At 60.2% G+C, this 922,746-nt stretch carries 790 protein-coding genes, 23 tRNA genes, 3 rRNA genes, 3 pseudogenes and 1 riboswitch (2 of these 820 running past the window's edge); of the genes and pseudogenes, 464 read left to right on the top strand and 355 right to left on the bottom strand.

The window, feature by feature from the left end; all coding sequences use genetic code 11:
• A protein-coding gene (locus ACUN8C_RS14065; RefSeq protein ID WP_445619788.1) for a C40 family peptidase crosses the window boundary here: on the bottom strand, positions 1 to 323 show its 5' end (the start). Its footprint begins 436 nt before the window's first position; 323 of the gene's 759 nt are visible here — the first part of the coding sequence; the start codon lies at positions 321 to 323; its stop codon lies beyond the left edge, outside the window.
• Between the two features lie 287 nt (positions 324 to 610).
• On the opposite strand from ACUN8C_RS14065, the gene ACUN8C_RS14060 reads away from it, so the two are divergent.
• From ACUN8C_RS14060 to ilvD, 3 genes are all read left to right on the top strand, one after another.
• A complete protein-coding gene (locus ACUN8C_RS14060; protein ID WP_445619787.1) occupies positions 611 to 844 on the top strand; it encodes a hypothetical protein in 234 nt (77 codons plus the stop codon).
• Positions 845 to 887: 43 nt separating this feature from the next.
• Positions 888 to 1,550, top strand: a complete 663-nt coding sequence (locus tag ACUN8C_RS14055) for a fumarylacetoacetate hydrolase family protein (RefSeq protein ID WP_445619786.1) — start codon at positions 888 to 890, stop codon at positions 1,548 to 1,550.
• A 273-nt stretch (positions 1,551 to 1,823) separates the two neighbouring features.
• The gene (ilvD, locus tag ACUN8C_RS14050) at positions 1,824 to 3,569 is read left to right on the top strand and encodes a dihydroxy-acid dehydratase (RefSeq protein WP_445619785.1); all 1,746 of its coding nucleotides are present in this window, start codon (positions 1,824 to 1,826) and stop codon (positions 3,567 to 3,569) included.
• A gap of 71 nt (positions 3,570 to 3,640) precedes the next feature.
• Here the strand turns inward: ilvD and ACUN8C_RS14045 are convergent, their stop codons facing one another.
• Both ACUN8C_RS14045 and ACUN8C_RS14040 read right to left on the bottom strand, forming a co-directional pair.
• Positions 3,641 to 5,461, bottom strand: coding sequence for an aminopeptidase P family protein (locus ACUN8C_RS14045; RefSeq protein ID WP_445619784.1), 1,821 nt, complete (start codon positions 5,459 to 5,461; stop codon positions 3,641 to 3,643).
• A complete protein-coding gene (locus ACUN8C_RS14040; RefSeq protein ID WP_445619783.1) occupies positions 5,458 to 6,996 on the bottom strand; it encodes a peptide MFS transporter in 1,539 nt (512 codons plus the stop codon). The genes ACUN8C_RS14045 and ACUN8C_RS14040 overlap by 4 nt, the downstream gene beginning before the upstream one ends.
• Positions 6,997 to 7,219: 223 nt before the next feature.
• On the opposite strand from ACUN8C_RS14040, the gene ACUN8C_RS14035 reads away from it, so the two are divergent.
• On the top strand, positions 7,220 to 7,588 hold the full coding sequence (locus ACUN8C_RS14035) for a hypothetical protein (protein ID WP_133240989.1): 369 nt from the start codon (positions 7,220 to 7,222) through the stop codon (positions 7,586 to 7,588).
• Positions 7,589 to 7,667: 79 nt separating this feature from the next.
• Positions 7,668 to 8,180, top strand: a complete 513-nt coding sequence (locus tag ACUN8C_RS14030) for a metallophosphoesterase family protein (protein WP_445619782.1) — start codon at positions 7,668 to 7,670, stop codon at positions 8,178 to 8,180.
• Between the two features lie 48 nt (positions 8,181 to 8,228).
• On the opposite strand, the gene ACUN8C_RS14025 is transcribed toward ACUN8C_RS14030, so the two are convergent.
• The 4 genes from ACUN8C_RS14025 to ACUN8C_RS14010 all read right to left on the bottom strand — a co-directional run bounded on the left by ACUN8C_RS14025 (position 8,229) and on the right by ACUN8C_RS14010 (position 11,414).
• Positions 8,229 to 9,065: a hypothetical protein gene (locus ACUN8C_RS14025; RefSeq protein WP_445619781.1), complete on the bottom strand. Its 837-nt coding sequence runs from the start codon at positions 9,063 to 9,065 to the stop codon at positions 8,229 to 8,231.
• 169 nt (positions 9,066 to 9,234) lie between these two features.
• Positions 9,235 to 10,017, bottom strand: coding sequence for a molybdopterin-binding protein (locus ACUN8C_RS14020; RefSeq protein ID WP_445619780.1), 783 nt, complete (start codon positions 10,015 to 10,017; stop codon positions 9,235 to 9,237).
• A complete protein-coding gene (locus ACUN8C_RS14015; RefSeq protein WP_445619779.1) occupies positions 10,014 to 10,841 on the bottom strand; it encodes a cytochrome b/b6 domain-containing protein in 828 nt (275 codons plus the stop codon). Before ACUN8C_RS14015 ends, ACUN8C_RS14020 begins: the two co-directional genes overlap by 4 nt.
• Positions 10,842 to 11,129: 288 nt before the next feature.
• The gene (locus ACUN8C_RS14010; protein ID WP_445619778.1) at positions 11,130 to 11,414 is read right to left on the bottom strand and encodes a hypothetical protein; all 285 of its coding nucleotides are present in this window, start codon (positions 11,412 to 11,414) and stop codon (positions 11,130 to 11,132) included.
• Between the two features lie 241 nt (positions 11,415 to 11,655).
• On the opposite strand from ACUN8C_RS14010, the gene ACUN8C_RS14005 reads away from it, so the two are divergent.
• The 3 genes from ACUN8C_RS14005 (at position 11,656) to ACUN8C_RS13995 (ending at position 13,904) form a co-directional block, all read left to right on the top strand.
• A complete protein-coding gene (locus tag ACUN8C_RS14005) occupies positions 11,656 to 11,886 on the top strand; it encodes a DUF3072 domain-containing protein (protein WP_108841754.1) in 231 nt (76 codons plus the stop codon).
• A 185-nt stretch (positions 11,887 to 12,071) separates the two neighbouring features.
• On the top strand, positions 12,072 to 13,085 hold the full coding sequence (locus ACUN8C_RS14000; protein WP_445619777.1) for a bile acid:sodium symporter family protein: 1,014 nt from the start codon (positions 12,072 to 12,074) through the stop codon (positions 13,083 to 13,085).
• Between the two features lie 57 nt (positions 13,086 to 13,142).
• Positions 13,143 to 13,904: an SDR family NAD(P)-dependent oxidoreductase gene (locus tag ACUN8C_RS13995; RefSeq protein ID WP_445619776.1), complete on the top strand. Its 762-nt coding sequence runs from the start codon at positions 13,143 to 13,145 to the stop codon at positions 13,902 to 13,904.
• Positions 13,905 to 14,017: 113 nt separating this feature from the next.
• Here ACUN8C_RS13995 and nhaC read toward each other — a convergent pair whose 3' ends face one another.
• From nhaC to ACUN8C_RS13940, 11 genes are all read right to left on the bottom strand, one after another.
• A complete protein-coding gene (nhaC, locus tag ACUN8C_RS13990) occupies positions 14,018 to 15,580 on the bottom strand; it encodes a Na+/H+ antiporter NhaC (protein WP_445619775.1) in 1,563 nt (520 codons plus the stop codon).
• Between the two features lie 273 nt (positions 15,581 to 15,853).
• Positions 15,854 to 17,296 carry an NAD(P)(+) transhydrogenase (Re/Si-specific) subunit beta gene (locus ACUN8C_RS13985; RefSeq protein ID WP_445619774.1) on the bottom strand — a complete coding sequence of 481 codons (1,443 nt, stop codon included), beginning with the start codon at positions 17,294 to 17,296 and terminating at the stop codon, positions 15,854 to 15,856.
• A 16-nt stretch (positions 17,297 to 17,312) separates the two neighbouring features.
• Positions 17,313 to 18,884 (bottom strand): Re/Si-specific NAD(P)(+) transhydrogenase subunit alpha, encoded by a 1,572-nt coding sequence (locus tag ACUN8C_RS13980; protein WP_445619773.1) that lies wholly within the window; start codon positions 18,882 to 18,884, stop codon positions 17,313 to 17,315.
• 474 nt (positions 18,885 to 19,358) lie between these two features.
• Positions 19,359 to 21,296, bottom strand: coding sequence for a biosynthetic arginine decarboxylase (gene speA / locus ACUN8C_RS13975; protein ID WP_445619772.1), 1,938 nt, complete (start codon positions 21,294 to 21,296; stop codon positions 19,359 to 19,361).
• A 134-nt stretch (positions 21,297 to 21,430) separates the two neighbouring features.
• The gene (locus ACUN8C_RS13970; protein WP_445619771.1) at positions 21,431 to 22,432 is read right to left on the bottom strand and encodes an NAD-dependent epimerase/dehydratase family protein; all 1,002 of its coding nucleotides are present in this window, start codon (positions 22,430 to 22,432) and stop codon (positions 21,431 to 21,433) included.
• A 2-nt stretch (positions 22,433 to 22,434) separates the two neighbouring features.
• Complete coding sequence (locus ACUN8C_RS13965) at positions 22,435 to 23,844, bottom strand: ArnT family glycosyltransferase (RefSeq protein ID WP_445619770.1); 1,410 nt, start codon at positions 23,842 to 23,844, stop codon at positions 22,435 to 22,437.
• Positions 23,845 to 23,880: 36 nt separating this feature from the next.
• Positions 23,881 to 25,617: an ArnT family glycosyltransferase gene (locus tag ACUN8C_RS13960; protein ID WP_445619769.1), complete on the bottom strand. Its 1,737-nt coding sequence runs from the start codon at positions 25,615 to 25,617 to the stop codon at positions 23,881 to 23,883.
• A complete protein-coding gene (locus tag ACUN8C_RS13955) occupies positions 25,614 to 25,931 on the bottom strand; it encodes a lipid-A-disaccharide synthase N-terminal domain-containing protein (RefSeq protein WP_445619768.1) in 318 nt (105 codons plus the stop codon). Before ACUN8C_RS13955 ends, ACUN8C_RS13960 begins: the two co-directional genes overlap by 4 nt.
• 5 nt (positions 25,932 to 25,936) lie before the next feature.
• Positions 25,937 to 26,704, bottom strand: coding sequence for a glycosyltransferase family 2 protein (locus tag ACUN8C_RS13950; protein WP_445619767.1), 768 nt, complete (start codon positions 26,702 to 26,704; stop codon positions 25,937 to 25,939).
• A 314-nt stretch (positions 26,705 to 27,018) separates the two neighbouring features.
• Positions 27,019 to 27,963, bottom strand: coding sequence for a homoserine kinase (locus tag ACUN8C_RS13945; protein ID WP_445619766.1), 945 nt, complete (start codon positions 27,961 to 27,963; stop codon positions 27,019 to 27,021).
• Positions 27,964 to 28,165: 202 nt separating this feature from the next.
• Positions 28,166 to 28,453 carry a DUF2782 domain-containing protein gene (locus tag ACUN8C_RS13940; RefSeq protein ID WP_445619765.1) on the bottom strand — a complete coding sequence of 96 codons (288 nt, stop codon included), beginning with the start codon at positions 28,451 to 28,453 and terminating at the stop codon, positions 28,166 to 28,168.
• A gap of 172 nt (positions 28,454 to 28,625) precedes the next feature.
• Here ACUN8C_RS13940 and polA point away from each other — a divergent pair, with 172 nt between their 5' ends.
• On the top strand, positions 28,626 to 31,406 hold the full coding sequence (gene polA, locus ACUN8C_RS13935; RefSeq protein WP_445619764.1) for a DNA polymerase I: 2,781 nt from the start codon (positions 28,626 to 28,628) through the stop codon (positions 31,404 to 31,406).
• An 11-nt stretch (positions 31,407 to 31,417) separates the two neighbouring features.
• Positions 31,418 to 31,801 carry an META domain-containing protein gene (locus tag ACUN8C_RS13930; protein ID WP_445619763.1) on the top strand — a complete coding sequence of 128 codons (384 nt, stop codon included), beginning with the start codon at positions 31,418 to 31,420 and terminating at the stop codon, positions 31,799 to 31,801.
• Positions 31,802 to 31,819: 18 nt separating this feature from the next.
• Here the strand turns inward: ACUN8C_RS13930 and ACUN8C_RS13925 are convergent, their stop codons facing one another.
• Entirely contained in the window at positions 31,820 to 32,581 is a 762-nt protein-coding gene (locus ACUN8C_RS13925; RefSeq protein ID WP_445619762.1) for a Crp/Fnr family transcriptional regulator, read from the bottom strand.
• 405 nt (positions 32,582 to 32,986) lie between these two features.
• Here ACUN8C_RS13925 and gndA point away from each other — a divergent pair, with 405 nt between their 5' ends.
• From gndA to ACUN8C_RS13860, 13 genes are all read left to right on the top strand, one after another.
• Positions 32,987 to 34,399: an NADP-dependent phosphogluconate dehydrogenase gene (gene gndA / locus ACUN8C_RS13920; RefSeq protein WP_445619761.1), complete on the top strand. Its 1,413-nt coding sequence runs from the start codon at positions 32,987 to 32,989 to the stop codon at positions 34,397 to 34,399.
• Between the two features lie 142 nt (positions 34,400 to 34,541).
• The gene (locus ACUN8C_RS13915; protein WP_445619760.1) at positions 34,542 to 35,666 is read left to right on the top strand and encodes a hypothetical protein; all 1,125 of its coding nucleotides are present in this window, start codon (positions 34,542 to 34,544) and stop codon (positions 35,664 to 35,666) included.
• A 95-nt stretch (positions 35,667 to 35,761) separates the two neighbouring features.
• Positions 35,762 to 36,775, top strand: a complete 1,014-nt coding sequence (locus ACUN8C_RS13910; RefSeq protein WP_445619759.1) for a TRAP transporter substrate-binding protein — start codon at positions 35,762 to 35,764, stop codon at positions 36,773 to 36,775.
• 27 nt (positions 36,776 to 36,802) lie between these two features.
• The gene (locus tag ACUN8C_RS13905) at positions 36,803 to 37,453 is read left to right on the top strand and encodes a TRAP transporter small permease (RefSeq protein WP_445619758.1); all 651 of its coding nucleotides are present in this window, start codon (positions 36,803 to 36,805) and stop codon (positions 37,451 to 37,453) included.
• Complete coding sequence (locus ACUN8C_RS13900; RefSeq protein ID WP_445619757.1) at positions 37,450 to 38,730, top strand: TRAP transporter large permease; 1,281 nt, start codon at positions 37,450 to 37,452, stop codon at positions 38,728 to 38,730. Before ACUN8C_RS13905 ends, ACUN8C_RS13900 begins: the two co-directional genes overlap by 4 nt.
• A 165-nt stretch (positions 38,731 to 38,895) precedes the next feature.
• On the top strand, positions 38,896 to 40,398 hold the full coding sequence (locus ACUN8C_RS13895) for a fumarate hydratase (protein ID WP_445619756.1): 1,503 nt from the start codon (positions 38,896 to 38,898) through the stop codon (positions 40,396 to 40,398).
• Positions 40,399 to 40,564: 166 nt separating this feature from the next.
• On the top strand, positions 40,565 to 40,981 hold the full coding sequence (locus ACUN8C_RS13890) for a hypothetical protein (RefSeq protein ID WP_445619755.1): 417 nt from the start codon (positions 40,565 to 40,567) through the stop codon (positions 40,979 to 40,981).
• Positions 40,982 to 41,143: 162 nt separating this feature from the next.
• Positions 41,144 to 42,502: a GntP family permease gene (locus tag ACUN8C_RS13885; protein WP_445619754.1), complete on the top strand. Its 1,359-nt coding sequence runs from the start codon at positions 41,144 to 41,146 to the stop codon at positions 42,500 to 42,502.
• An 11-nt stretch (positions 42,503 to 42,513) separates the two neighbouring features.
• Entirely contained in the window at positions 42,514 to 43,284 is a 771-nt protein-coding gene (locus ACUN8C_RS13880; protein WP_445619753.1) for a glucose 1-dehydrogenase, read from the top strand.
• 76 nt (positions 43,285 to 43,360) lie between these two features.
• Entirely contained in the window at positions 43,361 to 44,377 is a 1,017-nt protein-coding gene (locus tag ACUN8C_RS13875; protein WP_445619752.1) for an L-idonate 5-dehydrogenase, read from the top strand.
• A 37-nt stretch (positions 44,378 to 44,414) separates the two neighbouring features.
• Complete coding sequence (locus ACUN8C_RS13870) at positions 44,415 to 45,383, top strand: C-terminal binding protein (protein WP_445619751.1); 969 nt, start codon at positions 44,415 to 44,417, stop codon at positions 45,381 to 45,383.
• Positions 45,384 to 45,605: 222 nt separating this feature from the next.
• Positions 45,606 to 46,592: an aldo/keto reductase gene (locus tag ACUN8C_RS13865; RefSeq protein WP_445619750.1), complete on the top strand. Its 987-nt coding sequence runs from the start codon at positions 45,606 to 45,608 to the stop codon at positions 46,590 to 46,592.
• A gap of 227 nt (positions 46,593 to 46,819) precedes the next feature.
• A complete protein-coding gene (locus ACUN8C_RS13860; protein ID WP_445619749.1) occupies positions 46,820 to 48,202 on the top strand; it encodes a GntP family permease in 1,383 nt (460 codons plus the stop codon).
• Between the two features lie 69 nt (positions 48,203 to 48,271).
• Here the strand turns inward: ACUN8C_RS13860 and ACUN8C_RS13855 are convergent, their stop codons facing one another.
• From ACUN8C_RS13855 to ACUN8C_RS13840, 4 genes are all read right to left on the bottom strand, one after another.
• Positions 48,272 to 49,360, bottom strand: a complete 1,089-nt coding sequence (locus tag ACUN8C_RS13855) for a DUF3618 domain-containing protein (RefSeq protein WP_445619748.1) — start codon at positions 49,358 to 49,360, stop codon at positions 48,272 to 48,274.
• Positions 49,357 to 49,830, bottom strand: coding sequence for a phage holin family protein (locus ACUN8C_RS13850; RefSeq protein ID WP_243409113.1), 474 nt, complete (start codon positions 49,828 to 49,830; stop codon positions 49,357 to 49,359). Before ACUN8C_RS13850 ends, ACUN8C_RS13855 begins: the two co-directional genes overlap by 4 nt.
• A 72-nt stretch (positions 49,831 to 49,902) precedes the next feature.
• Positions 49,903 to 50,355 carry a hypothetical protein gene (locus ACUN8C_RS13845; protein WP_445619747.1) on the bottom strand — a complete coding sequence of 151 codons (453 nt, stop codon included), beginning with the start codon at positions 50,353 to 50,355 and terminating at the stop codon, positions 49,903 to 49,905.
• Positions 50,356 to 50,702: 347 nt separating this feature from the next.
• Complete coding sequence (locus ACUN8C_RS13840) at positions 50,703 to 51,350, bottom strand: TetR family transcriptional regulator (RefSeq protein ID WP_445619746.1); 648 nt, start codon at positions 51,348 to 51,350, stop codon at positions 50,703 to 50,705.
• Between the two features lie 436 nt (positions 51,351 to 51,786).
• On the opposite strand from ACUN8C_RS13840, the gene ACUN8C_RS13835 reads away from it, so the two are divergent.
• The 10 genes from ACUN8C_RS13835 (at position 51,787) to copD (ending at position 62,966) form a co-directional block, all read left to right on the top strand.
• Positions 51,787 to 52,380 carry a (2Fe-2S)-binding protein gene (locus tag ACUN8C_RS13835; protein WP_445619745.1) on the top strand — a complete coding sequence of 198 codons (594 nt, stop codon included), beginning with the start codon at positions 51,787 to 51,789 and terminating at the stop codon, positions 52,378 to 52,380.
• A gap of 1 nt (position 52,381) precedes the next feature.
• Positions 52,382 to 53,371 (top strand): FAD binding domain-containing protein, encoded by a 990-nt coding sequence (locus ACUN8C_RS13830; RefSeq protein ID WP_445619744.1) that lies wholly within the window; start codon positions 52,382 to 52,384, stop codon positions 53,369 to 53,371.
• Positions 53,372 to 53,386: 15 nt separating this feature from the next.
• Positions 53,387 to 55,633: a xanthine dehydrogenase family protein molybdopterin-binding subunit gene (locus ACUN8C_RS13825; RefSeq protein WP_445619743.1), complete on the top strand. Its 2,247-nt coding sequence runs from the start codon at positions 53,387 to 53,389 to the stop codon at positions 55,631 to 55,633.
• A 307-nt stretch (positions 55,634 to 55,940) separates the two neighbouring features.
• Positions 55,941 to 56,621 (top strand): 2Fe-2S iron-sulfur cluster-binding protein, encoded by a 681-nt coding sequence (locus tag ACUN8C_RS13820; protein ID WP_445619742.1) that lies wholly within the window; start codon positions 55,941 to 55,943, stop codon positions 56,619 to 56,621.
• Positions 56,621 to 57,625 carry an FAD binding domain-containing protein gene (locus ACUN8C_RS13815; protein WP_445619741.1) on the top strand — a complete coding sequence of 335 codons (1,005 nt, stop codon included), beginning with the start codon at positions 56,621 to 56,623 and terminating at the stop codon, positions 57,623 to 57,625. Before ACUN8C_RS13820 ends, ACUN8C_RS13815 begins: the two co-directional genes overlap by 1 nt.
• Entirely contained in the window at positions 57,622 to 59,856 is a 2,235-nt protein-coding gene (locus ACUN8C_RS13810) for a xanthine dehydrogenase family protein molybdopterin-binding subunit (protein ID WP_445619740.1), read from the top strand. The genes ACUN8C_RS13815 and ACUN8C_RS13810 overlap by 4 nt, the downstream gene beginning before the upstream one ends.
• 102 nt (positions 59,857 to 59,958) lie before the next feature.
• On the top strand, positions 59,959 to 60,855 hold the full coding sequence (locus ACUN8C_RS13805) for a polysaccharide deacetylase family protein (protein WP_445619739.1): 897 nt from the start codon (positions 59,959 to 59,961) through the stop codon (positions 60,853 to 60,855).
• Positions 60,856 to 60,871: 16 nt separating this feature from the next.
• Positions 60,872 to 61,588, top strand: coding sequence for an SDR family NAD(P)-dependent oxidoreductase (locus ACUN8C_RS13800; protein ID WP_445619738.1), 717 nt, complete (start codon positions 60,872 to 60,874; stop codon positions 61,586 to 61,588).
• Positions 61,589 to 61,713: 125 nt separating this feature from the next.
• On the top strand, positions 61,714 to 62,079 hold the full coding sequence (copC, locus tag ACUN8C_RS13795) for a copper homeostasis periplasmic binding protein CopC (RefSeq protein WP_445619737.1): 366 nt from the start codon (positions 61,714 to 61,716) through the stop codon (positions 62,077 to 62,079).
• Positions 62,076 to 62,966 (top strand): copper homeostasis membrane protein CopD, encoded by an 891-nt coding sequence (copD, locus tag ACUN8C_RS13790; protein ID WP_445619736.1) that lies wholly within the window; start codon positions 62,076 to 62,078, stop codon positions 62,964 to 62,966. Before copC ends, copD begins: the two co-directional genes overlap by 4 nt.
• 50 nt (positions 62,967 to 63,016) lie before the next feature.
• Here copD and ACUN8C_RS13785 read toward each other — a convergent pair whose 3' ends face one another.
• From ACUN8C_RS13785 to ACUN8C_RS13775, 3 genes are all read right to left on the bottom strand, one after another.
• Positions 63,017 to 64,234 carry a GTP-binding protein gene (locus ACUN8C_RS13785; protein WP_445619735.1) on the bottom strand — a complete coding sequence of 406 codons (1,218 nt, stop codon included), beginning with the start codon at positions 64,232 to 64,234 and terminating at the stop codon, positions 63,017 to 63,019.
• Between the two features lie 129 nt (positions 64,235 to 64,363).
• Positions 64,364 to 65,485, bottom strand: a complete 1,122-nt coding sequence (locus ACUN8C_RS13780) for a CobW family GTP-binding protein (RefSeq protein WP_445619734.1) — start codon at positions 65,483 to 65,485, stop codon at positions 64,364 to 64,366.
• A 91-nt stretch (positions 65,486 to 65,576) separates the two neighbouring features.
• The gene (locus ACUN8C_RS13775; protein ID WP_445619733.1) at positions 65,577 to 66,020 is read right to left on the bottom strand and encodes a PACE efflux transporter; all 444 of its coding nucleotides are present in this window, start codon (positions 66,018 to 66,020) and stop codon (positions 65,577 to 65,579) included.
• Between the two features lie 120 nt (positions 66,021 to 66,140).
• On the opposite strand from ACUN8C_RS13775, the gene ACUN8C_RS13770 reads away from it, so the two are divergent.
• Positions 66,141 to 67,043, top strand: a complete 903-nt coding sequence (locus ACUN8C_RS13770) for a LysR family transcriptional regulator (RefSeq protein ID WP_445619732.1) — start codon at positions 66,141 to 66,143, stop codon at positions 67,041 to 67,043.
• A gap of 5 nt (positions 67,044 to 67,048) precedes the next feature.
• Here ACUN8C_RS13770 and ACUN8C_RS13765 read toward each other — a convergent pair whose 3' ends face one another.
• Positions 67,049 to 68,773, bottom strand: coding sequence for an HD domain-containing phosphohydrolase (locus ACUN8C_RS13765; protein ID WP_445619731.1), 1,725 nt, complete (start codon positions 68,771 to 68,773; stop codon positions 67,049 to 67,051).
• Between the two features lie 430 nt (positions 68,774 to 69,203).
• Here ACUN8C_RS13765 and katG point away from each other — a divergent pair, with 430 nt between their 5' ends.
• Together katG and ACUN8C_RS13755 are read left to right on the top strand one after the other, a co-directional pair.
• Positions 69,204 to 71,492, top strand: a complete 2,289-nt coding sequence (gene katG, locus ACUN8C_RS13760) for a catalase/peroxidase HPI (RefSeq protein ID WP_445619730.1) — start codon at positions 69,204 to 69,206, stop codon at positions 71,490 to 71,492.
• Between the two features lie 187 nt (positions 71,493 to 71,679).
• Entirely contained in the window at positions 71,680 to 72,384 is a 705-nt protein-coding gene (locus tag ACUN8C_RS13755; RefSeq protein WP_445619729.1) for an SIMPL domain-containing protein, read from the top strand.
• Positions 72,385 to 72,824: 440 nt separating this feature from the next.
• Here the strand turns inward: ACUN8C_RS13755 and sstT are convergent, their stop codons facing one another.
• The 3 genes from sstT to ACUN8C_RS13740 form a co-directional block, all read right to left on the bottom strand.
• Positions 72,825 to 74,075: a serine/threonine transporter SstT gene (gene sstT / locus ACUN8C_RS13750; RefSeq protein ID WP_445619728.1), complete on the bottom strand. Its 1,251-nt coding sequence runs from the start codon at positions 74,073 to 74,075 to the stop codon at positions 72,825 to 72,827.
• Between the two features lie 228 nt (positions 74,076 to 74,303).
• Positions 74,304 to 74,741, bottom strand: a complete 438-nt coding sequence (locus ACUN8C_RS13745; RefSeq protein ID WP_445619727.1) for a hypothetical protein — start codon at positions 74,739 to 74,741, stop codon at positions 74,304 to 74,306.
• Positions 74,742 to 74,839: 98 nt separating this feature from the next.
• The gene (locus ACUN8C_RS13740) at positions 74,840 to 75,451 is read right to left on the bottom strand and encodes a VTT domain-containing protein (RefSeq protein WP_445619726.1); all 612 of its coding nucleotides are present in this window, start codon (positions 75,449 to 75,451) and stop codon (positions 74,840 to 74,842) included.
• Between the two features lie 153 nt (positions 75,452 to 75,604).
• Between ACUN8C_RS13740 and ACUN8C_RS13735 the strand changes: the two genes are divergently transcribed.
• The 16 genes from ACUN8C_RS13735 (at position 75,605) to ACUN8C_RS13660 (ending at position 97,941) form a co-directional block, all read left to right on the top strand.
• Positions 75,605 to 77,776 (top strand): tRNA(Met) cytidine acetyltransferase TmcA, encoded by a 2,172-nt coding sequence (locus tag ACUN8C_RS13735; RefSeq protein ID WP_445619725.1) that lies wholly within the window; start codon positions 75,605 to 75,607, stop codon positions 77,774 to 77,776.
• 118 nt (positions 77,777 to 77,894) lie between these two features.
• The gene (gene pepD / locus ACUN8C_RS13730; RefSeq protein WP_445619724.1) at positions 77,895 to 79,349 is read left to right on the top strand and encodes a beta-Ala-His dipeptidase; all 1,455 of its coding nucleotides are present in this window, start codon (positions 77,895 to 77,897) and stop codon (positions 79,347 to 79,349) included.
• 340 nt (positions 79,350 to 79,689) lie between these two features.
• On the top strand, positions 79,690 to 81,858 hold the full coding sequence (locus ACUN8C_RS13725; protein WP_445619723.1) for a TonB-dependent receptor: 2,169 nt from the start codon (positions 79,690 to 79,692) through the stop codon (positions 81,856 to 81,858).
• Between the two features lie 94 nt (positions 81,859 to 81,952).
• Positions 81,953 to 83,689 (top strand): IucA/IucC family protein, encoded by a 1,737-nt coding sequence (locus ACUN8C_RS13720; RefSeq protein ID WP_445619722.1) that lies wholly within the window; start codon positions 81,953 to 81,955, stop codon positions 83,687 to 83,689.
• A gap of 85 nt (positions 83,690 to 83,774) precedes the next feature.
• A complete protein-coding gene (locus ACUN8C_RS13715; RefSeq protein ID WP_445619721.1) occupies positions 83,775 to 84,956 on the top strand; it encodes a type III PLP-dependent enzyme in 1,182 nt (393 codons plus the stop codon).
• Positions 84,953 to 86,344: an MFS transporter gene (locus ACUN8C_RS13710; RefSeq protein WP_445619720.1), complete on the top strand. Its 1,392-nt coding sequence runs from the start codon at positions 84,953 to 84,955 to the stop codon at positions 86,342 to 86,344. Before ACUN8C_RS13715 ends, ACUN8C_RS13710 begins: the two co-directional genes overlap by 4 nt.
• A gap of 49 nt (positions 86,345 to 86,393) precedes the next feature.
• The gene (locus tag ACUN8C_RS13705; RefSeq protein ID WP_445619719.1) at positions 86,394 to 88,331 is read left to right on the top strand and encodes an IucA/IucC family protein; all 1,938 of its coding nucleotides are present in this window, start codon (positions 86,394 to 86,396) and stop codon (positions 88,329 to 88,331) included.
• The gene (locus ACUN8C_RS13700; RefSeq protein ID WP_445619718.1) at positions 88,321 to 89,136 is read left to right on the top strand and encodes an HpcH/HpaI aldolase family protein; all 816 of its coding nucleotides are present in this window, start codon (positions 88,321 to 88,323) and stop codon (positions 89,134 to 89,136) included. The genes ACUN8C_RS13705 and ACUN8C_RS13700 overlap by 11 nt, the downstream gene beginning before the upstream one ends.
• The gene (locus ACUN8C_RS13695) at positions 89,133 to 91,037 is read left to right on the top strand and encodes an IucA/IucC family protein (protein ID WP_445619717.1); all 1,905 of its coding nucleotides are present in this window, start codon (positions 89,133 to 89,135) and stop codon (positions 91,035 to 91,037) included. The genes ACUN8C_RS13700 and ACUN8C_RS13695 overlap by 4 nt, the downstream gene beginning before the upstream one ends.
• A gap of 11 nt (positions 91,038 to 91,048) precedes the next feature.
• Positions 91,049 to 91,987, top strand: coding sequence for an ABC transporter substrate-binding protein (locus tag ACUN8C_RS13690; RefSeq protein WP_445619716.1), 939 nt, complete (start codon positions 91,049 to 91,051; stop codon positions 91,985 to 91,987).
• Entirely contained in the window at positions 91,984 to 93,006 is a 1,023-nt protein-coding gene (locus ACUN8C_RS13685; RefSeq protein WP_445619715.1) for a FecCD family ABC transporter permease, read from the top strand. The genes ACUN8C_RS13690 and ACUN8C_RS13685 overlap by 4 nt, the downstream gene beginning before the upstream one ends.
• On the top strand, positions 92,999 to 94,024 hold the full coding sequence (locus tag ACUN8C_RS13680; RefSeq protein ID WP_445619714.1) for a FecCD family ABC transporter permease: 1,026 nt from the start codon (positions 92,999 to 93,001) through the stop codon (positions 94,022 to 94,024). The genes ACUN8C_RS13685 and ACUN8C_RS13680 overlap by 8 nt, the downstream gene beginning before the upstream one ends.
• A 6-nt stretch (positions 94,025 to 94,030) precedes the next feature.
• Positions 94,031 to 94,822: an ABC transporter ATP-binding protein gene (locus ACUN8C_RS13675; RefSeq protein ID WP_445619713.1), complete on the top strand. Its 792-nt coding sequence runs from the start codon at positions 94,031 to 94,033 to the stop codon at positions 94,820 to 94,822.
• Complete coding sequence (locus tag ACUN8C_RS13670) at positions 94,819 to 95,604, top strand: IucA/IucC family C-terminal-domain containing protein (RefSeq protein ID WP_445619712.1); 786 nt, start codon at positions 94,819 to 94,821, stop codon at positions 95,602 to 95,604. The genes ACUN8C_RS13675 and ACUN8C_RS13670 overlap by 4 nt, the downstream gene beginning before the upstream one ends.
• Positions 95,604 to 96,224, top strand: a complete 621-nt coding sequence (locus ACUN8C_RS13665; RefSeq protein WP_445619711.1) for an RraA family protein — start codon at positions 95,604 to 95,606, stop codon at positions 96,222 to 96,224. Before ACUN8C_RS13670 ends, ACUN8C_RS13665 begins: the two co-directional genes overlap by 1 nt.
• Before the next feature lie 127 nt (positions 96,225 to 96,351).
• A complete protein-coding gene (locus ACUN8C_RS13660; protein ID WP_445619710.1) occupies positions 96,352 to 97,941 on the top strand; it encodes an adenosine deaminase family protein in 1,590 nt (529 codons plus the stop codon).
• Positions 97,942 to 97,957: 16 nt separating this feature from the next.
• On the opposite strand, the gene ACUN8C_RS13655 is transcribed toward ACUN8C_RS13660, so the two are convergent.
• Positions 97,958 to 99,154 carry an MFS transporter gene (locus ACUN8C_RS13655; protein WP_445619709.1) on the bottom strand — a complete coding sequence of 399 codons (1,197 nt, stop codon included), beginning with the start codon at positions 99,152 to 99,154 and terminating at the stop codon, positions 97,958 to 97,960.
• 92 nt (positions 99,155 to 99,246) lie between these two features.
• Here ACUN8C_RS13655 and ACUN8C_RS13650 point away from each other — a divergent pair, with 92 nt between their 5' ends.
• The 6 genes from ACUN8C_RS13650 to ACUN8C_RS13625 all read left to right on the top strand — a co-directional run bounded on the left by ACUN8C_RS13650 (position 99,247) and on the right by ACUN8C_RS13625 (position 106,165).
• On the top strand, positions 99,247 to 99,834 hold the full coding sequence (locus ACUN8C_RS13650; protein ID WP_445619708.1) for a TetR/AcrR family transcriptional regulator: 588 nt from the start codon (positions 99,247 to 99,249) through the stop codon (positions 99,832 to 99,834).
• A gap of 133 nt (positions 99,835 to 99,967) precedes the next feature.
• The gene (gene flhF / locus ACUN8C_RS13645) at positions 99,968 to 102,283 is read left to right on the top strand and encodes a flagellar biosynthesis protein FlhF (RefSeq protein ID WP_445619707.1); all 2,316 of its coding nucleotides are present in this window, start codon (positions 99,968 to 99,970) and stop codon (positions 102,281 to 102,283) included.
• Between the two features lie 27 nt (positions 102,284 to 102,310).
• A complete protein-coding gene (locus tag ACUN8C_RS13640) occupies positions 102,311 to 102,784 on the top strand; it encodes a hypothetical protein (RefSeq protein ID WP_445619706.1) in 474 nt (157 codons plus the stop codon).
• Positions 102,785 to 102,916: 132 nt separating this feature from the next.
• Positions 102,917 to 104,992 carry an FUSC family protein gene (locus tag ACUN8C_RS13635; protein WP_445619705.1) on the top strand — a complete coding sequence of 692 codons (2,076 nt, stop codon included), beginning with the start codon at positions 102,917 to 102,919 and terminating at the stop codon, positions 104,990 to 104,992.
• On the top strand, positions 104,982 to 105,203 hold the full coding sequence (locus ACUN8C_RS13630) for a DUF1656 domain-containing protein (protein ID WP_108841823.1): 222 nt from the start codon (positions 104,982 to 104,984) through the stop codon (positions 105,201 to 105,203). Before ACUN8C_RS13635 ends, ACUN8C_RS13630 begins: the two co-directional genes overlap by 11 nt.
• Positions 105,200 to 106,165, top strand: coding sequence for an efflux RND transporter periplasmic adaptor subunit (locus ACUN8C_RS13625; RefSeq protein ID WP_445619704.1), 966 nt, complete (start codon positions 105,200 to 105,202; stop codon positions 106,163 to 106,165). Before ACUN8C_RS13630 ends, ACUN8C_RS13625 begins: the two co-directional genes overlap by 4 nt.
• Before the next feature lie 32 nt (positions 106,166 to 106,197).
• On the opposite strand, the gene ACUN8C_RS13620 is transcribed toward ACUN8C_RS13625, so the two are convergent.
• Together ACUN8C_RS13620 and ACUN8C_RS13615 are read right to left on the bottom strand one after the other, a co-directional pair.
• On the bottom strand, positions 106,198 to 106,902 hold the full coding sequence (locus ACUN8C_RS13620; protein WP_445619703.1) for a hypothetical protein: 705 nt from the start codon (positions 106,900 to 106,902) through the stop codon (positions 106,198 to 106,200).
• A 75-nt stretch (positions 106,903 to 106,977) separates the two neighbouring features.
• Positions 106,978 to 107,628 carry a DNA-3-methyladenine glycosylase gene (locus ACUN8C_RS13615; protein ID WP_445619702.1) on the bottom strand — a complete coding sequence of 217 codons (651 nt, stop codon included), beginning with the start codon at positions 107,626 to 107,628 and terminating at the stop codon, positions 106,978 to 106,980.
• 151 nt (positions 107,629 to 107,779) lie between these two features.
• Between ACUN8C_RS13615 and ACUN8C_RS13610 the strand changes: the two genes are divergently transcribed.
• The 4 genes from ACUN8C_RS13610 (at position 107,780) to cobJ (ending at position 111,515) form a co-directional block, all read left to right on the top strand.
• Complete coding sequence (locus ACUN8C_RS13610) at positions 107,780 to 109,174, top strand: hypothetical protein (protein WP_445619701.1); 1,395 nt, start codon at positions 107,780 to 107,782, stop codon at positions 109,172 to 109,174.
• 78 nt (positions 109,175 to 109,252) lie between these two features.
• Positions 109,253 to 109,924: a precorrin-8X methylmutase gene (locus ACUN8C_RS13605; protein ID WP_445619700.1), complete on the top strand. Its 672-nt coding sequence runs from the start codon at positions 109,253 to 109,255 to the stop codon at positions 109,922 to 109,924.
• Entirely contained in the window at positions 109,924 to 110,733 is an 810-nt protein-coding gene (locus ACUN8C_RS13600) for a precorrin-2 C(20)-methyltransferase (RefSeq protein ID WP_445619699.1), read from the top strand. The genes ACUN8C_RS13605 and ACUN8C_RS13600 overlap by 1 nt, the downstream gene beginning before the upstream one ends.
• Complete coding sequence (cobJ, locus tag ACUN8C_RS13595; RefSeq protein WP_445619698.1) at positions 110,730 to 111,515, top strand: precorrin-3B C(17)-methyltransferase; 786 nt, start codon at positions 110,730 to 110,732, stop codon at positions 111,513 to 111,515. Before ACUN8C_RS13600 ends, cobJ begins: the two co-directional genes overlap by 4 nt.
• Here cobJ and ACUN8C_RS13590 read toward each other — a convergent pair.
• Positions 111,504 to 112,277, bottom strand: coding sequence for a cobalt-precorrin-6A reductase (locus ACUN8C_RS13590; protein WP_445619697.1), 774 nt, complete (start codon positions 112,275 to 112,277; stop codon positions 111,504 to 111,506). The two genes, cobJ and ACUN8C_RS13590, sit on opposite strands and share 12 nt — an antisense overlap.
• A 112-nt stretch (positions 112,278 to 112,389) precedes the next feature.
• Between ACUN8C_RS13590 and cbiE the strand changes: the two genes are divergently transcribed.
• The 3 genes from cbiE to ACUN8C_RS13575 are packed head-to-tail and all read left to right on the top strand — an operon-like array spanning position 112,390 to position 115,017.
• Positions 112,390 to 113,679 carry a precorrin-6y C5,15-methyltransferase (decarboxylating) subunit CbiE gene (gene cbiE, locus ACUN8C_RS13585; RefSeq protein ID WP_445619696.1) on the top strand — a complete coding sequence of 430 codons (1,290 nt, stop codon included), beginning with the start codon at positions 112,390 to 112,392 and terminating at the stop codon, positions 113,677 to 113,679.
• Positions 113,676 to 114,488, top strand: a complete 813-nt coding sequence (gene cobM, locus ACUN8C_RS13580) for a precorrin-4 C(11)-methyltransferase (protein WP_445619695.1) — start codon at positions 113,676 to 113,678, stop codon at positions 114,486 to 114,488. The genes cbiE and cobM overlap by 4 nt, the downstream gene beginning before the upstream one ends.
• Positions 114,478 to 115,017, top strand: coding sequence for a hypothetical protein (locus ACUN8C_RS13575; protein ID WP_445619694.1), 540 nt, complete (start codon positions 114,478 to 114,480; stop codon positions 115,015 to 115,017). Before cobM ends, ACUN8C_RS13575 begins: the two co-directional genes overlap by 11 nt.
• A gap of 2 nt (positions 115,018 to 115,019) precedes the next feature.
• On the opposite strand, the gene ACUN8C_RS13570 is transcribed toward ACUN8C_RS13575, so the two are convergent.
• The 6 genes from ACUN8C_RS13570 to ACUN8C_RS13545 form a co-directional block, all read right to left on the bottom strand.
• The gene (locus ACUN8C_RS13570) at positions 115,020 to 115,715 is read right to left on the bottom strand and encodes a glutathione S-transferase family protein (protein WP_445619693.1); all 696 of its coding nucleotides are present in this window, start codon (positions 115,713 to 115,715) and stop codon (positions 115,020 to 115,022) included.
• Positions 115,716 to 115,737: 22 nt separating this feature from the next.
• Positions 115,738 to 117,012 (bottom strand): Nramp family divalent metal transporter, encoded by a 1,275-nt coding sequence (locus ACUN8C_RS13565; RefSeq protein WP_445619692.1) that lies wholly within the window; start codon positions 117,010 to 117,012, stop codon positions 115,738 to 115,740.
• 96 nt (positions 117,013 to 117,108) lie between these two features.
• Entirely contained in the window at positions 117,109 to 118,290 is a 1,182-nt protein-coding gene (locus ACUN8C_RS13560; RefSeq protein ID WP_445619691.1) for a GGDEF domain-containing protein, read from the bottom strand.
• A gap of 46 nt (positions 118,291 to 118,336) precedes the next feature.
• Positions 118,337 to 118,993, bottom strand: a complete 657-nt coding sequence (locus ACUN8C_RS13555; protein ID WP_445619690.1) for an OmpW/AlkL family protein — start codon at positions 118,991 to 118,993, stop codon at positions 118,337 to 118,339.
• Between the two features lie 169 nt (positions 118,994 to 119,162).
• Complete coding sequence (locus ACUN8C_RS13550; protein WP_445619689.1) at positions 119,163 to 120,830, bottom strand: cation acetate symporter; 1,668 nt, start codon at positions 120,828 to 120,830, stop codon at positions 119,163 to 119,165.
• Positions 120,827 to 121,153 carry a DUF485 domain-containing protein gene (locus tag ACUN8C_RS13545; protein WP_108841839.1) on the bottom strand — a complete coding sequence of 109 codons (327 nt, stop codon included), beginning with the start codon at positions 121,151 to 121,153 and terminating at the stop codon, positions 120,827 to 120,829. Before ACUN8C_RS13545 ends, ACUN8C_RS13550 begins: the two co-directional genes overlap by 4 nt.
• Positions 121,154 to 121,384: 231 nt before the next feature.
• Here ACUN8C_RS13545 and ACUN8C_RS13540 point away from each other — a divergent pair, with 231 nt between their 5' ends.
• Both ACUN8C_RS13540 and ACUN8C_RS13535 read left to right on the top strand, forming a co-directional pair.
• On the top strand, positions 121,385 to 123,310 hold the full coding sequence (locus ACUN8C_RS13540) for a putative nucleotidyltransferase substrate binding domain-containing protein (protein WP_445619688.1): 1,926 nt from the start codon (positions 121,385 to 121,387) through the stop codon (positions 123,308 to 123,310).
• Positions 123,310 to 124,065, top strand: a complete 756-nt coding sequence (locus tag ACUN8C_RS13535; RefSeq protein ID WP_445619687.1) for a 3'-5' exonuclease — start codon at positions 123,310 to 123,312, stop codon at positions 124,063 to 124,065. The genes ACUN8C_RS13540 and ACUN8C_RS13535 overlap by 1 nt, the downstream gene beginning before the upstream one ends.
• A 131-nt stretch (positions 124,066 to 124,196) precedes the next feature.
• Here the strand turns inward: ACUN8C_RS13535 and ACUN8C_RS13530 are convergent, their stop codons facing one another.
• The 3 genes from ACUN8C_RS13530 to ACUN8C_RS13520 form a co-directional block, all read right to left on the bottom strand.
• The gene (locus ACUN8C_RS13530) at positions 124,197 to 125,834 is read right to left on the bottom strand and encodes a BCCT family transporter (RefSeq protein WP_445619686.1); all 1,638 of its coding nucleotides are present in this window, start codon (positions 125,832 to 125,834) and stop codon (positions 124,197 to 124,199) included.
• A 438-nt stretch (positions 125,835 to 126,272) separates the two neighbouring features.
• A complete protein-coding gene (locus ACUN8C_RS13525) occupies positions 126,273 to 127,946 on the bottom strand; it encodes a BCCT family transporter (protein WP_445619685.1) in 1,674 nt (557 codons plus the stop codon).
• Positions 127,947 to 128,163: 217 nt separating this feature from the next.
• Positions 128,164 to 129,267: a cobalt-precorrin-5B (C(1))-methyltransferase gene (locus tag ACUN8C_RS13520; protein ID WP_445619684.1), complete on the bottom strand. Its 1,104-nt coding sequence runs from the start codon at positions 129,265 to 129,267 to the stop codon at positions 128,164 to 128,166.
• Positions 129,268 to 129,526: 259 nt separating this feature from the next.
• On the opposite strand from ACUN8C_RS13520, the gene ACUN8C_RS13515 reads away from it, so the two are divergent.
• Complete coding sequence (locus ACUN8C_RS13515) at positions 129,527 to 130,576, top strand: DUF535 family protein (RefSeq protein ID WP_445619683.1); 1,050 nt, start codon at positions 129,527 to 129,529, stop codon at positions 130,574 to 130,576.
• Here the strand turns inward: ACUN8C_RS13515 and ACUN8C_RS13510 are convergent.
• Positions 130,562 to 131,581 carry an SMP-30/gluconolactonase/LRE family protein gene (locus ACUN8C_RS13510; RefSeq protein ID WP_445619682.1) on the bottom strand — a complete coding sequence of 340 codons (1,020 nt, stop codon included), beginning with the start codon at positions 131,579 to 131,581 and terminating at the stop codon, positions 130,562 to 130,564. The two genes, ACUN8C_RS13515 and ACUN8C_RS13510, sit on opposite strands and share 15 nt — an antisense overlap.
• Before the next feature lie 147 nt (positions 131,582 to 131,728).
• Positions 131,729 to 131,880, top strand: a riboswitch (FMN riboswitch).
• A gap of 109 nt (positions 131,881 to 131,989) precedes the next feature.
• Here ACUN8C_RS13510 and ribB point away from each other — a divergent pair.
• From ribB to ACUN8C_RS13480, 6 genes are all read left to right on the top strand, one after another.
• A complete protein-coding gene (ribB, locus tag ACUN8C_RS13505; protein WP_445619681.1) occupies positions 131,990 to 132,679 on the top strand; it encodes a 3,4-dihydroxy-2-butanone-4-phosphate synthase in 690 nt (229 codons plus the stop codon).
• A gap of 149 nt (positions 132,680 to 132,828) precedes the next feature.
• Entirely contained in the window at positions 132,829 to 133,305 is a 477-nt protein-coding gene (locus ACUN8C_RS13500) for a bifunctional diaminohydroxyphosphoribosylaminopyrimidine deaminase/5-amino-6-(5-phosphoribosylamino)uracil reductase RibD (RefSeq protein WP_445619680.1), read from the top strand.
• Positions 133,302 to 134,243, top strand: coding sequence for a glutathione S-transferase family protein (locus ACUN8C_RS13495; RefSeq protein ID WP_445619679.1), 942 nt, complete (start codon positions 133,302 to 133,304; stop codon positions 134,241 to 134,243). Before ACUN8C_RS13500 ends, ACUN8C_RS13495 begins: the two co-directional genes overlap by 4 nt.
• Before the next feature lie 24 nt (positions 134,244 to 134,267).
• Entirely contained in the window at positions 134,268 to 135,761 is a 1,494-nt protein-coding gene (locus ACUN8C_RS13490; RefSeq protein WP_445619678.1) for a carboxypeptidase M32, read from the top strand.
• Positions 135,762 to 135,931: 170 nt separating this feature from the next.
• Positions 135,932 to 136,693, top strand: a complete 762-nt coding sequence (locus ACUN8C_RS13485; protein WP_445619677.1) for a Mut7-C RNAse domain-containing protein — start codon at positions 135,932 to 135,934, stop codon at positions 136,691 to 136,693.
• Positions 136,694 to 136,800: 107 nt separating this feature from the next.
• Positions 136,801 to 138,123, top strand: coding sequence for an Nramp family divalent metal transporter (locus tag ACUN8C_RS13480; RefSeq protein ID WP_445619676.1), 1,323 nt, complete (start codon positions 136,801 to 136,803; stop codon positions 138,121 to 138,123).
• A gap of 57 nt (positions 138,124 to 138,180) precedes the next feature.
• Here ACUN8C_RS13480 and ACUN8C_RS13475 read toward each other — a convergent pair whose 3' ends face one another.
• The 3 genes from ACUN8C_RS13475 to ACUN8C_RS13465 form a co-directional block, all read right to left on the bottom strand.
• Positions 138,181 to 138,984, bottom strand: coding sequence for a DUF1206 domain-containing protein (locus tag ACUN8C_RS13475; RefSeq protein WP_445619675.1), 804 nt, complete (start codon positions 138,982 to 138,984; stop codon positions 138,181 to 138,183).
• A 74-nt stretch (positions 138,985 to 139,058) separates the two neighbouring features.
• Positions 139,059 to 139,538 carry a YchJ family protein gene (locus ACUN8C_RS13470; protein WP_445619674.1) on the bottom strand — a complete coding sequence of 160 codons (480 nt, stop codon included), beginning with the start codon at positions 139,536 to 139,538 and terminating at the stop codon, positions 139,059 to 139,061.
• A 124-nt stretch (positions 139,539 to 139,662) separates the two neighbouring features.
• The gene (locus ACUN8C_RS13465) at positions 139,663 to 141,402 is read right to left on the bottom strand and encodes an META domain-containing protein (protein ID WP_445619673.1); all 1,740 of its coding nucleotides are present in this window, start codon (positions 141,400 to 141,402) and stop codon (positions 139,663 to 139,665) included.
• 223 nt (positions 141,403 to 141,625) lie between these two features.
• On the opposite strand from ACUN8C_RS13465, the gene ACUN8C_RS13460 reads away from it, so the two are divergent.
• The 3 genes from ACUN8C_RS13460 to ACUN8C_RS13450 are packed head-to-tail and all read left to right on the top strand — an operon-like array spanning position 141,626 to position 144,293.
• Positions 141,626 to 141,934, top strand: coding sequence for a hypothetical protein (locus tag ACUN8C_RS13460; RefSeq protein ID WP_445619672.1), 309 nt, complete (start codon positions 141,626 to 141,628; stop codon positions 141,932 to 141,934).
• Entirely contained in the window at positions 141,931 to 143,388 is a 1,458-nt protein-coding gene (locus ACUN8C_RS13455; RefSeq protein WP_445619671.1) for a sodium:solute symporter family protein, read from the top strand. The genes ACUN8C_RS13460 and ACUN8C_RS13455 overlap by 4 nt, the downstream gene beginning before the upstream one ends.
• Positions 143,388 to 144,293: an alpha/beta hydrolase gene (locus tag ACUN8C_RS13450; protein WP_445619670.1), complete on the top strand. Its 906-nt coding sequence runs from the start codon at positions 143,388 to 143,390 to the stop codon at positions 144,291 to 144,293. Before ACUN8C_RS13455 ends, ACUN8C_RS13450 begins: the two co-directional genes overlap by 1 nt.
• Here the strand turns inward: ACUN8C_RS13450 and ACUN8C_RS13445 are convergent.
• The 5 genes from ACUN8C_RS13445 to ACUN8C_RS13425 all read right to left on the bottom strand — a co-directional run bounded on the left by ACUN8C_RS13445 (position 144,287) and on the right by ACUN8C_RS13425 (position 150,376).
• A complete protein-coding gene (locus ACUN8C_RS13445; RefSeq protein WP_445619669.1) occupies positions 144,287 to 145,963 on the bottom strand; it encodes a Na+/H+ antiporter in 1,677 nt (558 codons plus the stop codon). The genes ACUN8C_RS13450 and ACUN8C_RS13445 overlap by 7 nt on opposite strands.
• A gap of 121 nt (positions 145,964 to 146,084) precedes the next feature.
• Positions 146,085 to 147,746, bottom strand: a complete 1,662-nt coding sequence (locus ACUN8C_RS13440) for a Na+/H+ antiporter (protein WP_445619668.1) — start codon at positions 147,744 to 147,746, stop codon at positions 146,085 to 146,087.
• A 242-nt stretch (positions 147,747 to 147,988) separates the two neighbouring features.
• A complete protein-coding gene (locus ACUN8C_RS13435; RefSeq protein WP_445619667.1) occupies positions 147,989 to 148,549 on the bottom strand; it encodes a type 1 glutamine amidotransferase domain-containing protein in 561 nt (186 codons plus the stop codon).
• A 50-nt stretch (positions 148,550 to 148,599) separates the two neighbouring features.
• Positions 148,600 to 149,163 (bottom strand): type 1 glutamine amidotransferase domain-containing protein, encoded by a 564-nt coding sequence (locus ACUN8C_RS13430; RefSeq protein WP_445619666.1) that lies wholly within the window; start codon positions 149,161 to 149,163, stop codon positions 148,600 to 148,602.
• A gap of 217 nt (positions 149,164 to 149,380) precedes the next feature.
• Positions 149,381 to 150,376, bottom strand: a complete 996-nt coding sequence (locus ACUN8C_RS13425; protein WP_445619665.1) for an aldo/keto reductase — start codon at positions 150,374 to 150,376, stop codon at positions 149,381 to 149,383.
• Between the two features lie 264 nt (positions 150,377 to 150,640).
• On the opposite strand from ACUN8C_RS13425, the gene rmuC reads away from it, so the two are divergent.
• A complete protein-coding gene (gene rmuC / locus ACUN8C_RS13420; protein ID WP_445619664.1) occupies positions 150,641 to 152,107 on the top strand; it encodes a DNA recombination protein RmuC in 1,467 nt (488 codons plus the stop codon).
• A 23-nt stretch (positions 152,108 to 152,130) separates the two neighbouring features.
• Here rmuC and ACUN8C_RS13415 read toward each other — a convergent pair whose 3' ends face one another.
• Positions 152,131 to 153,264, bottom strand: a complete 1,134-nt coding sequence (locus ACUN8C_RS13415; RefSeq protein WP_445619663.1) for a glycerate kinase — start codon at positions 153,262 to 153,264, stop codon at positions 152,131 to 152,133.
• Positions 153,265 to 153,551: 287 nt separating this feature from the next.
• Between ACUN8C_RS13415 and ACUN8C_RS13410 the strand changes: the two genes are divergently transcribed.
• On the top strand, positions 153,552 to 154,109 hold the full coding sequence (locus tag ACUN8C_RS13410) for a hypothetical protein (protein ID WP_445619662.1): 558 nt from the start codon (positions 153,552 to 153,554) through the stop codon (positions 154,107 to 154,109).
• Positions 154,106 to 154,537 (top strand): hypothetical protein, encoded by a 432-nt coding sequence (locus ACUN8C_RS13405; protein ID WP_445619661.1) that lies wholly within the window; start codon positions 154,106 to 154,108, stop codon positions 154,535 to 154,537. The genes ACUN8C_RS13410 and ACUN8C_RS13405 overlap by 4 nt, the downstream gene beginning before the upstream one ends.
• On the opposite strand, the gene ACUN8C_RS13400 is transcribed toward ACUN8C_RS13405, so the two are convergent.
• A complete protein-coding gene (locus tag ACUN8C_RS13400) occupies positions 154,534 to 154,968 on the bottom strand; it encodes an HIT domain-containing protein (protein WP_445619660.1) in 435 nt (144 codons plus the stop codon). The two genes, ACUN8C_RS13405 and ACUN8C_RS13400, sit on opposite strands and share 4 nt — an antisense overlap.
• Positions 154,969 to 155,145: 177 nt before the next feature.
• On the opposite strand from ACUN8C_RS13400, the gene ACUN8C_RS13395 reads away from it, so the two are divergent.
• Positions 155,146 to 155,277 (top strand): entericidin A/B family lipoprotein, encoded by a 132-nt coding sequence (locus ACUN8C_RS13395; protein WP_445619659.1) that lies wholly within the window; start codon positions 155,146 to 155,148, stop codon positions 155,275 to 155,277.
• Between the two features lie 431 nt (positions 155,278 to 155,708).
• Entirely contained in the window at positions 155,709 to 157,982 is a 2,274-nt protein-coding gene (locus ACUN8C_RS13390) for a TonB-dependent siderophore receptor (RefSeq protein ID WP_445619658.1), read from the top strand.
• Positions 157,983 to 158,085: 103 nt separating this feature from the next.
• Here the strand turns inward: ACUN8C_RS13390 and ACUN8C_RS13385 are convergent, their stop codons facing one another.
• From ACUN8C_RS13385 to ACUN8C_RS13365, 5 genes are read right to left on the bottom strand one after another with little or no spacing between them, the layout of a single operon-like run.
• On the bottom strand, positions 158,086 to 158,874 hold the full coding sequence (locus ACUN8C_RS13385; RefSeq protein ID WP_445619657.1) for a 2,3-dihydro-2,3-dihydroxybenzoate dehydrogenase: 789 nt from the start codon (positions 158,872 to 158,874) through the stop codon (positions 158,086 to 158,088).
• Positions 158,871 to 159,737 carry a siderophore-interacting protein gene (locus ACUN8C_RS13380; protein ID WP_445619656.1) on the bottom strand — a complete coding sequence of 289 codons (867 nt, stop codon included), beginning with the start codon at positions 159,735 to 159,737 and terminating at the stop codon, positions 158,871 to 158,873. Before ACUN8C_RS13380 ends, ACUN8C_RS13385 begins: the two co-directional genes overlap by 4 nt.
• On the bottom strand, positions 159,734 to 160,630 hold the full coding sequence (locus ACUN8C_RS13375; RefSeq protein ID WP_445619655.1) for an isochorismatase family protein: 897 nt from the start codon (positions 160,628 to 160,630) through the stop codon (positions 159,734 to 159,736). The genes ACUN8C_RS13380 and ACUN8C_RS13375 overlap by 4 nt, the downstream gene beginning before the upstream one ends.
• Positions 160,631 to 160,669: 39 nt before the next feature.
• Entirely contained in the window at positions 160,670 to 162,388 is a 1,719-nt protein-coding gene (locus ACUN8C_RS13370; RefSeq protein WP_445619654.1) for a (2,3-dihydroxybenzoyl)adenylate synthase, read from the bottom strand.
• 2 nt (positions 162,389 to 162,390) lie between these two features.
• Positions 162,391 to 163,599, bottom strand: a complete 1,209-nt coding sequence (locus ACUN8C_RS13365) for an isochorismate synthase (RefSeq protein WP_445619653.1) — start codon at positions 163,597 to 163,599, stop codon at positions 162,391 to 162,393.
• Positions 163,600 to 163,830: 231 nt separating this feature from the next.
• Between ACUN8C_RS13365 and ACUN8C_RS13360 the strand changes: the two genes are divergently transcribed.
• From ACUN8C_RS13360 to ACUN8C_RS13335, 6 genes are all read left to right on the top strand, one after another.
• Entirely contained in the window at positions 163,831 to 164,442 is a 612-nt protein-coding gene (locus ACUN8C_RS13360) for a hypothetical protein (RefSeq protein ID WP_445619652.1), read from the top strand.
• Entirely contained in the window at positions 164,406 to 165,608 is a 1,203-nt protein-coding gene (locus ACUN8C_RS13355) for an IucA/IucC family protein (protein WP_445621870.1), read from the top strand. Before ACUN8C_RS13360 ends, ACUN8C_RS13355 begins: the two co-directional genes overlap by 37 nt.
• A 46-nt stretch (positions 165,609 to 165,654) precedes the next feature.
• Positions 165,655 to 166,509, top strand: coding sequence for a GNAT family N-acetyltransferase (locus tag ACUN8C_RS13350; protein ID WP_445619651.1), 855 nt, complete (start codon positions 165,655 to 165,657; stop codon positions 166,507 to 166,509).
• Positions 166,509 to 168,431: an IucA/IucC family protein gene (locus tag ACUN8C_RS13345; protein ID WP_445619650.1), complete on the top strand. Its 1,923-nt coding sequence runs from the start codon at positions 166,509 to 166,511 to the stop codon at positions 168,429 to 168,431. The genes ACUN8C_RS13350 and ACUN8C_RS13345 overlap by 1 nt, the downstream gene beginning before the upstream one ends.
• Positions 168,432 to 168,452: 21 nt before the next feature.
• Positions 168,453 to 169,748: a lysine N(6)-hydroxylase/L-ornithine N(5)-oxygenase family protein gene (locus tag ACUN8C_RS13340; RefSeq protein WP_445619649.1), complete on the top strand. Its 1,296-nt coding sequence runs from the start codon at positions 168,453 to 168,455 to the stop codon at positions 169,746 to 169,748.
• A 183-nt stretch (positions 169,749 to 169,931) separates the two neighbouring features.
• Positions 169,932 to 170,414, top strand: coding sequence for a hypothetical protein (locus tag ACUN8C_RS13335; RefSeq protein WP_108841881.1), 483 nt, complete (start codon positions 169,932 to 169,934; stop codon positions 170,412 to 170,414).
• Here ACUN8C_RS13335 and fhuF read toward each other — a convergent pair.
• Positions 170,405 to 171,154, bottom strand: a complete 750-nt coding sequence (fhuF, locus tag ACUN8C_RS13330) for a siderophore-iron reductase FhuF (RefSeq protein WP_445619648.1) — start codon at positions 171,152 to 171,154, stop codon at positions 170,405 to 170,407. The two genes, ACUN8C_RS13335 and fhuF, sit on opposite strands and share 10 nt — an antisense overlap.
• A 148-nt stretch (positions 171,155 to 171,302) precedes the next feature.
• Here fhuF and ACUN8C_RS13325 point away from each other — a divergent pair, with 148 nt between their 5' ends.
• From ACUN8C_RS13325 to uraH, 8 genes are all read left to right on the top strand, one after another.
• Positions 171,303 to 171,980 carry an HAD family hydrolase gene (locus ACUN8C_RS13325; protein ID WP_445619647.1) on the top strand — a complete coding sequence of 226 codons (678 nt, stop codon included), beginning with the start codon at positions 171,303 to 171,305 and terminating at the stop codon, positions 171,978 to 171,980.
• A 6-nt stretch (positions 171,981 to 171,986) separates the two neighbouring features.
• Complete coding sequence (locus ACUN8C_RS13320; protein WP_445619646.1) at positions 171,987 to 172,868, top strand: LysR family transcriptional regulator; 882 nt, start codon at positions 171,987 to 171,989, stop codon at positions 172,866 to 172,868.
• Positions 172,869 to 173,167: 299 nt separating this feature from the next.
• Positions 173,168 to 173,911, top strand: a complete 744-nt coding sequence (locus ACUN8C_RS13315) for a formate dehydrogenase accessory sulfurtransferase FdhD (protein ID WP_445619645.1) — start codon at positions 173,168 to 173,170, stop codon at positions 173,909 to 173,911.
• Positions 173,912 to 173,990: 79 nt separating this feature from the next.
• Positions 173,991 to 176,279 (top strand): FdhF/YdeP family oxidoreductase, encoded by a 2,289-nt coding sequence (locus tag ACUN8C_RS13310; protein WP_445619644.1) that lies wholly within the window; start codon positions 173,991 to 173,993, stop codon positions 176,277 to 176,279.
• Complete coding sequence (locus ACUN8C_RS13305) at positions 176,279 to 176,581, top strand: hypothetical protein (protein WP_445619643.1); 303 nt, start codon at positions 176,279 to 176,281, stop codon at positions 176,579 to 176,581. Before ACUN8C_RS13310 ends, ACUN8C_RS13305 begins: the two co-directional genes overlap by 1 nt.
• A 131-nt stretch (positions 176,582 to 176,712) precedes the next feature.
• Positions 176,713 to 178,413 (top strand): amidase, encoded by a 1,701-nt coding sequence (locus tag ACUN8C_RS13300; RefSeq protein ID WP_445619642.1) that lies wholly within the window; start codon positions 176,713 to 176,715, stop codon positions 178,411 to 178,413.
• Positions 178,410 to 178,763: an I78 family peptidase inhibitor gene (locus ACUN8C_RS13295; RefSeq protein WP_445619641.1), complete on the top strand. Its 354-nt coding sequence runs from the start codon at positions 178,410 to 178,412 to the stop codon at positions 178,761 to 178,763. Before ACUN8C_RS13300 ends, ACUN8C_RS13295 begins: the two co-directional genes overlap by 4 nt.
• Before the next feature lie 192 nt (positions 178,764 to 178,955).
• Entirely contained in the window at positions 178,956 to 179,285 is a 330-nt protein-coding gene (gene uraH / locus ACUN8C_RS13290) for a hydroxyisourate hydrolase (RefSeq protein WP_445619640.1), read from the top strand.
• A gap of 208 nt (positions 179,286 to 179,493) precedes the next feature.
• Here uraH and ACUN8C_RS13285 read toward each other — a convergent pair whose 3' ends face one another.
• The 6 genes from ACUN8C_RS13285 to ACUN8C_RS13260 form a co-directional block, all read right to left on the bottom strand.
• Complete coding sequence (locus tag ACUN8C_RS13285) at positions 179,494 to 180,726, bottom strand: EAL and HDOD domain-containing protein (protein ID WP_445619639.1); 1,233 nt, start codon at positions 180,724 to 180,726, stop codon at positions 179,494 to 179,496.
• Between the two features lie 190 nt (positions 180,727 to 180,916).
• Complete coding sequence (locus ACUN8C_RS13280) at positions 180,917 to 181,552, bottom strand: glutathione S-transferase family protein (protein ID WP_445619638.1); 636 nt, start codon at positions 181,550 to 181,552, stop codon at positions 180,917 to 180,919.
• Positions 181,553 to 181,702: 150 nt separating this feature from the next.
• Complete coding sequence (locus ACUN8C_RS13275; protein WP_445619637.1) at positions 181,703 to 184,069, bottom strand: FdhF/YdeP family oxidoreductase; 2,367 nt, start codon at positions 184,067 to 184,069, stop codon at positions 181,703 to 181,705.
• Between the two features lie 213 nt (positions 184,070 to 184,282).
• Positions 184,283 to 185,839, bottom strand: coding sequence for a DHA2 family efflux MFS transporter permease subunit (locus tag ACUN8C_RS13270; RefSeq protein ID WP_445619636.1), 1,557 nt, complete (start codon positions 185,837 to 185,839; stop codon positions 184,283 to 184,285).
• On the bottom strand, positions 185,836 to 187,113 hold the full coding sequence (locus tag ACUN8C_RS13265) for an HlyD family efflux transporter periplasmic adaptor subunit (RefSeq protein WP_445619635.1): 1,278 nt from the start codon (positions 187,111 to 187,113) through the stop codon (positions 185,836 to 185,838). The genes ACUN8C_RS13270 and ACUN8C_RS13265 overlap by 4 nt, the downstream gene beginning before the upstream one ends.
• On the bottom strand, positions 187,103 to 188,572 hold the full coding sequence (locus ACUN8C_RS13260; RefSeq protein ID WP_445619634.1) for an efflux transporter outer membrane subunit: 1,470 nt from the start codon (positions 188,570 to 188,572) through the stop codon (positions 187,103 to 187,105). Before ACUN8C_RS13260 ends, ACUN8C_RS13265 begins: the two co-directional genes overlap by 11 nt.
• Before the next feature lie 223 nt (positions 188,573 to 188,795).
• Here ACUN8C_RS13260 and ACUN8C_RS13255 point away from each other — a divergent pair, with 223 nt between their 5' ends.
• Positions 188,796 to 189,350 (top strand): cytochrome b, encoded by a 555-nt coding sequence (locus ACUN8C_RS13255; protein WP_445619633.1) that lies wholly within the window; start codon positions 188,796 to 188,798, stop codon positions 189,348 to 189,350.
• A gap of 68 nt (positions 189,351 to 189,418) precedes the next feature.
• Here ACUN8C_RS13255 and ACUN8C_RS13250 read toward each other — a convergent pair whose 3' ends face one another.
• From ACUN8C_RS13250 to ACUN8C_RS13240, 3 genes are all read right to left on the bottom strand, one after another.
• Positions 189,419 to 190,519 (bottom strand): ion transporter, encoded by a 1,101-nt coding sequence (locus tag ACUN8C_RS13250; protein WP_445619632.1) that lies wholly within the window; start codon positions 190,517 to 190,519, stop codon positions 189,419 to 189,421.
• Positions 190,520 to 190,624: 105 nt separating this feature from the next.
• Positions 190,625 to 191,437, bottom strand: coding sequence for an ammonia-dependent NAD(+) synthetase (gene nadE, locus ACUN8C_RS13245; protein ID WP_445619631.1), 813 nt, complete (start codon positions 191,435 to 191,437; stop codon positions 190,625 to 190,627).
• A gap of 78 nt (positions 191,438 to 191,515) precedes the next feature.
• Positions 191,516 to 192,037, bottom strand: coding sequence for a CinA family protein (locus ACUN8C_RS13240; RefSeq protein WP_445619630.1), 522 nt, complete (start codon positions 192,035 to 192,037; stop codon positions 191,516 to 191,518).
• Positions 192,038 to 192,317: 280 nt separating this feature from the next.
• Here ACUN8C_RS13240 and ACUN8C_RS13235 point away from each other — a divergent pair, with 280 nt between their 5' ends.
• Positions 192,318 to 192,599: a hypothetical protein gene (locus tag ACUN8C_RS13235; protein WP_445619629.1), complete on the top strand. Its 282-nt coding sequence runs from the start codon at positions 192,318 to 192,320 to the stop codon at positions 192,597 to 192,599.
• A gap of 129 nt (positions 192,600 to 192,728) precedes the next feature.
• Here ACUN8C_RS13235 and ACUN8C_RS13230 read toward each other — a convergent pair whose 3' ends face one another.
• Together ACUN8C_RS13230 and ACUN8C_RS13225 are read right to left on the bottom strand one after the other, a co-directional pair.
• Positions 192,729 to 195,638 carry an MASE3 domain-containing protein gene (locus tag ACUN8C_RS13230; protein WP_445619628.1) on the bottom strand — a complete coding sequence of 970 codons (2,910 nt, stop codon included), beginning with the start codon at positions 195,636 to 195,638 and terminating at the stop codon, positions 192,729 to 192,731.
• Between the two features lie 89 nt (positions 195,639 to 195,727).
• Entirely contained in the window at positions 195,728 to 197,080 is a 1,353-nt protein-coding gene (locus tag ACUN8C_RS13225) for an MATE family efflux transporter (protein WP_445619627.1), read from the bottom strand.
• 291 nt (positions 197,081 to 197,371) lie between these two features.
• Here ACUN8C_RS13225 and ACUN8C_RS13220 point away from each other — a divergent pair, with 291 nt between their 5' ends.
• On the top strand, positions 197,372 to 198,784 hold the full coding sequence (locus tag ACUN8C_RS13220; protein WP_445619626.1) for a hypothetical protein: 1,413 nt from the start codon (positions 197,372 to 197,374) through the stop codon (positions 198,782 to 198,784).
• A 66-nt stretch (positions 198,785 to 198,850) separates the two neighbouring features.
• Here ACUN8C_RS13220 and ACUN8C_RS13215 read toward each other — a convergent pair whose 3' ends face one another.
• The 4 genes from ACUN8C_RS13215 to ACUN8C_RS13200 all read right to left on the bottom strand — a co-directional run bounded on the left by ACUN8C_RS13215 (position 198,851) and on the right by ACUN8C_RS13200 (position 202,576).
• Complete coding sequence (locus ACUN8C_RS13215; protein ID WP_086621909.1) at positions 198,851 to 199,105, bottom strand: YfhL family 4Fe-4S dicluster ferredoxin; 255 nt, start codon at positions 199,103 to 199,105, stop codon at positions 198,851 to 198,853.
• Positions 199,106 to 199,182: 77 nt separating this feature from the next.
• Positions 199,183 to 199,665 carry a pantetheine-phosphate adenylyltransferase gene (gene coaD, locus ACUN8C_RS13210; protein WP_445619625.1) on the bottom strand — a complete coding sequence of 161 codons (483 nt, stop codon included), beginning with the start codon at positions 199,663 to 199,665 and terminating at the stop codon, positions 199,183 to 199,185.
• Between the two features lie 175 nt (positions 199,666 to 199,840).
• On the bottom strand, positions 199,841 to 201,709 hold the full coding sequence (locus ACUN8C_RS13205; protein WP_445621869.1) for a beta-ketoacyl synthase: 1,869 nt from the start codon (positions 201,707 to 201,709) through the stop codon (positions 199,841 to 199,843).
• A 267-nt stretch (positions 201,710 to 201,976) separates the two neighbouring features.
• Positions 201,977 to 202,576, bottom strand: coding sequence for a DedA family protein (locus ACUN8C_RS13200; protein WP_445619624.1), 600 nt, complete (start codon positions 202,574 to 202,576; stop codon positions 201,977 to 201,979).
• Between the two features lie 78 nt (positions 202,577 to 202,654).
• On the opposite strand from ACUN8C_RS13200, the gene trmB reads away from it, so the two are divergent.
• The 3 genes from trmB (at position 202,655) to dacB (ending at position 205,319) form a co-directional block, all read left to right on the top strand.
• A complete protein-coding gene (gene trmB, locus ACUN8C_RS13195) occupies positions 202,655 to 203,374 on the top strand; it encodes a tRNA (guanine(46)-N(7))-methyltransferase TrmB (RefSeq protein WP_445619623.1) in 720 nt (239 codons plus the stop codon).
• Positions 203,375 to 203,386: 12 nt separating this feature from the next.
• Entirely contained in the window at positions 203,387 to 203,725 is a 339-nt protein-coding gene (locus tag ACUN8C_RS13190; RefSeq protein ID WP_445619622.1) for a DMT family transporter, read from the top strand.
• 106 nt (positions 203,726 to 203,831) lie between these two features.
• Positions 203,832 to 205,319, top strand: a complete 1,488-nt coding sequence (gene dacB, locus ACUN8C_RS13185; RefSeq protein WP_445619621.1) for a D-alanyl-D-alanine carboxypeptidase/D-alanyl-D-alanine endopeptidase — start codon at positions 203,832 to 203,834, stop codon at positions 205,317 to 205,319.
• A 17-nt stretch (positions 205,320 to 205,336) separates the two neighbouring features.
• Here dacB and ACUN8C_RS13180 read toward each other — a convergent pair whose 3' ends face one another.
• Complete coding sequence (locus tag ACUN8C_RS13180; RefSeq protein ID WP_445619620.1) at positions 205,337 to 206,158, bottom strand: MBL fold metallo-hydrolase; 822 nt, start codon at positions 206,156 to 206,158, stop codon at positions 205,337 to 205,339.
• 213 nt (positions 206,159 to 206,371) lie between these two features.
• On the opposite strand from ACUN8C_RS13180, the gene ACUN8C_RS13175 reads away from it, so the two are divergent.
• From ACUN8C_RS13175 to ACUN8C_RS13160, 4 genes are all read left to right on the top strand, one after another.
• Positions 206,372 to 206,740: a diacylglycerol kinase gene (locus tag ACUN8C_RS13175; protein WP_445619619.1), complete on the top strand. Its 369-nt coding sequence runs from the start codon at positions 206,372 to 206,374 to the stop codon at positions 206,738 to 206,740.
• Between the two features lie 291 nt (positions 206,741 to 207,031).
• Entirely contained in the window at positions 207,032 to 208,660 is a 1,629-nt protein-coding gene (locus tag ACUN8C_RS13170; RefSeq protein WP_445619618.1) for a BCCT family transporter, read from the top strand.
• Positions 208,660 to 210,684 (top strand): CocE/NonD family hydrolase, encoded by a 2,025-nt coding sequence (locus ACUN8C_RS13165; RefSeq protein WP_445619617.1) that lies wholly within the window; start codon positions 208,660 to 208,662, stop codon positions 210,682 to 210,684. Before ACUN8C_RS13170 ends, ACUN8C_RS13165 begins: the two co-directional genes overlap by 1 nt.
• A gap of 68 nt (positions 210,685 to 210,752) precedes the next feature.
• Complete coding sequence (locus ACUN8C_RS13160; protein ID WP_445619616.1) at positions 210,753 to 211,676, top strand: LysR substrate-binding domain-containing protein; 924 nt, start codon at positions 210,753 to 210,755, stop codon at positions 211,674 to 211,676.
• Positions 211,677 to 211,731: 55 nt separating this feature from the next.
• Here ACUN8C_RS13160 and cynS read toward each other — a convergent pair whose 3' ends face one another.
• The 5 genes from cynS to ACUN8C_RS13135 form a co-directional block, all read right to left on the bottom strand.
• On the bottom strand, positions 211,732 to 212,175 hold the full coding sequence (gene cynS, locus ACUN8C_RS13155) for a cyanase (protein ID WP_445619615.1): 444 nt from the start codon (positions 212,173 to 212,175) through the stop codon (positions 211,732 to 211,734).
• Between the two features lie 95 nt (positions 212,176 to 212,270).
• On the bottom strand, positions 212,271 to 212,717 hold the full coding sequence (locus ACUN8C_RS13150; RefSeq protein ID WP_445619614.1) for a hypothetical protein: 447 nt from the start codon (positions 212,715 to 212,717) through the stop codon (positions 212,271 to 212,273).
• A 1-nt stretch (position 212,718) separates the two neighbouring features.
• Positions 212,719 to 213,120 (bottom strand): NUDIX hydrolase, encoded by a 402-nt coding sequence (locus ACUN8C_RS13145; RefSeq protein WP_445619613.1) that lies wholly within the window; start codon positions 213,118 to 213,120, stop codon positions 212,719 to 212,721.
• A gap of 64 nt (positions 213,121 to 213,184) precedes the next feature.
• Complete coding sequence (locus ACUN8C_RS13140) at positions 213,185 to 214,264, bottom strand: AbrB family transcriptional regulator (protein ID WP_445619612.1); 1,080 nt, start codon at positions 214,262 to 214,264, stop codon at positions 213,185 to 213,187.
• Positions 214,265 to 214,314: 50 nt separating this feature from the next.
• Positions 214,315 to 215,133, bottom strand: coding sequence for an amidohydrolase family protein (locus ACUN8C_RS13135; RefSeq protein WP_445619611.1), 819 nt, complete (start codon positions 215,131 to 215,133; stop codon positions 214,315 to 214,317).
• 137 nt (positions 215,134 to 215,270) lie between these two features.
• On the opposite strand from ACUN8C_RS13135, the gene glnE reads away from it, so the two are divergent.
• Positions 215,271 to 218,216, top strand: a complete 2,946-nt coding sequence (gene glnE, locus ACUN8C_RS13130) for a bifunctional [glutamate--ammonia ligase]-adenylyl-L-tyrosine phosphorylase/[glutamate--ammonia-ligase] adenylyltransferase (RefSeq protein ID WP_445619610.1) — start codon at positions 215,271 to 215,273, stop codon at positions 218,214 to 218,216.
• 66 nt (positions 218,217 to 218,282) lie between these two features.
• On the opposite strand, the gene trhO is transcribed toward glnE, so the two are convergent.
• Entirely contained in the window at positions 218,283 to 219,242 is a 960-nt protein-coding gene (gene trhO, locus ACUN8C_RS13125) for an oxygen-dependent tRNA uridine(34) hydroxylase TrhO (protein WP_445619609.1), read from the bottom strand.
• A gap of 271 nt (positions 219,243 to 219,513) precedes the next feature.
• On the opposite strand from trhO, the gene ACUN8C_RS13120 reads away from it, so the two are divergent.
• Positions 219,514 to 220,386 carry a D-amino-acid transaminase gene (locus tag ACUN8C_RS13120; RefSeq protein ID WP_445619608.1) on the top strand — a complete coding sequence of 291 codons (873 nt, stop codon included), beginning with the start codon at positions 219,514 to 219,516 and terminating at the stop codon, positions 220,384 to 220,386.
• 137 nt (positions 220,387 to 220,523) lie between these two features.
• On the top strand, positions 220,524 to 221,048 hold the full coding sequence (locus tag ACUN8C_RS13115) for a GAF domain-containing protein (RefSeq protein ID WP_445619607.1): 525 nt from the start codon (positions 220,524 to 220,526) through the stop codon (positions 221,046 to 221,048).
• A 46-nt stretch (positions 221,049 to 221,094) separates the two neighbouring features.
• Here ACUN8C_RS13115 and ACUN8C_RS13110 read toward each other — a convergent pair whose 3' ends face one another.
• The 3 genes from ACUN8C_RS13110 to ACUN8C_RS13100 all read right to left on the bottom strand — a co-directional run bounded on the left by ACUN8C_RS13110 (position 221,095) and on the right by ACUN8C_RS13100 (position 223,201).
• Positions 221,095 to 221,973, bottom strand: coding sequence for an MBL fold metallo-hydrolase (locus tag ACUN8C_RS13110; protein WP_445619606.1), 879 nt, complete (start codon positions 221,971 to 221,973; stop codon positions 221,095 to 221,097).
• 147 nt (positions 221,974 to 222,120) lie between these two features.
• Positions 222,121 to 222,197: transfer RNA gene (locus ACUN8C_RS13105), tRNA-Pro, on the bottom strand.
• A gap of 65 nt (positions 222,198 to 222,262) precedes the next feature.
• Complete coding sequence (locus tag ACUN8C_RS13100) at positions 222,263 to 223,201, bottom strand: polyprenyl synthetase family protein (protein ID WP_243409122.1); 939 nt, start codon at positions 223,199 to 223,201, stop codon at positions 222,263 to 222,265.
• 376 nt (positions 223,202 to 223,577) lie between these two features.
• Between ACUN8C_RS13100 and rplU the strand changes: the two genes are divergently transcribed.
• From rplU to ACUN8C_RS13015, 17 genes are all read left to right on the top strand, one after another.
• Positions 223,578 to 223,886 (top strand): 50S ribosomal protein L21, encoded by a 309-nt coding sequence (gene rplU / locus ACUN8C_RS13095; RefSeq protein WP_445619605.1) that lies wholly within the window; start codon positions 223,578 to 223,580, stop codon positions 223,884 to 223,886.
• Between the two features lie 31 nt (positions 223,887 to 223,917).
• The gene (gene rpmA / locus ACUN8C_RS13090; RefSeq protein ID WP_108841926.1) at positions 223,918 to 224,175 is read left to right on the top strand and encodes a 50S ribosomal protein L27; all 258 of its coding nucleotides are present in this window, start codon (positions 223,918 to 223,920) and stop codon (positions 224,173 to 224,175) included.
• 195 nt (positions 224,176 to 224,370) lie between these two features.
• Complete coding sequence (cgtA, locus tag ACUN8C_RS13085; protein ID WP_108841927.1) at positions 224,371 to 225,579, top strand: Obg family GTPase CgtA; 1,209 nt, start codon at positions 224,371 to 224,373, stop codon at positions 225,577 to 225,579.
• A 36-nt stretch (positions 225,580 to 225,615) separates the two neighbouring features.
• Positions 225,616 to 226,764, top strand: a complete 1,149-nt coding sequence (gene proB, locus ACUN8C_RS13080) for a glutamate 5-kinase (RefSeq protein ID WP_445619604.1) — start codon at positions 225,616 to 225,618, stop codon at positions 226,762 to 226,764.
• A gap of 118 nt (positions 226,765 to 226,882) precedes the next feature.
• Positions 226,883 to 227,149 (top strand): 30S ribosomal protein S20, encoded by a 267-nt coding sequence (gene rpsT, locus ACUN8C_RS13075; protein ID WP_108841928.1) that lies wholly within the window; start codon positions 226,883 to 226,885, stop codon positions 227,147 to 227,149.
• A 189-nt stretch (positions 227,150 to 227,338) separates the two neighbouring features.
• Complete coding sequence (gene murJ / locus ACUN8C_RS13070; RefSeq protein ID WP_445621868.1) at positions 227,339 to 228,853, top strand: murein biosynthesis integral membrane protein MurJ; 1,515 nt, start codon at positions 227,339 to 227,341, stop codon at positions 228,851 to 228,853.
• A 64-nt stretch (positions 228,854 to 228,917) separates the two neighbouring features.
• Positions 228,918 to 229,979 (top strand): bifunctional riboflavin kinase/FAD synthetase, encoded by a 1,062-nt coding sequence (gene ribF, locus ACUN8C_RS13065; RefSeq protein ID WP_445619603.1) that lies wholly within the window; start codon positions 228,918 to 228,920, stop codon positions 229,977 to 229,979.
• 17 nt (positions 229,980 to 229,996) lie between these two features.
• Positions 229,997 to 232,831 carry an isoleucine--tRNA ligase gene (ileS, locus tag ACUN8C_RS13060; RefSeq protein WP_445619602.1) on the top strand — a complete coding sequence of 945 codons (2,835 nt, stop codon included), beginning with the start codon at positions 229,997 to 229,999 and terminating at the stop codon, positions 232,829 to 232,831.
• Positions 232,824 to 233,351 carry a signal peptidase II gene (lspA, locus tag ACUN8C_RS13055; RefSeq protein WP_445619601.1) on the top strand — a complete coding sequence of 176 codons (528 nt, stop codon included), beginning with the start codon at positions 232,824 to 232,826 and terminating at the stop codon, positions 233,349 to 233,351. Before ileS ends, lspA begins: the two co-directional genes overlap by 8 nt.
• Complete coding sequence (gene fkpB, locus ACUN8C_RS13050) at positions 233,341 to 233,826, top strand: FKBP-type peptidyl-prolyl cis-trans isomerase (RefSeq protein ID WP_445619600.1); 486 nt, start codon at positions 233,341 to 233,343, stop codon at positions 233,824 to 233,826. The genes lspA and fkpB overlap by 11 nt, the downstream gene beginning before the upstream one ends.
• A gap of 96 nt (positions 233,827 to 233,922) precedes the next feature.
• Positions 233,923 to 234,876, top strand: a complete 954-nt coding sequence (ispH, locus tag ACUN8C_RS13045) for a 4-hydroxy-3-methylbut-2-enyl diphosphate reductase (RefSeq protein WP_445619599.1) — start codon at positions 233,923 to 233,925, stop codon at positions 234,874 to 234,876.
• A gap of 19 nt (positions 234,877 to 234,895) precedes the next feature.
• Complete coding sequence (locus tag ACUN8C_RS13040; protein ID WP_445619598.1) at positions 234,896 to 235,369, top strand: sterol desaturase family protein; 474 nt, start codon at positions 234,896 to 234,898, stop codon at positions 235,367 to 235,369.
• A gap of 106 nt (positions 235,370 to 235,475) precedes the next feature.
• Positions 235,476 to 236,051, top strand: a complete 576-nt coding sequence (gene pilV / locus ACUN8C_RS13035; protein ID WP_445619597.1) for a type IV pilus modification protein PilV — start codon at positions 235,476 to 235,478, stop codon at positions 236,049 to 236,051.
• Entirely contained in the window at positions 236,051 to 236,965 is a 915-nt protein-coding gene (locus ACUN8C_RS13030) for a PilW family protein (protein ID WP_445619596.1), read from the top strand. The genes pilV and ACUN8C_RS13030 overlap by 1 nt, the downstream gene beginning before the upstream one ends.
• On the top strand, positions 236,955 to 237,452 hold the full coding sequence (locus ACUN8C_RS13025) for a pilus assembly PilX family protein (RefSeq protein ID WP_445619595.1): 498 nt from the start codon (positions 236,955 to 236,957) through the stop codon (positions 237,450 to 237,452). Before ACUN8C_RS13030 ends, ACUN8C_RS13025 begins: the two co-directional genes overlap by 11 nt.
• Positions 237,452 to 240,487, top strand: a complete 3,036-nt coding sequence (locus ACUN8C_RS13020; RefSeq protein ID WP_445619594.1) for a PilC/PilY family type IV pilus protein — start codon at positions 237,452 to 237,454, stop codon at positions 240,485 to 240,487. The genes ACUN8C_RS13025 and ACUN8C_RS13020 overlap by 1 nt, the downstream gene beginning before the upstream one ends.
• 83 nt (positions 240,488 to 240,570) lie before the next feature.
• Positions 240,571 to 243,543 (top strand): EAL domain-containing protein, encoded by a 2,973-nt coding sequence (locus ACUN8C_RS13015; RefSeq protein ID WP_445619593.1) that lies wholly within the window; start codon positions 240,571 to 240,573, stop codon positions 243,541 to 243,543.
• Positions 243,544 to 243,554: 11 nt separating this feature from the next.
• On the opposite strand, the gene ACUN8C_RS13010 is transcribed toward ACUN8C_RS13015, so the two are convergent.
• Positions 243,555 to 243,995: a GspH/FimT family pseudopilin gene (locus ACUN8C_RS13010; protein WP_445619592.1), complete on the bottom strand. Its 441-nt coding sequence runs from the start codon at positions 243,993 to 243,995 to the stop codon at positions 243,555 to 243,557.
• A 168-nt stretch (positions 243,996 to 244,163) separates the two neighbouring features.
• Here ACUN8C_RS13010 and thiO point away from each other — a divergent pair, with 168 nt between their 5' ends.
• Positions 244,164 to 245,261: a glycine oxidase ThiO gene (thiO, locus tag ACUN8C_RS13005; RefSeq protein WP_445619591.1), complete on the top strand. Its 1,098-nt coding sequence runs from the start codon at positions 244,164 to 244,166 to the stop codon at positions 245,259 to 245,261.
• Here the strand turns inward: thiO and ACUN8C_RS13000 are convergent.
• Both ACUN8C_RS13000 and ACUN8C_RS12995 read right to left on the bottom strand, forming a co-directional pair.
• The gene (locus ACUN8C_RS13000) at positions 245,253 to 245,537 is read right to left on the bottom strand and encodes a PP0621 family protein (RefSeq protein WP_445619590.1); all 285 of its coding nucleotides are present in this window, start codon (positions 245,535 to 245,537) and stop codon (positions 245,253 to 245,255) included. The genes thiO and ACUN8C_RS13000 overlap by 9 nt on opposite strands.
• 214 nt (positions 245,538 to 245,751) lie before the next feature.
• The gene (locus ACUN8C_RS12995) at positions 245,752 to 246,558 is read right to left on the bottom strand and encodes an outer membrane protein assembly factor BamD (RefSeq protein ID WP_445619589.1); all 807 of its coding nucleotides are present in this window, start codon (positions 246,556 to 246,558) and stop codon (positions 245,752 to 245,754) included.
• A gap of 204 nt (positions 246,559 to 246,762) precedes the next feature.
• On the opposite strand from ACUN8C_RS12995, the gene rluD reads away from it, so the two are divergent.
• From rluD to clpB, 3 genes are all read left to right on the top strand, one after another.
• The gene (gene rluD, locus ACUN8C_RS12990; protein ID WP_445619588.1) at positions 246,763 to 247,722 is read left to right on the top strand and encodes a 23S rRNA pseudouridine(1911/1915/1917) synthase RluD; all 960 of its coding nucleotides are present in this window, start codon (positions 246,763 to 246,765) and stop codon (positions 247,720 to 247,722) included.
• On the top strand, positions 247,719 to 248,474 hold the full coding sequence (pgeF, locus tag ACUN8C_RS12985; protein ID WP_445619587.1) for a peptidoglycan editing factor PgeF: 756 nt from the start codon (positions 247,719 to 247,721) through the stop codon (positions 248,472 to 248,474). Before rluD ends, pgeF begins: the two co-directional genes overlap by 4 nt.
• A gap of 182 nt (positions 248,475 to 248,656) precedes the next feature.
• Positions 248,657 to 251,251, top strand: a complete 2,595-nt coding sequence (gene clpB / locus ACUN8C_RS12980) for an ATP-dependent chaperone ClpB (RefSeq protein ID WP_445619586.1) — start codon at positions 248,657 to 248,659, stop codon at positions 251,249 to 251,251.
• Between the two features lie 116 nt (positions 251,252 to 251,367).
• Here the strand turns inward: clpB and treF are convergent, their stop codons facing one another.
• Entirely contained in the window at positions 251,368 to 252,984 is a 1,617-nt protein-coding gene (treF, locus tag ACUN8C_RS12975) for an alpha,alpha-trehalase TreF (RefSeq protein WP_445619585.1), read from the bottom strand.
• Between the two features lie 600 nt (positions 252,985 to 253,584).
• Between treF and ACUN8C_RS12970 the strand changes: the two genes are divergently transcribed.
• The 3 genes from ACUN8C_RS12970 to ilvC all read left to right on the top strand — a co-directional run bounded on the left by ACUN8C_RS12970 (position 253,585) and on the right by ilvC (position 256,899).
• Complete coding sequence (locus tag ACUN8C_RS12970) at positions 253,585 to 255,306, top strand: acetolactate synthase 3 large subunit (protein WP_445619584.1); 1,722 nt, start codon at positions 253,585 to 253,587, stop codon at positions 255,304 to 255,306.
• The gene (gene ilvN, locus ACUN8C_RS12965) at positions 255,306 to 255,797 is read left to right on the top strand and encodes an acetolactate synthase small subunit (RefSeq protein ID WP_445619583.1); all 492 of its coding nucleotides are present in this window, start codon (positions 255,306 to 255,308) and stop codon (positions 255,795 to 255,797) included. The genes ACUN8C_RS12970 and ilvN overlap by 1 nt, the downstream gene beginning before the upstream one ends.
• A gap of 85 nt (positions 255,798 to 255,882) precedes the next feature.
• Positions 255,883 to 256,899, top strand: a complete 1,017-nt coding sequence (gene ilvC / locus ACUN8C_RS12960) for a ketol-acid reductoisomerase (RefSeq protein WP_108841950.1) — start codon at positions 255,883 to 255,885, stop codon at positions 256,897 to 256,899.
• Positions 256,900 to 257,013: 114 nt separating this feature from the next.
• Here the strand turns inward: ilvC and ACUN8C_RS12955 are convergent, their stop codons facing one another.
• Complete coding sequence (locus ACUN8C_RS12955) at positions 257,014 to 257,538, bottom strand: MOSC domain-containing protein (protein ID WP_445619582.1); 525 nt, start codon at positions 257,536 to 257,538, stop codon at positions 257,014 to 257,016.
• 72 nt (positions 257,539 to 257,610) lie between these two features.
• On the opposite strand from ACUN8C_RS12955, the gene pssA reads away from it, so the two are divergent.
• From pssA to ACUN8C_RS12920, 7 genes are all read left to right on the top strand, one after another.
• The gene (gene pssA / locus ACUN8C_RS12950; protein WP_445619581.1) at positions 257,611 to 258,561 is read left to right on the top strand and encodes a CDP-diacylglycerol--serine O-phosphatidyltransferase; all 951 of its coding nucleotides are present in this window, start codon (positions 257,611 to 257,613) and stop codon (positions 258,559 to 258,561) included.
• A 445-nt stretch (positions 258,562 to 259,006) separates the two neighbouring features.
• Positions 259,007 to 260,547 (top strand): 16S ribosomal RNA (locus tag ACUN8C_RS12945).
• A 69-nt stretch (positions 260,548 to 260,616) separates the two neighbouring features.
• Positions 260,617 to 260,693: transfer RNA gene (locus tag ACUN8C_RS12940), tRNA-Ile, on the top strand.
• A gap of 7 nt (positions 260,694 to 260,700) precedes the next feature.
• Positions 260,701 to 260,776 (top strand) — tRNA-Ala (locus ACUN8C_RS12935).
• A 272-nt stretch (positions 260,777 to 261,048) separates the two neighbouring features.
• Positions 261,049 to 263,940 (top strand): 23S ribosomal RNA (locus ACUN8C_RS12930).
• 101 nt (positions 263,941 to 264,041) lie between these two features.
• Positions 264,042 to 264,157 (top strand): 5S ribosomal RNA (gene rrf / locus ACUN8C_RS12925).
• The 16S, 23S and 5S rRNA genes sit together here with 2 tRNA genes alongside, the layout of an rRNA operon.
• Before the next feature lie 353 nt (positions 264,158 to 264,510).
• Positions 264,511 to 264,762, top strand: coding sequence for a hypothetical protein (locus ACUN8C_RS12920; protein WP_445619580.1), 252 nt, complete (start codon positions 264,511 to 264,513; stop codon positions 264,760 to 264,762).
• Positions 264,763 to 264,846: 84 nt separating this feature from the next.
• Here ACUN8C_RS12920 and ACUN8C_RS12915 read toward each other — a convergent pair whose 3' ends face one another.
• From ACUN8C_RS12915 to ACUN8C_RS12905, 3 genes are all read right to left on the bottom strand, one after another.
• Positions 264,847 to 265,059, bottom strand: coding sequence for a YMGG-like glycine zipper-containing protein (locus ACUN8C_RS12915; protein WP_445619579.1), 213 nt, complete (start codon positions 265,057 to 265,059; stop codon positions 264,847 to 264,849).
• 188 nt (positions 265,060 to 265,247) lie between these two features.
• Positions 265,248 to 266,354, bottom strand: a complete 1,107-nt coding sequence (locus ACUN8C_RS12910) for a ribonucleotide-diphosphate reductase subunit beta (RefSeq protein ID WP_445619578.1) — start codon at positions 266,352 to 266,354, stop codon at positions 265,248 to 265,250.
• Between the two features lie 99 nt (positions 266,355 to 266,453).
• Complete coding sequence (locus ACUN8C_RS12905; RefSeq protein WP_445619577.1) at positions 266,454 to 269,354, bottom strand: ribonucleoside-diphosphate reductase subunit alpha; 2,901 nt, start codon at positions 269,352 to 269,354, stop codon at positions 266,454 to 266,456.
• 583 nt (positions 269,355 to 269,937) lie between these two features.
• On the opposite strand from ACUN8C_RS12905, the gene ACUN8C_RS12900 reads away from it, so the two are divergent.
• Positions 269,938 to 270,651, top strand: a complete 714-nt coding sequence (locus ACUN8C_RS12900) for a winged helix-turn-helix domain-containing protein (RefSeq protein ID WP_108844128.1) — start codon at positions 269,938 to 269,940, stop codon at positions 270,649 to 270,651.
• A gap of 74 nt (positions 270,652 to 270,725) precedes the next feature.
• Positions 270,726 to 272,432: an ATP-binding protein gene (locus tag ACUN8C_RS12895; RefSeq protein ID WP_445619576.1), complete on the top strand. Its 1,707-nt coding sequence runs from the start codon at positions 270,726 to 270,728 to the stop codon at positions 272,430 to 272,432.
• A gap of 6 nt (positions 272,433 to 272,438) precedes the next feature.
• Here ACUN8C_RS12895 and ACUN8C_RS12890 read toward each other — a convergent pair whose 3' ends face one another.
• Positions 272,439 to 273,356: a LysR family transcriptional regulator gene (locus ACUN8C_RS12890; protein ID WP_108844130.1), complete on the bottom strand. Its 918-nt coding sequence runs from the start codon at positions 273,354 to 273,356 to the stop codon at positions 272,439 to 272,441.
• 68 nt (positions 273,357 to 273,424) lie between these two features.
• Positions 273,425 to 274,483: a metal-dependent hydrolase gene (locus ACUN8C_RS12885; protein WP_445619575.1), complete on the bottom strand. Its 1,059-nt coding sequence runs from the start codon at positions 274,481 to 274,483 to the stop codon at positions 273,425 to 273,427.
• Positions 274,484 to 274,616: 133 nt separating this feature from the next.
• On the opposite strand from ACUN8C_RS12885, the gene ACUN8C_RS12880 reads away from it, so the two are divergent.
• Positions 274,617 to 275,309 carry a uracil-DNA glycosylase family protein gene (locus ACUN8C_RS12880; protein WP_445619574.1) on the top strand — a complete coding sequence of 231 codons (693 nt, stop codon included), beginning with the start codon at positions 274,617 to 274,619 and terminating at the stop codon, positions 275,307 to 275,309.
• A gap of 18 nt (positions 275,310 to 275,327) precedes the next feature.
• On the opposite strand, the gene ACUN8C_RS12875 is transcribed toward ACUN8C_RS12880, so the two are convergent.
• Positions 275,328 to 275,729, bottom strand: coding sequence for a DoxX family protein (locus ACUN8C_RS12875; protein ID WP_445619573.1), 402 nt, complete (start codon positions 275,727 to 275,729; stop codon positions 275,328 to 275,330).
• 164 nt (positions 275,730 to 275,893) lie between these two features.
• Here ACUN8C_RS12875 and gloA point away from each other — a divergent pair, with 164 nt between their 5' ends.
• Positions 275,894 to 276,337, top strand: a complete 444-nt coding sequence (gloA, locus tag ACUN8C_RS12870; protein WP_445619572.1) for a lactoylglutathione lyase — start codon at positions 275,894 to 275,896, stop codon at positions 276,335 to 276,337.
• A 57-nt stretch (positions 276,338 to 276,394) separates the two neighbouring features.
• On the opposite strand, the gene ACUN8C_RS12865 is transcribed toward gloA, so the two are convergent.
• The 3 genes from ACUN8C_RS12865 to ACUN8C_RS12855 all read right to left on the bottom strand — a co-directional run bounded on the left by ACUN8C_RS12865 (position 276,395) and on the right by ACUN8C_RS12855 (position 280,955).
• Positions 276,395 to 277,123, bottom strand: a complete 729-nt coding sequence (locus tag ACUN8C_RS12865) for a phosphatase PAP2 family protein (RefSeq protein ID WP_445619571.1) — start codon at positions 277,121 to 277,123, stop codon at positions 276,395 to 276,397.
• Between the two features lie 34 nt (positions 277,124 to 277,157).
• A complete protein-coding gene (locus ACUN8C_RS12860; protein WP_445619570.1) occupies positions 277,158 to 277,886 on the bottom strand; it encodes a phosphatase PAP2 family protein in 729 nt (242 codons plus the stop codon).
• Positions 277,887 to 278,111: 225 nt separating this feature from the next.
• On the bottom strand, positions 278,112 to 280,955 hold the full coding sequence (locus ACUN8C_RS12855) for a valine--tRNA ligase (RefSeq protein ID WP_445619569.1): 2,844 nt from the start codon (positions 280,953 to 280,955) through the stop codon (positions 278,112 to 278,114).
• 248 nt (positions 280,956 to 281,203) lie between these two features.
• Here ACUN8C_RS12855 and ACUN8C_RS12850 point away from each other — a divergent pair, with 248 nt between their 5' ends.
• Positions 281,204 to 282,862, top strand: a complete 1,659-nt coding sequence (locus ACUN8C_RS12850; RefSeq protein ID WP_445619568.1) for a methyl-accepting chemotaxis protein — start codon at positions 281,204 to 281,206, stop codon at positions 282,860 to 282,862.
• 184 nt (positions 282,863 to 283,046) lie between these two features.
• Here the strand turns inward: ACUN8C_RS12850 and ACUN8C_RS12845 are convergent, their stop codons facing one another.
• The 4 genes from ACUN8C_RS12845 to ACUN8C_RS12830 all read right to left on the bottom strand — a co-directional run bounded on the left by ACUN8C_RS12845 (position 283,047) and on the right by ACUN8C_RS12830 (position 287,097).
• Positions 283,047 to 283,478, bottom strand: a complete 432-nt coding sequence (locus ACUN8C_RS12845; protein ID WP_445619567.1) for a DNA polymerase III subunit chi — start codon at positions 283,476 to 283,478, stop codon at positions 283,047 to 283,049.
• A gap of 2 nt (positions 283,479 to 283,480) precedes the next feature.
• Positions 283,481 to 284,227: a glucose 1-dehydrogenase gene (locus ACUN8C_RS12840; protein WP_445619566.1), complete on the bottom strand. Its 747-nt coding sequence runs from the start codon at positions 284,225 to 284,227 to the stop codon at positions 283,481 to 283,483.
• A 70-nt stretch (positions 284,228 to 284,297) separates the two neighbouring features.
• On the bottom strand, positions 284,298 to 285,401 hold the full coding sequence (locus tag ACUN8C_RS12835; protein WP_445619565.1) for a branched-chain amino acid aminotransferase: 1,104 nt from the start codon (positions 285,399 to 285,401) through the stop codon (positions 284,298 to 284,300).
• A 211-nt stretch (positions 285,402 to 285,612) separates the two neighbouring features.
• Positions 285,613 to 287,097, bottom strand: coding sequence for a leucyl aminopeptidase (locus ACUN8C_RS12830; RefSeq protein WP_445619564.1), 1,485 nt, complete (start codon positions 287,095 to 287,097; stop codon positions 285,613 to 285,615).
• 220 nt (positions 287,098 to 287,317) lie between these two features.
• Between ACUN8C_RS12830 and lptF the strand changes: the two genes are divergently transcribed.
• The 5 genes from lptF (at position 287,318) to bfr (ending at position 292,254) form a co-directional block, all read left to right on the top strand.
• Positions 287,318 to 288,397, top strand: coding sequence for an LPS export ABC transporter permease LptF (gene lptF, locus ACUN8C_RS12825; protein WP_445619563.1), 1,080 nt, complete (start codon positions 287,318 to 287,320; stop codon positions 288,395 to 288,397).
• Positions 288,394 to 289,452, top strand: coding sequence for an LPS export ABC transporter permease LptG (gene lptG, locus ACUN8C_RS12820; protein WP_445621867.1), 1,059 nt, complete (start codon positions 288,394 to 288,396; stop codon positions 289,450 to 289,452). The genes lptF and lptG overlap by 4 nt, the downstream gene beginning before the upstream one ends.
• A gap of 209 nt (positions 289,453 to 289,661) precedes the next feature.
• Positions 289,662 to 291,182, top strand: a complete 1,521-nt coding sequence (gene exaC, locus ACUN8C_RS12815) for an acetaldehyde dehydrogenase ExaC (protein ID WP_445619562.1) — start codon at positions 289,662 to 289,664, stop codon at positions 291,180 to 291,182.
• Between the two features lie 152 nt (positions 291,183 to 291,334).
• On the top strand, positions 291,335 to 291,562 hold the full coding sequence (locus ACUN8C_RS12810; RefSeq protein ID WP_445619561.1) for a (2Fe-2S)-binding protein: 228 nt from the start codon (positions 291,335 to 291,337) through the stop codon (positions 291,560 to 291,562).
• A 188-nt stretch (positions 291,563 to 291,750) separates the two neighbouring features.
• Complete coding sequence (bfr, locus tag ACUN8C_RS12805) at positions 291,751 to 292,254, top strand: bacterioferritin (protein WP_108844194.1); 504 nt, start codon at positions 291,751 to 291,753, stop codon at positions 292,252 to 292,254.
• Positions 292,255 to 292,338: 84 nt separating this feature from the next.
• Here bfr and ACUN8C_RS12800 read toward each other — a convergent pair whose 3' ends face one another.
• From ACUN8C_RS12800 to ACUN8C_RS12790, 3 genes are read right to left on the bottom strand one after another with little or no spacing between them, the layout of a single operon-like run.
• Entirely contained in the window at positions 292,339 to 292,572 is a 234-nt protein-coding gene (locus tag ACUN8C_RS12800; RefSeq protein WP_299261077.1) for a DUF1653 domain-containing protein, read from the bottom strand.
• On the bottom strand, positions 292,569 to 293,447 hold the full coding sequence (tcdA, locus tag ACUN8C_RS12795) for a tRNA cyclic N6-threonylcarbamoyladenosine(37) synthase TcdA (RefSeq protein WP_445619560.1): 879 nt from the start codon (positions 293,445 to 293,447) through the stop codon (positions 292,569 to 292,571). Before tcdA ends, ACUN8C_RS12800 begins: the two co-directional genes overlap by 4 nt.
• Positions 293,444 to 294,241, bottom strand: a complete 798-nt coding sequence (locus ACUN8C_RS12790; protein ID WP_445619559.1) for a pseudouridine synthase — start codon at positions 294,239 to 294,241, stop codon at positions 293,444 to 293,446. Before ACUN8C_RS12790 ends, tcdA begins: the two co-directional genes overlap by 4 nt.
• A gap of 174 nt (positions 294,242 to 294,415) precedes the next feature.
• On the opposite strand from ACUN8C_RS12790, the gene ACUN8C_RS12785 reads away from it, so the two are divergent.
• The 4 genes from ACUN8C_RS12785 (at position 294,416) to ACUN8C_RS12770 (ending at position 297,219) form a co-directional block, all read left to right on the top strand.
• Positions 294,416 to 295,144 (top strand): SIR2 family NAD-dependent protein deacylase, encoded by a 729-nt coding sequence (locus tag ACUN8C_RS12785; protein WP_445619558.1) that lies wholly within the window; start codon positions 294,416 to 294,418, stop codon positions 295,142 to 295,144.
• Between the two features lie 95 nt (positions 295,145 to 295,239).
• Positions 295,240 to 296,178 (top strand): bile acid:sodium symporter family protein, encoded by a 939-nt coding sequence (locus ACUN8C_RS12780; protein WP_445619557.1) that lies wholly within the window; start codon positions 295,240 to 295,242, stop codon positions 296,176 to 296,178.
• Entirely contained in the window at positions 296,175 to 296,888 is a 714-nt protein-coding gene (locus ACUN8C_RS12775; protein WP_445619556.1) for a tRNA-uridine aminocarboxypropyltransferase, read from the top strand. The genes ACUN8C_RS12780 and ACUN8C_RS12775 overlap by 4 nt, the downstream gene beginning before the upstream one ends.
• A gap of 43 nt (positions 296,889 to 296,931) precedes the next feature.
• Positions 296,932 to 297,219, top strand: a complete 288-nt coding sequence (locus ACUN8C_RS12770) for a putative quinol monooxygenase (protein ID WP_445619555.1) — start codon at positions 296,932 to 296,934, stop codon at positions 297,217 to 297,219.
• Between the two features lie 107 nt (positions 297,220 to 297,326).
• On the opposite strand, the gene ACUN8C_RS12765 is transcribed toward ACUN8C_RS12770, so the two are convergent.
• Positions 297,327 to 298,541, bottom strand: a complete 1,215-nt coding sequence (locus ACUN8C_RS12765; RefSeq protein WP_445619554.1) for a TraB/GumN family protein — start codon at positions 298,539 to 298,541, stop codon at positions 297,327 to 297,329.
• A 163-nt stretch (positions 298,542 to 298,704) separates the two neighbouring features.
• On the opposite strand from ACUN8C_RS12765, the gene ACUN8C_RS12760 reads away from it, so the two are divergent.
• On the top strand, positions 298,705 to 299,088 hold the full coding sequence (locus tag ACUN8C_RS12760; protein WP_445619553.1) for a DUF2784 domain-containing protein: 384 nt from the start codon (positions 298,705 to 298,707) through the stop codon (positions 299,086 to 299,088).
• A gap of 17 nt (positions 299,089 to 299,105) precedes the next feature.
• On the opposite strand, the gene trkA is transcribed toward ACUN8C_RS12760, so the two are convergent.
• The 6 genes from trkA to def form a co-directional block, all read right to left on the bottom strand.
• Entirely contained in the window at positions 299,106 to 300,488 is a 1,383-nt protein-coding gene (gene trkA / locus ACUN8C_RS12755; protein ID WP_445621866.1) for a Trk system potassium transporter TrkA, read from the bottom strand.
• Positions 300,489 to 300,622: 134 nt separating this feature from the next.
• Positions 300,623 to 300,829 (bottom strand): dodecin, encoded by a 207-nt coding sequence (locus tag ACUN8C_RS12750; protein ID WP_108844154.1) that lies wholly within the window; start codon positions 300,827 to 300,829, stop codon positions 300,623 to 300,625.
• 33 nt (positions 300,830 to 300,862) lie between these two features.
• A complete protein-coding gene (locus ACUN8C_RS12745) occupies positions 300,863 to 301,555 on the bottom strand; it encodes a nicotinamidase (RefSeq protein ID WP_445619552.1) in 693 nt (230 codons plus the stop codon).
• Between the two features lie 111 nt (positions 301,556 to 301,666).
• A complete protein-coding gene (gene rsmB / locus ACUN8C_RS12740; protein ID WP_445619551.1) occupies positions 301,667 to 303,004 on the bottom strand; it encodes a 16S rRNA (cytosine(967)-C(5))-methyltransferase RsmB in 1,338 nt (445 codons plus the stop codon).
• A complete protein-coding gene (fmt, locus tag ACUN8C_RS12735) occupies positions 303,001 to 303,966 on the bottom strand; it encodes a methionyl-tRNA formyltransferase (protein ID WP_445619550.1) in 966 nt (321 codons plus the stop codon). The genes rsmB and fmt overlap by 4 nt, the downstream gene beginning before the upstream one ends.
• Before the next feature lie 83 nt (positions 303,967 to 304,049).
• Entirely contained in the window at positions 304,050 to 304,556 is a 507-nt protein-coding gene (def, locus tag ACUN8C_RS12730; protein ID WP_445619549.1) for a peptide deformylase, read from the bottom strand.
• A gap of 216 nt (positions 304,557 to 304,772) precedes the next feature.
• Here def and ACUN8C_RS12725 point away from each other — a divergent pair, with 216 nt between their 5' ends.
• The 5 genes from ACUN8C_RS12725 to aroE all read left to right on the top strand — a co-directional run bounded on the left by ACUN8C_RS12725 (position 304,773) and on the right by aroE (position 309,169).
• Positions 304,773 to 305,597 (top strand): hypothetical protein, encoded by an 825-nt coding sequence (locus ACUN8C_RS12725; protein WP_445619548.1) that lies wholly within the window; start codon positions 304,773 to 304,775, stop codon positions 305,595 to 305,597.
• On the top strand, positions 305,590 to 306,741 hold the full coding sequence (gene dprA, locus ACUN8C_RS12720; RefSeq protein ID WP_445619547.1) for a DNA-processing protein DprA: 1,152 nt from the start codon (positions 305,590 to 305,592) through the stop codon (positions 306,739 to 306,741). Before ACUN8C_RS12725 ends, dprA begins: the two co-directional genes overlap by 8 nt.
• A 41-nt stretch (positions 306,742 to 306,782) precedes the next feature.
• Positions 306,783 to 307,358, top strand: a complete 576-nt coding sequence (locus ACUN8C_RS12715) for an L-threonylcarbamoyladenylate synthase (protein WP_445619546.1) — start codon at positions 306,783 to 306,785, stop codon at positions 307,356 to 307,358.
• Positions 307,359 to 307,424: 66 nt separating this feature from the next.
• Positions 307,425 to 308,351, top strand: a complete 927-nt coding sequence (gene hemF, locus ACUN8C_RS12710) for an oxygen-dependent coproporphyrinogen oxidase (protein WP_445619545.1) — start codon at positions 307,425 to 307,427, stop codon at positions 308,349 to 308,351.
• Positions 308,348 to 309,169, top strand: a complete 822-nt coding sequence (aroE, locus tag ACUN8C_RS12705; protein WP_445619544.1) for a shikimate dehydrogenase — start codon at positions 308,348 to 308,350, stop codon at positions 309,167 to 309,169. Before hemF ends, aroE begins: the two co-directional genes overlap by 4 nt.
• Before the next feature lie 15 nt (positions 309,170 to 309,184).
• Here aroE and ACUN8C_RS12700 read toward each other — a convergent pair whose 3' ends face one another.
• Positions 309,185 to 309,979: a M48 family metallopeptidase gene (locus ACUN8C_RS12700; RefSeq protein WP_445619543.1), complete on the bottom strand. Its 795-nt coding sequence runs from the start codon at positions 309,977 to 309,979 to the stop codon at positions 309,185 to 309,187.
• 115 nt (positions 309,980 to 310,094) lie between these two features.
• On the opposite strand from ACUN8C_RS12700, the gene ACUN8C_RS12695 reads away from it, so the two are divergent.
• Together ACUN8C_RS12695 and ACUN8C_RS12690 are read left to right on the top strand one after the other, a co-directional pair.
• Positions 310,095 to 310,967 carry an ATP-binding protein gene (locus ACUN8C_RS12695; protein ID WP_445619542.1) on the top strand — a complete coding sequence of 291 codons (873 nt, stop codon included), beginning with the start codon at positions 310,095 to 310,097 and terminating at the stop codon, positions 310,965 to 310,967.
• Between the two features lie 86 nt (positions 310,968 to 311,053).
• Entirely contained in the window at positions 311,054 to 311,473 is a 420-nt protein-coding gene (locus tag ACUN8C_RS12690) for a hypothetical protein (RefSeq protein WP_445619541.1), read from the top strand.
• A gap of 50 nt (positions 311,474 to 311,523) precedes the next feature.
• On the opposite strand, the gene ACUN8C_RS12685 is transcribed toward ACUN8C_RS12690, so the two are convergent.
• The 14 genes from ACUN8C_RS12685 to ACUN8C_RS12620 all read right to left on the bottom strand — a co-directional run bounded on the left by ACUN8C_RS12685 (position 311,524) and on the right by ACUN8C_RS12620 (position 324,981).
• Positions 311,524 to 312,231 (bottom strand): hypothetical protein, encoded by a 708-nt coding sequence (locus ACUN8C_RS12685; protein ID WP_445619540.1) that lies wholly within the window; start codon positions 312,229 to 312,231, stop codon positions 311,524 to 311,526.
• A 107-nt stretch (positions 312,232 to 312,338) separates the two neighbouring features.
• Positions 312,339 to 313,742, bottom strand: coding sequence for a ribosome biogenesis GTPase Der (gene der, locus ACUN8C_RS12680; protein WP_108844165.1), 1,404 nt, complete (start codon positions 313,740 to 313,742; stop codon positions 312,339 to 312,341).
• A gap of 203 nt (positions 313,743 to 313,945) precedes the next feature.
• A complete protein-coding gene (gene bamB / locus ACUN8C_RS12675) occupies positions 313,946 to 315,166 on the bottom strand; it encodes an outer membrane protein assembly factor BamB (RefSeq protein WP_445619539.1) in 1,221 nt (406 codons plus the stop codon).
• Complete coding sequence (locus ACUN8C_RS12670) at positions 315,163 to 315,831, bottom strand: YfgM family protein (RefSeq protein ID WP_445619538.1); 669 nt, start codon at positions 315,829 to 315,831, stop codon at positions 315,163 to 315,165. Before ACUN8C_RS12670 ends, bamB begins: the two co-directional genes overlap by 4 nt.
• Positions 315,832 to 315,890: 59 nt before the next feature.
• The gene (gene hisS, locus ACUN8C_RS12665; RefSeq protein ID WP_445619537.1) at positions 315,891 to 317,207 is read right to left on the bottom strand and encodes a histidine--tRNA ligase; all 1,317 of its coding nucleotides are present in this window, start codon (positions 317,205 to 317,207) and stop codon (positions 315,891 to 315,893) included.
• A 39-nt stretch (positions 317,208 to 317,246) separates the two neighbouring features.
• Positions 317,247 to 318,359, bottom strand: coding sequence for a flavodoxin-dependent (E)-4-hydroxy-3-methylbut-2-enyl-diphosphate synthase (gene ispG, locus ACUN8C_RS12660; protein ID WP_108844168.1), 1,113 nt, complete (start codon positions 318,357 to 318,359; stop codon positions 317,247 to 317,249).
• Between the two features lie 6 nt (positions 318,360 to 318,365).
• Positions 318,366 to 319,334 (bottom strand): RodZ domain-containing protein, encoded by a 969-nt coding sequence (locus ACUN8C_RS12655; RefSeq protein ID WP_445619536.1) that lies wholly within the window; start codon positions 319,332 to 319,334, stop codon positions 318,366 to 318,368.
• A 66-nt stretch (positions 319,335 to 319,400) separates the two neighbouring features.
• Entirely contained in the window at positions 319,401 to 320,099 is a 699-nt protein-coding gene (gene pilW / locus ACUN8C_RS12650; RefSeq protein WP_445619535.1) for a type IV pilus biogenesis/stability protein PilW, read from the bottom strand.
• A gap of 118 nt (positions 320,100 to 320,217) precedes the next feature.
• Complete coding sequence (rlmN, locus tag ACUN8C_RS12645) at positions 320,218 to 321,351, bottom strand: 23S rRNA (adenine(2503)-C(2))-methyltransferase RlmN (protein ID WP_108844171.1); 1,134 nt, start codon at positions 321,349 to 321,351, stop codon at positions 320,218 to 320,220.
• Between the two features lie 84 nt (positions 321,352 to 321,435).
• The gene (gene ndk / locus ACUN8C_RS12640) at positions 321,436 to 321,864 is read right to left on the bottom strand and encodes a nucleoside-diphosphate kinase (RefSeq protein ID WP_108844199.1); all 429 of its coding nucleotides are present in this window, start codon (positions 321,862 to 321,864) and stop codon (positions 321,436 to 321,438) included.
• A 156-nt stretch (positions 321,865 to 322,020) separates the two neighbouring features.
• On the bottom strand, positions 322,021 to 322,347 hold the full coding sequence (locus ACUN8C_RS12635; protein ID WP_108844172.1) for a HesB/IscA family protein: 327 nt from the start codon (positions 322,345 to 322,347) through the stop codon (positions 322,021 to 322,023).
• Positions 322,348 to 322,399: 52 nt separating this feature from the next.
• Positions 322,400 to 323,557, bottom strand: coding sequence for an aminotransferase class V-fold PLP-dependent enzyme (locus tag ACUN8C_RS12630; RefSeq protein ID WP_445619534.1), 1,158 nt, complete (start codon positions 323,555 to 323,557; stop codon positions 322,400 to 322,402).
• A gap of 51 nt (positions 323,558 to 323,608) precedes the next feature.
• The gene (iscR, locus tag ACUN8C_RS12625; RefSeq protein WP_445619533.1) at positions 323,609 to 324,085 is read right to left on the bottom strand and encodes a Fe-S cluster assembly transcriptional regulator IscR; all 477 of its coding nucleotides are present in this window, start codon (positions 324,083 to 324,085) and stop codon (positions 323,609 to 323,611) included.
• Positions 324,086 to 324,180: 95 nt separating this feature from the next.
• Positions 324,181 to 324,981 (bottom strand): RNA methyltransferase, encoded by an 801-nt coding sequence (locus ACUN8C_RS12620; protein ID WP_445619532.1) that lies wholly within the window; start codon positions 324,979 to 324,981, stop codon positions 324,181 to 324,183.
• Positions 324,982 to 325,259: 278 nt separating this feature from the next.
• On the opposite strand from ACUN8C_RS12620, the gene ACUN8C_RS12615 reads away from it, so the two are divergent.
• Positions 325,260 to 326,066, top strand: coding sequence for an inositol monophosphatase family protein (locus ACUN8C_RS12615; RefSeq protein ID WP_108844176.1), 807 nt, complete (start codon positions 325,260 to 325,262; stop codon positions 326,064 to 326,066).
• Between the two features lie 123 nt (positions 326,067 to 326,189).
• Here ACUN8C_RS12615 and secF read toward each other — a convergent pair whose 3' ends face one another.
• The 5 genes from secF to queA all read right to left on the bottom strand — a co-directional run bounded on the left by secF (position 326,190) and on the right by queA (position 331,773).
• Positions 326,190 to 327,098, bottom strand: a complete 909-nt coding sequence (gene secF, locus ACUN8C_RS12610) for a protein translocase subunit SecF (protein WP_445619531.1) — start codon at positions 327,096 to 327,098, stop codon at positions 326,190 to 326,192.
• A gap of 12 nt (positions 327,099 to 327,110) precedes the next feature.
• A complete protein-coding gene (gene secD, locus ACUN8C_RS12605; protein WP_445619530.1) occupies positions 327,111 to 328,955 on the bottom strand; it encodes a protein translocase subunit SecD in 1,845 nt (614 codons plus the stop codon).
• A gap of 193 nt (positions 328,956 to 329,148) precedes the next feature.
• Entirely contained in the window at positions 329,149 to 329,487 is a 339-nt protein-coding gene (gene yajC, locus ACUN8C_RS12600) for a preprotein translocase subunit YajC (protein ID WP_108844179.1), read from the bottom strand.
• Positions 329,488 to 329,538: 51 nt separating this feature from the next.
• Positions 329,539 to 330,657, bottom strand: coding sequence for a tRNA guanosine(34) transglycosylase Tgt (gene tgt, locus ACUN8C_RS12595; protein ID WP_445621865.1), 1,119 nt, complete (start codon positions 330,655 to 330,657; stop codon positions 329,539 to 329,541).
• Positions 330,658 to 330,732: 75 nt separating this feature from the next.
• Positions 330,733 to 331,773, bottom strand: a complete 1,041-nt coding sequence (gene queA / locus ACUN8C_RS12590; RefSeq protein WP_445619529.1) for a tRNA preQ1(34) S-adenosylmethionine ribosyltransferase-isomerase QueA — start codon at positions 331,771 to 331,773, stop codon at positions 330,733 to 330,735.
• A gap of 109 nt (positions 331,774 to 331,882) precedes the next feature.
• Between queA and ACUN8C_RS12585 the strand changes: the two genes are divergently transcribed.
• The 4 genes from ACUN8C_RS12585 to ACUN8C_RS12570 all read left to right on the top strand — a co-directional run bounded on the left by ACUN8C_RS12585 (position 331,883) and on the right by ACUN8C_RS12570 (position 334,523).
• Positions 331,883 to 331,970, top strand: a tRNA-Leu gene (locus ACUN8C_RS12585).
• A gap of 130 nt (positions 331,971 to 332,100) precedes the next feature.
• Entirely contained in the window at positions 332,101 to 332,832 is a 732-nt protein-coding gene (locus ACUN8C_RS12580; RefSeq protein ID WP_445619528.1) for a Crp/Fnr family transcriptional regulator, read from the top strand.
• Positions 332,833 to 333,197: 365 nt separating this feature from the next.
• Positions 333,198 to 334,205 (top strand): acyltransferase family protein, encoded by a 1,008-nt coding sequence (locus ACUN8C_RS12575; protein WP_445619527.1) that lies wholly within the window; start codon positions 333,198 to 333,200, stop codon positions 334,203 to 334,205.
• 183 nt (positions 334,206 to 334,388) lie between these two features.
• Positions 334,389 to 334,523 carry a hypothetical protein gene (locus ACUN8C_RS12570; RefSeq protein WP_257789417.1) on the top strand — a complete coding sequence of 45 codons (135 nt, stop codon included), beginning with the start codon at positions 334,389 to 334,391 and terminating at the stop codon, positions 334,521 to 334,523.
• Between the two features lie 61 nt (positions 334,524 to 334,584).
• Here the strand turns inward: ACUN8C_RS12570 and ACUN8C_RS12565 are convergent, their stop codons facing one another.
• Both ACUN8C_RS12565 and ACUN8C_RS12560 read right to left on the bottom strand, forming a co-directional pair.
• Positions 334,585 to 334,995, bottom strand: coding sequence for a universal stress protein (locus tag ACUN8C_RS12565; protein ID WP_445619526.1), 411 nt, complete (start codon positions 334,993 to 334,995; stop codon positions 334,585 to 334,587).
• A 190-nt stretch (positions 334,996 to 335,185) separates the two neighbouring features.
• Positions 335,186 to 335,530: a DUF883 family protein gene (locus ACUN8C_RS12560; RefSeq protein WP_445619525.1), complete on the bottom strand. Its 345-nt coding sequence runs from the start codon at positions 335,528 to 335,530 to the stop codon at positions 335,186 to 335,188.
• Between the two features lie 681 nt (positions 335,531 to 336,211).
• Between ACUN8C_RS12560 and ACUN8C_RS12555 the strand changes: the two genes are divergently transcribed.
• A complete protein-coding gene (locus ACUN8C_RS12555; RefSeq protein ID WP_445619524.1) occupies positions 336,212 to 336,709 on the top strand; it encodes an NUDIX domain-containing protein in 498 nt (165 codons plus the stop codon).
• Between the two features lie 31 nt (positions 336,710 to 336,740).
• On the opposite strand, the gene dgcA is transcribed toward ACUN8C_RS12555, so the two are convergent.
• The 3 genes from dgcA to ACUN8C_RS12540 all read right to left on the bottom strand — a co-directional run bounded on the left by dgcA (position 336,741) and on the right by ACUN8C_RS12540 (position 339,752).
• Complete coding sequence (dgcA, locus tag ACUN8C_RS12550; RefSeq protein ID WP_445619523.1) at positions 336,741 to 337,718, bottom strand: N-acetyl-D-Glu racemase DgcA; 978 nt, start codon at positions 337,716 to 337,718, stop codon at positions 336,741 to 336,743.
• Entirely contained in the window at positions 337,718 to 338,752 is a 1,035-nt protein-coding gene (dgcN, locus tag ACUN8C_RS12545; RefSeq protein WP_445619522.1) for an N-acetyltransferase DgcN, read from the bottom strand. The genes dgcA and dgcN overlap by 1 nt, the downstream gene beginning before the upstream one ends.
• A gap of 103 nt (positions 338,753 to 338,855) precedes the next feature.
• On the bottom strand, positions 338,856 to 339,752 hold the full coding sequence (locus ACUN8C_RS12540; protein WP_445619521.1) for a LysR family transcriptional regulator: 897 nt from the start codon (positions 339,750 to 339,752) through the stop codon (positions 338,856 to 338,858).
• Positions 339,753 to 340,113: 361 nt separating this feature from the next.
• On the opposite strand from ACUN8C_RS12540, the gene ACUN8C_RS12535 reads away from it, so the two are divergent.
• Entirely contained in the window at positions 340,114 to 342,504 is a 2,391-nt protein-coding gene (locus tag ACUN8C_RS12535) for a mechanosensitive ion channel domain-containing protein (RefSeq protein WP_445619520.1), read from the top strand.
• A gap of 74 nt (positions 342,505 to 342,578) precedes the next feature.
• Here ACUN8C_RS12535 and ACUN8C_RS12530 read toward each other — a convergent pair whose 3' ends face one another.
• The gene (locus ACUN8C_RS12530; protein ID WP_445621864.1) at positions 342,579 to 342,983 is read right to left on the bottom strand and encodes a DUF7079 family protein; all 405 of its coding nucleotides are present in this window, start codon (positions 342,981 to 342,983) and stop codon (positions 342,579 to 342,581) included.
• Between the two features lie 239 nt (positions 342,984 to 343,222).
• Here ACUN8C_RS12530 and fabV point away from each other — a divergent pair, with 239 nt between their 5' ends.
• The 21 genes from fabV (at position 343,223) to ACUN8C_RS12425 (ending at position 388,050) form a co-directional block, all read left to right on the top strand.
• A complete protein-coding gene (fabV, locus tag ACUN8C_RS12525; protein WP_445621863.1) occupies positions 343,223 to 344,422 on the top strand; it encodes an enoyl-ACP reductase FabV in 1,200 nt (399 codons plus the stop codon).
• An 8-nt stretch (positions 344,423 to 344,430) separates the two neighbouring features.
• Complete coding sequence (locus ACUN8C_RS12520; RefSeq protein WP_445619519.1) at positions 344,431 to 345,105, top strand: DUF2959 domain-containing protein; 675 nt, start codon at positions 344,431 to 344,433, stop codon at positions 345,103 to 345,105.
• Between the two features lie 275 nt (positions 345,106 to 345,380).
• Entirely contained in the window at positions 345,381 to 348,461 is a 3,081-nt protein-coding gene (locus tag ACUN8C_RS12515; RefSeq protein ID WP_445619518.1) for a retention module-containing protein, read from the top strand.
• Entirely contained in the window at positions 348,458 to 348,910 is a 453-nt protein-coding gene (locus ACUN8C_RS12510) for an Ig-like domain-containing protein (RefSeq protein ID WP_445619517.1), read from the top strand. Before ACUN8C_RS12515 ends, ACUN8C_RS12510 begins: the two co-directional genes overlap by 4 nt.
• Before the next feature lie 138 nt (positions 348,911 to 349,048).
• A complete protein-coding gene (locus ACUN8C_RS12505; RefSeq protein WP_445619516.1) occupies positions 349,049 to 349,246 on the top strand; it encodes a hypothetical protein in 198 nt (65 codons plus the stop codon).
• 161 nt (positions 349,247 to 349,407) lie between these two features.
• The gene (locus tag ACUN8C_RS12500; RefSeq protein ID WP_445619515.1) at positions 349,408 to 368,796 is read left to right on the top strand and encodes an Ig-like domain-containing protein; all 19,389 of its coding nucleotides are present in this window, start codon (positions 349,408 to 349,410) and stop codon (positions 368,794 to 368,796) included.
• A gap of 187 nt (positions 368,797 to 368,983) precedes the next feature.
• Entirely contained in the window at positions 368,984 to 371,206 is a 2,223-nt protein-coding gene (locus ACUN8C_RS12495) for a type I secretion system permease/ATPase (protein WP_445619514.1), read from the top strand.
• Entirely contained in the window at positions 371,190 to 372,593 is a 1,404-nt protein-coding gene (locus tag ACUN8C_RS12490; RefSeq protein WP_445619513.1) for an HlyD family type I secretion periplasmic adaptor subunit, read from the top strand. The genes ACUN8C_RS12495 and ACUN8C_RS12490 overlap by 17 nt, the downstream gene beginning before the upstream one ends.
• 44 nt (positions 372,594 to 372,637) lie before the next feature.
• Positions 372,638 to 373,987, top strand: a complete 1,350-nt coding sequence (locus ACUN8C_RS12485) for a TolC family outer membrane protein (protein ID WP_445619512.1) — start codon at positions 372,638 to 372,640, stop codon at positions 373,985 to 373,987.
• A complete protein-coding gene (locus ACUN8C_RS12480) occupies positions 373,984 to 375,909 on the top strand; it encodes an EAL domain-containing protein (RefSeq protein ID WP_445619511.1) in 1,926 nt (641 codons plus the stop codon). The genes ACUN8C_RS12485 and ACUN8C_RS12480 overlap by 4 nt, the downstream gene beginning before the upstream one ends.
• An 80-nt stretch (positions 375,910 to 375,989) precedes the next feature.
• On the top strand, positions 375,990 to 376,619 hold the full coding sequence (locus ACUN8C_RS12475; RefSeq protein ID WP_445619510.1) for a transglutaminase-like cysteine peptidase: 630 nt from the start codon (positions 375,990 to 375,992) through the stop codon (positions 376,617 to 376,619).
• A gap of 137 nt (positions 376,620 to 376,756) precedes the next feature.
• On the top strand, positions 376,757 to 377,971 hold the full coding sequence (locus ACUN8C_RS12470; protein ID WP_445619509.1) for an aspartate aminotransferase family protein: 1,215 nt from the start codon (positions 376,757 to 376,759) through the stop codon (positions 377,969 to 377,971).
• Between the two features lie 11 nt (positions 377,972 to 377,982).
• Positions 377,983 to 379,029 carry an arginine N-succinyltransferase gene (locus ACUN8C_RS12465; RefSeq protein ID WP_445619508.1) on the top strand — a complete coding sequence of 349 codons (1,047 nt, stop codon included), beginning with the start codon at positions 377,983 to 377,985 and terminating at the stop codon, positions 379,027 to 379,029.
• The gene (gene astA / locus ACUN8C_RS12460; RefSeq protein ID WP_445619507.1) at positions 379,023 to 380,084 is read left to right on the top strand and encodes an arginine N-succinyltransferase; all 1,062 of its coding nucleotides are present in this window, start codon (positions 379,023 to 379,025) and stop codon (positions 380,082 to 380,084) included. Before ACUN8C_RS12465 ends, astA begins: the two co-directional genes overlap by 7 nt.
• A 31-nt stretch (positions 380,085 to 380,115) precedes the next feature.
• Entirely contained in the window at positions 380,116 to 381,633 is a 1,518-nt protein-coding gene (astD, locus tag ACUN8C_RS12455; protein ID WP_445621862.1) for a succinylglutamate-semialdehyde dehydrogenase, read from the top strand.
• Positions 381,630 to 383,012 (top strand): N-succinylarginine dihydrolase, encoded by a 1,383-nt coding sequence (gene astB, locus ACUN8C_RS12450; RefSeq protein WP_445619506.1) that lies wholly within the window; start codon positions 381,630 to 381,632, stop codon positions 383,010 to 383,012. Before astD ends, astB begins: the two co-directional genes overlap by 4 nt.
• A gap of 115 nt (positions 383,013 to 383,127) precedes the next feature.
• Positions 383,128 to 384,186, top strand: coding sequence for an NAD(P)-dependent alcohol dehydrogenase (locus ACUN8C_RS12445; protein ID WP_445619505.1), 1,059 nt, complete (start codon positions 383,128 to 383,130; stop codon positions 384,184 to 384,186).
• A 95-nt stretch (positions 384,187 to 384,281) separates the two neighbouring features.
• Complete coding sequence (locus ACUN8C_RS12440) at positions 384,282 to 385,226, top strand: carbohydrate kinase family protein (RefSeq protein WP_445619504.1); 945 nt, start codon at positions 384,282 to 384,284, stop codon at positions 385,224 to 385,226.
• A 34-nt stretch (positions 385,227 to 385,260) separates the two neighbouring features.
• Positions 385,261 to 385,656 (top strand): CopM family metallochaperone, encoded by a 396-nt coding sequence (gene copM, locus ACUN8C_RS12435; RefSeq protein WP_445619503.1) that lies wholly within the window; start codon positions 385,261 to 385,263, stop codon positions 385,654 to 385,656.
• Positions 385,657 to 385,812: 156 nt separating this feature from the next.
• Entirely contained in the window at positions 385,813 to 387,246 is a 1,434-nt protein-coding gene (gene eat, locus ACUN8C_RS12430; RefSeq protein WP_445621861.1) for an ethanolamine permease, read from the top strand.
• Positions 387,247 to 387,333: 87 nt separating this feature from the next.
• Positions 387,334 to 388,050, top strand: coding sequence for a type 1 glutamine amidotransferase (locus tag ACUN8C_RS12425; protein WP_445619502.1), 717 nt, complete (start codon positions 387,334 to 387,336; stop codon positions 388,048 to 388,050).
• A gap of 66 nt (positions 388,051 to 388,116) precedes the next feature.
• On the opposite strand, the gene ACUN8C_RS12420 is transcribed toward ACUN8C_RS12425, so the two are convergent.
• Entirely contained in the window at positions 388,117 to 389,151 is a 1,035-nt protein-coding gene (locus ACUN8C_RS12420; protein ID WP_445619501.1) for an FAD:protein FMN transferase, read from the bottom strand.
• A gap of 136 nt (positions 389,152 to 389,287) precedes the next feature.
• Between ACUN8C_RS12420 and ACUN8C_RS12415 the strand changes: the two genes are divergently transcribed.
• Entirely contained in the window at positions 389,288 to 390,247 is a 960-nt protein-coding gene (locus ACUN8C_RS12415) for an alpha/beta hydrolase (RefSeq protein WP_445619500.1), read from the top strand.
• A 198-nt stretch (positions 390,248 to 390,445) separates the two neighbouring features.
• Positions 390,446 to 391,912 carry a carbon starvation CstA family protein gene (locus ACUN8C_RS12410; protein ID WP_445619499.1) on the top strand — a complete coding sequence of 489 codons (1,467 nt, stop codon included), beginning with the start codon at positions 390,446 to 390,448 and terminating at the stop codon, positions 391,910 to 391,912.
• Positions 391,913 to 391,996: 84 nt separating this feature from the next.
• Here the strand turns inward: ACUN8C_RS12410 and ACUN8C_RS12405 are convergent, their stop codons facing one another.
• From ACUN8C_RS12405 to ACUN8C_RS12385, 5 genes are all read right to left on the bottom strand, one after another.
• On the bottom strand, positions 391,997 to 392,788 hold the full coding sequence (locus tag ACUN8C_RS12405; RefSeq protein WP_445621860.1) for a transporter substrate-binding domain-containing protein: 792 nt from the start codon (positions 392,786 to 392,788) through the stop codon (positions 391,997 to 391,999).
• A 128-nt stretch (positions 392,789 to 392,916) separates the two neighbouring features.
• A complete protein-coding gene (locus tag ACUN8C_RS12400) occupies positions 392,917 to 393,642 on the bottom strand; it encodes an ABC transporter permease (protein ID WP_108842750.1) in 726 nt (241 codons plus the stop codon).
• On the bottom strand, positions 393,642 to 394,346 hold the full coding sequence (locus ACUN8C_RS12395) for an ABC transporter permease (protein WP_445619498.1): 705 nt from the start codon (positions 394,344 to 394,346) through the stop codon (positions 393,642 to 393,644). Before ACUN8C_RS12395 ends, ACUN8C_RS12400 begins: the two co-directional genes overlap by 1 nt.
• Before the next feature lie 16 nt (positions 394,347 to 394,362).
• The gene (locus tag ACUN8C_RS12390) at positions 394,363 to 395,136 is read right to left on the bottom strand and encodes an ABC transporter ATP-binding protein (protein WP_445619497.1); all 774 of its coding nucleotides are present in this window, start codon (positions 395,134 to 395,136) and stop codon (positions 394,363 to 394,365) included.
• Positions 395,137 to 395,262: 126 nt separating this feature from the next.
• Positions 395,263 to 396,276 carry a succinylglutamate desuccinylase gene (locus ACUN8C_RS12385; protein WP_445619496.1) on the bottom strand — a complete coding sequence of 338 codons (1,014 nt, stop codon included), beginning with the start codon at positions 396,274 to 396,276 and terminating at the stop codon, positions 395,263 to 395,265.
• A gap of 117 nt (positions 396,277 to 396,393) precedes the next feature.
• Here ACUN8C_RS12385 and ACUN8C_RS12380 point away from each other — a divergent pair, with 117 nt between their 5' ends.
• Both ACUN8C_RS12380 and ACUN8C_RS12375 read left to right on the top strand, forming a co-directional pair.
• Positions 396,394 to 397,299: a cation diffusion facilitator family transporter gene (locus tag ACUN8C_RS12380; RefSeq protein ID WP_445619495.1), complete on the top strand. Its 906-nt coding sequence runs from the start codon at positions 396,394 to 396,396 to the stop codon at positions 397,297 to 397,299.
• A 60-nt stretch (positions 397,300 to 397,359) separates the two neighbouring features.
• Positions 397,360 to 398,610: an ABC1 kinase family protein gene (locus ACUN8C_RS12375; RefSeq protein ID WP_445619494.1), complete on the top strand. Its 1,251-nt coding sequence runs from the start codon at positions 397,360 to 397,362 to the stop codon at positions 398,608 to 398,610.
• A 2-nt stretch (positions 398,611 to 398,612) separates the two neighbouring features.
• On the opposite strand, the gene ACUN8C_RS12370 is transcribed toward ACUN8C_RS12375, so the two are convergent.
• The 3 genes from ACUN8C_RS12370 to ACUN8C_RS12360 all read right to left on the bottom strand — a co-directional run bounded on the left by ACUN8C_RS12370 (position 398,613) and on the right by ACUN8C_RS12360 (position 399,877).
• Positions 398,613 to 398,936, bottom strand: coding sequence for a DMT family transporter (locus ACUN8C_RS12370; RefSeq protein WP_445619493.1), 324 nt, complete (start codon positions 398,934 to 398,936; stop codon positions 398,613 to 398,615).
• Positions 398,918 to 399,265 carry a DMT family transporter gene (locus ACUN8C_RS12365; RefSeq protein WP_445619492.1) on the bottom strand — a complete coding sequence of 116 codons (348 nt, stop codon included), beginning with the start codon at positions 399,263 to 399,265 and terminating at the stop codon, positions 398,918 to 398,920. Before ACUN8C_RS12365 ends, ACUN8C_RS12370 begins: the two co-directional genes overlap by 19 nt.
• Before the next feature lie 78 nt (positions 399,266 to 399,343).
• Positions 399,344 to 399,877 (bottom strand): lipocalin family protein, encoded by a 534-nt coding sequence (locus ACUN8C_RS12360; protein ID WP_445619491.1) that lies wholly within the window; start codon positions 399,875 to 399,877, stop codon positions 399,344 to 399,346.
• A gap of 136 nt (positions 399,878 to 400,013) precedes the next feature.
• On the opposite strand from ACUN8C_RS12360, the gene ACUN8C_RS12355 reads away from it, so the two are divergent.
• Positions 400,014 to 401,657: a methyl-accepting chemotaxis protein gene (locus ACUN8C_RS12355; protein WP_445619490.1), complete on the top strand. Its 1,644-nt coding sequence runs from the start codon at positions 400,014 to 400,016 to the stop codon at positions 401,655 to 401,657.
• 89 nt (positions 401,658 to 401,746) lie between these two features.
• Here the strand turns inward: ACUN8C_RS12355 and ACUN8C_RS12350 are convergent, their stop codons facing one another.
• Both ACUN8C_RS12350 and ACUN8C_RS12345 read right to left on the bottom strand, forming a co-directional pair.
• Positions 401,747 to 402,826, bottom strand: coding sequence for a tartrate dehydrogenase (locus ACUN8C_RS12350; RefSeq protein ID WP_445619489.1), 1,080 nt, complete (start codon positions 402,824 to 402,826; stop codon positions 401,747 to 401,749).
• 45 nt (positions 402,827 to 402,871) lie between these two features.
• Entirely contained in the window at positions 402,872 to 403,780 is a 909-nt protein-coding gene (locus ACUN8C_RS12345; RefSeq protein WP_445619488.1) for an alpha/beta fold hydrolase, read from the bottom strand.
• A 92-nt stretch (positions 403,781 to 403,872) separates the two neighbouring features.
• Here ACUN8C_RS12345 and ACUN8C_RS12340 point away from each other — a divergent pair, with 92 nt between their 5' ends.
• Positions 403,873 to 404,778 carry a LysR family transcriptional regulator gene (locus ACUN8C_RS12340; RefSeq protein ID WP_445619487.1) on the top strand — a complete coding sequence of 302 codons (906 nt, stop codon included), beginning with the start codon at positions 403,873 to 403,875 and terminating at the stop codon, positions 404,776 to 404,778.
• Between the two features lie 56 nt (positions 404,779 to 404,834).
• Here the strand turns inward: ACUN8C_RS12340 and ACUN8C_RS12335 are convergent, their stop codons facing one another.
• Positions 404,835 to 405,275: a hemerythrin domain-containing protein gene (locus tag ACUN8C_RS12335; RefSeq protein ID WP_445619486.1), complete on the bottom strand. Its 441-nt coding sequence runs from the start codon at positions 405,273 to 405,275 to the stop codon at positions 404,835 to 404,837.
• 309 nt (positions 405,276 to 405,584) lie between these two features.
• On the opposite strand from ACUN8C_RS12335, the gene ACUN8C_RS12330 reads away from it, so the two are divergent.
• A complete protein-coding gene (locus ACUN8C_RS12330; protein ID WP_445619485.1) occupies positions 405,585 to 407,054 on the top strand; it encodes a glycosyltransferase in 1,470 nt (489 codons plus the stop codon).
• Positions 407,055 to 407,073: 19 nt separating this feature from the next.
• Here ACUN8C_RS12330 and ACUN8C_RS12325 read toward each other — a convergent pair whose 3' ends face one another.
• The 3 genes from ACUN8C_RS12325 to ACUN8C_RS12315 form a co-directional block, all read right to left on the bottom strand.
• On the bottom strand, positions 407,074 to 407,751 hold the full coding sequence (locus tag ACUN8C_RS12325; RefSeq protein ID WP_445619484.1) for a TVP38/TMEM64 family protein: 678 nt from the start codon (positions 407,749 to 407,751) through the stop codon (positions 407,074 to 407,076).
• Between the two features lie 235 nt (positions 407,752 to 407,986).
• The gene (locus ACUN8C_RS12320) at positions 407,987 to 408,820 is read right to left on the bottom strand and encodes a dioxygenase family protein (RefSeq protein WP_445619483.1); all 834 of its coding nucleotides are present in this window, start codon (positions 408,818 to 408,820) and stop codon (positions 407,987 to 407,989) included.
• A 25-nt stretch (positions 408,821 to 408,845) separates the two neighbouring features.
• Positions 408,846 to 409,283, bottom strand: a complete 438-nt coding sequence (locus tag ACUN8C_RS12315) for a DoxX family protein (RefSeq protein ID WP_445619482.1) — start codon at positions 409,281 to 409,283, stop codon at positions 408,846 to 408,848.
• Between the two features lie 103 nt (positions 409,284 to 409,386).
• Here ACUN8C_RS12315 and ACUN8C_RS12310 point away from each other — a divergent pair, with 103 nt between their 5' ends.
• A complete protein-coding gene (locus tag ACUN8C_RS12310; protein WP_445619481.1) occupies positions 409,387 to 410,283 on the top strand; it encodes a LysR substrate-binding domain-containing protein in 897 nt (298 codons plus the stop codon).
• A gap of 49 nt (positions 410,284 to 410,332) precedes the next feature.
• On the opposite strand, the gene ACUN8C_RS12305 is transcribed toward ACUN8C_RS12310, so the two are convergent.
• From ACUN8C_RS12305 to ACUN8C_RS12295, 3 genes are all read right to left on the bottom strand, one after another.
• The gene (locus tag ACUN8C_RS12305; protein ID WP_445619480.1) at positions 410,333 to 411,130 is read right to left on the bottom strand and encodes a M90 family metallopeptidase; all 798 of its coding nucleotides are present in this window, start codon (positions 411,128 to 411,130) and stop codon (positions 410,333 to 410,335) included.
• 157 nt (positions 411,131 to 411,287) lie between these two features.
• Positions 411,288 to 411,497 carry a hypothetical protein gene (locus tag ACUN8C_RS12300; protein ID WP_108842732.1) on the bottom strand — a complete coding sequence of 70 codons (210 nt, stop codon included), beginning with the start codon at positions 411,495 to 411,497 and terminating at the stop codon, positions 411,288 to 411,290.
• A 105-nt stretch (positions 411,498 to 411,602) separates the two neighbouring features.
• Positions 411,603 to 413,165, bottom strand: a complete 1,563-nt coding sequence (locus ACUN8C_RS12295) for a bifunctional GNAT family N-acetyltransferase/carbon-nitrogen hydrolase family protein (protein ID WP_108842731.1) — start codon at positions 413,163 to 413,165, stop codon at positions 411,603 to 411,605.
• A gap of 282 nt (positions 413,166 to 413,447) precedes the next feature.
• Here ACUN8C_RS12295 and ACUN8C_RS12290 point away from each other — a divergent pair, with 282 nt between their 5' ends.
• A complete protein-coding gene (locus ACUN8C_RS12290) occupies positions 413,448 to 414,809 on the top strand; it encodes a Na+/H+ antiporter family protein (RefSeq protein ID WP_445619479.1) in 1,362 nt (453 codons plus the stop codon).
• Between the two features lie 100 nt (positions 414,810 to 414,909).
• Positions 414,910 to 415,605, top strand: a complete 696-nt coding sequence (locus tag ACUN8C_RS12285) for a glutathione S-transferase N-terminal domain-containing protein (protein WP_445619478.1) — start codon at positions 414,910 to 414,912, stop codon at positions 415,603 to 415,605.
• A gap of 137 nt (positions 415,606 to 415,742) precedes the next feature.
• Here the strand turns inward: ACUN8C_RS12285 and ACUN8C_RS12280 are convergent, their stop codons facing one another.
• The 6 genes from ACUN8C_RS12280 to ACUN8C_RS12255 form a co-directional block, all read right to left on the bottom strand.
• Positions 415,743 to 416,510 (bottom strand): RNA methyltransferase, encoded by a 768-nt coding sequence (locus ACUN8C_RS12280; RefSeq protein ID WP_445619477.1) that lies wholly within the window; start codon positions 416,508 to 416,510, stop codon positions 415,743 to 415,745.
• The gene (locus ACUN8C_RS12275; protein ID WP_445619476.1) at positions 416,503 to 417,000 is read right to left on the bottom strand and encodes a GNAT family N-acetyltransferase; all 498 of its coding nucleotides are present in this window, start codon (positions 416,998 to 417,000) and stop codon (positions 416,503 to 416,505) included. Before ACUN8C_RS12275 ends, ACUN8C_RS12280 begins: the two co-directional genes overlap by 8 nt.
• Positions 417,001 to 417,135: 135 nt before the next feature.
• Positions 417,136 to 418,776: a chaperonin GroEL gene (gene groL, locus ACUN8C_RS12270; protein ID WP_086899634.1), complete on the bottom strand. Its 1,641-nt coding sequence runs from the start codon at positions 418,774 to 418,776 to the stop codon at positions 417,136 to 417,138.
• Positions 418,777 to 418,834: 58 nt separating this feature from the next.
• Positions 418,835 to 419,128 carry a co-chaperone GroES gene (locus ACUN8C_RS12265; RefSeq protein ID WP_086899633.1) on the bottom strand — a complete coding sequence of 98 codons (294 nt, stop codon included), beginning with the start codon at positions 419,126 to 419,128 and terminating at the stop codon, positions 418,835 to 418,837.
• Between the two features lie 163 nt (positions 419,129 to 419,291).
• Positions 419,292 to 419,777, bottom strand: coding sequence for an FxsA family protein (locus ACUN8C_RS12260; protein ID WP_445619475.1), 486 nt, complete (start codon positions 419,775 to 419,777; stop codon positions 419,292 to 419,294).
• Positions 419,778 to 420,042: 265 nt separating this feature from the next.
• Positions 420,043 to 420,309, bottom strand: a complete 267-nt coding sequence (locus tag ACUN8C_RS12255) for a ComEA family DNA-binding protein (protein ID WP_445619474.1) — start codon at positions 420,307 to 420,309, stop codon at positions 420,043 to 420,045.
• Positions 420,310 to 420,488: 179 nt separating this feature from the next.
• Here ACUN8C_RS12255 and pyrF point away from each other — a divergent pair, with 179 nt between their 5' ends.
• Positions 420,489 to 421,190 carry an orotidine-5'-phosphate decarboxylase gene (pyrF, locus tag ACUN8C_RS12250; RefSeq protein ID WP_445619473.1) on the top strand — a complete coding sequence of 234 codons (702 nt, stop codon included), beginning with the start codon at positions 420,489 to 420,491 and terminating at the stop codon, positions 421,188 to 421,190.
• Positions 421,191 to 421,249: 59 nt separating this feature from the next.
• Here pyrF and lapB read toward each other — a convergent pair whose 3' ends face one another.
• The 3 genes from lapB to ACUN8C_RS12235 all read right to left on the bottom strand — a co-directional run bounded on the left by lapB (position 421,250) and on the right by ACUN8C_RS12235 (position 423,178).
• Positions 421,250 to 422,440 (bottom strand): lipopolysaccharide assembly protein LapB, encoded by a 1,191-nt coding sequence (gene lapB / locus ACUN8C_RS12245; protein ID WP_445619472.1) that lies wholly within the window; start codon positions 422,438 to 422,440, stop codon positions 421,250 to 421,252.
• Positions 422,441 to 422,746: a lipopolysaccharide assembly protein LapA domain-containing protein gene (locus ACUN8C_RS12240; protein WP_108842722.1), complete on the bottom strand. Its 306-nt coding sequence runs from the start codon at positions 422,744 to 422,746 to the stop codon at positions 422,441 to 422,443.
• Positions 422,747 to 422,881: 135 nt separating this feature from the next.
• Positions 422,882 to 423,178 carry an integration host factor subunit beta gene (locus ACUN8C_RS12235; RefSeq protein WP_108842721.1) on the bottom strand — a complete coding sequence of 99 codons (297 nt, stop codon included), beginning with the start codon at positions 423,176 to 423,178 and terminating at the stop codon, positions 422,882 to 422,884.
• Positions 423,179 to 423,386: 208 nt separating this feature from the next.
• On the opposite strand from ACUN8C_RS12235, the gene ACUN8C_RS12230 reads away from it, so the two are divergent.
• Both ACUN8C_RS12230 and ACUN8C_RS12225 read left to right on the top strand, forming a co-directional pair.
• Positions 423,387 to 423,680 carry an FAD assembly factor SdhE gene (locus tag ACUN8C_RS12230; protein ID WP_445619471.1) on the top strand — a complete coding sequence of 98 codons (294 nt, stop codon included), beginning with the start codon at positions 423,387 to 423,389 and terminating at the stop codon, positions 423,678 to 423,680.
• A gap of 130 nt (positions 423,681 to 423,810) precedes the next feature.
• Positions 423,811 to 424,056, top strand: coding sequence for a hypothetical protein (locus ACUN8C_RS12225; protein WP_445619470.1), 246 nt, complete (start codon positions 423,811 to 423,813; stop codon positions 424,054 to 424,056).
• On the opposite strand, the gene ACUN8C_RS12220 is transcribed toward ACUN8C_RS12225, so the two are convergent.
• From ACUN8C_RS12220 to uvrC, 12 genes are all read right to left on the bottom strand, one after another.
• The gene (locus ACUN8C_RS12220; RefSeq protein WP_445619469.1) at positions 424,047 to 425,189 is read right to left on the bottom strand and encodes an FUSC family protein; all 1,143 of its coding nucleotides are present in this window, start codon (positions 425,187 to 425,189) and stop codon (positions 424,047 to 424,049) included. The two genes, ACUN8C_RS12225 and ACUN8C_RS12220, sit on opposite strands and share 10 nt — an antisense overlap.
• 116 nt (positions 425,190 to 425,305) lie before the next feature.
• A complete protein-coding gene (locus tag ACUN8C_RS12215; protein WP_445619468.1) occupies positions 425,306 to 426,331 on the bottom strand; it encodes a dipeptide ABC transporter ATP-binding protein in 1,026 nt (341 codons plus the stop codon).
• A complete protein-coding gene (locus tag ACUN8C_RS12210; RefSeq protein ID WP_445619467.1) occupies positions 426,328 to 427,329 on the bottom strand; it encodes an ABC transporter ATP-binding protein in 1,002 nt (333 codons plus the stop codon). Before ACUN8C_RS12210 ends, ACUN8C_RS12215 begins: the two co-directional genes overlap by 4 nt.
• Positions 427,330 to 427,400: 71 nt before the next feature.
• Positions 427,401 to 428,339: an ABC transporter permease subunit gene (locus ACUN8C_RS12205; RefSeq protein ID WP_445619466.1), complete on the bottom strand. Its 939-nt coding sequence runs from the start codon at positions 428,337 to 428,339 to the stop codon at positions 427,401 to 427,403.
• A 15-nt stretch (positions 428,340 to 428,354) separates the two neighbouring features.
• Positions 428,355 to 429,365, bottom strand: a complete 1,011-nt coding sequence (locus tag ACUN8C_RS12200; RefSeq protein ID WP_445619465.1) for an ABC transporter permease subunit — start codon at positions 429,363 to 429,365, stop codon at positions 428,355 to 428,357.
• Between the two features lie 394 nt (positions 429,366 to 429,759).
• Positions 429,760 to 430,686, bottom strand: a complete 927-nt coding sequence (locus tag ACUN8C_RS12195; RefSeq protein WP_445619464.1) for a S66 peptidase family protein — start codon at positions 430,684 to 430,686, stop codon at positions 429,760 to 429,762.
• Between the two features lie 68 nt (positions 430,687 to 430,754).
• Positions 430,755 to 432,350, bottom strand: coding sequence for an ABC transporter substrate-binding protein (locus ACUN8C_RS12190; RefSeq protein ID WP_445619463.1), 1,596 nt, complete (start codon positions 432,348 to 432,350; stop codon positions 430,755 to 430,757).
• A gap of 497 nt (positions 432,351 to 432,847) precedes the next feature.
• A tRNA-Leu gene (locus ACUN8C_RS12185) sits at positions 432,848 to 432,934 on the bottom strand.
• Between the two features lie 65 nt (positions 432,935 to 432,999).
• Positions 433,000 to 433,073 (bottom strand) — tRNA-Cys (locus tag ACUN8C_RS12180).
• Positions 433,074 to 433,135: 62 nt separating this feature from the next.
• A tRNA-Gly gene (locus ACUN8C_RS12175) sits at positions 433,136 to 433,210 on the bottom strand.
• Positions 433,211 to 433,293: 83 nt separating this feature from the next.
• Positions 433,294 to 433,842 (bottom strand): CDP-diacylglycerol--glycerol-3-phosphate 3-phosphatidyltransferase, encoded by a 549-nt coding sequence (gene pgsA, locus ACUN8C_RS12170; protein ID WP_108842711.1) that lies wholly within the window; start codon positions 433,840 to 433,842, stop codon positions 433,294 to 433,296.
• Between the two features lie 71 nt (positions 433,843 to 433,913).
• On the bottom strand, positions 433,914 to 435,749 hold the full coding sequence (uvrC, locus tag ACUN8C_RS12165) for an excinuclease ABC subunit UvrC (protein WP_445619462.1): 1,836 nt from the start codon (positions 435,747 to 435,749) through the stop codon (positions 433,914 to 433,916).
• Positions 435,750 to 435,921: 172 nt separating this feature from the next.
• Here uvrC and ACUN8C_RS12160 point away from each other — a divergent pair.
• Together ACUN8C_RS12160 and ACUN8C_RS12155 are read left to right on the top strand one after the other, a co-directional pair.
• A tRNA-Ala gene (locus tag ACUN8C_RS12160) sits at positions 435,922 to 435,997 on the top strand.
• A 468-nt stretch (positions 435,998 to 436,465) separates the two neighbouring features.
• The gene (locus ACUN8C_RS12155) at positions 436,466 to 436,909 is read left to right on the top strand and encodes a CBS domain-containing protein (RefSeq protein ID WP_445619461.1); all 444 of its coding nucleotides are present in this window, start codon (positions 436,466 to 436,468) and stop codon (positions 436,907 to 436,909) included.
• A gap of 114 nt (positions 436,910 to 437,023) precedes the next feature.
• On the opposite strand, the gene ACUN8C_RS12150 is transcribed toward ACUN8C_RS12155, so the two are convergent.
• The 3 genes from ACUN8C_RS12150 to ACUN8C_RS12140 all read right to left on the bottom strand — a co-directional run bounded on the left by ACUN8C_RS12150 (position 437,024) and on the right by ACUN8C_RS12140 (position 437,816).
• Positions 437,024 to 437,221 carry a putative motility protein gene (locus ACUN8C_RS12150; protein WP_243409175.1) on the bottom strand — a complete coding sequence of 66 codons (198 nt, stop codon included), beginning with the start codon at positions 437,219 to 437,221 and terminating at the stop codon, positions 437,024 to 437,026.
• Between the two features lie 59 nt (positions 437,222 to 437,280).
• Complete coding sequence (locus ACUN8C_RS12145) at positions 437,281 to 437,511, bottom strand: hypothetical protein (RefSeq protein WP_445619460.1); 231 nt, start codon at positions 437,509 to 437,511, stop codon at positions 437,281 to 437,283.
• 107 nt (positions 437,512 to 437,618) lie between these two features.
• Entirely contained in the window at positions 437,619 to 437,816 is a 198-nt protein-coding gene (locus ACUN8C_RS12140; RefSeq protein WP_445619459.1) for a hypothetical protein, read from the bottom strand.
• 176 nt (positions 437,817 to 437,992) lie between these two features.
• Between ACUN8C_RS12140 and ACUN8C_RS12135 the strand changes: the two genes are divergently transcribed.
• The gene (locus ACUN8C_RS12135; RefSeq protein ID WP_445619458.1) at positions 437,993 to 438,541 is read left to right on the top strand and encodes a hypothetical protein; all 549 of its coding nucleotides are present in this window, start codon (positions 437,993 to 437,995) and stop codon (positions 438,539 to 438,541) included.
• A 195-nt stretch (positions 438,542 to 438,736) separates the two neighbouring features.
• On the opposite strand, the gene argF is transcribed toward ACUN8C_RS12135, so the two are convergent.
• On the bottom strand, positions 438,737 to 439,654 hold the full coding sequence (gene argF / locus ACUN8C_RS12130) for an ornithine carbamoyltransferase (RefSeq protein ID WP_445619457.1): 918 nt from the start codon (positions 439,652 to 439,654) through the stop codon (positions 438,737 to 438,739).
• 396 nt (positions 439,655 to 440,050) lie between these two features.
• Between argF and grxD the strand changes: the two genes are divergently transcribed.
• The gene (gene grxD, locus ACUN8C_RS12125; protein WP_445619456.1) at positions 440,051 to 440,395 is read left to right on the top strand and encodes a Grx4 family monothiol glutaredoxin; all 345 of its coding nucleotides are present in this window, start codon (positions 440,051 to 440,053) and stop codon (positions 440,393 to 440,395) included.
• A gap of 124 nt (positions 440,396 to 440,519) precedes the next feature.
• Here grxD and rnt read toward each other — a convergent pair whose 3' ends face one another.
• Complete coding sequence (gene rnt / locus ACUN8C_RS12120) at positions 440,520 to 441,182, bottom strand: ribonuclease T (protein ID WP_445619455.1); 663 nt, start codon at positions 441,180 to 441,182, stop codon at positions 440,520 to 440,522.
• 255 nt (positions 441,183 to 441,437) lie between these two features.
• Between rnt and ACUN8C_RS12115 the strand changes: the two genes are divergently transcribed.
• From ACUN8C_RS12115 to ACUN8C_RS12100, 4 genes are all read left to right on the top strand, one after another.
• Positions 441,438 to 442,658: an argininosuccinate synthase gene (locus ACUN8C_RS12115; protein ID WP_445619454.1), complete on the top strand. Its 1,221-nt coding sequence runs from the start codon at positions 441,438 to 441,440 to the stop codon at positions 442,656 to 442,658.
• A gap of 111 nt (positions 442,659 to 442,769) precedes the next feature.
• Positions 442,770 to 443,090, top strand: a complete 321-nt coding sequence (locus ACUN8C_RS12110) for an HlyU family transcriptional regulator (RefSeq protein WP_445619453.1) — start codon at positions 442,770 to 442,772, stop codon at positions 443,088 to 443,090.
• A 41-nt stretch (positions 443,091 to 443,131) separates the two neighbouring features.
• Complete coding sequence (locus ACUN8C_RS12105; RefSeq protein ID WP_445619452.1) at positions 443,132 to 444,859, top strand: SulP family inorganic anion transporter; 1,728 nt, start codon at positions 443,132 to 443,134, stop codon at positions 444,857 to 444,859.
• A 121-nt stretch (positions 444,860 to 444,980) separates the two neighbouring features.
• Complete coding sequence (locus ACUN8C_RS12100; protein WP_445619451.1) at positions 444,981 to 446,042, top strand: tRNA-queuosine alpha-mannosyltransferase domain-containing protein; 1,062 nt, start codon at positions 444,981 to 444,983, stop codon at positions 446,040 to 446,042.
• Positions 446,043 to 446,050: 8 nt separating this feature from the next.
• On the opposite strand, the gene nth is transcribed toward ACUN8C_RS12100, so the two are convergent.
• From nth to metG, 4 genes are all read right to left on the bottom strand, one after another.
• Complete coding sequence (gene nth / locus ACUN8C_RS12095; protein WP_445619450.1) at positions 446,051 to 446,689, bottom strand: endonuclease III; 639 nt, start codon at positions 446,687 to 446,689, stop codon at positions 446,051 to 446,053.
• A 53-nt stretch (positions 446,690 to 446,742) separates the two neighbouring features.
• Positions 446,743 to 447,774, bottom strand: a complete 1,032-nt coding sequence (locus ACUN8C_RS12090) for an RnfABCDGE type electron transport complex subunit B (protein ID WP_445619449.1) — start codon at positions 447,772 to 447,774, stop codon at positions 446,743 to 446,745.
• Between the two features lie 108 nt (positions 447,775 to 447,882).
• Complete coding sequence (locus ACUN8C_RS12085) at positions 447,883 to 449,472, bottom strand: sensor domain-containing diguanylate cyclase (protein ID WP_445619448.1); 1,590 nt, start codon at positions 449,470 to 449,472, stop codon at positions 447,883 to 447,885.
• Between the two features lie 171 nt (positions 449,473 to 449,643).
• Positions 449,644 to 451,728, bottom strand: a complete 2,085-nt coding sequence (metG, locus tag ACUN8C_RS12080; RefSeq protein ID WP_445619447.1) for a methionine--tRNA ligase — start codon at positions 451,726 to 451,728, stop codon at positions 449,644 to 449,646.
• A gap of 116 nt (positions 451,729 to 451,844) precedes the next feature.
• On the opposite strand from metG, the gene ACUN8C_RS12075 reads away from it, so the two are divergent.
• From ACUN8C_RS12075 to ACUN8C_RS12060, 4 genes are all read left to right on the top strand, one after another.
• On the top strand, positions 451,845 to 452,309 hold the full coding sequence (locus tag ACUN8C_RS12075) for an ASCH domain-containing protein (RefSeq protein WP_445619446.1): 465 nt from the start codon (positions 451,845 to 451,847) through the stop codon (positions 452,307 to 452,309).
• Positions 452,306 to 452,722 (top strand): DoxX family protein, encoded by a 417-nt coding sequence (locus ACUN8C_RS12070; protein ID WP_445619445.1) that lies wholly within the window; start codon positions 452,306 to 452,308, stop codon positions 452,720 to 452,722. Before ACUN8C_RS12075 ends, ACUN8C_RS12070 begins: the two co-directional genes overlap by 4 nt.
• A gap of 66 nt (positions 452,723 to 452,788) precedes the next feature.
• A complete protein-coding gene (locus ACUN8C_RS12065; protein WP_445619444.1) occupies positions 452,789 to 453,136 on the top strand; it encodes a YkgJ family cysteine cluster protein in 348 nt (115 codons plus the stop codon).
• Positions 453,137 to 453,182: 46 nt separating this feature from the next.
• The gene (locus ACUN8C_RS12060) at positions 453,183 to 453,857 is read left to right on the top strand and encodes a spermine/spermidine synthase domain-containing protein (RefSeq protein WP_445619443.1); all 675 of its coding nucleotides are present in this window, start codon (positions 453,183 to 453,185) and stop codon (positions 453,855 to 453,857) included.
• Between the two features lie 387 nt (positions 453,858 to 454,244).
• Here ACUN8C_RS12060 and ACUN8C_RS12055 read toward each other — a convergent pair whose 3' ends face one another.
• A complete protein-coding gene (locus ACUN8C_RS12055; RefSeq protein ID WP_445619442.1) occupies positions 454,245 to 455,621 on the bottom strand; it encodes an NAD-dependent succinate-semialdehyde dehydrogenase in 1,377 nt (458 codons plus the stop codon).
• 185 nt (positions 455,622 to 455,806) lie between these two features.
• On the opposite strand from ACUN8C_RS12055, the gene ACUN8C_RS12050 reads away from it, so the two are divergent.
• The 5 genes from ACUN8C_RS12050 to dcd all read left to right on the top strand — a co-directional run bounded on the left by ACUN8C_RS12050 (position 455,807) and on the right by dcd (position 459,545).
• On the top strand, positions 455,807 to 456,268 hold the full coding sequence (locus ACUN8C_RS12050) for a tellurite resistance TerB family protein (protein ID WP_445619441.1): 462 nt from the start codon (positions 455,807 to 455,809) through the stop codon (positions 456,266 to 456,268).
• A gap of 54 nt (positions 456,269 to 456,322) precedes the next feature.
• Positions 456,323 to 457,291: an alpha/beta hydrolase gene (locus ACUN8C_RS12045; protein ID WP_445619440.1), complete on the top strand. Its 969-nt coding sequence runs from the start codon at positions 456,323 to 456,325 to the stop codon at positions 457,289 to 457,291.
• Positions 457,292 to 457,440: 149 nt separating this feature from the next.
• Positions 457,441 to 457,851, top strand: a complete 411-nt coding sequence (gene arfB, locus ACUN8C_RS12040; protein WP_445619439.1) for an alternative ribosome rescue aminoacyl-tRNA hydrolase ArfB — start codon at positions 457,441 to 457,443, stop codon at positions 457,849 to 457,851.
• 151 nt (positions 457,852 to 458,002) lie between these two features.
• Positions 458,003 to 458,809: an iron-sulfur cluster carrier protein ApbC gene (gene apbC, locus ACUN8C_RS12035; protein ID WP_445619438.1), complete on the top strand. Its 807-nt coding sequence runs from the start codon at positions 458,003 to 458,005 to the stop codon at positions 458,807 to 458,809.
• 169 nt (positions 458,810 to 458,978) lie between these two features.
• A complete protein-coding gene (dcd, locus tag ACUN8C_RS12030) occupies positions 458,979 to 459,545 on the top strand; it encodes a dCTP deaminase (protein ID WP_445619437.1) in 567 nt (188 codons plus the stop codon).
• A gap of 26 nt (positions 459,546 to 459,571) precedes the next feature.
• Here dcd and cadR read toward each other — a convergent pair whose 3' ends face one another.
• On the bottom strand, positions 459,572 to 460,003 hold the full coding sequence (cadR, locus tag ACUN8C_RS12025; RefSeq protein ID WP_445619436.1) for a Cd(II)/Pb(II)-responsive transcriptional regulator: 432 nt from the start codon (positions 460,001 to 460,003) through the stop codon (positions 459,572 to 459,574).
• A gap of 258 nt (positions 460,004 to 460,261) precedes the next feature.
• Between cadR and glpT the strand changes: the two genes are divergently transcribed.
• Positions 460,262 to 461,608, top strand: coding sequence for a glycerol-3-phosphate transporter (gene glpT / locus ACUN8C_RS12020; protein WP_445619435.1), 1,347 nt, complete (start codon positions 460,262 to 460,264; stop codon positions 461,606 to 461,608).
• A gap of 88 nt (positions 461,609 to 461,696) precedes the next feature.
• On the opposite strand, the gene ACUN8C_RS12015 is transcribed toward glpT, so the two are convergent.
• Positions 461,697 to 462,668 (bottom strand): alpha/beta hydrolase, encoded by a 972-nt coding sequence (locus ACUN8C_RS12015; RefSeq protein WP_445619434.1) that lies wholly within the window; start codon positions 462,666 to 462,668, stop codon positions 461,697 to 461,699.
• A 94-nt stretch (positions 462,669 to 462,762) separates the two neighbouring features.
• Positions 462,763 to 465,054 (bottom strand): FepA family TonB-dependent siderophore receptor, encoded by a 2,292-nt coding sequence (locus ACUN8C_RS12010; protein ID WP_445619433.1) that lies wholly within the window; start codon positions 465,052 to 465,054, stop codon positions 462,763 to 462,765.
• A gap of 245 nt (positions 465,055 to 465,299) precedes the next feature.
• Here ACUN8C_RS12010 and ACUN8C_RS12005 point away from each other — a divergent pair, with 245 nt between their 5' ends.
• Positions 465,300 to 466,403 carry a YncE family protein gene (locus ACUN8C_RS12005; protein ID WP_445619432.1) on the top strand — a complete coding sequence of 368 codons (1,104 nt, stop codon included), beginning with the start codon at positions 465,300 to 465,302 and terminating at the stop codon, positions 466,401 to 466,403.
• 164 nt (positions 466,404 to 466,567) lie between these two features.
• Positions 466,568 to 467,704: a YncE family protein gene (locus ACUN8C_RS12000; protein ID WP_445619431.1), complete on the top strand. Its 1,137-nt coding sequence runs from the start codon at positions 466,568 to 466,570 to the stop codon at positions 467,702 to 467,704.
• A gap of 134 nt (positions 467,705 to 467,838) precedes the next feature.
• Here the strand turns inward: ACUN8C_RS12000 and ACUN8C_RS11995 are convergent, their stop codons facing one another.
• On the bottom strand, positions 467,839 to 468,183 hold the full coding sequence (locus ACUN8C_RS11995) for a hypothetical protein (protein ID WP_445619430.1): 345 nt from the start codon (positions 468,181 to 468,183) through the stop codon (positions 467,839 to 467,841).
• 257 nt (positions 468,184 to 468,440) lie between these two features.
• Positions 468,441 to 468,737 carry a hypothetical protein gene (locus tag ACUN8C_RS11990; protein ID WP_445619429.1) on the bottom strand — a complete coding sequence of 99 codons (297 nt, stop codon included), beginning with the start codon at positions 468,735 to 468,737 and terminating at the stop codon, positions 468,441 to 468,443.
• A gap of 278 nt (positions 468,738 to 469,015) precedes the next feature.
• On the opposite strand from ACUN8C_RS11990, the gene ACUN8C_RS11985 reads away from it, so the two are divergent.
• From ACUN8C_RS11985 to speB, 5 genes are all read left to right on the top strand, one after another.
• Positions 469,016 to 469,390, top strand: coding sequence for a winged helix-turn-helix domain-containing protein (locus ACUN8C_RS11985; RefSeq protein ID WP_445619428.1), 375 nt, complete (start codon positions 469,016 to 469,018; stop codon positions 469,388 to 469,390).
• Between the two features lie 131 nt (positions 469,391 to 469,521).
• Positions 469,522 to 470,301, top strand: a complete 780-nt coding sequence (modA, locus tag ACUN8C_RS11980) for a molybdate ABC transporter substrate-binding protein (protein WP_445619427.1) — start codon at positions 469,522 to 469,524, stop codon at positions 470,299 to 470,301.
• A 36-nt stretch (positions 470,302 to 470,337) separates the two neighbouring features.
• Positions 470,338 to 471,042 (top strand): molybdate ABC transporter permease subunit, encoded by a 705-nt coding sequence (gene modB / locus ACUN8C_RS11975; RefSeq protein WP_445619426.1) that lies wholly within the window; start codon positions 470,338 to 470,340, stop codon positions 471,040 to 471,042.
• Positions 471,043 to 471,066: 24 nt separating this feature from the next.
• Positions 471,067 to 472,131, top strand: coding sequence for a molybdenum ABC transporter ATP-binding protein (gene modC, locus ACUN8C_RS11970; RefSeq protein ID WP_445619425.1), 1,065 nt, complete (start codon positions 471,067 to 471,069; stop codon positions 472,129 to 472,131).
• A gap of 147 nt (positions 472,132 to 472,278) precedes the next feature.
• A complete protein-coding gene (gene speB, locus ACUN8C_RS11965) occupies positions 472,279 to 473,175 on the top strand; it encodes an agmatinase (RefSeq protein ID WP_445619424.1) in 897 nt (298 codons plus the stop codon).
• A 1-nt stretch (position 473,176) separates the two neighbouring features.
• Here speB and ACUN8C_RS11960 read toward each other — a convergent pair whose 3' ends face one another.
• The gene (locus tag ACUN8C_RS11960; RefSeq protein WP_445619423.1) at positions 473,177 to 474,751 is read right to left on the bottom strand and encodes a diguanylate cyclase domain-containing protein; all 1,575 of its coding nucleotides are present in this window, start codon (positions 474,749 to 474,751) and stop codon (positions 473,177 to 473,179) included.
• A gap of 324 nt (positions 474,752 to 475,075) precedes the next feature.
• Between ACUN8C_RS11960 and ACUN8C_RS11955 the strand changes: the two genes are divergently transcribed.
• Complete coding sequence (locus ACUN8C_RS11955) at positions 475,076 to 476,389, top strand: purine-nucleoside phosphorylase (protein ID WP_445619422.1); 1,314 nt, start codon at positions 475,076 to 475,078, stop codon at positions 476,387 to 476,389.
• Positions 476,390 to 476,465: 76 nt separating this feature from the next.
• Here ACUN8C_RS11955 and ACUN8C_RS11950 read toward each other — a convergent pair whose 3' ends face one another.
• The gene (locus tag ACUN8C_RS11950; protein ID WP_445619421.1) at positions 476,466 to 478,400 is read right to left on the bottom strand and encodes an alkaline phosphatase family protein; all 1,935 of its coding nucleotides are present in this window, start codon (positions 478,398 to 478,400) and stop codon (positions 476,466 to 476,468) included.
• A gap of 173 nt (positions 478,401 to 478,573) precedes the next feature.
• On the opposite strand from ACUN8C_RS11950, the gene ACUN8C_RS11945 reads away from it, so the two are divergent.
• Complete coding sequence (locus tag ACUN8C_RS11945; RefSeq protein ID WP_445619420.1) at positions 478,574 to 479,152, top strand: histidine phosphatase family protein; 579 nt, start codon at positions 478,574 to 478,576, stop codon at positions 479,150 to 479,152.
• A 52-nt stretch (positions 479,153 to 479,204) separates the two neighbouring features.
• Here the strand turns inward: ACUN8C_RS11945 and cra are convergent, their stop codons facing one another.
• The gene (cra, locus tag ACUN8C_RS11940) at positions 479,205 to 480,230 is read right to left on the bottom strand and encodes a catabolite repressor/activator (protein WP_445619419.1); all 1,026 of its coding nucleotides are present in this window, start codon (positions 480,228 to 480,230) and stop codon (positions 479,205 to 479,207) included.
• Positions 480,231 to 480,453: 223 nt separating this feature from the next.
• On the opposite strand from cra, the gene ptsP reads away from it, so the two are divergent.
• The 4 genes from ptsP (at position 480,454) to ACUN8C_RS11920 (ending at position 487,735) form a co-directional block, all read left to right on the top strand.
• A complete protein-coding gene (gene ptsP / locus ACUN8C_RS11935) occupies positions 480,454 to 483,306 on the top strand; it encodes a phosphoenolpyruvate--protein phosphotransferase (RefSeq protein ID WP_445619418.1) in 2,853 nt (950 codons plus the stop codon).
• Positions 483,303 to 484,241 (top strand): 1-phosphofructokinase, encoded by a 939-nt coding sequence (gene pfkB / locus ACUN8C_RS11930; protein ID WP_445619417.1) that lies wholly within the window; start codon positions 483,303 to 483,305, stop codon positions 484,239 to 484,241. The genes ptsP and pfkB overlap by 4 nt, the downstream gene beginning before the upstream one ends.
• Positions 484,242 to 484,332: 91 nt before the next feature.
• Entirely contained in the window at positions 484,333 to 486,096 is a 1,764-nt protein-coding gene (locus ACUN8C_RS11925; protein ID WP_445619416.1) for a PTS fructose-like transporter subunit IIB, read from the top strand.
• 175 nt (positions 486,097 to 486,271) lie between these two features.
• Entirely contained in the window at positions 486,272 to 487,735 is a 1,464-nt protein-coding gene (locus ACUN8C_RS11920; RefSeq protein ID WP_445619415.1) for a sodium-dependent transporter, read from the top strand.
• A 123-nt stretch (positions 487,736 to 487,858) separates the two neighbouring features.
• Here ACUN8C_RS11920 and ACUN8C_RS11915 read toward each other — a convergent pair whose 3' ends face one another.
• Positions 487,859 to 488,110, bottom strand: a complete 252-nt coding sequence (locus ACUN8C_RS11915) for a hypothetical protein (protein WP_445619414.1) — start codon at positions 488,108 to 488,110, stop codon at positions 487,859 to 487,861.
• Positions 488,111 to 488,485: 375 nt separating this feature from the next.
• On the bottom strand, positions 488,486 to 490,555 hold the full coding sequence (locus ACUN8C_RS11910; protein ID WP_445619413.1) for a choline transporter: 2,070 nt from the start codon (positions 490,553 to 490,555) through the stop codon (positions 488,486 to 488,488).
• A 270-nt stretch (positions 490,556 to 490,825) separates the two neighbouring features.
• On the opposite strand from ACUN8C_RS11910, the gene ACUN8C_RS11905 reads away from it, so the two are divergent.
• Positions 490,826 to 491,389, top strand: coding sequence for an O-acetyl-ADP-ribose deacetylase (locus ACUN8C_RS11905; protein ID WP_445619412.1), 564 nt, complete (start codon positions 490,826 to 490,828; stop codon positions 491,387 to 491,389).
• A 51-nt stretch (positions 491,390 to 491,440) separates the two neighbouring features.
• Here ACUN8C_RS11905 and ACUN8C_RS11900 read toward each other — a convergent pair whose 3' ends face one another.
• From ACUN8C_RS11900 to ACUN8C_RS11890, 3 genes are all read right to left on the bottom strand, one after another.
• On the bottom strand, positions 491,441 to 492,373 hold the full coding sequence (locus ACUN8C_RS11900; protein ID WP_445619411.1) for a hypothetical protein: 933 nt from the start codon (positions 492,371 to 492,373) through the stop codon (positions 491,441 to 491,443).
• A 120-nt stretch (positions 492,374 to 492,493) separates the two neighbouring features.
• On the bottom strand, positions 492,494 to 493,201 hold the full coding sequence (locus tag ACUN8C_RS11895) for a response regulator (protein ID WP_445619410.1): 708 nt from the start codon (positions 493,199 to 493,201) through the stop codon (positions 492,494 to 492,496).
• Complete coding sequence (locus ACUN8C_RS11890) at positions 493,198 to 494,694, bottom strand: histidine kinase dimerization/phospho-acceptor domain-containing protein (RefSeq protein ID WP_445619409.1); 1,497 nt, start codon at positions 494,692 to 494,694, stop codon at positions 493,198 to 493,200. The genes ACUN8C_RS11895 and ACUN8C_RS11890 overlap by 4 nt, the downstream gene beginning before the upstream one ends.
• Before the next feature lie 229 nt (positions 494,695 to 494,923).
• Here ACUN8C_RS11890 and ACUN8C_RS11885 point away from each other — a divergent pair, with 229 nt between their 5' ends.
• On the top strand, positions 494,924 to 495,454 hold the full coding sequence (locus ACUN8C_RS11885) for a gluconokinase (protein WP_445619408.1): 531 nt from the start codon (positions 494,924 to 494,926) through the stop codon (positions 495,452 to 495,454).
• An 81-nt stretch (positions 495,455 to 495,535) separates the two neighbouring features.
• On the opposite strand, the gene ACUN8C_RS11880 is transcribed toward ACUN8C_RS11885, so the two are convergent.
• The 11 genes from ACUN8C_RS11880 to ACUN8C_RS11830 all read right to left on the bottom strand — a co-directional run bounded on the left by ACUN8C_RS11880 (position 495,536) and on the right by ACUN8C_RS11830 (position 507,900).
• Entirely contained in the window at positions 495,536 to 496,456 is a 921-nt protein-coding gene (locus ACUN8C_RS11880) for a Gfo/Idh/MocA family protein (RefSeq protein ID WP_445619407.1), read from the bottom strand.
• A gap of 56 nt (positions 496,457 to 496,512) precedes the next feature.
• Positions 496,513 to 497,568 carry an aldose epimerase family protein gene (locus tag ACUN8C_RS11875; RefSeq protein WP_445619406.1) on the bottom strand — a complete coding sequence of 352 codons (1,056 nt, stop codon included), beginning with the start codon at positions 497,566 to 497,568 and terminating at the stop codon, positions 496,513 to 496,515.
• A gap of 117 nt (positions 497,569 to 497,685) precedes the next feature.
• Positions 497,686 to 499,116, bottom strand: a complete 1,431-nt coding sequence (locus ACUN8C_RS11870; RefSeq protein WP_445619405.1) for a sugar porter family MFS transporter — start codon at positions 499,114 to 499,116, stop codon at positions 497,686 to 497,688.
• A 231-nt stretch (positions 499,117 to 499,347) separates the two neighbouring features.
• Positions 499,348 to 500,103 carry a FadR/GntR family transcriptional regulator gene (locus ACUN8C_RS11865; RefSeq protein ID WP_445619404.1) on the bottom strand — a complete coding sequence of 252 codons (756 nt, stop codon included), beginning with the start codon at positions 500,101 to 500,103 and terminating at the stop codon, positions 499,348 to 499,350.
• 92 nt (positions 500,104 to 500,195) lie between these two features.
• Positions 500,196 to 501,080, bottom strand: a complete 885-nt coding sequence (locus ACUN8C_RS11860; protein WP_445619403.1) for an SMP-30/gluconolactonase/LRE family protein — start codon at positions 501,078 to 501,080, stop codon at positions 500,196 to 500,198.
• Between the two features lie 63 nt (positions 501,081 to 501,143).
• Positions 501,144 to 501,800, bottom strand: a complete 657-nt coding sequence (locus ACUN8C_RS11855) for a hypothetical protein (RefSeq protein ID WP_445619402.1) — start codon at positions 501,798 to 501,800, stop codon at positions 501,144 to 501,146.
• Between the two features lie 66 nt (positions 501,801 to 501,866).
• Complete coding sequence (locus ACUN8C_RS11850) at positions 501,867 to 502,796, bottom strand: 2-hydroxyacid dehydrogenase (protein WP_445619401.1); 930 nt, start codon at positions 502,794 to 502,796, stop codon at positions 501,867 to 501,869.
• A 48-nt stretch (positions 502,797 to 502,844) separates the two neighbouring features.
• Entirely contained in the window at positions 502,845 to 503,798 is a 954-nt protein-coding gene (gene corA / locus ACUN8C_RS11845; protein WP_445619400.1) for a magnesium/cobalt transporter CorA, read from the bottom strand.
• A 112-nt stretch (positions 503,799 to 503,910) separates the two neighbouring features.
• Positions 503,911 to 505,410, bottom strand: coding sequence for a chemotaxis protein CheW (locus ACUN8C_RS11840; RefSeq protein ID WP_445619399.1), 1,500 nt, complete (start codon positions 505,408 to 505,410; stop codon positions 503,911 to 503,913).
• 20 nt (positions 505,411 to 505,430) lie between these two features.
• The gene (locus tag ACUN8C_RS11835) at positions 505,431 to 507,533 is read right to left on the bottom strand and encodes a methyl-accepting chemotaxis protein (protein ID WP_445619398.1); all 2,103 of its coding nucleotides are present in this window, start codon (positions 507,531 to 507,533) and stop codon (positions 505,431 to 505,433) included.
• A 133-nt stretch (positions 507,534 to 507,666) separates the two neighbouring features.
• Positions 507,667 to 507,900, bottom strand: a complete 234-nt coding sequence (locus ACUN8C_RS11830) for a hypothetical protein (protein WP_445619397.1) — start codon at positions 507,898 to 507,900, stop codon at positions 507,667 to 507,669.
• Here ACUN8C_RS11830 and doeA point away from each other — a divergent pair.
• From doeA to eno, 6 genes are all read left to right on the top strand, one after another.
• Positions 507,890 to 509,077: an ectoine hydrolase DoeA gene (gene doeA / locus ACUN8C_RS11825; RefSeq protein ID WP_445619396.1), complete on the top strand. Its 1,188-nt coding sequence runs from the start codon at positions 507,890 to 507,892 to the stop codon at positions 509,075 to 509,077. The genes ACUN8C_RS11830 and doeA overlap by 11 nt on opposite strands.
• Before the next feature lie 66 nt (positions 509,078 to 509,143).
• Positions 509,144 to 510,151 carry a N(2)-acetyl-L-2,4-diaminobutanoate deacetylase DoeB gene (gene doeB / locus ACUN8C_RS11820; RefSeq protein WP_445619395.1) on the top strand — a complete coding sequence of 336 codons (1,008 nt, stop codon included), beginning with the start codon at positions 509,144 to 509,146 and terminating at the stop codon, positions 510,149 to 510,151.
• A gap of 69 nt (positions 510,152 to 510,220) precedes the next feature.
• On the top strand, positions 510,221 to 510,703 hold the full coding sequence (locus ACUN8C_RS11815) for an Lrp/AsnC family transcriptional regulator (protein WP_445621859.1): 483 nt from the start codon (positions 510,221 to 510,223) through the stop codon (positions 510,701 to 510,703).
• Between the two features lie 84 nt (positions 510,704 to 510,787).
• The gene (locus ACUN8C_RS11810) at positions 510,788 to 512,470 is read left to right on the top strand and encodes a CTP synthase (protein WP_445619394.1); all 1,683 of its coding nucleotides are present in this window, start codon (positions 510,788 to 510,790) and stop codon (positions 512,468 to 512,470) included.
• Positions 512,457 to 513,320, top strand: a complete 864-nt coding sequence (gene kdsA, locus ACUN8C_RS11805) for a 3-deoxy-8-phosphooctulonate synthase (protein WP_445619393.1) — start codon at positions 512,457 to 512,459, stop codon at positions 513,318 to 513,320. The genes ACUN8C_RS11810 and kdsA overlap by 14 nt, the downstream gene beginning before the upstream one ends.
• 202 nt (positions 513,321 to 513,522) lie before the next feature.
• Positions 513,523 to 514,818 carry a phosphopyruvate hydratase gene (gene eno / locus ACUN8C_RS11800; RefSeq protein ID WP_445619392.1) on the top strand — a complete coding sequence of 432 codons (1,296 nt, stop codon included), beginning with the start codon at positions 513,523 to 513,525 and terminating at the stop codon, positions 514,816 to 514,818.
• A 594-nt stretch (positions 514,819 to 515,412) separates the two neighbouring features.
• On the opposite strand, the gene fdxA is transcribed toward eno, so the two are convergent.
• The gene (gene fdxA, locus ACUN8C_RS11795; protein WP_108842645.1) at positions 515,413 to 515,736 is read right to left on the bottom strand and encodes a ferredoxin FdxA; all 324 of its coding nucleotides are present in this window, start codon (positions 515,734 to 515,736) and stop codon (positions 515,413 to 515,415) included.
• Between the two features lie 167 nt (positions 515,737 to 515,903).
• Complete coding sequence (gene mutS, locus ACUN8C_RS11790) at positions 515,904 to 518,456, bottom strand: DNA mismatch repair protein MutS (RefSeq protein WP_445621858.1); 2,553 nt, start codon at positions 518,454 to 518,456, stop codon at positions 515,904 to 515,906.
• 237 nt (positions 518,457 to 518,693) lie between these two features.
• Here mutS and ACUN8C_RS11785 point away from each other — a divergent pair, with 237 nt between their 5' ends.
• The 9 genes from ACUN8C_RS11785 to ACUN8C_RS11745 all read left to right on the top strand — a co-directional run bounded on the left by ACUN8C_RS11785 (position 518,694) and on the right by ACUN8C_RS11745 (position 526,004).
• Positions 518,694 to 519,197: a CinA family protein gene (locus ACUN8C_RS11785; protein WP_445619391.1), complete on the top strand. Its 504-nt coding sequence runs from the start codon at positions 518,694 to 518,696 to the stop codon at positions 519,195 to 519,197.
• A 150-nt stretch (positions 519,198 to 519,347) separates the two neighbouring features.
• A complete protein-coding gene (gene recA / locus ACUN8C_RS11780; protein WP_445619390.1) occupies positions 519,348 to 520,421 on the top strand; it encodes a recombinase RecA in 1,074 nt (357 codons plus the stop codon).
• A 110-nt stretch (positions 520,422 to 520,531) separates the two neighbouring features.
• Positions 520,532 to 520,978, top strand: coding sequence for a regulatory protein RecX (locus ACUN8C_RS11775; RefSeq protein ID WP_445619389.1), 447 nt, complete (start codon positions 520,532 to 520,534; stop codon positions 520,976 to 520,978).
• Positions 520,979 to 521,251: 273 nt separating this feature from the next.
• Positions 521,252 to 523,858 (top strand): alanine--tRNA ligase, encoded by a 2,607-nt coding sequence (gene alaS / locus ACUN8C_RS11770; RefSeq protein WP_445619388.1) that lies wholly within the window; start codon positions 521,252 to 521,254, stop codon positions 523,856 to 523,858.
• Positions 523,859 to 523,888: 30 nt separating this feature from the next.
• Positions 523,889 to 525,136 carry an aspartate kinase gene (locus ACUN8C_RS11765; RefSeq protein WP_108842640.1) on the top strand — a complete coding sequence of 416 codons (1,248 nt, stop codon included), beginning with the start codon at positions 523,889 to 523,891 and terminating at the stop codon, positions 525,134 to 525,136.
• A 209-nt stretch (positions 525,137 to 525,345) separates the two neighbouring features.
• A complete protein-coding gene (gene csrA, locus ACUN8C_RS11760; protein ID WP_108842639.1) occupies positions 525,346 to 525,543 on the top strand; it encodes a carbon storage regulator CsrA in 198 nt (65 codons plus the stop codon).
• Positions 525,544 to 525,655: 112 nt separating this feature from the next.
• Positions 525,656 to 525,748 (top strand) — tRNA-Ser (locus ACUN8C_RS11755).
• A gap of 71 nt (positions 525,749 to 525,819) precedes the next feature.
• A tRNA-Arg gene (locus ACUN8C_RS11750) sits at positions 525,820 to 525,896 on the top strand.
• Between the two features lie 31 nt (positions 525,897 to 525,927).
• A tRNA-Arg gene (locus ACUN8C_RS11745) sits at positions 525,928 to 526,004 on the top strand.
• A 107-nt stretch (positions 526,005 to 526,111) separates the two neighbouring features.
• Here ACUN8C_RS11745 and ACUN8C_RS11740 read toward each other — a convergent pair.
• The 4 genes from ACUN8C_RS11740 to ACUN8C_RS11725 form a co-directional block, all read right to left on the bottom strand.
• Positions 526,112 to 527,077 (bottom strand): tRNA dihydrouridine synthase, encoded by a 966-nt coding sequence (locus ACUN8C_RS11740; RefSeq protein WP_445621857.1) that lies wholly within the window; start codon positions 527,075 to 527,077, stop codon positions 526,112 to 526,114.
• 213 nt (positions 527,078 to 527,290) lie between these two features.
• Complete coding sequence (locus tag ACUN8C_RS11735) at positions 527,291 to 528,922, bottom strand: gamma-glutamyltransferase family protein (protein WP_445619387.1); 1,632 nt, start codon at positions 528,920 to 528,922, stop codon at positions 527,291 to 527,293.
• Between the two features lie 66 nt (positions 528,923 to 528,988).
• The gene (locus ACUN8C_RS11730; protein ID WP_445619386.1) at positions 528,989 to 529,624 is read right to left on the bottom strand and encodes an IMPACT family protein; all 636 of its coding nucleotides are present in this window, start codon (positions 529,622 to 529,624) and stop codon (positions 528,989 to 528,991) included.
• A gap of 1 nt (position 529,625) precedes the next feature.
• The gene (locus ACUN8C_RS11725; protein ID WP_445619385.1) at positions 529,626 to 530,114 is read right to left on the bottom strand and encodes a LexA family protein; all 489 of its coding nucleotides are present in this window, start codon (positions 530,112 to 530,114) and stop codon (positions 529,626 to 529,628) included.
• A 299-nt stretch (positions 530,115 to 530,413) separates the two neighbouring features.
• Between ACUN8C_RS11725 and smc the strand changes: the two genes are divergently transcribed.
• The 4 genes from smc to ACUN8C_RS11705 all read left to right on the top strand — a co-directional run bounded on the left by smc (position 530,414) and on the right by ACUN8C_RS11705 (position 537,938).
• Positions 530,414 to 533,914 (top strand): chromosome segregation protein SMC, encoded by a 3,501-nt coding sequence (gene smc / locus ACUN8C_RS11720; RefSeq protein ID WP_445619384.1) that lies wholly within the window; start codon positions 530,414 to 530,416, stop codon positions 533,912 to 533,914.
• 242 nt (positions 533,915 to 534,156) lie between these two features.
• Positions 534,157 to 535,455: a cell division protein ZipA gene (locus tag ACUN8C_RS11715; RefSeq protein WP_445619383.1), complete on the top strand. Its 1,299-nt coding sequence runs from the start codon at positions 534,157 to 534,159 to the stop codon at positions 535,453 to 535,455.
• 147 nt (positions 535,456 to 535,602) lie between these two features.
• Positions 535,603 to 537,663: an NAD-dependent DNA ligase LigA gene (gene ligA / locus ACUN8C_RS11710; RefSeq protein ID WP_445619382.1), complete on the top strand. Its 2,061-nt coding sequence runs from the start codon at positions 535,603 to 535,605 to the stop codon at positions 537,661 to 537,663.
• Entirely contained in the window at positions 537,660 to 537,938 is a 279-nt protein-coding gene (locus ACUN8C_RS11705; RefSeq protein ID WP_299261475.1) for a YheU family protein, read from the top strand. The genes ligA and ACUN8C_RS11705 overlap by 4 nt, the downstream gene beginning before the upstream one ends.
• Before the next feature lie 142 nt (positions 537,939 to 538,080).
• Here ACUN8C_RS11705 and ACUN8C_RS11700 read toward each other — a convergent pair whose 3' ends face one another.
• Positions 538,081 to 539,391, bottom strand: a complete 1,311-nt coding sequence (locus ACUN8C_RS11700; protein WP_445619381.1) for a 2-hydroxycarboxylate transporter family protein — start codon at positions 539,389 to 539,391, stop codon at positions 538,081 to 538,083.
• A 338-nt stretch (positions 539,392 to 539,729) separates the two neighbouring features.
• Between ACUN8C_RS11700 and ACUN8C_RS11695 the strand changes: the two genes are divergently transcribed.
• Both ACUN8C_RS11695 and ACUN8C_RS11690 read left to right on the top strand, forming a co-directional pair.
• On the top strand, positions 539,730 to 541,403 hold the full coding sequence (locus ACUN8C_RS11695; protein ID WP_445619380.1) for an ATP-binding protein: 1,674 nt from the start codon (positions 539,730 to 539,732) through the stop codon (positions 541,401 to 541,403).
• Positions 541,404 to 541,455: 52 nt separating this feature from the next.
• Entirely contained in the window at positions 541,456 to 542,163 is a 708-nt protein-coding gene (locus tag ACUN8C_RS11690; RefSeq protein ID WP_445619379.1) for a response regulator, read from the top strand.
• Positions 542,164 to 542,206: 43 nt separating this feature from the next.
• Here the strand turns inward: ACUN8C_RS11690 and mnmC are convergent, their stop codons facing one another.
• The 3 genes from mnmC to ACUN8C_RS11675 form a co-directional block, all read right to left on the bottom strand.
• Positions 542,207 to 544,231, bottom strand: coding sequence for a bifunctional tRNA (5-methylaminomethyl-2-thiouridine)(34)-methyltransferase MnmD/FAD-dependent 5-carboxymethylaminomethyl-2-thiouridine(34) oxidoreductase MnmC (gene mnmC, locus ACUN8C_RS11685; RefSeq protein ID WP_445619378.1), 2,025 nt, complete (start codon positions 544,229 to 544,231; stop codon positions 542,207 to 542,209).
• Between the two features lie 194 nt (positions 544,232 to 544,425).
• The gene (locus tag ACUN8C_RS11680) at positions 544,426 to 544,725 is read right to left on the bottom strand and encodes a YciI family protein (protein ID WP_445619377.1); all 300 of its coding nucleotides are present in this window, start codon (positions 544,723 to 544,725) and stop codon (positions 544,426 to 544,428) included.
• Positions 544,726 to 544,727: 2 nt separating this feature from the next.
• Positions 544,728 to 545,303, bottom strand: a complete 576-nt coding sequence (locus ACUN8C_RS11675) for a septation protein A (protein ID WP_445619376.1) — start codon at positions 545,301 to 545,303, stop codon at positions 544,728 to 544,730.
• Positions 545,304 to 545,568: 265 nt separating this feature from the next.
• On the opposite strand from ACUN8C_RS11675, the gene ACUN8C_RS11670 reads away from it, so the two are divergent.
• Entirely contained in the window at positions 545,569 to 546,441 is an 873-nt protein-coding gene (locus ACUN8C_RS11670) for a PHP domain-containing protein (RefSeq protein ID WP_445621856.1), read from the top strand.
• Between the two features lie 33 nt (positions 546,442 to 546,474).
• Positions 546,475 to 547,095, top strand: coding sequence for an L-threonylcarbamoyladenylate synthase (locus ACUN8C_RS11665; RefSeq protein WP_445619375.1), 621 nt, complete (start codon positions 546,475 to 546,477; stop codon positions 547,093 to 547,095).
• A gap of 86 nt (positions 547,096 to 547,181) precedes the next feature.
• On the opposite strand, the gene ACUN8C_RS11660 is transcribed toward ACUN8C_RS11665, so the two are convergent.
• Positions 547,182 to 548,189: an ion transporter gene (locus ACUN8C_RS11660; protein ID WP_445619374.1), complete on the bottom strand. Its 1,008-nt coding sequence runs from the start codon at positions 548,187 to 548,189 to the stop codon at positions 547,182 to 547,184.
• A gap of 220 nt (positions 548,190 to 548,409) precedes the next feature.
• Between ACUN8C_RS11660 and ACUN8C_RS11655 the strand changes: the two genes are divergently transcribed.
• Positions 548,410 to 550,251: an EAL domain-containing protein gene (locus ACUN8C_RS11655; protein ID WP_445619373.1), complete on the top strand. Its 1,842-nt coding sequence runs from the start codon at positions 548,410 to 548,412 to the stop codon at positions 550,249 to 550,251.
• A gap of 34 nt (positions 550,252 to 550,285) precedes the next feature.
• Here the strand turns inward: ACUN8C_RS11655 and ACUN8C_RS11650 are convergent, their stop codons facing one another.
• The gene (locus ACUN8C_RS11650; RefSeq protein WP_445619372.1) at positions 550,286 to 551,197 is read right to left on the bottom strand and encodes a CYTH domain-containing protein; all 912 of its coding nucleotides are present in this window, start codon (positions 551,195 to 551,197) and stop codon (positions 550,286 to 550,288) included.
• Between the two features lie 103 nt (positions 551,198 to 551,300).
• Between ACUN8C_RS11650 and ACUN8C_RS11645 the strand changes: the two genes are divergently transcribed.
• The 6 genes from ACUN8C_RS11645 to glrR all read left to right on the top strand — a co-directional run bounded on the left by ACUN8C_RS11645 (position 551,301) and on the right by glrR (position 559,040).
• Complete coding sequence (locus ACUN8C_RS11645) at positions 551,301 to 551,981, top strand: TIGR00153 family protein (protein ID WP_108842818.1); 681 nt, start codon at positions 551,301 to 551,303, stop codon at positions 551,979 to 551,981.
• 47 nt (positions 551,982 to 552,028) lie between these two features.
• Positions 552,029 to 553,294 carry an inorganic phosphate transporter gene (locus ACUN8C_RS11640; protein ID WP_445619371.1) on the top strand — a complete coding sequence of 422 codons (1,266 nt, stop codon included), beginning with the start codon at positions 552,029 to 552,031 and terminating at the stop codon, positions 553,292 to 553,294.
• Positions 553,295 to 553,488: 194 nt separating this feature from the next.
• A complete protein-coding gene (gene argA / locus ACUN8C_RS11635) occupies positions 553,489 to 554,826 on the top strand; it encodes an amino-acid N-acetyltransferase (protein WP_445619370.1) in 1,338 nt (445 codons plus the stop codon).
• Positions 554,827 to 555,573: 747 nt separating this feature from the next.
• Positions 555,574 to 557,076 (top strand): sensor histidine kinase, encoded by a 1,503-nt coding sequence (locus ACUN8C_RS11630; RefSeq protein WP_445619369.1) that lies wholly within the window; start codon positions 555,574 to 555,576, stop codon positions 557,074 to 557,076.
• 2 nt (positions 557,077 to 557,078) lie between these two features.
• A complete protein-coding gene (locus ACUN8C_RS11625; protein ID WP_445619368.1) occupies positions 557,079 to 557,645 on the top strand; it encodes a hypothetical protein in 567 nt (188 codons plus the stop codon).
• Between the two features lie 36 nt (positions 557,646 to 557,681).
• Positions 557,682 to 559,040 (top strand): two-component system response regulator GlrR, encoded by a 1,359-nt coding sequence (gene glrR / locus ACUN8C_RS11620; protein ID WP_445619367.1) that lies wholly within the window; start codon positions 557,682 to 557,684, stop codon positions 559,038 to 559,040.
• Here glrR and xseA read toward each other — a convergent pair whose 3' ends face one another.
• The gene (xseA, locus tag ACUN8C_RS11615; RefSeq protein WP_445619366.1) at positions 559,041 to 560,372 is read right to left on the bottom strand and encodes an exodeoxyribonuclease VII large subunit; all 1,332 of its coding nucleotides are present in this window, start codon (positions 560,370 to 560,372) and stop codon (positions 559,041 to 559,043) included.
• Between the two features lie 227 nt (positions 560,373 to 560,599).
• Here xseA and guaB point away from each other — a divergent pair, with 227 nt between their 5' ends.
• The 4 genes from guaB to ACUN8C_RS11595 all read left to right on the top strand — a co-directional run bounded on the left by guaB (position 560,600) and on the right by ACUN8C_RS11595 (position 566,275).
• Positions 560,600 to 562,066, top strand: a complete 1,467-nt coding sequence (guaB, locus tag ACUN8C_RS11610; protein WP_445619365.1) for an IMP dehydrogenase — start codon at positions 560,600 to 560,602, stop codon at positions 562,064 to 562,066.
• Between the two features lie 169 nt (positions 562,067 to 562,235).
• Complete coding sequence (gene guaA / locus ACUN8C_RS11605; RefSeq protein ID WP_445619364.1) at positions 562,236 to 563,810, top strand: glutamine-hydrolyzing GMP synthase; 1,575 nt, start codon at positions 562,236 to 562,238, stop codon at positions 563,808 to 563,810.
• A gap of 70 nt (positions 563,811 to 563,880) precedes the next feature.
• The gene (locus ACUN8C_RS11600) at positions 563,881 to 565,377 is read left to right on the top strand and encodes a hypothetical protein (RefSeq protein WP_445619363.1); all 1,497 of its coding nucleotides are present in this window, start codon (positions 563,881 to 563,883) and stop codon (positions 565,375 to 565,377) included.
• 22 nt (positions 565,378 to 565,399) lie between these two features.
• On the top strand, positions 565,400 to 566,275 hold the full coding sequence (locus ACUN8C_RS11595) for a DNA adenine methylase (protein ID WP_445619362.1): 876 nt from the start codon (positions 565,400 to 565,402) through the stop codon (positions 566,273 to 566,275).
• 252 nt (positions 566,276 to 566,527) lie between these two features.
• Here ACUN8C_RS11595 and ACUN8C_RS11590 read toward each other — a convergent pair whose 3' ends face one another.
• Positions 566,528 to 567,406 (bottom strand): LysR family transcriptional regulator, encoded by an 879-nt coding sequence (locus ACUN8C_RS11590; protein WP_445619361.1) that lies wholly within the window; start codon positions 567,404 to 567,406, stop codon positions 566,528 to 566,530.
• A gap of 84 nt (positions 567,407 to 567,490) precedes the next feature.
• Between ACUN8C_RS11590 and gstA the strand changes: the two genes are divergently transcribed.
• Positions 567,491 to 568,141, top strand: a complete 651-nt coding sequence (gene gstA, locus ACUN8C_RS11585; RefSeq protein WP_445619360.1) for a glutathione transferase GstA — start codon at positions 567,491 to 567,493, stop codon at positions 568,139 to 568,141.
• 191 nt (positions 568,142 to 568,332) lie between these two features.
• Here the strand turns inward: gstA and ACUN8C_RS11580 are convergent, their stop codons facing one another.
• From ACUN8C_RS11580 to ACUN8C_RS11570, 3 genes are read right to left on the bottom strand one after another with little or no spacing between them, the layout of a single operon-like run.
• Positions 568,333 to 569,043 (bottom strand): TrmH family RNA methyltransferase, encoded by a 711-nt coding sequence (locus ACUN8C_RS11580; RefSeq protein WP_445619359.1) that lies wholly within the window; start codon positions 569,041 to 569,043, stop codon positions 568,333 to 568,335.
• The gene (locus ACUN8C_RS11575; protein ID WP_445619358.1) at positions 569,043 to 570,386 is read right to left on the bottom strand and encodes an NAD(P)/FAD-dependent oxidoreductase; all 1,344 of its coding nucleotides are present in this window, start codon (positions 570,384 to 570,386) and stop codon (positions 569,043 to 569,045) included. The genes ACUN8C_RS11580 and ACUN8C_RS11575 overlap by 1 nt, the downstream gene beginning before the upstream one ends.
• Positions 570,383 to 570,688, bottom strand: a complete 306-nt coding sequence (locus ACUN8C_RS11570) for a hypothetical protein (protein ID WP_445619357.1) — start codon at positions 570,686 to 570,688, stop codon at positions 570,383 to 570,385. Before ACUN8C_RS11570 ends, ACUN8C_RS11575 begins: the two co-directional genes overlap by 4 nt.
• Before the next feature lie 52 nt (positions 570,689 to 570,740).
• Here ACUN8C_RS11570 and ACUN8C_RS11565 point away from each other — a divergent pair, with 52 nt between their 5' ends.
• Both ACUN8C_RS11565 and rlmE read left to right on the top strand, forming a co-directional pair.
• Complete coding sequence (locus tag ACUN8C_RS11565; protein WP_445619356.1) at positions 570,741 to 570,911, top strand: hypothetical protein; 171 nt, start codon at positions 570,741 to 570,743, stop codon at positions 570,909 to 570,911.
• Between the two features lie 11 nt (positions 570,912 to 570,922).
• Positions 570,923 to 571,543, top strand: a complete 621-nt coding sequence (gene rlmE / locus ACUN8C_RS11560) for a 23S rRNA (uridine(2552)-2'-O)-methyltransferase RlmE (protein ID WP_445619355.1) — start codon at positions 570,923 to 570,925, stop codon at positions 571,541 to 571,543.
• A 628-nt stretch (positions 571,544 to 572,171) separates the two neighbouring features.
• On the opposite strand, the gene ACUN8C_RS11555 is transcribed toward rlmE, so the two are convergent.
• A complete protein-coding gene (locus ACUN8C_RS11555; RefSeq protein WP_445619354.1) occupies positions 572,172 to 572,675 on the bottom strand; it encodes a GNAT family N-acetyltransferase in 504 nt (167 codons plus the stop codon).
• Between the two features lie 49 nt (positions 572,676 to 572,724).
• Between ACUN8C_RS11555 and ACUN8C_RS11550 the strand changes: the two genes are divergently transcribed.
• The 3 genes from ACUN8C_RS11550 to ACUN8C_RS11540 all read left to right on the top strand — a co-directional run bounded on the left by ACUN8C_RS11550 (position 572,725) and on the right by ACUN8C_RS11540 (position 575,724).
• Complete coding sequence (locus tag ACUN8C_RS11550) at positions 572,725 to 572,889, top strand: hypothetical protein (RefSeq protein ID WP_445619353.1); 165 nt, start codon at positions 572,725 to 572,727, stop codon at positions 572,887 to 572,889.
• Positions 572,890 to 573,243: 354 nt separating this feature from the next.
• Positions 573,244 to 574,299: a hypothetical protein gene (locus ACUN8C_RS11545; RefSeq protein WP_445619352.1), complete on the top strand. Its 1,056-nt coding sequence runs from the start codon at positions 573,244 to 573,246 to the stop codon at positions 574,297 to 574,299.
• Between the two features lie 417 nt (positions 574,300 to 574,716).
• Positions 574,717 to 575,724: a family 43 glycosylhydrolase gene (locus ACUN8C_RS11540; RefSeq protein WP_445619351.1), complete on the top strand. Its 1,008-nt coding sequence runs from the start codon at positions 574,717 to 574,719 to the stop codon at positions 575,722 to 575,724.
• A 95-nt stretch (positions 575,725 to 575,819) separates the two neighbouring features.
• Here ACUN8C_RS11540 and ACUN8C_RS11535 read toward each other — a convergent pair whose 3' ends face one another.
• Positions 575,820 to 576,551, bottom strand: coding sequence for an SDR family oxidoreductase (locus ACUN8C_RS11535; RefSeq protein ID WP_445619350.1), 732 nt, complete (start codon positions 576,549 to 576,551; stop codon positions 575,820 to 575,822).
• A 115-nt stretch (positions 576,552 to 576,666) separates the two neighbouring features.
• Here ACUN8C_RS11535 and ACUN8C_RS11530 point away from each other — a divergent pair, with 115 nt between their 5' ends.
• Positions 576,667 to 577,587, top strand: a complete 921-nt coding sequence (locus ACUN8C_RS11530; protein WP_445619349.1) for a LysR family transcriptional regulator — start codon at positions 576,667 to 576,669, stop codon at positions 577,585 to 577,587.
• Between the two features lie 39 nt (positions 577,588 to 577,626).
• Here ACUN8C_RS11530 and ACUN8C_RS11525 read toward each other — a convergent pair whose 3' ends face one another.
• Positions 577,627 to 579,135 carry a DUF2252 domain-containing protein gene (locus ACUN8C_RS11525; protein WP_445619348.1) on the bottom strand — a complete coding sequence of 503 codons (1,509 nt, stop codon included), beginning with the start codon at positions 579,133 to 579,135 and terminating at the stop codon, positions 577,627 to 577,629.
• 267 nt (positions 579,136 to 579,402) lie between these two features.
• On the opposite strand from ACUN8C_RS11525, the gene ACUN8C_RS11520 reads away from it, so the two are divergent.
• Complete coding sequence (locus tag ACUN8C_RS11520; protein WP_445619347.1) at positions 579,403 to 581,094, top strand: mechanosensitive ion channel family protein; 1,692 nt, start codon at positions 579,403 to 579,405, stop codon at positions 581,092 to 581,094.
• A 332-nt stretch (positions 581,095 to 581,426) separates the two neighbouring features.
• Here ACUN8C_RS11520 and ACUN8C_RS11515 read toward each other — a convergent pair.
• From ACUN8C_RS11515 to ACUN8C_RS11500, 4 genes and pseudogenes are all read right to left on the bottom strand, one after another.
• Positions 581,427 to 582,707: pseudogene (locus ACUN8C_RS11515) on the bottom strand (PQQ-dependent sugar dehydrogenase); the annotation flags it as partial.
• Entirely contained in the window at positions 582,704 to 583,129 is a 426-nt protein-coding gene (locus ACUN8C_RS11510; protein ID WP_445619346.1) for a DUF2231 domain-containing protein, read from the bottom strand. The pseudogene ACUN8C_RS11515 and the gene ACUN8C_RS11510, both read right to left, overlap by 4 nt.
• Positions 583,130 to 583,332: 203 nt before the next feature.
• Positions 583,333 to 584,742: an ATP-binding protein gene (locus ACUN8C_RS11505; protein ID WP_445619345.1), complete on the bottom strand. Its 1,410-nt coding sequence runs from the start codon at positions 584,740 to 584,742 to the stop codon at positions 583,333 to 583,335.
• Between the two features lie 29 nt (positions 584,743 to 584,771).
• On the bottom strand, positions 584,772 to 585,548 hold the full coding sequence (locus tag ACUN8C_RS11500; RefSeq protein WP_445619344.1) for a response regulator: 777 nt from the start codon (positions 585,546 to 585,548) through the stop codon (positions 584,772 to 584,774).
• Positions 585,549 to 585,672: 124 nt separating this feature from the next.
• On the opposite strand from ACUN8C_RS11500, the gene ACUN8C_RS11495 reads away from it, so the two are divergent.
• A complete protein-coding gene (locus ACUN8C_RS11495) occupies positions 585,673 to 587,979 on the top strand; it encodes a TonB-dependent siderophore receptor (protein WP_445619343.1) in 2,307 nt (768 codons plus the stop codon).
• An 85-nt stretch (positions 587,980 to 588,064) separates the two neighbouring features.
• On the opposite strand, the gene ACUN8C_RS11490 is transcribed toward ACUN8C_RS11495, so the two are convergent.
• From ACUN8C_RS11490 to ACUN8C_RS11475, 4 genes are all read right to left on the bottom strand, one after another.
• Positions 588,065 to 589,396: an MFS transporter gene (locus ACUN8C_RS11490; RefSeq protein WP_445619342.1), complete on the bottom strand. Its 1,332-nt coding sequence runs from the start codon at positions 589,394 to 589,396 to the stop codon at positions 588,065 to 588,067.
• Between the two features lie 154 nt (positions 589,397 to 589,550).
• Positions 589,551 to 590,789 carry an MFS transporter gene (locus ACUN8C_RS11485; RefSeq protein ID WP_445619341.1) on the bottom strand — a complete coding sequence of 413 codons (1,239 nt, stop codon included), beginning with the start codon at positions 590,787 to 590,789 and terminating at the stop codon, positions 589,551 to 589,553.
• Positions 590,790 to 591,028: 239 nt separating this feature from the next.
• Positions 591,029 to 592,948: an alpha/beta hydrolase domain-containing protein gene (locus tag ACUN8C_RS11480; protein ID WP_445619340.1), complete on the bottom strand. Its 1,920-nt coding sequence runs from the start codon at positions 592,946 to 592,948 to the stop codon at positions 591,029 to 591,031.
• 161 nt (positions 592,949 to 593,109) lie between these two features.
• Positions 593,110 to 594,297, bottom strand: a complete 1,188-nt coding sequence (locus ACUN8C_RS11475) for a GGDEF domain-containing protein (protein WP_445619339.1) — start codon at positions 594,295 to 594,297, stop codon at positions 593,110 to 593,112.
• 328 nt (positions 594,298 to 594,625) lie between these two features.
• Between ACUN8C_RS11475 and ACUN8C_RS11470 the strand changes: the two genes are divergently transcribed.
• Complete coding sequence (locus ACUN8C_RS11470) at positions 594,626 to 595,042, top strand: YqaA family protein (protein ID WP_445619338.1); 417 nt, start codon at positions 594,626 to 594,628, stop codon at positions 595,040 to 595,042.
• Positions 595,043 to 595,119: 77 nt separating this feature from the next.
• Here the strand turns inward: ACUN8C_RS11470 and ACUN8C_RS11465 are convergent, their stop codons facing one another.
• Together ACUN8C_RS11465 and ACUN8C_RS11460 are read right to left on the bottom strand one after the other, a co-directional pair.
• Entirely contained in the window at positions 595,120 to 596,433 is a 1,314-nt protein-coding gene (locus ACUN8C_RS11465) for an MFS transporter (protein ID WP_445619337.1), read from the bottom strand.
• A 288-nt stretch (positions 596,434 to 596,721) separates the two neighbouring features.
• Positions 596,722 to 597,627, bottom strand: coding sequence for an aldo/keto reductase family oxidoreductase (locus ACUN8C_RS11460; RefSeq protein WP_445619336.1), 906 nt, complete (start codon positions 597,625 to 597,627; stop codon positions 596,722 to 596,724).
• Between the two features lie 170 nt (positions 597,628 to 597,797).
• On the opposite strand from ACUN8C_RS11460, the gene ACUN8C_RS11455 reads away from it, so the two are divergent.
• Positions 597,798 to 598,538, top strand: a complete 741-nt coding sequence (locus ACUN8C_RS11455) for an SDR family oxidoreductase (RefSeq protein ID WP_445619335.1) — start codon at positions 597,798 to 597,800, stop codon at positions 598,536 to 598,538.
• On the opposite strand, the gene ACUN8C_RS11450 is transcribed toward ACUN8C_RS11455, so the two are convergent.
• Positions 598,519 to 598,917, bottom strand: a complete 399-nt coding sequence (locus ACUN8C_RS11450; protein ID WP_445619334.1) for a winged helix-turn-helix transcriptional regulator — start codon at positions 598,915 to 598,917, stop codon at positions 598,519 to 598,521. The two genes, ACUN8C_RS11455 and ACUN8C_RS11450, sit on opposite strands and share 20 nt — an antisense overlap.
• A gap of 170 nt (positions 598,918 to 599,087) precedes the next feature.
• Between ACUN8C_RS11450 and ACUN8C_RS11445 the strand changes: the two genes are divergently transcribed.
• From ACUN8C_RS11445 to ACUN8C_RS11405, 9 genes are all read left to right on the top strand, one after another.
• On the top strand, positions 599,088 to 599,699 hold the full coding sequence (locus tag ACUN8C_RS11445) for an NAD(P)-dependent oxidoreductase (RefSeq protein ID WP_445619333.1): 612 nt from the start codon (positions 599,088 to 599,090) through the stop codon (positions 599,697 to 599,699).
• A gap of 22 nt (positions 599,700 to 599,721) precedes the next feature.
• Positions 599,722 to 600,186, top strand: coding sequence for a nuclear transport factor 2 family protein (locus ACUN8C_RS11440; RefSeq protein WP_445619332.1), 465 nt, complete (start codon positions 599,722 to 599,724; stop codon positions 600,184 to 600,186).
• A 36-nt stretch (positions 600,187 to 600,222) separates the two neighbouring features.
• Positions 600,223 to 600,948: an SDR family oxidoreductase gene (locus ACUN8C_RS11435; RefSeq protein ID WP_445619331.1), complete on the top strand. Its 726-nt coding sequence runs from the start codon at positions 600,223 to 600,225 to the stop codon at positions 600,946 to 600,948.
• A 128-nt stretch (positions 600,949 to 601,076) separates the two neighbouring features.
• The gene (gene yghU / locus ACUN8C_RS11430) at positions 601,077 to 601,943 is read left to right on the top strand and encodes a glutathione-dependent disulfide-bond oxidoreductase (RefSeq protein ID WP_445619330.1); all 867 of its coding nucleotides are present in this window, start codon (positions 601,077 to 601,079) and stop codon (positions 601,941 to 601,943) included.
• A gap of 169 nt (positions 601,944 to 602,112) precedes the next feature.
• Positions 602,113 to 603,507: a protoporphyrinogen oxidase gene (gene hemG / locus ACUN8C_RS11425; protein ID WP_445619329.1), complete on the top strand. Its 1,395-nt coding sequence runs from the start codon at positions 602,113 to 602,115 to the stop codon at positions 603,505 to 603,507.
• An 80-nt stretch (positions 603,508 to 603,587) separates the two neighbouring features.
• On the top strand, positions 603,588 to 604,349 hold the full coding sequence (locus ACUN8C_RS11420) for an alpha/beta hydrolase family protein (RefSeq protein WP_445619328.1): 762 nt from the start codon (positions 603,588 to 603,590) through the stop codon (positions 604,347 to 604,349).
• A 94-nt stretch (positions 604,350 to 604,443) separates the two neighbouring features.
• Positions 604,444 to 605,721: a dicarboxylate/amino acid:cation symporter gene (locus ACUN8C_RS11415; protein ID WP_445619327.1), complete on the top strand. Its 1,278-nt coding sequence runs from the start codon at positions 604,444 to 604,446 to the stop codon at positions 605,719 to 605,721.
• Positions 605,718 to 606,881 carry an N-methyl-L-tryptophan oxidase gene (gene solA, locus ACUN8C_RS11410; RefSeq protein WP_445619326.1) on the top strand — a complete coding sequence of 388 codons (1,164 nt, stop codon included), beginning with the start codon at positions 605,718 to 605,720 and terminating at the stop codon, positions 606,879 to 606,881. The genes ACUN8C_RS11415 and solA overlap by 4 nt, the downstream gene beginning before the upstream one ends.
• The gene (locus ACUN8C_RS11405) at positions 606,878 to 607,717 is read left to right on the top strand and encodes a putative RNA methyltransferase (RefSeq protein ID WP_445619325.1); all 840 of its coding nucleotides are present in this window, start codon (positions 606,878 to 606,880) and stop codon (positions 607,715 to 607,717) included. The genes solA and ACUN8C_RS11405 overlap by 4 nt, the downstream gene beginning before the upstream one ends.
• Before the next feature lie 109 nt (positions 607,718 to 607,826).
• On the opposite strand, the gene cyoD is transcribed toward ACUN8C_RS11405, so the two are convergent.
• Genes cyoD through ACUN8C_RS11385 form a run of 4 tightly spaced genes read right to left on the bottom strand, consistent with a single transcriptional unit; the run spans position 607,827 to position 611,861 of the window.
• Positions 607,827 to 608,174: a cytochrome o ubiquinol oxidase subunit IV gene (cyoD, locus tag ACUN8C_RS11400; protein ID WP_445619324.1), complete on the bottom strand. Its 348-nt coding sequence runs from the start codon at positions 608,172 to 608,174 to the stop codon at positions 607,827 to 607,829.
• Positions 608,171 to 608,815 (bottom strand): cytochrome c oxidase subunit 3, encoded by a 645-nt coding sequence (locus ACUN8C_RS11395; protein ID WP_445619323.1) that lies wholly within the window; start codon positions 608,813 to 608,815, stop codon positions 608,171 to 608,173. Before ACUN8C_RS11395 ends, cyoD begins: the two co-directional genes overlap by 4 nt.
• Positions 608,812 to 610,917 (bottom strand): cbb3-type cytochrome c oxidase subunit I, encoded by a 2,106-nt coding sequence (locus ACUN8C_RS11390; RefSeq protein ID WP_445619322.1) that lies wholly within the window; start codon positions 610,915 to 610,917, stop codon positions 608,812 to 608,814. Before ACUN8C_RS11390 ends, ACUN8C_RS11395 begins: the two co-directional genes overlap by 4 nt.
• Positions 610,914 to 611,861 (bottom strand): ubiquinol oxidase subunit II, encoded by a 948-nt coding sequence (locus ACUN8C_RS11385; protein WP_445619321.1) that lies wholly within the window; start codon positions 611,859 to 611,861, stop codon positions 610,914 to 610,916. The genes ACUN8C_RS11390 and ACUN8C_RS11385 overlap by 4 nt, the downstream gene beginning before the upstream one ends.
• Before the next feature lie 261 nt (positions 611,862 to 612,122).
• On the opposite strand from ACUN8C_RS11385, the gene ACUN8C_RS11380 reads away from it, so the two are divergent.
• A complete protein-coding gene (locus ACUN8C_RS11380) occupies positions 612,123 to 612,641 on the top strand; it encodes a nucleoside deaminase (protein ID WP_445619320.1) in 519 nt (172 codons plus the stop codon).
• Here the strand turns inward: ACUN8C_RS11380 and yejK are convergent.
• Positions 612,638 to 613,636, bottom strand: a complete 999-nt coding sequence (gene yejK, locus ACUN8C_RS11375; protein WP_445619319.1) for a nucleoid-associated protein YejK — start codon at positions 613,634 to 613,636, stop codon at positions 612,638 to 612,640. The two genes, ACUN8C_RS11380 and yejK, sit on opposite strands and share 4 nt — an antisense overlap.
• Positions 613,637 to 613,739: 103 nt before the next feature.
• Between yejK and ACUN8C_RS11370 the strand changes: the two genes are divergently transcribed.
• The gene (locus ACUN8C_RS11370; RefSeq protein WP_445619318.1) at positions 613,740 to 614,213 is read left to right on the top strand and encodes a GNAT family N-acetyltransferase; all 474 of its coding nucleotides are present in this window, start codon (positions 613,740 to 613,742) and stop codon (positions 614,211 to 614,213) included.
• Here the strand turns inward: ACUN8C_RS11370 and ACUN8C_RS11365 are convergent.
• Positions 614,176 to 614,352 carry a hypothetical protein gene (locus ACUN8C_RS11365; protein WP_445619317.1) on the bottom strand — a complete coding sequence of 59 codons (177 nt, stop codon included), beginning with the start codon at positions 614,350 to 614,352 and terminating at the stop codon, positions 614,176 to 614,178. The two genes, ACUN8C_RS11370 and ACUN8C_RS11365, sit on opposite strands and share 38 nt — an antisense overlap.
• A gap of 231 nt (positions 614,353 to 614,583) precedes the next feature.
• Here ACUN8C_RS11365 and ACUN8C_RS11360 point away from each other — a divergent pair, with 231 nt between their 5' ends.
• Positions 614,584 to 615,174 (top strand): BPSL1445 family SYLF domain-containing lipoprotein, encoded by a 591-nt coding sequence (locus tag ACUN8C_RS11360; RefSeq protein WP_445619316.1) that lies wholly within the window; start codon positions 614,584 to 614,586, stop codon positions 615,172 to 615,174.
• 95 nt (positions 615,175 to 615,269) lie between these two features.
• Here the strand turns inward: ACUN8C_RS11360 and ACUN8C_RS11355 are convergent, their stop codons facing one another.
• Positions 615,270 to 615,998 carry a YebC/PmpR family DNA-binding transcriptional regulator gene (locus tag ACUN8C_RS11355; protein ID WP_445619315.1) on the bottom strand — a complete coding sequence of 243 codons (729 nt, stop codon included), beginning with the start codon at positions 615,996 to 615,998 and terminating at the stop codon, positions 615,270 to 615,272.
• A gap of 210 nt (positions 615,999 to 616,208) precedes the next feature.
• Here ACUN8C_RS11355 and dbpA point away from each other — a divergent pair, with 210 nt between their 5' ends.
• Positions 616,209 to 617,615 (top strand): ATP-dependent RNA helicase DbpA, encoded by a 1,407-nt coding sequence (gene dbpA / locus ACUN8C_RS11350; RefSeq protein ID WP_445619314.1) that lies wholly within the window; start codon positions 616,209 to 616,211, stop codon positions 617,613 to 617,615.
• Positions 617,616 to 617,714: 99 nt separating this feature from the next.
• Complete coding sequence (locus ACUN8C_RS11345) at positions 617,715 to 618,587, top strand: PA4780 family RIO1-like protein kinase (protein WP_108842556.1); 873 nt, start codon at positions 617,715 to 617,717, stop codon at positions 618,585 to 618,587.
• Here the strand turns inward: ACUN8C_RS11345 and ACUN8C_RS11340 are convergent.
• Positions 618,577 to 620,499 carry a putative bifunctional diguanylate cyclase/phosphodiesterase gene (locus ACUN8C_RS11340; protein ID WP_445619313.1) on the bottom strand — a complete coding sequence of 641 codons (1,923 nt, stop codon included), beginning with the start codon at positions 620,497 to 620,499 and terminating at the stop codon, positions 618,577 to 618,579. The two genes, ACUN8C_RS11345 and ACUN8C_RS11340, sit on opposite strands and share 11 nt — an antisense overlap.
• Positions 620,499 to 621,032 carry a heme NO-binding domain-containing protein gene (locus tag ACUN8C_RS11335; protein ID WP_445619312.1) on the bottom strand — a complete coding sequence of 178 codons (534 nt, stop codon included), beginning with the start codon at positions 621,030 to 621,032 and terminating at the stop codon, positions 620,499 to 620,501. Before ACUN8C_RS11335 ends, ACUN8C_RS11340 begins: the two co-directional genes overlap by 1 nt.
• Before the next feature lie 242 nt (positions 621,033 to 621,274).
• On the opposite strand from ACUN8C_RS11335, the gene mprF reads away from it, so the two are divergent.
• The 4 genes from mprF to ACUN8C_RS11315 all read left to right on the top strand — a co-directional run bounded on the left by mprF (position 621,275) and on the right by ACUN8C_RS11315 (position 626,389).
• Complete coding sequence (gene mprF / locus ACUN8C_RS11330; protein WP_445619311.1) at positions 621,275 to 623,968, top strand: bifunctional lysylphosphatidylglycerol flippase/synthetase MprF; 2,694 nt, start codon at positions 621,275 to 621,277, stop codon at positions 623,966 to 623,968.
• A 2-nt stretch (positions 623,969 to 623,970) separates the two neighbouring features.
• Positions 623,971 to 625,263: a virulence factor family protein gene (locus ACUN8C_RS11325; protein ID WP_445619310.1), complete on the top strand. Its 1,293-nt coding sequence runs from the start codon at positions 623,971 to 623,973 to the stop codon at positions 625,261 to 625,263.
• Positions 625,264 to 625,366: 103 nt separating this feature from the next.
• Positions 625,367 to 625,915: a GNAT family N-acetyltransferase gene (locus ACUN8C_RS11320; protein ID WP_445619309.1), complete on the top strand. Its 549-nt coding sequence runs from the start codon at positions 625,367 to 625,369 to the stop codon at positions 625,913 to 625,915.
• Positions 625,916 to 626,056: 141 nt separating this feature from the next.
• Positions 626,057 to 626,389, top strand: a complete 333-nt coding sequence (locus ACUN8C_RS11315) for a DUF3817 domain-containing protein (protein WP_445619308.1) — start codon at positions 626,057 to 626,059, stop codon at positions 626,387 to 626,389.
• Positions 626,390 to 626,397: 8 nt separating this feature from the next.
• On the opposite strand, the gene ACUN8C_RS11310 is transcribed toward ACUN8C_RS11315, so the two are convergent.
• A complete protein-coding gene (locus ACUN8C_RS11310) occupies positions 626,398 to 627,321 on the bottom strand; it encodes an AraC family transcriptional regulator (RefSeq protein WP_445619307.1) in 924 nt (307 codons plus the stop codon).
• Positions 627,322 to 627,561: 240 nt separating this feature from the next.
• On the opposite strand from ACUN8C_RS11310, the gene ACUN8C_RS11305 reads away from it, so the two are divergent.
• Together ACUN8C_RS11305 and tadA are read left to right on the top strand one after the other, a co-directional pair.
• Positions 627,562 to 628,629, top strand: a complete 1,068-nt coding sequence (locus tag ACUN8C_RS11305) for an NAD(P)-dependent alcohol dehydrogenase (protein WP_445619306.1) — start codon at positions 627,562 to 627,564, stop codon at positions 628,627 to 628,629.
• 115 nt (positions 628,630 to 628,744) lie between these two features.
• Positions 628,745 to 629,206 carry a tRNA adenosine(34) deaminase TadA gene (gene tadA, locus ACUN8C_RS11300; protein ID WP_445619305.1) on the top strand — a complete coding sequence of 154 codons (462 nt, stop codon included), beginning with the start codon at positions 628,745 to 628,747 and terminating at the stop codon, positions 629,204 to 629,206.
• Here the strand turns inward: tadA and ACUN8C_RS11295 are convergent.
• Positions 629,199 to 631,190 (bottom strand): sensor domain-containing diguanylate cyclase, encoded by a 1,992-nt coding sequence (locus ACUN8C_RS11295; protein WP_445619304.1) that lies wholly within the window; start codon positions 631,188 to 631,190, stop codon positions 629,199 to 629,201. The two genes, tadA and ACUN8C_RS11295, sit on opposite strands and share 8 nt — an antisense overlap.
• The gene (mltF, locus tag ACUN8C_RS11290) at positions 631,187 to 632,668 is read right to left on the bottom strand and encodes a membrane-bound lytic murein transglycosylase MltF (RefSeq protein WP_445619303.1); all 1,482 of its coding nucleotides are present in this window, start codon (positions 632,666 to 632,668) and stop codon (positions 631,187 to 631,189) included. Before mltF ends, ACUN8C_RS11295 begins: the two co-directional genes overlap by 4 nt.
• Positions 632,669 to 632,940: 272 nt before the next feature.
• Here mltF and purL point away from each other — a divergent pair, with 272 nt between their 5' ends.
• Complete coding sequence (gene purL / locus ACUN8C_RS11285) at positions 632,941 to 636,840, top strand: phosphoribosylformylglycinamidine synthase (protein WP_445619302.1); 3,900 nt, start codon at positions 632,941 to 632,943, stop codon at positions 636,838 to 636,840.
• 89 nt (positions 636,841 to 636,929) lie between these two features.
• Here the strand turns inward: purL and ACUN8C_RS11280 are convergent, their stop codons facing one another.
• Together ACUN8C_RS11280 and ACUN8C_RS11275 are read right to left on the bottom strand one after the other, a co-directional pair.
• On the bottom strand, positions 636,930 to 637,253 hold the full coding sequence (locus ACUN8C_RS11280) for a putative quinol monooxygenase (RefSeq protein ID WP_445619301.1): 324 nt from the start codon (positions 637,251 to 637,253) through the stop codon (positions 636,930 to 636,932).
• A gap of 68 nt (positions 637,254 to 637,321) precedes the next feature.
• A complete protein-coding gene (locus ACUN8C_RS11275; RefSeq protein WP_108842544.1) occupies positions 637,322 to 637,735 on the bottom strand; it encodes a hypothetical protein in 414 nt (137 codons plus the stop codon).
• An 86-nt stretch (positions 637,736 to 637,821) separates the two neighbouring features.
• Here ACUN8C_RS11275 and ACUN8C_RS11270 point away from each other — a divergent pair, with 86 nt between their 5' ends.
• The 11 genes and pseudogenes from ACUN8C_RS11270 (at position 637,822) to ACUN8C_RS11220 (ending at position 646,455) form a co-directional block, all read left to right on the top strand.
• Positions 637,822 to 639,636, top strand: coding sequence for a DEAD/DEAH box helicase (locus tag ACUN8C_RS11270; protein ID WP_445619300.1), 1,815 nt, complete (start codon positions 637,822 to 637,824; stop codon positions 639,634 to 639,636).
• Between the two features lie 191 nt (positions 639,637 to 639,827).
• Complete coding sequence (gene pqqB / locus ACUN8C_RS11265) at positions 639,828 to 640,757, top strand: pyrroloquinoline quinone biosynthesis protein PqqB (RefSeq protein ID WP_445619299.1); 930 nt, start codon at positions 639,828 to 639,830, stop codon at positions 640,755 to 640,757.
• Positions 640,754 to 641,536: a pyrroloquinoline-quinone synthase PqqC gene (gene pqqC, locus ACUN8C_RS11260; RefSeq protein ID WP_445619298.1), complete on the top strand. Its 783-nt coding sequence runs from the start codon at positions 640,754 to 640,756 to the stop codon at positions 641,534 to 641,536. The genes pqqB and pqqC overlap by 4 nt, the downstream gene beginning before the upstream one ends.
• On the top strand, positions 641,533 to 641,820 hold the full coding sequence (gene pqqD / locus ACUN8C_RS11255; RefSeq protein ID WP_445619297.1) for a pyrroloquinoline quinone biosynthesis peptide chaperone PqqD: 288 nt from the start codon (positions 641,533 to 641,535) through the stop codon (positions 641,818 to 641,820). Before pqqC ends, pqqD begins: the two co-directional genes overlap by 4 nt.
• Positions 641,817 to 642,938 carry a pyrroloquinoline quinone biosynthesis protein PqqE gene (pqqE, locus tag ACUN8C_RS11250; RefSeq protein WP_445619296.1) on the top strand — a complete coding sequence of 374 codons (1,122 nt, stop codon included), beginning with the start codon at positions 641,817 to 641,819 and terminating at the stop codon, positions 642,936 to 642,938. The genes pqqD and pqqE overlap by 4 nt, the downstream gene beginning before the upstream one ends.
• A gap of 114 nt (positions 642,939 to 643,052) precedes the next feature.
• Positions 643,053 to 643,937 (top strand): segregation and condensation protein A, encoded by an 885-nt coding sequence (locus ACUN8C_RS11245; protein WP_445619295.1) that lies wholly within the window; start codon positions 643,053 to 643,055, stop codon positions 643,935 to 643,937.
• Positions 643,934 to 644,902, top strand: coding sequence for an SMC-Scp complex subunit ScpB (scpB, locus tag ACUN8C_RS11240; protein WP_445619294.1), 969 nt, complete (start codon positions 643,934 to 643,936; stop codon positions 644,900 to 644,902). The genes ACUN8C_RS11245 and scpB overlap by 4 nt, the downstream gene beginning before the upstream one ends.
• 8 nt (positions 644,903 to 644,910) lie before the next feature.
• Positions 644,911 to 645,747: pseudogene (gene rluB / locus ACUN8C_RS11235) on the top strand (23S rRNA pseudouridine(2605) synthase RluB); the annotation flags it as partial.
• A gap of 391 nt (positions 645,748 to 646,138) precedes the next feature.
• Positions 646,139 to 646,213: transfer RNA gene (locus tag ACUN8C_RS11230), tRNA-Lys, on the top strand.
• Between the two features lie 46 nt (positions 646,214 to 646,259).
• Positions 646,260 to 646,334: transfer RNA gene (locus ACUN8C_RS11225), tRNA-Lys, on the top strand.
• 46 nt (positions 646,335 to 646,380) lie between these two features.
• Positions 646,381 to 646,455, top strand: a tRNA-Lys gene (locus tag ACUN8C_RS11220).
• Positions 646,456 to 646,533: 78 nt separating this feature from the next.
• Here ACUN8C_RS11220 and ACUN8C_RS11215 read toward each other — a convergent pair.
• Positions 646,534 to 647,985, bottom strand: coding sequence for a M48 family metalloprotease (locus tag ACUN8C_RS11215; RefSeq protein ID WP_445619293.1), 1,452 nt, complete (start codon positions 647,983 to 647,985; stop codon positions 646,534 to 646,536).
• Positions 647,986 to 648,122: 137 nt separating this feature from the next.
• On the opposite strand from ACUN8C_RS11215, the gene ACUN8C_RS11210 reads away from it, so the two are divergent.
• Together ACUN8C_RS11210 and ACUN8C_RS11205 are read left to right on the top strand one after the other, a co-directional pair.
• Positions 648,123 to 648,386, top strand: coding sequence for a sulfurtransferase TusA family protein (locus ACUN8C_RS11210; protein ID WP_445619292.1), 264 nt, complete (start codon positions 648,123 to 648,125; stop codon positions 648,384 to 648,386).
• Between the two features lie 43 nt (positions 648,387 to 648,429).
• Positions 648,430 to 649,521, top strand: a complete 1,092-nt coding sequence (locus ACUN8C_RS11205; protein WP_445621855.1) for an AI-2E family transporter — start codon at positions 648,430 to 648,432, stop codon at positions 649,519 to 649,521.
• Positions 649,522 to 649,607: 86 nt separating this feature from the next.
• On the opposite strand, the gene ACUN8C_RS11200 is transcribed toward ACUN8C_RS11205, so the two are convergent.
• Positions 649,608 to 650,084, bottom strand: a complete 477-nt coding sequence (locus ACUN8C_RS11200) for a peroxiredoxin (RefSeq protein WP_445619291.1) — start codon at positions 650,082 to 650,084, stop codon at positions 649,608 to 649,610.
• Between the two features lie 315 nt (positions 650,085 to 650,399).
• On the opposite strand from ACUN8C_RS11200, the gene dapA reads away from it, so the two are divergent.
• The 4 genes from dapA to purC all read left to right on the top strand — a co-directional run bounded on the left by dapA (position 650,400) and on the right by purC (position 653,784).
• Positions 650,400 to 651,284, top strand: a complete 885-nt coding sequence (gene dapA, locus ACUN8C_RS11195; protein ID WP_445621854.1) for a 4-hydroxy-tetrahydrodipicolinate synthase — start codon at positions 650,400 to 650,402, stop codon at positions 651,282 to 651,284.
• Entirely contained in the window at positions 651,281 to 652,213 is a 933-nt protein-coding gene (bamC, locus tag ACUN8C_RS11190; protein ID WP_445619290.1) for an outer membrane protein assembly factor BamC, read from the top strand. Before dapA ends, bamC begins: the two co-directional genes overlap by 4 nt.
• Positions 652,213 to 652,974 carry an MBL fold metallo-hydrolase gene (locus ACUN8C_RS11185; protein WP_445619289.1) on the top strand — a complete coding sequence of 254 codons (762 nt, stop codon included), beginning with the start codon at positions 652,213 to 652,215 and terminating at the stop codon, positions 652,972 to 652,974. Before bamC ends, ACUN8C_RS11185 begins: the two co-directional genes overlap by 1 nt.
• Positions 652,975 to 653,058: 84 nt before the next feature.
• On the top strand, positions 653,059 to 653,784 hold the full coding sequence (gene purC, locus ACUN8C_RS11180; RefSeq protein WP_445619288.1) for a phosphoribosylaminoimidazolesuccinocarboxamide synthase: 726 nt from the start codon (positions 653,059 to 653,061) through the stop codon (positions 653,782 to 653,784).
• A gap of 66 nt (positions 653,785 to 653,850) precedes the next feature.
• Here the strand turns inward: purC and tsaA are convergent, their stop codons facing one another.
• A complete protein-coding gene (gene tsaA, locus ACUN8C_RS11175) occupies positions 653,851 to 654,609 on the bottom strand; it encodes a tRNA (N6-threonylcarbamoyladenosine(37)-N6)-methyltransferase TrmO (RefSeq protein WP_445619287.1) in 759 nt (252 codons plus the stop codon).
• A gap of 172 nt (positions 654,610 to 654,781) precedes the next feature.
• Here tsaA and ACUN8C_RS11170 point away from each other — a divergent pair, with 172 nt between their 5' ends.
• The 8 genes from ACUN8C_RS11170 (at position 654,782) to ACUN8C_RS11135 (ending at position 664,681) form a co-directional block, all read left to right on the top strand.
• Positions 654,782 to 655,279 (top strand): hypothetical protein, encoded by a 498-nt coding sequence (locus ACUN8C_RS11170; RefSeq protein ID WP_445619286.1) that lies wholly within the window; start codon positions 654,782 to 654,784, stop codon positions 655,277 to 655,279.
• A gap of 36 nt (positions 655,280 to 655,315) precedes the next feature.
• The gene (ampD, locus tag ACUN8C_RS11165; RefSeq protein WP_445619285.1) at positions 655,316 to 655,852 is read left to right on the top strand and encodes a 1,6-anhydro-N-acetylmuramyl-L-alanine amidase AmpD; all 537 of its coding nucleotides are present in this window, start codon (positions 655,316 to 655,318) and stop codon (positions 655,850 to 655,852) included.
• Positions 655,853 to 656,289: 437 nt separating this feature from the next.
• On the top strand, positions 656,290 to 658,971 hold the full coding sequence (aceE, locus tag ACUN8C_RS11160) for a pyruvate dehydrogenase (acetyl-transferring), homodimeric type (RefSeq protein ID WP_445619284.1): 2,682 nt from the start codon (positions 656,290 to 656,292) through the stop codon (positions 658,969 to 658,971).
• An 83-nt stretch (positions 658,972 to 659,054) separates the two neighbouring features.
• Entirely contained in the window at positions 659,055 to 661,220 is a 2,166-nt protein-coding gene (gene aceF, locus ACUN8C_RS11155) for a pyruvate dehydrogenase complex dihydrolipoyllysine-residue acetyltransferase (RefSeq protein WP_445619283.1), read from the top strand.
• Between the two features lie 216 nt (positions 661,221 to 661,436).
• Positions 661,437 to 662,093, top strand: a complete 657-nt coding sequence (gene adk / locus ACUN8C_RS11150; protein ID WP_445619282.1) for an adenylate kinase — start codon at positions 661,437 to 661,439, stop codon at positions 662,091 to 662,093.
• A gap of 307 nt (positions 662,094 to 662,400) precedes the next feature.
• Positions 662,401 to 663,084 carry a tRNA (adenosine(37)-N6)-threonylcarbamoyltransferase complex dimerization subunit type 1 TsaB gene (tsaB, locus tag ACUN8C_RS11145; protein WP_445619281.1) on the top strand — a complete coding sequence of 228 codons (684 nt, stop codon included), beginning with the start codon at positions 662,401 to 662,403 and terminating at the stop codon, positions 663,082 to 663,084.
• 11 nt (positions 663,085 to 663,095) lie between these two features.
• Positions 663,096 to 663,893 (top strand): undecaprenyl-diphosphate phosphatase, encoded by a 798-nt coding sequence (locus tag ACUN8C_RS11140; RefSeq protein ID WP_445619280.1) that lies wholly within the window; start codon positions 663,096 to 663,098, stop codon positions 663,891 to 663,893.
• Positions 663,890 to 664,681, top strand: coding sequence for a class I SAM-dependent methyltransferase (locus ACUN8C_RS11135; RefSeq protein ID WP_445619279.1), 792 nt, complete (start codon positions 663,890 to 663,892; stop codon positions 664,679 to 664,681). Before ACUN8C_RS11140 ends, ACUN8C_RS11135 begins: the two co-directional genes overlap by 4 nt.
• On the opposite strand, the gene plsB is transcribed toward ACUN8C_RS11135, so the two are convergent.
• Positions 664,673 to 667,150, bottom strand: a complete 2,478-nt coding sequence (gene plsB, locus ACUN8C_RS11130; protein ID WP_445619278.1) for a glycerol-3-phosphate 1-O-acyltransferase PlsB — start codon at positions 667,148 to 667,150, stop codon at positions 664,673 to 664,675. The two genes, ACUN8C_RS11135 and plsB, sit on opposite strands and share 9 nt — an antisense overlap.
• Positions 667,151 to 667,293: 143 nt before the next feature.
• On the opposite strand from plsB, the gene ACUN8C_RS11125 reads away from it, so the two are divergent.
• A complete protein-coding gene (locus ACUN8C_RS11125; RefSeq protein WP_445619277.1) occupies positions 667,294 to 668,421 on the top strand; it encodes a phospholipase D-like domain-containing protein in 1,128 nt (375 codons plus the stop codon).
• Positions 668,422 to 668,441: 20 nt separating this feature from the next.
• On the opposite strand, the gene ACUN8C_RS11120 is transcribed toward ACUN8C_RS11125, so the two are convergent.
• Complete coding sequence (locus ACUN8C_RS11120; RefSeq protein WP_445619276.1) at positions 668,442 to 669,140, bottom strand: YecA/YgfB family protein; 699 nt, start codon at positions 669,138 to 669,140, stop codon at positions 668,442 to 668,444.
• Between the two features lie 77 nt (positions 669,141 to 669,217).
• Here ACUN8C_RS11120 and ACUN8C_RS11115 point away from each other — a divergent pair, with 77 nt between their 5' ends.
• The 3 genes from ACUN8C_RS11115 (at position 669,218) to ACUN8C_RS11105 (ending at position 672,754) form a co-directional block, all read left to right on the top strand.
• Complete coding sequence (locus ACUN8C_RS11115; protein WP_445619275.1) at positions 669,218 to 669,754, top strand: SprT family zinc-dependent metalloprotease; 537 nt, start codon at positions 669,218 to 669,220, stop codon at positions 669,752 to 669,754.
• A gap of 157 nt (positions 669,755 to 669,911) precedes the next feature.
• Positions 669,912 to 671,834 carry an acetate--CoA ligase gene (acs, locus tag ACUN8C_RS11110; protein ID WP_445621853.1) on the top strand — a complete coding sequence of 641 codons (1,923 nt, stop codon included), beginning with the start codon at positions 669,912 to 669,914 and terminating at the stop codon, positions 671,832 to 671,834.
• A 257-nt stretch (positions 671,835 to 672,091) separates the two neighbouring features.
• Entirely contained in the window at positions 672,092 to 672,754 is a 663-nt protein-coding gene (locus ACUN8C_RS11105; protein WP_086622302.1) for a response regulator, read from the top strand.
• A 69-nt stretch (positions 672,755 to 672,823) separates the two neighbouring features.
• Here ACUN8C_RS11105 and ACUN8C_RS11100 read toward each other — a convergent pair whose 3' ends face one another.
• The gene (locus tag ACUN8C_RS11100) at positions 672,824 to 676,765 is read right to left on the bottom strand and encodes a hybrid sensor histidine kinase/response regulator (RefSeq protein WP_445619274.1); all 3,942 of its coding nucleotides are present in this window, start codon (positions 676,763 to 676,765) and stop codon (positions 672,824 to 672,826) included.
• 188 nt (positions 676,766 to 676,953) lie between these two features.
• Here ACUN8C_RS11100 and ttcA point away from each other — a divergent pair, with 188 nt between their 5' ends.
• The 11 genes from ttcA to ACUN8C_RS11045 all read left to right on the top strand — a co-directional run bounded on the left by ttcA (position 676,954) and on the right by ACUN8C_RS11045 (position 685,929).
• Complete coding sequence (ttcA, locus tag ACUN8C_RS11095; protein WP_445619273.1) at positions 676,954 to 677,835, top strand: tRNA 2-thiocytidine(32) synthetase TtcA; 882 nt, start codon at positions 676,954 to 676,956, stop codon at positions 677,833 to 677,835.
• A 71-nt stretch (positions 677,836 to 677,906) separates the two neighbouring features.
• Positions 677,907 to 677,982 (top strand) — tRNA-Val (locus tag ACUN8C_RS11090).
• A 39-nt stretch (positions 677,983 to 678,021) separates the two neighbouring features.
• A tRNA-Asp gene (locus tag ACUN8C_RS11085) sits at positions 678,022 to 678,098 on the top strand.
• A gap of 34 nt (positions 678,099 to 678,132) precedes the next feature.
• A tRNA-Asp gene (locus tag ACUN8C_RS11080) sits at positions 678,133 to 678,209 on the top strand.
• A 19-nt stretch (positions 678,210 to 678,228) separates the two neighbouring features.
• Positions 678,229 to 678,304 (top strand) — tRNA-Val (locus ACUN8C_RS11075).
• Between the two features lie 38 nt (positions 678,305 to 678,342).
• Positions 678,343 to 678,419, top strand: a tRNA-Asp gene (locus ACUN8C_RS11070).
• 222 nt (positions 678,420 to 678,641) lie between these two features.
• Positions 678,642 to 679,739 carry a threonine aldolase family protein gene (locus tag ACUN8C_RS11065; RefSeq protein WP_445619272.1) on the top strand — a complete coding sequence of 366 codons (1,098 nt, stop codon included), beginning with the start codon at positions 678,642 to 678,644 and terminating at the stop codon, positions 679,737 to 679,739.
• Between the two features lie 273 nt (positions 679,740 to 680,012).
• A complete protein-coding gene (locus ACUN8C_RS11060; protein ID WP_445619271.1) occupies positions 680,013 to 681,935 on the top strand; it encodes a PrkA family serine protein kinase in 1,923 nt (640 codons plus the stop codon).
• An 82-nt stretch (positions 681,936 to 682,017) separates the two neighbouring features.
• Complete coding sequence (locus tag ACUN8C_RS11055) at positions 682,018 to 683,316, top strand: YeaH/YhbH family protein (protein ID WP_445619270.1); 1,299 nt, start codon at positions 682,018 to 682,020, stop codon at positions 683,314 to 683,316.
• Complete coding sequence (locus ACUN8C_RS11050; RefSeq protein ID WP_445619269.1) at positions 683,313 to 684,863, top strand: SpoVR family protein; 1,551 nt, start codon at positions 683,313 to 683,315, stop codon at positions 684,861 to 684,863. The genes ACUN8C_RS11055 and ACUN8C_RS11050 overlap by 4 nt, the downstream gene beginning before the upstream one ends.
• A gap of 205 nt (positions 684,864 to 685,068) precedes the next feature.
• Positions 685,069 to 685,929, top strand: a complete 861-nt coding sequence (locus tag ACUN8C_RS11045) for a DNA/RNA non-specific endonuclease (RefSeq protein ID WP_445619268.1) — start codon at positions 685,069 to 685,071, stop codon at positions 685,927 to 685,929.
• Positions 685,930 to 686,196: 267 nt separating this feature from the next.
• Here ACUN8C_RS11045 and ACUN8C_RS11040 read toward each other — a convergent pair.
• The 3 genes from ACUN8C_RS11040 to ACUN8C_RS11030 all read right to left on the bottom strand — a co-directional run bounded on the left by ACUN8C_RS11040 (position 686,197) and on the right by ACUN8C_RS11030 (position 686,598).
• A tRNA-Leu gene (locus tag ACUN8C_RS11040) sits at positions 686,197 to 686,283 on the bottom strand.
• A 48-nt stretch (positions 686,284 to 686,331) separates the two neighbouring features.
• A tRNA-Leu gene (locus ACUN8C_RS11035) sits at positions 686,332 to 686,418 on the bottom strand.
• A gap of 93 nt (positions 686,419 to 686,511) precedes the next feature.
• Positions 686,512 to 686,598, bottom strand: a tRNA-Leu gene (locus ACUN8C_RS11030).
• A gap of 226 nt (positions 686,599 to 686,824) precedes the next feature.
• On the opposite strand from ACUN8C_RS11030, the gene rnr reads away from it, so the two are divergent.
• The 11 genes from rnr (at position 686,825) to ACUN8C_RS10975 (ending at position 700,041) form a co-directional block, all read left to right on the top strand.
• Positions 686,825 to 689,416: a ribonuclease R gene (rnr, locus tag ACUN8C_RS11025; protein ID WP_445619267.1), complete on the top strand. Its 2,592-nt coding sequence runs from the start codon at positions 686,825 to 686,827 to the stop codon at positions 689,414 to 689,416.
• Positions 689,413 to 690,285, top strand: a complete 873-nt coding sequence (rlmB, locus tag ACUN8C_RS11020; protein ID WP_445619266.1) for a 23S rRNA (guanosine(2251)-2'-O)-methyltransferase RlmB — start codon at positions 689,413 to 689,415, stop codon at positions 690,283 to 690,285. Before rnr ends, rlmB begins: the two co-directional genes overlap by 4 nt.
• A 201-nt stretch (positions 690,286 to 690,486) precedes the next feature.
• Positions 690,487 to 690,921, top strand: coding sequence for a 30S ribosomal protein S6 (gene rpsF, locus ACUN8C_RS11015; protein ID WP_108842507.1), 435 nt, complete (start codon positions 690,487 to 690,489; stop codon positions 690,919 to 690,921).
• A gap of 41 nt (positions 690,922 to 690,962) precedes the next feature.
• On the top strand, positions 690,963 to 691,190 hold the full coding sequence (gene rpsR / locus ACUN8C_RS11010) for a 30S ribosomal protein S18 (RefSeq protein ID WP_086622313.1): 228 nt from the start codon (positions 690,963 to 690,965) through the stop codon (positions 691,188 to 691,190).
• A 12-nt stretch (positions 691,191 to 691,202) separates the two neighbouring features.
• A complete protein-coding gene (locus ACUN8C_RS11005; RefSeq protein WP_445619265.1) occupies positions 691,203 to 692,054 on the top strand; it encodes a hypothetical protein in 852 nt (283 codons plus the stop codon).
• A 12-nt stretch (positions 692,055 to 692,066) separates the two neighbouring features.
• The gene (gene rplI / locus ACUN8C_RS11000) at positions 692,067 to 692,513 is read left to right on the top strand and encodes a 50S ribosomal protein L9 (protein ID WP_108842505.1); all 447 of its coding nucleotides are present in this window, start codon (positions 692,067 to 692,069) and stop codon (positions 692,511 to 692,513) included.
• 193 nt (positions 692,514 to 692,706) lie between these two features.
• Positions 692,707 to 694,092, top strand: coding sequence for a replicative DNA helicase (dnaB, locus tag ACUN8C_RS10995; protein ID WP_445619264.1), 1,386 nt, complete (start codon positions 692,707 to 692,709; stop codon positions 694,090 to 694,092).
• Between the two features lie 87 nt (positions 694,093 to 694,179).
• Positions 694,180 to 694,476 carry a hypothetical protein gene (locus ACUN8C_RS10990; RefSeq protein WP_445619263.1) on the top strand — a complete coding sequence of 99 codons (297 nt, stop codon included), beginning with the start codon at positions 694,180 to 694,182 and terminating at the stop codon, positions 694,474 to 694,476.
• A 253-nt stretch (positions 694,477 to 694,729) separates the two neighbouring features.
• On the top strand, positions 694,730 to 698,662 hold the full coding sequence (locus ACUN8C_RS10985; RefSeq protein WP_445619262.1) for an amino acid adenylation domain-containing protein: 3,933 nt from the start codon (positions 694,730 to 694,732) through the stop codon (positions 698,660 to 698,662).
• Entirely contained in the window at positions 698,659 to 699,591 is a 933-nt protein-coding gene (locus tag ACUN8C_RS10980) for a hypothetical protein (protein ID WP_445619261.1), read from the top strand. Before ACUN8C_RS10985 ends, ACUN8C_RS10980 begins: the two co-directional genes overlap by 4 nt.
• Before the next feature lie 147 nt (positions 699,592 to 699,738).
• Positions 699,739 to 700,041, top strand: a complete 303-nt coding sequence (locus tag ACUN8C_RS10975) for a DUF6482 family protein (RefSeq protein WP_445619260.1) — start codon at positions 699,739 to 699,741, stop codon at positions 700,039 to 700,041.
• A 108-nt stretch (positions 700,042 to 700,149) separates the two neighbouring features.
• Here ACUN8C_RS10975 and ACUN8C_RS10970 read toward each other — a convergent pair whose 3' ends face one another.
• Positions 700,150 to 701,742 carry a cryptochrome/photolyase family protein gene (locus ACUN8C_RS10970; RefSeq protein WP_445619259.1) on the bottom strand — a complete coding sequence of 531 codons (1,593 nt, stop codon included), beginning with the start codon at positions 701,740 to 701,742 and terminating at the stop codon, positions 700,150 to 700,152.
• Positions 701,743 to 701,880: 138 nt separating this feature from the next.
• Here ACUN8C_RS10970 and hemH point away from each other — a divergent pair, with 138 nt between their 5' ends.
• Complete coding sequence (gene hemH / locus ACUN8C_RS10965) at positions 701,881 to 702,870, top strand: ferrochelatase (RefSeq protein ID WP_445619258.1); 990 nt, start codon at positions 701,881 to 701,883, stop codon at positions 702,868 to 702,870.
• A 20-nt stretch (positions 702,871 to 702,890) separates the two neighbouring features.
• Here the strand turns inward: hemH and ACUN8C_RS10960 are convergent, their stop codons facing one another.
• Genes ACUN8C_RS10960 through ACUN8C_RS10935 form a run of 6 tightly spaced genes read right to left on the bottom strand, consistent with a single transcriptional unit; the run spans position 702,891 to position 708,756 of the window.
• Positions 702,891 to 703,322, bottom strand: coding sequence for a Na+/H+ antiporter subunit G (locus tag ACUN8C_RS10960; protein ID WP_445619257.1), 432 nt, complete (start codon positions 703,320 to 703,322; stop codon positions 702,891 to 702,893).
• A gap of 9 nt (positions 703,323 to 703,331) precedes the next feature.
• On the bottom strand, positions 703,332 to 703,601 hold the full coding sequence (locus ACUN8C_RS10955) for a K+/H+ antiporter subunit F (protein WP_108842496.1): 270 nt from the start codon (positions 703,599 to 703,601) through the stop codon (positions 703,332 to 703,334).
• Positions 703,598 to 704,089: a Na+/H+ antiporter subunit E gene (locus ACUN8C_RS10950; RefSeq protein ID WP_445619256.1), complete on the bottom strand. Its 492-nt coding sequence runs from the start codon at positions 704,087 to 704,089 to the stop codon at positions 703,598 to 703,600. Before ACUN8C_RS10950 ends, ACUN8C_RS10955 begins: the two co-directional genes overlap by 4 nt.
• Positions 704,079 to 705,614, bottom strand: a complete 1,536-nt coding sequence (locus tag ACUN8C_RS10945) for a monovalent cation/H+ antiporter subunit D (protein ID WP_445619255.1) — start codon at positions 705,612 to 705,614, stop codon at positions 704,079 to 704,081. The genes ACUN8C_RS10950 and ACUN8C_RS10945 overlap by 11 nt, the downstream gene beginning before the upstream one ends.
• Positions 705,611 to 705,964, bottom strand: a complete 354-nt coding sequence (locus ACUN8C_RS10940; RefSeq protein ID WP_445619254.1) for a Na+/H+ antiporter subunit C — start codon at positions 705,962 to 705,964, stop codon at positions 705,611 to 705,613. Before ACUN8C_RS10940 ends, ACUN8C_RS10945 begins: the two co-directional genes overlap by 4 nt.
• A complete protein-coding gene (locus ACUN8C_RS10935; RefSeq protein ID WP_445619253.1) occupies positions 705,964 to 708,756 on the bottom strand; it encodes a monovalent cation/H+ antiporter subunit A in 2,793 nt (930 codons plus the stop codon). Before ACUN8C_RS10935 ends, ACUN8C_RS10940 begins: the two co-directional genes overlap by 1 nt.
• 549 nt (positions 708,757 to 709,305) lie before the next feature.
• On the opposite strand from ACUN8C_RS10935, the gene ACUN8C_RS10930 reads away from it, so the two are divergent.
• From ACUN8C_RS10930 to ACUN8C_RS10860, 15 genes are all read left to right on the top strand, one after another.
• Positions 709,306 to 711,606 (top strand): putative monovalent cation/H+ antiporter subunit A, encoded by a 2,301-nt coding sequence (locus tag ACUN8C_RS10930; protein WP_445619252.1) that lies wholly within the window; start codon positions 709,306 to 709,308, stop codon positions 711,604 to 711,606.
• Positions 711,603 to 712,028, top strand: a complete 426-nt coding sequence (locus tag ACUN8C_RS10925) for a Na+/H+ antiporter subunit B (RefSeq protein WP_445619251.1) — start codon at positions 711,603 to 711,605, stop codon at positions 712,026 to 712,028. The genes ACUN8C_RS10930 and ACUN8C_RS10925 overlap by 4 nt, the downstream gene beginning before the upstream one ends.
• Before the next feature lie 30 nt (positions 712,029 to 712,058).
• Complete coding sequence (locus ACUN8C_RS10920) at positions 712,059 to 712,406, top strand: Na+/H+ antiporter subunit C (RefSeq protein WP_445619250.1); 348 nt, start codon at positions 712,059 to 712,061, stop codon at positions 712,404 to 712,406.
• Entirely contained in the window at positions 712,403 to 713,911 is a 1,509-nt protein-coding gene (locus tag ACUN8C_RS10915) for a Na+/H+ antiporter subunit D (RefSeq protein WP_445619249.1), read from the top strand. Before ACUN8C_RS10920 ends, ACUN8C_RS10915 begins: the two co-directional genes overlap by 4 nt.
• Complete coding sequence (locus ACUN8C_RS10910) at positions 713,908 to 714,381, top strand: Na+/H+ antiporter subunit E (RefSeq protein WP_445619248.1); 474 nt, start codon at positions 713,908 to 713,910, stop codon at positions 714,379 to 714,381. The genes ACUN8C_RS10915 and ACUN8C_RS10910 overlap by 4 nt, the downstream gene beginning before the upstream one ends.
• A gap of 31 nt (positions 714,382 to 714,412) precedes the next feature.
• The gene (locus ACUN8C_RS10905; RefSeq protein ID WP_445619247.1) at positions 714,413 to 714,682 is read left to right on the top strand and encodes a monovalent cation/H+ antiporter complex subunit F; all 270 of its coding nucleotides are present in this window, start codon (positions 714,413 to 714,415) and stop codon (positions 714,680 to 714,682) included.
• Complete coding sequence (gene mnhG / locus ACUN8C_RS10900; RefSeq protein WP_445619246.1) at positions 714,675 to 715,097, top strand: monovalent cation/H(+) antiporter subunit G; 423 nt, start codon at positions 714,675 to 714,677, stop codon at positions 715,095 to 715,097. Before ACUN8C_RS10905 ends, mnhG begins: the two co-directional genes overlap by 8 nt.
• A gap of 78 nt (positions 715,098 to 715,175) precedes the next feature.
• On the top strand, positions 715,176 to 715,634 hold the full coding sequence (locus ACUN8C_RS10895; RefSeq protein ID WP_445619245.1) for a DUF3429 domain-containing protein: 459 nt from the start codon (positions 715,176 to 715,178) through the stop codon (positions 715,632 to 715,634).
• A gap of 454 nt (positions 715,635 to 716,088) precedes the next feature.
• Entirely contained in the window at positions 716,089 to 717,159 is a 1,071-nt protein-coding gene (rfbB, locus tag ACUN8C_RS10890; protein ID WP_445619244.1) for a dTDP-glucose 4,6-dehydratase, read from the top strand.
• Entirely contained in the window at positions 717,156 to 718,025 is an 870-nt protein-coding gene (gene rfbA / locus ACUN8C_RS10885) for a glucose-1-phosphate thymidylyltransferase RfbA (RefSeq protein WP_445619243.1), read from the top strand. Before rfbB ends, rfbA begins: the two co-directional genes overlap by 4 nt.
• On the top strand, positions 718,022 to 719,107 hold the full coding sequence (locus ACUN8C_RS10880; protein WP_445619242.1) for a DegT/DnrJ/EryC1/StrS family aminotransferase: 1,086 nt from the start codon (positions 718,022 to 718,024) through the stop codon (positions 719,105 to 719,107). The genes rfbA and ACUN8C_RS10880 overlap by 4 nt, the downstream gene beginning before the upstream one ends.
• Positions 719,104 to 719,604 carry a GNAT family N-acetyltransferase gene (locus ACUN8C_RS10875; protein ID WP_445619241.1) on the top strand — a complete coding sequence of 167 codons (501 nt, stop codon included), beginning with the start codon at positions 719,104 to 719,106 and terminating at the stop codon, positions 719,602 to 719,604. Before ACUN8C_RS10880 ends, ACUN8C_RS10875 begins: the two co-directional genes overlap by 4 nt.
• A 42-nt stretch (positions 719,605 to 719,646) precedes the next feature.
• Positions 719,647 to 720,681: an ATP-grasp domain-containing protein gene (locus tag ACUN8C_RS10870; RefSeq protein ID WP_445619240.1), complete on the top strand. Its 1,035-nt coding sequence runs from the start codon at positions 719,647 to 719,649 to the stop codon at positions 720,679 to 720,681.
• A gap of 38 nt (positions 720,682 to 720,719) precedes the next feature.
• On the top strand, positions 720,720 to 722,243 hold the full coding sequence (locus ACUN8C_RS10865; RefSeq protein ID WP_445619239.1) for a lipopolysaccharide biosynthesis protein: 1,524 nt from the start codon (positions 720,720 to 720,722) through the stop codon (positions 722,241 to 722,243).
• Entirely contained in the window at positions 722,224 to 723,288 is a 1,065-nt protein-coding gene (locus tag ACUN8C_RS10860; RefSeq protein WP_445619238.1) for a glycosyltransferase family 2 protein, read from the top strand. The genes ACUN8C_RS10865 and ACUN8C_RS10860 overlap by 20 nt, the downstream gene beginning before the upstream one ends.
• A gap of 94 nt (positions 723,289 to 723,382) precedes the next feature.
• Here ACUN8C_RS10860 and ACUN8C_RS10855 read toward each other — a convergent pair whose 3' ends face one another.
• Positions 723,383 to 725,038, bottom strand: coding sequence for an AMP-binding protein (locus ACUN8C_RS10855; protein WP_445619237.1), 1,656 nt, complete (start codon positions 725,036 to 725,038; stop codon positions 723,383 to 723,385).
• 376 nt (positions 725,039 to 725,414) lie between these two features.
• On the opposite strand from ACUN8C_RS10855, the gene ACUN8C_RS10850 reads away from it, so the two are divergent.
• From ACUN8C_RS10850 to ACUN8C_RS10840, 3 genes are read left to right on the top strand one after another with little or no spacing between them, the layout of a single operon-like run.
• Positions 725,415 to 726,197 carry an SDR family NAD(P)-dependent oxidoreductase gene (locus ACUN8C_RS10850; RefSeq protein ID WP_445619236.1) on the top strand — a complete coding sequence of 261 codons (783 nt, stop codon included), beginning with the start codon at positions 725,415 to 725,417 and terminating at the stop codon, positions 726,195 to 726,197.
• A 30-nt stretch (positions 726,198 to 726,227) separates the two neighbouring features.
• Positions 726,228 to 727,439, top strand: coding sequence for an acyl-CoA dehydrogenase family protein (locus ACUN8C_RS10845; RefSeq protein WP_445619235.1), 1,212 nt, complete (start codon positions 726,228 to 726,230; stop codon positions 727,437 to 727,439).
• The gene (locus tag ACUN8C_RS10840; RefSeq protein ID WP_445619234.1) at positions 727,436 to 728,893 is read left to right on the top strand and encodes a phosphotransferase; all 1,458 of its coding nucleotides are present in this window, start codon (positions 727,436 to 727,438) and stop codon (positions 728,891 to 728,893) included. Before ACUN8C_RS10845 ends, ACUN8C_RS10840 begins: the two co-directional genes overlap by 4 nt.
• 41 nt (positions 728,894 to 728,934) lie before the next feature.
• Here the strand turns inward: ACUN8C_RS10840 and ACUN8C_RS10835 are convergent, their stop codons facing one another.
• Positions 728,935 to 729,654, bottom strand: a complete 720-nt coding sequence (locus ACUN8C_RS10835; protein ID WP_445619233.1) for a 16S rRNA (uracil(1498)-N(3))-methyltransferase — start codon at positions 729,652 to 729,654, stop codon at positions 728,935 to 728,937.
• 159 nt (positions 729,655 to 729,813) lie between these two features.
• Between ACUN8C_RS10835 and purD the strand changes: the two genes are divergently transcribed.
• The 5 genes from purD to ACUN8C_RS10810 all read left to right on the top strand — a co-directional run bounded on the left by purD (position 729,814) and on the right by ACUN8C_RS10810 (position 734,985).
• Positions 729,814 to 731,094: a phosphoribosylamine--glycine ligase gene (purD, locus tag ACUN8C_RS10830; protein ID WP_445619232.1), complete on the top strand. Its 1,281-nt coding sequence runs from the start codon at positions 729,814 to 729,816 to the stop codon at positions 731,092 to 731,094.
• Positions 731,095 to 731,173: 79 nt separating this feature from the next.
• Entirely contained in the window at positions 731,174 to 732,046 is an 873-nt protein-coding gene (locus ACUN8C_RS10825) for a phosphoribulokinase (RefSeq protein ID WP_445619231.1), read from the top strand.
• Positions 732,047 to 732,094: 48 nt separating this feature from the next.
• A complete protein-coding gene (locus tag ACUN8C_RS10820; protein ID WP_445619230.1) occupies positions 732,095 to 732,436 on the top strand; it encodes a histidine triad nucleotide-binding protein in 342 nt (113 codons plus the stop codon).
• Positions 732,437 to 732,814: 378 nt separating this feature from the next.
• Positions 732,815 to 734,173, top strand: a complete 1,359-nt coding sequence (locus ACUN8C_RS10815; protein WP_445619229.1) for an MFS transporter — start codon at positions 732,815 to 732,817, stop codon at positions 734,171 to 734,173.
• Positions 734,174 to 734,319: 146 nt separating this feature from the next.
• Positions 734,320 to 734,985, top strand: coding sequence for a 3-demethoxyubiquinol 3-hydroxylase (locus ACUN8C_RS10810; RefSeq protein WP_445619228.1), 666 nt, complete (start codon positions 734,320 to 734,322; stop codon positions 734,983 to 734,985).
• Here ACUN8C_RS10810 and ACUN8C_RS10805 read toward each other — a convergent pair whose 3' ends face one another.
• The 4 genes from ACUN8C_RS10805 to ACUN8C_RS10790 form a co-directional block, all read right to left on the bottom strand.
• On the bottom strand, positions 734,986 to 736,131 hold the full coding sequence (locus ACUN8C_RS10805; protein WP_445619227.1) for an AI-2E family transporter: 1,146 nt from the start codon (positions 736,129 to 736,131) through the stop codon (positions 734,986 to 734,988).
• A 157-nt stretch (positions 736,132 to 736,288) separates the two neighbouring features.
• Positions 736,289 to 736,708: an OsmC family protein gene (locus tag ACUN8C_RS10800; RefSeq protein ID WP_445619226.1), complete on the bottom strand. Its 420-nt coding sequence runs from the start codon at positions 736,706 to 736,708 to the stop codon at positions 736,289 to 736,291.
• 65 nt (positions 736,709 to 736,773) lie between these two features.
• Positions 736,774 to 737,451, bottom strand: a complete 678-nt coding sequence (gene murU, locus ACUN8C_RS10795) for an N-acetylmuramate alpha-1-phosphate uridylyltransferase MurU (protein ID WP_445619225.1) — start codon at positions 737,449 to 737,451, stop codon at positions 736,774 to 736,776.
• Position 737,452: 1 nt separating this feature from the next.
• The gene (locus ACUN8C_RS10790; protein WP_445619224.1) at positions 737,453 to 738,469 is read right to left on the bottom strand and encodes an aminoglycoside phosphotransferase family protein; all 1,017 of its coding nucleotides are present in this window, start codon (positions 738,467 to 738,469) and stop codon (positions 737,453 to 737,455) included.
• 168 nt (positions 738,470 to 738,637) lie between these two features.
• On the opposite strand from ACUN8C_RS10790, the gene ACUN8C_RS10785 reads away from it, so the two are divergent.
• The 7 genes from ACUN8C_RS10785 (at position 738,638) to ACUN8C_RS10755 (ending at position 745,826) form a co-directional block, all read left to right on the top strand.
• The gene (locus ACUN8C_RS10785) at positions 738,638 to 741,073 is read left to right on the top strand and encodes an LPS-assembly protein LptD (RefSeq protein ID WP_445619223.1); all 2,436 of its coding nucleotides are present in this window, start codon (positions 738,638 to 738,640) and stop codon (positions 741,071 to 741,073) included.
• A gap of 101 nt (positions 741,074 to 741,174) precedes the next feature.
• Complete coding sequence (locus ACUN8C_RS10780; protein WP_445619222.1) at positions 741,175 to 742,164, top strand: peptidylprolyl isomerase; 990 nt, start codon at positions 741,175 to 741,177, stop codon at positions 742,162 to 742,164.
• A 103-nt stretch (positions 742,165 to 742,267) separates the two neighbouring features.
• A complete protein-coding gene (gene rsmA / locus ACUN8C_RS10775) occupies positions 742,268 to 743,071 on the top strand; it encodes a 16S rRNA (adenine(1518)-N(6)/adenine(1519)-N(6))-dimethyltransferase RsmA (RefSeq protein ID WP_445619221.1) in 804 nt (267 codons plus the stop codon).
• A complete protein-coding gene (gene apaG, locus ACUN8C_RS10770; protein WP_445619220.1) occupies positions 743,068 to 743,451 on the top strand; it encodes a Co2+/Mg2+ efflux protein ApaG in 384 nt (127 codons plus the stop codon). Before rsmA ends, apaG begins: the two co-directional genes overlap by 4 nt.
• 65 nt (positions 743,452 to 743,516) lie before the next feature.
• Positions 743,517 to 744,335, top strand: coding sequence for a symmetrical bis(5'-nucleosyl)-tetraphosphatase (locus ACUN8C_RS10765; protein ID WP_445619219.1), 819 nt, complete (start codon positions 743,517 to 743,519; stop codon positions 744,333 to 744,335).
• Positions 744,336 to 744,375: 40 nt separating this feature from the next.
• Positions 744,376 to 744,717, top strand: coding sequence for a thiosulfate sulfurtransferase GlpE (gene glpE / locus ACUN8C_RS10760; RefSeq protein ID WP_445619218.1), 342 nt, complete (start codon positions 744,376 to 744,378; stop codon positions 744,715 to 744,717).
• Positions 744,714 to 745,826: a polynucleotide adenylyltransferase gene (locus ACUN8C_RS10755; protein WP_445619217.1), complete on the top strand. Its 1,113-nt coding sequence runs from the start codon at positions 744,714 to 744,716 to the stop codon at positions 745,824 to 745,826. Before glpE ends, ACUN8C_RS10755 begins: the two co-directional genes overlap by 4 nt.
• Here ACUN8C_RS10755 and folK read toward each other — a convergent pair.
• The 3 genes from folK to tsaD are packed head-to-tail and all read right to left on the bottom strand — an operon-like array spanning position 745,798 to position 747,786.
• Positions 745,798 to 746,355 (bottom strand): 2-amino-4-hydroxy-6-hydroxymethyldihydropteridine diphosphokinase, encoded by a 558-nt coding sequence (gene folK / locus ACUN8C_RS10750; protein ID WP_445619216.1) that lies wholly within the window; start codon positions 746,353 to 746,355, stop codon positions 745,798 to 745,800. The two genes, ACUN8C_RS10755 and folK, sit on opposite strands and share 29 nt — an antisense overlap.
• Before the next feature lies 1 nt (position 746,356).
• On the bottom strand, positions 746,357 to 746,716 hold the full coding sequence (gene folB / locus ACUN8C_RS10745) for a dihydroneopterin aldolase (protein ID WP_445619215.1): 360 nt from the start codon (positions 746,714 to 746,716) through the stop codon (positions 746,357 to 746,359).
• 20 nt (positions 746,717 to 746,736) lie between these two features.
• On the bottom strand, positions 746,737 to 747,786 hold the full coding sequence (tsaD, locus tag ACUN8C_RS10740; RefSeq protein ID WP_445619214.1) for a tRNA (adenosine(37)-N6)-threonylcarbamoyltransferase complex transferase subunit TsaD: 1,050 nt from the start codon (positions 747,784 to 747,786) through the stop codon (positions 746,737 to 746,739).
• A 300-nt stretch (positions 747,787 to 748,086) separates the two neighbouring features.
• On the opposite strand from tsaD, the gene rpsU reads away from it, so the two are divergent.
• The 3 genes from rpsU (at position 748,087) to rpoD (ending at position 752,478) form a co-directional block, all read left to right on the top strand.
• Entirely contained in the window at positions 748,087 to 748,302 is a 216-nt protein-coding gene (gene rpsU, locus ACUN8C_RS10735) for a 30S ribosomal protein S21 (RefSeq protein ID WP_086622362.1), read from the top strand.
• Positions 748,303 to 748,549: 247 nt separating this feature from the next.
• A complete protein-coding gene (gene dnaG / locus ACUN8C_RS10730) occupies positions 748,550 to 750,397 on the top strand; it encodes a DNA primase (protein ID WP_445619213.1) in 1,848 nt (615 codons plus the stop codon).
• Between the two features lie 215 nt (positions 750,398 to 750,612).
• Entirely contained in the window at positions 750,613 to 752,478 is a 1,866-nt protein-coding gene (rpoD, locus tag ACUN8C_RS10725; RefSeq protein WP_445619212.1) for an RNA polymerase sigma factor RpoD, read from the top strand.
• An 88-nt stretch (positions 752,479 to 752,566) separates the two neighbouring features.
• On the opposite strand, the gene ACUN8C_RS10720 is transcribed toward rpoD, so the two are convergent.
• Positions 752,567 to 753,487 (bottom strand): LysR substrate-binding domain-containing protein, encoded by a 921-nt coding sequence (locus ACUN8C_RS10720; RefSeq protein WP_445619211.1) that lies wholly within the window; start codon positions 753,485 to 753,487, stop codon positions 752,567 to 752,569.
• 180 nt (positions 753,488 to 753,667) lie between these two features.
• Between ACUN8C_RS10720 and ACUN8C_RS10715 the strand changes: the two genes are divergently transcribed.
• Positions 753,668 to 755,056, top strand: a complete 1,389-nt coding sequence (locus tag ACUN8C_RS10715; protein ID WP_445619210.1) for an L-serine ammonia-lyase — start codon at positions 753,668 to 753,670, stop codon at positions 755,054 to 755,056.
• 26 nt (positions 755,057 to 755,082) lie between these two features.
• Here ACUN8C_RS10715 and ACUN8C_RS10710 read toward each other — a convergent pair whose 3' ends face one another.
• Genes ACUN8C_RS10710 through ACUN8C_RS10700 form a run of 3 tightly spaced genes read right to left on the bottom strand, consistent with a single transcriptional unit; the run spans position 755,083 to position 756,643 of the window.
• Positions 755,083 to 755,421, bottom strand: a complete 339-nt coding sequence (locus tag ACUN8C_RS10710; protein WP_445619209.1) for an AzlD domain-containing protein — start codon at positions 755,419 to 755,421, stop codon at positions 755,083 to 755,085.
• Positions 755,418 to 756,119, bottom strand: a complete 702-nt coding sequence (locus tag ACUN8C_RS10705; protein ID WP_445619208.1) for an AzlC family ABC transporter permease — start codon at positions 756,117 to 756,119, stop codon at positions 755,418 to 755,420. Before ACUN8C_RS10705 ends, ACUN8C_RS10710 begins: the two co-directional genes overlap by 4 nt.
• Complete coding sequence (locus ACUN8C_RS10700; protein WP_445619207.1) at positions 756,116 to 756,643, bottom strand: helix-turn-helix domain-containing protein; 528 nt, start codon at positions 756,641 to 756,643, stop codon at positions 756,116 to 756,118. Before ACUN8C_RS10700 ends, ACUN8C_RS10705 begins: the two co-directional genes overlap by 4 nt.
• Before the next feature lie 211 nt (positions 756,644 to 756,854).
• On the opposite strand from ACUN8C_RS10700, the gene ACUN8C_RS10695 reads away from it, so the two are divergent.
• A complete protein-coding gene (locus tag ACUN8C_RS10695; RefSeq protein ID WP_445619206.1) occupies positions 756,855 to 757,454 on the top strand; it encodes an HNH endonuclease in 600 nt (199 codons plus the stop codon).
• 13 nt (positions 757,455 to 757,467) lie between these two features.
• Here the strand turns inward: ACUN8C_RS10695 and ACUN8C_RS10690 are convergent, their stop codons facing one another.
• Positions 757,468 to 758,079 carry a transglutaminase-like cysteine peptidase gene (locus ACUN8C_RS10690; RefSeq protein ID WP_445619205.1) on the bottom strand — a complete coding sequence of 204 codons (612 nt, stop codon included), beginning with the start codon at positions 758,077 to 758,079 and terminating at the stop codon, positions 757,468 to 757,470.
• A 112-nt stretch (positions 758,080 to 758,191) separates the two neighbouring features.
• Positions 758,192 to 758,692 carry a DUF421 domain-containing protein gene (locus ACUN8C_RS10685; RefSeq protein ID WP_445619204.1) on the bottom strand — a complete coding sequence of 167 codons (501 nt, stop codon included), beginning with the start codon at positions 758,690 to 758,692 and terminating at the stop codon, positions 758,192 to 758,194.
• A gap of 129 nt (positions 758,693 to 758,821) precedes the next feature.
• Here ACUN8C_RS10685 and ACUN8C_RS10680 point away from each other — a divergent pair, with 129 nt between their 5' ends.
• The gene (locus tag ACUN8C_RS10680) at positions 758,822 to 759,421 is read left to right on the top strand and encodes a DNA-3-methyladenine glycosylase I (RefSeq protein WP_445619203.1); all 600 of its coding nucleotides are present in this window, start codon (positions 758,822 to 758,824) and stop codon (positions 759,419 to 759,421) included.
• Between the two features lie 96 nt (positions 759,422 to 759,517).
• On the opposite strand, the gene ACUN8C_RS10675 is transcribed toward ACUN8C_RS10680, so the two are convergent.
• Positions 759,518 to 760,276 (bottom strand): 2OG-Fe dioxygenase family protein, encoded by a 759-nt coding sequence (locus ACUN8C_RS10675; protein WP_445619202.1) that lies wholly within the window; start codon positions 760,274 to 760,276, stop codon positions 759,518 to 759,520.
• 251 nt (positions 760,277 to 760,527) lie between these two features.
• Here ACUN8C_RS10675 and ACUN8C_RS10670 point away from each other — a divergent pair, with 251 nt between their 5' ends.
• The 6 genes from ACUN8C_RS10670 to ACUN8C_RS10645 all read left to right on the top strand — a co-directional run bounded on the left by ACUN8C_RS10670 (position 760,528) and on the right by ACUN8C_RS10645 (position 767,793).
• Positions 760,528 to 762,474, top strand: coding sequence for a putative bifunctional diguanylate cyclase/phosphodiesterase (locus tag ACUN8C_RS10670; RefSeq protein ID WP_445619201.1), 1,947 nt, complete (start codon positions 760,528 to 760,530; stop codon positions 762,472 to 762,474).
• A gap of 172 nt (positions 762,475 to 762,646) precedes the next feature.
• Positions 762,647 to 763,483, top strand: a complete 837-nt coding sequence (locus ACUN8C_RS10665) for a Crp/Fnr family transcriptional regulator (RefSeq protein ID WP_445619200.1) — start codon at positions 762,647 to 762,649, stop codon at positions 763,481 to 763,483.
• Between the two features lie 345 nt (positions 763,484 to 763,828).
• Positions 763,829 to 764,689 (top strand): S-formylglutathione hydrolase, encoded by an 861-nt coding sequence (gene fghA / locus ACUN8C_RS10660; RefSeq protein WP_445619199.1) that lies wholly within the window; start codon positions 763,829 to 763,831, stop codon positions 764,687 to 764,689.
• Between the two features lie 207 nt (positions 764,690 to 764,896).
• A complete protein-coding gene (mtgA, locus tag ACUN8C_RS10655) occupies positions 764,897 to 765,598 on the top strand; it encodes a monofunctional biosynthetic peptidoglycan transglycosylase (protein ID WP_445619198.1) in 702 nt (233 codons plus the stop codon).
• Between the two features lie 145 nt (positions 765,599 to 765,743).
• The gene (locus ACUN8C_RS10650) at positions 765,744 to 766,127 is read left to right on the top strand and encodes a DUF4168 domain-containing protein (RefSeq protein ID WP_445619197.1); all 384 of its coding nucleotides are present in this window, start codon (positions 765,744 to 765,746) and stop codon (positions 766,125 to 766,127) included.
• A 172-nt stretch (positions 766,128 to 766,299) separates the two neighbouring features.
• Positions 766,300 to 767,793: a sugar porter family MFS transporter gene (locus ACUN8C_RS10645; RefSeq protein WP_445619196.1), complete on the top strand. Its 1,494-nt coding sequence runs from the start codon at positions 766,300 to 766,302 to the stop codon at positions 767,791 to 767,793.
• 68 nt (positions 767,794 to 767,861) lie between these two features.
• Here the strand turns inward: ACUN8C_RS10645 and ACUN8C_RS10640 are convergent, their stop codons facing one another.
• The 5 genes from ACUN8C_RS10640 to lpxO all read right to left on the bottom strand — a co-directional run bounded on the left by ACUN8C_RS10640 (position 767,862) and on the right by lpxO (position 772,716).
• Complete coding sequence (locus ACUN8C_RS10640; protein ID WP_445619195.1) at positions 767,862 to 768,737, bottom strand: AEC family transporter; 876 nt, start codon at positions 768,735 to 768,737, stop codon at positions 767,862 to 767,864.
• Positions 768,738 to 768,853: 116 nt separating this feature from the next.
• Entirely contained in the window at positions 768,854 to 769,729 is an 876-nt protein-coding gene (locus ACUN8C_RS10635) for a TIGR03915 family putative DNA repair protein (protein WP_445619194.1), read from the bottom strand.
• A gap of 19 nt (positions 769,730 to 769,748) precedes the next feature.
• Complete coding sequence (locus ACUN8C_RS10630) at positions 769,749 to 770,963, bottom strand: putative DNA modification/repair radical SAM protein (RefSeq protein ID WP_108842436.1); 1,215 nt, start codon at positions 770,961 to 770,963, stop codon at positions 769,749 to 769,751.
• Between the two features lie 100 nt (positions 770,964 to 771,063).
• On the bottom strand, positions 771,064 to 771,807 hold the full coding sequence (locus tag ACUN8C_RS10625) for a 4'-phosphopantetheinyl transferase family protein (protein ID WP_445619193.1): 744 nt from the start codon (positions 771,805 to 771,807) through the stop codon (positions 771,064 to 771,066).
• A 12-nt stretch (positions 771,808 to 771,819) separates the two neighbouring features.
• A complete protein-coding gene (gene lpxO / locus ACUN8C_RS10620; RefSeq protein ID WP_445619192.1) occupies positions 771,820 to 772,716 on the bottom strand; it encodes a lipid A hydroxylase LpxO in 897 nt (298 codons plus the stop codon).
• 296 nt (positions 772,717 to 773,012) lie between these two features.
• Between lpxO and dkgB the strand changes: the two genes are divergently transcribed.
• On the top strand, positions 773,013 to 773,813 hold the full coding sequence (gene dkgB / locus ACUN8C_RS10615) for a 2,5-didehydrogluconate reductase DkgB (RefSeq protein ID WP_445619191.1): 801 nt from the start codon (positions 773,013 to 773,015) through the stop codon (positions 773,811 to 773,813).
• A 108-nt stretch (positions 773,814 to 773,921) separates the two neighbouring features.
• Here the strand turns inward: dkgB and ACUN8C_RS10610 are convergent, their stop codons facing one another.
• Entirely contained in the window at positions 773,922 to 775,475 is a 1,554-nt protein-coding gene (locus ACUN8C_RS10610) for a hypothetical protein (protein ID WP_445619190.1), read from the bottom strand.
• Positions 775,476 to 775,655: 180 nt separating this feature from the next.
• A complete protein-coding gene (locus ACUN8C_RS10605; protein WP_445619189.1) occupies positions 775,656 to 776,354 on the bottom strand; it encodes a LexA family protein in 699 nt (232 codons plus the stop codon).
• A 205-nt stretch (positions 776,355 to 776,559) separates the two neighbouring features.
• On the opposite strand from ACUN8C_RS10605, the gene ACUN8C_RS10600 reads away from it, so the two are divergent.
• Together ACUN8C_RS10600 and ACUN8C_RS10595 are read left to right on the top strand one after the other, a co-directional pair.
• Positions 776,560 to 777,195, top strand: coding sequence for a glycoside hydrolase family 108 protein (locus ACUN8C_RS10600; RefSeq protein WP_445619188.1), 636 nt, complete (start codon positions 776,560 to 776,562; stop codon positions 777,193 to 777,195).
• Positions 777,182 to 777,748 carry a hypothetical protein gene (locus ACUN8C_RS10595; RefSeq protein ID WP_445619187.1) on the top strand — a complete coding sequence of 189 codons (567 nt, stop codon included), beginning with the start codon at positions 777,182 to 777,184 and terminating at the stop codon, positions 777,746 to 777,748. Before ACUN8C_RS10600 ends, ACUN8C_RS10595 begins: the two co-directional genes overlap by 14 nt.
• A gap of 58 nt (positions 777,749 to 777,806) precedes the next feature.
• On the opposite strand, the gene ACUN8C_RS10590 is transcribed toward ACUN8C_RS10595, so the two are convergent.
• The gene (locus ACUN8C_RS10590) at positions 777,807 to 778,403 is read right to left on the bottom strand and encodes a hypothetical protein (RefSeq protein ID WP_445619186.1); all 597 of its coding nucleotides are present in this window, start codon (positions 778,401 to 778,403) and stop codon (positions 777,807 to 777,809) included.
• Between the two features lie 74 nt (positions 778,404 to 778,477).
• On the opposite strand from ACUN8C_RS10590, the gene ACUN8C_RS10585 reads away from it, so the two are divergent.
• Positions 778,478 to 778,554: transfer RNA gene (locus tag ACUN8C_RS10585), tRNA-Ile, on the top strand.
• A 19-nt stretch (positions 778,555 to 778,573) separates the two neighbouring features.
• Here ACUN8C_RS10585 and ACUN8C_RS10580 read toward each other — a convergent pair.
• From ACUN8C_RS10580 to ACUN8C_RS10525, 12 genes are all read right to left on the bottom strand, one after another.
• Positions 778,574 to 779,614, bottom strand: coding sequence for a phage integrase (locus tag ACUN8C_RS10580; protein WP_445619185.1), 1,041 nt, complete (start codon positions 779,612 to 779,614; stop codon positions 778,574 to 778,576).
• Positions 779,611 to 780,906 (bottom strand): hypothetical protein, encoded by a 1,296-nt coding sequence (locus ACUN8C_RS10575; RefSeq protein WP_445619184.1) that lies wholly within the window; start codon positions 780,904 to 780,906, stop codon positions 779,611 to 779,613. Before ACUN8C_RS10575 ends, ACUN8C_RS10580 begins: the two co-directional genes overlap by 4 nt.
• Positions 780,907 to 781,075: 169 nt before the next feature.
• Entirely contained in the window at positions 781,076 to 782,335 is a 1,260-nt protein-coding gene (locus ACUN8C_RS10570) for a secretin N-terminal domain-containing protein (protein WP_445619183.1), read from the bottom strand.
• The gene (locus ACUN8C_RS10565; protein WP_445619182.1) at positions 782,316 to 783,377 is read right to left on the bottom strand and encodes a zonular occludens toxin domain-containing protein; all 1,062 of its coding nucleotides are present in this window, start codon (positions 783,375 to 783,377) and stop codon (positions 782,316 to 782,318) included. Before ACUN8C_RS10565 ends, ACUN8C_RS10570 begins: the two co-directional genes overlap by 20 nt.
• Entirely contained in the window at positions 783,377 to 783,721 is a 345-nt protein-coding gene (locus tag ACUN8C_RS10560; RefSeq protein WP_445619181.1) for a DUF5455 family protein, read from the bottom strand. Before ACUN8C_RS10560 ends, ACUN8C_RS10565 begins: the two co-directional genes overlap by 1 nt.
• Before the next feature lie 3 nt (positions 783,722 to 783,724).
• Positions 783,725 to 785,056: a hypothetical protein gene (locus tag ACUN8C_RS10555; RefSeq protein ID WP_445619180.1), complete on the bottom strand. Its 1,332-nt coding sequence runs from the start codon at positions 785,054 to 785,056 to the stop codon at positions 783,725 to 783,727.
• Between the two features lie 71 nt (positions 785,057 to 785,127).
• The gene (locus ACUN8C_RS10550; protein ID WP_445619179.1) at positions 785,128 to 785,382 is read right to left on the bottom strand and encodes a major coat protein; all 255 of its coding nucleotides are present in this window, start codon (positions 785,380 to 785,382) and stop codon (positions 785,128 to 785,130) included.
• Between the two features lie 103 nt (positions 785,383 to 785,485).
• Entirely contained in the window at positions 785,486 to 785,584 is a 99-nt protein-coding gene (locus tag ACUN8C_RS10545; protein ID WP_445619178.1) for a tail virion protein G7P-2, read from the bottom strand.
• A 12-nt stretch (positions 785,585 to 785,596) separates the two neighbouring features.
• Positions 785,597 to 785,950, bottom strand: coding sequence for a hypothetical protein (locus ACUN8C_RS10540; protein ID WP_445619177.1), 354 nt, complete (start codon positions 785,948 to 785,950; stop codon positions 785,597 to 785,599).
• 1 nt (position 785,951) lies between these two features.
• Entirely contained in the window at positions 785,952 to 786,140 is a 189-nt protein-coding gene (locus ACUN8C_RS10535; RefSeq protein WP_445619176.1) for a hypothetical protein, read from the bottom strand.
• Positions 786,141 to 786,327: 187 nt separating this feature from the next.
• Positions 786,328 to 786,525, bottom strand: coding sequence for a hypothetical protein (locus tag ACUN8C_RS10530; protein ID WP_445619175.1), 198 nt, complete (start codon positions 786,523 to 786,525; stop codon positions 786,328 to 786,330).
• A 176-nt stretch (positions 786,526 to 786,701) separates the two neighbouring features.
• A complete protein-coding gene (locus ACUN8C_RS10525) occupies positions 786,702 to 786,911 on the bottom strand; it encodes a DNA-binding protein (RefSeq protein ID WP_445619174.1) in 210 nt (69 codons plus the stop codon).
• A gap of 456 nt (positions 786,912 to 787,367) precedes the next feature.
• Between ACUN8C_RS10525 and ACUN8C_RS10520 the strand changes: the two genes are divergently transcribed.
• Together ACUN8C_RS10520 and ACUN8C_RS10515 are read left to right on the top strand one after the other, a co-directional pair.
• A complete protein-coding gene (locus ACUN8C_RS10520; RefSeq protein WP_445619173.1) occupies positions 787,368 to 788,231 on the top strand; it encodes a hypothetical protein in 864 nt (287 codons plus the stop codon).
• Between the two features lie 2 nt (positions 788,232 to 788,233).
• Positions 788,234 to 788,833, top strand: coding sequence for a hypothetical protein (locus tag ACUN8C_RS10515; protein ID WP_445619172.1), 600 nt, complete (start codon positions 788,234 to 788,236; stop codon positions 788,831 to 788,833).
• A 712-nt stretch (positions 788,834 to 789,545) separates the two neighbouring features.
• Here ACUN8C_RS10515 and tssH read toward each other — a convergent pair.
• The 8 genes from tssH to ACUN8C_RS10475 all read right to left on the bottom strand — a co-directional run bounded on the left by tssH (position 789,546) and on the right by ACUN8C_RS10475 (position 799,220).
• On the bottom strand, positions 789,546 to 792,224 hold the full coding sequence (tssH, locus tag ACUN8C_RS10510) for a type VI secretion system ATPase TssH (protein ID WP_445619171.1): 2,679 nt from the start codon (positions 792,222 to 792,224) through the stop codon (positions 789,546 to 789,548).
• On the bottom strand, positions 792,221 to 793,294 hold the full coding sequence (gene tssG, locus ACUN8C_RS10505; RefSeq protein ID WP_445619170.1) for a type VI secretion system baseplate subunit TssG: 1,074 nt from the start codon (positions 793,292 to 793,294) through the stop codon (positions 792,221 to 792,223). Before tssG ends, tssH begins: the two co-directional genes overlap by 4 nt.
• Positions 793,258 to 795,093 carry a type VI secretion system baseplate subunit TssF gene (gene tssF / locus ACUN8C_RS10500; RefSeq protein ID WP_445619169.1) on the bottom strand — a complete coding sequence of 612 codons (1,836 nt, stop codon included), beginning with the start codon at positions 795,091 to 795,093 and terminating at the stop codon, positions 793,258 to 793,260. Before tssF ends, tssG begins: the two co-directional genes overlap by 37 nt.
• On the bottom strand, positions 795,093 to 795,575 hold the full coding sequence (gene tssE, locus ACUN8C_RS10495; protein ID WP_108842418.1) for a type VI secretion system baseplate subunit TssE: 483 nt from the start codon (positions 795,573 to 795,575) through the stop codon (positions 795,093 to 795,095). The genes tssF and tssE overlap by 1 nt, the downstream gene beginning before the upstream one ends.
• Before the next feature lie 79 nt (positions 795,576 to 795,654).
• Positions 795,655 to 797,154: a type VI secretion system contractile sheath large subunit gene (gene tssC / locus ACUN8C_RS10490; protein ID WP_108842417.1), complete on the bottom strand. Its 1,500-nt coding sequence runs from the start codon at positions 797,152 to 797,154 to the stop codon at positions 795,655 to 795,657.
• An 11-nt stretch (positions 797,155 to 797,165) separates the two neighbouring features.
• The gene (gene tssB, locus ACUN8C_RS10485; RefSeq protein WP_108842416.1) at positions 797,166 to 797,702 is read right to left on the bottom strand and encodes a type VI secretion system contractile sheath small subunit; all 537 of its coding nucleotides are present in this window, start codon (positions 797,700 to 797,702) and stop codon (positions 797,166 to 797,168) included.
• 65 nt (positions 797,703 to 797,767) lie between these two features.
• Positions 797,768 to 798,526, bottom strand: coding sequence for a hypothetical protein (locus ACUN8C_RS10480; protein ID WP_445619168.1), 759 nt, complete (start codon positions 798,524 to 798,526; stop codon positions 797,768 to 797,770).
• A gap of 217 nt (positions 798,527 to 798,743) precedes the next feature.
• Entirely contained in the window at positions 798,744 to 799,220 is a 477-nt protein-coding gene (locus ACUN8C_RS10475) for a copper resistance protein NlpE N-terminal domain-containing protein (RefSeq protein ID WP_445619167.1), read from the bottom strand.
• A 162-nt stretch (positions 799,221 to 799,382) separates the two neighbouring features.
• Between ACUN8C_RS10475 and tssJ the strand changes: the two genes are divergently transcribed.
• The 9 genes from tssJ (at position 799,383) to ACUN8C_RS10430 (ending at position 812,877) form a co-directional block, all read left to right on the top strand.
• The gene (gene tssJ, locus ACUN8C_RS10470; protein ID WP_243409165.1) at positions 799,383 to 799,949 is read left to right on the top strand and encodes a type VI secretion system lipoprotein TssJ; all 567 of its coding nucleotides are present in this window, start codon (positions 799,383 to 799,385) and stop codon (positions 799,947 to 799,949) included.
• Positions 799,950 to 800,036: 87 nt separating this feature from the next.
• Positions 800,037 to 801,383, top strand: coding sequence for a type VI secretion system baseplate subunit TssK (gene tssK, locus ACUN8C_RS10465; RefSeq protein ID WP_445619166.1), 1,347 nt, complete (start codon positions 800,037 to 800,039; stop codon positions 801,381 to 801,383).
• The gene (gene icmH, locus ACUN8C_RS10460; RefSeq protein ID WP_445619165.1) at positions 801,380 to 802,099 is read left to right on the top strand and encodes a type IVB secretion system protein IcmH/DotU; all 720 of its coding nucleotides are present in this window, start codon (positions 801,380 to 801,382) and stop codon (positions 802,097 to 802,099) included. The genes tssK and icmH overlap by 4 nt, the downstream gene beginning before the upstream one ends.
• 7 nt (positions 802,100 to 802,106) lie before the next feature.
• The gene (locus ACUN8C_RS10455; protein WP_445619164.1) at positions 802,107 to 806,126 is read left to right on the top strand and encodes a type VI secretion protein IcmF/TssM N-terminal domain-containing protein; all 4,020 of its coding nucleotides are present in this window, start codon (positions 802,107 to 802,109) and stop codon (positions 806,124 to 806,126) included.
• 16 nt (positions 806,127 to 806,142) lie between these two features.
• Positions 806,143 to 807,054: a type VI secretion system-associated protein TagF gene (gene tagF / locus ACUN8C_RS10450; RefSeq protein WP_445619163.1), complete on the top strand. Its 912-nt coding sequence runs from the start codon at positions 806,143 to 806,145 to the stop codon at positions 807,052 to 807,054.
• 29 nt (positions 807,055 to 807,083) lie between these two features.
• Positions 807,084 to 809,570: a type VI secretion system membrane subunit TssM gene (tssM, locus tag ACUN8C_RS10445; RefSeq protein ID WP_445619162.1), complete on the top strand. Its 2,487-nt coding sequence runs from the start codon at positions 807,084 to 807,086 to the stop codon at positions 809,568 to 809,570.
• 287 nt (positions 809,571 to 809,857) lie between these two features.
• Positions 809,858 to 810,388: an Hcp family type VI secretion system effector gene (locus ACUN8C_RS10440; RefSeq protein WP_108842408.1), complete on the top strand. Its 531-nt coding sequence runs from the start codon at positions 809,858 to 809,860 to the stop codon at positions 810,386 to 810,388.
• A 201-nt stretch (positions 810,389 to 810,589) separates the two neighbouring features.
• A complete protein-coding gene (tssA, locus tag ACUN8C_RS10435; protein ID WP_445619161.1) occupies positions 810,590 to 811,702 on the top strand; it encodes a type VI secretion system protein TssA in 1,113 nt (370 codons plus the stop codon).
• Between the two features lie 2 nt (positions 811,703 to 811,704).
• Positions 811,705 to 812,877 carry a hypothetical protein gene (locus ACUN8C_RS10430; protein WP_445619160.1) on the top strand — a complete coding sequence of 391 codons (1,173 nt, stop codon included), beginning with the start codon at positions 811,705 to 811,707 and terminating at the stop codon, positions 812,875 to 812,877.
• Here ACUN8C_RS10430 and ACUN8C_RS10425 read toward each other — a convergent pair.
• Positions 812,868 to 813,134 (bottom strand): PAAR domain-containing protein, encoded by a 267-nt coding sequence (locus tag ACUN8C_RS10425; protein WP_108842405.1) that lies wholly within the window; start codon positions 813,132 to 813,134, stop codon positions 812,868 to 812,870. The genes ACUN8C_RS10430 and ACUN8C_RS10425 overlap by 10 nt on opposite strands.
• Before the next feature lie 118 nt (positions 813,135 to 813,252).
• On the opposite strand from ACUN8C_RS10425, the gene ACUN8C_RS10420 reads away from it, so the two are divergent.
• From ACUN8C_RS10420 to ACUN8C_RS10400, 5 genes and pseudogenes are all read left to right on the top strand, one after another.
• Complete coding sequence (locus ACUN8C_RS10420; RefSeq protein ID WP_445619159.1) at positions 813,253 to 815,895, top strand: type VI secretion system Vgr family protein; 2,643 nt, start codon at positions 813,253 to 813,255, stop codon at positions 815,893 to 815,895.
• Between the two features lie 52 nt (positions 815,896 to 815,947).
• Positions 815,948 to 816,142, top strand: coding sequence for a hypothetical protein (locus ACUN8C_RS10415; RefSeq protein ID WP_445619158.1), 195 nt, complete (start codon positions 815,948 to 815,950; stop codon positions 816,140 to 816,142).
• 44 nt (positions 816,143 to 816,186) lie between these two features.
• Complete coding sequence (locus ACUN8C_RS10410) at positions 816,187 to 816,870, top strand: DUF3304 domain-containing protein (RefSeq protein ID WP_445619157.1); 684 nt, start codon at positions 816,187 to 816,189, stop codon at positions 816,868 to 816,870.
• Complete coding sequence (locus tag ACUN8C_RS10405) at positions 816,867 to 818,957, top strand: T6SS phospholipase effector Tle1-like catalytic domain-containing protein (protein WP_445619156.1); 2,091 nt, start codon at positions 816,867 to 816,869, stop codon at positions 818,955 to 818,957. The genes ACUN8C_RS10410 and ACUN8C_RS10405 overlap by 4 nt, the downstream gene beginning before the upstream one ends.
• 105 nt (positions 818,958 to 819,062) lie before the next feature.
• A pseudogene (locus ACUN8C_RS10400) lies at positions 819,063 to 819,200 on the top strand (contractile injection system protein, VgrG/Pvc8 family); the annotation flags it as partial.
• Between the two features lie 10 nt (positions 819,201 to 819,210).
• Here ACUN8C_RS10400 and ACUN8C_RS10395 read toward each other — a convergent pair.
• Both ACUN8C_RS10395 and ACUN8C_RS10390 read right to left on the bottom strand, forming a co-directional pair.
• Positions 819,211 to 820,128 (bottom strand): formylglycine-generating enzyme family protein, encoded by a 918-nt coding sequence (locus tag ACUN8C_RS10395; RefSeq protein ID WP_445619155.1) that lies wholly within the window; start codon positions 820,126 to 820,128, stop codon positions 819,211 to 819,213.
• A 374-nt stretch (positions 820,129 to 820,502) separates the two neighbouring features.
• The gene (locus ACUN8C_RS10390) at positions 820,503 to 821,420 is read right to left on the bottom strand and encodes a formylglycine-generating enzyme family protein (RefSeq protein WP_445619154.1); all 918 of its coding nucleotides are present in this window, start codon (positions 821,418 to 821,420) and stop codon (positions 820,503 to 820,505) included.
• A 283-nt stretch (positions 821,421 to 821,703) separates the two neighbouring features.
• Between ACUN8C_RS10390 and ACUN8C_RS10385 the strand changes: the two genes are divergently transcribed.
• From ACUN8C_RS10385 to ACUN8C_RS10370, 4 genes are read left to right on the top strand one after another with little or no spacing between them, the layout of a single operon-like run.
• Complete coding sequence (locus ACUN8C_RS10385) at positions 821,704 to 824,394, top strand: type VI secretion system Vgr family protein (protein ID WP_445619153.1); 2,691 nt, start codon at positions 821,704 to 821,706, stop codon at positions 824,392 to 824,394.
• A gap of 4 nt (positions 824,395 to 824,398) precedes the next feature.
• Entirely contained in the window at positions 824,399 to 825,268 is an 870-nt protein-coding gene (locus ACUN8C_RS10380; protein WP_445619152.1) for a DUF4123 domain-containing protein, read from the top strand.
• Positions 825,265 to 828,627, top strand: a complete 3,363-nt coding sequence (locus ACUN8C_RS10375; protein ID WP_445619151.1) for a T6SS effector BTH_I2691 family protein — start codon at positions 825,265 to 825,267, stop codon at positions 828,625 to 828,627. Before ACUN8C_RS10380 ends, ACUN8C_RS10375 begins: the two co-directional genes overlap by 4 nt.
• Positions 828,602 to 829,468 carry a tetratricopeptide repeat protein gene (locus tag ACUN8C_RS10370; protein ID WP_445619150.1) on the top strand — a complete coding sequence of 289 codons (867 nt, stop codon included), beginning with the start codon at positions 828,602 to 828,604 and terminating at the stop codon, positions 829,466 to 829,468. The genes ACUN8C_RS10375 and ACUN8C_RS10370 overlap by 26 nt, the downstream gene beginning before the upstream one ends.
• 263 nt (positions 829,469 to 829,731) lie before the next feature.
• On the opposite strand, the gene ACUN8C_RS10365 is transcribed toward ACUN8C_RS10370, so the two are convergent.
• A complete protein-coding gene (locus ACUN8C_RS10365) occupies positions 829,732 to 830,142 on the bottom strand; it encodes a VOC family protein (RefSeq protein WP_445619149.1) in 411 nt (136 codons plus the stop codon).
• 549 nt (positions 830,143 to 830,691) lie between these two features.
• The gene (locus tag ACUN8C_RS10360) at positions 830,692 to 831,114 is read right to left on the bottom strand and encodes a hypothetical protein (protein WP_445619148.1); all 423 of its coding nucleotides are present in this window, start codon (positions 831,112 to 831,114) and stop codon (positions 830,692 to 830,694) included.
• 149 nt (positions 831,115 to 831,263) lie between these two features.
• Here ACUN8C_RS10360 and ACUN8C_RS10355 point away from each other — a divergent pair, with 149 nt between their 5' ends.
• On the top strand, positions 831,264 to 831,701 hold the full coding sequence (locus ACUN8C_RS10355) for a copper resistance protein NlpE N-terminal domain-containing protein (protein ID WP_445619147.1): 438 nt from the start codon (positions 831,264 to 831,266) through the stop codon (positions 831,699 to 831,701).
• 80 nt (positions 831,702 to 831,781) lie between these two features.
• A complete protein-coding gene (locus ACUN8C_RS10350) occupies positions 831,782 to 832,021 on the top strand; it encodes a hypothetical protein (protein ID WP_445619146.1) in 240 nt (79 codons plus the stop codon).
• Positions 832,022 to 832,115: 94 nt separating this feature from the next.
• Here ACUN8C_RS10350 and ACUN8C_RS10345 read toward each other — a convergent pair whose 3' ends face one another.
• The 3 genes from ACUN8C_RS10345 to denD form a co-directional block, all read right to left on the bottom strand.
• Positions 832,116 to 832,295 (bottom strand): metallothionein, encoded by a 180-nt coding sequence (locus ACUN8C_RS10345; RefSeq protein ID WP_108842390.1) that lies wholly within the window; start codon positions 832,293 to 832,295, stop codon positions 832,116 to 832,118.
• Positions 832,296 to 832,381: 86 nt separating this feature from the next.
• Positions 832,382 to 833,782 (bottom strand): GntP family permease, encoded by a 1,401-nt coding sequence (locus ACUN8C_RS10340; protein WP_445619145.1) that lies wholly within the window; start codon positions 833,780 to 833,782, stop codon positions 832,382 to 832,384.
• A 71-nt stretch (positions 833,783 to 833,853) separates the two neighbouring features.
• Entirely contained in the window at positions 833,854 to 834,816 is a 963-nt protein-coding gene (gene denD / locus ACUN8C_RS10335) for a D-erythronate dehydrogenase (protein WP_445619144.1), read from the bottom strand.
• Between the two features lie 247 nt (positions 834,817 to 835,063).
• Between denD and ACUN8C_RS10330 the strand changes: the two genes are divergently transcribed.
• The 5 genes from ACUN8C_RS10330 to otnI all read left to right on the top strand — a co-directional run bounded on the left by ACUN8C_RS10330 (position 835,064) and on the right by otnI (position 839,605).
• A complete protein-coding gene (locus tag ACUN8C_RS10330; RefSeq protein ID WP_445619143.1) occupies positions 835,064 to 835,855 on the top strand; it encodes a FadR/GntR family transcriptional regulator in 792 nt (263 codons plus the stop codon).
• 36 nt (positions 835,856 to 835,891) lie between these two features.
• Entirely contained in the window at positions 835,892 to 836,797 is a 906-nt protein-coding gene (ltnD, locus tag ACUN8C_RS10325; RefSeq protein WP_445619142.1) for an L-threonate dehydrogenase, read from the top strand.
• Positions 836,798 to 836,820: 23 nt separating this feature from the next.
• Positions 836,821 to 838,092 (top strand): 3-oxo-tetronate kinase, encoded by a 1,272-nt coding sequence (gene otnK, locus ACUN8C_RS10320; protein ID WP_445619141.1) that lies wholly within the window; start codon positions 836,821 to 836,823, stop codon positions 838,090 to 838,092.
• Complete coding sequence (otnC, locus tag ACUN8C_RS10315) at positions 838,089 to 838,748, top strand: 3-oxo-tetronate 4-phosphate decarboxylase (protein WP_445619140.1); 660 nt, start codon at positions 838,089 to 838,091, stop codon at positions 838,746 to 838,748. The genes otnK and otnC overlap by 4 nt, the downstream gene beginning before the upstream one ends.
• 74 nt (positions 838,749 to 838,822) lie before the next feature.
• Complete coding sequence (gene otnI, locus ACUN8C_RS10310; RefSeq protein ID WP_445619139.1) at positions 838,823 to 839,605, top strand: 2-oxo-tetronate isomerase; 783 nt, start codon at positions 838,823 to 838,825, stop codon at positions 839,603 to 839,605.
• A gap of 28 nt (positions 839,606 to 839,633) precedes the next feature.
• On the opposite strand, the gene ACUN8C_RS10305 is transcribed toward otnI, so the two are convergent.
• The 5 genes from ACUN8C_RS10305 to ACUN8C_RS10285 all read right to left on the bottom strand — a co-directional run bounded on the left by ACUN8C_RS10305 (position 839,634) and on the right by ACUN8C_RS10285 (position 846,449).
• Positions 839,634 to 841,148, bottom strand: a complete 1,515-nt coding sequence (locus ACUN8C_RS10305; RefSeq protein ID WP_445619138.1) for an acetyl-CoA hydrolase/transferase family protein — start codon at positions 841,146 to 841,148, stop codon at positions 839,634 to 839,636.
• 191 nt (positions 841,149 to 841,339) lie between these two features.
• Positions 841,340 to 842,167, bottom strand: a complete 828-nt coding sequence (locus ACUN8C_RS10300; RefSeq protein ID WP_445619137.1) for a formate/nitrite transporter family protein — start codon at positions 842,165 to 842,167, stop codon at positions 841,340 to 841,342.
• A 66-nt stretch (positions 842,168 to 842,233) separates the two neighbouring features.
• Complete coding sequence (nirD, locus tag ACUN8C_RS10295; RefSeq protein ID WP_445619136.1) at positions 842,234 to 842,596, bottom strand: nitrite reductase small subunit NirD; 363 nt, start codon at positions 842,594 to 842,596, stop codon at positions 842,234 to 842,236.
• A complete protein-coding gene (gene nirB / locus ACUN8C_RS10290; protein WP_445619135.1) occupies positions 842,596 to 845,163 on the bottom strand; it encodes a nitrite reductase large subunit NirB in 2,568 nt (855 codons plus the stop codon). The genes nirD and nirB overlap by 1 nt, the downstream gene beginning before the upstream one ends.
• Before the next feature lie 2 nt (positions 845,164 to 845,165).
• On the bottom strand, positions 845,166 to 846,449 hold the full coding sequence (locus ACUN8C_RS10285) for an NAD(P)/FAD-dependent oxidoreductase (protein WP_445619134.1): 1,284 nt from the start codon (positions 846,447 to 846,449) through the stop codon (positions 845,166 to 845,168).
• 508 nt (positions 846,450 to 846,957) lie between these two features.
• Here ACUN8C_RS10285 and ACUN8C_RS10280 point away from each other — a divergent pair.
• Complete coding sequence (locus ACUN8C_RS10280; RefSeq protein ID WP_445619133.1) at positions 846,958 to 849,684, top strand: nitrate reductase; 2,727 nt, start codon at positions 846,958 to 846,960, stop codon at positions 849,682 to 849,684.
• Positions 849,685 to 849,693: 9 nt separating this feature from the next.
• Here the strand turns inward: ACUN8C_RS10280 and ACUN8C_RS10275 are convergent, their stop codons facing one another.
• The 5 genes from ACUN8C_RS10275 to ACUN8C_RS10255 form a co-directional block, all read right to left on the bottom strand.
• On the bottom strand, positions 849,694 to 851,181 hold the full coding sequence (locus tag ACUN8C_RS10275; protein WP_445619132.1) for a glycoside hydrolase family 32 protein: 1,488 nt from the start codon (positions 851,179 to 851,181) through the stop codon (positions 849,694 to 849,696).
• A gap of 60 nt (positions 851,182 to 851,241) precedes the next feature.
• A complete protein-coding gene (locus ACUN8C_RS10270; RefSeq protein WP_445619131.1) occupies positions 851,242 to 852,255 on the bottom strand; it encodes a LacI family DNA-binding transcriptional regulator in 1,014 nt (337 codons plus the stop codon).
• 34 nt (positions 852,256 to 852,289) lie between these two features.
• Entirely contained in the window at positions 852,290 to 853,570 is a 1,281-nt protein-coding gene (locus ACUN8C_RS10265; RefSeq protein WP_445619130.1) for an oligosaccharide MFS transporter, read from the bottom strand.
• 141 nt (positions 853,571 to 853,711) lie between these two features.
• Positions 853,712 to 855,559 carry an ABC transporter ATP-binding protein gene (locus tag ACUN8C_RS10260; protein WP_445619129.1) on the bottom strand — a complete coding sequence of 616 codons (1,848 nt, stop codon included), beginning with the start codon at positions 855,557 to 855,559 and terminating at the stop codon, positions 853,712 to 853,714.
• Between the two features lie 13 nt (positions 855,560 to 855,572).
• A complete protein-coding gene (locus tag ACUN8C_RS10255; RefSeq protein ID WP_445619128.1) occupies positions 855,573 to 855,941 on the bottom strand; it encodes a hypothetical protein in 369 nt (122 codons plus the stop codon).
• Between the two features lie 469 nt (positions 855,942 to 856,410).
• Here ACUN8C_RS10255 and ACUN8C_RS10250 point away from each other — a divergent pair, with 469 nt between their 5' ends.
• Positions 856,411 to 858,231 carry a DUF748 domain-containing protein gene (locus tag ACUN8C_RS10250; protein ID WP_445619127.1) on the top strand — a complete coding sequence of 607 codons (1,821 nt, stop codon included), beginning with the start codon at positions 856,411 to 856,413 and terminating at the stop codon, positions 858,229 to 858,231.
• 26 nt (positions 858,232 to 858,257) lie between these two features.
• Positions 858,258 to 859,796 carry an efflux transporter outer membrane subunit gene (locus ACUN8C_RS10245; RefSeq protein ID WP_445619126.1) on the top strand — a complete coding sequence of 513 codons (1,539 nt, stop codon included), beginning with the start codon at positions 858,258 to 858,260 and terminating at the stop codon, positions 859,794 to 859,796.
• 86 nt (positions 859,797 to 859,882) lie between these two features.
• Here ACUN8C_RS10245 and ACUN8C_RS10240 read toward each other — a convergent pair whose 3' ends face one another.
• The gene (locus ACUN8C_RS10240; protein ID WP_445619125.1) at positions 859,883 to 861,502 is read right to left on the bottom strand and encodes a peptidoglycan DD-metalloendopeptidase family protein; all 1,620 of its coding nucleotides are present in this window, start codon (positions 861,500 to 861,502) and stop codon (positions 859,883 to 859,885) included.
• Between the two features lie 762 nt (positions 861,503 to 862,264).
• Between ACUN8C_RS10240 and ACUN8C_RS10235 the strand changes: the two genes are divergently transcribed.
• From ACUN8C_RS10235 to nfi, 4 genes are all read left to right on the top strand, one after another.
• Positions 862,265 to 863,146 carry a LysR family transcriptional regulator gene (locus ACUN8C_RS10235; RefSeq protein WP_445619124.1) on the top strand — a complete coding sequence of 294 codons (882 nt, stop codon included), beginning with the start codon at positions 862,265 to 862,267 and terminating at the stop codon, positions 863,144 to 863,146.
• Between the two features lie 119 nt (positions 863,147 to 863,265).
• The gene (locus tag ACUN8C_RS10230; RefSeq protein ID WP_445619123.1) at positions 863,266 to 864,276 is read left to right on the top strand and encodes a glutathione S-transferase family protein; all 1,011 of its coding nucleotides are present in this window, start codon (positions 863,266 to 863,268) and stop codon (positions 864,274 to 864,276) included.
• A gap of 481 nt (positions 864,277 to 864,757) precedes the next feature.
• A complete protein-coding gene (locus ACUN8C_RS10225; protein ID WP_445619122.1) occupies positions 864,758 to 866,485 on the top strand; it encodes a DEAD/DEAH box helicase in 1,728 nt (575 codons plus the stop codon).
• A 200-nt stretch (positions 866,486 to 866,685) separates the two neighbouring features.
• Entirely contained in the window at positions 866,686 to 867,414 is a 729-nt protein-coding gene (gene nfi, locus ACUN8C_RS10220; protein ID WP_445619121.1) for a deoxyribonuclease V, read from the top strand.
• 27 nt (positions 867,415 to 867,441) lie between these two features.
• Here the strand turns inward: nfi and ACUN8C_RS10215 are convergent, their stop codons facing one another.
• Positions 867,442 to 868,461, bottom strand: a complete 1,020-nt coding sequence (locus tag ACUN8C_RS10215; RefSeq protein ID WP_445619120.1) for an alpha/beta fold hydrolase — start codon at positions 868,459 to 868,461, stop codon at positions 867,442 to 867,444.
• 319 nt (positions 868,462 to 868,780) lie between these two features.
• On the opposite strand from ACUN8C_RS10215, the gene ACUN8C_RS10210 reads away from it, so the two are divergent.
• On the top strand, positions 868,781 to 869,359 hold the full coding sequence (locus ACUN8C_RS10210; protein ID WP_445619119.1) for a hypothetical protein: 579 nt from the start codon (positions 868,781 to 868,783) through the stop codon (positions 869,357 to 869,359).
• Positions 869,360 to 869,461: 102 nt separating this feature from the next.
• On the opposite strand, the gene ACUN8C_RS10205 is transcribed toward ACUN8C_RS10210, so the two are convergent.
• Both ACUN8C_RS10205 and ACUN8C_RS10200 read right to left on the bottom strand, forming a co-directional pair.
• A complete protein-coding gene (locus ACUN8C_RS10205) occupies positions 869,462 to 872,770 on the bottom strand; it encodes an AAA family ATPase (RefSeq protein WP_445619118.1) in 3,309 nt (1,102 codons plus the stop codon).
• The gene (locus ACUN8C_RS10200) at positions 872,767 to 874,065 is read right to left on the bottom strand and encodes an exonuclease SbcCD subunit D C-terminal domain-containing protein (RefSeq protein WP_445619117.1); all 1,299 of its coding nucleotides are present in this window, start codon (positions 874,063 to 874,065) and stop codon (positions 872,767 to 872,769) included. The genes ACUN8C_RS10205 and ACUN8C_RS10200 overlap by 4 nt, the downstream gene beginning before the upstream one ends.
• 450 nt (positions 874,066 to 874,515) lie before the next feature.
• Here ACUN8C_RS10200 and ACUN8C_RS10195 point away from each other — a divergent pair, with 450 nt between their 5' ends.
• From ACUN8C_RS10195 to ACUN8C_RS10180, 4 genes are all read left to right on the top strand, one after another.
• Positions 874,516 to 876,192 (top strand): glucan biosynthesis protein, encoded by a 1,677-nt coding sequence (locus tag ACUN8C_RS10195; protein WP_445619116.1) that lies wholly within the window; start codon positions 874,516 to 874,518, stop codon positions 876,190 to 876,192.
• 138 nt (positions 876,193 to 876,330) lie between these two features.
• A complete protein-coding gene (locus ACUN8C_RS10190; protein WP_445619115.1) occupies positions 876,331 to 876,882 on the top strand; it encodes a histidine phosphatase family protein in 552 nt (183 codons plus the stop codon).
• 71 nt (positions 876,883 to 876,953) lie between these two features.
• On the top strand, positions 876,954 to 877,454 hold the full coding sequence (tpx, locus tag ACUN8C_RS10185) for a thiol peroxidase (protein WP_445619114.1): 501 nt from the start codon (positions 876,954 to 876,956) through the stop codon (positions 877,452 to 877,454).
• A gap of 136 nt (positions 877,455 to 877,590) precedes the next feature.
• Entirely contained in the window at positions 877,591 to 878,022 is a 432-nt protein-coding gene (locus ACUN8C_RS10180; protein WP_445619113.1) for an OsmC family protein, read from the top strand.
• Positions 878,023 to 878,106: 84 nt separating this feature from the next.
• Here the strand turns inward: ACUN8C_RS10180 and ACUN8C_RS10175 are convergent, their stop codons facing one another.
• From ACUN8C_RS10175 to argE, 3 genes are all read right to left on the bottom strand, one after another.
• A complete protein-coding gene (locus ACUN8C_RS10175; RefSeq protein WP_445619112.1) occupies positions 878,107 to 878,538 on the bottom strand; it encodes a hypothetical protein in 432 nt (143 codons plus the stop codon).
• A 180-nt stretch (positions 878,539 to 878,718) separates the two neighbouring features.
• On the bottom strand, positions 878,719 to 878,973 hold the full coding sequence (locus tag ACUN8C_RS10170; protein ID WP_445619111.1) for a hypothetical protein: 255 nt from the start codon (positions 878,971 to 878,973) through the stop codon (positions 878,719 to 878,721).
• A 258-nt stretch (positions 878,974 to 879,231) separates the two neighbouring features.
• Entirely contained in the window at positions 879,232 to 880,407 is a 1,176-nt protein-coding gene (argE, locus tag ACUN8C_RS10165; RefSeq protein WP_445619110.1) for an acetylornithine deacetylase, read from the bottom strand.
• 279 nt (positions 880,408 to 880,686) lie between these two features.
• On the opposite strand from argE, the gene ACUN8C_RS10160 reads away from it, so the two are divergent.
• The 3 genes from ACUN8C_RS10160 to recC all read left to right on the top strand — a co-directional run bounded on the left by ACUN8C_RS10160 (position 880,687) and on the right by recC (position 886,555).
• Positions 880,687 to 882,006 carry an MFS transporter gene (locus ACUN8C_RS10160; protein WP_445619109.1) on the top strand — a complete coding sequence of 440 codons (1,320 nt, stop codon included), beginning with the start codon at positions 880,687 to 880,689 and terminating at the stop codon, positions 882,004 to 882,006.
• Positions 882,007 to 882,103: 97 nt separating this feature from the next.
• The gene (locus tag ACUN8C_RS10155) at positions 882,104 to 882,934 is read left to right on the top strand and encodes an SDR family NAD(P)-dependent oxidoreductase (protein WP_445619108.1); all 831 of its coding nucleotides are present in this window, start codon (positions 882,104 to 882,106) and stop codon (positions 882,932 to 882,934) included.
• Between the two features lie 114 nt (positions 882,935 to 883,048).
• The gene (recC, locus tag ACUN8C_RS10150; protein WP_445619107.1) at positions 883,049 to 886,555 is read left to right on the top strand and encodes an exodeoxyribonuclease V subunit gamma; all 3,507 of its coding nucleotides are present in this window, start codon (positions 883,049 to 883,051) and stop codon (positions 886,553 to 886,555) included.
• Here the strand turns inward: recC and ACUN8C_RS10145 are convergent.
• Positions 886,552 to 887,022 (bottom strand): nuclear transport factor 2 family protein, encoded by a 471-nt coding sequence (locus ACUN8C_RS10145; protein WP_445619106.1) that lies wholly within the window; start codon positions 887,020 to 887,022, stop codon positions 886,552 to 886,554. The genes recC and ACUN8C_RS10145 overlap by 4 nt on opposite strands.
• Positions 887,023 to 887,161: 139 nt before the next feature.
• Here ACUN8C_RS10145 and ACUN8C_RS10140 point away from each other — a divergent pair, with 139 nt between their 5' ends.
• Genes ACUN8C_RS10140 through ACUN8C_RS10130 form a run of 3 tightly spaced genes read left to right on the top strand, consistent with a single transcriptional unit; the run spans position 887,162 to position 889,301 of the window.
• A complete protein-coding gene (locus tag ACUN8C_RS10140; RefSeq protein WP_445619105.1) occupies positions 887,162 to 888,181 on the top strand; it encodes an XdhC family protein in 1,020 nt (339 codons plus the stop codon).
• Positions 888,181 to 888,804 carry a nucleotidyltransferase family protein gene (locus ACUN8C_RS10135; RefSeq protein ID WP_445619104.1) on the top strand — a complete coding sequence of 208 codons (624 nt, stop codon included), beginning with the start codon at positions 888,181 to 888,183 and terminating at the stop codon, positions 888,802 to 888,804. The genes ACUN8C_RS10140 and ACUN8C_RS10135 overlap by 1 nt, the downstream gene beginning before the upstream one ends.
• A gap of 11 nt (positions 888,805 to 888,815) precedes the next feature.
• Entirely contained in the window at positions 888,816 to 889,301 is a 486-nt protein-coding gene (locus ACUN8C_RS10130; protein ID WP_445619103.1) for a LabA-like NYN domain-containing protein, read from the top strand.
• Positions 889,302 to 889,312: 11 nt separating this feature from the next.
• On the opposite strand, the gene ACUN8C_RS10125 is transcribed toward ACUN8C_RS10130, so the two are convergent.
• Positions 889,313 to 889,765, bottom strand: a complete 453-nt coding sequence (locus tag ACUN8C_RS10125) for a hypothetical protein (protein WP_445619102.1) — start codon at positions 889,763 to 889,765, stop codon at positions 889,313 to 889,315.
• A gap of 82 nt (positions 889,766 to 889,847) precedes the next feature.
• Between ACUN8C_RS10125 and ACUN8C_RS10120 the strand changes: the two genes are divergently transcribed.
• From ACUN8C_RS10120 to ACUN8C_RS10105, 4 genes are all read left to right on the top strand, one after another.
• A complete protein-coding gene (locus ACUN8C_RS10120) occupies positions 889,848 to 891,071 on the top strand; it encodes a winged helix-turn-helix domain-containing protein (RefSeq protein WP_445619101.1) in 1,224 nt (407 codons plus the stop codon).
• Between the two features lie 91 nt (positions 891,072 to 891,162).
• Complete coding sequence (locus ACUN8C_RS10115) at positions 891,163 to 892,392, top strand: MFS transporter (protein ID WP_445619100.1); 1,230 nt, start codon at positions 891,163 to 891,165, stop codon at positions 892,390 to 892,392.
• A gap of 153 nt (positions 892,393 to 892,545) precedes the next feature.
• Positions 892,546 to 893,076, top strand: coding sequence for an ankyrin repeat domain-containing protein (locus ACUN8C_RS10110; RefSeq protein WP_445619099.1), 531 nt, complete (start codon positions 892,546 to 892,548; stop codon positions 893,074 to 893,076).
• A 119-nt stretch (positions 893,077 to 893,195) separates the two neighbouring features.
• Positions 893,196 to 894,785 carry an ABC-F family ATPase gene (locus ACUN8C_RS10105; RefSeq protein WP_445619098.1) on the top strand — a complete coding sequence of 530 codons (1,590 nt, stop codon included), beginning with the start codon at positions 893,196 to 893,198 and terminating at the stop codon, positions 894,783 to 894,785.
• 67 nt (positions 894,786 to 894,852) lie between these two features.
• Here the strand turns inward: ACUN8C_RS10105 and ACUN8C_RS10100 are convergent, their stop codons facing one another.
• Complete coding sequence (locus ACUN8C_RS10100) at positions 894,853 to 895,641, bottom strand: 5'-nucleotidase, lipoprotein e(P4) family (protein WP_445619097.1); 789 nt, start codon at positions 895,639 to 895,641, stop codon at positions 894,853 to 894,855.
• Between the two features lie 411 nt (positions 895,642 to 896,052).
• On the opposite strand from ACUN8C_RS10100, the gene ACUN8C_RS10095 reads away from it, so the two are divergent.
• Entirely contained in the window at positions 896,053 to 896,247 is a 195-nt protein-coding gene (locus ACUN8C_RS10095; protein ID WP_445619096.1) for a hypothetical protein, read from the top strand.
• Positions 896,248 to 896,335: 88 nt separating this feature from the next.
• On the opposite strand, the gene ACUN8C_RS10090 is transcribed toward ACUN8C_RS10095, so the two are convergent.
• Positions 896,336 to 897,358: a serine hydrolase domain-containing protein gene (locus ACUN8C_RS10090; RefSeq protein ID WP_445619095.1), complete on the bottom strand. Its 1,023-nt coding sequence runs from the start codon at positions 897,356 to 897,358 to the stop codon at positions 896,336 to 896,338.
• A gap of 189 nt (positions 897,359 to 897,547) precedes the next feature.
• On the opposite strand from ACUN8C_RS10090, the gene betC reads away from it, so the two are divergent.
• From betC to ACUN8C_RS10065, 5 genes are all read left to right on the top strand, one after another.
• Positions 897,548 to 899,062 (top strand): choline-sulfatase, encoded by a 1,515-nt coding sequence (gene betC / locus ACUN8C_RS10085; RefSeq protein ID WP_445619094.1) that lies wholly within the window; start codon positions 897,548 to 897,550, stop codon positions 899,060 to 899,062.
• A 139-nt stretch (positions 899,063 to 899,201) separates the two neighbouring features.
• A complete protein-coding gene (locus ACUN8C_RS10080) occupies positions 899,202 to 899,810 on the top strand; it encodes a LysE/ArgO family amino acid transporter (RefSeq protein WP_445619093.1) in 609 nt (202 codons plus the stop codon).
• A gap of 165 nt (positions 899,811 to 899,975) precedes the next feature.
• Positions 899,976 to 901,088: a 5-methyltetrahydropteroyltriglutamate--homocysteine S-methyltransferase gene (locus tag ACUN8C_RS10075; RefSeq protein ID WP_445619092.1), complete on the top strand. Its 1,113-nt coding sequence runs from the start codon at positions 899,976 to 899,978 to the stop codon at positions 901,086 to 901,088.
• Positions 901,089 to 901,246: 158 nt separating this feature from the next.
• Entirely contained in the window at positions 901,247 to 902,689 is a 1,443-nt protein-coding gene (locus tag ACUN8C_RS10070; RefSeq protein ID WP_445619091.1) for an MATE family efflux transporter, read from the top strand.
• A 43-nt stretch (positions 902,690 to 902,732) separates the two neighbouring features.
• Positions 902,733 to 903,332 carry a DUF4202 domain-containing protein gene (locus ACUN8C_RS10065; protein WP_445619090.1) on the top strand — a complete coding sequence of 200 codons (600 nt, stop codon included), beginning with the start codon at positions 902,733 to 902,735 and terminating at the stop codon, positions 903,330 to 903,332.
• Positions 903,333 to 903,423: 91 nt separating this feature from the next.
• On the opposite strand, the gene ACUN8C_RS10060 is transcribed toward ACUN8C_RS10065, so the two are convergent.
• On the bottom strand, positions 903,424 to 905,130 hold the full coding sequence (locus tag ACUN8C_RS10060) for a methyl-accepting chemotaxis protein (RefSeq protein ID WP_445619089.1): 1,707 nt from the start codon (positions 905,128 to 905,130) through the stop codon (positions 903,424 to 903,426).
• Positions 905,131 to 905,490: 360 nt separating this feature from the next.
• Here ACUN8C_RS10060 and ACUN8C_RS10055 point away from each other — a divergent pair, with 360 nt between their 5' ends.
• The 5 genes from ACUN8C_RS10055 to ACUN8C_RS10035 all read left to right on the top strand — a co-directional run bounded on the left by ACUN8C_RS10055 (position 905,491) and on the right by ACUN8C_RS10035 (position 910,629).
• On the top strand, positions 905,491 to 906,165 hold the full coding sequence (locus ACUN8C_RS10055) for a Cupredoxin (RefSeq protein ID WP_445619088.1): 675 nt from the start codon (positions 905,491 to 905,493) through the stop codon (positions 906,163 to 906,165).
• Complete coding sequence (locus ACUN8C_RS10050) at positions 906,165 to 908,513, top strand: EAL domain-containing protein (protein ID WP_445619087.1); 2,349 nt, start codon at positions 906,165 to 906,167, stop codon at positions 908,511 to 908,513. Before ACUN8C_RS10055 ends, ACUN8C_RS10050 begins: the two co-directional genes overlap by 1 nt.
• Entirely contained in the window at positions 908,510 to 909,358 is an 849-nt protein-coding gene (locus ACUN8C_RS10045) for a DUF3034 family protein (RefSeq protein ID WP_445619086.1), read from the top strand. The genes ACUN8C_RS10050 and ACUN8C_RS10045 overlap by 4 nt, the downstream gene beginning before the upstream one ends.
• A 17-nt stretch (positions 909,359 to 909,375) precedes the next feature.
• Positions 909,376 to 909,813, top strand: a complete 438-nt coding sequence (locus ACUN8C_RS10040) for a group I truncated hemoglobin (protein ID WP_445619085.1) — start codon at positions 909,376 to 909,378, stop codon at positions 909,811 to 909,813.
• Between the two features lie 123 nt (positions 909,814 to 909,936).
• Positions 909,937 to 910,629, top strand: a complete 693-nt coding sequence (locus ACUN8C_RS10035) for an alpha/beta fold hydrolase (RefSeq protein WP_445619084.1) — start codon at positions 909,937 to 909,939, stop codon at positions 910,627 to 910,629.
• A 140-nt stretch (positions 910,630 to 910,769) separates the two neighbouring features.
• Here ACUN8C_RS10035 and ACUN8C_RS10030 read toward each other — a convergent pair whose 3' ends face one another.
• The 3 genes from ACUN8C_RS10030 to ACUN8C_RS10020 all read right to left on the bottom strand — a co-directional run bounded on the left by ACUN8C_RS10030 (position 910,770) and on the right by ACUN8C_RS10020 (position 912,401).
• Positions 910,770 to 910,928, bottom strand: coding sequence for a hypothetical protein (locus ACUN8C_RS10030; RefSeq protein ID WP_165814197.1), 159 nt, complete (start codon positions 910,926 to 910,928; stop codon positions 910,770 to 910,772).
• Between the two features lie 235 nt (positions 910,929 to 911,163).
• On the bottom strand, positions 911,164 to 912,219 hold the full coding sequence (locus tag ACUN8C_RS10025) for a C45 family autoproteolytic acyltransferase/hydolase (RefSeq protein WP_445619083.1): 1,056 nt from the start codon (positions 912,217 to 912,219) through the stop codon (positions 911,164 to 911,166).
• 47 nt (positions 912,220 to 912,266) lie between these two features.
• Positions 912,267 to 912,401, bottom strand: a complete 135-nt coding sequence (locus ACUN8C_RS10020; RefSeq protein ID WP_445619082.1) for a hypothetical protein — start codon at positions 912,399 to 912,401, stop codon at positions 912,267 to 912,269.
• Here ACUN8C_RS10020 and recB point away from each other — a divergent pair.
• Positions 912,400 to 916,239 carry an exodeoxyribonuclease V subunit beta gene (gene recB / locus ACUN8C_RS10015; protein ID WP_445619081.1) on the top strand — a complete coding sequence of 1,280 codons (3,840 nt, stop codon included), beginning with the start codon at positions 912,400 to 912,402 and terminating at the stop codon, positions 916,237 to 916,239. The genes ACUN8C_RS10020 and recB overlap by 2 nt on opposite strands.
• Positions 916,236 to 918,344: an exodeoxyribonuclease V subunit alpha gene (gene recD / locus ACUN8C_RS10010; RefSeq protein ID WP_445619080.1), complete on the top strand. Its 2,109-nt coding sequence runs from the start codon at positions 916,236 to 916,238 to the stop codon at positions 918,342 to 918,344. The genes recB and recD overlap by 4 nt, the downstream gene beginning before the upstream one ends.
• A 26-nt stretch (positions 918,345 to 918,370) precedes the next feature.
• Here the strand turns inward: recD and ACUN8C_RS10005 are convergent, their stop codons facing one another.
• A complete protein-coding gene (locus ACUN8C_RS10005) occupies positions 918,371 to 918,514 on the bottom strand; it encodes a hypothetical protein (RefSeq protein ID WP_445619079.1) in 144 nt (47 codons plus the stop codon).
• A gap of 395 nt (positions 918,515 to 918,909) precedes the next feature.
• On the opposite strand from ACUN8C_RS10005, the gene ACUN8C_RS10000 reads away from it, so the two are divergent.
• Together ACUN8C_RS10000 and ACUN8C_RS09995 are read left to right on the top strand one after the other, a co-directional pair.
• Positions 918,910 to 919,779 (top strand): RibD family protein, encoded by an 870-nt coding sequence (locus ACUN8C_RS10000; RefSeq protein ID WP_445619078.1) that lies wholly within the window; start codon positions 918,910 to 918,912, stop codon positions 919,777 to 919,779.
• 78 nt (positions 919,780 to 919,857) lie between these two features.
• Positions 919,858 to 920,082: a hypothetical protein gene (locus ACUN8C_RS09995; RefSeq protein ID WP_108842323.1), complete on the top strand. Its 225-nt coding sequence runs from the start codon at positions 919,858 to 919,860 to the stop codon at positions 920,080 to 920,082.
• Positions 920,083 to 920,084: 2 nt separating this feature from the next.
• On the opposite strand, the gene ACUN8C_RS09990 is transcribed toward ACUN8C_RS09995, so the two are convergent.
• The 4 genes in view from ACUN8C_RS09990 to ACUN8C_RS09975 are tightly spaced (at most 15 nt apart) and all read right to left on the bottom strand, a layout consistent with a single transcriptional unit that may run on beyond the window.
• Positions 920,085 to 921,089 (bottom strand): lysylphosphatidylglycerol synthase transmembrane domain-containing protein, encoded by a 1,005-nt coding sequence (locus tag ACUN8C_RS09990; RefSeq protein WP_445619077.1) that lies wholly within the window; start codon positions 921,087 to 921,089, stop codon positions 920,085 to 920,087.
• Positions 921,086 to 921,718: a hypothetical protein gene (locus ACUN8C_RS09985; RefSeq protein ID WP_445619076.1), complete on the bottom strand. Its 633-nt coding sequence runs from the start codon at positions 921,716 to 921,718 to the stop codon at positions 921,086 to 921,088. The genes ACUN8C_RS09990 and ACUN8C_RS09985 overlap by 4 nt, the downstream gene beginning before the upstream one ends.
• Positions 921,699 to 922,001 carry a hypothetical protein gene (locus ACUN8C_RS09980; protein ID WP_445619075.1) on the bottom strand — a complete coding sequence of 101 codons (303 nt, stop codon included), beginning with the start codon at positions 921,999 to 922,001 and terminating at the stop codon, positions 921,699 to 921,701. Before ACUN8C_RS09980 ends, ACUN8C_RS09985 begins: the two co-directional genes overlap by 20 nt.
• A 15-nt stretch (positions 922,002 to 922,016) precedes the next feature.
• Positions 922,017 to 922,746 carry the 3' portion of a glycosyltransferase family 4 protein gene (locus ACUN8C_RS09975; protein WP_445619074.1) on the bottom strand. The gene runs 362 nt beyond the window's last position, so 730 of the gene's 1,092 nt are visible here — the last part of the coding sequence; its start codon lies off the right edge, out of view — the gene reads right to left on this strand; its stop codon occupies positions 922,017 to 922,019.

Here is a 922,746-nt window from a genome sequence, read left to right as displayed (position 1 = left end):
TCTTCGTTGAAGGCGTATTTCTTGTAGTTGAAGTTATCCACACCCGCAGCGATGGCCTGTGTCGATCGCCCGGGGGCAATCGAGCGGCCCTGAGCCGCAGCCTTTTTAAGCTGGGTTTCGGACAGCCCCAGCTGGCGGGCGCGGGCCTGCTCGCGCTTGCGTTTGGCGCGCAGTTCGCTGGCCGTGCCATGCTCGGGCTGCAGCAGCTGTCGAGCCTGCACCGGTTCAACGGCGCCGGGCAAACAGGGGCTCAGCAGCAGGATCAACAGCAGACCCAGCGCCCCCTGGCGGGCCGCTCGGCGTGAGAAGTCTGGATGTGGCATGTGGGTGCTCATCGGGTCGGTATCGTGTCAGGGCATGGGCCGGCGCCACAGCGCGCGGCAATCTGACAAATCACGGCAGGGGCATTGATAACATCCCGAGGGGGTGCCGGGACATGATCAATGCGCGCATTCTAACGTTGAGTGCACCACATCGCGACCCATATAAGCCGAGTTATAGAGGCCAGAAGAGTCCCATGCTTACGTGGTTGCACTTAAAAACGCCGCGTCAGACGATCAATACGGCCGTTTCGAGCATTTTCTGAAGTGGCTGGTGGGAGGAAGACGGCATGCCGCGCATGAATGCCATCAGCGCCTCGATCGTTTTAACCGACCATCATGAGTTCAACGAACCGCTGATGCTGATTCCGGGCTCATACGAAAAGTTCATGCCCCGCATTGGTGAGACGCCGGGCACGGAGCACCTATGCAGGAGACAGGGGCAGGAAAAAAGCGGCAGGGTGCCATCGTGCTTTGCCGCTTTTTCATGGCTATGGTTTTGTTATGTCTGTAATAAAGCGTAATTTGCATCAATAATCATGCATGGATCTTCAAAAGGAACAGGTCATGGCCTTCCAGCCCGGTTTCACCGATGGACGCACGCTTGCCGAGCCCCTGGGCAAGATTGTCTGCGTGGGTCGCAACTACGCCGCCCATGCCAGAGAGCTCAACAACGAAGTCCCGACCGCGCCGCTTTTGTTTATCAAGCCGGCTTCCAGCGCCACCCCCATGAAAGAGCGCATTCGGGTGCCGCGTCATCTCGGCGAAGTACATTTTGAAACCGAGGTGGCACTTTTGATAGGGCACCGACTGTGCCGTGCGCGGCCGGAAGAGGTGTTGCCGGCCATCGTTGGCGTGGGGCTGGCACTGGATCTGACCCTGCGTGATGTGCAGTCAAGGCTCAAGGACAAGGGACACCCGTGGGAGCGGGCCAAGGGTTTTGATGGTGCCTGCCCGATCAGCGAGTTCGTGCCCTATGATGCACAGGGCATGAACCTTGATGATCTGCGCTTTAGCCTGACCATCGACGGTGAGCGTCGCCAGACCGGGCATACGGCCCTGATGCTGTTCAAGGCGGTCGAGCTGATTGTCGAGATATCGCGCTCGTTTACGCTTGAACCCGGGGATGTGATCCTGACTGGCACCCCGGAAGGGGTCGGCGCGCTGCCCGAGGGTGCACGACTGGCCCTGTCGCTGGACGGGCATTTCGAGATCACGGCCCGCAGCTGATTTCATGCTGAAGCAGGCTGAGCGTATACTCGAAACCCTGTGCCGGGCCTGACACCCGGCCGCGCTATCCGCGCAGTGTGTGTGGCCCGCTTTCGAAGATCCGAAAGCCCTGCGGCGACACGCTTCTGTCGAGGTTCAGACATGCTCGTCACGGGCGGTATTGCTGCCCTGCGGGTCTGATATCGACAGCGCTTTCGTTGGTTCCGGGCATTGCGCCCCTGCGGGATGGGCCGGGACCTGTTCGTATTCATTACCATCAAAAGTGATCAGATCATGAGCCAGGAAGACCGGCCGGATAGCCCCTCCACTGCACCGCTTGCCAACGAGCGGGCGCATGCCCGTCGCCATTCATCGCTGGTGGTTGACGGCCCCGGCAAGGCCGCCAGCCGCGCCATGCTGCGCGCCGTGGGTTTCAGTGATGAGGATTTCAAAAAGCCTCAGGTCGGGATCGCCTCGACCTGGAGTCGCGTCACGCCCTGCAACAGCCACATCAATGTGCTGGCGGACGCCGCCAGTGACGGCGCCGATGAGGCCGGTGGCAAGGGCGTGGTGTTCAACACCATTACCATCAGTGACGGCATCGCCAACGGCACCGAGGGCATGAAGTATTCGATGATCTCGCGCGAGGTCATTGCCGATTCCATCGAGACCGTGGCCGGCTGTGAAGGCTTTGACGGCGTGGTCGCCATTGGTGGCTGCGACAAGAACATGCCCGGCTGCATGATGGGGCTGGCCCGTCTGGACCGTCCCGGTATTTTCGTTTACGGCGGCACCATTTTGCCGGGTGAAGGCCATACCGATATCGTTTCGGTCTTTGAAGCGATGGGTGCCCACTCCCAGGGCAACATGGACCTCATCGACGTCAAGCGCATCGAAGAGACCGCGATCCCCGGACCGGGCTCGTGCGGTGGCATGTATACCGCCAACACCATGGCCTCCGCCATCGAGGCACTCGGCATGAGCCTGCCGAACTCCTCGGCGCAAAACGCCGTCTCCCAGACCAAGCAGGACGACAGCCGCGAAGCGGGCGCTGCCGTGCTCAAGCTGCTCGAGCTCGACATCAAGCCGTCCGACATCATGACGCGCAAGGCGTTCGAAAACGCCGTGACCGTGGTCATCAGCCTGGGCGGTTCCACCAATGCGGTGCTCCACCTGATCGCGATTGCCAACACCATCGGCGTGGAATTGACGCTGGATGACTTCACCGAGATCGGCAAGCGCGTGCCGGTGGTGGCGGATCTGCGTCCCAGCGGTCATTACATGATGAGCGAACTGGTCGCCATCGGCGGCATTCAGCCGCTGATGAAGATTCTGCTTGATGCAGGGCTGCTGCACGGCGACTGCCTGACCGTGACCGGCAACACGCTGGCCGAGAACCTTGCCGATGTGGCGCCCTATCCGGAAGGCCAGAGCATCATCAAGCCGCTGGACAACCCCATCAAGGCGTCCAGCCACCTGCGCGTGCTTTACGGCAATCTGGCGCCGGAAGGCTCGGTTGCCAAGATCACCGGTAAGGAAGGCACCCGCTTTACCGGTACGGCGCGCGTGTTCAATTCCGAAGAGGAAGCGCAGGCGCGCATCAACGACCTGACCGTGGTCGCCGGCGACGTGCTGGTGATTCGCTACGAAGGCCCGCGCGGCGGTCCGGGCATGCGCGAAATGCTCACGCCCACGTCGGCCATCATGGGTCGCGGTCTTGGGGACAAGGTGGCGCTGATTACCGACGGGCGCTTCTCCGGCGGCAGCCACGGCTTTGTGGTGGGTCACATCACGCCGGAAGCCTTTAACGGCGGGCCGATCGCGCTGGTTGAGGACGGTGACGAGATCACCATCGATGCCGAAAACGACGTCATGACCCTGCACATCGATGACGCCGAGATGACCCGTCGCCGCCAGGCCTGGCAGCGTCCGAAGCCGCGCTATACACGCGGTGCGATGGCCAAGTATGCCCGCACGGTCAGTTCGGCCTCGCTCGGCGCCCTGACCGATCTGCCGGAGGCAACCGACGATCTGAACTGATCATTGGCCTTCCCCTGCATGACAACGCCCCGGCCATGGCCGGGGCGTTTTTTGGTGCCGGGGACTGACGCTCAGAGCGCCAGCGGCTGCGTCTTTTCGGCAAGCCAGGCGCGGGTCTCATCATCGAGCGTGGGCGACAGGCGCTCAAACACCGTGCGGTGATAGTCATCCAGCCAGGTCATTTCGTCTTCACGCAGCAGCGCGGGCTCGATCAGGCGAGTATCTATGGGGCACAGGGTGAGCGTCTCGAACTCGAGGAAAGCGTCGCCATCCAGGGTGTCAACGTCTGTCACGAGACGATTGGCCACCAGGTTTTCGATGCGAATGCCCCACTGGTTCGGCCGGTAGAGACCCGGCTCGATCGAGGTGATCATGCCCTCGCGCATGGCGGTCTGCGGTGTGGGCAGCGCGCCGCGCGAGATCACCTGCGGGCCTTCATGGACGTTGAGGAAATAGCCCACCCCGTGGCCGGTGCCGTGACCGTAGTCAAGGCCTGCCTCCCATAGCGGTGCCCGGGCGATGGCGTCCAGCCGCGGCGCTTCGATGCCTTCGGGGAAGCGGGTACGTGACAGCGCCATCATGCCCTTGAGCACGCGGGTATAGTCGGCCCTTTGAGCCGGTGTTGGCTCGCCCACCGGGATGACCCGGGTGATATCGGTGGTGCCGTCGAGATACTGGGCCCCGGAGTCGATCAATAAAAGTCCCTGACCCTCAATGCTGGCATGCGCCGCCTCGGTGGCGCGGTAGTGCGGCAGCGCCCCATTGGCGCTGAAGCCGGCAATGGTGGGAAAACTGCGCGAGATGAAGTGCTTCTCCCGCGTGCGCTCGGCCGTCAGGCGGGCGTCGATGGTCAGCTCGGTGATCGACTCCCCGCGTTCCAGCGTCGCCTCGAGCCAGCAGAGAAGCCGGCACAGGGCGGCGCCATCACGCGTCATGGCCGAGCGGATATGGTCGATTTCTGCCTCGCTCTTGCAGGCCTTGGCAAGCGTGGTCGGCTGAAAGGCCTCCACGAGCGTGACCTGCCCGGGCAGGGCCTGAACCAGTGACAGCGTCACCCGTGCCGGGTCGATCAGAAGCCGCGTGCTTTCGGGCAGACGGGTCAGGGCGTCGAGGGCCTCGGCATAGTCATGCAGAAAGACGCCATCATCGGCCAGCGCCTCGCGAAGTACCGCAGAGACCTTGTCCTGATCGATGAACAGCCGAACATGATGCGTATCGACCAGCGCGTGGGCCAGAAACACCGGGTTGTAGTCCACGTCGCTGCCGCGCAGATTGAAAAGCCAGGCGATGTCATCCAGCGTCGAGATCAGGTGCGCATCGGCGCCGGCCTCATTCATGGCCTGACGCAGCTGTGCCAGACGATCAGGGCGGGTCTGGCCGGTGAAGGCAGCGTCATGGGGCTCCACCGGTGCCTGCGGCAGGGCCGGGCGATCGAGCCAGATCTCCTCGAGCAGGTCCCGGTCACTTTTAATCGTGACGCTCTCGCCCAGCCGCGCGGTGAAGGCGCGATGGGCCGCCAGCGGCAGCACGGCACCATCAAGCCCCAGGGTAATGGCGCCCGTGTGGTTGACGTCGAGCCAGTCGATCGGTGCCAGAATCTGCTGGCCCTGGGCCACCTTCATCATCTCGATGCCGCTGCCGGAGAGCTCCTTGTCGGCCTGTACCCAGTAGCGACTGTCGACCCAGAGCCCGGCAAAATCATGGGTGACCAGCAGCGTACCGACCGAACCGGTAAAGCCGGTCAGCCACTCGCGACCCTGCCAGTGGCCGGGCAGATATTCCGACAGGTGCGGGTCAGAGGAGGGCACCAGCCAGGCATCAATGCCGTGCGTCGTCATGGCCTGGCGCAGGGCGTCGATGCGCTGTGAAGGAGTGTTGACTGGAGCGGTCATGGCAAAGTCTCCGAGGTGCCTGATTCAGCGGTGCGGCTGTGGGCCAGCAGGCGGCGGATGGGTTTGATCAATATCATGAGTATGACCGCCCCGATCAACAGCGCCAGTGCGCAGCGGCCGAAAAGTTCAGGCAGTTGGGTGACATGTTCGGGGCTGACATGGCCACCGATCAGCCCGGCGACCAGATTACCCAGCGCCGAGGCGGCAAACCAGATCCCCATGATCTGGCCACGCATGGACATCGGCGCCAGCTCCGTCATGGTCGAAAGCCCGACCGGGCTCAGGCAGAGCTCGCCCAGGGTGAGCAGCAAAAGACTGGCTACGATCCACAGCGGCGAGACCAGACCGGCACCGTCAACGACCTGCCAGGCGGCCATTACCATCAGACCAAAGCCGGCTGCCGCGAAAACGAGTCCGGCGCCGAACTTGGCAACGCTTGACGGCTCAAAACCGCGTCGTGCCATGGCCGGCCACAGCCAGCCAAACAGCGGTGCCAGCACAATGATGAACAGCGGATTGAGCGACTGGAACCAGAGCACCGGAATGTCAAAGCCCATGATCTGACGGTTGGTGTAATCCGAGGCAAACAGGTTATAGGAGGTAGGCTGCTGCTCGAAGGAAGCCCAGAACAGGGCCGCGGCCATGAACAGAATCAGACAAACAATGACACGGGCCTGTTCGTGCCGGTTGAGGCCGTTGAAAAACATCAGATAGATGAACCAGCCCAGCACGCACAGCCCTACCACATAGCTCATGGCGGTGGCGATGGCGACCGGGTTGAAGGTAATGACGCCGGCCAGACCGAGCGCAGTCAACAGCGCCACCAGCAGCAGACAGATCGTCACGCCGATACCAACATGGCGGCGCTGATTGACCGGCGCATCCCAGCTCGATTCGCGACCGTGTGCCCGGTCAAAGCGTTGCATGGCCGGAACGGCGGTGAGCCGGAAGATGATCAGCGCGAGCAGCATGCCGAGACCGCCGGCGCCAAAGCCCCAGTGCCAGCCAATGTTTTCCATGGCAAACCCGGTCACCAGCGGAGCGATCAGCCCGCCCAGATTGATGCCCATGTAGAAAATCGAGAAACCGCCGTCACGGCGGGCATCGCCCTCTTTATAGAGGGTGCCGACCATGACCGAGATACAGGTCTTGAAGATCCCCGAGCCCAGCACGAGCAGAATCAGCCCGATATAGAACATCGGTGTGCCCCAGAGCGCCGACAATGCGATGGACAGATGACCCAGCGCAATCAGAATCGAGCCATACCAGACCGCGCGACGCTGGCCCAGCCAGTTGTCGGCCAGCCAGCCGCCCGGCAGCGTGCTCAGATAAATCATGCCGCCAAAGATGCCCACAATGGCAGCGGCGGTATCGCGGGGAATGCCCAGCCCACCGTCGGCAAGCGCTGCCGCCATGTAGAGCACCAGCAGCGGGCGAATGCCATAAAACGAGAAACGCTCCCACATTTCAGTGAAAAAGAGCGGCCCCAGCGGGCGAGGGTGGCCAAAAAAGCCGCGTTCAGAGGAAGTTGCCATGACAGTATCCAGCAGATAAGACCCGGAATCGAAGCGGCCGGTGAGGCCTGTGATAAACGTCGTGCACCATACGAGCCGCCATCGCCGGGTGCAAACCATCATTGGTGTGAGCGCCTGACGCCAGCGAATCATTTGCCATGTTCGAAAGCCCTGAAAGAATTGTCGGGTAAGTTGGCGAGAGTGTTCCTACACTCAACAGGAAGCCAACCTTCAGGGATGAATCATGAAAGTACACAAGGGTATGTGGTGTGCCGGCGCTTTGGCGCTGGCGATGAGCGGCTTTGGTCAGGTGGCGCAGGCAGGGTCTGTGGAAGAGTCTGCCGATGTGCCTCAGGCCGACCGCGAACTGGTCAACAAGTGCCATGAAGCGGCCATGAACAGCAAGGACAAGGATACCTTCGAAAGTTCCCAGCTTCTGATGGAACAGCAAAACGCCGGTGATTATGAAAAGGGCGAAGAGCTCCTTCTTCACATCAATATGCTGGGCCACGGTACCACCATCTACAACGTCAGCTGCAACGTGGATGAGCAGGGCAACGTGACCTACGAAGATTTTCAAAAGGCGGGCACGCCGGCAGGTTCCACACGCTGATCAACGTTTCGAATATCCAGCAGAAAGGCCCCATTCGGGGCCTTTCTGCTGTCAGGACCTTTTGCCAAAGGAGGGGGACATGGCGCTCTCGCTGTGTGAGCAGACGCTTTTTTCCATCGACACGCCCATCGGCGTGATCAGTGATACGCACGGGTTGTTGCGCGATGACGCCCTGAAGGCGCTTGAGGGCTGCGCATTGATTCTGCATCTGGGCGATGTCGGTAACCGAGGGATTCTTGAACAGTTGGCCGGTCTGGCCCCGCTGGTCGCCGTGCGCGGCAACATCGACCGGGAAACGTGGTGTGAGGCGCTGCCGGTGCATCGCGATATCGTGGTGAACGGCTGGCAGCTGCACCTGGTGCATGACATTGCCGATGCCAATGCTGCAATGACCTGTGACGCCGTGTTGTTCGGCCACTCACACAAGCCGCGTCAGCAGTGGGTCGAGGAGAGCTTCGGGAAACGGCGGCTTTACTTTAACCCGGGAAGTGCCGGCAAGCGTCGCTTCAAGCTGCCCATTACGGCCGGCAGGCTTGATGCCCGAAAGGACAGTCTGTGCAGTGGCGTGATGCATTTCGTACTGGAGGGCTGATGCCCGGCACTTGCCGGGCATCAGGGTCGGTTGCAGGAGCGGACCGCGTTACATCGGCGGGACGGTGCCGTCCAGGCCGACAATCACGACCTTCGCCTGTACGGGCGAGGCGGACAGGTCACCGGCCACAAAGACCGCTTCACCCTTTTTGATGTCGTCCATGGTGGCTTTCTGAACGGCCACGACCGGCACATCACGCGGGACCATGATCTGCTTTTTGCCGTCACCGTAATCCACGGTCAGGGTCATCATGTTCTGATCAGCACTTTTTGATTCGCTGACGGTGCCGTTGGTCATGCTTGAGCCGCCGCCGGCGCCGCCCATCTTGCCCTCACCGGCCTTGCTAACGGTGCCATTGGTCATGCTTGAGCCACCACCGCTGCCGCCCATCTTGCTATCACCTGCCTTGCTGACGGTGCCATTGGTCATGGTCGAGCCGTCACCGGCGCCGCCCATTTTCCCACCACCCATCTGCTCGCCGCCGGCGCTGTCATGGCCACGCGGCATGTCCCAGGGGTAGTCGCCTTCGCCGGTGCCTTTCATCGATTCAGGAAAGACCACCACTTCCAGTGCTTTTGAAGGCTGGCCATTCTCACCCGGCGCATTGGCGGTGCCGATAAAGGTACCTTCCTTGATCTCGTCAAGGCTTGACGGCGTAACGCCTGCCACGCGCGTCTGATCATTGAGGATCACTTCATGCGTGTCGCCGCCATTGGTGGACGTCACGGTAAAACCGTGATCGCTGACCGCGCTGATGGTGCCACGCAGGTGCCGGGGCGTTTCACTGTGACTGTCGGCCGCCAGCGCCGTGCCGGTGGAAAGGGTGCAGGCCATTGCAATGGCCGAGGCCAGCAGAGTGGGACGGGCGGTTCGAAACGACAGCATGGCGAATATCCTTTTCGGGAAAAAAGACACCAGGCAACGTCATGCGCTGCCTGACTGCTCTCAGTTCAGCCTGGTGTGGCCTTTTGTCAAATCGAGTCGTCTCATGTAGCGACCAAAGCCGCATCCGTAACATGACTTCCGATTGCTTTGTTCTTCATCGGACAGAACGCTAGATACCGGCATACCAGGTATAGCCACGATCCTCCCAGTAGCCCCCCTTGCCACCCTGAAGGTCATCGAAATGTTCGACCAGCGTGATGCCCTTGAGATACTTGGCCATCTTGTAGCCGAGCTGTCGCTCCACGCGCAGGCGCAGCGGCGCGCCGTTGCCCACGGGCAGCGGTTCATCGTTGAGCGAATGGGCCAGCAGGGTCTGGGGGTGGAAAGCCTCAACCATGTCGATGCTTTCGTAATAATCGTGCTCGCCGTCGAGCTGATCCATGCAGTGAAACACGACGTAGCGGGCCGAGGCGTGTACGCCTGCCTGCTCCAGAATGTCGCCCAGCACCGGTCCTGACCATTGTCCGATGGCGCTCCAGCCTTCCACGCAGTCGTGGCGGGTGATCTGGGTACGCGAGGGCATCCCGCGAAGCGTTTCAAGCGAGAGTTCCAGCGGCGTGCGCACCAGCCCGCCGACCGTAAGACGCCAGTCAGCGAAGTCGTTGGCGGCCAGCTGTCGATACAGCGCGGTCTGTGGGTCCACCGTGCCGTTGGGCCGAAAGACCGGCGAGATCATCGAGGCCGGATACTCCACGGCCAGCGATTCGCGCCCGGCCAGCAGTCGCTGCGTTCTGAGGTTGAGCGTCTCGGCGCTGTCAAGAAGGCTGATCACGGCATCATTTTCCGACAGCCGGTCGCAGCCGACCAGCCCCAGAGCTGCCGCCCCCAGCAGCGTACGCTGCAGCAGGGCGCGGCGACTAAAGGAAAACTCTGGTGGCGGGCGACGGCTCATGACGGTGACTCCGGATCAGAAGACGAGGACGAACGCGGCACGCGGCCGGTGATCATGCCGCGAAGCTGGCGCAGGGGGTTGGAGAGCAGCACCATCGCCACGTGAACCACGGCAAACAGCACCAGTGAAAAGGCCGTGATGAAATGAATCGAACGCGCACTCTGGCGCCCGCCGAACAGGTCCAGCAGCCAGGGTGCGGCGGCATTGATGGTGGGCGACATGCAAAGACCGGTCACGATCATCAGCGGCAGCGCCAGAAAGACCACGCTCAGGTAGCTGAGCTTCTGCAGGCTGTTGTACTTGCCCGCATGATCATGAAAACGCAGCTTCGCATGGTTGATGATGTCTCGGCCGAGCCCGCGCCAGTCACGGCCATCCAGCCAGAAATTGCGTCGGAAATGGCCACTCAATAGTGCGTAAAGGGCAAAGAGCGCCCCGCTGATGGCAAACAGCCAGGCAAAGAAGAAATGCCACAGCCGACCCATGCTCAGAAACTGATAGCTCGGCAGGGTTGCCCAGCCGGGAAAGCCCCGCACACTACCGTCCGAGTATCCCAGAATGCCGGTGGTCGTGAACTGCCAGGGGCCCAGCGCGGTCATGCCGTTGATACTGCCATCGGCGGCCCGCATGGCGTACATCTCAAGCCAGGGGGCATCAAAGTCGGAGGCACTGCCCCAGTACAGCGCGGGGTGGGCATTGAAAATCTGCAGGCCGCTGAGCAGCAGCACGATCAAACACCAGAGATTGATCCAGTGCCAGACACGTACCGGCAGGCGATGGCGCAGGCGTTGCGTGATGTTTTGATTGGAAGAACGTCCGGGCATGCCAATATCCCGCAGAACAGGGTAGTTAGTGGAGTATGGGCCTGCATTGACGTTTTCTGCCAGTCATCCTGTCTGCGTCACACTCAACAGCAGAACGGGGCAGGTAAGGGCGTGCAGAAGACGCTGGTCAGAAACCGCGTTGTACAAGGGCAGGGAAGCGCCGAGAAGCAAGACGGCTCTGGACTCGAAGGGGCAGTTCTGAACTCGAAGGGTCATACTGGCCAGAGCGTTGGTCAGCGCATCGATCAAAAAAAGTAGCGCCCACCTGGGTGGACGCGACATGAAACATTACCGGTCGGGATTGCCGGACTGGCTGGGGGTACCGGCGCGCCAGGCCATGGAAGAAATAAAGGAAGACGAGCCGCTGATCAGGGCCTCGGTGACACCGCTTTCGGTACACCACGTCTGGCTGTCGGCCATGCCCAGACGGGCACTGGTCGTGCGGATGGACTGGCTGTCATTGTCGATGTAGATACACTCCAGTGGTGTATCCCGCGGCGGTGCCTGCTCTGACATCAGCGTGTAGCCGCCCTTGCGTACGACGTCGCGATAGTTGCTGACAATACCTTCCATGGTACTACTCCTTGAAACATGACTCGGGTTTTGCAGACCGGATCGCCTTCATTGGCAATTACGGTTATATGCCATCCAATCATCCGGCGCGAGCGCGCGCCATAACATAAGTTGATATTGATACAACCCTTCATTAGTCAAATCCTTTTACTGACCAATGTGGTGAGACAGGCGTGCATCAACTGCATCATCGTCTATATTTTTATCCAGTATCCACATGGCCGTTCACGGAGAGAACCTGATGACCAATCGCACGGAAGACCCCAGCCATAACGACCAGGCCAGCAATCTCGAGAAGGATCCCAACGACTGGGCCACGGGTGATGAAAGCATGACCGGTGCTCAGGCGTCCTATCTGCGCACGCTGTGTGAAGAAGCCGGTGTCGATTTTGATGACTCGCTCACCAAGGCGGATGCGTCCAAAATGATTGACGAGCTCCAGCACAAGACCGGTCGGGGCGAGAATCACTGATCCGGTTGCTAAAAAATTGGTAGCGGTTGAAACGTCAAAGCGCCTGCGGGCGCTTTTTTCATGCCCGTTTGAGCGTCCGGCGCCCGGCCGTGCCAAATTCGAAGGGCTGGCGTATGATCGATGAGCGGCCGGGGCAAAGGCCCGGCTGAGCCAACAATCCAGAATGCTTGAGCTTCGAGTCTGCCGTGTCCCTACTTGCCCGTCTCAATATCGACAAGTTTCTCCTCTATCTTGTCTGCACTGTCGTGCTGGCCTCGCTGTTACCCATTTCAGGCCGCTATGCCGAGTGGTTTTCCATTGCCACTACCATTGCCATTGGCATGCTGTTTTTCCTGCATGGCGCCAGGCTCTCGCCCAAAACCGTTGTGAAGGGCATGACCCACTGGCGCCTGCATCTGGTGATCTTTCTCACCACCTTTGGGCTCTTTCCGGTACTGGGGCTGATCATCGGGCTGCTGTCACCGGCATTGCTGTCACCAGCGCTTTATACCGGCATCCTGTTTTTGTGCGTGCTGCCTTCAACCGTGCAGTCCTCGATCGCGTTTACCTCGATCGGCGGGGGCAACGTGGCCGCAGCGATCTGCTCAGCCACAGCGTCCAATATTTTAGGCATGTTCATCACGCCGGTCCTGCTGGGGTTGGTGCTCAGCGTCAATGCTGACGCCGGTGCCGGCCCGTCGCTGGGGGCCATCGGCAACATTCTTATGCAGCTGCTGGCGCCCTTTCTGCTGGGACAGCTCCTGCAGCCCTGGATCGGGCAGTGGGTTCGCGAGCACAAGGCGCCCCTGATGATCGTCGATCGCGGTTCCATTCTGATGGTGGTTTATCTGGCCTTCAGCGAGGCCATCGTCGGCGGGCTCTGGCAGCACGTTGATGGGGTCAGCATCGCCACCATGATCGTGGTGGACTGCGTATTGCTGGCGCTGGTGTTGATGGTCACCCGCACCGTCAGCCGTCTGATGGGCTTTTCCCGTGAGGACGAAGTCGCCATTGTCTTTTGCGGCTCCAAAAAGACGCTGGCCTCGGGCGTCCCGATGGCCAATGTACTGTTCCCGGCCGCTCAGGTCGGCAGTGCACTGCTACCCTTGATGCTGTTTCACCAGATTCAGCTGTTTGTGTGTGCCATGCTGGCGCGCCGCTATGCCACCCGTCGCGCGGCGGCCACCGCGGAGGCACAGACCGCGTCATCGAACGCCTGATCGGGCGTTGGTAGTTGATGATATGTAATGACTGACCATCGAGCAGGGAGAGAGCACGTGAATAAAAGCGTTTTCATTACCGGTGCGACATCAGGATTTGGCCGCGCAGCGGCGCGCCGTTTTGCCGAGGCCGGCTACTCACTGGTGCTGACCGGCCGCCGCCGTGAGCGCCTGGAGGCACTTGAACAGGAGCTTTCAGGGAAGGTGGCCGTGCATGTCATCGAACTGGACGTGCGCGATGAAGCTGCGGTGAAAAAGGCCGTTGATGAACTGCCGCAGAAGTTTGCCTCGGTCCATGTCCTGCTTAACAACGCCGGTCTGGCGCTGGCGCCGGAGCCGGCTCAGGACGTGGCGCTGGAAGACTGGCACACCATGATCGATACCAACGTGAAGGGGCTGGTCAACGTCACTCACGCGCTGCTGCCGACCCTGATCGAGCTCGGTGCTGGTACCAGTATCATCAATATCGGCTCCACGGCCGGGAAGTGGCCCTACAAGGGCAGCCATGTGTATGGCGCCACCAAGGCGTTTGTCGAGCAGTTCAGCTACAACCTGCGCTGTGACCTTCACGGCACCGGCGTGCGCGTGACCGACATTGCTCCCGGCATGGCCGAAACCGAGTTCACCCTGGTGCGCACCAAAGGCGACCAGGCGGCTTCCGACCAGCTTTATGGCAACACCACGCCGATGTCGGCTGAAGACATCGCCGAGCAGATGTTTTATGTCGCCACACTGCCGGCGCATCTCAACATCAACTTCCTTGAAATCCAACCGGTGCGTCAGGTCTGGGCCGGCATGGCCGTTGATCGCGACGAGTAATTTGACCGTGTCATGATCCTGTTTTATGAGGATCGAAAAACGCCGGCCCATGGGCCGGCGTTGTCATTTGAAAAGGGTCGTTTCAAAAAGACCCTGATTGGGGCTGCAAGGGGTCAGGCGCGTCCGGTACTGGCCTCATACTGATCATCGATGATCTGTCCGTCCGACAGGGTCGGCAGCTCGGCGTCATGATCGGGCTGCTCGTCATCGCTCATGCGCGTCACGCGAAAGCCGATCAGGGCATAGAGCACAGCAATGCCTAAATTGATCAGATTGAAAAAGGCGAAGGGCGCATAGCTCAGGGTGGCCACGCCCAGCGTCGCGGCCATGTAGGCCCCACAGCTGTTCCACGGGATCAGCGGCGAGGTGATCGTGCCGGAATCCTCCAGCGCGCGCGACAGGTTTACCGGCTTGAGCCGGCGACGCTGAAATTCAGCCTTGTAGATGCGCCCGGGCAGCACCACGGAAAGATACTGATCACCGGTCACGATGTTGGTGGCCAGTCCCGTCGCCAGCGTCGAGATGATCAGGGAGGAAGTGCTGCGCGCCACGCGCAAAAGCCCGCTGACGGCGCGCTCCAGAAGCCCCAGACGCTCGATGACGCCGCCAAAGGTCATGGCCGAGAGGATCAGCCAGACCGTGGTCAGCATGCTGTCCATGCCGCCGTTGGTGAGTAGCGCATCGATCGCCTCATTGCCGGTATGGGCGCTGTAGCCGTCATACAGGGCAATCCAGCTGCCCTTCAAAAGCGCCATGGCATGGCTCAGCGAGGGCGTATCGGCCAGCCCGATCACCGCGTCGCGCTGAAAGATCAGCGCAAAAACCACGCCCAGCAGGGCACCGATGAAGATGGTCGGAAAGGCCGGCATCTGCTTCCACGCCATGATCAAAAGCGCCAGCAGCGGCAGCAAAAGCCAGGCGCTAATGGTGAAATGATCGCTCAGGGTCTGCTGGATGTCGGTAATACGCTCGGGGGTGGCCACCTGGTCGGGGCCGCCCAGACCCAGCACCAGAAAGGCGATCAGCGCCAGAATGAGACTCGGCGTGGTGGTCCAGAGCATGTGACGAATATGGGCGAACAGCTCGGCCTCGGCCGACGCGGGGGCCAGATTGGTGGTATCGGACAGCGGCGACATCTTGTCGCCGAAATAGCCGCCGGAAATGATGGCACCGGCCGTAATCGCACTTGAAAGCCCCAGCCCGTTGGCGATGCCGATCAGCCCGATGCCGATGGTGCCGGCTACCGTCCAGGAGCTGCCGACCGACACCGAGACCAGCGCGCATAGCAGGCAGGCGGTGGCGTAGAAATAGTGGGGCGAGAGGATTTCGAGCCCGTAATAGATCATCGTGGGCACCACGCCGCCCATCGTCCAGGTGCCGATCATGGCGCCCACCGAGAGCAGGATCAAAATTGCACCTAATGAGAGGTGAATTCCGCGGTTGATGCCTTCTTCGATGGCCTGCCACTGGTGGCCGTTTTTCAGGCCCACCACGGCCGCCAGCATGGCGCCCATGATCAATGCGATCTGGGTCGGGCCGCTGGACGAGTCGGCGCCGAACAGCGTCACGCTCAGCGCCAGCATGACGATCACGGCCACAATGGGGAAAAGCGCATCCAGCATGCCGGGTGCACGGGGCGAGGATGTACCGGCCTCATGACGGGAAAGGAAAGCCATTGTTTCTCTCGTTGCTGCAACCAGAAAGGACAGCACCCCATCGATGGCTCGACGGGGTGCTGTTGTCGTAATGGGCGCGGATTATTCCAGAATCGCGAGCGTCTGTCCGCGATCATGCACAATCGGCAGGTGGCGTTTTCTCTTTTTTACAGGGTTCAAGCGCTGCACCGGACCCAAAACGCTTCAAATCTTGCGCCTTGAGCCCGATACGACCGGACACCCCAGAAGACTACGCTGCCCCTCTGATGGCTGCGGTGCAATGCGCCGGGGTGATCAATCGATCATCGGCAGCAGGGCATTGAGACTGTCACGGGCATCGCCATAGAACATGCGGCTGTTTTCCTTGAAAAACAGCGGGTTTTCGATCCCCGAGTAGCCGGTGCCCTGGCCGCGCTTGCTGATAAAGACCTGCTTGGCTTCCCAGACCTTCAACACCGGCATGCCGGCGATCGGGCTGTTGGGATCTTCCTGAGCCGACGGGTTCACGATGTCGTTGGAGCCGATGACGATGACCACATCGGTCGAGGCGAAGTCGTCGTTGATCTCATCCATTTCCAGTACGATATCGTAGGGCACGCGGGCTTCTGCCAGCAGCACGTTCATGTGCCCCGGCAGGCGTCCGGCCACCGGATGGATGCCAAAGCGCACCTCTTTACCCGCCGCACGCAGCTTGCGCACCAGATCGCTTACTGCGGTCTGTGCCTGGGCCACCGCCATGCCGTAGCCCGGCACGATGATGATGCTGTCGGCATCATTGAGCGCACTGGCCACGCCATTGGCGTCAATGGCCACCTGCTCGCCCTCGATCTCCGCTGCCGGCCCCTGGCTGCCGCCAAAGCCGCCCAGGATGACGTTGACGAAGTTGCGGTTCATCGCCTTGCACATGATGTAGGAGAGAATCGCCCCCGAGGAGCCCACCAGTGCGCCGGTCACGATCAGCAGGTCGTTGGAGAGCGTAAAACCGATGGCCGCCGCCGCCCAGCCGGAGTAGCTGTTGAGCATCGAGACCACCACCGGCATGTCGGCACCGCCAATACCCATAATCAGGTGATAGCCGATAAAAAAGGCCAGAAGTGCCAGTACCAGCAGCGTCCAGAAGCCGGCGCCGTTGAGATAAAGCACCGCAAGCAGTACGGAAAGTGCCGCGGCGCCGGCATTGAGCAGATGCCCGCCGGGCAGCTGACGCGGCTTGCCGTCGACCTTGCCGGCCAGCTTGCCAAAGGCCACGACCGAGCCGGTAAAGGTGACCGCCCCGATAAAGATCCCCAGCACCACTTCAACCTGCAAAAAGGCCAGTTCCTCCGGTGCCTTGGTCGCCACCAGCGCTGCAAAGGCGGAGAAGTCATGCATGACGCCATCAACGGCGCGGGCGGCGAGCACCCGACGGCGCTCAAGGTCAGCGCTCAGGGCCACAAAGACCGCGGCCAGACCGACAAAGCTGTGCAGTGCGGCGACCAGCTGGGGCATTTCGGTCATTTCGACCTTGCCTGCCATCCAGGTACCAATGCCGGCGCCAATGATGATCATGGGGATCATCCACCAGTAGCCGCCGATGCCGGGGCCGAAGGCGGTGAAAAACACCGCCACGGCCATGCCGGTAATGCCGTACCAGACGGCGCGCTTGGCTTTTTCCTGGTTGCTCAGACCACCCAGCGACAGAATAAACAGAACACTTGCCGCGATCGCCGCGGCAGATACGAACCCTTGACTCAACATAGCGTTTCTCGGCCGCTCAGGATTTTTGGAACATGGCGAGCATCCGGCGTGTCACCAGGAAGCCACCCACGATATTGATGGTCGCAATCAGCACCGAAATCGATGCCAGAATGCCCACAATCACACTGCCCGAGCCGATCTGTAGCACCGCCCCCAGAATGATGATCCCCGAGATGGCATTGGTGACGGCCATCAGCGGCGTATGCAGCGAGTGGCTGACCTTCCAGATCACCTGAAAGCCGATAAAGCACGACAGCACAAAGACGATGAAGTGCTGCATGAACGAGGCAGGTGCCACCTCACCCAGCAACAGCATCAACGCACCGCCAATGGCGAGCATGCCGACCTGACGTTTGGTCTGCGACTTGAACTGGGCGGACTCAAGAGCACGCTTTTCCTCGGCAGTAGGTTCTTTCTCCTTCGCCTTGGGTTTGGCGGCCCCGATGGCCTTTGTTTTGGGCGGCGGTGGCGGGAAGGTGACTTCGCCCTGATGGGTGACCGTGGCGCCACGGATCACGTCGTCTTCCATGTTGTGCTGAATGACGCCGTCCTTGTCGGGCGTCAGGTCGGTGAGCATGTGGCGAATATTGGTGGCGTACAGAAGCGATGATTGGGTCGCCATGCGCGAGGGGTAGTCGGTATAGCCGACCACCACGACGCCGTTGTCCGAAACCACACGCTCATCGGCACGGGTCAGATCGCAGTTGCCGCCCTTTTCGGCGGCAAGGTCAATGACCACCGAGCCGGGCTTCATGGCCGCGACCATGTCTTCCAGCCAGAGCTTGGGTGCCGGTCGGCCGGGGATCAGCGCGGTGGTGATGACGATGTCCACATCACTTGCCTGGGCACGAAAACACTCAAGCTGCTTTTCACGAAACTCGGGGCTTGAAGGCGAGGCGTAACCGCCGCTTTCCGAACCGTCCTGGGCGTTGTCGAAATCCAGAAACAGGAATTCGGCGCCCATCGATTCGATCTGCTCGGAGACTTCCGGGCGTACGTCAAAGGCGCGCACCACGGCGCCGAGGCTCGTGGCGGTGCCGATGGCGGCAAGTCCGGCCACACCGGCACCGATCACCAGTACCTTGGCCGGTGGTACCTTGCCTGCAGCAGTCACCTGACCGGTGAAGAAACGGCCGAAATTGTTGCCGGCCTCGATCACCGCGCGATAGCCGGCAATGTTGGCCATGGATGACAGCGCATCCATTTTCTGTGCCCGGGAAATGCGCGGCACCATGTCCATGGCGATGACGGTGGCGCCTTTGGCGCGGCACTTCTCCAGCATGGCCTCGTTCTGGGCCGGCCAGAAAAACGCGATCAGCGTCTGGCCCTTGCGCAGACGCTCGGCCTCCTGCTCGGAAGGCTCGCGAACCTTGATCACGATGTCGGCGTCATCGAACAGCGCCTGAGCGCTCTCGACGATGGTGACGCCCGCGTCGCGATAGGCCTGGTCGTCAAAGCCTGCGGCCACACCGGCACCGGTTTCAACCAGGCACGCATGGCCCAGCTTCTGGATCTGTGTCGCGCTCTCCGGGGTCAGCGCGACGCGCGCTTCTCCTCGAGCACTCTCTTTTGGTGCGCCTATCTTCACTCGTGTTCCCCTTTGGTGTGAAAAGCGGGCCATTTGCCTTGACGATTGGCTCTTGTTGAACGCGCAGCCCCTTGCACAGGCGTGCGCCATGACAGCTGCACGCCTGCTCAAACCAGCTAGGCTCGCACGGCGTTTGGCAAAAAGCCGTTCGACCTTTGATTAATAGACCAAGGGTGTGTCGTGGATCGAACGATCAATGTCGTTCTCCCCTGAGTAAACCGTGCAAAGAGGCCCTGAGCCACTGCTCAAGGGCGAGTGATTTTCTCTGCAGCGCGTGAAAAAGGGTCTTTCAGGGGTGCGCGCCCGGTTCCAGAAGACGTGGGAGGGAAATGAATCCTGTCTTTACGAGAAACGGTCTTCAAGAGAAGCGAAGGGAGGTCTTTCAAAAGGAGCAGGGGCAGCATGGGAAAACATCTCGCCCGGGCCATAGGCCCGGGCGAGACGAGATGATGCAAGGTGAGGCAGGGTACCTGGCTACTCCAGGTAGGTGTAGCCTTCAAGACCGGCTTCAAGCTCTTCGAGAAACATCTCGCGTTCCCGGCCGGAGACGTCGCTGCGCAACAGCTGGCGCTGGAAGCGGCCCTTGAGACGATCCGGATCAAAGTTCACGTAGCGCAGCACGTTGGCCACGCTATCGCCCACGATCGGGTCGCCCAGCTTCCAGTCGCCGTGCTCATCAAGGCTGACATCGATGGAGTCGGTATCACCGAACAGGTTGTGCAGATCGCCCAGAATCTCCTGATAGGCGCCGACCAGAAACAGCCCCAGCAGCTTGTCGTCACCGGCTTTCCACTCCGGCAGCGGCAGCGTGCTCTCCACGCCCTGACCATCGACGTAGCGCTCGATGCGTCCATCACTGTCGCAGGTGATGTCCTGAATCACGCCGCGGCGCGTTGACGGCTTGTCGAGGTTGGACAGCGGCAGCACCGGGAAGATCTGATCGATCCCCCAGACGTCCGGCAGGGACTGAAACAGCGAAAAGTTGACGAACAGCTTGTCGGCGAGCTTCTCGTCCAGCTCATCGAGGATCTCGCGATGGGCACGGTTGCGTCGATCAAGCTTGGCGCGCAGACGCTTGCAGGCCGCGGTATAAAGCGCCTCGCCCTCGGCGCGTACGCCCAGCGTGGCACTGCCCAGCACGAAGCGGTCCTGAATGTCGATCATGGCCTGATAGAGGTCGTGATAATACTCCACCAGCAGGCGCGGCTCGGCAGGTTCGGCCAGCCAGTCATAGGTCTGCCACAGCACGTCGAGATGCGTGTCCCCCTCGTGCTGTCCACGCTCGGGCACGGCCACCTCGTGGCGCTCCTCGTCGATCACGTTGGTGATCAGTACCGCATGGTGGGCCGTCAGCGCCCGACCGGATTCGGAAATGATGTCCGGATGCGGAATGTCCATGCTCTGACACAGCTGGGCGAAGGCGCCGACCACGTTGTTGGCGTACTCGGCCATCGAGTAGTTGGTCGAGCAGTAGCTGCGTGAGCGGGTGCCTTCATAGTCCACGCCCAGACCGCCGCCGACGTCGACCACGGCGACCGGTGCGCCGACATCACGCAGGCTCTTGTAGAACTGGGTGCATTCGCGCAGGCCGCGTTGAATATCGCGAATGTTGGCGATCTGCGAACCCAGGTGAAAGTGCACCAGCTGCAGCGATTCAAGGCGATCATGGGCGCGCAGGTGATCCACCACGTGCTGGATCTGGCGCGCGGTCAGGCCGAACTTGGACTTGTCACCGCCGGTGCTTTCCCAGTTGCCCTTGCCGACCGACGACAGGCGCGCGCGCACGCCGATTCGGGGCATGACGCCCAGGTTGTCGGCCTCTTCGAGGATCAGCTCGAGCTCGGCCTGCTTTTCGACCACCAGAAAGACGCGGTGACCCAGCTTTTCGCCCATCAGCGCCAGACGCACGTACTCGCGGTCCTTGTAGCCGTTGCAGACGATGGTCGAGGTGGTTTCAGAGGAAAGCGCCAGTACGGCCAGCAGTTCCGGCTTGCTGCCGGCTTCCAGCCCGACACGGCCACGACCGCGCTCGGGGGTGGCCAGAAGCTCCTCCACCACGCGACGCTGCTGATTGACCTTGATGGGATAAACGGCGGTGTAGCGGCCCTGGTACTCCAGCTCGTCAATGGCGCGGTCAAAGGCCTGACACAGCTGTTCGACGCGGTCATGCAGGATATCGGTAAAACGCACCAGCATGGGCAGGCGCAATCCGGCGTCCTGCAGCTTTTCGACCAGCCCCTTCAGCGGCAGGGCCGGCCCGTCCTGACTGTCGGCATCGCCGAAGGGGCGCACCACGGCCAGCCCCTGGTCGTTGACGTCAAAATAGCCGCTGCCCCACTGATCGATATTGTAGGTGCGGCGGGCCTCCGACTGGGCATGGGCCTTATCGGGTACGGATGAAGCATTGGACATGGGCGGGCTCCGGTCAGAATTGGCCGCAAACGACATTCTGAAGGTAGTGACATAAGAGAAAGGCAGCAAACGGCTGCCTTTGAATCATTTTAGCGCTTTTGTGCCATGGGGGGCAGTCAGGCTCCGGCATCTCGTCAGGCGGTTTTGGCCACGGGGACAACCTGGTGGGCAGGCAACCATTGTTGGTGATCCAGACACCACTGCGCCAGATGCTGCACGCCGGTGGCCAGCGGCATGGTCGGGCGGTAGTTGATCACGGCTTCCAGTCGCGAGGTGTCCGCCCAGGTGCGGGTCACATCGCCATCCTGCATGGGCAGCCACTCGCGCGGTGCCTGCTGCCCCAGTGCCTCTTCAAGCCAGGTAATAAAGTCCATCAGCGCTGTGGGTTCACCGCGTCCGATATTGAAGATCTGATGGCGGCCGGTCTCGCCGCTGGCACAGTGGGTATTGAGCAATCGCACCACGGCCTCGATGACATCGCCGACCCAGGTGAAATCCCGCGCCATCTGCCCGTGGTTGAAAATCTGCAGCGGCTGATGGTTCATGATGCTGCCGGCAAACAGCATGGGCGCCATGTCGGGCCGCCCCCAGGGGCCATACACCGTAAAAAAGCGCATGCCGGTCAGGGACATCCCATAGAGGCTGGCGTAGCTGTCAGCCATGAGCTCGTTGGCCCGCTTGGTGGCGGCATACAGTGACGCAGGGTGGTTCACCGGGTCCTCTTCGCTGAACACCTCACGCTGCGAGTGCCCATACACCGAACTGGAGGAGGCGTAATAAAGATGGCGAACGCTGTGCTGACGGCATGCTTCCAGCACGTTGAGAAACCCGGTCAGGTTGCTTTGACCATAGACGTGGGGATGCGTGACGCTGTAGCGCACGCCGGCCTGGGCGGCCAGATGAATGACATGGGTGAACCGTTCGCGCCTGAAAAGGGCTTCCAGCGCTTCGCGGTCACTGACATCCAGCAAACGACAGTGACTCACGCCCAGCGCGTCCAGACGCGCCCGCTTGTAGCTCACGCTGTAATAGTCCGAGAAACTGTCGATGCCGACCGTTGCCACGCCGTCTTCCGTAAGTCGTTTCGTTAGCCAGGCGCCAATGAAACCGGCGGCACCGGTGACCAGTACTTTCATGTTCATAAGGGATCCGGGCAAAGAAAAAAGGGCGTTGCGATCAGCAGGGCCGACACCGGCATGACCAGCAGCGTACGGGCACGCCACGGGAATCGATGGGCAAGGGCTGGCAAGTAAAGTGCAGGGAGCTGGCGGCTGTCGCCGATCACCCAGCCCGCAGGATGCTGCTGACGCCAGCGGCACAGATCAGCCGGATGAGCGTCGAGGGTCTGCAGCGCAGTGGTCAGGCGGCCGGCAAACTGAAAGCTGGCCTGATAGTCCCTGCCATACCAGACCACGGGCCGCCCCTGTTGTTCGATACGCGACAGCAGTCGTGCCGGTTGCCGGGTATCCATGCGTGGCCACAGGGGTGCCAGCATGATCGTCAGCATGGTGGCCATGGCTGTCGTGGTGATCAGGGCCAGCATGGTCGCTGCCGCCGTCGTTTTCAGCTGTACCACGGCGGCCAGGGCCGCAAGCCCCCATAAAAGCCAGACACCCTTGAGAGAAAACATCGCGGCCAGTGGGGCATTGCCAACCAGCTTCACGATTAAAGCGAGGACGCCGGTGGCGAACAGGGCGATCGCCGGCACTCTCAACGTGCGGCGCTGCTCCGGGGCAGAGCGTGTCAGAACCTCGGCAATGACCAGCGCCAGCGGCGGCAAAATCGGCATCAGGTAGTGCACCTGTTTGCCGCTGACCAGGGAAAACAGCACCAGTGGTGCCAGTATCCAGCACCAGATCAGCCGGTGCGCGTGGCGGGGTGATGTAGCCTCTGATGGAGGGCAGCGTTGAAGCAACAGCGCCGGCAGCCATAGTGACCAGGGCAGCAGCAGTACCGGCAGTACCGGCAGGTACCACCAGAAGGGACGGGCGTGATCGGCTACCTGCTCCAGCCGATCAACGCTCTGATGCCAGAGCAGGTTACCGGCATAGGCCTCACCGCCGACCCAGGCCGAGCTCAGCGCCCAGGCCAGCAGCACTATTATCGCCGCGCCGGTGGCCAGCCAGAAGATGACCGTGCCGCGTGCACGTCCCGGGCGCTCATGCCATAACGGCAGGCTGATGAGTATCGGCAGCCAGCTCAGCAGTATCGCCGGCCCCTTGGCCAGCAGCGCCAGTGCCAGCCATGGCGTCACACCCATCGCCCGCCTTCTTGGGGCGCCATGGCCGGTCAGAGCGGCCACGGCGCCCAGCAGGCAGGTGGTCAGAAGAATATCGAACATCAGGGTGGCGCTATAGAGCCACCACATCAGCATCGACATCAGGACCAGCAGCGCCATTCGTACCGTACGAGCCTCGTAACCAAGATTCAGAGCGATTCGTCGCAGCTGAAAGGTCAGTGCGCTGACCAGCCATGCCAGCGCAACAGCCCCCCACTGCAGGCCTGCATGATCGGTCAGGCGCTCCAGTCGCTGACGGAGCACGCTCATGGCGTGAAGCCATCCCTGTGATGCAGCGTACTGCCTCTATGCCATGGTGGTGGGGGCCTGATACAGCGGTGCGGCGTGTTCATCACCGTGACACTGCGCCACGCTGTCGGCCCGCAATAGCCACCATCCCTTGTCGCTGCGTGCATCCAGTGAGGTCAGGGTATTGCGATCAACGCAGGGCTGACCCTTGAGCTCATCGTCCTGCACCAGTGCCCAGCGAATGTCGGGCGCTTCCTTGAGCCAGGCCGTCATGCGTGCGAACTGGTCATTGATCGGCGTGCCATCCCCGAACTGGACGATCGGCTGCTGCGCCTGCAGTACGTTTTCCTCATCGAAATCGGTCAGCGCCAGCGGCTGATGCCCGGTTTCTAGCGCCACCTCGGCCATCAGGGCGCTGCGCGAACGATGGGCATCCATGACCCCATAGCCCCAGCTGGCCCAGAGGATCCAGAACATGGCAAGCCACAGGCCCAGGCTCACCAGGCCGCGCCGCGGTGGAACGCGCCAGGCGATCAGGGCCGTCAGCACCCCAATGCTCAGCCACCAACCCCACGGGTTGATGGTGAAATCCTCGCCAAGGGTGGCGCTGTCGAGCAGTCCCACGGCCAGCAGCAGACCGACGATGCCGATGACCCCGCCCAGCAGGGTGGCCAGCCCCCAGGCCAGTCGATTCAGCCAGAGGCGGCGAATCAGGTTCGGGAGCGCCGGCGCCAGCGCCAGCACGAACATCGCCGTACCCGGTGTCATGTAGACCCCCCGTTTGCCCGGGCTCAGCGAGAAAAACAGCACCATCAGCACCAGCCAGGAGAGCGGCAGCCAGAGCCTTGCATCGCCCAGACGCAGGCGCCGCCACCAGTGAGGCACGACCCAGGGCAGGGCCAGCATGCCGGGCAGCCAGGCCCAGGGCAGTACCTCGAGCAGGTAATAATAAAAGGGCTTTAGATGGTGCCAGGCATCGGCGTAGCGCTCACCGGTCTGACGAAAGAGAATATTATCGCGATAGGCCGCCAGCGCCGGATCACCGCTGAAACTGGTGTAGAGCACCATGGGGGTAACCCAGCAGGCAATGGCCGCCACCAAAAGACCCAGCCCGATCAGCAGCTGACGCAGGGTCAGCGGCACGACCCGGTGGTCGCTGTCTGCATGATGACGCTGATACCACACCATTCCGAACCAGGCCGGCAGCAGCAGCAGTGGCAAAAAGCCAACGCCCTTGGTGATCACGCCAAACCCCATGGACACGCAGCCCAGGTACCACCAGCGCGGCGCTGGGCCCAGCAGGGCATGGCGCAGTGCACCGTAAAGCCCCAGCGTAATGAAGCCTGTCACCAGCATGTCGATCTGGGCCGTGCGGGCCTGCAGGGTGAACTGCGCGGTCAGCATGAGCGTCAGACCGGCCAGCCAGGCGATGCGAGGGCCATAGAGACGGCGGGTCAGATCAGTGGTCAGGCCAAGGGTCGTCAGCGCGCCCAGCAGGGACGGCAGCATGAAGGCCACCTTGACGCTGCCGGTGACCAGAATGCCCAGCGCGATCAACCACATGAAGATGGGCGGCTTGTCCGGGTAAAGCTCACCGGCACGGTGAGGAATCAGCCACTGATGGGTCGTGATCATTTCATGGGCAATCAGGGCAAAGCGCGGCTCATCGGCCGGCCAGGGCCAGCGCCAGCCGATCCCCAGCCCCAGAAAGATAAGTGCGATCATCAGCAGTGACAGCACCGGTGCTCCGACCAGCCGCCGCTGCAGGGCTGGTGCAAGGCGTGTGTTCATCATGAGTTTTCAGCCCTCTCCACCGCGGTGTCAGAAGCGCCTGCCTCAACGGCCTGACGCTTCTCCCGTCGAATCAGCACCAGATTGCGGACGTAGATGAAAAGGCCTGACCCCTGGCCGATGATAAAGACCGGGTCACGACGATAGAGGGCATACAGCAGCAGGATCAGGCCGCCACCGATGCTGAGATACCAGAACAGATGAGGCACGATGCTGCGTTTGGCCCGCTCGCTGGCCAGCCACTGCACGATAAAGCGCGCCGAAAAAAGGGCCTGACCCAGCAGGCCGACCACGATCCAGAGGGCTGCAGAATCCATGGGGCTCAGGGCTCCTGATGAGAGTGGGTATCCCTGTCGGTATCTGCGCCGGAAAGGGGCTTGAGGGGCGCCGGCAGTCTGGAACGATGCGCCAGCCACATGACGCCGCCCAGGTCCAGCAGTCCGGCCATCAGCCGGTCGATCGTGCCGTAGTTGGAGCTACCGGCCTGGCGGGCGCGATGGTTGACCGGCCAGGACAGCGTCGTGCCGCCCTGGGCGCGAATCAGTGCCGGCAAAAAGCGATGCATATGATTGAAGTAGGGCAGGCGCAGAAAGGCCTCACGCTCAAAGACCTTGATGCCACAGCCGGTATCGGGGGTGTCATCCTTTAAAAGACGCGAGCGCACGGCATTGGCAATCCGTGAGGAGACGCGCTTGATCTCGCTGTCGTTGCGCTTGTGACGATAGCCGGCCAGCAGCGTGATATCCCTTTTTTGAACGCGCTCGAACATGGCGGGGAGATCGGCCGGGTCATTCTGGCCATCGCCGTCCAGCGTGGCCAGCCACGTCCCGCGGGCCTGCCAGCCGGCCTGCCAGATGGACGTGCTTTGCCCGGCGCTGTGCTGGTGGTGGTAGACACGAAGGCGGGGTTCGCGCGCCGCGTAATCGGTCAGCACCTGCAGGCTGTTGTCGCTGGAGCCATCACTGACGACCAGCATTTCAAACTGGATGTCGGCGCCGTCAAGCGCACGGCATACCTCATCGAGCAGGTGAGGCAGGTTATCGGCTTCATTGCGGGCCGGAATCAGGACAGACAGGGGAAGATCGGTCATTTGAATGCTGTTCCAGACTAGGTCAAGGAAAGTCAAGAAATTATACGACAGTAATTTTCAAGTTAAATTAAGCAAGTGTTAGCCCTGCCGCCGATTGAAATGTTCGGGCATAAAGGCACAGACAGCATTGGAGAGAAATGGATCCCGGCGCTGACAAAAGGCTGAAAGGCACTGAGCGTCGTTATAGTGGACGTCGTTACAATCAAGGAAGACAGTGGCAGGCGGGCTTGAAAGGGCAATGCGCAAAAGGTCGACAGGTCAGTCGAAGTGGCGCAATAAAAAAAGGCGCTGCCATGAGGGCAGCGCCGTAGGGATCAGGGCAAAGGGACGGGAGGGTGATCAATCCGTGCCTTTAGAATCCGGCGATACTGGGCCGGGTCCTTGGGCGTCAGCGCATGCGCCGGTGGGTCGACATAGACCACCAACAGGCGGGAAAGCCAGTAGCGCAGTGCCGTCAGCTCCAGCATGGTGGGCCAGACCCGGCGCTCTTCATCGGTGAAGGCACGTTCCCGGGCGTAGGCGTCAATGATGGCCTTGTAGCGTGCAGGGATAAGCGCACCGCTGTCGTCACTGCACCAGTCATTGATGACGATGGCCAGATCAAAGAGCAAATCACCGGTACAGCCGTTATAGAAGTCGATCACGCCGCACAGACGGTCGCCTTCATAGAGCGTGTTGTCGCGAAAGAGATCGCCGTGCAGGGCGCCCTGAGGCAGTACGATCTGTCGCAGGCGACTGTCCAGCGCATCGATGCGATCACGGATCAGGGTCTGGTCATCCGGGCTCAGATAGCCCATGACCCGGGAGTGCACGGCATGCACCCAGCGCAGGTCGCGCGGGTTGGGACGGCTGCCCTGAAACCCCTGCGAAATGCGGTGCATCTGGCCCAGCACCTGGCCGATGGCGGCACACTGGACTGGTCCGGGCTGCTCGGGGTGGCGTCCGGGCAGCCGCGGAAACAGCAGGGCGGGACGGTCGGCCAGGCGCTGAAGGGCCACGCCGTTGCGATCAAACAACGGCCCCGGCACCGGCAGCTGATGCTGATCCAGCCAGGCCAGCAGATCGACGAAAAAGGGCAGCTCCTCCTGCTCGCCCTGCTCGAACAGGGTCAGCACCAGCACTTCCCGGTCGGTGGTGACAAAAAAGGTGCTGTTTTCCGTGCCGCCTGCCACGCCCTCGAGCGCGAGCAGGGTGCCGACGTCGTAACCTTCCAGAAATTGAGCGACCTGTTCATCGCTTAAGGGGGTAAAAACCGCCATGTGGCTCCTGACGCGCTGCGGAGGCGCTCATCGTGCTGGGTAACAAACACCGTAACCGGTTCCGGTTAGCGGCAATGACATGTTCAGGCGCTTGATGTCGGGTCATGAAGCACCCCGGGCGTGGGCGGACATCGAGCAGCGCGGAGTCTATCACCGAAACGCCATATTCTGCCCGCGACGTGTCACGCTGCCGGTCATCGGGTTATTGAGACGACTTTTGGGTCCATGCCGGCGGTGTGATCTCGGCATCTGCCGGCTGGCGTCGGAAATTGCCGTCACCATCGGTGTCCAGCAGGACCGTGCGCTTCTGGGCTTCAATGATCTCGATGGCATAGAGCCTGCCTTCGAGACGATATTCATGCACGAGGCGGTCGCCCTGCTGCTGGGTGGTGACCTGTCCTCGAGGCTCGGCCAGTGCTGCAGGGCTGATGGACACAAGCGCCAGCAGCGCTGCCGCCGTCAGAACCGGCAGACTTCGTGAAATGGTCATGATGATCTCCAGAGCTACAGCTTGAATGTTGCACAGTGTAAAGGCCGTGGCGGTAAATAGCAGCCGTCGTGGGTCGTGGGTCGCAGGATCGGGGTGGAATGCTTTCGCCACTGACGTCGACGCAAGGCTTGCGTATCATGACGCCATATTCGAGTCGTTAGCTGGAGCTTCCATGGCCGCTGCCCCGATCGTCCTTGTGGACGGTTCTGCCTACCTGTACCGCGCCTTTCATGCCCTGCCACCCCTGTCGACCTCGACCGGTGAGCCGACCGGCGCCGTGCGCGGCGTCGTCTCCATGCTCAAGGGTCTGATTCGCCAGTATCCCGAAAGCCCCATGGCGGTGGTGTTTGATGCCAAGGGCAAGACCTTTCGCGATGAGCTTTATGAACAGTACAAGGCCCATCGTCCGCCCATGCCCGATGAACTGCGCGCTCAGGTGGCGCCGCTGCACGAGTGCGTGCGCGCCCTTGGCCTGCCGCTGTTATGCATCGAGGGCGTCGAGGCCGATGACGTGATCGGCACGCTGGCGCGCATGGCCACCGAGGCGGGGCGCGATGCGGTTATCTCTACCGGCGACAAGGACATGGCGCAGCTGGTCAACGAGCACATCACCATGGTCAATACCATGAAAAACGAGACGCTCGATGTGGCCGGCGTCGAGGAGAAATTCGGCATTCCGCCGCATTTGATCATCGACTATCTGGCCCTGATGGGCGACAGCGTTGACAACATTCCCGGCGTGCCGGGGGTGGGCCAGAAGACCGCGCTGGCGCTTCTGACTGGTATGGGCGGTGGGCTTGAGACCATCTATGGCGATCTTGAACGGATCAAGACACTGTCCTTTCGCGGCGCCAAAACAATGGCCAAAAAGCTTGAGGACAACCGCGAGCAGGCCTTTCTCTCCTACACGCTTGCCACCATTCGTACCGACTGCGAGCTGCCGGTCGGTCTGGATGGGCTGGACATTGCCCACCCGGATCGCGAGGCGCTGCTGTCACTCTATCAGCGCCTCGAGTTCAAGAACTGGCTTAACGAGCTGCTTGATGGTGGCAGCGTCGGTGAAGTTTCCCCCGATATCCCGACCGGCGAGGGCGATCTGGATGGCGGTGAGAGCGGCGACGAGGCGTCCGCCATGGCCGGTGAACAGCGCGACTATCGCGCCGTGTTCGAGCAGGCCGATTTTGATCACTGGATCGAGCGTTTAGAGCAAAGCCACACCTTCTGCTTCGATCTGGAAACCACCAGTCTCAACTATATGGAGGCCGAGATCGTCGGCATCGGTCTTGGCATCACACCGGGCGAGGCGGTCTATGTCCCGGTGGCGCATGACTATCTGGATGCCCCGGACCAGCTTGACCGAAGCGCCGTGCTGGCCGCGCTCAAGCCGCTGCTGGAAAACCCCGCGATTGCCAAGATCGGTCAGAACCTCAAATACGACATCGAGGTACTGGCACGCTATGACATCGGCGTCTCTGGTGCGCTGCTCGACACCATGCTCGAATCCTACGTGCTCAACTCCACCGCCACGCGCCATGACATGGATTCGCTGGCACAGGCCTATCTCGGGCACCGGACCATCTCGTTTGAAGAGATTGCCGGCAAGGGGGCCAAACAGCTGACCTTCAACCAGGTGGCGCTTGAACAGGCCGTCGAATATGCCTGCGAAGACATCGACGTCACCCTGCGCCTACACGCCCATCTGCGTCCGCGTCTTGAGCAGGAGGGAAGGCTTGCCGAGGTCATCGATACCCTTGAGCTGCCGCTGATTTCGGTGCTCACGCGCATGGAACGCACCGGCGTTGCGATCGACACGAAGCTGTTGGGCGAGCAGAGCCGGTCGCTGGGCGAGCGCATCACCGAGCTTGAGCGCGATGCGTTCGAGCTGGCCGGTCGCGAGTTCAATCTTGGCTCGCCCAAGCAGCTCGGCGAGATTCTGTTCGAGGAGCAGAAGATCCCGGTCATCAAGAAAACACCCAAGGGCGCGCCATCCACCGCGGAGGCCGTGCTCGAGGAGCTGGCGCTGGATTACCCGCTGCCCAGGGTGATCATGGAGCATCGCGGGCTGTCCAAGCTCAAGTCGACCTACACCGACAAGCTGCCCCAGCTGATCAACGCCTCGACCGGGCGCATTCATACCAGCTATCACCAGGCGGTGACCGCCACCGGACGCCTCTCCTCCAGCGACCCCAACCTGCAAAACATCCCGATTCGAAGCGACATCGGCCGGCGCATCCGCACCGCCTTTGTCGCCACGCCCGGCTATCAGCTGGTGGCGGCGGACTATTCGCAGATCGAGCTGCGCATCATGGCGCATCTTTCCGGTGACGAAAGCCTGCTGACGGCCTTTGCCGAAGATCGCGATATCCACACCGCCACGGCGGCCGAAGTCTTTGGCACCACGATCGACAAGGTCACCACTGATCAGCGCCGCAGCGCCAAGGCGATCAACTTCGGTCTGATCTACGGCATGAGTGCCTGGGGTCTGGCGCGTCAGCTCAAGGTCGAGCAGCGTGATGCCAAAACCTGGATCGAGCGCTACTTCGACCGCTATCCGGGCGTGGCGCGCTACATGGAGCGCATTCGCGCCGAGGCAGCAGAAAACGGTTTTGTGGAAACCGTCTTCGGCCGGCGTCTCTATGTGCCCGAGATCAACTCGCGCAATCATGCCCGCCGCCAGGGGGCCGAACGCACCGCCATCAATGCGCCGATGCAGGGCACCGCAGCGGACATCATCAAGCGTGCCATGATCGACGTGGATGCCTGGCTGCATGATGGCGAGTTCGACGCCAAAATGGTCATGCAGGTGCACGATGAGCTGATCTTCGAGGTGCGTCGCGAACAGGTCGAGGCGTTCAAGATTGATGTGGTCAATCGCATGCAGGGCGCCGGTCAGCTCGATGTGGCCCTGATTGTCGAGGCCGGTCACGGCGACAACTGGGAAGAGGCGCACTAATGGAGAACCGCATGGGTATCGCCAGAGGGTGGTCAATGGCTGTGGTATTGCTGGCGACAGGTCTTGCCGGCTGTGCTGGCAGCTCAATGCCGGAGAATGCCGCGTCCCGGAACGACGGGGCGCTGGATCAGGCCTCTTTGAGCTTTGACGGCCATCGCGTCAGCGGCACCGGTGGCTGCAACCGAATCTTTGGCCCGGCACGTGCCGAGCAGGGACGGCTGGTCGTTGGATCACTGGCCTCGACCCGCATGGCCTGTCCGGAACGCGAGACAGGCGATCAGGCGTTGATCGAATTTCTCGAAAGTCGCCCACGCCTGATTCAGGGGGATAACGATGAATGGCGCCTTGAAGGCGAGTCGCAACAGATGGCCATCGAGCGAGTGCCGATGCAGTAGGGCAGACACCCGGGGCGTCTAGCCCATGGGTGCCTCACTATCGTTGGGGTCAACCTCGAGCATGTGGCTCAGATCCAGCTGGATATAGGTTTCATCGAACTGCGCTTCGCGATAAAGGCGCGCGTAATCGAGGATTTCCAGCATGCGTCGCTGCTTTCTCACCATACCTTCCCGAGCCAGTTCGCCAAGCATGCGGCTGACATGCACGCTGGTCAGCCCCAGAAGACTCGCCATCAGCTTCTGGTTCATGGGAAATTCAAAGCGCTGGTCCATGTCGGGATGGGTGTGCTTCAGGCGCAGATACATCTCGATGATGAAATGGGCAATCTTCATGCGGGCGCTGCAGTGCATGAGGTTGGTGACGCGCTCGGTCATCAGCGCCTGATCGCGCGAAGCGGTGGCGAAAAAGGCGGCCGACAGTGCCCGTGATTGCTGACAGGCTTCCAGAATATAGCGGTAGGGGAAGGCGCAGACGGTGCCGTCGGTCATCATGCGTACATCGGTCAGATGGCGGCCAAAGGTGAAATCGCGTAGCCCGATGATGTCGCCGGGCGTAAAGATCTCGACCACCTTCATCTCTCCCATCAGAGAGATCTTGTAGGCATAGGCCCATCCGCTTTGCAGCGTGTAGAGCGTCTGCGTGGGCTCGCGAAAATGCCACAGGCTCTCGTGGCGTTTAACCGGTCTGGCATCCTTTTCAAAATGCGCCAGTATTGCCTTTTCGTGCTCGCTGAGTGAAATCAGATTGCTGAAGTTTTCAACGATACAGCCATGACTCATCGTCATCTCCTGCTGTGTCGGTCCCTTGTGCCAGTAGCGCTCCGGTTCATAGGCGAATCGCCAGGCAGGGCTATCCCGGCAATTGTCATGAGCCTCTTTCGCCATTAGCGTGTATTTATTAGCTTTTTTTATGATGAAGCGCACAATGAGCATGGCTCATGTGGTCTGTGTTCACCACCTCTGACACGGCAATGACGGCGAAATGATCATCCGTGCGTAGTTTGCGCCTTGCAGGACAGGGACAATCGCTGCGTGCTCTGCCAGACTGGCCTGTCACCGCGTTGACGTGGCACATTCTTCAAGCGACAGCATGCTGTCCATCCCTTTTGGGACATCAGGACGTGTTGCCGGCCACAGCGCCGGCAACACGTCGTAGTTCAATGACTGCTGGAGTAGTGAAAGGCAATGACCAGACAACAGATTGGTGTCATGGGAATGGCAGTAATGGGGCGCAATCTGGCGCTCAACATCGAAAGCCGCGGCTATACGGTGTCGATCTATAACCGTTCCTCTGAGAAAACCGACGAAGTACTGGCTGAAAACCCCAACAGCAAGCTGGTCCCGTTCTATGAGATTGAAACGTTCGTGGCGTCTCTGGAAAAGCCGCGTCGTATTCTGTTGATGGTTGCCGCCGGTGAAGCGACGGACAAGACCATTGAGTCCCTGAAGCCGTATCTGGACAAGGGCGATATCCTGATCGATGGGGGCAATACCTACTATCCGGATACCATTCGCCGCAACCGCGAGCTCTCCGAGGCCGGTCTGAACTTCATCGGTACCGGCGTTTCCGGTGGCGAAGAAGGTGCCCTCAAGGGGCCTTCGATCATGCCCAGCGGTCAGCGCGAAGCCTATGACATGGTGGCACCGATCCTTGAAAAGATCGCGGCACGCGCCGAAGACGGCGAACCGTGCGTCAATTATGTCGGTCCCGACGGTGCCGGTCACTACGTCAAGATGGTGCACAACGGCATCGAATACGGTGACATGCAGCTCATCAGCGAAGCCTACGCCATCCTCAAGGAAGGTCTGGGGCTGTCCAATGACGAGCTGGCCGATGTCTTCACCGAGTGGAATGAAGGCGAGCTCGACAGCTACCTGATCGATATCACCGCGCGCATTTTCAGAAAGCGCGATGAAAACGGCGAATACGTGGTCGACACGATTCTCGACTCTGCAGGCCAGAAGGGCACCGGCAAGTGGACCAGCAAGAGTGCGCTGGATCTGGGCGTGCCGCTTCCCCTGATCACCGAGTCCGTGTTTGCCCGCTTTATCTCTTCTCTCAAGGAAGAGCGCGTGGCAGCGTCGAAAGTGCTCAAGGGCCCGGCCCAAAAGCCGTTTGAAGGCGATCGCGCCGAGTTCATCGAGAAGGTGCGTCAGGCGCTTTATTTCAGCAAAATCGCCTCCTACGCCCAGGGCTTTGCCCAGATGCGTTCGGCCAGCGACAACTACAACTGGAATCTCGACTACGGTCAGGTGGCCAAGCTCTTCCGCGCCGGCTGCATCATCCGTGCCCGCTTTTTGCAGAAGATTACCGATGCCTACCAGGAGACACCGGCACTGTCGAACCTGCTGATGGCACCGTACTTCTCCGACATTGCCGATCGTTACCAGCAGTCGCTGCGTGACGTGATCAGCCATGCGGTGCAAAACGGCATTCCGGTCCCGACCTTCTCGTCTGCCGTGGCCTACTACGACAGCTACCGCGCCGAGAAACTGCCGGCCAACCTGGTTCAGGCCCAGCGTGACTTCTTCGGTGCCCACACCTACAAGCGTCTTGATCGCGACGGTGTCTTCCACACCGAATGGCTCGAAAAGTAAGCCTCGCTGCCTTTTGATGCACCAAAACCCCGCGCCCGCCGCGGGGTTTTTTTATGTTCCCTGCACCTCAACAGGTCAGGCCCGGCGAATATGAAACTGCCATACTGGGTGGTTGTGTTATCCACACACCGTGAGCAATGTCATGACCCGATTTTTTGTCCTCGTGCTGACGGCCGTGCTGGCCGCCGGTGCGCTTTCAGCCGCCGCGACGGCAACGCCGTTTGAGTCACGTTTTCTGCGCGTTTCGGCCGCTGATGCCCTGCCCGAGACAGTGGCTCGTTCGTTGAATCATGAGTCAGAAGCGCTCAATACCCTGTTCCTTTCCTGGTCCGATGATCAGGCGCTGGTGTTCAACGGCGCACTGGCGCTGGCACGTCATGGGGATATCGCACGTCGCATGCTGACCGAATACGGCTTTGAGCCCGGCTTTCAACAGGCATTGTCCCGTTTTGGCCCGGACGCCGTTCTACCCGTGGCCTGGTTTCATGACAACGAGGTGCCCAGCCTGAGCGTGCGCCACTGGGCCACGCAGCGCTACCGTAAGGCTAGTGGCGCGATTGCCGGCTGGTGGAATGATAATCCGGTGGGTCAGGACGATGCCTCCGGGATAGACGATCAGCCCGGCCTGACGGCGCATCAGCGCGGGCTCTACGCCGTCGCCTTTGTGCAGCAGGAGGGCTACGGCTTTCTCGACCAGTTCGTGGTGGATGAGCAGACGCAAGTGCACTGGCTGCAGGGCGAGCGGCTGGTGTCAAACGTGAGCGATTTCTTCACCGGCGGCCTGCGCGATCTGGAGCGCACCGTGCAGGGGCCGGCCACCGTTGGGCCGGCCGATATCGCCTGGGCCGGGGTCGATGTTCTGTTCATGGCCAGTGCGGTAAAGGCGCTGCGTGTGGGACGCGCGGCACGTGCCGCTACGCTGGAAGGCCGCGCCGCGGCAGGCGCCAGCGGCGAGCTTCGAAGCTCACGCGCACTGGTGCCGGCCGGACTTCGTTTTACCCGCCTGTCACGGCCGGCAAAACTGGCCGCCGTGGGCGCCACGGCCTGGGTGGTGGTACGCCATCCGGACCTGATCAACGGGCTTGGCGCCAACCTGGCCCACTGGCTGGGCTGGCCGGTGAAGCTGGGTCAGTTTGTTTTATGGTTTGTGATTGCACTGCCGCTTTTGTGGCTTGGCCGGCAGCTCTGGCGCTGGCTGATTCGCCCGCTGCTCTGGATGGCGATGACTTCCGGACGCGTTATCGAACGAAAAATAACTAAGGTCTAATACGCTTTTCACTCCAAACGGCCGTATATGCTCTCATGATGGCGCTTTCTCGTCTCACGGGAGGGCGCTCCAATAGCCCGTTGTGGAGAATGCCCATGTTTCCTGTCTCTCTCGCTCGTGCGCTGGGTCTGGTCGGCGCCACCTGCATGCTCTCTCTTGCGACGCCGGCCATGGCCGGTGACAACGCGCCCATCGTGATCAAGTTTTCTCACGTGGTGGCAGACAGCACGCCCAAGGGGCAGGGCGCGCTGATGTTTCAGAAGCTGGTCAAGGAACGTCTGGGTGACAAGGTAAAGGTCGAGGTTTATCCGAACTCGTCGCTTTATGGTGATGGCAAGGAGATGGAAGCCCTGCTGCTGGGGGACGTGCAGATGCTGGCGCCGTCGCTGGCCAAGTTTGACAAGTATAACGAGGCCATTCAGATCTTTGACCTGCCGTTTCTCTTTGATGATCTGGCCGCCGTCGACCGCTTCCAGGCCAGCGATGAAGGCAAAAAGCTGCTCAACTCGATGGAAGACAAGGGCATTCTTGGACTGGGCTACTGGCACAACGGCATGAAACAGCTCTCTGCCAACAAGGCACTGCATGAACCGAAGGACGCACGTGGCCTCAAGTTCCGCGTTCAGGCGTCCAACGTGCTTGACGAGCAGTTCAAGGAACTCAGGGCCGTGCCGCGCAAGATGAGCTTTGCCGAGGTGTATCAGGGCCTGCAGACCGGTGTGGTCAACGGCGCCGAGAACCCCTGGTCCAACATCTACAGCCAGAAGTTCTATGAGGTGCAGGACTACATCACCGAGTCCAACCACGGCGTGCTGGATTACATGCTGATCACCAACGCCAAATTCTGGAACGGCCTGCCGGAAGATGTTCGAGGCGAGCTGAGCGAGATTCTTGATGAGGTTACCGCTTCCGTCAACGACCAGGCGCGTGCCATCAACGACCATGACCGTCAGGCCATCATTGATGCCGGCACCAGCGAGATCATCGAACTTACCCCCGAGCAGCGTGAAGACTGGCGCGAGGCGCTGCGTCCGGTGTGGAAGAAATTTGAAGGCCAGATTGGTGCCGACCTGATCAAGGCCGCCGAAACCGCCAACAGTGCGGGCTGATACGTTAGCGCCTCGGGAATCATGGCAATGAAGACACTGCTGAATCTCTGGAACCATCTTGAAGAGGGCCTGGTGGCCCTCTTTTTAACGGCCATGACGCTGATCACGTTCGTCTACGTGATGTTCAATAACCTCTACGTGGTGTTTTACGCCGGCGCCGACGCGTTCCCGGCACTGGAAACGCCGCTGTTTGCCGTGGGCGACACACTCCTGGATGTCGCCCAAGCGATGACCTGGAGCTCGGCGCTAACGCGTGCCTGCTTTGGCTGGCTGATCTTTCTGGGGATTTCCTACGGGATCCGTACCGGCGCCCATATCGGGGTCGACCTGCTGGTGCGCACCTTCAGCGCGCCACTGAGACGTGCGTGTTCGATATTCGTGCTGCTGATCGTGCTGGGCTACGCGGTGTTGATGATGGTGTCGAGCTATGACTGGGTCGCGGCACTGCATGGTGCAGGTCTCGGGGCCGAGGATCTCGACGAGTTTCACGTTATGCAGTGGCATATCGCAATGATCGTGCCGCTCGGGTTTGCGCTGGTGATCGTACGCCTTGTGGAGGCGTTCGTGCTGACCCTGCGCGGTGAACAAAACGGGCTGCAGATGGCGGATGAAGCGGCCGATGCACTCAAGCTGGCGAGCGATGTTCATCCGGACACGTCGAAGGAATCACGGCCATGACCATTGCCTTTTTGTTTATCGCCCTGTTCGTACTGCTGTTTTTGAGCGTGCCGATTGCAATTTCGCTGGGCCTTTCGGGCGCTCTGACGATTTTGCTGTTCAGTCATGATTCGGTCCGCTCACTGGCAATCAAGCTCTTTGAGACCTCCGAGCACTACACGCTGCTGGCCATTCCGTTTTTCCTGCTCTCCGGGGCCTTCATGACCAGCGGTGGCGTGGCACGTCGATTGATCGACTTTGCCAATGCCTGTGTGGGCCATTTTCGCGGCGGGCTGCCGATTGCCTCGGTCATGGCCTGCGTACTGTTTGCCGCGCTGTCGGGCTCCTCGCCGGCCACGGTGGCGGCGGTTGGCTCGGTGGTCATTACCGGTATGGTGCGCTCGGGCTATACGCAGTCGTTTGCCACCGGCATTGTCTGCAACGCCGGGACGCTGGGCATTCTGATTCCGCCGTCGATCGTGATGGTGGTCTATGGCGCGGCGACCGAGACTTCGGTAGGCAAGCTGTTCATGGCAGGTGTGGTGCCGGGGCTGATGCTGGGCCTTCTGTTGATGATCGCGATCTACATCATCGCCCGCATCAAGAAGATGCCGGCGCTGCCGCGGGTGCCGCTGAGAGAGACACTGGTACTGGCGCGCAAGTCCTTCTGGGGACTGATGCTGATCGTGATCATTCTGGGCGGCATCTACACCGGCATGTTCACGCCGACGGAAGCCGCTGCCGTGGCCGCGGTGTATGCCGCGTTCGTGGCGCTGGTGGTCTATCGCGACATCAGCTGGCGCGAGTGCCCAAGGGTGGTGCTGGAAGCGGCGAAGCTGAGCATCGTACTGATGTTCATCATCGCCAACGCCATGCTCTTTGCCCATGTGCTGACAACCGAGCAGATCCCGCAGGCGATCACGGCCTGGGTGGTTGATCAGCAGTTCTCGCCGATCGCGTTTTTGCTGGTGGTCAACGTCATTTTGCTGGTGGCAGGCAGTTTCATGGAGCCTTCGGCGATCATTCTGATTCTGGCGCCGATTCTGTTTCCGATTGCCATGCAGCTGGGCATCGATCCGGTCCATCTGGGCATCATTATGGTGGTCAACATGGAGATCGGCATGCTCACGCCGCCCACGGGACTCAATCTGTTCGTGGCTTCGGCCGTGACCGGCCAGCCCCTGACGGCCGTCATCCGCGCCTCAAGCCCATGGCTGTTGCTGCTGGTCAGTTTCCTTTTGTTGATTACCTACGTGCCCTTTATCTCGCTGGGGCTGCCCGAGCTGCTGGGCATGTAGGGCGACACCCGCCTCGGCCGTAATGTCCTGTCTGCCTGCTGCAACGACTCGTCGCAGCAGGCAGACAGGCGTATGATGCTGCCGTCGCCGAGGGGCTCACTTCGACCGGATGACGTGCCTGACAGCGCGTCGCTTGAGAATCGAAAGGAAAAAGGACAACGCTTCATGACCGTGATTCGCCAGAATGACCTGATCGACAGCGTCACCGACGCACTGCAGTACATCTCCTATTACCATCCCAAAGACTTCATCGATGCCATGCATCAGGCGTATCAGCGCGAGGAAAACCCCGCAGCCAGGGACGCCATCGCCCAGATCCTGATCAACTCGCGCATGTGTGCCACCGGCCATCGTCCCATCTGTCAGGACACCGGCATCGTGACCGTGTTCGTCAATGTGGGCATGCAGGTGCAGTGGGACGCCGACATGAGCCTGGATGACATGATCAACGAAGGGGTGCGCCGGGCCTATAACCACCCGGACAACATCCTGCGCGCCTCGATTCTTGAAGACCCGGACGGCGCGCGTCGCAATACCAAGGACAATACGCCGGCGATCATTCATCACCGGCTGGTGCCGGGTGATCAGGTCGAGATTCACGTGGCGGCCAAGGGCGGCGGCAGCGAGGCGAAATCGAAGTTCGCCATGCTCAACCCGTCCGACAGCGTGGTGGACTGGGTGCTCGAGCAGGTGCCGAAGATGGGCGCCGGCTGGTGTCCGCCGGGCATGCTGGGCATCGGGATTGGCGGTACTGCCGAGCAGGCCATGAAGATGGCCAAGGAGTCGCTGCTCGAGCCGATCGATATTCAGGATTTGCAGGCACGCGGTGCCTCGAATCGGGCCGAGGAGCTGCGCCTGGAGCTGTTTGACAAGGTCAACCGGCTCGGCATCGGCGCTCAGGGGCTGGGCGGTTTGACCACGGTGCTGGACATCAAGGTCAAGGACTGCCCGACCCATGCGGCCAACAAGCCGGTAGCGATCATTCCCAACTGTGCGGCCACCCGGCACGTGCATTTTCATCTTGATGGCAGCGGCCCGGCGATCCTGCCGGTACCTGAAATTGACGACTGGCCGGAGATTGCCTGGGAGGCCGGTGAGGGCGTCAAGCGCGTCAATCTGGACGCCATTACCCCGGAAGAGGTGGCGACCTGGTCTCCCGGTGACACGCTGCTGCTCTCCGGCAAGCTGCTGACCGGGCGTGACGCGGCGCACAAGCGCATGGTCGACATGATTTCGAAGGGCGAGCCGCTGCCGGTCGATCTCAAGGGCCGCTTCATCTACTACGTGGGGCCGGTAGATCCGATGGCCGGCGAGGTCGTGGGACCGGCCGGCCCGACCACGGCCACCCGCATGGACAAGTTCACCCGCACCATTCTGGAAGAAACCGGTCTTCTGGGCATGGTGGGCAAGTCCGAGCGCGGGCCAAGCGCCATCGAGGCGATTCGCGACAACGGCGCGGCCTATCTGATGGCCGTGGGTGGGGCCGCCTACCTGGTCGCACAGGCGATCAAGGGTTCGAAGGTGCTGGCCTTTGAAGATCTCGGCATGGAAGCGATCTACGAGTTTGACGTCAGGGACATGCCGGTGACGGTTGCGGTCGATACCCGCGGTGACAGCGTGCACACGCTGGGCCCGGTCAAATGGCAGGAGATCATCGCGCGTCGTTGAGTTCTGATGTCGCGTGATCGGCCATGCTGCGCCGCCCCGGGAAGGGGCGGCGCTGTCGTATCGGGCCCCTTCATGGCATCGGCGTTTGACCGGGCGGACTTAACGCGCTCCGGTGACGATGGTCTAATGACTTTACATATCTTCTTACCCTTCAAGCGAGGCAGCCATGGCCGGTCATCACGGCAATAATCAGAATCCCGGTGCAGTACTGGGGTTCATGGGACGACTCAGCGGCGCCATGGTCGCACCGGTGGTGCTTTATATGGTGCTGTGGCAGGTCGGGCGAGGGCTGATCAGCGAGTACGCGGGTTCGCTGCAGCAGGGCACGATGATTACCCTTCTGTCGGTAATGATTCCGGGGCTGGGCGTACTGGCCTCGGTGTTCATTGCCGGTCGTCGCTCGGGCGTGCTGATCGGGGGTGGCGTCATGCTGCTCTTTTTTGCCTATCTCTATGTATCCACAGCCGTTGTTCTTTCCTGGGGGCCGCCGCTTCAGACCCTGCTGGGCGTGGCGCTGGCCGCCGCGGTTGCGCGCTGGTGCCCGTCTTTGGGCGAGGAACTTTTCTACCCTGGGCGTCGCTAGTTGCCGCCGGGCGCTGTGCCATCCTGACATTATCCTTTGTGCTATAGACTTAGGTCTGATTCCGGGGGGTGGCCCCTCCTGTAAGATGCCTCGGGCCATAACGTTCGTTATTGGCAGGGGTTCGTTCAAGGGGACACAAAAATGGATGGTTGGACACAGACAATGACGGCCGGCCCCCTGCTGGGGATTGCAGCGGCAGCCATCGCGGCGCTGCTGATACTGGTGATTCGGTTCAAGCTGCATGCCTTTCTGGCGCTGATTCTGGTGAGTCTGATCACGGCCTTTGCCACCGGTATTCCGGTCAATCAGATTGTCCCGACGCTGGTCAATAATTTCGGCAAGACCCTGGGCGCGGTTGCGCTGCTGGTGGGCCTTGGTGCCATGCTGGGGCGACTGGTGGAAAACTCCGGCGGCGCTCGAGTGCTGGCCGATCGCATGATCGAGCTTTTTGGTGAAAAGCGAGCGCCGCTGGCCCTCGGACTGGCATCGCTTTTGATGGGCTTTCCGATCTTTTTTGACGCCGGCCTGATTGTGATGCTGCCGATCGTCTTCGCCGTGGCGCGCCGACTGGGTGGCCCGATCCTGTTGTACGCCATTCCCACGGCTGCGGCCTTCTCGGTCATGCACGTGTTCGTGCCGCCGCATCCCGGCCCGGTGACGGCGTCCGAGCTGTATGGTGCCAACCTTGGGCTTTTGATGCTGGCCGGCCTCGTGATCATCCTGCCCATGTGGTATCTCTCCGGCTATCTGTGGGGCAAGTTCTGTGCCAAACACTACAGCTTTCAACTGGCCGAGAGCTTCTTTGGCAAGATCGATGATGACGAGATCAAAAATCCGCCGACGGTAGGCACGGTCATCGCCATGCTGCTGCTGCCGCTGGTGCTGATCTTCATGAATACCGGGCTGGATTTCCTGCGTGCCGCTGGTATGGCCGATGCCGACCAGACCTGGTTCCAGATTCTCTCGACGCTGGGCAGCACGCCCATTGCGCTGCTGATTTCGGTGCTGGTGGCCGCCATCGTGCTGGGCACGCGTCGCGGCGAAAACGGCAGTGCGATTGAAAAGATTCTTGAAAGCTCGCTGGGCCCGATCTGCTCGGTGGTCCTGATCACCGGCGCCGGCGGCATGTTCGGCGGTGTTCTGCGCGCCTCGGGCATTGGCGATGCGCTGGCGGACTCACTGGGCGATCTCGGCCTGCCGGTGATTGTGGCCGCCTATGTGGTGGCAGTCGCCATGCGCCTGGCCCAGGGTTCTGCCACCGTGGCGTTGGTGACAGCTGCCGGTCTCATGGCACCTGCCGTGGCGATGGGCGACTACAGCACCATGCAGGTCATTGCAGTGACACTGGCCACGGCTGCAGGCTCGGTCTTTGCCGGACACGTCAACGACTCGGGCTTCTGGCTGGTCGGGCGTCTGCTGGGCATGGATGTGCGCACCACGCTCAAGACCTGGACGGTTCAGCAGACCATCGAGTCGCTGGTCGGCTTCGTCCTCGCCTATATCATGTTCATTATTTTCTAAAGGAAGTTTTCATGGCGGTTAACCCGTTTGATATTCAGGGAAAGCTGGCACTGATCACCGGCTCCTCGCGCGGTCTGGGCTTTGCTCTCGCCCAGGGGCTTGCCGAGCAGGGTGCCCGCGTCATCATTCACGGGCGCAGTGAAGACACGGTCAATCAGGCAGTACAGGCCATCCGTGAGGCAACCGGCAGCGAAGCGTTCGGCGTGACCTTTGATGTCACCCGCAGTGACGAGGTCAAAACGGCGCTGACCAGCCTGGTCGAGACCCATGGCGTGCCGGAAATTCTGGTCAATAACGCGGGTCTTCAGCGCCGCGCGCCGTTTACCGAGTTCGAGCCCGATGACTGGGATGCGGTGATTGCCACCAACCTGTCCAGCTCGTTCTACGTGGCCAATGCGCTGGCGCGCCACATGTCCGAGCGCGGCCACGGCAAGATCGTCAATATCGGGTCGGTTCAGTCGATGCTGGCGCGCCAGACGATTGCGCCCTATTCGGCCTCCAAGGGCGGTGTGGTCATGCTGACCAAGGGCATGGCAGCGGATCTGGCGCGCTTTAACATCCAGGTCAACTGCATCTCGCCGGGCTATTTCAAGACCGACATGAATACGGCGCTGTGGCAGGACGAGGCCTTCAACAGCTGGGTCGAGAATCGCACCCCGGCGCAGCGCTGGGGCAACGTTCAGGAGCTGGTCGGCACGCTGCTGTATCTTTGCTCGGATGCCTCGAGCTTTGTTTCTGGGCAGAACATTTTCGTGGACGGCGGCATGACCTCTGTGGTCTGAGCCTTTCCAACAGGGGCCGCAGGGCCCCTGTGTTATTCGCGTTCCTCTATTTTTGTGCCTGCAACGGAGCATGACGATGAAAGCACTGGTCATTCATGGCAAACAGGACCTGCGCGAGCAGGAGTGGGCCACCCCCGAGCCGCAGGAAGGACAGGTGCGGGTGCGCATTGCCTGGGGGGGCATCTGTGGCTCCGACCTGCACTACTACCACGACGGCGCCAACGGCGCCTTTGTCGTTCGCGAGCCGCTGATTCCGGGGCACGAGCTGTCGGGCACCGTTGATCTGGACCCTTCCGGTGAGCTGGCGCCGGGCACGCCGGTGACCTTTCATCCGGCGACCTTCGGCGAGTGTCAGCCGGGTCTTGAAGAGCTGCCGCACCTGTGGCCGAAGGGGGCCTATCTGGGCTCGGCGTCCACCACGCCCCATACCCAGGGCGGCATGAGTGAATACCTGGTGGTCACGCGGGGCATGATTCGCGTCCTGCCCGAAGGGCTTTCGCTCAAGCGTGCCGCGCTGACCGAGCCGCTGGCCGTGGCCCTGCACGGCATCAACGTGGCCGGCGGTGTGGAAGGCAAGCGGGTGCTGGTATGTGGCAGCGGCCCGATCGGGCTGTTAACGGCTGCGGCAGCGCTGGCAAAGGGCGCGCGTGAAGTGACCGCCACCGATGTCTTTGAAGGGCCGCTGGAGCGTGCCCGCGCACTCGGCGTGCACCACACCATTCGTATCGGTGAGCAGACCCCCGAGCCGGAAGCCTATGACGTGGCGCTGGAGTGCTCGGGCGTCCCGGCCTCGATCGATACGGCCATTCGTGCCGTGCGTCGGGCCGGCATCATTGCCCAGATCGGCATGATGGGCGCCGGTGCCCAGCCGCTGGAACTGGCCATGCTGATTTCCAAGGAGATCCAGCTGCGCGGCTGCTTCCGTTTTAACCAGGAAGTGGATGAGGCCATCGAGCTGCTGGCCCGTGATGAGCGCTTTGATCAGGTCATCACCCATGAAATGCCGGCCGACCAGGCCGTGGACGCCTTTGCCACGGCAAAGGACGCTCAGGTCTCCGGCAAGGTGCTGGTGCGTCTCTGGCCGCAGGGTTAAGGGCAGTCATCACGTCAGGTCGCTCAGGAGGTGAGAAATGCACATTGTCATTACCGATTGTGACCACGAAAGCGTTGATATCGAGCGCGCGGGTATTGAGGCTGCAGGCGGGCGCCTGACGCTGTGTCAGGATGCAACGCCCGAGGGCATCATCAAAAACGCCATTGATGCCCAGGGGCTGATCGTCCAGTACGGACAGATCAGCGCCGAGGTACTGGCGGCGCTGCCGGATCTGCGCGTGGTGTCACGCTATGGGGTCGGGGTGGATACCGTCGATGTCGAGGCGGCGACCCGACACGGTGTGGCAGTGTGCAACGTGCCGGATTACGGCACCGAGGCCGTGTCCGATCACGCCATCACGCTGGCATTGTCGGTGCTGCGTGATGTCACCGGGCTGGACCGGCGCCTGCGTCAGGGACAGCCGTCACTGGCGCCGGCGCAGCCGATCTTTCAGCTGCGCGGCCGTCGTTTTGGCGTGATCGGGGCCGGTGCCATCGGCATGGCCACGGCGCGCAAGGCGGCCGGGCTGGGCTTTGAGGTCGTACTCACTGACCCGCGACTGACGCCTGGCGAGACCACGAATGAGGGCTGGGCAGTAATGTCGTTCGAGGCGCTTTTGGCCTCGGCACAGGTGGTGTCGCTGCACCTGCCGCTGATCGAGCAGACGCATCATCTTATCGATGCTGCAGCGCTTGCCGCCATGCGTGAGGATGCCATTCTGGTCAATACGGCCCGTGGGGGCGTGGTGGATACCGACGCGCTGGTCGAGGCGCTGGAGGCGGGTCGGATATTTGGCGCAGGGCTTGATGTGCTCGAAGAGGAGCCGCTGGCTGCAGGGCATCCGCTGACCCGATTCGAGCGCGTGATTCTCACGCCACACGCCGGGTTTTATACCGAGGAGTCCTACGCCGAACTCAAGGCGCGCACGGCACAAAACGCCGTGGACGTTATTGCCGGTCGGCGGCCGCGCAACATTCTCAATCCGGAAGTACTGGCTCAATCCTGAGGTGCTGGCTTGATTCTGAAGTACTGGATCGAGAGCATCAGTGATCTGCGACACCCTGACAGCGGAGAAGCGCCTGGCGTTTCTCCGCTTTTTTGTGTCGGCGATCCACGTCATCGCGGGTATCGATGCCTTGTCATCGCTTGAATCTTTGCCATGCTGTTAGCCGGCTAATTTAAATGGCGGTCGAATCTGTCGGCCGCTATTCCGTCAAGGAGGGCACTCATGGACTATCGCAATCTGGGCCGCACCGGACTCAAGGTATCACCGCTGTGTCTGGGCACCATGACCTATGGCACGCCGCAGTGGCGCGACTGGGTGCTGGATGACCGGCAAAGTCGGCCGTTTATCGAGCAGGCGCTCAATGCCGGCATCAACTTTTTTGATACCGCCGACATGTACTCCGACGGCGCCTCCGAGGAGGTCGTGGGGCGGGCGCTGAGGGACTTTGCCCGCCGCGAGGAAGTGGTGCTGGCCACCAAGGTCTATAACCCCACCGGCAACAAGACGCCCAACGAGCAGGGGCTGTCGCGCAAGCACATTCATCACGCCATTGATGCTTCGCTGACACGGCTGGGCATGGAGTATGTTGATCTTTATCAGACTCATCGCTGGGATTATGACACCCCCATCGAGGAGACGATGGAAGCGCTTCACGAGGTCGTGAAAGCCGGCAAGGCGCGCTACATTGGCGCTTCCAGCATGCACGCCTGGCAGTTTGCAAAGGCGCAAAACATTGCCGAGAAAAATGGCTGGACGAAGTTTTCGACCATGCAGCCGATGGTCAATCTGATCTATCGCGAGGAAGAGCGCGAGATGATCCCGCAGTGCATCGATCAGGGTGTGGGCGTGATCCCCTGGAGCCCGCTGGCGCGTGGCATTCTGGCCGGCAGCAAGCCCGTGGGCGGTCAGGGCCAGACCACTCGCGCCAAAAGCGATGAGCAGATGCGGGCCTGGAATCTGGGCCTTGAGCGGGATACGCCCGTGATCGAGGCGCTGCACGAGGTGGCTGAGGCCCGTAACGTGTCACCGGCACAGGTCGCGCTGGCCTGGCTTTTGCAAAAGCCCGGGATTACGGCGCCGATCGTGGGGGCCAGCAAGGCCCATCACATGGATCAGGCCCTCGGCGCGCTCGAGATCACGCTCGACGAGGCCGAAATCGAACGGCTCGAGGCGCCCTACGTGCCCCATGAGGTGGTCGGTTTCGTGTAAGGCACGCCTTCGACAATCCCTTGTGTTGACCGAAAAGCCCCGGCAAATGCCGGGGCTTTTGCGTGAAAGGCATTAAGAATCAAGGAAATAAACGAAAGGGTTTGGCAGCAGTGACCGCGATCCCTAGACTTCTGGCCGATTGAGAGGCCCGGACATGCGCTGGTGCCCTGTTCATCAAATCGTTGAAAACACCCGAGCCTCGACCGGGCAACCATCAGGGAGAGAGGATGGAAAACTGGAATCAGACCATGTCGGCAGGACCGCTGCTGGGGATCGCGGCGGCCGCGATTGCAGTACTGCTGCTCATGGTGATCAAGTTCAGGGTGCATGCCTTTGTCACCCTGATTCTCGTCAGTCTGTTAACGGCCTTTGCTGCCGGCATTCCTGTCGATCAGATCGTGCCGACGCTGGTGAGCAATTTCGGCAACACGCTGGGTTCGGTGGCACTGCTGATCGGGCTGGGCGCCATGCTGGGCAAGCTGGTGGAGTCGTCCGGCGGGGCGAAGGTGCTGGCCGATCGCATGATCGCAATCTTCGGCGAAAGGCGTGCCCCCTTTGCCCTTGGCGTGGCATCGCTGCTGATGGGCTTTCCCATCTTCATGGATGCCGGCCTGATCGTGATGCTGCCGGTCATTTTTGCCATCGCCAGACGCCTCGATGGCCCCATCATTCCGTTTGCACTGCCGGCGGCGGCGGCCTTTTCGGTCATGCACGTGTTTGTGCCGCCACATCCCGGCCCGGTGGCAGCGTCCGAGCTGTATGGCGCCAATCTGGGACTGGTGATGCTGACCGGAGTGCTGGTCGCCTTTCCACTTTGGTACCTGTCAGGCTATCTATGGAGCCGCTTTGCGGCCTCGCGCATTACGCTTGAGCAGGTGGCCGGCGGCATGTTCGGTGACGGCAATGCTGAAGAGGTGAGCAACCCCCCGTCGGTTGGTGCGGTGCTGTCCATGCTGCTGCTGCCGATGGCGCTGATTTTCATGAATACCGGCTTGGATTTTCTGCGTGCGGTCGGCGTGGCTGATAGTGACGCCGGCTGGTTCAAGCTCTGCTCGGCGCTGGGGGAAACGCCGATTGCGCTGCTGATTTCGGTGCTGGTCGCCCTCTGGGCACTGGGTGGTCGGCGCGGCCAGTCGGGTACGGCCCTTGAAAAGGTGCTGGATTCCTCGCTGGGGCCGATCTGTTCGGTCGTGCTGATTACCGGCGCCGGCGGCATGTTTGGTGGGGTGCTGCGCGCCTCGGGTATCGGTGATGCGCTGTCGGGCTCGCTCGAGAATCTGGGGCTGTCGGTCATCATGGCCGCCTATGTGGTGGCGGTATTGATGCGTGTGGCGCAGGGTTCAGCCACCGTGGCGCTGGTGACGGCGGCAGGGCTGATGGCGCCTGCTGTGGAGGCCGGCGATTTCTCGACCATGCAGGTGGTGGCCATTACGCTGGCCACGGCGGCAGGCTCGGTATTTGCCAGTCACGTTAACGATTCGGGTTTCTGGCTGGTGGGCCGGCTCATGGGCATGGATGTCAAAACCACACTCAAGGTCTGGACGACACAGCAGACGCTGGAATCCGTGCTGGGCTTTGTAATGGCCTGGATTGTCTTTACGATCTTTTGAGATGTCCGGTACAGACCAAAAAAAAACGACGCCCGAGGGCGTCGTTTTTTATGGGATCACCTCAAGGGGTCAACTCCGGGGAGTGTTGCCCGGCACATGATCCGTTGACGTGCTGCCAAAGCGCGGCTCGCTGTCGCTGCTGTCGGAAGACAACGGCCCGCGGCTGCTCGAGGACGGCTGAGTGCGATCATTTGACGACTGCTGGGTACGATCATTCGAGGATTTCTGATCGCCATCGCTTGAAGACTTCTGATCGTTCTTGCTCGAATCGTTGTCATCGGAAGCGTGCTTGTCTGCTGCTTCCTGAGCCTTGTCGCTGGCACGATCGAGCTGCTCGGAGCCCATTTCGCTGGCGCGATCTACCAGGTGGTCGCGGGTATCGCCCATGGCACGCTGTTCGGCGCGCGAAGTGGGCAGCAGCGAGCCGAGCAGGGCGCCTGCGGCCAGACCCAGCGCGCCGGCGGCCACCGGGTTTTCATGCGCCATGTCGCTCAGCCAGGAGCCGGCATCACGCGCCTTTGAGGAGGCGTCGTTAAACCGGTCGCTGGAACCCTGTCTCATGCGCTGCATGCGATCACTGGCACCGCTTTTCATGTTGTGTGCCCGCTCACCGGCGCCACTTTTCATGTTGCGTGCGCGATCACCGGCCTCGTGCAGGGCACCCTTGGCGCGCTGGCCCAGACCGCCGCTGTCGCTCGAGGACTGGCCCTGACGGTGCTGATCGATAGAGGCGCCTTCGCTGTAAAGCGGCTCATCAAAAAGCGGCTCATCATAAAGCTCATCATATTCATGCGTCTGCGGCGTGGTTTCTGCCGCGGCATGTCGCGCACGCTTCTGGCGCTTGTCGTTAAAATGGTTCGGTACGCTGCCACGGCTTGATGAATTGCTGGAGTAGATCAGCCAGCCAATGCCCACACCGATCAACGCGGCAGGCATCGGATTGTCTCGTACCGAGCGCCCCAGATTGGAAAAATAATCCCGGGCAGAATCGCTTTTCACGTATTCCATGGCGCTGTGCATCATGTGATCGGAGGAGAAGCGTTCCTGAAAATCGCTGAGCGTGTCATCAAGATGAGAGCGGGTCTTGTTGATGTCCGCCTCGATCTCTTCAGGGCTACGATTGTCCTGCTGATCCTGATTCTGGTCGTGATCGCTCATCGCTTGGTCTCCTCGTTTTTCTGGCTTTGGGCATGTTCCTTGAGCATGGACTGATCACGCTCCAGGCTTTCCACGGTACGATCCGGCGTCATGGCCTGAGTGCTCAGGGTGTTACGTGCCTTTTTCATCATGCTCATGCCGATGATGACAACGACAGCACCCACAATCAGGGCTGAAAGCCAGGGCGCCAGTACGTGGCTCAAACCCAGTACGGCGGCGGCCAGAAGAACAAGCAGGCCTGCGTTGAGCACGGCACCCGCCACCACGATGGAGGCAATGGCCGCACCGGCACGCTTGATGTTCTGCTGCATCTCGGCCTTGCCGAGGGCAATTTCCTGACGTACCAGCGTGGTAACGTCATTGAGCAGCGAAGAGAGCATGCCGACCATGCCGCGCGACTCGTTCCCGCCGTCTTCGGCGTGTCGGCGCTCTTCGATGCTGGGGTCTTTATGACCTGAAGGTTGTGTCATGATCAAACTCTCCCTGTTGATCCGAACAATACAAAATGGTGTTGCTGTCGATCGTGCCGATCAGGGACGCACTCAGCGATTGGAACTTTTCAGAAAACGTGACAGCAAAAATCCGCCTGCGACCATGCCACCGATGAACAGTGCCGGTTCACGGCGGGAAAAGTCCTGCGCCTGCTTGAGCAGTGACTCGCTGTTTTCATCGCGCAGATGATCGGCGAGGGTGTCGGTTCGATCCGCCAGGCGATAGGTATAGTCGGCCAGCGACACCTGATCCTGATCCTTGAACTGCATGGCCATGCTGCGCACGGCTTCAGAGAAGTTCGAGATATAGTCGGCGACAAAACCCTTCTGACTGTCGGCGCGGCGCAGGGCTTCTTCACGTGCCTGACCTGCCGTTTCCCTGGCCTTTTGCCGGGCCTGTTCCCGATTCTGACGTGCCTGGTCATTTCCCTGTTGGCCGGCACTACCGCCGCTGTTTTGCTGGCGGTTATCGCCATGCATGAAACGTTCGTCCGTGTCGCTCATGATGTGCACCTTAAAGCCAATAAATTAATCTGGATCAACGATGCCTTCAGATGCAGTACGTTGTCATGTCCTGCTCGGCATCCACACTGAAACAGTAGATCGAAAGCGTCAGACGTCAAGGAAATTGGCGAGAGATAACTTCAGGAAGTGGGGCGATAGATTGTTATAAAAGGTTTAAACATGATCCATGTTAATAAAAGGGTCGGCATAGATTTTTAGTCGGTAATATCCGCGTCACGGCGGGCCTGAGGAAAAAAAAGGCAGTTGGAATTAATGGGGAAAAGGTGAGGTTAAAATCATCATTATCGAAAGAGAGGGAGGGTGGTAAAAGGCCGGTAAAGACCCCGTCAGGAAACAGGGCCATGCTGCCAGGTGACCACGCTGTCAAGCAGGGTGCTGACCACCTTTTCGCTGTCATGGGCCAGCTCGAAAAGCGTTTGTTTCAATAGCCAGTCCGTGACCACACCCTTGATACATGACAACAGCATCGAGGCTGCCATGGCCGGCGTCAGATCGTGGCGAAGGGCAATCTCACCACAGTCAACACCGCGACGAAATGTATGGCTCATCACGTCCCGACACTCATGCATATGCAGGTCAAGCTGGTCGTTGACCCAGGAAAATTCGCCGATGAACTCGTTGCGAGACGACGTCAGCAGCAGGATGCGTTGAAGTCGGGTATCCCGGGACAGCGACTCAAGGTCCTGCACCAGCGTTAACCGCATGATGCTGACCGGGGCATGCGCCAGCTGCTCGCACTGCGCCAGATGCGCTGCCAGTCGCTCGGTCATCTGGCGTTTGCGTTCAAGAAGCGCGGCCAGAATGCTGGTCTTGCCTTCCGGAAAATGCCAGTTGAGCGCGCCGCGCGTGACACCGGCACGTGTGGCGATATCATTGTGTGTGGTACGGCTGAGCCCCTTTTCAATAAAAAGATGCTCGGCGGCATTCATCAGCGACTGCCGCGTCAGCTCCGCTTCTTCCTTGGTCTTTCGCATGGACGTCTTCTTGACGTTAAACCTGTCATAAAATGGCCTGGCTGCGCGGACAGGGCGTTTCACGCAGGCGGGTGCACAATAATGCATACATGCGCGATTGTATATTTGCGCTCAACGTTCATGAATAGATCATTGGTCTTCTGCATGAATTTCAGCGTTTGAGCATGATGCCCAGGGGCGCCTGTCATGTCGGGCTATGGCAACCCCGGGTTGCTGGCATCCACTTCGTTACCTACCTTATAAACTCCTGACAGCACATATAAGGCTCATGACAACGCATCATGACGCCCCTTTGACAGCGCCTGGCAAGGACTGTCTCCAGCATGAACCGTGGATTCGATACTTATAAAACGTGATCCGGCGCCCGCCATGTCGGGTGTTCAGACGATCACGATGATGCAACGACCGTACAATACGACTGATGAGGATCTGACTCATGGCACCTGTTATCCGTCCTTCGACGGGCGTGGGGTTCTGTACCCCCGGCGCCCAGGCAGAGATCGCCGAACGCCCCGGTGCTTCTGCCGGCAAGCCTTCCGATACCCGCCACATCACCCTGACCGTCAACGGTCAGCAGCATGATCTGCAGGTCGCGTCCAACGCGGTGCTGCTGGATGTTTTGCGCGAACAGCTGGGCCTTTTCGGCACCAAAAAGGGCTGTGACCACGGCCAGTGCGGCGCTTGCACCGTTCATGTCAACGGTCGCAGCGTCAACAGCTGCCTGATGCTGGCCTGTCTGCAGGAAGGCGCCGAGATCGTCACCATCGAAGGTCTGGCTGAAAGCGCTGGCTTCGAGCAGGGCCATCACCCGGTGCAGGAAGCCTTCCTGGCGCACGATGCCTACCAGTGTGGCTACTGCACGGCCGGACAGATGATGACCGCTGCGGCCGTCATCAGTGACGACAGCATCGATGGCGATGAAACCTCGCTGCGCGAAGCGCTCAGCGGCAACATCTGTCGCTGCGGTGCCTACAAGAACATTCTCGATGCGGTGCAGAGTGCCCGCGGCAAGATGCGGGGAGGGCAATAACATGCGAGCGTTTGAACTCGAAAGTGTCGAGGCCATCGATCAGGCCGTCAGCCATCGCCGTGTCCATGACGGCGAGGCCTTTATTGCCGGTGGCACCACGCTGCTGGATCTGGTCAAGCTGGATGTCATGCAGCCCGAGAAGGTCGTCGACGTGAGCCGACTGCCGCTCAAGCGCATCGAGACGCTGGAAGATGGCCGCCTGAAGATTGGTGCACTGGTCTCCAACACCGAGCTTGCCAAACACGAGATCGTGATGCGCGATTATCCGGTCATCAGCGAGGCGCTGCTGTCCGGTGCCTCAACGGGTCTTCGCAACATGGCCTCCACCGGTGGCAACGTCATGCAGCGCACCCGTTGCCCCTATTTCCGCGACCCGAACATGCCATGCAACAAGCGCGAGCCGGGCACGGGCTGTTCGGCCATCGACGGCATCAATCGCAATCACGCCGTACTGGGTACCAGCGAGCAGTGCATCGCCACGCATCCTTCCGACATGTGTGTTGGCATGGTCGCCGCCGGCGCCACGCTGGTGCTGGAAGGCCCCGACGGCCAGCGTGAAGTCGCCTTTGAAGACTATCACCTGCTGCCGGGCGACAGCCCCGAGCGCGAGCACGACCTGAAGCCGGGCGAGCTGATCACCCACGTGATTCTCGATACCCCGCGCGGCGGCGGCCAGCACTACCTCAAGCTGCGCGATCGCGCCTCCTATGAGTTTGCGCTGGCCTCGTGTGCTGCGGTCGTCACCCTGGACGGTGACAACATCAGTGACGTGCGTCTGGCGCTGGGTGGTGTCGCGACCAAACCCTGGCGTGCCGATGCGGCCGAAGCGGCGCTCAAGGGCCAGCCGGCCACGCAGGAGAGCTTTGAACATGCGGCCGAGACAGCCTTTGCCGACGCCGTGGCCTACAGCCACAACGGTTTCAAGATTACGCTGGGCAAGCAGGCGATCGTGCGTGCACTCAGAGACGCTACCGCTGCCGCACGCGGCTGATCAGGGAGAGATCACATGACCACGGAAACACAAAAGCCTCAGCGCCTTGACGGCACCCTGACCAGTATCGGTCACAAAAAGCCGCGTATTGACGGGGTGCTCAAGCTTACCGGTGGCGCTGACTACGCTGCCGATCGCAATCTGCCCAATCAGGCCCATGGCTACCCTGTCTCCAGCACCATTGCCAAGGGGCGACTGGTGGCACTGGAACTTGATGACGCCCTCAACATGCCCGGCGTCCTGGATATCTTCCATCACGACAACTTCGACAAACTCAGCCGCTCCCCCAACGATTTTGCGGCCGGCAACAAGGTCGGTGAACCGCGCCTGCCGTTTGAAGACAACGACATTCACTACCACGGCCAGTACATCGCCCTGGTGGTCGCCGACACCTTCGAGCATGCCCGCGCGGCGGCCCGAAAGGTCAGGGCGCAGTATGAGAAAAGCGACGATCAGCTGACCAATATCGCTGCCCTTGATAGCGGCCAGGGTGATCTGCCGGGCGAGGAAGTCCCGGATGATGCCAGCAGCCGTGGCGATGCCGATGCCGCCTATCAGAGCGCCAGCGTCAAACTCGATGAGCGCTACTCGATCGCCCAGGAAAACCACAGCGTGATGGAAATGCACGCCTCGGTGGCCCACTGGGAAAACGACATGCTGACCGTGTATGAATCCTCCCAGGGCGTGGTCTTCCAGCGCAATGCGCTGTCCAAGATCTTCGGCATTCCCCAGGAGAAGGTGACGGTGATTTCGCACTTCATCGGCTCCGGGTTTGGCAGCAAGCTTTTCATGTGGCCGCACGCCGTCATGGCCTCTGTCGCAGCACGCCGTCTGGGGCGTCCGGTCAAGACGGTCGTGCCGCGAGAGCTTGAGTATCTCAATACCGGCTATCGCCCGACCTCGCTGCAGCGCATCCGTATTGGTGCCGACGACAGCGGCAGGCTGCTGTCCATTCATCATGATGGCTGCAACGAGACCTCGCCGGCCGGGCTGCACGATGACAGCGTCAGCGGCGCCACGCCCAGCATGTATGCCTGCGATAACGTGGCCGTAACCAACCGGCTGGTGACGGTCAACAAGGGCGCGCCGACCTCCATGCGTGCCCCGGGTGAAGCCTCTGGCGCCTTTGCACTGGAAACGGCGCTGGATGAGCTGGCGGTCAGGCTCGAGATGGACCCGCTTGAGCTTCGCCGGAAGAACTTCGCAGAGAAGGACCCGGCGGCCGATCTACCCTGGTCGAGCAACCATCTCAAGGAGTGCTGGGACAACGCGGCGAAGCGCTTTGGCTGGGAAAAGCGTAACGCCACACCCGGTGCGATGAAGGACGGTGACGAGATCATTGGCTACGGCATGGCCACCCAGAGCTGGGAAGCGATGCGTCAGCACTGTAGCGCGCGCTTCGGCTTTCGTGATGACGGCACGGTCATGGTGGCCTGCGGCACGCAGGACATCGGCACCGGCACCTATACGATCGTGGCGCAAACGGCCAGTGAGATGACCGGTGTACCCATCGAGATGATCGATGTGCGCCTGGGGGATTCCTCGCTGCCGTCAGGCCCGCTTTCGGGGGGCTCGTTTGCTACGGCCACGGTACTGCCGGCGGTGTCGGCGGCCATGAAGGAAGCACTGTCCGAACTCAAGACGCTGGCCACGGCCGAGGGCGGCGTGTTTGAAAACGTGGACAAGGACAGCATCGAGATCCGCGAAGGTCATCTGGTGAGCGGTGACAACAGCATCGAGATTACCAAGCTGCTGCGCCAGAATCAGATCGGGCTGGTCGATGGCGAGGCGAGCAGTCAGCCCGGTGACGAGCAGGATCAGTACAGCTTCCGCTCCTTTGGCGCGGTCTTTGTTGAAGTGCGCTGGGATCCGGGCATTTCACGTCTGCGTGTGGCGCGCATCTGCTCGACCATCGATATTGGTCGCGCCATCAATCCGATGACGGCCACCAACCAGGTCGAGGGCGGGATTGTCATGGGCATGGGCATGGGGCTTTTCGAGCAGACCGAATATGACCCCAATGGCTATCCCTACAACAATAATCTGGCCGACTACATCGTACCGGTGAATGCCGACATGCCGCAGGTCGAGGTGGAGCTGCTCGACTATCCCGACTATCTGCGCAACGAATTCGGTGCTCGTGGGGTTGGCGAAATCGGTCTGACCGGTGTGGCGGCCGCCATTTCCAATGCGGTCTATAACGCGACCGGCAAGCGCCTTCGCGATATGCCGATCTCGATCGAGAAGCTGCTGGCCTCCTGAGCAGGGCCTGCTTCAACAGCATGACAGGGCCGGTCTTCGCAGGAAGGCCGGCCCTTTTATCGTGCGCTGGCAGGGCCCCTGAACGGGCGCTGAACATGCTCGGTAGTGGACTGGCAATCGCATCAACCCCGCGCCAGGCTGGCATCGTTTGCCAGCAAACTCCATGACCGGCAACCACTGATATCCCCCCATTTCAGAGCGCCTGCAGGCGCCATCATCGACGGCTGGCACCGCCGATGCTTATACCGACCGTGAAGACACAAGGTACACGCGAATGCCCGTGCCCTGTGGCAATGAGGAGTGACGCATGAACGATCACCACAATGATGGCGGATCAAGGGTAGACACCTTTGATGCCCGCTCGCCTTCAAGACGACGTTTTCTCAAGACCATGGGTGCCTCGGGTCTGGCGGCCGCCACGGCACCGGCCTGGACGCAGATCGCCCAGGCCGGTCAGCAGCCACACAGTGCGCCCGTCGAGCCGCAGGCCGATGGCGCGCCCAAGGAGGGCGAGCAGCAGATTCAGCTCACCGTCAACGGCGTGGCCCATACCCTGAACGTCAAGCCCAACGCCGTGCTGCTCGATGTACTGCGCGATCGTCTGATGCTGACCGGCACCAAGAAGGGCTGTGATCAGGGCCAGTGCGGCGCCTGTACGCTGCTGGTGAACGACACGGCGATCAATTCCTGCCTGTCGCTGGCGGTCTCTCACGATGGCGACAGCATTACCACCATCGAGGGGCTTTCCCAGGGTGATGAGCTGCATCCGGTGCAGGCGGCCTTCTGGGAGCACGATGCCTATCAGTGCGGTTACTGCACCTCGGGCCAGATCATGAGCGCGGTCGCCATTCTCAAGGATGACAGCATTGGCTCGGATGATGCCTCGGTGCGCGAGGCGATGAGCGGCAATATCTGTCGCTGCGGTGCCTACAAGAACATTCTGGCCGCCGTGCAGGACGCCCGCGGCAAGATGCAGGGAGCGAGCTGATGCGCGAATTCGACTATGCGCGGGCCGATAGTCCCCGTCAGGCGGTATCGACCCATGGCGAGAGCGAGCAGGCCGCCTATCTGGCCGGGGGCACCACGCTGCTGGATCTGGTCAAGATCGACATCATGCGCCCGGATCAGGTGGTCGATATCAACCGGCTCGATCTCAATGAGATTGAAACACTCGATGACGGTCGTACCCGCATTGGTGCGCTGGTGACCAACACGGCGCTGGCACGTCATGACCGGATCAAGAATGAGTACGCCGTGCTCAGCGAGGCGCTGTTGTCAGGCGCCACCACGCAGCTGCGCAACAAGGCCACCACTGCCGGCAACGTCATGCAGCGTGTGCGCTGCCCGTACTTCCGCGATGGCGTCTCAAACTGCAACAAGCGCGAGCCGGGCTCGGGCTGTGCGGCGATCGAAGGTCATAATCGCAGCGTGCATGCGGTCCTGGGCACCAGCGAGCACTGCATCGCCACCCATCCGTCGGACATGTGCGTAGCGATGGCCGCCATCGGCGCCACGATCACCGTTGAAGGCCCGGATGGCCGGCGCGAGATCGACTTTCTCGACTTTCACCTGCTGCCCGGGGATGCCCCCGAACGCGAGCACGCTCTCAAGCCGGGCGAGCTGATCACTCACGTGACGCTGGAAGTCCCGCTTGAGAACAGCCGATCACACTATCTCAAGCTGCGTGACCGCGCCTCCTATCAGTTTGCGCTGGCTTCGAGTGCCGTGATCGTCACCCTGGAGGGCGACACGATTACGGATGCCCGCGTAGCACTCGGCGGGGTGGGCACCAAACCCTGGCGTGCCCATGAGGCCGAGTCTGCACTCAAGGGTCAGAAAATCGGTGAGGCGAGCTTTGCGCATGCCGCCGGGATCGCGTTCAAGGGCGCCACACCCTATGCGCACAACGCTTTCAAGATCCCGCTGGGTCAGCAGGCCATCGTGCGCAATCTCACCACCCTGACCGCGCAGGAAGACAGGAGAACGTCATGAGTGACAGCATCATTGGCGCAGGTCCTATTGGTTCCGGACCCAAGCGCATCGACGGCCAGCGCAAGGTCACCGGCGCCGCGCCCTACGCCGCCGATCATCATCCCGACAACATGGCCTATGGCTATGGGGTCTTCAGCACCATCGCCCGCGGCACCGTGACCGGGCTGGATCTGGACGCTGCCCGCCAGTCACCGGGCGTGATCGATATCTTTCATCACGATCATTTTCCCGAGCTCCACCGTTCGCCGTCCTCGATGGCCCAGGGCAACAAGGTCGAGGAAACCCGCCTGCCGTTCGAGGACAATCAGGTCCACTATGAGGGCCAGTTCGTGGCGCTGGTGGTGGCTGACACGTTTGAAAACGCCCGCGCTGCCGCGCGCAAGGTAGGGGTAAGCTATCAGCGTGACGACAACACGATTGCCAATCTCGATCAGGGCGTGAAGGCCCACGGCACGCAAAAGGGACAGGGCAACCACGAACGTGGTGATGCGGCAGGGAATTTCGACGGCGCTGCCCACAGCATCGATGTGACCTATACCACCCCGGTGGAGACCCACAACCCGATGGAGATGCACGCCTCAACGGCGAGCTGGGAGGGCGATCGCCTGACCATTTTCGAATCCTCCCAGGGTGTGGTGCAACAGCGCGGCGCGCTTTCGAAGATCTTCGGTATTCCTCAGGAACATGTTCGGGTGGAATCGCCGTTTATCGGCTCTGGCTTTGGTTCAAAACTCTGGATGTGGCCGCATGCGGTGGCGGTGTCCGCTGCTGCACGCGAGATCAGCCGCCCGGTGCAGCTGGTCGTGCCCCGCCCGCAGATGTTCACCACCACCGGCCATCGCCCGGAGACGCGCCAGCGCCTGCGCCTGGCCACCGATGAGCGCGGTCGGCTGGTGTCACTGCGTCACGAGTCGATCAACACAACGTCGTTTACCGACCAGTACGTCGAGACCTGCGGCAGCGTCACCAAAAGCCTCTATTCATGCCCCAATCTGTTGGTCAGTCACGAGACCACGCAGGTCAATCGCGGCACGCCGACCTCGATGCGCGCACCGGGCGCGGCACCCGGGCTGTTTGCGCTGGAATCCGCCATTGACGAGATGGCGCTGGCCGCCGGTGTCGACCCGCTCGAGTTTCGTCTCAATAACTACGCCACTCGTGACGAGAGTCAGGATCTCGATTTCTCCAGCAATCATATCCGCGAGGCCACGGAAAAAGCCGCCGAGAAGTTCGGCTGGCAGGATCGCAACCCGGAAGTCGGGTCGATGCGCGACGGTCACGAGATCATCGGCTATGGCATGGCGGCCTGTAACTGGGAGGCGATCAAGCGCGAGTGCGAAGCGCGCGTGTCCCTGCGCGCTGATGGCACGGCCTATGTCACCTGTGCCACCCAGGACATCGGCACCGGCACCTACACCATCATTGCCCAGACGGTGAGCGAACTGACCGGCCTGCCGCTTGAGAAAATCACCGTGCGGCTGGGGGATACCAGCTATCCGAAAGGGCCGATTTCGGGCGGCTCCTGGACCACGGCGACCACGCTGCCGGCCATCGCCGCGGCCACGCGTGAGGCGATCAAGGAGCTCAAGGGTTACGCCACCAGCGACAAGGGCGATTTCACGGACGTCGACAGCGACAGCCTCACGTTTGAAAACGGACAGCTGACCCATGACGGGCAGAGCGTGGGCTACGTGGATGTGCTCAAGGGTCAGAAACTGGCCAGCGCCGACGGTCACGCCCATACCCAGGGCGCTGATGACAAATACTCCTATCGCTCCTTCGGGGCGCATTTCGTGGAAGTTCGCTGGGACCCGGGCATCTCGAATCTGCGCGTTTCCCGCGTGGTCAGCGCCATTGATGTGGGTCGCGTGATCAATTCGATGACCGCGCGCAATCAGGTGGAAGGGGCCATTGTCATGGGGCTGGGCATGGCGCACTTCGAGGCGACCGAGTATGACGCGCGCAATGGCCGGCCGGTGAACAACAACTACGCCGAGTACGTGGTGCCGGTGCATGCCGACCAGCCGCCGGAGGTCGATGTGATTTTGCTCGACTATCCTGATCTGGCGTTCAACGAATTCGGCGCCCGCGGTATCGGCGAGATCGGAATTACCGGCATGGCGGCGGCGGTGGCCAACGCGGTGCATCACGCCACCGGCAAGCGAATCCGGGATCTGCCGATCTTCAAGGAGAAGCTGATGGAAAACGTCCCCGACGTACAGTCAGCGTAAGCCCCTGTTCGGGCGACCTTTAGGCCGGTGCCTCCTTCCGAGGCGCCGGCGTTTTGCCTGTCACGACCCCAATGGACTCGATTACCCGCACGGAAGCCTGTCATGCCCCTTAATCATCTGCGTCACCACGAACGTTTTGACTACCGCCCGATCACCGACCGGGATGATTTTCGCTGGCCCGGCGGGACGGGCCTGGCCGTCTATGTGGGCGTCAATCTGGAACACTTTGCCTTCGGCGAAGGGCGTGGGCCCGGCATTGCACCGCCTGCGCCCGAGGGCGAGCCGGACGTGCTCAACTACGCCTGGCGGGAGTACGGCAACCGGGTAGGTGCCTGGCGCTTTCTGGACATGCTGGAGGCGCTCTCCCTGCCGGCCGGTGTGATCGCCAACACCTCGATTCTCGATCACTGTCCCGAACTGCTGGAGGCTTTCGTCGCCCGTGGCCACGAGCTGATCGGCCACGGCCATACCAACGCCGAGCGCCAGGGGCAGATGTCGCCAGCTGATGAGGCCGCGCTGATCGCGCGCAGCCGCGAGCGTCTGGCTGCCCATTTCGGCACACCCCCCGAGGGCTGGCTCTCGCCGTGGATTTCGGAAAGCGATCGCACCCCGGATCTTTTGCAGGAAGCCGGCTTTACCTACACGCTCAACTGGGCGCACGACGACCGCCCCGTTGCCATGCGCACTCGTCACGGCAGGCTGTTGTCGATTCCCTATCCGCAGGAATTGAACGACATTCCGACCATCTCGACCCATCGGGTCAGCATGAATGAATTTGCCACCATGATGCGCGATCAGTTTTTTGAGCTGCTCGAGCAGTCCCGCCAGCAGCCGCTGGTCATGGGCATTGCTCTGCATCCGTGGCTGACCGGTCAGCCCTTTCGGCTGCGCCTGTTGCGCAAGGTGCTCGGCGACCTGGCCGAATATCGCGAAGCCGAAGGGGTGTGGTGGACCACGCCCGGTGCGATCGCGCGTCATGCGGCCCGACAGATCGTTTAATCCAGGGGAGATCACCATGAACCATGACCCGCAGATAACGCCTCGTGTGGCGATGATATCGGGCGCCAGCCGCGGCATTGGTGCCGCCATTGCCCGGCGTCTGAGAGCAGAGGGCTGGCAGTTGAGTCTGGGCGTGCGTCGCCCGGAGGAGATCGACCCGGCACTGACCGGGGAGCACGTGCTGGTGCATCCCTACGACGCTGCCACCAATGCCTTTGATCAGGCCTGGGTGGAGGCCACGGTGGCACGCTTTGGCCGCCTTGATGCCCTGATCAACAACGCCGGCATCATGATCCCCAAAACGGTGATCGAGGCAGAAGATGGCGACATCGACGAGATATTCGACATTAACGTCAAGGCGCCGCTGCGGCTGGCGCGCGCCGCCTGGCCGCATTTGAAAGCGAGCGGCGCCGGACGTGTGGTCTCGGTGGTGTCCCTGTCCGGGCACCGGGTCAAAAGCCCCCGGTCGGGGCTTTACGCCATGAGCAAGTTTGCAGCACTGGCGCTGTCTCACGCGCTTCGAAAGGAGGGCTGGGAAGACGGCGTGCGCGCCACTGCGCTTTGCCCGGGGCTGGTTGCCACCGACATGGGCGAATCGGTCGGCAACATTGCCCCCGAGCAGATGACCCAACCCGAGGATCTGGCCCGGCTGGTGTCGATGGCATTGAGCCTGCCCAATACGGCAAGCCTTGCCGAACTCAACGTTAACGCCTCGCTGGATGACTATTACTGAGCCTCCCGGCCACTGAGGCATCCGGCCGCGGTGTCTTTTCAGCTTTTGTCATCGCGGCGACAATGGCGCGTCGGGGCCGCGCAATGGCCCCGCCCTACCGAGACGACCCACCCGTGGAGAACAATATGAACGCCCTGAAACGCTGGATGGCGCCGCTTTTTTTAATCGCCCTGAGCGTCAGCACGCAGGCACTGGCCCACGCCCATTTAAAGGCGGCCACGCCCGGTGACAAGGCGAGCGTCTCCACCCTGCACGAGATCAGTCTGACTTTCAGTGAGGCCCTTGAGCTGCCTTTCAGCGGTGTGGATGTCGTGGGCACTGACGGTAACGCCGTCACTCTCGACGAGGCCCGACTGCAGGATGGCGGCAGGACCCTGGTGACGCCGATCGGTGACGCACTGGAAAGCGGCCGCTATGACGTGCACTGGCATGTGCTCTCGGTCGACGGCCACAAGACGCAGGGGCAGTACAGCTTCGACGTCACGCCGTGATCGAGCCGGCCACGGCGCTTCTGGTCGCGCGGCTTGTCTTTAATCTGGGCGCGCTGTGGCTCTGGGGCGGCAGCGTCTGTCTGCTGCTGGTCGCGGACCGATCGCTGCGCGTCGCGCTGTGGCAGCGCCTGTGCCCCTGGGGGCTGGTCGCGGCCGGGCTTTCCGGGTTTGCCACGCTCATCGCCCTGCCGATACTGACCGCCTCGATCGGCAGCGACTGGGAAGCGGCCTTCTCCCTGCACATGCTGACGCTGGTGGTCACAAAGACCCTGGTAGGCCACGCCTGGGGCTGGCAGCTGGGGAGTATGCTCGTGCTGACCGCAGTGCTTGTCGTGGGGGCGCTGCGCCATCCCACGGGGGTCGGTATTGCCTCGGCACTGATGCTCGCCACGTTGACCGTTTCAGGCCATACAGCGATGCATGAGGGTATGACCGGCACACTGCATCGGCTCAATGACTGGGGGCACCTGCTGGCCGGTGGTTTCTGGCTGGGCGCGCTGGTACCTGTCGTGATGCTGCTGGGGCAATTGAGGCAGTCTTCAATGCGCTCTGGCGCCATTCATGCGCTGATTCGGTTTTCCAGCGTTGGGCACCTGGCGGTGGCACTGGTGGTGCTGACGGGTATGGCCAATACATGGCTGGTGGTAGGCGGTTGGCCACTGGATGCGGGTGTGCTCTATCAGCGGGCGCTGTGGCTCAAGATGGCGCTGGTGGGGCTTTTGATGGTCATGGCGCTATTTAATCGCTACCGGCTGGTCCCCCGGCTTTCCCGGGAAGCGGGGGCCCTGGACAGGCTGCGCCGAATCTCCCTCGTTGAAATGGCCATTCTGGCCATGGTGGTGGCGCTGGTGGGCTGGTTCGGCACGCTTTCCCCCGGGCATGGCTGACTTCACCGCCTGCACACGCAGGACGCGATGCGCAAACCCGGCCCACGGACTCAGGCCCAAGCGGGAAAGGGGTCACGAAGCCCGGCTGTGGCCTCTTTTATAGGCACCTCGTGTGGCAGATCGATGAGGCAATTCTCCAGCGCCGAGCGGATGGCGTGCTCGTCCATGTGCTGACCGATAAAGACCAGTTCATTGCGGCGATCTCCATACTGCGCGTCCCAGTAGCGATCCATGTCGTCATGCCACTGCGGATCATCCGGCCAGCGTGACTTTGGCATGCCGGCCCACCAGTAGCCGTAGCGCTCGGTGCGAATAAAGGCGCCGGCCTGACTTATCATGCCGACATGCTCGGGGCGGGTTGCAAGCCAGAAAAGCCCCTTGGCGCGCACCACACCCGTCCAGCATCCGACGTCCTTGATAAAGTCATCCAGCCGCTGCGGATCAAAGGGGGAGCGGGCGCGAAAGACGAAGCTTCTGATGCCGTACTCTTCGGTTTCCGGCACGTGGGCATTGAAATCGTTAAGCTCGCGATACCAGAGCGGGTGCTGACGCGAACGCTCGGGATCAAAAAGGCCGGTATCAAGCAGCTGATCGATGGCCACGTCGGCGTAGTCGGCCTCGATCACATCGGCGCCTCCGTTGAGGCTTTTGATGATCTCGCGCACTGAAATCTGCACTGCCGGCGAGGCATCGCTGATCTTGTTGAGGATGATGCGATCGGCAAACTCGATCTGATCCACCATCAGATCCACCAGCGTGCGCGCATCCGCCTCGCCATTGATCTCGCCGCGATCCTGCAAAAATTCGGTCGAGGCGTAATCCTTCAGCAGACTGGCGGCGTCGACGACCGTGATCATGGCGTCGATACGGGCCACATCGGACACTGAAAATCCGGCCTCGTCGCGAAACTCAAACGTGGCCGCCACCGGCAGTGGCTCCGAGATGCCGGTGGATTCGATCACCAGGGCGTCATAACGGCCTTCGTGCGCCAGACCTCTGACGGCTTCGATCAGATCACCGCGCAGGGTGCAGCAGATGCAGCCGTTGGTCATCTCCACCATGGTCTCTTCGGTTCGTGACAGGTGCGCTTCGCCACCGCGCACCAGGTCAGCATCGATATTGACCTCCGACATGTCGTTGACGATCACGGCCACCCGTCGGCCGTCGCGATTGGCCAGAATCCGGTTGAGCAGGGTGGTTTTGCCGGCGCCCAGAAAGCCCGAAAGGATGGTGACCGGAAGCCGGTCGCTGGAAGTGGATGTCGTCATGATTTTCTCGCAATGATATATCGTAACGTTAATAAAGGGCGTTGCGCCGCTCGAACCGGGACGTCACGAGGGCATGAACGTGACAGGGGCGTGAGCGTTATAGGGTCGTGAACGTCCCGAAGCGTTGAATCAACCGTCGAGAAAGTCGCCCAGGGTCATTTCAAGCGTCTGCCTGGGGATGTCGCGGGTAATAAACACCAGCCGCGAGAAGCGCTCGTCGCCCGGCCACGCCTCAAGCTCAACCGGCGGGTGAAAAAGATGCTGCACGCCATGAATGACCAGCGGTCTGTCGCGGCCCTCGATGTCCAGCATGCCCTTGATGCGCAGCATGTCGTGGCCCATGAGGCTGGTGATCAGCGACAGCCACGCCTCAAGCCGTGCAGCCTTGATCGGGCGTTCAAACACGAAGCAGTGGGCGCGGATATGATCATCGTGGCGGTTGGCATCAGGCAGCGGCGCCGCCGGCGACATGCCGGTCTGCACCTCGGCATTGTCAACGCGGGCAAACAGCGCCCCGGGGGAGAGCGTGGGCGCAGGCGGAGTGGCCGCGTGGGTGGCGGCCTCGCCCAGCCAGCGCTGAATATCGGCGCTGCGCGCGGCCTTGTCATCAACTCCCAGTCCCAGCAGGGCATCGGCCTCGATGAGGCCGTGATCCAGCAGTCTTTGTGGGGCGCTCGGGTTGATTGCGGCCAGTCGCTGGCGCAGGGCATTGAGCTGATCCGTTGAGGCCAGATCCTGCTTGGTGATCAACAAAAGATCCGCCATCGCTGCCTGACGCAGCGCCTCGTCATGACGATCCAGGGTCGTGCTGCCGCTGGCGGCGTCCATGACGGTGACGATGCCGTCGAGCGCGTAGTGGCGCGCGACCTTTGCCTCGCTCATCAGGGTATGCACGATAGGGGCGGGGTCGGCCAGGCCGGTGGTCTCGATGATCAGGCGATCAAACTGACGCTGTCCTTCGCGCGCAAAGCGCCACACCGCATCTTTCAGGGTCTGTGCCAGATCGGTGCGAATCGAACAGCAGATGCAGCCGTTGCTAAGCTCGATCTGTTCGCCGTCGGTGCTGGCGGTGAACAGCTGATGATCCAGCCCGATCTCGCCGAACTCGTTGATGATGACCAGCGCACGCGACATGCTCGGCTGCTGCACCAGCTGATTGAGCAGCGTGGTCTTGCCGCTGCCCAGAAAGCCGGTCAGCAGGGTGACCGGGATACGCCGTGCCTGCGGTGGAGAAGTGTCAAAATAGGACATGTCATTGCCTGAGAAGCGGTGGGCGGCTCGTGCCATGCGCCTATAATGTTACTTTATAACAAATTGGTCAACTGCCTGCTGCCCGCACGCGTCAGGTGCTGGCCGACGTCTGCGGTGCCTGTGCGGTCGGAACGGGAAAGACCACGTCATAGACCCAGTTGAAGACAAAGGCATAGACCACATAAAACAGCGCCAGCGAGGTGACCAGCGGTGCTGTCTCGGCAAGGGTTTGCCCCAGATACAGGGCGATCAGCGGCAGCAGCACGCAGATCAGCCCCAGCTCAAAGCAGATGGCATGAAATACGCGCATGATGACGGTCTTGTGCACATGGCCGCGCAGGCGCTTGAGGGCATGATCTACCCCCAGGTTGTAGACGTAGTTCCAGATCGTGGCGACCACGGCGCTGATGACGCCGACCATGCCCATGTGGGTCGTGTCCAGCGAGAAGAGCAGATGGCCCAGCGGGATGACGATCAAAAGACCGATGATTTCAAACATCAGGGTGTGGCGAATACGGTCAAGGGTGGTACGCATGGTGTCGAGCTTCCGGTCAGTGTTACCAGGCACTATCATTCATGAAAGTGCCAAACCCAAGTTGGAATCCATCTGTCTGGCAGATGGATTCATGATCGATGCCCGGATGCCGAGCCCGCAATGACGCCGACCCTTGAACAGCTCACTGCCCTTGTCGCGACCGCCGACACAGGCTCCTTTTCCGCGGCCGCCCGTCGTCTTGGCAAGGCGCAGTCGCTGGTCAGTACCCATGTGGCCAATCTGGAGCTGGATCTGGGACTGACGCTGTTTGATCGCAGCGCCCGTCTGCCGGTACTGACCGCCAGTGGCGTACGCATGGTGGCCGAGGCCCGAGGCGTTCTGGCCCAGCGTGAGCGCTTTCTGGGCGTGGCGCGGCGCCTTGAAGCCCACATCGAGCCGCGCCTGAGTCTGGCCATTGACGAGTTTTACCCGGAACATCTGATTGGTGGGCTGATGCAGGATTTCGCCCATCAATACCCCAGCGTCGAGATCGAAATGCATTTCCCGCTGCTGGAGGATGTCGGGCGCATGCTGGAGTCGGGGCAGGCGGATCTGGGCGTCATCTGCCGTCCACAGCCGCTGTTCCCGGCACTCGAGACTCGCCCGCTGGGGCGTGTGCCGTTGAGGCTGGTATGCGGGCAGAGCCATCCGCTGGCCGGTGAAGCAAGCGTGACGCCCGAGGCTTTGAGACAGCACCGTCAACTGATCGTGGCGACGCGCGGTCAGCCCGGATCGCGGCTGGCCGAGCGCGTGGGCGCGGACGTCTGGTGGGTCGAGAGCCACTTCGTGATGCTGGAGCTGGTCAAGCACGGGGTCGGCTGGACGCTGATGTCGGATCACGTGATTGCAGCCTCGCCGGCGCGCCCATCACTGGTGACGTTGACCGCCCCGGCGCTTGAGCGCTGGATCGCCCTGGAGCTGGGGTGGCATGCCAGTCGCGAACTGGGAGTTGCCGGCAGCTGGCTGCGCGATCGTTTTCTGGCGCAGCCCCTGACGCCGCCGGTGCCGCTTAAGCGGGACTGAACGCGTCAGTAAGGTGTCAGGCGAAATCTTTCCGGAGGCATCAATCCCTCCAGAGTGCCGAGCTGGGCAAAATCCACCCGGCTCAAAATATCATTCATGGTCCGTTCTTCGCGGTGCAGGTTGCGCACCACGCGCACGCGTTGCGGCTGGCCGCTGTCATCAAGCTCCATCACCCAGGCCAGAAAGCCGCCTGAAAACTTCACCAGACTGCCGATCGGATAAAAGCCGTGGCGCTGGATGTAGCGCGTTATCCAGTGCTTATCGAACTGCTCGGGACGGTGATAGAGATGGCGATAGGCCTCAATGGCGGTTTTGCTTCGCCGGTCGCCACGTTTGCGCGTCATGGCATCCACGGTATCCACGACGGCCGCCATGCGCGCGATCGGAGACAGCGCCTCGCCCTTGAGCGCCTGCGGATAGCCGCTGCCATCCAGACGTTCGTTGATGGACTGGATCACGTCATGATGCATGACCGGTGTCAGCCATTCGGCGCCCGCAAGTGCCTCCAGCAGTACGGGCACGTGGCGACGCAGGTGGTCGCGCTGACGGGTATCGAGCTGGCCCTCGATCGAGGGCAGGGCATCGTCCACCAGCATCATCTTGCCCATGTCATGCACCAGAGCGGCCACGACCGCATCGCGGGCGTATGAGGCATGCTCGGGTTCGGCCTCGAGCAGGTCGCCCAGTCGCACGGCCACATTCAGCGAGTGCTGCACCCAGGCCGGTTCCCCGTGCAGGCAGTGCAGGGCGTAGAAAAGATTCTGGCGCTGTTTTTTCAACAGGGACAACAGGGTGTCCGCGCTGTCGAGCAGACAGTGTGCCGGCAGCGGGCGCTGATTCTGCAGCGCCAGCAAAAAGATGTGCAGCTGTCGGGTCACCTCAAGCAGGGCAGCCACCATGGGGCCTTCCTGAGGTGTTTTCCGATGGCGCCTTGCACTGCGTTTGTAGCCGGGGTCGTTTGAGGCATACAGCGGCGATGCAAAGCTCATGCGACCGCCCTCGCCGGTGCGGTAGGCCGCTTCCCGCTCGGTTTCATTGACCAGGTATGTCAGGCGCTGCTCCTGGGCGCGGTCTGTATGGATAAAGCTTACGCCGATGGCAGCGAAGTGTGACCGTCCGGCCGGATTGACGTGAAGAATCTGCGCCATCGCGGTGAACTGTTCGCCATCAGGGAAGGACAGCGCCAGCCCGGCGATAAATTCCTCTTCCTTGAGCGGCGCGCTGTCTGCCAGCGGCACTTCCAGCAGTGCCCCACCAATGGAAATATTGCGCAGTCGGCCGGTGATGGGCGGCTGGTTTTCATACAGCGTAATGCCGGCCTTGACCTGCATGCCCTTCAAAAGAAACACACGCCGGCTATTGCGCTTGGAGGTGGTATGAAGCGCTTTTGGCAGTGAACACTGAACCTCGATCCGATCGCTTTTGCGCGCCACCTCAAGTGCCACCATGGCCTCGAAATGCAGTGTCTCGCTATCGCCTTCGGCCTTGAGCGTCAGCGATTGATCGAGCACTTCCCTGGCGTCAAGGCTCTGGGCATCCAGCAGGGAGAGCGACAGCACCCGACGGTCGTGATCCAGCCCGCGCAGCGTGACCGGCCAGAACACCGATGACTCGCCGACGCTGATGGACAGCGCATGGGTGTGATAGCTCAGCGCGTCGACGACCCTGGCAATATGATCGATGTCGCGAATGGCGATCTGTGGCAGCTCTTCTGTCTCGATTGTTTCCATCAATGGCGCCTGCTCAGCGGAGGTGGGCACGCGAGGGCGTGTCACGATTCAGGCAGTGCTATCGGCGAAACCTTCATTAAGTTAAGGATTTTAATAAGCATTGTTTAATGTTTTGCTTCTCCACGGCACTTCCTGGCGGCTCGACATTTTTATAGGCGTCACAGCCCTTTCCCTGAAAGATCAGCATCTTCCATGCCGATGGGGCGTTGACTGTGGCGACAGGCATAGCCGGTGCCAAACAGCGTATTAGGGAGAAATCATCGGCACGCGCTTATGGCCCGCCATAATTAACCTATGTTTGTATTCTGACGGCCCTGTCAGGCCGCGTGCGACATCGCTGATATCGCCCTGATTCGACGGTTATGCCGTCAGGCACCGTTGGGGTCGAAGGCGCAGCAAAAGTCGAATCAACAAGGAAAGGACGGACAGCATGAGCGAAGAGATAAAGATCACCGGCAAATGCCCTTTCGCTGGCGATTCGGTGGGCGGTGCGGCCGGCTCCGAGCCGACCACCGATCACTGGTGGCCCAATCGCCTCAAGGTAGAGCTGCTGCATCAAAATCCCCGTGAGGCCAATCCCCATGACGAGGACTTCGACTACGCTGAAGCCTTCAGTCAACTGGATCTGGCCGAGGTCAAAAAGGACATCAAGGCGCTTTTGACCTCTTCACAGGACTGGTGGCCGTCGGATTACGGCAACTACGGTCCGCAGATGATTCGTATGGCGTGGCACTCTGCCGGCACCTATCGCATCGCCGATGGCCGCGGGGGCGCCGGAGAAGCCATGCAGCGCTTCGCCCCGATCAACAGCTGGTGGGACAACGGCAACGTCGACAAGTCGCGGCGTCTGCTGTGGCCGATCAAGCAGAAATACGGCAACGCCATCTCCTGGGCGGACCTGATCGTGCTCACCGGCAACTGCTCGCTTGAAATCATGAACTTTCCGACCTTTGGCTTCGCCGGCGGTCGTATTGATGCCTGGGAGCCGGATAACCTGACCTACTGGGGTCCGGAATCCTGGTATGGCAAGAAGATCGAGGACGCCCCGCACGGTCCGTTCGAAGGTCATCCGGATCAGATGGTCAATCGCGACCTGCGCTGGACCGGTGAAGCCGGCGACGACAATTACGACCTTGAAGCGCCGCTGGCGGCATCGAATTCCAACCTGATCTACGTCGACCCGGAAGGCTCCGCCAAAAAGGGCATCCCGGAAGATTCTGCAGCCGATATCCGCATCACCTTCGGTCGCATGGCGATGAATGATGAAGAGACCGTGGCGCTGATCGCCGGCGGTCACGCCTTCGGCAAGTCCCACGGCATGACGCCGCCGGATCAGATCGGTTTCGCACCGGAAGGCGCGCCGATGGAAGCCCAGGGCCTGGGCTGGCATAACCCGCGCGGCAAGGGCAATGCCGAAGACACCATGACCAACGGTATCGAGGGCTCATGGACGCAGAATCCGATCCAGTGGGACAACAGCTACCTCGAAAACCTGTTCAACTTCGAGTGGGAGCAGACCCGAAGCCCCGCCGGTGCGCTGCAGTGGACGCCGGTCGACAAAAACGCACCGCGTACGCCGGATGCCCACCTGGAAGGCGTCGATCATCCGCTGATGATGATGACCTCCGACATCGCGCTGAAGGTTGATCCGTCCTATCGCGCAATCTGCGAGAAATTCCTCAACGACTTTGACTACTTCACCGATGCCTTCTCGCGCGCCTGGTACAAGCTGACCCACCGCGACATGGGTCCGAAAGCGCGCTATCTCGGCCCGGAAGTCCCGCAGGAAGAGCTGCTCTGGCAGGACCCGATTCCCGCCGTCGATTTTGAACTGGTCGATGCCGGCGACATCGCCGAGCTGAAGCGTCGCATTCTCGCAAGCGACGTGAGCGTTTCCCAGCTGGCGGCCGTGGCATGGGGCGCGGCCTCGACCTTCCGTACCTCCGACAAGCGCGGTGGTGCCGATGGCGCCCGTATTCGCCTGGCGCCCATGAAGAGCTGGCCGGTCAACAATCCGGACGATCTGGCAAAAGTGCTTGGCGTACTGGAAGGTCTCAAACGCGACTTTGATGGTGCTCAGAGCGGCAACAAGAAGGTCTCGCTGGCGGATCTGATCGTGCTGGGCGGCTGTGCGGCAGTTGAAAAGGCGGCCAGCGATGCCGGTGTCTCCGTTGAAGTGCCCTTTACGCCGGGCCGCAATGACGCCACCGCCGAACAGACCGACGTACAGACCTTCCGCTGGCTCGAACCGGTCTCTGACGGTTTCCGCAACTTCCATCGCGATGACATCAAGTACAACGTCTCGCCGGAAGAGATCTTCATGGATCGTGCGGCCCTGCTGGGTCTGTCAGCGCCTGAATGGACCGCTCTGGTGGGTGGCCTGCGTGTTCTCGACGTCAATGCGAAGGGCGCCTATCAACAGCACGGTGTCTTCACGGATCGTCCGGGTGTTTTGACCAATGACTTCTTCCTCAATCTGACCTCACCCGATTTCGAGTGGAAAAAGGTGGATTCCGAAGGGCTGGAATTTACGCTCAACGATCGCAGGTCAGGCGAGACGAAGTTCAAGGCGACCCGTTGCGACCTGATCTTCGGCGCCAACTCTCAGCTGCGTCAGCTTGCCGAGTTCTACGCCCAGAAGGGCGGTCACGAGAAGCTCGTGCGTGACTTCGCGGCGGCCTGGAACAAGGTCATGATGCACGACCGCTTCGACGTCTAAGCCCGCCTTTCAGACGAGATGAGGTCAAATGACACCCGGCGCCCACGGCGCCGGGTGTTTTTTATGCTGCCATACAGACCGCTGAAAAACGGCAATAATACAGGTGTTGCGTTTTTCTCAGGCGCCGTCGTTGGTTCGGATGGCCAAAAAATTACCCTGGGCGATGCCCGAGTCAGGAGGAAACACCATGCATATACGCAGTGCCCTTGTTCTGGGCAGTTTTCTGGCCGTGGGCATGATCTGGGGCGGCAGCTATATAGGCAAGGCCGCCGAGACCTGGCGCGATGCTGGACGCAGCGTGACCGTCAAGGGGCTTTCAGAACGCGAAGTGCCGGCTGATATGGCACTCTGGCCGCTTCACTATACCGTGACGGCCAACGATCTGGATGCGCTACAGCGTGAGCTGACGATGCAGTCAACGCGTATCAGGGACTTCCTCACGCGCAGCGGATTCGAAGCAAGCAGCATTACCGTGACCTCTCCGCAGGTCACTGACCGCTTCGCCAACCTTTATGGTGCCGATCGTCCCGATGAGCGCTATCAGGGGGAAGCAACGGTGCTTTTACGCACTCCGAAGGTCGAGGGCGTCAAGCAGGCAATGCCCCGAACGGGAGAGCTGGTCAGTGAGGGCGTGGTGCTTTCGCCCAATTATGACTATCGCACCGAGTTTCTCTTTACCGGGCTTGATGCTCTGAAGCCCGAAATGATTGGAGAAGCCACGGCAGATGCCCGCAGTGCGGCGCAGCAGTTTGCCCGGGATGCCGACAGCCATGTCGGCACCATCAAAAACGCAAGCCAGGGTTATTTTTCGATCGAGGATCTCGACAGCTATACCCCGGACATCAAACGAATACGGGTGGTCACCACGATCGATTACACGCTTGAAAAATGACCCGGGTCTTTCCGGCATATCGAGCGGTCACGGCTAATCTTTCGAGGCTTGGCGCCTGCCGGATACGTCTGTTCAAAGGAATGGCATTAACCTCGCATACATCGTCGTAGCCGCTGCGTGGGCCGCTGCGTGGGCCGCTGCGTGGGCCGCTGCGTGGGCCGCTGCGTGGGCCGCTGCGTGGGCCGCTGTCGGACACGTAGTTGCTGCGTCAGTGTTGAACTGCTCTGGCGGCAAAATCACAACGATATCCACATCGCGCTTCTGCTCGACGTTTTCCGAGCTGCCGCACAGGCAGCTCAGAAACTTGAGGCGATCAATCGCCACCTTGATGAGATGTTCGCTGCCGCACAGGCAGCTCAAAAGGGAAGCAAAAGAGCCGCCCGAATGGGCGGCTCGAAAGGAGACACACTGCATCGGCCCTGCTACCACGAGCCTTGATGTCAGGCCGGCTCGTTTGGAGTCTCTGTGTCCAGACGCTTTTGGGCGCCGGGGGAGCGACAGGCCGCGGCGGTGAAGAGCACGTCGGTAGAGGAGTTGAGTGCGGTCTCCGTGGAGTCCTGCAGCACGCTGATGACAAAGCCGACGGCGACAATCTGCATCGCGACGTCAGCGGAAATGCCGAACAGACTCGCCGCCATCGGAATCAGCAGCAGCGAGCCACCGGCCACGCCGGACACGCCGCAGGCCGCCAGTGCCGAGACCACGCAGAGCAGAAACGCCGTCAGGAAATCGACGCCCAGGCCCAGCGTATGCGCTGCGGCCAGCGTCATTACGGTGATCGTGATCGCCGCCCCGGACATGTTGATCGTCGCCCCCAGCGGGATCGATACCGAGTAGGTATCACGATGCAGGTCGAGACGTTCGCACAGCGCCATGTTGACCGGGATGTTGGCCGCACTGCTGCGAGTGAAAAAGGCGGTGATGGCGCTGCCCCGCAGGCAGGTAAATACCAGCGGATAAGGGTTCTTGCGCGTATGGGCGAACACGATAAGCGGATTGGTCACCAGCGCCACGAACGCCATGCAGCCCAGCAGCACGGCCAGCAGGTGCGCGTAGTTGGCAAGTTCTCCCAGGCCGGTGTCGGCAAGCGTGTTGGCCACCAGCCCGAAGATGCCCAGAGGGGCGAAACGGATGATAAAGCGCACCAGCCCCGACACCGCATTGGACAGATCACTCAGCGCGGTGCGGGTGGTGTCGCTTGCCTGGCGCAGCAGCAGCCCCAGACCCGCCGCCCAGGCGAGAATGCCAATGAAGTTGGCCTCTTCCAGCGCGTTGATCGGGTTGTCGACGGCGCTGAGGGCAAGGTTGCGCAACACCTCGATGATATCGGAAGGCGGCGCGCCGTCGGCGGGCGGGGCATCGATCGCCAGCGTGGTCGGAAAGGCAAAGCTCGCCACGACCGCCACCAGTGCTGCCACCAGGGTGCCGATCAGATAGAGGGCGAGGACGCCATGGACCTGCGTCGGCCGTCCGCGCTGATGCGCGGCAATCGCCGCCATGACCAGCACGAAGACCAGAATCGGCGCGATCGCCTTCAACGCATTGATGAAAAGATCACCGAGTATGGCAAGGGACTTCGCGGTGCCTGGTGCCCAGAAGGCCAGCAGCGTGCCGGCGACGATGCCTATCAGGATCTGCGGAATCAGCCCCAGGCGGGGCAGGGATGAACGACGATCGGAACGGGCGGACATGGAGCTCTCTTGTAGGCCGAGACGTGGGAGGCACAAGCGTGACCGCGGGCGCCAGGGAAATCTCGGAGCGTCCGCGAAACGGCGCATTCTAGCACCGCCACGCCGGCCATACGCCATCGCTTCTGTCAGAGGCTTTAGTGGTGTGGCCATCAAACGCTCGGCGCGCTCAAAGGGTCGACATGGGACGGGCGGCGTATGACGCCACTGTTTGCTGTCGCCCGGACAGCGCTATTTTTTCGTTGACCAGGTGCGTCCGCCCGGCGGGTTGGCGTCGCCGTCCTCGCAGGTCATGCCGGAGCTTGAGTAGCTGCGCGAGCCGTCATTATGGCGGCAGACATTGGTATCGCCTTCGCTGACGCCATCATAGCCGTTGAGCCGGTAGCTGTCGGGCACGTAGTTGCTGCGCCAGTGCTCGAGCTGTTCGGGCGGCAGGATCACGCCGACGTCCACATCGCGAACGGGGTTGAAACGCTGCGGGTCACGAATGCCAAAGGGCGGGTGGCGGGGGGGAAGCTGAGGGCGATAATCGAGATTGGGCCCGCGGCGATCAAGAATCACCGACTCTGCGGCCATCGCCGTGAGAGAGGTGCCTGCAAGCGTCACGAGGGTGACAAGACATGCCAGAAAACAGCCCGGTACGGCGGGCTTCATTGATCGGCGCTGCATGGCGTCTCTCCCTGTACCTGACCCGCAAGGGAGCGGGCCTGAATGGCTCTATCGGCGCGGCGGGCGCGTTCTGAAGCCTTGCTGGAATATAGCGTGTTTCAGGCGCGCCGGCGCAACAGGCGAAAGGCAATCGGCAGCGCCGTGATCACCGCCACGCCCAGAATGATCACTTCCAGATGATCGCGCAGCAGCGGCACATTGCCCAGAAAATAGCCCAGCGAGACCAGGATGCCGGTCCAGAGCAGAGCGCCCAGCAGGCTGAAGCCGGTAAAGACGGCCCAGGGCATGTGACCGATGCCGGCAACAAACGGGGCAAAGGTGCGCACCAGCGGTACAAAGCGTGCCAGCATGACCATCTTGCCGCCGTGATGGGCGTAAAAGGCCTCGGTTCGCGCCAGATGCTCCCGGCGCAGCCAGCGCGACTGCTCGTTGAAAAGCCTGGTGCCGTAGCGCCGCCCGATCCAGTAGTTGAGGTTGTCACCGGCAAGCGCTGCGGTGGCGATGACGGCGCCTGCGATCCACGGGTCCAGATGGCCGCTGCCGGCAATGGCGCCGGTGATGAACAACAGCGAGTCGCCGGGCAGAAACGGCATGATGATCAGCCCGGTCTCACAGAAGATGACCGCAAACACCAGGCCGTAAACCCATACGCCGTGATGCTCGACCAGGGTCGTGAGATGCTGATCCAGATGCAGAACAAAATCGAGCAAGGCCGCTGCCCCTGAGGATGAATGGCGGCCAATACTGCGCCCGGCCCGTGGCAAAAGGCAATGATCGCCTGTGGCGTGCGGTCGGGTCGCACCAGATGGCCATATCCGGCATGCTCTATCGTGATGCTGCTGATCCCTGTCTGTGAGGTTGTCTTGTTCGACGACGATGTGAATGCCCTGTGCCAGTGGCGCCAGGCCCTGACTGCCGCCCGCCATCGCGGGCTTTTGTGGCTGTCCGGTCCGACAGAAGTTGTGCGTGAGCGCGCCGATGCCCTGCTTGAGGCGCTGGCCCTGACCGATGTTCTGTGGGTGGGGGCACCCGTCTCTGATGCGATTCAAACACCGGTCGAGCATCTGATGATGAAAAAGGCCCGCACTCGGCTCGGCACCGAGCAGGGCGCGGTGGTGTTTGACGCCGTCAACGGTTTCGACCCGGATGCCTTTGGTGCGCTGGTCGGCACCGTGCGCGCCGGCGGGCTGTTGATCCTGCTGACTCCTGAGCACTGGGGCACGGCACCGGATGCCGACTACGCGCGCCTGGCCGATCACCCCGTTGAGTGGCCGTCGCTCACCTCACGCTATCTGGCCCGACTGGCGCGGTTGCTGGGCAGGGATGCCGGGGTGGCCCGCTGGGCCGATGGCAAGCCGCTGATGTTGCCGGCGGCCGGGAGGACTACGCTGGCAGCGCCGATGGCGGTTGAGAATGCCGACTGCCTGAGCCCGGATCAGGCCCGGGCGGTGGCGGCCATCACGCGGCTGCGTCGGCGCCGCCCGCTGGTGCTGACGGCCGATCGGGGTCGTGGCAAGAGCGCCGCCCTTGGCATCGGCGCGGTGCGGCGCCTGAGGCAGGGCGATACGCGCATCCTGATCACGGCGCCACGGTTTTCGAGTGTGGCACCGGTGTTTGAGCGCCTTGCCGCGCTGTTGCCGGAAGGGGCCCTGCAGGAGCAACGCTTTGTCTGGCAGGGGCGCGAGGTCTGTTTCGTGGCGCCCGATCGGCTGCTGGAGAATCTCGAGTCCTGGGGCGGCGATGGCAGCGTGCTGCTGGTCGATGAGGCCGCCGCGCTGCCGGCCTCATTACTACATGACGCGCTGCGCCATTTCCCGCGCGTGGTCTTTGCCACCACCGTGCACGGCTACGAGGGCAGCGGCCGCGGCTTTGCACTGCGCTTTCGCGCCCGTCTGGATCAATACACGCCGCAGTGGAAGGCACTGACGTTCGACACGCCCGTGCGCTGGGGCGTCGGAGACCCGCTGGAGCACAGCGTCACCCGACTGCTGGCGCTGGCCGCCGAGCCGCCAACCGGCGGCGACGCGTTTGAAGACGTTTATCATCATCGCCTCGATCGGGATGCGCTGGCCCGTGATGAGCCGCGCCTTCAGGCGCTGTTTGCGCTGCTGGTGCAGGCGCATTACCGCACGTCTCCGGCGGATCTGCGGACTCTGCTGGATGGCCCGAATATCGGTATCGAAACGCTGGAGAGTGCACCGATCGCTGGCGAGGGCCGTCTGCTGGCGGTGGCGGTCACGGTGGAAGAAGGCGGCTTTGATGAGGCGTTGGCCGAGCAGGTTGCCCGCGGCGAACGCCGCCCGCGCGGCCATCTGATGGCGCAGTCGCTCACGTTGCATGGCGGCGTGGTTGAGGCCGCTACCCACCGGCTGCGACGCATCATGCGCCTGGCTGTGGCGCCACAATATCAGCGCCAGGGACTGGGTCGGCGGCTGGTCGGGAGGGTTATCGAGGGTGCGCGAGGTGAGGGCAGGTCGCTGCTGGGGGCAAGCCTGGGTGCCGAGCCCGGGCTTATGGCTTTCTGGCAGCGCTGTGGATTGGCCTGCGTGCGCCTTGGGCTGCATCCCGAGACCTCGACCGGCGAGTACCCGGTGATGATGAGCCGGCCCTTGAACGAGCCGGGCGCGGCGCTGCAGCGTTTGCTGCGCGAGCGGATGGCCGGACAGCTGCCCGGACTTTTGGCCTTTGAGTTGTCGGCGCTCTCGCCGGCGGTAGTGGCGCAAACGCTGCGTGATCAGGCGGTGGTCACTCCGGCATCTTTGGCGATTGTACGGGCGCAGCTGGAACGGCTGGCCCTTGGTCAGGCGCCGCTGGTGCCGAGCCGTCAGGCGCTGGCCTGGCGGGTACACCAGACCCTTCGAGATACCAATGAGATGACCATCCCGCCCGAGCTGATCACGCTGTGTGCCCTTTTATGGCAGGGGCGCTCGATGACCTGGCTGGCCCGGCGTGAGGGGCTGGCCGGCAGCGCCCAAGCGATGGACTGGGTGCGCCGGCAGGCGCGCGGCCTGCTGGAGGCCGAGGCGTCCTCATGAGGGTCCCGGTGCCGGCGAGGCTTAAGGGGAGAGGCCGAGGGAGAGAAGCTGAAGGAGAAAGACGAATGGCGTATTCTTGTGGGCAGTCATCGAGTCATATCGCACAGGGAGAGTCTGCGTGAACGAACATCTGGACACACTGGAACCCACTTATCTGTGGCGCCACTTTCGTACCTTCTGTGAAGTGCCGCGCCCGTCGGGCAAGGAAGAAGCGCTGGCCAGGCGGCTGGAAGCCTGGGCAAGCGAGAAGGGGTTTGAACACGAGCGTGACGACGCCGGCAATCTGTTGATTCGCAAGGCTGCCACGCCCGGTCATGAAGACCGCCCGGGCGTGGTACTGCAGGGCCATCTGGACATGGTGTCTCAGGCTGCCCCCGGCGTGACCCATGACTTTGATCGTGATTCGATCGACACCGAAATCCGCGATGGCTGGCTTTATGCCCGTGGCACCACGCTGGGGGCGGACAACGGCGTGGGCACCTGCGCAGCACTCGCCATTCTGGAAGAAGAGGGGCTCACCCACGGTCCGCTCGAGGCGCTGATGACCGTTGAGGAAGAAGCCTCGCTGGTCGGTGCCATCCATCTGAAAGAGGGCTGGCTCAAGGGTAAGTATCTCCTGAATCTGGACTCCGAAGACGAGGGCCAGGTCTACATTGGCTGCGCCGGCGGCGCCTCGGTACGCACGAAGGCGACCCTTTCGGAGGCGCCCATTGACGCGTCCATGGAGACGCTGGTTATTGGCGTGCACGGTTTGAAGGGCGGCCACTCCGGGCTTGATATTCACCTGGGCCTGGGCAACGCCAATCGGTTGCTGTCGCGTCTACTGCACCGACTCTGCGAGTACGGCCTGCGGCTGGTCGACTATGACGGCGGCACCATGGGCAATGCCATCACGCGCGAAGCGCGCGCCACGGTAGCGTTTCCGGCCCGGCAGCATGATCAGGTCATGGCCGACATCGAGCGCTATCAGGCCATCTATCGCGAGGAGCTGGCAGGGCTCGATGATGGCGTGACCGTCAGCACGGAATCCGCCTCGGCCGAGCGCGCGCTGTCCAGTGAAGACACCTACCGCCTGATGGGGCTGATGCACGGCCTGCCCTATGGCGTGGCCGGCATGAGCCGCTCGGCGCCGGGCGTGGTCGAAACCTCCAACAATCAGGGCATCGTGCGGCTCAGGGACGCCATTTTCTCTATCCAGCTGATGGTGCGTTCGCTGCGTGATTCGACCCGCGATGAGCTGGTGGCGCGCATTGCGACCCTGATGCGCCTGACCGGTTTCGAACCCGCGATCAACGAAGGCTATCCGGGCTGGACGCCCGAGCCGGAGTCCGAGCTGCTGGGGCGCTTTGAGCGTGTCCACGAGCGCGTCACCGGTGACGCCCCCGAGGTGCGGGTCATTCATGCCGGGCTCGAGTGCGGTCTGATCGGCTCGAAAAATCCGGGCATGCAGATGATCTCCTTTGGTCCCACCATTCGCGGTGCCCATACGCCGGATGAGCGCGTGGAGCTCGGCGCAGTAGAAAACTTCTACGGCGTGCTCAAGGCCATGGTCGAGGATCTGGCGCGCGCCTGAGGCCTGACGGCCTGAACGGCCTCATATAGACCGCCCTTCTCGGGCGTGCTGGCGCCCGGACCTCATGTGTCCGGGCGTTTTTGCATCCGGATATTTTTGTGTCCGGGTATGTCACGCCTGACGTCTCTCTCCGTTGTCCTTGAAACGCCGCCGCCCTGTCTGTCTTTCAGGGCGAGGTGACGCTTTGATGTCGTTTCGTCACGCAAACCCTGCAAAGCACACGCAATGTCAAAATTGAGTGATTGTTTTTAACATATGATATTGATTATCATTCCCGCACTTAAAACTGATCACAAACAAACTGTTAATCTCCATAACCGATGATCAGCAGGGAACCATCATGATTCTTGGAGCCGCGCGCCTCACCGAAGTCCCCCGACGATCCAGAACGGCATGGGGGGTGCTGTCACTGTGTTTTCTGCTGCCCGTGACCGCCCATGGTGCCGATCAGGATGATCCCGAGTCCATGGTCATTACGGCCAGCCGGGTCGGGGCCGACCGGGAGGACTCTCCGCAGGTCGTGCGTGTGTTGACCCACGAGCAGATCCAGCAGCAGCGCAAGCTGACGTCGGATTCCTCGGAAATCCTCAGCAATCTGCTGCCCTCCTATTCACCACCGCGTCAAAAGATGAGTGGCAGCGGCGAGACCCTGCGCGGGCGCACGCCACTGGTAATGATTGACGGGATTCCCCAGTCCAACCCGCTGCGCCCGACCGGGCGAGAACTGCATACCATCGATTTTGCGATGGTCGATCACATCGAGGTGCTCCAGGGGGCCAATGCCACCAACGGGCTGGGCGCCAGCGGCGGCGTGATCAACATCATTACCCGTCGACCGGAATCCGGGTCGTTCACCCAGCAGATTGATGCCGAGGTGTCGACGCCGACCTCGCAGCTCAAGTCCGACACCACCGGCTACAAGACCACCTACGGGGTCAGCGGTAACAAGGGCAAGCTCGACTATGTCTTCTCACTGGGCTACGAGCAGCAGGGGCTTTATCTGGACGGCGACAACAAGGCCGTCGGGGTGGATAACACCCAGGGCGATCTGATGGACTCGCGCAGCTACGACCTGCTCGCCAAGGGTGCCTGGTGGTTTAACGACGATCAGCGTCTGCAGCTGAGCTTCAACCACTACACGGTGCGCGGTCAGGATGAGTATGTCGACGTGCCGGGCGATCGCAGGCGCGATATCGCCACGACCTCCGAGCGCGGCGACCCGGAAGGAGAGGCGCCCTACAACAAGGTCTCGACCACCGGTCTGACCTACGACGACTATGACCTGGCCGGCATGCACCTCAACCTGCTGGCGTTTTATCAGGACTACAGGGCGCTCTTCGGGGGGGACAACTCCTCCACCTTCCAGGACCCGAGCATCGCCCCGGCGGGCACGCTGTATGATCAGTCCTACGCCACCACCACCAAATACGGCACCAAGGCCTCGCTGACCAAGGATGACCTGTGGGACGGGCGCATCAAGCTCACCGCCGGGTTCGATACCCTTTTCGACAGCTCCGAGCAGTCCCTGCATCGTACCGACCGCACCTGGGTGCCCGAGGTCAACTACACCGACCTGTCGCCCTTCGTGCAGCTGGAAGTCACGCCCATCGACGAGGTCACGCTGACCGCCGGGGCGCGCTATGAGTACGCCAAACTGGACGTCGATGACTATCAGACGCTGGCGTCCAGCGGCGGCGTGGACGTGGCCAGCGGCTCGCCAAGCTTCAACGAAACGCTCTACAACGCCGGGGTGGTCTGGCGCCCGGTCGATCACTGGAGCCTGTTTGCCAACTATTCGCAGGGCTTCGAGATTCCCGACGTGGGGCGCGCCCTGCGGGGGATCAAAACCCCCGGCCAGTCAGCGGATGACTTTGAGAACCTGCGCCCGATTGTCACCGACAACATCGAAACCGGCGTGCGTTATGACGATGGCCGGCTCGATGCCGAGCTGAGCTACTACGTGTCGTCGTCGGATTTCGGCAGCCGTGTCACGTCCGACCCGGGCGGCCAGTTCGTGATGCAGCGTGAAAAGACCGAGATCGACGGTATCGATGCCACCATTGGCTATCAGTTCACACCGAAGCATCACGGTTCGCTGAGCTACTCGCACATGCGCGGGCGCTATGACAGCAACGATGACGGCTCGCTGGATGGCAAGCTCGATGGCCTCAACGTCTCGCCGGATCGTCTGATCGCGCGCTGGTCGGCGCAGTGGTCGCCGGAGTGGTCGAGCATGGTGCAGGTCAATCACGCCTTTGACCGCAATTTTGATGACAGCGCCAACGGCTGGGATCGCGATTTTGATGGTTACACCCTGGTCGATGCCGCCGTGGGGCATGCGCTGCCGGTCGGCCAGATCAACGTCGGCATCGCCAACCTCTTTGATGAGCGCTACATCACCTACTACTCCCAGAGCGCTCTGGACAACCCGGATGCCGGTTACATGAACGAGCGCTATTTTGCCGGCCGCGGCCGCACGCTGACCGTGGGCTACAGCCTGAAGTTCTAGGTGTTCAGCAACCTCTACAAGATCAATCAATACAACAACATGGTGACTAGCCGCACAGGGAATACAACTGGAAGCTTTTGACAGCGGAGAGTGTATGAACGTACGGCCGTATGACCCGGCAGGCATCATCAGCGAGCAGGCCTCGCTGCAGGCTTTGCTGAACTGTCTCATCAGAGAGATTGCCATCCCGCGGGGATGGCTGACACACGAATGGCCCGCCGGCAGTGAGGTACCGGCACTGGATGCCCCGGCATCGGCCATTCCGCTATGGCTGCGCTGGCCGGAGGGGCTCTCCTGTCTGGTACTGGTGGATCGCATCAGTGCCCAGGGGATTCACCGCTATCTATTGCGGCCGTGGCTGCGTGTGTCACCGGATCAGCCCTGGCAGGTGCCGGGTTATCTGGCACTGGCCAGAGCGATGGTGATGCCGCTGGCGCGTGAGCAGGGGACCTCACTGGAGGCCCTGCTGGCCCAGATGCAACAAAGCCTGGGCGTGATGACCGAGCTGGTCAGCGCGCGTCACGGCGAGGGCGCCGCCCCCCTGCAGGACTACATCGAAAGCGAACAGTCGCTGTGGTTTGGCCACTCGGCGCATCCCGCTCCAAAGGCCCGTCAGTGGCCCGACGGGTGTCGGGCCGATGATTACGTGCCCGAACGCCGCTGTCGCACGCGCATGCATCAGTGGGCCGTGCCCCGTCAGGGGCTTTGCGTGCAAAGTGCCACCCTGGCCGAGCAGCAGGTGCTCGACAGCGTGGGTGACCAGCGCCTGGCCGGTGACGGCGAGGCCGTGCTCAGCATGCATCCGATTCAGGCCCGTCTTTTTGCCGAGCACCCGGCGGTACAGGCGCTGCTGGCGCAGGGTGTCATTCGTGACCTGGGCGAGAGCGGCTTCGAGGCCTGGCCGACGGCGTCGCTGCGCACCTGGTATGTCGAGAACCACCCCTTTTTCATCAAGGGCTCGCTGAACGTGCGGGTGACCAACTGCGTGCGCAAGAACGCCTGGTATGAGCTGGACAGCACCGGGGTGATCGATGCCGTCATGGGGCGCATTCTGGCGCTCAATGAGCCGCAACTGGCCAGGCTCCGGCTGGCGCGTGAGCCTGCATCAGTGAGCTGGGCGCCGCCTGATACCGACATTGAACAGCAGCGCTGGTTGACCGAGCAGACCGGCATCGTGCTGCGCGAGAACTTCTGTCAGACCGCGTCACCGTCGCGCTGTGTGCTGGCGGCCAGTCTCTTTGGTCGCTCTACCGTATTGCAGCCGATGATCTCTGATCTGATCGGGGAGGCTGATCGAAAGGCCTGGTTTACGGCCTATCTGGAGGCCCTGCTGATGCCGGTGCTGGCGCTTTATTTCCGCCACGGTGTGGTGCTTGAGCCGCACCTGCAAAACTGCGTGCTGATCCATGACGACGGCTGGCCAGCCGAGGTGCTGCTGCGCGATTTTGAAGGCGTCAAACTGATCGAGGGCAGTCGCTGGCTGGAAGACGACCTGTCTGATGCCGTGCGCCGGTCGCTGACCTATTCCCGCGCGCAGGGTTGGCAGCGCATCGTGTACTGCCTGCTGATCAACCATCTGGGCGAGGCCGTGCTGGCGCTGAGCTGGGATGACCCGGCGCTTGGCGAGGCGCTGTGGGCACAGCTGCATCGGTCGCTTCAAAACGTGTCCGACCGGCTCGGGGTCGATGCGCCGGAACTGGCGGCGCTGCTGTCCGGGGCGCCCCTGCAGTGCAAGACCAATCTGCTGGTGCGTCTGCGGGCCGCCGCCGACCGCGAGGCCGGCTACGTATCGCTGCCCGGCTTTTGGCGCCAGGAGGTGGCCTGTGCCTGAGTCCAGGTTATCCACGACCGGTTGTGAGCTGCCGCCTCGCCTGCGACAGGCGATCCTGCAGGCCCGGAAGTCCAGTGAGGCCCCGATGGCAGCGTTTTTTTATGATCTGGACGCGCTGGCCCATCACGCCGATGAAATGTACGCGGCCCTGCCGGAAGGTGTTGAGCTTTACTACGCCATCAAGGCCAACAGCGAAACGCCGGTGCTGGAGACGCTGGCATCGCGGGTGGACGGGTTCGAACTCTCCTCCGGGGGAGAGCTTTCGCGCGCGGCCAGCTGTGCCACTCCGCGGCCCTGGCTGCTGTCCGGCCCCGGCAAGCTCGACAGTGAGCTTGAAGAAGCGCTGGATCAGGGCGTGTCCGCCATCCATCTGGAAAGTCTCAACGAGATTGACCGGCTGGCGGCGCTGGCACGCCGGCTTGATCGGGTGCAGCCGGTGTTTGTGCGCATCAACCCGGCCCTGCCCGAGGCCTATGCCACCCGGCTCAACATGGCCGGGCGCGCCACCCCCTTTGGCATTGATGAGTCCGAGCTTCCAGAGGCGATTGCGCGTATCGAGGCCTGTGATCATCTGGTGCTGAAGGGCTTCCATATCCATGCCATGTCGCATCAGGCGGACAGCACCCGCCACGCCGCGCTGATCGCCCACTATCTCGAGCGCTGGCCCGTCTGGCGTGCGCTGGCTCGTCACCCCGAACGGCTGACCCATCTCAACGTCGGGGGCGGGCTGGGGGTGGACTATGTCCACGGCCGGCATTTTGACTGGCCGGCGCTGTGCTCCGAGGTGGCGACGCTGCGCGCCACCATGGACGCCCCGCCCATGGTGCGTTTTGAGGTAGGCCGGTTTTTAAGCGCCTTTTGCGGCTATTACGTGATGGAGGTACTTGATCGCAAGACCAGCCACGGTGAGCACTTTCTGATCTGTCGCGGCGGCACCCATCATTTTCGCCTGCCGCCCGCCCAGGGCCATGACCATCCGGTGCTTCATCTGCCGCGTCAGGTGCCGCCACCGAATGAAAACGGGCGCCGCTGGAGCGTGGTGGGCCAGCTTTGTACGCCCAAGGATGTGCTCAGCCGTGGGCGGGAGCTCGGTGGGGTCAGCGTGGGCGACCTGCTGGTGCTGCCGCTGGCCGGGGCCTACGGCTACAACATCTCGCATGCCGACTTCCTCTGTCATCCGCGGCCCCGGCTGCATTTTCTGCCCGTCGACGCGAGCGCGCTGATGGAGAGACCGCCAGCGGCGGTTTCAAGCGGGGAGGACACATGAACGCGGCCTCTCCTCAACAGGTCCTTGGGGTGGTGCTATTGGGCACCGGCACGGTGAGTCTTGCCAACAGCATGCTCAATCCGGCGCTGCCGGCGTTCATGCACGCCTTTGACCTGAGCGCCGGTCAGGCCGGTCAGGTGCTCTCTTCCTTCATGGTGGCGATGGTGCTGGCCATGCCGCTGACCGGCTATCTGGGCACGCGTTACGGGCGACGCCGGATCTATCTGAGCGGCATGGCGCTGTTTGCGCTGGGCTCACTTGCTGGCGCGCTGGCCCAGGGCTTTTCTCAGGTGCTGGCCGCTCGCGTCATTCAGGGCGCTGCCAGTGGGCTGGTGATTCCGCTGTCGCTGCCGCTTTTGTTTTCGGTGTTTCCCGTCGAGCAGCGCGGTCGCGTCACGGGAGCCTGGGCCAGCATCGTCATGCTCATTCCTGCCGTTGGGCCACTGTGCGGGGCGGTGCTGTTCGAGCATTTTCACTGGCGGGCGCTGTTTGCCCTGCCGGTGCCCGTGGCAGCCCTGGCGTGGCTCATGGCCCGGCGCTGTCTGGCGCCGTCTCCACGCTTGAGCGAGCGGCCGGCGTTTGATGGCACCGGGTTTGCCCTGATTGCGCTGTCGCTGGCGCTGGTCATGGCCGCCGGCCAGAGCCTGGCGCAGGGGGCGACCTTTCAGGGCGTCGTGATGCTTTTTGCGGCCGCGGTAACGCTTGCCGCCTTTGTGCGCCTGGAGCGGCGTCTTGAGCGGGGCCAGACCGCGCCGCTTCTGAATCTGGGCATGTTCGCCAGGCGTGACTTTCGCCACGGCGTGATCATCACCGTCATGCAGTCGGTCAGCATGTTTTCAACCCTGGTGCTGGTGCCGCTGTGGGTTCAGGTAGTGATGGGCAAAAGCGCGCTCTGGACCGGCTGGGCGCTGATGGCCACGGCTGCGTGCGCAAGCCTTGGCGGCCGGCTGGCCGGACGCTGGATAGACCGGCACGGCCCACGCCACATCATCGCGGCCGGCCTTTTGATCACGATCATGGCCTCGCTGGCGCTGGGGCAGCTTGCGGCCGACACGTCGATGGCGCTTTTGTGTGCGCTGATGGCGCTGCGCGGGGTCGGGATCGGGTTTTCCTACATGCCGTCCACCACCGTGGCGCTCAATACGCTGCCGGAGACGCTGACCACCCAGGGCGCGGCGGTCAATAACGTGGCGCGCCGGGTCATGGCGTCACTTGCCGTGGTCGCCGTGTCGCTGGCAGTGGACGCGCTACCGGCCCATGGCGTCGCCCTTGAGACCACCCTGACCGGGCTTTTTACCGCCACCGGTCTGGTGCTGGTGCTGGTGCTGCCCAGTGCGGCCTGCCTGAGCCCTCGACCGCTGCGCGACAGCGCACCCTCAAGGGCCTGAGCGATGTGTGATTTTCCTTCTTTGCCCCTGCTGACAGGACATCCGTGCCATGTCGTCTTCCCACACGAGTCCCTTTGCCATGTCCCGCTTTAATACCCTTGATGCTCATATGGCCGTCGGCCCCACCGAAGAGGCTCTAACGCCCGGTGACCTGACGTCCTTTCCGAACGACCGCGCGGCCTGGCGCCACTTCCCCCGCATCGAGCGGCGGGTGGTGGGGCAGCTGCTGCAAACCCTGCTGTTTGAGCAGGTGATGCCCTTTGAGGTTCAGCCGTGCAGCGAGTCCGAGGCCACCAGCCACCGTTTTGTCATTCCGCTTGAAAACGGCGAAATGATCATGGCCGAAGGCTGGCTTTGCGAGAGCTTTGCGCTGATCCGCCTCGATCATGACCGGGTCTACCATTGCCGCCTTGATGCAAGTCAGGGGGCGCTGACCCTCAATGCCCTTCTGGCCGCCCTTGATGCCCGGACCGGGGCATTGGCGGGGCAGGCCGGCTTTGTCCGGGAGCTCGAGCAGACCCTGCTGCATGATCTGCAGTCGGCCGCGGCCTTCAGGTGCCCCGAACTGCCGCCCGTGCAGCTCGGGGCCGATGCGCTGGAGCAGTACTTTGTGGAGGCTCACAGCTATCACCCCTGCTACAAGTCGCGCCTTGGCTTCAGTCTTGAGGACAACGCCCGGTTCGGCCCCGAGTTCGGCCAGCCCCTGCAGGTGCTGTGGCTGGCGCTGCCGTCTCGTCATGCCGTGAGTGACCGGATCGCCGGCGTGGATGTCGAGGCGCTGATCCAGCGCAGTGCAGGCCCCGCGGTACTGGCCGCCCGTGACGCCTTTTGTCAGCGCCAGGGGCTTTCGCTTCTGGACGTCGTGCTGGTACCGGTACATCCCTGGCAGTGGCGCGAGCAGCTGTGTCGGGCGCTCTACCCGGAGATTGCACGCGGTGAGATCGCACTGTTGGGTGCCGGTGACAGCGCCTACGTGCCGCAGCAGTCGATTCGAACGCTGGCCCCGCAGGACGGCTCGCAGCCCTATCTCAAACTCGCCATGCACCTGACCAATACCTCCAGCACCCGAATTCTGGCGCGCCATACGGTGACCAATGCACCGCGCATCAGTGCCTGGCTCCAGGGGCTGGTGGCCGCCGACCCCGATGCCCGGGCCAGCGGCATGGTGCTGCTGGGCGAGATCGCCGGCGCCAGTCTGGATGAGCGTACCTTTGACGCGCTGCGCCATGACCGGGTGTATGGCGCCCTCGGGGCGATCTGGCGCGAGCATGTCAGCCAGTATCTGCACCCCGGCGAGCAGGCGGTGGCCTTCAATGGCCTGAGCCAGTGTGCCCGCGATGTTGACGGGGTACCCGAGCGGCCATTCATTGACCCCTGGGTGCACGAGTACGGTCTGGAGCCGTGGACGACGGCGCTGATCCGCGCTGCCAGCACGCCCATCCTGCATCTGCTGTTTGCCGAAGGCATCGGGCTTGAGGCGCACGGTCAGAACATCGTGATCTTCCATGACAACGGCTGGCCCACGCGGGCCGCGCTCAAGGACTTTCACGACGGCGTACGCTTCAGCCCCGAGCATCTGACCCATCCGCAGCAGGCACCTGCGCTTGAGCCGGTGCCGGCCAGCCACGCTGCGCTCAACCGCAATTCCTTTCTGGTGACCGACGACCCGGCAGCGGTGCGCGACTACACCTGCGACGCCTTTTTCTTCATTGCCCTGGCGGACATGGCGATTTTCCTGCGCCGTCATTACGGGCTTGAGGAGTCACGCTTCTGGGCGCTGACCGCGCAGGTCATCCGTGACTATCAGCAGGCGCATCCGCAGCACGCCGAGCGCTTTGCCCGCTTTGATGTCTTCAACGCCGACTATGAGGTCGAGGCGCTGACCCGCCGCCGGCTTTTCGGTGATGAGACGCCGCAGATCATTCGGGTGCCCAGTCCGTTGCGGCCCTTTGCCGCCGCTGAAGGGAGCCCCTGCGATGCTCCATGACAATCGGCTCAGGGCAGCCCTGCAGGCAGGGCGCGAGGTGTTTGGCGTGCTGGCCTCCATTCCGGCAGCGGCCTCGATCGAGCTGATCGGCGAGGCCGGTTTCGATTTTGTGGTGATCGACACCGAGCACGTGATGATCAACCCCGAAACGGTGGAACACATGATCCGCACGGCCGAGAGCTATCGCATGACGCCGCTGGTGCGGGTGCCGGATGCCGATCCCAAGCGAATGCTGCGTCTGCTGGATGCCGGCGCCCAGGGCATTGTGCTGCCTCAGGTCGAAAACGCCGCCACCGTGCGCGACGCCGTCTCGGCCTGCAAATACGCCCCCGAGGGGCGCCGCAGCCTGAATGCGGGGCGCCCGGGCAGCTTCGGTCGCACCTCGCTTGCCGACTATGTCGGTCGTGCCAATGACACCGTCATGGTGGTGGCCATGATCGAGACCGAGCGCGGCGTGGCCAATATAGAGGCCATTGCGGCCGAGCCGGGGCTTGATATGGTGCTGGAGGGCGCCGCCGATCTGTCCCAGTCGCTCGGGGTGAGCTGGCAGACCGATCATCCGCACGTGCAGGCCGCCCTGGCGCACGCGGCCAGCGTGTCGCTGTCGCACGGTGTGGCCTGGTGCACCTTTTTGCGCCATGACGGCGACGGCCCGCGCTGGCGCGGCCGGGGCGTGACCACCTTCATGCTCGGCGACGAGCGCGGCATCGCCTTTCGCGCGTTGATGCAGGCCCGTCGCCAGGCACAGAGCTCACTGGCCGGGATCGACCCGGCCGCAGGCCATCCAGATCAGGAGAACTCATGACGATGATCGAATCCCGCACGGTTGAGCAGTCGCTGCTGGAAACCCTTGTCAATGCGCTGCTGGCCGAGCGCTTTCTGGACCACGAGGCCGTGGCGCACTCGACCCCGCTGGAGGGCGCCGCCGGGCAGACGCCGACGCTTGCGGCACTGGGTGAAGAGGTCGCCACGATCGAGCGGGCAGCGGCCAGCGAGGCGGGCTCACAGCTCTGGTCAATGCCGCTGGATGGCCGCACTTGGCTGGTCATGCTGGTGCGTCCGGACGTTTGCCAGGCGCAGGTGCTGGTGCCTGGCACCCAGGTCGCGACCTGGCAGGGCGATGCCCCGGCCGGTGACCGCTGTCGGGTGCTGGATGCCGAGGCCCTGATGCGCACGCTGGCCAGAGCGTTTCATCCGCAGTCGCCCGAGCCCGATGCCGGCGAACAGGTGTTTTTAAAGGCGCTGGCCACCACCCGCTGGCAGATGGCGCGCTCCCGGAATCACGCCATTTGTACGCAGGGGCTGCTGGCGCAGCCACCGATGGCGTTTTTCACCCTGATGGAGCAGTGGGCCTCGCTGATCGATCGCCCCTATCACCCGACGGCCAAGGCCAAGGAGGGGCTGGATGAGGTCGAGTACGTTGCCTTCATGGCCGAGTTCGATCAGCCGGTCACGCTGGGCTGGGTGGCGATCCGGCGTGATGCGATGATCACGGGGGCACAGGTTGGGGAAGGGGAGCAGCCGGCCGATTTTCTGATGACGCCCGCCGAGCGGGACCGGCTGATCACCGAGCTGCACGGTCGCGGCCTGGCGGAGAGTCATATCGCGCTGCCGGTTCACCCCTGGCAGCAGCGCCACGCCCTGCCGCAATGGCTGGGCGCGGCGCTTGAAAACGGTGAATGCGTGCGGCTCTCGGCGGTATCGGAGCGCTGGAAGGCCAGCTCCTCGCTGCGCTCGCTGCTGCCGGGCCACGACACACGTCACAGCGTCAAACTGCCGATGGCGATTCATTCCCTGGGCGCCTCGCGTTATCTGCCGGCGGTGAAGATGATCAACGGGGATCTGAGTGCCGCGCTGCTTGAGCAGGCCCGCGGGCTCGACCCACGCCTTGGCGAGGCGCTGCATCTGTGTGAAGAAGGGCGCTGGTGGGGCTGGATGCCGGAAGGGGCGTCGCTGTTTGATGAGGGTCCGCGGCACCTCTCGGCGATGGTGCGAAGCTATCCGGCCGAGGTGATGGCTGACCCGGCCTGTCGCCTGGTGCCGATGGCGGCGCTGGGGACCCGGCTGCCCGAGGGCGAGCACTTTTTTGATCACTGGCTGGACTGGCGTGGCACGCCCGCCACCCGGGAGAGCGTTTGCGAGCTGCTGACGGCGGTCTGCGACCGCTTTTTCGAGCTGACCCTGCGCCTTTTCTGTCTGGGCATGCTGCCGGAGGTGCACGGCCAGAACGCGGTGCTGGTCTGGCGCGAAGGGCAGATCACCGGACTGGTGCTGCGCGATCACGACTCGCTGCGCATTGCGCTGTCGCAGCTGTCGCAGTGTGGACTGGAAGACCCCGAATACCGCATCAAGCCCGGCCACGCCAACACCCTGTATCACGATGACCCGGCGGCGCTGCTGTTCTGGTTGCAAACGCTGGCCATTCAGGTCAATGTGCGGGCCATTGTGGATGCGACCGCGTCTCATTTCGGCATCGAGGTATCGCTGCTGTGGCAGACGGTGGCGACCAGTCTTCGTGGCCGGATTGATGAGGTGGTGACCTCGCCTGATCTGCATGCGCTGCTGATCGAGCAGCTGTTTGAGGCGCCGTCCTGGCCGTTCAAGCAGCTGGTCAGGCCGATCATTGCCCGCGCAGGCGGCCCCGGCAGCATGCCTTTCGGGACCGGTGAGAGCGTTAATCCACTGCGTCAAATCAGTGATGTCTGACAGGAGGAGCCATGCCGGACCCGGCCCATGCCGAGCCCATGATGACCGCGCACGCGCCGGGGCTGTCACGCCGGCGCGTGCTGGGGGCGATGCTGGCCCTTGGCGTGATGCCCGGCTCACTGCTGGCTCGGGAACGTCCGGCCCGGGTGGTGACCCTGTTTCAGGGCGCCACCGACAGCGCCGTGGCCCTTGGGATCACCCCGGTCGGGATCGTGCGCTCCTGGCAGGACCCGCCGATCTATCCCTATCTGCGCCCAGCGCTGTCAACGTCGACGCTGGTCGGCCTCGAAACCCAGCCCAGTCTGGAAGACATTGCCCTGCTGGCCCCCACCCTGATCGTGGCCTCGCGCTTTCGCCATGAGCGGATCACACCGCTGCTGGAGAAGCTGGCGCCGGTCGTGATGCTGTCGCAGATCTATCGCTTTCAGACCACGCTGGAGGTCATGGCACAACGGCTGGGGCGCGAATATCAGGCCGCCACCCTGATGATGCAGTACCGCGCCCGCGTGGTAGCACTGCGTGACCAGCTGGCAGCGCATTTCGGCGCGCGCTGGCCGGCCACGGTGTCACTGATCGATATTCGTGCCGATCAGGTGCGCAGCTATCTGCCCGGGAGCTTCGCCGGGCAGGTGCTGACCGATCTGGGCTTTCGCTGGAACGACGCCGCCCGCAAGGCCGGCGGCATCATGCTCAAGCTCGGCGGCGTTGAAAGCCTGCCGGCCCTGGAGGCCGACGTGTTTTTTGTCATGCGCCACGCCCGGAGTCCGGCGGTGGAAGATTACGCGCACCGGCTCATGACCCATCCGCTCTGGCAGCGCATGCAGGCCCCGCGCACCGGTCAGGTGGTCGAGGTTGATGCCGTGGCCTGGAGTCTCTCCGGGGGCATCCTGGGGGTGTTCAACCAGCTTGATGAGATCGAAGCCTGGCTACAGCGCGAGGGTGATTCATGAGCGTCGCGGCAGCATCTGGTGCTGCGCTCAAGGGTCGGACTGCGTTGCCGGCGCTGGGACTTTTGCTGCTGGCGGCCATGCTGGTGAGTCTGATGGCCGGGGCGCAGTGGTCGACGCCTGCCGCCGTGTGGCAGGCGCTTTTTCACCCCTCCGAGCTGTCAGTGGAGGATCTGCTGATTCGCACGACCCGGCTGCCTCGCACGCTGGTGGCGGTGGTGGTCGGGGCAGGGCTGGCCGTGGCGGGTGCTTTGATGCAGACCCTGACCCGCAATCCGCTGGCCTCGCCCGGCATCGTTGGCATCAACGCCGGCGCCATGTTTGCCGTCGTGGTGCTGGTGTCGATGTTTCCCCACGCCGCGCTCTGGGCCTGGTATGGCGGCGCACTGCTGGGGGCGGCGCTGGCGGCACTGCTGGTCTGGGCGCTGGCGATGCGGGGGCAGTCGCCCGGCGGGCCGCTTCGACTGGTACTGGCGGGGGCCGCGCTGACGGCGCTTTTCAACGCCTTCAGTCAGGCCCTGCTGGTGATCGACCAGCAGGGCCTGGACACGGTGCTGTTCTGGCTGGCCGGTGCGGTCTCGGGCCGGCCACTCTCACAGCTATGGCCGCTGATGGTCATGACGCTGCTGGCGCTGGTGGCCTGCTGGCCGCTGACGCGCAGCATGAATGCGCTGGGCACCGGCGAGGCCATGGCCCGCAGTCTGGGCGTGCCGGTGCATCGTGTGCAGACGGCCATGGTGGTGCTGGTCGTGGCCCTGGCCGGCGCCTGCGTGGCGATGGCCGGCAATATTGCCTTTGTGGGGCTGGTGGTGCCACACATGGCGCGACGGCTTTTGCCATCCGATCATCGGCTGTGGCTGCCGGGCTGTGCGCTGCTTGGCGCGGCGCTTTTGCTGCTGGCGGATGTGGTCGGACGCTGCGTGCTGTTGCCCCGGGAGATACCGGTCGGGGTGATGACGGCGCTGATCGGGGCACCGCTTTTTATCGTGATGCTGCGTCGCCAGGGGCGTCGTCATGGCTGAGCGCACGCTGCGCCTTGGGCGCTTGTCACGCCGATTTTCACCCGTTGCCTGGCGTCGGGTGGCGGCACTGTTTCTGGTGATCGTTGTGGTACTGCTGCTGTCACTGGCGCTGGGCCGGGTGATGCTCGGTCCCGGCGCGCTGCTTGAGGCGCTGACGCATCCGCACACGCCGACAGGGCTAATCGTGCAGGAACTGCGCCTGCCGCGGGCCCTGCTGGCGGCGCTGATTGGTGTCGCGCTCGGGGTGGCCGGCTGGCTGTTGCAGCAGGTCATGCGCAATCCGCTGGCGTCACCGGACATTATCGGGGTCACCAGCGGTGCCAGTGCTGCTGCCGTCAGCTATCTGGCCTGGCTGGCCGCGCCGCTGGGCATGGCGGGGCTGCCGGTTGCCGCCATGCTGGGGGCCATGGGCGCGGCGCTGGCGGTCTATGGGCTTGCCTGGTCGCACGGGGTCACGCCGCTGCGTCTGGTGCTGACCGGCATCGGCATGGCCGCGGCGCTTGGTGCCGTCACGACCATGGTGCTGGCGATCAGCCCGTTGACCACCACGCTTTCAGCCTATGTGTGGCTGACCGGCAGCGTCTACGGTGCCGGCTGGTCGGACGTGACGGGGCTGGCGCTCTGGTGTGCAGCACTTCTGGTGCCGCTGGCCGCGCTGATGCGCACGGTCGTGCTGGCGCCGCTGGATGATGCGCTGGCGACCGGTCTGGGCCTGTCCGTGCAGCGGCATCGGGCGGGGCTTCTGGCACTGGCCGCGGCGCTGGCCGGTGTGGCCGTGGCGTGGGGCGGGGCCTTTGTGTTCGTGGGCCTGGTCGCGCCGCATCTGGCCCGGCGACTGTCACGCTTTCCCGGCACGGCGCAGATGGTGCTGGCGCTGCTGTTCGGGGCGCTGCTGGTGATGCTGGCTGACCTGGTGGCGCGTACGCTGTTTCTGCCGCTGGATCTGCCGGCCGGTATTTTTGTGGCCGCCCTGGGCGCGCCGTTTTTTCTGGCCCTTTTGATTCGCGAGGTACGCTGACCCGCCATGGCCACGGTATCGGCTCACGACCTGACGCTGGGCTATCAGCGTCGCCGCATTCTTGATCAGCTCGAGCTGAGCCTGCCCGAAGGGCAGATATCGGTGCTGGTGGGCAGCAACGGCTGCGGCAAGAGCACGCTGCTCAAGGCGCTGGCCAGGCTGCTGTCGCCCTGGTCGGGGCAGGTATGTCTCAACGGCCGGGACATTCATCAGCTGCCCACCCGGGAGGTAGCGCATCAGCTCTCGCTGCTGCCGCAGCAGCCGGTCGCCCCGGAGGGCATGACGGTGCGCCAGCTGGTGCAGCTGGGGCGCCATCCGCATCAGCGCTGGCTGTCGCAGTGGTCACCGGAGGATGAGCGTCAGGTGGCGCGCGCCCTGGAGCGTACGGGGCTTGCGGCGCTGGCCGATCAGGTGGTGGACACGCTCTCGGGCGGTCAGCGCCAGCGCGCCTGGATTGCGCTGGCCGTGGCGCAGAATACGCCGCTGATGCTGCTCGACGAACCGACCTCCTTTCTCGATCTGAACCACCAGGTGGAGGTGCTGGAGCTGTTGCATGAGCTCAACCGCGAGGAGGGGCGAACCATCGTGATGGTGCTGCATGATCTGAATCTGGCCGGTCGCTACGCCGATCACATGGTGGCGCTCCGCGCCGGGCAGGTGTATGCCCAAGGCACGCCTGCGCAGGTGATGACGGCCGAGCGGGTCGAGGCCATTTTCGGTCTGGCCTGTCGGATCATTGAAGACCCGTGCTCGCAGACGCCGCTGTGTATTCCGCTGCGCCGACAGGCCCTGTCATGAGCGCAGCAACCGGATTTACCCCGCAGGAATGGGCATTTCTGACCGACACGCTGGGGCTCGCTCAGGCGCCCCGTGCAAAGGTGCGTGCAGCGACCGTCGCTGAACTGTGCGAGCCCGCCTACTGCGCCCGCGTGCTGGATCAGCTTTCACCGGTCATTGGCTCGCCCGGTCGCCGCGTGACGGCGTCGCTGCTCTCCAAACGGCTGGGATTTTTGCTGACCGGAGCCAGTCTTTATGCGCTGTCGGCGTGCAATCGGGCGCTGGACGTCTCAAGCGATAACTGCCTGCTCGAGTGGGCGCACGACGGCGGCCGCTGGACCTCCTCGCTGCCGCTGATCTCGCTGGAAAGTGTCTCGCTTGCAAGCGTCTCGATGGCAGGCCCCGAACGAGAGGCGCAGCGGAGGAGGCTGGTGGCGCGGCTGTTTGCCGGTGTGATGCAGCCCCTGTGGCAGACCTTTCACGAGGTCAGCGGCGTGCCACTCAACATGCTGTGGGAAAACGCCGCCGTGCGCGTCTACTCCCTGTATGAGCGGCGCATGGCCGGGTTTGATGATCCACAGGCCAGCGCCCGGCGCGATGAAGATTTCAACTTTCTGCTGACGGCGCCGGCGTCCCTTTTCGGCGCGCCCTGGAATCCGCTGGCCCGCTTTTATTATCCCGCGACAATCACGGATAACGGCGGGTCGCAGCGCTTTCGGCGCACCTGCTGTCTCTATTTCAAGGCCACCTGCCCGGCCGAATACTGCCAGAGCTGCCCACTGTTGAAACCCCGGAGGCGCTGATGTATGACGTTCACCCGCGCGTGGCAGGTCCGGATGCCGACATGCTCAAAGCCTGGCAGGGGCTTTCGACCTCGGCGCTGGGCCATCTCACCCATGAGGGCTATCTGGCCGGGCTTCAGCCCCTGCACAACGACACACACCTGTGTGGCCCGGCGCTGACGGTGGAGATTGATGCTCGGGACAGTCGGGTCCTGCGTGAGGCCCTGATCATGGCCCGGGCCGGCGATGTACTGGTGATCCACGATCATGACAGTGCCCGCGGGCTGGCCTGCTGGGGCGAGCTGCGCGCGCTGGCCGGCTGTGTCAAAAAGCTGGCCGGCGTGGTGGTGGTGGGGCATGTGACGGACATCGCAGCGTTAAGGGCGCTGCCGCTGCCGACCTTTTTTATCGGCGTCAGCGCCCTGACCATTCATGCCAGCGCCTGCCGCGGCGCGCTCAATCGAGGGCTTTCCATCAATGGGACCGACGTACATCCCGGCGACATGATGCTTGGCGATGACGACGGCCTCTTTGCGCTGACGCCCGAGCGAGCTGTGGCCCTGTTGCCGGCCGTGGTCGACAAGGAAGCGAGCGACGCACGCCGCCGGGACGCGCTGCGCCAGCAGTGGCTCAATGACTGACGAAAGAGACGATGGACTGAAGACAGGGCGTGGACACGACAGCCTTCGATGACCTCGCTAATATAGAGGGAGGGAACCGACCGCCGAGACGGTCGCATCATTAAGACACAATCAAAAAAGGCACGTCATGTTGACCTCTTCCTTCTCCTGCCACCGCCGGCTGGCTGGCCTGTTGACGCTGAGTATCATTGCGCTGCTGATGGCGGCTCCGGTGAACGCCGAGGATCGTACGGCGCAGACTGCTGACCTCATGGCCGCGATTCGCGACCAGCCCCTCAGACTTCGCATGTTTTTACAGCGCATGCCCAAGGGCGGCGATATTCATCACCACCTGTGGGGCGCGCCGTGGCCGGAAACCCTGCTGGAGCAGGCCGGCCGGTCGGGCATGTGCGTGCACGCCGATGGCTCGGCCATTGCGCCGCCGCCCTGCAAGGGTGATGAGCTGGTTGAAGCGGACGGGCTGGCCCGCCGCGATAGCGCGCTTTACGCCGAGCTGCTCAATGCCCTGTCGATGCGCAATACCCCTGTCGGACCGGGCGCACCGCCGGTCCAGGGGCATGATCACTTCTTTGCCACCTTTGATCGTTTCGCCCCGATCGCCGCCGCTTCGCCCGGCGCGCTTTTGAGTGCCTCGAAGCGGCTGGCCGCCGGGGACCATCTGGGCTACCTGGAGTCCATCTCCAATCCGGGCGCCGTGCATGGCTTTGGTGCCATGGCGCAGGCCAGCGGTCTGGACAGTGATGACCTGGACGCGGCCTGGCAGGCGCTGTCGCCGAAGATCGATGCCTCGCTGGCCGATGCCCGCCATGAAACTGATGACATGTTTGCCGAGGCAGCTTCAGACCTTGGCTGTGACGGTGACAACGCCGATCCGGGCTGTGACGTGACGGTGCGGCTGCAGGGCTTTGCCGTACGCACTCAGCCACCCATGGCGGTTTTTGGCGAGCTGATGATGGCCTTTGCGCTGGCCGACGCCGACCCGCGCTATGTGGGCGTCAATATCGTCGCGCCGGAAGATAACCCGGTGGCGCTGGCAGACTACGACCGCCACATGACGATGCTGGCCTTTCTCTCGCAGCGCTACCCCGAGGTGCCGCTGGCACTGCACGCCGGGGAGCTGACGCTCGGACTGGTGCCTCCGTTTGAACTGCGTGATCACATTCAAAAGGCAGTCGATATCGCCGGCGCCCGACGCATTGGTCATGGCGTGGACATTGCTCATGAGCAGAAGGCACCGCAGCTTTTGCAGGCCATGGCGGACAGGGAGGTGGCGGTAGAGATCAACCTGACCAGTAATGACGTGATTCTGGGCGTGCATGGTGCAGAACATCCGCTCAATCTCTATCGCGACGCGGGTGTACCGGTGGTGCTGGCCACCGATGATCAGGGCGTGTCACGCATCGATCTGACCCGCGAATATGAGCGCGCCGTGACCGAGCATGGTCTGGACTATCCAGCCCTCAAGCAGATGGCGCGTAACAGTCTCGAGTACAGTTTTTTGACCGGGGAGAGTCTGTGGGCGCAAGGGAAAACCGGCGAGACGCGCGTGGCGGCCTGTCAGGACGCCACGCTCGATGCCGCTCCGGAGGGTGACTGCGGGCGGCTGATCGAGCAAAGCGATCGTGCCCGGCTCCAGTGGCAGCTCGAGCAGCACCTGGCGGCCTTTGAAGACGACGTTGCTCAATGGCCGCAGTGGTTCGGCGCGACGTCACGCTGAGCGGGCAGGAGGCGTATCACGGCAGCGGGGCTACCGCCGCCGGGCGGCGCAGGACGCTGACCAGAACGCTCAGAGACAGCAGCATCACGAAGGCGCCGTAGATATATACCGTGGCTTCCAGCCCGAAGCGCTGGGTGGCCACGCCCGCGGCCAGTGCCGGCAGGCTGGCGGAGAGATAGCTCACCACATAAAACACGGCCATCAGTGACGAGCGCTCGCCGGCAGGCGCCAACGGCATGACCGCGCGCAGGGCGCCCATAAAGCCCGAACCAAACCCCAGCCCGGCCACGCCATAACCGGTAATCAACAGCGCCAGACTGTGCAGGTAGACGCTGATCAGCACCAGAACCAGCCCGGCAGGGAGCAGGGTGCTCGACAGCAGCAGAATGGTGCGGGTCGAGAAACATCGAAAGCGCCAGACGCTGATGCCCCCCATGACCGATAAAATGCAGGCCAGCAGGCCACCCATCAGGGCGCTGTGAAATCCGGCGACCTGCTCGGCCAGGGCCGGGCCCAGCGACAGGCTGAATCCCCCCAGCGCCCAGGCCGCCACATTGGCCGGCATGGTGCGTACAAAGGTAGGCAATACAGATGCCGGTACGCGGGCGCGGGGTTTCATCGAGGCCAGTGCGCCGGGGCGGCGCGTGACGCTTTCTGTCATCCTGCCAAGACGACAGGCCTGGCAGGCGAAAATCACGATCATTACGACGTACACCAGCCGCATGGGCCAGGGTGCCCCGGCCACCAGCAGGCTGGCGCCCAGTGCACCCAGCCCCATGCCGATCATCGGTGCGACGCTGGCCATGACCGGGCCGCGCTGGTGGTCGCTGTCCATGAGCGCTGCACTCAGTGCGCTGGTCACGATGCCGGTGGCCATGCCCTGCAGGATGCGGGCGGCAAACAGCCACTCAAGGTCGCCGGCCAGCAGGAAGCAGCCCATCGAGGCCAGCTCGATCACAAGGCCCGCGAAGATGATCGGGCGGCGGCCGAGATAATCCGACAGGGCGCCGGTGAACAACAGCGTTACCAGCAGCGCAAACAGATAGCTTGCAAACACCAGCGTCAGCATCGACGTGGAGAAGCCCCAGCTTTGCTGGTAGAGCTGATACAGCGGCGTGGGCACGCCCGAGGCGGCCAGAAAGGCCATCAGCACCAGCGTATAAAACACCAGTTCCCGCGGGCGTGACACCATCGGGGGCGTGGCAGAGGACATGGGAGACACCTTAAAGCAAAGGTTTTGCGTTAGACTACGCGCAGTGTAGGTGATTCGACTGCTAAGGCAAATATTTTGCGTTAAGAGGCGCCATGACCCCCAAACCGACCCTTCGCCCCGGCGGGCGCAGTGCCCGGGTACAGCAGGCCGTTCACACCGCCGTCAGTGCGCTGAATGACAGCGTGGGACGAGAGCAGCTGACCATTCCGCTCATCGCCGAGCACGCCGGCGTTACCCCCTCGACGATCTATCGACGCTGGGGTTCGCTGCGCGAGCTGCTGGCTGATGTGGCCGCCGAGCATCTGCGCCCGGAAGCCCCGCTTGCCGATACCGGTTCGCTGGAAGGGGATCTGATGGTCTGGGCCGGCGAGTTCATGGAGGAGATGGCCTCACGGCCCGGGCAGCAGGTGATGGCCGATGCGCTGGGCAGTGCCAGTCATGAGCCGCGCAGGCGCTGTCACGCCAGGCAGTGCGAGCAGCTCGCCCTGATGCTGTCACGCGCGCGGGATCGCGGTGAATCGGCGCTGCCGGAGGTCGATGCGCTGATCGATGGCGTCATGGCGCCTCTGATTTACCGGGTCAGCCATGCCCCCGAGACACTCTGCGAGGCCCGCTTGCATCACTGGGTGCGCCAGGCACTCGGCAGCGCCGGCGAAAACTTTAGGGCGAATACCGAATAGGACATGAATTCATGTTCATTCCTTCTGATTGACCCGGGCGTGCGCATGGCACCCTTGGCGCCATGACATGAAGGCGACAGGCCAGGACAACACCTGCGGCCTGCACCATTGCCGTCGATCAGGAGAGCAGGGCATGGGGGTACACCGTTTTATCGGCACCAGCGCACGCGATGCCATGCGTCAGGTGCGTGAGTCACTGGGCGACGAGGCGCTGATTCTCTCCAATCGCCAGGTCGAGGGAGGCGTCGAGATCGTGGCGATGCTCGACGCCGATCAGGAAAACCTGACCGGTTACCCGACCGAGCCCGCCCCAAAGGCCCCCGAGCCTGTCGCGCCGGTAGCCGTCATTTCCGAGCCTGCGCCGACACCGGCCGCGCCGCCGGTGGCCGCAAGCGCACCAGAAGAGATGCAGGCCTTCAGCGCCCAGCTGATGAATGAATTTGCCGCCATGCGCGATCTGCTCGACAGCCGCCTGAGCGCTGCACCGGCGGTCGAGCCGGAACGGACCACGCCGGCTAACCGCCTGCGCCAGCGCATGACCGGGGTAGGGTTCAGCCAGACGCTGGTACGTGAGCTGATCGAGCTGCTGCCGGCCGAGTTTGCCGACACGCCTGAAGAGGCCATCGATGAGACGCTCAACGACTGGATCAGCCGTCAGCTGGCCACTCGGCTTGAGCTCCTGGACACCGACAGCGACCTGCTGGCCGAGGGCGGCGTGATGGCGCTGATCGGGCCAACCGGCGTGGGCAAGACCACCACCACTGCCAAGCTTGCCTCGCGCTACGTGATGGCCCACGGCAACCGCGACGCGGCACTGATCACCACCGACAGCTACCGTATCGGTGCCCAGGAGCAGCTGCGCATTTACGCTCGTCTGCTGGGCGTGGAAGTGCATGCGCTGGAAGGCGACGGTGATCTGGGCGCGCTGCTGGCGCGTCTCATGACGCCGCGCCGGGCGCTGTTGCAGATGCAGCGAGCGACGCCCAAGCGCACCATCCTGATCGACACCCTCGGCATGAGTCAGCGCGACCCGCGCCTGGCCACTGAAGTGGCGCGCCTTGGCGAGGCGGGCGTGCCCATTGCGACCCTGCTGGTGCTGGATGCGGCCAGCCACGGCGATACACTCGAACAGGTGGTGGCCGCCTATCAGCAGGCCGCGCTTCAGGCCGGCACGCCGATCCGTGGCTGTATCATTACCAAGCTGGATGAATCCGCCCGTCCGGCCACCGTACTGGACATTCTGGCCCGCCATCGACTGCAGGTGTTGTTTGTGGCCAACGGCCAGCGGGTGCCGGAGGATCTGGCCGCAGTGGATGTCGCCGCGCTGGTGAATGAGGCGCTCGCGGTCGACAGCGCCTCCCCGTTTGGTTATGACGCTGCCACGCTTGCCGAAATGGCCGGGCACACGCGTCAGTCGAAGGCGCATGCCCTGTCGCGCGATGTGGTCAGCCACGGGCGTTCCCTCCACGCCATGTTTGACACTCTGGCCCGCCGGGCGCCGGGAACCGCGCTGCTGGAACAGCTCTGGACCCATGGCGTAAGCGATGCCCCCGGTGAGAGCTTTGCCGCCCATATGGCCGCCAGGTCGCCGCTGACCGTCGCGCCGGGAGAAGAGCACGCCCTGTGGTGGTCGAAAGAGGGCGGTTCGCGCAGGCAGGACTGGAGCATGCCGCTGGTCTCGCTGGACGATCATGGCCTGCCGCTGCCGCAGACCTGGCTGCGCCATCGCCTGCCGGCATCGGAAACCGCGCGCATGCGCTGGGCGCGCGAGACCCATCAAAGTGCCTGGCACCTGATGGCCGCCCCGCCCGCCATCGATGAAATGCACCGGCTGGCGGCCGACCGGCAGCTGTGGATGTCGGCGGCCACGGCCGCCCGCCGGGTTCGCCATCAGGGCGAGCGTCAGCGTCTGGTCGATCTGGCCGGGCTTGCCGCCGAGATCGATCAGCGTCAGTGCCGCTGGCGGGCGCGCCCGGTCAACATGGTGCTCTCCTGTCTGCCGGCGCTTTACGAGACGCGGGGCAGCGGCGCCCCGGTCGAGGTGCTGGTGTGGTTTGCAAGGCTGCATGACGTTGACGACAACCGGGTGCTGGCGCGTCGCTACTGGCTCTCCAATGCCGTAACCGGTCGCGATGTGGCCTCAAGGCTGGCCCGTGCCGTGGCGCTGGAAGGGCTTGAAGGGCTGACCCGACAGGCCATGCGTCGACTGGAAGAGAGCGGGGTGGCCCGCAGTGATCGTGAGACCCGGCTGCAGCTGGCCTCCGGACTGGCGGCCTTGGCCACTCGACTGGAGCTGTGCAGCGAGGACTGGGCGATGGATGTGCGCGCACAGCTTTTCAATCTGTCCGGCGGTACGCGGCGGCGTACCGGCACGGTATTGCTGGAGGCCTTGCTGCAGGCCTTCACGGCCCGCGATGCGCTGATGGATGCGCGCGGGGCTCGTGCGTGAGGCCGTGTCATTTAAACGGTGACGTCCATGTCAATGGTGACGTCCATGCTGGGTGATCAGGCCAGCGGTCTGCGCCAGTGGTCGCAGGCGCATGCCTCAACGCGGGATGTTCAGGCCTCGCCGGTCGAGCTGATGGTCATGACCTGGCATGAAACAGCCGCAACGCAGACGCTGGCCCGGCAGCTGCCATGCCCCGAGCCGGATGCGGTCTGGCAGCCTCGGTTACTGATGCTGTCTGCGCCGCTGTCTGGAAGTGTCCCGGATTCCTGCTGGTGGGTGCTTCATCTGAGCCATCTGGAAGCCCGCAGCGCGCCGGCACTGGCCGAGGCGCTGCGTGCACTTCGTCATGCCGGCATGCCACGGACCGTGCTGCTGACCGCGCCGGAGCTGGCATGGATACCGGGGCTGATCAGTGCCGCGCACACGCATCTGGGCGTGCGGCTCCTGCAGGATGTGACGGCCTGGCACAAGGCCGTCATGGCGTCTTCCAAAGCGGGCTAAGGTAGACGTCAGGTTGGCGTTAATGGAATACTTTGCGCCCTTACGATATTTCCCTTGCGCCTGTCGCCGTCCGCTAGTGGGCTTTCACGCCCGCCAGGCGGCATGCGTCGTTCACGATGCCGATCATTGTCGATGAGAATTGTCTCGAGTATTACCGGTGACCACTGGGTGCTGGCGCTGCGCACCGTGCTGGCCGTATGGCTGGCGCTTTATGTCGCGCTGCGCCTGGATCTGGCCCAGCCGGCCTGGGCGATTCTGGCCGTCATGATCGTGACGCTGCAGCCGGTCATGTTTACCGGCGGCACACCGCCGCTGGGCATTATCATTCATCGCTGTATCGGTCGTCTGATCGGCACCTTTCTGGGCGCACTGATGGGCCTGGTGCTGATCGCGCTCTTTGCCCAGCAGCCGATGCTCTATCTGCTGGCCGCCGGCGGCTGGCTGGCCTTTTGTACCTTCTGCGTGATGCTGTTAAACGATGAGCCGGCCAGCTACATCATGATGCTCAGCGGCTATACCGCCACGCTGGTCTCGCTCACCGCGATCGGTACCGGCGTGGACAACATCTTTGATCTGGCCCTTGCCCGCACCACGGAAACGGCGCTGGGCATCGGCGCCGGCTTTTTGATGCATGTGCTCATTGCGCCCCGGTTTGGCAGTCATGCGCTGCCGGGCACCCTGTCGGCGCTGATCGAAGGGGCCGCCGGTGAGGCGCGCGTGGCGCTGATGGAAACGCGCTCAAGGGCGGTCCTCAACGAACGGCTGCGCGCGCTGATGGGCAAGCATCAGCAGTTTGAATCCCAGCATACGCTGGCGCGCTTCGAGTTTCGTCGCTTTCGTCGTCTGCTGCCGGCGCTGGACCGCTTTGCCGGTGACAGTCTGGCGCTGATGACCGGACTTCGGGAGCTCGAAGAGGCCGTCGACCGGCTGTCACACTGCGAGGGCTGTGAGGACATCATGACGGCCCTGCGCGCGCCGACACTGCCCTTTCTGAAAGCGCTCGAGCACTCGAGCGAGGCGCTGCCGGCGCTGCCGGAGTTGCCCGATATCGTCTCGCTCGTCTCCCCGGAGGCACGCGTCACGCGGGTCAGGGCCACTCTGGTACGTGAGCGTCTGGCCGAGGTGGTGCGGCTTCTACATCATGGCCGGTCGCTGAGCCTTGCCATGCGCCATCATCGCTATGCGCATCTGGTTCAGCTGACCGGGCGCCGCCCGCGCCGGGCGAATCATCCCGAATATGGCGTGGCGCGCTACAACGCCTTTCGTGTCTTCATTGCCTTTGAGCTGCTGGGCCTTTTCTGGATTCACAGCGGCTGGACCTCCGGGTATCTCTCCATGATGCTGCTGGGGGTCTTTATCGTACTGTTTGCCAAGGCGCCCAATCCGGCGGCGGTGGTACGACAGTTTCTGACCGGCACGATCTGGGCGGTCATCATCGGCTGCGTGTTTTCCTATGTGGTCTTTCCAGCCATCACCGGGTTCCCGCTGCTGGCGTTGAGCATTGCCGTGCCGGTGGCGATTGGCACGCTGATGACCCCGCATATGCGCTACGCCGCGGTCGGGCTTGCCGGCGCGGTCACCCTGATGACACTTTTGAATCTGCACCGGACCTATGTGTTTCATCCGACCCAGTTTATCAACGGCGGGCTTGCCTCGATTCTGGGCACGGTCGTCACCATGGTGACCTATTCGCTCTTTCAACAGCGTACCCCGGCCGAGCGGTTGGAGACCCTGGTGGCCGCCTACTGGCGCGGCCTTGAGCGCGTGACCCGGGCACGGCGGTTGCCGTCGCGGGCATGGCTTGAAAGCCGTCTTTATGACCGACTGGGTCGCCTGCTGGCGCTGGGCAGTGGCGAGCAGATGCTGCGCGAAGCCGTGGATCTGCACGCCCTGGCCATGTGCCTGTGGCGATTGCGGCGGCTGGCTCGCCGCGCCGGCTCCCATCAGCGCGATATTGAGCGCTGGGTGCTTGAGCTTGGCCGGCAGCTGCCTCGCGCCGGGCGCGACGAACAGGCCTGGCAGCGTCTGGCCGCGGACAGCGAGGCCCGGGCGGCCTCCCTTTACGAGATTGATCCCCTGCCCACGGCCCTGATCGGGGAATTCGAGATGCTTGCGCATCTGCTGCGGGATTTGCCCGGCGCCGAGGCGCAGGCCCGCGAGGCGCTGTCGCATGATGAGGACGAACAAGGAGCCATGGATGCTCGATGAGTGGTCGTTTCTGGGGTTTCTGACGCCCCCCCTGTTTGTGCCGGTGTTTCTGGCGCTGCTGTTGTTCTGGGGGGTGCGCCGCGTGATGTCGCATTTCGCGCTGTATCGATTTTTCTGGCAGCCGGTGCTGGCAGATATCGCCATTTTTACGCTGCTGTTGTGGGCGGTGCTGATGCTGAGCGGTGCACTGCCGGCAGGAGGAAGGGCATGACGGACAAGGAGTCGGGTATGAAGGGCGTGTCTGCGCTGGCAGGGCGCATCCTGCGCATGGTGTTGACGCTTTTGCTGGTCGTGGCAGCACTGCTTGCCGCGTGGTGGATCTGGCATCACTACATGCATGACCCCTGGACGCGTGATGGCCGTATTCGCGCCGATATCGTGCAGGTTGGCGTGGATGTCTCGGGGCTGGTCGATACGCTGCAGGTTCACGACAACGACCTGGTCAAAAAGGGCGATGTGCTTTTCACCATCGACCAGGCCCGCTATCAGCTGGCCCTTGATCAGGCGAAGGCCAATCTGGCGCAGCTTCAGGAGCAGCGTGACGAGGCGAAGGCGACCAGCAGCCGACGGGATCGCCTTAATAATTACGTGTCACAGGAGGCGCGCGACAACGCCCGCTTTGAATATCGTTCGGCCCAGGCTGGCGTACAAAACGCCGAAGTGTCCGTGCGCGCTGCAAAACTGGACCTTGAGCGCTCAACTGTGCGCGCGCCGGTGGATGGCTATGTGACCAACCAGCAGCTGCGCCCGGGACAGTATGTCAGCTCCGGCACGCAGGCCGTGACGCTGGTGGATCAGCACAGCTTCTACGGGCTGGGCTATTTCGAGGAGACCAAGCTGGGAGGCATTCATCCCGGCGACCCGGTGCGCGTACGCCTGCTGGGACGCGACCGTGACCTGCATGGCCATGTGGACTCGATTGCCCGCGGGATCGTCGATAACAGCCTGACCGGACAGTCCGGCGGGCTGGCCGCGGTGAATCCTTCCTTTGACTGGGTGCGTCTGTCTCAGCGGATTCCGGTGCGCATCCGCCTCGACGAGGTACCTGATGATCTGGTGCTCTCCGCCGGCCAGACCGCAACCATCTACGTTGATGCCCCCGGTCATGAGCCGACCGAGCGGGGCTGGGGCGCATCGCTGCGCCGCCAGCTGGAAAGGCTGTTCGACATCTAGGTAGACCGGCCGGGTCGTAGACAGGCCCGCGGCTAGCGGCTGTAGGGCGTGACCGGTACCGGCCCGCGCGGGTCGGAGTAGAGATCGACGCCCCGGCCCGGGTCACTGAAGGCGGGCGGTCGCGACTGTCCGGGCAGTGGGTAACCGTGCGGGGGCAGCGGATAACCGCCCGAGGGTGGCCGGTAACCGCCCGGCGGTGGGTAGCGTGAGGGCTGCCACCGGTCGGCGCCGTCATCATATCGGCCGCGCGGTGCAGTGCCGTAAATGGTGTCCTGACGTTCGCGATCGAACTGGCGACGCTGGGCGTCATACAGACGCTCGTAGTGCCTTCTCAGGCGTTCATCGGGGTCGATGCGCTGCGGACGGTGCCAGCCAAACCCCGGTTGACCATCGTAGCCCCACTGGCCGTTCTGGATCGGCGGGCCGCCATGGCCGGGGCGGTCGTCAAACCCAGGTCGGCCATCAAACCCCGGACGGCCATCGAAACCGGGTCGATTGTTGAAACCGGGCCGACCCTCAAACCCCGGCCGACCGGCATGCTGCCAGCCCTGCTCACCAAAGGCGTCGTTCTGGTGAAACTGCGACTGGTTTTGTGAAAAATAGGATTGGTGCTGCGAGAAATGCGAGCGGTTCTGAGAAAAGTGCGAGCGTATTGGCCCCTGGTCATCGGCCAGCACCCCGCCGCTCAGCACTGAAGCGATTAGTCCTGCGATAAACCCTGCCTTTAACGATGTCATGACGGCCCCTCCCGGGAGTCGTTCGATGCAGCCTTCATTCTAGCCTGGCAGGGCACGGGCCGCGCCATGCCGGGATTACTCTCCGGTCGTCGCCTTTTTTGCCGCCTGTCGCTCAAGCTGGCGTCGCAGTTGTGGCGTCGCAATGCGTAAACGCCAGGGGGCATCGCGATGTTCGGGCTGGGCGTAGTCGATGCCGATGCGCGGTCCCGAGATGACGTCGTCATCGGTCACCGGCGCGCCCGGCTCGATCCACAGGCCTTCGCCGCTGCACAGGTCGCCGCGGTTAAAGGCCGTTTTGGTGATGCCCATGGCGCGGGTCAGCTTGCCAGGGCCGTTAAGCATGTCCCGGCCGCGTTTGCCGTTGCGCCGCTCGATCATGGTGTCCTCCCCCTGGATCGGTTCGATGGCACGAATCAGCACCGCACAGGGCTCATCTTCAGCTTCGGTCACCAGGTTGAGCATGTCGTAGATGCCATAGATGATGTAGACATAGGCATGGCCCGGCGGGCCGAACATGACCTCGGTACGTTCGGTACGCCCGTGCGAGGAGTGGCAGGCGGTGTCCATGAACCCAAGATAGGCCTCGGTTTCGGTAATCCGACCGATCAGGCGCTTTTGGCCGTCATCGACAATGAGATGACAGCCCAGCAGGTCGCGGGCGACCTCCAGGGTCGGGCGGTCATAAAAACTTCTGGGCAGCGGGGCCGGCGCGGGGACTGCAGGCATTGAACCTCCTTGTTGATGCGCCTGACGCGAGGGCACTCGTTGCCTTCGGGGTCAGGGGATGCGATAGCATGGCCCCCAATAATGGACGAGCCCGGCGTATTTCGCCGTGTCGTCGTGTCCGATTTTTCATTTATCCCGTGGTTGAACGCCCATGTTGCCAGAACCGCACGATTTCAATGAAAGGCGACTGCCCGGCTGGCAGGGCGCGCGAGGGGCGTGCCCGTCGCTGGCCACGCCCATGGAGACCGGGGATGGCTGGCTGGCGCGCCTGCCGCCCCTGATGGCACCGCTTGAAGGAGACGATGTCATCACGCTATGCGAGGCGGCCGAGCGCTTTGGCAATGGCTTGATCGAGGTCACGCGACGCGGCAATCTGCAGCTTCGCGGTCTGGCCGAGGGCGGCCACCGCGACCTTGCCGACTACCTCACCCGGCGGCTGTCACGCCACTGGCTGGAAAGCGGGGCGCCGGCGGTGTCGATCGATCCGCTGATGGACGTCGATGAGGCCATTGATGCGCCCACCCGACAGCTCGCGCGTCGGCTGCGCGGTCAGATCCTGACCGGTGCGCCGGCAACGCTTGCCCCCAAGTGTGGCGTGGTGATCGACGCCGGTGGCTGGGCCGGTCTTGCCGGGCTCTCTGGTGATGTCCATGTGCGCCTGGACGGGGCCCGCGGTGGATGGGTTGGTCTTGCCGGCGACCACGGCAGCGCTACCTGGCTGGGCTGGATGGTGGCGTCCAAGCTTGCCAGTGCCGTACTGGGGCTTTTGAGTCACATCGACATGCTCGGCCCACGAGCGCGCGCGCATCATCTGCTGGCCGAGGTCTCGATCTATGCGCTGTGTGATCTTCTGGGCTGTCGTCCCGGCGCGCCGCCACCGCGCAGCGGCCTGTATCAGGGGCCGGATGCCGCCGCCCGGCGTCAGCGTGATGTGCTGGATGTGGTCTGGCCGTTCGGTCAGATGCCGGCACTGGCGCTGCTGCGCTTTACGCGTCAGGCCATGAGTCTGGGGGTGTTGAGCTTTGCCGCTGCCCCCGGGCGTCACTGGCGGCTTTTGTGTCGGGAACATGCCGATATCGAAAAAATTATCCGGGCGGCACGCGAGGCTGGACTGATCGTGGCCGATGACGATGCCCGTCTGGCCATCGTGGCCTGCACCGGGGCACCCGGCTGTGCCAGCGCCTTCATGAGCACCCATGATACGGCGAGCGCGTTGAGCGCGCGCTGGCCGGCGCTTTTTGATGAGTCGGTCCGGCTGCACCTGTCCGGCTGCGCCAAGGGCTGCGCCAGCCTGGACCCGGTCACATTCACGCTGGTCGCAACGGCGCAGGGCATCGGCCTGGTCTTTCAGGGCAATCCGCGCGGCGTGCCCCGTCTGATCGCTGACAATACTGCTTCGCTTGAGGCGGCGTTCGAGCATCTGGCGTGCACGCTTGCCGGGGAGGGTCATGTGCTGCCGCTTGAAGCGGCGACTCTGGCGTATGTCGGCGAGGAGCGCATTGTGGTGCTGCTGCGTGAAGGTAGCGCGCATCGTGGCGGTGCGTAAGGGCGGACGCTGAGGCATCGCCGGTGTAGAATGGCGCGCCTGACCGCCCTGACACCCATCCTGAAGACGAGGGAACCAATGACCGATCGCCATGGCACCCATGACGCACCTGCCAAACGTTCCCTGTATGAGTACGAACATGATGGGCAGGCCATCTATCGTCAGTCGTTTGCCATCATCCGCTCGGAGGCCGATCTGGCGCGCTTTTCGCCTCTTGAGGCCGAGGTGGCCGTGCGCATGATTCACGCCTGCGGTGTGGTGGCGCTGGCCGAGCAGATTGTTTTTGGCGGTGGCGATATTGCCCGGGCGCGCGAGGCGATCCTTCAGGGGGCTCCGATTCTGTGCGACGCCGGCATGGTCGAGCGTGGTGTGACGCGTGCCCGGCTGCCGGCCGACAACGACGTGGTCTGCACCCTGCACGATGCGCGCACGCCGGCGCTGGCGGCACGGATCGGCAATACCCGCACGGCCGCGGCCATCGAGCTCTGGGGCGAGCAGCTTGACGGCGGGGTGGTCGTCATCGGCAACGCGCCGACCGCGCTTTTTCATCTGCTGGACCTGCTCGATCAGGGCGCGCCGCGACCGGCCGCCATCATCGGGGTGCCGGTAGGCTTTGTGGGCGCGGTAGAGTCCAAGCAGGCCCTGATCGATGCCGGGCTCGACATTCCCTTCATTACGGTGCGAGGACGCATGGGTGGCAGCGCCATTGCTTCGGCCACCATCAATGCGCTGGCAAGCGACCGACTCTGATGCGATCAACTCCCGAATTTTCCGCGTCTTCCGGCGGCCAGCCGATCGTCTCCGGACGTCTTTATGGGGTGGGCACCGGTCCCGGTGATCCCGAGCTTTTGACCCTCAAGGCCGCGCGGGTACTGGCCGAGGCCGACGTGGTGGCCTGGTTTGCCAAGGCCGGCAATCAAAGCAATGCCCGCCGCGTCATCAGTGAGCATCTGCGCCCCGATCAGCCGGAGCTGGCCCTGTACTATCCGGTCACCACCGAGCTGCATCGCCATTCCAGCGGCTATCGCGACGCCATCGCCGAATTTTACAGGGAGAGCGCCGAGCGACTGGCGGCCGAGCTTTCTGCCGGGCGCAGTGTCGCCGTGCTGTCTGAAGGCGATCCGCTCTTTTTCGGTTCCTGGATGCATCTGCATGTGCGCCTGCGGGACCGGTTCGAGGTCGAGGTGATCCCGGGGGTCACCGGCATGGCCGGCGGCTGGTCGAGCGCCGGCGTGCCGATCTGTCAGGGCGATGATGTACTGACCATCCTGCCAGGCACGCTTGCAGAAGACGCTCTGGTGGATCGCCTGTCACGCTGCGAGGCGGCCGTGATCATGAAGGTCGGGCGCAATCTGCCGCGCATCAAAAACGCACTCGAGCGGGTGGGGCTATTGGCGCGCGCGCTGTATGTCGAGCGCGCCACCATGCAAGGGGAGCAGATCATGAAGCTCATCGAGCGCGATGATCGCCCGGCGCCGTATTTCTCGATTGTGCTGGTGCCCGGCTGGGCCGAGTGCACTCACCCGGTGACGCTGGATGCGCTGGCGGTGCGCCCATGAGCGCCCGGTTGATCGTGATCGGGCTGGGCCCGGGCGAGATTCCCTACATGACCGCGCAGGCGACCGAGGCGCTGGAGCGGGCCGACTGGTTTTACGGCTATGGGCCCTACGTGGATCGGGTCGTGGCCCATGATGATCCGCGTCGGGTGGTGTCGGACAACCGCGAGGAGGGCGCGCGTGCCCGCGAGGCACTGGCGCTGGCGGCCAGCGGTGAGTGTGTGGCGATGCTCTCCGGCGGTGACCCGGGCGTGTTTGCCATGGCTGCTGCCGTGTGTGAACAGATCGAGCGCGGCCCCGAGGCCTGGCGCGCCCTGACGCTCGAGATCGTTCCAGGGGTGAGTGCCATGCTGGCGGCGGCTGCCGCCTGTGGCGCGCCTCTGGGGCATGATTTTGCCGCCATCTCGCTGTCCGACAACCTCAAGCCCTGGTCACTGATCGAGCGGCGGCTGCTGGCCTGTGCCGGCGCCGGTCTGGTCATGGCCTTTTACAATCCGATTTCGAAGGCGCGCCCCTGGCAGCTGGGCGTGGCGCTTGAGCGGCTGCGCGAGGTGCTCGCGCCCGGGACGCTGGTCATTTTCGCCCGCGCTGCCGGTCGTGCGGATGAGCAGATCACCACCACGACTCTGGGGCAGGCCCGCGCCGAGCAGGCCGACATGGCAACGCTTGTGATCATCGGCAGCGAGGAGACCCGCGAGGTCACAAGGCCCGGACAGGCGTCGCTGATTTATACGCCGCGCTTTGCCCCCGGTTTCGACCCCGAACCTGCCGATTCAGCACGCTGAGAGCCAGTCGAGCAGCCGCGCCATACCGTCATCGTCGACCCCTTCAACGGTAGGGGTGTCCGGCATGGCGGGCCGGCGCATCATGATGACGTCAGTGCCCTGTTCCCGCGCGGCCACCAGCTTGGGCCAGGTGGCCTCTCCACCGCTGTGCTTGGTCACCAGCACATCGATGGCATGTTCCCGCAGCACCTGTCGCTCCTGTTCCAGCGTAAAGGGGCCGCGTGCGATCAGGTTATCCACATGGGGTAGCGCCAGCGGCGGGTCGATGGGGTCGATGCTGCGAATCACGTAATGATGGTGGGGCGCGGCTTCAAAATGGGCGGCCTGCTGTCGACCGAAGGTGAGCAGGACACGGCGCGGCGTCTCACCCAGCAGGGTGACTGCCTGCTGCGGGGTGTCGCATTCCAGCCAGCGGTCGTCCTTCTGGCGCTGCCAGCCGGGGCGGGCGATGCGCACAATGGGCAGGCCAAGCTGCTGCGCTGCGTCATGAGCGTGGTGCGCCATTTGGGCAGCGAAAGGGTGGGTGGCCACGATCACGGCATCGATACGATGATGCTCGAGCCAGTGCACCAGCCCGGTCACGCCGCCAAATCCGCCGCTGCGGGTGGTCACGCCATTGTCGATGGGCGCGCGGGTGCGTCCGGCCAGTGACAGGATGACCGAGACCGAGGGGTCGCCGGCCAGTTGCGCGGCAATCCGGCGGGCTTCCAGCGTACCGCCCAGCAGCAGGAGGCGTTTATGATGGCAAGAGGGTGCAGACATGGCCGGTCAGCGCCGTGATCCGTTCAGTGGTGATGGAAACGCAAAAAACGCCGGTCATCGTACACCCAATGGGTATGCCGGCAGGGCACGCAATATAACAGGAGAGTGATGCATGAGCCTCAATGACGCCCCATTTGATGCGCCAGCGACAGGCGATGGCGACATTCACGGTGCCTGGCTTTCCATCGTGGGCATTCAGGAAGCCGGTCCCGAGGAGCTGTGTGAAAAGGCGCGCGAGGCGATCAGTCGGGCCTCGGTGGTCTTTGGCGGCACCCGGCATCTGGCGCTGACCGCCACGCTGATTCACGGCACGCCGATCGCCTGGCCTTCACCGCTGAGTGAGGGCATCGATCAGCTTCTGGCACTGCGCGGACAGCGGGTGTGTGTGCTGGCTTCAGGCGATCCCTTTCACTATGGCATCGGCTCGACCCTGTCGGAATACGTGCCGGCCAGCGAAATGGAAGTATTCCCGGCGCCGTCGGCCTTTTCGCTGGCCTGTGCCCGTCTGGGCTGGCCGCTGCAGAAAAGCCGGCTGCTGTCGCTGCACGGGCGGGCCATGAGTCGTCTCAATGGCCATCTGCATCACGGCGTTCGCATTGTGGCGCTCACCAGCGATGGCGCGGCACCGGCCCTGATGGCCAGCATGCTCACCGAGCGCAACATGGGCGAGAGCCGAATGACCGTGCTTGAGGCGCTGGGTGGGCCACGCGAAAACATTCAGAGCTTTACGGCCCAGGCGCTGGCGCGCGAGTCACGCGCGTTCGATGCACTCAACGTGGTGGCGCTCGAAATTGTGCAGCAGGGCGACACGGCAGTGGCCGGTCTGGCCCCTGGTCGCAGTGATGTGCTCTTTGAACACGATGGCCAGATTACCCGGCGCGACATTCGCGCCATGACGCTGGCCCGGCTGTCGCCACGCCCGGGCGACCGACTGTGGGACATCGGTGCCGGCTCCGGTTCGGTGAGCATCGAGTGGCTTCTGCTGGATGACTCGCTGGAGGCCGTGGCCATCGAGCGCGACGACACGCGCAGCCAGCGCATCCGGCGCAATGCCGAAACACTGGGCGTGCCACGCCTGGAAATTGTTCAGGGCCAGGCGCCCGAAGCCCTCAACGAATTGACCACCCCACAGGCCATTTTCGTGGGTGGCGGCGTCAGCAACATGGCTCTGATGGCCCGCTGCTTTGATGCGCTGGCCCCCGGTGGGCGGCTGGTCGCCAATGCGGTCACGCTGGAAAGCGAGCTGGCACTCGGCGAGTGCCACCGGCTGCTGGGCGGTGAGCTGATGCGCCTGAGCCTTGAGCAGACCGCACCGCTGGGCAGCATGATCGGCTGGACGCCGGCGCGCACCATTACCCAGTGGGTCTGGACCAAACCGACGGACTTTCAGGGGATCTCATGACGGTTCATTTCATCGGTGCCGGGCCAGGCGCTGCCGATCTGATCACCGTACGCGGCCAGCGCCTGCTGTCGCAGTGTCCAGTATGTCTCTATGCCGGCTCAACGGTGGCTACCGAGCTGCTGGAGTACTGTCCGCCCGGGGCACGTCTGATCAATACCGCGGCGCTGGATCTTGAGGCCATTGAGCTGGAGTACGTGCGGGCGCATCAAAACGGTGAGGCGGTGGCCCGACTGCATTCAGGCGATCTTTCCGTCTACAGTGCGTTGGCCGAGCAGCTCAGGCGACTGAAACAGCGCGGCATTGACTACACTTTGACGCCCGGCGTGCCGGCCTTTGCGGCCGCCGCTGCCCTGATCGAGCGTGAACTGACGGTGCCGGAGGTGGCCCAGAGCGTGGTGCTGACCCGACTGTCCGGACGGGCGTCCAAAATGCCCGAGCGCGAACAGCTTGAGCGCTTTGCCGACACCGGGGCGACGCTGGCCATTCATCTGGCGATCCATCGACTGGAAGAAATCGTCACGCGTCTGACGCCCTTTTACGGCGCGGACTGCCCGGTGGCGGTGGTGTACCGTGCCAGCTGGCCGGAAGAGCGCATGGTTCAGGGCATGCTCAGTGATATCGTTGGGCGCCTGGCAGACGACCCGATCGAGCGCAGTGCGCTGATTCTGGTTGGCCAGGCGCTCGGTGACAGTGATTTCCGCGACAGTGCACTTTATGAGACGGGCTATTGCCGGCGCTTTCGCCACGGTGAGGGCATCGAGGCACTGACACCGCCGGACAAGAGACAAGAGAGACGACATGCAAAATGATCTGCCCGACCAGGGCGCTGAGAGTGAAGCGTCTTATGCCTTTCGGGAACACCGGCTGTCGTGGGTGGCCTATGGCGACGCCATCCTCAAGGGCATTGTGGCCATCGCCATCAGCATTGCGATGATGCTCTCGCCACGCTGGATCATGATGACGCCCATGACCGCGCAGGTGCTGTTCTACGCCGGCATTGCCTTTTTGGTCTGCGCGCTGGGGATGCTGGTCTATCGGCTTTTCTATATTCGCCGGGTGCGCCTTTACACCGATCAGGATGGGGTCTGGTGCTATCGCGGCATTCTGCCGTGGCAGCGCGGCATCGTCGGGACCAACTGGCGCGACGTACGCCAGGCAAGTTATGGCACGGGCTTTGTCCGCTGGGCCACAAAGGCCTATCCGATCAACGTCGATAACCGCTTTACCGACACCGACCCCATCCGGCTGGTCCATGTGCACCGCGGCCATGAGTTCGTCGGCCACGTGAACGCCTGGCGCAACCGGATGCTGCGCCAGGACGGCGAGACGCTGCGCTAGGCTCAGGTCTCAACGGGCGGGAGGTGCTCTCTGATGACCTTCCGATCGCGAATGCAGTCCTCTTCGTGAGAGACCTCTCGCCAGGGTTCCTGAATGCCGGCGTTAACCCAGTCCACCACGGACGGGTGCGCCAGCAGTTGATCCACATAGGCCATGGCCTGCTTACCGAGGTCGAGCTGATAGTTTTTGACCCGCACGGCCACCGGGGCAAAAAAGGCATCGACGGCGGTGAAGCGGTCGCCGGCCAGCCACGGTCCGCCAAAACGCTCGTGGCCATAACACCAGAGCGCCTCGAGACGTTCAAGATCACGTTTGAGCGCCTCGCTCGGCGTGGTCAGTGCAATCACCAGTCGACAGTTCATCGAGCACTCATCGCGCAGGGCGGGAAAACCCGAGTGCATCTCGGCGGCCGCGCAGCGGGCAAAGGCGCGCGCCACGGGCTCATGCGGCCACACCGCCGAATGGGTCTCGGCCAGGTACTCGCAGATCGCCAGCGAATCCCACACTGTCAGGTCACCCTCGACCAGACATGGCACCTTGCCGGTCGGTGAGAAGGCATCGAAGGTGGGCTGGCGCGTGCCGTATTCAAACGGCGTCAGCACCTCCTCAAAGTCAATGTCGAGCGCGCGCATCAGCACCCACGGGCGCATGGACCATGACGAGTAGTTCTTGTTGGCAATGTGAAGACGATAGCGCATGACATCCCTTCCTGGCGGGTGATCAGATCACGCCCAGCATACCCAGAAATACCCGCAGCGCCAGCAGGCAAACGATCAGCATGATCGCGCCATAGATCAGGTTCTGTCTGAACGTGTTGACAAACGCGCCCAGCAGCGTTTTCTGATTGCACAGCAGCCAGATCGAGCCCACGATCGCCGGCAGCAGCAGGCCGTTGATCGCCTGCGCGGTCAGAATCAGCTCGATGGGCGTGCTGCCGAAAAGCGCCACGATCACGACCGGCGCCAGCGCGGCCACCAGCATGACAGAGCGATTGCGCGAGCTGCGGGCACTCTCGTTGCGCCCGGTGGCTTCCCCCAGCAGCGGCGGCTGTACGGCGATGTTGAAAAGCCCCGAGGAGAAGCCGGCCGCCCATAGTCCCAGCGAGAACAGCACGCCGGCATACTGGCCCAGCACCGGCGTGAGCTGCCCGGCCATGTCGGCCGCGCCCGAGACGCCGGTGCCCAGCGGATGGAGCGCTGCCGCCGAGCACAGCAGGATGGCGACCATGACCACGCCGGTAATGACCACATTGGTGGTGTGATCAAAGCGTGACAGGGCCAGACGCTTGTCCATCGGTGTGGTGGTGTCGCCGTCATACTTGCGCTTGATGAAGGCCGACAGCCCCAGCACAGTATTGGGCGGCAGGGTCGTGGCGATCAGGGCGAGAATCAGCCAGTAGTTGCCCTCGGGGACGCGAAACGAGAAGCCGGTTGCGGCCACCTCGCCCGGATCCGGGCCGGCCAGCGCCAGCGTCAGCACAAACGACAGCACGATCAGAGCGATGATCACGCGGTTGATGTTTTCCAGCAGCCGGTACACTCCGACCCAGCACATCAGCAGTGCGACCAGCGCCAGCAGGCCCACCCAGGCCAGAATCGGAATCGAAGGCAGCAGAAAATTGAGCGCCAGCGCGGCGCCGGTGAAATTGCCGGCCTGAAAGGCCACGGCGCCCAAAAGTAGTGCAACGTAGAGCGTGATGGCCCATTTTCGCCCCATGCGCTGACGAATGCCCTCCATGGCCGACATGCCGGTGGCCAGGGTAAAGCGAATCACCGGGCGCTGAAAACAAAAGGCCACCACGGAGGCGGCAATCACGGCCCAGAGCAGCGTAAAGCCGTATTCGGCGCCGGCGACCGAGAGCGTGGTGATCGAGCCGGGACCGAGAATGCAGGCGGCGACCATCGCGCCCGGGCCCAGCGCACGCAGCCGCTCGGCAATCCCCAGTGATGCTGGCGCCCGAGGCGCAGCGCTTTCGTGAGTGGTCATCGTTTTCATGTGGGGCCTCGTATCAAATGGGCAGGCCTCTTGTTCATGCAAGAGGTGTGCCTGATACGCGAGACAGCGTCATTAAGTTTGACAACGAGGCTTGTCTCAGGCCCGAATTGGAAGCGGGATCGGGATAGAAGGGGCGTCGTGGCGACAGACCCGATTACGGCCTTCGTGCTTGGCTCTATAAAGCGCCTCATCGGCATTTTGAAGTACTGATTCGAAATGACTGGTGTCCGCTTGAGTCGCAGCCACCCCAAGGCTGATGGTGACCTTCAGCGTCTGCGGTTCCAACGAAAAGGGCGCGCGCTCTACGCGACGGCGCAGTCGCTCGGCCATGATGGCGGCTTCTTCGAGCGTGGTGTCGGGCAGCAGTATCAAAAACTCCTCGCCGCCCCAGCGCACCGCCATATCCTGCTTGCGGGTGATAGCGACCAGATGCTGTGCGAACTGCTTGAGCACGGCGTCGCCGGCGTCATGACCCAATCGATCGTTGACTGACTTGAAATGATCAAGATCGATGATGATCACACTTGATACTTCCCCGGTGTGACGATGCGTTTCCCGTTTTTTCAAAACACCCTGCACGGCGCGCCGATTGGCCAGCCCCGTCAGCTGATCGGTTTCCGAGAGACGCTTCAGGGTCATGCTGGAGCGCTCGCTGGACATGGCGATAAACCCGAAATAGATCAGGATGCAAAGCACCTGATCCGCCATGATGGCGGCCTGACCGCTGACCATCATCTCCATGCTCATCATGCCCGTGATTAGCATTATAAAGGGTATAAGCAGGGCAACGAAGTAGATGGAAAAGGCCATGGCCACGACGTATTGCGACAGTATTCGCTGGTGGGGTGGCCTGAGGATTTCGACCACGGCGAGTGCCGTCATGACTGCGGTGACAAAAAAGGTCATGGCCAGCTGAAGAATCTGTGAGGCGTTCAGCCATAGTAGTGCCATGAGCAAAATGCCCGGCGCTATGGTGATCAGCGCCAGCATCCGAATATCGACACGACGCTGATAAAAGATTCTCAGCCCGCTCCATGACAGGCTCAAACTAGAGAAAAATAGCGTGGTGGTGATCAGCGAGAGTGGAAAGGGGGCGATCGGATAGCTCGGGCTTAGCGTCATGCAAAGTGATCCTGCCGCTGATGCGGCCAGCGCCGCCAACCAGTGTCGCAGACAGCGCTCATCGGGCTGGCTGATGACCGTGGCCAGAAAAACCACCAGAAAGGCACACCGGCTGATACCACTGGTCAGATACAGGATCTCGGGATTTAAAGGCATGGCCTTGCGCTACCTCACGCGGGTTCTGCGTCATCAAAAAAGCGGACTAGAATCGATATCCCAGCCCGAGGCCTGTGATGAGCGTGTCCATATCCACTTGAGCGCTGAACCCGTCACTGTCGAAGTAATAGGTTGGCACCCTGAGATACTGCACATTGGCATTGGCAAACCAGTGCCCCCCCAGATGGTAGTCCAGGCCGACCCCCAGCAGGACACTGTTGATGGAGTCGACCTCGAAATCGGGGATGTTGTCGGCCGGTTCAACCTTCAGGGTTCGGGACCAGACCATCCCGGCACCGATATAGGGGTTGATGGTCGAACCCGGACGAAAATGATACTGCGCCATCAGGGCAAGAGCGGCGGTTCTGACGGTGCCGATATCAAAATCGCCCACTGCCGAATCCTTCAGTCGGTAGGGCGTGGAAGAGACCCCGCCGGTCAGCTGCAGGGCCCAGTGATCGGTCAGGAAATAGCTGAGATCCAGCGTGGGCGAGTAAGTGTCGGGTGTTTCGACGTCTCCCCCAATGGTGGGAATGGTGGAGCGTATGCCAATGGGCATAATGCGCGCCGCACCGGCTCTGACAAGCCAGTCCCCCTGGGTGAGTCCTCTGGGGGCGGTGGCCGCCAGAGCCGCCGGCATGGACAGTGCCAGAGCGACGGCCAGCCCTGCCAGCTGACAGAACTTCCTGTGGTATGAGGTCATGGTGATCCGGCCGCTCCGCTTTCTTGTAACTTTGTGTTATGTCGATAGCGGCCCACCGCTCCCAAACTTGAGTTAATAAAAAGGCAGATCGGGCAGGTGCCAGTTTGGACTGGTCAAAAAAAAGCCCTGCTTTTGGCAGGGCGAAGGAGAGAGAGGGGGAATGGAAGGGTCAGTGAGCCACGCTGCCAGAGGCACCAATGCCGGTCTGGGAGCGTACAAACTGAGCGTCGAACAGATCACGTTCACGTTCGGCGGCGGCGGAGTTGTCGGTAACCGAGAACAGCCAGATGCCGATAAAGGCCACCGCCATCGAAAACAGCGCCGGGTAGTCATAGGGATAGATCGGGGTGGCATGGCCCAGTACCTGTACCCAGATGGTCGGACCAAGAATCATCAGCACGATGGCCGTGGCCAGCCCCAGACCGCCACCGATCACCGCGCCGCGGGTGGTCAGTCGGCGCCAGTACATGGAGAGCAGCAGCACCGGGAAGTTACAGCTCGCAGCGATCGAGAAGGCCAGACCCACCATGAAGGCCACGTTCTGACTTTCAAAGGCAATGCCCAGCACGATGGCGACCACCCCCAGCACCAGTACGGAGATCTTGGAGATGCGCACTTCCTTTTTCTCATCGGCGTTGTCTTTCATGATGACGCCGGCATACAGGTCATGCGAGATCGCCGAGGCACCCGCCAGCGCAAGGCCTGCCACTACGGCCAGGATGGTGGCAAAGGCCACCGCCGAGATGAAGCCCAAAAAGATACTGCCGCCCACGGCATTGGCCAGGTGCACCGCCACCATGTTGTTGCCGCCGATGATCGCGCCGGTACTGTCCTGAAAGGCCGGGTTGGTACTCACCAGAATAATGGCGCCAAAGCCGATGATGAAGGTGAGGATGTAGAAATAGCCGATGAACCCGGTCGCCACGAAGACGCTCTTGCGCGCTTCCTTGGCGTTGCTGACGGTAAAAAAACGCATCAAAATGTGAGGCAGGCCTGCGGTGCCAAACATCAGCGCCAGCCCGAGCGAGATCGCCGAAATGGGGTCCTTGACCAGCCCGCCCGGGCTCATGATGGCCAGTCCATTGGCGTGTACGGCCACGGCCTCGTTGAAAAGCCCTTCCAGACTGAAGTCCACGTGCATGAGTACCATTAGCGCCATGAAGCTGGCACCGAACAGCAAAATGGCGGCCTTGATCATCTGCACCCAGGTAGTAGCCAGCATGCCGCCAAAAAGGACGTAACAGACCATCAGTGCGCCGACCACCACCACGGCAATGTGATAGTTCAGACCAAACAGCAGCTGGATCAGCTTGCCGGCGCCGACCATCTGGGCGATCAGATACAGCGCCACCACGGCCAGCGAACCGAAGGCGGACAGAATGCGCACCGGGCGCTTGCTCAGGCGAAACGAGGCCACGTCGGCAAAGGTGTAGCGCCCCAGGTTGCGCAGGCGCTCGGCGATCAGAAACATGATCATCGGCCAGCCGACCAGAAAGCCCATCGAGTAGATCAGACCGTCATAGCCCGAAGTGAACACCAGCGCCGAAATGCCCAGAAAGGAGGCGGCTGACATGAAGTCGCCCGAAATCGCTAGGCCGTTCTGAAAACCGGTGATGTTGCCGCCGGCAGCGTAGTAATCTGACGCCGACTGGCTCTTTTTCGAGGCCCACCAGGTGATGTAGAGCGTGATGCCCACGAAGATCAGGAACATGATAATCGCCGGCACGTTGAGCGCCTGTTTCGTCACGGGACCGGTCAGGGCGTCGGCCGTGGCCGTATTGGCCAGCAAAAGACCGGCAGTGCCGGATAGCGCCATGGCAGGTAGCGAAGCTTTCATTGACCGATCTCCTTGAGCACCCGGGCATTGAGACGGTCGAATTCGCCATTGGCGCGCCGCACGTAAAGGCCGGTCAGCACGATGGCGACCAGAATCAGCCCCAGGCCAATCAGGATGCCCCAGGTGGTGGTCATGCCCTGGGCCAGCGGCGTGCCCAGCACGCCGGGGGCGAAGGCAATCAGCAGGATAAAGGCCATGTAAAGGCTCAGCATGATGATGGAAAGTGTGATGGCAAAGCGGGAGCGCTTTTGCACCAGTTCCTGGAAGCTGGCATTGCGCTGAATATCGCGCCACTGGGTATCGTTGTGCGTTGGTCCACTCATGGCTCATCCTTGTTATTCCGGCAGATCACCGTTTTTATGTGCATGGCCACTAATACTTGCCCGGAAAGCGGGTAAAAGAGCAGAGCACTTTAGTCGTGATTCGACCAAAGAGACGGTCGGCGCGGCAGCGTTGCTGATCGCAATCGCATCAAATAGCCCCATGGGCAGGTACTCAAAAGCATCATGTCGCCATGACGACATGCACAGGGCATGACAGGGAGCCGCAAGCGAATGGATATCGAACAGCTGGAAATTCGCCAGCACATGGCGCAGTACGCGCCCTTTGAATATCTCGGCGACGAATGGCTGGATCAGGTGGCCACTCAGGTCGAGATCAGCTATTTCCAGGCCGGTACCGACATTCTGGCGCTGGATCAGGAGATCAACGAGCTGTGCTACGTGCGCAGCGGCGCCGTTGAAGTCTCAAAGCGCAGCGGCCAGCTGTTCGACCGTCTGGTGGAAGGCGATATCTTTGGCTACTCGGACATCATGCGTAATCGCCGCGTGCGCTTTCCGGTGCGCGCCATCGAAGACACGCTGATTTACTTCGTGCCCGCCGAGCTTTTCGAGTCGCTGCGCGCCGACAACGATGACTTCGCTGACTTTGTCGAAACCGGCGGCGACCGCCTCAAGGCGACGGTCGATCAGCAGCGCAACGACAATCAGATGAGCAGCACCCGGGTGCGGCGTCTTATCCGTCGCAAGCCGACCATGGTGGATATCCACACTCCGATCGGCGAAGTGGCGCGGCGCATGCGCGAGGACAATGTGACCTGCGTGCTGGTGCTCAGTGAAGAGCAGGAGGGGATCAACGGGCCGCGCTACTTCACGACCCAGGAGGGTCAGGTGCGCCGTCTGGCCGGGCTTTTGACCGATCGTGACTGCTGTGTGCGGGCGCTGGCGGAAAATCTCAGCGGGGATACGCCGGTGGGTGAGGTGATGTCGACCAGTCTGATGACAGCCCAGTCGGATGCCTCGATCTACGAGGCGATGATGACGATGCTCAATCACAACATTCAGCATCTGCCCATCCTGTATCGGCGTCGCCCGATCGGCGTGCTGCAGCTCAGCGATGTCATGCGCTACGAGACCCGCAGCAGCCTTTATCTGGTCAGCTCGATCTTTACCCAGTCCGGACTTGCCGGACTGGTACGGCTGAGCGGTGACCTGCCGCTGGCCTTTGCGCGGCTGGTGGATGAGGGGGCCGATGCCCAGATGATCGGGCGCACCATGGCGACCATCTGCAGAAGCTTTATCCGAAAGCTGCTGGAGCTGGGTGAGGCCGAACTGGGGCCGCCGCCGGTGCCCTATTGTTTCATGGTGCTGGGGTCGTGCGCGCGTGATGAGCAGACGATCTTTGCCGACCAGGATCACGCCATGATCCTGGATGAAAGCTTTGTGCCCGAGCAGCATGATGAGTATTTCAAATCACTGGCCGGCTTTGTCAGTGAAGGATTGGCCGCCTGCAGCTATCCCCTGTGCAAGGGCGACATCATGTCCACCAACCAGCGCTGGCGTCAGCCGCTGTCGGTCTGGAAGGGCTACTTTCGTGACTGGATCGAAAATCCCGACCCGGAAGCTTTGCTGCACAGTTCCATCTTTTTCGATCTGGGCTTTGTGCACGGTGAGCTCGACATGCTGGAAGAGCTTCAGGGGCTGGTCTGTGAGCTGGCGCCCAAAAATGCCCTCTTTCTGGCCGCCATGGCGCGCAACGCGCTCAGCCGTACGCCGCCACTGGGGCTCTTTCGTACCTTCATTCTGGAAAAGGATGGTCAGCATAACGACGCCATCGACCTCAAGCGCCGCGGGACGGCGCCGCTGGTGGATCTGGTGCGTGTTCATGCCCTGGCCTGCGGGTCCGGCTCGCAAAACACCATTGACCGGCTCAAGGACATTGCCGAAACGCGTCTGCTGCCCGAAGGGGTCAACGACCGGCTGCGCTACGCCTTCGAGTTCATCTCGATGGTGCGCATCCGTCATCAGGCGGTGGCGATTGAAAGCAATGAGTCGCCGGACAACCGTTTAAGGCCCAGTAATGTCGAAAGTCATGAGCGTCACAATCTCAAGGATGCCTTTGAAGTGCTCAGCCATGCTCAGAAATTCCTGAAGTTTCGCTACCCGGTGCCCTCCGGTGCAAGTCGGGGAAGGGGGCGCTGATGCGCGACTGGCCGCAGCGACTGCAAAAGCACTATCGGCGCTGGCAATGGCATCGCCGCGGGCGGCTGGTGTCCGAATGGCCGGCCTATCTGGCGGATCGAAAGGACAAAACGCGCGATGACCGGCTGGCGCGCTATTTCGGGGCCGGGACGCTGGACCCGCAGACGCCCATCAGCGAGGTGCCGCTGGTGGCGCTGGATATCGAGACGACCGGGCTTGATCCATCGCGTGACAGCATCGTCAGTATCGGCGTGCAGCCCTTTACGCTGAATCGCATTCCGGTGGCCAAAAGCCGCTACTGGGTGGTGTCACCAAGGCGTGCGCTCAGCAGTCGTTCCGTGATCTATCACCGTCTGACACACAGCGATCTGGCCAATGCGCCGCGCTTTGACCAGGTGATTGGTGAGGTGCTCGAGCAGCTGGCCGGCCGTCTGGTGGTGGTGCATTACACCCGAATCGAGCGCGAGTTTCTCAATGCGGCAGCGCGCCATTACCTAAAGGAGCCGCTGCTGTTTCCGCTGATCGATACCATGGCGATCGAAGCCTGGCAGCACCGCCGGCTGCCCTGGTTTCAGCGCCTGATCGGTCGGCGACCGGTGTCGCTGCGCCTGCATCCCAGTCGTGAACGCTATAACCTGCCGCCCTATCAGGCCCACCATGCGCTGATCGATGCGCTGGCCACGGCCGAGCTGTTGCAGGCGCAGATTGCCCGCCACTACGACCTGGACACTCCGGTGGGCGCGCTCTGGGAGTAGGGCGCCTGCCCGGACAGCATGTTCTATCCACGAAACATGTTCTACCCATGAAACATGCTCTACCCACTAAAAAGGCGGCCCGAAGGCCGCCTTTTATATGCCCATCATGGGCGCTGAGACGTTACATCACCCTAGTAGCGTGGCTCCGAGCGCAGTCCCTGGATGATGGCGTAACACGCGGCCAGCAACACGACGGTGAAGGGTAAGCCGGTGGCAATGACCGCCGCCTGCAGCGCGGTCAGACCGCCGCCCAGCAGCAGGGCAATGGCAATGGCGCCCTGTATCATGGCCCAGAACACACGCTGTGGCTTGGGCGCATCGACCTTGCCGCCGGCGGTAATGGCATCAATGACCAGCGAACCGGAGTCCGAGGAAGTGATGAAGAACACCATGACCAGAATGATGCCGATAAAGGAGGTGATCGACGTCAGCGGCAGCTGGCCCAGCATGGTGAAGAGCTGAAGCTCGAGTGCTGCGTCCTTGACACCTTCAAACCCGCTGGTCATCTGATGGATGGCAGTATCACCAAAGGTGGTCATCCAGAGGATGGACACCACGGTCGGCACCAGCAGCACGGCAATCAGGAATTCACGTACGGTACGGCCACGGCTGACGCGTGCAATGAACATGCCCACGAACGGGGACCAGGAGATCCACCAGGCCCAGTAGAAGGCCGTCCAGCCATGAACGAAGTTGGTATCTTCACGCCCGAAAGGCATTGCCAGGGCTGGCAGGTTCTTGATGTACGAGATCGTGTTCTCGAAAAAGCCGGTCGCAATGAGCATGGTCGGCCCGACAATAATCACGAATATCAGCAGTAAAAAGGCCAGGGCCATGTTGATCTGCGACAGGCGCTGTACGCCCTTGTCGACCCCCAGCATCACCGACAGCAGGGCGATCATGGAGATACCGATGATCAAAATGACCATGGTCACATCGGTATTGGGGATGCCGAACAGATAATTCAGACCGGCAGACGCCTGAGACGCCCCAAGACCCAGTGAGGTTGCAAGCCCGAACAGCGTCGCAAACACGGCCAGAATGTCGATGATATGGCCCGGCCAGCCCCAGATGCGCTCACCCAGAATCGGGTAGAAGATCGAGCGCATGGTCAGCGGCAGGCCCTTGTTATAGGAAAACAGCGCCAGCGACAGGGCCACAATGGCGTAAATGCCCCACGGGTGCAGGCCCCAGTGGAAGATGGTGGCCGCCATGGCCATGGACTGCGCCTGAGCCGAATCGCCCTGCGCGCCGCCCAGCGGTGCCCAGGAATCCCCGGTGATGGCCGTGCCATAGTGGGTAATCGGCTCTGCGACCCCGTAAAACATCAGCCCGATGCCCATGCCGGCGGCGAACAGCATGGCGAACCAGCCGGTATAGCTGAAATCCGGTTTGGCATGCATGCCGCCGATACGGACTCGGCCCAGCGGGGTAAAGATAAGTCCTATCGCGACGATGACAAAAATATTGGCGGCCAGCAGAAACAGCCAGCTAAGATGGTCGGTCAAAAAGCTTTTGGCGCCGTTGAAGATGGGTGCCATCTGCTCTGGCAGTGCGAGCGTGACAATCACGAACAGCAGGATGACCAGCGAGGAGACGGTAAAGACCTTGCCGTGCAGATCAACACTGAAACCGAATCGGTTGGTTTGAATGTTGTCCTGGCCAATGACATAGTCTGTGTCAATCAGGTTGGCTTTGCCGCTGGGGGCAGGTATGCCCTCGCTGCCCTGATCCCTGTCGTTGTCGTTATTTCCGGGTGTCTGACTCAATTGTTTTCTCCATTACAGCTGCGAAGGCGCTGGCAGGTTGAGCAGTAGCCCACCACAGTACAGCAGGAAAGATAGCTGAATGAACCAGTGGTTTGAATGCCCGAATGCGACATGCTGCCCATGCAGTCACGTCGACACCGTTCGAAGGGATACGTATTCACTTCCTTGAACACCGTAGCCCTTCGATCAAACACCAGCGCTTTACGTTTTATCACATTAAATGTCGCAACCCCAGGCGAGAAGGCCCTTCGGTGGTCGTATCCCGTGTCATGACATTCCTGTATCGCCGCGGAACTTCGGGCGTCATGCGGTTTTTTGAAGTCCTCTTTTGTCGCGGGCGACAAGCGTTGGACCATCAAAAACGGGGCGACCAAAAGGCCGCCCCGCATCACTTCTCTGGATCTCCCACTGCCTCAGGAGTGCAGTGAGCGCCAGCCATTACGTCAGCTTCTTCGCCCGGGGTTCTGACATCAGCCCCTTGATGACGCCGAAGCAGCCCACCAGCAGCACCACCGCAAACGGCAGGCCGGTGCAGATGACCATCGCCTGCAGGGCGCCAAGACCACCACCCAGGAGCAGCGCAATTGCGATCACACCGCTGATCAGTGCCCAGAACAGACGCTGAGAGGTCGGTGCATCGATCTTGCCACCGGCGGTGATGGTGTCGATCACCAGCGAGCCGGAGTCGGCAGAGGTGATAAAGAACACCATGATCAACAGCAGACCGATCAGGGAGGTGACCGTCGACCAGGGCAGATTGCCCAGCATGACAAAGAGCTTGAGCTCCAGGGCTGCATCGGCCACGCCCTGCATGCCGGAATCCACCTGGAAGATGGCCGCGCCGCCAAAGACGGTCATCCACAGAATGCAGACGAGGGTAGGCACCAGCAGCACGGCAATCAGGAACTCACGCACGGTACGGCCGCGGCTGACGCGTGCAATGAACATGCCCACGAACGGGGACCAGCTGATCCACCACGCCCAGTAGAACGCCGACCAGGACTGGCTGTAGTCGACATCCTCACGGCCGAACGGCATCGACAGCGCCGGCAGGTAGGTGATGTAGGCCCAGATGTTATTGAAAAAGCCAATGAGCAGGTCAAGCGTCGGGCCGGTGAACAAAATGAACAGCAGCAGCGCGAACGCCAGGCCCATGTTGAGCTCGGAGAGATGCTTGAGACCCGCATTGACGCCAGCCGCCACCGAACACAGTGTCACGGCCGTGATCGCCACGATCAAAATGACTCGCGTGGTATTGGTGTCAGGCACGTCAAACAGGAAGTGCAGACCGGCGGCCGCCTGCTGCGCCCCCAGACCGAGCGAAGTGGCAAGCCCGAACAGGGTCGAAAAGACCGCCAGGATATCCACGATGTGGCCCGGCCAGCCCCAGATGCGCTCACCCAGAACCGGGTAGAAGATCGAGCGCATGGTCAGCGGCAGGCCCTTGTTAAAGGAAAACAGTGCCAGCGACAGGGCAACCATGGCGTAGATCGCCCACGGGTGCAGCCCCCAGTGCAGCATGGTGGAAGCCATGCCGAGCTGGCGTGCCGCCGTTTCGTCTCCCATGGCGCCGCCCAGCGGAGCGCTGTCGACACGCACACCGTTTTCAATCGAGGTGCCCCCCATGGCCGCCGTATAGTGCGAGATCGGCTCGGACACGCCATAAAACATCAGCCCGATGCCCATGCCGGCGGCAAACAGCATGGCGAACCAGCTGATATAGGTGTGGTCAGGCCTGGCTTCGGCACCGCCCAGTCGCACCTTGCCCAGCGGGCTGAAGATCAGACCAACGGCGAGGATCACGAAAATCGCGGTCGACAGCATGAAAAACCAGGAGAGATTGGCGGTCAGCCAGTCCCGCATGCCGTTAAAAAGCGGCTCCATCTGCGACTGCATGGTGAGCGTGAGGACCACGAACACCAGTACCAGCAGCGACGAGATGCCAAATACCTTGCCGTGCAGATCCACGTTGAAGAGCATGCGGCCCTGGAAGTTGTCCTGTCCGATCACATAGTCGGTATCGATCAGGTTGGAGTCGCCAGTCGGCGCCGGGATGCCTTCTCCGGCGCCGCTGGCCGTCTCCTTCTTTTCATTTTCCGGTTCTTGCGCCAATGTCGTTCTCCATCTTTGTTCCCTGGTAACGTCGCAGGACGAAACGGGCTGAATGAGTGTCAGGTCGGGGGTGGCCCGGGCGTTTTTTGTGGCATCGGTCAGGAGGGTAGACGCTGCTCAAAAATACTCATAACTTTCAATGTTTTCTGTCAGTGAAATTTGGGAAAAATGTTCAGAAGTGTCACAGGGGCGTCAGGCCGACACGGCGGAGGATGCACTACTGGCAGAGGCGCGAAACGCTGCGGCCGACACAAAGGCCGTTTCGGTCAAACACCATGACGTCGAGCTGGATGCCGCTGTGACGCAGGACCTGCTCGGCACGAACATGGGCGCTTTCTGCCAGCAGATCTCCCAGCGCAATGCCTGCCCCGTCGGCAAGCTCAAAGGCCTCAAGGCCCGAGTTGGCATCAATGATGCGCTCAGCCAGTGCCTCATCACCGCCCGCCTCGCGTGTCAGCCTTGCCAGTCGCTCAAGATCGATGGCGCCGCGTTTTGAGTGCACATCCAGCATGCCCTGACCGAGCTTGGCCATCTTGGCGATCCCGCCGGCAATGGTCACCTGTGGTACCGGATGCTGGCGCAGGTACTTGAGCATGCCGCCGACAAAATCCCCCATTTCGATCAATGCGCTCTCATCGAGGGCGTAATGCGCCTGCACCGCGGTTTCCGACGTTGAACCGGTCGAGCCGGCAATGTGTGGCAGACCGCGGGCGCGAGCGACATCGATGCCGCGATGGATGGAGTGAATCCATGCCGAGCAGGAAAACGGAATCACGATGCCGGTGGTGCCCAGCACGGAAAGTCCGCCCACGATGCCCAGCCGTCCATTGAGCGTGCTGAGCGCGATGCGCTCGCCTTCATCGATGGCAATGGTCACTTCCAGATCCACCTGATGATGGCCGGGCATCTCGTGCGCCACGGCCTCAAGTGCCTGACGAATCATGTGTCGGGGGACCGGATTGATCGCAGGCTCACCGGGTGGGATGGGCAGACCCGGTCGGGTGACCGTACCCACGCCCGGACCGGCCCTGAACACCAGACCGGAGCCCGCCTTCAGCGGTCGAACCGTGGCGCGCACCAGCACCCCGTGCGTGGCATCCGGATCGTCACCGGCATCCTTGATGACACCCGCCATGGCCCAGTTATCGCCGCGCTCATGAACGGCCAGCGCAAAGGCTGGCGTCTGTCCCTTCGGAAGCGTGATGGTGACCGGGTCGGGAAATTCCCCGCACAGCAGCGCTGTATAGGCCGCCCGGGAAGCGGCAGTCGCGCAGCATCCGGTGGTCCAGCCACGTTTGAGAGGAGCGCGTTCCTGGGTCATGGCGCGTCGGCGTTTTGATGGGACGACGGCGATTCTAGCATGCACGCCTGAAAGACCCCATCCAATCATTGCAGGCCTGCCGCCTGCTTGCGCCATTGCGCGCTGGCGGGTATGGAAACGGCGTCATGACAGGAGGAGCAAAAAAGATAGAGAACACTGTTTGCCATCGACATTAAGGGTCTATTAACATGGATTTAATATTTCCTTAATGCCCGCGGTGTTTTACCTCCGAGCAGACCACTGCCATGAGTGAACGGCCATGAATCACGTTACTGCATCACCACGCTGGGAGCGCCTCTCTTCCTGGCATGCGGCACGCCACGTCTATCCGAAGCGGCGCGAGTGGAAAATGCGCTACAAGATGTTCGTGCGTGCGACCCTTCATCAAGGCGTCCATCGCACCCTGCTGATGGGTGTATCGCTGAATCCGCTGCTTGAACGGGCAGTGACCAGCCGTGCCAATCTGCTCAACAAGCCGTTTCGCCCCTATATCTCGACTCGTTATGGCCATATCGAGCGTCTGCGCCATTTGCTGCTGCATTATCAGCTGCAACGACATCTGCTGACCGATGACGTCAGTGCCCGCATCACGCAGCGGCCCGGACTCTGGCTGGGAGAGTGTGTGGTCGGGGGTGAAACCGCCAGTATCCATCTGGGCTATCGCGGCGCGCATGACAAGGAAGGCGAGATGATGCTGATGATCATCCGCCCGCCCAGAAAACGTCTCTACAGCGCCGCGCTGTCCTTCATGCGTGACGATCAGGGCCGCCCGGTGCTGTGTCTGGGCACCATACAGGGCTCGCGTCAGCAGTCGGACTGGAACCGTCAGTTCACCCGGGATCATTTTGGCTTGCGGCCGCAGTCGCTGATGGTTGAACTCACGCAGATGCTGGCGCGCGCGCTGGGCATGCCAGACATTTACTGCGTGGACAATGCTCACCACGTCTACCGCGCAAAACCCAATGGCCGCCGTCAGCGCGGATTTGATCTGGACGCATTAATCCTTGAGCACGGCGGCGAGGCGAACACGTCGGGCTGGGTCGTGTTGCCCGCCGACCAGCGCCGCAAGGCACTCGAGACCATCGCGTCCAAAAAGCGCAGCATGTACCGCAGGCGCTATGCCTGGCTGGACGCGCTGGAAGCCCGGGTTGAGCAGGCCATGGCTGGGGAGGCCCCGGCCGGCACGGTTGAACCGGTCGCGAGGGACAGGCTGCCGACAGACCGCACACCGGCATCAATGCGAGCTGATGTGCGAGCTGATGTGCGGGCCGACGTGTTGGAAAGGCCTGACGCGTCAGTCGCGCTGTGAGTGGGCCTCGCCCACCTTGACAGGGATACGATAGAGGCTTTTGGTCGCGGTCACGAAGAGATAGTGCTGACCGTCGTGTTCGGCAAAGGCCAGGTTGGCGGTGCGCTCAGGCAGGTCGACCCGACCCAGACGCTCACCTTTTGGGTTGAACACCTGCAGGCCGCTGTCGCTGCTTGTCCAGACATTGCCGTGTTCGTCGACCTTGAGGCCATCGGGCACGCCGGGTGAGATCTCGGCAAACACGCGCTCATTGGAGAGGGCGCCGTCATCACTCACATCGTAGGCGACGATATGGTGATTGAGGCTGTCATCCTCGCGGTCGTGGCCCTGTTCGGAATCGGCGATATAAAGCGTTGTCTCGCCCGGTGCAAAGGCCAGCCCGTTGGGTGTTTTGACCGCCGGTGTGGACAGTCGGGTCAGCTCTTCGCTTTCCGGGTCGAAGCGGTAAACGTATTCGCCACCGGTCATGGGAGTGCCCCCGTAGCCCTCTTCGGGCTGATCAATGCCAAAGGTCGGGTCGGTAAACCAGATGCGCCCTCGGGTGTCGACCACCAGGTCGTTGGGGCTATTGAGCTTGTGCTCGCCGTCCAGGTCGACCAGTACCTCCCACTTTCCATCCTTGTTCAAACGCTCCACGGCGCGTTTGCCGTGCGAGGCGGCCAGTATCCGGCCTTCATGATCCAGCGCGTGACCGTTGTGGAACTGCGCCGGTCTCAGCCACTCCTTAACCTTCTCTCCCTCACGCCAGATCATGACGCGATTGTTTTTGATGTCGCTCCAGATCACGCTGCCATCGGGCAGTGCCAGTGGGCCTTCGCTCCATATACCGCCATCAAAGAGCCGTTTGATATCAGCGCCTTCATCGATCAGCTTGTTAAACCCGGGGGTCTCGGTGACGACCTTTGGGGCATCGCCTTCAGAGGCCAGCGCGCTGCCGGCACCCATGCCGGCCATCAGCAGGCCTGTGCATACCGAGCGCGAGAAATGTTGAAGCCAGCGGGACATGAGTGTCATTCCTTGTCGTGATGTGATGCGACCAGCCTGACGGCTGAAACAGCTTTCGCCAATATGACCTTTTGCCATTGACATGCACGTGCAGGGATTGCCCGAGCGGAATTTGCGAGCTAGTCTGACTCCGATTCGTTTTTCGAGTCAGATCCTCAGGGCGGGGTGAAAGTCCCCACCGGCGGTGATGTCAAAACCGGTCATTGATCCGGCAGCGAACAAGCCCGCGAGCGCATGACGCGCAGGAATCGGTGAGATCCCGATGCCGACGGTGATAGTCCGGATGGGAGAGGATCGACGCCTGATTGCCCGTGGCGGGCGAGGCGTCGCTGTACGTGTCGTACAAGCACTCCTGTCTTGCCCTGTTCCTTGTCCCTCGCCATCGATGGCGATCCTGGAGCAGCCTTTATGTCCCGCAATATCGAAAATGATGGTTCTCTTTCCGAATCCGCACGCTCGCGTGTTCGTCTGGCACTCGACAGTCTGGCCCGCGGCCACGGCGTGGTCGTCACTGATGATCCCGATCGTGAAAACGAAGGTGACCTGATCTTTGCCGCCACCACGCTTGAGGATCATCAGATGGCCCAGATGATTCGTTTTGGCAGTGGCATCGTCTGTCTGTGTCTGACCGGCGAGCATGCCGACCGGCTGGAACTGCCGCCTATGGTGGCCAACAACGAAAGCCCCTACTCGACCGGCTTTACCGTCACGATCGAAGCCAGAGAAGGCGTCACGACCGGCGTGAGTGCTTATGACCGCACCGTCACCGTACGGGCCGCGGTCGCTGACAATGCCCGTGCCGATGATCTTGTCCGCCCCGGCCATATCTTCCCCCTGCGCGCGCGCGATGGCGGGGTACTGACGCGTCGTGGCCATACCGAGGCCACCATCGATCTGGTGCGTCTGTCAGGCAACGCTCCCGCCGGTGTGCTCTGCGAGCTGATGAACGATGACGGCTCCATGATGCGCGGTGAGGCGCTGGAAGCCTTCGCACAGGATCGTGACTACCCCATGGTTTCGATTGCCGAGCTGGCGGCTTGGCGTGAGCAGCATGATCCGGTGTCCTCCTTTGATGTGGCCGCGTTTGCCTCGATGTAGGCCTGTCGATTCAGACGTTGTCTCTCGATTCAGGCGTTGTCTCTCGATTCAGACCTCGTCCTCGAGTTAAACCTTGTCTCGCGATAACCTTCGCCTCTGACCGATAGCACGCCGGGCGTGCTGTCGGTCGCATGCAGGGAATTCGGTCCATGAATACGCTTCATTCGTCTGCCTTTTTCATGCGTCAGGCGCTGGCCGCTTCACGTCTGGCCCTGCCGCACTGTCTGCCCAACCCGCCCGTGGGCTGCGTGCTGGTGGATCACGACACCATCGTGGCCCGGGGGTATACACAGCCGCCGGGCCATTTTCATGCTGAAGCGCACGCTCTGTCGCAGCTTGCCACGGCCCGTGGCCTTGAGGCCTTTGTCACCCTGGAACCCTGTTCCTTTCACGGCCGCACACCTTCCTGCGCGCAGGCGCTGATTGACAACGGCATTCGACGTGTCAATGTCGCCATGATTGATCCGCATCCGCTCAACCAGGGACGCGGCATCGACATGATGCGTCGTGCCGGCATTGACGTTCGGGTTGGGGTCGAGCAGGCGATGGTCGCTCGATTTATCAGCCAGCATCTGGACATCGATCCGCGCTATCAATCGCTGAAATGCTGCCAGGAGTTCTCATGACATCCGTGCTGCTTCACCACTTTGATGCCTCGCCGTTTTCCGAAAAGGTACGCCTGCTGCTGGGCTACCGTGATCTGGCGTGGGGGTCCGTGTGTATTCCGCGCATGATGCCCAAGCCCCATTTCACGGCGCTGACCGGCGGCTATCGCAAGACGCCGGCACTGCAGATCGGGCGCGATATCTACTGCGATACCGCCCTGATCGTGCGCGTCATCGAAGGCCTTTCAGGGGCGCCCTCGCTGGTGCCGCCTCATCAGGCGGCCAGCGTCAGAGCCCTTGAGGAAATGGGGGATCGCCTTTTTCTGGCCGCCATTCCGATTATCTTTCGCCCGGAAGGGCGCGCGGCGCTTGTGGATCAGATCGGCGAGGAAGGGCTGGCCCGCTTTCAGGCTGATCGCGCCGGGCTTTTCAGCGGCGGCAACCTTTCCAGACCCGATGATCAGTTCTCCCGCGCTGTATGGGCGCCGACGCTTGAAGCACTCGAGGCGCAACTGGCCCATCAGCCGTTTGTGCTGGGCGAGCACCCGACGCTGGCCGACTTCTCGCTTTACCATCCGATCTGGTATGTCAGAAACAATCCCGGCGTGCGCGACGTTGTGGAAGATTACCCCGCCCTGATGACCTGGTTTAAACGCCTTCAGGCCTTTGGCCACGGCAGACGCCATGAGATGAGCGAGGCACAGGCGCATGACGTCGCGGCATCCTGCGATCACTGGCAGCCGCTGGAAGGAGCGTTTGATCAGAGCTCTGGCCTGGCCGAAGGCGCGGCGGTGACCCTTCAGGCCGTGGATTACGGTGTTGATCAGGTTCAGGGTCGACTGGTTCATGTCAGCCAGGAGGTGCTTACCCTGGAGCGTGAGGCCACGTTTGAAGGTCGCACCCTCGGTTCGGTCCGCCTTCATTTTCCCCGCGATGGCTTTGCCCTGAGCCCCGCCTGATTTTTTTGATGCAAGGAGCGTTTCATGAGTTCCCCTACCGCCTATCAGCAGCTCGAAGCCCGTTTTGCGCGGCTGCACCGCTATGGCCATCTGGGCGCCATGGCGGGCTGGGATCAGCTGACCATGATGCCGCCGGGGGGCAACGATGCCCGCGCCGAGGCCATGGCCGAGCTGAGCATGCTGATGCATGAGACGCTGACCGCGCCGCAGACGCGCGAGCTGCTGGAGGGCATTGACGCCTCATCGCTTGAGCCCGAAAAACAGGCCAACCTGCGCGAGATCCAGCGTGAGGTACAAGACGCCACCGTCATGCCGCCGGAACTGGTCGAGGCGCAGTCACTGGCCGGTGCCCGCTGTGAACAGGCCTGGCGCACCTGTCGGCCCAACAACGACTGGCAGGGCTTTTTGCCCACGTTCCGTGAAGTGGTGCGCCTGTCGCGCGAAGAGGCACGCATTCGCGCCGAGGCCGCTGGCTGCAGCCGCTATGAGGCGCTGTTGCAGAAGTTCGAGCCGGGGCTGACCCTTGAGGCGCTGGATCGTATCTTCAACGACATGCGCCAGTGGCTGCCGGGGCTTTTAAGCGAGGCGGTCGAGCATCAGTGCGGGCGCGATATCGTCCTGCCGCAGGGTCCCTTTGGCGAGGCCGAGCAGCGCCAGCTTGGTGAGCGTGTCATGCGCTGGCTGGGGTTTGATTTCGATCATGGTCGGCTCGATGTCAGCCTTCATCCCTTCTGTGGCGGTGTGCCGGACGATGTGCGCCTGACCACCCGCTACCGCGAAGACGAGTGCCTCACGGCACTGATGGGCATCATCCACGAGACCGGTCACGCCCGCTACGAGCAGAATCTGCCGTCACAGTGGCGCAGCCAGCCGGCCGGACGCGCTCGCTCGATGGCCGTCCATGAATCCCAGAGTCTCAGTTTCGAGATGCAGCTGGGACGCAGTGCGGCCTTCGTGCGACAGCTCAGGCCCTGGCTGGTCGAGGCGCTGGGGGACCAGCCGGCCTTTGAGGCAGACAACCTGGTGCGTCTGTCACAGCAGGTCGAACCGGGCCTGATTCGGGTCGATGCCGACGAGGTCAGCTACCCGGCCCATATCCTGCTGCGCTATGACATCGAGCGCGCCCTGATCGAAGGCGAGATCGAGGTGGAAGACATCCCCGCCCGCTGGGACGATGCCATGCAGCGCCTGCTGGGGCTGGATACCTGCGGCAACTACCGCGACGGCTGCCTGCAGGACATTCACTGGACCGACGGCTCGTTTGGCTACTTTCCGACCTACAGCCTGGGCGCCATGCTGGCCGCGCAGCTGATGGCGGCGGCGCGTCGCGCCGAGCCGCAGCTTGATGCGCGCATTGCCGAGGGCGATCCGAGCCTGCTGCTGGAATGGCTCAAGGACAATATCTGGCAGCAGGGCAGCCTGCTTGAAACCTCGGAACTGATCACGCGCGCCACCGGCGAGGCCCTCAACCCCGAGTATTATCAGCGCCATCTGCGTGAGCGCTATATTGAAGGTTGATCCTGGCGTGTGACCCCGGTATCAAAACGCCACATTTCCCGGCAGGACGAATGCCTGTGGCACGAAGTGTTACAACAAGACAGCCATAAAGGCGGTCTGCTGGTGTGACATTCGTGCCGCTGGCCACCACACTTGGGCGCTCAAACTACTGAACGTCGAGAGCTTGGGTGATGGGTGTACAGGTACTTTTCCACGGCTGTCTCGATGACTTCCTGCCGCCTGCCGGGCGAGGGCAGCCGGCCACGCAACACACCTCAAGGCGTACCTCTCTCAAGGACCTGGTGGAATCGTTCGGCGTCCCGCATACCGAAGTTGCCGCGCTGACCATCAATGATGCCCCTGCCGCGTTCGAGACACTGATCGAGCCCTCAAACAGCAATCATTATCTGATCAGGGCCTGGCCGGCCGGTGGATCGGGTGGGCTGCCGAGCGGTCATGCCCTGCAGCCGCCGCGTCCACGGCCGGCGCGATTTGTGCTCGATGTTCATCTCGGTCGGCTGGCGCGCTATCTGCGCCTGCTGGGATTTGACGTGTGCTGGCGCAACGATTTCGAGGATGAGGAGCTGGCAGGCACGTCGGCCGCTCAAAAGCGCATTCTGCTGACCCGTGATCGGCGCCTGTTGTATCGCCGCCAGATCGTGCACGGCTATTTCGTGCGGGCCACGGATCCCTCGCAGCAGATTGAAGAGGTCTGCCGACGCTTTGAGCTGCACGACGAGATCGCGGCCTTCAAACGCTGCGCGCGCTGTAATGGTCTTCTGATGAAAGTGGACAAGGCCTCGGTGGCTCACCGGCTGGAAGCACGCACCCTGCATTATTATGATGACTTTTATAAATGCGCCAGATGTCGTCATGTCTATTGGCAGGGCAGTCATTTTGCGCGCATGTCTGCCTGGGTCGAGGGGCTGAAACAGCCCGATACCGAAAGTTAGCCATCGCTGAAGCACGTCTTGCAGGTGCCTCAAATCGGCTCTTTTTAACCACGGTATAATTGTATTACCCTAGTGTTCTTAAGGCCTGCTTCAACGAAGGAATCCTCATGAGCGCAAGACCCGAACAGCCGGCGTCGCTGCTGGGTACCGATATTGTGCCCGGCAGTATCAGTGTGCCCCGTGGCGGCAGTGCCTTTCGACGCTTTCTGGCCTTTCTGGGGCCGGGGGCGATGGTATCGGTGGGCTATATCGATCCGGGGAACTGGGCGACCTCGCTGGAAGGCGGATCACGCTTTGGCTATACGCTGTTGTGCGTCATTTTGCTGTCCAACCTGATGGCCGTGCTGCTGCAGTCGCTGTGCGCACGCCTGGGGATTGCCAGTGGGCGTGACCTGGCGCAGAGCTGTCGCGAACATTATCCGAAAGCGGTCAATATCGTGCTCTGGGCGCTGTGCGAGCTGGCCATTATCGCCACGGATCTGGCCGAAGTGATCGGCACCGCCGTGGCGCTCAAGCTCTTGTTCGGTATACCTCTCGCCTGGGGGGCCGCGATCACCATCGTGGATACCGTAGTGCTCCTGATGCTGATGCGGCGCGGATTTCGCTGGCTGGAAGCCTTCGTCATGTCGCTGATGGCGATGATCTTTGGCTGTTTTGCAGTGGAGCTTGCGCTGGCGCAGCCCTCGCTGGCCGGCATTGCCGACGGCTTTTTAAGCCCCGACCCCGGTATCGTGACCAATCCGCAGATGCTTTATATCGCCATTGGCATCATCGGTGCCACGGTCATGCCGCATAACCTGTATCTGCACTCGGCGCTGGTCAAGACGCGCGATTTCGAACAGCACGCACAAGGCAAGCGTGAAGCGCTGCGCTTTGCCACGCTCGACAGCACGCTGTCGCTGTCACTGGCGCTTTTTGTCAATGCCGGCATTTTGATTCTGGCCGCGGCGGTCTTTCACAGCGCCGGTCAAACGGTCGTTGAGATCGAGGAGGCCTATGGCCTTCTAAGCCCGCTGCTGGGCGCGGGCATTGCCGCGACGCTTTTTGGCGTGGCGCTGCTGGCCTCGGGGCTCAATTCGACCGTCACGGCAACGCTTGCTGGTCAGATCGTAATGGAGGGATTTTTGCGTTTTCGCATGAAGCCCTGGATTCGGCGGTTGATCACCCGGGGGCTTGCGATCCTGCCGGTGCTGTATGTCACCCAGGTGTACGGCGACCAGAGCGTGGGGCGGCTTCTGGTCCTGAGTCAGGTCGTGCTGTCGCTACAGCTGCCCTTTGCGATCATTCCGCTGATTCGTTTTGTGTCCCGCCGTGACTGGATGGGAGAACTGGCGATCGGCTGGAAAATCAAAACGCTGACCTGGGCCATTACGGTGCTGATTCTGGTGCTCAATGCCCGGCTGGTCATGGAAGTCTTTCACGGCCTCTAGCGTCCCGAGAGGCATCCGTCGCGCCCCGAGCGGCGTGCTGACACGCCACTCGGGAGCTCAGGCATTCACGTTGCGAAAGCGGGCATTGACCAGGCAGTAGCCGCCATAGGCCATCAGGCCCAGAGCGACCAATGACAAAAGCCAGGGACCGAAGGGCTGCTCGGCGACGGCGCTCAGCGCACCGCCCAGTCCGCGGGCATCGTCGGGGTCAGTATTGATGGCCGAAAGGCACAGAAAAAGGGCCACGATCATGAACACGATGCCGCGCGCCGTCAGCCCCACTCGTGACACATTGGCTGCAATCAGACGCTGGGTACGGGTCATCTCGTTCAAGTGCCAGTTCTTTTTATAGCTGTGATTCCAGCCGCGCCAGATCTGGCGAAGTCCTACCCCGAGAAAGCCGAGCCCGACCAGAAAGATCGCCACGATGCCGCCCGGGTGGGCCATGACGGTGCGGGTCTGACTGCTGGTGGAGCTTGAGCCGCCACCGCTATCAAGCAGTAATTCGACACAGTTGATGGCGACGCCGGCGTAGATCAGCCCGCTGAGCACATAGCCCAGTCGGGTCAGAATGCCTTTCCAGTCGCGTCCCTTGTTTTCGGCATCAAAAAACGCCTGTACCAGACGCCAGGCGGTATAGCCGAAAAGCCCGACAGCCAGAAGGGCAATGAGCACGCTGCCAAAGGGCTGGGTGGCCAGTTTATTGATGGCTTCCGTGGAGCCCCCGTTACTACCGCCCATGCCCAGCACGGCCATCATCGAGAGCCAGCCAATGGTGATATAAATCATGCCCTTGGCGGTGTAACCACATCGAGCTGCGATGGTCACAAGGCGCTGGGTGTTGCCGCTGGGATGGTCCAAGCCAACTCCGAATCGTCGGTAATGAGTTTTGAGAGGGGTTCAATTCTGGGAAACAACGCCCGCTTTTGCCAACTTTATTGATCTGCACAGCACTTCTTGTACTTCTTGCCGCTGCCACACGGGCAGGGATCATTGCGCCCGGCGCGGGCCATGGCGGGCGGGTCGATGGCGCCATCGACATAGCGCCAGCGCCCGGCGCTGCGGCGAAAGCGTGAGCGCTCGTGCAGCACGTGTTCAAAGCCGTCTTCCAGATACCACGCCTTGAACTCGACCATGCCCTGAGCGCCGTGCGCGCTCGTCTGGATAATGTCCAGACGCTGCCAGTCCACGGTGCGCACGTTGAGCATGGCGGCGTCCTGTGGCGGTCGTCCCGGGGCGTTGTCGGCCCAGGTGCTGAACAGATACTCCCCCAGCCCGCCGAGTGCAAAGGCGCTATAGCGCGAGCGCATGAGGGCTTCGGGCGTGGCGGCGACCTGCTCGCCGCGGTGAAGCGGGCCGCAGCAGTGTTCGTAATGGTTTCCGCTGCAGCAGGGGCAGATGAAATCAGTGGACATGAAACAACCCTGTGGTAATGCGCTGATCAATATCGTTTGAAAAGGCGTGATGCCGATAAAAAAAGACCGGCCGACAGTGTAGAGACTGTCGGCCGGATGTCGAGACGCGGGTCACACGGGAGGATCAGGCCTGCCAGCGAGTGCTCAGCCAGTTCAGGGCACGGGACGTGGTGGCGCGTACGCCGCGTTCCAGTGCGCTTTCATCCAGACGCGAGGTCGTGATGATGCTCTTGTCCTTGAGGGCGTCGCGGTCGGTCAGCTCGGGTGCCGCCGTTTTCTGATGCTGCTCGTCGGACAGCACCTTTTCCTGTGCCTGGCCGATCGGCTCACCCGAATACAGTACCCACTGATTGCTTTCCCGGATCGCGTAGGAGTGAATATCACGCGGTGCGGTCACGGTCATGTCAGGCAGGTTATCCGTGGTGTCACTCTTGAGCAGGCTGGCAAACCAGGCAAGACGCGAGGTTTCGACGGCCGGCTGCCAGGGCGCATTTTCCTGCGGGCTTTGCTGGGGGGCCAGCAGCCAGCTGTCGGCACCCATCTGCTGCCACAGGTCCAGACGAGGCGACTGCTGTGCCAGTGTCGGTGTCTCTACCTGCGTCATGTGAGTGGCCTGAATGGCTTCCTGCGGTGCCAGCGCCATGGTGGTCGCGGCGCGCGGTGCCGGACGGCTCTGGGCCACCTGAACCGGTGCGCTCTGCACGGGTGCCTGCGGTGCTGCCGCCGAAGCAGGCGCTGCTGCCACGACGCTGCCGGTGCGGATCTCGTCATTCAATGCGATGGGCGCACGCTCGGAAGCCGTGTTGATCGGTTCGGCGGCGGGTGCCTGAGCCACCGTTTTAACGGGAGCAGGGGCGACCGTGTTGCCGGTGCGGATCTGAGTGTCGAGGCCGATGGGCGCACGCTCGGAAGCCGTATTGATCGGCTCGGCAGTGGGTGCCTGAGCCACCGTGTTAACGGGAGCAGGGGCGACCGTGTTGCCGGTGCGGATCTGAGTGTCGAGGCCAATGGGCGCACGCTCGGAAGCCGTATTGATCGGTGCGGCCGCCGGGGCCTGAGCCACCGTGTTAACCGGGGCAGGGGCGACCGTGTTGCCGGTACGGATCTGGCTGTCGAGGCCGATAGGCGTACGTTCGGGAGCCGTGGTGACCGGTTCGGTCGCCGGGGCCTGGGCCACGGCACGGGCACTGACGTGTGTGACCGGCGCGCCGGCATTTACCTGGCTGTAGAACGCCATTTTCGGACGCGGCGCTGCCGGTTTCGGAGCGGCTTCAGGTTGCGGCGTCGGTGTGGCGGCAGCTGTCTGGACCGGTGCCGTGCGCGTGACCGCTACCGGCTGTGCCTGCGGGCGGCTTGCCGGCTGGCTGGCCGACTGCTCACGGGTTTCGCGCTCGATGGCGCGATCCATGGCCAGGGCACTTTCGGTGGCGCTGGCATCCGCGCCTGCCGGGTTCGGGCCGAAGCTGGCATGCGTCAGCTGCGGGTCGGTATTGGTGTGAACGACCACGGCGTGAACGTTGTCGCGCAGAAGCCACATGTCACCGGTCTTGTCGAGCTTCGGGCCGCGCTTGAGGAATTCGGCCAGTACCTGCTCGCGACGATCGTCCGACGGCTGACAGGCCATTTTGGTCGAGGCGATCTCGCCGACTTCCAGCCGGGCATCGTCGGGACGGGCGTTGGCGCTCAGATGGTTGCAACCGACCCAGGCATCCAGACGGTTGCCCGTCAGATTGACTTTGGCGCCGCTGATGTTGGTCAGCGCCGTGGCGTAATAGCCTGAAGATGAAGACCCGGAACTGGCGCATCCTGCCATCAGGGTGGCCAGTGCCAGCGTGGTAAGCGTTGGCCTGAATGCGTGTCGCATTGAAACTCCTGTTGCGTTGATCATGCTACCTGTCCCGGGTAGACGGTCGGTCCCGATGAAAACATCGGCACATAATGGTTATGGGGCGCAAGCATACCCTGGTGTGAGGAGGAAGATGTGATCAAAGTGATGATTGTTACATGCTGTGGCATCACACTGTTATCCTTCGCCTCTTTTTGGGTTGACATGGCCCGCCCCATGGGTCGTCACATCAGGACAGGACATGACGAATCATACTATCGGCCCGGACGCCAAAAAGTTGCGCTCCCGGGTCATCATGCCCCGCAGTCGTTGCGCGCGCTGGCTGCTGGTGGCGTTTTTGCTGCTGCTGGCGGTGGGCTGCTGGCCGATCATCACGCTGTTTAACCGCCCGGTCGTTGCGGCCGGTCTGCCGCTGATGGCGCTGTGGAGCTATGTCATTGTCTTTTCAAGCGTGGCACTCATGGCGCTGGGCAATCGACTGCCCAGAGGCGACAGCGAGGCAGCGCAGGCCGGGCATTATCCGTCATCAGAGGAGCCCCGGAAACCATGACAGGCATGATGCCGCTGGGGCTCACTCTTTTATATATAGCACTGGCGCTGTGGCTTGGCATTCGTGCCCGCCGCGGCCATGCGATGACTGCGCTTGAGCAGTGGGGCGTTGCCGGGCGCAGCATGAACGCCATGATGCTTTATCTGTTGATAGGGGCTGGTAGTGTCAGTGCCTATACCTTCATGGGGGCACCGGGCTGGGCGTTCTCGCGGGGTGTGGCGGTCTTTTATGTGGTGATCTATCTCTCCTATCTGGCCGTGGTGGCCTGGTATTTTGGCCCCAAGGTGTGGACGCTGGGCGCACGTTTTGGCCATGTGACCCAAGCCAGTGCCATTCGTGATCGCTTTGAAAGTACGGCGCTGGGGGCTCTGGCCTCTCTGGTCATGGCCATCGGCACACTGGCCTACGCGGTGCTTCAGACCATGGGGGCCGCCTATATTCTGGGGGTCATGAGCAATGGCCTGATTCCGATATGGGCCGGCGTACTGGTGGTACTCGGGGTGATGGGCAGTTATCTCTACATCAGCGGTCAGCGCGCGATCGGCATGACCAATGCCTTTCAGGGCGGGCTCATGCTGTTTGTGGCCTGGCTGGTGGGCATCTGGGCGGTACACGATTTCACGGGCGGCTGGACGACCGGGGCGCTCTTTGAGCGGCTGGCGACCGAGCGTCCCGAGTTCATGACGCTGCCGGGGGCCAGTGGCAACATGGGTTTTGCCTTCTGGACGACCTCGATCATTGTTTCGATGCTGTCCTTTCTGCCGCCGGTCTGGACGCAGTGGATGAGTGCCCGCTCACGCGAGACCATCCGTCGCAGCGCCACCTGGCTGCCCACCTACTATGTGGTCATTTTGCCCATGGTCGTGGTGGGCTTTATCGGCATCTTTACGCTGCCGACCCTGTCCCGGGCCGATACGGTGGCACTGGAGATGGCAATGCAGACCATGCCGGCCTGGCTGACCGGGCTACTGGGGGCGGGCACACTGGCAGCAGCAATGTCATCGTGTGAGCCCTTTATCCATTCGGTGGCACTGTCGATCACCCGTGATGTCCTGCAACCGGCACTGCGTCTTGAGGACGCCTTCACCGCTCGTCTGGCGCGCTGGATGCTCTTTCCCGTGCTGGCACTGGTGGCGGTACTGGCGATCAGCGAACCCGGTAATCTGGTGATGATTCTGTTGGTCGGGCTGGGGTTTGCCGCCCAGGTGCTGCCGGCGTTCATCGGCATGTTCTTCTGGTTTGGCGCGACCCGCAGCGGCGTCATGGCAGGCCTTCTGGCCGGGTTTGCGGTCACGTTTGCCCTGACCGTGATCTGGCCCAACCCGCTCGGCGTGCATGCCGGCTTCTGGGGGCTTTTACTCAATCTGCCGCTGTTTGTCGCGGTATCCCGGCGTACTCGTTCGGCTTCCGAGCAGACGCTGCAACGCTTTTATGAGGTGGCGCGCCAATTTTGATGACACATGCTCAACCCCGAAAGGGATGGCGATGGTGGCTTTTGCTGCTGTGGCTGCCGACGCTGGTCGGCTGTTCGGGAGTAGACGCCATCAATGCCCTGACGCCTGCCGGGCAGACGCAGCAACTTGAATCGATCGCTTACGGCGAGGCGGCGCACCAGCATCTGGACATCTACCGGCCGAAGGGCGCCGAGGGCCAGGCACCGGTGGTGGTGTTTTTCTACGGCGGCACCTGGCGTGAAGGCGCGCGTGAAGACTATCGCTTTGTGGGCCGGGCACTGGCCTCCCGCGGGATCGTTGCGGTCGTGGCGGACTACCGCCTTTACCCCGAGGTGCGCTATCCCGGCTTTGTCGAGGATACGGCACAGGCACTGGCATGGAGCTATCGTCACATTGCCCGTTACGGGGGAGACCCCAAAAGGCTCTTTATCATGGGCCACAGCGCCGGAGCCTATAACGCGGCCATGGTCGCGCTGGACCCGCGCTGGCTGGCCGCGCAGTCGCTGTCTCCCTCAATCCTTTCGGGCTGGATCGGGCTGGCAGGACCCTATGACTTTTTGCCGATCACCAATGAGGACGCGCGTCCCGTCTTTGACTGGCCCAACACCGCACAGGAAACCCAGCCCATCGCGCATGTCAGCGATCAGTCACCGCCGGCACTGCTGATGGCCTCGCATCGCGATACCACGGTTAACCCGATTCGCAATACGGCCGGCATGGCGCGGGCTCTGCGGGCTCATGGGGTGGCGGTGACCGAAGACTATGCCGACCATACCAGCCACGTGACGCTGATCGCGGCACTGGCCTGGCCCCTGCGCTGGCTGGGGCCGATACTCGATGATATCGACACGTTCGTGCATGACACCCCACCTCGCCTGGACGATGGGGCGGTCAGGCCTCAGTGATGGGCGTGGCCGGTATCGCCAGTCAGCGCCGTTTCGGCCAGATCCACTTCCCGCACCAGTTTTCGCAGCACGTCATCGTTGATGTGGTGTCTGCCGCGTAGCCGGTAGTACTCGCGACGCTCGGCGCGCAGGGCTTCCACGCGGGTTTCACGCTCCAGTGAACGAATGGCCTCGAGCCTGGGTGTCGGCAGGGTGGTGTCTCCCAGCTCAAGACGCTGTCGATACCAGGTCATTAGTTGTGAGCTGATGTCGTTGAACGCAATGATGAACGCTTCGCTATGGTCTTCGCGGGCGATGGCTTCCGCCCGCTGATGGTGAAAGTCCTCGATGCGCCGAATGGCTGCCTCGGCCGCCGCGATCCGGGCGCGCCGCTCCTCTTCGAACTCGTGGGTATCCCGGGGCAGATCCAGATTTTTCAGTACCAGCGGCAGGCCGATACTGCCGGTAATCAGGGTGAACATGATCACGCCGGTGGCCAGAAAGATCAAAAGCTCGCGTGCGGGGAAGGGCGTGCCATCATTCATCAGCTGGGGAAGCGACAGCGCCGCGGCAAGCGTGATGGTGCCACGGATGCCGGCAAGGGTGGCTGCCAGCATCACCCGCATCGAGATGGCCGCCCGGTGTTCTTTCGAAAAGAGTCGCTGAAGCCAGGTGGCGCTCAAAATCCAGACGAAGCGCGACAGCAACAGGGCGATCGAGATAACCGCCACATAGCCCAGCAGTCGCAGGAACTCGTAATCGCCCACGTCATGCAGCGAATGATCCAGCGCCCCGCCCACGATGTCCGGCAGTTGAAACCCCAGCAGCAGAAAGACCAGGGCATTGAGGGTAAATTCCAGCATCTCCCAGACGCTTTTGGTCTGCATGCGCATGTTGATCTGATGCTCACGCTTTAGATCGGTGCGGTTGATGACCATGCCGGCGGCCACTGCTGCCAGAATGCCGGACATGCCAAAGTGCTCGGCCAGCAGATAGGCGGCAAAGGGCAACAGCAGCAACAGCAAAAGAATCTGAATGGTCGAGCCTTCGCCCAGATGGCGCTCGATCAGACGCGTGCGGATCACGTTGAACACGAACGCGATCGCAGCGCCGACCAAAAGCCCGCCAACGGAAATCACGAAAAAGCCCAGCGTGGCCTCCATCACCGAGAAGGTGCCGGTCAACGCCGCGGCGACCGCAAACTTGAAGGCCACCAGACCCGAGGCGTCATTCATCAACGACTCGCCTTCCAGGATGCGCATCAATCGAGGCGGCACCGGCAATCGCCCCGAGATGGCGGACACTGCCACGGCGTCAGTGGGGGAGAGAATGGCAGCGAGTGCAAAGCAGACCGGCATGGGCAGAGCAGGCAACAGCCAGTGGATGAAAGTGCCCACCCCCAGCACGGTAAACAGCACCAGGCCCAGCGCGAGTGCCAGTATCGGCCCGCGCAGCACCATGAATTCGCGCTGGGGAAAGCGTCTGGCATCGGCAAACAGCAGTGGCGCGATGAACACCAGCAAAAAGAGTTCGGGTTCGAGCTCCACGTTCAGATTGATGCCCGGCAGGGCAAGCAGAGCGCCAAAGGCAATCTGCACCAGAGGCGTGGGCAGTGCGGGCAGAAAACGGGCAGCCACACCGGTGGCAGAGGCCACCAACAGCAGTATCAGTACGAGAAAGACGGCATCCATGGGGTCAGCTTATCGGTTGGCCTGAGAGGACGTCATGAGTGACGGGGCAGGCCAGCATAGCGTATTTCCCGGCACGACACGGAGGCGGCCGACAGCGGAGCGCTGTCGGCCGCGGCAGGGATCAGCGTCTGGTTCGTGGGGTCAGCGCCATCTCGACCAGATCCAGTTCGCGCACCAGGCGGCGCAGGGTATCGTCATCGATCTGGTGAATCGAGCGCAGCCGATAGTACTCGCGGCGCTCGGCGCGTATGGCCGTCAGGCGCATTTCGCGGGAAAAGCGCTGATCGTACTCGTGACGCTCGGAACTCGAGCGCTTGTCGTTGATGGTCATCAGGTTACGGTAGTAGCTGATCATTCGCGCGCTGGTCTCGGTCAGCACCGAGCGTTCAAGCTCCGAATCATGACGCGCCTGTGCATCGTGGTACCAGCTTTCGATGGCCTCGATGGCGGCAAGCGAGGCGGCGTGGCGTGCCGAACGGGCCTCTTCGTCGCGCCAGCTGTCGTCGGGCTTATCCATGCGCCTGAGCAGCAGCGGCAGGGTAACGCTGCCCAGCAACAGGGTAAAAAGGATGACGCCGGTGGCCAGAAAGATCACCAGTTCGCGACCGGGAAAGGCCTCGCCGCTGGGCAACGCCAGCGGCAGCGACAGCGCTGCGGCAAGCGTGATGGTGCCGCGAATGCCGGCCAGTGTACCGACCGCCATGATGCCGCTGGAAAGAGGCACGTGCGCACTGCGCCGCCGTCGTGAGGACAGCCTCGAGAGATAGACCGCGCCCATGATCCAGAAAAAGCGCAGCAGCATCAGCGCCAGCGAGATCACGACCACATAGAACACCAGTTCGGCCAGACTGAAACTGCGGGCGTTGTTGAGAGAGACCTCGATCGCGCCGCCGATGATGTCCGGCAGCTGTAGCCCCAGCAGCAAAAACACCATCGCATTGAGCAAAAAGGTCAGGATCTCCCAGAAATGATTCATCTGCATACGCGTGCGGGTCTGAGCGTAACGCTTGAGCTCGGTGCGGTTGATGGTAATGCCGGCGGCCACGGCGGCCAGAATGCCGGAGCCTTCCAGATGCTCGGCGATCAGGTAGGCCGCAAAGGGGATCATCAACATGACCAGCAGAATTTCGGTCGACGACTCGGTGCCGCGCTTGTCGATCAGCTTGCGACGGATGGTCGAGAAGAGAAATGCCAGCGCAACACCGACCGACACGCCCACAAGGGTGATCAGGGCAAACTGCAGACTGACCTGTCCAAACGAGAAGGCGCCGGTCATGGCGGCGGCCACGGCAAACTTGAGCGATACCAGGGCTGATGCGTCGTTCATCAGCGATTCGCCTTCAAGAATGTGCATCAGGCGGGGCGGCACGCCGAGCCTGCCGGAAATGGCAGAGACGGCCACGGCATCGGTAGGCGACAAAATGGCGGCCAGCGCAAAACACACGGCCAGTGGCAGGTTGGGCAATAGCCAGTGGATCAGAAACCCTGCGCCTACCACGGTAAACAGCACCAGTCCCACGGCCAGCGCAATGATGGGATGGCGCAGCGAGGTCAGTTCACGCTGAGGAAACTGCCAGGCGTCTGCAAACAGGAGCGGCGGCACAAACAGCAGCATGAAGGTTTCGGGTTCCAGATTGATATTCAGCGGCGTATTCAACCAGGCCAGCAGGGCGCCTATCGCGATCTGTAAAATGGGCAGGGGCAGGCGGGGCATGAAACGCGCCAGTATGCCGCTGCCGGCGGCGACCAGAATCAGCGATAAGGCCAATAACACAATATGCATCGATGACGTCCTGTCATGTGTTCCTGTTTTTCGATGGATGCCGGGGCAAATGGTTGCATTCACGTTGGCATGAGGCGACATCATGTGGCCCGGTAGGGCGGGGGTCTAAATCGGCAGAAAGGATCTGGCATCGCTCGTTGCAAGGGGTTTCGAACAAAAAGCCGGCATCTCGTTGGAGATGCCGGCAGATATCTTGATCCATGGATTTTCGATCCGTGCGCGCAGCACGCAATCTCATGGCATCAGGCGTGCTGCTTGCGGTGACGCCCTTCCTTGATCTCTTCAATCAACTTGCTGTTGAAGGCGTTGAGATCCTTCGGCGTACGGCTGGTGACCAGCGCGCTATCGCAGACGACTTCGCTGTCTTCCCACTGGGCGCCGGCATTTTTCAGATCCTGCGCGATGGTGGGCACGGACGTCAGGCGACGACCATCGACCACTTCAGCGTTGATCAAAATCCAGGGCGCATGGCAGATCGCCCCTACGGGCTTGCCGGCCTTGAAGAAGTCGCGCACAAAGCTCAGCGCCTTTTCATCAGTGCGCAGGGTATCCGGATTGAAGTGTCCACCCGGCAGCATCAGCGCGTCATAATCATCGGCACTGACCTCGTCGAGCGTCTTGTCGACCGGATATTTTTGACCCCAGTCGGTTTCGGCCCATGCCGTGATATTGCCGCTTTCGGGCGCGATCACATGTACTTCGATGCTCTGGGCTTCCAGCGCCTTTTTGGGCGAGGACAGTTCGGATTCTTCAAAGCCGTTGGTGGCAAGAATGGCCACCTTTGTGCCTTTCAATTCGCTCATGTCAGAACACTCCTTATTCTGGACAGTAAAGGGTAGATACCGTGCTCGTCTTACGCGTGCTGCCTGCGATGACGGCCTTCATGAATTTCTTCGATCAGCTTGCTGCAAAACGCGTCCAGATCCTTCGGCAGACGGCTGGTGACAAAGGCGCTGTCGCAGACGACTTCGCTGTCTTCCCATTTGGCGCCGGCATTTTCCAGATCCTTGCGCAGCGCCGGTACCGAGGTCATGCGACGCCCGTCGACCACGCCTGCGTTGATCAGCGTCCAGGCCGCGTGACAGATGGCGCCGACCGGCTTGCCTTCCTTGAAGAAGTCACGGGCAAAGGTCAGTGCCTTTTCGTTGGTGCGCAGATTGTCGGGGTTGAGGACGCCGCCTGGTAGCACCAGCGCCTGATAGTCATGCGCGCTGACCTCATCAAGGCTCTTGTCAACGGGATAGTCTTCGCCCCATTGCGTTTCGGCCCAGGCACGAATCGTGCCACGCTCGGGCGAGACGATATGCACCTCGATGCCTTCGGCGGCAAGGGTCGCCTTGGGTACGGCAAGTTCCGACTCTTCAAATCCGTCGGTGGCCATAATGGCGACGCGAACGCCCATTAGATCCTGACTCATGTGTCTCCCCCAATCCTTTGGTGGTGTCTGTCTGTGTCTTCCCATGACCTGCGGTCGTCGGGAAAGTATTTCAAGGGTCGTGCACTGCTTGATTGAACCTGTCCGGCAGATTCTGATGATTCACTCTCGACACAATGCGACAGTGAATCATCATGTCGCCTTACGCCTCGTTTTTCGTCGGCGGCGCCATCCTGTCCAGCAAGACCTTCATGTCGCCTTACGCCTCGTTCCTCGTCGGCGGCGCCATGAACTCCGGCCCGACCGGGTCGGTGATGCATTCCTTGAGGATGGTGTCGATGTCGTGCATGGCCTGATCGTTGAGCGACCAGCCCATCACTTCATTGGCCGGGTCGAGCTGGTCCGGACGGCGAGCGCCCCAGAGGGCGACCGAGACGCCGGGCTGGTCGAGCAGCCAGCGCAGGGCCAGATGCAGGACGCGCTTGTTGTAGTGCTCCTGAGCGTAGGCGTCGAGCTTTTCAACGGCACTGATGTACTGCTCAAAGCGCGGCGACTGAAACTTGGGATCACTGTTGCGCAGGTCGTCGCCACCGAAGGTGGTCTCGCGGTTCATCTTGCCGGACAGCAGACCGCGGCACAGGGCGCCGTAGGTCAGGGTGCCCACGCCGTCTTCGACAATGGCCGGCAAAATATCGCCTTCGATGTCACGCTCAAACAGATTGTAGGGCGGCTGCATGGTGGAGAGCGGGCAGATCTCCTGGAAAGCGCGCATCTGCTCGACCGAGAAGTTGGAAACGCCCACGGCCCGGATCTTGCCGCTGTCCTTCAGTTCACGCAGCACCGTGGCGGCTTCCTCGATATCCACGGTCGGGTCCGGCCAGTGCAGCTGATACAGATCGATGTAGTCGGTCTGCAGCCGCTTGAGGCTGTCGTTGATTTCCTGCTCGATGCGGGCCCGGCTGGCGTCACGATAGGGGCCGTCATCGTTCCAGTTCAGACCGCACTTGGTGGCCAGTACGGCCTTGTCGCGGATGCCGCCTTCCTTGAGGGCCTTGCCGACCAGACGTTCGGACTCGCCAAAGCCATAGACGGCGGCGGTATCGATGCAGGTGATGCCGCGGTCAATGGCGCTCTGAACGGTCGCGATCGACTGCTTTTCATCAGTGCCGCCCCATTTCCAGCCACCGATGGCCCAGGTGCCGAGCGCAATGCGTGAAGGCTTGAGATCACTGTTGGGGAGTTGAATCGTTTCCATCGAAAGGCTACCTCCTTGAAAGTCGGATTTCTGACAGCAGCCGGGATCATGATTAGGCCGCTATGAAAATCGTGACTCCAAGCGTAGACGCCGACTCGTCGTTGTGCATACAGCACCTGCTAATCAAGCCGCCCTGTCTGGTCATCCTGTCACGGGTGCACGGCCTTCGGGGCTCGGTTAAGCTTGGCCCTCGTTGAGGTGACTCTGGCCTGTCGAAATCCCCCATGACCCGTTGGCTTTTTTCATGATTCGTTGGAAGTGCCCATGAACAGTGCGTTGCCGATCTCTTTTGCGGTGATGGTTCTTGCCATTGCCGTGGCCATTGCCCTGTGGTGGCGCAGTCGTCATCAGAGCGCGCTGGTGGTAACGCTTGAAGATGATCTTGAGCGTCTGCGCGAGCAGGTGGGCGACACCGAGCGCATGCTGGCCGAGCGCGAGGCGCTGCTTGAGCGTGAGCAGAACCATACCCAGGAGCTGCGTCAGCAGTTGTCCCAGCGCGAACATCGGCTGGCGGAAGTGGCTGATGCGCTATCGGATTACCGCGAGCGCTACACGCGCCTGGAAGTGGAAAAACAGCGCGACACGGCCCATTTCGAGGAGCGTCTGAGCCTTCTGGGCAACGCGCGTCAGGAGTTGACCCATGAATTCGAGCGCCTGGCCGGGCGCATCTTTGATGAGCGCCAGCAGCAGTTTTCCCGCCACAGCCAGGAGAGCGTCAGTGCGCTGATGACGCCGGTGCGCGAACAGATCGAACAGTTTCGCGCCCGTCTTGAAACCCTGCACGGTGAGCAGCAGCAAGGCCGCACTCAGCTTGCGACCCAGCTGGATCATCTGGCCGGGCTCAACCGCCAGATGAGCGAGGACGCCAGCAACCTGACCCGCGCGCTCAAGGGCGACAGCAAGTCGCAGGGCAACTGGGGTGAGCTGATTCTGGAGCGGGTACTGGAGCGTTCCGGGCTGCGACAGGGCATCGAGTACGAGCGCGAGGTGGTGCTGACCCATGATCAGGGCCGCTCACGGCCGGATGCCGTGATCTATCTGCCTGAATCGCGTCATCTGATCATCGATGCCAAGGTGTCACTCACCGCCTGGGGGGAGGTCGTGGCGGCCGACAGTGATGCCGCCCGCGAGCAGGCCATGCGTCGTCATCTGCGCTCGGTGCGAAGCCATATCGAGACGCTGTCCGACAAGGGGTACGCGCGTCTGCCGGGGTTGAATGCCCCGGACATGGTGTTTTTGTTCATGCCCATCGAGCCGGCCTTTGCTGCCGTGTTCGAGCATGATGATCGACTCTTTCATGAAGCCTTTGATCGCCATATCGTGCTGGTCACCCCCTCGACGCTGCTCGCCAGCCTGCGCACGGTGGCGGGATTGTGGCGGCTGGAGCGCCAGAACGACAACGCGCGCGAAATTGTGTCGCGCGCCGAGAAGCTGCTGGAAAAGTGCCACGGTTTCGTGACCAGCATGGAAGAGGTGGGCACCCAGCTTGAACGCGCTGCCGGAAGCCATCGTCAGGCGATGAACCGTCTGCGTGATGGGCAGGGCAGTCTGATCGCTCAGGCCGGCAGGCTCAACGCGCTGGGCGTGCGCAATCGCAAGTCCTGGCCGGAAAGTGTCAGCGAAAGTGCCCGGAATGGACGTGAAGCGCAGGAGGCGCAGCAAAACGGTCAGCACGCCCCGTTTGCCGCCTCGGATGAGACGCCCGGGACACTGCGCTTTGATGAGGATTGAACAGGACCGGCGTTACTTTGGGCTCAGCGTCTGTGCTGCCACAGCCGAATGATCGAAGCGGTGCGCGCACTTAGAAGCGCTGGTGTGCGCTCAAGCGCTTCTTCCAGCGCCATCGGACCATCGGCCAGCGCAAATGCGGCCGTCACCCCTTCCTCAAGCGCCTTCTCCCAGCCGCTGTCCAGCTTGCCGGCCAGCACCACGCAGGGCACGCCCTGACGCCGGGCGGCGCGGGAAACGCCAATGGGCGTCTTGCCCGAAAGGCTCTGGCCATCCAGTCGACCCTCACCGGTAATCACCAGATCGGCACGCTCCAGCGCCTGCTCGAAGTCGACCTGCTCCATGACCAGCTCGATCCCCGGACGCAGGGTGGCGTTGAGAAAGGCAAGTGCTGCAAAGCCCATGCCGCCGGCCGCGCCGGCGCCGGCACTGTCGCGGTGATCACGGTCGATCGCGCCGGCAGTCACCTCGGCAAGCCTTGCCAGGGCGTGATCAAGCTGGTCGACCTGTGCTTCGGTAGCGCCCTTTTGCGGTCCGAAGATCGCACTGGCGCCCTGATCGCCGCATAGCGGATTGTTCACATCCACGGCGGCCTCCACCGTAAGCTTTGCCAGACGTGGATCGATGCCGGAAAGATCGATGCGGGCAAGTCCTGCAAGCGCTGCGCCCCCGGGCGCAAGAGGCTGGTCGTTATCGTCCAGAAAGCGCACACCGAGTGCGCTCATCATGCCGGTGCCACCATCGTTGGTAGCGCTGCCGCCCAGGGTCAGAATCAGGTTTTCTGCGCCTTCCTCAAGCGCTGCCGTGATCAGCTCGCCCACGCCGCGGGTCGTGGTATGCAGGGCGTCGCGCTCCTCAAGGGTCAGGTGCTGCAGGCCGCTGGCCTCCGCCAGTTCGACAATCGCCGTGCGGCGATCGGCTATCCAACCCCACTGCGCCGTGCGTGGCCGGTTCAGGGCGTCATGGACGTCAACACTGCGCGCTTCGGCGCCGCTGGCGGTCAGCAGGGCTTCCAGCGTGCCTTCGCCCCCATCGCCCAGCGGGCACAGCATCCAGTCGGCATCGGGAGCGGCCTGACGAATGCCTTCAGCGATGGCATTCGCGGCGCTCAAAGCGCCCAGGGCATCCTTGAAGCTGTCGGGGGCGATCAGGATATGCATGCAGACTCTCCGGCAGTGATGATTGAATCATGAGCATAGTCCGTCAGGCAGGGCAGCCACCACAGAAGTGACGACATCACGCGCGTCCATCCTCCTGATGAATATATAAAATACCGGGAGGCCGCATGACACATGGTGTCTTGCAGGCAACCTTGCCGACCCGCTAAAGGTCGACATTGCGGGCCTTGCATATTCGCTCTACTGTCTAACAAAGGGCTGTCATCTGGCGCTTTTCTCCCACCGGATTATCCGCGGGGGTCAGTGACATTTCACCAGGGATGCACGCCATGTCATCCATTCAATCGTTTGTGAAGCTGTCATTGCTCGGCCTCGGGCTGGCAGGCTGTACTTCCCTGCCCTCGACACAGCCGCTGGGTGTTCAGGAACAGTTTGTGCCGGAATCATGCTATGCCACCCATGGCGGAACACGTCTGGCCCAGATTCGTGCCATCGCTGCCGCGCTTGAATCACAGGGGTACGAGGTACGTGCCAGTGATGTCGAGCTGGGGCTGGTCAGTGCCGAACGGGTTCGGCGCCAGCCGGGACTGGGCGCGACCCGTCAGTGGCGAAGCAGCAGTCTGGGGTGGTTTGGCGGCCATCGCAGCGGGCTCATGCTGGGCAGCGGATTCAGCGACCCCTTCGACGTCTTCCGCTCTGACCCCTACAGCGTTGAGCGCGTGTCGGTCAGTGCTGATGATCAGCGTTATCTGGCCGTGCGCAGCGTGATGGTGGTGTCGGCAGATGGCTTTGTCATTGATGCTCGCCCCGCTTCTCCGGAACCCTTCTGCCAGCAGACGCACGCGGCCATTGATCAGGCGCTGGCGCGCTCGGGAGGCACCCCATGACACTTGACCACGGATTTGGATATGAGCGCGGCGTGCGATGGATCATGCGCGGGCTCGTCCTGTTGATGCTGGCCGTGCTCAGCGCCTGTGCTACGACCACCTCACTGCCGCCGCCCGAGCGCCTTGAGCACTTCAGGGCCCCGTCCGAGCAGGTGATGCAGGCCACCATGGCGACCCTGGCCGAGCGCGGTTTTGTCATCGTCTATGGCGATCATGCGCTCGGCGAACTTCGCGCCAGCTACGCTGCCCGTCCGGCGTGGCGCGTTGAAGCCCATGTGGCAAGGGGCGCGCGCGGCAGTGAACTTCAGCTCAGGGGCTGGCAGGGCAGGGTTGCGCTGGGCGTGGGAGAGTTTGACCGATTGACCACCGCCATTGCCGAACGTCTCGGGGAAGGGCCGCTGTCAGGCCCTGCCGTCCTGACGCCTTAAGCTTCGCGGCTCTGGTTGGCTTTCAAATCGGCAGCAAAGCGCTGCAGCAGGGTGAGACGCGTCTGCCGGGTATCGTCTTCCAGTGGCTGCACCTGACCTGCGCCCCAGACCGGCCCGGGCCATGCGTCGTCATGCTGTGATCGGGCGATCACATGCACGTGCAGCTGCGGCACCATATTGCCCAGTGCGCCGATATTGATCTTGTCGGCACCGGTGTGGCGCATCATGAATTCGCTCAAAAGGTCGACCTCCTGCCATAGCAGTGCCCGCTCTGATGCCGGCAGTTCAAAGCTTTCACGAATACTGTCTCGTTGCGGAATCAGAAGTGCCCAGACAAAGCGGGCATCGTTCATCAGGCGCAGCTCGCAGAGTTCAAGCGAGGCCACAAACAGGGTGTCAGCGGCAAGTCTTTCGTGCAGCACAAAGGCCATGACAGGGCTCCATGAGTGGAGGGCAAAAGGACGGGATGTCAAGGCATTGGAGGCGATCGTTGCCTGAAATGCAAACCGGCTTGAAAACTGCCAGGCTCAGATCATGGGAACGCGATGACGAGTCCAGCCAATATGGACCCGGGCGCCCATATCACCCGGTAAACAAGGAGCTGTTACATGAAAAAATGGATGAGCATGATGCTGATCGCCCTCTTTTCCGCAGCGGCGCTGTCTGGCTGCAACACGGTGGGCGGCGCAGGTGAAGATATCTCGGCAGGCGGAGAGTCCATTCAGGACGCCGCCAACTGATAGTGTCTTGTCGGGCAGGGGCGCAATGCTTCCTGCCCGTCGTATCGGGTCTTTCGTTCTCTTTTACTGCCTTGTGTTCCCGCTCAGACGTCTCAAGTCTCTCCTTTCTGACCAGCCCCTTTTAAACGGTCCTTTCTGACCGGCCTCTTTCTGATCCTGCCCCGCCTTCTGCCTTCTGCTTTCTGCCTTGGCTGTCATGAGGTCTGTGCGAATTTGCGCGCTATTCGCCGGGTCTGGCGCTCACGACGACCCCGTTGATCGATTAAAGTTCAAATGATATGAACATACACTTGATAATCCTTATCATTAACTCTACTGTGGCTTCGCTTGAATTTACGCCGTCGCACGCCTGAGCGCGGGCTTTGGTGCCCATAACATCAGTGCCCATCAAAAAAAGCACGGTAGTGACCATAACAGTCAGGGGAACAGTCATGAGTCGAACGGGGAAGTTCTGTCCCGGCACAGGGGAAGTACGCTATCTGACCTCACTGCTGGCCGGAGCGGTGTTATTGCCGGTGGCGGGTGGTGTATGGGCGGCCGAGCAGCAGGGCGGTGATGCAGCAGAGACCACGACGGTCACCACGACTACTGCTACGGCGTCCGGCGGTGACGGCTCGCGCCTTGACACCATTACCGTGGAAGGCAACCGGCTCTATGACATGCTCCCGTCCGAACAGACCGGTGGCTATGGCGTGGACGCCGCCACGGTCGGCACCAAAACGCCGGCCGCCCTGCGTGACATTCCCCAGTCGATCAGTGTGGTGACCCGCGAGGCGATCGAGGATCAAAACTTCGACACGCTCGACCAGATGGCCAAACGCACCCCCGGCGTTCGCGTGCTTTCCAACGATGATGGCCGTTCCTCGATTTACTCACGTGGCTATGAGTACGATGAGTACAGCATCGATGGCCTGCCCTCACCGATGTCGAGCATTACCGGTTCAGTGCCCACGCTTTCAGCCGTTGACCGGGTCGAGATCATGCGCGGGCCGTCCGGGCTCTTTAACAGCACCAGCGAGATGGGCGGCATCGTCAATCTGGTGCGCAAGCGCCCGACCTACGACTTTCAGGGCCATGTGACCGGCCGCTACGGCAGCTGGGATCAGCGTTATATCGAAACCGACCTCTCCGGCCCGATCAATGCCGATGGCAGCGTGCGCGGTCGGCTGGTGATCGACAACAGCGACACCAACGGCTTTGTCGATCACAACGATAACGAGCGCAACAACTTCTATGGCGCGCTGGATGCCGATCTGGACGAGGACACCACGCTGTCGCTCGCCTTTTTGCGCCAGAGCAAGGACATCAACGTCAACAATGGTCTGCCAGCCAACCGCGATGGCAGCCTGCGCGAATATCGTCGTTCCAAACTCTTTGGAGCCGACTGGAACAGCTTTACCAGTCAGTCCAACGACTGGATTGCCGAGCTGACCCATCGCTTTGATAACGGCGCATATGGTCGTCTGGCCGGGCGTTACTCCAACCGTAACGCTGATTACAACTATGCCTTTGGCGCCGGTGGGCCCGCAGCCGGTGTCGATGAGAACGGCAACGCCACGCTGATGGGACTGGGCGGCAAGGCCGATGAACAGTCGGTGGCGCTGGACGCCAGCTACAGTCAGCCCTTCGAGGTGCTGGGCAATACCAGCGAATTCGTGGTGGGCACCGACTACAAACGCTTTGAAACCGAACAGGAGCAGGGCCGTTACGGTGCGCTGCCAGGCTTTCGTGGCGTCAATGTCAGCGACTTTTCGCCCGGCAGTGTGCCTTATACCGATGTTCTGGGCGACGCGCGTGCCGGCGTTTCCGGCACCAACAACTATAGCGATGAGCGCAACACGCTCGAAGAGTATGGCCTTTACTCCAAGCTGACCTTCCGCCCGATTCAGGATCTGGCGTTGATCGCCGGCGGCCGGATCAGCAACTATCGCCAGCATGCCAATGTAGACGAGCTGGATGACAGCACCTCCGACTCGCGTAGCGACAGCTCGCGTTTCACGCCCTACGGTGGCCTAGTCTACGATCTGGATGATCACCATTCGCTGTATGCCAGCTATTCACAGGTGTTCAAGCCGCAGACCTCGACCGATGCCAACAATGAGCTGCTCAAGCCGCGCAAGGGTGAACAGTATGAAGCGGGTGTGAAGGGCAGCTACTTCAACGGTGATCTGAACGCCCGCCTGACGGCCTTTAGGATGTATGACAAGAACCGGGGAGCCGCGACGGCCAGTGGCGATACCAATGATGCCGTGGCACTGGGCAAGACCCGAATTCAGGGGGCCGAGCTTGAGCTGACCGGCAGCATCACCGATCAGTGGGACGTGATCGCCGGCTATACCTACATGGATACCGAGATCGAGCGTGAATCCACGACACAGGGCGATGGCCTGTTCCTGCTGATGCCGCGTAACATGATCAATCTCTGGACCCAGTATGGCTTTGAGGGCGGAGCGCTGGATGGTTTCCGCATCGGTGGTGGCGTGACGGCGATGGACGGTTTCAGTTCGAGTTCGGATGTTGAGGCGCCGGGTTATGCGGTGGTCGATGCCATGGTCGGCTACGACTTCACTCAGAGCCTGTCGGGCCAGCTGAACTTCAACAACATCCTCGACAAGAAGTATTACGAGCGTGTGGGTGGGCTGAACACCTTCAACATGTATGGCGCGCCAGCCAGCGTGGTGGCCTCGCTGCGCTACGACTTCTGATCGATTTGGCGTCGGCCATGCCGGTGCCGTTTCCTCAGGACGTACCGCATTAAAAAACCCGGCTCATGGCCGGGTTTTTTAATGTGCGTCAGCTTCAGGCGTCTTACCGAATGCCCAGCGTGGCACCCCCATCGATGCGCATGTCATGCAGGGTGATGTGGCGGGCGCGGTCGGACAGCAAAAAGCGGATCGCTTCGCTGACGTCTCCGGGTTCGGCAATCCGTCGGAGCGGAATGCCCAGCTTCCAGCCTTCAAGCGAGCCGCGAATCACGTTATCGCGACCGCTGTCATCTGCCCACATGCCGCGCTGCATGTCGGTGTCGGTGGAGCCGGGCGAGACGATGTTGCAGCGCACGTTATGCTCGGCCATTTCCAGACCCAGACAGCGCACCAGCTGATGGGTGGCGGCCTTGGAGGCGCAGTAGGCGCCCATGGCCTGGCGCGGCGTATCGGCGGCGTTGGAGCCGACTACCACGATCGCCCCCTGCTGGCGCTCGGCCATTCGCCGGGCCACGGCGCGAGTGACATTGAACACCCCGGTAGTATTCACATTCAGAGTCTGCAGCCACTGTGCATCCGTCAGCTCGGTGACGCGGCCCATCTGCAGCACGCCGGCCACATGCGCCAGGCGCGTGATGGGCGCGTGCGCCTCGATCTCGGCAATGGCTTTATCCACCGCAGTCGAGTCGCTGACATCCACCACGTACGCGCTGACCCGCTCGCTGCCGAATGCCTCACCCAGCCGGGTGGCCGTGTCGTTGAGGGCGTCTTCAAGGCTGTCCAGCAGGGCAACGCTCGCCCCCTGCTCAAGAAGATCCTGTGCCAGCGTGGCGCCGATGCCGCGGGCGGCTCCGGTAATGACGATGTGGTCGTCCTGGAATTCGCCGCTCATTTGAGTTCATCCATGATGCGATGACGCTCCTGGTGATAGCGTTCCTCGTTCCAGCAGTGGCGCCAGTAGGGCACCGCGTAAAGCTCACGTTTGGTCAGGCCGCGAATGCCCATCAGATGCTCGCGAAGGGAGAGCACGGCCGAATTTTCGCCGCCCACCCAGGCCGACACGCTGCCGGACTCGGGGAAATCCATGGCGCGCACGGCATCGATCTGCAGCGATGACAGACACGAGGGGATGTCACCGCGGTACAACCAGTGCACTGCCACACCCGGCGGGTGGCGTAGTGCCTGGCGTTCGGCGTCACTTTCCACCTCGATCAGAACCACGCCGCGTGCTTCTTCGCTCATGGCTTCAAGCAGAGCGCCGATGGCCGGCAGGGCCGTCATGTCACCGGCAATCAGTGACCAGTCGGCCGGCGGCAGCAACGGGTCCGGTCCACCCGGGCCGCTGATACCGATCAGGTCTCCCGGCTGGGCGGCCAGCGCCCAGCGCGAGGCCGGGCCTTCATCGCCATGGGCGACGAAATCCACGCTCAGCTCGCGACGCTCGACGTCAAAATGGCGCACGCTGTAGGTGCGGGTAATCGGTTTTTCTTCCGCCGCTGGCCAGACCACGCCGGCCTCGGTCAGCTGCGGCAGCACCGGTGCACGCTGGTGCTCAAGCGGCAGAAAAACCTTGATGTGGCCGCCGCCGCGATGGGCGGGAAAGCCTTCCAGTGCCTCACCGCCCAGCACGATGCGGATCATGTGCTCGGTGATCACTTCACGGCGTATCACTTCCAGCAGCATCGGCGGGCGCTTTTTGCCCTTTGCCGGTGGTGCCTTCGCCGCCTGTGCGGCGGTCATGTCGGCAACACTCATGCACTTACTCCCTGGCGGTTGAGCAGCGCGACCCAGTCGACGATGGTCGGCGCCTCGACCAGATCCATGAAACTGACATCAAAGCCTTCCCGACGCAGTGTCTCGACAAGCGTCATCATGCGCATCGAGTCCAGCCCGTAAAAGAGCAGATTGTCATCGGCCGGAATCTCTTCGGCACTGACGCCGGCCAGTGTCGCGACCCGCTCGGTCAGCGCTGCCTGTGTCATGGCGACTTCGACCTGCTGACTGCTCTGGCCGGACTCGAGCGCTTCAAGGGCACGGGCGCTGGTGGTGACCACGCCGCAGCGCCCGGCCACGTACTCAAGCGCCATGTCATGACGCTCGCGGGAGAAATCGGCCACGCCGTCGGTGAGCATGAAGCACTGCACGTCCTGCATGAAGCCTTCCAGCGCGGTGGCCATGCAACCGATGTGGGCATAGACCCCGCCGATGATCAGCTGATCACGACCCCAGGTGCGCATGCGCTCTCGCAGGTCGCTGCGCTGAAAGGCGCTGTAGCGCCACTTGGTCAGCACCACATCACCGTCGTGCGGAGCCAGTTCATCCACCACCGGATACTGCTCGGGGTGGGCCGGCAGACCCGGGCCCCAGAAATCGTTGAGCAGGGCGCGATCATCATCGGGCTGATCGGTGGGCTGGGCGGTATAGACCACCGGCACGCCTGCCGCGCGAGCGGTCTTGATCAGCGCCGCCAGATGACGGATCACCTCGGGAACAGGCGCGGCACTCACATCGTACTTGGCCAGAAAATAGCGCTGCATGTCGTGAATCAGCAGTACGGCGCGTGCCGGGTCGACCTGCCAGTTCACCCGGTTATCGGGCAGCTCGCTGGTCGTGGGCAGTGAATAGCTCGCGATGGCGGGAATGGCCATGTTACCTCTCCTGTAATCGTTCAGCGCTGCGGTTCGTCGTTACTCGCCGGCGGCAGGTTCACTGGCAAACCAGTGCGCCTTGAGCGTCTGGCGCAGCGCCTTTTTGCTGATCTTGCCCACCCCGGTCTGGGGGAAGGCCTCAAGAAATTCAAAGCGCTCGGGCACCTTGTAATGTGCAAGGCCCCGGTCGCGCAGAAAGCGTGCCAGTACCATCGGCTTCGGGGCCTCTCCGCGCGGTACGACAAAGGCGCAGACGCGCTCGCCCAGATAGGGGTCCGGCATGGCCACCACGGCCACATCGTGGACGTTATCATGGGCCAGCAGCTGATTTTCGACTTCCTCGGCGGCCACCTTCTCGCCGCCGCGGTTGATCTGATCCTTGTCACGGCCTTCGACAATCAGATAGCCGTCCGGCGTCATCTGGACGCGATCGCCGGTGCGATAAAAGCCATCGTGCGTGAAGGCGCGCTGGTTGTGAGCGCCCTCGGGCTCATCGCCTTCGGCCGGCGCCACGAAATAGCCCGGAATGGTATAGGGGCCACGCGTGATCAGATGGCCCACGCCGCCCGGCGGGATCGGCTGATCGTCGTCATCGACCACCAGCACCTCATCAAGCTCAGACATCGGCTGACCCTGGGTGGTGTTGATCAACTCGATCGGATCATCAAGGCCGGTGTAGTTGACCAGCCCCTCGGCCATGCCAAAGACCTGCTGTAGCCGACAGCCCAGTGCCGGTGCGACGCGGCGCGCGGCCTCACTGACCAGCTTCGCGCCGCCCACCTGCAGGATGTCGAGACTCGACAGGTCCGCCTGAGCATGAGGGGCGCTATCGAGCCACAGCATGGCCAGCGGCGGCACCAGCGAGGTCATGGTGACCCGCTCGCGCTCGATCAGGGCAAAGCACTCGTCCGGGCTGGGGCGCGGGGCGATGACCAGCCGGCCACCGCCGAGCAGCACGCCCAGAAAGCCCGGCGAACTCATGGGGAAATTGTGCGCAATCGGCAGCGCCACCAGATAGACCGTCTCGGACGTTACCGCGCAGGCGCGATTGCTCTCGCGCAGGCTGTAGTGATAGTCGTCATGGCGGCGCGGAATCAGCTTGGGTACGCCGGTGGTGCCGCCAGAGAGCTGGAAAAAGGCCAGGTCGTGGGCGCTCGGCACGTCCTCGACCGGGTCGCCCTCATGATCGATGAGGTCATCAAACGCTGTGAACTCCTGCGCCTCGCCGCACACGATCACCTGCTCAAGCGTGGGGACTGTCAAACGCACGTCTCGCGCCATGGCGCGATAGTCAAAGCCTGCGTCCTTGTCGCAGATCAACAGTGCTTTTGCCGTGGCAGCGCGACAGAAATGCTCGACCTCAAAGCGTCGATGCGCCGGCAGGGCAAACACCGGCAGCGCCCCCAAACGGAAAAGGGCAAAGCAGGCCACCACGAACTCATGACGATTGGGCAGCTGAATGACGACCCGGTCACCGCGTTCGATGCCCTGACGGCGAAGACCGCGCGCAAGGCCGTCCACACGCTGATCGAGTTCGGTGTAGCTCAGGCGCAGATCACCCTCGATCAGCGCCTCGCGCGGGCCGTGTTCAGCGCTCAGGCGGCGCAGCATGGCGCCGAAGGTTTCATCGATCCAGCAGCCCTGGTCACGGTAAAGGCGCTGGCGCTCGAGCGGATAGTCCGGGCAGCGTTCGATGATGTCGTCAAGCGTGGCGCGCCGGGTCGGCGCTGTTGTCGAGGAAGATGTCGGGTTGGTCATGATCAGGCAGTCGCGTTCGTGGCATCGTCTTCGTAATCAAGGCCCATGGCATCAAGCATGGTCCGCATTTTTGCCGCTGTTTCCTCAAGCTCTCCCTGAGGACTGGAGCCCGGCACGACGCCTGCGCCGGCAAACACGCGCACATGGTCGGGGGCCAGTTCGGCGCAGCGTATGGCAATGGCCCATTCGCCATCGCCGGTGGCATCACACCAGCCGACCAGGCCGGTGAAATAGCCGCGCTCAAATCCTTCAAGAGACGCGATGGCCTGATGCGCATCCTGCCAGGGGGCGCCGCAGACTGCCGGGGTAGGATGCAGCGCGGCCGCCACGCTCAGCGAGGTCAGACTCGGGTCGGCCAGCTCGGCCTCAAGCGTGGTGGAAAGATGCCACATGCGATCGGTGGCGATGACTTCCGGGCCTTCAGGCACCTCCAGCGTGCGGCACAGCGGGCGAAGGGCGGTCACGATGGCCTCCACGACCAGCGCGTGTTCACGCAGGTCCTTGTCGGAGACGTAAAGCCTCTCGGCGCGGCGCTGATCTTCCTGCGGATCACTATGACGGGGAATGGACCCCGCCAGCGGATTGGCGATCACCCGGTTGCCTACGCGGCGAATCAAAAGCTCGGGGCTTGCGCCGACCAGGCTCTCGGTGTCACCGGCCGGCAGGGCAAAGTTATAGCCTCGCGGATTGATGCTTAAAAGCCGTTTCAACAGGGCCTGGGCATCCACCGGTGCCTGAGTATCCGCACGCAGTGACCGGGCCAGCACGACCTTGTTGAGCGCGGTGGTCTCAAAAAGCGTCAGCGCACTGTCCACGGCCTGGCAGTAATGTTCGGGCGAAGGCTCCGGCGTGATGGCCAGGGCCCGGGTCTCAAGCGGCGCACTGGCCGGACACTGCTCAAACGTGCCGGGGGCGGCACGCAAAAGCTCCCGGGGGATAAAAAGACGCGCGCTGTCAGCGTGATTAAACGGAATCAGGCCCATGATGACGGGATCCGTATGCCCCTGAGCGCGCGCCGTATCGAACAGCTCGCGAGCGGCGGCGTCCAGAGTCTCCGGTCTGGCATCGGGCGTATGACGCGCATGGGCAGTGCCGCGCCCGAGCAGGGTCGTGGCCGGTGAAGAAAAAAAGGCGTCGCCGGGTTTAAGTCCCTCAAGCAGTCCCCAGGGGGCCTGATCCAGAGGAAACCGGGAAGGTAATGGCTGATTCACGTGGACTCCTGACAAGTCGCGTTGTCAGTGGACGGGCACCGGAAGGCATGTATCGGTGCGGTAACAAACCGATACCTTAGCTCAAATGAGAAGCATTATCAAAATCATTTGTCCCGGAATGGCGCGTGCCATGGCCGCTTCACAGGCCTGGCGCAGGCTTTCGCGGGATCGACTATGCTTGCTGCCACGCCAGAACTTGCCGGTCAACGTGACCCCTGACAGGAGTGCTCGATGCAGGACTTTTCTCGTCACCCGACGTCCGATATCTTCAGCGAATGGGCCGATCGGCTGGCGGCGACCAGCTTTTTCAATGCCCTGCTGCGTGAAACCTCGCACTGGTGGCTGGAGGACCATGGCAGCGACGAGATCGCCGTCATTCCCCTGACCGACGATCATAACCGCTGTCTGCGTCTGACGCTTGAGCATCGAAGCCTTTCAGGGCGCTGTCGTGTCCAGCTGCCGGTGATGCGCGCAACAGGTGACGCGCTTGAGTCGATTACTTTCGAGCAGGCCGTGACAGGGCTGCTCGAAAGCCCGTGGCTGCGTGAGCATCCGCTGGTGGGACGCCTTGATGACGCGCGCCGCGATACGTTTTTCGAAAGCGTGATGGGCAGTCGCAATACCATCGCCGCCGCTCTGGCCGGGCGCGATGATCTTGAACATCTCGGCCAGGGACCACTCGGGTTTCTCGAGGCCGAGCAGGGGTTGCTGGTCGGTCACGACTTCCACCCGGCGCCCAAGTCTCAGGCCCCTTCGATGCCGAGCAGGCGCGTGACTATACCCCTGAGCATCGGGCCTGTTTCGGGCTGGTCTGGTGGGGGGTATCCCCAACGCGTGCGGTAGGGAACAGCAGTCGTGAAATGGCGGCCGCAGCCATGATGCACGATCTTTTGCCCGAAGCGCTGGCCGAGCGCCTGCCCGTGGGGTTCAGCGCCCTGCCGGTGCATCCCTGGCAGTCACGGTTTCTGCAAGGCCGTGAAGATATCGCAGCCCTGATCGATGCCGGTGAGCTGATCGTGCTGGGGGAGGAGCGTGATGACGCCGCCACCACGCGGCGCTGGTATCCGACCTCGTCGCATCGCTCGCTTTACTGCCCGCAGACCGACTGGATGGTCAAGGGCTCGCTGTCGGCGAAGTTGACCAACTCCCTGCGGGTGCTGCACGGCAATGAGGTGATGCGCGGGCTGCGGCTGGATCGCTGGTGGCCCGGGGTGAAGCCTGATATTCGCGAGCACTTTCATCTGATGCAGGAGCCGGCCTGGCTGGGCTGGAAAAACGACGACGGCGAGATCGATGAGGCGAGCCTGGCGCTGTTGCGTGAAAATCGCATCCAGGGTCCTGACGCGCCGAGTGTGGTGCTCGCCACGCTGACCCAGCCGCTGGGCAGGGCAGGGCAGACGCTGCTGGCCAATGGTGTCAGGCGTCTGGCCGCACTGGACAACCTCGACGAGCGCGAGGCGGCGATCCAGTGGTTTGGCGCTTTCTGTGAGCGGGTACTGTCGCCGCTGATCCGGCTGGTGGTCGAGGAGGGCATCGTGCTGCTGGCCCACCAGCAAAACATCGTGGTGCGCCTTGATCGTGAGCGTCCGGTCGGCGTGGACTATCGCGACTGCCAGGGCAGCGGGGTCACTGCGCACTTTCAGGCTCGTCACCCCGAGGAGAGCGTCAGTCAGGATCATCGCATCACGGCGGACATGCTCACGCGCTATTTTCCCTATTATGTCATCGTCAACTCGACACTTTCGGTCACGGCGGCACTGGCCGAGGCGGGGTTTGTCGAGGAGCCCGTGCTGGTCGCGCATCTGCGTGATCATCTGGCGGCGCTGCGCACGCAGTGTCGTGACGGTGATACCACGCTGCTCGATCACCTTTTGACCTCAGCAACGCTTGAGGTCAAAAGCAACTTCTTCTGCTATCTGTCCGGCATCAACGAGTCCACGCTGGACGACCCGGCAACCATCTATCTGGACATGCCCAACCCCTTGTCGATCAAGTCCGCTATCGATTGAGGCCTGTGCGTCCTGACCCATGACCCTGATACCGCGAGAAACCATTATGTCCAGCCGTGACGATCTGTCTGCCAGCCAAAGGCTGGCGCCCTCGCAGGAGCGCTCGCTTCTGGACGCCATCGATCATCATTTCGCGACCCGCCCGGCGTGTCGGCTCCTGATCCTTGATGACGCCTGGCGTGCCGATCCGTACTGGTACCCCCTGTGTCAGGCGCTGGGCGCGCCACGGGTGCTGCGGGAAAGCTTCTATCAGCGCCCATGGCAGTGGCTGCAGTCCGACTACGCCGCGCAGCCCTTCGAGATCGAACTGGGTCGGCCCTGGCGACCGGTCAAGCCACGTGGTGAGGTGTATGAACGCCTCGACCCGCGGCTGGAAAAGCGTCTGACCCTGCGGGTGTGCGACGGCGAGCGCGATCTCGATCGTCTGCATCAGTGGATGCATCGTGAGCGTGTGGCCCGCTTCTGGCAGCAGGACAAGCCGCGCAAGGCCTTTGCCGAGTGGCTGTCGCACCGGCTGGCCGAGCCGCATCGACTGTCGTTGATCGGTGAGCTGGACGGTGATGCGTTCGGTTATTTCGAACTCTACTGGGCGCCTGAAGACGTGCTGGGCGAGTACTACGACTGGCAGGCCTTTGACCGGGGCCTGCATGTGCTGGTGGGCGAAGAAGACTTCCGGGGCGCGCAGTTCGTGGATACCTGGCTGACCGGGCTTCAGCACTACGCGTATCTGAGCGAGCCCCGCACCGAGCGCGTTGTGCTGGAGCCGGATGCCGGCAACGAGCGCATCTTCCGCCATCTTGAGCGGCTCGGGCTTTTCAGCCAGCGTGAATTTGATCTGCCCGACAAGCGCGCCATGCTGGTCATGGGCACGCGCGCTCACTTTTTTGGACAGGTGATGTGATGTTGCTTGACTCGACCCGATCAGCACCGGTATCGATCCTGCCGCCGCAGCTTGCCGCCATTGATCCTGACGAGGCGATCCGCCGTCACTGGTCGCGTGCCAATCGCTCGCTGATCGCCAAAATGATCAGCGAGCTGGCCTACGAACAGGTGCTGGTGCCCGAAGCAGGGCATGAGGGCTGGTGGCTGGCGGTCGAGGCGGTGTCTTCTGATGCGCGCAGCATGTCGGCCGAGAGCCGAGCCTGCGGGCGCTGGCACTTTCAGGCCGAGACCAATTTATGGGGGCAGCTGCTGATCGAGGTCGACAGCCTGCGCGGGCCGAAAGATACCCGTGAGATGCCGGAGGCGGCCGAGTTCCTGCTGGCGCTGGCCCCCGGCATGGGCATGAATGATGCCCAGCTGGCCGAGCATCTGGAAGATCTTTACAACACCCTGCGCGGTGACTGCTATCTGATCGAGGTGCATCAGCGCTTGAACGCCGATGACGCCATTCAGCTTTCCGAACCGCAGCGTCAGGCCGTGCTCGATGGCCACCCCAAGTTTTTGTTCAACAAGGGTCGGCGCGGCTGGGGCGTAGAATCGCTTGAGCGTTACGCGCCGGAATACGGCCATCCCTTTCAGGTCGATTGGCTGATGGTGCGCCGCAAGCGTCTCAAAAGCAGCCGCATGGCCATCGATGATGCCACGCTGCTTGAAAGCGTGCTGGATGACGATCAGCGCCGCCTGCTTCTGGCCGCGCGCGATGGCAAGTGTGCGGTGCTGGGGGAGAAGGCCGACGCGTATGCGCTGATGCCGGTACACCCCTGGCAGTGGGCGCGCATGCTCTCCATGCTGCACGTCGGCGATATCGGCCGCGGTGACATGGCCTGGCTGGGCGCCTTTGGCGATCACTTTGTGGCCCAGCAGTCGCTGCGCACGCTGACCAATGCCAGTCGTGCCGGGCGCTATGATCTCAAGCTGCCGATTACCATCATGAACACCTCAAGCTATCGCGGCATTCCGGGGCAATACATGCTGGCAGGCCCTGCTGCATCAGGCTGGCTCCAGGCGCGCGCGGCGGATGACGAGGAGTTTCAACGGGCCGGGCTCGAGATTCTGGCCGAGCCGGCCTCGGCAGTGGTCGAACACGATCAATATGGCCGGCTTGATGAGGCACCGTATCGCTTTCGCGAACTGTGCGGCGTGATCTGGCGTGAAGGGCTGACGCCGCGAATTAATAAGGGCGAGCACGCGCTTTTGATGTCGGAGCTGATGCAGTGCGACGCCAGCGGTCGCGCCTGGCTTGCCGCCTATATCGAGGCCTCAAACCTTGAGGCCGAGCAGTGGCTTTCCCGTATGTTCGAGGCCACCCTGATCCCGATGTATCATCTGATCTGCCGATTCGGGGTCATTATTATCGCCCACGGGCAGAATCTGACCCTGATCCTGCGCGATGGCGTGCCGCATCGGCTGGCGCTCAAGGATTTTCAGGGCGATCTGCGTCTGGTCGATGAGGACTTTCCCGAAGCGCATGACCTGCCTCAGGAGCTGGTGGAGGTCACCGTGCGTTTGGGGCCGGAAAAGCTGATTCATGACCTTCAGACCGGGCATTTCGTGACGCTGTTGCGCTTTGTGGCGCCGCTGGCCGAGCAGGTTGGCGTGAGCGAAACGCGCTTTTATCAGCTCTGCGCGAAAGCGCTGGGAGACTACATGGCACGCCACGACGAGATGCAGCCGCGCTTTGACCTGTTCAGCCTGTTCAAGCCGCGCATTTTGCGACTGGGGCTTAATCGTTCGAAGTTCCTGCATGCCAATGATCATTCGGCGGCACGCATGCTGCCGGACATGGATCATTTGATCGATAACCCGCTCTATCACTGCCTGAGTGACGACGACCCGCTGCGCCGGCATGGCGAGGCGGCACTGTCGCGTCAGGGCGCGTAACTACCCGAGACATTGCCCAACATGGCTGATACCTCCGAGCTTCTGGATCTGGCTGGCATCGGCGCCGGCCCGTTCAATTTAAGCATTGCTGCGCTGGCCGATGGTCTGCCAACGCTTTCGACGCGTTTTTTTGATCGTCAAAAGCGCTACGCCTGGCATGAAGGCATGATGCTGCCGGATACACATCTGCAGACCGGCTTTCTCAAGGATCTGGTCACGGCGGTCGACCCGACCAGCCGCTGGTCGTTTCTCAACTATCTGGTCCAGCATCGCCGCTTTTATCGCTTTTTGAATGCTGAGCTGTCCACGGTCTCGCGCGCGGAGTTCTCCGATTACCTGCGCTGGGCTGCCGAGGGGCTCGACAACGTCTGGCTGGATCACCGCGTGCGCGAGATCAACCATGACGGTGAGCATTTCCAGCTCAAAACCGATACCCGCGCCTTCCGGGCACGGCACCTGTGTCTGGGCAATGGCAAGGCGCCCTGGCTGCCGGCGTTCGCGCGCGTGCATCAGGGTGAGCGCTGCCTGCACGCGGAATCGATTGCCTGGCGGGCACGTGATTTCACCAATCAGCGTGTGGTGATCGTTGGCGGCGGGCAGAGTGGCGCGGATATCTTCATCAACGCCCTGCGTGGCCACTGGGGGCCGCTGCGGTCGCTGCACTGGCTCTCGCGTCGGCGCAACTTTCAGCCGCTCGATGAAACCGCCTTCACCAATGAATACTTCACGCCCGGCTACACCTCGCAGTTCGCCGAGCTGGATGATGAGGTTCGACGGCGTGAGGTCAACGCTCAGAAATATGCCAGCGATGGCATCACACCGGCGGCCTTGACCGAGATCTATCAGACGCTCTATCACCGTTTCGATGTCATGAACGAGCCGCGCTGGGCGCACCTTTTGCCCCATCGCGAGGCGATCGACATGACGTGTGATGATGGGGTCTTCATGCTCCAGGCCCGACATGGCACGACCGGCGTGCTGGAACTCTTTGATGCTGACGTGGTGATTTTTGCCACCGGTTTTGAATCCAGTCTGCCCGAGTGCATGGCGCCGCTGCTGGATCGGCTCCAGCGCGATGCGCACGGCGAGCCGAGCATGGGACAACACTTCATGCTCGACTGGCAGGGCGGCGGCGACAGTCGCATCTACGCCGTGAACGCCGGACGCACCCGCTACGGGATTGCCGAGCCGCAGCTGTCGCTGATGGCCTGGCGCTCGGCGGTGATTCTCAATCACCTGAGCGGTGAGGCACCTTTCGATCTGGAAGACGATCCGGGGCCGGTGACATGGACGCCACAGGGGCGCGAATCATCATAACGGCAAGGTGTCGTTCAGGTATCCAGGGCACACTGTGGCGCTGTTCGCCCGTCAGCGGCGCGCGTTCAGGCCAGAACGAATGGCGATGAACCAACTCACCGGCGCCGGTGTCACACGCAGGACATGACGACCGGGCAGCCCGTGCCGGACCTTGCACCACCGACCAGACAGGACATGAGGACGATGAACAATCAAGCGTTGCGCAAGCGAGCGATCGTGATGTGGGCAGTAGTGTCACTGCCTATCCTGTGGCTTTTTGCCGTGATTACCAGCCCGGCCTTCGGCATCTTCCAGATCGTGAGCTTTGCGCTTTTGCTGGTGTCGGCTGCCATCACCTTCCACGTGATGACCGATATTCTCTGGCGTCGGGGCATGGGCTATAGCCAGAACACGTTCTGGCAGCGCCTTGATAAATCCCTGCGTCGCGCGGTAGGCGGCTACGCCTTCTGTCTGGCGGCCGCTGCGCTTTATGCGCTGTTTCAGAATCCTGTCGTGGCCGCTGTGGCCTTCCTGCTGGCCATCTTCGGCGTCTGGTGGATACTGGGCGGCCTGCTGCACGTCATGGAACAGATGTATGAAGACGAACTGCGCCTGCGTCGCGATGCCGGCACGGCTCACCGTGAGCATGCCGATGACGGCGCCGAGCAGGACAGCGCTCAGGCCTGAGTCGGGTCTTTTTCCGCTCGGGTGGCTTTCAGTCGCGGGCAGTTGCCGCACAGCCCGAGCGTGTCATCAAGATAGCGCAGGCAGCACATACGCCGACAGCGCCACGGCTCGACGGTGCCGCTGTCGTCGATCACATCGATATAGTCTACCGGGCGGTAGAAAGGGTTGCGCTGGCGGTCCGGCAGCTGGCGCTGCGCCATCATGGCGCGCGCCCCGTTAATCTCGAAGTCACTCGCCAGCCCCTGGCGCGCCAGTTCATTGACGGCAAATTCGAAATAGACCGCGGCGTTGCTCCACAGCACGCGAGGTGAAAAATGCACCTGGCGGGCCAGCGTGTCGATCAGCGGCGTGAGATGGCGGGCGATCAGTGGACAAAAGCGCGCACAGCCGTTGTCCAGACTGATGGTGCCCTCATGGGGCAGCACAAATTGCTCGGGCGTGCCGTCTTCTGCCAGCACGACCCCCATGTCATCGAGGCTTGTGGGCAGGTGAATGTCCCGGCACAGTTCCACCACCGTGATGGGAATGATCAGCTGGCTCAGATAGTGCTTTGACCACTGCGTGGCCACGGCACGGCGCTCGCTGGGCCCGTGATGCTCGCTAAAGCGCGTCAGAACTTCTTCCAGTACGTCCTTCTCCAGCAGCCGGCGCACCGGCATGACGTCTTGCATGCCCGGACGTCGACAGGTCAGGGCGGTGCCAAAGCGGGCCAGTCGCTCCTTGAACAGCGCATCAAACATGACGATGGTCCTCCGGGGTTGCCGAACCTTCCAGCTCAGGCACTGATGCGTGAATGAGAAGGATTCTAGCAACGAACCCGAAACCCTGCAGTTGCCCGGGCGCTCATGTTGCTGGACCATGCACCAATACCACTACAGGGAGCACGGCATGCCGTCATCCACGTCCTATCGCGCGGTACTGTTTGATTTCGACGGTACGCTGGTCGATTCCGAAAGCGCCCACCATGGCATCTGGAACGAGATTCTTGCCGAATTTGAGGCCCATATTGATGAAATCGAGTATCGGCGTGAGAGCTCGGGGGTCCCGGTACCCCAGGAAGCCGAACGGCTGATTCGCACCCGCGGGCTTGATATCGAGCGTGACGCGCTGGTGGAGCGCAAGGTCAGCCGTACGGTCGATACCTTTACCCGCAAGCCGCTGGCGCTGATGGGCCATGCCACCGAGATGCTTGAATGGTGTCGTGAAGCGGGCCTGTCGATGGCGCTGATCACCGGCAGCGGTCGGGTGGAAATCATGCCAACGCTTGAGCATTACACGCTGTCCCCGCTGTTTGATCATATCGTCACGCGTACCGATGTGACCCACTCCAAGCCCCATCCCGAGAGCTATCTGACCGGGCTGGAACGGCTGGGCATTGATGCGGGCGCAGCAGTGGCCATCGAGGATACGTGCCACGGCGTCGAGTCCGCGCGCGCCGCCGGCATTGATGTCATCGCCATTCCCAATGCCTATTCGAAGGATCAGGATTTTTCCCGGGCCACCGTGGTGCTGGAAAGTCTGGTGCAGGCGCGTGACTGGATCGATGCGCGTCGCGCGAAGCGCTAGCCCGGGATGGATCATCGACAGCTCGGCTTTCTGGTTGCTCTGGCCCGCGAACGCCATTTCGGGCGTGCCGCCACCGCCTGCAACGTTACCCAGCCCACGCTCTCGGCACGGCTCAAGCAGCTGGAAGAGGAGCTTGGGTGCGCGCTGATCATTCGTGGCCACCGCTTCGAGGGGCTGACCCCGGAAGGGGAGCATGTGCTTAGCCACGCCCGCCGCATCCTCGCCTCGCTTGACGAGCTCAATGCCGAGCTTGATCCCAAAAGCCCGCCCAGCGGCCTGCTGCGGCTGGGGCTGATCCCGTCGGCGCTCGATGCCGTCAGCCGCTGGATCGTGCCGCTGCGGCGGAAGTATCCGGCCCTGTCACTGCGCCTGATGGAGCGGGCCACGCTGCCCCTGATGCAATCGCTCATGGAGGGGGATATCGATGTGGCGGTGGGCTATCTGGATGTGCCCGCCGCCGAACCCTTTGTGGCACGAAGGCTCTATACCGAGCGCTACGCGCTGCTGGCGCGCAAGGACTGTTTCACTCTGCCGGAACAACCGGCGTGGGCGGACCTGGGCGCCTTCCCGCTGTGTCTTTTGACCCCGGACATGCAGCATCGCCATCGGGTCGACATTCACGTCCGCCGGGAGGGGATAACGCTTTCGCCCGTGCTGGAAGCGGAATCCATGGCGGCGCTTGAGCGGCTGGTGGCGCAGGGGGCCGGCGTCGGGGTGGTCGAGCAGCACGGTCCCGATGCCCAACGCCATTCAGGACTGATCCACCGGCTGCTGCCGGCGACCGAAGAAGATCCACCGGTGGGGCTGCTTTGGCGCGCGGGTGCGCCACCCTCACGACGCCTGCGAGCGCTGCTGGAGTGGCTGCGCGAGTCTCCGGACGACTTCTGAGGGCAGCGGCGCTTTACCCTCTGACGGCGTGACAGACAGGCCTTCAGCCGATGATCGTTTTCGAAACGTTGACCATTTTGAGGCATTGATCGTTTTGAAACATCAATCGTTTTGAGACACGGGCCGTTTTAAACCATTGATAGACGACCTCGATCGATTCATGTCGCTGCTCCATTGGAGCGCATCGCGCGCGCGGCGTTATACTTTCGTCACTGTCATCGAGACATTCGTGTGTCGATGCCCCGCCCGGGCCCGCCGTATCCCTTGCAACGCTCGCCCGTCAGAGGAGCCGTACTGCCATGTCGCTTTCTGATTACGAGAACGCTACCCAGACCCCCAGCGAGCAGCTTCAGGGGCCTTCGGAGCTGCCGGTCACGCTGTCATTCAACGAGACCGCCTACGCCTCCGTGCTGGCCACGCCCGAAGCGCTTGAACACTGGGCGGTAGGGTTTGCCTTCAGTGAAGGGATGATTACGCGGGCCTCGCAGGTCGGCGATATCACCATCGATCGACTGCGCCACGGCGTGCGGGTGCGCATGAGCGTGGCGACTCACATCGAACGACTGGCCGGCGAGCGTCGGCGCATCACCTCGGCCTCCTCGAGCTGCGGCCGGTGCGGCAGTGCCGAAGAGGCGCAGATGATGGAGGGACTACAGCGTCTGCCTGCCAGCACGCCGCCACCGCCGGCGCAGCTTGAAAAGGCGCTCGCGCAGCTGTCCGATGAGGGCAAGCCAGGGCTTCACATGGCGCTGGGTTTTGATCGCGAAGGTCAGTGGCTGGGCAGCGGTGTCGATATCGGTCGACACAACGCGCTCGACAAGCTGATTGGCGCCTCGCTGATCGAGGGCCGGCCGATGGCCATGGTGCTGCTCTCGAGTCGCTGCAGTCTGGAGCTGGTGCAAAAGGCGGTGCGTGCCGGCATCCCAACGCTTGCTACGCTCTCCCATCCTTCACCGCTGGCCGTCGATATCGCCCGCCTGTGTGCGCTGAATCTGATCTGCTGCCATCGAGGCCGTCGCCTGACCCTGCTCAGCAGCGGCTGATCCTCAGCCCGCCCGGGCCTGCAAGCTGTCCCTTTTCCGTGACCCGTCTGTCATCACCGTCTGCCATAAAGAGTTGTCCGTGAGCCTCCCCAAGGAACGCATCTTCGAATACACCCACCCGGCCGCCGGCTGGGGGGCGCTGATCTCCGTCGGTCGGCATCTTCGCCACAGTCGTGCGCCGCTTTCCAACGTGCGTGCGCTGTTAAAGCTCAACCAGCCCGATGGCTTTGACTGTCCGGGCTGTGCCTGGGGCGACCCCGAGCACGCCTCGTCGTTCGAGTTCTGTGAAAACGGCGTCAAGGCCGTCACCTGGGAAACCACCGCCAAGCGGGTCACGCCGCGCTTTTTCAAGCGCTGGTCGGTGACCGAGATGAAGACGTGGGACGACTATCGCCTGGAGGATCAGGGGCGGTTGACCTCCCCGATGCGCTACAACCCGGAGACCGACCACTACGAGTCGATCAGCTGGGAGGATGCCTGCCAGCTGGTGGCCGATCGCCTCAAGGCGCTGGACCACCCCGATCAGGCGCTTTTTTACACTTCGGGCAAGGCGTGCAACGAGTCGGCCTGGGTCTTTCAGCTGCTGGCGCGCCTTTATGGCACCAACAACCTGCCGGACTGCTCCAACATGTGTCACGAGGCTAGCGGTACGGGGCTTTCCGAGGCGCTGGGCACGGGCAAGGGCAGTGTGTTGCTGGAAGATTTCGAGCGTGCCGAGGCGATTTTTACCTTTGGCCAGAACCCGGGCACCAATCATCCGCGCATGCTGGGCACCCTGCGTGAGGCAGCTGATAACGGCTGTCAGATCGTGGCCTTTAATACGCTCAAGGAGCGCGGTCTGGAGCGCTTTGCCGACCCGCAGCGCAAGCTGGAAATGGCGACCGGCGGTAGTGGTCGGGTCAGCTCGCTTTATCTGTGTCCGGCGCTGGGCGGCGACATGGCCGCCATTCGCGGCATGGCAAAAATCGTGTTCGAACGCGATGACCGTGATGGCAACGTCCTCGATCATGACTTCATCGCGCAGCATACCGACGGGCTGGAGGCCTGGCGCGCCGTGGTCGAGGCCACGCCCTGGGCGGCCATCGAGGCGCAGTCAGGCCTGAGTCGCGAAGAGATTACCGAGGCCGCCGAGGTTTACATTCGGTCGAACGCCACCATCTGTGCCTGGGCGATGGGAATTACCCAGCACGAGCATTCGGTCGCCACGGTGCGCGAGATCATCAATTTCCTGCTGCTCAAGGGCAACATCGGCAAGCCCGGGGCCGGCACCTGCCCGGTTCGCGGACACTCCAACGTGCAGGGTGATCGCACCATGGGCATCTATGAAAAGCCCGATGATGCGTTTCTGGATTCGCTTGAAGGGTTTTACAACGTGCCGATGCCGCGCCGGCACGGCCATGACACGGTATCTGCCATTCGCGCCATGCGTGACGGGCAGTGTCGGGTCTTTATTGGACTGGGGGGCAACTTTGCCCGGGCCACGTCCGACTCCCATGTCTGTGAGGCAGCGCTTGAGCGCTGCGACCTGACAGTCCACATGAGCACCAAGCTCAACCGCAGCCATCTGGTGACCGGCCGCGACGCGCTGATTCTGCCGGTCATCGGCCGTGTGGAAGTGGACCGCCGAGCCGACGGCAAATCGCAGCTGATTACCGTGGAAGACTCGATGAGCATGGTTCACGGCTCGGCCGGGATTCACAAGCCGGCATCAAAAGAGCTGCGCTCCGAAATTGCCATCCTCACCGGCATTGCCAAAAGGCTGCTGGGCAGTGACGTGGTGGACTGGGACGCGCTGGCCGGTGACTACGACCGCATCCGTGACCACGTGGCGGCCGTGCTGCCGGGCTTTGAAGACTTCAACGCCCGCGTGCGTCAGGAGCGCGGCTTCTGGCTGGGCAATCCCGGCGCGCGTCGTGAATTCCCCACCGATACAGGGTTTGCCAATTTCTGTAGTGAACCCCTGCCGGAGGCGGTACTGCATCAGAAGCTGGCCCGGCGGGAAGGCTGGATCACCCTGCAGACCCTGCGCAGTCACGATCAGTACAACACCACGATCTATGGCTACAACGATCGCTACCGTGGTGTGGAAGGCACGCGTCAGGTGATTTTCATCAGTCCGTTTGATATGGACCGCCTGGGCGTGGCCGACGGCGACTGGGTCAATCTGATCGGGGAGTCCGAGGATGGTATCGAGCGCCGTGCCGATGGCTTTCGCGTGGTGAAATATGACACCCCCGATGGCTGTGCTGCGGCCTACTATCCCGAAACCAATCCGCTGATCCCGCTCGACAGCGTCGGCATCAAGAGCAATACCCCCAACTCCAAGTCGGTGGCCATCCGGCTGGAGAAGAGTCAGCGGCTGGTCTGATGAATATCGAGTCCCTCACCTGCGAGCAGGTCGGGCGCCTGACGCGCTGGTTGCAGCGCTACCCGGGCCTTGATGGTCTGGAGGCGCTGCTGCTGGCGCGTCTGGAAAGCGCCGGAGATGTCGGGCGAGTGCCGCTGGACAGCGGTCGACTGTCCCGGGAGCTTGAGGTGGCGCATGCCCTGGTGCGGCGTAGCGCTTCCTCGCTGGAAAACCGCGGATTGATCGAGGTCACCGCACGTCGTGGAGCCGGCCCCGGGCTCTGGCTTTCGCTAATTGATGGGGGCGCCGCGGGCGAGCCCTGAGCCTTTGCCGATGTGCGCAGCCTGCGGTCCAGACGGCATCGCCCCGCGATGGCGCCTTGCTTCTGTCGGCACCAGGCAGGCACGATGCGGGCTTCCTGAACAAGACGTGTTCGGCACGTGGGGAGCAAGCGATGTTTCGGCTCGGGTTCGGCCGACGTCTCTGGTGGTGTACGGTATCCGGCATGTTGATGGGGCTTTTGATGGCGTCATCGGCCAGCGCGGGCGACGGCGTTGATCCCGCGATCAGTGATCGATCCCTGCATCTTGAACAGAAAACCCTGCCTGAACTGCGTGGCATGCTGGATCGTGGCGAGGTTACCTCCGAGCAGTTGACCCGGTTTTATCTGGCCCGTATCGGCGCGCTGGATGATCAGGGGCCCACCATCAATGCCATGCTGGATCTGGCACCTGGCGCCATCGCTCGGGCGCGCATGCTTGATCGCCACCGTTACGAGGGTGGCCATGGCCCGCTTTATGGCATCCCCTTTGTGGTCAAGGACAATGTTGATGTGAAGGGGCTGCCCACCTCGGGCGGGTCCATGGTGCTCTCGCACGCCTACCCGAAAGACAGTGCCCACATGGTCCAGCGTCTGGAACGCGCCGGGGCCATTTTGCTGGGCAAGACCAACATGACCGAATTTGCTGCCAGTTATGGCGAGCCGGGCTACAGCTCCCGGGGCGGCATTACCCGGAACCCCTGGCGGCTTGATCGCAGTGTGCTGGGGTCCAGCAGCGGTTCGGCCGCTGCCGTGGCGGCCGGTTTTGCCCCCTTTTCCATTGGCACCGACACGGAAGGCTCCGTGCGCGGCCCGGCACATGCGGCAGGACTTGTGGCCATGCGCCCAACGCTGGGCCGGGTCAGCCGTGATGGCATTATTCCGCTGGCGATGTCCTTTGATACCCCGGCGCCCATGACCCGCACCGTGCAGGGCAATGCCTGGGTGCTGGCGGCCATGGCGGGCCGTGATGAGCACGATGATGCCACCTGGTTCAATGATCGCGCGCCGCTCAAGGGCCTTGATCCTGTCCCTGTGCCCGAGAAGTCCACGCCCCTTCAGGGGATGCGCGTCGGCGTGATCGAGCATCGCGAAGCGGGCAATGCCGAGATCGAGGCGCACTTTGCCCACGCGCTCAAGCGCCTCAAGGCGCTGGGAGCAACACCTGTGCGCGCCACGCTTGAAAGGCACTATCTCGATCTCTGGCCCACGGCGGTAGGCCCTGTGCATCAGGCGGAGTTCCAGCCCCAGCTGGAGCGCTATCTGCGTCAGTTCGACCAGGGCCAGCCTCACACGCTCAAGGAAATCATGAGGCGATGCGAGGCGCTTAATCAACATGCCGGCAAGCATCCGCCGGTCACGCCGCGCCGGATTCGCGGCATGCAGTATCGCCTGAATGAGCGGCTGGAAGGTTCCCCGGCGTATCTGGAGGTGGTCTCGCGGCGCCTTCCCGAGCTTCGCGAACGCCTGGCGCAGTTCATGGCCGACAATCACCTTGATGCCCTGGTCTTTCCCACCGAAGCCTGCCCGGCACCACCGCTGACAGACGGCAAACACAGTGATTATGAATGTACGACCCGTGAGCCGTTTGCGCTGGGGTATATCGCCTCTGCCACCGGCTTCCCTGAACTGACGATGCCGATGGGCATGACCCGCGCCGGTGTGCCCGTCAATCTTTCCCTGCTGGGCGGCGAGCGTCAGGAGGCTGTGCTCTATCGCATGGGGCTGGCATTCATGCAGGATGTTGCCGATGATAAAACGCTTTCGCTGCCTGCCATGGCCCCACTGACAGACCCCGGGCGGGCATCGGCCACTCTTGATCGGAGATCACCATGAAACACGCTCTGCTTGCCGCGCTTGTCACCACAACCTTTCTGGGACTGAACGGCTGCGCCTGGTTCGGTGGTGGCAGCGAGGATGCGCCTGCCGCTCAGAACGGCAGTGATGCCGAGACGGTATCCCGGCCCTCCGGTGAGGCCCTGAAGGCGTGTGGGGCCGATCGTCTCAAGGCACTGACCGGTGCCACACTGGATCAGAACGTGCGCCAGCACATCGTTGACCAGAGTCAGGCCCAGCAGTTTCGCGTGCTGGCACCGGATACTATTAAAACGATGGATTATCGCGAGGACCGGCTGAACATCAACGTTAATGATCAGGGCGTTATCCAGTCCTTTAGCTGCGGTTAACCTGTGTCGTCCACGACCCGGGGCGAGCGTTCATAAAGCCCCTTCAGGTGCGGGGAAAATGATGTCCTGGGCAAAGGGTCGGACGTTGAGGGGTTCCAGCGCCACGGGCGCATCAGGCTTCCCTTTGGGGCCAAATCCCGGCAGGCTCAAGGGAACAGACCGTTATGTTTTTTCCATGACCTGGTAACGACAATGACCACTCTGAGCACGCATGTCCTCGATCAACACGGCGGCCTGCCGGCAGCCGGTCTTCACATCGACCTATACGCCCATGGGGCCACGACCCCCTGCGCACGCGGCGTCACCAATGACGATGGCCGACTCGATGCGCCGCTGCTGGAAGACGGCGAGGGCGGTCAGTACACCCTGAACTTTCACGTGCGCGACTATTTTCTGGCCCGTGGCGTGGACTCGCCGTTTCTGGATCAGGTTCCAGTCACCGTGACACTTGCCAATGCTCAGTGTTATCACGTGCCACTGCTGATCACCCCCTGGGGGTACAGCACCTATCGAGGCAGCTAGACACGCCGATCGGTAATCATCATCTGGTGTGTCACTGGCGGCGGTCGCCGGTTCAAGACGTGTGAAGGCTTGTCCGTGGCAGGTCGCCATCGTTTTGAACCTGCGGTTACCGGATCATGTGGCACGTGTGCACAGCGCTTCAAAAGCGGAGACAGGACGCTCATCGTCCCGAGCGCAGGCGTTTGCCTTGATTGGTCCTGCGTGGGTGTCACTCGCGCCGATTGGCAAGCGTTAATGCCTGCTGATAGGCCGCGGCGACTCGCTCCGGAGACAACCCCAGCCGCGCCAGATGAGGCCAGTCAACGGCTTCCCATTGCGCCTTTTGATAGTCGATGGCGGTTTGAAGGATCAACCCCAGTGAGCCGGTGCGATTCATCAGGGCCGCTTCGATATCAGGATGAACGGGGATCTGCGCCAGGATCTCTTCCAGCGGCTGATCCATGAAGCTGTCGAGACAGGAAAAAAGCCCGACGGTAAAGCCCATCTCGCTGGTCTGACCGGGCAGTTGCTGCGCCAGATGATGACAGAAGTGCGCGCGCATCATCGCCAGCTTTTGCAGGGCATATGGCTTGTCATCAAAGCGTGACAGGACCAGCAGGCTTGCCAGACTGCGGATGCGGGAAAGCCCCAGCGCCATGACAGCACCGTGCAGTGACGTGACCGGGCGGCTTTGCTGGGCAAAGGCGGAGTTGGCCATCCGCAACAGACGCACACTCAGGAACGGCTCGCGCTGTACCGTCTCGGCCATGTTGTTCATGGAGATGTCAGGCGCGTTGAGCTCGGCCAGAAGCTTCAGGATGTTCAGTCGGTTGACCGGCATGACCCGACCATACACCGGCTCGGGACGCGCCAGAAAATACCCCTGGAAGAGGGTGCACCCGGCCTCCATGGCGATGCGATAGTCTTCCTTCGTCTCGATTTTTTCGGCCAGCAGCTGAAGGGCCGGATAACGAGCCTTCAGGGCCTGAATAACGGCTATCAGCGTTTCGGGGGTATAGACGGGGTAGTCGAGCTTCACGATGTCGACAAAGGGCAGCAGCGGATGGCTGGCATCGGCCAGACTATAGTCATCAAGCGCCATGACATGGCCTTCCTCACGCAGACGCGTCAGGGCCTCGATCACTGCCGGGGTGTCGGTGACATCTTCCAGAATCTCGATGATCAGTGCGCGGGAATCAAAGGGGATATCCCGGATCAGGCTGTCGGTTGTGAAGTTGACATAGGCGGGCTGATGATCGCATACCTCGTCAATATCGGCCGCCGTAAAGGCATTGATCAGTACCTGGCTGGTGGCGCGATTGCCATCAAAATCGGCCGCCACGATCGGGCCGCCGCCATAGGGACGAAACAGGAGCTCGTAGCCGGCCAGCCTCAGCTGCTGGTCATAGATGGGCTGACGGGCAAACAGTACCCCGGCACTGTCGTTGGAAGTGTCGCTCATGATGTCCTGGGTATCGTTGAAATAACGCCTGCGTCGTGGCCATACATGACAGTGATCCCATTATCATTAATCAGCATTCATCAACATTTGCCAGTGGCCTTTATGTCGTTATCGTCAGCCATCGCCCCGGCTTGAGTGCCAGGGCCCTGAAAATCCTGATCAGGCGCTGAAAGTCCGGTGCCTGCCGGTGCTACGTGATGGATGCCGGCGTGTTGTCATCAGGCAGATCCTGCATCGAGATAAAACCGGGGATCTCTTCGATGCGCCCGCACCAGTCCACCACGTGAGGCCAGTCCAGCAGCAAAAGGCCGGCCTGGTCAGCGATATGGGTGTGGGCAAAAAGAGCAATATCGGCAAGCGTGAGGGACTCTCCAGCCAGAAAGGGCTGCGTGCTCAGGGTCTGCTCCATGATGTCCAGCGCCTGACGTGCGTTTTCCTGGCGCGCCAGCAGCTCTTCAAGGCGCTCGCTCGGATCACCCTGATACCAGTGAATCAGACGGGCCACGGAGAGCGACGGCTCATGGCGGTGTTGCTCGAAAAACATCCACTGCAGCATGCGTGCTCGATCAAACTCATCGTCAGGCACCAGCGCGCTGTTGTGGGCCAGATAATAGAGAATGGCGTTGGATTCCACGAGCGTGCGGCCGTCGTGGCGTTCCAGCATGGGAATGCGACGGGCAGGGTTGCGAACGGCAAAGTCGTCGCTGCGGGTTTCGCCGGTCAGAAAATCGACATCGAACCAGCGATGGCCGATCTCCAGCAGGGCCAGCGTCAGCCTGACCTTGTAGCAGTTGCCCGAGCGATAGTCGCCGTAGACGGTCATCATGGCCTCGTCTCCGTGATCCATTGGTGCATGAAAGGGTAGAGATATTGTGACACAAGCTTTCAGCGCCATCCTTAAGCCTTTGATCATGCCATGACAAAGGGCCCTGCCACGAATGTGACAGGGCCCCAGGGGCACGCTTTGATGATGCGATCAGGCGGTGGCCAGCATGCCGGTCTGCTGCTGCACCTGTTCGGTATCCATCAAATGGATGGTGACCGGCACCGATTTGGCTGCAATGGTATGGCTTCGCTCGTCGCGGTTGGCAATCGGAATCAGACCGTTGGTCTCGGGATAGTAGGCTGCCGCACAGCCCTGGGGCACGTCATAGGGCATGACGCGAAAGCCCGAAACGTGGCGCTCGATACCGTCTTCGGCCACGGCGCGAAACTCGATCAGGTTGCCTTCTTCAAGACCGAGTCGCTCGATATCTGCCGGATTCATCATGACCACCATGCGCGTGCCATAGACATCGCGATAGCGATCATCGAGTGAATACACCGTGGTGTTGAACTGATCGTGGCCGCGGGTAGTGATCAGCTGAAAATAATCCGCCTGAGGTGAGGTCATGCCCGTATCGAGGGTATCGCCCGGGAACAGGAAGTTGGCGCGACCGCTGTCGGTTTCCCACACGCGCTCTCGGGCAGCGTTATACAAATGGAAGCCGCCCGGCTCGCCCACGCGGTCGTTGTAATTTTTGAACATGTCCGGAAAAACGGCCTCGATCCGATCACGAATGCGGGTGTAGTCCTCGCTGAGCCACTCCCAGTCGACCTTTGTGTGCGGAGGCAGGGTGGCGCGGGCAATACCGGCAATGATCGCCACTTCGGATTTCAGATAGGGCGAGGCTGGATCGATCTGACCGGTTGAGCCGTTGACGTTGCTCATGCCATCTTCAAGGGTCACGGTCTGCAGGACACCGGCCTGTATGTCCTTTTCGGTGCGGGCCAGGCACGGCAGGATAAAGGCCTTTTTGCCGTGAATCAGATGGCTGCGATTGAGCTTGGTCGAGATCTGCACGGTCATCTTCAGGGTGTTGAGCGTCTTTTCAGCGACCCGGTCGATATCGGGAATGGCGCGAAAGAAGTTTCCACCCAGTCCGATGAAGGTATCGACGCCGCCGGCCAGGATCGATTCGCAGCAGGCAGCCACGTCATCGCCATGTTTGCGCGGCGATTCGATATCAAAGACCTTGTCGAGCTGACTCAAAAACGCCTCGGTCGGCTTCTGGTAAATGCCGACGGTGCGGTCGCCCTGTACGTTGGAGTGTCCGCGTACCGGACAGGCGCCTGTGCCGCGGCGGCCGATGTTGCCCCGCAGCAGCAGCAGGTTGACGATCTGCTGTACGCCGTCACCGCCATGCGTTTGCTGGGTGATGCCCATGCCCCAGCAGCAGATAACGCGCTCGGCGGTCATGTAGACCTCGGCGGCTTCCTCAATGGCTTCACGTGTCAGCCCTGAATGGCGCTTGATGCGCTCCCAGTCAAGGGCGCGACAGTGATCGGCGAAGGCTTCGAGACCGTGGGTGTGCGCCTCGATGAATTCGTGATCAAGCACGCGTTTCTCACCTCTGGCCTGCGCCCGGTCATCGGCTTCAATGATGACCTTGCACATGCCCTGGATGGCAGCGATGTCGCCTCCGATGCGCACCTGATGGTACTGCGAGCTGATGGTCGTGCCCGAGGGCTTGAGCATGTCCATCGGACTTTGCGGGTTGGCAAAGCGCACCAGTGCCTTTTCGCGCAGCGGATTGAAGGTCACCACGGCGCCGCCACGGCCGACCAGCTCATGCAGATTGCCCATCATGCGCGGACTGTTGGTGCCGGTGTTCTGACCAAAGATGAACACGGCGTCGGTGTGATCGAAATCGTCCAGCGTGGTCGTGGCCTTGCCGACACCAAGGCTTTCAGGCAGCGAGACCGTAGTGGTCTCGTGGCACATGTTGGAGCAGTCCGGAAAGTTGTTGATGCCGTACATGCGCCCGAACAGCTGGAACATGAACGCCGATTCGTTGGGGGCATGGCCCGAGGTGTAAAGCTGCACCCGCCAGGGGTCTTCCTGTGACTTGAGCGACCCGCCGATTTCCCGGAAAGCGGCCTCCCAGTCGACCGCCTCATACTTGTCCGTATCGGCGTTGTAGCGCATCGGATGTGTCAGCCGGCCCTGACTTTCGAGCTCGTGATCGCTCCAGCTCGACAGCTCGGTCACGGTATGGCGCTCGAAAAATTCCGGGCGCACGCGTTTGCGAGTGGTCTCCCAGGCAACGGCCTTGGCGCCGTTTTCGCAGAATTCGGCCATTGCCGGCTTGACCGGGTCGGGCCAGGCGCAGCTGGGGCACTTGAAGCCGGTGTGCTTGTTCATTGCCAGCATCAAGCGATTGCCGGTAAAGGGCACCTGCTGGCGAAACATGTGCTCCTCAACGGCCTTGAGGGCGAGCCAGCCGCCACCGGGCGAGGTACCTTCGTCCTGACTGCCGTAAACCTGGGCGTTACTCTGATGCGCGGTGTGCTTTTTCACCATGATGGCCTCCGTGCCAATACGGTTGAAAGATGACAGATGGCGCTGACGATACCGTGACAGCCAGCAAGGGCGGCAGCGACTCGGTGAATGTGTTGACTATGACTGGCGAAGGAAATATCGGCCAGCGTCAGCGCCAGGTAGAATTGGACAGAGTGAGTCTGGCACAGGAGCTGAAATGATGCTTAATAAAGACGGGGGAGATTGATCACAGGTTCAATGCATCGGACCGCCGGCCGGGAAGGGAGGCCGTGCCAGCCAGATCAGACCAATGGCCACCACAAAGATGACGCCGAACAGCCAGGTGACATCGTTGAACGCCATGGTGGCGGCCTGAGCGTTGACGACTTCGTTGATCATGGCCCAGGCGCCTTGATCCTGCAGCCCAAGCGCGCCCAATTGATCCAGATAGTGCTCGGTGGCCGGGCTGCCGGGCACCACTGACTCGGTCAGGCGGGCATGGTGATAGATGCTGCGGTGATCGTAGAGCGTGACCGATACGGCCGTGGAGATACTGGTGGCCAGGGTTCGACAGAAGTTGGAGAGGCCGGAAGCATCGGCAATCTGATCATCGCGAAGCCCAGCAAAGATGATCTGATTGATGGGCACGAAAAAGAACGCCACGCCTGCGCCCATTACAAAGCGCGGCATGGCCAGCTCACCATAGGCGATCTGGCTATTAAAGCCTGCCGCCCAGAACGAGCAGAAGGCAAAGACGGCAAAACCGAAGGTCACCAGAAAGCGCAGGTCAAAATGGCTTTGGAAGCGGCCCACCAGTGGGGAGGCAAACAGCGCAAGAATGCCGATGGGTGCAACAGCAAGGCCTGCCCAGGTGGCGTTGTAACCCATGACCTGCTGCACCCAGTTGGGCGTAATGACGGTGGTGCCGAAAAAGGCAAACATGCCCAGCGATAGGCACAGCGTGCCAATGGCGAAGTTGCGCTGGCCAAAAAGGCGCAGGTTGACCACCGGACGGCGATGCATCAGCACCCAGGCCACCAGAAAGGTAATGCCGACCAGCGCCACAAGCCCCAGGGTCAGGATCATGGGTGAAGCGAACCAGTCGTGGTCGTTGCCGTTGTCGAGCATGAACTGCAATGCCCCGACGCCCACGATCAAAAGGCCCAGCCCGATAACATCGACCGGTACGCGAGTGGTTTTCGATTCTCGCCCACGCAACAGCCACAGGCTGAGCACCAGAGAGAGTATGCCGACCGGGATGTTGATGTAGAAAATCCACGGCCATGAGTAGTTGTCGGTCAGCCAGCCGCCGAGAATCGGGCCACAGATGGGGGCCACCACGACCGTCATGGCCCAGAGCCCGATGGCCATGCTGCGCTTCTCGGCCGGATAGTTCTTTAACAAAAGCGTCTGGGTCAGGGGGACCAGCGGGCCGGAGACCGCACCCTGCAGCAGACGAAAGACCACCAGCATGATCATGCTATTGGCAAATCCGCAGAGCGCGGAGAACACGATGAACAATGAGATGGAGGTGCAAAACAGGCGCACCTCGCCAAAACGGCGCGCCAGCCATCCGGTCAGCGGCTGGGCAATGGCGCTAGAGAGCGCGTAGGCACTGATCGCCCAGGTGCCTTCACTGGTACTGACGCCCATGTCACCAGCAATGGTATGCACCGAGACGTTGACGATGGAGATGTCGAGCACCTCCATGAAGGTGGCAAGGCCCATCGCCAGCGTCAGCAGTACCAGCTTGATGCCGCGCAGGGGCGCCATTGCTTCCTGCTGGACGGGTGCGGTGGCCGCCTCGCTCATGGGGTGGTGCTTTTATCAGCGTCGGTGAGCAGGTCGCCGGCGTTGTTGCGAATAATGGCCATGGCAGCGTCATCGGCCTGATGCTGGCGCGCGTCAAACACTTCGGTGTGTTGTGGCGAACGAACTTCGGGCGCATCGGCCAGCATGGGGCCATCAGCATGATCGTTCAGGTCAATCCGGGCGTAGGTCGAAAGCCCGACCCGCAGCGGATGAGATTCGAGCGTATCGCCATCAAGGACAATGCGCACCGGCACGCGCTGGACCACCTTGATCCAGTTGCCGGTGGCATTCTGGGCCGGCAGCAGGGAAAACGCCGCCCCGGTACCGGCGGAGAGTCCGGCCACATGGCCATGATAGACGACATCATCGCCGTAGAAGTCGGTAGTGACGCTCGCCGGCTGACCGATGCGCACCCGTCCGAGCTGGGTCTCCTTGAAATTGGCATCCACCCACAGGTCATGCAGTGGCACGACCGTCAAAAGCGGCTGACCGGCCTGCACACTCTGGCCCAGCTGTACCTGTCGGCTGGCCACGCGACCCTCTACCGGTGAGATCACCTGCGTTCTTTTCTGGGCAAGCCATGCATTGCGATAGGCGGCGCGTGCCTGCATGACGCCCGGGGCATGCCAGAGGTCGTTGCCATCAATCAGGGCGTGGGCCGCGCGTGCCTGTGCCTGGGCCTGCTCAAGCTGCGCCCGGGCAGCGTCATACTGGCGCCGGGCACTGTCGACTTCTTCTTTTGAGGCGGCGCGCTGCGCCAGCAGCGGCTTGCGGCGCTGATATTCGTCGCGGGCCCGTTCAAACTGTGCGCGCGCCGTGACCGTGGCGGCATCAAACTGAACGGCCTGTGCGCGCTGCTGGCGATACTGGCGCACGGCCTGTGCCAGCTGTCCGGCGGCCTGATCAAGCGCGTTGCGGGTATCGCTGTCATCCAGGGTAATCAGTACCTGACCGCGCTTGACCGGCTCGGTGTCCTCGACGCTGATGGCGGTGACCGTGGCGTTGATCTGCGCGGAAATATTGACCTGGTCACCCTGCACATAGGCGTCATCGGTAATCACCCGGGTACTGAGCACCAGCGCATCCAGCAGATACCAGCCGATGCCGGCGAGTATGAACACCAGTGCGATCACCAGCAGGATGATGTTGCGTTTTTTGCGCGAGACCGGCGCCTCGTTTTCAGTGCTGTCATGGCCATCACTGTCGCGATCACCCTCGTGAGGCATCTGATCGGAGGGGCCATGATCGGTCGTGGCGTCGTTGTTATGGCTCATCAGTGGCACTTCCCGTCGTCAAATAGCGTGCGTCACGTTCGGGCACGCGTCCGTGATAGCCCCCGCCCAGGGCGTGAATCAGCTGTATGCGGGTATCCAGCAGCTCGCCTTCGAGCGTCAGACGGTTCATCTGCTCACGAACCAGCCCCTGCTGTGCCTCGATCAGTGCGCGTGGGTCTTCAACGCCGCGGGTGTCCCGCTCGCGAGCAAGCTCAAGGCGATGCTGAAAGCTTTCGAGTGCCGTCGCCTGAGCATCGCGCTGGGCATCGATGCGCGACAGGGTGACGGTCTGGCGTGCCACTTCCTGCGCGGCATCCACCACACGCTGGTTGTAATCGGCAATGGCACTTTCAAGCTGGGCGCGGCTGGCGTTATAGCGGGCATCAAGCCGGCCACCCTCAAAGATGGGCAGCATCACGGCCGGCCCAAACGAGGCCACCGAGACATCTTCATTGCGTCCGGTGCCCAGCGGGTGAACGCGCAGAAAACCTGCCAGAGCCGACAGGCTGACGTTGGGATAATAGTCCGCACGCGCCTGATCAATGCCGCGCATGCCGGCCTCGACCTGCCAGCGGCTTGCCATGATGTCCGGGCGCCGCGCAATCAGCTCAAGTCCGGCCTCATTGGGCAGGGTAGTGTCCAGCCGGGGGAGTGGTCGCGGGGTCAGGTCATCGAGCTGATCCGGAGAGACGCCCATCAGCGCGGCCAGTTGAACCTGATCCAGACGGGCGGCGCCATCGAGTCCGGCGCGCTGCTGCTCAAGCGTGGAGAGCTGTTCGTTCGCCTGATCCAGTCGTGCCGGGTTTTCAATGTCGCGCCCGACGCGCAAGGCGGTAATTCGAACGCTGTCGCGGGCGCTGCTCAGCAGGGTATCCAGCGCCGACAGCTGGGCCTGGCGTAACTGCCAGTCCATGTAGGCACGAGTGATGCCGGCCTGCAGGGCGCTGGCGGCGGCAGCCTGCTCAAGCCGAGCGGCGTGGCGCTGATCAAGCGCCGCCTCGATGGCGGCACGTTTTTTGCCCCACCAGTCAAAATCCCAGCCAAATGACAGGCTGGCCAGACCCACGTTGCTGCGCTGGCTGTTGCCGGTACTTCCGCTTTCGAAGCCCGGGAGCCCCAGGGCCGGATATTCAAGGTCGTTATGGCTGTAGCTCTGGTTGGCCCGGGCGCTCCCTTCAATCTGTATGCGAGTATCGGCCTGACGGCCTTCCAACTGGCGAGAGGCGGTCTCAAAGCGTGCCCGGGCGCTGTCCAGTGATGGGGCCTTGCGCATGGCACGCTCGATCAGGGCGTTGAGCTGAGGGTCGTTGAAATCATGCCACCACCTTTCATCCGGCCAGTGCCCGGGAGTGTCCTTATCGGCGGCCAGTCCGGCCAGCGGTGCCTGTTCACGCAGCGTCAGCTCGACCGGCGCCATGGCCGGGGCACCGCAGCCACTCAACAGGGCGCACATCAGCATCAGGCAGGCCAGGGCTCCACCAGAAAAGCGCGGTCGAAAATATGAGAAGTGGGGCATCATGTTACCGGTACAAGGGCGGGCAGGCGTTATGGTAATACACACATTAACGGCACTGGAGGATGAATGCTTTCGTCAGCATTTTTCAGCACCAGACAAGCCCGCTGCACTAATGTAGGCCGGACTGTCGCGCGTGTCGCGTGGCCCACGCTTCAAGGAGCCTTTTGTGTCTTCCATCGCCTGGCGAGATACTCGTGAATATTATGGGCGGATCAGCCGTCTTTTTCACTGGCTGATGGCCGCTCTTTTGCTGTGGCAGTTTGCCGGCATGATCGCGGCCAGCCTGGTCGGCCGCGCGCCCTGGGTTGCCTTCATGGTCGGAACGCACAAAAGCATCGGGTTTATGCTGATGCTGCTGGTGGTCCTGCGCTCGACATGGGGACTTTATAATCTTTCCAATCGCCCGCCTCATGACCGGGGCGTTGAAATGCTGGTCGCCTTTGGTCAGCTTCTCATGTATCTGCTGATGATTCTTGTCCCGCTGCTGGGATTGACCATGAACTGGGCCTCCGGCAAGCCGTTGCTGGTATTTGGAGCGCCGCTGATGAGTGGGGGGCGCGAGATGGAAGGGCTGGCGGAGCTGACGGCGCAATGGCATGTCTGGATGGCCTGGACGCTGGGGGTGCTGATTGCCGGGCATGTGCTGCTGGCCGTGGTCTGGCATGGCCTCATTCGCCGCGACGATACCCTGAAGAAAATGGCGACCCGCCCCGACGCCTGAAGTACTTCCTGTGAGCGGCATCCAGCGTGCCCTCCAACACACGCTGGCGCCACGTCGCTTTTTTGGCGCTAGTAATAGCGCTCCTTCCAGCGCTGTACCTTCACTTCACTTTTCAGCACATCCAGCACCTCGACCAGTACCTGTTCGAGCGCCTGATAGTCACTGGCGCTGGCAGGCACGCTGCGATCGATGGTGCGGTTGGCCAGCTCCTCGATCAGTGAGCGAAAGTCCGGTGAACGAATGCCGATGACCGCCTCCCTGATCAGCCGGCTGGTGACATCGGCCATCGCTTCATCCATGGCCTCGACCACCTGTGCCCCCATCGGTAGACGTTGCAGGCTGCGGATGGTGGGATTTTCCGTCACGGCGCGATGAATCAGACCGCTGACCCAGGTATTGATGTCCTCGCGATGCTGGGCATAGCTTTCGCCCAGTACGCGCTGCACGCGGTGGGAAACATCGTCAATAAGCTGCTGCTTGCGGGGCAGCAGTACTTCATCGGTCACACGGCGGGAAATGTTGCCCTTGGAAAGAAAGCCTTCCTGTATGTCGGTGAGCATCCGAACGATGACGCGGTCGGAAACTTCTTCCAGCACGATCTCGTAATACTTGTAGAAAAAGCGGTAAAGCCCCCAGGTGCGAATATCGATCAGACGCGTGCGCTGTAGTCGAATCAACAGCCCGATGACACGCAGGACACGCAGCAGGCGCAAACCGCCGACCGGGATGCAGCCGAGCACGTCGTACCAGTGAACGAACGGATAGAAAAACCAGCGGTGGTAGCGCTTGTCCCAGATGGCAAAGGCCCAGCCCACCAGCACGTCGAACACGAAAATGGCGACGAACCAGAGATCGATGGTTTCAAAGTTGGCATGCAGCCAGCCGCCCCATTGCTCAAGAGACGGCGAAATGGTCGAAAGCAGGCCGCGAAAGGGGCTGGTCAGATAGAGCGTATCGAAAAGGATCAGCAACAGGCTGGCCGACACCAGCACCATGATGATGATATCCCAGACAAGGTAGCATCGCTCTCGCCAGCTCGGCACGTCCCTGGGCGGGGCATGCTTGTCTTCTTCAGGGGCGTCACTGCGTGGCTGGTCGGCCCAGCTGTTGGCCGGCGGATAGCGATCGCGCGGGGTGCGATCACCTGATGGGGAATCCTCTTGATGCATGTGTGCCTCCTTGCGTGAGGGGCTATCTCAGATGCTTGAGCGCCTCGCGTCAAGTCGCGGGCGCTCAAACCTCCGGCAGCATCCGGATTTCAGACTGGAAAGGATTTACGGTGCGCCTGGCAGCTCGCGCTTGTGTGCGGTGCGATCATAGGTGCTGATGATACGCTGTGCGGCTTCCCCATCGATCTCCCTGCCTTCCAGAAAATCATCGATCTGGTCATAGGTGACGCCCAGGGCATCTTCGTCGGTCCGACCCGGAGAGAGGGTTTCAAGATCTGCAGTGGGGACCTTGTTGACCAGCGCTTCAGGCCCATCGAGTACGCTGAGCATCGCGCGTACCCGGCGCTTGTTGAGCCCGGCCAGCGGTGTGATATCGCAGGCGCCATCCCCGTGTTTGGTAAAAAAGCCCATGACCGCTTCGGCGCCGTGATCTGTGCCGACCACCAGGCCATTATGGCGTCCGGCCACGGCATACTGCGCGATCATGCGGGCGCGCGCCTTGATGTTGCCGTGAACAAAATCACGCTGATGCTCGTCCTTGAACCCAAGGCCGCCCTGTTCGAGGCCTTCTAGCATGCCATCTGCCGAAGGCTTGATGTTCACGTCCAGCTGCTCATCGGCTCGAATGTAGTTGATGGCGGCCTGGGCATCGTCTTCATCGTGCTGCTCGCCGTAGGGCAGGCGCATGGCATAAAAGGTGGCCTTGCCGCCGCGCTCGCGGATGCGCTCCACGGCAAGCTGGCACAGACGGCCGGTCGTGGTGGAGTCCACACCGCCGCTGATTCCAAGGACCAGAGCCCCGGCACCGGCCTTTTCCAAAGACCCCGTCAGAAAGTCGATGCGTCGTTCCACTTCCTGTTGAGCATCGAAGTGCTGCCCGATATCGAGCGCGTCAATAATCTGCTGCTGGGTGGTCATGAGCGATCATCATCCTGCGTGCAATGAATGTAGTGACTACCGACAGCGTAGCCGGAAATCAGGACCGATAAAATTCCGTCAGGCGTCAGCAGCATTGTTCAAACACTGCCCATGATAATGGCAGATGCGTGAAAGCGCATGGCGCGCCGCTGCCAGACGCACGTCATTGCGGCCGCCGTCAAAGCGTCGGGTCTCACAGAAGATGTGGTCACCCTTGTCGGTCCGAAAGGCCCATGCAAAGCAGACAGTCCCGATGGGCGTGCCATCATCGGAGGGCGCAGGGCCTGCAATCCCTGTATTGGCCACGGCAATGGTGGCCCGCGTGTTGTTGAGCGCGCCTCTTGCCATTTCGCAGGACAGTACTTCGCTGGTCAGGGAGTGCTTTTCAAAGATCTCTTCAGCAATATCGAGATAGCGTTGCTTGGCTTCGGGAGAGTAGACCACCAGCCCGCTATCAATGAATTGTCCTGAACCGGGAACGCTTGCCAGTTCCGAAATGACCAGCCCCGCAGTACAGGATTCTGCCGTGGTGATGATCTGTTCATGCTTTTCCAGATAATCGATCAGCGCCTCGATCATGTTGTCCTTTTCATGAGCCATGTGTTTCCTCCTGAAGCACGCCAAAGGGTCATGGCCGGCAGCATACGCGTTCACCATTGGCCGTGATTTAACCAGAGACATAAAAGAAGGCATTTGACGTGTAACACCCTGAAAACAAGTGTGCCTGAAGGGTATATGGCTGTTGTGATCGTATGGTTTAAACGCATTTATAAATATAAATCAACACTTTCGCGCCTACCGTAACCGCCAGTGGTGCCAGGCTTGAAAGAATCGCTGACGGCAGTGATCGTTCAGGTTTCAAGGTGCAGGAGGCACAGGCATGATGATTGAAAAGGGACGTGAGGTTCACGACGCGCAGGGCCACCTGTTGGGCAGGGTCGAGGCTGAAGAAGGCGACCATATCAAGCTGTCGGACGAGCATGGCAAACATGTCTGGGTGCCGGTCGATAAGCTGTCTGACAGCAACGGGCTGACCGTGGACCAGGAGGCAGAGATCCTCAATAGTGACCCGGCCATCGACAGTGATCTCGGAAAAGTGGATGAAGCAATGGAGGAAAGCTTTCCCGCCAGTGATCCGCCGAGCTTTACTCCCGAGCGTTAAAAGCAAGGCCCCGCCATATGGTGGGGCCTTTTGGCATCCTGTCTGGAAAAAGCCATGATCCTGAACAAGATCAGATACAGCAAAAGACAGCTCAAAATGACGCTTTGAGCGTGCTGCAGTCGGTAAGCATTACGATATCGACGCCTCATGGACAGGCGAATGCACGCGCCCGCGTCCGGCATGCTTGGCGCTGTACAGTGCCTGGTCGGCCATTTCGATCAGAGTACTCATGTCACGGCCCTGGCGCGGGGCATCGATCAGCCCTGCCGAGAAGGTAAGGTGACTGATTCGATCATCACCGACCTGCATGGACCACTGACCAAACTGCTCGAGAACTTCGTTCAAGCGCATCATGGCGATACTGGCAGACGCCCCCGGCAGGACCACAATGAACTCCTCGCCGCCGTAGCGACAGGAGATGTCCGTGGCGCGCAGCCGCTGGGTCAGAATCTCCCCCAGCGCCACCAGTACCTGATCACCGGCATCGTGCCCCCAGGTGTCATTGAGACGCTTGAAGTGATCCAGATCCAGCAGTGCCAGTGCCACCGGAGTCTCATCGCTGGCGCTTTCAAGCAGGCCGGGCAGCGTCTCGTTAAGGTAGCGACGGTTGTAAAGCCCGGTCAGCGCATCACGGTAGGCGTGGTCGGTCAGCTGATTGCGCAGACGCAGATTGATCAGCGTCAGCGTCAGGATGCGGGCGGTCTCATCGGTCATGCGCTCGAGACGGTGGCGGTCCTCTTCATCCAGCGGCTCGGCCTGCAGGGTCATGCGGCCGAGCGCACCGGTCGACGTGGTCAGGCGCTGACGGTATTCAAATGTCGGTTGCGCGCAAAGGGCGCCGCCCCAGACAAGGCAGTGCGCCTGATCCAGCTCTTCAATGCGAAGGGCCAGTTCACCGCGGGTATCCGGGAAACACCGGGGCAGGCACTCTTCCAGCAGCGGGATGACGCCGGCAATGTCGTTGAGCTCGAAAAGTCGCGTGCTCAGTTCATTGAGATACTGGCGATACAGGCCATCGCGGGACAGGCGCTGGTTGAGCTGCACCATGCCCTGTTCGGCCTCCTTGCGCGCCGTGATGTCATGCACCATTCCATAGATCAGGGTTCTGCCGCCGATCACGACCGAGGCCACAAACATTTCCACATCGCGTATGACACCATGGGCCAGGCGATGGCGGGTCTCGAAATGCCCTTCCTGTTGCGTCAGCGTCTGCCGGGCGCGCTGTCGACGGGTCGCCAGAGGCGTCAGTGAAATATCCTCCATGTGCATCGTCTTGAGGATCTCCAGCGAGCGCCCGTAATAGTCGCTGGCGGCCATGTTGGCATCGACGATGGCACCATTTTCAGGATCTACCAGCAGCTTGATGGCGTTGCCGCTTTCAAAGGTGCTGCGATAAAGGCTCGCGTTTTCGACCAGAAGCTCGGTGGCCTGCTTGCGGGCACTGATGTCCTCGATCAACAGCAGATAAAGATTATCTTCGGGCAGCGGCGCGATGACCCACTCGGTCCATAGCGGCTGCCCTGTCCGGTCATGACTGAAAAGGCTCATCCTCAGCTCGCGATGCCAGGTCGACTCGCGGCGCTGCGCGGCGCCTTGTTGTTGCCATTCGTGCCAGTGTTCAAGAGCGTCCGTGCGCTCCTCGTCATTCACCCACTGCCAGATGTTGTCCTGACCAAGGACAATTTCGTGTGGCGTCAGCAGCTGCTCCAGCATGGGGTTATATTGATGGATCATGCCCTGGGTATCGATCACCAGCATGCCGGTAGGGGTAGTATCAAACAGGGTCTGCAGGCGCTCGCGGGTTTCCGCCAGGCGCTGCTCCTGCTCACGGCGTGTCTGAATATCGATGACCGTTCCCACGATTCGGGTAGGGCGCTGGTCCTCGTCAAAGGCCATGACCTGACCGTTGGCCAGCAGCCATCGCCAGCGATTATGTGCATCCAGAAAGCGATATTCACAGCGCCAGTGGGCACTGCGGCCGGCCACGTGCTCGTCAAAGCTTGCCATCACGTGACCAATGTCTTCAGGGTGAAACAGGCGCTCGCGCCAGGCCTGGGCATCGCGCGGCAGCGCACCATTGCGATAGCCCAGGATCTGATGAAACTGGGGGGAAGCAAATAGCTCATCGGTAACGAGGTTCATGTCCCAAACGCCCGTATCGGAACCGGTCAGGGCCAGGTTCCAGCGCTGCTCCTGATGGGCCAGACGGGTTCTGGTCTCATTCAGAGCCTGCCAGGGGTAGCGCAGGTGACTCAAAAAGAGCGCGCGAAAAATCAGGATGTAAGATAGGGCCTTGTAGATATGCCCCAGCACGTTGAATTCATCGTTGGCCGAGCCGTAGAGCGTAAAGCAGATCTCGGCCAGCGCCGTGGTCCAGGCCGCTACTGTCAGCATCTCACGATCATGCTGCTGTCGCAGACGTGAGGAGCGTAGCAGGATGATACCGGCGAGCACACTCATGCCGGCCAGTCCCCATTCGAGCACAATCTTGAGCGGCGTTAGTCCCTGTTGTGGGGTGTAAAGTACCGGTAAATGCTGCGGATAGCCGAAAATGACCACCAGGGTTAGAGCACTTGTCGCAAGAAACAGCGTCAGTGTCAGACGCGGAAATCGGGCAGGCTGATCCGATAGATGGGAAAGCGACAGCAGCAGCAGTGCGCTGATCGCGCTCAGACGTCCCATCAGCCAGAAGTAGATCGCCTTGTTCAGCGTATTGGCCGAGAATAGATCCGGCATGCCGGGCATGGAAAGCAGATGGAGGCTGTCCATCACGGCCGACAGCGCCAGTAGGCTGCCCACGCACAAATACTGAAAGGACAGCGTTCGATAGCTGTTGAAAATGGCCAACGCGGCCAGAACAGCCACGATCACGCAGGTCAGCTCAACAAGGGAATGAAATCCCAGATAGCCCTGCATCAGCCCAAAAACCTGCTGGCCCGGCAGCACGGCAAGCACCACCATGAGCCCCAGCAGGGCCCAGAAGAGACTGCCCAGCGGGCCAACCAGCAGATGTTTAAGGGCTTTCTTGAGCGTTGCCATTCGACCGTCCGGCGTTGAAATGCGCAGGCCTGCATATTAGGGCAATGGGCACAGGACGTTAACGTTTGAGAATCGCACTTTCCTGGGGTCTATTCGTTAAAACGATCCTGAGCTGCCCATTGGCCCTTGCGTCTTGAAAGATAGACCATGCCCAGTCCCAGCGAGCGCACCAGCGTGAAGGTGGTAAAGGAAAGCCACAGCCCATGATTGCCCAGCGGCTGAGTCAGCCACCAGACGGGCAGGTAGATCAGCAGGGCCACAATGATCGTATCGCGCATGGCGCGGGTGTCCGTCGTGCCGATGAAGACCCCATCCAGCAGATAGCTCCACACGGCCATCACGGGCATGATCACCAGCCATGGCAGATACTCACCGGCCAGTTGCCGAATGGGTTCAATGTCGGTCAGGCGTGCAACCAGCCAGGGTCCGGACAACGCAAAGGCCAGCGCTGCCAGCGCTGCCGTCAGCAGTGAGAACACCGCGCAGGCGCGTACCGCGCGGCCAAACTCGTACCAGTTTCCCTTGCCGGCAGCCTTGCCGGTCAGGGCTTCCGCGGCATTGGCAAACCCGTCCAGCCCGTAGGAGATCATCATGACCAGCTGCATCAAAATGGCATTGGCGGCCAACGTCTGATCGCCCAGCTGTGCGCCCTGTGAGGTAAAAAAGGCCATGGCAAACAAGAGGCACAGCGTGCGCACAAACAGATGGCGATTGACGCGAAAGAGCTCGCCGTAGGCCTTGAGGCGCTTGAGCGGCGTGGCATCAAACTGTCCTCCCAGCGTTTTCAGAGCGCGCCGGACCAGCCACAGTCCGAAGACCAGGGCAGTGTAATCCCCAATCAGCGAAGCGGTGGCCACGCCCTTGACGTTCATGTCAAATCCGACCACCAGCACGATATCGAGCACAATGTTGACGCTGTTGGTGATCAGCATCAGCAGCAGGGTCACGCGGGCATTCTGACGTCCCAGAAACCAGCCGATGATGGCGTAGTTCATCAGTACCGCGGGCGCCGAGAGAATACGAACATGCGCGTAGTCGGCAGACAGCTGTGCCGTGGCGTCGCTGTCCGGCTGTAAAAGCCAGAGGCCAAGGTCGATCAGCGGTGCCGACAGGGCGATCAATGCCACGCCGATGACCACGGCAATCAGCAGTGACTGGCCGAGCAGGTTGCGAACGACCTGGTCCTCTCCGCGCCCGACCGCCTGAGAGGTCAGTCCGGTAGTGCCCATGCGCAGAAAACCAAATCCCCAGAACAAAAAGCTGAACAGCGTGCTGCCAAGCGTGACGGCAGCCAGATAACGTGCATGAGGGAGGTGGCCAATCACAGCCGTATCCACCAGTCCCAGCAGCGGTACGCTGGCATTGGAGATGATAATGGGCCATGAAAGGCGCCAGACGTCGTGCAGGCGCTGTGAAAAGCCCGGGGAAGGCGAAAGAGACATAAGGATACCGGCTGGTTTGTGCCCGTGGAGCTTGCCACATGCCGGTCGTGGCGTCAGTAAGCCGGCAGAATCTGGGAAAAATGGCCCTTATCCTTTAAAGCATGGAGATATTTGCCTAAGGTAAGCCCTGTTTCAGAACAGGGTTTTAAAACCCGTTGACGGCATGGCTGTCCGGCAAGGGTATATGTTTCCGGGCAAGGATATGCGAGCCTTTCATCATAATAATCTCGACCGGCAGGACGGCGCAGCATTGCGGCCGAGCCATTCAGGGATCGATATTCGGGAAATGTCATGAATTTTCGACGATATACATCGCCTTACCGCGGTGCGACCACGCTTGCCATGATGCTGGCGGGTACGGTCATGGGGGCTGCCAATGCCCATGCGCAGGCGGTTACTGATCTGGATTATATTGATCCCGGCATTCAACAGCCCACGGCAAGACATGAGCTTTTCAACGACCGCGACCGCGGCATCCGTCTCAGCGGTGGGCTGAGCTTTTACGGCTACGGCGCCACGACCCGAAACCTCAACTTTGGCTCATCCAGTGGTATCGATGGGGCCACGCCGACCGGCAAGCATCCGAGCTGGTGGGAACTGTCGGCCACTCCAACACTGCGCGGCGAGATCGATACCGGCCAAAGTGTGGTCTTCGCCGGTGTGGTGGGCGTTGGCAGCATGACGCGTGGCAATGCCTACGGTGATGCCTCGGGGGCCACGCCCGACCACCCTGAACATACGCGTCTTGATCAGGCCTATATCGGCTGGCGAAGCGGGTCGCTGCTGAAGGATTCGCTGGGGGAGGATGCTCTGACCTTCTCGTTTGGTCGACAGCAGTTCATGTTCGGCGAAGGTTTCCTGGTAGGAGATGGCTATACCGATACCGGCAAGTACGGCGGCTATTGGAATGGCCCGAGCCAGGGGTTCAAGAATGCGGCCATCGCCTCGATCGACAGCCACGGCTGGCACGGCGACCTGTTCCACCTGGAGCAGGATCAGTACGTTCAGGGCGGGCCCGATGAAGAAACCTCAGCCAACGGGATCAACGCGGAATACACCTTTACCGATCGCGCCAAGGTCGGTGGCGCCTGGCTTCGTACCTACGACAGCGATATTGCCGGACGCGATGGCATGGATGTCTGGAACGTGCGTCTCAAGGGCCGGCCGCTGGCGGAGGTCCCGGGTCTTGCGCTGGGCGGGCAGTATGTCAGCCAGAAAAATCGGGACGCCGATATCGATGACGATGGCTGGTACGTTCAGGCCACTTATACCTTCCAGGACGCCCCCTGGACGCCTGAAATTGCCTATCGTCACGCCCGCTTCAGCGAAAACTACGACACCCTGTTTTACGAGTTTGCCGGTGGATGGGGCAACTGGTTCATGGGGGAGATTACCGGCGAATACATGCTGTTCAATACCAACATGAAAATCGACATGCTGAGAGCGTCGGTTTCCCCGCGTGATGATCTGGAAACCGGCATCATCGGCTATCGCTTCCGTCTGGATGATCCGCAATCCGTGGGCGCCAGCGACGCCGACTTTGCCAAAGAGATCAATCTCTATGCGGACTGGAACCTCAGTGAGCAGGTGACCCTCTCGGGCGTCTATGCGGTGGCCTTCCCCGAAGAGGGTGCCCGCTCGCGCTTTGGCGGCAACGATAATACGTCACAGCTGTTTGAGCTGTTTGCCACCTATACCTTCTAGGGATTGGCCATGCAAAAGGGCGGCCTGCGGGCCGCCCTTTTCTTGAATCCGTCGATGGCTTGAGTATCAGCTTTCGACGGCGGTAATGCGTTCGTATTTCTCCATCAGCTGCTCGCGAGACTCCTCGCGCTCGGGGTCAAGCGGGATACAGTCGACCGGACAGACCTGCTGACATTGCGGTTCATCAAAGTGGCCGACGCACTCGGTGCACAGTCCCGGGTCGATCACGTAAATCTCTTCGCCGGGCGAAATGGCGTTATTGGGGCATTCCGGCTCGCAAACGTCGCAGTTGATGCACTCATCGGTGATCATCAGGGACATGGTAACCTCCTGGTTCGCGCACGCCGTTGGTGGACGCTGCGCGGCTGTCATCCGCCGGCCCGGGGCCGTTTGCCGGTTCAGGCGCTGCGAAAGTGTTCTGCAAGCGCCTGGGCGATGCGGGGATGCACCATCGATGAAACGTCGCCGCCAAGACGGGCGATTTCACGCACGATGGTGGATGAAATATAGGAATTCTCGACTTCAGGCGTCAAAAAAAGACTTTCAACATGGGGTGCCAGTGCCCGATTCATGTTGGCCAGCTGCAGCTCGTACTCAAAATCGGAGACGGCACGCAGCCCGCGCAGGATGATGCGTGCCCCGACCCGGTCTACCAGCTGAGTCAAAAGACAGCTGAACCCCACGACCTCAACATTGCCAAGATGGCCCAGGATCTCTCTGCCAAGCGCCACACGTTCATCGAGTGACAGGGTCGGCTGCTTGCGCGGGCTTTGCGCGACGGCCACGATCACCCGATCAAACATTGACGCCGCGCGTTCGATCAAATCGGTGTGGCCGTTGGTGATCGGATCAAAGGTCCCGGGGTACACCACAATGTTCATGTACGGACTCCATTCATCTTCGACCTGCCTTCAACGTCACGCCAGAGATATCCCTTGATGATGCGCTCTTGTTTCGTCTGGCCGCTCTTGCCTGCCGGGGGCGGGAGACTACTGTAAAGCGTCATGGCCGACAACTGCGCCTGCCGGACCAGCACAGGAGCCGGTCCGGCCGGGCTCAGTGGTCCAGCGTGCCGAACGGGTTGTCGACCTCAAGCGACACGGGCTTATGGTAGCCGGGAATGTAGATGTCCCGGGCGCCGACTTCGAGCTCGGGGCCTTCAAGAACGCCTTCACCGAAGCGATAGATCGGTGAGAATTCACCCTTGTGCGACTGCGCCTCGAATTGTGCCTGACGCGCCTGCACCTGCTCACGGCGCCGCCGCCACTGGGTCATGGTCGCTTCGCCATGCCGCTGGGTCAGCAGTCGTTCGGTGACTTCCGGGGACAGCAGCGGGGCGGTGGCGTTGTTGCCGCCAAAGCCCTTGGCGTTGATGAAGCTGACATCGGCGCGAAACTCGCGATGCTCTTTGAAGATGTCCAGACGTTCGGCATGAACATCGTCTGCCACGGCATCCAGGGTAAAAATGCCCGGCAGCAGACCGGTCCTGAAGCTGCCCAGGGCGCTCATCAGCTGATCACCGGCGGCGCTGCCCTGGGAGTGGCCCAGATAGGCCTTGATCGCGGCCACCGGCCAGTGGTCGATGCCATTGGCATGTGCCACACGATCGAGTACGTGGGATTCGGTGGTACGGTTTTTCGGGGTGCTGGTGCCGTGGGAGTGCACGTAGCTGCGCTCACGCACGGCCTTCTCGCCCAAAATGCTGCTGGCCAGCGCCACGCTCTTGCCCAGCGTGATGTAATTGCCGATGCCGGGTGCCGAAATGGAGCGCTTGTAGCCGTCGGCATTGATAAAGACTTCCGGCACGGCGCCCAGAATATCGGCGCCCAGCTCGAGTGCCAGACTATCGTCCATCAACATGACAAACTGGGCGGACTCGGCAATGGTAAAGCCGCAGTTGCGCGCGAAGGGACGACACACGCGCTGGTAATCCTCATCGGTCAGAAGCTCCAGCGCGTCGAGTGCCTTGACGCTGGCATCATCGGCCAGCGCACTCATGACACGAAAGCCTTCGACGATTTCCGGCGTAATGGGCGCATCCGCCGTGCCGACCATGACCAGCCGGCGTCTGCCCATGCGAATGTCATCCACACCCAGACGCAGGTTGTACAAAAAGGTAGCGCAGGCGCCCTGCATGGCACCCGTGGCGCCCACGCTGCCGAGCACGTAGGCATTGAGGAAATCGGCCGGCATCTGCCCGTAGCCCAGCGGCATCTGCTTGGAGGTGGCACGCTGGCCGGTCACGAAACTGTTGAGAAGACCTCCCCAGCCCTGGGCATCAAGCTGGCCGATCGAATTGCCGGCATAGACGGCCATCTGATCGGGGTCGAGCAGGTCCCGCAGGCTGTCCCACTCAAAGCCGCTCTGACCCAGACAGTCAGACGCTGCAAAGATGGTCATCGCCAGCGCACGCGGATGGTGCACGCTGCGATAAAAGCTGGCCGGATCAAACCCCGTCGGTAGCTGACCGGCGCTCTTGACCAGCGCGTCGCGGCGCTCCGGTAACAGAACTTCAAGCTCGCCGGCAGGCACGGTAACCCTGACATGGCGCTCGTCGATCGCCTCGATCTGCCAGTGCGCAGGCGGATTCTCGGGCAGCTGTCGGCGGCTGAGGCTGACCGTAAGAGGGGCATCGAGGGTTAGACTGGCCTGGCGGTTGGCCGGAATGCCGGTACCCGTAAAGCGGTCATCCTCGATACGTCGAATCAGGGTATGACGACGCACATATGCTTCGTGTTGTGCCGCCACGGCAGCATCATCAAGGGTATTGTCGCGATCACCTTCCTTGTCCGAAAGGTGTTGTCCCATCAGACTGGCGAGCCCCGAGAGGGTGTGCTGTCGGGTCTTTTCCGGCAGCGCATCGATCACGGTCCGGTAAAAGGACTGATGACCGGACGTTCTGCCAGCGGGATTGATACCGCCCATGCCGACGATCACCGGTAACTGTGACAAGCCGAAACCCTCGTGTTGATGCCTATAAGGAAGCGATAAAGCCATGGCGACCATGTCGCTGAAAGGATGGCGATATATCCGCACCACATGCCGTGGTGGGTCCGCTGGAACAGGGCAGTCATGATAGCATCGCCCCGGGCAGGACGTCATGTCGGCCGGTCAACGATCTGTCATGTCGGGTTGGCAGGATAGTGAGCGTGCTGGCTGAAAACAGTGGCTCGCCCGGCGCATGGCCGGTGGTTATCCGTCGGCGTGGCGATGATGGCGCCACAGACGCAGCACATACAACAGCACAACGGCCAGCAGCACGATCATGACAACCCACAGGCTGCCTGACAGCGACGTATGCTGTAAAAGCCAGTGACTGCCGCCTATCAGGCAGCCTGCCCACAGGGCAGACCCCAGGGTGGTGTAGAGCAGGTAGGGCATAAGGGGCATGCGATGAAAGCCTGCCGGTATCGACACCAGCGATCGCATGCCAGGAACCAGCCGCCCCAGCAGCACGACCAGGTAGCCATGGCGTCTGAATCGCCTGCCCGAGCGCTCGATATCGCCGGGTGTCAGGGCCAGCCAGTATCCGTGGCGGGCCAGAAAGCGCATGCATTGACGCTCATCCATCCATCGTCCCAGCAGATAAAGCGGCAGGGTCCCCAGTACCAGCCCCAGGGTGGCCGCTACCACGGCCGGTACCAGGGTGACATCGGTCGAGGACATGATGTGCGCCAGCATGGGCAGGGTTGACTCGGCCGGCAGGGGCGGAAACGCATTGATGAGCGTTGTCAGCAGCGTAATGGCCGTGTAGCCGTGCGTGTCCAGCAGCTGCTGAAGCCATGACTGCATGTATTTGCATATCCGTTGTATCAGGGGTTGGCGCCAGGTGGCGCCAATAAAGTTCCACCAGTATTGTTAAACGTTGCCATGTTCGCCAACTCCACACCGGTATACTCCACGCAGGCAGACCTGCATCCCGATCTCTCTCATCATGTTCAGCGTGCGCTCGACAATGACTGGCAGCGCCCCATTGCCGAGCATACCCGGACAGCCTTTGAAGATGCCCGACGGTTTTATCAGGCCCACGGTGGCCCGCTGATTCTGGATGCAGGCTGTGGGACGGGCCGCTCGACCCGGCAGCTGGCTCGATATTATCCAAACGCCTGCGTTTTGGGCATTGATCGCAGCGCCGATCGACTGTCGCGTGATTACGCTCGTGAACTGGGTGCCTTTCCCGACAATGCCCTGCTGGTGCGCGCTGACCTGGTCGATTTCTGGCGGCTGGCGCATCTGGCCGGCTGGCAGCCGGTCCGGCACTGTATCTTTTATCCCAACCCTTATCCCAAGGCATCACAGCTTAAAAGACGCTGGCATGCCCATCCGGTGTTTCCTGTTCTGCTGGCGCTGGGCGGGGTCCTTGAGCTACGCAGTAACTGGCAGATCTATGTCGAAGAGTTTGCCTGCGCCGTTCACCAGGTCACCGGTCAAAAGCCTCGGGTCGAGCGGCTTCCCCTGGGGCCGGACAGCGATTTTATCAGCGCCTTTGAGCACAAGTATTTCGACAGTGGGCATACCCTGTGGCAGCTCCAGTGTCCGCTGGAGACCTCGATATCGAAGGCGCCTGACCTTCGCCGCGATCCAACATGAAAGGATGACACCGTGCCCTGGCAACCCTACCTCTATCTGATTCTGGCCATCTTCGCCGAGGTGATCGCCACCAACGCGCTCAAGGCGTCCAACACCTTCAGCAGGCTCGGGCCCAGCCTGATCACGGTTGTGGGCTACGGGCTTGCGTTTTATCTGCTGTCGATGGTGCTCAAGAGCATGCCGGTCGGGGTGGCCTATGCCATCTGGGCGGGGCTGGGCATGGTATTGACCCTGATTGTGGCCATGGTCGTTTTTGGGGAGCGACCCGATGCGCCGGCCATGCTGGGGATCTCCCTGATCGTGGCCGGTGTGATCGTGCTGCAGTGCTTTTCCAAAATGAGCGCTGAGTAAGGCCATTAAAAAAAGTCCAGGATCGCGACGGCGCACGTTGCCACGGCACAGGCATGCCCATTACTCTGAGGCTTAAACAAGATGCCCGTGAAACAGGGAATTTTTCATGCCTGCAAGGTCTACTGCCGTAGGCGTTCATCGCCCGGCTGTCTTACGTCTTTTATCCTGTTTGCTGTTTGCCCCCATGATGCTGATGGCCGGCCAGGCGCTGTCCATGGAAGCCCGTGCCGATGGCTTTCCCGCCACGCAGGCACTGGCCGAGAAGGGGTTTGTGGTGGGGGCTCAGGCCCGTTTGCTGGACAGCGGCGAAACGCTGGGCAGCATTGCGCCCGATCAGCAGATGACGCCGGCGTCTGTCTCCAAACTCTATACAGCCGCTGCAGCATTGACGCAGTGGGGGCCGCAAAAGCGTTTCACGACCGAGCTTCGCAGTAGCGGCGCCATTGTCGATGGCGTGCTCAAGGGCGATCTGATACTCGATGGCGGCGGCGACCCGGGCATGACCAGCGAGGATTACTGGCTTTTAGTGCAGGGGCTGGCAAGCCGCGGCATCCATCGCATTGATGGTCGAGTACTGGCCAGTCAATGGCGCTTTGGGCCGGTGACCTGCGTGACCACGGATCGGTGCGATGCCCGCACCCGGACCCGTCATGCCTTTGATGCTCAGCTCACTTCCACGGCGGTGAATTTTGCCACCTGGTGCATGCGGGTGATGCCAGGCGATGCCGAAGGCGTGCCGGCACGCGTCACCAGCTGTGCAGGGGCAACGCCGCTGACGCGCGTCGACAACCGCGTCACGACCGTGTCACAGGGCAACACCGGCATCAGTGCCGAGCGTACGACCAGCGGCGGCAAGGATACGCTGGTCATTTCCGGCCAGATTCGCATGGACAGTGACCCTGCCAGTGTCTATCGCTCCAGCGCCGATCCGATCGAGCAGACGCTGGCCACGCTTGAGTCGATCATGCAGGGGGCCGGCATCGCCGTGACTGGCGGCTTCTCGCCCACGGTCAGCCGACCTTCCAGTGATACGCGTGTGCTGTCTGCCGTGGAGGGCAAGCCGCTACAGGAGCAGCTGCTGCGCATGCTCAATTACTCCAATAACTTCATGGCCGATACGCTGGCGCTGGATCTGGTCAATGGCACGCCCAGTATGCAAAGTGCTGCAACTACTCTGGACGCCTTTGCCCGTGACATCCCCGGGCACGGTCCTGTCAGCCTGCGCTCCGGCAGCGGCCTGACGCCTGAAAGCCATACCAGCGCTCGCGGTGTTACGGCACTGCTCGATCACATGTACCATCAGCCGGCACTTTTTCCGGTGTTTGTTGCCGGCATGCAGACTCCCGTCAATGGCCCCATGAACTTCATTCGCCGCGGCAGCGAGCGCTTTCAGCAAAGCGTCATGATCAAGACCGGTACCCTCAATGAGCCGGTGCCGGTGCGGGCAGTGGCCGGCTATTTTCGGACGCAGTCCGGCCGATGGGGCGCCTTTACGGTCATGGTCAATGGTCGGGCCCCCACGCCCTATATCAACTGGACGACCACGCTGGAAGCGGTCGCCAGCGATATTGATGTCATGATCGCCAATCATTGACACCGTGCCCGACTGACCTATCGGTCGGGCATGGCCCTTTCCTCGAAATTATTGAGCAGACAGCGCAGTCCATCCCGTAATGCTTCTCCTGACATGGCCCTGCCGTGGCCGGTCATGGCCACGGTTGGCATGAGCCCGGCCAGCATCTGTACCGAGTGATATGCGGCCTCCCAGTCCGGCGTGAAATAGCGCGGTGGCCCGCTGATCTCACGGTGCTGGGTGTACACCTGATAGAGCGACTCCTGCCTGACGGTCACGAAAGCATCGCCGGCCAGCAGGGCGCGGTCGCTGTCTCGAAACAGCGAGATATGACCCTGCGTATGGCCCGGGGTGTGCAGCCACCGCCAGTCGGCAAGACAGGGAACGCTGCCATCTTCCGGCAGGGGCCGGATGCGCGCACCCAGATCAATCGGTTCGCGGGGGAAAAAGCCGGCCAGTGAGGGAATGATCCCGCCACCAGCGTGGGTGTCGGGCGGGGCGTAGTGCTTCTGGCCGGTGAGATAGGGCAGCTCGAGTGGGTGTGCATAGACAGGCACGTTCCAGTGCTCTGCCAGTTCCACCACGGCGCCCACGTGATCAAAGTGGCCATGGGTCAAAATGATGGCGCGCGGGGGCACATTCTTGCCAAAGCGTTCGGCGGCGGCACGAATAATGTCATCTTCACAGCGGGGCATGCCGGCATCGACAAGTACCCAGTCGTCCCGGGCGGGGTCGGCCACAAAATACACATTTACGATCTGAACCGGATAGCAGTACACATCTGCCAGCACTTCATGTCCCTTGCCGCTGCTTACGGACGTCAGTGGCAGATGCCTGTCATGCAATGGATTGTCGACCATGGTCGCGTCTTCCTTTGGTGGGCCTGCCAACAGCCTGGTGGGTCGCGAGGTATGGGCGCCATAACATTGGGCAGGTTTTGGACAGTCTTGCCTGGCCATCGGACCGGCACTGGCCGTGGCCCTCTGGTGCACTGCTTTGGTAGGATGCTTTCTTCCCCTTAAAGATGGCAGGTTGCCTGCAATGCCTGTGATCCATGGACAGGAACCCTCTGCATGAAGCCCGCGCATACCGGTATCAAGCGGCTATTTCATTCCACGCGCTACTCCTGGAAAGGGCTGACGGCAGCCTGGTGTAACGAGGCGGCCTTTCGTCAGGAGTTGATCGTGACCGTATTGTTGTTGCCGACCACCTTCTGGCTGGGGCAGTCGCTGCTGGAATGGCTTTTACTGATAGGCAGTGCGGTACTGGTGATGGCCGTGGAGCTGCTCAATTCGGCCGTGGAGACCGTGGTGGATCGCATCGGTGTGGAGCATCACGAACTCTCCGGGCGGGCCAAGGATCTTGGGTCGGCCGCTGTCTTTCTCTGTGTTTTGTTTGCCTTTCTGGTCTGGGGCAGCCTGCTGGTGTTGCGCCTGGTCTGACCTGCGGTTTTTTGTGTTATTTCTTTCAAGCCGGTCTCTTTTAAGAAGGGCTCGAGGTGTCTCACCTCGGGCCCTTTTGGGTCAATGCTGCTGTCTGAAAATGACCTGCCATGTCCTGAGATCATGCCCTTATGCCCATTTGTCGATTGCAAGCTGACCCTCAAGGCCTTTGGATAGACCGGGTATTCCGGTGTGACATGGGTGCCATATCGCCACGGCGATGGCGCGGCAATATCCCCGGAATACCCGATTCAGGCAGGGCACATAACGATAAATCACGGGTAAAACGCGATGACACATTCCATTCGACCATGGGTCTTCTGGCCCGTGTTTCTGGTATTGCTGGCCGCCGTCATTACAAGCTTTATAAATATGGAGGGCTTTGTCAGCGTTGCCGGTGCGCTCAACGGTTTCGTCCTGGGTCACTTTTCCTGGCTTTTCAGCCTGGGCAGTTTCTATCTGCTGGTGCTGGGCATCATCATTTATGTTTCCCCGCTGGGGCGCATTCGCATTGGCGGTGACAAGGCAACGCCGCTGCTGTCAAAACTGCGCTGGTTTTCGATTACGCTATGCACCACGCTGGCCGTTGGCATTATCTTCTGGACCACCTCCGAGCCACTGTATCACTTTCACGGTCCGGCCCCGGGGCTTGGCATCGCGCCTGAGTCTCCCGAGGCGGCACGCTTTGCCATCTCCAGCATGTTCCTGCACTGGACGTTTACCCCGTATGCCATCTACGCCGTGCCGGCCCTGATTTTTGCACTGGTGTTTTATAACCGTCGCCAGCGCTTTTCGATCGCCAGCTTCTTCGAGCCCCTTTTTGGCCGCAGGCGCGTGCGCCGCGTGGGTGGGCTGATTGATGCGGTCGCACTTTATGCACTGGTCGCCGGCATGGCGTCATCACTTGGCACGGGAACGCTGACCATTACCGGTGGCCTTAACGGCTATGTTGGTGGAGAGACCAGCCCCTGGAAGCTGGGCATCGTCACGGCATTGATTGTGACTACCTTCGTGATCTCGGCCGCCACCGGATTACAACGTGGTATTGCCAGACTCTCATCACTGAATGCCATTTTGATGCTGGTGGTAGGCGTTTTCGTCCTCGTCTGTGGCCCCACGCTTTACATGCTTGGGCTTGGTGTGGAGTCGATCGGCACCTATCTGGACAATTTCTTCTCGAAAAGCCTGTATACCGGCACGGCCGCCGAGGACAGCTGGGCGCAGTCCTGGAGCATCTTCTACTGGGCGGTCTGGTTTGCCTGGGCGCCGGTGACCTCGCTGTTTCTGGGGCGTATTTCACGCGGCTACACGGTGCGCGAATTTCTCAATATCAATCTGATCCTGCCGGCGCTGTGTGCCATGGTCTGGATCATTATCTTCTCGACCAGCGCGCTGCATCTGGACATGGCCGACAATTCGAAGCTCTATGCCATGCTCAACGACAGCGGTATCGAGCAGGTGCTCTACAGCTTCTTTGGCGATCTGCCACTGGCCGTCATTACCGTGCCGCTGTTGCTCTTTATTGCCTTTATCTCCTATGTCACGGCGGCGGATTCCAATACCGATGCCATCGGCAATCTTTGCACCCGCGGGCTGACCGCCGATTCGGATATGAGCAGTTCGCTGCTCATGAAAGTGGTGTGGGGGTTGATCATCGGCACGGTCTCCTGGGTCATGACCAGCTTTGTTGGCATCGAGGGCGTGAAAATGCTCTCCAACCTTGGCGGTCTGCCGGCGATGCTGATGATTCTGCTGGCCAGCGTCTCGATCTGGCGCTGGATTGGCGACCCGTCACGACTCAATGAGCCGCCCTTGTTCGAGCGGGTGGCCGATCAGTTCTTGGAGGGCCTCAACGCCGACAGCGAGGCCACCGGGCCTGCCGACCAACCGCCATCCACGACCGACAGGGCAGTGAAATAATGCAGATCAGGGATGACTTTCCCCATCGCGTACGCGAAATCGACAACGCCTGGATCACGCTTGCCGAGGGCACGCGCCTGGCGGCGCGCATCTGGCTGCCGGAAGACGCCGAGCAGCATCCGGTGCCTGCGATTCTTGAGTACCTGCCCTATCGCAAACGCGATGGCACGGCGGTGCGCGACGAGCTGACGCATCCCTATCTTGCCGGGCATGGCTATGCCTGTGTTCGTGTCGATATGCGCGGCAACGGCGAATCCGACGGGCTGATGCAGGATGAGTATGCCCCGCAGGAGCAGGCCGACGGCCTCGAGGTGATCGACTGGATCGCCGCGCAACCCTGGTGCACCGGCAAGCTCGGCATGATGGGTATCTCCTGGGGCGGCTTTAACGGATTGCAGCTGGCCGCGCTGCGCCCGGAGCCGCTCAAGGCGATCATTACGCTGTGCTCCACCGATGATCGCTACGCCGATGATATCCACTACAAGGGCGGCAACATGCTGCTGGAAAATCTCGGCTGGGCGGCCACCATGCTGAGCTTTTCCTCCGCCGTGCCGGATCCGCAGCTGGTAGGCGAGCGCTGGCGAGAGATGTGGCTTGACCGGCTCGAGAACATGCCGCTGCTGGCGGAAACCTGGCTGTCTCACCAGCACCGTGATGACTACTGGTGCCATGGCTCGATATGTGAAAACTACGGTGACATCCAGGCTGCGGTCTATGCCATCAGCGGCTGGGGCGATGCCTACATGAACTCGATCCCGCGCATGATGGAACATCTCACCTGCCCCAAAAAGGCACTAGTGGGCCCCTGGATTCACAAGTATCCCCACTTTGCGACTCCTGATCCGGCCATCGGTTTTCTGCAGGAGGCGCTGCGCTGGTGGGACTACTGGTTGAAGGATATCGACACCGGCATCATGGCCGAGCCAGAATGCACCTTTTATCTGCAGGACGGCCTGCCGCCGGCGCCGAAGTATGACGAGCGCCCCGGACAATGGGTGCGCACGCATGGCTGGCCGGCACCCGATGATGAGGTCGAGACGACCACACTGGTGCTGGGCGATCATGGGCTGGTGGTTCAGGGTGAGTTGAGCGAGCCGCGTCGGATCACCTCGCCGCTGACGGCCGGGTCGCTGCAGGGTGAGTACATCGGGCTCTGGTATGGCGCTGATTTTCCGCCCGACCAGCGCCGCGATGACGGCCTGGCGCTGACCTTTGACTCCGAGCCATGGGCGGCGGGACTCGAACTGCTGGGCCAGCCGACCCTTGAGGTAGTGATCACCAGTGACACCGACTGTGGCCAGCTCAACGTGCGCCTTTGTGACGTCTCACCCGACGGTGAAAGCGCGCTGATTACCTATGGCACGCTCAATCTCACCCTGCGCGACGATCCGGGCGTGATCGAGTCGCCCGTGCCGGGGGCGCCCCTGCAGATTCGCCTGCCGATGGATCTGATCGGCTATCGCCTGCCCGCGGGGCATTGCTTGCGCGTGGCGCTTTCAAGCGCCAGCTTTCCACTGGTGTGGTCACCGAAAAGACGCTCGGATCTGACCCTGCTGGCCGGTACGCCGCATTTGACACTGCCGGTTTCCAGAGCGGCCCATATCGACATGCCGTTCGAACCGCCCGAGGCGGCAACACCCTGTCGACTGGAAACGCTGCGTCCCGGCGCGCCAAAACGTACCATCAGCGAGGATGTGGGCAGCGGCGAAGTCACCGTGATCGTGGAAGATGACATGGGCGACGTGCGTTTTCTCGATCACGGGTTGAGAGTCGATCAGCGCGCGCGCGAGGTCTATACCAGCCACCCCACGGATGCCACGAAAACGCGTGCCGAGATCCAGTGGACCTACAAGGCCGATCGCGATGAGGGGGAGGGGCAGTTCTCGGTGACAGTGGAAAGCTGTTATCAGCTTCGCTGTGATGAAGAAAGTTTCTACCTGAGTGCTTCGCAAGTGGCGCGTGAAGGTGAGCAGGTTGTCAGTGATCGCCACTGGTCGCATACGCTGCCGCGAACTGCGATCTGACCGGGCTTCCTGCCCATCGAGACAAGCATGCTATGCTGGTCGATCCCCGGTGTCGCGAGCGTTATTTCATGTCTGCACGTCATGCGTTGCCGCCTCTGAACTGTCTGCGCGCCTTCGAGACGGCGGCGCGCCTTGCCAGCATTACCCGGGCCAGCCACGAGCTGGCCCTGACCCAGAGCGCCGTCAGTCGGCAAATTCAGCGGCTGGAAAGTGATCTGGGCCAGCCTCTTTTCGAGCGGCAGCTGACCGGGCTGGCCCTGACCGATACCGGCGAGCGCTATTATCGGGTTGTTCAGCGCACCCTGCGCGAGCTGGGCGAGGCCAGTGCCGAAATCCGTCGTCGTCCGTCGGAGCAGAGTCTGACCATTGCCTCGTCGCCCACTATTGCTTCTTTCTGGTTGTCCCGCCAGCTGAGCGGCTTTCAGGCGCACTACCCGGACATCAGCATTCGCATGCTCATCATCGAGGACCCCAATCGACTGGAGCCGGGCGAATGCGACCTGGGGGTTTATTACCATCTGCAGGGGGAAGTCGATCCGGTGGGGATGACAGCAGAGGCGCTCTTTGATCAGGAGCAGGTCGCCGTGCTGTGTTCACCGACCTACCTGGCCCGTGAAGGCAGACCGGAAAGCGTCATCGAGTTGCTTGAGCGTCATGTGCTGATGGTGGTGGAGGACCACTATCATGACTGGCTGACCTGGCAGTGTTGGTGTGAAACGCTGGGGGAGAAGTGGCGCACGCCAGCGCGGACGCTGTCTGCCAACAGCTATCAGCTTTTGATGAATGCAACGCTTGCCGGTCAGGGCGTCACCCTGGGCTGGACGTGTCTTTTTGAACACGAACTGCAGCAGGGGCTTCTGGTAGAGGCACTTGAGACCCATATTGAAAGTCGCGGGCGACTGTCGCTGTTAACGCCCGGACAGTCGCAGATGACTCGCGCGGCCGGCCTGTTCAGGCAGTGGCTGATGGCACCAAACGGCGATACGTCTTGATCTGTCCGGCGCTGACCGCGCCGGGAACACCGACGCGGCTGGGATCAGCGAGCGGCTACCAGCTCTTGTAGGGCAGGAACTTGCCATTCATGGTGATTTTGACCCGATCACCCCTTGGATCTTCCTCGCGTTCAACATCCATCGAGAAGTCGATGGCACTCATGATGCCGTCACCAAATTTTTCCTGAATGACATCCTTGAGCGTCGGTCCGTACACGCCGACCACTTCGTAAAGGCGATAGATCAGCGGGTCCTGTGGAATGGCGCCATCCCAGGTCTTGGTTGGATAGGCTTTCAGTGCTTCGATAAGCGCATCATCTTCAAGCCCCAGGGCGCTGGCGATCCCTTGAGCGATGTCGGGCGGGGCGCTGTTCATGCCGTAACAGACAGACGCCACCCAGACCGGAGACCGGCCCACGGCTTCGCCCAGATCGTCCCAGCTCATCTTCTGACGTGCCCGGGCGGCCATCAGGGTGTGGTGCATCTCAATCTTGTCCATGCCATGACACTCTTGTTGGATGTTGGTGGGTCACCTGACAGCTATACCACTGCATGCCAATCACAACCAGTGGCGGCTCAGCGTGAGGCGTTTTCTCAAGACTCGATCAGCAGCGCCAGCGCCGGCATGACCTGCAGCTCGATGGCCGGGTCGATCATGTTCTCGGGGGGCGGTGACAAAAGCGGTGCCCAGGCCATGACCTGATTGGTGTCGCGTTTCAGCCGGGCCTGACCCAGGCGGGCCACATAGACTTCCAGCATATCGAGGCGGCCTTCGTCGTCAGGCGCGGCAAAGCGGCCCAGCCAGGCACTGTCCGCGACCGGCGAGTCCTCTGCAAACAGCGTCGTCTGAAGCCCTGTCACGGCGTTCGTTAATGCGCTGTCGTCGGCGTCCCGGCCAACGCAGGCCATGGGCAGGCCATAGCGTGTCTCGGGCGTGTGACGTACCAACAGGACCTCGTCACGGGCGCTGAGAAGGGCCAGGGCTACATGGCGCCTTGGCGAGCGCCGCTCAGTGATTCCAGAGGTGTCGTTATCTGTCATGTCAGGCAAGCCGTTGGCGCAGTGCCGGCAGCACCTCGTCAATGAGCAGGGGCGCAAGCGGCCGCGTCTCGTCATCGAGGGCCATCCAGCAGATCTCCTCGAGTTCGCCGCAGGCCTGAGGCGTGCCGGCCATCTCTTCGATCATGAAGACATCTGCATCGACATGGGTATCGGGCTCGTTGGCGGCCCGGGTGCGAAAGCGCCCCAGCATGGCCAGCTCACCTTCTCCGATCGAGGTGCCCAGCTCCTCCTGGCACTCTCTGGCCAGTGTGATCAGAGGCGTCTCGCCGTGCTTGGGCTTGCCGCCGGGCAGCATGAAGTGTCGGGTGCCGCGCTTTCTGACGACCAGCAGGCGTTGCTTTTGATCGAGCAGGCAGCCGGCAATAACGTGAAGGGTAGGCATCGCAGGTGACTCCGAATAGCTCTGTATGGATAGCGGGACCAGCCCCGGATGCGCTGATCATGGACTAGTGTGGATGTGCCGAGGGTTCACGGGCAAAGCGGGCAATAAAGCGCGCCATGGACGGCCCGATGAGCACCACGGTAAACAGCCTCAGCGCCTGCAGGGCGGCCACGATCGCCACATCGGCGTGGGTGTCGAGTGCAATGATGGTCATCGAGTCCAGTCCACCGGGGCTGGTGGCCAGATACAGCGTCAGAAAATCGCTGTGCATCATGGGCACCAGCATCAGCGCAGAAAGGGCACAAAAGGCGATCAGCATGATCGATGCCAGCAGCATCCACTTGAAGGCGTGCATGACGTTGCGGATGGTCTGGCGATCAAAGCGCAGACCCACATAGATGCCGATACAGGCGTAGGCAGCCTCCAGCAGCGGCAGCGGCAACTGGATGTCGATGACTCCTGAGACCTGTACCACGGTGCCCAGCAGCATCGGGCCCAGCAGGGCGCCGGCCGGTAGCAGACGGTCACAGACGAGGATGCCCACGGCAATCAGCGCCATTGAAACCGACAGCGCCAGCAGGCCATGAAGATCCCATGTCATGCCATGAGAAGGGGTGTGGTCGGTTTCCGAGACGCCCAGAAAATGGCTGACCAGCGCGCCGGCCATGATCACGCAGATCACGCGCACATACTGCATGGTGGCGACAATGCGTGGGTCGGCGTTGGCCTGCTCCGACATGGCGACCATCGCCGCTGCCGCCCCAGGCGTGGTGCCCCAGGCGGCCGTGGTGCCGGGCAGCCCGCCGTAGCGCACCAGCAAAATGCCGACCACGGTGCTGAGCACCAGCGTCACTGCGGTGGCCAGCATCATGGCCGGCCAGCTCTCGGCGATGGTGGAAAGCACGGTCAGCGTCATGGCCTGGGCGATCAGCAGTCCGATGACGCCCTGGCCTGACTTGAACAGTACCCGTGGCAGTTTCAATCCGCCGATCATGACCCCGAAAACAACGGAAACCACCATGGGGCCGATCAGCGCGCCGGCCGGCATGTGCACCCGCTGGAGCAAAAAGCTCGCCAGGGCACAGGCACTCAACAGCAGCATCCAGCGAAAGGGGGAAGAGGCAGGCAGGCGATCGGCAAGCAAGGTAGTCAGGCTCCGGCAACAGACAAAAGGCGAGAAAGGATAATACGGTATCAGGCCACGCTGTCACTGCCGCGCGGCCGGTAAAGAGCCACGGCGTTGTCATGCAGGGCCAGCATGGCGTTGGTATCGCCCAGCGTGTTGTGCAAAAGCTCGATATCGCCCTCCCTGAAGGGGCGTGGGGCGCGCGTGCCCGGCAGGTCGGTGCCAAAGATCAGGGCATGCGGATTGATATCGGCAATGGCGGCAAGCGTTGCCGGGACATCCAGTGAGACACGCCCAAAGCCTGTGGCCTTGACGTGTGCGCCTGCCTCAACGAGTGCCAGAAGGGTTGGCAGGCCCTCCTGCGACAGCCCCAGATGATCGATGACCATCGCCGGCAATGCGCGCAGCAGGGTCAAATGGGGCGCAAGATGCCGGGCATCGGCGTAGATCTCGCAGTGCCAGCCGACCATGTCGAAAACGCGTCTGGCCTGGCGGATCATGGCGCCGATATCCTGGCGGCCCCCCCGCCTGAGATTGAATCGAATCGCGCGCACGCCGGCTTCGTCGAGTTCGAGCAGCCGTGCATCGCTGATGTCGTCGGGCAGCTGTGTCACGCCAACAAAATCACCCCCGAGTGCTTCCAGGGCTGCCAGCAGATAGCTCTGATCCGTGCCCTGAAAGGAGCCGGAGACGATGGCGCCGCCGCGAATATCCAGCCCGCGGGTGGCCTTTTGATAATTCTCGACGGTGAAGGGGGCAGGTCGGTATCCCTGGTTATCGATCAGGGGAAAGCGAGGGTCGATGATATGCAGGTGCCCATCGAAGCAGCCATGCGGCTCACGATGGTCGTGACGGTAGTGTCCGGTGAAGGGGATAATCTCAGCCATGGCAACTCCTTGAGCATCCAGCGATCGCGAGACAGCGCGTTTCGTGTCATGAACAGACAAGACAAGCATGCGGGGTGATGGCTCCGACTGCAATCTTCGTTATGCTGACAGGTAACGGATCAAAGAGAGGCCCTTCCATGTCCCTGCAAGCTGCCCTGACGGGCCTGCCTGAAGCACTGCAGTCTCAGGCACGTCGTACCCTTGAGACATTTGATGAGGCCTTGCTGGCACGTTTGGGCGAAGAGCGCCTGCGTGAACTGGTCACGACCATCACGGCCAGCGATTTTGTGGCCCGGGCCCTCTCACACGATGGCGTCATGCTTGACCGTCTGCTGTCACACGAAGAACTTGTCGCCGCTCCTGGCCGGGATACCCTGGAAAGCTGGCTCGACAGGGCGCTTGAGGGGGCGGCCACTGAAGCGGATCTTCAGCGGATACTGCGACGATTTCGACGCGAGCGCATGGTGGCGATCATCTGGCGCGATCGTAACGATTACGCTGATGCCTGGGGCATCGCTGCTGCCGTGTCGCGGCTGGCCGAGGTCTGCATGGAGGCGGCGCTGCGCTGGCATGAAAGTGCCATGGCCGAGCGCTATGGCAAGCCATCACCGGACAGCGACGGCCGGCCCCAGCGGATGGTGGTGCTGGGCATGGGCAAGCTGGGTGCCGGTGAACTCAACCTCTCCTCTGATATCGATCTGATCTTCGCCTATCCCGAAAAGGGCCAGACGCATGGGGGCGAGCGTCCGCTGGAACATCAGGAGTATTTCACCCGACTGGGCCAGAAGGTTATCGCCTCGCTGGATGCGATCACGGCCGACGGCTTTGTCTTTCGCGTCGACATGCGCCTGCGCCCACTCGGGGATGGCGGGCCATTGACCGGCAGCTTTGCCAGCATGCTGTCCTACTACCAGAGCCAGGGGCGTGAGTGGGAGCGCTACGCCATGCTCAAGGCGCGTCCGGTGGCCGGCGATCTCGAGGCCGGTCAGCGACTTCTGGTCGAGCTGCGCCCCTTCGTCTACCGAAAATACATCGACTTCGGGGCGATCGAATCACTGCGCGAGATGAAGGCGTTGATCAATCGCGAGGTCAGGCGACGCGGCCGCGAGGATGACATCAAACTGGGGGCCGGCGGCATTCGCGAGGTCGAGTTCGTCGTTCAGGCCTTCCAGCTGATTCGCGGTGGCCGGGTGACCGAGCTGCAGACGCCTTCACTCAAGCGGGCACTGGCAGAGCTTGAGCGTCTTGAAATCATGTCGCGTCATGACGTGCGTGCCCTGCAGGCCGACTATGTCTTTTTGCGCGATCTCGAACATGCCCTGCAGGGGCTGGAAGACCGTCAGACCCAGTCGCTGCCCGATGAAGATCTTCCTCGCGCCCGCATCGCCTTTGCCATGGGCCATGAGCACTGGGAAGGGCTGGTAGCGGATCTTGATGAGGTGCGCCGCCGGGTGCGTGAGCGCTTCAATGAAGTGATCGCGCCGCCTGAAGAGGAAGATCACGAGCTGATCGAGGCCGGCGCGCTGGAAGAATGGCGAGCGCTCTGGCAGGAAGCCTTTGACGATGAAGCGGCGATCGCGCTGCTGTCCGAGTCCGGCTTTCGCGACCCGCCCCGGGCTCGCGAACGGCTTCTCAAGCTGCGCCATGGACGCGCCGTGACCGGCATGCAGCGTATCGGTTTTGAACGCCTTGAAGCACTGATGCCGGTACTGCTGTCCAACGTGGCGGCCACCGAAACCCCCGACATTACGCTGGAACGGGTGCTGGCGCTGGTAGAGTCGGTCCTGCGCCGCACGGCCTATCTGTCGCTTTTAAAGGAAAACCCCGACGCACTGACACAGTTTGTCCGCCTGTGCAGTGCCAGCGCCTGGATCGGCGAGCAGCTGGCCCGCTATCCGGTACTGCTCGATGAGCTGCTGGATCCGCGCAATCTCTATACGCCCCCCGAGCGCAGCGAGCTCGAAGACGAACTGCGTCAGACCCTGTCACGGCTGCCCCCCAATGACGAAGAGAGCCAGCTCGAGGCGCTGCGCCTGTTTCGTCATGCCCGCGTGCTCAATGTGGCGGCCGCCGATGTGGCGGGTGCGCGCCCGCTGATGGTGGTCAGCGATCATCTGACGATGATTGCCGAAGTCGTGCTGGAAGCCGTCGTGCAGCTGGCCTGGCAGGGGTTGACGGCGCGCTATGGCTACCCTCGTCGCCGCGATGGCAGTCATGCCGGTGCCGACGACGTCGATTTCCTGGTGGTGGGCTATGGCAAGCTCGGGGGGATCGAGCTGGGCTACGGTTCCGATCTGGATCTGGTGTTTCTGCACGACGCCGACCCGCGCGGCAGTACCAATGGCGCGCGCAGCCTCGACAATCCAGTCTTCTATGCCCGCATGGGCCAGCGCATCATTCACATGCTGACCACCACGACGCCGGCCGGCGTGCTCTATGACGTGGACATGCGCCTTCGACCGTCAGGCAATTCGGGCCTTCTGGTGTCCTCGCTGGAAGCCTTTGCCGACTATCAGCGCCGTGAGGCCTGGGTCTGGGAGCATCAGGCGCTGGTGCGCGCCCGGGGCGTGGCCGGCAGCACAGCGCTGGCGCGTCGTTTTGAGGAGATTCGTCTCGAGACGCTTTCCAGCGAGACCGATGTGGACACCCTCAAGCGGGAAGTGGTCGCCATGCGCGAGAAGATGCGCCAGCACCTGGGCAGTAGCCCGCAATCGCGCAGTGCCGGCTGGTTTCATCTCAAGCAGGATCCGGGCGGCATGGTCGACATCGAGTTCATGAACCAGTTTGCGGTGCTGGCCATGGGGCACCGTGAAAAGGCGCTGCTGACCTATACCGATAACATGCGCATTCTGGAAACGCTGGAATCGTCCGGCCATCTACCGTTTGAAGGGGCCGAAAAGCTCAGGCGTGCCTGGCTTGCCTATCGCGATGCCAGCCATCGCGCGGCATTGACCCGCTCCGGCTCGCTGGTCCCCGAGGCCGGGTTCGTCGAGCACCGTGACGCCGTGCGAACCCTCTGGCAGCGTTATCTGGAACCCGAGAGCAGGGAACCCGAAAGCACCGAGAAGCCGTCCGAGTCTTGAAAGACGCAGGGGTCGCCCACCCGGGCGGTCCGGGTGGGCGGCCAGAACATGACGCCGACGCGTGACTCAGGAGGTCTGATCGATGCGCGGGTCGCGTCCGATGGGATGGGCCTCTCCGCGCGCCTTCGCCAGTTCGATCTGACGCTGGCGTTCGCGGGCACCTGCGCGGGTCTTTTCAGGGAGGTTGTCCCAGCAGTGCGGGCAGCTGATGCCTGGTTCGTAGTACTCGGACTGCTGGTCCTCGGCGGAGATGGGCCTTCGGCAGGCATGACACTGGTCAAACTCGCCTTCGCTGAGGTCATGGCGCACAGTCACCCGGTTATCGAAAACAAAGCAGTCGCCGCGCCAGCGGGAATCCTGCTCGGGCACCGTTTCCAGATATTTCAGAATGCCACCCTTGAGGTGATACACCTCTTCAAACCCCTGCTCCAGCATGTAGCTGGACGCCTTTTCACAGCGAATGCCGCCGGTGCAGAACATGGCGACCTTCTTGTGCTTTTCGGGGTTGTAATGCGCCTTCACGTAGTCGGGAAACTCGCGAAATGAGCGGGTTTTTGGATCCACGGCGCCTTCAAACGTGCCGATCTCGACCTCATAGTCGTTACGCGTGTCGATCAGCAGCACTTCGGGATCGCTGATCAGGTCGTTCCACTGCTCGGGCTCGACATAGGTGCCCACGCGCCGATTGGGGTCCACACCGTCCACGCCCAGCGTCACGATCTCACGCTTGAGCTTGACCTTGGTACGGTAAAACGGCTGCTCCTGCGCCCGGGATTCCTTGTGTTCGAGATCCGTCAGCCGTGGATCGCTTCTGAGCCACGTCAGCAGCGCATCAATGTTGTCTCGTGTGCCGGACACGGTGCCGTTGATGCCTTCCTCGGCCAGCAATAGTGTGCCCTTGACGTCATTGGCGCGCATGGCCTCGAGCAGCGGCTCGCGAAGCGCTTCATAATCGGGCAGGGAGACAAACTTGTAGAGGGCAGCCACCACGATGGGGCCCTCGTCGGGTAGATCAGAGGGTGTCATGCAATTCTCCAGGCAGTCGCCCTCGCAAGGGGCGGACCAGGGGGTGTTACAGCCCCGAATGGACTGCGGCGCGTATTTTACGCATCCGACCGGCCGGTTGCACCTCCCGGCCCGGGTGTCAGGTGTGGCTGGCGGAAACGCCGCGCGCCGGTCGCATCGCGCAGCCCCCCGGCAGCACTGATATGATCAGGGCACCGGGTCATGCAATGATCTGACAACAACGCAATCCCTGCGCGCTTATGGCGCAGGACAACGTACAGTGGAAGGGCTCATGTCTCGAACAGTCTACGTCAATGGCCGGTACGTACCGGAAAGCGAAGCCAGCGTGTCAGTGTTTGATCGCGGCTTTCTGTTTGCCGATGGTATTTATGAAGTGACGGCTGTCCTCAATGGCAGACTGGTGGATTTCGAGGGGCACGTGGCGCGTCTGCATCGCTCGCTCAATGAGCTGAACATGCATCTGTCGCTCAACGACAATGCCCTGCGTGATATTCACCGTCAGCTCATCGATAAAAATGGTCTGCAGGAAGGGCTGGTGTATCTGCAGGTCACCCGTGGCGTTGCCGACCGGGACTTTGCCTACCCCGATGCTCAGACGCCGGCCACCCTGGTGGCCTTTACCCAGCAAAAGTCGATTATCGACAGTCCGCTGGCCGAGCGGGGCCTCAAGGTCATCTCCCTGCCGGACATGCGCTGGGGGCGACGCGACATCAAAACCGTGCAGCTTTTGTACCCCTCCATGGCCAAGATGGAAGCCAAAAAGCGCGGGGCCGATGATGCCTGGCTGGTGGATTCGGGGCTGGTGACGGAAGGCTCTTCCAGCAATGCCTGGATTGTCGATCATGACAACACGCTGATCACCCGCGAGCTATCGCGGTCGCTTTTGCACGGCATTACGCGCCGGACCATCATGCAGCTGGCGCAACAGCATGACATGAAGGTCGAAGAGCGCGGCTTTACCATCAAGGAGGCGCAAAACGCTCGGGAAGCCTTTATGACATCGGCCACGTCGCTGGTGTATCCGGTGGTGTCGATCGATCAGCGCTCGATAGGCGAGGGGCAGCCGGGAGAGATTGCCAGAGCCCTGCGCCGTCTCTATATCGAGACAAGCCTTCAGGTACTGGATGCCCAGAAGCAGACATAGTCTTGGCTTAAAATGCTTGTGTCGCGATTCAGTTACGCGCCGCCCGGTCGATACAAAACGCCATGGAGTGTCGTGTAATGGAATTGAGCGCGCCGGGAAGTCAAAAGTCGCAGGCGCTGCTCTTGAGGAGCGTCAACGTGCCGAATCGATACAGGCATTGGAAGCAGGAACAGGAAAGGCGGCGGCTGGCCGCGTTGAAAGGGCTCGGGATACTTGAAACGCCCCGTGAGGAGCGTTTTGACGTCATTACCCGGCTTCTGGCACGTGATTTTGACGTGCCGATTTCCATGATCTCGCTGGTGGACGACAAGCGGGTCTGGTTCAAGTCGGAAGTCGGTCTGGAAGGTATTGAGGAGGTTTCCCGAGAGATTACCTTCTGCAGCCACGCGATCGAGGCAGACCATATTATGGTGGTCGAAGACGCCATGGCGGATCAACGCTTTTGTGATAACCCGCTGGTCACCGGTGAGATGGCGCTGCGGTTCTATGCCGGCGCGGTGATTCGGTCATCACACCGAGAGCCGCTGGGCGCGGTATGTATCATTGATCACAAGCCGCGTCAGATGACCTATCGCGACCGGCGCCAGTTGATCGACTTTGCCAACCATGTGAGCGCGCAGATAACGCTCAAACAGGGGCGCCTTCGCGATAGCGATGATTGAAACGATATGAGAATGCCCCAGCCATGGTCGGGGCATTTTGCTGATATCAGGGGGTGGGCGACCAGACGTGGGGCAAAAAGCGATAGCCCTGCGTGTCTTCCACAATATGGCCGATACCGGGGAAGTCCAGATGGTGGCCGGCCACCATGAGTTTTTCCTTCGCGACTCGGACAAGGATGTCCTTGCGTGTTGCTACGGCCCGTTCCCCGTCGACATCGAATAAAACGCCGGCATTGGGTTCAGGGAGCTGAATGTGCGGCAGGTGGACGATATCCCCCCACAGCAGCAGCCGGTCGCTGCCGGATTCGATCAGATAGCCGCTGTGTCCCGGCGTATGGCCAGGCAGGGCCACGCGGGTGACGCCGTCCATCACCTGATCACCGTCGATACGCTCTATCCGGTCACGATTGATCTCAAGCACGCGGTGTGCCACGTCAAACTGCTGGGCAAACATGTCGGAGGCATCGGCGGGTGCCTGCTGCTGCCAGAAATCCAGCTCTTCGCCCGGTACCAGAATGCGTGCATTGGCAAAGGCCGGTTGATCGTCTGACGTGATCAGCCCGCCGATGTGGTCAGGATGCAGGTGCGTCACCAACACGGCATCAATGGCATCAGGCAGCACGCCGATGTCAGCCAGCCCCTGAGACAGGCGGGCACCTTCGCCATCGGCCAGTGCACCGAAGCCGGTGTCCACCAGCACGCGCTGATCACCAATATGCAGTAGATAGGCGTTGAGGGTGATGCGCGGCGGGTTGGGGCGCAGGCTTTGGGCCTGAAGCGTTTCGGCGCGCGAGGCGTCAACGTGCTGGATCAGCTCCAGTGACCCCTGCATATAGGCATCCATCAGCGTGGTGACGATGATCTCGCCGACGCGCAGGTGATGGACATTGGCAGGCTGCTGATCGGGAAACAGGCTATCGCTCACGGGACCTCCAGTCATGAATATCGATGGGGCCAGCATAGCGCGTCGCAGGCAGATCGCCAGCCCCGGGCGTGTCAGCATCTGATCCGGCCAGATGGAAATTCGCCCATAAAAAAAGCGCCTGTCGGTGAAGACAGGCGCCTTGAATACTGGTCGGAATAGCAGGATTCGAACCTACGACCTCTGCCTCCCGAAGGCAGCGCTCTACCAAGCTGAGCTATATTCCGAGTGTCATGAGCTCGTCATGACGGTGCGCATTATACTGCGTGTTTCAGGTAATGCAAGCCCCTGATCAGGCATGACGATCCACGGCCTGTCGAACCAGCAGTTCCAGACTTTCGCGATACGGCGATGGCGGCAGCAGCGTGAGCTGCTCGAGTGCGAGATCCACCATCTCATTGGCGCGCTGACGGGTGTACTCCAGTGCGCCGGTATCCCGCACGATGGCCAGTACTTCATCGAGATAGGACAGTCCGCCTTCACTGATGGCGCGACGGACCACGTTGGCCTGCGCCGGGCTGCCCACGACCATGGCGCGAATCAGGGGCAGGGTCGGTTTGCCCTCGGCAAGATCATCGCCCACGTTCTTGCCCATCTCGCTGGCATTGCCCTGATAGTCCAGCAGATCATCAATGAGCTGAAAGGCCAGTCCCAGATAGCGGCCATAGAGCTTGAGTGCCTCGACCTGTGCCTCGGTGCCATCAGCCACCATGGCGCCGGTATGGGACGCCGCTTCGAACAGCATCGCGGTCTTGCCCTGGATGGTGTCGAAGTAGGCGGCTTCGTCAATGTCGGCATTGCCGATATTGGTCAGCTGCAGCACTTCGCCTTCGGCGATGATGGAGGTGGCGTTGGAGAGCACGGCCATGATCGGCATCGAGCCGACCTCGACCATCATTTCAAACGAGCGCGAATAGAGAAAATCGCCGACCAGTACCGAGGGGGCATTGCCCCAGGTGTCGTTGGCCGTGGCGCGACCGCGGCGCAGGTGGGATTCATCCACGACGTCATCATGCAAAAGCGTCGAGGTATGCATGAATTCGATCAGAGCCGCCAGCGTGATGTGCTGCTGGCCTTCATATCCCAGTGCCCTGGCCGATAGAAGGGCCAGCAGAGGGCGAACGCGTTTCCCGCCGCTTTCAATAATGTAGTTGCCGATCGTTTCGATCAGGGGAACATGGGAGGCAAGCTGCGCGCGAATGGTGCGGTCAACAGCTGCAAAGTCTTCCATGACGGGTTCATGGGTCCTGGAAACGCTGGGTGAAACGACTTGGCTGTTCACAGTGAACCTCGGGCTTCTATTCCCTGCAGGCATGGGCCCGGGCCGGCAGGACAACAGGGGGGCTTGGGTTTGCCGGGCAGTCTTCTCGAAGGCCCTTTGGGCGTCGAAGCGACATGAATGCCCGGTATGCTAGGTAACCCCTTCATGGGCGTCAAGATGCATCATGGCGGGCCTTGAGTTGCCTCGCGCGGGCGGTTATAATTCGCGCCCTTATCTCATCGTGCTCCCTGTAAGATGGCTCGGCCGTCCTTGTTAAAGACGGGTTCGGGGCCACTTGCCACAGGTCGATGAAGCAGCCAACCGGATGAGTCAATTGGAGAATTCCATGTACGCAGTAATCAAGAGCGGCGGCAAGCAGTATCGCGTCCAGGAAGGCCAGCGTATCAAGCTGGAAAAGCTGGATGCGGCCACTGGTGACAGCATCGATTTCGATCAGGTGCTGATGATCGGCGGTGACGATGTCAAGATCGGTGCACCGCTGGTGTCGGGCGCTGTTGTCAAGGCAGAGGTCGTCTCTCACGGCCGCGGCGAGAAGGTTCATATCCTCAAGTTCCGTCGCCGCAAGCACAGCATGAAGCGTCAGGGCCACCGTCAGTGGTACACTGAAGTCAAAATCACCGGGATTACTGCGTAAGCATTTTCCGCATTTTCAGGAGGTCATACTCATGGCTCACAAGAAGGCCGCAGGTAGTACACGTAACGGTCGCGATTCCGAGTCCAAACGTCTCGGCGTCAAGCTCTTCGGTGGTCAGGAAGCCTCTGCCGGCAGCATCATCGTTCGCCAGCGTGGCACTCGTTTCCACGCCGGTGAAGGCGTCGGCGTCGGTCGTGACTTCACTCTGTTCGCACTGCGCGACGGTCATGTGAAGTTCGAGACCAAGGGTCCGAAAAAGCGCAAGCACGTCAGCATCGTCTCCGCCTGAGACTGCTGATTGCTCAAAAGCCCCGCTCAGGCGGGGCTTTTTTTTATCATGTGGGTTCGTCAACACGACAGGCCCATGGGCTCTCGGGCCGTACCCGGCGTAATATAACCGCCACGGTATGAGTGCATACGACAGTCCTTTATTTTTCGATCATGGTTTTTGTATACAGGGCGACGAGTCGCCGGGAGTAGTGGCATGCAGTTCGTCGATGAAGCCTCGATCACGGTGGAAGCCGGTAATGGTGGCAGTGGCTGCGTCAGCTTTCGCCGCGAAAAGTACGTGCCGCGCGGTGGGCCGGACGGTGGTGATGGTGGTCACGGCGGCAGTGTCATCCTGGTCGGTGATGAGTCGCTCAATACGCTGATCGACTTCAAGTTTCAGCGTTTTCACAAGGCCCCCAACGGGCAGCCTGGCCGTGGCAGTCAGATGAACGGCCGCAAGGGAGAAGATCTGATCGTGCAGGTGCCGGTGGGCACTACCATCATCGATGTTGAAACCCTTGAGGTGATCGGTGATATCACGGCCGTGGGTCAGGAGCTCAAGGTGGCGCAGGGTGGCCGCCGAGGGCTGGGCAATGTGCACTTCAAGTCCTCGACCAACCGTACCCCGCGTCAGAGCGTACCGTCAGGTGAGGGCGAGCGTCGTGAGCTGCGTCTCGAGCTCAAGCTGATGGCCGATGTTGGCCTGCTGGGCATGCCCAATGCCGGCAAGTCGACACTGATCCGCTCCGTATCGGCGGCGCGTCCCAAGGTGGCGGACTACCCGTTCACGACGCTGGTGCCCAACCTGGGCGTCGTCAAGCTGGGGCTCCAGGAACACTTTGTCATGGCCGATGTGCCGGGGCTGATCGAGGGCGCCGCCGACGGCGCGGGCCTGGGGCTTCGCTTTCTCAAGCACCTGACCCGCACGCGCCTTCTGCTGCATGTCATCGATGTGGCGCCCTTTGATGAAAGTGATCCGGTCGAATCGGCTGAAAAGATCATTCACGAGCTTGAACAGTATTCTCCGACGCTGGCCGAAAGCCCGCGCTGGCTGGTGCTCAACAAGTGTGATCTGGTCGATGAGGATACCCGCGAAGCGATGCTTGAGCGGATTGTCGAGCGTCTGAACTGGGACGGCCCGATCTTTCGTATTTCTGCCATTGCCGGGCAGGGTACCGATGCTCTGGTACAGGCCGTGCATCGCTGGCTGGTCGAGCAGCGCCAGCTCGAGCAGGAAGATGAAGGTTATGCCGGGCGCATGCGCGCCATTCGCGAGCGCATGGAAGCGGAGGCCGTGGCCCGTACCGAAGCACGCATGGCCTTCATGGCCGGCCGTCAGCGTCGTGATGTCGACAGCGGTGATGGTGATGACGATGATTTCGACGATGATGATTTTGACGTCGAAGTGGAATATCAGCCCTGATGCCTGCCGGGCATGACGCCGGAGCTGGAGAGTGCGATGACAGAACAGGTCGTAGAGGGTAGTCGCAGTCAGGTCACGCGACTGCGTCGTGTGGTGGTCAAGATCGGCAGCGCGCTGTTGACCAACGATGGTCGCGGGCTGGATGAAGCGGCCATCGGGGGCTGGGTGGATCAGCTTGCCGAGCTGCATCGACGCGGCGTTGAAGTGGTACTGGTGTCTTCCGGTGCCGTGGCCGAAGGCATGGTCCGTCTGGGCTGGCAGGTCCGCCCCAGCGCGCTTCATGATCTGCAGGCCGCTGCCGCCGTCGGGCAGACCGGACTGGTGCGCAGCTATGAAGACCACTTTGCCCGCTTTGACATTCGCACTGCGCAGATTCTGTTGACCCATGATGATCTGTCCAATCGCAAGCGCTATCTCAATGCGCGCTCGGCCCTGCGTACCCTGATTGATCTGGGCGTGGTGGCCATCGTCAACGAAAACGACACGGTCGTGACCGACGAGATTCGCTTTGGCGACAACGACACGCTGGGCGCGCTGGTGGTCAATCTGCTGGAAGCCGATGCCCTGATCATACTGACCGACCAGGAGGGTCTTTATAATGCCGACCCTCGAAAGGATGCCGATGCGCAGTTGATCAGCGAGGGCAAGGCCGATGATCCGCGCTGGGTGGCCGTGGCCGGTGATGGTGGCAAGCTGGGTCGGGGCGGCATGGCCACCAAGATTCGTGCCGCCAGACTGGCTGCGCGTTCCGGAGCATTGACGCTGATTGCCAGCGGTCGCCAGCCTAGGATACTGTCGCGTCTGCTGGATGGTGAGGATGTCGGCACCCTGCTGGTGCCCGAACATGCGCCGATGACGGCACGCAAGCGCTGGCTGGCCGGGCAGCTGCAGGTGCGTGGCACGCTGACGCTGGATCAGGGCGCCGTGGCACGCGTCTGCCAGCGTGGCTCAAGCCTTCTGCCGGTGGGCGTCACGGCCGTGGACGGGAATTTCCGTCGCGGCGACATGGTGCTGTGTGTGGATGGTGACGGCGAGCCGATTGCCAAGGGGCTGGCCAATTACGATGCTCAGGATACCGGGCGAATACTGGGCGTGCCGACCCACGACATTGTGGCGCATCTGGGCTACATCGAGGCCCCCGAGCTCATTCATCGTGACAACATGGTGATCCTTCACGACCCCTGACACAGGGGCTGGTATTGCTTCGAGGGCGCTGATAGAATGCCGCCTCTCTTGTGAAGGTGCCCGCCCAAGAGGCACTTTTATCAAAATTTATCAACGTCAACACTCCAGGGAGTAGACGATGGCCAATACCCGTCAGGCTCGTAAGCGCGCCGTCCAGTCCGAGCGCCGCCGCCAGAAAAATGCCAGCCAGCGTTCCATGGTTCGCACGCACATCAAGCGTGTTATCAAGGCAATCAACAGCGGTGATCACAGTGTCGCCATGGCCGAGTTCCGCGTTGCACAGCGCGTTATCGACCGCATTGCCGACAAGCATGCCTATGACAAGAACCGCGCCGCTCGTACCAAGAGCCGTCTGAACGCGCGTATCAAGGCGCTGGCTGCCTGATAACAGGGAAACGCCCTGTTGTAGACAGCAGTACCTGCAAAAAACCGGCTTCGGCCGGTTTTTTGCGTATCCGGGCAATGCCGAGATGAAAGACAGGGAGCATCATGTGGCCCTTTTCAGGTGGGGAGATCATATCTCGTGAGTGCTGAAGTGAGCGGAGCAAAGGGCGCCGGGCTGTTGCGTTCGGGGATGGTGGTAGGCGTCATGACAATGCTGTCACGGGTGCTGGGTCTGGTGCGTGATGTAGTCGTGGCCACGTTGTTTGGTGCCGGCAGTGGTGCTGACGCCTTCTTTATCGCTTTCAGGATTCCCAACTTCCTGCGTCGCCTGTTTGCAGAGGGCGCCTTCAATCAGGCCTTCGTGCCGGTATTGTCGGAGTATGCCTCCCAGCGCGAGCGTCAGGAGGTCAGAGAGCTTCTGGATGCCACGGCCGGGACGCTTGCCGTGGTCCTGCTGGGCATTACGGTGCTGGCAGTGCTGTGTTCTCCATGGCTGGTCTGGGTCTTTGCGCCCGGGTTCCATGATGATGGCCATGGCAAGCTGGCGCTGACGGCCGAGATGTTGCGCCTGACCTTTCCCTATCTGCTGCTGATTTCGCTCACCGCCTTTTCGGGCAGTGTCCTCAACAGCTACGGCCGCTTTGCCGTGCCGGCCTTTACCCCCGTGCTTCTGAACCTGTCGATGATCGGGGCGGGGCTGTGGCTGGCGCCACTGCTGGATGTCCCGGTCATGGCGCTGGCCTGGGGCGTGTTGATTGCAGGCATTGCGCAGCTGCTGTTTCAGATTCCCTTTTTGCTGCGGCTGGGGCTGCTGCCGCGCCTGCGGCCCAACTTCCGCCATACCGGCGTTCGTCGCATCCTGCGCCTGATGGGCCCTGCCATGTTCGGGGTGTCGGTATCGCAGATCAATCTGCTGCTTGATACCGTGCTGGCATCAATACTGGTGGGCGGCAGCGTCTCCTGGCTTTACTACTCCGACCGACTGGTGGAGCTGCCGCTGGGCGTGTTTGGCATTGCGATCGGCACCGTGATTTTGCCGGCCCTGTCACGTCAGCATGCCAGTGATGATCCCACGCATTTTGCCCGCATGATCGACTGGGGCATTCGAGCCGTGCTGCTGATCGGACTGCCGGCGGCGCTGGCGCTGATCGTGCTGGCCGAGCCGCTGCTGATTACGCTCTTTCACTATGGGGCGATGACCGATCACGATATCGTCATGGCCTCGCGCAGTCTGCGCGCCTACGCGCTGGGCCTGGTCGCCTTCATGCTGATCAAGGTGCTGGCGCCCGGCTACTACGCGCGTCAGGACACCAAAACGCCGGTCAGGATCGGGATCATTGCCATGGTGGCCAACATGGCTTTCAATCTGATTTTGATGTGGCCGCTGGCGCATGCAGGGCTTGCGCTGGCCACGGCAATATCGGCCTGGCTCAATGCTGTCCTGCTGGGGCGTGGTCTTCTACAGCGCGATGTGCTGAAGTTTCAGCCCGGCTGGGGGCGACTGTCCCTGCAGCTGCTGGTCGGCTGTGTGCTGCTCACCGGCGGGCTCTGGTGGTTGACGCCCGACTGGCAGCAATGGCTGGCGTGGGGGATCGAGCAGCGTCTTGCGGTACTGCTGGGCCTGATCGTCGGGGCCCTGGCGGTCTACTTTGCCTGGCTCGGTCTTGCCGGAGTCCGCGTGCGCCATTTCAAACTGCGCGGCTGATGCCTGTCCGTTGGGCGTGTACAGCGCTATAATCGAAGGTTTATCACGGCGGGCAGCAGTGGGCATGGAACTGATCAGAGGTTTACATAATCTACGCCCCCGGCACCGGGGCAGTGTTGTCACCATCGGCAACTTCGATGGGGTCCATCGTGGTCATCAGGCCATTCTGGATCAGTTGAAGGCACATGCCCGGGCGCATGACCTGCCGGCCGTGGTCGTGGTGTTCGAGCCTCAGCCGCGCGAGTATTTTTCCGGTGATCAGGCGCCGCCCCGGCTGACCCGCCTAAGTGACAAGGTGCGTCTGCTGGGTCAGTACGGCGCCGATCGGGTGCTGTGCCTGCCCTTTAATTGCCGCCTGCGTGAACTGTCGGCTCGCGAGTTCGTGGACCGTGTGCTGATCCAGGGGCTGGGTGTTCGCCATCTGGTGGTGGGGGATGATTTTCGCTTTGGCTGCGATCGTGCCGGAGATTTTGATCTGCTCAAGACACTTGGCGAGCAGGCCGGTTTTTCGGTTGAGCACACGCGCACCTTTCAGATTGGAGGGGAGCGGGTGTCGAGCACCCGCGTGCGTACCCTGCTGGCGTCGGGCAATTTCGAGCAGGCCGAGCAGCTTCTGGGGCGCCCCTTCAGTCTGGAAGGCCGGGTGGTCAAGGACCGTCAGCTGGGGCGTACCATTGGCGTCCCCACGGCCAATCTGCCCATGCTGCCGGGCCCGCTGATCCTGCGCGGCGTCATGGCCGCCATGACCCGGCTCGAGGATGGACGTGAGGTGCCCGGGGTGCTCAATATCGGCTGGCGACCCACGGTCGGGGCGGATCGACCGGTTCTTGAAGTGCATCTTTTCGATCTTGATGAGTCCCTTTACGGACAGCGCCTGATCGTCATGCCCTGCGCCAGACTGCGGGGCGAAGAGACCTTCGCTTCCATCGATGAACTCAAGCGCCGCATTCATCTGGATATCGATCAGGCGCGCAACTATTTCAAGCAGTACGATTTCCGGCAGCACGCTTCTGACGCCGCGGGTACCTCGCCCGACGCAGAAGGGGTGGATGCATCATTGCCTTCCTGCCGCTATCCCATGGCCTCGGCGCCACTGGCGGCGGAACGCAGCAAACATGAACAGTGACGGCTGACCATCAGGTTATGAGCGACTACAAGCATACGTTGAATCTGCCCCATACCGATTTCCCCATGCGTGGCATGCTGCCCAAGCAGGAGCCGGGCCGGGTTTCGCAGTGGCAGGACATGAATCTGTACCAGCGCCTGCGTGAAGCGCGCGCCGGTGCCCCCCTGTTCGTGCTGCATGATGGCCCTCCCTATGCCAACGGCAGCATCCATATCGGGCATGCGCTCAACAAGATCCTGAAGGACATCATCGTCAAGTCGAAGAACCTGGCAGGCTTCGATGCGCCTTATGTGCCGGGCTGGGACTGTCACGGGTTGCCCATTGAGCACAAGGTGGAAACCACGCATGGCAAGCACATGGCGCCCGAGAAGGCGCGGGCGCTTTGTCGCGAATATGCGAGCGCCCAGGTCGAAACCCAGCTGGCCGATTTTGTTCGTCTGGGCGTGATTGGTGACTGGGATCATCCCTATCGCACCATGGATTATGTCAATGAAGCCGGCGAGATTCGGGCGCTGGCTGACATGGTCGAGAAAGGGTTTGTCTTCAAGGGGCTCAAGCCGGTCAACTGGTGTTTTGACTGTGGCTCGGCACTGGCCGAGGCTGAAGTGGAATATCAGGACAAGAAGTCCGATGCCATTGATGTGGCCTTTCCGGTGCAGGATGCCGATAAGCTGGCCAAAGCCTTTGGCCTTGAAGCGCTGGCAAGGCCGGCTGCCGCGGTGATCTGGACGACCACGCCCTGGACCATTCCCGCCAACCAGGCGCTCAACGTGCATCCGGACTTCACCTATGCGCTGATCGATACCGGCGAGCGGTTACTGGTGATGGCTGAAGAGCTGGTCGAGAGCTCTCTGGAGCGCTTTGGCCTGAGCGGTGACGTGATCGCCACGACCGCGGGCAAGTCGCTTGAGCTGATCAACTTCCGTCACCCCTTTTATGATCGTCTGTCGCCGGTCTATCTGGCCGACTACGTCGAGTCCGAGATCGGCAGCACGGGTATCGTGCACTCGGCCCCGTCCTACGGCGTGGATGACTTCAACACCTGCCGCGCCCATGGCATGAGCTTTGACGAGATGCGGGGCCCGGTGCAGGGCAACGGTGTCTATGTCGACGACCTGCCGTTTTTTGGCGGCCAGATGATCTGGAAAGCCAACCCGAACATCATCGAAAAGCTCGGCGAAGTCGACGCGTTGATGGCGCACAAGCCCATCACGCACAGCTACATGCACTGCTGGCGCCACAAGTCCCCGGTGATCTATCGCGCCACGGCGCAGTGGTTCGTGGGCATGGATATCCAGGGTCGGGAGGGCAAAACGCTTCGCGAGCTTGCCCTTGAGAGCATCGAGGCAACCCGGTTCACGCCGACCTGGGGCAAGGCGCGTCTGCACAGCATGATCGCCAATCGTCCGGACTGGTGTATTTCGCGTCAGCGTAACTGGGGCGTGCCGATTCCGTTCTTTTTGCACAAGCAGACCGGTGAGCTGCATCCGCGCACTGTCGAGCTCATGGAAGAAGTGGCCCAGCGCGTCGAGAAAGAGGGCATTGATGCCTGGTTCCGTCTCGACCCGACTGAGCTTCTTGGCAGTGAGGCCAATGAGTTTGAGAAGGTGATGGATACGCTGGATGTCTGGTTTGACTCCGGTACCACCCATCGTCATGTGCTGCGCGGCTCGCATCCCCAGGGGCATGACAGCGGGCCGCTGGCCGATCTGTATCTTGAAGGGTCGGATCAGCACCGCGGCTGGTTCCACTCATCACTTCTGACCGGCGCGGCCATCGACGGCCATGCGCCTTATCGTCAGCTGCTGACCCACGGCTTCACGGTGGACGCTCAGGGGCGCAAGCAGTCGAAATCGCTGGGCAACGTGGTGGCACCGCAGACGGTCATGGACAAGCTCGGCGCCGACATTCTGCGCCTGTGGGTGGCCTCGACCGACTACTCGGGCGAGATGGCGGTGTCTGACGAGATCCTCAAGCGCACCGCCGATGTGTACCGTCGCATTCGCAATACCTCGCGCTTTTTGCTGAGTAACCTCAACGGCTTTGACCCGAAGCGCGATATGGTGGCGTTTGACGACATGATTGCGCTGGACCGCTGGGTCATTGATCGCGCAGTGCTTTTGCAGGCGCGCATCGAAAAGGCCTTCGAGGAGTATCGCTTCCGCGACGTCTACCAGCAGGTGCACGATTTCTGCGCCCGCGACCTGGGCGGTTTCTATCTGGACATCATCAAGGATCGCCAGTACACCACCCAGCCTGATTCGCTGGCACGTCGCAGCTGCCAGAGTGCGCTCTATCACGTGATCGAGGCACTGTCGCGCTGGATCGCGCCGATCCTCTCGTTTACGGCCGAGGAGATCTTTGAGCATATTCCCGGCGAGCATGGCGACAGCGTACTGCTGGAGACCTGGTATGAAGGTCTGGTCACGCTACCGGAAGACGCCGACATGGGGCGTGCATTCTGGGATCGTGTGATCGAGGTCAAGCAGGCGGTCAACAAGCAGCTCGAAGACGCTCGCAACGAGGGCATCATCAAGGGGGCGCTGGACAGTGAAGTGACCCTGTATGTGGATGATGAGCTGCATGCGCTGCTGTCACGTTTCGAAGATGAGCTGCGCTTTGTGCTGATCACCTCCGAGGCCACGCTGGCGCCCCTGTCGGCGGGCAGCGATGCACGTACGACCGAGCTTGATGGTCTGAAAGTCGCCATTCGCCTGAGCGAGTTCGAAAAGGATGAGCGCAGCTGGGAGCGCCGGGCCGACGTGGGTGCCAATCCGGATTATCCGACGCTGTCGGCGCGCTCGATTGCCAATCTGCCGGATGGCCCCGGTGAGGTGCGTCGTTATGCCTAAGGGGCAATACGCGCATGCGCGCTATACGCTGCGCTGGTGGTGGCTGTCGCTGGCTGTCATCGTTCTGGATCTGGGCGCCAAGGCGTGGGCAAGCATGTCGCTTGCCTACGCGCGCCCGGTTGAAGTCCTGCCGTTTTTCAATTTGACGCTTTTGCACAATACCGGCGCGGCCTTCAGCTTTCTTTCGGAGCATGCCGGCTGGCAGCGCTGGCTTTTTGCGCTGATCGCTGTCGGCGCCGTGATTGCGTTGAGTATCTGGCTGGCCCGGCTTGAGCGCCATGACCGACTCAATCAGGTGTCGATCTCGCTGATTATCGGTGGCGCCATCGGCAATCTTTTTGATCGTGTGGTTCACGGTTACGTGGTGGATTTCCTATCCTTTCACTGGCAGGGCTGGTACTACCCGGCCTTTAATCTGGCGGATACGGCCATCACGCTGGGAGCCGTGGGCATTATCATCGGCTCGTTCAAGCGTGACAAAAAAGACACTTCATCAGCGGAGCGTCATCATGAAGGATAAGTCTGCAGGGCGGGGCGACAGCGACGCAGCGCTGGTCGCCGATGACAACATGACGATCGCCATCCATTTTACCCTGCGGCTGGAAGATGGCACCGAGGTGGATACCACTCGTGGCAAGCGTCAGGCCGAGTTTGTTTTCGGCGACGGCAATCTGCCCCCCGGGTTTGAAAAGCCGATCCGGGGCATGCGAGTGGGGGAAACCCGCACAAGCGATGTGGCGCCGGAACACGCCTTTGGCCCCTGGAATCCTCAGAACGTGCAGATGCTCAAGCGTTCAGACTTCGAGGATCAGGAGGCGCTGGAGGAAGGTGTGGTCATGTCCTTTGCCGACCCGACCGGTGGGGGCGAGCTGCCCGGGGTCATCAAGTCGGTGGACGAGCGTCAGGTCGAAGTGGATTTCAACCATCCGCTGGCTGGACGTACGCTGACCTTTGACGTCGAAGTCCTCGATATCACGCCCGCCACGACCCACTGACAGTATTTCATGATGGGGTCAGCGACCCCATCGCCGTTCGCCCATCAGAGCCTTGATGTGCGACACTGACACCATTATTCAATAGCGAGGTGGCCCATGCAGATCAGGCTGGCCAATCCACGTGGTTTCTGTGCAGGCGTCGATCGCGCCATCGATATCGTCAATCGGGCGCTCGACGTGTTCGGTGCACCGATTTATGTTCGCCATGAAGTGGTTCATAACCGCTACGTGGTGGAGACGCTGCGCGAGCGCGGCGCCATCTTTGTCGAGGAGCTTGATGCCATCCCCGACGACAATATCGTCATCTTCTCGGCGCATGGCGTGTCACGTGCCGTGCAGCAGGAGGCCGAGCGCCGCGGTCTGCGGATCTTTGATGCCACCTGTCCGCTGGTGACCAAGGTCCATATGGAAGTGCTGCGCTACGCCAGACGCGGCCATGAGTGCATTTTGATCGGCCACGCCGGGCATCCGGAAGTCGAAGGCACCATGGGGCGTTATGACGAAAGCTACGGCGGCGCCATCTATCTGGTCGAAGATGAGGCGGATGCCCGGGCGCTGAAGGTCAAAAACCCCGAAAATCTGTCCTTTGTGACCCAGACGACGCTGTCGATGGATGATACTTCAAAGGTCATCGATGCTCTGAAGGAAACCTTCCCGGCCATTCAGGGGCCGCGCAAGGATGACATTTGCTACGCCACTCAGAATCGTCAGGACGCCGTGCGCGAGCTGGCCGAGCAGTGTGACGTTCTGCTGGTCGTCGGCAGTGCCAACAGCTCGAATTCCAATCGCCTGGCCGAACTGGCCGAGCGCATGGGGACACCGGCATGGTTGATCGATGACGCTCGGTCGATGCAGGGCGAGTGGTTTGAAAACTGTCAAATCGTGGGCGTGACCGCCGGGGCCAGTGCGCCCGAGGTGCTGGTCAGAGGCGTGATTGATCGCCTCAAGGAGCTGGGCGGTCAGGAGCCCGAAGAGCTTGCCGGGCGCGAAGAGACCATTACCTTCTCCATGCCGAAGGAGCTGCGCGAGAAGGTGATCGTCAGCGCCTGACATCCACTGGGAGGCCTGTATGGGAGATCTGCTGCTCTGGGTGATGCTGTTTGTGCTGGCGTTTGCCGGCATGGAGTTCGTGGCCTGGTTTACGCATCGCTATATCATGCACGGCTTTCTGTGGTGCTGGCATCGCTCACACCACAGCGAACGCCATGGGCTTTTTGAGCTTAACGATCTGTTTGCGGTCTTTTTTGCATTGCCCTCGGTAGTACTGATCTACAACGGGCTCAATGGCCATGCCTTCCAGCTGGCGCTGGGGCTGGGCATTGCCGCCTACGGACTGGTCTATTTCATGTTTCATGATGGGCTGGTGCATCGGCGCTTCCCGGTGCCGTTCAGTCGTCGGCAGCACTTCTGGAAAAAGCGTATTCAGGCCCACCGCATGCATCACGCCGTGGAGACGAAGGAAGGTGCCGTCTCCTTTGGTTTTTTGATCACCAAACCCGTTGAGCGCCTCAAGCGTGAACTGGCCACCCGGCGTCGGCCCTGAGATCTCCGCTTCCGCCTGCTTCAATCCTCCCTGAAGCAGGCATCTCTCTTCTCAAGTTATGACACGATCATGCCGATAGGAGCGCTGTTCAGCGCCCGGATTCGACATGATGTCTCACACGTGTGTGCCCGCCCAGCGCGGCTTTTCCCTGTTGGAAGTCCTGGTCGCCATGGTGGTGCTGAGTCTTGGCGCCATGGGCGTCATGGGCCTTGTGTTGCACGCCCAGCAGGCCAACGAACAGGCCCTGCAGCGTGGCCGCGCCACGCTGCTGGTCAATGACATGCTGGAGCGGCTGCGCGCCAATGCTACCCGTGAGGCGATGGCCGTCTACAACGTCGGGGAGCGCGCCAATGCTCCCATCGGTGATCAACAGCAGCAGGGCGGTAGTGATTGCCGGCAGATGAACTGCGACAGTCAGGCACTGGCACGTTTTGATCTCGCCGACTGGGAGCATCAGCTCATGCAGGCGCAGGGTGAGCACCGCCGCCTTGATGGTCTGCCGCAGGCCCATGCCTGCATCAGTGTCACGACGCAGGCGCAGCGATTTGATGCCACTGTCACGCTGGCCTGGTATGGTACCGGCATGGGGCATCATGGCGATGGGATCTGTGGCAGTGCCAACATTACCAGCGCCCGTCAGAGTGTCACCGCCAGCAGCCGTTACTCCCCGGGCCGCGGCTGATGACATTCGCCTCTCCATCTGCGCATGCCCAGCGAGGCGTCACCCTGCTTGAAATGATGATCGCCATGGCGCTGGGACTGATGGTGCTCTCTGCCGTGATCGTGCTCTACATGCAGACCGCGCGCACCTTTCAACAGCAGCATGCCATGGCCGACCTGCAGGTCAGAGGACGCATGGCCACGCAGCTGCTGGGCGAGGAACTGCGCCGCACCGGGTTCTGGGGTGAGATCATGTCGCCGCAGCGTGATGACAAGTGCAGCGATATAAGTCACTTCACCGAGATTGCCTGTGCCCTGCCGGTCTGGGGCGGCGAGGTCACTCAGGCCAAAACGCTGGGTCTTGTGCCGCAAAGCGCTGTGACCCTCAATAGCAGCGCTTCACGCCCCTCCGCCGTTGTAGCGATCCGCTACGCCGATCATGGCAACGGCAGTTGCCTGACGCTCGATCCCCTGCGACACCTCACACTTGATCAGCCCTGTCAGGGCAACTGGCACTATCACGCCGGGATCTATTACCTGCGTATGGTCGATGACGTGTATAGCGGAGAAAGCGTGCCGGCCCTCTACGTCTATCGACGCAGCGCGTCGGGAAATTACACCAGCAGCGAAATCGTGCGCCATGTTGAAGCCCTTGAGGTGGAGTGGGGCCGTGATGATAGCGGGGATGGCAGTGCCAACCGCTTCTACAGCACCACCGATGTGGCTCAGTGGAAGCCCGGGGACTGGGACCGCGTGGTCGCCGCGCGGATTTACATGGTCATGCGCAGCGAGAAAATGGCGCAGACAATGCCGGCACGCGAGTTTCTGGTGGCCGGGCGCGCCATTACCTTTGGGCCCGACCACTATCAGCGGCGTCTTTTTGTGACCACGGCCACGCTGCGCAATGGCCGTCTCAGGGGGGCGTATGGTCTCTGATCACCGCCAGGGCGGCTTTACGCTGGTCATCGGTCTGATTCTACTGGCGGCCATGACGGTACTGGCCGTCTCACTGGCTCAGCGCGGTCTGCTGGATACCCGGCTGGCGCATTACGCCGAGACGGGCGTGCAGCGCTTTCAACAGCAGGATGGGGAGATCGAAACGCAGCTGGCACGTCTTGAAACGCTCATGCCGGCCTATCTGGCAACGCCCTGTAGCCACCGTGTGGCGGCGCCGGAAGCCGATACACAGTGGAGCGTGCAGCGACTGTGTCTTGATGATAACCAGGTGGGGCTTTCAAGCGCCGTTCGTGAACAGCTCGAACGGCGCTATGCCACCAGCCTTGCCGCCCCCGGCAACCAGGCGCTGAAACACTATGGCTATTTCAATCTGCGCGTCGTGCCGGAAGATTTTGATGCTTCCCGGGACCAGGATCGAGGGATCTATCAGGGTGTGGTGACCTTGAGCACGGGAGGCGCACCATAATGGAGATCTGTTCGTACAAACGCTGGCAACAGCGGCTGATGTTCGTCGTGCTGATGACCTGTCTGGCTGTCTCGCAGGTTGCGCGTGCCGATGACGTGGACATTTATCTGCCGGCCTATCAGGCGAGTGGCGGCGGCGGACAGCCGCAGGTCATGCTGATCATCGATACCTCGGCGAGCATGAAGGAAATGGTGGGTAGCAGCCGCCAGTCCCGTCTGCAGGTGACAAAGGACATTGTCAGTGGACTGGTCAGCAAGCATCCCGGTATTAACTTCTCCCTGAGTGTCTTCAACGATAATCGTGCGCAAATCCAGTGCAACTGGTTTGGCACCAACTGCCAGGTTCTGGAGCTTTATAACGGTGGTCGTGTTGTTCAGTCCTTTACCAATACACCCCGCCAGAGTGGCAGCGAGCGCCTGTCGCTTTTAAACACTATCAATGCCCTGCAGGCCAATACTTCCACCCCTTTATGCGAGACCATGGCCGAGGTCTATCGCTATATTCAGGGGCAGCCAACGACATATGGCAAGGACAGTGGCGGTGTAGAACCCTTGCGCGATCGCAAGGCTGAAGAGAGCAACGGCAATTACCGCCGTCCGCTGCGCGCCTGTGAAAATGTCTATGTCATTTATATGACCGATGGCATTCCGCAATGGGATACCAGTGCCAATGCCGCCATACACACACTGACCGGCAAGAGCTGCGGTATTTATGACGCTGTGGATCCGCTGGACTCGACACGGGTATCGCGGCAGGAAAACTGTCTGCCTCAATTGACACGCTTCATGGCCGAGAAGGATCTGGCTGCCAATTTACCCGGCACGCAGCACGCCTATACCTTTACCATCGGCTTTACCACCCAGCAACGGCTTCTCGAGGACGCGGCTCAACCGCCGCCGAGCATTTCGCAGGGGTATTATGAAGCCAACGATCGTGATGGCCTGGATCTGGCCTTCAGTCGAATCCTTGGCAGCATCATTGAAAACGAGATTCAGACCCAGCGGTTCACCATGGCGACCAACATCGAGGGGACCGAAAATCTGGGACTGGTCTATTCTCCCGGTTTTCTGCCGCGCGGCTACGTCCCCTGGACCGGTAACCTGAAAAAGTTTGCCGTGGACACCCGTCAGCCGGCCAACCCGGTTAAAAGGGATCTCTGGAGTCACGGGATTACCGAAATTGCCGCGCCGGACAGCGTGGAGCAAGGGGGCGCCGGCGCACGCATTCGAGAGCAGGTCGTGACCGGTAGAACGCTTTATACCGATGTTGGCAAAAAGGCCCTTTTCGGCTCCCTGGCAAGGCCCAATACGCAAAAAAGTCTTGATGCTGATGGCATCGATCAGCGGGCCCTGGCGGTACTCGGGCAGGCCGGCTATACCCCGCGGCAGTTGGCGGACTGGGTGTACGGGCTGGATGTCACCAATGACAGCGAGACGAATATCAGACCGTGGGTAATGGGGGATATCGTTCACTCGCAGCCGCTGGCCATCAATTATGGCTGCGCCGATACGGCCTCTGATTGCCCGACCGATAAACAGCGCATCCGTATCTTTGCCGGCACCAACGAGGGGCTGCTCCACGCGATAGACGACGCCAACGGGAGTGAACGCTGGGCCTTCTGGCCGCGTGAATCGGCGAGTATGGCCGTGTATCGAATGCTCAATACTCGCCCCGAATATCCGTGGCCGGATACCAATGGCGGTCAACAATATTTTTCCCAGTCGACCCATTACGGTGTGGATGGTTCCCCGGGAGCCTGGCTTGACTACGATGCAACGCTGGATTCAGCGGGCAAGCGTCATGTGACGCTTGAAAATGCAGTACTGGCGTTCGGATTTGGTCGCGGCGGTCGTGGTTATTACGGCTTGGACGTGATTGAGCCGGATGCGCCGAAAATGGCCTGGCATACCGTGGCGCCTGACTGGGGACAGAGCTGGTCCACGCCGGTGGCGGTCACACTGGCAGATGGTCGCGCCGTATTTCTGGTCGGCATGGGCTACGACATCACGGCGGGTAGTCAGGCCAGCCCCGGTACGGCCCGTCTTGGCGCAGGCATGGCGGTCATCGATGCCCGAAAGGGAACCATTATCGCCTCGCTCAAGGGGCCGGCGGATAGTGTGCCGGCCACCATCACCCCGGTGGATCGAGACTTCGATGGGGCGGTGGATGGCGCGTTTTTTGGCGATACCGGAGGCAGTATCTGGTTCGCCGACCTGCAATTGGGCGATAACGGCAGGGGCGGAAAAAGAACAGCGGCAGACTGGCAGCTTCACCAGGTGGCTGCTCTGGGTCGTCATGATCAGGACGACGTCGATCGGGGTTTTTTCAATCGGGCCAATCTCGTGCGCACCTATCTGGATCAAAAGCCCGTCGATCTTTTGATGCTGGGCAGCGGCGACCGTGCCAACCCGCTTCGCCGTGGTAGCCGGGACGCTTTTTATATTATTGACGTCAGTCGATGGCTTGGTGGTTCCCTTGAGACCAGCACACCCGGCATACTCAACAATAATGATCTAATTGAAGCCTTGGCGCAGGTCTCTACCTACACGCTTCGTGCCCCGGTCGACCAGCAGGGGTATCTGAACATGAAAGCCTTTCGAGGCTGGCGGCTGATGCTGCCTGTCGGGGAAAAGGTGTTATCAGATGCTTCCACGATCGCCGGTAATACGCTTTTTACGACCTACCAGCCCGAAGTGCCTGCCGACATGTGCATGGCTGCGCGCGGTACTTCGCAACTCTATGGTTTTTCCCTGCCGGTCTGGCATGACAATGGGCATCGACATGAACAGCAGGCTGCCACGATCAAAAGTACCGATATGGGGAGCTACCTGCAGGAAACGCCCGCCTTTTTGATAGAGGGACTGCGCACTCGCGTTCTGGACAGCGAAAGAGCCCGTTTGGTCGCAGAGGTGTTGGAAGACGCCAGAGGCGCATCGACCAATGGCGACGAGAATGGCTGCGGTCAGTATGATGCCGAGGACGGTGCCTTTCGTGAATGCCTGGTCACTTCACCACTATGGTGGTATCAGCAGTAACCGTGGTGCATACCGTGTACACGACAAGAGCGCATCAGGCAGTCGCATAACAATGGCCCCGAAGGGCAGGGTGCAGGGAACAGATGCTGGGAATCTACGAGCAGATCTTTGGGAATAGCGATCACCGGCGCCTTGCTCGCTGGCAACGACTCATGCTGTTCATGCTGGCCTATTTCATGCTCGCGCTGGGGGCGATGACGCTTTCCAACGCTGACGAGACCGTGGTCGCGCCATGGATGGCAGGGCCTCTGGCCATCGGTGCGTTGTTGCGTCTGCACCCGCGGGACTGGATTATCCCGATGATCGGTATTGCGCTGGCTGACCTGCTGGCCCATTACCTTTGCCACGCCCCTCACGGTGTCCCCCGCTATACCGTCATCAATGTCATCGAAATTCTGGTGGGCGCTTTCTGGCTTCGCTGGCAGTTCAAGGGGACGCTTGTTACGAGCACTGTCGCTTCATTTTTGCGTGTCCTGCTGATCGGTGCTTTTTTAATTCCGCTGGCTGGCTCCCTGCTGCTGGCATTGACCGAGCCCCGTCATGATTCGGGACTTTTCCAGCTATGGTGGAGCCATTATCTCGCGGGTTGTCTCGGGATGCTTGTGATGCTGCCAGTGGCTCTCAAAAGCTCTATTGGTCGTTGGCGGGTGCTGTTGTCTTCAAGCATCTTGACTGCGTTTAATGCCGCGCTGCTTTTGACCGTATTGTTGAATGCGATCATTGTCCTGTTTTTCCCTGATGAAGTGGTCTGGAGCATTGTGGCGCTGCTGCTTGGGGCGCTGCTGTTCGATTTTTTTCGAAGCACTCTGCTTAATGCCGTGAGCGTCAGCTCTCTGGTGGCGCTGGTTTATTTCTACCAGCAAAACGGCGCCGTCCACATTGGGATGTTTCATTACATCACCATCGTTTTGACAGTGCTGCCGGCGCTTTTGCTCGCCATGGCGTTACAGGATTTTCGTCGGGAGCAGGCGCAGTTGTTGCAAAGCGAGCAGCGCTGGAAGTCTGCTCTGGAGGGCAGCGGTCAGGGCGTCTGGGAAATTGATCTGGTTCGCCGTCGAATCAGCGCTTCTCTGGAGGCGCATCGCCTGCTCGGCGAAGGGGATTACGCGGACTGTTCCATGGAGCGCTGGCGTGAGAAAACCCACCCTGACGATGTGGCACATGTCGAGCAGGCCCTTGCCGCGCATGTGGCAGGTCAGACACCGCTGTATGTGGCGGAGTATCGCGTGCGTCAGAACGACGGCAGCTATCGCTGGTATCAGTCACGCGGCAAGGTCATGCAGTTTGATGAGTATGACCGCCCGCTGCAGATGGTCGGTACACTGATCGATATCCATGCTGCCCGTCAGGCGGAACTCGAGCGTGAACGGCTGGCCCGCGATCTGCAGGAAGAAAAGGAACGTCTGCAGGTCACGCTCGATTCAATCGGTGACGGTGTCATTGCCACCGACATGGCCGGCAGCGTCGTTTTCATGAATCCCGTTGCAGAAGAGATCACCGGCTGGCACTTCTCGCAGGCCAGGCAGTGCCCGCTCCACGAAGTGTTACATCTGCACGGGGCGGACATGGCGCCGCAGTCGCTGGAATTGATCAATACCTGCCTGTCGCGCAATGAAGTCTGCATGACCGGTGACGATGCGATCCTGATCAACAAGGAGCACAAGGTTCGCGAAGTAAAGGCGACGGTCGCGCCGGTGCGGGCGGCCGGCGGTAGCGCCATGGGTGTCATCGTGGTTTTTCAGGACCTGTCCCGCGCGCGCGAACTCCAGCGTCGTCTGACCTTTACCGACAGCCATGATGCGCTGACCGGACTCTACAATCGCCGGCGCTTCGAGCAGGCCGTTGAAGATGCCATCGGTCAGGAGGCGTCGACGCCGGCCATTCTGGTCATTCTGAATCTGGACCATTTCAGGGTGATCAATGATTCGGCAGGTCATCTGGCGGGCGATGCGCTACTGATCGAAATCGCTCGCCTGATCGAGCAGCATCTCGGTGACCAGGATGTGCTGGCCAGACTGGGCGGGGATGAGTTCGCGCTGTTGCTCCATGGGCGCGATCTCGAGGCCTCATCGTCATGGGTAGACACCGTAATCGAGGCCATCAGCGCTCTGCGGTTTTTTTGGGATGGCCGGACTCATGAAGTGAGTGTCAGTGCCGGGTTGATACCGGTGGACAGTCATGCCGAAAGCTTTGGTGTCCTGCTGGGCCGGGTTAATGTGGCCTGTTACACCTCAAAACAATATGGTCGCAATCGGGCCACCATCTATCATCCGGGCCAGCAGGATATTGAACAATACCATCGCGATATTTTCATGGCGGCAGGACTGCGTGAGGCGATCGAAAATGATCGCTTCATGCTGTTTTGTCAGCGAATCGTGCCCCTGCAGGCCGAGGGCAGCGACTATCTGGAAGTACTGGTCAGAATGCTGGGTCGAGAAGGCGAAGTGGTGGCCCCGGGGGCCTTTATTCCGGTGGCCGAGCGATATGGCATCATGGCGGCCGTGGATCGCTGGGTCATCGAGCGTGCACTGGTACATGATGGTGAGCGATTAAAGCAGGTGCTCAATGGCCGCTCGCTGAGCATCAATCTGTCGGCCAATTCTCTGAACGACTCGGCGTTTCTGCCCTGGCTACAGGGCATTTTGTCCATTTCTCCGCTCTCGCCTCAAGCGCTGATATTTGAGATCACGGAAACGGCGCTCATGAACCATCTTGACCTGGCGCGTGACGTCATTGATGCGTTACGCAAGGCGGGGTGTCGTGTGGCGCTCGATGATTTTGGCAGCGGATTGAGCTCCTTTGGTTACCTGCGCAACTTTGTGGTCGATATCATCAAGATCGATGGCGGCTTCATCCGTCACGTCAATGACAATGCTCTTGATCAGGTGATCGTTGATGCCATCAATCAGATTGCCCAGCGCCTGGGGGCGCTGACCGTGGCCGAGTTTATCGAGGATGGTGCCAGTGCAGAGAGACTCGTCAAAATGGGTATCAATTATGGTCAGGGCTATTATTTGCACCGCCCGATGCCACTCGATGGACTCTGGCTCCAATAGCGGCCGGAGCTCTAGTGCCTGATCTGGCAGTCATCTTCGGAGTCTGTGGTCTCAAAGCGCATGCGGCCCAGTCGATTAACGATCAGCCGCCGCGCCTTGTGGGCATGGCAAAGATAAAACGTGCCGTTGAGAATACTGCTCGAAAGTCTTGGGTGAAAAACGAGCGCCCTGGACAGTCCTTTCCAGCGCAGCGTGACAGGGTCGTGTTTTCTGGTGCGATAATGAACATGGCCTTCGGCATCCAGCACCAGCAGATATGTCCATTGGCCATCACAGCGCTGGCCATCGTGGCTGCCACATAGTGTCCATGGTCTGCCATGATTCAGACTGGCCATTTGCGCCTGTTGCATCAGTCCCTGTACATCGCGCATCTGGGCATCCAGCAGGTTTCCGGCATGCCACTGTTGCATGGAAGGAATGCCCCAGCCGATCATCAGCGCCATCAAGGCCATGGTGACAACAGCGTCCAGTAAGGTGACTCCCCGCTGAGCCCGCAAAACATTACCCCTTTTGATAGACCAGTATGGTTTAACGGCAGATGGGATACGTTTTTTAGATTTTTATAATAAATTGTTTGTGCAGGGTAACCTGCTCATGACACACACAGGGATGAGGGACGTGTGAACGCAAGCGATGTGATCGTGGTCGGCGGCGGCATCAATGGAATGATGAGTGCCCTCAAGCTGATACAGCAAGGCTTTCGTGTCACGCTCGTGGAGCGTGGACAGTGTGCGCGGGAAGCGTCCTGGGCGGGCGGCGGCATATTGATACCGCTGTATCCCTGGCGCTACCGCGACCCCATCGCGCGTCTTGATGTGCTGGCAGCATCACAGTGGCGTGAGCTTGCCAGCCTGCTGGCGGATGCGACCGGCATTGACCCGCAATATACGGCCCATGGCGTCATGCATGTTCGGGTCGGGGATGCCGAAAGGGCCCGGATGTGGTCGGGGCGTCATCATGATCTGCTTGCCTCCGTCTCATCGCCCGAGGCGTACAGCCTTTTGGGTCGTCAGGTCACCCCATCCCTTGAGCCCGCTTTCTGGATGGCCGGACGCGGCAGTATTCGCACGCCGCGGCTGGGTCAGGCGCTGCGACAGTGGCTGCTGAATCATCCGCGTGCCACGCTTGTTGAGCACTTTGAAGTCACCTCCCTGTTGACGACCGGGGAGCGGGTCGAGGGCGTGGAAGGGCCGCAGGGTCGACATCTGGCACCAAGGGTTGTCATGGCCGGCGGCCCCTGGACTCGACAGCTGATGGCGCGTCATGTCCGGCTGCCCATTACGCCGGTGCGAGGGCAGATGCTGTTGTTCAATGCCGCACGGCCGCTGCTTCAGGCCGTCATGCTGATGAACGGTTTTTATCTGATCCCCCGACGCGATCATCAGATCCTGGCCGGCAGTACCTTTGAAAACGCAGGCTTTGATCGCGCCACGACCGTTGAGGGGTATACGCGCATCCATGCCATGGCGCTCGAGATGTTGCCGGCGCTAAAGGAGGTTGAGGTGACCCACCACTGGGCCGGACTGCGACCGGGCTCGCCGGACAGCATTCCTTTTGTTGGCGCTGTGGGTGGTATTGAAGGGCTTTATGTCAACGCCGGACATGGCGGCAACGGCGTGGTGCTTTCCCCGGCCACGGCAGATCTTGTCTGCGCGCACATTGCGGGTACGCCATTACCAGTGGATCCTGAGCCTTATTCCCCGCCTTGCTCAGGGTGAGCGTCGCCGCGGCCGGGGGCCGTTGCTGATAAACCGTGCCTGATGGTCCTGACAGCAAAACCAGTGTTTCTCGCCCGGCAGATGGCGCGATAGTTCGTTGGTGTGAGGATCTTCCAGCGCATCATGGCGCGCCACATGAACATGGCAATAGGCGCAGCGTACCATCGCCTCCCCCGAGGCCGGTGTCGGCGGGTGCGGTTTGCGCTGACGCTTCAGGCGTCGATAGAAAAGCCATCCCAGCCAGAGCAGGGCAGCCACAATGATCAGTCGGGCCATGACAGGGTTCGGACTCCTGAAAGAAGTGAAGGCAGGCGGCAATCAAGAGATACCTGACCGGGTGAGGCCGCCATCGTCACGCCATGACACCGTCACCATCATGGTTGTGTAGTGTAAAAGAGTATCGTGTGGGCGCCAACGTTGGGTCCGGCCGAATACCAGAGCGCCCCGCTGAAGGGCGGGGCGCTCTGAGGGTCAAGATGCAGGTGACCGATCAGTGGTCTTCAAGGCTCAGCGAGCCGTTCAGGTAGCGCGGTTTGAAGGTATTGCCATTGAGGCGTGCATTGTCAGGGTCGTTATGAATCAGCTCTGCCAGTGCCTGACGAGCTTCCTTTTTCATGTCCAGGCCCATGTAGCCCTCTACCATGACAGCCAGCGCGTCACGTGTGGCAGGGGTCTGCGGATAGTGTTCCAGTACCCAGCGCCCTCGATTGACGGCAGCCAGGTAGGCCTGCTTGCGCAGGTAGAAATCACCGATCTGAAGCTCGTGGCGTGCCAGAACGTTGCGCAAAAAGATGATGCGCTGACGGGCATCCGGAGCGTAGGCACTGTCCGGGAAGCGGCGGACCACCTCACCGAAATCAACATAGGCATCACGCGTGGCACCCAGATCGCGCTTGGAAATGTCGATCAGATCCAGGCTTTCCAGACTGAAACGACCCGATTCCCATGCCGCCATGCCACGCATGTAATAGGCATAGTCCACCTGAGGGTGGTCGGGATGCAGCCGAATGAAGCGGCTGGCCGCCGCACGTGAGGCTTCCCAGTTGCCGACCTGATAATAGCCGTAAATCAGCTCCAGCTGTGCCTGCTGCGCGTATTCGCCAAACGGGTAGCGGTTATCCAGCGTTTCAAGCTGAGTGACGGCAGCAGAGTAGCGGCCATTGTCGAGCGAGCTCTGAATGTTTTGGTAGAGCTGCTGTTCGGTAAGCTCTTTATCCTGCTCCTGGCTCTGGCTGCTGGCGCAACCGGCCAGCATGACGGCAGCCAGCGCAAGGGCGCTCAGGGAAATGGCGCGCATTGTCGTCCTCGTCTCAAACAAACCGTGGCGGCATGATAGAATCCGCCCAACAGCTACTGAATGAAGTGTGTGGGGCCTACTATACGGACCGGCAGCGCATTACGCGAATGACGCGCTGCCTGTTCCCGGTACCAATGACCCCGCACTATAAAGCATTGTAAAGCCGCGGCGAAATGCCCGGCCCATGCTCCTGCAGAGAATTGCATGTCACAGACCATCGAACAAACACACATTGTCCCCGACGCCATGACCGGTCTGCGACTGGATCAGGCGGCCGCAGAGCTCTTTGACGAGTTTTCCCGCGAACGCCTCAAAACCTGGATCAAGGAGGGCGTCCTGACCGTGGATGGGCAACAGATGCGCCCGCGTGCACCGGTCATGGCAGGTGCCACGCTGGTACTCAATGCCGTCCTGGAAGAAAACCCGGTCTGGGAAGCCGAAGCGATCGCGCTGGACATCGTGCATGAAGATGACGACGTGCTGGTGCTCAACAAGCCGGTCGGACTGGTGGTGCATCCGGCAGCGGGCAACTACAGCGGCACGCTGCTCAATGCGCTGCTGCATCATGCCCCGGAGCTTGCGACCCTGCCGCGCGCCGGTATCGTCCATCGTCTGGACAAGGACACCAGCGGATTAATGGTAGTGGCCAAAACGCTGGCCGCGCAGACATCTCTGGTCGAGCAGCTGCAGGCGCGTCGGGTCAAGCGTGAATACGACGCCATCGTGATCGGTGCCATGATCGCCGGGGGCAAGGTGGATGCCCCCATCGGTCGGCACCCGGCGGATCGCAAGCGTCAGGCCGTGGTGGCCAACGGCGGCAAGCCGGCAGTGACCCACTACCGGGTCGTCGAACGCTTTCGCGGTCATACCCATGTTCGCTGCCGTCTGGAAACCGGGCGTACCCACCAGATCCGTGTGCACATGGCGCATCAGCGGTTTCCGCTGGTAGGTGACCCGGTCTATGGTGGCCGCCTCAAGCTGCCTGCCGGGGCAGGTGAGGTGCTCAAGGAGACGCTGCGTCACTTCTCGCGACAGGCCCTGCACGCGCGTCGGCTTGCCTTTACGCACCCGACGAGCCACGAGACTGTCGAGTTCGGCGTGGAATTGCCGGATGACATGTTCATGCTGCTCGATATTCTGCGCGAGGATCAGGCACAGACATGAATCAGGACAGTCGCGATCAGCCCACGCTTATCGTGCCGGACTGGGTAGCACCGGGTTCGGTCGGCGCGTTTGTCACTACCCGTGAAACGGGCCCCAGTCAGGGCCCCTATGCCGCCTTCAATGCAGCTTCTCATGTGGGAGATGACCCTGAGACAGTGGCCTGGTTGCGTCAGTTGCTGGGCGCAAGAATCGGGGATCACCGTCCCTTGCTGTGGCTGGATCAGGTCCACGGCGCGCGGGTTCAGCAGTCCTTTCAAACGCCTCCGCCGCAGGCCGATGCCGCGATCGCACGTGATCAGCAGTATGCCTGCGTGATTCAGACTGCCGACTGTCTGCCGGTGCTGTTCTGTGATCGCCGCGGTACTCGAGTGGCGGCCGCTCATGCCGGCTGGCGCGGTCTGGCTGGTGGTGTGCTGGAGGCCACCATGGCCGCCCTTGGCTGTGCCCCCGAGGAGGTCATGGTCTGGCTCGGCCCTGCCATTTCCAACATGCAGTATGAAGTTGGGCGCGAAGTGCATGACGCCTTCGTCAATGTGCATCCCGAGGCTTCCAGCGCTTTCGAGGCAAGCCCCTATCGGCTGGGGCACTTCATGTGTGACCTCTATCGCCTGGCGCGCCTGCGTCTGGAGGCATTGGGCGTCACCGATATCAGCGGCGGCCATTTCTGTACGGCTTCCGATTCGCGCTTTTATTCCCATCGTCGCGACAACGGCCTGACCGGTCGCATGAGCAGCATTATCTGGCTTCGCTAGGGCGCTGTTGGCGCTCCGGCAAGCCTGTTTTGAATTTAACATAATATTTTTACTGACCCTGCTTGAAACGGTTTTCGGCGCCCCCATCTTTGTTGGCAATATACTGATACACGCGCTTTGAGATGCCGGTGCTGCGACTGTGCAGCCCTGATCGGCCAGAGCGCCGGATGAGAGGACACAGGATGCGAATCGACAAACTCACCAGTAAATTGCAGGCCGCGCTGGCCGACGCCCAGTCTCTGGCAGCAGGAAAAGGACACAATCAGCTTCAGCCGGGGCATGTGTTGCTGGCCCTGCTGGATAGTCGCGACTCGGGTTTCAAGGGCCTGATTCAGAAGGCAGGCGGTGACCCGGGGCGCGTCCGCGACGCCCTGGTCAGACATATGGAAGATCTGCCAACGGTCAGCCAGTTCGATGGCAATGTCACCATGGGTCAGGAGCTGGGCCAGCTTTTTAATCTTGCCGACCGCGAAGCGCAAAAGCGCGGTGATCAGTTCATCGCCACCGAACTGGTGCTTTTGGCAGCACTGCAGACAAGGTCGGCGGTCAGCCGTGCCCTGAGCGGTGCCGGTCTCAACGAGCAGGGCGTGCGTCGCGCCATCGACGAGCTGCGCGGCGGCGACAACGTCAGCGATGCGGAAGCCGAAGAAAAGCGCGAGGCGCTGGACAAGTACACCACGGATCTGACCGAGCGCGCCGCCAGCGGCAAGCTGGACCCCGTGATTGGCCGTGATGATGAAATCCGTCGCACCATTCAGGTGCTGCAGCGCCGGACCAAGAACAACCCGGTACTGATTGGCGAGCCCGGCGTGGGCAAGACCGCCATTGTCGAAGGTCTGGCCCAGCGCATCGTCAACGGCGAGGTGCCGGAGAGCCTCAAGGACAAGCGGGTATTGTCACTGGATCTTGGTGCCCTGCTGGCGGGCGCCAAGTATCGCGGTGACTTTGAAGAGCGTCTCAAGGCCGTGCTCAATGAGCTGGCCAAGGAAGAAGGGCGGGTCATTCTCTTCATTGATGAGCTCCACACCATGGTGGGTGCCGGCAAGACCGAGGGCTCGATGGATGCGGGCAACATGCTGAAGCCTGCCCTGGCACGCGGCGAGCTGCACTGCGTGGGCGCCACAACGCTGAATGAATATCGCCAGGACATCGAAAAGGACGCTGCTCTTGAGCGTCGTTTCCAGAAGGTGCTGGTCGATGAGCCTTCAGAGGAAGACACCATTGCCATCCTGCGTGGGCTCAAGGAGCGCTACGAGGTCCATCACGGGGTAGACATTACTGACCCGGCCATCATCGCTGCAGCACGTCTGTCGACACGCTACATCACCGACCGTCAGTTGCCGGACAAGGCGATCGACCTGATTGATGAGGCAGCCTCTCGCATCCGCATGGAGATGGATTCCAAGCCCGAGGAAATGGACCGGCTCGAGCGCCGTCTGATTCAGCTCAAGATCGAGCGTGAAGCTCTAAAGAAGGAAACCGACGAGGCCACCCGCAAGCGCCTGGAGCTGCTGGAAGGTCAGATCGAGACCATGTCGCGGGAATATGCCGATCTCGAAGAAGTCTGGAAGGCCGAGAAGGCCAGCCTTCAGGGTGCGGCGCAGTACAAGGCCGAACTTGAGCAGGCCCGCACTGATCTGGAAGCCGCGCGTCGTCAGGGCGATCTGGGACGCATGTCGGAAATCCAGTACGGCCTGATTCCGGATCTGGAGCGCAAAATCAGTGAGGCCGGTGAAGCCGAAAGTACGCCCTTGAGACTGCTTCGCTCGATCGTGACCGAAGAAGAAATTGCCGAAGTCGTGTCGCGCTGGACCGGTATTCCGGTCTCGAAAATGCTCGAGGGTGAACGCGACAAGCTCCTGCGCATGGAAGAGGCGCTGCATGAGCGCGTCATCGGCCAGGATGAGGCGGTCACGGCCGTGTCCAACGCGGTGCGTCGCTCACGCGCCGGCATCAGTGATCCCAATCGCCCCAACGGCTCCTTTTTGTTTCTGGGGCCGACCGGGGTAGGCAAGACAGAACTGTGCAAGTCGCTGGCCGGCTTTTTGTTCGATACCCAGGAAGCCATGGTGCGCATCGATATGTCAGAGTTCATGGAGAAGCACTCCGTGGCGCGTCTGATCGGGGCACCTCCGGGCTATGTGGGCTATGAGCAGGGCGGCTATTTGACCGAGGCCGTGCGGCGCAAGCCCTATTCGGTACTGCTGCTCGATGAGGTGGAGAAGGCCCACCCGGATGTCTTCAATATCCTTTTGCAGGTGCTTGAAGATGGCCGCCTGACCGATGGTCAGGGGCGGACGGTGGATTTTCGCAATACCGTGATCGTCATGACCTCGAATCTGGGGTCCAGCATCATTCAGAGCTATGCCAGCGAACAGGATGATGCCGGCTACGAGCGCATGCGTGCCGCGGTCATGGATGAAGTGGCCTCGCATTTTCGCCCCGAGCTGATCAACCGTATCGATGAGGTGGTCGTGTTCCATGCGCTGGGCCAGGCCCAGATCAAGTCGATTGCCAATATTCAGCTTGATCAGCTGCGTCGGCGGCTGGCGGATCGCGATGTCTCGCTTTCGATCAGCGAAGCAGCCATGGTCCAGCTGGCCGAGGCAGGTTTTGATCCAGTGTATGGCGCGCGTCCGCTGCGTCGTGCCATCCAGAATCGGATCGAAAACCCGCTGGCGCAGGCACTGCTGTCCGGGCGCTATGCTCCGGGTGACACCGTCCACGTGGAAGCGCGTGACGGGGAACTGATACTTGACCGACAGGGTGCTGAATAAGCGCCATCGACACGCAATGACAAAAGGGCGGCTACCCGAGGTAGCCGCCCTTTTTTATGGCCTGTCTGGAAGCACAGGCTTATGGCCTGCTGGAAGACCCCGTCGGTTCGACCAGCTCAGGGCGCCGTGTTCTGCAGCGTGGCTTCCGGGTAAATGGCCAACAGGGCGCGCAGCACGCCATTGGTCCATCCGAAACCATCCTGTGATGGATATTCACCGCCATCCGGGGCACCGTCGATGTCCATGACGTTGTACTTCTCCAGCAGCTTGTGGTCCTTTTCAAAGCGATAGAAGTTGTTGTGCATCCAGCGTTTGGCAATCGTGTCCGCCAGCCGGTCGTGACCGTAGCGCTTGAGCCCCTTGATGGCCATCCACTGAAGCGGTGCCCAGCCGTTGGGGGCATCCCACTGTTGAACGGTATCAATGGTAGAGGTCATCAGTCCGCCTGGCTGCAGCAGCTGATATTCCAGCGTATTGGCGACATGGGCGGCCTGTTCCTCTGTCGCAATGCCGAAATAAAGCGTAAAGACGATAGAGGCATTGATGCTGTCGGTCAGTGCGTTGTCATGCCAGAGATAGTCTCCGAAACGCTTTTCTTCCTCGGACCAGAACAGCCGACGCAGAGCATCGAGACGTGAATTGGCCGCACTCTGGAACAGGTCGGCGCGCTGGTAGTGGCCGAGTCTGCGGTGTGTCGACGCCAGCACGGACTCCATGTTGTGAAGCAGGCAGTTAAGATCCAGCGGCAGGATGTCCACGGTGCGAATGGTCCCCAGATCATGGGGATCACTCAGCCAGCGGGAACTGAAGTCCCAGCCGCTTTCGGCACCGGCGCGGAGATTGCGCCATACCTCGATATGGTCGCGGCTGGTGTGATCGGCCGTATCCATATCCTCACGAAAGGACTCTTCGCGCGGCGTGTTCAGATCGTCCCAGTGGCGATTGAGCAGTGTGCCTTCGGAGAGCTTGACGCAGCGACGGTAGGCTTCGCCGTGATGTAGTGCCTCGACGCCATCCATCCAGTAGATATATTCACGCTCCATCTGGGGCAGATAGTGCTCATACACCCCTTCACCATCATGCTGGGCAAGCTGGCCGACCATGCCGCAGAAAAACGGCGGCTGGGAGCGGGATAGATAATAGGTACGGTTGCCGTTGGGCACATGACCGTAGGCATTGATCAAAAAGGCAGCGTTATTGACCATGTCACGCATGAGATCGATGCGACCGCTCTGGCGCAGACCCAGCATGGTGAAATAGGTGTCCCAGTAATAGATCTCGTTGAAGCGCCCACCGGGCACCACATAGGCGTGGGGCAGGGGCAGTCGCGACGAACTGGGGTTATAGCGGGGCCGTGGCTGCCGGGTCAGCACATTCCACAACGCATCGATATGGTCGCGTATGTTGTCCTGGCGCTGAGGCGGTTCGACGTTGGCCTGGGTTTCGATGCGTTCAAAGCGCGCTTCCACAAATTCGCGCAGGGTCTTGTTGCTGACGCAGGGGGCATCACCGCAGTCCGAGTAACGCTCTCGGAGCCGGGCGTAGTCAGCCATGATATCCTCGACCGGTTTGGTCGGAATCATGTCCACAAAGGTCTTGCTGTCATCGAACAGACCACGACTCTGTACATCGTGGAACAGTCTGCCCCAGAGGTGCTCTGGCAATGGCGGAAGTTCGGCAACTTCCGGCGTGTCCGGCATCGAAGGTGTCAATGCGGCAGCGGTCATGGTCATGGCAAATTCCTGAAACAATAAATGACGTTTCTGCCCGATCGTGGCTGGCAGGTTGAAAGTGGCACTGTCCTGACAGTTTCGGGACGCCTTCGGTACGCAATGCGCCCCTTTATGATGACCGGTGTTAACACAGGATAGTTCATCATGAGGCCATTTCCCGGGTACACACCATAACGGCAGACACTAATCAAAACTGTTGTGCTTCCATGCACTGATATCGTGCAATATGTAGCCCCTATTCGAGGTCTGAGCGCTATAAATGCGCATCCATCAGTTGACACCGGAGCATCACTGATAGAGTCTTGAAGGTTCCTGATTGCAGGCATGAATTCTCCGGGCAACCCCCGGATCATGGAGGACAGCCGCGTGGCGACTGCCTGCCTGCCCAAGGACCTGAACAGGCGGGCCAACCCCCTGCCTGATCAACGCCCCTATATGTCGACCCGACATAAGATTGAGCAGGTCCTCGTTGCAACCGATCATCAGGCTGCAGCATCAGGTGTCGCTGGCCCCGGGCCGCGGCAGGCGGCCAAGCCGTCCTCGAACGCCGATGCGCATCGCATCGTGAACGCACTCGAGACCTTATAGGGGAACTCAAACGTGGAATTGCTTTCCGGAGCCGATATGCTCGCCCGCTTCCTCAAGGATGAGGGCGTTGAATATATCTACGGCTACCCCGGCGGTGCAGCGCTACACATCTATGATGCGCTGTTTCGCCAGGATGATGTCAAACATATTCTTGTTCGCCATGAACAGGCGGCAACCCATATGGCCGACGGTTATGCCCGTGCCTCGGGTAAACCCGGTGTGGTGCTGGTCACCTCCGGTCCCGGAGCGACCAACGCGGTCACGGGGATTGCCACGGCCTACATGGATTCCATACCAATGGTCGTGCTGTGTGGTCAGGTGGCCAGCCACCTGATTGGTGAGGATGCCTTTCAGGAAACCGACATTGTCGGGGTCACGCGTCCCATCGTGAAGCACAGTTTTTCGATCCGTCATCCTTCCGATATACCGACTGTACTCAAAAAGGCCTTTTATATTGCCTCTTCGGGTCGTCCGGGTCCGGTCGTGGTCGATATCCCCAAGGACATGACCGCGCCGACCGAACGCTACGAGTATGTCTATCCTCGCAAGGTCAAGCTGCGTTCCTACAATCCTGTGTCACGCGGCCATACCGGTCAGATTCGCAAGGCGGTCGAGCTGATCATGAGCGCCCGGCGTCCCGTGATCTTTGCCGGTGGCGGGGTGATTACCGGCCGTGCCTCCGAGGCCCTGACGGCGCTGGCGCATCGGCTCAATATTCCCGTGATCACCTCACTGATGGGGCTTGGTGCCTTCCCGCAAAACGATCCTCAGTCGCTGGGCTGGCCGGGCATGCATGGCTCCTATGAGGCCAACATGGCCATGCACAACAGTGATCTGGTACTGGGTGTTGGCGTGCGCTTTGACGATCGCGTGACCAACAACGTCACTCGCTTCTGTCCCGATGCCCGCATCGTGCACATTGATGTTGATCCCAGCTCCATTTCCAAGACCGTGCATGCCGATGTGCCCATTGTCGGGGCCGCCGATAACGTGCTCAACGAGATGCTCAACCAGATCGGTCAGCGTACAGAGGCGCAGGAGCCACTGGACGAATGGTGGGAGACGATCAACGCCTGGCGTGACGAGCGTCGCGGCAAGCTCTATGAGCCTGCCGCTGCCGGTGAGCCCCTCAAGCCCCAGCAGGTGGTCGAAGCCGTGCATCGCGTCACGCACGGTGATGCCTATGTCGTGACCGATGTCGGTCAGCATCAAATGTTTGCCGCTCAGTACTACAAGTTCAATCAGCCCAATCGCTGGATCTCGTCAAGCGGTCTGGGAACGATGGGTTTTGGGCTGCCGGCGGCCATGGGCATCAAGCTCAACTATCCCGATGAGCATGTCGTATTGTTCACGGGGGAGGGCAGCTTTCAGATGATGATGCAGGAACTGTCGACCTGTAAGCAGTTCGGCATTCCGGTCAAGATCGTCAATCTCAACAATGCCTCGCTGGGAATGGTGCGCCAGTGGCAGGATCTGAATTACAAATCTCGCCATGCCCACTCCTATATGGAGTCACTGCCTGATTTTGAAAAGCTGATCGAGGCCTATGGCTTCAAGGCCATCACGGTAAGAACGCCTGAAGAGCTTGAGCCGGCGCTTGAAGAAGCGTTTCGCTCAAAGGATGAGCTGGTGTTTCTCGATATCCATGTCGACCCGCGCGAGCACGTCTATCCGATGCAGGTTCCGCAGGGGGCCATGTGTGACATGCTGCTATCGAAGACGGAGCGAACCTGATGCGCCATATCATATCGATGCTGCTTGAAAACGAGCCGGGCGCCCTGTCACGCGTGATCGGTCTCTTTTCCCAGCGCAACTTCAATATCGAAACGCTCAACGTGGCACCGACCGATGACCCGACGCTGTCGCGTCTGACGGTGACCACCAATGGCGATGAGCGCATCATCGAGCAGATCACCAAGCACCTCAATCGTCTGATTGATGTGGTCAAGCTGGTGGATCTGACCGAAGGCGCGCATATCGAGCGCGAACTGATGCTGGTCAAGGTCAAGGCGCAGGGGAGTGCGCGCGATGAGGTCAAGCGCACGGCGGACATCTTCCGGGCTCAGATCGTGGATGTGACGCCAAGCATCTATACCGTGCAGATTACCGGCGATGCCAACAAGATGGATGCCTTCCTGCAGGCCGTGACGCCTCTGGGAGTGCTGGAAGTGGCGCGTACCGGCGTGTCCGGAATTGCACGTGGTGACAAGGTGCTGAGCATCTGACGCCGAAGTTTTTGCACAACGTTTACGTTAATCGATAGCGTTTATGTCAACCGATGGCGCTGCCGTCCATTAAGAGGTGAAGGTAATGCAGGTTTATTACGACAAGGATTGCGATCTCTCTCTCATCCAGGGCAAGAAGGTCACCATCCTGGGATACGGCTCGCAGGGCCATGCCCACGCCAATAACCTCAAGGAGTCCGGCGTTGATGTCACCGTCGCACTGCGCAAGGGTTCCGGTTCCTGGCAGAAGGCAGAAGGGTCGGGTCTGAAAGTCGCTGAAGTGGCCGATGCGGTTTCTGGTGCTGATATCGTCATGTTCCTGGCGCCCGATGAGCACCAGAAGCAGATCTACTACCGTGACGTCGAGCCTAACCTGAAGGAAGGCGCTGCGCTGGCCTTTGCACATGGTTTCAACGTGCATTACCAGCAGATCGAGCCGCGCGAAGATCTGGACGTCATCATGATCGCACCCAAGGCGCCGGGTCATACCGTGCGCCAGACCTATACCCAGGGCGGTGGTGTGCCGAGCCTGATTGCGGTCTATCAGGACAAGTCCGGCAAGGCACGTGAACTGGCCCTGTCCTACGCCAGCGCCAACGGCGGTGGTCGTGCCGGGATTATCCACACCACCTTCCAGGAAGAGACCGAAACCGACCTGTTCGGTGAGCAGGCTGTTCTCTGTGGTGGCGCTACTGCGCTGGTACAGGCCGGCTTTGAAACGCTGGTGGAAGCAGGTTACGCCCCGGAAATGGCCTACTTCGAGTGTCTGCACGAGCTCAAGCTGATTGTTGATCTGATGTATGAAGGCGGCATGGCCGACATGCGTTACTCGATATCCAACACGGCAGAATATGGTGATTACGTTACAGGTCCGAAAATCGTGACCGAAGACACCAAAAATGCCATGCGTCAGGTGCTCAAGGACATTCAGGAAGGAACCTTTGCCAAGGACTTCATTCTGGATCACCAGGCCGGCTTCCCGACGCTCAAGGCCAAGCGCCGTCGCGGTGCCGAGCACCAGATCGAAGAGGTCGGTACCAAGCTGCGTGGCATGATGCCCTGGATTGCTGCCAACAAGATGGTCGACAAGTCGAAAAACTGATTTGAAGGACCCTCGAGAGAGTTGAAACCTCGAGAAAACGGATGCGATAGCGCATCCGTTTTTTTATGCCTGTCATTTGAGAGGCATTGCTCGAAAGTATTTGAGGTGCGTCACTCAGGGCTGCTGGAAAAGCTGACCCTGTGTGGTCTCGGTGGCGACGGGCATGACCGTGACGCCGTCGCCGCGATAAATGATGCCGCCCTGCACGATACGCGCGGTCATGCCGCCATGGCCGCGCAGGGCGTTGTAGCCACCCGGCCCCAGAGTCCTTTCCATGCGACTGCAGGGGGCGCACGGCCCGGTAATCTCAAGGATCACGTCATCACCAATGGCCAGCTGCTGCTGTCGGCAGGCCAGCAGGTTAAGCCCCGAGACCACAAGGTTGCGCCTGAGCTGCTCTGGAGCCAGTATCGCCATGCCACAAAAGGCAGCAACGACCGGTAAATGCTCGGCCTGAAAGAGCGTGACTTCGCGCTTGCCGCCGCGAGCGCTGTAATGATCCCCCTCAATGCCCCGACCCTCGATCAGGGTAAGCGTGTCTGTCACATCGACATCACCATGACGCTCGGGACGGCGGCTCAACCATTCCAGGCGGCCGGGGTAGGGGAAGTGCGTCATGAGGCTTCTTAAACTTTCCATTTCCTCTCCGTGTTAACACCTGGTCATCTTCTATGCTTTGATGGTCGTATCTTTTCAAAGGACATCATTGTCATGACGCAGACGCCCCCACCGAACAATCGACCGCCCCGCGATCCTTTCTCCGAGTTCAAGGATGACACGGAAGTGGTTGAAGACATCGTGCAAAACGGTGAGCGCATACGCCGGCGCGGTATTTACCTGTTGCCCAACCTCTTTACTACCGCCGCGCTTTTTTCGGGCTTCTTTTCCGTTGTGGCGGCGCTCAATGGCAACTTCGGCTCGGCGGCCATCGCCATCTTTGTCTCCATGGTGCTCGACGGCTTCGATGGCCGTGTCGCTCGCATGACCAATACGCAAAGCGCTTTCGGTGAAGAATACGATAGCCTCGCCGACATGCTCTCCTTTGGTGTGGCCCCGGCGATCGTGGCCTTTGCCTGGATACTTCAGGACGTGGGCAACCTTGGCTGGATAGCGGCCTTTGTCTATGTGGCCGGCGCGGCGCTGCGTCTGGCACGCTTTAACGTACAGATCGGCAGCACCGACAAGAAGTGGTTCATAGGCCTGCCCAGTCCGTCGGCGGCAGCAGTAGTGGCAGGTTTTGTCTGGACCTTTCACAGCTTTGAAGCCACCGCTTTTGGCTTCAAGGTACTTATGGCCATTATTGTGGCGGCGGTCGGTATTTTGATGGTCAGTAACATCCGCTACTACAGCTTCAAGGAAGTGGACTTCAAAAGCCCCGTCCCCTTTGTGGCACTGCTGGCCATTGTTCTGGCCTTTGTTCTGATCTCGCTGGAGCCTGCCGTCATGCTGTTGCTGCTGTTTGGCAGCTATGCGGCATCGGGTCCGATACTGGCCATTATGCGTCGCACCGGTCACGCCAAACCCATCAGCAGCGGCATCGCCACCACTGAAGAAGAGATGGAAGCAGCCAATGCCGAAGCTCCTGAAACATCAGCACCGGCTGATGAGTCAGGGGTGTCAGGGCCTTCAGCAACATCCGAAAAAACCGATGAAAGAAAGTAGCCTCTTTTTTGGAACAAGGGGTTGCGCCCTTGGGGTCTGATCTATAAAGTACGCATCCGCTGCCACGGAGCACACGGCGACGAGGCAGCGGAGAAGTTTGGCAGGTGATTGTTTTGACTGAGGTTTTGGTCATCCAATCAGGATCACGGATCCAGCCGCTGACTTCCGAATCGAAAAAAAGAGGTTGACTTTTCGATTCAGGGCTGTAAAATGCCCACTCTCTCGAAGCAGCCGCCACGGCGACTGAGGTAACATCTTCGAGACGCTCTTTAACAAGTCGATCAGGCAATTTGTGTGGGCGTCTGGCTCGTGTGTGACACCAGTCACATAGATAGTCGAGCAGACGAACACTCGTCAAGAGTAACTAGTTTGACCTCGAGCCCGGATTGATTCACCTCGCGGACTGCTTCGGCAGGCCTCGAAACGAATCTCAAAGCTTCAAAATAAACTGAAGAGTTTGATCATGGCTCAGATTGAACGCTGGCGGCAGGCCTAACACATGCAAGTCGAGCGGTAACAGGGGTAGCTTGCTACCCGCTGACGAGCGGCGGACGGGTGAGTAATGCATGGGTATCTGCCCGGTAGTGGGGGATAACTCGGGGAAACCCGAGCTAATACCGCATACGTCCTACGGGAGAAAGCAGGGGATCTTCGGACCTTGCGCTATCGGATGAGCCCATGTCGGATTAGCTTGTTGGTGAGGTAACGGCTCACCAAGGCGACGATCCGTAGCTGGTCTGAGAGGATGATCAGCCACACCGGGACTGAGACACGGCCCGGACTCCTACGGGAGGCAGCAGTGGGGAATATTGGACAATGGGGGGAACCCTGATCCAGCCATGCCGCGTGTGTGAAGAAGGCCTTCGGGTTGTAAAGCACTTTCAGTGGGGAAGAAGGCATGATGATTAATACTCGTCATGAAGGACATCACCCACAGAAGAAGCACCGGCTAACTCCGTGCCAGCAGCCGCGGTAATACGGAGGGTGCAAGCGTTAATCGGAATTACTGGGCGTAAAGGGCGCGTAGGCGGCTTGCCAAGCCGGATGTGAAAGCCCCGGGCTCAACCCGGGAACGGCATTCGGAACTGGTAGGCTAGAGTGCAGGAGAGGAAGGTGGAATTCCCGGTGTAGCGGTGAAATGCGTAGAGATCGGGAGGAATACCAGTGGCGAAGGCGGCCTTCTGGACTGACACTGACGCTGAGGCGCGAAAGCGTGGGTAGCAAACAGGATTAGATACCCTGGTAGTCCACGCCGTAAACGATGTCGACCAGCCGTTGGACCCCTTGAGGGTTTGGTGGCGCAGTTAACGCAATAAGTCGACCGCCTGGGGAGTACGGCCGCAAGGCTAAAACTCAAATGAATTGACGGGGGCCCGCACAAGCGGTGGAGCATGTGGTTTAATTCGATGCAACGCGAAGAACCTTACCTGCTCTTGACATCCTGCGAATTCCTCAGAGATGAGGAAGTGCCTTCGGGAACGCAGAGACAGGTGCTGCATGGCTGTCGTCAGCTCGTGTTGTGAAATGTTGGGTTAAGTCCCGTAACGAGCGCAACCCCTATCCCTTTTTGCCAGCGCGTAATGGCGGGAACTTCAGGGAGACTGCCGGTGACAAACCGGAGGAAGGTGGGGACGACGTCAAGTCATCATGGCCCTTACGAGCAGGGCTACACACGTGCTACAATGGCCGGTACAAAGGGTTGCGAAGCGGCGACGTGAAGCCAATCCCAGAAAGCCGGCCTCAGTCCGGATCGGAGTCTGCAACTCGACTCCGTGAAGTCGGAATCGCTAGTAATCGTGGATCAGAATGCCACGGTGAATACGTTCCCGGGCCTTGTACACACCGCCCGTCACACCATGGGAGTGGACTGCACCAGAAGTGGTTAGCTTAACCTTCGGGAGAGCGATCACCACGGTGTGGTTCATGACTGGGGTGAAGTCGTAACAAGGTAGCCGTAGGGGAACCTGCGGCTGGATCACCTCCTTAAACGACAAGTGCTCACGCGAACCAGCGCGTCCACACAAATTGCCTGATCGGATAGAGCGAAGACTGCTTGGGTCTGTAGCTCAGTTGGTTAGAGCGCACCCCTGATAAGGGTGAGGTCGGCAGTTCGAGTCTGCCCAGACCCACCAACCTGTCGGGGCCTTAGCTCAGCTGGGAGAGCGCCTGCCTTGCACGCAGGAGGTCAGCGGTTCGATCCCGCTAGGCTCCACCATACAGCTCGGTGTCACAGTCTCGCTCCTACTGATGAAACCACAGTCAAAAGTCATGATGATGACAATCATCGACATGATTTCTGACTGTCTTTTTGACAGTACGCTCTTTAACAATGTGGATCATGCTGACCTGTCGGTCGGTGAACACCTCATCTTCGGATGAGCGTTGTGACCCGGCCGGCAGACAACGTATAAATTTATCGTCATGCATAGTCGTATGCATGCCGGTAAATGTAGTGTGATTGTGAGACCGGACCCCTTGGGGTTATATGGTCAAGCGATTAAGCGCACACGGTGGATGCCTAGGCAGTCAGAGGCGATGAAGGACGTGACAGCCTGCGATAAGCGTCGGTGAGGTGGCAAATGACCTGCGACCCGGCGATTTCCGAATGGGGAAACCCACCTGCCACAAGGCAGGTATTCATGAGCCAATACATAACTCATGAAGGCGAACCGGGAGAACTGAAACATCTAAGTACCCCGAGGAAAAGACATCAATTGAGATTCCCCCAGTAGCGGCGAGCGAACGGGGACCAGCCCTTAAGCAGTGCAACCGATAGGCGAACAGTCTGGGAAGTCTGACCATAGCAGGTGATAGTCCTGTAGCCGAAATCCGAGCATTGTGAAATCGAGTAGGTCGGGGCACGTGAAACCCTGACTGAACATGGGGGGACCATCCTCCAAGGCTAAATACTCCTGACTGACCGATAGTGAACCAGTACCGTGAGGGAAAGGCGAAAAGAACCCCGGCGAGGGGAGTGAAATAGATCCTGAAACCGTGTGCGTACAAGCAGTGGGAGCAGACTTGTTCTGTGACTGCGTACCTTTTGTATAATGGGTCAGCGACTTATTCTCAGTAGCGAGCTTAACCGAATAGGGGAGGCGCAGGGAAACCGAGTCTTAAATGGGCGACTTAGTTGCTGGGAATAGACCCGAAACCGGGCGATCTATCCATGGCCAGGATGAAGGTCAGGTAACACTGACTGGAGGTCCGAACTCAAGTATGTTGAAAAATGCTGAGATGAGCTGTGGATCGGAGTGAAAGGCTAATCAAGCTCGGAGATAGCTGGTTCTCCTCGAAAGCTATTTAGGTAGCGCCTCACGTATTACCACCGGGGGTAGAGCACTGTTTCGGCTAGGGGGCCATCCCGGCTTACCAACCCGAGGCAAACTCCGAATACCGGTGAGTACAGCGTGGGAGACACACAGCGGGTGCTAACGTCCGTTGTGAAAAGGGAAACAACCCAGACCGCCAGCCAAGGTCCCAAAATCCCGGTTAAGTGGGAAACGATGTGGGAAGGCACAGACAGCCAGGAGGTTGGCTTAGAAGCAGCCATCCTTTAAAGAAAGCGTAATAGCTCACTGGTCGAGTCGGCCTGCGCGGAAGATGTAACGGGGCTCAAACCGGGTACCGAAGCTGCGGGTGCATCCTTATGGATGCGCGGTAGAGGAGCGTTGTGTAAGCCTGCGAAGGTGGATCGTGAGGTCTGCTGGAGGTATCACAAGTGCGAATGCTGACATGAGTAACGACAAGGGGAGTGAAAACCTCCCCCGCCGGAAGACCAAGGGTTCCTGTTCGACGTCAATCGGAGCAGGGTGAGTCGACCCCTAAGGCGAGGCCGAAAGGCGTAGTCGATGGGAAACGGGTTAATATTCCCGTACCGGATGTTATTGCGATGGGGGGACGAAGAAGGCTAGGTGAGCCAGGCGTTGGTTGTCCTGGTAAAAGCGAGTAGGCCTGGGGATCAGGCAAATCCGGTCCTCTATAAGCCGAGACGCGAGACGAACAGACTACGGTCTGGAAGTCACTGATGCCACGCTTCCGGGAAAAGCCTCTAAGCTTCAGATAACATGCGATCGTACCCCAAACCGACACAGGTGGTCAGGTAGAGAATACCAAGGCGTATGAGAGAACTCGGGTGAAGGAACTAGGCAAAATGGCACCGTAACTTCGGGAGAAGGTGCGCCGGCCAGGGTAACGGGACTTGCTCCCTCAGCTCTGACCGGCCGAAGAGACCAGGTGGCTGCAACTGTTTATTAAAAACACAGCACTCTGCCAACGCGTAAGCGGACGTATAGGGTGTGACGCCTGCCCGGTGCCGGAAGGTTAATTGATGGTGTTAGCCGCAAGGCGAAGCTCTTGATCGAAGCCCCGGTAAACGGCGGCCGTAACTATAACGGTCCTAAGGTAGCGAAATTCCTTGTCGGGTAAGTTCCGACCTGCACGAATGGCGTAATGATGGCCACGCTGTCTCCACCCGAGACTCAGTGAAATTGAAATCGCTGTGAAGATGCAGTGTACCCGCGGCTAGACGGAAAGACCCCGTGAACCTTTACTATAGCTTCACACTGGACGCTGATGTTACCTGTGTAGGATAGCTGGGAGGCTTTGAAACCCTGACGCCAGTTGGGGTGGAGCCAATCTTGAAATACCAGCCTGGTATCATTGGCGTTCTAACTCCGCACCGTGATCCGGTGTGAGGACAGTGTGTGGTGGGTAGTTTGACTGGGGCGGTCTCCTCCTAAAGAGTAACGGAGGAGCACTAAGGTACCCTCAGCACGGTTGGAAATCGTGCAATGAGTGCAAGAGCATAAGGGTGCTTGACTGCGAGACGGACATGTCGAGCAGGTGCGAAAGCAGGTTCTAGTGATCCGGTGGTTCTGTATGGAAGGGCCATCGCTCAACGGATAAAAGGTACTCCGGGGATAACAGGCTGATACCGCCCAAGAGTTCATATCGACGGCGGTGTTTGGCACCTCGATGTCGGCTCATCACATCCTGGGGCTGAAGTCGGTCCCAAGGGTATGGCTGTTCGCCATTTAAAGTGGTACGCGAGCTGGGTTTAGAACGTCGTGAGACAGTTCGGTCCCTATCTGCCGTGGGCGTCGGAAGTTTGAGAAGTGCTGCTCCTAGTACGAGAGGACCGGAGTGGACGCACCGCTGGTGTACCGGTTGTCATGCCAATGGCACCGCCGGGTAGCTATGTGCGGACGGGATAACCGCTGAAGGCATCTAAGCGGGAAGCCCCCTTCAAGATGAAACTTCCCTGGAGCCTCGAGCTCCCTGAAGGGCCCTTGAAGACGACAAGGTTGATAGGCGCGGTGTGTAAGTGCAGCAATGCATTGAGCTGACGCGTACTAATTGCCCGTGAGGCTTGACCATATAACACCCAAGTGGTTCGCATCACGCGAATGCGTTGATATATCGATCAGCATGATCCCGATTTTGACCCGCTGCTCAAGAGCAGCCGGTCTGCAGAATTGCCTGACGACCATAGCGTGCCGGCACCACCCGATCCCTTCCCGAACTCGGTAGTGAAACGGCTCCGCGCCGATGGTAGTGTGGGGTCTCCCCATGTGAGAGTAGGTCATCGTCAGGCACCCTTTCCGAACCCCGGTCCTTAACAGGACCGGGGTTCTTTTATGTGCGCCATCCGGCCGCCACGGCCCGTGGCGTCGGCCCCGCCCGCGGTCACTGGCGTGACCGGCGGGCGAGGGCCCCCCGCCTCAGGACGTCTCGTTCATGGCCGCCAGCGCGGCGGTCAGGGTCGTCATCTCCGCCTCGGTACCGATCGGTAAACCCAAAAAAGGGTTTATATGGGAAAATCAAACGCTTCCCATGCAAAGAGACTTGGTATTACATCGATTTTTGCACCACAATGAATAGGCAAGTGCCCGGGTTTTCGGGTATATCGTTGATGTAATGAATACAGTAGGCAAGGGAGAGCTGACGATGAAAAAGACACTGGGTATTTTGCTGGCCGCAATGATGGTATTTGCCGTAGCCGGTTGCGATAACGATGACGGTCCTGCTGAAGAGACCGGCGCAAAGATCGATAACGCCGCCGATAACGCCGGAGATACGACCAGCGATGCAGCTGACTCTGTCGGCGACGCTGCCAGCGATGCAGCTGACTCCACTGGCCAGGCCATGGAAGATGCTGGTGACTCCATCAGCGACAGCGCTGAAGAGCACAGCAACTGATCTATCCTGATAGGGTAGAGAAGTGAAAAAGCCTCCTGACAACCGTCAGGAGGCTTTTTTAATCTAGCACGACTGCCTGGGCAATTACTGGGCGCTGGCCGCGCCCACGGCTGCACCTGCTGCGCCGCCGATCAGAGCGCCCGTACCTGCACTGCCTCCCGTAATGGCACCGGCAGCAGCACCTGTGAGGCCACCAATGCCCGCGCCCTGAGCCGCACTGCGCCCGGTAGGGCTGCTACAGGCCGTCAGAAGCGCAAGCGTTGCCACGGTCATCATTATCACAATGCCTTTATGCATGATGTTTCTCCTCGCAAGGATTCAATAAAGGATAGCTGTATTCCATGATTATCGGCCATTCAGGTAAATACTGGATCCGAAATCCTGAGCAATTTGAAAAACGCCCGTAAAAAAGCCCTGCAATAAGCAGGGCCATATATTCCTGATCGAATGGCTGTCGCAGGACAGCTCTCCGAATCCTGTACTGCTCAGTCCCAGGTCAGCGCGCCGCCGGTCTGATACTCGGTCACCCGCGTTTCAAAGAAGTTCTTTTCCTTGGGCAGATCGATCAGTTCCGACATCCAGGGGAACGGGTTTTCCACGTCATCAAAGAGCAGACCCAGACCGATCTGCTCGCTGCGACGGTTGGCAATGAACTGCATATACTGCTCGGTGAGCTCGGCATTCAGGCCCAGGATGCCACGCGGCATGGTTTCACGGCCATAGGCCGCTTCCAGCTCGTAGGCTTCCAGAAGCATGCCACGCACTTCCTGCTGGAAGGCGTCGTCCCACAGGTGCGGGTTTTCGATCTTGATCTGATTGATGCAGTCGATGCCAAAGTTCAGGTGGATGGACTCATCGCGCAGAATGTACTGATACTGCTCGGCGATACCTACCATCTTGTTGCGGCGACCCAGCGCCAGGATCTGGGCAAAACCGGTGTAGAACCACATGCCTTCAAACACGACATAGAAGGCCACCAGCGCGCGCAAAAACGCCTTGTCACGCTCGATGGTGCCGGTTGTGAAGCTCGGGTCTTCCAGTGCCTGTGTGTATTTAAGCGCCCAGGCATCCTTGTCGGTGATCGAGGGGATTTCCCGATACATGTTGAAAAGCTCACCCTCATCCAGACCCAGCGACGTGCAGATGTACTGGAAGGTATGGGTATGGATGGCTTCTTCAAAGGCCTGACGCAGCAGGTACTGGCGACATTCCGGATTGGTGATGTTGCGATAGACAGCCAGCACGATGTTGTTGGCAACCAGCGACTCGGCAGTGGCGAAAAAGCCGAGGTTGCGCTTGAGCATCAGCACTTCGTCTTCGGTCAGCCCCTGCGGGCTATTGATCGGCGCACGCCATGTGGCGATATCACCCTGCATGGAGACTTCGGTCGGCATCCAGTGGTTGTTACAGCCGGCCAGATACTTTTCCCACGCCCAGCTGTACTTCAACGGCAACAGCTGGTTGACGTCGCTCTGGGCATTGATCATGGCCTTCTGGCTGGCATCAATACGCTGAGCACCGGCCTGAATTTCACCCAGACCGGTGTTGTCGACCTGGTCATTGTCATCAGCAAACAGGTTTGTCTCTTGCATGATTCTCTCCCTTGCCATCACCCGAGCATGTTCAACGGCGAGTGTGGTCTTGAATGCAGTAGACAGTGGCCCTGCAGGGCCACCGTCGTATCGATCAAATTACTGGCAGGCTTCGCAGTCCGGATCATCGAGTGAGCAGGCCAGCGGCGGTGCCGAACCCAGCGGCTGCTGAGCGTCCTGCGGTGCTTCTGATGACGGCGCGGGCGCTGTCTGCGGCGTCGGTGCGTTGGGCTTGACGCCGGTCAGCTTGCCATCGGTCCCCTTGAGCGTGGATTTCTCAAGGCGAGTAGAGGCCTGTGCACGGAGGTAATAGGTGGTCTTCAGACCCAGCTGCCACGCCATGCGGTAGGTGGTATCCAGCTTGCGACCGGAAACACCGCTGATATAGAGGTTCAGGGACTGTGCCTGGTCAATCCACTTCTGACGGCGCGAGGCGGCCTCAACGATCCAGCGCGGTTCGATTTCAAACGCCGTGGCATAGCGCTGCTTCAGATCGTCCGGAATGCGGTCGATCGGCTGAAGCGAGCCATCGTAGTACTTGAGGTCATTGATCATCACCTCATCCCACAGGCCACGCGCCTTGAGTGCATGCACCATGTGCGAGTTGACCACCGTGAACTCGCCCGACAGATTCGACTTCACATACAGGTTCTGATAGGTCGGCTCGATCGACTGCGTGACGCCACAGATGTTGGAAATGGTGGCCGTCGGCGCGATCGCCATGACGTTGGAGTTACGCATGCCCTGACGACGTACCTTGTTGCGGATATGGTCCCAGTCCTGTGTGGTGGACGTGTCCATCTGCAGATACTGTTCGCCACGTTCGCGTTGCAGGTCATTAATGGAGTCGATGGGCAGAATGCCCTGGCTCCAGAGTGAGCCTTCGTAGGACTCATAACAACCACGCTCGGCTGCCAGATCGCTGGAAGCTTCGATGGCGTGATAGCTGATCAGCTCCATGGAACGATCGGCAAAGGTCACGGCGTCATCGGAGGCATAGGCAATACCGTGCTTGTACAGCGCATCCTGAAAGCCCATCAGACCCAGACCGACCGGGCGGTGACGGAAGTTGGAGCGCCTGGCCTGCGGTACGGCGTAGTAGTTGATGTCGATGACGTTATCGAGCATGCGCACGGCTGTCTTGACCGACCGCTTGAGCTTCTCGCCGTCCAGCTGACCATTGACCACGTGAGCGGCCAGGTTGATCGACCCCAGGTTACAGACGGCAATTTCGTCAACGCTGGTATTGAGCGTGATTTCGGTGCACAGGTTGGAGGAGTGCACGACACCGGCATGACGCTGTGGGCTGCGCAGGTTGCACGGATCCTTGAAGGTGATCCAGGGGTGGCCTGTTTCAAACAGCATCGACAGCATCTTGCGCCACAGATCCTTGGCCTGCACACGCTTGAACAGCGTGATCTCACCGGTCTGCGTCATGGCTTCGTATTCTTCATAGCGCTTTTCAAACGCCGCGCCATAAAGGTCATGCAGATCCGGGCAGGTGGCCGGCGAGAAGAGAGTCCATTCCTTTTCTTCGCTGACGCGCTTCATGAACAGATCCGGCACCCAGTTGGCCGTGTTCATGTCATGCGTGCGGCGACGGTCATCACCGGTGTTCTTGCGAAGCTCGAGGAACTCCTCGACGTCCATGTGCCAGGTTTCCAGGTACGAACAGACAGCGCCCTTGCGCTTGCCACCCTGGTTAACCGCCACGGCCGTGTCGTTGACGACCTTGAGGAAGGGCACAACACCCTGGGACTTGCCGTTGGTGCCCTTGATGTAGGAGCCCAGTGCACGTACCGGTGTCCAGTCGTTGCCCAGACCGCCGGCCCACTTGGAGAGCATGGCATTGTCGCGAATGGCGCCGTAGATGCCTTCAAGGTTATCCGGCACGGTGGTCAGATAGCACGAGGACAGCTGGCTGCGAATGGTGCCGGCATTGAACAGCGTGGGCGTCGAGGTCATGTAATCGAAGCTCGACAGCAGCTCGTAGAACTCGATGGCACGCGCTTCACGGTCCTGCTCGTTCAGCGACAGGCCCATGGCCACGCGCATGAACATGACCTGCGGCAGTTCGTAGCGAACGCCGTCACGGTGCAGGAAATAACGGTCGTAAAGTGTCTGCAGACCCAGATAGGTGAACTGGTTGTCACGCTCGTGGCTCAGGGCATCGCCCAGACGCTCAAGGTCAAACTCGGCCAGAACCGGATCAAGCTGCTCGAATTCGATGCCGCGCTTGATGTAGTTCTGAAAAGCCGGCTTGTAGAGTGTCGCCATGTCGCCAAAGGTGGCTTCCTCGGCAACCTCGAGAAAGGACAGCGCTTCACGACGCAGGTTATCCTGCAAAAGACGCGCAGTCACGAAGGTGTAGTTGGGCTCCTTCTCGACCAGCATGCGCGCGGTCATCATCAGTGCCGTGGCAACACCATCGGGCGTTACACCGTCATAGAGGTTGCGCAGCGACTCATCCATGATGCGACGCACTTCAACGTTATCAAGACCCGCACAGGCTTCAGTGATCAGCGTCTCGATACGGGCCAGATCCAGCGGACGGCGGCTGCCATCGGGCTGGGTCACGTTGATGGTAGGGTGAGGCTTTTCAATGCCCTGATGCTGAGCTGCGCGAGCACGAGCGTGCTCTTCGCGGTACAGCACATAGGCGCGGGCCACCTTGTGTTCACCCGAGCGCATCAGGGCCAGTTCCACCTGATCCTGGATATCTTCGATATGCAGGGTGCCGCCTTCCGGCATGCGACGCGCGAACGTCTCCATAATGGATTGCGTCAGCTGCTCTACCTGCTCGCGAATGCGAGAGGAACCGGCGGCGTTGTCACCTTCCACGGCAAGAAAGGCCTTGTTCATCGCCACGGAGACCTTGCTCGCATCAAAGGTGGCAGTGTCACCGGTACGCTTGATGACGCGCAGCTGCTGATCGGTCTGGCGCGTATGAGCATCATCAAGGATTGATGAGGTATCACGCTCTGTATGCGAGGTTTCCATAACGTTACCTTTCTGTCTTAAGGTCAAAACCGTACCCTGACTGCCGTTTTAAAACGCACGGCAGATCATCACGGAATCGAAAAAAGTTGGGTCACAAGATATTGACAGCTGTCGGAAGAATCTGCTGCAAAAACACTACATGGTGTGTCTGTCGACCAGGTGGACACAATATAGTGTGTCTGGCGAATACCCTCAATAGGGAAAAACGACTCGAATCCGGCGCACAATCTGTGGATAAAGTGTGCTTACCTCGCCACAGGCCTTGCCACCACTGGTATGCCGCCGGTTACATGAAAATTCTGGTGGGGATGCGTTTTTTTGTCGCAAATATTTCAGCTCGATCGTTGGCGCACAGAATGAAATTCATGCCGATCAGAGCCTGATGATGAGAATCGTGTGCAAATACGTGGCTTCTGTATGGGCACTTTCGTGTAACAGTGGCACAATGTTGCCAAAGTTGAACGACCGTTGGGTTTGAAGGTCACATTTATCGCTGTCTGCCTGCCGTATGTTCGGGCGCTGCCCGCGCAGCATGCCGGTGACGGCACGGAAGCTTCTTTATCAATGATCGGACGGACGAGCCTTGGATAACATTACAACCGCCAACGAACACATTCTTATCATCGAAGATGATGAACGACTGGCCGCGTTGACGCGTGAGTATCTTGAAGGCAACGGTTTCAGGGTCAGCGTCGAACACGACGGCGCCAATGGCGTCGAACGTATTCTGTCCCTGCGGCCGGACCTGGTCATTCTTGACCTGATGCTGCCGGGTGAAGATGGTCTGTCCATCTGCCGCCGCGTGCGCCACCAGTACCCCGGCCCCATTTTGATGCTGACGGCTCGTACCGATGACATGGATCAGGTACTGGGCCTTGAAATGGGCGCTGATGATTACGTCCCCAAGCCGGTGCCACCGCGTGTTCTACTGGCGCGCATGCGTGCGCTGCTGCGTCGTGCCGACGGGTCGGACACCACCGAGCACGAAGAGACCCGTCTCGAGTTTCGCGATCTGGTCGTGGATTCCTCGACCAGAGAGGCATGGCTCAACGGCGAGCGTATCGATCTGACCAGTGCCGAATTTGATCTGCTGTGGCTGCTGGCCTCTCATGCCGGCCGAGTGCTGACGCGTGAAGAGATCTTCTCGGCGCTGCGCGGCATTCGTTATGATGGTCAGGATCGTTCAATAGACGTGCGTGTCTCTCGCATTCGACCCAAGATTGGTGATGACCCGCATCAGCCGCAGCGTATCAAGACCGTACGCAGCAAGGGATACCTGTTCGTTCGAGAGATCTGAGTCCGCAACGCCCCGATCTCATATCGTGAAGGGCGGCTTCGTCTACTCTAAAACATCTGTGTAAAGGATAGACGATGCCGTCAAAGTTCCCCTCTCTCGCCTCATGGCACTCCCGCTCGGGCGGGGCGGATGGTCTGGCACCGCCGCCTCATCGGCCGCTGTCTGCGCACGGTGGTTTTCGTCGGCTTTATCTGACCCTGTTCATCTCGCTCATGGCCATCTTCTGGGTAGGCGTGGTGGCGTCATGGTTGATCGACGACTGGCGGGAAGATCACTATCGCCAGCGTCTGGCCAGCGGCCCGATGGCGCTTTTGACCTCTCTGGTGGCCAGTCAGCCGGAAAGCTCGCGTGATGCCTGGCTGAGCGCCTACGAAGATGAGCTGGGCATTCGTCTGGCACTGTCGGATTCCGAAACGCTGATGCTCGGGTTCATGGACCGACGTCGTCTGGCGGCAGGCGATGTGCTGGCGCGCCAGGCCCAGGGCGAAATCGGCTGGCAGCTCTATCAGCGTCTGCCCGGTGAGGATAATGCCATTTTGGTGGCACACTTTACCGGCCTTTCCGAGCAGCAACCCCTGCAGCTGGTCTCCCTGCTGCGCCAGTGGCTCGAGCTTTCACCGGATGACGAGCGCGAAGCCCGCTTTCAGGAGCTTCGCAGCCGTATCTCCCTGCCCATGGGCATGGGCAGCGGCACGCCGCCGGGCCTTTCCAACAGTCAGCTGGCACAGCTCAATGCCGGGCATGTTGTCATCAACGTCGTGGCCGAGCGCTCAAGCCTTGGCTTTTACGCCCAGTTCTCCGGCGGCCGCTGGATCATGGTCGGGCCGCTGTCGCCCTTTGAGTCGCTGCCTGTCTTGACCATCGCCATGGTCATGGCCCTGATGCTGACCCTGCTGGGAACAGCCATCTATTTGATCATGCGCAGCGTGGAGAAACGTCTGACCCGACTTGAGCAGACCACGGCAAACTTCACGGCCGGGGATTACAACGCGCGCGTGACCATTCAGGAAGGGGAGTATCTGACCCAGCTGGGCCTGGCGTTCAATACCATGGCCGATCAGGTACAGGCCGTGCTCTCTTCCCAGCAGGATCTGATGCGGGCGGTATCGCACGAGTTTCGAACGCCTGTGGCCCGGGTACGCTTTGCGCTGCAGATGGTTGATGACATGAGTGAATCGCCCGGCATCAGGCGTTTACTGAAAGGGGTGGATGACGACATCGAATCCATCGACCGGCTCATCGACGAGATCCTGACCTATGCACGTCTGGACAGCGCCACCGACGGGCTCCTGCCGCTGGAGCCGGTCAGTCTTGAAGTGCGTGACATTGCTGACCGCGTTGTTGAAACGCTCACGCCCCTGCACCCGCAGCTGACGCTCGAGGTAACCGGCGGTCAGGAACTCAACGTGCATGCCGATTCACGCTATTTGCAGCGCGCACTACAGAATCTGGTGTCCAATGCCTGTACCCATGCCCGCAGCCGGGTGCATGTGCGCCTGCTGGGCGATGAGCGCATGGTGTATCTCAGCGTCGAGGATGATGGTGCGGGAGTACCGGCTGAGGATCAGGAACGCATCTTCAAGCCCTTTGCGCGTCTTGATGACAGCCGCACCCGGCATCAGCCCGGCGTTGGCGGCTACGGCCTGGGGCTGGCGATCGTGGCCCGTATCGTGCAATGGCACCACGGGCGCATTACGGTCGATACGGCCCCCGAGCTGGGCGGTGCCCAGTTCATTCTTTCCCTGCCGCGTCACTACGAAGCGATCGAAGAATACGCCTGAGGCCTGTCAGCCGGCCGGGCGTATGCCATTGAGCACGGAAAAGGACGTCTCGCGCGCCGTGCGCAGGAAGTCACTCATCCAGACCTGGCTCATCTGATCGACCCGGACGGCGGCGTACAGTGTCCCCCACACGCCGTCTCTACCCAGTGAGCATGCCCTCACATAATCCTTTTCAAGATATTCGGTCAGCGCCCAGTTTGGCAGGGCGCATACCCCACGCTCACTCGCCACCAGCTGCATCATCATCATGGTCAGCTCGGCCGTGCGGGTTTCGCGTGGATGAATGCCGGCAGGTTCCAGAAAGCGGGTAAAGACATCGAGCTTTGAATGTTCTACCGGATAGGTAATCAGGATCTGGTCGATCAGATCTTCCGGCACGACATGGCGCTTGTCGGCCAGAGGGTGCTGTCGGGCCACGGCCAAAAGGCTTTCGTAGCGAAAAAGCGGTTCGTAGTGGATGCGCGGCAGCGGCTGCGGGTCGGCCGTAATGACCAGATCAAGCTGCTCACGTGCCAGTGCCGGCAGCGGGTCAAAATGCTGACCGGCCGGAATGTCGACCTCGACCTCGGGCCAGTGGTCGCGAAAGTGATCGATGGTCGGCATGAGCCATTGAAAGCAGCTGTGGCATTCGATGGCCATGTGCAGGCGACCCTGCTCTCCACCCGCCATGCGCGCAATATCGCGCTCGGCGTTACGAATCTGGGGCAGTACCTGCTCGGCCAGTCCCAGAAGCCTTTGACCGGCGCGGGTGAACTGCACCGGTCGCGTCTTGCGCAAAAACAGCGGACAGTCCAGTCGCTCTTCCAGATCCTTGAGCTGATGAGACAGTGCCGACTGGGTCAAATGCACGCGCTCGGCGGCTTCGACCAGTGACCCGGTATCGCGCAGTGCCAGCAGGGTACGCAGGTGCCGGAACTCGATCATTAAAGCGTCTCTCTCATGGCTGGTCTGAAGGATAAATCATCTGAATATGGGTCCTGTGCCGACAACTTCTACCCCGGATGCCGACATTCGGCATCGGGCAGAAGCAGATCACGGTCGCCAAAGTCTGACGGACACAGGGCCTTGGGTTGCGTAATACGCTGAAACAGTGCCGACAGAAGGCGGGTATCGGGCCTGGCCGTTTCGGCCGAGCGCGATGTTACGGGATGCCACTGGCCGCTATCATCGCGCTCGCCCAGCACAAAGGCAAAGGAATAGGTGCCCGGCTGGCCCATACGCAAATCGGTCACCACCAGAGTGCCATCGCGCTCCTCGCTGCGCCAGAAGGGGGCTGCAAACCAGCCCAGACGCTGGCCTGACGCGCTGTCAACAAGCATGTCATGGGCCACCATCGGTCGGCGAAAACTGTCAAAGGCCAGAGTGTGGCGGTCATCGAGCAGGCTGACCAGCGCTTCCAGTTGCCGGTCGTCATCGATCACGGTGACGCGCCATACCAGCGTGTTCAGCGGCGTGGGCTGCACCATGACCGGCCGATCCTCCAGCCCGCGCTGGACCAGCGCCGGCGATACCTGCGCCAGTACCATGGATTTGGCCGCGATGGAAAAACCCAGATACACCGTCGAGAGGGCCAGGCCAATGATGATGGCGCGTCCCTGGGTGCCCCTGATTAGCGCCACGAAGATGGCCACCAGCATGGGCAGGGTATACAGAGGGTCGATGATGAAAATGGTTTTCCAGGCCACCGGGGGCGAGGCGATGGGCCAGAGCAACTGGGTACCGTAGGTGGTAAAGGCATCCAGAATTGGGTGAGTGACCAGACACAGCCACCAGAACCAGAACCATGACCGGGTAGGCACCTTTTGGATTGCCGGCAGGCGCGCGCAGACAAGGGTGAAGACCCCGGCCAGCAGCGACAGGACAAACACCGAGTGCGTGGCGCTGCGATGGTAGGTGTAGTCGGCCACGGCGTTGCCATAACCGATGAAACTGTCCAGATCCGGCAGGGTTGCGGCCACGGCGCCCAGCAAAATCGACTTGCGGCCGAGTCGTCGTCCCAGTACGGCGCCGCCCAGCGCGCCGCCAAGGCAGGCCTGTGTCAGGGAATCCATCGCTTTGGTGTTACTCCCGTATTATTGATGGACATCTCATCAGGTCATGGCAGCTATGCTTGTCCTGCCAGAGCAGGTATTGGTGCGGCCAGAAGTGAGCCGGGTGATCAAAGAGTAACAAGGAGTTGCGAATATGTCCCTGACCCCGCGTCAGCAGGAAGCCTTCAGAGCGCTGGCGGCTGACACCGACGGCATCGATCTTGAGGTCTATCAGCGCTTTGAGCGTGATCCGCTCGATCCCATTATCGGGCTGGGCCGGCGCAATCTGCGTATCGGATTTTTTGGGCGCGATCCCGGACGTGATGAGGTGCGCTACGGCGAACCCTTCATCGGGGCCGGCGGGCAGCTGGTCAGAAAGGCGCTTTATGAGCATCTCTACGGCGAGAAAATGCCGGATTTTGAAGCCTCACGTGCCGTGGGCGAGCATTTTTTCTGGATCAATACCGTGCCCTACAAGCCGGTGGGCAACAAGGCGTGGTCGATGAAGGTCAAGCGTCACTTTCATGGCTTGATGAACGAGCTTTTGATCTCGCGCTGGGAAGGGCGCACGCTCATCACACTGGGGCGCGAGGCCTTTTTGTGGTTCGGTATCAATCGACCCAGGGCCGAGCGTGATCGCCTCGAGGCGTTCTGGAAGCGTGAGGATCGCTTTGAAAGCAGTATCGAGGTCACGCTGGAAGATGACCGGGGGCAGGCGCAGACATTCACGCTTTATCCGTTGCCTCATCCCTCGCCGCTGAACCAGACCTGGTATGGTCGTTTTCCGGGACTGCTGGCGCAGCGCCTTGATCAGCTGGAGGTCAGGCCTGATCACCTGTTGCTGTGATCATCAGATGAGCGTCGACTAATCCGGTCGGATGGCCATGCGGCCGCTGCCACAAAACATCAGTGCCAGGGCTGCGCCCAGCATCAGCACTTCGGTTTCGATGTTCCAGCCGCCGGTATCGTTCAGTGACCAGACGGCGCCCAGGCGCATCAACACAATGGCAAACAGCATGTTGATGGCCGCCAGGCCACCCCCGATGCGACAGCGCCAGCCGGCCAGAATCATCAGCGGCGCCATCAGCTCGCCGATAAACACGCCAAAGGCCAGCGGTGTGGGCAGGCTCCAGTGTTCGAGATGATGGCCAATCACCTCGAGGACGTTTGGAGCGCCAATCTTGGCGATGCCGTGCAGCAGCAGCGTCACGCCCAGCGCGAGACGAAGGATCAGCTTGCCCAGATGTTCATTGTTAAAAAACGACATGATCTTCCCCGTATGCCAGTCCTGACTTGAAAAACGACCTGTTCGCCAGCATTACAGTGCCATCGTTTCAAGGCATTCACCAGATTGCACACGTTGGCCGAACGTGGCAGCCAATGTGTCATGCGCGTTCAAGACGCGTGTCATACGACCCTGAGGAGTACATCGTGCAATATCTACATACCATGGTACGTATCACTGATATTGATCAGTCCCTGCAGTTTTACTGTGATCTGCTGGGCATGAAGGAAGTGCGCCGCAAGGAGAGTGAGAAAGGGCGTTTTACCCTGATCTTTCTGGCCGCCAATGATGATGAGGCGACCTCCAGCGAGCAGCAGGCGCCTGAGCTTGAGCTGACCTGGAACTGGGACCCGGAAGAGTTGACCACGGGGGCGCGTAACTTCGGCCACCTGGCCTATCGTGTCGATGATATCTACGCCACCTGTCAGCATCTGATGGACAACGGCGTGACCATCAACCGCCCGCCGCGTGATGGTCACATGGCGTTTGTGAAATCGCCCGATGGCATCTCCATCGAGCTGTTGCAAAAGGGCGACCCGAAGCCTTCGCAGGAGCCCTGGGCGTCGATGGACAATACCGGCAGCTGGTAGGGTTTTCCGGCCATTGGACATGTACAGGGGGCACCCGGCCGGGTGCCCCCTGTTGCGTCAGGCGTGGCGTCGTTCGTTTAACGCATATGACGTGGTACCGGGAAGATTGAAACGCTCGGCCATGGTTTCCACGGCAGCCACACAGCGCGGGGCAACGGGCGTACACAGCACCCAGGGCAGCACCAGCAGCGCTATGGAAAGCGAGCCCATGTAGACATCCTGCAGCCAGTGGGCGCCAGCCATGACCCGCGGTGCGCTGAGCACGGCGATCATGAGCGCACTCAGGATGGCCGGACGACGATCGCCAAAGCGCAAAATGAAGCCCGTGAACACCATCAGCATCAGGCCGTGATCCCCGGGAAAGCTGTTTTTGTCAGCGTCCTTGGTGTCAAACGAGACCACATCGGTCAAAAAATTGACGTGATTGAAGCTGAGCGTCGGGCTTGGATGCCCATAGGGCAGCTTGTTGGTCGCCACGGCCAAAAGCCCCGCCACCAACAGCATGGTCAACCCCACACCCAGCCAGTGCCAGCAGCGTCCCGGGCGAGTGTCCAGCGAGATCGCCCAGCCAAAAATGGCCAGCAGCATGCCAAGAGAGGCAGCATCGAAATAGCGGGTATTAACCGCGGCCAGAAAGTTGACCCAGATCGGGTGCTCACTGGTGATGAACTGATTGAAGAAAAAGAAGATATTGTCGTCAAGCACCAGCCACACAGAGAACCAGAGCCAGCTTGCAAACAGGGCAAGCCCCGCCAGATTGCAGTAGATGATACGTTTTGAATTCATGACATCCCCTCCAGAGGCAGTCCGAAATACCGGCTCAATCGCAGTGCGCGTTCCGGTGACGACGACTCGCGCAGTTGGCAAGCCCTTTTGAAAAATGCACGACGGCGTTAACGGCGCCGTAGCCCAGTGGCGTACACAGCATCCAGGGCAGAGTGATCAGGGCAATCGAGAGTGCCCCCACGGACACGTCACTGACCCAGTGCGCACCCACCATGATGCGCGGGGCGCAGGCGAGCACGACCAGTGCCGTGGCACTCCAGGCCACCAGACGGTCGGCAAAGCGCCACATGAAAGCAGCAAAGATCATGGCCATGAGCCCATGGTCACTGGGGAAACTGCTCGACGCTGTATCCTTGGCCGGCAGGCTGGTCAGCTCGGACAAAAGATTGACGTGATCGAGCATCGCAGTCGGGCTGGCGTGCCTGTAGGTCATGACACTGTGAATGACATCCTGAAGGATCAGTGCAGTCGCCGTCATGATCAGGCCAATGGCGCCCCACTTGAGCCAGCTGCCCTGAGCGTCGCGCTTCATGGCGATGTAGAGCATGATCACCAGCAATACGAACATTGCCCTGTCAAAGGCACGGGTATTGAGCGCGGCAAGAAGGCTGGTCCAGGTCGGGTAGTCCGGCGTAATGAACTGATTGAAAAACCAGAAGATAGCGTCATCGACGGAGGACCAGACCAGAAATTGCGGCAGCCACCAGGTCGTGACCAGTGCCACGCCCAGCAGGTTATAGAAAAGGATTCGGCGAAAATTCATGGCAAACACAGCGCAGTTATAAAACAGTGTTCATTATAATTTAATATTGCTTTAATAAAAAGTGCCGAGCCGTAATGGCACTGCAAGAGAGAGGCTATCGAAGTCATTCAGAGACGGGCGGAGTTATTCTAAGGCGGGCAGAGACAAAAACAGCAGGCCCGAGGGCCTGCTGTAGAGAACGGTCACGCTCAAAAGTGACCTGACGAGAGAGATGCCAGTAAAGGACTACAGGGTTTCGATGGTCCGACGCTGCGCCAGTAGCGTATCGCGATTGGCGCGGGCTTCTTCAAGCTTGGCGCGTTCCTTGTCGACCACGGCGGCCGGTGCCTTGCTCATGAAGCTTTCGTTGCCGAGCTTTTTCTCGACACCATCCATCAGCTTCTGTTGCTTTTCGATGTCGCGATCAATGCGTGCAAGTTCAGCGTCACGATCAATATGTCCGGCCATCGGCACATGGACTTCCATGGCGCCGACACGCTGAACGCTGGAGGCAGGCACCTCCTCAACGGCGACAAAGTGCACGCTTTCCAGTCGTGCCAGCTTGCTCAGGAACAGAGCATTGTCCTTGAGGCGCTGGCGGTCGCTATCGTCGCCATGCGTCAGCAGGACTTCCAGCGGTTTGCCCGGCGCGATATTGAGTTCGGCGCGAATATTGCGGATGGCGATGATGACGGCCTTGACCCATTCAATATCGGCAATGGCGGCTTCATCGATACGGGATTCATCAGCCAACGGCCAGGGCTGGACCATGATCGAGCTGCCCAGGCGTTCGATATCCACGCCGGCCAGCAGCGATACCTTCTGCCAGATCTCCTCGGTAATAAACGGCATCATCGGATGGGCCAGACGCAGAATGGTCTCCAGTACGCGCACCAGCGTGCGACGCGTACCGCGACGCGCCTCGGGTGTGGCTTCGGTGTCCCACAGCACCGGCTTGGAAAGCTCCAGATACCAGTCGCAGTACTCGTTCCAGACAAAGTCGTAAAGGGCCTGGGAGGCGTGGTCGAACCGGTACTCATCCAGCGCCTTCGTGACCTGAGTCTCGACCTGCTGAAGACGGGAGACGATCCAGCGATCTGCCAGCGACAGCGCGACGTCACCGTCAGGGCCGCAGTCCTCACCTTCGGTATTCATCAGCACATAGCGTGCGGCGTTCCACAGCTTGTTGCAGAAGTTGCGATAACCTTCCAGACGGCCGCCATCGAACTTGACGTCACGCCCGGTGCTGGCCAGCGACAAAAAGGTGTAGCGCAGGGCGTCGGTGCCGTTGGACTCGATGCCATCGGGAAACTCGGCTTTTGTGGCTTTAGCGATCGCCTTCGCCTTTTGCGGCTGCATCATGGCGCCGGTGCGCTTTTCCAGCAGCGTGTTCAGATCGATGCCGTCGATCAGATCGATCGGATCGAGCACGTTGCCCTTGGACTTGGACATTTTCTGGCCCTGACTGTCACGTACCAGTCCGTGCACATAGACCGTCCTGAACGGGACCTGACCGGTGAACTTGAGCGTCATCATGATCATCCGGGCAACCCAGAAGAAGATGATGTCAAAACCGGTGACCAGCGTGCTGGTCGGGTGGAAGGTCTCGAGTTCCGGGGTCTTTTCCGGCCAGCCCAGCGTGCCGAAGGTCCAGAGACCGGAACTGAACCAGGTGTCCAGCACGTCATTGTCCTGAATCAGGATCGTCTCGGGGGAGAGTGCATATTTTTCACGCGCCTCTTCCTCGCTGCGGGCGACATAGAACTTCCCGGTCTCGTCATACCAGGCCGGGATGCGATGGCCCCACCAGAGCTGGCGGGAAATACACCAGTCCTGCAGGTCCCGCATCCACGAGAAGTACATGTTCTCGTAGCTTTTGGGCACGAAACGGATATCGCCGTTTTCCACCGCCTCGATGGCAGGCTTTGCCAGCGTTTCAACCGCCACGAACCACTGGTCGGTCAGCAGCGGCTCGATGACATCACCAGAGCGGTCGCCATAGGGCAGGGTGTTGGTGATGGTCTCGACCTTCTCCAGTAGTCCCTGCGCGTCCATGTCGGCAACGATTTTCTCGCGCGCTTCAAAGCGGCTCAGGCCCTGATAGGCCTCGGGCAGGGTCGTGTCGATGTCAGCACGTGCGCTGCCGTCCATGTTGAAGACTTCGGCGGCGTCACGGATGCAGGCCTGCTGGGTAAAGACGTTGATCAGCGCACTGTCATGACGCCGGCCGACGCCATAGTCATTGAAGTCGTGGGCGGGCGTGATCTTCACACAGCCCGAGCCCTTGTCCATGTCGGCGTGTTCGTCGGCAATCACCGGAATGCGGCGGCCCACCAGCGGCAGGGTGATGAATTTGCCGATCAGCGAGGCATAGCGCTCATCCGCAGGGTTGACCGCCACACAGGTATCGCCCAGCAGTGTTTCGGGACGGGTGGTGGCGACCACCAGGTGGTCCAGTCCGGCTTCGGTGGTGACACCATCGGCCAGCGGATAGCGGAAATGCCAGAACTGGCCCTGCTGGTCGCGGTTTTCCACTTCCAGGTCCGAGATCGCCGTACCCAGCGTCGGGTCCCAGTTGACCAGCCGCTTGCCGCGATAGATCAGGCCTTCATCATGCAGGCGCACAAAGGCTTCGCGCACCGCGTTGGAAAAGCCCTCATCCATGGTGAAACGCTCGCGGCTCCAGTCAACGCTGGTGCCCATGCGTCTGAGCTGGCGGGTGATATGCCCGCCGGATTCGTTTTTCCATTCCCACACCTTGTCGATGAACGCCTCACGGCCCAGATCATGGCGCGACTGGCCGGTCTCGTGCTGCAGCTTGCGCTCGACCAGCATCTGGGTCGCGATGCCGGCGTGGTCGGTGCCGATCTGCCACAGGGTGTTGTGACCCTTCATGCGCTGATAGCGGATCAGGGTGTCCATCAGCGTGTCCTGGAAGGCATGCCCCATGTGCAGACTGCCAGTCACATTGGGCGGCGGAATCATGATGGTGTAGGGCGAGCCCTGACCTGTGGGGGCGAAATAGCCCCTGGATTCCCAGTGCTGATACCAGGCGCGTTCGATCGATTCAGGCTGATAGGTTTTTTCCATGGACCGGCTCGGTTTGAAGCTGTGAAGTACTCGCAAAATGCACGTGTGTGCTCGAGTCTGCGAAAAATGGCGCCAATTATAGCGCTGTCGAGGGGTACACGTCATGGCATGGCGCGGTTAAAGAATTGTTGAACAAGGCCGATAGAGCGCCGGCGGGTAATACCAAAGTCTAAGTTCATATGAAACGTTGGAAGCGCCCGGTGAGATAGCCCTCCTTTTTTGGCAGATATTCAAGCGAGTATGTAGACATGCAGGTAACAGGGACATCAGGTTCAGGTCTTTTCTCGGGGTTTCGAAAGCCCGCGGGCGTCTCGCGCGCCGATCACGGCCTTGAAGGGCAGGCAGCGGGCAGCGAGGGCATGACCCTGCGTCGTCAGATGATGGCAGGCATCGCCATCATGTGGCTGATTCTGGTGGGCATGCTCATGGTCAATGCCTGGCAAAGCCGGGGCGTCATGTACGCCGAGCGTGAGGCGCGCCTGACCAGTGCCGTGGACATGGCGGAGAACCTCGTAAAGCACTATCAGGGCCGGGTCGAGCGCGGCGAACTGACAGACAGTGCCGCACGCCAGCAGGCCTTTGCCGAGCTGCGTGATCTTCGCTTTGATGGGGGCAACAACTATGTCTACGTGGTCAGTGGCAACCTGCAGATCATGGCCCATCCCAAAAGGCCTTATGGGCAGGATGTCTCGACGGTAACCGACCCGACCGGTCGCCTGCTGTTTCAGGATCTGGTCAGTGAAGGTCGTGCTCATGGTCAGGGCTTTACGGAATACCGCTCCAACTTTGCGCGTGGCTCGGAGTCCAAACCCCGCGTCAAAGCCTTTGTTTCAAGATATGAGCCCTGGGACATCTATCTGGCCAGCGGCGTGTTCATGGGTGACGTCAACGCCACCGTGCTGGATAACCTTATGGAGTCGGGGCTGGTCGTGCTGGCGGCCGGTGCGCTGCTGACCGCCATGTTCTGGTGGGGCATGCAGCGTGTGCTGCGCCGGCTGGGCGGAGAGCCTGCCTACGCGGCCGGTGTGGTCAGACAGATTGCCGACGGTGATCTGACCGCGCCCGTAACGCTGCGCCAGGGTGACCGGACCAGTCTGCTGGCCAACATCAAGAGCATGCGCGATGCGCTGGCGGACTCGGTACGCGCCATTCAGACCACCAGTCTGTCGGTGGATCAGGGAGCCGGTGAGATCGCCTCGGGCAATCAGGAGCTTTCTTCTCGCACCGAGCAGCAGGCCGCTGCGCTTGAAGAAACCTCATCAAGCATGGAGCAGATGACCGCCAGCGTGCGCCAGAGCGCCGAAAGTGCCGATCAGGCCCGACATCTCGCCCAGCAGGCGCGTGATAGCTCACGTGACGGTCAGCAGGCCATTGATGAGGCCGTTCAGTCGATGGCCGCCATTACCGAAGGCTCCACGAAGATTGCTGATATCGTTTCGCTGATCGACAGCATCGCCTTTCAGACCAATCTGCTGGCCCTCAATGCCTCCGTTGAGGCCGCTCGTGCCGGTGAGGAAGGCCGCGGTTTTGCCGTCGTCGCCGGTGAAGTACGCCAGCTGGCCAATCGTTCGGCCTCGGCGGCGCAGGACATCAAGACCCTGATCAATACGTCCGGGCAGCAGGTGGGTGAGGGCGCTCAGCGCGTGCAGGCGGCCAGTGAGCGCATGGCGGATGTGGATACGCGCATTCAGCGCATGAACGACCTGCTGGGTGAAATTGCTGCCGGTGCTCGTGAACAGAGCAGCGGTATCGAACAGATCAATCAGGCCGTCAGCCAGATGGATCAATCCACTCAGCACAACGCTGCTTTGGTGGAGCAGACCGCGGCGGCCGCCGGGGAGCTTGAAGGGCGCGCGCAGGAGCTTCGCGAGGTGACGCGTCGTTTCAGGGTGGCGCCGCAGCACTGAGCCTGCGTGATCGCCGCATCCGGCATCCCGCACACGAACCCGCGCTTTCAAAAAAGAAATTGAAAGAAAGCGGTCATTAAAAGGCCGTCATTGAAAGGAGGGTTTTTTAAAAACAGTGCTTAACAAAAGGGGAGGCCGGCAGTTGCCGGCCCCCCTTTTTAATTCAGACGTTACCCGTCTCGCCTCAGCTATTGATGTGGTGCGCCTTCACTTCATAGCCGCGGCTTTTGTAGGTCTGCCAGCATTCGCGCTTGGCGCTGAGCACTTCCTGATGCTGGTTGATGATTTCGGCCACGCGCTCAAAGCGGGAAAACCACGACGGAATCGCAGCGTTCAGGTTCAACAGTGCCTCGATGCCGGGCTCCGGAGGGGCCTCCCAGCCCAGCGTCACCGGGGCCGGCGGCAGGCTCTGCTCACCCATGAGCACGTGCGGCACGAAGGCGTCTTCGCGAAAGACCCACAGCCGCTCATCAAATTCACGGGCCATGGCGTCATCTTCCAGATGCACGTGCAGCCGATAGCCCTTGCGATAGATGGTCTCGGTCAGCCGACAGGCGAAGTCGAATCTGGCCTCCAGCGTCGTGGCCGAGAGCACATAGAAATCGATGCGGGTCATGCTCAGACGCCGCCGTCGATGTCCAGGCGTGCACCGGTGGTAAATGACGCCTCGTCACTGGCCAGCCACAGGATGCCGCTGGCGATTTCATCGGCATTGCCGGCACGGCCCATGGGAATGCTCTTGCTTGATTGTTCCGGCTTGTCGGGTCTGCCGCCGCTGGCATGGATCTCGGTATTGATCACGCCCGGACGTACGCCGTTGACCCGGATACCCTCACTGGCCAGCTCCTTGGCAAGGCCTTCGGTAAAGGTGTCGATGGCGCCCTTGGAGGCGGCGTAGTCGACATATTCACTTGAGCCACCGCGGTGGGCCGCTGCCGAGGAGATATTGACGATGGCGCCGCCCTTGCCGCCATGGCGGGTCGACATGCGCTTGATGGCCTCGCGTGCGCACATGAACGGACCGGTCACGTTGACGCGCATCATGCGGTCCACGCGCTCAAAGCTCATCTCGTCAACGCGCGCAACCTGATCGACGATGCCGGCATTGTTGACCAGCACGTCCACCGGGCCGAGTTCACGGTCGACGGTTTCAAAAAGTGCCACGATATCGGCTTCCACGGCCATGTCGGCCTGAACCGCCAGAGCTCGGCCGCCAGCGGCGGTAATCTCGTTGACGACCTGATCGGCCGCCTCACGATTGCTGACGTAGTTGACGGCCACCTGATAGCCGCGGGCAGCGGCCAGGCGTGCCGTGGCCGCGCCGATACCGCGGCTGCCGCCGGTCACGATCATGACTTTGCTCATTGAATCTCTCCTGTAGACGTAGGGCGGGCGTTAGTATGGTAACGCCGCCCGAAGGCGGCGTTCAGAAGGCTCAGGCCAGACGTGTCAGCCAGCCATGACGGTCCTCGACGCGACCGTACTGAATATCCAGCAGCTGCTTGCGGATCGATTTGCCGACCTCGCCGCCGCTGCCGTCACTGCAGGTCAGGCGATCATTGTCGCTGACCAGCTCGCCGATGGGCGTGATGACCGCGGCGGTACCGCAGGCGAAGACTTCGGTAATCTCGCCGGAGCGTACGCCCTCGCGCCATTCCTCGATGCTGATGGCGCGCTCTTCGGGCTTGAGGCCGGCATCGGCGGCCAGCTGAAGCACCGAGTCACGAGTGACGCCCTCGAGAATCGTGCCGGTCAGGGCCGGTGTCACGAGACGCCCGTCCTTGAACACGAAAAACAGGTTCATGCCACCCAGCTCTTCGACCCACTTGTTCTCAACGGCGTCGAGAAAGACCACCTGATCACAGCCCTGGGCCTCGGCTTCCTTTTGCGCGGCCAGGGAGGCGGCGTAATTGCCGCCGCACTTGGCAAAGCCGGTGCCGCCGGGCGCGGCGCGGTTATAGTTCGACGACAGCCAGATCGAGACCGGCTTGACGCCTCCCTTGAAGTAGGCCGCCGCCGGTGAGGCGATAACGTAGTAATCGACCTCCTTTGAGGGCCGTACGCCGAGAAATTTCTCGCTTGCAATCATGAAAGGGCGCAGGTAAAGACTGGATTCCTCGGCCTCGCTGGCAGGTGTGGGCACCCAGTCAACGTCCTGGCTGACCAGCGCCTTCAGGGAGTCGATGAAGGTGTCGGCGTCCAGCTCGGGTAGGGCCAGACGGCGTGCCGAGGCCTGAAAGCGGGCCGCGTTCTTCTCGGGGCGGAAGGTCCAGACGGACCCGTCGGCGTGGCGATAGGCCTTGACCCCTTCAAAGATTTCCTGGGCGTAGTGCAGCACCGAGGCGGCGGGGTCCAGCGACAGCGGCCCGTAAGGGCGCACTTCACCGGCATTCCAGCCTTCGGCATGGGTCCAGCGCACATGGGCCATGTGATCGGTAAAGTAGCGACCAAAACCCGGGTTGCTCAGGATCTCGTTACGCTGACCGGCGTCGGTGGGCGTGGTGGTGGGGCGAAGCTCAAAGCCTTGAGAGGAAGACACGATTCGGATTCTCCGTGAGTACGGTAGCCAGGCGAGAAGTACACATCGCTGTCGATCATCGGCAACGGCGTATCCGATAACGCTGGTCCGACAGATGATTAAAGGGCACGTCAGAAACAGATTGCCAAGAATGACACAGGCGCCCTGCGCCAATAAAGCCCGCCGCATGGCGACGGGCGCAGGGCACCTCGGTCAGGCGCTGTGATCACGATCAGTGAGGGGCGCGCGACAGCAGGTATTCACTTAAAAGGCCGACCGGTCGGCCCGTGCCGCCTTTCTTGCCATCCCAGGCCGTACCGGCCACGTCCAGATGTGCCCAGGGGTAGCTTTTGGCAAAGCGGGACAAAAAGCAGGCGGCCGTGATGGTGCCGGCCGGCCGACCACCGATATTGGCCATGTCGGCGTATTCGGAGTCGAGCTGGCTCTGGTACTCCTCCCACAGCGGCAGCTGCCAGGCGCGGTCCCATGCGATGTTGCCCGCATCAAGAAGCTGCTGTGCCAGAGCGTCGTTATTGGACAGCAGTGCCGATGTCTGGTGACCCAGCGCGACAATGCAGGCACCGGTCAGGGTGGCGATATCCACCACCGAGGCAGGCTGATAGCGCTCGGCATAGGTCAGCGCGTCGCACAGTACCAGTCGGCCTTCGGCGTCGGTGTTGAGCACCTCGACGGTCAGACCCTTGAGAGTGGTGATGATGTCGCCGGGTTTCAGTGCGCTGGCGTCCGGCATGTTCTCGGCAGAGGCAATGATGGCGACCACGTTGATGTTCGGCTTTAAAGCGGTGATGGCCTTCATGGTGCCCATGACGCTGGCGGCTCCGCCCATGTCGAACTTCATCTCGTCCATGTTGGCCCCGCCCTTGAGCGAGATACCGCCACTGTCAAAGGTGATGCCCTTGCCGACCAGCACGTGAGGCGCTTCCTCGGGGTCCGCGGCACCCTTGTATTCCATGACGATCAAGCGCGAGGGCTCGGTGCTGCCCTGGCCCACGGCCAGAATGGCGCCGGCGCCCATGGCTTCCAGTGCCTTCTCGTCATGAATGGTGACCTTGAGATCTCCCTCGGCACCGAGCTTTTCGGCCTCGTCGGCCAGATAACGCGGAGTGCAGACATTGCCCGGCAGGTTGCCCAGTTCCCGAGCCAGATTGATTCCGGCGCCAATGCCGGCACCGATCCGGGCGCCCTCCTCGGCACCAGCGGCCTCGTTGGCATCACTGACCATCAGCGACAGGCGAGTCAGGGCGATCGGCGGGCGCTTTTTCGATTTAAAGCGGTCAAAGCGATAAGTGGCACGCAGGGTGGCCTCGGCAATCATGCGCGCTTTCCAGACCACATCATGCGGCCCGTTTTCCCGATCCAGCATGGCGATGGCGGCATTTTCGACCGGCAGGGCCAGCAGCACGCCGAAGGCGGCATCGAGTACCTTTCGAAAGGCGCCTTCGTTGAATTCACCGGTTTCCCCGCAGCCCACCAGCAGCAGACGGGAAGTGTTCAGGCCGGGCGCGAAAGGCACCAGCTGGGTGTTGGCAGTGGCCGGGTCAAAATCGCCCCGTTCCATCAGCTGTGTGATCAGGCGCTCGCTGGCGTCATCCAGACGCTCGCTGGCCGGGGGCAAATCACCGTCCTTGAACACCGGCACAATAATGCAGTCGGTTTCGGAGCGGGCCGGGTTGGCGGTGAGCACGGGAAATTCCATGGTGTCTCCCCAAGACAATGCGGTGGGTATTGGTGATAATGACTGTTTTGAACAGACACGTTGTCGAGTACGGTAAACGTATGGTCGACGCGTTGAACAGGTGGGTCCGAACAGGCCTTCAGTGTACGCAAACCCCTGCACCATTGCATGGTCGGGAGTTACCTTGCGATAGGTGCATCGGAAACGATCGCTCGATATTGATGTATGAGGGAGTCTGCGCTTGATCGTTTTTCGCTACTTGATTCGTGAAATATTGACCACGATGAGTGCCGTGACCGGCATTTTGCTGCTGGTCATCATGGGCAATCGCTTTATTCGCTACTTCAGTGATGTCGCGGAGGGCGACTTTCCGGCCAGCCTTCTGGGCAGCCTGATGCTGTTTCATCTGCCCAGTTTCCTTCAGCTGATTCTGCCGCTGGCCTTCTTTCTGGGCATCCTGCTCGCCTATGGGCAGCTCTATCTCAACAGTGAAATGACGGTTCTGGCGGCCTGCGGCGTCAGCCCCGCACGCATTCTGAGCGCGTCATGCTGGCCGGCCCTGTTGATGGCCTGTGTGGTCGGCGCCTGTAGCCTGTGGCTGACGCCGGCCGGGCTGACCCAGAATGAAAAAACGCTGACCGAGCAACAGGAGAAGGCCGATTTCAGTGCGCTGACGCCCGGGCGCTTTCAAAAGCTCGGGGATCGCACCATTTATGCCGAGCGTGTCGAGCAAGGCAGCAGCCGGATGGAAAACGTCTTTATTGCCGAGCAGACCCGCAACGAGCAGGGGCAGCGGGTGGATGTGCTGACCCAGGGCAAGAGCGGCTATCAGACCACCGACCCGGACAACGACAGCCGTTTTCTGGTGCTTTCCGACGGTACCCGAGAGAGTGTCAGGCCGGGCAGCCGGGTGGCCGAGCAGCTGGTGTTCGACACCTATGCCGCCCGTCTTGAAAACGGCACTGCCCAGATGGACGTGGATGATGTCGAGCTTCAGCCCACCTGGCGACTTCTCGGGGATGACAGCGACAAGGCGCGCGCCGCCCTTCAATGGCGGATTTCGCTGGCTCTGATGGTGCCGATTCTGACCATGATTGCCCTGCCACTGTCGCGTGCCAATCCACGCCAGGGGCGCTTTGCCAAGATGATGCCGGCCATCATCCTGTATGTGGCCTACATGAGTCTGCTGCTGGCGGCGCAGGACGCCGTGAGCAGCGGCAGTCTCCCGACCAGCATTGGGCTCTGGCCCATTCACGCCGTCTTTGCCCTGATCGGGGCCTGGCTTTTGTATCGAAGCAGCCAGTATGGAGGGGCGCGCTGATGTTCAACCGGCTTGATCGCTACATCGCGCGCAATGTCCTCATGGGCATGCTGATCGTGCACCTCATTATTCTCGGGCTCGACTTCACCATCAGCTTTATCAACGACCTGGGGGATACCGAAGGCAACTACGGCACCCTGCAGGTATTAATGTATGGCGTGATTCGTCTGCCCTGGCGCTTTTATCAGTATGCGCCCGTCAGCGTTCTGATCGGCTCGCTGGTGGGGCTTGGCGCGATGGCGTCCAGCAATGAGCTGACCGTCATGCGTTCAGCCGGCTTTTCCCTGTGGCGTATTCTGATCGGGGTCATGAAGCCTTTGCTGATCGTGGTGCTGCTGGTCATGGCGGTGGGCGAATTTGCCGCCCCGCGTACCGAGATGTTTGGTCAGGCATGGCGTACCGAGCTTCAGGAAGGCAGTGCGGTGTCACGCAGTGGCGGGTGGCAGCGCGAGGGGGACAGCTTTTACCGCTTTGGCTCCATTCGCGCAGACAATACGCTGCTGGACGTCAATCGCTTCCGCTATGACGGGGAGCGGCTGGTGGAGGCCACTCATGCCTCACGCGCCGTGCTTGATGGGGAAGACTGGACGCTTGAAGATGTGGACCGGACTCTGATCCAGAAGGAGAGCACCCGCTCCGAGCATCTTGACCGTCTGAAATGGGATACCTCGCTTGACCCCGAGCTGCTGCGACTGATCATCACCGACCGCGACAGCCAGTCGATCGGGGATCTCTGGCGTTACGGAAGCTATCTCAACGAGCAGGGCATCAGTGCCAATGATACGTGGCTCTATTTCTGGCAGAAGGTGCTGCTGCCGCTGACGCTGGCCTCGCTGGTCATCATTGCGGCCTCGTTCATCTTCGGCCCGCTGAGAAGCGTCGCGGCAGGGTCGCGGGTGTTCTACGGCACGGTGGTCGGGCTGGTGTTCAAGTACGTGCAGGACCTGCTTGGCCCGGCTGCAACCATCTTCGGGTTCTCGCCGATCTGGGCCATCGTGGTGCCCATGGGCGCGTGTTTCGCTCTCGGGTTCTGGCTGTTGCGCCGCGCCGGCTGACCCGCCTGATGCATTCCCGCCTTTGACCTGCGCCCTGAAGTGATGACTTCGGGGCGTTTTTACAGGTCACTTCCGTTGGCGCTGAAGACGCTTTCGGCCCCTGCCTGTTGGACCAATATCCGTTTGTTGTGCTGTCCCGGCAGTGCCAGAGTAGAAGGTGTCGAGAGGTTCTTTCATCGACCGCTACCCTGATTTTCTGGAGGTGGACAATGCAGTACGCCAGACCCGGCAGTTCGGATGCCCTCGTACGTTTTCGCGAGCAGTACGACAACTTCATTGGCGGTGAGTGGTGCGCGCCGGCCGATGGCCGCTATATGGATAACGTAACGCCGGTCACCGGTGACGTCTTCTGCCGGGTGCCGCGCTCCGGCCCGGAAGACATCGATCGCGCCGTAAAGGCCGCTCGGAAGGCCGCGCCCGGCTGGGCGGCCACGGCGCCTGCAGAACGCGCCGGCATCCTGCTCAAAATCGCTGACCGCATCGAGGAGAATCTCGAGATGCTGGCCGTGGCGGAAACCTGGGACAACGGCAAGCCGATCCGGGAGTGTCTGGCGGCCGATATTCCGCTGCTGGCGGATCACTTTCGCTACTTTGCCGGCTGTATCCGGGCGCAGGAAGGCGGCATCAGTGAGATCGACAGCCAGACAGTGGCCTATCACTATCACGAACCCTATGGCGTCGTCGGTCAGATCATTCCCTGGAACTTTCCACTGTTGATGGCCGGCTGGAAACTGGCGCCGGCGCTGGTGGCCGGCAACTGCTGCGTGCTCAAGCCTGCCGAGCAGACCCCGGCCTCCATCTGCGTGCTGCTGGAGCTGATCCAGGATCTGCTGCCGCCGGGCGTTTTGAACGTGGTGCAGGGTATCGGGGAAGAGGCCGGCGAGGCGCTGGCGACCCATTCGGGTATTCAGAAGATTGCCTTTACCGGCTCCACGCCCGTGGGCAGCCATATCATGTCCCGGGCCGCCGAGCGCATTATCCCGGCCACACTGGAACTCGGTGGCAAGTCACCCAACATCTACTTCGAGGATGTGCTCGATCACGGCGATGCCTATATCGACAAGTGCGTCGAAGGTCTGATGATGACCTTTCTCAACCAGGGCGAGGTCTGCACCTGTCCGTCCCGTGCGCTGATTCATGAGTCGGTGTACGACACGCTGATGACGCGAGCCGTAGAGCGGGCCAAACGGTTGAGGTCGGGCAATCCGCTGGATACCGAGACCGAGATGGGGGCTCAGGTCTCCAAAGAGCAGTTCGACAAGATTCTCTCCTATATGGAGATCGGCCGTGATGAAGGCGCCGAGCTGTTGCTGGGCGGTGAGCAGGCCTCTGTCGATCAGGACTATGCCAACGGTTTCTATGTACAGCCCACGATTTTCAAGGGCCGCAATGACATGCGCATCTTTCAGGAGGAAATTTTTGGGCCGACGCTGTCCGTGACCACCTTCAAGACCGAGGAAGAGGCGCTGGCGATTGCCAATGACACCGAGTTCGGGCTGGGCGCGGGCGTGTGGACGCGAGACATGAACCGTGCCTATCGCATGGGTCGGGCCATTCAGGCCGGCCGCGTGTGGACCAACTGTTATCACCAGTATCCGGCGCATGCCGCGTTTGGCGGCTACAAGAAGTCCGGTATCGGTCGTGAAACCCATCTGGCCATGCTGGGGAGCTATCAGCAGCTCAAGTGCCAGCTGATCTCCTACAGCGATGGCCCGGTCGGGTTCTACTGAATACGATCCTGAGGTATCAGAGAGCGACTTCGGTCGCTCTTTTTTTATGCCGCCATCACCTTTGAGGTTGACGCGAATGAAAATGTTTCGCATATTGCGCCAATGCAATCTCTTATGAGAATCATTTGTATTCTCTTGTGGCGGAGGTCTCCATGTTTGTATGCATGTGCAAGAAGGTCACGGACGGGCAGTTGAAGCAGGCAGTGGCGCTGGGTGCCTCGAGCTGGGAAGACGTTTCCCGCATGACCCGATGTGCCACCCAGTGCGGTAAATGCACCTGTCTGGCACAGGAAATCGTCGATGAAGCCCTTCTCGAGCGACATGTCTCACAGCACATTCCGGCCCGCTACTTTGAAGAGCTTGCCTACGCTGCACGCTAAGGGCAGTGCCTGCCTGAAAGGGACTGGTTTTTAACTGCTAACCGTTTGAATTGTCTTATGATAATGGCTCGCATTGAGCCTTTTTTTATGCCTGTGTGGTCGAAATTCCCGCGCGTTTGGAGGATACTGCCTCCACAGGCGGACGCAGGATTCGGCGACCGCCATGACCACTGATGGCGGAGAAGCACATGAAAGGCGATCCTCAGGTTATCGAGCACCTCAACAAAATCCTTGGCAACGAGCTCATTGCCATCAACCAGTACTTCCTGCATGCCCGCATGTATCGCAACTGGGGCCTGCACGGTCTGGGCGACTGGGAATACAAGGAATCCATCGAAGAGATGCAGCACGCCGATATTCTGATCGAGCGCATTCTGTTTCTTGATGGCCTGCCCAATCTGCAGGATCTGGGCAAGCTGCACATCGGCGAGCACGTTCAGGAAATGCTGGAATGCGATCTGCGCATCGAGCACGACGGTCGTGATGATCTGATCAAGGCCATTCGCCACTGCGAATCCGTCGCCGATTATCCGAGCAGCGAAATGCTCAAGAAGATTCTGGCTGAAGAAGAAGAGCACATCGATATCATCGAAACCGAGCTTCATCTGCTTGAGCAGGTCGGTCTGGAGAATTACAAGCAGCGCCAGATGCGTCCGGCCAACGAGCGTGAAGAGGGCGAAACGGCGACCTGATCCGGTCGTTGCCTCGCATACGCATGACAGCGGGCCGCCCCATGGGGTGGCCCGCTGTCATTTGGGGGCTTGAGCTGACAGTCGCTAGAAGTGTCGGATCAGCGAAAAGCGGGCCACCGGCTCACCGTCGATCTCGACGTTTTCACGAAACATCGCCAGCGGCCTAACCCAGAGGCCGAACTCGCCGTAGAGCGCGCGATAGACCACCAGCGGCTCTTCGGTCTCGCTGTGATGCGCCACCCCTAGCACCTCGTAATCGCTGCCCTTGTAGTGTCGATAGACGCCGGGGGTCACGGCGTGTTCGTTTTCTCGTTTCATGCAGGCTCCTGAGCGGTAGGTTCAGCATCATCATCGGCGCTGTCGGACTCGAGACCGGTCCGGATCAGACGCTCAATGGCGTGGCTTACGGCGGCAAAGCCAAAGGCGCCGGTCACGAAGGTGGCAGAGCCATAGCCGGCGCTGCACCCGAGTTTCAGGGTCTCCCCATCGTTTGGTCGGGTATTGCACACCTCACCGGCGCCATCCGGGTAGCGGCGCTGTTCGGGAGAGTAGACGCAGGCCACCGAAAACCGGCGCTTCGGGTTGCGGCTAAAGCCATATTCCCGTCGCAGCCGGCTGCGTACCTTCGAGAGCAGCGGGTCGTGCTCGGTGCGAGTGAGATCTGCCGTCATGATGCGGGTCGGGTCGGTCAGGCCGCCGGCGCCACCGGTGACGGTCAGGCCAATTTTGCGGCGTTTGCAGTGGTTGATCAGGGCACACTTGGCGCCCACGTGATCAATGGCATCGATCACGTGATCGGTATCTTCCGGCAGCATGCGCTCGATGTTGTCCGGCGTGATAAAGCCCGAGATGGCCTCGACCTGCACCCACGGGTTGATCAAGCGACAGCGTTCGGCCATCACCTCGACCTTCGGGCGGCCAATGGTGCCATCAAGGGCATGCAGCTGGCGGTTGATGTTGGTCGTGCAGACATCGTCCAGGTCGATCAGGCTGATGCGCTCAAACCCTGAGCGTGCCAGCGCCTCGACGCTCCAGCTGCCCACACCGCCGATGCCGATGACCACCACATGGGCGCGGCGCAAACGCTCGATGCCTGTGTGACCATACAAACGGCGCATGCCATCAAAGCGTGCGGCGAAATCTGCCTCGTGACGGGCAGCGTCCAGTCGCTCGGCGCTGGCTGAATCGCTCATGATGCGGCGTCTCTCCTGTCGGACGTGTCGGGCACGTTGCTCTGAGTATTGTCCTGCCACTGCACCTGATTGACCGGGCAATGGCCCGCCCAGCCGAATCGATGCATCAGTGCGGTCATGTCTTCTTCAACGGCGGCGCTCACCCTGAGCGTCTGCTCATGGGCGGGATGATAAAACTCGAGCATGACGGCGGCCAGCAGCAGCCGGCCGGCGTCGAAGTTGTCGCGAAAAAAGCGGTTATGAATGCCCTTGCCGTGTCGGGCGTCACCAATGATGGGATAGCCGCCGCGGCTCAGGTGGCGACGAATCTGATGGCGCCGCCCGGTGGTCGGCGTGACCGACATCAGCGAATAGCGACTGGTCGGATAGCGGTCGATGGCGACCGGCAGCTCGACGCTATCAAGGCGTCGGACATGGGTTTCGGCTTCCATGGCCGGCATTTCGGCCTTGGGACGCTTGCCGTCTTCCTCGCGCAGGGCCCAGTCATAGGTCGCCTGTTCGGGGCCGATGCCACGCACGATGGCAAGATAGTGTTTTTGTACCTTTTGATCCTGAAACTGATGGCCCAGCGCCGTGGCCATCTCGGGCGTCAGGGCAAAGATCATCGCGCCCGAGGTTGGGCGGTCCAGCCGATGCGCCGGATAGACATGCTGGCCCAGCTGGTTGCGCAGTGCCTGCAGCATGATGATCGGTGCGTGCCGGTCCAGCGCGCTGCGGTGTACCAGCGCGCCGGAAGGCTTGTGGACGATCACCAGGTGATCATCACGATAAATAACGGGGATGGGCGTGGTCATTGAAACGTCGTGGTCGGGCATCAGGCGCTATTGTCGGCAATTGGGTGTCCCGATGTACAGGGGCAGGATGGCGCAGGGAAAGGACTCTGCTAAAATCCCTGCGCCATCGACGTTGCCCCGTCGGCGCTCTTTGGGGTGACATTGCCCGGGCGGCATCTTCATGAGGAAAGACACATGGCTCACCTGGTCGTTCTCACTGGCGCCGGCATCAGCGCTGAAAGCGGTATCAAAACCTTCCGCGATGGCGACGGCCTCTGGGAGAATCATCACGTCGAGGATGTGGCCACGCCGGAGGGCTGGGCACGCGACCCTCACACCGTGCTGCGCTTTTACAACGAGCGCCGCGCTCAGGTGCGGGCGGCATCTCCCAATGCCGCTCATCTGGCGCTGGCCGAGCTCGAAAAACACTTCCGGGTCAGCATCATTACCCAGAACATTGATGATCTGCACGAGCGTGCTGGTTCGCGCGATGTGCTGCACCTGCACGGCGAGCTTTTAAAGGCGCGCTCCAGCCGCGATTCAAGGCTGGTCTATCGACTCGATGGCGACGAGACGATCGAGATGGGGGACTGCTGTGACAGCGGCGCTCAGCTGCGCCCCCATGTGGTCTGGTTTGGTGAAAACGTGCCCCTTTATGCCACCGCCTGCGATCTCGTGGCGGATGCCGATCTTTTGCTGATTGTGGGCACTTCGCTTGCCGTGACGCCGGCCTCGATGCTGATGGACGAAGCGCCCCTGGCGGCTCCGCGTGTACTGGTCGATCCCGGTGCCCGCGAGCTGGCAGGCCAGGGCGTTGTGGCGCTGGCCACCAGCGCTACCGACGGGGTCTGTCGTCTGCGCGACTTCTGGTCACAACATGGCCGTCTGCTCAAGCCCGACCCTGACATGCTGCTGACTTCGTAAGGCTCTGATCGAGCCATGGGAGACGGCGGTTTATCACGAGCGCTTTCCATCAATGGACAAGTGCATCCTGTCATCGCTACCAGATTGATACCTTCATGTTTGAGCAGATCAACCGATTCTTCCCGCTGTGGGCACTGGGCTCCGCCCTGCTGGCAGCATTTTTCCCTGACGCGCTGGCCTCTCTCAAGGGCTGGGTGCCACCGCTTCTGGCCCTGATCATGTTCACGATGGGGCTGACGCTGTCGCGTCACGACTTTGCCCGGGTGGCGCGCTCGCCGCGTGCGGTCATGATCGGGATTGGCCTGCAGTATCTTCTGATGCCTGCGGCTGCCTTTGCCATCTCGCATCTTCTGGGACTTTCCCCCGAACTGGCTGTCGGCATGATGCTGGTCGGGGCCACCTCGGGCGGCACGGCTTCCAACGTCATGACCTGGCTTGCCGGCGGCAATGTGGCGCTGTCGATCAGCATGACGCTGATCTCGACGCTGTTATCGATTGTCATGACACCGCTGCTGGTCTGGCTCTGGATGGGTGCAAGCATCGATGTGCCGGTCGGGGGCATGCTCTGGAGCATCGCCAAACTCGTGATCGTGCCGATTGTGCTGGGGACGGTGGTGCATCACTTCATGGCCACGACCATCCGGCGCATTGAGCCGGCACTGGCGACCATTGCCATGGCCGCGATCGTGATGATCATTGCCATTGTGGTAGCGCTCAACGCCGGACGTCTGGCCACTCTTGGCCCCGTCATTGCGCTGGCGGTGGTACTGCATAACGGTTGCGGATTGATCGGTGGTTTCTGGCTGTCGCGGCTGGCAGGGCTCAACGATCGGGACTGCCGGGCCGTGGCGATCGAGGTGGGCATGCAGAACTCGGGGCTGGCCGTATCGCTGGCCACCAACTTCTTCCCGGCGGCTGCGGCATTGCCCGGCGCGCTCTTTTCGGTCTGGCACAACATTTCCGGGTCCCTGCTGGCGGGCTACTGGAAAAAGCGGCCCGCCGCGTTGGCGCTGGATGAGCAAAAGACATCATGAGCGGCGGTCATGACCCCGAGGCGCCGCGCAAGCCGTTCAACGCGCGCGGCAGCCTGGTCAGGCGCTGTGACAGCTGTCGCATGCCGGGGCTGCACTGCATCTGTGACTATCGTCTGCAGGTGACCACCCGGGCACGGTTCTGGCTGGTCACCCATCGCATCGAACACTACAAACCGACCAATACCGGACGTTTGATCGGTGACTGTATCGCCGATACCCGAGTCTTTGAGTGGTCGCGTACCGAGCCGGACCCGGCCCTTTTGGCCGCACTTGCCGACCCGCGCTTTGCGCCCTGTCTGGTCTTTCCCGACGACCAGGAGGACTATCGCCACCGGGTGGTAGACATGGCACACGCCTGTGACACATCGCGCATTCCGGTCTTTATCCTGCTTGATGGGACCTGGCGACAGGCGCGGCGGATGTTTCGCAAGAGCGACTATCTTGCCGAGCTACCCATCGTGGCCCTGCATACCGATCGTCTTACCCGTTATCGGCTGAGAAAGCCGGCCAGTCCCGAGCATCTGTGTACGGCCGAGGTGGCCGCCGAACTGCTGCGCCATTCGGGCGACGAGCAGGGCGCTCAGGTACTCGATGACTACTTTACGGTGTTCAACGAACAGTACGCCGCGGCCCGCCGCGATGCCGGCACGCCTCATCAGTCCGAGGCTGCACAGCGACTGCTGGAAAAGCGGCGCGCGCACACGAGCTGAGCCGTCTATTCTTGGAGCGCATGTTCATGACAGGAGCGGTGATATGACTCTGGGAATTCTGGCTACCATTGATGCCAAATCAGGTGAAGAAGCACTCGTCGAGGCCGAGCTGACCAGGGTAGTGGCGCCGTCCAGAGACGAGGAAGGATGCCTTTTGTACACCCTGACGCGCGACAGCGAGCGGCCGACGCGCTTTATCATGGTCGAGCAGTGGCGTGACCGCGCCGCCCTTGATGCCCATATTGCTACCGAGCACTACAAGCAAATGGCGCAGACGCTTGAAAACGCCATCGAGCAGATGGAAGTGCGCGAGTATGACGTCCTGACCTGATGTTCCAGGATTGATCGGACCCTCGAGCGCCGTGACCCTGTCACGGCGCTTTTTTTATCCCGGTATTTTTTTACCCCTGAACTTTTTTTATCAGGACACTTTCCTGATCAGCCAAACAGCTGCCCGGCAATGCGCAGCCCGGCAATCCAGGTCGCCGCCGCGGAACCCACGGTGGACAGCAAAAACACCAGCAGCGTACGGGCTACTCGATTGCGCCACCAGCCACGCCAGTGGCTGACGTCGGCTCTGAGGGTGGAGAAATCGCCCACCGTGGGTTTTTTCATGTAGAGCTCAACACCTGCGGTGACAAAGCCCACGCCGATGGTCGGATTCAGCGAGGTCAGAGGCGCTGCCACAAAGGCGGCCAGTATGGTCAGTGGATGAGCCAGTGCGATGAGTGCACCCAGCGCGGACAGCGTTGAGTTGATCAACACCCACTCAAGGACCAGTGACCAGCCAAGCCCCGTGTCGCGGCTAAAGCCCACGGCGAAGCCTGCCACCACCAGCGCCACGATCAGCCAGGGCAGCAGCTTTAATAAACGTCCCGACGGCGCGACGGTATCGAGTGTCTGCCGCTCGTCGGTGACGGCCGCCGGAGCAGGGGGCTTGGCATCGAGCGCGCGTAGATGGGCGCCCATGCCCTTGAGATGGCCGGCACCGATCACCACCAGCACGCGACTGGGTCGGTCAGCAGGCAGGGACTCGACCAGCTTCAGTGCCATATAGCGGTCGCGTTCCTCGACCAGCGGGGTATAGAGCTGCCGGGATTGCTGCGCGAACTCGGCGAAGGTGGCCTCCAGCACGTCGCCTTCCTTGAGCCGCTCGATCTCTTCGCTGGACACCTTCTGACGTGACAGCACGCTGCCGACCAGCCCCGACACCAGCGTCATGCGCTTGTACCACGGCACGTTGCGGTAAACGCGCTTGAGCGTCACCCCGATATCGCGGTCCACCAGATAAAGCGGCAGGCCCCGATTTTGCGCCCCTTCGACGGCGGCCTTCATGTCGGCGCCCGGCTCGATGCCGGACTGTTCGGCCACGCGCTGTTGAAAGGCGCCCAGCGCCAGGCTTGCAGCGACCATGCCGGCCTTGCCCTGGCGCAGCACCTCAAAGAGATTCAGTCGGGCAATGGCATCAGGGTCGACCAGGCTTTGATGGCGTGACGCGCAAAGCTCGATGGCCACGGCGTCAAAATCGCCTGACTGAATCAGGTCGCGGACTTCTTCGGCGCTTTCAGGAGAAACGTGGGCGGTGCCCACAAGGGTCAAATGATGATCACCGACATCGAGGGTATCGCGCGGACCCTGTCCTTGGTTGGGCATGGTGGCTCACAGGCTGGTGTCAATGAATGGCGGTACCAGGTGCCGCCAACAGGAGATGGCGTATTATCGCTGAAGCCCGGGCGATGAACAAAAAGCGGTCCTGAATGGCTGGAACGATCAGGGCTCGCTAGAGTGACAAAAAGGTTTCGACGGGAGCCGGGGCATGGCATATCGACTGGCGGCCGATGGGGTGCTGGTCCTGCATCTGGCCTTTATTGCCTGGGTGGTGTTCGGGGCGCTGGTGGTACTGCGGTGCCCACGCCTGGCTGCGCTGCATGTGCCGGCGCTTGGCTGGGCCGTGGCGCTGGAGCTCAACGGTTGGCGCTGCCCGCTGACGCCGCTGGAAAACCTGCTGCGAGCGCGGGCCGGCCAGGCGGGGTTCGAGGGCGGTTTTATCGAGCACTATCTGCTCGGTGTGATCTACCCGGCCGGCCTGACACCGACGATACAGCTGTGGCTGGGCCTTGGGGCGCTGTTGATCAATCTGCCGCCTTACGCATGGCTGGCATGCAGGCGGTGGCGGCAGCGATCAAGGAGGCATCGATAAAGGCAAGCAGGCAGTGGCTAGAAAAAGCTCAGGCCAACCTGAAAAAGGCGCTCAACTTCCTTGAGTCGGCGCTTGTCGACCACAAAGAGGATGACGTGGTCATCGGTCTGAATGGTGATGTCGCGGTGGGCGATCATGACGTCGCGGCCGCGCACGATGGCCCCGATGCTGACCCCTTCGGGGAGCTTGACCTCGCCGATGGTGCGCCCGACCACGCGCGAGGAGCGCGAATCGCCGTGGGCGATCGCCTCGATCGCTTCGGCCGCCCCACGGCGCAGGGAGTGGACATTGACGATGTCGCCGCGGCGCACGTGGGTCAACAGCCCGCCGATGGTGGCCTGCTGCGGCGAGATGGCGATGTCGATCTCGCCGCCCTGAACCAGATCCACATAGGCTGGATTGTTGATCAGGGTCAGCACCTTTTTGGCACCGAGGCGCTTGGCCAGCATCGATGACATGACGTTGACCTCGTCATCGTTGGTCAGCGCACAGAAGATGTCGCACTCCTCGATGTTCTCCTCGAGCAGCAGTCGCTTGCTGGTGGCGCTGCCGTGCAGCACCACGGTGCGCTTCAAGTGCTCCGAAAGCTGGGTGCAGCGCTCCAGATTCTGCTCGAGAATCTTGACCTGATAGTCCTGCTCCAGGGTCTCGGCCAGACGCTCGCCGATGTTGCCGCCGCCACCGATCATGACCCGCCGAAAGCCCCGGTCCACGCGCCTGAGCTCGCCCATGACGGTGCGAATGTCCTTGCGCGCGGCGATGAAAAACACCTCGTCATCGGCCTCGATGACGGTATTGCCGCGCGGCATGATCGGCCGATTGCGGCGATAGATCGCGGCCACCCGGGTGTCGACATTGGGCATGTGGCGGCGCAAAAACGCCAGCTCCTGGCCCACCAGCGGGCCGCCATAGTAGGCCTTGACCGCCACCAGCTGCGCCAGCCCATTGGCGAAGTCCAGCACCTGCAGGGCACCGGGATATTCGATCAGACGACGGATGTGGTTGGTCACCACCTGCTCGGGGCTGATCAGGACATCGATCGGAATGGCGTCCTGGGAAAACAGCCCCTTGCTGGTCAGATACTGGGTCGCGCGCACCCGGGCAATCTTGGTGGGCGTGCTGAACAGCGTATGCGCCACCTGACAGGCCATCATGTTGACCTCATCGGAGTTGGTCACGGCAATCAGCATGTCGGCGTCTTCGGCACCGGCCTCCTTCAGGGTGGCGGGGTAGGAGCACACGCCCTGCACGGTTCTCAGGTCGAGACGTGTGCTCAAATCGCGCAGGCGAACGCTGTCAACATCCACCACGGTAATGTCGTTGTCTTCATGCGCCAGATGCTCGGCCAGCGTTCCGCCTACCTGGCCGGCGCCCAGAATGATGATTTTCATGACTGTGATCCGAAGGATGGAGAAGCAAGATCAATGGCGGGGATGTTGGCACCAATCGGCGACAAGGGAAAGGGCGGGGAGGGATTGCAACAGACGGCAAAAGAAATAAAAACGGCAGCCAGGGGCTGGCTGCCGCGCGGTCATCACTCGAGGGTGAAGCCGACCTTGATGCTGACCTGCCAGTGGCCCACACGATCGTTTTCGATGTGACCGCGGGTTTCGGTGACCTGGAACCACTGCATGTTCTTGACGGACTCGCTGGCCTTGGTCAGGGCGTTTTGTACGGCTTCCTCGATGCTGGTCTCGGAAGAGCCGGTCAGCTCGATGGACTTGTAGACATGATCGCTCATGGTGTCTTTCCTTTAACGTGGCCCCTGCTGTCTTCAGGCTTCAGGGGGGTCCATTGAAGCGGTATCGACGATCGCAATACCGCAGTGTTCCAGCCGTCGATACGTGGCGGTGTCAGAATCAAACGACACCGGACGCGTCAGCGGCCAGAGAAATCGGGTGGTAAAACCGGCCCGGAGCGCATCCTCGGCCGTCCAGAGCACACAGACCTCGCGGGCCAGACCGCATACGGAAACCTCGGTGACACCGCGCTCCCTGAGCCAGCCGGTGAGCCCGGTGGAGGGACGCGTACCTTTTGGCCCCAGGTTGTCACGAAAGGCGCTGTAGCTGTCCACGCGCGGGTCGCTGCCCTTGCGAATAATGATGTCTGCCAGTGACCAGTCCAGCCGCGTATCCAGTACGGCGCCGCTGGTGGCGCGCACGCAGTGCTCCGGCCAGAGCGTTTGAGATTCGCCGTACAGCTCGATCGTATCGAAGGGCTGATGGCCCGCATGGCTGCTGGCAAAGGAAATATGGCCGGCCGGATGCCAGTCCTGAGTGGCCACGACATGGCCGTACTCATCGCTGGACATGGCGGTCTGAATGCCATCGATGATTTCATTGCCGCGGGTACAGGCAAGCGCACCGCCCGGCATGAAATCGCCCTGCATGTCGACCACGATCAGCGCGCACTGCTCAGGCGCTGGTCTTGTCCCGGGCATGTCGGTGTCACGATGTGAGTAGGCCATGGGATGTGATATATCCGGCAATCAGAATGGCTTTTAGTATCGAAGGCGCTTGCCCATCTGACAAGCACCGGCATGTGAAAGGTTGTTGCTGGCACTTGTCTGAACGGTTCGTCAGTCGGCGTGCTTTTCCAGCAGCGCGTAGAAAAAGCCGTCATGGCCATCCGGCGTTGGCATCATCTGGCGGCCTTCGCCCTCTGGCTGGCCCCAGTCGGCCGTGATGGCAACCGCTCGGGCATCCGCAGTGCGTGCCAGAAAGGCCGTGATTTGCCCGGCATTTTCTTCCGGCAGCACCGAGCAGGTGGCATAGAGCAGGCGACCGCCGGGAGCCAGACGCTGCCACTGGGCATCCAGAAGATCGCTTTGCAGCGCGACCAGCTCGTCGATGTCCTCCTCTCGACGCAGCGCCTTGATATCGGGATGGCGACGAATGACGCCGGTGCCCGAACAGGGCGCATCCAGCAAAATGCCATCAAAGGGTGTCCCGTCCCACCAGTCAGCCGTGGTGGCATCAGCGGCCACAAGCGTGCCCGAGAGCTTCAGGCGCGCCAGCGTCTCGCGCACGCGTTCAAGGCGGGTGGCATCGCTGTCCAGCGCGGTCAGCATGCTGGCGGGCGCGCACTCCAACAGATGGGCGCTCTTGCCGCCTGGCGCGCTGCAGGCATCGAGCAGGCGCAGCGGCGCTGGCCGCGCGTCAAGGCCATCCAGCAGCAGGTGAGCGGCCAGCTGTGCAGCCTCATCCTGAACGCTGACGTCGCCGTCCTGAAAGCCCGGCAGCTGTTCGACATCGCAGGGTGTCTCCAGCGTCAGGCCATCGTCACTGAACGGGCACGGTCTGGCCGCAAGGCCGGCACCTTCGAGACGCTCGAGCCAGTCCGCCCGGGAGTGATGACGCTGATTGACGCGCAGCGTCATGGGACCGGGCACGTTGTTGGCGGCCGTGATGTCATGCCACTGGTCGGGCCAGGCCTGTTCAAGCCGGGTCAGAAGCCACTGAGGATGCCAGTGCGCTGCCGACGGTGTTTCTTCAACGGCTGCCAGCAGCGCATCACGCTCGCGGTCGGCGCGACGCAGGCAGCCGTTGATGACCCGGGTGGCCCATTCCTTGTTCAATTCGCGCGCACCGCCGGCGGTTTCCCCCACGGCGGCGTGGGTCGGAATGCGCATGTGATAGAGCTGATACAGCCCGATCAGCAACAGGGCGTGAACGTCCTGATCACGCTGCTTGAAGGCCGATTTCAGAAGTTTTTCGGCGATGGCCTCAAGCTGCGGCAGGGCGCGACAGACACCAAAGCACAGCGCCCGGTAAAGCCCCTGGTCTCGCGGTGCGACGCCTTCAGGGACATCGCTTGTGAGTGCACCGCGCTGGTTCAGCACCGGTGCCAGCGCCAGGGCGGCATGCGCACGCACACTCATGGTGCGTTTGGGCTTTTGAGCGCGTTGACGGGTCATTGATCTGCTCCCAGCAGCGTGCCGGCAACGAAGTGATCGCGCCGACTATTGAGAAGTTCATGGGCCGACAGCATTTTGCCGCCCGGCAATTGGGCGTGGGTAATGCGCAGTACGCCATCGCCACAGGCCACGCACAGGGCATCCGAGGGGCCGTCGAGCAGCTGTCCCGGCGCGGCGTCGAGCTCACTGCCCTGAGCCACACGCGCTTCGGCCTGCCAGAGTCGCAGCGTATCGCCTCCCAGCGTGGTCCAGGCCACCGGGAAGGGATTGAACGCTCGAACACGCTGTGCCAGCACCGTGGCGCTCTGGTGGAAGTCGAGTCGGGCCTCGGCCTTGCTTAGCTTGGCGGCGTAGGTGACGCCTTCGGCAGGCTGAGGCGTTGCCGTCAGCTGATGATCACTCAGGCGATCAAGCGCCTCGATCAGGGCGCTGGCACCCATCTCGGCCAGTTGATCATGCAGCATGGCGGCGGTGGTCGTGCCCTCGATGGGCGTCCGGGCCGTGAGCAGCATATCGCCGGTATCAAGGCCCTCATCCATGGCCATGATGGTCACACCGCTTTCGCGATCGCCGGCCTCGATGGCGCGCTGAATCGGCGCGGCGCCGCGCCAGCGCGGCAGCAGGGAGGCATGAACGTTGATGGCGCCCAGACGGGGAATGTCGAGCACGGCGCGCGGCAGGATCAGTCCGTAGGCCACCACCACGAGCAGATCGATGTCGGCATCGATCAGCGGGGCATGGGTGTCAGGGGTTTTCAGCTTCTCGGGCTGATGCACGGCAAGACCGTGTTCCAGCGCCAGTGCCTTGACCGGTGACGGGGTCAGGCGACGCCCGCGGCCGGCAGGCCGATCCGGCTGGGTATAGACACAGATGACCTCATGGCGGCTGGCCAGCAGGGCGCGAAGATGTTCGGCGGCAAAGTCCGGAGTGCCTGCAAAGGCGATGCGAAGAGGGCTGGGCATGGCGTGGTCCTGAAAAACGTCAGCGCCCCTGGCCGGGGCGCTGATAAAAAGGAAGGGCGGTCAGTGCTAATCCGGGAACGGCGTCAGGACGCCGCCTTCTGGCGCTTGATCATCTTCTTTTTCACGCGATCCCGCTTGAGCGGCGAGAGGTAATCCACGAACAGCACCCCTTCCAGATGATCCACTTCGTGCTGGATGCAGTGGGCAAGCAGTCCATCGGCTTCAAGCTCATAGGATTTGCCGTTGCGATCCTGGGCCTTGAGATGCACCCGCAGGGCGCGAGGCACTTCGGCGTAGTATTCCGGAATCGACAGGCAGCCTTCCTGCAGCGGCTCACGCTCATCGCCAAGCAGGGTCACTTCCGGGTTGACCAGCGCCAGCGGCTGATTTTTCTCTTCGCTGACATCCATCACGATCACGCGGCGATGCACATCCACCTGTGTGGCAGCAAGGCCGATCCCCGGGGCGTCATACATGGTTTCAAACATGTCATCGATCAGACGACGTACCTCATCGTCGACCTGGTCCACGGGCTGGGCAACGGTGCGCAGGCGTTCATCGGGATATTCAAGAATCGTCAGTAGAGCCATGTTCGTATCTGTTGTGGGGTCGCCAGCTGCCGGCTTCGATCATGTCAGGTCAAGAAAGCCGGGGTGACGGCCGTAAATGCATGAATGGATTCACTCCGTATGGTGCCTATTGTAGTGCGCAGGCGTTGGCAACGGAACCGACAGCAGAGCGAAGATGACATGAAACGCCAGAGGACGAACGCCAGACGCCGCCGGACCGGACCGGGATGGCGGCCCATGATGCTGATGGCGGCCACGGTGAGCGCCCTGATGGGCCTGCCGTGTGGCGCCGGTGCTGCTTCGGTGGGTGATCAGGACAGCGTTGTGACCCTGTCGCCGCGGCTGCGCTTTTTGCCGCTGGACGAGCAGCGTGAGCCCGTGGACATTTCGGCCCGGGCGCAGGCGCTGATGAACTATCGCATTGTCGAAAGCGACATGGCGACGTCACGGCCCTATGTCGTCAGCGGCAGTGAAGGGCGGTTGATCAGCGGTGCCGGTGATCAGATTCTGGCGCGCCATGTTCAGGGGCAGCCGGGTCAGCGTTTTGGTATCTACACGCCGGGGACCGTGCTGCACGATGAGCAGGGCAACACGCTGGGTCAGGTCATGATCCGTCAGGGCGTGGCACGTCTTGAGCGTTCGGGCACGCCGCTGTCGACGCTGACCATCGAGCAGAGCCCGCGTGAAGTGAGTGCCGGAGCAATGCTCATGGCACTCGATGGCTGGACACCGCCGAGGCAGCTGATACCACAGGTCGCGCCGGACGGCATTCAGGGGCGGATCGTTGATCGCCCCGGCGCCGGACGCATCGTGGGGCTTCGCGACATTGTGGTGATCGACCTGGGGCGTCATCAGGTCACGCCCGGCATGCGCCTTCGTGTACAGGGCGAATCCGAGGGCGTTACCGATCCGGTGACCGGGGAGACGCTGACGCTTGAAGGCGGCGTGCTGGGAGAGCTGATGATCGTGCGTACGTTCGAACAGACCAGTCTTGCACTGGTGACCCGGGCCGGGCTGCCCATGGCCACGGGAGATCGGCTGGGAGCGCCTCTTGATGACTGAGATTACGAAGCCCTCGATGCCTCGTCATTGGCTGGCGCTGTCGATGCTGCCTCGCGTGGGCGCCAAACGCCTCATGGCCCTCCGGCAGGCAGCGCCTGGCTGGCCCGAGGGTTGGCTGGCTCGCCTGCCCTCGGAGGCGGCGCAGATGATGCGTCACTACCTTCAAATGCCCGGCCAGGGTTCCCTTCATGCGCAGGTAGAAGCTGCCATGGCGTGGCTGGAACAGAGCCCGCAGCATCACCTGCTGACGCCGGAGCATCCCGCCTGGCCGGCCATGCTCGATGAATTGCCGGACCCGCCGCCGGTGCTTTGGGCATGGGGCGCGCTTGAAGCGCTGTCACTGCCGGCGCTTGCGGTGGTAGGCACGCGCCGGCCCACGCGTGAGGGACAGGACAATGCCTGGCGATTTGCACGTGACATGGCAGGTGCCGGCTATGGTGTTGTCAGCGGGCTGGCGCTGGGGGTGGACGGCTGCGCTCATCACGGTGCACTGGAAGCCCGTGGCGCCACTGTTGCGGTGCTGGGATGCGGGGTCGATGTGCTTTATCCGCGGACTCATGCCCGCCTGCGCCAGCAGTTGCTGGACCAGGGCGGTCTGCTGCTGTCCGAACATCCGCCCGGCACGCGTGCGCATCCGCAGCACTTCCCAAGGCGTAACCGCATCATTACCGGGCTGTCGCTGGGGGTACTGGTGGTCGAGGCGGCCATGGCCAGTGGTTCCCTGGTCAGCGCCCGGCTTGCCATGGAGCAGAACCGGGAGGTGTTTGCGCTGCCGGGCTCTGTGCATAACCCGCAGGCGCGTGGCTGCCTGTGGCTGATTCGTGAAGGCGCCCGACTGGTGACGAGTCTTGAAGAGATCCTTCAGGAGCTACCCGAACGGCAGTGGGGAAGTGCCGCAGTGGCATCCGCAGTGGCGACATGTCAAAGCGGCCAGCAGGCTCCTCGTGCACCTGACGCCGCAGTGCAGGATAAACGTCCCGAGGACCCGCTCTGGCAATCGCTTGACGACACGCCCGTGCCGGTCGATGCGCTGGTCGAGCGTACCGGTGAGTCGATTGCTGCGCTGCAGTCTCGCCTTCTCATGCTGGAGCTCGACGGCTGGGCGGCGCAGGTCGCCGGTGGCTGGGTCCGCAGGCTGGCATGAGATACACTGCCCCCTGATTGGGGCAATGGTATTCACGCAGCATGTCTTCATATTTTGACTCTTCTCTCGCCCAGCAGGCGCTAAAGGACGCTGCCGTCTCTCTGATTGATGGTGGCGTTGTGGCGTACCCGACGGAAGCCGTCTGGGGGCTGGGCTGCGATCCCGATAACACGAAAGCGCTTGAGCGTCTTCTGGCCCTCAAGATGCGCGACCCGGCCAAGGGGTTGATTCTGATCGCCGCCAGCATCGAGCAGTTCGAGCCCTGGCTTGCCGGGCTTGATGCCACGCAGCGTGCGCGGCTTCAGGCCAGCTGGCCCGGACCCGTGAGCTGGCTGGTGCCGGATAACGGCCGCGCGCATCCGCTGGTGCGCGGCGAGCACGCAAGCGTGGCCCTGCGGGTCAGTGATCACCCGCTGGTGCAGGCGCTGTGTGAGGCTTTCGGCGGTCCGCTGGTGTCGAGTTCGGCCAATCGGGCAAGCGAAGCGCCCTGTCTGGCTGCCGAGGAGATCCGGCAGGTGTTCAGGGACCAGGTGCTGATTGTCGACGGGCCGCTGGGCGGGCGAACGCGCCCCAGCGAGATTCGTGATCTGCTCACCAATGACGTGCTGCGCGACTAGCGCTGCCCCGCACTACAATGCCCGTCATGGCCGGGGAAGTGGCCATGACCCTGCTGGAGAGCAACCGTGTCACATGCCTATCTCGAAAGGGTAAAACACTATCTGCTGGACTTTCAGGATCGGCTCTGTCAGGCGCTGGCCCGTACCGATGGCCATGCTGATTTCGTAGAAGATGCCTGGACGCGTGAGGATGGCGGGGGCGGTCGCTCTCGCGTCATCACCGAAGGCGCCGTGTTCGAAAAGGGCGGTGTCAACTTTTCGCATGTCTTCGGCAAGAACCTGCCGCCTTCTGCTTCTGCTGCCCGTCCGGAACTAGCCGGGCGCAGCTTTCATGCCGTCGGCGTCTCCTGGGTCATGCACCCGCGAAACCCGCATCTGCCGACGACGCATGGCAACGTTCGCTTTTTCATTGCCGAAAAGGAGGGAGAAGCCCCGGTCTGGTGGTTTGGCGGCGGTATCGATCTGACGCCGTATTATCCGGTGCTCGAAGATGTCATCCACTGGCATCGCACTGCCCGCGAGGCCTGTGCGCCCTTCGGTGATGACGTCTATCCCCGCTACAAGCGCTGGTGCGACGAATACTTTTATCTCAAGCATCGCGATGAAACCCGCGGTGTGGGCGGTCTTTTCTTTGATGACGTCAACGAAGAGGGCTTCGAGCAGAGCTTTGCCTTCCAGCAGGCCATTGCCGAGGCGTTTGTGCCGGCCTATCTGCCGATTGTCGAAAAACGCCGCGAGACACCCTATGGCGAGCGGGAGCGAGATTTCCAGAACTACCGCCGCGGTCGCTATGTCGAGTTCAACCTGGTCTATGACCGCGGCACACTGTTCGGGCTGCAAAGTGGCGGGCGCACCGAGTCGATTCTGATGTCGATGCCACCGGTGGCGCACTGGGCCTATCAGTATCAGCCCGAAGCAGGCTCTCCCGAGGCCGAACTGTACACGGACTATCTGCATCCGCGTGACTGGCTCGAGGAGGCCGCCCTGGCATGAATGACACGCCGCTTTACGCCGTGTTCGGCAATCCCGTCGCGCATTCGAAATCGCCGCAGATCCATTCAGGCTTTGCCGAGCAGCTGGGTGATCCGGTGCGCTATGAAACGCGCCTGGCACCGGTGGATGATTTTCACGGTCACTGGCGCGCCTTTCTAAACGAGGGCGGGCGGGGGGCCAACGTCACCGTTCCCTTCAAGCAGCAGGCCGCGACGCTAGCGGATCGCCTGAGTGAGCGGGCGCGACAGGCCGGCGCCGTCAATACACTGGTAGTGACCGAGAATGGTGAGGTCATCGGTGACAACACCGATGGCGCCGGACTGCTGCTGGATCTCAAGCGTCTTGAGGCGCCTCTGGCAGGGGCGCGCATTCTGGTGCTGGGGGCCGGTGGTGCCGTACGCGGCGTGCTTGAGCCCCTGCTTGAGACCGGACCGTCAGAGATTGTCGTCGCCAATCGAACGGTGGAAAAGGCCACCGCGCTGGCAGCGCTCTTTGACGCGCAGGGTCGTCTACGGGGCTGTGGCCTTGACGCGATCGAGGGCACCTTTGATCTGGTCATCAATGCCACCAGTGCAAGTCTTGCCGGGGCGCTGCCGCCGCTGCCCGAAATGCTTTTCAACGAGGGGGCACTGGCCTACGACATGATGTATGGCGCCGTGCCCACCGTCTTTTTGCAGTGGGCACAACGCCATGACGTGCGCTGTGTGGATGGGCTGGGCATGCTGGTCGGCCAGGCGGCCGAGTCCTGGTATCAATGGCGCGGCACACGCCCCGACACCACGCCGATTCTGGAAGCACTGCGGGCCGATCTTCGCTGATCGGCCCGGCAGGGGTCAGGATTTGATGTTGCCACAGCTCGGGGTATGACCTGCGGCATGCGCCTGCTCCGAGAGCTTGACGGCACTTTGCATGCGGCCTTCAAGAGCCTTGCTGCGCTCGCCATCGTTGGGGTGGGTCGAGGCCCACTCCGGGGGCTTGCCACCGCCGGCAGCACTGGCCATGTTCTGCCATAGGGCGATACTGGCCCTGGGGTCAAAGCCGGCACGTGCCATCAGATCCAGTCCTAAAAGGTCGGCTTCACTCTCCTGACGGCGTGAGTAGGGCAGCAGAACCCCATACTGGGCGCCGGCGCCCAACAGCTGTGCCAGCATGTTGTTGCCTGTTACGGACTGCACGACCCCCAGACCGGTACTGGTCAGTGACTGTGTCGAGGTACGCTCGTTGGCGTGGTTGGCCAGCACGTGGGCCATCTCGTGGCCGACGACCGTGGCAATCTGGTCCTGATTTTTCGCCACGCTCATCAGCCCTGTATTGATCACGACGTAGCCGCCGGGCAGGGCAAAGGCGTTGGGTTCGTTATCCTGATAGACCCCGACGGTCCATTTCGACGGGCCCTGTCCTTCAGGCAGCGTGTCGATAATGGCGTTGGCAATACAGCTGACGTATTGCCCGTCACGGCCGGTGGCCTGTTTGTGGCTCTGACGATACTCCTCGAAGGCCTTCTGGCCCTGCTGGTCGATCTCGCTGCTGTCAAACAGCGACAGCTGGGAACGCCCGAGCGGCGAGGTGGTGCAGGCACTCAGGCCAAGGCTTAACGTCAGTGCACTCAGCACGGTCTTGCGCATCATGAACGGCAAAACTCCTGTAGGGATTCGATGGGTCCGACTGGACGCGTGCCAAAGGGGCACGCCAGGATAGCGGGGTCATGCTCACATGACAGCATAACCTGATGCGGAGCAATACATGAATGAGCAGTTGAGCACACGTCTTTTGAACCTGCTGGACCGGCTGGAGCCATTATTGCCCCCCGAGCAGGCCCCCATCGACTGGTCACGTGACGTGGCCGCGCTCTGGCAGCGCCATGCGCTGGGCGGACGACTGACTCCGGTTCAGCCGCGTGACAGCGTCAGCGTGTCGGAGTTGATTGGTATCGAGGCCCAGAAAAGGGCGCTGGTAGACAATACGCGTACCTTTCTACGCGGGCGCCCGGCCAATCATGCACTACTCTGGGGGGCACGGGGCACCGGCAAGTCATCACTGATCCGCGCGCTGATCAACGATCTGGCCGGCGAAGGGCTGCGCCTGATTCAGGTCGACCGTCATGATCTGGTGGGTCTGCCGACGCTGGTGCAAACGCTCAAGGGCAGCGATTATCGCTTTGTCGTCTACTGTGACGATCTCTCCTTTGAAGGCAGCGATGATGCTTACAAGGCGCTCAAGAGTGTGCTGGATGGCACCCTGACCGGCCCGCCGGACAATGTTCTGCTCTATGCCACCTCCAATCGGCGCCACCTGTTGCCGGAAAGCATGGCCGACAACAACGACACGCAGGTCGTGGGGGGGGAGATCCACCATGGCGACGCCGTGGAGGAGAAGATTTCGCTCTCGGACCGATTTGGGCTGTGGCTATCGTTCTATCCGTTCGATCAGGATACGTATCTGCAAACCTGCGCGCACTGGGTGGCCCATCTGGGCGGGCAGTTTGATGACGCCGCCGAGGCCGAGGCACGCCGCTTTGCGCTGGCGCGTGGCGTGCGCAGCGGCCGCGCGGCCTGGCAGTTCGCCATCGCCTGGACCGGGCGACCTGGCACGGCCGACAACACCGACGTCGACTAAAGCAGGGCTGAAAGCGACTTGCCCCGAACCAGCATGTCCGGGAATTGATGTCACACTGAACGCTTTGGTCGACGGAGAGTGAAGTGATGAAAACAATGATAAAAATGGCCATGGGCGGACTGCTGCTGACCGGCATGGTCACGACGCCGGTAATGGCCGACTCTGGTGATGATCACGGCAGCCAGGCATCCCAAACCAGCGATCAGGGCACTTCGGAGCAGGGCGAGCGCCTCTCGGGCAGCGCCATTCGTGACAATGTGATGGGCCACCGGGTCACCGGTGCCATGGCCGATGGCAGTCAATACAGTGAAGTCTACCGCGTCGATGGCACTATCGAGGGGGAAGACTATACCGGCCAGTCCACGATCAAGGACGATCGCATGTGCCTTGATTATGGCAGCGGTGACACCACCTGCTATCAGGTTCGCATGATCGGCGACAACCACATCGAGTGGCTGCTTGATGGCGAGGTGGTGGGCGAAGGGACGCTCAGCGCGATGGAATAAATCAAGTCGAAAACATCCACACCAGAACCGGCGCCTGCGTGCCGGTTTTTTTACGTCTCGGAAGGTTGTGGTCTGTCGGTTGGCGGGGCAGGCGGTGAGGTCGTGTCTTCGACCGGTACCACTGCCTTGTTCGGCAATGTCGGCAGCCCGGGAGCGCTGGTCTGCTCGGCAGGGCCTGAAATATCCAGCGTAATGGTCGGTGCCGGTATCAGGCGCGCCATGTCGCTGTCCAGGCGCGGCGTCAGTGACAGAGTGCTCCCCGCCGGCAGCTGCTGCTGATTGGCCAGCCGCTGTGCCAGTGCCAGAAGCTTCTGGTTATAGGGCGCCCCTTCTCGAATGGGCGTTTCCGGGAAAAGGTCCACCGGCAGGCGCAGGGTCGCCGGCTCGCCACCACGAAGGGCGATCGGTTCATCCACGTCGCCGCTGACCGGCTCGGCGCCGGGCACTACGAGCTGCCAGGCATAACCGGTCAGATTGATATCGGGCGCGGCATCCGGTGGCGTCAGGGATAGCGGCAGCTCCAGACTGACCGGCATGCCGGCCATATCAAGTCCCGCTCTGGCCAGTGCCGTGGGTTCGAGCGTCAGGGCATCGATGGGCACCGCCCAGCGGCCAATACGAACGTTTTCCACCCCCATCGACTGCAGCGCCAGTCGCCCCAGCATGAAGCTGGCCTGTGGCAATGCCAGACAGCCGGCCAGTGATAGCGTTGCAGCCATCAGCAGGGCCGGGCGATATCGAAACTTCCCCTTTGTCATGACAGACTCCCGTCAGAGAGGCGTTGGATCAACGCTTTCTGATGCAAGTCTGACCTGGATCGACCGGAATGTCATACCAGGTCATCAGGACAGGAGTCTGACAGCCTTTAGCGCCGGCTTTTGCGCGCTTCCTTGGTGCGCGCCAGTTCACGGGACTTGGCCTTTTCCCGATCGCTGTCGCCACTGTTCTTGTCGTAGGGGTTATCGCCGGAGCGAAACTCGAAGCGGATGGGCGTGCCCTTGACCTTGAGCACCTTGCGAAAGGTGTTGATCAAAAAGCGCTTGTAGGCTTCAGGCAGGGCATTGGTCTGATTGCCGTGCACCACGATCAGTGGCGGATTGGCGCCGCCCTGGTGCGCCATGCGCAGTTTGATACGACGACCGTGGACCAGCGGCGGCTGGTGCTCGCTGACGGCGTCCTGCAACAGCGTGGTCAGACGATTGGTTGACCAGCGCGCCGTCGCCGAGGCGAAGGCGCGCTCGATGGACGGGTAAAGGTCGCCCACGGCCGTGCCGTGAAGCGCCGAAATGAAATGCAGGTCGGCGTAATCGGCAAACCCCAGACGCCTTTTGATGTCGGCGCGCATCTTCTCGCGGGCTTCCTGCTCAAGGCCATCCCACTTGTTGACGGCCAGTACCAGCGCACGCCCGGTGGTCAGCACGTAATCCAGCAGGTGCAGATCCTGCTCGACCAGACCGGTGCGGGCATCGAGCACCACGATGGCGACGTTGCACTCCTTGATGGCGTCCAGCGTCTTGATGATCGAGAACTTTTCGGCCGCCAGACTGATGTTCTTGCGGCGACGCACGCCGGCCGTGTCGATCAGCACATAGGGCTGGCCGCGGCGCTCGAAGGGGATCTCAATGGCATCGCGCGTGGTGCCGGCTTCATCAAAGACCACCACACGCTCTTCGCCCAGGAGCCGGTTGACCAGGGTGGACTTGCCCACGTTGGGGCGCCCGACCACACCGATGCGAATACCGTTGGCAATCAGGTCCGGGTGGGTCTCTTCATTGACCTCGGGGAAGGGCTCCAGAACATGCTCGATCAGAGTGGTGACATTGCGCCCGTGTGCAGCGGCAATGGCGTGGGGGTCACCCAGTCCCAGCGCCCAGAAATCGGCGGTGGCAATCTCCTCCTGCAGACCATCACTCTTGTTGACCACAAGCCAGGTCTTTTTCTGATTGATGCGCAGATGGTTGGCGATGGCCTCATCGGCCGGCATGACGCCGGCGCGTGCATCCACCATGAAAAAGACAATGTCGGCTTCATCGATGGCCAGCAGCGACTGCTCGGCCATGGCCGCATCGATGCCCATCTCGTCGCCGCTGATACCGCCGGTGTCGATGACGGTATAGGGCTTGTCGCCCAGCTGACCGTTGCCGTAGTGGCGATCACGGGTCAGCCCGGGAAAGTCTGCAACGATGGCATCACGCGTGCGCGTCAGCCGGTTGAATAGCGTGGATTTGCCGACATTGGGTCGGCCGACAAGTGCGATAACGGGATTCATGAGGGTCCTGCACGATAGAGGGAGCGGGCTGTCGGCTTAATGGGGGACAGCGCTGATACCGTCCGTCCTGATCTGGGCATTCTAACCCGAAAGGCGTCGGTATTCGAAATGTGTGGTACGCCCGGTCAGGCGTGGATGATAAACGAACGGGTCTTCCGGTCGAATACCGGAAGACCCGTCATGACCTTATGGTCGAGAACGGCTTACTGAGGGCTGCCCATGTCCTTGAGAGAATAGGCGATCAACTCACCGTCGTTGGTCAGCGCAAAGACATGCTCGCCATCGGTCAGCGGGGTGATGCTGATGCCGTCACCGCCCGGATGCGTGCGGCCTTCCTGCTCACCGGTTTTGGCATCAATGACGTGCAGATAGCCCTGATAGTCTCCGACCACCAGCTTGTTGTCGACAAATACCGGGGCACTCAGCGAGCGGCCTTCCAGCGCGTCCTGGTTCCAGATGACACGACCATTGTTGGCATCAAGCGCCATGATGTGGCTGTCAGCGGTGACCGTGAAGAGATAGTCACCGACCAGTACCGGCGTGTGATAGCTGGACTGTTCCCGATCCCAGAGCGGCTGGCCGTTGCGGGCATCGAGTGCCATGACGCGACCGTTGTAGCTGGTCACGAACAGACGGCCGTCCTGGGTCAGCACCGGCTGACCATCAAGGTCCACCAGCTGCTCGACTTCGGTGCGCCCCTGGGGCACCGCAACGCGCAGGTCCCACAGTTGCTGACCGCTGCGGTTGTCAAAGGCCGCCAGACGGCCGTTGGCAAAGCCTGCAAAGGAAACCGGGTCGATGGTGCGCGGTGCGCCGGTGCCACGCAGGGTCAGTGCCGGCTGGGAGGAGGCGTACAGCCACTGCTCGTCACCGGTAAAGCGATCCAGTGCCGTGAGGGTGCCATCAACACTTTGCACCACGACCTGTCCACTGTTGAGCTGCGGCGGTGCGATGACTTCGCTGGAGACGCTGGTGCGCCAGACGATGTCACCCTTGTCCTCACTGAAGACAATGACTTCACCGTTGCGCGTGCCGACAAAGAGCTGTCCGCTGTCCGCCGTCAGGCCGCTGGAAATGGGCGTATCGAGATGCTTTTCCCATTCGATCTGACCGTTGTCACGGTTGATGGCCTTGATGTTGCCTTCGGCATCACTGGCGTAGAGCGTGTTGCCTGAAATGGCCGGGGAGATCGGATAGCGCGCGCGCGTCAGCGAGCCGATGCCCTGAGACCATAGCCCTTCGACCTTGACGCTCTGATCGATACTGGTCAGCTCACGCGGCTGTGTACCGGTCTGCACATTGCCGGAGCAGCCGGCCAGTACCAGCAGTGAGGTGGCACACAGCAGTGCCCCCAGCGGTTTTGCCATCAGCGCAATGCGCCTGAGACCCGAAGGAGAAGAAAAGCCGTTTTCAAGCGTACTCATGAAGCCTCCTGAGGCGCCAGATCATCGAGTTTGAGTTGTATCCCGGAGAGCTCCTGATTGTGCTCACGAGCCAGGTTCACGGCGTTTTGCCAGGCACTGCGTGCCTCATCGATATTGCCCATCGCCAGCTGGATGTCGCCGCGGATATCTGCCCCGCGTGCGCTCATGGCCTCGGGCAGCTGCAGGCTCTCAAGCGTGCCGAGGGCTTCTTCGGCGTTGTCCTGACCAAGCTGCACACGGGCCAGTTCCAGACCGGCCAGCGCGCGGATCTCGTCGCGATCACTGCTCTTGCGGACATCATTCAGCGCTCGTTCGGCAGCGGGCAGGTCGTTGCCATCCACGGCCAGACGCGCCTGAATCATGCCGGCCAGGTCGGCATACAGGGTGTCACCATGCTGGTCACGAATGGCGTCAATGATGCTCTGGGCCGCCTGACGGCCACTGTCATCAAGACTGTCCTGTGAGGTCAGCTGAATCAGCTGCTGGTACTGAAGTGAGGCGGCTTCGGACTGTGACTGCTGATGATCCTGCCACCAGTGCCAGGCAAAAAGACCGACGGCGGCAATGATGATGCCGCCCAGAATCGGCTTGGCGTAGTTATGCCAGATCCTTTTGGCAGCTGCCAGCTGATCGTCTTCGTCGTGAATATTCAACTGATCCGCCACGTGCGGCACTCCTGTAGGTTCGGTCTCATGACAGTCTCTGCCGGGTCGTTGGAAAAACGCTAGACGCGAGCCGAGAGGCCGCTGTCCGCGGGACGTTCGTCCACCCAGCGGGCAAGGCGCTCGACCAGCGAGGCAATATCCATCTGCTGCTGGGGTTCTTCACCACGCAGGTCCTTGAGCGCGACCGTGCCGGCAGCAAGCTCATCTTCGCCAAGTATGACCACAAAACGGGCGCGACTCTTGTCGGCCTTTTTCATTTGGCTTTTGAAGCTGCCGCCGCCGCAGTGTACCTGCGCACGAAGGGAGGGCAAGCGGCTGCGAAGCGTCTCACCCAGTACCAGCAGCTGCGTATCCACGCCTTCGCCCTGACCCATGAGGTAGACATCCAGAATATCTTCGGCAGCCGTGGGGACCAGCGCCAGTGTCTCCAGCAGCAGGATCAGACGTTCAACGCCCATGGCAAAACCGACTGCCGGGGTGGCCTTGCCGCCCAGCTGCTCGACCAGGCCATCATAGCGCCCACCGGCACAGACGGTGCCCTGACTGCCCAGTGCCGTGGTGGTCCATTCAAAGACCGTCCGGCTGTAGTAATCCATTCCGCGCACCAGACGCGTATTGATGACGTACTTGATGCCCAGGGCGTCGAGCTTGTGCTTGAGCGCGTCAAAATGGGCGACAGAGGCATCATCAAGATGGTCGATGAGCTTCGGTGCCGCCTCGATCAGGGCCTGCATATCGGGATTTTTGCTGTCGAGAATGCGCAGCGGATTGCTGCCCAGACGACGATGAGAATCTTCGTCAAGCTGATCGAGATGCGCATTGAAGTAATCGACCAGCCTGGCGCGATAGACATGACGCGCCTCGAGCGAGCCCAGCGAGTTGATCTCGAGCTGCACGTGATCGATCAGGCCCAGTGCCTGCCAGAGGCGGGCAGACAGGGCGATCACTTCAACATCGATGTCCGGGCCTTCCAGGCCAAAGACTTCCACGCCCACCTGATGGAACTGGCGGTAACGACCCTTCTGGGGGCGTTCGTGGCGAAACATGGGGCCGGCATACCAGAGCCTTTGGATCTGATTGTGCAACAGCCCGTTTTCGATGGCGGCACGCACCACGGGGGCCGTGCCTTCCGGACGCAGGGAAAGGCTGTCACCGTTGCGATCGTCAAAGGTATACATCTCCTTTTCGACGATATCGGTCACCTCGCCGATGGAGCGTTTGAACAGGGCGGTCTGTTCAAGCACCGGCGTGCGCATTTCCAGATAGCCGTACTGTGCCATGAGCTGGCGTACGTGCTGCTCGAAATACTGCCAGAGCGGGGAGCGCTCGGGCAGCAGGTCATTCATGCCTCGGATGGCCTGTACTTTACTGGACATTGATTGTTTATCGCTGCATTTCAAAAAGGGGCCCGGGCCTCAGGCGCGGGTAATGACATCTTTCTCTTCGGCTTCCTTGCGCGCCACGCGATCCCGAATCAGTTTTTCAAGATCATCCACGAGATGGTCATTGCGCAGCTTCTGTGCAGGTTTGCCGTCGATATAAATCAGGTTGGCCGGACTGCCTCCGGTCAGACCGATATCGGTTTCCTTTGCCTCGCCGGGGCCGTTGACCACACAGCCGATGACCGACACGTTCAGCGGGGTCATGATGTCTTCAAGGCGCTCTTCGAGCTGGTTCATGGTGCCGATGACATCGAAGTTCTGGCGTGAGCAGCTGGGACAGGCAATAAAGTTGATCCCGCGTGAGCGCAGTTTCAGGCTCTTGAGGATGTCGTAACCGACCTTGATTTCCTCGACCGGGTCAGCGGCCAGCGAGATACGCAGGGTGTCACCGATGCCATCCATCAAAAGCGCCCCCAGGCCGATCGAGGACTTGACCGTACCGCCGCGCAGGCCGCCGGCCTCGGTAATGCCCAGGTGCAGGGGCTGATCGATCTGGCCGGCAATCTGGCGATAGGCATCGACGGCCATGAAGATATCGCTGGCCTTGAGCGAAATCTTGTACTCCTGAAAGTCCAGACGGTCGAGATAGTCGATATGGCGCATGGCGGATTCCACCAGCGCGGCTGGCGTCGGTTCGCCATATTTTTTCTGCAGGTCCTTTTCAAGCGAGCCTGCATTGACGCCGATGCGAATCGGGATGCCGTTGTCACGCGCGGCCTGAACCACGGCGCGAACACGATCTTCGCGACCAATATTGCCGGGGTTGATGCGCAGACAGTCAGCGCCCAGCTCAGCTACTCGCAGGGCGATGCGGTAGTCGAAATGGATGTCGGTCACCAGCGGCACCGAGGTGCGCTGCTTGATCTTGCCGAAGGCTTCGGCACAGTCCATATCCGGCACGGAGACGCGCACGATATCCCCACCGGCTGCGGCAATACGCTCGATCTGATCGACGGTGGCGTCGACGTCCAGCGTATTGGTGTTGGTCATGCTCTGTACTGAAATGGGCGCATCGCCACCTACGGGCACATTGCCGACGTGAATCTGGCGCGACTTGCGCCGCACAATCGGGGACTGGCTAATCATGATAAATCATTCCCCCAGGGTAAAACGGGCAACGTTGCTGCTGCCGGCGTGTTGGGACATGTCAACGCGTTCGCCCTTATAGTCAATGGTGACCTGATTGGCATTGCCTACCGTCAGGCGAAAGGGCGGCACGCCTTCGATCGTGGCGGTGGTGCCACTTTGCTGCAGGCCGCGCAGGACGGTGGTGCCATTGGCATCACGAACATCCACCCACGACTCACTGCCAAAATTCATTTTCATGCTGCGACCGCTGGCGATCGGATCGGCCGCTGCCTTTTCCTCGCCTGCAGTGTCTACCAGCCCACCGGTCGCACCGTTGCGGCCCTCGGGCGTATCGACCTGAAGGCTGCCGGGTTCGGGAATATTACCATCACTGCCGCCGGCAACCCGGGTGGCAATGGCGGTATCGACCGGTGCACTGTCGGTCATGTTACCCGAGCCATCGCTCGATGTGTTATCCACAGCGGGTTGTGCTTCAGGCGTTGGCGGCAGAGCGGGATTGTCTGCGCTGTTTTGCTGCGTGACATTCTCGGGCATGGCGCTGTCATCGCCATAGCCCGGTGCGCTTTCGCGCCCTTCCCACCACAGTAGGGTCATGACCGCCAGAATGACCACGACGGCTACCGTGACGACTCGAAAGGCGATGGCGCCCATGCGTGACGGGGGCTTGATGCTGCTGATGGGCGCCACGCGACGCTCATCCAGATCGTTTCGGCCATGAACACGATCATAGGCCGCCACGATCATACGGTCATCGATGCCTAAAAGACGTGCGTAGGCACGCAGATAACCGCGACGATAGGTCGGTATCGGAATCTGTTCATAGTTATCGCGCTCCATGTCAGCGACCAGGGACGGGCGCAGATTCAGCTGCTCGGCGGCATCTTCCAGATGCAGACGCTGACGCTCGCGTTCGTCGCGCAGCATTTCACCGGCGCCCGGTTCTCCGGCGGGAGAGGCCTGCTGTTCGCTCATGAAGAAGCTTCCTTGTTCGGTCGTGGCACGAAATGATCCTTTTTCGGCGTTTGACGCCGCCCGGTCTTACCCATCGCGTGATGCCTCGCCGCGAAGCTTTTGAGAAAGCTGTAGGCTCTCGTCACTTTGACCGGCAAGTCGAACGTAGTGTTCAAGGGATGCGCGGGCGGCATCAAGGTGTTGCTGTTGGTATTGTACTTCGGCAAGCCCCAGCCATGCGCGCGGCAGGCGCTCCTCCAGCTGCAGGGCTCGCTGATAGGCGGCCAGCGCAGCGGCACTGTCGCCCTGCCGCTGACGACACTGTCCCAGGTTGCCGAACAGCTGGGCGCGGCGTTCATAGCGCAGGTCCGTGGTGGCCTGCTCAAGCTGCTCGCAGGCCTGGGGAATCCTGTTTTGACTGAACAAAAACGCTGCGTAGTTATTGCGCGCTTGGGTAAACGGCGAGCGGGCGCTTAAAGCGCGCTGGAAATACTGATCGGCACTGGCGGTTTCGCCCTGGCGCTGATAGATCAGGGCAAGCCCCTGAAGGGCATCGGGGTCATTGGCAGAGAGGTCGATGGCGCGAATAAAGGCCTGCTGAGCGCGTTCCAGATCATCGCGCTGCAGATAGGCCATGCCCAGCTGGGTATAGGCCGTGGTGGGGGACTCTTCGGAGGGCCCCTGAGTGCTGTTGCCATGGCTGACACAGCCTGAAAGCGTCATGGCGGCCAGCAACAGGGCCGTCATGACCAGCAGTGTCTTGAAGGTGCAACGCAAGTGAATCATCGACTTCCTGACGTGATGAACATGCCCGAATCTGTCAAATATTAGCAATGGCGTTGACCATCAAAGCGCCGGCACCCCGTCAAGTCAAGTCGATGACGGACAGGGCAGGGCAGACAGATCATGACGCGTCGAGCTGAACCGCCTTGATATAGCGCTCGGCACGTTTGGTGCGGTCCTTGACGCGACCGACCAGCTGTCCGCAGGCCGCATCGATATCATCCCCGCGCGTCGCGCGAACCGGTGCGTTATGCCCGAGTTCATACAGCCATGTCTGAAACCGCATCACCTGATTGCGTGACGGCTTTTCGTAGCCGGCATTCGGGAAGGGATTGAACGGAATCAGGTTGATCTTGCAGGGCAGATCGCCCAGTACCTCGACCAGCTGCTCGGCATGTTCACGCTGATCGTTGATGTCCTTGATCAGGGTGTACTCGATGGTGATATGACGCGTGCCCTCGCTTTTGGACAGATAGCGCCGGCAGGTGTCCAGAAGCGTTGCAATGTTGTATTTGCGATTGAGCGGCACCAGCGTGTTGCGAAGCTCATCGTTGGCGGCGTGCAGGGAAATGGCCAGCGCGACATCGATCTCATCGCCGAGCTTTTCGATCATGGGCACCACGCCTGACGTCGACAGGGTCACGCGGCGCTTGGAAAGCCCGTAGCCGTTGTCATCGAGCATCAGATGCATGGCGGGCACGACATTGTCGTAGTTCAAAAGCGGCTCGCCCATGCCCATCATGACCACGTTGGTCACGGCGCGGCGGCCGTCATCATGGCCCATGCGTCCGCCGGCGCTGGCCTGGGCCACCCACAGCTGACCGATGACTTCGGCGGCGGTCAGGTTGCGCTGAAAGCCCTGCTTGCCGGTCGAGCAGAAGCTGCAGTCCAGCGAACAGCCCACCTGTGAGGAGACGCACAGCGTGCGTCGACTGCCGTTTTCGGACGGGATCAGAACGGTTTCCACAAAACTGCCATCTTCCACTTCCAGCACCCATTTCTGCGTGCCATCGCTGGACTGGCCTTCGTAGACCACTTTGGGGCCACGAATTTCGGCCACACGTGCAAGCTTGTCACGCAGGGCCCTTGAAATATTGGTCATCTGCGAGAAGTCATCGACACCCTCATGATGGATCCACTTCATGACCTGAGCGGCGCGAAACTTTTTCTCGCCCTGGTCGATGAAAAATTGCTCCATCTGGCTGCGTGAAAGACCCAGAAGATTGACAGGCGTTGTCGAGGCAGTCTGTGTCATGGCAGTGAGCTCGCTGGTGTCATGGTAGAAAGAAGGCCGTCACCTGCCCATGGGGGCAGATGACGGCCGGGCACGGCAGGATAATCAGCCGCGCGGGCAGATTTCTTCATCAGAGAAGAAATAGGCCACTTCACGCTGGGCAGATTCCGGCGCGTCGGAGCCGTGAACGGCGTTGGCGTCGATGGAAGTGGCGAAATCGGCGCGAATGGTGCCGGCTTCGGCCTTCTTCGGGTCGGTAGCGCCCATCAGCTCGCGGTTTTTGGCGATGGCGTTGTCACCTTCCAGTACCTGAACAACGACCGGGCCGGACGTCATGAAGGACACCAGATCCTTGAAGAAAGGACGCTCGCTGTGCTCGGCGTAAAAGCCCTCGGCCTTTTCCTGTGACAGGCTGACCATCTTGCAGGCGACAACCTGCAGGCCGGCCTTCTCAAAACGAGAAATGATGTCGCCTACGGCATTTTTGGCAACGGCGTCCGGCTTGATGATGGAGAGAGTACGTTCCTGGGCCATGTTAAAGGGCTCCTGACAGGGTGATGAATTCAAGATGAGTCGTGATTCAGGATAGCGCAGAGCCGGCAGCTGCATTGACAGCTGCCGGCTCCGGCAAAAATCGCGCCATTATAGCCATAGCCAGCGCAACATGCATCCGCAGTGGCATGGGTCGGGTCAGACGCTGAAACTTTCCCCGCAGCCGCATTCATCGCGGACATTGGGATTATTGAAGCGAAAGAAGCGGTTAAGACCTTCGCTGACGTAATCCACCTCGGTACCGTCCAGGACGGACAGGGCGTCGTTATCAACGATGACTCTGACGCCGTGATCTTCAAACACCTGATCATCGGCATCAACGCTGTCGGCAAAGTCGAGCACGTAGCTATAGCCCGAGCAGCCGCTTGGCTTGACCGCGACACGCAATCCTTCGCCGCTGCCGCGCTCTTCGAGCACGTGGCGAATCTGGTGGGCGGCGGCTTCGGAAATCGAGATCCGGGCCATGATGTTGTCCTCCCCGGTGATGCGCGCCTGGCGCGCGAAAGATAAAGGATGCTCAGGCGCTCTGACGCGTACGCAGGCTTTCAAGAGCGTTCGAAAGTGATTCAAGTGCCTGGTCGATCTCTTCGATTCGGCTGAAACGGCCAAAACTGAAGCGAATCGAGGCCAGTGCCCGTTCGCGTGGCACGCCAATACCGGTCAATACGTAGGAAGGGTCCACGCTGGCGGAATTACAGGCCGAGCCGGTCGATACCGCAAGACCCCGCAGCGCCATGATCAGGCCCTCGCCATCCACGCCTTCAAAACCGGCATTGATGATATTGGGTACATGCGCACCGCCTTCGGCATTGATCCAGGTGCCTTCAAGCAGGGAAAGGCCGTTGCGAAAACGCTGACCGAGCATCTCGAGATGAGCGTTGTCGCTTGCCTGTTCTTCCTGGGCCAGCGAAAAGGCCTGTCCCATACCGGCAATCTGGTGGGTGGGCAGGGTACCTGAACGCATGCCGCGCTCATGACCGCCACCGTGAATCAGCGCCTCGATTCGGGTGCCACGACGGACATACAGGGCGCCGATGCCCTTGGGGCCGTAGGCCTTGTGGGCCGACAGTGACAGCATGTCGATGGGCATTCGACTCATGTCCAGCTCGATTCGACCGGCGGCCTGAGCCGCATCCACGTGAAAGGCCGCACCATGCTCGGCCGCGATGGTGCCCAGCGCCTGCAGGTCATTGATGCTGCCCAGCTCGTTATTGACCGCCATCAGAGACACCAGAATCGTCTCGGGGCGCATCGCTTCCTGAAGCGCCTCGGGCGATACGGTACCGTTGGCACAAGGGGCGAGGTAGGTCACCTCAAAGCCTTCCTGCTCGAGCGCCGCGGCGCTGTCGAGCACGGCCTTGTGTTCGATGCCTGATGTGATCAGGTGTCGACCACGAGCGCGATGGGCGCGCATATAACCAATAAGCGCCAGGTTGTCGGCCTCGGTAGCCCCCGAGGTCCAGACAATTTCGCGCGGGTCGGCGCCGATCAGGTCGCTGACCTGGCGTCGGCCGGTCTCGACGACCTGCTCGGCCAGCCAGCCCGACATGTGGCTGCGTGAGGCCGGATTGGCAAAGGTGCCTTCCAGCGTCAGATGACGGGCCATGACCTCGGCTACACGCGGGTCGACCGGGGTCGTGGCCGCGTAATCAAGGTAAAGAGGCATGGTGCTCATGATGTTTTCCTTTCTTCAACGTCATGACCCGCTGCACGACGCACAATGACATTATGGCGTATGGGCAATCGGCAGCACGGCAATCTGGCCGGCGCTGTCCTGTTGCCGACACGCGATGCGCTGAACATCATGACGATGAATCAGCTCTTCAAGCGTAATACGGTCGAGAAAATCGTGTATGACATTGGATAGATCACTCCAGAGATGATGCGTCAGACAGGTGGTTCCCTGCTGACAATCCCCCGTGCCCTGACAGCGCGTGGCATCAATGGATTCGTTGACCGCGTCGATGACGCTGGCCACGGAAATCTCGCCGGGTGCCCGGGCCAGCAGGTAGCCGCCGCCCGGTCCGCGAACACTGGTGACAAGCCCTTCACGACGCAGCCTGGCAAAAAGCTGCTCGAGATAGGAAAGCGAAATATCCTGACGCGTCGAAATATCGGCCAGGCTAATGGGCGAACCGCTACCGTGCAGGGCCAGATCCAGAATGGCGGTAACGGCGTAGCGGCCCTTGGTCGTCAGACGCATGATCCAGATTCCGCTGCATGACAGTAATGACTGATTATGATAATCCCGAGGGATTTGGTCAACAATTGCAGGCAGCGTCAAAGAGTATCAAGGCCTCAGAGTGAGGCCTTATCATGATCCCCTGGCTTGCCGGTGCCGCTCTGGAGGCGCTCCACCCGCGTCAGAATGCCACGCAGCATGTTGAGCTCCATCACATCCATGCGGCTTCTCATGTAGAGACGTCGAAGGCGCGCCATCAGCTGGCGGGGATTGGCCGGGTCGTGAAAGCCGATATCGATCAGGGTGCGCTCGAGATGCTCGAAAAAGCGCTCGGTATCGGCGTGATTGGCCAGCGGGTTGTCCCATTCAACGCCAAACGGATAGGCCGAGCCGGGCAGGGCATCCGCCGTGCTGGCCTGAGTAGTGAGCCATGCCTGACGGCATTCATAGGCCAGTACCTGAACGGCAGCCGCCAGGTTGAGGGAGCTGTAATCGGCAGACGTCGGGATATGCACGTGGGTATGGCAGCGCTGGAGCTCTTCGTTGGTAAGTCCCTTGTCCTCGCGGCCAAAGACCAGTGCCACCGTACTGTCCTGGCTCTGCATCTCGCCGGGCAGGCGGGCGGAGAACTCACGCGGTGAGCACAGCGGCCAGGGCAAATGGCGTGAACGGGCGCTTGCTCCGACCACCCACTGACAGTCGGTCAGCGCCGGTTCCAGCGTGTCATGCAGCGTGGCCCGCTCAAGGATGTCATCGGCACCCGAGGCCCGGGCAATGGCTTCCGGGTTGATCCCTTCGCCGCGCGGTGCAACCAGCGCGAGCTGCTCAAGCCCCATGGTTTTCATGGCGCGCGCGGCGGCGCCGATATTACCGGGATGGCTGGTGCCAATCAGAACAATACGAATACGCTCTAGCATGAAAATCGCCGTAATACAGAAAACGTGGGCCGTTGGGCAGTAGAGGAGGCGATTCTAGCATGGAGTGATCGGACTCTGCCCTGATTGAGCGCTGGCGAGTTAAAGGCGTCTCTGCTAGCATCGTCGGCCACTTTTCCGGACAGTCCGCTTTTCAGACATCTCATTTTATCGCATCGCTGGTGTGGCAGGCCGTTGGGGCCGTCGCACGGGCGGTGTTTGACTCTGTCAGCTACTGATCTGCTCCCGCTCTTTAACAGCACTCGGTTCGAGGATTGATCATGCATCCAATGGTCCAGTTTGCCCTGCGCGCGCTTCGTGGCGCCCAGGAACAGTTCGTTCGCGTTCGCGACCGACTTGATATTGCCCGTGAAGACAACACGCTTGATACGTTGCTCAGCGATACGGCGCATCGTGCAGAAACCCTGATTGCTGCCCAGTTTGGCAAGGGGTACCCGGAGCATGGCATGTCCGGGCGCTATATCGGCTGGAGTGAAGGCCGTGGCGAAGGACGTGATTATCACTGGAAGATCGAAATCTTCCACGGCTACGCCAACCTGGCGTCCGGCACCTCGGGCTGTGCGCTGTCAATGGTGTGTCTCTACAAGGGTCGCCCTGAACACGCCGTCATCATTTCCCCCTTCACCGATGAAGAGTACCTGGTCAGCCGCGGCCGCGGTGGCCATTACAACGGTCGCCGCATGCGTGTGCCGGTGCGTACCAGCATCGATGGCAGCCGCATCGCTCTGGGCCTTCCCGAAAACTGGATGCGCGAGCGCTACTTCTCGACCTGGCAGATCCTGACGACCCAGCTGGGTGCACGCGTGGACATGCTGCGTGCCTCGGGCTGTCCGCTGCTGGACATGCTGTCGCTGTGTGCCGGCCATGTTGATGCCGCCTTCATTCTGGGGCTGGACGAGCAGGACATGCACATCGTCAGTCTTGTGCTCAAGGAGTGTGGTGCGCTGTCCGGCACGCCGCAGGGCAGTCCACAGATCAAGATCGAAGGGGCGCTCATGGCGGCCTCGCCGCGTCTTTTCAAGCAGCTGGTACAGACGATGGGCAACGCGAACCTGCCGATCCTGTAACCGTCTGTCGAGACCAGAGACACGGGTCCTGAAAGAGCGGATGTCGATACAAAAAAGGGCCCGCCTCCATGAGGCGGGCCCTTTTGCTTGTCACCTGCACTGATTCGCAGGGTCATCCGTCGGTTATGGCAACTCGTCGTCGGCAGCGTTTTCGCGTTTGACCGGGATCAGATCTTCCCGCTCCAGCTTGACCAGCAGCAGTACGGCTGCTGCCACATAGACCGAAGAGAACGTCCCCAGCACTATGCCCACGATCAGGGCCAGCGAGAAGTTGTGGATCATGTCGCCGCCCAGGAAAAACAGCGCCAGCAGCACCAGCAGGGTTGTTCCCGAGGTCGACAGTGTTCGCGACAGTGTCTGATTGACGGCGTCGTTGAAGATTTTGACCAGATCATTGGACTGGGAGCGCCGGATGTTTTCGCGGATACGGTCGTAGACGATGATGGTGTCGTTGAGCGAGTAACCAATGACCGCCAGCACCGCAGCCAGTACCGTCAGGTCGAAGTCGAAACCGAACAGGGCAAAAAAGCCCAGCAGAATGATCACGTCGTGGCCCAGCGAAATCAGCGCGCCGAGTGCAAACTTGTACTGGAAGCGAAAGGCCACATACAGCGCGACCACACCCAGGGCGATCAGCATGCCCAGACCGCTTTGATCGCGGAGCTGGTCGCCGACCTGCGCGCCCACGTATTCGGCGCGGACCAGATTGACCTGTTCGCCCTCGGCGCGCAGGGCGCTGATCACCTGATCACCGATACCTTCATCAAAGGTCTGCTGAAGGCGGACCAGCACGTCGGTGTCGGCACCAAAGGTCTGAACCGAGTAATTGCCAAAGCCCGCTTCGCCCAGTTCATTGCGAACTTCATCAAGCGAGGGCGCTTTTGCATAGCTCACCTCGACCTGGGTGCCGCCGGTGAAGTCCAGGCCCAGACTCAGGCCCTTGACAGCCAGCGCCCCAAGGGCGATGACGGTCAACAGGATGGAGATGATGTAGGCAGCCTTGCGCTTGCCCATGAAATCAAATTGCGTCATTTGCCGGCCTCCTCAGATCCACAGCTTCTTGAGCGACTTGCCGCCTACGACAAGGTTGGTAAGGGCACGGCTCACCATGACGCCGGTAAAGACCGAGGTCAGAATGCCCAGTGAGAGCGTGACTGCAAAGCCCTTCACGGGACCGGTACCGATCGAGAACAGGATGACGGCCACCAGCAGGGTGGTGATGTTGGCATCCAGAATGGCAGTGAATGCGCGTTCATAGCCGGTATGGATGGCCTGCTGTATCGATCTTGCGCGCATCTCTTCGCGTATGCGCTCAAACACCAGCACGTTGGCGTCGACCGCCATGCCAAGCGTTAGCACGATACCGGCAATGCCCGGCAGGGTCAGGGTGGCGCCCAGAATCGACATGGCGGCGATCAGAAGCGTCAGGTTGACGGTCAGTGCCAGATTGGCGATCAAACCGAAGCCCTTGTAGCGCACGATCATGAACGCCAGTACCAGAACCAGCCCGACAATGACCGACATGACACCACGGTCGATGTTCTGCTGACCCAGGCTTGGCCCGATGGTGCGCTCCTGCGCGAAGTAGATGGGTGCCGCCAGCGAGCCCGAACGCAATAGCAGCGACAGCTCGCGTGCTTCGGTCGGCGAATCCAGACCGGTGATGCGGAACTGATTACCCAGCGCGCTCTGGATGGTGGCAAGGCTGATGATGCCGCGCTCGGTGTAGGGCACGCGCTCCTCGACCTGTTCGCCGTCACGGGTGACGGTGCGGGTACGGGTCTTGTGCTCGATGTAGAGCACGGCCATGTTGCGGCCGATGTTGGCGCGCGTGGCGCGATTCATGCTGCTCCCGCCCGGACCATCAAGGTTGATGTTGACCTGGGGTCGACCGCTGTCATCAAAGGAGGTGCTGGCGCTGGAGACACGATCGCCGGTGATGATGACATCGCGTTCCAGAGCCGCCTTGCGGCCGGCGTCGTTACGGAAATCGAATGCCTGCTGCTGATCGGCACTGGTGCTGTCGGAGGCCTCAAGACGAAACTCGAGGTTGGCCGTGGCGCCCACGATCCGCTTGGCCTCGGCCGTATCCTGTACGCCCGGCAGCTCCACCACGATGCGGTTGGGGCCCTGGCGCTGAACAATCGGCTCGGACACACCCAGCTCGTTGACACGATTTCGAAGCGTGGTGAGGTTTTGATTGATGGCGTAGTCCTGAATGTCGGTGACGGCCTGATCGGTCAGCGTCATGACAAGCGTGGGGCCTGCATCATCCTCGTTGGCGAAGGTGAATTCGTTGTACTGGCGGTTGAGCAGCGCTCGTGCCTGACTGCGGTCCTCTGCATTGGCAAAGGTGAATCGGATGGCGTTATCACCGGTAGTGTTATTGCGATAACGAATGCCGTCGCCGCGCAGTGCCTCGCGCATGGCGCTGGCATTGACATCCAGACGCTGGTCGAGGGCCGCATCCATGTCGACTTCCAGCAGGAAGTGCACGCCGCCGCGCAGATCAAGTCCCAGATTCATGGGCTTGGCGCCGATGGACTGCAGCCATTGCGGCGTCGAGTCGGCCAGGTTGAGCGCAACGGTATAGCCCTGTCCCAGTGCCTTGCTGACCATGTCGCGGGCCGCAGACTGCTGTGAGCCGTTTTCCAGCCGTATCAGGCCGGTGCCGTTGGCGGACTCGCGTGACTTGACGGCGATGCCTGCCTGCTCGAGTGTCTGGTCGACACGTGCCATCTCGCTTTCGCCAACGCTTGCGCCGCTATTGGCCGCGCTGATCTGGATGGCCGGATCCTTGGGGTAGAGATTGGGCAGTGCATAGAGAACGCCCACAATAAACACGAGGAGTATCAGCAGATACTTCCAGAGGGGATAACGATTGAGCATCGTGGCCCTGTCCTGATTGGCTGGTGGCTCAAAGAGCGCTTTTGAGGTCGTATCAATGACCACAGGGCCCGACCAATGGTTCAATCACCACTGAGCGAGCCCCGGGCAGAATACGACGTGCTGTGTGTCAACACGCCGCGAGCAGGTATGACCACACCGATATGCCAGCGGTGGTCGCCTGCCTTCACTGGGTTCAGATCGATTTCAGTGTGCCCTTGGGCAGTACGCTGATAACCGAGCTTTTCTGAACGTTGACTTCGGTACCTTCGGCGATTTCCAGAGTGATGAACTCGTCACCGACCTTGGTCAGACGGCCCATCAGGCCACCGCTGATGGTGACTTCGTCGCCTTTGGAGAGCTCTGTCATCAACTTCTTGTGTGCCTTGGCGCGCTTGGACTGCGGACGCCAGAGCAGGAAATAGAAAATCAGGACAAAGCCGACCAGCATGACGATCTGACCGATGGCACCCGCGCCACCGGCACTACCGGAGCCTCCTTCTGCCATGGCTGCCGGAATCAGGTACTCGAGCATGAGGTTTCCTCTAGGAATGATCTTGTTCAGTGGTGCTCTGTTATAAGCCGTTTACGCCTCAAGTGGCGGGACCTCAAGGCCCCGGCGCGCATAGAACGCTGCCACGAAGTCCGCCAATGTACCCGCTTCGATAGCCCCGCGCAAACCACTCATCAGCTGCTGATAATGTCGCAGATTGTGGATGGTATTGAGCTGTGCGCCCAGCATTTCGCCGCAGCGGTCGAGGTGATGCAGGTAGGCGCGTGAAAAGTTCTGACAGGTATAGCAGTCGCAGCCTTCTTCCAGAGCACGCGTGTCATGGCGATGTACGGCGTTGCGAATGCGAATGACGCCGTCAAAGGTGAAGAGATGGCCGTTGCGGGCGTTACGGGTCGGCATGACGCAGTCAAACATATCGACGCCGCGACGCACGCCTTCGACCAGATCCTCCGGCCGGCCCACACCCATCAGATAGCGCGGCTTGTCGTCCGGCATCAGTCCCGGCAGATAATCCAGCACCTTGATCATCTCTTCCTTGGGCTCGCCGACCGACAGGCCACCAATAGCCAGACCGTCAAAGCCGATCTGCTCAAGGCCTTCCAGCGAGCGCTCGCGCAGCTCCCGATACATGCCGCCCTGAATGATACCAAACAGTGCGGAAGGGGAGTCGCCATGGGCGTCCAGCGAACGCTGCGCCCAGCGAAGGGACAGCTCCATCGAGGTCTTTGCTTCCTCGAATGTGGCCGGATAGGGGGTGCATTCATCAAAGATCATGACGATGTCAGAGCCCAGCGAGCGCTGAACCGCCATCGACTCTTCAGGACCCATGAAGACCTTGGCGCCATTGACCGGGGAGCGAAAGTGAACCCCCTGCTCGGTGATCTTGCGCATGTCGCCCAGCGAGAACACCTGAAAGCCGCCCGAGTCGGTCAGAATCGGCTTGTGCCACTGGGCAAAGTCATGCAGATCACCATGGGCTTCGATGACCTCGGTACCCGGACGCAGCCAGAGGTGAAAGGTATTGCCCAGAATAATTTCGGCGCCAATGGCTTCGACGTCTTTCGGCGTCATGCCCTTGACGGTGCCATACGTGCCTACCGGCATGAAGGCGGGCGTTTCAATGCTGCCACGCGGAAAGGTCAGACGCCCTCGGCGGGCGCGGCCATCGGTTGCCATGCGCTCAAAACGCATGAAACAGTCCTGTCTCATGAAAGATCCTGTTGGTACTTGAAAATCATCAATACAAGGTCGCGGCGCGACGGCGGTTCAGTCGCGCTGACGCGTGAGATACATGGCGTCGCCATAGCTGAAAAAGGCGTAGCGCTCGTCTACTGCCGCCTGATAGGCCTGCATGACATGGTCATATCCTGCAAAGGAGGCCACCAGCATCAAAAGCGTTGATTCCGGCAGGTGAAAATTGGTGATCAGGGCATCCACGCACTGCCATTGATAACCCGGATAGATAAAAATATCCGTGTCGCCGCTGAAGGCCTCGATCCGGTCACTGCTACTGTGCCGGCAGGCACTCTCCAGGCAGCGCACGCTGGTGGTGCCTACCGCAATCACCCGGTTGCCGCGGTCCTGGGCGGCACGGACCTGCTCGGCCGTCGCCTCGCTGACCTCGATCCATTCGCTGTGCATGTGATGCTCGAGGATGTTGTCGACTCGAACGGGCTGAAAGGTGCCGGCGCCCACATGCAGCGTGACGAACGCCTTTTCGATGCCTCGTTGTTCCATCGCCTCAAGCATTGGCTCATCGAAATGAAGGCCGGCGGTGGGGGCTGCCACTGCGCCGTCATGACGGGCATACACGGTCTGATAGCGTTCCCGGTCGGTATGCTCGTCCTCGCGCTCGATATAGGGCGGCAGAGGCATGTGGCCATGCGCCTCCAGCAGCGCGACCAGCGGCGTGTCCCCTTCAAACTTCAGCTCGAACAGCGCATCACGCCGGCCTTCTACCACCGCATGGACTTCCCCTTCGAACACGATGCGGGTGCCGATCTTCGGGGCCTTGCTGGCGCGCAGATGCGCCAGACCCCGGTGGGCATCCAGAGGCCGTTCCAGCAGCATCTCGACGCGTCCGCCACTTTCCTTGTGACCGAAAAGGCGCGCGGGAATAACGCGAGTGTCGTTGAACACCACCAGGTCGCCCGGCACCAGATGCTCTAAAAGTTCTGGAAAGCGTGTGTGTTCAAGATGGCCGCTGTCACCATCGACGCACAGCAGACGGCAGTCACTGCGCTGGTCGCTGGGATAGCGGGCAATCAGTTCGTTGGGCAGATCAAAGTGAAAGTCGGCGCGCTGCATGGCTTATCAAGAGTCGGTGTTGTCAAAGGGCGGGCATGATAGCGGATGCCAATGGTCTGCGTCATTGACGTGTTGGACAGGGTTCGTATAATACGCCTCGCGCAACACTGCCGGTGTGGCGAAATTGGTAGACGCAGCGGATTCAAAATCCGCCGGACTAATCCTCCGTGTCGGTTCGAGTCCGACCACCGGCACCATCTCTATTTGTTGTGGTTGCTTCCAGAATCATTTTCCCTTCCTGTTTCCTTGCTTGCCATTTTCCCCGGCAGGACGTGTATTCTTGTCTGTTGCATCCGTTTTAAACGCTCATGACAGAGGAGATTGCGAGTGTCACATCAAAGCTGCATGGTTCGGCATTTTCAATATTTTGCTGATCTGTCCGAATCGGAAATCGAGCTTTTGAGTACGCTTGAGAAATCTCCAGAGCAGCTCAAAAGCGGCGATGCGCTGTGGCGTGAGGGCGAGCGCGCCGAAGAGATGGCGGTATTGAGCAAGGGTTGGGCTTACAGCAGCTATGTGCTGGAAGACGGCAGCAGAATGATTCTGGACATTTTCATGCCCGGAGACGTCATTGGCCTTCGTGAATACGCTCTCGATGCGCATCAATCGACCATTGAGGCCATCACCGATTGCACGTTCTGTCGCTTTCCACACTGTCATCTTGATGACGTTTTCGATAAATCCGGTCGGCTGACCAGTACCTTTTTTGCCATTTCGGGCATTCAGCAATCCATGCTGGTAGAGCGCATGGTCAACCTGGGTCGTAGAAACGCGCAAAGCAAGCTGGCACATTTTCTTTGCGAAACCCGCAGCCGTCTGTCCAAAACCAATGATGGCGCGCTCAATGAGTTCAGACTGCCGCTCTCACAGCAGATGCTGGCGGATCTGATGGGATTGACCCCGGTCCATGTCAGTCGGGTGTTTTCTTCACTGCGTGAGCAGTCGCTGGTTTACCGGGATCGGCATCAGATCAACATTCCGGATGTTGATCGCTTGATGGCGTTTTCCGATTTCAGGGAAGGCTATCTTCGAATGCAGTCAAAGGGCCCTGATGCCTGAAACCTCGAAATCAGGGCTGTCACTTGGTAGCCCTGACTACTTGAAGACGCTGGTCGAGTAACAGGATTTACGCCGTAAACTTTCAGAGTGCTAAAAAATTAATTCATGTGACGTGCTGTAGACTGGTTTCCCATCATGAAATTGAAGGTTTAAATCGGGTCAGGTCAGCATTTAATTGTAATGCCGGTTGTCACTATTGTTTTATTTTTAATACTCCAGCGTTAATTACGGCTAAAACTGGCGAATCAGCATATTTTATTTTCCTTTCTTACATTAGTTTCCTCTGCCAGTGTCGTCTGACAGAGGGTCCGGTAATGGCCAGAGAAAATGTTTCAGCAACTCCGGGAAGGGGTCGTATAACGTGGATGGATGCCCTGAGAGGGCTTGCCATTACCATGGTGGTTTATCTACACAGTGCCGATTCAATGGCGCTCAAGTTTGATGACCTTGATCCCATCTTTACCCAGATCAACGGTTATTTTTCACCGTTCAGAATGCCGGCACTGATGCTGCTCTCGGGCTTGCTGGTGGCGGGCTCCATGCGCAAGGGTGCCGATCGTTACTTCAAGGGCAAGATGTCGGGGATTCTTTATCCCTATGTGATCTGGTCAATCATTTCCTACGGCCTTTTTATATATAGAGCGCATTTTAACGGCAAGCCTGTCGTCGATTTCTGGCATTCGCTGTTTTTTGAGCCCATGGCCTATCTGTGGTTTATTTATTACATCTTTTTTTATTACGTTATTGCCTATTTTGTTCTCAGGTTACATTGGAGTGTTTCCATTCTGGGATCGCTGGCGCTCTACCTGGTCCTGAAGGATACCGAGTTCGACCGCTTTATATTTCACCTGCCGTTTTTCATTCTCGGTGGTGTGCTGGGCTATCATCTGCAGGCCTTCAAGCATTTTATCGAGCGTACCAGCTGGCTCGCTGTTCTGGCGCTGGCGGGTCTGGTGACTTGGTATGTCATGGCCTATCACGGTCTTGTGGCCACCGGTGGCGCCTATCAGCCCATTTCCATGGTGCTGGCACTGGCGATGACCCTGGTACTGCTGCGTCTTGTCACCTTTAAATGGGTAGCTCCGGTACTGCGTCCCTTTGAGTGGTTCGGTCGTAATTCTCTGGTGCTTTTTCTCGTGCATTTCCCGGTGACCTGGGTGGCGCCCGTGGTGCTTGCTCGAGTGGTACACGGCAATCCGGATATGGTCTTTCCGATCTACTTCCTGGGCGTACTGGCCGTCAGCTCACTGGCAGCGGTCATGAATAACCGCAGCAAGCTGGTATCATTACTGTTTACTGCCAATGTATTGATCAATCGCAAAAAAGCCGACCGATCCGAAGCGCGCCTCGGCAGTGCGAGCGTCGCTCGTTAACAGGGTGCTGAAGATGATTTGACTGATTGCATGACCGGCCTTGAGCCGGTCATGTGCTTTCCCGCCAAAAGATCAGCCTCTGCCGACAAGTGCAACGAACCCTGAAAGCCCCTAGAATGTCGGCATTCATGTGGCCGGGGAGATATTCCGACCATGTCTTTCAGGGCCTGAACGGGAGTACTCATGAGCGAGGGCGTACTGCACTTTTTCTTTATTACGACAGGCGCAATCCTGACGCTTTTATTCTTCCCGCTGCTGGTCATGGTGCTTTTCAAGATACTGCGGCGCTGGCGCGAGGAAAAACGCTCTCGGCACTGAAGGAAGCACCGCAGTACTAAATGCCCGACATGTCGCAACGACATGTGTGGGCTATGGCACTTTACCTGACCGTAACAACACGACAGGCAGCGCGATGGTTGACCGCTGCGGAAACGCTGCCACCTTTCTCGTTTGATGTTCTGCCCAGCCCCTTGTAGCCCATGACAATGACATCGGCGTCCAGTCGGTGCGCTTCACGCTCAATCACCTCTGCAGGGGCGCCCTTGCGAACAAGAATGCTGGTATCAATGTCTGAAACGTCAATGGTCTCAAGCGCTGTCTGGATCAGCTGTACGGCAGCATCGTTTTGCGAAGCGCTCGTTACCAGGGGGTCGTCATCCTGTTCGGTAATGACCGGCACGTGTAGCAGATAGAGTCTGGCATGGTTGGCGCGCGCCAGATGCGCGGCGATGTCCAGTGCCTTGTTGGCATTCCCGGATCCATCCAGTGGTACGAGAATTGTGCGATACATCAATTGGCCTCCTGTTGTCCGTGTCATGTCACTGTCATCACGTGCTTCACAAGTATAAAACTGAAACCGTGTCTGTCATGGAAGATTTGCCGTCATGCTCATGGAATGGGCAGGGGAAAAGCCGGGATGAGAAGGGCAGATACTAAAACGCCCGCACCTGAAGGAGCGGGCGTACAGGGGACGTCACCAATCAGAATCGACGACCCAGCAAAAGACCGGCGACCACGCCAATGGCAGCGCCTGCGCCAATATAGCTCCAGGCATTTTCATGCACGTGGCGGTCCAGGTCGCGCGCACCTTCTTCGGTCAGTTCCCAGGCACGGTGTCCTTCATCTTCCACCCGGTCACGAGTCTGGTGCCAGCGTTGACCCAGTTGATCACCGGCCCCCTTGAGACGACTGCGTACCTTTTGACCCGCTGAATCAAGATCATCTTCATAACGCGCTAGTGCGCGCGCGCCACGCTTGTTCAGCTCCTTTTCGTAATCCTTGAGTCGACGAGTGGCTCGGTTATCGCTGGATGAAAAAATGCCCATCTGATGTCCTCCGTTGACGTGCTCAGGCTTGTTTCAGGTCACTACCGGACGTGCTCTGGTCAGTATAGGTAACTGAAAACGTGGGTGTCTTTCTGGTTTATGCAACGCCAGTCGCGGTTGTCGTGACCTGCGCTACCTGATTGGACACTGTACCCAAGCGTAGTTCAGATCAAAACACTTAACCTGGTCTTCATGATGCTGATAACAGACTGTCATACCTTGTATAACTGCTGCACAGGAAAGCGGTTTTTTTTAACTTCGCATGAGTTTTGAAAATTAAGAAACCGATTTTGTTTGAAAAATATGGACAACAGTTCTACTAGTGTTACCATCCTTACACCGCAAGGATGCAGACAGAAGGCAGGACGCTTTCGCCTCATCAGGAGCAGGATTTTCCAGGAAGGAAAAGTGGTTGAAGACGCCATGGATGGCGCCTGATGCTGCCACTGATGCCCCCTGCCGATGATGTCCTGTCATCGTGTCTCTCGTTTTATCCTGATATCGCTTTGACATCATGGCTTCTGGCTGGCTTCGTTAATCGAAGCCTTTTTTTATGCCCGCGTTTTGGGCCGCAGGCGCTCCGAGTCTCATATCGTGGTGGCATAATAGTGAGAGAGGCGGTCTTCGAATCAGCGATGGTCAGGCGTAACATTGTTCGCTTTATTCTCGGAGAGCGCTGTCATGGGATCATCACGTGTACGTGTCCAGATTGTGGATGCCCTGAACCGGCCCGTGGGTAGTGCACGTCGATGTGATATGCGCCGGTTACAGATGTGGCATCGCGCGGTCTACATTTTTGTCGTCGATCAACATGACAGGCTTTGCGTGCAGCACCGCACACCCTGGAAGGACATCTTTCCGGGCTATCGCGACCTTTGTGCCGGTGGGGTAGTCGATGCCGGCGAATCCATGGCTTGCGCTGCGCGTCGGGAGCTTCAGGAGGAGCTGGGGCTGTTACTGGCGCTGAACTACTGCCTGAAACTTCATTTTGAAGACGGCATGAATGCCTTTGGCAGTGTTTTTCTGGCGCGTTATCACGATCAACCCATGACGCTTCAGCCCAGTGAAGTGGCAGGCATCGAGTGGCTGACGCTGAGTGAAGCGCTGGCGGTCGAAGATGCCACGCCTGATTCACGCCGGGCCCTGAAAGCCCTTGTTGATCAGGGATTTTGGCCATAAATGCCTGCCCGAAGGCAGGCATCATGCGCCATCAGGTCTGGTATGCTTCTCTCACCCAGCCATTGCGATAGTCGAGCGCCGGAATATCATCACCTGACAGCCAGATCGGGCCATCCAGATCGACGATGGCGGCGTGGGCGGCGACCGGCAGGGCTGCGCGCATGGCCATGGAAGTGCCCAGCATGCAGCCCACCATGATGGCCATATCATGCTGGCGAGCTTCTTCTATCATGGCCAGGGCTTCGGTCAGGCCGCCGCTCTTGTCGAGCTTGATATTGATCATCTCGTAGCGGTCACTCAGCAGGGCGATATCCTCCCGGGTATGGCAGCTTTCATCGGCGCACAGCGCCACCGGGTGGGCAAAGTCGGCCAGCACGCCATCCTCTCCAGCAGGCAAGGGCTGCTCGATCATTTCGACATCGAGCTGTGCCAGTGCCTGACAGTAGTTTTCCACATTTTCCGGTGACCATGATTCGTTGGCATCAATGATGATGCGCACGTTCGGAGCTGCGTCCCGCACGGCACGCACCCGCTCGACGACCAGTTCATCGTTGAGCTTGATCTTCAAAAGCTGAGCGCCCTGTGCCAGTTCCTGACGGGCCGCCTCGGCCATCTCTTCCGGTGTGGCGATGGAAATGGTGTGGGCCGTGACGATTTCCCGCCCCATTGGCGGGCCAAGGCGTGCCGTCGGCGTCGTGCCTTCCATGGCGCACTCCAGTGACCACAGGGCGCAGTCCAGCGCATTGCGTGCAGGTCCCGCCGGCAGGCGCTCAAGCAGTGCCTTGCGATCAATACCCTGTTCGATGGCCAGCGATACTTCATCGATCTCTTCCATGACCGACTCTGCGCTGTGGCCATAGCGTGGGATCGGCTTGCTTTCTCCTGTACCGACATACCCGTCCTGATGGATCTCGACACGGATCACCTCGATCGAAGTACTGGCACCACGAGCAATCACGAACGGCCGATCCAGCTGCCATGTCTGGGTGTAGCGCTTGAGCGTACGCATTACATGGCTCCTGTCGTAAAGGCGGCGACCAGCGGTTCGATGCCAAAGCGGATGGGGTCGGTGGCCGGGACGCCAAACTGCTGGCTCAATGACGAAAGCTCGCGTCTGGCGGTCTCTTCATCTACCTGAGAGGTGTTGACGGAAAAACCGGCGAGCTTCACGTCGGGGTTGGTCACTCGAGCCGCCCTCAGGTTGGCATCGATACATTCGGCCATATCAGGCATGGGACGATTGGGCAGGTGGCGCATATGAGGTCGGCCCAGTTCATGGCACATCACGATGTAGTCGGGCTGGGCCCCGTGTAGCAGGCCGAGACTGACGCCGGCATAGGCCGGATGAAACAGTGAGCCCTGACCCTCGATGACATCCCACTGATCGTCGTCACCGGCCGGACTGAGCCACTCCACGGCACCGGAAATGAAATCGGCAATGACGGCATCGATGGCCACGCCTTCACCGGCCACCAGCACGCCGCACTGCCCGGTGGCACGAAAGCGTGCCTTGAGTCCGGCGTTTTCAAGCCCACGCTGCAGGGCCAGTGAGCTGAACATCTTGCCCAGCGAACAGTCGGTGCCGACGGTCAGTATGCGCTTGCCGCTACGGGGTTCGCCGGTGCCCACCTCCAGCGGCGGGTGGCTGTGACGGATGTCATGAAGTGTGGCCCCATGCTCGCGTGCAAGCGCTGCCACCCCTTCAATGGCATCAAGGCGCTGATGCATGCCGCTGGCCACGTCCATACCGTGTTCGATGGCCTGACAGATGACATTACGCCAGTGTGCCGGCAGTTTGCCGCCCGAGTTGGCCACGCCAATGACCAGTGTGCGTGCACCACGAGCAACCGCTTCCTCGATGCTCAGATCCTCGATGCCAACGCTGGTGGTCTGCTCGGTCATGCGCAGCTGACCGACGGCCTTTTCAGGACGCCAGATCACTACGGCGCGCGCCATTTTGGCCGATACGCTGTCTTCGATGTCGCCCAGAAACAGCAGGTAGGGTGAAACAATATCGGCAGGGCGGTAGGGCTGACTTGTCATCACTGGCTCCGAAAAATGGGAATCGTGTCAGTGTCGACGACAATCGCCATAGCTTCGAATACTGTTTTGTCGCTTCGGTATAACCATTGCGTATACCTGATGGCTAATTTGTCTGCCAGCGCCGGGCATGAAGCGAGAGCTGGTCGATCAAAAGCGTTCGTAGTTGATGGGCGGCGTGAGGCTGAGGCACATGGCGCGCCTTTAACAGGGCCACATTCATGTCCAGAGCGGGGGCCAGTGGCAATACCTGAAGCCGGTCGCGATAACGCTCGGCCGTGAAAGGATCCACGATGCCCGTGCCGCCGCCGGCAATGACCAGCTCGGCAATCACGCTATAGGTCTTGACCCGCAGTCGCGCTGTCGGAGCAAGCCCCTCAGCCCTGAGGGCCTGGCCCAGCAGGGCGCCCAGGGGGTCATCTTCCGGCATCAGAATCAGGCCGTGGGCATTGAGCCATTCAAGCGTTAAATGGGCCGGCGCGCTCATCTCCGGTGGCAGAAGCGCCTTCATGGGCGCACGCATCAGATGCTCGCACTCGATGCCTTCCGGTGCCGGCTGCTCAAATGCCAGTGCCATGTCCAGCCGATGCGCAAGCAGTTCATCGCACAGGGTGGAAAAGTGTGAGGTGACCAGCTCAATGCTCAGCGCCGGCAGCTGGCGTTGAAGGGCGATCAGGGCACTCGGCATGACCAGATGGCCTGGCGCATGGGAGGCCCCCAGGCGCAAGTGCTGGTCCACGCCATGGGAAAGCTGACGCCCCAGCTGATCCACCACATCCAGTTGTTTGACCGCCGCCTCGATGGCCGGCCACAGTCGGAGGGCTTCCGGCGTTGGGGTCAGCCCACGCGGATGGCGCTCGAACAGACGAACGCCCAGCGTGGTTTCGGCGTGCGCCAGCGTGCGCGTCACGTTGGGCTGGGAGACATTGAGTCGCCGGGCGGCAGCGCTGACGCTGCCACAGCTGATCAGGGCATGAAAGACTTCGATATGACGCAGTTTCATGTTGGGGCCACGGTGGTAACGGATTTGGCCATGATGACCGCTGTCAGTTGCTCATGCATCATCCCCCCTGGGGCGGACGAGTAAATGTTCGCCCTAGGGCTTCTCGCACTGGCGCTTGCAGGGGGCTGCCTCCCATACGCTGGTGACAAACAGGCCAGAACGATAGACTCTTGTCCGCGTTTTGAAAGCACTGGCCTTTTGTACCAGGTTATGAAAGCTTGTGCGCCGCAAAGGGGTTTTCGAGCCCAGCGGTACCTACCTGATTCGACCATGGAGAATACATGTGGCTTTAAAGAGGCTGTTTCACTGGCTTCGGCTGCCCCTGATGGTGCTTTTGCTGTGCACTGTCCCGGTTGCCGCAATGGCAGAGCCCCAAACGCAGGAGGCCGCTTCGCAGGCATCCGGGCAACCTTCTTATGCGGCGCTGGCGGATCTGCTTGAAAACGAGCAGACGCGTAACGAGATGATCTCGCAGCTGCGCAGTATTGCGCAGGGTGAGTCGCCGTCTTCTGAAGCTGCTCAGAAATCCGGTGCCGCCGGTGTACCGGTTCAGGAGCAGTCTCTGGGCGGACGCATTGCCGAGATAACGCAGGGCTTTGCCCAGGGCGTCGCCGAGGATGTGACCAATGCCATCGCTTCCTTCCGCACTGCCGGGGATGGTGAAGGGGCCGGCCTTCCCTGGTCACTATGGGGCGGTATTCTGCTCGCCTTTGGGATTGCGGTGGTCTCGACGGTAGCCGCCTTTTATGTTTTCCGAATGCTGGTATCGCGCATCTATCGTCGTATCAATGATTGGGTGGCCAGCAAGCCGGCGCCGTCCTCGGCGCCGCCGATCGAATTGGGTGAAGGCGAAGACGTTCAGCAGACGCTCGATGAAAGGGAACAAAAACAGGCTGCCGGTGCTCTTTTACGGCGCTGGGGTGCTGTCGTCGGCGCGCTTTTGATCGATGTCGTCGTGATCGTGCTGGCGGGGGCCGTGGGTTATGTGGTCAGCCTGTTCTTCGCCGGCGAGGCTGGAGAAATCGGTCGGGCTGAATCGCTTTTTATCAACGCCTTCGTGATCGTCGAAATCGTCAAGGCATTGATCAGGATGGTGTTTTCCACGCGCTATGATTCGCTGCGCCTTTTTGCGATGTCGAGCGAGACGGCATCGTACTGGAACCGCTGGCTGGCGCGTGTGGTGGGTATCACCGGCTACGGACTGATGGTGGCCGTACCCATGGTCAATGCCATGCTGTCACCGGCAGCCGGGCAGATCGTCAGTCTGCTTACCATGATTGGCGTCTACATCTATGCCGTGCGGGTGATCCTGAAAAACCGCAAGACGCTGCGCGACAATCTCAATGCCCGGGCAGATGAAACCAGCTTTGCCTTTTTCAGCACCCTGCTGCGTATTCTCGGCCGCACCTGGTATTTGTTTGCGCTGGGCTATTTCACCGTCTTGCTGGTGGTCAGTCAGGTGCAGCCGGCACAGGCACTGCCCTTTATGGCACATGCCACCGTGCAGACCCTGCTGGCGGTCGGGATCGGTGTTTTGATCTCCTCGATTCTCACCATTGCGCTGGCGCGCCGTATCCACCTCTCCGAGAGTCTGCGTGAACGCCTTCCGATGCTTGAAGTGCGCGTCAACTCCTATGTGCCCAAGGCGCTCAGGGGGCTGCGTATCCTTTTGGGTATCTTCGTGGTGCTGGTCATACTGGATGCCTGGCATGCCTTTGACCTGCCGGGCTGGCTTGCCTCGGACAGCGGTAGTGAAACCATCGGCATGATCGTGCATGTCGCGATTATTCTTCTTTTTGCCACGCTGATCTGGACAGTGGTAGCCAGCTTTATCGAGCATCGTCTGAGTGCGGCTTCCGCGCCGAGCGCTCGTGAGAAGACCCTGCTGTCACTGTTTCGCAATGCGATCCTGATTCTGATCGTGACCATGACATTGCTGATCGTACTCTCGCAGATCGGTATCAATATCGGGCCGCTGATTGCCGGTGCCGGTGTGATCGGTCTGGCCATCGGCTTCGGTGCTCAGAAACTGGTGCAGGACATCATTACCGGGGTGTTCATTCAGCTGGAAAACGCCATGAATACCGGTGATGTCGTGGGCGTGGCAGGTCTGACCGGTACGGCCGAAAAGATCACCATTCGTTCGGTAGGGCTGCGCACACTGGATGGTACCTTCCACGTGATTCCCTTCTCGTCGGTCGATACGGTCTCCAACTACATGCGCGACTTTGCCTACCACGTGGGTGAGTACGGCATTGCCTATCGTGAAGACGTGGATAACGCCATTCACCATCTGCGCGAGGCCTTTGCCGAGCTCATGGACAATCCTGATCAGGCCGCCAACGTCATTGAGGACATGGCGGTGCCCGGTGTGGTCTCGCTGGCGGACAGCTCGGTCAACATTCGTATCATGATCAAGACAAAGCCCGGCAGCCAGTGGGGCGTCGGTCGTGAGTTCAATCGTCTGGTCAAAAAGCATTTCGATGCAGCCGGTATCGAGATTCCCTATCCGCATACCACGCTCTACTTCGGTCAGGACAAGAACGGTGGCGCTCCGCCGGCCAACGTTCACGTGCTCGACGAGTATGTGGTGGAAGAAGGCCAGGCCGGTGCGGCAGGCCAGACTCCCTCACGCAAGGGCGCCAAAACCGTTTCTTCAGGGCAGTCAGAGCGCAATCGTCTGAAAGAAAGTGAAAAGCTGCCGGATGAGGATAATGACGAAGGCGAGGGCGACAACGACGTGGATCGTTAAACCAACGTGATCGTCAGCAACGAAGGGGGCATCCAGCGGATGCCCCTTTTTCATGGACGCTTCAGGCGTGCAGATCAATCATCTTGGGTGGCATCGCGCGTTCTGCGTCGGGTGAGCACGACGTCCATGAGCATGTTGTAGCGATGGCGCGTCATCATGGTGGTCAATCCGGAAAAAAGCAGCCAGAAACCCCGGCGCCACCGGGTCAGCTTCCAGACGTGAAAGGTCAGCTGGCGAAGCAGCTGGTCTTCATCAAAGGATCGCCACTCCCCGGCCAGCGAGACCTGATGGCGAACCAGTACCGGCGACATCTCGACGCGATAGATGCGCTCAAGCTCGTCGGTGGTGAAGTCATATTGCTCGATGACATCCGCCATGTTGGCGTAGTCACGCTCACCCGGCTCGCGATCCAGCCACAGCGGTGCCAGCGCCATCCAGAGATCACGACGATGATCGAGCAGACGCTGGGGGTCATTCATGTTGTCATGAGAAGATGACACCGTTTTCACCCTGCAATATTGAAGCGGTTCAGGGACATTGGTCCCGGCTTGTGCGGACACCTGCGCCCGTACCCGGTAAAATACGCGCCAGGCCGCCATGACTCAATTTTGAGTATCGCAGGACATTCAATTGTCCGGCCGTCATTGACGCAGCATTTCTGGAGGGCATTTCATCGGTTGAAATGTCGTTCGTTTCTATTCTGGCAAGAGAGGTGAGTGTGGTTATCCATCCCAAGGTTCGCGGTTTTATCTGTACGACAACCCATCCGGTCGGCTGCGAGCAGAACGTGCGCGAGCAGATCGAGATTACGCGCGCTCGCGGCACCATTGAAGGTGGCCCCAAAAAGGTACTGGTGATCGGGGCATCGACCGGTTATGGCCTGTCGGCGCGGATTACGGCTGCCTTCGGATGTGGTGCCGATACGCTGGGTGTGTTCTTTGAAAAGCCGGGTACCGAGATCCGTCCGGGGTCGGCCGGCTGGTACAACTCGGCAGCCTTTGACCGGCTGGCCAAAGAGGAGGGGCTCTACAGCCGCTCGATCAACGGTGACGCCTTCGCTCATGAAACGCGTGATCAGGCCATCGAGATGATCAAAAACGACATGGGCGGGCAAATTGACCTGGTCGTTTATTCGCTGGCGTCACCGGTGCGCAAGCTGCCCGACAGCGGAGAAGTGGTTAAATCGGCTCTCAAGCCGATCGGTGATACTTATCGGGCCACGGCGCTGGATACCAACAAGGACCAGATCATCGAAGCCTCGGTCGAGCCTGCTTCACAGGAAGAGATCGACAATACCATTCGCGTCATGGGCGGCGAGGACTGGGAGCTCTGGATCGATGCACTCGATCAGGCCGGCGTACTGGCCGAGGGCGCCAGCACGGTCGCCTTCAGCTATATCGGCACCGAAATCACCTGGCCGATCTACTGGCATGGCTCGCTGGGCAAGGCCAAGGAAGATCTGGATCGCGCCGCACAGGCACTCGATACGCGTCTGAGCCAGAAGGGTGGTCACGCCAATGTCGCCGTGCTCAAGTCCGTGGTCACTCAGGCCAGTGCCGCCATTCCGGTCATGCCGCTTTATATTTCCATGGTCTATCGCATCATGAAGGAGAAAAACCTGCATGAAGGCACGATCGACCAGCTCAATCGCCTGTTTCATGAGCATCTGGCTGCCCGGCAATTGCCGGCGCTGGACGACGCCGGTCGCATGCGTCTGGATGATCGCGAGCTTCGCGATGACGTGCAGGATGAATGCAAGGCGCTGTGGCCACAGGTGACCAGTGACAACGTCTTTGAGATGACTGACTACGCCGGCTACAAGCATGAGTTCCTCAAGCTGTTCGGCTTTGACCGTGACGATGTCGACTATGATGCCGACGTCAATCCGAAAGTCGATTTCGACGTGGTACAGCTCTGAGGCTCATTATGGCGGTATTGCGACATGCACGTTTAACGACATGGGCACCCGCGGGGGTGCTGCTGGCCTCCTTGTTGCTATCCGGCTGCCAGAGCGCCTATTACGACGTCATGGAGCAGGCCGGCGTCCATAAGCGCGATATCCTGTCAGATCGAGTCGTTGCTGCCCGTGATGCCCAGCAGGACGCCGATGAGCAGTTTTCTTCGGCACTCGAACGCTATCAAAGCGTGGTGACGGTGCCCGAAAGCAAGCTGTCCCGTGCCTATGGTGAGCTTGAATCCGATTACGAGCGCAGTCAGGCCGCGGCCGAACGGGTAAGTCAGCGTATCGATGCCATCGAAAGCGTGGCGCAGGCGCTTTTCAGTGAGTGGGAAGGCGAGCTGGATCAATATCAGAACCAGACCTACCGGCGACAAAGCGAACGGGAACTTGAGCAGACACGTCAGCGCTACAGTGAAATGCTTGATGCCATGCACCGCGCGGAAGACACCATGCCGCCGGTGCTGACGGCCATGCATGACAATGTCCTGTTTCTCAAGCACAACCTCAATGCGCGCGCCATCGGTGCGTTAAAAGGGGAGGTCAATCAGCTTGAAACGCAGATCGCCACCCTAAGGCGCGAGATGCAGGCCTCGATCGAACGCTCCAACCGTTTTATTGATGGCATGACGCCCATGGACTGATGTCCAATGGCGTTTCGCTCATAAAAGGCAGCCTCCCAGGCTGCCTTTTTTTATGCTGAAAAATTGGCTGCTTAGCCCAGGATCTGATTGATTGTTTAGAAAAGCTTTATAAATACTATTGCTGGCTGATACTTTTACGGCGTATAGGATTAATTAAAAGACAGGATTGAAGCGTAGAAAGCTCGTTAATCAACGATTAAAACAAGGCGACGATCGCTATATATTCACCGGTGCTGAAATTTGTCAGCAATACGGCGGGACAAGGGACGAACGTTATGGCTGCTTACACGGTTGCACGCGTTGATGGCGTGGTCTGGTTACTGGATCCACGGACACCGGTCATTCAGGGAATGGCATTGCCGGAAAATGCAGTGTTGGTTGCAGCCGACGGGGGACGGATCATTCTTTCGGATGGTAATGCCCTGAGTCTGAGCGCCGGTCAGCCCGTCACTCTGGTCAGCACCGGAAACATACCGGAGCTTGTCGCGCAACAACCAGCAGGGGTCGACCCTGAAATTGCTGCGCTGCAGGCCGCCATTGCCGCCGGGCAGGACCCTACTCAGGTACAGCAGGCACCGGCTGCTGGTGCTGGTGCTGCATCGGACGCTGGCGGTGGCGACGCTTCTCAGGGAGGAGGATTCTCCCAGCCCTTTGACGTGGATCGCAGCGGTCGTCAGCAGCAGACCGAATACCGTTACAGCGCCAGTTTCGAGGATGCCGGCACCACGCCCTCTACCTTTAACGGCTTTGCAAATAGCGCCGAAACGGACAATGCTGCGACAGCTCCTGTTGATAGCGGCGACACGGCCACACCTGCAACTCCGGCTCCAGACAGCAATACGACCACGCCTGACGAGCCGCCCACGCCCACTGATTCAGCTGATGGCAGCGATACGACCACGCCCACTGACCCAACGGATGGCGGTGGTACGACCACACCGGTCGACCCGACCGATGGCGATGGCACGACCACGCCCACTGACCCAACGGATGACGATGGTACGACCATTCCGGTCGATCCGACCGATGGTACGACCACGCCCACTGACCCAACGGATGGCGGTGGTACGACCACACCGGTCGACCCGACCGATGGCGATGGTACGACCACGCCCACTGACCCAGCGGATGGCGGTGGTACGACCACACCGGTCGACCCGACCGATGGCGATGGCACGACCACGCCCACTGACCCAACGGATGGCGGTGGTACGACCACACCGGTCGACCCGACCGATGGCGATGGCACGACCACACCTACTGACCCAACGGATGGCGATGGTACGACCACGCCGGTCGATCCGACCGATGGCACGACCACGCCCACTGACCCGACGGATGGCGGTGGTACGACCACACCGGTCGATCCGACCGATGGCGGTGACACGACCACACCTTCCAGAACGCCTATTATTACGGTAGCGCTTGATGCCATCGCCATTGACGATATTGTTAATCAGACAGAGTCCCGGGGGGATGTGGCGTTGACGGGGTGGGGTGGCGAAGACGCCACTGCTGGTGATGCCATAACCGTCACCATTGGTGAGGCTACCTACTCAACGACGCTCGATGACAACCTGTCGTTTTCCATCTCGGTACCCGGTTCACTGCTGATCAATAATCCCTCGGCAACCGTGACGCTGACGCATGAGGAAGGAAATGTCAGCGTTACTGCCAGCTCTACCCGTTCTTACAGTGTCGATCTTGACGCTCCATCGCCGACCATTCAGCTTGATCCAATTGCCGTTGACGACATTGTCAGTGCTGAAGAATCCCGTCAGCCGATTGAACTGACAGGCGTTGTAGGTGGTGACGCCGCCGTTGGCGATCGGATCACAATTCTGGTTGGAGAGGCGCAATTCACTTCAACGGTTGATCAGGACTTTCGGTTCAACGTTGCGGTGCCCGGTAGTGCACTGACAGCGGCCCAAAGCAGCTCTGTTATCGCTGTCATTAGCCACACTGATGCCGCGGGTAACGTCGGTAGTGCCACGACCTCGCGTGAGTATGTGGTGGATGCCAATCCACCTGCCCTGTCGATTGCGCTGGATGCGATCGCTGGCGACAACATCGTCAATGCCGACGAGGCCGGTCAGAGCATCCCGGTGACGGGTGCCGTTTCGGGCGAGTTTGCGGCCGGTGATACCGTCACCCTGACGGTCGGCGATCAGAGTTATACCGGCGTCGTGAACGCCGGCGGCACGTTCTCGATTAACGTGCCGGGCTCGCAGCTTGCTGCCAATAATTCTGTGCAAGCAAACGTTAGCCATACCGATGCGGCCGGTAATATCGGCTCGGCCAATACTGCTGCCAGTTACAGCGTCGATACCGCTGCGCCGATCGTCACGATCAGCCTCGACACCATTGCGGGCGATGACGTGGTTAATGCCACAGAAGCCGGGCAGGACGTTGCCATCACCGGTCGGGCCGGCGGTGATGCCGTGGCGGGTGACACCGTCACCGTCTCGGTCGGTGGTCAGAGCTATACCACCACGGTAGGGCAGAACGGTTCGTTCAGTGTCGCGGTGCCGGGCAGTGTGCTTGCCGCTGCAGGCACCAGCACCGTCAGTGCCTCTGTTTCGCATACCGATGCCGCTGGTAATGCTGGCAGTGCCGACACCACACGTGACTACACGGTCGATACCACACCGCCGGCGCTGTCGATCACGCTCGATACCATGGCCGGTGACAACATCGTCAACGCTGAGGAATCAGGGCTCGATATTCCGGTAACTGGTTCGGTCAGCGGCGAGTTTGTGGCGGGCGATACCGTCACCCTGACGGTGGGCAATCAGACCTACACCGGCGCGGTAAATGCCGACGGCACCTTCTCGATCAACGTGCCGGGCAGCCAGCTGGCCCAGAACAGCTCCATCAGTGCTGCCGTCAGTCACACTGATGTGGCCGGCAATATCGGCTCGGCCAATACTGCGGCCAGCTACAGCGTCGATACCGCTGCGCCGGTCGTCACCATCAGCCTCGATACCATCGCGGGCGATGACGTTGTTAACGCCACGGAAGCCGATCAGGATGTTGCCATCACCGGTCAGGCCGGCGGGGACGCCGTGGCTGGCGACACCGTCACCGTCTCGGTTGGCGGTCAGAGCTACACCACCATCGTGGGTCAGAACGGTGCGTTCAACGTCGCGGTGCCGGGCAGTGTGCTTGCCGCTGCGGGCACCAACACTGTGTCGGCTTCGGTCAGTCACGTTGATGCCGCCGGCAATACCGGCAGTGCCGATACCAGTCGCGATTACGCCGTTGATACCACACCGCCGGCGCTGTCGATCACGCTGGATACGATCGCCGGCGACAACATCGTCAACGCCGACGAGTCCGGTCAGACATCCCGGTGACCGGGTCGGTCAGCGGTGAGTTTGCGGCGGGCGATACCGTCACCCTGACGGTCGGCGACCAGAACTACACTGGCGTCGTGAACGCCGGCGGCACATTCTCGATTAACGTGCCGGGCTCGCAGCTTGCCGCCAATGACGCCGTGCAGGCGAGTGTCAGTCACATTGACGCGGCCGGTAATATTGGCTCGGCCAATACCGCCGTCAGCTACAGCGTCGATACCGATGCGCCGGTCGTCACCATCAGCCTCGATACCATCGCGGGCGATGACGTTCTTAACGCATCAGAAGCCGGTCAGGACGTCGCCATCACCGGCCAGGCCGGCGGGGACGCCGTGGCCGGTGACACCGTCACCGTCTCGGTCGGTGGTCAGAGTTACACCACCACCGTGGGTCAGAACGGCGCGTTCAGCGTGGCCGTACCCGCTGGCAACACGATCGGTGCTGGCTAACGTTGCAGGGCACCAACTACTCGTCACACCGTGTCGATCACGCTCCGCCGGCGACAACATCGTCAATCGATGAGTCATCACCGATGCGGCCGGTAACGTCGGCGATCAGAGCTACACCGGCAGCTGCCGATCACCAGCTTGCGCGATTACACCGTCGACACTCGGCCACCGCCGCCGGCGCTGTCGATCACGCTCGATACCATCGCCGGCGACAACATCGTCAACGCCGACGAGTCGAAAATTACATCGCCAGAGAACATCCCGGTGCACTCGGGGCGCTGGTTCGGTCAACGCGTCCGTTTCGTTTCAGTGCGGACGAGTTTGCGGCGCTGGTGATACCGTCACGCTGACCGTGGGCAACCAGACCTACAACGGTGCGGTAAACGCCGATGGCACTTTCTCGATCAATGTGCCCGGCAGCCAGCTGGCTCAGAACAGCTTGTGCCAATGACGCGGCCAGCTGCAGGCTCTTCCAGTCACCATCAGTCACATCGCGGGTGACGACGATCAACGCCGCGGAAGCTGCAGGATGTCGCCGGTGGCTGGCGAATATCGGCACCACCACCGTGGGGCAGAACGGTGCGGCCAATACCTTGCCGCTCAGCACCAATACCGGCGTCGATACCGATGCCGCCGATACGACCCGCGATTACAGCGTCGATACCACCGCGCCGGTCGTCACCATCAGCCTCGATACCATCGCAGGCGATGATGTGATCAACGCCACAGAAGCCGGACAGGACGTCGCCATCACCGGTCAGGCCGGTGGTGATGCCGTGGCCGGTGACACCGTCACCGTCTCGGTCGGTGGTCAGAGCTACACCACTGCCGTGGGGCAGAACGGCGCGTTCAGCGTCGCGATGCCGGGCGCGGTACTGGCTCAAGCTGGCACCAGCACTGTGTCGGCTTCGGTTAGTCATGTTGATGCCGCCGGTAACGTTGGCAGCGACGACACCAGTCGCGATTACACCGTCGACACCACACCACCGGCGCTGTCGATCACACTCGATACGATTGCTGGCGACAACATCGTCAACGCCGACGAGTCGAATCAGACCATCCCGGTGACAGGATCCGTTTCGGGCGAGTTTGTGGCGGGCGATACAGTCACGCTGACGGTGGGCGACCAGAGCTACACCGGCACCTTGAATGCCGACGGCACGTTCTCGATCAATGTGCCGGGCTCTCAGCTTGCTGCCAATGACTCGCTGCAAGCGGTCGTCAATCACACCGACGCCGCGAGCAATGTCGGCTCGGCCAATACCGCCGTCAGCTATAGCGTCGACACCGATGCTCCAATCGTCACGATCTCGCTGGACACTATCGCGGGCGATGATGTAATCAACGCCGCGGAAGCCGATCAGGAGGTTGCCATCACCGGTCAGGCCGGCGGCGATGCGGTGGCCGGCGATACTGTCACGGTCTCGGTCGGTGGCCAGAACTACACCACCACCGTGGGTCAGAACGGTACGTTCAGTGTGGCAGTGCCGGGCTCGGTATTGGCTCAGGCCGGTGCCAATACCGTCAGTGCGTCCGTTTCGCATACGGATGCGGCCGGCAACGTCGGCAGCGCCGAGATCAGCCGCAGCTATGCGGTCGACACCGCGCCTCCTGAATTGGCTATCCAACTCGATACCATCGCCGGCGACAACATCATCAATGCCGATGAGTCGAACCAGACCATTCCGGTTACGGGATCGGTCAGCGGTGAATATGCTGCCGGCGATACCGTGATCCTGACGGTCGGTAGCCAGACCTACACCGGCGAGGTAAATGCCGACGGCACCTTCTCCATTAATGTGCCCGGCAGCCAGCTGGCACAGAACGATGCCATCCGTGCCGACGTCAGCCACACCGATGCGGCAGGGAACATCGGCTCTGCCAGCACGGCGGCCAGTTATGGCGTCGAGACGACTCTTCCGGTCGTCACTATCAGCCTCGACACGATCGCGGGTGATGACGTTATCAACGCGGCGGAAGCCGGTCAGGATGTCGCCATCACCGGTCAGGCCGGTGGGGACGCCGTGGCCGGTGATACCGTCACGGTATCGGTAGGTGGCCAGAGCTACACCACCATCGTGGGTCAGAACGGCGCGTTCAGCGTCGCGGTACCGGGCGCGGTATTGGCCGCTGCGGGCACCAGCACTGTCAGTGCCTCCGTTTCACATACTGACGCCGCAGGCAACGTCGGCAGCGCCGAAATCAGCCGCGGCTATGAAGTCGACGCCGCGCCTCCTGAATTGGCCATCCAGCTCGGCACGATCGCTGGCGACAACATCGTCAATGCTGAGGAATCAGGGCTCGATATTCCGGTGACCGGGTCTGTCAGCGGTGAGTTTGCGGCCGGCGATACCGTCACGTTGACAGTCGGTGATCAGAGCTACACCGGTGCGGTGAATGCCGACGGCACCTTCAGCATCGACGTGCCGGGTTCGCAGCTTGCGGCAAGTAGTTCAGTGCAGGCGAATGTCAGCCACACCGACGCGGCGGGCAATGTTGGTTCAGCGAATACTGCGGCCAGCTACGGCGTCGATACCGCTGCGCCGGTCGTCACCATCAGCCTCGATACCATCGCCGGCGATGACGTGATCAACTCGTCGGAAGCCGGGCAGGAGGTTGCCATCACCGGTCAGGCCGGCGGGGACGCCGTGGCCGGCGATACCGTTACCGTTTCGGTCGGTGGTCAGAACTACAACACTACGGTAGGGCAGAACGGCGCGTTCAGCGTGGCGGTGCCCGGTTCGGTGCTGGCCCAGGCCGGCACCAACACGATCAGTGCGTCCGTTTCGCATATCGATGCGGCGGGCAACGCTGGTAGCGCCGACACCAGCCGTGACTACTCGGTGGATACCGCACCGCCGGCGCTGTCGATCGCACTCGATACCATCGCCGGCGATGACGTGATCAACGCCGCGGAATCCGGGCAGGACGTTGCCATCACCGGTCAGGCCGGTGGTGATGCCGCGGCTGGTGACACCGTCACCGTCTCGGTTGGTGGGCAGAGTTACACCACCACGGTAGGGCAGAACGGTGCGTTCAGCATCGCCGTGCCGGGCGCGGTACTGGCAGCCGCGGGCACCAATACCGTCAGTGCGTCCGTCTCGCATACAGACGTCGCCGGCAACGTCGGCAGTGCCGACACCAGTCGTGACTACTCGGTGGATACCGCAACGCCGACACTGTCGATCACGCTGGATACCATCGCTGGCGACAACATCGTCAACGCTGACGAATCGAGCCAGACCATCGCGGTCACGGGATCCGTTTCCGGCGAGTTCACGACTGGCGATACCGTCACCCTGACGATCGGCGACCAGAACTACACTGGCGCCGTGAATGCCGACGGCACGTTCTCGATCAATGTGCCGGGCTCTCAGCTTGCCGCCAATGACGCCGTGCAGGCGAGTGTCAGTCACATTGACGCGGCCGGTAATATTGGCACGGCCAATACCGCCGTCAGCTATAGCGTCGACACCGATGCCTCTGTCGTCACCATCAGCCTCGATACCATCGCGGGCGATGATGTGATCAATGCGGCGGAAGCCGATCAGGAGGTTGCCATCACCGGTCGGGCCGGCGGGGACGCCGTGGCCGGTGACCCCGTCACCGTCTCGGTCGGCGGTCAGAGCTACACCACCACCGTGAGTCAGAACGGCGCGTTCAGCGTGGCCGTGCCGGGCGCGGTACTGGCCGCTGCGGGCACCAATACCGTGTCAGCTTCGGTCAGTCATGTTGATGCCGCCGGCAATACCGGCAGTGCCGACACCAGTCGCGATTACACCGTCGACGCTACCGCGCCGACGATGTCGATCACACTCGATACGATTGCCGGCGACAACATCGTCAATGCTGAGGAATCAGGGCTCGATATTCCGGTGACCGGATCGGTCAGCGGTGAGTTTGCGGCCGGTGATACCGTCACCCTGACGGTGGGTGATCAGAGTTATACCGGCGTCGTGAACGCCGACGGCACGTTCTCGATTAACGTGCCGGGCTCACAGCTTGCTGCCAATGACTCGGTGCAGGCAGTCATCAGTCACATTGACGCGGCCGGCAATGTCGGCTCGGCCAATACCGCCGTCAGCTACAGCGTCGATACCGCTGCGCCGATCGTCACCATCAGCCTCGATACCATCGCGGGTGATGACGTTCTTAACGCTGCGGAAGCTGATCAGGATGTTGCCATCACCGGTCAGGCCGGCGGGGACGCCGTGGCCGGTGATACCGTCACCGTCTCGGTCGGTGGTCAGAGCTACACCACCACCGTGGGTCAGAACGGCACGTTTAGCGTGGCCGTACCCGGCTCGGTGCTGGCTGCTGCGGGGATCAATACCGTCAGTGCGTCCGTCTCGCATACCGATGCGGCCGGTAACGTTGGCAGTGCCGAGACCACAAGTGACTACGCGGTGGACACTACACCGCCGGCGCTATCGATCACGCTCGACACCATCGCCGGTGACAACATCGTCAACGCCGACGAGACCGGTCAGAGCATCCCGGTCACGGGATCCGTTTCGGGCGAGTTTGCGGCCGGTGATACCGTCACCCTGACGGTCGGCGACCAGAACTACACTGGCGCCGTGAATGCCGACGGCACGTTCTCGATTAACGTGCCGGGCTCACAGCTTGCTGCCAATGACTCGGTGCAGGCAGTCATCAGTCACACCGATGCCGCGGGGAATATCGGCTCGGCCAACACCGCCGTCAGCTACGGCGTCGATACCGATGCCCCGATCGTCACCATCAGCCTCGACACCATCGCCGGCGATGACGTAGTTAACGCCGCGGAAGCTGGGCAGGACGTTGCCATCACCGGTCAGGCCGGTGGAGATGCCGTGGCCGGTGACACCGTCACCGTCTCGGTCGGTGGTCAGAGCTATACCACCACCGTGGGTCAGAACGGTGCGTTCAGCGTGGCCGTACCTGGTGCGGTACTGGCCTCTGCGGGCACCAACACCGTGTCAGCTTCGGTCAGTCATGTTGATGCCGCCGGTAACGTCGGCAGCGCCGATACGACCCGCGATTACACTGTCGACGCTACCGCGCCAGTGCTTTCGATCACGCTGGATACGACTGCCGGTGACAACATCGTCAACGCCGACGAGTCGAACCAGACCCTCCCGGTCACTGGTACGGTCAGCGGCGAATACGTCGCAGGTGACCTCGTTACGCTGACGGTCGGCGATCAGAGCTACACCGGTTCGGTCAATGCCGACGGTACCTTCTCGATCAACGTGCCGGGCAGTCAGCTGGCACAGAACACGTCCATCAGTGCTGCCGTCAGTCACACCGATGCGGCCGGTAATATCGGCTCGGCCAATACCGCGGCCAGCTACAGCGTCGACACCGATGCCCCGATCGTCACCATCAGCCTCGATATCATCGCCGGCAATGACGTGATCAACGCCGCGGAAGCCGGGCAGGATGTTGCCATCACCGGTCAGGCCGGTGGTGACGCCGTGACGGGTGACATCGTCACCGTCTCGGTCGGTGGTCAGAGCTACACTACTACCGTGGGTCAGAACGGCGCGTTCAGTGTCGCGGTCCCGGGATCAGTGCTGGCTCAGGCGGGCACCAATACCGTGTCGGCTTCGGTCAGTCATGTTGATGCCGCCGGTAACGTCGGCAGTGCCGAGACTACGCGTGACTACTCGGTGGATACCACACCACCGGCGCTGTCGATCACACTCGATACGATTGCCGGTGACAACATCGTCAATGCCGATGAGTCGAATCAGACCATCCCGGTGACCGGGTCGGTCAGCGGTGAGTTTGCGGGCGGCGATACCGTCAACCTGACGGTTGGCAATCAGAGCTACACCGGCACCGTGAATGCCGACGGTACCTTCTCGATTAACGTGCCGGGCAGCCAGCTGGCCCAGAATACCTCCATTAGCGCTGCCGTCAGTTACACCGATGCGGCCGGCAATGTCGGCTCGGCCAACACCGCGGCCAGTTACAGCGTCGACACTGCCGCGCCCGTGGTCACCATCAGCCTCGATACCATCGCGGGTGATGACGTTCTTAACGCCACGGAATCCGGACAGGATGTCACTATCACCGGTCAGGCCGGCGGGGACGCCGTGACTGGCGACATTGTCACCGTCTCGGTCGGTGGTCAGAGCTACACCACCACCGTGGGTCAGAACGGCACGTTTAGCGTGGCCGTACCCGGCTTGGTGCTGGCCGCTGCGGGTACCAACACGATCAGTGCCTCTGTTTCGCATACGGATGTGGCCGGTAACGTCGGCAGTGCCGACACCTCGCGCGATTACAGCGTCGATACTGCTGCGCCGATCGTCACGATCAGCCTCGATACCATCGCGGGTGATGACGTTCTTAACGCCACGGAATCCGGACAGGATGTCACTATCACCGGTCAGGCCGGCGGGGACGCCGTGACTGGCGACATTGTCACCGTCTCGGTCGGTGGTCAGAGCTACACCACCACCGTGGGTCAGAACGGCACGTTTAGCGTGGCCGTACCCGGCTCGGTGCTGGCCGCTGCGGGTACCAACACGATCAGTGCCTCTGTTTCGCATACGGATGTGGCCGGTAACGTCGGCAGTGCCGACACCTCGCGCGATTACAGCGTCGATACTGCTGCGCCGATCGTCACCATCAGCCTCGACACTATCGCCGGCGATGACGTCCTTAACGCCGCGGAAGCCGGCCAGGACGTTGCCCTCACCGGTCAGGCCGGCGGGGACGCCGTGGCTGGCGACCCCGTCACCGTTTCGGTCGGCGGTCAGAGTTACACCACCACCGTGGGGCAGAACGGCGTGTTCAGCGTTGCGGTTCCGGGCAGTGTGCTGGCCGCTGCGGGCACCAATACCGTCAGTGCCTCCGTTTCGCATACCGATGTGGCGAGCAATACCGGCAGTGCCGACACCAGCCGCGATTACACCGTTGATACCACACCGCCGGCGCTGTCGATCACGCTGGATACGATTGCTGGCGACAACATCGTCAACGCCGACGAGTCGAATCAGACTATCCCAGTCACGGGCACCGTTTCAGGCGATTTTGTGGCGGGCGATACCGTCACCCTGACGGTGGGTGATCAGAGCTACACCGGCACCTTGAATGCCGACGGCACGTTCTCGATCAATGTGCCGGGCTCTCAGCTTGCCGCCAATGACGCCGTGCAGGCGAGTGTCAGTCACATTGACGCGGCCGGTAATATTGGCACGGCCAATACGGCGGCCAGTTATGGCGTCGATACCGATGCCTCTGTCGTCACCATCAGCCTCGATACCATCGCGGGCGATGATGTAATCAACGCCGCGGAAGCCGATCAGGAGGTTGCCATCACCGGTCGGGCCGGCGGGGACGCCGTGGCCGGTGACCCCGTCACCGTCTCGGTCGGCGGTCAGAGCTACACCACCACCGTGAGTCAGAACGGCGCGTTCAGCGTGGCCGTGCCGGGCGCGGTACTGGCCGCTGCGGGCACCAATACCGTGTCAGCTTCGGTCAGTCATGTTGATGCCGCCGGCAATACCGGCAGTGCCGACACCAGTCGCGATTACACCGTCGACGCTACCGCGCCGACGATGTCGATCACACTCGATACGATTGCCGGCGACAACATCGTCAATGCTGAGGAATCAGGGCTCGATATTCCGGTGACCGGATCGGTCAGCGGTGAGTTTGCGGCCGGTGATACCGTCACGCTGACGGTGGGCGACCAAAGCTACACCGGTTCGGTCGATGTTGACGGCACGTTCTCGATTAACGTGCCCGGCAGCCAGCTGGCCCAGAACAGTTCCATTAGTGCCGAGGTCAGCCATACCGATGCGGCCGACAATATCGGCTCGGCCAATACCGCCGTCAGCTATAGCGTCGACACCGATGCGCCGATCGTCACCATCAGCCTCGATACCATCGCCGGCGATGACGTGATCAATGCCGCGGAAGCCGGACAGGATGTTGCCATCACCGGTCAGGTCGGTGGGAACGCCGTGGCTGGCGACACCGTCATCGTCTCGGTCGGCGGTCAGAGTTACACCACCACCGTGGGTCAGAACGGCGCATTCAGCGTGGCTGTACCGGGTGCGGTACTGGCTCAGGCTGGCACCAGCACTGTGTCTGCTTCGGTCAGTCATGTTGATGCGGCTGGCAACGTCGGCAGTGCCGACACCAGCCGCGATTACACCGTCGACATCACGCCTCCGACACTGTCGATCGCACTCGATACCATTGCCGGTGACAACATCGTCAACGCCGATGAGTCGAATCAGACCCTCCCGGTGACCGGGTCGGTCAGCGGCGAATACGTCGCAGGTGACCTTGTTACGCTGACGGTCGGCAATCAGAGCTACACCGGCACCGTGAATGCCGACGGTACCTTCTCGATTAACGTGCCGGGTTCGCAGCTTGCTGCCAATAATTCTGTGCAAGCAAACGTTAGCCATACCGATGCGGCCGGTAATATCGGCTCGGCCAATACTGCTGCCAGTTACAGCGTCGATACCGGCGCACCCATGGTTACCATCAGCCTCGATACCATCGCGGGCGATGATGTGATCAATGCGGCGGAAGCCGATCAGGACGTTGCCATCACAGGTCAGGCCGGCGGGGACGCCGTGGCTGGCGACACTGTCACCGTCTCGGTCGGCGGGCAGAGCTATACCACCACAGTAGGGCAGAACGGTTCGTTCAGTGTCGTGGTGCCGGGTAGTGTTCTTGCCGCTGCCGGCACTAACACCGTGTCGGCTTCGGTCAGTCATGTTGATGCCGCCGGCAACGTCGGTAGCGCCGAGACCACACGTGACTACTCGGTGGATACCACACCGCCGGCGCTGTCGATCACGCTCGATACCATCGCCGGTGACAACATCGTCAATGCTGAGGAATCAGGGCTCGATATTCCGGTGACCGGGTCGATCAGCGGTGAGTACGCCGCGGGCGATACCGTCACCCTGACGGTCGGTGATCAGAGCTACACCGGCACCTTGAATGCCGACGGCACCTTCTCGATCAACGTGCCGGGCTCGCAGCTTGCTGCCAATGACTCGGTGCAGGCAGTCATCAGTCACACCGATGTCGCGGGGAATATCGGCTCGGCCAATACTGCGGCCAGTTACAGCGTCGATACCGACGCCCCCGTGGTTACCATCAGCCTCGATACCATCGCGGGCGATGATGTGATCAATGCGGCGGAAGCCGGTCAGGACGTTGCCATCACTGGTCAGGCCGGCGGGGACGCCGTGGCTGGCGACACCGTCACCGTCTCGGTCGGTGGTCAGAGCTACACCACCACCGTGGGTCAGAACGGCGCGTTCAGTGTGGCCGTACCGGGCGCGGTACTGGCCGCTACGGGCACCAATACCGTGTCGGCTTCGGTCAGTCATGTTGATGCCGCCGGCAATACAGGCAGTGCCGAGACCACTCGAGATTACACCGTCGATACCACACCGCCGGCGCTGTCGATCACCCTGGATACCATTGCCGGCGACAACATCGTCAACGCCGACGAGTCCGGTCAGAGCATCCCGGTCACGGGCAGCGTTTCCGGCGAGTTTGCGGCCGGCGATATCGTCACCCTGACGGTTGGCAATCAGAGCTACACCGGCGCTGTGAATGCCGACGGTACGTTCTCGATCAACGTGCCCGGCAGCCAGCTGGCCCAGAACAGCTCCATTAGTGCCGAGGTCAGCCATACCGATGCAGCCGGCAATGTCGGCTCGGCCAATACCGCCGTCAGCTACAGCGTCGATACCGATGCGCCGGTCGTCACCATCAGCCTCGATACCATCGCGGGCGATGACGTTCTTAACGCCACGGAAGCCGATCAGGAGGTTGCCATCACCGGTCAGGCCGGCGGGGACGCCGTGGCCGGTGACACCGTCACCGTCTCGGTCGGTGGTCAGAGCTACACCACCACGGTAGGGCAGAACGGCGCGTTCAGCGTCGCGGTGCCGGGTAGTGTTCTTGCCGCTGCCGGCACTAACACTGTGTCGGCTTCGGTCAGTCATGTTGATGCCGCCGGTAACGTTGGCAGCGCCGATACGACCCGCGATTACAGCGTCGATACCGACGCCCCCGTGGTCACCATCAGCCTCGATACCATCGCGGGCGATGATGTGATCAACGCCGCGGAAGCCGGGCAGGATGTTGCCATCACAGGTCAGGCCGGCGGGGACGCCGTGGCTGGCGACACCGTCACCGTCTCGGTCGGCGGTCAGAGCTACACCACCACGGTAGGGCAGAACGACGCGTTCAGCGTCGCGGTGCCGGGTAGTGTTCTTGCCGCTGCCGGCACTAACACTGTGTCGGCTTCGGTCAGTCATGTTGATGCCGCCGGTAACGTTGGCAGCGCCGATACGACCCGCGATTACAGCGTCGATACCGACGCCCCCGTGGTCACCATCAGCCTCGATACCATCGCGGGCGATGATGTAATCAACGCCGCGGAAGCCGGGCAGGAGGTTGCCATCACCGGTCAGGCCGGCGGTGACGCCGTGGCAGGTGACACCGTCACCGTCTCGGTCGGTGGCCAGAACTACACCACCACCGTGGGTCAGAACGGTGCGTTCAGCGTGGCCGTACCCGGCTCGGTGCTGGCCGCTGCGGGTGCCAATACCGTCAGTGCGTCCGTTTCGCATACCGATGCGGCGGGCAACGTCGGTAGTGCCGATACAAGTCGTGACTACTCGGTGGATACCACACCGCCGGCGCTGTCGATCACACTGGATACCATTACCGGCGACAACATCGTCAATGCCGATGAGGCCGGTCAGAGCATTCCGGTCACGGGCGCCGTTTCGGGTGAGTTTACGGCCGGCGATACCGTCACCCTGACGGTGGGCGATCAGAGTTATACCGGCGCTGTGAATGCCGACGGTACGTTCTCGATCAACGTGCCGGGCTCGCAGTTGGCCCAGAACAGTTCCATTAGTGCCGAGATCAGCCATACCGACGCCGCTGGCAATACCGGCTCGGCCAATACCGCCGTCAGCTATAGCGTCGACACCGATGCCCCGGTCGTCACCATCAGCCTCGATACCATCGCGGGCGATGATGTGATCAACGCCGCGGAAGCCGATCAGGAGGTTACCATCACCGGTCAGGCCGGTGGGAACGCCGTGGCTGGCGACACTGTCACCGTCTCGGTCGGTGGCCAGAACTACACCACTACCGTGGGTCAGAACGGTTCGTTTAGCGTCGTCTTGCCGGGCGCGGTACTGGCCGCTGCGGGAATCAATACCGTCAGTGCCTCTGTTTCGCATACGGATGTGGCGGGCAACGTCGGCAGCGCCGACACCTCGCGCGATTACAGCGTCGACACTGCCTTGCCGGCGCTTTCGATCGCACTCGATACCGTTGCCGGGGACAACATCGTTAACGCCGACGAGGCTGGTCAGAGCATCCCGGTGACCGGGTCGATCAGCGGTGAGTACGCCGCGGGCGATACCGTCACCCTGACGGTGGGCGACCAGAACTACACTGGCGCTGTGAATACCGACGGCACGTTCTCGATCAACGTGCCGGGCTCACAGCTTGCTGCCAATGACTCGGTGCAGGCAGTCATCAGTCACACCGATGCGGCCGGCAATACCGGCTCGGCCAATACCGCCGTCAACTATAGCGTCGATACCGATGCGCCCGTGGTCACCATCAGCCTCGATACCATCGCCGGCGATGACGTTCTTAACGCCGCGGAAGCCGATCAGGACGTTGCCATCACCGGTCAGGCCGGTGGAGACGCCGTAGCCGGTGACATCGTCACCATCTCGGTCGGCGGTCAGAGCTACACCACGACCGTTGGTCAGAACGGTGCGTTCAGCGTGGCCATACCCGGCTCGGTGCTGGCCGCTGCGGGCACCAATACCGTCAGTGCGTCCGTTTCGCATACCGACGTCGCCGGTAATGTCGGTAGTGCCGAAACGACTCGTGATTATCAAACGGATGTTCTGCCGCCGGAGGCTCAGGCGGATACCGGCAGTACCGAGCAGGATGTCATCCTGACGGTGGATGCGGCCAATGGCGTACTGGCCAACGACACGGACCCGGACAGCGACAATGCGACGCTGCGAGTCGTGGCGATCAATGATGACGTCGGCAGCGTCGGACAGCAGATTGCAGGTTCCAATGGCGGGCAGTTTACGGTTGCAGCGGATGGCAGCTATCAGTTCCAGCCCGGCGACGCCTTTGACTATCTGCCGGCCGGGCAAACCGCCACCACCCAGATCCGTTATACGGTCAGCGATGCACAGGGTAATGCCAGTACCACCACCCTGATCGTGACCGTTACAGGCACCAATGATCTGCCGGTCATCACCGGTACAGCTACCGGTAGCGTGACTGAAGCGACCATTACGCAGGCTCAGGAAAGTGAGCAGGTCACAAGCAATGAGCTGTATACGATGACCGGCTCGTTGACCGATACGCTTTCCGGGCTGCTCAACCTGAGCATTCTGCCCAGTACGGTGATCCCGGGCGTCGGCACGCTGGGGCTTTTGAATATCAATACCGATGGCAGCTTCAGCTATCAGGTTGATCGATCAAGCCTTGCCACGCTGGCCGAAGGTCAGGTCAGGGTCGATCTGTTTCAGTTCACCGATACGCTGGGCAATACCCATTCGGTCAGCGTCGCTCTGGTCGGTACGGCTCAGGGCACTGTGGTTGGTCAGCCCATCATCGATGGGCTGGCAGGGGATACGCTGGATCTCTCCGGCGAGCTGTCACTCGAGGCCGGGGTGACGGTGAATCCGGGCGAAGCCATTCCGACGCTCGGGGCTCTGGGCACGCTGACGATCGGTCTCGATGGGCGTTTTGTTTATAGCCTGCTCAGTGGTAGTGCACCGGTGCTGGCGAAAGGGGAAATTCGCGCTGAGGCCTTCAATTACGTGGATGCTGCCGGCAATACGCACAGCGTCACAATCAACCTGGTGGGGACGGGCGGGGTTCCCGTGCTGGCCGGCCCGGGGGATATGGTTGTTGGGGAAACGGGCGGAAGTACTCCGACAATACTGACGACCTCGGGTGTATTGAATGTCAGTGATATCGATACCGACGAAAGTGCCTTTGTCCCGGAGAGCATTCAGGCAGCGCCGGATACGCTGGGGACGCTGACCATTACGCCCGATGGGCAGTGGCAGTATCAGGTCGATAACGATCAGGTGCGCTATCTCAATGAGGGCGAGACTCGGGAGGAAGTCTTTACGGTTTATACCGTGGACGGCACCGCGCAGACCATCACCGTCACGATCAACGGGGTCAATAACCCCGCCGTGATCGGTGGACAGGACACTGGCGTGGTCACGGAGGTCGTGCCCACCAGCGACACGTCGGTATTGAGCAGCAGCCTGGCCTCCTTCGGCGGGCTTCTGGGCGGTTTGCTGGGCAGTATTTCACTGCTGTCGACCTCCATTCTGCCGACGTTGGGAACACTGGGTCATCTGTCGATCGATGTGTCGGGCAGTATCAGTTATGGCATCGATAATGGCCTGCTGCCGACGCTGGCTGAAGGCCAGATCAAGGTGGAAACCTTCAGCGTGCTGGATAGCAATGGTCAGTTGCACCAGGTCACGGTCAATCTGGTGGGTACGGCCAATGGCACGACAGTCGGTCTTCCTGTTCTGGATGGGCTGCTGGCTCAGGGCGGTCAGCTCGATGTTGGGCTCAGTGTTTCTCTGGATCCAGTTAGCGTTGTCTCAAGCGATGGCAATCTCGGCGCATTGACGATCGACGCTACCGGCAGGTGGACCTATCACGTTGACCAGAGCGCCACGCTGTCGCTGGGCATCGGGGTCGTCAAGCCCGAGATATTCACCGTGACCGACGTACTCGGCAATCTGCATACCATCGTGGTCAATCTGACTGGCGAGGCCGGTGGGGCACTGATCAGTCTGCCGGACTCTGGCGGTGAGAGCGCCGATCCAATGCTGGTCACCAGCGGTGTACTGACCATTCGTGATGCTGACGTCGATGAAGCTGCCTTTGATCCGTCAAGTGTGACATCACCGGCCGGTACGCTGGGAAGTCTCACGCTGGCCGCTGACGGTCAGTGGGTGTATAGCGTGCCCAACAGTGTCATTGCCTATCTGGGCGCGGGGCAGACGAAGGTGGAAACCTTTACCGTGTCCTCACTGGATGGCACGACGCATACCATTACGGTCACCGTTGTCGGCAAAAACAGTCCGGTCGAGGCTGTGGCTGACACTGGAACGATCGATGAAGACAATGCGCTGGTGGTGAATGCCGCACAGGGGGTATTGAGCAATGATCAGGACCCGGATGCCTCGGCCGTTCTAAGCGTCAGCGCTGTCAATGGCTCGTCGGCAGGCGTCGGGCAGGCGGTGGCCGGAAGCAATGGCGGCAGCTTTATTCTCAATGCTGACGGCAGCTATACCTTCAATCCGGGAACGGCGTTTCAGGCGCTAGCCGAGGGCAGTCAGCAGACCACCTCGATTACCTATACCGTCAGCGACGGTCAGGGAGGCTCGGCCGATACCACCCTGACGGTGACCGTGACCGGTAATGTGGATGCGCCGACCATTCAGGTCGTCGATCAGAGCACTGGTAGCGGCAGCATTCTGGGCGGTTCGCTGGGTCTGATTGCCGATGTCTATCAGGGCGCGGCATCGCTGCTGACGGACACTCTGGGCAACATCATTACCAGTCTCGGCGGTGCCATCGGCGGTGTCGGTACGCTTCTGACCGATGCAGGCACGCTGCTGGGCGGCAGTGGCTCCTTGCTTGGGGGGCTGGTGACCAGCACCGGTGAGGTCCTTACCGAGACAGGCTCAACGGTCTCCTCGGTTGACGTCGGTGAACTGGATCTTCTTGGCGCGCTGGTGCCGACCACCTCAACGACCGCTTCATCCGGGCTCAACACCTCGATTGCCGCAGGTAATGCCTATGCCAGCCAGGGCATGATCTATCTGGAAGCCGGGCATACCTACACCTTCAGCGGCAGCGCTCATGGCGGAGCGTTACTGTCGGTCGGGGGGCAGGCCCTGCTGGCCAGTACCTCGCTGGGCGGCACCTACAACTCGGTGTCCTTTACGCCCACCGCCAGTGGCTACTATCCGGTCGAGCTGTATGTAGGCAATACCTCAACCTCCGCGCAGACCTTCTCGATCGGGCTGAGTGTCGATGGCGGCGCACTGCTGCCACTGTCATCGCTGAATTTTGGCCTTTATGACAGTCCGGACACACTGATCGGTGCGCAGCTTTCCTTCTCACCGCTGAGCGTTGACGCCGGCATCAGTTATTACCCGGTACATGAAAATCAGGGCATGACCGGAACCCGTATTGAGCTGGGCACGCCGGTGGCGGCACTGACCGATACGATCGGCAACGAAACGCTGTCGATCTCGGCCAGCAATCTGCCGGTGGGGTCAGTGCTCAGCGATGGGGCCGGCCACAGTGTGACGATCACTTCAAATACCCAGTCGATAGTACTCGATGGCTGGTCGCTGCCCGATTTGAAACTGCTGCCGCCGGCAGGCTTCGTGGGCGTGATTCCGATGGTGTTCACGGCGACAGCCACCGGTGTTCAGGGAGGGCAGGCGTCCACTTCCGTGACCCAGAACGTAGCGGTGTTTGCCGCCAGTCCGGATCGCGGCAGTGTGACGGAAGATCAGTCCCCCGATACGCTGACCACAACCGATACGCTGTTGCTGGTCGACAGCCAGAATCAGCAGGTCGCCATCGACCCGACCAGTGTCACGCCGGCACAGGGCAATCTGGGCAGTCTTGTCATCAACGCCCAGGGACAGTGGACCTATAGCGTGCCCAACTCGGTCACCCAGTCACTGGGCATGGGTCAGACAAAAGTCGACACCTTCACCGTCAAGGCGGTGGACGGCTCGACCCAGACCATTCGTGTGACCGTCAACGGCGTTAATGATGCGCCGCTTGCAGCGATCGATGCGGGCACGACCGGTGAAAAGGCAACGCTGGTGGTCAATGCGGCCAGCGGCGTGCTGGCCAATGACCGCGATGTCGACAGCGGTGACACGCTGCGCGTCACTCAGGTCAACGGCAGTTCGACAGGACTGGGCCAGGCGGTGGCCGGCAGCAACGGCGGCGTTTTCGTGCTCAACGGCGATGGCAGCTACAGCTTCAATCCGGGTGCGGATTTCAACCGGCTGGCCGTCGGTCAGACCGCGACCAGCACGGTCAGCTATACCGTCAGCGATAATCATGGCGGTACCTCGGTCACGACGCTCTCGGTAACGGTCACCGGTACCAACGATGCCCCGGTGGCGCGTCTCGATACCGGCATGACCAACGAGGACACTCGCCTGGTCGTCAGTGCCACCAACGGAGTGCTGTCCAACGACACCGATATCGATGCCGGTACCGTGCTGAGCGTGGCGGCCGTCAACGGGGTGAGTGGCGGTGTGGGAACTGCCGTGGCCGGCAACGGCGGCGGTACGTTCACGATCAAGGCCGATGGCAGCTACAGCTTCGACCCGGGTCAGGCCTTCCAGAATCTGACCGAAGGCGCCAGCAAGACCTCCTCGGTGCAATATACCGTCAGCGACGGCCAGGGGGGTACGGCGGTCAGCACGCTCACGGTGACCGTGACCGGTGCCGTGGACAAACCGCTCATCAGCGTGGTCGAGCATTCGCTTTCAGCGATTGAAACCGGGGCACTAGCCAACAGTCAGGGGCTTGAGGTCACCTATTATCAGCAGGTGGCCACCACTAGCGCCTGGAACACGGCGGCAAACCTGCCGACACTCATGGCGGATAAAACGCCAGCGACGCAAGGCACTGTCAGCGGTGGCATCAATTACACCGTCAATGCCGGTGATGCCTATAGCGTCAAGGGCGTGATGTATCTGGAAGCCGGACACAGCTATCGCTTCACGGGCGGCTACGACGACACGCTACTGTTTACGGTGGGTGACAAAACACTGCTGGGTAAAGACTACAACTCGTGGGGGACCTACGACACTGCCACCATCACGCCAACCGTCAGCGGCTATTATCCGGTCGGCGTCTACATGACCAACTACAGTTTCGCGGGCAACCTTGCCATTACGGTGGCGGTGGACGGCGGTATTCCCAAAACGCTTAACAACAGCAACTTTGCGCTCTACCCGAGCATTTCGGCGGTCTCCAGTGCCACGCTGCCCTTCACGCCGCAGCAGACCGACAGCGGCGGTTATCGTTATTACGCCGTCAAGGAGGACCAGGGGGTTACCGGTTCACGCATCGAGCTGGGCACGCCCACCGCGGCATTAACGGATACGCTGGGGCCCAGCGAGACGCTGAAGCTGAGCATCGCTAACCTGCCTGCAGGCTCGATTCTCAGTGATAGCGCCGGCAACAGCGTGACCGTGACCGGTCCCACACAGCAGATTTCGTTGACCGGCTGGTCGCTGGATACGCTGCGTCTGGTGCCGCCGACCGGTTATACCGGCACCATCGCAACGCTCTATACCGCGACGGCCATCGGAGTGAATGGCGGTACGGCAAGCGCCACCGTGACGCAGAACGTGCTGGTCTTCCCGGCATCGCAGCATATCGGGGCGGTCACGGAAGATACGGCCGCCACGCTTACCAGCAGCAATACGATTGTTGTTCTGGACAGCGCCAATCAGCCGATAGCCTTCCAGGCGGGCGTCGGCGCGCCGGTCGGCAACACGCTGGGCTCGCTGTCCATCGATGCCGGCGGCAAATGGACCTACAGCGTGGATAACGCGAAGGTACAGTCGCTGGGCGCCGGCGCCACAAAGGTGGAAACGTTCACGGTCACCGCCGCCGACGGCTCGAAACAGACGATTTCGGTCACCATCACTGGCGTCAATGATACGCCGGTGGCAATGGCCGATTACGCCTCGGTCAGCGGTCAGGGCGAGCAGAAGATGGTGTATCTATCGACCAGCACTGGAACCCTGGAAGCCTGGAACCTGATGACGGGGACGCAGACCAGTGTGACCCTCAAAACACCGCTGGGTGGCAGCATACCGACGCTTGGGGATATTGCGACCAGCAATACGCCCGGGCGACTGTTCGGCGTGAGTTACTCGACAACCTCGGGGGGGACCACGCTCTACAGCATCAACGCCACGACCGGCGTGGCCACTTCGCTGGGCAATCTGGCGGGCACGCTGGGTCTGGCGGCCCTGACGCTGATGCCCAGTGGCCAGCTGCTGGCGGCCAGCTATAACAACACCGGTCTCTATCAGATTAATCCGATAACACTGAAAGTGACCCAGGTGGCCACCAGCCCCTTCCTGTCAGGGGGCGATCTGCAATATGTCGGAGGGCATCTCTACAGCTCGGACCAGAACGGACGAGTCTATGAACTGCCCATCAACAGTGATGGCACGATCGGAAGTGGCTCGATATCACTGGTGGCGACCATGCCGGCGCAGGTCTACGGGCTTGCCAAGGATGCCAGCGGCAATCTGTTGATCATGACCACGGACAACAAGGCCACACCCATGAACGTGGATACGCACGCATTGGGTACGCCGACAGCACTGACAAGCCTGGGAAGCGGTGTGCTCTATGGTGCTGCAGGCAATGTGGGACTGGCGACCGAGGGCGTGCCCACCGCCACAGGCAATGTGCTGGCCAATGACAAGGATATCGACAGTGGCGATCGGCTGAGTGTCACCGGGGCAACCAACAGCGTGGCCGGCAGTTCGGCGGCAGTGGCGGCGGGCGGCAGTACGATCCTGCAGGGCGTTTATGGCACGCTGACACTCGGGGCCGATGGTAGCTACAGCTACCGGCTTGACCCTGACCGGCCCACCAGCCGCGCGCTGCTCGGTGGCAAAACGGCCGATGACACCTTCAGCTACACCGTCAGCGACGGCAAGGGTGGCACCGCCACAGCGTCGCTTGCCATACAGGTGACCGGCAGTACGCATAACCAGGCCCCGACCGCGTCCGATTTCACGGTCATGCTGACCACGACCAGCATCAGCAGTGATGTGGTGTACATCGATTTTGCTCGCCAGGGAAAATTGCACGATCTGGAAAGTGGCTCAAACCTCGGCGTGGTCATCACCTCGATTCCCATCAATGGCGTGCTCTATTCCGGCACCACCGCCGTGACGGTCAATGATGTGCTGTCCGGCAAGGTGTTTGATCCCACTACGCTGACCTACAACCCCGGAAATCAGCCCGGCTTTCTGGGTATCGGTGATGCTGGCCCTCAGGCTGACAGGTTCACCTTTGCCACGGTCGATGGCAGCGGCCAGCACAGCAGCGACCACACGGTCACGCTCAGCAATAATCAGCTGCTGGGCCTGGGGGCCGGGACTTCGGTCAACGTGGTCTCCGGCAGTAGCGTTGGAGGAACGGCAGGTGATGATCTGGAACTGGGAACGATTGGCAATGACATTCTGACCGGCGGCGATGGCAAAGACCTCCTGTTCGGCTATAGCGGCAGCGACACTCTGCGCGGCGGTGCCGGTAACGATCGCCTCTACGGCGGTGCCGGCAACGATCTGCTGGAGGGCGATACCGGTAACGATCTGCTGGCAGGGGGCTCAGGCAACGACATTCTGACCGGCGGCGAGGGCAGCGATACCTTTGCCTGGATGCGAGGAGATCAGGGCACCAGCGCCAGCCCGGCGGTAGATCGCATTACCGACTTCACTCGCGGCAGTGGCGGCGATGTCCTCGATCTGTCAGATCTGCTCGATATCGGCGGCAGCGGCAGCAACGCCCAGGATGCCAGTCTCGCCTCTCAGTATCTGCACTTCGTCAAGGGCGAGGCGAGTGGGGCGCCGGGCACGGCAGGCAACAATAGCTCCACACTCGAGATCAAGACCGACGGGCCGGGAGGCAGCGTGACCCAGAAGATCGTGTTCAGTGGCGTGGACTTCACCACTCTGGGCAATTCCGATACGGAGATCATCAAGACGCTGCTGGACAACGGCAATCTCAAGACGAACCTGGATGGGTAGAAGAACAGCGCGCCGCTTTCAATGATCGTGAATCCGGAAATAGCCGTATAAATCATCGCTATTTCGGACAAAAGCCGGCGGCGGCGCGGCCCACAATAAGACGCGGGCGTAGGACCATGCGCCCTGTCATGTGGCGCCTGCCGCCAGTGTCAGTTCTTCGTGAAATCGAAAGAGAAGGGGCAGCAGCTTGGTAGATGAACCGACACCACTTCGCCCGGACCCCGTTGGCGAGAAGGAAAGCGACCCGCTGTTGCAGTCGTTGGTCTTTCTATCGCGCCATCATGGTGAGCCCCGTTCAAGCGAGGTCATCAGCGCCGGTCTGCCGTTGGAAGATGGCCGGCTGACGCTGTCGCTTCTGCCGCGCGCGGCCAACCGCGCCGGGCTTTCGGCCAAACTGGTCAGCCAGCGCCCTGACCGCGTCGCCGACATCCTTTTGCCCTGTATCGTGATTCTCAAGGGCCGTCGTGCTGCGATCATGCTGTCACGCGACAGCGAGCGCAAAAACGCCACCATCTATCTGCCCGAAGCCGACGGGACGCAGGAGATCCTCATGGATAGCCTGTGTGAGGAGGCCACCGGTCAGGTTGTCTATATCCGGCGTGAGCACCGTTTTGACGAGCGCGCTCCGGAAACCGTCAAGCTGGCCGAAGGGCACTGGTTCTGGTCCACCATCAAGCTCTCCACGCCGATCTACCGTGATGTCCTGATCGCCTCGCTCCTGATCAACCTGTTTGCGCTGGCCGCGCCGCTTTTCACCATGAATGTTTATGACAAGGTGGTGCCCAATATGGCGTTCGATACGCTCTGGGTACTGGCCAGCGGCATGGGCATCATCGTGGCGTTTGATCTGTTGGTGCGTCAGGTGCGGGCCTTTTTTCTCGATACGGCCGGGCGCAAGTCGGAGGTGCTACTTTCCTCGAAAATCTTTGCCAAGGTCATGAACCTTCGCATGGACGCTCGCCCCGTGTCGGTCGGTGCCTTTGTCAAGAATTTGCAGGAGTTCGATTCGGTTCGCGACTTCTTTACGTCAATGACCATGACCACTGTGGTGGACATGCCCTTTGCCATCTTCTTTCTGGTGGTGATCTGGATTGTGGGTGGCCCGCTGGTATGGGTGCCTATCATCGCGTTGTTGATCCTGCTGGGATACAGCATCGTGATTCAATGGCCGATGAAACGCTCGATCGAGCTGGGCTCACGTCTGGCGACCGAAAAACATGCGCGTCTGGTCGAGAGCGTGGCCGGGCTTGAAAGTCTTAAACTTGCCAATGCTCAGGGCGACACCCAGCGCCGCTACGAGCGCGCGGTCGGGGAAATTTCCCGCTGGGGTGTGAAAAGCCGAAACCTCTCGACGTCCGTGTCATCGCTCACCATGAGCGTCAACCAGCTGGCGACCGTGGCGCTGGTCATTTATGGCGTTTATCTGATCGGGGATGCGCAACTTTCCATGGGCGCCCTGATCGCCGCGGTCATGCTGACCGGACGGGCTCTGCAGCCGCTGGCCCAGATGGCGCTTTTGATCACGCGCCTGGGGCAAACCCGCAGCGCCATGGCCGCCATTGACCAGATCATGCAGATGCCCGAGGAAGTCGAAGAGGGCAAGAATTACGTGCACCGTGACCGGCTAAACATGCGCATCGAATTTGATCATGTCGGTTTTCAGTACTCGCCCGAGTCTCCCGAGATCCTGCACGACGTCTCCCTGACCATCGAGCCCGGCGAGCGCGTGGGTATCATCGGTCGCATGGGCGCCGGCAAGAGCACCCTGCAGCGCATGATGACCGGGCTTTATCGTGCCACCAGCGGCAGCCTGCGCATTGATGGGCTGGACATCAATCAGCTTCACCCGGCCGATGTGCGCCGCCATATCGGCCACGCCGGTCAGGACAGTGCGCTCTTTTTTGGCACCATTCGCGAGAACATCACGCTGGGTCAGCCCCACGCCAGCGACGAGGCCATTCAACGCGCCGCGGATGTGGCCGGCGTGGCCGAATTTACCCGCCATGATCCGGACGGGCTGGACCGCCAGGTCGGTGAGGGCGGTCGACTGCTCTCCAGCGGTCAGCGCCAGTCGGTACTGATGGCGCGGGCGCTTCTGACCCGCGCACCGCTGCTGCTGCTCGACGAGCCGGGTGCCCATCTGGACAACCGCGCCGAGGCCAGACTGCGGCGGGTGCTCATGGACATGCCGCGCAGCCAGAGCGTGGTGCTGGTCACCCACAAGAGCTCGATGCTGGAAGTGGTGGATCGTCTGATCGTGCTCGATCAGGGCCGCATCATTGCCGATGGTCCCAAGGCCAGCGTGCTCAAGGCGCTCAATGAGGGTCGTGTCCACGCGCCGGGTAACGGCCCGGGGCCGGGAGCGGCCAGTGCGACAGATCCGGAGGTGCGCCATGGCACTGCTGGCTAGAAAGGGGCGCTGGCCGCGTCCGGGCAGCCATGAGCTTGAACTGGCCGACGATGCCAGCGCCGCCATGCTGCTGGCCACGCCCTGGCGCTCACGCATTCTCCTGTGGGTGCTGCTGGCGGTACTGGGTGCCTTTATTGCCTGGGCGGCGCTGGCACACGTCGAGATCGTGACCCGGGGCACCGGCCAGGTCGTACCCTCGACCCGTTTGCAGACCATCCAGAACCTGGAGGGCGGGATCGTGCGCGAGCTCTACGTGCGCCAGGGCGATATCGTCGAGCCCGGCCAGCCGCTGGCGCGTATCGACCCGACCCGTGCCAGCTCCGATCTTGCCGAGCGTGAATCCACCCTGGCCGGACTTCAGTCCATCATCGCCCAGTATCAGGCCGAGCTGTCGTCGGTGACCATCAATCCTGACGCCGCCAGCTGGCAGGATCAGGTCGTGATTACCCAGCAGCCGCCAGAGTTTGATGAAGCCTTTCGTTCAGGCAATTCAACGCTGGCCTCAACTGCCGCTGAAGGCTATCGCGAGCGTATCGGTGGGCTGCGCACCCAGCTCGATCAGGCTCGCGATCAGATTGCCCAGCGCACTCAGGAGCTCAGCGAGCTGCGCTCGCGCGTGGCCAGCCTGTCGCGCAGCTATCAGCTGGCCAGTCAGCAGCTGGCGATTACCACGCCGCTGGTGCAGGAGGGCGTGGTCTCCCGGGTCGATCTGCTCGAGCAGCAGCGTCAGGTCAATGACCTGCGCGGGGAGCTGGAGTCGGCGCGCCTGTCGATTCCGTCCAAGCAGGCCGAGCTGCAGGAAACCATCAGCCGGCGTCGTGATCTGGCCGCACAGTTCCGGGTACGCAGCGCCGATGCCCTGAGCGAAGCCCAGGGCCGGCTCGAGAGCCAGCAGCAGGGACGCATCAGCCTGCAGGATCGACTGGACAGGACGCTGGTGACCTCACCGGTGCAGGGCAGTGTGCGCACCATCAACGTCAATACCGTGGGCGGTGTCATCGAGCCCGGTGCGAGCCTGATGGAGATCGTGCCCATCGAGGATCAGCTGCAGATCGATGTGCGCATTCCGCCGCGTGATATCGGCTTCATCCATCCGGGGCTGCCGGCCACGGTCAAGCTCTCGGCCTATGACTTCACCATCTATGGCGGGCTCAAGGGCGTGGTACAGCGCATCAGTCCGGATACGGTTCAGGACGAGAAGGGCAACAGTTTTTACGAGGTCACCGTCGTGACCGATGAGAACCATCTGGGGAGTGACAGCAATGCAATGACCATCATCCCCGGCATGCAGGCAAGCGTTGATGTGATCACGGGCGATCAAACCATCCTGCAGTATCTGCTCAAGCCGATATTGAGAGCGCAGCAGGGGGCTCTGCGGGAACGTTGAGTGCGCTCACGCCAGAAAAATGACAAAGGGATCAGGGGGTTGTGATGAAAAAGTGGTGGGCCGGGTGTTTTGTGCTCTCACTCACAGGGGCAGCGCAGGCGCAGTCGCTTGACGACGCCGTGACGCAGGCCATCATGGAAAACCCCATAACGCGCACGGAAGTCGCCCGCTATGAGCAGTTCAGAGACGACGCTCGCGCGCAGCGAGGCGCCTGGCTGCCGTCGGTGGATCTGGAGGCGCGTGCCGGGCGTGGCCGTAACGAAAGTGAAGTCAACGGACTTGATCGCTCGAGCGACCCGCACAACTATCGCCGCGGCTCCATCACGCTCTCCCAGCTGATCTGGGATAACAATCGCACGCTCGAGCGGGTGCGCAACGCCGACAGTCAGATCGACTATCAGCGCTGGGAAGTGGCAGCCGCGGCCAATCGGGTCGGGCTTGCCACCATCGAGACCTATCTCGATGTCCTGCAGACCCAGCGGCTCGTGGAGCTGGCCGAGCGCAACGTCGATACCCACCAGAACATCGCCGCCGACATCCGTCGTCGCAGCGAACTGGGTGCCGGCACGGCCACTGATGCAAGCCAGGTGGACGGCCGTCTGGCCCGGGCCCAGTCCAGCCTGATTGCGGCCTACAACAACCGCGAGGACGCTATCTCCTCCTTTGTGCGCCTGGTGGGTATGCCACCCCGCGATCTGATGCTGCCCGACGAGGTGGATCTGGCCCCCGTTCCGGACGATCTCGAGCAGGCGCAGGCCATGGCCAACGAAAATAACCCCATTCTGGTGGCCGCCCGTCATTCGGTGACGGCTGCCGGTCATGAGGTCGGCGCCGAGCGCAGTGATTTTCTGCCCGAGCTGCGCTTTCAGGCCAGCCGGATGACCAGCCGGGATTATGACTTCGAGGGCAGCCGGGCCAACGACTGGAACGCCGAGCTTGTGATGTCGTGGAATCTCTACCGCGGCGGCAGCGACATGGCACAGCTGCACGCTCGCCAGCACTCGCTGGAAGCCGTGCAGTATGACAGCGACCGCGCCCTGCGCGAGGTGCGCGACGAGTTGCGTCTGGCCTGGAACGCCCGCGACTACGTGACCAGTCAGTTGCCCTATCTGGCGCGCCACGTTGATGCCAGCGAACAGACCCGGGTCAACTACCGCAAACAGTTTGATATTGGTCGGCGCACCCTGCTGGATGTACTGGACAGCGAAACCGAGCTCTACGGGGCCCAGCAGGATCAGCTGCAGGCGCGTTTTGCCCTGATGCGTGCACGCTATCGCCTGCTGGCGGTGACCGGCCATCTGCTCGACACCCTTCAGATTCGTGTGGGGCAGGGCGATGTTGACGGTGAACAGCTGCTCGGTGTGGGCGGCATGGCACCTGGAGGCGAGTCATGAGTCTCTTTCATCGTCTGGTGGCCGGCGTGGCCGGACTGCTGCTGATCTTCTCGATCGGCATCTTTGCCATCAACGTCCAGCACGCTCGTCAGTCGCTGCTTGATAGCCAGCGCATGGAAACGGCCAACATGACTCAGGGGCTGAGCCTGGCACTGGTGCAGTTCATTGAGGAGGGGGACTGGACCAGCGTTCGAACGCTGTTGCAGGCCACCTCGGACGGCAGCTTCGTCAGTGCGCTCAGGCTCGAGGCGGTGGGGCTGGACGAGCCGATCGTGGTGCAAAATCCGGGAACCACCAAGGCGCCTGGCTGGTTCCAGTCGCTGATCGCGCTGCCACAGCTGTCCAATCGGCGCGAAATTTCCGGCGGCTGGTCGCCGCTGGGCACCATCATGCTCGAAGCCGACAACACGCTGCCCTATAACCAGCTGTGGAATCTGGGGCTTCATCTGCTGCTGTGGCTGGCCGTCGGCATGGCGCTGACACTGGCACTGTGCGCGCTGGGGTTCCGGCGACTGTTGACGCCGCTGCATCGACTTTCCCGCTATATCGAAACTCTCCAGATCGAGGGCTATGCCGGGCCGATTGAATCTACCCGCATTCGCGAGCTCAAGGGCATTACCCTGGCGGTCAACCAGCTCAGCGCGCGGCTCAATGATCAGTTCGTTGCACAGACCGCGCAGGTCATTCGTCTACAGCGCATGGCCGAACAGGATGCTGTCTCGCAGCTGGGGAACCGTGCCTATCTGACCCGCATTCTGGATGAGTGGCTGTCGGCGCCCGAAAGCGGGGCGCTGGTGATTCTGCGCATCGACCATCTCAGCGAGATCTATCGACGCGACGGTTTTGAAGAGCGCGATAACGCCATTCGTGCCATCGGTCATTATCTGCTGGGCATCAGCGTGCAGGGCAATCCCATTCAGGCGGCCAGACTCTCGGCGGAAGAGTTTGCCCTGATCGTGCCCGATGACAGCTATGATCACCGTGAGGAACTGCTGCTGACCCTGCTGGATCGCATTGACGACATCGTGGACATCAATCCGCTGGATGAGGCGCGGGTCCATCATGCCTGCGCCGGTGTCGTGCTGCGCGAGCCCGGTCTTCAGCGGGTCGCCATGCTGTCCAAGGCTGACAGTGCACTGCGCCAGGCCATTGAAACTGATCAGCGCTGGTATATCGCACCACGCGAGGCGCGCCACAGTGAACGCAGCCGCGGTGAATGGCGCATGGTGATCGACCGTGCCCTGTCCAGCGATTCAGCATCGTTCGTAGCGCAGCCGGTGTTGCTCAATGATGGTCAGGAGCTGCATCGAGAGCTTTTCATGCGGCTCAGGGAAGGGGATGAAGTGCATCTGGCCTCGGCCTTTTTGCCCATTGCCCGTCATTTCGGCATCGGGGCCCAGATGGACCGTTACGTGCTGGACTGGCTGAGTCGTCATGGTCATGGCACCAGCTGCCGGCTGGCCGTGAACCTGACCCAGGACCTGATTGGCAGTGATGCAGAAGTCGACGGCCTCATCGAGTGGCTGAAAACCTATCCGACGCTGGCCGGTCGCCTGGACCTGGAAGTGACCGAAGAGAGCGTGTTGCGCCATACCGACAACGTTCAGCGTCTTTTCCGCGTGGCATGGAATCTGGAGGGCCGCGGCGGTATCGACCGGTTTGCCCGTAATCTGAATTCCCTGCCGATTCTTTCCAGGCTGCGGCCGGATTACGTCAAGATCGATCAGACCTTTTTCGTGCGTGATGACGTCGATAACGAGTTTTTGCACAGCCTGTGCATGGCCGCCCATCAGATCGAGGCGCTGGTGATCGTGACGCGTGTCGAGTCCGAAGCGCAGCGCCAGCGGGTAAGTGACATCGGTGCCGATGGTTATCAGGGCTATCTCGCACCGGCCGTGCCATTGAACCCCGTGGTCAATTGATCGACGCATCGGCCGATAGACAAGCATGATCTGACGGGGAATGTCTTGTGATGGGGCAATGGGGCCGATGGGGAGTGACAGTGTTGCTGGCGATCGCCATTCCGGTCTCGGCCGGCATGCTGTCGAATGCCTCTACCCCGGCCTCTTCTGCCATCACGTCGCATTACGGAACTGCCGGTCTTGAGCGGGTGCAGCGCTGGCAGGCGCTGATCACCCGGCTCAAGGGCCAGCCAGTGGCGGCGCAGCTGGCCGGCGTCAACGATTTCTTCAATCAGCTGGGCTTTGTGGATGACGTCAACGTCTGGCATCAGGAAGATTACTGGGCCACGCCGGTCGAGTTTCTGGGGGTCGGGCGCGGGGATTGCGAGGACTTTGCCCTGGCCAAGTATCTGACCCTGCTCGAACTGGGGGTCCCCGATGACCAGATGCGTCTTCACTACGTCAAATACGTGCCCTATGACCAGTTCCACATGGTGCTTTCCTGGGCGGCGGCCCCGCAGCAGATGCCCGTGCTTCTGGACAACATCAATAAAACCATCGCACCGGCCACGTCACGCCGGGATCTGATCCCCATCTATAGCTTCAACGGCAGCAGCCTCTGGACATCGACGGCATCGGGCCAGGAAGCGCCGATCGGCAGTTCAAGCCATCTGAGCCGCTGGGAGGACTGGCAGGTGCGCGTGCGCAATGGCGCCATGCAGTCGCCCTGACCCTGCTACCAAAGCGATGGCATCTTTGCCGCACGGATCACGTTTGCCCCCTGCCTTTTGCCGGTCTCCTCTGCGTATACTGATATACCTGTTGGCGACGTCTTGTCGCCAGATGTGTTTGTCAACGGAGACCTGTCATGAGCTGGACCCCCACCCGTGAAGCCTTTGATCAGTACATGCTGCCCAATTATTCACCCCAGAAGGTGATACCGGTGCGCGGCGAGGGTAGCCGCCTGTGGGACCAGGAGGGTCGCGAATATATCGATTTTGCCGGCGGCATCGCGGTCAATGGGCTGGGACACTGCCATCCGGTACTGATGGAAGCGCTGAAGGCGCAAAGCGAGAAGGTCTGGCACCTTTCCAATGTTTATACCAATGAGCCGGCACTGAAACTCGCCCGTACGCTGGTCGAGAAGACCTTTGCCGACAAGGTGTTTCTGTGTTCCTCGGGGTTGGAGGCCAACGAGGCGGCCCTGAAGCTGGCGCGGCGCTATGCCCATGACACGGTCGGCGAACAAAAGCATCGCATCGTCTCCTTTCGCCAGTCCTTCCACGGCCGCTCCTTTTTCACCGTCAGCGTCGGCGGTCAGCCCAAGTACTCTCAGGGGTTCGGCCCGGTACCCGGTGGGATCGAACACGGCACCTACAATGATCTCGAAAGTGCCCGCGAGCTGATCAACGACGACACCTGTGCGGTCATCGTCGAGCCCATGCAGGGTGAGGGCGGTGTCACCCCGGGTACGCCCGAGTTTCTTGAAGGCCTGCGCAAGCTCTGTGACGATCACAAGGCGCTGCTGATCTTTGATGAAGTCCAGTGCGGTGTCGGGCGCAGTGGCCATCTGTACGCCTACATGCATTACGGCATTACCCCCGACATTCTGACGTCAGCCAAGGCGCTGGGCGGCGGTTTCCCGATGGGCGCGATGATGACCACCGACGAGATCGCGCGCGTGTTCGTGGTCGGCACCCATGGCTCGACCTATGGCGGCAATCCGCTGGGCTCGGCGGTGGCGCTGGCGGCGGTGGAAACCATCAGCTCGCCCGAGGTGCTCAAGGGCGTCGAGGCGCGCTCACAGCGGTTTCGCGAGCACCTGCAAAAACTCAACGAAAAATATGACTGCTTCAGCGACATCCGCGGCATGGGGCTGCTTCTGGGAGCCGAATTCAATGACTCCTTTGGCGAGCGGGGGCGTGAGGTACTGGCGGCCGCGACCGAAGAGGGGCTAATGATGCTGGTGGCCGGCCCCAATGTGCTGCGCTTTGCGCCGTCTCTGGTCATCGAGCTGGAGGTGATTGATGAAGGCATGGCGTGTCTCGATCGTGCCCTGGCGCGGGTAATGGCCAACGGCTGAGGGGCGCTGTCATGTCACTGATTGCACGCAGTGCCACGCCTGATGATGTCGACGCCATCATGGCCATGGCCGCGATGGCGCGTCCTGCCCTGACCAATCTGCCGGCCGATCGTGACCGGTTGATGCAGCGCCTGGCCTCGAGCCAGGCGGCGTTGGCAGCAAGCGTTGACCGCCCGGGGGATGAACAGTATGTGCTGGTGGCGGAGACCGAGGCGGGCGAAGTGATCGCTACGGCCACGGTCAAGGCGCTGGCAGGGGGCCGGGAGGCCTATTACACCTATCGTCAGGAAACGCTGATTCACGCCTCGCAGCAGCTCGATGTCCGCCGCGAGGTGGACATTTTATCCATCTCGCATGAGATGTCTCATGCCTCGCTGCTGTGTGCGCTGGCGACCACCGATCATGGGCTGGCCGACAGTGCCCGACGCCTGCTGCGCGCAGCGCGACTGGCGCTGATCGCCCGGTTTCCGGAGCGCTTTGCCGCGACGCTGTTCGTGGCGCTGTCCGGCTATCGTGAGGGCGGGCGAACGCCGTTCTGGGATGGCGTGGGTCGCCATTTCTTCTCGCGTGACTTCGATGACATTCACCGGGCAGCAAGCCTGGGGTCGAGAAGCTTTATCGGTGAGGTCATGCCGCCGTTTCCGCTGTATCTGCCGCTGCTGGACGACCATGCGCGTGACGCCATCGGTCGGGCCGGCGACAATCACCTCAACGCTCTGACAGCCTGGCAGCAGGAGGGGTTTCGCCTGTCGCGCCACGTCGACATGCTCGATGGTGGACCGCTGCTGGAAGCGTCGCGCGATCATCTGCCTCATGGTCAGTGGCTGACCGTGCAGGTCGGTGATGTGTCTTTTGAGGGCGCCTGTGCCAGACCCGTGCTGATTGCCAGTCAACGGCTGGGAAGCTTTAGAGCCTGTGTGGTGACGGCGAGTCTCAACGAGCGCGGCCAATGCGTCATGGAGGCGGACAGTGTCCGGCGTCTTGCCGTTGAGATCGACGAGCCGGTACTGGTGATTCCCTTTGATCGATCCTGTGATTCGGAGGGACAGCCATGCTGATTCGGCCCATCGAGGAAAGCGACATTGATGCCCTGCAGGCGATCGCCGTCGAGACCGGCCCCGGATTTACCTCCCTGCCGGACAGCCGCGACTTTTTGATCGACAAGATCGCCCATGCTCGCGAGAGCTTTCAGCGCTCGCAGGAAACGACAGACGAGGCGCCTGAAGCTGCGCTCTATTTCTTTGTGCTCGAGGATGACAGCCAGCCTCTGGAGAGTGCCGAGCGTCTGGCCGGCTGCTGTGCGATCGAGTCGCGCGTCGGGCTTGAAGCGCCGTTTTACCACTATCGCATTGGTCAGCTGGCGCATTCCTCCAGCCACCTGGAGCTACATCGAACGCTGGATACGCTCTTTTTGTGTTCCGATCACACCGGCTCGGCCGAGGTGTGCTCGCTCTATCTGCGAGAGCGCTGGCGCGGCGAGGCGCAACGACCGATGCGCAACGGCACGCTGTTGTCCCGAGCGCGCTGGCTGTTCATGGCAGGCTTTCGCGAGCGCTTCCCGGACCGGGTGCTGGCCGAGATGCGCGGCCGCTTTGATGACGACGGCAAAAGCCCGTTTTGGGAGGCACTGGGCCAGAAATTCCTGCCCATCGAGTTTCAGCGTGCCGACCATCTCACCGGCATGGGCGAGAAGGGTTTCATCGGCGAGATGATGCCGCGCCACCCGATCTGTATCTCCTTTCTGCCGCCGAGTGCCCGGGCGTGCATTGGTCAGGTCCATACCCAGACCCGCCCGGCGCTGGCGATGCTCAACCGTGACGGTCTGCGCTTTGAAGGCTACATCGACATCTTTGACGGCGGCCCGACCGTGGAGGCCTACATTGATGACGTGCGCTCGATTCGCGATAGCCAAACCGCCCGTGTCAGCGTTCAGGAGGCGCTTTCAAGCGATGAGCGGCCGGGCTGGCTGGCGGCCACGACCGGGGCGGCGGTGGATTTCCGGGCCGGCTGGGTCGGGCGAGGGCCGCAGGACGACGTGATTGCCCTGACCCCGGAAGAGGCGCAGCGGCTGAAGGTCGACAACGGAGATACGCTCAGGCTGCTGGCCACCTGAGCATGCCATGTTCATGGAGGAAGAGATGAGTATCGAGATCACGCAGCAGCTGTTGGTAGGCGGTGAATGGATTTCGGGCGAGGGGAGCGCATTTGAAAAGCGTGACCCGGTCAGCGGTGAAGGTCTCTGGCAGGGTCGTGGTGCCAGTGCCGATCAGGTTGCGCGCGCAGTTGCTGCCGCCCGAAAAGCCTTTCCGGGCTGGGCACGACAGCCGATCGAGACCCGTATCGCACTGCTGGAAGCCTTCCGTGAGCGCCTGGAACATCACCGCAGCGTGCTGGCCGATACCATTGCCCGGGAAACCGGCAAGCCACGCTGGGAGGCCGGTACCGAAGTTCAGGCCATGATCGGCAAGATAGCCGTCTCCATGGCGGCCTGGCATGAGCGTACGCCCACGCGCGTGCGTGAAAGCGCCGGCGTGCGCGCCGTGGTGCGTCATCGCCCGCACGGCGTGATGGCGGTCTTTGGTCCTTACAACTTTCCCGGGCATCTGCCCAATGGCCATATCGTGCCGGCGCTTCTGGCCGGCAACACGGTAGTTTTCAAGCCCAGCGAGCTGACGCCGGCCACGGCCGATCTGGTGCTTTCCTGCTGGCAGGAAGCCGGTCTGCCGCCGGGCGTGATCAATCTGGTACAGGGCGGCATCGAGACCGGCCAGGCGCTGGCCGGCGACACCGGGATCGACGGGCTGCTCTTTACCGGCAGCGAGGGGACCGGCAAGCGTCTGCACGAAGGCATGGGCGGTCGACTGGAGACGATGCTGGCGCTGGAACTGGGCGGCAATAATCCGCTGCTGATTCATGACGTGCCGGAAGACATCGAGGCCACGGTGCTGACCATTATTCAGTCCGCCTATCTGTCGGGCGGCCAGCGCTGTACCTGCGCCCGGCGTCTGCTGGTGCCGGAAGGCACTTCGGGAGATCGGCTGATCGAGGCCCTGCGTCAAACACTGGCCACGCTGGTGGTGGGGCCGCAGTTCGATGGTATGGACGGACACGGCGAGCAGGAGCCGTTCTACAGTGGGCTGGTGTCTCCAGAGGCGGCGCAGAAAATGCTCGACGCCCAGCAGCAGCTCGAGGCGATGGGTGCAAGGGTGCTGTCGCGCATGGCGTGCGTGAAGGAAGGCACCAGTCTGCTGTCGCCGGGGTTGATGGACGTGACCGGCATTGAGGTGCCGGACGAGGAATATTTCGGACCGTTGCTGAAAATATACCGTTATCCTGATTGGGAAAATGCGATTGCCGAGGCCAATAACACCCGTTTTGGACTGGCCGCCGGACTGATTGGCGGCACTTTAGAGGTCTGGGAAGACTTTGTGCTGCGCATTCGTGCCGGCGTGGTCAACTGGAATCGACAGACCACCGGTGCGGCCAGCGATGCGCCCTTTGGTGGCGTGGGCGCCAGCGGCAATCACCGCCCCAGTGCCTGGTATGCGGCGGATTACTGTGCCTGGCCGGTCGCTTCCATGGAAAGCGATACGCTGGTGCTGCCGGATCAGCTGCCGCCGGGCATTACGCTGGCCGGTTTTGACGGTGAGGAGTCCATATGAGTGATGCCATCGAGATCAATTTTGATGGTCTGGTGGGCCCCACACACAACTACGCGGGGCTGGCGCAGGGCAATCTGGCCTCGAAACGTCACGCCGGGCTGATCTCCAACCCGCGAGAAGCCGCGTTGCAGGGGCTTGAAAAAATGAAGGCCTCACGCGATGCCGGCTTTGCTCAGGCGGTATTGCCGCCGCAGCAGCGCCCCGACATGGGGCTGTTGCATCGTCTTGGCTATCGCGGCGCCCCGGAAGATGTTCTGCCACGAGTCGGCAGCGAGTCGCCCGAGCTTTTGTACGCCGCCTGCTCGGCGGCGGCCATGTGGACGGCCAACGCCGCTACCATCACGCCCTCGCGCGACACGCTGGATTCCCGCGTACACGTCACGCCCGCCAACATGCAGTCGGCGCTGCATCGCTCGATCGAGACGTCGCAGACTGCGCGAACCCTCAGGGCGATCTTTCGTGATGAGCGATACTTTGCCCATCACCCGGCACTGCCGGCCACGCCCTGGTTTTCCGATGAGGGCGCGGCCAACCATACCCGCCTGTGCGCGCAGCACAGCGGTCCGGGCGTGCATCTGTTCGTGCATGGCGACCCGGCGCCGGACACCCTGGCTGCCCCGATACACCATCGCCCGCGACAGACCCTCAGGGCCTGCCGGGCGCTGGCCCGCCAGCACGGTTTGAGTGATCAGCAGACCGTGTTTGCCCAGCAGCATCCGGAGGCCATCGACGCAGGCGTGTTTCACAACGACGTGATCTGCGTCGGCAATGGGCCGGTACTGCTCTATCACGAGCGTGCCTTCCTTGAAGAGCGTGCGGTGCTGGAGGCGTTGCGCGACCGTCTTGCCGCGCGCAGCGATGGACAGCCGCTGATTCCCATCCGCGTGCCCGAGGAGGCCGTGCCGCTGGAAGCCGCGGTGGCGAGCTATCTGTTCAACTCCCAGCTTTTGAGCCGGGAGGACGGCAGCATGACGCTGGTGGTGCCGGGGGAGTGCGAGGCCGATGAGGCCGTCTGGATGACGATCCAGAACCTGCTGCTGGGTGGCAACAATCCGATCAGCGAGGTTGTGGTACGCGACGTCAAACAGAGCATGCGCAACGGGGGCGGCCCGGCCTGCCTGCGCCTGCGCGTGGTGCTTGGTGAGGCCGAACGTCAGGCGATGAACGGGCGTGTCATGCTTGATGATGGCCTGTACCGGGACCTCGTCCAATGGGTCGAGCGTCACTATCGCGATCGTCTGACGCTTGAGGATCTTGCCGATCCGCAGCTGGCCCACGAGTCGCTGGCAGCGCTTCAGGAGCTGACCGATCTGCTGGCGCTGGGATCAATTTATCCCTTCCAGCTGGAAGGTGTCGCGTCGCAGGGCCTTTTTTCATAAGACCATGGTTGTAAAGCGCTGGCGTCTTTATGGCTGGCAGGACGCTCGTTTAGCGCTGACACTTCAGGACAGTCCATCAACGGTCGATCCAATAACGGCATAGCGAGGTCATGACATGAAGGCGAAAGCACTGGTACTGGAGCGTCAGAACGAGCTGGCCCTGCGTGAGATCGAACTGCCCGGAGAGGTCGGACCGGATGATGTGCGCATCAGCATGCACACCGTGGGCATCTGCGGCAGCGATATTCACTACTACACCCACGGGCGCATCGGTCCCTTTGTAGTGGAGGCGCCGATGGTGCTGGGTCACGAGGGCGCCGGTACCGTCACGGAAGTCGGCGCCAATGTCAAAGCGCTCGCTCCGGGTGATCGGGTCTGCATGGAGCCGGGTATTCCGGATGCGACCTCGCGTGCGTCAAAACTCGGAATGTACAACGTCGACCCGGCCGTACGCTTCTGGGCCACGCCGCCCATCCATGGCTGTCTTACGCCCGAGGTCATTCATCCGGCAGCGTTTACCTTCAAGCTGCCGGACAGCGTCTCCTTTGCCGAAGGGGCCATGGTCGAGCCGTTTGCGGTGGGCATGCAGGCCGTGGTCAAGGCAAAACTGCAGCCGGGCGATACCTGCGTGGTGACCGGCTGCGGCCCGATCGGCCTGATGGTGGCCCTGGCGGCTCTGGCCTCCGGCGCCAGTCGCGTGGTGATCTCTGATGTGGTGGATGACAAGCTCGCCATCGCTGCCGGGTACAAGGGGCTGATTCCGGTCAATGTGGCCCACGAGTCGCTGACCGAGCGCGTTACCGAGCTGACCGGTGAGGGCTGGGGCGCCGATGTGGTGTTTGAAGCCAGCGGCAGCCCGCGCGTGTATGACGATGCGCTGGCCTGCGTGCGTCCGGGCGGCGTCATGGTGCTGGTCGGCATGCCGGTCGAAAAGGTCAGTTTCGATGTGGTCCTCGCCCAGACGAAGGAAGTGCGCATCGAGACGGTCTTTCGCTATGCCAACGTCTATGACCGGGCCATCGAACTGATCGCCTCCGGCAAGGTGAATCTCAAGCCGCTGATTGCCGAAACCTTTGATTTCGACCAGAGCGTGGCGGCCTTTGATCGCGCCGTTGAGGCGCGGCCCACGGACGTCAAGCTACAGATCAGGGTGGCCGCCGACGAACGGCACTGATCGAACGGTCGAAAAGGGACAGCAGGTGAGGCCCACGACGTCCGGGCCCGGGTGCGTTAAGCTTGTTCCTTTTCAAACAGTTGTGGAGGCGTTCGATGTTTCTGGTCTGCGGTGAGGCCCTTTTTGACTTCTTTTCCGATGAGGGGCAGATCGCCCCGGACGCTTCATCGCTGTCGTTTACGGCCGTGGCCGGCGGCTCGCCCATGAACGTGGCCATCGGCCTTTCACGCCTTGAGCGTCAGTCCGCCTTCTTTACCGGGCTGGCGCAGGACGCGCTGGGCGAGCGCCTGCGTGCGGTGCTGGCCAGTGAGTCGGTCGAGACCGACTTCATGGTTGAGATCCCGGGCAGCGCGACCACGCTGGCCATGGTGACGCTGGATGACAATGGCTCGCCGCGCTACGTCTTCTACAACCAGTGCGGCGCCGATCGCATGCTGGAAACAGCGCATTTGCCCTCAAGCCTTGAGACGGTGCATGCCATTCATGTCGGTTCCTATGCGCTCGCCGTCTCGCCCACCAGCGAAACGCTGGAGGCGCTGGTGGCACGTGAGCGCGACCGCTGCCTGATCTCGCTGGATCCCAACATTCGTCTCAAGGTCGAGCCCGACGTGGCACGCTGGCGCGAGCGTATCGATACCTTCGCTGCGCATGCCCATCTGATCAAGATCAGCGATGAAGACCTTGAGTCCCTTTATCCGGACAGGGACTCTGAGGTGGTGATCCGCGGCTGGCTTAATGACCGTTGCCCAATGGTCATCATGACCCGTGGCGGGGAAGGCGTGACGCTTTTCACGGCAAGCGGCAGTGAATCCTTCACGCCCGAAGTGATCAGCGTCGTGGACGCCGTGGGTGCCGGCGACAGCTTCATGGCAGCGCTTCTGGCATGGCTCGACGAACAGGGTCTGGCCACGCCCGAAGGCCCCGGTCAGCTGACTCAGGATCAGCGCCGTGACATGGTGGAATTTGCCATGCGGGCGGCAGCGCATACCTGCCAGCAGCGTGGGCCGGATCTGCCCCGTCGTCACGAGATCATGACGTAAATACCATCGTATTGATTCAACAGGGAGAAAAGGGATGTTCTCGAAATCCGGTCGCGGTATGTCACTTGTCGCAGGGCTGCTGATGTCTGGTGTGGCGCTGGCAGAGGCACCCGCCACGCACGAGGCTCATGGCTCATCGGCGGGCGAGGCCGATCAGGCAGCGCATGCCTTCAGTGAGGCCAATCAGCGCATGCATCATGACATGGCCATCAGTACCAGTGGCAATGTCGACATGGACTTTGCGCGGGGCATGCTGGCTCATCACAGAGGGGCAGTCGATATGGCGCGTATCGAGCTCGAGCATGGCAGCGATGAGCAGATGCGGTCACTGGCCCGTAACGTCATCGATGCCCAGCAGCGTGAAATCGATCAGCTCGAGCGCTGGATTGCCGAGCATGACGACTCGCCTGATTCTCAAAAAGCAAAATAGACAGCACTCGATGCCGACAGGCACTCGCCTGATCCGTTCTGGCAGGGCATGATGACCTGACGCTCAGGCACGCTTGAATCGTGACCGGGCACGGGGCCACCCGTGGGTGGCCCCTCACAATGCGACCAATAACAACAATCGCGAGGTGTCGTCATGATGCATGAAACGAAGCATGACAGCGGCGTTCGTCACGACGCCGTGGCTGAAGACTATCTGCAAAAGCGTCAGCTCAAAAAGGGCGCCGCCGGTTGGGTGCTGCTGGCGACGCTGGGCGTGTCCTATGTGATCTCCGGTGATTTTGCCGGCTGGAACCTGGGCATTGGGGTGGGCGGTTTTGGCGGCATGCTGATCGCCACCATTCTGATGGCCATCATGTACACCGCCATGGTGCTGTCGCTGGCGGAGCTCTCCTCATCACTGCCCACCGCCGGGGGTGGTTACAGCTTTGCCCGCCGGGCCATGGGGCCGTGGGGCGGTTATATCACCGGCACGGCCATTTTGCTCGAATACGCCATTGCGCCAGCGGCGATTGCCATCTTCATTGGCGGCTACGTCAATTCCCTGATCGGGCTCGACGGGCCACTGGTCTATGCCGTGTTCTATATCGCCTTTGTGGGGCTGCATCTGTGGGGTGCAGGTGAGGCGCTTCGCATCATGATGGGAGTCACGGCGCTGGCCGTGATTGCCATTGTCGTGTTCATCGTTGGCATGCTGCCGCATTTTGACACCGCCCGACTTTTTGATATCGCCCCGACCCAGGCGCTGGGCGCTTCCCTCTTTCTGCCCAACGGCTATCTGGGCATCTGGGGGGCGATCCCCTTTGCCATGTGGCTGTTTCTGGCCGTTGAGGGGGTCCCGCTGGCCGCTGAAGAATCGCGCCATCCCGGACGCGACATGCCACGCGGCATTATCGCGGCGATGGCTGTCCTGCTGGTCTTTGCCTTTTGCATGCTGCTACTGGCGCCGGGCGGTGCCGGTGCCCGCGCCATGAGTACTTCAGCGGCGCCGCTGGTGGACGCCCTCAACGCTGTCTACGGGCTGGGCAACTGGGCAGCAAGCTTTGTGAATCTGATCGGCCTGTTCGGGCTGATTGCCTCGTTTTTTTCGATCATCTTTGGCTATTCGCGTCAGGTGTTTGCCCTGTCGCGGGCCGGCTATATTCCCCGAATACTGTCGATTACCAGCCGCCGTGGGGCACCCGTACTGGCCCTGATCGTGCCCGGGGTCATCGGCTTTTTGCTGTCACTGACCGGGCAGGGGGATTTGATGATCACCATGGCCGTGTTCGGCGCGACCATCTCGTACGCCATGATGACGCTGTCGCACTGGCTACTGCGCACCCGCGAGCCGGACCTGGCAAGGCCCTATAAAACGCCGGGCGGGCGCTGGACCTCCGGGGTGGCGCTGGGACTCTCCATCATCGCCTTTATCTCGACCTTTGTGGTCAGCCTGCAGGCCGCGCTCTGGGCAGGTCTTTTCTACGCCATCATGCTGGCCTGGTTTGGGCTTTACAGTCGCAAGCGACTGGTAGCACAGGCGCCGGAAGAGGAATTTGACGCCATTGCCAGCGCCGAGGCGACGTTAAAGTAACCCTGTTCGATGGGCGCATCTGATAACAGAATTTGATAGAAGCGTCTGATGACAGTGTCTGTTGATAGAAAAAGGGTGTAACCACGCATGAAAGTCGGTCTGCTGCAGTGTGATGATCTGGCCCCCCATGTGGCCCGCGTGCATGGCAACTATCCTGCCCTATATGCGCGGCTTTTACAGGCGGTGGACCCCACCATCGAATTCGTCACCTGGCGGGTTCACGAAGGTGAACTGCCCACTGAATCTGACGTGGTCGATGCCTGGCTGATTTCCGGCAGCAAGGCCGGCGTCTACGAGGGGCATGCCTGGATCGAGTCGCTACTGACGCTGATTCGCCGTCTGTACGCCGAGCATCAAACGGTGGTTGGCATCTGCTTTGGCCACCAGGCGATAGCGCAGGCGCTTGGCGGTCGTGTGGGGAAAAGCGATCGCGGCTGGGGCGTGGGGGTCTCGTTCAATACGGTGATACATCATAAATCGTGGATGACGCCCGGGCAGGCAGGGCTGGATCTGATCGTCAGTCATCAGGATCAGGTGCTGGCCCTGCCCGAAGACACCGAGGTGCTGGCTGAAAGCCCGTTCTGCCCGTATTACCTGCTGCAGTATGGTGCCCGCTTCATGAGCGTTCAGGGCCATCCCGAGTTCTCGAAGGCATGCAGCGCAGATCTGATGGCCGACAAGGGCGACAGGCTGCCGGAACGTCGCCGCCGCGAGGCCATGGCCTCGCTCAATGCGCCGGTCGATGATCATGTCATGGCACGCTGGATCGTCAATTTCATGCGCGAGGGCAGCACTGCCGACTAGACCTTCTTGATGCTGGCAGCCCACCCGCGGGTCGGCTGCCTTTTCCTGTTCTGCCGATCGGTGGCGCTATTCCAGCGTGAGCCTTTGGCTCTTTTCCAGCGCCTTCGTGCGGCTGTCGGTAAAGTCGTTCTCTGCGTGGCGTTCGATGAGATAGACCGGCAGGCCTTCACGGTCGGCCACGGTAGTGCCGTCCTCTCGTCCCAGACAAAGCATGGTGGTGGCCCAGGCATCGCTGACGGCGGCCTCGGTGCCAAAGACGGTGGCCGAGACCAGATCATGCGTGGCGGGGTGGCCACTGCGCGGATCGATGATATGACCATAGGCATGGCCGCTGTCGTCAAAATAGCGCCGGTAGGTGCCGGAGGTGTTGAGCGACAGCCCCTGGCGGTCATTGACGGTCACGATGTGGCCGGCGCGGCGCTCGCCGGGGCTTGGCGTCTCGATCCCGACCCGCCAGGGCTCATCGTCCGGCTTGGCGCCACGGATGCGCATGTCGCCGCCCAGCTCTGCCAGATAATCGTGAATGCCATGGGATTCCAGCATTGCGGCAATCCGGTCCACGCTAAAGCCTTCGCCCATTGAGGACAGATCGATGGAGAGCTCGGGGATCGTCTTGCGAATTTTTCCGGCGCTGGCGTCGAGCTCGAGATGCTCAAGGCCGATATGCGTCATGGCCTCACGGATGGACTCATCCGAGGGCACCTGGAAATTTTCGTCCTGAAACCCCCACAACCTGAACAGCGGGGCGACCGTCGGGTCGTAGCAGCCCTTTGACTGTTCATTGACGCGGCGTGCAATCTGCAGCAGATGAATGACGTCGGGCGGCGCTGCCTGCCAGTCGGTACTGCGATTGTCGTTGAAGCGTGAAATCCAGGAGTCGTCGCGATAGGTCGAAATGTCCTGATCGATCTTCGTGAGCACCCGGGTCAGGTCGGCCTCGATGTTTCCATGAGAGGGGGTATCCTCGCCCCACCACTTGATGTGATAGGTGGTGCCCTGAGCCTCACCCTGAGCCAGTTCGACTTCGGGGACGCGGTCACAGCCGATCAGCAGCATGGCGGCGATAATGGGGGAAAGGGGGACAAGTGCGCGTGTGTTCATGAGCAACCATTAACAGAAGTGAGTCCGTGTCCAGGACCATGACTGTGGTGAAAAGCGCATACATTGTGCGTCATCGCGACGCGCAGCTCCATTCAGGTTAGGCTGAGGGCTTGGAGCCACGTCAGAGGAGGGGAATATGCCACTGGATTCGCAGTTTGGACGCTGGCTGCAGGAAGCCGCCGAAAGGGCGCCGGATGTCAGCGCCATGAGTGTTGCCCAGCGCCGTGCTGTTGCCGATCAGGCCAATCTGAAACTTCAGCGCCCGCCACTGGCGTATCCGGTTGCAGAAATCAGGGATATCTCGATTCCCGGCCCGGGCGGTGCCATGACACTGCGACTTTATTACCCCTTCGTACACGGCTCGAGCGGGCCAAGACCCGTCACGGTATTCTTTCATGGCGGTGGGTTCGTCACCGGGTCGCTGGCGACCTATGACGTGATCTGTCGCGCGCTGTGTAGCGCCTCGAAAACCATCGTGGCCTTTGTGGATTATCGTCTGGCACCGGAGCATCCGTTTCCGGCCGCGCCCGATGATGCGCTGGCCGCCGTGCGCTATATCGGACGTCATGCCGGCAGTTTTGGCGGCGACGACACCCGTCTGGCACTGGCCGGGGACAGTGCCGGTGGCCTTCTGGCAGCGCTGACGGCGCTGCGAGTGCGTGATGAGGGCGGCCCGGAGCTGCGCGGACAGTGCCTGCTTTATCCCATGCTGGATTTTCAGCGCGACGGGCTGGATTCGCTGACACGCCATGCCAGCGGCTATGGCTTTACTCGTGAGGCGCGCGACTGGTATATCCAGCAGTATCTGCCCGATGAGAAGGCCCGCGCCCATCCGTTCAATACGCTGCTCGAACACCAAAACCTGTCGGGGCTGCCGCCGGCACTGGTCATGACGGCGGAGTTTGATCCAGTGTGTGACGAAGGCGTGCGCTATGCCGAGCTGCTGGCCGAGCAGGGCGTGCTGACGCGTCACAGCCACTACTACGGCATGATTCATGCCTTTATTCGAAGGCTTGGTCAGCACATTCAGGCCGACCAGGCCATTGATGAATGCGGGGTCTGGCTGCGCCGCATGCTGGTACCTCCTGCCGGCTGACGCCCGCTCTCGGGCGCAATGCCCCGACGCTGTCAGGACTGCGACCTTGGTCTATACAACCAAGGTCCATCTGTTGACCTCTCCAGCGTGTGAATAAGCTCTGCAGGTTACAAAAACCTCACAGGCAACCTTGGCCGCGCTGGCCGGATCGAGTCGATCCAGGAGATGGCGTGCGCAAGGGTCAAGGAGAATGTTGATATGGTGACCTTTCTGGCCGGGATCCTGCTGCTTGTCGTGGGGTATTTTACCTACGGCAAGTTTGTGGAACGCGTTTTCGAATCCAATCACCGCCGTCCCACGCCGGCACATACCCTGCGCGATGATATCGATTATCTGCCCATGGGCACCAAGCGCAACGCGCTGATCCAGCTTTTAAACATTGCCGGTGTCGGGCCGATTTTCGGGCCGATTCTTGGCGCGCTTTACGGCCCGGTGGCCTTTATCTGGATCGTGGTGGGCTGCATCTTCGCCGGCGCCGTGCATGATTATCTCACCGGCATGATCTCGATTCGCAACCACGGTGCCCACCTGCCGCAGCTGGCCGGCAAGTTTCTGGGCCGGGTGATGAAACATGTGGTGAATTTCTTTGCGCTGCTGTTGCTGTTGCTGGTGGGTACCGTCTTTGTGACCGCACCGGCGACGCTTTTGGCCAACATGCTGCCGGTCTCGCTGACGGTCATTACGCTGGCCATTTTTGCCTACTATCTGCTCGCCACGCTCTTGCCCATCGACAAGGTCATCGGACGTATCTATCCGTGGTTCGGCGCGCTTTTGCTGTTCAGTGCCGCCGGGATCGGCATCATGATGATCGTGCGCGGTGCCCCGATTCCGGAACTGAATTTCTCCAATATGCATCCGGATAATGCACCGATCTTCCCGCTGCTGTTTCTGACCATCTCCTGTGGCGCGCTGTCGGGCTTTCACGCCACCCAGACGCCGATCATTTCGCGCACTACCGGTAATGAGAACAACGGTCGCAAGATTTTCTACGGCATGATGATCACCGAAGGCGTCATCGCCATGATCTGGGCGGCAGCAGCCATGAGCCTGTTCCATGGCGACAACAGCCTTTCTCAGGTACTGGCACAGGGTGGCCCGGCCGCCGTGGTGCAGAGCGTGTCGGTGAATCTGCTGGGCGCGGTAGGCGGTACGCTGGCCGTACTGGGCGTTATCGTATTGCCGATCACTTCGGGGGATACCGCCTTTCGCAGCGCGCGCATGATCATTGCCGACTATCTCCACATCGCTCAGCGCCCGATGGCCAAACGCATTATGGTGGCTGCACCGCTGTTCGTGATCTCCTATGGGCTGACCCATATGGACTTTACGCTGCTGTGGCGCTATTTCTCCTGGGCCAACCAGACTACGGCGGTCATCGCGCTGTGGGTCGCCACCATGTATCTGATTCTGGCCAAAAAGGCTTACTGGATGACGCTGTTGCCGGCGCTTTTCATGACCATGGCGACCTTTACCTACATCGCCTGGGCACCGATCGGTTTCGGACTGCCCCTGACCGTGGCCTATATTGTGGCCGCGCTGGGCACCGCCGTGGCACTGGCGCTGTTCATGAAGCGGGTACGCAGACTCTCCGGCGGTATCTTTGCCGTGGACGAGCCGGCAGAGCCGGTCTCGCCGGGGGCAGAGCTCACTGGCGTACCGGCCTGACCGCTTCGGTATGACCCTTCATGAAAAGGCCCCGTCAATGACGGGGCCTTTTTCGTTTACGGCATAAAGACTGCCGGGTCGCTGTCAGTTCTGATCGGGCTGCGGAGCGTTGGTGCCGTCTTCATTGAAGTACTTGTCGTGGATCTCATCGTAGGTACCGTTGGACTTCAATGTGGCCAGTGCCTTGTCGAATTTTTCGGCCAGGGCCTTGTCACGCTGGCGAAAGGCAATACCAAAGCCATCGCCGAAGTACTCCTTCGGTTCGGTCATCATCTCGCCCATGGTCTTGTACTTGCCGCCCTTGAGCAGCGCAGCCTGACCGGTGGGGTAGTCCAGAAACGCGATGTCCAGCCGCCCGGTTTCCATGTCGACGGCCACATCATCGGCGCTGGCATAGCGCTGAATGTTGGCCACATCGCCAAACTTGTCGGTCACGTAATTGTCCTGCACGGTGCCACGCTGCACGCCGATGTTCTTGCCCTTGAGGTCGCTGGAGGCAACGCCTGCCATCTTCGTTGAAGTGGGCGCAAACCAGGCCGAGGGCGGCACCAGGTACGGATCAGAGAAAAGCACCTGCTGACGGCGTTCTTCGTTGATGGTCATCGAGGACATGATGGCGTCGAACTTGCGGGACATCAGACCCGGGATGATGCCGTCCCAGCCCTGTTCGACCCAGTTACACTTGAGCTCGGCCTGCTTGCACAGGGCGTTGCCCAGTTCAATATCAAAGCCTGCCAGCTCGCCGGAAGGCGTGCGGTATTCCATGGGCACATAAGGAATATCCACCCCGATACGCACCGTGTCGTCATCACGCGCCTGCGCCGAGCCTGCAGCAATGGCTGCCCCCAGTAGTGAAACCGTCAGTAGTCTTTTCATCATTGTCTCTCTTTTTAAAAGGACCGCCCGGCGCACCGGGTCGACGCTGGATTATCACCATGATCTACCGGGCGGATGCAAGTGCTGTAACCGCATGTAAGGAAGATCATGATGATGTCTGGCGGACTTCAGCGGGGCTGTAGATGGGCCAGCATGCGCTTTTCCAGCAGTCTGAAAATGCCCTGAATGGAAAAGCTCAGCACCATGTAGCACAGCGCCACAAAAATGAACGCCGAGAAGGGCGCGTAATAGCGCGAATAGATGTTGTAGGCCACGCCGGTCAGATCGGCAATGGTCACGACACTGGCAATGGCACTGGCGTGCAGCATGAAAATGACTTCGTTGCCGTAGGCCGGCAGCGCGCGACGCAGGGCGCTGGGCAGGATGATGCGCCGATAGGCCAGCATTGGTGACATGCCGTAGGCGCGCGCCGCTTCAAGCTCGCCCCTGGGTGTTGCCTTGATCGCCCCGTAGAAGATCTCGGTGGTATAGGCCGCCGTATTGAGCAGAAATGCCAGCAGCGCCGGATAGAGCGGATCCTTGATCAGTGGCCATATCGCACTGTCCTGCACGCCGGGAATGAAGGCCAGACCGTAATAGGCGATGTAGAGCTGGATCAGAAGCGGGGTGCCACGAAAGATCCACGTATAGAGCCAGATGCTCTTGCGCACGATCCAGATCGGGCTGGCGCGACCGATGGACAGCGGTACGGCCAGAAACAGGCCAATCACCAGTGAGATAAAGACCAGCTGAACGGTGTTGACGAAGCCGCCCCAGTACTGGGCAAGCGTGGCCGGTGTGAAGATGGCGTTATCACTGAGCCATGGGGCGAGAGACTGAAGAAGCTCCTGCATTATGACGCCTCCTCAAAGCCGGCGTTGTAGCGTTTTTTCAACCACTGCATACCGATTTCCGACAGTGATGTGATGGCCAGATACCCCAGCGCGACCGGAATCATGAACAAAAAGGTCTGGTGGGTTGCTCGTGTGGCCTCGGCGGCGACACGCACCATGTCGGACAGGCCGATGATCGACACCAGGGCCGTGGTCTTTAACAGCACCATCCAGTTGTTGCCCAGGCCCGGCAGGGCGTGGCGCATCATCAGCGGAAAGCGGATGTGGCGAAACAGTAGCCATGAGCTCATGCCGAAGGACTCGGCGGCCTCGATCTGGCCCTGGTCCACGGCCAGAAAGGCGCCGCGAAAGGTTTCGGCCATGTAGGCCCCAAAGATCAGCCCGATGGTGATCACACCGGCCACAAACGGGTCGATATTGATGAAAATGTCCCAGCCCCAGCGGTCATAGATCATGTCGGTGATCTGGTTGATGCCGATCTGGGCGCCATAAAAAAGCAGCAGCATCAGCACCAGATCCGGCACGCCGCGAATGATCACGGTGTAGATGATGGCTGGCAGGCGCAGTACGGCCAGGCGTGACAGACGGGCGCTGGCGGTCACAAGCCCCAGCACGACCGCCACCAGCAGCGAGAGTACCGCCAGCTCAAGGGTCAGCAGGGCGCCCTCCAGAAGACGGGGTCCATAGCCCTGAAAATCGATCATGGCAGTCTCCTTGAGGTTAGCGCCCGCGCGGTGCGAGAAACTGTTGCAGGCGAGGCGAGCTCGGGTTGTCCAGCACCTCGGAGGGGTGACCCTGCTCCTCGACCATGCCCTGATGCAGATAGACCACCTGATTGGAAACGTCGCGGGCAAAGTCCATCTCGTGGGTGACCACGATCATGGTACGCCCCTCGTCGGCCAGCTCGCGCATGACCTTGAGCACATCGCCCACCAGCTCCGGGTCGAGCGCCGAGGTCGGCTCGTCAAAGAGCATGACCTCGGGCTCCATCGCCAGTGCCCGGGCGATGGCGCCACGCTGCTGCTGGCCGCCGGAAAGCTGGGCCGGGTAATAGTGCGCCCGGTCGGCCAGCCCGACCCGCTCCAGAAGCGCCATGCCCTGTTCCATCGCGCGGGCCTTTGGAATGCCGCGCACGTACACGGGGGCTTCGATGACGTTGGCAATCAGCGTCATGTGCGCCCAGAGATTGAAGCTTTGAAAGACCATCGACAGCCGCGTACGAATGCGCTGGAGCTGGCTCCGGTCGGCAGGTTCACGCCCGTGACGGGTCTGACGAAAACCGATGGGTTCACCGTGAACGATGATCTCGCCGCTGTCAGGGCGCTCAAGCAGGTTCATGCAGCGCAAAAAGGTGCTCTTGCCGGAACCGGAGGCGCCGATCAGGGTGATGACATCACCCTTTCTGGCTTCCAGCGAAATGCCCTTGAGCACTTCGTTGCTGCCAAAGCGTTTATGGATGTCGCTGACGATCAGCGGAATGGAGGCGTCGGCCAAGGCACTCTCCTGAATGTTGTCATTTGTGGTGTGAAATCATGCAACAGGCCGTTTTTAATGTGGCGACCCGAGGTGTTTGGCGGCGCATGTTAACAGGACCGCTTGAGGCGCGCCCGTCTGATGGGATCATCCTGTACCAGGATACGCCGCTGCCACGGGCCGGGCCAGCAATAGTGCTCTTGCCCCGCGCTCGACGCCGGCATTGGGAAACACGACATGCACCGGGGCGTCCCTGACGATCCAGTCGCCGTAGGCACGGTCATGGACGACACGGCTGCCCGGGGGGAATTCGGTAAAGTTGGCAATGTCATCGGCAAAGCACAGGTGGAATTCATCGCTTTCGCGCATGATTTCATCGACCACGGTAAAGCGCACAAGCGGCGTCTTGCCGGAAGGCTTGTCATGGGTGCCGGCGATGCGTGCGCGCAGCAGATCCAGCATGGGAGCGAGGGGCTCAAGATCATTGCTTCCAAAGGGCGCCACGCGTCCAAGTTCCAGCGTAAAGCCCTGAGCGCCATGATAGTGGCGACTGTAGTGCGAAAACGTCCAGCTGTGCTGATGCTGTGACAGCCCGGCCTGAATACCGGCATCGGCCAGTTGCTGCCAGACGGTGTCAGGTGTTGGCGTGTCGCTGAAGGGTTCGACGGCAAAGCGCGGATAGCGGCTGTCGCGGATGGCGGTATGCATGTCCAGATGCAGCACCGGACCGGCAACCTCGTCCACGAAGCGGTCCACGGCACGCATCAGCTCAAGGGCGCGCAGGCACTCGAATCGGTGGTCATCCTGAAGCAGGGTCTCGCGGCGAAAAAGCCGATTGAGGTTGGTGTCGAGATAGCGCTGCCCTTTGGCAATGGCGCGGCGGTTGCCCAGAATCAGCAGGGCAGGTGCCCCGACGCGCAGCTGTCCGGCATCAATCGCTGCCAGAAGCTCGCCAAACAGCTCTATCGGTGCCGTCTCATCACCATGAATGCCTGCCGAGATAATGGTGGCGCCCGGCGTTTCATGACATCGCTGTGGTAATAGCGCCATGACCCCCGGGGCATACTCGACCACCGATACGCCTGGCAATGCGCCACAATCCGACCACACTGTCAGCTCATCAGTGGCGATGAACTCCGCAAAATAATCGCTCAGTGACATGTCCGCCCCTCGTTGTTATGCAATCGGCAGCCTGTAGTGTAAGCCAGGATGGCCGTATTAACGCCGGGTAGCGCAGGGCAGAGGTGTTTTTGAAGAAGAACGTTTCGGAGAATGGCCATGGATGCCCGTCTGGAGCAGCAAACGCTGAAGCGCTCGATTGCCGCGACGCTGTGCGTGTCAGTGCTCGGGATCGTTTTTGGCCTGATCTCGGGTTCGGAATCCATTTTGTTTGATGGCATGTTCTCGGCCATCGATTCGGTCATGTCGGCGCTGTCGCTTTTTGTGGCGCGTCTGGCCATGCGCGATAGCAGTGACCGGTTTCAACATGGTTTCTGGCATCTGGAGCCGCTGGTGGCGGCGCTCAACGGCGCGATTCTGACGCTTTTATGCCTGTATGCCTTTCTCAATGCCGTGCAGGGCATCATCAAGGGCGGCCACACGCTGGCCTTTGGTCCGGCGCTGGGGTATGCCCTGGTGGTGGCCGTGATCTGTCTTGTCATGTACCGCATGGAAAAGCGCGTCAACGACCGCATTGATTCGGTCTTCATTCGCATTGATGCCCAGAGCTGGCTGATGGCGGGCCTGATCACGCTGGCGTTGATCGCAGCCTTTGCCCTGTCGCTGGTGCTGGAGCGCACGGCCTGGATCATCTATACGCCCTATGTGGATGTGGTGCTGCTGGCGGTTCTGACGCTGTGTTTTCTGCCCGTGCCCATTGGTATCGTGATTCGTGCCATGAAAGAGGTGCTGCTGATTGCGCCCCGCGAGCTGGATCAACAGGTGCATGCCGTGATGGAAAGCGTCATGCAGCGCGACGGGCTCAGGCACTACTACAGTCATGTGGCCCGAACCGGCCGCGGACATTTTATCGAGATTCACATCCTGACCACGCCGGAGTTTGCCGCGCGCGAGGGTGTGGCCACGCTGGATGACGTACGCACACAGATCGGCGCGGCGCTGGACATTGCTCCGCAGCAGCGCTGGTTTACGGTCTGCTTTACGGCCGATGAGCGCTGGATGTGATCATCATCGACACAGTGCAGTGTTGAAGGTCGCCATGAACGCCTGAAAGGAGTGACGTCAATGAGAGAGCGAGGCAGAACCCGACGGATGCTGGGCATGGGCGCGCGTACCGGCGGGGCCCTGTTGCGCTCGCGCATGGGGCGTGACGCAGGCTGGGAAGTGCTCGGCGAGCAGCTTTTCAACGAGCTTTCCGAGCTCAAGGGCCCGGCCATGAAGCTGGCCCAGATCATGGCGCAGTGGGACGATCTGCTGCCGCCGGCGCTGGCAGAGCAGCTGGCCCGGCTCCAGCGTCAGGCGCGCCCCATGCCCTGGGAAGACATTCGTCGTACCCTGGTGGATCAGTTTGGCGATCTCGAAGCGGCCTTTGCCGATATCGAAACGACCCCCTTTGCCAGCGCCTCCATGGGTCAGGTGCATCGCGCCACCACCCATGATGGCGAGACGCTGGTGCTCAAGGTGCAGTATCCGGGCCTTGAGCGTGTGCTTGAGCAGGATCTGGTGCAGGTGCGGCGCATGATGCGGCTGATGCGCTGGATGAAGGTGCCTCAGGCCCGGCTGGATGCCATGTTCGATGAATTTGCCGACAGCCTGCGCAAGGAGCTCGACTACCGAGCCGAATTCGAGGCACTGGTGCGCTATCGAGCGCGTTACGCCGACAACGATGGTCTGCGCTTTCCCGAGCCGCTGGCGGACTATTCCGGTGAGCGGGTGCTCGCCATGCGTTACCTGCCCGGTATTCCCATGCGGGAGGCGGAAGGGATGGAGGATAGGGTTCGCCAGACCCTGGCCGCCAATCTGGGCGACTGGCTGACCGAGGAGCTGTTCACGCATCGAGAGCTGCACGCCGACCCCCACGCCGGCAACTTTGCCACCGACGAGGAGGGGCGGTTGATTGTCTATGACCTGGGGGCAGTGATCAGCGTGCCCGAGGCGCGGCTGCGCTCGATGATGCAGCTTCTGGGGGCGGCCATCGAGGATGATCCAATGGGCATGGATGAAGCGCTGCGCTCAATGGGCGGACGCCAGGGCGAAGGGGCACCGCTGGCGCTGTATCGCGAATCGGCGGCCGCCATGCGACCGCTGTTCGAGCCCGGGGAGCAGGACTTCAGCGATGCGCGCATCCACTATCGGCTGCGCGAAATCAGCCCGAAGGTCTGGTCGGCCATGGACCGATTGCAGCCGCCGGCCGATACCATGCTGCTGTCACGCACGCTCAACGGGCACTACTGGAACATGGTGCGTCTCAAGGCGCGACTGGACATGCACGCTCGCACCCGGCCACTGCTGGCCTGGGCGCGAGAGGAAGGGTAGCGTTACTGACTGCCGGAGACCAGCTTGAGCCCGATCACCGAGGCAATGATCAGAGCAATGAAGCCCAGGCGGATCGGGCTTCTCGACTCGCCCCAGAACAGCATGCCCAACAGCGCACTGGCCACCGTGCCGATGGCCGTAAAGACGGCGTAGGCGATGCCCAGGCTGATCTCTCGCATGGCAAACGAGATGAACGCCAGCGACAGACCAAACCCGATTACCAGCATGGCCAGGCCCTGTCGGCGTGAGCCGCGGTTGAACTTCTCGATGCCGGTCACGCCGACCACTTCCATGAGGCCTGAAACGATCAGTGCGAGCCAGTACATGACGCCTCCTTTTGATCGGAGGAGTAGAGTTTGAGGCCGACCACCCCGGTCAGCAGGGTCATGATCAGTACCAGCGTCAGGGCGTTGAAGGGCGCACCCAGAAAGATGATGTCCACTAAAACGGTGCCCATGGCGCCGAGACCGACAAAGACGGTGTAGACCGTCGTGGTGGGCAGGGTGCGTGCCATCCACGTTGCCAGCCCCAGACTGAGGGTGACCAGTACCAGTGTGCCCAGCCACTCCAGAGGCCCCTGAGCATACTTGGCGCCCATCGCCCAGCCGATTTCACACAGCGTGGCCGGCAGCATCAGCCACCATTTTGACACCATCAGAGCATCCTCCGGCCGGTGCCCGTCAGAGAAAGGCCCTGTGAGACGAGAGGGAAGGTAGCGATGTTCAGAGAGCGCTTACGCATGGTCATGAGACACCGACATGAGTGCCCGGGTATCAAAGCCGTTTTGACGCGCAAGATTGATCATGTGCTCGTACATCTCTGGCGTCATGCTCGGTGATCGGGCCAGCAGCCACAAAAAGCCGTGATTGGGGCCGGCCACGATGGCGTGCCTGTAATCCTCATCCAGCCACAGGATGTTATAGCCGGCGTAGAAGGGGCCAAAAAAGGACACCCGAAAACGCCCGGTGCCGGAATCTTCTTCAAAAAAGGCCTTGCCCTCGGCTTCATCCCACTCGTTGTCATCAGGATTAAAGCCACGGTTGGTGACCGCCACGCCGCCGTCGTCTCGCATCGCGTAATGCGCCGTGACCTGTTCCAGCCCCTTTTCGAAGCTGTGATCCAGCCGCGCGATTTCATACCACAGGCCCAGATAGCGACTCAGCTCGAAACCTTCCACGGCCTGGCATCCTGTGGGCATTCCCGTTTCACCACCCATGGCACTGGCAAGGCTGCCCAGTAGCCCTTTTAGATCCGCCATGTCAGGCATGTCATGCTCCCTTCGGTCAAATGGATACGCTGTTGTCCTGAATGACCTCAAGTCTAGTCACTGTCGGCCGATGTTGTGCATTGAGTCGCGCCATTATGGTGCCGGTGATGGACGTGGGGTCCGAAGGGAGAGAAGCATGGCGTCGCAGGCAGGCTGGACGGAAATGACATCGGGAGAGCACGCGGTCTCTTCCCATAATGCGAAGACAACACAGCGTCGTCGTACAGGCTTCAGCCTTGGCAACTGGACGCTGAGAAAGAAGATGTTCGCCATTCTGGCCCTGATGTGGGTCGGTATGCTGGTGCTGGTGACCAGCATGGCGTGGAATGCGCGCGAGATGATGTTTGAAGAGCGCCAGCGCAGCCTTGAGGCGACCGTGGGCGTGGCACATACGCTATTTGCGCGCTATCAGGAGCGCGCCGGTGCCGGCGAATTCACCCAGGACGAAGCGCGTCGGCGTGCGCTGGATGCGCTGGCCGGTCTGCGCTTTGGCGATGACCGTCAGAACTATATCTTTGCCTTTGATGACAGGGCGCATGTGCTTTACCACCCGCGTCGTGCTGCCGGTGAAGACATGTCGACCTACACCGACCCCAGTGGCGTGGCCGTTTACAGCGAGCTTTTAAAAGTGGCGCTGGCCGGCGGCAGCGGATTCGTCAACTACGATTCCCGCGATGCCAGTGGTGATGCACTGCTGCCCAAGCTGGGTTATGTCGAGCGCTTTGCGCCCTGGCAGATCAACCTGGCGGCCGGGGTCTATACCGATGATATCCAGCATGCATTCATGGCCAAGCTTTTCCAGTATGTCGGGCTGCTGTTTGCAGTCGGTGCGGCCCTGACGGTGGCTTTTTTGCTGCTGACCCGTAATATCTATCGTGGACTGGGGGGCGAGCCTGCCTATGCCATCGACTGCGTGCGTGAAATTGCCGACGGTCGACTGGGCACGCGCCTTGAGCTGAAAAACGGTGACCGGACCAGTCTGCTTTACCACATTGAACACATGCGCGCCGAGCTGGCCGAGACCATCGCCAGCATTCGTCAGGCGAGTGAGTCGATCGATGTGGGCGCCCGTGAAATTGCCGCCGGCAACAACGACCTGTCTGCGCGTACCGAACAGCAGGCAGCGTCACTGGAAGAAACGGCCGCCAGCATGGAACAGCTGACTGCCACCGTGCGTCAGAACGCCGATAACGCGGCTCAGGCCACGCGCCTGTCCCAGACGGCGTCCAGCGAGATGGACGGCGGACGTGAAGTCATCAAGCGTGTGGTGTCGACCATGGGCGAGATTCGCGAAAGCTCCAGCAAGATCAGTGAAATCATCAGCATGATCGACAGCATCGCCTTCCAGACCAATCTGCTGGCGCTCAACGCCGCTGTTGAAGCGGCGCGTGCCGGTGAGCAGGGGCGCGGCTTTGCGGTAGTGGCCGGTGAGGTTCGCCAGCTTGCCAGCCGCTCCGCGACGGCGGCCAGCGATATCAAGGCGCTGATCGAGCGTTCGGTGTCGCAGGTGGCCAGCGGTACCACACTCGTTGATGAAGCCGATACCACCATGGCGACCATTACGCAGAGCTCGCGTCGGGTCAATGATCTGATGTCCGAGATTGCAGCGGCCTCCAAGGAGCAGACCAGCGGCATCGAACAGGTCAACCAGGCCGTCAGCCAGATGGACCAGGTGACGCAGCAAAACGCCGCACTGGTGGAAGAAGCAGCGGCTGCCGCCTCCTCGCTGGAAGAGCAGTCAGGGCGTCTTTATCAGTCGGTTGTCCGTTTCAATATCTGATCTGCAGGGTTGTTTCTGACACAAAAGGGCCGCATCAAATGATGCGGCCCTTTTTTTGCGGTCCCTTTTTGTATCGAGACAATCGCTGATCAGCCGGCCCTGATGGCCTCGGCGACAGCTTCGCCCAGCTCGCTGGTGGTGCCCTTGCCGCCCAGATCCGGCGTCAGCGGCGCGTTTTCGGGGCCTGCGGCCAGCACGCGTTCGATGGCATCCACCATGGCCTTGCCGGCATCAATGTGACCGAGGTGTTCAAGCATCATCGCCGCTGACCAGATCTGGCCAATCGGGTTGGCAATGCCTTTTCCAAAGATATCCGGCGCGCTGCCGTGGACCGGCTCGAAAAGGCTCGGGAAGTGGCCTTCAGGATTAATGTTGGCCGAGGGCGCCACGCCGATGGTACCGGTACAGGCCGGCCCAAGATCGGAGAGAATGTCGCCGAACAGGTTGCTGGCCACGACCACATCGAACCAGTCCGGGTGCAGCACAAAGTTGGCGGTCAGGATGTCGATATGGAACTTGTCGACGCTGATGTCCGGATAGCCTTTGGCCATTTCTACCACGCGCTCATCCCAGTAGGGCATGGTGATGGAAATGCCGTTGGACTTGGTAGCAGACGTCAGCTTTTTGCGCGGGCGGGTCATGGCCAGGTCAAAGGCAAACTTCAACACGCGATCGATGCCGGTTCGGGTCATGACCGTATCCTGAATCACCACTTCGCGGTCGGTGCCTTCAAACATCCTGCCGCCGACGCTTGAATACTCGCCCTCGGTGTTTTCCCGCACGACGTAGAAATCGATGTCGCCGGGCGCGCGACCTGCCAGCGGGCTCTTGATGCCGGGCATCAGTTTGCACGGGCGCAGATTGACGTACTGATCGAAGGCGCGGCGAAACTGCAGAAGCGACCCCCACAGCGAAATGTGATCCGGCACGCGCTCGGGCATGCCGACAGCGCCAAAGAAGATCGCATCCATGCCGCCGAGTTGGTCGCGCCAGTCATCGGGCATCATCTTGCCGTGGCGCTCATAGTAGTCGCAGCTGGCAAACTCGAACTCCGAAAAGCTCAGGTCCAGATTGAAACGATGCGCGGCCGCTTCCAGCGCGCGAACGCCCTCGGGCATGACTTCATTACCGATGCCATCGCCGGGGATGACCGCAATGTTATGGCTCATGTTGAGCTCCTCTGATGGGCGACAGGAAAGACTGACCGAGCGGGCTCAGTCAGCGTTGAAAAACGCAAGGGTTTCCCGGATGACATCGTCGGGACACTCCTCGGGCAGATAGTGGCCGCAGGGCAGGGCACGGCCGCTGACCTCCAGGGCACAGGCACGCCACAGCGTCATGGGGTCGAACAGTTTCTCGATCACGCCATGCTTGCCCCAGAGCACCCTGAGCGGGCAGCGGATGCGATGCCCGGCATCTCGATCGATGCGGTCATGGTCAAGATCAATGGTGTTGGCAGCGCGGTAGTCTTCACACATGGCATGTGCGGTGCCCGGCAGCCTCATTGCGGCCCGGTAGGCATCAAGGGCTTCGGTAGAGAAGGGTGCAAGCCCCGCGTGACGACCGCCCATGACTTCCTCGATCCAGGCATCGGGACTGGCCTCGATCAACCGCTCCGGCAGTGGCGCGGGCTGAATCAGCAGGAACCAGTGGAAGTAGGCGCTGGCAAAGGCGCGGTCAGTGCGCTCATACATATCGAGCGTCGGGGCAATGTCCAGAAACATGGCGCGCTCGATGCGCTCGGGATGGTCCAGACACAGCCGATGGGCGACCCGGGCGCCGCGATCATGCGCCAGCACGGCAAAGCGCTCGAATCCGAGCGCGGACATCAGCGCGACCAGATCAAGGGCCATGACGCGCTTGCTGTAGGTCACATGTTCGGGATCGCCCGATGGCTTTGAGGAGTGGCCATAGCCGCGCAGGTCCACCATGACGACATGGAAGTGATCCTTCAGCTTTGGTGCTACCCGGTGCCAGATCACGTGCGTCTGTGGGTGGCCGTGCAGTAATAACAACGGCGGCCCGTTACCGCCGGCACAGCCGTGCAGGGTGACGCCGTTCACGTCCAGATCGAAGGTTTCGAACATTTCCAGCATGGAAGGATCCTGCGTGGTGTTCATCATGACCGGTACTCTAAAGCATCATGCGGCGTTTATAATCGATTGCTCACGCAATTGATTATTGAATCCAGGTAGATAATCAATAGGGAGCGCTCATGAAGGCCATCAGTGATCTGCATTTTTTTCAGGTGCTGGCCCGGCACGCGTCGATGACGCAGGCCGCTCAGGCGCTGGGGCTGTCGCTGTCGGCCGTTAGCAAGCGGCTGGCACAGCTGGAAAAGCGCCTGGGCGTTCAATTGATGCGCCGAACCACGCGACGTCTGGCCCTGACCGGGGAGGGCGAGCACTATTTAAAGCGTGGTGCCTCGCTTTTGCAGGAGCTTGATGAGCTGGAGGCGTCGCTGGGCGCTCAGCGTCATGCGCTTTCCGGGCTGCTGCGGGTCAATGCCACCTTTGGATTCGGTCGCGCCCATGTGGCGCCCCTGATCGAGCAGTTCACCCGCCATCATCCGGAAGTGGAGGTGCTTTTGGATCTCAGCGACTATCCGCGTGACCTGCTGGCCCATGATCTGGATATCGGCATCATCGTGGGTCCGGCGCCGGATTCACGCCTGCGTGCCAGGCGTCTGCTGGCCAGTCGCCGTATTGCCTGTGCCTCGCCTGACTATCTTGAGCGCGCCGGCCGGCCGGCCACCCCGGAGGCGCTGGCCGATCACAACTGTCTGGTCGTGCGTGAGCGCGAGGCCGGTTTTGATGACTGGCGCTTCATGAAAGACGGGCAGGAACACCGCGTGCGCGTTGGTGGCACGATGAGCAGCAACGATGGGGAGAGTGTGACGCGCTGGGCCATGGCCGGCCACGGCGTCATCTATCGTTCCTGGTGGCAGGTACAAAAGCCGCTGGCACAGGGCACGCTTGAAAGGCTGCTGCCTGAGTTTGAAACGCCGCGCATGGATTTCATGGTGGTGCATCGCCAGCAGCGCTTTGTTCCGGAACGCATTGCCCGGTTCATTGATGCCATGACAGCGGGGCTTGCCGAACGGTTACCGCCGCTGCCCTGACATCAGACCGGGCAGCAATGCGGGCGCCTGCCGTAAGGGCTCGGGCACCCGGGGGATCAGCTGTTCAGGCGTTCCATTTCACTGCGGTATTCCTGACCCAGCCGCGTTTTCTCATCATCTTCAAACTTTTGGCCGGCCGAGATGAAAAACTGCTTCTCTTCATCTTCAAAGTGATGCAGCGCCATGTCCTGGAGCTTTTTGGCATAGCCAAGCCAGGCCGGCGAGCTGAAGTCGGTGCTTTCCATCTGTTCGATGACTTCATCCATCTCGTGATGCTCGGCGATGCCGTGACGGGATTTTTCAACACCGGTGTCATAGGCCATCAGCGGGCGATAGAAAAAGCGCTCCTCGGCGGTTTCATGAGTCTGCAGGGCGGCCTTGACGCGCTTGAAAAGTTCCTCGCGTCCGTCGCTGTCACCATGGGTCTTGACCAGCAGGTCCAGCAGGGTGCGCTGAGTGTCATGGTCCTTGCGGATCTCTTCAAAAATGGTACTCATGGGGCGTGCTCCTTCATCTTTCGGTCAGCTTGTCAGGGTTGGGACCAGGGTCATGGTCGCGGCCGTCAGGTGGCCGGGCATCCTGTTTTATGGTGTCAGGAATTTATAGTGTCAGGGATCAACCTGTTGTGATGCCGCCTGCAGTGTAGTTCTCGTTACGCCGGAATGCCCGGCACCATACAGCTCTGTTAGACTCCGTCGGCTATAATGCGCGCATGGTGTCGAGGCCCTCGGCACGTATGCGCAGTCAGGTTTGTCAGGTGCAGCCGTCAGCTCTATTTTTTGCAGGCCAGCACCAGGAGGAATGGCTTGAACATTTTGATGTTCACCAACACCTATAGCCCCATCGTGGGGGGTGTCAGCGAATCCGTGCAGCGATTCGTCGAATGTTTCAGGGCATCCGGTCATCGGGTGCTGGTCGTGGCGCCCACGCTCAACGGCCAGCCCGAGTCGGAGACCGATGTTATCCGTGTGCCTGCCATGCAGCGTTTCAACGGCAGTGATTTTTCCCTGCCGGTCACGATTCCGGGCTCACTCGATGACGCCATTCGGGACTTTGCGCCCGATATCGTGCACTCCAACCATCCCTTCCTGCTGGGGGATACCGCGGTACGCGTCGCTCAGGGACGCGGGCTGCCGCTGGTGTTTACCCACCACACGCTCTATGAGCATTACACCCACTATGTCCCGGGCAATTCTCCGGTGATGCAGCGCTTTGCGCTGGCGTTGTCCAATGGCTATTCCGAGCTCTGCGATACCGTGATTGCGCCCAGTGAAAGCATTCGCACGATTTTGCGCGAGCGTGGCGTCCAGACCCCGCTGGAAGTGGTGCCCAGCGGGGTCGATATCGAGCGGTTCGGCAAAGGGACGCGCCAGCGCTGGCGTACCCATTTTGGCATTGATGAACACGCGCATGTGGTGGGGCATGTCGGGCGGCTGGCGCAGGAGAAAAACCTGCCGTTTCTGACGCGCAGCGTCTGTCAGGCGCTGATTGATCACCCGAACATGCACTTCATGGTGGTCGGTGACGGTGACGAGCGTGATGCCATCCTGACCCGGGCCCATCAAATGGGGGTGGGAGAGCGGGTGCATCTGACCGGCGTGCTCAAGGAGCAGTCGCTCATTGATGCCTATCACGCCATGGACAGCTTTGCCTTTGCCTCCTTCAGCGAGACTCAGGGCATGGTCGTGGTCGAGGCGATGGCCGCTGGGCTACCGGTGGTGGCGCTTGATGCCACCGGCGTGCGCGAGGTGCTCGCCCACGAACGCAATGGCCTGCTGCTGGCGGAGCAGGATGAGCAGGCATTTGCCCGGGCGGTGGGGAGTCTGTCGGATCCGGCGCGCTGTCAAAGCCTGCGCCAGGGCGCACTGGAGACGGCCACCAGGTTTGATACCTGCCGGTGCGCCGATCAGTGTCTGGCAGTCTATCAGGAGCTGCTCGCGGCCCATCAGACACAAAAGTCGTCATCGGGCAGTGACAAGACGACCTGGGACCAGGCGCGGGGGCGACTGGAGGCGGAATGGAACCTGCTGTGTCACCGCGGTACCGTGCTTCGCCGCGTGTTCGGTGGCTCGAAACGGGTGGCGCCGCGCATGCGTCCGGTACCGCCCACCGTGCAGAGGGTGCCGCTGGTGGAGGGCAGTCTGACGCCGATGGCGCAGGGGCACTCTCCTCAACCCGGTGGCAGCACCTCGATGACCCCGGGAGAGGTGACCCTGATGCAGCTTCGGGACGACCTTGAAAGTAACGTCTCGTCCTCCCGCGGCAAAAAGCCCTGATATCGCGACACCGACAGCGTCAGATCTGCTGTCGGTGTCGTGAGACCCATCGAAAGACCAGCCCCAGAACGATGACGCCTACCACTGCCGCGATCAGCCAGATGAGATCGTCGAGGCTGCGCGAGCGAATCAGCTCGCCCAGTCGACTGCCTGCCACCGTGACCGCCGCCAGCCCGGGCACAATGCCAATGACCGACCCGATCATGTAGACCCCATAGGGCATGCGACACGCCCCGGCAATCATGTTGGTGAAGGTAAAAGGCGCCAGTGGCAGCAGGTTGAAAACAATCATGGTGCGAATGCCATGGCGCGAGACGCTATCCGCCAGGCGATGAATCCGATCGCCGCCGTAGCGGGTCAGCAGCTCCCGCCCCAGAAGGCGCCCTAAAAGCCATGTGGCCGTCGACGCCACCATGGTGCCCGCGAGCGCGTAAAAAAGCCCCCACCATGGACCGAAGATCAACCCGGTGGCCCCGACCAGAATCGTCAGCGGAAACATGATCAGACTGCCGATCATGTAGGTCAGCATCAGCGCCGGCGGCGCCCACCAGGACTCGCGCAGGCGCATGGTCTCGCCCAGCCACTGCTCGAGTTTTTCGGCCGTGAGGGTGTCGCCCATGGCAAGCCACTGCCAGAAACCGCCCATCGCCACCATGAGCACAATTACAATAATGACAAGCCACACACGCCTGTTCATGACAACGCCGTCCGCAGCCAGATAAGGGGCACGAGTCTAGTCAGGCCGCGCAGGGGCATCAACCGATGCTGTCATCTTAATGTCGGCTTCCTGTCATGGGGGTGTCGTCGGATGATCCAATCGGCACAGTCGCGGTCGTTGTCAGGGCATTCCCTGTCAGCGTACCGCGACCATGAGCGTTTGCGATCAGACGCAAGAATGGGTTGATGAATAATGCCCCGGCCTGTTACCCACACTAGCGGCCAACGCTGACCAGCGAGCGCAGCGGGCGCGACATCTCGGGAGCATCATCAATGGCAGTGCGCTCAAACAGATAGGCATCCATTGCCAGGGCCTGAAGCGACACGACGGCATTGAAACGCTGCGGTGCGCGGGTATCGCCTGCGCCCATGGCGACAAACAGCGGCAGCAGGTGTTCATCGGTGGGATGGGCGCGTACCGCGGCCGGCGCCTGACGGCGATAGTCCAGCAGCGCTGCATCGTTGCGCAGGGCCATCTGTTGACCAATCCAGGTCTGGAAGGCGTCGACATAAGCGGAGACGTCATCACGATCATCGCGCATGTCGCCCAGGTTATGGGTGATGCTGCCCGAACAGATCAAAAGCGTATCGTCATCGAGCGTCTTCGCCAGCTGACGACCCAGATAGTAGTGCCAGTCGGCGTCGTGGCGGGCGCTGATGGAAATGCCAACCACCGGAATGTCCGCCTCGGGATAAAGATGACGAAGCGGGACCCACATGCCGTGATCCAGCCCTCGCTCCGGGTCGATCCATGACTGTAGACCGGCAGCGCTCAATCGGCAGGCCACCTCGCGTGCCAGCCTGGGCTCGCCGGGCGCCGGGTATTGAAGGTCATACAGGGGCGCGGGAAAGCCGTGAAAATCGTGAATCGTTTTCGGGTTCTGGCTGCCCGTCAGGCGAATGGGAAAGCCTGACCAGTGTGCCGAGGCCACCAGAATGCGCGAGGGACGCTTGATCTGGCTGGCCAGTGCGCGCCAGGCGCTGGCGCTTTCGCCCTGATCCAGCGCTTCCATGGGCGAGCCATGAGAGATGAACAAAACCTGTGCCATGTCATGAACTCCAGTGATTGAAGGGTCAGCGCTGTCCGACGAAACGGGAAACGGTCAGTTTGCCGCCGTCAAGAAAGCTCAGAGCCAGTGCTGTGGCCGCCAGAAACACCGGGTATTCCCAGCCGCCGCCGGTGGATGTGAACATCCAGCCGTTGGCGATATGCGGCATGCTGGCGCCGGCCAGCTCGAAAGCCAGAATCAGCGCCACCCAGCGTACCCGAACGCCCAGAATCAACAGTATTCCGCCTGCCAGCTCAAGACCGGTGATGGGCCACGCCACCCAGGCGGGCAGTCCGATCGAGGCAAAAAACTGACCGGTCCCTGCCAGCGTCCAGACCAGTAGTTTGGTCAGACCATGGGCAATGAACATGGTGCCCAGCGCCAGGCGCAGCAGCAGGGCGGCAATATCTTGACCTGCGATGCTGGTGCTGACAGGAACGGCAGCAGTAGAGGTGGTTTGCATGAGCGTCTTTCCTTGAAGGTTTGAATGCCCGCAGTTTGATCACTTCCTTGTTTGGAATAAACCTGCTAATCAGGGAGTATTGGTTTTCGATCTGGAAACAATCATGGACACTGTTGCAGCACTCAAGGTCTTTATGGAGGTAGCAGAGCAGGGGGCCTTTATCGGTGCCGCCGAGCATCTGTCGATGTCACGCTCCTCGGTCAGCAAGCATATTGCCTTTCTGGAGCAGCGCTTCGGCGCGCGGCTGATCAACCGCACCACGCGGCGCTTGAGCCTGACCGATGCCGGTCGGGAAGTCCTGACGCGGGGGGAAGCCATTGTGCGCGAACTGGCCACCCTTGAAGGCGTGCTGCACGATGATCAGGCCCTGCTGGATGGTCGGCTTCGCATCAGCGCGCCTCATGCCTTTGGCACACTTTATCTGGGGCCCATTCTGGCCCATTACCGGCAGGCGTATCCTTCCGTAGCGCTGGAGCTGGTGCTCAGCGACCGGCAGGTGGATCTGGTCGATGAAGGTTTTGACATGGCACTTCGTATCGGCAAGCTGGAAGACTCCACTCTGATTGCGCGGCGCATCGGCAATATCGGCATCACGCTGTGTGCCTCACCCGACTATCTGGCACGAGCGGGCACACCACAGCATCCCTGGGAGCTGTCATCGCATCAGGGGCTTCATTATCGCTATGCCCGTCACGGCCAGCGCTGGCATTTTACGCGCGGCGCCAATCACCACAGCGGCACGACCCAGGCCGGGGTCACCGCCAACAGCGGTGAAGTGCTGCGCGACATGGCCATTGCCGGCATGGGCATCACGCTACAGCCTGATTTTCTGCTCAGGGAGGCACTCGACAGCGGACAGCTGGTGCGCGTTTTGCCGGAGTATGATCATGATGTGCTGGGGCTTTACTGCGTGTACGCCCATCGCGATCAGATGACGCCCAGGCTTCGCAGCCTGCTGGATCATCTGCGTGAATGGTTTGAGCGCTATCCGCTGTCCTGAACGACGGGCGGTCATGAAATGAACGTGGCGACCGCTCGGGCCTGCTAACTTAGAGGGCAGGTTCCAGGTGTTGATGGCGTTGAAGCGGATTCTGGTTGAAATAGCGCACCAGCAGGGCATAAAGGTCGGGCCAGACGCCGTCAAGCAGCTCGGGGGCGCTGAAAAAGTACTCGCAGCATACGGCAAAAAACTCGCTTGGATGGGTGGCGGCATAGTCATCGATCGCCGGCACTTCGCCGCGCTCAAGGGTGGCCTGCAGCGCATGCCAGGCCCTCATGAAGGTGTCGTACCACTCTTTGGCACTGATGTGGGCTGGCAGGGCGGGCTGGCCATCAATGGCCATGTTGCCGGTCATGTCGAGCTTGTGGGCAAATTCGTGAATGATGACGTTGAAGCCGTCCCGCGCTCCCGAGCGTTCAATATCCTCCAGTGACAGCACGACCGGCCCGCCCCAGGAGGTTTCTCCAGCCCGCTCATCGTCAAATTCATGCATGACCCCGAAGTCATCCATCTCCTGAACATGACGGCGAAAAGCACCGGGCACCACGATAATGTCGCGGGTATCTCCCAGGGCGGCAAGGGCCTGCCGATCCGACCAGCCAAGCCCCATCAGCGCGATCTGTGACGCCATTTGCAGATGCGCCTCAAGCGACCATTCCACGCCTGCCGGCAGTGATAGACGCAGCTCGAACAGCACTCGCCAGCTGCGCTCGCCCAGCCGTGCCAGCAGGGGCTCGGACAGACCGGCCAGTAGCGGCAAACTCGATGGGACGTTACGCCACGCCGCGTCGGGCAGTGGATGATGCGCCTGCCAGCGCTGCCATTTCTGCTCTTGCCACCAGCCCATGATGCCCTCGCAGACAGGTCATTGGTCCTTCAAGGATAGAAGAGGCGCGCCCACGAGGCATGACAACCCCGAAAGCGTATTGCGACCAGGATGCACCATGAAAAAGGCCTCCCACAGGGGAGGCCCGAGACGCGATGGCGTATCCATCAGACCGGCATCAGTTGGGGGTCCAGCCTCGGCCCTTCATGCAGTCATCATAGGTCTGATCATTGTCCGCCTTGTTTTCCATGACCTGGCAATCGGCCTGATCGGAATGCAGCTGCTGAGAGGTGCCATCCGGCTTTTGCCAATCCGGTCCGCCGGCACAGCCGCCGAGCCAGAGGGTGGTCAGGGCCAGGGTAGCACCGGTCATCAAAACTTTTTTCATCATCGCCTCCTGCTGATAGGGGGAACGGCAGGTATGCCTGCCGTTCCTTTACAAAGTCTAGAACAATGACATGTAAAGACAATGGTTGGTGTACAACCGTTCGTATCAATATGAATCCGGATTGGAGCCCGACTTCCACGACCAGTCACGCCAGCGCAGATCGAAAAGATCCTTGCGGCGATCCTTGAGGTTGGTCACCGAACCTTCGCTTCTGACCACGCGCAGGCGCGTCAGGTCGAGATCCGAAAACATGACCATCTCGGTGTTGGGCGTGGTCTCCGACATGACCGCGTCATGCGGGAAGGCAAAGTCCGAGGGTGAAAAGACCGAGGACTGCGCGTACTGAATATCGAGATTTTCGATCGAGGGCACGTTGCCAACGCTGCCGCAGGCGACCACGTAGCATTCGTTTTCGATCGCCCGGGCCTGGCTGCAGTGGCGCACACGCAGATAGCTGTTTTTGGTGTCGGTCCAGAACGGTACGAACAGAATGTCCATCTCCTGCTCGGCCAGAAGCCGCGGCAGTTCGGGAAATTCGACGTCATAGCAGATCAGGATGCCGACCCGTCCGGCGTCGGTCTCGAAAACGCGCAGCTCGTCGCCGCCTTCGACCACCCAGTCGCGTCGCTCCTGCGGGGTAATGTGCAGCTTGGCCTGACGCTCGATGTTGCCGTCGCGGTGACAGAGATAGGAGACGTTGTAGAGCTTGCCTTCGCTGTCTTCCTCCATCATCGAACCGGCAATGATGTTGATGTTGTAGGACACCGCCATGCGCGAGATTTCGGTCTTGAAGCGCTCGGTAAAGCCGGCCAGAAAGTGGATGGCCTTGATCTGATCGGACTGATCGGTCAGGCCCATCAGGGGGGTGTTGAAAAGCTCCGGGAAAACCGCGAAATCGCTCTGATAGTCGGCAATGGCGTCAACATAGAACTCGACCTGTTGAAGCACTTGCTCGACCGAGGCGAACTCGCGCATCTGCCACTGAACCGCGCCAACCCGTACCTGGGTCTTGCGCGTTTCCAGCACGCGCGCCACCGGCTCATAGAGGATGTTGTTCCACTCAAGCAGGGTGGCGTAGCCCTGCGAGCGCTCGTCTTCGGGCAGATACTTCTTTAAAAGGCGCTTGACCAGAAAATCGTTGGCGAGCTGAAAGGAGAGGATCGGGTCGTAGATCTCCTTGCGCGACACCTGGTCGATATACTGCGTCGGTGAAAGCTCTGCGGCGTGCTCGAAATAGTTGGGGATGCGCCCGCCGGCCAGAATGGCGCGCAGGTTCATGGAGCGGCACAGGTCCTTGCGCGCTTCATAAAGACGCCTGCCCAGACGGTAGCCCCGGTAGGCCGGGTCGATCAGCACATCGAGGCCGTAGAGTGCATCGCCCCGAACGTTGTTGAGGATGATCTCGCGGTTGCCGATCAGGTCATCGTACTTGTGCGGGTTGGAGAAGGTTTCATAGTCCACCAGCACGGTCAGCGCGACGCCGACAATGCGGTCTTCATCCTCGATGACGATCTGGCCATCCGGGAATTCGGCGATCAAGCGATCGATGGTGTGCTTTTCCCAGGCCCCGCCAATGTCGTTATAAACAACATCCATCAGCACCTTGAGTTTGGCGTAATCCTCGACTTCAAGATTGCGCAGATTGAGGTGTAGATCTTCGATCGACATGGCGATCCTTGCTCCAGAAAACGTCGGTCACGGTAGACTTCAGTCTAGCATGGGGTGGCAGAAGTACCTGGCAGCGATGCTGTCGGCCATGAGGAGTATGCCGGAGTCGCCCCATGGCCGGCGTTTGTGATTCTCCCGGCAGGTGTTTGTGATCCTCCTGACAGGTGTTTGTGATCCTCCTGACAGGTGTTTGTGATAGAGTGCGCGCGCCCTTTTGAAGGGAGCAATGCCATCCCCGGTCCCGTGGTCGGGCTTCACTCTCTGTCTGTGGTTGCTGCGCCAATGAATGCCATTGTCATTTCCATTCTTGTCATGGTCGGTCTGAGCCTTTCGCGTGTGCCGGTTGTGGCGGCCCTGATCGTGGCGGCAGTGTCCGGCGGTCTTTATAGCGGTCTCTCCATTCATGAGGTGCTTGACGCCTTCAATGACGGCATTGGTGATGGCGCCGGTATCGCGCTTTCCTATGCCTCTCTGGGCGCCTTTGCCGTGGCGCTGGCCCGCTCGGGCATTACCGAGGGTGTGGCACAGCGCTTTATCCGGGCACTCGACGGCGAGCGCACTCATCCCGGGACCCTCAAGGCGATACTGATCGTGTCCCTGCTGGGCGCCGCCATCTGCTCGCAGAATCTGGTGCCGGTGCATATCGCCTTTATTCCCATCGTGGTCATTCCGCTGCTGCCGGTCTTTAACCGTCTGAAGCTCGACCGGCGTCTCGTGGCCTGCGTAATCACCTTTGGCATTACTGCACCCTACATGCTGCTGCCGGTCGGGTTTGGCGCCATTTTTCTCAACGATATCCTGCTGGCCAACATCAACTCGGCCGGGGAAGCCGCAGGCCTTGAGATCACGGCAGCGCAGGTGCCGATGGCCATGGCGCTGCCCATTTCGGGCATGCTGGTGGGGCTTTTGGTGGCAGTCTTTATCAGCTATCGCCGGCCACGCCTTTATGAAGATCGCGCCGTAGCCCAGCAGGCAGATGCTGTCGCGCCCGAGTCGGGGACAGGCAAACAGGAGACCCGTGCCCGGCTCAGGCCGTGGCAGTGGGGCGCGCTGGTAGTATCGATCGGGGCAACCCTTGCCGTACAGCTCTGGCTGGATTCAATGGTGCTGGGGGCGCTGGCAGGTTTTGTGGTGCTCTCGGTCAGTGGCGTATTTCGCTGGCGCGAGCAGGACGGCGTCTTTACCGAAGGCATGCGTCTGATGGCGACCATCGGATTTATCATGATCACGGCGGCAGGCTTTGCCAGCGTGATGCAGGCCACCGGCGAGATCGAGGCGCTGGTGCAAAGTGCCCATACCTTTGGCAGCAGTCAGGCGCTGGCCGCGCTGATCATGCTGCTGGTTGGACTTTTCATCACCATGGGAATCGGGTCGTCGTTTTCGACCATCCCGATCATCGCATCACTTTATGTACCGCTGGCGCTGAGCTTTGGCTTCTCGCCCATGGCCACCGTCGCGCTGGTGGGTACGGCGGCGGCGCTGGGGGATGCAGGTTCGCCTGCTTCCGACTCCACGCTGGGGCCAACCTCGGGCCTTGCTGCCGACGGTCAGCACGACCATATCCGCGACTCGGTCGTGCCGACCTTTATCCATTACAACCTACCGCTGATGGCCTTTGGCTGGATTGCCGCCATGATTCTCTGAGCCGGCAGAAGCCGTTGTCCCTGTGCGGTGTTCCCTGACTGCTATAGTGAGGGATACCGCGACAGCACGACTGTCGATTTTATATCGAGAAGGAGCAAGCATGGCGCGCATCATGTATGACCTTTGTGGCGAAGATACTGCCCTGCGATTTTCTCCCTTTTGCTGGCGAGCAGCGTTGGCCATGCACCACAAGGGGCTGACCTTCGAGACCCGGGCATGGCATTTCAGCGACAAGCAGGACATTGCCTTCTCCGGTCAGGAGAAAGTGCCGGTCATCGTTGATGAAGATGATGAGGTGGTTACCGACAGCTTCGAGATCATGACCTGGCTGGATCAGAAGTATCCGGGGCCTGTCCTTTTTGGCGATGATATGGCGCGCTCACGTGCCCGCTTTATCAAGCACTGGTCGGAAACACAGCTCGGGCCGGCGCTGATGAAAATTGCCCTGCTGGATGTGTTCTCGATCATTGATCCGAAGGATCAACCGTACTTCCGGGAAAGCCGGGAGGCGCGCTTTGGGGTAACGCTTGAGCAGTTTCAGGATACCGAGCAGGGTTTTGAGATGCTGGAGAAGGCACTGCCACCGCTGCGTGCCCAGCTTGAAGGATCATCCTTTATTGATGGCGATCATCCGGGCGGCGCTGACTATCTGGTGTTCGGGATGTTCATGCTGGCCCATGTGGTCCATGACGGTGCCCTGTTCAAGGCCGATGATCCGGTCGCGCAGTGGCATGAGCGCATGCTGGATCTTTTTGGTGGGCTTGGCCGTAACGCACCGCGTGTCGGGTTGCGCTGATCCCCTGCCCGGTAAAACAAACCGCGCATTAATGACAAGGACCCGATCACCGGGTCCTTTTTTATGCAGGGCACTTTTTTTATGCAGGGCACTTTTTTTATGTAGGGCACTTTTTTATGCAAGGCACGTTGTCGATGTCACGGCTTCTGGGCCGGGTCGACAAGTGCCCGAAGCGCGCCCTGCAGCAGCGAAAGCTCCTTGCGAGTAGGAGAGGAGCGCTGATAGAAGTTCTGCAGCCGCTCCAGGGTCTGGGCATGAGGCTGGTTTAAAAAGCCGGCCTCCTGAAGCGCTGCGGCCAGTGACTGCTGAAAATGCTGCATCTGCTCACGTGTGGGGGGCAGATCCTTTTCACGTCCGCCAGTGGACGCCTGAGTGGATGCGGTGTCGTCTGCGTTGCGGTAGCGCCACGCTCGATAAAGCTCATGGGCGCAGACCTGAACGGCCTGAGAGAGATTGAGAATCGGATAGTCCGGGTTGGCCGGCAGGCTCAACTGATGCGTACAGCAGGCGATTTCATCGTTGGTCAGGCCCGAACGCTCGCGCCCGAATACCAGTGCTACCGGCATATCCTCGGCCAGTGACATCAGTTCGCGCGCCATGTCGTCGCCTTCTTCAAACTGCGGCAGGGGCAGATTGCGAAGCCGCGCAGAAAGCCCCACCACCGCGCCGCAGTCGGCGACGGCGTCTTCAAGGCTTTCCACCACGCGCGCCTGTTCCAGCAGGGATTCGCCGCCGGCGGCCATGCGCGTTGCTTCTTCATCGGGGAATTGGCGCGGATTGACCAGTACCAGCTGCGTAAGCCCCATGGTGCGCATTGCGCGTGCAGCTGCCCCAATATTACCCGGATGCCAGGTCTGCACCAGCACGATACGCACGTTATCAAGCGTTGAGCGTGGGTCAGTCATGGTGCGTCGCTCCCGAACCTGCAAACTGTCTGAGGGCCTCGCCTTCAAGACGATAGGAGAGCCACTCCCTGCGAGGCTCGGCGCCGATGGCATCGTAGAAATCAATCGCCGGCTGATTCCAGTCCAGCACCTGCCAGTCAAAGCGTGGGCAGTGGTTGTTAACGGCAATCCTTGCCAGCGCCTTCATCAATGCCAGTCCGGCCCCCTGACCTCTGGCGCTTGAGGTGACAAACACGTCTTCGACGTAGAGGCCGCGATGGCCAAGCCAGGTCGAATAGTTGAAAAAATAGACGGCAATGCCGATTGGTTGATCATCCTGCAGGGCGATCAGGGCATGGGCATGCGGGCGATCACCGAAAAGCGTGGATCGAATCATCGATTCATCCGCCTTCATTTCGTGCTCGGCACGCTCATAGATGGCAAGTTCGGTAATGAAACGAACGATGGTGGCGGCGTCATCGGGGACGGCGTCACGGATGGAAAGCGTCATGATAGCGGGCACATACGAAGGTCATGGATGAGTGCGCAAAGCCTATCATGGACATGAAAAACATGGATATAAAAAAGCCCCGCATAAAGCGGGGCTTTTGAAGGGACCCTGGGAGGGTCAGGCTTCGGGGGATGATTACATCATGCCGCCCATACCACCCATGCCGCCCATGTCACCGCCACCGGCAGCTTCCTTCTCTTCCGGATCATCGGCGACCATGGCTTCGGTCGTGATGATCAGGCCGCCAACGGAACCGGCTGACTGCAGGGCAGAGCGCGATACCTTGGCCGGGTCAAGAACACCCATTTCGAACAGATCGCCGTACTCGCCGGTCTGAGCGTTGTAGCCGAAGTTGCCTTCGCCGTCGCGAACACGGTTGAGCACTACGGAAGCTTCTTCACCAGCGTTGGTCACGATCTGGCGCAGCGGCGCTTCCAGGGCACGAATGGTCAGCTGAATGCCGTGCGTCTGGTCTTCGTTGGCGCCTTTCATGTCGCGCAGACGAGCCGAGGCACGAACCAGTGCTGTACCGCCACCAGGCACAACGCCTTCTTCAACCGCGGCGCGAGTCGAGTGCAGCGCGTCTTCAACGCGAGCCTTCTTCTCTTTCATTTCCACTTCGGTAGCCGCACCGACGCGGATAACAGCAACACCACCGGCCAGTTTGGCGACGCGTTCCTGAAGCTTCTCGCGATCGTAATCGGAAGAGGTATCTTCAATCTGCGTGCGGATCTGGCTGACGCGCGACTCGATGTCGGACTCAACACCGTTGCCGTCGATGACGGTGGTGTTTTCCTTGGACATGGTGATGCGACGAGCGCTGCCCAAGTGATCCAGAGTGGTCTGCTCAAGGCTCAGACCAACTTCTTCGGAGATCACGGTGCCGCCGGTCAGGATCGCGATGTCCTGCAGCATGGCCTTGCGACGATCACCAAAACCGGGCGCCTTGGCAGCCGCGACCTTGACGATACCGCGCATGTTGTTGACCACCAGTGTTGCCAGCGCTTCGCCTTCGATGTCTTCGGCGATGATGACCAGCGGCTTGCCGGCCTTGGCGACATTTTCCAGCACCGGCAGCAGTTCGCGGATGTTGGAGATCTTCTTGTCGACCAGCAGGATGTAGGGGTCTTCCAGCTCGACCGACATGGTTTCGTTGTTGGTCACGAAGTAGGGCGACAGATAGCCGCGATCAAACTGCATGCCTTCAACGACTTCGAGTTCGTCTTCAAAACCGCGACCTTCGTCAACAGTGATGACGCCTTCCTTGCCGACCTTTTCCATCGCGTCAGCGATGATCTGGCCGATGGTGCTGTCGCCGTTGGCGGAGATGGTACCGACCTGGGCGATGGCACGCGAATCGGTGCACGGTACGGCCATACTGCGGATTTCTTCGACGGCCTTGGCGATGGCGATGTCGATGCCACGCTTGAGATCCATCGGATTCATGCCGGCAGTAACGCCCTTGAGGCCTTCGTTGACGATGGCCTGCGCCAGAACGGTGGCAGTGGTGGTGCCGTCACCGGCAACGTCGGAAGTCTTGGAAGCAACTTCCTTGACCATCTGCGCGCCCATGTTTTCGAACCTGTCCTTCAGTTCGATTTCCTTGGCGACGGAAACGCCGTCCTTGGTGACAGTCGGTGCACCAAAGGATTTTTCCAGAACAACGTTACGACCCTTCGGCCCCAGCGTTGTCTTGACGGTATCGGCAAGAACGTTGACGCCGCGCGCCATGCGCTTGCGGGCATCATCGGAGAACTTGATCTGCTTGGCGGACATTACGGTAATTCCTCGATTCTATGTTCGTGTAAAAAATGACGTAGACGTAAAAGAGGTATCAGCCTTCGAGCACGCCGAGAATGTCGGACTCGCTCATGATCAGAACTTCTTCACCGTTGATCTTTTGTTTCTCAACGCCAAAGCCATCCTTGAAGATCACCTTGTCCCCGACCTGTACGTCGAGGGGGCGTGTCTCACCGCTTTCAAGGATACGGCCCTTGCCAACTGCGAGGATTTCACCGCGAGTCGGCTTTTCCTGCGCGTTGCCGGGCAGAACGATGCCACCGGAAGTCTTTTGTTCTTCTTCCACGCGACGAACGACAACGCGATCGTGCAAAGGACGGATGTTCATTTCTCACGTTCTCCCTAACTGGTTACATGGACTGCTCGGGGGCGTCTGGCCGGTGGCCTCATCGCCCCCAGGTTCCGGGTTACCGGAGTATTTGGGTCGATATCACGACGTGGCAGATTAATGAGGTCGCATCGGATTGTTTCAAGGGGTCGACGCAATTTTTTTACTTGCGATGATCCTTTTCACTATCAACGATTTCGCCCTCTATCACGCGGGGGTTGGACGATGAATTGGCAGAGGTGTCGCGCTCGGGCTGGGTATAGGTATCGCCCTGGCGGTCGCGGTCGGGATGATAACGATGCACGTTGACATTGCTGCGCATGAAACGCCCCAGAAGCGCGCTGCGAGAAAACGGCATAAGGCAGAATACGGCAATGGCATCGGTCAGGATGCCCGGCATGACCAGCAGAACACCTGCCATGATCAGGGCAGCACCGCGCTTGAGCTCGGCACTGGCCTCACCGCCGGTGGCCATTTTCTGCTGGGCCTGACGAAAGGAGTCCACGCCTTCACGACGTATCAGATGTATCCCGAAGGCAGCCGCCAGCACGATGACCAGCAGTACCCAGGCACCGATCAGCTTGCCCAGTACAAAAATCGAGATCAGATCCAGCAATAGAAAAAAGCCGATGGGTAACAGCAGGGGCATGATGTCTTCGCACTCTCGCGTTCAATGTGTTCACAAGGATACCGTGATCGCCCGGGCCTCCCGGTCAGGGAGCGTCAGACGCGGCAGCTGTCGATAGCACAGGATACTGGCATGTCAGGTGCAAGAGGTATATGCCCGGATGATGACAGGGGACAAAAGTCGGGCAATCGAGAGAGGAAACAGAAAGAAGGTCGGGCAGTAGAAGAAAGAAACAAAAGGGGAAACAGGCAGGGCGGCAGAGGCAGGACTGCCGCCCGGGTGTTGATCAGAGTTCGACGCTATCGCGCAGCTGGTCAACGGTTGCGCTGCCGATACCGCTGACGCGGCTCAGGTCATCGGCACTTTCATAGGTACCATGGGCTTCACGGTCAGCAATGATGGCATCGGCCTTTTTCTCTCCAATGCCCGGCAGGGCGGTCAGCTCGGCCGCAGTAGCCGTATTGATATTGACGCTTTGCGGCTCGGCCATCAGCGGTGCGGAAAGAGACAGTGCAGCGGTGGTCAAAAGCATTGCGATCAGTTTGCGAGACATGCCGGTTCCTTGTTGTAGAAGAGTTACTTCCAGAATATCGGCAGGGAGTTTTGGTTATTTAGTTTATTTTTATATATCGTTTTGGGAGGTTTGATGATCGGTGACTATCCCGCTAATGAAGTACAGCCCTTATACTGGCCGCTCGAATCGGCCACTCGAACGACAGCACAGGAGCCCGCATGTCTTCCCCTCTGATCATCGCCCTCGATCATGCCAGCCTGGACGCGGCACTGCCGCTGGTGGACCAGCTGGACCCCCGACGCTGTCGGCTCAAGGTGGGCAAGGAGCTCTTTGTCCGCAGTGGCCCGCAAGCGTTAAAGACCCTGCACCAGCGCGGTTTTGACGTCTTTCTGGATCTCAAGTTTCACGATATTCCCAATACAGTGGCCGCCGCGGTTCATGCCGCCGCCGATCACGGCGTATGGATGGTCAACGTCCATGCCTCGGGCGGTCGGCAAATGATGCAGGCGGCGCGCGATGTGCTTGTTCAAAACGGACTCGACACGCATTTGATCGCCGTGACGGTGTTGACCAGCATGGATGATGCTGCCCTTTTGGAGACTGGCGTAGCGCGTACGGCTGGCGAGCAGGCGCTGCATCTGGCCGAGCTCGCTCGCGACAGCGGTATGGATGGGGTGGTGTGTTCAGCCCGCGAGGCCGGCGAAGTGGCCGCGCAGTGTGGCGATGCGTTTTTGCGGGTGACCCCGGGCATTCGTCCGGCCTTTGCTCAGCGCGATGATCAGAGTCGGGTCATGACACCGCTTGAGGCCATGCAGGCCGGCAGTACGCATCTGGTGATTGGCCGGCCGGTGACGCGTGCCAGTGATCCGATGGCTGCGCTTGCCGCCATTGAACAGGAGCTTTCGGCACTCAAGGTGTAGCGGGTGACAAGGGAGGCAGCAGCGATGAAGGGGCAGTGGCGATAGAAATGGCGGCGGCGTTACTCGCCTTCCAGACCCGTGATCGGCTTGATCGCGCCCCACTGGCGACAGCTGGGGCAGTGCCAGTAAAGCTGTTCCCCCTGAAAGCCACAGCTTTTGCAGCGGTAACGAGCGCGCTGAGCCATAAGCTGCTCGGTATGACGCTTGAGCAGTCGCAGGTGCTCGAGCTCATGTTCGGGCACCTCCTTGAGATAAAGGTCCATCAGATAGTCGATACCGCGCAGGCTGGGGTGACGCTGAAGCTGCTCACTGACCAGACGGGTAGCGTGTTCGAGCCCGTCACGTGTGCGCAGTCGTTCGGCCAGCAGTAACACGAAGGAGACGTAGGGTGCCTTTTCGAGCTGATCATGCAGAAAATCGATCAGGCCCTGTTCATCATCCAGCAGATCAAAGGCGCGCTGAATGGGGGCCAGGGTGATGGGCACCATATCGCTGTCCTGATCACGAATGCGGCGCAGGGCGCGGATTTCATTGCGGTAACTGCCGGCGCGATGCTCGATATCGGCATAAATCCAGTTGGCACGAACGCAGGCCGAATCAATGGACAGCGCCTGCTTGAGATGACGTCGTGCGGGCCCCGGGCTGCCTTCTTCAATGTTTTGTTCGGCAAGCTCGCAGTGCCAGTGCGCAGCGGCGCGCTTGAGCGATTCATCCTGTTTTGCCAGCTGAGGCAGCGCCACGTTCAGCGCTGCCTGCCAGTCCTTTTCCCGCTCAAAAAGATCCACCATCAGGCGCTTGGCGGCGGTCGCGGTCTGTTCGTTTTCACACTGTCGTACCAGCCCGTCGAGCAGCCGTTCAGCACGGTCGAGTACGCCAAGACGCATGAAGTCGCGGGCCAGCTCAAGCTGCACCTGCTCACTTTGCTGTGTGGTCAGTACAGGGCGTGCCAATAGATTCTGGTGAATGCGCACGGCACGGTCGGTTTCACCGCGCATGCGAAAGAGATTGCCCAGCGCAATGTGGGTGTCGATGGTATCGCCGTTGACTTCAAGCGCCTGTACGAAGGTCTCGATGGCGCGGTCGGGCTGCTCGTTGAGCAAAAAGTTCAGCCCGACAAAATAGTCGCGGGACAGGTGCTGACCGGACAGCGTTCGCTGGCGATAGCGATAGTGCTTTCGCTCCATGCGGCCCAGCCACCAGCCGATGCCGATGGCCGCAACGAGTATAAGGAGCAGCACGGGATCCGGCATTCAGGGGGCTTCCTTGAACTCCTGAACGCGCAGACGATCAAGCTCCTTGCGCTGTTGCTGATTGTCGTGGCGGGTACGCATGAGCGTGGTACGCAGACGCAGATAAAGGCCTGACATGGCTACCATGCCCAGCAGCACGCCAACCACCAGCGTTGACAGCAGCCACAGGGACAGCGATGCAGGCGGCAATTCTGCCCAGATGACATCCAGCGGTACAGTCTGCTGATTGCGCACGGCAAACAGCATGCCCAGAAGGAGAACGATCAGTGTGACAACAGCAAGTACCACGCCCTTGAGCCAGCGCATAGCAGATCCCTGATTTTCCTTGTCCAATTGCAGGCAGTGTAACACCGGCAATGGCATGCAGCGATGTTTACAGCGCTTGCCCGCAAGCGTTATGCAACAGGTGTCATCGTGAGGCAGGGGTGATGCGAGCGGGGATCAGAACCCATGTTCGCGGCTGGAGTTGACCTGCTCGCGCAGCTCCTTGCCTGGCTTGAAATGGGGAACGTGCTTGCCGCTGAGGCTGACAGCGTCTCCCGTTTTGGGATTGCGTCCGGTGCGTGGTTCGCGATAGTGAAGGGAAAAACTGCCAAAGCCGCGTATTTCGACCCGACCGCCATTGGCCAGCGTATCGGTAATATCGTCAAGAATCAGGCGAACCGCCGACTCTACCTCCTTGACGGACAATTCTGACTGTTGCGCAGCAATCTGTTCGATCAATTCGGACTTCGTCATCGGGGGTTCTCCATCCGGCCTGTCGGGAGCCTTTACAAGGCTTTTTGTTTGGTTTCAGCATAGCCGCTAATGTGAGATAAAACAACGCACTACATGCCGCTCAAAATTTGTGTCAGGGGTGGCTTTCAAAGTTTCAGACAATCATGGGCGTGGCGCGCTGGCTGCGTATAATGGGGCAGGGTCAACCGCCCTCTGACAGGAGATCGATGTGAGCGAAGAACAAGCCTTTGATGCCACGGCGCGCAAGCGTCTTTACTGGCATTCCCGGCGTGGCATGTGGGAGCTGGACCTGATGCTGGTGCCCTTTATCGAGAACTGCTTCGATGGGCTCAGTGATGAAGATCAGTATGCCTATCAGGCGCTGCTTGCCTGCGAGGATCAGGACCTTTTTCTGTGGCTGATGCGCCGCGAGCTTCCCGACGATCCGGCCCTGACTCCCATTATTACCAAAATCGTGGATTATGCCGAAAGCACCCGTACAAGTGACGTTCGCCCGCTCTAGGGTCGTAATCGGGCTCTATGGTCTGATCGGGAGCGCCATTGCACTCGCCTGTGTCCTGTGGCTTTCCACCCTCTGGGCAGGCGTGATGTTTCTCGTGCTAGTCGCATTGGGAGAGTATCAGGCGAGGCGTTTGCCGCCTCCGCTTCGCACGACCGACAGTGGCCAGTGGGAGCAGTATCGTGACGGGCAATGGCGGGGTGTGGCCCTTGAAGTCTCAAGACTTGGGCCACTGCTTTGTGAAGTGCGCATCGAGCGACGCCGTTATGCGCTCTGGTATGACATGCTGCCGCCCGAGCAGTTTCGCCGACTGCGTCAGGCGCTTTTGAACCGCTCCGCCACCGGCAATAATATCCCGGGCGAACTGCCTCAGGGCTGAGCACTGTCAGCAGGGCGCTCGTCGCTCAGACGCCTGCCGCCCACCAGATGATGACGATTGGCCCGTTTTCTGAGCCGCGAACTGGGTAGGCGTTGAATATTGCCCAGATAGCCGACCAGGGCGCGAGCCTGTCGCGCCAGTTCCCGGTTGAGCCATAAATAGCCACTCGGGCTGAACAGGGCGCGACCTGATGAGGAGCGCCCGGAGAAGGCCCGGTTAACGTAGCGCTGCAGGTCCAGCGCCGCAATATTCATGTCGATCTGCTGACCGGTGCGCACCTGATGGGCCAGCATCGACAGCGACCGTGCCAGCTGCTGTTGATCAATACGCAGCCCTTCAAGACTTTCAATGATCTCGTGACCGTTGCGGGTATCCCAGTGGGTTTCCAGCAGCAGTTCGACGGTCGAAATCATGCGTCGCTCCAGCGACAGCAGGCTGTTGAGCTCGCCGCGCCGTAGCCTTCCTTCCTTGTGAACGGCATCTACCAGACCGCGTTGCTTGATCAGCTGCGTGGTGGTCTTTTTCATCTCTTCCAGTGCCTGGTCGTGATCGGCTTCGGTGGCCAGCGTGTGGGCATAATAGAGGCTCGCCAGACGATCAAGATTATCGGCCAGCATGAAGCGAAACAGGTCCGTGGCCTTCTGGGGCAGCACGATGATCGTGATCAGAATGCCGATACTGGTGCCCAGCAGCACGTCAAAGGCGCGCCACAGGGCAATGGTCAGATCCTGATTGCCATCGCCGGTGACCATCAGGATCGTGATGCCAAACATCAGTACGCTATAGCCATAGCGTGAGGTAAAGGTGGCGTGCAGCGCCACGGCAATGGCGGCCAGCGTCAGCACCTGAATGGTGCCCGGCGGTGCCGACGGAATCAGCAGCAGAGCGACGCCCAGAAGCCCGCCCAGCGCGGTGCCGATCAGGCGCTGGCCGCCTTTGTCGAGCACGCCACCGACATGGGGCAGGTTCCCCATGACCATCAGGGTGCTGACCGGCGCCCAGATGCTGTGGGGAATGTTGAAAACAGACACGATGCAAAAGGTCACGCTGAGCGCGATGGTGGCGCGCAGGGTGTAAAGATAGTGACGGTATCGATAGTTGAAGTAGGGATCGCGAAAGCGTATGCGTGCCATGGGGCGCCAGGCTGAAGAATTGAATGTCCCTATCTTATCGCCGAAGAATCCGAAAACTCGAGCAAAAATCCTGTTTTACCGACGATCGGGGCGGCGTTGCACCGCCCCGATGGGTATCATGCCGCGCCGCTTTCGCGCGCTACCATGAGCTCCTCGGCAAAGTGGCAGGCCACCTGGGCGCCCCCGACCTCGCGAAGCTCGGGGCGTCTGTCAGCGCACTCGGGCCGGGCATGCGGGCAGCGCCGATGAAAGGCGCAGCCCGGCGGCGGTGACAGCGGTGAGGGTAGTTCGCCGCTCAGCGCGATGCGGTGTCGCTGCTCATCGGGGTTGACCGATGGCGTTGCCGACAGCAGCGCCTGCGTGTAGGGATGGCGCGGCGTTTCAAACAGCGCCTCGCGCGAGCCCACCTCCACCGGCCGGCCCAGATACATCACCATGACGTTGTCGGCCACATGGCGTACCACGCTCAGATCGTGCGAGATGAACAGATAGGCCAGCCCGAACTCCTCCTGCAGGTCGTTAAGCAGATTGAGCACCTGCGCCTGGACCGAGACATCCAGTGCCGAAACGGGCTCATCGAGCACCAGCACTCTGGGCCGCAGCATCAGAGCGCGCGCCACGGCAATACGCTGACGCTGACCGCCGGAAAACATGTGCGGGTAGCGGTCGTAATGCTCCGGTCGCAGCCCGACGCGGGCGAGCATATCCTGTGCCATGCGACGGCGCTCATCGGCCGGTGTCGAAGTGTTGATGACCAGGGGCTCTTCCAGAATGGTGCCAATGCGCTTGCGCGGGTTGAGCGAGCCATAGGGGTTTTGAAACACCATCTGCACATCACGGCGCAGGGCGGCCAGGGTCTGCCGGTCCGGATTGGCCGCGTCACGCCCGCCCACCGAAAGCGTCCCCGATGACGGCGGTTCCACCAGCGTCAGCATGCGGGCAAGCGTTGACTTGCCACAGCCGGACTCTCCCACCACGGCCAGGGTTTCTCCGCTGTGAAGGGTGAAGCTGACGCCGCGTACGGCATGAAGTTCGGCGCGGCGCAGAAAACCCTGGCGCACCTGATAGGTCTGAACGAGGTCGCGCGCTTCCATCAGGGGCGCGTCGAGCAAGGATTTATCAAGAATGTTGGGTCTGCTCATGGGGCGATCTCCAGAACCTCTTCATTCAGCGGGTGATAACAGCGCACATGACGCGTGCCGAGGCCGGTTTCCGCATGGATGGCCTCAAGCGCCGGTCGGCTGGCGCGGCAGTCCTTTTGGGCATGGGCGCAGCGCGGATGAAAAAGACAGCCCTGCGGACGGTCGTTGATGCCCGGCACCACACCGGGGATGGTCGGCAGGCGCATCGTGCCCGGATGACGCTCCGGCAGGGCATTGAGCAGTGCCCCGGTATAGGGATGGGCAGGCTCACGGAAGACGTCGTGACTGGTGCCGGTTTCCATCAGCTGCCCGGCGTACATGACGGCCACGCGTTTGGCGGCGCCGGCCACTACGCCCATGTCATGAGTGATCAGGATCATGCCCATCCCGCGCTCTTCCTGAAGCCTGAGCAAAAGATCCAGGATCTGCGCCTGAATGGTCACATCCAGCGCCGTGGTGGGCTCATCGGCGATCAAAAGCCGCGGGTTGCAGGCAATCGCCATGGCAATCATGACGCGTTGATTCATGCCGCCCGAAAGTTGATGCGGGTAGTCGCTCAGGCGTTTGGCAGGGGCCGGAATGCCGACCTGGTCCAGCAGCTCAATGGCGCGCTCGCGGCGCTGACGGCGACCACCGCCTTCGTGGGCCTTGATGGCCTCCAGCAGCTGAAAGCCGATGGTAAAGCTCGGGTTGAGGCTGGTGCTCGGTTCCTGAAAGATCATCGCGATGTCGTTGCCGGTCAGGCGACGCCGGGCGCGGTCACTCAGGGTCTGCATGTCCTGCCCGGCAAAGTGAAACCGGCTGGCCTCGACCCGGGCGTTGAAGGGCAAAAGCCCCATCATTGCCAGCATGGTCACGCTCTTGCCGGACCCGGATTCCCCGACGATGCCGAGCACTTCGCCTTCTTCCAGCGTCAGACTCAGATCCGATACCGCAGGAAAGGTCCCTTCATCCGTGTCGAAGGACACGCTGAGCTGTTCAATCTCCAGAAGCGCCATGACGCTCTCCTGTTTTGCAATGGTCGACGTTTGTCGTTGTTGTCGTGTCTGTACAGCCGTGGCCGTTATCATCAGCGCTTGAGGCGCGGGTCGAGCGCATCGCGCAGGCCGTCACCCATGATGTTGAAGGCCAGCACCGTGATCAAAACGGCAAGTCCCGGGAAGGTCACCACCCACCAGGCCTGCAGCACATACTGGCGCGCATCGGCCAGCATGCTGCCCCATTCCGGCGTCGGCGGCTGGGCCCCCAATCCGAGAAAGCCAAGTGCTGCGGCATCCAGCACGGCATTGGAGAAGCTGAGCGTGGCCTGAACGATCAATGGCGCCAGGCAGTTGGGCAGGATGGTGATGAACATCAGTCGGAACACGCCGGCGCCGGCCAGCCGTGAGGCCATGACGTATTCGCGCTCACGCTCGGTGATCACCGAGCTGCGCGTCAGGCGTACGTAGTGGGGCAGATAGACCACCGCAATCGCCAGCATGGCGTTGAAAAGCCCCGGCCCGAGTACGGCGACCACGACCACGGCCAGCAGCAGGCTCGGGATCGACAGCATGATGTCCATTAATCGCATGATGACGGTATCGATCCAGCCGCGCAGAAAACCGGCCAGAAGACCCAGCAGCACGCCGATGCCCAGTGACAGCGACACCACGATGACGCCAATGGTCATCGACAGTCGCGCGCCGTGAATCAGGCGGCTCAGGATGTCGCGGCCCAGGTCGTCGGTGCCCAGCACGAAGCGCAGGGAGCCGCCGTCCTGCCAGAAGGGCGGCGTGAGCACGCTGTCACGAAACTGTGCAACCGGTGAGTAGGGCGCGACCACGTTGGCCAGGCAGGCGATCACGATGATCAGCGCGATAATGACCATGCCGGCCAGGGCGGCGCGGTTGCGGCGAAAGCTTCGCCAGGCATCTTTAAGCGGTGAGGGGCGCTGCGTCGTACGCTCGGTCGAGGCGCCGTCGTTGATGTCCGGCACGGCGGCCGGGGGCTGAGGGGTAACCTGTGTCATGTGTGGCCTCCGGGCTCAGCGACTGTTGCGAATGCGGGGATTGATCAGCCCATAGAGCAGATCAACGATCAGATTGACCATCATGACGATCAGGGCAATCAGCAGGATACCGCCCTGAAGCGAGGGGTAGTCGCGCCGTCCGACGGCATCGATCAGCCACTTGCCTATACCGGGCCAGGAGAAGATGGTCTCGGTGAGAATGGCGCCGGAAAAGAGCAGCCCAATCTGCAGCCCGATCACCGTGGTTACCGGAATCATGGCGTTGCGCAGGGCATGAATGGCAATGATGCGCCAAGGGGAAAGCCCCTTGGCCCGTGCGGTACGGATATAGTCCTCGCCCAGCACCTCGAGAATCGATGACCGCGTCATGCGGGCAATCACGGCCAGCGGGATGGTGGCCAGTACGACCGTGGGCAGAATCAGATGCTGCAGGGCATCGGCGAAGGCGCCGGGCTCTCCGGAAAGCAGGGTATCGATCAGCATGAAACCGGTCGGGGTGTCGATCCAGTAGCTCGAGGAGAGACGTCCCGAGACCGGCGTCCAGCCCAGAATTCCCGAGAAGAAAATGATCAAAAGCAGGCCCCACCAGAAAATCGGCATCGAATAGCCGGTCAGCGAGGTGCCCATGACGGTGTGATCGATGATCGAGCCGCGCTTGATGCCGGCAATGACACCCAGCGGAATGCCCAGACACACGGCCAGTAGCATGGCGCAAAAGCCAAGCTCGAGCGTGGCCGGGAAAAGTGACATGAATTCATCGAGTACCGGGTTGCTGCTGATCAGCGAGTGACCCAGATCACCATGGGCCAGATTGCCCAGAAAGCTCAGATACTGCTCCCACATCGGCCGGTCCAGCCCCAGCTCCGCCATCACCTCGGCGTGCCGTTCAGCAGAGATGCCGCGCTCGCCGGCCATGATGGCGACAGGGTCACCGGGAATCAGGTGCACTAGCGTAAAGGTCACCAGCGTGATGCCCAGAAGCGTTGGGATCAGCATTAAAAGTTTGCGAAAGACAAAGCTCAACATAGGGGTTTCCGCCACCGCGAACGTGTAATCCGTACCTGCCAACAGCACGCCGACATGGCCTGTAGGCCAGAGCGCGTGATGATCAGCAGGGATGGGCAGGCAATGAACACGGGCTGTGCAATGATTGCGCCGGGTTCATGCTTGAAGGTCGGGATCCGGTCTAGCCGGGATCCGGCCGACACGGGCCGGCCACGGAAGTGGCACGAAGGGTCAGGCGAGCCTTGTAAAGACGGCGAGTCGAGAGGGTATTGGTCATGGTCATGTATCCATACTTGTTATTGTTGCTGCAGCGAGCAGGCCTTTTTAGGCAGTGATGCAGTAAGTGATAGACCCTAGGGGATTGTGTTGACCCTGTCCATGCTCGTAAGGGCGCATGGACAGGGATCGATGCTGATCATTCGGGCGCCCAGTCAAGCCCGGAGGCCGCAAGCCGCGCCATTCGTCCGACCGGCCAGGCCTGGTTATGCTCACCGTGGCCGAAGGGCACCTGGTGGTAGAGCGCAATATCATGGGGGGCCAGCCACGCCTGCACCATCGCCTCGACACTGCTGTCACCGGTATCACAGTCGGTAAAGCTGCCCAGACAGACCGCGCTCAAACGACCCGGCGCCAGACTCGCCAGCAGCTGGCAGAAACTGCGCTCAAGGCGATAGAGCCGCTCGCCCACATCTTCCAGCATCAAAATGGCACCGTACGGAACGTGCAGGGCGCCAGAGGTGCCGGCAACACTGGCAAGCGTGGTGAGATTGCCACCGATGAGCGGACCCTCTACAGGCGCATCGGGCCCGGCCACGTGCGTCACCGTCATGTGGCCGGCGCTGCCCTGAAGCACTGGTGCAATGCTGGCCATGGACGCGGCCCGTGCCTCGCGCGCCACTCCATTGGCCTGTTCAAGCAGGGCCAGCTCGGTGGCCACCGGCGCATGAAGCGCCCGGCGGCCCCGGGCATGAAAGGCGCTCAGCAATACGCTGATGTCGGAGTAGCCCAGAAGCGGCACATCGGGCAGGTGCTGCCAGTCGATGTGATCCATCAGCTGAGCGCAGCCGTAGCCGCCGCGCAGGCACCACACGGCTGTCACGTCTGCCAGATTGAAGGCGGCGTGAAAATCCTCAAGGCGCTGCTCGACGGTGCCGGCCAGATAGCGATGCCGCGCCCGGGCGTGGTCCATAAGCTGTGGGCAGTAGCCCATTTGTGTCAGCAGTGTGCAGGTGGCTTCGATGCGCTCGGGTAATACCGCGCCGGCCGGGGCAATAAGGGCCACGGTGCGTGGGCCATCGCCCAGCGGTCGCAGCGCGGAGGGTTCAATGATGGGTGACGTCATGGGCAGCTGTCCGAAAGGCATGAAAAACCCCGCTCGTCAGAGCGGGGCTCTATCCTACGTCAGGGACGTTACTCCTTGATATCTACCCCATAGAAGATGTGGGAGCCGGTCGGCTGTACCTGATAGCCGGTGACGTTGCTGCGAACCGGATCGTAGACAATCGAGTGGGCGATCGGCAGCCAGGGCATCTGGTCGCGGAAGATCTCCTGCGCCTGCACATAGAGCTTTGTGCGTTCATCCTGATCGGTGGCCGTGGCTGCCTGTCGGATGATGTCGTCGTACTCCGTATTACACCACTTGGCGTAGTTGGAGCCATCGCGTGCGGCATTGCACGACAGCAGGGTATTGAGGAAGTTGTCCGGGTCACCATTGTCCCCGGTCCAGCCAAAGAGACCGGTCATCGCCTCGCCCTCAGAGGCACGGCGCAGATACTCGCCCCACTCGTAGGACACGATTTCGGCGTTGACACCGATTTTACGCCAGTCGGACTGAATGATTTCCGCCATGCGCCGCGCGTTGGGGTTATAGGGACGCTGTACCGGCATGGCCCATAGCTGGGTCTTCAGGTCCTTGACGCCGGCCTCGGCAAGCAGCTTTTTGGCCTGCTCGGGATCGTAAGGGATCTCCTTGACGTTCTCGTCATAGCCCCAGATCGTCGGTGGAATCGGGTTTTTGGCCTTCTCGCCGGCGCCCTGATACACCGATTTGATAATCGCATCGCGATCGACGGCCATCGACAGGGCGCGGCGTACCTTCGGGTTATCGAACGGCGGCTTCTCGGTCTGAAAGGAGAGATAGCCCACGTTCAGCCCTTCGGCCGATTCCAGGTTGATATTGGGATCGTTGCGCATCGCCTCCAGATCGGCCGGATTGGGGAAGACCATGACCTGACATTCGTTGGCCTGAAGCTTCTGGAAGCGCACCGAGGCGTCGGGCGTGATTGAAAACACCAGGCGGTCCAGCGGTGATTTGCCTTCCCAGTAATCCGGATGCGCCTGATAGCGAATGTAGGCATCGCGCTGAAAGCCGGCAAACTGGAACGGTCCGGTGCCCACGGGTTGCTGGTTCATGCGCTCCGGGTGGTTTTCCTTCATCAGCTGGTCGGCGTATTCCCCTGACAAAATCGAGGCAAAGTCCATGGCCATGTCAGACAGGAAAGGCGCCGAGGCGCGGCTCAGATGAAAGCGTACGGTATGGTCATCGACCTTCTCGACGCTTTCGATCAGATCCGGCATGCCCATGCCTTCGAAGTACTCATAGCCGCTGCCGACCCCGTGCCAAGGGTTATCGTCTTCCAGCTGGCGGTTAAACGAATAGAGCACGTCATCGGCGTTGAATTCGCGTGACGGGGTGAAGTAGTCCGTGGTCTGGAACTTCACGCCCTTGCGCAGGTGGAAGGTATAGGTCTGGCCGTCATCGGAGACCTCCCACGACTCGGCCAGCGCCGGCTTGATCTCGGTTGTGCCGGACTTGAACTCCACCAGACGGTTGTAAATGGTGCGCGAGGAGGCATCGAAGGTGGTCCCGGCCGTATAGTGCTGCGGGTTAAAACCTTCGGGACTCGCTTCCGAGCAATAGACGAGAGTCTTGGCATGGGCAGTACCGGTGGCCGCCATCAACAGGCCACCTGCCAGCATCAGCCGGCGTGAGGTTTTCTGGGTCATGAGCACGTCTTTTGTATATTGTTGGTGTGACCGGCCGGGTAGGCCGGCTGTCGCCACGCGACCGACGATAAGTCGAGCCCGTGGGGTAACGTCATGACACAACGTCACGCATTGAAACTATGTCGGGGTCGGGCAGGCTGTCAATCACTGCTATCACGCTCTGGGCCTGGACCTGAGTCTAATAGCGACATGCATTGCTCCGAAAGGGACGCCTTTGTGACGGGGCGGCACAGGGCAGGTACGGGCCATTGGCACCGATACAGCACCGTTAGGTATCAGCGCCAGAGGTTCTACATCAGCATAATAAAGAGTCAGAAATGAAGACGTGGCCTGTCGAAGAAGGTTACATATTGTCGGCTGAAAGGCCATGGCGTACAGACGTGAGTGATCGATGCCCTCTGGTGGAGGCATAAAAAAATATGATCTGCAAAAGGGTATTGGACTCGGAAAGAGTCACTTGAAAAACAAGGGCAGGGAAGCGGTCATGCTGAAAGGTTTGGTGCCCGGAGCCGGGATCGAACCGGCACGACCTTGCGGTCGAGGGATTTTAAGTCCCTTGCGTCTACCTGTTCCGCCATCCGGGCGAGGAGTCGACGGCTTTATCTGCTTGAGGCCATCTGATAAGGCCGGAGGTCAGGCAGAAGGGATATGGAGGCTGGAGTCGGAATCGAACCGGCGTACACGGAGTTGCAGTCCGCTGCATAACCACTCTGCCATCCAGCCTCAAAACGCTGCGGAAAACGAATCGTGATACTCGTTGACCTGTCCGTTGATCCCGTAAGGGATGGAGCGGGAAAGGAGATTCGAACTCCCGACCCTCGCCTTGGCAAGGCGATGCTCTACCACTGAGCTATTCCCGCTCAACGGGTGCGAAATATACCGATGTGACAGAAACCTGTCAAACAAAACCCGGTAAAAATCGCACCTGAGTCACACGTTACGCTCACATCGAGCGTGTCAGTTCAGGCCAGGCAGCCCGCAGATACTTGTACATCGACCAGAGCGTCAGAATGGCGGCCAGATACAGCAGCAAAAAGCCTGCCTGCGCCAGTAGGGTACCGGGCGCAAACCCCAGCAGCAGGATAATCGAGATCATCTGAAAGGCGGTCTTGTACTTGCCAATGCTGGAGACCGACACGCTGGCACGCTTGCCAAGTTCCGCCATCCACTCCCGCAGTGCCGAGATCACGATCTCGCGACCGATGATCACCAGCGCCGGCAGCGTCAGGATCACATCGCTGTAGAACTCGATGAGTACCCCCAGGGCGACGGCAACCATCAGCTTGTCGGCGACCGGGTCCAGAAAGGCACCAAAGGGTGTGCTCTGGTTCCAGCGGCGTGCCAGATAGCCATCAAACCAGTCAGTGACCGAGGCGATGGTGAACAGCAGGGCGGCCAGTGGATTGCTCCAGCCGGTCGTCAGGTAGAATACGATGACCAAAAGCGGTATGAGAAAAATTCTCGTCAGCGTCAAGATATTGGGGATGCTCATGGCACTTCGGGTCCTGACCGGGGGTGAAACGTACCTGCAAGAGTTCTGGATTCTAACGCCTGAACGCGCTGTCAGCCATGCAGTGCCTGATGAATCTGTGTAGCAAGTTGTGCATTGATGCCTGGAACACGGGCGAGATCGTCGCGGGAGGCGTTGCGGATGCCCTGCAGACCACCAAAATGGCGCAGCAGCTCCCGGCGTCTTTTTGGGCCGATGCCGGGAATCTCCTGAAGGGTAGACGAACGTCGCGCCTTGTCACGCTGTTGACGGTGCCCGGTAATGGCGAAGCGGTGCGCTTCATCGCGAATGTGCTGGATCAGATGCAGCGCGCCGGAGGAGCTTTCCAGCGTCATACTGCGCTCGACGGTATCGATAAACAGCGTCTCAAGGCCGGGTTTGCGGGTTGTCCCCTTGGCCACGCCCAGCAGCACGATGTCAAAAACGCCCTGTTCCTCGAACACCTCGCGCGCCATGTTGAGCTGTCCCTTGCCGCCATCCACGATCAGGATGTCGGGCCTTGCCACATCACCGCTTTGAATGCGCTTGTAGCGTCGCGTCAGGGCCTGACGCATGGCGGCGTAGTCATCGCCGGCCGCCACGCCCTCGATGTTGAAGCGGCGATAGTCCGACTTGACCGGGCCGCTTTGGTCGAACACCACGCAGGAGGCCACCGTGGCTTCGCCGCTGCTGTGGCTGATGTCAAAACACTCCATCCGTTGAGGCGTTTCTTCCAGATCCAGCGCCTGAGCCAGCGCCTTGAAACGTGCGTTGAGCTGCTGGCGGCTGGCCAGTTTGGTGGCCAGATGCTGGTCGGCATTGGTTTGCGCCAGCTCAAGCCATTGGGCACGGTGGCCGCGGACCTGATGAGCAATGCGTACCCGGCGCTCGGCGTGTTCGGAAAGGGCGTCCTGCAAAATCTCCCGGTCCTCAACGGCATGGGAGGTCAGTACCTCTGTCGGCATTTCATTGCTCTGGCCCAGATAGTACTGGCTGACAAAGCTGCTCAATAGTGCCTCGGAGCTTAGATCCAGCCCGTTGTCGGGCATGTGATGACGTGAGCCGAGCACCCGCCCCTGGCGGATGATCAGCACGCTGACGCACAGCCCGCCCGGGCGTTCGGCCAGTGCGAAGACATCGGCGTCACCACCGGCGGTGTCTACCGACTGCTGGCTCTGCAGACGGCGAAGCTGCTGGACCTGGTCGCGCAGAAAGGCGGCCTGCTCGAACTGAAGTGCCTTTGCCGCCGCTTCCATGTCGGTATAGAGCTTTTGGGTGACCTGATCACTCTTGCCTTCCATGCACATCAGCGCATGGTTGAGATCGCGCTGATAGTCTTCCTGAGTGATGTAGCCCACACAGGGCGCCGTGCAGCGGTCGATCTGATACTGCAGGCAGGGACGGCTGCGGTGGGCAAAGACCGAATCCTCACAGTTTCGTATGCGAAAGATCTTCTGCATCAGCGACAGACTCTCCCGCACGGCGCCGGAGCTGGTGAAGGGGCCAAAGTAGCGTCCGTCGCCGCGTTTTTGACGTACGCGGCGAAGCTCCAGTGAAGGGTAGGGGTGGCGGTCGCTGGCAAAGATGTACGGGTAGGATTTGTCATCGCGCAGCAGGATGTTATAGGGCGGACGTTGCTGTTTGATCAGCGTCTGCTCCAGCAGCAGCGCCTCGGTTTCGCTGCGGGTCACGGTCACCTGAATGTCCCGGATACGGCTGACCAGTGCCTGGGTCTTGGCATTGAGCCCCGTATTGCGGAAATAGCTCGACAGGCGCGCCTTGAGACGCTTGGCCTTGCCGACATAAAGGACATTCTCGTGCTCATCGAGCATGCGATAGACGCCCGGTGATTCGGTGACCGTTTTGAGAAACTGACGTGGATCGAACGCCGTGATCACCTCATCGTTCATGGTGGCCTCCGCAAGTGATAGTGCCTTCATTTTAACAGATATCCCTGAAAAGACCGTGGCTATCCGGCGGCGTGCCTGCGCGCTCATGGTGGCCACGGGACCCTGATGTTCACGGAAATATAAAAAGGGTGTTGACGCCAACGCTCAGGTGTCGTAAATTACGCACCGGTTCGGGGCCTTAGCTCAGCTGGGAGAGCGCAACACTGGCAGTGTTGAGGTCAGCGGTTCGATCCCGCTAGGCTCCACCAAAAACATGATCAAAAAAGCCGCTTACAGCCTCGCTGAAGCGGCTTTTTTGTGTCTGCTTTTTGACCTTTCCTGCCAATGTCCGACAGGAACAGATAGTGCCCGGCAGAAATAAATAGTGTCCGGCAGAAATGAATAAAAAGGCGCGCCTGTTCATCTCTCGGGCTTCTATCTGGCTCTTTTCCCCCGCCTTTATCCCTGCGTATCCGTCATATCCTCCCGGCGTCCTTGCACCAAACATCAGCAAAAACCATATTTTTATGCCTGAAATTTTGTCACGCCCCTTCGTGTTAACCGCGCGCTGCCGATAACAACTGTATAGGAGGTGCTCGTCATGACATGTGTCGCGCTGTAGCGCCTTCTGCGATAGCGCCCCGGCCAGGGGGGGCTGACGTCTGTCGGCGGTTCAATGGGGGGATTGCCTTTGCTTCCTTGTTCCCGGGCACACACCTGATGCAGGACAAATGAACATGACCAGTAGTGAACAGGCCACGGTTGCCAACATCATGAGCCGGGATGTCGTGACACTGCGTCTGGAACAGACGCTTCACGATGGCAACGAACTGATGCGGGAGAACCGCATACGCCATCTCCCGGTACTGGATGAGCAGGGGCATCTGGTGGGATTGCTTGATCAGAAGGTGGTCCTGAAGGAGGCGCTGCGCATTGCCGATAATTTCGGTTCAAAGCGCTTGAGTCATCATCTGAAGCGTATTTCACTGAACGATGTGATCTCGAGGGAAGTGCTGACGCTGTCCATCGATACGCCGCTTGTCGACGCCGGGCAAACGTTTCTGGCGCATCGTCAGGGTGCGCTGCCGGTTCTGGACGCCGAAGGCCACCTTGTCGGCATTCTGTCGTCAGTGGATTTCGTTCGTCTGGCGGTTGCGTTGCTGGAAACATCATCGAGCTGAGGCCAGCCTGACGGTCGTCATCAAGTGTTCAGAACCTGCAAAACATGAAAGGAAAGGCGCCTCCCTTGCAGGAGGCGCCTTTACGTGACGGCCCGGATACGGCCGCCGCTGCCATCAGGCCGTGGTGTTGATGCGTGTTCCCACCATGCCTTCGGTGGCAAGTTTTGGCATCGTGTCGACTGACGACATCAGCTGCGCCATCTGATCGGCCTGGCCGTCCAGTGACTTTTTCAGAACACTGGTCTGTATGTCACTGCTGAGCTGGTGCTGCTGCAGTGCCATTGAGGCATTGACCATGCTATTCACGCTCATGTCCATGGGCGTTCTCCTGCATCGAGTGGATCACCGCTGCACCTGCAGCGGGTGGCACCTCAGCCAATGATGGCTTCGGCGGCCTCGGGTGACAGCGTCTCAAGTACTACGCACTCTGCCGCCTCGGGCACAAGACCGGTAATTTTGACCCGGTAGTAATAATGGACATCGTTACCACTGTCCGTTTTTCCAGCCACGACACTCGACATCATGTGGCATTCATCGCCCGGATGAAGATCCGGTGGCATCAATTCGATGGGAATCCATGCCGTGGTTCCGGTTGCAAGCATAAATCGCTCCTGATCAGGCAGCACAGGCTACCCGTATGGCTCTCTTATCGGCATCGGGCGCCATCGCTTTAGTCCTGCTCGATTCACGGCATCAGCGAGAGATCAGCTCATGACACTGGCGGCTCGGAGGGCTGAACCGCGAGCACCTCACACAGGGCTTCCACGGGCCCGACTTCCCTGACCAGCAGCGCACAGGTCACGCGCTCTCCGGTATCGCGCGCCAGGCGTAAGTGAAACAGCGTGCCCACGTCGGCATTGTCAGGCAGCTCTTCGAGTGCCACGACCAGCTCATCGCCTGTGGTCATTTCGTCATCCCGTTATCGAAGGTGATTGGTCGAGGATCATCTTGCGAAGCGTTTAACTGTATTTATATACAGTTTTTAGCTTGCTCATGACCCTCTTTGGCGTAATAATTATCCATAAGGGATAATTGTTGTCCTGATGAGTTATCTTTTACCAACAGACTCACAAGGAGATGTTCATGTGGAACGTGCTCTGGGGGTTCTGCGGCAGAATCCCCGCCCGCGTATTGATTGCACTGGTTGCCATTGCGCTTTTGATCGGTGGTCTGTGGGGATTTACCCAGCGACTGGATCAGTGGCGACAGGCGCTTTCCAGCGCTCAGGAAGATGCCCGCAGTGCCCATGAGCTTGCCGAGCGCCAGCAACTGGTAGCGCGTGCCTGGCAGGCTCACGCCGAGCATCTGGCCAGGATCGGGGCCCGCCGCGAGCAGGAACTTGAGGCCAATCAGCGGGCGCTGGCCGGAAAACGACAACAGCTGGAGAGGATAATCAATGATGACCAGACATCAAAGAAATGGGCTGATCACGCTGTGCCTGACGGGATACATCAATGGCTGCGCCAGCTCGCCGGGGCCGATGACCCCGGTGATGGTGCCGCCACCGCCCATGCCCCGTTATCTGACACAGCCTCTGCCGGCGCCGGAGGGGATCGACAATATCCGTACCAATCAGGACCTGATTTCATTGCTGACGGACTACGAACAGCTTCGACGGCGCATGAACACTGATCGCGAGAGTGTTCAGAGACTATGGGAAGGCATGAAATTATCGATGACCAGCGACAGGGTCACAACCGACAGTGGCATAACAGACAGCACCATGACGGACAGTGCCATGACAGACAGGAATGGCGATGAGCAAAACGAACAATGAGTAGACCCACCTCGACGTCATCGCCCGGGCGATGACGTCGAATAAGGGTATCAGTCGATGCGCCCAACCATCAGAAACTCCAGCAGTGCCTTCTGGGCGTGAAGTCGATTTCCCGCTTCCTGCCAGACAAAGGCACGCGGGTCATCCAGAAGGGTCTCGCTGACCTCTTCGCCGCGATGGGCCGGCAGGCAGTGCAGGAACATGACGTCGTCATCAGCCGCGTCCAGCATGGCCTCATTGACCTGAAACCCCTTGAACGACGCCATGCGTGCGGCCTGTTCCTCTTCCTGGCCCATGGAAGCCCAGACATCGGTGGTGATCAGGTGGGCGCCTTCTACCGCGGCACGCGGGTCACGGTAGATCTCGACGCGTGAGCCGGCCGCTTCAAGAATGTCCTGATCGGGTTCGAACCCTTCGGGACAGGCAATGCGCAGATGAAAGTCGAACTGACGGGCGGCATTGATCCAGGAGTGGCACATGTTGTTGCCATCACCTACCCACACGGCGGTCTTGCCCTTCACGGGGCCTCTGCACTCCGTCCAGGTCTGCATGTCGGCCAGCAGCTGACAGGGGTGGTAATCATCGGACAGCGCGTTGATGACCGGAATGGAGCTGGCGTCAGCGAAGGACTCGATGCTTTCGTGCGAGAAGGTTCGAATCATGACCGCATCGACCATTTCGGACAGCACGCGAGCGGTATCGCCCACCGGCTCACCGCGACCCAGCTGGCTGTCGCGCGGTGATAAAAACAGCGCATGGCCGCCGAACTGCGTCATGCCGGTTTCAAAGGAGACGCGGGTACGGGTGGAGGACTTTTCGAAAATCATGGCCAGTGTTCGATTTTTCAATGGCGTGTAGACCGGACCGTTTTCGGCCAGTTCACGCTTGATGGTGATCGAACGATCGATGAGATAGGCCAGTTCCTGAGGTGAAAGATCCATCAGGGTAAGAAAGTGGCGAAGGGCCATGTCTCGATGCTCCTGTCTGTGCATAACGTTACGGTGATTGAAACGTTGCGAAGCGCCACGCCGGGCGTGACGCTCGAAAAGGGCTGCGCACTGCCATGAACTGTCCCCGTCTCCCCGGGTAACGGATCCTGCGCTGTGGAGGCCACATCCCTGTCGGAAAAACCAACGAAAAAGCGCCGCACGATAGTTGGCGGCGCTTTGAAATATTGCCATGGTTGATGACGGAATACGGGCGTCTGGGCCCGCCATCTACCCAGGTCATCCTAACCAGAGCCTTTGGGGTGCGCAACTTCATGTGAGGGGGATGCCTTGATCCGGGCTGATTTAGCCCCCATGTCGGCGTACACTGACGCCAGACATTCATGGGCGCTTGAAGCCCCCTCCTGGAGACCGGACATGAGCGAGACACTCGATACCATCAAGCAGCAGATCAGCGAAAACAGCATTCTGCTTTACATGAAGGGTTCACCGCAGATGCCGCAGTGCGGATTTTCCGCTCAGGCTGTACAGGCGCTGATGGGCTGTGGCGAACGCTTTGCCTTCGTCAACATCCTGGACAACCCGGACATCCGTGCCGAGCTGCCCAGGTATGCCAACTGGCCCACCTTCCCGCAGCTGTGGATCAACGGCGAGCTGGTTGGCGGTTGCGACATCATCGTTGAGATGTATCAAAACGGTGAGCTGGCACCAATGATCAAGGATGCCGTCGGCGCTGCACCGCAGGAAGGCGACAACGCCTGATCCTGTCTGTCGTGATGGGCTGTGCGATAGCGTTGGCCTGATAAGCGCTGCGCGATGAACGTCAAAAACCCGCCTCCATGGAGGCGGGTTTTTTAATGTCGGCGGTGCAGATTCGTTCGGAGAATCAGTCGCCGTCCATGCTTTGTTCGCGCAGCGCCAGATCCCAGCCGCCCAGATCCTTGAAGCGATTGACGATGGCACAGAAAAGTTCGGCCGTGCGCTCGGTGTCATAGCGCGCCGAGTGCGCTTCCTGACTGTCAAACGGAATGCCTGAGGCGCGACAGGCGCGAGCCAGCACGGTCTGCCCATAAACCAGCCCCGAGAGCGTTGCGGTGTCAAAGCTCGAAAAGGGGTGGAAAGGGTTGCGCTTGATGCCGGCACGCTCAACGGCGGCGTTGAGAAAGCCATGGTCAAAGGCGGCGTTATGACCGACCAGAATGGCGCGGTTGCACTGGTGAGACTTGAGCGCCTTGCGAATCGGGCGAAAAATCCCCTCGAGGGCTTCCTTTTCCTTGAGCGCTGCGTTCTGGCGCAGTGGGCTGTCGAGCCGGATGCCGGTAAAATCGAGCGCGGACTGCTCGACGTTGGCACCCTCGAACGGCTCGATATGAAACGAAAAGGTTTCATCGGGCATCAGTTGCCCCTGTTCGTCCATGGTCAGCGTGACGGCTGCGATCTCGAGCAGCGCGTCGGTGCGGGCATTGAAGCCGCCGGTTTCCAGATCGACCACCACGGGCAAAAAACCGCGAAAGCGACCGGACATGAGTTTCGGGACAATGTCGTTCATCCGCATGTTCTCCTGTCGCAGACAACAGAAGACGCCATGGGAATCGGGAGCATAGATAACCGGGCAGGGCCCGCAGATATGGTGACCGGCACAGGAAGCCTTCTGGTCGGAAGATGGATTCGGTTTGCAGGGTCGCAGTGTAGCATTGTGCTCACCACCAATCCCATCCATCGCACTCGACGCGGTATTCGCCGCGAGCCGGTGACGATATACTCACGATACACACTAAGCATGACTACGCCTTAAGGAGCCGGTATGTCCGATGTAAAAAAGGTTGTCCTGGCCTATTCCGGGGGGCTTGATACCTCCGTGATCGTCAAGTGGCTCAAGGAAACCTACGACTGTGAGGTCGTGACCTTCACGGCTGACCTGGGTCAGGGAGAAGAGGTTGAGCCTGCACGTGCCAAGGCACAGGCGCTGGGGGTGAAGGAAATTTACATCGAAGACCTGCGCGAAACCTTTGTGCGTGACTACGTCTTCCCGATGTTTCGTGCCAATACCATCTATGAAGGCGAATACCTTCTGGGCACCTCGATTGCGCGCCCGCTGATCGCCCGTCGCCTGATCGAGATTGCCAACGAGACCGGCGCCGATGCCATCTCCCATGGTGCGACCGGCAAGGGCAACGATCAGGTCCGTTTCGAGCTGGGCGCCTATGCGCTCAAGCCCAACGTCAAGGTCATCGCCCCGTGGCGTGAGTGGAATCTCAACTCGCGCGAAAAGCTGATGAACTACTGCGAAGAGCACAACATCCCGGTCGACTTCGCCAAGAACAAGAAGAAGTCTCCGTACTCGATGGACGCCAACCTGCTGCACATCTCCTATGAAGGCGGCGTGCTGGAAGACCCCTGGACCGAAGCCGAAGAAGAGATGTGGCGCTGGAGCGTCAGCCCCGAAGCAGCCCCCGACCAGGCCACCTATATCGACCTGACCTTTGAACGTGGCGACATCGTGGCCATTGATGGCCAGGCCATGAAGCCGCATGACGTGCTGTCGTATCTGAATAAAGTGGGCGGTGAAAACGGTGTTGGTCGTCTGGACATTGTTGAAAACCGCTATGTGGGCATGAAGTCCCGTGGCTGCTACGAAACGCCTGGCGGCACCATCATGCTGCGTGCTCACCGCGCGATCGAGTCGATCACGCTGGACCGTGAATCCGCGCACCTGAAAGACGAATTGATGCCCAAGTACGCCGAGCTGATCTATAACGGCTACTGGTGGAGCCCTGAGCGCAAGATGCTGCAGGCCGCGATCGATCAGTCCCAGGGCAGCGTCAACGGTGTGGTCCGCCTCAAGCTCTACAAGGGCAATGTCATCGTGGTCGGCCGTGAGTCGGAAGACTCGCTGTTTGACGCCTCGATTGCCACCTTTGAAGACGATGCCGGCGCCTACGACCAGAAGGATGCCGAGGGCTTTATCAAGCTCAACGCACTGCGTCTGCGTATCGCGGCGAAAAAGGGTCGTCTCGACGACTAAACGACAGAGGCTGCATCAAGAAGGGGCCGCTTTTCAGCGGCCCCTTTTGTGTCAGACTGACAGGGATCGTGCGCGGGCGGCGCACCGAACCACCATCATCAGGAGTGGGTCATGCTGAAAAGACTGTTCGATGCGCTGAAAGGCGCTGGCAGCGCCACGACCGCTGACGAGCCACGCCGTGAGGTGGCCGATACCGTCGAATACAAGGGCTGTGAGATCGTGATTACCCCGGCACCCGCTGGCGGGCAGTATCGCGTCAGCGGCCTGATCCGCAGGGCTTGCGACAACGACGAGTCCCTGGAGCTGCGCTTTGAGCGCTCTGATGTTCTGCCCGATCGCGACAGCTGTATCGACATGACCCGTACCAAGGCCGAGCGCTATATCGACGAGCAGGGCGACCGGCTCTTTGAGGACACGCATCGCCCGGTCTGAGCGCAGGACCACGCCAGTATCGTGATTTAAGGGGAGCAGTGATGAGCATGTCCGATACCGGAAGTCCCGTACTGCTGCCGGCCATCACGCGCTGGCGACAGCTCTCGACCGGAGATCGCTTCAGCGATCTGATTGCCGGGTTGATCACCGCAGCGCTGCTGGTGCCGCAGGGCATGGCCTATGCCACGCTTGCCGGGCTGCCGGCGCAGGCAGGGCTTTATACGGCGCTGGCACCGCTGGTGCTGTATGCGCTTTTTGGCACCAGCCGCGTGATCGCGATGGGCCCCATGGCACTCACCTCCCTGCTGGTCGGGGAGACACTGCACAATGCCAATATACCGTTATCATTCTACGCCGGACATGCCGCACTGCTTGCGGCACTGGTGGGGGTCTGGCTGCTGTTGATTCATGCCTGCCGTCTGGGGCGACTGATTGATTTTGTCAGCCCCAGCGTCATGCAGGGCTTCACCACGGCTTCAGCGCTGATGATTGTGCTCTCTCAGGCCAGTGACTTGATCGGGGTCAGTGGGCCCGCCGGCAATGCCATTGAACGTCTGCTGGCACTTGCCCGCTCGCTGGGCGAGATCACGCCGGGGGCGGCGCTTTTTGGCGGCAGCGCCATGGTGCTGCTGCTTGCCATGCGTCGAGGGCTGTCGCCTCTTTTAAAGCGTCTGGGCCTGCCAGATGCCGCGGCCACGGTGCTGGGCAAGACCGGCCCGCTGATCGTCTTGATTCTGGCGCTTTTGCTGGTGCCACTGTGGCCCCGGGCGCTGGCGCAGGTCGGGCAGATCCCGGCCGGGCTGCCGCTGCCGGCACTGCCGACGCTGTCGTTTGGTGCGATGGATGCGTTGTGGCTGCCGGCGCTCGGGATTGCGCTGATCAACTATGTCAGTGCTATTTCGGTGGCCCAGACGCTGGCCGCCAAACACCGCGAGCGGCTCTATCCGCAGCGTGAACTCTGGGTGCTGGGCGCCGCCAACCTGCTGGCAGCCCTGACGCGCGGCTTCCCGGTCACCAGCGGGTTGGGGCGGGCGGTGGTCAATGACCAGGCCGGTTCAAAAACACCGCTGTCATCGCTGTTTGCCGCGCTGGCACTCATGGTGGTCCTGCTGTTTGCCACGTCGCTGTTTGCTCCGCTGCCGCAGGCCGTGCTGGCCGCCATCGTGATTCAGGCCGCCATTCCGCTGGTCGATCCGAGCCCGCTGTGGCGTGCCTGGCGCTATTCCCGCGCCGATGGTCTGGCCTGGCTGGCCGCCTTTGCCGGCGTGCTGCTACTGGGGGTCATGCAGGGGCTTTTAGCCGGCGTGGGCATCGCGCTGGCACTGCTGCTGGCACGCTCAAGCCGGCCACACATTGCCGAGATCGGCCAGCTGCCCGACGGTGGCTTTCGCAACTGTGAACGCTTTGACGTCGAGCGTCTGCCGCATCTGATGATGGTGCGACCGGATGCCAACCTGCACTTTGCCAACATGGGCGCGCTGGAACGCTGGATCAACGAGCATCTTTTCGAGCGAACGCAGGTCACTGACATGGTGCTGGTGCTCAGCAGCGTGACCCATATCGACGGCGCGGCGCTGCACGCGCTGGAAACGCTCGATGAGCGCCTGGCGGCACAGGGAATCGCCCTGCATCTGGCCGAGCTGCGCGGCCCGGTGCGTGACCAGCTGCGTCACACGGCCTTTATGAGTGACCATCACCCGCGGGTCTTTTTTACCTGCGCCGCGGCCTGGCAGGCGCTGTCGGATGACGGCATCGAATTCAATATCTAGGCCATGTCGGGTCAGCGCCCCCCACATGGCGAGCGACCCTCTACAATGGGCCTTTTGATTTCAAGACCCCTCTGACTTTAGAGCCCTTCGTCATGCCTGTTTTACTGCCGGTGCGTCTGTCATGAAAGCACTGTTACTCTCGGCCTATGCTGCCGACAGCCATCGCTACTGGGCGCGCGGTCTGATAGCGCATCTCGATGCCATTGACTGGACCCTGCTCGAGCTGGCGCCGCGTCACTTTCAGTGGCGTGTGCGCGGCAACCCTCTGAGCTTCATGAGCGAGCATGATGCGACACTCTCGCAGTCCTTTGATCTGATCGTGGCCACCTCACTGGTGGATCTGGCCACGCTGATCGGGCTCTATCCGCATCTGGGGCGGGCCTTTCGCGTGGTCTATTTTCATGAAAATCAGTTCGCCTATCCGCTGGGAGAGCAGCAAACACGGCGGCTCGAGCCCCTGATGGTCAATCTGTACAGCGCGTTGGCCGCGGATCGGGTGCTGTTCAACAGTCAGTGGAATCGGGACAGCTTTTTTAACGGCGTTGATGCCTTTTTAAAAAAGATGCCCGAGCGGGTCGCCCCTTTGCGACTTGAAGCCTTGAAGACGCACTCGGAGATTTTACCGGTACCGCTGTGGCCGCTCGAAAAGACGCCATCGTTTGATCGCAAGACGCCGGCCCGCATTGTCTGGAACCACCGCTGGGAGTACGACAAGAATCCGGAAGATTTCTTCGCAGCGCTTGAGACGCTCTCCGATTCAGGCATCGAGTTCGAGCTAGTGGTAATGGGGCAGGTCTTTCGACATCGTCCCGAGGTGTTCGACCAGGCCCGGTCGCGTCTGGCGCGGCACATTACCTGCTGGGGGCATCAGACGCGCGAGCGCTATCTCGAAGAGCTGGGAAAGGGCGGTATCGTGGTGTCCACCGCCTGGCATGAGTTTCAGGGTCTGGCCGTGATGGAGGCCGTACAGCATGGCTGTATACCACTGGTGCCGGAGCGGCTGTGCTTTCCGGAGTACTACGCCAGCGCGTATCGATATGATGGCAGCCGGGAGGCGCTGGTTGAGCGCCTGGCGCAGTGGCTGACCTCACCGGAGGCGCATCCGGCACCGCCGGAGATCAGTGCCTGGACATGGCCGCAGATGAGCAGGCGTTATCAGTCGCGGCTACAGCGCCCGGTCTGACGCAAAGACTACGTCAGCTCGACCTTGTCCTTGTATTCGCACAGATCCTCGATTACGCAGCTGCCACAGCGCGGTTTGCGCGCCACACAGGTATAGCGCCCGTGCAGGATCAGCCAGTGATGGGCGTCACGCTTGTAGTCGCGCGGCACCACCTTCAAAAGCTTCTGTTCGACCTGATCGACATTCTTGCCCGGGGCCAGATTTGTTCGATTGGAGACGCGAAAGATATGGGTGTCCACCGCAATGGTGGGCTCGCCAAAGGCCGTGTTGAGAATCACATTGGCGGTCTTGCGCCCTACGCCCGGCAGCGCTTCAAGCCCTTCGCGGGTGCGGGGCACTTCTCCTGCGTGATCCCGCTGCAAAAGCTCGCACATGGCCACCAGATTTTTGGCCTTGTTGTTATAAAGCCCCAGCGTTTTGATGTATCCCTTCACGCCGTCCAGACCCAGATTCACGATAGCCTCAGGGGTGTTGGCGACGGGAAAGAGCCGCGCCGTGGCCTTGTTGACGCCCACATCGGTGGACTGGGCGGACAGCGCCACGGCCACCAGCAGCTCAAAGGGGGAGGACCAGGCAAGCTCGGTGGTGGGCTCGGGATTGGCCTCTTGAAGACGGCGAAAGATTTCGCGGCGTTTTTCGTTGTTCATCAGGACTGCTTATCAAAACGGTCGACAGGTGAAAAAGGGATGCGATGGCGCCGTCAGTGGCGCTCGGCGTTGTCCAGTGCCTGACAGGCGTCCTGCCAGGTCTTCTCGGCGCGCTGGATCAGGGCCTGTGCGGCCTCGATATCCTCCGGGCCGCCCTGGCGTCTGGCATGTGCCAGCTGACGGTTGGCAAGCGCCAGTCGCTGCTTGGCCGCCGAGCGGGCGATGCGCAGCGAATTGAGCGTGCCGGATGGTACAGCATCATGTGCACCGGTCGGTGCCGCAGGGGCTTCGCCCTGCGTTTGAAGATCTGCCAGCTGCTGACGGGCGTGCTTGAGAGCGGCCTGGGTATCAACGTCATCAGGGGCCGCGGTCAGGCGCTTTTCCAGCCGTCGAACGGTGGCGCTCAGGGCGGCCTTGCGGGCACGCGTATTGCCAGCGGGTGCCGGGGTCGAGGGGCCACTTGTGCTCGTCACAGGCTTGGGCCGGTCTACCGGTTCGTTCTGATCCAACGGTTTGGCAGGTGTCTGGCGAGCCTGCATGCGCGCGCGTCGACGGGCGTCCTTCTCCTGACGCTGGCGTTCCATACGAGCGTTGCGATTTTCAAAGCGGCGGCGGCCCAGCTCGGCGCGGCGCGAAAGCCAGGTCTTCTGCTCGAGCTCCTCACGGGCGGCCTGCCAGCCGGGATGCGGCACAATATCGATGCAGTCTACCGGGCAGGGCGCCACGCACAGTTCACAGCCGGTGCACTCGGCTTCAATGACGGTATGCATCTGTTTGGCCGCGCCCAGGATGGCATCTACCGGACAGGCCTTGATGCACTTGGTGCAGCCGATGCACTCGGCTTCACGAATCACGGCAGCCTTTGGCGATTCGGCGTCCACTTCCAGTGGCACGACGGGACGGTCCAGCAATGCTGCGAGCTGAACGACCGTCTCGTCACCGCCCGGCGGGCAGCGATTGATGGCTTCACCGGCCACGATGGCTTGGGCGTAGGGGCGACAGCCGGGGTGGCCGCACTTGCCACACTGGGTCTGAGGCAGCAGGCGGTCGATATCGGTGACGGTAATACTGGCAGATGCGCTCATGCAGGTTGTCGGCAGGCCCGGGCGTTGTGATCAGGGAAAGTGGCGCGATTATACGCGCAATGCCCCGGCGCTTCGAACCCGGCGCCGAACCGCATCGACATGAGCCCTTCAAGTGGTGCTCTCCGGGTAATGCGGGTCCTTGATGCGCACGCCCACCTGGTTGCGTCCGGCCTGTTTGGCGCGATAGAGGCTTTCATCGGCCAGACGCATCAGCTCGGGCGGCTGACAGGGCGCTTCCGGCAGACTGATGGCCATGCCGGCACTGATCGTGACGTGGGTGGCTATCGGAGAATATTCATGCTGCAGTGCCAGACCTGACACGGCAAGGCGCAGCTGCTCGGCCACGCGCCAGGTGCGCTTTCGTGTCACATTGGGCAGCACGACGATGAATTCCTCGCCGCCGACACGCGCCACGATGCCCTGATCATCCACGATACGATCCAGGGTGCGGGCGACCCGCGTTAAACAGTGATCGCCCTCCGGATGGCCGTAGTGGTCGTTGTAGGTCTTGAAATAGTCGATATCGATAATGATCAGCCCGACCGCGGTGTGGTCGTGATGAGCCTGCGTCAGTGATTGCACCAGATATTCATCGAGATAGCGCCGGTTGAGCAGGCCGGTGAGATGATCGCGCTGGCTGAGCTGTTCCAATGAGTTGGTACGCTGTTTTTGATGCATCAAAAGGTGCTGAAATTCGCGTGCCAGGCTGCCGAGTTCGTCGCGGCGCGCCACAAGGCTGATCGGCAGGATCTCAAAGAAATCATCTTCCCGGCGCTGTTCCCGGGTAAACCGGGCAAGGCGCCGGGTAGGGGCCAGAACGATAAACTCAAGAAGTCCCAGAATGACGATGACCACGGCGAACAGTACGCCGATGGTCCAGAGCATGGCGAAATTGAATGAGGCGGCATTGGCCATGAAGTCCCGCCGCGCCAGTATGGCCTGCAGGGAAAGGACGTCGTCGCCGGGCTCGGCATCCAACCATCGAGTCGCCAGCAGCTGATCGTCACTGAGACGAATAATGGGGGGCGGTCTGGCCATCAAATCCGGATGCAGGATCGGTTCGATGGAGATGTCGACACCGGTCTGATAGCGGATGGACTCAAACCAGGCGCGATCCATGCTGCGCACGATCGCCAGCCAGCCCAGAGGTGGCGCCTTGTCCCGTTCGGTCGGAACAATGGGGCTGGTAGCAATCATGGTCGGGGCCGGCACGCTCAGAAGCCATTTGCCCAGCTCAGGTTCCTGTTGGCGCACGTGATCCTGTATCACGGAGAAAATGGGAGACATCCAGCGACAGCTGCTGGTCGCAGAGGGGCAGGTGCTGTATTCCTCCGTGGTGGGGTTGTAGCCGGCCATCCAGACCGGTGTGCCGTCCATGCGCATGAAGACCATCATTAGATGGTCCATGTCTTCAAACATTTCCCGACTGAAGTTCTTGTCTGCGAATTCCGGTATGTCGCCCTGCATGAATGCATAGGCATCATCCCAGCTGGCCCAGTCGCGAGCCTCCGCGCCCAGCTTGTTCAGATCGCTTTGCCAGGCACTTTCTACCCGCCCCATTTCCATGGCCGCATAGTCATCTTCACGCGAGAGCAGTTTGGGATACACCAGAAAGTGCGCAATGCACCACAGCGCCAGCAGGGCGATGCACGCGACCAGCACAAGAGACAATAAAAAACGAAACCGTAATGAATGCATGCCGTCGGGTATCCATGGCCACCTGACATCACCCGGGAATTTGGAGGGGCACGTTTGTCAGCGTACGGATATATCGGCGTGCGGCGCGATTTATGAAGGTTGGGCGTATGAGGACTGGCACAAAAACGCCAGTCTCCAGGGAGACTGGCGTTCGACGTAACAGGATGGAGATCAGCTCACGCGGCTTCCCGGCTTTGCGCCACTGTCGGGCGCGAGGAGATAGATGCCGTCGTTATCGCCTGCGGCAAGTACCATGCCTTCTGACAGGCCAAAGCGCATCTTGCGTGGCGCAAGATTGGCAATCATCACGGTCAGCCGACCCGTCAGCGCCTCGGGCGCATACTGGGCACGAATGCCGGAAAAGACCGTCCGGGTTTCACTGCCGATATCGAGTGTCAGCTTCAAAAGCTTTTTGGCCCCTTCCACGTATTCGGCCTGTGTGATGCGAGCGATGCGCAGATCGACTTTCGCGAAATCATCGATGGTGATTTCCGGGGCAATGGGTTCGAGATCAGCGGCCGGCGTCTCACTGGCGCCTTCGCCCGGCGTGCTGGTCGCCTCACCCTGAGCGGCCTTCGCATCGTCCTTGAGTTTTTTCTCGACCGCGAGATCCTCCTTTGAGGCCTCGATCATCTGATCGATTTTGTCGCTCTCGACGCGCGTCATCAACGGCTTGAACTTCTCGATCGCATGATCGGTCAGCACCGTGGTGCGGCTGGCCCAGTTCAGCGTTTCAAGATTGAGGAAGCTGCGCGCGCCTTCGGCAAGCGTCGGCACGATGGGGGCGAGATAGACCACCAGCTGGCGGAAGAGGTTGATGCCCACCGAGCAGATATCCAGCACTTCCTGCTCGCGGCCTTCCTCCTTTGCCAGCGCCCAGGGCGCCTTCTCGGCAATATAGCCGTTGGCATCATCGGCGAGCGCCATGATGCGACGCACCGCGCGGGCAAATTCACGGGCTTCGAAATCAGCCGCGATCGCCTCGCCTTCATCAATAAAGCGCTGCACCAGCTCGGGCTCGGCGCAGGTGGCGGACAGGCGCCCACCGGATTTTTTCACAAAGCCCGCACAGCGGCTGGCGATGTTGACCACCTTGCCGACCAGGTCCGAATTGACGCGGGCAGCGAAGTCCTCGAGGTTCAAGTCGAGATCATCGACACCAGCGGTCAGCTTGGCGGCGAAGTAATAGCGCAGGTATTCGGGATTCAGGAACTGCTCATAGGTCTCGGCCTTGATGAAGGTGCCGCGGGATTTCGACATCTTCGCGCCGTTGACGGTCACGAAACCGTGGCAGTTGACCCCGGTGGGCGTGCGAAGGTTGGCGCCTTCCAGCATCGCCGGCCAGAACAGGGCATGGAAATAGACAATGTCCTTGCCGATGAAGTGATACAGCTCGGCATCACTGTCCTTTTTCCAGTAATGGTCAAAGTCGAGGCCTTCACGCTCGCAGAGCTGCTGAAAGCTCGCCATGTAACCGATCGGCGCATCCACCCACACGTAAAAATACTTGCCCGGCGCATCGGGAATCTCGAAGCCGAAGTAGGGCGCGTCGCGGGAGATGTCCCAGTCGTTGAGGCCGGCTTCGAACCACTCCTGCAGCTTGTTGGAAATCTGCGGCTGCAGACGCTCCGAGCGCGTCCACTCCTTCAGAAACGGCTCGAACTTGGGCAGCTCGAAGAAGTAGTGGGTCGAGCTCTTGACTACCGGCGTGGCGCCGGAGACCGCCGAGACCGGGTTGAGCAGTTCGGCCGGGGTGTAGGTGGCGCCGCACGCCTCGCAGTTGTCGCCATACTGATCATCAGTGTGGCACTTGGGGCAGGTGCCCTTGACGAAACGGTCGGCCAGAAACATGCCGCGCTCGGGGTCATACATTTGCTCGACGTCACGGGTGGCGATGAAGCCGCCGTCACGCAAGGCGCGATAGATGCGCTCGCTGTGGACGCGGTTCTCTTCCGAGTGGGTCGAGTAGTAGTTGTCAAAGGCCACGCCAAAGCGGGCGAAATCGGCCTGGTGCTCGGCGTTGACCCGGTCGATCAGCTGCTGGGAGGTAATGCCTTCCTGCTCGGCGCGCAGCATGATGGCGGTGCCGTGGGCATCATCGGCGCAGACATAGTGACACTCGTGACCGCGGCTTTTCTGAAAGCGCACCCAGATATCGGTCTGAATGTATTCCAGCAGATGGCCCAGATGGATGGAGCCGTTGGCGTAGGGCAGGGCACTGGTGACCAGAATCTGGCGCTTGGCGTTGTTCGACATGGTGGCTGGAAGATTCCCGTGACGAACCCGCGGGCGCCGGTATCGACTGCGCCCAGGGGTGGATAGACTGTAAACTTGACCGGCGATTGTAGCATCGATCATCGGAGGCGTTGAGCGTGACACCTGCCCAGTGGCGGTTTTTCCAGCGTTACTGTGATATTTCCGAAGCCAATGCGCCTGCCCGACAATGTCGAGTGATCGCAGAAGCCTTCGGCGATACCCCCGAGCTGATCGATGAGTGCGCCCGACTGATCAACGCCGGGATCAAGCGTGCCAGTTGCGGTTTGAAGGCGTCGTATTCGGCTGCCAATGAGCCCCTGCCGACGGTTGGTCAACTGACCGTCGTGCTGGATAGCCTTGACGCGCCGGTATGTATCGTCACGCTGACCTCTGCCACGATCTGTCGATTCGATGAGGTGACGCCGGCCTTCGCTGCCCTGGAGGGCGAGGGAGATGGCAGCTACGGCTGGTGGCATCGTGAGCATGTCCGTTTTTTTCAGCACGAGGCGGCCAGACTGGGCGTCGAGTTTACCGAGAGCTGCGAGCTGGTGCTCGAGCGTTTCGAAAAGGTATTTCCATGACGCATGATCCGTTTCCCTCTGTCACCCGCCGTCAGCACTTTGGCCTTGCCATTGTCTTTAGCTGGTTTTGTCTCGGCGGCATCGCGCACTTTGTCTGGCCGGCGGCGTTTGCCTCAATCATCCCGCCCTCGCTGCCCTTTAAAATGCCGGCGGTCTTTATTACCGGGGCGTTCGAGCTGCTGGGCGCCATCGGTATCCTGCTGCCACGCTATCGCCGCGCTGCCGGCATCGGGTTAATCGCGCTGACGCTGTGTGTGACGCCGGCCAATGTCTATATGTGGTGGCACGCCGAGAAATTTCCGCAGGTGCCCGAGATGGCGCTGCTGGTACGCCTGCCGCTACAGGTTCTGTTGATTGTCTGCATTCTCTGGAGCACGCAGCTGCTCGGACACTGCCGCCGCGTAGTGTCGTAAATGCAGGCGTTGTCACGCCGCCGATGTGTACAATGGCCGGCCAATTCTGACGGATGGCTGTGCGTCATGTCCGGTGACCTTCACCTTGAAAACATTGAGACGCCTGAAGGCGTCAGCTGCTTCAACTGCGAGGCATGCTGCTGTCGGCTGCTGGTGATGCTCGATGACGACGATCTGGTCCGCGGCGTGCCTCACGGGCTGCTCGAGGAAGATGAATGGGGCGGTGTGGTGATGCGCCAGGATGAAGAGGGCTGGTGTGCGGCAGTCGACCGCGACACCATGCTGTGCAGTATTCATCCCCGACGTCCGCAGGTCTGTCGTGACTTCGAGGAAGGCAGTTATCAGTGCCGTGAGGAGCGAGCGCTCTACGGTCTGGTCGACGCGCCCTTGTCAACGGATGCCGGCGCCCTGTAAGGGGGATCGTCAGGCTTCGTTTTCTTCTTTTTTTGACAGGTATTTCATGGCCAAGCTTTGTGAGATTGATACCGCGGATATCCCCGGCGGGCGCGGTCAGCTGCGGCTTTTACAGCGCAACGATGAGTTTTCCATCCGCATTGCCGGCAAACCCGGTGAGCTGATGAATACCCGACTGCATGGCTCCGAGGATGCCTTGGCGGAGCTTGCCTGTGCGCGGGTACGCGAAAATCCGAACGTGCGGGTGCTGGTGGGCGGGCTGGGCATGGGCTTTACCCTGGCCGCGGCACTTACAGCGCTCGGCGCTGAAGCCGAGGTCGTGGTGGCCGAGCTGGTGCCCGGTGTGGTCGAGTGGAATCGCGGTCCGCTGGGCGCCGCGGCCGGCTATCCGATTCGTGACCCACGCTGTGAGATCATCGTTGATGATGTCATGGCCGTCATTGAGCGCAGCGAGGCGGGCTTTGATGCCATCATGCTGGATGTCGACAACGGCCCCGAGGGGCTGACCCAGCGTGACAATGATCGCCTTTACAGTGCGCGCGGGCTTGAAAGCATTCAGCGGGCGCTGCGGCCTGACGGCGTGCTGGCGGTCTGGTCAGCAGGATTGGACCCCGGGTTCAGCGAGCGGCTCAAGCGTGCCGGGCTGTGTGTCGAGGAGCATATGGTGCGTGCGCATCGCCCCGGCAAGGGCGCGCGCCATACCATCTGGATGGCATGGTAGCCCGTGGCAGGGTGATGAAACGGTCGTGTTTCGTCGGGGATGACGTCATTCATCCTCAAGGACCTGGCTCACTGTCACGCTCTGAACTAATCTGATGCCAACGCAGGAACGCGTTAACGGTCGGCCCCGATCCAGGGTGGCTCGCATTCATAACGAAGCAAGGGGCAATACATGCGCAATATCATTTATATCATCGGTCTGGTCGTCGTGGTGCTTTTCATTCTGTCCTTTCTGGGCCTGCGTTAAACGCTCGGTGAAGGACCCTTGCAGGCAATCGTGCTGCAAAAAAATGCCCCGGGGGCGTCACCCCCGGGGCATTCGTTTGTCTGGCTGATACCTGAGTCAGGTATTACGTGCACCCGTCATGACGGATACACGCTATCGGCATTACTGTCCGATCATCAGTGACTTGGTGTTGACGAACTCGAGCATGCCGTAGCCGCCATGTTCACGACCGTAGCCGCTCTCCTTCACGCCGCCAAAGGGCAGGTTGGGCTGGGCGATGTAATAGCCGTTGACGCAGACCATGCCGGTATCGAAATGATCGCGGGCCAGACGTACAGCGCGCTCTTCATCTCTGGAGAAGATGCCGCCGCCCAAGCCATAGACCGAGTCGTTGGCAATGCGCAGGGCGTCTTCCTCGTCGCGGGCACGGATCAATGACGCGACCGGACCGAACAGCTCACCGTCGTAGGCCTGCATGCCCGGAGTGACGTTTTCCAGCACTGTGGCCGGGTAGAAGAAACCGTCAACGTCAGGAATCTCACCGCCGGTCAGACAAACAGCACCTTTTTCCACGGACTCCTTCACCTGCTCATGAAGCTGGTCGCGCAGGTCCTTGCGGGCCAGCGGGCCCAGCTGGGTGTTTTCGTCGGTCGGGTCGCCGAAGGCCACCTGCTTCATTTTTTCAACGAAGGCATCGCGGAACTGCTCGTACACGGCGTCCACTACCACGAAGCGCTTGGCGGCAACACAGGTCTGGCCGTTGTTCGTGATGCGTCCGGTGACACAGGTTTCCACCGCCTTGTCGATGTCGGCATCCTCGAGCACCAGATACGCATCGTTGCTGCCCAGCTCCAGCACGGTCTTCTTGAGCTGTTCGCTGGCGGCGGCGGCAACCTTGCGGCCGGTGGCGGCACTGCCGGTAAAGGTCACACCGCGCACGAGTTTATGCTCGGTGACCTGGCTTGCCTGCTCATCGCGAATGTAGAGCACGGTGAACACGTTGTCGGGCATGCCGGCTTCACGGAAGATCTCTTCCAGCGCCTCGGCGCAGCCCCAGACATTGGGCGCGTGCTTGAGCAGCACGGTGTTGCCGGCCATCAGGTTGGCAATCGTGTAGCGAATGACCTGGTAGAAGGGGAAGTTCCACGGCTGAATGCCGAAGATGATGCCGATCGGCTGATGGGTCACCAGGGCGCGGCCGCCGGGCAGATCACGGGCTTCTTCGGCCAGCACGCTTGCGGCGTTGTCGGCGCTGTAGTCGCAGATGCTCTTGCACAGGTCAACTTCGGGCGGTGCCTGGCTGATCGGCTTGCCCATCTCCTGAGTCATGAGACTCGACAGGCGATCCTTGTGCTTGACCAGCAGTTCACCGACCCGACGGACCAGCTTGCCGCGCTCTTCAAGAGATCGCTGCTTCCAGTCGAGAAAGGCCTGATGCGTCTGCTCGATCTTTTGCTGCAGTTGTTCATCGGAGATGGTCTCGAATTCCCGGATCGTCTGGCCGGTGGCCGGATTCACGGTTTTAATGGTGTTCGACACGTTAACCTCCTTTGGTATGACGGAACGACCCCGAGTGTAGTGCGTCGAATACGCCAATGCCGCAGTGATTACTGTCTGTGTCTTGCCTGATCCTCCAGCCTTGATCGAGGCGGCACGCGCGCCTGTATCTTTTGTATTGCCCTGTGGCATAACGATGAGTGCCCATCCCTACCGGAGACAACAGCATGCTGGATACCATCAATGAGTTCTTCGAGCGCTTGAGCGCTCGCTCGCCGAGTGACCGGGACCACGAGATGACGCTGGAGCTGGCCGTGGCGGCTCTGATGTGTGAGGTCATGCGCGCTGATGGCGAGATGAAGGCGGCCGAGCAGCAGACGCTGCGCGAGATGCTGAAACGCCGGTTCGATCTTGAAGAGAGTGCGGTGGAGGTGCTGGTCGACATGGCGCATCAGCAGGTCGAGGATTCGGTCGATCACTATCAGTTCGTGCGTCTGATCAGGGAAGAATATGACTATCCGCAGCGGGTCGCCCTGATTGGACGGCTCTGGCGTGTGGCCTACGCCGATGGAGTGCTGGATCCGCTGGAAGAGGCGCGCGTGCGCAAGCTGGCCGAGCTTTTGTACGTCGAGCATGCCGATTTCATCATGCAAAAGCTCGAGGTGCAGGAGTCCCTGGGGCTGGCGTAGTATTCTTTCGGCTGCAGTATCGTCTTTTTTGCCCATCCGCCCTCAGGACTTCGCGTGTCGTCAATTTTATCCTTTCGTTTGAGCGTAGTGGTCTGTCTGAACCTGCTGGCAGCAGGATTTGCGCTGCCGGCGGTGGCCACGGACGATGTCCCCGATACCCGACAGCTCCCGCCACAGGCCTACAACGGTTATCTGGAACAGCTGACGGTGCCGCTTTGGGAAGGACCGGTGCCGGATGCGCGTGGCGAGGGCTTTCATGACCAGCCGGCCCTGACGATCTATCCGCCGGGGCAGCAGCCCAACGGCACCGCGGTCATTATTGCCCCGGGCGGCGCCTATCAGGTGCTTTCCGACAATATCGAAGGGCGTCAGGTGGCCAACTGGTTCAATACCCGGGGCGTGGTGGCCTTTGTGCTCAAGTATCGGCTGGGGCCGGATTATCCGATGCCGGTACCGCTGGAGGATGCCCAGCGTGCGGTACGCTGGGTGCGGGCCCATGCCAGGGAGTTCCAGATCGATCCCGACCGGGTCGGCATGGTCGGGTTTTCCGCCGGCGGGCATCTGGCCGCGCTGGCGGGCACACGCTTTGATCAGGGCGATGCGAGCGCCGAGGACCCGGTTTCGCGTCAGCGCAGTCAGCCCGATTTTCTGGTGCTGGGCTACCCGGCGCTGGTGATGTTCAGTGACCCGACCAGCCGGATCGATTATTGCCGCCTGATGGGGCTGGACCAGTGTGATCAGACCTGGCGGGATCGCTATCGCCCCGAGCGACAGGTGACCGAAAAAACGCCGCCGACCTTTATTTATCAAACCACCAACGATGAGCTGGTGCCGCCACAGGGCAGCATCGATTTCTACACGGCGCTGGCCCATGCCCATGTGCCGGTGGAGATGCATCTTTTCGGCAACGGGCCACATGGCTCCGGGCTGGGCATGGGCGATGCTGCCCTTGATGGCTGGACCACGCTGCTGGATCACTGGCTGCGCGCTCGCGGGCTGTATCAGCCCGCGAAAACGTCATGAGGCGGATAAGGGCATAAACGCCCGGAAAGGCCACGGCGCCTGTGCCACCTTCGACGCCAGGCCGCGAGCGTCGCCGGAACATCCCGCCAATGCGGCGGCTCATCCAGCAGGGCGCCTGTTGCGCCGACACGATTTGGAAAACACAACACATGCAGATAGCACGTCACATCACTATCGACGACAGCGAGTATGAGCTGCGCGCCATTCGCTCGCAGGGTGCCGGCGGTCAGAACGTCAACAAGGTGGCCTCGGCCATTCATCTGCGCATGGACATACAAAACAGCAGCCTTGCGCAGGAGTACAAGGACCGGCTGCTGGGGCTCAATGATCACCGCATTACCGCCAGCGGCCTGATCATCATCAAGGCGCAGTCCCATCGCACCCAGGAGCTCAATCGCCAGGAAGCCATCATGCGTCTTCGAGCGCTGATCAAATCAGTGGTCTACACCGCCAAACCGCGCAAGGCGACCAAACCCACGCTTGGGTCCAAAAAGCGTCGGCTGGAGGGCAAGAAACAGCGCGGCCAGAAGAAGAGCCTGCGTGGACGCGTGGATCACTGAGACGAAAGATGAAGACCGGATGGGGTGAGGGATGTTCATATCCGAGTGTTTCACCTGGGATTGTCAGCGGGTGAGGGTTTATACTGTCGCTCGATCATGACATCGCAGCCGTGGCAGGCGGTGTCGGCAGGGAATTGACAGGAGACAGGCAGTGCTCGAAACAGTCAAACATGTAGTAGCCGTTGCCTCCGGCAAGGGCGGTGTGGGCAAGTCCACCGTGACCGTCAACCTGGCGCTGGCCATGGCCGCGCAGGGCCATCGCGTCGGCCTTCTGGACGCCGATATCTATGGCCCCAGCCAGGCGCAGATGCTGGGCATCAAGCCGGGCACTCGCCCGACCATGGTCGATGACAAGACCATGAAGCCGATTGAGGCGCACGGGCTGAAAATGATGTCGATGGCGGTGCTGGTCGATACCGAGACCGCCATGGTCTGGCGTGGACCAATGGTGGCCGGCGCCTTTCAGCAGCTTCTGACCCAGACCGGCTGGGGTGAGCTTGATTATCTCTTTATCGACATGCCGCCGGGCACCGGCGACATTCAGCTGACGCTGTCGCAGCAGGTGCCAGTGTCGGGCTCGGTGATCGTGACCACGCCGCAGGACATTGCGCTGCTAGATGCGCGCAAGGGCATCGAGATGTTTCGCAAGGTCAATGTGCCGGTGCTGGGCGTGGTCGAGAACATGAGCACCCACGTGTGCTCAAACTGTGGCCATGAAGAGGCGGTCTTCGGCGAGGGTGGCGGCGCGCGCATTGCGGCGCAATACGACACTGAAGTGCTGGGGCGTCTGCCGCTGACCATGAGCATTCGCGAGCAGGTTGATGGCGGTCGTCCGACCGTGGTCGCCGACCCCGAAAGCGATGCGGCCCGCGCCTTCATGGCGATCAGTGCGCGTATCGATGAGCAGCTGGGCGGTAAAACCCGCGAAAGCGGCCCGTCGATCAGCTTCGGCGACTGATCACGTGCTCGTCTCGCCCGGACCGGCCGGAGCCCGAGAAAGGCTTTAGTCGTTCCGGGCGTACCGGTATCATGCCCGGCTTTTGGATACGGTTGCCGGACACTCTGGTCCTTCGGCGCCGTATCGACTCTCTCTATTTTATTTCAGGCATTGCGACAGGACACCCCTCGTGAGCATCAAGGCAGACAAATGGATTCGCCGCATGGCGCAGGAACACGGCATGATCGAGCCGTTCGAGTACGATCAGGTCCGCCATACCGGTGATCAGCGCGTCATCTCCTACGGTACGTCAAGCTACGGCTACGACGTGCGCTGCTCCGATGAATTCAAGGTCTTCACCAATATTCACTCCGCGACCGTCGATCCCAAGTACTTTGACGAAAAGAGCTTTGTGGATGTAAAGGGTGATGCCTGCGTGATTCCGCCCAACTCCTTTGCCCTGGCGCGCACGGTGGAATATTTCCGCATTCCGCGTAACGTGCTGACGATCTGTCTGGGCAAGTCGACCTACGCGCGCTGCGGCATCATCGTCAACGTCACGCCGCTGGAGCCGGAGTGGGAAGGGCACGTAACGCTTGAGTTCTCCAATACCACCAACCTGCCGGCGCGGATCTACGCCAACGAAGGCGTGGCGCAGATGCTCTTTTTCGAGTCCGATGAAGTGTGCGATATCTCCTACAAGGACCGCGGTGGCAAGTACATGGGCCAGCGTGGCGTGACCCTTCCGCGGACCTGAGTTTCAGCACAGGCTCTGCTGCCCGGCTAGCCCAGATGCGTGGCGTTGCCGGGCTCTTCTTCCCATGACATCTCTTCCAGACCGTGCACGATGCCGCAATCATTCACGGGACTGGCCTGCCCGCACTTGTCCCGCAGACTCGTGAGCTGACCGTGCAGCTGACCAAGTTCTTTGAGACGCACTTCAACGTGATGGATGTGTTCATCAAGTAGCGCATCGATGGCCTGACAGTTGCCCCTGGGTTCATCCACCAGCGCCAGCAGGGCGTGAATCTCGGCATGGCTCATGGCCAGCGCCCGACAGTTGCGGATAAAGCTCAGCCGCTTGAGATGCGTCGGGCCGTAGTGACGATAGTTGCTTTCACTGCGATGCGGGGCGGGCAGCAGCCCCTCGCGCTCGTAAAAGCGAATGGTCTGACTGCTGCAGCCGGTTTCCCTGGCCAGCTCTCCAATCTTCATGAACGCCTCCTGTGTCATGACCCTGCAGGCACTATAGGGTTCTCACGCCGTGTCCTCCAGAATTCATGTTATTGGGCCAGTTGAATAGGGTCTTAAGGTCAATGAATAAAGGCCCGGCAGGGTGGTCACGACCAAGGTCTCGATAGGGGGTGACAACGAAATGTGACATTTTGATGACAGCGCCGTGACAGGGATATATCCCGCCTGTGGGATACACAATAATCTGCGGCGCGTCATGTCACAGACATCGAGGCATTCATGTACGGAATCTTCAAGGCTGGAAGTCCCGGTAAACCGCTTCCCGAGGCGGATATCGATGGTACTTACAAGCGCCTGCGCTGGCAGATATTTGCCGGTATCTTTATCGGCTATGCCGGTTACTATCTGGTTCGCAAGAACTTTACCCTGGCCATCCCCAGTCTGGTGGAGCAGGGATATTCCCGCGGGGATCTGGGGCTGGCACTGGCCGGTGTCTCGATTGCCTATGGCATTTCCAAGTTTTTGATGGGGGCGGTGTCGGATCGCTCCAACCCGCGCTATTTTCTGCCGGCAGGGCTTTTGTGCTCGGCGCTGATCATGTTTTTGTTCGGTTTCTCCGAGTGGGCAACCTCCAGCATTGCCATCATGTTCGTACTGCTGTTTCTCAACGGTTGGGTGCAGGGCATGGGATGGCCCCCGTGTGGACGCACCATGGTGCACTGGTGGTCAAAGCATGAGCGCGGCGGTGTGGTGTCGGTATGGAACGTGGCGCATAACGTGGGCGGTGGTCTGATCGGGCCGCTGTTCATTCTGGGCATGGCCTGGTTCAACGACTGGCGTTCGGCCTTTTATGTGCCGGCGGCCGTTGCCGTGGGGGTCGCCGTCTTTGCGTTTTTGACCATGCGCGACACGCCACAGACCTGTGGATTGCCGCCGATCGAGAAGTACAAAAACGACTATCCGGAAGGCTACGATGACAGCCACGAGCGCGAATTTTCCGCTCGCGAAATCTTCGTTGAGCATGTACTGAAAAACCGTCTGCTGTGGTGTATTGCGCTTGCCAACGTTTTTGTCTATCTGCTGCGCTACGGCGTGCTCGACTGGGCACCGACCTACCTGCAGGAGGTCAAGCACTTCACGGTCGACAAGTCTTCCTGGGCCTATTTTCTCTATGAGTGGGCAGGGATTCCCGGCACGCTTTTGTGCGGCTGGCTCTCCGACAAGCTGTTCCGCGGTAATCGCGGCGCGACCGGTATCTGCTTCATGGCGCTGGTCACGATCTTTACCGTACTTTACTGGCTCAACCCGCCCGGTAATCCGACCATCGATATGCTGTGTCTGATCGCCATCGGCTTTTTGATCTATGGACCTGTCATGCTGATCGGGTCTGCATGCGCTGGAGCTGGTGCCCAAAAAGGCCGCCGGGACTGCGGCCGGGTTTACCGGGCTTTTCGGCTATCTCGGGGGGTCGGTCGCCGCCAGTGCGCTGGTGGGCTATACGGTGGACCACTACGGCTGGGACGGCGGCTTCGCACTGCTGGTGGGGTCCTGCATTCTGGCCATTTTGCTGCTGGCACTGACGCTTCGCCAGGCACCGACCAAACGCGCTGCATGATGCGAGCGTGACCTCTCTGACTGACCGGCTCCAGGTGAGCCGGTCATTTCATATTCGTCACGTCAGGTTCTTCATGTCAGGTTCTTCATGTCATGCCCGTCATATCAAAGCCGCGCCGCTGATGTCTGAAAGGGTCAGCTTGAGCGAACGCGCCAGCGCGGCACCATGTCCCATCCCTTCAAGCACTTCAAAACGTGCCTCAAAGCCGGGTAGCCGGTCCATCTGTTGTGCCAGATTTTGCATTTGATCGTTAATCTCCTTGTCACTGCCACCGTTGGAGTAGGGGCCGTGGCGCTTGAGTTCGGCGTCGCCGCGCATCAAAAGGGCGCTGCCTGGCTGATCCGACGGCCACTGAAACCGACCCGCTTCCGCAACGACCTGATAGCCATTCCAGTGAAGCGTGGGGCTGGCCGCATACCAGTGATCAAACAGCGAAGGGCGGGTAAAAAGCGCGTGCAGGACAAACAGCCCGCCAAAGGAGTGGCCCCAGATGGCGCGCTGGGACGTGTTGATGGGCAGGTCGCGCTCGGCCTCTGCCATCAGGGTGTCATTTAACAGGGTGATGAAGTCGTCAGCGCCGCCACCACGACGCCTGGGGTCACGATCGTTGATGATCGGTGCCTGTTCTGCACGTTTTGGCGTGTAGTCCCACTGACGCGCGACCACATCAAAGCGCTGATCCGTGTCGTAGCCCAGCGCGATCAGCACCGGCGGCGTGGCGTTATCCATGGCCTGTAAATGCTGCTCGTCGAGTGTGGCCAGTGCGGCATTGCCATCGAGCAGATAGATCGGCGTATAGCCGGCCTCGGGGGCCGCCTTTTTGGGGATGGCCACGGTGATGTGGTAGTGGCGCTGGCCATCGGGACTTGTCAGGCGATGCACCCGGAAGTCGTAGACGCTGGAGCCCTTCTCGACGATGCCGGGCGGCAGCGGTTCGTTGAAATCGGGCCCTGGTCGCGCATCGGCAGAGCGCGCCAGAAGCGCGCCGGGCAGCAGCGACAACAGGGCCGTGGCGCTGGCACCCTTGAGCAGGCGGCGTCTGGTGTCGTCATGGTCGGGGTGCAGTATCATATGGCCTCGCAACGATTCGTGATATTCATGTGACCGCGCCATCGGGCGTTTGCTCCGATGGCGCGGCAATGGTCTGGCTGGTGAAATGAGGCTATCAGAATGAGGCGGTCAGCGATGAATAGATTGCACGGCCCGCTTCGTTGTAGGTGGCGGCGCCAGCGCTGCTGCTGTTGCCTTCGCGGTAGAGGCGCTTGTCGAATAGATTATTGACGCCGAAGCTGCCACGCAGATGGTCATTGAAGGTGTAACCCACATTGAAGCCCACAATGCTGTAGGGCGAGAGGCTGTCATCATTGATGCCATTTGTTGCCTGAGTGCGCGAATTGGGCTGCGAAGGGGCTTCCTGCATGCCGTAGGCCGTCCAGTAGAGCTGGGTATTGAGCCGCTCGCTGAGGGTCCAGTCCAGCGTCGAGTTGAGCGTAAACTCCGGAATGATGGAAAGCGGGTCCCCGGTTTCGCGATCTTCGGACTCGATCATGTAGGTGACGTTATTGCTCCACAACAGACTGTCGGTCAACGGGATCTGAAGGTTGCCCTCGAGCCCCTGCACTACGGCGCGCTTGGCATTGCGCCACTGCAGCACGTCCGTGCCATTGGCGGTTAAGGCAACGGGGTTGAGCCCTGAGACAATCTTGTCCTTGTAGTCATTGCGGAAGTACGTCAGTCCTGCCACCCAGTCATTGTTGCGATACTCGATGCCGATCTCCTTGTTGATACTGGTTTCGGCGTCGAGATCTTCATTGCCGACCAGATAGCAGGAGTTCTGCGAACCGACCGGGCAGCCGTTGCCGCGTGAGTAAAGCAGATAGTTCGGATTGGTCTGATAGAGATTGGGGGCCTTGAAGGCGCGGGCCACTCCGGCCTTGAGGATGACGTGATTGCTGAGTTCCTGTGAGGCATTCAGGCTCGGGCTCCAGTTACTGCCCGCTTCGCTGTGATGGTCAAGGCGCAGCCCAGGAGTAATGATGGTGCCCGGCCGCGGTTCAATGTTGTCTTCGACATAAACGCCGCCGAGTTCGGCACTGGTTTTATCGCTGCCGCTGGGGGCAAAGCCTGCGAGGCTGCCGGTCTCCCCGAAGCTCTGGTTGGTATTGCTGGGGTCTTCCAGCGTATCCCGGTTCCACTCGCCGCCGAAGGTAATGACCTGTTCGAATACTCGGCTGGTGTAGTAATCCGCCTCGGCGCTCAGGCGGTATGAGTTGAATTCGCTGCTGGCATATTCAGCGTCTTCATCGCCACCGCCGATGGTGCCCTCAAAGCGTCCGGCAGTCCCTTCGTTGAGACGGGTATTGCGCGTGCGCTCGTACTGCGCCGTCACCCGGGTGTCCATGTCGTCCCATTCGCCGGTATGGGTCAGGGCAACATTCTGGCGATAGAGGCGGTTGGTTTCAGCGCCACTCTGAGCAAGGTTTTCGGTGAAATCGGTGCGGTTATTGTTCTGTGAATCGCCGGTATAGATATTACCCTGGCGGGAATAGCCCATCTCGAGATCCAGCAGCTGGTCTTCGGTTGCCTGCCAGGAAAGCACGGCATTGATGTCCCGATTACGAACCCCCTCGCGGCCTGCTGATGTGTTCACCGTATTGTCATCAAGGGCGTCTGCGTTGATATCGGCATCATCGGCGTCGGTCTTGTTGGCGCTGCCATAAAGCCGGAGGCTAAGGTCGTCTGTCAGCGGACCTGCCAAATTGAAGTTGGCGCGCTGGGTGGCACCTTCTTCACTGTTGGTGGGCGTGCTGGTGAAGGTCGTCACCGAGCCCATCCACTGCTCGGTAGCGCGTTTGGTGATGATATTGATCACACCGCCGGCGGCGCCGGAGCCGTAGCGCGCCGCCGCCGGGCCGCGCAGCACCTCGATGCGTTCCACCATCTCCGGCGGCACCCAGTTGGTGTCGCCTCTGGAGTCTCGCTCACCGCGCCAGCCGTAGCGGACCGAGTTGCGTGAGCTGACCGGTTTGCCATCGATCAACACCAAGGTGTTTTCCGGTCCCATGCCGCGAATGTCGATCTGGCGGTTGTTGCCGCGCTGCCCCGAGGCGCTGTTACCGGTAAGGTTGACCCCCGGCATGCGGCGAATAATCTCGGAAAGGTCGTTGGCCGGCGGGCGCTTTTCTATATCTTCACGAGTGATGATTGACACGCCCGGCGCCTGTTTGAGCGTCTGTTCGGCGGTGCCCAGCACCACCATTTCTTCCAGGTCATCGGTATTGTCGACGGTGACAACCGGTGCAGGGGCATCGGCTGTGGTGGCCTCGCTTTCAAGCTGCTCACGCGAGTCGCCCACTGATTGAGCCGCAGCCAGGACCGGGCCGGCATAAAAGATGGGTGTAGAAATTGCCAATGCAATGGCAAGCGTTGTGGTTGGACCCGATGTTGAGCGTGACATCCCTTGAATGACTTCCTGTTGTGTACTGTCGATGTAGATGGCTCACCAAACCGGTCTTATTTTCTTTGCGCGTTTAAGAGTTTTTATTCGCAGCACATTGTTACGAAATCGAATGTTAATTATTATCATTTGCAAGTAAAGTGATTTTGGTCTGGTTCAGGCATCATTAAGTCAGGCCCTGTAACGGTTAAGGGCCGCTCGATATAGCCGGCAGGTTTAAACGTCTCAAGGGAACAAACAACATCATGGGCAAGAAAGCGGTTTCACGGCAGGGGGCTGTGCTGGCAGCAGCGGGGGCACTGGTTGCTGTACTGGGTGTTGGCGCCTTCAATTCAGCGTTGGCGCAACCTGAGCATAAAAGCAGTGTTGAAACACACTCCGGTGTGCACATCGCTAAAAATGTCCAGCTTGGCGGCAGCCTCTATGAGCTGGTGTTTGACAGCAACACTCGTCAGGTGCTGGTAGCGGATGCCGGCGGTCGGGATAAAAATGCCCAGAGCTATCTCTATCGTCTGGATGCCGCCACGCTGGACGTGGTCGAGCGCATCGCGCTGACCCAGCAGATTCATGGCCTGGCGCTGGATCAGCAGCGCGATGTGCTTTACATGGTCAATACACGGGGCGGGACGCTGACCGCAATGGATGCCAAAAGCGGCAAGACCATAAAGACCCTGACACTGGTGAGTGACGCTGACCGTGAAGGCGACCAGCGCCCGCCCCAGCCGCGTCTGGCCGCCGTGGATGAGAACAGCAATCTGATCTATGTCACGGGTGTGGCAGATGAGGGCGTGGTGTGGGTGGTTAATGGCGATGACATGACGCTCGCCAACACCTTTAAAAACGTCGGGTCGCGGCCTGCCGGGCTGGCGCTGGATACCGGGCATCATCGTCTCTACGTCACGCTTTTGGGAGAGAACCGGGTCGCAGCGATTGACACCGACAGCGGCGAGGTGGTCAAAACCTTCGATCTAAACGTTGAAGGGGCCATCAATGTTGTTTTTGATCAGCGCCATCAACACCTGCTGGTCACTGGTCAGAAAAGCGGCGAGCTGGAAGTGCTCGACGCAGATACCGGCAAGTCCCTTCACAGGGTGAGTACCGGCGAGGGAGCGCTGGACATCGGCCTTGATGATGATGCCGGGCGCATCTATGTCACCAATCGCGGCGCGGGCACGGTGAGTGTGCTTGATGCAAAAAGCCTTGAGACCATTAAAACACTCGAAACAGGGCCGCATCCCAATAGCATCGCGATCGATCCCGACAGCCACGATGTTTTCGTGACCAATCGCGCGTCACGAGAGGCGGCCGACGATCCGCGTGGCAACTCCGTCACGCTGATTCAGCCCTGACAGGGCTGATCGGTGCCCGCTATGTTGGGCGCCGGCATCAACGGTCCAGCCAATGGGATGGCGTCAGAAGCTGCAGACATGATGGCGATGGTTGAGAATCGTTTTCATTCATGTGCTAGTCTTCCAGGCACATTCAACATCGCATTTTATTGTGGGAATTGTTCATGACAAAAACACCTTCTCGTCGCGCCCGTGTTCTACAGGGTGCGCTGATCGCGCTGGGGCTTGTGACCCTTTCGGCGCCCTGGGCGGTAGCAGGCGAGCAGCCGACTCAACAGCAAAGTGTCGAGCAGCAAGGCGTCTCCGATCACATCGTGGCGCAAAAGGATGTGGCTCGAGGGCTCTACGAGCTGGTATTCAGCCCGTCGCAGCAGTCAATTTATGTCGCAGCGACCGGGGGCTTTGGCAAGGGCGCCAGCGATAATTACGGTGAGGGCGAGGGCGGCAGCATTTATCGACTTGACCCGCAGACGCTGGAAATCAAGGACACCATCAAGCTGGATCAAAAGCCCTTTGGCCTGGCGCTTAACGAGAAAACCCATACGCTGTTTGTCGGCCATACGCTGGACCAGAGCGTGACCGCCATCAATCTGGATGACAACAGCACTCGTCACCTGGCACTGGCGACCAGGGCTGAAAAGGCCGAAGCGAAAAAGAACGATGTCTTTGGTCCCAACCCGCGCCAGCTCAGCGTCGATGAGCAGAGCAATACGCTTTATGTGACCGGCGTGGGCGACAAGAGCGTTTTGTGGGTCATCAATGGGGAAGACCTGACCCTGACCGATACCATCGAAGGTTTCGGCACCTGGGCGACAGGCCTTGCCGTGGATCATGATGCCGAGCGCATCTATGTCTCCACCATGAAGGACAACGCCGTGCGCGTGGTCGACATGAAAAGCCACAAGATCATTGCGCAGTGGCCTACCGGCGGTGAAGGCCCGTTGAATCTGGCCCTCGATGGCAAGGCACATCAGCTGTACGTTACCAATGCCAACAGCGGCAATGTCACGGTGCTGGATACGCAAAACGGCAAGGTCGTAGACACGTTGAAAAGCGGCGAAGGGGCGCTGGCGCTGATGCTGACAGACGATCGTCTTTACGTGACCAATCGCAAGGCACAAACGGTGACCCTTTTTGATCGGGAAAGCCACAAGCTGCTCGATACCATCAAGACTCCGCTGATGCCCAACAGCCTGGCGGCAATCTCGGATGCCTCGGGGGCTTACGTATCCCTCAAGCAGAAACTGGATGAAAGCCATCAGACCGAGGAGTCTGACAGCATCATTCGTATCAAGCCCTGAGCGTTGCGGCGTCACTGAAATGGCGTTCATTGAAACGGCCTCCCTTTGGGGGGCCGTTTTTGTTTTCAGGACATGTATCAATACGCCGGTGATCCGAGCACGTCTGGCATGACGCACGTTATCCAAAAACGGTGTCAGGTACCCGTATCGTCCTTGGTGTCGTGATCGGCACTGGCGCTGCTGTCCGCACTGGAGCCATGTTCATCGCTGGCGCCGCTATTGGCATTCTGGTCATTACCAATGTCTGTATCGCCATCGGCATTGGCCGTTTTGGACCCAGAGAAATCGTCAGTGTGCTTCTGGTTCTCACCACCGGTGCTGTGACCATCCGGCTGTTTGCCCTGGCCTGGATTGATGGCGTTGGGTGAGACGCTGCCCTGCGTCTGACTTTGTTGCTGGGCATTGTTGCCGGTATCCGAGGCCAGTGCCGGGGTGGTGGCAAGCGCCATAACAAAAGGGGCTATCCATGCTGCTTTCATGCGGTCTCTCCTGACTCGGATGGGCTGTTCAAGGCCCTGAGGGGCTGGTGTCAGAGCATCCGGGATCAATCGGAATCGAGGGCGACAAAGCAAAACCTCGATAGTCACACTATAGATCAGGGTAAAAAAAGTGCCTGAAGACATGACAATGTCTCGGGAGAGTAAACACGGGGTGGCCAGAGAAGATCGGCGGGGAGGTTTGAGCGGTTCAGAAACGCAGCACCGAGTGCTGCGCTTTTATAACAGTCAGGCGTTGATCAGGAGTCGGTGTCAGTATCCTTTTCAAGACTCATGTCACTGTCTCTATGCGTTCCCGTTTCCAGCTTGCCCTGGTCCATGTCGCTGTCTGCATCTTCATCGTTGTGGCGCGTCATCTGACCACCATGGTCATCATCATTTTTGTCCGCGTCGGAATGCAGGCTGTCAGAGGAGGTGCTCTGCTGTATCTGACTGTCCTGCATCTGGCCCTTGTCGGTATCGGTATCCGTGTCGTTGGCCAGTACGGGGGTGGCGGCAAGCGCCAATACAAAAGGGGCCATCCATGTTGCTTTCATCGTATCTCTCCTGTCCCTGGAATAAGGTTTGACAGACCCTTGGCCTGGTCATCAAAAGCCTGGTTGGCCCTGCGCTGGAACACAACTCGTTACAGCGCTAAAGCTGTTGTTTTGTACGGCCAGCATTCGTCAAGATATTGAAAGTTAATAATAATATAGACTTAATATAAGTTTAAATTGATGGTCTGGCTCGCTGGCGGACATGGCGCCATGACCTGCGGCAGTGACAGGGCCGTGTTATAACAGCGGCCCTGTTCACTGCGAAAAGGTGAGGCCTCATGGCCATCGACATGTACCGCCCGGAGACCAAGCTGCGCCTGGTCTTCGACAACGGCCTGGTGCTTGGGCCGGGCAAGGTTGCACTGCTGGAGGCCATTAGCGAGACCGGCTCCATTGCTGCCGCGGCAAGGTGTACGGCCATCAGCTACCGCAAGACGCGTCACCTGATCGATGCCCTCAATGGCGCTTTTGATCAGCCACTGGTGCTTTCCAGCAAGGGCGGGGCGGGTCATGGCGGTGCCCGGCTGACGCCGCTGGGCCTTGATATCATCGCGCGCTATCGACGTGTCGAGCAGCAGACCCGCAGTGCGGTCGACACGCACTTCGGCGATCTAAAGTCCTCGCTGACATCTTCTAATGATGAAACGCCCTGAATACCCGCTGGCGAATAGTGCTCAGCTGAAACGGTATTTGAGCCAGACTGTCTCGATGTGCAAATATAAGCACATCGAAAACATGACGCGTCTCGCGCTCACGGCTACCCCCTCAAGGAAGATCGAATTTCATGTTCAGACCCTTCGCTATTCTCACGGCAGCGGCACTTTTGTGTTGCAACACGGCAGGGGCTGCCGAGCGCATTGACGTTCAGGCGGCAGCCTCTCTGACCGATGTCATGAACACGCTGATCGAGCGCTACGAGCAGCATCATGACGTGGACATCGTGCCGGTCTATGCCTCTTCTTCGACGCTGGCGCGACAGATTTCCCAGGGCGCGCCGGCGGATGTCTATCTCTCGGCCAACGAGAAATGGATGGACTGGCTGGAACAGCAGGGGGAGGCGATTCAGGCGCGTCGTGATCTGCTTAACAATCGTCTGGCGCTGATCACATCGGACCAGAGCGATATCGAAGACTTTACGCCGGATGCCGAGCACCCGCTGAGTCAATATCTCAAGGACAATGACCGTATCGCGGTCGGAGACCCGGACCATGTGCCGGCCGGTATCTACGCCAGGCAGGCCTTCGAGCGCCTCGGGCAGTGGGAGACGCTCAAGTCGCGTCTGGCACGCGCCAGCGACGTGCGCGGCGCACTGGCACTGGTCGAGCGTGGCGAGACACCGCTGGGGGTGGTCTATGCCACAGATGCCATGGCCGGTGAGCACGTGCATCAGCTGGGTCTTTTCCCGGCCGACAGTCATGACCCGATCACCTATCCGGCGGCCCTGACCGGCAAAAAGCCGAGCCCACAGGCCCGTGAGTTCCTGAACTGGCTGGGCAGCGATGAGGCAGCCGGTACCTTCAAGCAGTACGGGTTCGAGGTGAACGGGTCGGCGGATGCGAACTGATCGACGCCTGCGCCCTCGCCGCGCAAGGATGATAATGTGCTGACACCGCTTGAAATCGAAGCCCTTCGGATCAGCCTACAGGTCTCCGGTACGGCGCTTTTGATCATTTTGGTGCCCGGCATCGCCATGGCATGGCTTCTGGCCCGTCACGAGTTTGTCGGCAAGTCGCTGCTGGATGGCATCGTGCACCTGCCCCTGGTACTACCCCCGGTCGTGGTGGGCTATCTGCTGCTGGTCGTGATGGGACGTCGGGGCCTGGTCGGCAGCTGGCTTTTCGATCATCTGGGCCTGTCGCTGCCGTTCACATGGCAGGGCGCGGCGCTGGCGGGAGGCATCATGGCCTTCCCGCTTTTGGTGCGCGCCGTCAGGCTGTCGCTGGAAGCCGTGGACCCGCGCCTTGAAGCGGCCGCTCGCACTCTGGGCGCCTCAAGACTGCGGGTCTTTTTCACCATCACCCTGCCACTGGCGGTGCCCGGTCTGGTCACGGGTGCCGTACTGGCCTTTGCCCGGGCGCTGTCGGAATTTGGCGCCACCATCACCTTTGCCTCCAACATCCCTGGCGAGACACGTACGCTGCCGCTGGCGCTCTATTCCCTGATCCAGACGCCCGGCATGGAAGATGCCGCAGCCCGTCTGTGCGTAATCTCGGTGGTGGTGGCGATGGTCTCGCTGGTGGCCTCTGAATGGCTGGCGCGCCGTACCCGTCGGCGCATGGCCGGTCGCGACCGGGGCGCGATATGACAACGACATTGCGAGGCCGTCGCCATGCTTGAAATGTGCCTCAAACACCGTCAGGGCGGTTTTGATGTCGATGTCGATATCACCACGTCGGGGTCGGGCGTGACGGCCCTGTTTGGCCATTCGGGCAGCGGCAAGACCACGCTGTTGCGCATGCTGGCCGGCCTTGATCGTCCCGATCAGGGGCGCGTGGTGCTCAATGAACGTACCTTTGTGGATACCGGGCGCGGGATTTTCATCCCGCCCCATCAGCGTCGCCTGGGCGTGGTCTTTCAGGAGGCGCGGTTGTTTCCACATTACCGGGTTCGCAGCAACCTGACCTACGCCCGGCGCATCACGCGTGGGGAAGCGTTTGATCGTATCGTGTCCCTGCTGGGTATCGAGGCGCTGCTGGATCGCATGCCGGGCGCACTCTCCGGCGGCGAGGCGAGACGGGTCGCCATCGGGCGGGCGCTGCTGGCCGAACCGGACATGCTGCTGATGGATGAGCCACTGACCGGTCTGGACGGCGCGCGCAAACAGGAGCTTCTGGACTACATCCTGCGTCTGACCCGTGAGATCGACCTTCCCATTTTATTTGTCAGTCATGACCCCGAGGAGCTGATGGCCGTGGCCGAGCAGCTCGTGGTACTGGATCAGGGGCACGTTGTTGCCAGCGACCGGCTGGAAACGCTGCTGTCACGCGGCGACATGACGCCCTGGCTGGGCGGGTTCGAGGCCAGCTCGCTCTTGCAGGCGCAGGTGTGCTCGCACGATCATCACTATCACGCCACGCGGCTGATCCTGGGGGATGGGCAGCGCCTGACGCTGCCGCTGCTGGACCGGCCCGAGGGAAGTGTCCTGCGGGTGCGGGTGCGCCGTCGGGAGGTGGCCATTGCGCTGTCGCATCAAAAGGACAGCAGCGTTCGCAACCAGCTTGAGGCCGTCGTTTCCGCCATCACGCCAGGGGCCCCCGGCACGCTTGAGGTGACGCTGGCACTCGGTGATCAGTCGCTTTCGTCACGCATCACGCTTGAGGCCGGCGATGCGCTCGGGCTCAAGCCCGGCATGACCATTATCGCGCTGATCCGAAGCGTCAGTCTTGCCGGCTGACATCGCCATTTCCGCTGATCTCTGACTACCCTGAAACAAACGCGATGGCGTATCCCGTGAAACCGTTGACCCATCAGGGGACCGGCCTCAGGATGCGCCTTTTCGTCATCACCTTTTGTGCGTTGTACGTTGAAACAGGGGAATGTCATGTTTGGTCTGCCGTATCAGGGTATTGCCACCTTCTTGAAAGCGCCGCAGGACAGCACGCGGCCCTTTGCTTTTCTGGGGCTGCCCTATGACTGCTCGGTCACCTTTCGCCCGGGGGCGCGGATGGCGCCCAATGCCCTGCGCCGGGCCAGCATGATGCTGACCGACGGTCGTCATCCCGAGTTCGAAACCGACCCCTGTGCGCTGGTCAGCGATCTGGGCGATCTCGATATCATGCAGGTCGGCCAGCATGACGCCCTGCGGCGCATCGAAGCCGGCGTCATGGCGGCATACGAGCAGGCGCCCGGGCAGACACTTCTGTGTGCCGGCGGTGATCACATGACCACCCTGGGCGTGCTGCGCGCGCAGCGTCGCCTTCAGGGGCAGCCGCTGTCGCTGATCCACTTCGATGCTCACTGTGATACGTGGGCCAGCCACTTCGGGGATGATATCGGCCATGGCACCTTCTTGCGCAATGCCATCGACGAGGGGCTGGTCGCACCGGAGCGTACCCTGAGTCTGGGGCTTCGCTCGCCGGTCGAGCCATCCACGCGGGACTGGCTGTCCGAGCAGGGCGGGGAGTGGCTGAGCTCGAGGGCGCTGATGCGGCTGGGCGGTGAGGCGCTGGCGCAAAAGGTGCGTGAGCGCATGGGATCATCCCCCATCTACATCACCTTTGATATCGATGTACTGGACCCGGCCCACGCGCCTGGCACCGGAACCCCCGAGATCGGTGGCATTACCACCATGAAGGCGCTGGAGCTTCTGGAAGCCCTGCGGGAGTTCAATCTGATCGGCATGGATGTGGTGGAAGTATCGCCGCCCTATGATCCGCAGGAGATCACGTCACTGGCAGCGGCCACGCTTTTATGGACGTTTATCGCCATGCGCGGCTGACTCAGGTCGGGGTGGCACAGCCCACGGCATTGCGGCTGCCTTTCTTGACCTGATAGAGCGCTTCGTCAGCCTGTTTGATCAGGATCTCGCCCGGCAGCGGATGCTCGGGCGAGGAAATGGCCACACCGGCACTGATGGTCACGTACCTGTGGGTCGGCGAGGGCTCATGAGGCAGGCACTGGGCCTCCATGGCCGTACAGACCCCGCGGGCGATGTCCATGGCACGGTCCAGATCGAAGTCGGGCAGCACGATCACGAACTCCTCACCGCCGATGCGGGCCACCAGATCCGATTCGCGCTGAAAGATGTCGCTGAGCGTCTCGGCGATGGTCTTGAGGCACTGGTCGCCTTCCGGATGGCCGTAGAAGTCGTTGTAGAGCTTGAAGTGGTCGACATCGATCATGATCAGCGCGACAGGGCGGTCGAGGCGATGGGTCAGGGAGAGAATGCGCGGCAGCTGACGATCCAGCAGGCGCCGGTTGCCCAGCCCCGTCAGCGCATCACGATTGGTCAGTGCCTTGAGGTGCGCGTTGCGCTCGTTGAGCTCCTTGATGAGCGTTTGAAATTCGCGTGCCATGACGCCCAGTTCATCACCGCGCGCCTGCAGCCAGGAGGGCGGTGACTCCAGATGCTCACCCGGTGCCTGACGCAGGGCCATGGCGTAGCGGGATAGCTCGGCAATCGGGCGCAGCACAATGGTTCGAAATACCCACAGCATGAGCATCATGAGCGCCAGCAACAGGCCCATGGCGCCCAGCATGGTCAGGTTGAAGCGCTTGATGCCGTCTCTCAGGCTCTCACGATCCAGGCGGGTACTCATGACCACCAGATAGCCGGGGGTGGCACTGTCCCGTGACAGCGTCAGGCGCAGGTTGTCGTCGCTGGTGGAATCGATATCGACGGCCGTCGGATCAGTATCGGTATTGAGGTCTTGTCGAACGGCAGACAGCGTCAGGGTCGAGGTGTGGTCCGCCGGGTTGGGCTGCCACTGCCCGGGCAGAAAACGTACCAGTGTCAGTTTGCCCGACAGCAGCGGGCTGTTCTGGCGTGCGATGGGCCAGGTGCTGAGCAGGGCAAATTCAGGGCTGACGCCGATGCGGGGTGTGGTATCGGTAACGGGCAGCTGTCTTTGAATCTGGCGCACCTGCTCAAGGGTCCACAGGCACGGGCCTTCCGGTCTGGCACAGGATGTAAATTCACCGGTGACCGGATTGCGACCGGCCACCCGGACAACACCGTCATGGCTATTGGTGATCAGCATCATGTCGGCATCGCGATCGGCGAAGACGGCAGAGGTGATGTGGGTCTCTGGAAAGTCTGGCAGCTGGCCTGCCATGAATTTGCGGGTACTGACCCAGCTGGCCCATTGCCAGGCCATGTCACTGAGGGTGCGAGCATTGTGGTCAATGCTTTTTTGCAGCGCGTTGGCGTAGACGTGGGCGCTCTGGCGCTCCTCGCTGATCAGGTTGGGAATCATCAGCTGGTGCAAAATGAAGACCAGGATGCCCATGACCAGCACCAGCATGACCGACAGCGTGATGATGAATCTGTTGCGCAGCGAATTCGGATAGGGCATCGACATTTCCGGCGGATGCAGGCAGAGAGCGCTGGAAGGCGCCAGACCTGATGATCCCTGTTTTTAACGGCGCCCTGACCACAAACTTTACGACGTGTCTGGAGACGTACGGCTTTGGTCAACGCGTGCTGTCGGCCTGAAGGGCATGGCAGACCAGGCGCGTAGAAGAGCGAACAGATATTGTCCATTAATTTTAATTAAATTAGTCGGCCTTGTCACTGCTGAAGGGGCGGGCAGGATTCTGCGCATCTGCTGGACGCCATATTGCCCGGCGAGCGGATGTGAGATGATCACGGCCATCTCGATGAAACAGCAGGTTACGTCATGATTGATCCCCGTTTACTGGCAGCCACCCTGTTGATCCTGCCGCTGTCGCTTCCCGCACAGGCCGATACTCAAGAGGCTGGCCAGGACAAAAACGCCGGTGCTGCGCAAAAAACCGCGGCGCCGGTCACAGATGGTGCCACCTCCACGGATGTGTCGTCTGATGAGACGACATCGACCAGTGCTGACAAGCGCGCAGACGATAAAGTCGCTGGTGAAACGAAAGCAGCCGATGAGGGCCCGCGCCATGTTCGGGCGATGGTCATCACCACCTTCGGTCCCGAGCGCAAGGTCTGGGCCGAGAAACTGGCACCGATGCAGGACATCACCGTTCCCGGGCTGCACGGCTCGTTTGGCAACGTCAGCTGCAACGATGACGATGTGTGTCTGATGACCACCGGCAAGGGCTATGCCAATGCCGCGACCTCCATCTCGACACTGGCGTTCTCACCGGAGTTTGATCTGTCCGACAGCTGGTTTCTGGTGTCGGGTGTGGCCAGCATTGACCCGCATCAGGGAACGCTCGGTACGCCCACCTGGCCGCGCTATCTGGTGGATTTCGGTATTCAGTGGGAGCTTGATGCCCGTGATATTCCCGACGGCTGGACCACGGGCTATCTGAGCATCAATACCCACACGCCTACCCAGGATCCGCATCAGGAGTACGGCACCGAGTTTTATCACCTGGATGATGCGCTCGTGGATCGGGCCGTGGCACTGTCAAAAGGCGTTGAGCTTGCCGACAGCGACAACGCAGCGGCCTATCGCAAGCACTATGACTATGCGCCCGCCAACGAGGCCCCGAGCGTCGTACAGTGTGACAGCGTTTCCAGTGACACCTGGTGGTATGGCAATCGGCTCGCCGACCGTGCCAGCCAGCTGGGTAAGCAGGTGGCCGGTGACAAGGCCAGCATCTGCACCGGCCAGCAGGAAGACAACGCCATTCTCACGGCGCTCAAGCGTGCCGATGAGGCAGGGCGCCTTCAGCGTGAACGTACTGTTGTGGTGCGCGTTGGTTCCAGCTTCAATCGCCCCTACGAAGGGCTTTCCGATGCCGATGGCCTGACCGGCTACGCCAAGCAGGGCGGCTATACGCCGGCGCTGACCAACATGGTGCGCGCGGGCTATCCCCTGATTGAATCCATCGTGACTGACTGGGACGACTGGAAAGAGGGTGTACCGAAAAAGGCGGAGCAGGCGCCATCCTCGTCTGACAAGGCGGCCTCTTCCGAGCAGGATGCGCCATCAGAAGATGGCATCAGTCAAAAAAGCGATGCGCCGGCTGGTGACGACAAGGGCGACGCCTCGAACTGATTCCGTATCGGGGCCGGCTGGCCTGACAGCGCCCGGCGAATGCCGGGCGCTGTCAGGACCAGGCTCGGCCGGCAGGTTATCTGTCATCGCGTTCAAAGCGCACATCATGATTATCGCCGCCCAGCTGAATGATCTCCCGGGGCCGCCCCTGGTCGTCCAGATAGAGCAGACCGATACCGGCCTTGTTGACCAGCCGCTCACCCGGAGAGCGGTTGTCGGGCTGGCGCGGCTTGATTCGCATGTGACGGCGCTTGGTCAGCCAGTTTACCGGAGAGCGGGCTGCAAACAGCCAGCGATTGATCCGGTCAAGCACGTCGAGCAGGGTGTTCGGGAACTCGTTACGAATGCCGCTGCTGGTCACCTGCCAGATACTGGGGCGCTGATGCTGTCCTCGCAGCTGCACGTCATAGGCAAAGCTGTAATGCACATCTCCCGACAGGACGGTGAAATTTTTCGGGGTGTGTCGATGTCGAAAGATGTTGAGCATGACGTGGGCGGCACCGCGATGGGACATCCAGTTCTCGGCGTCCACCAGCAGGGGGCGGTTGAGCCAGACAAAGACGCGCTGCACGGTCTCGATCAGCTTGACGCCAAACACCGGTGCGGCTGAAACCATTATGACGGCGTCGTGTCCCATGAGCTCCTGCTGCAGCTCGGTCAGTGCTTCCCAATCCATCAGTCCCGACGGTTTGTGCGGAGCACGCTCGTTTTGCCAGCGGCGTGTTCGGGTGTCCAGTATGACCATGGCAGGCCGGGTGGGCAGGGTGTAATGCCAGTGGTCAAAGTCCAGCAGGGCATCGATCAGGGCGTCATGGTCGCGTTCTTCCCGGGTTTGAAGGTAAGTCTGAAGGTGCGCCATGAGGTCACCTTCGAAATGTTTGGGCGCATTGCCCCAGCCCTGGCAGATCAGATAGCCGATCATGGCGTTGCCCATGATGCGTCTTGAAAAGGGATGCCCCAGCGCTGCCTCTTCCCACTGTGCGGTCAGATTCCAGTCATCGGTCACATCGTGGTCATCGAAGATCATCCAGGTCGGCAGATGGGCCAGCACCCGACGTACCGCAGGCAGCTCGTCAATGAAGTGCTCAAGCGCCCGATGCTCCTTTTCAAAGCGCGCGGCGGCCTTGTTCTCCAGCGCCGGTGTCTTGATGTCGATGAGCTGCCAGGCAATGGGGGACCAGACCAGCAGGTACATGGCCAGTATTTCGCTCAGGCTGATGAGATGGTTATCGGCGCCTGCCGCGGTAAAGATCGGTTTTTTCTTGCCGCGAAAGAAATAGCGCTGCAGCAATCGGTTCTCGGCCGTGGCCGGCAGCAGGCGATTGCGCTGATAAAGCCAGGGGTCCTGTAAAAGGGTGCGGCTGTCGCTGATTTCGGCCGATTCAAAACGTTCGTGATAAAGCCCCAGTCGCGCCACCAGCGCATTGATGGCCAGCAGCATGGGGCCGGCGACATCGTCGGCATAGATCTGATCACCGCTCATCATCAAAAGCGATGGCCACTTCTCGGGCGTCGCGCGCTGGCCGTGAAGCTGCCGGTCCAGCCGAGCCAGACCGTCGGGCGCATCATGATGTGGCCGGCGACACGAGCCGTGGGCAATGGAGGCAAGCGTCATGGCATGACGCACGGTCAGAAGGGTTTCTCCGTCATGACACAGCTGTGGTGCCCAATCGGCAATGCCGCGATACTGCCCCTCGCTTTCGATCAACAGGTCGTAGTGGAAGATCTCGCCTTCATCGAGCGCCGGGCACAGGGCCACATCGATCATGTGGACCACGGCATGTTCACCGATACGCAGCTGCTGACACTGCTGCTGATCAAGGGGCAGGCGGATCGAGCGCTCCACGGAGCGCTCAAGCACCAGCGTCAGTGCCAGCGTTTTTGAAGCCACCAGCCACAGGGTCATTCGCTCGGGCAGCAGGCGGCGCAGCATGGGTCCCGCAATAACCTCGGGCAGGGCGTGCAGAACAGGCGTTTTTGATACCACTTTTTCAGGTGCAGATGTCGACATGCTCACCACAATGACGCTGTAGATTAAGGGGCCTTGAACGTGACAACGGCAAAGGCGATAACGACCGGTCACAAAAGGCAATAATATTGCGCGAGCCTGAATGGGCGTGGTAGTGGCTATACTCTGCCAATTAGAATTAATTTCAATCAAGTTTTGGTGTGGAGCAGCGGGGCATGAAGATCATCCTGATGCGGCATGGGGCGCCGCGGGTGCGTTTTGACGAAAAGATGGCCGCTGCTGATTTCAGAGACTGGGTGGCCCGCTATCAGCTGGCGGGCCTTGATGAAGTCACGCGCTGCGACCGGGCCCTGTCGATTGCCCGGGAGTGTGCCGCCGTGGCCTGCAGCGACCTGCCACGCTCGCTGGAATCGGCGCTGCGTCTGGAGGCGGGCAACATTGTCTACAGCGACCCCCTGATGCGCGAGATTGACCTGCCTCACGGCAGCGGGCGCTGGCCGACGCCGCCGCTGCCGACCACCTTCTGGCTGGTGGCCTTTCGTGCGCTGTGGCTGATGGGCTATCACGGCAATGCCGAAGGGCGTCGCGCGGTCTTTCATCGCGCCGATGCTGCGGCCAACAAGCTGGTCGAACTGGCCCGCGAGCACTGCTCGGTGCTGTTTGTCGGCCATGGCATGATCAACCACCTGCTGGCGCGCGAACTGCTTGCGCGTGGCTGGCAGGGACCCAAAAGACCCGGTCGTGCCCACTGGCAGTACGGCGTGTATGAATATCAGGGCCAGGCCATTGCCTGACCTGGCCGAACCCTGAAGGCCTCGATTCTCTCCTAAACCCTCTTTGAGCTGCTCAGTCCCGGCGAATCAGGGTGCGCTCGATTTCGATCGTCCCGGGACTGAGCCGGCCGTCGATGGCGTCCAGTACGCTGGACAGTGCCAGCGCCGCAATACGTTCAAGATCCTGCTGCATCGAATTGACCCTGAGGGGCAGAAAATCCAGCAGCCGGTCGTTGCCAAAAGTGGCCATGCGCAGAGGGTGTTTTTGTAGCCTCTCCATCGAATACTTCGTCAGCAGCACGTCCAGTGCGCCTTCCAGCAGCGTATAGGAGGCGGTCACCAGCGCCTGTGGCATGTCATGATGCTCAAGATGCGCCTGCATGAGCGCCATGCCGGTCTCGCGGTCATAGCGCGCGCCGCAGCGGTGATAGGCACGCGGTGGCTGTGCGTTGCAGGCGGCGATCGCCGCCATGAAGCCATCACGACGCTCGAGGGTATTGGCAAGCCCTGGCAGGGCATCCAGCCACAACACCTCCTGTACCTGCGAAGCCTGCCCTTGTGGACCTTGTGGAAAGAGTACCGACGCCGTCAGGGTCATGGCGGTCTGGCGATTTTCGCTGATGATGCAGGGCATCAGCGTGTCATCGAGTGCGCGGTCAACGGCCACCACCGGCATGCCGGCGCCGATCAGGCGCTGATAACGGCTGTCGCCCGGAGGCAGGCTCGAGGCCACGATCAGGGCATCACAGCGCCGGGCCCGCAGGGCACTGAGCAACTCTCGCTCGGTGTCCGGATCATCATTGGAGCTGACCATCAAAAGCTGATAGCCCGCACTGCGTGCCCCCTGTTCCAGCAGTTTGGCAAGCCTTGCGTAGCTGGTGTTTTCAAGATCCGGCAGGATAAACCCCAGCGTGCGACTGACCCCGCGGCGCAGGGCGGCGGCCTGGGCATCCACCCGGTAGCCGTGCTCCTCGATCACCGCCATGACGCGCTTGACCGTCGCCTCGCTGATGCGGTGCTGGCGTGACTTGCCATTGATGACGTAGCTTGCTGTCGTCCGTGATACGCCCGCCAGGCGCGCAATCTCTGCAAGCGTCATGATGTTGTTTCCCGATATGAAAGGCAGGAGTCTGTCAATACGACGTGGGTCCATGCCATTGGTGCTTGATTCACCGGTTAATCTCTTTCAGCATTACGGCAAGGAAAAGGTGACACGATTCAGCCATGCTGTCATGACCTGTTTCATGCCGTTTTGCGTGTTGGGCCGCACAAGCTGATGCCGTCATCTGCGCAAATTTGCCACTCACAAGGATCAATACGCCATGCTCACGCTGCAAAGTGATGCCGTTTTGCTCGATCAGCACGCCAGCGACTGGCGTGATGCACTCAATCAGGCCGGTCAGGCGCTCATGGAAGGCGGGCTTGCCCGCGAAGGCTATCGCGATGCGCTGTTCGAGCGTGAACAGCAGGCGTCGACCTGGCTGGGCAACGGCATCGTCATTCCCCACGGCACTCAGAAAAGCCGTGAGCATGTGCTGGCCACCGGCGTGCGTCTTTTGCAGTTCCCGCAGGGCGTCGAGTGGCATGACGGCAATCGGGTGCATCTGATCATCACCATTGCCGCGCAAAGCGATGAGCACCTCGACATCCTGCGCCAGCTCACCCACGTGCTCGACCGTGAGGGCGTGTCAGAAAAGCTGGCCCGCGCTGACGATGCCGAGGAGGTAGTGCGTTTGCTGTCAAAGGCGCCGGTCACGGCGCGTCTGGATGGCGACACCATTGTTCAGGGCGTACCGGCCCGCTCGGCGCTGGAGCTCACGGCTGCCGCCGCCGCGCGCCTCGAGCAGCTCGGCTGTGTCGATCGTCGTTTTGTGGCCGACATTCTGGCCCAGCAGGCCATCTCGCTGGGCCAGCAGCTGTGGCTGGTGCGCAGCGCCACGGGTGTCACTCAGCCGGCGCTGGGGCTGGCCCTGCCGCAGGCGCATGTGGATGGCGTGGCCGGTATCTTCTGTCTGGCCGAGAGCGGCAACGCTCACGACGTGCTGCTGGACCGGCTGGTGAAGGTGCTGGAGGAGGGCAAGGGTGAAGAGCTGGCGCGGCTGGGTCGTGATGCACTGCTGGCACGACTGTCCGGTGAGTCGGCCAGTGCCGAAACCGTCCGGGTCAGGGTGCGTAACGCCCATGGTCTGCACGCCCGTCCGGCCAAACAGCTGGTGCAGGTGGCGCGAGCACAGGGGATGCCGGTACGTGTGCGGCTTGCCGAAGGCGGCAATGAAGCGGTTTCAGCGGCCAGTCTGACCAAGGTGATCGGACTAGGCGCGCGGCGCGGGCAGATGCTGATCTTCTCGGCCGAAGGCCCCGGCGCGCGTGAGGCCGTCGAGGCCATGGCCGAGGCGCTGCGCGGCGGACTGGGTGAAGAGGTCACGCCGCTGGGAGATACCAGCGATGCGCGTCCGTCGCGCAATCGACAGACCCCGCGGGAACCGGTGGTCGCCCCGGCGGCCGACACGCCGCTGACGGCCGTGCCGGCTTCGCCCGGTATGGCGATTGCCCCCGTGTTCGTGATGCGCCCGCCGGAGTTTCATTACGAGGAGACGGCCTCTGACCGCGAGATGCAAAAAACGCGTCTGGGTGAAGCGATCAAGGAGGCCGAGCAGCAGCTCGAGGAGATGATTCGCGCCGCCGGAGGTGAAGTGGCCGAAATTCTCTCCATGCACGAAGAGATGCTGGGCGACCCGGAGCTTCGCGAAGCCGCCTATGAAGCGATCAATGAAGGCAAGAGTGCCGAGGGTGGCTGGTGGCGCGCCATTGATGTGGCCGCCCGCGCCCAGGAAGCACTGGCCGACCGTCTGCTGGCCGAGCGCGCCGCGGATCTGCGCGATGTGGGTCGACGCGTGCTGGGGAATCTCTGCGGCGTGAAGATGCCTGACCCGCCGACGCACCCCTACATTCTGGTGACCGATGACGTCGGCCCTTCCGATGTCGCGCGGCTGGATACCTCGCGGGTACGCGGCATTTTAACCGCTCGCGGCGGCGCCACCTCTCACAGCGCGATTCTGGCGCGGGCGCTGGGCATCCCGGCAGTCGTGGGGGCGGGTGAAACCATCATGGCGCTGGAAAACGGCATCGACATGATTCTCGACGGCGAGCGCGGCCGCGTGATCCCCGCGCCCGACCCGGAGCGTCGTGCCCGCACCGAGCTTTCCATCCGGGAGCGCGAGATCCGCGAACGCGAAGCCTTTGAGGTCCGTTTTGATCCGGCCGTGACCCTGGATGGTCATCGCGTCGAGGTCGCCGCGAACCTGGGCAACACCGCACACGCCGCGGATGCCGTCGAGCGCGGTGCCGAGGCGGTGGGGCTTTTGCGCACCGAGTTTGTTTTCATGGCCCACCCGCAGGCGCCGGATCTGGACACCCAGATCGTCGAGTACCGTCAGGCCTTTGATGCCCTGGGCCCCGATCGCGCGCTGGTGGCGCGCACGCTGGATGTCGGCGGTGACAAGCCGCTGGATTACTGGCCGGTGCCGGCCGAGGACAACCCCTTTCTGGGGCTGCGCGGCATTCGTCTGGCCCTGACCCGTCCGGACGTGCTCGAAACCCAGATTCGAGCGCTTCTGATGGCTGCTGGTGATCGACCGCTGCGCGTCATGTTCCCGATGGTCAAGGACGTGGAAGAGTTCCACGCCGGCAAGGCCATTTTTGATCGCGTGCAGGCCGAAGTGAAAGCGTCTGACGTGCAGCTGGGTGTGATGATCGAGATTCCTTCCTGTGCGCTGCTGGCCCCGAGTCTGGCCGAGCATGTCGACTTCTTCTCGATCGGCACCAACGATCTGACCCAGTACACCCTGGCCATCGACCGCGGTCACTCGCGCCTGTCGGCCCAGGCCGATGGCCTGCATCCGGCGGTACTGCGCCTGATCCAGATGACCGTGGAGGCTGCTCATGCCAAGGGGCGCTGGGTCGGTGTGTGCGGCGAGCTGGGCAGTGATCCACAGGCCATCGCTGTGTTGATGGGGCTGGGGGTTGATGAGCTGTCCGTTTCCAGCCGCCAGATCCCGCTGGTCAAACAGCGCATCCGCAGCCTGAATCTTGCAGACAGCCGCGCGCTGGCCCTGCGGGCACTGGCCTGTCCGACGGCGGTTGAAGTACGTGCCATGCTGGAGTCGTTGACATGAGCCGGGTCCTGACGCTGACGCTCAATCCGGCGCTGGATCTCTCCATTCGGCTGAAAGCGCTGTCGCCGGGCAGCGTGAACCGCTCGCAGGAGAGTTCACTGACCCCGGCCGGCAAGGGCAACAATGTGGCCCGCGTGCTGGCCCGTCATGACCACCGGGTGGTCGTCAGTGGTTTTCTGGGACGCGATAACCGGGCACCGTTTGAGCGGGCCTTTCAGGACTGGGGCGTGGAAGATCGTTTCGTTCGAGTCGCCGGCGAAACCCGCGTCAATGCCAAGCTCTCCGAGGCCGATGGTCGGGTAACCGACATCAACGGCCCGGGTGCGGCGGTGGACGAGGCGGCCATGGCGCAGCTTCTTCAGGACATCGAGGCCGGTGCAGACGGCATCGAGGCAGTGGTCATCTCCGGCAGCCTGCCGCCTGGTGTCACGCCCGAGTGGCTGTCTGCGCTGATTGATCGGCTCAGGGCACGTGGACTGCCGGTCTGGCTGGACAGCAGCGGCGAGGCGCTGGTGCAGGGTACACGGGCACGTCCTGCGCTGATCAAGCCCAACGAGCATGAACTTGCCGAATGTGTCGGCCGCGCCCTGGCGGATGAGGCGGCGCTTCTGGCGGCGGCTCGTGAGCTGCAGCAGGGCGGCATCGACAACGTATTACTGTCGCTGGGCGCCGAGGGCGTGGTGTGGCTGTTTGAGGGCGGCGCGCTGCGCGCTCGTCCGCCGCGGATCAGGGTGGTCAGCACGGTATGTGCCGGCGATACGCTGCTGGCCGGCGTGCTGCATGGCGTGCTGGAAGGCTGGCCGCGCGAAAAAACGCTGCGTTTTGCCACCGCCCTGTCGGCCGACGCCGTGCGCCGGATTGGCGTGGGGCGCTCGGATACCGAGGACTTCGCCGTATTGCGCGATGCCGTCTCCATCGAGGCACTGACAATATGATCACGGCCCCGATTTCTTTTGAGCTGCCTGCTGATGACAGGTGCAGTCAGCATGGCGACCAGTGGTTGGCACTGGCACAGGAGTGGTTTGCATGAATATTGTTATCGTCACGGCCTGCCCCAGCGGCACGGCGACGACCTACCTGGCGGCGCGCCGTCTCGAGCAGGCGGCTCACCGACTGGGCTGGCAGACAGCCGTCGAAATGCAGGGTCAGTTTGATCAGACCACCTTGAGCGATGAGCAGATTGCCGCAGCCGATATGGTGGTGGTCGCTGCCAGCAGGCCCATCACGCTGGCGCGCTTTACCGGCAAGCGGCTCTATCGTGAGCGGCTTGAAGCTGCTCTGCCGGACCCGGATGGCTTTTTAAGCCGGGCTCGCGAGCAGGCCGAACCCTGGGAGGGCGCTGATGACGCCCCGGCGGAGGCCAGTGTCGCACCAGCGGCCGCCGAGACCCGCACGTCAAAACGCATTGTCGCCGTAACGGCCTGTCCGACCGGAGTGGCGCATACCTTCATGGCCGCCGAGGCGCTGGCCCAGGCCGGTAGAGCACTGGGCCATCAGATCAAGGTCGAAACGCAGGGGTCGGTTGGCGCGCAGAATCAGCTGACCGATGACGAGATCGCCAACGCCGATATCGTGCTGCTGGCCTGTGATATCGAGGTTGATGACGAGCGCTTTGCCGGCAAGCCGGTCTACCGCACCTCGACCGGTACGGCGCTCAAGAAGTCGCAGCAGACCATCAATGACGCGCTGGCCAATGCGGCGGTGGAAAGTGAAGGCAGTGCGCCGGCGGGTGGCGAGCGCAAGAAAAGCATCAAGGAACGGGGCGTCTACAAGCACCTGCTGACCGGGGTGTCTTTCATGCTGCCGATGGTGGTGGCCGGTGGCCTCTGTATTGCGCTGTCGTTCGTGTTCGGGATCGAGGCGTTCAAGGAGGAGGGGACGCTGGCCGCGGCGCTGATGCAGATCGGCGGCGGCACGGCCTTTGCCCTGATGGTGCCGGTACTGGCGGGCTATATCGCTTACTCGATTGCCGATCGTCCGGGGATTGCACCGGGCATGATCGGCGGCATGCTGGCCAGTACGCTGGGCGCGGGCTTCATCGGCGGGATCATCGCCGGTTTTCTGGCCGGTTATACCGCCAAACTGATTGCCAAAAAGCTGAAGCTGCCGGCCAGTGTGGAATCGCTCAAGCCGATTCTGGTCATTCCGCTGCTGGCGAGTCTGGTGACCGGCCTGGTCATGATCTACCTGGTCGGCACGCCGGTCGCCGGCATGCTCTCGGCGCTGACCGATTTTCTCAACAACATGGGCTCGACCAACGCCGTGCTGCTGGGGCTATTGCTGGGCGCGATGATGTGTGTGGACCTGGGCGGACCAATCAACAAGGCGGCCTATACCTTTGGCGTTGGCCTGCTGTCGACCCAGACCTACGCACCGATGGCGGCGATCATGGCCGCCGGCATGGTGCCGGCGATTGGCATGGGGATCGCCAGCTTTCTGGCCCGCTCCAAGTTTGCCGACACCGAGCGTGACGGCGGCAAGGCGGCGTTTGTGCTAGGGCTTTGCTTTATCAGTGAAGGCGCGATTCCCTTTGCTGCCAAGGACCCGCTGCGGGTCATTCCGATCTCGATCGTGGGCGGGGCCATCACCGGGGCGCTGTCGATGTACTTCCAGATCAAGCTGATGGCGCCGCACGGGGGGCTCTTCGTGTTGCTGATTCCGGGCGCGGTCAATCAGGCGATGCTCTATCTGCTCGCGATCGCCGTGGGCTCGATCTTCATTGGCGCGACCTATGCGCTGCTCAAGCCGGCGCCGCAAAAGCTGGAAGTGCCGGAAGGGGCTTCTGCCTGAGTCAGCGATGATTCATGAACGCGGAAAGTATGCTTCAGGGCCCCCAGGGGGGCCCTTTTTTGTGGGCCTCACAGGAAAATCATGACGGTTTCGGGCCAAAAGGGGGCGAGACCATTACAATGCGCTCCGGATCGACAAGAGGGCCGCGCAAGGCCGACAACCGATAGGGACGCACATGACAACAAATAATGGCACCGGTGGTGTGCTCTGGGCCGGGCGCTGGGGGTTTGTGCTGGCGGCAACAGGCTCGGCCGTGGGGCTGGGTAATATCTGGAAATTCCCCTACATGACCGGTGAATATGGCGGCGGCGCCTTTGTGCTGGTGTATCTGCTGTGCATTGCCGCTATCGGGGTGCCTCTGATGATGACCGAGATCGCCTTCGGTCGACGCGGACGCGGCAGCCCGGTCGAGGCCGTCAAGCGTGTGGTGGCCGAGTCTGGCGGTGCCTCGGGCTGGGCGGTACTGGGCTGGATGTCGATGATCTGCGGCTTCATGATCCTGAGTTTTTATGTGGTGGTGGCCGGCTGGTCATTATCCTATCTCTGGAAGGCGATCAGCGGCAGTCTCAATGCCGAAAGCGTCGAGGGCATGGCGGCCATTTTTAACGCCAACAATGAAAACCCGCTCAATCTGGGTTTCTGGAGCACGCTGGTCACGCTGATCACCATGCTGATCGTGGGCAAGGGCGTGCAGGAAGGCATCGAGCGCAGTGTGCGCTGGATGATGCCGGGTATGGTGGTCATGCTGGCCATTCTGATCGGGTTTGGCATCTTTTCCGGCGGCTTTGGCCAGGCGGTACACTTTTTGTTTGCCTTCGAGTTCGGTCAGCTCTCCGGTGAGGGGCTGCTGGCGGCGATGGGGCATGCCTTCTTTACCCTGTCACTGGCGGCAGGCGCCATCATGGCGTATGGCGCCTATCTGCCGGCCGGGAAGTCCATTGCCCGTACGACCTTCATGGTGGCGATCTGTGACACCCTGGTGGCGCTGATGGCGGGGCTTGCCATTTTTCCGGTGATTTTTGCCAACGGCATGGATCCGGCCAGCGGCCCGGGGCTGATTTTCATGAGTCTGCCACTGGCCTTTGCCCAGATGCCCATGGGCACGCTGCTGGAGGTCATTTTTTTCGTCATGCTGACCATGGCGGCACTGACGTCGGCCATCTCAATGATCGAGGCCACCATCGCCTGGTTGGTGGAAAGCCACGGTATCGCTCGTAATCGCGCGTCCTGGGGCACGGGGATTGTTCTATGGCTGGTCAGTACGCTGGCGATGCTGTCGTTCAATCTGGGCGCGGACTGGACACTGGGCGGGCGCACCTTCTTTGACTGGCTGGACTATCTGACCTCGCGATTCATGATGCCATTGGGCGGGCTGGGGCTCGCACTGCTGGCAGGCTTCGTGCTCAAGGATCGTTTGTTGCGTGATGAGCTGGGTCTGGCAGGCGTGGGTCATGCCCTGTGGCTTTTCATGATTCGCTACGTCTGTCCGCTGGCGATCGTGGTGATCTTCATCGACGCGCTCGGCATCATGACGCTGAATGTGTCCACGCAGTGGCCCTGGGGGGTGGCCATACTGGCCCTGTTCGTAGTGGTCGGGGAGTCGCTGAGCCCGAGGCTGCGTCGCCAGCCGGCGCACTGAGAGAACCTGCGCTCATGTCGATGAGCGTGTGATGTCGGCAAGCCTGTCATGAAAAGGGCCGCCCATTTTGGGCGGCCCTTTTTATGCTTTGTCAGTCAGTCAGTCAGTCAGTCAGTCAGTCAGTCAGACGTGCTGGCGCTCGGTGTACTGGCTCAGGCGAATGATCTCTTCCAGATGACGCCCATCTTCCTGCATGCGCTCATGAATCTGCGCGGTGCTGGTCAACATGCGCGCGAGGTCACTGCTGGAGTGCGCGGCCTGTGACCTTGAGGCGTCAATGGTGGCCTGCAGGTGGAAACCCTGCTGTGAAAAGGCGGCCACCATGTGCGTCATGGCGCCAAGCCGGTCATTGACGGCATCTACCGACCCCTGCACCCGAGTAATCACCTCGCTGATCTGATTAAGGCTCTCCTGCGTGCGTCCGGCCGTTCGCTGCTGGTACGCACCAGCCAGGCTTCCTTGCCTCGAGCGAATCTTTTAAACATGTCCATACCATAAAAGGGTAATTTAATGAGGGAGCTAACGACTGCCCCCCATTTACGGCCGACACGGGCTTTACTTGATGGTATGGCGTTGATAAATAATGCCTATCTGCAGACAGTATTTATTTAAAGACAGTACCTGTTTAAAGACAGCGGCCATTTAAAGACAGCGGCCATTTAAAGACAGTGGCCATTAAAACTTGAAAACATTGGCCCATTAAAAACGCCGCCCGGAGGGCGGCGCTATTGAGGTGACAGCAGACTGTCTTCAGGGCGCAGGCGGCATGGTCGGGTCATCCGGGATGTTGGCGCCGTTGCCCGGCGCCTCACGCGTCATGTGCAAGAACTGCAGGTGACGCTCGTACTGATCCAGGATGTCGTTGATGAGCTGGTCACGACTGAAACCGATCAGGTTGTAGCCCTGACTGCCTTCCAGCAGATAGACCTCAAGGCGATAGTAGCGTGACCGTGTTTCGTTGGCGCGACGGGCAAACGAAGGCATCGAGAAGGCGCGCGGCCAGATCTGATAGGTGAAGTTCTGCTCATTGCCCAGTGCGACATTGAGCTCCAGGTGCAGCTCGTTACCTTCGGCCTTGATGACTTCCGCTTCAAGGCCCTGCTCGGAAAGCTCCTGTGCCACGGCCTCCATGGCCGGGCGGGCGGTTGTGTTGATAAAGGTGCTGGCCTGACGCTGGCTGGGGAAGTGCATGGCGCGATTGAGACGCTGACGCCAGTGGCGTGTGCCGCGCTCACCGCCGACACCGGTACGACTCGATAGACGTCCGGCAAGGCTTGCGCGATGGCTGTCCTCCTTGAAGGCTTCGCTTTTAAAGGAGCGATAAAGCCCGGCCATGACAAAAAAGATCACAAAGGAAAAGGGCAGCCCCATGATGACCACCATGCCCTGCAGTGCCGAGACGCCACCGGCCATTAACAGTGCCAGCGTCAGCAGCCCGATCGTGACCGACCAGAACACGCGCAGCCAGGCCGGCGCATCGTGATGTACGCTGGAAAGACGCGAGGTGAAATTGCCCAGCACCAGTGCCCCGGAGTCTGCCGAGGTGACATAGAACAGCATGCCCAGCAGGGTCGCCAGAGACGCCGTCCAGGTGACGCCCGGATACTGCTCGAGCAGCCCGTAGATGGACTGTTCGGGATGAGTCATCGCAATCTGGCCGAACTCGGTGGCGCCATTGAGAATGCTCTCGATCGCGCTGTTGCCGAAAATCGAGATCCACATCAGGGTGAAGATAAAGGGAATGGTGAGGGTGCCGACCACGAACTCGCGAATGGTGCGCCCGCGGGAGATACGCGCCAGAAAAAGCCCGACAAACGGCGCCCAGGCCACCCACCATGCCCAGAAAAACAGCGTCCATGTGTTGAGCCAGTCGGTCGGACGGTCAAAGGCGAAGGTATTGAGCGTCATGCCCATGAAGCGATTGACGTAGTCGCCGATGTTAAGCACCAGCGCATTGAGCAAAAAGACCGTGTCGCCGGCAATCAGTACATAAAGCAGCAGCACCACGGCCAGAATCACGTTGAGTTCGGAGATGCGCCGGATGCCCTTGTCGACCCCGGAAACCACCGAAATGGTGGCCAGAATGACCGACAGCGCGATCAGCGCCCCCTGGACGTAAAGGTTCTGGGGCAGGTCGAACAGGTAGGTCAGTCCGTAGTTGAGCTGTACCACCCCGATGCCCAGGCTGGTGGCAATGCCAAACACCGTACCGATGACGGCGGCGATATCCACCGTGTGGCCAATGGCGCCTTCCACCCGCCGGCCAAACAGCGGGTAGAGCGCACTGCGAATGGTCAGCGGCAGGTTATATCGGTAGCTGAAATAGGCCAGCGCCATGCCCATCAGCGCGTACATGCCCCACCCGGTAATCCCGTAGTGAAACATGCCCCAGACCGTGGCCTGGCGTGCAGCTTCCAGTGTGCCGCCTTCGCCGACCGGAGGGGCCAGAAACTGGGTGACGGGCTCGGCCACGCAGAAAAACAGCAGATCGATCCCGATGCCGGCTGCAAACAGCATTGCCGCCCATGAACCAAGGCTGAACTCCGGACGAGAGTGCTCCGGCCCCAGGCGGATACTGCCAAAGCGGGAGGCGGCGACAAAAATCACGAACCCCAGATAGAGGGTTGCTGACAGAAAGTAATACCAGCCAAAGGTGTTACTGATCCATTCAAGCGCCGCAAAGATGACGGTGTTGGCGGCGTCAGTGAAAAACATTCCCCACAGGGAAAACACCACGATGCCAAGGGCAGAACCATAAAAGACGATCGGGTTCAGGGCATCTTTTTGTTGCTCGGCCATATCAATGTGTTTGACGCTCATCGAAGGATTCTCCTTGTTGACGATGCGGTAATGAATAATTCATGAACGTCGCCCTCGTGACCCGGGAGATGCCCGGGCCACGAGGGCGCTGATCCGACTTTTGTTAATTGGTCGTTCAATTAAAATACATGCTTTGCTGGGGGCCTTCAACTGACCTTCCGTAGACCGTTCGGTCCTGGACCAATGGCAGGGGAGAGAGAATTGTCCGAACCGGACAGGCGTCGACCATACTGAAGATCTGTTTTCATTAAAGGCGTCAGGGGAGAGATCATGACAACGGCCATGACCTGGATGAGCGGGAGATTGCGGGTAATTCAGGGCGATATCACTGCCCTTGAGGTAGATGCCATCGTCAACGCGGCAAACCATTCCCTGATGGGCGGAGGTGGGGTGGATGGTGCCATTCATCGTGCTGCCGGTGGCGAGCTCAAAACCGCCTGTCAGGACCTGCGTCAAAAGCAGTGGCCGGAAGGGCTGCCGGATGGAGAGGTGGCCATGACCCCCGGGTTTAATCTGCCGGCCCGCTACGTGATTCACACCGTGGGGCCGGTGTATGCCAAAACGATCGACAAGTCCGAGCTGCTCGCGAACTGCTATCGAAAATCACTGGCGCTGGCAGCTCAGCAGGGCCTGCAGACCATCGCCTTTCCGGCAATCTCCACCGGCGTTTATGGCTATCCGTTTGATCAGGCTAGCGAAATCGTGCTGACGGTCATGGCGGAGAAACTGCCCCATGGGGATCTGACCGCAACGCTGTGCTTTTTCAGTCAGCAGGACATGGACGCCTTTCGTCAGGTGGCCAGCCGGATGGGATATCAGCGCGATCGCGGCTAGTCATGAAAAACACCCCGTCAGTGCGGGGTGTGGTCATGATGGCGATATGGATCAGCTCTGATCGGGCTTCGAGGGGGCGTTCCGGTCTGCGCCATGAGGGCGCGGCCCCGTTGCGATGTGGTGATAGCGGCTGACGCTATCCAGCGCTGCCAGCTGATCCGGGCTCAGGATGTCTTCCAGAGAATGATGAAAGGCGGTTCGAGCCTCGATCATCCGGTGGCGTTGATCGCTGTCCTGTGGCGCGTCCCTGTCGTTGAGCTGTGTCATCTTCTGGTGAAGTTGCCTCGTCGCTGCCTTCATGGCATCAAGCTGGGACGCCTCAAGATGCCAGCTTTTTACCAGCGCGTGACGGACATCAATGGGTGGCTTGCCCTTCGGGCCGCGCAGCTCCACATGGCGCATCATCTCAAGTACCCGGATCTGCTCGGCACTCAGTACCCTTGAAAGACGTGCATGCTGCTGCTCGTGCAGCGTTGCCATGGCCTGGCGTCGGTCTTTTCGACTGTCCATGGCGCCCTTGTCATGGCGCAGTTCGGCGAGGTCCTGACGCATCTGCCGGCGAGCGTCATCGAGCGCCTGCCTTTGGGTATCATCCAGCTTCCAGCTATCCAGAAGCGCTGCCCTCAGCGCTCCTTTGGCCTGCAGGGCAGCGGCATGTTGATCCAGAGCTTCAAGCACTCGACGTTGTTCGTTATCGAGGACCCTGGCGAGTGCCTCATGATGCGTGCGCGCCGCTTCCTTCATGGCTTCATGACGTGCCTGGGTGCTGTCAAAGCTCTGATCCTTCAGCGCTGTCAGACGTTCGTGAAAGGCCTTGTTCTCGTTGGTCAGCTGATTTTGCTGTTGATCGCTCAGCGACCAGCTCTGATAGATGGCCTGACGTGCGCCTGGGTGGGCTGTCTTTTGATCCGGCGCGGCAGCACTGGCCGTGAAGGCGGTCAAAAGCGCGACGGTGGCACTGGTGGCGAGCATCCATTTCTTCATTGCGATACCTCGTGGCTGGGTCTGACGCCAGTATCGCCACGATTTGTGCAACAAACGTGCAGGCAATGGGGATAAACATGCGGTGGGAGATATCGACACCGCCGGCTGAGATGAATGCGCTCAGCTCAGGGGTTCATACTTGTAACCCACCCCATACACCGAGTGGATGACCTCACGCTCGGGCCAGATGTCGGCAAGCTTTTTCCTGAGCTTTTTAATGTGAGAATCCACGGTACGCTCGGAAACGATGCGGCGGTCGCGATACATGTGATCCATCAACTGCTCGCGCGAAAAGAGGCGCCCGGGGGCATTGAACATGACCTCCATCAGCTGGAATTCGACTGCGGTCAGGCCCAGATCCGTACCATTGGCCAGCACGCGCCAGCCATCGCGGTCCAGGGTCAGGGGCGATGAGTCGTGCACACCGGTACTGGCGGCGGACGCCACGGGATGAGTACGTCGCAAAACCGTGCGAATGCGAGCGACGACCTCCCGCGGCGAAAAGGGCTTGCAGATGTAGTCATCGGCACCCAGTTCAAGACCCAGCAGGCGGTCTACCTCCTCGACCCGGGCCGTCAGCATGATGATGGCCATGGCTGGCCAGCGCTCTCGCAGCCGTCGACAAAGCGTGAGCCCATCAAGGCCTGGCAGCATCAGGTCCAGCAGTACCATTGCAGGCAATGTTTCCGGCGCCCGTGCCTCCAGCCAGTCGATGACCTGATCGCCGCGTTCGAGGCAGTGAGGCGTAAAACCGCTGCTGCTCAGGTAGTCCCGCAGCAGATCGGCAATCTTGGTTTCATCTTCAACGATCAGCACGTTGTCGTTCATGGCAGCGTTTTTCCGTGATGATGGCTGGCACTGATCCGGTGATCGTTTTTGGCAGGCGTGCCATGGCCATCAAGCATAAATACAAGGCGCCAGCAAAGACCACCCAGCGGCGTGTCCTGTGGGGTCATGTGTGCCCCATGAAGGTGTATCAGGGCACTGGCAATGGAAAGTCCCAGTCCGCTGCCACCGTGGCGGCGGTTGCGTGATCCCTCGATTCTGAAAAGCCGCTCGGTGAGACGGTGCTGCTCGGTGGGCGCGACGCCGGGCGCGCTGTCTTCCCAGATCACCACGGCCTTGTCATCCTGGCGCAGGAGGGTGACATGAAGGCAGCCCGGGGCGTCCGTATAAGCCTGCGTATTGCTCAAAAGGTTATGCCAGAGCTGGCGCAGGCGATGGGCGGATCCCTGAATCATGAGACCCGGGGCAATGTGGGTGACCAGCGTAATGCCTCGTTCGTCAAGCCATTCGCGGCTCTCTTCAAGCTGGCTCTGCAGATGCGTGCTCAGGTCCAGTCGATCCAGTGGCGTCTCAAGCGTTCGGGCATCGGACTGGGCCAGAAGGCGAAGGTCCTCGATCAGCTGACTGAGATGATCGACTTCCTGGTTCAGGGACTGGAGGCTTTTGCCATCCAGTGCGCGTACGCCATCCTGCATCGCTTCAATTTCACCTTTCAGGATGGCCAGCGGCGTGCGCAGTTCATGCGCGATGTCTGCGACCCACTGCTGGCGGGATTGGCGATTGTACTCAAGGCTCTGGGCGAGGGCATTGATATCTTCAGACAGCCGGGAAAGTTCATCGCGGCCCCGCAGGCGTAGGCGAATGCTGTAATCACCACGGGCAATGGTGCGCGTTGCCAGCGCCATATCCCGCGTACGTCGGCCAAGCCACCAGGCAAGCCCGCCTGCCAGCAGCAGCGAGGTCAAAAGCATGACGCCGGTAATGATGCCCAGATTGCGCAGCTGACGATGCAAAAAGACCTGATCGATCGAGGAGATCATGTTGTCCGGCGCGCGATAGCCAAGCTGTCCGATGGTGGTACCGTCAAGCACCAGTGCCCGGTAGTTCATGTCGTTACGGGGTTGATGAACGCCGCCAATAACCGGTTGGCCCCGGGCATCCAGCAGCACAAACTGGCGTGGATCCACCATGGAACGGGGGAGGTCCGATGATGGGCCGCCGGCATGGTGTTCAGGTGGCGACTTTTGCGAAACAGCGCCTGCGGCGTCAGGACGGTCGCGCGGTGCCAGCGTCAGACGCAATACATCACGCCAGGCATTGCGGTTGTCGCCAAGCCAGGCCCAGCTGCCATGCAGGGCATAGCCCTCGACGAGGGTATCGCTCAGGGTATCGATGCGCTCCTTCTGGGTGCGGCGCAAATAATCCAGAAAATCATCATCGATACTGCGGGCCGCCATGAAAAAGACCACCGCACCAAGCACGACATTGACCAGCAGGATAGCCCCAAAGAGCTTCAAACCAAGGCGACTGAACATGCATCCCTCATTGATGAAAAACATCACGTTAGCGCGCCTGACACCCTTGCAGCGGCGCGAGTCATGAAAAGGGCGTGAAAGCGTAAGAGCCCTCTGATTTATACCAAGGTCTTATATGCGAAAGTTGCCCCGGGACCATGGTTCGGTTGTAACCCCATGATGGCTTTGCAAGAATGTTGCAACAGTATGCGCAATGACGCCCCTACCCCTGCAACAAGAGAGCCCCGGCATGACAAAACAGTTCGATCAGCGTCATCGGCAATCACGACGCATTTTGATCATGGGGGTCTCCGGATCCGGCAAGTCGACCATTGGCGAGGCCGTGGCTGAAAAGACCGGCTGTGAGTATATCGACGGCGATCAGTACCATCCGCCGGCCAATATCGAAAAGATGACCAAGGGCGTTCCCTTGACGGATGACGACCGTCAGGGCTGGCTGGAAGCACTGGCAGATCTTTTTGCGCAGCATCGCCAGGAAAACAAAAGCGTGATGATCGGCTGTTCCGGCCTCAAGAAATCCTATCGCGACATTCTGCGCCAGGGCGACCCGGAACTGATCATTCTCTTTCTGGATGGCAGTTACGACACCATCCTGCAGCGCATGGAAGAGCGTCAGCATTTCTTCTCGCCGCAAATGCTGCGCACCCAGTTCGATACGCTGCAGGCGCCGGGGTCCGATGAGGCCATCAGCATCGATATCTCGAAGTCCTTTGATAGCGTGATCGATCAGTGCGTCAGCGAGCTTGAAGCGCTCGACTGACTTCAGCTTTCGATGACAAAAACAGGGGCCCGGCTGTGCATGCGCAGCCGGGCCCCTGTCATTTGACGGCTTTGTGCTGATCTATTCGATAAAGGCTTCAACGCTCTGGCGGCGTCCCAGCAGGAAGGCGTCGGCCACGTGGCGGAAGGGGGCTACGTCGACATCGCTTTGTCCTGTGCGGATCAGCTCGGCAAAGCGCCTGTAGAGCCCCGCGTATTCGATATCCTCGCCGTCGATAATGCGCTCACCATTGATGCTCAGCTGGCTGCCGCCACTGTCGAGCACCAGCTTGCCGTCTTCAGTGTCGACCGTAATCTGCCAGGTCTGGGGTCCGGTCTGGCGCCAGTCAAAATCGGCGTGAATGGGGGTGTCGTGAACGTCGGTAAATTCGAGTGTGGCCCCGATCGGTGACTGGCAGTTTTCCGGTACTTCAAGCGTCGCTTCCCGCAGGAAAAAGGCTTCCGGCAGAATCCGGGTGACAATCGAGAGAGCATTGATGCCGGGGTCGAAAACGCCCAGACCGCCCGGTTCCCATACCCATTGCTGGCCCGGATGCCACTGACGCACATCCTCGCGCCACTGGATATCAACCCCTGTGACGCGACGCGTTGACAGCCATTCGCGCGCCTTTTCGACGCCGGCAGCCTCGCGGGCGTGCCAGGTCGCGTAGAGCGTGACGCCCTGCTGTTCGGCACGGCGCACCAGATCCTCGACTTCGCTGAGCGAGACGCCCGGTGGCTTTTCCAGCAGCACATGCTTGCCAGCCTCGATGGCGGCCACGGCCTGGGCGTAGCGCACCTGCGGCGGTGTACACAGGGCCACGGCATCAAGGGCGGGCACTGCGCTCAACAGGGTATCAAGATCCTGATGATTATCGACGCCTTCAAGGGTGGCATTGCGACTGGCAATGGCGGTCAGTTCAAAATCGCGGTTATCCCGCAGGGCCGGCAGATGCTGGTCCCGTGCGATCTTGCCGAAACCTGCAATGGCAATGGTGGTCATGACTCTGTCTCTTTCCAGAAGGGGCCGTAAGTCTGTTGCGACGGTCCGGCCGGGGGTTAAAACGTCAATTGATAGCAGGTGTGCTGGCGATATCGCTCGCCCGGATCGAGCCGGGTCGAGGGGAAGTGGTCATGGTTGGGCGCATCGGGAAACTGCTGCGCCTCCAGAGCCAGTCCGCCAAAGGCCTCGATCGGACGGCCTTCGTGATCAAGCAGGGTGCCATCCAGACCGATGCCGGTATAGAGCTGAAGCGAGGGTTGATCGGTAAAGACGTCCAGTCGTCGGCCGCTGTGCGGCTCGGTGACCATTGCCCGGGGCTGGCCGGAGGGCACTCGATCCAGCACGAGGGCAACATCATGGCCGCCGGCGCGGGAGAACTGCTCGTTGGGGATCTGCTCACGCGAGCGCAGGGTCGCGGGCGTGACAAAGTCATAGGGGGTGTCGGCGACCGGGGCGATCGTGCCGGTCGGAATCGAGGCCTCATCAAGCACCAGATAGTGACCGGCTGCGCACTCGAGAAGATGGTCGCGCACGTCGCCCCGGCCGCGCAGATTGAAATAGGCGTGGTTGGTCAGGCTGATAACGGTCGGTGCTGAACATTGCGCCTCATAATCGATGGTGAGCCGATTGTCCTCATCGAGGCTGTAATGCACCGTGACCTTCAGCTCGCCCGGAAAGCCCATGTCGCCGTCGGGCGAGCGGTGGCTCAGACTCACGCCGACCCGGTCTGCTTCTTCAAACAGCCGGCCTTCAAAGCGCTGAAAGCTCAATCCCCGTGGCCCACCGTGCAGGGCGTTGGGGCCCTCGTTGGGCACGATCTGAAACGTCTGGCCATCAAGTTCAAAACGCCCCTTGCCGAGGCGGTTGGCATAGCGCCCGACCAGCGCACCGAAATAGGGGTGCGGTTTCAGGTACTGCCTCGGGTCGACAAAGCCGAGCACCAGGTTGACTGGCTCACCGGTGTCTCGATCGGGCACGCGCAGGGCCTGCAGGGTGGCGCCGTAATCAAGAATATCCACCTGCATGCCGGCACTGTTGCGCAGCCTGAAGCGCTCAAAGGGGCTGCCGTCATCGTGCTGACCGGGTTGGTCGCTTTCACAGTGCAAGGGCATGAATCACTCCATGGTCGATGAAAGACAAAAGCGTTGTGTCACAGCGGTTGCAGATCAGTATAGAGCCCTCACTCGATACAGGTCAGACACCGGTGCACGGCAGCCGAATGGCCCGGGCTACGCCTGTGATTTCTGACCGATGTGGCGAAGCCGCCGTCCCGCCATCAGCGCCTGCTCGATCTTCTCAAGGGCCACGCCCTTTGTCTCCGGGACCAGCAGCAGGGTGACCGCAATGAAGGCAAAGTTGAGCGCGGCATAGAGCCAGAAGGTGATCGCATTGCCCAGCACATTGATCAGTGTGAGGAACGTAGCGCCAATAATCATGTTGGCCACCCAGTTGGTGACCGTGGAGCAGGCTACGCCGAAGTCACGGCCCTTGAGCGGCTGAATTTCGGAGCACAGGATCCAGACCATCGGTGCCGCCGACATGGCGTAACTGACAACAAAGGTCCCCAGAAGTCCCAGCGCCAGGTACTGGGTCAGTGCGCCTTCAAGGCCGTATTCAAACAAACCACCCAGCGCCAGCATGCAACATCCCATGATGGTAAAGCCGGTATAGAGCAGCGGCTTGCGCCCGAGGCGGTCGACCAGGCCCACGGCGATCAGGGTCGCCAGCGTCATGACAAGACCGATCACGACCGTCCCCCAGAGCTGTTCGCTGGCGCTGTCAAAGCCGGCCATTTCCAGAATGCGCGGGGCGTAATACAAAATGACATTGGCGCCGGTGAACTGCTGCATGAACTGCAGCGTGACGCCCAGGCCGGTAGAGCGACGGAAGTTGGGGTTGCGCTTGAAAAGCTTCCAGCCGGCGTCTCCTACCTTGAGATTTTCTCGAATGCGGGTCATCTCTTCGTCAACGCCCTGGCGGTCATTACCGCGCAGGCGCATCAGGACGCTACGGGCTTCATCAAAGCGCCCGTGGCTTGCCAGCCAGCGCGGGCTGCGCGGCAAAAAGAACATGCCAAGGAGTAACAGCACACCCGGGATGGCGATAATGCCCAGCATGCCGCGCCAGTTGCCGGTGTAGCTGAACAGGGTGTTGGTCAGATAGGCGAGCAGAATGCCGCCCATGATCATCAGCTGATAAAAGGAAATCAGTCGGCCGCGGATGTGCTCGGGGGCGATCTCGGAGAGATAGATGGGCGCGACATAGGAGGAGATCCCCACGGCCACGCCCAGCACAAGCCGTGCCACGATCAGCATCTCGGGCGAAACGGCCAGCGCCGAAAGCAGCGCTCCGGCCACAAAGACCACGCCGCTGACGGTCAGCGTGAGCTTGCGTCCCTTCCTGCGTGACAGGGTGCCGCTGACGCAGGCGCCCATGGCCGCCCCCAGCATCATGACGCTGACAATGATCTCCTGTTGGCGGTCACCGACGCCAAAATCATGTTCGATAAAGGGCAGGGCGCCGGAGATGACGCCGATATCCATGCCAAAGAGCAGACCCGCCAGCGCCGCAACGCCGCCGATCATGTAAACGGTCGACATTGAAGGGTGCGCGATACGGCGCCCCGGCTCACTCGATGTCGCAGTCGTGGATGATTTCATGAAATACCCCGAAGGATGGTACTGCGTGCATGACAAACACAGGATCAACAACAGGGTTTGTATGTTGGACATTTATCGGAAATGCTCAACATAGACTTTGGCCGCTTCGACCTTGGTCCAGGGTCTTGATTGACGCTGAAGAACGAAGGGCTTGCGAAGTCATTTCTGAGGCACGGAACTGCTGCGTCGCAATCATGGTCGGAAAAACAGCTCACGCGTCCGGGAAGAGGCTTAACCGGCGGGTGGCACTGTCATGGGCAGGTGCAGCGGCACCGGGGCAGGGGTGATATCGACGTTCAGCGCCCGGGCAGTGTCTTCCAGTACCGCAATCGCGGCGTGATAGGCCTCATCGGGCTGGCGCATGCGTATGGCGTCCATGAGCCGATAATGGCTTTGAAGGCTGTGGCTCGGGTCGAGCGTGCGAGTGTTGCTGTGTGACACCAGCAAATGGATCGATGGGCGCAGCACGTGAGAGAGCTGGGACCAGACGATGTTGTGCGTGGCGTAATAGATGGCGACGTGAAAGGAGACGTCGCAGTGATCGTGCTGCGTGGTGTCCTCATCAAGATGGTGATGGCGCATGTCCTCGAAGGCCTCCTCGATGGCGACCAGATCCCGAGCGGTCGCACTATTGGCCGCCATCATCGCTACCCACGGCTCGACCGTCAGGCGAAAGCTCAGAATCTCGCGCTGGATCTCCAGATGTGGCCCGGCAAAGCGGGTGATCCAGTCCGTCACGGCAGGGTCAAGGATGTGCCACTGTGAGAACTCGCGCACACGAGAGCCATAGCCGGAAATACGCTCGATGATGCCGCCGCTGACCAGCGCGCCCAGATGGCGACGCACCACGTTGCGGCTCAAACCGGAGTGCCGACAGATCTCCAGCTCCTTGGGAATGAAATCGCCTGGCTGATAACGCCCGTCAAGAATGTCCTTGATCAGCTGATCAGCCACATGGTGTGCATCTGGGGAGGCGGTATCGTTCATGCGAGTCTCGGTGGCGGCAGCGTCACAGTGGAACATATCACAGTCCGGGCACCTGCCCCGATACGCCAGTGCCGCATCGGGACAGGCGTTGCTCAGGCGCTATCGCGGACGGTGCTCCGGTAGCGATGGCCGGGCAGCCCGGGCGTCTCCACGCGGGTGGAAAAGAGCGAGCCGGCATCGGGATACTGGTTCAGGGTGGCCTGATCCAGCCCCTGACGAGCGCAGGTGACATACAGCGTGCGCAGATCGCTGTCGCCAAAGACCACCTTGGTGGGGTTGGGCGCCAGCAACGGCAGGGTTTCCACCACGTTGCCATGATCATCAAAATGCACCACGACACCGCCACCATACATGGCAATCCAGTAGTGGCCGGCCTCGTCGATGGCAGCACCGTCCGGTGAACCCGGCAGTGCCAGCGCGCGGGTGTCGGCAAACAGTTCCGGCTCGCCCAGCGTGCCCTGCTCGATATCCAGCGGATAGCGATGGATACGGTGGGTCGGCGTGTCGCTGAAGTAGAGCCAGCGATGATCAGGGCTGATCGCGATGCCGTTGGAAATGGTCACACCTTCGAAGTGCGAGGCCAGTTCGTCCTGATAGCTGAAAAAGGCACCGGTGGGATGAGCTTCCTCGGCATTTTTGGTGCCAAACCACAGCCGGCCATGCGCATCGCAGTGGCTGTCATTGCACCAGCTGATGTCCGGGTTCTGAGGGCCTTCGACCAGGTGGTGCTGTTTTTGCCCCTGATCGTCCAGACGCCACAGGCCCGAGCGGAAAGCGGCCAGATAGCCGCCCTGATCGTCGGGCACGGCGTAGGCCAGCGGCTCATCAAAGCGCCGGACGTGATGCTGGTTGCTTTCCGGGTCGAGCTGGTGAAGCTCACCGCTCAGGATATCGACCCAGTGAAGACGCTGCTGATCGACATCCCAGTGCGGGCCTTCTCCCAGCGCCATGGTCAGTGTCAGGTGCGGTTCCAGCATGTTCCCTCCGTGGTATTCGTGTTGGGTGTTGTTGATCGATGAGCGCCATGCCCATGACGGGGCTTACGGCGTCTCAAGCCCTGTCAGCTGAAGGCGTGCGCTCAGTTTGCCATCGCGAAAATAGTCCGTCTGCACGAGCAGGCCCGGATAGCGCGACGTGAAATAAAAGTTCATGCGTCGGTCGGGCTTGTCCTCATCCCATGCCTCCACGTGGCGTGTCTGCCAGTGCCCCTGGGGCACGGACATTTCCGGATCATCAATGACCCGCCATGCCATGTCACGCTGGCGCGCCTTGTGATCCACATAGGCAAAGGTGCATGGCGTTGTCTGGCGACCGCGACATGAGGGGGCGTTAAACGCCTGCCGGCTGAGCGCAAATAGCGCTGCCTGACGATCGGGCAGAGCGGCGAGCTGCTGATCATCGAGACGATAGGTGTCACCAAAGCCGAACAGGCGGTAGCGGCTGTAAAAGCTCCAGGGCGCTACGTCGGTGTCATTGCGAAGGCGAAAGCGGCTGTATTCATAGCCGGTCGCGATCTTGATCGAGGCATGCATGGTGGTACGCCAGCCCTCCTTGTCGCGCTCGAGCTGATGGGTCATGTCGGCGTTGGGCCAGCCGTCGATCACGAGATGATATTGGGCCTTGAAGGGCTGAATCTCCCCGGCCTGAAGCGAGGTGGACACCATCAGGGCGGTCAGCATCAGAATAAGGCGAAACATGGCGTCTCCTGTCAGTAGGGCAAGGCACATGAGATTTGGCCTGTACCCTAATAGCCCGTGGCGGGATCAATAGCCCGTGGCGGGATCAACGGTATCGATGGGCTCCCCGCGCATCAGGGCCATAATATCGGCGGCGAACTGCCGGGCGCCCTCGCTCACATCCGTAGGGGCAGCGATATGCGGGGTAATGATGACCCGCGGATCCTGCCAGAGAGGATGTTGTGTCGGCAGGGGTTCCTCCGGAAACACGTCCAGCAGGGCGCCGCGCAGATGGCCGTTTTCGATGAGCGTGAGCAGGGCGTCCGGGTCCAGCGTCGTACCGCGCCCGGCATTGATGACCACCGCGCCTTGCGGCAGTTGCCCGAGACGCTGATCGTTGAGCAGCCCTCGTGTCTCCGGGGTGTTCGGTAGCAGGCTGACGAGTACCTGCGAAGTCTTCAAAAGGGCTGTCAGCCCGTCATCGCCATGATGCGTGTCGATGCCATCCACCTGTTTGGCCGACCGGCTCCAGCCCTGTACCTCGAACCCCTGAGCGCGGATACGACGGGCGCAGGCCTGTCCGAGCGTTCCCAGCCCCACGATGCCCACACGCCAGGCGCTGCGGTCGGCCAGAGGCTGTTCCTGCCACTGGTGATCCATCTGCTGGCGGCGGTAGCGATCCATGTCCCGATAGAAATGCAGGATGCCGTAGAGCGCATAGTCGGCCATCAGCGTCCCCATGCCGGCATCGCGCAGGCGGACGATGGGCACCTCCGGCAGCTCGGGAAGACTCAACAGGGCGTCGACGCCGGCACCGGCGTTGAAAATCGCCTTCAGCGATGATTGCTGGCAGGCCAGTAGTGATGCCGGCGGCTTCCAGACCACCAGAATATCGGCCGGGCACTCACCGGCCTCCTGCGTGGTTACAATCTCGATGCCGGGCAGGACCGGGCGCAGTTCATGCGTCAGCGCCTCCTGCCAGCGTCGTGCCTCGGGAGCATGAATCAGTACGCGCATAGTGTTTCCCCTTGAGCGTGCCCACCAGCATCGGTTGGCATCCATCCATCAAAGCCAGCCGCGATGCTTGAAGTACAAAAAGGGCGTCAGACCCGAGATGAACATGACAAAAATGGCAAACGGATAGCCCAGCGGCCAGTGCAGTTCCGGCATGACATCAAAGTTCATGCCGTAGATGCTGGCGATCATGGTGGGGGGAAGGAACATGACCGAGGCGATCGAGAAGATCTTGATGATCTGGTTCTGCTGGATGTTGATAAAGCCCTGGGTCGTGTCCATCAGGAAGTTGACCTTGTCGGACAGGAACGTGTTGTGCGACATCAGGGCATCAACGTCCTGAAGCACCTCGCGGGCCTGCTCCTGAAGCTCGGGATGGCGGCGCAGGTGGCGCAGCAGAAAGTGCAGCGAGCGCTGGGTATCCATCAGGCACAGCCGGATCTTGCCGACGCTGTCCTCGACCTTGGCCAGACGGTCGATGGCGTCCTCGAGATCCGAATCCTCGACTTCGAGTACCTGATGACTGACCTGTTCGAGATCGCGGTGCATGTCCTCGACGCTGTCGGCCAGGTTTTCCACCTTCTGCTCGAAAATGGTCACCATCAGCTCCTGGGGCGAGCCGGCCTCGATCTGGCCACGACGGGCGCGCAGGCGCAGCAACCTGAAATCCGCCAGATCCTCCTCGCGCAGGCTTAAAAGCCGCTGGGGCTGAAGGATAAAGGCCACCGTGGTGTTCTGGTGCTTGCCTTCATTGCGGGTCAGAAACAGGGAGTGAACGTGAAGGCCATCGGCGTCTGAAAAGTAGCGCGCCGAAGACTCGATCTCTTCGACATCGGTACTGCCGGGCAGCTCCTCGGCAAGAAAAGGCGCCAGCGCCTCACGCTCACTGTCACTGGGCTCCTGCGCATCAATCCAGGTGGCCTGTGACAGGCGTGCAGCAAGCGCGTCATCGTCATCAAGCAGTTCGTGAATGGTCTGCTGCGCAAGGCTGTAGGTCCTGATCATGATGGCATTCCGGCACGGTATAAATGGTCCTCATGATCCCAGAGCGCAGCAGTATTGCCAAAGACTTTAGCGCCACCAGTCCCGCGGCGTGTCGATACACGGCCTCATGCCCTTATGCCGGAAGGGCATGCGAGGCTGCGTCGATCATCGAGCAGTGATGGCGAGCGTTGATATCCACCAGCAGCGCGGCGAGGGTCTCCAGACACAGCACCGACATGATTTTTTTGCCTGCTCCGGTGCCGACCACGATCAACCGCTTGCACTGTTCGATGGGCGGGGTGCCGCTCTCCTGTTCGCCGCGCCAGCGAATGATCAGACTGTCTGCCGGCGCGTCGAGATACTCGATATGGCGGGCGTTATCGATCATGAAACCCACCCGATACTCGCCGCAATCCACGATCAGGATATCCGTGGCCGGCGTATCATGAGGGGTATTCAGGAGTTCACGCAGATCGACCAGGGAGATCGCCTGGCCGCGATGCGCCATCGTGCCGGTCCAGCCCTTGTCGGGATGTGCGCTGATCGTGAAGTTTTCAGGCATGGCCAGCACTTCGCTGAGCTGTTCCAGCGGTGTAACAAATTGGCCAAAGGCATCAAAGTGAACAAAGGCAAAGCGACGATAGGGGATGTCTCCCCGAGGGTCATGGTTTTCCCGGGCCACATACATCGCGGCCAGCGTCAGGATGTCGGAACCGCCTGCAAAGCACGTGGCATCCACCAGCAGGGATTCGCCCAGCTGGGGATGGTTGATCATGCCGGAGATAGCGGCCTCGGGGTTGTCATGTGCTTCGGCAAGCGCCATGACGTCATCCGGGTTATAGGTCAGCATGCGGATCACCTGATCCACGCACAGGGCCAGAGGCTGTTCGCGTACGGCGACAATGACCATGAGCCGGCCCTGCGGCCGGGGCTGGTCATCAAGGCCTGCCAGCATCAGAGGATCAAAGACCGGCAGGGTCTGTTTGCGCAGGGTCGTGGTGCCCATGAAACCGGGCACCTCCATGACCGGGGCCGACAGGGTTTCCAGCGGCTGAATTTCCCGGACCATGGCTGCCGGCAGGCTCAGTTGAATGCCGCTGCAGTCAACAAGCAACGCTCGTTCCGTGTTGACCCTTCGATCAGCTTTCTGTGAACCGGTATTGTCGGTCGTCTCGCCAAGCGATGCACGTGCCAGGGTCATGCCGGGAAGCGCAAACAGGGCATTGAGGTCCAGCACATATACCAGTCTGTCGCCATCGGTAAAGGCCGCGGGCGTCAGGGGCAGTGTCCCTGATGCGCTGCTGTCCAGCGGCTGCAGATGCTCTGATGACACATGGGCAATACCGTGAACCGTATCCACGCGGAGGCCGAAATGGCCGTCCTGCCAACGCACGATGGCCACCTGGTCAGCGCACTCGCGAGGCCCCTCACTATCATCAAGCTGCAGAAGCCGTGCCAGGTCGATGACCGGGATCAGCTCATCGCGCAGTCTGAACGCCCCCAGAGCGTAAGGCGGCGCCATGGGGGCCGGCGTCAACGCGTGGGGGAGTGCGACCACTTCGCGCATGACTTCGGTGGACAGGCCCACGTTGCTCTGGCCAATGCCCAGCACCCCGAAGGAATCCGATGACATTGTGTGTGTCCGAGGCATGGTCAGAGACTCTGGGAACCGGTGGGGTTATGGCTTTTGTCGTTCGCAGTGGCGGCATTGAGCTTTTGAATGGCCTGCGCCACGTGATGGGCGTTGTCGAGCTGTGCTTTGGTGGTTCTGGTGATCTCGTCCACGGCACTACCGGTTTTTTCGATGCCGTCGACAATCTTGTCAAAGGACGTTCGGGCATCACGCGACACGATATTGCCTTCCTCGATACGCCGGCTGGACTCGCCCAGCAGGCGATTGATCTGACGCGTGGCATCAGAAGACTTTTCGGCCAGTTTTCTGACCTCGTCGGCCACCACTGAAAAACCCAGCCCGTGTTCACCGGCGCGAGCCGCTTCAATGGCAGCATTGAAGGCCAGCAGATTGGTCTGATTGGCGATTTCGCCGATGACCTTGACGATGGCATCGACATCTTCCGAGGCCTTGCGAATGGCGTCCATGACCTCGACCGAGCGCGCCAGCGTGTTGCTGCCGTGGCGCGCCTCTTCCTGTGTGGTATGTGCCAGCTGCTGGGTCAGCTGAGCATTCTCGGCAATGGCATTGATCGACGTATTCAGCTCGATAATGCTGCCACCCATCGAGGTTGCCTGATCCCGAATGTTTTCCTCCAGCGAGACCTGGTCGGTAATGTCGGTGGCAAACTTGATGATCTTGTAAACGTCGCCGTTGGCATCAAAAATCGGATTGTAGGTGCCCTGAATCCAGACGCGTCGACCAAACTTGCCCTGACGACAGAAGCGACCGCTGAAAAACTCACCGTGAGCGAGTTTCTGCCAGAAATCCCGATACTCGGTACTGATAACGTAAGCCTCATCGCAGAACATGCGGTGATGCTGTCCCTGCACTTCATCCAGGGCGTAGCCCACGGTGTGCAGGAAATTGTGGTTGGCGGTCAGGATATTGCCCCGGGTGTCGAATTCGATCACGCCCTGAGCGCGGTCGATGGCCTTGAGGCGACCTTCGAGTTCGGCAGCCTCACGCTTCTTTTCGGTAATGTCGGTCGCAAACTTGACCACCTTGAACGGGCGGCCGTCCATGTCCAAAATCGGGTTGTAGGTGGCCTGCAGCCACACCTCGCGGCCGTTGCGGCCCAGGCGGCGGAATTCACCGCTCATGGGTTTGCCGCGATTCAGTTCATCCCAGAAGTGGCGGTACTGATCGCTGCTGACATGCGCCGGTTCGCAGAACATCCGATGGTGCTGGCCAACGATGTCTTCAATGCGATATCCAATGGTGCCGAGGAAGTTCGCATTGGCGCTGAGAATATGGCCGTCGAGATCAAATTCGATCACGGCCTGGGCACGGCTGATGGCGTTGACCTTGCCTTCAAACTCGGCATTGGTCAGTTTGCGTTCTGTAATGTCGGTCGCGAACTTGACCACCTTGTAGGGTCGGCCCACGGCATCCAGAATCGGGTTATAGGTCGCCTGCAGCCAGATCTCGCTGCCATCCTTGCGAAAGCGCTTGTATTCGCCGTGCGCAAATTCGCCCTGCGCCAGCTCCTTCCAGAAGTTGCGATACTCGGTTGTGCGGGTATAGGCCTCATGACAGAACATGCGGTGATGTTCGCCAATGACCTCGCTGGCCCGGTAGCCCACCGCGGCCAGGAAGTTGTCGTTGGCCGCCAGAATATTGCCCTGTAGATCGAACTCGATCACGGCCTGAGCACGGTTGATGGCTTCTACCTTGCCTTCGAACTCGGCATCGTGCTGCTTTTGAGTGGTGATGTCAGAGGCAAACTTGATTACTCGTACCGGCTTGCCGGTGTCATCCAGGATGGGGTTGTAGGTGGCCTGCAGCCAGATTTCCCGACCGTTTTTGCCAAAGCGGCGATATTCGCCGGCATCAAATTCGCCACGCCCCAGTTTTTGCCAAAAGGTGCGATATTCAGCAGAGGCGCTCTCTTCCGGGTCGCAGAAGAGGCGGTGATGTTTGCCCTTGATCTCATCAAGGCTATAGCCCACCGCAGAAAGAAAATTTTCGTTGGCATCGACAATGATGCCTTCCGGCGTGAATTCGATGACGGCCTGGGCGCGGTCGATGGCGGCGCGAAAGTAGTCTTCTCGGGCAGCAGCGCTGCGGGTGGTATCGCTCATGTGACGGCAATCTCTCATGGAGGCGTCCTGATGGCCCGGGCTCAGGGCATCATGGAAATGTGCGCAACGATGGGTGCGCGTCCTGAGGCTCATATCGACATATCCATGGGAGGTCTTTAATTCGTATTAACGATCATTTTGTGCCATCAGAGGTGGCCTGCAGCCCACCAGACGGGCCTTTATTTCGATGAAAAACGCCTGCGGAAAGCTTTTGACCCTGACAATCGGACAGGGGCAGACTGACCCGGGGCAGGGGCACTGCGTGGCAGCCTTCGCCTTTCTGCACCATGCTTGTTTTCGGGACGTCGTTGAATACAACAAATGCCTGGTCTTCAAGCCGGGAAAAGCGAGCGCCAATGACCGACATTGCACTTCCCTTTACACGCCAGGAGTACGCTCAGCGTTTGAGCCGGGTAAGAGCGGCGATGGCGCGTGCCGAGCTGGATCTTCTGATCGTTTATGACCCCTCCAACATGGCGTGGCTGACCGGCTATGACGGCTGGTCGTTCTACGTTCATCAGTGCGTTTTGATCAGTCTTGATCAGGACCCGGTCTGGTACGGCCGCCGCCAGGACAGCAATGGGGCGATACGCACCTGCTGGATGAACCCCGAAACCCATGTGACCTCGTATCCGGACTACTACGTACAAAATCCCGACATGCACCCCATGGAATACCTGTCACAGTCGATCCTGCCTTATTGGCAGTGGCACAGGGGGCGCATTGGGGTCGAGATGGACAATTACTATTTCTCGGCAAAGGCCTATACCAGCCTTCTGGCGAACCTGCCCGAAGCGACGCTGGTGGATGCCAACGGCCTGGTCAACTGGTGCCGGGCGATCAAGTCGCCCACCGAGATCGAATACATGCGTGTGGCCGGTCGCATCGTGGATGAAATGCATGCCCGCATTCTGGACATGGTCGAGCCCGGGTTGCCCAAAAGTCGGCTGGTGGCAGAAATCTATCGAGCCGGCGTTGAGGGCATCGAGGGTCACGGTGGGGATTATCCGGCGATCGTGCCGTTGCTGCCGACCGGCAAGGATGCCGCCGCCCCGCACCTGACATGGGACGACGCGCCGTTCAAGCAGGGCGAGGGCACCTTTTTCGAGATTGCCGGTGTCTACAAGCGCTATCACGCGCCGCTGTCACGGACGGTGTTTCTTGGGCGCCCGCCGCGGGATTTCCTGCGTGGTGAGTCGGCGCTGCTGGAAGGCATCGAAAACGGGCTTGCGGTCGCCAAACCCGGCAACCGCTGCTGTGATCTGGCCATGGCGCTGGGCGCGGCGATGGACAAGTGGGGCTTTGACCGGGGCGGGGCCCGCTGCGGTTATCCCATTGGCTTGAGCTACCCACCCGACTGGGGCGAGCGCACCATGAGCCTGCGCCCCAGCGACGACACCGTACTGGAACCCGGCATGACCTTTCATTTCATGCCGGGCATGTGGATGGACGACTGGGGGCTTGAAATCACCGAGTCGATTCTGATCACCGAGACCGGGGTGGAAACCTTCAGCAATTTCCCTCGGCAGCTTTTCGTTAAATAGCGCACCAGCGCCGGTGCCCTGTTGAAAGGCACTGACCGTTGCGCACGACCAGGGAGTATCCTGTCCATGCGTCCAAGTCCGATTTCCGCCACCGTTGATTTCGATGCCGATGGCGTTCAGCACGGCTTTCTAAAGCTGCCGGTCTCCCATGATGAGTCTGCCTGGGGGGCGGTCATGATCCCGATCACCGTGGTCAAAAACGGCGAAGGGCCCACGGCGCTTTTGACCGGGGGCAACCACGGCGATGAGTACGAAGGCATTACGGCGCTTTTGAAGCTGGCCCGTCGGCTGACGGCTGAAGAAGTCCAGGGCCGCGTGATCATTGTGCCGATGATGAATCAGCCGGCAGCTCAGGCCGGACGACGCACGTCGCCGATGGATCGCGGCAACCTTAATCGCAGCTTCCCGGGGGACCCCGATGGTGGGCCAACGAAGCAGATTGCGGATTACTTCACCCGCGTGCTGGTGCCGATGTGTGATTACGCGCTGGATCTCCACTCCGGCGGGCGCACGCTGGATATCCTGCCCTTTGCCGCGGCTCATCGTCTTGATGATCTTGCCCTTGAGCGCCAGAGCCTCAAGGGGGCAATCGACTTTGGTGCCTCGACCGCCATCATGATGTATGAGCTGGACGCGGCAGCGCTTTATGACACGGTGGTGGAAAATCAGGGCAAGGTGCTGGTCACGACCGAACTGGGCGGTGGCGGCACGTCAACGCCTGCCAGTATCGAGATCAGCGAGCGCGGCGTGCGCAATTTTCTGATTTTTGCCGGTATTACCCAGGGCGAGATTCAGCGCCCGGCACGTCAGCAGTATGTCGAAATGCCGGATGCCTCCTGCTACGTGCAAAGCGAGCATTCAGGGCTTCTGGAGATGACCTGCGCACTCGGCGGGCTGGTCAGGGAAGGCGAAGTAGTCGCACGTATCTGGGATATCACGCGCACCGGTGCCGACCCGGTGGAATATCGCGCCAGCCGTGACGGCCTGGTGCTGGCCCGGCGCTTTCCGGCCCGCGTTGAAATGGGCGATACATTGATCGTCATTGGCGAGGTGGTCGAAACGCTTGAGCGCTAAAGTCGTCACGACAAGTGGCAGCGAACGTCTGCCGGCCGGCATCCGGTATCCATGCGACGGGAGATCATGATGAAGCTCGATCAGTACGATTTTCGTATTCTCGAGATCCTGTCGCGTGACGGGCGCATCACCAAGTCGCGACTGGCCGAGGCCATCAACCTGTCGGTGAGTCCCTGCTGGGAGCGGGTCAGGCGGCTGGAGCGTGCCGGCATTATCGAAGGCTACAGCGCTCGTATCAGTGATCGGGTCCGGGTGGCGCTGACCTCGGTGTGGGTACAGATCGAGCTGGAAAGTCACGGTGTGGCCGTGTCCGATCGCTTCGAGCGCGTCATGCGCGAAACGCCCCAGGTCAGTGAATGTGTGGCCGTAGGGGGCGGGGTGGACTATCTGGTACTGATCGAGGCCGAGAGCATCGATCAGTACCAGCGCCTGATTGATGGCTGGCTGATGGAGAATCTCGCCATCCGGCGCTACTTCACCTATATCGTGACCAAGTCCATCAAAAAGGCATCATCCCCGCTGATCCGGCTCAAGGCCGACAATGCAAATTGAGCGCGACGACGCTTTCGCGTAAACTGATCACCCATCCTGGTCTGCCTTTCTGGTCGACCTTCGCTCAGCATTAACAGGTTCCCCATGACGACGCGATATATTTTCGTGACCGGTGGCGTTGTGTCTTCTCTTGGTAAAGGCATCGCTGCAGCTTCTCTGGCCGCTATTCTGGAAGCCCGTGGCCTGAAGGTCACGATTCTCAAGCTCGACCCCTATATCAACGTCGATCCGGGCACCATGAGCCCCTTTCAGCACGGTGAGGTGTTTGTCACCGAAGATGGTGCCGAGACCGACCTTGACCTGGGACACTACGAGCGCTTTATCCGTTCGCGCATGACCCAGGCCAACAACTTCACCACCGGGCGTGTCTATGAGCACGTGCTGCGAAAGGAGCGCCGCGGTGATTATCTGGGCGGTACCGTGCAGGTCATCCCGCACATTACCGATGAGATCAAGCGCCGCGTGAAGGCCGGCGCCGAAGGCTATGACGTGGCCATGGTCGAAATCGGTGGCACCGTGGGCGATATCGAATCGCTGCCGTTTCTGGAAGCCATTCGTCAGCTGCGCAGTGAAGTCGGCTCCAGCCACGCCCTGTTCATGCACCTGACGCTGGTGCCCTACATCAAGACGGCCGGCGAGACCAAGACCAAGCCGACCCAGCATAGCGTCAAGGAGCTGCGCTCCATCGGCATCCAGCCCGATATCCTGCTGTGTCGCAGCGAAGTCGAGCTTGAAGCCAGCGAGCGTCGCAAGATTGCGCTGTTCACCAACGTGGACGAGCGCGCCGTTATTCCGATGCAGGATGCCGATACCATCTATCGCATCCCGCTGATGCTGCACGATCACGAGCTTGACGACATTGTCTGCGACAAGCTGCGTCTTGATCCGCCGGCGGCAGATCTGAGCGAATGGGTCAAGGTACTCGATGCCAAGCTCAACCCGCTCAAGACCATCAACATTGCGATGGTCGGCAAGTACATGGAGCTGCTGGACGCCTACAAGTCGCTCAATGAATCGCTGATGCATGCCGGTATTCAGACCCGTGTGAAGGTCAATATCGACTACATCGATTCCGAAACCATCGAGCGCGAAGGCGTGGAGCGTCTTGAAGGCAAGGACGCGATCCTGGTGCCGGGCGGATTCGGTTCTCGTGGCGTGGAAGGCAAGATCGCCACGGCCCGCTACGCGCGCGAACATGGCATTCCCTATCTGGGCATCTGCCTGGGCATGCAGGTGGCGGTCATCGAGTTTGCCCGTCATGTTGCCGGCTGGCGCGACGCCAATTCCACCGAATTCACCCACGACACCCGCCACCCCGTGGTCGGTCTGATCACCGAGTGGATCACGCCGGAAGGGCGGATCGAAACCCGCGATGAATCGTCCGATCTGGGCGGAACCATGCGTCTGGGTGGCCAGAGCTGCGTGCTGAAGGAAGGCTCGAAGGCGCGCGACATCTATGGCAGCGACACCATCGTTGAGCGTCATCGCCATCGCTATGAGATCAACGATCAGTTCGTGGCCGATCTGGAAGCCGCCGGCATGGTGTTCTCCGGGCGCAGTGTGGATCAGTCGCTGGTGGAAATGGTCGAGCTGCCGGATCACCCCTGGTATGTGGCCTGTCAGTTCCACCCCGAATTCACTTCGACCCCGCGCGATGGGCATCCGCTGTTCACCGGCTTTGTCAACGCAGCGCTGGCGCATCGCGCGGCGCGCACCCACAAGGCCGGCACGCGCGACCAGCAGGAGCGTGACGATGACAGGCACTGAGACGACCGTTCAGAAAACCATTGCCATCGGTGATATTACGACCGGCAATCAGCAGCCGCTGACGCTTTTTGGTGGCATGAATGTGCTTGAATCACGGGACATGGCCATTGAGGTGGCCGATGCCTGGGTAGAAGCCACCAAAGCGCTGGGCATCCCCTACGTGTTCAAGGCCAGCTTTGACAAGGCCAACCGCAGCTCGATCCACTCCTATCGAGGACCGGGGCTTGATAAGGGGCTTGCGATTCTCGAGGAGATCAAAAGCCGCTTCAACGTGGCGGTGCTGACAGACGTTCATGAACCGGATCAGGCGCGTGCCGTGGCCGATGTCTGCGACGTGATCCAGCTGCCGGCCTTTCTGGCGCGCCAGACGGATCTGGTGGTGGCCATGGCGAACACCAGTGCCGTGATCAACATCAAAAAGCCGCAGTTCATTGCCCCGCACGAGATGCGCCACATCATCACCAAGTTCGAGGAGGCCGGTAACGACCGGCTGATTCTGTGTGAGCGCGGCGCAAGCTTTGGCTACAACAATCTGGTGGTCGACATGCTCGGCTTTGGCGAGATGAAAAAAACCGGCTATCCGGTCTTTTTCGATGTCACCCACTCGCTGCAGCAGCCGGGCGGGCGTTCCGACAGCGCCGGCGGGCGTCGCCAGCAGGTCGTCGAGCTGGCCAGAGCAGGCATTGCGACCGGCATTGCCGGGCTTTTTGTCGAGGCCCATCCGGACCCTGACAATGCACGCTGTGATGGCCCCTGCGCGCTGCCGCTGGATCGTCTGACGCCCTTTCTGGAGCAGATCAAAATGCTCGATGGGGTGGTCAAGCATTTCGATCCCATCGACATACGCTAGTCTCAAAACGCCGGTCATGATGACCGGCGTTTTTTTTGGCCGGGCCATTGGGTCGGCAGGGGTTTTGACTTTAGTCTAGCAATGAGCGTACGTACGCTGGCATGGCAGGCAAACAAATCGCTTTCTATGCTTTCATGGTGCGTTCATTCAAGTCCGGCGCGTAGAGTACGGGTCGGAAGTTTAACCAGTGAGGATGCTTTAGATGGCCGAGATTGTTGATATTCATGGACTCGAAGTGCTTGATTCGCGCGGCAACCCCACCGTCATGGCCACGGTCACGCTGGCCGGTGGTATTCGCGAGCAGGCCTATGCGCCGTCCGGTGCGTCTACCGGCTCTCGTGAAGCGCTGGAGCTGCGCGACGGCGACAAGTCCCGCTATCTGGGCAAGGGTGTCAAAAAGGCCGTGGAAGCCGTCAATACGGTGATCCGTGAGCGCCTCAAGGGTATGGATGCCAGCGACCAGCGCGCGCTGGACCAGGCCATGCTGGAGCTGGATGGCACCGACAACAAGGGCAATCTGGGCGCCAATGCCATTCTCGCCGTCTCGCTGGCAGCGGCGCGTGCTGCTGCTGTCGAGAAGGGCATGCCGCTTTATGCCCACATTGCCGAGCTTTACGGCACGCCTGGTCAGTTCAGCATGCCGCTGCCGATGATGAACATCATGAATGGCGGTGAGCACGCAGATAACAACATCGATATTCAGGAGTTCATGGTTCAGCCGGTGGGCGCCAAGAGCTTTGCTGAAGGTCTGCGCATGGGCGCTGAAATCTTCCATGCCCTCAAAAAGGTGCTTTCCGCTCGCGGGCAGTCCACCGCCGTGGGAGATGAGGGTGGTTTCGCCCCGAACCTGGAATCCAACGCGGACGCGCTGGGTGCCATCAAGCAGGCCGTCAGCGATGCCGGTTATCAGCTTGGCACCGATGTCACGCTGGCACTGGACTGCGCGGCTTCCGAATTCTACAAGGACGGTCAGTACACGCTCTCCGGTGAAAACAAGAGTTTCACCAGTGAAGGCTTTGCCGACTACTTGGCAGACCTGGTCGATCAGTATCCGATTGTCTCCATTGAGGACGGTCTGGACGAATCCGACTGGGACGGCTGGAAGGCGCTGACCGACAAGCTGGGCGATCGCATACAGCTGGTTGGTGATGATCTGTTCGTGACCAACACGCGTATTTTCCGTGAAGGGATCGACAAGGGGATCGGTAACTCGATTCTGATCAAGTTCAACCAGATCGGTTCACTGACCGAAACCCTGGATGCGATCAAGATGGCGCGTGATGCCGGCTATACGGCGGTCATCTCTCATCGCAGCGGTGAAACCGAAGATACCACCATCGCGGATCTGGCGGTCGGTACCTGTGCCGGACAGATCAAGACCGGCTCGCTGTCGCGCAGTGATCGTGTTGCCAAGTACAACCGTCTGCTGGTCATCGAAGATCAGTTGGCCGGCAAGGCGCCCTACAAGGGGCTCGCCGAAGTAAAGGGTCAAGGCTGATTCTGCCAGCTTTTGATCACTAAATTTAATCCGACTACCTCGCGTAGTCGGATTTTTTATGGCCCTGCTCTATATTCGACGAATCCTGTACGATTATCTTGACCCGGCAGGGGTGCAGAATCCAACATGACTCCATCGTAGGCGGTCCGGTACCGGGCCTGAAATTACCTTCCTTTTCTAAATATCTGATCTGTCTGGTTTTTCCAATTCATGAAAAAACATGATGATCGCTATTTTTCCGATAAGCTATTTTTTAAAAACTTCTTTAATGATCAGTAAATCTGATCGTGACTTCAGCTGACGGTGCCATGGATGGCGTCGCTCGGATCACCGGACACCACATGGATTTATGGCGCGCAGAGTATCGGATGGATCCGATTTCTCCGCATGGACGACGCCAATGGATAAAGAGCCAATGGACTGGCTCAAGGATGCAGGATGCAAGGGCGGCCCCATCGGGCCGCCTTTTTTGTGTGCGCTCTTTAAGCACAACAAAAGGGCAGTGCCTTTGGAGCAGCAGGTGCCAGAAAAGCGAACGTGCGAGAAGGTGGGGAGGGGAAAGCGGGTCAGGGCGCCAGGGCCCTGACAAGCGCTTTAGCGCACCAGCTTGTCGATCTTGCCGGGTACGCCGTTCCATTCATCGGCATCCGCCGGTGGGTCGGCGCGTTCGCTGATATTGGGCCACTGCTCGGCCAGATCGGCGTTGATCTCGATAAACTTTTCCTGACCTTCCGGCAGCTCGTCTTCCGAAAAGATGGCCTCGGCCGGGCATTCCGGTTCGCACAGGGCACAATCGATGCATTCATCAGGATGAATGACCAGAAAGTTGGGGCCTTCGTAGAAGCAGTCGACCGGGCAGACTTCCACGCAGTCCATGTATTTGCATTGAATGCAGTTCTCGGTGACGACAAAGGTCATGTCACGAACTCCAGGGTAGCAGGCGGTCACTGCCCATGCAGGGGCAGGCAGTGTTGAAAAGGGGTGTGGGGCGGCCCACGAAAGGGGCCTTATTCTAGAAGGCCCGCCCGCCCGGGGACAAGCCGCTTGTGAGCAAAGCCGCTGCTCCGTTCGGGCGGTAACCGCCGTTAACGTATTTTATCGCGCCATTGGTACAGCCACTCCTGAGCCTCTCGCGGTGACAGGGCATCCAGATCAAGCTTTTCAAGCGCCTCGACCAGCGGGTGTGGCGGGCTGGCAAAAAGATCGTTCTGCTGCGGCGGTGTCGTGTCCTGCATCGAGGACTGTAGCGGCGATGCAGGGCGCTCCAGTTCCTGGGCTTCCAGCATCATGAGCTTTTCACGCGCTCGGGCAATAACGGCGCGGGGAACCCCTGCAAGCTGCGCCACCTGTAGCCCATAGCTCTGGCTGGCAGGGCCTGGCTCCACCCGGTGCATGAAAACGATGCCCTCATTGTGCTCGGTGGCATTGAGGTGCACGTTGGCCACGCCCTCGGCCTGTTCAGGCAGGCTGGTCATCTCGAAGTAGTGCGTGGCAAACAGTGTAAAGGCGCGCGTGCCGGTCAGATGCTCGGCGGCAGCCCAGGCCAGCGACAGGCCGTCAAAGGTGCTGGTGCCGCGGCCGATCTCATCCATCAGCACCAGGCTGTGGTCGGTCGCGTTATGAAGGATGCTGGCGGTCTCGGTCATTTCGACCATGAAGGTCGAGCGCCCGCCCGCCAGGTCATCCGAGGAGCCGATGCGAGTAAAGATGCGATCGATCGGGCCGATTTCGGCGCTGCCGGCCGGCACGAAGCAACCGGTATGCGCCAACAGGGCGATCAGCGCGTTCTGGCGCATGAAGGTCGATTTACCGCCCATGTTGGGGCCGGTAATGATCAGCATGCGGGTGTCGTCATCAAAATGCAGATCGTTTGGGACGAAGGGGTGGTTCGAGACGTGCTCCACCACCGGATGACGCCCGTCCCGGATGGTCATGCCAGGGGCCTCGCGCAGTACCGGGCACACCAGTGACAGGCTCTGCGCCCGCTCGGCAAAGGCGTGCAGCACGTCCAGGGTCGCCAGCGCCCGGGCCGTCTGGGTCAGTGCGCCCAGTTCTGCGTTGAGCGACTCTAGCAAACCTTCATAGAGCAGTTTTTCACGCGCCAGCGCACGGGTGCGTGCCGAGAGCGCCTTGTCCTCGAAGGTCTTGAGCTCGGGGATGATGAAGCGCTCGGCATTCTTGAGCGTCTGACGGCGGATATAGTCAGCGGGGACTTCCCGTGCCTGGGCACGGGGAATCTCGATGTAATAGCCATGCACACGGTTGTAGCCGACCTTGAGTCCGGCAAGACCGGTGCGCTCGCGCTCACGGGTTTCCAGCTGGACCAGGTAGTCACCGGCGTTTTCCTGCAGCGCCCTGAACTCGTCGAGTTCTTCGTCAAAACCCTCGCGAAGGACACCGCCATCGCGGATCACGACCGGTGGGCTGTCGATCAGCGCCCGGGTCAGCGTGTCGGCAAGCTCAGGGTAGGGCACGATATGGCGGGACAGATCATCGAGCACGCTGCCGCGCGAAATGGCGCCCAGCCGCTCGGCCAACGCGGGCAGGGCATTGAGGGCATCGCGCAGCCTGGCAAGGTCACGCGGGCGGGCACTGAGCAGGGCCACACGCGCCAGAATACGTTCGATGTCACCGATGCCGCGCAGAATGTCGTTGAAAAATTCAACGTGATCCTCTTCGCCCAGCAGCATGACCCCCTGCTGGCGTGCGGCAATCTGATCACGATCCCGTAGCGGGCGGTTAAGCCAGCGTCGCAGCAGCCGTGCGCCCATGGGGGTGGCGGTGGTGTCCAGCACCGAGGCCAGCGTATTGTCCTGCCCGCCTGCCATGTTCTGGTCGATTTCCAGATTGCGTCGACTGGCCGCATCGATCACGACCGACTCGTCACGATTTTCAACGCCAATGGCGGTGATATGCGGCAGCGCGGTGCGCTGGGTATCGCGCACGTAGTCGATCAGGACACCGGCCGCCGTCAGCGCCCGGGTCATATGGTCGCAGCCAAATCCCGACAGGTTTTGTACCCGCAGCTGATCACAGAGAAGGCGACGCGCCGTTTCAAGATCAAAGTGCCAGTCGCTCTGGCGGCGCAGACCGGCGCGACCATCAAGCCGGTCGGGCAGGCGCAGGCTTTCCATGACCAAAAGCTCGGCAGGATCAAGCCGGTGCAGCTCGGCGAGCATGTCGCCTTCTCCCTCGACTTCCAGCACGCTGAAGCGCCCGCTGGAAAGCTCAAGCCAGGCCAGGCCCCAGTGGTCGTTGTTGCCATGCAGGGCCGCCACCAGATTGTCGCGGCGCTCATCGAGCAGCGCTTCATCATGCAGGGTGCCGGGCGTGACAATACGCACGACCCGGCGCTCGACCGGGCCCTTGGCGGTCGCAGGATCACCGATCTGCTCACAGATGGCGACCGACTCGCCCATGCGCACCAGACGCGCCAGATAGCCTTCGGCGCTGTGGTAGGGGACACCGGCCATGGGAATGGGGGCGCCGTTGGAGGTGCCGCGTGCGGTCAGCGTGATATCCAGCAGTGACGCCGCTCGTTTGGCATCGTCATGAAAGAGTTCATAGAAATCTCCCATGCGGTAAAAGAGCAGCACGTCGGGGTGCTCGCGCTTGATACGAAAATACTGCGCCATCATCGGCGTCGGTTGGGACTCGGTCTTGCCTGCCACGTGAAATTGACCCTGTCCAATGACATGTGAGGTGAAAGGGCGTGAGATTATCATGATCCGCTCCCTTGCCTGTATTGCTATAGTGCAGACAGTGGATGTCTCTCCTTTGCAGAGGGAATGATGGCGGGCAGGTCATGTCCCTTTCGAGGGGGCAATCAAGTACCATGGACCTATCTGAATGGGATGTAACGGGCAGGAATCGTCATGGCAACAGCATCAGGCATACAGGAGCTGGCCAGCCGGCTGTGCATGCTCTGTCAGCAGCAGCGTGTGGTGCTGACCACCGCCGAATCCTGTACCGGTGGCGGCGTGGCGCGCGCCATTACCGATATTGCCGGCAGTTCGGCATGTTTTGAAACCGGCTATATCACCTATGCCAACAGCGCCAAGCAGCGACTGCTGGGGGTGTCTTCGGTGTCGCTGGAACTTTTCGGCGCGGTCAGCGAAACCGTGGTGCATGAAATGGTGCGCGGTGCCTGTCGTGACAGCGGCGCGGACCTGGGCGTGGCGATCAGCGGCGTGGCGGGTCCCGGAGGCGGCACGCCTGACAAGCCGGTCGGTACCGTGTGGCTGGCCTGGGGCAATGCTACCCAGAGCCAGGCTCAATGTTACCGCCTTAACGGCGAGCGCCTTGATGTACGTCGTGAAGCGGTCGCCCTGGCCCTCAAGGGCCTGATCGAGCGGCTGGAAGAGCGTCCCTTCGACTGACGCGTCCCTGTATTGAGCCGAGCGTCACGGTCGTATGATGAAATAAGTCACCAAAAGGATGTGACAGATCATTTTTTTGGTTTAAAATACTGGATAAGCATACAGCTTAATGGCGTATCAGCGTCAGGCTGACCCGACAGGAGGGCCAACATGGCACAGGATGACAATCGCTCCAAGGCGCTTAACGCAGCGCTGTCCCAGATTGAACGTCAGTTCGGCAAGGGTGCGGTCATGCGCATGGGCGATACGCCCCGCGTGGCCCTTCCCGCCGTTTCGACCGGTTCGCTGGGGCTTGATATTGCCCTTGGCATCGGCGGGCTGCCCTACGGGCGTATCGTCGAAATTTTCGGGCCCGAAGCTTCGGGCAAGACCACCATCACCCTGTCAGTGATTGCTCAGGCGCAGAAGCAGGGCAAGACCTGTGCGTTCATCGATGCCGAGCACGCACTCGACCCCGCTTATGCCGAGAAGCTGGGCGTCAATCTTGATGACATGCTGGTCTCGCAGCCCGATACCGGTGAGCAGGCACTCGAGATCTGCGACATGCTGGTCCGCTCCGGCGGTGTGGATGTTATCGTGGTCGACTCGGTCGCTGCACTGACACCGCGTGCCGAGATCGAAGGCGAAATGGGCGATTCCCACGTTGGCCTTCAGGCGCGTCTCATGTCTCAGGCGCTGCGCAAGGTGACCGGACACATCAAGAATGCCAACTGCATGGTGATGTTCGTCAACCAGATCCGCATGAAAATCGGTGTCATGTTCGGTAACCCCGAAACGACCACCGGCGGTAACGCGCTCAAGTTCTACTCAAGTGTGCGTCTGGACATTCGCCGTACCGGTTCGGTCAAGCAGGGCGATGAAGCCGTGGGCAACGAAACCCGCGTCAAGGTCGTCAAGAACAAGGTGGCCCCGCCGTTTCGTCAGGCCGAGTTCCAGATCATGTACGGCAAGGGCATCTACCATGCCGGTGAAGTGGTCGATCTTGGCGTCCAGTGCAGCCTGGTCAACAAGGCCGGCGCCTGGTACAGCTACAAGGGCAACAAGATCGGGCAGGGCAAGGCCAATGCTGCCCAGTATCTTGAAGACAACCCGGCGGTAATGCAGGAGATCGAGGACGCGATCCGCGGTCAGCTGCTGGCGACGCCGAAATCGAAGGAAGAAGAAAAGGCGGAAGAGTCAGAAGCACCAGCAGATGCTGATGCCAACGGCGAAGAGCTTCTGTAGGTCGCTATTTTCTGACTGTGGTATCCAAATCTGATTGTGGTATGTAAAGGGGCACGCTCATGGAGCGTGCCCCTTTTTGATGCAATGAACATGAAACGCAGAGGGCAGTGATGTCACAAAGAACGCCTTATGAAGAGGCCATCGCGCTGCTGGCCCGGCGCGAATACACCCGCAGTGAGCTCGAGGAACGTCTGCTGCGTCATGATCATGCCCCTGATGAGGTCAATGCGCTGCTGGATCGTCTTGCTGAAGATGATTTTCAGTCCGACGCCCGCTTTGTTGAGCATTTCGTTCGCTCCCGCATCGCGCGTCTGCAGGGGCCGCGCAAGATCAGCGCAGAACTGGGTGGGCGGGGCATTGAGCGCGACATGATTGCTCAGGCGCTGGAAGACAGCGATGCCGACTGGACGTCATTGGCCGCCGAGGCGCTCAGGCGACGCTTTGAGGGTCCCGGAGAGGACATGAAGGCCCGGGCAAAACGCCAGCGCTTTCTGGCATCGCGTGGGTTTGACGGTCAGCAATGCAACAATGCCATGCGGCTGGCCTGGCCTTCATGACCCTTTGGCTTCGCAGTCACGCCCGGCATGAGGCAAAATGGAGCGCATAAGGACTGTCGCACCACAAGGCGACATACTGATACATTAAGCCGCCAAAATTCGTCTTGCCGTGAGCCTGCTCCTGTCGCATGCCTACAGGCGAGACCGGAAGACCATGAGGGTCACCCCTCGAGGCGCATGTTGACGACAGGCGACGGTTGCCGTGCACCCATCGTTTGATGCATCGCTCGTTGCCTCATTCAAATGACCTGACCCATTGTTTACGGGAAGCCCATGAAAAGCGCCGACATACGACAAGCATTTCTGAATTTTTTTGAACAGCACGGCCACACCCAGGTGCCTTCCAGCTCGCTGGTACCGGACAACGACCCCACGCTGCTTTTCACCAATGCCGGTATGGTGCCTTTCAAGGATGTCTTTCTGGGCCGTGACCCCAGGCCCTATGTGCGTGCCACGTCGGCGCAGCGCTGCGTGCGTGCCGGTGGCAAGCACAATGACCTGGACAACGTCGGGTATACCGCGCGCCATCACACCCTGTTCGAAATGCTGGGCAACTTCAGTTTTGGCGACTATTTCAAGCGTGAGGCCATCCATTACGCCTGGCAGTTTCTGACCGTCAACCTGGGCCTTCCTGCCGAGAAACTCTGGGTCACGGTGCATGTCAGTGATGATGAGGCCGCCGATATCTGGCTCAACGACGTGGGCGTCAGCGCCGAGCGCTTCTCGCGTCTGGATGAAGACAACTTCTGGCAGATGGGCGAAACCGGACCCTGTGGCCCGTGTTCGGAAATCTTTTTCGACCATGGCCCGGACGTCTTTGGTGGCCCTCCGGGAAGTCCGGATGAAGATGGCGATCGCTACATCGAGATCTGGAACCTGGTTTTCATGCAGTATGATCGTGATGCTCAGGGCAACATGACGCCGCTGCCCAGTCCTTCCATCGATACCGGCATGGGACTTGAGCGTATCGCCGCGGTCATGCAGGGCGTGCATTCCAACTACGAGATCGACCTTTTCAAGCGCCTGCTGGCGTCTGCTGCCAACATTGCCGGCCAAAACGATATTCATCAGCCGTCACTGCGCGTCATTGCCGACCACATCCGCTCATGCGCCTTTTTGATCGTGGATGGCGTCATGCCTTCCAATGAAGGCCGTGGCTATGTGCTGCGCCGTATCATCCGCCGCGCCGTTCGTCACGGTCACAAGCTGGGCGTGCGTGAACCCTTCTTCCATCGTCTGGTGGCAGCACTGGATGAAGAGATGGGTGAGGCCTATCCCGAGCTGCGCGCGCGTCGGGAGCAGATCGAAAGGGTACTGCTCAAGGAAGAAGAGCAGTTTGCCCGCACGCTGGACCATGGCATGCGCCTGCTTGATGAGGCGCTGGCCGATCTCGAGTCCAACGAGCTGAATGGCGAGACCATCTTCAAGCTGTATGACACCTACGGCTTTCCCTACGACCTGACCGCCGATATTGCTCGCGAGCGTGACATTGTCCTTGATGAAGCCGGCTTTCAGCGCGAGCTCGAGGCACAGCGCGAGCGTGCCCGCGCGGCCAGTCAGTTCGGAGCGCGCATCGAGGCCGATATCAATCTTGATGGCGCCACCGAGTTTGTCGGGCGCGAGCGTCTGGCCTCGGGAGCACAGGTGCTGACCCTGCTTGATGACGACGGCCGGCAGGTCGATCAGCTCGAAGCCGGCCAGAGTGGCGCCGTCGTGCTGGACGAGACGCCGTTCTACGCCGAATCCGGGGGGCAGGTCGGTGATCGCGGCACCCTCACGCTGCCGGGCGCCGTCTTCAACGTGCGCGATACGCAAAAGCGTGGCCAGCACTTCGTGCATCTGGGCGAGGTCAGTGAAGGCATCCTGCCCGCGCAGGCCAGAGTCGAGGCCCGTGTCGAGGTGCCGACCCGTCACGCCATCATGCGTAATCACTCGGCCACGCACCTGCTGCATGAAGCTCTGCGCCGCGTGCTGGGCACCCATGTGCAGCAGAAGGGCTCACAGGTGGGCGATGAGCGGCTACGCTTTGACTTCAGCCATAACGAGGCCATGACGCCGGATGAGCTCGAGCGCGTCGAGGCCATGGTCAATGAGCAGGTCATGGCCAATACGCCGGTGACCACACAGCTGATGACACTGGATGAGGCGCGCAAGCTGGGTGCTCAGGCCTTGTTTGAAGCCAAGTATGGCGAGAGCGTGCGTGTGCTGACCATGGGCAGCGATGACTTCTCCATCGAGCTTTGTGGCGGTACTCACGTCATGCGTACCGGCGATATCGGCCCGTTCCGGCTGGTCAGCGAGGCCGGCGTTGCGGCAGGGGTGCGTCGAATCGAGGCCATCTCCGGTCATGCAACACTGCGCTGGTTCCGCGACCAGCAGGCGCTGGTATCGCGCCTGGCCGACCAGGTGCGCGCACGCCCCGATCAGCTTGAATCACGGGTCAGCACGCTTTTGGAGCGCAACCGTGAGCTTGAACGCGAAATTGAGCGCAATCGGGCCAAACTGGCCAGCCAGGCGGGCAATGACCTGCTGGACGCGGCCGAAGAGATCGGCGGTGTGCGCGTTCTGATCCGTCAGCTTGAAGGCGTGGGCGCGAAGGAGCTTCGTGGCGTCATGGACCAAATGAAAAGCCGGCTCGGTTCGGGCGTGATCGTTCTGGCCGTGGCCGGCGATGACAAGGTGAATCTGATCGCCGGTGTCACGAAGGATCTGGTAGATAGACTCAGCGCCGGCAGTCTCGTCAGTGCCATCGCCCCGATGGTAGGCGGGCGCGGTGGCGGTCGTGCCGACATGGCCCAGGCCGGCGGCAGCGACGTCAGCGGCGTGGATAATGCGCTGCAGGCAGCGCGTCAGTGGGTTTCCGAAACACTTGAAGGGTGATGGTTCAATACACCAACCAAAGGGACATCTATGGCGCTTTACGTACAAAAATTCGGCGGCACCTCGGTAGGCAGCGTCGAGCGAATCAAGGCGGTAGCCGAGAAGGTCAAGGGGTTTCGTGATCAGGGCCACCAGATCGTGGTGGTGGTGTCGGCCATGAGCGGTGAAACCAATCGTTTGATCGAAATGGCTTCACAGATCAACGAAGAACCCACGCCGCGCGAAATGGACATGCTGGTTTCCACCGGTGAACAGGTGACGATTTCGCTGCTGGCCATGGCCCTGCACCAGCTGGGCGTCAAAGCAACGTCCTATACCGGTGCCCAGATCGGCATTCGCACGGATAGTGCCCATACCCGTGCTCGTATTCAGCAGATCGAGACCGATGAGCTGCGTGCCGACCTTGATGAAGGAAAGGTCGTGGTCGTGGCAGGCTTTCAGGGCGTCGACAGCGAAGGCAACATCACAACGCTGGGTCGCGGCGGCTCCGATACGACCGGGGTAGCACTGGCTGCCGCCCTCAAGGCCGATGAGTGCCAGATCTATACCGATGTCGATGGCGTCTATACCACCGATCCACGCGTCTGCGCCAAGGCACGTCGACTGGAAAGCATTACGGTCGAGGAAATGCTGGAGATGGCCAGTCTGGGCTCCAAGGTGCTTCAGATTCGTGCCGTCGAATTTGCCGGCAAGTACAACGTCCCGCTGCGCGTTTTGTCCTCCTTCGAGGATGGCCCGGGAACCCTGATTACTGCAGATGAAGAGATTTCCAACATGGAAGAGCCACTGATCTCGGGTATCGCCTTCAATAACAATGAAGCCAAGCTGACCGTTTTGAGCACGCCCGATGTTCCCGGTGTTGCCTCGCGCATTCTGGGGCCGATTTCGGATGCCAATATTGAAGTCGACATGATTGTGCAAAATGTCGCTCCCACGGGTGGCTACACCGATTTCACCTTTACGGTGGCGAAAAATGACTTTCGTCAGACGCAGCGCATCCTGCAGGAGCAGGTCATTCCGTCGCTGGGCGGGGGGGAAGTGCGCGGGGATGACAAGATCGCCAAGGTGTCGCTGGTCGGGGTAGGGATGCGCTCGCATGCAGGCGTTGCCAGCCGGATGTTTCGAGTGCTGGCCGATGAAGGCATCAACATTCGCATGGTGTCGACTTCAGAGATCAAGATCTCTGTCGTTATTGACGAGAAGTTTCTCGAACTTGCCGTGCGCTCGCTGCATACCGCTTTTGGTCTTGATAAGGCCGATGTGAGCGAAGAACACTAAAAAACACGGTAATGCTGCGTCATATGCTGGTGCTTGTGAGGCTTTCTGCCACACTGAACCAGTGATCGTGTACCGGTAAAGAGAAGCGGTCGGGATAACACAGGTTGGATCGTGGTTCGGCTTGTCGCATAATGCCCCGCTTAAATCAGTCCGGTGCACGATCTATATGCATATATGTATAGGGAAGCAGCAATGAAAAGGAGGTCGCAATGCTCATCCTGACTCGCCGCGTGGGTGAGACACTCATGGTTGGCGATGAAATTACCGTGACCGTGCTCGGCGTCAAGGGCAATCAGGTCCGCCTGGGTGTTAACGCGCCCAAGAATGTCTCCGTGCATCGCGAAGAGATTTATCAGCGCATCCAGCTGGAAAAGAGTGATATCGACAGCGAGAACGATCCTGTCTGAAAGGCGCGCGCTTTCGCTGCCATCCGGCCAAATATATTGAATCAAAAGAATTTTTGACTTGAGGCTGGACAGGTAAGCGCAAACCAGGTAATATGCGCGCCGTACCGATCGAGGAGAGATGGCCGAGTGGCTGAAGGCGCTCCCCTGCTAAGGGAGTATAGGGTTTATAGCCCTATCGAGGGTTCGAATCCCTCTCTCTCCGCCATCATTGGTATTGAATGTCGAAAGGCCCGCTCTAATCGGCGAACATGACATTCAAACTGCTGTACTTTTGTTGCGCCCGTAGCTCAGCTGGATAGAGTACCTGACTACGAATCAGGGGGTCGGAGGTTCGAATCCTCCCGGGCGCGCCATCAGCACACAGAATTGGAAATTGTTTTATCTGCGCCCGTAGCTCAGCTGGATAGAGTACCTGACTACGAATCAGGGGGTCGGAGGTTCGAATCCTCCCGGGCGCGCCAGATTTCAAAGCCCCGTCCGAAAGGACGGGGCTTTCTGCGTTTCAACGCCAGATTCCCCGCGCCGTTGTCATTGGCGCCAGGGCATGTCTTCCCTTCGATTCAGTTCATCAGGACGAGAAGGACGTCTCGGCTTCCGAGGGCGATACCTCTTCCTGCAGGGCCGTCATGAACTCATCAAGCGCCGTAATCCGGCGAAGCCTTTGAAAGTGCACGCCGGCTTCCGGGTCGTGCTGGCGCATGATGTTGAGCCACTGTTTTAAAAGCGACACCACGACCTTCGAGGGCAGGGCAGGGTCAATGCGCTGCACGTAGGCGGCCAGCAGGGCGCTGCGGTCCTGCCAGCGCGTGTCCGGCAGACGCTCGCCGGTGAGTTGCCAGTGACGGATACGTTTTGCCAGCCATGGATCCGCCAGTGCTGCCCGTCCCAGCATGACGTCCTGACAGCCGCTCACCTCGCGGGCCTGCCAGTACGCCTCCAGTGTCCAGATATCGCCATTGACCACGACCGGCACGCCGGCCTGCTCGCGAATGCGGCTGACCCACTCCCAGTGCGCAGGCGGGCGATAGCCTTCGCGACGAGTGCGAGCATGCACCACCAGGCGCCGGGCGCCGCCGTCTTCTGCCGCACGTGCACATTCCAGGGCCAGAGTCTTGTCCTCGAACCCGAGGCGCAGCTTGGCGGTTACCGGGACATCGGTGCCTTCAAGGGCGCCATAAACGCCCTGTACGGCTCGATAAACACGCTCTGGTGTGCGCAACAGGGCTGCGCCTCCATCATGACGGTTGACCGTCTTGGCCGGACAGCCAAAGTTCATGTCGATGACCGGTGCCCCAAGTGCCGCGGCCACCCGGGCATTCTCGCCGAGCTTGTCAGGCTGAGCGCCCAGCAGCTGCAGATAGACCGGCGTGCCGCTGGGTGTACGGCTGTTGCGATCCAGCTCCGGGCAAATACGTTGAAAGACCCGCGGTGGCAGGCGGGCATCCGTCACGCGTACGAATTCGGTCACGCTCCAGTCGAATCCCCCCAGCTCGGTCAGCAGCTCACGGGTCAGGGCATCGATCACGCCCTCCATGGGTGCAAGACCGATCAGGCCGGCCCGGGGTGAGGCATCGGCCGTGGAAACACAAAAGGGCGTGGCTGGCATGGCTGGGGGTCCGCGATAGTCGTGACTGGCGCCGCCATCATAGGCATGTTGATCACAATGACAAGCGGCGTGCACGTTTTCACCGGCGCCAGACGCCGCCGGTGATCACGAGAGAACAACAGGTGGTTGGCCGCTACACGTTCAGAGTACCGCAATGGCCGAGTCGGTACGCGGCTCGGTGCCCCCGCATAAAATGCCGGTGGCCGGGTCGCGCAGGATGATCTGGCCGCGGCCGAAGCCGGTCAGGTCAAACGCGTAGTCGATCTCGTGGCCGCGACGGCTCATCTCGCGCAGCAGGTGGGTGGGGTAGCCGTGCTCTACGCTGATCCGGCGCCCGCCGGTCCACTGCCAGCGCGGGGCATCCAGCGCCGCCTGCGGGTTGAGGCCGAAATCGAGCAGGTTCATGACCACCTGCATGTGGCCCTGGGGCTGCATGAAGCCGCCCATCACGCCGAAGGGGCCGAGCGCCCGGCCGTTTTGAGTCAAAAAGCCGGGAATGATGGTATGAAAGGTCTTCTTGGACGGCGCCACCACATTGACGTGATCGGCCTCAAGGCTGAAACCGTGACCGCGGTTGTGCAGGGCGATGCCGGTCTCCGGCACCACGACGCCCGAGCCAAAGTTGTGATAGTTGCTCTGAATGAACGAGACCATGTTGCCCTCGCCATCGGCAGTGGCCAGATAGACCGTGCCGCCGGCATGCGGTGCACCGGGGGCCGGCGTCATGGCGGTCTCGGTGATCTCGTTGCGGCGGCCGGTGGCATAGCGCTCGCTGAGCAGGTCCTCGATGCGGGTGGTCATGTGTTCGGCATGGGTCACAAAGGCATGGCCGTCGGCATAGGCCAGCTTGATGGCCTCGCACTGGCGGTGCAGCACGGTAATGTCATCGCGGGCATGCAGATCATCAAAGCCGTTCATGATGTTGAGACCCATCAGCGCCACAATGCCCTGACCGTTGGGTGGAATCTCCCATACCTCCACACCGCGATAGTTCACGCTGATGGGGTCGACCCACTCGACCTGATGCGCTGCCAGATCCGATGCGCGCAGATAGCCGCCTGTGGCGCGTGAAAAGACATCGATCTTTTCGGCCAGCTCGCCACGATAGAAGCTCTCACAGCGACTTTGTGCCAGCGATTCAAGCGTGGCGGCGTGGCGTTCACTTTTGAACAGCTCACCGGGCTGCGGGGCATGTCCTTCGGGAGTGAACAGTGAAAACCATTCCTGCGTGGCGGGGTCGGTGAACGTCGGTCGAAAGCGCCTTTCGGCGCGCTGCCACTGCTCACTGATCGCCGGTGACACCGGAAAGCCTTCGCGGGCCAGTCGAATGGCCGGTGCCAGCAGCGCGTCGAAGGGTAACCTGCCAAAGCGCTCGGACAGCGCCGCCCAGGCCGAAGGGGTGCCGGGGACCGTGACCGGCGTCCAGCCATAAAGCGGCATCTGTTCATGGCCAGCCCTGATCACGGCCTCGCGGGTCAGCGCCTTCGGGGAGACGCCGCTGGCATTCAGGCCGTGCAGCTGGCCGCTTCCATCCTCATCCTGCATCCATACCAGGGCGAAGGCATCGCCGCCAATGCCGTTGCCGGTCGGCTCGACCACGGTAAGCGCGGCGGCCGTGGCAATGGCGGCGTCGACGGCATTGCCACCGGCGGCCAGAATGTCACGCCCAACCTGCGCGGCCTGGGGCTGCGAGGCTGCGACCATGCCGTGGCGGGCATAGGTCGCACTGCGACAGGAAGGATAGGGATTATGGTGTGAAAAGACGTGATGCATGAGGCCTCTCTTGCCAGCCACGCTGATGGCGCAATTGTTATTGGTTAAATGTCGGCGGTGCGGCCATCAGGCCGGTGTGCCCGGTCGCTCATCGTGACAGATCAGTCGGCCCTTGAGGCGCGAATTGAGCCCCTCGAGATCGGGGGTCTGATCCATTGGCCAGGCAAGGGTGATCGTGACGCCGTCGGCGTTGTGCAGCGCTTGATCGACAGGGGCGTCATTGAGCTCGGCCCAGCGGCGCAGCTCGTGTTCCAGTGCAAAATCCGTGGTCAGCCACAGCGGGCGGCGCGTGACATATTCCCGGGTGGGTAGGCTTTCAAGCGCCTGAAGCAGTGCTTTCGAGTAGGCGCGTACCAGTCCGCCGGTGCCCAGTTTGGTGCCGCCAAAATAGCGGATGATGACGCTGGCCGTCTGCCCCAGGCCGCTGCCTTCCAGCGCCTGATACATGGGGCGCCCGGCCGTGCCGCCGGGCTCGCCATCATCTGAAAAACCGATGGCGTTTTGCTCCCCCGGCGGGCCGGCGATAAAGGCCGAGCAGTGATGTGAGGCGTCCGGATGATCAAGACGTGCCTGGTCGATCAACTGCTGGGCCTGTTCAGGCGTGGTCACATGAGCCACGCGTGCGATGAAGCGGCTTTTTTGTACCTCAAGGCTCTTTTCAAGCCAGGGCGCGTTGTCGAGACAGGGAATCGGGTAGCGCATGTCAGGCGGCATTGACGGGCGTGTTGGCGGGGCGGCGGGCCACACCCATCACCAGCCCCAGTACCTGAATGTCATCGTTTTTCAGATAGATCGGCGGCATGGTGGTGTTGGCCGGCTGCAGGCGTACGCCCGACTTGTCGATGTAGACCTTTTTAAGGGTGACTTCCTGATTGTTGATCAGCACCACGGCCGTCTCGCCATTTTCGGCGGATTCGAGCTTTTCGATAATAATGATGTCGCCGTCATGGATGTTGCAGTCAATCATCGAGTCGCCACGTACCCGCAGGGCGTAGGTATTGCGTCGCACCATGCGCGAGGGGATGCGCACCGTTTCATTGTCGGCACAGACTTCCATCGGCATGCCGGCCGAGACGGTGCCCAGCAGCGGAACATCCACCAGCTCGCTGGCATCGATCTCCTCCCAGGCATCCTCGACCAGCGGAATGTTGGGCATGCGGTGCAAAAAGCGTGGCTCGGTATGGGCTGACATAAGGCAACTCCCTGAAGGGGCATCCGATGGGCTGACACATGACCGGCGACACATGATGCGTCGTCGCAAGGGGCGCGTGACACGAACATCACCCTGGTAGGCAGGTATGCAAACAGTGTCACGGGCAACCTTTCAAAGGTAACCGAAACCATACGGTGACGGTAGTCATTGACATGGAGAAAGCCTGCCAATCGTAGTAGAGTGGCGCGCTTTGCCGCGGCGCTGTCCGGCGCCTGCGACCCCGATGTGTCGCCGCCCGGCACCCGCCGATTGACCTGTTCCCGGAGCTGTCCACTGGAATGCGCCTGACATCGATCAAACTGGTCGGCTTCAAATCCTTTGTCGACCCGGTGACAGTCCCCTTTGATACCGACATGACCGCCATTGTCGGCCCCAACGGCTGTGGCAAGTCCAATGTCATCGATGCCGTGCGCTGGGTGATGGGCGAGTCCTCGGCCAAGTACCTGCGCGGCGAATCGATGGCGGATGTCATTTTCAATGGCTCGACCGGGCGCAAGCCGGTCGGGCAGGCCTCGATCGAGCTGATCTTTGACAATCGCGAAGGCAAGCTGGGCGGGGCCTGGGCGCAGTACGCCGAGATTGCCGTACGCCGGCTCGTCACCCGTGACGGGCAGTCCCAGTATTTCTTCAACGGCCAGAAGTGCCGCCGTCGCGATATCGCCGATCTCTTTCTGGGCACGGGCCTTGGGCCGCGCTCCTACGCCATCATCGGTCAGGGCATGATCTCACGGCTGGTCGAGGCGCGCCCCGAGGAGCTGCGCGCCACGCTGGAAGAGGCCGCCGGCATCTCGCGCTACAAGGAGCGTCGCCGCGAAACCGAAAATCGCATGCGCCGCACCACCGAAAATCTCGAACGCCTCGATGACCTTCGCGAAGAACTCGACAAGCAGCTCGAGCGTCTCAAGCGTCAGGCCGAGGCCGCCAAACGCTACCGTGAGCTGAAAGGGCGCGAGCATCGTCTCAAGGGCGAGCTGGCCCTCATTCGTGCCCGCGCCCTTCGCGAGCAGCAGCAAACGCGTGACACCCGGGTTCGCGAGCTGGAAAACAGCGTCGAGCGTAACGTGCTGGGCATGCGCGAAAGCGAAAATCGTCTCGAGCAGTCCCGCAGTCAACACGATGATCTGGCCCAGACGCTGGATACACGCCAGCGCGCCTTCTATGACACCGGTGCCGCCATCGCTCGAATGGAGCAACAGCTTGAGAGTGCCCGGGCGCGCGAGCAGCAAAGCGAGGCCGACATTGCCGCCATTGATCGGGACCTGACCGATCTTGCTCGTCTGGCTGGTGAAGATGACGTGCGCTATCAGGACATCACGTCACGCCTGGCGGCACTGACGCCTGAACTCGAGGCTGCGCGCGAGGCTTTCGAGATGGTCGAGGCCGGGCTTGAAGACGCCTCCGAGCGCGAGCAGGCCGCGCTCGAGGCCTGGGAGGCCTTCAGCGAACAGCATCAAAACGCCACGCGTAGCGCCGAGCGCGCCCAGAGCGAGGTACGACGCCTTGAGGCCGTCATCAATGAACTCAACACACGTATCGCCCAGCGCCAGAAGCAGCGTGACGAGCTGCCCGAACAGAACGCGCTGGTAGAAGAGCGCGAGATGGCCGCCGAACGGCTGGCCGAGCTTGATCTCGAAATCGACAGTGATGAGTCGCGAAGGCTTGAACTGAAACAGGCGCTCGAGGAGGTGGAAGCCCGGCTTCAGACGCTGGCCACCGCACGGGATGAGCATCAGAACCGACGCAGTGCGCTGCAGGGCGAGCGCGCGTCGCTTGAAGCCCTGATTCGGGCCGCACTGGACAGCGGTGATGAGGCGCTTGATGCCCATCTGAGTGCGTTTGAACTGGCCGACGCTCCGCAGCTTGCCGAACGTCTTGACGTCGAGACCGGCTGGGAGGCCGCTGTCGATGTGGTGCTTGGCCCCTGGCTGGCGGCGCGGGTGGTCGATGATGAGCACGCTCAGGCAGTGCTGCAGGCGCTGCCGGGCGGGGCACTGACCCTGCTCGATGAGCATGCGCCGACATCAGTGGCCCCTGACGGCTCGCTGGCCGCCAGGGTGACCGGTGCCGAGGCACTGAGTGCGCTGCTGGCGCGAGTCACCACGGCCGAGGATGATGCCGGTGCCTGGCGTGCCCGCGAACATCTGGCGGCCGGTGAGAGCGTGATTGCGCCGTCCGGTCTCTGGCTGGGCCGTCACTGGGCACATCTTCAAAGTGGCGATGCGCAGACCGGCAGTGTCGTGGCCAATCGACAGCGCCGTGATCGCATCGACCTGGAGCTTGCCGAGCTTGAGCAGACAATGGCGGAGCGCGAGGCGCAGATCGAACAGCTGCGCAGCCAGCGCACCCGGGACGGCGAGGCGCTGGAAACCCTCTATGCGCATCAGCGTCAGCAGCAGCAGGGGCGTCAGACGCTGGCGCTGGAAGCCTCGAAGCTGGGAACCCGGCTTGAGCACCTGCGAAGTCGTGACAGCGAGCTGGAAGAAGAGCTTGCGCTCATGCGTGAACAGCTCGAGGAGCACCGGTTGAACCATGAGCAGGCGCGCGAGCAGTGGGATCAGGCGCTTGAGACCGTCGAAGACAACGATGCCCAGCGTCAGCAACTTGAGCGAGCGCGCCGTGACACCCGCGAGGCGCGCGAGGCCGTCAATGCACGCCTGGCACCGGCACGAGAGGCCATCAATACGCTGGAGCTTGAACGTCAGCGCCTGAGCACCGAGCTTCAGGGCATCGAAGGCCAGCGTGCCCGCGCCGGTGATCAGCGCGCGCGTCTTGAAGAGAAGCGCGAGATGCTGCGCGAGCAGCGTGAAGAAGCGTTCGAGCCGCTGGAGATGCTGCGCGAGTCCCTTGATGAGGCGCTGCATCAACGCACCCGCGAGGAGCAGCTGCTCAACGAATGTCGTAACGAGGCCAGTGCCATTGGCAATACCATGCGAGAGCTGGAACAAAAGCGTCAGGGCCATGAACGCGAGCTTGAAACCCTGCGTGAGCAGCTTGAAGCCGAGCGCATGGACGTTCAGGCCCTGCGACTCAAGGCAGAAGCCCAGGAGCAGCAGGTCGTGGAGCTTGGCCACGACAGCGCCACTCTGGCAGAAGGACTGGCCGCCGGGGCCTCCGAGCAGGTCTGGCAGGAGGAGCTGGAATCGGTCAGCGACAAGATTCGTCGGCTGGGGGCCATCAACCTGGCCGCCATTGAAGAGTATGAGCAGCAGCTTGAGCGTCGTGATTATCTGCAGGGGCAGCATGCCGAGCTGACCGAGGCGCTCGATACCCTGACTCAGGCGATCAAAAAGATCGATCAGGAAACGCGCACACGCTTTAAAAAGGTCTTTGAAGAGGTCAACGAGCGTCTGGGCGAGCTGTTTCCGCGTGTGTTTGGCGGCGGCGCAGCCTGGCTGACGCTGACCGGTGATGATCTGCTGGAAACCGGGGTGGCCATCATGGCAACGCCGCCGGGGAAGAAAAACAGCACCATTCATCTGCTCTCCGGGGGAGAAAAGACGCTCACGGCGCTGTCTCTGGTATTTGCGATCTTCCAGCTCAATCCGGCACCCTTTTGCATGCTCGATGAGGTGGATGCCCCGCTGGATGACGCCAACGTGGGGCGTTATGCGAAACTGGTTCGCGAGATGTCGCAAAACGTGCAGTTTATCTACATTACACACAACAAGATTGCCATGGAGGCAGCAGACCGCCTGATGGGTGTCACCATGCAGGAGCCGGGCGTGTCTCGCCTGGTGTCGGTGGGCGTGGAGGAAGCCGCCGAGCTTGTAGAAGCATGACGTCAAGGGTCAACGCTGGCGGAATCCTGAATGCCGGGTCCTGGCGGCGGGAAGTCTCGCAGGGATATAATCGAAGGGCGATTGCGCAATATGGGTTATTGACGTCATATTGCTGTCATCGGACGACAGCTTTCACGCCGACAGAGGCAGGTTCAGGGTCGTGAAAGACATTCGTCCATTTATTCGAAAGGCGATCGCGCCATGTCCGGGTTTGGCATGGTGCCAACAACAGGCATGATTACATGGAATTGAGAGAGTGGCTCATTATCCTGGGGCTGGTTCTCGTCGCCATTATTCTGGTGGACGGTGTACGGCGCCTGCAGCGGCAACGACGTGGCCTGCGCATGGACCTTTCACGAGATATCGACACCAGTACACCGGCACGCGATCAGCAGGACGTCGAGCGTGAAGAGCGCATGAACTGGGAGCTGCCCAACGGTGGCGCCCGCGTGATCTCCCTGGGGGAGCACGAGGATCGTTTCGATGACCCTGACCTTGAGGCGCGGGATCAGGATATCGAGCGCGATTGGGATCGCGATCCTGATCGTGGCCATCATGAAGACATCGATGAAGACATCGATGACGAGCGCGACATGCCGGCCTCTCGCTCACGTGAGCGTCATGATCCGCGTGGGGTCGATGATCGACTGGACCATGATCATGACCATGACGACGATATGATGGATGACCTGCCGCCGCGTCGTCGTGACGAATTTGCCCGTCGCCTGAAATCGGTCTTTGCGTTTGGCGAAGGCCAGCGTGAATTGCGCAGGAATGCGCGCGCCGCAGAACCCGCTCGAGAAAAGATGCCTCGTGACACGCCCTCGCGTGAAAAGGCGCCGGCGCGCCCGGCCGCTCACGAGGAGGCTTTTGACGAGGATGATCCGCTGTTCGCCCGCCACGAGCGTCGTGATCCGCCACGCGATGATGTCGACTTCGATGAGATGGATATGGCGCCCGTTGACGAGGCGCCGGCGCCCGAGGAAATGCCGGCATCGCGTTCGCAGTTTGACAGCGCACGCTGGGCATCACGTCATCCGGTTCTGGAGCGTGCCGCGCGCGGCATGATCGAGGGAGAGTCGGCGCGTATGGCACTGAAAGACGCCGAAGAGATCGTGGTCATCAGCGTCATGTCCCGCGATGAGGACGGCTTCCACGGCCCCGATTTGCTTCAGCTGGTGCTGGCCTGCGGTCTGAGACTCGATGAGCGCGGTGTTTTCCATCGCTTTGAGACCGAGTCCAGTCAGAGCCCGCTGCAGTTTTCGATGGTCAACGTCGTCAAGCCCGGCACCTTCGATCTGGAAATCATGGAAGAAGACGCCACGCCCGGGGTGACCTTTTTGATGCCGATGCCCAGTGCCGAATCCTCGCGTGAGGCGTTTGAAGCCATGTTTGAAACGGCCATGGTGCTGGTGCGCAACCTGGGCGGCGAGCTCAAGGATGAAAACCACAGCGTCATGACCGGGCAGACCGTGGAGTTTGCCCGTCAACGGGTGCACGAGTTCGAACGTCGCTGGCGGCTGCACCATCAGCCCCATTAGGGCGGCGAGCAACACCCTACGTGTCATGGGGGCCTTCGGGCCCCCTGATCATTTCAGTGCCGTCTATCATGATCCTGTTGCTGCAGGCTGACCCATGTTGCGGCCACCGGTCACCGGTGGTCATGTCAAACGGAACAAATCACTGCCATGTGTGCAAAAAAAAGCGCTGACCCGGTTATTGATGAGATCAGAACACTTCGCGCGCAGCTCGAGCAGGCTAACTATCGCTATTATGTCGAGGATGCACCGAGCATCCCCGATGTCGAGTATGACCGCCTGCTGAGACGGCTTCAGGTGCTTGAAGCCGAGCATCCCGAGCAGGTAACGCCGGATTCCCCGACCCAGCGCGTGGGGGCACCGCCGGCCGAGGGATTTCCCGAGGTGCAGCACGCTGTGGCCATGCTGTCGCTGGATAATGCCTTTGACGAGCAGGAGGTGCGTGCCTTCGCCCGTCGGGTGGCCGAGCGCCTTGAAACCGACGAGCAAACGGTTCGGTTTTGCTGCGAGCCCAAGCTGGACGGGCTGGCGGTGTCGCTGGTCTATGAAAACGGTCTGCTGGTCCAGGGCGCGACCCGCGGCGACGGGCGTACCGGCGAGGGCATTACGGCCAACCTGCGCACGCTCAGATCCATTCCGCTCAGACTTTTGGGCGACGACCTGCCAGCACTTCTTGAAGTGCGCGGCGAGGTGTACATGAGCCACTCCGGTTTTGAGAAGCTCAACGACGACGCCAGAGCAAAAGACAGCAAGGTGTTTGCCAACCCGCGTAATGCCGCCGCCGGCAGCCTGCGTCAGCTCGACCCCGGGATTGCCGCCGCCCGGCCGCTGGAGTTTTGCGCCTATCAGGTGGCCCGTATTGATGAGGCGTGGCTCAAGCCCAGTCACTCGGCACTGATGCAGCAGCTTCGCGAGTTCGGATTTCGCGCCAGCCCCGAGATCGATGTGGTCACGGGCGCCGATGGGCTGATCGATTTCTGCGAAAGTATGGGCAAGCGCCGTGAGCAGCTGGATTACGATATCGACGGCGCCGTCCTCAAGGTCGATGATCTGCGTGCCCAGCGCGAGCTTGGTTTTGTGTCGCGTGCGCCACGCTGGGCAATGGCATTCAAGTTCCCCGCCCAGGAGCAGACCACGATCATTCGGGATGTCACCTTTCAGGTCGGGCGCACCGGGCGGCTGACGCCGGTGGCCCGTCTTGAACCCGTACAGGTGGCAGGCGTGACGGTGTCGAATGCCACACTGCACAACATGGATGAGATCGAACGCCTTGATGCTCGTATCAATGACACCGTGATCATCCGCCGCGCCGGTGATGTCATTCCGCAGATTGTCAGTGTGGTCCTTGAGGCCCGCCCGGAGAATACACAAGCCATCGAGATGCCCGAGCAGTGCCCGGTCTGCGATTCAAAAGTGGAACGTCTGGGTGATGAGGTGGATGCCCGCTGTTCGGGTGGACTGTTTTGTCCGGCCCAGCGCAAGGAGGCGCTCAAGCACTTTGCCAGCCGTCGAGCGCTGGATATCGACGGGCTGGGCACCAAACTGATCGATGCGCTGGTCGAGCACGAATGGGTGACCACCCCGGCCGACCTGTTTCGTCTCGAGGCGGCGAAGCTTGCCGAGCTGCCGCGCATGGCGCAGAAATCGGCCGATAATCTGGTGGCCTCGCTTGCGCGCTCAAGGCATACCACGCTGGCGCGCTTTATTTATGCCCTGGGGATCACTGAGGTCGGCGAGGCGACCGCCAATGCGCTGGTGCTGCACTTTGGCGAGCTGCAGCGGATCATGGACGCCTCGCGGGAAGCGCTGGAAGCTGTGGCCGATATTGGCCCGATCGTGGCCGGCCATATTCACAACTTTTTTGCCGAGGCGCATAACCGCGAAACGATCGAGGACCTGATGCGCGTCGGCATCGACTGGGAAGAAGTCGAGGTCGGTGAGCGCGAACAGCCGCTGGTCGGACAGACCTGGGTGCTCACCGGCACGCTCGAGACGCTGACGCGCGATGAGGCGAAAGCGCGGCTGGTGGCGCTGGGCGCGAAGGTCAGCGGCAGCGTCTCGAAAAAGACGCACGCGGTGGTCGCCGGTGAGGCCGCCGGCAGCAAGCTTGAAAAGGCCCAACAGCTGGGCGTTGAGGTCATGAGTGAACAGGCCCTGCTGGCGCTTTTGAACCAGCTTGAAAGTGCCCCGTCATCGGAGAACGCGTCATGAGCAGTGGAAGATTCGTGGAAGTCCCTTCGCGCATGCTGCCTGCGGACACGCTGAATCGGCTATTGGCCGAGTTCGTCACCCGTCAGGGCTATGACACGACCGATACCGGCGAGGGCGAGCGCGGCTGGATTGGCGAGGTCAGCGCTCAGCTCGAGCGCGGTGAGCTTTTGATCGTGCATGATCTGCAAACCGAGCTGACCGAAGTCATGACGCTGGAGCAATGGCGCGCCTTTGGCCGCCAGGTGGCCGATGATGAAGAGGAAGGCGACTGGTAGCCGACCGGCGGCGCTTCTGGCTGACCTCGTTTCCGGCTGGCAACGTTTCTGGCTGACAGCAATCAACGCATAAAAAACGCCGCTCCTTCGGGAGCGGCGTTTTGTTGTCCGGCTGGCCCCGGGCACGGGGTAGCGTTGACAATCAGGCGAACAGCAGAGGCACCAGCACGCTTGAAAGCAGCAAGATCAGTGCGCCCCCCAGACGCGAAGAGATCTGGGCAAAGGGCATCAGCTGCATGCGGTTGGCCGCGGACAGTACCGCCACATCACCGGTGCCGCCCATGTTGGCCATGCACAGCCCGGCCGTGATGGCGGATTCGATCGGATAAAAGCCCACCATACGCCCGACCAGCCCGGCGCCGAAGGCGGCGCCTGCGACCACGGCCAGAACGATCAGGACGTAGGTGATGGAGATGGCATCAATCACCTGTCCCAGATCGGTATAGGCAATACCGATACCGAACAGCAGCGCGAAGGTCCAGTTCCTGGCCACAAAGCGAAACCACTGGGCCGCGGCATCGGTGACATTGTCCGGCAGCAGGCCGCTGATCTTGACCAGTGCGACCAGAATGATCATCAGGGCGTAGGGGTGCAACGGAATCACGGTGCCCAGAATCTCACCGGTAATATAAAAGCTCAGGGCGACAATGATGCCAACGCCCAGCTGGCTCAGGTCAGGGGCGGTTTCATGATCGTTGATTTCAACACCCGGCATCATCTGACCGTTGCCGGTCAGCGACGGAACGCGTTTGCCCAGCCCGTTGAGCAGTCCGGCAATGATGATGGCAAAAACGTTGCCCAGCGCCAGCGCCGGTACCAGAATCGAGATGTAGTAGCTGGCCGGCTGGCCCAGCAGCTGTTCATAGATCTGGCTCAGCGGTACGGCGCCTGCGCCCATGCCGCCGCCCATGATGGGCAGGGTAATCACGACCACGGCGTCCTGGGGCGAAAAGCCCAGCAGCAGGCCGACGCCCATGGCAAAGAGTGCTGCAAACAGCACCGAGCACAAAAGCGGCAGGGCAAAGCGGGTACCGACCTTAACCAGCACCTTTGAATCCATGCCCAGAATGCTGCCGGTGATCAGCGCAGCGATATAAAAATTAAGAAAGCCACCGCCTTTCATGAAGTCAGTGACACTGGCGCTGACGCTTTCCGGCAGCCACTGCAGATAGACCAGTGTGGCGGCGCCGAAAATGGCCAGGATGGCGCCCCCGCCCAGATAGCTTTTCACAATAGGCAGGCGGTCGCCGATAAAGCCCAGCAGCTCCCCCAGAATCATCATTGCAGCGAGGGCACCAATCATGCCGCTTGGAAGGGCATCCAGCATCATGGCGGCGATCAGGACGACCAGAACAACGGCGAAAAGGGGCAGGGAGAGTCCGAAAATGCGCCAGGAGGCAACGGACGTCGTGGCGGGGGTGTGGGCTGCCCTCGCAGTGTCAGACTGTGACATGGCAATGACCTGTTGTGTGTCGATCAAAAACGGATGGGAGAACGGGTATGCTGTGCCAGGGCAGCATCGCGATGAATTAAACGGACCCCTGACAGGCTGACGCGAGGATTACGGACACGCCGCCCATGACCAAGTTTTATGAATTAAAAAAATATTTTTGAAACTAATGAAAACGTTACGCCTTGTTCAGTCACAAGCCGATACCTTATGAAATAACACCAAGGTTTAGTCTCCTTTGGTCGCATGGCTCGGGCAACGGAGACGACGAGACATGGTCGGGTTCTGGCACAATGGACAAAACGCCATCCACCGGTCCCTGCAGTGACCCATGACAGGACATGCCCGCAAACGTGAATGAACACCCCTGGCCGCGTAAATCACCGGTTCGCCTGAATACCCTGGCGGCCCTGCTGGCCTTTATCACCATCATGGCGTCACTGGTCGTGGCCTATGGCGTCTTCAGCGATCAGCTCTGGCGCGGCATTACGCGCGTTCAGCAGGACCGGGTGGTCAATGTGGCCACCACCCTGTCCCGCAGCCGCGAAGTGATCGAGGCATTGAGCCGCGACGCGCCCCCCTCGTCGAATTCCGACATCGAGCAGCGCATGGAAGCGCTGCGGGAACTGCTCAACGTCAATTTCATTGTCATTGTCGACCCGCAGAGCATTCGGCTGACCCACCCCAACCGGCAGTGGATCGGCCATCATTTTCGCGGCGGCGATGAGGGGCCTGCGCTGCAGGGCAAGCGCTACGCGTCTGTGGCCATCGGCACGCTGGGCACCAGCATTCGTGGTTTTGCCCCCGTGCACAACGATGCCGGTGACATCATCGGTGCGGTGTCCGTCGGCGTGACGCTTTCTCATCTGGCGCCGCTGCGGGCGGCCTCCCACAAGCGGCTGCTGTTTCTCTTTCTGGCCATTCTCATCATTGGTGGGCTGGGCTCGGCGTGGCTGGCACGCACCATCCGTCGGCGTTTGATGGGCATGGAGCCTGACGATATTGCCCGACTGGTGGCCGAGCGGCGCGTCACGCTGGACGCCATCCACGAAGGGGTAATCGCTGTGGATGCCAACGCGCATGTCACGCTGATCAATCCTGCCGCGCGTTCGCTGCTGGGGGATATCAGCGCCCACAACATCAGACTGGGCGAGAAGCTCGAGGTGCTGCTGCCCGTCAGTCATCAGGCGCATCAGGTGCTTAGTGACCGGGCGATGATCAATCGCCGCATGCAGCTGGGAGGGCAGTCCTTTCTGGGTAACTACCAGCCGATGCAGGCGGATGGGCGTCTGGTTGGAGCGGTCATGACCTTTCGTGACAGCCACGAGATGCAGGCGTTGGCCGAGGAGCTGACCGGCGTAAGGCGCTACGCCGAAGCCCTGCGGGCCACCACGCACGAGTTCAAGAACAAGCTGCATGTCATTCTGGGGCTGGCCCAGCTCGAGGACCTGCCGGCGCTGAGGCAGTATTTGCAGGAGCTGGTCGACTACCGCCACGCCGTCTCGGAATCCATCGTCGAGCGCGTGCGTGAACCGGTGCTGGCGGGCTTTCTAATCGGCAAGCAGAGCGAGGCCCGGGAAAAGGGCATTACCCTGAGCGTCGAGGCCGAAACGCCCATTCCGCCGGCCAGTGACGGCGCCACGGTGCATGCGCTGGTCAGCATCATCGGCAACCTCCTGGAGAACGCGTTTGAGGCGCTCGACACCAGTGATGACCCCAGAGTGGCCATCCATATGGCGCTGGAATCACGCACGCTGTCGCTGCAGATTCAGGACAACGGCGCCGGGATCGCGCTGGAACGCCAGGCGCACATCTTCGAGCATGGCGTTTCCAGCAAGGGAGAGCGCCGGGGCCTTGGGCTCTTTCTGGTCCGCGAACAGGTCGACGCCGTGGAAGGCAGCCTGTCGCTTTATTCATCGCCCGGGCAGGGCACGCTGATCGAGGTCAGCTACCCCTATCGCCCTGCCAACGGTGCCTCGTCTGCGGATGCAGCGAGCAGGCAGGCACGTCAATGACTCAACACGCCGGCAGGGCCTGCGTGTTCATCAGGTGCAAGAGCAACCACGCATGAGAGTACTGATCGTAGAAGATGACCCGATGGTCATGAAGCTCAATGTCGACTACCTCACCAGGGTCGGCGACATGGAGCTGGTGGGACGCTGCAGCGACGTCACCACGGCACTGGTGGTGCTGGAACGCGAGACCGTCGATGTGGTGCTGCTGGATGTCTATCTGGGCAAGCGCAGCGGCCTCGAAGTCGCCGGCTGGCTGCGCGAGCGTAATATTGACACCGATATCATCCTGATTACGGCCGCCTCGGAAACCGAGACCGTGCGCGAAGCACGCCGGCTGGGGGTCAACGACTTTCTGATCAAGCCCTTCGAGTTCAAACGCTTTCGTGAGGCGCTCGAGGCCTGCCGGCAGCGCCGCGACGCGCTCGATATCCTGAGCGATCAGGTGGATCAGCAGACGCTGGATACCCTGTTTCGCGCCGACAGCAATGCTCCCCGGCGCCTTAACGGCCTGCCCAAGGGGTTGACCGCTCACAGCCTGGCGCAGGTCTGCGAGGCCATTCTGGCACTGCCTCAGGACGAGTTTTCCACCGAGGGGCTGGCCGAGGTGGCCGGCATGTCCCGGGTGTCGATACGCAAGTATCTCAAGTACCTGGCCAACCTGGGGCTGCTCACCGAATCCTTCGCTTATGGCCAGGTCGGGCGGCCCTCGTTTTCCTATCGCTGTCTGGATCGCGAGGCGCTCGATCGCATCGTCAACTAACGCCCCGCTCTGGCATGGTGTGCTGCACGCTTACAAGGCGCCGTCACGACGTTTCACGCCGAATGATGGCGCGAATCAGGCGACGCCCGGGGTTGAGGTGATCCACCAGCGGCCCGGGCAGCGGCAGGGGCTCTTCGCAAATGCGCGAGGCCAGCAGCTCGGCAATGAGCGGTGCGCTGACCAGCCCGCGTGAGCCGTGGGCCAGCGTCACCCATAGCCCCGACTGGTAGCGCCCGGGCGTGTCCGGCACGCGCGTGGCATCAAGCCCCAGACAGGCATAGGCCGTCTCCCAGTGTTCGCTCTGCGGCAGACCGCCGGCGTAGGGGGACTTGTCGGGGCTGGCACATCGAAGCCCGCTGCGTGAGGGCAGTGCGGGGCTATCCCGTAACGCCCGGGCAAGCTCGGGCAGGGTGTGACCAAGTTCGCCGAGGTTAAAGGCGTCGTCTTCGTCGCGCAGCGACAGGTCCCGGTCATTGGGGGAAAACGAGGCTCCCAGACTCTGCACCCCTTCCCGGGCCGGCGGGGCATAGCCGCCGGCGCAGACAACACAGTGCGGCGACAGGGCCTGGCCCCGTTCATCGAGTTGATAATGACTGACCTGCCCGCGGACGGCCTGCAGCGGCAGAAAGGACGCCGCCGGTAGCGTGGTGGCGCCGTCGGCACAGGCCAGCACCACGTGGTCGGCACGCAGGTGCGTCCCATCGCTGAGCGTCAAATCATGCCCCGCATCCGTTGAGGTCAGCGCCTCAAGTGCTGCCTGGTGCCAGATGATTCTGTCGGTTTCGGCCAGACGGGCACAGAGGCGGTCCGGGCGCACCCAGCCGGCGCCGGCGTAATACAGGCCGTGGCGCACGCCTTCTGCCAGCGTTTGGCCGGCCAGCCGCTCGGCTTCATCGCGCGAGACACCGCGCACTACGCTTTCGGGCCATTGCCAGTGATCAAGACAGCGCCGCTGGCGCTCGGCCTCGCGCTCGCTGGTGGCCAGTTGCAGCACGCCGGTCGGGTGCCACAGCAAACGTTGCGGATCGATCCGGCTTAAAAAGCGCTGCGTGTATTGAAGCGCGGCGAGATAGAACCGGCTTTGATCGTTGACCTCGACCGCCGGGCGAATATAGAGCGCGCCCTGACGATTGCCTGAAGCGCCGCTGCCGGGTGGGGTCGGGTCGATCAGGGTCACGCGCCGCCCGCGTCGGGCCAGCGCGTGGGCCGTGCTGGTGCCGGCAATGCCGGCACCGATCACGGCGATATGGTCATCCTGTTCGGCCGGGCGCGGCGCGGCATCGATTACCCAGGGGGTCAGGCGTCGTCGTGCCTGCTGGCGGGTATGCATAGGCGGTGAGGTCGGCATGTGGCCGCTGAGCATCTCGCGCTTGCGGCCAAAGCCCGGCACCTTCTGGATCTCGAAGCCGGCCTGACGCAGCCCCCGCTTGACCACGCCGGCACAGGTGAAGGTGGCCAGCGTGGTCCCTTCACGGCTGGCTCCGGCCAGGGCCGCAAACAGGGCCTCCGACCACATGGCGGGGTTTTTGGACGGGGCAAAACCGTCCAGAAACCAGGCATCCGCCCGGCCTTCCAGCTGCTCGAGGCTTTCGGCCGCATCCCCGAAGTGAAGATCCAGCGTCACGCGCGCGTGCAGGGTGAGGCGATGAACGCCGCGCAGGGCCGGCGGCCACTGCTCGATCAGGGCGCTGACCAGATCGGCGAAGTCCTCATGATGGCCCAGCGCGCGAGCCAGGTCCTCAGCCGTGAACGGGTGCTGTTCGGTTGTGATCACATGCAGGCGGGCGCTGTCCGGCGCCTGCGCCAGAAAGGCGTGGGCGGCGCACAGGACGTTGAGACCGCTGCCAAAGCCGGTCTCGCCAATGACAAAGGGTCGGGCATGAGACCAGTCCTGCCAGCGCGCGGCCAGATGATTGCCTTTTAAAAAGACATGTTCGGTTTCGCGTCGACCGTCTTCACGCGAGAAGTAGACGTCGCCGTAATCAACGGCTTCAGGCGCATTGTCGTCGCGCCAGTGAAGCTGTGCCGGCTGAAGGGCGAACGGTGCCGGGAAATGAGTAGAGGACAAGGGACAATACCGGGGAAAGGTCAGGAGTGATCAAAAAGTGAACGATTTCTGGCAGGCCTGTCACCATCACGCTTTGCGCAATGTGTTCGCGGGGATCGCACAATGTTGTCACAGGCTTATCCACGCAGAGTGTGCATAACAGAAAACCTGTGGATAAGCGTGTGCGAGCCCCGCGAATACGGACCCTTTAAAAATCAGGGCAGCACTTTTTTGAACGGACGGACGCTAACCTGTGCATAAACACCCGCGCCGACGTAGGGATCATCATTGGCCCAGGCGCGTGCCTGCTCAAGAGAATCAAATTCGGCCACGATCAGGCTGCCGCTGAAGCCGGCATCGCCCGGATCAACGCCGTCCACGGCGGGAAACGGGCCGGCCAGCACCAGACGACCCTCATCACGCAGGGCCTCCAGACGCGCCAGGTGCTCGGGGCGCACGCTCTGCCGCGCCGCAAGGCTTTCATCCACATCTTCTCCGATAATGGCGTACAGCATGCTTACTTCTCCTTTGTGTCGGTACCGGTGCCCTTGATCGCCTCATCTTCACCGGGCAGGTGGCGGGCCAGATAAACGCCCTGGATGAGAATGAACAGGATCGTCAGGCCCATCATGCCAAAGAGCTTGAAGTTGACCCAGACTTCCTCGCTGAAATGCGTGAACACCGCGATGTTGATCGCGCCCATGGCCAGAAAAAAGACCACCCAGGCCAGGTTCAAACGCATCCAGACCGGGGCCGGCAGGGTCATGTTCTTTTCCATCATCCGCTGAATCAGCGATTTGCCGCCAAACAGCGGTGACAGCAGAAAGGCCACGGCAAAGAGCCAGTTGACCACGGTCGGCTTCCACTTGATGAAGTCGCCATCTCCCAGAATGACGGTAGCGCCGCCCAGCAGCACGACCAGCGCCAGGGTGACCAGATGCATCTTTTCGACCTTGCGCCAGCGCCACCAGGTAAAGAGAACCTGGACGATGGTGGCCGGAATCAGTACGGCCGTGGCCAGCACGATATCCTTGGTCATCTGATAGACCAGAACGAAGATGGCGATCGGCAGAAAGTCGATCAGCATTTTCATACACAACACTCCTGAAAAGGGCCAGCGGGCAGGGCTTTGGGGTAAAAACGGGCATTCATTGATTCTTTGGGGCACGCAGCGCAACATGCCCGCATTCACGATCGTCACGCGCCATGGGCCGGCGACGCCGTTATACCATGCAGACTTCGCTGCCACTGATTTTGCTGCTATCGAGAGGCCAATGAACGCGCAGGATACCATCTCGTCATCGTCTGACCCCGGATCGTCATCTCCTGACGCCGAACCGTCATCCTTTGACCCCGGCATGACGCTCGAGCAGGCCGCTCATATCGACCTTCACATGCACTCCACGGCCTCCGACGGCAGACTCTCGCCGCAGGCGCTGATGACCCTGTGTCATCAGCGTGGCCTCTCGTGCGCTGCGCTGACCGATCACGATACCATTGATGGTGTCGAGGCGGCAGCACACCAGGCCCGGGTGCTGGGCATGACGCTGGTGCCCGGCGTGGAGCTGTCCACCCGCTGGCAGGGCGTGGGCATTCACGTGGTCGCGCTGTGGCATGGCACGGCTCAGGCACCCATGATGGCGCTGCTTGAACGTCTGGCTCAGGCCCGTCATGACCGGGCACTGGAAATCGCCGCCCGGCTTGAGAAGGTCGGTCTGGAAAACGCCCTGGCCCGCGCGCGCGAACAGAACCCGGACGCCCGGTTGCTGGGGCGACCCGACTTTGCCCGGGCGCTGGTCGAGGCAGGACTTGTGCCGGACATGACGCGGGCCTTCAGGCGCTATCTGGGCGCGGGAAAGACTGGCGATGTGAAGGTGCACTGGCCCACACTGGAAGAAACGCTTGAAGGCATTCGCCAGGCCGGCGGCGTGGCGGTGGTGGCCCATCCGCTGCGCTACGGACTGACCCGGCGGCGGCTGGGGCTCTTGCTGGATGAGTTCACCGAACTCGGCGGCGAGGGTGCCGAGCTGATCAGCGGCTATCAAAATGATGACCGCAGTCGCGATCTGGCCTCGCTTCTGGTCAAGCGAGGGCTTTATGCCTCGCTGGGCAGTGACTTTCACTATCAGGGCGGGGCGCTGGCTCCAGGCACTCTGAGCAGCGTGCCTCGCAGTCAGCTGGTGCCCATCTGGCAGCATCCGCGGCTGATACCCGCCTTTAAAAGGCCGTAAGTGCCATTTTTGCCAGACCCAGGAGAGATATCCATGAGCCAGTTCTTTACCCTGCATCCGGAAACCCCGCAAAAGCGCCTTTTAACCCAGACGCGCGAGATTCTCGAAAAGGGTGGGGTGATCGCCTATCCGACCGATTCCGGCTACGCACTTGGCTGTCTGCCGGGCAACAAAAAGGGCGTGGAGCGGATCAAGCGGCTGCGCGGGCTTGATGACAAGCACAACTTCACCCTGATGTTTCCCGATCTCAATGAGATCGGCACCTACGCCCGCATGGACAGTCCGATCTTTCGCGTGCTCAAGGCCTACACCCCGGGGGCCTATACCTTCATTCTTGATGCGACCAACGAGGTCCCGCGGCTGTTGCTGCATCCCAAGCGTCGCACCATCGGGATTCGCGTGCCCGATCACCGGATCACCCGGGACATTCTGGAAACCGTCGGCGCGCCCTTGATGAGCGTGACCTTTATCGCTCAGGGTGAGACGCAGCCCATGACGGATGCTGAAGAGATTCGCGACCGCTTTGGCTCGCAGCTTGATGCCATCATTGATGGGGGCGCCTGTTCGATGGAGCCGACCACGGTACTGGACATGCGAACCCTGCCGCCTGAAGTGCTGCGACAGGGACGAGGCGACACCAGCGCCTTTGTCTAAGGCGCGATCCGGATTGCGGGCGTGATCCACAAAAAAAACCTGCAGGGGCGCCTGCAGGTTTTTTTGATCATGGCGCTCAATATCTGTCAGCGAGGCTTCGATGAGTCGTCGGGAGCTTCTGAATCGTCACTGCCATCATGGGAAGGCAGGTTGCCATCGCGCTCCTGCTCCAGTCGTCTGGCCTCCTCGTCGAGGGCTTCGCGTTCCTTTTGAAGCTCCTCGATTTCATCGTCAATCTCCTTTCGCCTAGGGTCGTCGGCTTCCTCGTCAAGCCAGCTGCCGCAAAGCCGACAGTACTTGGCATCACGTTCATGGCCTTCATGGCCACAGCCCGGACAGGCTTCATCCGAGTAATGATTTCGTTGAATCGAGCGCATGACCTCGGCCGAGAACACGCCGGTGGGCACGGCCAAAATCGAATAACCCAGAATCATCATCATCGCCGAGATGAACTGCCCCAGCGGCGTGATGGGTGAAATGTCGCCATAGCCCACCGTGGTCAGGGTGACCACGGCCCAGTAGATGGACTTGGGAATGCTGGTAAACCCGGCTTCGACCGGCTCAATCAGATAGACCAGCGCCCCGAAGACGATCACCAGTGAGATGACCGTCATCAAAAACATCAATATCTTTTGTCGACTGCGCTCCAGCGCCTCAAGAAGAAGATGACCTTCGCCGACAAACTCCATCAGGCGCAGCACCCTGAAAAGGCGCATGACGCGCAGCACTCTGATCACCAGCATCGCCTGAGAGCCCGGGATCAAAAGGCTCAACCAGGAGGGCAGGATGCTGAGCAGATCGATAATGCCGTAAGTGCTGCGGGCGTAGCGCACCGGGCGATCGAGACAGTAAAGGCGCAGGGCATACTCGATTGTGAAGATCACCGTAAAAACCCACTCGGCGATCAAGAAGAACTCGCCGTAGCGCGCTTTCAGGCTGACGACGCTATCGAGCATGATGATCGTGACGCTGACCAGAATCATGATGATCAGGGCAATATCAAAACCCTTGGCGGCCGGCGTATCCGATTCAAAAATGATCTGAAAAATTCGCTCGCGAAGCGTCATCTGCTTTGTGTGGGGTTCGCTGCTCACCGGCGCTCCGAAGTTTTTGTTGGGTCAGTCGCGTGTGTGCCCGGGCAAAACACTAAAAATCATGCCACGGCGCTTCAGCAAACGCAGCCCCCGCCGTTAAACACGGCAACACACTCGATGGCTATTGCCTGTGGTGTCTCGGGTCACCCGTCGAAAGGGGTGACGAGCCCCGCACGATACGATCCGTCGTCAGTCAGCAACAACATTTACGGGGTGCGCCATGGGTCGTACGGTGCAGGCATTATGTCACGATATTCGTTATCTGGCCGATGAGCTGGCGGCAGGGTCGACGTCGCCTGACGAGAAAAGGCTTGCTCACCTGTCGACCTGCTGTAACACCCTGCTGGAACTGCTTGGAACCTCTTCGGTGCCGGAAGCGTTTCGCCCGTCGCCGGACGGTATTTCCCTGTCTCAACATGAACGCATGCTGCTGTGTGAACATGACGTCATCTGGCACTGGCAGGCCAGGAACGATGCCCTGACGCTGTCATCACGCTGGGAAACGCTGTATCACGACAACGTCAAACCCCGCCTGCTGGCCCAGTGGTGCCAGAAGCTGCACCCCGAAGACCGTGACCGGGTACAGGCGCTGTGTCATCGGGCGGCGGCTACCCATGGGCTGTCGCGAATCGAATTCCGCCTTCTGGATGGCCTGGGACAGTGGCGTTTCGTGCGCCTTCGTACGGTCAGTCATGATCAGGCCGGAGGGGCGGGTCTGACCGGGGTGCTCAGCGATATTACCCACGAACGCTATCGTGATCCGGTCACGGGGCTTGGTAATTCCAGCCTGCTTGATCAGCTTCTCGAGGACGCTCTTGGGGATGCGCCGGGCGCGCGCCACGCACTGATCAAGATCACCCTGGTCAACGCCACGCTTTTGAGCGAGTCCGAGCACTTCAATAATACCCGCGAACTCGAGACCCGCATCGCCGAGCTGCTGGCGGAACTGCTGCCGGCCGGTCGGCTGATGGCGCTGCCCGATTTCAGCTATGCACTCGTCACTCCCTTTCATGATCAAAAGGCCATGGCGCGCCTGGTCGAGCCGATCCAGCAGATGCTGAGCCTGCCGCTGGAAACCCACATGGGGCGTGTGTGGCTGTCCCATGTGGTGGGGGTTGTCCCTTTCGAGTCCGGCAGCAGTGATGACGTCAAGGCCTTGAGAAAACAGGCGCGTTTGACCATTACCAACGCCTCGGGAGCCGGGGTGGGGGGAATTCATTACTACACCGACGAGCTTCAAACGCAGGCCGCGCGAGCCCGCCGCGGTGAACAGCTGATCCGTGCGGCACTGGCCTGTGATGGCGTGCTCTGCTTTTTGCAGCCCATTGTCAGTGTCAGTGAGGGCGGGCGGGTGGTTGCCTTTGAAGCGCTGATGCGTCTGCGCGATGGCGAGGAGGGCATTGCCATGCCCGGCGCCTTTATCGAGGCGGCGGAATCCACCGGATTGATCCATCAGCTCAGCCAGCAACTGATCGACAAGGCGCTGCATATTCTGGTGGATCCGGCCTTTACCCAGCGCTTTGGTCGCGACTTCGTGATCAACATCAATCTGTCCCGCCATCAGCTCAAGGACGCGATGCTGGTCGATGACATGATGCGACTGATCCACAAGCACGGTGCTGACCCGCGCCGCGTCAATCTGGAAATTACCGAATCGGCCGTGCTGGCAGAGCCTGCGGTGGCGCTGCGCAACCTGGTTCGGCTGCGCGAGCACGGCATCTCCATTGCCCTTGATGATTTCGGCAGCGGCTACTCTTCGCTGTCACAGCTGTGCGAGCTGCCACTGGATTGCATCAAGATCGACCGCCGCTTTGTCATGGATCTGGAGCGTGAGCCGCGCAAGCGCCACGTGATGACGTCGGTGATTGATCTGTGCCGTCGCCTCGAGTTTCGTGTGGTGATCGAAGGCGTCGAGGAGAGTGCCACGCTCAAGACGGTATGCGACATGGGGGCCGAGCAGATTCAGGGCTTTATCTATGCCCGCCCCATGTCGTCTCAGGACGTGCTGGGTCGACTCGATGCCACGCTATTGCCGGTATCCCTGCAGCCGGCATCGCTCTAGACCATTGGGCCGACCCGCGGTCGATTGCGGGCTTTTAACCTCGATACAGGTGCTGCATCAACAGCAGCCACTGCTGACCGAAACGACAGTCCAGCCACTGGGTGCGGGATAAAAGATCGGCCAGTCGGCCGGCCAGAGTGGCCACTTCAGGGTCATCATGACGGGTCAGATTGAGCAGCGCCTGGCGTGCATCATATAAAAACGACGGCTGCTGGCTGTCCTGAAAGGCATCCAGCGCCAGAATGGCCCGTTCAAGGCACTGCTCCGGCATATCAAGGGCGCAGGCCGGCAGCGTCCATTGCTGCTCACGCAGTGACACGGCACGTGCTGCCTTGCTGGCATTGGCCGGACGCAGGGCGCACTGCCCGGCCAGCTGCTCTGCCAGCGACCAGAGGGCGTTTTCCCGCCCGTCCTTGAGCTCAAGCTCGATTTCATGGATGGCGACCCGATGCTCGCCAACGATGATCTCGCCGATATCCAGCGCCAGCTCGATGTGGCTGCCCTCATGCTCGAGCAGCCACTGGGTGCGTTGAAAGTCGGTGCGATAGACCGGCTGCAGCGACTGGCGAACGTCGTCCTGCTCAAACGGGGTCACGCCAAGGCCTGCCAGCCAGTCCGTGTCCAGACTTTCCGCATCGCGCGGGGTTTCCCACTCACCGCGCGTATGCAGACCGCCGTGGCCGTGGCCGGCGGTCTTGACCGTCTGAACAAAGCGCTGGCCGTCGCCGCGCAGGCGCAGGGCCACTCGATACTGCTCCAGGGCGCGCTCGGGCGTGTCGTAATAGACATTGGCCAGACGGTACGTCTCACAGGTGGTGGCCTGCAGTAGCGGGTGGGCCTTCAGCGTCTCGACACTGTCCTGACCCAGGGCCAGCTTGAGCTCCACTTCCTGTGGGGGATTGGAGGCGTTTGTGACGGTATTGTCGTCGTGCGTGCTCGGATTCATGTGTTAATTCGCTCTATCCGGGGGCCAAACGTTAAATTTTCATGACGCCGGGGGGTCAGATAAATATACTGGGGTGGCCATTTTTCATTGCAGTGAAATTACCATGGTGTCATCCAATCCCTTTTCAGCACTGTTCGGCCGGTCGCCGTTCCAGCCGCTGCTTGAACATATCGACAAGACCGTCGAGTGCGCCGACCTGCTGCCGATCTTTTTTCAGGCAACCCTTGAGCAGGACTGGACACGCGCCGGCGAGATTCGCAATAGCATCAGCGCCGGCGAGCATGACGCCGACGAGCTGAAAACCCATATCCGCATGAATCTGCCCAACAGCCTTTTTTTGCCGGTTTCACGCTCCGACCTGCTCGAACTGATCAGTGTACAGGACAAGATAGCCAACAAGATCAAGGATATCGCCGGGATCATGCTGGGTCGGCGCATGCGTATTCCCGAGGCGATGGAAGACATCTTTCAGGAATACGTGCGCACGGCTGTCGCCACCGTACATCAGGCGCGTCAGGCGCTGGCCGAGCTGGATGATCTGCTGGAATCGGGGTTTGGACGCAATGTCTCCGATCTTCTGAGCGATCAGATTCGCAAGCTCCATGAACTTGAACACCAGGCCGACGATCAGCAGGTCATGATCCGGCGCCGCCTTTTTGAGCTGGAAAGGGATCTACCTCCCATCGATGTCATGTTCCTTTATCAGATCATTGACTGGATCGGCGAGGTTTCCGACCGCTCTGAACGCGTAGGCAGCCGCCTGCAAATCCTTTTGGCCCGATAGGCGCACGTCACCATCGGGTGCCGAAGTTCGGATAACGACATTTTCCTATGACCATCATTGCACAGCATGGCGAGCTCTTTATTCTTCTCGCCTGCGTTTTCGGTTTCTTCATGGCCTGGGGCGTTGGCGCCAACGATGTTGCCAATGCCATGGGCACCTCGGTTGGCTCCAAGGCCATTACCATTCGTCAGGCGATCTGTATCGCCATTGTCTTTGAATTTCTGGGGGCATGGCTTGCCGGCGGTGAGGTGACGGCCACCATTCGCAACGGCATCATCGATCCCACGCTGCTCAGCAATGAACCCCAGTATCTGGTCTATGGCATGCTGTCGTCACTGCTGGCCGCCGCCATCTGGCTGATGATCGCTTCAAAGCAGGGCTGGCCGGTATCCACCACTCATTCGGTGGTAGGCGCGATCGTCGGCTTTGCCGTGGCAGGGCTGGGACCATCCTCGGTTCAATGGAGTGCCATTGGCCAGATCGTCTCGAGCTGGGTGATCTCGCCGGTCATCGCCGGGGTAATCGCCTTTTTGCTGTTCCGCTCGATTCAGAGCCTGATCTTTGAAAACAAGGATCCGCTGGCGGCAGCGCGTCGCTATGTGCCGGGCTACATGTTTCTGGTCGGGTTTATCGTGGCCATGGTGACGCTGCTCAAGGGGCTGAGCCATGTAGGGCTGAACCTCAGCTTTACCGATGCGCTGCTCTGGGCCATGGGCGTGGGCGCGATCATTACGCTACTGGGCATTTTGCTTGAAAGGCGTATCACGCATGAGCCGCGTGGGGGCAATCGCTCCAGTTTCACAGGCGTCGAGCGCATCTTCGGGGTCCTGATGATGTTCACCGCCTGTGCGATGGCCTTTGCTCACGGTTCCAATGACGTCGCCAACGCCGTCGGCCCGCTGGCAGCCGTGGTCAGCATCGTGAATACCCATGGGCAAATCGGCGGCAACGCGGCGCTGCCCTGGTGGATTCTGATCCTCGGCGGCGGTGGTATCGTTTTCGGTCTTCTGACCTATGGTCACCGCGTCATTGCTACCGTCGGCACCGGTATTACCGAACTGACGCCCTCGCGCGGCTTTGCGGCAACGCTTGCGGCGGCCACGACCGTGGTGATCGCCTCCGGCACGGGGCTGCCGATTTCCACCACGCATACGCTGGTCGGTGCGGTACTCGGTGTGGGTCTGGCGCGCGGGATGCAGGCACTGAACCTGCGGGTTTTGGGCACCATCGTGATCTCCTGGCTGGTGACCCTGCCGGCCGGTGCGGCGCTGTCGATCATCTTCTTTTTCATGCTCAAGGGCATGTTCGGCTAGACCTTCGACCGCGCTTTGCCACGATGTGACAAAAAAGGCCGCCGTGAATCACGGCGGCCTTTTTTATGGTCGGTTCCTGTGGTCAATTCAGGTTGGCGCTGCCCGGGCCTGCGTTGCGACGTCTGCTGCTTTAAGATAAAGGGGCCTTCACACCCGTGAGGCCCCATTGATGCCTGTTTGATCCTGGAGCCCCCTTGGATATCTCATTTCCCTTTGCCGACTGGTTTCGAAACTCATCGACCTACATCGATGCCCACCGGGGACGTACCTTCGTGGTGCTGATCGAAGGAGAAGGGCTGACGCCCGAGCGTCGCGCCCCGCTGATTCAGGACCTGGCTTTGCTGCATGTTCTGGGTGTCCGGCTGGTGCTGGTCTTTGGTGTGCGTGCCCAGGTGCGTCAGGCGCTGGAGGAGGCGGCGCTGACCCCGCAGCGCCACCAGGGGCGGTTCGTGGTCGATGAGGCCTGCATGACGCTGATCGAACGTGAAGTCTCGACCCTGCGTCTGGCCATTGAGGCCCGACTGTCGCCGGGGCTTTCCAATACGCCGCTGCATGGCGTCGAGATCAATGCCATCAGTGGCAATCTGGTCATGGCCAAGCCGCTGGGCATTCGCGAAGGCATCGATTTTCTACGGGCAGGTGAGGTACGCCGGGTGCGCAGTGATGCCATTCGCACGCTGCTGGATCAGCGTTCGCTGGTGGTGCTGCCACCGCTGGGCTACTCCAGCACCGGGGAGGTCTTTGATCTGGATGCTGCGGATATTGCCCGTCATGCTGCCATTGCGCTGGGGGCCGACAAGCTGATCATCGTGGGCCGTGCCGGCGGACTGCACAACGCCCAGGGCCGACTGATGCGCCAGCCGAATCTGCAGGAGGCGCACGCCCTGGCCTGTCAGCATGAGGATGCAGAGCTTGCCGAGCATGTGCACATTGCCTGCGATGCGGCGCGCCAGGGGGTTGGCCGAACGCATCTGGTGTCCTGGCGGGACCGCGACGCGCTGCTGGCAGAGCTGTTTACCCGCGACGGTGTCGGCACCATGATTACCCGCGAGCGCTACGAGCAGTTAAGAGGGGCCCGCATTGACGACATCGGCGGACTGCTCGAACTGCTGCGCCCGCTGGAAGAACGGGGCATGCTGGTGGCGCGCTCGCGCGAGCGCCTGGAGCAGCAAATCGATGACTATGTGGTGATCGAACGTGACGGCATGGTCATCGGCTGTGCAGCGCTTCATCCCTATGCTGAAGCCGGCAGCGCCGAGCTGGCCTGTGTAGCGGTTCATCCGAGCTATCGTGGCGGTGAGCGCGGTGATCTGCTGCTCGAAGGGGTCGAGCAGCGTGCCCGCGAGAAGGGGTTAACCACGCTGTTTGCCCTGACCACCCACACCCTGCACTGGTTTCTGGAGCGTGGCTTCGTGACAGCCGACCCAGACGCACTGCCTCAAAGACGGCGTCAACACTACAACCCGCAGCGCAACTCCAGAGTACTGCTCAAGACATTGAGCTCTCAAGGTCCGTCAAAGGCAGGGAACTGATATCGGAAACAGGGCTGTCGTCTTTTCAAGACAGCCCTTCGAAGGGTTTGTCTTCTCAGGGAGACAGGTTTAAAACCTTTAAAAACAGCCACTTGCTATTTTTTCGGGTTTTCATGTCGCCATGTGGCGACGTTTTTGATGTCGGTCATGCTGCCATGTCGCCACAAAAAAATAGCGCTGACTGAAGCATTAATACAAGTTATTGTTTTTGAAGAGTAAATAAAATTATGGCACGTCTTTGGCTATGGGTGATGCATGGCAACGCGGCATGTCATCAGGGCTTTTTCGGGACATCAGGATTTTCCCGGGATAAGCATTTTGAGATGTCTGCCTGCTAAATGACCCTTGCAGGGAGGCATCAGGCCGTCATGGCCATGGCATGGATGCCACCTCGGGTCCGTCTTTCAAAGACAGCGCCTTGTCGGTGTCTTTGATCATGAAGAAGCTGCAAACGCTATCGAAAGCCTGACTGCCAATCTCGATCGCGTAGCTTCGGGCCCCTCCAGGCCCACGGTGTTTTGGCTCTGCATGGTCAGGCGTGCAGTGTCTTTCACCACATTACCCTTCAGTTCCCTGCGTATGTTGAGAGCCGGCCTTGCCGGCTCTTTTTTTATTCCATCGAGGCTAATGAAACTGAATGAGTGAAAAATGTGTACGGACGTTATCGAACGGTGAGAATATCGGTTATTCTCTCTCGCATTCCTCACGATTTCATTTAACGGCTCGCCTGTCGGAGATTGTCAACTCATGGCTTCTCGAATAAAGCGTCGGTGGCGTCCTCGATCCCTTCTTCAGCAGGTATTGACCGCCTTTTTGCTGGTCATGCTGCCGATCGGTGTATTGATTCATCTCGCCGGTCAGAGTTTTTCCCAGCTTTCAGAGCTGGCCGACGTCAGCGCCCGCGAGGCCGTCGACGAAACCCGTCGTGCCCGTCAGCTGACCAACCTCTCTACGGACATGGAGCGCAGCGCCCGTCAGTATGCGGTGCTTGATGATCAGAGCCTGCTTGAAATCTATGGCGAGCGTCGCGCGCGCTACAGCGACCTGCTCAACGAGCACGCCGCCTTCATGGGCGATAACCCCCTGATGCAATCGCTGCGTCAGCAGCTGACCGTGCTGGAGACCCTGCCGACGCCCGGCGAGGAGAGCCTGAGCGCGCAACTGTCCGAATTCAGCCGCTTTACGGCCTCGACAGAAGCGCTGGCCGAATCCACCCGACGCCAGGTGGATGCCCGTATCGATGAGATTCGCGCCCAGGCCGATCAGGTGACCACCCGACTGTGGCAGGCCACGCTGGCACTGGTCTCGTTCAGTCTGATGCTGATCCTCTTCTTTACCTGGCGTATCATTCGCCCGATTCGCCAGCTCGAGCAGCGCATTCTCGGTATCGGCGGCAATGAGAATGCCGAGGAGAGTCGCCCGATTCAGGGCCCGCTGGAGCTGGTCAATCTGGAAGAACGCCTTGAATGGCTGTCGGCGCGCCTGCGTGAACTCGAGGAACAAAAGCAGCAGTTCCTGCGTCACATGTCTCATGAGCTCAAGACACCGCTGGCCAGCATCCGTGAGGGCTCGGGGCTGCTGGCCGATGGCGTGGTCGGCGAGATGAGTCAGCGTCAGCGTGAAATCGTGCTGTTGATCGATGAAAGCGGTCAGGAGCTGCAAACGCTGATCGAGCAGCTGCTGGACTACAATCTGCTCCAGCAGAATCGGCGTCTCAACGTGACGCGCTTTGACGTGGCAAGCGTTATCCACGAGGTGCTGTCCAAGCATCGTCTCGCCCTGCAACAAAAGGGCATGATCGTCGAGGAGCGTCGCGCACCGCTGTACTGGCAGGCCGACCGGGCACGCACGGCCCGTATACTCGACAATCTGGTGTCCAATGCCATTGCCTATGGCGCAGATGAGGGTCGGCTCTATATTTCAGCGAGCGCCGATCAGCAGCACCTGACGCTGGATGTGGCCAACAGCGGTCAGGCCATCAGCGAGCGTGACCGCGACCATCTGTTCGAGCCGTTCTATCAGGGCAGTTCGCAGCGCAAGGGGCCGCTCAAGGGGTCCGGCATCGGGCTGTCGGTGGCGGCCGAAAGTGCGCGCGCGCAGCACGGCACGCTGAGTCTGATCGAGGACTCGATCAACGGCTGTGAAGTCTGCTTTGAGCTGGTGCTTCCCTGGATCGTGGAAGAGGCTTCACAGGACAACCCTTCTTTACCCCGGGCCGCAAGGGAAAAGGCGGCGCTGGCAAGGATATGACAATGACGCACAATCTGATCGCAGGCAGTCTTTTAACAGCGACCCTGCTGCTAAGCGGATGCGCCATGATGGGCGATCGCGTTCCCGGCGCCGCCGAGGAGTGCATTACGCGCGGGATCCCCACCATGGTGGATGATGAATGCCTGCTGCCGACATGGGTCGCCTTTGGTCGCTCTGCGCAAACCGGCACACAGCAATGGCGTGATGAAGTGCTTCAATACATGAGCAGCGACACGCCTCGTGGCGGGCTGGCTCGTGCGGTGGTCTTTTCTCAGGAAGATGCCGAGCACTGGCCGACAGGGCTGGCCCTGTTCAAGCGCTATACCGCTCAGGCCCCCGAGAGCATTCAGCCCTTGCTGCAGCAGTGGCAAAGAGATCTGGAGCGTCGCATCGATCTTCAATCCAGACTTCAATCCAGGCTGGATGCACAGCATAATCGCAGCACTCAGGGTAACAGCCGGCAGCGCCAGCAGATTCAGTCGCTGGAGCAGGAAAATGTCGAGCTGAAAAAGAAACTGGACGCCCTGACCGCGATAGAGGAGAGCATGAACGCCAGGCAAACCCCCTGAGCCCTCCTCGCGCGTCGGGTGTGCAAGGAGACATACGTGAAAACTGCCCATCTGCTATTGGTCGACGATGATCCAAGCCTTCTCAGGCTATTGGGTATGCGTCTTGAAAGCCGTGGCTATCGGGTCAGTACCGTTGAAAGCGGGGCCCAGGCACTGTCACTGGTCGAGCAGCAGCGCCCCGATCTGGTCCTGTCGGACCTGCGCATGGATGGCATGGACGGCATGGCGTTGTTCGGGGAGATTCAGTCCCGCCATCCGGGCCTGCCGGTCATTATCCTGACCGCGCACGGCTCCATCCCCGAAGCCGTCAATGCTACCCGTCAGGGGGTATTCGGCTTTCTGACCAAACCCATCGATCGTACCGAACTCTTTGCGCTGGTGGACGAGGCGCTCATGCAGACCTCACCGGCCAGCGGTCAGGCAGACCCTGCCTGGCGTCGCGACATCATCACCCGCAGTACGGTCATGGAGCAGGTGCTCGAGCAGGCCGGCAAGGTGGCCGGCAGCGATGTCAGCGTCCTGCTCTCCGGTCCCTCCGGCTCCGGCAAGGAGCTTCTGGCGCGTGCCCTGCATCGCGCCAGTGCCCGCGCCGAGCATCCCTTCATCGCCATCAACTGTGGGGCGCTGCCTGAACAGCTGCTGGAAAGTGAACTGTTCGGCCATGCCCGCGGTGCCTTTACCGGCGCGGTGAACGCGCATGAAGGCCTTTTTCAGGCCGCGCATGGTGGCACGCTCTTTCTCGATGAAATCGGCGACATGCCGATGTCACTTCAGGTCAAGCTGCTGCGGGTACTTCAGGAGCGCCAGATTCGTCCGCTGGGCAGCACGCACAATATCGATGTAGATGTCCGCGTCATTTCCGCCACCCATCGTGACTTGAACGCCGCAATGAGCGAGGGCACCTTCCGCGAGGATCTCTTCTACCGGCTCAACGTGGTCAACCTGCGCCTGCCGGCCCTGCGTGAACGGCCGGAAGACATTCCGATTCTGGCGCGCTATCACCTGGAGCTGGCCGCCGATCGACACAAGCCTTCGGTGAAGGGCTTCTCTAAGGAGGCCATTAACCTGCTGGCCTCCCATGCCTGGCCGGGCAACGTGCGCCAGCTGGTCAACGTGGTCGAACAGTGCGTGGCGCTGTCCAGTGCGCCGATTATCGCCCATGCGCTGGTGGCGCAGGCGCTGGCTTCCGAGGACAACGCGCTGCCATCGTTCAATGCCGCGCGAGCCGGTTTCGAGCACGGCTACCTGGTCAAGGTGCTCAAGATTACCGAAGGCAACGTCACCCAGGCCGCGCGCATTGCCGGGCGCAATCGCACCGATTTCTACAAGCTGCTCGCCCGCCACGAGCTTGATCCCAACAGCTTCAAGCCGGCCTACGTCGCAGGGCCGCTGTGATCAGCGCTTCAACCGCCGCTTCACTTCCACCTTCAGGCGACCTTCACCCAGACGGGCGGTGAGGACCTCGCCGGGTTGGGTGTCCTGCGCCCGGCGCACCACGCCGGAAGAAGATTCCAGAATCGCGTAGCCACGCCCCAGCACGGCCAGCGGGCTGACCGCATTGAGCTCGCGCATCACGGCTTCCAGTCGTTGACGCTGGGCATTGATCTGGCGCTCGGGGGCGGCCAGCAGGCGCTGCTCCAGGGCGTCCAGCCGTTCGCGGCGATCACGCAGCGCTCGCTCGGGGGAGGCCTGCTGCAGCCGGGCCTGATGGCTTGCCAGCTGCTGGCGTGACTGCGCCAGCCGATACGTCGTGGCCCGCGTCAAACGGGCTTCCAGATCCTTGAGACGCTGGCGCTGGGTGCTCAGGCGTTCGCCGGGGTGGCGAAGGCGCGAGGCCGCATGGTCCAGCCGCTGCCCAAGCTGCTCGAGCTGGCGCTGCTGGGCGCTGTTGAGGCGCTGCGTCAGAGTGGCCAGGCGCTCCAGAATGTCGCGACGATCCGGCACCAGCCGTTCAGCGGCGGCCGAGGGGGTGGGGGCGCGCACGTCAGCGGCCAGATCAGATAGCGTCGTGTCGATCTCGTGGCCCACGGCGCTCATGACCGGAATGGGACTTGCCTGAATGGCGCGTGCCAGACGCTCATCGTTGAAACACCACAGATCCTCCAGACTGCCGCCGCCGCGGGTGATCAGCAGCGCGTCAAAGCGGCCGTCGCGTTCGGCGGCGGCCAGCGCGCGGATCATCGCAGGTGCTGCCTGATCGCCCTGTACCGGCACCGGCAGCACGCTGACGTCCAGCAGCGGCCAGCGCGCCTGCAACACGGCCAGCACGTCCTGAAGGGCCGCGCCGCTGGCGGAGGTGATGATGCCCAGATGCCGGGGCGGGCAGGGCAGTTCGCGTGCGTTGTCGAACACGCCTTCGGCCTCGAGCTTCGTCTTCAGCCGTTCCAGCGCAGCCAGCAGGGCGCCGCGACCGGCCTCCTGCACGGCCTCCACGATCAGCTGATAGTCGCCGCGTGGCTCGAAGATCGAGACCTTCGCCCGAATGCGAACGCTGTCGCCTTCGCGCATGGGGGCAGCGACAAAGCGGGCCCGGTTGCGAAAGAGCGCACAGCTGACCTGGGCGCGATCATCCTTGAGCGTGAAGTAGAGATGACCCGAGGCCGGGCGCGACACGCGTGAAAGTTCGCCTTCGACCCACACCTCGCCAATCGTGTTTTCAAGCGTGGTGCGCGCGCGGCGGTTGAGTTCAAAAACACTCAGGGCCTCATTCGGGGAAGAGGGGGCCATGGCAGCTCCGTGCAGGGTGGTTTTATTCGATGCCAACAGTCTGGCACGGGCATGTGTCGGTGTCTGCCGGTGTGATGGCCTTAAGCCGTGTCCTGCAAAAGACGGCGTATATGGCGGCAATAGCGCGCAGCCGGCGGGATGTCCGTTGTATGGGCGGGCCGCAGGCGTTAAAATGCTCGATTAATTATTTCCCGCCGCCTGTACAACCCACTCAGTGGACGCCAGTTATGCTGCGTATAGCTCAAGAAGCGCTTACGTTTGACGACGTATTACTTGTTCCCGGTTATTCCGATGTCTTGCCGAAGAACGTCTCTCTGAAATCCCGCCTGACCCGCAACCTCTTCCTCAATATTCCGCTTGTCTCCTCTGCCATGGATACCGTCACCGAAGCTCGCCTGGCGATTGCCATGGCGCAGGAAGGGGGCATCGGTATCGTGCACAAGAGCATGTCGATCGCAGCTCAGGCCGCTGAAGTACGCAAGGTCAAAAAGCACGAAAGCGTGATCGTGAAGGACCCCGTCACGGTCAGCCCTGACGCCAAGCTCACCGACCTGCTGGCCATGGCCAAGGAGTACGGTTATTCCGGCTTCCCGGTCGTGAAGGGCGAAGAGCTGGTCGGCATCGTGACCGGTCGCGACATGCGTTTTCAGCCCAACTACAGCGACAGCGTCGAGGCCATCATGACGCCGCGCGAAAAGCTGATTACGGCGAAGGAAGGCACGCCGCTGGAAGATATCAAGCGCCAGCTGCAGGAACATCGCATCGAGAAGATCCTGATCGTCAGCGATGACTTCCATCTGCGCGGTCTGGTCACCGTGCGCGACATCGAAAAGGCCCGCACCTACCCGAACGCCGCCAAGGACAGCGACGGCCGTCTGCTGGTCGGCGCCGCCGTCGGCACCGGTGAAGACACCGGCGATCGCATTCAGGCCCTGTATGAGGCCGGCGTCGATGTCATCGTGGTTGACACCGCCCACGGCCACAGTGCCGGCGTGATCGAGCGCGTGCGCTGGGTGAAGGAGCACTTCCCCGAGCTGCAGGTCATCGGTGGCAACATCGCCACGGCTGCCGCGGCGAAGGCACTGGCGGACGCCGGTGCAGACGCCGTCAAGGTCGGCATCGGCCCGGGCTCGATCTGCACCACGCGCATCGTCGCCGGTGTGGGCGTGCCGCAGATTACTGCTGTTGCCGATGTCGCCGAGGCGCTCAAGCCTTACGACATCCCGCTGATCGCCGATGGCGGTATCCGCTTCTCCGGGGACATCGCCAAGGCGATCGTGGCCGGCGCGCACTGCGTCATGGTCGGCAGTCTGCTGGCGGGCACTGAAGAGTCCCCGGGCGAGATCGAGCTCTACCAGGGCCGGACCTACAAGGCCTACCGCGGCATGGGCTCGATGGGTGCCATGTCCCAGACCCAGGGCTCGTCGGATCGCTACTTTCAGGACAAGAACGAAGGCGTCGAGAAGCTCGTGCCCGAAGGCATTGAAGGCCGCGTGGCCTACAAGGGCCTGATGAGCGCCATTGTCCATCAGATGATGGGCGGCCTGCGCGCCTCGATGGGCTACACCGGCTCGCACGATATCGACACCATGCGCACCGTGCCGGAATTCGTTCGCATCACCAGCGCAGGCTTTGCCGAGTCTCACGTCCACGACGTGCAGATCACGAAAGAAGCGCCGAACTACCGGAGCTGATGGCATGCCCTGTCTGACCCGAACCTTTGGCCATTATGTGCCCTCGGGTATCGGGGCGGGCAGGGCATATGCCTCGGTGACGGGGTTGCCAAGATTGAAGAGCGGGAGGCGAAAGCTTCCCGCTTGTTTATTTATATCCTCGCCGTTCTCGGCTGTGTAGAGAGATCCCATGACCGACATTCACGCCCACAAGATTCTGATTCTCGATTTTGGCTCCCAGTACACCCAGCTGATCGCCCGCCGCGTGCGCGAGATCGGGGTCTATTCGGAAGTGCGCGCCTTCGACATCACCGAAGAAGAGATCCGCGAGTACAACCCCAACGGCATCATCCTCTCCGGCGGGCCGGAATCGGTCGCCGAGCTGGATTCCCCGCGTGCGCCCCAGTGCGTCTTCGATATGGGGCTGCCGGTGTTTGGTATCTGCTACGGCATGCAGACCATGGCCGCCCAGCTGGGCGGTGCCACCGAAGGCTCGCAAAAGCGGGAATTTGGCTACGCCCAGATCAGCGTCTCCTCTGAGGATGACCTGCTTGGCGGCATCAAGGACCACATCGGTGAGCGCGGCGACGCCCTGCTGGACGTGTGGATGAGCCACGGCGACAAGGTCGCCCGCGTTCCTGAAGCCTTCGAGATCACCGCCTCTACGCCGAGCTGCCCGATCGCTGCCATGAGCTGGGCTGAAAAGCGTTTGTATGCGGTGCAGTTCCACCCGGAAGTGACCCACACCACCCAGGGCCAGCGCATCCTCGAGCGCTTCGTGCTTGAAATCTGCGGCTGTGAAAAGCTCTGGACCCCGGCGAAGATCATCGAGGACCTCTCCGAGCGCGTTCGTGAGCAGGTCGGTGACCGTCACGTCCTGCTGGGTCTCTCCGGCGGGGTGGATTCCTCCGTGGTCGCCGCGCTGCTGCACAAGGCGATCGGCGATCAGCTCACCTGCGTGTTCGTCGACAACGGCCTGCTGCGCAAGGATGAAGGCGCCCAGGTCATGGACACCTTCGCCCAGCACATGGGCGTGCGCGTCATCCGTGTCGATGCTGAAGACGAGTTCCTCGGCCGGCTCGAGGGCGTCAACGACCCCGAGCAGAAGCGCAAGCTGATCGGCAACACCTTCATTGACGTGTTCGACCGCGAAGCCGCCAAGATCGACGGTGTGGATTTTCTCGCCCAGGGCACCATCTACCCGGACGTGATCGAGTCCGCCGCCTCCAAGACCGGCAAGGCGCACGTCATCAAGTCGCACCACAACGTGGGCGGCCTGCCGGAGACCATGAAGCTCAAGCTGGTCGAACCGCTGCGCGAACTGTTCAAGGACGAGGTGCGCAAGCTCGGCCTCGAACTCGGCCTGCCGTACGACATGGTTTACCGTCACCCGTTCCCTGGGCCGGGCCTGGGCGTACGCATCCTCGGTGAAGTGAAAAAGGAATACGCCGACATTCTGCGTGAAGCGGACGCCATCTTCATCGAGGAACTGCACAACGCCGACTGGTACCACAAGACCAGCCAGGCCTTCGCCGTGTTCCTGCCGGTCAAGTCGGTGGGCGTGGTAGGGGACGGCCGCCGCTACGAATGGGTCATCGCGCTGCGCGCGGTGGAAACCATCGACTTCATGACCGCCCGCTGGGCGCACCTGCCGTATGAGCTGCTGGAGAAGGTCTCCGGTCGTATCATCAACGAGATCAGCGGCGTGTCGCGCGTGACTTATGATGTGAGCAGCAAGCCGCCCGCGACGATCGAGTGGGAGTAATAATATTTACAGTGTGTTAGGGCTATGCTTATATTTATCGATAATTTTTATTAATTAAATGGAGGGTTCGATGCTTTACGGGTTAGAGAACGCGAAAATGGTTGAGTTATCCAGAGTGTTTTTAGATCTCAACAATCCAAGGCACGAGCCCTTCAATAATGAAAGCGAATCGATTGCTTATCTTTGTAAAAATGAGCAGGTTTTGACTTTGGCCAAAGACATTGTTGCCAATGGTTTAAATCCGCTAGAGTTATTTGCTTTGATTAAAGAGGAGGGGGATACTTTTTTCTCGGCTGAAGGCAATCGAAGACTTTGTGCTCTTAAGTTGCTTAATGATCCTCAATTGGCTCCTACTCCAAGCTTAAGGGCCGACTTCTCTAGAATTGGCTCTTCATGGGTTAAAATAGATAATTTATTTGCCGTAATCTTTTCTAGTCGTGAAGAAGTAAGGCTATGGCTTGATAGAATTCATGCTGGAGCTGATGAGGGTCGAGGAAGAAAACAGTGGCAATCTGAGCAAAAAGCAAGGAATAGCCTCTATTCTAAAAATGATTTAGCCCTTTCTTTACTGGATCTTGCTCAAAGAAGAGGGTTTATTTTAGTTGACGAAAGAAAGGGTCGACTTTCGACTGTTCAGCGTTATTCTGGGAATCCTATATTCAGAAATACTTTGGGGCTGGATAGTTCATTACCACTCACAACAAACTTAGCTTATGCTGACTTTGAGGTAATGTTTAAAAAGTTTATAAGAGATGTTGTCTCCAAGCATATTACAACTCGTGATAATGCGGCGAAAATTAATTCTTATTCAGACTCTTTGCGTCTTTTAGAAGGGTTGTCTGGAGACAAAGTCGCAAAGTATAATCTTGAAGAAAAAAATGACACGCTTGGAAAAAAAAGTAGTGAATCAAGCAATAACGACTTGGCCTCTAGCAAAACTGAGGACAAGCCTGAAGACAAGCCTGAAGACAAGCCTGAAGACAAGCCTGAAGACAAGCCTGAAGACAAGCCTGAAGACAAGCCTGAAGACAAGCCTGAAGACAAGCCTGAAGACAAGCCTGAAGACAAGCCTGAAGACAAGCCTGAAGACAAGCCTGAGGGCAAACCTGAAGAAAATGAAGGGAGCTCTGTAAAAAACCATAAACCAAAAAAACCGATTCGTAGAGAAAAAATCAATTTTAATCCTGAAATTCAAGAAGCATTGCAAAAAATCCCAAGTTATAAGCTTGATCACGTTTACTACTCTTTGTGTGACTTGAATCTTTCAAATCATAGCCCTCTACTATATGTTGGGGCATGGTCATTTATGGAGAGCTTGACAGCACTGTGTGGAAGAGAAAATGTAGATTTTGTGGCATATTTAAGTCACGCCACATTGGAAAATTTAGGTTTTAAAAACAAGGAAGACAGAAAGACTATCAGGAATGCATTAGAAAGAATCTCCAGTTTTGGGAATGCAACAAAACATAATAAAACAGCAGCAGGTTTTGATGGGCCTCAGCTTGCGAATGATTTTGAAACTATAAACTGTTTAATTTTATCTCTTATTCAGTCAATTTTGAAATAATAGTGGTTTGGAGAAGCTTTTTATGTGGATGCCTTGTTCACCATTACGTTATCCTGGTGGGAAGTCGTGTTTAAAACCGCTTTTGTTTAAAATATTAAAAGGTAACTCTCTTTATCGGTGCCACTATGCAGAGCCATATGCAGGAGGTGGTGGCCTTGCACTTTCTCTTCTTTATAGTGGAGATGTGAGTGATATTCATCTTAACGATATAGATCCTGCCATATGGAGTTTTTGGTATTCAGTTTTAAATAAAAACCAAGAATTTATTGAATTAGTAGAAAATGCCAAGCTTGATATAGACGAATGGCAAAGGCAGCGATATATATATAATAATGAAAGTGTTGAAAATCCATTGGCTTTGGGGTTTTCAGCCTTTTACTTAAATAGAACTAATCGTTCCGGTGTTATACAGGGAGCTGGTGTTATAGGTGGGGTTTCACAAGCTGGAAATTATAAGATGGATTGCAGGTTTAATAAGTTCAATTTGGTTGAAAGGATAAAGAGGGTTGAGCGCTATAAATCTCGAATACATTTGTACCGGCTTGATGCCATCGAGTTTATGTTAAGCAAGGGTTTTTCTGAAAGAACTTTTTTTTGCATTGATCCGCCATACGTTAAAAAAGGTCCAGAGCTTTACACTAATTCATACTCATTAAATGATCATGTTTCTGTCGCTAATACTGTTAAAAGATTAAAGCAACCTTGGATCGTTACTTATGATAATTCTGAGGTTGTTAAGAATGCTTATTCGGAAAACCCTCAGTATTCTATAGATGTTAGATATTCCCTGAATGAAAAAAAAATGGGCAACGAGATATTAATATCTTCTGATAACTTGCAGTTGCCGGCTGAATTGAAAAGTAAAAGAATCGATTTTTCGGCCCAAAGTTTGGCATAGGTGAATAAGATTTTTCCCTTGATATTTTAGGTATTAGAGTTGGATATGTATTCTTGATAAGCTGTGCTTCGAAACAGTCATGATGGCCTCTTCTGATAAGATCAACGCCGCTTCGCTATACATGATCGGAGCGCTTGTCTGGCCAGTACCATCATCGTGGAAAAGAGTACGCAGGCGTCACTGATTGAGTCTCTGGCCGCCGCCGGCGTCACGATGGTGATGGCGTGAATTCCCGTATGAGTAAGAATTCGGCTAACTCTTTACTCCCTTCACATGCTGCCAGAAGGCATCGGCTGCCCTGATGGTTGGTACCGGGTTTGCTCTGACCAATCCGAACACACGCGCTATCGAGGGTGTCAGCGGCAGGGCGCGAAGGCCCTGCATGCTTTCCGGCAGGGTCGATTCAGGCACCAGCGCAATGCCCATACCTTCTCTCACCAGTGCACAGGCACTGTCCCAGCTTTGTAGCCTGACGCGAATATCCGTCAATTCCAGCGAGTGTGAACGGGCCAGACTTTGAGCATGGGTTGTGCAGCCACCGGTGGCGAGAATAAACGGTTCATGCACGAGCTCTGAAAGGCTGACGCCGTTGCTGGTAGCTCGTCGCGCCAATGGATGAGATGTCGGCAACAAGGCCACCCAGGCATCACGACCCAGCACAATAGGGTGGCGCTCCGGCTCGGGGTTGAGCACGACGCCGAAATCAATGTGCTTTTGATCAAGCCAGTTCTCGACCTCCTCATCGGTGCCTTCCAGTGCCACAACCTCAATATCCGGATATCGCTGGTGAAAGCCGCGAAGCAGGGCAGGTAATAGCGTCGAGATGATGGAAGGAAAGCTGCCCAGTTTGAGTCGAGCGCTTCCTGGCCCGCCAAGCCTGTTCGCCAGATCACGAATGGCAGAATAATGCATGAGCATGGCGCGAGCATGCTCAACGACCTGCTCGCCAAAGGCCGTAACGACCATCTGGCGATGCGAGCGCGAAAAGATTTTCATGCCCAGATGCTTTTCCAGCTGTGCAAGTGCTTGGCTGGCCCCTGATTGAGTCATTCCGGCGTCATTTGCTGCCTGAGAAATGGTGCCCGTATCGGCAATGAAAACCACCAGACGCCAGTGGGCAAGATTCAGCAAGGTAGTAGCTCGGCTAATGGGTTATCGATGAGGCATTGATTTTACAGCTGATTGAGGCGAGCAACATACTGAATCCGTTCAAACATGGCTTCGTATCAAGCCGGTATTTTAACTGTGGATGTCTTTATGAAGCTTTATTACGCGCCTCACACCTGCTCGCTGTCTCCTCATATCGTGCTAAGAGAACTCTCTCTACCGTTCGAACTGATTCGAGTTGATAACCGCACAAAGCAAACGGAAGACGGGCAGGATTTTTTTGGCATCAACCCCAAGGGGTATGTCGCAGCACTTGAGACTGAAGAAGGACATGTCATTACGGAAGGGCCAGTCATTCTTCAATATCTTGCTGACCTGAAACCGGAGGCCGGGTTAATACCGCTGCCAGATCAATGGGAAAAAGTTCGCATGCAGGAGTGGTTGGCCTTTATTAACAGCGAGATACATGCCGGTCTGGCGCCGCTGTTCAACAAGGAACTGCCGCATGAAGCCAGGGCGATGTTTTCTGACAGAATCAGCAAGCGTTTCGATTTTCTGGAGAGCCGTTTACAGCACGACAGCTACCTGATGGGGTCATCTTTCAGCGTGGCAGATGCTTATCTGTTTACCGTACTGGGATGGTGTCAGTTTTTTGATATCAGTCTGGAGAAGTGGCCGGCCCTGTCGGCTTATAAGGCGGTCATCGAAGAGCGACCTTCAGTGCAGGCCGCCCTGGCCGCCGAGCAGGCAAGGGCGTAAAAGCACCTCTGGCTCGCTTTAAAAAAAGAGCCCCATCGGCCCCGACGCCCAAGGCGCTATCGATATAGAGTGCGGATGCATTAAGGGCCATGGCCAGGTGACCATCGCCGCTGTTCTCGCGCGCGGTCATGAGTGCGCTGCCACAGCCATGACCGCATATATGTGCCACTCAGCGCCGCGGGCGGTTCAGCTCATACGCACACATGTTGACCGTCGCGGCCAGATTCAATGACTCGATGGCACCGCTCCCGGGGATCGTGAACGGACTGTGCGCCGAGCGCGCCCAGTTGATCACGGGGTACCCCGCGGGCTTCGTTGCCAAACAGGTAGCAGTCACAGGCGCCAAAGTCTGACGAATGCAGCGGCTCGCCCTGCATATCCAGGCAGGCGATGCGCGTGAAGCGATCGGCAAGCGACGCCAGCGGAACATCCAGCTCCAGCGGCGCATGGAAGATCGCGCCCATGCTCGCCCGTACGACCTTGGGGTTGTAAGGATCGACGCTGCCCGGGCTCAGCAGGCAGCGAAAGCCGCCGAACCACGAAAGCGTGCGCAGGATGGTGCCCAGATTGCCCGGGTCCTGAATTTCATGCAGATACACCGCACGCCCGGTATCGGACGGTTCCACCGAGGTGTCCGGTATCGGCACCAGCGCGACGATGCCCTGTGGGGTTTTGGTATCGGCGATCTGCGCCATCTGGCGATCGCTGATGACGTGGGTCCTGAACGGGCTTTCCCACCGGGCATGCGTCTCGGTGACATACAGCGCTGCGCGCTGAAGCTGCGGGTTGTGCGCTGCCGCCTTTTGCAGCTCCAGAACCAGATGTTCACCCTCCACCAGAAAATGGCCGAACTCGGCGCGATACTTCTTCTGGTGGAGTTTCTTGATGTCGTCGAACTTCATCAGCCGGCGGCCCGGGCCGGTGCAGCGGCGGCGTCCATGTCAGACAGCAGCGCCTTTGCCAGCGCCTCCGCGACCTTGATGCCATCCACGCCCGCCGACAGGATGCCGCCGGCGTAGCCCGCGCCTTCGCCGGCCGGGTAGAGGCCACGGGTATTGAGGCTCTGGAGCGTGTCGTGATGGCGGGTGATCCGCACGGGGGAGGAGGTGCGTGTTTCGATACCCGTCAGGATCGCATTGTCGCGATCAAAGCCGCGAATCTTCCTGCCGAAGGCCGGCAGCGCTTCGCGAATCGCGTCAATGGCGAACGCCGGCAGGGAAGGGGAAAGATCGCCCAGGCGCACGCCCGGCGTATAGGAAGGCTCCACTTCGCCGAACTCGCTGGACGGCACACCGCGGATAAAGTCGCCCACCAGCTGCGCGGGCGCGCAATAGTCGCTGCCCCCCAGTTCATAGGCCCGTTCTTCCAGGCGCTCCTGCAGCTCGACCCCGGCCAGCGCATCGCCCGGGAAGTCCTGCTCGGGATTGATGCCCACCACGATGCCGGAATTGGCGTTGCGCTCGTTGCGCGAGTACTGGCTCATGCCGTTGGTCACGACGCGGCCCGGTTCGGACGTGGCCGCGACCACCGTGCCGCCGGGGCACATGCAGAAGCTGTAGACCGCGCGGCCGTTTTTGGCGTGGTGAACCAGCTTGTAGTCCGCCGCGCCCAGTGCCGGGTGGCCTGCGTACTTGCCCAGGCGGGCCTTGTCGATCATGCCCTGCGGATGCTCAATGCGAAATCCGATGGCGAAAGGCTTGGCCTCGATGTGAACCCCCTGGCGGTGCAGCATGCGAAAGGTATCGCGCGAGCTGTGGCCCAGCGCGAGGATCACATGACGGCTATGCAGCGTGTCGCCGTTGGCCAGTACCACGCCTTCGACCTGACCGTTGTCGATCAAAAGATCCGTCACCCGGCTTTCAAAGCGCACCTCACCGCCCAGCGCGATGATCTCTTCACGCATCTTCGCCACGACCCCCGTGAGGCGAAACGTGCCGATGTGAGGCTTGTTGACGTACATGATTTCTTCGGGCGCGCCGGCCCGCACGAACTCGTGCATCACCTTGCGCGCGTAGAACTTCGGGTCCTTGATCTGGCTGTACAGCTTGCCGTCCGAAAAGAGACCGGCACCGCCCTCGCCAAACTGCACGTTGGATTCAGGGCTCAGGACCTTCTTGCGCCACAGTGCCCAGGTGTCCTTGGTACGGCTGCGCACGTTTTTGCCACGCTCCAGCACGATGGGCCTGAACCCCATCTGGGCAAGCAACAGGGCGGCAAACAGGCCGCAGGGGCCAAAACCAATCACCAGCGGGCGCGCTTCAAGATTGCCGGCGCCTCGGCCACGGGGTAATAGCGGGTATCCGGCGCAGGGCGCACATGCAGGTCATTGGCAAAGCGCGCCAGGACACTGGCTTCATCACGGACTTCCAGATCGACGATGTAGATGAACAGGATGGCGCTGTTCTTCTTGCGGGCATCGTAGCTGCGCTTGAAGACCGTGACGTCCAGCAGATCCGCGTCGCGAATGTTCAGGCGCTTGACGATGGCACGGCGCAGCGCATCATCAGAATGATCCAGAGGCAGAGAGAGTTCGTTGATACGAATCATGAGGGCGTCCTGGCCGGTGACCCCGGCAGAGAAAGGGTAGGGAAGATAATCGATGGGAAAGACAGTCGATGGCGGATTGTACCCGGCAGCGGTGGGCCTGTCAGGAGATGGCGTTGATGCCCTGTCGGGGCGGCGCGCGTTCACTGCCCGTATCCGCTATAATCGCCGCCAGTTTGTACCCTGCAGCGCAGCGTTGCGCTCGGGGCTCACCCTATCCTTGTAGTTGGCACCAACATGAAACACTCCAAAAGCAGCCGCCGTTGGCTGGATGAACACGTCAACGACCCCTTCGTCAAACGCGCCCAGAAGGATGGCCTGCGCTCGCGCTCCAGCTATAAGCTGATCGAGCTCAACGAGAAGGACCAGCTCATCCGCCCCGGCATGCTCGTCATGGACCTGGGGTCCGCGCCGGGCGGCTGGTCGCAGGTTGCGGGCCGGATCGTGGGCGACAAGGGCCGGGTGATTGCCACCGATATCCTGCCCATGGACGTCCTTGAAAACGTTGATTTCATTCAGGGCGACTTCACGGAAGATGACGTCTTCGAGCAGCTTCTCGCGCAGATTGACGGCCGGCAGGTCGACCTGGTCGTGTCTGATATTGCCCCCAATATCAGCGGCGTGGGTGCCGCGGATCAGGCCTCGTCCATGTACCTGGTGGAGCTGACCCTCGACATGGTCCGGCGCGTGCTAAAGCCGGGCGGACACTATGCGGTCAAGGTGTTCCAGGGCGAAGGCTCGGAGGAATTTCTCAAGGATGTGCGCACTTCCTTTGAGAAGGTGGTCATTCGCAAACCCGAGGCGTCGCGGCCTCGCTCCAGAGAAGTGTACCTGGTGGGCAAGGGCTTCAAGGGCTAGGTCACGCAAAAGGGGATAGATGTATTTGCCCTGACCTGAACATGACGCCACGGTGTTGAAAGAACACGGTACTGAAAAAAGGGCGCCTCCTTGTGAGGCGCCCTTTTTTGCAGGGAAACAGCGATGGCCCTTTCTCCCATCATTGTCCTGGGGCCCAGTGTCACGCTGATGATGGCGTGAATCCACGCGAATTAGTGTGCGGGAAGGCAGCGATACCTAAGGGCATTTCAGCCGTTGCCAGCCGCCCCAAAAAAATTATTTAACACGGATTGCTAAAGAAGCCTGGGTAAATGTCGTTACTGGACAGGCACTTGCATCGTGGCGACCCCCGCGCTGTCGACTAAAGGCCTATCAAGAGCCTGCCTGCCCCTCAAGAGATCATTTAATGAGATTCAAAACCCTTGCCGCCCTTATGGGCACCTGTGCCGCGCTCACCTTGACCGGGTGGCCGTTGAGGGGGATCAAAAGTCGCTCAATCTGGTCATGATCGAAGATGTCCCGGCCAGCATGAAGGATAAACTGATCAAGATCGGTCAGATCTGATCCGTTTGGGCCGGGCGTTCGCCCGGCCCTGCAGTGTCTCCTCGCTTACCCCTTTGCATAACATGTCTGGCCACCAGCGTCTGAATCAGCAGCGTTTTCCGACCGGTTTGATCTTTTTCAAACACTTCTGCATCCGGAAATTTCGCAGCACCTGACCGCGTCGCTCAATCTCCTGCGCCTTCACGACTTCAAACCCCCGCGCCTTGAAAAAGGGCAGCGCGGTGAGGCTCGCCTCGGTCGTCATGCGATTCATGCCGCGTTGCCGAACGGCCTGCTCGGCAGTCATTAACAGCGTGCTCGCCACGCCGCGGCGCTGATGCTCCGGGCTGACAAACATCATGTCGATATGTCCGTGGTCGTTCAGGCTGGCAAAGCCCGCGAGGGTGCTCCCCCACATCGCGACCCATGTGCACTGGCGTTCAAGGCTGTGTGCCCAGACGCGTTGATCCATATCGCCTGCCCACGCCTCAAGCTGCGCGGGGGTGTAGTCCCGTGCGGCTACTTCACGCACAGCGCGTTGAAAAAGCGCGAGCGTGCTGTCGGCATCACGGGGGCGATAGTCGCGAATGCCTAAAGCATTGCCGGGCATGGGGCTATCCTTGGTAAATGCGTCGTCATGCTCAGGCCGGGAGGTTTTAATGGAAACACTATGGGTGGACTGGCTGTTCTTCGCCGGGGTGATCCTGCTGCCGGTCGGGGCGGGCATGATACTGGTGGGCGGGTATACCCGCACCTTTCGTGCCGTACTGGTGGGGGTGGGGTGTTTGATTGTAGCGGCCATCGTGTTGCTGGCCGGCCCATAAGGGCCTTTCATGACGGTTTTCTCGACCAGGTGCCGTCCGCGCAAACGCTTCCCGCCTTCATTCTGTCCGAGCGAGCACGCTGGCGACGTGAACGGCTGGTTTATTGTTCTTGAAGGCTTTTTGAATCCATGTCTGGTGCCTCTTTTGTCTTTTTCCAGAAAAAGACCCTTTTTTGCCATGAAAGCAGGAGGGTTAAGGCGATTTGGTCTACACCTATATGGCCTATATGAATCTAATTTTAATTAGATGATGCGGCGAGGTTTGTGTTGCGCCCACGCCGGTCATGCTGCAAAGGCGGAACAGGGTTGTCGCACGTTTGCTGGCTCTGAACAAGAACACTCAAGGACCGAGTTCATGGCGTATTCCAATACCACTCAATCACTTTCCTTTAGCGCTGGCGGAGAGCTGACTTTCTCTCTGCCGGACTATATCAACACACTGTCACTGACCACGGCATTTACCCGGGATCGGGTCAATTCCGGTGACACGCTATTGGCAGGGGTACAGGGCGCATCATTGGAGGCGCTTGATGTCAGCGGCAACGGTCGCGTCGAATGGAACAATAGCGCTGACGACACCACTGCTGTCAGCCGGGTCGATGCCACCGCGCTCTCGGGTGGGCTTGAATACACCGCTTCCAGCGCGTTGCAGGAAACCATTCTTCTTGGCGGCAAGGGTAACGGCGTTGACGTGCTTCATTTTTCAGGTGATGCCTCTCGCTATGGCAACGATGGTGATGCCATCGATACGATTTCCGGCTTCGACGCTACCAGAGATACCCTGCTGGTCGATGATGAGGTGATGCAGTCCTTTGATACGCTCGATTTCAACTACGCGGTCGTGGCCGATGGCGCGTCTTCTCTGGAAGAAGCCCTGACGCTTGCCGGCGAACAGGACAGCGGTGATGCCATTATGCCGGTTATTTATGACGATCAGGTCTGGCTGTACCAGGACAGCGGACCGGCAGGGCTGGATGAAAACGACTTCGCCCTGATGCTTGAAGACATGGTTGGCGGCCTTAACTCCTTTTCGGATCGGCAGGGCTACATTTCAAAAATGGCGCCGGCACCTACAGGTCCCCTTGAGGATGTGGCAGTGGCGGGTATGACCAGTGGTACGGATGGCGCTGCTGACAGCTTTATCTTTGGCACGGATGGTGCCTGGCAGGATGCCACCATTACCAATTTCGAACTGGGTGTTGATCGGATCGATCTGTCGCAGTTGAAAAATAGCGATGGCGAGCCGCTTGATTATGATTATGTCCATATGACTGCGGCTAGTGAGCTTATAGTGATAAGTGACTCAGGATCACACTATGTACCCTTGGTTGGCGTACCAAAGTACGATCCCGGTTCGCCGACCGGCGAGCTGAACTATGCCATGGGGCCCGAGGACTTTCTGTTCGCCTGAGTACCTATTGATGCAGGCGCTGACTGCGAAAAGGAGTGCTCACGTTCTGGCCGTTAGCCTGCCATCTCAAGGGCCCATCATTCGATGGGCCTTTTTTATGCCTGCATCAAGTGGCGTGCCAAACGCGCAGCTCAATGCCACCTGCTCTCGCTTTCCTCTGCGCCGGAACGAATTCTCAAAACGCCTGTGGGCATGGGGGCCCATTGCAAGGTTCTCTTGCTGGCAAGCGATTAATGGCTTTCACCGTCACACGAGTATCAAGGCCTGTATGGTGGAAAAGGCGCCTCATGAGGAGGCGCCTTCGCTATTTAATTAGCATCCGTTAATACCTATGGCGCATTGTTCGCCGCCTCCTTATGGACAACGCTTTCATCGTGATCACTCCCGCCGTTTCGGCATTCATCACCAGGGGCATTCATGAAAGGGTTGATACGTATTACTACCTCGCTACTGCTGGGCCCTGGCCTGCTGTCTACCGCCCATGCTGAGCAGGTCGAGGTGCATGACCCCGTCATGGCCCGCGATAACGGCACTTATTACGTGTTCAGTACCGGCCCTGGCATCGATATCTATTCTTCCCGGGATCTGACGCACTGGCGCCACGCTGATCGGGTATTTAGCGGTGAACCGAGCGACCCGCCCTGGGCCACATCGGTGGCGCCGGGGTTTGACGGCCATGTCTGGGCGCCGGATATCGTCGAAAAAAACGGCCGATACTATCTCTATTACTCGGTGTCGGCGTTTGGCAAGAACACCTCGGGCATCGGCGTGACCGTCAACGACACGCTCGATCCCGCGGCCGACAACTATCAGTGGCGGGATCAGGGCCTTGTGCTGCAATCCGAGCCGGGCCGCGATAACTGGAATGCCATCGACCCGGCGGTGATCGAGGATGACAACGGTACGGCCTGGATGAGCTTCGGCTCGTTCTGGGGTGGGCTGAAGCTGGTGCAGCTTGCAGAGGACATGACGCACCTGGCGCAGCCGGAGACGGTGATCGATCTCGCCACCCGCCCGAACACCGAGGAAAACCCCATTGAGGCGCCCTTCATCTTCAAACGAAGCGGCCACTACTACCTGTTCGCGTCGTTCGGGTTCTGCTGTCGCGGCGTGGACAGCACCTATCGGCTGGTGGTGGGGCGCAGCGATAACGTGCAGGGGCCCTATATCGACCGGGACGGCGTACCAATGATGGAAGGCGGCGGTACGCCGGTGCTGAGCGGCACCGACAACTGGCCCGGGCTGGGGCACAACGGCGTCTACACCTTCGATGGGCAGGACGTCATGGTGTTCCACGCCTATGAAGCTGCCGATGACGGTGTTCAGAAACTGCGCATTGTGAATGTGGACTGGGACGACGGCTGGCCGGTGGTTGATCCGGCCGCGCTTGATGCCAATACCACTGAGCTGGTCGAGTCGCCTTGATCGTTAATGCCCCCCCGGGCGACTGCCACAGCCTCCCGGGGGGCCTGTTTTACGGTGACGTCTGTCGTTCACTCGGCGCTTTTGAGTATCTGACATCAATGCGCAGAGGCGGTCGGCCGGAGGGTGATTTCGGAGGTATCGACGCTGGCCGGCGCGTCAATCAGCTGGCGGACGGCCCGGGCGATATCGACCGGCTGCAGGGCGGTCGCGCGGTAGTCGTCCATGACGGCAGCGGTTTCGTCATGGGTAATGGTTGAGGCCAGATCGCTCTCCACGACGCCCGGATTGACGCAGGTGACGCGAATATTGGAGCTCTCCTGGCGTAGACCGTCTGAAATCGCCCTGACGGCGAATTTGGTCGCGCAGTAAACGGCGGCGGTGGGGACTACCTGCAGGGCGCCAATAGAACCGATATTGATGATCTGGCCTTCCTGCTGGCGCTCCATTACGGGCAGTACCGCGCCGATGCCCCACAAAACCCCCTTGATGTTCACATCAACCATCCGCGCCCATTCGTCCATATGGCCCGCCGAGAGCGGTGACAGCGGCATGATACCGGCATTGTTGACCAGCACATCGATTCGTCCCCAGAGATCCAGCGCGGCCTGGGCGAATGCCATCATCTCCTCTCTGTTCGTGACATCCAGCGACCGTATTTCGACGCTACCGCCTGCCTTGCGAATGTCCCCGGCGATCTTTTCCAGCCTGTCGTTACGCCGTGCGCCCAGAAGCACGTGGGCGCCGGCCGCTGCGAGCTCTCGTGCAATGCCTTCCCCGATGCCGCTGCTGGCCCCGGTGATCAAGATGATTTTGCCCATCATGCTCATGCTGCTCTCCCGTGTTGCCGGTGTGAGGGATGGTTCCTCTCCGGTGAACCAAAGGATAAGGCGCTGGAGTGTTAACCAGAATATGCTGATGGCTGGACGCAATGGTTAGCGGGGCTTGCCAATCGATATGGATCTCAATCTTTTGACTCTCTTCGTCGCTGTGGCAAAGGCGGGGAACTTTCGAGCGGCTGCCGACCGGCTGGGCGTAACGCGCTCTGCGGTCAGCCAGGGCATTGGGCGGCTTGAGCGCGCGCTTGATCGGCCGTTGTTCAATCGGACAACGCGCAGCGTGCGATTGACCGAGGAGGGCGAACAGTTGCTGAACACGCTGTCCGGCCCGCTGACCGAGATTACCGCGATTTTAGAGGCGACACAGGATGTGCAGGCCGCGCCCAGTGGGCTTTTGAAGGTCACGGCGACATCGATTGCGGAGCGGTTTCTGTCAGGGCCGCTGATCGCGGGTTTTACCGAGAGATACCCTGACATCATGCTGGATGTCACCGTCACCGATGAAACGTTCGATATCGTCGCCGCCGGGTTCGATGCAGGGGTCCGACTGGGAGAGGTGATCGAGCAGGATATGGTCGCCATTCCCCTGACCGGGGAACAGCGTCAGGTGGCTGTCGCATCACCTGGCTATCTCGCGCGCCATGAGCGGCCGCAGCATCCTCGGGATCTGACAGCGCATCGCTGTATCGGCTGGCGGCCCTTGCCTGAAACGGCGCCCTACCGGTGGGAGTTTGAACGCGACGGACGAGCGCTTGCCGTCGCGGTCGAGGCGCAGTTGACCACCAACGACATGCTGCTGATGATCCGCGTGGCGCTGGCCGGTGGCGGTATCACGTTCGGTATGGAAGAGACGTTTCGGCCCTGGATCGAGCGTGGCGAGCTGGTCACGATGCTGGATGACTGGCTGCCGCCTTTTGCAGGCTTTTATCTCTACTATCCGAGCCGCCATACGGTGACCCCAAGGCTGCGTGCCTTGATTGATCACGTGCGTCACTATCGACAGGCCATGCCCGGCTCGGACATCTGACCAGCCCGTCGCGATCCTCACCGGCACTGGCCTGTGGGCTTATCGATACACCCGGTCCAGATGCGTGAACGCCCCGCGGGCGTGATCTTCGCAAAACATCTCATGGTCGCGCCGCACGCGCTCGGCGGCCTCTTTGGCAAAGGCCACCATGTCCTCGGTAAAGAGTTCCACCGGGCCGATCGCCTCGACAATTGCCGGCTCGATGTCGTAGTCCAGCCGGCCCGCTTCATCGGAGAGCGCGTGTACCCCGGCGAGCACCTGACCGCAGATGCGGGCGTATTGCTTCCAGTCGCTTTTGGACAGGTCGTCCAGATCGATGCTGTCACGAAACGGCGCGCGCTCGCGCGATAGATAGCTGCGACCGTCAAACTCGATATGGCCATAAAAGCGGTCGCCGCGAATCAGATGCACGGCCTGGGCGTGGGTGATGCGCTCGGCGCGCGTGTTCATCTCGTACTGGCTGGGGGGCACCAGCCCGGCCAGTGCCGAGCGTCGGGCCTGCTTGTATTCGATGATCAGATCGTCCGTGCCATCATTCTGCGGGCCTTCGATCAGCACGTAGTAGCGATCCAGCCCCAGCGAGGCGGTGCCCTGGCCGCGACGAATCGCGACGTCCTTGACCCGCATGCCCGCGCCTTCGGATGATTGAGCCCGCGGCGGCACCTCGATATGGTTGTTCTTCACCATCCGATCGGTGATTTTTTGAAACTCGTCACGGCGGGAGAAGATCGGTACCAGCTTGTCGGTCGAGCGAAAGCGCCGGCCGGTCTCGTCGAGATAGTCGTCCCTGAGCCAGTCGGCACGAGCTTCGTGGGCGTCCTTGAAAAGCCTTCGAATCAGCGGCGGGGCGTTGTCCACGCGCATTTCCTCTTCCTGCTCGGTGCCGTCCCGGGCAAGGCGCTGCATGGCCTCGATATACCCCTCGATGAAGTGGCGCACTACTTTGGCCCGATGCTTGCGCTTGAGTTGACCTTCGGTTTCGGCGGCAATCATGAAGCCCACCGCGCCGCGCTTGAGATCCCAGGTGAAGGGGGCGTAATAGGCCTCGTCGAAATCATTGACCGAGAAGATCGGCACGTTGCTGACATTGGGCATGACGCCGAAGTTGTCGGGGTGCACATCGCCCAGCGCCAGTACGGTGGGCAGCCAGGCGTCGTCACCGGCCATGTCGCGATAAAACAGCAGCGCCGTGCCGCGAAAAAAGGAGAACAGCGAGCGGGAGAGCTGATCGAACTTGACGGCTGTTTCCTCGGTACCATCGGCGATGCGGGTCTGGTGATCTTCCCGCAGGGTCTGGCGCACATGAATGCGCCGCTCAAAACCGCTCAGCGCGCGCGGGCGCAGGACAAACTCACCGCTGGCCACGGCGTTGGCCAACCGGCGAAAGGTCTCGAACCGGGTACCGATGGCCGGCTGGGTAGCGCCTGATCCTTCGCGCTCAAGCGCCGCGGCAAGCTCTGCCTTGTTCATGGCAGCGCGCCCGGCAATCCCGAGCCTTTGCGCCTGTTCATAGAGCGCCTTGCGTGTCTGTCCTGTCTCATCGGTCATGATCACTTCTCGCCATTGTGGTTTCTCGGGGCGGTCAGGACATTGCTGATCGTCTACAACCGTCATTGTCAGCATGGTTCAGTTATCAGCATGGTTCATTGGCGCGCGCCGCGCTCGTTTGATCCCTGTCGGCCAGAAGGTGATGGCAGGCCGTGATTCAAGGCGGCGACAAAAGTCAAAAGAAGTCGCATCAGCCCGGACGCCGGCCGGTGTAGAATGCGCCGGCAGGTACTTTCATGGACGATAGACGAACCCGGTAACGCAGGAATGATGATAAAGAGACCGTGGTGGCTATGCTTGGTGGCGCTGGCAGCGCTGGTGTTATCAGGCCTTTGTCTGGCAGAAGAGGAAAGCAGCAGCGGGGAAGAGAGCTGGTACGAGATCAGCGCTTTAAACACCGGCCTTGATAAGCGCATTGACAGGAACAGCCTTCGAACACCGCGCGAAACGATGCGCCATTTCATGCACCTGATCGAAAGCGGAGATTACGACGGTGCGGCGCACATCCTCAATCTCTCCAATTTGCCGCCGGGCGAGCAGCGTGCGCGTGGGGCAGAGCTGGCCCGGCAGCTGGCCGAAGTGTTCCGGCGCGGCAAATGGCTCAATATTTCCACGCTCTCGGCGCGCCCGGATGCCATGATCGAGGACGTCTCCGGCAAGGACCCCCAGGCGGGCAAGATGCGCCGGGATATCCAGCTGGCGTCACTCGAGGCCGGTAATGATGCCTATGACATCCGGCTGGGCCGCTATCGCGTAAATGATGACGAGCCGATCTGGCTGATTACCCCGGAAAGCGTGTCTTCGATTCCGGCGCTGTACGACCAGTACGGCCCCTCACGCTTTGAAACGTATATCCCCGAGCCGCTCAAACAGAGTTTTGGGCTTTTAAGGATCTGGGAGTGGATCGCCATTCCACTGGTGCTGCTGGCGATCGCCCTGATCGGCAAGGGGGTGCATCTGGTGATGAGCGTCATCACGCGCTGGCTGCCTTCGGGCTCCCCGAGCATCTTTTTTACCCAGATTCAAAGTCCGGTGGCGCTGATCGTCATGGCGCTGGTGACGCAGACCCTGCTGGATTTTGTGGTGTCCTTCTCGGCCGTGGTCGCCACTACCCTGAGGGTTACCCTGACAATCGTCATGGCCTGGAGCGTGGGGGTGATCGCGCTGCGGCTGATCGATACCTTCATGCTGCACATGACCCGGCGCATGGCGGGTGAAATCGATGACTCCAAACCCCAGGACGAGCGCAAGCTTCTGACCACGCTCTATGCGCTGCGCCGCGTCATCATTTTGATCATGGTCATACTGGTGACGATCTACGTGCTGGGTCAGGTGCGTTTGTTCGAGACGCTGGGGATGTCAATTCTTGCTTCGGCAAGCGTTCTGGCGGTACTGGTTGGCATCGCCGGGCAGGCAGTGCTGAGTAACATTCTGTCGTCGTTTCAGCTCTCGCTGGCCAAGCCCCTGCGCATCGGGGATCTGGTGATGTTTGAAAACCAGTGGTGCTACGTCGAGGGCATTTTCTATACCTATATTCTGCTGCGGGTCTGGAACGAGCGGCGCCTGATCGTACCGGTCACCTACTTTGCCTCGCGCCCGTTCGAGAACCTGTCGGCCAAAAGCACCATGGAGTATCGAACCCTGGAGCTGACATTGCATCTCAACGCCGATGTGGCCTGCCTGCGTGAAAGGTTTCTTGAGTATGCGAAGGCAGAAGAGAACGTCATCGAGCATCACAAGCTGATGTGCAGCGTGACCGCACAGAACGCCTCGGCGCAGACCATCACCTGCTTTTTGATGACGGTGGATCCGCTGTCCGGCTGGGCGGCAGAGGCGAGCATTCGCGAAAAACTCATGGCGTTTATTCGCGATCATCACCCCGACTGGTGGCCGCGTCAGGTGGTGGTGCTGAGCGAGCAGGATATCGCCCGCGGTGAGCATGCAGGGGAGCGCCCTTAACGCTTTCGTTAACCCAAAAAAATACCCCGGGAGCGGCCCCCCGGGGTATGTGATGTTGCCGCACGGGACCGCCGCGATCAGGTCGCCGTGGTGGCAGGTTCTTCCTGTGCGTTATCGGACGGATCGTCGGGCGTTTCATTGCCTTCATCAGGCAGGGTGGACGACTCGTCGGACGTTGTGGCGCTGTTATCAGGCGTCGCGGGCGTTGCGGCACTGTCATCAGGCGCCTCGAGTGTCGCGGCACTGTCATCGGCGCCGGCCGGGTCGCTTTCCGGCATGGTAGCGCCGTCGTCATTGGCCGCTGCCGGCGGCGTTGACCCCGCGTCATCACGCGTGACGCGCCACACGGCGTTGGTCAGGTCGTCGGCCACGATGACCGAGCCGTCCGGGGCGACGCTTACGCCCACCGGGCGGCCGCGGGTGCGGCCATCGTCGGTGAGAAAGCCGGAGACGAAGTCGACCGGGTCGCCGGCGGGTTCACCGTTTTCAAACGGCACGAAGACAACGTTGTAGCCCACCGGGTCGGCGCGGTTCCAGCTGCCGTGCTGACCGATGAACACGCCATCGCTGTATTCACCGCCCACCTGCGGGTTGGAAAAGGCGATCCCCAGCGGCGCCCGGTGAGAGCCGAGGCTGTAGTCCGGCGCGATGGCCGATTCAACCTTCTCCGGGTTTTCCGGCTTGACGCGCGGGTCCACGTGCTGGCCCCAGTAGCTGTAAGGCCAGCCATAAAAGCCGCCATCCTGAATCGAAGTCAGATAGTCCGGCACCAGGTGCGGGCCGAGCTCATCGCGCTCGTTGGCTACCGCCCAGAGTGTCTCGGTGTCCGGCTGGAAGGTCAGCGCCGTCGGGTTGCGCACGCCGGTGGCGTAGGCGCGGTGCGCGCCGGTCTCGGGATTGATCTGCCAGATCTCGGCGCGGTCCACTTCAGCTTCCATGCCGCGCTCGGTGATGTTGCTGTTGGAGCCAATCCCGACGTAGAGATACTGGCCATCCGGGCTGGCGGTCATCGCCTTGGTCCAGTGGTGATTGATCTCGGAGGGCAGCAGTGTCACCAGTTCAGGCGGGCCGTCGGCCTGTGTCTGACCTTCTTCGTAGTCAAAGCGCACCAGCGAGCCCTGATTGGCGACATAAACATGATCGTCGATCAGCGCCAGCCCGTAGGGCGCATCGAGGCCGTCGGCAAATACCGTCTGCTCCTCATAGGTGCCGTCGCCATCGGCATCACGCAGCAGCGTCAGTCGGTTGCCGCCCTTGACCGAGGTCTTGCCCCTGGCCTTGATAACACCGGCAATGAAGTCCTTGGGCTTGAGCTTCGGCGCATGGCCGCCACTGCCTTCAGCGACCAGAATGTCGCCGTTGGGCAAGACCAGCGTCTGGCGCGGTATCTTCAGATCCGTGGCAATCGCCGTGATGCTATAGCCATCGGGCACGGTGGGGGTTTCATCGTTCCACGGGGCCTGTTCGGGCACGGTCATGTTGGGCAAAAGCCCGCGCTCGGGTTCCGGCAGGTCCGGGTTGGCGCCGAACTGCTCGGAGGCCGAGGCGCTGGCAGCGCCGGCCAGCAGCGCGATGGCCAGCGGCGTGGTCAGGTAGCGTTGTGAAAATGTCATTGTTTTACCTTCGCACCAGTATTTGAAAAACCGATCCAGGTGGCAACAAGGGCCAGCACTGTCACGATGATCGACAGGATAAAGCCGGTAGGCATGACCGCCCAGGCGTCCATGGCATGCATCAGGGCGTTGATAAAGCCCAGCACAAAGCTCACCACCAGCAGGGCGATATAGATGAGGCCGCGGCGGCGATCAGCGGCCCGAAACAGTCCGAGCACGCCACATAAAAAGGCAAGGCCGTTAAAGACGAGCGCCCCGGCGATCAGCCAGGAGGCAAACGTGGCCCACTGGATCTGATAGCTGGTCAGATAGGCGTAATCGCTCAGCAGGGCGGCAAGAAACAGCACGAAGGTGCCGGCCAGCAACACTCCATGCAGCGGATTCAATCCGCGTCGATATGTCGTTTCGGCAACAGCGTTCACGTCAGAGCCCCTTGAATCATCGAATGGAAACCCGTGCCGGGTCGGCACGTTATTGTCATGAGCGTTCAGCTACTCGTTCTACTACTACAGCGTAGCCGGTTTACGACGTCATCAATGAAGCACTTTCGACCTGGGCCGAACCTGAATCCATTCTGAATAAAAAAGCCGGCAGGCCATCGCATTTACTGACAACTCGGCGCGTTTTACGACTGGACAGAGGGAAGTGCCATCACGGCTTTCAGACCGCCATCAGGTTTATTGGCAAGCGTCAGCCGGCCCTGATGCGCCATCACGATGCTTTGCGCAATGCTCAGCCCCAGCCCGTAGCCCAGGGTGCCGGCATCGCCTTGGGCATCGCCGCGCGCCCAGGGCTGCATGAGGGCCAGAAGCTGTCGATCATCAATGCCCGGGCCGTCATCCTGAATGGCCACTTCGACCCAGCGCTCGGTCACATGCAGCGACAGCCGGGCGTGGCCGGCATGACGCAGGGCGTTGTCGATCAGGTTGTGCAGCACTCGCCGAATGGCGGGCGCATGGCCGCAGATCACGACCGGCGGGGCGCTGTCGCGACACACGTCGCTGCCCGTATCAACGAATTCTTCCACCACCTCGCGGGTCAGTTCGGTCAAATCAAACGGCACATGGGCACTTGAGGTCGCGCTGTTGTCTGCAGAGTCCAGCAGCGAGGCGATCAGGGTGTCCATCTGATCAATGTTGGCAATCAGCTTTGCCCGCAGCGTGGCATCGCTGATGCCTTCTGCGCGAAGGCGCATGCGCGTCAACGGCGTGCGCAGGTCATGAGAGACGGCACAGAGCAGCCGGGTACGCTCGCCCATCAGATCGAGCAACTGCTGCTGCATGAGATTGAACGTCTCGGCGGCCTGGCGCATCTCCCTGGGCCCTTCGACCGGCAGGGGCGGCTGGCGAATGTCGCGGCCCAGTGCGGCGGCGGCACGTACCAGGCGTCTCAACGGACGGGTGCTCAGGCGCACGATCACCAGCGCGACCGCCACCATCGCCAGCGCGCGCAGCAGATAGACGCGCATGGCGTAGTCTCCCAGTACCTGCCAGGCGGGCCGGCCGTTCCAGCCCCGGGCCTGTACCGCCTGGACATGCAGCCACTGTCCGGAGGAGAGCCGCAGTTGAAAGTTGAAGCGCCCGACAGTCCGGGAAAACCCGAACAGGCTCGACCAGGTGCCGGGGTGGCCGTCATCGTCTTCAAGGGTAACGTCCAGCAGCGACAGCTGTCGTGCATCGCCGGTTTCACGCTGCAGCGCGTCCTGCAACAGCCGCTCGACGTTTTTCTGCGCGGTGTCCATGCGGGCCGCCATGGGCAGCGGCGTCGCACGTAGCTCGACGTGAAAGGTCTCGGAATTCAGCGCCTGAATCGGCCGGTCATGGTCCAGATGGCGCATGACGTCCACGGTTCGAAAGATTACCAGCCGCGCTGGCGCCTCGAGCACCTGGCTGTAGCGCACGTCATACCAGATGCTGCTGGAGAGCAGCTGGATCGACAAAACGCTGATGACCAGGATCATGCTCAGCTGGGCAAACAGGGAATCGGGCCAGCATCGACGCCCCCGACCGAGCGCTCGCATGATGCTTGCAGGCATGGCGGCGGTACGTTTTGTCCTGTCGGGCCTCACGCTGAAACAGCGGGCAGTTCGAGCAGATACCCCTCGTTGCGTATGGTGCGAATGAAGCGGGGGCGCCGCGCGTTATCTTCGAGCACATGACGCAGGCGGCTGATGCAGACATCAATGGAGCGGTCGTCGGGTGCGTATTCCCGTCCGAAGGCGCAGCGGCTCAGATCGTGGCGACTGACGATCCGGTTGGTGTGCTCGCTCAGTGCCTTGAGCACCCTGAAATCGGAGCGCGGCAGATCGATGATGCGCCCGTCACGGGCGTGCAGTCGGCGCGTTTGTAGATTCAGACGCCAGCCGGCGATCTGTCGTTCGCTATCTTCGGCAACGCCGGCAGGGGCGGGCGCGAGGTGGTTTCTAGCAGGGTGCCTTGGATCCTGATTATTGCGCCGCAGCACGGCACGAATGCGTGCCAGCAGTTCACGCGGGTCAAAGGGCTTGCACAGATAGTCGTCTGCACCGATCTCAAGGCCGATGATGCGCTCGGCGCAGGCCCCGCGGGCACTGATCATGATCACCGGCAGCTTGCCTTTATGGCGCAGGGCGCGACACAGGCTCAGTCCGTCCTCTCCCGGCAGCATCAGATCCAGAATGACCAGATCCACGCTGTCATCCAGGCGGTGCCACATGTCGCGGCCGCTGGCGGCGGCGCGGGTGCGATACCCCATGCCCATCAGATAGTCGCAAATCAGCTCACGAATCTCGTCATCGTCATCCACCACCAGTACCAGCGGGCAATCATCGTGTTGTTCGGCGCCCAGCGCCTGGTCTGTCACGTCACCAATACAATCCATTACATATGCCCCACAAAGCCAAAGGTTCCCAGCCGGAGGCGCCAATATAATCGTGGCCCCCAGAATGGTAAATGCTAATCATTATTATTTTAACAAAGGGTCATTCATGAACGATCGCGCCTTACAGGCCACCGGGAAACGCCTTGAGTGGCCGGGGAAGCCACTCGCCGCCGCCATTGCGGCCACTGTCAGCGGCTGCCTGCTCAGTACGGCCGTCCTTGCCGAGCCGTCTTTCGATGATCAACAGACCGAGCCGGCCACTCAGCTGGCGCCGATGACCATCGAGGCCAGCTACCAGGGGGACCCTGCCCGCAGCTATACGGTGCCCGAGACCAGCAGTGCTACCGGCCTGTCATTGTCGCCGCGCGAGACGCCGCAGTCGGTGACCACCATTACCCGTCAGCAGATGGATGACCAAAGGGTGGTCAATCTCGAGGACGCACTTGAGCTTACCCCCGGCGTGACCGCCAACAAGACAGACGTCGGCGTTCGAACGTCCTTTCGTGCCCGTGGCTATGACATCAACAACTGGCGCGTTGACGGTCTGCAGTCCCCGGGATCCTCGGACTTTAGCGGCGTCGGCAATGCCTTCAGCATGGATCTCTACGAGCGCGTGGATATCGTCCGCGGCGCCAACGGCCTGCTGGGCGGCACAGGGGATCCGTCAGCCACGGTCGATCTGGTCCGAAAGCGCCCACAAAAGGATTTTGGCGGCAGTGCCTACACCTCCTACGGCCGTTGGGACCGGGCGCGGGTCGGGGCGGATCTCAATATGCCGCTGACCGAGGATGGCAGCATTCGCTCGCGCTTTGTGGTCACCCAGCAGGAGGGCGATTCGTTCCGGGACAACGAGTCCAACCGTAATCGGGCCGCGCTGGCCAGCTTTGAGTTTGACGCTGATGAGGACACCACCCTGGGCGTGGGCTATCAGTATGAATATCAGAAGACCCGTGGGTCCGGCTGGGGCGCCAACGTGCCGATATGGTTTGGCAACGGGGATCTGGCCAACCTGTCGCGCAGCACCAATCTGGCACCGCACTGGAGCCATGCCGAGTCCAGAACCAATACCGGGTTTGCCTCGCTCACGCATGCGTTCAATGACGACTGGCAGCTTGACGTTCGAATCGCCCAGAGCACTACCGATGCCGACAACCAGCTGGCGCTGGCCAAGGTCAACCGCGACTCGAATCGCAACTATGTCGGCTACTGGAACGAGGACGGCTCCGGCGCGATTCTCAATGGGCTTTACCAGATCAACGAGACCCGTCAGCGCTCCGCCCGCTTCGATTTAAGCGGTAAATATGATCTGCTCGGACGCGAGCATGATGTGATGTTCGGCTACAGTGAAAGCCGCACGCGCGAGCGTCGGCCCGAGCAGGACTGCGTCATGTCCAGCACGACCGCCTCCGTGGTCTCACCGGGCTGCATGTTCCGCGCCGACGGTCTGGCCATCACCGACTGGCGCCGCGGCGTCGACGATGATTTCCGCATTGATGCGTCCCGAACTGGTCGCACCCAGAAAACCAACACACGCCTTCGTGGGGTATACGCTGCCACGCGTCTGAACGTCACCGAGCCGCTGTCAGTGATCCTCGGCGCCCGGGCAAGCTACTACAAAACGGAAAGCGAGGACTACGGCGGCGATCATGCCGAGCAGCAGGAAAACGGTGTCTTCACACCCTATGCCGGCCTGGTGTATGACCTCTCGCGCCACTATTCGCTGTATGCCAGCTATACCAACATCTTCACCCCGCAGACCAGCGAAACCAGCAGCGGTGATCGGGTCAAGCCGCTGGAAGGGGACAGCTACGAAGCGGGATTGAAAGGCGAGTGGTTCGAGGGTCGGCTCAATGCCTCGGCCGCCGTTTTCCGCACCCGCCAGGAAAATGCCGCCGTCATGGATGGCGCCAACCTTACCCCGAGCGGCGGTCAGGCCTACAAGGCGGGCACCGGCAATGAAACGGAAGGGGTTGATCTGGAAGTCGCCGGCGCCATCACGCCGAACTGGAACGTCTACGGCGGCTATACGTATCTGCACTTTCGCCGCGTAGACTCCGATGGCCGCAGTGACCCGTCGCATCTGTTCAAGCTGTCAACGACGTATCAGCCGGCCGGCCTGCTGGATCGCTGGACCTTCGGGGGTGGCGTCTATGCCCAGAGCAACATCCATGCCGTCTCAAGCCCCGCCGGACAGCCTGCCAATGGCATCAGTACCGGGTCCACGGCCGTCAACTGGCCGGGCTATGCCATCTGGAATGCCATGGCAAGCTACGACATCACCGATGCCACCAGCGTGACCCTCAACCTGGACAACCTGTTCGACAAGCACTACTACGACCGTTACGGCTTCTATGCCGGCGCCATCTACGGCAATCCGCGTAGTGCCACCGTCACCCTGAGCACGTCGTTCTAAACGAGCGACGCGGGCCTGAGCCGTCCTGACATCATGCTGGCCCAGGGATAATACCCGGCCGGCATGATGTTGTTTTAGATCGGCGTTACGCCGTGCGGGGCGAAGGATCATGGATCGGATCCGGATGCGCGGTTTCCACGTCCGGCACCACCTGTGACAGGTCCTCGTGGTGCTCATGCTCGATCGCCCCCTGTACCAGCGCCTCGGTGACCACCAGCTCGGCGCCGACCACCGAGTGCGACGTGCTGGACGTAAAGGGCGCCACCGGCATCGGTGCCGGGCGTCGACTGCGTCGCCACAGCAAAAAGACCACCAGTGTGCCGGCCAGGCTCCCCAGCGCCACGAACAGTCCCGTGTCTCCCATATGGGCCATGACCGGAGTGATCAGCGGCGGGCTCAACGTCGCGCCCAGTTCGTTGATCAACAAAAGCCCCTGACTCATGCGCACCAGTGCCCCGGCCGGTGCCCGGTCAGAGGCGTGGCTGATCGACACCGGATAGAGCACGAACGCGCTGCCGCCGATCAGAAACAGCATGCCGGCCATCAACGCCGGACTGTCTTTCATGAACAGCACGCCAAAACTGAGCGCGCCCAGCGCCGCACTGGTGAGAATCAGCACCATTTGCCGGTCATGGCGATCCGACCAGCGCCCGATCGGATACTGCAGCAGCATCGCGCCCAGAATCACGATGGCCATCATCCGCCCAACATCCTGCAGATCGAGACCGATACGCTGTAGATACAGCGGCAGCAGGCTGTAGATGGCCGAGATTACCAGTCCCGCCACAAAGCAGCCCACCACACCGGTCGGCGTGACCGTGATCAAGCGCCAGGGGGAGAGCGGCTCGGCATGTTCGACCAGCGGCGAGACGCGCGGGATAAGTCCCAGCGGCAGAATCGACAGCGCTGCGAGAATGGCAATGATCATGAAGGCGGCCGTGTCGCCGCCAAAATCCGCCACGCCCAGCAGGAGCTGACCGATTACGCCCGCGCCGTAGAGCGCGATCATGTACAGCGCCAGCAGGCGACCACGCACCTTCGGGTCCGAGGCGCTCAAAAGCCAGCTCTCGATGACCAGATAAACGCCGAGCGTGGCCCATCCGCACAGAAAGCGCATGACAAACCAGAACGGGGCGTTCACCCACAGGCCCTGGGCCAGCACGGTCACGGCCACCAGTGCGCCGAAACAGGCATAGGCGCGGATATGGCCGATGCGCAGCAAAATGCGGTCACTGAAAAGGGCCCCGATGACCAGACCGGCGTGAAAGGCAGACGATATCCAGCCGATCGTGGTGGCGGATTCGCCGGCGGCGTCCAGACGCACGGTCACCAGCGACATCATGAAGGCGTTGCCAATACCAAAGATAAAAAGGCCGAGTAATGGCGCAAGCGCCATCGAGAACAGCTGACGTGACATGAAGTGTCTTGATCCTGATGAGCGTCGGCAGGCGGGGGAGCCGACGGGTCTTTCGAAAGCAGGACCTTCGACCGGGCGGTCGAAAGCGAGCGCACTATACGCCGGGCTTTCGGGAAAAAGAAGCGAAATCAATGCACGGATCGTGCCGAAGGCGCTAGTCGCAGCCGGCGCCCGGTTGCGCGTCCTTGCGGCGTTCGGCAGAAATGGCCCGCACCGCCACACAGGCCGCACCGAGCCCGGCCGCGGCGGCCACCATCATCGCCCAGCGCGGGCCGGCGTGGTCGGCAATCGCACCCACGATGGGCGCGCCAATTGGCGTGCCGCCCATGGTGACCGCAATGCGCAGCGCCATCACGCGCCCGCGCATGGCAGGCGTGGTGGTGAGCTGCATGGTGGCGTTGGAGGCGGTCATGAAGGTGAGCGCCGAAAGCCCGGTCAGCATCAGGGCAATGGCAAAGAGCCAGACGCTGGGCGCCAGTGCCGCCAGGGCGCAGAACACCCCGAACGACAGCGAAGACACCAGCAAAAGGCTCATGCGCGGCTGTTCGCGCCGGGCGGCCAGTAGCGCGCCGGTCACCGAGCCGATCGCCAGACAGGTGGTCAACAGGCCGTACTGGTGGGCATCACCGTGAAAGACGCTGACCGACATGGTCGAGATGAAGACCGAAAAGTTGAACCCGAAGGTGCCGATCAAAAAGAGCATGATCAAAAGCGCGCTCAGATCAGGACGATGGCGCACATAGCGAAGGCCCTCGGTCAGGCTGCCGCGGCGCTGGGTGGCCCGCTCGGTGATGTGCAGCTCATTGACGCGCAAAAGACACAGCGCGCCCAGTACCGCGGCAAAGGAGACCGCGTTGATGATAAACAGCCAGCCGGTGCCGGCAGCGGCAATCAGAATGCCGGCAATGGCGGGTCCTACCATGCGCGCGGCGTTGAAGGAGGTGGAGTTGAGTGCCACGGCATTGGCCAGAAACTTCTCGCCGACCAGGTCATTGACGAAGACCTGACGTGCCGGGGCATCAAAGGCCGTCACGCAGCCCAGACCGAAGGCAAACAGATAGACCTGCCAGAGCGTTACCATGCCGGTCAGGGTCAGGATGCCCAGGCCCAGCGCCAGCAGACCCTGCAGTGCCTGAGAGAGCATGATCAGGCGCCGGCGATCAAAATAGTCCACGGCAAAGCCGGACAGCGGCAGCAGCAGAAGCTGCGGGCCGAACTGCAGCGCCATGGTAATGCCCATGGCGCTGGCATCGTTGGCCGTCAGCACGGTCAGCACCAGCCAGTCCTGGGCGATACGCTGCATCCAGGTGCCGATGTTTGACACCATGGCTCCGCCAAACCAGAGCCGGTAGTTGTAGACGCTCAGCGAGCGAAAAAGCCGGCGATCACGCATGGGACATCATGCGTTCGGCATCGGTAAGTGCGGCATCGATGGGTGTTCTTGACAGGCGATCGGTCATGAAAGGCTCGGCAGCATCCGTGCAAAAAACGAAACGTCGCCAGCATCCTTTGGCAGGAGCAGGCCTGGTGGGCACAGGTCGCGCCGCGAAGGGGCTGGCAAAGGCATCAGTGTAGCGGGTTTTCAGGCGCGGGCCTGCCCGGGGTCACGGCCCGTGACCCCGGGGCGGGCTATTACCGGGTCGGGAAGGCTGGTGCGTCGTCCACGACAAAATCGACATCTTCCGGCAGCATCAGACGTGACTCGACCAGTTGGCTGGCGGCCTTTTGCACCGCATGGCGATAGTCATCACGACTCTTGTAACGGGCGCTGACGGGGGCCCGACGGTCGCTTGCGGCCGGTGCGCTCGGGAAGGGCAGGTAGCTGCCATCCAGACTGCACAGATCACCCTCGCCAAAGCCTTTGGCACGCAGGTTCCAGCCCCAGTAGGTACCCAGTGGCGCCGCGACATAAGGCAGGCGAACACCGCCCTGGGGAATGCCGTCGGCATCAACACGGGGGACGCGCAACGGGTAGGCGGCTCCGGAAGTGGGCGGCGTGGTATCGTGATGCATGACCTGTAGTCCGTTCACCACCGGTGTCGGCGTGGTGCCGTTGATGCGCGGCAGCTTTAACGCCTCGGGTGACACCAGGGTGTCGGCCTCAAGCCCCGGGTAGGCACTTGCCGGCGGCGTGGTGCCATCCTTGATCCAGGCCAGCATGTCCAGACTCAGCGCCCGCATGACAGGCGCCGGGCTCAGCGGATTGGTCGGGTATTGGCACATGGCCTTTTCAGCCGATGCGGTCCCCCAGGCGTTCAGGTGTGGCAGGCCCGCCAGGAAATAAAGGCGCACGTTGTCGGGCATCTTCAGTGGTTCACCGCCGGTGGTGGAAGACACCAGCGATGCCCGGCCCTGCCAGAACTCGGTAGATGTGTCGCTGTGCATCAGGCGCGGGCAGGTGTTTGAGGCCGTGCAGGTCTTCAGAAGACTGTCGGTTTGACCGGTCAGCGGGTCGGTGGATTCGGCGTAGGTGAAGGGGAACTGATCGCCCGGGTAGTCGTGGTCCTCATGCTGGCGCGAAAAGCGCCCGGGCTGGGCAAACCGTGCGTTGGTAAACGTCTTGCGTGACCCTGCAATATGGACCATGGCGCCATCAAAAACGCGCCTGCCGTCTTCATCGGCATTAAAGCCCTGATAGATCAGATCGCGCAGAAAACGACCCGACTGTGAAATGCCCAGTCCAATGGTGTGATCAATGTCATGAGTGGGAGGCGTGACGTCATGGCCGGGATTGCCGCGCAGAAAGGACACCAGGTCGCTGGTGGCCGCAAACGCAAGCCCCGACGGCAGCGCATGTTTGGCCGGATAGACAAATTCGTAAATGGCGCCGGCGTCATATCCCTCGGGCCGGGTAATCTCGACGGTCCTGTCATCGATATAGCGAAAGGACAGCCCTTTCGGCGTTGCGCGGGGGGCCTGTGGCGTGGCGCGCACCGTCAGGGTCGCGGCGTCGTGATCGGTGCTGGCGGCGGGATAGCTCAACGACTCGCGTTGAACGGCGTCGGTGTTATCGAAAATGAACTCATCACGCGAAGGCCCCGTGACCCCTTCAAGGACAGGAAGGTGCATGCCCAGAAGATTATCACTGAGCCCGGTCTGCCAGCCGCCCCAGACCAGCGTATGGCCCTGGCGCATCTGAAAGCCGTCGCCCGGGTCGTCCACACTGAAACGATCGCTGATGGGCGCGCGGTTCAACAGCGCAAAACTCAGGTTGCGGCCCCGGTTCGGAATTTCGTAGAAGAGCGTCCCCGACCCCTGGCCGGTGGGCTGTAAAATGACCACCTCGGCGCTGAACTCGACCTCGCCGTGTGCGTTGACCGGCGCGCTGTCGAGACTTTCGATGCCAGCGCCGCGCCTGGTGCCCGGATCGATTGCAAAATGCGCCACGCCCTCGAGTCGCTGATAGGTCCCGGCGTTGCCGAAACGCCGGCCCTCATACATGGGCGTGGTCGCGTTCACATCAAAGCCGGTGACTCTGGCCTCTGCCGGTGAGGCCAGCAGTAAAAGGGTGGCAGCAGCGCTACCAAGGGACAGGCAGGCAAAACGTTTCATCAAAAAAACCCGTGACTCAGCGAGGTGCCCAAGTATTGGTCATGGCTTGCCAGGGCACCATACGTCTTTGGATAAGACAGGTCTTTGGATAAGACAGGTCTTTGGATAAAACAGGTCTTTGTATGAGCAAGGTGCGGTGGGCATTGAGAGGGCGGACCGCATCACGGGGTGGGTTGATGATCCTTCCGGGGCGGCGGTGTTTCGATTGGCATGTTGTCATGGGCGCGATACACCACCTGATTGCGGCCGTTTGATTTCGCCTGATACAGCGCTTCATCGGCGCATTTCAACAGATGGTCGCCGCCGTATTCAGGGAGATCGGACGTCACGTGGCGGATGGTCGACACGCCAACGCTGATGGTGACCACTCCTCCTGTACCCAGTGCCACATTGGGTATTTCCAGGGCTTCTATGCCCGTGCATAGTTGCTCTGCCAGCAGTCGCGCCCCGGCTTCATCCGTATCCGGCAGGACAACGGCGAACTCTTCGCCGCCGTAGCGTGCCAGCAGATCGGATGCCCGAGAGATCATGCCCTTTGCTGTTCTGGCAATCTGCTGGAGACAGCGATCGCCGCCATCGTGGCCATAGTGATCGTTGAAGGGCTTGAAGTGATCGACATCGAACATGATGACCGAGAGGGCCAGCTGACGTCGCGCAAGCCGCGCCCACTCACGTTCAAGAGCCACATCAAGTGCCCGCCGGTTGGCAAGGCCCGTCAACGGGTCGGTATTGCTGAGCATTTCCAGGTATCGATTGTTCAGCGTCAGTTCTCCCTCGACATGATCAATCTGCTGGCGTAGCAGGTAGAGAAAAATGCCCGACAGCGTCAGCGCGCCGGTCACGCTGACGCCATACATCACGTCGCGCCACGGTGATGGCACCGGGGCCATGACGGTCTCGGCCGTGAAAAGGCGATGCGTGAGCCCATACTGCACGCCAAATGCCGCCATGATGGCGGTATAGGTTCGTATGCGAAGGCGCTGGTACAAAAAGATCAGGATGGAGGCCAGGGTGAAATAGAACAGGTTGACCCCGGCCTCGGTGCCGATAAAAAAGGTCACGACAAACAGCTGAGTGCAGGTATTGATCAGCAAGACATGGCTTGCCGTGTTGTGCCGCCTTAGATAGTTCAGCAGCAGAACCGACAGATACAGGGTCATGAAGATGAGGTTGGCGAAAAACACGCCGCAGTAAACGGTGAAGTCGTAGAAATAGTAAAAAAGCTGGTAGGGAAGGGTCGCAAGACAGGCAAAGATGCCGACCTGATTACATAAAGCGATCCGGCGACGTCCCCCGAGCGGGTGATTTGAAGTGCCGGGCGACCAGAACTGTTTGATCGTATTGATCATTGATGTGCCTTGTTCAGCCCGTGAGCAGGGCCGGGTCTTTTTTTGAGTGGCATGTCGTCATCACAATGCAATGTCGTGTTCTGCTGTGGCTGCCTGATGCCGGCGCCATGACCTCTGGCGGGGCGGCAGGCTCAGCGTTGAACAAGGCGTTGCCGGCCTTCTCATGTCACGGTCAGCAGGGGTTGAAGGGCATCACCGCCGGCCGGCCCTGGACATTGTCAGTATTAGTACACGGAATTTTCAAGTTTAACACTTATTGACAAATGCTCGAGTGGAACGGTGTGGATCCCGTGACGACTGTTACTGCCCGAACGACCTTCTGGAGGAGATGTTGCTGGATATCGGTCTGACTGGACTGTTCATTTCGGCCTTTTTGTCGGCCACGCTGCTGCCCATGGGCTCGGAGGCCGTACTGGCATCATTGCTGCTCGCGGGCGGGTCGCCGGTCACTCTGGTGGTGATGGCCACGATCGGCAATGTGCTGGGATCAGTGGTGAATTACGCCATGGGTTACTGGGCCAATCAGGGCTGGCTGGCGCGCCAGAAGCCTGGAATCATGGCCCGCGCCGAGCAGCGCTTTCGCCGCTACGGGCGCTGGTCACTGCTGCTGGCCTGGGTGCCGGTCATTGGTGATCCGCTGACGCTGATCGCCGGGGTGTTGCGGGTCAATCTGCTCTGGTTTCTGGCGCTGGTCACGGTTGGCAAGGCGCTGCGCTATATCGTGCTGAGTGTGTTGATCCTGTAGGCCGGACACCGGCGCTGCCGGCCCGGGGGGAGCCGGCAGCGAATCAATCGCAGGTCGGATATGAGTGTCGGGCAACCTTACAGCGTGTTATCGCGCGTCTCGCGTACGGTCAACATGGCGACAAGGCTCAGCATCGCCATCCCGACAATGTAATAGCCAACCCATGACAGCCCGCCCTGACCGACCAGCCACTGGGCGGCATAGGGCGCCAGCGATGCCCCCAGAATACCGGCCAGACTATAGGCAACGCCGGCCCCCGAGTAGCGTACCCGCGTGGGCAGAAGCTCCGGCAGCAGCGCACCCATCGGCGCATAGATCCAGCCCATGGCCGTCAGCCCGAGGCACAAAAATACCAGCGTCAGCGGCGTGGAAGCGCTACTGATCAACGGTGCCAGCAGCAGGCCGACCAGCATGGTGAACACCAGTCCACTGATGATCACCGGCTTGCGGCCGAAACGGTCACAGGCGAGCGCCGACAGCGGCGTGGCAATTGCCATGAAAATGATGGCAAAGCACAGCATGCCCAGGAAGGTACCGCGGTCGATGCCCTGGGTCTGAGTGGCGTAATTGAGGGTGAAAACGGTGGTGATATAAAAGATCGCGTAGCAGGCCACCATCGCCAGCGTGCCCTGCAGCAGCGGCGCGCGATGATCCCGCAGCAGTTCGATCATCGGTGCGCGGCCGGGCGGCTTTTGCTGCTCGCGGTTGAACACTTCCGACTCCACCAGAGTGGTACGTACATATAGCCCGATCACCACCAGTACGGCGCTCAATAAAAACGGAATGCGCCAGCCCCAGGCCATGAAGGCTTCATCGCTGATCGACAGCAAAATGACCAGAAAGACACCATTGGCGAGCAGAAAGCCCAGTGACGGCCCCAGCTGCGGGAACATGCCAAAAAAGGCTCGACGCCCGCGCGGCGCGTTTTCGGTCGCCAGAAGCGCTGCGCCGCCCCATTCTCCGCCAATGCCCAGCCCCTGACACAGTCGAAAAACGCACAATAAAATCGGCGCGCCAATGCCGATCGACTCATATCCTGGCAGCAGGCCGATGCTGACCGTAGCGCCACCCATCAAAACCAGACTGGCCACCAGTGTCGACTTGCGCCCGATGCGGTCGCCAAAGTGACCAAAAAGCAGTGAACCCACCGGGCGGGCCACAAACGCCAGCCCGAAGCTCATGAAGGCGGCCAGCACCTGCATCTGCGAGGATTCTCCCGGAAAGAAGGTCGGGCCGATCACCAGCGCCGCGGCGGTGGCGAAGATATAGAAGTCATAAAATTCGATGGTGGTGCCGGCAAGGCTTGCAATCATCACGCGTCGCGGCGTGTTGGCCGGCGCGCGGTGCGGTGTGTCGACACCTGCCGCAGGTGAAACGGTATCGGTGGTCATGCCGTCGTGCTCCCGGAGTGGCGATCATTCTTCTCGGGGAAGCGTTTCAACCCGTGAAACGTTCCAGCTCGAGAAGCGTTTTAAAATGCCCCGGGATAACGGGGAACAGGGGCGCGGCACGGTCATCGTGTTCGGGTGCCAAACACGGACGCCCCGGTGAGGGTCGGGCCGTACATTACGCTTTCGGGTCGAAAGGGGGCGATATCTTACCGAGCAACGCGCAGGACAGCTCTGAGACTTTTGTTGGAGACCGCCGGGCCGCCCGGCGTCGCAAAGGGATGGCCGGCGTCAGACCCCATGCCCTGACCAAGGGCGATCCTGCGTGTCTCCCCGCGATATCCGATCCAGTACGGCCAGCTCGGCATGAGGAATGACCAGATTGGCGGCGTCCAGATTCTCTTTAAGATGCGAAAGCGACGCGGTGCCCGGTATCAACAGGATATTGGGCGAGCGCTGCAGCAGCCAGGCCAGCGCCACCTGCATCGGCGTGGCTTCAATGCGCGCGGCCACCTCATCGAGGGCGTCTGATTGAAGTGGCGTAAAACCGCCGAGGGGGAAGAAGGGCACGTAGGGAATGTTCTGGTTGGCCAGCTCGTCGATCAGCGTATCGTCCAGACGCTGGGCCAGATTGTACTGATTCTGCACGCAGGCCACCTCGCCGCTTTTTTGCGCTTCGCGTACCTGGGTGGCCGTGACATTGCTCAGTCCCAGATGGCGGATCAACCCGCGCGCCTTCAGCTCGAGCAGTGTGGTCCAGGGGCCTTCCAGCGAGCCTTCTGCCGGACCGTGTGCATCGATCATGCTGCGCAGGTTGACCACCTCCAGCGCCTCGAGCCCGAGATGTCTCAGGTTGTCCTCGACGGCGCGGGTCAGCTCCTCGGGGGAAAGCGCCGGCAGCCAGCCGCCTTTGTCGTCCCGCCGCGCGCTGACCTTGGTCACGATACACAACTGATCCGGATAGGGATGCAGGGCCTCGCGGATCAGCTGATTGGTCACATGCGGCCCATAAAAATCAGATGTGTCGATATGATCGACGCCTGACTCGATGGCGGCCTGCAGCACGCGCCGCGCCATGGCCGGATCCTTCGGCGGGCCGAAGACACCGGGACCAGCCAGCTGCATGGCGCCATATCCCATTCGACAGACCTGCCCGTCGCCCAGCGGATAGCGGCCTGCGGCAGTGATGTTGATCATGTGACTTCTCCTCGACATGGATGACCGGAAGGCCGGTCAGGGCGGGACAGACTAAGGTCAGTGTAGCCCCGCCTTCTGGCCCTGCCTGTGTGGCAATGCCGGGCGGGAGAAGTTCATCCCCCTGGAAGTTCACCCTCCTGGAAGTTCACCCCTGAAAACGGAGCAGCGTCATGAGCAAACAACCCGAGCGTGTGGCCATGGTGACCGGTGCCTCTCGCGGCATTGGCCGGGCCATTGCCCTGAAACTGGCAAATGATGGCTTTGCCGTGGTCGTCAATTACGCCGGCAGCGCCGAACGTGCAGCCTCGGTTGTGGCCGAGATCGAAGCAGCCGGTGGGCAGGCACGTGCCTTCCAGGCCGACATCAGTGATGCCGCGGCGGTCGAGCAGCTTTTTGCCACCACCATGGCGGCGTTCGGACGTCTCGATGTGGTCGTCAACAACGCCGGCATCATGAAGATGGCCCCCATCACGAGCGACAATCTGGACGCGTTGGATCAAACGCTTGCGATCAACCTGCGCGGCAGCTGGCTGGTGATGGCAAAAGCCGCCGAAGTGCTTGGGCAGGGCGGTCGCATCATCGCACTGTCATCGAGCGTGCTGGCGAAATCCTTTTCCGGCTACGGGGCCTATATCGCCAGCAAGGCAGGCGTCGAGGGGCTTGTGAAGGTGCTGGCCAATGAGCTGCGCGGACGTGAGATTACGGTCAACGCCGTGGCGCCCGGGCCGGTCGCCACCGAACTCTTTTTTGAAGGCAAAAGCGAGGAACAGGTGGCGCATATTGCGGGTATGGCGCCGCTTGAGCGGCTGGGCCAGCCCGAGGAGATTGCCGGCACCGTGGCCTTTCTGGCCGGCCCTGATGGCGGCTGGGTCAACGCACAGATCCTGCGCGTCAACGGAGGCTTTGCCTGAGGTGGTCCTGCGTTGACTGATAGCGCTCGCGTGCTGCCACGATAGTGCGGTGATGGGTATCCGCCCAGGTGATCAGCTGCTGCATGGGCTCCAGAAACGAGCGACCCAGATCGGTCAGGGCGTACTCCACTCTCAAAGGCACCTCGGGGTAGAGCGTGCGGGTGATAAAGCCGTCCTGCTCGAGCTGCTTGAGCGTGCGCGACAGCATCTGTTTCGAGATGTCGCCGATCTCGCGCATCAGGGCATTAAAGCGCAGGGTGCCCGGCGCCAGGGTCTGCATGATCAGCAGGCTCCACTGATCGCCAATGCGATCGAGCACGTCGCGAATCGGACAGGGCTGCTCAAAGACGAAGGTTTCGTTGTCCGGCATCGTGGTCATTCAGGTCACCATCAAGGGAGGGGCAGCGGTCGGGGACTTCTCGAAGGTCACATGAGTGTGACCAGGTCAGCGCGCAGTGACGTCTTGCGCTGGCATCACAACGCGCTTAAGTTCATCCCACGGTCTGTCTTTTAGACCACCCATGATACACACATGCCAGGAGGTGGCGCATGGCACAGGTAGCGTTGATCGGAGCATCAGGTCATGCCGGCTCGCGGCTTCTCGCCGAACTGTCGGATCGAGGCCATCAGGTGACGGCCATTGCCCGCAACAGGGACAACATTGAGCTGTTGCCCGGAGTAAGTGCCAAACAGGGGGATGCCGGTGACCGCGAGGCGCTCGCTGCGCTGCTCAAGGGGCATGACGCCGTCATCAGTGCCCTCCCTTTCAGGACCAGCGACGTCAAAACGCTGGTCGGCGCCCTGCGCGATGCCGGTGTGTCGCGCTATCTTGTGGTCGGTGGTGCCGGCAGTCTGGAAGTGGCGCCCGGTGAAAAGCTCATTGATCAGCCGGACTTCCCCGAGGCCTATCAGCCTGAGGCGCGCGCCGGCGGCGAGTTTCTGGACTTTCTGCGCGGCGTGGAAGATCTGGAGTGGACCTTTTTGTCCCCATCGGCCGAGTTCGTCGCCGGCAGGCGCACCGGAAGGTTTCGCCTTGGCAATGACGAGCTGCTGACCCACGAGGGCGGCTCCAGCATTTCCTTTGAGGACTACGCCGTGGCGATGGTCGATGAGCTTGAAACCCCCACCCACGTGCGCCAGCGTTTCACCGTCGGCTACTGATGGCCCTCAAAGGAGTTTTTTCATGTCGCTACTGAAATTTTCCGGGGCGGTCACCACCGCCCTGATGCTGGCCGTACCGGCCATCTCTTTTGCCCAGTCTGAGCAGGACATTGATCAGGAAGATGCCAACCGACAACTGGTCGTGGCGTTCTACAACCAATTTTTTAACGACCATGACACCGGGAGCGCCGAGGTGCTGGCCCCCGACTATATCCAGCATAACCCCGGCGTGCCTGACGGCAGGGCACCCGTGGTCGAGTATTTCTCCCGCTATTTCAAAACGCATCCGGACTACAAAAGCGAGATCATGCGCAGCGCCGCCGATGGCGATCTGGTCTGGCTGCATGTCCACTCGACCGAAGGCGACAATGATCCGGGCAGCGCCGTGGTGGATATCTTCCGCGTCGATGACGGTAAAATCGTCGAACACTGGGATGTGATCCAGCCGGTGCCGGACAAATCCGCCAACGACAACACGATGTTTTAACTCGAGTACGCCTTCAAGCGACCTCAGGGAGAGGACATGAGCAATACCGCAACCGTTGAAAACGCTGTCCGCCGCGCGCTGGTCGTGGGCGCCTCCCGTGGCATAGGCCTGGGGCTGGTACAGGTGCTGCTTGCGCGTGGCTGGCAGGTAACGGCTACGGTGCGCGATACCACGCGCACGCCGCAGGCACTACTGGACCTGCAAAAAACGCACGGTGCAGCGCTTGAGATACTCGAGCTCGACCTCGCTCACTCGTCCCGTCTCGGCGAGCTGGCCGCAGCGCTTGGGGCCGGCATGCTGAATCTGCTGGTGATCTCGGCCGGCATCATGGGGCCGGACCATCAGCGCGCCGAGCAGGCGAGCCCGGAGGAGGTCGGTGAGCTTTTCGATCTCAACGCGATGGCGCCGCTTCGGCTGGCCCGCGCGCTGCTGCCGGCCATGGCCTGCGAGGGCGTGATCGGCTTTCTGAGCTCGCGGATGGGCAGCGTGTCGCTTAACGAGTCAGGCGATCGTGAGCTTTATCGCGCCAGCAAGGCGGCGCTCAACAGCCTGTCACGTGGCTTTGCCATCAATGAGGCGCTGCCTGCCGGCGTTGGGGTGTTGAATCTGCATCCGGGCTGGGTACAGACCGACATGGGGGGCGAAGAGGCTCCGGTGACGGTCGAGCAGAGCGTCACCGGCCTGGTGAACGTACTGGAAGCGGCACTCGGGCAGATCGAGCAGCGTTTTGTGGATTTTGAAGGGCAGACGCTGGCCTGGTAAAACATCGCTCATGAGCGTGAGATCGATGAAGCACAGGATTCAGGGTCGATGCCTTTTCGTTAACAGGCTATCTTTTCTCCTGACGCCGGGTGTCAGACGCCCACATGCAAGCGACAAGGAAATGATTCATGAGTGATCAGCAATACACACCGCCCGCTGTGTGGGAACCGAAAGAGAGCGGTGGCAAGTTTGCCAGCATCAATCGTCCGGTGGCCGGGCCCACCCATGACAAGACGCTGTCGGTCGGCAAGCATCCGTTTCAGCTCTATTCGCTGGCCACGCCCAACGGTGTGAAAGCCTCCGTCATGCTCGAGGAGCTGCTGGCGCTGGGGCACGAGGGCGCCGAGTACGATGCGTGGCTGATCAACATCGGTGAGGGCGATCAGTTCGGCAGCGGGTTTGTCGAGCTCAACCCGAACTCCAAGATTCCGGCGCTGGCTGACCACACCACCGAGCCGCCCACGCGCGTGTTCGAGTCCGGCTCGATTCTGCTGTATCTGGCCGAGAAGTTCGGTGAGCTACTGCCAAAAGAGCATGTGGCACGCACCGAGACCATGAACTGGCTGTTCTGGCAGATGGGCAGTGCGCCGTTTCTGGGCGGCGGCTTCGGTCACTTCTACGCCTACGCACCGGTGAAGCTTGAATACCCGATCGACCGCTACGCCATGGAAACCAAGCGCCAGCTCGACGTGCTCGACCGCCATCTGGCAGAGAACACGTACATGGCCGGCAGCGAGTACACCATTGCCGACATCGCCATCTGGTCCTGGTATGGTCAGCTGGTGCTGGGCCGTTTGTATGACGCCGCCGAGTTTCTGCAGGTGGAAAGCTATGAGCACGTGATGCGCTGGGCCAAAGAGATCGATGCCCGCCCGGCAGTACAGCGTGGCCGCATGGTCAATCGTACCTTCGGCGAGCCGGAGACCCAGCTTCATGAGCGCCATGATGCCAGCGACTTCGATACGAAGACGCAGGACAAAATTGGTCAGAGCTGATCGTCTCTGATGTTGAGCGCAAAAGCCCGGCCTCGTGCCGGGCTTTTTAATGCTGCCAGTGCTCGGACACGCTCCGGTGGCGATGTGTCGCGTGCCGGATGCCGCGGCGCTGCGTATGCTGGTTTGATCAGCACGTCATGACCGGATGAATCAGGCAGGGGAGGCATCAATGGAAGAGGGCAGCGTGAAGGGCGATATTCATGATGTGGTCGTGGTGGGCGGCGGCGCCACAGGCCTTGCCTGCGCGCGGGTGCTGGCCAAAGGCGGTAAACGGGTCGCGCTGCTGGAGCGCGAATCGAGGGTCGGGGGCAATATCAGCACCCGGTGTGACGGTGGCTGGCAGACCGAGATCGGCCCCAATACGCTGATCATGAAGCCGCCACTGTATCGACTGCTCGAGGAGATGGATCTGCTGGGCGAGGCGCAGTCGGCCAATCCGGACGCCCAAAAGCGTTTCGTGGCGATGGATGGCGCCCCGGTGGCGTTGCCGACCCACCCGCTGCGGTCGCTGAACAATGCCCTGATCGGGCGTGAGGGCTGGTCACAGATCGTGCGCGAGCCTTTCGTCAAAAAAAGCCGTGGCGCGGAGGAGAGTCTGGCCGGATTCGTCGAGCGCCGCCTGGGCCGACGGGTGCTGGAGCGCATGGTCGATCCCTTTGTGTCGGGCGTCTATGCCGGTGATCCGCAAAGGCTCTCGGCACAGGCCGCAATGCCTCGGCTGGTGGCGATCGAGCAGGAATATGGCTCGCTGATTCGCGGCGGCCTGACGAAGCTATGGCAATCGCGCAGCGCACCATCCGAGCTCCCCGCCGAGTGGCGCGGCAAGCTGGTGAGCTTCCCGACAGGGCTTGAACGCCTGGCCGAGCGGCTTGGAGAAGAGATCAAGACCCATGGCGGCGAGATCATCTGTGACTGCGATATTGTCTCGCTCGAGAAGACAGAGGATCACTGGCAGGTGACCGACAGCACCGGGCGATGCTTTCGCACGCGTGAGCTGGTGCTGGCCGTCTCGGCGCCCGTGGTGGTGACATTGCTGGCGCCGCTGGATGCGTCACTGACCGTGCCCCTTGAGGAGATCGCCTATCCGCCGGTCAACGCCGTCGCCCTGGGCTTTCGTCGTGAGGATGTTACCCACGCCCTCGATGGCTTTGGCGTTCTGATTCCGAGCATTGAAAAACGCCGCACGCTGGGTGCGCTGTTTTCCTCGACGATCTTTGAAGGCCGCGCCCCGGACGGACACTGCCTGATCAACGCCTTTATCGGCGGCCGACGCCAGCCCGAGGCCGCTGAAGGCAGCGATGCCGAGCAGGTCAGGCAGGTGCTTTACGACCTGCGTGATCTACTCGGCATTCGTGGTGATCCGGTCTGGCAGCAGGTCAGCCGCTGGCCGCGGGCCATTCCGCAGTATGAGCTGGGCCATCTGGATCGCATCAAGCGCCTGGATGCCGCGCTGGCACGCCATGAAGGGCTATCACTGGTGGGCAACTGGCGCGATGGTATTGCGGTGGGGGATTGCCTGGAAAACGGCAGAAAGCTGGGTGAGCGTCTGGCCGCGGAAGGTTGATCGATTTTCATCACCGCGTTTGGCAGGCCATGGCGGACCGTGCCGGGTGGTGATGCTTGAACAGGAGGGAGCGTTTGATCATGTCACCTGCCATTGTTCGTCGTGCGTTGCCGGGCTGGGGGACCACCTATGGGCCGCCCGGGGACGAGCCGTTTCCGGCCGTCATGGTACTGCACGGCTCTGAAGGCGCCTGGTCGGGCTGGAGTCATCGCCATGCGGTGATGCTGGCCGCCCATGGTTTTCTGGCCTTTCCGCTAGGGTTCTCTGTCGGGGGCAATGCCTGGAACGCCGGCCAGATCATTGAAGTGCCGCTTGAGCGAACGGTGGCGGCCCTGCAGGCGCTGCGCGGCTTTGCCTTCACGGGTCAAGGGGTAGGGCTTTATGGGGCCTCGAGAGGCGCCGAGCATGCACTGCTGGTGGCATCATTAATGGCCAGAGACAGTATTGAGGGCCTCCCCGATAGCCTGGCAGCGCATGCACCCCCGGATGTGGTTTGCGGTGGGTTCGATGCCCGCACTTTTCGCGACAGCGGCGATCCGGGCTGGCAGGCCTGGGATGGCGCGCAGCGCGCCTGGTCATGGCAGGGCAGCAGTGAGGGCCTTTTGCCCACCACGCCGATCGAGATCGAACGCTACGACGGGCCGCTTTTTTTAAGCCATGGCACGGCAGATATCATGTGGTCGGTCGCCATGACTCGCCGGCTGGAGGCGCGTCTCAAGCGGCATGGGCGCACGCCCGAGGTGGTCTACATGCAGGGAGAAGGGCATATCCCCAGTGATGAGGCCGAAAATGACTGGTATGCCCGTTTGATGACCTTTTTTGCCCGCACGTTAATGGCATAATCCCCGCCCAGAGCAAAGCGGCTGCCAGTCCAGCCGCGCCCGGCGCCCGTTCGGCGCTGTGATCGAGGTTGTTTCCCGTCTTCAAGGATGTCTGATGAAAACCCTGTTTCGCGCCTATCTCAAGGCCTCCCTGATCCTGCGCGTGACGCTGGCGCTGGTGCTGGGCGTGGTCGCCGGCCTGTTCGGCGGTGAGTACGTCACCTGGCTTTCGCCACTTGGCGATCTGCTGCTGCGCCTTTTGCAGTTTCTGATCGTGCCCATCGTGCTGTTTACGCTGATGGTCGGCATCAACCAGGCCGACGTGGGCAGCATGGGTCGCATCGGGCGCAAGGTGCTGCTGTATTACGTGGTGACCACGGCGCTGGCCATCGTGGTGGGGCTTGCAGTCGCCACACTGTTCAACCCGGGTCAGGGCCTGACGCTGGACACCAGTGCCACCGTCAGCGTGCCGGAAAATCCGGGGCTGGTGCAGGTGCTGTTGAACATCGTGCCCAGCAACATCGTCTCGGCCTTTGCCGAGCCCAATCTGATGGGCATCATTTTCACCGCCGTGGTGTTTGGTCTGGCGCTGTTGTTCATGCGCACCAGCGATGCCCAGCGCGAGATGGGTGATCACCTCTATCGCCTGCTGGAAGGGCTCAACGCCGTCACCATGAAGGTGATGGCGGGGGTGTTGCATGTCGTCCCGATCGGCGTGTTCGCGATCGTAGCCAACACGGTCAGCCAGCAGGGGCTTGAAACCATCCTGTCGCTGGGCGACATGGTGATGGTGCTCTACATCGCGCTCGGCGTGCATCTGCTGGTCTACTGCGTGTTGATGAAGCTTTTTGGCGTGCGCCTGTGGGATTTCTTTCGCGAGGCGCGCACGCCCATGGCAACGGCCTTTGCCACCCAGAGCAGCTCCGGCGTGCTGCCGCTGAGCCTTAACGCCGCCAGTCGCATGGGGCTGCCGCAGTCGCTGTATGGTTTCAGCCTGCCGCTGGGCGCGACCATCAACATGGACGGCGCGGCGATTCGGATCGCCATTTCGGCGGTGTTTGCCGCCAACGTGATGGGCACGCCGCTGGATATCGCCACCATGGCGCAGATCGTGTTGATCGGGACGCTGATCTCCATTGGTACGGCCGGGGTGCCGGGCGCGGGCATCGTCATGATCGCGACCGTTTTCTCCCAGGTCGGTTTGCCGATCGAGACCGTCGCGCTTCTGACTTCAATCGATGCATTGGTGGGCATGGGCTGTACCGCGCTTAACGTGACCGGTGACCTGGCGGGTACGGCGCTGATTGCGCGCACCGAGCGCGAGGGTCGCAGTCGTTTCGGGCCATCGGCAAAGGCTCCCGTCGACTCCGCCAAAAGGGAGCCTCGCCTGTGACCATCCCGACCACGGACTATCTGATCATCGGCGCCGGCAGCATGGGGCTGGCCACCGCCGACTGGCTGGCCCGCCACAGTGAGGCCAGCGTGCAGCTGCTGGATGCCCACAGCCCGCCCCATGAGCACGGCGCCCATCACGGCGAAACGCGCCTGTTGCGTCAGGCCTACGGCGAGGGCAGCAGCTACGTGCCGCTGGCCCGGCGCGCGCTCGAGCTCTGGAAGCAGCTGGAAGCGGAAAGTGGCGAGACGCTTTTTCTGCCCACCGGCGTGGTCAACGTCGGCCCTCCGGGTGCGCCCTTTATCGCGCAGGTCGAGGCCAGTGCGCGCCAGCATGGTCTGGCGCTTGATAGTCTTCCGGGCGACCAGCTCGCTCGCCGTTGGCCCGGCTGGGCGCTGGATGACACCCTGCACGGCTGTTTCGAGCATGAGGCCGGCGTGATGTTTGTGGAGCGCATTCTCAAATGCTGGCGTGCCCGCGTTGAGCAAAACCCGAAGGTGTCGCTGGCCACCGGGGCGCAGGTCATTCGTCTTGAGGGCGGTGAGCAGGGCGGCTGGATAGCGGTCTGTGCCGATGGCCGCCGCTTTGCCGCCGAGCGCGTGCTGCTCTCCAGTGGTCAGCACATCGCGCCGCTGATGGCTGGGCTCGGGGTGGAGCTGCCGCTCACGCGAGTGCGCAAGACCTTTGGCTGGTATGAGGGTGATACACGCTACGCGCAGGGTCACTTTCCGGGCTTTAGCCTGACCACGCCATCAAACGCCATCTATTACGGCTTTCCCGATATCGAGGGCGCCGGCTTCAAGATGGGCCGTCACGACAGCGGCCAGCCGCTTGAACCCGGTGAAGCAATGGCGGCCTTCGGCGAGCATGAGGACGATGTCCGCGAGCTTCAGCAGGTGGTGGATCGCTACTTCCCGGGCATTGGTGCGCTGCGTCACGGGGCGGTGTGCCAGTACATTCGCACCCCCGATGAACACTTTTTGATCGATGAGCCGCTGCCGGGGCTGATTGTGGCCGGAGGGTTTTCCGGCCATGGCTTCAAGTTTGCCAGCGCACTGGGCGAGGCACTGGGAATCTGGATTGATCAGCAGCGCCGCCTGCCGGAGCTGGCCCTGTTTGGTCTGGCGAGATTTTCATCGCTGGAGGGGAGCGCCCAATGACGATCGCACCGTTTACGTCACTGATCTGTCCGCTGGATCACGAACCGCTGTCGCGGACCTCAACGAGCTGGTGCTGTCCGCAGGGCCATACCTTTGATGTATCGCGTCAGGGCCACGTCAATCTGCTGCCGGTGCAGAAAAAGCGCTCCCTTGATCCGGGTGACAGCAAGGCCATGATCGCCGCGCGGCGGCGCTTTCTGGAGGCCGGGCACTATCAGGGCATTGCCGAGGCCGTCAGCCGTCAGGTGCTGTCCCGTGGTTCTGCGCATCAGGCGCTGGCCGTGCTGGATGCCGGTTGCGGCGAGGGCTATTACCTGCGCGAGCTGGCCGGTATCGAGTCTGCTCGCAGGCTGTCACTGCTGGGACTGGATATCTCCAAGTGGGCGGTTCAGGCCGCCGCCGGGCGCGATCGGCGCATGGGGTGGGTGGTGGGCAGCAACGCCGCACTGCCGGTACCGGATCAAAGCCTTGATGTGGTGCTGTGCATGTTTGGTTTCCCGACGCCTGCCGAGTTCGCTCGGGTGCTCAAGCCCGGCGGTCTGCTGCTGGAGGTCGAGGCCGGCCCTGACCATCTGATTGAGCTGCGGGAAATCATCTATCCGACGCTCAAGGCCCCCCGCGAGCCGCGTCAGGCGCCCGAGCCCGGGTTTAAAACCGATACGGTCGAGACCGTGCGCTATGCCCGCACGCTGAATAGTCGTGAGCAGATTCTTGATCTGCTGGTGATGACGCCGCATCTCTACCGCGCCACTGCCGAGGGGCGGGCGAAGGCCGAGGCGCTTGCCCATCTGGATGTCACGGTCGAGGTGCAGCTCACCGGCAGTCTGCGCCTGTAGGGCTCACCCGTGTCTGAAAGGTTGCCTTTCAAAAAGACGCGCGCCCGGTCATGACCGGGCGCGCGTTGACGCTTTGAGGGCACTCAAGCCTGCATTTAATGATCCTGTCTCAGGGCATCATGCCCGGCAGCATGCGCTGATAGAGATCAAACAGGATCCACAGCGTGCCGCCGCACAGAATCACCAGAATCAGCACGGTAAAAAGGATCAAGAGCAGATCCTCGCGCTTGTTTCTGGCCAGCGTAATGTGCATGAAAAAGCGCAGATGCACGACCACCTGGGCCAGCGCGCAGACGCCAATCGTGATCCAGAGCGTCAGGCGCTCGATCTCGGTAAGGGCCACCAGGGCAAAGGGGGTCAGCGTCAGCACCAGTGCCAGCAAAAAGCCCCACAGATAGCTGCGCTGCTCGGCCTTGCACTCTCGGGTCTGCTGTTTGTTGAGGGGACGCGCGCTCATGACAGCCCTCCCAGATAGACCAGTGAAAAGATGCCGATCCAGACGATGTCCAGAAAGTGCCACAGGATCGCCAGACGCAGAATGCCGGTTTTGACCGGCGCATCCAGACCATGTACGGCCATCTGACCCAGCAGCGCCAGAAGCCATATACAGGCCCCGGTGACGTGCAGGCCATGCAGCGGCACCAGCGAGAAAAACGCTGACAGATACCCGCTGCGCGAGGGCACTCCGCCCTTGTCGAACATGGTGTGAAAGTCTTTCAGCTCGAAAAACAGAAAGGCCACGCCCAGCAGCAGGGTGACCACCAGCCAGAAGACCAGCCGGGTCTTGTCTTCACGGTACTTGAGCGCCAGTGAGGCCATGCCGAAGGTAAAGCTGCTGGTCAGCAACAGCATGGTTTCGATAAAGGCGCTTTTCATCTCGAAAAGCGCTTTGGGGCCCGGGCCGCCGGCCGTGCCACCGAGCATGGTGACGTAGGTGGCAAAAAGCAGGCCGAAGATGATCAGATCGCTCATCATGAACACCCAGAAGCCGAACACCATCTCTTCGCGGGTGTCCTCCTCCTGAGCGTGGGCCGCCCCCAGATTGAGACCGGGGTGACGACTATTGCCTTCCAGAGAGTGTGTGTTGCGTGAACTCATTGCACAGCGCCCTCGATCGGTGGCACGGGTAGGCCGTGGTTGGCGGTAGACTGTTCCTGTGAGCGCTTGATGGGTGTGGTGCGCCTGACCTGTTCCAGCCAGTGCTCATGAGTACGCTGCACCTCGGAAGCCGAAATGGTCCGGGTCGTCTGGCGGACAAAGCCGCGTGCGATGACGGCGACAAGCGTTAAAAGCCCGGCGCCGATGACCAGCCACCACATGTACCAGACCAGTCCAAAGGTCATGGCAAGACCGGTCACGGCCACCACAACCCCGAGCGCGCTATTGGCCGGCATGTCGATATCCTCATACCTGTCCGGCGCCTGCCAGCCCTGACCGCGGTCCTTCTCGGTCATGAAGGCATCGATGCTGTAGATCTCGGGCAGCACCGGGAAGTTGTATTCCGGCGGCGGTGCAGAGACGGCCCATTCAAGCGTTCGGCCATCCCAGGGGTCGCCGGCGAAAACGTTGTTGGCATGGCGGTCGCGAATGCTCACCCACAGCTGGATCAAAAGACACAGCAGGGCACACAGAATCACCAGGGCGCCGATACCGGCGGTGATCATCCAGGGCAGGTACTGCGGTTCGAAATATGCCACCGAGCGCCGCGGCATGCCCATCAGTCCCAGCACGTAAAGCGGGAAGAAGGCCAGCATGAAGCCGATGATCCAGCAAAAGGCGGCCCGATACCCCCAGCGCTCTTCCAGACGAAATCCGAAGGCCTTGGGAAACCAGAAGTTGGTGGCACTGAGCATGCCGAACAATAGCCCCGGGATCAGCATGTTGTGAAAGTGGGCGACCAGAAACAGCGAGTTGTGCACCTGATAGTCCACGCTGGGCGTGGCCAGAATGATGCCGGTCATGCCGCCCAGCACGAACAGCATGATAAAGCCGATGGCATAGACCATGGGGACCGAGAGCCGTATGCGTCCGCGGTACATGGTCAGCATCCAGTCATAGACTTTAACGCCCGTGGGGATACCGATCAGCATGGTGGCGATACCAAAGGCGGCATTGATGTGCGCGCTCTGGCCCATGGTGAAAAAGTGATGCAGCCAGACGGTGAATGAGAGCACCGCAATGCACATGGTGGCGATCACCAGAATCCTGTAGCCGTAGATGCGCTTGCCCGAGAAGGTCGCAAAGACCTCGGAGAAGATGCCAAAGGGCGGCAGGATCAGGATATAGACCTCGGGATGGCCAAACGCCCAGAACAGGTTGACGTAGTTCATCATGTTACCGCCCAGGTCGGTGGTGAACATGTGAAAGTCCAGATAGCGGTCCAGCGCCAGCAGGCCGGTGGCGACCGTCAGCGGCGGCATGCCAAAGATCATCAGAATCGCGGTGCACAGCGCCGTCCAGGTAAACAGCGGCATGCGAAAGAGCGTCATGCCCGGGGCGCGTTTCTTGAAGATGGTGACGGCAAAATTGATGCCGGTCAGCGTCGAGGACAGCGTGGAAAGCGTGACCGCCCAGATCCAGTAATCCACCCCGGCGCCCGGGTTATAGGAGAGCTCGGTAAAGGGCGGGTAGCCGGTCCAGCCACCGATGGAAAAGGGCGCCAGTACCAGCGAGATCATGACCAGCGCGGCCCCGGCAGCCGTGAGCCCCAGACTCACCTGATTCAGGACCGGGAAGGAGAGATCCCGTGCACCGATCTGCAGCGGCATCACATAGTTGATGATGCCGGTCAGAAACGGCATGGCCATGAAAAAGACCATGATGGTGCCGTGGGTGGTGAACAGCTCACCGAAGTGTTCGGCGGTCAGGAAGCCGCCATCAAGGCCCACCGCCTGCTGGGCGCGCATGAACACGGCCTCGATGATGGCGCGTGCCAGCATGACCAGGGCAATCACGATGAACATGATGCCGATCTTTTTGTGATCGGGGCTGGTGAACCACTCCGACCACAGGTATTTCCACTTGCCCAGCCAGGTCACCACCACTATGGCGGCAAGCGCGCCCAGCACGACCATGCCGGCGGCGCCGGTAGCGATGACGCCATTGATGACCGTCATGGGCGAATGGTCGTGCAGCATGCTCCAGAAGGGCAGCGCGTCCCAGCCGAGCCGGCCGAATATCGAACTCATTGCATCACTCACGGTTGCGCCTCCTTGCGCTCATGGGAAGACGATGGGTGATCGGAGGAAGAGGCGGTGTCATGATCCGATGGCGCCCCGATGACGCTGGTGCGCGTGGTACCCTGCTGGGGTGGGGGGATCGTCATGGCAGACCAGTCGATCGGCGAGCCCGCCATGATGGTATGGAAAAGGCCGTCCGGCACCGTCGAAAAGCAAATGACGGCGTCGCTGTCATCGGTATCCAGCCCAAGGGCGCGGGCCACATCACGATTGTCACCCTTTTGCGCGATGATTCTGTAGACGCTCTGGTCCAGCGGCTGACCCTGCTGACGCGTGCGCTTCACAAAGTCGTCAAAGGCGTCACCGTCCACGGCGCGGGTGACAAAGCGCTGGCGATGAAACCCTTCGCCGTTGTACTGCATGTTCTTGCCTTCAAAACGTCCGGGATGGTCTGCCTTGAGATGCAGGCGTGTCACCATGCGGTTCATGACATCGATCTGGCTGCCCAGCGCGGGGATAAAAAACGACTGCAGGACCGTGGCCGAGGTCAGCTCAAAGGAGATCGGGCGATTCACCGGCACGACCAGCTGGCCCATGGTGGCAATGCCCTGATCGGGGTAGATGAACAGCCACTTCCAGTCATAGCCCACCACCTGTATCTCAAGCGGCGGCTGGTCACCGGCAATCGGGCGATAGGGATCGAGTTCGTGGGTCTGGCGCCAGATATAGCTGCCCAGAATGGCGACGATCAGTATCGGTACTGCCCACATGATGATGTCCAGCCAGCGCGACATGTACCATTTGGGGCGATAGACCGCATGACCGCGGTAGCGATAGCGCCACAGGATCAGCGGCGTCTGTATGATGACCGGGATCACCACGATCATGACCAGCGCGATGATGACCCAGAAATGGTGACGCTGAGCCTCGGCAATCGGCCCCTGCGGGTTCATGAAGCCGGGCATGTTCGCACTGCAGCCTGACAGCAATATCAGCGAAACAAACAGGGGGGACAGTCTGTTTCGATGTAACGGATGTTTTTCTTGTCCTGTCACGGACATATCTCCTCGATCCCTGATGCGAGATAGTTCGGTATGGCTTGACGACGCTCGTGTCCGGGGCCTCACTATAGACAGACATTGTCACTTAATCATTGCTGAAATTTACAATCGGGCATTTTTGGCCCGACTCGACATGTCGCAATCCTGGGGAAGGAAGTGGATTCAATGATCAATGAAGAGGCCGGTGCGCATCTGAAGCGCTGTGTAACGCTGGCGCGCGAGGCCCTTGAGGCCGGCGATGATCCCTTTGGCAGTGTGCTGGTCGATGGCAGCGGCCAGGTGTTGTGCGAGGCGCGCAATCGCGTGGTCACCAGAGAGGCTACCGAACATCCCGAGCTTGTACTGGCGCGCTGGGCAGCCGCCAACATGACCGTTGAGGCGCGTGCGAAGGCTACGGTCTATACCTCCGGTGAGCACTGTCCGATGTGTGCCGCGGCACATGCCTGGGCAGGGCTGGGGCGCATCGTCTTTATCAGCTCATCAGAGCAGTTAAGCGAGTGGCTGGTGCAGCTCAAGGCACCGGCGTCCCCGGTGCGCATGCTGCCCATTCAGGACGTAGCACCCGGGATAGTGGTAGAGGGGCCGGTGACGTCGCTGGTCGACGCCGTCAGGGAATTGCATGAAAAGCGCCATCGAGTGACCGGCAAAAGAGTGCTGCCGATCACCGGATCTTTCGAGCGTTAACTGCGCTTGTCGAGCAGCTGCTCTTTTAACTTGTCGGGCACCTTTTTAATGATCAGTCGGTCCTGAGCCTCGTTGTACTCGATGCTGTCGCCGAGCAGGTGAGAGTCAAAGCTGATCGACATGCCGCCGGCGCGGCCGGTGAAGCGGCGAAACTGCTGCAGGGTGCGCTTGTCCGGCGGGATCTCGGGAGAGAGGCCATAGTCCTTGTTGCGGATATAGTCATAAAAAGCGTCGGGGCGCTCGTCATCCACCAGGCTCGAAAACGCTTCAAGCGTGATCGATTCGCCTCTTTTTGACTGATCGCTGGCGTAGTCGATCACGGCGTCAGTCTTCTCGCGGCTTTGCGATTCATCCATCGACTCGTTTTCAACGTAGTCACTGAAGGCCTTGAGCAGGGTGCGGGTTTCGCTGGTGGCGTCCACGCCCTCGGTGCAGCCCAGAAGCGCCTGAAAATCCTCGCTGAGCTTTTTGCCGCCGCGGTCGCGGGTAAAGGCAATATATTGTTTTGACTGGCCCGCCTGCCACTGGGTCAGATCAATGCGCACGGCCAGCGTCATCTGGCTCAGATTGAGCTGGCGGCCGGTCGTGACGTTGCGATGTTCATCAAGCGTGAAGCCCTCCCGATAATGCAGCAGCGCTACGGTCAGAAACTCTGCCTCACCCTGGCGTGCGTGAACAAACAGCAGCGGCCCACCGGTGGACAGATGTTCATCGATCAGCGCGCGAAAGCGCTCGGCACCCTTCTGGGTGAACGCGACAAAATCGAGGTTGCCGGCCAGATACTCTCCCAGAGCATGGGCAAACGCCCCTGATTCATCGGCGCCGTTGAAATGGCCCCAGCCCTTGGTCTTGCCGTTGAAGGTGGCATTGAACTGGTTGAGCAGCGCATCCATTGCTTCCGAGCCAGCCATGGGCGCCGGTGCAGGATTCAGGGTCGTGCTCTGGTCATCAGCGGATTTGTCTAGGTAATGGACGATGCTTTGAACAATCGGCATGACAGTCATCCGGCAGAAAATGTGGCGCGATGATACCGCGCCAGACCCTTCAGGGGCAGGGTCATGGCTTGAGGCCGGTGACGCAGGGCGTCATGATGACCGCATGATAATGTCTCCTGTACGTGATTACCGCCGTGAAGATTTCAACGCCCTGATGGCCCTCTATGAGCGCAGCAAGGGCGATGAGTTTCGCTTTGAATCGGGCTTCCCCGAGCGCTTTTCGGTTATACCGTTACCTTTGGACGAAACACGTTTGAAGGCGTTTGGTAAATCCGAGGCACTGGTGGTAGAGGCTGAAAATAAAGAAGGTCTTGCCGGAGTGATCTACTGGCAGACGCCTCGCATCGTGGGGCTGCTGGTGGATCCGGACTCGCGTGGCGCGGGGCTGGGTCGGGCATTGATGGCGGCGGTACTGGCCCGGATGGGGGAGACCGCCACTCTGGAGGTGGTGGCCTCCAATGCACCGGCCATCACACTTTATGAGTCATTGAGCTTTCAACGCGCCGGCCAGCGCGAAGGTTTCTATCAGGGTGTGCCGGTCACGGTGCTTGTGATGCGACGTGGCCCTGCAGGCTGATGTCGCCCTGAGCCTGGCGGTGCATCGGCGCGTAATGCCCTTCAGCGGCACTGGAAGATGAATGACCGCCAGCGAAGATCATGCCGTAGATCAGAAAAGCAGCACAGGCCATCGCAAGGCATTTGTCTGTCAGCATCATGAGGGTAGGGCTCCCGATGTCGAGTCATGTTCCAGGTCCTGACTAAACTGCAGCGATCTCGTGACCGTTTAATGACAGTGCCGATCGGAAAAAAGCGTGTTTGCACGAGCATTTTTCACGGAAGCCGGCTAATGCGGCGTTTCTGGTCTATAACTCAACGGTAGTGCGACACATTTAATGCCACAGTAAGATTTCTGCTCGGTGTGTTCTTCCATGGAAGGAGATCAATTCATGTCACGTTTTTCCCGTTTCAATCGTACCGGTGCCCTGATGCTTGCCGCCGTGCTGGGCGCCACAACGCTGTCTGCCTGTACCACCACCAGCCCGTCCGACCGCCAGAGCCAGACGGCGCAGCGTGCAGAGCTTGATCAGAGCGTGCAGGAAACCCTTGATCGTCTCTACCGTACGGCGCCTCAGGCACGCAGTCTGGTGCAGCAGTCGAAGGGGGTGTTGGTGTTCCCGGGCGTACTGGGGGCAAGTTTCGTGTTCGGCGCCAGCCACGGCGAAGGGCAGCTGCTGATCGATGGTGCTGATGCCGGCTACTACACCACTACCAGCGGTTCGGTCGGCTTTCAGGCCGGTGCCCAGTCGCAGGCGATTGTTTATCTCCTGATGAGTGAAGGCGCCCTCAATCGTGTTCGCAGTGACAATGGCTGGTCGATCGGCGCCAATGCCGGGGTCGCCGTGGCCGATGTCGGTGCCAATGGTCAGATCACCAACAATACCGCCAATCAGGAAGTGGTCGCCTTTGTCATGAACAATCAGGGCATACAGGGCGGGGTGTCGCTTGAGGGCGCGAAGATTTCCAAGGTAGGCCGTTAGGCTCAGGCTTCATGAGCGGGCTTTTGCCCGCCATTTGAGCATGAAAAAACCCACCGTCTGGTGGGTTTTTTTCATGCACGGCCCGGGGCACTGGGTCAGGCGTTTTCGGGAAACTCTGCGTTATGGAAGACGTTTTGCACGTCGTCCAGATCGTTGAGCATGCCCAGAAACTTCTCGAGATGGGCGACGTCCTCTCCTTCGACCGGGGTGCTGGTCTGGGGCACGAACTGAATTTCGTCAGTGTCGAACTCCATCTCGCCGAAGGCGTCCAGCAGCGCCTGCTTGGCTTTGGCATACTCGGTGTGTGGGGCAAAGACCGTGAGTCTGCCGTCCTCGTTTTCGATGTCGGTCACATCGACGTCGGCTTCCATCAGCGCTTCAAGCACGGCATCTTCATCCTCGCCCTTGAAGACGAAAATGGCGCTATGATCGAACATGTGACTGACGCTGCCGGGCGTGCCGATCTTGGACTTTGTCTTGGTGAAACAGCCGCGCACGTCACCGAAGGTGCGGTTGGGATTGTCGGTCAGACAGTCGACGATCACCATGCAGTTGCCGGGACCAAAACCCTCGTAGCGTGCCGGTGAAAAGTCTTCACCGCCTGCACCGCTGGCCTTGTCGAGCGCCTTGTCGATCACGTGTGACGGCACCTGATCCTTTTTGGCCCGCTCGATCAGACCGCGCAGCGTCAGGTTGCCCGAGGGGTCCGTGCCGCCCGACTTGGCGCAGACGTAGATTTCGCGTCCATACTTGCTGTAGACCTTGGTCTTGGCGTCGGCCGTTTTGGCCATGGATTCCTTGCGGTTCTGGAAAGCCCTGCCCATATCGAATTCCGTTCCTTGATTACCATTATGTGACGATTTTACTTTAACCCTGCGGGGAGCGAATAGCGTTATTTGAAACGATCCGTGTCGGCCCCTGAAAGTAAGCGTCTCACGGATATTGCGCATCGGCTCTGTTATGCTGCGCGCCCTGCACCCATTGCCTGGCATGACGGGCAGTCCCTTCTTTACAGCCTACAAGGATTTGTCTTCATGTCGAACGATGTTCCAGGCGCTGCGACCGATTTCGCTTCGCTGGCCCTGCCGCCGGCGCTTTCGGATAACCTGGCAACGCTTGGCTATCACACCATGACCCCGATTCAGGCCGAAAGTCTGCCGCTGATGCTGGCCGGGCGGGACGTGATCGGCCGCGGGCGGACCGGGTCCGGCAAGACAGCGGCGTTCGGGCTTGGCCTGTTGGCGCGTCTGGATGTGAAACGTTTTTGCGTGCAGACCCTGGTGCTGTGTCCGACGCGCGAACTGGCCGATCAGGTCGGTGAAGAGATTCGGCGTCTGGCCCGCGGCTGTCACAACATCAAGGTGCTGACCCTGTGCGGCGGCGTGCCGATCGGGCCGCAGCGCGAATCACTGTTTCACGGCGCGCACATCATTGTGGGCACACCCGGTCGGGTCGATGACCACCTGCGTCGCGGTTCACTGAGCCTTGAAGCACTGAACGTGCTGGTGCTGGATGAAGCCGATCGCATGCTCGACATGGGCTTCCAGGACGCGCTGGATGCCATTATCGAGGTGACGCCGCAACACCGTCAGACGCTGCTGTTCAGCGCGACGTGGAGTGAAGCACTGGCTCCGGTCGCCGGCAGGGTCATGAAGGATCCCATCACCATCGAGGTGGATACCGATCACGACGAGCAGAGCATCCATCAGCATTTTTACGCCGTCGAGGATGACGCGATGCGCCTTGAAGCGTTAAGGCGCCTGTTGCTCAAGTATCGTCCGACCTCAAGCGTTGTGTTTTGCAACACCCGCCGCGAGGTGCAGGCCGTAAGTGATGCGCTCAACGATCATGGCTTTGATGCTGCCGCGCTTCATGGTGACATGGAGCAGCGTGACCGCGACCGCACCCTGATTCTGCTGGCCAACGGCAGCATTTCGGTGCTGGTGGCCACCGATGTGGCGGCGCGCGGGCTGGATATCGAGGCGCTGGATGCGGTATTCAACTATCAGCTGGCTCATGACATGGAAACGCATGTTCACCGGGTCGGACGTACCGGCCGCGCCGGCGGGCAGGGCGCTGCCCATAGTCTGGTCGGTGAGCGTGAGCGAGCGCGGCTCTCGCTTTATGAAGCGCAACAGGGAAGCAGCATCACGCTTGAGGCGCTGCCGGAAGCCAGCGTACTGTCGCGTACGCCCTTTAGACCCATGATGGCGACGTTGATGATCGATGCCGGCAAAAAACAAAAGATTCGCCCGGGCGATATCGTGGGCGCACTGACCGGTGACGCCGGTATCGATGCCGCTCAGGTCGGCAAAATCAAGGTGCTGGAGCGCAATGCCTGGGTGGCCGTGCATCGCGACGTGGCGGATGCCGCGCTGGCTCATTTGAACAACGGTCGCCTCAAGGGGCGCAGCTTTCGAGCCCGCCGGATATCGCGTTGATCCCCCGATATCAGGTACGGATCATGTACGTTGTGTGCCGATACGGTCATCATGACCACTGTGCCAGACTGTCATGACAGGAGTGAACAAAGAGGTCGCATGAAAATTCCCAAACGATTGCAGCCACTGGTAGATGATGGGCTGATTGATGACATCGTGTTTCAGCTGCAAAGTGGCAAGGAAGCCCAGGTCTATGTGGTGCGCTGTGGCAGTGAACTGCGCTGTGCCAAGATCTTCAAGGAGGCCAGCCAGCGCAGCTTCAAGCAGGCCGTGCAGTATCAGGAAGGGCGCCAGGTGCGTAACAGCCGCAGAGCCCGTGCCATGTCCAAGAAAACCCGCTATGGCCAGCGCGAGCAGGAGTCGGCCTGGCTCAATGCCGAGGTAGACGCCCTGTATCGGCTCTCCGATGCCGGCGTGCGCGTGCCCGAGCCGCATGGTTTTGTCGACGGCGTACTGCTCATGGAGATGATCGTTGATGGCGAGGGTGACCCCGCCCCACGGCTCGATGACGTCAAGCTCGATGAGGCGCAGGCCATCGAATATCACCACCGGATCGTGGTCGATGTGGCGCGCATGCTGTGTGCCGGACTGGTTCACGGTGATCTGTCGGAATTCAACGTTCTGGTCGGGCGTGAAGGGCCGGTGATCATCGATCTGCCGCAGGCCGTCGATGCAGCCGGCAACAACAACGCCTCGCGGATGCTGCTGCGTGACGTCGACAACATGCGTCGCAGCTTCGGCCGCTATGCCCCGTCGCTTTTAAACACCGACTACGGTCTGGAAATCTGGTCACTCTATGAAGCCGGCGAGCTTTATCCCGACTATCCGCTGACCGGCACCTTCGACCGCGACAGTGCCAGCGTGGATGTCAGTGATCTGCTGGAAGTCATCGAGGACGTGCGCGAAGAAGAGCAGGAGCGCCAGCGTCGCGAGCAGGAGCAGGACGAAGAAGACCGGGACATCAGCCAGTAATCGAGGCCTTGAAGGGAGGGGGTGGCGTTGCGCTCGACTGCAACAGTGACGTCATGGCCTCCTCGCTGAGCGGACGGCTGAAATGATACCCCTGCAGACAGTGCGCGCCGAGCTCGCACATGATATGTGCGACCTCGGCCGTCTCGATTCCTTCTGCGGTCACATCAAGCCCGCAGGCCTGTGCGATCTGAATGATGGCCCGCACGATCGTGATGTCCCGCCCCGAGTGCGCCTCGGCCAGCTTGATCACAAAGCTCTTGTCGATCTTGAGAATATCCAGCGGCATCCACTGCAGATAGCTCAGTGCGCTGTAGCCGGTGCCAAAGTCATCAAGCGCCAGCCTGACCCCCAGCGCTCGTAGCCGCGCCAGTCGCTCGAGGACCGGTTTCTCGGCCCGGATATAGAGACTCTCCGTAATTTCCAGAATGAGACAGCTGGCCGGCAGGCCGCTTTTTTCCAGTGCATGGGTCACATGGTTGACGAAGGCTTCTTCACGCAGCTGAAGCGGTGACACGTTGACCGAAATGTTTTGAAAGCCGTCATGTTCACGTCGCCACCGCGCGGCGGTATGGATGACGTCATGCAGCATCTGCCGGCCTACCTCACGAATCAGCCCCTGCTCTTCCATATAGGGAATGAATTCGGCAGGGCCCGGTGCATCGGGGGCCTGCCAACGCAGCAGCGCCTCGGCGCCGACGATCTGGTGATCACGCGACACAATGGGCTGAAAGAACGCTACGAACTCTCGCTGCGCCACGGCCTGGCGTACGCGCAGGGCAAGCTGCTTGCGCCGCTCGAGCTGCTCGGCAATCTCTGCATCAAAGCGGCGCAGGCTGGTGCTGCCTTCCTCGCGGGCATGGCTCAGGGCAGTATCGGCGGCGTAAAACAGGGCGTGTCCATCGCTGGCATCGTCGGGGTAGACGGCAAGGCCGGCACTGAAGCTCGGCTCGATGCGAAAGTGATCCAGCATCAGAGGCTGTTGCAGATCAAACAGCAGATCCCGGACGACCATGTCGGCATGGGCGACATCGATCAGGGGCAGCAGCAGTACGAACTCATCGCTGCCCAGACGCGCCACGCTGCGACTCAACGGTTCACTTTCCAGACGACGCGCAATCTCGAACAGATAACGGTCGGCGATTTCATGGCCGTGCTCTTCGTTGATTTCTCCAAACCCGTCCAGGTCGAGATACAAAAGCGCCAGCGGTTGCGTATCAATGGTGATGGTTTCGAGATCACGAAAGAACGCGGCCCGGTTCAGGGCGCCGGTCAGGACATCCCGCCAGGCCATGCGCTCGATGGCCTGACGGTCACGTTCACTCTTGTAGACGTGAGACAGCTCGCGTACCAGAGCCAGCACCATCTCCTGACTGAAGGCCGCGTCGTCGTCTTCCAGATAGGAGAAAAGCTCCACCGCACCCATGCACTGTTCCCCGATGCCAATGCCGCAGAGAAAGCGCCGTGGCATGTTCTCCGGCCAGCGTTTTTCGTGCGTGATGCGCTCATCGGTTCTGAACTCGAGCGGACTGGCCCTCTCAAGCCATACCCGTGCCGAGGCGGTCAGGCTGTCTCCCGGTCGGGTCAGCGGATTTTCCCCTTCACACAGGGCAGACACACGTACCGGCGGGGTGATGTTGTCAAAGGGCTTGTAGACAACGCGGCAATAACGCCAGACGGTGTGTTTCAAAAGCGCCTTCAGGGCCTCCTGAGTGGCCTGACGAAGGCGCATGCTGCCGTGCGTCTGTGTGGCGACCTGTGAGATGGCATGAAGCTTTAACTTCTCGCGATACAGGCGGCGTGTGCTGGTTTCGGCCACCTGTTCGGCATCATGGCGCGCCTGGCGCTCACGGGCGAGCTGCCTTTTCAGGCGTTCGATGGTGTCAGTCAGGCTTTCGGGGCGTGGTGTTTTCATCAGATCGTTATGCGAAAAAGGCAGTGCTCATCACCGCGATGGCGACACTGTATATGGTCGATGTCCACGGTTTCGTTGAAATAATCGCTGCAGCCCTGCATGAGCCCGTGAGCAAGACTGCACATACCGCGTGCCGAGCAATATTCCATCACCATGCTGTGGCTGGAGACCTCATGATAATGAAAGACCGGCACGCTGGCATCGGGATGAAACCTGACCACCTCGGGGTGGATGACATTATTGAGTGCCTTGAGCATCGAAAACGTCGTGCTGAAACGCTCAAGCAGTCCCGGATAAATTCCGCCAAGTCGCGGCAGCATTTCCCGCCCCAGCCACTGAAGGCAGGCCTGCGGTGTCATGGCCAGCTGATGACTGGCGGCATTGACCAGCGCCAACATGTCATGATCGGCGTAGTTGCCAAGCGATGACCAGGCGCCGCTGACCCGAGCATTTTCAAGCATCTCCTCCCAGGTACACTCATCAAACCGGGTGACGATGATGTCGTTGAACATGTTGAAAATGATGCCTTTCACGTCCTGACTCCCTCCCTGCATGGCCATCCATGCCAGATCATGCGCTGTCTGTCCCCTTTATCGGCCAACCATGGACGGTCTAAAGCCTGCCCGGTCCCAGGAAAAAGAGGATTGTGGAACAGCACGGCACAAAGGCTGTGACATTGCAACGATGGCGCTCCGGTTTTCACGAGAACTTGCCTGCCCTATTAAGGTCTACTTCAGCATCTTCGACAAGAGGCATGTGCCGGCAGGACATGGCCATGGCTTTTTTCGTTCTCTGCTACCCGGTCCGGTGGTGTAAGGAGTGCGTTTTGAGCGTCAAGGGTGAAGGTCGAAAGGAGGCTGCTGCAGTCGAGCAGCAGGAAGCGGACGCCTCGGTGGCTGTCCATGAACGCTGGCATGATCTTTTTCACCAGCATCGTCACCGCTGGCAGGCCGGACTGATTCTGCTGCTGTTTGTACTGGCCCTGCTGGCCTGCTGGCATTTGCTTGAGCAGATGAATCCGGCCCTTTTGCACGGCGCCATCATGGCCGTGCCGAGCCACGCCGTGGTGCTGGCGGTCTTGACGACGCTGTTCGGCTTTGTATCGCTGATCGGCTATGAGTGGTCTGCGGCGCGATTTGCCGGTGTGACATTGCCATGGCGGGTGCTGGTGACAGGCGGGCTCTGTGCGCCTGCGATCGGCAATGCCGTCGGGCTTTCCATGCTGTCGGGGGCGGCGGTCAGAAGCCGTCTCTATGGCGTGCACGGCGTCGGCGGTCGGGAAGTCATGCGCATGTCGGGGTTTACCAGTCTGGCACTGGGCGGCTCGCTGCCACTGCTGGCGGCCATGGCAGTGCTGTTGGCCCCCTCCCGGGCGGCGCAGCTGCTTTCCCTGCCGATGGCGGTGGCCGTGTCGGCGGCAGGGGCGGTGCTGGCGCTGTATCTGGTGCTGGTGCTCTGGTGGCGCCGGGGAGAGGTTAAGTCCGACGCCGGGGTCGTGCATGTGAGCTTTCGCCGCTGGTGTCTGAGCCTGCCGACCCTGCGCCTGGCGGGCAATCAATGTCTGATCACGCTGCTGGATGTGGTCCTTGCCGCCGGGACGCTGTATCTGTTGCTGCCCCATGCACCGGTCTTTCCGGCCTTTGTCATCATTTATCTGCTGGCACTGGCCGGCGGTGTGTTGAGTCATGTGCCAGGCGGTGTCGGGGTCTTTGAGGCCATCATGCTGGCAGCGCTTTCCCACTCGGTAGGGCTTGCGCCACTGACGGCGGGTCTTTTGCTCTATCGACTGATCTATGTGGTGTTGCCGCTATTGCTGGGGTGTGTGGCGCTTTTGTTCATGGAGGCGCGCCGCTCTCGACGGGCCCGCACGGCGCTGGCCATGGCTTCCGGCATGGCAGCGCCGACCCTGTCGCTGCTGGTGTTTCTGACCGGAGTGGTGCTGCTTTTTTCAGGCGTTACGCCCGCTGTCAGTGCGCGTCTTGATGTCCTGGGCGAGCTGGTGCCGCATCGGCTGGTGGATGCCTCGCATCTGGCCGCCAGTCTGATTGGTGTGCTGTGTCTGTTGTTGGCCAATGGTCTGCGCCGGCGTCTGTCAGCGGCCTGGGCACTGACCCTGGGGCTTTTGCTGCTTTCAAGCGTACTGTCGCTGCTCAAGGGGCTGGACTGGGAGGAGGCCGGCCTCGCGCTGGCCGTGGCCGGACTGTTGCTTGTCTTCCGGCGCGCCTTTTATCGACCCAGCCGACTGATGCAGATGCCGGTGTCTCCCTTCCATCTTCTGGCCTGTCTTTGTGTCGTGCTGGCGTCACTCTGGATCATGTTTTTTGTCTATCAGGACGTGCCCTATCGCAACCGGCTCTGGTGGCAGTTTGCCCTTGATGCCCAGGTGCCGCGGGCGCTGCGTGCCGAGCTTGGCAGCGCGCTTTTAATGGCAGGCATTGCACTGGCCTGGCTGATCCGTACTCAGCCCGGGGCCATTATCCTGCCCGATGAAGCCGCGCGACAACGGGCCGCCTCGATCATCAACGAGGGCAGCCATCCCGAAGGCTGGCTGGCCATGACCGGCGACAAGGCGTTTTTGTTCAATGACTCGCAGAGCGCTTTCATCATGTATGCCCGCCATGGGCGCAGCATGGTGGCGCTTTTTGACCCGGTCGGACCGGCCAGTGAGCGTGCCGAGATGATCTGGCGCTTTCGTGATCTTTGTGATCGTCACCACGCCCGTCCGGTGTTTTATCAGGTACGGGCAGAAAACCTGCACAGCTACATGGATATCGGCCTGAGCGCGGTCAAGCTGGGTGAAGAGGCACGCGTTGACCTGCGCACCTTCAATCTTGAAAGCAAGCAGCACAAGGGCTTGCGCTATTCCTGGAATCGCGGGCAGCGCGATGGGCTGTCGATCGAGTTTCTGGCGCCGGGAGAGGCGCCGCTGGCCCAGCTTGAGGCCATCTCCGATGCCTGGCGGCTGGCCAAGAGCGCTCGAGAAAAAAGCTTCTCGCTGGGGCGTTTTACGGCCTCGTATCTGGCGCACTTTCCTGTGGCGCTGGTGCGATACAACGGGGAGCCGGTGGCCTTTGCCAATCTGCTGGAAACGCACCGGGGACGAGAGGCCGGGATTGATCTGATGCGTGCCGGGGATCAGGCACCAAAGCTTGCCATGGAGTTTTTGATGATCGGGCTGATTCTGCACTATCAGGCCCGCGGGCTTGAGGTGTTCAGCCTCGGTATGGTGCCCATGGCCGGTATGCAACCGCGAGCCGGCGCGCCATTGGCTCAGCGGTTGGGGGCAGTGGTTTACCGCTACGGAGAGCATTTCTACAACTTTCAGGGACTCAAGCGATTCAAGGACAAGTTTGATCCCTGCTGGGAGCCGCGCTACATGGCGGTACCGGCAGGGCTGGACCCGCTGGTGGCGCTCAAGGACACCGCAGCGCTGATCGCCGGCGGCTATACCGGACTGGTGAGGCGTTGAGCATGATAAAAGAAAATCCGGGTATGTGGCGCCGCGGCGCTGTGGTCGTGCTGGTTTTGGTCGTGCTGGCCGGCGCCGGGTGGTGGTGGCAAAGACCGCCCGCGCCGAGCGTGACCACCACGCAGGTCGACGGGGCAACGCTGATGACGGCCCAGCCGGGGGGCAGGCCCACAAAACATGTTGTGATTGCGGCCACTTCGGATCAGCATTTCGATGATGACGCACTGCTGACGCTGTCCGAGCAGACCGGTGCCGAGCTGGTGCAGTTTATGCTGGATGACGGTGACGACTGCGACATGCAGCAGGCGCGTCTGATGCAGGCACGAAAATCGCTGGGTGATCAAACCGATCTGGTCGTGGGGCTGGGTCGCGGCGGTGCGCTGGCCTGGCGCTGGCTGGCCGGTCAGGACCGAGATCAGGCGCAGGCGCTGTCGGCAGGTTTTAGCGTGTCAGATATTGACTGTCGCATGCCCTTGCCTGCCAGCGGCCACCATGGAAAGTGGGACATCGTCTGGAACAATGATCCCGATGATGCGACCGGACGGTTTGTGCGTGGTCTGGAGGGGATTGAGGTACATACCACCATCGGTGATTACGGCGCTGCCAGTACCACCCTGGCCGCGCAGCGATTGGCGGCACTGCTCAAGGGCAGCGGTAGTACGCTTCCCACCATACCGTTGCCGGGGCAGGGCGATCAGACACATTCGAAGACGGTCACCCTTTATTACTCGGGTGACGGCGGCTGGCGTGATCTTGATCAGGTTTCCGGTGAATATATGGCGGCACATGGCTATCCGGTGGTGGGGGTGGATACGCTCAAGGCCTTCTGGCAGCACCGAAGTCCCGAACAGAGTGCCGCCGACCTGGCCGCGCTGATGGCAACGTATCGTCAGCAGTGGGGCGCGAAGCACTTCGTGCTGGCAGGCTACTCCTTTGGCGCCGATATCCTCCCGGCGCTTTATAACCGGCTCTCGCCGCAGGATCAGCAGGCGGTGTCGGCCATGATACTGCTGGCCTTTTCAAAAACGGCCGATTTCGAGATTGCCGTGAGCGGCTGGCTGGGCCAGAGCAATGGCGAAACACAGACAGGCCCTGAAGTGGCCCGTGTGCCGCCCGGCAAGCTGGTCTGTATCTATGGCCGTGAGGAGGCCCCGGACAGTGGTTGCTTGCAGCCCGAAATGAAAGGCAAAAGGATCCAGCTGCCGGGCGGGCATCATTTTGATCAGGACTATGGGCATCTGGCGCAGATCATGATCGAGCAAATCAATCAGAGGCTGCCGGCGGCATCGCAATAACGGCCGGGGTGGCGTTATTCGAGGTTGTGCATATAGTGATGGGCTGCGCGACCGCAAGAGGCTGCGTGACGCTGGCGACACGAATTTCCCTCAAGGGCTGAACATGTTTTTTCGTCCGATCAATGAGACGCTGTCTCTTTCGTTGCTTCATCCCCGCATGGCACCGGAGCTTTTTCGGCTGGTGGACGACAATCGTGGCCATTTGAGCCCGTGGCTTGGCTGGGTTGCCCACACGGCATCACCGGCAGACAGTGCCGAATTCATTCGTCAGACGCTGCATGATCACGCCGAAGGAAAGCGTCTGATCTGCGGGCTTCACGACCACCAGGGGCGCTCGCGACTGATCGGTCTGGTGAGCTTCAACGACATCATGCCCGCCACCGGTCGGGCCACTCTGGGCTACTGGCTGGGGGAACAGTGGCAGGGTCGTGGGTTGATGACGCTGGCCTGTCAGAGCATGGTGCGGCTGGCTTTTGAGCATTACGACCTGTACAAGGTGCAGATCTCGGCGGCCACCGGCAACACTCGAAGCCGTGCGGTCTGTGAGCGTCTGGGGGCCACGCTTGAAGGCGTGATCACGCGCGCCGAGAGCGTCAATGGCGTGATACACGATCATGCCGTTTATGGTCTGGCCCGCGAAGACATGACGTAACGGATATCGAAGCGACCATTCTGGCGATGGCCGTGGCTTTTCTACGCACCCCCTGGTCAGCGGGTAGCGCAACGCAGGGTCCGTTCATTAAAGTATCGACATGACCCTTTCCCCACGCGCATCGATTCAAGAGAGTCTCCATTGAACACACCCGAGCTGATCCATACCCGAATGAAACGCCTGCGACTGGTGTCGATTCTGGAGGGCACGACGTTATTGCTGCTGCTGGTGGTGGCCGTGCCGCTCAAGCATGTGGCCGGTCTGCCGCTAGCCGTCTCCATCATGGGGCCCATCCACGGGGTGGCCTTTTTGCTCTACCTGTCGGTGGTGTTTCGGGTTGTCTCCATGGGAGGCTGGAGCGGGCTGGATATCGCCCGCATGATTCTGGCGGCCTTTATTCCCTTCGGCGCCTTCATCAATGCCCCCTTCATGCGTCGCAAGGAATCGGACCTGGTGCGCATCATCGGCGAATAGATGATCCTTTATCCGGCCTGTCGAGATTCCAGACGCTGGTCACCTGCCGGCTGATGGCCAAAGTAGCGCTTGTATTCCCGGCTGAACTGAGAGGCGCTCTGATAGCCCACGGCACTGGCAGCACTGCTGACATTGTGGGTTCTGGCCGCGATCATGGCGCGCGCCTTTAAAAGCCGAATGCGCTTTTGATACTGCAGCGGCGACAGACGCGTAAACCGCTTGAAGTGATGATGAAAGGCCGAAGGGCTCATGTTGACCTTGTCGGCCAGAGTCTCGACAGACAGCGGGTTTGCGTAGTCACGATGCAGGGTCTCAAGCGCACGCCCGATGCGTCCATACTGGGTCTGCTGCTGTAAAAGCTGACGCAGCGATTCGCCCTGCGGGCCTCTGAGCGCCTCGAACAATACCTCACGAATACGCTGCCGGCCGAGCGCACGACACATGATCTCGTCATGGAGACATTCCAGCAGATGCACCACGCCATGGCCCATCGAGGAGGTCAGTGTCACGGCCGACATGGGTTCGGGCGGTGCAGCATTGGTGGCGGCGGTCGGCACGACCTGGCTCAGTTCACCCAGCATGATCATGTCGATGCTGATGAACACCCCCAGCAGGGGGGCCTGCGGCGTGGCCCGGGTTTCACATTCAAAGGGTACCGGCATGGCCTGGACCAGATAGTGGCCGGCGCCATAGTGGATCGTACGCTCTCCCAGATAACCGCTCTTTTCGCCCTGGGCGATGATGATCAACCCTGGCTCGTAGACCAGCGGCGTGCGCGGATGGCTGCCATGAAGGGCCATGAGCCGTACCCCCTCAAGGTCAGTAGGGATATAACCATCGCGGTCGATCAGGGGAGTGATCAGGTCGCACATGCGCTGCTGAAGGGCATTGGACGCGGGGTCGTGTGAAATATCAGGCAGGGCATCAGACATGGTGTTGAGATCCGTGGTGCGTGTCAGTATCTGCAGCAGGTGCGGGCAGTTGCAGGATTGTGCATGAAAAATGCGCTAATGATACCTTGTAACGGCCCGTCGTGCAGGAATAGGCAAGCACGAAGCAGTACCGTGTATGGTGTGAAAGCGCTTTCGCCGTCAGACTAACGTCACTTGAAGGTACCCGCTTGAGAAGAGTGGGTATCCGGTTTTGATGCGTCATGCGCAGGAGAAGTATTCATGTCAACACCCGCCAGGGGCTACGCCGCCCATAGTGCTGAAACCCCGCTTGCTCTCTGGAACTTTGAGCGCCGTACGCTGCGCGCTGATGATGTCTCCATCGAGATTCTTTACTGTGGCGTTTGCCACAGCGATCTACACTTTGCTCGCGATGACTGGGGCATGGCCACCTATCCGGTCGTTCCGGGTCATGAAATCGTGGGTCGTGTCACGGCCGTAGGCAGTGATGTGGTCACCTTCAAAACCGGTGATGTCGTGGGCGTAGGCTGCATGGTGGATTCCTGCCGCCAGTGCAGCTCCTGCAACAGTGGTCTTGAGCAGTACTGCGCCGAAGGGTTCACCATGACCTACGGCAGCCCTGACCGTCATGACAATACCCTGACTCAGGGCGGTTATTCCGATTCGGTCGTGGTCAGTGAGCGGTTCGTGGTGCGCATGCCGGAAGGGATTGACCTCAAGTCTGCGGCACCGATTCTGTGTGCCGGGATCACCACCTATTCACCGCTCAAGCACTACGGCGTAAAGCCGGGTGACAAGGTCGGGATCATCGGTATGGGCGGTCTGGGCCATATGGGTGTGAAGCTGGCCAGTGCGATGGGCGCGGAAGTGACGCTCTTTACCCGCTCCGAGTCCAAGGTGGCCGAGGCCAAAAGGCAGGGCGCCGATCATGTGGTGGTGTCCACCGATGAATCGCAGATGGCCGCCATGACCGAAACCTTTGATTTCATGCTTGATACCGTCCCGGTTCAGCACGACATCAACCCCTATCTCAATGCGCTCAAGCCGGACGGCACCCATATTCTGGTTGGCCTGCTTGAGCCGCTGGACCCGGCCGTCAGCGGTGCCAATCTGGTCTTTCGTCGTCGGGTGCTGGCCGGCTCGCTCATCGGTGGCATGCCTGAAACCCAGGAAGTGCTGGAGTTCTGCGCCGAGCACGGGATCACCTGCGATGTCGAGATGATCAACATCGATCAGATCAACGAGGCCTGGGACCGCATGCAAAAGGGCGATGTCCGCTATCGTTTCGTGATCGATATGGCCTCTCTCAAGGGCGACAACGCCGCCTGACAGGGGTGCTGCGGTCAGCCCTGTCGCTGATTGGCAAATGAATATCACGATAACCGGTGCCTCAGGGCGCCGGTTTTTTTATATCATGGCTCGATTTGGTGACGGGAAAGCGGTCATGCGCAGTGACGAGTTCTATATGTACCGGGCGCTGGATCAGGCGCATCAGGCGATGGCGGCAGGGGAGGTGCCGGTCGGGGCGGTCGTGGTCAGCGCAGAAGGCGACATCATCGGGGAAGGGTTCAACGCACCGGTCGGACGACACGACCCCACCGCGCATGCCGAGGTGCAGGCACTGCGCGATGCCGGCCAGCGTACCGGCAACTATCGGCTGACCGGCTGCACGCTGTATGTCAGTGTGGAACCCTGCCTGATGTGCACCGGCGCCATTATTCACGCCCGGATTGCCCGGCTTGTTTACGGTACGCCGGAGCCTCGCACCGGCATGGTGCAGTCAAAAGCCAATCTTTTTGCCCAGCCCTGGCACAACCATGACGTAGAAGTCGTCTCCGGCGTGCTGGCGGTGCCTGCCCGGCGGCTTTTGAAAACCTTTTTTGCCCACCGACGCGCCGCTACCTGACCGATTGAGGGCGGGCATCCAGAGCGCCTGCTACAACCACGCGATTACGGCCTGCCAGCTTGGCCCGATAAAGGGCCTGGTCAGCGGATTGAATCAACTCCGGCAGGGTGTCGCTGGCGCGACGAGTGGTAATCAGCCCGACACTGATGGTGACAAGCGTTTGGCCGTCATGTCTTGTCAGGTTCAGTGCCTCAATACCATGACGCAGCTGTTCGCCTACCTCGGCTGCCTTTTCAGGGGTGATGTCAGGCAGGCAGGCAATAAACTCTTCTCCGCCAAATCGAGCCAGCAACCCACCCTGTGTGGTCACGATATCCTGTAATCGATGCGCCACATCCTGTAGATAGCGATCACCTGTCGGGTGGCCCAGCAGATCATTGATCTGCTTGAAGTGATCGATATCCACAACGATGATCGTTCGGGGGCGGGTGGCATCAAGCTTTTCGACCCACTGACTGAAATAGCGCCGGTTGGGCACTTTGGTCAGTTCGTCGTGCTGTGCCAGCCACTCCACTTCCTGCTGCAGGGCAATACGCTTTTCCACCTCACCTCGCAGTCGATAGTTGGCATCCTTGACCCCGCTGTGACGTCGGCGCAGGCGGTGAAGAAAGTACATCAACAGATAAATCATCCAGGTGAAGATCAGCCCGGTGATCAGGACAATAGCCGGCAACTTGGAGCGCTCGTCAAACAGTCTGGCGTAGCTTGCCTCGGCGCAGATCGTGAAGTTGCTCTGACCCAGTCGCAGGATATTGCAGTGTTCCAGCATGCTCAGCGCTTCACGGGTATCGGAGCTGTAAAGGGTATTGCCATTCTGCATGACCCGGATGCGAAAGTTATGGCTGTCGCCGGCGTCATCGAGCGTGGCAAAGAGTCGGGCGGGATCGACCACGAAGCCGGCCACGCCTCTGATGGCTGCTGTATCAAGATCATGAATGGGCTGATAAAAGATCACGCCCCGACCACCGCTGGTCAGATTGACCATGCCGGTGGCGGTGGCCTGGCCCTGCAGGGCGCCGGCCAGCGTCTCACTATCATCGTTGGAGAGCACATGATGGCCCAGCAGGGGCTGATTGCTCTGTAGCGGATAGGCACGTCTGATGCGCGGACCCTGACGATCCACATAGGCGATGGTCTGCAGGTAGCCAAAATGTTCGGCAAGGTGGCGGGCTCGATGGGTCCAGGCCCTGCTGGAAGGCTCGCTGCCGGCGCTGTCCCAGCTGATGGCAAAGCGCTGCATGGCCTGATCGCTGACGTTGATCTCCTGGCCCAGTCTTTCACTGAGGGTATCAACGCGCGTACGCGCCACCTGGTTGACCTCGCGAATGTTCTGGCTGTTGTGATAATGCCAGAGCACCAGCAGGACCAGTAACACGGCCATCGAGGCGGCCAGTGCAATACCGATGTCGCCGGGGCGACGCTTTGGCCACTGTGTCATGACCTCGGCGCCCAGTAACAGGACGATCGTCAGCAGGGTGGGCGTTGACAGGGACACTTCATGAAGTGACACAAACCAGTGCTGCTCGACAAGATGCATCGCTGTCAGCATGGCTGCGATCGCAAGGCCGATAGGCGCAATTTCCGCGGGGCGCGAGGAGAAAAGCGGAAGAAGCGCCAAAAGCAGCAGCGCCAGAGTGATCAGAATGGAGGGTCGCAGCGAGTAAAAGGGCACCTGGCCTGGCCAGTGATCGAAAAGCAGCGACCACTGGGCGTAATTCATGACGGTGTCCGGCAGCAAAAAGGAGCCCAGCAATGCCAGCAGCGGTACCAGCGTCACAACGGTGATGATGATGGCAAAGGGCCTGAGAAGATGAGGTCGCCACCGTCGGGTGGCGTTCATCGCAAGCCTGGACAGGGTGACCATGCCCACCATCGCCAGCAGCAGATGCTCCATGGGTGGCGTCAGCCACCATCCTGCCACCACACAGGGCAGGGCAAGCAGGGGCAGTAGCAGGTCACCATGGCGGGCGAAGAAGGCTTTCATGGAACAGGCGGCACGGTCTCAAAGACAGGGGAGATAGTATTGCTGGCCGTGGCACGGGCAAGCGATGAAAATTGATGCTGGCTGCGTTCTACCCAGTTCAGGATTTCTTCATAGCGTTTAATGTTGCGCACATAAAGCGCGGCTACGTTACCACGTGCAAAGCCATGTTCTACACGGTTATACCAGCTGCTTTCCTGCAAAAGGGGCAGCATCTGCCTGACCGAGTCCCACTGATCGGGATCATGACCCTGAAGACGTGCCAGGCGTCGTGCATCATACAGGTGGCCAAGCCCAAGATTATAGGCGGCCAGCGTCATCCAGGTCCTGTCCGGCTCGGCGACGGCCTCGGGAATCCGGTCATGCAGATAGCGCAGATAGCGGGCGCCGCCATCAATGCTCTGCTGCGGATCTTCGCGATCATCCACATCCATGTGACTGGCCGTGGCTCGAGTCAGCATCATCAGTCCCTTGACGCCCGTGGGTGAAACGGCATCCGGCTCCCAGTGCGATTCCTGATAGCCCACGGCCGCCAGCAGCTTCCAGTCAAAACCGGTATCGCCGGCGGCGCGCTTGAAGTCAGGCATCCATTGATCAAGATTTGACCGGGCCTGCGCAATAAATCGCCGCGCGCCAACATATTCAAGATAGTCGTCATGACCAAAATACTTCTGTGTCAAAAGCGCAAGGTCACCCGTACGGCGCATACGATCGATAAAATCGTTGGCGCGCTCTACCAGCGAGGGGTCGGTATGGGCGGGGAAAGCCCACGCCAGGGTGACCGGGTCTCCGATCGTCAGCGCTCTTGCCACATCCGGAAAAAACAGTCGACTCAACTTGAACTCGTGAGCATAGACCACTGCGGCATCCAGTTCGCCACTTTCGACCATGGCCAGCAGATCCGTGGTTTCAAGATCCGGGCTTTCCCGCCAGGTCAGCGTTGGGTGGGTCCTTTGAAGCTCATGCAATACCCGACTGGTGCCGGCGCCAGCCACCGTGCCGATATCCAGCCCGTCCAGATCCTTGATCGTTTTAGGGGCCGGCGTCCCGCGTCGATACGCCACCATGGGCTGCATGGACATGATCGGCTGTGAGTAGGTCACGTCCTGACGCTGTCGATCCAGCACCAGCCCGGCGGCGCCGATATCGGTACGCCCGTTGGCAACGTTATCCAGCACGTCACTGATGTGTTGATCATCTTCCACGGCAAGGCTGACCCCCAGCTCGTCGGCGAAGCGGCGAAAGAGCTCGAACTCGAATCCGGTCGGACCCTGGCGGCCCTCATAGAAAGTGGCCGGTGTGTTGCGTGTGGCGATCTCCAGAAAATCGCGCTGCTTGACGTCGGAGAGGGTAGTGGGAGAAGCCATTGGCATCAGCGCGGCAGACCACGTCGAGATCGCGCGGGCAGGCGTCAGCAGCAGCAAGAGTGCCACCACAAGCCCTGCAATCTGTCGGGTTGTGCGTAAAAGATGCCTGTGCATTGGAGAAAACGGCCGTTTGAAAGAGCACCCAGGATACCGATGGCAGATACCCCCGGCTAGCCGATGGCTCTTAACTGCACGATAGCCTCAGTCTTTCGACTGAGGCCGATCCATGTCGCGCGCTGCCCTCCGGGCTTCGCCAGGCGAGTCGCTTTCCAGTATGATGACGCCCTCGCCGCCTGGCGCTGTTTCAACACGGGGAGCGTGATCCTTTCGATGGCGCTCCCGCACCACACCTCATTTCCTGTCAGTCAGTAGAGGCTTCGTTCGTCATGCTCGAGCTGCACGGCCAGAGTGCCCTTTCTTCCTTTCGTCATGCCCGCCTGCTTGCCCGCCTGCGCGAGGCCATGCCGGGCGTGACCGGTGTGCAGGCGATGCACCGCTATTTTCTGGACGTCGAGCAGGCGCCGGAGCCCGGGGTGCTCGAGCGACTCTGTGCGCTGCTTGAGGCCAGTGAGCGTGCGGACTCGACGCCGACAGGCGCGCTGTATCTGGTCGTGCCGCGCTTTGGAACCGTCTCCCCCTGGTCTTCCAAGGCCACTGACATCGCCCACAACTGCGGGCTGACTGACGTGCGTCGCATCGAGGCGGGCGTGGCCTATTTTGTCGAAACCGACACGCTGCCCTCGAAAGAGGAGGTCGAGGCGATTCGACAGGTGCTGGCCGATCGCATGACACAGACCGTGCTGGTGGACGCCAGTGACGCCGCGAAGCTGTTTCAGCGCCATTCGCCGGCCCCGGAAAGCCATGTGGACATTCTGGGTGGCGGGCGCAGTGCGCTGGTCGAGGCCAACGTCACGCTGGGCCTGGCGCTGGCCGAGGACGAAATTGACTATCTGGTCGAGTCCTTTACTGGTCTGGGGCGCAATCCCAGCGATGTTGAGCTGATGATGTTCGCTCAGGCCAATTCCGAACACTGTCGCCACAAGATCTTCAACGCTGACTGGCGCATCGATGGTCAGGCGCAGACACACTCCCTGTTCGGTATGATCCGCAACACTCACAAGTGTTCGCCGGACAATGTGCTGTCTGCCTACAGCGACAACGCCGCCATTATCCGTGGCCATGAAGCGGGTCGCTTTCTGGCCGACAGCCGTGACTTTCGTTTTGTCACCCATCAGGAACCGATCCATATCCTGATGAAGGTTGAGACGCACAATCACCCAACCGCCATTGCCCCCTATCCGGGCGCGGCCACCGGCGCCGGCGGCGAGATTCGTGACGAGGGCGCCACAGGCCGTGGCGGCAAGCCCAAAGCGGGCCTGACCGGTTTTACTGTCTCCAATCTGCGTATTCCCGAGCTTTTGCAGCCCTGGGAGGCATTCGATTACGGCAAGCCCGAGCGCATCAAGAGTGCACTCGACATCATGATCGAGGCGCCGATCGGCGCGGCGGCGTTCAACAACGAATTTGGCCGCCCGGCACTCAATGGCTATTTTCGCACCTACGAGCACGACGTGGTGGGTCCGGCCGGCGTCGAGCGGCGCGGCTATCACAAGCCCATCATGCTGGCCGGCGGCTATGGCAGCGTACGGGATGAGCACGTGCTCAAGGGCGAGATTGCCGAAGGCGCAAAGCTGATTGTCATGGGCGGGCCCGCCATGCTGATCGGACTGGGCGGCGGGGCGGCCTCATCCGTGGCCTCCGGCAGTACCAGCGACGCGCTGGATTTTGCCTCGGTACAGCGCGACAACGCCGAGATGGAGCGTCGCGCCCAGGAAGTCATCGATCGCTGCATTGCGCTGGGCGAGGACAACCCGATCAGCTTTATCCATGACGTGGGCGCCGGCGGGCTTTCCAATGCGCTGCCGGAACTGGTCAAGGATGGCGGCCGCGGTGGCCTGTTCAATCTGCGCGATGTGCCCAGTGCCGAACCCGGCATGACGCCGCTGGAAATCTGGTGCAACGAGGCGCAGGAACGCTATGTGCTGGCCGTGGCACCGGAATCGATCGAATATTTCGAATCGCTGTGCGCGCGCGAGCGCTGCCCGTTTGCCGTGGTCGGCGAAGCCACGCGAGCGCATGAGATTACGGTCGTCGACAAGCACTTTGAAAGCCGTCCCATCGATCTGCCCATGAGCGTGCTGTTCGGCAAGCCGCCGAAAATGCAGCGCAGTTTCGAGCGCCGTGAGGTCAGTCAGCCGGCCCTGATGCTGGACAATCTCGACCTCAATGAAGCCATGGATCGTGTGCTGCAACTGCCGGCAGTGGCTTCCAAAAGCTTTTTGATCACCATTGGCGATCGTACCGTGGGCGGCATGAGCGTGCGCGACCAGATGGTCGGCCCCTGGCAGGTGCCGGTGGCGGACTGCGCCGTCACCACGGCGTCGTTTGATACCTTCGCCGGTGAGGCCATGGCGATGGGTGAGCGTACGCCTGCCGCGCTGATCTCGCCGGCCGCCTCGGCACGCCTTGCCGTCACCGAGGCAATTACCAATATCGCCGCCGCGTCCATCGAGTCCCTTGGCGATATCAAGCTGTCGGCCAACTGGATGAGTGCTGCCGACCACGAAGGCGAAAACCAGGCGCTGTATGACGCGGTACATGCCGTAGGCATGGAACTTTGCCCGGCACTGGGCATTGCCATTCCGGTTGGCAAGGATTCCATGTCGATGCGCACTGCCTGGCGCGATGGCGAGCGCGACAAGGCCGTCACGGCGCCGCTGTCGCTGATTATTTCGGCCTTTGCCCCGGTCAGCGATGTCCGAAAAACCCTGACCCCGCAGCTCGATCCGCGTGAAGAGACCGAGCTTCTCCTGATTGATCTCGGTCGTGGCAAGAACCGTCTGGGCGGTTCGGCCCTGGCGCAGGTTTATGGCCAGCTGGGTGCCCACGCGCCGGACCTTGATGCCCCCGAAGATCTGGCCGGCTTTTTCAACGCCATTCAGACCCTCAATCGTGACAACCAGCTGCTGGCCTATCATGACCGCAGCGACGGCGGGCTTTTGACCACGCTGGCCGAAATGGCCTTTGCCGGTCATTGCGGTCTGGCTGTCACGCTTGACGCGCTGGTGCGCGATGCCCATCAGGCGACCGAGGCACTCTTTGCCGAGGAGCCGGGCGCCGTTATCCAGGTGCACCGTGACGAGGTTGATGCCGCACTGGCCACGCTGGCAGCGGCAGGTCTTGGCGAATGCGTACATCGCATCGGTGCGCCGACCGGAGATGATCGCTTCTCGGTCACGCTTTATGACGCCGTATTGATCGAGACCACCAGGGTTCATGCCCTTCGCACCTGGGCGGAGACCAGCTATCAGCTGCAGGCCCGTCGCGATAATCCCGACTGCGCCCGCCAGGAATTTGACGGCCTTGATGAAACCCGCAATCCGGGGCTGCATGCCTCGCTGAGCTACGACGTTAATGACGACGTGGCCGCGCCCTTCATCAACAAGGGGGCCGCGCCACGGGTGGCGATTCTTCGCGAGCAGGGCGTCAACGGACAGCTCGAGATGGCGTGGAATTTCATCAACGCCGGTTTCGAAGCCATCGATGTTCACATGTCGGACATTCTGGAAGGGCGTGTGGATCTGGCCGACTTCCAGGGGGCGGCGGCCTGCGGCGGGTTTTCCTATGGGGACGTGCTGGGGGCCGGTGGCGGCTGGGCGAAGTCGATTCTCTTCAGTGAGCGCGGGCGCGATCAGTTTGCACACTTTTTCGAGCGTGAAGACACCTTTGCCCTTGGCGTGTGCAACGGCTGTCAGATGCTTTCCCAGCTCAAATCGCTGATTCCCGGCGCCGATCACTGGCCGCGCTTTGTGCGCAACCTGTCCGAGCAGTACGAGGCGCGCGTCTCCATGGTCCGCGTCGAGTCCACGCCATCGCTTTTCCTGGCCGACATGGCAGGCTCCCGGATGCCGATTGCCGTGGCCCACGGGGAAGGGCAGGCGCAGTTCCGCGATGGCAGCCATCTGCGTCAGGCGCAGGCCAGCGGCACGGTCGCACTACGCTACGTCGACAACCTTGGCGAGGTGACCACCGGCTATCCGGCCAACCCCAACGGCTCACCGTCCGGGATTACCGGTCTGACCAGCAGCGATGGCCGCGTGACCATCATGATGCCGCACCCCGAGCGTGTGGCACGTGCCGTGACCAACTCCTGGCGTCCGCAGGAGTGGCAGGAGGCCGGCGGCTGGATGCGCATGTTCCGCAACGCAAGGAAGTGGGTAGGCTAGGCGTTGTTCGAAAGCGGTGACTGGAGATAAAAAAGGGCCTCTTGTCGAGGCCCTTTCGTGTGTCAGGCACATCTTGTGCCAGCAAAAGCTCAGCTCTGCGGACGTGCGGCCGGAGTCAAAAAGCGTACGGTCGGTGCCGCTTCCAGCAGCGGGTCGGTGCCTTCCTTGAAGGGCTTGTAGTGCGGCATTTCCATGTGCTTGTCAAACGCCGCGCGATCGGTATAGACCTCATGAAGAATGACGGTGTTGCCATCGCCTTCCGGCACCAGCACATCAAACTGATGGCAGCCGCTTTCATTGGCCAGCGACTCGTTGGCGTCGTTGTGGGCCAGCGCCAGAAACGCATCGCGCTGACCTTCCCGGATGTTGAATTCAGCCAGAACGACAAAATTGGCATTGGTCGTGCTCATCATGATTCTCCTGCAGACATTGAAATTTTCGAAGCGGTAACAAGGCCTTGTGACATTAATACGATTGCTTGTCAGTGAACTCTGGGCGCTGGACCCATGCCCATGCGTTCATGAAACTCTGCCACGGCGCTTCGCAAAAGCTCCAGAAGTCCCGGCACCAGTGCAATGCCCTGCTCGGGACCTGCCACAAACTGCTCTACGCTGACATGAACGGCTTCACCGTGGATGACGACCTTGGCCGCCTTGATGGCATTCATGACGTCATTGGCAACGTCGAGCAACTGGGCGCGGTCCGTGCTGGCATCGGCCTGCCAGACCCCGGGCAGCATCAGCTGGAAAAAGGCCGGCTCGTCTTCGGCCACGACCAGCACGAACTCAAGGTTTTCGAGCGTGATGCGCGCCGCGTGAGTATCGATGGCCTCCACCTGGAAATCCATGGCGCCCAGGCCTTCAATGTAGTGCTCGATCTGTGTGTTGGCCTGCATTGCGCGCCTCTTTGGTCACCGGAGGTGACGGTTTTAAACATTCAGCCAGTCCCGCAACCCAGGGATTACAGGACCAGTATAAGGATATGTCAGCGTCTTTAACGACACCCCCACAGCTACGCCCCTATCAAAAGGAGGCCGTCGAGCGCGTCGTCGGTCATTTCCGCCGCAGTCACGACCCGGCCGTGGTGGTTTTGCCCACCGGCAGCGGCAAGAGCCTCGTGATTGCCGAGCTGGCGCGCATTGCCCGCGGCCGCGTGCTGGTGCTGGCCCATGTCCGTGAGCTGGTGGCACAAAATCATGCCAAGTATGAGGCCTATGGGCTTCGCGCCGACATCTTCAGCGCCGGTCTGGGGCGACGCGACAGTCAGCGCCAGGTGGTCTTCGGCTCGGTGCAGTCCGTCATCAACGCGCTTGATGAGTTCGATGATGGTCAGTTCACGCTGCTGGTCATTGATGAGTGCCATCGCGTCGCGCCCATGGTGGACGACAGGGCGGACGGCAAGCGTCGACAGTCGCCCGGCAGCTACCAGCGGGTGATTGATCATCTGCGGGCGAGCCGGTCGGATATCAAGGTGCTGGGCCTGACGGCGACGCCCTATCGGCTAGGGCAGGGGTTTATCTATTACCGCCACTATCACGGCATGGTACGCGGCCCGGAAACCTCGTTTTTCCGCGACTGCGTATTCGAGCAGCCCCTGCGCGTCATGGTCAGACAGGGCTATCTGGCCGAGCCCCGACGCATTGATGCTGCCATCGCCCGCTATGACTTTTCACAGCTCTCGCCCCGCATTGGCGGGCAGTACGCAGAGTCCGATCTTAACCGGGTGGTCAGCGGCAATCGGGCAACGCCGGTCATTATCGAAGATGTGATGGCACAGGGCCATGACCGTCAGGGCGTGATGATCTTTGCCGCCACTGTGGCGCATGCCGAGGAGATCATGGGCTATCTGCCCGAGGCGCAGGCGGCGCTGGTCACCGGTACCACCCCCGGGCGCGAGCGAGAGCGGCTGATCGAGGCCTTTAAAAATCGTGAGCTGAAATACCTGGTGAACGTGGCGGTACTGACCACCGGTTTTGATGCCCCGCATGTGGATCTGATTGCGATCCTGCGGCCGACCGAGTCGGTGGGCCTTTACCAGCAGATCGTCGGGCGTGGGCTGCGCCTGTCTCCCGGCAAGCGCGACTGCCTGGTGCTGGATTATGCAGGGAACCCGTGGGATCTGTTCGGCCCTGAAATCGATGCGCCGCGCCCGGACAGCGACAGCGAGCCGGTACAGGTCGAGTGCCCCGAGTGCGGTTTTGCCAATATCTTCTGGGGCAAGCGCGATGGTGAGCTGGTGATCGAGCACTTCGGCCGGCGCTGTCAGGGGCTGGTCGATAACGAACGCGGCGAGCAGGTGCAGTGTGACTTCCGCTTTCGCTACAAGGTCTGCGAGCAGTGCGGGGCGCAAAACGATATCGCTGCCCGGCGCTGCCATCACTGTCAGGAGCAGTTGATCGATGCCGATGACAAGCTGCGTGATGCCCTGAAGCTCAAGGATGCACGAGTCCTCAGGGTCAGTGGCATGATGCTGGAGGAAAGCGTCAACGGTCGTGGCCTGGCCCGTTTGAAGGTGACCTACGTCGATGAGGACGGCGCCACGCTGTCGGAATGGTATGCACTGGAAACGCCCGCGCAGCGCCGAGCCTTTTATCATGCCTGGCTGAAGCCGCATCTGCGTGCACCAGGCAGTGACTGGCAGCCGGCCACCATCGATGAGGTGATCGCGTCACGTGAGCGTCTGCGCCATCCGGATTTTGTGGTCGGTCGCAAGGTGGGGCGCTACTGGCAGGTGCGCGAACGTCTTTTTGATTATGAGGGGCGCTATCGACGCGCGGACAGTGCCGATGGCAGCTGAGCAGAGGCAGCATCCAATATCGTTATTCTGCTAAGATATAGACCGTTGCCGCCCGGCAGCATTGTTACCATCGATTTGTGATCCGTTTGCGATCAAGGAGCCTTTCATGAGCTGGTCCACCCCCGAAGTCAACGAAATCAGTGCTGGTATGGAAGCCAGTGTTTATCTGCCTGCCGAGATTGAAATCGACATTGAAGAGTGACAACGACAGGGCGCGGCGTTTGCGCGTTCGCGTACTGGGGGCAGCCGCCGGTGGCGGCCTGCCTCAATGGAACTGCCGCTGCAGCGTATGCCGCCTTGCCCGCACCGAACCCCAGCGTGTTGTCCCCCGGACACAGTCGTCGATTGCCGTTTCCGTCGATGGCGAACACTGGGCGCTGATCAACTGCGCACCGGAAGTACTTGCCCAGCTGCAACGTGAACCAGCGCTTCAGCCCCGGGGCGATGATCGTCATACGCCGATCCAGTCGATTCTGGTCACCAATGGTGACGTTGATCACGTGGCGGGGCTTTTGAGCCTGCGCGAGCGCTCCCCGTTTCGACTGTATGCCACGCCCGAGATTCATGGCGTGCTGCGTGATAACCCGATTTTCAACGTGCTCGCCCCGGACTGCGTCCAGCGCTGTGATGTCGCACTTGATAGCCGCATCGAGCTGCTGCCGGGCCTCATGGCCACCGTGTTCGCCGTGCCCGGCAAGACCGCGCTCTATCTGGAAGGCGATCAGGTGGATATCGGTGCCGAGGGCGAATCGACCGTGGGGGTCGAGTTCGAGCTGGACGGTCAGCGACTGTATTACATCCCCGGCTGCGCCACGGTCACGCCGCGTCTGGCGGACCGGCTCGACGGCGCTGCGGCGCTGCTCTTTGATGGCACCCTGTGGCGCGATGATGAAATGATTCTTGCCGGTGTCGGTCACAAGACCGGTCAGCGCATGGGTCATATGTCGATGTCAGGAGAGGCCGGCAGCATGACGGCCCTGTCCGACGTTGCCATCGACCGACGCATCTTTATTCACATCAACAACACCAACCCCGTTTTGATCGAGGACAGCCCCGAGCGCCGCGAGGCCGAAGACGCCGGTTGGGAGATCGCCTTTGACGGCATGGAGATCACACCGTGAGTTCGCACCAGGCACCGTTGACTGAAGTGACTGAACCGATGAGTGCCGAGGCGCTGGAAGCGCGTCTGCGCGAGATTGGTGAGGCGCGCTATCACCATCGCCATCCGTTTCAGCTCGCCCTGCAGGGGGGAGAGCTCGATCGCTGTCAGGTGCGCGCCTGGGCGCTCAATCGCTATTACTATCAGGCCATGATCCCCATCAAGGATGCCACCCTGATGGCGCGCCTTGATGACCCGGACTGGCGCCGCGAGTGGCGCAGCCGGCTGGTCGATCACGATGGGGAGGCGCCCGGTGAGGGCGGTATCGAGCGCTGGCTGAAGCTCACCGACGGGCTGGGGCTTGAGCGCGGGATGGTGCGCTCGACCCGGTTGATTCTGCCGGCAACCCGCTTTGCCGTTGAGGCCTACACGCATTTCGTGCGCGATCGCACGCTGCTGGAGGCGGTAGCGTCCTCGTTGACCGAGCTGTTCTCGCCAAAGGTCATCGGGTCGCGTGTGTCGGGCATGCTCGAGCACTACGATTTTGTGTCCGAGGAAACACTGGATTATTTCCGGCCGCGCCTGACCCAGGCGCCTCACGATGCCGAGCGGGCGCTGGCCTATGTGCGCGAGCACGCTCTGCGCGCCGATCAACAGCAGGCCGTGCTGGAGGCGCTGGTGTTCAAGTGCGATGTGCTCTGGACGATGCTGGACGCGCTACAGCATGCCTATGTCGAAGGCCATCGCCCACCGGGCGCCTGGGATGGCAAAAGCGGTCTGGTTGCAGGAGCCACGCCTTGAGCAAAACGCTTGACGATAACGCCGTGGTACGCCTGCCGCGCGGCGTACGCATGCGCGAGGATGCCGCTCGCGGCGGCTGGGTACTGTTGGCACCAGAGCGCATCTTTCAGCTTGATGCGATCGCGCATGCGATCATGACCCACGTTGACGGCGAGCGCACCGCGTCGCAGATCGTCGACGTGCTGGTCGCTGATTATGATGCCGAGCGGCGCCAGATTCGCCATGACGTGCTGGCGCTGTTTCATGCCCTGATCGATCGTGGCGTGCTGGAGGTGATCTCATGAGCGATATGCCGCAAGCCGAAACGACTGCCGCACCGCCCATGGGACTGCTGGCGGAGCTGACCCATCGCTGTCCGCTGCAGTGTCCCTATTGTTCCAACCCGGTTGAGCTCGAGCGTCGCAGTGACGAGCTGGATACTGCCGGCTGGCAGCGTGTGCTGCGCGAAGCATCGGCGCTGGGCGTGTTGCAGGTGCATCTCTCCGGCGGTGAGCCGGCCGCCCGGCCGGATCTGGTCGAGCTGGTCGAGACCTGTGCCCGGGAAGGCCTCTATTCCAATCTGATTACCGCTGGCGTCAGCATTACGCCGGAGCGGCTGGCCGCGCTGGACGCCGCCGGGCTGGATCACGTTCAGCTCTCCTTTCAGGGCGCCGATGATGTCGTCACCGAGCATGTTTCGGGGATGCGCGGGGCGTTCGACAAAAAGTGCGCCTTTGCCGGTGAGGTAAGTGCGCGCGGGCTGCCCCTGACACTCAACGTGGTGCTGCACCGGGCCAATATCCATCAGGTCGATGACTTTATCGAACTGGCGCTCAGGCTTGGCGCCGAGCGTCTGGAGCTGGCGCATGCCCAGTATTACGGCTGGGCACTGCGCAATCGCGGAGCGCTGATGCCAAAAAGGGCAGATGTGATGACGGCGCTGAGAACGGTCGAGGCTGCCAGGGGGCGGTTGAAGGGACGCCTGGCGATCGATTCGGTCGTGCCGGACTATTACGCCCACTTTCCCAAGCCCTGCATGAATGGCTGGGGACAGCAAACGATCAACGTCACCCCTTCGGGTCTGGGACTACCGTGTCACGCGGCGCAAACGATTCCGGGGCTTGAGTTCTGGAACGTTCGTGAGCATGGCCTCTCGGACATCTGGTACCACTCGCCGGCGTTCAATGCCTTTCGCGGGACCGACTTTCTACCCGAAACGTGTCAGAGCTGTGATCGACTCGACATCGATCATGGCGGCTGTCGCTGTCAGGCAATGATGATGACCGGTGACGCTCGCCAGATGGATCCGGTATGCCAGCACTCGCCCTGGCATGAAGATATCCAGACGCTGACGCTGGAAGAAGCCGGGCGCGACGAGCCGTTTGCCTATCGGCGCTTTGCGAAAACCGCACGGCCCGCCTGAGCAACGCAGCCTTGGGCCATTGACCCGAGAAGCAGGATGCAGATGCTTGAAACGGGGCGGCCTGATAAACTTGCGCAACGCCCCGTATCATTTTGAGCCTTCACGTCGTATTCCATGACCCAGTCCGGTGATCTTCACAGCCCGACCCCCGAGGCTGCCCCTGCCGTCATGGTCGGCGGTCAGCCGCTGCATGAGATGCCGGAGGATCTTTATATTCCGCCGGAGGCGCTGCGGGTCTTTCTGGAAACCTTCGAGGGGCCGCTGGATCTGTTGTTGTATCTGATTCGGCGTCAGAATCTCGATATTCTGGCCGTCAACGTGGCGGCCGTCACCCGTCAGTACATCGAATATGTCGAGCTCATGAAGGTCAGCGGTATCGATCTGGCGGCCGAGTACCTGCTGATGGCCGCCATGCTGGCCGAGATCAAGTCGCGCACGCTGTTGCCGCGCCCGCCTCGTGCCAGCGAGGAGGATGACGAGGAAGATCCAACGGCGGCGCTGGTGCGGCGCCTGCAGGAGTACGAGCAGATCAAGCTGGCCGCCCAGGCCATTGATGAATTGCCGCGTCAGGGACGTGACTGGTATCAGGCCGAGGTCGGCCTGCCAGTGCTGCAGCCTCGCGTGCAGCATCCGGATGTCGAGCTTTCAGAGCTGCTGGGGGCGCTGTCGAGTCTAATGCAGCGCGCCGATTTCAAGCAGGAGCATCAGATTACCCGAGAGGTGCTCTCGACCCGCGAGCGGATGATGGCCATTCTTGAGCGCATCAACGAGGAACAGTTCACCGCGTTTGAAGCGCTCTTTGATCCCGAAGAAGGCAAGGCCGGGATCGTGGTGACCTTTATGGCCATTCTGGAACTAAGCAAGGAGCGATTGATCGAAATCGTACAGAACGCGCCGCTGTCGCCCATTCACGTACGGGGTCGGGTGCAGCAGCCCGATAGCGAGGAAGACGCCCTCGAGCAGCCGTTCGAGACCGACGAGCAGGCGGGGATGTCATGACGCCGCCGCTGGATCATATTCTTGAAGGCGTGCTGCTGGCCGCCGGCGAGCCGCTGACGCTCGAGCGCCTCGAGGTCGTCTTCGATGATAACGAGCGTCCGGGCCGTCGGGCGCTGCGGGACGCGCTGGCAGTGCTGGACGCGCGACTGACACAGAGTGCCCTGGTGCTTGAGGAAACGGCGTCCGGGTTTCGTCTTCGCGTGCGCGACGGGCTTTCTCCCTGGGTCTCACGCCTTTGGGATGAGCGCCCGCAGCGCTATTCGCGCGCCCTGCTGGAGACGCTGGCCCTGATTGCCTATCGTCAACCGGTTACGCGCGCCGATATCGAGGACGTGCGAGGGGTCTCGGTCAGTGCCTCGATCATGCGTACCCTTATAGAGCGCGGCTGGGTGCGGGTGGTCGGGCATCGCGATGTGCCCGGGCGCCCGGCGGTGTATGCCACCACCAGAAGCTTTCTTGACGATTTCGGACTGCGTACGCTGGATGCACTGCCGCCGATCAGTGCGGTAAAAGAGGGAGAAACCGTTGACTGGCTCGAACAGCTCACGCCCAATGCACATACGTCCGCCTCGGTAGACCCATCAGATTCCTCGATGACCACCGTTGGCGCGTTGTCAGGCAATGAAGACGACGCTGCTGGTGAAAAAGCCGATGGCGAAGAGGCGGGCAATGAGGACAGGGAAGAGACTGACAGTGACGATAGTGCCAGCGCCGGCACTGTCAACGAAGACGCTGCCGAGGACGGCAGCAGCAACACCGAGGATGCGCTGACCGATTCGCCCGCAGGCGAGCAGGCGCCATCCGAACGCTCGTCGATTGAGACGCCGATGCTTTCACGTCAGAGCCCGAGTCTTGATGATATCGGTCAACGACTGGCCGAGCGGCTGCGCGACAGGGCAGACCGCGACGGCCCGGATGCTGGGCCCGATGAGAAATCGACGCAAACCAGTTACCCAGAAGATTGAGACTTCGCATGAACACTGAAAAGCTGCAAAAAGTACTGGCCCGTGCCGGGCTGGGATCACGGCGCGAAATGGAAGCCGCCATCGGCGCCGGACGCATCAAGGTCAACGGTGAAACGGCCAAACTGGGCGATCGCATCTCCGAGGATGCCCGGGTGACCGTGGATGGCCGTCCGGTCACGCTGAAGTCGAGTGAGGCATCGTCGCGTCGCGTCATCATGTACAACAAGCCGGAAGGGGAGCTTTGTACGCGTCGCGACCCTGAAGGCCGTCGCACCGTGTTCGAACACCTGCCGCGCCTGTCCGGAGAGCGCTGGATTGCCATCGGTCGACTGGACATCAACACCAGCGGTCTGCTGCTGTTTACCACCGATGGAGAACTGGCCAATCGCCTGATGCACCCTTCGATGCAGATCGAGCGCGAGTATGCCGTGCGGGTCATGGGCGATGTGACCATGGAACATGTTCGTGCCATGGTCGATGGTGTGATGCTCGAAGACGGGCCGGCACGTTTTACCGACGTTCAGGAGTTCGGTGGCGAGGGCATCAACACCTGGTTCCATGTGGTCATCATGGAAGGGCGCAACCGGGAAGTGCGCAGGCTCTGGGAATCTCAGGGACTGACGGTCAGCCGCCTCAAGCGGGTTCGTTACGGCAGCGTCTTTCTGGATAAGCGTGCGCGGGCCGGTGAGTGGACCGAGCTTACCCAGCAGGAAGTCGATGACCTCTCCGTGCTTGCCGAGCTTGAAAAGCGCAAGGTGCCGGCGCTGACACCCGATGAAAAAAACCGCTGGAACCGCGACAAGAACAAGCGTCGTCCCGTACGCGGCGTCAAGTCGCCGGAAGCGGCGCGCAGCGATGCTCAGGAAGGCACACCTCGTCAGGGCAGTACGTCTCGTCGCCAGGACAGTACGTCTCGTCACCAGGACAGTACGCCTCAGCGTCAGGAAAGCGCGCCCCGCCGCAGTGAGCGCCGTGATGAAGTGCGGCCGATGTCGCCCCGCGAGAAGCGCAACGAAAAGCGCAGCGACCTTGGGAACTGGAGCTCTACCGCCCCGACAGGCAATCGTCGTCCGGCCGGCAACAGTGACAAGGGGCAGGAACGCCGAGGCAGCCATCAGAAGGGTGGCGCGGGTGCACCGCAGGGTCGCAAGGGTAGTGGGCGTCGTTAACGCAAAGGTTATGCAATAGGCGCTTGCATCGCGAATGCTTTCAAAGTAGTATTTGCGCCCGTCGAGCGGGTCGTTAGCTCAGTGGTAGAGCAGTTGGCTTTTAACCAATTGGTCGTAGGTTCGAATCCTACACGACCCACCATATCGACAGAAATAATGGCATGTTTGTGATTGTCGGCAGAATTGTCGGGTCGTTAGCTCAGTGGTAGAGCAGTTGGCTTTTAACCAATTGGTCGTAGGTTCGAATCCTACACGACCCACCACAAGCATTGTCATTGTTTTGGGCTTCACATTGGATGTCTGATTTCCGGGTCGTTAGCTCAGTGGTAGAGCAGTTGGCTTTTAACCAATTGGTCGTAGGTTCGAATCCTACACGACCCACCAGTTTTGAAAACGCCTCATCCCCGCAAGGGGATGAGGCGTTTTTGCATGCGTCCGTGACCTGAAAATCGATCTGTCGGGTTAGCGAAATTTCTCCAGCGTCTCCTGATACTGTTTGAAATCCTTGCGCCGTTCTCGAATGCGGCTGGTCAGGGCGTAATCACCGTTTTGCTGCGACGCTTTCTCTGCCAGCGTCAGCTGCTCCAGTCCGCCGTCGATGTCGCCCTTGAGCTGAAGCTGTTCGGCCAGCGCCAGATGACCCCAGTCGTCGCGATTGCTGCGCCCGGCCGCTTCACTGAGCAGGTTCCATACATCCGGGTCCTCGGCGTGGGTATCGGCCAGCGTTCGCAGGCTGCGAAAGGCCGTCGCCGGGTTAATGCCCAGCTGGGCCTCGGCCTGAATGATCTGCGCCGGATAGTAGTCGGGCGTCAGGCGCAAAATACGTTCACAGCGACGAATGGCGTCTTCGCGGCGGCCGGCATCGAGTGCGGCATCGGCGGCACTGGCCGCCAGCGTCAGAACATCTGGCGCCTCGCGGGCAAGCTGATCAAACGCTGCCAGCGCCTGATCGGTGCGCTGGTTAACGCTGTCATTCAGGGCATCGAGATAGCGCAGGGCAATCGGGTGGGCATTGTCCTGTTCAAGTCGGGTGCGTACAAACCCCGGGTCGCTCATGTTCATTGCCAGCATGGCGCGAGCCCGGATCAGGTCATACTCGGGGCCCGGGTCGCTGATCTTGCCGGTGCGATATTGCTGGGCCAGGCTGGTGGTGTTGCTCAGCCGTGAGTCGGTCATGGGGTGGGTGAGCAAAAATTCGGGCGGGGTGTTGCCCTGCATGCTCGACAGCCGCTGCATGGTGGCAAACATGCGCGGCATGGCCATGGGATCCATGTTGGAGCGCGCCATGGCCTGCAGACCGACCCGGTCGGCTTCCTGCTCATAGCGGCGCGAATAGCTCAGCTGGCTCTGCATGGCGGCGGCCTGGGTGCCTGCCATGGTGGCAACGCCCAGGTTGCCACCGCCGCCGGCAGCCAGCACCATGCCGGCCAGCATGGCAGCCATGGTAGGCAGCTGGGTGCGTTCGTTGCGCGCCATTTCACGGGCAAAGTGATGCTGGGACAGATGGCCCATTTCATGGGCAAGGACCGAGGCAAACGCGTCCTGGTCGGGCGCGTAGGCAAATAGCCCCGTATTGATGCCAATGACCCCGCCGGGAACGGCAAAGGCGTTCAGCGTTCGGCTCGAGACCAGTGTGACCACAGGAGTGACATCATCAAGCTGGCTGTTGGGCAAAAGCCTTGCGATCAGCGAGTTGAGATAGTCCTGCGTGATGGGGTCGCGCCATTGTCCGACGTGAGCACGAAATTCTCGCAGCCAGGCCCGTCCGAGGCGAAACTCTTCCTGACTGCTGTAGCTTCCGGACGCGTCTCCCAGCGTGGGGAGCTGGCCGGCCAGTGATGTCACCGATGAGGTGGCCGTGCCAAGCAGCAGGGCAGCTGTAATAATGCATCGAAAACGCGTACGCCTTGACATGGCATGCTTACCGGATGGCGATGGAGACATGAAAGGGCAGAAGTGACTGTCTGTTTGCAACAGGCAGCAATGGTTGCCGGTAACATCAAGTTGCCTTTAAATCGTGCCGATTACAACCAGCAGAGGAGCCAGTAGCGTTGGAAAATCTTGATGACATCAAGCAGATGGAGCAGGCCGCCGATCATGTGCTGGATGCCCGCGGACTTGACTGTCCGATGCCGCTTTTGAAAGCGCGTCAGGCGCTGGCCGCGTTGAAGGAGGGCCAGCATCTGCACGTCATCTGTACCGATCCCGGCTCGTGGCGTGATTTTGAAAGTTTTGTGGCGCATACGGCACACCAGCTTGCTGCGCGCCGACATGATGATGACACCTGGCACTACGTATTGATCAAGGGATGCTGATGCCCGCGCCCGCTGGATGGACCCTTATGGTGACAATAACTTGATGACCTTTAAAAAGCTCTGGAACCATTTCATGGAGCGCTACCTCTCGGATGAGGAAGCGGTCACCCTGGGCGCGCTGCTGGTGTTGGGATTTGCCATCATCATCTTTTTCGGTGGCATGCTGGCGCCGTTTCTGACAGCGCTCGTCTTTGCCTTTTTGCTGCAGGGTGTGGTGCGCTGGCTCGAACGGCTGGGGCTGTCACGACTGCCTGCCGTCTGCCTGGTGCTTTTGATGTTTGTCGGGGCGATGCTCTTTTTTGCCCTGATCATTTTTCCGATGGTGTGGGATCAGTTTGCCCGTCTGGTGCAGGGGCTGCCGGCCATCCTGTATCGCAGCCAGGAGCTTTTAAGCGATCTGCAGGCGCGCTACCCCAGTATCGTGACACCCGACCAGGTGCAGCACCTGATCAACACGGCCAGTCAGGAGGCCACGCAGCTGGGGCGGCGGGTGGTCAGCCTGTCCTTGAGTTCGCTGGCCGGTGTGCTCGGTGTCATCATTTATCTGGTGCTGGTGCCGATCCTGGTCTTTTTCATGCTCAAGGATCGTGAGCGTCTGATCGGCTTTTTTCTGTCGCTGCTGCCCAAAAAACGCCTTTTGATGACGCGGGTCTGGTGTGAAATGGATGCTCAGATTGCCAACTTCATTCGTGGCAAGTTCATCGAAATCATGATTGTGGGCGTGGTGTCCTTTTTTACCTTCTGGGCGCTGGGGTTACCCTATGCGGTACTGCTGGGGATCGTGGTAGGGCTTTCCGTGCTGGTGCCCTACATCGGGGCGGCAGCGGCCACGCTGCCGGTGGCTGCTTCGGCCGGGCTCCACTTTGGGTTTGATGAGCAGTTTATGTATGTGCTGTTGGCCTATGCCATCATTCAGGCGCTGGATGGCAACGTTCTGGTCACTCTGCTGTTTTCGGAAGTCGTCAATCTACACCCGGTGGCGATTATTCTGGCCGTGCTCTTTTTTGGCGGCATCTGGGGCTTCTGGGGCATCTTTTTCGCCATTCCGCTGGCCACGCTGATCAAGTCCCTCATGTTTGCCTGGCCGCGTGGCGCCAGTGCGCTACGCAAGGAAGGCTCTGCCGCCGTCGAATAACCTCGATGGCCCTGCAGGCATGCAGGGCCATCATGGCCTGGCGTTCAGCGTTCAGCGTTCAGCGTTCAGCGTTCAGCGTTCAGCGTTCAGCGTTCAGCGTTCAAGGCCTGGGCCGCAGCCAGCACTTCGTCGACATGGCCTGCTACCTTGACCTTGCGCCAGAGCGCTGCAACGTTGCCCTCCCGGTCGATCAGGAAGGTACTACGCTCGATACCTTCATGCTCCTTGCCGTAAAGTTTCTTGAGTTTGATGACATCAAACGCTCTGCACAGGGTTTCCTCCGGGTCACTGACCAGCTCAAAGGGGAATCCCTGCTTTTCCTTGAAGTTTTCATGTCGGCGCAGCGAATCACGCGACACGCCGAACACACGCGTATTGGCCTGTTCAAAGGCCGCCATGCGGTCGCGAAAATCCTGCCCCTCTGTTGTACAGCCCGGTGTGGCATCCTTTGGATAGAAATAAAGCACAACCTGCTCTCCCTTGAAGGCAGCCGGGTTGAAGCCTGTTTCGCCGGTAGCCTCCAGCGTGATGTCCGGGGCGGGCGTGCCGAGGGTGATGCTCATGTCAGTGCTCCCTGAAGATAAAACGCATGGCCGTTCTTCGGCCATCCTGAAGCGGGGGATGGCGCCAGCGGTACGGCGCCAGACGAGACTTGTGACAATAACCGAGACTGCGGGTGAAATCAGCCGCTCGCGGGACGAGGGCGCGTTTTCCTGCCTGGCTGTGTCTGTACAGCATGGGGTGCGCCGAGTACCATCGTCAGCCTGATGACCGACCCCGAGTGTTCTGCCCGGCAGGCAGACAATACCGGCACAGGTCTGTACCGGCGGCCATGACAGGGCCGCTTTCAAATGAATTCAAAGCAAGAGGTTGGCGGGATGATCACTGGCAGCATGGTCGCTCTGGCGACGCCCATGAAAGCCTATGGGGCCATCGACTGGGACGCCCTCAGGCGTCTTGTAAGCTGGCATCTCGAGCACGGCACTGATGCCATCGTGGCGGCCGGTACCACCGGTGAGCCCACTACCATGAGCGTTGCCGAACACTTCGATGTGATTCGCACGGTCGTTGAAACGGTTAATGGCCGCGTTCCCGTAATTGCAGGTACCGGCGCCAATGCCACGGCAGAAGCCGTTGAGCTTGCACGCTATGCAAGGGACGTAGGTGCCGACTATTGCCTGTCGGTGACGCCCTATTACAACCGTCCAACCCAGGAAGGGCTGTATCAGCACTTCAAGGCCGTGGCACAGGCCTGCGATCTGCCGGTCATCATGTACAACGTGCCCAGTCGTACCGGTGTGGATCTCTACAACGAGACCACACAGCGTCTTGCATCGATCGACAACATCATTGGCCTCAAGGATGCAACCGGTAACCTTGAGCGTGCCGAGGATCTGATCGAGCGCCTCAAGGGGCGTGATTTTGCGCTGTACTCCGGTGATGATCCGACGGCCTGCGAATTCATGCTTGCCGGCGGGCATGGTGCCATCTCGGTATCGGCCAATGTGGCGCCGCGTGCCATGCACGATCTTTGCACCGCTGCCACTGGTGGCGACTACGATCGTGCCCACCAGATCAATACCCGACTGATGCCGCTGCATTCGGTACTGGGTATCGAGGCCAACCCGATTCCGGTCAAGTGGGCGCTCAATCAAATGGGTCTGATGGAAAACGGCATTCGCCTGCCCCTGACCTGGCTTTCCGAAAAATACCAATCCACCGTAGCCGAGGCGCTGCAGCTGGCCGGAGTGATGGATCAATGAGCAAGACACGCTGGATGATGGTGACGCCACTGTTGCTCGTGATGGGAGGCTGTGGCAGTGGCTATTACCATGACCGTAACAGCGAGTATGCCGACGCCGAAATGACGTCGCCGCTGGAGCTTCCGGCCTCGCGTGACCAGACGCGCTATCAGGATGCGATGCCGGTACCGCAGGCCTCCAACGATTTTATCAAGGATCGTGACGGCTACGAGCCGCCGCGTCCGCAGACCCTGTCGACCAGCGACCGTGACACGCGGTTTGTCGAGCCCCGCCAGGCCGACGGCAATCGCTGGCTGGTGGTCAGCGCCGCCCCCGGTGCCATCTGGCCAAGGCTTCAGGAATTCGTGCGTGCCAACGGCTATCAGGTACAAAACATCGACGGCAATACTGGTCAGATCACGACCGATCGTGGCGTGTTGTCAGTGCGTCAGGGTATTCGCAACAACACCACGGATGTCTATTGTCAGCAGGGCGGCAATAGCGTGGAAGCCTGTCTGAACCAGGTCAGTCAGTATCTGTCTTCCAGCGCGCCGCAAAGCGGTGTTTCTCTGGTGGCGCAGAACCTGTCACGCAATGACCGGGTTCGCCTGGAAAGCCGTGATGACAACTGGCGTCTGGCGTTGGCCCTTGATTTTCCGCGCGCCTGGGCAGAGCTTGCCTGGCAGCTGGAGAACAATTACGAGACCCCCAATCGCCATCTGATCGATCAAAATCGCAGCGAGCGTGTCTTTACCGTGGAATATACGGTCAAGGGCGAGGGCAGCTGGATTCCCTTCCGGGGCAGCAGCGATGAAACGCAGCAGTATCTGCTGCATCTCTCGCCGTCGGACAGCGCCACCTACGTCAGTGTGACCGACAGTGACGGCAAGCCGGTCGATCAGCAAAGGGCCCATGACCTGCTTGACGGTGTGGCCTCGATTTTGCGCTGATGCGATTTGCATCGCTGGGAAGCGGCAGTCGCGGCAATGCCACGCTGGTCAGCAGTGCCGGAACCACGGTGCTGGTGGACTGCGGCTTTGGCATCCGTGAAGCGATCAGGCGCATGCAGACACTTGCCATGGATCCGGCCACGCTGGCCGGTATCCTGGTCACGCATGAGCATATCGATCATGTTCGCGGTGTGTTTGCCCTGGCACGCCGGTTTGGCCTGACGGTCTATCTGACGGTCGGAACCTGGCTGTCACTCAAGCCTGATCCGTCCATCAGTGTGGTGCTGATCACGCCGGAAGATACCCTGAGTATCGGTGATTTCGACATTACGCCGGTGACCGTGCCTCATGATGCACGCGAGCCGGTGCAATACCTGATACAGGCCGGTGAGCATCGGCTGGGTCTTCTGACCGACCTTGGCGTGGTCACACCGCACGTGATCAAGCGCTATGACCAGTGCGATGCACTGTTTATCGAATGCAACCATGATTCACGCATGCTGGACTACGGCCCCTATCCGCCGAGTCTCAAGCGTCGCGTCAGCGGCAGGCTGGGCCATCTGTCCAATCGTCAGGCCGCAGAGTTTTTGCAGACGCTGGGCACTGATCGTCTGCAGCGACTGGTTGCGTCGCATCTGTCAGAGAAGAATAATCTGCCCGAGCTTGCCTTTGAGGCGTTAAGGCCCTTGCTGGATAACGATGAGTCGCGGCTGGTCATTGCCCAGCAGGGGCGCACCGTTGACTGGCAGTCGGTCAGCTGATGCAACGACATGACGGGCATGGCAGGCAGCCAACGTCAGCCCGTTTCTTTTCTATCACCCTCTGATTCCCTGCCGGAGACTTTCGTGGAAAAACGCCAGGAACTTTATGCGGGCAAGGCCAAGTCCGTATTTGAAACCGATGATCCTGATCGCCTGATCCTTGAGTTTCGTGACGACACCAGTGCCTTTGACGGCAAGAAGGTCGAGCAGCTCGCGCGCAAGGGCCGCGTCAATAACCGCTTCAATGCCTTCATCATGGATGCCCTGAAAGAGGCGGGTATTCCGGTTCATTTTGAACGGCTGCGCTCGGATACCGAGTGTGAGGTCAAGCGCTTGACCATGATGCCGGTAGAGTGTGTGGTGCGAAACATCGCGGCCGGTGGGCTGTGTCGTCGTCTGGGGGTGGAAGAGGGGATTGCGCTTGAGCCGCCGACCTTTGAGCTCTTTCTCAAAAATGACGAGAAGGGCGACCCGATGATCAATGAGTCGCTGGCCGAAACCTTTGGCTGGGCGCGTCGTGAACATCTGGTGCGCGCACGCGAGCTGACCTTCCGGATCAACGACATTCTTCAAAAACTCTTTTTGAAGGGCAATCTGCTGCTGGTGGATTACAAGCTTGAATTCGGTCTGTTCAATGGCGAAGTGATGCTGGGTGACGAGTTTTCGCCCGATGGCTGTCGCCTGTGGGATGCCACCACTCGTGAGAAGATGGACAAGGACCGCTTCCGCCAGGGGCTGGGGGGTGTGATCGAGGCCTATGAAGAGGTTGGCCGCCGCATCGGCATCGATTTTGACCAGGCCATCGACTGACCAGCGTTGATACGGGCGGCGACCCGGAATTGATACGGGCGGCGACGAGGTATCGTCGCTGCCCTGTCAGCTGATTTTAACAAGCCTGTCGACCACGATGATGCTGTCATGATCAGGGCCGCTGGCAGGCGCGTTTGCTTCGACATGAAAGCGAACGTCCAGATCATGAAGGCGCACGCCATAGCTTCGCTCATCCGGCTTGTGGCGACGATAGGCCGGTCGCGGGTCCTGCGACAGTACCTCGCGGATCAGTGCCGCAAGATCTTCCCCGTCAGAACGCGCGTTTAGCGCGCGCTGGCAATCATCGCTCAGCCGGACCTCAAGAAGCGGCGGCGGCTCGGGCGCAAAGCCGGCTCTGGCCTCAATGGCGCTGTCGGCCCAGGGCAGATAGGGTTTGATATCCACGACCGGCGTGGTGTCCACCAGGTCATGGCTCCGCAGTATCAGGGCGGGCGTCGGGGTATATTCGATGCCGGCCAGTTCGACCAGTGACAGGCCCAGCCGGTTGGGTCGATGGGTCGAGCGTGAGGCGAACACGCCGATTCTGGTATTGCCACCCAGCCGTGGCGGGCGAATCAGCGGCGTCCATCGTTCGGGGCTTTGATGAAAGATGAAGCTGATCCAGAGGTGGCTGAACTGTTCGAGTCCGCGCACGCAGTCGGGATGATCAAACGGCGCCTTGAGTCGAAGGATGGCCGTGGCACCCGGTGCCAGTCCAGGCTGGCGTGGGATACCAAACTTGTCCGGATAGCAGCTTTCGATGGTGCCGATGATATCAAGCGTCATCGTGGCGCTGATGGGAGAAGACGTATCATGTGTGGTCATGGGCTGATTATGCCATTCGGGCGTGCCGGCGACATCCTGTCATCAAGGGGTGATGACCGGTGCGGATGTCTGGCCCGGGCCGGGATAAATGACGCCACCCTGATGTCCAACGACCATCGGCACCCGTGACCCGAGGCAGGTGCGTGCAGCATTGAGGCAAGGATAAACCAACATGACGGATCACAACGGCGCTGCTTTTGACACGCCGATGCTTTTTACCGAGAAGAAAATCAACACCACGCTTTTGGGCGTGGCCTTTGCCTTCTCGGTGGCCGGCGGTATTACCCTGCTGGTACATGCCTGGCAAACGGAGCGCCTCTGGCCGGTAGGGCCCATTGGGCTTGCCCTGATCGCCTGGGGACTTCTGGTCGGTAACAATCTGGCCGTACGCAGGCGGCTGTCGCCCGTGCTCAGACTGGAGGCGCAGTGCCTGAGCTACATTGGAGGGCCGGCCTGGAAGCCGCGCATGGTGTCGATCAATTTTCGTGACATTACTCATGTCGACAAGGTTCGCAACAGCGGCATCACGCTGCATGTTCAGCAGGAGCGCCGAGCCAGACTTGTGCCGATCGGGCTTTTATCAAAGCGGGACAGGGAAGCCTTTCTTCATGGCTTTCATGCGCGCTGTGACGCGACCCCAACCCTGCAGGTTTCTGCGCAGGGCTCTTGATGATCAGGCTCATGACCTCTGACAGGATGCCCCGGCATGATCGTTGACCATTATCTTTCCGATGCCCGGCGCGTCGATTCCCCCAATGCCGATGCCCGCCCCTTAAGCGAAATTTCGCTGGTCGTACTGCACTCGATCAGTCTGCCGCCGGGTCAGTTCGGTGGGGATGAGGTCGAGGCGCTTTTCACCAATCGCCTGGACTGGGACGCACATCCCTTTTTTCAGTCAATCCGCGGGCTTCGGGTCTCGGCGCATCTGCTGATTCGCCGTGATGGCAGCTGCGTGCAGTTTGTACCCTTCGACCGACGTGCCTGGCATGCCGGTCGCTCCCGCTGGCAGGGCCGTCAGGCACTCAACGATTTTAGTATCGGCATCGAGCTTGAGGGGGACGCACGCCCCTTTACCCATGCTCAGTACCACTGCCTGGCCCGTGTGCTGACGGCGCTTGAAGCGTCCTATCCCCACATTAATGCCTGCGAGAGGGTGACCCACGAGCAGGTGGCGCCCCTTCGCAAGACCGATCCGGGGCCGAGTTTTGATCATCAGTATCTCGCAGGGCTCATGGCCGACTGACGTGGGCAGGCGCACGCATCATCGGGTGCATGGATCATGCAAAGTGACGTGACTATTCTGGCAAAATACCCGATAGCATCCGTTGTACTGAGCGGACATGTATCGACGAGGGCCTGCCCGGTGTGAGCGGCCGGAGGCATGCCATGCCTGTCACGTCCGGAGACGTTAATTGGCATGACTTCATGTTTGCGGTATCTTCGTCGTCCAATCAGAGCGCCCATGTTCGAGTGTTGCCTGTTTCGTTGATGGCTAACGAGTCGGAATCCGTTGCAGTGTCCCTATGGCTATCCGCGCCGGCGACTGCACGCCCGATGCCATCGTTTGACGTATCCGGAAACCATGGCCCCTGTAAATATCGGGTGCCTACCCCCGCCTTGAAAGCGCCAGAGGCTCCAAAAGGGCCCGCTGACAACTTATCTTCATTCGGAGAGACGTCTATGAGTCTGGAGGCAAGAGAAGATCACGATCCGATCGAGACAAGGGAGTGGTTGGAAGCCCTGACATCGGTAGTGGATCGTGAAGGTGAGGAGCGTGCTCAGTATATTCTGAGCCGTCTGGCTGATCGCTTGCGCCGTGATGGCAAGCTGCCGCCGTTCTCCGTGAACACGCCTCATCGCAATACCATTCCTGTTCATCGTGAGGCAAAGCTGCCCGGCGACATGTTCATGGAGCGCAAGATCCGCTCCGCGATCCGCTGGAACAGCGTGGCGCAGGTCATTCGCGCCAACAAGAAAAACAAGGGAGTGGGTGGCCACCTGGCCAGCTACATGTCCTGTTCCGTGCTTTATGAAGTGGGTTTCAACCATTTCTTCCGCGCTGACAGCGATGAGCAAAAGGGCGACCTGGTCTATATCCAGGGCCATGTGACGCCTGGTATCTATGCCCGCTCCTTTCTCGAAGGCCGTCTGACCGAAGAGCAGCTTGATACCTTCCGCCAGGAAGCGCTGTCCGAAGGTCTGTCCTCCTATCCTCACCCTTATCTGATGCCGGACTACTGGCAGTTCCCGACCGTGTCGATGGGACTGGGGCCGATTCAGGCCATCTATCAGGCGCACGTCATGAAGTACATGAACGCGCGTGGGCTGGCGGACATGGGCGATCGCAAGGTCTGGGCCTTTTTGGGTGATGGCGAATGCGACGAGCCGGAATCGCTCGGTGCGCTGAACCTGGCCAGCCGTGAAAAGCTCGACAACCTGATTTTTGTCATCAACTGCAACCTGCAGCGCCTGGACGGCCCGGTACGGGGTAACGGTCGCATCATGGACGAGCTGGAAGGCATGTTCCGCGGTGCCGGCTGGAACGTCATCAAGGTGGTCTGGGGTGGTCTCTGGGACCCGCTGTTCGAGCAGGACAGCAAGGGCATCATGCAAAAGCGCATGGATGAGGCCGTCGACGGCGAGTATCAGAACTTCAAGGCCCGTGGCGGCGCTTATACCCGCGAGAACTTCTTCGGCAAGTACCCGGAAACGACCGAAATGGTCAAGGACTACTCCGATGAGGACATCTATCGCCTCAATCGCGGTGGCCATGACCCGCAGAAGATGTATGCGGCCTACCATGAAGCGGTGAACAATGCCGGCGGACGACCCACGGTCGTACTGGCGCACACCGTCAAGGGTTACGGCATGGGCGGCGGCAGCGGTGAAGCCGACATGGAAGCTCATCAGATCAAGTCGATGGAAACCGATGCCCTCAAGGTCATGCGTGACCGTTTTGGCATTCCGGTCTCCGACAAGCAGCTTGAAGAGGGTATTCCCTATTACAAGCCGGATGACGATAGCCCCGAAATGCGCTATCTGCATCAAAGGCGCAAGCAGCTGGGTGGTTACCTGCCGGCGCGCAAAAACGATTTCGAGCCCATCGAGATTCCGGGACTGGATGACAAGATGTTTGCGTCCCAGACCAAGGGATCAGGCGATCGTGAAGTCTCCACCACCATGTCGTTTGTGCGTGTGCTCAATGGTCTGGTGAAAAACAAGCAGTTCGGCCAGCAGGTGGTGCCCATCATTCCCGATGAGGCGCGCACGTTCGGCATGGAAGGCATGTTCCGCCAGATCGGTATCTATGCGGCAGAAGGTCAGAAGTACGAGCCGATGGATACCGGCCAGATCATGTATTACCGCGAGGATCAGAAGGGTCAGATCCTTGAGGAAGGCATCAACGAGGCCGGTTCCATGGCGGCCTGGATCGCCGCGGCAACGTCCTATGCCAACCATCATGTGCCGCTGCTGCCGTTTTACATCTATTACTCGATGTTTGGCTATCAGCGCGTCGGTGATCTGGTATGGGCAGCGGGCGACCTGCAGGCACGTGGCTTCATGGTCGGCGGTACTGCCGGACGTACCACCATCAACGGTGAAGGTCTGCAGCACCAGGATGGCCACAGCCATATCCTGATGTCCACAGTGCCCAACTGTCGTGCCTACGATCCCTGCTATGGCCATGAACTGGCGGTCATCATGCAGGACGGTCTCAAGCGCATGTATCAGGACCGCGAAAGCTGCTTCTACTACCTGACGGTCATGAACGAAAACTATGTTCATCCCGAGATGCCGGCAGGCAGCGAGGAAGGCATTATTCGTGGCATGTATCTGCTTCAGGAAGGCGAGAGCGACAAGAAGCAGCCGCGTGTACAGCTGCTGGGCAGCGGCACCATCCTGCGTGAAGTAGAAGCCGCCGCCGAGCTTTTGCGTGATGACTTCAATGTGACCGCCGATGTCTGGAGCGTGACCAGCTTCAATGAGCTGCGTCGTGAAGCGCTGGAGTATGATCGTCAGCAGTTCCTCAACCCTGAAGGCGAGCAGCAAAAGCCGTGGGTCACGAGCTGTCTGGAAGGTCGCGACGGGCCGGTCATTGCCTCCACGGACTACATGAAGCTCTATGCTGATCAGGTGCGTGCGTGGGTACCGTCTGACTTCCACGTTCTGGGCACCGATGGTTTCGGCCGCTCGGACACGCGTGAGCATCTGCGTCGTTTCTTCGAAGTCGATCGCTACTTTGTCACCGTACTGGCGCTGCGCGCGCTGGCCAATCGTGGCGAGATCGATGCCAAAGTCGTCAGTGACGCGATGAAAAAATATGACATCGACCCCAGCAAACCCAATCCGCTGGTGAGCTGAGGCGCCTGTCTCACAAAAGTGCCGCCGGGTGAGTGACACGCTCACCCGGCTCGGGCAACGGCCAGGTGATAAGGAGCGCGACCTTGAGTAGTGAAATCATTAAGGTACCCGACATCGGGGGCAGCGAGGGCGTCGAGATCATTGAGATCTCCGTCCAGGCCGGCGATATGATCGAAGCTGAAGACACCATGATCGTGCTGGAATCCGACAAGGCCAGCATGGACATCCCCGCACCGAAGGCCGGCAAGGTCAGGAAGGTACTGGTCAGCGAAGGGGACAAGGTATCCGAAGGCGACGACATTCTCGAGCTTGAATCCGAGGGTGACGGCGACGCTGAAGAAGGCGATGACGAGGCAGACGAGAGCGGTGATGACACGTCATCGGTCAAGGACAGCCGCAATGCCGAACATCTGGAAGAAGAGGCGCAAGCCGGCGAATCCGATGTTGAAGAAGAGAAAAAGCCGAAGAAATCCTCCGGCGGCAAGCGCACGGTAGAAGTGCGTGTTCCGGACATTGGTGGCAGCGAGAACGTTGAAATCATCGAGATCGCGGTCAGCGAAGGCGATGAGATCAGTGAAGAAGATGCCCTGATTACGCTGGAGTCCGACAAGGCCTCGATGGATGTGCCCAGCCCCTATAGCGGCAAGCTGGTCTCTCTGGAGCTCAAGGAAGGCGATACCGTCTCCGAGGGCGACCTGATCGGTACCATGGAGATTGCCGGCGAAGGTGATGATGACGCCGACGACGATACCTCCGAAGACGATACCTCTGAAGACGATAGTGCCGACCATGAGGAAGAGGCCGAGGCTACCGACGACGAAAGCGAAGACGACGTCGAGGAAAGCGACGGCGGTCGTCAGGAGCTGCGGGTTCCGGACATCGGCGGCAGCGACAACGTTGAAATCATCGAAGTCTCGATCAGTGAAGGCGATGAGGTCAACGAAGAAGATGCGCTGATCACGCTGGAGTCCGACAAGGCCTCCATGGACATTCCCAGCCCCTTCAAGGGCAAGATTGTGGAAGTCAGCGTCAAGGAAGGCGATACCGTTTCCGAAGGCGACCTGATCGGCTATATCGAAGTGGCCGGCAGCAAGTCCAAAGGCTCGTCCAAAAAGTCTTCAGGCGACAAGGCTGATTCGAAGAAAAAGTCCGACGATTCGGCCAAAAAATCATCTGATTCAAAGCGCAAGTCCAGCAGCTCGAAAGAGAGCGGCAAGCAGGATGTGCCGGACAGCAAAGCGAAGAAGGATGAGGGCAGCTACGGCGGTGAGCCCGGTCCCGAGGCTCGTCGCAAGCAGGGCGAAAGTACTTCCGGCAGCAGCGTTCATGCCGGTCCTGCTGTTCGTCTGATGGCACGTGAGCTGGGCGTTGAACTTTCCGACGTCAAGGCCAGCGGTCCGAAGGGGCGCGTGCTGAAAGAAGACGTGGATGCCTTCGTCAAGCAGGTCATGGCCGATCGCAAAAAGGGTGGCGGTGCTTCCGCTCAGTCCTCTGCGCCGGCGCAGGGCGGTGCCGGTATTCCGCCGATCCCGGCCATCGATTTCAGCCAGTTCGGTGAGATCGAAGAGAAGCCGATGGGTCGTCTGATGAAGGCGGGTGCGACCAACCTGCATCGCAGCTGGCTCAACGTGCCGCATGTGACCCAGTTCGATGAGGCCGACATCACCGAGCTTGAAGCCTTCCGCAAGGCGATGAAGGACGAGGCTGCACAGCAGGGCGCGAAGCTGACGCCGCTGCCGTTCATGATCAAGGCGGCCGCGCACGCACTGGCGAAGTATCCGCAGTTCAATGTGTCGCTGCACCCGGATGGCGACAAGCTGATCCAGAAGAAGTATTTCAACATTGGTGTGGCGGTGGATACGCCCAACGGGCTGATGGTGCCGGTGATCCGCAACGTGGATCAAAAGGGCATTGTCGAGCTGGCAAAGGAAGTGATCGACCTGGCCGGTCGGGCTCAGGAAGGCAAGCTCAAGCGCGAAGAGATGCAGGGTGGCTGCTTTACCATCTCAAGTCTCGGTTCGATTGGCGGTACGGCGTTTACGCCCATCGTCAATGCGCCTGAAGTCGCCATTCTGGGGGTTTCGAAATCGCAGATGAAGCCGGTATGGAACGGCAGCGAGTTCAAGCCGCGACTGATGTGTCCGCTGTCGCTGTCCTATGACCACCGTGCGGTTAACGGTGCCGATGCAGCACGCTTTACGGCGTATCTGGCAGCGATTCTGACCGATATTCGTCGACTGACCATGTAACGGTTGACAGTATCAAGGGGCGGCTCTTCGGGGCCGCCCTTTTTGTAAGTGTGCAGTGGGTCGGCGTCGTCAATATGTCGCAGAGTCGTCGACTTCACTTGTGCCTGCAGGGTGCCTGTCGTTATTGTTGCGTTTTATTTTCAGGTGGCCCGCCAGCCACGATTGTCTGGTGGCGTCGGTCCGGATCATGAGTCATTTATTGAGGAGCGGTTTTTCATGCGTTTGATCCTGTTGGGAGCCCCTGGTGCGGGTAAGGGGACGCAGGCCCGATTCATCTGCGAACGCTTCGATATCGTCCAGATTTCGACCGGCGATATGCTGCGGGCGGCCGTCAAGGAAGGCAATGAACTGGGCCTGAGGGTCAAGGAAATCATGTCTGCCGGTCAGCTCGTGTCCGATGATCTGATCATTGAACTGGTCAGGGAGCGTATCGCTCAGCCCGATTGTGCCAACGGCTTTTTGTTCGATGGTTTCCCCCGCACGATCGTGCAGGCGGATGCATTGAAAGAGGCCGGTATCGATCTGGATCACGTGCTTGAAATTCACGTGGCCGATGAAGAGATCATCAACCGGCTCTCCGGTCGCCGGGTTCACCCGGGTTCTGGGCGCGTCTATCACGTCGATAATCATCCGCCTCTCACGGCTGATATCGATAATGAAACCGGTGAGCCCCTGATTCAGCGCGAAGACGACCGCGAAGACACCGTGCGTCATCGTCTGGACGTGTACCATGACCAGACCGAGCCCCTGATTGCGTACTATCAGCAGTGGCAGGAGCAGGCGCCCGAGAAGGCACCGGCTTTCCATCGGATAGAGGGTGTAGGCAGTGTCGAGGAGATTCGTGCCCAGGTGGTCGCAGCACTCTCTGCCTGATCATTGAGGTCATGACAGGCGCTACAAAAACCGCGTGCCTTTGGGCAGGCGGTTTTTTTATATCCGGATTTCCCTTTCGAACTGTGCCGTTATGCATGTTTTTCGTAAGGTTGACGGAATGATTGAGCGGGCATGGTGTCTCTGTCACGGCAGTGTCATGATGCGCTGCTTCCATGGCCTGCGCTCATCGCTCACGTGCGGTGGTCTCATGGTTGTCTCCAGAACGCGGTTTTGAACACGTTTTGGACGGGCGTTGCGATACCTACGTATAATGCCGCCTCATTTTCGACTCTGACGTAGCGAGCCCATGACTAGCCTGCTGGCCCTTGATGCTTCCTCTTCTGCCTGCTCCGTGGCCCTTTGGATGAACGGTAACGTGATCGGCAGGGTAGAGCATGCCCCGCGGGGTCATACCCGTCGTCTCATGCCCATGATCGATGCACTTCTTGATGAGGCCGGCATTGCCCGTACCTCGCTGGATGCCATCGCCTATGGTCATGGACCGGGCGCCTTTACCGGCATTCGTATTGCGGCCGGGGCGGCCCAGGGCATCGCTTACGGGCTGGGGTGCCCGCTACTGGGTGTCTCAACGTTACGGGCGCTGGCACACAATGCCTGGCAGCGTGACGGCGCCAGTCTCGTCATGCCGGTACTCGATGCCCGTCTGGGCGAGCTTTACGTGGCGCTTTACCGGGTCGAGCAGGGGCGGCTGGAAGCCGTGATGGCCGATAGCGTCATGGCGCCGGAGTCGCTTGAACTGGCCTCGTGTTCGCCCGGATCGATCACCATGATCGGCAGCGGGGTTGCCCTCATGGACAGGCTGTCGTCCGAGGTTCGAACGTATGTAGGGGCAACGCTTGAGCATCGCGAACCCGAAGCCCGCGACATTGCACAACTGGCAGCCATGGATTTTGCCTCGGGGCTGATCACCAGCCCGCAGGAGGCCCTCCCCGTTTATCTGCGTGATCAGGTTGTTTCCAGCAAGCGTTAAGGATGCTCTTTATGGATTGGTTTCATGTGGTGGTGCTCTCCTTTATTCAGGGGATATCCGAATTTTTGCCTGTGTCGTCATCGGCACACCTGATTTTGCCATCACAGCTGTTTGGCTGGCCCGACCAGGGGCTGGCATTTGATGTTGCCGTTCATGTGGGGACGCTTCTGGCCGTGCTGATGGCCTTTCGCAAGGATGTCATCGCCATTCTGGGCGGCTGGTTTGCGCATGTGTTCAAGCGTCGCCCGAGCGAGGAAGCCCGTATCGGCTGGGCCGTGATTGCGGCCACCCTGCCGGCCGGCATTCTGGGCTTTCTGGGCGATGATCTGATCAGCAGCTACGCCCGATCCGGGCTTGTGATTGCGACCACCACCATCCTGTTTGGTCTGTTGCTGTGGTGGGCAGACGTCAAGGGCCTCAGAAAGCTCGTCATGTCGCAGATGACGCTTAAAAATGCCGTGCTGATCGGCTTTGCGCAGGCACTGGCCCTGATTCCAGGCACTTCTCGTTCAGGCATCACCATTACGGCGGCGCTGCTTCTGGGCTATACCCGCCAGACCGCGGCGCGTTTTTCGTTTTTGATGTCAATTCCGCTGATTCTGGCGGCAGGGCTTTTCAAGGGCATCGAGCTTGCCGAGACCGGCGCCGATGCCCACTGGCTGCCCATTCTCGGGGGTGTGGTTCTCTCCTTTTTGTCGGCACTGGCCTGTATCAAGCTCTTTTTGGCCGCGCTGGATCGTATCGGCATGCTGCCCTTTGTCATCTATCGCATGATTCTGGGCGTGTTCCTGTTTCTCTTTCTGGCATGACATCACCTGACGCCCTGACCAGTCCTGTGATGCTGGGCGATGATGCGCAAAGCCATGCCTTGGCACACCGGCTGGGGCTGACTCTGGCATCGACGCCGGACAGTGATGATCTATGGCTGCATTACGGCGAGCAGGGGCTGGTGCTGGGCGGTGACAAACGCCAGTTCGGTGCGCCGATTCAAGCGGACCTGGTGGGCGGTGGTGTGGCTCACCGCCGTCAGTTCGGTGGCGGGCGTGGGCAATTGATTGCCCGCGCCTGCGGTCTGAAACAGGGCGTATCACCGGATATCATTGATGCTACGGCGGGGCTTGGACGGGACAGCGCGGTGCTGGCCTCGCTTGGGTCGCGGGTCCTGATGATCGAGCGCCATCCGGTCGTGGCAGCCCTGCTGTTGGATGCGTTGAATCGAGCCTGCAGGCTGGAAGAACTAAAGGCGCTGACGCAGCGCCTTTATTTCGCGGAAGGGGACAGCAGCCAGACGCTGTCGGAACTGATCGCCACGTCAGACGTTGCGCCTCAGGTCATTCATCTTGATCCCATGTATCCGCATCAGGACAAATCGGCATTGGTGAAAAAGGAGATGCGCCTTTTTCGCCGTCTTGTCGGGGATGACACGGATGCGCCGCAGCTTTTGGCCCAGGCGCTCGATATCGCGACCCACCGGGTCGTGGTTAAAAGGCCAAAGGGTGCACCGCCCATCGAGGGGCCGGCCCCCAGCCATGAGATTGTTTCCAAAAACAGTCGCTATGACCTTTATGTGCATCGTTCCCTAAAACCCTCACGCTGAGGCTTCACTGTGCGGGCGCCCGGCGGTCAGCTCTGTAAGGCGATGGCGCAGGGCCGGATCAAACAGCATGCGGCTTTTCATCAGGGCTTCCGGAAGGCGGGCATCAAAGTTGAGCTTTTCCTGTGACTGCCAGAGCCAGCCGTCGCGTTCCAGGCTGTCCAGCAGTCCGGCAAACAGGCGTCGATCGAAGAACTCCGGTGCATTAAGCCCCTGTAGCCGCGTCAGTCGCTCTGCCAGCAGCTGACTCTGGGCTTCCAGTATTTCCCGGCTGATGGTGCCGTTGGGATAATGCATCAGCGTTGAAAAGAGGATAAAGCCGCGCTCGAGCGTCGGCTGAATGGCACGGCCCAGCAGATAGAGTCGTTCCCGCGCCTCATCGCCTGTCTCGGGACGCTGCCAGGTATCTCCCTTTCGTGTCAAAAGCCCCAGTGCCACGAACACTTCCAGCACGCCATTCAGATGCTCGGCGAAGGCCTGGTCATCGGCCTCAATGAAGAACTCCTGCTGAAGCGCCGGCCAGATGGGGGCCAGCAGGCTTTCAAGGGTGGTGAACTCAAGGCGGGCGTTATTGCGAAAGGCAAAGGCAACCAGCGCGTGAAGGGCAAAGAGATGCAGTACGTTGTTGCGATACCAGGTCAGCAGCGGCGCGCGCTCGTCGCTGACCGTGATTAAATCCCCCAGTGAATGTTCGATACGACTGACCATACCCAGATATTCACTGCGTTCTACCCATTCTCGTGGTCCCTGTTCGGGCAGTCGAACGCGTTTGCCGCCGGGAAGGCGTTCCTGTAGTGCATACAGCGTCTTGAGCTGGCGCATGAGCAGATCGATTTCGATGGTGCGATGTGGCGTGGCCAGCATCGTCAGGGCGACCATCGAAATGGGCGTGAGCGCGGCGGCGTGATTGATGCGGGTGGCAATTTCAAGGCTTAGATTCGGCACGGCCTCTCGCAGCCAGTCGGCTTCGGGCCCGGGCTTCTGCGAGCGCCAGTCAGGGAAGCGCTGATTCAGATAGCTGCCCAGCACCAGCGGTTCGCCAACGCTGACCTGAACGCGTCCAAAGGGCTGGCGCAAATGGCGCAGCACGCGCAGCAGTCCCAGTGGGGTCTCCTTGCGCTTTTTGCCCGTGCGCAGCTCGCGGATATAGGCATTGGATTCGAGCACTTTCTCATAGCCGATATAAATCGGTATGAAGGCCAGTTCGCGACTTGGTGCTCGGGCATGAGAGCGTAGCGTCATCGACAGCATGCCGGGTTTGGGGGAGAGCATGCGGCCGGTGCGCGAGCGTCCGCCTTCGATGAAGTATTCAACCGGGTGCCCCTGAGACAGCAGTTGATGCAGATATTCATTGAACACGGCGCCGTACAGCCGGTTACCCTTGAAGCTGCGACGCATAAAAAAGGCGCCGGCGCGTCGCAGCAGCGGGCCGATCAGGGGCATGTCGAGATTGCGGCCGGCGGCAATATGCGGCGGCATCAGCCCCTGTTGATAGAGCACGTAGGAGAGCAGCAGATAGTCGATATGGCTGCGGTGACAGGGGACATAGACCAGCTCATGGGTCCCTGCCAGGGCTTCGACATCCTCGATGCCGTGCACATCGATGCCATCGTAAAGCCGATTCCACAGTCGGCCCAGCACCTGATAGAGAAAGCGCAGCACCGGGGCGGACATGTTGGCGGCAATTTCAAAGCCATAGCGCTCGGCACGCTGCAGGGCGTGCCCATCGCGTTCGCCGCGCTCCAGTGCGCTGTCGTGCACGGCTGCCCGAACGGCGGGCTGGCGCAACACCCGTCTGATCAGTGTGCGACGATGAGAAAGGTCGGGCCCGATGGCCTGGAGCCGAACGCGGCGAAAATAGCGCCTTAAAAAGCGGGTGATGCGGGTGCGGTTGAACTGCTGATCGACATCGCCATGGGCCATCAGGGTACGCAGCGATACCGGTTCTCCCAGGCGGATCTCGAGCGAGCGGCCGTTGATGATCACGCCCGCCAGACGCTGCAGGCGGCCCACCAGCGACCAGCCGTCGGCAGTCAGGAGATGACGCAGGCCTACCCGCTCACGCTGCGGGGCACGCCCCCAGAACAGCGTGACCGGTACCAGGTCCACATCACTGTCAGGGTACTCTTCCAGTGCCGTGATCAGATGATCCAGCGATGTGGAGCGATCGACATGGCCACGGTGACGGCGATAGTGCGTTGCATCGAACAGGGCCATGCGCGCCGGAAAACGACGACCATGGGCCAGGCAGACATTGCCGTCGGGAGAGGGCAGGCCAAGGCGCTGACAGAAAATGGACAGTGCCAGACGATCAGACAGGGCCGACACCGGTAGTATGTAGATGATCGGCCGATCATGCCCGGTGAAAAGTGTTTTCGGGCATTCGGGGTCAATGCTGCGAAAGCGTAGCCAGGCGCCGAGCGCTCGGCACCCCAGGCGCTGCCAGAATCCCTGTGAAGATGTTTCAGACATGGCCGGTTTGCTCGCTGAATCGGGAATATGGAAGGTTGAATGGCCTGACAGTGAGATCTGCACCGATCCGATGACATGGCACTATAGTATAGCGCCGGTTGAATCGACATGGCCCAGAGGGCAGCAAGACAGGGAGATGCAACATGAGAGAGCAGTGGCATGACGGCAATCATTTTTCCCTGTTGCCGACGGCAGACTGTTTTGTGCCAGCACTGCTTGACGCCATCGATCACGCGAAAGCCTCGATTCTGATCGAGCTCTATATCGTCGAGGACGGCGACATGGGGGAGCGTTTTTTTGAAGCACTCATCCGGGCCTGCGCTCGCGGCGTCGATGTGCGGCTTTTAATTGATGCCTGCGGGTCATGGTCACTCTCCGATGAAAGCAAGCAGCGTCTGGTGGATGCCAACATTTCCCTGCGTGAGTTCAATGTCCTGTCGCTCAGACATCTGGGGCGTTTCATTTCCAGGGATCATCGAAAGCTGGTCATCATCGACGGACATACCGCCTTTACGGGGGGCTTTGGGATCAGTGATCAGTTTCTCGGGTCATGGTTTGAAGTGGCCATCCGCATCACCGGCCCATGTGTTGATGACTGGATTGGATTGTTCAATCGAGTGTGGCGCTCAAGAAAGGCCCAGGATTTTGTGACCGGTGCCCGTCGCAGGGGCGACACGCCCGAGATTGCGCCGAATCCAATGCGCTGTGAAGGTCATATGGTTGGTCGCGTGGTCTGGGGGCAGGGGTATCACTATCAGGCCATCCGCCGCTCACTGCAGCATCAGGTCAGTACGGCTCAAACGCGTATCTGGATCTGTACGCCTTATTTCGTACCCACGCGCACGTTGAGAAGGCAGCTGCGCCGGGCGGCACGTCGCGGGGTGGATGTGCGGCTATTGCTGGCCGCGCGTGATCACGATCATCCCAGTGTGCGCTACGCCGGGCAGCGGTTTTTTACCCGGCTTCTGCGATCAAACGTGCGCATTTTCGAGTTCCAGCCGCGTTTTATTCATGCCAAGTTCAGCCTGTGTGACGGCTGGGCCACCATTGGCTCATGCAATTTTGATCACTGGAGCCTGCAGTGGAATCTGGAGGCCAATCAGGAAATTGATGATCCCGATTTTGCAACCGAGCTGGGTGAGCTCTTTGAGCGCTGTTTCGATCAGTGCCATGAAATCAGCGCTGTCCACTGGGCGTCGCGGTCGCGACGCCAGCGGCTGCGTGAGTGGGTCTACGGCATGATGGATGCGCTGATTACCCGATTGCGCTGAAGGCTTTTGCCAGACGTCTTTTACTGGCGCTTGCCCGGGCCTCTGGATTTGCCCTTGCTGTTTGAGTTGCCCTTTGCGCCCTTGCTGCCTTTTGAGGGTGCGGGGGCAGGCTTTTCAACCGGTGCGCGCTGCAGCAGGTAAAGATCCAGCGTCAGCTCGGCCAGCTGACCTGCCAGACGGGTTGCTTCGGCGGGCTGTTGGCCAAGGGCTGCCAGCTCCGGATCTTCCTCGTCAAACAGGCCCGACAGGGTCATGAAGGGCAGCAGCAGTTCAGCGGCCGTCTCTTCCTGAGTGCCGAACCAGGCCGCCTCATCAAGAAAAACGCCTTCCATGAAGCCGGCACACCAGAGACGTACGGGATGCTCTTCGTTGTCTTCTTCGCTGCCTTCAAACTCGAGGTCAAAGGGCAGGTCCGGGAGGTTGCCGTTTTCAAACACTTCGACTGCATTGACGAGCAGGGCATCCAGCGCGTCCAGGGTCTCCTGGCGCTGCTGATCGCTTTCAAAGTCGGGCGTGGTGTCAAAAATCAGGGCATGGCGCTCATCGCGGTCGTGAGACACGGTCGAGATGGCCAGCGCCGTCAGAAGCCCATGGGCGCCAAACAGGTCCAGCGCTTCCTCGTTGACGCGTTCGGAGTCGAGAAACTCGAACAGGGCGTCAAGACGCTCATCCTCCAGCAGTGGTACCGATTGCGGCGTATCGGCCGTGATATCATTCATTGATCAGCATCCATACAGTAAGCGGCGCGTGGCACGGCAGCCGGGCCGCCGGGTTGAGAGTGCATAGTTTATCATCCATGACCGATTTTCCTGCCAGCGACATTGATGACTTTCCGCTCGGCGATGCCAGCCGCGCCCGGCTGTTGGCTCATGTTGAGCAATGTCTTGTGACGGCCCGCACTCACTATCCGACGCTGCCATCTCCCGGGATCTGGTGCGATCTGCGCGGGCGCAGTGCCGGTCAGGCGCATTATGGTCGTGGTGGTCTGCGCTTTAACATGACGCTGTACGGTGAGCAGCCCGAGGCCTTTCTTGCCGAGGTGGTGCCGCATGAAATGGCCCACTGGGTCGTTCATCATGCCTGTCCCGGGCGTGTCCGACCGCATGGCGTGCAGTGGCAGCGGGTCATGATCGAGGTGTTCGACCGGCCACCCAGCGTTACCCATTGCTTTGATACTTCGCGTGCCAGTCCTGCCCCCTATCCCTATCTCTGTGGCTGTCGTCGGCACTACTTTACCCGGCGGCGCCATAACAACGTGCGCCGAGGCAGTCGATATCGCTGTCGCCACTGCGGCGAGGCACTGCGTCCTGAAGCCCGTGACGATCGCGTGTGATGCGATTCAGGCGAAAAGAGAATGGTCGAACAGTGACCATCGTCTAATGGTCAGTCTGCCCCTGCCTGACGCTAATCTATGGGTCACACTATCCAATGGTGGGTCTGCGTGACCCATTAGATCAAGGAGATGCGACATGAGCCATACTGCCCCAGCCATGGCAGGTGCCGCACAAAAGCTGCGTAGCCCAATCAGCGAGCAGGACTACCGCGAGCGCTATCGTTATTCGATCGAATCTCCTGAAGCGTTCTGGCGTGAAGAGATGCAGCGTCTTGACTGGATGCGCACGCCAGAAAAAATTCTCAATGGTCATTTCGGCGACAACCATTCCCGAATCAAATGGTTTGAAGACGGTGTGCTTAATGCCTCCGTCAACTGCCTGGATCGTCATCTTGAAAGCCGCGGCGATAAGCCGGCCATCCTCTGGGAAGGCGATAATCCCGATCACCAGCGCGTCCTGACCTATTGCGAGCTGCATGAACGAACGTGTCGGTTTGCCAATATGCTCAAGGCGCTTGGGGTAGGGCGTGGCGACACCGTTACGCTGTACATGCCGATGATTCCGGAAGCGGCCATGGCCATGCTGGCGTGCGCACGTATCGGTGCCGTGCATTCCGTAGTGTTTGGCGGCTTCTCGCCCGAGGCGCTGGCAGGACGGATATCGGATTGCGCCTCCCGTGTGGTGATTACCGCCGATATTTCGCGTCGGGGTGGCAAGCAGGTGCCGCTCAAGAAAAACGTCGACGAGGCGCTGGCCATCAAGGGTACCGAGTGCGTCGAGCATGTGCTGGTCGTTCCCTGTGGTGACAAGCCCATTGACTGGCAATCCCGCGATATCGATGCCTGCGCGATGATGCAGGAGCAGTCTGCAGCCTGTGAGCCCGAGGCCATGGGCGCCGAGGACCCCCTGTTCATTCTTTACACCTCGGGGTCAACGGGCACGCCCAAGGGCCTGATGCATACCACCGGGGGATATCTGCTGTATGCCGCCATGACCCATCAGGAGATTTTTGGACTACGTGAAGACGATGTCTACTGGTGCGCCGCCGATGTGGGCTGGGTCACCGGTCACTCCTATGTGGTGTATGGGCCGCTGGCCAACGGCGCCACAACGGTCATGTTTGAAGGCGTGCCGAGCTATCCGAATTACGGTCGCGTTGGGGAGGTGATTGACCGGCACAACATTACGATTTTCTATACCTCGCCGACGGCCATCCGCGCCATGATGGGCCATGGCGATCATGTCATGGACAGCAGCCGACGTGATTCGCTGCGCCTAATCGGGACGGTGGGTGAGCCCATAAACCCGCAGGCCTGGCACTTCAGCCATCAGATTATTGGCAACGGGCGCTGCCCGATCATGGATACCTGGTGGCAGACCGAAACCGGTGGCCACATGATGGCGCCTCTGACCGACGTTGAAAACGTCAAGCCCGGCGCGGCCATGCGGCCGTTCTTCGGCATTCGTCCGGCATTGATGGATGCCGAGGGCAAGCGCATTGAAGGTGATGGCGAAGGCAGTCTGGTTATCGAAGGCAGCTGGCCGGGTCAGGCGCGTACCATCTGGGGCAACCACGAGCGTTTCGAGGAAACCTATTTCAGCATGCATCCCGGCGCCTACTTCACCGGTGATGGCGCGCACCGCGATGCCGATGGGGATTACTGGATTACCGGGCGTATCGATGATGTGCTCAATGTCTCCGGGCACCGCATGGGCACGGCCGAGATTGAATCGGCACTGGTGGCGCATCCGGCCGTTGCCGAGGCGGCGGTTGTAGGCTTTCCTCATGACATGAAGGGGCAGGGTATCTATGCCTACATCACCCTCATGCAGGGAGCAGAGCCCAGCGAGGCGCTGAGCAAGGAGCTCAATGAGGTCGTGCGCCGCGACATCGGGGCCATTGCCAAGCTGGATGCCATCCAGTGGGCGCCGGGTCTGCCCAAGACGCGTTCCGGCAAGATCATGCGACGTATTCTTCGCAAGATTGCTGCCAATGAAGTGGATGGCCTTGGCGACATCAGTACCCTGTCCGATCCTGAGGTTGTGGAAGCCCTGATCAAGGAGCGCGTTCACCACTAGGGAATATGCTCATCTGATTCTCGATCACGACAAGCGCGTCATCTTGTCGCATAATGGACGTTAGCGCCGGGGAACCGGTTGCTAACGTTTTATTTTGGAAATAAAAAAATCATGGGGTAACATGCTGAGATTGCTGGTTACATGATCGGCAGGTGGCATGATGACGCTCGGCCTTGCACTGCTGATGACGTGGCTGACCGCGTTTTGACCGGGGCTGGGCCGTCCTGAATGATACGGGGAATCCTGGAGGAAACTGCATGGCCTTTGCCCAGAAGTTTATCGTGGCAGACGATCACCCCTTGTTTCGTGCGGCACTGACGCAGTCATTGCGTCAGGTAGCGGCCAATGCCGAGATTGTTGAAGCCGATACCATGGAAGCCACCATCGAGGTCGTTACGCGCCATCCTGATGCTGACCTGATTCTTCTGGATCTGCGTATGCCCGGTGCACATGGTTTTTCAGGCCTGATTCAGCTGCGCGGACAGATGCCTGACATCCCCGTGGCAGTGATCTCGGGCAGTGAAGAGCCGCAGGTGGTTCGTCGCTCTCTTGATTATGGGGCGTCCGGTTTTATTCCCAAGTCGGCGTCACTGGATACGATCGCCGGTGGCATCAGTGCCATCCTTGATGGCGAGATATGGCTTCCGCCTGAAATGGCTGACTATCTTGGAGACGGCGACGAGGAAGAAGCCAAGTTTGCCGCGGCGATCGCATCACTGACGCCGCAGCAGTTTCGCGTGCTCAACATGCTGACCGAGGGCCTGCTGAACAAGCAGATTGCCTACGACCTCAATGTTTCCGAGGCGACCATCAAGGCGCACGTCACGGCGATTTTACGCAAGCTGGGTGTTCATTCGCGAACGCAGGCGGTGATCGCGGCTCAGAAACTGGAAGTAGAACCTTCACGTGTCGAAAACTGAACGTAATTTCGATCGTTAAAAATCCCGGCATGAACCGGGATTTTTTGTGCCTTGTGATGGCGTGTCGGCTCAGTTCACACGGCGGTTGGCCTGAAGGGTTCGGGTCAGCAGTGCGCGCAGGGCCGCCGGTCGCACCGGCTTGTTCAGCAGGTGATAGCCTGCTCTGCGGATCAGATCTGCCACCTCTTCAGTACGGTCAGCCGTGATCACGATACCGGGCACATCTTCGGTAAAGCGCTCGGCAAGCGACTCCAGCGCCATCAGTCCTGTGACTTCGTTGTCCAGATGGTAATCGGCCAGAATGATATCGGGCTCGCCGGTCATGTTGCGTACCACCGAGCGGGCACCGCCGATCGAGGTGGCCGTAAACACCTCGCACTCCCAGCCTTCCAGCATTGCCTTCATGCCTTCAAGCGTCATGGTCTCATTGTCGATACAGATGATACGTGCACCGCGAATGCGATTGCCGGCGCTCTTCTGAGCGGCCTGGGTTTCCTGACGGGTGAGTACCGCGCCTCGCTTGAGCGGCACGCCAAGGGCAAAGACCGTGCCGTGGCCTTCCCGTGATCGAATGGTGATGGGATGGTCCAGTACCCGTGCCATGCGATCGGCGATCGAAAGGCCCAGCCCCAGCCCCTTTTCACTTTCCCGGTGACGGGACTTTTGATCCAGCCGTCGGAACTCCTGAAAAATCTCGGACTGACGTGACTCCGGAATGCCGGGTCCGGTATCCCAGACTTCGATCGATAGATTCTCGCCCCGGCGGCGACAGCCCAGCAGAACACGACCGTGCTGGGTATAGCGCAGGGCATTGGAGAGGAAGTTCTGAATGATGCGTCTGAGCATCTGCGGATCACTGTCGATCACGGTGCCCGTTTCGACCATGTCCAGATCCAGTCCGCGATCCAGAGCCATGACCGAAAACTCCGCATACAGAGGGCGCAGAATCTCATTGAGGGCAAACACCTGACGTCGAGGGGTCAGGGCACCGGCATCCAGCTTGGAGATGTCCAGAAGCGTGCCCAGCAGCTCCTCTGCCGCCTGAAGTGAGTTGTCGATGTGGACCAGCGTGTCGTGGTGTTCGCTCTCTGCCAGGCGCTGGGTCAGTGCCGAAGTGAAGAGCCGTGCAGCATTGAGCGGCTGGAGCAGGTCGTGGCTGGCTGCGGCGAGAAAGCGTGTCTTTGAAGCGTTGGCGGTTTCGGCAACCTGCTTGGCCTGCCGCAGCGCCAGTTCCGCTTCCGAGCGCACCCGGTTTTCCTGACGCAGCGCAATGTTGACCTCGGACAGTTCGCGGGTTCGCTCACGCACGCGCTCCTCGAGATGTTCGTTGGTTTCCTTGAGGGCGATCTCGGCCAGCCGACGCTCGGTAATGTCCTGATACAGCGCGAAAAAGCCCAGTACCCGACCGGCTTCTCCGACATGGGGCGTATAGGTAGCCAGCATATAGCGTGTCCCGCCTTCACGGTCGAACAGGGAGAGCTCCCAAGAGACGCGTTCACCGCCGAGTGCCCGCTGCATCCAGGGGGCACGCAGTTTCCATGTACTGGCGGTCATGACGTCTTCAGCACGCTTGCCGATGGCCTGCAGTCGATCCACCTCCATGGCGGTTTCATAGGCGCGATTGGTAAAGAGGTAGTGACAGTCGCGGTCAAAATAGGCGATCAGCGCCGGCACATTGTCGGTATAGATACGGATGTTGTTTTCCGAGCGGATCAGCGCCTCTTCGGTGCGCTTCTGGTCGGTCACATCCTGATAGGTGTAAACAAAACCGCCGCCCACCATGGGGTTGCCATGGATGTCGAGCACGCTGTCATCCTGTCGATAGCGCTGATAGTGATGCGCCTGGCCGCCGCGAATATTGTCCATCAACAGGCGCACATGTTCCTGCGGATCCCCGGGGCCATATTCACCGTGCTCGGCGTTATATAAAAAGATGCGCTCGATGGGTTCGCCGACATGAATCAGGTGGTCAGGAAAGCGAAACAGCTCCAGATAGCGCTGGTTCCAGACCACGATGCGCAGCTTGTGATCCACCACCATCACGCCCTGATTGATGTTCTCGATGGTGGCCTGCAAAAGGGATCGGTTGAACTCGAGCACCTGAGAGGCTTCATCGACGATGGAGACGACATCAGAAATCGACACGTCCCGCCCCGAAAGGGCCGAGTTCATCACGATGCGCGCCGAAGAGGCCCCGATGGCCGAGGCCAGAAGCCGTTCGGTAAAACCGATCAGATCGATCGACGCGCGCATGCCCGGTTCCAGGCGCTGCTGATGGCGCCATCCATAGTCATTGAAGGCGCGTTCGACCTGATCTTCGTTGAGAAAGCGTCGGGACAGGGACTTGAGATCACTCACCGACGTTGTGCCACCCCATGGGCGATTGATCAGCGTCTGGTGAGACGCCACGCTGTCGACAAACAGCGATGCCTGAATGCGCTCGACCACGCGCTGTCGCGTGACCTGGGAGAAAAAGATGTAGCAGAAAAGGTTCACGCCCAGCGACAGCAGTACCCCCTGAGTGATGGGGTCATCCAGAGACAGGCCCAGCAGATTGGCGGGGCTGAGCAGTTCCAGACCCATCGGGCCTGCATCGATGGGAAAGGAGAAAAGGCCCGTGCGTACCAGTGTGGGCAGCAGGAGGGTATAGGCCCAGATCAGAAAGCCCAGCAGCAGCCCCAGACTGACGCCCAGACGGTTGCCTCGTTTCCAGTAGAGCCCGCCGATCAGTGCCGGGGCCAGCTGCGCCAGCGCGGCCAGTGACAGTACCCCAAGGCTTGCCAGCGAGCTGGAAGGGGCGGTGAGCTTGTAAAAACCGTAGGCCAGCGCCAGCGTCAGCACGATGATCAGACGGCGGATACGCAGTACCCAGCGGGCATAATCGCCGTGGCGCGCGTCAAATCCCTTGAAGCGCAGCAGCAGGGGAATGACGACTTCGTTGGAGATCATGATGGACAGGGTTACGGCGGCCATGATGACCATGCCGCTGGCGGCCGCAAACCCGCCAATGAACGTGACCATGACCAGCCAGGGTTGGTCGAGTGCCATGGCGAGGTGCAATACCCACGTATCCGGATCAAGCCCCTGGCCTTCAAACAGGGTCAGGGCGGCCACGGCCAGCGGGAGCACGAAAAAACCGGCCGCCACCAGGTACAGCGGAAAAAGCCAGCGGGCTCGGGCGGTGTCGTCGGTACTGGTGTTTTCAACCACGGTGACGTGGAACTGACGGGGAATGCAGAACACGGCCAGCATGGCCAGTAGCGTCTGGGTCCAGAAGCCCTGGCCGAAGCTGGCGCTGCTGAAATGACTGCCGGCGGAAAGATCATGCACCGCGCGGCTTGAAAGCTCGCCCAGACCGTCAAAGGCGCCCCAGGTGATCAAGGCGCCCAGCAGCACAAAGGCGCCGAGCTTGACCACGGACTCAAAGGCAATGGCCTGAATCAATCCTTCGTGATGCTCGGTGGCATCGGTGTGTCGTGTGCCAAACAAAATGGCAAAAAGCGCCATGAGCGCGGCCACATAAAAGGCGGTATCGCCGAGAATGGGAGAGCGCACAATGTCATTGTTGGCGGTCAGCACTGTAAAACTGGCTGCCATGGCCTTGAGCTGCAGGGCCAGGTAGGGAAGGGTGCCCAGCAGGGCGACCAGGCTGGCCAATGCCGCCAGTGCCTGGGTCTTGCCGTAGCGAGATGCAATAAAATCGGCGATCGAGGTGATATTTTGTCGCTTGGCGACGCGAATCATCTTGGTCAGGATGGGCCAGAACAGCAAAAAGGCCAGGATGGGGCCCAGAAAAACGCTGAGGTACTGAAGGCCCGAGTTGGCCACCTGACCCACACTGCCGTAGAAGGTCCATGAGGTGCAGTACACGGCCAGGGCCAGACTGTAGACCAGCGGTCGCCGCTTTGCCGGCCCGAGCCTTCGGGCACGCTGGTCACCCCGCCAGGCAATGCCAAAGAGGGTGGCGATGTATAACAGCGAGATGGTGAGCAGTAACCAGCCCTGGAACATCGTGAAAATCCTTGCCTGATCCGCGTAACGGCTGCTTCATGGTGGCAGCCTTGAAATACCGATAACGCTCCGGTGTTTGCCGGCGTGCTATCGCCCCTTCAGGCCCCGCATAACGTGCCGGGGCTTCGCCTGTACCAGACGGCGATGATAAAGTAGCGCCAATGTCGCATTAATCTGAAGTCATCTCCATGCAAGAACTTGATCAGTCCGTGAATACCCGCCAGAAGCGGGAATTAGACAAGCTTCAAAAGCGCCTTCGCCGCCATGTTGGCAACGCCATTATCGACTACGCCATGATCAACGAGGGCGACAGGGTGATGGTGTGCCTTTCCGGTGGCAAGGATTCCTACACCATGCTCGAGATTCTTCGCAATCTTCAGCGCAATGCGCCGGTGAATTTCGAACTGGTGGCCGTCAATATGGATCAAAAGCAGCCCGGCTTTCCCGAGCATGTGCTGCCGGCGTATCTGGAAAAACAGGGCATCGAATATCACATCGTCGAGCGCGATACCTATTCGATCGTCAAGGAGAAGGTGCCCGAGGGCAAAACGACCTGCGGGCTGTGTTCACGGCTGCGTCGCGGCACGCTCTATGGCTTTGCCGAAGAGATCGGGGCCAACAAGATCGCTCTGGGCCATCACCGTGATGACATGCTGGAAACCCTTTTTCTCAACATGTTCTTTGGGGGCTCGCTCAAGTCGATGCCGCCCAAGCTGCTCTCCGATGACGGCAAAAATATCGTGATTCGTCCGATGGCCTACTGCTCGGAGGCCGATATTGTCCGCTTTTCCGAAGCCATGGCCTTTCCCATCATTCCGTGCAATCTGTGTGGCAGTCAGGAAAACCTGCAGCGCCAGGTCGTCAAGGAAATGCTGGCAGACTGGGAGCGCAAGCATCCCGGGCGAGTGGATACCATGTTCAAGGCACTGACCAATGTGGCGCCTTCTCAGCTGGCGGATCGTGACCTGTTCGATTTCCACGGCCTTGAGGAAAAACAGCGCCTGATGAAGCGGGATCGCATTGATACGATCAACCTCATGGCGCAGGATGCCGATACGCCGCTGTCATGAATTTGCCGCTTTTGTTCTGGAAGTGTTTGACTTTCCTGCAATGATCGGTAGAATGCAGCGCCACATGACCCGGGTGGTTAGCTCAGTTGGAAGAGCACCAGCCTTACAAGCTGGGGGTCACTGGTTCGAGCCCAGTACCACCCACCATCATTCTTGATAAGGTCATGTTGCTGTAATCAGGGTTGCGGACTGGTAGTTCAGTTGGTTAGAATGCCGGCCTGTCACGCCGGAGGTCGCGGGTTCAAGTCCCGTCCAGTCCGCCAAATCTCTGGGTGCAGTAATATTTCGATAGTCGTTGGACTGGTAGTTCAGTTGGTTAGAATGCCGGCCTGTCACGCCGGAGGTCGCGGGTTCAAGTCCCGTCCAGTCCGCCATCGAAATTGTCGTACTATCGGGTGGTTAGCTCAGTTGGAAGAGCACCAGCCTTACAAGCTGGGGGTCACTGGTTCGAGCCCAGTACCACCCACCATCATCTTCCAAAGATGATCTGATGTTGCAAGTGTATGCGGACTGGTAGTTCAGTTGGTTAGAATGCCGGCCTGTCACGCCGGAGGTCGCGGGTTCAAGTCCCGTCCAGTCCGCCATTCGCTTGAATATTGATTGTTTTCCTTCCTGCATGATCACTGTCATGTCTGCCTGATTCCGTTCTGCCTGATGACGCATTGCTCCTGTAACGCCATGCGGTCGTTGTTTACGGGATACCGGCTTGCCAGTCTCTGCTGCGCGCTGCATGCTTGAACTGTCATGCCATGGATCGAGTGATCCTCGATCGGCAAGCCGATAACAATCAGCAGGACAACCTCAACATGACTATCCCAGGTTTCAGCAATACTGTCGCTACCAGCGACATTGCCATTGCCTCTCCGCGTTTTCTTGCCAGCGACAACACATCGGGCATCTGTCCCGAGGCCATGCATTATTTGCTTCAGGCTAACGAGCAGGATGATCTGGCCTACGGCAACGATGTCTGGACCGAGCGCGCATCGAGCCATTTCAGAACGCTTTTTGAGGCAGACTGCGAAATATTTTTCGTCTTCAACGGGACCGCGGCAAATTCTCTGGCTCTGGCTTCCCTTTGCCAGTCCTATCACGGTGTTATCTGCCATCAGCTGGCGCATATCGAAACCGACGAGTGCGGTGGGCCGGAATTTTTTTCCAATGGTTCAAAGCTTTTGCCGGTGGATACGCCCATGGGCAAGCTCACGCCTGAAGGCATTGCCAGCGTCGTGACACGACGCAACGATATTCACTATCCACGCCCCAGGGTGGTGTCCATCACTCAGGCCACCGAGGTGGGTACGCTTTACTCCCTTGAGGAGCTGCAGGCCATTCGTGAGGTGGCTGATCAACACGATCTCAGAATCCACATGGATGGCGCTCGCTTTGCCAACGCCTGCGCCTCGCTGAATGTGACGCCTGCCGAGATGACCTGGAAGGCCGGCGTGGATGTCCTGTGTTTTTCAGGCACCAAAAACGGTCTGGCCTTCGGTGAAGCCATCGTCTTTTTCGATCGTGAGCTGGCGCGCGATTTTGAATACCGCTGCAAGCAGGCCGGCCAGCTGGCCTCCAAGATGCGCTTTGTCAGTGCGCCCTGGCTTGGGCTTCTGGAAAACGATGTCTGGCTTGCCAATGCCCGCCATGCCAATGCCATGGCAAGGCGTCTGGTCAATGGCGTGCGTGATATCGAGGGTGTTGAGGTCATGTTTCCCGTGCAGGCCAACAGCGTCTTTCTTGAAGTGCCTGCCCTGGCACAACAGTACTTGCGCGATTGCGGATGGACGTTTTATACCTTTATAGGGGAGGGTGGTGTTCGCTTTGTCTGTAGCTGGAACACATCCGAGACACTGATCGACGCGCTGGTGGCTGACCTTCGCCAGGCACTGGCACAACACGATCAACAGTGATATTGATAAGACATCTTTCCTGACACCGATGCGGCATCGCCTCATGCCGCATCGCCTGAATCAAGCAGGGGTGTTATCCGGTGTGTTCCCGGGTCAACACGACCAACCATCCTCGTTGTAACGCCTGACAGTGCTTTCCATAAGCGAGAAAGAACCTTCGATAAGCAAGAAAGAACCTTCGATAAGCGGGAGTGCCGCAGTGGCTGATTGATTTCACGGAAATGACGAGCGTGCGTACGGCAGGACACACCGTCGCCACTCAAGGAGAAGTTCATGAGCATTTTTGATCATGTGCAGCATCGCTTTGAGCGCACCCTCCAGGAAGAGATGAGTCTTCAGGAGTATCTTGAACTCTGTCGCAAGGACCCGGAGGCCTACGCCAGCGCTTCCGAGCGCATGCTCAGAGCCATCGGTGAGCCGGAAGTCATTGATACGGCCAAAACCCCCCGCCTTTCCCGTATTTTTTCCAACAAGCTGATCCGTCGCTATCCCGCCTTTGCCGAATTTCATGGCATGGAAGAGGCGATCGAGCAGATCGTTGCCTATTTCCGCCACGCCTCTCAGGGGCTTGAAGAGCGCAAGCAGATTCTCTATCTGCTTGGTCCGGTCGGCGGCGGCAAGTCCTCGATTGCCGAGCGTTTGAAGGCGCTGATGGAGCAGATTCCCTTTTATGCCATCAAGGGCTCACCGGTGCATGAGTCACCGCTGGGGCTTTTCAGCCCCGATGAGGACGGTGACACGCTGGAAAGCGAATACAACATTCCAAAGCGTTACATGCGCAGTGTCATGTCGCCCTGGGCGGCCAAGCGGCTGCGCGAATATGGCGGCGATATTTCCCGTTTTCGAGTCGTCAAGGTCTACCCGTCACGACTCAATCAGATCGCGATCTCCAAGACCGAGCCGGGAGATGAGAACAATCAGGACATCTCCTCGCTGGTCGGCAAGGTCGATATCCGCAAGCTTGAGCTCTTTTCTCAGGATGATCCGGACGCCTACAGCTTCTCGGGCGGGCTATGTCGTGCCAATCAGGGATTGATGGAGTTTGTGGAGATGTTCAAGGCGCCGATCAAGGTGCTGCATCCACTTCTGACCGCCACCCAGGAGGGCAACTACAACCCGACCGAGGGCATGGGGGCCATTCCCTTCGACGGGGTGATTCTGGCGCACTCCAATGAAAGTGAGTGGCAGCAGTTTCGCAATAATCGCAACAATGAGGCCTTTTTGGACCGTGTGTACATGGTCAAGGTGCCTTATTCACTGCGCGTCTCCGAAGAGATGAAAATCTATGAAAAGCTGTTGCAGCACTCCTCACTCTCCCATGCGCCCTGTGCGCCGGATACGCTGCGGATGCTGGCACAGTTTTCAGTGCTTTCAAGGCTCAAGGAGCCGGAAAACTCCAGCATCTACTCCAAGATGCGCATCTATGACGGGCAGAATTTGAAGGATACCGACCCTCGCGCACGCTCGATTCAGGAGTACCGGGACAGCGCCGGCGTAGATGAGGGGATGGAAGGGTTGTCGACCCGCTTTGCCTTCAAGATTCTCTCCAAGGTCTTCAATTTCGACTCCAGCGAAGTGGCGGCCAACCCGGTACATCTTCTGTATGTGCTCGAGCAGCGCCTTGAGCAGGAGCAGTTGCCGCGTGAGGTACACGACCGCTACCTGCGCTTTATCAAGGAGTATCTGGCGCCACGCTATGTCGACTTCATCGGCAAGGAGATTCAGACCGCCTATCTGGAGTCCTACTCCGAGTACGGTCAGAACATTTTCGATCGTTACGTGACCTACGCCGATTTCTGGATTCAGGATCAGGAGTTTCGCGACCCGGAAACCGGCGAACTGCTGGACCGCCAGGCACTCAACGAAGAGCTCGAGAAGATCGAAAAGCCGGCCGGCATCTCCAATCCGAAGGATTTTCGTCACGAAGTGGTCAATTTCGTGTTGCGAGCACGGGCACAAAACGAGGGGCTCAACCCCAGCTGGCAGTCCTATGAAAAGCTCAAGGGCGTGATCGAACACAAGATGTTTGCCAACACCGAAGAGCTTTTGCCTGTCATCTCGTTCAATGCCAAGGCCTCCAACGACGATCGCAGAAAGCACGAGGATTTTGTCGATCGCATGGTTGCGCGCGGCTATACCGAAAAGCAGGTGCGTTTGCTGTCGGAATGGTATCTGCGCGTGCGCAAGTCCCAGTAAGCGGGTGGCGCCGGCAGCCCCGGTGCCCATTCCCACCCTGATACGGGGCAGCCGGCCTGATCGGTCTGCAGGAGGTGGTGACGTGAGCTATTTCATCGATCGGCGCAGCAATGCCCGCCACAAGAGTGCGGTCAACCGGCAGCGCTTTTTAAAACGCTATCAAAAGCATATCAAGCGCGCCGTGGAGGATTCGGTCAATCGGCGCTCGATCACCGACATGGAGCGCGGCGAGAAAGTCAGTATTCCGGGCCGGGACATTTCCGAGCCCGTGTTCCGTCATGGCAAGGGCGGACGGCGCACGGTGGTCAGTCCCGGTAACCGCGAATTTGCCGAAGGGGATCGAATGCGTCGCCCTCACGGCAGCGGTGGCGGTGGAGGAAGCGGCGAAGGATCCGCCTCCAATCAGGGCGAAGGGGTCGACGAGTTTGCCTTTACGCTGTCCCGAGACGAATTTCTGAGCTTCATCTTTGATGGCCTTGAATTGCCGCATCTGGAGCGCAAGCAGCTGGCCGATATGGCAGAAAGTCGGCCCGTGCGGGCGGGGCTCTCCCGACAGGGGGTGCCTGCCCGCATGAACATCGTGCGTTCGATGCGCGAGGCGCAGGCCCGCCGCATTGCCATGCGTGCGCCCATCCGGCGAGCCCTGCTGGAGGCACAAAAAGCGCTGGAGGAAGAAGAGCGCAAGGATCCCGTTTTGCGCCATCCCGGGCGCATACGTGAACTCAAGGAAGAGATCGAACGGCTGGAGAAGCGTATCGAAGCCGTCCCCTTCATTGATACCTATGATCTTCGCTACAACCATATCACCGACCAGCCGCAGCCTTCCAACAAGGCGGTCATGTTCTGTGTCATGGATGTTTCGGGGTCCATGACCCAGAACCACAAGGACATCGCCAAGCGCTTTTTTCTGCTGCTTTATCTGTTCCTCGAGCGGGACTATGAGCGGGTCGAGCTGGTGTTCATTCGCCACCATACCTCCGCACGCGAAGTCGATGAAGAAGCCTTTTTCTATTCCCGTGAAACGGGGGGCACCATTGTCTCCAGTGCGCTGCATCTGCTCGATGAGATCATCGAGGCGCGCTATCCGCCGGCACAGTGGAATCTGTATGTGGCCCAGGCCAGTGATGGCGACAACTGGGATGATGACTCCGTGCAGTGCCGTCAGATCCTCTCGGACGCCCTGATGCCCAGGCTTCAGTATTACGCCTATGTCGAAATCACCCCGCATGCTCACCAGGCCCTCTGGGAGGAGTACACGCGCGTACAGGACCGCTATCCCGAACGGTTTGCCATGCGTCAGATCGTTCAGCCCGGCGATATCTATCCGGTCTTTCGTGAACTCTTCAAAAGCCGCCAGGGCAGCCAGGAGGCTCGCTCATGAGCACATCCTACAAGCCGATTCATGATGAAGACTTTCTGGGGCAGGGGTCTGACTGGTCCTTTGATGACCTTGAACATTACGAGCGAGAGATTGCCCGTATTGCCGGTGAATTCCGTCTGGATACCTATCCTAACCAGATCGAGATCATCACCTCCGAACAGATGATGGATGCCTACTCCAGCATCGGCATGCCGGTGGGGTATAGCCACTGGTCATTTGGCAAACAGTTTTTGTCCGTCGAACAGGCCTATAAACGCGGTCAGATGGGACTGGCCTATGAACTGGTGATCAACTCCGATCCCTGCATCGCCTATCTGATGGAAGAAAATACCCTGATGATGCAGATTCTGGTCATAGCGCATGCCTGTCATGGCCACAATTCGTTTTTCAAGGGCAACTATCTCTTCCGCGCCTGGACCGACGCCTCTGCCATCGTGGACTATCTGGTCTTTGCCCGTCGCTATGTCAGCGAGTGTGAGGAGCGCCATGGTGTCGAGGCCGTCGAACAGCTGCTTGATGCCTGTCATGCGCTGCAAAATCAGGGTGTGGATCGCTACAAGCGGCCTTCTGCCATATCGGCGGAGGAGGAGGCACGCCGTCAGCAGGAGCGGGAAGGCTATCTGCAGCAGCAGATCAACACGCTCTGGAGCACCATTCCACAGTTGCGCGCGGCCGATGGCCGAAATGCCGATGGTGAGGCGCAAGGCCTCGACAAGCCTTCACGCTACCCGTCAGAGCCTCAGGAGAACCTGCTCTACTTCATCGAGAAGAATGCGCCCCTGCTGGCGCCATGGCAGCGCGAGATCGTGCGCATCGTGCGCAAGCTGGCGCAGTATTTTTACCCGCAGCGTCAGACACAGGTCATGAATGAGGGGTGGGCCACTTTCTGGCACTACAACATCATGCACCGTCTCTACGATGAAAAACTGATTGATGAGGGCGTGATGCTGGAGTTTCTCCAGTCGCATACGGCGGTGGTGGCGCAGCCGGGCTTTGACAGCCCCTGGTATAACGGCATTAACCCTTACGCGCTGGGATTTGCCATGTTCAGCGATATTCAGCGCATCTGTACTGCCCCGACCGAGGAGGATCGGGCCTGGTTTCCGGAGATGGCCGGCAGCGACTGGCTCGATACCGTGCATTTTGCCATGCACAACTTCAAGGACGAATCGTTCATTCAGCAGTTTCTGTCCCCAAAGGTGATGCGAGACATGAAGCTCTTTGCGCTACTTGATGATGATCAGGATGACATGATCGAGATTTCGGCCATTCATGATGATCGTGGCTACAAGCGAATTCGCGAGGCGCTGTCATTGCAGTACTCACTGGGGCACAGGGAGCCTGATATTCAGGTCTGGGCCGCCAATATTCACGGCGACCGGTCACTGGTGCTGCGCCATGAGCGAACGCAGCGACGACCGCTGGATGATGCGCTTTCGCCGGTCATGCATTATCTCCATCAGCTGTGGGGATTTCCCATCGTGCTGGAGGTGGTCGAAAACGGTGACGTGGTGGACCGCCACGACTGGCCACAGACTGGCGGATAAACGTTCACTTGCGTGACTGGAGTGCAGTGTTTTTCATGACGAGCCTCGGGGCTCGTTTTTTTTAGTCGTATCAGCAGCCTGTCATTGACTGCGGTATACTCGCCGCCGCCCGGAAGGGCCGTTTTCGAGCATACGGTCACGGTTGAAAATGCAGTGATTTTTGAACATCCAGTGGCTTTTGAACATACAGTGGCAGGGGATGGATATGGCGCGGCGACGTCCGGGACTTTTAAAGCGCTTGCGGCGCATGAGTGGTGCCGGGCTTTTGGCAACGGCGGTCATGTATGGGCTGTGGTATTACCAGGAGCGCACGTACTGGGAGCAGATGAGCTGGATGGGCACGCCCCAGGCTGAAATCTGGTATGACTGGAAAACGCTTAACCGCACGCTGCGCAGCGATGGATTCCTGACAGGCTGGTCGGATCTGCGGGCCAATCCCTTATGGACCGTTTATCGCCTCAACCGGGTAAATCATCCCGCCATCGGCGCGCGTCCGGGGCATTTCAGTGATGACTGGCGCACGCTTTGGCCGGTGACCAGCGATGATTATACCGGCAGTGGTTATGACCGCGGTCATCAGGCGCCCAATTACGCCATTGCTGCGGTGTATGGTCGTCAGGCGCAGCTCGATACCTTTCAGATGAGCAACATTTCGCCGCAAAGGCCCGACCTCAACCGGCGTGTATGGCAGCGGCTGGAAGAGGTAGTGATCGATGAATTCGCTGACCGATTTGGCACGCTCTGGGTGACCACAGGCCCCATCTTCGATGATGACATCAAGCGAATGTCATCGTTTATCGAAATTCCGGATGCCTTTTACAAGATTGTCGTGGCGCCGGGAAATGCCAGTACGCCGCCAAAAATGATTGCCTTTATCGTGCCCCAAAGTGTCCGGGGCGATGAGCCGCTCGACCGTTTTCTGGTCAGCGTCGATGAGATCGAGGCGCGCACAGGATTTAATTTTTTCAGCGAATTACCGGATAAAATGGCTGATCGCCTCGAGTCCGGAGTGAATACCCGGGGCTGGGGGCTTGAACGTGTCGCCAGACAACCTGCCCGCTATTGATGCCTGCCTGTCATGACGCCGATACGGGCGGTGTCATGGCGGTATGGTTGCTGATGACGGGGCAAGTGCTGGTGATATGACAGCGTTAAACATGTTTCAGGATACGGCTGGCGGATCACGATGGCGTCAGGCGAAATCGCAGATATACCGTATTGGCAAAAAGCCGATACAGGCAAGGAAAGTCAGCGGGATAGAGAGGGATGCTGCAAGGATGTGTCGAGGGGATAACGACGTATCGAGGATGAAGCAATGTACTAGGAAAAAACATGGTGCCCGGGAAAGGACTTGAACCTTCACGACCATACGGTCACTAGCACCTGAAGCTAGCGCGTCTACCAATTCCGCCACCCGGGCAGGGTGTCATCAGTCCGAAGACCGTGATGAAAGCGATGTCTGATCAACTGGTGCCCGGAAGAGGACTTGAACCTCCACGACCATACGGTCACTAGCACCTGAAGCTAGCGCGTCTACCAATTCCGCCATCCGGGCGTTGATCATACGATACTGCTATACAGTTAAATTACTGCTACCTGAAGTTCGACAGGCGTTTCTTTCTGTCTTTTCACCGTCTCGTTTTTGAGATGGTGCCCGGAAGAGGACTTGAACCTCCACGACCATACGGTCACTAGCACCTGAAGCTAGCGCGTCTACCAATTCCGCCATCCGGGCAGGTGGGCCGAAATAATACGCAATTTTTTGAGTGATGCAAGAGGTGAAGGCCAGCAAAAGCCATTTTTTTACACCCTGCAACGTTTTCAAGGTAATAAAGGGGTTTGGGTCGTCCTGTCGAGACCGCTATAATCGGTGCCATGAAGACAAGACACCCTATTATCCCGCGCCCGCTGCTCGCCATCTTGCCCGGTATCACAAGACAACCATTTCAGGGAAGCAATCTATGAGTCAATGGACGCCAGCCGACGATCCGCAAGCGGAACGTGAGGCCAGTCAATATGACAACCCGGTCCCCAGTCGTGAATACCTTCTGCAGATTCTGACCGAGCACGGCAAGCCCATCGCACATGAAGATGTCAGCAGGTTGTTGGGCATCGAGGATGAGGATCGCCTGGAAGCGGTCCGCCGACGCCTGTCTGCCATGGAGCGTGATGGGCAGGTACTGCGCCACAAAAGTGGTGCTTTCGAAATTATTGATCCTGACTTGCTGCTGGATGGTCGCGTGGTCGGCCATCGCGATGGCATCGGCTTCTTTGTGCGCGATGACAAGCAAAAACCGGATCTGGTCATTCCGCCGCGCCAGATGCGCCGTCTCTTTGATGGGGATCGCGTGCGTGTGCGTGTCAGCGGCAAGGATCGACGGGGCAGGGAAGAGGCCAGCGTCAACGAAATTCTCGAACGCAACACGCCGACGCTCATCGGTCTGTATCGCAAGCGCGGCGATGATATTGCCGTGGTGGTACCCGAAAACAGCCGTATTGCTCATGAGGTCATCATCGAGCAGGGCGCTGCCAACGGTGCCGAGGATGGCCAGGTGGTCGAGGTGCGTATTACCACGCAGCCCGGTTTGCGTCAGCAGCCCATCGGCGAGGTAACTGAAGTGCTGGGCGAGCGTATGGACCCCGGCATGGAAATCGATATCGCCATTCGCGAACATGATATCCCGGCCGAGTTCCCGGTCGAGGTACTGGATCAGATCCGCGACATGAGCGAGGAGGTCCTCGACGAGGACAAGCAGCAGCGTGTTGATCTGCGTGACTGGCCGCTGGTCACTATCGACGGTGAAGACGCCAAGGACTTTGACGACGCCGTTTATGCCTGGAAGACCAAATCCGGCGGCTGGAAGCTGATTGTGGCCATTGCCGATGTCTCGCATTACGTCGAGGTCGATTCGCCGCTGGACCGCGAGGCCTGGCAGCGAGGCAATTCGGTTTACTTCCCCGGTCAGGTCGTGCCCATGCTGCCGGAGCTATTGTCCAACGGACTGTGCTCGATCAATCCGGACGTCGACAGGCTCTGCATGGTCTGCGAGATGAACATCTCGCAACGCGGTGAGATCAGCCGCTACAAGTTCTATGAAGGCGTGATGCGCTCGCATGCGCGGCTGACCTACAACAAGGTCGGCACCATGCTTGAAGAGGCTGGCAGCGAAGAAGGTCAGGCCCTGCGCGGCGAATACGCACACGTCGTCAAGCCGCTGGAAGCGCTGCACGGGCTTTACAAAACGCTGCGCCAGGCACGTACTGTCCGCGGCGCCATCGATTTTGAAACGACCGAAACCCAGATCGTTTTCAATGAGCAGCGCAAGATCGAGCGCATCGTGCCGCGGACCCGCAATGATGCCCACAAGCTGATCGAAGAGTGCATGCTGGCGGCCAACGTGGCCACCGCGCGCTTTCTTGAAAAGCACAAGCTGCCGGCGCTTTATCGCGTTCACGCTTCGCCCTCTGATGAAAAGCTCGCCACGCTGCGTGCGTTTTTGGGCGAGCTGGGTCTGACGCTGGGCGCCAGTGGCGAAAAGGGCAAGTCCACGCCGCAGGATTTCCAGACGCTTCGTGAAGTGATCAATGGCCGTCCGGATGCCGATATCATTCAGACTGTCATGCTGCGCAGCATGAACCAGGCCGTTTATTCGCCGCACAATGAGGGCCATTTTGGGCTGGCCTATGCCGCCTACGCGCACTTTACGTCGCCGATCAGGCGCTATCCTGATCTGCTGGTGCATCGCGCCATTCGCTCGGTCATTCGCAGTCAGCGTGAATCGACCAACGTGGAGCGTGTGGAAGGTGCGGCCAACAACGAACCGCAGCGCTGGTGCCCGTATAACTTCGAACAGATGGTCGCCATGGGTGAGCATTGCTCGATGACCGAGCGGCGTGCCGATGAAGCCACGCGCGATGTCGAGGACTGGCTCAAGTGCGAGTTCATGGCCGACAAGGTCGGTGATGTCTTCGAAGGCGCCATCGCCTCGGTTACCCAGTTTGGCCTGTTTGTGCGGCTCAACGAGCACTTTGTCGAGGGGCTGGTGCATATCACCAATCTGCCTTCCGACTATTACCAGTATGAAGCCGAGCGTCATCAGCTCAAGGGCGATCGCAGCGGCGTGACCTATCGTCTCGGCGATGGCGTCACCGTTCAGGTGGCTCGTGTCGATCTCGATGACCGCAAGATCGATTTCATGCTGACCGATGCCAAACCCCAGTCGCGTCGCCGTATTCGCAAGCCCGGTACCGATGCACCGGCCCGTGACAGCAAGGCGCCTGCCGAAACGGATGCGCCGAGCAAGAAGCGTCGCAAGTCCCGCCCGGGCAAGAAGGAACGTCTGCGCCGTCGGGAAGAGAAGGCCTCCAGCACAGAGGCACCCGATACCCTGAAGGCTGAAGAAGACGCAGCCGAGCGGAAGTCTCGTAAACGTAGTGACAAGTCTGCCAGCGTCAGCGGTAGTGATCCCGACAAGCGAAAGAGCGGCAAAGCCAAAAGCAGTGGCGAGAAAAAAGGCAAGCGTGAGACTGACAAGGGCCGTCGCAAGTCATGAAAGGCGATCATCAGCGCAGTGGTAAAAGTGGCAAACGCGGCGGCAGCAAGCCACAGGAGCAACGCCGGCAGCAGAGTGCTGGCCGTGGCAAGGGCGGTGGTCACTCGGGTGCCCGGGCTGGCGCGCCGCGCGGGCTTGATGCTGTTCATGGCGTTCATGCCGTCGAAACCCTGCTGGCACGCCAGCAGGTGCCCGTTGAGCTCTGGGTGCAGGAAGGTCAGGCAGAAAAACGCCTGGCCGATATCCAGCAGCAGGCCACCACGCTCGGGGCGCGCCTTGTGCTTCAGCCTCGTGAGGTGCTCGATCAGATCGCCGAAGGGGCTCATCAGGGGGTGATTGCTTTTTGTGAGCCACTGGTCGCCGACAATGAGGCCTCTCTTTTCTGGCAGCTTGACGCGCGGGCTGATCAATCACCGCTGCTTCTGGTGCTTGATGGCGTCACCGATGTGCATAACTTCGGAGCCTGTCTGCGTTCGGCCGATGCGGCAGGCGTCATTGGCGTGATGGTCGCCAAGGACCGCTCGGCGCCGCTTAATGCCACGGTGCGAAAGATTTCCTGTGGCGGTGCCGAAAGCGTGCCGGTGTATCAGGTCACCAATCTGGCAAGAGCTCTGGTACGGCTGAAGGAATACGGTATGCAGGTTCTGGGCGCCGCGGGAGAAGCCGAGGCTCTGGTTCACGATGTCGACCTGCGTGGGCCCACCGCGCTGGTCATGGGGGCCGAAGGCAAGGGCCTTCGACGCCTGACGCGTGAGCACTGTGATCAGCTGGTCAAGCTTCCCATGGCCGGTCAGGTGTCGAGTCTCAATGTGTCGGTGGCCACTGGCATCTGTCTGTTTGAAGCGGTGCGTCAGCGAAGCACCCACTGATCCTTTTACTTGCAAGCGGCGGGCCATCTCCCTACAATTGTGCGGTTTCGCGGCGGCTACGGCCGCCGAATGCATTTGCAGGGCATCGAGACAACATCCTCGGGCCTGCCCTTGTAACGAAAAATACCCTTCTATCAACTCCTTGCTTCCCATGGCGGATATGTCTGTCATCGAGAAGCTGTCAAACCGAAAGGAGACACCATGCGTCATTACGAAATCGTGGTCATGGTCCATCCGGACCAGAGCGAGCAGGTGCCTGCCATGATCGAGCGCTATACCGGCCTCGTGACTGAAAACGGCGGTACTGTTCATCGTCTTGAAGATTGGGGCCGTCGTCACCTGGCTTACCCGATCAACAAGATCCACAAGGCTCACTACGTTCTGATGAACGTGGAATGCAGCGGCGAAACACTGGCTGAACTGGAAAACATCTTCCGTTTCAACGATGCCATTATTCGCAACATGGTCGTGCGTTGCACTGAAGCGGTCACTGAAGCATCTCCGATGATGAAAGCGGCAGATGAGAAGGGACGCCGTCGCGAGCGCTCCGATGATGACCGCCCGCGTGAACGCTCTGATTCTGACGACGATCGCCCGCGCGAACGCTCTGACGAGTCGACCGAAGCTGCCTCCTGAGCTGATGCTCTGGCCTGAATCCACCTACTGGAGAGACTGACATGGCCCGTTTTTTCCGTCGTCGCAAGTTTTGCCGCTTCACCGCCGAAGGCGTGAAGTACATTGACTACAAGGACCTCGACACGCTGAAAGCCTACGTGACCGAGACCGGCAAGATTGTCCCGAGTCGTATCACCGGTACACGTGCACGCTATCAGCGTCAGCTGGCTACCGCGATCAAGCGCGCTCGTTATCTGGCCCTGCTGCCCTACACCGACAGCCACCAGTAAGCTGCATACGCCATGCAGGGTTTCGCTCGCTGGATAATGCAGAGTACGCCACGCGCGGTGGGTGTGGCGCTACTGGGCTCACTGGTCCCATGGCTTTTCTGGCTGTCTGCTGCCATCAGCGCGCTGGTGACGCTGCGCCGCGGTTTTGGGCCGGCATCACCGGTCGTACTGGCCGCCGCAGTGCCGGCAGGCTGGTGGTGGATGCAGGGAGATGCCATACCGCTGGCCAGCGTTTTGCTGGTGACGGTGATGGCCATTATTCTGCGAGAGCGATTTCGCTGGGGGGAAACCCTGCTGGCAGGGGCCATTGTGGTGGCCGTGTTGATCCAGATTGGGGTCTTCGCACCACCTGATGCCTCGCAACTGATTGAGGAAGTACGCGCCCAGGCGCCGGAGATTGACGAGCTGCTTCGGCAGTACGCAAGCCAGGGTGTGCCGGTTGAACAACTGGCACGATTGATGATCTCGGCCGTTACCGGTCTGATGGTCATGCTGGCCGCGACCGCCTGCCTTGCGCTGGCGCGCAGCTGGCAGGCGGCTTTGTACAATCCCGGCGGTTTTCGAGAAGAGTTCCATCGCTTTCGCCTGTCGAGGCTGGAACTTGCCGGGGTGGTCCTGATGACTGCCGTTGGCCTTCTGGGTGCGTTGCCGGGTGCTGTCCTGATGGCCTGGGTACCTCTTCTGGTAGCGGGTATTGCCCTGGTGCACGGTGTTGTAGGTGTAAAGTCCATGAGAGGGTTCTGGCTGGTCGGCTTTTATGCCTTGCTGCTGACCACCTGGCCCACGTTAGTGATTGTGCTGCTGCTGGCGCTGATAGATACCTTTGCGGATTTCCGCACGCGTCTGATCGGCAGTCAACGTTAAGAGGTCCACGAGATGGAAGTCATTCTGCTCGACAAGCTCGGCAAGCTGGGAGATCTGGGCGACCAGGTTACCGTCAAGCCGGGTTACGGTCGTAATTACCTGGTGCCCTACGGTTTGGCCGTTCCGGCAACCAAATCCAACGTCGACGCCTTCGAAACGCGCCGTGCCGAACTTGAAGCCAACGCTGCAGAGCGTCAGGCCGAAGCCGAGCGCCGCGCTGAAGAGCTGTCCGAAATCGAGCTGTCGCTCGTTGCTCGCGCCGGTGAAGAAGGCAAGCTGTTCGGTTCCATCGGTCCGCGCGATCTGGCTGATGCCATCGCTCAGGCGGGTATCGATGTCGCACGCAGCGAAGTGCGCATGCCGACAGGCCCGATTCGCCAGACCGGCGAATATGACATCGAACTGCGTCTGCACTCCGATGTTACTGCCAGCGTTCGCGTAGTCGTTGTTGCTGAATAAGCCATATTGATGGCACTGCGCATATCGATGATATGCCACGAGAAGGGGCACCTTGTGTGCCCCTTTTTTTAATGACTGTTTTCAACGACTGTTCAAGCGCGGAAGAGGTCATGACATGTTCTTCCCGCGAGCGTAGGCTATGATCCTGCGTTGAATTACTCTCCCTGGTAAGTCGTCATGGTTAATCGTCCTCATGAGTGAAGTGATCGAATTTGATCGGGAAACCGCTGCACTCAAGGTGCCGCCACACTCGCTTGAAGCCGAGCAGTCCGTTCTGGGTGGCCTGATGCTGGACAATCAGGCCTGGGACGAGATCGCCGACCGCCTGGTCAGCGATGACTTCTACCGTATCGAGCATCGCGATGTCTTCAAGGCCATGGTGCGTCTGGCAGAAGAGGGCCGTCCGTTCGATGTGGTGACGCTCTCTGAAGAGCTTGAATCGCATGACCGTCTGGGGCGTGTAGGCGGATTGTCCTATCTGGCCGAGCTTGCTCGTAATACGCCTTCTGCCAGCAATATCCGCGCCTATGCCGATATCGTGCGCGAGCGTGCCACGCTGCGAAAACTGATTGCTGCGGCCAATCAGATTGCCGAAGGGGCCTTCAATCCGCAGGGACGTAACGCGGACGAGCTGGTCAATGAAGCCGAGCGGCTGGTGTTTCAGATCTCCGAATCCCGCCCCAAGACCGGCGGGGCCATTGGCATGAGCGATCTACTCAGCAAGGCAGTGGACCGCATCGATGAGCTTTTCAATCTCAAGGGGCAGATGACGGGGCTGTCGACCGGCTTTCGCGATCTGGACGACATGACCTCCGGCCTGCAGCCTTCTGATCTGGTGATCGTGGCGGGGCGCCCATCGATGGGCAAGACCACCTTCGCCATGAACCTGGTCGAACACGCCGTGGTCAGCAGTGACAAGGCGGTAGTGGTCTTCTCGATGGAGATGCCGGCTGACTCGCTGATGCTGCGCATGATTTCCTCGCTGGGTCGCATCGATCAGACCCGGGTGCGTAACGGGCAGCTCGAAGACGAGGACTGGCCGAGGCTGACTTCTGCGGTCAACCTGCTCAAGGACAAGCAGCTCTACGTCGATGATACCGCCGCGCTCTCACCCAATGAGATGCGCTCGCGAAGCCGGCGTATTGCGCGTGATGCCGGCGGCATTGGTCTGATAATGATCGATTACCTGCAGCTGATGCAGGTGCCGGGCATGTCGGAAAACCGGACCGCGGAGATCTCGGAAATTTCGCGCTCGCTCAAGGGTCTGGCCAAGGAATTCAACTGCCCGGTCGTGGCACTGTCGCAGCTTAACCGCTCGCTTGAACAGCGACCCAACAAGCGTCCGGTGATGTCGGACCTGCGTGAATCCGGCGCCATTGAGCAGGACGCGGACGTGATTGCCTTCGTCTATCGTGACGAGGTGTATAACAAGGACAACCCTGACAACAAGGGACTGGCCGAACTGATTATCGGTAAGCAGCGTAACGGTCCCATCGGCACCGTACACATGGCCTTTATCGGCAAGTACACCCGGTTTGAGGATCTGGCGCCGGGCAGTTACGGCCAGTACGAAGAGTAAACCGCACGCTGTGCGCGTTCTGATGGATAAAACAAGGTGCTCCGAGCGCCATTTCCCTTTTTCCTGATAAGCCTGACAGGAGTCAATATGCCGGCTGGATACCGTCGCGGCGGACGTCGTCAACCCAAACTGGAAGCACGCGGTACGCTTGAAAGTGTCGAAACCGAAGGGCCCTTCAAGGAGTGGCTGGGGATGCCGGACCTTTACCGGCACACCCTGACCGTTGATGGCGAGATCTACTCCTATCAGGTTGAAGACGCCGCGCTGGATGTCGCGATAGGCGACTATGTCGTGTTTCGCTACAAGGAGACCAAGGCCGGGCGCTGGATTGACCGCCGTTCGCTGGGTGTCGCCATTGATCCGGCGACCTTCAATCGCGAGTAGACCTTCGGGGCCGGATGTCGGCGTCGTGCTCAAGACCTGCGGGACCGAATGATGCCATTCGGTCCCGTTTTGCATTCAAGCGGGCCGTAACAGGAAATACCGGCTGTTTCGTTTGAAATGAGAAGCATTATTATTTAAATTCAGGCATCTATCCGTTTATACGGTGTCGGTGATCAGGCGAGGTTACCTGCTCTGGCCGGCAAGCCGTTATCAGAACCCGCACAGGGGTGGTATTGCAGAAGATGGTGATCTCATGAGTCAGGCCGATTTTCTTCCCGTCAGCGGCGCACAGGCCGGTATCTGGTACGGCCAGCAGAGCAGTGCCCGTCAGGGAGGATACTCCACCGCACAGTGTCTCGAGTTCACCGGTGCCATTGATGTTGATCGGCTGGCGCTGGCAGCAGCAATGGCGGTCAGTGAGGCCGATGGTCTTTTTGAAGGGTTTGTGGCCACTGACAGTGGTCCGGCAAGGCGTAAAGGCGAGACCGCGCAGCGAGCGGATCTCCCCGAGATCATCGATCTACGCGACAACCGCGATGCCCGGGAGCTGGCCTGGCAGCAGATGGCCGAGCGCCGTGAGGTGCCTTTCGCACTGCAGCCGGGACCGCTCTATCGCCAGGCGCTCTGGCGGCTGGCAGACGATCACGTGCTCTGGTGGCTCAACATGCACCATGTGGCGGCCGATGCCTGGGCCTACGGGCTGATTCAACAGCGTGCCGCCGAGCACTATATTGCGCTGGGCAGCGGAGAGAACGTCAAATCCTCCTGGTATGGCAGCATTGAGCGCGTCATCGAAGAAGAGCAGCGCTATCTGGCCGGTCCGGCGCTTGAGCAGGACCGTGATCACTGGAAGGTAATGTTTGCCGATGACCCCGAGCCCGTTTCTCCCTCTGGCCGATTTGCCCCGGCGCAGCCTCATGCGCTGCGCTGCGAAATGACGCTGGATCATGAGCAGAGCCAACAGTTTCACGCTCGATGCACCGAACAAAAGCAGGGACTGGCCGAAGCCATTCTGGCTGCCAGCGGTGCCTGGTATGCGCGTATGTGTCAACGATCCGATGTCACGCTGGGCGTCCCCATGATGGGACGTATGCAGGGCGCTGCGCTGCGCACGCCCATGACTCAGGTCAATATGTTGCCGCTGCGTCTTCGTGATGACTTCAGCGCTACCCCCCTCCAGTGGTGCCGGTCCGCGGCAGAGTCGCTCGGGGCGATAAGGCGTCATCAGCGCTATCGCCATGAATGGCTGCTGCGCGATCTGGGGCGTCGTCCCGGCCGGCGTCCGCTTCTGGGCATGCACGTTAATGTGCTGCCCTTTGATTCAAGCGGTCAATGGCCGCAAAGCCGGGTCCACAAACATCATCTGGTGGCAGGGCCGGTCGATGACCTGGTCTTTTCGGTCTATCTTGGCGGCGACAGCGAGGCCATGCGGCTGGCGCTTGATGGTAATCCGGCGCTGTATGACCAGAACGAGCTCCAGTGGCATCTTGCGCGGCTGGCGCAGTGGCTTGTGAATTTCATGTCAGCCCCCGAGACGCCCTTAGGCGAGCTGAAACTGATCCTCCCGGAGGATCACCAGGCGCTTTTGCAGTTCAATGCCACGGATCATCCGGTAGAAGAGACCCATATGGCGACGCTGTTCGAGCGTCAGGTCCATGAGACGCCCACTGCGACAGCACTGGTGGCCAATGGGAAAGTGCTGGACTATCAAACGCTGGGGGCACGGGTGCAGGCGTTGGCTGATCGACTGCACGTTAATGGCGTACAGCCCGGTGATGCCGTCGGCGTAGCGCTGCCAAGGTCGCTGGAAATGCAGGTGGCGCTGCTGGCCATTCATCATGCAGGGGCGGCCTGGCTGCCATTGCCGCTGGAATATCCGGACGCGCGATTGGCGGATATTATCGCACGCGCTGCCCCCCGGGTGATTTTAAGCCATGAGGCGCAGCGTGCCCGCTTTGCGCCGGCGCCTGTCCTGAATATGCCCCTGGCAGAAAGCGATAACGGCCAGACGCTCATTCCCGGCAGCCCTGCGCAGCGTGACCCACGACTGGGCGCCTATGTTCTCTTTACTTCCGGTTCGACCGGCAAGCCCAAGGGCGTGCTGGTTGAGCATCACGCCATTGTTAACCGCATTCTCTGGATGCAGGGAAGCTATGCGCTGGGAGAAAACGACCGGGTGCTGCAGAAAACGCCCAATGGCTTTGATGTGTCGGTATGGGAGTTTCTCTGGCCCATGGTCAGCGGCGCGGCACTGGTCATGGCACGTGAAGGCGGCCACCGCGAACCGCGCTATCTGATCGATACCATCATTGATGAAGCGATTACCACGCTGCACTTTGTGCCCTCGATGCTCGATATCCTGCTGGATGAACTCGGTGATCGAGACGTCGAGCGCATGGGTGCCCTGCGTCAGGTGTTTGTCAGCGGCGAGGCGCTGTCACGGGAGCTGGAACAACGCTTTTTGACACGCCTGCCCGGGGTGGCGCTGCACAATCTGTATGGCCCTACCGAGGCCGCCGTCGATGTCAGTGCCTGGCAATGTCATGATTCGGACACCGGCAGCAGTGTGCCCATTGGTGCGCCGATCTGGAACACGCACCTGCATGTGCTGGATGCGAATTTCCAGCCGGTACCGGTTGGGATGCCCGGCGAGCTTTATATTGCCGGTCGCAATCTGGCGCGAGGGTATCTGGGCCAGCCGGAGCTGACCGCCGAGCGCTTTATCGATTGCCCGGCGGTGGAGGCTGATTCGAGACTTTATCGTACCGGCGATCTGGCCCGCTGGCGCTTTGATGGCGTGCTCGAGTATCTCGGGCGCATCGATCATCAGGTCAAGCTGCGAGGGCAGCGTCTGGAACTGGGTGAAATCGAGTCCGTCCTGCTGTCTCATGAGGGGGTGGCGCACGCGGTGGTCAGCGTCCATGGCAGCGGCAATAGCGCCCGGCTGGTCGGGTATATCGTCCCCCGGGGTAGCGATGCGCCATCACTGGAGGGTCTCAAGCGCCACCTGGCCCGTGCGCTGCCGGATTACATGGTGCCCGGGGTCATCATGGTGCTGGCGGCGCTGCCGCTGAGCGCCAATGGCAAGCTTGACCGTCGCGCTCTGCCGGTGCCCGAGTCCCATGAGGAAAGCGTGGCGCCGGTCAGTCCACGCCAGCAGATCATGGCCGAGCTGTTTGCCGAAGCACTCGATCTTGAGCGAGTAGGCATTCGGGATAACTTCTTCGATCTGGGGGGCAACTCGTTGAACGCGCTGAGGCTGGTGCGTCGTTTAAACGAGGCGCTGGGCACCCGGCTCACGATTGCCACACTGTTTGAGGCGCCCACCATCGAGGCGCTGGATGCGCTCGATATGCAGGACATGGCCGCTGGCGGGCTGGATGTTGTGCTGCCGCTGCGGGAAAGTGGCACAGCGTCTCCCGTATTCTGCATTCATCCGGCGGGTGGGCTGGCCTGGTGCTATGCAGGCCTTGCACGGGCGCTGCCATCGCGCTATCCCCTGTACGGGCTGCAGGCACGCGGGCTGCTGCCTGAAAGCCGTCTGCCGGACACCATGGAGGAGATGGCGCGCGACTACATTGCCCGAATGCGTCGCATTCAGCCTCATGGGCCCTATCGTCTGCTGGGCTGGTCGGTCGGCGGCATGATTGCGCACACCATGGCCGCCCTGCTGGAGGGTGAGGGAGAAACGGTGGACATGCTGGCGCTGCTGGATGCCTATCCGGCCGATCTCTGGCGCGACATGACGCCACCCGATGAGGGCATGGCGCTGGAGGCGCTCCTGCGTATTGCAGGGCTTGCCGACAGGTCATTGTCAGAAGATGGCGGGACGCGCCGGGCCCAGGTGATCGCCCTGTTGCAGCGTGAGGGCAGTGCGCTCGGTCAGCTGTCATCACAGACGCTGGATGCGCTGGTGGATGTGGTCATCAACAACAGTCGTCTGGTACGTGAAAGTCGCCATCTCGTGTTCAGCGGTGACATGCACTTCTTTACCGCGGCCACGCCTCGTGAAGAACACTGGCTGGATCGGTGCGCCTGGCAGCCCTATGTGGGCGGCCGCATCCTCAATCTGGACCTGCCGGCCACGCATCCGGAGCTGATGCACCCGGCGCATCTGGCAACGATTGCGCAGCATTTAATGGCAGTGCTTGAACCTCAAACAGACTGCTGCGATAGCGTGTCATGACGGCCGTTCGGCCCGAGACGCTTCTGGCGGATATTCTTCAGCGTCGTTCTCTGGTGGGGCTTGGTGAAATTCACTGGTGCCCACAAGTGATGGTTGAAATCACCGCGCTTTTGGAAAATCCGGCGCTTGAGGGAACGTTTGATGACATTGTTGTCGAATTTGGCAGTGCACGTCATCAGGCATGGATTGATCGCTATATTGGCGGTGAAGACATGGAGGAGAGCGGGCTTGAAGCCGTCTGGCGGGATACGCTCTATTTTCTGCTGTGGAGCCCACCGGTTTATGCCGATTTTTTCAGGCGTCTGCGTGCGCTCAACCTGAAGCGTTCGCTTGATCGCCGTGTTCGCGTGGTACTGGCAGAACCTGCCCTTGATTGGGAAACGCTGGATGGTGACGCCTTTGCACGCTGGCATGAAGCGCGTGAAAGGGCCTATGCTGAACGGGTCGAACAGGAAGTGCTCGATCGCGGGCGGCGTGCGGTTCTAGTGTTTGGTCTGCGCCATTTGACCCATCACTCGCTGCCCGGGGCACCATACAGGCCGCTGGCAGAGCGGCTGGTTAAGCGCGAGCCAGGGATTATCGAGCTGATTCATCCTTATCATGGGGAAAAGGGTGTCTTTTCAGGCGATCACCTTTCGCTGGATGTCCGTCATAATGGTCTAATGATACCCGCTGCTGCCGAGTCCTCGGGCGGCCCTGCCATGATCGACCATATCTGGTATCTCGGTGACCTCGAGCGCCGGATCGCGCTACCTGATGCACTTTTTGCCGATACGACCTGGCTTGCCACGATCGTGGCACGACTGCAACGTCTGGGTGAACACCACCTTGCGCGTGCCCGAAAAATGATGACAGCGCCGCAAAGGGCCATCTTTGATGACTGGCTGGTGCATCACCATGACGATTTTGGCACAGGTCCGACAGCATAGTATCAAGCGTTTCAACACTGGAAAGACAATGTCGGCGCTGACACGGAATCGTCATCCGGCACTGTTATTCTTTTAACAACTGATAGAAAAGACATAGAAATAACCGTCGCCCAGAGTGCGACGAGAAGATAGCCCAGGGAGGGTTACATGGAATTACAGCAACTTCGATATGCCGCGTCACATCACAATGAAATGGAAGTACGCGTTGTACGCAACACACTGAGCCATATTTATCAGATTGAATGTGAAACGGGCGGCGGCAATCGCCAAAAGCTCAGTCGTCGGGGCAAGCCCTGCCTGTTCCGCTCGATCGATGAAGCCATCGACCAACTGCTGGTGGCCGGTATCAGCTACGCCTGGATCGTGCGTCAGAATGAAGAAGATGGCAGTGACAGTTCACGCCGTCTGGTGCAGCTGGGCAACCTGCCCGAGCTGGCCATTGCGATCTGATCATCGCGAATTCGATTGGGGCGCATGCCGTTAAAAATACCAAAACATGACACATTGATTGAATGACCTTGCGCCGGCTTTTGCCGGCGTTTTCCATGGTGGCCGGGATCAATCATCACCCTTGCCGGTTCGCCTTTCATATCCCGCCAGATGATCGCCCTGTCCGTAAGCCGGTGTCTCCTCAAGCTGATCCAGAAAACGAATGGCCTGTTCACGCAGGGCCTGTCGCTTGTCGTCACTCATTTTATTAAGTGAGCCATAAATGAGCTTCATGCGCTGATTGCTGGCCAGCTGCTTTTTATTGCGCTCAAGAAAATGCCAGTAAAGGCTGTTGAAGGGGCAGGCGTCCTCGCCGATGCTTTTTTTGACGTCATAGCGGCAGTGCTGACAGTGATCCGACATGCGATCAATATATTTACCCGAGGCGCAGTAGGGCTTGGAGCCCAGATAGCCGCTATCGGCATACAGCACCATGCCCAGGGTGTTGGGCAGCTCAACCCACTCAAAGGCATCGATATACACAGCCAGATACCAGTCGCACAGCGCCGCCGGGCTGACACCGCAGAGCAGGGCAAAGTTGCCGGTGACCATCAGCCGCTGAATGTGATGGGCATAGGCGTGATCCCGTGTCATCTCGATGGCGCGTTTCAAGCAGCGCATATCGGTGTCGCCGGTCCAGTAGAAGGCCGGCAGGCCCCGGTCGGCCTTGAGGTCATTGCGCCTTTTGTAGTCCGGCATGTTCAGCCAGTAAATACCACGCACGTATTCGCGCCATCCCAGAATCTGTCGAATGAAGCCTTCTGCACTGTTAAGCGGCACCTTGCCGCCACGCCAGGCATTTTCGGCGGCCTGACAGACCTCCAGTGGTCTGAGCAGCCCGGCATTGAGCGCACCGGACAGTCGGGCATGATACAAAAAAGGGTGCTGATCGCTGATGGCGTCCTGATAGTCGCCAAAAAAGGGCAGGGCGTGCTCGATAAAATGAGCCAGGTCATTGAGTGCCTGACGTCGGGTGACGGGCCAGTTGAATCCTTCAAGGGTGCCAAAATGGTGTCCGAAATGCGTCTCGACCAGTGTCATTACCTCACGAGTGAGTGCATCCGGTTGGTGTTCGGGCGGTTCAGGTGGGGTAATGTCTCTGGGCAGAGGCTTGCGGTTGTTCTGGTCGAAATTCCACTGATTCCCCTGCGGGTTGTTCTGCTCATCCATTAACAGGCCGGTTTCGCGACGCATCCAGCGATAAAAGTGCTCCATGCGAAATCGCTGACGGCCCTGTGCCCATTGATTAAAACCTTCACGTGAGCAAAAAAAGCGATCATCGGTCACCATGTACCAGGGAGGTGTGTTGCCTCGCCTTTTCTGAATGCGGTCAAAAAGGCGCCATTCGCCGGGAGAGGTCACTCGAATGTCGTCGCAGCCATAAAGGCCTGCAACCCGTTCGGCTTCGCTGATCAGATCCTGGGTGTTGTCGCTGTCGTCCAGACAGGTGTAGTGCACCTGGCGGCCCTGCTGGCGAAGCATTTGCGCAAAATGGCGCATGGCCGAAAAAAGGAAGGCGATCTTTTGCGGATGGTGGGGCACATAGCGGCCTTCTTCTTCTACTTCGAACAGGGCCACCACGGCGTTTTCCGGTGCGCCTGCCAATACGGGAAGATCATCGGTCAATTGATCACCCAGGATTACGATCAGGGGTCGAGACATTTACACTTCCTGCATATGGCGAATAGGGACATTTCATCAACACTGCCCGAACAGCGCTGATAGAATAATTTCATTAAAATCGATTGTTTTGAGGGTTCGTACAATCAAGCCCCTCTTGTCACTGCAAGGAGTATAGACATGGCGCAGGCCCCCTTCGGCGTACTGCTAGCCAATCTTGGCACCCCGGATGAGCCCACCCCCTCCGCCGTAAGGCGCTACCTTGGCGAGTTTTTGTGGGACCGGCGCGTGATTGACGTTTCCCGCCCGCTCTGGTGGTGCATCCTGAATGGCATTGTGCTGAGGACTCGTCCCAAAAGGGTGGCCGAGGCTTATGCCAGTGTCTGGGAAGAAGAGGGGTCGCCGCTGCTGGCCATTGGCAAGCGTCAGCAGCGTGCCCTCAAGGCGCATCTGGATGCGCAGTATGGCTGTGACATGCCGGTCGAACTGGGCATGACCTACGGCCGGCCCACCATGGAAAGCGCCGGCCTTACCTTTCGTCGCGCCGGGGTCAACCGCATCGTGGTGCTGCCGCTCTATCCGCAATATTCACGTACCACCACGGCTGCTGTCTTTGACCGTCTGGCCGATGCGCTCAAGCCGTGCCCGGATATCCCCGAAATGCACTTTATCCGCGATTACCATGATGACCGTGGCTACATTACAGCGCTTGCCGAAAGCGTTCGGGAGCACTGGGCCACGCGTGGCAAGCAAAATCACTTGCTGATCTCGTGGCACGGCATCCCGAAGCGTTATGCCGAGGAAGGCGACCCCTATCCCAAGCACTGCCGTGGGACCAGTGAGGCTCTGGCCCGCGAGCTTGGCCTTGAAGACAGTCAGTGGACCATGACCTTTCAATCGCGTTTCGGAAGGGAGGAGTGGCTCAAGCCCTATACCGATGAGACGCTCAAGAACTGGGACGTGAAAACCACGCCCGGTATCGACGTCATTTGCCCCGGCTTTTCGGCCGACTGCCTGGAAACGCTGGAAGAAATTCAGCAGGAAAACCGGGAATATTTCGTGGAAGCCGGCGGGGAAGACTACAGCTATGTGCCGGCGCTCAATGACCGCAAAAGTCATATTGAAGCGCTGGCGGGGCTGGTCGAGAGAAATACGCGCAACTGGCGCTGAGCCCTGGGCGGGCCAGCGCCTCAGGGACTGTGGCGCTGACCGCTGCCGGGGTCTTCCGGATGCGGTGTGTCCGGTTCCTGGCCGACATCCTCTTCACGCAGCTCACTGGGGGCTCCGGTGGTCGAGATATCACTGGGCAGCTTCTGATGCAGCGCCACCTTGGCCAGCAGGTGGGCGCTGATGGGCGCCGTGATCAAGAGGAAAATGGTGACCAGCAGCAACTGGATATGAAAGGTGCGCTCGATCAGTAGAAAATAAAACATGCAGGCCACCAGAATCAGGCCCACGCCAAGGGTCGTGGCCTTGGCCGGCCCGTGCATGCGCAGGTAAAAATCACGCAGATGCACCATTCCGAAAGAGCTGATGAACGTGATCAGCGCCCCGGCGATCAGAAAAAAGGCCGTTAGCGCCTCAAGCGCCGTATCAACCCATGCCTTGTCCAGCCACGCCATGATGGTCTCCTATTCGATGATGTCGCCGCGCAGCAGATACTTGCACACGGCCACGGTACTGATAAATCCCAGCATGGCAATCAGCAGGGCGCCTTCGAAATAGACCCGCGTGCTCAGCCAGATCGTGTACAGGATGATCAGCGCAATGCTGTTCACGTACATGGTATCGAGCGCGATGATGCGATCGGGCAGGGAAGGACCTACCAGCAGCCGATAGGCGTTGAGAATGATGGCCATGGCGACCAGAAAAAAGCTGATCCACAGCGCAATACCGATCATTCGTAAATCTCCATGAGCGGTCGCTCGTATCGGTTGTATATCTCGTCGATGATGGCCTGCTCATCGTCGGTATCCAGCACATGAATCAGCAGGCTGCGCCCGTCGAGTCGCAGATTGGCCGAAATGGTGCCCGGCGTCAGGCTGATGGTGCTGGCCAGCAGCGTAATGCTGAAATCGCGCTTGAGCGTCAGGGGATACTCGATAAAAGCGGGCCGAGGGCGCCGCCAGGGACGGGAGATCAGCCAGGCCACTTCCAGGTTCGCCATGAGAATGTCCAGCATGACGCGCAGGGTGTATCGCAGCAGCAGCAGCGGTTTTTTGACCACCGGTTGCGCATCCCAGAAGCGCTGGGTCATCAGTGGAATGGCAATCCCCAGGATGACGCCCATGATGACGGAGCCATAGGTGATAATGTCGGACAGCATGATCCAGACCATCGTCAGGATCGACGAAAGAATGGGTCTGGGGAGACAGCGTTTAATCAGCATCGACAGACGCTCCTGACGTGTCTGAAGTGACATTGTCCAGTACGGCGCTGCGATACTGCACGGTGTCCGTGATCTGCTCGGCAGTGGCCTGAGTGTAGCCGCCGATGGGGCCTGCCAGTATCACCAGCAGCGGTGCGGCAGACAACAGCACCACGGTGCCAACCAGCTTGCCGCGTGAAAGGCGTTCACCCACCGGGTCGCCGTTACCGTGACGCCAGAAGATGGTCGAACCGGCACGTGAGGCGGCCACGACCCCTGCAAGGCCGGATAGCAGCAGCAGCGGCCACAGCCAGAGACCTTCCGACAGGGTCGCCGTCGACATCAGCCACGCCTTGGCCAGCGCGCCGGACAGCGGAGGAAGCCCGGCGGAACTGACGGCTCCCACCATATACAAAGCGCTGAGCAGCGTGGCGTATTTGAATTTCTTGCTGCGCACGATGCGGGTGCCCACCTTGCCACGCTGGTCGGCAATCATGTCGGTCAGCAGGAAAAGCCCGCCGTTGATCAGCGTGGTATGCAGCATGTAGAACAGCATGGCACCGCGCGACGCCGTTCCTTCCATGCCCAGACCGCACAGCAGGGTGCCGATTGAAATCAGCATGAAATAGGATATCTGCATGCGCAGGTCGCGCGCGGACAGCACGGCAAGCGTTGCCATACCAAGCGTTGCCAGTCCCCCCCACCACAGCCAGGGCTGGGCCAGATGCGCAAGGCCACCCGCCTGCTCACCAAAGATCAGGGTGAACACGCGGAAGATGGCGTAGATCCCTACCTTGGTCATGATGGCAAAAAGGGCCGCGATCGGCGCAGGCGCTGAACTATAGGCCCGGGGCAGCCAGAAATAGAGCGGCAGGATGGCGGCCTTGAGTCCAAACACTACCAGCAACAGCAGGGCACCAGCGCGCACAAGGCCCTGCCTGTCGGCCGGCAGCTGGCTGACGCGCTCGGCCATGTCGGCCATGTTGAGCGTGCCGATGCTGCCATACAAAACGCCAAGGGCAATCAGAAACAGCGAAGAGCCGGCCAGGTTCAGCACCACATAGTGCAGCCCGGATTGAACGCGCGCCTTGCCACCGCCGTGCATCAAAAGCGCGTAGGACGCCAGCAGCAGGACTTCGAAAAAGACAAACAGGTTGAAAAGGTCACCAGTCAGAAAGGCACCGTTGATCCCCATCAGCTGTAGATGAAAGAGCCCGTGAAAGTTGGAGCCCTGATTGTCCTCACCGCCACTGGCGTGGATTACGCTGCCCAGTGCCAGCAGGGCCGTCAGCAGGACCATCATGGCAGACAGCCGATCGGCCACCAGTACGATGCCATAGGGCGCCTGCCAGTTGCCCAGTCGATAGACCAGCGTCTCGCCACCGGCCACCTGACTGACCAGCCAGAAGGCAACTGCTACCAGCAGTGCCGTGGCTGTAATGGAAATGGTTCGTCTGACCGGGTCAACGCCTTCACGCTTTCGAAGCAGGATAATGGCCACCACCAGAGGCAGCAGAACCGGAAAAATGGGCAAATGCTGCATCACGCCTTGTTCTCCCGCGGATCTTCACGATCGGTGCGGTTGCCATCGACGCTGTCGCTGCCCAGATCGCCTCTGGAACGCATCGCCAGAATGATGGCAAAGGCCGTCATGGCAAAGCCGATGACGATGGCGGTCAGCACCAGCGCCTGTGGAAGAGGGTCGGCGTAGTGTTCAGTGGTGCCGACCAGCGCCGCGCCATGGGTGGTGAGGCCGCCCATGGAGAACAGAAACAGGTTGACGGCATAAGAGAGCAGCGTCAGCCCGACGACGACCGGAAAGGTACGTCCGCGCAGGGTCAAATAGACGCCGCTTGCCGTCAGGATACCGGTGGTGATGGCGTAGAGCGCTTCCATCAGGGGATGTCCTTGTTGGGTCGATGTGCGGTGGTGAGCTTGCCCAGATTGGCCAGAATCATCAGCGTGGCGCCAACGACCGCCAGGTAAATGCCACCATCAAAAATCAGGGCACTGGCCAGTTCGATATCACCGATCAAAGGCAGATGGAAATGATCAAAGGTCGAGGTCAAAAACGGGTAACCAAACAGCCAGCTGCAAAGTCCGGTAAAGGTCGACAGGGCAACGCCTGCAATGGCGATGGGCTGGAACTGGAAGTCCAGCCGCTGTTGCGCCCATTCGACGCCGCGCGACATGTACAAAAGGATCAGGGCCACTGCGGTGATCAGACCGGCGATAAAGCCCCCGCCGGGCTGGTTATGACCGCGCAGGAAGATGAAAAACGACACCAGCAGGGCCAGCGGCAGCAGGGTCTGGGACACCACCATCAAAAGCGTCGGATGGCGATCATCGGACCACAGGCGACCTTCCATATCGGTGGCCGGCATGAACAGGCGAAGCCGGTTGAGCAGCTTGAAAATGGCCAGGCCTGCAATGGCAAGCACGGTAATTTCACCCAGTGTATCGAAGCCACGAAAGTCCACCAGGATGACGTTGACCACGTTGTGGCCGCCACCGCCTGGTACGCTCTGACGGATGAAAAATTCCGAAATGCTGTCGAGATCGCGGGTGAGCACCGCGAAGTTGAGACTTGCAACAGCCCCCCCGAATCCCGTGGCGATCAGAACGTCACGCACCACACGGGCACCCCCTGACTCCTTGGGTGTTTTCTGCGGCAGGAAAAAGAGCGCCAGCATCAGAAGGATCATGGTCACGACTTCAACCGACAGCTGCGTCAGGGCCAGGTCCGGCGCCGAGAAACGGGCAAAGGTCAGCGAGACCACCAGCCCCACTACCGAGAGCATCAACAGGGAAATCAGGCGATAGCGGTGGAGGGCAGCGGTCAACACGCCCCCCATGATCAAAAGCGCTGCACCCATGGCCACGATCGGATCCAGCGGCTGCTGGCCGAGGTTGCCGGTCAGTGTGTCCAGATCCGCCAGGCCCAGCGCCATGGCCAGTACCGATACAGCCATCAGGAGGAACATGTAACGCTGCAGCGAGCCATTTTCGAGCCGGTCGGTCAGGCGCTGACACAGCCCGACCAGGCGCTGAACGAAGGCTTCAAAAATGTAGCGGGCATCCTGAGGCCGGAACTGACGATTGAATCGCATCATGTGGCGATGGAGCAGATGCAGCACGATGCCACCGGCAATGACCGCCATGCTCAGCAGCAGGGCAGGGTTGATGCCATGCCAGAGCGCCAGGTGAAATTCGGGCATCTCACCAGACATCGTCACGCGAACGGCATCTTCCAGGATCGGTGTCTGCGGCAGGGTCGGTACCAGCCCCACAATGATGCACAGAACCACCAGCAGCTCGATGGGAAAGCGCATCGGCCAGGGGGGCTCATGAGGGGTTTTGGGTGGCTCCTGACGCGGGCGTCGGAAGAAGGTGGCATAGGCCAGGCGGAGCGAATAGGCGACGGAAAGCAGCCCGCCCAAACCTGCCAGCAGGGGCACAATCCATGCCAGGCCACCGAACTGCCGGGAGGCCAGCGCTTCGGTGAAGAACATTTCCTTGGAAATGAAGCCGTTCAGTGGTGGCACACCGGCCATCGAAATGGTGGCAATACAGGTGAGTACCGTCGTGATCGGCATCAGGCGGTAAAGGCCACCCAGTTTTCGCACATCGCGAGAGCCTGTTTCGTGATCAACGATCCCGGCGGCCATGAACAGCGAGGCCTTGAACAGGGCATGGTTGATGATGTGGAAAAGGGCCGCAATCAATGCCTGAGAATTTCCAAGCCCGAGCAGCGAGGTGATCAGGCCCAGATGGCTGATGGTCGAAAACGCCAGAATTCCCTTGAGGTCGGTCTTTAAAAAGGCGAACCACGCCCCGTAGACCAGTGTGACCAGGCCGGTCAGCGTCACGATAACTGTCCAGAGCTCGGTACCTGACAGCGCCGGATGCAGGCGCAGCATCAGGAAGATGCCCGCCTTGACCATGGTGGCCGAGTGCAGATAGGCCGAGACCGGCGTCGGGGCCGCCATGGCGTGAGGCAGCCAGAAATGGAACGGGAACTGGGCCGACTTGGTAAAGGCGCCCAGCAATACCAGCACGACAATGGCCGGGTAGAGCGGGCTTGCCGTGATCAGATCATGGCTTTCAAGCACCGTGCCGATGTCATAGGTGCCGGTCACCTTGCCGATCAGCATGATGCCGGCCAGCAGGGCCAGACCTCCGGCGCCGGTCACTGTCATCGCCATGCGCGCACCCTTGCGCGCCGTCGTTTCGTGTGACCAGAAGCTGATCAGCAAAAACGAAGAGATGCTGGTCAATTCCCAGAACCCCCACATCAGCAGCAGATTGTCCGACATGACAATGCCGACCATGGAGGTCATGAACAAAATCAAAAAGGCATAAAACCGCGACATCGAGTCCTTTTCGGACAGGTAGTAGCGGGTATAGAGGATGATCAACAGACCAATGCCGAGAATCAGCAATAAAAAGAGCAGCGATAGCCCATCCAGGCGAAAGGCCACTTCAAGGCCCAGCGATGGAAGCCACTGAAATGAGGTGCGCATGACCTCTTCACCGTCATGCCCCAGATAGAAAAACAGGACCAGGCCAAGAGCGATGGCCGGGGCGACGGCCGTGGCCAGTGCACAGACGGTTCTGCCGCCACGAATGGCAAGCGCGGGCACGAAAACGCCCAGAAAGGTCAGCAGAGGGATCCAGGGCAGGGTCATGAATGCTTGTTTCCTGATGAATGGCTTCCAGTGTACTGACTATTCGACATGCCACGATGACCGGTGACCCGCAGCACAGGTGCTGAAGCAAGCCGGATAACGGGCATCATGAATAGACGACACAGCGAGCAAATCCCGCAGTGCAGTATGCGTCAGTTGATTCCTTGCAGGGCCGGTCAGAAGTCTCGAACAGAAACCCGCCATGAGCGGGAAGCCGTCTCCCATTGAGGGGCCGGCCCTTGTTATTAATCATTTGCAGAATGTTGCGCTATGCAATGACATCAAGCAGTTAGGCGATTCTCCCTTGCAGATGACGTGCTGGCAATACCCCTTGTCATGCGCAGACGCCCTTTTCGCCGTCAAACCCGAATCTTAAGGTTAAATGATTGAAAAAGGCATGCCATTCCCGCTGTAATGCGAATCTACCATAGCATATCAAGCCCGATTTGCTGCCTTCTTCCACAAACAGGCAAGGATGTAAGCGGCATCATTGATGCCACGCGTCGCGGTCATCTCATCACCCAGGACAGCAAAAGGAGAGAGCGCATCATGCAGATTGCCGTGCTGGCCGGATTTGCCCTGGCCATCCTTGTTCCCTTTCTGTCCCGCTGGTGCGGCGGCCGTACTGGACTGATTCTCGCGCTTTATCCTGCTGCCATTGCCTTTTGGCTGGTCTCGCTGGCACCGGAGGTCCTGCAGTCGGGTGGTATTTATTTCGAGCAGGCCTGGGCGCCGAGCCTTGGGCTTAGCTTAAGTTTCTGGCTGGATGGTCTGTCACTGCTGTTCGGTCTTTTGATCAGCGGCATTGGCACGCTGATCATCATTTATGCCAGTGGCTATCTCCATGGTCACCCGCAGCTCGCCCGCTTTTATGTCCTGATTCTTTCGTTCATGTCCTCCATGCTTGGGGTCGTCATGGCGGATGGGCTGATGACGCTGTTCGTCTTCTGGGAACTGACCAGCATCACCTCCTATCTGCTGATCGGTTTCAATCATGAGGATGCTGCCGCGCGCAAATCGGCTCTGCAGGGGTTACTGGTCACCTTCACCGGGGGGCTGGCGCTCATGAGCGGTCTGATTCTGCTCAACGTGGCGGGCGGCAGCTGGTCACTTCAGACGCTGCTCAGTGATGGCGAGTCGCTGCGCGAACACGCGCTTTATCTGCCGATGCTGCTGTGCCTGCTGGGGGGCGCCTTTACCAAGTCGGCCCAGTTCCCGTTTCATTTCTGGCTGCCCAACGCCATGGCGGCCCCGACGCCGGTCTCGGCCTATCTGCACTCGGCCACCATGGTCAAGGCCGGTATCTATCTAATGGCGCGTCTACAGCCGGGTCTGGGCGGCACCGAGGCCTGGATGACCATCCTGTGTGTGATTGGCGCGATCACCATGGTGGTTGGTGCCTTTCTGGCCATTCGGTTTACGGGCATCAAGAAGGTACTGGCCTATTCCACGGTCATGGCGCTTGGGACACTGACCATGCTGCTGGGCATCGGAGGCGAGGCTGCCATGATCGCCTTTGTGACCTTTCTGACTGCGCATTCGCTCTACAAGGGCGCATTGTTCATGGTGGCCGGCGCCCTTGATCATGAGACAGGCACCAAGGATATCGATGAGATGGGCGGTTTGCGTCGGCTCATGCCGGTCACGGCGACCTGTGCGTTTGTTGCGGCTCTGTCGCTGGGCGGGGTCATTCCGCTTTTTGGATTTGTGGCCAAGGAGCTTTTGTTTGAAGTCGTGCTTGAAGCACCGCGCTATGCCGGCTTTCTCATTGGCATGAGCCTGCTGGCCTCCGTTCTGGTCGTGGCCGCCGCCGGCATTGTGGCACTGCGACCCTTTTTCGGAGCGCTCAAAACCACCCCGAAAACGCCCCATGAGGCGCCCCTTTCCATGCTGGCCGGCCCCTGTGTGCTGGCGGGGCTGTCACTGGTGCTGGGCTTTATGCCGTGGCTGGTCGGCGATGGTCTTTTGAATGCGGCAGCGAGTGCGGTCATGGGTGCCGAGGTGGTGGCAGACCTGTATCTCTGGCACGGCCTGAATACGGCTTTGATGATGTCGATGATCAGTCTGGGCGTGGGGCTTCTGGTGTGCTGGCGCTGGCCGGGCGTGCGAGGCGTGATTCATCGCTTCAGTCCGGTGCTCGATCGTGGCCCTGAAGCGGGGTACTGGAAGCTGATGGATCTGCTGGTCCGCGTGGCCGGGTGGCAGACACGTCTTTTGCAAAGCGGCTACATGCGCAATTACCTGATCCTGACCCTGCTCAGCTTTACGGGGCTGACCGGCTATACGCTGCTGGTGCGCCATGGTCCGGTATTTGATCTGGCGCTTGATGTGCGTCTGCAGGAAGTGGTCGTGGCACTTGTCGTCGCCGCCAGTGCCGTCGTTGCCTGCATGATGCGCTCGCGTCTGGCTGCCGTGGCGGCCGCGGGGGTGATGGGGTTTGGCATCGCACTGATCTTTTTGTTGTTCAGTGCGCCGGACCTTGCCATCACGCAGCTTTTGATCGAGACCCTGACGGTCATCCTGCTCATTCTGGTGCTCTTTCGAATGCCGCAGTTTTCAAGTCTGTCGACGCCCATGGAGCGGGTGCGTGACCTGTTTGTGGCGATCATTACGGGTGGTCTCATGACCCTTTTGATTCTGACCGTGCTCGGACAGGATCTTTTTACCTCCATCTCTGAATACATGATCGACAACAGTGTGCCGCTGGGACACGGCCACAACATCGTCAACGTGATTCTGGTCGATTTCCGCGCGTTGGATACGCTCGGTGAGATTTTTGTGCTGTCGCTGGCGGCCATCGGTGTGCTGGCCATGCTCAGACTGCAGGCCAAAGAGAGGAAGACGCCATGAAAACAGGCACCCTGATCCTCTCGGTCGCCGCTCAGACGCTGGTGCCGCTACAGATCCTGTTTTCCCTTTTTCTGTTGCTGCGTGGTCACGATGAGCCGGGTGGCGGCTTTATTGCCGGGCTTGTGGTCGCCGGCGCCTTTGCGCTGCATCAGTTCGTCAACGGCCCGGAGGCTACCCGGCGCTTGTTGCGTGTCGATCCGCGTGACTGTATCGGTTTCGGGTTACTGCTGGGGGTGGGTTCGGCCTTGCCGGCCTGGTGGCAGGGTGAGGCATTTCTGACCGCGCAGTGGTGGGAGGTGCCGGGTCTGGGGCTCAAGCTGTCCACACCGCTGATCTTTGATGTCGGCGTGTACCTGGTGGTACTGGGGGCAGTGCTGACGGCAGTGATCACGCTGACGGAGGTCGACAAGGATGAGGCATGACACGGGCGTACCGTCAGGGGAGGGGGCTTCATGGAACCCATAATGGCAGTGGTTATCGGTGTGATCTACGCCGCGGCCATTTACATGATGCTGCGACGATCAATCGTCAAACTGGTGATCGGACTGATTCTGATCTCAAACGCGGCCAACCTGCTGATCTTTGCCACTGCGGGCATGACACGTGATGCGCCCCCGCTGATCCCCATGAATGGTGATCCGCTGGCAGATGTCATTGCCGACCCGTTGCCGCAGGCGCTGGTACTGACGGCGATCGTGATCGCCTTTGGGGTTCTGTCGTTTGCCGTGGTGCTGATTCGCCGCGCCTGCCAGATTGTCGGGGTCGATGATCTGGATCAGATGAAGGAGACCGACACGTGAGCCCGGAAGTCGCTCTTCCCATCCTGATTCCGCTCATGGCGGGCGCCCTGTCGATGGCGTTCTGGCGTTCGCGCATGATGCAGCGATTAATCGGCATAGCCGGTACGGCGGCACTGCTGGGCACCAGCATCTGGCTGTTTGTCAGCGTGCAGGCACAGGGGTATGTGATCATGAATGCCGGCGGCTGGGCCGCGCCCTTTGGCATTACGCTGGTGGCAGATCTTTTAAGCGCCATCATGGTGGTGTTGACCGGCATTATCGGGTTTGCCGTGGCGGTGTATTCACTACCGACCATCGGGCGGGGGCATGAAACCTTTGGTTATTATCCGCTCATGCATCTGCTGCTGGCCGGTGTGGCGGGGGCCTTTTTGACCGGTGACATCTTTAATCTGTATGTCTGGTTTGAAGTGATGCTGCTGGCGTCCTTCGCGCTGTTGATTCTGGGTGGCGAGCGGGCTCAGATGGAAGGGGCCATCAAGTATGTGACGCTCAATCTGCTCTCATCGGTCATTTTTCTGAGCGCTGTTGGCCTGTTATACGGCATGCTCGGTACGCTCAACATGGCGGATATCGCCCGTCGCGTCGCGCTGGTGGAGGACAAGACGCTCATTGATGTGCTGGCGGTGATGTTCATGATCTCGTTTGGCATCAAGGCGGCGGCCTTTCCCCTGTTTTTCTGGCTGCCGGCGGCTTACCACACCCCGCCGGTGGCGGTGTCTGCCCTGTTTGCAGGGCTTTTGACCAAGGTTGGCGTCTATGCCCTGTTTCGTGTCTTCACGCTGATCTTCAATCAGTCCGTGGATTACACCCACGACATCCTGCTGTGGGTGGCAGGGCTGACCATGCTGACCGGTGTTCTGGGGGCGGCGGCCCAGTTCGAGTTTCGTCGCATCCTCTCCTTTCATATCGTCAGCCAGATCGGCTACATGCTGATGGGGCTGGCGCTTTTTACGCCGCTGGCGCTGGTGGGCGGGGTGTTTTATATCCTTCATCACATCATCGTGAAGACCAATCTGTTCCTGATCAGTGGTGTCGTATATCGCTTGAAGGGCACCCATGACCTCAAGCAGCTGGGTGGGGTCTACAAGGCCTGGCCGCTGTTGGGCGTGCTCTTTCTGATTCCGGCGCTGTCCCTGGCCGGGGTGCCGCCACTGTCGGGTTTCTTTGCCAAGTTTGTCCTGATTCGCGCCAGTATCGAGGCCGGCCATATCGCCATTACGGTGGTGGCGCTGCTGGTGGGGCTTTTGACGCTCTATTCGATGACCAAGATCTGGGCCGAGGTGTTCTGGAAAGCACCTCCTGAGAATGAGGGGGCCGCTCTTCGGGTCACGCCGCTGTCCCAGCGTCATCTCTGGCTGATGCTGTTGCCCATCGTGGGACTGGCGGGCTGTACGGTGTTCATCGGTCTCAACGGTCAGCTGCTTTATGACGTGGCAGAAGCATCGGCTGCGCAGCTTCTTGATCCACAGGGCTACATCGATGCCGTATTGGGAGCGCAGCCATGACCGGGCTTTTATCCAATCTGCTGCTGGCGGTGGCCTGGATTGCGCTGAGTGGCGATTTCAGCATGGGCGGCATGCTGACCGGGCTGGCCTTTGGCTATCTGGTCATTTTGCTGCTGCAAAATCAGCTGCCCGGCCTTCAGGGCTACGGGACGCGCCTGCCGAAAATGGTTTCTTTTGTTTTCTATTTTCTGCGCGAACTTTTCATGGCCAATTTCAAGGTCGCCTTTGATGTCCTGACACCGCCCTGGCACATGACGCCGGGCGTGATTGCCTTCGAGCTGGAAGCGAAGACCGACTTTGAAATCGCGTTTGTGGCCAATCTGATTTCACTGACACCGGGCACGCTGAGTCTGGACATTTCCGATGACCGGCAGGTGCTGTTCATTCATGCCATGTTCCTGGATGACGAGCAGGCTCTGAGAGGAGATCTTCGTGAGATGGAGCGACGTGCACTGGCGGTGCTGAGATGACCACGACCATCGTGAACATGACGGGGGCCACATGCAGATACTGATCCATTTGAGTTTTGCCATTCTGGCCCTCTCCATGGTCCTCTGCCTTGCGCGCCTGGTGATTGGCCCCAGCCTGCCGGACCGGGTGGTGGCGCTTGAGCTTTTGTCGATGATCATTGTCGGCATCATCGGGGTTCATACACTCCAAAGCGATGAGACCAGCTTTCTGGATGTTGCGATTGTCGTGGCCTTGATGTCGTTTCTGGCCACCGTCGGATTTGCACGTTTTCTGGAGCGAGGAGGGCGTCGGGATGATTGAACTGCTTCAGGGGTTTTTGTTGCTGGCAGGCTCTTTTTTCATGCTGATTGCAGCGCTCGGTATTGTACGGCTACCGGATCTTTTGACCCGCATGCATGCCTCTACCAAGGGAGCCTCGCTGGGGGTCATGCTGTTGATGGCAGGCGTGGCACTGCATTTTCTGGAAGAGGTCGTGTTTGCCCGGACGATCGCCATCACCTTTTTTGTATTGATGACCGCGCCGGTAGCGGCGCATGCCATTGGTCGTGCCGGCTATTTCGTCGGAATCGAGCTTTGGAAAGGGACGGTCAAGGATGAGCTGCGACCCAATTACAATCCGTTGAGCCACCGCCTGCACAGCGGTCTGAAAAAGACGGCAAGAGGGCAGGAGGCAGGAAAATCTCATGCCCATGACAGTCAAAAGGGTGAGGATTGACATCAGACGCTGGATATATCGTCAGCCACCGGGCGTTGCTATGCTTGTGATCACCACTTTCTGAATACTGATCCTGCCATGCTGTCTGGAAAAAAATTTGCGACATTGCCCTGGCTTCTGGGTATCGCCGGACTGATCCCCTTTGTGGGGCTTGCCACCGTTATTCTGCTCTCGGTGCCGGGGTGGCAGGCTGTCGCATTTCAGGCCTTTCTCTACTACAGCGCCGTTATCCTCTCGTTTCTGGGGGGCGTGCACTGGGGGGTGGCGATGAGCCTTGATCATGAGGGCAGCCATCACTTCACTTCTCGCATGGTCGTGGCCATGGCGCCCTCACTGCTGGCATGGCCGGCACTGATGCTCAGCCCCCGCTTTGCGCTGTTGGCATTGATGACGGGATTTTTATTGATTCGTCTGTATGAGGCCCAGAGTGATAGCGTTGAGCGCCTGCCGCCCTGGTATACTTCACTGCGTACCCTGCTGACGGTCGTGGTAGTGGTCTCTCATCTGTCCATTCTGGCGTTATTGACGCTGACGTAGGCATTAAATATCAGCATCAGCGCTCCGGTCGCCATGACAATGGGCCTATTAAAACTTAACTTTCACTGAATTTTTTTGGCAGACTTAATTGTCGAGCAATATTTAAAGTCATCATATTCATGAAAACGCCCTCGTTTAATAACGAGCGGCGTTTTTTTGTATGGCACTTCCTACAACATCCCATTCTTTTATTTATAGTCAATGACAGTCTTTCCTGGAAGTGCTGAGCAACCATAATTCATGGCGGTTTCGGCACAACATATGAGCATTTTGTTTGTCTATCCTCTGTAACTATTACGTTATCAATGCCAGCCAATATTCATTGTTATTAATATTATTTTTATATTAACAAATATTGCTGTCAGGTTTGTGGCCAACGAAAAATACTCTCTTGTGTCGATTACCCTTATAGACAAAAGTCGGGCCGACACATGAGATCAGGGGATAGCACATCATGCAGACAGTCATCGTTACCGGAGGTGCGGGGTTTATCGGCTCGGCATTGATACGCCACCTTATCGCGCACGATACCTGCCGTATCGTCAACATTGATTGTCTGACCTATGCCGGACATACCGCCACGCTGAAAGATATCGACCAGGACCCACGTTACTGTCTGGAACAGGTAGATATCCGTGATCGCCCGGCGCTGGATCGGCTGTTTTCGACCCATCAACCGGATGTGGTGGTGCATCTGGCTGCCGAGTCTCATGTTGACCGCTCCATTGATGGCCCTGCTGTCTTTATCGACACCAACATTGTTGGCGTCTTTAACCTGCTGGAAGCCGCCCGCAGCTGGTATGAAGGGCTCGAAGGTGAGGCGCGCGAGCGCTTTCGCTTTCACCATGTCTCAACGGATGAGGTCTTTGGGGATCTCGCCCTTGATGCCGCGCCCTTTAGCGAAACGTCACCCTATGCGCCCAGTTCCCCCTACGCCGCCAGCAAGGCTAGCGCCGACCATCTTGTGCGCGCATGGCAGCGCACTTACGACCTGCCCACCCTGATCACGAACTGCTCGAACAATTATGGGCCCTGGCACTTCCCGGAGAAGCTGATTCCGCTGGTTATTCTCAACGCCCTGCAGGGGCGCGACATCCCGGTGTATGGGGAAGGCCACCAGATCCGTGACTGGTTGTACGTCGAGGATCACGCCCGGGCGCTTCACCTGGTCATGACGCAGGGACAAATCGGCACCAGCTACAACATCGGTGGTCATGAAGAGCGTCGCAATATCGACGTGGTGACCACGATCTGTGATGTGCTCGAGCGCCTTGATGTCCCCCATCCTGCCGGCGTTAGCCGCTTTCATGACCTCATTACTCATGTGACCGACCGCCCGGGGCACGATCGGCGCTACGCCATCGATGCCTCGCACATTGAGCGTGAGCTGGGCTGGCGTCCTCTGGAAAGCTTCGAAAGCGGCATCGAAAAGACCGTGCAGTGGTTTCTGGCGCACGGTGACTGGTGCCATGGCGTCGAGGTCGAACAGACCCGCGAGCGTCAGGGCCTGAGGGTGACCGCATGAAAGGCATCATTTTAGCCGGCGGCAGCGGTACACGGCTGTATCCGCTGACACTGGGCGTGTCGAAGCAGCTGCTGCCCATCCATGACAAGCCGATGATCTACTATCCGCTGTCGATACTGATGCTGGCCGGTATCCGGGAAGTACTGATCATTACCACGCCTGTCGAGCAGCCCCTGTTCAAGCGTCTTCTGGGGGATGGCGGGCGCTTCGGGATATCGATCGAATACGCCGCCCAGCCCAGTCCCGATGGGCTGGCGCAGGCGTTTCTCATCGGACAGTCCTTTATCGGCAATGACAATGTCTGTCTGATTCTGGGCGACAACATCTTCTACGGTCACGGTTTTGTCCCGCGGCTCAAGCGTGCGGTCGAGCGCGGTACCGGTGCCACGATCTTTGGCTATCAGGTGCGCGACCCGGAGCGCTTTGGCGTCGTGGAATTTGACAGTGAACAGCGTGTGCTGTCGCTGGAAGAAAAGCCTGTCGAGCCAAAATCACGCTATGCCGTGACCGGTCTTTATTTTTACGACAACGACGTGATCGACATTGCCCGTGATGTTCGGCCTTCGCACCGAGGGGAGCTGGAGATCACCAGCGTCAATCAGGCGTATCTGGAGCGGGGCAGACTCAATGTCGAGCTGCTGGGTCGCGGGTTTGCCTGGCTTGATACCGGTACCCACGAAAGCCTGCTGGAAGCTGCCCAGTTTGTCGAAACCATCGAAAAGCGACAGGGCTACAAGGTGGCCTGTCTTGAAGAGATTGCCTGGCGTAACGGCTGGATCGACAGTGACGCGCTGATGGCAGAAGGGCGCGCTCTGGAGAAAAACGGTTACGGGCAGTACCTGATCTCGCTACTGGAGTCGCCATGATCCCCTTTACGCGTCCCTTCCTGCCTCCCGAGGCGGATTATCAGCGCTATATCAACGATATGTTTTCAAGGCAGTGGCTGACCAATCACGGGCCACTGGTGCAGTCCTTTGAAGGCCACCTTCAGGACTTTCTCGGCATCGACCACTGTCACTTTGTCGCCAACGGTACGCTGGCGCTGCAGGTGGCGTTCAAGGCGCTGGCGCTGGAAGGCGAGGTCATCACGACACCGTTTTCCTTCGTGGCTACCCTCAATGCGCTGCTGTGGGAAGGACTGACCCCGGTATTCGTGGATATCGAGCCCCGGACCCTGACGCTGGATCCTGCACGTATCGAGGCGGCCATCACGCCCGAGACCTGCGCTATTCTTGCCACCCACATCTATGGTCACCCCTGTGATGTGGAAGCCATCGAGGCCATCGCCCGGCGTCATGATCTGAAGGTGATTTATGACGGCGCGCACGCTTTCGGGTCGCGCCATCTCGGTCGCAGTCTGCTGGATTATGGCGATATCAGTATCACCAGCTTTCATGCCACCAAGCTCTTTCACACCATCGAAGGTGGGGCACTGTTTACCCGCAGCGCCGATCTGAGCCGGCGCATCACGTCACTGCGTGCCTTTGGACAGGAAGGCGGCGCGGGCATCAATGCCAAGGGTTCGGAAGCGCACGCCGCCATGGGGCTGGCGCTCTGGCCCTGGCTGGATCACATCCTTGAAAGCCGGGCCAGTATCGCGGGGATGTATGATCGGTGGATCGATCATCATGGTCTGCCCCTCACGCGCCCGGGGCTGGTCCCGGGGGCCGAGATCAATCACGGCTATTATCCCGTCCTGCTGCAAAGTGAAGCGCAGCTGGAAAGGGTGCTTCGCTATCTGGCCGAGCAGGACATTCATCCGCGCCGCTACTTTTATCCCTCGCTCAATCTCATTGGTGCGGTGGAGGGTAATGGCGCTCATATGCCCGTGTCAGAGGATATCGCCGCTCGGGTTCTGTGCCTGCCCAATTTTGTGACCATGCCCCGGGAAGATGCCGACAGGGTGATGCGTCATATCGAAGAAGCCCTGCTACTGGAGACCGCATGAGCAACGATGCCCAAGGGCTTGTCTTTTATCACCATCGCGACCGCGCAGTCTCGCCGGAAGCGTTTCTGCGCTTTATTGAGCAGGTCGAAAAGGAGTTTGAGCCGCCCCTGTCAGCTCAGCATCATCTGCCCGACTACGTGGACAAGCTGCTGCGCCTGGCCGAAGTCAACTATGTGCTCGATGGCGATGACGTCGTGGCGGCCATCGCCTGCTATGCCAACGATCTCGAGCACCATCAGGCCTATGCCACCTTCATCAGTGTGTTGCCGAACTATCGGGGCAGCGGTATTGCCAGGCCCCTGCTGACCCGAGGCATTGAATCCTGTCGAGCGGCCGGCATGCACAATCTGCGGGCAAGAACGTGGCATCGTGGCAAGATTCTGGCCTTTTATGAAGAGATGGGCTTTGTGGTCGAGCGTGTTGAAACCAATGAATGGGGCGTCGAATCACTGCAGCTGAACATGGTACTCAATGATCCGTCCGATCATGCCCGTTAATGTAATGCAGTGGGCCCATTGCAGCGACTCTGGAGTGAATTCATGAACGTACTGCTGTCCTGCGTGGGCCGGCGCGGTTACCTGGTAGACTATTTTCGTGAGGCGCTCGCCGGCCAGGGCCGTGTGATCGCGGCCAATAGCGACCCTCTGACCGATGGCATGTGGCGCGCCGATCGTGCCTATGAGGTGCCGGGCGTCAATGATCCGGGCTATATCGATGCGTTGCTCGATATTGCCGAGAAGGAGAAGGTCGGGCTGGTGGTGTCACTGTTTGATATCGATCTGCCTTTTCTCAGCGCCGCCCGCGAGCGATTTGCCGAGCGTGGCATTCAGGTGGCTGTTTCCGATGAGGCGGTCGTGGATATTGCCAACGACAAATGGCGTACCCAGATCTTTTTGCAGGAGCACGGTTTTGATGGCCCACGCACCTGGGCGTCACTGTCGTCGGCACTGGAAGCCGTGGATGCGGGTGAGGTGCGCTGGCCGCTGTTTATAAAGCCTCGCTGGGGCATGGGTTCCATTGGCGTGCAGATGGCCCGTGACGCCGATGAGTTGCGCTTTTTTCATGAGCATACTCGCCGTGGCATTGCCCGCAGCTACCTGACGCTGATGGAAGAGCGTGTTATCGAAAAGGATGGCCGAGGCGATGTACTGATTCAGGAAGGCATTTCAGGTCAGGAGTACGGGCTTGACGTGTTTAACGACTTCAGGCGCCATCATGTAGTGACCACCGTCAAGCGCAAGGTACGCATGCGCTCGGGAGAGACCGATGTGGCCGAGGTCGTGGACATGCCTGAACTGACACGACTGGGCGAGCGACTGGGGCGTCAGCTGGGACATGTGGGCAATCTGGATGTCGACGTCATGGTCAGTGGTGATCGTCTGGCCGTGATCGAGTTTAATGCCCGCTTCGGCGGTGGGTATCCGTTCTCGCATCTGGCGGGTGCCAACTATCCTGAAATGCTGGTGCGTCTGGCTCAGGGACAGTCACCGGCACCCTCTATGGCTCGTGTCGGAACCTTTGGGCTCAAGGCACTGGTGCCCATGCAGGCCCCTGAATCGGCCAGAAATACCTGAACCACAGGCCCCGCGGTTTCGTTTGACAGGAGTACCACGTGTCGGTCAAGGCTAATGCGCTTGCCAACTATGCCGGTCAGCTTTACACCACGCTGATCGGTATTGTCGTTTATCCCTTCTATCTGGCCTGGATGGGCGAGGAAGCCTACGGTCTGGTGGGTTTTTTCATCGTTTTACAGGCCTGGCTCAATCTTCTGGACATGGGCATGTCGCCCACGCTTGCCCGCGAAACGGCCCGGGCGGCAACGCATCAGGGCGATCAGTGGCAGCTGCTGCGCAGGCTGGTGCGAAGCCTTGAAATCGTGTTTCTGGGGCTGGCGGTCGTCATGGTGGTGTCGATCGTGCTGGGCAGCGACTGGATCGCCACGAACTGGCTCGAGGTCAAGACGCTGTCACGCGATGAGGTGGCCTGGTGCATTGTGCTCATGGGGTACATGATCGGCATGCGCTGGCTGGCATCATTATATCGAAGCGGCATCCAGGGGCTGGAGCGTCAGGTCTCGCTCAATGTGGCCAATGTCGTGATTGCCACGTTCAAGTTCGTCGGTGTCCTGCTGATCCTGCAGTTTGTCAGCACCCGTCCCAGCGCCTATTTCGAATATCAGATTGCCATCGCACTGCTGGAGCTTGTGGTGCTGGGGGTGATGTTTTATCGACTGCTGGGCGGGCGCGAACAGTGGCAGGGATTTTCATGGTCCGTGCTGCGTCCGGTGCTGCCCTTTGCTGGCGGCGTGGCCTATACGGCCGGTATCTGGATACTGATGACGCAGCTCGACAAGCTGTTGTTGTCCTCGTTTTTGCCGCTGTCGGAATATGGCTATTTCACCCTGGTCGTGGTGGTGGCCAACGCGATCATGACGCTGACCATGCCGATCAGCCGCGCTCTGATGCCCCGCATGACGGGACTTCTGGCCAGTCAGGAGGAGGCGCAAATGCTGCGCCTTTACCGCCGTGCCTCCCAGTTCATTGCGGCCACCCTGCTGCCGGTAGCCGGCATGGTCGCCCTTTACGGCGGGCAGCTGCTGTATGCCTGGACCGGTAACATGGAGGCCGCCCGCTGGGGCGCGCCCATTCTCCTCTGGTACGCACTGGGCAATGGGCTGCTGGCCATCGGCGCCTTTCAGTATTATCTCCAGTACGCCCATGGTCAGTTGCGCCTGCATGTCATCTACAACACGGTCTCTGTCCTGATCGTGGTGCCGGTGGTGGTGGTGGCCGCCTGGCAGTGGCAGGCGATCGGCGTGGCGGTGGCCTGGTGTGGCTTTCGCCTTCTCTCGTTTTTGCTCTGGACGCCGTTTGTGCATGCAAGGTTTGCCCCGGGGATTCATCGCGAGTGGATGACCCGGGACATTTTGCCCTGCGCGGCCGCCACGGCGCTGATGCTGCTGTTTTATCAGTGGCTGGGGCTGTCTCTCTGGACGCTGCCCAGACCCTGGATTTTTGTCAGCCTGATGAGCATGGGCATTGCCATTTTGCTGGTCAACGCGGTGGTTTCCTCGGTAGGGCGCGACATGATCATTCGCCGTTTGCAGGAGAGAAAGCATGCCCGCGCTACCCACTGAATCGATGCTGGTCCGGCACTGGCCGACCGGGACGGACGCGCCGGAGGTCAGCGTTATCTGCACGACCTTCAACCAGGCCGGCTATATCCGGGAGACCATTGAAAGCTTTTTGCATCAGCAAACGGATTTCTGCTTTGAAATCATTGTGCACGACGATGCCTCGACCGATGGTACGGCTGAGATCGTCGCCGAATATGCCCGTCGCTATCCGCGCGTCATTCGCGCCGTGCTGCGTGATGACAATCAGTACCAGAAAGGGCACAGAATCATGCCGCTGGCGGCGGGGTTTGCCCGCGCCCCCTATCTGGCGCTGTGTGAAGGCGATGATTTCTGGTGTGACGAGAAAAAGCTCGCCCGGCAGTATCGCGCCATGCAAGCCCGACCGGACATCGCGATCAGTTATCACAACGTGATACGGCGCGGCCCCGAGAAGGAAACCCTGCATATTGAGGATCAGGACAGGCGCAATCATGAGCGCGTCGTGCCCCTTGATGAGCTGCTGGTGCATACCGGTGACTACTGTCCGTCACCGTCATTGATGTTGCATCGACACGTACTGGAGCGCCTGCCCGAATGGTTTTATACCACGGCACCGGTCGGTGACTTTTATCTTCAGGTTTTGGCCGCCTGTCCGGCCGGCGCGCTTTATCTACCCGATGTCATGGCGGTCTATCGCACGCATGCCCAGGGCTCGTGGTCGCAGCAACAGCGTCAGCTGGAAGATGACAAACGTTATGCGCGCCATCAGGATTTCATGGCCCGTCACGCCGAGTGCATGACGCATCTGGCGGGCCAGCTCGACGCGTCTCATACGCCAGCCATTACGCTGGCCATGGCGCGGCGCTGGTATTACGCCTCGGTGGAATATCTTCAGGCGGGTCGCTATCGCGGCTTTCGAGAGGCGATCACGACCAGCATGCATCATCAGGCCATCTCGTTACCGCAGCGCCTGCTGTTTTTGTTGCGTCGAACCCCCTGGCTGGCGGGTAGAGTCGTGGCGCTGCGTCACTGGTATCAGCGCCGCCGCTCCACCGGCAGCGCCTGACAGCGGTTTAAATCTGATAAACCCGTGTGGCTACAAGCCGGCAGGGTTCCCTGGCCCCGACCCTGTCGGGACCAGGGAACCTGTCAACGCGGGGTCAGACAGTGGCCAGCTGGGTCTTTTGATGCTCGCGCAGCGCATATTTTTGAAGCTTGCCGGTCGAGGTTCTTGGCAGTGACGTTTGAAACGTGACATGCCTTGGTACCTTGAAATGGGCCATGTGCTCACGACACCAGCCCAACAGTTCGGCTTCACCGGGTTGGTCGATATCACAGGCCAGGACCACGAAGGCATGTGGCGTCTCACCCCAGAAATCATGAGGCCTGGCGATCACGGCGACTTCGCGGATGGCAGGGTGGCCCATCATGATTTCCTCGATCTCGATGGAGGAAATCGATTCACCACCTGAAATGATGATGTCCTTGGCGCGATCACGGATCTCGATATAGCCGTCTTCATGCATCACGGCGATGTCGCCGGTATCGAGCCAGCCTCGCCCCATGGCTTCGCGAGTGGCGTCAGGGTTTTTGATATAGCCCTGCATGATGGTATTGCCACGCAGCATCAAATGGCCCAGTGACTGACCATCGGCGGGGACATCTTCATGGGTGACCGGGTCCTTCAGCGCCACGCGTTCGATGGCAAGGGTGCCCACGCCCTGGCGGATCTGAAGACGCGCGCGCGCCTCGGCGGTCAACGCTGACCACTCCGGCTGGAACTGACAGACCAGTGAGGGGCCATAGGTTTCTGTCATGCCATAGAGATGAAGCACGTCAAATCCCAGCGCGCTCATGCGGGCAATGGTGGCCGAGTTGGGCGGTGCGCCGCCGGTGGCCAGCATGACCGGGCGCGGAAGCGGCATGGCCGCTTCGGGACGCTCCAGCAGCATGGTCATGATGATGGGCGCCGCCGCCATGTGCGTGATGCCCCTGGCATGGATCATTTCAAGCACGCGGCCCGGCTCGACCCGGCGCATGCAGACGTGCGTGCCACCAGCCGCCGTGACCGCCCAGGTATGGGTCCAGCCATTGCAGTGAAACATGGGCAGCGTCCAGAGATAGACCGTGCGGTCATCCATCCTGAGCGTCAGCGTATTGGACAGGGCATTGAGATAGGCCCCGCGATGGCTATAGATGACCCCCTTGGGATTACCCGTCGTGCCCGAGGTGTAATTGAGCGCGATACAGTCATTTTCGTTCTCTGGCGACAGAGGAGGGCACGGCAGGGCACCGTCTACCAGCGCGTCGTAGTCATGAGGCGCGGGCCATTTCCATGATGATGCATCGCTGCTGCCATCCCTGAGTTCGATCAGCACGGGCGCCGGTGTTGTCAAAAGTGACAGTGCCGTGGCCACCGTGCTGCGCAGGCCCTGATCAAAGATCAGTACACGCGTTTCGGCGTGCGCCATGATGAAGGCGATGGAAGTTCCATCGAGCCTTGCATTGATGGCATTGAGAATGCCGCCTGCCATCGGCACGCCATAGTGTGCTTCCAGCATGGCTTTCGAGTTCATGCCAAGCGTCGACACCACCTCGCCCGGTGCAAGCCCAAGCGCCTGCAGGGCACCGCCAAGCTGCCGACAGCGCTGATAAAACGCTCGATATGTGAGAGTGACGTCCTCTTCAATGACGGCCGCCCGGTCAGGATGAACCCGAACGGCACGCTCCAGAAAGCTGACGGGTGAAAGGGGGGCGTGATTGCTTTCACCCTGTGGTGAGCATGACGATGATGCTGGTGCGCGGTGATGATTCAATGCCATATCTCCACGAGACCATGAGTATGCTTTTTTGTTTTTTTAATGAGTTTTAAACCCGACAAATAATGTTGGGTATGTCAGTCTCGCAAACTCGGTCTACGGTTTAATAATTTGTTAACAAGGTGAACAAATTAAGTTTGAATTAACAGGTTCACGGTTTTGCCCATACAATATAAACACGCTCTCGCTACTTTTTTGTTTTGTAAAAACAACATGGTCGATACGGCACATTCTGATGAAACAATACGTCGTAGTTTAAAAGTTATTATCTGTTTTATACCCACCGATTATTTGAATCGCTTATGTTTAATATTGAATATAAGGATGCATTGTCGTGTGTGGGCCATGTGTTGCCTCAGAAGATGGAGTCGTCATGACGACGGGTATTGAAGGGCGTCTACGTCTTGAAGGTCGAACGGCGCTGATCACGGGCGCTGCCAGTGGCCTTGGCGCGCATTTCAGTCAGGTGCTTGGAAGTGCCGGCGCGTCATTGATGCTGACGGGGCGGCGACGCGAGCCTCTGGAGACGCAGGCCGCCGAGCTGCGCGCGCAAGGCATTACGGTGTGGGTGTGTGCCATGGACATCCGTGATGAAGAGGATGTAAGTCTTGCGCTCGAGACGCTGGCGCTTGAGGCTGGTCAGCCCCCTGACATCGTGGTCAACAATGCCGGCATTACCGATACGACCCCGGCGATGTCGCGCGACATGGACGCATGGACCGACATCATCGATACCAACCTCAACGGGGCAATGCGGGTCTCAAAAGCCGCTGCGCAGGCCATGCAGGCACAGGGCACCGGCGGTGCGATCGTCAACGTGGCCTCGATTCTCGGCCTGCGGGTGGCCGGTCATGTGGCGGCCTACAGTGCCAGCAAGGCAGGGTTGATCCAGCTCACCAAAAGCCTGGCGCTTGAATGGGCACGCTACGGCATTCGAGTAAACGCCCTGGCACCGGGCTATATCGATACGCCTCTCAATCACGACTTTTTCCAGAGCGAGCAGGGGCAGCAGCTGATTCGGCGCATTCCCCAGAGACGCCTGGGCGCGCCCGAATCTCTCGATGGTCCTCTGCTGCTGCTGTGCAGCGACGCCGGCAGCTACATGACCGGCAGCGTGCTCACGGTCGATGGCGGCCACACGGTCAGCTCGCTTTGACGCTTATTTCCCTACCTTTCTGGACATCACATGGATTTCTCACTCCCCCGGGACATTGAGCAGTACCGTCAGCGCATCAGTACCTTCGTGGAGGAGCGGATCATGCCTCTGGAGAAGGACCGCGCCAATTACGATGAGCACGAAAACATCGTGGATCATCACCTCCAGCGGCTGCGCGGCGAGGTGAAAGAGGCAGGTCTATGGTCGCCACAAATGCCGCGCGAGCGCGGCGGCATGGGACTTTCCATGGTGGGCATGGCGGCCTGCTATGAAGCCATGAACCGCTCCATTTTCGGACCGGTGTGCTTTAACGCCGTGGCGCCCGATGACGGCAACATGATGGTGCTTGAAAAGGTCGGCACCGAAGCGCAGAAAGCGCGCTGGCTTCAGCCGATTGTTGATGGCCGGGTGCGTAGTGCCTTTGCCCTGACCGAGCCACACCCCGGCTCCGGCTCCGATATGGCCGGCATGATGCAGACCCGGGCCGAACGCCGCGGTGATCGCTGGGTCATCAACGGTCACAAGTGGTTCATTACCGGTGCCGGTCTTGCCGAGCATTTCATGCTGGTGGCAAGAACCAGTGATGATGCGCGCAAGGGCCTGACCGTCTTTCTGTTTCATCGTGACCAGCCCGGCTGGGAGATCAAGCGTCGTATCCCGATCATGGGACCCGAAGAGCACGGTGGCCACTGTGAGCTGATTTTTGACGGACTGGAAATTCCTGACGATCAGGTGGTGCTTGGGGTCGGCGAGGGCATGAAGGTTGCCCAGATCCGGCTGGCGCCAGCGCGACTGACGCACTGCATGCGCTGGCTGGGTCTGGCGCAGCGGGCCATGGAAGAGGCGCTGGGGCATGTCGAAATGCGCCAGGCCTTCGGTGCGGCGCTGGCGGACAACCAGAGCATTCAGACCGCGCTGGGTGAAGTGGCCATGGAAATCGAGGTAGGTCGTACATTGGTCATGAAGGCCGCCTGGGCGCTTGATCAGGGCAGCTTTGCCCGCAAGGAAGTCAGCATGGCCAAGGTGGCCGTCTCCAACGTGCTCAACAAGGCGGTGGATGTGGCCATTCAGGTACATGGCGCCAAGGGGTACTCCCAGGACACGGTGCTTGAATGGATCTACCGCTACGCCCGTCAGGCGCGCATCGTGGACGGTGCCACCGAAGTTCATCAGATGCTGCTGGCGCGCATGCTGCGCAGTGAAGGCAACGACTTCTGGCACTGGGAGGTGGCTGACCAATGAGGGATGACGGGTCGGATTCGGTTCTGAGTGCCTGGCTGGCACAGCACAGCGGCGCCGACAGCGTGGTGATCAGGTCACAGCGGCGCCTGGGGGGCGGTGCCGTGCAGGACAATCGCCTTCTGGAGGTGGTTGTGACCGGCGGTCCCATGGCCGGAGAGCAACGCTGGGTACTGCGCAGCGATGCCCGTGCGCCGCTGGCCATCAGTGCCAGCCGTCAGGAAGAGTTTGCGGTGCTTGAACGTGCCTGGCGCCACGACATTCAGGTGCCCGAGCCGCTGTGGATGTGTGAGGACAGCAGCGTTCTGGGGCGTCCCTTCATGGTCATGCGCCATGTCGCGGGTGAGGCATCGCCCCGGGCGCTCGTCGCTCAGGCAGGTGACGGTGCACTCGAGTCGCTGGTGGAAGCTCTGGGAGCAGAGCTTGCGCGCATTCATGCCCTGCCGCGAACCAGCAACGAAGGTCACGAGCGTGTTGACGTGGTCTCCACTCAGCTGGCCGATTTTCATGTTCGTCTGGCGCAGCTGGACCAGCCTCAGCCGGTGCTGGCATGGGCGCTGCGCTGGCTGGAGTGTCACCCGCCGGCATCCGCACAGCCCGTGTTTGCTCATAACGATTTTCGTACCGGCAATCTCATGATCGACGACGGCCGACTCGAGGCGGTGCTGGACTGGGAGTTTGCCGGACCCAATGCCGCGCTTGCCGACATTGGCTGGTTCTGTGCGCCCTGCTGGCGTTTCGGCGGGCCGGGAGAGGCCGGTGGTCTGGGCTCGATCGACGCCTTTTTACGCGGCTATGAAAATGCCGGCGGGGAGCATGTTGATCGTGAGCAGCTCGATAAATGGATTATCCTGGCCACGCTTCGCTGGGCCGTTATCGCCCTGGAGCAGGGCGCGCGTCACGACAGCGGTGTCCAGCCGGATCTCGAGCTTGCGTTGACGTCGCATCTGCTGCCGGGCCTTGAGCTTGATCTGCTGCGTCTGATCCCTGTCGCTGCCGGCATTGACCCGGCCAGCCTGCCGTCGTCATCGGATCAGGCAGACCCCCATGCGACCGAGCATTCTCTTCCCATCGCGTGGGAGGCGCTTTCGGCCCTCAATGATGACGCACGCGATCTGATGGAGATCACGCGTCAGACCCTCAAGTCAGAGATCATCCCGGCGCTGGAGGGAGAGGCACGGCATTCGGCCCTGATGGTCGCCAATGCGCTGTCGATCATTGCTCGCCAGCAGTATCGGGGTGTCTCCATATGGGGTGAGGTCAGGGAAACGCTGGCCCAGCAGCTCTCCCTGCCGATGGAGGCTGAAGATTCCCATGCCGGGGCACGGGCGTTGGTCGATGACATTTCTCGAGGGGCGCGCGATACCCCGGAGCAGTTTGAGGCGCTGCGTCATCTGCTCCGGGAAGATGCGCTGGCGCGTGCGCGGATCAGCCAGCCGCGCGCCGCGCAGCAGTAGGGACGGCAGGTGGTGGCATGTGCCGGCGCGGCCCAGGTTTCCTAAAAAAGCCGTGACAGCAGCGACACGACCGCTGTCTCCACGCGCAGAATGCGCGGTCCCAGATGGATGCCTTCAAAACCCATTGTCTGCAGTCTTTCGACTTCATAGGGGATAAACCCGCCTTCGGGACCAATCGCCAGGGTCACGGGCTGATCCATGGGCAGCCCGCGCGGGCAGCTTTCCCCGATGCCGGGGTGGGCCAGTAGCGCCCGGTGACCGGTCAGTGCCGCAGGCAGCTGATCCTCGATAAAGGGTTTAAAGCGGGGCTGCAGGTCCACTACCGGCAATACCGTGTCGCGGGCCTGCTCAAGGCCAAGGCGCAGATGCGCCTCGATGCGCTCGGGCTGAAGCTCGGGCGATTGCCAGTAGCTTTTCTCGACTCTGGCGGTATGCAAAAGCGTCAGCCGCTTGACCCCCATGGTGGCGATGTTCTCGAGCGAGCGGGCCAGCATGCGCGGGCGCGGCAGGGCCAGCAACAGATGCACCGGCAAAGCCGGTGGCGGGGGCGTGTCGAGATGCAGTATCTCGAACAGTGCCCGCTCTTTTTCAAGTTCGATCAATCGTGCCCGGCCGATGCCTTCACCGGTCATGCCGACAGTCAGCTCCTCGCCGGGTGAGGCCTTGTGTATCTCGTGAAAATGGCGCAGGCGTCGGCTATCGTGGATACACGCCCGGTCGGGCGTCACAAGGTCGTCAGGAGTGAGCAGCAAAAGATTCATGTGGGCGGTGTTTCCAAAAGCGCGGGCGTGTCGATGGGGACGACGATGATAGCGCAGCGGCCACGGGCGGACGACCCGTTCGCTTTCTGACATAATGCGCCGGACACGCACCCGGGCACACGGGTAATGGCTTGAACCATGACGCAGGAAAGCTTCGGCATGAAGGTACTGATGATTGGCGGCGGTGGCCGCGAACACGCGCTGGCGTGGAAACTGGCACAGTCACCGCGGGTAAATGAAGTGCTGCTGGCCCCCGGCAATGCCGGTACCGCACGCGCGCCCGGCCTTCGTAACGTGGATGTTGCCGGCGGTGATATTGAAGGGTTGCTGGCGGTTGCGCTCAATGAAAGGGTGGATCTTACCGTGGTGGGCCCTGAAGCGCCGCTGGTGGCCGGTGTCGTTGACCGTTTTCAGGCCGAAGGACTCAGAATTTTTGGCCCGAGTGCGGCGGCCGCAAGGCTTGAAGGCTCCAAGTCCTTCAGCAAGGATTTCCTGGCGCGCCACGGCATCCCGACCGCCCGCTATCAAAGCTTTACGGAAGTGGCGCCGGCGCTGGCCTATCTTGAGTCACAGGGGGCACCGATCGTGATCAAGGCTGACGGTCTGGCCGCCGGCAAGGGCGTGATCGTGGCCATGGACATGGCGCAGGCGCGCGCGGCCGTTCAGGACATGCTGGAAGACAACGCTTTCGGTGATGCCGGCGCGCGCGTGGTCATCGAGGAATATCTTGACGGCGAAGAAGCCAGCTTTATCGTCATGGCCGATGGTGACCACGTCGTGGAGATGGCGACCAGCCAGGACCACAAGCGGGTAGGCGATCATGACAGCGGTGCCAATACCGGCGGTATGGGCGCCTACTCGCCGGCGCCCGTGGTAACCGAGAGCGTGCGCAAGCGCGTCATGCGTGAAATTATCATGCCGACCATTCAGGGCATGAAGGCCGACGGCAATGCGTATACGGGCTTTTTGTATGCAGGGCTCATGATTGATGATCAGGGCGCCCCGCGCGTCATCGAATACAATTGCCGGTTTGGCGACCCTGAAACCCAGCCGATCATGCTGCGCTTGCAGTCTGATCTGGTCACGCTGTGTGAGGCGGCCATTGATGGCCAGCTTGGCCAGTATCACTGTCAATGGGACCCGCGCCCGGCCGTGGGTGTCGTGATGGCGGCAGAGGGGTATCCGGGCAGCTATCGAAAGGGCGATGTCATTACGGGATTTGATGACGCCGAGCGCCTTGGCTGTCACGTGTTTCATGCCGGCACCCGCGAGAGTGAAAACGGCGCCATCGAGACAGCGGGCGGGCGTGTCCTCTGTGTCACGGCGCTGGGAGATGATGTGAAAGCGGCGCGCGACCTTGCCTATGAGGGCGTGGCCGCCATGCAGTTTGAAGGCGGGTTTTATCGCAGCGACATTGCTGCTCGCGCCATCAATCGATAGCGCTGCACGCCGGCCGGCCTTCAGGGCTGGCCGGCGTCAATAACAACACCCGTCTCGGGTCTGTAGCTCAGGAGGCGCCATGTCACGCGAGCACCCCGTGATTGCCATTACCGGCTCGTCCGGCGCAGGAACCACTACCGTGCGGCGCGCCTTCGAGCGCATGTTTTCGCGCAAGGGCATCAGGGCGGCCTTTGTGGATGGCGACGCCTTTCACCGCTATAGCCGGGAAGATCTCGCCCGTATCTTTCGTGACGAGCCCGAACGCAAAAATGAGCTCTCACACTTCGCGGTCGAGGCCAACCTGCTCGACCGCCTTGAGCGCTTGTTTGCCGAGTACGGTGAACATGGTACCGGCACCTACCGTCATTACATCCATTCCGAAGACAAGCGGATGCTGGAGGCCGGTTATCGTGTCGGGACCTTTACCGAATGGCAGCCCCTGCCCACCGGTACGGATCTTTTGTTCTACGAGGGGCTGCACGGTGGTCTGGTGTCTTCCAGTCAGGATCTGGCACAGCACGTTGACCTGCTGATCGGGGTGACGCCCACTGTCAATCTCGAATGGATTCAAAAGATCGATCGCGACATCAACATGCGCGGTCATTCCCATGAGGCGGTGGTGGAGACGATTCTCGGACGCATGCAGGACTACGTGCGTTATATCGTGCCGCAGTTTTCCCGCACGCATATCAATTTTCAGCGCGTGCCCACGGTGGATACCTCCAATCCCTTCGAGCCGCAGGCGATTCCTTCTGATGCCGAATCCTTCGTGGTGATTCGCTTTCGCGATAGGGACAGCGCGGATTTCCCTTACCTGTTGACCATGCTGTCGGGCGCCTTCATGACGCGGCCCAATACGCTGGTGGTGCCCGGGGCGCAAATGCCACTGGCCATCGAGTTGATTCTTGAGCCGCAGATAGAAGCCCTGCTGGCGCAGCGGCGTTTTCGATAGACACGCCGGCGCCGACGATAATGATCCATTTCCGACCAGGGAGTTTTCATGTCCACGATCTTTACCAAAATCATCAATCGCGAGATCAATGCCAGCATCGTCTTTGAAGACGATGAGGTACTGGCGTTCAACGACGTCAATCCTCAGGCGCCAGTGCATGTCCTGATCATTCCCAAAAAGGAAATCGCGACCCTGAACGACCTCACTGAAGCCGATGCGCAGGTAGTGGGCAAGCTGCATCTTGTGGCGGCGCAGATTGCGCGTGAAAAGGGGATCGCCGAGGAAGGCTACCGCGTGGTGATGAACTGCAACGAGCAGGGCGGTCAGAGCGTCTACCACATTCACCTGCATCTGATGGGCGGGCGCCAAATGAGCTGGCCTGCCGGTTAATTCCTTGTGTGAACCCTCAAAAGCGCCGGCAGCCTGACTGTTGGCGCTTTTTTTATGCCTGGCGCTTCACGGCAAGGGGCTCTGGCCGGCAGTGTCATCAGGGCGATGGGCCATCGTGGTGCACGATACGGATAAAAGGCCACACAGAAGGTCATGAACAAACGCCTCGGATGACAAACCGGATAAAACGCACCTTTATTCCGTTGTGTCCTCCGGGGTTGGTTATATCTGGCACGTGTCTTGCTCGGTAATCGTGTCACGACGTGCCCGGGGCATTCCGGATCAGCCTGCACCCGGTGCGAGTGCGATGAAGTCACTGCTCTGCACGCCTTTTGAAACGCGCGCAGGTGTCATCAAGCCCCTTACCGAGGCAGCATCATGGACATCAGAAACAAGGCGACCCGCATTCGGCTTTTCGAGTTTAAAACGCCGCAGATGCGTGCATTTCACCTGTCCTGGTTTGCCTTTCATGTGTGCTTTTTTGGCTGGTTTGGCATCGCGCCGATGATGGCTGTTGTACGAGATGACCTGAACCTGACCAAGACCCAGATCGGCAATACGATGATCGCCTCGGTCGCCGTGACCGTGGTGGTACGCCTGTTCATCGGGCTTTTATGTGATCGTATCGGTCCGCGGCGCACCTACACCTGGCTGTTGTGCCTGGGCGCACTGCCGGTCATGTCGATCGGGCTTGCCGACAGTTTTGAAAGCTTTTTACTGGCGCGCCTGGCCATCGGCGCGATTGGTGCCTCCTTTGTAATTACCCAGTATCACACCTCGATCATGTTCGGTCCCAATGTGGTGGGCACGGCCAATGCGGCCACGGCCGGCTGGGGCAACCTGGGTGGCGGAACGACCCAGATTCTCATGCCTCTGGTGCTGTCGGGGCTTTTGATGCTGGGTGTGAGTGAAACGCTGGGCTGGCGGCTGGCGATGATCGTGCCGGGTCTGGTGTTGTTTCTGACCGGTATCGCCTATTGGCATTTCACCCAGGACGCCCCGGATGGCAATTTTGCCGATCTGCGCCGTCGCGGAGCGCTCGTCGAGGCCAAAAACGAATATGGCGCGCGGGCCAGCTTTGGCTCGGCCATCAGGGATGTTCGCGTCTGGGCCCTGTTTCTGGTCTATGGCGCCTGTTTCGGCGTTGAGCTGACCATTAACAATATCGCCGCGCTGTATTATTTCGATAACTTTGAACTGTCGCTGGGCACGGCCGGCCTGATTGCGGGTCTTTTCGGCATGATGAACCTTTTTGCTCGAGCGCTTGGCGGGTTTTTCTCCGATCGCTTTGCCCGTCTGAGTGGCCTCAAGGGGCGCGTGCGCTGGCTGTTTTTGACGCTGCTGTGCGAGGGCGTGGCGTTGATCCTGTTCTCCCAGATGCAGGTACTGGGCATCGCCATCATGACCATGGTGCTGTTCAGCCTTTGTGTACAGATGGCAGAAGGCGCGACCTATGGCGTGGTGCCCTTTATCAATCGTCGGGCGCTGGGGGCCGTGGCCGGGATTGTCGGCGCCGGCGGCAACGTGGGCGCGGTGGCCGCCGGTTTTCTGTTTCGATCGGAGTCACTGAGCTATCAGCAGGGACTTTTCTTTCTGGGGATCGCGGTGACGCTGATTGCCTTTGCTGCATTGAGCGTGCGGTTTCCGCAGGGGGCGACCAGTGAGGCGGGCAGACCGGTACATGATCAGCCACGAGCGCCGGCCGGCGGATACCGTACCGGTGAGCAGATGAGCTGATTATCATTCCTTTTGCTGCAGACGGCGCGGCGCATCGATGAGGTGCGTCGCGCCGTTTGATATCCAGCGTCGCAAGCCTGAAGGATGGCCGCTATAGTCAGAGCATCATTTGCGTTTCATCATGAACGCCCTTCAGGAGTCATGCCATGTCTCGTCGATTCACGCGCAGTGATCGCCTTGTTGATCAGCTCGATACCATGCTGCGTACCCTGGTGCCGGGCGCAACCCGGGCCAGTCGTGCCCGGCCAGGCATGGGGACGCGGGATAAGCCGATGGCGGCAGAGGAGACCCGTCATTCCATCGATGTCATGCGCCATCATCATCGGAGTCGGGTGATCGGTCAGGGCATCTATCAGGGACAGCGTTTTGCCACGGGCATCAGCAGCCATTATCAGCCGGTGGATGACCTGTCGGTTCGAGGGGTCGATCATCTGGACTGGTGCGACACGCGACTGCGTGAGCTGGGAGGACGCCCATCGCGTCTGACGCCCTTTTATTACACGACCTCACTGGGTGCCGGAATGTTGCTCAGCCGCCGCAGCCACGTGCGTGGGCTCGGGCTGGTCAATCTGACAGAAAGTCTGCAGGCGCAATCGCTGGAACGTCAGCTGTCGGCGTTGCCGGGCGAGGATGAAAAATCGCGTGCCGTTATTCGTCAGATGCTCGATGACAGCACGCGTCATGCTCGTGTGGCGCTTGAAGCCGGTGGGCAGCGCTGGCCGGGTGGCTGGCGCTGGGTGACCTCGGTGGGCGCCCGGGTGTGCGAATGGCGCCGCCTGCGCCGCCATTCCTCTGCCGGGCTGATCGACTGACTATTGGCCGTCGCGTGGCTCGGGAGACTGGGTTTTCAAGGGCTGTGTCTTGCCAGGCTCTGTCGAGATCGGTGACAGCTCGGTAATGGCACCGGCTTCGTCTTCCTCCTTTTCGTGAGAGAAAAGATCCCAGGCCGCAATGAACAGGGCCGCAATCAGTGGACCAATCACAAAACCATTGATACCAAAGAGTGCCATGCCACCCAAAGTCGAGATCAGCACCACGTAGTCAGGCAGCTTGGTATCCTTGCCGACCAGAAGCGGGCGCAGGAAGTTGTCGGCAAGGCCGATGACCACCACGCCCACAAAGGTCAGGATGACCCCGTCAAGTGTATTGCCGGTCAGCAGGTAGTAGATGGCGACCGGTGCCCAGACAAGGGCGGCGCCGATGGCCGGCAGCAGGGACAAAAAGGCCATGATGACCCCCCACAGCAGGGGCGCTTCAATGCCCAGCCCCCAGAAGGCCAGACCACCGATGGCCCCCTGAGTGGCGGCAACGATGATGTTGCCCTTGACCGTGGCACGCGTCACCGTAATGAACTTGTTGAGCAGCTGATACTTGTAGCGCGCACTCAGCGGAATGGCCTGACGAATGCGTCGACCCAGCGGCACGCCATCGCGGAACAGAAAAAACAGCAGGTAGAGCATGATGCCCAGGCTGATGAAAAACTGCAGGGTGTTCTGTCCAATGCTCAGGGCTCTTGAGGCCAGCATCTGACTGCCTTGTGCCGCCCCTTCGGAGACGCGATCACGCAGCTGGGAAAGATCTCCCATTCCCGTACTTTCAAGCCAGCCATCGACCGACGGCGGTAGTGCCTGGCGTGCCTGCTCTACATAGGCCCCGATATCCAGATCTCCCGAGCGGATGCGCTGATAAACGCTGGTGCCTTCCTGAACCAGTGAGCCGGCAATCAGGGTGACCGGGATGATGACGATAAACACGCAGATGAGTACGTTGGTCATGGCGGCCAGATTGCGCCGTCCGCCATAGAGGCTCAAAAGGCGCCGCTGCAGCGGCATGAACACCAGAGCCAGAATGACACCCCAGAAAATGGCGCTGAAAAAGGGCAGCAGTATCCAGATAAAGGCGACCGAGACCACGACCAGCAGCAGCTCAAACGCCCTTTTTTCAATCGGTTTTTCCATACCTTCTCCTGCCTGGCCGTGACGTCAGCAGCGCTGATCGGCAGAGCCTGTAACCGTCGCAAAAAACCCGGCGTAATGCCGGGCATGTGACCATCAGTGTAGTCGGACTGCGCCGAAGGATATCGGTTCGTTAAACGCCCTGACGCCGTTGTGGCCTTCAGGCTTCAACGATCTCCCATGAATGGGTAATGTCGACGCCGCCTTTGGCAAGCATCAATGACGCACTGCAGTATTTCTCGGCCGAAAGCTCCACGGCCCGCTTGACCTGAGCTTCCTTGAGCGCCACACCGGTGACCACGAAGTGGAGGTGAATGCTGGTAAACACGGCCGGCGTGGTGTCAGCGCGTTCCGCCTTGAGCTGTGCCACGCAATCAGTCACCTTCGCGCGCGCCTTTTCAAGAATGTTGATGACGTCATAGGCGCTGCACCCGCCGAGTCCCATCAGGACCATTTCCATCGGCCGGGGGCCGGTATTACGACCGCCATTGTCCGGATTGCCATCCAGAATAACGGCATGACCGCTGCCGGATTCGGCCACGAACTGTCGTCCGTCGGTCCATTTGATGCTGGCTTCCATGAGTCTTGCTCCGTACAAATAAAGAGGTGAACCCTCTCATGGGATGATGGAAAAAGGGACAGGCATCAATTCCTGTCCTGGTGTGAGAGTTGCTGCTCAAGAGCGGCCAGTCGTTCGGGGGTGCCGATATCCGACCATTGCCCTTTATAGTGATAACCGCCGAGTCTCTGCTGCTGCATGGCATTGATAAGGCAGGGCTTCAGCGGGCAGGGAGTGTCGTCGTCAAGGTCTGCTACCAGTGACGGGTGCATGAGTGCCACGCCGGCATAGACCAGCCCTGGCGTGCCTTTCTCATGCAGGCGCCCGGCATCGTCCAGATAAAAATCTCCCTGACGATGATGCTCGGGCGGATCGACCATGACCAGTCGTGCCAGGTCGCCCTCAAGCGGGCCCAGACTGTCGGGCGTAATATCACACCAGACGTCGGCATTGACCAGCCAGAACGGGTCGTTCCCCAGCAAGGGCAGGGCATGGCGAATGCCGCCGCCCGTTTCAAGCGCGGTGGCCTCGACGCTATAGCGCAGCTGAACGCCGTAGCGCGCACCATCGCCCAGCGTTGTCATGATCTGATCGCCCAGATAACTGACATTGATAACGATGTCGGTTATGCCTGCCCTGCGCAGCCGCTCGAGATGATATTCGATCAGGGCACGGCCCCCCACCTTGAGTAATGGCTTGGGGCAGTGTTCTGTCAGCTCGCGCATGCGCGAGCCGCGACCGGCGGCAAGAATCATTGCTTTCATGTCAGCTCCCATGACGGGCAGTGCGGTGCTGAATCAGGTGTGCATCCAGCTTCGGCACGAAGCAGGTATCAAACCACTGCATGAACGTTTCAAACCCCGGCTGCCCCATGAGCCCCTGGCGGACGTGTTCGGCAAACAGTGGCAGCAGGGTAAGATAGCGCGGCTTGCCATCGCGCAGGGCCAACCGGCAGAACCCGCCCAGCACCTTGAGGCTGCGCTGGGCGGTGGTCAGATCGACCATGCGTCTAAATGCTTCCGGCGTGATGGGCGACATCACGCCGGCATCCTGTGCCTTCTGGCGCCACATCTCGATCCAGCGCGCCTGATCATTTTCGGGCCAGGCGTTGTTGCGATCGCGCAGCAGCGACACCAGGTCAAAGGTCAGCGGCCCGCGGACGGCGCCCTGAAAGTCGATCACCCAGATGCGCTTTTCATGGCACATGAGATTCTGTGCATGGAAATCGCGATGCACGCAGACCTGTGGCTGGGCGGCAAGGGCCGTGACCAGCTGATCTCGGACCTGCGGCCAGCTGTCGGGGGCGGCGATATCCAGCCACTGGCTCAGACACCACTGTGGAAAAAGATCAAGCTCCTCGCCGAGCCAGCGGGCATCGTACTCGGGCAGGTCATCGGCCGGCAGGCCTGCGATGGCCACCGACGTCGAAATGGCCTGTGACATGAGCGCTTCACGCTGATCTTCTCGTGTTAGATGTTGACGCAGCGTGTCATCGCCCAGGTCCTGCAGTTCGATAAATCCCTGATCCAGATCGACATGATAGAGCTCGGGGACAGGAATGCCGTGCCGGCGCCACAGGCGCGCGATGTCCACGAACGTGTGGCTGTTCTCGCGTTCCGGTGGGGCGTCCATCAATATGCGTGACTGCCCGGTGTCGAGATGCAGGCGAAAATAGCGTCGAAAGCTGGCATCATCTGCCACGACCTCGAGTTCGGGAGGGGTAATCTCAAGGTCGTGATGAGATGCCGCCCAGTGGCGCAGGGCGTCAAGGCGCGCTGTCATGGGAACTCCTGGTTGACGGTACGGTTGCGGCACCGCATGCTGAGCGCTCAAGGGCCGCAACAGGACACTTTTGTCGCTGTTTTCAGGCTGCTGCGGTATCTGATGCCGCGTACCATACCGATTTTTAAAAGCAATCACATCGCTTCATTGCAAGGAAGAACAAGGATCATGGGCCAGCGTATCTTCTGGACCGCCGCCTCGCTGACCGGTCTTCTCTCGACCATGGCTCAGGCGGCGCCCCAGCCACTGCCTGCAAGCGAACTTGACTGGCAGGCCTGGGGGGATGACCGCCCCGCCAATGCGCTGTGTCGGGGCCGCTATATCATGCCGGACTATCGTATCGATGCCGGCAGCAACCCGTCACAGGTGCGCACCGAATCCGATGACGCCGGATATGGCAGCAACGGTGAAACCCTGCTTGATGGCGAGGTGGTTCTGCGTCGGGGGGATGAGCAGCTGGAAGCCCAGCGTGCCACGCTCAATGAGGCGCGCACGAATGTGGCGCTGCAGGGCCCGGTGTCCTACCGCCAGCCCGGCTTTCTGGTGCGCGGCGACAAGGGTCAGGTCGCGTTGAACAGTGATGCCGCCGAAATCGATCAGGCCCATTATGTGGCCCACCAGCAGCGCCTGCGTGGTGATGCGGGTCAGCTGTCGCGCCTCGAGGACGGCCGCTACCGTCTTCAGGATGCCTCCTTTACGACCTGTGAGCCACAGTCCAGCCTCTGGAAACTGGTCAGCAGCGACATCACGCTGGATCAGCAAAACGGATACGGTACGGCGAAGCATGCGCGCATGGAAATCGAGGATGTCCCGGTCTTTTACTGGCCCTGGGTCCGTTTTCCGATTGATGATCGCCGCCTGACCGGCTTTTTGTGGCCCTCTGTCAGTCTGGGTAGCGAGTCAGGGTTTGACTACGCTCAGCCGTTTTATTTGAACCTGGCACCCAACTACGACGCCACGATCACACCACGCTATATTTCGCGACGTGGCGAGGCGATCGGCGGGCAGTTTCGCTACCTCTTTGATGAGGATGCCGGCACGCTGGAAGGCAACTATCTCGGTCACGATGATGGCGGAGAGGACAAGGACTACGAGGGCGAAGACCGCTGGTTCGTACGCTATGCCCATGACGGCCGCTTCTCCCCGCGAACCACCTATAACCTGCGCTATGGCGCGGCCAGCGATGGCGACTATTTCGACGATTTCGGTCAGACCTTCGAAGAGCAGGATACCGATAATCTTGAGCGTCTGGCGCGGTTGAATTATCAGGGCACCACCTGGAATCTTCAGGCGCGTGCCCGCGGCTATCAAAAACTTGATGATCCGCTGCGCGATGACGACAAGCCGTTCTATGAGCTGCCGGCACTGTTGGCGAGTGCTCGATGGGACCAGGCCGGTGGTCTTTACGAAGAGTTCAACTCCAGCGCCACTTATTTCTGGCGTGACGTCAACTACAGTGACCCCTCGATCATTCCTCAGGAATCCGCCACCGGTGCTCGTGTTCACGTCGCACCTGCCGTCGGTTTCCGGCGGTCTCCTTCCTGGGGATTTTTCGAGCCGCGTGCTCAGCTCATGGCCACCCAGTATGATCTGGACTGGCACGACCGCGATGACACTACAGGGTTTGATCGCTCTCCCAATCGCGTACTGCCGGTCCTTTCGGTGGACTCGGGCCTGATCTTTGAGCGTGATACCAGTATTTTCGGGCGTGACTGGCGCCAGACTCTTGAACCACGTCTGTACTATGCTTATGCCCCGTATCGGGATCAGTCAGAGCTGCCACAGTTCGATAGCCGTGAGCAGCCGCTGTCCTATTCACAGCTGTGGTCACCCTATAGGTTCAGCGGTTCTGACCGTATCGGGGATACCAACAAGATGTCCTATGGGGTCAGTACCCGTTTCCTTGAGGATGATACCGGACGTGAACGACTGGGGCTGTCGGTTGGGCAGAGTCATTATTTTGAAGACCGTCGTGTTATCGATGCCCGTTTTGAAGATCGTGTCATCAATGAGCAGAGCGATCTTTTTTACCGCAATACCCGCGACCGCTCTCCGATTGTTGCCGAAGCTGACTGGCAGATCAGCGACCGCTGGTCGGCGCGTCAGTCCTTTTTCTATGATGATCATCGCGATCGCACCGAAAAGACATCGTCCTATCTGACCTATCAGGATCCGGACAATCTGATTCTGAACATGGGCTATCGCTGGACCGTTCAGGACTTCGACCCCTTCGGGGATCAGGACGATCGCCTGACCTATAACCGTGAAGAGTACGATCTCTCGGCGGCATATCGTGTGACCCCGGCAATTTCACTGCTTGGGCGCTATCTGTATGATCAGACCAATAATCGTACCCTCGAGACGCTGGCCGGTGTGCGCTTCAATGACTGCTGCTACGGCGTTCAGCTCGCCTGGCGTGAGTACATCGATGATAACGACACGGCCCGTGTCGACGATGACGATCGCAAGCAGGGTCTCTTTTTGTCCTTTATCTTCAAGGGGCTTGGTGGTGTCGGGCAGGGCAGTAGCGACGGCTATTTCTCCGAGGCCATCCCCGGGGTTCGGGAAGATGACTTTGGCGCCTATACCGGCGTGAGCAATTAGGCCACACGATCGCTTGTGACTGGGCCATAACCCGTAGCGAAGGCACGACCTTGCTGCACTACTGACGTAACGTCGGTTTTATGAATGAGAAGAGAGATTTCATGAAAGCACGCAACGCAAACACGCTAGCCGCTCTGGGCCTTGCGCTGAGTCTTTCCGTTTCGCCGCTGGCGACTGCCGCCGTGCAGCCCCTGGATCGTGTCGTCGCCGTGGTCAACGATGAGGCCATCATGTCCAGCGATCTGGATCAGCGCGTCACCCAGGTGCGTCAGCAGATGCAGTCGCGCAATATCGGCATGCCGGATCAAGGTGAGCTGCGTGATCAGGTGCTCTCGCGCATGATCACCGAGCAGATCGAGCTGCAGATGGCCGAACGTGCCAATTTGAGCGTCAGCGACAGCGACCTCAATCAAGCGATGCGAGGCGTTGCCCAGCGCAATAACATGACGCTCGAACAGTTTGTTGATCGGGTCGAGCAGGAGGGCATGAGCTATGCCCAGGTCAGGGAGCAGGTTCGCCGCGAGCTTTTGATCACTCAGGTACAGCAGCGCAGTGTGGCAAGCCAGGTCAATATTTCCGACCGCGAAGTGGATCAGTACCTGAAACAGGCCGGTAGCAACGCCAATGTGCAGTATCATCTGGCGCATATTCTGATTGCCGTGCCGCAGGCGCCTACGCCCCAGCAGGCTGAAGCGGCCCGTAAAAAGGCCGAGCAGCTGCGTCAGGCCATTACCTCGGGTCAGGCAAAGTTTCAGGAAGTTGCTGCGGCCCAGTCCGATGGCCCTCAGGCATTGGACGGCGGTGATCTGGGCTGGCGTTCCGGTGCCGAAATGCCCAGTATCTTCGATGATGTCGTGCCCCGTCTGGAAAAGGGGGAGGTCAGTGAGCCCATCCGCAGCCCGAGCGGTTATCACCTGATTACCCTTCTGGACAAGCGCGGCGGTGGTAATGCCGACCAGCAGCGAGAGCAGATTCGACGTACGCTGTTTCAGCGCAAGGTCAACGAGGAACTGGAAGCCTGGACGCAGGAGATTCGCGCCTCGGCCTACGTTGATAATCGATTGAAACAGGACGACGGCACTGCGCCGTAACAGGCTCTGCCTCCTTTCGGATATCCGCGCTGATGACAGGCCGCGAGCGACCCTCGCGGCCTTTCGTTAATGCAGGTCGCTATCTTTTACGCAAGGATCATTCATGTCACGACAACCGGCCCCCATGCGCGCTCGCAAGCGCTTTGGGCAAAATTTCCTCCAGGATCACGGTGTTATCGAACGTATCGTGCGCTCGATACATCCACAAAAGGGTGACCGGCTGGTCGAAATCGGGCCTGGACAGGGTGCCCTGACCGAGGAGTTGCTGGCCGCGCATGGATCGCTGGAGGCCATCGAGCTTGACCGGGACCTGATTCCGGGACTGCGCACGCGTTTTTTCAATTATCCCGATTTCAATATCACCGAAGGCGATGCGCTGGCCTTTGATTTCAGGGCGTTTCGTGGAGAGGGCGCGCCGCTGCGAGTGGTTGGCAATCTGCCCTACAATATTTCCACACCGCTGATTTTTCATCTGTTGGGTGCCGGTGATGCGGTGCGCGACATGCACTTCATGCTGCAAAAGGAAGTGGTGGCCCGGCTTGCAGCAGAACCCGGTACGGGGCAGTGGGGCAGGCTGTCAGTCATGACCCGCTATTACTGTCAGGTAGAGTCTCTCTTTGATGTACCGCCGGAAGCCTTTTTTCCTCAGCCCAAGGTAGATTCGAGCATTGTAAGGCTCATCCCCTGGCAGGTACGGCCTCACGTGGCACACGATGAGGAACTGCTGTCCAATCTGGTACGTCGTGCCTTTTCCCAGCGGCGCAAGACGCTTCGCAACAATCTGCGTGATGTTTTGAGCGCCGAAACGCTGGAATCGCTCGAGATCGCTCCGACGCGTCGCCCGGAGACATTGAGTGTTGGCGAGTTCGTGACGATCGCCAATCATCTGTTCGAGAATGCGTCATGAGTGAGCCTGCCCGGGATATTGTGGTCGAGGTTGAAAGCTTTTATCTGCCGCACGAATCGGATCCCTCGCAGCAGCGCTTTGTGTTTGGCTATCGGGTCGCCATTCGCAACCAGTGGGAATATTCCATACAGCTTCTGGCCCGCTACTGGCGGATTTCGCTGGGCAGCGGTGAAGTGCGTGAAGTTCGCGGTGAAGGGGTTGTGGGCAAACAGCCCATGATTGCGCCGGGCCTGCCCTTTAATTACTCCAGTCGCGCCATTCTCGACAGTCAGGTCGGGGTGATGGAAGGCAGCTATACCTTCATGGCGCCGGCACTGGGGGAAACGTTTGATGTCTCGATCGCTCCCTTCCGCCTGGCCTGCCCATTGCACCTGCATTGATGTCTCAATAAAGCGTCTGAAAGGGGCGGCGGTGTCTTATTCATTCAATGGTTCTGGAGTAGACGATGACAACCTGGGTCATTGGTGATTTGCATGGCTGTTGCCATGAGTTTGACGAGTTGCTTGAAACGATTGATTTTGTGCCGGGACGCGACCATTTGTGGATTACCGGCGACCTGGTCAACCGCGGTCCGCAGTCGCTTGAAACGCTTCGCCGCGTTTATGAGCTGCGCGAGCATGCAAGCGTCGTGCTGGGTAATCATGACCTTCACCTTCTGGCAGTGGCCTTTGGCCACGGTCGCCTCAAGCCCTCGGATACCCTGGTGGACATCCTCGAGGCGCCTGATCGCGAAACGCTGCTGGAGTGGCTTCGCTGTCAGCCGCTGATGGTCGAATCCCTGACACATCAATGTGTCATGACCCATGCCGGTCTACCGCCGCAATGGTCGCTCGAGCGTGCCCGGCAGTATGCGCGGGAAGGGGAGGAAATGCTCTCATCCCGCCAGTTTCTCGAATTTCTGCCTCACATGTACGGTAATGAACCGGCGCGCTTTGAGCCTGCGCTGCGTGGCAATGATCGCCTGCGTGCCATTATTAATGTGTTTACCCGCATGCGATTTATTGATGAGCATGGCACGCTCGACTTTAGCGCCAAGGAAGGGCTGGATAGTGCACCCGAAGGCTTCAGCCCCTGGTTCTGTTTTGAACGAGGCGATACCCAGCGGCTGATTTTCGGCCACTGGGCCGCCCTTGAGGGCCGGGCGCCGGGCGCGCGGGCCAACGTTCGCTCCCTTGATGGGGGCTGTGTCTGGGGCGGTGTCCTGATGGCGATGAATCTTGAAACCGATCAGGTTGTTACGGTGGAAGCCAGATCGCGCACATAAACGCGGGTGCGACGTTACATACAGGTTCAAAGGAGACTTCATGTCCTTTAGTCATCTAGATCACGACACCCTGAGCCAGTGGCAGGACAGCGGCACGGCGCATGAGGTGGTGGATATTCGTGACCCCATGAGCTTCAGTCAGGGACATATCCCGGGCAGCTACCATCTGGACAATACGAGCGTCGGTGACTTTGTCGAGCGCACGCCGCAGGACAGCACGGTAGTGGTGGTCTGCTATCACGGCCATTCCAGTCAGCAGGCGGCGCTGTGGCTGGCCGGGCAGGGCTTTGAAAAGGTGTACAGTCTGGAAGGCGGCTTTACCCATTGGCAGCATCACCACCCCGATCAGGTGGTGCGTGACGAGGGGGCAGGGCCGCAGTGATTCGTTTTGAGCTTGACGAGGCGCTTCAGGGGCTTGAGGTTTACTGCGTTGGCGGTGCCGTACGCGATGATCTGCTGGGCATTGCCCATGATGACCGCGACTGGGTCATCGTGGGCACGACCAGTGAAGAGATGCGAAAGCGTGGATTTCGCCCGGTCGGACGGGATTTTCCGGTTTTTTTGCATCCTCATACCCAGGAGGAGTATGCACTGGCGCGGACCGAGCGCAAATCCGGTCATGGTTATACCGGTTTTGAGGTGCATGCGGCCCCCGAGGTGACGCTTGAAGAAGATCTTGTACGGCGCGATCTGACCATCAATGCCATGGCGCAGGACAGTTCGGGACGGCGTGTGGATCCCTATCATGGTCTTGAAGATTGTCGCGCCGGCATTTTGCGTCATGTGTCACAGGCCTTTGGCGAGGATCCTCTGCGCATCCTGCGTACCGCTCGCTTTCTGGCTCGCTTTCGCCCGCGCGGTTTCACGGTGGCCGACGACACCATGACCCTGATGAAGGCCATGGTGGCTGAGGGCGAAGTGGGCCATCTGGTGGCCGAGCGGGTCTGGCAGGAAATTGAGCGAACCCTGGGCGAGCCGGATCCGACGGCCTTTTTCGAACTGCTGCAGCAGTGCGGAGCGCTCAAGGTGCTCATGCCGGCGCTTGATGACGTGCTGGCCGCGGGGCTTTCGCGCATGAGAACGGCCGAGGCGCCCATGGCGCGTTGGGCGCTGTTAACGGCTGACCTGTCTCATGACGCGCTGACCGCACTGTGTGACCGTTACCGTGTGCCGGGAGAGTGGCGTGACCGGGCGCTGATGGTCGTGCGCAGCCGGAAACTGCTGTCGAGTGCGCCGGATGCCGACCAGGTGCTGGCCTGGGGCCAGACCATGGATGCCTGGCGGCGGCCATCCCGCCTGGATGAAGTCCTTGATATGCTGGCCATCGGGGACTTCGGGTTGCCGGTCGCCGCACTCGAGCAGGCCATCGACCAGGCAAGACAGGTGTCACCGCAGTCACTCATGGCCCAGGGGCATCGGGGTGCCGAGCTGGGTCGCATGATCGATGTGGCGCGCCGCGACGCTATCGAATGCGCGCTGGCGCAAGCGTGACGGCTTCAATGGGTTCCGGCGCTGAAATCCGTTTTCCCTGCCATTCGAAGCTGACCGGCCAGAGCCCCTGGGAGTCGGCATCGAACGCCTGCCATAACGCTCGATAGGCGGTTCCCGTAAGCGGGTGGCGATACTCGCCAAAGCTTTCCGCCAGCGGGCGCAAGACAAAGGCATTATAGGTGATCTCTTCGCGGGGCAGGGTCACCCCGTCAACGCATCCGGTAAGGTCGTCCACGCACAGGATATCGATATCCAACGCGCGTGAGCTGAACTTCGGGGCGCTGTGATCGCGGCCGTTGTCGCGCTCGACCTGCTTGCACCATTGATTGAGCCTTGCCACCGACCAGGGGCATGACGCCCCCACCACCAGGTTGTAGAAGTTACACGGACTGTCAAAGCCCACCGGATGGCTTTCAAATACCCGCGATATCAGCAGCTCACCAAAAGCGCCATGCAGGGCCGAAAGCGCGGCATCGATGCGTCGATGACGGTGGGCGTTGCTGCCCAGGCTGAACAGTACGAACGACATGTCAGCGACCGTACTCGCCGCGCTCGATACGCACGCCGACAAAGGCGGCATCTGCCACGGCGCCGGGTTTTTTCAGCGTCAGGCGCAGCCAGGCAATGCCGAACTCCTCTCGAAGCAGGGCTGCAATGCGTTCGGCAAAGGTTTCGACCAGCTCGAACTGGTGCTCGCTGCAGTACTGCTGGAGACGCTGGCTGATGGCGGCATAATCAAGAGTTGATTTCAGATCATCGTCGCGCGCGGCCTGGGCGATGTCACAGCCCAGCTCAAGAGTCAGTAAAAGACGCTGATGGATGCGCTTTTCCCACTCATATACGCCAATCACGGCTTCCAGCGCCAGTTCTTCGATCAGGACCATGTCCATGGCGTTACTCCTGTCATGGGTTATTGGGTGGCATCCCGGCGCGGTGCCGGCGGGCTGAGCTCGGAAAGCGGCCAGCGCGGCGTGGCGATCATGGCCTGGTCATCATGCTCACCCGCCATCAGTCGCTGGGCGCCGACATAGGCAATCATGGCGCCGTTGTCGGTACAAAACCGTCCTCTCGGATAAAAGGCGCGTGCGCCCAGTTTTTCCAGTGCCGTATCCAGGCGCTGGCGCAGGCGTTGATTGGCGCTGACGCCGCCGGCCACGACCAGCCGCTTGAGACCGGTCTGCTCAAGCGCGCGTCGACACTTGATGACCATGGTGTCGGCAACGGCTTCTTCAAAGGCACGCGCCACGTCGGCGCGGGTCTGATCATCCAGCGCCCCTTCGGCTTCAAGCGCCTTGATGGTGGTCAGCGTATGGGTCTTGAGGCCCGAGAAGCTGAAGTTCAGGCCGGGGCGGTCCGTCATGGGCCTTGGAAAGCGAAAGCGGGTGGGGTCACCCTGTTCTGCCAGTCGGGCGATATGCGGGCCACCGGGGTAGGGCAGCGAGAGCATGCGGGCGGCCTTGTCAAAGGCTTCTCCGGCGGCATCGTCCACGGATTCACCCAGCAGCTCATAGTCTCCCAGTGCATGCACGGCCACCAGCTGTGTATGTCCGCCGGACACCAGCGCGGCGACAAAGGGAAACTCGGGACGTTCTTCTTCCAGCATGGGGGCCAGCAGATGGCCTTCCATGTGATGCACGCCCAGTACGGGTACCTGCCAGGCCCAGGCCAGACCGTGAGCGGTAGCAGCGCCCACCATCAGGGCACCTACCAGGCCGGGGCCCGCCGTATAGGCAATGGCATCGACATCGCGGGCTTCAAGGCCTGCCTCGGCCAGTACCTGATCAATAAGGGGGAGCAGGCGGCGTACGTGATCACGTGAGGCCAGTTCGGGTACAACGCCGCCGTGTTCGACATGCATGTCGATCTGGCTGAACAGGGCGTCGGCCAACAGTCCGTGTTCACTGTCAAACAGGGCAATTCCCGTTTCATCGCAGGAGGTTTCGATCCCCAGTACGCGCATGGTGTGTCCTGATTTCGGTAAGGGCGTCTTTCAATGGCGGGTGCCGTTCTGCAGCTCATTTTGGTTGCAGCCGGCAGGTGTGCAAGTTTACCCGTTTGTACTTCTCGCGTCAGGCGCTTTGCAAACCGAAGGCGCGACGTTTATAATGCGTGTCCCTGTAATACCGGGCTGTGCTTCTGGCCGCTGATCGCGGCGCCTTCGCTGAATCGTGATAAACATGTCATGACCGGTTTAAGTGCCGCATCGACGGCATTGAGCACATTCAAACCTCATTGATCTCCTTAAGGTGGTGATTGCTTAATGCCTTCCGTCAAAGTACGTGACAACGAACCGTTCGACGTTGCTCTGCGTCGCTTCAAGCGCTCCTGTGAAAAGGCTGGCGTGCTTTCCGAAGTCCGTCGTCGTGAGAACTACGAAAAGCCTACGGCCGAGCGCAAGCGCAAGGCAGCAGCAGCTGTCAAGCGCCATGCCAAGAAGCTGCAGCGCGAACGCAAGCGCTTCGAGCGGTTGTATTGATCCGTACCTGAGCGTATGCCCAACGCTTCAGCGGGATGCCGAACGGCCGCCATTGGCGGCCGTTCGTTTTTGTAGATGTTCATTCTACAGGTAATGATGCGTCAGGCGCTGCCGATAGGGTAGCGAGTGCTGATGCCATCATGAATAACGCCACACGACACACCCGAGGCAGGCTGCATTTCGATTCATCGAGGTGACGGCGCTGGATCAGGCGTGACCACTGACTCTTGAGGTAGTGCAGGACATTATGGCCGGCAGAATCCCTCAACGATTTATCGACGATTTACTGGCACGAACGGATATCGTTGACCTCATTGGTTCTCGTGTACAGCTTAAAAAGACAGGGCGCAATCATTCGGCGCTTTGTCCGTTTCATCAGGAAAAGTCTCCTTCCTTTACCGTCAGTGCTGACAAGCAGTTCTATCACTGCTTCGGATGCGGTGCGAGCGGTAATGCGCTGCGCTTTGTCATGGAGTTTGATCGCCTGAATTTTCCGGAAGCGATCGAGGCACTGGCAGGCCGTGCGGGCATGGAGGTGCCCCGGGAAGGAGAAAGCGACGAACAGCGCCAGCAGGCACGGGTGCAGGCAAAACGCCAGGAAGAAGCCGTCAATCTGCTGGAGCTGGGGACGCGATTCTATCAGCAGCAGCTGGCGTCACCTGCGGCGCATCAGGCACATGAATATTTGTCGCGCCGCGGTCTGAGTGACGACATCGTCAGCCGCTATGCCATCGGGTATGCGCCTGCCGGCTGGGATACGCTCAAGCGTCATCTGAGCGAGAAGGGCGTGGATGAGAATGTTCAGGTCGAATATGGCCTGCTGGTCAGAAAGGAAGAGGCCGGGCGTAGCTGGGACCGCTTTCGTGATCGGGTCATTTTTCCTATCCGCGACTGGAAGGGGCGTACCATCGGCTTTGGCGGTCGGGTATTGGGGGATGAAAAGCCCAAGTACCTCAACTCGCCCGAGTCTCCGGTATTTCACAAGGGGCGAGAGCTTTACGGTCTCTACGAGACTCGAGTGCAGTCAAAACGCCCCGAGCGCATGCTTATTGTTGAAGGCTACATGGACGTGGTGGCCCTTGCACAGCACGGGGTCGACTATGCTGTAGCAACGCTTGGTACTGCCACCACCGATGAACACCTTCGGCGCCTGTTTCGCCTGGTCGACGAAGTGGTGTTCTGTTTTGACGGTGATGCTGCCGGGCGGCAGGCCGCCCATCGTGCGTTGAATACCGTGCTGCCGTTGATGATTGACGGGCGTCAGGCCCGGTTCTTGTTTTTGCCAGACGGAGAAGACCCCGATTCGTTGATCCGCCAGGAAGGTGGTGAGGCGTTCGAGCAGCGCATCGTAAGGGCCGGCTCGCTGACGGAATATCTTTTTGATCATGCTGGCGAAGGGCGTGATCTGCGTCGTATCGAGGATCGTGAACGTTTTGCCAGTGCTGTGCTCGAAGGAATCGGGAAGCTGCCTCAGGGCCTTTTGAGATCCCTTTTGATGCGTGAGCTCAGCGAGCGTACGGGACTTGAGCGCAGCACGCTGGAAGAGCTTTCCGAAGGCAGCACCAGATCCGGGTCTGGTGCTTCACAGGCACCGCAGCATCAGGCACGTACCCAGGCGTCCGAGTATCAGGATACATCGGCCGGAAAAGGGCCGCCCCCTCGCCAAAAGGGCACTGCGACGCTGAGCTCGAGCGGTCGGATCCTGCACCTGATTGTGCATTCTCCGGTTCTGGTCGAGTCATTGCCGGAAGGGGAGGCATGGTGTCCCGACGATGAGGACGGTCAGCTTCTGCTGGACGTTGTCAGACTGTTGCGCGCCGGTGGTTATCGCTCCTCTCAGGTGCTGCTGGCGCATTTTCACGGCAGCAGCCATGGCAACCGACTGCTGACGCTTTTGCAACGCGAGCCGTTGATTCCAGCGGCGCTGCGTCAGCGGGAAATGGAAGTGCTCGTGGCGCATTTTGAACAGCAGCGCCAGCGTTTGAGTCCGGAGCGTGAGCTTGACGCGCTTCAGGCGCGGGAGCGAAATGGTGAGAAGCTCACACGTGAGGAAGCGGGTCGGTTATGGCAGCTGGTCTGCGAGATCAAGCGCTGAAAGCCCTGCCATGGGGTTGAAACAAGCGTTTATCCCCCATATTTAGTAGGGATATAGCGACAGGCGTCGCATGGCTTTTGGCGCCCGAATCAATACACAGGATTGGTGAGAAGCGTCAGCCTTCTGCTGTCGGCTCCCTGCTGGTCTATACTGGATTGCCTGGTATGCCTTTCGGCATGATCCAGGCGCTTCACTCTTCTTCGAGATAGGTTTCTATGGCTGGAAATACACCGCAGTCACGTCTGAAGGAGTTGATCGCGCAAGGCAAGGAACAGGGGTTTCTTACCTATGCCGAGGTCAACGACCATCTGCCTGAGGATATTGCAGATCCCGATCAGGTAGAAGACATCATCGGCATGATCAACGACATGGGCATCAAGGTCGTTGAAGAAGCACCCGATGAAGACACGCTGATGATGTCGGATCAGTCACCTGACGAATCTGCCGCCGAAGAAGCTGTCGCAGCGCTGGCGGCCGTTGAAAGTGACGTTGGGCGCACGACTGATCCGGTTCGCATGTACATGCGTGAAATGGGTACCGTTGAACTTCTGACGCGCGAAGGCGAAATTGAAATCGCCAAGCGTATTGAGGAAGGTACCCGTGAGGTCATGTCTGCGCTGTCCAGTTTGCCGGGCGCTGTCGACTCCATCCTGCAGGCCTATGATGCCACCCAGGATGAAGAGGCGCCGGGTCGTCTGTCGGATCTTTTCTCCGGTTTCATCGATCCTGATGAAGGGGTGCCGGGGGTGGCTGAAGTTGAAGAGCCTGTCCCCGAGGTTGTCGCCGAGGATTCAGACGACAGCGACAGTGATGATGACAGCGACAGCGATGATGACAGCGACGAGGAAGACGATACTGCTTCCGAAGGCGGTCCGGACCCGGAGCTGGCGCGCGTTCGTTTCGAGCAGATCCGCGAACAGAACGAGCAGACCAAGGCAGCGATCGAAGCGCATGGCCTGTCTTCTTCACAGGCGCGCGGCGAGCAGGCACGTCTGGCGGAGCTCTTCTCGCCGATCAAGCTGGTGCCGCGCCACTTCGAGCGGCTCGTCGGTCAGCTGCGCCTGAGTGTTGGTCAGATCCGCGAGCAGGAAAAGACCATCATGCAGCTGTGCGTCAAGCGCGGCAAGGTGCCTCGCAAGGCGTTCATTACTTCCTTTCCGGGTCGCGAGTCCGACTCGAGCTGGCTTGATGATTTCATGGCGCGTAACAGCAAGCACGCCAGCAACATCGAGCCGCTGCGCTCTGACATTGAACGGGCACAGCGCAAGATTGGCTTTGAAGAGGAGCTGGCGTTGTTGCCGGTATCCGAGCTCAAGGACATCAACCGTCGGCTGTCGATTGGTGAAGCCAAGGCGCGCCGTGCCAAGAAGGAAATGGTGGAAGCCAACCTTCGTCTGGTGATCTCGATTGCCAAGAAGTACACCAACCGTGGTCTGCAGTTCCTGGATCTGATTCAGGAAGGCAACATTGGTCTGATGAAGGCCGTCGACAAGTTTGAATATCGCCGCGGCTACAAGTTCTCGACCTATGCCACCTGGTGGATTCGTCAGGCGATCACGCGCTCGATTGCCGACCAGGCCCGTACCATTCGTATTCCGGTACACATGATCGAAACGATCAACAAGCTCAACCGCGTCTCGCGTCAGATGCTTCAGGAGATGGGTCGCGAGCCTACGCCTGAAGAGCTGGGCGAGCGCCTCGAGATGCCGGAAGACAAGGTGCGCAAGGTGCTCAAGATTGCCAAGGAGCCGATCTCGATGGAGACGCCCATTGGTGATGATGATGACTCCCATCTGGGTGATTTCATCGAGGATTCCACCATGGTCTCCCCGATCGACTCGGCCACCGGTGAAGGTTTGATCGAGGCCACGCGTAACGTTCTGGGCGGTTTGACGGCGCGCGAAGCGAAGGTGCTGCGCATGCGCTTTGGTATCGACATGAATACCGACCATACACTGGAAGAAGTGGGCAAGCAGTTTGATGTGACCCGCGAGCGTATCCGACAGATCGAAGCCAAGGCACTGCGCAAGCTGCGTCATCCGTCACGTTCCGAGTCGCTGCGCTCCTTTATTGACGAATAAACCGTCGACGGACAAGCGATCGCCTTGACGCTCAACGCCCGTATCCTTTCTGGAGGCGGGCGTTTTTTATGGCCATGATATTGGGTCGTCACGCCCCCGGGGTGCGTCTGGCCTCGGCGCAGATCCAGTCATGAACGGCGCGAATGCGGGGGTCATCCAGCGCCCCAAAGGCATGGACGATCGCATAATGACGTCCTGTATTGACTCGCTGCGGCAGCGGTGCGATCAGTTGGCCGCTGCTTAATTCATCACGTAACAGTGTCTGTCGGGCGATGGCGATCCCCATGCCGGCACGTGCCGCCTCCATGGTGAGGTCATGGCGATTAAAGCTGTAGCCTCGCTGGATGCCCACCGGGTCGGCGCCGATGGCCTCAAGATAGTGATGCCATTCGCCGTGCGGGCTGCTGCCGCGCCAGGCGGTGACATCATGCAGCAGGGGATAGTGGGCAAGCCTGTCAGGGTGATTCAGCGCCGGGCGGTGGCTGAAAAGAGACGGTGCGCAGACCGGAAAAATGATCTCTTCCATCAATAGCGTAGAGGCCATTCCCGGATAGTGATCATTGCCAAGGTCGATGGCCAGATCAAAATTCTCCTCGGTGAGGGCGCGGTCGCTGTCTTCAGCGTGCAGGTAAATATCCAGCGCCGGCAGCTGTGCCTGCAGCCGTGGCAGACGCGGCATCAGCCAGCGGGTCAAAAAGGACGGCACACAGCGCAGTATGAGTTCTCCGCTCATCAGACCGCGGGACAGTCGCTTGAGCTCCTGGTCGATACGACCGTGCGCACTCAACACGGCCTCGGCCAGGCGCTCGCCCTCGGCCGTCAGCGACAGCCTTCTCGGGTGACGGTGGAAAAGTCGAAAGCCGAGCCTTTCCTCCAGCAGTCGAATCTGTTGGCTGACAGCACCGGTCGTCACATTGAGTTCACCCGCTGCACGGGTAAAGGAAAGGTGGCGTGCTGCGCAGGCGAAGACATGAAGACCTGCATGCATGGAGGTCGTGGCTGAAGGCATGAAAGACTCGTCATCAGCAGTGGCCCAATGTCAGGGCAATAGGTGTTATGGTTTAGTAAAACTAAACCCTGGTCGCCTATTTATGCTTTGAAAGGCGCCTCAAGGCAATACATGCTGGCCCCATCGCGCATAAATCCAATGACGGTTTAGCGCTCCTTACACCGATTATGGGGTGACAGCATGCCTATCAGCGTCTTCGAATTGTTCAATATCGGCATTGGTCCATCCAGTTCGCACACGGTCGGCCCCATGCGTGCGGCCAAATTATTTCTGGATGCGCTGGATGAGCGGCAGGCGACCTCACGGGTGACCGGTGTCGAGATTCATCTTCATGGATCGCTGTCGGCTACCGGTGTCGGGCATGGCACCGACCGCGCTGTCATTATGGGATTGATGGGTGAGCTTCCGGCATCGATCGACCCTGACATTATCGCGCCTGCCATCGATGAGCTGCTGGAGTCACAGGTGCTGCGCCTGGGTGGTCGGGTCAGCGTCCCCTTTCTGTGGGAGCGGGATTTCTACTGGTCCAACGAGCCACTGCCGCGCCACCCCAACGCCATGACGCTGGTGGCCACCCTCAGGGATGGCAGCAACATTACCCAGACCTGGTATTCGGTCGGCGGTGGTTTTGTGATCAATGGTGCCGACGAAGAGAACGGTGATACCGAAGCCGGCGTCACCTTGCCGTATGATTTTGACAGTGCCGATGCGCTGCTCGAGATCTGCAAGCGCGAGAACATGAACATCGCTCAGGTCATGATGGCCAACGAGCTGGTCTGGCGCAGCGAAGAAGAAGTGCGTCAGGAGCTCTTTGGTATCTGGCAGGCGATGCAGGCCTGTATTGCCAAGGGCCTTGAGCAAACCGGCGTTCTGCCGGGTGGGTTGAACGTGAAGCGTCGTGCTGCCTCGCTGCTGGTGCGTCTTGAACGGGCCGAGAAGAATCTGATCGCCACTACCTTTTCAGCGATGGACTGGGTCAACCTGTTCGCCCTGGCCGTCAACGAGGAAAATGCCGCCGGTGGACGCATGGTGACTGCGCCAACCAATGGCGCTGCCGGTATTATTCCGGCCGTGCTGGGCTATTGGATGAAGTTCGAGGAAACGGCCTGTGAGCGCGGTGTTGTCGACTTCCTGCTGACAGCCGGTGCCATTGGCATTCTGTGCAAGAAAAACGCCTCGATCTCCGGCGCTGAGGTCGGGTGCCAGGGGGAAGTGGGATCGGCCTGTGCCATGGCCGCCGCCGGCCTGTGTCAGGTCATGGGCGGGACGCCAGAGCAGGTAGAAAATGCTGCCGAAATCGGCCTTGAGCACAATCTCGGCCTGACCTGCGACCCGGTCGGTGGTCTGGTTCAGGTGCCGTGCATCGAGCGTAATGCCATTGCGTCGGTCAAGGCCATCAATGCGGCGCAGTTTGCCCTCAACGGTGATGGCACCCACTTTATTTCGCTGGATCATGCCATTCGCACCATGCGCGATACGGGTCGGGATATGCAGAGCAAATACAAGGAAACCTCGCTGGGCGGGCTGGCCGTGAACTACGGCCTGGCTGTCAACGCCATCGAGTGTTAAGCCCTGATCGGGTCATGCAGATGCCTTCATGACCCGATCAACAGCACCAGTGTATAGGCGGCCACCCCGGCCGCCACTGGCATTCCTAGCGTTCGCGTTTTGTACCACAGGCATAGCGTGGCAAGGCTCCCGGCGGCCGTGCTGCTCCAGCCCAGAGCACTGCTCGGATGAGGAGCCAGCGATAGCCCCAGAAGCGCTGCGATCATCAGCGGTGCCAGCACTCCGGGCCACTTTGGCAGCGGCCTCTCCCTTTCGATATCGGATGCGCGACTCATACGTCGCTGCATAACATATAGTGGCAGCATTCGAATCAGCAGTGTCCCCACGGCCGTCGCCGCAGCGGCCCACCAGATGGCACCGTTCATGCGCGTGTCCTCGCAGTACTGTCCGGCAATAGATAAAAACACAGGGCGCCAAGCGCTGCCGCCAGCGGTATGGCGACATTGATCATGTCATGAAGGCTCAGCATCAAGGCAGAAAGAACGCTGGCCAGCAGCGCAATGAACCAGCGTATCGATGTACAGCGTGGCGCCAGAAGCACCAAAAAAAGTGCCGGCAGTGCGAAGGTCATGGCGCTTGCCAATAGTGGCCACTGTTGAATCAACTGCTCACCGGCAAGGCTACCCATCAGTGTCCCGCCCGCCCAGCCAGCCCACGCCACGATAGCCGTGCTGGAAAACCAGCTCATGCGATCGTGCTCACTCAGCAGTGGCAGCCGATAGTGCGCCAGCGCAAACACCTGATCCGTCAGGCCGTGCATCAGCCATGGCCATCGGCGGCTCTGTGACATCCAAGGCGCCAGCGTGATGGAGTAGATGAGGTGACGTGCATTGATCAAAAGCGTCATGAGCACTGTCAGCCACAGCGGCGCGCCCCCGGCGATCATGCCCACAAACAGGAACTGCGAGGCGCCAGCGTAAATGAGCAATGATAGTGCGGTGGCCTCAAAGGCGCTAAAGCCGGCCTGGCTGGCAACCAGTCCAAAGGAAAGGGCCACCGGCAGATAGCCACTGAGCAGCGGCAGAGCTTCGCATGCCCCCATTCGCCAGGCCTTCACATTCATGCCACATCTCCCTGCGGATAAAAGATGGTGACGAGCACCGTGGCGCCCTGAGGGCCCGCTCGGTAGGTGTGGGCCTGACCCGCTTCAAACTGATGTATCCCTTCGGCTTCCAGCATGACGAGTGCCCGGTCGGGGCCGGCCTGCAGTTGGCCAGCGAGGATCTGCAGGGTTTCGCGTGTTCCCGCCGCGTGAGCGCCGGCGTAGCGCACGGCATCAGGGGCCAGCGTCATCAGATAGATGTCGACGGGCACAATGCCTTGAAGGCGATCAAGCAGGGACACCGAGACATCCTCCTCGCTGACACTGCTCTGGGCAGTGGCAATCAGGGCACTGAAAGGGATGTCCAGCTGCAGGGCCAGGCGCCACAGGGTGTCGAGTGTCGGATTGCCCTTGCCCTGCTCAAGGCGTGACAGGCTCGATTTGGCAATGCCGGCCCTGTCGGCCAGAAAGGACAGGGACCATGTTTTGTGTTGTCGCAACGCTATGACGCGCCGACCCAGCCGTTGCAGGGCATCATCATCCATGAGAGCTATCGTTCCATTGTCCGCAAAGGAGTTGTTCCATATATGGAACGTTTTATATATGCAACGATGCGCTGTCAATGGGGCATGCCAGCGTAGATGCCCGCAGCAAGTAACCGTCGGCTCGATAGAGACTTATGAAGGGATTGTCACGGTAATGACATAGTGGTGTAGGATCGTGGCTATCGTCTCGACGCGTGGGGAGTTTCGTGTTATGCGCCAACCCATGGTGTTACGTCTTCATGCCTCCGGCATTCCGATCGACTGGTTGACGCTTGAAGAAGCGGCGGTATTGATGTCGCGGGCGTGTGAAGGGGGCGTGGTGTGGTCCGATGGTGAGGCCGCCTATCGACTCCATGGCGGTACCAGTTCGCTGACCGGTCGGCAGTCCTTTATCGATATTCCCGAGGTGATCGGGGTATCGCCCCCCGTCCATGCCATGCTGGCATTTGAGCACACCGGCTTCAATCGGGTGCTGTGCAAGTACCGTGAGGGGCTTTGCTGCGCCTACTGCGGAGTGACGGTGACGCGTCAAGCCCTGACGATCGATCATATCCTGCCTCGCTCGCGCGGTGGCCGACTTTCGATGCTCAATGCCGTCGCCTGCTGTCAGCGTTGTAACAGTCTCAAGGGCAATCGAACCCCGGAAGAGGCGGGTATGGCCCTGCTGTTGAAACCCTTTGTGCCTACCATGGCGGAAGTGCTCTACATGACCCGGCCGAAAACCATGACCACTCGACAGCTCTGGTATCTGAAATGCCAGTTCCGGAATGCCTCGCTTCGGGCCTACCTAACGCAGGCGCTGGCAGCCTGAAGGGCCTTGATGCTCAGTAGTGCATCAGCTTCGCCATGCGCTCACTCAACAGTTTGCCCCCCAGCCTGACCTGCGACGGGGCAATCGGCACGAAACGCTGATCCTTCCAGAGCGCGCTGTGCTGCTCGTCAAAGGTCACGATAGGTGTGAGGTCAGTACGCTGCGCTTGCAGCAGTATCAGCGGCGTCAGGTTATCGAGGATCAGATAGCGGCCATCATCCTGTCGATACCGTAAAACGGCGTGATAGGTCGGGGTCAGCGTGTCCCGGGCTGCCAGAAAGTCGAGCCTGTCCGCTGACATGCCGGCTTCTCGCAGGATCTGGTATTTGGCGATGGCAAAGTCTTCGCAGTCGCCGTAGCCCTCACGAGTCAGGCGGTCGAATCCTTTCCAGATGTCAGTGTCTTCCTCCTGCTGACGCGCTGCGCTGTTGACCACTCGATTGACGTACTGCAGCTGCGATAGCCCCTTGAGCTGGCGTACCTTCTGGACCAGTTCGGCTCTGGACTGGGTGATGGCCGTCTCGGAGATGTCGTCCCACCAGGTAAAGGCCTGCGCCTGCGTGGTGAAGGGCAGGGCAAGGCAACAGGTCAGCAGGGTGGTGGCAAAAAAGCGATGAGTCGTCATGGGTAGATATCGACAGGGTCATGGGCGTGGCCGGAAATGGTGACATCATGATGGCCCGTGTTGATCGTATGTCATGACATGATCAGGCCCCTTAACCGGGGCCATTTTGTCGTTATTGGTTCGACACGCCTTCGACGCCTTCCAGGGCCGAGTCCTGATCCCCGGCAGTGCCGATCACACTGAAGGCGCCATCGGTTTCCAGAACGACGGCGTGTACCTGCTCGACATCAGCCATGCCCTTTTCACGAATGGCCGCCAGAATTTCGGCCTTTGCCACACGCTCTCGCTGCATGGCCTCCAGACGGTACTGACCCTTGAACAGCAGCAGGGTGGGCTGAGACTTGATCAACTTGAGCACGCCACGCGAGCGCACCGAAGTGAACGTGATCACAAACTGCAGCATCACGATCACAATGAAAGCGGTCACGCTCTGGGCAAGGGAAACCTGCGTCGAGGTCAGTGCCGTGGCCAGAATGGAACCCAGTGCGATGGTGGTGACGAAATCAAACGCGTTCCATTTTGACAGGGTGCGCTTGCCCGAGAGGCGTAAAACGATAATCAGGACCAGATAGCTTAAAATGCCGACCACAATGGTGTGCATGATAGGGTTCATGAGCGCTGCCTTTTGAAGGAATATAAAGTGAGCCTTCAGGGTAGGTGCAGATGGACCCTGATGTCAGATCCCCGCAGGAAAATACAGGTGCGACAGGTTGTGTTGCCGCCACGAAACCGGAGATGTCTCATGTTGGACAGGCCCTTGCCAGTACGCTGTCCGTGGGTTCAGGGCAATCCTGTGCTGGCGCACTATCACGATCATGAGTGGGGAGTGCCGGAATTCGATGCGCGAGCGCTATGGGAAAAGCTGATACTGGATGGCTTTCAGGCAGGATTGTCATGGCTGACGGTGTTGAAAAAGCGTGATGCCTTTCGTGAGGCGTTTGAAGGATTCGACCCCGAGCGGATTGCCCGTTTCACCGAGCGTGATGTTGAGCAATTGCTTGGCAATGCCGGCATCATTCGCTCACGGGCCAAGATCGAGGCGACCATCGGCAACGCCCGGGCCTTTTTGCATATGCAGGATCAGGGCGAGGATTTCGCCACGTTCTGCTGGTCGATGGTAGAGCATCGGCCGATTCAGAACTCGCCCCCGGTACCGGCACAAACGCCGCTGTCTACCGTGTTTTCAAAGGCGCTCAAGGCAAGAGGATTCAAGTTTGCAGGGCCCACCATCGTCTATGCCTGGATGCAGGCGACAGGAATGGTCAACGATCATGCGCCTGACTGTCATCGGCGCCAGGTCGTGGCGGCAATGGGACAGGTGCCCGGTATAAGTCGTTCATGACGACCCGGGTCACCGGATGCCGGCCGACATGCGTCGGCCGGCGGCTCCTTTTATGGTTGAAAAGACGTTTTCAAAAGAACAATCCTGCCCAAAGGGTCAGGCAATATGTTCATGAATGACGGCTTCGGGAAAATAGCGACGCAGCATGCGGTTTTGAAAGCCATCCACGAAGCTTGAGTTGATGATGATGATAAACCGCTCATAGGGCTGGTTCGAATTTTCCTGGCGCAGTGCCTTTGCGCCGTGGAAGAGGCGATCGTCACGCAGATGAAGCACATCGCCTGGTACCATGACCTGATCGGCCAACAACGTCTGGCCTGCACGATCTGCGTAGAGCACACTTTCGGCCCCGCTGACGTTGTGACGGTCCAGTACCATGATGCTCAGATAGCGACAGCCATCAGCATGAATGCCCTGTCCCTGCAGGGGGTCAAGCTCTCCCGAGCCTCTGACGCCGGTGATCTGCATCAGGATGGGCTCATTGGCACCCAGCCCCCAGAGCGCAGCCCAGGCTTCTACAAAGGCGCGAACATCGGGACGATCAAGAAAGTCCTGTTCCAGCGACGGGTACCAGCGCAATTTGTCCGCCATGCTTTCAGCGTCATTGTACTGTCCCCCCTGTGCCATGGGGCATTCGCCCAGGTTTTTCATGTGGCCCTGTTCATCAAGTGCCAACCAGGACATACGCTTCCAGCGGCGTTCAACGTAAGGGTCGCGGGGAAGGTCGCGGGTATAGGACTGCCATGCTTCCAGATCAATATGATCGCGAACATGGGTAAAACACCAGTCGTGTTCGGCAAGCGCTGTGGGTACATTATGCTGCCAAAACGACTGTGCGTTGGTGGTGGTCATCATGTTTCTCCTGAAAGGATAATAAGTCACGCCGAGTGTCTGCATTTGCAGACACTCGGCAGACAAATGTTATGGGCTTTCAGAAAGGGAGTGATGATCGAGTACGCAAGAGAGCGGGAAATTAAAGCCAATAGCAGATACGCGTAACGCCTCAATTATTCCTTGTGACATGGCGTAAGCTGTTATGCTGACGGAATACGCCAGTATTTTTGACCAGCCGACCCTCTATGGGGTCAGATCAGGATTAATCGGAGATGCGCATTTCGCACAATGACCCGCGCTATGGCCTGGTTCTATGGATAATGGGCCTGATAGCAGCGCTGGTGATCACACCTTTCATTGGTGCGCGCAATCTGGCGATCATGATTCTGGGGCTGGCTCTTCTTGCAGTTCTGCTGGCCTGGCATCGCACCCGCTTACGTAATCGCCAGCTCTATCAGCAGCTTCATCATCCGGCAAATCGCCTCAGCAGCCACGAGCGTCTGCGCTACGATCGAAGCGAGCAGCGCTTTCGAGCATTGCTTGAAAGTCTGCCGCGCGTCGCCGTGCAGGGTTATGACCGTAAACGACGCGTGATCTACTGGAATGCGGCCAGCACACAGCTCTATGGCTATATGCCCGATGAGGTGAGGGGATGCCGGTTTGAGGAGCTGATTATTCCGCAGGAGATGCGCGAGTCGGTGGTACGTGCGCACCAGAGCTGGATCAATGAGGGGGTAGAAATACCCGCCAGCGAAATGGAGCTGGTACACAAGTCAGGACGTAGCGTGGCGGTATTTTCCCACCATGTCATGCTTGGCCAGCATACGGATAATCCGTTGATGTTCTGCGTAGACGTTGACCTTTCGGTACAAAAGCAGGCCCATCGCGACCTTGAGTTCATCCGACGCTATGACCCGCTGACCCTGCTCCCGAATCGAGCGGCCTTCATCGCAGAGCTCAATCGGCTGCTTGAAGATGAGGATCGTCACGGGGCGACGCTGGCGGTCTTTTTCATCGATATCGAAAATTTTTCCGAAATCAACGATTCACTGGGGTATGAGCAGGGAAACCACCTGCTGACCCAGGTCGCCGAGCGCCTTTCCCAGCACTGTTATACGTCTGATCTATTGGCGCGGTTTGGCAATGATGAGTTCGTCATGGCCTGTACTCATCTCGACTCCAGGCGCCATGCGCTGCAGTTGATCGACCGGGTCGACAGCATGTTTGAGCTGCCCTTCATGCTGGATGGCAAGCCTCATCACATTACGGTCAGTCAGGGCATCAGTCTTTTCCCCGACAATGGCGAGGATGCCCAGTCACTCATTTATGCCGCCAATGTGGCTCGAAATCGGGCCAGAACGCCCGGTGAAAGCCGGTTTCAGATATTCAGTCATGAGTTTCATCGCGATCTGATTTACCAGCATGAATTGCTAAAACGTCTTGAAAATGCCATCGATCAACAGGAGCTGGCGCTGCATTTTCAGCCGCAGATATCGCGCAGCGGGCGCATTGAAAGCATGGAAGCACTGCTGCGCTGGTTCCCCTCCGAGGGTGGCATGGTGTCGCCGTCAGAGTTCATTCCACTGGCCGAACGGTTTGGGCTGATGGGGCGGCTGGGAAGCTGGGCCATCGAAGCGCTGTGCTGTCAGCAGGCCTGCTGGAAAGCCCAGGGGCTTCATGGCTATCGTGTGGACATCAATCTTTCGGGAGAGCATCTGCGTTCTACCGCGATGCTTGAAGAGCTGGAAAGGACCATGCAGCGCCATCAGCTTTCCATGCGCGATGTGGGTATCGAGATTACTGAAAACGTTCTGGTACAGGCTGACGAGACGGTCAAGGCCCATCTGCAAGCGCTTTATCATCGCGGCATGAAAATCGCCATCGACGATTTCGGTACCGGTTACTCCTCGCTGGCCTACCTGAAACAGTTCCCCGTGACTTCCCTCAAGATCGATCGCACCTTTGTCATGGATTCAACCGAGAGCCTGAAGGATCGGGCCATTCTGGCCGGTATCGTCTTTATTGGTCATCGTCTGGGTCTTGAGGTCATTGCAGAAGGCGTGGAAACCAGTGAGCAACTGGAACTGGTTCACGAACTCAATGTCGATCTGGTGCAGGGGTTTTATTACTTTCGCTCCATGCGCGCAGAACGCATTACCCCGCTGCTTGAAACCCAGCCCCTGTTTCAGGGCCTTCGGGATTCCCCTCTCAAAAAGTAAGTACAATTCGGGTCTTTGTGAAAATGCCTTGTATGGCGCCTTTGGATTCGCCGGAGCGATGCCCGGCCCGAATATTGCGGCGCGTTTCCCTCTAAACGATTGATTTTTTGTAACTTGCATAATCCAGGTTAGCGGCATTTGAGCCCGATTCGTCCAACAATGGCGCCTATCTTTGGACGGTAATGCATCAATTATTACTATAATACCGGATGGTGCTTTCAAGGCTATTCGGGGGGTGCATGCCATGTTGGACAGGGATCGCTGCCTGGTGCGTAACTTCAAATATTATTGTGCGCTTGATGAGACAGAAGCCGAGCTTCTGGCAGCACTGGAAAAAACGCCTCAGACCGTTTCGAATGCCCAGATGCTGTGGGAAGAGCATCAGCCCGCTGAAAATCTTTGTGTCCTCAGCGAGGGTTGGGCATGTTCGTATCGATCGATGGACGATGGTACCCGGCAGATCCTCAATATCTTTTTGCCGGGGGATGTGGTCGGTCTGAACGATTTTTCACCTCGACGTCATTTGACGTCGGTGGCCATGCTGACAGAAGGCATTGTTTGCCGTTTTCCGATCAAGAACCTGACGGACATTTTCACGACATCACCCAAACTGACCACCGTACTGTTCTCGCTGGCAGGCCAGCAACAGGCCATCATGGCTGAGCGGCTGGTCAATATGGGGCGGCGGACAGCGCGTGAAAATGTGGCCCATTTCATCTGTGAAATGCATTTGCGTTTAAGCAAGACCTGCCCGGACATTACACATCGATTCAACCTGCCGCTTTCGCAGCAGGTGCTGGCGGATGTGCTCGGGCTGTCGGCCGTTCATGTCAGCCGGACCTTTTCCGAACTTCGGGAAGAAGGGCTTTTGTATCGTGAACGCAATCGAATCGAGATTTGCGATTTGGAAGCCTTTTACAAGGTGGCCAATTTCTCGGATATTTATCTGGGTGATAGCGTCAACGAGCTATTGAAACTGTTTGAAAGGGACAGCAATACGCTGCGTTGATGCCTCCATTGCCAAAATCATCAATTTATTAAACTCCCGATGACCCTCCGGGCAGGTCAACTGATGACCTGCCCGCCTCAGCGCGTTTCTCTTGGTTCCTTACGGCTGCCATGGCGATCGTGACTTTCACTGCCAATAAACAGTCTCTCCCGGTTTGTGGCTTCCATTGGTTGCCGTTTTCTCTTTTCGTGGCCCACTATACTGTCGCGACGCAGTGTTGTTTGATGTCTGTCGATGTCGTACGACGGATTTCGACAGGCACGTCGAGTCTGTGCCGAGCGTAATTGACAGCACGGGTTGCGCCAGTGATACATCTGTTGCGCCAGTGATAAATCTATAGTGGAGATGAGCATGACGCAGTCCATCGAACAGTTGAGCGCTACCCGCAGTCATGGCGGATGGGTCAAACGCTTCAGCCATCGCTCGCAGGTGCTTGATTGCGACATGACCTTTGGCATCTTTTTACCGCCTCAGGCCGAAACCGGGCCCGTTCCGGTGTTGTGGTGGCTCTCCGGACTGACCTGTAACGATGAGAACTTCATGCAAAAGGCCGGGGCTCAGAAGATGGCTGCCAGGCTGGGCATGGCCATTGTCTGCCCGGATACCAGCCCGCGAGGCACTGATCTGCCGGGCGAGCATGACAGCTACGATTTCGGCTCGGGCGCCGGTTTCTATCTCAATGCCAGACAGGCGCCCTGGAGCAAGCACTATCACATGTATGACTATGTGACAGATGAGCTGCCGGCGCTGGTGCGCGAGCATTTCCCCATCAGTGCGCGGGAAGCCATCAGCGGACATTCCATGGGTGGGCATGGCGCTCTGATCTGTGCTCTGAAACAGCCCGGTCGTTATGCCAGTGTGTCTGCCTTTTCACCTGTCGTAAATCCCATGGATTGCCCCTGGGGTGAGAAAGCTTTCAGCCGTTACCTGGGAGATGACCGCGCCGAATGGTCGGATTGGGATGCCTGTGAGCTGGTGCTTGCCGGGGCGTCCAAACAGGCGATGTTGATCGATCAGGGCGAGAATGATCAGTTCCTTGAGGAGCAGCTCAAGCCCGATCACCTGGAAAAGGCGTGCCATATTCAGGGCGTCTCGCTGAAACTGCGGCGTCATGAAGGCTATGACCATAGTTATTTCTTTGTGGCGAGTTTCATTGACGACCACCTCGAATACCACGCCCATCACCTCTTTGCCGATCAGGCATAGTCATTACCGGCGGTCAAGGCTCGGTATCCTTGCACGTTTTCATCTCCGGGGCGCTTTTTCGAGCCCCGGAGGCGTGTCAGCAAGGAGAGATGGCAAGGGCATTCATGATCCGCTGCGTGTAACCTGTGGTCTTTAACAATGATCGAGCGACCCCGCTGTCCGGAACGCAGGGCAGTGGACAGGCACACGTCGCCGACACACAAGGGGATGAGGGCATTGATCGGACAGCTGCTGCGCTGGTGCGTCAAAATCGTATTGGGCGCGATCGTGTTTTCAATACTGCTGGTCACCCTGTTTCGCTTCGTGCCATTGCCGGGTTCAATGGTCATGCTGGAGCGCAAGGCAGTGGCCATGCTCGATCGCGAGCCCATCACGATTCACTATCACTGGACGCCGTGGCGCTCCCTGTCCGATCAGGCCAAGCTTGCCGTGATGGCCGCCGAGGATCAGAAGTTCCCCTATCACTATGGGTTTGATCTGGATCAGGTGCATGCCGCCATCCAGGCCTGGAAGCAGGGCAAGACCCTGCGTGGCGCCAGTACCATCAGTCAGCAGACGGCCAAGAATGTCTTTTTGTGGTCGCAGCGCAGCTGGCTGCGAAAGGGCCTTGAGGTCTGGTTTACGCTACTGATCGAGTTGATATGGCCCAAGGAACGCATCCTTGAGGTTTATCTCAACGTGGTGGAGTGGGATCGCGGCGTTTTCGGACTTGAGGCCGCCGCGCAGCACTATTACGGCATCGGTGCCAGCCAGGTGACGGCAGAGCAGGCGGCAAGGCTTGCCGCCGTATTGCCCAATCCACGAGGCTGGAGCCCGACCTCACCCAGTGCCCGTGTGGCGCAGCGCATTGCATGGGTTAGACAGCAAATGCGACAGCTGGGCGGCACGCGCTTTTTACAGCGTCTATAGTGGGGTAGGGTATGCATGGAAAGACACGGCAATAAAGTCTTTAAAATTAATTACATGCAGTAACAAATCCAGTTGAACTTAGTTTGTCGTGCGGCGTCATAGTGACAGTACGCATTGAAAAGCAAAGGTAGTCAGGAGGATGTTCATGAAACGTTTTGCCGCAGTTGTTTCCGCATCGCTGGTCGCGACCGGCCTCGCTGCCACGCCGGCGCTTGCCGCTCAGGAGCAGCCGGCTCAGGGCGCTCAGAGCCAGCAGCAGTCACAGAATTTCAGCGATGACCAGCTGCAGAACTTTGCCTCTGCTTCTCAGGAAATTGCAGGTATCTCTCAGGATTACACCAAGCAGCTTCAGGGTGCCGGTGATGCCGATGCTCAACAGAGCATTCGTGAAGAAGCCAACCAGAAAATGGTTCAGGCTGTGCAGGACAACAATCTGGAAGTCGAGCAGTTCAACCAGATTGGTCAGGCCGTTCAGAACGATCCTCAGATGATGCAAAAGGTTCAGCAAATGGCGCAGAAAAAGCAGTAAGCCATTTCAGTGATCTCAAAAGGCTGCCTCTTCGGAGGCGGCCTTTTTTTGTGCCTGAAAAAAACATCACCCTGACGATTCGAGCAAACCGAGGTTTTCTACTAAAGTCTCCCCCTGGTTAGATTAAGGTCAGCGAAAGGCTGATGACATTCAGGGATGAAGACGGACGTATATGACGAATCAAAAAGGGGCCAGCGGAATAGGCTACATACTTTCCATCTGCCTTGTCGCCGCACTGGGCGGTATTTTGTTTGGCTATGACACGGCGGTGATTTCAGGCGCCATTGACTCGATCACTACCTATTTTGGTCTCTCTGCCACCATGAAGGGGTGGGCAGTATCGAGTGTCGTGATTGGCAGTATTGTGGGGGCACTGGGGGCTGGTTATCTGGCCAATATTCTGGGGCGTCGCATGACCATGATGACGGCTGCCGCCCTGTTTCTGGTGTCGGCACTGGGCTCGGCGCTGGCACCTGCCTTCTGGTTTTACATTATCCTGCGTCTGGTCGGCGGCGTCGCCGTCGGGATTGCAAGCGTGGTGTCTCCCATGTACATGGGAGAGCTGGCCCCTCAGCACTGGCGGGGCAGAACGCTGAGCATGTTTCAGCAGTCCCTTGTGGTGGGTCAGACCATTGTTTTTTTCGTAAACTATTTCATCGCCCGCGATGTGGCCCAGAGCTGGCTGGATAACTATGGGTGGCGCTGGATGCTGGGCTCCGAGGCCATCCCTGCCGTACTTTTCGCAGGTTTATTGCTTTTGGTGCCCGAATCGCCGCGCTGGTGCATCATGCATGGTCAGCAGGATCGGGCACAACGAATTCTGGCGCGCTTTACACCGCAAAAGGATATCGAGCCGATGGTCGAGGAAGTGCGCAACTCTCTCGATGAAGGCAAGTCTTCCGGGCGGCGTGCCATGAATCGTCAGCTTCGCCAGGAAAAGCGCGGCTCACGCAGTGCGCTCAGAAAGCCGGTCATGATGGGGATCGCGCTGGTGGGTATCTTCCTGTCGGCAGCGCAGCAGTTTTCCGGGATCAATGTCGTGATGTACTACGCGCCGACCGTGCTTTCGGGCGTTACGGACAGCACCGGCAGCGCGCTTTTACAGACCGGCTATATCGGGCTGATTTTCATTGTCGGTAATCTGGCCGGCATGTTTTTGATCGACCGCGTCGGACGCGTGCGTCTTCTGACCATTGGCTCGCTGGCCTGCATTGTCAGCATGGCCATTCTGGGGATCGTGTTCTGGTTTGATGTACAGGGCTATACCGCCATGATTGCCATCATGGTGTATGTGACCGGCTATGCCATCTCCTGGGGATGCTGCAGCTGGGCGCTGCTCTCGGAGATTTTCCCCAACGCCATTCGTGAATCCGGCATGGCCCTTGCCATGGGCGCGCAGTGGACAGCAGGCTTTATCGTGGCGCAAACCTTCCCGATGATGCGCGGCAGTGAATGGCTTAATGATGTTTTCAACGGCGCCTTTCCGTTCTGGCTCTTTGGGGCCATGACACTTGTCAGTCTGTTTATTGTCTGGCGCTTTGTACCGGAAACGAAAGGCGTGCCACTGGAATCAATGGAGACGCTCATGAGCGAGAAATTCCGTCAGGGGCGGGTCAATAATTTCTCACAGTACCGTGAAGGTGACGCGCAGGCGGCTCGAGCCTGATGGCATTATCCAAAAAAGGCCCCACTTCGGTGGGGCCTTTTTCATGGTTCAAACCGCCAAAAGAGGGGCTAGATGACCCACATCAACATCAACGGAAGATAGATAAACGAGGCCAGTGTCGAACACATGACAAGGCTTGCCACAAATTCCGGCGAGCGCCCGGCCTTTTGGGCAAAGAGGTAATTATAAACCGCCATGGGCATACACATCATCACCATGAGAATGCCCCGCGCTTCCTCATCCAGGCCCAGCAACAGGCCGATCCCCTGAGCAATTGCACCGGCGACCACCACGCGACTCAGCGCGAAGGCAAGCCCTACCGACAGGTTACGAGCGCGAATACTGGCCAGCGCCACGCCAAGCGTAATCAGCATGATGGGGATGGTCATGCCGGCAAGCAGTTCGATGCTGTTGGAAAGCCAGGCGGGCAGCGTAATCTGATAAGCCATCAGCAATATGGCAATGATGCTGGCGTAGATGGTCGGATTGGTCAGCAGGTTTTTGACCGGCCGGGAGCTGCTGGTGATACTGCCCACGACAAACTGTGCGATCGAGACGATCACGAAGACGGCAATGGCCAATGAAAAGCCGCGTCCTTCGCCAAAGGCATACATGGCCAGCGGCAATCCCATATTGCCTGTATTAGGAAACAGCACCGACGGCACAATGGTACGCCAGTCCATTTTGGTCACCCGTGAGAGCAGCAGGCCGACAGCCAGCAGTACCAGAAGACACAGGAATGTGGCAGTCGCCATGCTTGAAAAGGCTGAAATATCGACATGGGTGCTCGACAGGGCATTGACGATAAGACAGGGGGTGCCAACGTTGAAGACCAGCTTGGTAACAAACCCTGTGGGGTAGGGCTGTCGAAAGCGCACCCAGAAGTAGCCGATGCCAGCACCCACCATGATGGGCACCATGACAGCCATAATTTGTGAAAACATGAAAAACCCTGTGGAGTCGACCGTAGTAACGGCAACGAAGCGTGATCGTTATTTTCACGGGGTTATAAGGACAGTTGCAAGCTGTCCGGGAAAAATACTCTACTTTCGTAGTATTTCTATTTGGGCAGCGTAATGGTGTGGCCACGCTTGTCGGCCAGCCGACTGTCCTGTCCCAGCCGCCGAGCGCCATGTCGGGCATGGCTGATCAACCCGGTAATCAGAACGCGCTCTGGCATATGGCGCCAAAAGCGCGAGGGCATACTGCGCACCATGGTCTTTTCATTGAGACGAGCCGGGTTAAACGTACTGGCGTAATAGGCCAGCCAGAGGTCCTCCGCATCGTCCTCCATGGTTGATAGCGCCTGATAGTCCTGAACGGTAAAGGTCCCGGATTCGGGACGTTCGATATACCACTGTCGGCCATCGCAGAGAATGGCCCCCTCGGGCGTCATGATCAGCCAGCGGTGTTGTCCCATCCGATCGATAAAGTGTCGTGCGGCTGCCTCAAGCACATCATGGCGGGGTTCAAACCAGGCAATGAACTCCGGGGCGTGCTGTTCTTCCGGGGTCACAGGTTGCTGATGAAACCGCAGGAAGGCGTGCATGTGATGCACTTCATGATTGACTGCCTTTATACGCTGTTCGACGACGCCACCGTCGCTGTCCCCTGCCAGCAGTGCTTCACCTTCACCCTGGGCCAGTCGCCAGACGACACGATAAAGCAGTGCCCAGCGACACTCCTGATGATGAGTAGGCCAATAATGCGAAGCACACTCGAGCCGGCGAAGGTGCTGCCTTGAAAGCTTCAGCGCCAGCGGTGTCTCGCTCGGTGGCGGTAGATCCGTATCGCCGCTGGCGAAAAGATCGCCTGCCGAGTCATCGTTCTGCCACAGTACGTCCCCGGGCGATACCCGTGCTGCCAGTAGCCGACGGGCGTTATCGCGCCAGGCGACGAAGTCGGCCTGTGCCATATGCAGGGTATACATTGTCATGGTAGTGGCTCCCAAAGTCCTAGAGCAGGGCCATCTGTGCCGGCGTTGAGGTCTGCATCTGAGCCAGCAGTGCCTGTCGTTCGAGACCGGCCTGACGCGGACGATAGTCCTGAGTGGTAATAAAGGGGGCCAGCTTCTTCATGGAACAGCCCAGCCGGGTCAGATCGGTATAGCGAATACGCCGTTCACGACGCAGTGTCTCGATCCGCTTGGCACTGGTAATCCCGATGCCTGGCACCCGGGCAATCATGTACATGTCTGCCTGGTCCAGATCGATGGGAAAGAGCTCCCGATGGTTGAGTGCCCAGGCAAGCTTGGGATCAATATCCAGCGACAGATTACCCGGCCCTGTCAGGAGTTCATCGGCGCGAAAACCATATCCCCGGATCAGGAAATCGGCCTGATACAGGCGATGCTCACGCAATAGCGGCGGGGCGATCAACGGGACCGACGATGGGCTTTCGGGAATGGGCGAAAAGGCCGAGTAGTAAACCCGCTTGAGCCGGTAATCACCATACAGGGACTGAACATTGCCCAGAATGGTGTGATCATCGGTATCGTCAGCCCCCACAATCATCTGGGTGCTCTGACCGCCGGGTGAAAAGCGGGGGGCTCGAGGTTCGGCGGTCGCCTCATCCAGCCCATCGCGAATGGTCGACATGGCAAGACGAATGGTGGTGTCGCTTTTTTCCGGCGCCAAACGATTGAGGCTCTGGCTCGTGGGCAGCTCAACGTTGACGCTGAGACGGTCAGCGTACAGTCCGGCCTGGCGGATCAGGTCCGGCGAAGCATCCGGAATGGTCTTGAGATGGATATAGCCGCGAAACTGGTGCTCGACGCGCAGTGTTCTGGCCACCCTGACCAGTGCCTCCATGGTGTAATCGTTGGAGCGGATAATGCCGGAGCTTAAAAAAAGCCCACTAATCAGGTTGCGGCGATAGAAATCGAGCGTTAAGCGCACAATTTCATCCACGCTGAAGCGCGCTCTGGGCACATTGCTGGAGCGCCGGTTGATGCAGTACTGGCAGTCATACAGGCAGAAATTGGTCATCAGGATCTTGAGCAGGGCCACGCAGCGGCCATCCGGCGTAAAGCTGTGACAGATGCCGTTGCCGTTGGTCGCCCCCAGTCCCTTCTGGCCCCTTGATGAGCGTTTGGGCGCGCCGCTGCTGGCGCAGGAAGCGTCATACTTGGCGGCGTCCGCGAGAACGATCAGCTTGTCAGTGAGCTGCATGAACACTCCTTTAACTGTATTTGTATACAGTAGTTGGGGCGCGCATAAACAACAACTGAATTGCATTCATTGTGGCGGCAGGATATGTGAGCGAGTTCCCTTATCGCCGGGTGGCTGTCGAGTCCGGCATGGCATCGGTCATGACGGCGGTCAGCGCATGATCTCCCATATCGGCAAAGTCACCGATCAGACGCACGCCAGGCAGCCATGTATCACTCAGGGCACAGTTCAGTACCAGTATGCATTGGCCCGGTGAGTCCATGGAGTCCAATGCCTCGACTCGAGCATCGTGAAAATAAAAGCGTGTGCCGGTAAGCGGATAAAGGGCCTTGAACAGGCTTTCCTTGAGCGAGAAGGTCAGGGTGATCGCGCGGGCACGTTGTTCAGGCATCAGGGTGCCAATCACCTGCTGCTCGCCCGGTGTGAGAATCGAGGCGGCCAGATAATCGGCACGCTCGGGGGTCAGCCAGCGCTCGGCATCCACGCCCACCCCTTGGTGGGATGGCGTTGTACTGACCAGCGCCGCCGCAAGGTCGCGCGCATGAGTAATGGAGCCTCGGGTCAATTCCGGCCAGTCAACCTGACGGTCGGCAAGGCTTGGCAGGGCGTTGACATGAATACCAAGGCCCGCCAGGGCATGACGGGCGCATACCCTGCCGGCCAGATATTCGGCGCGGCGCTTGGAGACCGCGCGCGCAAGGTTTTCTGGCAGCGCCATGCCACAGGCAGCGAAGGCGCTGTCATCAAAGCGTTGTACATCAAAGGTGGCAAGGCTGAGTCGCGCCCCCCGGCCCGGGGAAACAAAGGGCCAGCAGGATTGTGGGGGCGCGATGGCGTTGGACATGGGATACAAGGGTTACAGCGACAGCAGGCCAACGATAATACCACCGAAAATCAGCCACTTGATCACGTAATATAGCGTCTTGTTGCGCTTTTTAAGGCGCTTGCCGGCTTCACGAACCTTGTAGATGTATTTAAAAGCACGGTTGAGTCCGCCGGTGTGATCATTGTCGTCATTGGGAGCGGCTGCGGCGGCCATGACGTTGCGACTGAACCAGCGATTGACCGCCGCCGCCCAGCGATACTTCATGGGCCGCTCGATATCGCAGAACAGAATCAGGCGGTTCTGGTCGGTATCATTTTGGGCGTAGTGAATGAAGGTCTCGTCAAAAAGCACCGCTTCGCCATCTCGCCAGCTGTAATCGATGCCATCCACGTTGATACGGCAGCGGTCGTCATTGGGTGTTCGCAGGCCAAGATGATAGCGGATCGAGCCGGCATAAGGGTCGCGATGCTTCATCAGCTTGCTGCCTGCGGGCAGCTCGGCAAACATCGCCGCCTTGACGCCGGGAATGCCGGCCAGGATCTCGGTTGTGCGCGGGCACAGCTGCTGCGCTGATTCGTGGCTTTCGCCATACCACTTGAGATAAAAGCGCTTCCAACCGCGCCGGAAAAACGAATTGAAGCCGGCGTCGTCCTTTTTGGCCGACCCCTTGATGTGGTTTTCAAGGGTCAGGGCTTCATCACGAATTTCCTCCCAGCGTGAGGTGAGGGCCGCAATTTCCGGAAAGTCCTCGGCGCGATGGTAGGGGCGATCCGGGACCTTTGAAAACAGATACATGAACGCATTGATGGGCGCCATGAAGCTCGAATGGTCCGACAGCTGACGAAAGGGTTTGTGCCGAACACGGCCACGAAAATGTACATAAAGAATACTGGCCACGATCAGGGCCACGATTGTCCATTTGATCATAGCGATCTCTTTTTCGGGATAATTGCCCACAACGTCGTCGATGATGTTGGCTTCTACACTACCAGCGGCGCAGTCTCGCATGTCCGTGAGGGGGTGTCATTACGAAAGTCTTAGGGTGTGGCTCAGGTTGCGGCCATCATCGCTTTGATTGCTTCACTTGTCGATATGGTTTGCAGACTAATGACTTGAAAGCTGCCCTGCATGGCCTAATGTCAGTACTGGGCAATCCAATGCCCATGGCCGATGGCCACAAGGCGTTTACAAGGCGTCCTCGGGCGCCACTGACAGGAGGTCGCATGATTCCCGATATTGGTCTTGGTACTTATCGACTCAAGGGACAGGAAGTCATCGATTCGGTGACCACAGCGCTTGAGCTGGGATATCGACATATCGATACCGCACAGGTGTATGGCAATGAAGCCGAGGTCGGGCGTGCCATCGCTGACAGTGGTGTGGCGCGTGAAGATATTTTTCTGACCACCAAGATCTGGACGGATCGCTTTACCCATGATGACCTGATTAAAAGCCTTGAAGAGAGTCTTGAAAGGCTGGGTACCGATTACGCAGATCTGGTGCTGCTGCACTGGCCTTCACCCGATAACGAGGTGCCGGTAGCCGAGTCGATCGGGGCGCTGGTCAAAGCAAAGTCGCGCGGTCTGACCCGTAACATCGGCGTCTCCAACTTCACCATGGCCCAGCTCGATGAGGCGCTTGAGGTCGAGGGTGGTGATCAACTCATTACCAATCAGATTGAAGTGCATCCCTTTTTGGCCAACAAGGCCCTGGCCAATCATTGCAGTGAAAAGGGCGTCAGGGTCACGGGCTACATGCCGCTGGCAGTGGGCAAGGTCATGGAAGATGACACGCTCAAACAGATTGCTGATAACCACAGTGTGACGGCGGCACAGATTGCGCTGGCCTGGGTGGCGGCGCGTGGCATCGTGGTAATTCCTTCGTCCACGAAACGGGCGCACCAGCAATCCAACCTGGAAGCCATGAACCTGACGTTGAGTGATGACGAGATCGAGCGCATTAACGCGCTGGATCGGGGAGAGCGTATTGCCAATCCCTCCTTTGCGCCGGCCTGGGATGAGTAACCCCTGCGAACGAAGGGGCATGATCAGGGAATAAAATCCCTTGACGATTAGCAGAAGGGGCGCCTCATGGGCGCCCCTTCTATTGGTGGAACACTCCCTGCCATTACCTTACGAGGTCAGCAGAGACGGATTGAGTGTCAGCATCTGCATTGAAAAGGCCGTCGGCGTTTTCGGGTTGCCCTGGGCATCGACAAAATACAGCTCGAATCCTGTGCACTGGCGTCGTGTCTTGCTGGCATTGACGTAACTGGACAGGTGCTTGAGCCCATCAAAACGAATACCCCGGTCTTCGACGGTGACCTGAATCAGCGGATTATCCAGCAGGTATTCGGTCACCAGCTTAATGGTGCCCTCCGTGGTGACCTGGTTGGTCGTAAAGCACCCCAGGCCACGGCTGAGTGCATCCTGACGCCACAGGAAGTGCTGCGGCATACCGGTGGTCAGCTTGACAAGCTTGCCGGCAATCATCATCTCGCTGACGCCTGTCAGGCCTACAGTGGGTTTGCCGCCAGCGTTGCGCGTCAGGCTGTAGCGCTCATAGAGCCCGTCACCCTTGCCAATGGTAATGGCATCTGAAAACGCAACGTTTTCACTGTCTTCAAGGGTCAGCGGCCCTCCCTTGGTGCGCATCGTGATGCCCTTGGCCGAACCTGCGCTGTTTTTACTGGCCTCAATGACCAGAGGCGGCAGGTAGGCCCACTTGTCTGCCTGCTGAATGATGCTGTCGGGAGTGATACGTACAGCACGGCCCGATGCACTTCTGACCACCATGGCACCTCCGTGTGCAGACACGCCGCCCATACGCGCATCGTGTAAAAGAGAGCTGAACACGTTGCGCCAGCCCCAGGTCACTTTATTGCCTGCAGCAAAACAGTTCATGATCTGTTGATAGCTGGTACTGCGAATGGCGGGATAGCCATTCTCGTCATCGGTTTCATCGGTAGGGGCCACCAGAGGCACCTCCGCAGCAGTCCCGGTGTCACGACGCTTTTCCCACCAGTTACCCATGAAGTTGCAGTCATAGATGTGCGATGCGACTACGGCGTCACCACTAAGGAACTCAAAAATGTTGTCCTGAAACGTGCTGCCGTTGATTTGACGACGGAAAACAAAGGCATTGCCGCAATTGTTGAACTCATTGCGCAAAAAGCGTGCCGTGGTCGAATAACTGTTTTGACTGTCCTCGCAGTAAAGGCCATAGCCCACCTGGATGCAGACACAGTCCTCCATCGTAAAGTTGACCAGTATGTCCTTGACGTAGATGGCGTACTGAATATTGGTGAAATGGATATTTCTGAAAACGCTGTTGTAACCGTAGGCACTGAAAGCGGTCTTGCCGTCGCTTTCCTTCTGCCCCTGGATCAAAAGGTTTTCAACCATCGGCCCCTGTTTGATAAACATGGGGCCACTAAGGCCACTGCTCGGGCGAATGCGCGCAAGGCTGCCTTTCTGGTTTTCACGTAAACGGCCCGGGCCACTGATGTTTTTGTACTGCAAATCAACCGTTTTGGCGATGACGTAATCGCCAGGCGGCACGATGACTGTCGCGGTGTCACTGGCCACAGCAGCATCAATGAACGCCTGAGAGCTGTCGGCCTTGCCGGTCGCATCAGCGCCAAAATCAAGGACGGTTTTCATTACAGTAGCGGTAATAGTTGTCATGAGTATTCTCCAAAGATGACCATGTTGGTGTGATTGCGTTATCCTTTTTGGATAACGTGTAATCATGGTTAATCATTTGGTTAATACGGTCAACCCTTAGTTGTATAAAATGGTTAATTATTTTTAGTTGAAATAATTAATTCTTTTTAAACAATAATTTAATAATGGTCCTTTTGAAGGCTATCGGCGCAGCATCATCTGTGCCATGACGACGCCAATGATTCGACAGTGCGGTCCCAGCGTCATGTACTGTTGCGCCCAGCCCCGGTTCAGTGCCTTGAGCATGGGCGGTTGACCCGGTTCCTCGATATAGCGTTTGAAAGTAGCCTCGGCGCTGCCGTGCTCCTCACATTGAACAATCACGTCATCACCTGACATGGCCTGCACGTCAGGATCTACAAAGATCAGGGTGCCCGGCGGGTAGACTTCCATCATGGATTCCCCGCGCACGCGCAGCACAAAACAGCCGGGCCCACAGTTGGGTGGACGAGGAAATGACTCCTGATCCCCGGCATCGATGATACTGGCCGAAGTATCCGTCCATGCGCCTGCCTGTACCCAGCTCAACAGAGGGGCCATCCCACTCATGATGGGGGCCTGTTCAACACTATTGTCACTGCGTGACGGCATGGCCACCACATTGTCGCCATGAGCTGAGGGCTGTTCATGACTGCTGTCCAGCCAGCCATCTTCCTTGCCAAAGGCTGCTTCAATGCGGCGTGCGAAATCATCGCCGATATTGCGTGTTGCCTTGCTGCTCAGTACCCGACTGGCCGCCGGTGGCTCAACGCCAACGCACTCGGCAAACGCCTTGTTACTGCCTGCCTGATCGCGTAGTGCGCGCGCGTTTTCACGTCGTATTTCACTAACCCTTTGCATGACTGAATCCCGTCGAAAGTATTAAAACTTTTTCAAAATTATCCTTGCTGGTTAATAATGCCTTGGGCATACTCGGATTTGTTAACCAATGTGTGCATATTGTGCATATTGTGCATCCGGCGACTGGATATTGTCATGTGAAAAGTAAGTGAGTCCCGGCTTGCCAATGGCGCGCTACGTAGAACCTATAAGCATGGAGAGTCTCATGAACGAATCACAGCGCAGCAGGATTGTCCTCGCCCTCATGAAACGCGAAGGTGGCTTTGTTGATCACCCCAGCGATCGGGGTGGCGCGACCAATTATGGCATTACCCAGCGTGTGGCTGTTGATCATGGTTATAGCGGCAGCATGCGTGACTTACCTCAGGCACTGGCCGAGAAAATCTATCTGAAAACCTACTGGCATGCGATGAAGCTTGATGAGATCAGTGCGCGTGCGCCCGCACTGGCAATCATGATGCTGGATTACGGCGTACACAGCGGTATCAAGCGAGCAGGACGGCATCTACAGGAGGTGTTGAATGTATTGAGCAACAATGGACGGCGCTGGAGCGCCATCGATATAGACGGTTGCATTGGAACGCAGACGCTAAGGGCAATGGACGCCATGTTCAAACTTCGCGGTGTAAACACGGGTAATACACTCGCGAGTACCATTAACGCGCTGCGTCTGGCGTGGCTGGTCGATCTTGCACGACGCGATGTCTCTCAGCAGGCATTTGCACAGGGCTGGATCGACCGTGTCGTCAGGCTTGAGAAGGATATTTATGACATCGAACCTGACACTGGTCGAAATGGAGCATCCGAAGAGCGACGAGGAAATCGTCATGGCATGGTCTGACGTCGGCAGACGTCTTGAAAGGGAGGCGCCCGAGCTTGCAGCGCTTTTTAGAAATCCCGGCAACTGTGACACTCTGGGCGCGATCGTTGCTGCAACGCTGGAGTGCTGGACAAATGCCTCCGCGCAGGGGGTTCTGGATTTGCTGGATCAGAATCCGGATGCCATCGAGCGCCTAAAACAGCTGGACGTCGAGCGCATCAGAATGCAGCTGGATGTAGCCACGGAAAAGCCTGCAATGTCGCAGGCGACCGGAAGCGCCATCAAGGGGCTTTTCAACAATGACTGGCGCGCCGGAGTCGGCTGGACATTATGCGGGATGCTGGCGCTCATGTCGGTGGCCATCTGTATTACGGTCATCAGGGATCCTGACCGCATTCAGGATTGCGTTGATATCATGACCTGGTTGATCTTCTCGGCCAGCGGTATTCTGGGCATTAACCTTCACGGCAACAGCGTAGAGCGCCGTGTCATGATGGAGGAGACGCATATGGGTATGCAGGAACGTCATTCGGAGGGTGCAGCGCCGCCTCGCCCAAGGGACCTGCAGGATTGAAAGATTTTTTACCTGCCCTGAACGCCCGGCCATGCCGGGCGTTCTTGTCTGTACCGGTTTATCGCTCGATCAGGCGAGCGTTGAATTCGATGGGAATGCTGTTGTCCAGCCGCTGGTAGCCCAGCAGCGACAGGACGGTCTGCGCATTATCCAGCTTCATCAGCTGTTGGGTGTCCACACTGATCGGCTCGGCCAGCGTCAGGTGATAATACTGCTGATCCAGTCGCTCAAGCGTCAAAGGCACCTGCTCGCTTCGTTCAAAGTGATTGCCACTGGCCGTAAGCGTCACGTTACGGGTGGTCGAATCCCCCGGCTGCAGATTGCTCAGCCAGGCCGGATTAACCTTCGTTGACAGGGTCACCATGGCAGAATCGGACGAAAGCCCCGACAATAGCCCGCCCAGACCACTCTGCTTGCCCAGCAGGTCGGTCTGTTCAAGACGCAGCGGCATCTCGAAGCGCCCATCATCATCAATGGTGCCCTGTAGATCGGAGACGTGATAGGTGCGTTCCATCGGGCCGCGCTGACCTTGGCCTGATACATGAGCGGTAATTTCACTGTCGCCAGGGACAAACTGCCAGGCCGCCTGTGCCTGGGTGGTCACCGCAAGCGTTATGCCTGCAACCCCCAGCATCTTCCAGAAACGATCACGCATGCGCTCACTCCTTGTTAATTAACAGCACTGGTCTCACGGCAATGCTTTGGGTATCATACGCAACCGCAATATCAGGGCCTATAGCTCAGTTGGTTAGAGCAGGGGACTCATAATCCCTTGGTCGTAGGTTCGAGTCCTACTGGGCCCACCAATCTTTTCAATAGCTTACGCTATTTCTCGCCTGTCTCATCGCCCTCATTTGTACCCGGTGTCAACGTTGTGTCAACGCCGCGTCTCGGCCCGAATTTCACTGCTTCCAGCAGGTGTTCCGGGGAGAGGTGAGCATAGCGCATGGTCATCTGGATGGTTTGATGGCCAAGTATCCGTTGCAGCGTCAGCAGATCCCCACCATTCATGATGAAGTGGCTGGCAAACGTGTGCCGTAGCACGTGTGTCCTTTGACCTTTTGGCAGGACAATAGTTGTCCTGTTCAATGCCTGGGTAAATGCCGCGTAGGCGTCTGTCGGAAATATACGACCGATCCGGGGGCCGTGTGCCTTGAGCTTCAGGTAGAACTCGCTGTCTACCGGCACGGTTCGCTTGCGTCCGTTCTTGGTGTCGACATAGGTCACGGTATTGTTGCGCACGTACTCGGCGCGCAGTGACTGGGCCTCACCCCATCTTGCCCCGGTATACAGGCACAGTTCTGCCATCAGCACCACGTGACGGCTGCGCGACTCATGCAGTGCGGCAAAAAGCTCGTCGATCTGTGCCTGGGTGAGATAGGACAGTTCAGTCTGGGGCATCCTCAACGCCTTGACGGCGGCAAAGGGGTTGTCGCCGTGCCACTCCTTCATGCGAATGGCCACGTTGAACACTGCCCGCAGATACCCCATGTCATGGTTGACCGTGTTGACGCTAAGCCCTTGTGCGAGACGTTGCGTCCTGAATCTGGCCACTTCGGTTGGCGTGATGGAGGCGGCCAGGGGGTTGTTCATGAGACCGGCCAGCAGATAGAGCTTTTTGAGTCGTGACGCGCCGTCCTTGAGTGAGCTGCCATGCACGTCATGCCAGAGCTGGATCAGATCCAGCAGACGACGCCGATCCCGCTTGCGTGGTGCGTAATCTTCACCGCTGGCCGCCTTGCCGCGCACATGGGCTTCAAAGCGTTTCGCTTCGGCCTGGGTACGAAAGGTTTTCCGGATGCGCCGGCCGCCACGGCCCTCGGGCTGAATGTCCACCTGCCAGCCGGTCTTCATCTTCCTGATCATGCAGCCCGTCCCAACAATCGCCGCTCTATCAACTTCTGTTCCAGTAGCTGCCGGAAGGCGTCCCGGTGGATGCCTCGCCGTCGATAGTAGGCGGCCAGATCGTCCCAGAAGCCTGACTTCACCAGACACTTCATGGCCTGCTTGGCGGTGAAGCCCTGCCGGGCGTAGATCGAGATCAGATTGCCAAAGGCCAGACAGACGTTCTTTTCGTTGCCCAGTCCCGGCGCCTTGCGAGCCCGCTTGTAGAAGTAGTCCGGGGCGATGGCATAGAAGCGGGCATCTTCCTGCAGGAGCTGCCAGACCGGATCAATCAGGCCGCGGCTGTGGTCGAGTCGATAGCCTTGCAGGGCGGTGCGCCAAAGTCCGGACAGGTGCGGGACGGTATCCAGATAGCGATCAAAGCCGTGATCCATGGCCAGCACTTCGCCGGTGTCCACGTTGCACGGGGTGCCCTGGGCGTATTCGCGCAGCACTGACTGATGAAAGCGCATCTCGATGCGCCATACCGTCTCGTCCGGGTCATAGGTATGAGAGAAGGGCTCATCACCCGTGGCGGTCTGCCAGATACTTTCCCAGAAGTGCAGCTTGTCGGTGGCGTGGGCCTGCTTGGTCTTGTTGTAGATGCAGCACTGGAGCGCCCCAGCAGTGCCGAACATGTACGTTTCGCCTTCACCGTAGGTGGTCGCGATGCTGCCCACGTCAAAGGTCGCCTGCTGGATACCGTCGATGCGCATGACCTTTTTCGAGCGGGTCACAAAGCGTTCCATGAAGTCCGCAGGTGGTGCCCAGCCCTGTACGTCCAGTGCCAGATGCACGGCACAGCCCCGAGGCTCCAGCGCGGCCAGCATGTGGGCGGCCACGTTGTCCATGAACGCCTGCAAGGCTTCCGGGGTGTGTTCATGGATGAAGTGCGGGGACAGCTCGACTTTCAGGTGGCTGCCGATGGCGTCGAGTTTCACGTGCCGGGCGTAGAAGAAGATGATCACGCCCAGATCGTTGTTTTGCAGCCGGTAGCGAAAGCCGGAGTGACGAGCACCGGCCCCGACCGACCACTGGTGGCCGAACAGTTCCATGGTGGCCCCGCGTCCCTCGCTGTAAACCTCGATAATCTGCTGAAACTGCCACTCACACGGCATACCGGCATAAAGTTGTCGCACGGTATCGACCCCGGCGTGCAGCAGGCGCACGTTGTCGAGTCGTCGCTGTCCCTTCGGTGAAATGAAAAGCCGTCCCCGGTCGTCCTCGCGATCTTCAATCAGTGATGCGTGCGAATAGCGTTCCCAGCGCTTCATTTTTGTAAAAACCCTTTAATGACCATCAATGACATGTTCACGGACGGTTCGTTGTCATTCTGCGAGACGTGTTACAGGGAGGGTCTCGCCCGCTTCAGGTTGGCCACTTCATCCTGAATATTGCGCGATCGACAGTGGTGGCCAGAGTCACTGTGGGCGCGCGCAACAGTCAGGATTCAGCGGCTACGGTATTGGCCTGGGTGGTGCCGGGGAGCACGGTGGCCTTGAGCAATACGTAGAGCTTTCGTTGCTGATAGCTTTTCGAGGTTGAGCGAAACAGACCGCCAATCAGGGGAATATCGGAGAGCACCGGGACCGATGAGTCATATTCGCTTTCTTCTTCGGAGACGAGACCGCCCAGCAGCAGCGCCTGACCGGATCGGATCTGCACCGTTGACTCGATGGAACGCTGATTGGTGATGATGTCCGAGGCGGCAAGGCTGTTGCTCAGGCTGTCGGCGGTGGTGCTGATGGTCATGACGATCAGGCCGTCATGAGAGACCACCGGCAGGACGTTGAGCCTGACACCCACATCGCGACGTTCGATGGTCTGAAAAGGACTATTGATGTTGGCCGCTTCACCCGTCACCCGCCCGGTGACAAAAGGCACGTTCTGGCCCACCGAGATCAGACCGCGCTGACCGGACAGCGTCAGAATCTGAGGCGTGGAGAGAATCCGGGCCTGACTGTCCTGACGGATCGAGCGCAGGGCAAGCGCGAGCACGTTACCGTCAAATATCCCGAACGAGCCCCCGGCATAGCCGAGCTGACTGCCCAGTGCGCTGGTGTTGAAGCCACCTCCGACTGAAGCACCGGGACGGGCACGACCGGCGGCAAAGGAGAAGTCGAGGCTGTCGCCTTCGGTGGTTTCAAACAATATGGCCTGAATCAGCACCTGATTACTGGGCTGATCAATCGCCGGTATCAGACCATCGAGCTGGGCCAGCTGCTCCGGGGTGGCACTGATCAATAGCCCATTCGAACCGCGCAGCAGTTGTGCCTGGGTGGAGGTCGGGCCGGTGTTGCCGGTCAGAAAGGCATCCAGTACCGGCAGGGCATCATCGGCCCGGATGCTGTCGAAGGTGTACACGCGTGATTCCAGCGCGACCCGTGGCACGTCCAGTTCCTGCATGAACCCATCGACCGGACCGGAGATCGGGGCGACGACCGGAGGATTGCCCGGCGTGACCTGGTAGCCATTGGCGCGCAGCACACCCCGGAAGAACTCGGGCAGTTGTTCATCGCTGACATCCTCGGCCCATGCGGTGACGGTGCCGGACACGGCGGGGTCGACCGCCACCGGGCTGCCGGTGTGTTCGGCGTACCACTGGACGAACTCACGCAGGTCAGCGTCCTGCATTTGGATGGGCGTGGCGTGCGCGGTGATCGAGGCGAGCGCCAGCGAGAGACTAGCAACCGATTTCCACATGGCTTTTTCCTTGAGTGAGGCGAAGACGACAGGCACTGACCGGGGTGAGCGTGAGCCCTTGCTGGGCGAGGTCATCCGAGGTCATGGGCTGCTGGTTGCCATCGATAAGGCGGTAGCGCTGCCGGTCGCCGTAACGGGCGTAGCCGGTGATGCGGGCGTTATCGAAGCGGGTAAGGTCGACAGGCTCGACGGTGGGGGCTGCCTCCTGATCGGCATTGACGCGATCAGCCAGCAGCAGGGAAGTCGTGAGAAGAATGCCGAGCACAAAGGCCACCACGGCCAGCAGCACACGGTTGAAGCGTTTCCAGTAGATGCGGGTCATGCGCATGTAGAAGTCTCCATCGCGGGGCACGCGAAAGGCCCCGTGGGTATGCCACGGCGGCAGCATCATGAAGGTCTGGTGCGGGTAGTGATCGGAGAACGCCTGCTTGGTGTCGTAGGCCGGATAAAGATGCTTGCCGGTGTAGGTCCAGCGCTCGACCGTCAGGCTTGTGGGGCTGTCGCCGTACTTGACGATGCCCAGATGGACTTTCGGCATCGGGAGCTTGCTGCCGACAATCGAGGAATAGATCGCCCCGACAAACGGCACGCTCAGGCGATCCATGCGACGGCAATAGACCACGTGCTCGGCCAGCGCGACGCGGGCCTGCTTGTCCATGATCGACAGATCCTGAATCAGAAAGATGATGTCCCAGCCGAGCTTTCGGGCGTGCAAAAACCAGTTGATGACCGCCTGACGCTCCTTGTCGGCCCATGAACGCGAGTTGAACCATGTCCCGCACTCATCGAGCACCAGAAGCCCGTTTTTCGATTCGTCGTAGCCATCGGTGCCGGTGCCGATGGCTTCCAGATCGGCCAGGCTCGGCTTGTCGGGAATCCGGTAGCAGGTGGTGCGTCTGGCCTTCTCGCCAATCAGGCGGTTGAGGTTCAGGTCAAGATTGGTGGCCACCTTGCAGTTGGCGTTGAGCTTGTCGCGGATCTTGCCCACCGCGACCAGCGTCTTTCCGGCACCCAGCTTGCCGGTGACGACGTAGACGGCCATCAGAACAGCGTCCTTTGCTGCCATTCGAGCAGCGTCGTCTTGTGGTCATAGACCCAGCGCGCCACCTTCGCGGAGAAGATGGCCGACAGGCACATTTCAAAATTGGGTGGCTTCACATAGCCGACGGCGCTGGCCAGATCGGCAGGCATGGCGACCTGTATACCGGCGAGGATGCCTGCAAAGGTTGCGGCCAGACCGGCCAGCAGGGCCATGTACAGGCCAATGAAGGTCAGGGTGGTGGCTGCCCGGCGGGTAAAGCGGGTGGCCAGCTTGCCAATGATGGCTTCAACCAGTTTGGCCAGCAGACGCATTAACGGGCGGATGCCCAGCATGACAAGGGGCATGGCTCAGGCTCTCCGGGGCGCGGTGGCAAAGAAGATGTCGAGGATGGTGTAGACGGTCCAGACATAGAGCAGCCACGACAGGTAGAGCTTGGCCTTGTCGAACACCACGCAATCGACCGTGAAGGCGTAGATCTCGCCGGGGAAAAACTGGAGCGGCGTACAGCCACCGCTGCCGCCGAAGGAAGGCAGGTATCCCTTGAGCTGATCGGTCAGGCCGGAGTCGGCCCCGCTGCCGATCTCGTTACCCTTGACCAGATTCTCAAGCCGCCCGTTGACGCTCCCGGCGCTCTGTTCCATCTCGTCAAAGGCATCATCAATCCCGGCACCCTCGACCAGATCGTCAGGGTTTTCGCCTTCTTCGGTGAGCTTGTCCTGCATGCCGTCGGTGATGCTGTCGGCCAGGCCATCAAAGCCGCTACGGATCGAATCGCGCACGCTGTTGATCGCACTGATGACGCCGGACAGATCGGTACCGCTGCCGCTGCCACCCCCACCGATGACGCCACCACCGGAACCGCCGCCCGATGAGCCACCCGAGCCGGAGCCACCGCCGGTGGAACCGCCGGAACTGGTACCGCCGCCTGTTGAGCCCCCACCGCTGGAACCGCCGGAGGACGTGTCGGGGTATTGAAGGTCACCGGAGATGATGACGTTCTGATCCTTGACCTTGGAAGGGTCGACGCAATAGGTCTTGCCGCCCGAGCCGTAATAACCACCGGAGCAGGTAGAGGGGTCGCTGGTCTCGGTCAGATAGTCAGGAGTGGTGGTGTCAACGCTGCTTCCGGCGTTGGAAGGCGTGTTCTTGTCACCGGAGCTTCTGGCTTTCCACTCTGCTGTCAGGTAGCAGGAGCCTTCCGGGGCGGCTTCACCGGAGGAGGAATAGCCGGAGCAGAGGGAGACGCCATCAAAGGTAATATTGCAGGCCCCGGCGTGAATCGTGCCGCTGCCAAAATCGTCGTTGCTGACCAGCATCGTGCCGGAGGAGCCATATTCGGCCTGACAGTCGCTGTCGCTGTAGATGCTGTTATATATCGGGGTATTACCACCGCCACTGCCGCCAGTGGGTTTGCCGGTCGGTTCGGGATAGTAATAGGTGGCCGAATAAGCCTGATTCCATTTGCCATTGGCCCATTTCATTTCGCCAAAAGGCTGGTAGGTGTAGGGATATTCCGAACCTGCATAGTTGGCAAAATAGGCGGCGGCGCGGGCCTCTATTTCGCTTGTATCTGCGCCATAGGAGCCATATTGCGTGGTGGTATACACTTTCGAGGCATAAGACAGGGACGGCATGAGCATCGAGAACACCAGCACGCCTACCCATGGTTTGAAGGACATTGACCGACCCTTTGGCAGAATAAAAAAGGGGCCTCTGCGGGCCCCTCGAATGACCCCTTGTCAGGGCGCGATCAGGTCGCGCGGCTGACCACTTTCTTGAACAGCTTGATCAGCACCAGACCACCCACGATGCTGACGACCGGGCCCCATGCCTGGGCGATCATGGCGGCCCCATCGCTGCCCACCTGTGAAATGGCATCAGAGGCTTCTGCCGGCAGTTCGGCGTGTGCAGCACTGATCCCCGCGACCATGAGCGCACCGATCCCGGCAGTTTTTCCGGCTGCGTTTTGAGACAGGGCGCGAAGCTGAGCGAGTTTGTTTTTCATGTGGCTGTATCCAGTAATTGCTTGAAGGCAAGCATTGTTTTTCCCCATGCCCAACCGAGGGCATAGGCGGTAAACAGGGAACCAACGACGAATTGGGTTTCGCTCATCGCTGGCCCCCCTTTATTGCGCCAAGCCCGAAAACCACCACGAGCCCGATGCAATAAACGAGGAGCCACAGACCGTCATACTGGGTGGTGTCCATGGCTCGTAATCCTTATTTCTTGGTGTTGCTTTCGGCAGCGTGGGCAGCGGCCCCGCCGGTATTGGTGCCACTGCCTGCCTGTGAGCCCTGGGGGCGACGAACGGCAACGGCGTAGAAGGTCATTTTTCCGCCCGAGGCGCGCATCTCGGCGTCGATCTCCAGATTGCACGGCATGTCGGGGGCGTATTCGCGCAGCTTTTCGAGCATGTCGTAGGGGGCCGAGATCGACATGAACTGATAGCCGATGGCGTTTTCGGAGTCTTCCGGGGCCGGGTTCATGGCAATGATTTTTGCCCCTTTGGTGCCTTCAACCTCATAACGGGAGGCACCCATAACGCGCGCGGTAATGGTGTTGATCATGGTCATGTCAGTTTTCCTTCTGGGCTTGAATGTGCGTGGGATCACGCTGTTCGCAGTGGTGAGCGAGCACGGCAAGCTCGGTGGTTTCGGGGCATTCGCCCTGGGTGATACGGGATTGATACTCGGCAAGGCTGTAACGCAGCGCGGCGCTGGCGTAGTCGCGGCCATGGAGGCAGCGGGCCGCCCGCTCCCTCAAGACTCGGAGTTCTGGGCAGGCGTTTCCCTGCCCAGCCCTCGTGGCCCTTCGGTCTGCGTGCACGACAGTCGACCCCGGCTCCCCCGTCAACACGCGCTGCGCGGTATTGACGGGGGAGCCGCTGTCGACTCGGGGAGCCGTGCGACCGAAGGGCGACGTGTGACGGGCAGGCAGAAACAACATCTTTTCAGTTCCCGGTCTGAGGGGCGGTGGCCAGAGCATCAAGGGCGGAACTGTCGCCGCGCTCGATGCTGTCCAGCCCGGCCTTGACGATGGCTTCACTCAAAAGGGAAGGCGTCGTTTTGTGAGTACCGGCCTGAATGAGCAGGCGGGAGTGATCGTCGGCGGTCAGAAAGACGCGAACCGGAGTTTTGCGCTGGGTCATGTCTGGTGTCCTCGCAATGGGTGACATCGAGCGGTTGAGGCCGGAAGGCCGGGAAGTCAGTACGGAGTCAGGCAAAAAGCACCCGCCCTGCAGATCGGGAAGGCGGTGCGAGAGCGGGTGAAGCAGAGTGCCCGTGTGGGCTCGGGGTTGCGGCTGGACGCAAGAGAAATCGGGGATCATGTCCAGTCCTCGGCATCGAGACATTGCGCAGAGAGCAGTGCCACATTGACCAGGCGGCGACGGCCTACCTTCATGGACGGCAGGTGGCCCTTGTGGATCATGCCCCGGATGGATTCTTCGGAGAGGCCCGAGAGCTGACTAAATCGCTCTTGAGTCATAAGCGGTACATTCGGCTGCACCGATGCCGTGTTTTCGTTCAGTTCCATCACTGCACTCTGCTGCACTGTGTTAGTGTTCTTTTTGTATTGCCTATGCGATACAAAACTTTTTATGAGCTGGTATCCCGATTTATCGGGATCACCTAAAGTCAGGATACCGAGAAGTCGGGATATGTCAAGCCCATTGGCAGAGCGAATACGCCAGATACGTGAAATCGAAACCTCAGGTAGAGGCGAGTTTTCACAACTGATTGATATGCCCAAAAAAACTCTTGAAAACATCGAACTGACAGGCAGAGCGCCTAAAGGAGAGATGCTATCGGCCGTTTGTACTCAATGGCCCAAGTACACGCTTTGGCTAATGACAGGTCAGGTAGACGAGGCAGCGGGACAGATAAGCCCCGAGATAGAGAGGGCGCGCCGCGAGCTTAAGCCGACAGGCACGGATACCAAGTAGCATACAAAATCATAAAGAGTTGGTATCGCAGGGGATAGGGGAAGGTAATGTCAGAAGCAGGTAATGTAGAATTTAGACTTCGCTATGACGGCGATTTCATTGATGGCAAATCAATATCTATTAGAACTCTGGGGCACACACTACCTCATTTTCAAAGAGCTATTGATAAAGCAGTCCTGTTCGACCAAGAAGGGAAGTATAAGCGTGGCAGGGGCATCACACGTGCTGACTATTTTAAAGCTGATCTGAGTTTAGAGTTCTTTGAAGAAGGCTCAGTGATTTTGCCTTTAAAAGGCTTCATTACAGAGGGTACTGCCAAATTTTTCAATTGGGCACTAAGAAAGCCACATAATGAAGCTAAAGATGGAGGAGTAGGTTTAAATCGGGAAGCACAAATCGCCACATACAAAAAAAGAATGGAATTTGGAGATTTGGAAGCTGTAACTCAAAAAGATTTATTAGAAAGATCCAAACAAGAAGATAGAAAATACGCTAGATCAGCCATGCTAAACGATTTAGACAAAATGTTTAGTGTTTTGAGGACTTCCGGGGAGCATAGAATAGATATTCAGCTCGCAAAGCCTGGACACCAAGCAGTCTATGACTTCAACAAAAACACGGCCAAGAATTTCAACAAGCTAGTGTCTACAGCGCTACCTACGGAACCAGTTGTTTATAAAGGGCGATACAAAGGCTATAAAGAGATAAATAACGGTGCCAGCTTTGAGATTTATATACATAGCACTTATTCGGGGCAAACTGTTAATGTATATGTTTCATCCATGAATGAGCTTGACAAAATTACCAAATATCCTCATGGAACTGAGATAATGTTCTGGGCTAGCCCATTGCAAAGATATGGCGCTTTTGATGCTTACAATGGTTCGGCAATATTTGTGGGGCTTTATTAAATATGATAGGTGAAGGCGTTGCAAATGGAATTTTCGAGTTTGTTAAGCCTTATGTGAATAGCCGTCGCCTATTCTTTTCCGTACTGTTGACAATTTTACTGTCTGACAATAGTTTTGAACAATTATTAGAAATGGATTACTCAGAATTAAATGTAAAAGAAGGCTTGGGGTTTTCAAAAGAAATTTTACTGGGCAGTAGATTTGATCTTGCAGTATTCTTCTTTTCTTTATGCCTTTATGTAGGTCCGCATTTGAATTATTGGATTTTTAAAATTTGTGTCTTTTTAAATAATAAAACCAATTTTATGGATAAAGTTTTTGCCGAAGCAGAGTATGCCGACATCAGCAAAGAAACGCTAATTATTAAAAAAGATAAATTCTTAAAATTAAGCAAACGTATTAACAATCTTCTTGAGTCGCTCTTATTCTGCTTTTTTGCATTAGCTTGCGAGTTTTTTACAAGTAATACAAACCTTTATATGATTTTTCCGGCTTTTGGAATTGTGCTTTTTTTATATTATGAAAGCGCCAGTAAAATCATGAGAGACTATGCGCAATCTATTTATTTAATGAGGCTTAAATACAAAAATCAAAGCGACTAACCCCGTCAACATTGTGTCAACAACATAGATGACTAACCACAAGACAATATGCAGTAGAATATAAAAAACCGACATTTGAACAAAAGGTTATGCATTATTGTGCAGCTCAGGAGCGCTCTCATAATCCCTTGGTCGCAAGTTCGAGTCCTGCTGGGCCCACCAATCATTTCAATAGCTTACGCTATTTCTCGCCTGTCTCATCACCCTCATTTGTACCCGGTGTCAACGCCGCATCCTGGTCCGAATTTCACTGCTTCCCGCAAGTGTTACGGGGAGAGGTGAGCATAGGGCGTAGTGCGCGTGTTCCTTGGCCCTTTGGCAAGATAATCGTCATCCGGTTCAGTAGCAGGGGAAATGTCTGCCAGGCATCTGCCGGGAATATATGGCCGATTCGAGTGCCGTGTGCCTTGAGCTTCAGATAGAGTTCGGTCGCGACCGGCCCTGATCAGGGTTCTGCTCGAAAAATCGTGATTGCTGCGCAGTGGTTTTGGACCGGCCACGCTGGGGCAAGACCCGATCACTGCGCGCAGAATGCGTCCGCAATAACTCATCTGGATGCATGCCAAAAGCGGCCGAAAGCGAACAGTACCAGAGGTCACTGGCAACCGGTCTGAATCGTTGTGGAAGCCCGCTGATGGCGCTTCAGAGGACCGTCTGGCGGATAATGGCTTTCGAATATGCTATTACCCGCCTGGTCTCGGAAGATCAAGCTTTACTGGAGCGCATAGGCAAACCCGCCCTGTTCATCAAGTGTGATGTCGAGGCGTTCGATGGCTTCACCTCGCGCCATACGATCCAGCACCTGCGCTGACAGCGAGGGCATGAGTGATCCGGAAAGAATGTTGTCAATGCTGCGTGCGCCGCTGTCGGTGTCGGTGCAGCGCTCGGCAATGGCTTCGATAATGTTCGGATCGTAGACCAGCGTTGCACGATGGTTGTACTCGAAACGGCTTTTGATGCGCTCAAGCTTGAGGCGCACGATGTTGACCAGAATTTCCTTTTGAACCGGGTAGTAGGGAATGATGTTAAGCCGTCCCAGAAAAGCCGGTTTGAAGACCGTGTTGAGCTGGTCACGCAGGCCGTTGACGATATCCTCCGGTGCCGGCAGGGTCTCGGCCCCCAGACAGCGCCGCATGATCTCCTCGGTGCCGACATTGGAAGTCAAAAGAATAACCGTGTTGCGGAAGTTGATCTCGCGGCCTTCACCGTCATCGAGTACGCCCTTGTCGAAGACCTGGAAAAAGAGCTCCAGCACATCCGGATGCGCCTTTTCGACCTCATCAAGGAGCACGACACTATAGGGCTTGCGTCTGACGGCTTCGGTCAGCACGCCACCCTCGCCGTAACCCACGTACCCCGGCGGAGAGCCCTTGAGACTCGAGACCGTGTGGGCTTCCTGGTATTCCGACATGTTGATGGTGATGACATTGCGTTCACCGCCATAGAGCGTATCAGCCAGCGACAGGGCGGTTTCGGTCTTGCCCACGCCACTGGGGCCGAGCAGTAAAAAGACACCGATCGGTTTGTTGGGATCTTCCATGCGGGCACGTGAAATGGCGATACGTTTGCCGATTTCAGCCAGTGCATGATCCTGCCCCAGTACCCGCTCGCCCAGCAGTCCGGGAAGCTGCTGAACCGTAGTGATCTCGTCGCGCACCATCTTGCCCAGCGGGATACCGGTCCAGCCGGAAATGACTTCACCGATCACATTGCCATCGACATGACCATGTACCAGCGACGCCATCTCCTGAGCCTGTGAGAGCTCGCGACGGGTATCACCGATCTGGCGGCCAAGTGTCTCAAGCTCTATTTTTGAGTCGTCCTCATTATCTTCTGCCGCTGTCGCCGTATTGCTGATCAGCTCGTTGCGGCGGGCTTCCAGCGCTTTTAGCCGTTTGACAATGTCCATTTCGCACTGCCAGCGGGATTCGAGCGACTCGATCTCTTGGCGGGTGGCCTCGAGTGTCTCGTTGAGTGCCGCCAGGGCGTCACTGTGATCACTGCCTTCGAACTGCTCAAGTTCGAGCACCTGAATTTCGGTTTGAAGATTATCAACACGGCGATGGGCGTCTTCCAGCGCGGCAGGCTGGGAAGACTGGGCCAGCGCTACGCGGGCGCAGGCGGTATCCAGCACACTGACGGCCTTGTCAGGCAGCTGCCGGCCGGTAATATAGCGATGAGACAGACGGACGGCCTGAACGATGGCGTCGTCCATGATGGTCACGCCGTGATGGTCCTGCATGCGGCTGGCCAGGCCCCGCAGCATGTTGATGGCCACCGGCTCTTCGGGTTCTTCGACCTTGACGACCTGAAAGCGTCGAGCGAGGGCGGCATCCTTTTCAAAGTATTTTTTATACTCCGCCCAGGTCGTGGCCGCGATGGTTCGAAGCTCGCCGCGGGCCAGTGCCGGCTTGAGCAGATTGGCCGCATCGCCCTGGCCGGCCTGCCCCCCGGTGCCGATCAGCGTATGGGCTTCATCGATGAACAAAATGATTGGCTGGAGACTTTTGCGCGTCTCTTCGATCACGTTTTTGAGACGGTTTTCGAACTCGCCCTTGACGCCGGCACCGGCCTGCAAAAGGCCGAGATCAAGCGTGCGCAGTTCGACATTTTTTAACGGTAGCGGCACGTCACCGTTAACGATGCGAAGGGCCAAACCCTCAACCACGGCCGTTTTCCCCACGCCGGCTTCGCCGGTAAGAATCGGATTGTTCTGACGCCGACGAGTCAGAATATCGACCATCTGGCGTACTTCCTGCTCTCGTCCCAGCACCGGGTCGATGCGTCCGGCCCGGGCATTGCCGGTCAGGTCAATGGTGTATTGGTCGAGCGCCGGGGTTTTTGGGCTTCGAGCACTGCCGGCAGCGCTCTGGGCGCTTTTTGGGCCAGAAGGGTCGGCTGAGGCTGGGTGGGCATGAGGGTCCTCGCCGCTGCCGGCGACCAGATCACTGAAATGAGCCTGCAGGTCATCAACATTGATGCGTTCAAGTGCCCGCGCGCCATCCATCACGACGCGGCGCAGTTCGTCATCCTTCAAAAGCGCCAGCAACAGGTGGCCGCTTCGAATCAGGTCGACGCCCTGGTCAATGGAGGCAATGACCCATGCACGTTCGATCAGTTTCGTAATGCGCGGCGATAGGGCAGGCGTGCGCGTGTTGCCGGTCTTGAAAGTCGCAATGGTCTCTTCAAGCTGACCGGCCAGACGATCAAGTGCCACATCGTAGTGGCGTGCAATGCGCAGCACGTCATTGTCGTCGCTATCGAGTAGCTTGAGCAGCAGGTGCTCAATATCGACGTCGTACTGACGTTCGGCCAGACAGAGTGCTGCCGCTCCCTCGGTGGCGGTGCGGCTGGGTTCATTGAGCTTGTCGAACAGGGATTTAAGACTCACGCCGTGGCTCCATCGTAGAAAATATCAAAGATTGCATGACCATGTGATCGGGGCGGGCGACTGCCTGACGTCAGCCATCCCAGTTGCCCCAGGCAAGCGTTACCGTTTGCGCCGAGCTGCGGCTCTGGAATGGCACTGCGGTCAAGGATCAGCTCAATCTGGAAATCCAGTTCGATGCCGACATAAAAACGCGCCATGCGTACCAGCCTGCGATACTGCTCGGTGCCTGGCAGCAACGCCTTATAGGCCTCAAGGGTGAGTGGTCCGAAGGTGATGCGAAAGGTGGACTGGTAGTCACGTACCCGGGTACCCGCGATGGCACTTTCCCCCAGCGTCGCATTGGACTGACCCAGGCAGGTGTACTGATCGCGCGCCAGTGTGATCCAGCGTCCGGAAAAGGAGTCGACCCTGCAGGGCTGGCGGAAAGTGTATTCCAGCATTGCCTGCAGGTTGCCGGCATTACGGGGTCGCTGCGTCCAGAGCCCCGAGAACCAGTCAAACAGCTCACGGCGCAGCGCTGCCGGATCGTCATCGGCAAACGTTCTGGTCATGGTGTTTCGGGTCAGGCCGGTCAGATGCAGCAGGGCATCTTCAAAGGCGGCGCTGCCCTTGCGCTCGTACTCGATATGAAAGCGATACTTCTGCCATGCCTCGTAGAACAGCGCCGTCATGCGATGCGAGAAAAAGTCCATGAACGCGTGGGCCGCATCGTCACGTTTTTCCATGTGGCGATTGATCAAAAGTTCGGTATAGGGGCGAGGCAGCACCCCTGAAGGACCGACCAGCCCCATGAACGTCACCTGAACCTCACTGAGCGGGGCATCGCCGGCAGGTCCGGACGGTACGCTTTCAAAACACAGATCGCTGATCTCGCTGGGTGGGAAATTCAGCGAGAGCAGGCTACGAAACCGCAAGGGATCCTGATGCGGCCGATTCTCGGGATCGATGCGCCCATTGCGGCTGTAGTGAAGACGCAGCAGTCGCACCAGCTGAAAAAAACCGAAGCGCCAGGGCTCCGCGCGCGCCTGGTCGATCAGACCAGGGGCTGAGTACCGGTTCTTGGAGGCCATTGGGCTACTCGCTGTTCGCGCTGGTGCGAGCGCAGGGTCAATTGGGTGAAGCTGTTCAGGGAGCAGTACAGGCCGAAAAAGTGATCCAGCACCATGGCAAATAGATAGATGCCGCTGCCGGTGAACTGACTTTCATCCAGTGTCAACGTGATGCCGGTGCCACGCACGAAAGAGGGCCGTGGATGACCGATACGCGTCATGACCGGGGCACTCTCTACGGCGGTAATGCCGTTAATCTGCTTGCGGGTGGCTGACGTCTCGCGGTAGTTGTACAGCGACAAAAGCTCCATCAGGGCTTCTCGTCCGTCATTAACCAGCGACATGTGGTTGAGTGACAGATGCGAAACCAGACGCCAGATTCGTCCCTTGCCCAGCGGCGGACGCACCGGTGTCGTTGGTTTTCTCAAACCGCGGATGCGCTGTACGACCTGCTCCTGCTCCATGGTGAAATCTCCCTGCGGATGACCGATGGTCATCAATCCCGGGAGATCACGGTTGCTGCAGGTCAGACGCAGGCTCAGGGTGTCGCTGCTGCTTTCCAGAAGCTCCAGTTCGCGGTCGACGATTCGCAGTCGCATGTCGGTGCCCGGGTCGCGACCGTTGGCGGCGGCGACACGCCGGCCGATCCAGTAGCTCTGGTGTTTGCCATGATCGCTGTCGCGGGGTTCGAAAAAGGGTAAACAGGGCGTCACCTCATCGCGGGTCGCGCTGCGGATCACGCGGGTCACCTCGTCAATGGACACGATTTCCGTTGAGCTTGCATGGCGCACATCAGGCACTACCGGATATTCATGCCGGGTATGGGTCAGACGAACGGGTTCGGCCTGCTGGCTGAAGAGGTTGACGATCGGAGTGCAGCCCAGGCGGAAGTTGTGCCGACCAAGCGTCTGCTCCAGGCGTGCCAGCTGGTCTGCCTGGTCATATTGATGAAACGAAATGTTGATCTGAAGGGCAGTTATCGGACGATCACGCAGTCGCCGGGCCATGCCATTAAGATCGAAAAAGAGAAATTTCTCGGGGAATATGAAGTATTCATGCAGTAGCCGGTAGCCCATGAAGGAGCGTGATGAATAATCGATCAGACCTTCTTCGGCGCTGAAACCGACCGGGGTAATGGCACCATGATCAAGTGCCATCTCGCGGCGCTGGCCATTGTCGGTAAAACTCAGACTGACCCGTGCAACGTTATTGAACAAAAGCTCGTGCAGCGTGTGCATCAGGCCGCCTTCACCGTCCAGGAAAAAGCGCAGCCGATCGACTTCCATCTGGGCGAAATCGGTACTGCCAAGACTTTCCAGAGAGAGGCTCAGGCGTGCCACGTGCTCATTGCCGTGGGCATTGAAAGCCGAGCGCTCCAGCCTTTTCATGCTGGCATCCGTGACGGCGATAGGCCAGACATCGACGGGATAGCAGGTGCGAAAACGGCAGAAGGTATCGCCCACCGGACGCGAGTGCAGCAGGCTGTGGCGCGGGACATGGTAGCGCCCGGTCAGCGATGTCTGCTTGCCCGGCTCGAATTCGACAATCGACATCGATGGCGTGGGGCGAAGATAGTGTGGATAGAGCACGTCCAGAAAGGACTCGACGATTTCGGGAAAGTCGTCATCGAGCTTTTTGTGTACGCGCGCACTTAAAAAGGCAAAGGACTCGATCATGCGCTCGGCATGCGGGTCTTCGCAGTGATCCCCCTCCAGCAGCAGGCGGGAGGCGATTTTTGGATAACGTCCAGCAAACTCCTGACCCAGAAAGCGCAGGTGCGAGAGTTCCTTTTCGTAGTAGGGAAGCAGATCGTCGAGCATCAGGTCAGATTCGATACCTTGTATTGACGGGTGGTCACCTGAAGCACGGCATCAAAAGCAACCCGCTGTGAGACTTCGCTCAGTGACAGGACGGCTTCAACACGAAACTGCAATACCCGCTCGTGATGCTCCTGATTGAGCAGGCGTACCCTGACGCTGCTGAAACGTCGATCCCCATGTTCAATGGTACGCTCAAGCTGGCGCTGGATCAGGCGTCGGTCCTCGCTGCTGTGTAGCCCCCGGCTGATAAAGTCAGGCAGGCCATAATCGAGCAGAGTGCCCTGAAGGGCAGGCCAGTCATCCAGTTCGCGGGCCAGGAGCTCGCGACGAGTGTTGACCAGCAGCTCAAGGTCACGCACGACGCTTGCCTTGTATTCGTTCAGCGAGCACAGGTGCCCCGGCCGCGATTCACTCGATCGTGCAGGCTCGTCATCGAGCAGTCGATCCAGCAGGGTCGGCACCATTTGCAGGGTGTCACTCATGAAGGGCGCGCTCCTTCAGTACGGTGGCTATCAGGCAGGCATCGGGAGAGGCTCCCGATGCCTTTTCATTTATTCCTGACTATGAGCCGCGTGTGGACTGCGGCAGCTCCGAGACCAATCGCAGCGACGCGGTCAGCTCATCAAGCTGATAGTGCGGGCGCAGGAAGGTGACGGCCTTGTAGGCACCGGGCTTGCCGGGCACCTCGGCGACTTCGACGCGTGCTTCGCGCAACGGATACTGCGCCTTGGCTTCCTGACCGGCGTTGTCATCGAGCAGCACGTATTGCGACAGCCATTCATTGAGGTAGTCCTCGACGCTCTGGCGTGATGCAAAGCTGCCGACCTTGTCGCGCATGATCGCTTTCATGAAGTGGGCGATGCGTGACGTGGCAAAGATGTACTGCAGCTGCGAAGACAGCCGGGCGTTGGCGTTGGCCACGTCCGTGTTGTAGTGCTTGGGCAGCTGTGCTGACTGTGTGCCGAAAAAGGCGGCATAATCGGTGCCCTTGCAGTGCACCAGGGGAATGAAGCCCAGATCCGATAGCTCCTTCTCGCGACGATCGGTGATCGAGATTTCGGTCGGACACTTGAGCGCCACTTCACCATCGTCAGTCTGGAAGGTATGTGTCGGAAGATCCTCGACCAGACCGCCACCTTCGACGCCACGAATGGCCACACACCAGCCATATTTCGAAAAGGCGTCATTGACGCGCGCACCCATGGTGTATGCCGCGTTCATCCACAGATAACGGTTGTGATCACGTCCATCGACGTTTTCGGTGAAGTTGAATTCCTCGACCGGTGTGGTCTCCTCGCCGTAGGGCAGTCGGCCCAGTACGTGCGGCAGGGTCAGACCCACATAACGGGCGTCTTCGGAGTTACGAAATGATTTCCACTTGGCGTATTCGACGGTGTCGAAGATCTTTGACAGGTCGCGGGGCCCGGACATGTCGGTAAAGGAATCCCAGCCAAAGAGTTCGGACGAGGCCGAGGAGATGAACGGCGCATGCGCCGCGGCGGCCACGTGAGAAACCTGTTCGAGCAGGTACATGTCCTGAGGATGGCGGCCAAACTCGTAATCCCCGATCAGCATCCCGTAGGGCGCGCCGCCGAAGGTGCCATATTCTTCTTCATAAACCTTCTTGAACAGCGCGCTCTGATCAAACTCGGAGGCTGACTTCAAGTCCTTGACCAGATCCTTTTTCGACGCATTCAGCACATGAATTTTCATGTTGGTGCTGGTTTCGGTCTGATCGGTCAGGTACTTGAGTCCGCGCCATGAGGATTCAAGCTGCTGGAACTCGCCGGCGTGCATGATCTCGTTGAGCTGCTCGGACAAAAGCGAGTCGATTTCGGCAATTCGTGAATCGAGTACGGCGATCAAATCCTTGCTGGGCGTGACTTCGCCATCAAGTACCTGATGAACCAGCTCGTCGATCAAGTCGCGCGTACGGCTGCGCTCGGACTCTGATCGAGCCACACGGCTTTCTGAGATAATGTTGTCAAGCAGCGACGATTCGGGGGCGAAAACGTCGTGGGCCTCGCCCTGGGTCTGCTGGTCAGTCTGATTCTCTGCCATGATTGCTCCTGTTATTCCTTGTCTTTCTGCGGGCTGGTGGCGGCCGCTTCACGGCCAAGCTCTTCGCCAAGCGTCTTGAGCTTGTCGGTGTTTTGCAAAACATCCATCAAGAGCTCTTCCAGCCGGTCGTTGCCTCCCATCTTGTTGCGAAGGTCTGCCAGCTTGCTGCGGACTTCCAGCAGCTTGCGCAGCGGTTCGACCTGACGCACAACTTCCTGCGGCTCGAAATCTTCCATACGGTTGAAATTGAGCTCTACCGGCAGTTGGGTCCCGTCATTGGTCAGGGTGTTATCGACCCGATAGTTCAGACGCGGCTTGATGCCCTTCATGACGTTATCGAAGTTGTCACGATCAATATTGACGAACTTGCGATCCTTGAGCCGCGGTAGCGGTTCGAGGGGATTGCCGGAGTAGTCACCCATGACACCGACCACGAACGGTAGCTCCTTCTTTTCGGTGCTCTCGCCGATTTCGACGTCGTAGGTCAGGTGAACCCGGGGGGCGCGCACGCGTGAAAGCTTGTGCTGAGTACTATCGTTTCTGGCCATGAAAGGGGTCCTCTCTCGTTATGGCAAGGGGGTTGACGGATCATTGCGATTCGATAGGGCAAAAATCATGTTTTGGGGGGCATGTCGCGCATGGCCACAAGAAGCTGCTCGCGCAGGTCGTCCTGCATGGTGTCGAGAGCGTCTTCATCGATTAGCTCTTCAAAGCTTTGGCTGCCTGAGATCTCGGTGCTCTGACGAATAATGCTTTCATCCGGCAGTGTTGCATCAATGGGTGAGCCCATGATGCAAAAGGGGAGGTCACCAAACCCCTCAAGACGTTGAAAGCTGATGGGAAAACGCAGATCCCGCAGCAGTCTCCCCAGCCCTTCTGCCTTGCTGAAGCAATGAAACAGCATCAGGTAATGCACCAGAAAGCGTTGTAGCTCGGCGTTGCTGCGATTGGGGTCACCGATCACCTCCCGAAAGCGACTCGGTTCAAAGGAGGCATAGCCCACCACCCAGCGTACCGGGCTACTAACACTGATCCTTTCGTCAGTCGTCAGGGCAAGATCGTATTCCAGTGCAAAAAGCGTCGGTGTCGAACTTGTCACGTTCAGCGGGATATCCAGCTCATTCATCAGATTGAAGGGCTGTGCACCGGCATGCTTGTCAAACAGGGTTCGAAACGCCTTGAAATGGTGCTGGCTTTCCCGCCCGCTGCCTCGTGGTGCGCCCTGTAGATATTCCCCGAACAAGGGTTGCGGCCTGACCAATGGTGCCAGTGTGGACAGGTGATCACTGGCCTTCGTCCGGAGCAGATCCGAAATCACACGTGTGCGTTTTCTCGCCTGAATGAACGTTTCAACATCGAAGGACTGAGTCATCGCGTTTTCCTGACCATGGTTGCAGATACCTTGCCTATGGGCCGCGTCATGCGAGGGCTGACAGGCGCTACCTTGCATCAGCTTTTATTAAAATAACTAATCGATGTACCACTGCATTAAAGCTTCTGTTATTTTCCCGGCTAATTTTGACATGCCTTTAAGCTGATATTCCATTGCCATTCGCTTTTTGACCGATGGCATCCAGCGCCCAAAGGCTTCAGGAAGACGGCATGGCAGCCATGGAAAGGTCAGGTGTCATGGGCTTTAGCAGGGCCGGCTCGCCCTCATCGTTGGTGATGCCCCGGCCTTCATTGTCAGCGGGTTGAAGGGCGCCATCTGCACGAATCAGCATAAGACGCGGGTCGCCAATCTCTGGCGCAAGTCGGTAGCGCTGGTTCTGTTCATCAAAGAGATCATGTTCGATGCGCCACTGTCCCCAAATGGTATTGACGCGCTGGCCACCCGGGGCATCGACCCTGATCTCGTGCAGGTAAAAATTGTCAGGGGCACCTGTGACGGGATCACGACGGATGACAAGGTCGGTGACGACGCCGTGACAATCCGGGCAGGGCAATGTCCCTTCAAAACGCTCCACGACCTTGATGGCATGAACCTCGCTGGAGGGTGTTGAAGCGCAGCCGGTTACCCATAGAAGGACTGTCATCATGGTCGATATCAGAATTAGTGCTTTCATGGGTCCTCTGTGTATTCAAAAGTATCTTTTGGTAATATTAAGTTAATATGTTGGCGGATTATAGCGATTTAATCTGATAAAGTACGTCATGATATTTTACCGAGGTTATGGCAGCCATGTCTTTTCCTCGATCAAGTACCCATTTAACCCGGGGCGTTAGTGATGTCGGCAATGCGTTCGGTATTAATACTTTTCATGACTTTCTTGATCGCAGGCTGTGGTGTTGCTGATCGGGTCAGTAATCGAATGAGTGATTCCTGGGCAGGTGACCTGCTCGGAAATCAGGAGCGCGTGAGAGTGGTCATCGACAGTGACACCTCGCTGAATCCGGATGCTCAGGGTGAGCCACTGTCGGTTGTGGTGCGCCTTTATCAGCTTGAGGCGCTGCCGCCCTTTGCAACGGCTGCTCCCGACCAGCTCTGGCGTGACGCTGACGATGCGCTGGGAAGCGCACTGATTTCTCAGCGCGAGCTCACACTACTGCCCAATGATGAAAAAATTGATGTGGCGGCTCTGGATCAAAAGACCCGCTACGTGGGCATTGCAGCCTTCTTTCGGCATACGGAACAGAACGTATGGCATGTGGCGCTGGATGCCGATGAGCTGCGTCGAGATGGTCTTTTAAGCGCATCCGATGGCATTCGGATACGGCTTGTCAACGATCGGATTGAGCTCGAAAGGGGGGATGACCTGATCAACCGTCAGGGGCAGGGCAGCAGTGTTCATTGACAGGACATCGGGCAGTGGCATTGGTGCCCCGGCATCAGTGTGCTGACAGCATAACGGCAAACGCGGCGGCGTTCGGGATAGGTTCAAGTGAGCAAGCGTAATCGCATCATGTGGTCAGAAGGCATGTTCCTTCTTCCCCAGCATTTTCAGTATCAGGACGAATTTCATCAGCGCCAGCAGGCCGCTGTGCGACAGTCCCAGACGCCGTTTCACTGGGGAGTACAGCAGCTTGCCATCGATGAGGGGGCGCTGGAGCAGGGCACTCTTCGACTGACTCGCCTCAAGCTGGTTTTCCCTGACGGCACGCTGGTGGATGCACCCCAGCATGACCCGCTGCCTCTCGGGCGTGATCTCAATGAACTGTCGCGTAACGCTGAAGTGCGGATTTACGCGGCACTCAGGGTGGTAGAGCCCTGGGCGCCCAGCTATCTGAATGAAAATGGACCGCGCAGTGGTCATCGTCGTTTTATTCAGCGCTTTGACTCGATGGTCGATCTGAATGAAGGGTCGCTCGAAAATGAGCTGGGAACACTGGAGCTCAATGTCACTCTCCTGATGGAAGGTGACAGCCTGGATGGTTATACCAGTTGTCCGATTGCCCTGTTAAAGCGCAATGCCGCCGGGGGCTTCAGCCTTGAAACGCGCGAATTCATGCCGCCCTCACTGCATCTTTTCTCTTCGTCATTGCCCCTGGACATTGGTAATCGGCTGATCGGCATGCTACAGGCACGTAGCGAAGCCCTGTCAGGACGCCGGCGCGAACGCGCCGACCAGGTGGCCGAGTTTGGTTCCAGTGACGTCACGCTTTTCTGGCTGCTCTACACCATTAATCGAGCCTACCCCCAGCTGTCGCATCTCGTTACCCATACCGGGTTTCATCCTGAAAGGCTCTATCACTTTCTGGCAGAACTTGCCGCGAGTCTAATGACCTTTTCGATGTCGCATGCGCTGGCCGATATTCCTGAATACGACCATCACGATCCGGCGCCTTCGCTGCTGCGACTCGAGCAGGTCGTTCGGGAGCTGCTCGATGTTGTCGTGCCCAACCAGTACATCCCCATTCCGCTTGAGCAGACTCGCCCCTCCTACTATGTCGGACGGCTCAACGATGCTCGCCTCAAGGACGCTGATTTCTATATCAGCGTGCATGCCGACATGCCCGGCGCGCGCATTCTTGAACTGGTGCCCCGGGCCTTCAAGGTTGGCTCCCCGGAGGACATCGAAGTCGTGGTCAACACGGCAATGCCCGGCGGCACGTTGACCCATGCCTCTCGTCTGCCCAGTGCCATCCCGGCAAGGCTGGACAACCATTATTTTGCCCTTGAACCCCGGGGCAACGTTTATGAACGCATGATGCAGGCCCAGGCGATTGCCTTTTATGTGCCCAGCGGGTTCACCAACCTCAGCATTGAACTCATGGCGGTAATGAAATGAACGAAGCCCTTGCCCGGCCGGTCGATGAGGCCGCTCCCCGAACCCTGAAATATCTCTCCCGCGATTTCATCTCCATGGTGCTGATGGTCCGGCGCGGCCAGCAGGCTGAAAGCGTCGAACGATTTCTGGAGAGCGTTGACCGGTGGCTCAAGGATTTTGAAGAGCGTGCCCGCGGTGAAAACTACAGTGCCGACGCTGTACAGGATGCCCAGTATGCGCTGTGTGCCTTTCTGGACGAGAGCGTGCTCAAGGGGGGCGTGGGCAATATTCGTGAACATGTCGAGCTGCATCCGTTCCAGTACCGCTACTTTGGCGTGCATCTCGCCGGTGAAGGGTTCTATGACCGTCTGGACGCGCTTCGCTCGGACGTACGAGGCAATCTGGATGTGCTGGAGGTTTATCACCTCTGTCTGGCGCTGGGCTTTGAGGGCAAATACAGCCTGGAGAATCGGGAACAGCTTCGCTACATCGCCAACACGCTGGGTCAGGATATCGCGCGTTATCGCCATCATGACGCCGGCATCAGTGAAAGCTGGAAACTGCCTGACCAGGTCGGGCAGCTGCTGCGCTATGAAATTCCGTTCTGGGTGTATCTTCTGGCCATTGTCGTGTTCTGCATGGCCGTTTATGGCGGCCTTCACTGGTGGTTGGGCAGTGCGACCGATGCTCTGATCGAGCAGATTCAGCAACTGTTTAATACCCCCGGTCAAGAGTGAGTCAGACATGATGCGTTTTCTACGATTTCTGCGCTCGCTCAAGGGATTCTGGTCGCTTGCCATCGTATTGTGGCTGGCAGGCCTTGCCATGTGTGTTTTGCTGCTGCCGCTGATTACCAGGGAGCGCGAACAGATTTTCATCGCCATGGCACTGGTGACGGCCGTGTGGCTGCTGGCCGTGGTACTTCGCCAGTACCATCGCATCCGTGCCGAGCGCAATATTGAAAATCTGGTCGAGCTGGAGGTTCATCGCGAAGCCGCTGAAAGTGAGCCGGGCGGCTATCAGGTCCTGAGTGAGCGCCTCAAGCACGCCCTGGCCATGCAGCGTGCTTCGCGCTCGGTCGAAGGCGGGCGAGCATCACTGTATGAATTGCCCTGGTATCTGGTTGTAGGCATGTCTTCGGCAGGCAAGACCTCACTGCTGACCCGCTCCTCGCTGTCGGCCACCATGGCTGGCGGTAGCCAGCTGTCCGCAGTCAGCGGGACTCAGCACTGTGACTGGTACTTCAGTCGCGAGGCAGTGATGATCGACACCGCCGGTCGATATCTCACCGATGATCGTCCTGCCAGTGAATTTGCCGACTTTCTGAAAACACTTCGCAGACAACGCAGCCGCCCGGCCATCAATGGTCTGGTGCTTGTGGTGAGCCTGCCCGATCTACTGAACGATTCTCGACAGCAGGCTCATGCGCTCGCCGAGCAGCTGGTGAATCGGGTCGGCGAATATCGTGACTGCCTGGGGCTCAATCCGCCCGTCTATCTCTTTTTCAGCAAGGCGGATCTGCTGCCCGGCTTTACGCGCACCTTTGAATCACTTGATGCGACCGAACGTCAGCGCCCCTGGGGCATTACCTTCTCTCTTGAAGAGCTGCGCCAGCAGGGCGTCATTGCCGCCTTTCAGCAGCGCTTTCCGCATCTGGTCGATCAGGTTCGTACCACGGTGGATCGACGCGTACTGGAGGAGGGCACCGAGGCAGACAGCGAACTATTGCGCTTTTCCGATTACTTTGCCGAGCTTTCGGGCGTGCTCAATGATTTTCTCGAGCAGTTCGACAGCCAGTTTCATGGCGCGCGCGCGCCTGTTTTACGTGGCCTTTATTTCACCAGCGCCCTGCAAAGCGGCCCGACGCTACCAGCCCTGCTGGATGAAAAGACACGTCATGACTTTGCCCTTGAGCAAGGCTCCGAGGTGGCTGGCACTCGTGCGTCGCAGGGCGAGAAAAGCTATTTCATTACCGATACCTTCCGTGAGGTCATTTTTGCCGATCGCAATCTGAGCCTCTATTACTCAAGACAGGGAAGTCGTCGCGCGCTCCCGCCATTTCTGATCGGTACGGCAGGGCTGCTGGGCGTGGCCGCTATCGCGGCTCAGGGCTGGTCTGCCTGGCACAATCATCAATGGGTCGATGAAATCAGCCACACGCTGGCGCGCCAGGGCGCTGATCCCGTCATGAGCATGGATCAGAAGCAGCGATTGACTCTGCTTGAAGATATCCAGCGTCAGCTGACGGCCATTGAACAGTATCGCCAGCAGGGGGTGCCGCTGCGACTGGACATGGGGCTCTATCAGGGAGAAGACATGCGCGATGCCCTGATGCAGGCCTGGGGGTCGCTGTTGCGGGCTGAGGCGCTGGTGCCGCTGCAGATTCAACTGGCTCGTCAGTTGCGCGAACTTGGCGCGCTGGCCGGCGATCATGAGGGTCTGGATACGCGTGATGACGCGGCCGCCACGGCGACCTCGAACGGCAAGGCTGCCCCGCAGGAAAAAGGTGGTGAACAGCATAATGATCGGACGCAGGCACTGGGAGCGCGCGGTCAGGCCATTGGTAACAAGGCCGTAACACGCATGAAGGAGCGCTCTTCAGAGCGCCCGACGCTGGGTAGTGCACCGACCAGCCTTTCCGAGGTGGGCAGTCGTGTCCGCAGTGAAGCCCGCTTGCGTACCACGGACAGTGCTCGTGATGCCTGGTATTCAGCGCGCAGCGATATTCGCACCGACGTGGAAGAGGGCATGCGTCATGGGGGAGATGCTCTTGCAGGGACCAATGACAGTGAGGCGGATTCATCCGTTTTAACCCAGGAGGGCGCGCGTGGGCCATCGCTTTCCGAAGAGATGCTGACCCGGCTGGATCAGGCGGATATCGAACGATTGATTGAAGGCTACTCCTCTTTGCAGCTCTATCTGATCCTGACCGATCCGAAGGCTCATGAAGATCAGGCCGACTTTGTGGCCACGGCGCTGCCGCGTCTGCTTACCGATATGGCGCATCACCAGGACATTGCACTCTCTCGGGAGAGCATCGTGGATAACGCGGCGCTGTATGTGCACTTCCTGCAACGAGGCGAGGCGCCGGCCCTTGAGCGCAGTGACCTGCTGGTGGCCGATACACGCAGCAACCTCAACGCCTTTTTGATCGACAGTAGCCTGGTGGACCGCGAGTACCTGCGTTATCAGCTTGAAGTCGACAAACGCTTCGATCCTCTGACGCTTTCTCGAATGGCGCCCGACATGCCCGGCCGGCTTTTGTATGCCAGTCGCGCCGTACCGGCCTTTTATACCCGTGAGGTCTGGGAGCAGTATCTGCGCCCTGAAATTATCAAAACGGTTTCCGGAGATCTGGCACGCGAATCCGACTGGGTGCTCGATGATGAAAATACCGACGATGCCGTCCAGTCAAAGGCGCGTTTTGTCAGTCAGCTGATGGCCCGCTACAAGCGCGATTATGCCAGAGCCTGGGAGCGCTTTCTGGCCAGCACCCACGTCTCGCAATTCGACACGCTCGATCAGGCCAGCACCCGACTGGCCCAGTACAGCGATCTTCAGGCATCGCCGCTGCGCCAGGTTCTGGCTGCCGTGGACGACAACACCCGCTGGGATTCACCGCGTGCCCGCGACGAGCAAAGTGATCAGAGTGGCCGTGAGCAGGACCAAAGCTTCTGGGCACGCGTAACCCGTGTCTTTGGCGAGGACAACGCCGAGGGGTCGCCGGTTGATCTGGCCTCGCTGCCCCGCATCAACGACGGCATGCTGGCGCGCCATTTCCGTCCGGTCTCACGATTGCTGGCGGCCGATGAAGCCACTGGCAGTGATGACTCCGTGGTCAATCAGTACCTGCTCGATCTGCGTCAGCTCAAGAGTCGCATCGATAATATCCGTGGTGCTCAGGATACCGGGCGCAGCAGCAAGGCACTGATCATGGAAACCCTTGCAGGGGAGTCTTCCGAGATCAATACGCTGCGCAACTTTATTGCAGCACGGGTGGATACCTCGCGAACGCCGCTGGTCGCATCACTTCAACCCCTGTTTCGTACGCCTGTAGACAATACCTGGAAGGCGCTCAATGCCCCGGCACGCGCCCAGCTCAATGGTGCCTGGAACGATCAGGTCCATACGCCCTGGCAGCAGATGGTCGCCGGTCGCTATCCGGTCGCTGATGCTGTCAATGAGGCGTCGGTGCGCGATCTTTCGCACTTCATCGACCCCGAAGACGGTGTGCTGTCGAAATTCCGCCGTGACGAGATTGGCGATCTGGCCGGGTCCGGTAGCGGTCAGCGCTCCGACATGGTGGATCCTCGCATGCTCAGCAGCATCGACAACGCCACGGCCCTGGGACGGGTCATCGATAGCCTTTCCGATCTGCAAAATGGCTTTGAGCTACAGATGAACCCGACAGCCGGTCTGACCGAAATCGTGCTGACCATCGACGGACAGACGATTCGCTATCGCAATAACAGCCAGCACTGGGAGCGACTGGTCTGGCCCGGTGATGGCAAATCCTTTGGTGCCCGCATGGACATCATCAGTCGCAATGGTGAGCGTCATACGGTCTTTGATTATCCGGGACGCTGGGGCTTTTTGCGCATGATCGACAGCGCCCATATCACGTCGCTTGATCGGGCACGCCAGCGCTTTGGCTGGCAGACCTGGATGGGCGCGGTCAGCTTCGACGTGCGCAACTTCGGCGGGGTCAAGGTCTCGGATCTCAAGCGTATCAAGGCACTCAGCATTCCCGGCATGAGTCAGTGAACAGAGACGGAGCAACATGATTGGCTGCTTTGGCAAGATTCCCGGCAGAGCTGATTTTGTAGGGGTGAACGCGTCAGGAGAGGCCATTAGAGAGCTTGATCAGTGGCTTCAGCGCGCATTGCTGCGCTTTGTGGATCACGCGGACTGGCAGCAGCGCTTTGATGCGCTGCCGATCTGTTATTTCAGCTATCACGCGCGCACCGGGAGCGATGTGATGGGAGCAATGATCAGCTCGCAGGATGCTTCTCAAAGGCGCTACCCCTTTTTTGTCTATCAGATGCTCAAGGGCGAGCGTGCCCGTGCCTTGCCCTGTCAGCATACCTTGGCTGAAATCTTTGCCGGGCAGGCCAGACAGCTTTTGACGGATGCCGTCCATGGGGAGGTGCTGGTCGACCCGACCCTTGCACTGCCAGAGCTGCGCAGCTGGAACGATCAGGATCTGGCGCTCTATCAGCGCGTCCATGAGCGTTTTCTGGATCATTACAGCCTCGCCGACGTCACGGCGGCAATGATGTGGAATTGGCCCGAATTCGTACCGGCGGCGTGTCTGCATCGTCTCTATTACGTCATGCAGTGCTGGCAGGCCGGAAGCACGATAGCGGTGTTGCTGCCCTTGCCGGCAGAGCGAGGGCTCAAACGGCCGGTGGCCGATCTCTGGCAGCAGTGGGTCGGCCGTGCCTGCCCGAGCGGCCGGCCGGCAATGAGCCTGCTGATTGATGATTTCATGCTGCCGCGTCTTTTGTTGATGCCGTCCTGGTCAAGCGCCGAGCAGTTTTATGAAGTGCTGTCGGACCCAGGCGACCATCGCCACTGTATCGACGTGATGGCGTCGTTTCACCCGGACGAAGTGCATCCCGGGACACTGTCATTACCCGATATGCACCTGAGCCTGGCACAGGCCATGGCACGTTTTCCAAGTCACGCCTGACGGCGGTGAGCATTCAGCGGATAACAGCGATGAAACGTTTCAAACCGGCCTATCTGAAATACGCTTTTTTCAAATATCAGCCCTATATCCTGGGCGTGTTGTTTTTTGTCGCCATTTTTCTGGTCTGGCGCGTGGGCGTGGCGCTGGGGCTGGCTTCGCTGACCAGTCTGCTCATCGGCATCCTCGTATTTTTGCTGGCATCGGCGCTTTATGTCCTGCTGCTTTATCGCGGCGTGGGTCAAAAGCGCAATCTCGAAAGATTGTTGATGGATGACGCCGATGCTGCCGTGCTGGAGGCCAGCCCACAGGATCGTGAAGAGATCAGCCTGTTGCGCGAACGCCTGCTTAAATCGATCGAACGGCTGAAAGGCACCGGCAAGGGACGTGGCAAGCGTTCAAGTGATGCGCTGTATGCCCTGCCCTGGTACATGGTCGTGGGGCAGCCGGCGGCGGGCAAAAGCACCATGGTCTACCAGTCCGGGCTCAATTTTCCCTTTGCCGAGCGAGAAAATGCCCGCGTGGCCGGTATGGGCGGGACGCGCCACTGTGACTGGTTTTTCAGCGCGGATGCCATTTTGCTGGATACTGCCGGGCGCTACATGGACAGTGAGGAGGAGGCCGGTAAATGGAAGGCCTTCATGGGCATGCTGCGCGAACAGCGAAAACGCTGCCCACTCAATGGATTGATCGTGGCGGTCAATATCAGCGATGTCATTCGCGCCGACGAGCGTCAGCGCAGCGTTCTGGCACGACGACTTCGCGAACGTATTCAGGAAGCCCGCGAGCAGCTGCAGTCACGGGTACCCATCTATCTGGTCTTTACCAAATGCGATCTGATCGAGGGGTTTGCCCCCTTTTTCGAGCGGCTTGATCCGGCTCGGCGCAGTGAGGTGCTGGGCCATACCTTTCCACATCAGCAGCCACCCAGTGTCAATTGGGGCGAGCAGTTCGACCAGGCGCTTGGCGATCTCTGCCGTCACTGGCAGCAGGTCGGAGATGACGAAATCATTCAGCGCGATATTACCGATACGCGACGTGAAGTGGCGGCCTTTCAGTTTCCGCTGGAATTTGAGGCCCTGCGCGGTCCTCTGAGTGAATTCGTGACAGCGTTGACCAACGCCAATCCCTATCAGAGCGCGCCGCTGCTGCGAGGCTTCTATTTCGTCAGTGCCCTGCAGGAAGGAGAAGCGATCGAAGGCGAGCACGCTCATCGCGTCAGTCGCCACTTTGCCCTGAATCGAGCGCCGGTCACCGCGGCCGAGCGTGCGCATCGGCCGTATTTCATCGCCAATCTGTTTCGCGATGTCATTATCGCCGATCAGCATCTGGCTGGTCGCCATGTCCACAATACCCACGGCCGGCGCCAGCGCCTGGGCGGGCTGATGGCACTCGCCCTTTTGGGGCTTCTGGTCAGCGGGCTGTGGGTGCACTCGACACTGCGCAACCACGATGAGATCGACACGCTGTCGCAGTCTCTGGTCAAGGCCCGTGACAGGGATAACCGGCAGCCAGAGCAGTATGCCCGCTGGCAAAGCCTTGATGTGCTGCGTGACTGGAGTCAGCATTACTACGACCGTCGCCATGAAGGCGTGCCGCTGGCAATGCGCTGGGGGCTTTATCAGGGCGGGGAGATCGAACCGGCGCTTCGTCAGACCTATTTTCAGACGTTGAAGCCCATCATGCTCGAACCGGTCGAGCAAAACCTGACCCGTTCGCTTTATGCGCTGACCACCATTGACGTCTACCGTCGCAGCAGCGACGAGCTGCACAAGGTGGACGGCCCGGAAACAGTGGCGCCGTTTGCTCGCCCTGACAATAACAGTGCCCAGTCACTGGCGAAGTTTGGGCGAGCCACGCTGGATACCTATCTCATGCTCTCGGAAACCGATCGTGGCGACATTGATCCTGCGCTTTTGCGCGCTCAGTTGCCGGCATTCTGGTATCCCGATATTGCCCGTAATGCCAACAGCGACACCCGGGCCGGTGAGGACTATCGCGAAGCCGGTCGCCAGATTGATTTCTACACCCAACAGCTGCCCGAAGCGGACGTGCCCCGCATTTCCTCCAATGCGTTTTTGATCTCCAGCAGCCGGAATTACATCGACAGTCTGCTGGAACAGACGCTGTCTACTGCTGAAACCATTGTGCTGGAGTCGGACACCCTGTTCGCCTTCGGGCGTGGTGACTACGCCGGATTGCAGCAGGCCGGTCAGCAGGAGCTCGATGCGCTGGCCCAGAGGCTGCTCAATACCCGGGATCTGGGCGAGATCAGGATTACCGGTCACGCCGACCCCATCGGTAATGCCAAAACCAACCGGCAGCTTTCCCTGCAGCGTGCTCGTACGGTTCGTCAGTATCTGGTGGGCAAGGGTGTCCCGGCAGAGCTTGTCGAAGCCATTGGCGCTGGCAGTGATCGCCCGCTGGTGAGCTGTGACAGGGAGCAGTCACGTGCCGAGTTGATCGACTGTATGGCCCCCAATCGACGCGTTGAAATCGAGGTGCGCAAGCAGTCCTGACGATGAAAAAAAATTGTGCAGGTCTAAAGCGATCAAGAATTTTGCTTCAAAATTGGTATGTTCGCGTTCACTACACAAGGCATCAAAGATATAATTTGAGTTAACCGATGCAAAGCAAGCCATTGGTTGGCCATGGGCAGGCGGCCCTGGTGCTGGAGCAGTTCATTCGGCCGGGTAACGGGGTGCGCAGCACCTCACTGCCGCACATACGGCAGGGAGAGAGGAAGGCGCCGACATGGCTCGGATGCGCTTTTTCAAAGACTGAAAACACAGGAGAACTGGATAACATGGCATTTGATACGTATCTCAAGATCGATGGCATCCCTGGTGAAAGCCTGGATGACAAGCACAAGGACTGGATCGAGCTGCTGAGCTTTGATTTTGGCGCCAGTCAGTCCACATCGGCGACGGCAAGCTCTGCTGGCGGTGCCTCTGCAGAGCGCGTGAACCTGAGCGAGTTCCGCGTTCAGAAGTTCATCGACAAGGCATCCGCCAAGCTGTTTGAAGCCTGCTGCAAGGGCCAGCACATCAAGGAAATCACCATGCACGTTAACCGTGCCGGTGGTGACAAGGTGCGCTACATGGAAGTGAAAATGGAAGAGGTCATTGTCTCCTCGACCAACATGGAAGGTACTTCCGTATCGACCGGCTTCGAGCAGGATCAGAGCGAAGACCGTCACGATCTGCCGCATGAAACCATCAAGTTCAACTATGCGCGCATCAAGATCACCTATACCCAGCAGAAGCGCTCCGATGGTCAGGGCGGCGGCAATGTTGCTGGCGGCTGGGATCGTACTCGCAACAAGGTCTACTCCTGAGGTCGAGCGTTGCTCATTGAGAGCAGCAGGGTAGCCCTCGGCACGAGGGCCGCCTGATCGATCCTTTTGCGCCCGCCAGCTGGCATCAATGATGCTTCTGGTGGGCGTATTACGTTTTGTCAGTCTGTATAATTGATTGTTTTAATACAGCGCGACCTGAAAGATGATGGGCGTCAGATACAAGGGACCGGGAGAGAGGCAATGAATGAACTGGGTGAGCTTTCCGTCGAGACGCTGCTGGCGCCCATCGACGGTGGTAGTGGTGAAGACCTCACCTTTTCCCTGTTGTTTGACGACATCAAGGAAGCACGTCGTGCTGACCCTGATTATCTGCCTCAGGGAGAATGGCAAACCGAACTCAAGCAGGCCGATTGGGGGCTGGTCATTCGCCTGGCAGCGCAGGCCCTGGCCGAGCAAAGCAAGGATATCCAGCTGGCGGGCTGGCTGTGTGAAGGGCTTGCCCACCGTGAAGGATTTGCCGGTATTCGGTTTGGTCTGCACCTGACGGCCCGGCTGGTCGACGAGTACTGGGAAAGCCTTTATCCGGAGCTCGAGGAAGATGATCCTGAAGAGCGCTCCGCTCGACTGAGCTGGCTGAGTGACACCCTGACCGGCGTTGTACGTACGCTACCGCTGGTGGCAGGTGAGGGTTACGGGCTTGCCGATTACGAAGAGTCTCGTCAGGTCGAAAACCAGGCACGCAATGATCCCAATGCCATGGACACGGCGCTTGGCGAAGGCAAGATCAACGACGAGATTTTTCAGCGCTCCGTGGTGCTCAGCAGTACCGAATTCCTGAAAAGCCGCCACGCTCATATTGTTGAGGCGCTGGCCGGCCTGCATCAGCTGGACAGTATCTGTGACCGGCGGTTCGGGCGTGATGCTCCCAGCCATGGCGCACTGCAGAAGGTCATGGATCAATGCCGCGACCTCACCGAACGATTGCTGCGCGATCGCGGTGCCAGCATCTCAAGCGAAAGCGATGAGGCGCCGTTCGAAGCCCCAATGGCCATGTCGGACGCGCAAGCGGCCTCCCCGGAATCCGACGTGTCGCCAGCGTCTGTGAGCGCGGCGCCGGCCGGTAGCCTTCGCAAACATCCGCAAAGCCGCGATGAAGCCTTCGAAATGCTCAACGGCGTAGCCCGCTACTTCAAGGAGCGCGAACCCCATAGCCCCGTGCCCTATCTGGTCGAGCGCGCCATCAAGTGGGGGCGTATGCCGCTTGAGGAGTGGCTCAAGGATGTCATCAAGGACGACGGTGTCATCGACAACATCCGCGATACCCTGGGCACCCAGCAACGGGATGATGACTGACCATGTCTCGCGCCTCCATCTTTGATCTGCTCCATCAGCGCCAGCAGGATGCCGCCCCTGTTGTCGAGAAGACCACAGCGCGCAGCGACTACCTGACCGATCGTCTGCTCCTTATCGATGGTGTGGCACTGACACCGGCCGGCTTCGTGGCGCGCGGGGTGCTGCCCGAGGCCGTGCCACCGGTGCTTTCCGAATCCCTTTATGGTCCCGATGGCTATCGTCTGCTGGTGCATCCCATTACGGATGTCATGCCGCTGGAGGACAACCGCTTGAAGCGGCTTGAGCACAAGGCACATCGGCTGAATGCCCTGGTTCAGACCCTGATGGTCGAGGCACTGATCATGCTGGAAGCCCTGCCGGAAGCGGCGGGTTTCGATCTGGTGCTGACGTTGCCGCTCAGGTCGCCACAGGCCGGCGAGATTATGCTGGCGCAGGCCCGTGAGGCCATCATGGAGACTCAGTATGGTGATCGCCTGGAAGGCGCTCGGCTGGTGCCCTGTCAGGGTGAGCTGCATGATCAAATGGCAGTGTCGGAGGCGGGCGGCGCACCCCGGGTGCTCTGGCTGAGTGCCGATTCCCTGCTCAACGACGATGATGTGGGGCGCCTCAACGCTCGTGGCGTATTGGGCCGCTCGTCAAAAGGACCGGGCCTGCACCCCGGCGAGGCGGTGAGTGCACTGCTGCTTCAGCGTGTACTGCCGGAAGACGTCCCCTTTGACCGGGGCTGGCTGATCGGGACGGCCACGACCCGCGCCCACGCAAGGCGATCCGATCAGCGTGACTATCCCCGTCGCGAGAAGCTCCTCGCCCTGCTGGGTGAGGCCTGGCCCGACACGGCCGCCGATCCCGAGCCTACAGGGGAGAGCATGTCGCTTCCGAACGCACCGGCGCGGCTGGTGGTGGACAGCCTGACGCTGCCGGGGCGTGCAGTGGAAGCCGGCGGCGCCCTGATGGCGCGTTGGGAGATGCTGGACCTGATCGATGATGGTATCGGGGTAGATGTGCACGGCGGCTGGCCCGGAGAGGCCATGAGCGCGCTGCAGCTGGTGCTGGCAATGGCGTCCCTTGAAGAAGGTGACAGTGCCCTGGTGCTGGAGATTGCCGCGGAAACACAAAGCCGGGCGCTGGTGCTGCGGGCTTGCGCCGGCCCAACAGCACTGGCGAATCAATTATGACCGTGATCGCCATTATGCGAGGAGATCAGCGTGGCGCCACAGGCCGTCTTGTGGCCATGCATGGCCACCGGCTTGCCGTTGACGGTCATGGTCGGGTGACCTTCGACAATGGCATTGGTGCTGTGACCGGTCTTCGGGCAGGTCACCTTGTCACCGACACAGGCGACCGGCTTGCCGTTCACCAGATAGTTGCTCTGCGCGGTGATCACCTTGCCGCCATGGCTGGTGGCGTCACCCAGTACAACGATGCCTTTCATGTGGTCGCAGTTCCCCGAAAAGAGTGAAGGAAAACGCCCCGAACCGGGTGCGTGAAGGAAGATTAATTTAGCCACTGCCAGAGGTGTGGCACAAGCGGTCAGTGCCAGGGAGAGAGAGATGGCGGGAACTTCATTGCTGGAGCGCATTCAGGACGCGTTCGATATCACGCTTTCCCAGTCGCAGCGCCTGCTGCGTCTGGAACTGGCCGGCGCCGCGCTTCTGCCGCATCGTCTGGTCGGCGAGGAGCGCGTCAGCGCGCCGTTTCGCTATCGACTCGACTGCATGGCCCAGCAGGGCGATATCGAACTCAAGTCGCTGATGGCCCAGCCCGCAAAGCTGAGCTTTTTGCAGGCCGACGGCAGCACCCGCACCCGCCACGCGCTGGTCGAAGAGGCCGCGCTGCTGGGCGAGGACGGCGGCGTCTACTATTACCAGCTCACTCTGGTGCCCTGGCTGGCCATGCTCAAACTGGGCCGCGACAGCCGCCTCTTTCAGGACCGCAGCGCGGTCGACATCCTCACCGAGGTGTTCGACGGCCACGCCATCGCCCGCGGCGGCTACCGCTTCGACCTGCGCCGCGAGTATCCGCCGCGCAGCTACTGCGTCCAGTACCGCGAGAGCGACTTCAACTTCATCAGCCGGCTGTGTGAGGAAGAAGGGCTTTTCTACTATTTCGAGCATGCCGGGGACGGCGTCAGCGACCCTGACGGCAGTGAGCGGGGCGGTGACAATGGCGCCGCCTTCTATGGTCACCGGCTGGTCATCACCGATGACGTCGACACCTGTCCGCCGGTCCGCCCGCAGGCGATCCGCTTTCACCGCCAGGCCGCCACCGAGACCGAAGATGCCCTGAACCAGTGGGGCGGCGTGCGCCGCGCCCAGCCCACCCGCGTCAGCGTTGGCACCTTTGACTACAAGCAGCCCGCGCTGACCAAGCGTACCGGGCTGGACACTCTCGATGATCAGGGCAACCTGCCCGCCACCGAAGTCTATGACTATGCCGGCGAGTACTATTACCACGGCCACGATCGCGGCGAGCGCCTGACCGAGAACCGGCTCGAGGCCCACGAGTCGCTGGCCAAACGCTTTCACGGCGCCGGCGGGGCGCGTCAGCTGCAGGCCGGCCACTGGTTCGAACTCACCCAGCACCCGCTGCACGACACCGGCGGCGAGGCCGAACGTCAGTTCCTGCTGCTGGGGATTACCACTCATGCCGAAAACGCCCTGCCGGTCTCGGCCCATCTCAAGCGTCTGCCCGGCAGTCTGCAGGCCGAAATGGACGTCGCCCGTCGTGCCCATGGTCTGGATGAAGATCAAAAGGAAGACGGTGATCAGAGCGCCGAGCTGCTCGACAACTACCGCAGCGCCGGCACCGGCCACTTCCTCGTCGACATCGAGGCTCAGCGCCGCAGTCAGCCCTATCGCACCGCACTGACCCATCGCCGCCCGGTGATCGGTGGCCCGCAGACCGCCACCGTGGTCGGCCCGGAAGGCGAGGAGATCCACACCGATCACCTCAACCGGGTGCGCGTCCAGTTCCACTGGGATCGTACGGGGCAGCGCAATGAACAGTCCGGCGTGTGGCTGCGGGTGGCCCAGCCCAGCGCCGGTGGCGGCTGGGGCGGGGTATTCGTGCCCCGCGTCGGTCAGGAAGTGCTGATCGATTTCCTCGAGGGCGATGCCGACCGCCCCCTGATCACCGGACGCATCTACAACGGCGAGCAGACCCCTGACTGGCACAGCAACGGCCTGCTCTCCGGCATCAAGAGCAAGACCTACCGCGGCAGCAAGTACAACGAACTGGTGTTTGATGACGCCACCGATCAGGAGCGGGTGCGGCTCAACTCCGAGCACTCGAAAAGCCAGCTCAACCTTGGCTACCTGATCCATCAGAACGGCAACCACCGCGGCGCCTTCCGCGGCACCGGCTTCGAGCTGCGCACCGACGCCTATGGCGCCATCCGCGCCAATGAAGGCCTCTACCTCTCCAGCTGGGGCCAGCTCGGCGCCAGCGGCGATCAGCTCGATCTGCGACCGGCCTTTCAGCAGCTCCATACTGCTCACGAGATGGCCGAATCCCTGAGTAGCAGCGCCGCCGGCCATAATGCCGAGCCGCTCGAGAGCAACGCCTCGCTTAAAAAGGCTGAAGACGACACGCAGGCACCCTACGGTAACAGCGAAGTGGCAGGTGGCGATCAGAGCACCGCCCGCGGCGCCGTCGACAGCGGCGGTCGCGGCCAGAGCCCCGGCCTCAAGGCCCCCTGGCTGCACGCCGCGGCATCAGCGGGCATGACGCTCAGCACGCCGGAATCCACCCATCTGGCCCAGGGGCACTCGCTTGGGTTGGCCAGCGGTGAGGACGTGACGCTTGCCACCGGGCGCAGCCTGATTGCCTCGGTCTCCGAAAAGCTCTCGTTTTTTGTGCAAAAGGCCGGTATCAAGCTTTTTGCCGCCCGCGGCAAAATCGATATTCAGGCCCAGTCCGATAACCTGGAAGCCACCGCCCGACGCGATCTCAACGTCACCTCCCGCGATCAAAAAATCGATCTCGCCGCCGCCGAGGAAATCCTGCTCGTCAGCGGCGGCGCCTACGTGCGCCTCAAGGGCGGCAATATCGAGATTCACCCGCAGGCTTCCCCAGCTCATCGCAATGCTGAACGAGCAGCAGCATGCAGCGCTAATGGGTCCGGCGCTGGCCTGGCACTACGTGGATCGAGACACCCAATGGCAGCGCGTGGCACGCCCCGGGTTTGTAGCTGAACCCCCGAGACGAGTGACGTTTGATGATCAGCAAACTGCAGAGCTGCTGAACATGAACACCATTGATGCGCTGATGGACACCATGCGGCGCGAGGAAACCTGGCTGTATAACGCCTTTGACCGACCGTCCCGTCGCTATCGGTGGATCGAACAGGCCCTTGCCAATGCCGAGATACCCCCGAAGGGCTACGCCGACCAGATGACGTGCTGCCGGGCAGCGGCGCGAGCAGACGGCCTGCTGTCTTGATTGCTTATCGCTTTAGCCGAACCAATGACGCAAGGAAAGATCGCATGACCTTTAGACCTCTGATAGCACTGCTGCTGACGCTATTACCGCTTGCGGCCTGTAATGAAGGCAGTGATAGAAACCGTGTCGGCGTCGGAGTCAGTGGCGTGAACTACACGGATCAGGAATTCGCTGCATACGGTGTTCGTGAGCCAGGCGCAGACAAGAGTAGTGCGGGGGGCGAGTCTCTTGGGCCCTATCGTGCCGGTGGCGTCATGTGCTGTTACAACCTGCCGAAAGAGTGGCATGAAGGGCTTCAGGTCGAACTGGTCATTCGCCGTGCCAATCAGGGAGAGACTTACGAAGAGCGCGCTCAGGATTATAAAAGACGCAAGGAGAGCGGCACGTTGAATGAGCACATAAAGGTTGACGTACCTCACTATAAGAACGCTGATAACGCCATGCTCTGGGTCGAGATGTTACCTGACGACCAGTACAAGGTCGTGGTGAGTGATGTCGATCCGAGTCATGAAGACTGGCCGGGCGACATTAAGGGGTGGCCTGTGCCTTCGGATGAGTATCGGGATAAATTGATATTAGAGAAAATCGAGTCGAATGAAGGGGTTATTCGAAGTTTTGAGCAAGGCATTAAGGATCAAGAAGGAACTCCTGACCAAATAGAAGATTACAAACGCCATATTAAAAATATAAAGAAAGAAAACGATGAACTGAGGGAGTTGCTTAAATGAGCGCTAGGGTTGCAAGTCTTCTAGAAAGCACCTTCGTTAATCCTTCAGATAGAGGCGTATTCTTCAGTGTTGCAGAACAAAATGATATACAAGGAAAATACGAGAAAAGGGAAAATAACGATAACCCTCTTGCACCCTGCGACACCAATCTCTTCTTGGGTTTTTTCTTCGATGGTACCGGCAACAATTTCGCAGACAGTCTGGATCGAGGCGATAACAGCCAGTCCAATGTGGCACGTCTCTATGGCGCGTTTCCCGGAATGAGTGTGCCCGGGGTACTGCCACAGGAAACCGACTGGCAGACCAATGCTGCCGACTATGATAATTACTTCCGGATTTATCTGCCGGGCATCGGTACGCGTTTCGAGCAGGTCGATGATTCCGGAGAAGGCTTCTGGGATGCCATGCTGGGCGGCGGTACCGGGCGGCTTGGCCAGGTCCGGATTACCTGGGCATTGGCTCAGGCGATTAATACGGTCAGCCGATATTTTACTAAATCACCATTTCTAATCAGCCATCAGCAGGCTGAAAATTTTGGACAGATGGCGCAGCTGGGTAGCTCTTCATTAAGCAGCCACACCCGGCACGTAGAATACACCTTTCTGCATAGATGGCTCTCTACCCTACACCAAGCCATCGCACCACATATGCCGGACAAGGACAACGCGGGACTGCCGCACAACAAGGATCCGGGCATTGTTAAAAACATCTATATCTCGACCTTCGGTTTTTCACGCGGCTCTGCTCTGGCAAGAGTGTTTACCAACTGGCTGATTCAGCTTTGCGAGCTGGATGCCCGCATGACCGGTAACTCGGGACTGACGCTGGGCGGGTTCAAGGTCACGTTTGATTTCCTGGGGCTTTTCGATACCGTCGCTTCGGTGGGTATCCCCAGCCTGATTTCCTTTGCCAACGGCCACTTTGCATGGGCCGATGCAGAAAGGACCCTGAGTATCGACTCACGCGCCGGGCGCTGCCTGCACCTAGTCGCGGCGCATGAAAATCGTCGTTCCTTCCCGCTCGATTCCATCTACAACGACCATTCCATACCAGCCAATGGCGAAGAGATCGTGTATCCGGGCGTACATTCCGATATCGGTGGAGGATATGTGCCCGGTTGTCAGGGCAAGGGTGTCGATCCTCTGGGCAAGGATATGGTGTCACGCATTCCATTGGCCGAAATGTATCGTCAGGCACGGCTATCAGGCGTGCCTTTAAAACTTGAACAGGCTGATTCTACCGTTATGGATAGTTTCAAGATTGATGAAGCCATGATAGGAGACTTCAATCGGTATATCGAACAATGCGAAGTCGTTTCGGGTGAAACTGGCAGGATTGTACGTGAGCATTGGGAAAAAACCATCGAATGGCGTTTTGATAACTATAGAAAAGGTGGTTTTTCTATTCTTGATAGTTTTCAACGATCCTCTCAGTTTGAAAAGAACATGCTCCGTAGTGCTTACGAAGAATTTACGCTGGAGATTGAAAGGCTCGATGAATGGGAGAAATTGAGAGATAGAGGATGGTGGGAGCGCGCCAGAGACACCGTCAAGGATTATATGGTGATGTCTCCAGCATGGTCGTTGTATTCATATGTCGTTGATCATGGCATTGATCCTTCTGTAGAAGATGACTGGGAAAAAGTATCCGAGCTTAAAAAGAAGATGGAGATCCCCGATGCAGCTGTTTCCAGGATGATGGATGAGTACGTGCACGATTCGATCGCAGGATTCCTTTCAGAGTGGGAAAGCCGTGATGAAGTCATCACATATCTTCGATCACTCGTTGCAAGAAGGAATATTGTCGATACTGCCGATTTCGAAAGCAGGAGAGGAATCAGTATCAGTGATCAGGAAAGAGAATATGCCGACTTCTATGAAAGGACAGGAAAAATCCCTGCTATGAAGGATGTGGGTGGCCGGGAATCCAATATCTTCGGCGGGGGGTATTTACGTTTTCGCCGCATTTACGCAGGTGCTGATGACCAACTGCTGGCGATCTTGGCACCTGAACATCAGCCGGGATATCGCGAGTCTCTTTTTGCTGCAAACAGCAGTAGCAGGGATGTTCAGGGTGAAGCGGTATAACCAACTGTTACGTCAGTGATGAAGTTTCACGTGTTAAATTAGACGATTCGTGATTAGTCGGCAGGGTGGCTAGCATGGTCTGCCCACCCGGGCCATGGGCGCTACCGCGCGGGAAATGAACCGTCAGGTGAAGGAAGAGGGTGCAGGAACCAGTACCGTGAGAGCGACTTCAACTTTATCAGCCGGCTGTGTGAGGAAGAGGGCCTCTTCTACTATTTTGAGCACGCCGGGGACGGCGTCAGCGACTTGATATTTATTTTTTCATGGTTTCGGAGCTTACGACGCAGCGAAAGGAATACTCTGTATGTAGAGAATATTCACCTATGTCGGGACGCACATGATAACGCTCTATCGTTAGAGCGCCTCCCCAGCCCTCTCCGCGCGGTAAACCTCTTACGACCTTTTCATTTCCACTTTCAGGCCCTTTAGGATTTTTTTCATGAGAAGCCTGATAATAATCAGCCTGATACCAATCAGATACCCACTCTCTACCATTATCTCCCATTTGATAAAAACCAAGCTTGTTAGGTGGATAAAGCGTCACAGGGTAAGGCGCTAGATTACTTCTTATACCCGTATGTGTTGCCTTGTCTACATCGTCTCTGGTTGGAATACTTTTACCCTTTTCAAGCGTGCCGGTGCTGGTACCGTAAGGTATGAACTGTCCTCCTGACCGTGCAGCGTATTCCCACTGAGCTTCGGTAGGTAATGCAAAAGGCAAGGACGTTTCGTCGGCCAGCCAGCTGCAGTAGTCGTGGGCCTGATGCCAGTCCACGCCGGCAGGAACATTGTCCTGACGGAACTGCATTTCAAACTCATTAGTATTATTGATTTTTTCTCGACCGGTCGCCGCCGTAAAGACATCGTAATCGGCGTAGGTCACCTTGGTCGGTGACATGTAAAAGGTATCAAGGGTGGCCTTGTGCAGCGGCTTGTTATCCTGCTCAGCACTGTAGGGCAGGCCCTTGTCGCTGCCTGTCAAATTGGGATCAATTGGCCCGAAGTCCCCCATCTGGAAGGTGCCACCTTCGACAAGGATCATGTTGTCTTTCGTCTTTTTAATCAGATCCTTAACGGCCTGTGAGTTTTCCTCACTGTCGGCCTGGCTACCATTGCAGGCCGCCATGCCCAGTGATAGTAATGAAATAAAAGCAGTTTTACAGCGCAACATCAGAAATTCCCTCGCATCCTCTCGGAAACGACAATCCTGCTACAAAAAACCTCATTTAGTGATCGCTATAATAAATCCAATGCTGCAGCTACCTTGCTGGATGGCCGCTGAACCCCGTGCCCTCTGGAGCCGTGCATACTCCCGGCGAGAATAGCAGTGGTTCAAAACCAGTTGTGGGATACCCTGCAGGTACGATATAGAGCCTATGAAACAAAGCGAGGCAGCTAGGAAGGTTGGAGAGAACAAACAAACTAAGGGAACGAAAACAAGGCACATCAGCTCTACTGAAATGATGTTTAATTAGTTTTTGGAGAGGCGCCTATCACTCATCGGTGTATCGTCAAGGCTTGGATATCACAGAGGGGGGGTTATGCTTATTTTTTTATGGTGTCGGACTTAACAACGCAACGAAAAGTATTTGGATATGATGGTTCGTTTGATAATACAGGATTGTTTTCGAGCGATAAATCTGGTTTTGCATGTCGGCGATTTACCGTAAGTAAGTCTCTATCTTCACCAGCCAACTCTCCGCCGCGGCGAATTTTTTCTTCGCCATTTTTAGGACCAGTTGGATTGTTTTCTGGAGAGTTCTTATAGTAATCCGGACTATACCAGTCATGTACCCATTCAAAACCGTTTAGGCCCATCTGATATATCCCAAGAGGATTGGGTGGATAACTAGCAATGGTGCTAGGGGAAAGAGAGTCATTTGCGGGGGTCGCTTGTTTTCTATCCTCTCTAGTGGAGTGATTTACACCCGGTTTTAATGTTCCATCGTTAGTAGAAAATGGCATAAATTTCCCTCTGTCACGAGCCGCATACTCCCACTGTGCCTCTGTCGGCAATGCAAAAGGTTTATCTGTTTCTTGTGCAAGCCAATGACAATAATCATTTGCTTGGTGCCAGTTGACTCCGGCTGGGACATTAGGCGCTCTATATTTAGAGCTTGGGCTTTCTGTATTTATTTTAGTCTTGCCCACTGCTTTAGTGAATACGTCATAATCAGAATAAGAGACTTGACGGCTAGAAATAAAGAAATCATCTAGATTTACCTTGTGTAAAACCTTATTGTCATCATAAAAACTATATGGTAGTCCATTTGCTTTGGGATCAACCGGCCCAAAGTCCCCCATCTGGAAAGAACCACCTTTCACAAGAATCATGTTGTCTTTGGTCTTTTGGATCAGATCCTTGACGGCCTGTGAGTTTTCTTCACTGTCAGCCTGGCTGCCATTGCAAGCCGTCATGCCCAGTGCCAGCAGTGAGATAAAAACGGTGCTACTACGCAACATCAGAAGTCCTCTCGCATCCTTTCAGAAACAATAATCCTGCCATAAAAAGTCTCATTTAGTGATCGCCGTATGAGATGAAAGCCCTTCAGCTTTGCCGTAGTCCTAGCAGAGAAGGAGAAAAGTATGACATTAGTATGCAATAACGTGCCTTGAGTGCCGACCTCCCATGTTGCATATGTTAAATTAGCCGCTTCGCGATAAGGGCTAGAGGACCTTTTCCCTGGCCCATGAGCGCTACCGCGCGGGACAACGAACCTCAGGTTGCAGGAAAGGGTGCAGGAAGATGTCAGATTCGCTACTGGATAGTGTACTGGAACAGTTCGGCATAACACTGTCGCAGTCTCAGCGCCTGCTGCGACTGGAACTGGCCGGCGCGGCGCTGCTGCCGCACCGGCTGGTGGGCGAGGAGCACGTCAGTGCGCCGTTTCGCTATCGCCTCGACTGCATGGCCCAGCAGGGCGATATCGAACTCAAGTCGCTGATGGCCCAGCCCGCAAAGCTGAGCTTTTTGCAGGCCGACGGCAGCACTCTTACCCGCCACGCGCTGGTCGAGGAGGCCGCGCTGCTGGGTGAGGACGGCGGCGTCTACTACTACCAGCTGACCCTGGTGCCGTGGCTTGCGATGCTGAAGCTGGGCCGCGACAGCCGCCTGTTTCAGGACCGCAACGTGGTCGACATCCTCACCGAAGTGTTTGACGGCCACGCCATCGCCCGCGGCGGCTACCGCTTCGACCTGCGCCGCGAGTATCCGCCGCGCAGCTACTGCGTCCAGTACCGCGAGAGCGACTTCAACTTCATCAGCCGGTTGTGTGAGGAAGAAGGCCTTTTCTACTATTTCGAGCATGCCGGGGACGGCGTCAGCGACGCTGACGGCAGTGCGCAGCGCGAGGGCAGGGAAGACAGTAACGCCAGCGGCGGCCGTCAGGCTTTCGACGGCCACCGGCTGGTCATCACCGATGACGTCGACACCTGTCCGCCGGTCCGCCCGCAGGCGATCCGCTTCCATCGCCAGGCCGCCACCGAGACCGAGGATGCCCTGAACCAGTGGGGCGGCGTGCGCCGTGCCCAGCCCACCCGCGTCAGCGTCGGCACCTTTGACTACAAGCAGCCCGCGCTGACCAAGCGTACCGGACTCGACACTTTCGATGATCAGGGCAACCTGCCCGCCACCGAAGTCTATGACTATGCCGGCGAGTACTATTACCACGGCCACGATCGCGGCGAGCGCCTGACCGAGAACCGGCTCGAGGCCCACGAGTCGCTGGCCAAACGCTTTCACGGCGCCGGCGGGGCGCGTCAGCTGCAGGCCGGCCACTGGTTCGAACTCACCCAGCACCCGCTGCACGACACCGGCGGCGAGGCCGAACGTCAGTTCCTGCTGCTGGGCATCACCACGCATGCCGAGAACGCCCTGCCGGTCTCGGCCCATCTCAAGCGTCTGCCCGGCAGTCTGCAGGCCGAAATGGACGTCGCCCGTCGTGCCCATGGTCTGGATGAAGATCAAAAGGAAGACGGTGATCAGAGCGCCGAGCTGCTCGACAACTACCGCAGCGCCGGCACCGGCCACTTCCTCGTCGACATCGAGGCTCAGCGCCGCAGTCAGCCCTATCGCACCGCGCTGACCCATCGCCGCCCGGTGATCGGCGGCCCGCAGACCGCCACCGTGGTCGGTCCTGAAGGCGAGGAGATCCACACCGATCACCTCAACCGGGTGCGCGTCCAGTTCCACTGGGATCGTACTGGTCAGCGCAATGAACAGTCCGGCGTGTGGCTGCGGGTGGCCCAGCCCAGCGCCGGCGGCGGCTGGGGCGGGGTGTTCGTGCCCCGCGTCGGTCAGGAAGTGCTGGTCGATTTCCTCGAGGGCGATGCCGACCGCCCGCTGATCACCGGGCGCATCTACAACGGTGAGCAGACCCCCGATTGGCACAGCAACGGCCTGCTCTCCGGCATCAAGAGCAAGACCTACCGAGGCAGCAAGTACAACGAACTGGTGTTTGATGATGCCACCGATCAGGAGCGGGTGCGGCTCAACTCGGAACACTCGAAAAGCCAGCTCAACCTCGGCTACCTGATCCATCAGAACGGCAACCACCGCGGCGCCTTCCGCGGCACCGGCTTCGAGCTGCGCACCGACGCCTATGGCGCCATCCGCGCCAATGAAGGCCTCTACCTCTCCAGCTGGGGCCAGCTCGGCGCCAGCGGCGATCAGCTCGATCTGTCCCCCGCACGCGACCAGATCCAGAGTGCCTGGAATTTGTCCGACACGCTCAGCCAGAGCGCGGCGGATCACAACGCTGACCCCTTCGAGACGCTGGAAGGCCTTAAGAAGGCCGGTGATGACGCCGATGACCGCTACGGCAACAGCGAGCAGCTGGCCGATGCCGACCAGAACAGCGCGCGCGGCGCCAGTGAATCCGGCGGACGAGGGGAGTCTGCCCGCATGAAGGCCCCATGGTTGCATTTGGCCTCGCCGGCGGGCATCACCATGAGCACGCCGGAATCCACCCATCTGGCGCAGGGGCGCTCGCTAAGTGTGTCGACCGGCGAAGACATGAGCATTGCCACTGGCCGTAGCCTTGTGGCTTCTATTGCCGAGAAGCTCTCGCTGTTTGTCTATCGCGCCGGCATCAAGCTCTTTGCGGCCAAGGGCAAGGTGGAAGTACAGGCTCAGAGCGATGAGATGGCGCTGACGGCGCAGAAGAATGTAAAGATCACCTCCACCGAAGGACGGGTACAGATCAATGCCGCCAACGGCATTCTGCTCAGCAGCGGCGGTGGCTACATCCGCATCGAAGGCGGCAACGTCGAGATTCACGGCCCCGGCAATATTGATGTGAAGGGCGCGCAGCACGTGTTCGACGGCCCGGCGAGCATGGAGGTGGCGATGCCTTACTTGCCCGAGGCAGAACTGACAGACTGCCCGACTGGCACCAAAAACGCGTCGGGCGCTGGTCAGGGCACCAGCAAGGTATAGCGTCATGGAAAATATTCAAGACGTCAGATCCTTGCATCGGTACTTGCTGTTGGATCCAGTGCTGCACGATCCACTGGAGGCCTCTCGACGTGCGTTGCAGTCCATGCAAAAAGCCATGCCGCCAGAAGTCTATCTAATCGATGATCCACGCGTAGACAGAGCGCCCGAGGCGCGGCTTCGCCTGTATGTGGTTCCGGAAGGGAGCGAGCTGGACCAGCAGATAGAGCGCTGGATGGTGTCGGAAAAAGACCGGAAGAGTATCTGTGGCTGGTTGAGTACCCACTATTCACTGCACATGCTGGGCAGGCATCTTCAGCGCATGCTGATTCAGCCTGTACCGGATGGCACGCGCATGCTGCTGCGTTTTTTTGACCCACGCGTACTCCATCATTTGAGACAGATCCTCTCTTCGGAGCAGTTGGGGTGCCTGCTGGGACCGATAAAATCCTGGCGGTACCCCGATATCAACGGAAACTGGAATCGCCTCACGTCTTCCTCTTTAGGGTTGCACCAGCCAGGCCTGACCGGTGAACAGTGGCGCTCAATCGAGCGTCTCTCCGCCATCAATCTTTGTATTCAGGCATGGCAGCACAATGTCAAAGGTGCCTCCCTGCCTGATGATGCCTCCATCAAAGTGGATCATCTTCTTGAAAAAGCCTTTCATCACGACATCAAAGAGCAGACCGAAATGGTGGCCTTCGTTTTACATGGTCTGGCCACGCAGCCTGACTTTGATGATCATCCCATCATGCAGAAGCTGCTACGGAAAAGGCGTTTTGAAAAGACAGGCTATCTGGCACTGACAGATGCGCTTGGTGAGACGGATTGGCAAGCCATTGCCGGCAACAGGTTACAAAAGGATCAAATCGTATGACGACGCCCAATGCAGCTACCGCTAACAGCACGGCCAGAGGGCAGGGATGTGCCGGTCTTCTGGCGCAGGATTGCCGTTACTGCATGCGTCAGGGGCTTCCCATACTGCCAGTGCGCTATGCGGTGTGTCAGCTGGATGAAAATCTTGGCGTTACGCCTTTGCCTGAAGACCGCATCAAGGAACTTTACCCGACTGATCATGAAGGACAAATCGCCGAGCTGGATCTACAGACATCGATTAATGAAGAAGGTCATCAGCAAAAAGGAACGCATCAAAAGAGTAAATATATTCTGCGCAAACTGCGTAATGGGTTTCTCTATGTCTACGACGAAGGCAACGCCCAGTGGTTTGCCTACGCCATCAGCGATACATCAGAGCTTTTGCAGTTTCCACCCTCCGCGCCGCCAACTGATCTAAAGCCGGAACCCTTCGTCTGTAACAAGGCGGCACACCGCGCCAGTGCCTGTCTGGTCACGCTTCCCAATGTGACCCGGACGGGCAAGGCCTGGTTTGCCTATGTCGAGTCGCCCTGGTCCGAAGCACATCTTGAGCGGGTTGCCGGAGACAGCTCCTGGCGAGAGCAGAACATGCAATGCTTTGATGTTAACCAGTGGTTGGGAAGCGGTCAGACCGATTATGCCTTTGCACAACAAGAGATCGAAACGCTGGTGCCTGAATACAATACCGGTCAGGCATCTGATATTCCCGTGAGTGAAAGCCTGAAAGAACATCGCTTCTCTCGTCCTGTCGGCATTGATAGCCATGAAGATCTGATGGCCATGATGAATGCCCGGATTGAGAACAACCGTGATCTCGAGGGCAAGGCAGGCCAGGGCGTCATGCTGGCCATCAAGGACGAAGTCGGCATTATTGAAGAGTTGAATTATGCCCGCCAGAAGCCTCTGGAAAAAATGCGCGAATTCCAGGGTAAAAACGGTGGAATAAACGCAAGACGATCGCAGTGGTATGCCTCGGTCGTGCAGCTAAGAGAAGCATTGGAGCAAGCCGCAGAGAACAAAAAAGACGCTGTCGATGAAGAGTATGATGAAAAGCTTGCCGAGGTCAGTCAAAACCTTGAAGAAGAAAAGGATCAGTTTCACAGAAACTGGCAGCACAGATACAACGAAGCTACAGACGAGTCAGAAAGAGCCAGGCTGACGGCCTTGAAGGAACAAAGCGTTGATGAAAATGGTTATCCTATTTTTTCCGAGTACATGCCTCAATATCGACAGCTGCAAGTTATAAAACAAAGTAAAAGATCAAAGGTTGAAAATGACCTTGATGATACGCTAAATGAATTTACCGATTACTACGACGGTGAAAAAGAAGAAAAAATAAAAGAGGATATCGTTGAGTATCAGAAGGCAATAGATGAACGGGTTCCCTTCATTGATGCCGACTACGCGCAATGGGTTTTTTATGGGCTTAATGCTGCGCTGGGTCGCTATGACGACCGTGACTCCGGGAATGGCCTGTGTGTCACCACCATTATCAGCAGTGCGTTGGAAGGCGGGGTGCTTTCAGAAAACAGCCGCTGGCTATGGCAGCAATTGCTAGAACAGCTCTATTTTCACTACTCCATTCTGATCAAGGCCTACCTGCACAATCACCGTGAAAGCATTGACGCCTTCGTTGCTGACACTGCCTCATTAAAGGATACGCACTCCTTTTTTGGGCAATTAAAACTCAAGGAGTGGTTTGATCAGATCAAGGCGTTGAGAAAAATCAAGAAAGGTGGCTGGAATCTCCCCGATTTTAACGTCTTTCATGACGCCATCAATCGGCTAAGCAGTACGGGTGTAAGTACCTCCAGCGCTCTTTTGGCGCACGAGGCAGCAGATGGCGTCGCCAGCCAGCAGCCCCCCACCGTAAATTCCGGCCCGATGGTGCAGTTCGCCCGTCTATTGCAGGTCAATGACCTGGTCATGACGCGCGACGGTACCTTTGAGCAGCAGGCCTCTTATGCTGTGGAGGTGAAGATCACCATGGGGGAGTATGACCGCACTCTGCGCTATCTGGCGCACCGGGACGGTTCCCCTGTGCTTTCTGATAAAAGAGCCTATCGCTATATCGGAGATATCGAAAACGGTGAGCGTATTGGCGGTAATTTCGTGGAAGCCCGGTTGGCCGATGATACTCAACTGAAAGTGCTCTGGATTGTTCGTGATACAGAGCTCGACCAGTTTGCCAGTTATGTGGAAGCCGACGCCATACGGGAGGGAGGAAACCCTCGGTCCATCATGCTTGATGAGCAGACCATGATGGCGGAGGCGTTCAACAAGCGCCTGCGTGACCGTCTGACAGGCGCTGATGCCGCCTTCAAGCACATCAGTACGCTCTTTACCGTCATCGGCTTTTTCGAAGCCGCGAAAGAAACGAGTGAAAAACCGGCAAGTTTTGATCACTGGTGGAGATTGGTCAGCAGTGTCGTCGGTGTGGCTCAGCTGGTGACCGAAAGGGCGGCTGCCTCTCAGGCCAGAAAAGGGCTGCAAATGGCGGGTGGCCATGCCATGGCCCGGGTCAGTACGAGTGTAGCGCTGGAGAAGATCGGCAAGGGCTTTGGCGTGGCCAGCAGCGCCATCGGCATTATTGATGGCTTTAGAACGCTCAGTGAAGCCGGTGTCATGGCCCGTCGAGGAGAGCTCAGCTCACGTGTCAAAACAAAGACCTTCCTGGGCAGCATCAGTATTGCCGGCGGTGTACTGGCCATTGCCTGTGGCTCACTGGTACTGATACCGGCCGTGATCGGGCTGATGACCCTGGTTGGTGCTTATATGCTGGTCCAGCTGGTGCCACTCAATATAAGAACCTGGCTGAGACGAAGCCTGTATGGGATAGAGCAGGATGGATTCAGGATGCCGCCCTTTGAGGATGCTGTCAGCGAACAGGAATCCCTTAAAATGGTATTCAGCGGTATCACGATCGATCTGACAAAGAACAAGACCAACGATGAAAACATATGGCTGAGGATGGCATCCCCTTACAATCCAAGTTCAGAAAAAAATATGTCGGTGCATATTACAATTGAGAGTGTGTCTGATTTAGAGGGGGTTATAGTTTTTTCTTTGGATGAAAGAGATGGAAAAGAACTGATTAAGGGGCAACAGTATGTTTATCGCCCTCAAGAAAGTAAGCTTTTTACTAAGTCAATAGATGAGGTTGGTGAGGGTGCGTTTCGAAGTAATAGTGAAAGGTTTGTTGAGGTTGATAGTGAAGAGCTTTACGAGCCAAAAGTGGTGAGGAGTGAGGGTAGTATAGTTAAGTGGTATTTAGAGTATAGTTATGATCCTAATCTTTTTTTAAAAGTTGAATATGAGGGTGATGGGGTTATTTATGGTAATGATGAGATCGCTTTTTAATTTTCTTTTTGTGTTTTTATTGTTGTGGCCATATTCAGTTATGGCAGGGGATGATTTTTTTAGTTATTCAGATGTTAGGAGCGTGCTGGAAAAAGAAAATATTAGAGAAATCGAAAAAATGGCGGCCGATAATGCTAAATACTCTTATGTAGCAGCTTTGGCTTATCTAAATGGAGTGGAAATCGATGGCAATAAAGTCGACGTTGATAAGAAAAAAGGTATTTGTTTTTTAAAAAAATCTTCTGAAAAAGGTTTTGCGGCAGCCAACTATTCCCTTGGTAATGCTTACTATAAAGGTTATGGAGTAAAAAAAGACGCAAGTAAATGGCTTTTTTATACTGAAAGAGCGGCAAAAGCTGGTTATCCAGATGCCCAAAAATCTTTGGCTCAAGCTTATTCTAGCAAAAAAAGAAAAAGAGAGTTTTTCGATTTAAAAAAGTCGGCATATTGGTATGAGGAATGGGCGAAAAGTGGGGATCCTTATGCTTTAACTTCAGTAGGTAACATGTATAACGATGGTGTGGGTGTTAAAAAGAATAAAGAAAAAGCCTTCTATTGGTACAATCAAGCTGTACAGCAGGACTTTATGAGTGCTCAAAGAGAGATAGCTTCTCTTTATGCGTCAGGCGAAGGTGCTGAAAAAGATCTCGTCATGGCCTACATGATGTACGATCTTGGGGGCACTGCTGGTATAGAGGGAAAGAAAAAAGTGGCTCAGGAAATGACAGAAGATCAGATCAAGGAGGCCATTACAAAATCCAGACGGTGGCAGGAAGACCACAAGGCATTCCGGCCCAGCTACAGTGGGCTCGAATACCAGCCTGATGGCAGCTATCGCTGATCTATTTTTCTTGAGCAATACAAAAACGCCGTGGCCCGTGCCACGGCGTTTTTATTTGAGAATTTTTTGGTTAGTTATCCCCTTTCTGTAGCTGGCTACTGAGCGGTCATCGTGTCTAATTAACAGCCATGCCATGGCCCGGGTCAGTACGAGTGTAGCGCTGGAGAAGATCGGCAAGGGCATTGGTGTGGCCAGCAGTACCATCAGTTTCGTTGATGACTTAGAACGTTTATTGAATCTAATGCTGGAGTAGCGAAGCACCGTTATAACTCTTCAGCCTTATCAAAATGATCATGACACACACAGCACAGCTTGTTGCCATCAAGGTCACGCAGGTAGGCACCGTAAAAATAGTCATGATACTGCGAGCGAAGGGCCGGCGCGCCTTCGTCGGTGCCACCCAGGGCTATGCCGATGGCGTAAAACTGATCGACAATCTCATGGCTGTGCGCCTTGAAGGCGACCATCGTTCCGTTACCAGGCGCTGCGGCGTTCTGATCGAAGGGACTGCAGACCAGGAAGATGATTTTTTCCTGTGGGGCGGCGTAGCATAGCCATGAGTGGTCGCTGTCCTCGTCATCATGTCGATAAAGACCGATGCACCCCAGCAATGGATCATAAAATTCTCTGGCTTGCGCCAGATCGTTACTTCCTACCATGACATGACTCAGCATGATCTGTGGCTCCGGCATCTGCTGTTCTGGCAGGTGTTCATTGGTACAACCAAACGTACGGTTATTCTGTCATAACATTATGATTAAATGAGCAGACAATAACAGTGCCGGGCAGACTGAATCCCCAGGGTAGCGCCAGCATGATCGAAAGAGCATTGAAAGAGGCGTTACCAGGGGGGGGGGAAGAAGGGCAGATGATGATGAAAATCGCGACTACTGCCTGGAGACAGTAGCCGCGATCAGCTTCCATGCTTGTAAAAGCAGTCCATGCTTCAGGCATTCCATGCGCGGTGTGGTTCCTTCCACCTGCTCAGACTATTCACCCTGACGGCAACGTGCCATAGCGGCCACTCAAAAAAGAGCCCAATCTGATACCCGGCATAAAATGATTCAGGTTATTGATCCAGTTTATTAGCCGCGCTTCTGAAGGTGTTGCTCAATGAGTGCTCTCAGGTGAACAGTGACATGAGATCGCGCAGGAGCTGAAGGGTATTGCTGATGGCTTCTGCCATGAGGGTGATCTCCGTAAACGGTCAGAACAACAGGGCATCAGCGAGCGGAGTGATAAACAAAGTCATCGCTGGCGCGCTGGTAGCGGCTTGTTCCCAGAGTGCCGGCCTCGGCGCGTTCGCCACTGCGCTGCATGGCTTCACAGCTGATGTCGGTATGGCCGGTGAAGGGCATCAGGCCGGTGCTGACGGCGGTTTTCAGTACGGCGTAGCATACACCATTATTGAAGGGTTCAAGTTCTGCATCACTATAGTGATGGTCGCCTGAATACGTCAGTTCGATATTGATATCGTCGGCGGTCAACGAGCGAATATCGTAGCCCACCAATCGTTCATCCTTGAGCATGCTGTCGAGCGTGTCGGTAAACGGAGCCGTCGGAAGTGCTTCGGCCTGGGCCATTGAAAGCCCGCTGAATAGACAAGTGCCAACCAGCAGAAACAGCGATAAAAATTTTCGGTTCATGTCACCCTCATCGTGATGATGTACTAATATTCTGGCTGCTTTGACACCAGGCCGCTGTGCTGAAAAAAAGATGGCACAGGTTAAATTGGCGTATGGTTAAATTCTTGCCTAGTCTGCAAAGTGCCTGTTTTCGAAAAGGAGAATTCGAAATGACGTTCAAGGGTATCGCTACTACCGCAGTACTTGCATCTGTTATCGGACTGGCGGGTTGTTCCGGCGCCGATGTGCAAAATCAATCACCCTATGCGCAGGCTGATGGTCGTTATCAGGGCACGCTGCCGTGTGCTGACTGTGCCGGTATCAAGACCAATCTTGAGATCCGCAATCAGGACAACACTGGTGCAAGCTTCATGCTGGAAAGCACCCGTGTCGGCCAGAGTGAAAAGCCGCTGCAAACTCAGGGCCAGGTCCTGATCAAGCAGAATGTGGGGCCCAACAGCTACCCACTGGTGTATGAATTGAAAAACGGTCAGGGCAACACCATTTACAACCTGCTGCCGGTTGGCAATGGTGATATGCGTCTGCTGGATCGCAACTATTCACGTATCGATTCCAGTGACAACCTGACACTCAAGCGCATTCAATAAGCAATGCCTGAGTTCAAATAACCCGGCCCCTTGTGGCCGGGTTTATTGTAGGTCTCAACGTTGTGATAGAGGAAGTTGACATGGGTGATCTGTCTGAAGAAATGAGGATGCCAACGGCGTGTCCTGAATGCGGCAGTCATAGTGTTCGCCTGTCAGAAGCACACAACCCTGATGACAAGGTGTTCTGCTCTTCGTGCAATACGCTGCGTGGTCAGTATGCCGATCTGCAAAAAGAGCTTGAGAGCAAGCCAAAAAGCGAAGCCGAAAGGTTGCTTGAAGAAGTGGTCAACAAAAAGAGCAATGCTCCGGACCAGTCATAACGACGCTGGATGTCCTGACCGCTCATACCGTATTAAAAAGGCCCGCTTCCATGGAAGCGGGCCTTTGCGTTGCAGCGTTCAAGCTTTGCCGGTATCAGCTCTTGATGCCGCCCCAGTTGCGGCGATGGCAGTCACATTGACTGTCCTGGCAGGACTGATTGTCCGGATGTGCCGTTGCGCAGGCTTCACAGCAATAAAACTTGCCGTTCACCTCGGTTGCCGTATCGGGAACAACGCATTCACAGTAAGGGCAATCACAGATGTGCTGTGGCATGAGGCTCTCCTTTTCAAATGAAATCGCATGACGCCATGAGCTGTCTCAAGCATAGGTTATTGTGAGCAAAGCGTGCCCTCGACCCCCTAACCCATGAAGGCATTGGCGATGAAAAGCCCCACAAGTGCGGTGGCCCAGCCCAGCGTGGTCGGCACGGAGACGACCAGCATCTGATGTTTGGCATTCTTGACGCCCAGCATCCGATTGACCACCCAGAAGTAGCTGTCATTGAAGTAGCTGAAAAACAGCGCGCCCAGACAGGCCGCCTGAGCCGCCAGCACCATGTTGACGTCCGGCATGGCGGCAAGAATGGGCGCTGAAATGGATGCCCCCGTAATCATCGACACCGTGCCGCTGCCCTGAGCAAAGCGCACCAGGGTGGCAATGATGAAGGGAATCAAAAATGCCGGCAGGGCCAGCGAGGCCACCTGCGCACCAATATAATCCCCGGCGCCGCTGGCGCGCAGTACCGCGCCCAGTGCGCCCCCGGCACCGGTAACCAGCAAAATGATGCCGGCGCTTTCCACGCCCTTTTCCAGATGATTGAGCACCTCTTCGCGCGGCATTTTGGGCACCAGCCCATACACGGCGACCAGCACCCCGATGCCCACGGCAATGACCGGATTACCGAAAAAAGTAATCAATTGACCGATCACGGAGCTTCCAGGCGCTACGCTGTCATCAAGGCTTGCCAGCGCACTAAACAGCGTATTGAGAAAGATCAGACCGATCGGCAGCGCAATGGGCATGATGGAGCGCACCAGAGAGGGCAGTTCCTGTTCGCCGGGCTGCATCTGCTCCGTGGTCGCATCCTCGGTGGGGGCCAGGCCCTGACCCGTGTCGCGCTCGATCATGGCCTCGATGCGCGGGCCCATGAATCGGGCATACAGCACCATGACGATCAGTGCTGGCGCGGTGAACACGATCCCCCAGGCGATCATTAACCCGATATCGATCCCGAAAATACCGGCCACGCCCAGCGGGCCCGGCGTTGGCGGGACGGCGCTGTGGGTCACGATCAGACCGGAACCCAGCGCTATCCCCAGCGTCAGGATCGAGCGCCCGCTGCTGCGTGACAGCGCCCGTACCAGTGGGTTGAGGATGACGTAGGCGGAATCACAAAAGATCGGGATCGAGACGATATAGCCGGTCAGCGCCATGGCCCAGTCCTCGCGCTCCTTGCCCAGCAAACGCAGGATGGTGCGGGCCAGTCGCTGTCCCGCACCGGAGACCTCCAGAATACGCCCCATCATGACGCCAAACCCGATGACCAGGCCAATGGTGGCAAGCGTTGCCCCGAACCCGGTCGTAATGGCGCCAATGACATCGTTGGCCGGCATGCCGCCGATCAAGCCGGCAAGCGAGGCGGCGGTGACCAGCGCCAGTAACGCGTGCACGCGGGTTTTCAGTACCAGAAAGATCATCACAAAGATGGCAATGCCCAGGCCAATAATGACCTGGGGACCTGCAATGGTGGCATCTGTCATGACGGGAGTTTCCCTGAATGAAAAGTGTTGGCGCTGGAGCGGATTGACCCGGCCCTGAAGGCCGCGCGCGATCAGCCCTGCTGGCGGCTCATGTAATGCTGATGGGCACGCACGATGTCATCGAATTGCTCATCGACCCCAAAGCCCAGTGACAGGGCGTATTGGTTATCAAAAAGCGGCGCCCAGCTGTACACGATCGCCTCGATCTGAGCGTCACGCTCGTAGCGGATCAGTGACGCTGTTTCGGGTCCGGCCACGCGCTCAAGACTTTCGATCATCTCCGTGACCCTGATCGACATGCCCGGCAGGTTGATGGTGCGACAGGCCTCCATACGCTCGCCTTCAAGAGAGAGGGCGTGAGCAAGATTGTTGATGATGGTCTCCGGCGAGCAGATCCAGATGGCAAAGTCCGGGTCGATCGGACAGACCGCCTCTTCACCGCCCAGCGGCTCACGAATGATGGAGCTGGCAAACGAGGACGCTGCCCGGTTTGGACGTCCGGGGCGGACCACAATGGTCGGTAGCCGACACACCCGGCCATCGATGAAACCGCGCCGGCTATAGTCGTTGACCAGCAGTTCGCTCATGGCTTTCTGGGTGCCGTAGGAAGACAGCGGCTGCGGCGCGGTCTGTTCGGTCAGCGGCGAGGGCATGCCGGGGCCAAATACCGCCAGTGAACTGCTGAACAGAAAACGGATGTGATTGCCACGATGTCGGCAGGCTTCGAGCAGTGAGCGCGTGGCATCAAAATTGACCTGCATGCCCTGATCAAATTCCGCCTCGGCGTGAGAGCTGACAATGGCGGCCAGATGGCAGACGGCAATGGTATCGTCACGAAAGGCGCGCTCAATGACGGCCGGATCACTGATATCGCCCACGATGGAGTCGATACGGGCGTCTTCCACCGGGCAGGGGGCCAGATCAAGGCTGGTGATATGGCTGATGGGCTGACCTGCCAGCGTTCCCTGCTCGAGCAGTTTCATGGCCAGTCGTGCGCCCAGAAATCCGGCGGCGCCCGTAATGATGATGTGCATAGCCTGCTTCCTTGTGTCAGTTGTCGGACAGCTTCCTGTAAGCCCTGTGGGTGTCGATATCAGTGACCGCCTGCCTGAATGAACAAGTGCGTCGAGCGATATCATTCAAGAAGGTATTGAGTGTTGCTCTTTTTTTTGTAATGTTGTCTGACAACTATTGGGCGGGGCAATATGATCATTGGTCGAACACCCGGCGTTGAAGCGTCGTTTCTTTCAGGGCCGCGTCTGACATGGAGGAGGGCGCACCATGACTGATTCGCCATCAGGCAACCGCGTGTCGGACAAAAAAGTCTCGGACAGGAACGTCTCGGAAAGGGCCCCCGGACTTGCCGAACAGATTGCCAATGCGCTGACACGGGCCATCCATACCGGTGAGCTGTACGCCGGGCAGCGCCTGCCGACCGAGGCAGCGCTCGGGGAGCGTTATGAGGTCAGTCGTTCGGTGGTACGCGAGGCCATTTCCATGCTGCGCAATGCCGGTCTTGTCGTCTCAAGGCGCGGCAGCGGCAGTTTCGTGGCCGATGAGCCAAGGGTCTCGCTGGTACAGGCGTTGCCCGGTGAGTCACTGGCCTCGGTGCTGCATCTGCTGGAGCTGCGTCGTGCGCTGGAAGGCGAGGCAGCCTTTCATGCCGCAACGCGCTGCTCGCGGGCGCAGCTGCGAAGATTGCGCAATGCCATGGTCGATATCGATGAGGCCGTGGAAGCCGGCGAGTCCGGCGTCGAGCAGGACATGGCCTTTCATCGCGCTGTTGCCGAGGCCTCAAACAATGAGTACTTCATCACGGTTCTGGATTTCTATAACCGCTTCCTGCATCAGGCCATCAGCCTGACCCGACGCAATGAGGCGCGACGTGACACCTTTGTAGCTGAAGTCATCAGCGAGCATGACGCCATTCTTGAAGCCATCGCCCGAGGGGATGGCGATGCGGCGCGACAGGCGGCGTGGTGGCACATGGATCAGGCCCGCAGGCGCCTGAGTGATATACCGCCATCGTTGATCGAGGCGTTCGAGCACACTGGCAACGACGGTCAGCATTAATTTCAGCATGGACTGATTTTATCAAGGAGTAATCGCATGGCAGACAGACTCAGAGCAGGCGTGATCGGGTTGGGGTCAATGGGCATGGGGATGGCGTCATCGCTGATCCGTGGCGGGTTCGATACCCTGGGCTGCGATATCAACGCCAGCGCCCTTGAAAGACTCACGGCCGAGGGGGGAAGGCCGGTCGCCAATCCCGCCGAGATGGGGCGTCAGGTCGATATCGTCTTTCTGGTGGTCGTCAATGCCGCCCAGATGCGTCAGGTACTGATGGGAGACGACGGCCTGGCCTCGACTCTGGCGCCCGGCAGCATCGTGGTGGGTTGTGCCACGGCCGCACCGGACGATGTGATCGCGCTGGCGGCTGAGCTGGCCGGTCAGGGCATCGACTATCTCGATATTCCCATCTCGGGCGGGTCCGTCAAATCCGCCGCCGGCGAGCTGACGTTGATGGCCTCCGGCCCCTCAAGCGTGTTCGAGCGTGCCCAGCCGGCACTGGATGCCATCGCGGCCACCATCTTTCGTCTGGGCGAGGCGCCCGGGCAGGGCTCGCAGGTCAAGCTGGTCAACCAGCTGCTGGCGGGCGTGCATATTGCCGCGGCGGCCGAGGCGATGGCCTACGGCATCAAAAGTGGCTGTGACCCCCAAACGCTGTATGAGGTGATCACCAAAAGCGCCGGTAACTCCTGGATGTTTGAAAACCGCGTGCCGCACATTATCGACGGTGACTATACGCCGCGCTCGGCGGTGGACATCTTCGTCAAGGATCTGGGGCTGGTGCATGACACGGCACGCGCCGAGCGCTTTCCGCTGCCCATGACCGCCCAGGCACTGACCATGTTCAGCCAGGCCTCTTCCATGGGCTATGGCCGCGAAGATGATGCAGGCGTGGTGCGCATCTTCCCGGGAATCGATCTGCCCACCCGGGCTGCCAACGACTGATGCCTTGAACCAGGGAGAATCCCATGCCATTGCTGGGCTGTATTGCAGATGATTTTACCGGCGCCACCGACCTGGCCAGTCAGCTGGTCAGTGTCGGCATGCGCACCGTGCAGACCATCGGTGTGCCGGACGAAGGGCTGTCCGATGACCTTCAAAGCGTCGATGCCGTGGTGGTGGCGCTCAAGAGCCGAACCATCCCTGCAAAAGAGGCGATCGAACAGTCGCTGGCAGCGCTTGAATGGCTTCAGGCGCGCGGCTGCGAGCAGTTTTATTTCAAGTATTGCTCCACTTTTGATTCCACACCCGAGGGCAACATCGGACCGGTGACCGAGGCGCTGATGCAGGCGCTGGACGTGCCCTTTACCGTGGCCTGTCCCGCGCTGCCGGCCAATCGCCGCACGGTTTACAACGGCTACCTGTTTGCCAACGGGGTGCCGCTCAATGAAAGCGGCATGCAGGATCATCCGCTCACCCCGATGACGGATGCCAATGTGGTGCGCGTCATGGGCAGTCAGACCCACCACCGGGTCGGGCTGGTCGACTTTGATTGCGTACGCCTGGGCAGCGAGGCCGTTCGAAGCCGTTTTGACGCGCTGCAGGCGGATGGCGTTGGCGTGGCGATTCTTGATGCCATCGAGCAGCGCGATCTGGAAACGCTCGGTGAGGCCTGTCGAGACCTGCGTCTTGTCACTGCCGGTTCGGGTCTGGCGCTGGGCCTTCACGCCCGCTGGGCCAATCAGCTGACCGGTGACCGCGCTGCCGAATTACCGGCCACTTCAGGACGGGAGGCCATCCTCAGCGGCAGCTGCTCACGCGCGACACTGGCCCAGATTGAACACGCCAAAGCGCACTATCCCCATTATCGCCTTGATGCACTGGCATTGGCCGAAGACTATCAGGGGCAGGTAGACGGCGCGCTGGCCCTGGCACGAGCGCATCTCGACGCGTCACCCGTGCTGATCTATGCCAGCGCCTCTCCTGACAATGTCAAAAAGGCGCAGCAGGCGCTGGGCGTGCAGGCAGCCGGCGAGATTGTCGAGCGCGCGCTGGGAGAGATTGCCGCGGCCCTGGTCACGGATCTGGGTGTGCGCCGCCTGCTGGTGGCAGGGGGCGAAAGCTCCGGCGCCGTGGTCAGTGCACTTGAGGTGAAAGGCCTTCAGATCGGGCCGAGTATCGACCCGGGGGTGCCCTGGACCGTGACGCTGGGCAGCCATGCGCGGCTGGCACTGGCGCTCAAGTCGGGTAATTTTGGCGCGGAAGATTTCATGACAAAGGCCTGGGAGACAATGCCATGAGCCATATCCATACGCACTCGGAAGAAAACCGCCTGCGCGAGGAGATCAGCGAGATCGGACGCGCCTTTCGTCAGCTGGGCATGGCGCCCGGTACCTCCGGCAACATCAGCGCCAAATGCGAGGGCGGCTGGCTGATGACGCCGACCAATGCAAGTCTTGGGGCGCTGGACCCGGCCGAGATCTCAAAGCTCGACTGGGAAGGCAATCTGATCTCCGGCAAACCGCCGACCAAGGAGTCCTTTCTCCATCGCGCCTTCTATGAGTCGCGCGAGGAGGCCGGCGGGGTCATCCATCTGCACTCGACCTACGCCACGGCCGTTTCCTGTCTGGCGGGGCTGGACGCCAACTCCTGTCTGCCGCCCATCACGCCCTATTTCGTGATGCGCGTGGGGCGTCTGCCGCTGTTGCCTTATTTCCGTCCGGGCGACCCGGCCATGGGGGAGGCGGTGCGTGAATATGCCTCCAATTACAGTGCCGTACTGCTGGCCAATCATGGCCCGGTGGTCGCCGGCAAGAGCCTTGAAGCCGCGCGTAATGCCATTGAGGAGCTCGAGGAGACCGCGCGTCTGTTCCTGATGCTCCAGGGGCACAGTATCAACATGCTGAGTGAGGCGCAGATTGATGATCTGCGCGAGCAGTTTGGCGCCCGCTGGTAGGGCGCCGTGTTTCCGGCGCCTTCGGGCGCCGGGCCATGAAGGTCTGTTGTCATCCATTGTTTAAAGGAGCGCTCATGCCGCGTTTTGCTGCCAACCTCACCATGATGTTCAACGAAGTCTCCTTTATGCAGCGCTTTGAACAGGCCGCGGCTCAGGGCTTTGAAGCGGTAGAGTATCTCTTCCCCTATGCCTTTGAGGCCGACGACATTGCCCGAGAGCTCAAGCGTTGTGACCTTAAACAGGTGCTGTTCAATCTGCCCGCCGGAGACTGGGAAGCCGGCGAGCGCGGTCTGGCCGCGCTGCCCGGGCGCGAACGCGAGTTTCGTGACAGCGTCGAGACGGCCATTCGCTATGCGCGCGCACTGAACTGTCCGAGGGTGCATGCCATGGCCGGGGTGGCCGGCGAGGGGGCTGATCTTTCGGCCATGCACGATACGTATCTGAACAATATTCGCCTTGCCGCGTGTCGACTGGCCGAGGAAGGCATTACGCTGCTGCTCGAGCCGATCAATAGCCGCGATATGCCGGGGTATTTCCTGAACCATCAGCACGACGCGCACGAGATCATTGAAACGCTCGGCGAGCCCAATGTTCGGGTGCAGATGGACTTCTACCACACCCAGATCATGGATGGCGATATCTGGACCACCTTTGAGGAGTACCGTGAAGGGGTCGGCCATATCCAGATTGCCGGTGTGCCCGAGCGTCACGAGCCCGATACCGGTGAGGTCAACTATCCCTGGCTGTTCGAGCAGCTGGATCAGGCCGGATTTGAGGGCTGGCTGGGCTGTGAATACACGCCCCGCGGTGAGACGGCAGCGGGGCTTGAGTGGTTCAACCCGTGGCGTCGTCGCTGACGCCACGGGGGCGGGGTTGATGTCCGGCTCAGGTGGGCTCGGTCAGCCCGAGCATTGAGCCTTCCTGCTCGGCGGCCAGATGCCAGGAGAGTGCTTTTTCCAGGCAGTGTGGCGTGTGGCCGCCGCGCTGGCATGCCTCGCGGAAATAGGCACGCAATGCCGGCCGGTATAGCGGGTCAGCACAGTGCTCGATGATGATGTCGGCCCGCTCGCGGGGTGCCAGACCACGCAGGTCGGCCAGGCCATGCTCCGAGACCAGAATATCGACATCGTGTTCGCAGTGATCCACGTGACTGACAAAGGGCACGAAGCTTGAAAGGGCACCGTTTTTGGCCGTCGATTTGGTAATAAAGATCGACAGATGGCCGTTGCGGGCAAAATCCCCCGAACCGCCGATGCCGTTCATCATCCTGGTGGCGTTAACGTGGGTCGAATTCACGTTGCCGTAAATGTCGGCCTCAAGCGCCGTATTGATGGCAATGATCCCCAGGCGCCGAACAATGCCCGGGTGGTTCGACATCTCCTGAGGGCGCAGCACGATGCGGTCTCTATAGTCGGCCAGGTGTGGCCAGATACGTTGGCCGCACTCTTCGGAAAGCGTGATCGAGCTGCCCGAGGCAAAGGTCATCTTGCCGCTGTCGAGCAGGTTGAAGGTGCTGTCCTGCAGCACTTCAGAGTACATGGTGAGATCTTCAAACGGCCCCTCCATCAGGCCGTTAAGCACGGCGTTGGCCATGGTGCCGATACCGGCCTGAAGGGGCATCAGCGACGGCGGCAGTCGGCCCACTTCTACTTCATGTTCGAAAAAGCCGATCAGGTGCCGGGCAATACGCTGGGTGTCTTCGTTGGGAATGCCCACTGTGGAGGGGCTGTCCTGACCTTCGGTGAGCACGATCGCGGCAATTTTGGCCGGATCAATGGGGATATGGTCCACACCAATGCGGGTGCTGGCATCTACCACCGGGATGGGCTGGCGGGCCGGTCGCATCTGGGGAATATAGATGTCATGCAAACCGATCAACGCCTCGGGCGTGGAGAGGTTGAGCTCGATGATGACCCTGTCGGCCAGAATCGCAAAGCTTGCCGAGTTGCCGACCGAGGCGGTAGGAACAATGCCGCCATCTTCGGTGATGGCACTGGCTTCAATGATGGCGACATCGATATGACCCAGCTGCTTGTTGCGCAGCTGTTCGACGGTCTCCGACAGGTGCTGATCGATGAACATCACCTCACCGCGATTGATGGCCGCGCGCAGAGTGGCATCCACCTGAAAGGGCATGCGCCGGGCCAGTACGCCAGCCTCGGTCAAATGGCGGTCGATGTCATTGCCCAGTGATGCCCCGGTCATCAGGCTGATCTTCAACGGATCATGTCTGGCCCGGCGCGCCAGGGCCAGCGGTACCTCCTTGGCTTCCCCGGCGCGGGTAAATCCGCTCATGCCGACAATCATGCCGTCCTGAATCAATTCGGCGGCCTCATCTGCGCTCATCAGGCGCGATTCCCATCCCTTCAACTGACAGCGCTCGCTGGCGGTTGCCTTCATGCTGACCCTCCCCTTAAAGCCATCCCGACCGATATGAGCCATGCATCGATATCGATGCTCAGCGCTGACGTTCTACTTTAACGGATAGGGGTACATGGCATCTGCCCCAAATCAAAAAGAAGGGGGTGCTCCATGATAAAAGGGCCCCACAAGGGGCCCTTTGGCGTTGGTGCATGTCATGGAGGACTGAATCATTTGACCGGGCGCTGGACCATTTCCCGTTTCGGGCCAGTGCGGACATGGGTGGTGTAGAGCGTCAGGCCCGTAAAGGCGAGTCCGCCGGCCAGGTTGCCCAGCACGGTGGGGATCTCGTTCCACCACATGTAGTCCCACACCGAGAAATCGCCGCCCATGATCAGCGCCGAAGGGAATAGAAACATGTTGACGATCGAGTGCTCAAAACCCATGTAGAAAAACAGCATGATCGGCATCCACATCGCAATCGCCTTGCCGCTGACCGAGCTTGAGACCATGGCGCCCACCACGCCCATCGACACCATCCAGTTGCACAGCATGCCGCGCATGAAAATGGTCAGCCAGCCGGCCAGTCCGTATTCGGCGTACCCCAGGGTGCGCGCCTTGCCGATACTGGCAATCTTTCCACCGATCTCGCCCGGGCCAATGGAGAAGCCGTAGGTAAGAATGAAGGCGATCATGAAGGCCACCGTCAGTGCCCCACCAAGGTTGCCCAGAAACACCCAGCCCCAGTTGCGCAAAATACCGTTGAGGGTAACGCCGGGGCGTCGGTCCAGCAGCGCCAGCGGCGTGAGCATGAACACGCCCGTGAGTAGATCAAAGCCCATCAGATAGAGCATCACGAACCCGACCGGAAAGAGTATGGCGCCGATCAGGGGCTGGCCGGTCTGTACCGTGATAGTGATCGCAAAGGCAGCGGCCAGGGCCAGAATGGCGCCGGCCATAAAGGCTCGAATCAGCGTGTCGCGCGTGGACATCGCAATCTTTGATGCCCCGGAATCGACCATTTTGGTGACAAATTCTGCAGGGGTGAGATAGGACATGATATGGCCTCTGGTGTGTTGTTGTTATGCCATGTATCGGTGGGGCCGGTGATCACATCGTCGCCCTCAGGCAATGACGACGCATTCGCCCTCGAGCCGGACATCAAAGGTGGCCAGGCGAACATCGCTGTCTTCAAGACAGACGCCATCGGTGAGCCGAAAGTGCTGCTTGTAAATGGGCGAGGCGACAACCAGTTCACCGCCCTTGTCGCCGATGATGCCGCGACCGATCACGTTGGCGTTCGAAAAGGGGTCATGGTTGTCGATGCCAAACACCTCCGGGGCGCTGTGACGGTCGCGCCCGTGGGGCAGATAGAACAGCGCGATCTGGCGGCCGTCGTGCAGGGCCACCACGCCCGAATAGTCGACCAGATCGCGGACACCGCACAGGACCTGTGCAGTGTTTTTGACAGCAGTTGCAGTACTCATCAGCGAATCTCCACGGCAAGGGATTGAAGCTCGTCGGTACGGGCAGGACGGGGCTGATCGCGTTCGGTGATGTTGACGATGTCCGGGTCACCGCCATGCTCGTTGACGAAGGTTCTAAAGCGCTTGAGCTTTTCCGGGTCTTTCAGGGCATTGGCCCATTCACATTCATAGGTATCGACCACGTGGTGCATCTGGCGCTCGAGCTCGTCCCCCAGACCCAGACTGTCGTGGATGATCACCTCTTTCAGAAAATCGAGGCCGCCTTCGAGGCTTTCCCGCCACACCGAGGTGCGCTGTAGCTTGTCGGCGGTGCGCACGTAGAACATTAAAAAGCGGTCGACGTAGCGAATGAGCGTGGCGCTGTCGATATCGGTGGCAAAGAGTTCGGCGTGGCGTGGGCGCATGCCGCCATTGCCGCAGACATACAGGTTCCAGCCGGCTTCGGTGGCGATCACGCCGATGTCCTTGCCCTGAGCCTCGGCGCACTCTCGGGTGCAGCCCGAGACGCCCATCTTGACCTTGTGCGGGGTGCGCAGGCCCTTGTAGCGATGCTCGAGTTCCAGCGCCATGGCGACGCTGTCCTGTACGCCGTAGCGACACCAGGTATTGCCCACACAGGATTTCACCGTGCGCAGCGACTTGCCGTAGGCGTGGCCGGTTTCAAAGCCTGCGTTGATCAGCTCCTCCCAGATGTCCGGCAGCTCATGCAGCTCGGCACCGAAAAGATCGATGCGCTGACCGCCGGTGATCTTGGTGTAGAGGTCGTACTTCTGGGCCACCTGACCCAGTGCCACCAGCTTGTCCGGCGTGATCTCGCCGCCGGCGATCCGCGGCATGACCGAATAGGTGCCGTTTTTCTGCATGTTGGCCATGAAGGTGTCATTGGTGTCCTGCAGCGCGACGTTCTGCGGGTCCATGATTGGCTGGTTCCAGCAGGTGGCGAGAATCGAGCCGATGGTCGGCTTGCAGATATCGCACCCCAGGCCGTGGCCATGCTTCTCCAGCAGCTCATCGAAGGAAGTGATTCCTTCAACGCGCACCATGGCGTAGAGCTCCTGGCGGGTATAGTGAAAGTGCTCGCAGAGACTCTTGTCGACGTCCATGCCGCGGGACTCGAGCTCGTGCTCGAAAACCTGCTTGAGAAGGGCCGCACAGCCGCCGCAACCGGTGCTGGCCTTCGTCTCGATCTTGAGCGCGGCGATATCGGCGCAGCCGTCATCAACGGCCTTGCAGATGGCACCCTTGGTGACGTTGTGACACGAACAGACCATGGCAGTGTCGGGCAGGGCATCGGCGCCCAGCGTCGGTGCGCCGCCCTCGCTTTGCGGCAGGATCAGCGCGGCCGGCTCCTTCGGCAGGTCGATGCCGTTTTGAACGTACTGAAGCAGGGTGTCGTAGTAGCTGTTGTCGCCGACCAGTATCGCGCCCAGCGCCTTTTTGCCGTCGCTTGAGACCACCAGACGGCGATAGCCGCTGCCGGCCTCGTCGATCCAGCGATAGCTTTTCGCCCCTTCGGTGGTGCCAAAGGCGTCACCGATCGAGCCGACATCCACGCCCAGCAGCTTGAGTTTGGTCGACATGTCCGCGCCGCTGAAGGGTTCACATACATCGGTCAGACAGCCCGCCACGGTGCGTGCCATGGTGTAGCCCGGCGCCACCAGGCCGAAGGTCTTGCCATTCCAGAGCGCACACTCGCCGATGGCAAAGATCTCCGGGTCAGAGGTGCGGCACGTTTCATCAATGACGATGCCGCCACGTTCGCCGACCTCCAGCCCGGCGTCGCGGGCAAGCTGATCCTGCGGGCGAATGCCGGCGGAAAAAAGCACCAGGTCGGTATCAAGATGCTCACCGCCTCTGAAGTTCATGCGGTAGGCATAGTCATGGCCGGGGGTGGCGACGATCTCTTCGGTGGCACAACCGGTGTGTACGCCCACGCCGAGGGCTTCGATGCGCTCGCGCAGGGCCGTACCGCCCTGATCATCCAGCTGTACCGGCATCAGGCGCGAGGCAAACTCCACCACATGGGCTTCAAGGCCGAGGAATTTGAGCGCGTTGGCCGCCTCAAGGCCCAAAAGGCCACCGCCAATCACCACGCCCCGACGGGCATGAGTGGCGTGGTGTCGAATGGCATCAAGATCGTCCAGCGTGCGATAGACCAGCCGTGCCTGTGGATGTTCGCTGACCTCAGGACCCGGAATCGGCGGGACGAAAGGCCAGGAACCGGTGGCGATGATCAGGCTGTCATAGGGCAGACGACCCTCGGGGGTGAGGATTTCGCGTCGGTCACGATCGATGCCCGAGATGCGTACGCCCAGATGCAGTGATACCCCGTGTGTGGCATGCAGATTGGCTTCACCGAGGGCGAGGGCATCGGCATCCTTGCCCGAGAAGTATTCCGACAGATGCACGCGGTCATAGGCGCGGTGGCGCTCATCACCAAACACGTGAATCTGGTAGTCCTGCGTGGCACCGCGCTCGATCAGCTGCTCGACACAGTGGTGTCCCACCATGCCGTTGCCAATGATGATGAGCTGCTTTTTCTCTGGATGAATCGTCAGGTCCTGCATGATCAGGCAGCCTCCTCAAGCTGTTGGGTGGCGTCCGGGGCGCCAAAAAGCAGCGTGTCACGACAGGGCGTGAGATCGCCTTGCTCCAGACTCCGGTGGAAATACCAGGCGCCATCGCGGGTGTCGCCATAAAGCACGGCGCCGACAAGTCGGTTGTGGCGTAAAATCAGGCGGCGGTAATCGCCGTGGTCGGCGTCGAGATAACGCAGTACCTCGTCACCGGGTTCGGGGGTAAGGATGCCAAAGGCATAAAGGTCAACGCCGCTGACCTTGAGCCGGGTCGCACAGGGCGTCAGGGCGTAGCGTTGATCACCGCCGCAGAGCCGGTCGGCCAGTACCTCGACCTGCGCCCAGATGGGGTCGACCAGTCCAAAGGTGGTGCGCTCGAATTCACAACACTCGCCCAGTGCCATGATGTGGGCATCACTGGTGGTCAGCGTGTCGTCCACACGAATCGCCCGGTCACCGGCCAGGTCGGCTTCAATACCGAGTTCAGCGTTGGGCACGATGCCGGCAGCCACGACGACCAGCCCGGCTTTAAGACGCTCGCCATCATCCAGCACCACGCCCGAGACGCGCCAGCCATCGTCGCTGTCATAGGCAGCAGGCTGGCGCCCGAGGCGCAGTGTCAGTCCCCGGTTTTGAAGCGCTTCCAACAGCAGCGCCGCCGCCTGTTCATCGAGCTGGCGGTTCATCAGATGCGTGCCACGATGCACCACGGTGACGTCAAAGCCGCGCTTTCTAAGCCCCTCGGCCGCCTCAAGCCCCAGCAGACCACCTCCGATGACCACGGCGTGACGGGTGTGATGCTCTGCCGCCATCAGCGACGTCACATCCTCGGTAGTGCGAAAACCGTGAATGCCCGAAAACTCCGCGCCGGGCAGATCGAAAAGACGCGCGCGCGAGCCGGTCGCGATGATCAGCCGGTCGTAGTCGTGGCGTATTCTCTGGTCATCAATGATCTGGTGCGCCGACCGGTCGATGGCGGTGATGCGTCGGCCGCAGTGCAGCGTGATGTTGTGCGCCTCGAACCACTCGCGCGTGCGTAACGTCATCTCGTGTTTGTCGATCTCGCCGGCCAGCAGGGGCGAGAGCAGGATGCGGTTGTAGGCCGGTGTATGTTCATCACCGAACACATGAATCTCTGCCGGGCGCTCGGGCCGGCTGACAAGTCGCTCCAGCAGGCGCTGAGTGGCCATGCCATTACCGATAATCAACACCCGTCTGGTGGCGAAGGCCTGTGTGCTTGTGGCGAAGGCCTGTGCGGTGTCGTGATCTCTGGTCATGCTCGACCTCCCGGCGTGATGGATTGTCGATGGCGCAGTTGATGCCTGTACAAAAAGCGATATGCCTGTCGTGTTAAAAGGCGGGCACGCACGGCTCGCCCTGCAGGTGATCAAGCGAACGCCGTGCCAGAAGCGCGGGAGCCCTTTGATTTCAATCCTTTTCAGGGGCATATGCGCCCACAGGCAGCACGCAGCGACAAAAGTCTTACCAACCGGGTGCCATTAGAGTGCAGCGCGATATCCGCCTGGCCATCTTTTGGTGCACGGGTCACGAAAGGTGAAGACATGTTGAATGCCAGCCGCCTGCTGTCGCGGCAAAACCCGTCTCATGGCCCGGATATTGCTGATTCAGGCTATCAATAGTGGTCGCGCCCTTTTTTGATGGAGGTCAGATTTTGCTGCATTGACCTCGACCAAAGTCGATAGCTGGCGTGGTGTGGAAGCGTTGACAGGCGTCGTCGAGGCGGTCAGGTAGATCGGGGCGTCGCCTGCCGAAAAGGAGTGTCTGATGCAAACGAACACCACCTGCCCCTACTGCGGGGTCGGCTGTGGCGTAGTGGCCGAGCACGATACAACACGCTGTGACACGCTCGTGAGTGTGACGGGAGATCCATCACATCCGGCCAATCAGGGCAGACTTTGCGTCAAGGGCTCGGCGCTGGCGGAAACACTGGGTCATGACGGGCGGCTCACACATCCTCGCATCGACGGTCTTGAGGTCAGCTGGGAAAGGGCGCTTGATGAGGTCGGCGCCCGGCTTGGAAGGGTTCGACAGCAGCACGGCAGTGGTGCCATTGCAGGCTATCTTTCAGGGCAGCTTTTGACCGAGGACTATTACCTCGCCAACAAGTTCTTCAAGGGCTTTGTCGGCACCCCGCACGTGGATACCAATTCCCGACTGTGCATGGCCTCGGCCGTGGCGGGCTACAAGCGCGCCCTCGGGGCAGACGCCGTGCCCTGTTGCTATGAGGATCTGGAAGAGGCGGAGCTGGTGGTACTGACCGGCAGCAATCTGGCCTGGAATCATCCGGTGCTCTATCAGCGCCTGCGCACGGCCAAACGCCGCAATCCCCTGATGAGAATTGTGGTGATTGATCCGCGGGTGACCGACACCTGCGAGATTGCCGACCTGTATCTGCCGATCGCGTCGGGCAGCGATATTGCGCTGTTTAACGGCCTTTTGAGCTATATGGCCGGCAAGGGAAGGCTCGATCACGACTTTATCGAGCGCCACACCGAAGGGTTTGATGAAGCCCTTGCCGCTGCGCAGCTTGAAGCGCCGGATATCGAGACCGCCGCTGATCTGTGCGGCGTTGATGCCGAGCGGCTGGAGACTTTCTACTACTGGTTTGCCAGTCAGCTACACGTGGTGACGCTCTACTCGCAGGGTATCAATCAGTCGAGCAGCGGCACCGACCGGGTCAACGCGATCATCAACTGTCATCTGGCCGGCGGCAGTATCGGCCTGCCGGGGGCGGGGCCCTTCTCGATTACCGGACAGCCCAATGCCATGGGCGGGCGTGAAGTCGGCGGGCTGGCCAACCAGCTGGCGGCGCACATGGATTACCACACGCCCGGCGCGCTGGATCGCGTTACCCGCTTCTGGACCACCCCGGGACTTGTGCCCACGCTGCCCGAAGGGCCGGGACACAAGGCGCTGGCGCTGGTCGAGGCGATCGAGCGCGGCGAGATTCAGGCGCTGTGGATCATGGCCACCAATCCGCTGGTCAGCCTGCCGGATGCCAATCGGGTCCGCGCTGCGTTAAAGAAGTGCTCGCTGGTGATTGTCTCCGAATGCATGGCCCACAACGACACCCTGGAGCACGCCGATATTCTCCTGCCGGCCAGCGGCTGGGCAGAAAAGGACGGCACCGTCACCAACTCCGAGCGACGGATTTCTCGCCAGCGCGGGATATTGCCGCCGCCGGGCGAGGCCCGACATGACTGGTGGATCATCTGCGAAGTGGCCCGGCGCATGGGCTTTGGCGAAGCCTTTGCTTACAGCGGCGTGCATGAGGTTTTTGACGAGCACGCCCGGCTGTCGGGTTTTGAAAACGGCCCGCAGGCCACGCCGGAGACGGGCTATCGCCTGTTTGATATTTCGGGGCTAGCCGGGCTGGATCGCGCCCAATATGACGCGCTCGCGCCGATCCAGTGGCCGGTCAATGTCGGTGCGCCAAAGGGGACGGCGCGGCTGTTTGAAAACGCTCGCTTCATGACGCCCAGCGGCCGGGCCAGACTGATCGCGGTCGCCTCTCGCCCTGGGATGCAGCGACCCGGTAGCGACACGAGGCTTTTGCTCAATACCGGGCGCATCCGTGATCAGTGGCACACCATGACCCGTACCGCCCGCGCTTCGCGGCTCATGCATCATCGAAGCGAGCCCTTTATCGAAGTGCACCCCGAGGATGCGCGACAGGCCAGCGTACACAACGGACAGATCGCACGACTGCACAATACGCTGGGCGAATATCTGGGCCGCGTGCGTGTGACCACCGCACAGCCGCAGGGATCGCTTTTCGTGCCCATCCACTGGAACGATCAGTTTGCCCGGCAGGCCCGGGCGTCGGCATTGATTGCAGCCGTCTGTGACCCGGTCTCCGGCCAGCCCGAATCCAAGCAGGGGCGGGTGGCACTGTCACCGGTGACCGCGCAGTGGGAAGCCTGCCTGCTGCTGAAGCGTGACGCGCGTGCGCCGCTAGAGGCGTGTGACTGGTGGGCGCGCATTCCACAGGCGCACTGTCAGCGCTGGCAGATGGCAGGTGAAAAGGTGCCTGACTGGCGGGTGTGGTGCGAGCGCATGCTGGGCCAGGCGCCCACGCTCTGGAGTGAGGATGAAACCCGCGGTCACTTTCGTGCAGCCTGCCTGCATGGCGGCCGGCTTCTCTGGTGGCTGGCGGTAGCACCGGTCGGCACGCTTAATCCGATGCTGGGGGAGATCGGCTGGCTGGATGACTGCTTTGCACTTGAAACCCTTGAGTCCCCACAGCGTCGTCGGCTGCTCGCCGGCCGAGCGGCCAGCGGTGAAGATGGCGGGCCCACGGTGTGCAGCTGCCATCAGGTCGGGGAGAAAACCATCGGCCGTGCCATCGCCGGCGGGTGTAAAAGCGTTGAGGCATTGGGAGAACGGCTGGCCTGCGGGACGCAATGTGGCTCCTGTATTCCGGAACTCAAAAAGCTCCTCGCGGCGCAGACCGAGCGTCGCGAGGAGCCTGTTGAAGGTACGTCGGCCTGACGGCGAACCTCAGCCGGCGTCAAGGCGGAAGTCGTGGATTTCTGCGCTGCCGCTATGCACTTCCATGGTGATGGAGTGGTGGTGCGGCGCCACGAAGCTTGCCAGTGTGACCGAGAGCTGGCGCCGCTCGCCGTTGATCAGCATCTCGACGCTGCCGCGGTCAACCCACCACTGAAGATGAATGCGCCGCCCATCGAGTTCGCCAGCGAGTCGCTCACCCGGGAAGTGCTGATCAAAGCGTGCCACGCCGCTGTGGCCCTCACGCCGGTAAGCCACTTTGGTGATGTCATCGCCTGCGGTGAGATGCAGCTGCTGCTGACCACCCTGCTGCAGCGAGAGTGCCAGCCGACTGTCGGCGCTCAGTTCCAGCGTCAGTTCACCGCGCACCAGATCCGCCTCGGGCGTGGCCAGCAGATGCTGGCCTTCACCCAGCGGTGCGTCGGGAAGCGCTACCTCAAGCGGTAAGACCGAGCGCGTCAGTTCCGGGGCAAAGCGCTGGTGCAGGCGCACGCCCTGGTCAGTGGCGGCCAGATAAAGCGCGCGAGGCAGGGTCATGGCGCCTCGCCAGCCGGCCTCGGGCGTGTGGCCGGCATACTGCCAGTTGTTGAGCCAGGCGATCGCCAGTCGCCGGTCGGGGACATCCGAGAAGCTCTGCACGGCGTAGAAATCGCGCCCCTGATCCATCAGCAACAGCGGCTCGTCAGGATAGTCGTTGTGAAAGCGCTCGCCGTCGAAGTGGCCGATGAAGTACTGGGTGAAAGAGCCCAGAGTGTCCTGCGGCCCTTCGTGATCGATCCCCACGCCCACCACCAGTATCCAGCGGCTGGTTTCTGCCTGGTCGCCTTCGACCGGTAGCTCGAACAGATCCGGACACTCCCAGGGGCCGTCGGTATGGCATCCCTGCCCATCACCGAATTCGCTGGCCAGCTGCCAGTCGAGCAGGTTGGCAGAGGTGTAGAAGCGGATGTGCTGACCGCAGGCCAGCGCCATTACCCAGCGACGGCTGGGTTCGTGGTAGATCACCTTCGGGTCGCGAAAGTCGCGAAACCCCGGCGGTGCGATCACGGGATTGCCGGCGTATTTTTGCCAGCTGCGACCGTTGTCGCGACTCCATGCAAGGTGCTGCTCCTGCTCGTAGTGCTCCTCACCGTCGTCCATGAAACGATGAGCGGTATAAAAGGCCATAAGCCCCTCACTACCGTTGAACAGGCCACTGGCGTCATGGCGGTCGACCACGGCGCTGCCCGAAAAGCACATGCCGTTCTCATCCGGTGCCAGCGCCACCGGCAGGTGCTGCCAGTGGCACAGATCGCGACTGACCGCATGGCCCCAGTGCATCGGTCCCCAGACAAGACTGTCCGGATGGTACTGGTAGAACAGATGATACTCGCCGTCGTGATACACCAGCCCATTGGGATCGTTCATCCAGCCCTGTGGCGGGGTAAAGTGGCGCATCGGTCGTTCGGTCGGGGACGCCTGGGGGGCGGAGCCGGTCATGTCGTCATCCTGTCAGGGGTTGATAAAAGCAGGTGTCACGGGACGCCCGCCACGACGTGTTCAGCCGTGGCGATGCGATTGCCCCAGCACTATTGAAAAGGGCATGGGCGTCGTCCCGGAAGGCGCGTTGCCGTCCAGCAGCAGCTTCATGGCCTGACGTCCCATCTCGAGATGGGGGAGCGCCATGGTGGTCAGTGACGGTGATAGCGCGCCCGAGATGGGCTGTTGGTCATCGAAGCTGACGACGGCCAGGTCTCGTCCGGGACTGAGGCCGCGACGCGCCAGCACCAGATAGAGCTGCAGGGCGATGCGATCCTGGCCACAGAGTATCGCTGTGGGTGGCGTCTCTCCGGTCATCAGCTGCGCCAGCGCGGAATCGACAAGATATTCTTCCTCGCCACCCGGCGTACCCACGCAGGCGGTGATAACCGGCATTGATGATGGTTCGATACCGGCCTCAAGCAGGGCATCATGAAAGCCCGCGATGCGCAGTGGTGTGGCCACCGAGCGTGGATTGGGGGCCAGAAAGGCGATATGTCGATGCCCCTCGGCCAGCAGCAGGTGCGTGGCCTGTTGCGCGGCGAGGCGCTCATCGGGCACCAGTGCGGGCAGGGCCATAGTCGTGCTGAAACCGTTGACCAGCAGCGAGGGCAGCTGCTGCATTTCCAAAGGCAGGGTGACCTCGCGATGGTAATCGCAGGCGTAGAGCAGGCCGTCGACACGCTGCTCCATCAAAAGCTCGAAAGCGCGGCGGCGGTGATCGTCACCGGCGTCGGCATCAATATTGAACAGCATCAGCAGGCGTCCATGAGCGTCTGCCATCTGCTGGGCACCGCGCAGGATATCTCCCGAGTGAGGCTGAGTGGTGACGCGGTCGGACAAAAAACCGATGATGCGTGATTGATTGCTGCGCATCATGCGGGCCCCGCTGTGGGGCCGATACCCCAGCGCGCGGATCGCCTCGCTCACGCGCTCGCGGGTGGCCGGATTTACCCGCTGATCGCCGTTGATGACGCGTGAGACGGTCTTGAAAGAGGTCTCGGCGTGACGTGCCACGTCCTTGATCGACACCATGGTGTTGTTCCTGCGATCTTCATCTCTCACTGCATCAGGCCGCCTGGGCTTTGGGGGTATCGCTTGTGAAGGGCTCGCCGTAGACATCCTCGTGGTCTCTTTTGAGCACGAAAAAGGCATAAACCCCGGCGATGAGTACGATGGCGCTGATGATGGAGAAGGTGGTCTGATAGCCGACATTGTCGCGCAGCATGCCCAACAGCGGCGATAGAATGATGTTGCCGCCCTGCGCCGAAATCTGAAAGCCGACCAGATAAAGCGTGGCCGACAGCGCCGGATTGAAGTGCAGGGTAAAGTAGCGAAAGATCGCCAGCACGAACAGGGGCACTTCAATGGCGTGAAACATCTTGACCATCGAGATCAGCAGAGGATCGTCAAATACCGCACTGCCCAGAATGCGCAGGAACATCACCATCGACCCCAGCAGGATGGTATTGCGTATGCCGATGCGGTGCATGAGCAGAGGAACCAGCCCCATCATGGCCGCTTCCAGAAACACCTGAGCGGCATTGAGCATGCCGTAGAACTGCTGGCCACGCGCGGCGGAGTCGAATAGCCGGGTATAAAACTCGGGAAACATCTGCTGGTCGTAGACGGTGTAGAACGTCCAGGAAAAGAACACGAAAACGATCAGCTTCCACAGCGCGCCAATTTTAAACACATCGATCATGTCGCCGAGGGAAGGGACCTGCTGTTCCTGCTCGGTAGGCGCACGAGCTTCTACCGGTGCCTTCCAGACCAGCAGCATCAGCAGCAGGGCAACCCCGAACAGCGAGCCCATCCAGAAGATCAGGCGCGCATCAAGGGTAAACAGAAAGCCTGCCAGCAGCGCCACTACAGCGTAGCCTGCCGAGCCCCACATCCGCGCCTGACCGTATTCAAAGCCGCTGCGGCGACTGATGCGCTCGGCGATCGCCTCAAACAGCGCAAAGGCGGCCAGAAATCCGGCCGACAGGAACACGGCACCTACAGTCACGCCCAGGACAAAGCTGTTTTCCAGCAGTGGGCGATAAATCCAGATCATGAAAGGGCCCACCAAAGACGCAGCCGTGGCCGCCAGAATCGCCAGATGCCGACGCGTTCCCAGGCGGTCCTGCAGGGTCCCGTAACCGATCATGAAAAAAAGCGTGGCCAGCGAATTGGCGGCATAAACGATACCGACCGAGGTGCCGTCCAGACCCAGGCCGTTTTCCTCGCTGGTCAGCCAGATCTGGTAAAAGGACCACCAGATGCCCCAGGAGGCAAAAAACAGTAACAGGCTGAAAGAGCTCTGCAGGTAAGCGCGAGTCAGTGAAATACCGAGGAAGTGTCTCAAGCCAGTCTCTCCGGGCAGCAAGCGAAACAATCAGCCTGTCAATAGCTTTGACAACGTTGTCACAGCCACTGTATGGGTCGCTGTCACAGGTGTCTTTACGACTTTTGCCCAGGGTCTTGTCAGTAGCAGGGGAATACGATGTCAGCGATAGCCTGCGGCCTGTAACTCGAAAAGCTCGGCGTAGCGGCCGCCGCTGGCCATCAGCTCGCTGTGGCTACCGCGCTCGATAATGCGCCCGCGCGCCATGACCACGATCACATCGGCACTTCTGACCGTCGAGAAACGATGTGAGATCAGAATCGAGGTTTGATGACGGCTGTGGTCGCGAAAGCGGTTGAAGACAGCCGCTTCTGCCGCCGCGTCCATGGCGGCGGTGGGCTCATCAAGGACCAGAATGTCGGCGCTTTCACGCATCCAGGCTCTGGAGAGGGCAATTTTTTGCCACTGGCCGCCGGAGAGTTCCTGGCCATCCTTGAACCAGCGCCCGAGCTGGGTGTGATAGCCAGAGGGCAGACGGTTGATGAAGTCATCGGCCAATCCACGCTGCGCTGCTGCCTGCCAGCGTCTCTCATCCTCAAAGGCATGGGTATCGCCCACCCCCAGGTTTTCGCCCACGGACAGCTGATAGCGTACGAAGTCCTGGAAAATGACGCCGATCCGCTGGCGCAGGACCTGTGTGTCCCAGTCGCGTAAATCACTGCCATCGAGCAGAATGCGCCCGCCACTCGGGTGGTAGAGTCGGGTCAGCAGCTTGATCAGGGTTGTCTTGCCGGAGCCGTTCTCACCGACCAGAGCCAGACTCTGACCGGGTGCCAGGTGCAGCGAAATGCCATCGAGCACCTGTTCGCCCCCCGGGTAGGCAAACCCCACATTTTCAAAGCGGATGCCGTCGCCGGGTGACTCGCCTTCGGTCAGGGTGCCGGCTTCCCGCTCGGTGGGCTGTTCAAGGAATTCATAGAGATTGGAAAGGTAGAGGTTGTCCTCGAACATGCCGCTGACGGCCGTGAGACTGGCCGAGAGTGCCCCCTGGCTTTGCTTGAACACCAGCAGATACATGGTCATCTGGCCCAGTGTCAGGGCGCCAATAATAGTCTCAAACACAACCCAGCCGTAGGCGGCGTAAAAGGTCAGCGTGCCCAGAAGCCCCAGCAGAAATCCCCATAGCGTGCGTCTGAGTGTCAGGCGGCGCTCTTCACTGTAGAGGTTGTCGAAGATAGCGCGGTAGCGGGCCAGAAAAAGGCGCTCCAGCCCGTAGAGCTTGACCTCCTTGATGCTGTCCTCGCGCGCCAGCAGGGTTTCCAGATAGCGCTGCTCGCGCATCTGCGGGGAGCGCCAGCGAAAAAGGCGAAAGGCCTCACCCGAGAATTTGGCTTCGGACACAAATACCGGCAGGGCACCGCCCACGATAATCAGCAGTGCCCAGGGGGAGAACTGCACCAGCAGCACGCTGAAGCTGGCAAGCGAAATGGCATTTTGCAGCAGTGAAAAGGTTCGGGTCACCAGCGACAGTGGTCGCGTCGAGGCCTCCCGGCGAGCACGGGTCAGCCGGTCGTAAATCTCGGAGTCCTCGAACTGCGACAGTGACAGCTCACCGGCCTTGTCGAGCAGCATGACGTTGACCTTCTGGCCCAGCTGCGCCCTCAGGAGTGACTGCTGGGCATCCAGCACTCGCTGCGCCAGGGCGATCAGGGCAATCAGTCCCCCTTCGATAATGACCAGAGACAGCACCGGTGACAGCACGCTCGACAGGGGCGTGGCCCTTTCAGGCCAGGCGGCCATGGCCTGCACCACGCCGTCCACGATCAGCTGACCCACCCAGGCCACCACGGCCGGCAGGACCCCGGCCACCAGCGTGGCCAGTGCAAGCCCGAGCATCATCAGACGCGACGTCTGCCAGACCAGCAACAGTGCCCGGTGGGTATAGCGAAAGACATTGAAAAAATCGCCCGGCACGGTGGCCAGGCGATGTTTGAGGCGAGCAAGAGGCATGATCAAACGGCCATTAGAAGGTCTGACGTGAGCGCTTGCGGGGAGTGGCACCCTGACGCGGGGCACGACGCATTCTGATGTTGCCCTGCCAGAGATGGGTCAATGAGGGCATCAGCGGCCTGACTGTCTGGCGCCTGGCGCGCCCCTGGCGTGGCGCCGGTATATCGCGCATGCCTTCTCGTATGCAGACGCCCAGACTTGCGATCACGGCCACGCCTGCCATGACAAGGCTGGTCACACTGCTGATGATGACCAGTGCACCGGCAGCAATCCCCAGTGCAATCAGCATGACGGCCAGGCAGATATCGCGTGAAAACCCTCGCCATAGCCCGTAGCCCCCCAGGGTAATGGCAAGAAATGCTATCCATAGCAGACTGATCATAATGTCACGCTCACTTTTGATGGGCGCCTCATGCCCCCATATATGTGCACCGATGATTTTAGTGCATTTTGTGACAAAAACACGTCAAAGACTGACAGTCATGAATCAAAATATCGTCATTCTATCGGGCCGGAGTGGCGACGGCCGGCATTTATGGTGTTTCAGGGTAAGTGTGCCCCCCTCAGGATACGTGTCCCCCCAACAAGACTGACTCGGAACAACATGTAGAGTTAGTGCCGTCGCATGGTGGTTTTCCATGGGTCGCCAGGTGGCCAGATCCCAAATCATGGTGAATCACTGCCGAGCAAGCGAGGGCATGAACATCCTGTGCGCAAGCGGCCGCCGAGAGGCCGGCATCATGCGCTGGCATGCTATCCTTATCACCAATAGCGGTATCAAGGGCCCGTCAATATACGGGTCACTTTTTGCGCCCATACGCCGCTTTTTCAACGACGCAGGAGCATAGGTCATGGCTATTGGGCATCGCAAAGGCTTGAGCATTGCTGCCGGCATTGCCGTGGTGATGGTAGGCAGTCTCTATTTTGCCGGGCCCTGGGCACTGAGAAGCTGGACGGTCGACAAGCTTCGCGAAACAACCGGACAGCCGGTAACAATGGAGCATCTAAGTTTTAATCCCTTCACAGCAACTGCTTCGCTGGCGCAATTGACGATCGGTGACAGTGAGTCGCCGATCATTCACGTCGACAAGGGCGAGATCACTCTGGCGTGGCGCACGCTGTGGCAGTCCGGCATTCATATCAAGCGTGTCGACCTGAATGGTCCTCTGCTGCATCTGGTGCAAACGCCTGAAGGTGATCTCAACATCACCCAGCTGAGCGGCAGCGAAGATTCCGGCGAGAGCACCGCGCTGAGCATCGACAGTATCAAGGCGCATCAGGGGGAGATCGAATGGGTCAATCAGAGTCAGTCGCCATCCACACAGCTGGCGGTGACTAACCTGGCGCTGACGCTTGAAGGTTACGACAGCCAGATCTCTTCTCCCATGAAAGGACAGGCGACCGGCACGCTGAATGGCGGTCAGCTCAGTGCCAAAGGGCAGTTTGGTTTAAGTCCCTTGACTGGTGATCTGCAGATGGATGGCCAGCAGATCGGTCTTGATCTGATCAATCCCTGGCTTTCGCAGATGAGCAACGTGCAGGTCGACAAGGGCACTTTAAGCGGTCATGGCACGCTCGCCTTTGGCGAGGCAAGGCAGGGCAGGGTCCAATGGCAGGGGGATCTGGATACCAACGCAGTGTCCATGCTGGATGGCCGTGATCGACCGTTATTCAGCGTCAACCAGGCCCGGCTTACGGGCATGGATTTGTTGACCGGTGATCATTTGAGCGCTGATCGACTTTCAATGTCCGGGTCAAAAATGATGGCCATCATTGATGAGCAGGGAGAATTCAACCTGACCAACTCGCTTGGACTGCAGTCAGAAGAGTCGTCTGCACCAAAGGGGGATGCCCAGGGTGATGGCGCGCAAGCGAATGATGCGCAAAAGGACGAACCGCAACAGAACGATTCCTCTCAACAGGGTTCACAGCAGGGTGACTCGTCGCAAAACGGTTCACAGGGCGATGGCATGGCGCTTGCGCTGGGGCGTCTGGAGGTTTCCGATGGCGTGTTCAATTTCGAGGATCGGAACATGTCACCAACGGTGAGCCTGGGGATCGACTCGCTCAAGGGCACCATGGAGGGCTTTGATACTCGCCGCGATACGTCGACCAGCTATTCCTTCAAGGGGTTCGAGAGTCAGCGAACGCCCGTTATCATCGAGGGCAGGTTCAATGCTTCCGAGCCCTCGGGTGTGATGCATCTGGTCGTCGATCGACTGCCGCTTGAACGGTTTGCACCTTATATCCAGCGCTTTGGTGGATACCGGATCGAGCAGGGGACGGCGGATCTGGATCTGAGTTACCGGCTTCGTGATGGCCATCTTGATGCCGATAACCACGTGGTCCTGCGTGAGCTTGATCTGGGCGAGGAAGTGCCCGAGGGCGATACCTCACTGCCGCTGAAAAAGCTGATCGGTGTCTTGAAGGGTGACGATGGCGTGATCAATCTCGACATTCCCATCAATGCATCGGTAGAAGGCGCAGGCGTCGACGTCAGCAAGGTCATCTGGCAGGTTATCGGCGAGGCAATGGAAAACATGGTGACATCGCCCATCGAGACGCTCGATGCCATGATCAATGGGGATGACGATGACACGGCGGATAAATCGTCCGGGCGCTATACCGATGGTCCCCTGTCAAAGGTGGCCACCGAGCCGCACGATGATTGAGTGCTGGACAAGGATATGAAGGCGGCATGAAAACGGATAATGGGCAGTGGCCCCGATGGAGCCATGGCGTACGACCCGGGGCATCAGCGCTTTTGCTTGCTGCGCTGATCAGCGGGTGCGCCAGTTATGAGGGTATCGAGCCTGAGGGCAAAATGGTGTCGCTCAATCGGCTGTCGGCCCTTCAGGCTGTAAGGGATGTCACCATCTCCTCGGCCAACTGGCCGGATCGTCAGTGGTGGAATGCGCTGGGTGATCCGCATCTGGAGGCCCTGATTCAGGAGGCGCTGGCGGATTCTCCCGATATGGACGTTGCCTTGGCGCGTCTGCGTTCGGCCAATGCAGCCGTTGGTCAGGCCGGGGCCGAGCGTCTGCCAACAGTGGATGGCTCTGCCACGCTGTCGCGCTCGCGGGTCTCTGAAGTCGATGACCCTCAGGGTCAGGGCAATATCTATAGTACGAGCCGTGGGCTGTCCTCGAACTTCAGCTACGACGTGGATTTGTGGGGCGGACGTCGCGCCGCCTGGTCAGCCGCGCTGGGGGAAGCCCGCGCCACCGAGATCGATTTGCACGAGGCGGCGCTGACGCTGTCGGTGAATGTGGCTCGCGCCTATGTACAGCTGGCAGGCGATTACGCCCTGTTGGATATCGCTCGGCAGCAGCTTGAACGGGCGCAAACCATCGATAACACCAATCAGCAGCTTCAGCAGGCCGGTCTGAGCGATCAGTCGGCACGGCTGCAGTCACGCTCCAGTGTCTCTACGGCACGCCAGGCACTGGAATCGGCCGAGCAGGCTGTGCGAAGTGATCGAATTTCGCTGGGGGTGCTGCTGGGCAAGGGCCCGGATCGCGGGTTTGGCATCGAGCGCCCCCGGTCGCTGTCTCCGGCGCTGCTGTCGCTGCCTTCGGTCGTGCCGGCCGAACTGGTCGGGCGGCGTCCGGATGTGGTCGCGGCGCGCTGGCGCGTGGAAGCCCAGACCCAGCAGATCAAGGCGGACAAGGCGCAGTTCTATCCCAACCTTAACCTGAGTGCGATGGCCGGTTTCAGCTCACGACTGGGCAGCTATTTCTTCGCGGAACCGGCCAAAAGCTGGAGTGTCTCCCCGGCGCTGTCACTGCCGATCTTTGAGGGCGGACGCCTTCGTGCCAATCTGGACAGCACCGAAGCGGATTACGATCTGGCCGTGGCGCAGTACAACCAGACCGTGATTTCGGCGCTGGGTACCGTGGCCGATACCATTACGTCCGTCCAATCACTGGATCGTCAGCGTCAGTCGCTTGAAAAAGCGCGCGATAACGCTCAGCAGGCCTTTGATCTGGCACTTGAGCGCTTTCAGGCCGGCATCACCAATTATTTACAGGTGTTGAGTACCCAGCAGCAGTTGCTCGATGCCCAGCAGTCGCTGGTCAGCCTGAACAGCCTGCTGGTGGATACCTCGATCCAGCTGGTACAGGCGCTGGGCGGTGGTTTTCATGAGGGGCTTGATGTGCCGCACGCTTCTGGAGGCTATCCACACGCGCCCAATCCACAGACAACCGGCAGGTCTTCTGACCCATCGGATTCCTGAGCTGGTTGTTGAGAAAGGCTGCCAACAAAAAACGCCCCATGAAGGGGCGTTTTTTATGGCGGTGCATCATGGGATGAGGAGGAGGATCAGGACTCGTCGTCCTTGTCCTTCTTGTCATCATGATGGACCTGAGCCACGGCGCGGTTGTTATCGGCCGTTTCAAGCTTGGCCAGAAGTTCTTTTGACTCGGTCTTGAAGCTTGCCAGCTCCTTGCCGGTCAGCGAACGTCCGCCCGGCAGCTTGACGCGCATGGCGTTGACCTGTGAGCCATTGGCGATGATCTCATAGTGCAAATGCGCGCCGGTACTGCGGCCGGTATTGCCTGACCTGGCAATTTCCTGCCCCATCTTCACACGCTGGCCGGGTTTGACCTCGGGCCTTGAAAGATGGAGATAGCGGGTCTGGTAGCCATTGTCGTGGGTAATCACGATATATTTGCCGGCCAGCGGATGGCTCACCACCCTTGTGACACGACCATCGGCCGGGGCGCGAACTGCAGTGCCCACCGGCATCGCAAAGTCGGTCCCCTTGTGGGGAGAGATGCGCCCCGTGATCGGATGATGCCGCTTGAGGTTGAACGGCGAACTGATGCGATAGTGCCCTTTGAAGGGGTAGCGGTTGAACGCCGGATCAAGGCCCTTGCCGTCGGGCGTATAGTAATCGCCGTCATGACGCACAATCGTGATATCGTCGCGGCCTTCATAATGGGCCGCCAGAATGCGGGAATCGAAAGGTTGGCCATCGATCACATCCGACTCGACCAGAACCTGAAACTTGTCGCCAGCGCGAGCCGAACGGCTGAAGTTGAGCTTTTTGCCCAGCACCGAGATCAGCTCGGCCACTTCGCCGCTGGAAAGGCCGGTGGCGCGTGCCGATGAGCCGAAGCTGCCACTGACCGTGCCGGCGAAAAGCCGCTGTGTGGCTTCACCGGTACGTTCAATGTCGTTGACGGCAAAGCTTTCATCAGCGCTGTCGCGCTCGAACAGATAGCCGCGGCGCGTATTTTGCATGACACGCAGCGCCAGCAGATGGCCATCCTTGTCGACCTTGTAGTCCAGCTCGTTGCCAACGCGAAGATTGGTCAGCGCCTTTTTGTCAGGCGAGTCATCAATCAGTTTGAGCACTTCACTGTAACCCAGCCCTAGGCTGTGCTCTGCAAGCTCTGCAAAGGTATCGCCCTTTTGAACCTTGTAGGTCTGCCATTCAGGCGTATAGGGCTCGCGGGTCTCGATCTGGCTGCTCAGTGAGAACTGGTCGTTTAGGCCTTCATCGTCGGAGCCGGTGTAATCACCGGTGTCGTCGTCGTTGAAGTTATCGACGTAGGACGTATGACTGCTCAGACCGTTGCCCATGCCCGTGACATGATCGGCGCGGGCAATGGCCATCTCGTCATTATCGGTGGCGAGCTCGCTACCCAGCACTGCCCCGGCATTCATGGCAGAGAGGTTGGAAGCCACGGCCAGCGCCTGTTTGACGTTGAGCCGACTGGTGTTGGCAACCCGTTCTGTTGCAGGTGTCGCCAGTGCCAGTGCGCCGGCAATCTCGAGATGCGTTGGCTGGCTGAAGGCGCGCGCCTGCTCCTGTGTGTCCGCAAGCGCAATGCTAATGGGCTGTGTCGCCTGTTGAAATTCTGCGACCGTGGCATCGGTCGCCGCTGAGGTGTTCGTATTCTGGTAAAGCTGATGCGCACCCAACACGCCAACCATGGCGGTAACCGGTAACAATAAGAGCCTGTGCGTGCGGGGTAGCGAACTAAAAATTCGCAACATGATTGTGAGCGCCGTATACAGATAGATAAAAGGGATAAAGGCCGGATTACCTTACCTCAAGGGCAATGATATGCCTAGTGCGAATACCATTAATTGGTCACCTTTATTGCAGGTTAATATGTCCTGTACATGCGCTTGATTGTGCTGCAAGTCATTGTGAAATTATTGTACAGGAGTAATCCTTTGAATTAGAGGTGTGACATACCTGGATGGCATGGCTTTTCCTGCCGCCGCCGCATGGCTGTCGTGCTGACGCTCCATGATGGCCCTTCATATGGCTGTATAAGCGCTATCGATTACGGCCATTTTATACTGGATAAATGAACAGTTTTTGGTGCCAAGCCCGAAATGCGGTGAATGCCTTATTTTTGCATCAATCATTTTAATGATGAGCTCTTTTTATAAAATTTGACTTTAAAAAGGTATGCCATTTTTTAAAAATGACCGACTTGAAAAACAAATTTAAAAGATGCTTTAAGCGCCGATTTAATCCGGATTGTATTCTTTTGTTATGTTCAAAAGCGCTTTTGTTTCGCTTCTTTGTACCTGATATTAATGAGCTCTTACGTAGCGGCTGAGCCTTGGACTGTGCCGATCGAAGCATTTAGCTGCATGATTGGAAAGAATTTTTCAGTGCAGAATTGAGCGAATCAGTCATACAAAACGTATCGATGCTCTCTTGAGTTGACAGGATGTAACATGTCTCGAGTCACGCTGGTTCAATGGAAAATGCTGGCAGCAGTGGTGGATCATGGTGGCTTCGTGCGTGCTGCAGAAGCGATCCATAAAAGCCCCTCAAGCATCAATCATGCCGTCCACAAGCTTGAAACCCAGCTGGGGGTGCAGCTGCTTGATACCAGCGGTCGACAGCTGCGCCTGACCGAGTCGGGAGAGATGCTGCTGCGCCGGGCACGTCAGTTGCTGGAAAGTGCCGATACCCTTGAAGCCGTTGCAGACAGCCTCTCGGGAGGGCTTGAGGCCGAGATCGCCATCGCCATTGATCAGATTCTTGGGCCTGAAACATTGTGTTATGCCCTTGACCGGTTTTCTGCCCGGTATCCGCATACGCGGATCCAGCTTCATGAGGCGGTGCTCAACGGCGGAATAGAGATGTTGCTGGACAATCGCGTGGATCTTTTGATTTGCGGTCTGCCGGTGCCGGGTTACCTGGGCGAGCTTTTGGGCGCCATCCGCTTCATCGCCGTGGCGCACCCCGATCATGCGTTGCATCAGCTGAATCGACCGCTGGATTTGCGTGATCTTCGACAACACCGTCAGATCGTGACGCGAGATTCCGGTCTGCGCGAACAAAACGATAGTGGCTGGCTCAAGGCCGAGCAGCGCTGGACGGTCTCTCATGTTGCGACCTGTCTGGATATTTTGACCCGTGGACTGGGGTTTGCGTGGGTATCGCAGCCCCGGGTTCAGCCCCTGCTGGACAGTGGACAGCTCAAGGCGCTGCCGCTGCAGGCCGGTGGCATCCGGGAAGTGCCGCTTTCGCTGTACATCAATGATGTAGAGGGTGCGGGGCCGGCCGTTCAGGCCATGGCAGAGGCGCTGCGTCTTGAGTTTCGGACCTGAGGGTTTAAAGGCAGGGCAGGGGCTGGCCTATTGGGGTGTCAACGACGCCAGGAGCGACTATCCTCACGGCCCGAACATGCGTTTCCCGGAGAGAACTTGATCCGGGCAAGGAGACTGTCATGGGTTTACTGGTTGAAGGGCAGTGGGTAGACCGCTGGTATGACACCAAAGGCAATAACGGCGAGTTTGTTCGCGAGTCGGCAAAGTTGCGTGACTGGGTGACGCCTGACGGTGACCCGGGTCCGGAGGGGCAGAAAAGCGTCAGCGCCGGCAGCAATCGCTTTCATCTTTATGTTTCGCTGGCCTGTCCGTGGGCGCATCGTGCGCTGATCATGCGTCGCCTGAAAGGGCTGTCCGAGCTGATGGGCGTGTCCATTACCAGTCCGTACATGCTGGATGAAGGCTGGACATACGAGCTCGATGAAGGATCAAGTGGTGATCCGGTTAATGGTGTGCGTCGCCACTATCAGCTTTATACGTTGACGGACCCGCACTATACGGGTCGCGTCACGGTTCCTGTCCTGTGGGACAAGAAGACATCGCGCATCGTCAATAATGAATCTGCCGATCTGATGCGTATCTTCAATACGGCGTTTGATGAGCTGACCGGCAATCATCTTGATCTTTATCCCGTGGCACTGCGTGACGAGATCGATCGTCTCAATGATGAGGTGTACGACCGGGTCAATAACGGCGTCTACAAGGCCGGGTTTGCCACTGATCAGAAAGTGTATGAAACGCATGTCACTGCGCTTTTTGAAACGCTGGATCGACTGGAAGGGTTGCTCGACGAGCGCCGTTACCTGGCCGGCGAATATCTGACCGAAGCCGACATCCGCCTTTTTACAACGCTTGTCCGTTTTGACAGCGTCTATTACAGCCACTTCAAGTGCAATCTTCGTCGCATCGAGGATTACCCGGCGCTGTCGAACTATCTGCGTGAACTCTACCAGTGGCCGGAGATTGCCGAGACCGTCAACATGGCGCACATCAAGCGCCATTACTATGGCAGCCATCCGGGAATCAATCCCAACGCCATTGTGCCGCTGGGCCCCGAGCTTGATCTTGATCGTCCGCACGATCGCGAGCGTCTGCCCGGCAAGGGCATCTGGCAGTCCCATCACGACTAAACGGCCAATTGACGCACCGTAAATCACCCCCGTCAGCAGGGGCCATCGATGTGATGGCGCCCTGTCATTTGGCATGTCTTCGACTTTCGGCGTGCACTACCGACCCGGCTGTGATAGATTATGTCCACCTCGCTTGTGAAGACCCTGCCATCTCTGCTGATTCGCCCCCATTGAGACTGCCGTTGCGTAGGGGACGATTCTCCAAGGCGCCATAGCGCCCACGCATCGATGGAGCATTGGGCACCATACGACGGCAGTGACTGCCACGACCTGTCGGTCGCCGCGTATGACGTGTTGCCCAGATGCAATAACGGTCGCCACATGCCACGGATGTCGTCGTTTGTTCGCCTGTTGTGCGGACAAATCGTGACGATACGAGTGCGACCGGTCCGGGAACCATCCGATATGTCTATCGTCCGATGAGTGTCTCCCGACCAGACATTTTCCCCCGCCGGCCCAATGCCGGCTTATAAGGTGTGACATGACTTCTACTTCCGTTGCCTCGCCGACTTTCGGTGACATGGCGCTGCTGCCTGCTGTTCTCGAATCTCTTGTATCTCTGGGCTACGAAACACCGTCTCCCATTCAGGCGCAGACCATTCCATCGCTTCTGGAAGGCGCTGACCTTTTGGGTCAGGCGCAAACCGGCACCGGCAAAACGGCAGCCTTTGCCTTGCCGCTGCTCTCCAAACTTGATCTTGAGCGTCGCGAACCGCAGGTGCTGGTACTGGCCCCGACACGCGAACTCGCCCAGCAGGTTGCCGTAGCCTTCAGCCGCTATGGTCAGAACATCAAGGGTCTTGAGGTCGTCACGCTGTGCGGTGGTCAGGACTACCGTGAACAGATGCGCGGCCTGAAAAGCGGCGGCCAGATCGTCGTGGGTACGCCGGGTCGTGTTATCGATCACCTGGACCGCGGTTCACTGAGCCTGACCGGCCTGAATGCACTGGTACTCGACGAAGCCGACGAGATGCTGCGCATGGGCTTCATTGATGACGTCAAGCGCGTTCTCAAGGATACCCCGACCGACGCACAGCGTGTGTTCTTCTCCGCTACGCTGCCGCCGGAAATTTCGCGCATCGTCAGCCGCTATCTGGTGGACCCGATTACCGTACAAATCGAAGCGCGTGCGGCCACGACCACCATTCAGCAGCGCCTGTGTCGCGTCGATGGTCCGGCCAAGATTGAAGCACTGGCCCGAATCGTTGAAGTCGAGGCCGTTGATGCTGCCATCGTCTTCGTGCGAACCCGTGCCTCCTGCACCACGCTGGTCGATCAGCTGGTCGCTCGTGGCATCGCCGCCGCACCGCTGTCCGGCGATCTGGATCAGAGCCTGCGTGAGCGCACCGTACAGCGCCTGAAAAAGGGCAAGGTCGATGTGCTGGTGGCCACCGACGTTGCCGCTCGTGGCCTTGATGTCCCGCGCATCACGCACGTCATCAACTTTGACATGCCCCACGACACCGAAGCCTACATTCACCGTATCGGCCGTACCGGTCGTGCGGGCCGTGAAGGCACGGCCATTACCTTTGCCGGTCCGCGTGAAGTCCGCAAGATTCGCTGGCTCGAGCAGGCTACCGGCCAGAAAATCGAGATCATGGAGCTTCCCGACGAGAAGGCCATGCGTGCGCACCGTGACGAGAAGTTCAAGGCGCGAGCCGAAGCCATGCTCGAGCGCGGTCATGAGCATCAGCGTGAAATGGTTGAATCGCTGATGGCAGAGGGCCTCGATCCGATCGATCTGGCCTGTGTCTTTGCAAGTCTGGCCCGTGCCGGTGAGCCGCCGATTCGCTCGCTGCCGAAGTCCAATCCGCGTAGCGAACGTCCTGAACGTGGCGATCGTCCGGAGCGTGGCGGTGAGCGTCGTGCACCGCGTCGTCGCGAAGGCGGTTCAACAGAAGGCATGACCCGTTATCGTCTGGCCGTTGGCCATCGCGACAACATCAAGCCGGGACAGCTGGTCGGTGCACTGGCCAATGAAGGCGGCATCGAGGGCGCCCGCATCGGTCGCATTGATATCCGTCAGACGCACAGCCTCGTCGAGCTGCCCACCAGCCTGCCCGAGACCGTGCTGGCCAAGATGGCACGTGCGCGTGTCGGTGGCCGTCCGCTCGAGATCAGCAAGGACAGCGGTCGCCCCGAAGGCGGTCAGAGCGAAGGTCGCACCGAGCGTCCGCGTCGTGATGATCGTCGCCAGCAGGCCTCCTGAGGTCGTGATGGCGGTGCGCTGACAGGCGCACCCGCATGACAGGCATGACGAAAGGCCCCCTGCCCACCGGCAGGGGGCCTTTTTGTATGCCGGGTCTCGTGGTGCGTCAGGAAAAGGCGGAGTCCACGGCGGTGGCGCGTCATGACAGGCGTTGTCTACGCTCACACCACAGTCAAAAGGCACAATGATCAGGAGGGAGCATGGCATCAAAACGCCAGCCGTTGCATGAATGGACCGTTGATCCCGCCAGCGCCATTGCACTACAGAAATCACTGGCACCGCGCATCGTATGTCGTGATCAGATGGGAGAGATCAGCCATATCGCCGGTGTGGATATTGGCTTTGAAGAGGGCGGAGAGACCACGCGTGCGGTAATCGTCGTCATGCGCTGGCCGTCGCTGGAGATCGTTGAGCGCGTGTTGCATCGCACCCCCACAAAGATGCCCTATATTCCCGGGCTTTTGAGCTTTCGAGAGTTGCCGGCGGCGCTTGAAGCCTTTGAGCAGCTTTCCATCACGCCTGATCTACTGATGGTGGATGGCATGGGCATTGCGCATCCACGTCGGCTGGGCATTGCCGCGCATCTGGGGCTCTGGCTCGACATACCGGCCATCGGTGTCGGCAAAAGCCGCTTGTGCGGCCGGCATGATGAGGTGCCCGAAGCGCGCGGCAGCTGGGTCCCTCTGACCCATCGCAATGAGACCATCGGGGCTGTTTTGCGCACGCGTGAGCGGGTCAAGCCGCTTTATATCTCGACCGGGCACCGGATATCGCTTGAAAGCTCGATTCACTGGGTGATGCAGTGTCTGACCCGTTACAAGCTGCCCGAGCCGACCCGACAGGCCGACCGCCTTGCCTCTCGCCGCACTGCCGAGACGCGCGGCCCTGAAAGTGATGCCACGCCCGAGCAGGATACGCTGTCGTTCTGAAATATACCGTTATATTTATTCAGTGGCTCAGTGTTTCTGGCTGAGCCACTTCAGCAGTGCCGCATGAAAACGCTCCGGAGCCTGTACCTGCGGCGAGTGGCCCAGATCTTCAAAATGCACATAGGTCGATGACGGGATCTGCTCGGCAATTTTTGGCCCCAGCTCATCGTAATGGCCCAGCGTCCTTTGAACCTCTTTGGGGGCCAGAGCCTTGCCAATCGCGGTGTTGTCCTTGTCTCCAACAATTAACAGCGTAGGCACCTTGAGGTCGCCGAACTCGTAAACGACGGGCTGAGTGAAGACCATGTCGTAGGTCAGCGCCTGACTCCAGGCATTGATGTCACGCCCTTCACCGCGGTACATGCCGGCCTGCATCTCGACCCAGCGGTCATATTCGGGTTGCCACTGACCGGCGTAGTAGGTCCCTTTTTGATAGGCACGCATCTTCTCGGCGCTGGCCTTCTTGCCGCTTTCATACCAGTCGTCGATTGACTGCCAGGGCACGCCCTTTGCCTTCCAGTCTTCCAGACCGATGGGGTCGACCAGCACCAGCTGATGCGTGGCCTCGGGGTACATCAGGGCGTAACGGGTGGCCAGCATGCCGCCCATCGAGTGGCCCATGATGGTGGCATTGTTGATGTTCAGCCGTGACATCAAGGCATTCGTGTTGGCGGCCAGCTGATGAAGACTGTATTGATAGTGCTGCGGCTTGCTGGATTTACAAAAGCCGATCTGATCCGGGGCAATCACGCGATACCCCTTTTGCGTCAGCGCCTGGATGGTGCTCTCCCAGGTGGCGGCGCAAAAGTTCTTGCCATGCATCAGCACGACCGTTTCCCCATTGGATTTACCCTGCGGGGCCACGTCCATATACATCATTTCAAGGGACTGCTGCTGAGAGTCCAGTTCGAAGCGGTGCAGGGGCCAAGGGTAGTCAAACCCTTCCAGCCGAGGGCCATAGACCGGAGCGTTATCGGTGGTGTTGTCCCCGGCCATGGCAGGCAGGGTCAGGTAGGCCAGTAGTGGCACCAGCAAAAGAGGGCGCATGACATATTTCCTTGTCAGACATCGTGGGGCGATGTCATGGGAGTGAAGACATTTATCGTTGGATGGCGCTCTCCAGTCTGGCAAAAAATGACCGCTCGCCAAGAGGCCGACACGACATTTTAAGCTCCTCTCAAGACCCGTAGCGCACGGTCGGGCACGGCCCCGGAGGATTTGACCTGTCATGATCCTTCACTACAGGCGACATGCAGGCCCTGTATCCCGGCATGGTCGGCACTCGGTGCTGTCGAAGTGTTCGTTTGTTTGCCATGATATGACCCCTGAACCCACTACGCCCATCGCAATGAAAGGACCCCTGTCCATGCAGAAAAAAGGTATTGGCGATTTCTTTTTTACCATCGTTTTATGGATCCTGATCGGTGGTCTGGCTCAGTGGCTGATGCAGCACCAGCTCAATGGCGGGGAGGGCAGTGCAGCGATGACCGGCATTTCCACCGGCAGCAGCACGGCTGAAGGCGTCGGCTTTTCCTCCTACTGGAGCGCGCTGGGGCTGGTCTCGCTGTTTTTCGCCGTGATTGCCTTCATGGCACGTGATCTGATGCGTGACAACCCGGTGACGCGGTCTCTGAAAGTGATCGGCACACGGCTTTTGAGCACTACCTTTGATATCGGCCTTTTTGCACTGGGCGGGACGCTCTTTTTGATGTTGAGCCCGGGCGCAGTCAATACAGTGCCGCAGTGGCAGGCACTTTTCATTGGTATCAGCCTGCCATTTTTCATCGTTATTCTGGTGGTGCTGGGGGTGATCTGGTGTCTGCTGAGATTCTCGCGTCTGTCGCTGGTCAGCATTCCGGCGCTTGAGTTCAAGCCGCTGATCCGGGTGGCGCTGTATGTGGGCCTTATGGCCATTCTGGTGCTGGCCGCCTGGCTTGCCCTGTAGCTTTTGCCAAACGACACATGAAAAGGGCCTCTGCGGAGGCCCTTTTTGTGGCCGGGAGAAGGCGGCGCTGGTTGTGGCCGGGAAAAAGAAGCGTGGAGCCGCTCAGCTCAGGGTGATGTCACTCTGTCCATTGCCGCGCGGGGCCACCCTGATCTGCACCGGTATGCGCTCATGCATGTCCTGAATGTGTGAAATGACGCCCACCCGCCGGCCCAGCGATTGCAGCGCGTCGAGGGCATCCATGGCCTGTGACAGCGACTGGGGGTCCAGGCTGCCAAAGCCTTCATCGATGAACAGGGTTTCGATCTGAAGCTCCGAGGACGCCATCGAGGCCAGCGCCAGCGCCAGCGCCAGCGAGACCAGAAAGGTTTCCCCGCCGGACAGCGAATGCACCGAGCGCCGCTCATCGCCCATGTCGGTATCGATGACCAGAAGCCCCAGCTCGCTGCCGCCACGCGCCAGTCGATAGCGCCGCGCGAGGCTTTGGAGATGGATGTTGGCATGTTCGATCAGCCGCTCCAGATTCCAGCCCTGGGCAATGCGACGAAATCTCTTGCCGTCGGCGGCACCGATCAGTCCTGAAATGCGGCCCCAGCGCGTCACTTCACGTCGATGCTGCTCCAGAGCCTGTTCGATCTCGCGGGCCTGGGCGCGACAGTGGTCATCATGGCGCAGGGCATGGTCGGCGTCATCGCGCAAGCGCTGGGCCTGGGGGAGATGGGCTTCAAGGTCCGACTGATGGCGGGCAAGTTCGGCAAGTCGCTCATCACGCCATGCCTTCAGGGTGCGCGACGCGTCCTGTTCGGGAAGGGCAGCCTGCGCCGACCTGGCATGTTCACTGTAGTGCTGGCGATGACGCACCAGCACCTCCAGACGCTCTTGAGCCAATAGATGGGCATCGTTGAGACGCTGATCCATGGCCGCCATATCGCGGGCAAGCGCCTGATGCTGCTCGCTCGTCACGGCCAGAAGCGCTGCCAGAGTGTCATCACCGATGTCGGGATGTGCCTTGCGCCACTGCGCCATCTCCTCTGAGAGAGTCTGGCGGGCAAGCGTCTGGTCATCATGCTGCTGTTGCAGCTGCACAACCTCCTGATGGCGCTTCTGACACTGCGCGTCACAGGCCTCTCGTTGCTTTTGGGTGGCGGCCAGCTGTTGCTCACGAGTCTCAATCTCATGGTCGAGCGCCTCCCGCCAGTGATGGACATCCGGATAAGGGCCGAGCTGTGTTTTCAGTGCTTTGGCCAGCGTCTCGCGCTCGTGGATCAGCGGTGCGTAGGCGGCGTCCAGTGCCTGAATCTGCTCGTGGGTATACGTGACGCCGGCCTCAAGGCGTACGGCTTCGATCTCAAGGCCATGCAGCTGCTCCTGAAGCGGCGCTCTGGTCTGATGGTCCCGGTCAAAGTGCGCCAGATGCTCGCAGGCCTGATCGTGGGCAGTCGTGATGCGCGTCAGGCGCCGCTCGAGCCACGTGTGACGATCCTCCGGAGCGACTTCCAGCATGGTCTCGCTCTCTGCACAGGCATCAAGGCGCTGGCGCGCCTCGTGTCGCTGGGCGTTGAGGGTGTCGAGCGCGTCATCCCGCTGTGTGATCTGGCTCTGGAGCTCGCCGTAGCGGCCTCTAAGCTCCGCGCAGCGCTGCTCCAGACCATCGCGTGCCTGGCGGGCGTCATCAAGCTGGCGCTGCTCTTCGCGCTCGGTCGCCACCAGCATGTCATGGGCCGGCTGAGCCGGTGGATGACGGGTGTAAGGGTGGTCATGGCTGCCGCACACCGGACACGCCGTATCGGCTTCAAGCCCTTCACGCATGGCAAGAACGCTGTCGCTGCGGGCAGCGCGCAGACTCGCGATACTTTTCTCGAGCTGCTCAAGGGTGATCCTTTGCCGGTCAAGCGCCGTGCGGGTTTGAGTGCCTTCCTCGCGCAGCGTTTCAAGGGTCTGCCGATCGGTGGTCTGTTGCGTCTCCAGGGCCTGAAAGCACTGCTCCAGCTGATGCCAGTGGTCGTGGGCATGTTTCAGGTCGCGCAGCGCCTGACGCTGTTGCCGGTACTGATCCAGCTGGTTCTGAGTGGCTTCGCGCCACTGCGTAAAGGAGGGGGCACCTTCGGTCAGTTGCTTGAGCCGTGCATCCAGTTCCTGCAGGAACGCTCGCTGCTGGTGTTCCCTGTGTCGGCAGTGGGCAAGCGCTTTCTCCTGATCCGACAGGGTCTGTCGGTGTTCTCCAAGCTGCTGCTCGGTGTGCAGGACACGCTGATGCAGATCCCGATATCGCTGTTCATCCAGGGCGCACTGGGCCAGCAGGGGCTGCTGCTGTCGGTGCTGCTGGCGACTGGTCTCCAGATGCGCTCGATGTGTTTCGTGCTGGCTGACCATGTCATCGCGCTGGCGGCTGGCGGCCGATAGATGCTCGCGCGCTGTACCCAGGCGGTTTTCAAGGGTCTGGATCGAGGTCGCCAGCGCCTCGTGCTGCACAAACAGATGCCGCGCCGGGGCCAGCGCCTCGAGCCGGGCCAGCCACTGGCGCTGCCCGGTCTGTGCCTGTTGTGCGCTCAGGGCGTCTTCATGCGCCTGGCAGGCGCTGTGCCAGTGGGACTCAAGGCGTTCATCGGTGGCCAGCCATGTCTGCTCGCGCTCAATCGCCTGCTGTTGTGTCTGAAGCTTCTGAAGCTGTGCCAGCGTTTCGGCGGCATGCTGCTCAAGCGCTTGGCGCGCTTCGGGGTCGGCCGGCGTTTGATGCCCAAGCTGCGCCTCCAGCGCAGCGACCTCGCGTTCACTGTCGCGGGTGCGTTGAAAGGCGGCGATTGAGAGGCGCGAGTAGATGCCGGTGTCGGTCAACTTCTCCAGCAGTTCGCTGCGCTGATTGTCGTCGGCTTTTAAAAAGGTACTGAACTCGCTTTGCGCCAGCAGCACCGCCCGGGTGAACTGCTCGAAACTCAGACCAAGGTGCTGCGGCAGCAGACGATCGAATTCCCGTTTTTGCGAGGTGATGACCCGCTCATCCGGCAGTGACATCAGGCTCTGCTCAACGCCCTGAAGCTTGCCATCCGCCTTGTGGCGGGCGCGCCGCACTCGCCAGCAGGCGCGGTAGTGCGCGCCATCCCGGCCGCGAAAGTCGACCTCGGCATAACCGCTGCTTTCACCTCTGCGCAGCAGAGTCCGCGGGTCGGCAGTGGTCAGGGTTTCCTCCCCGACATCCGGGGAGACGGAGTCCCGGCCGGGCGCGCCGCGCAGGCGGGGTGTGCTGCCATAAAGCGCCAGGCACAGGGCATCCAGCAGCGTGCTCTTGCCGGCGCCGGTAGGGCCGGTAATGGCAAAAAGGCCAGCGCTGTCGAGCGGACTGGCGGTGAAGTCGATGGTGTGCGGGCCGCTCAGCGAGGCGATGTTATGAAGGCGAAGGGCCAGAATTCTCATGGGGTGTCCTCGGACAATTCATCGTCATGCAGCGTCTGCAGCAGTGCCTGAACATCCTGCATGACCTCATCGGGTGGGGCATCGCCAAATTCTCTGGCCCAGGTGCGGGCGAAAAGCTCTGCCGGCCCCAGCGCGTCCAGTGATTCGCTTGTGTGCTCCGGCGTCGAGTTGCGCGCCATTCGAGTCGTGATGCTGACCAGGCGCACGGCCTTGCCCTTGAGGGCCTGCTCGATGAGAGGACGCAGATCTACCCGAGGCGCCTCCAGAATCACGCGCACATCAAGCCAGGGCCACTGCTCGCGCGGCAGATCGGTCTGCGTGTCCTCCAGAAAATCGGCGCCTGCCAGCGCGTCGAGCACCTCATCAAGTGATAAAGGCCCGACCCGGTGCATGGCAACGCTGCGGGGGATGGGCAACGACGTCACCTCACTGACGTGTTCGCCCTCAAGGATGACTTCAAGCACCTGATGCGGATAGTGGGTCTCGGAGAAATCCATTGCCAGCGGCGAGCCGCTATAGCGGATATGGTCACTGCCTACCCGCTGGGGCTTGTGCAGGTGCCCGAGGGCGACATAGGCCACCTCGGGCGGGAAAAGCGCCGCCGAAAGTGACTCTTCACCGCCGATCACGATGGGGCGTTCGCTGTGTTCAGACACGCTGGCCCCGTGAAGATGGGCATGACTCATGGCGATCAGCGCCTGGCCCGGGGCGCGCTTTTGAATGCCGGCTTCAAACAGCGCTTCATGAACACGCACCATACCGCGGACGTAGCTGTCACCGGCCGTTCGGGCCTCTGGTGCCAGGGCCTGCGATGTCTCGGTTGAGACCGCATCTCCTAGGCCGCCGGTCACTTCAGCCGGGCGCAGAAAAGGCAGGGCCAGACACCAGGCGCGTATCACGCCGTGTCGGTCCGGCAGGGGGACGATCAGGCGATCCACATCGGGTTCGCCGCTGTCATGCCAGAGGATGCGTCCCAGCGCATGAGTGTTCAAACGGCGCAGGAGCGGGGCGGGCAGCTCGACGCGGGTGCCGCTGTCATGGTTGCCGGCGATCATGACAATGGTCAACTGCGGCAGGCGTTCATGCGCCTTGATCAAAAAGTCATACAGCAGGGACTGGGCTGCGATGGAGGGGTTGATGACATCAAAGATATCACCGGCGATCAGCAGGGCATCGGGCTGTCGCTCATCGAGGGTCATCACCAGCCAGTCAAGAAAGTCGCGGTGCTCATTGTGGCGCGACTGGCCGTGAAAGCGCTGGCCGAGATGCCAGTCAGCGGTATGGATCAATTTCATCAGGCGCTACCGTCACGTAAGAGATGGCCAAGGGTATCGGGATCACGCCGGGGTGATCGAGCAATTCGAGAAATGATGAGGGTCTTAAAAATGTAAGGACAGGGTCAGCCCGGGTGTGATCGTGAAAGTGGTGTGTCACGCTTGAGCGTCTCAAGCTCGACATAATAGGAACGACCGATCAATACGGGTATATTTCTGCCCATCGCAGGGTCGAAGATATGTGCTTTCATGAAGGCTGGGCCGTCTGCACAGAAGGTGAAACAGGGGGTCGCCGCTGACACGGTGTCACCATGTTTTACGCAGGCGCAGGGAACTGCCAGTGCGTGCGATGGTCGATTCTGGTTAACCATGGGTCATCCAAAAGCCTCATGATGGATTGACTCTGTATCAACTCAATACTGGATGGCGGCTCGGGCAGGGTCGTATCGTCTCAAAAGGAAAGTCTTGTCCATGGATCGAAGAACTCTACTCAAGGCATCTGCGGCGCTGTCTGCGCTTGGCATGTCGACCAAATCCCTGATGGCACGCGCCAGCGGCAACAACAACCGTGGCCCGGGTGAGGGGGTCGAGGTAGCGCTGGATGACAAGGGCACCGATTTCGATTTTGACTGGCTCAAGTCACATGCCCGGGAGATGGCCAAATCCGAATACAAGGATACCACCGAGAAGCTGCCCGAGACGCTGACACTCGACAATCTTGATCCGCTCGAATATCAGGCCATTCAGTACGATCAGAGCCATGCCCTGTGGTCCGACCGCGGCAATTCGGCCGTCCAGGCGCAGTTCTTCCACGTCGGCATGCAGTTCAACCAGCCGGTGCGCATGTACAGCGTGGTCGATGACAAGGCCTATGAAATCCATTTTCGCCCCGAGCTTTTCACCTATGAAGGAACGGGGATCGATGTCGATCAGCTCAAGGGTCATGATCTGGGCTTTGCCGGCTGGCGAGTATCCCGCAATCCGGACTTTTCGGCACTTGCCAACGTGGTCTCCTTTCTGGGGGCAAGCTACTTCCGCGCCATCGACAAGAATAATCAGTTCGGTCTATCGGCACGCGGGCTGGCCATCGATACCGCCATGCCGCCGGAAGAAGGTCAGGAAGAGTTCCCGGTGTTCACGCATTTCTGGTTTGATGAGCCACCGGCCAACCGCGCCCGGTTTACCGTGTATGCCCTGCTGGACTCCCCCAGCGCGACCGGGGCGTACAAGTTCGATATCGACTGTCAGTCCGAGCGCGTGGTCATGGGCGTAGAGGCCAATGTCTACCCGCGCAAGAGCATCGAGCGTCTGGGCATTTCTCCCATGACCAGCATGTTTCTCAATGGCACCAGCCAGCGGATGCGGCGCGATACCATCATTCCGCAGGTGCATGATTCCGATCGGCTCTCGATCTGGAGCGGGGACGGTGAGTGGATCTGTCGACCGCTGTATAACCCTGATGCCCTGCAGTACAACACCTTTGAAGACGAAAACCCGCGCGGGTTTGGACTGGTTCAGGACGATCACGACTTCGAACACTACCGCGACGTGGTCAACTACTATCATGCCCGTCCGAGTCTCTGGTGCGAGCCGACCAGTGACTGGGGCAAGGGCTCGATCACGCTGATCGAGCTTCAGACCATGGGAGAAACGGTCGATAACATCGCTGCCTTCTGGCAGCCTGCAGAGCCGGTCGAGGCCGGGCAGACGCTAAGCTACAGCTACAATCTGTACTGGAGTCCGCGTCCTCCCGTGAAGCCTTCCGTCGGTCAGGTCGACAAGACCTGGAGTGGTATCGGTGCGGTACGTGATGGCTGGATTCCCGGTGAGCATTCACCCGAGACATGGGCACGTCGATTTGCGGTCGATTTCCGCGGTGCGCCGATCAACGATATGCCGGCCGATGCCAAAATGGAGGCCGTTCTGTCTGCCTCCAGCGGTGAGACGCAGGTGGTCTCGGTGATCAAGCTGGGCGGGCCGCTTCAAATGTGGCGTGCGCAGTTTGACTGGTATCCCAAAAGCGAGCAGACCGATCCGGTGACGCTGCGCGTCTATCTGCGTCAGGGCGACCAGACGCTGAGCGAAACCTGGCTTTATCAGTTTGTGCCGCCGGCACCGGGTGAGCGCAACTGGGATCGCCACGGCTGAACCCGAAGGCGTGAATCGTTTGCAACGGACCCTGCGGGGTCCGTTTTATTGTGCGGTGTTTTTGAAGGGTAACGCCTGCCTGTTGCGAGGCGTACACTGAAAGGATTGACCGCTGACTGACAAGTGCCGGAATTTTCAATGACCGAGCTATTACCGCGTCCCTTTGTTTTTCTTCGCCACGGCGAAACCTTCTACAATCGTGCCTATCTCATTGCCGGCAGTCCGGATGTGCCCCTGACGCCGCGCGGCGAGTCACAGGCGCGAGAGGTCGGCACCGTGCTGGATCAGAGGCCATGGTCGCATGTGGCCGTCAGTACCATGTTTCGGGCACGCAAAACGGCTCGCCTGGCGCTGCCTGACAGTGAACTGAACTTTTATGCCGGGCTTCGAGAGCGCCACTGGGGCGAGCTGGAAAAAACACCCATTCAGGACCCGATGCCCTATTTTGAGACGCCGGAAGGGGGCGAGGCCTGGGCAGACTTTCAGGGCCGGGTGGTGGATAGCCTCAATGAGCTGCTGACACGCTTTGAATGCCCGCTGGTCGTGGCGCATTCCGGCATCTTTCGAGTGATCTGCAACGTGACCCAGGGGCATCCCTATGGCGCCCGTATCGGCAATGTCGCGCCCGTGTGGTGTCAGCCGCCGGGATCGGAGCATGAGCACTGGCAGCTCACGCCCTGGCAGGCGTAGTCGAACGCCCCACCCGAATCCATTTTTCAAAACGCCTGTATCGAAGGCAACCACACAAGCGAGGTGTTTTCATGACGACAGTAGGCTATGGCGATGATCACGTTGAAGTGGGTGGCCATTTTCCCGCACCGGGTGACACGGCACCGTCGTTTTTCCTGACGGGCCGGGAGATGAATGAGGTCTCTCTGGAGGATTTTGCCGGACAGCGCAAGGTGCTTTCGATCGTCCCCAGCATTGATACCGGCACCTGTGCCACCTCCACGCGCAAATTCAACGAGCAGGCGTCACGGCTGGAAAATACGGTGGTCCTGGTGGTTTCGGCAGATCTCCCCTTTGCGGCCGGTCGCTTTTGCGGCGCGGAAGGGCTGGATAACGTGCTGATGCTCTCAACGTTTCGCCATCATGCAGAATTCGTTCAGGCCTGGGGCGTGGATATTCAGAGCGGCCGCCCGCGCGGGCTCTGCGCGCGCGCCGTGATCGTGCTGGACGAACACAATCAGGTACTGCACAGCGAACTGGTGGATCAGATCAAAAATGAGCCTGACTATGAGGCTGCGCTATCGGTCCTGTAACAATCCCCATCCGTGAGGAAGTTGCCAGTGTGGCAGGACTGGCTATCCTGTGAAGAGTATCCCGCCGGATAACCGTGCAAGGTGTCCAGCTGAATACAGGAACGTTTGAAGACTATCTGCACCAGGGAGGCATGTAATGGCCATTCAGAAGCAAGGTTCTGCCGAATGGAAGGGAAGCCTGAAGCGGGGCAAGGGTGTCGTCTCCACTGAAAGTGGCGCACTCAAGGAAAATCCCTACGGTTTCAACACCCGCTTTGAAGGTCAGCCGGGCACCAATCCGGAAGAGCTGATCGGGGCTGCCCATGCCAGCTGCTACTCCATGGCACTGTCCATGATTCTGGGGCAGTCGGATCTGGAGCCTGAAAGCATCCAGACTGAAGCGACTGTGACGCTGGATCAGGATGACAGCGGCTTTTATGTCAGCAAGGTGGCACTGAAAACGGTTGCCCGCATTCCAGGGGCCGATCAGCAGGCCTTTGAAAAGGCCGCCAACGACGCAAAGGAAGGCTGCCCGATCTCGCGTCTGCTCAATGCCGATATCACGCTTGAAGCCACGCTCGAAGGCTGATGTTTCAGGTTCGGTAGCCTGATGGTGAATCAAAAAAGGGCCCCGCTTCTGGCGGGGCCCTTTTTTTGATCCGGCTCAACACTTTTATGGCGTGTCGGGGTCTTTCAGCACGCCAGGAAAAATGTCGTAAAAGGTATCGGAAGCAATGCCGATCAGAACAATATCGTTACCAAGTCGACGCCAGGCATAGCCCTCATAGCGGGGCAGGGCCTGTTTGACCGTGTCGGGCAATTGCTCGCTTTCAACGTTTTCCGGTAACCGGTCCCCCATTTCCAGCGGCGGAACAACCGCGTCAAAGGCCTGACGCTTGAAGTCTTCCCGATGGGCTGCAAGGGTTCTCAACACCAGACGACGGTCCACTTTCGGGCCGCTCTGGGGCTCACGGGTGGCACTCGCTCCCGGCGAGGCCTGATAGCCCTGTTGGGTCTGTGGTGCCGCCTGCACCTGGCCCTGAAAGAGTGCCAGCAGCAGGCCCAGGCTCAGGGAGACTTTCACAAACGCTGGACACATACGCATTCCAGTTTCCTTCCAGCAAAATATTGATGCCGGATTACCCCGGGACAACGAGCGTGTCGTCGGCGTAATCCTCATGAGAATTGTTAAGGGACGCTTTTTATTGTGGCATACACAAGGGGCCGCTTTCCTGAAAGCGGCCCCGCCAGACGAACGAGACGGTAACGAGGGTGCAACCAACATTCAATGCACCAACCAGTCCTGTCCCGGGCGAATAATGCTTGGCGCCGGCGCAGCGCCATACTTTTCATAGTATGCCTGTCGCTGGCGCCATTCTGCACGTTGAAGGCGATGTTTGAGCTGAACAAATCCTTCGTGACGATCGTATTCGCTGTCATCGATCAGCAGGGCGGAAGCCCGCCCCGGAGACGAGGCAAGTTCTGCATAGCAGTTTTGTGACGTGTCGGCAGATGTCGAACCACGTTTGAAAAATTTCATGAGGCTCCCTCCCTTGAACTGTAACAGCAGTGTTTCTTTTATCATCTGTACAGTATCGGCATCGGCCTGCTCCCTGGCTGTGCCGTTACGTTATGTGACAGTATAGATGGTTGAATCAGCAAAATTCACGCTTTTGCATCAACCTTTCTACCAGAGCGCTCCATGAGTACTGATGCGCATTGCCTGTCTTCCGGGTTCTGCTGTCATCACCGCCTCGAGCCGGGCTCGAAGGGGGAAGCCTCAAATGCCGTGACGACTCTATTCTGCCATCGTCTCTCCCAAGGTCTTCATGAAGTGTTCACCTCTGGTGAGCTGCTCAATCGAGATGAATTCATCGGCCCGATGGGCCTGCTCGATGCTGCCAGGACCGCAGATGACGGCCTGCAGGCCGGCCTGCTGGAACTGTCCGGCTTCAGTAGCATAAGCAACGGCCTGACCCTCTTCGCAAACGCCAAGGCGCTCGAGCAGGGCCATGGGCTGATCGTTATCACGGTTTTCAAGGCCGGGCACGGTTTGGGTCAGCGTGGTGGTCTCGATGGCAAAGTCGGCATTGACGGCCTTGAGCGTGGCTTCAAGCTCGTCACTGTATTCGCGAAAGCGCGCATAAACCGTCTCGAACCCTTCCTCGGGCAGATGGCGAATTTCCCAGTCGAACTCACAGTGCTGCGCCATGATGTTGATGGCGTTACCACCGTGAATGGTGCCGACATGAAGGCTTGAGTGAGGCACGTTAAAGGCGTCATTGAGATGCTCGTCTTCGGCAAGCTCGCTCATGATGTCTTCGATACGGCTGACAAGGCGTGCTGCCACATGAATGGCCGAGATGCCCTGGTTGACCTGACTTGAGTGAGACGGCACGCCACGGACCACGGTTTTGAGCGTCGTGATGCCCTTTTGCAGGATGACCGGCGCCATCAGGGTGGGCTCGCCCACAATGACAGCGGACGGGGTGGGGTGGTGCTTGACCAGATGCTCGATCATGCGCGGTGCTCCCAGACAGCCGATCTCCTCGTCGTAGGAAAATGCCAGCCAGATGGGGCGTTTCAGGTCGCGCCGGGACCAGTCCGGTACGCCTGACAGGGCACAGGCCAGAAAGCCTTTCATGTCACAGCTGCCCCGGGCATAAAGGTGCCCGTCCCGCTCGGTGAGGGTGAAGGGGTCGCTCTGCCAGTTCTGGCCCTCGACAGGGACAACATCGGTATGGCCGGACAACACCACACCATCGGCCACGTCGGGGCCGATACGGGCCAGCAGGTTGAAACGCTCGCCGTCATCGCTGGGGATGCGTTCATGATGGATGTCATACGTGTCGAGATACTGCTCGACCCACTCGATCAGGGCCAGATTGGACTGCCGGGACAGCACGTTGAAGCCCACGAGTGTGGCCAGAATGTCCCGGGCAGTGGTGGGCAGTGAAGCAGGAGTGGTGGTCATGGCGTTCTCGGCATCCAGGCAAAAGGGGATGACCTGCCGGACATCAAAAAGGCAGGTCCTGACAGGAAGTGTAACGCAGCTCCGGCAACATGAAATATCGCCTTGTCCGGGGAACTTCTGTCGACTTTTGTGCGTGATTTTTCTGATATGATCAAACCCGGTTCAGCCGGCCCTCATTTTGCGTGATCCGCAAATGCCGGTGGTTCAGGTCGCGTGATCCGCGATCAGATTGACTCTGTATGTGCCACGTCAACTGCTTATTTGATAGCGACCCTACCCATGAACAATACCAATTCAAACGGACCATCGACGTCCGTGACGCGTCCGTTGGGCGCCCGTGATATCAAGACACTGGGGCTTTCCGCACTGGGTGGTGCGCTTGAGTTCTACGATTTCGTTATCTTCGTTTTCTTTGCAAGCGTGGTCGGTCAGCTCTTTTTCCCACCCGACATGCCTGAATGGCTGCGTCTGGTACAGACCTTTGGCATCTTCGCCGCCGGCTACATCGCTCGTCCCATTGGTGGCGTCATCATGGCGCACTTCGGTGACCGGCTGGGTCGCAAGAAGATGTTCATGCTCTCCATCATGCTCATGGCCCTCCCGACCCTGCTCATGGGCCTTTTGCCCACCTATGCCACGATCGGCTATCTGGCCCCGATTCTGCTTCTGGCGATGCGCATGCTGCAGGGCGCGGCCATCGGTGGCGAGGCGCCCGGCGCCTGGGTGTTCGTGACCGAGCATGTGCCGGCCCGCCACACGGCCTTTGCCACCAGCACCCTGTCAGCAGGGCTGGTCGCCGGCATCCTGCTGGGCTCACTCATGGCCACCGGACTGAACTACGTCATGAGCGAGGAAACCCTGTACAGCTGGGGCTGGCGCGTGCCCTTTCTGGTCGGCGGCGTACTGGGCTTTGTGACGCTTTATCTGCGTCGCTATCTGCATGAGACACCGGTATTTACCGAAATGCAGGAAAACCAGTCCCTCTCCGAGGAGCTGCCCATGCGGACCCTGCTGCGTGACTACCTGCCGGGGGTGGCCATCTCCATGCTTGCCACCTGGCTTCTGACCGCAGCGGTGGTGGTCACGATCCTGATGACACCGACGCTTTTACAAAGCTTTGCCGGCGTCGATCGTGGTCTGACCCTGCAGGCCAACTGCGTGGCGATCGTCTGTTTGATCATCGGCTGTCTGAGTGCCGGGGCGCTGGCGGACCGCATTGGCGATGGCATCGTGCTGGTCATCTCCTGCGCCGGACTCGGCATCACGTACTTCTATTTCTTCTGGTTGATGCACCATGACGTGAGCATGCTGTTTCCGCTCTACGCGCTGGTGGGCTTTTTCGGCGGTCTGACCGGGATCGTGCCGGCCATTGCGGTCAAGTCGTTTCCGGCAGCCATTCGTTTTACGGGGCTTTCGTTTTCCTACAACGTGGCCTATGCCATTGCAGGTGGTCTGACCCCCATGATCGTGACCACATCGATTAAAACCCTGCCGATGTCGCCTGCCTGGTATGTGGCCGGTGTCATGAGCGTGGGCGTGGTCATGGGGACCATGCTGGCCAGGCGCCATTATCACTACCGCGCCCAGCCCGTGCACTAAGACGCCCTTTCCTGTCAGACGCTTATCAGCCAGGCTCATGGGAGCCTGGCTTTTTTGATGGCCACCACTTTAGGGACAACCTCTCAGGGAGAAACCGATGGAGATCACACTCAAGGGCAAAACGGCGCTGGTGACCGGCGCCAATCGCGGTATCGGCGCACACATGGCCGAATCGCTCGCCCGTGCCGGCGCCAATGTGGCCTTTCATACGCGAAAGCCGCGTGACGAGGTCAATGACACTGCCGAGCGTCTGGCCAAAGAGTGCGGCGTCAAAACCGGCGTGGTGGTTGCGGATCTGAGCGACCCGCAGGCCATTGATGACATGTTCGAGCAGTTTGACGGCCAGTTCGAGCAGATCGACATCCTGATCAACAATGCCGGTTTCGAAAATGCCCATGCGCTGGAGGACATGCCGCGCGAAGACTGGCTGGCCCTGATGAACGTCAATCTCAACGCGCCGTTTTACTGCTCGCAGCACGCCGCGCGGCGCATGAAAAAGGCCGGGCAGGGCGGTGTCATCATCAACGTGCAGTCCGTTCATGATGAGGTGGTCCGAAAGGGCGTGGCGCACTACAGCGTGGCCAAGGCCGGTCTCAAGACCCTGACACGCGCCGCCGCCGTGGAGTGGGGCGAGTACGGCATTCGCGTGATCGGGCTCTCGCCGGGCGCCATTGGTACCGATATCAACCAGGAAGACAACGAGCGGCTTGGCATCGACAACATGAACAGCTGGATACCGCTGGGCTTTATTGGCGAGACGAAGGATGTGGCCGGCGTCACGGTCTTTCTGTGCTCGGAGCAGGCGCGCTACATCACCGGCACCACGCTCTATGTTGATGGCGCCTTCATGCACAACGTCATGCGCTATGACATGCGCCCGGACCATGACCTTGGCATCGAGCCTGTAAAGGACACCCCTGACCAGTGAGGGTAGTCTCATCCTCATGACGAGTCTCACCCTCATGACGTGAAGGCTTCGCAGCTCCCGGCGGTACAGGTAGGATAGTCAGCCCCCTCCGACTGCTGTGCCACCGGGAGCGCGATGTTTACCGTCCTTCATGCCAATCATCTCGAAGATCTGCGCGATCTGGCCACGGCGCTGTCCGAGCGCGACCCGCTGGCACCTCTTGAAAGTGAAACCTTTCTGGTTCAGTCCAACGGCATGGCGCAGTGGCTGCAGCTTTGCCTGGCCCAGCATCATGGCGTGGCGGCGTCGCTGGATTTCCCCTTGCCTTCAAGCTTTGTCTGGCGGGCCTATCGCGCCGTGCTGGGCGATGACATTCCCAAGCGCTCTCCCTTTGACAAGGGGCCGATGACCTGGCGGCTCATGCGTCTGTTGCCGCGACTGCTGCGCCAAGGCGAGTTTGCGCCACTGGCCCATTATCTCGATGACGAAATGTCCGGCCCGGATCAGCCTGATGGCGTGGCGCCCTGCGGCGAACGCAAGAGCTATCAGCTGGCCTCCCGGCTGGCGGATCTCTTTGATCAGTACCTGGTATATCGACCCGACTGGATGGCTGCCTGGGCGCGGGGAGAGACGGCGCCTGCCGATATCGCCCCGGTGGATCACTGGCAGCCGGTGCTCTGGCGCGCGCTATTGGAAGACGCCTCCGGTCAGGCGCAGCGGCATCATCGCGCGGCGCTGCATGACCGTTTTCTGACCGAGGCCCGTGCGCTGGAATCCGTGCCAAAGGGGCTGCCGCGGCGGCTGTTTGTCTTTGGTATTTCGGCGCTGCCGTTTCAGCTGCTTGAAGCCCTGCATGCCCTGTCCGGGGTAATGGATGTGGTCCTGATGGTGGCCAACCCGTGTCGCTTTTACTGGGGGGACATCGTGGCCGACCGTGAGGCGCTGCGGGCCCAACTCAAGCGCGACAGTCATCGTCAGCGCCACCAGGAGGCACCCACGCTTGAAGGGCTGGACGTTGAGACGCTGCATCTCAGTGCCAATCCGCTGCTGGCGGGCTGGGGCGCGCAGGGGCGCGATTTTATCGAAGCGCTTTATGATTTCGAGGCCGACAATGCCTTTGACATGGAGCACGACATTTTTCGTGACCCACAGCCTGAAACGGGCGCCAGCCTGTTGCATCAGCTTCAGCAGGAGGTGCTGGATCTGGTGCACCCGGCAAGGCGGGCCGAACAGGAGGGCGGCAAACGCCATATCGAGGCGGATGACCGCTCACTGGCCTTTACCCGGGCGCATTCACCGCTGCGCGAGGTAGAGATCCTGCATGACCAGATGCTGGATGCCTTTGACCGCGATTCGAGTCTGCGCCCGCGGGACATGGTGGTGCTGGTGCCTGACATCGAACGCTATGCCCCCCTGATCGATGCCGTGTTCGGACAGATTCCCCGCGACGATGCCCGCTACATCCCTTATACGGTCTCCGATCGTATTGCTTCGGGGGCGAGCCCCCTGATGAGTGCGGCGCTGTCGCTGCTGGAGCTGCCCGAGCGGCGTCTGGGCGTCAGCGAAGTGCTTGACTGGCTGGAAGTGCCGGCCTTTCGTCGGCGCTTTGGCATCGAGGAAGAGGAGCTTGAGAAGCTGTCGCACTGGCTGGCCGGCAGCGGCGTTCGCTGGGGACTCGATGGCGAACATCGCGACACGCTGGACCTGCCGGGGCTTGACGAAAACACCTGGCAGTTCGGTCTGGATCGCATGCTGCTGGGGTTTGCCATCGGTGAGGGCAGCTTTGACGGCATTCAGGCCTACGATGAAATCGGCGGGCTGGAGGCGGACCTGGCCGGCCGTTTGGCCGAGCTGATGACCCGCCTGCGGCACTGGTATCAGTACCTGAACACCTCGGCTGTGGTCGATGATTGGGTCGCGCGTCTGGAGGCGATGCTGAGTGCGCTGTTTGCTCCCATCGAGCAGAGTGATTTCGATATTCTTGAGCGCCTTTCCAAAGCGGCCCGCACCCTGGCCGAGGAAGGCGATTGTGCCGACTTTGGCGAGAGGCTGCCGCTGGCGGTATTTCGCGAGGCACTGACCGATCGACTGGATGAGGGTGGCCTGGCCCAGCGCTTTCTGGCCGGGCGGGTCAACTTCGCAACGTTGATGCCCATGCGCGCCATTCCGTTTCGCCATACCTGGCTTTTGGGCATGAACGACGGCGACTACCCAAGGGTACGGCTGCCACAGGACTTTGACCTGATGGCCACCCGCCATCGCAGCGGTGACCGCTCGCGCCGCGATGATGATCGCTATCTGATGCTCGAGGCGATGCTGGCCAGTCGCGAGGCGTTGATGATCTCCTGGGTCGGGCGTGACCAGCGCGACAACAGCGAACGCGCCCCCTCGATTCTGGTCAGCGAACTGCTCGATACCCTGTCGATGGGCTGGCAGGCTGGAGACGATGATACCGAGACTGCGCTGTTCGAGCGCCTGATCACCACCCACCCGTTACAGCCCTTTGCGCGCGCCTATTTTATGCAGGAGATGTCATCAGGCCCCTCTAAGCGGCTCTTTACCTTTGAGCGCAGCTGGGAAAGCGTCCATCATCCTGCGCCCCCGATCGAAGTCGAGCCGCTGGAGGCGGCATCTGCGCCGCAGGAGGCTGCCAGCCTCGATGATCTGGAGAGACTGTTGAGGCGCCCCTGGTCGATCTGTACGGCCGGACGCCTGGGCATTCATTTTCATCCCGTCGCCGTGCAGGAAGAGGACGCCGAGCCCTTTGCCATGGACGGGCTTGAGCGCTTTTCCTTTAAAAAACATCTTTTGGAAGGCGCCTGTCGCGAGCGCGATTTAAGCGAGATGGCAGAAGAGGCGCGCCGCAAGGGCATGCTGCCGGCGCTGGGGTTTGGTGAGCGACTGGCAGAAGATCTGATCAAGCCTCTGAGACAGCAGCTCGGTCAGTGGCACACGCTGACAGAGGGCCTGACGCCGGTCGAGGCCATGCGGGTCGAGATCATCGATGAGAGCGGCATGGCCGTGCTGTCGGAACGCATCGATGGGCTATGGCGCGGGGAGGACGGCGCGCTTTATCGCTGTGTGCTGGCCCCGGCCCACTTTGGGCACCTGCGGCGCGACCGCAGCGGACGGCTGACGCAGTACGGCAAGCCGCATCGACTGATTCGCGCCTGGCTTGAGCAGCTGGCGCTTGCCGCCACGGGCGAGCAGGTGAGGGCCACGGTGTTGTTCGAGGATCGTGAACTCACGCTGCCCGTGGTCTCGAACGAGACGGCGCGCACCACGCTCTTGTCACTGTGTCGGCAGTGGCGAGAGGCCGCTGACGCACCGCTGCCCACGGCACTGGAGCCAGCCATGGAGTACTTTGCCGGCTGGCCTCGACAGGCGGATGACACGCAGGAGCGCGATTATCGAGAGGCGGGGCTTGCCCGGGCACGGACCTGCTACGAAGAGGCTCAATTCAACGGGCCGGCGCCGCTGCGCGAGCGTGAGCCCATGATGGGTGAGCTGTGGTCACGCTTTGACACGCTGTGCGACGCCGGTTTCGAACCCGCCACCCGGGCACTGTATGCACCGTTTACGGCCATGCTGGCCGCGCTGGTGGAGGGCGGCGGCCATGCCGGGGGCGAGGCCCAGGCTTAAAGCCCCAGCTGATTGAGTCCCGGATGGTCCTGCGGGCGCGGGCCGGGCGCGGGCCAGCGAAAACGGCGCTCATCGACCTCGATGGGAATCTCGTTGATGCTGGCTTCGCGGCGCACCATCAGGCCGTACTCGTTGAATTCCCACATCTCGTTGCCGTAGGCGCGATACCACTGATCGGAGCGATCGCGCCACTCATACTGAAAGCGCACGCCGATGGTGTTGTCGGTAAAGGCCCAGAGCTCCTTGCACAGGCGGTAATCAATCTCGCGCTGCCACTTGCGATGCAAAAAGGCGGTGATGGCCTCGCGGCCCTGAAAGAACTCGGTACGGTTACGCCAGCGTGAATCCTCGCTGTAGGCACCGGCGACCCGTTCGGGCTGGCGGCTATTCCAGGCATCTTCGGCAGCACGCACCTTGGCGCGGGCACTGTCCATGTCAAACGGGGGAAGCGGCGGGCGGCTTTCCATGCGGGCACTCCATCACATGAAGGTACAGGGAAGCTCAGGCTAGCATGTTCATCAAGGCTTCGCCTGACACGGCGGGGGGATCATGAGGCTGCTATCCTTGTGGGCATTATTCCCTTTTTCTCCTTTCGGAGTCCCCGGCATGCGTCATCTTGATCTGCAGGTCATTCAGCAGGCTCGTGAGTGGGCCAGCACCCATTCCACGATCTGGCTGTGTACCGTTTTGGGCACCTACGGCTCCTCCCCCCGGGCGCCCGGCTCGATGCTGGTGGCCACCAGCGAAGGCGAGCATGTTGGCTCGCTATCCGGTGGCTGTGTTGAAGAGGCCTTTATCGAGAGCCTGCAGGATGGTGCCTTTTCACAGCCCGCCACCATCGTGCGCTACGGTGAAAGCCAGGAAGAGAGCCAGCGGCTTCAACTGCCCTGCGGCGGCGTGCTGGAAGTGCTCATCGAGCGCCTTGAGGTTACCGATGAGCTGATGGTGCATCTTGAAGTGCTGGAGGCCACGCTGCTGGGCCGCAAGCGTCTGATTCGTCGGGTAGACCCCCGGACAGGGCGCTATCGCGTCGTACTCGATGAGTCGCCCAACGGGCCGAGCGTTTCCCGTGATGAGCAGGGCCTGGTGCAGATCCGCGTCGGGCCGGCCCTGCGTCTGATTCTGGCCGGTATCTCGCCGGTCGCCGGCTTTTGTGCCCAGTTTGCCCGTGCGCTGGGCTATGAAGTCATTGTCTGTGACCCGCGTGATGACGTGCGACGTGATTTCATCGCCGCCGGTCACGCCCAGGGTGTGGAAGTGCAGGCCGTGCTGCCGGCCCTGTTCATTGCCTCGGGCGCCTGTCATGAGGCGACCGCCGTGGTGGCACTGACCCATGACCCGCGCATCGATGATCCGGCCATGGTCGAGGCGGTCAAAACGCCGGCGTTTTATATCGGCGTGATGGGCTCACAGAGAACCTCGCAAAAGCGCGCCGAGCGGCTCAAGCGCTCCGGCGGGTTGAATGACGACCAGATTGCACGTCTTCACATGCCGATTGGCATGGACCTTGGCAGCAAGGCGCCCGCTGAAATCGCCCTGTCCGTGGTCGCTGATGTCATGCGCGTGTTCAACGGCAAGGCCGGTGAAACGCATATCGCTGCCGCACCGGTGGCCACCGCGATCTGATGGCGCCTTCCCGACACAACCCCTCACAGAGCACGCCCGACGTGCTGGGTCTGATTCTGGCCGCGGGTTACAGCCGTCGCTTTGGCGGCGACAAGCGTCTGGCGGCGCTTGACGGGCAGACGCTGCTGGCCGCCACGACAGCGAGGCTGGCACCGCATGTGTCGTCCGTGGTCGTCATGTTGCGGCATGGCGAACACGCCAGGGCCTTTGGATTGCCGACAGGAACACATACTCTGCAGGCGCCTTCGTCCCCCGTTGGCATGGGGACCAGCCTGGCTGCCGCGGTTTCCGCACTGCTGGTCTCGCTTGAGCCGCGCCATCAGCAGTGCAAGGCGCTGGCGCTCATGCTGGGGGATATGCCCGGGGTGCGTGCCGAAACCCTTCAGGCACTGGCAGGGCGTGCCCGCCATGACAACATTGTGCGGCCGTATCATCAGGGCCGCGCAGGCCACCCCGTGATCTTTGGGCGGGCGTTCTGGCCGGCGCTGGCCGAGCTTCAAGGTGATGAGGGCGCGCGGGCACTGTTGAAGCGATATCCGTCACGGGTTGTGGTGCTGGATGTGAACGACCCGGGTATTCTCACCGATGTTGATACGCTGGATGACCTGTCTTCCCTTCAATGATTTGAGATCTCATGGCTCGAGTTGCGCTTTTTGCCGATGTACAAAACATCTATTACACCGCCCGCGAAATCTTTGGCTGTCAGGTCAACTACGCAGCGCTCTGGCGTCACGCCGTGGGGGAGGATACGGTCGTGGCCGCCCATGCCTATGCCATCGAGCGCCATGACCCGCGTCAGCAGCAGTTTCAGCATGCGCTGCGTGATATCGGCTTTAACGTCAGGCTCAAGCCCTTCATTCAGCGCCGTGACGGCAGTGCCAAGGGCGACTGGGATGTCGGGATTACGCTGGATGTGTTCGAAACGGCCCATGAGGTTGATCGCGTCGTGCTGATTTCCGGAGACGGCGATTTTTCCGAGCTGCTCACCCGCATCCAGCAGCGCTTTGGCGTCAGAACCGACGTCTACGGCGTTCAGGCGCTGACCGCGCAGGCCCTGCGGCAGGCGGCCGACCATTTTGTGCCCATTGAAGGGGCGCTGTTACAGAACAGTCGGCGCTGAGCCGGATCGGTTTATTGCACGCTGTAGTGATGGCCTGCCAGACAGGCGGCCAGCGCCCGCCGATAGGTGCCAGTCTGTGCCCTTGAAGGCGGTTCCAGCGTGTTCGTGGGGTTGAAGCCGCTCTGATCAATGGCCCAGTGATGACACAGGCCGTGGTCCTGCTGCTGCTGGCGAAGCGTTTGATCATTGATCGGATAGGCGATGACATCAAACATGTCGGCACCGGCCATCTGGATCTCGCGTGGCGCGGGTACCGGGGTGTAACGCGCGTCACTGCCGGATGCCAAAAACCAGGTGTCGCGTGCCAGATAGTAGCGCTGATCGCCGATCCAGACCGGACGGGCATCGCCGGGCAGCCCGGCACGCTCGACAGACGGCGATGCCGCCTGAGCCCATGTGGCGCCCAAAAGCAGGGCGGGCAGCAGTGCACGGATCAGACAGTGAGACAGAAGGGGCTTGACCATGAAGCGGCTCCATGACGCGTAAAGGCACCGCAAGGTGCCCTTTGAGGTTATGCCAGGGTATACGACAGGAGCACGCAGCGCCATGACCCGTTATCTATCAGCATCGCGCGTTCGCGCCATCACGCTTGCAGCGCAGGGGTTCGGGGCGGATCGAGACGGCCCGGTGCCTGGCCGTCGGGCCATCCTGAGCCTGGTTCGAAGGCTTGGGCTTTTGCAGATCGACAGCGTCAATGTGCTGTGTCGGGCCCACTATATGCCACTTTATTCGCGGCTGGGGCCCTATGATCGAAGCTGGCTCGAGCACTTCAATCAGGGCCCGGCATCAAGGCGCAGGCTGTTTGAATACTGGGGACATGAAGCCTCGCTGATTCCCGTGGAAGACTATCCGCTTTATCGCTTTCGCATGCAGCGCGCCCGGGAGGGCGGCGGTGGCCTCTATAAGCGTCTTGCGCGCTTTTCCCGGGAGCAGCCAGCATTCATTGCCGCTGCGCTTGAGGAGATTCGCCATCATGGGGCGCTGGCGGCGTCCGATCTGACCGACGGCGGACGCGGGCAGGGCAGCTGGTGGGGCTGGAGCCACGGCAAGTCGGCGCTTGAGTATCTGTTCTGGAGCGGTCAGGTGCTGGTGTCCCATCGGCGCGGCAATTTTGAACGGGTCTATGATCTGCCGGAGCGCGTGGTCGGGCGCGACGCCGTCGAGGCGTCGATGCTATCGCCGCAGGCCGCCCAACGCACGCTGGTCGCACGTGCGGCCAGCGCCATGGGCGTGGCGAGTGCCCGCGACATGCAACGTTATTTTCGCCTCGATGGGCGCGAGACACGGGCGCGTATCGATGAGCTGGTCGAGACCGGCGAGCTGGTGCCCGTTGAGGTGGAGGGCTGGTCCATGCCGGCCTGGCAGCATATCAAGGCGAAGGCCAGTCGGCGGGCGAGCGATGCAAGCGCACTGTTGTCACCCTTTGATCCGCTGATGTGGGATCGTGAACGTGCCGCCCGGGTCTTTGGCTTTCACTACCGCATCGAGATTTATACGCCGTCACATCTGCGCCAGTACGGCTACTACGTGCTGCCCTTCATGCTGGCCGGGCAGATGGTTGCCCGGGTGGATCTCAAGGCCGAGCGCACGCAGGGGGTGTTGCAGGTGATGGCGGCCCACCCGGAATCTGACGTGACCATCGAGACACTGGCCCCGGCGCTGTTTGAGGAGCTTGCCCGGCTGGCGCGTTTTCTGGGGCTTTCCCGGGTAGAGATGATGGGCAGCGGTCTTCTTGATCGGGCCCTTGAGGCGGCCTGTGCCAGAGCCTGAAAGGATCGGGCGCCGGGACTGTTACAAGTCTGCTGGCAGGCGTATGGTAAATGTCATACAACCTTACCCGTGACCACCACCGAACAAGACCATGTCCTCTGATCAATTGGCGGGCGCCACGCCTGCCGGCACTAACCTTCGCATCATCGCCATTGTCAGCTCGACCTTTGTCAGCATGCTCTGCATCGGCATGACGCTGACGGTGTTGCCGCCCTGGATGCACGGCCCGCTGGGCTTTGATGCCGTGACGGTCGGTGCCGTCATCAGTCTGCAGTTTGTGGCGACCCTGCTGTCGCGACCCTTCTCCAGTCAAATGGCCGACCGGCTTGGCGCCAAACGCGTGGTGCTGCTGGGCATGACCGGCTGCGCCCTCAATGGGGCGTTGATTCTGCTGGCGGCGCTGAGCGTTCAGTGGCCGCTTGCGAGTCTGGTTTTTCTGATCCTGAGCCGGCTGATGCTGGGCATCTCTCAGGGCATGATCGGCACAGGGTCACTGAGCTGGGGGATCGGGCTAGTCGGGCCTGCGTTGATGAGCAAGGTGATCTCCTGGAACGGTATTGCCGGATTTGGCGCACTGGCCATCGGCGCTCCGTTGGGCGCCGTGCTGGCACAGGGTTTCGGCGTGATCAGCGTAGGGATTTTTATCACGGTGATTGGCGCGCTGGCCCTGGCGCTGGCCTGGCGGCGGCCGGCTTCACCCATTGTCAGCGGCAAGCGGGTGCCGTTTGCACGTGTCTTTCGGGTCATGGCGCCCTATGGGGGCGCGCTGGCCCTGAGCTCGGTCGGTTATGGCGTGATTGCCACCTTCATTACGCTGTATTACGCCGAGCAGCATTGGGAACATGCGGCCTGGGGGCTCAGCGCCTTCGGGATGGCCTTTATCACGGCGCGGGTGCTGTTTGCCGGCACCATCAGTCGTTTTGGCGGCTACCGTGTGACCCTGGTGTGTTTTACGGTCGAACTGGCAGGGCTTCTGGCGCTATGGCAGGCCAGCCATCCGGGGGTTGCCCTGCTGGGGGCAGTACTGGCAGGGCTTGGCGTGTCACTGATCTATCCGGCGCTTGGCGTGGTCGCAGTGACCAAGATTGCCGCGACCAGTCGCAGCGCAGCGCTGGGTGCTTATTCGGTCTTTCTGGATGCTGCCGTGGGGCTGACCGGGCCACTGGCAGGCTTTATCGCCAACCGGGCCGGCTACTCGGCCATTTTCCTTGCGGCAGCGCTGTGTAGCCTAGCAGGCTTCGCGCTGTGCGCTGTGCTCTACACCATCTCGATCAAACGGCGTGCACGCGCCGAACTTCTCTCTCGGAAAGCCAGCCAGTAACGTCTATCCTGGGAGGCATGAGTGACAGGTCATGCACGTTTTTATAGTTATTGGTTAATGGGATTTAAATTTTAATTGTTTTATACTATGATTCGTGATCTGTCCTGTATCAACCTCAGCCTGTACTGAGCCATCGGTTTACCGGAGTAGACAATGAGCGACAACAACCCTCAGCAGCCCCGCGAGATCGACGAAGAGACGATTCGACTGGCGGGTGAAATCTTTGATGCTGCCCGGGCCGGCAAGGCCGAGCTGTTTGGTGACTGGCTTGCCCATGGTCTGCCCCCCAATCTGTGTAATCACAAGGGCGACAGTCTTTTAATGCTGGCCAGCTATCACGGTCAGTTCGAGACTGTAAAAGTACTGCTCGAGCATGGCGCCGACCCTGAAATGCGCAATGACAACGGGCAGAACCCGCTGGCCGGTGCCGCGTTTAAAAATGATCTGGCCATGGTCAAATTGCTGCTGGAAAACGGCGCCGACGTCAACGGCTACGCGCCGGACGGCAAGACGGCGCTGATGTTTGCGGCGATGTTTGATAACGCCGAAATCGTTGAATATCTGCTGGCACAGGGCGCTGACCCGGCTCGGCGAGAGAGTCGCGGCATGACGGCCGGTCAGCTGGCGGTCGGTATGGGAGCTGAACATACCCCGGCGCTTTTGGGAGAAACCCGCCCGGATTGAATTCCTGATTCGGGTGCTGTCTGTAAAGTATCCCGCCATACGCGTACAATCGCCCGCCAAACGTCATCATTCACGCCCGAGCCGGTATTCCGGCTCGGGCGCCCTTTCGGATACTCCCCTTGCTCTCTACTGCCAATATCACCATGCAGTTTGGCCCGAAGCCGCTGTTTGAAAATGTTTCTGTCAAGTTCGGCAACGGCCATCGCTATGGTCTGATCGGCGCCAACGGTTGCGGTAAATCCACCTTCATGAAAATTCTGGGGGGCGATCTGGAGCCCTCCGGTGGGCAGGTCATGAAGGATGCGACCACCCGGCTTGGCAAGCTGCGCCAGGATCAGTTTGCCTTTGAGAGCGAGCGGGTCATCGACACCGTCATCATGGGCCATGAAGAGCTCTGGGCCGTCGCGGCCGAGCGCGAGCGCATCTATTCCCAGGCCGAAATGACCGAGGAAGACGGCATGAAGGTTGCCGACCTTGAAGTGCGCTACGCCGAGCTGGATGGCTACACTGCCGAGGCGCGGGCCGGCGAGCTTCTGCAGGGGCTGGGGATCGGTGATGAACAGCATCAGGATCTGATGAGTACCGTGGCACCGGGCTGGAAGCTGCGTGTGCTGCTGGCGCAGGCACTTTTTGCCGACCCGGATGTGCTGCTGCTCGATGAGCCGACCAACCATCTGGACATCAACACCATCCGCTGGCTGGAAGATATCCTCAAGGCACGCCGCGCAACGATGATCATCATCTCGCACGACCGCCACTTCCTGAACAGCGTCTGCACGCACATGGCGGATCTGGATTACGGCGAGCTGCGCCTGTTCCCGGGCAACTACGATGAGTACATGATTGCCGCCACCCAGGCGCGCGAACGTCTGCATTCCGATAACGCCAAGAAAAAGGCCGAGATTGCCGAGCTTCAGCAGTTCGTCAGTCGCTTTTCTGCCAATGCCTCCAAGGCCAAGCAGGCGACCTCGCGCCAGCGCAAGATCGACAAGATTCAGCTCGATGAGGTCAAGCCGTCCTCGCGCGTGAGCCCGTTTATTCGCTTTGAGCAGAACAGGAAGATTCATCGCCAGGCACTGACGGTTGAAAACATCAGCAAGGCGTGGGGCGACAACGTGCTGTTCAAGCGTTTCGGCCTGCAGGTCGAGGCCGGTGAGCGAGTGGCCATCATCGGTCCCAACGGCATCGGCAAGACCACGCTTTTGAACTGTCTGACCGGCGACATGGCAGTAGACAGCGGCGAGGTGAAATGGACCGATGCCGCAGAAGTTGGCTACTTCGCTCAGGATCACGCCGCGGACTTTGAACGTGGCGACACGCTTTTTGACTGGATGGGGCAGTGGACCACCCAGGGGGAGCAGCAGGTACGCTCGGCGCTGGGACGCATGCTCTTTTCCAATGACGATATCGGCAAGTCGGTGCGGGTGATTTCCGGTGGTGAGCAGGGCCGTATGCTCTTTGGCAAGCTGGCGCTGCAAAAGCCCAATGTGCTGGTGATGGATGAGCCGACCAACCACCTGGACATGGAGTCGATCGAGGCGCTCAACCTCGCGCTGTACAACTATCCGGGCACGCTGATCTTTGTCAGTCACGATCGCGAGTTCGTAAGCTCGCTGGCCACGCGCATCATCGAAATGAAGGATGACGGTATCGTCGACTTCAGCGGCAGCTACGAAGACTACCTGCGCAGTCAGGGCATCTACGGCTGATTCTGACGCGATCGATACAATAAGGCCCCGTCATTGACGGGGCTTTTTGTTATCGGGTGGACGGGCGTCATGGCGTGAGCGGTTTGTCCCAGCCATCGAGTGTGGCATCACTCCAGCTGCCGTAGGTGGCGTTGGGCAGCACGATCCAGTCATTGCCAAAGCGCTCGGTATTGTCCTGAACCGCCTGATATTCATCGTTGAGTGATTTTTTGGCAAAGTCTTCCGAGAAGTCATGCAGGGTATCGCCCAGTTGCATCACGACCCGGTGATCCTTCTCGACGCTGGCACGACGCGCCTGCTTGGGTGGGCCAAGCAGCAGGACATGTTCCCTGTCGACCTGTGGCAGGCCCAGGGCCTTCAGTGTCTCCATGGTATGGGCATGGTTCTCTTCCAGCCGGTCGGAGATGTAGTAGATCGCCACGTCATGATCGCTGGCATAGTCCAGAAACGCCCTGGCCCCCGGAATCAGGGTCGGCTCGCCTTCCTTCTCCCAGTCTCCCCAGGTATCCCAGCTCGTGTAGTCATGACAGGCCTTGAGGTCTCGCACCAGCAGAGCACTGTTATCGATGACGGTCTCATCCAGATCGGTAATGATGGCCAGTGGTTTACCTTCCTGCGGCTCGCTCAAAATATCCTTGAGGCGATAGGTGGCCAGTGCCCAGGACTGGCGCTGTAGAGCGCGAATCTCTGCCGATTGCTGCTGATAGCGCAGCCCCATGGTATAGGCCGCCACCGGGCAGTTCGAGAGTGCCTTGTCAGGCGTCGCCGGCGCACTGGCCTGCGCCACTGAGGACAGAGTGATGCAGGCAGCCACCAGAGCAGAGACAGGCAGATATCGATCAGTCAGACGTCGCATGAAAATCCTTGAATTGTTGTGGTTTTGAATAACGTCAGCCATGACATTATTTTATTTTGAACGTTCATACAATAAAAATACGGGCGCTGAGCCACTCTACAAGCTGTCAAACGTAGTGCTTTTTTATGCCGTGATGACTGTTTTTGATCGTCACCCTTCGGTTGCACTCGATTATCCCGGGTTACGCAATCAACGTGTTTTATTAACGCAAAGGCCGGTGTTTCATAACCCTGATTAGCGCATTCCGTGATCCAAAAGACAATCGTTGGGCAGGGCGTTTGAGGGCTGTAATGACACGTAACCATGCCCGGTGATCAAGGCCTCTATAACGCTCTGCAGGCCCGGCATGCCGGGAACTATCGGGGGGTGTTTGAAGCCCAAGGGCTATCATGCCAACCAGGAGGGCACATCATGAGCAAGCACAGCAGTGAGCAGTTCGAGAAGTTCAAAAGCGGTCTCAAGGAACAGGTTGCTGTCGCGACCAACAGTGATCGTCTTTATGAGGACGCGGAAAAACAGCGCCTGATGGTACGTCTGATGGAGACAAAAGGGCTGACGCAGGATGAGGCCGAGAAGGAAGCCGCTGAAAAGCTTCGCAACGAATAGGCAGCGAATGTGCATGGCTCTGACCGGTGTGAATCCGTCGTGCCATGCAGAGTGGGCCCGGCATGACTTATCGTACCGGGCCCTTGCTCTATCGGGTCGCCGTAATCAACTCGCCCACCAGCGTCTTGAGGTGGCCCAGATAGCTGCCGCTTGAGGGCGGCGCAGGGTCGGAGGTCAATACGATCGTCATGTCCCGCCCCGGGACCACAAACAGTACCTGCCCGCCGTAACCCCAGCCGTAATACACCGGTTCATTTTCAATCTCGCCGGAAAACCAGCCGTAGCCGTAATCATCGCCGTTATAAAACGACTGCGTGCGTGGTTGCCATGATGCTTCAATCCATGTTGATGGCAGTATCTGCCGGCCGTTGTAGGCACCATTGAGACGATACATCTCGCCAAACGCCATCAGTGCCTGTGGCGTCATCCCCATCTCGTTGCCACCGAAGTAGATGCCTTGTAGGTCGCGTGTCCAGGGCGGAATGCTGATGTTCAGCGGCGTCCCCAGCCAGTCACGCATCAACGCAAGCGTTGAGCGTCCGGTAGTGTGGGTCAAAGCGGCCGAGAGCAAATGGCTGTTGCCGGTGGAATAAAGCATCTGACCGCCCGGCGCCGAGACGAAAGGCCGCGAAAGGGCGCTGCGCACCCAGTGGTGACTGGCCACCCAGGCGCCATAGTGCTGCCCTGAAGTACGCTCAAGCCCTGCCTGCATGGACAGCAACTGGCCCACGGTAATGTCGCGTATGCGCGGGTCGGCCTGCGCGGGAATCTGGTCGGGCGCCAGAAGCGCGACCACCGGCTGATCGACACTCTTGATGACACCGCGCTCGATCGCAGCGCCCACCAGGGCCGACATCAGCGTCTTGGACAGCGACTTGATGTTGGTCGTCTGATTCGTGCGATGCCCGCGATAGCCGCGCTCGATGACGGTGTTGCCGTCGATGGCGACCATGAGGGTATGAGTACGCGGCAGGGTGCCGGCGTGGTCGGCAAGTCTGGCCAGTACTGACGGGTCAGGCGTCATGGGTGCTGCAAGCGTTGGCATCGACAAAAGCCAGCAGCACAGGATAGCCATTATCAGGATATGGCGCAGATGTCCGGGCTGTTGCATGAGAGGCCACTCCATCAGGCAGGGTGACTCAAGTGTGGCGCATCTTCATGGCCGCCGCCCGGCAGTACCGTTGCTCTTCAGGCCCAGCTGAGCCTGGCCTGAGCCCGTCATAAATCATTCGCCTGAGACGGGGTGGTGCGCGCATGCTGTCAAGGGTCGATACACCTTCACTCATCTTCGGAGGATTTGATGACGCGCCCCAATCTACTGATTCTGATGGCCGACCAGGTCAACGGCACGCTGTTCGAGGACGGCCCGGCCGACTTTCTGCACATGCCTCATTTGAAAGCGCTGGCAAAGCGCAGCGTGCGGTTTAAAAATGCCTACACGCCGAGCTATCTCTGTGCACCGGGACGAGCGGCCTTCATGTCCGGTCAGTTGCCCTCGCGGACCGGCGTGTACGATAACGCCGCCGAGTTCCCCTCAAGCGTGCCGACCTGGGCGCATCATCTCAGGCGGGCGGGGTATCAGACCTGCCTGTCCGGCAAGATGCATTTTGTCGGGCCTGATCAGCTGCACGGGTTTGAAAGCCGTCTGACCACCGACGTGTACCCGCCTGACTTCGGCTGGACGCCGGACTACCGCCGGCCCGGCGAGCGCATCGACTGGTGGTATCACAATCTGGGCTCGGTCACCGGAGCAGGGGTGGCCGAAATCTCCAATCAGATGGAGTATGACGACGAGGTTGCCTTTCATGCCGAGCAGAAGCTCTTTGATCTTTCGCGTGGTCATGACGAGCGCCCCTGGGCGATGTGTGTAAGCTTTACCCACCCTCATGATCCTTACGTGGCCCGGCGCCGGTTCTGGGATCTGTATAACGACTGCGAGCACCTTGAGCCGACACTTTCAGAGGTTCCCTACGCCGAGCAGGACCCGCATTCGCAGCGCCTGTATGAGGCCAACGACTACACAGCATTCGATATCACGCCGGAAAATGTCCGCCGCGCACGGCAGGGGTATTTTGCCAATCTGTCGTATGTGGATGACAAGGTGGGTGGCCTCCTGGATGTGCTCAAGCGCACGCGCATGGAGGACAATACCATCGTCATGTTCGTGTCCGACCATGGTGACATGCTTGGCGAGCGCGGGCTGTGGTTCAAGATGAGCCCCTTTGAAGGTTCTTCACGCGTGCCGCTGATGATCAGTGCGCCGGGGGTTGATCCGCGGTGCATCGACACGCCGGTCTCCTCGATCGACGTCAATCCGACGCTGGCCGAGCTGGCCGGCATTGATGTCAGCGCCATTGCCCCCTGGACGGATGGCGAATCGCTGGTGCCCCTGATGACCGGCGGCACGCGCGATACGCCGGTTTATATGGAATACGCCGCCGAAGGGACTCAGGCGCCACTCGTGACCATTCGCGACGGTCAGTGGAAGTTCAATCACTGTGAGATCGACCCGCCACAGCTTTTCAATCTGGCAGATGACCCGTTTGAGCAGCACAACCTGGCCGAAGATCCCGACCACGCCGCCACCCTTGAGGATTTTACCCGAAGGATGCGTGCGCGCTGGGACATGGCGCGTTTTGACTCCGACGTGCGTGAAAGCCAGGCGAGGCGTCTGATCGTCTATGAAGCCCTGCGCAACGGCCACTATTTCCCCTGGGATCATCAGCCGCTGCAGGTGGCCTCCGAGCGCTACATGCGCAACCACATGGACCTTAACGTGCTGGAGGAAGCGCAGCGCTTTCCGCGCGGGGAGTAATCGCCGTCAAAGTCGCTGGTATTTACCCCTGTCAAAGCAGGCCTCATGAAAGTTGCGAATGGGGCATCAGGAGCTTTCATGGCAGGGGTTTGCCAACGGCGTACCCTCAAGGGCTGAATCAGCAGAGAGGGCACGCGGCATGCAGGCTTTCTGGACAGGGCTGGGACTGGGGCTTTCATTGATCATGGCGATCGGTGCCCAGAATGCGTTTGTGCTGCGTCAGGGCATTCGCGGCGAGCATGTGTGGTGGGTCTGTCTCACCTGTGCACTCTGCGATGCGCTATTGCTGACGCTTGGGGTGTATGGCGCCGCCACGCTGATGGCGCGCTTCCCGGCCCTTGATCCCGTGATGCGCCTCATGGGGGCGCTTTTTTTACTGCTGTATGGTGGGCGAAGTCTGATCGCGTCATGTTGTGGTGGTCATGCGCTGGACCCGGCCGGGCAGGCGCAGACCTCATTGGGGAAAACGCTCGCGGTATGTCTGGCGCTGACCTGGCTTAATCCCCATGTCTATCTGGATACGGTAGTGCTGGTAGGGGCGGTGTCGGCCCGGCAGACCTCAAAAAATGCCTTTCTGGCGGGGGCCATTGTGGCGTCCTTTGCCTTCTTTTTTGCCCTCGGCCATGGCGCGAAGCGGCTTCGAAGGGTTCTGGCCCGGCCGCGTGTCTGGCAGATGCTTGATGGGGCGATGGCGCTTTTGATGTGGGGTGTGGCGGTGTCGCTGATATGGCCCATGGCGTTTGAATGATGCGTTGAGATCCTTAAAAAATCCCCTCAATGGGTGGCTGCCCGACTATGGTTGAATATCGTTCATCTTGCGGGTGAATAACCCTCGGTGGTATTCACACCGGCGCCACGGCATATTGCGTGCCGAAAACGCTGTTATGCAGCACTCGTTGATTAAGGAATGATCATGTCTTTACCCATGCCTCCCTACCGCGCCGACACGGTGGGCAGTCTGCTGCGCAGCGATAACATCAAGACCGCCCGGGAACAGCTGGCTCAGGGCGCCATCGACCAGGCGGCGCTCAAGGCCATTGAAGATGAGGAAATTACACGGCTGGTCAGAAAGCAGGAGTCCCTGGGGCTCAAGGCCGTCACCGATGGCGAGCTGCGACGCGCCTGGTGGCATTTTGATTTTCTTGAACACCTGACCGGTGTTGAAGGCTTCGAGTCCGAGCAGGGCATCCAGTTTCAGGGCCGCCAGACGCCGTCACACGGCGTGCGCGTGGTGGATCGTGTCAGGTTCAACCCGAATCATCCGATGCTTGAGCATTTTCGTTATCTCAATGCGCAGACCACCGGTTCTGTCGCCAAGATGACGATTCCAAGCCCCAGCGTGCTGCATTTTCGCGGTGCCGGTCAGGTCGATCGCAGTGTCTATGCGGAGTGGGGCAGCTACTTCAATGATCTGGCCGACACCTGGCGTGAGGCCATTGCCGCGTTTTATGAGGCGGGCTGTCGCTATCTGCAGCTCGATGACACGGTCTGGGCCTATCTCTGCTCCGACAGTGAAATTGAAGCGGCCCGTGAGCGCGGCATCGAATCGCCCGAGAACCTTCAGTACGTTTATGCCGACATCCTCAATCGAGCGCTGGAGGGCCGTCCGGCCGACATGCACATCAGCCTGCACGTTTGCCGCGGCAACTTCCGTTCGACATGGATCAGCGAAGGGGGCTATGAGCCGGTCGCCAAAACGCTGCTGGGCAGCGTCAACGTTGATGCCTTTTTCCTCGAATACGACACGGACCGTGCCGGTGATTTCCGACCGCTGCGCTTTTTGCCGCGCGGAGTTCAGCAGGTCGTGCTGGGGCTGATCACGACCAAGACCGGGGAGCTCGAATCCGGTGAGCAGATTCAGGCGCGCTTGAACGAGGCCTGCGAATACGTGCCGATGGATCAGATCTGTCTGAGTCCACAGTGCGGTTTTGCCTCGACCCATGAAGGCAACAATCTCACCGAGGAGCAGCAGTGGGAGAAGCTGGATTTGATCGTTAATCTTGCCGAGGAGCTCTGGGGCTATTGATCAAGGCCCTGAACCACCGATTAGCGCCCTGAGCCGCTCATCAGCGCCTGACCGTTTCCCGGTCAGGCGTTTTTTATATGCTTTTTGCTTGTGAGGGCTGCAGGCGTGGGCGTGTCCCGCTATCGTTGGCGCATGTCTCCACACAAAAGGCGTTTCTCTTGGCACGACCGATCAATACAAGCAGTGCCTCACGCTATCAGGCGTCATTGCTGGAAGGCCCGGTTCTGGGCTCCCTTTTAAAACTGTCTGTCCCCATTGTGCTGGCCAACATCCTGCAGTCCGGCTATCAGCTCATCGATGCCTTCTGGGTCGGGCGATTGGGCGGACACGCGGTGGCCGCCGTCTCGGTCAGTTTCCCGGTGACGTTTTTACTGATTGCGCTGGGTTCCGGGTTCAGCATGGCCGGCTCCACGCTGGTGGCACAGCATATGGGTGCAGGCAATCATCACCGGGTCAATCAGGTGGCGGGACAGACCATTTTGCTGGTGGTGATCACGTCGCTGTTTCTTTCGGTCATCGGCATTTTATTGGCGCCGGGGCTTCTGGGCCTGCTGGGGGTCGAGGAGGCCGTGTATGACGCGGCACTGGTCTTTCTGCGCATCTCGATGGCGGCCACGGTCTTTACCTTTGGCTTTTCCATGTTCCAGGCGCTGATGCGCGGTGTCGGTGAGGTGCGTCTACCGCTGTATATCGTGACCGGGACAGTGCTTTTGAACGTGGTGCTGGACCCGCTGTTTATCTTTGGCTTCAACCTCGGGGTGGGCGGTGCGGCGCTGGCCACGCTGGTGACCCAGGCGATGGCGCTGGGCACCGGGCTGTGGCTGCTGGTGCGCGGGCGCCACGGCATCGCGCTCAAGCGCCATGACATGCGCCCTGACCCTGTCTTCATTCGTCGCGCGCTGTCGCTGGGGTTGCCGGCGTCGGTCGAGCTGTCGGCCCGGGCGCTGGGCATGAACGTGATGGTCTTTCTGGTCACGGGTTTTGGCACGGTCACCATTGCCGCCTACGGCGTGGGTACCAATATCATGGCCTTTGTCATCATCCCGGCGCTGGGGCTTTCCATGTCCACGGCGGCCCTGGTGGGGCAGAACATCGGGGCCGGCCAGATCGAGCGCGCCGCCCGGATTGCGCGTCTGTCTGCCCTGATCGCGCTGGTGGCCCTGAGCGCCATCGGAGTGCTGGTTTTTGTGTTCGCCCGCGAGCTGGTGGCCTTTTTCGTGCCGGGGGATGACGCGATCATCGAGGCAGGCAGCCACTTTCTTCATATCACGGCGCTGACCTTCGGGTTTATCGGTGCCCAGATGGCGCTGACCGGGGTTTTCCGGGCAGCCGGACAGACGGTAGTGGCGATGCTGCTGGCACTGGTGTCGCAGTGGGTGCTGCAGTTTCCGCTGGCCTTTATCCTGTCCCGCGATACCGTACTGGGCGTGGATGGTCTCTGGTGGGCCTTCCCGATCACCAACATGATCACGGCGCTGATCTCGCTGATTGTCTTTATGCGCGGTGACTGGCAAAAGGGGCGACTGGCCGAGCAGGAAGACCCGCTGACTGCACAGGTATCCGGCGAGATCATCGGCAAGGGCCCCGGGTCGGCCTCATGAGCGCAAACAGTTTCGGAACCCATAATAAAGAGGAGAGCTCCACATGGCAGACAGTGATCGGTTTGATGCAGCAATGGCGCAGCTGGATGCGCTACACGCTCAGGACCCCCGCACGGAGACGGTCGATGGCGAAGAGGTGCCCTACGAGCTTTTGTACGCCCAGCGCATGAGTGACTGGCTGGAACGGCTCCGACCCGATGCCGGCGAGACGCTGCAGCTGGCGGTGCGGGCTCAGCACCTGAAACGCTGGGAAGTGCCGCGTGACAGCTATCCGATGGATCGCCCCGGCTATCATGCCTGGCGTACCGGCCTCAAGACCCGGCAGGCCGACATGGCCGCGGAAGTGCTGCGCCAGGCAGGCTACGACGAGACAGACTGCACGCGGGTAGCGGCGATGGTGAGAAAGGAAGATCTGAAAAACGACGAGGAAACGCGTGCACTTGAGGATGCGGCCTGTCTGGTCTTCCTGCAGGACTATTACGCCCCCTTTGCCGCCGAGCATGAAGACGACAAGGTGCTCGGCATCTTGCGCAAGACCCTGCGCAAGATGTCCGCCGACGGTCACCGGCTGGCGGGTGAGATTCCGCTGGAAGGGCGTGCCAGAACACTGCTTGAAAAGGCCGTTGAGATGGAAATGCACTGACCCTTGAGGCTCTGTGCATCAGGGGGCATGGCCGAACATATGAAAAGAAAAACCCCGCCGAAAGGCGGGGTTTTGGTGAGCAGAGTGAAGATCAGAATTCGGCCCACTCTTCGGCAGTGTGACGCTGTACGCTCGGGCGTCTGAGCTCGGTGCGTGCCGGGGCTGCAGGCGCTGTCGACGTTCGGGCGGGCTGTGCCTCGGGTGCACTGACCGGTCTGCTGGAGCTCCCTCTGGATGTCCCCACCGGCGCCATGGCATCGACCCTGAAAAACGAGATCTCCTGCTGAAGTTCGGCAGCGCGGTTGCGCAGGGCGCGGCTGGCCATGCTGGATTCTTCTACCAGTGCGGCGTTTTGCTGAGTGACGGCGTCCATCTGTGAGACAGCCGCATTCACCTGGTCGATGCCCGTGGCCTGCTCGCGCCCGGCCACTGCGATTTCGCTGACCAGATCGGTCACGCGCTTCACGCTTGAGACGATTTCGGTCAGCGTCTGACCCGAACGATTGACCAGCTCGGCTCCGGTATCCACACGTTTGACACTTTCCTCTACCAGTTGCTTGATTTCGCGCGCCGCGTTGGCACTGCGCCCGGCAAGGTTGCGCACTTCATTGGCGACTACCGCAAACCCGCGGCCCTGTTCGCCGGCGCGAGCTGCCTCTACCGAGGCATTGAGCGCCAGTAGATTGGTCTGAAAGGCGATCTCATCGATCAGGGTAACGATGGTGGCGATCTTGTGGCTCGAAGCGCTGATATCGCCCATGGCAGACACGGCGTTTTGTACCACATCGCCACCGGTCTGAGCCTGCTGGCTGACTTCACGCACCAGACGGTCGGCCTGAGCAGCATTGTCGGCGTTGTGGCGCACCGTGGTCGTGATCTCTTCCATTGAGGCGGCGGTCTCTTCAAGGCTTGCCGCCTGCTCCTGGGTACGGCGGTTAAGGTCCTCATTGCCGCGGGTAATGTTCTGCGCGGCGTCATTGACGGCCACGGCATTATGACCAACCGAGCGAATGACCTCTGACATCTTGTGCTGCATGGCGGTCAGCGCGCGCAGCATGTCGCCAAACTCATCCTGACAGGTCACATTGGTCTCGACGGCAAGGTTGCCCTCGGCCAGCTCATTGGCGAAGTGTCTTGCCTTGCCCAGCGGCGTCATGATGCCGCGTACCAGCCAGACCGACAGGGCCAGTGCCAGAACGATGGCCAGAGCGATGACACCGAGCACAATATTTTTAAGGGTGTGATAGGCCGTATTGCTTTGCTGGTAATAAAGGCCGGCATTGGAGACTTCTTGTGCGAGCAGCTCGTCGATTCCCGCGCTCACCACCTTGTAGTCCTGACGGATGGCGGCGTCATTAAAGGCTTCAGCGGCGTCAAAATCGCCGGTGGCCATGATGTCCATCATGTTTTGCAGGTTGGACTGCAGCGTTGCAATGGACTGCTGTAACTGCAGCGCCTGCTGACGCTCCTCGGCGTTCGTAATGGCGCCCAGGTAGGTGGTCATGGCAGCGTTGATGCCAGCATCATTCTGGGCCAGCTCAGCCTTTGTGGTCAGGGCACTAGCAGCAGTGCGGTCACGCTGTTCGGCCACCATCTTGACACGATTGCTCAAAAGCGCCGTACGTACGGCGCCCAGTCTTTCGATGGCCGTCACGTTGTATTTATAGGTGGCTTCCAGAGCCTGCTGGGATTTGTGCGCGCTATAGATACCAAGTGCGCCCACCACCAGCAGCAGCGCGATACAGACCGCCAGACTGCCCGAGAGCCGGAGTCGGACGCTTTTTTTGGGGTTCATCATTTGATGCCTTCCTCGAAGGGTTGATCCGATCGCTTCCGTGCGAGTCGGTCGCGCACCCGGCGCAGACCCTGACATGACGGAGTAGATTGAAATAATCACGGTTGTTCTCGGGGGCTTATATCGACCGCTGCGATATTTACTCAAGGTTACAAATCCTATCAAGCCTATTAACCTATGCTAATTAAACCTCGCTTAGGGAATCCGGCGTCTTCTGTTCGGCAGGGCATCGGGTCGTAAAGTTTCCCGTCGCTGCGCCGATGATGATGGGTATTCAATGGGTCACTCATGGCGTGAGGCCATATCCGGGCGATGCGATGACGTCGTGTGGATTCAGGGCCTTTAGCAGGCGGGGAAATCGGGATGGCGCACTCCCTGAAGTGGTATGTGATGACACTGCTTTTACTGTCTTCAATGACAGCAATGGCCGGCGGGTCGTTACAGATGACGCAGGCAGGCCACGACACGCCTCTTGATCAGGCCGTAGTGGAAATCATGCTTCCCGGCCAAGGGGCATTGAATACGCCTCAGGACCACTACGAGATCGTTCAGCGCAACGCGCATTTTGAGCCGCTGGTGACCGTAATTCCCGTTGGCGCCAGCGTCAGCTTTCCCAATCAGGACACGACCCGTCATCAGGTCTTTTCCTTCTCGCCGCCAAAGGTGTTCAGCCTGGACCTTTATCTCAAGGAGACGCCGGCGCCGGTAGCGTTCGAGACGCCCGGGGTTGAGGTGCTGGGGTGCAACATCCATGACTCGATGGAGGCCTTTATCGTGATCAGCGAAGCGCCGTTTTTTGCCATGACTGACAAGAGCGGTCGAATCAGCCTGGATCAGCTACCGCCGGGGCGTTATCCGATGCGGGTATGGCATCCGCGCCTTGAAGACACCCATCAGCAGTGGTGGGAAGGCGAGGTTGATACCCGAATTGAAAATCGCGTGGCGCTGACACTGGCCGCCACGCCGGCGCCATCCTCCGAGCCCTCTCTTTTGCAGCAGCGCTTTCAGCGCGGCCTCCAGCATCAGGAGCATCCGTAATGTCCTTTCGGCGCCGTCTTTTGCTGGTCATGCTGGCCGTGCTGGTCGTGGCACAGCTGGGCACGGCCATGGCCACGCTTGACACCATTCGGCGCGACGTTTTGCACAAGGGCAGTCGGGAGATCGATGTGGCCCTCGATGTCAGCCGACGGCTGCTGGCCGAGCGAGGCCATCATCTGCGCGATAACGTGGCAGTACTGGCCTCCGACTACGGTTTCAGGGCCGCCGTGGCGACTCAGGACACCAATACCCTGAGCAGTGTGCTGCTCAATCACGGCGAGCGTGCCGGTGCGGACATGGTGCTGCTGACTGATCCCGAGGGCCGTATTCTGGCCGGCAGCCACCAGAACGTGGGCACCGAAATGCCTTTCCAGGCCCTGTGGCAAAAGGCCGGTAGTCATGACAGTGCCGTAGGCGTTGTCCTGCAGGATGGCGTGCCCTATCAAATGGTTTTGATGCCGGTGCGTGCGCCGGGGCTGATCGGCTGGGTCGGCATGGGCTTTATGCTGGATGACCAGCTTGCACGAGAGCTTGGCGCACTGACACGTCTATCGGTCAGTTTTCTGGTGGATGAACCCGGGCGTAACGACACGCAGCCGACCTTTGTGGTCGGTGCTCTCCAGCCTGCACCCGTATCGGTTCTGAACGCTTTTCGAGATGCGCTGATGCAGGGGCGTTTTATCGATCACAGCGACATGGAGCAGATGACGGATACGCTGGCACGGGCCATGCAATTACAGGGTGATGATTCCGGCCGCACCTGGGTCATCATTCAGCATGGTCGAAGCGATCTGCTGGCCGTGTACGATGCCCTGAGCTGGCAGCTGTTGTGGATTTTTGCCGCCATGCTGGTGCTGACTGCCATAGTGGCGGCGCTGATCGCCCGCAGCATGACCCGCCCCCTGTTGCGACTGGTGGCCTCGGCCCGTCGCATCGGCCGTGGCGAGCGGTTGTCGGCGCTGGATCATGGCCGCCATCGCGAGATCGGTCTGCTGGCGGATACCCTCATGGGCATGCAGGACGATATTGACCAGCGTGAACAGCGCCTGATGTATCAGTCCCGTCATGACCGTTTGACCGGGCTTGCCAATCGCGACAGTGCCCAACAGGATATCGCCGATACCCTTGAGCGCGGCACGCCCTTTACACTGCTGCGTCTTTCCATCGTGGGCTTTCGCCAGATCAACGACACCTTTGGCTATACCGTGGGCGATGGGGTGCTGCGCATGCTGGCAAAGCGCCTTGAGGAGCTTGCGCTACCGGATCAGCGAACCTATCGGCTGGGTGGCGACGAGTTTTTGCTGATACTGCCGGGAGAGGGCCTTGCACCACAGGACATTGTTACCCTTCATGCGCAGCTGTCCCATCCCGTTGAGCATGAACACTCGCCGATTGCCCTGACGCTGATCGTCGGGGAGGTCAGCTACCCCGAGCATGGTGTGAGTGCCGATCTTTTACTGCGCTGCGCTGAAATCGCCATGGACCGTGCCCGCCATGGGCATACCCGCCATATGCGCTATGAAACGGGGCAGGACGAGCAGCATCAGCGCCGGCTGGCGTTGGCCCGCAATCTGGGAACTGCCGTGGAGCAGGATCAGCTCACCATGGTCTATCAGCCCAAGATCCTGGCCGCCAGCGGTGAGGTCATGGGATTTGAAGCTCTGATGCGCTGGCGCCATCCGGGCTTCGGGTTTGTGCCGCCGGATGAATTCATTGCACTGGCCGAGCAGTCGGGGCGGATCACGCAGCTGACACAGTGGATGCTGCGTACGGTCTGTCGCCAGATTGATCTGTGGGCGCAGCAGGGGGAAGTCGTGGCGGTGGCGGTCAATCTGTCGGCACATGATGTGATGGATATCACCCTGCCCGAGCGTATTCATCTGCTGTTGCAGGACTATCAGCTCGGTCCTGAACGACTGCGACTTGAAGTGACGGAGAGCGCGCTGATTCAGGATCCCGCTCTGGCTCAGGCCAATCTGATCGCACTGCGCAATGCCGGTCTGCATATTGCGGTGGATGACTACGGCACCGGCTATTCCTCGCTTTCCCAGCTCAAGCGCCTCCCGGTGCAGGAGCTCAAGATCGACAAGTCCTTCATTCTGAAGCTCGATCACGATTCGGAAGATCGCATCATCGTGCGCTCCACCATCGAACTGGCCCATAGCCTTGGGCTGAGCGTGGTGGCAGAAGGCGTCGAAACCGATGCCTCGCAGGCACTGCTGTTGGCCATGGGGTGTGATGTGCTCCAAGGCTATCTGATTTCACGGCCGCTGCCGTTCGATCAGGTGATCGACTGGATGACACAGTATCGTAAAGGGGATACCACGACCCGGAGGGCGCACGGATGAGGGCCAAACCAGGCATCATGCTGCTGATCGGGGTCTGCGGGTTGCTGATGGGCAATCCGGCGCTGGCGGGTAGTCGTTTGCCGGGCACGGGTGGTGTCATGCAGATCGAGGGCGCCAGCGGGGGCGGTCTTTCTCCCTGGGGCGTGCTGGCAGGTACGGCCAGTGACAATGAGATCGGCGTGACGCTGGGCGCTACACGCGCCGATGTGGACGACTACCATCTGGTGGTCAGCGGCGTGGCGGCCAACCTTTATGATCGCGTCGAGCTTTCCTATGCCCATCAGCGCCTGGCGCTGGATACCCTTGGCGGGCATCAGGCCCAGGACATCTACGGGGCCAAGCTGCGCCTGTTTGGCGATGTGCTCTATCGCCCCTGGGGGGTCTGGAGTCTGGGTATCCAGCACAAGCAGCTGGTTGAGGGTCAGGCACTGGCCCGCGCCGTGGGAGCACGCGACACCCAGGGCAACGATATCTATCTGGCCGGCAGCAAGCTTTTTTTCGATGCGCTGGCAGGGCGCAATCTGCTGGTCAATACGACGCTGCGTTCAACCCGCGCCAACCAGGGCGGTCTGCTGGGGTTTGGTGGTGACGAAGGCGATCATCGCGAGCTGATGATCGAGACCTCGGTCGGGCTGTTTCTGAATCCGGACTGGGTCGTGGGCGTCGAGTATCGCCAGAAACCGGATAACCTTGGCTTTGCCGGCGAGGATGACTGGCGCGATCTTTACGTCGCGTGGCTGATCAACAGACATGTGTCGCTGACCGGGGCTCTGCTGGATCTGGGCAGCATTGCAGGTCTTGAGCAGCAGCGTGGCGTTTACCTATCACTTCAGCTGTCGCTGTAATCCGTTTCGGGGGCAACATGCGTACATTTTGCAGGATTGCTGTCATCGCGATACTGATCGGCAGTGTGTCAGGCTGCGCCGGCCAGCCGGTGGCGTCGCCATCGCTCTATCAGCGCCTGGGCGGTGAGGCGGGTGTGCATGACATCGTCACGAATTTTTTGATCAACGTGGCTGATGACCCTCGTATCGTGGGCTATTTCGCCCATACCAACATCGACTACCTGGCGGGCTCGCTTGAGCAGTATATCTGTGACATCAGCGACGGACCCTGCACCTACCAGGGGCCCTCCATGGCGCGCGCGCATCAGCACATGGGGTTGACCGATGCCAGCTTCAATGCGCTGGTCGACGATCTACAAAACGCCATGATGGCGCAGGATATCGACATCGGCGCGCGCAATGCGCTGCTGGGTCGACTGGCGCCAAAATACAGTGACGTCATGCGCGATCAGTAGGGCCCCCTACCATGGCTTGTGGCTTGTGGCTTGTGGCCCCCGGTTTCAGACGCCCAGGTTTTACAGTGACAGCCGGCGTTTCGCACTCGACAATACGGCTTCATTTTTCGAAAAGAATCGGTCATGAGCGCGACAGGGAAAACCACACTGGTACTGCTGCCCGGCTGGGTGCTGGGCCCTCAACCGCTGAGGCCGCTGGCACAGGCTATTGAACGCTGCGATGACACCATCCGCGTGCAGTGTGCCCCCTATCCCCAACTGAAAAGCCACCATCTTGATGAGTGGCTCGATGCACTGGATGCGCGGCTGCCCGATGATGCCTGGCTGGGGGGCTGGTCAATGGGGGGCATGCTGGCGGCGGCGCTGGCCGAACGGCGCGGCCTGCGCACACCAGGATTGATTACGATGGGGGCAGGCGCGCGGGTGATGCCCTCAGAACCGGCGGTCGGGAGCCTGCCGCCGCCGGAAGCCTGGCCCGCTCTGCTGGATCAGGGGCGACATGATGTCTGGCATCTGGGCAAACGTCTGTTAAAGACGCTGCCTCGTACCGGCACAAGGCAATCAGCCGTGGAGCTGGCACTGCTGGGCGCCATGGATCTGCGTCAGACGCTTCTCCGGTTGACCATGCCGCAGCTGCATCTTTTTGGCGAACACGACATGCTGATTCCGGCACCGACGAGGCAGGTAGTGGCAGAGCATCTGTCACCTGCCGGGCAAATACAGCTGATCCCTGACGCCGGTCATGGCTTTGTGATCGATCAGGCGGATCAAACGGCGCAGGCCATTGTGGCTTTCATGCAGGCCTCTGGCCGGTAACTTCGTCGAAACAACGACGTATATATTTAAACGCATTCAGAAATGCCGGTAGACATGACAACGCGTGATGGCGGTCAGGCCATCACGCGTTTAAAAAGGGGCGGGGCGAGGGTCAATGACCGCATGGCAGTGCCATGACCTCAGCGCTGCTGGCGCGGCGGGGTGCGACCACTTTTGGTTGTCGTGTTTCTACCCTGCTGGAAGCGGCTCCAGACGTGTTGGGCGGTCTGTTTGGCCTTGCGACGGTTTTCCGGCTTGCGCAGCCAGTTGGCGATGAATGCTCCGATAGCGCGTTTCATGATGCTCCCTCCATGGGTGTAGGGATGTTTCCCTTCAAGCAGTATATGCGACCAGAGCCCGCAGGATTCAACATGAAGCCTGAACCACGTCTGAAGTCGCCTTCCAACGCGTCAAATTAACGTTTTACGGCCTTTTAGCGTCTCAATGGCTCACGACGACCGTGTGCAGGCGACACCTCGACACTGCCGGTCTGCTACGCCACAGGCTGGCGCAGCAGACGAGGAATGTGAAACCTCACAGACTCAGCGTGACAATCTCGGGGTGATCGGCCGGCTTGCCCATACTCAACTCGGCACGTTTTTCCGTCAGGTTCATGACAATGGTGAAAAGCGTCTCCATGCGCTCGCCTGCAGGGATATCCGGGTTCTCACGGCGGTTAATGGCATCCGGCGCGCCCTGCTCATCGCTCAGGTGTGCCCGCAGCGATTCAAACGATGGCTCGCTTTCTGCGACCAGCGCGCGCAGGCGTTCAAGCCGCGTGAAGGAATCCTCGCGCGGAAAGTCCTCCAGTCCCGGCGGCAGATGTTTGGCAATCAGATGATTGGTATGACAGAGCCTGCCGTGGCGCGGCGTCATGGCGCTGTCGCCCATCGGTGAGACTTCAACCCCGGCGGCCTGGCCACTGGCATCGGCAATCAAAAAGTGCGCCGGGGAAGCCACGCCAACCTCATCGATCATGTCGAGCGCATGTTCAACACCATCGCTTTCCAGTACCCGGCGCAGCATGACGTGCACGGGCAGCTTCGGCCTGCAGATCTGCGAGCGCAGCGCATTGAGACACACGCCCACACCGTGCTCATTGAAGCCGATCTTGCCGATGATGCCGGCCTCGGTGACCATCGTAATGGCCGGCTTGTTTGGTGCACGCAGGGTCATACAGATCAGGGCGTCGCGCTGCGAGGCCTTCCAGTCCCAGTTCTGGGCCAGCCACTGGGCACCGGTCTTGGCATCACGCTGGGAGAGCGCCGAGCAGCCGTCAGGCTGAATGGGGCCGCCGGCGTGGGTGAGGGCGATTTCGCTGCGGGCATTGAGCACCAGCACGTCGAGCGGATCGATGTCGGCGCCCCGGGCGATCCCGGCCATTTCTTCCAGCAGTTCGGGGCAGACATGCTCGATGGCGGCCTTGAAGCGTTCGGCTTCATAGCGCGCCGTATCCCAGTCCAGTCCGGCCATGTCCTGAAACATTCGACGATAGGTGGCAAGGCTGATGGCGATTTCCGAAGCCGCCTGTCGGCCATGTGCTTCACCGATTTCGAAATGGGTGCCTCGAACATCGATATGTTTGACCACGTCGCGCTCCTGTTGTTATCCGACCTGTTTCACTTTCAGCATGAGCCTCAGAAGTCGATTCGTCGAGTATCCGACAAGAGTCGATGCGCGACACCATGCGACAGCAAAGGCAGGGCGGGATGCCTTGAGTGCTGGAAGTGACCCATGGCACACAGGGCGCGGCGATGGTGTAATGCGTTCATGACGACCTCTCTTGATATCCCGACGCTGCCGCTGAACGGGCGCCGCCTGATCGAAGCCGGCGCTGGCACCGGCAAGACCTTTACCCTGGCCGCACTCTATGTGCGCCTGGTGCTCGGCCATGGCGGAGACGCTGCCTATCCGCGTCCCTTGATGCCGCCGGAAATTCTGGTAGTGACCTTCACCGAGGCCGCCACCGAGGAGCTGCGTGATCGTATTCGTGCGCGATTGCGCCAGGCCCGTGAGGTATTGCTGGGGCGTGCCGACAGTGACGCCGTGCTGGACCGGTTGCTCGATGATATCGAGGTGGATCACCGTGAACGGGCGGCGTCGCGGCTTGATGCTGCCGCGCGGGTGATGGATGACGCCGCCATCTTTACCATTCATGGTTTTTGCCAGCGCATGCTCAAGCGTCATGCCTTTGACAGCGGCGCGCTCTTTGCCAGCGAGCTGGTGCCCGACAGTAGTGCCCTGTTCAAGTCGCTGGTAGAGGACTACTGGCGCCGTCAGTTCTATCGACAGTCCACGACGCGTCAGCGATTGCTGGCCCAGTGGTGGGAGACCCCCGATAAGCTGCAACAGGAGATCAGTCTGTTGCTGCACGGCGGGCGCCCTCGGGCGCTCATGCTGGGGGAAATACCGATTGATGCGCCAGCGACGCTGGATGATGCGCTGGGCCGGCTGGATCGGAGCCTGGCGCAGAGCGATGCTCAGCTGGCTCGCCTGCGTGAACTGTGGCAAACCGACAGAGACAACATTGCGGCGCTGCTGCGAGAGGCCATCGAGGGCGGGGCGCTCAAGGCCAACATGTTTCGACCGGCAGACCTGGACGCCCGTCTAGGCGCTCTGGCGCAATGGATGACGGGCGAGCACGACACGCCCGATGAAACGCTTCGGGACTCAAGGGGGCGGCTTTGGTGTTCGCATGTGCGTCTGGAAGACGGAGTCAAAAAAAATCATGCCCCGCCTGAACATGCCTTTTTCGAGGCGCTGTCGCAGTTCGAGACGCTGATGGAGGGGCAGCGCGATCAGCAGAGCACCGTGCGTGCACAGGTGCTGGCGCATGCCCGCGATGCGCTGGCGCAGGCGCTGAGCCAGGAAAAGCGCCGGCGCGGCATGTGGGATTTCGACGATCTGCTTAACAGTCTGGATGATGCGCTGGCAGGGCCGGCCGGTCCAAGGCTGGCTGAGCGCATTCGCCGCAACCTGCCGGTGGCGATGATCGATGAATTTCAGGATACCGACCCGGTTCAGTACCGCATCTTTTCTACCATCTACGCGCTGCCGCAGCAGATGACGGGCCTTGCCCCGGCAGGTGATGAGGCGCTTGAAGCAGGTACGGCGGCGCCGGATACCTCTGATGTGCCTGTCGCGCTTTTGATGATCGGCGATCCGCGCCAGGCCATTTATGGGTTTCGAGGCGCCGATATCGAGACCTATCTGCAGGCGCGGCGTCGTGTGGATCAGCGCTATACGCTGGATCGCAACTTTCGCTCGACTCAGGCGATGGTCAGCGCCGTCAATCAGCTGTTCGCCACCAAAGCCCCTTTTCAGCTGGAAGAGATTCCCTATGAAGCGGTCACGGCTCAGGGGCGTGATGAGGTATTCGTCGAGGCCGGGGAGCCGGTCGAGGCGCTGACCTGCTGGCATATGGCCGGTAACGAGTCGGTAAGGCGCGATGATTATCTTGAGACCATGGCGACGGCCACCTGTGCCGATATCACCCGACTGCTGGCCGGGGCGCATCGTGGAGAGACTGGTTTTCGCAGTACTGACGGGGCATTCAGGGCACTCAAGCCAGCCGACATTGCCATTCTGGTGCGTACTGGCAGCGAGGCCCTCCGGGTGCGCCAGAAGCTTTTGGAAGGCGGCGTCCGCTCGGTCTACCTGAGTCAGAAGACCTCGGTGTTCGAGTCGCGCGAGGCGTTTCACCTGCTTCAGCTGCTCGAAGCCTGTGCGCATCCACGTAATGACCGCTCCCTGCGAGCGGCGCTGGCCACCCGGCTGATGAGTGATTCACTCACGGAAGTGGCGCGTCTGGAAGCCGATGAGCTGGCCTGGGAGGCCATGGTGGAGCGCTTTGATGGCTACCATCGTCTCTGGCAGCGTCAGGGCGTGCTGCCGATGCTGCGCGTGATCATGCGTGACTTTGACGTGCCGACAAGGCTTCTGGCGCAGTCCGACGGTGAGCGAGCGCTGACCGATGTGTTGCATCTGGGCGAGCTGGCGCAGACGGCCAGTGCCCGACTCGATGGCGAGCAGGCACTGCTGCGCTGGTGGCATCAGTCGCTGGCCGGGCGCCATGACAGCGGTATGGACCCGCAGTCACTGATTTTGCGCCTGGAAAGCGACGATACCCTGGTGCGGGTCATCACCATTCACAAGTCCAAGGGGCTTGAGTATCCGCTGGTCTATCTGCCCTTTATTGCCGACCACCGCGAGGTAGACAGCAAGAGCAAGACACTGATGCTGAGCGATGAGGTCCACGGCGCGTCGTTGATCATGCAGGTCAATGATGAGCAGCGGGCTCGTGCCGACCGAATACGCCTTCAGGAGGATCTGCGCCTGTTGTATGTGGCGTTGACCCGCGCCCGTTATCTGTGTCGGCTGGGGGTAGGGCCCATCTACAAGGGGACGCCGCGCAAGGATACGCCGAGCGGGGCCACGACGCTGGCCGGTGCGGCGCTCGGTGCGTTGCTGTGTCAGCACGGTGGGGTTGCGTCACTGGATACCGCGACATTGAGAGAAGTGCTTGAGTCTCTGGTTACCCCGGGCAGTCTCGCCCTGAGCGCGCCGCCCACCATGAACGAGCAGCCGATGCTGGCGCCACATGATCCATCGAAGATGGGCCGTGCACGCCGGTTTGAAGGTCGCATCGATCGCGACTGGTGGGTGGCGTCCTACACGGCGCTGGTTGAAGGCGCGCGCCAGCCCGGCGACATGACCACTCAGGCGCGTGAGACAATGCTTGATGCTCAGGGGCCGGGGCTTGATCTGGAAGTGCTGACGGAAACCAGTCCCATTCCGCTGCCGCCGGTACGACGTCTGCTCGATTTTCCACGCGGCCCGCGCGCGGGCACCTTTTTGCATGCGCTGCTGGAAAACATCGACCCTGACCGCCTGAGCGAGCTGGCAGTGCCGGAGTCAGGCTATCGCGAAGAGCTGTATCGCCTGATTCGTCAGCGCGTGCAGCGCGCCAACCTGGACCCACACTGGGTGGACGTGCTGCATGACTGGTGCTGCGCGGTACTGACAGCGCCGCTGCATCCGGCCCTGCCGGGACTGTCTCTTGAGAGGCTTGCAGGCTGGCGCACCGAGCTCGAGTTCTGGCTGCCGGCCCGCGGCATCAGCAGTCGGCGGCTGGACGCCCTGATTTGCCAGTACGAGACGCTGCCGGGCGTGCGCGCAGAGCTGGCGCCCAGAACGCTTGCCGGGATGCTCAAGGGCTACATCGATCTGGTGATCGAGTATGACGGGTGCTTTTACGTGGTCGACTGGAAGTCCAATCATCTGGGGGACACCCTTGAGGCCTATGATCAGGCCGCCATGGTGGCCTCGGTGGTCTCGCATCGTTATGACGTACAGTACGTTATCTATACCCTGGCCCTGCATCGCCACCTGCGAAGTCGACTGCCAGACTATGATTACGATCAACATCTTGGCGGCGTGCTCTATCTTTTTTTGCGCGGCATGACGGCGGAAGGCGGCCGGGGCGTGTTATATCGCAAACCGGCCCGTGCGCTGATCGAGCAGCTTGATGAACTGCTGGCACAGGGCGAGCGCGCCCAGGAGAGAGCGTCTTTTGACGCGCAAGGCGCTGGTGCAGGAGAGATATCATGACGCGCCGCGACAAAAGCCTCGATAGTGGGCAGTTCTCCCTTTTTGATGACCCCTTGCCAACGCCGGAAGGCGTCGATCCGCTGGACGAGCCTTCCTCATTGGAGGCCGGGCAGATACCGCCGCCGCTTCCCTCGGAAAGGGTGATCGACGCGCACTTTATCGCCCATCAGCTGGAACGCTGGGTTGAAACCGGCTGGCTGCGCGCGCTGGATGCGCATCTGGCGCGTTTTGTGAGCGACCGTGAGCCGCAGGGCGATCCGCTGGTGATGTTAAGCGCGGCTCTGGTCAGTCATCAGCTGGGTCGCGGGCATATCTGCCTGGATCTCGAGCATGCCCTGCGTGAGCCTGATGCGGTGTTGTCACTGCCGCCTCATGACCTTCAGGCCTCGGGTGAGGCGGCAGAGATTGTCACGCCCGGCGCATTGCTCTTACGCATGGGGGTTCACGACGTCGACCTCTGGCGCTCGCGCCTTCGTACGTCCGGCGTGTTGGGTCGCGGAGAAGGGGATGAGCATTCCCGGCCGCTGGTGCTGGAAGATCAAAGGCTTTATCTGCGCCGCTTCTGGCAGCATGAATGCAGTGTGGTGGCGCGTCTTCAACGGTTGATGGCGCGCCACCAGGGCGTCAGCGACGAGATGATGGCGCGTCTGGACACTCTTTTTGATCATCCGGAGGGGGCCTCCGGGCCCGACTGGCAGAAAGTGGCCTGTGCCATGGCCCTGCGTAACCGTCTGACCGTCATTTCCGGCGGGCCGGGGACCGGCAAGACCACCACTGTGACACGGCTTCTGGCATTGCTGCAGGAAAGTGCGCTGAACGAGCAGGGGCGGGCGCTGATCGTGCATCTGGCTGCACCGACCGGCAAGGCGGCTGCCCGGCTGTCACAGTCACTGGGAAGTGCCGTAGCGGCGCTGGCGGTCTCCGAGGCCGTTCGCGCCTCCCTGCCGCGTGAGGCCACCACGCTTCATCGCCTTTTGGGCGTTCAGCGAGATAGCCGCCACTTTCGACACAATGGCGATCATCCGCTGGCACTGGATGTGCTGGTCGTCGATGAGGCGTCCATGGTGGATCTGGAGCTGATGGCCTCGCTGTTGGCGGCGCTGCCTGCGCATGCGCGGCTGATCCTGCTGGGGGATCGTGATCAGCTGGCCTCGGTGGAAGCCGGGGCGGTGCTGGGCGATCTTTGCGAAGGCGCTGAGCAAGGACAGTGCAGTGACACGGTACGCAGGCTGATGGAGCGGGCGGCCGGGCAGCCATTACCGCTGTCGGGCAAGGTTCCTTCTGTATTGGCCGATCATGTGGTCGTGCTCCAAAAGAGCTATCGCTTTCATGAACATTCCGGCATCGGTGCCCTGGCCCGCGCCGTCAATCGCGGCAGTCTGGAGGAGATCCGGCAGTGCTGGCAGGCCGGCTTCAAGGACATCGATTTCCAGCCGGTCAGGGAACATGGCGGCGCACTGCTGCGGCGAGCGGTCAGTGGCTATCGAGAAGCCCTCAGGGCCATCGGCAACGGCGCAGGGCCGGAAGAAGTGTTGGGTCTTTTCTCACGCTTTCAGGTGCTTTGTGCCCTGCGCCGTGGGCCATGGGGCGTTGAAGGACTCAATGACGCCATCGTCGAGGCGCTTTTTCGAGAGAAGCTGGTGGGCGGTACGCGCGGCTGGTACGCCGGACGGCCGGTGATGGTCACCCGTAACGATCCACAGCTTGGGCTGTATAATGGCGACATTGGCATTGCGATGTTTGTGCCCGAAGAAGACCCGAATCATGAACGTGCCTCGGGACGACTGCGCGTCTTCTTTCCGCATCCTTCCGGGCAGGGGGTTCGTGCGGTATTACCCGGCAGACTGGGCGGTGTAGAAACGGCCTTTGCAATGACCGTTCACAAGTCTCAAGGGTCCGAGTTTGATCGAATCCTGCTGGTATTGCCCGACCGGCCCAACCCCATCATGACCCGGGAGCTGGTGTATACCGGTATTACGCGAGCAAAATCACACTGTTTGATCATGACAGCCTTTGCCGGTGCCATCGAAAGTGCCGCCCTGCGGCAGACATGGCGAGCCTCCGGCGTGGGCAAGCGTCTTGGTGTGCTGACGCCGGCGCAATAACAAGGCATACAAGGCTTGAGACGCGGTCAGTGATGACAAAGACGAACCAGAAGCCGTTCGCGCACCACGGCCGGGCAGGTCGCCAGATAGCGACAAAGCAGTTCCCGGGGCAGGGCGTTCATATCGGCCAGCCGGGTATTGTGAACACGCAGATAATCACTTGCAGACATGACAACATCTCCTCTCCGGGCGATCGACATGTGCTGATGGCGACACACCACCATGGGGTGGCTTGAGCGACCATTCAATGGTTCAAATTCTTGTACATTATCGGTACAAGGTTCTGTGGCTTGCCAGTCAATGTTCATGAATTTTCACAATCACAAAACGCAGGATTTCTGCACACTGTTTTTTAAAGCCCGCTTTTAAAGGGGTTTCAGGCTGCAGGTTCCTCATTCCATGATGCTTTTCAGAACGCGGCAGCGGGTCCGATAAACTTGTACAATAATGTGCTTATAAAAACGTGACCTGACTGCACGACATCGCTTTTGAAGCGGCAATGCTGACTGAAGAGTCACTATTGCCAGAATTTTGATCAGCAACGCACCGGGGTGGCAGGGGATTTATGGCAGCAGCGACACTGTCCAGAGCGCAGGCCTGGCAACATGTATTGCGCGTCCGCCGGTTTGATTGGCAGCGCGGCTTCTCGTATCAGCACGGTTCGATATCAATAACGGCCGGCGGAGAGTGGCACTGTAGTGACGACATCGAGGCTGGTGCCTCACAGCTACTGGATATCATGCTGCCGCTGGTGGCCCGCGCCACGCCTCTGGTCATGGCACAGCTGGGGCAAAGTCTTGACGGACGTATCGCCACGGAATGTGGGGCGTCCTATTACGTCACGGGGGAGGAAGGGCTTGTCCATCTGCATGCCCTGCGCGCGGTGGTCGATGCCGTGGTGGTCGGCGCCGGTACCGTGGCCATGGATGATCCAAAACTGACCGTGCGCCATGTTACCGGGGATCATCCTGTTCGGGTGGTGCTGGACCCGCGGGGTCGCGTTCCCGAGCAGCGCTTTGTTTTTGAAGATGACAGCGCCCCCACACTGCATCTGGTGGGGCAGGCGCATGTGGCGCGCTGGCAGGCCTGTCACGAGCAGCATGGCCATGATGTCAGCGTCTGCGGACTGGAAGTGGGTGAGGACGGGGTCGATCCGCGTGCGGTCGTCGATCTTCTGGAACGCCAGGGGTTGACCCGCATACTGGTGGAAGGCGGCGGCATGACCATTTCCCGTTTTCTACAAGGGGGGTGCCTGGATCGTTTGCACAGCATGGTCACCCCGATGATTATCGGCTCTGGCAGGCCCACGCTGACCCTGCCGGTCATTGAATGTCTAAGCCAGGCGATGCGACCGACCGCGCGTCATTACACGCTGGGCGATGATGTGCTTTTTGATCTGGATTTTACAACTGTTGCAGAAACAGGCATTAATTAACCTTTCTTTTTAGCGCCTTCAATGACTAGTTCTCTGGGAAAATGCTAAAGTCCCCCCGCCATTGAACGGAGCCTGAAAATGAGTGTGAAAGGGTTAGTATCGCTGCTGTTCTGTGTGTTGCTGGTGGCGTCAGGCATCTGGCTGACGCTTGATCAGGCACAGCAGGAACGACAGTGGAACCTTCAAAAGGATGCCGCCAACGGCGTTATCCCCGGAGAGCTTCCCGGTGATGAAGCCACTGCCGGCACCGGCGAGCAGAGCAGCGAAGACGACAACAGCGGCATCGTCAACATGTTGCCCTGAGCCTAGCCGGGGGCCTGTCGTCGTATCGTGTGTCGTCCCGCCAGAAGTACCACGGCGCCCGGCAGACTCGAGATCAGTATGACGGCCCCATAGGTCATTGAAATGGCCACCCCCTGCTGAGCAGACAACCCCGCCAGTATCCAGATCAGCGCCGCAGCGCTTTCCCTGATTCCCCAGCCGGCCACCGATAATGGAATGGCCATGGCCATCAGTACCGGCGGCGTGAGTGCCAGCAGGGTTGTTGTCGATAACGGCTCCCCCAGCGCTCTGGCACAGCAGACAAAGACCAGCATGTAGCTCAGGACAATGGCCAGCGAACCCAGCAGCTGGCGCAGCCACAGACGTCGATTCCACAGGCCACGCCTTAGATCCCGCCGCAGCGCACCCATCCATTTGGGCGGATGCCGACAGATCCACACGCCGATCAGCAAAAGCGCCAGCAGGGTGATGTGAAACGGAGCATAGGGCACGCTGGTGTGCGCATTGAGCATCAGGCTGGCCTGACGGAATCGCTCGATCACACCATGCCGTAGCGGCGTAAAGACAAGTAATGTAGTGACGGCCACCAGCAGGAGTGCCGCCTGCCCGGAGGCACGTTCAATAATGACCGCCCTCAGGGCGGCACCATAGGACACGTCCCGGATACCGTGTCGCCAGGCGCGTCCCAGATCCCCTGTCACGCCACCCGGCAGGATCTGATTGAGAAAGGTCGATAGATAGTATTCGCTGATGGCCGTGGGCAGCGACAGTGACATTCCCATGTGACGCGCGGTCAGTTGCCATCGCCAGGCCGACAGCATGATCTGGGGAATTGAAATCAGCAGGGCCAGAGCCATCCATCCTGGAGAAAGATCCCTCATGCGCGTCAGCAGTGCGCCAATATCCACCAGCCACACCACACTGGCCAGAATGACCAGTGTGAGCACCCAGCGCACCAGCGAAGACGTCAGCACCCGGCGATAGCCACGTCTGGTGATCGACGGTTGCGAAGGCTTTTGGGCCTTCATGTCATCCCGGGCGCGTCGGGAATGGCGAGAAGATCGGTATGTCCCACCCTGACCTTGAGACGTCCATGGGCAATATGCTGCTGGCGGCTTTCATGCCACTGCATCAAGGCCTTTCGCTGGTCGGGGGCCTGCTCCAGTGCGGCGTCAAGCCAGCCCTGGACAAGTGCCTTCGCGAGCAGCGCCTCTTCGTGATGACGACAGTCCAGCTGCCAGGGCGCCTCTGCCGTGGTGACCTGATAGCCCGCATTTTCCAGCAGCGTCCGAGCCACCGCTGGTGCGTGCGTACCCAGCGCGCCGTTGAACCCCTTGTCGCGCTGTTGGTGGGCCTTGATCAGCTGCTGTACGTGTTGATCCATCTTGAGCAACGCGGTATCGGTATTGGCATCATCAGGGTCAATCAGCGCGTTGTCTCCGTTGATGCTCATGGCCAGCCAGACCGCGCACTGATGCGAGGCGCACTGTTTGATCAGTGTTTCAAGCCACGGCTCGGAAACCAGGTCGAGCAATGCAGAGGCCGTCACGATGTCGGTGCCTGCCAGCATGTCCCCGTTCAGGGCCTGATCCAGGCAGGAGAGATCACGCTGCAGGCATGTCAGTTCATCAATATGGTCATGGCGGGGGCGTGTCACCGCCGGCATGCGCCAGCAGACTGGCATCCTGATCGATCAGGCGCCAGTGCTGATGGGGCGGCAGGCGGGGGGCGAGGTAGCGCAGATTGTTGCCGCTGCCACAGCCCAGATCCAGAAGCGCCAAGGGGCCCGAATGCGCCCGCGATGTGAGCCAGTGTCGGCATGCCGTGCTCAGCGGCTGAACGTCGCGTGCCCGATGATCGGCTGTCTCGCGCAGGGCCAGCCACGATGAGCTGAAGTCACTGTGCGCGGCCATACCGTTTGGAGGCGATGGTTGGGTCATCGACGGTGACTCCGATCAAAAGGCAGGGGTGGCATGCAGGCGCTTCAGGCAGGCCAGAAAATGCTCGGCGGCCCCTGGCCAGTCATTGAGGGTCTGACGTGCGTCAATCGCCCCCTGGCGCAGTGTCTGATATTGCGCGCTTCGCGTGGTGCCATCTTCAAACAGCATCGTGCGCAGGGCATCGCGAAGCGCCGGGGCGTCATCGGGTGGCACATGAAGACCGGCACTGGCAGGCAGGGTGTCGGCCAGGGCGCCACCGGTGGTCGTCAGCACCGGCAGTCCATGGGCCAGCGCCTCGGTAATCACCATGCCATAGCCTTCGTAGAAGGAGGGAAGCACAAACAGATCACTCTGCTGCCAATACGTTTCAAGCGCCTCGGGAGGCAGTGCGCCATGCAGGGTCACGCGCTGTTCGAGCTGATGCTCGACCATCAAATCACGCAGCCTTGCGGTATAGCGCTCGTCGCGTGAGTCATCACCGATCAGGTGACAGTGCCAGTCATGCGCCTTGAGATCCGCCAGTGCCTCGAGCAGCAGATGCTGTCCCTTGCGCGGGATCAGTGTGGCAATACACAGCAGCTGCGGCGTGGCGTTGTCTGCCGTGGCCACTGGCACCGGTGTGATACCGGGCTCGATCACGCTGATGCGTGAGGGCTCGATCCCCAGCTCGATCAAACGTCGCCGGGTAAAGGTGCTGGTCACAATAATGCCGGCGGGTGCCTGCAGCGATCGGCATTCAAGCTTC

It is taken from the genome of Kushneria sp. Sum13 (genome assembly GCF_052692355.1).
This window is presented reverse-complemented; position numbering and strand designations above follow the sequence as displayed.

Bases quoted from the DNA above. Each gene is read 5' to 3' on its own strand.
- ACUN8C_RS12920 (WP_445619580.1), top strand. From the start codon at position 264,511: ATGAAAAAGACACTGGGTATTTTGCTGGCCGCAATGATGGTATTTGCC.
- ACUN8C_RS10820 (WP_445619230.1), top strand. From the start codon at position 732,095: ATGTCCACGATCTTTACCAAAATCATCAATCGCGAGATCAATGCCAGC.
- ACUN8C_RS13175 (WP_445619619.1), top strand. From the start codon at position 206,372: ATGAAGCCCGCGCATACCGGTATCAAGCGGCTATTTCATTCCACGCGC.
- ACUN8C_RS12440 (WP_445619504.1), top strand. From the start codon at position 384,282: ATGTTTCTGGTCTGCGGTGAGGCCCTTTTTGACTTCTTTTCCGATGAG.
- ACUN8C_RS10800 (WP_445619226.1), bottom strand. From the start codon at position 736,708: ATGGAAGCCAGCATCAAATGGACCGACGGACGACAGTTCGTGGCCGAA.
- ACUN8C_RS10685 (WP_445619204.1), bottom strand. From the start codon at position 758,692: ATGAACCCTATCATGCACACCATTGTGGTCGGCATTTTAAGCTATCTG.
- tagF (WP_445619163.1), top strand. From the start codon at position 806,143: ATGATTGGCTGCTTTGGCAAGATTCCCGGCAGAGCTGATTTTGTAGGG.
- ACUN8C_RS11545 (WP_445619352.1), top strand. From the start codon at position 573,244: ATGGCGTATTCCAATACCACTCAATCACTTTCCTTTAGCGCTGGCGGA.
- ACUN8C_RS13780 (WP_445619734.1), bottom strand. From the start codon at position 65,485: ATGTCCTATTTTGACACTTCTCCACCGCAGGCACGGCGTATCCCGGTC.
- ACUN8C_RS13265 (WP_445619635.1), bottom strand. From the start codon at position 187,113: ATGAGCCATAACAACGACGCCACGACCGATCATGGCCCCTCCGATCAG.
- ACUN8C_RS11135 (WP_445619279.1), top strand. From the start codon at position 663,890: ATGACATCACCTGACGCCCTGACCAGTCCTGTGATGCTGGGCGATGAT.
- tpx (WP_445619114.1), top strand. From the start codon at position 876,954: ATGACGACAGTAGGCTATGGCGATGATCACGTTGAAGTGGGTGGCCAT.
- ACUN8C_RS13300 (WP_445619642.1), top strand. From the start codon at position 176,713: ATGTTTCGGCTCGGGTTCGGCCGACGTCTCTGGTGGTGTACGGTATCC.
- coaD (WP_445619625.1), bottom strand. From the start codon at position 199,665: ATGAACATTGTGGTGTACCCCGGGACCTTTGATCCGATCACCAACGGC.
- rfbB (WP_445619244.1), top strand. From the start codon at position 716,089: ATGCAGACAGTCATCGTTACCGGAGGTGCGGGGTTTATCGGCTCGGCA.
- tsaB (WP_445619281.1), top strand. From the start codon at position 662,401: ATGACTAGCCTGCTGGCCCTTGATGCTTCCTCTTCTGCCTGCTCCGTG.
- ACUN8C_RS13500 (WP_445619680.1), top strand. From the start codon at position 132,829: ATGAATACGCTTCATTCGTCTGCCTTTTTCATGCGTCAGGCGCTGGCC.
- ACUN8C_RS13445 (WP_445619669.1), bottom strand. From the start codon at position 145,963: ATGGATGCCGTCTTTCTCGTACTGATACTGCTGTTGGTGGCCTCTGCC.
- ACUN8C_RS13375 (WP_445619655.1), bottom strand. From the start codon at position 160,630: ATGGCCATTCCCGCCATCGCGAGCTATTCACTGCCCACGACCAGCGAG.
- ACUN8C_RS10650 (WP_445619197.1), top strand. From the start codon at position 765,744: ATGAAACGTTTTGCCGCAGTTGTTTCCGCATCGCTGGTCGCGACCGGC.
- ACUN8C_RS13625 (WP_445619704.1), top strand. From the start codon at position 105,200: ATGACGGACAAGGAGTCGGGTATGAAGGGCGTGTCTGCGCTGGCAGGG.
- cra (WP_445619419.1), bottom strand. From the start codon at position 480,230: ATGACGCTTGCAGAGATTGCGCGCCTGGCGGGCGTATCACGGACGACA.
- ACUN8C_RS12895 (WP_445619576.1), top strand. From the start codon at position 270,726: ATGCCGTCAAAGTTCCCCTCTCTCGCCTCATGGCACTCCCGCTCGGGC.
- mprF (WP_445619311.1), top strand. From the start codon at position 621,275: ATGGCTTTTTTCGTTCTCTGCTACCCGGTCCGGTGGTGTAAGGAGTGC.
- ACUN8C_RS12695 (WP_445619542.1), top strand. From the start codon at position 310,095: ATGAATGAGCAGTTGAGCACACGTCTTTTGAACCTGCTGGACCGGCTG.
- ACUN8C_RS13485 (WP_445619677.1), top strand. From the start codon at position 135,932: ATGGGTGTACAGGTACTTTTCCACGGCTGTCTCGATGACTTCCTGCCG.
- ACUN8C_RS11905 (WP_445619412.1), top strand. From the start codon at position 490,826: ATGACAACGGCCATGACCTGGATGAGCGGGAGATTGCGGGTAATTCAG.
- ACUN8C_RS12410 (WP_445619499.1), top strand. From the start codon at position 390,446: ATGGTGACCTTTCTGGCCGGGATCCTGCTGCTTGTCGTGGGGTATTTT.
- ACUN8C_RS13745 (WP_445619727.1), bottom strand. From the start codon at position 74,741: ATGCAGCGCCGATCAATGAAGCCCGCCGTACCGGGCTGTTTTCTGGCA.
- eno (WP_445619392.1), top strand. From the start codon at position 513,523: ATGGCCGAGATTGTTGATATTCATGGACTCGAAGTGCTTGATTCGCGC.
- ACUN8C_RS13370 (WP_445619654.1), bottom strand. From the start codon at position 162,388: ATGACCAACCCGACATCTTCCTCGACAACAGCGCCGACCCGGCGCGCC.
- ACUN8C_RS10600 (WP_445619188.1), top strand. From the start codon at position 776,560: ATGAACGAATCACAGCGCAGCAGGATTGTCCTCGCCCTCATGAAACGC.
- ACUN8C_RS13655 (WP_445619709.1), bottom strand. From the start codon at position 99,154: ATGTCCTCTGCCACGCCCCCGATGGTGTCACGCCCGCGGGAACTGGTG.
- ACUN8C_RS10415 (WP_445619158.1), top strand. From the start codon at position 815,948: ATGAACACCATTGATGCGCTGATGGACACCATGCGGCGCGAGGAAACC.
- ACUN8C_RS13875 (WP_445619752.1), top strand. From the start codon at position 43,361: ATGAAAGCACTGGTCATTCATGGCAAACAGGACCTGCGCGAGCAGGAG.
- ACUN8C_RS11005 (WP_445619265.1), top strand. From the start codon at position 691,203: ATGCAGGGTTTCGCTCGCTGGATAATGCAGAGTACGCCACGCGCGGTG.
- ACUN8C_RS12445 (WP_445619505.1), top strand. From the start codon at position 383,128: ATGAAGGCGAAAGCACTGGTACTGGAGCGTCAGAACGAGCTGGCCCTG.
- apaG (WP_445619220.1), top strand. From the start codon at position 743,068: ATGAGTGAGCCTGCCCGGGATATTGTGGTCGAGGTTGAAAGCTTTTAT.
- ACUN8C_RS12070 (WP_445619445.1), top strand. From the start codon at position 452,306: ATGACGCATGATCCGTTTCCCTCTGTCACCCGCCGTCAGCACTTTGGC.
- ACUN8C_RS10845 (WP_445619235.1), top strand. From the start codon at position 726,228: ATGGATTTCTCACTCCCCCGGGACATTGAGCAGTACCGTCAGCGCATC.
- ACUN8C_RS13400 (WP_445619660.1), bottom strand. From the start codon at position 154,968: ATGGCCTTTGTGCTGCACGAAAGACTTGCCGCTGACACCCTGTTTGTG.
- ACUN8C_RS10555 (WP_445619180.1), bottom strand. From the start codon at position 785,056: ATGTCCTTCAAACCATGGGTAGGCGTGCTGGTGTTCTCGATGCTCATG.
- ACUN8C_RS10125 (WP_445619102.1), bottom strand. From the start codon at position 889,765: ATGGTCAAGCCCCTTCTGTCTCACTGTCTGATCCGTGCACTGCTGCCC.
- ACUN8C_RS10285 (WP_445619134.1), bottom strand. From the start codon at position 846,449: ATGACCAGAGATCACGACACCGCACAGGCCTTCGCCACAAGCACACAG.
- pqqE (WP_445619296.1), top strand. From the start codon at position 641,817: ATGAGCGATATGCCGCAAGCCGAAACGACTGCCGCACCGCCCATGGGA.
- ACUN8C_RS13810 (WP_445619740.1), top strand. From the start codon at position 57,622: ATGAGTGACAGCATCATTGGCGCAGGTCCTATTGGTTCCGGACCCAAG.
- ACUN8C_RS11810 (WP_445619394.1), top strand. From the start codon at position 510,788: ATGACGACGCGATATATTTTCGTGACCGGTGGCGTTGTGTCTTCTCTT.
- bamB (WP_445619539.1), bottom strand. From the start codon at position 315,166: ATGAGTACGCTTGAAAACGGCTTTTCTTCTCCTTCGGGTCTCAGGCGC.
- ACUN8C_RS11680 (WP_445619377.1), bottom strand. From the start codon at position 544,725: ATGCTGTACGCCATTATCGGAGAAGATGTGGATGAAAGCCTTGCGGCG.
- ACUN8C_RS11775 (WP_445619389.1), top strand. From the start codon at position 520,532: ATGTCACAAAGAACGCCTTATGAAGAGGCCATCGCGCTGCTGGCCCGG.
- ACUN8C_RS11435 (WP_445619331.1), top strand. From the start codon at position 600,223: ATGAGCAATACCGCAACCGTTGAAAACGCTGTCCGCCGCGCGCTGGTC.
- ACUN8C_RS12855 (WP_445619569.1), bottom strand. From the start codon at position 280,955: ATGGAAAAAACCTATCAGCCTGAATCGATCGAACGCGCCTGGTATCAG.
- ribB (WP_445619681.1), top strand. From the start codon at position 131,990: ATGTCCCGCAATATCGAAAATGATGGTTCTCTTTCCGAATCCGCACGC.
- ACUN8C_RS13545 (WP_108841839.1), bottom strand. From the start codon at position 121,153: ATGAGTGGACCAACGCACAACGATACCCAGTGGCGCGATATTCAGCGC.
- pgsA (WP_108842711.1), bottom strand. From the start codon at position 433,842: ATGAGCATCCCCAATATCTTGACGCTGACGAGAATTTTTCTCATACCG.
- ACUN8C_RS09980 (WP_445619075.1), bottom strand. From the start codon at position 922,001: ATGACCCAACCATCGCCTCCAAACGGTATGGCCGCGCACAGTGACTTC.
- ACUN8C_RS13335 (WP_108841881.1), top strand. From the start codon at position 169,932: ATGAACAATCAAGCGTTGCGCAAGCGAGCGATCGTGATGTGGGCAGTA.
- ACUN8C_RS10905 (WP_445619247.1), top strand. From the start codon at position 714,413: ATGCAGATACTGATCCATTTGAGTTTTGCCATTCTGGCCCTCTCCATG.
- ACUN8C_RS13100 (WP_243409122.1), bottom strand. From the start codon at position 223,201: ATGGAAGACTTTGCAGCTGTTGACCGCACCATTCGCGCGCAGCTTGCC.
- ACUN8C_RS13460 (WP_445619672.1), top strand. From the start codon at position 141,626: ATGACGAATCATACTATCGGCCCGGACGCCAAAAAGTTGCGCTCCCGG.
- ACUN8C_RS13885 (WP_445619754.1), top strand. From the start codon at position 41,144: ATGACGGCCGGCCCCCTGCTGGGGATTGCAGCGGCAGCCATCGCGGCG.
- smc (WP_445619384.1), top strand. From the start codon at position 530,414: ATGCGCCTGACATCGATCAAACTGGTCGGCTTCAAATCCTTTGTCGAC.
- ACUN8C_RS10950 (WP_445619256.1), bottom strand. From the start codon at position 704,089: ATGCTGATTAAACGCTGTCTCCCCAGACCCATTCTTTCGTCGATCCTG.
- ACUN8C_RS12015 (WP_445619434.1), bottom strand. From the start codon at position 462,668: ATGATACTGCACCCCGACCATGACGACACCAGACGCCGCCTGCTCAAG.
- ligA (WP_445619382.1), top strand. From the start codon at position 535,603: ATGTGTGCAAAAAAAAGCGCTGACCCGGTTATTGATGAGATCAGAACA.
- ACUN8C_RS10280 (WP_445619133.1), top strand. From the start codon at position 846,958: ATGCAAACGAACACCACCTGCCCCTACTGCGGGGTCGGCTGTGGCGTA.
- ACUN8C_RS10205 (WP_445619118.1), bottom strand. From the start codon at position 872,770: ATGAGAATTCTGGCCCTTCGCCTTCATAACATCGCCTCGCTGAGCGGC.
- ACUN8C_RS11555 (WP_445619354.1), bottom strand. From the start codon at position 572,675: ATGCCCGGCAATGCTTTAGGCATTCGCGACTATCGCCCCCGTGATGCC.
- ACUN8C_RS11170 (WP_445619286.1), top strand. From the start codon at position 654,782: ATGACGGATCACAACGGCGCTGCTTTTGACACGCCGATGCTTTTTACC.
- ribF (WP_445619603.1), top strand. From the start codon at position 228,918: ATGGAACTGATCAGAGGTTTACATAATCTACGCCCCCGGCACCGGGGC.
- ACUN8C_RS10395 (WP_445619155.1), bottom strand. From the start codon at position 820,128: ATGTTGCGCTGTAAAACTGCTTTTATTTCATTACTATCACTGGGCATG.
- polA (WP_445619764.1), top strand. From the start codon at position 28,626: ATGGCCGCTGCCCCGATCGTCCTTGTGGACGGTTCTGCCTACCTGTAC.
- ACUN8C_RS12570 (WP_257789417.1), top strand. From the start codon at position 334,389: ATGAGCGAGGGCGTACTGCACTTTTTCTTTATTACGACAGGCGCAATC.
- ACUN8C_RS13660 (WP_445619710.1), top strand. From the start codon at position 96,352: ATGTTGACCTCTTCCTTCTCCTGCCACCGCCGGCTGGCTGGCCTGTTG.
- ACUN8C_RS13220 (WP_445619626.1), top strand. From the start codon at position 197,372: ATGAATTTTCGACGATATACATCGCCTTACCGCGGTGCGACCACGCTT.
- ACUN8C_RS13490 (WP_445619678.1), top strand. From the start codon at position 134,268: ATGAGTTCCCCTACCGCCTATCAGCAGCTCGAAGCCCGTTTTGCGCGG.
- ACUN8C_RS10545 (WP_445619178.1), bottom strand. From the start codon at position 785,584: ATGGACACCACCCAGTATGACGGTCTGTGGCTCCTCGTTTATTGCATC.
- dnaG (WP_445619213.1), top strand. From the start codon at position 748,550: ATGGCCGGCAGAATCCCTCAACGATTTATCGACGATTTACTGGCACGA.
- ACUN8C_RS12765 (WP_445619554.1), bottom strand. From the start codon at position 298,541: ATGCCCAACCAAGGACAGGGTCCGCGCGATACCCTCGATGTCGGTGAT.
- rnr (WP_445619267.1), top strand. From the start codon at position 686,825: ATGAGTCAATGGACGCCAGCCGACGATCCGCAAGCGGAACGTGAGGCC.
- guaA (WP_445619364.1), top strand. From the start codon at position 562,236: ATGACCGACATTCACGCCCACAAGATTCTGATTCTCGATTTTGGCTCC.
- argE (WP_445619110.1), bottom strand. From the start codon at position 880,407: ATGACCACCACTCCTGCTTCACTGCCCACCACTGCCCGGGACATTCTG.
- ACUN8C_RS10920 (WP_445619250.1), top strand. From the start codon at position 712,059: ATGGAACCCATAATGGCAGTGGTTATCGGTGTGATCTACGCCGCGGCC.
- ACUN8C_RS12770 (WP_445619555.1), top strand. From the start codon at position 296,932: ATGACTCTGGGAATTCTGGCTACCATTGATGCCAAATCAGGTGAAGAA.
- nhaC (WP_445619775.1), bottom strand. From the start codon at position 15,580: ATGGCTTTCCTTTCCCGTCATGAGGCCGGTACATCCTCGCCCCGTGCA.
- bfr (WP_108844194.1), top strand. From the start codon at position 291,751: ATGAAAGGCGATCCTCAGGTTATCGAGCACCTCAACAAAATCCTTGGC.
- ACUN8C_RS11895 (WP_445619410.1), bottom strand. From the start codon at position 493,201: ATGAACGACAACGTGCTGATCGTTGAAGATGAAACCAAGATTGCCGAT.
- ACUN8C_RS10840 (WP_445619234.1), top strand. From the start codon at position 727,436: ATGAGGGATGACGGGTCGGATTCGGTTCTGAGTGCCTGGCTGGCACAG.
- tssM (WP_445619162.1), top strand. From the start codon at position 807,084: ATGAAACGTTTCAAACCGGCCTATCTGAAATACGCTTTTTTCAAATAT.
- ACUN8C_RS12285 (WP_445619478.1), top strand. From the start codon at position 414,910: ATGGCGCGCATCATGTATGACCTTTGTGGCGAAGATACTGCCCTGCGA.
- rplU (WP_445619605.1), top strand. From the start codon at position 223,578: ATGTACGCAGTAATCAAGAGCGGCGGCAAGCAGTATCGCGTCCAGGAA.
- ispG (WP_108844168.1), bottom strand. From the start codon at position 318,359: ATGATTAGCCAGTCCCCGATTGTGCGGCGCAAGTCGCGCCAGATTCAC.
- ACUN8C_RS12010 (WP_445619433.1), bottom strand. From the start codon at position 465,054: ATGTCACGCTCAACATCGGGTCCAACCACAACGCTTGCCATTGCATTG.
- ACUN8C_RS13270 (WP_445619636.1), bottom strand. From the start codon at position 185,839: ATGAGCGAGGCGGCCACCGCACCCGTCCAGCAGGAAGCAATGGCGCCC.
- ACUN8C_RS12325 (WP_445619484.1), bottom strand. From the start codon at position 407,751: ATGAACAGGCGTGTGTGGCTTGTCATTATTGTAATTGTGCTCATGGTG.
- tssF (WP_445619169.1), bottom strand. From the start codon at position 795,093: ATGCTCGACGATCTGCTTCCCTACTACGAAAAGGAACTCTCGCACCTG.
- ACUN8C_RS13390 (WP_445619658.1), top strand. From the start codon at position 155,709: ATGAGTCGAACGGGGAAGTTCTGTCCCGGCACAGGGGAAGTACGCTAT.
- ACUN8C_RS10695 (WP_445619206.1), top strand. From the start codon at position 756,855: ATGCGCCAACCCATGGTGTTACGTCTTCATGCCTCCGGCATTCCGATC.
- ACUN8C_RS11480 (WP_445619340.1), bottom strand. From the start codon at position 592,948: ATGAAACGTTTTGCCTGCCTGTCCCTTGGTAGCGCTGCTGCCACCCTT.
- ACUN8C_RS10405 (WP_445619156.1), top strand. From the start codon at position 816,867: ATGAGCGCTAGGGTTGCAAGTCTTCTAGAAAGCACCTTCGTTAATCCT.
- ACUN8C_RS10640 (WP_445619195.1), bottom strand. From the start codon at position 768,737: ATGTTTTCACAAATTATGGCTGTCATGGTGCCCATCATGGTGGGTGCT.
- fmt (WP_445619550.1), bottom strand. From the start codon at position 303,966: ATGCCCAGCCCTCTTCGCATCGCCTTTGCAGGCACTCCGGACTTTGCC.
- ACUN8C_RS12200 (WP_445619465.1), bottom strand. From the start codon at position 429,365: ATGTTGAGCTTTGTCTTTCGCAAACTTTTAATGCTGATCCCAACGCTT.
- ACUN8C_RS13540 (WP_445619688.1), top strand. From the start codon at position 121,385: ATGGATATCGAACAGCTGGAAATTCGCCAGCACATGGCGCAGTACGCG.
- ACUN8C_RS13275 (WP_445619637.1), bottom strand. From the start codon at position 184,069: ATGGTGAAAAAGCACACCGCGCATCAGAGTAACGCCCAGGTTTACGGC.
- ACUN8C_RS11735 (WP_445619387.1), bottom strand. From the start codon at position 528,922: ATGCATCACGTCTTTTCACACCATAATCCCTATCCTTCCTGTCGCAGT.
- ACUN8C_RS10550 (WP_445619179.1), bottom strand. From the start codon at position 785,382: ATGAAAAACAAACTCGCTCAGCTTCGCGCCCTGTCTCAAAACGCAGCC.
- dnaB (WP_445619264.1), top strand. From the start codon at position 692,707: ATGAGTGAAGTGATCGAATTTGATCGGGAAACCGCTGCACTCAAGGTG.
- bamC (WP_445619290.1), top strand. From the start codon at position 651,281: ATGAGCAAGACACGCTGGATGATGGTGACGCCACTGTTGCTCGTGATG.
- ACUN8C_RS10260 (WP_445619129.1), bottom strand. From the start codon at position 855,559: ATGCCTCTTGCTCGCCTCAAACATCGCCTGGCCACCGTGCCGGGCGAT.
- ACUN8C_RS10765 (WP_445619219.1), top strand. From the start codon at position 743,517: ATGACAACCTGGGTCATTGGTGATTTGCATGGCTGTTGCCATGAGTTT.
- ACUN8C_RS11580 (WP_445619359.1), bottom strand. From the start codon at position 569,043: ATGAAGTTCGACGACATCAAGAAACTCCACCAGAAGAAGTATCGCGCC.
- ACUN8C_RS13630 (WP_108841823.1), top strand. From the start codon at position 104,982: ATGCTCGATGAGTGGTCGTTTCTGGGGTTTCTGACGCCCCCCCTGTTT.
- ACUN8C_RS11730 (WP_445619386.1), bottom strand. From the start codon at position 529,624: ATGCGCTACCCGATTCCCTGTCTCGACAACGCGCCCTGGCTTGAAAAG.
- ACUN8C_RS13825 (WP_445619743.1), top strand. From the start codon at position 53,387: ATGACCACGGAAACACAAAAGCCTCAGCGCCTTGACGGCACCCTGACC.
- ACUN8C_RS10935 (WP_445619253.1), bottom strand. From the start codon at position 708,756: ATGACCCTGCCCTGGATCCCTCTGCTGACCTTTCTGGGCGTTTTCGTG.
- dkgB (WP_445619191.1), top strand. From the start codon at position 773,013: ATGATTCCCGATATTGGTCTTGGTACTTATCGACTCAAGGGACAGGAA.
- ACUN8C_RS12315 (WP_445619482.1), bottom strand. From the start codon at position 409,283: ATGCAAACCACCTCTACTGCTGCCGTTCCTGTCAGCACCAGCATCGCA.
- ACUN8C_RS13785 (WP_445619735.1), bottom strand. From the start codon at position 64,234: ATGACGACATCCACTTCCAGCGACCGGCTTCCGGTCACCATCCTTTCG.
- ACUN8C_RS10140 (WP_445619105.1), top strand. From the start codon at position 887,162: ATGCGTCATCTTGATCTGCAGGTCATTCAGCAGGCTCGTGAGTGGGCC.
- grxD (WP_445619456.1), top strand. From the start codon at position 440,051: ATGAGCGAGACACTCGATACCATCAAGCAGCAGATCAGCGAAAACAGC.
- purD (WP_445619232.1), top strand. From the start codon at position 729,814: ATGAAGGTACTGATGATTGGCGGCGGTGGCCGCGAACACGCGCTGGCG.
- modC (WP_445619425.1), top strand. From the start codon at position 471,067: ATGCTTGAAATGTGCCTCAAACACCGTCAGGGCGGTTTTGATGTCGAT.
- purL (WP_445619302.1), top strand. From the start codon at position 632,941: ATGCTCGAGCTGCACGGCCAGAGTGCCCTTTCTTCCTTTCGTCATGCC.
- ACUN8C_RS13950 (WP_445619767.1), bottom strand. From the start codon at position 26,704: ATGACCGATCTTCCCCTGTCTGTCCTGATTCCGGCCCGCAATGAAGCC.
- ACUN8C_RS13905 (WP_445619758.1), top strand. From the start codon at position 36,803: ATGAAGACACTGCTGAATCTCTGGAACCATCTTGAAGAGGGCCTGGTG.
- ACUN8C_RS12630 (WP_445619534.1), bottom strand. From the start codon at position 323,557: ATGAGCACCATGCCTCTTTACCTTGATTACGCGGCCACGACCCCGGTC.
- ACUN8C_RS11310 (WP_445619307.1), bottom strand. From the start codon at position 627,321: ATGTCTGATGCCCTGCCTGATATTTCACACGACCCCGCGTCCAATGCC.
- ACUN8C_RS13800 (WP_445619738.1), top strand. From the start codon at position 60,872: ATGAACCATGACCCGCAGATAACGCCTCGTGTGGCGATGATATCGGGC.
- ltnD (WP_445619142.1), top strand. From the start codon at position 835,892: ATGGCAGACAGACTCAGAGCAGGCGTGATCGGGTTGGGGTCAATGGGC.
- ACUN8C_RS10305 (WP_445619138.1), bottom strand. From the start codon at position 841,148: ATGAAGGCAACCGCCAGCGAGCGCTGTCAGTTGAAGGGATGGGAATCG.
- rlmE (WP_445619355.1), top strand. From the start codon at position 570,923: ATGAAACACTCCAAAAGCAGCCGCCGTTGGCTGGATGAACACGTCAAC.
- ACUN8C_RS13570 (WP_445619693.1), bottom strand. From the start codon at position 115,715: ATGCGCTATCGTCTTCACATTGCCAACAAGAACTACTCGTCATGGTCC.
- ACUN8C_RS10850 (WP_445619236.1), top strand. From the start codon at position 725,415: ATGACGACGGGTATTGAAGGGCGTCTACGTCTTGAAGGTCGAACGGCG.
- ACUN8C_RS11275 (WP_108842544.1), bottom strand. From the start codon at position 637,735: ATGCAGGCCAACACACAGATCGAGCACTACATTGAAGGCCTGGGCGCC.
- scpB (WP_445619294.1), top strand. From the start codon at position 643,934: ATGACGCCGCCGCTGGATCATATTCTTGAAGGCGTGCTGCTGGCCGCC.
- ACUN8C_RS12265 (WP_086899633.1), bottom strand. From the start codon at position 419,128: ATGAACATCCGTCCTTTGCACGATCGCGTTGTCGTTCGTCGCGTGGAA.
- ACUN8C_RS10130 (WP_445619103.1), top strand. From the start codon at position 888,816: ATGGCTCGAGTTGCGCTTTTTGCCGATGTACAAAACATCTATTACACC.
- ACUN8C_RS11690 (WP_445619379.1), top strand. From the start codon at position 541,456: ATGAGAGTACTGATCGTAGAAGATGACCCGATGGTCATGAAGCTCAAT.
- ileS (WP_445619602.1), top strand. From the start codon at position 229,997: ATGAGCGACTACAAGCATACGTTGAATCTGCCCCATACCGATTTCCCC.
- ACUN8C_RS12115 (WP_445619454.1), top strand. From the start codon at position 441,438: ATGTCCGATGTAAAAAAGGTTGTCCTGGCCTATTCCGGGGGGCTTGAT.
- ACUN8C_RS13695 (WP_445619717.1), top strand. From the start codon at position 89,133: ATGACGATGATCGAATCCCGCACGGTTGAGCAGTCGCTGCTGGAAACC.
- ACUN8C_RS10525 (WP_445619174.1), bottom strand. From the start codon at position 786,911: ATGGAACTGAACGAAAACACGGCATCGGTGCAGCCGAATGTACCGCTT.
- ACUN8C_RS10035 (WP_445619084.1), top strand. From the start codon at position 909,937: ATGAGCGCGACAGGGAAAACCACACTGGTACTGCTGCCCGGCTGGGTG.
- ACUN8C_RS11630 (WP_445619369.1), top strand. From the start codon at position 555,574: ATGGCTTCTCGAATAAAGCGTCGGTGGCGTCCTCGATCCCTTCTTCAG.
- ACUN8C_RS11740 (WP_445621857.1), bottom strand. From the start codon at position 527,077: ATGGAGGGCGTGATCGATGCCCTGACCCGTGAGCTGCTGACCGAGCTG.
- ACUN8C_RS10420 (WP_445619159.1), top strand. From the start codon at position 813,253: ATGGCGGGAACTTCATTGCTGGAGCGCATTCAGGACGCGTTCGATATC.
- ACUN8C_RS11595 (WP_445619362.1), top strand. From the start codon at position 565,400: ATGTGGATGCCTTGTTCACCATTACGTTATCCTGGTGGGAAGTCGTGT.
- ACUN8C_RS12785 (WP_445619558.1), top strand. From the start codon at position 294,416: ATGGCTCACCTGGTCGTTCTCACTGGCGCCGGCATCAGCGCTGAAAGC.
- ACUN8C_RS11990 (WP_445619429.1), bottom strand. From the start codon at position 468,737: ATGAAAGCAACATGGATGGCCCCTTTTGTATTGGCGCTTGCCGCCACC.
- ACUN8C_RS12575 (WP_445619527.1), top strand. From the start codon at position 333,198: ATGGATGCCCTGAGAGGGCTTGCCATTACCATGGTGGTTTATCTACAC.
- ACUN8C_RS12305 (WP_445619480.1), bottom strand. From the start codon at position 411,130: ATGGGCTGGTGGCAAGAGCAGAAATGGCAGCGCTGGCAGGCGCATCAT.
- ACUN8C_RS11830 (WP_445619397.1), bottom strand. From the start codon at position 507,900: ATGTCGGTCATTGGCGCTCGCTTTTCCCGGCTTGAAGACCAGGCATTT.
- ACUN8C_RS13635 (WP_445619705.1), top strand. From the start codon at position 102,917: ATGAGAATTGTCTCGAGTATTACCGGTGACCACTGGGTGCTGGCGCTG.
- uvrC (WP_445619462.1), bottom strand. From the start codon at position 435,749: ATGAACGATGAGGTGATCACGGCGTTCGATCCACGTCAGTTTCTCAAA.
- ACUN8C_RS12100 (WP_445619451.1), top strand. From the start codon at position 444,981: ATGAAAGCACTGTTACTCTCGGCCTATGCTGCCGACAGCCATCGCTAC.
- ACUN8C_RS12470 (WP_445619509.1), top strand. From the start codon at position 376,757: ATGAGCTGGACCCCCACCCGTGAAGCCTTTGATCAGTACATGCTGCCC.
- rplI (WP_108842505.1), top strand. From the start codon at position 692,067: ATGGAAGTCATTCTGCTCGACAAGCTCGGCAAGCTGGGAGATCTGGGC.
- ACUN8C_RS11185 (WP_445619289.1), top strand. From the start codon at position 652,213: ATGCGATTTGCATCGCTGGGAAGCGGCAGTCGCGGCAATGCCACGCTG.
- ACUN8C_RS13675 (WP_445619713.1), top strand. From the start codon at position 94,031: ATGGCCACGGTATCGGCTCACGACCTGACGCTGGGCTATCAGCGTCGC.
- ACUN8C_RS12615 (WP_108844176.1), top strand. From the start codon at position 325,260: ATGCATCCAATGGTCCAGTTTGCCCTGCGCGCGCTTCGTGGCGCCCAG.
- speA (WP_445619772.1), bottom strand. From the start codon at position 21,296: ATGTCCAATGCTTCATCCGTACCCGATAAGGCCCATGCCCAGTCGGAG.
- ACUN8C_RS13295 (WP_445619641.1), top strand. From the start codon at position 178,410: ATGAAACACGCTCTGCTTGCCGCGCTTGTCACCACAACCTTTCTGGGA.
- ACUN8C_RS12335 (WP_445619486.1), bottom strand. From the start codon at position 405,275: ATGAGTACCATTTTTGAAGAGATCCGCAAGGACCATGACACTCAGCGC.
- ACUN8C_RS11650 (WP_445619372.1), bottom strand. From the start codon at position 551,197: ATGAATCCGAGCACGCACGACGACAATACCGTCACAAACGCCTCCAAT.
- fdxA (WP_108842645.1), bottom strand. From the start codon at position 515,736: ATGACCTTTGTCGTCACCGAGAACTGCATTCAATGCAAATACATGGAC.
- der (WP_108844165.1), bottom strand. From the start codon at position 313,742: ATGAATCCCGTTATCGCACTTGTCGGCCGACCCAATGTCGGCAAATCC.
- ACUN8C_RS12540 (WP_445619521.1), bottom strand. From the start codon at position 339,752: ATGAAACTGCGTCATATCGAAGTCTTTCATGCCCTGATCAGCTGTGGC.
- ACUN8C_RS12885 (WP_445619575.1), bottom strand. From the start codon at position 274,483: ATGGATTCCCTGACACAGGCCTGCCTTGGCGGCGCGCTGGGCGGCGCC.
- ACUN8C_RS11985 (WP_445619428.1), top strand. From the start codon at position 469,016: ATGGCCATCGACATGTACCGCCCGGAGACCAAGCTGCGCCTGGTCTTC.
- ACUN8C_RS12290 (WP_445619479.1), top strand. From the start codon at position 413,448: ATGAATGCCATTGTCATTTCCATTCTTGTCATGGTCGGTCTGAGCCTT.
- rlmB (WP_445619266.1), top strand. From the start codon at position 689,413: ATGAAAGGCGATCATCAGCGCAGTGGTAAAAGTGGCAAACGCGGCGGC.
- ACUN8C_RS10090 (WP_445619095.1), bottom strand. From the start codon at position 897,358: ATGCAACAGCCCGGACATCTGCGCCATATCCTGATAATGGCTATCCTG.
- lapB (WP_445619472.1), bottom strand. From the start codon at position 422,440: ATGCCGGATCCCGTGCTGCTCCTTATACTCGTTGCGGCCATCGGCATC.
- clpB (WP_445619586.1), top strand. From the start codon at position 248,657: ATGCGAATCGACAAACTCACCAGTAAATTGCAGGCCGCGCTGGCCGAC.
- ACUN8C_RS13710 (WP_445619720.1), top strand. From the start codon at position 84,953: ATGAACGCGGCCTCTCCTCAACAGGTCCTTGGGGTGGTGCTATTGGGC.
- ACUN8C_RS13560 (WP_445619691.1), bottom strand. From the start codon at position 118,290: ATGCCTTTAAATCCCGAGATCCTGTATCTGACCAGTGGTATCAGCCGG.
- ACUN8C_RS10240 (WP_445619125.1), bottom strand. From the start codon at position 861,502: ATGGTTGGCGTGTTGGGTGCGCATCAGCTTTACCAGAATACGAACACC.
- ACUN8C_RS13015 (WP_445619593.1), top strand. From the start codon at position 240,571: ATGCTGGGAATCTACGAGCAGATCTTTGGGAATAGCGATCACCGGCGC.
- lspA (WP_445619601.1), top strand. From the start codon at position 232,824: ATGCCTAAGGGGCAATACGCGCATGCGCGCTATACGCTGCGCTGGTGG.
- ACUN8C_RS10590 (WP_445619186.1), bottom strand. From the start codon at position 778,403: ATGCGTGATCGTTTCTGGAAGATGCTGGGGGTTGCAGGCATAACGCTT.
- ACUN8C_RS10215 (WP_445619120.1), bottom strand. From the start codon at position 868,461: ATGCGCCCTCTTTTGCTGGTGCCACTACTGGCCTACCTGACCCTGCCT.
- tssJ (WP_243409165.1), top strand. From the start codon at position 799,383: ATGTCGGCAATGCGTTCGGTATTAATACTTTTCATGACTTTCTTGATC.
- ACUN8C_RS12565 (WP_445619526.1), bottom strand. From the start codon at position 334,995: ATGTATCGCACAATTCTCGTACCACTGGATGGATCCGGGAATGCCAAC.
- ACUN8C_RS11925 (WP_445619416.1), top strand. From the start codon at position 484,333: ATGAATATTGTTATCGTCACGGCCTGCCCCAGCGGCACGGCGACGACC.
- fkpB (WP_445619600.1), top strand. From the start codon at position 233,341: ATGAAGGATAAGTCTGCAGGGCGGGGCGACAGCGACGCAGCGCTGGTC.
- adk (WP_445619282.1), top strand. From the start codon at position 661,437: ATGCGTTTGATCCTGTTGGGAGCCCCTGGTGCGGGTAAGGGGACGCAG.
- ACUN8C_RS10930 (WP_445619252.1), top strand. From the start codon at position 709,306: ATGCAGATTGCCGTGCTGGCCGGATTTGCCCTGGCCATCCTTGTTCCC.
- ACUN8C_RS10160 (WP_445619109.1), top strand. From the start codon at position 880,687: ATGAACAATACCAATTCAAACGGACCATCGACGTCCGTGACGCGTCCG.
- ACUN8C_RS13395 (WP_445619659.1), top strand. From the start codon at position 155,146: ATGAAAAAATGGATGAGCATGATGCTGATCGCCCTCTTTTCCGCAGCG.
- ACUN8C_RS13865 (WP_445619750.1), top strand. From the start codon at position 45,606: ATGGACTATCGCAATCTGGGCCGCACCGGACTCAAGGTATCACCGCTG.
- ACUN8C_RS10595 (WP_445619187.1), top strand. From the start codon at position 777,182: ATGGCATGGTCTGACGTCGGCAGACGTCTTGAAAGGGAGGCGCCCGAG.
- ispH (WP_445619599.1), top strand. From the start codon at position 233,923: ATGCAGATCAGGCTGGCCAATCCACGTGGTTTCTGTGCAGGCGTCGAT.
- ACUN8C_RS11420 (WP_445619328.1), top strand. From the start codon at position 603,588: ATGTCACCTGCCATTGTTCGTCGTGCGTTGCCGGGCTGGGGGACCACC.
- ACUN8C_RS10055 (WP_445619088.1), top strand. From the start codon at position 905,491: ATGGCGCACTCCCTGAAGTGGTATGTGATGACACTGCTTTTACTGTCT.
- ACUN8C_RS11120 (WP_445619276.1), bottom strand. From the start codon at position 669,140: ATGAATGATATCACGGCCGATACGCCGCAATCGGTACCACTGCTGGAG.
- ACUN8C_RS10780 (WP_445619222.1), top strand. From the start codon at position 741,175: ATGAAAGCACGCAACGCAAACACGCTAGCCGCTCTGGGCCTTGCGCTG.
- ACUN8C_RS10375 (WP_445619151.1), top strand. From the start codon at position 825,265: ATGACGACGCCCAATGCAGCTACCGCTAACAGCACGGCCAGAGGGCAG.
- ACUN8C_RS11395 (WP_445619323.1), bottom strand. From the start codon at position 608,815: ATGAGTTCACGCAACACACACTCTCTGGAAGGCAATAGTCGTCACCCC.
- ACUN8C_RS12190 (WP_445619463.1), bottom strand. From the start codon at position 432,350: ATGACCCAGAAAACCTCACGCCGGCTGATGCTGGCAGGTGGCCTGTTG.
- ACUN8C_RS12530 (WP_445621864.1), bottom strand. From the start codon at position 342,983: ATGAATGACCCCCAGCGTCTGCTCGATCATCGTCGTGATCTCTGGATG.
- ACUN8C_RS10990 (WP_445619263.1), top strand. From the start codon at position 694,180: ATGCCGGCTGGATACCGTCGCGGCGGACGTCGTCAACCCAAACTGGAA.
- ACUN8C_RS11675 (WP_445619376.1), bottom strand. From the start codon at position 545,303: ATGAAAATGCTGATCGACTTTCTGCCGATCGCCATCTTCGTTCTGGTC.
- ACUN8C_RS12750 (WP_108844154.1), bottom strand. From the start codon at position 300,829: ATGAGCGATCATGTCTACAAGTCCATCGAGCTGACCGGCTCTTCCGAG.
- ACUN8C_RS11100 (WP_445619274.1), bottom strand. From the start codon at position 676,765: ATGTTCCAGGGCTGGTTACTGCTCACCATCTCGCTGTTATACATCGCC.
- tssB (WP_108842416.1), bottom strand. From the start codon at position 797,702: ATGGCCAGAAACGATAGTACTCAGCACAAGCTTTCACGCGTGCGCGCC.
- queA (WP_445619529.1), bottom strand. From the start codon at position 331,773: ATGCAGCGCGCCGACTTTCACTTTGATCTGCCCAACGAACTGATTGCC.
- ACUN8C_RS12485 (WP_445619512.1), top strand. From the start codon at position 372,638: ATGAAAAAGTGGTGGGCCGGGTGTTTTGTGCTCTCACTCACAGGGGCA.
- ACUN8C_RS13815 (WP_445619741.1), top strand. From the start codon at position 56,621: ATGCGCGAATTCGACTATGCGCGGGCCGATAGTCCCCGTCAGGCGGTA.
- ACUN8C_RS13305 (WP_445619643.1), top strand. From the start codon at position 176,279: ATGAATATCGAGTCCCTCACCTGCGAGCAGGTCGGGCGCCTGACGCGC.
- cynS (WP_445619615.1), bottom strand. From the start codon at position 212,175: ATGGACAAGATTGAGATGCACCACACCCTGATGGCCGCCCGGGCACGT.
- ACUN8C_RS14060 (WP_445619787.1), top strand. From the start codon at position 611: ATGCCGCGCATGAATGCCATCAGCGCCTCGATCGTTTTAACCGACCAT.
- ACUN8C_RS13325 (WP_445619647.1), top strand. From the start codon at position 171,303: ATGCCGTCATCCACGTCCTATCGCGCGGTACTGTTTGATTTCGACGGT.
- ACUN8C_RS12850 (WP_445619568.1), top strand. From the start codon at position 281,204: ATGCAGGTAACAGGGACATCAGGTTCAGGTCTTTTCTCGGGGTTTCGA.
- ACUN8C_RS13720 (WP_445619722.1), top strand. From the start codon at position 81,953: ATGAACGTACGGCCGTATGACCCGGCAGGCATCATCAGCGAGCAGGCC.
- exaC (WP_445619562.1), top strand. From the start codon at position 289,662: ATGCAGTACGCCAGACCCGGCAGTTCGGATGCCCTCGTACGTTTTCGC.
- ACUN8C_RS13900 (WP_445619757.1), top strand. From the start codon at position 37,450: ATGACCATTGCCTTTTTGTTTATCGCCCTGTTCGTACTGCTGTTTTTG.
- ACUN8C_RS12090 (WP_445619449.1), bottom strand. From the start codon at position 447,774: ATGAGCGCATCTGCCAGTATTACCGTCACCGATATCGACCGCCTGCTG.
- ACUN8C_RS11700 (WP_445619381.1), bottom strand. From the start codon at position 539,391: ATGTCACAGTCTGACACTGCGAGGGCAGCCCACACCCCCGCCACGACG.
- ACUN8C_RS13955 (WP_445619768.1), bottom strand. From the start codon at position 25,931: ATGGATTCTGCAGCCCTCTGGATCGTGGTCGGCCTGCTGGGTCAGGCC.
- ACUN8C_RS10040 (WP_445619085.1), top strand. From the start codon at position 909,376: ATGCGTACATTTTGCAGGATTGCTGTCATCGCGATACTGATCGGCAGT.
- ACUN8C_RS11440 (WP_445619332.1), top strand. From the start codon at position 599,722: ATGTCGCTACTGAAATTTTCCGGGGCGGTCACCACCGCCCTGATGCTG.
- ACUN8C_RS13415 (WP_445619663.1), bottom strand. From the start codon at position 153,264: ATGCATATCCTGATCGCCCCCGACAGCTTCAAGGATGCCCTGGGCGCT.
- cadR (WP_445619436.1), bottom strand. From the start codon at position 460,003: ATGAAGATTGGAGAGCTGGCCAGGGAAACCGGCTGCAGCAGTCAGACC.
- ACUN8C_RS11670 (WP_445621856.1), top strand. From the start codon at position 545,569: ATGACGCTCGAGCAGGCCGCTCATATCGACCTTCACATGCACTCCACG.
- ACUN8C_RS13315 (WP_445619645.1), top strand. From the start codon at position 173,168: ATGTCGCTTTCTGATTACGAGAACGCTACCCAGACCCCCAGCGAGCAG.
- fghA (WP_445619199.1), top strand. From the start codon at position 763,829: ATGAGCATGACGCAGTCCATCGAACAGTTGAGCGCTACCCGCAGTCAT.
- tssA (WP_445619161.1), top strand. From the start codon at position 810,590: ATGAATGAACTGGGTGAGCTTTCCGTCGAGACGCTGCTGGCGCCCATC.
- astA (WP_445619507.1), top strand. From the start codon at position 379,023: ATGCTGATTCGGCCCATCGAGGAAAGCGACATTGATGCCCTGCAGGCG.
- murU (WP_445619225.1), bottom strand. From the start codon at position 737,451: ATGAAAGCAATGATTCTTGCCGCCGGTCGCGGCTCGCGCATGCGCGAG.
- ACUN8C_RS11860 (WP_445619403.1), bottom strand. From the start codon at position 501,080: ATGCTGGAACCGCACCTGACACTGACCATGGCGCTGGGAGAAGGCCCG.
- ACUN8C_RS10045 (WP_445619086.1), top strand. From the start codon at position 908,510: ATGAGGGCCAAACCAGGCATCATGCTGCTGATCGGGGTCTGCGGGTTG.
- ACUN8C_RS10720 (WP_445619211.1), bottom strand. From the start codon at position 753,487: ATGCCTTCAGCCACGACCTCCATGCATGCAGGTCTTCATGTCTTCGCC.
- ACUN8C_RS10430 (WP_445619160.1), top strand. From the start codon at position 811,705: ATGTCTCGCGCCTCCATCTTTGATCTGCTCCATCAGCGCCAGCAGGAT.
- ACUN8C_RS13285 (WP_445619639.1), bottom strand. From the start codon at position 180,726: ATGAGCGACACTTCCAACGACAGTGCCGGGGTACTGTTTGCCCGTCAG.
- ACUN8C_RS10180 (WP_445619113.1), top strand. From the start codon at position 877,591: ATGGCCATTCAGAAGCAAGGTTCTGCCGAATGGAAGGGAAGCCTGAAG.
- ACUN8C_RS11325 (WP_445619310.1), top strand. From the start codon at position 623,971: ATGATAAAAGAAAATCCGGGTATGTGGCGCCGCGGCGCTGTGGTCGTG.
- ACUN8C_RS10210 (WP_445619119.1), top strand. From the start codon at position 868,781: ATGCAGAAAAAAGGTATTGGCGATTTCTTTTTTACCATCGTTTTATGG.
- arfB (WP_445619439.1), top strand. From the start codon at position 457,441: ATGCAGATAGCACGTCACATCACTATCGACGACAGCGAGTATGAGCTG.
- ACUN8C_RS11445 (WP_445619333.1), top strand. From the start codon at position 599,088: ATGGCACAGGTAGCGTTGATCGGAGCATCAGGTCATGCCGGCTCGCGG.
- ACUN8C_RS10515 (WP_445619172.1), top strand. From the start codon at position 788,234: ATGATAGGTGAAGGCGTTGCAAATGGAATTTTCGAGTTTGTTAAGCCT.
- ACUN8C_RS11950 (WP_445619421.1), bottom strand. From the start codon at position 478,400: ATGTCGACATCTGCACCTGAAAAAGTGGTATCAAAAACGCCTGTTCTG.
- ACUN8C_RS12790 (WP_445619559.1), bottom strand. From the start codon at position 294,241: ATGACCACGCCCATCCCCGTTATTTATCGTGATGATCACCTGGTGATC.
- ACUN8C_RS13775 (WP_445619733.1), bottom strand. From the start codon at position 66,020: ATGCGTACCACCCTTGACCGTATTCGCCACACCCTGATGTTTGAAATC.
- ACUN8C_RS10230 (WP_445619123.1), top strand. From the start codon at position 863,266: ATGGGTTTACTGGTTGAAGGGCAGTGGGTAGACCGCTGGTATGACACC.
- ACUN8C_RS13440 (WP_445619668.1), bottom strand. From the start codon at position 147,746: ATGCATATTGTGTTATTGGCCTTATCGCTGATTCTGGTCGCCGCCGGC.
- ACUN8C_RS12995 (WP_445619589.1), bottom strand. From the start codon at position 246,558: ATGCGCGCCATTTCCCTGAGCGCCCTTGCGCTGGCTGCCGTCATGCTG.
- recD (WP_445619080.1), top strand. From the start codon at position 916,236: ATGACGCGCCGCGACAAAAGCCTCGATAGTGGGCAGTTCTCCCTTTTT.
- ACUN8C_RS11360 (WP_445619316.1), top strand. From the start codon at position 614,584: ATGTCACGTTTTTCCCGTTTCAATCGTACCGGTGCCCTGATGCTTGCC.
- ACUN8C_RS10190 (WP_445619115.1), top strand. From the start codon at position 876,331: ATGACCGAGCTATTACCGCGTCCCTTTGTTTTTCTTCGCCACGGCGAA.
- ACUN8C_RS11045 (WP_445619268.1), top strand. From the start codon at position 685,069: ATGGCGCGGCGACGTCCGGGACTTTTAAAGCGCTTGCGGCGCATGAGT.
- ACUN8C_RS11870 (WP_445619405.1), bottom strand. From the start codon at position 499,116: ATGAAATCATCCACGACTGCGACATCGAGTGAGCCGGGGCGCCGTATC.
- glnE (WP_445619610.1), top strand. From the start codon at position 215,271: ATGTCCCTGCAAGCTGCCCTGACGGGCCTGCCTGAAGCACTGCAGTCT.
- fhuF (WP_445619648.1), bottom strand. From the start codon at position 171,154: ATGTTTGATGCGCTGTTCAAGGAGCGACTGGCCCGCTTTGGCACCGCC.
- ACUN8C_RS13535 (WP_445619687.1), top strand. From the start codon at position 123,310: ATGCGCGACTGGCCGCAGCGACTGCAAAAGCACTATCGGCGCTGGCAA.
- ACUN8C_RS11945 (WP_445619420.1), top strand. From the start codon at position 478,574: ATGAAGATCATCCTGATGCGGCATGGGGCGCCGCGGGTGCGTTTTGAC.
- ACUN8C_RS12915 (WP_445619579.1), bottom strand. From the start codon at position 265,059: ATGCATAAAGGCATTGTGATAATGATGACCGTGGCAACGCTTGCGCTT.
- hemG (WP_445619329.1), top strand. From the start codon at position 602,113: ATGGAAGAGGGCAGCGTGAAGGGCGATATTCATGATGTGGTCGTGGTG.
- ACUN8C_RS12205 (WP_445619466.1), bottom strand. From the start codon at position 428,339: ATGACACAGGTTACCCCTCAGCCCCCGGCCGCCGTGCCGGACATCAAC.
- ACUN8C_RS13575 (WP_445619694.1), top strand. From the start codon at position 114,478: ATGCAAAATGATCTGCCCGACCAGGGCGCTGAGAGTGAAGCGTCTTAT.
- ACUN8C_RS12255 (WP_445619474.1), bottom strand. From the start codon at position 420,309: ATGTCTCGCAAACTGATCGCAATGCTTTTGACCACCGCTGCACTGTCT.
- tgt (WP_445621865.1), bottom strand. From the start codon at position 330,657: ATGCGTTTTGAGCGCATGGCAACCGATGGCCGCGCCCGCCGAGGGCGT.
- secF (WP_445619531.1), bottom strand. From the start codon at position 327,098: ATGACGCAATTTGATTTCATGGGCAAGCGCAAGGCTGCCTACATCATC.
- ACUN8C_RS11295 (WP_445619304.1), bottom strand. From the start codon at position 631,190: ATGAAAGCCTTCTTCGCCCGCCATGGTGACCTGCTACTGCCCCTGCTT.
- ACUN8C_RS13590 (WP_445619697.1), bottom strand. From the start codon at position 112,277: ATGTCTGCACCCTCTTGCCATCATAAACGCCTCCTGCTGCTGGGCGGT.
- dgcN (WP_445619522.1), bottom strand. From the start codon at position 338,752: ATGACAAGTCAGCCCTACCGCCCTGCCGATATTGTTTCACCCTACCTG.
- ACUN8C_RS13555 (WP_445619690.1), bottom strand. From the start codon at position 118,993: ATGACCTCATACCACAGGAAGTTCTGTCAGCTGGCAGGGCTGGCCGTC.
- ACUN8C_RS10195 (WP_445619116.1), top strand. From the start codon at position 874,516: ATGGATCGAAGAACTCTACTCAAGGCATCTGCGGCGCTGTCTGCGCTT.
- ACUN8C_RS10810 (WP_445619228.1), top strand. From the start codon at position 734,320: ATGTCTCGTCGATTCACGCGCAGTGATCGCCTTGTTGATCAGCTCGAT.
- gndA (WP_445619761.1), top strand. From the start codon at position 32,987: ATGACCAGACAACAGATTGGTGTCATGGGAATGGCAGTAATGGGGCGC.
- ACUN8C_RS14035 (WP_133240989.1), top strand. From the start codon at position 7,220: ATGAAAGTACACAAGGGTATGTGGTGTGCCGGCGCTTTGGCGCTGGCG.
- ACUN8C_RS11695 (WP_445619380.1), top strand. From the start codon at position 539,730: ATGCCCGCAAACGTGAATGAACACCCCTGGCCGCGTAAATCACCGGTT.
- ACUN8C_RS10155 (WP_445619108.1), top strand. From the start codon at position 882,104: ATGGAGATCACACTCAAGGGCAAAACGGCGCTGGTGACCGGCGCCAAT.
- ACUN8C_RS13510 (WP_445619682.1), bottom strand. From the start codon at position 131,581: ATGTCCCGCTGGCTTCAACATTTCTCGCGCTCGGTATGCACAGGCCTG.
- ACUN8C_RS13850 (WP_243409113.1), bottom strand. From the start codon at position 49,830: ATGACACAACCTTCAGGTCATAAAGACCCCAGCATCGAAGAGCGCCGA.
- ACUN8C_RS11065 (WP_445619272.1), top strand. From the start codon at position 678,642: ATGACTATCCCAGGTTTCAGCAATACTGTCGCTACCAGCGACATTGCC.
- ACUN8C_RS11365 (WP_445619317.1), bottom strand. From the start codon at position 614,352: ATGATGCTGACAGACAAATGCCTTGCGATGGCCTGTGCTGCTTTTCTG.
- ACUN8C_RS10825 (WP_445619231.1), top strand. From the start codon at position 731,174: ATGTCACGCGAGCACCCCGTGATTGCCATTACCGGCTCGTCCGGCGCA.
- ACUN8C_RS11460 (WP_445619336.1), bottom strand. From the start codon at position 597,627: ATGATCAACATCACTGCCGCAGGCCGCTATCCGCTGGGCGACGGGCAG.
- metG (WP_445619447.1), bottom strand. From the start codon at position 451,728: ATGTCGAACAACGCCAAGCGCCAGATTCTGGTCACCAGTGCCCTGCCC.
- ACUN8C_RS11550 (WP_445619353.1), top strand. From the start codon at position 572,725: ATGGAAACACTATGGGTGGACTGGCTGTTCTTCGCCGGGGTGATCCTG.
- ACUN8C_RS12830 (WP_445619564.1), bottom strand. From the start codon at position 287,097: ATGGAATTTCCCGTGCTCACCGCCAACCCGGCCCGCTCCGAAACCGAC.
- ACUN8C_RS12690 (WP_445619541.1), top strand. From the start codon at position 311,054: ATGAAAACAATGATAAAAATGGCCATGGGCGGACTGCTGCTGACCGGC.
- ACUN8C_RS10635 (WP_445619194.1), bottom strand. From the start codon at position 769,729: ATGACAATGTATACCCTGCATATGGCACAGGCCGACTTCGTCGCCTGG.
- ACUN8C_RS12860 (WP_445619570.1), bottom strand. From the start codon at position 277,886: ATGAATTTTCGCCGAATCCTTTTCTATAACCTGCTGGGCGTGGCACTG.
- ACUN8C_RS12155 (WP_445619461.1), top strand. From the start codon at position 436,466: ATGACCAGTAGTGAACAGGCCACGGTTGCCAACATCATGAGCCGGGAT.
- ACUN8C_RS10560 (WP_445619181.1), bottom strand. From the start codon at position 783,721: ATGCCCCTTGTCATGCTGGGCATCCGCCCGTTAATGCGTCTGCTGGCC.
- eat (WP_445621861.1), top strand. From the start codon at position 385,813: ATGCATGAAACGAAGCATGACAGCGGCGTTCGTCACGACGCCGTGGCT.
- glpT (WP_445619435.1), top strand. From the start codon at position 460,262: ATGTACGGAATCTTCAAGGCTGGAAGTCCCGGTAAACCGCTTCCCGAG.
- ACUN8C_RS10425 (WP_108842405.1), bottom strand. From the start codon at position 813,134: ATGAAAGGCATCGTTGTACTGGGTGACGCCACCAGCCATGGCGGCAAG.
- ACUN8C_RS11370 (WP_445619318.1), top strand. From the start codon at position 613,740: ATGATAATGTCTCCTGTACGTGATTACCGCCGTGAAGATTTCAACGCC.
- ACUN8C_RS13205 (WP_445621869.1), bottom strand. From the start codon at position 201,709: ATGGGCGGTATCAATCCCGCTGGCAGAACGTCCGGTCATCAGTCCTTT.
- ACUN8C_RS10005 (WP_445619079.1), bottom strand. From the start codon at position 918,514: ATGTCTGCAAGTGATTATCTGCGTGTTCACAATACCCGGCTGGCCGAT.
- rsmB (WP_445619551.1), bottom strand. From the start codon at position 303,004: ATGACCCGTCAACGCGCTCAAAAGCCCAAACGCACCATGAGTGTGCGT.
- mltF (WP_445619303.1), bottom strand. From the start codon at position 632,668: ATGCACAGGCATCTTTTACGCACAACCCGACAGATTGCAGGGCTTGTG.
- ACUN8C_RS10225 (WP_445619122.1), top strand. From the start codon at position 864,758: ATGACTTCTACTTCCGTTGCCTCGCCGACTTTCGGTGACATGGCGCTG.
- ACUN8C_RS09990 (WP_445619077.1), bottom strand. From the start codon at position 921,089: ATGAAGGCCCAAAAGCCTTCGCAACCGTCGATCACCAGACGTGGCTAT.
- ACUN8C_RS09995 (WP_108842323.1), top strand. From the start codon at position 919,858: ATGAGTGTGAAAGGGTTAGTATCGCTGCTGTTCTGTGTGTTGCTGGTG.
- ACUN8C_RS13870 (WP_445619751.1), top strand. From the start codon at position 44,415: ATGCACATTGTCATTACCGATTGTGACCACGAAAGCGTTGATATCGAG.
- ACUN8C_RS10880 (WP_445619242.1), top strand. From the start codon at position 718,022: ATGATCCCCTTTACGCGTCCCTTCCTGCCTCCCGAGGCGGATTATCAG.
- ACUN8C_RS11520 (WP_445619347.1), top strand. From the start codon at position 579,403: ATGATGATAAAGAGACCGTGGTGGCTATGCTTGGTGGCGCTGGCAGCG.
- ACUN8C_RS11995 (WP_445619430.1), bottom strand. From the start codon at position 468,183: ATGAAAGCAGCATGGATAGCCCCTTTTGTTATGGCGCTTGCCACCACC.
- ACUN8C_RS10235 (WP_445619124.1), top strand. From the start codon at position 862,265: ATGTCTCGAGTCACGCTGGTTCAATGGAAAATGCTGGCAGCAGTGGTG.
- ACUN8C_RS10135 (WP_445619104.1), top strand. From the start codon at position 888,181: ATGGCGCCTTCCCGACACAACCCCTCACAGAGCACGCCCGACGTGCTG.
- ACUN8C_RS13820 (WP_445619742.1), top strand. From the start codon at position 55,941: ATGAACGATCACCACAATGATGGCGGATCAAGGGTAGACACCTTTGAT.
- ACUN8C_RS14015 (WP_445619779.1), bottom strand. From the start codon at position 10,841: ATGCCCGGACGTTCTTCCAATCAAAACATCACGCAACGCCTGCGCCAT.
- ACUN8C_RS13455 (WP_445619671.1), top strand. From the start codon at position 141,931: ATGACAGGCATGATGCCGCTGGGGCTCACTCTTTTATATATAGCACTG.
- ACUN8C_RS13840 (WP_445619746.1), bottom strand. From the start codon at position 51,350: ATGCGAAAGACCAAGGAAGAAGCGGAGCTGACGCGGCAGTCGCTGATG.
- ACUN8C_RS12340 (WP_445619487.1), top strand. From the start codon at position 403,873: ATGAAGGCCATCAGTGATCTGCATTTTTTTCAGGTGCTGGCCCGGCAC.
- pgeF (WP_445619587.1), top strand. From the start codon at position 247,719: ATGAATCAGGACAGTCGCGATCAGCCCACGCTTATCGTGCCGGACTGG.
- mutS (WP_445621858.1), bottom strand. From the start codon at position 518,456: ATGATGGCGCAGTATTTTCGTATCAAGCGCGAGCACCCCGACGTGCTG.
- ACUN8C_RS11495 (WP_445619343.1), top strand. From the start codon at position 585,673: ATGAACGATCGCGCCTTACAGGCCACCGGGAAACGCCTTGAGTGGCCG.
- ACUN8C_RS13880 (WP_445619753.1), top strand. From the start codon at position 42,514: ATGGCGGTTAACCCGTTTGATATTCAGGGAAAGCTGGCACTGATCACC.
- ACUN8C_RS10360 (WP_445619148.1), bottom strand. From the start codon at position 831,114: ATGAACCGAAAATTTTTATCGCTGTTTCTGCTGGTTGGCACTTGTCTA.
- ACUN8C_RS12880 (WP_445619574.1), top strand. From the start codon at position 274,617: ATGTCCCTGACCCCGCGTCAGCAGGAAGCCTTCAGAGCGCTGGCGGCT.
- recB (WP_445619081.1), top strand. From the start codon at position 912,400: ATGACGACCTCTCTTGATATCCCGACGCTGCCGCTGAACGGGCGCCGC.
- ACUN8C_RS13380 (WP_445619656.1), bottom strand. From the start codon at position 159,737: ATGAGTGTTGCCGACATGACCGCCGCACAGGCGGCGAAGGCACCACCG.
- ACUN8C_RS10365 (WP_445619149.1), bottom strand. From the start codon at position 830,142: ATGCTGAGTCATGTCATGGTAGGAAGTAACGATCTGGCGCAAGCCAGA.
- rpsF (WP_108842507.1), top strand. From the start codon at position 690,487: ATGCGTCATTACGAAATCGTGGTCATGGTCCATCCGGACCAGAGCGAG.
- ilvD (WP_445619785.1), top strand. From the start codon at position 1,824: ATGAGCCAGGAAGACCGGCCGGATAGCCCCTCCACTGCACCGCTTGCC.
- ACUN8C_RS12865 (WP_445619571.1), bottom strand. From the start codon at position 277,123: ATGAATTCAAAACGTATCATCTACTGCAATCTGGCGGGGCTTGCCCTG.
- ACUN8C_RS10475 (WP_445619167.1), bottom strand. From the start codon at position 799,220: ATGAAAGCACTAATTCTGATATCGACCATGATGACAGTCCTTCTATGG.
- tsaD (WP_445619214.1), bottom strand. From the start codon at position 747,786: ATGCGCGTACTGGGGATCGAAACCTCCTGCGATGAAACGGGAATTGCC.
- ACUN8C_RS12840 (WP_445619566.1), bottom strand. From the start codon at position 284,227: ATGAGCAAAGTCATGATCGTGACCGGCGGCAGCCGCGGTATCGGCGCG.
- ACUN8C_RS13845 (WP_445619747.1), bottom strand. From the start codon at position 50,355: ATGAGCGACACGGACGAACGTTTCATGCATGGCGATAACCGCCAGCAA.
- ACUN8C_RS13835 (WP_445619745.1), top strand. From the start codon at position 51,787: ATGGCACCTGTTATCCGTCCTTCGACGGGCGTGGGGTTCTGTACCCCC.
- ACUN8C_RS10715 (WP_445619210.1), top strand. From the start codon at position 753,668: ATGCCTATCAGCGTCTTCGAATTGTTCAATATCGGCATTGGTCCATCC.
- ACUN8C_RS10565 (WP_445619182.1), bottom strand. From the start codon at position 783,377: ATGGCCGTCTACGTCGTCACCGGCAAGCTGGGTGCCGGAAAGACGCTG.
- ACUN8C_RS11705 (WP_299261475.1), top strand. From the start codon at position 537,660: ATGAGCAGTGGAAGATTCGTGGAAGTCCCTTCGCGCATGCTGCCTGCG.
- ACUN8C_RS11345 (WP_108842556.1), top strand. From the start codon at position 617,715: ATGAAAATTCCCAAACGATTGCAGCCACTGGTAGATGATGGGCTGATT.
- ACUN8C_RS10170 (WP_445619111.1), bottom strand. From the start codon at position 878,973: ATGAAATTTTTCAAACGTGGTTCGACATCTGCCGACACGTCACAAAAC.
- ACUN8C_RS13280 (WP_445619638.1), bottom strand. From the start codon at position 181,552: ATGATGACCGTCTACGGCGACTATCGCTCGGGCAACTGCTACAAGGTC.
- mnhG (WP_445619246.1), top strand. From the start codon at position 714,675: ATGATTGAACTGCTTCAGGGGTTTTTGTTGCTGGCAGGCTCTTTTTTC.
- ACUN8C_RS13725 (WP_445619723.1), top strand. From the start codon at position 79,690: ATGATTCTTGGAGCCGCGCGCCTCACCGAAGTCCCCCGACGATCCAGA.
- rnt (WP_445619455.1), bottom strand. From the start codon at position 441,182: ATGAACGACATTGTCCCGAAACTCATGTCCGGTCGCTTTCGCGGTTTT.
- csrA (WP_108842639.1), top strand. From the start codon at position 525,346: ATGCTCATCCTGACTCGCCGCGTGGGTGAGACACTCATGGTTGGCGAT.
- ACUN8C_RS12745 (WP_445619552.1), bottom strand. From the start codon at position 301,555: ATGGCCTACTCACATCGTGACACCGACATGCCCGGGACAAGACCAGCG.
- ACUN8C_RS10985 (WP_445619262.1), top strand. From the start codon at position 694,730: ATGAGTCAGGCCGATTTTCTTCCCGTCAGCGGCGCACAGGCCGGTATC.
- rpoD (WP_445619212.1), top strand. From the start codon at position 750,613: ATGGCTGGAAATACACCGCAGTCACGTCTGAAGGAGTTGATCGCGCAA.
- ACUN8C_RS10575 (WP_445619184.1), bottom strand. From the start codon at position 780,906: ATGAAGCGCTGGGAACGCTATTCGCACGCATCACTGATTGAAGATCGC.
- ACUN8C_RS13685 (WP_445619715.1), top strand. From the start codon at position 91,984: ATGAGCGTCGCGGCAGCATCTGGTGCTGCGCTCAAGGGTCGGACTGCG.
- aroE (WP_445619544.1), top strand. From the start codon at position 308,348: ATGAATGACACGCCGCTTTACGCCGTGTTCGGCAATCCCGTCGCGCAT.
- ACUN8C_RS13000 (WP_445619590.1), bottom strand. From the start codon at position 245,537: ATGGCCCGACTGATCATTGTGGCTGCCCTGCTCTGGCTGGGATGGCTT.
- ACUN8C_RS10625 (WP_445619193.1), bottom strand. From the start codon at position 771,807: ATGTCCAACGCCATCGCGCCCCCACAATCCTGCTGGCCCTTTGTTTCC.
- ACUN8C_RS12405 (WP_445621860.1), bottom strand. From the start codon at position 392,788: ATGAAAAGACTACTGACGGTTTCACTACTGGGGGCAGCCATTGCTGCA.
- ACUN8C_RS13250 (WP_445619632.1), bottom strand. From the start codon at position 190,519: ATGCATCAAGAGGATTCCCCATCAGGTGATCGCACCCCGCGCGATCGC.
- ACUN8C_RS12515 (WP_445619518.1), top strand. From the start codon at position 345,381: ATGGCTGCTTACACGGTTGCACGCGTTGATGGCGTGGTCTGGTTACTG.
- ACUN8C_RS11380 (WP_445619320.1), top strand. From the start codon at position 612,123: ATGATCAATGAAGAGGCCGGTGCGCATCTGAAGCGCTGTGTAACGCTG.
- recA (WP_445619390.1), top strand. From the start codon at position 519,348: ATGGCACAGGATGACAATCGCTCCAAGGCGCTTAACGCAGCGCTGTCC.
- rfbA (WP_445619243.1), top strand. From the start codon at position 717,156: ATGAAAGGCATCATTTTAGCCGGCGGCAGCGGTACACGGCTGTATCCG.
- ACUN8C_RS13640 (WP_445619706.1), top strand. From the start codon at position 102,311: ATGTCAATGGTGACGTCCATGCTGGGTGATCAGGCCAGCGGTCTGCGC.
- ACUN8C_RS10350 (WP_445619146.1), top strand. From the start codon at position 831,782: ATGGGTGATCTGTCTGAAGAAATGAGGATGCCAACGGCGTGTCCTGAA.
- ACUN8C_RS10110 (WP_445619099.1), top strand. From the start codon at position 892,546: ATGAGCGACAACAACCCTCAGCAGCCCCGCGAGATCGACGAAGAGACG.
- ACUN8C_RS13985 (WP_445619774.1), bottom strand. From the start codon at position 17,296: ATGTTGAGTCAAGGGTTCGTATCTGCCGCGGCGATCGCGGCAAGTGTT.
- ACUN8C_RS10790 (WP_445619224.1), bottom strand. From the start codon at position 738,469: ATGACAGCGCGCCTTGACGCCCTGCGCCACTGGGCGGCATCTCATCAC.
- ACUN8C_RS12890 (WP_108844130.1), bottom strand. From the start codon at position 273,356: ATGATCGAGTTCCGGCACCTGCGTACCCTGCTGGCACTGCGCGATACC.
- trmB (WP_445619623.1), top strand. From the start codon at position 202,655: ATGTTCGCCAACTCCACACCGGTATACTCCACGCAGGCAGACCTGCAT.
- folB (WP_445619215.1), bottom strand. From the start codon at position 746,716: ATGGACATGGTCCTGATCGAAGAACTGGCGCTGGAAGCCGTGATTGGC.
- ACUN8C_RS11900 (WP_445619411.1), bottom strand. From the start codon at position 492,373: ATGAAGAAATGGATGCTCGCCACCAGTGCCACCGTCGCGCTTTTGACC.
- ACUN8C_RS12700 (WP_445619543.1), bottom strand. From the start codon at position 309,979: ATGATGCGCAAGACCGTGCTGAGTGCACTGACGTTAAGCCTTGGCCTG.
- ACUN8C_RS10690 (WP_445619205.1), bottom strand. From the start codon at position 758,079: ATGACGACTCATCGCTTTTTTGCCACCACCCTGCTGACCTGTTGCCTT.
- ACUN8C_RS13230 (WP_445619628.1), bottom strand. From the start codon at position 195,638: ATGGCAACGCTCAAGAAAGCCCTTAAACATCTGCTGGTTGGCCCGCTG.
- ACUN8C_RS10050 (WP_445619087.1), top strand. From the start codon at position 906,165: ATGTCCTTTCGGCGCCGTCTTTTGCTGGTCATGCTGGCCGTGCTGGTC.
- doeA (WP_445619396.1), top strand. From the start codon at position 507,890: ATGACCGACATTGCACTTCCCTTTACACGCCAGGAGTACGCTCAGCGT.
- ACUN8C_RS10955 (WP_108842496.1), bottom strand. From the start codon at position 703,601: ATGATCGGTATTGCGCTGTGGATCAGCTTTTTTCTGGTCGCCATGGCC.
- betC (WP_445619094.1), top strand. From the start codon at position 897,548: ATGACGCGCCCCAATCTACTGATTCTGATGGCCGACCAGGTCAACGGC.
- ACUN8C_RS12620 (WP_445619532.1), bottom strand. From the start codon at position 324,981: ATGCTAGAGCGTATTCGTATTGTTCTGATTGGCACCAGCCATCCCGGT.
- ACUN8C_RS11725 (WP_445619385.1), bottom strand. From the start codon at position 530,114: ATGTCAGCCCATACCGAGCCACGCTTTTTGCACCGCATGCCCAACATT.
- ACUN8C_RS12520 (WP_445619519.1), top strand. From the start codon at position 344,431: ATGGCGGTATTGCGACATGCACGTTTAACGACATGGGCACCCGCGGGG.
- nfi (WP_445619121.1), top strand. From the start codon at position 866,686: ATGGCATCAAAACGCCAGCCGTTGCATGAATGGACCGTTGATCCCGCC.
- alaS (WP_445619388.1), top strand. From the start codon at position 521,252: ATGAAAAGCGCCGACATACGACAAGCATTTCTGAATTTTTTTGAACAG.
- ACUN8C_RS12875 (WP_445619573.1), bottom strand. From the start codon at position 275,729: ATGTCGTTTTTTAACAATGAACATCTGGGCAAGCTGATCCTTCGTCTC.
- ACUN8C_RS12385 (WP_445619496.1), bottom strand. From the start codon at position 396,276: ATGTCACTGAGCGATTATTTTGCGGAGTTCATCGCCACTGATGAGCTG.
- ndk (WP_108844199.1), bottom strand. From the start codon at position 321,864: ATGGCCCAGGAACGTACTCTCTCCATCATCAAGCCGGACGCCGTTGCC.
- ACUN8C_RS10605 (WP_445619189.1), bottom strand. From the start codon at position 776,354: ATGCAAAGGGTTAGTGAAATACGACGTGAAAACGCGCGCGCACTACGC.
- ACUN8C_RS12365 (WP_445619492.1), bottom strand. From the start codon at position 399,265: ATGGTGTCAAAATGGTGGCTGATGCTGCCGGCCACGCTGTGTGAAATC.
- ACUN8C_RS13405 (WP_445619661.1), top strand. From the start codon at position 154,106: ATGACACTTGACCACGGATTTGGATATGAGCGCGGCGTGCGATGGATC.
- ACUN8C_RS13910 (WP_445619759.1), top strand. From the start codon at position 35,762: ATGTTTCCTGTCTCTCTCGCTCGTGCGCTGGGTCTGGTCGGCGCCACC.
- ACUN8C_RS10410 (WP_445619157.1), top strand. From the start codon at position 816,187: ATGACCTTTAGACCTCTGATAGCACTGCTGCTGACGCTATTACCGCTT.
- ilvN (WP_445619583.1), top strand. From the start codon at position 255,306: ATGCGCCATATCATATCGATGCTGCTTGAAAACGAGCCGGGCGCCCTG.
- ACUN8C_RS12065 (WP_445619444.1), top strand. From the start codon at position 452,789: ATGTCCGGTGACCTTCACCTTGAAAACATTGAGACGCCTGAAGGCGTC.
- ACUN8C_RS11470 (WP_445619338.1), top strand. From the start codon at position 594,626: ATGTTGCTGGATATCGGTCTGACTGGACTGTTCATTTCGGCCTTTTTG.
- ACUN8C_RS13620 (WP_445619703.1), bottom strand. From the start codon at position 106,902: ATGACATCGTTAAAGGCAGGGTTTATCGCAGGACTAATCGCTTCAGTG.
- ACUN8C_RS13180 (WP_445619620.1), bottom strand. From the start codon at position 206,158: ATGGTCGACAATCCATTGCATGACAGGCATCTGCCACTGACGTCCGTA.
- ACUN8C_RS11525 (WP_445619348.1), bottom strand. From the start codon at position 579,135: ATGACCGATGAGACAGGACAGACACGCAAGGCGCTCTATGAACAGGCG.
- ACUN8C_RS11105 (WP_086622302.1), top strand. From the start codon at position 672,092: ATGGCCTTTGCCCAGAAGTTTATCGTGGCAGACGATCACCCCTTGTTT.
- ACUN8C_RS13480 (WP_445619676.1), top strand. From the start codon at position 136,801: ATGAGCGCAAGACCCGAACAGCCGGCGTCGCTGCTGGGTACCGATATT.
- ACUN8C_RS13425 (WP_445619665.1), bottom strand. From the start codon at position 150,376: ATGGAAACGATTCAACTCCCCAACAGTGATCTCAAGCCTTCACGCATT.
- secD (WP_445619530.1), bottom strand. From the start codon at position 328,955: ATGCTCAATCGTTATCCCCTCTGGAAGTATCTGCTGATACTCCTCGTG.
- folK (WP_445619216.1), bottom strand. From the start codon at position 746,355: ATGTCGTTCGTACTGTTCAGCCTGGGCAGCAACGCCCACCGTCATCGA.
- ACUN8C_RS11320 (WP_445619309.1), top strand. From the start codon at position 625,367: ATGTTTTTTCGTCCGATCAATGAGACGCTGTCTCTTTCGTTGCTTCAT.
- ACUN8C_RS13385 (WP_445619657.1), bottom strand. From the start codon at position 158,874: ATGAGCGGCGAATTCCAGGACGACCACATCGTCATTACCGGAGCCGCC.
- ACUN8C_RS12480 (WP_445619511.1), top strand. From the start codon at position 373,984: ATGAGTCTCTTTCATCGTCTGGTGGCCGGCGTGGCCGGACTGCTGCTG.
- ACUN8C_RS13235 (WP_445619629.1), top strand. From the start codon at position 192,318: ATGATGATTGAAAAGGGACGTGAGGTTCACGACGCGCAGGGCCACCTG.
- ACUN8C_RS11140 (WP_445619280.1), top strand. From the start codon at position 663,096: ATGGATTGGTTTCATGTGGTGGTGCTCTCCTTTATTCAGGGGATATCC.
- ACUN8C_RS11875 (WP_445619406.1), bottom strand. From the start codon at position 497,568: ATGCCCTTGCACTGTGAAAGCGACCAACCCGGTCAGCACGATGACGGC.
- tcdA (WP_445619560.1), bottom strand. From the start codon at position 293,447: ATGAGCGATTCAGCCAGCGCCGAGCGACTGGACGCTGCCCGTCACGAG.
- ttcA (WP_445619273.1), top strand. From the start codon at position 676,954: ATGCAAGAACTTGATCAGTCCGTGAATACCCGCCAGAAGCGGGAATTA.
- ACUN8C_RS10710 (WP_445619209.1), bottom strand. From the start codon at position 755,421: ATGAACGGTGCCATCTGGTGGGCCGCTGCGGCGACGGCCGTGGGGACA.
- ACUN8C_RS10380 (WP_445619152.1), top strand. From the start codon at position 824,399: ATGGAAAATATTCAAGACGTCAGATCCTTGCATCGGTACTTGCTGTTG.
- ACUN8C_RS10370 (WP_445619150.1), top strand. From the start codon at position 828,602: ATGGTAATGATGAGATCGCTTTTTAATTTTCTTTTTGTGTTTTTATTG.
- ACUN8C_RS13150 (WP_445619614.1), bottom strand. From the start codon at position 212,717: ATGACAGATAACGACACCTCTGGAATCACTGAGCGGCGCTCGCCAAGG.
- nirB (WP_445619135.1), bottom strand. From the start codon at position 845,163: ATGCAGGACCTGACGATTCATCCAGAGAAAAAGCAGCTCATCATCATT.
- ACUN8C_RS11450 (WP_445619334.1), bottom strand. From the start codon at position 598,917: ATGACCACGATGCCGGACAACGAAACCTTCGTCTTTGAGCAGCCCTGT.
- proB (WP_445619604.1), top strand. From the start codon at position 225,616: ATGACAGAACAGGTCGTAGAGGGTAGTCGCAGTCAGGTCACGCGACTG.
- ACUN8C_RS12145 (WP_445619460.1), bottom strand. From the start codon at position 437,511: ATGCTTGCAACCGGAACCACGGCATGGATTCCCATCGAATTGATGCCA.
- ACUN8C_RS13565 (WP_445619692.1), bottom strand. From the start codon at position 117,012: ATGAAAACGATGACCACTCACGAAAGCGCTGCGCCTCGGGCGCCAGCA.
- dacB (WP_445619621.1), top strand. From the start codon at position 203,832: ATGCCTGCAAGGTCTACTGCCGTAGGCGTTCATCGCCCGGCTGTCTTA.
- ACUN8C_RS13650 (WP_445619708.1), top strand. From the start codon at position 99,247: ATGACCCCCAAACCGACCCTTCGCCCCGGCGGGCGCAGTGCCCGGGTA.
- ACUN8C_RS11490 (WP_445619342.1), bottom strand. From the start codon at position 589,396: ATGTCACGTCAGCTGTTCTCGATGGCGCTTGCGCCATTACTCGGCCTT.
- ACUN8C_RS12280 (WP_445619477.1), bottom strand. From the start codon at position 416,510: ATGACTGACCCACGCTCAACGCTTGATAACGTGCGTATCGTGCTGGTG.
- ACUN8C_RS10120 (WP_445619101.1), top strand. From the start codon at position 889,848: ATGACCCGTTATCTATCAGCATCGCGCGTTCGCGCCATCACGCTTGCA.
- ACUN8C_RS13225 (WP_445619627.1), bottom strand. From the start codon at position 197,080: ATGTCTCTTTCGCCTTCCCCGGGCTTTTCACAGCGCCTGCACGACGTC.
- ACUN8C_RS10175 (WP_445619112.1), bottom strand. From the start codon at position 878,538: ATGCGTATGTGTCCAGCGTTTGTGAAAGTCTCCCTGAGCCTGGGCCTG.
- ACUN8C_RS14040 (WP_445619783.1), bottom strand. From the start codon at position 6,996: ATGGCAACTTCCTCTGAACGCGGCTTTTTTGGCCACCCTCGCCCGCTG.
- ACUN8C_RS10980 (WP_445619261.1), top strand. From the start codon at position 698,659: ATGACGGCCGTTCGGCCCGAGACGCTTCTGGCGGATATTCTTCAGCGT.
- ACUN8C_RS13705 (WP_445619719.1), top strand. From the start codon at position 86,394: ATGTCGTCTTCCCACACGAGTCCCTTTGCCATGTCCCGCTTTAATACC.
- ACUN8C_RS14005 (WP_108841754.1), top strand. From the start codon at position 11,656: ATGACCAATCGCACGGAAGACCCCAGCCATAACGACCAGGCCAGCAAT.
- ACUN8C_RS10940 (WP_445619254.1), bottom strand. From the start codon at position 705,964: ATGGAAGCGCTCTACGCCATCACCACCGGTATCCTGACGGCAAGCGGC.
- tadA (WP_445619305.1), top strand. From the start codon at position 628,745: ATGCGCAGTGACGAGTTCTATATGTACCGGGCGCTGGATCAGGCGCAT.
- ACUN8C_RS12760 (WP_445619553.1), top strand. From the start codon at position 298,705: ATGGCATATCGACTGGCGGCCGATGGGGTGCTGGTCCTGCATCTGGCC.
- hisS (WP_445619537.1), bottom strand. From the start codon at position 317,207: ATGTCCAGTAAAGTACAGGCCATCCGAGGCATGAATGACCTGCTGCCC.
- ACUN8C_RS13025 (WP_445619595.1), top strand. From the start codon at position 236,955: ATGGTCTCTGATCACCGCCAGGGCGGCTTTACGCTGGTCATCGGTCTG.
- ACUN8C_RS10080 (WP_445619093.1), top strand. From the start codon at position 899,202: ATGCAGGCTTTCTGGACAGGGCTGGGACTGGGGCTTTCATTGATCATG.
- cyoD (WP_445619324.1), bottom strand. From the start codon at position 608,174: ATGAGCGCGCGTCCCCTCAACAAACAGCAGACCCGAGAGTGCAAGGCC.
- ACUN8C_RS11245 (WP_445619295.1), top strand. From the start codon at position 643,053: ATGACCCAGTCCGGTGATCTTCACAGCCCGACCCCCGAGGCTGCCCCT.
- ACUN8C_RS11815 (WP_445621859.1), top strand. From the start codon at position 510,221: ATGAAGCTCGATCAGTACGATTTTCGTATTCTCGAGATCCTGTCGCGT.
- ACUN8C_RS12275 (WP_445619476.1), bottom strand. From the start codon at position 417,000: ATGACGCTTTCCATCCGTGACGCCGTCCCCGATGACGCCGCCACCATC.
- ACUN8C_RS13960 (WP_445619769.1), bottom strand. From the start codon at position 25,617: ATGATGAACACACGCCTTGCACCAGCCCTGCAGCGGCGGCTGGTCGGA.
- rsmA (WP_445619221.1), top strand. From the start codon at position 742,268: ATGTCACGACAACCGGCCCCCATGCGCGCTCGCAAGCGCTTTGGGCAA.
- ACUN8C_RS12425 (WP_445619502.1), top strand. From the start codon at position 387,334: ATGAAAGTCGGTCTGCTGCAGTGTGATGATCTGGCCCCCCATGTGGCC.
- ACUN8C_RS10385 (WP_445619153.1), top strand. From the start codon at position 821,704: ATGTCAGATTCGCTACTGGATAGTGTACTGGAACAGTTCGGCATAACA.
- ACUN8C_RS13160 (WP_445619616.1), top strand. From the start codon at position 210,753: ATGTCTGCACGTCATGCGTTGCCGCCTCTGAACTGTCTGCGCGCCTTC.
- ACUN8C_RS10440 (WP_108842408.1), top strand. From the start codon at position 809,858: ATGGCATTTGATACGTATCTCAAGATCGATGGCATCCCTGGTGAAAGC.
- ACUN8C_RS11060 (WP_445619271.1), top strand. From the start codon at position 680,013: ATGAGCATTTTTGATCATGTGCAGCATCGCTTTGAGCGCACCCTCCAG.
- ACUN8C_RS12715 (WP_445619546.1), top strand. From the start codon at position 306,783: ATGTCTTCATATTTTGACTCTTCTCTCGCCCAGCAGGCGCTAAAGGAC.
- aceE (WP_445619284.1), top strand. From the start codon at position 656,290: ATGAGTCTGGAGGCAAGAGAAGATCACGATCCGATCGAGACAAGGGAG.
- ACUN8C_RS11485 (WP_445619341.1), bottom strand. From the start codon at position 590,789: ATGCGTGATCGCCGGCTTTTTCGCTCGCTGAGCGTCTACAACTACCGG.
- ACUN8C_RS13515 (WP_445619683.1), top strand. From the start codon at position 129,527: ATGAATCACGTTACTGCATCACCACGCTGGGAGCGCCTCTCTTCCTGG.
- ACUN8C_RS14045 (WP_445619784.1), bottom strand. From the start codon at position 5,461: ATGACCGCTCCAGTCAACACTCCTTCACAGCGCATCGACGCCCTGCGC.
- copC (WP_445619737.1), top strand. From the start codon at position 61,714: ATGAACGCCCTGAAACGCTGGATGGCGCCGCTTTTTTTAATCGCCCTG.
- ACUN8C_RS12395 (WP_445619498.1), bottom strand. From the start codon at position 394,346: ATGATCGATTTTCAGGGCTATGGACCCCGTCTTCTGGAGGGCGCCCTG.
- ACUN8C_RS12845 (WP_445619567.1), bottom strand. From the start codon at position 283,478: ATGACCCGCATCGATTTCTATGTGCTCTCGGCCACGACGCTGGAGGCC.
- nth (WP_445619450.1), bottom strand. From the start codon at position 446,689: ATGAACAACGAAAAACGCCGCGAAATCTTTCGCCGTCTTCAAGAGGCC.
- ACUN8C_RS12370 (WP_445619493.1), bottom strand. From the start codon at position 398,936: ATGTACTGGCTCGCACTGATCGTTTCAGGCCTCATGGAAGTGGTCGGC.
- ACUN8C_RS13240 (WP_445619630.1), bottom strand. From the start codon at position 192,037: ATGGCTCATGAAAAGGACAACATGATCGAGGCGCTGATCGATTATCTG.
- ACUN8C_RS11475 (WP_445619339.1), bottom strand. From the start codon at position 594,297: ATGATCAATACGATCAAACAGTTCTGGTCGCCCGGCACTTCAAATCAC.
- ACUN8C_RS10340 (WP_445619145.1), bottom strand. From the start codon at position 833,782: ATGACAGATGCCACCATTGCAGGTCCCCAGGTCATTATTGGCCTGGGC.
- ACUN8C_RS13915 (WP_445619760.1), top strand. From the start codon at position 34,542: ATGACCCGATTTTTTGTCCTCGTGCTGACGGCCGTGCTGGCCGCCGGT.
- ACUN8C_RS13665 (WP_445619711.1), top strand. From the start codon at position 95,604: ATGTATGACGTTCACCCGCGCGTGGCAGGTCCGGATGCCGACATGCTC.
- ACUN8C_RS11215 (WP_445619293.1), bottom strand. From the start codon at position 647,985: ATGTCAAGGCGTACGCGTTTTCGATGCATTATTACAGCTGCCCTGCTG.
- ACUN8C_RS13145 (WP_445619613.1), bottom strand. From the start codon at position 213,120: ATGCCTACCCTTCACGTTATTGCCGGCTGCCTGCTCGATCAAAAGCAA.
- pilW (WP_445619535.1), bottom strand. From the start codon at position 320,099: ATGATTCACTTGCGTTGCACCTTCAAGACACTGCTGGTCATGACGGCC.
- ACUN8C_RS13945 (WP_445619766.1), bottom strand. From the start codon at position 27,963: ATGGCGGTTTTTACCCCCTTAAGCGATGAACAGGTCGCTCAATTTCTG.
- ACUN8C_RS13600 (WP_445619699.1), top strand. From the start codon at position 109,924: ATGCGATCAACTCCCGAATTTTCCGCGTCTTCCGGCGGCCAGCCGATC.
- ACUN8C_RS11600 (WP_445619363.1), top strand. From the start codon at position 563,881: ATGCTTTACGGGTTAGAGAACGCGAAAATGGTTGAGTTATCCAGAGTG.
- ACUN8C_RS13690 (WP_445619716.1), top strand. From the start codon at position 91,049: ATGCCGGACCCGGCCCATGCCGAGCCCATGATGACCGCGCACGCGCCG.
- ACUN8C_RS11655 (WP_445619373.1), top strand. From the start codon at position 548,410: ATGGGTCGTACGGTGCAGGCATTATGTCACGATATTCGTTATCTGGCC.
- ACUN8C_RS12220 (WP_445619469.1), bottom strand. From the start codon at position 425,189: ATGGCACGCATACGCTTTCGCGATCCCTACTTCAACTATCGATACCGT.
- ACUN8C_RS14030 (WP_445619782.1), top strand. From the start codon at position 7,668: ATGGCGCTCTCGCTGTGTGAGCAGACGCTTTTTTCCATCGACACGCCC.
- ACUN8C_RS12085 (WP_445619448.1), bottom strand. From the start codon at position 449,472: ATGCATTCATTACGGTTTCGTTTTTTATTGTCTCTTGTGCTGGTCGCG.
- ACUN8C_RS10670 (WP_445619201.1), top strand. From the start codon at position 760,528: ATGCGCATTTCGCACAATGACCCGCGCTATGGCCTGGTTCTATGGATA.
- rluD (WP_445619588.1), top strand. From the start codon at position 246,763: ATGTCACAGACCATCGAACAAACACACATTGTCCCCGACGCCATGACC.
- ACUN8C_RS13965 (WP_445619770.1), bottom strand. From the start codon at position 23,844: ATGAGCGTGCTCCGTCAGCGACTGGAGCGCCTGACCGATCATGCAGGC.
- ACUN8C_RS10630 (WP_108842436.1), bottom strand. From the start codon at position 770,963: ATGCAGCTCACTGACAAGCTGATCGTTCTCGCGGACGCCGCCAAGTAT.
- ACUN8C_RS12955 (WP_445619582.1), bottom strand. From the start codon at position 257,538: ATGGAAAGTTTAAGAAGCCTCATGACGCACTTCCCCTACCCCGGCCGC.
- ACUN8C_RS11765 (WP_108842640.1), top strand. From the start codon at position 523,889: ATGGCGCTTTACGTACAAAAATTCGGCGGCACCTCGGTAGGCAGCGTC.
- ACUN8C_RS10455 (WP_445619164.1), top strand. From the start codon at position 802,107: ATGATGCGTTTTCTACGATTTCTGCGCTCGCTCAAGGGATTCTGGTCG.
- tssE (WP_108842418.1), bottom strand. From the start codon at position 795,575: ATGAGTGACACCCTGCAAATGGTGCCGACCCTGCTGGATCGACTGCTC.
- yajC (WP_108844179.1), bottom strand. From the start codon at position 329,487: ATGCTCGAGTACCTGATTCCGGCAGCCATGGCAGAAGGAGGCTCCGGT.
- ACUN8C_RS13465 (WP_445619673.1), bottom strand. From the start codon at position 141,402: ATGCGACACGCATTCAGGCCAACGCTTACCACGCTGGCACTGGCCACC.
- ACUN8C_RS12310 (WP_445619481.1), top strand. From the start codon at position 409,387: ATGGACACTGTTGCAGCACTCAAGGTCTTTATGGAGGTAGCAGAGCAG.
- ACUN8C_RS10065 (WP_445619090.1), top strand. From the start codon at position 902,733: ATGGCAGACAGTGATCGGTTTGATGCAGCAATGGCGCAGCTGGATGCG.
- ACUN8C_RS13350 (WP_445619651.1), top strand. From the start codon at position 165,655: ATGTCCAGCCGTGACGATCTGTCTGCCAGCCAAAGGCTGGCGCCCTCG.
- otnC (WP_445619140.1), top strand. From the start codon at position 838,089: ATGAGCCATATCCATACGCACTCGGAAGAAAACCGCCTGCGCGAGGAG.
- ACUN8C_RS12215 (WP_445619468.1), bottom strand. From the start codon at position 426,331: ATGAGCAGACCCAACATTCTTGATAAATCCTTGCTCGACGCGCCCCTG.
- ACUN8C_RS11455 (WP_445619335.1), top strand. From the start codon at position 597,798: ATGAGCAAACAACCCGAGCGTGTGGCCATGGTGACCGGTGCCTCTCGC.
- yejK (WP_445619319.1), bottom strand. From the start codon at position 613,636: ATGCCGATTGTTCAAAGCATCGTCCATTACCTAGACAAATCCGCTGAT.
- speB (WP_445619424.1), top strand. From the start codon at position 472,279: ATGTTTGGTCTGCCGTATCAGGGTATTGCCACCTTCTTGAAAGCGCCG.
- ACUN8C_RS13360 (WP_445619652.1), top strand. From the start codon at position 163,831: ATGCAGGACTTTTCTCGTCACCCGACGTCCGATATCTTCAGCGAATGG.
- ACUN8C_RS10925 (WP_445619251.1), top strand. From the start codon at position 711,603: ATGAAAACAGGCACCCTGATCCTCTCGGTCGCCGCTCAGACGCTGGTG.
- ACUN8C_RS10345 (WP_108842390.1), bottom strand. From the start codon at position 832,295: ATGCCACAGCACATCTGTGATTGCCCTTACTGTGAATGCGTTGTTCCC.
- ACUN8C_RS11835 (WP_445619398.1), bottom strand. From the start codon at position 507,533: ATGAGCGATACCACCCGCAGCGCTGCTGCCCGAGAAGACTACTTTCGC.
- ACUN8C_RS12555 (WP_445619524.1), top strand. From the start codon at position 336,212: ATGGGATCATCACGTGTACGTGTCCAGATTGTGGATGCCCTGAACCGG.
- ACUN8C_RS12685 (WP_445619540.1), bottom strand. From the start codon at position 312,231: ATGACAAAGGGGAAGTTTCGATATCGCCCGGCCCTGCTGATGGCTGCA.
- ACUN8C_RS11920 (WP_445619415.1), top strand. From the start codon at position 486,272: ATGACAACAAATAATGGCACCGGTGGTGTGCTCTGGGCCGGGCGCTGG.
- ACUN8C_RS11955 (WP_445619422.1), top strand. From the start codon at position 475,076: ATGATTGATCCCCGTTTACTGGCAGCCACCCTGTTGATCCTGCCGCTG.
- ACUN8C_RS12560 (WP_445619525.1), bottom strand. From the start codon at position 335,530: ATGGGCATTTTTTCATCCAGCGATAACCGAGCCACTCGTCGACTCAAG.
- ACUN8C_RS13940 (WP_445619765.1), bottom strand. From the start codon at position 28,453: ATGACCATTTCACGAAGTCTGCCGGTTCTGACGGCGGCAGCGCTGCTG.
- mtgA (WP_445619198.1), top strand. From the start codon at position 764,897: ATGAGGGCATTGATCGGACAGCTGCTGCGCTGGTGCGTCAAAATCGTA.
- ACUN8C_RS12240 (WP_108842722.1), bottom strand. From the start codon at position 422,746: ATGCGCTGGCTCAAGGGCGTGGTACTTGCTGTTGTCACACTGATCGTT.
- ACUN8C_RS10875 (WP_445619241.1), top strand. From the start codon at position 719,104: ATGAGCAACGATGCCCAAGGGCTTGTCTTTTATCACCATCGCGACCGC.
- ACUN8C_RS11340 (WP_445619313.1), bottom strand. From the start codon at position 620,499: ATGAAAACACCACGCCCCGAAAGCCTGACTGACACCATCGAACGCCTG.
- ACUN8C_RS10960 (WP_445619257.1), bottom strand. From the start codon at position 703,322: ATGGCGTGGCTGGACAAGGCATGGGTTGATACGGCGCTTGAGGCGCTA.
- ACUN8C_RS11850 (WP_445619401.1), bottom strand. From the start codon at position 502,796: ATGCGCGTACTGATTCATGCTCCCGAGGCACGACGCTGGCAGGAGGCG.
- ACUN8C_RS12725 (WP_445619548.1), top strand. From the start codon at position 304,773: ATGATGCTGATGGCGGCCACGGTGAGCGCCCTGATGGGCCTGCCGTGT.
- otnI (WP_445619139.1), top strand. From the start codon at position 838,823: ATGCCGCGTTTTGCTGCCAACCTCACCATGATGTTCAACGAAGTCTCC.
- ACUN8C_RS11855 (WP_445619402.1), bottom strand. From the start codon at position 501,800: ATGTTTCGCCTTATTCTGATGCTGACCGCCCTGATGGTGTCCACCTCG.
- ACUN8C_RS13770 (WP_445619732.1), top strand. From the start codon at position 66,141: ATGACGCCGACCCTTGAACAGCTCACTGCCCTTGTCGCGACCGCCGAC.
- ACUN8C_RS10250 (WP_445619127.1), top strand. From the start codon at position 856,411: ATGGCTATTGGGCATCGCAAAGGCTTGAGCATTGCTGCCGGCATTGCC.
- ACUN8C_RS13615 (WP_445619702.1), bottom strand. From the start codon at position 107,628: ATGCCTGCAGTCCCCGCGCCGGCCCCGCTGCCCAGAAGTTTTTATGAC.
- ACUN8C_RS11645 (WP_108842818.1), top strand. From the start codon at position 551,301: ATGGTGTCATCCAATCCCTTTTCAGCACTGTTCGGCCGGTCGCCGTTC.
- ACUN8C_RS13520 (WP_445619684.1), bottom strand. From the start codon at position 129,267: ATGACCCAGGAACGCGCTCCTCTCAAACGTGGCTGGACCACCGGATGC.
- ACUN8C_RS10330 (WP_445619143.1), top strand. From the start codon at position 835,064: ATGACTGATTCGCCATCAGGCAACCGCGTGTCGGACAAAAAAGTCTCG.
- ACUN8C_RS13970 (WP_445619771.1), bottom strand. From the start codon at position 22,432: ATGAAAGTACTGGTCACCGGTGCCGCCGGTTTCATTGGCGCCTGGCTA.
- murJ (WP_445621868.1), top strand. From the start codon at position 227,339: ATGGTGGTAGGCGTCATGACAATGCTGTCACGGGTGCTGGGTCTGGTG.
- ACUN8C_RS10970 (WP_445619259.1), bottom strand. From the start codon at position 701,742: ATGTCTCGACCCCTGATCGTAATCCTGGGTGATCAATTGACCGATGAT.
- ACUN8C_RS12420 (WP_445619501.1), bottom strand. From the start codon at position 389,151: ATGAACACACGCGCACTTGTCCCCCTTTCCCCCATTATCGCCGCCATG.
- acs (WP_445621853.1), top strand. From the start codon at position 669,912: ATGGCAGGTGCCGCACAAAAGCTGCGTAGCCCAATCAGCGAGCAGGAC.
- ACUN8C_RS12320 (WP_445619483.1), bottom strand. From the start codon at position 408,820: ATGGCACAGGTTTTGTTCATCTCTCATGGCTCGCCCATGGAAGCGCTG.
- ACUN8C_RS10785 (WP_445619223.1), top strand. From the start codon at position 738,638: ATGGGCCAGCGTATCTTCTGGACCGCCGCCTCGCTGACCGGTCTTCTC.
- dprA (WP_445619547.1), top strand. From the start codon at position 305,590: ATGACTGAGATTACGAAGCCCTCGATGCCTCGTCATTGGCTGGCGCTG.
- ACUN8C_RS10705 (WP_445619208.1), bottom strand. From the start codon at position 756,119: ATGAATGTGAAGGCCTGGCGAATGGGGGCATGCGAAGCTCTGCCGCTG.
- ACUN8C_RS12380 (WP_445619495.1), top strand. From the start codon at position 396,394: ATGGATGCCCGTCTGGAGCAGCAAACGCTGAAGCGCTCGATTGCCGCG.
- ACUN8C_RS10870 (WP_445619240.1), top strand. From the start codon at position 719,647: ATGAACGTACTGCTGTCCTGCGTGGGCCGGCGCGGTTACCTGGTAGAC.
- gstA (WP_445619360.1), top strand. From the start codon at position 567,491: ATGGCTTCGTATCAAGCCGGTATTTTAACTGTGGATGTCTTTATGAAG.
- flhF (WP_445619707.1), top strand. From the start codon at position 99,968: ATGGGGGTACACCGTTTTATCGGCACCAGCGCACGCGATGCCATGCGT.
- rmuC (WP_445619664.1), top strand. From the start codon at position 150,641: ATGAACAGTGCGTTGCCGATCTCTTTTGCGGTGATGGTTCTTGCCATT.
- lpxO (WP_445619192.1), bottom strand. From the start codon at position 772,716: ATGATCAAATGGACAATCGTGGCCCTGATCGTGGCCAGTATTCTTTAT.
- sstT (WP_445619728.1), bottom strand. From the start codon at position 74,075: ATGTCCGCCCGTTCCGATCGTCGTTCATCCCTGCCCCGCCTGGGGCTG.
- ACUN8C_RS10860 (WP_445619238.1), top strand. From the start codon at position 722,224: ATGCCCGCGCTACCCACTGAATCGATGCTGGTCCGGCACTGGCCGACC.
- ACUN8C_RS11890 (WP_445619409.1), bottom strand. From the start codon at position 494,694: ATGTTCAGTCGCCTTGGTTTGAAGCTCTTTGGGGCTATCCTGCTGGTC.
- ACUN8C_RS11665 (WP_445619375.1), top strand. From the start codon at position 546,475: ATGAGCCAGTTCTTTACCCTGCATCCGGAAACCCCGCAAAAGCGCCTT.
- ACUN8C_RS12800 (WP_299261077.1), bottom strand. From the start codon at position 292,572: ATGAAACGAGAAAACGAACACGCCGTGACCCCCGGCGTCTATCGACAC.
- ACUN8C_RS14025 (WP_445619781.1), bottom strand. From the start codon at position 9,065: ATGCTGTCGTTTCGAACCGCCCGTCCCACTCTGCTGGCCTCGGCCATT.
- ACUN8C_RS12780 (WP_445619557.1), top strand. From the start codon at position 295,240: ATGTTTGAGCAGATCAACCGATTCTTCCCGCTGTGGGCACTGGGCTCC.
- ACUN8C_RS11960 (WP_445619423.1), bottom strand. From the start codon at position 474,751: ATGCCCTATCCGAATTCGCTGCGCAACAGATTCATCATCACGCTGTCG.
- ACUN8C_RS11715 (WP_445619383.1), top strand. From the start codon at position 534,157: ATGGAATTGAGAGAGTGGCTCATTATCCTGGGGCTGGTTCTCGTCGCC.
- ACUN8C_RS13345 (WP_445619650.1), top strand. From the start codon at position 166,509: ATGTTGCTTGACTCGACCCGATCAGCACCGGTATCGATCCTGCCGCCG.
- ACUN8C_RS11865 (WP_445619404.1), bottom strand. From the start codon at position 500,103: ATGAACGATACCGCCTCCCCAGATGCACACCATGTGGCTGATCAGCTG.
- kdsA (WP_445619393.1), top strand. From the start codon at position 512,457: ATGACAGGCACTGAGACGACCGTTCAGAAAACCATTGCCATCGGTGAT.
- pilV (WP_445619597.1), top strand. From the start codon at position 235,476: ATGATGTCTCACACGTGTGTGCCCGCCCAGCGCGGCTTTTCCCTGTTG.
- ACUN8C_RS13930 (WP_445619763.1), top strand. From the start codon at position 31,418: ATGGGTATCGCCAGAGGGTGGTCAATGGCTGTGGTATTGCTGGCGACA.
- ACUN8C_RS12415 (WP_445619500.1), top strand. From the start codon at position 389,288: ATGCCACTGGATTCGCAGTTTGGACGCTGGCTGCAGGAAGCCGCCGAA.
- ACUN8C_RS13120 (WP_445619608.1), top strand. From the start codon at position 219,514: ATGTCTCGAACAGTCTACGTCAATGGCCGGTACGTACCGGAAAGCGAA.
- ACUN8C_RS13410 (WP_445619662.1), top strand. From the start codon at position 153,552: ATGTCATCCATTCAATCGTTTGTGAAGCTGTCATTGCTCGGCCTCGGG.
- ACUN8C_RS13260 (WP_445619634.1), bottom strand. From the start codon at position 188,572: ATGCTGATGTGCGCCCTGTTGAGTGGCTGCGGTGCCCCGGCCATGGCG.
- ACUN8C_RS11885 (WP_445619408.1), top strand. From the start codon at position 494,924: ATGACAAAACAGTTCGATCAGCGTCATCGGCAATCACGACGCATTTTG.
- ACUN8C_RS13470 (WP_445619674.1), bottom strand. From the start codon at position 139,538: ATGTCCACTGATTTCATCTGCCCCTGCTGCAGCGGAAACCATTACGAA.
- ACUN8C_RS13030 (WP_445619596.1), top strand. From the start codon at position 236,051: ATGACATTCGCCTCTCCATCTGCGCATGCCCAGCGAGGCGTCACCCTG.
- ACUN8C_RS13165 (WP_445619617.1), top strand. From the start codon at position 208,660: ATGCAGATCAGGGATGACTTTCCCCATCGCGTACGCGAAATCGACAAC.
- cobM (WP_445619695.1), top strand. From the start codon at position 113,676: ATGACGGTTCATTTCATCGGTGCCGGGCCAGGCGCTGCCGATCTGATC.
- ACUN8C_RS13450 (WP_445619670.1), top strand. From the start codon at position 143,388: ATGACACATGCTCAACCCCGAAAGGGATGGCGATGGTGGCTTTTGCTG.
- ACUN8C_RS14010 (WP_445619778.1), bottom strand. From the start codon at position 11,414: ATGGAAGGTATTGTCAGCAACTATCGCGACGTCGTACGCAAGGGCGGC.
- ACUN8C_RS13320 (WP_445619646.1), top strand. From the start codon at position 171,987: ATGGATCATCGACAGCTCGGCTTTCTGGTTGCTCTGGCCCGCGAACGC.
- ACUN8C_RS13610 (WP_445619701.1), top strand. From the start codon at position 107,780: ATGTTGCCAGAACCGCACGATTTCAATGAAAGGCGACTGCCCGGCTGG.
- ACUN8C_RS10355 (WP_445619147.1), top strand. From the start codon at position 831,264: ATGACGTTCAAGGGTATCGCTACTACCGCAGTACTTGCATCTGTTATC.
- ACUN8C_RS12535 (WP_445619520.1), top strand. From the start codon at position 340,114: ATGGCAGAGCCCCAAACGCAGGAGGCCGCTTCGCAGGCATCCGGGCAA.
- ACUN8C_RS10835 (WP_445619233.1), bottom strand. From the start codon at position 729,654: ATGAATCTTTTGCTGCTCACTCCTGACGACCTTGTGACGCCCGACCGG.
- ACUN8C_RS13855 (WP_445619748.1), bottom strand. From the start codon at position 49,360: ATGAGCGATCACGACCAGAATCAGGATCAGCAGGACAATCGTAGCCCT.
- ACUN8C_RS12060 (WP_445619443.1), top strand. From the start codon at position 453,183: ATGGCCAAGCTTTGTGAGATTGATACCGCGGATATCCCCGGCGGGCGC.
- ACUN8C_RS10390 (WP_445619154.1), bottom strand. From the start codon at position 821,420: ATGTTGCGTAGTAGCACCGTTTTTATCTCACTGCTGGCACTGGGCATG.
- ACUN8C_RS10000 (WP_445619078.1), top strand. From the start codon at position 918,910: ATGGCAGCAGCGACACTGTCCAGAGCGCAGGCCTGGCAACATGTATTG.
- pssA (WP_445619581.1), top strand. From the start codon at position 257,611: ATGACGCAGACGCCCCCACCGAACAATCGACCGCCCCGCGATCCTTTC.
- ACUN8C_RS10095 (WP_445619096.1), top strand. From the start codon at position 896,053: ATGAGCAAGCACAGCAGTGAGCAGTTCGAGAAGTTCAAAAGCGGTCTC.
- def (WP_445619549.1), bottom strand. From the start codon at position 304,556: ATGGCTCTACTGACGATTCTTGAATATCCCGATGAACGCCTGCGCACC.
- iscR (WP_445619533.1), bottom strand. From the start codon at position 324,085: ATGCGTCTGACGACCAAGGGCCGCTACGCCGTTACCGCCATTCTGGAT.
- ACUN8C_RS13805 (WP_445619739.1), top strand. From the start codon at position 59,959: ATGCCCCTTAATCATCTGCGTCACCACGAACGTTTTGACTACCGCCCG.
- ACUN8C_RS12295 (WP_108842731.1), bottom strand. From the start codon at position 413,165: ATGTCGATCGAAGATCTACACCTCAATCTGCGCAATCTTGAAGTCGAG.
- ACUN8C_RS10060 (WP_445619089.1), bottom strand. From the start codon at position 905,130: ATGATGAACCCCAAAAAAAGCGTCCGACTCCGGCTCTCGGGCAGTCTG.
- ACUN8C_RS12000 (WP_445619431.1), top strand. From the start codon at position 466,568: ATGACAAAAACACCTTCTCGTCGCGCCCGTGTTCTACAGGGTGCGCTG.
- ACUN8C_RS10100 (WP_445619097.1), bottom strand. From the start codon at position 895,641: ATGCGACGTCTGACTGATCGATATCTGCCTGTCTCTGCTCTGGTGGCT.
- ACUN8C_RS13700 (WP_445619718.1), top strand. From the start codon at position 88,321: ATGCTCCATGACAATCGGCTCAGGGCAGCCCTGCAGGCAGGGCGCGAG.
- ACUN8C_RS10815 (WP_445619229.1), top strand. From the start codon at position 732,815: ATGGACATCAGAAACAAGGCGACCCGCATTCGGCTTTTCGAGTTTAAA.
- ACUN8C_RS13170 (WP_445619618.1), top strand. From the start codon at position 207,032: ATGACACATTCCATTCGACCATGGGTCTTCTGGCCCGTGTTTCTGGTA.
- ACUN8C_RS13680 (WP_445619714.1), top strand. From the start codon at position 92,999: ATGGCTGAGCGCACGCTGCGCCTTGGGCGCTTGTCACGCCGATTTTCA.
- dbpA (WP_445619314.1), top strand. From the start codon at position 616,209: ATGTCGAACGATGTTCCAGGCGCTGCGACCGATTTCGCTTCGCTGGCC.
- pyrF (WP_445619473.1), top strand. From the start codon at position 420,489: ATGTCTTCCCCTCTGATCATCGCCCTCGATCATGCCAGCCTGGACGCG.
- ACUN8C_RS11270 (WP_445619300.1), top strand. From the start codon at position 637,822: ATGTCAGCGTCTTTAACGACACCCCCACAGCTACGCCCCTATCAAAAG.
- ACUN8C_RS13830 (WP_445619744.1), top strand. From the start codon at position 52,382: ATGCGAGCGTTTGAACTCGAAAGTGTCGAGGCCATCGATCAGGCCGTC.
- uraH (WP_445619640.1), top strand. From the start codon at position 178,956: ATGACCACTCTGAGCACGCATGTCCTCGATCAACACGGCGGCCTGCCG.
- ACUN8C_RS11570 (WP_445619357.1), bottom strand. From the start codon at position 570,688: ATGATTCGTATCAACGAACTCTCTCTGCCTCTGGATCATTCTGATGAT.
- ACUN8C_RS10270 (WP_445619131.1), bottom strand. From the start codon at position 852,255: ATGGTGTCGATCAAGGACGTGGCACGTCACGCCGAGACCTCTTTCAAG.
- ACUN8C_RS13605 (WP_445619700.1), top strand. From the start codon at position 109,253: ATGACCGATCGCCATGGCACCCATGACGCACCTGCCAAACGTTCCCTG.
- recC (WP_445619107.1), top strand. From the start codon at position 883,049: ATGTTTACCGTCCTTCATGCCAATCATCTCGAAGATCTGCGCGATCTG.
- ptsP (WP_445619418.1), top strand. From the start codon at position 480,454: ATGCTCACGCTGCAAAGTGATGCCGTTTTGCTCGATCAGCACGCCAGC.
- ACUN8C_RS10645 (WP_445619196.1), top strand. From the start codon at position 766,300: ATGACGAATCAAAAAGGGGCCAGCGGAATAGGCTACATACTTTCCATC.
- ACUN8C_RS11385 (WP_445619321.1), bottom strand. From the start codon at position 611,861: ATGCCCGGCTTCATGAACCCGCAGGGGCCGATTGCCGAGGCTCAGCGT.
- cgtA (WP_108841927.1), top strand. From the start codon at position 224,371: ATGCAGTTCGTCGATGAAGCCTCGATCACGGTGGAAGCCGGTAATGGT.
- ACUN8C_RS14020 (WP_445619780.1), bottom strand. From the start codon at position 10,017: ATGAGCCGTCGCCCGCCACCAGAGTTTTCCTTTAGTCGCCGCGCCCTG.
- ACUN8C_RS10115 (WP_445619100.1), top strand. From the start codon at position 891,163: ATGTCCTCTGATCAATTGGCGGGCGCCACGCCTGCCGGCACTAACCTT.
- ACUN8C_RS11625 (WP_445619368.1), top strand. From the start codon at position 557,079: ATGACGCACAATCTGATCGCAGGCAGTCTTTTAACAGCGACCCTGCTG.
- ACUN8C_RS10480 (WP_445619168.1), bottom strand. From the start codon at position 798,526: ATGACTCAGTCCTTCGATGTTGAAACGTTCATTCAGGCGAGAAAACGC.
- ACUN8C_RS10675 (WP_445619202.1), bottom strand. From the start codon at position 760,276: ATGATGACCACCACCAACGCACAGTCGTTTTGGCAGCATAATGTACCC.
- dgcA (WP_445619523.1), bottom strand. From the start codon at position 337,718: ATGCGTACGCTCAAGCGCTACACCCAGACATGGCAGCTGGATCGGCCG.
- ACUN8C_RS11415 (WP_445619327.1), top strand. From the start codon at position 604,444: ATGAAAACCCTGTTTCGCGCCTATCTCAAGGCCTCCCTGATCCTGCGC.
- ACUN8C_RS10530 (WP_445619175.1), bottom strand. From the start codon at position 786,525: ATGACCCAGCGCAAAACTCCGGTTCGCGTCTTTCTGACCGCCGACGAT.
- rlmN (WP_108844171.1), bottom strand. From the start codon at position 321,351: ATGACACAGACTGCCTCGACAACGCCTGTCAATCTTCTGGGTCTTTCA.
- ACUN8C_RS10680 (WP_445619203.1), top strand. From the start codon at position 758,822: ATGTTGGACAGGCCCTTGCCAGTACGCTGTCCGTGGGTTCAGGGCAAT.
- ACUN8C_RS10300 (WP_445619137.1), bottom strand. From the start codon at position 842,167: ATGTCCTATCTCACCCCTGCAGAATTTGTCACCAAAATGGTCGATTCC.
- ACUN8C_RS12005 (WP_445619432.1), top strand. From the start codon at position 465,300: ATGGGCAAGAAAGCGGTTTCACGGCAGGGGGCTGTGCTGGCAGCAGCG.
- ACUN8C_RS12135 (WP_445619458.1), top strand. From the start codon at position 437,993: ATGTGGAACGTGCTCTGGGGGTTCTGCGGCAGAATCCCCGCCCGCGTA.
- ACUN8C_RS12905 (WP_445619577.1), bottom strand. From the start codon at position 269,354: ATGGAAACCTCGCATACAGAGCGTGATACCTCATCAATCCTTGATGAT.
- icmH (WP_445619165.1), top strand. From the start codon at position 801,380: ATGAACGAAGCCCTTGCCCGGCCGGTCGATGAGGCCGCTCCCCGAACC.
- ACUN8C_RS11910 (WP_445619413.1), bottom strand. From the start codon at position 490,555: ATGAGCGTCAAACACATTGATATGGCCGAGCAACAAAAAGATGCCCTG.
- ACUN8C_RS13925 (WP_445619762.1), bottom strand. From the start codon at position 32,581: ATGAGTCATGGCTGTATCGTTGAAAACTTCAGCAATCTGATTTCACTC.
- ACUN8C_RS12360 (WP_445619491.1), bottom strand. From the start codon at position 399,877: ATGCCTGACATGGCGGATCTAAAAGGGCTACTGGGCAGCCTTGCCAGT.
- ACUN8C_RS12350 (WP_445619489.1), bottom strand. From the start codon at position 402,826: ATGAGCCATAACATTGCGGTCATCCCCGGCGATGGCATCGGTAATGAA.
- ACUN8C_RS13200 (WP_445619624.1), bottom strand. From the start codon at position 202,576: ATGCAGTCATGGCTTCAGCAGCTGCTGGACACGCACGGCTACACGGCC.
- ACUN8C_RS11125 (WP_445619277.1), top strand. From the start codon at position 667,294: ATGAGAGAGCAGTGGCATGACGGCAATCATTTTTCCCTGTTGCCGACG.
- ACUN8C_RS10570 (WP_445619183.1), bottom strand. From the start codon at position 782,335: ATGTGGAAATCGGTTGCTAGTCTCTCGCTGGCGCTCGCCTCGATCACC.
- rpmA (WP_108841926.1), top strand. From the start codon at position 223,918: ATGGCTCACAAGAAGGCCGCAGGTAGTACACGTAACGGTCGCGATTCC.
- trhO (WP_445619609.1), bottom strand. From the start codon at position 219,242: ATGACACCCTCTGATCTACCCGACGAGGGCCCCATCGTGGTGGCTGCC.
- ACUN8C_RS13715 (WP_445619721.1), top strand. From the start codon at position 83,775: ATGGCAGCGTTTTTTTATGATCTGGACGCGCTGGCCCATCACGCCGAT.
- ACUN8C_RS10245 (WP_445619126.1), top strand. From the start codon at position 858,258: ATGAAAACGGATAATGGGCAGTGGCCCCGATGGAGCCATGGCGTACGA.
- ACUN8C_RS10910 (WP_445619248.1), top strand. From the start codon at position 713,908: ATGACCGGGCTTTTATCCAATCTGCTGCTGGCGGTGGCCTGGATTGCG.
- ACUN8C_RS12375 (WP_445619494.1), top strand. From the start codon at position 397,360: ATGAGAGAGCGAGGCAGAACCCGACGGATGCTGGGCATGGGCGCGCGT.
- ACUN8C_RS10540 (WP_445619177.1), bottom strand. From the start codon at position 785,950: ATGACCATGATCAACACCATTACCGCGCGCGTTATGGGTGCCTCCCGT.
- katG (WP_445619730.1), top strand. From the start codon at position 69,204: ATGAGCGAAGAGATAAAGATCACCGGCAAATGCCCTTTCGCTGGCGAT.
- ACUN8C_RS11200 (WP_445619291.1), bottom strand. From the start codon at position 650,084: ATGAGCATCACCCTCGGCACGCCCGCCCCGGACATCACGCTGGAGGCT.
- cobJ (WP_445619698.1), top strand. From the start codon at position 110,730: ATGAGCGCCCGGTTGATCGTGATCGGGCTGGGCCCGGGCGAGATTCCC.
- modA (WP_445619427.1), top strand. From the start codon at position 469,522: ATGTTCAGACCCTTCGCTATTCTCACGGCAGCGGCACTTTTGTGTTGC.
- ACUN8C_RS12050 (WP_445619441.1), top strand. From the start codon at position 455,807: ATGCTGGATACCATCAATGAGTTCTTCGAGCGCTTGAGCGCTCGCTCG.
- ACUN8C_RS12775 (WP_445619556.1), top strand. From the start codon at position 296,175: ATGAGCGGCGGTCATGACCCCGAGGCGCCGCGCAAGCCGTTCAACGCG.
- ACUN8C_RS13495 (WP_445619679.1), top strand. From the start codon at position 133,302: ATGACATCCGTGCTGCTTCACCACTTTGATGCCTCGCCGTTTTCCGAA.
- ACUN8C_RS12140 (WP_445619459.1), bottom strand. From the start codon at position 437,816: ATGACCACAGGCGATGAGCTGGTCGTGGCACTCGAAGAGCTGCCTGAC.
- ACUN8C_RS13890 (WP_445619755.1), top strand. From the start codon at position 40,565: ATGGCCGGTCATCACGGCAATAATCAGAATCCCGGTGCAGTACTGGGG.
- ACUN8C_RS13860 (WP_445619749.1), top strand. From the start codon at position 46,820: ATGGAAAACTGGAATCAGACCATGTCGGCAGGACCGCTGCTGGGGATC.
- rpsT (WP_108841928.1), top strand. From the start codon at position 226,883: ATGGCCAATACCCGTCAGGCTCGTAAGCGCGCCGTCCAGTCCGAGCGC.
- ACUN8C_RS12210 (WP_445619467.1), bottom strand. From the start codon at position 427,329: ATGGCGCTTCTGGAGATTGAACAGCTCAGCGTGTCCTTCGACACGGAT.
- otnK (WP_445619141.1), top strand. From the start codon at position 836,821: ATGCCATTGCTGGGCTGTATTGCAGATGATTTTACCGGCGCCACCGAC.
- ACUN8C_RS13215 (WP_086621909.1), bottom strand. From the start codon at position 199,105: ATGTCCCTGATGATCACCGATGAGTGCATCAACTGCGACGTTTGCGAG.
- rpsU (WP_086622362.1), top strand. From the start codon at position 748,087: ATGCCTTCCGTCAAAGTACGTGACAACGAACCGTTCGACGTTGCTCTG.
- hemH (WP_445619258.1), top strand. From the start codon at position 701,881: ATGGCGCAGGCCCCCTTCGGCGTACTGCTAGCCAATCTTGGCACCCCG.
- ACUN8C_RS10275 (WP_445619132.1), bottom strand. From the start codon at position 851,181: ATGACCGGCTCCGCCCCCCAGGCGTCCCCGACCGAACGACCGATGCGC.
- ACUN8C_RS10895 (WP_445619245.1), top strand. From the start codon at position 715,176: ATGCTGTCTGGAAAAAAATTTGCGACATTGCCCTGGCTTCTGGGTATC.
- glpE (WP_445619218.1), top strand. From the start codon at position 744,376: ATGTCCTTTAGTCATCTAGATCACGACACCCTGAGCCAGTGGCAGGAC.
- plsB (WP_445619278.1), bottom strand. From the start codon at position 667,150: ATGTCTGAAACATCTTCACAGGGATTCTGGCAGCGCCTGGGGTGCCGA.
- argF (WP_445619457.1), bottom strand. From the start codon at position 439,654: ATGGCCCTTCGCCACTTTCTTACCCTGATGGATCTTTCACCTCAGGAA.
- ACUN8C_RS10700 (WP_445619207.1), bottom strand. From the start codon at position 756,643: ATGGATGATGATGCCCTGCAACGGCTGGGTCGGCGCGTCATAGCGTTG.
- ACUN8C_RS11405 (WP_445619325.1), top strand. From the start codon at position 606,878: ATGACGATCGCACCGTTTACGTCACTGATCTGTCCGCTGGATCACGAA.
- ACUN8C_RS10975 (WP_445619260.1), top strand. From the start codon at position 699,739: ATGGAATTACAGCAACTTCGATATGCCGCGTCACATCACAATGAAATG.
- ACUN8C_RS10610 (WP_445619190.1), bottom strand. From the start codon at position 775,475: ATGACAACTATTACCGCTACTGTAATGAAAACCGTCCTTGATTTTGGC.
- ACUN8C_RS12260 (WP_445619475.1), bottom strand. From the start codon at position 419,777: ATGCCCCTGCTGTTACCCATCGGCTTTTTTCTATTGCTGGATCTGATC.
- ACUN8C_RS11465 (WP_445619337.1), bottom strand. From the start codon at position 596,433: ATGACCACCGATACCGTTTCACCTGCGGCAGGTGTCGACACACCGCAC.
- ACUN8C_RS13020 (WP_445619594.1), top strand. From the start codon at position 237,452: ATGGAGATCTGTTCGTACAAACGCTGGCAACAGCGGCTGATGTTCGTC.
- ACUN8C_RS11505 (WP_445619345.1), bottom strand. From the start codon at position 584,742: ATGCCTGCAAGCATCATGCGAGCGCTCGGTCGGGGGCGTCGATGCTGG.
- ACUN8C_RS12465 (WP_445619508.1), top strand. From the start codon at position 377,983: ATGTCACTGATTGCACGCAGTGCCACGCCTGATGATGTCGACGCCATC.
- dapA (WP_445621854.1), top strand. From the start codon at position 650,400: ATGATCACTGGCAGCATGGTCGCTCTGGCGACGCCCATGAAAGCCTAT.
- ACUN8C_RS11535 (WP_445619350.1), bottom strand. From the start codon at position 576,551: ATGAGCATGATGGGCAAAATCATCTTGATCACCGGGGCCAGCAGCGGC.
- copM (WP_445619503.1), top strand. From the start codon at position 385,261: ATGTTCTCGAAATCCGGTCGCGGTATGTCACTTGTCGCAGGGCTGCTG.
- ACUN8C_RS12300 (WP_108842732.1), bottom strand. From the start codon at position 411,497: ATGAAAAAAGTTTTGATGACCGGTGCTACCCTGGCCCTGACCACCCTC.
- ACUN8C_RS10200 (WP_445619117.1), bottom strand. From the start codon at position 874,065: ATGAAATTGATCCATACCGCTGACTGGCATCTCGGCCAGCGCTTTCAC.
- tsaA (WP_445619287.1), bottom strand. From the start codon at position 654,609: ATGACCACACATGATACGTCTTCTCCCATCAGCGCCACGATGACGCTT.
- ACUN8C_RS11305 (WP_445619306.1), top strand. From the start codon at position 627,562: ATGTCAACACCCGCCAGGGGCTACGCCGCCCATAGTGCTGAAACCCCG.
- ACUN8C_RS12655 (WP_445619536.1), bottom strand. From the start codon at position 319,334: ATGAGCGAACAGCAGGCCTCTCCCGCCGGAGAACCGGGCGCCGGTGAA.
- ACUN8C_RS12810 (WP_445619561.1), top strand. From the start codon at position 291,335: ATGTTTGTATGCATGTGCAAGAAGGTCACGGACGGGCAGTTGAAGCAG.
- ACUN8C_RS11540 (WP_445619351.1), top strand. From the start codon at position 574,717: ATGAAAGGGTTGATACGTATTACTACCTCGCTACTGCTGGGCCCTGGC.
- ACUN8C_RS12345 (WP_445619488.1), bottom strand. From the start codon at position 403,780: ATGATGAACACCACGCAGGATCCTTCCATGCTGGAAATGTTCGAAACC.
- tssC (WP_108842417.1), bottom strand. From the start codon at position 797,154: ATGGCAGAGAATCAGACTGACCAGCAGACCCAGGGCGAGGCCCACGAC.
- ACUN8C_RS10020 (WP_445619082.1), bottom strand. From the start codon at position 912,401: ATGAACGCATTACACCATCGCCGCGCCCTGTGTGCCATGGGTCACTTC.
- ACUN8C_RS12400 (WP_108842750.1), bottom strand. From the start codon at position 393,642: ATGCAGGAGCTTCTTCAGTCTCTCGCCCCATGGCTCAGTGATAACGCC.
- treF (WP_445619585.1), bottom strand. From the start codon at position 252,984: ATGACCATGACCGCTGCCGCATTGACACCTTCGATGCCGGACACGCCG.
- ACUN8C_RS10075 (WP_445619092.1), top strand. From the start codon at position 899,976: ATGTCTTTACCCATGCCTCCCTACCGCGCCGACACGGTGGGCAGTCTG.
- ACUN8C_RS11355 (WP_445619315.1), bottom strand. From the start codon at position 615,998: ATGGGCAGGGCTTTCCAGAACCGCAAGGAATCCATGGCCAAAACGGCC.
- ACUN8C_RS10580 (WP_445619185.1), bottom strand. From the start codon at position 779,614: ATGATCAGGAAGATGAAGACCGGCTGGCAGGTGGACATTCAGCCCGAG.
- ACUN8C_RS13010 (WP_445619592.1), bottom strand. From the start codon at position 243,995: ATGGCCTTGATGGCGCTGATGATCGGCTGGGGCATTCCTTCCATGCAA.
- ACUN8C_RS11115 (WP_445619275.1), top strand. From the start codon at position 669,218: ATGACCGATTTTCCTGCCAGCGACATTGATGACTTTCCGCTCGGCGAT.
- ACUN8C_RS12635 (WP_108844172.1), bottom strand. From the start codon at position 322,347: ATGGCCCGGATCTCGATTTCCGAAGCCGCCGCCCACCAGATTCGCCAC.
- ACUN8C_RS11880 (WP_445619407.1), bottom strand. From the start codon at position 496,456: ATGACCACCATTGCCATTGCAGGTTTCGGCAAGATCGCACGGGACCAG.
- groL (WP_086899634.1), bottom strand. From the start codon at position 418,776: ATGTCCGCCAAGCAGATCAAGTTCTCCGATGATGCCCGCAAGCGCATG.
- ACUN8C_RS11785 (WP_445619391.1), top strand. From the start codon at position 518,694: ATGGCAACAGCATCAGGCATACAGGAGCTGGCCAGCCGGCTGTGCATG.
- ACUN8C_RS12110 (WP_445619453.1), top strand. From the start codon at position 442,770: ATGCTGAAAAGACTGTTCGATGCGCTGAAAGGCGCTGGCAGCGCCACG.
- ACUN8C_RS12355 (WP_445619490.1), top strand. From the start codon at position 400,014: ATGGCGTCGCAGGCAGGCTGGACGGAAATGACATCGGGAGAGCACGCG.
- ACUN8C_RS11565 (WP_445619356.1), top strand. From the start codon at position 570,741: ATGGGAAAGACAGTCGATGGCGGATTGTACCCGGCAGCGGTGGGCCTG.
- guaB (WP_445619365.1), top strand. From the start codon at position 560,600: ATGCTGCGTATAGCTCAAGAAGCGCTTACGTTTGACGACGTATTACTT.
- ACUN8C_RS10520 (WP_445619173.1), top strand. From the start codon at position 787,368: ATGTCAGAAGCAGGTAATGTAGAATTTAGACTTCGCTATGACGGCGAT.
- ACUN8C_RS13435 (WP_445619667.1), bottom strand. From the start codon at position 148,549: ATGAGCGAATTGAAAGGCACAAAGGTGGCCATTCTTGCCACCAACGGC.
- ACUN8C_RS13430 (WP_445619666.1), bottom strand. From the start codon at position 149,163: ATGAGTCAGGATCTAATGGGCGTTCGCGTCGCCATTATGGCCACCGAC.
- ACUN8C_RS10030 (WP_165814197.1), bottom strand. From the start codon at position 910,928: ATGAAACGCGCTATCGGAGCATTCATCGCCAACTGGCTGCGCAAGCCG.
- ACUN8C_RS11205 (WP_445621855.1), top strand. From the start codon at position 648,430: ATGACCTTTAAAAAGCTCTGGAACCATTTCATGGAGCGCTACCTCTCG.
- nirD (WP_445619136.1), bottom strand. From the start codon at position 842,596: ATGAGTACTGCAACTGCTGTCAAAAACACTGCACAGGTCCTGTGCGGT.
- astB (WP_445619506.1), top strand. From the start codon at position 381,630: ATGAGTGATGCCATCGAGATCAATTTTGATGGTCTGGTGGGCCCCACA.
- ACUN8C_RS11640 (WP_445619371.1), top strand. From the start codon at position 552,029: ATGACCATCATTGCACAGCATGGCGAGCTCTTTATTCTTCTCGCCTGC.
- ACUN8C_RS12195 (WP_445619464.1), bottom strand. From the start codon at position 430,686: ATGACGTCACCCATCATTGAACCCTCCGCGCTGCGACCGCTGGGCGAT.
- rpsR (WP_086622313.1), top strand. From the start codon at position 690,963: ATGGCCCGTTTTTTCCGTCGTCGCAAGTTTTGCCGCTTCACCGCCGAA.
- corA (WP_445619400.1), bottom strand. From the start codon at position 503,798: ATGATCAGGACCTACAGCCTTGCGCAGCAGACCATTCACGAACTGCTT.
- ACUN8C_RS12490 (WP_445619513.1), top strand. From the start codon at position 371,190: ATGGCACTGCTGGCTAGAAAGGGGCGCTGGCCGCGTCCGGGCAGCCAT.
- ACUN8C_RS11050 (WP_445619269.1), top strand. From the start codon at position 683,313: ATGAGCACATCCTACAAGCCGATTCATGATGAAGACTTTCTGGGGCAG.
- yghU (WP_445619330.1), top strand. From the start codon at position 601,077: ATGAGTGATCAGCAATACACACCGCCCGCTGTGTGGGAACCGAAAGAG.
- ACUN8C_RS12910 (WP_445619578.1), bottom strand. From the start codon at position 266,354: ATGCAAGAGACAAACCTGTTTGCTGATGACAATGACCAGGTCGACAAC.
- pfkB (WP_445619417.1), top strand. From the start codon at position 483,303: ATGAGCCGGGTCCTGACGCTGACGCTCAATCCGGCGCTGGATCTCTCC.
- ACUN8C_RS13765 (WP_445619731.1), bottom strand. From the start codon at position 68,773: ATGGAAACAATCGAGACAGAAGAGCTGCCACAGATCGCCATTCGCGAC.
- ACUN8C_RS13670 (WP_445619712.1), top strand. From the start codon at position 94,819: ATGAGCGCAGCAACCGGATTTACCCCGCAGGAATGGGCATTTCTGACC.
- ACUN8C_RS13340 (WP_445619649.1), top strand. From the start codon at position 168,453: ATGGCTGATACCTCCGAGCTTCTGGATCTGGCTGGCATCGGCGCCGGC.
- ACUN8C_RS13135 (WP_445619611.1), bottom strand. From the start codon at position 215,133: ATGGCTGAGATTATCCCCTTCACCGGACACTACCGTCACGACCATCGT.
- ACUN8C_RS13755 (WP_445619729.1), top strand. From the start codon at position 71,680: ATGCATATACGCAGTGCCCTTGTTCTGGGCAGTTTTCTGGCCGTGGGC.
- denD (WP_445619144.1), bottom strand. From the start codon at position 834,816: ATGCACATCATCATTACGGGCGCCGCCGGATTTCTGGGCGCACGACTG.
- ACUN8C_RS10145 (WP_445619106.1), bottom strand. From the start codon at position 887,022: ATGGAAAGCCGCCCGCCGCTTCCCCCGTTTGACATGGACAGTGCCCGC.
- ilvC (WP_108841950.1), top strand. From the start codon at position 255,883: ATGCAGGTTTATTACGACAAGGATTGCGATCTCTCTCTCATCCAGGGC.
- ACUN8C_RS14055 (WP_445619786.1), top strand. From the start codon at position 888: ATGGCCTTCCAGCCCGGTTTCACCGATGGACGCACGCTTGCCGAGCCC.
- ACUN8C_RS13040 (WP_445619598.1), top strand. From the start codon at position 234,896: ATGGGAGATCTGCTGCTCTGGGTGATGCTGTTTGTGCTGGCGTTTGCC.
- ACUN8C_RS10255 (WP_445619128.1), bottom strand. From the start codon at position 855,941: ATGATCAGTCTGCTATGGATAGCATTTCTTGCCATTACCCTGGGGGGC.
- nadE (WP_445619631.1), bottom strand. From the start codon at position 191,437: ATGACCACCCAGCAGCAGATTATTGACGCGCTCGATATCGGGCAGCAC.
- cbiE (WP_445619696.1), top strand. From the start codon at position 112,390: ATGAGCCTCAATGACGCCCCATTTGATGCGCCAGCGACAGGCGATGGC.
- tssG (WP_445619170.1), bottom strand. From the start codon at position 793,294: ATGGCCTCCAAGAACCGGTACTCAGCCCCTGGTCTGATCGACCAGGCG.
- ACUN8C_RS13550 (WP_445619689.1), bottom strand. From the start codon at position 120,830: ATGAAAGCTTCGCTACCTGCCATGGCGCTATCCGGCACTGCCGGTCTT.
- ACUN8C_RS10805 (WP_445619227.1), bottom strand. From the start codon at position 736,131: ATGGAAAAACCGATTGAAAAAAGGGCGTTTGAGCTGCTGCTGGTCGTG.
- doeB (WP_445619395.1), top strand. From the start codon at position 509,144: ATGCGTCCAAGTCCGATTTCCGCCACCGTTGATTTCGATGCCGATGGC.
- ACUN8C_RS11840 (WP_445619399.1), bottom strand. From the start codon at position 505,410: ATGTCATCGGATTCCTTCGGGGTGCTGGGCATTGGCCAGAGCAACGTG.
- xseA (WP_445619366.1), bottom strand. From the start codon at position 560,372: ATGGCCCCCTCTTCCCCGAATGAGGCCCTGAGTGTTTTTGAACTCAAC.
- ampD (WP_445619285.1), top strand. From the start codon at position 655,316: ATGATCGTTGACCATTATCTTTCCGATGCCCGGCGCGTCGATTCCCCC.
- ACUN8C_RS13895 (WP_445619756.1), top strand. From the start codon at position 38,896: ATGACCGTGATTCGCCAGAATGACCTGATCGACAGCGTCACCGACGCA.
- ACUN8C_RS12235 (WP_108842721.1), bottom strand. From the start codon at position 423,178: ATGACGAAGTCCGAATTGATCGAACAGATTGCTGCGCAACAGTCAGAA.
- ACUN8C_RS12150 (WP_243409175.1), bottom strand. From the start codon at position 437,221: ATGAGCGTGAATAGCATGGTCAATGCCTCAATGGCACTGCAGCAGCAC.
- ACUN8C_RS12105 (WP_445619452.1), top strand. From the start codon at position 443,132: ATGAGCATGTCCGATACCGGAAGTCCCGTACTGCTGCCGGCCATCACG.
- ACUN8C_RS11280 (WP_445619301.1), bottom strand. From the start codon at position 637,253: ATGATGAGCACGACCAATGCCAATTTTGTCGTTCTGGCTGAATTCAAC.